At 53.7% G+C, this 922,746-nt stretch carries 724 protein-coding genes, 18 tRNA genes, 8 rRNA genes and 1 pseudogene; 320 read left to right on the forward strand and 431 right to left on the reverse strand.

The genetic code is table 11. The features are described from left to right. Positions 1–104: 104 nt before the first annotated feature. The 4 genes from uvrC (at position 105) to KTT_RS08350 (ending at position 4,503) form a co-directional block, all read left to right on the forward strand. Positions 105–2,123 (forward strand): excinuclease ABC subunit UvrC, encoded by a 2,019-nt coding sequence (gene uvrC / locus KTT_RS08335; protein WP_126595538.1) that lies wholly within the window; start codon positions 105–107, stop codon positions 2,121–2,123. Between the two features lie 454 nt (positions 2,124–2,577). After that, positions 2,578–2,898 carry an FmdB family zinc ribbon protein gene (locus tag KTT_RS08340; RefSeq protein WP_126595539.1) on the forward strand — a complete coding sequence of 107 codons (321 nt, stop codon included), beginning with the start codon at positions 2,578–2,580 and terminating at the stop codon, positions 2,896–2,898. A 75-nt stretch (positions 2,899–2,973) separates the two neighbouring features. Beyond that, positions 2,974–3,186 carry a hypothetical protein gene (locus KTT_RS08345; RefSeq protein WP_126595540.1) on the forward strand — a complete coding sequence of 71 codons (213 nt, stop codon included), beginning with the start codon at positions 2,974–2,976 and terminating at the stop codon, positions 3,184–3,186. A gap of 480 nt (positions 3,187–3,666) precedes the next feature. Then, positions 3,667–4,503 (forward strand): sensor histidine kinase, encoded by an 837-nt coding sequence (locus KTT_RS08350; RefSeq protein WP_126595541.1) that lies wholly within the window; start codon positions 3,667–3,669, stop codon positions 4,501–4,503. A 153-nt stretch (positions 4,504–4,656) separates the two neighbouring features. Here KTT_RS08350 and KTT_RS08355 read toward each other — a convergent pair whose 3' ends face one another. The 6 genes from KTT_RS08355 to KTT_RS08380 all read right to left on the reverse strand — a co-directional run bounded on the left by KTT_RS08355 (position 4,657) and on the right by KTT_RS08380 (position 10,535). Beyond that, the gene (locus tag KTT_RS08355) at positions 4,657–5,631 is read right to left on the reverse strand and encodes an HAD family hydrolase (RefSeq protein ID WP_126595542.1); all 975 of its coding nucleotides are present in this window, start codon (positions 5,629–5,631) and stop codon (positions 4,657–4,659) included. Between the two features lie 114 nt (positions 5,632–5,745). Beyond that, positions 5,746–6,498 carry an amino acid ABC transporter ATP-binding protein gene (locus tag KTT_RS08360; RefSeq protein ID WP_126599496.1) on the reverse strand — a complete coding sequence of 251 codons (753 nt, stop codon included), beginning with the start codon at positions 6,496–6,498 and terminating at the stop codon, positions 5,746–5,748. A 68-nt stretch (positions 6,499–6,566) separates the two neighbouring features. After that, positions 6,567–7,319, reverse strand: coding sequence for an amino acid ABC transporter permease (locus KTT_RS08365; protein ID WP_126595543.1), 753 nt, complete (start codon positions 7,317–7,319; stop codon positions 6,567–6,569). Between the two features lie 107 nt (positions 7,320–7,426). Further along, complete coding sequence (locus tag KTT_RS08370) at positions 7,427–8,353, reverse strand: ABC transporter substrate-binding protein (protein WP_126595544.1); 927 nt, start codon at positions 8,351–8,353, stop codon at positions 7,427–7,429. A gap of 339 nt (positions 8,354–8,692) precedes the next feature. After that, on the reverse strand, positions 8,693–9,583 hold the full coding sequence (locus KTT_RS08375; RefSeq protein ID WP_126595545.1) for an ABC transporter substrate-binding protein: 891 nt from the start codon (positions 9,581–9,583) through the stop codon (positions 8,693–8,695). 376 nt (positions 9,584–9,959) lie between these two features. Next, complete coding sequence (locus KTT_RS08380) at positions 9,960–10,535, reverse strand: AAA family ATPase (RefSeq protein ID WP_126595546.1); 576 nt, start codon at positions 10,533–10,535, stop codon at positions 9,960–9,962. Between the two features lie 269 nt (positions 10,536–10,804). Between KTT_RS08380 and KTT_RS08385 the strand changes: the two genes are divergently transcribed. The 7 genes from KTT_RS08385 to KTT_RS08415 all read left to right on the forward strand — a co-directional run bounded on the left by KTT_RS08385 (position 10,805) and on the right by KTT_RS08415 (position 22,736). Then, a complete protein-coding gene (locus KTT_RS08385) occupies positions 10,805–12,184 on the forward strand; it encodes a C39 family peptidase (RefSeq protein ID WP_126595547.1) in 1,380 nt (459 codons plus the stop codon). A gap of 360 nt (positions 12,185–12,544) precedes the next feature. After that, entirely contained in the window at positions 12,545–15,193 is a 2,649-nt protein-coding gene (gene alaS / locus KTT_RS08390) for an alanine--tRNA ligase (protein ID WP_126595548.1), read from the forward strand. Between the two features lie 450 nt (positions 15,194–15,643). Beyond that, entirely contained in the window at positions 15,644–16,996 is a 1,353-nt protein-coding gene (locus KTT_RS08395) for a cell division FtsA domain-containing protein (RefSeq protein WP_126595549.1), read from the forward strand. 158 nt (positions 16,997–17,154) lie between these two features. After that, positions 17,155–19,791, forward strand: a complete 2,637-nt coding sequence (locus tag KTT_RS08400) for a baseplate J/gp47 family protein (RefSeq protein ID WP_126595550.1) — start codon at positions 17,155–17,157, stop codon at positions 19,789–19,791. 404 nt (positions 19,792–20,195) lie between these two features. Next, the gene (gene ruvX, locus KTT_RS08405; protein ID WP_126595551.1) at positions 20,196–20,669 is read left to right on the forward strand and encodes a Holliday junction resolvase RuvX; all 474 of its coding nucleotides are present in this window, start codon (positions 20,196–20,198) and stop codon (positions 20,667–20,669) included. A gap of 20 nt (positions 20,670–20,689) precedes the next feature. Next, positions 20,690–21,796 carry an endolytic transglycosylase MltG gene (gene mltG / locus KTT_RS08410; protein WP_126595552.1) on the forward strand — a complete coding sequence of 369 codons (1,107 nt, stop codon included), beginning with the start codon at positions 20,690–20,692 and terminating at the stop codon, positions 21,794–21,796. 34 nt (positions 21,797–21,830) lie between these two features. Further along, positions 21,831–22,736 carry an undecaprenyl-diphosphate phosphatase gene (locus tag KTT_RS08415; RefSeq protein ID WP_126595553.1) on the forward strand — a complete coding sequence of 302 codons (906 nt, stop codon included), beginning with the start codon at positions 21,831–21,833 and terminating at the stop codon, positions 22,734–22,736. A 67-nt stretch (positions 22,737–22,803) separates the two neighbouring features. On the opposite strand, the gene KTT_RS08420 is transcribed toward KTT_RS08415, so the two are convergent. Beyond that, positions 22,804–24,078, reverse strand: coding sequence for an MFS transporter (locus KTT_RS08420; RefSeq protein ID WP_126595554.1), 1,275 nt, complete (start codon positions 24,076–24,078; stop codon positions 22,804–22,806). A 428-nt stretch (positions 24,079–24,506) separates the two neighbouring features. Beyond that, positions 24,507–25,484, reverse strand: coding sequence for a methionyl-tRNA formyltransferase (gene fmt, locus KTT_RS08425; RefSeq protein WP_126595555.1), 978 nt, complete (start codon positions 25,482–25,484; stop codon positions 24,507–24,509). Between the two features lie 371 nt (positions 25,485–25,855). On the opposite strand from fmt, the gene KTT_RS08430 reads away from it, so the two are divergent. From KTT_RS08430 to KTT_RS08455, 6 genes are all read left to right on the forward strand, one after another. Continuing rightward, positions 25,856–26,404: a hypothetical protein gene (locus tag KTT_RS08430; RefSeq protein ID WP_126595556.1), complete on the forward strand. Its 549-nt coding sequence runs from the start codon at positions 25,856–25,858 to the stop codon at positions 26,402–26,404. Positions 26,405–26,752: 348 nt separating this feature from the next. Continuing rightward, positions 26,753–28,825 (forward strand): tetratricopeptide repeat protein, encoded by a 2,073-nt coding sequence (locus KTT_RS08435; RefSeq protein WP_160145739.1) that lies wholly within the window; start codon positions 26,753–26,755, stop codon positions 28,823–28,825. Between the two features lie 50 nt (positions 28,826–28,875). Beyond that, positions 28,876–29,574 (forward strand): fused MFS/spermidine synthase, encoded by a 699-nt coding sequence (locus tag KTT_RS08440; protein WP_126595558.1) that lies wholly within the window; start codon positions 28,876–28,878, stop codon positions 29,572–29,574. A 374-nt stretch (positions 29,575–29,948) separates the two neighbouring features. Further along, positions 29,949–31,229 carry a M16 family metallopeptidase gene (locus tag KTT_RS08445; protein ID WP_126595559.1) on the forward strand — a complete coding sequence of 427 codons (1,281 nt, stop codon included), beginning with the start codon at positions 29,949–29,951 and terminating at the stop codon, positions 31,227–31,229. A gap of 429 nt (positions 31,230–31,658) precedes the next feature. Next, entirely contained in the window at positions 31,659–32,561 is a 903-nt protein-coding gene (locus KTT_RS08450; RefSeq protein WP_126595560.1) for an aldo/keto reductase, read from the forward strand. A gap of 789 nt (positions 32,562–33,350) precedes the next feature. Beyond that, on the forward strand, positions 33,351–34,751 hold the full coding sequence (locus KTT_RS08455; RefSeq protein ID WP_126595561.1) for a glutamine synthetase family protein: 1,401 nt from the start codon (positions 33,351–33,353) through the stop codon (positions 34,749–34,751). 172 nt (positions 34,752–34,923) lie between these two features. Here KTT_RS08455 and KTT_RS08460 read toward each other — a convergent pair whose 3' ends face one another. The 3 genes from KTT_RS08460 to KTT_RS08470 form a co-directional block, all read right to left on the reverse strand. Then, positions 34,924–36,006, reverse strand: a complete 1,083-nt coding sequence (locus KTT_RS08460; protein ID WP_160145740.1) for a glycosyltransferase — start codon at positions 36,004–36,006, stop codon at positions 34,924–34,926. Between the two features lie 11 nt (positions 36,007–36,017). Further along, positions 36,018–36,455: a 6-carboxytetrahydropterin synthase gene (locus KTT_RS08465; protein WP_126595563.1), complete on the reverse strand. Its 438-nt coding sequence runs from the start codon at positions 36,453–36,455 to the stop codon at positions 36,018–36,020. Positions 36,456–37,095: 640 nt separating this feature from the next. Further along, positions 37,096–37,803 (reverse strand): SDR family NAD(P)-dependent oxidoreductase, encoded by a 708-nt coding sequence (locus KTT_RS08470; protein WP_160145741.1) that lies wholly within the window; start codon positions 37,801–37,803, stop codon positions 37,096–37,098. 256 nt (positions 37,804–38,059) lie between these two features. Between KTT_RS08470 and KTT_RS08475 the strand changes: the two genes are divergently transcribed. After that, positions 38,060–39,322, forward strand: a complete 1,263-nt coding sequence (locus KTT_RS08475) for a DUF4388 domain-containing protein (RefSeq protein WP_160145742.1) — start codon at positions 38,060–38,062, stop codon at positions 39,320–39,322. Positions 39,323–39,328: 6 nt separating this feature from the next. On the opposite strand, the gene KTT_RS08480 is transcribed toward KTT_RS08475, so the two are convergent. After that, a complete protein-coding gene (locus KTT_RS08480; protein ID WP_126595566.1) occupies positions 39,329–41,119 on the reverse strand; it encodes an erythromycin esterase family protein in 1,791 nt (596 codons plus the stop codon). A gap of 189 nt (positions 41,120–41,308) precedes the next feature. Next, the gene (locus tag KTT_RS08485) at positions 41,309–42,796 is read right to left on the reverse strand and encodes an aldehyde dehydrogenase family protein (RefSeq protein ID WP_126595567.1); all 1,488 of its coding nucleotides are present in this window, start codon (positions 42,794–42,796) and stop codon (positions 41,309–41,311) included. Between the two features lie 323 nt (positions 42,797–43,119). Between KTT_RS08485 and KTT_RS08490 the strand changes: the two genes are divergently transcribed. Next, entirely contained in the window at positions 43,120–44,781 is a 1,662-nt protein-coding gene (locus tag KTT_RS08490; protein ID WP_126595568.1) for a peptide ABC transporter substrate-binding protein, read from the forward strand. Positions 44,782–44,927: 146 nt separating this feature from the next. Here the strand turns inward: KTT_RS08490 and KTT_RS08495 are convergent, their stop codons facing one another. Continuing rightward, positions 44,928–45,236, reverse strand: a complete 309-nt coding sequence (locus KTT_RS08495) for a hypothetical protein (protein ID WP_126595569.1) — start codon at positions 45,234–45,236, stop codon at positions 44,928–44,930. 563 nt (positions 45,237–45,799) lie between these two features. On the opposite strand from KTT_RS08495, the gene KTT_RS08500 reads away from it, so the two are divergent. Further along, the gene (locus KTT_RS08500) at positions 45,800–46,117 is read left to right on the forward strand and encodes a type II toxin-antitoxin system Phd/YefM family antitoxin (protein WP_160145743.1); all 318 of its coding nucleotides are present in this window, start codon (positions 45,800–45,802) and stop codon (positions 46,115–46,117) included. Positions 46,118–46,138: 21 nt separating this feature from the next. Here KTT_RS08500 and KTT_RS08505 read toward each other — a convergent pair whose 3' ends face one another. Then, on the reverse strand, positions 46,139–46,624 hold the full coding sequence (locus tag KTT_RS08505; RefSeq protein WP_126595571.1) for a helix-turn-helix domain-containing protein: 486 nt from the start codon (positions 46,622–46,624) through the stop codon (positions 46,139–46,141). A 237-nt stretch (positions 46,625–46,861) separates the two neighbouring features. On the opposite strand from KTT_RS08505, the gene KTT_RS08510 reads away from it, so the two are divergent. Continuing rightward, a complete protein-coding gene (locus KTT_RS08510; protein WP_160145744.1) occupies positions 46,862–48,061 on the forward strand; it encodes a sensor histidine kinase in 1,200 nt (399 codons plus the stop codon). Here the strand turns inward: KTT_RS08510 and rsmD are convergent. Beyond that, positions 48,049–48,678, reverse strand: coding sequence for a 16S rRNA (guanine(966)-N(2))-methyltransferase RsmD (gene rsmD, locus KTT_RS08515; RefSeq protein ID WP_126595573.1), 630 nt, complete (start codon positions 48,676–48,678; stop codon positions 48,049–48,051). The two genes, KTT_RS08510 and rsmD, sit on opposite strands and share 13 nt — an antisense overlap. Continuing rightward, complete coding sequence (locus tag KTT_RS08520) at positions 48,659–49,852, reverse strand: hypothetical protein (RefSeq protein ID WP_126595574.1); 1,194 nt, start codon at positions 49,850–49,852, stop codon at positions 48,659–48,661. Before KTT_RS08520 ends, rsmD begins: the two co-directional genes overlap by 20 nt. Before the next feature lie 375 nt (positions 49,853–50,227). Between KTT_RS08520 and KTT_RS08525 the strand changes: the two genes are divergently transcribed. From KTT_RS08525 to KTT_RS08535, 3 genes are all read left to right on the forward strand, one after another. Then, entirely contained in the window at positions 50,228–50,917 is a 690-nt protein-coding gene (locus tag KTT_RS08525; protein WP_126595575.1) for a hypothetical protein, read from the forward strand. A gap of 124 nt (positions 50,918–51,041) precedes the next feature. Continuing rightward, a complete protein-coding gene (locus KTT_RS08530; protein WP_160145745.1) occupies positions 51,042–52,985 on the forward strand; it encodes an AAA family ATPase in 1,944 nt (647 codons plus the stop codon). 296 nt (positions 52,986–53,281) lie between these two features. Beyond that, a complete protein-coding gene (locus KTT_RS08535; protein WP_160145746.1) occupies positions 53,282–54,817 on the forward strand; it encodes an ArnT family glycosyltransferase in 1,536 nt (511 codons plus the stop codon). Positions 54,818–55,014: 197 nt separating this feature from the next. On the opposite strand, the gene KTT_RS37515 is transcribed toward KTT_RS08535, so the two are convergent. After that, positions 55,015–55,368 (reverse strand): DnaJ domain-containing protein, encoded by a 354-nt coding sequence (locus KTT_RS37515; protein ID WP_126595578.1) that lies wholly within the window; start codon positions 55,366–55,368, stop codon positions 55,015–55,017. A 4-nt stretch (positions 55,369–55,372) separates the two neighbouring features. Further along, positions 55,373–55,822, reverse strand: coding sequence for a dUTP diphosphatase (gene dut / locus KTT_RS08545; protein WP_126595579.1), 450 nt, complete (start codon positions 55,820–55,822; stop codon positions 55,373–55,375). A gap of 166 nt (positions 55,823–55,988) precedes the next feature. Here dut and KTT_RS08550 point away from each other — a divergent pair, with 166 nt between their 5' ends. The 4 genes from KTT_RS08550 (at position 55,989) to KTT_RS08565 (ending at position 59,481) form a co-directional block, all read left to right on the forward strand. Further along, the gene (locus tag KTT_RS08550; RefSeq protein WP_126595580.1) at positions 55,989–56,423 is read left to right on the forward strand and encodes a hypothetical protein; all 435 of its coding nucleotides are present in this window, start codon (positions 55,989–55,991) and stop codon (positions 56,421–56,423) included. Further along, entirely contained in the window at positions 56,423–57,265 is an 843-nt protein-coding gene (locus KTT_RS08555) for a DedA family protein (protein WP_126595581.1), read from the forward strand. The genes KTT_RS08550 and KTT_RS08555 overlap by 1 nt, the downstream gene beginning before the upstream one ends. 348 nt (positions 57,266–57,613) lie before the next feature. After that, positions 57,614–58,849, forward strand: a complete 1,236-nt coding sequence (locus KTT_RS08560; protein ID WP_126595582.1) for a sigma-70 family RNA polymerase sigma factor — start codon at positions 57,614–57,616, stop codon at positions 58,847–58,849. 290 nt (positions 58,850–59,139) lie between these two features. After that, on the forward strand, positions 59,140–59,481 hold the full coding sequence (locus KTT_RS08565) for a hypothetical protein (RefSeq protein WP_126595583.1): 342 nt from the start codon (positions 59,140–59,142) through the stop codon (positions 59,479–59,481). A 180-nt stretch (positions 59,482–59,661) separates the two neighbouring features. Here the strand turns inward: KTT_RS08565 and KTT_RS08570 are convergent, their stop codons facing one another. The 3 genes from KTT_RS08570 to KTT_RS08580 form a co-directional block, all read right to left on the reverse strand. Next, positions 59,662–62,133: a RelA/SpoT family protein gene (locus KTT_RS08570; RefSeq protein WP_160145747.1), complete on the reverse strand. Its 2,472-nt coding sequence runs from the start codon at positions 62,131–62,133 to the stop codon at positions 59,662–59,664. A gap of 338 nt (positions 62,134–62,471) precedes the next feature. Beyond that, the gene (locus KTT_RS08575; RefSeq protein ID WP_126595585.1) at positions 62,472–64,913 is read right to left on the reverse strand and encodes a RelA/SpoT family protein; all 2,442 of its coding nucleotides are present in this window, start codon (positions 64,911–64,913) and stop codon (positions 62,472–62,474) included. A 550-nt stretch (positions 64,914–65,463) separates the two neighbouring features. Further along, positions 65,464–65,769, reverse strand: a complete 306-nt coding sequence (locus tag KTT_RS08580) for a zinc-ribbon domain containing protein (protein WP_126595586.1) — start codon at positions 65,767–65,769, stop codon at positions 65,464–65,466. A 660-nt stretch (positions 65,770–66,429) separates the two neighbouring features. Between KTT_RS08580 and tgt the strand changes: the two genes are divergently transcribed. The 4 genes from tgt (at position 66,430) to KTT_RS08600 (ending at position 70,398) form a co-directional block, all read left to right on the forward strand. Beyond that, positions 66,430–67,611 (forward strand): tRNA guanosine(34) transglycosylase Tgt, encoded by a 1,182-nt coding sequence (gene tgt, locus KTT_RS08585; protein WP_126595587.1) that lies wholly within the window; start codon positions 66,430–66,432, stop codon positions 67,609–67,611. Positions 67,612–67,670: 59 nt separating this feature from the next. Further along, positions 67,671–68,492: a lipoate--protein ligase family protein gene (locus KTT_RS08590; RefSeq protein WP_160145748.1), complete on the forward strand. Its 822-nt coding sequence runs from the start codon at positions 67,671–67,673 to the stop codon at positions 68,490–68,492. 395 nt (positions 68,493–68,887) lie between these two features. Further along, positions 68,888–69,622 (forward strand): GlcG/HbpS family heme-binding protein, encoded by a 735-nt coding sequence (locus KTT_RS08595; RefSeq protein WP_126595589.1) that lies wholly within the window; start codon positions 68,888–68,890, stop codon positions 69,620–69,622. Beyond that, the gene (locus KTT_RS08600; protein WP_126595590.1) at positions 69,619–70,398 is read left to right on the forward strand and encodes a hypothetical protein; all 780 of its coding nucleotides are present in this window, start codon (positions 69,619–69,621) and stop codon (positions 70,396–70,398) included. The genes KTT_RS08595 and KTT_RS08600 overlap by 4 nt, the downstream gene beginning before the upstream one ends. A 62-nt stretch (positions 70,399–70,460) precedes the next feature. Here the strand turns inward: KTT_RS08600 and KTT_RS08605 are convergent, their stop codons facing one another. Next, a complete protein-coding gene (locus KTT_RS08605; RefSeq protein ID WP_126595591.1) occupies positions 70,461–72,929 on the reverse strand; it encodes a beta-mannosidase in 2,469 nt (822 codons plus the stop codon). Between the two features lie 434 nt (positions 72,930–73,363). Between KTT_RS08605 and aroF the strand changes: the two genes are divergently transcribed. From aroF to KTT_RS08625, 4 genes are all read left to right on the forward strand, one after another. Beyond that, positions 73,364–74,428: a 3-deoxy-7-phosphoheptulonate synthase gene (gene aroF / locus KTT_RS08610; protein WP_126595592.1), complete on the forward strand. Its 1,065-nt coding sequence runs from the start codon at positions 73,364–73,366 to the stop codon at positions 74,426–74,428. A 138-nt stretch (positions 74,429–74,566) separates the two neighbouring features. Beyond that, positions 74,567–75,139 carry an ANTAR domain-containing response regulator gene (locus tag KTT_RS08615; protein ID WP_126595593.1) on the forward strand — a complete coding sequence of 191 codons (573 nt, stop codon included), beginning with the start codon at positions 74,567–74,569 and terminating at the stop codon, positions 75,137–75,139. A 124-nt stretch (positions 75,140–75,263) separates the two neighbouring features. Further along, a complete protein-coding gene (locus KTT_RS08620) occupies positions 75,264–76,247 on the forward strand; it encodes a PSP1 domain-containing protein (protein ID WP_126595594.1) in 984 nt (327 codons plus the stop codon). Positions 76,248–76,293: 46 nt separating this feature from the next. Next, entirely contained in the window at positions 76,294–77,871 is a 1,578-nt protein-coding gene (locus tag KTT_RS08625) for an SPFH domain-containing protein (RefSeq protein ID WP_126595595.1), read from the forward strand. A gap of 79 nt (positions 77,872–77,950) precedes the next feature. Here the strand turns inward: KTT_RS08625 and KTT_RS08630 are convergent, their stop codons facing one another. Next, the gene (locus KTT_RS08630) at positions 77,951–78,919 is read right to left on the reverse strand and encodes an alpha/beta fold hydrolase (protein ID WP_126595596.1); all 969 of its coding nucleotides are present in this window, start codon (positions 78,917–78,919) and stop codon (positions 77,951–77,953) included. Positions 78,920–79,455: 536 nt separating this feature from the next. Between KTT_RS08630 and KTT_RS08635 the strand changes: the two genes are divergently transcribed. Together KTT_RS08635 and KTT_RS08640 are read left to right on the forward strand one after the other, a co-directional pair. Beyond that, positions 79,456–80,328, forward strand: coding sequence for a pseudouridine-5'-phosphate glycosidase (locus KTT_RS08635; protein WP_235845643.1), 873 nt, complete (start codon positions 79,456–79,458; stop codon positions 80,326–80,328). A 359-nt stretch (positions 80,329–80,687) separates the two neighbouring features. Continuing rightward, on the forward strand, positions 80,688–81,077 hold the full coding sequence (locus tag KTT_RS08640; RefSeq protein ID WP_126595598.1) for a hypothetical protein: 390 nt from the start codon (positions 80,688–80,690) through the stop codon (positions 81,075–81,077). Positions 81,078–81,173: 96 nt separating this feature from the next. On the opposite strand, the gene purH is transcribed toward KTT_RS08640, so the two are convergent. Next, the gene (gene purH / locus KTT_RS08645; RefSeq protein WP_126595599.1) at positions 81,174–82,745 is read right to left on the reverse strand and encodes a bifunctional phosphoribosylaminoimidazolecarboxamide formyltransferase/IMP cyclohydrolase; all 1,572 of its coding nucleotides are present in this window, start codon (positions 82,743–82,745) and stop codon (positions 81,174–81,176) included. 490 nt (positions 82,746–83,235) lie between these two features. Between purH and KTT_RS08650 the strand changes: the two genes are divergently transcribed. The 4 genes from KTT_RS08650 (at position 83,236) to KTT_RS08665 (ending at position 87,686) form a co-directional block, all read left to right on the forward strand. Next, on the forward strand, positions 83,236–84,153 hold the full coding sequence (locus KTT_RS08650) for a glycosyltransferase family 9 protein (RefSeq protein ID WP_160145749.1): 918 nt from the start codon (positions 83,236–83,238) through the stop codon (positions 84,151–84,153). 192 nt (positions 84,154–84,345) lie between these two features. Next, positions 84,346–85,215, forward strand: coding sequence for a hypothetical protein (locus tag KTT_RS08655; RefSeq protein ID WP_126595601.1), 870 nt, complete (start codon positions 84,346–84,348; stop codon positions 85,213–85,215). Between the two features lie 102 nt (positions 85,216–85,317). Beyond that, positions 85,318–86,277: an AAA family ATPase gene (locus KTT_RS08660; protein WP_126595602.1), complete on the forward strand. Its 960-nt coding sequence runs from the start codon at positions 85,318–85,320 to the stop codon at positions 86,275–86,277. Between the two features lie 11 nt (positions 86,278–86,288). Beyond that, positions 86,289–87,686 carry a DUF58 domain-containing protein gene (locus KTT_RS08665; RefSeq protein ID WP_160145750.1) on the forward strand — a complete coding sequence of 466 codons (1,398 nt, stop codon included), beginning with the start codon at positions 86,289–86,291 and terminating at the stop codon, positions 87,684–87,686. 95 nt (positions 87,687–87,781) lie between these two features. On the opposite strand, the gene KTT_RS08670 is transcribed toward KTT_RS08665, so the two are convergent. Further along, a complete protein-coding gene (locus KTT_RS08670) occupies positions 87,782–88,036 on the reverse strand; it encodes a helix-turn-helix domain-containing protein (RefSeq protein ID WP_126595604.1) in 255 nt (84 codons plus the stop codon). A 272-nt stretch (positions 88,037–88,308) separates the two neighbouring features. Here KTT_RS08670 and KTT_RS08675 point away from each other — a divergent pair, with 272 nt between their 5' ends. Continuing rightward, positions 88,309–89,481 (forward strand): citrate synthase, encoded by a 1,173-nt coding sequence (locus KTT_RS08675; protein ID WP_126599498.1) that lies wholly within the window; start codon positions 88,309–88,311, stop codon positions 89,479–89,481. Between the two features lie 118 nt (positions 89,482–89,599). After that, positions 89,600–91,006 (forward strand): hypothetical protein, encoded by a 1,407-nt coding sequence (locus KTT_RS08680; RefSeq protein WP_126594945.1) that lies wholly within the window; start codon positions 89,600–89,602, stop codon positions 91,004–91,006. Between the two features lie 359 nt (positions 91,007–91,365). Here KTT_RS08680 and yabN read toward each other — a convergent pair whose 3' ends face one another. Beyond that, positions 91,366–92,886: a bifunctional methyltransferase/pyrophosphohydrolase YabN gene (gene yabN, locus KTT_RS08685; RefSeq protein WP_126595605.1), complete on the reverse strand. Its 1,521-nt coding sequence runs from the start codon at positions 92,884–92,886 to the stop codon at positions 91,366–91,368. A gap of 186 nt (positions 92,887–93,072) precedes the next feature. Here yabN and KTT_RS08690 point away from each other — a divergent pair, with 186 nt between their 5' ends. Beyond that, positions 93,073–93,594 (forward strand): hypothetical protein, encoded by a 522-nt coding sequence (locus KTT_RS08690; protein ID WP_126595606.1) that lies wholly within the window; start codon positions 93,073–93,075, stop codon positions 93,592–93,594. Between the two features lie 75 nt (positions 93,595–93,669). Here the strand turns inward: KTT_RS08690 and KTT_RS08695 are convergent, their stop codons facing one another. Further along, positions 93,670–94,635, reverse strand: a complete 966-nt coding sequence (locus KTT_RS08695) for an alpha/beta fold hydrolase (RefSeq protein WP_126595607.1) — start codon at positions 94,633–94,635, stop codon at positions 93,670–93,672. A gap of 418 nt (positions 94,636–95,053) precedes the next feature. Here KTT_RS08695 and KTT_RS08700 point away from each other — a divergent pair, with 418 nt between their 5' ends. Further along, positions 95,054–96,160, forward strand: a complete 1,107-nt coding sequence (locus KTT_RS08700) for an MGDG synthase family glycosyltransferase (RefSeq protein WP_126595608.1) — start codon at positions 95,054–95,056, stop codon at positions 96,158–96,160. 42 nt (positions 96,161–96,202) lie between these two features. Here KTT_RS08700 and KTT_RS08705 read toward each other — a convergent pair whose 3' ends face one another. The 8 genes from KTT_RS08705 to KTT_RS08740 all read right to left on the reverse strand — a co-directional run bounded on the left by KTT_RS08705 (position 96,203) and on the right by KTT_RS08740 (position 106,744). Beyond that, a complete protein-coding gene (locus KTT_RS08705) occupies positions 96,203–97,351 on the reverse strand; it encodes an acyl-CoA dehydrogenase family protein (RefSeq protein WP_126595609.1) in 1,149 nt (382 codons plus the stop codon). 132 nt (positions 97,352–97,483) lie between these two features. After that, positions 97,484–99,562, reverse strand: coding sequence for a serine/threonine-protein kinase (locus tag KTT_RS08710; RefSeq protein WP_126595610.1), 2,079 nt, complete (start codon positions 99,560–99,562; stop codon positions 97,484–97,486). 121 nt (positions 99,563–99,683) lie between these two features. After that, entirely contained in the window at positions 99,684–100,538 is an 855-nt protein-coding gene (locus KTT_RS08715; protein ID WP_126595611.1) for a hypothetical protein, read from the reverse strand. Positions 100,539–100,569: 31 nt separating this feature from the next. Further along, positions 100,570–101,700 (reverse strand): MerR family transcriptional regulator, encoded by a 1,131-nt coding sequence (locus tag KTT_RS08720; RefSeq protein WP_126595612.1) that lies wholly within the window; start codon positions 101,698–101,700, stop codon positions 100,570–100,572. Between the two features lie 276 nt (positions 101,701–101,976). Beyond that, a complete protein-coding gene (locus KTT_RS08725; protein ID WP_160145751.1) occupies positions 101,977–103,014 on the reverse strand; it encodes an aldose 1-epimerase in 1,038 nt (345 codons plus the stop codon). A 324-nt stretch (positions 103,015–103,338) separates the two neighbouring features. Next, the gene (locus KTT_RS08730) at positions 103,339–104,250 is read right to left on the reverse strand and encodes a carbohydrate ABC transporter permease (RefSeq protein ID WP_126595614.1); all 912 of its coding nucleotides are present in this window, start codon (positions 104,248–104,250) and stop codon (positions 103,339–103,341) included. A 28-nt stretch (positions 104,251–104,278) separates the two neighbouring features. Beyond that, on the reverse strand, positions 104,279–105,217 hold the full coding sequence (locus KTT_RS08735) for a carbohydrate ABC transporter permease (RefSeq protein WP_126595615.1): 939 nt from the start codon (positions 105,215–105,217) through the stop codon (positions 104,279–104,281). A 147-nt stretch (positions 105,218–105,364) separates the two neighbouring features. Then, positions 105,365–106,744, reverse strand: a complete 1,380-nt coding sequence (locus tag KTT_RS08740) for an ABC transporter substrate-binding protein (protein WP_126595616.1) — start codon at positions 106,742–106,744, stop codon at positions 105,365–105,367. 1,052 nt (positions 106,745–107,796) lie between these two features. On the opposite strand from KTT_RS08740, the gene rplU reads away from it, so the two are divergent. The 4 genes from rplU to KTT_RS08760 all read left to right on the forward strand — a co-directional run bounded on the left by rplU (position 107,797) and on the right by KTT_RS08760 (position 110,670). After that, entirely contained in the window at positions 107,797–108,138 is a 342-nt protein-coding gene (gene rplU / locus KTT_RS08745; RefSeq protein ID WP_126595617.1) for a 50S ribosomal protein L21, read from the forward strand. Between the two features lie 35 nt (positions 108,139–108,173). Further along, positions 108,174–108,494 carry a 50S ribosomal protein L27 gene (gene rpmA / locus KTT_RS08750; RefSeq protein WP_126595618.1) on the forward strand — a complete coding sequence of 107 codons (321 nt, stop codon included), beginning with the start codon at positions 108,174–108,176 and terminating at the stop codon, positions 108,492–108,494. A gap of 278 nt (positions 108,495–108,772) precedes the next feature. Further along, positions 108,773–109,756, forward strand: coding sequence for an ABC transporter ATP-binding protein (locus KTT_RS08755; protein WP_160145752.1), 984 nt, complete (start codon positions 108,773–108,775; stop codon positions 109,754–109,756). Further along, on the forward strand, positions 109,753–110,670 hold the full coding sequence (locus tag KTT_RS08760) for an ABC transporter permease (RefSeq protein ID WP_126595620.1): 918 nt from the start codon (positions 109,753–109,755) through the stop codon (positions 110,668–110,670). The genes KTT_RS08755 and KTT_RS08760 overlap by 4 nt, the downstream gene beginning before the upstream one ends. A gap of 55 nt (positions 110,671–110,725) precedes the next feature. Here KTT_RS08760 and KTT_RS08765 read toward each other — a convergent pair whose 3' ends face one another. The 4 genes from KTT_RS08765 to KTT_RS08780 all read right to left on the reverse strand — a co-directional run bounded on the left by KTT_RS08765 (position 110,726) and on the right by KTT_RS08780 (position 115,564). Beyond that, complete coding sequence (locus KTT_RS08765; RefSeq protein ID WP_126595621.1) at positions 110,726–112,378, reverse strand: hypothetical protein; 1,653 nt, start codon at positions 112,376–112,378, stop codon at positions 110,726–110,728. 346 nt (positions 112,379–112,724) lie between these two features. Next, positions 112,725–113,096, reverse strand: coding sequence for a hypothetical protein (locus KTT_RS08770; protein ID WP_126595622.1), 372 nt, complete (start codon positions 113,094–113,096; stop codon positions 112,725–112,727). A 4-nt stretch (positions 113,097–113,100) separates the two neighbouring features. After that, on the reverse strand, positions 113,101–114,843 hold the full coding sequence (locus KTT_RS08775) for an ATP-binding protein (protein ID WP_126595623.1): 1,743 nt from the start codon (positions 114,841–114,843) through the stop codon (positions 113,101–113,103). Positions 114,844–114,862: 19 nt separating this feature from the next. Next, positions 114,863–115,564: a DUF8166 family protein gene (locus tag KTT_RS08780; RefSeq protein WP_126595624.1), complete on the reverse strand. Its 702-nt coding sequence runs from the start codon at positions 115,562–115,564 to the stop codon at positions 114,863–114,865. Positions 115,565–115,940: 376 nt separating this feature from the next. Here KTT_RS08780 and KTT_RS08785 point away from each other — a divergent pair, with 376 nt between their 5' ends. Continuing rightward, positions 115,941–116,324: an ArsR/SmtB family transcription factor gene (locus KTT_RS08785; RefSeq protein ID WP_126595625.1), complete on the forward strand. Its 384-nt coding sequence runs from the start codon at positions 115,941–115,943 to the stop codon at positions 116,322–116,324. A 49-nt stretch (positions 116,325–116,373) separates the two neighbouring features. On the opposite strand, the gene KTT_RS08790 is transcribed toward KTT_RS08785, so the two are convergent. Then, positions 116,374–116,787 carry a response regulator gene (locus KTT_RS08790; protein ID WP_126595626.1) on the reverse strand — a complete coding sequence of 138 codons (414 nt, stop codon included), beginning with the start codon at positions 116,785–116,787 and terminating at the stop codon, positions 116,374–116,376. A gap of 456 nt (positions 116,788–117,243) precedes the next feature. On the opposite strand from KTT_RS08790, the gene KTT_RS08795 reads away from it, so the two are divergent. Continuing rightward, positions 117,244–117,858 carry a superoxide dismutase gene (locus KTT_RS08795; RefSeq protein WP_126595627.1) on the forward strand — a complete coding sequence of 205 codons (615 nt, stop codon included), beginning with the start codon at positions 117,244–117,246 and terminating at the stop codon, positions 117,856–117,858. A gap of 74 nt (positions 117,859–117,932) precedes the next feature. Here KTT_RS08795 and KTT_RS08800 read toward each other — a convergent pair whose 3' ends face one another. Then, a complete protein-coding gene (locus KTT_RS08800; protein ID WP_126595628.1) occupies positions 117,933–119,183 on the reverse strand; it encodes an MFS transporter in 1,251 nt (416 codons plus the stop codon). 130 nt (positions 119,184–119,313) lie between these two features. Here KTT_RS08800 and KTT_RS08805 point away from each other — a divergent pair, with 130 nt between their 5' ends. Both KTT_RS08805 and KTT_RS08810 read left to right on the forward strand, forming a co-directional pair. Next, positions 119,314–120,216 (forward strand): LysR family transcriptional regulator, encoded by a 903-nt coding sequence (locus tag KTT_RS08805; protein WP_126595629.1) that lies wholly within the window; start codon positions 119,314–119,316, stop codon positions 120,214–120,216. Between the two features lie 82 nt (positions 120,217–120,298). Next, positions 120,299–121,549 (forward strand): glycosyltransferase family 9 protein, encoded by a 1,251-nt coding sequence (locus KTT_RS08810; protein ID WP_126595630.1) that lies wholly within the window; start codon positions 120,299–120,301, stop codon positions 121,547–121,549. 83 nt (positions 121,550–121,632) lie between these two features. On the opposite strand, the gene KTT_RS08815 is transcribed toward KTT_RS08810, so the two are convergent. After that, positions 121,633–122,916 (reverse strand): hypothetical protein, encoded by a 1,284-nt coding sequence (locus KTT_RS08815; protein WP_126594039.1) that lies wholly within the window; start codon positions 122,914–122,916, stop codon positions 121,633–121,635. A 423-nt stretch (positions 122,917–123,339) separates the two neighbouring features. Between KTT_RS08815 and KTT_RS08820 the strand changes: the two genes are divergently transcribed. Both KTT_RS08820 and KTT_RS08825 read left to right on the forward strand, forming a co-directional pair. Next, the gene (locus KTT_RS08820; RefSeq protein ID WP_126595631.1) at positions 123,340–123,723 is read left to right on the forward strand and encodes a hypothetical protein; all 384 of its coding nucleotides are present in this window, start codon (positions 123,340–123,342) and stop codon (positions 123,721–123,723) included. A 301-nt stretch (positions 123,724–124,024) separates the two neighbouring features. Next, the gene (locus tag KTT_RS08825; protein WP_126595632.1) at positions 124,025–125,581 is read left to right on the forward strand and encodes a DUF4129 domain-containing protein; all 1,557 of its coding nucleotides are present in this window, start codon (positions 124,025–124,027) and stop codon (positions 125,579–125,581) included. A gap of 43 nt (positions 125,582–125,624) precedes the next feature. On the opposite strand, the gene recF is transcribed toward KTT_RS08825, so the two are convergent. Both recF and dnaN read right to left on the reverse strand, forming a co-directional pair. Continuing rightward, positions 125,625–126,818, reverse strand: coding sequence for a DNA replication/repair protein RecF (recF, locus tag KTT_RS08830; RefSeq protein WP_126595633.1), 1,194 nt, complete (start codon positions 126,816–126,818; stop codon positions 125,625–125,627). A gap of 103 nt (positions 126,819–126,921) precedes the next feature. Further along, entirely contained in the window at positions 126,922–128,061 is a 1,140-nt protein-coding gene (dnaN, locus tag KTT_RS08835; RefSeq protein WP_126595634.1) for a DNA polymerase III subunit beta, read from the reverse strand. Between the two features lie 608 nt (positions 128,062–128,669). Between dnaN and KTT_RS08840 the strand changes: the two genes are divergently transcribed. Together KTT_RS08840 and plsX are read left to right on the forward strand one after the other, a co-directional pair. Beyond that, positions 128,670–129,056, forward strand: coding sequence for a response regulator (locus KTT_RS08840; RefSeq protein ID WP_126549880.1), 387 nt, complete (start codon positions 128,670–128,672; stop codon positions 129,054–129,056). Continuing rightward, positions 129,053–130,123, forward strand: a complete 1,071-nt coding sequence (gene plsX, locus KTT_RS08845) for a phosphate acyltransferase PlsX (RefSeq protein WP_126595635.1) — start codon at positions 129,053–129,055, stop codon at positions 130,121–130,123. Before KTT_RS08840 ends, plsX begins: the two co-directional genes overlap by 4 nt. Before the next feature lie 40 nt (positions 130,124–130,163). Here plsX and KTT_RS36490 read toward each other — a convergent pair whose 3' ends face one another. The 8 genes from KTT_RS36490 to KTT_RS08885 form a co-directional block, all read right to left on the reverse strand. Then, on the reverse strand, positions 130,164–130,907 hold the full coding sequence (locus tag KTT_RS36490; protein WP_126595636.1) for a winged helix-turn-helix domain-containing protein: 744 nt from the start codon (positions 130,905–130,907) through the stop codon (positions 130,164–130,166). Between the two features lie 36 nt (positions 130,908–130,943). After that, positions 130,944–131,690: a response regulator gene (locus KTT_RS08855; RefSeq protein ID WP_126595637.1), complete on the reverse strand. Its 747-nt coding sequence runs from the start codon at positions 131,688–131,690 to the stop codon at positions 130,944–130,946. A 21-nt stretch (positions 131,691–131,711) separates the two neighbouring features. Next, positions 131,712–132,503, reverse strand: coding sequence for a phosphate ABC transporter ATP-binding protein PstB (pstB, locus tag KTT_RS08860; protein WP_126599500.1), 792 nt, complete (start codon positions 132,501–132,503; stop codon positions 131,712–131,714). 162 nt (positions 132,504–132,665) lie between these two features. Continuing rightward, positions 132,666–132,890: a hypothetical protein gene (locus tag KTT_RS08865; protein ID WP_126595638.1), complete on the reverse strand. Its 225-nt coding sequence runs from the start codon at positions 132,888–132,890 to the stop codon at positions 132,666–132,668. A 76-nt stretch (positions 132,891–132,966) separates the two neighbouring features. After that, entirely contained in the window at positions 132,967–133,905 is a 939-nt protein-coding gene (gene pstA / locus KTT_RS08870; protein ID WP_126595639.1) for a phosphate ABC transporter permease PstA, read from the reverse strand. Next, a complete protein-coding gene (gene pstC / locus KTT_RS08875; protein WP_160145753.1) occupies positions 133,902–134,861 on the reverse strand; it encodes a phosphate ABC transporter permease subunit PstC in 960 nt (319 codons plus the stop codon). Before pstC ends, pstA begins: the two co-directional genes overlap by 4 nt. A 149-nt stretch (positions 134,862–135,010) precedes the next feature. Next, positions 135,011–135,976 (reverse strand): phosphate ABC transporter substrate-binding protein, encoded by a 966-nt coding sequence (locus KTT_RS08880; protein WP_126595641.1) that lies wholly within the window; start codon positions 135,974–135,976, stop codon positions 135,011–135,013. 265 nt (positions 135,977–136,241) lie between these two features. Next, positions 136,242–136,607, reverse strand: a complete 366-nt coding sequence (locus tag KTT_RS08885) for a general stress protein (RefSeq protein ID WP_126595642.1) — start codon at positions 136,605–136,607, stop codon at positions 136,242–136,244. A 364-nt stretch (positions 136,608–136,971) separates the two neighbouring features. Between KTT_RS08885 and KTT_RS08890 the strand changes: the two genes are divergently transcribed. Continuing rightward, the gene (locus tag KTT_RS08890; protein WP_126595643.1) at positions 136,972–137,280 is read left to right on the forward strand and encodes a hypothetical protein; all 309 of its coding nucleotides are present in this window, start codon (positions 136,972–136,974) and stop codon (positions 137,278–137,280) included. A 33-nt stretch (positions 137,281–137,313) separates the two neighbouring features. Here KTT_RS08890 and KTT_RS08895 read toward each other — a convergent pair whose 3' ends face one another. From KTT_RS08895 to KTT_RS08910, 4 genes are all read right to left on the reverse strand, one after another. Beyond that, on the reverse strand, positions 137,314–138,633 hold the full coding sequence (locus KTT_RS08895; RefSeq protein ID WP_126595644.1) for a glycosyltransferase: 1,320 nt from the start codon (positions 138,631–138,633) through the stop codon (positions 137,314–137,316). Between the two features lie 309 nt (positions 138,634–138,942). Continuing rightward, entirely contained in the window at positions 138,943–139,596 is a 654-nt protein-coding gene (locus KTT_RS08900; protein WP_126595645.1) for a 50S ribosomal protein L25, read from the reverse strand. Between the two features lie 148 nt (positions 139,597–139,744). Beyond that, the gene (gene polX / locus KTT_RS08905) at positions 139,745–141,508 is read right to left on the reverse strand and encodes a DNA polymerase/3'-5' exonuclease PolX (RefSeq protein ID WP_235845646.1); all 1,764 of its coding nucleotides are present in this window, start codon (positions 141,506–141,508) and stop codon (positions 139,745–139,747) included. A 6-nt stretch (positions 141,509–141,514) separates the two neighbouring features. Further along, positions 141,515–141,982: a hypothetical protein gene (locus KTT_RS08910; protein WP_126595646.1), complete on the reverse strand. Its 468-nt coding sequence runs from the start codon at positions 141,980–141,982 to the stop codon at positions 141,515–141,517. Between the two features lie 135 nt (positions 141,983–142,117). Between KTT_RS08910 and KTT_RS08915 the strand changes: the two genes are divergently transcribed. Both KTT_RS08915 and KTT_RS08920 read left to right on the forward strand, forming a co-directional pair. Continuing rightward, positions 142,118–142,723, forward strand: a complete 606-nt coding sequence (locus KTT_RS08915) for a chromate transporter (protein WP_126595647.1) — start codon at positions 142,118–142,120, stop codon at positions 142,721–142,723. A gap of 1 nt (position 142,724) precedes the next feature. Continuing rightward, positions 142,725–143,237, forward strand: coding sequence for a chromate transporter (locus KTT_RS08920; protein WP_126595648.1), 513 nt, complete (start codon positions 142,725–142,727; stop codon positions 143,235–143,237). Between the two features lie 124 nt (positions 143,238–143,361). Here the strand turns inward: KTT_RS08920 and KTT_RS08925 are convergent, their stop codons facing one another. Continuing rightward, complete coding sequence (locus KTT_RS08925) at positions 143,362–144,735, reverse strand: replication-associated recombination protein A (RefSeq protein ID WP_126599504.1); 1,374 nt, start codon at positions 144,733–144,735, stop codon at positions 143,362–143,364. A gap of 513 nt (positions 144,736–145,248) precedes the next feature. Between KTT_RS08925 and KTT_RS08930 the strand changes: the two genes are divergently transcribed. After that, positions 145,249–145,995, forward strand: a complete 747-nt coding sequence (locus KTT_RS08930) for a sensor domain-containing protein (RefSeq protein WP_126595649.1) — start codon at positions 145,249–145,251, stop codon at positions 145,993–145,995. Between the two features lie 55 nt (positions 145,996–146,050). Here the strand turns inward: KTT_RS08930 and KTT_RS08935 are convergent, their stop codons facing one another. Then, positions 146,051–146,938, reverse strand: coding sequence for a DMT family transporter (locus KTT_RS08935; RefSeq protein ID WP_160145754.1), 888 nt, complete (start codon positions 146,936–146,938; stop codon positions 146,051–146,053). Between the two features lie 501 nt (positions 146,939–147,439). On the opposite strand from KTT_RS08935, the gene KTT_RS08940 reads away from it, so the two are divergent. The 4 genes from KTT_RS08940 to KTT_RS08955 all read left to right on the forward strand — a co-directional run bounded on the left by KTT_RS08940 (position 147,440) and on the right by KTT_RS08955 (position 150,823). After that, positions 147,440–147,862: a TIGR03667 family PPOX class F420-dependent oxidoreductase gene (locus tag KTT_RS08940; protein ID WP_126595651.1), complete on the forward strand. Its 423-nt coding sequence runs from the start codon at positions 147,440–147,442 to the stop codon at positions 147,860–147,862. A gap of 112 nt (positions 147,863–147,974) precedes the next feature. After that, positions 147,975–148,568, forward strand: a complete 594-nt coding sequence (locus tag KTT_RS08945) for a PadR family transcriptional regulator (RefSeq protein WP_126595652.1) — start codon at positions 147,975–147,977, stop codon at positions 148,566–148,568. Between the two features lie 51 nt (positions 148,569–148,619). Continuing rightward, entirely contained in the window at positions 148,620–149,759 is a 1,140-nt protein-coding gene (locus KTT_RS08950) for a WD40 repeat domain-containing protein (protein WP_126595653.1), read from the forward strand. A 131-nt stretch (positions 149,760–149,890) separates the two neighbouring features. Further along, a complete protein-coding gene (locus KTT_RS08955) occupies positions 149,891–150,823 on the forward strand; it encodes an alpha/beta fold hydrolase (protein ID WP_126595654.1) in 933 nt (310 codons plus the stop codon). 26 nt (positions 150,824–150,849) lie between these two features. Here KTT_RS08955 and priA read toward each other — a convergent pair whose 3' ends face one another. Together priA and mutL are read right to left on the reverse strand one after the other, a co-directional pair. After that, positions 150,850–153,474 (reverse strand): primosomal protein N', encoded by a 2,625-nt coding sequence (priA, locus tag KTT_RS08960; protein ID WP_126595655.1) that lies wholly within the window; start codon positions 153,472–153,474, stop codon positions 150,850–150,852. A gap of 5 nt (positions 153,475–153,479) precedes the next feature. Continuing rightward, entirely contained in the window at positions 153,480–155,675 is a 2,196-nt protein-coding gene (mutL, locus tag KTT_RS08965; protein WP_126595656.1) for a DNA mismatch repair endonuclease MutL, read from the reverse strand. A gap of 420 nt (positions 155,676–156,095) precedes the next feature. Here mutL and KTT_RS08970 point away from each other — a divergent pair, with 420 nt between their 5' ends. From KTT_RS08970 to KTT_RS08980, 3 genes are all read left to right on the forward strand, one after another. Continuing rightward, positions 156,096–156,842 (forward strand): hypothetical protein, encoded by a 747-nt coding sequence (locus KTT_RS08970; protein WP_126595657.1) that lies wholly within the window; start codon positions 156,096–156,098, stop codon positions 156,840–156,842. Positions 156,843–156,943: 101 nt separating this feature from the next. Then, a complete protein-coding gene (locus KTT_RS08975; RefSeq protein WP_126595658.1) occupies positions 156,944–158,308 on the forward strand; it encodes a dipeptidase in 1,365 nt (454 codons plus the stop codon). Between the two features lie 116 nt (positions 158,309–158,424). Further along, complete coding sequence (locus KTT_RS08980) at positions 158,425–159,795, forward strand: M20/M25/M40 family metallo-hydrolase (RefSeq protein ID WP_126595659.1); 1,371 nt, start codon at positions 158,425–158,427, stop codon at positions 159,793–159,795. Between the two features lie 91 nt (positions 159,796–159,886). On the opposite strand, the gene KTT_RS08985 is transcribed toward KTT_RS08980, so the two are convergent. Then, on the reverse strand, positions 159,887–160,819 hold the full coding sequence (locus KTT_RS08985; protein WP_126595660.1) for an ATP-grasp domain-containing protein: 933 nt from the start codon (positions 160,817–160,819) through the stop codon (positions 159,887–159,889). A 162-nt stretch (positions 160,820–160,981) separates the two neighbouring features. On the opposite strand from KTT_RS08985, the gene KTT_RS08990 reads away from it, so the two are divergent. Beyond that, a complete protein-coding gene (locus KTT_RS08990) occupies positions 160,982–161,758 on the forward strand; it encodes an enoyl-CoA hydratase-related protein (RefSeq protein WP_126595661.1) in 777 nt (258 codons plus the stop codon). 66 nt (positions 161,759–161,824) lie between these two features. Here KTT_RS08990 and KTT_RS08995 read toward each other — a convergent pair whose 3' ends face one another. Next, positions 161,825–162,286 carry an NUDIX domain-containing protein gene (locus KTT_RS08995; protein ID WP_160145755.1) on the reverse strand — a complete coding sequence of 154 codons (462 nt, stop codon included), beginning with the start codon at positions 162,284–162,286 and terminating at the stop codon, positions 161,825–161,827. A gap of 111 nt (positions 162,287–162,397) precedes the next feature. Here KTT_RS08995 and KTT_RS09000 point away from each other — a divergent pair, with 111 nt between their 5' ends. The 4 genes from KTT_RS09000 to lepB all read left to right on the forward strand — a co-directional run bounded on the left by KTT_RS09000 (position 162,398) and on the right by lepB (position 167,229). Then, positions 162,398–163,660, forward strand: coding sequence for a mannosyltransferase family protein (locus KTT_RS09000; protein ID WP_126595663.1), 1,263 nt, complete (start codon positions 162,398–162,400; stop codon positions 163,658–163,660). Positions 163,661–164,056: 396 nt separating this feature from the next. Further along, positions 164,057–165,616, forward strand: coding sequence for a ribonuclease Y (rny, locus tag KTT_RS09005; RefSeq protein WP_162511802.1), 1,560 nt, complete (start codon positions 164,057–164,059; stop codon positions 165,614–165,616). Positions 165,617–165,633: 17 nt separating this feature from the next. Then, complete coding sequence (locus KTT_RS09010; protein ID WP_126595664.1) at positions 165,634–166,518, forward strand: PHP domain-containing protein; 885 nt, start codon at positions 165,634–165,636, stop codon at positions 166,516–166,518. 132 nt (positions 166,519–166,650) lie between these two features. Beyond that, the gene (gene lepB / locus KTT_RS09015) at positions 166,651–167,229 is read left to right on the forward strand and encodes a signal peptidase I (RefSeq protein ID WP_126595665.1); all 579 of its coding nucleotides are present in this window, start codon (positions 166,651–166,653) and stop codon (positions 167,227–167,229) included. Between the two features lie 315 nt (positions 167,230–167,544). On the opposite strand, the gene KTT_RS09020 is transcribed toward lepB, so the two are convergent. Further along, positions 167,545–169,155 carry an acetyl-CoA carboxylase biotin carboxylase subunit gene (locus tag KTT_RS09020; RefSeq protein ID WP_218030861.1) on the reverse strand — a complete coding sequence of 537 codons (1,611 nt, stop codon included), beginning with the start codon at positions 169,153–169,155 and terminating at the stop codon, positions 167,545–167,547. Positions 169,156–169,857: 702 nt separating this feature from the next. Here KTT_RS09020 and KTT_RS09025 point away from each other — a divergent pair. Next, positions 169,858–172,074, forward strand: coding sequence for a methyl-accepting chemotaxis protein (locus tag KTT_RS09025; RefSeq protein ID WP_126595666.1), 2,217 nt, complete (start codon positions 169,858–169,860; stop codon positions 172,072–172,074). An 82-nt stretch (positions 172,075–172,156) separates the two neighbouring features. On the opposite strand, the gene KTT_RS09030 is transcribed toward KTT_RS09025, so the two are convergent. The 4 genes from KTT_RS09030 to KTT_RS09045 all read right to left on the reverse strand — a co-directional run bounded on the left by KTT_RS09030 (position 172,157) and on the right by KTT_RS09045 (position 175,797). After that, positions 172,157–173,002, reverse strand: coding sequence for a TrmH family RNA methyltransferase (locus tag KTT_RS09030; protein WP_160145756.1), 846 nt, complete (start codon positions 173,000–173,002; stop codon positions 172,157–172,159). Positions 173,003–173,074: 72 nt separating this feature from the next. After that, positions 173,075–173,434, reverse strand: a complete 360-nt coding sequence (rplT, locus tag KTT_RS09035) for a 50S ribosomal protein L20 (RefSeq protein ID WP_126595668.1) — start codon at positions 173,432–173,434, stop codon at positions 173,075–173,077. A gap of 39 nt (positions 173,435–173,473) precedes the next feature. Next, the gene (gene rpmI / locus KTT_RS09040) at positions 173,474–173,680 is read right to left on the reverse strand and encodes a 50S ribosomal protein L35 (protein WP_126595669.1); all 207 of its coding nucleotides are present in this window, start codon (positions 173,678–173,680) and stop codon (positions 173,474–173,476) included. A 398-nt stretch (positions 173,681–174,078) separates the two neighbouring features. Continuing rightward, on the reverse strand, positions 174,079–175,797 hold the full coding sequence (locus KTT_RS09045) for an MptA/MptB family glycosyltransferase (protein ID WP_126595670.1): 1,719 nt from the start codon (positions 175,795–175,797) through the stop codon (positions 174,079–174,081). Between the two features lie 570 nt (positions 175,798–176,367). Between KTT_RS09045 and rpsF the strand changes: the two genes are divergently transcribed. The 6 genes from rpsF (at position 176,368) to recJ (ending at position 182,826) form a co-directional block, all read left to right on the forward strand. Further along, a complete protein-coding gene (rpsF, locus tag KTT_RS09050; protein ID WP_126595671.1) occupies positions 176,368–176,907 on the forward strand; it encodes a 30S ribosomal protein S6 in 540 nt (179 codons plus the stop codon). Between the two features lie 113 nt (positions 176,908–177,020). Next, positions 177,021–177,413, forward strand: coding sequence for a single-stranded DNA-binding protein (locus KTT_RS09055; protein ID WP_126595672.1), 393 nt, complete (start codon positions 177,021–177,023; stop codon positions 177,411–177,413). A gap of 17 nt (positions 177,414–177,430) precedes the next feature. Further along, the gene (gene rpsR / locus KTT_RS09060; RefSeq protein ID WP_126549923.1) at positions 177,431–177,709 is read left to right on the forward strand and encodes a 30S ribosomal protein S18; all 279 of its coding nucleotides are present in this window, start codon (positions 177,431–177,433) and stop codon (positions 177,707–177,709) included. Between the two features lie 155 nt (positions 177,710–177,864). Then, entirely contained in the window at positions 177,865–179,355 is a 1,491-nt protein-coding gene (locus KTT_RS09065; RefSeq protein ID WP_126595673.1) for a peptidylprolyl isomerase, read from the forward strand. A gap of 373 nt (positions 179,356–179,728) precedes the next feature. Then, positions 179,729–180,967, forward strand: coding sequence for a radical SAM family heme chaperone HemW (gene hemW / locus KTT_RS09070; RefSeq protein WP_126595674.1), 1,239 nt, complete (start codon positions 179,729–179,731; stop codon positions 180,965–180,967). A 17-nt stretch (positions 180,968–180,984) separates the two neighbouring features. Then, positions 180,985–182,826: a single-stranded-DNA-specific exonuclease RecJ gene (gene recJ / locus KTT_RS09075; RefSeq protein ID WP_160145757.1), complete on the forward strand. Its 1,842-nt coding sequence runs from the start codon at positions 180,985–180,987 to the stop codon at positions 182,824–182,826. Between the two features lie 171 nt (positions 182,827–182,997). On the opposite strand, the gene KTT_RS09080 is transcribed toward recJ, so the two are convergent. Next, a complete protein-coding gene (locus KTT_RS09080; protein ID WP_126595676.1) occupies positions 182,998–184,251 on the reverse strand; it encodes a Glu/Leu/Phe/Val family dehydrogenase in 1,254 nt (417 codons plus the stop codon). A 578-nt stretch (positions 184,252–184,829) separates the two neighbouring features. On the opposite strand from KTT_RS09080, the gene rocF reads away from it, so the two are divergent. Then, a complete protein-coding gene (gene rocF / locus KTT_RS09085; protein ID WP_174844783.1) occupies positions 184,830–185,723 on the forward strand; it encodes an arginase in 894 nt (297 codons plus the stop codon). 62 nt (positions 185,724–185,785) lie between these two features. Next, positions 185,786–186,721: a branched-chain amino acid transaminase gene (locus KTT_RS09090; RefSeq protein ID WP_126595678.1), complete on the forward strand. Its 936-nt coding sequence runs from the start codon at positions 185,786–185,788 to the stop codon at positions 186,719–186,721. Positions 186,722–186,795: 74 nt separating this feature from the next. On the opposite strand, the gene rpsI is transcribed toward KTT_RS09090, so the two are convergent. From rpsI to KTT_RS09305, 43 genes and pseudogenes are all read right to left on the reverse strand, one after another. Further along, positions 186,796–187,173, reverse strand: coding sequence for a 30S ribosomal protein S9 (rpsI, locus tag KTT_RS09095; protein ID WP_126599511.1), 378 nt, complete (start codon positions 187,171–187,173; stop codon positions 186,796–186,798). Between the two features lie 54 nt (positions 187,174–187,227). After that, on the reverse strand, positions 187,228–187,695 hold the full coding sequence (gene rplM, locus KTT_RS09100) for a 50S ribosomal protein L13 (RefSeq protein WP_174844801.1): 468 nt from the start codon (positions 187,693–187,695) through the stop codon (positions 187,228–187,230). After that, complete coding sequence (truA, locus tag KTT_RS09105) at positions 187,695–188,489, reverse strand: tRNA pseudouridine(38-40) synthase TruA (protein WP_126595680.1); 795 nt, start codon at positions 188,487–188,489, stop codon at positions 187,695–187,697. Before truA ends, rplM begins: the two co-directional genes overlap by 1 nt. Before the next feature lie 66 nt (positions 188,490–188,555). Further along, complete coding sequence (locus KTT_RS09110; protein WP_174844784.1) at positions 188,556–189,182, reverse strand: bL17 family ribosomal protein; 627 nt, start codon at positions 189,180–189,182, stop codon at positions 188,556–188,558. Position 189,183: 1 nt separating this feature from the next. Then, positions 189,184–190,203 (reverse strand): DNA-directed RNA polymerase subunit alpha, encoded by a 1,020-nt coding sequence (locus KTT_RS09115; RefSeq protein ID WP_307720640.1) that lies wholly within the window; start codon positions 190,201–190,203, stop codon positions 189,184–189,186. A gap of 211 nt (positions 190,204–190,414) precedes the next feature. Continuing rightward, on the reverse strand, positions 190,415–191,041 hold the full coding sequence (rpsD, locus tag KTT_RS09120) for a 30S ribosomal protein S4 (protein WP_126595682.1): 627 nt from the start codon (positions 191,039–191,041) through the stop codon (positions 190,415–190,417). 35 nt (positions 191,042–191,076) lie between these two features. Then, a complete protein-coding gene (rpsK, locus tag KTT_RS09125; protein ID WP_126595683.1) occupies positions 191,077–191,475 on the reverse strand; it encodes a 30S ribosomal protein S11 in 399 nt (132 codons plus the stop codon). Between the two features lie 21 nt (positions 191,476–191,496). Further along, a complete protein-coding gene (gene rpsM, locus KTT_RS09130; protein WP_126595684.1) occupies positions 191,497–191,880 on the reverse strand; it encodes a 30S ribosomal protein S13 in 384 nt (127 codons plus the stop codon). A gap of 98 nt (positions 191,881–191,978) precedes the next feature. After that, complete coding sequence (gene rpmJ / locus KTT_RS09135; RefSeq protein ID WP_126549935.1) at positions 191,979–192,095, reverse strand: 50S ribosomal protein L36; 117 nt, start codon at positions 192,093–192,095, stop codon at positions 191,979–191,981. A gap of 279 nt (positions 192,096–192,374) precedes the next feature. Then, positions 192,375–192,593, reverse strand: a complete 219-nt coding sequence (gene infA / locus KTT_RS09140; RefSeq protein WP_126595685.1) for a translation initiation factor IF-1 — start codon at positions 192,591–192,593, stop codon at positions 192,375–192,377. A gap of 249 nt (positions 192,594–192,842) precedes the next feature. Continuing rightward, entirely contained in the window at positions 192,843–193,499 is a 657-nt protein-coding gene (locus KTT_RS09145) for an adenylate kinase (RefSeq protein ID WP_126595686.1), read from the reverse strand. 134 nt (positions 193,500–193,633) lie between these two features. Then, positions 193,634–194,962: a preprotein translocase subunit SecY gene (gene secY, locus KTT_RS09150; RefSeq protein WP_126595687.1), complete on the reverse strand. Its 1,329-nt coding sequence runs from the start codon at positions 194,960–194,962 to the stop codon at positions 193,634–193,636. 107 nt (positions 194,963–195,069) lie between these two features. Beyond that, complete coding sequence (gene rplO, locus KTT_RS09155) at positions 195,070–195,597, reverse strand: 50S ribosomal protein L15 (RefSeq protein ID WP_126595688.1); 528 nt, start codon at positions 195,595–195,597, stop codon at positions 195,070–195,072. Then, positions 195,584–195,778 (reverse strand): 50S ribosomal protein L30, encoded by a 195-nt coding sequence (gene rpmD, locus KTT_RS09160; RefSeq protein ID WP_126595689.1) that lies wholly within the window; start codon positions 195,776–195,778, stop codon positions 195,584–195,586. Before rpmD ends, rplO begins: the two co-directional genes overlap by 14 nt. A gap of 201 nt (positions 195,779–195,979) precedes the next feature. Next, positions 195,980–196,477: pseudogene (gene rpsE, locus KTT_RS09165) on the reverse strand (30S ribosomal protein S5); the annotation flags it as partial. Positions 196,478–196,549: 72 nt separating this feature from the next. After that, positions 196,550–197,104, reverse strand: a complete 555-nt coding sequence (locus tag KTT_RS37920) for a 50S ribosomal protein L18 (RefSeq protein ID WP_443090101.1) — start codon at positions 197,102–197,104, stop codon at positions 196,550–196,552. 427 nt (positions 197,105–197,531) lie between these two features. Further along, the gene (rplF, locus tag KTT_RS09175) at positions 197,532–198,107 is read right to left on the reverse strand and encodes a 50S ribosomal protein L6 (protein WP_126595691.1); all 576 of its coding nucleotides are present in this window, start codon (positions 198,105–198,107) and stop codon (positions 197,532–197,534) included. Positions 198,108–198,120: 13 nt separating this feature from the next. Then, positions 198,121–198,516, reverse strand: coding sequence for a 30S ribosomal protein S8 (gene rpsH, locus KTT_RS09180; RefSeq protein ID WP_126595692.1), 396 nt, complete (start codon positions 198,514–198,516; stop codon positions 198,121–198,123). A 77-nt stretch (positions 198,517–198,593) separates the two neighbouring features. Further along, positions 198,594–198,779 carry a type Z 30S ribosomal protein S14 gene (locus KTT_RS09185; protein WP_126595693.1) on the reverse strand — a complete coding sequence of 62 codons (186 nt, stop codon included), beginning with the start codon at positions 198,777–198,779 and terminating at the stop codon, positions 198,594–198,596. Between the two features lie 14 nt (positions 198,780–198,793). Continuing rightward, a complete protein-coding gene (gene rplE / locus KTT_RS09190; protein ID WP_126595694.1) occupies positions 198,794–199,336 on the reverse strand; it encodes a 50S ribosomal protein L5 in 543 nt (180 codons plus the stop codon). 5 nt (positions 199,337–199,341) lie between these two features. Next, complete coding sequence (rplX, locus tag KTT_RS09195; protein ID WP_126599517.1) at positions 199,342–199,683, reverse strand: 50S ribosomal protein L24; 342 nt, start codon at positions 199,681–199,683, stop codon at positions 199,342–199,344. 56 nt (positions 199,684–199,739) lie between these two features. Beyond that, positions 199,740–200,108: a 50S ribosomal protein L14 gene (gene rplN, locus KTT_RS09200; protein ID WP_126595695.1), complete on the reverse strand. Its 369-nt coding sequence runs from the start codon at positions 200,106–200,108 to the stop codon at positions 199,740–199,742. Between the two features lie 13 nt (positions 200,109–200,121). Next, positions 200,122–200,502 (reverse strand): 30S ribosomal protein S17, encoded by a 381-nt coding sequence (gene rpsQ / locus KTT_RS09205; protein WP_126595696.1) that lies wholly within the window; start codon positions 200,500–200,502, stop codon positions 200,122–200,124. Beyond that, on the reverse strand, positions 200,502–200,711 hold the full coding sequence (rpmC, locus tag KTT_RS09210; RefSeq protein ID WP_126595697.1) for a 50S ribosomal protein L29: 210 nt from the start codon (positions 200,709–200,711) through the stop codon (positions 200,502–200,504). Before rpmC ends, rpsQ begins: the two co-directional genes overlap by 1 nt. Further along, entirely contained in the window at positions 200,698–201,129 is a 432-nt protein-coding gene (rplP, locus tag KTT_RS09215) for a 50S ribosomal protein L16 (protein ID WP_126595698.1), read from the reverse strand. The genes rpmC and rplP overlap by 14 nt, the downstream gene beginning before the upstream one ends. Before the next feature lie 14 nt (positions 201,130–201,143). Then, positions 201,144–202,199 (reverse strand): 30S ribosomal protein S3, encoded by a 1,056-nt coding sequence (gene rpsC / locus KTT_RS37645; RefSeq protein WP_126595699.1) that lies wholly within the window; start codon positions 202,197–202,199, stop codon positions 201,144–201,146. A 23-nt stretch (positions 202,200–202,222) separates the two neighbouring features. Next, complete coding sequence (rplV, locus tag KTT_RS09225; RefSeq protein WP_126549951.1) at positions 202,223–202,573, reverse strand: 50S ribosomal protein L22; 351 nt, start codon at positions 202,571–202,573, stop codon at positions 202,223–202,225. Between the two features lie 121 nt (positions 202,574–202,694). Continuing rightward, positions 202,695–202,982 (reverse strand): 30S ribosomal protein S19, encoded by a 288-nt coding sequence (rpsS, locus tag KTT_RS09230; protein ID WP_126549952.1) that lies wholly within the window; start codon positions 202,980–202,982, stop codon positions 202,695–202,697. Between the two features lie 3 nt (positions 202,983–202,985). Then, positions 202,986–203,825: a 50S ribosomal protein L2 gene (gene rplB, locus KTT_RS09235; protein ID WP_126595700.1), complete on the reverse strand. Its 840-nt coding sequence runs from the start codon at positions 203,823–203,825 to the stop codon at positions 202,986–202,988. Between the two features lie 11 nt (positions 203,826–203,836). Next, entirely contained in the window at positions 203,837–204,133 is a 297-nt protein-coding gene (gene rplW, locus KTT_RS09240; RefSeq protein ID WP_126595701.1) for a 50S ribosomal protein L23, read from the reverse strand. Positions 204,134–204,150: 17 nt separating this feature from the next. Beyond that, positions 204,151–204,852 carry a 50S ribosomal protein L4 gene (rplD, locus tag KTT_RS09245; RefSeq protein WP_126595702.1) on the reverse strand — a complete coding sequence of 234 codons (702 nt, stop codon included), beginning with the start codon at positions 204,850–204,852 and terminating at the stop codon, positions 204,151–204,153. A gap of 5 nt (positions 204,853–204,857) precedes the next feature. Further along, on the reverse strand, positions 204,858–205,658 hold the full coding sequence (gene rplC, locus KTT_RS09250) for a 50S ribosomal protein L3 (protein ID WP_126595703.1): 801 nt from the start codon (positions 205,656–205,658) through the stop codon (positions 204,858–204,860). 52 nt (positions 205,659–205,710) lie between these two features. After that, positions 205,711–206,028 carry a 30S ribosomal protein S10 gene (gene rpsJ, locus KTT_RS09255; protein WP_126549957.1) on the reverse strand — a complete coding sequence of 106 codons (318 nt, stop codon included), beginning with the start codon at positions 206,026–206,028 and terminating at the stop codon, positions 205,711–205,713. Positions 206,029–206,118: 90 nt separating this feature from the next. Beyond that, positions 206,119–207,324 carry an elongation factor Tu gene (gene tuf / locus KTT_RS09260; protein WP_126595704.1) on the reverse strand — a complete coding sequence of 402 codons (1,206 nt, stop codon included), beginning with the start codon at positions 207,322–207,324 and terminating at the stop codon, positions 206,119–206,121. A gap of 322 nt (positions 207,325–207,646) precedes the next feature. Continuing rightward, positions 207,647–209,725 carry an elongation factor G gene (fusA, locus tag KTT_RS09265; protein ID WP_126595705.1) on the reverse strand — a complete coding sequence of 693 codons (2,079 nt, stop codon included), beginning with the start codon at positions 209,723–209,725 and terminating at the stop codon, positions 207,647–207,649. A 9-nt stretch (positions 209,726–209,734) separates the two neighbouring features. Further along, positions 209,735–210,205 carry a 30S ribosomal protein S7 gene (gene rpsG, locus KTT_RS09270; protein ID WP_126595706.1) on the reverse strand — a complete coding sequence of 157 codons (471 nt, stop codon included), beginning with the start codon at positions 210,203–210,205 and terminating at the stop codon, positions 209,735–209,737. Positions 210,206–210,786: 581 nt separating this feature from the next. Next, positions 210,787–211,236, reverse strand: coding sequence for a 30S ribosomal protein S12 (gene rpsL, locus KTT_RS09275; protein ID WP_126595707.1), 450 nt, complete (start codon positions 211,234–211,236; stop codon positions 210,787–210,789). A gap of 94 nt (positions 211,237–211,330) precedes the next feature. Next, a complete protein-coding gene (gene rpoC, locus KTT_RS09280) occupies positions 211,331–215,665 on the reverse strand; it encodes a DNA-directed RNA polymerase subunit beta' (protein ID WP_126595708.1) in 4,335 nt (1,444 codons plus the stop codon). Positions 215,666–215,776: 111 nt separating this feature from the next. Beyond that, a complete protein-coding gene (gene rpoB, locus KTT_RS09285; RefSeq protein ID WP_126595709.1) occupies positions 215,777–219,274 on the reverse strand; it encodes a DNA-directed RNA polymerase subunit beta in 3,498 nt (1,165 codons plus the stop codon). A gap of 747 nt (positions 219,275–220,021) precedes the next feature. Then, positions 220,022–220,855 (reverse strand): hypothetical protein, encoded by an 834-nt coding sequence (locus KTT_RS09290; protein ID WP_126595710.1) that lies wholly within the window; start codon positions 220,853–220,855, stop codon positions 220,022–220,024. 461 nt (positions 220,856–221,316) lie between these two features. Next, complete coding sequence (cysK, locus tag KTT_RS09295) at positions 221,317–222,288, reverse strand: cysteine synthase A (protein ID WP_126595711.1); 972 nt, start codon at positions 222,286–222,288, stop codon at positions 221,317–221,319. 29 nt (positions 222,289–222,317) lie between these two features. Further along, entirely contained in the window at positions 222,318–222,704 is a 387-nt protein-coding gene (locus KTT_RS09300) for a response regulator transcription factor (protein WP_126595712.1), read from the reverse strand. 219 nt (positions 222,705–222,923) lie between these two features. Further along, positions 222,924–223,364 (reverse strand): RrF2 family transcriptional regulator, encoded by a 441-nt coding sequence (locus tag KTT_RS09305; protein WP_126595713.1) that lies wholly within the window; start codon positions 223,362–223,364, stop codon positions 222,924–222,926. A 400-nt stretch (positions 223,365–223,764) separates the two neighbouring features. Between KTT_RS09305 and KTT_RS09310 the strand changes: the two genes are divergently transcribed. From KTT_RS09310 to KTT_RS09325, 4 genes are all read left to right on the forward strand, one after another. Then, positions 223,765–224,523 (forward strand): response regulator transcription factor, encoded by a 759-nt coding sequence (locus tag KTT_RS09310; protein ID WP_126595714.1) that lies wholly within the window; start codon positions 223,765–223,767, stop codon positions 224,521–224,523. Positions 224,524–224,583: 60 nt separating this feature from the next. Continuing rightward, positions 224,584–225,852 carry a sensor histidine kinase gene (locus KTT_RS09315; protein ID WP_126595715.1) on the forward strand — a complete coding sequence of 423 codons (1,269 nt, stop codon included), beginning with the start codon at positions 224,584–224,586 and terminating at the stop codon, positions 225,850–225,852. A 160-nt stretch (positions 225,853–226,012) separates the two neighbouring features. Then, on the forward strand, positions 226,013–228,514 hold the full coding sequence (locus KTT_RS09320; protein WP_126595716.1) for a zinc-dependent alcohol dehydrogenase: 2,502 nt from the start codon (positions 226,013–226,015) through the stop codon (positions 228,512–228,514). 24 nt (positions 228,515–228,538) lie between these two features. Continuing rightward, complete coding sequence (locus KTT_RS09325) at positions 228,539–230,197, forward strand: glycoside hydrolase family 3 N-terminal domain-containing protein (protein ID WP_126595717.1); 1,659 nt, start codon at positions 228,539–228,541, stop codon at positions 230,195–230,197. A gap of 26 nt (positions 230,198–230,223) precedes the next feature. Here KTT_RS09325 and KTT_RS09330 read toward each other — a convergent pair whose 3' ends face one another. The 7 genes from KTT_RS09330 to KTT_RS09360 form a co-directional block, all read right to left on the reverse strand. Beyond that, entirely contained in the window at positions 230,224–230,595 is a 372-nt protein-coding gene (locus tag KTT_RS09330) for a MerR family transcriptional regulator (protein WP_126595718.1), read from the reverse strand. Positions 230,596–230,619: 24 nt separating this feature from the next. Next, positions 230,620–231,657 (reverse strand): DnaJ C-terminal domain-containing protein, encoded by a 1,038-nt coding sequence (locus KTT_RS09335; RefSeq protein WP_126595719.1) that lies wholly within the window; start codon positions 231,655–231,657, stop codon positions 230,620–230,622. Positions 231,658–231,729: 72 nt separating this feature from the next. Further along, positions 231,730–232,290: a nucleotide exchange factor GrpE gene (locus KTT_RS09340; protein WP_126595720.1), complete on the reverse strand. Its 561-nt coding sequence runs from the start codon at positions 232,288–232,290 to the stop codon at positions 231,730–231,732. Positions 232,291–232,481: 191 nt separating this feature from the next. Beyond that, on the reverse strand, positions 232,482–233,327 hold the full coding sequence (locus KTT_RS09345; protein WP_126595721.1) for a segregation and condensation protein A: 846 nt from the start codon (positions 233,325–233,327) through the stop codon (positions 232,482–232,484). Beyond that, positions 233,327–233,866, reverse strand: a complete 540-nt coding sequence (locus tag KTT_RS09350) for an HD domain-containing protein (RefSeq protein WP_126595722.1) — start codon at positions 233,864–233,866, stop codon at positions 233,327–233,329. Before KTT_RS09350 ends, KTT_RS09345 begins: the two co-directional genes overlap by 1 nt. Before the next feature lie 28 nt (positions 233,867–233,894). Then, positions 233,895–234,539, reverse strand: coding sequence for a site-2 protease family protein (locus KTT_RS09355; protein ID WP_126595723.1), 645 nt, complete (start codon positions 234,537–234,539; stop codon positions 233,895–233,897). A 73-nt stretch (positions 234,540–234,612) separates the two neighbouring features. Further along, on the reverse strand, positions 234,613–235,533 hold the full coding sequence (locus KTT_RS09360) for an MBL fold metallo-hydrolase (protein ID WP_126595724.1): 921 nt from the start codon (positions 235,531–235,533) through the stop codon (positions 234,613–234,615). A gap of 373 nt (positions 235,534–235,906) precedes the next feature. Between KTT_RS09360 and KTT_RS09365 the strand changes: the two genes are divergently transcribed. From KTT_RS09365 to KTT_RS09385, 5 genes are all read left to right on the forward strand, one after another. After that, positions 235,907–236,872, forward strand: a complete 966-nt coding sequence (locus KTT_RS09365; RefSeq protein WP_126595725.1) for a YihY/virulence factor BrkB family protein — start codon at positions 235,907–235,909, stop codon at positions 236,870–236,872. Between the two features lie 208 nt (positions 236,873–237,080). Then, positions 237,081–237,809, forward strand: coding sequence for an LppX_LprAFG lipoprotein (locus KTT_RS09370; RefSeq protein ID WP_160145759.1), 729 nt, complete (start codon positions 237,081–237,083; stop codon positions 237,807–237,809). Positions 237,810–237,873: 64 nt separating this feature from the next. Then, positions 237,874–239,571, forward strand: a complete 1,698-nt coding sequence (locus tag KTT_RS09375) for an MFS transporter (protein WP_160145760.1) — start codon at positions 237,874–237,876, stop codon at positions 239,569–239,571. Continuing rightward, positions 239,552–240,817 carry a DUF4097 family beta strand repeat-containing protein gene (locus tag KTT_RS09380; RefSeq protein WP_126595728.1) on the forward strand — a complete coding sequence of 422 codons (1,266 nt, stop codon included), beginning with the start codon at positions 239,552–239,554 and terminating at the stop codon, positions 240,815–240,817. Before KTT_RS09375 ends, KTT_RS09380 begins: the two co-directional genes overlap by 20 nt. 71 nt (positions 240,818–240,888) lie before the next feature. Continuing rightward, entirely contained in the window at positions 240,889–244,050 is a 3,162-nt protein-coding gene (locus tag KTT_RS09385) for an FHA domain-containing protein (protein ID WP_126595729.1), read from the forward strand. 92 nt (positions 244,051–244,142) lie between these two features. On the opposite strand, the gene KTT_RS09390 is transcribed toward KTT_RS09385, so the two are convergent. Continuing rightward, positions 244,143–245,534 (reverse strand): MFS transporter, encoded by a 1,392-nt coding sequence (locus KTT_RS09390; protein WP_126595730.1) that lies wholly within the window; start codon positions 245,532–245,534, stop codon positions 244,143–244,145. Positions 245,535–245,718: 184 nt separating this feature from the next. On the opposite strand from KTT_RS09390, the gene KTT_RS09395 reads away from it, so the two are divergent. From KTT_RS09395 to KTT_RS09410, 4 genes are all read left to right on the forward strand, one after another. Beyond that, complete coding sequence (locus KTT_RS09395) at positions 245,719–246,405, forward strand: ArsR/SmtB family transcription factor (protein WP_126595731.1); 687 nt, start codon at positions 245,719–245,721, stop codon at positions 246,403–246,405. Positions 246,406–246,543: 138 nt separating this feature from the next. Next, positions 246,544–247,821 (forward strand): bifunctional phosphopantothenoylcysteine decarboxylase/phosphopantothenate--cysteine ligase CoaBC, encoded by a 1,278-nt coding sequence (coaBC, locus tag KTT_RS09400; RefSeq protein ID WP_126595732.1) that lies wholly within the window; start codon positions 246,544–246,546, stop codon positions 247,819–247,821. Positions 247,822–247,912: 91 nt separating this feature from the next. After that, positions 247,913–248,317: a hypothetical protein gene (locus KTT_RS09405; RefSeq protein ID WP_126595733.1), complete on the forward strand. Its 405-nt coding sequence runs from the start codon at positions 247,913–247,915 to the stop codon at positions 248,315–248,317. A gap of 315 nt (positions 248,318–248,632) precedes the next feature. Next, positions 248,633–249,661, forward strand: coding sequence for an AIM24 family protein (locus KTT_RS09410; RefSeq protein WP_126595734.1), 1,029 nt, complete (start codon positions 248,633–248,635; stop codon positions 249,659–249,661). A 129-nt stretch (positions 249,662–249,790) separates the two neighbouring features. On the opposite strand, the gene KTT_RS09415 is transcribed toward KTT_RS09410, so the two are convergent. The 6 genes from KTT_RS09415 to KTT_RS09440 all read right to left on the reverse strand — a co-directional run bounded on the left by KTT_RS09415 (position 249,791) and on the right by KTT_RS09440 (position 255,059). Further along, positions 249,791–250,450: an MEDS domain-containing protein gene (locus KTT_RS09415; RefSeq protein WP_126595735.1), complete on the reverse strand. Its 660-nt coding sequence runs from the start codon at positions 250,448–250,450 to the stop codon at positions 249,791–249,793. Beyond that, positions 250,440–250,802, reverse strand: coding sequence for a hypothetical protein (locus KTT_RS09420; RefSeq protein ID WP_126595736.1), 363 nt, complete (start codon positions 250,800–250,802; stop codon positions 250,440–250,442). Before KTT_RS09420 ends, KTT_RS09415 begins: the two co-directional genes overlap by 11 nt. A gap of 4 nt (positions 250,803–250,806) precedes the next feature. Continuing rightward, on the reverse strand, positions 250,807–251,208 hold the full coding sequence (locus tag KTT_RS09425; RefSeq protein WP_160145761.1) for an NUDIX hydrolase: 402 nt from the start codon (positions 251,206–251,208) through the stop codon (positions 250,807–250,809). Positions 251,209–251,740: 532 nt separating this feature from the next. After that, complete coding sequence (locus KTT_RS09430; RefSeq protein ID WP_126595738.1) at positions 251,741–252,730, reverse strand: uroporphyrinogen decarboxylase family protein; 990 nt, start codon at positions 252,728–252,730, stop codon at positions 251,741–251,743. Between the two features lie 17 nt (positions 252,731–252,747). Then, complete coding sequence (locus KTT_RS09435; RefSeq protein ID WP_126599519.1) at positions 252,748–253,467, reverse strand: response regulator transcription factor; 720 nt, start codon at positions 253,465–253,467, stop codon at positions 252,748–252,750. A gap of 2 nt (positions 253,468–253,469) precedes the next feature. Then, positions 253,470–255,059, reverse strand: coding sequence for a sensor histidine kinase (locus KTT_RS09440; RefSeq protein WP_126595739.1), 1,590 nt, complete (start codon positions 255,057–255,059; stop codon positions 253,470–253,472). Positions 255,060–255,204: 145 nt separating this feature from the next. Here KTT_RS09440 and trmD point away from each other — a divergent pair, with 145 nt between their 5' ends. Then, positions 255,205–255,939, forward strand: coding sequence for a tRNA (guanosine(37)-N1)-methyltransferase TrmD (gene trmD / locus KTT_RS09445; RefSeq protein WP_126595740.1), 735 nt, complete (start codon positions 255,205–255,207; stop codon positions 255,937–255,939). A 71-nt stretch (positions 255,940–256,010) separates the two neighbouring features. Here trmD and KTT_RS09450 read toward each other — a convergent pair whose 3' ends face one another. From KTT_RS09450 to KTT_RS09480, 7 genes are all read right to left on the reverse strand, one after another. Beyond that, on the reverse strand, positions 256,011–258,992 hold the full coding sequence (locus KTT_RS09450; protein ID WP_160145762.1) for a DNA translocase FtsK: 2,982 nt from the start codon (positions 258,990–258,992) through the stop codon (positions 256,011–256,013). A 1,386-nt stretch (positions 258,993–260,378) separates the two neighbouring features. Further along, the gene (locus KTT_RS09455) at positions 260,379–262,049 is read right to left on the reverse strand and encodes a ribonuclease J (protein ID WP_126595742.1); all 1,671 of its coding nucleotides are present in this window, start codon (positions 262,047–262,049) and stop codon (positions 260,379–260,381) included. 338 nt (positions 262,050–262,387) lie between these two features. Next, positions 262,388–262,900 carry a hypothetical protein gene (locus KTT_RS09460; RefSeq protein WP_126595743.1) on the reverse strand — a complete coding sequence of 171 codons (513 nt, stop codon included), beginning with the start codon at positions 262,898–262,900 and terminating at the stop codon, positions 262,388–262,390. Positions 262,901–262,953: 53 nt separating this feature from the next. Further along, positions 262,954–264,732: a phospholipase D-like domain-containing protein gene (locus KTT_RS09465; RefSeq protein ID WP_126595744.1), complete on the reverse strand. Its 1,779-nt coding sequence runs from the start codon at positions 264,730–264,732 to the stop codon at positions 262,954–262,956. 20 nt (positions 264,733–264,752) lie between these two features. Continuing rightward, complete coding sequence (locus tag KTT_RS09470; protein ID WP_126595745.1) at positions 264,753–266,120, reverse strand: CCA tRNA nucleotidyltransferase; 1,368 nt, start codon at positions 266,118–266,120, stop codon at positions 264,753–264,755. A 579-nt stretch (positions 266,121–266,699) separates the two neighbouring features. Then, entirely contained in the window at positions 266,700–268,853 is a 2,154-nt protein-coding gene (gene ppk1 / locus KTT_RS09475; protein ID WP_126595746.1) for a polyphosphate kinase 1, read from the reverse strand. A gap of 201 nt (positions 268,854–269,054) precedes the next feature. Continuing rightward, a complete protein-coding gene (locus KTT_RS09480) occupies positions 269,055–270,308 on the reverse strand; it encodes a lactate racemase domain-containing protein (RefSeq protein WP_126595747.1) in 1,254 nt (417 codons plus the stop codon). A gap of 278 nt (positions 270,309–270,586) precedes the next feature. Here KTT_RS09480 and KTT_RS09485 point away from each other — a divergent pair, with 278 nt between their 5' ends. Further along, positions 270,587–270,982, forward strand: coding sequence for a hypothetical protein (locus KTT_RS09485; protein ID WP_126595748.1), 396 nt, complete (start codon positions 270,587–270,589; stop codon positions 270,980–270,982). A gap of 274 nt (positions 270,983–271,256) precedes the next feature. Here KTT_RS09485 and KTT_RS09490 read toward each other — a convergent pair whose 3' ends face one another. The 3 genes from KTT_RS09490 to KTT_RS09500 all read right to left on the reverse strand — a co-directional run bounded on the left by KTT_RS09490 (position 271,257) and on the right by KTT_RS09500 (position 275,119). Beyond that, positions 271,257–272,450: an FIST signal transduction protein gene (locus tag KTT_RS09490; protein WP_126595749.1), complete on the reverse strand. Its 1,194-nt coding sequence runs from the start codon at positions 272,448–272,450 to the stop codon at positions 271,257–271,259. A gap of 195 nt (positions 272,451–272,645) precedes the next feature. Beyond that, entirely contained in the window at positions 272,646–274,454 is a 1,809-nt protein-coding gene (locus tag KTT_RS09495; RefSeq protein WP_126595750.1) for a M3 family oligoendopeptidase, read from the reverse strand. 203 nt (positions 274,455–274,657) lie between these two features. Continuing rightward, a complete protein-coding gene (locus tag KTT_RS09500) occupies positions 274,658–275,119 on the reverse strand; it encodes a hypothetical protein (protein ID WP_126595751.1) in 462 nt (153 codons plus the stop codon). A 332-nt stretch (positions 275,120–275,451) separates the two neighbouring features. On the opposite strand from KTT_RS09500, the gene KTT_RS09505 reads away from it, so the two are divergent. Beyond that, positions 275,452–275,979, forward strand: a complete 528-nt coding sequence (locus KTT_RS09505) for an NUDIX hydrolase (RefSeq protein ID WP_160145763.1) — start codon at positions 275,452–275,454, stop codon at positions 275,977–275,979. Here KTT_RS09505 and KTT_RS09510 read toward each other — a convergent pair. Both KTT_RS09510 and KTT_RS09515 read right to left on the reverse strand, forming a co-directional pair. After that, complete coding sequence (locus KTT_RS09510; RefSeq protein WP_126595753.1) at positions 275,966–278,944, reverse strand: ABC transporter permease; 2,979 nt, start codon at positions 278,942–278,944, stop codon at positions 275,966–275,968. The genes KTT_RS09505 and KTT_RS09510 overlap by 14 nt on opposite strands. Before the next feature lie 17 nt (positions 278,945–278,961). Next, a complete protein-coding gene (locus KTT_RS09515) occupies positions 278,962–282,042 on the reverse strand; it encodes an ABC transporter permease (protein ID WP_126595754.1) in 3,081 nt (1,026 codons plus the stop codon). A gap of 517 nt (positions 282,043–282,559) precedes the next feature. Between KTT_RS09515 and KTT_RS09520 the strand changes: the two genes are divergently transcribed. The 6 genes from KTT_RS09520 (at position 282,560) to KTT_RS09545 (ending at position 292,399) form a co-directional block, all read left to right on the forward strand. Beyond that, a complete protein-coding gene (locus KTT_RS09520) occupies positions 282,560–283,201 on the forward strand; it encodes a MerR family transcriptional regulator (RefSeq protein ID WP_160145764.1) in 642 nt (213 codons plus the stop codon). Between the two features lie 279 nt (positions 283,202–283,480). Next, complete coding sequence (locus tag KTT_RS09525; protein WP_126595756.1) at positions 283,481–286,201, forward strand: transglycosylase domain-containing protein; 2,721 nt, start codon at positions 283,481–283,483, stop codon at positions 286,199–286,201. A gap of 504 nt (positions 286,202–286,705) precedes the next feature. Further along, positions 286,706–288,997, forward strand: a complete 2,292-nt coding sequence (locus KTT_RS09530; RefSeq protein ID WP_126595757.1) for a transglycosylase domain-containing protein — start codon at positions 286,706–286,708, stop codon at positions 288,995–288,997. Between the two features lie 175 nt (positions 288,998–289,172). Further along, entirely contained in the window at positions 289,173–290,195 is a 1,023-nt protein-coding gene (locus tag KTT_RS09535; RefSeq protein WP_126595758.1) for a Gfo/Idh/MocA family protein, read from the forward strand. 46 nt (positions 290,196–290,241) lie between these two features. Further along, complete coding sequence (locus KTT_RS09540) at positions 290,242–291,285, forward strand: AraC family transcriptional regulator (protein WP_126595759.1); 1,044 nt, start codon at positions 290,242–290,244, stop codon at positions 291,283–291,285. A 112-nt stretch (positions 291,286–291,397) separates the two neighbouring features. Beyond that, positions 291,398–292,399 carry a Gfo/Idh/MocA family protein gene (locus KTT_RS09545; protein WP_126595760.1) on the forward strand — a complete coding sequence of 334 codons (1,002 nt, stop codon included), beginning with the start codon at positions 291,398–291,400 and terminating at the stop codon, positions 292,397–292,399. 63 nt (positions 292,400–292,462) lie between these two features. Here the strand turns inward: KTT_RS09545 and KTT_RS09550 are convergent, their stop codons facing one another. From KTT_RS09550 to KTT_RS09575, 6 genes are all read right to left on the reverse strand, one after another. After that, positions 292,463–293,143, reverse strand: a complete 681-nt coding sequence (locus KTT_RS09550) for a response regulator (RefSeq protein WP_126595761.1) — start codon at positions 293,141–293,143, stop codon at positions 292,463–292,465. Positions 293,144–293,195: 52 nt separating this feature from the next. Continuing rightward, positions 293,196–294,626, reverse strand: coding sequence for a HAMP domain-containing sensor histidine kinase (locus KTT_RS09555; RefSeq protein ID WP_126595762.1), 1,431 nt, complete (start codon positions 294,624–294,626; stop codon positions 293,196–293,198). A 739-nt stretch (positions 294,627–295,365) separates the two neighbouring features. Next, the gene (locus KTT_RS09560) at positions 295,366–296,928 is read right to left on the reverse strand and encodes a hybrid sensor histidine kinase/response regulator (RefSeq protein ID WP_126595763.1); all 1,563 of its coding nucleotides are present in this window, start codon (positions 296,926–296,928) and stop codon (positions 295,366–295,368) included. Beyond that, positions 296,928–297,986: a sensor histidine kinase gene (locus KTT_RS09565; protein WP_126595764.1), complete on the reverse strand. Its 1,059-nt coding sequence runs from the start codon at positions 297,984–297,986 to the stop codon at positions 296,928–296,930. Before KTT_RS09565 ends, KTT_RS09560 begins: the two co-directional genes overlap by 1 nt. Positions 297,987–297,991: 5 nt before the next feature. Beyond that, positions 297,992–298,357 (reverse strand): response regulator, encoded by a 366-nt coding sequence (locus KTT_RS09570; protein WP_126595765.1) that lies wholly within the window; start codon positions 298,355–298,357, stop codon positions 297,992–297,994. Between the two features lie 2 nt (positions 298,358–298,359). Then, on the reverse strand, positions 298,360–299,901 hold the full coding sequence (locus KTT_RS09575; RefSeq protein ID WP_126595766.1) for an ATPase domain-containing protein: 1,542 nt from the start codon (positions 299,899–299,901) through the stop codon (positions 298,360–298,362). A gap of 335 nt (positions 299,902–300,236) precedes the next feature. Here KTT_RS09575 and KTT_RS09580 point away from each other — a divergent pair, with 335 nt between their 5' ends. The 4 genes from KTT_RS09580 to KTT_RS09595 all read left to right on the forward strand — a co-directional run bounded on the left by KTT_RS09580 (position 300,237) and on the right by KTT_RS09595 (position 303,948). Continuing rightward, positions 300,237–300,950 carry a hypothetical protein gene (locus KTT_RS09580; protein WP_126595767.1) on the forward strand — a complete coding sequence of 238 codons (714 nt, stop codon included), beginning with the start codon at positions 300,237–300,239 and terminating at the stop codon, positions 300,948–300,950. 36 nt (positions 300,951–300,986) lie between these two features. Beyond that, entirely contained in the window at positions 300,987–301,769 is a 783-nt protein-coding gene (locus KTT_RS09585) for an ABC transporter permease (RefSeq protein WP_126595768.1), read from the forward strand. Positions 301,770–301,909: 140 nt separating this feature from the next. Next, on the forward strand, positions 301,910–302,785 hold the full coding sequence (locus KTT_RS09590; RefSeq protein WP_126595769.1) for an ABC transporter ATP-binding protein: 876 nt from the start codon (positions 301,910–301,912) through the stop codon (positions 302,783–302,785). A 140-nt stretch (positions 302,786–302,925) separates the two neighbouring features. Further along, the gene (locus tag KTT_RS09595; RefSeq protein WP_126595770.1) at positions 302,926–303,948 is read left to right on the forward strand and encodes a helix-turn-helix domain-containing protein; all 1,023 of its coding nucleotides are present in this window, start codon (positions 302,926–302,928) and stop codon (positions 303,946–303,948) included. A 20-nt stretch (positions 303,949–303,968) separates the two neighbouring features. Here the strand turns inward: KTT_RS09595 and KTT_RS09600 are convergent, their stop codons facing one another. From KTT_RS09600 to KTT_RS09615, 4 genes are all read right to left on the reverse strand, one after another. After that, positions 303,969–304,520: a GNAT family N-acetyltransferase gene (locus KTT_RS09600; protein WP_126595771.1), complete on the reverse strand. Its 552-nt coding sequence runs from the start codon at positions 304,518–304,520 to the stop codon at positions 303,969–303,971. A gap of 19 nt (positions 304,521–304,539) precedes the next feature. Beyond that, complete coding sequence (locus KTT_RS09605) at positions 304,540–304,818, reverse strand: Lrp/AsnC family transcriptional regulator (RefSeq protein ID WP_126595772.1); 279 nt, start codon at positions 304,816–304,818, stop codon at positions 304,540–304,542. Positions 304,819–305,102: 284 nt separating this feature from the next. After that, positions 305,103–306,038, reverse strand: a complete 936-nt coding sequence (gene miaA, locus KTT_RS09610; protein ID WP_160145765.1) for a tRNA (adenosine(37)-N6)-dimethylallyltransferase MiaA — start codon at positions 306,036–306,038, stop codon at positions 305,103–305,105. Positions 306,039–306,052: 14 nt separating this feature from the next. Beyond that, complete coding sequence (locus tag KTT_RS09615) at positions 306,053–308,371, reverse strand: serine/threonine protein kinase (RefSeq protein ID WP_268904497.1); 2,319 nt, start codon at positions 308,369–308,371, stop codon at positions 306,053–306,055. A 709-nt stretch (positions 308,372–309,080) separates the two neighbouring features. Here KTT_RS09615 and KTT_RS09620 point away from each other — a divergent pair. The 4 genes from KTT_RS09620 (at position 309,081) to KTT_RS09635 (ending at position 312,115) form a co-directional block, all read left to right on the forward strand. Next, positions 309,081–310,355, forward strand: a complete 1,275-nt coding sequence (locus KTT_RS09620) for a glucosaminidase domain-containing protein (RefSeq protein ID WP_160145766.1) — start codon at positions 309,081–309,083, stop codon at positions 310,353–310,355. Between the two features lie 61 nt (positions 310,356–310,416). Next, a tRNA-Leu gene (locus KTT_RS09625) sits at positions 310,417–310,496 on the forward strand. Between the two features lie 70 nt (positions 310,497–310,566). Next, positions 310,567–310,640, forward strand: a tRNA-Val gene (locus KTT_RS09630). 815 nt (positions 310,641–311,455) lie between these two features. Then, a complete protein-coding gene (locus tag KTT_RS09635; RefSeq protein ID WP_126595776.1) occupies positions 311,456–312,115 on the forward strand; it encodes a hypothetical protein in 660 nt (219 codons plus the stop codon). A gap of 228 nt (positions 312,116–312,343) precedes the next feature. Here KTT_RS09635 and KTT_RS09640 read toward each other — a convergent pair whose 3' ends face one another. The 3 genes from KTT_RS09640 to KTT_RS09650 form a co-directional block, all read right to left on the reverse strand. Further along, entirely contained in the window at positions 312,344–313,429 is a 1,086-nt protein-coding gene (locus KTT_RS09640) for a methyl-accepting chemotaxis protein (RefSeq protein WP_126595777.1), read from the reverse strand. 502 nt (positions 313,430–313,931) lie between these two features. Further along, positions 313,932–315,044: a sensor histidine kinase gene (locus tag KTT_RS09645; protein ID WP_126595778.1), complete on the reverse strand. Its 1,113-nt coding sequence runs from the start codon at positions 315,042–315,044 to the stop codon at positions 313,932–313,934. A 319-nt stretch (positions 315,045–315,363) separates the two neighbouring features. Continuing rightward, the gene (locus KTT_RS09650; RefSeq protein ID WP_126595779.1) at positions 315,364–316,257 is read right to left on the reverse strand and encodes a LysR family transcriptional regulator; all 894 of its coding nucleotides are present in this window, start codon (positions 316,255–316,257) and stop codon (positions 315,364–315,366) included. Positions 316,258–316,398: 141 nt separating this feature from the next. Between KTT_RS09650 and KTT_RS09655 the strand changes: the two genes are divergently transcribed. From KTT_RS09655 to KTT_RS09665, 3 genes are all read left to right on the forward strand, one after another. Beyond that, positions 316,399–317,691, forward strand: a complete 1,293-nt coding sequence (locus KTT_RS09655; protein WP_126595780.1) for a multidrug effflux MFS transporter — start codon at positions 316,399–316,401, stop codon at positions 317,689–317,691. Positions 317,692–317,842: 151 nt separating this feature from the next. Then, a complete protein-coding gene (locus KTT_RS09660; protein ID WP_126595781.1) occupies positions 317,843–318,262 on the forward strand; it encodes a cytidine deaminase in 420 nt (139 codons plus the stop codon). Positions 318,263–318,342: 80 nt separating this feature from the next. Next, positions 318,343–318,753: a RidA family protein gene (locus KTT_RS09665; protein ID WP_126595782.1), complete on the forward strand. Its 411-nt coding sequence runs from the start codon at positions 318,343–318,345 to the stop codon at positions 318,751–318,753. 222 nt (positions 318,754–318,975) lie between these two features. On the opposite strand, the gene KTT_RS36140 is transcribed toward KTT_RS09665, so the two are convergent. The 8 genes from KTT_RS36140 to KTT_RS09700 all read right to left on the reverse strand — a co-directional run bounded on the left by KTT_RS36140 (position 318,976) and on the right by KTT_RS09700 (position 326,944). Further along, positions 318,976–319,149 (reverse strand): hypothetical protein, encoded by a 174-nt coding sequence (locus KTT_RS36140; RefSeq protein ID WP_160145767.1) that lies wholly within the window; start codon positions 319,147–319,149, stop codon positions 318,976–318,978. A gap of 163 nt (positions 319,150–319,312) precedes the next feature. Beyond that, complete coding sequence (locus KTT_RS09670) at positions 319,313–319,519, reverse strand: hypothetical protein (protein WP_126595783.1); 207 nt, start codon at positions 319,517–319,519, stop codon at positions 319,313–319,315. 118 nt (positions 319,520–319,637) lie between these two features. Beyond that, positions 319,638–320,456: an RNA polymerase sigma factor gene (locus KTT_RS09675; protein ID WP_235845656.1), complete on the reverse strand. Its 819-nt coding sequence runs from the start codon at positions 320,454–320,456 to the stop codon at positions 319,638–319,640. A gap of 569 nt (positions 320,457–321,025) precedes the next feature. Beyond that, on the reverse strand, positions 321,026–321,277 hold the full coding sequence (locus KTT_RS09680) for a hypothetical protein (protein WP_126595784.1): 252 nt from the start codon (positions 321,275–321,277) through the stop codon (positions 321,026–321,028). Between the two features lie 122 nt (positions 321,278–321,399). After that, complete coding sequence (locus tag KTT_RS09685; protein WP_126595785.1) at positions 321,400–324,012, reverse strand: FAD-binding oxidoreductase; 2,613 nt, start codon at positions 324,010–324,012, stop codon at positions 321,400–321,402. Positions 324,013–324,528: 516 nt separating this feature from the next. Beyond that, positions 324,529–325,725, reverse strand: a complete 1,197-nt coding sequence (locus KTT_RS09690) for a sensor histidine kinase (RefSeq protein ID WP_126595786.1) — start codon at positions 325,723–325,725, stop codon at positions 324,529–324,531. Between the two features lie 243 nt (positions 325,726–325,968). After that, positions 325,969–326,421: a MaoC/PaaZ C-terminal domain-containing protein gene (locus tag KTT_RS09695; protein WP_126595787.1), complete on the reverse strand. Its 453-nt coding sequence runs from the start codon at positions 326,419–326,421 to the stop codon at positions 325,969–325,971. A 73-nt stretch (positions 326,422–326,494) separates the two neighbouring features. Beyond that, positions 326,495–326,944 (reverse strand): FAS1-like dehydratase domain-containing protein, encoded by a 450-nt coding sequence (locus tag KTT_RS09700; protein ID WP_126595788.1) that lies wholly within the window; start codon positions 326,942–326,944, stop codon positions 326,495–326,497. Positions 326,945–327,152: 208 nt separating this feature from the next. Between KTT_RS09700 and accC the strand changes: the two genes are divergently transcribed. The 4 genes from accC (at position 327,153) to KTT_RS09720 (ending at position 331,913) form a co-directional block, all read left to right on the forward strand. Beyond that, a complete protein-coding gene (gene accC, locus KTT_RS09705; RefSeq protein ID WP_126595789.1) occupies positions 327,153–328,505 on the forward strand; it encodes an acetyl-CoA carboxylase biotin carboxylase subunit in 1,353 nt (450 codons plus the stop codon). 108 nt (positions 328,506–328,613) lie between these two features. Then, positions 328,614–329,852, forward strand: a complete 1,239-nt coding sequence (gene fabF / locus KTT_RS09710) for a beta-ketoacyl-ACP synthase II (RefSeq protein ID WP_126595790.1) — start codon at positions 328,614–328,616, stop codon at positions 329,850–329,852. A 5-nt stretch (positions 329,853–329,857) separates the two neighbouring features. Further along, positions 329,858–330,331 (forward strand): acetyl-CoA carboxylase biotin carboxyl carrier protein, encoded by a 474-nt coding sequence (locus KTT_RS09715; RefSeq protein WP_126595791.1) that lies wholly within the window; start codon positions 329,858–329,860, stop codon positions 330,329–330,331. 175 nt (positions 330,332–330,506) lie between these two features. Further along, positions 330,507–331,913, forward strand: coding sequence for a transposase (locus tag KTT_RS09720; protein ID WP_126594639.1), 1,407 nt, complete (start codon positions 330,507–330,509; stop codon positions 331,911–331,913). Between the two features lie 373 nt (positions 331,914–332,286). Here the strand turns inward: KTT_RS09720 and ilvA are convergent, their stop codons facing one another. The 10 genes from ilvA to KTT_RS09770 all read right to left on the reverse strand — a co-directional run bounded on the left by ilvA (position 332,287) and on the right by KTT_RS09770 (position 344,136). Further along, positions 332,287–333,561, reverse strand: coding sequence for a threonine ammonia-lyase (gene ilvA / locus KTT_RS09725; RefSeq protein ID WP_126595792.1), 1,275 nt, complete (start codon positions 333,559–333,561; stop codon positions 332,287–332,289). A gap of 594 nt (positions 333,562–334,155) precedes the next feature. Continuing rightward, a complete protein-coding gene (locus tag KTT_RS09730) occupies positions 334,156–336,069 on the reverse strand; it encodes an AAA ATPase domain-containing protein (protein WP_126595793.1) in 1,914 nt (637 codons plus the stop codon). A gap of 10 nt (positions 336,070–336,079) precedes the next feature. Further along, on the reverse strand, positions 336,080–337,153 hold the full coding sequence (locus tag KTT_RS09735; protein WP_126595794.1) for a GNAT family protein: 1,074 nt from the start codon (positions 337,151–337,153) through the stop codon (positions 336,080–336,082). Between the two features lie 43 nt (positions 337,154–337,196). After that, positions 337,197–337,805: a pyridoxal 5'-phosphate synthase glutaminase subunit PdxT gene (gene pdxT / locus KTT_RS09740; RefSeq protein ID WP_126595795.1), complete on the reverse strand. Its 609-nt coding sequence runs from the start codon at positions 337,803–337,805 to the stop codon at positions 337,197–337,199. A gap of 33 nt (positions 337,806–337,838) precedes the next feature. Beyond that, positions 337,839–338,726 (reverse strand): pyridoxal 5'-phosphate synthase lyase subunit PdxS, encoded by an 888-nt coding sequence (pdxS, locus tag KTT_RS09745; protein WP_126595796.1) that lies wholly within the window; start codon positions 338,724–338,726, stop codon positions 337,839–337,841. 524 nt (positions 338,727–339,250) lie between these two features. Beyond that, complete coding sequence (locus tag KTT_RS09750; RefSeq protein ID WP_126595797.1) at positions 339,251–339,670, reverse strand: type II toxin-antitoxin system PemK/MazF family toxin; 420 nt, start codon at positions 339,668–339,670, stop codon at positions 339,251–339,253. After that, entirely contained in the window at positions 339,667–339,993 is a 327-nt protein-coding gene (locus tag KTT_RS09755) for a hypothetical protein (protein WP_126595798.1), read from the reverse strand. The genes KTT_RS09750 and KTT_RS09755 overlap by 4 nt, the downstream gene beginning before the upstream one ends. A gap of 123 nt (positions 339,994–340,116) precedes the next feature. Continuing rightward, on the reverse strand, positions 340,117–340,983 hold the full coding sequence (locus KTT_RS09760) for an ABC transporter permease (RefSeq protein ID WP_235845660.1): 867 nt from the start codon (positions 340,981–340,983) through the stop codon (positions 340,117–340,119). Positions 340,984–340,997: 14 nt separating this feature from the next. Continuing rightward, positions 340,998–342,755 (reverse strand): tetratricopeptide repeat protein, encoded by a 1,758-nt coding sequence (locus KTT_RS09765; protein ID WP_126595800.1) that lies wholly within the window; start codon positions 342,753–342,755, stop codon positions 340,998–341,000. 178 nt (positions 342,756–342,933) lie between these two features. Continuing rightward, positions 342,934–344,136: a helix-turn-helix domain-containing protein gene (locus tag KTT_RS09770; RefSeq protein WP_126595801.1), complete on the reverse strand. Its 1,203-nt coding sequence runs from the start codon at positions 344,134–344,136 to the stop codon at positions 342,934–342,936. A gap of 572 nt (positions 344,137–344,708) precedes the next feature. On the opposite strand from KTT_RS09770, the gene KTT_RS09775 reads away from it, so the two are divergent. The 9 genes from KTT_RS09775 (at position 344,709) to KTT_RS36685 (ending at position 355,038) form a co-directional block, all read left to right on the forward strand. Further along, a complete protein-coding gene (locus KTT_RS09775; RefSeq protein ID WP_126595802.1) occupies positions 344,709–345,551 on the forward strand; it encodes a DUF4397 domain-containing protein in 843 nt (280 codons plus the stop codon). A gap of 27 nt (positions 345,552–345,578) precedes the next feature. Further along, positions 345,579–345,806: a hypothetical protein gene (locus KTT_RS09780; protein WP_126595803.1), complete on the forward strand. Its 228-nt coding sequence runs from the start codon at positions 345,579–345,581 to the stop codon at positions 345,804–345,806. Positions 345,807–345,908: 102 nt separating this feature from the next. Then, complete coding sequence (locus KTT_RS09785) at positions 345,909–347,504, forward strand: serine/threonine protein kinase (protein WP_160145768.1); 1,596 nt, start codon at positions 345,909–345,911, stop codon at positions 347,502–347,504. Between the two features lie 587 nt (positions 347,505–348,091). Next, positions 348,092–348,174: transfer RNA gene (locus tag KTT_RS09790), tRNA-Leu, on the forward strand. Positions 348,175–348,208: 34 nt separating this feature from the next. Then, positions 348,209–348,283 (forward strand) — tRNA-Gly (locus tag KTT_RS09795). Between the two features lie 327 nt (positions 348,284–348,610). Next, positions 348,611–350,047, forward strand: a complete 1,437-nt coding sequence (gene tig / locus KTT_RS09800) for a trigger factor (RefSeq protein ID WP_160145769.1) — start codon at positions 348,611–348,613, stop codon at positions 350,045–350,047. Between the two features lie 49 nt (positions 350,048–350,096). After that, entirely contained in the window at positions 350,097–351,389 is a 1,293-nt protein-coding gene (gene clpX / locus KTT_RS09805) for an ATP-dependent Clp protease ATP-binding subunit ClpX (protein WP_307720641.1), read from the forward strand. Positions 351,390–351,464: 75 nt separating this feature from the next. Continuing rightward, entirely contained in the window at positions 351,465–354,065 is a 2,601-nt protein-coding gene (lon, locus tag KTT_RS09810; protein ID WP_126595806.1) for an endopeptidase La, read from the forward strand. A 319-nt stretch (positions 354,066–354,384) separates the two neighbouring features. Continuing rightward, on the forward strand, positions 354,385–355,038 hold the full coding sequence (locus KTT_RS36685; protein ID WP_218030862.1) for a DUF4870 domain-containing protein: 654 nt from the start codon (positions 354,385–354,387) through the stop codon (positions 355,036–355,038). A gap of 177 nt (positions 355,039–355,215) precedes the next feature. Here the strand turns inward: KTT_RS36685 and rrf (KTT_RS09825) are convergent. Together rrf (KTT_RS09825) and larC are read right to left on the reverse strand one after the other, a co-directional pair. After that, positions 355,216–355,332, reverse strand: a 5S ribosomal RNA gene (gene rrf, locus KTT_RS09825). 103 nt (positions 355,333–355,435) lie between these two features. Continuing rightward, on the reverse strand, positions 355,436–356,224 hold the full coding sequence (gene larC / locus KTT_RS09830; RefSeq protein WP_160145770.1) for a nickel pincer cofactor biosynthesis protein LarC: 789 nt from the start codon (positions 356,222–356,224) through the stop codon (positions 355,436–355,438). Between the two features lie 452 nt (positions 356,225–356,676). Here larC and KTT_RS09835 point away from each other — a divergent pair, with 452 nt between their 5' ends. Continuing rightward, positions 356,677–359,400, forward strand: coding sequence for a family 78 glycoside hydrolase catalytic domain (locus tag KTT_RS09835; protein WP_126595808.1), 2,724 nt, complete (start codon positions 356,677–356,679; stop codon positions 359,398–359,400). A 77-nt stretch (positions 359,401–359,477) separates the two neighbouring features. On the opposite strand, the gene KTT_RS09840 is transcribed toward KTT_RS09835, so the two are convergent. The 6 genes from KTT_RS09840 to KTT_RS09865 form a co-directional block, all read right to left on the reverse strand. Further along, on the reverse strand, positions 359,478–359,765 hold the full coding sequence (locus KTT_RS09840; protein WP_126595809.1) for a GlsB/YeaQ/YmgE family stress response membrane protein: 288 nt from the start codon (positions 359,763–359,765) through the stop codon (positions 359,478–359,480). A gap of 201 nt (positions 359,766–359,966) precedes the next feature. Then, on the reverse strand, positions 359,967–360,854 hold the full coding sequence (locus tag KTT_RS09845; protein ID WP_160145771.1) for a sugar phosphate isomerase/epimerase family protein: 888 nt from the start codon (positions 360,852–360,854) through the stop codon (positions 359,967–359,969). A gap of 361 nt (positions 360,855–361,215) precedes the next feature. After that, on the reverse strand, positions 361,216–362,172 hold the full coding sequence (locus KTT_RS09850) for a metallophosphoesterase family protein (protein ID WP_126595811.1): 957 nt from the start codon (positions 362,170–362,172) through the stop codon (positions 361,216–361,218). A gap of 191 nt (positions 362,173–362,363) precedes the next feature. Further along, positions 362,364–362,615 (reverse strand): YtxH domain-containing protein, encoded by a 252-nt coding sequence (locus KTT_RS09855; RefSeq protein WP_126595812.1) that lies wholly within the window; start codon positions 362,613–362,615, stop codon positions 362,364–362,366. A gap of 102 nt (positions 362,616–362,717) precedes the next feature. After that, complete coding sequence (locus KTT_RS09860; RefSeq protein WP_126595813.1) at positions 362,718–363,098, reverse strand: response regulator; 381 nt, start codon at positions 363,096–363,098, stop codon at positions 362,718–362,720. Positions 363,099–363,459: 361 nt separating this feature from the next. Then, positions 363,460–363,531 (reverse strand) — tRNA-Lys (locus KTT_RS09865). A 721-nt stretch (positions 363,532–364,252) separates the two neighbouring features. Here KTT_RS09865 and KTT_RS09870 point away from each other — a divergent pair. Beyond that, on the forward strand, positions 364,253–364,654 hold the full coding sequence (locus tag KTT_RS09870; protein WP_126595814.1) for a PPOX class F420-dependent oxidoreductase: 402 nt from the start codon (positions 364,253–364,255) through the stop codon (positions 364,652–364,654). A 111-nt stretch (positions 364,655–364,765) separates the two neighbouring features. Here the strand turns inward: KTT_RS09870 and KTT_RS09875 are convergent. Both KTT_RS09875 and rrf (KTT_RS09880) read right to left on the reverse strand, forming a co-directional pair. Beyond that, positions 364,766–364,840 (reverse strand) — tRNA-Gly (locus tag KTT_RS09875). A gap of 26 nt (positions 364,841–364,866) precedes the next feature. After that, positions 364,867–364,983: ribosomal RNA gene (gene rrf, locus KTT_RS09880) — 5S ribosomal RNA — on the reverse strand. A 521-nt stretch (positions 364,984–365,504) separates the two neighbouring features. Between rrf (KTT_RS09880) and KTT_RS09885 the strand changes: the two genes are divergently transcribed. Next, positions 365,505–370,070, forward strand: coding sequence for a GAP1-N2 domain-containing protein (locus KTT_RS09885; protein WP_126595815.1), 4,566 nt, complete (start codon positions 365,505–365,507; stop codon positions 370,068–370,070). Positions 370,071–370,101: 31 nt separating this feature from the next. Here KTT_RS09885 and KTT_RS09890 read toward each other — a convergent pair whose 3' ends face one another. Beyond that, complete coding sequence (locus KTT_RS09890; protein WP_126595816.1) at positions 370,102–370,971, reverse strand: MBL fold metallo-hydrolase; 870 nt, start codon at positions 370,969–370,971, stop codon at positions 370,102–370,104. Between the two features lie 263 nt (positions 370,972–371,234). On the opposite strand from KTT_RS09890, the gene KTT_RS09895 reads away from it, so the two are divergent. Further along, positions 371,235–372,995 (forward strand): sensor histidine kinase, encoded by a 1,761-nt coding sequence (locus KTT_RS09895; protein ID WP_126595817.1) that lies wholly within the window; start codon positions 371,235–371,237, stop codon positions 372,993–372,995. A gap of 18 nt (positions 372,996–373,013) precedes the next feature. Here KTT_RS09895 and KTT_RS09900 read toward each other — a convergent pair whose 3' ends face one another. After that, the gene (locus tag KTT_RS09900; protein WP_126595818.1) at positions 373,014–374,228 is read right to left on the reverse strand and encodes a M20/M25/M40 family metallo-hydrolase; all 1,215 of its coding nucleotides are present in this window, start codon (positions 374,226–374,228) and stop codon (positions 373,014–373,016) included. Positions 374,229–374,597: 369 nt separating this feature from the next. Between KTT_RS09900 and KTT_RS09905 the strand changes: the two genes are divergently transcribed. The 3 genes from KTT_RS09905 to KTT_RS09915 all read left to right on the forward strand — a co-directional run bounded on the left by KTT_RS09905 (position 374,598) and on the right by KTT_RS09915 (position 377,938). After that, positions 374,598–375,125, forward strand: a complete 528-nt coding sequence (locus tag KTT_RS09905) for a YceI family protein (protein WP_126595819.1) — start codon at positions 374,598–374,600, stop codon at positions 375,123–375,125. Positions 375,126–375,629: 504 nt separating this feature from the next. Continuing rightward, positions 375,630–376,160 carry a hypothetical protein gene (locus KTT_RS09910; RefSeq protein WP_126595820.1) on the forward strand — a complete coding sequence of 177 codons (531 nt, stop codon included), beginning with the start codon at positions 375,630–375,632 and terminating at the stop codon, positions 376,158–376,160. Between the two features lie 272 nt (positions 376,161–376,432). After that, the gene (locus tag KTT_RS09915) at positions 376,433–377,938 is read left to right on the forward strand and encodes a glycoside hydrolase family 30 protein (RefSeq protein WP_126595821.1); all 1,506 of its coding nucleotides are present in this window, start codon (positions 376,433–376,435) and stop codon (positions 377,936–377,938) included. A 117-nt stretch (positions 377,939–378,055) separates the two neighbouring features. On the opposite strand, the gene KTT_RS09920 is transcribed toward KTT_RS09915, so the two are convergent. Both KTT_RS09920 and KTT_RS09925 read right to left on the reverse strand, forming a co-directional pair. After that, entirely contained in the window at positions 378,056–379,348 is a 1,293-nt protein-coding gene (locus KTT_RS09920; protein WP_218030863.1) for an acyltransferase family protein, read from the reverse strand. A 14-nt stretch (positions 379,349–379,362) separates the two neighbouring features. Continuing rightward, on the reverse strand, positions 379,363–381,045 hold the full coding sequence (locus tag KTT_RS09925) for a glycosyltransferase family 2 protein (protein ID WP_126595823.1): 1,683 nt from the start codon (positions 381,043–381,045) through the stop codon (positions 379,363–379,365). 595 nt (positions 381,046–381,640) lie between these two features. Between KTT_RS09925 and KTT_RS09930 the strand changes: the two genes are divergently transcribed. Then, positions 381,641–382,705: a hypothetical protein gene (locus tag KTT_RS09930; protein ID WP_126595824.1), complete on the forward strand. Its 1,065-nt coding sequence runs from the start codon at positions 381,641–381,643 to the stop codon at positions 382,703–382,705. Here KTT_RS09930 and KTT_RS09935 read toward each other — a convergent pair. Next, entirely contained in the window at positions 382,702–383,496 is a 795-nt protein-coding gene (locus KTT_RS09935; protein WP_126595825.1) for a class I SAM-dependent methyltransferase, read from the reverse strand. The two genes, KTT_RS09930 and KTT_RS09935, sit on opposite strands and share 4 nt — an antisense overlap. A gap of 98 nt (positions 383,497–383,594) precedes the next feature. Beyond that, entirely contained in the window at positions 383,595–384,164 is a 570-nt protein-coding gene (locus KTT_RS09940; protein ID WP_126595826.1) for a hypothetical protein, read from the reverse strand. A gap of 342 nt (positions 384,165–384,506) precedes the next feature. Between KTT_RS09940 and KTT_RS09945 the strand changes: the two genes are divergently transcribed. Next, a complete protein-coding gene (locus KTT_RS09945; protein ID WP_126595827.1) occupies positions 384,507–384,950 on the forward strand; it encodes a hypothetical protein in 444 nt (147 codons plus the stop codon). Between the two features lie 112 nt (positions 384,951–385,062). Here the strand turns inward: KTT_RS09945 and KTT_RS09950 are convergent. Both KTT_RS09950 and KTT_RS09955 read right to left on the reverse strand, forming a co-directional pair. Further along, positions 385,063–385,135 (reverse strand) — tRNA-Arg (locus tag KTT_RS09950). Positions 385,136–385,489: 354 nt separating this feature from the next. Then, entirely contained in the window at positions 385,490–385,963 is a 474-nt protein-coding gene (locus KTT_RS09955) for a hypothetical protein (RefSeq protein WP_126595828.1), read from the reverse strand. 188 nt (positions 385,964–386,151) lie between these two features. Here KTT_RS09955 and KTT_RS09960 point away from each other — a divergent pair, with 188 nt between their 5' ends. Together KTT_RS09960 and KTT_RS09965 are read left to right on the forward strand one after the other, a co-directional pair. Beyond that, positions 386,152–386,421 (forward strand): hypothetical protein, encoded by a 270-nt coding sequence (locus KTT_RS09960; protein WP_126595829.1) that lies wholly within the window; start codon positions 386,152–386,154, stop codon positions 386,419–386,421. 409 nt (positions 386,422–386,830) lie between these two features. Further along, the gene (locus KTT_RS09965; RefSeq protein WP_126595830.1) at positions 386,831–387,268 is read left to right on the forward strand and encodes a hypothetical protein; all 438 of its coding nucleotides are present in this window, start codon (positions 386,831–386,833) and stop codon (positions 387,266–387,268) included. A 102-nt stretch (positions 387,269–387,370) separates the two neighbouring features. Here KTT_RS09965 and KTT_RS09970 read toward each other — a convergent pair whose 3' ends face one another. The 4 genes from KTT_RS09970 to KTT_RS09985 all read right to left on the reverse strand — a co-directional run bounded on the left by KTT_RS09970 (position 387,371) and on the right by KTT_RS09985 (position 392,436). Further along, positions 387,371–388,189 carry a DUF4231 domain-containing protein gene (locus tag KTT_RS09970; RefSeq protein WP_218030864.1) on the reverse strand — a complete coding sequence of 273 codons (819 nt, stop codon included), beginning with the start codon at positions 388,187–388,189 and terminating at the stop codon, positions 387,371–387,373. Between the two features lie 386 nt (positions 388,190–388,575). Beyond that, positions 388,576–389,229, reverse strand: a complete 654-nt coding sequence (locus KTT_RS09975; RefSeq protein ID WP_126595831.1) for a hypothetical protein — start codon at positions 389,227–389,229, stop codon at positions 388,576–388,578. A 197-nt stretch (positions 389,230–389,426) separates the two neighbouring features. Beyond that, positions 389,427–389,795 (reverse strand): endonuclease domain-containing protein, encoded by a 369-nt coding sequence (locus tag KTT_RS09980; RefSeq protein ID WP_126595832.1) that lies wholly within the window; start codon positions 389,793–389,795, stop codon positions 389,427–389,429. A 229-nt stretch (positions 389,796–390,024) separates the two neighbouring features. Then, complete coding sequence (locus KTT_RS09985) at positions 390,025–392,436, reverse strand: AICE element replication initiation protein (RefSeq protein WP_126595833.1); 2,412 nt, start codon at positions 392,434–392,436, stop codon at positions 390,025–390,027. 1,149 nt (positions 392,437–393,585) lie between these two features. Between KTT_RS09985 and KTT_RS09990 the strand changes: the two genes are divergently transcribed. Then, the gene (locus tag KTT_RS09990; RefSeq protein ID WP_126595834.1) at positions 393,586–394,350 is read left to right on the forward strand and encodes a hypothetical protein; all 765 of its coding nucleotides are present in this window, start codon (positions 393,586–393,588) and stop codon (positions 394,348–394,350) included. Continuing rightward, complete coding sequence (locus KTT_RS09995) at positions 394,344–395,246, forward strand: protein phosphatase 2C domain-containing protein (RefSeq protein WP_126595835.1); 903 nt, start codon at positions 394,344–394,346, stop codon at positions 395,244–395,246. Before KTT_RS09990 ends, KTT_RS09995 begins: the two co-directional genes overlap by 7 nt. 78 nt (positions 395,247–395,324) lie before the next feature. Here the strand turns inward: KTT_RS09995 and KTT_RS10000 are convergent, their stop codons facing one another. Together KTT_RS10000 and KTT_RS10005 are read right to left on the reverse strand one after the other, a co-directional pair. Then, a complete protein-coding gene (locus KTT_RS10000; RefSeq protein WP_235845662.1) occupies positions 395,325–395,795 on the reverse strand; it encodes a hypothetical protein in 471 nt (156 codons plus the stop codon). A gap of 1 nt (position 395,796) precedes the next feature. Beyond that, positions 395,797–396,009 carry a hypothetical protein gene (locus KTT_RS10005; protein ID WP_126595836.1) on the reverse strand — a complete coding sequence of 71 codons (213 nt, stop codon included), beginning with the start codon at positions 396,007–396,009 and terminating at the stop codon, positions 395,797–395,799. A gap of 142 nt (positions 396,010–396,151) precedes the next feature. On the opposite strand from KTT_RS10005, the gene KTT_RS10010 reads away from it, so the two are divergent. Next, positions 396,152–396,376 (forward strand): helix-turn-helix domain-containing protein, encoded by a 225-nt coding sequence (locus KTT_RS10010; RefSeq protein WP_268904529.1) that lies wholly within the window; start codon positions 396,152–396,154, stop codon positions 396,374–396,376. Between the two features lie 100 nt (positions 396,377–396,476). After that, the gene (locus KTT_RS10015) at positions 396,477–400,136 is read left to right on the forward strand and encodes a type ISP restriction/modification enzyme (protein WP_126595838.1); all 3,660 of its coding nucleotides are present in this window, start codon (positions 396,477–396,479) and stop codon (positions 400,134–400,136) included. Between the two features lie 330 nt (positions 400,137–400,466). Here KTT_RS10015 and KTT_RS10020 read toward each other — a convergent pair whose 3' ends face one another. Beyond that, entirely contained in the window at positions 400,467–401,459 is a 993-nt protein-coding gene (locus KTT_RS10020; RefSeq protein ID WP_126595839.1) for a tyrosine-type recombinase/integrase, read from the reverse strand. A 465-nt stretch (positions 401,460–401,924) separates the two neighbouring features. On the opposite strand from KTT_RS10020, the gene KTT_RS10025 reads away from it, so the two are divergent. Next, positions 401,925–402,566 carry a hypothetical protein gene (locus tag KTT_RS10025; RefSeq protein ID WP_126595840.1) on the forward strand — a complete coding sequence of 214 codons (642 nt, stop codon included), beginning with the start codon at positions 401,925–401,927 and terminating at the stop codon, positions 402,564–402,566. Between the two features lie 230 nt (positions 402,567–402,796). Here the strand turns inward: KTT_RS10025 and KTT_RS10030 are convergent, their stop codons facing one another. The 8 genes from KTT_RS10030 to KTT_RS10065 all read right to left on the reverse strand — a co-directional run bounded on the left by KTT_RS10030 (position 402,797) and on the right by KTT_RS10065 (position 411,513). Beyond that, positions 402,797–403,309, reverse strand: a complete 513-nt coding sequence (locus KTT_RS10030; protein WP_126595841.1) for a hypothetical protein — start codon at positions 403,307–403,309, stop codon at positions 402,797–402,799. Between the two features lie 83 nt (positions 403,310–403,392). Continuing rightward, complete coding sequence (locus tag KTT_RS10035) at positions 403,393–404,076, reverse strand: HlyD family secretion protein (protein ID WP_126595842.1); 684 nt, start codon at positions 404,074–404,076, stop codon at positions 403,393–403,395. A gap of 97 nt (positions 404,077–404,173) precedes the next feature. After that, entirely contained in the window at positions 404,174–405,805 is a 1,632-nt protein-coding gene (locus tag KTT_RS10040) for a DHA2 family efflux MFS transporter permease subunit (RefSeq protein WP_126595843.1), read from the reverse strand. Between the two features lie 389 nt (positions 405,806–406,194). Beyond that, positions 406,195–406,743: a hypothetical protein gene (locus tag KTT_RS10045; RefSeq protein WP_126595844.1), complete on the reverse strand. Its 549-nt coding sequence runs from the start codon at positions 406,741–406,743 to the stop codon at positions 406,195–406,197. 29 nt (positions 406,744–406,772) lie between these two features. Continuing rightward, positions 406,773–407,456, reverse strand: a complete 684-nt coding sequence (locus KTT_RS10050; RefSeq protein ID WP_126595845.1) for an HlyD family secretion protein — start codon at positions 407,454–407,456, stop codon at positions 406,773–406,775. 208 nt (positions 407,457–407,664) lie between these two features. After that, on the reverse strand, positions 407,665–409,296 hold the full coding sequence (locus KTT_RS10055; protein ID WP_126595846.1) for a DHA2 family efflux MFS transporter permease subunit: 1,632 nt from the start codon (positions 409,294–409,296) through the stop codon (positions 407,665–407,667). A 158-nt stretch (positions 409,297–409,454) separates the two neighbouring features. Next, complete coding sequence (locus KTT_RS10060) at positions 409,455–410,075, reverse strand: TetR/AcrR family transcriptional regulator (protein ID WP_126595847.1); 621 nt, start codon at positions 410,073–410,075, stop codon at positions 409,455–409,457. Between the two features lie 193 nt (positions 410,076–410,268). Continuing rightward, positions 410,269–411,513 carry a hypothetical protein gene (locus tag KTT_RS10065; RefSeq protein WP_126595848.1) on the reverse strand — a complete coding sequence of 415 codons (1,245 nt, stop codon included), beginning with the start codon at positions 411,511–411,513 and terminating at the stop codon, positions 410,269–410,271. A 476-nt stretch (positions 411,514–411,989) separates the two neighbouring features. On the opposite strand from KTT_RS10065, the gene KTT_RS10070 reads away from it, so the two are divergent. After that, entirely contained in the window at positions 411,990–413,204 is a 1,215-nt protein-coding gene (locus tag KTT_RS10070; RefSeq protein WP_126594464.1) for an IS110 family RNA-guided transposase, read from the forward strand. A 282-nt stretch (positions 413,205–413,486) separates the two neighbouring features. Here KTT_RS10070 and KTT_RS10075 read toward each other — a convergent pair whose 3' ends face one another. The 12 genes from KTT_RS10075 to KTT_RS10130 all read right to left on the reverse strand — a co-directional run bounded on the left by KTT_RS10075 (position 413,487) and on the right by KTT_RS10130 (position 430,298). After that, positions 413,487–415,718 (reverse strand): protein kinase family protein, encoded by a 2,232-nt coding sequence (locus KTT_RS10075; RefSeq protein WP_126595849.1) that lies wholly within the window; start codon positions 415,716–415,718, stop codon positions 413,487–413,489. 4 nt (positions 415,719–415,722) lie between these two features. Further along, positions 415,723–417,897, reverse strand: coding sequence for a protein phosphatase 2C domain-containing protein (locus KTT_RS10080; RefSeq protein WP_126595850.1), 2,175 nt, complete (start codon positions 417,895–417,897; stop codon positions 415,723–415,725). Positions 417,898–417,934: 37 nt separating this feature from the next. Continuing rightward, positions 417,935–418,822: a vWA domain-containing protein gene (locus tag KTT_RS10085; protein WP_126595851.1), complete on the reverse strand. Its 888-nt coding sequence runs from the start codon at positions 418,820–418,822 to the stop codon at positions 417,935–417,937. A gap of 343 nt (positions 418,823–419,165) precedes the next feature. After that, positions 419,166–419,675, reverse strand: coding sequence for a CHAP domain-containing protein (locus tag KTT_RS37055; protein ID WP_235845664.1), 510 nt, complete (start codon positions 419,673–419,675; stop codon positions 419,166–419,168). Between the two features lie 671 nt (positions 419,676–420,346). Continuing rightward, complete coding sequence (locus tag KTT_RS10095) at positions 420,347–420,781, reverse strand: hypothetical protein (protein WP_126595853.1); 435 nt, start codon at positions 420,779–420,781, stop codon at positions 420,347–420,349. A gap of 329 nt (positions 420,782–421,110) precedes the next feature. Next, entirely contained in the window at positions 421,111–422,652 is a 1,542-nt protein-coding gene (locus KTT_RS10100; protein WP_126595854.1) for a tetratricopeptide repeat protein, read from the reverse strand. A gap of 399 nt (positions 422,653–423,051) precedes the next feature. Then, the gene (locus tag KTT_RS10105) at positions 423,052–424,584 is read right to left on the reverse strand and encodes an MDR family MFS transporter (protein ID WP_235845666.1); all 1,533 of its coding nucleotides are present in this window, start codon (positions 424,582–424,584) and stop codon (positions 423,052–423,054) included. 105 nt (positions 424,585–424,689) lie between these two features. Next, the gene (locus KTT_RS10110; RefSeq protein WP_126595855.1) at positions 424,690–425,463 is read right to left on the reverse strand and encodes a sulfite exporter TauE/SafE family protein; all 774 of its coding nucleotides are present in this window, start codon (positions 425,461–425,463) and stop codon (positions 424,690–424,692) included. A 208-nt stretch (positions 425,464–425,671) separates the two neighbouring features. Then, complete coding sequence (locus KTT_RS10115) at positions 425,672–427,285, reverse strand: amidohydrolase (RefSeq protein WP_126595856.1); 1,614 nt, start codon at positions 427,283–427,285, stop codon at positions 425,672–425,674. A gap of 51 nt (positions 427,286–427,336) precedes the next feature. Further along, positions 427,337–428,275, reverse strand: coding sequence for an alpha/beta fold hydrolase (locus KTT_RS10120; protein ID WP_126595857.1), 939 nt, complete (start codon positions 428,273–428,275; stop codon positions 427,337–427,339). Positions 428,276–428,304: 29 nt separating this feature from the next. Next, complete coding sequence (locus KTT_RS10125) at positions 428,305–429,228, reverse strand: DMT family transporter (RefSeq protein WP_160145773.1); 924 nt, start codon at positions 429,226–429,228, stop codon at positions 428,305–428,307. A gap of 116 nt (positions 429,229–429,344) precedes the next feature. Then, entirely contained in the window at positions 429,345–430,298 is a 954-nt protein-coding gene (locus KTT_RS10130) for a methyltransferase (RefSeq protein WP_160145774.1), read from the reverse strand. 64 nt (positions 430,299–430,362) lie between these two features. Between KTT_RS10130 and KTT_RS10135 the strand changes: the two genes are divergently transcribed. The 4 genes from KTT_RS10135 (at position 430,363) to KTT_RS10150 (ending at position 436,798) form a co-directional block, all read left to right on the forward strand. Continuing rightward, positions 430,363–431,031: a transaldolase family protein gene (locus KTT_RS10135; RefSeq protein ID WP_126595860.1), complete on the forward strand. Its 669-nt coding sequence runs from the start codon at positions 430,363–430,365 to the stop codon at positions 431,029–431,031. A 1,069-nt stretch (positions 431,032–432,100) separates the two neighbouring features. Continuing rightward, positions 432,101–433,507, forward strand: coding sequence for a transposase (locus KTT_RS10140; RefSeq protein WP_126594639.1), 1,407 nt, complete (start codon positions 432,101–432,103; stop codon positions 433,505–433,507). An 823-nt stretch (positions 433,508–434,330) separates the two neighbouring features. Beyond that, positions 434,331–435,758: an ATP-binding protein gene (locus KTT_RS10145; protein ID WP_126595861.1), complete on the forward strand. Its 1,428-nt coding sequence runs from the start codon at positions 434,331–434,333 to the stop codon at positions 435,756–435,758. Between the two features lie 143 nt (positions 435,759–435,901). Continuing rightward, positions 435,902–436,798, forward strand: coding sequence for a DUF4118 domain-containing protein (locus KTT_RS10150; RefSeq protein WP_126595862.1), 897 nt, complete (start codon positions 435,902–435,904; stop codon positions 436,796–436,798). Between the two features lie 219 nt (positions 436,799–437,017). Here KTT_RS10150 and KTT_RS10155 read toward each other — a convergent pair whose 3' ends face one another. Further along, on the reverse strand, positions 437,018–437,755 hold the full coding sequence (locus KTT_RS10155; RefSeq protein WP_126595863.1) for a response regulator transcription factor: 738 nt from the start codon (positions 437,753–437,755) through the stop codon (positions 437,018–437,020). Between the two features lie 237 nt (positions 437,756–437,992). Here KTT_RS10155 and KTT_RS10160 point away from each other — a divergent pair, with 237 nt between their 5' ends. Further along, positions 437,993–438,703: a bacteriorhodopsin gene (locus KTT_RS10160; RefSeq protein ID WP_126595864.1), complete on the forward strand. Its 711-nt coding sequence runs from the start codon at positions 437,993–437,995 to the stop codon at positions 438,701–438,703. 233 nt (positions 438,704–438,936) lie between these two features. Continuing rightward, positions 438,937–439,770: a class I SAM-dependent methyltransferase gene (locus tag KTT_RS10165; RefSeq protein ID WP_160145775.1), complete on the forward strand. Its 834-nt coding sequence runs from the start codon at positions 438,937–438,939 to the stop codon at positions 439,768–439,770. Positions 439,771–439,830: 60 nt separating this feature from the next. On the opposite strand, the gene KTT_RS10170 is transcribed toward KTT_RS10165, so the two are convergent. The 3 genes from KTT_RS10170 to KTT_RS10180 form a co-directional block, all read right to left on the reverse strand. Beyond that, entirely contained in the window at positions 439,831–440,655 is an 825-nt protein-coding gene (locus KTT_RS10170) for a class F sortase (protein WP_160145776.1), read from the reverse strand. A gap of 156 nt (positions 440,656–440,811) precedes the next feature. Next, on the reverse strand, positions 440,812–441,447 hold the full coding sequence (locus KTT_RS10175; RefSeq protein WP_126595867.1) for a class F sortase: 636 nt from the start codon (positions 441,445–441,447) through the stop codon (positions 440,812–440,814). A gap of 206 nt (positions 441,448–441,653) precedes the next feature. Next, positions 441,654–443,861 (reverse strand): DUF11 domain-containing protein, encoded by a 2,208-nt coding sequence (locus tag KTT_RS10180; RefSeq protein ID WP_160145777.1) that lies wholly within the window; start codon positions 443,859–443,861, stop codon positions 441,654–441,656. A gap of 497 nt (positions 443,862–444,358) precedes the next feature. Here KTT_RS10180 and KTT_RS10185 point away from each other — a divergent pair, with 497 nt between their 5' ends. The 5 genes from KTT_RS10185 (at position 444,359) to galU (ending at position 448,222) form a co-directional block, all read left to right on the forward strand. Next, positions 444,359–444,808 (forward strand): hypothetical protein, encoded by a 450-nt coding sequence (locus KTT_RS10185; protein ID WP_126595869.1) that lies wholly within the window; start codon positions 444,359–444,361, stop codon positions 444,806–444,808. Between the two features lie 181 nt (positions 444,809–444,989). Continuing rightward, a complete protein-coding gene (locus tag KTT_RS10190; RefSeq protein WP_126595870.1) occupies positions 444,990–445,394 on the forward strand; it encodes a Fur family transcriptional regulator in 405 nt (134 codons plus the stop codon). A gap of 99 nt (positions 445,395–445,493) precedes the next feature. Continuing rightward, complete coding sequence (locus tag KTT_RS10195) at positions 445,494–446,081, forward strand: VIT1/CCC1 transporter family protein (RefSeq protein WP_126595871.1); 588 nt, start codon at positions 445,494–445,496, stop codon at positions 446,079–446,081. Positions 446,082–446,260: 179 nt separating this feature from the next. Further along, positions 446,261–446,764 carry a DUF1440 domain-containing protein gene (locus KTT_RS10200; protein ID WP_126595872.1) on the forward strand — a complete coding sequence of 168 codons (504 nt, stop codon included), beginning with the start codon at positions 446,261–446,263 and terminating at the stop codon, positions 446,762–446,764. Between the two features lie 588 nt (positions 446,765–447,352). Continuing rightward, positions 447,353–448,222: a UTP--glucose-1-phosphate uridylyltransferase GalU gene (galU, locus tag KTT_RS10205; protein ID WP_126595873.1), complete on the forward strand. Its 870-nt coding sequence runs from the start codon at positions 447,353–447,355 to the stop codon at positions 448,220–448,222. Between the two features lie 126 nt (positions 448,223–448,348). On the opposite strand, the gene KTT_RS10210 is transcribed toward galU, so the two are convergent. Beyond that, positions 448,349–449,827 carry an amylo-alpha-1,6-glucosidase gene (locus KTT_RS10210; RefSeq protein ID WP_126595874.1) on the reverse strand — a complete coding sequence of 493 codons (1,479 nt, stop codon included), beginning with the start codon at positions 449,825–449,827 and terminating at the stop codon, positions 448,349–448,351. 45 nt (positions 449,828–449,872) lie between these two features. Then, positions 449,873–451,069, reverse strand: a complete 1,197-nt coding sequence (locus tag KTT_RS10215; RefSeq protein ID WP_126595875.1) for a M20 metallopeptidase family protein — start codon at positions 451,067–451,069, stop codon at positions 449,873–449,875. A 410-nt stretch (positions 451,070–451,479) separates the two neighbouring features. Between KTT_RS10215 and ada the strand changes: the two genes are divergently transcribed. Next, a complete protein-coding gene (ada, locus tag KTT_RS10220; RefSeq protein WP_126595876.1) occupies positions 451,480–452,556 on the forward strand; it encodes a bifunctional DNA-binding transcriptional regulator/O6-methylguanine-DNA methyltransferase Ada in 1,077 nt (358 codons plus the stop codon). Positions 452,557–452,599: 43 nt separating this feature from the next. On the opposite strand, the gene KTT_RS10225 is transcribed toward ada, so the two are convergent. The 3 genes from KTT_RS10225 to KTT_RS10235 all read right to left on the reverse strand — a co-directional run bounded on the left by KTT_RS10225 (position 452,600) and on the right by KTT_RS10235 (position 456,107). Next, positions 452,600–453,343 carry a hypothetical protein gene (locus KTT_RS10225; RefSeq protein WP_126595877.1) on the reverse strand — a complete coding sequence of 248 codons (744 nt, stop codon included), beginning with the start codon at positions 453,341–453,343 and terminating at the stop codon, positions 452,600–452,602. 884 nt (positions 453,344–454,227) lie between these two features. Then, on the reverse strand, positions 454,228–454,953 hold the full coding sequence (locus KTT_RS10230; RefSeq protein WP_126595878.1) for a COG3942 and LysM peptidoglycan-binding domain-containing protein: 726 nt from the start codon (positions 454,951–454,953) through the stop codon (positions 454,228–454,230). 413 nt (positions 454,954–455,366) lie between these two features. After that, positions 455,367–456,107 carry a CHAP domain-containing protein gene (locus KTT_RS10235; protein ID WP_126595879.1) on the reverse strand — a complete coding sequence of 247 codons (741 nt, stop codon included), beginning with the start codon at positions 456,105–456,107 and terminating at the stop codon, positions 455,367–455,369. 390 nt (positions 456,108–456,497) lie between these two features. Between KTT_RS10235 and KTT_RS10240 the strand changes: the two genes are divergently transcribed. Beyond that, positions 456,498–456,570 (forward strand) — tRNA-Phe (locus KTT_RS10240). Between the two features lie 206 nt (positions 456,571–456,776). On the opposite strand, the gene KTT_RS36690 is transcribed toward KTT_RS10240, so the two are convergent. Then, the gene (locus KTT_RS36690) at positions 456,777–457,763 is read right to left on the reverse strand and encodes a YVTN family beta-propeller repeat protein (RefSeq protein WP_307720642.1); all 987 of its coding nucleotides are present in this window, start codon (positions 457,761–457,763) and stop codon (positions 456,777–456,779) included. Here KTT_RS36690 and KTT_RS37520 point away from each other — a divergent pair. Further along, entirely contained in the window at positions 457,758–458,033 is a 276-nt protein-coding gene (locus KTT_RS37520; RefSeq protein ID WP_218030866.1) for a hypothetical protein, read from the forward strand. The genes KTT_RS36690 and KTT_RS37520 overlap by 6 nt on opposite strands. A 1,393-nt stretch (positions 458,034–459,426) precedes the next feature. Here KTT_RS37520 and KTT_RS10250 read toward each other — a convergent pair. The 19 genes from KTT_RS10250 to KTT_RS10340 all read right to left on the reverse strand — a co-directional run bounded on the left by KTT_RS10250 (position 459,427) and on the right by KTT_RS10340 (position 472,057). Further along, a complete protein-coding gene (locus KTT_RS10250; RefSeq protein ID WP_126595881.1) occupies positions 459,427–460,578 on the reverse strand; it encodes a site-specific integrase in 1,152 nt (383 codons plus the stop codon). A 66-nt stretch (positions 460,579–460,644) separates the two neighbouring features. Then, complete coding sequence (locus KTT_RS10255; RefSeq protein WP_126595882.1) at positions 460,645–460,845, reverse strand: helix-turn-helix domain-containing protein; 201 nt, start codon at positions 460,843–460,845, stop codon at positions 460,645–460,647. Positions 460,846–461,037: 192 nt separating this feature from the next. Next, entirely contained in the window at positions 461,038–461,391 is a 354-nt protein-coding gene (locus KTT_RS10260; protein WP_126595883.1) for an HNH endonuclease, read from the reverse strand. A 9-nt stretch (positions 461,392–461,400) separates the two neighbouring features. Beyond that, the gene (locus KTT_RS10265; RefSeq protein WP_174844785.1) at positions 461,401–463,455 is read right to left on the reverse strand and encodes a hypothetical protein; all 2,055 of its coding nucleotides are present in this window, start codon (positions 463,453–463,455) and stop codon (positions 461,401–461,403) included. Further along, entirely contained in the window at positions 463,452–463,715 is a 264-nt protein-coding gene (locus KTT_RS10270) for a hypothetical protein (protein WP_126595884.1), read from the reverse strand. Before KTT_RS10270 ends, KTT_RS10265 begins: the two co-directional genes overlap by 4 nt. Positions 463,716–464,289: 574 nt before the next feature. Next, positions 464,290–465,105, reverse strand: a complete 816-nt coding sequence (locus KTT_RS10275; RefSeq protein ID WP_126595885.1) for a hypothetical protein — start codon at positions 465,103–465,105, stop codon at positions 464,290–464,292. 53 nt (positions 465,106–465,158) lie between these two features. After that, positions 465,159–465,362 carry a hypothetical protein gene (locus tag KTT_RS10280; protein ID WP_126595886.1) on the reverse strand — a complete coding sequence of 68 codons (204 nt, stop codon included), beginning with the start codon at positions 465,360–465,362 and terminating at the stop codon, positions 465,159–465,161. Between the two features lie 80 nt (positions 465,363–465,442). Beyond that, the gene (locus KTT_RS10285; RefSeq protein ID WP_126595887.1) at positions 465,443–465,673 is read right to left on the reverse strand and encodes a hypothetical protein; all 231 of its coding nucleotides are present in this window, start codon (positions 465,671–465,673) and stop codon (positions 465,443–465,445) included. A gap of 48 nt (positions 465,674–465,721) precedes the next feature. Next, positions 465,722–466,531: a hypothetical protein gene (locus tag KTT_RS10290; protein WP_126595888.1), complete on the reverse strand. Its 810-nt coding sequence runs from the start codon at positions 466,529–466,531 to the stop codon at positions 465,722–465,724. A gap of 136 nt (positions 466,532–466,667) precedes the next feature. Continuing rightward, complete coding sequence (locus KTT_RS10295) at positions 466,668–466,862, reverse strand: hypothetical protein (protein ID WP_126595889.1); 195 nt, start codon at positions 466,860–466,862, stop codon at positions 466,668–466,670. 15 nt (positions 466,863–466,877) lie between these two features. After that, complete coding sequence (locus tag KTT_RS10300) at positions 466,878–467,411, reverse strand: hypothetical protein (RefSeq protein WP_126595890.1); 534 nt, start codon at positions 467,409–467,411, stop codon at positions 466,878–466,880. 144 nt (positions 467,412–467,555) lie between these two features. After that, the gene (locus KTT_RS10305; RefSeq protein WP_126595891.1) at positions 467,556–467,918 is read right to left on the reverse strand and encodes a hypothetical protein; all 363 of its coding nucleotides are present in this window, start codon (positions 467,916–467,918) and stop codon (positions 467,556–467,558) included. A gap of 72 nt (positions 467,919–467,990) precedes the next feature. Beyond that, on the reverse strand, positions 467,991–468,545 hold the full coding sequence (locus tag KTT_RS10310; RefSeq protein ID WP_126595892.1) for a DUF488 family protein: 555 nt from the start codon (positions 468,543–468,545) through the stop codon (positions 467,991–467,993). A gap of 11 nt (positions 468,546–468,556) precedes the next feature. After that, positions 468,557–468,799 (reverse strand): hypothetical protein, encoded by a 243-nt coding sequence (locus KTT_RS10315; RefSeq protein WP_126595893.1) that lies wholly within the window; start codon positions 468,797–468,799, stop codon positions 468,557–468,559. A 169-nt stretch (positions 468,800–468,968) separates the two neighbouring features. Beyond that, positions 468,969–469,553, reverse strand: coding sequence for a glucosaminidase domain-containing protein (locus KTT_RS10320; RefSeq protein WP_160145778.1), 585 nt, complete (start codon positions 469,551–469,553; stop codon positions 468,969–468,971). A 142-nt stretch (positions 469,554–469,695) separates the two neighbouring features. Next, positions 469,696–469,914, reverse strand: coding sequence for a hypothetical protein (locus KTT_RS10325; RefSeq protein ID WP_126595895.1), 219 nt, complete (start codon positions 469,912–469,914; stop codon positions 469,696–469,698). Between the two features lie 60 nt (positions 469,915–469,974). Continuing rightward, a complete protein-coding gene (locus KTT_RS10330; protein ID WP_126595896.1) occupies positions 469,975–470,475 on the reverse strand; it encodes a hypothetical protein in 501 nt (166 codons plus the stop codon). 24 nt (positions 470,476–470,499) lie between these two features. Then, the gene (locus KTT_RS10335) at positions 470,500–471,540 is read right to left on the reverse strand and encodes a hypothetical protein (RefSeq protein WP_126595897.1); all 1,041 of its coding nucleotides are present in this window, start codon (positions 471,538–471,540) and stop codon (positions 470,500–470,502) included. Between the two features lie 226 nt (positions 471,541–471,766). After that, positions 471,767–472,057: a hypothetical protein gene (locus tag KTT_RS10340; protein ID WP_126595898.1), complete on the reverse strand. Its 291-nt coding sequence runs from the start codon at positions 472,055–472,057 to the stop codon at positions 471,767–471,769. A 647-nt stretch (positions 472,058–472,704) separates the two neighbouring features. Here KTT_RS10340 and KTT_RS10345 point away from each other — a divergent pair. From KTT_RS10345 to KTT_RS10355, 3 genes are read left to right on the forward strand one after another with little or no spacing between them, the layout of a single operon-like run. Further along, entirely contained in the window at positions 472,705–473,490 is a 786-nt protein-coding gene (locus KTT_RS10345) for a GntR family transcriptional regulator (RefSeq protein WP_126595899.1), read from the forward strand. Next, positions 473,487–474,038, forward strand: a complete 552-nt coding sequence (locus KTT_RS10350) for a 2-C-methyl-D-erythritol 2,4-cyclodiphosphate synthase (protein WP_126595900.1) — start codon at positions 473,487–473,489, stop codon at positions 474,036–474,038. Before KTT_RS10345 ends, KTT_RS10350 begins: the two co-directional genes overlap by 4 nt. A 1-nt stretch (position 474,039) precedes the next feature. Then, positions 474,040–474,600, forward strand: a complete 561-nt coding sequence (locus KTT_RS10355; protein ID WP_126595901.1) for an HD domain-containing protein — start codon at positions 474,040–474,042, stop codon at positions 474,598–474,600. A 43-nt stretch (positions 474,601–474,643) separates the two neighbouring features. Here the strand turns inward: KTT_RS10355 and KTT_RS10360 are convergent, their stop codons facing one another. The 5 genes from KTT_RS10360 to KTT_RS10380 all read right to left on the reverse strand — a co-directional run bounded on the left by KTT_RS10360 (position 474,644) and on the right by KTT_RS10380 (position 481,542). Continuing rightward, positions 474,644–474,976, reverse strand: a complete 333-nt coding sequence (locus tag KTT_RS10360) for a hypothetical protein (protein ID WP_126595902.1) — start codon at positions 474,974–474,976, stop codon at positions 474,644–474,646. A 41-nt stretch (positions 474,977–475,017) separates the two neighbouring features. Then, positions 475,018–475,296: a hypothetical protein gene (locus KTT_RS10365; protein ID WP_126595903.1), complete on the reverse strand. Its 279-nt coding sequence runs from the start codon at positions 475,294–475,296 to the stop codon at positions 475,018–475,020. Positions 475,297–475,492: 196 nt separating this feature from the next. After that, complete coding sequence (locus tag KTT_RS10370) at positions 475,493–478,666, reverse strand: type I restriction endonuclease subunit R (protein ID WP_126595904.1); 3,174 nt, start codon at positions 478,664–478,666, stop codon at positions 475,493–475,495. A gap of 49 nt (positions 478,667–478,715) precedes the next feature. Then, positions 478,716–479,984, reverse strand: coding sequence for a restriction endonuclease subunit S (locus tag KTT_RS10375; RefSeq protein ID WP_126595905.1), 1,269 nt, complete (start codon positions 479,982–479,984; stop codon positions 478,716–478,718). Next, on the reverse strand, positions 479,974–481,542 hold the full coding sequence (locus tag KTT_RS10380; protein ID WP_126595906.1) for a type I restriction-modification system subunit M: 1,569 nt from the start codon (positions 481,540–481,542) through the stop codon (positions 479,974–479,976). The genes KTT_RS10375 and KTT_RS10380 overlap by 11 nt, the downstream gene beginning before the upstream one ends. 231 nt (positions 481,543–481,773) lie before the next feature. Between KTT_RS10380 and KTT_RS10385 the strand changes: the two genes are divergently transcribed. Further along, positions 481,774–483,429, forward strand: a complete 1,656-nt coding sequence (locus KTT_RS10385; protein ID WP_126595907.1) for a pentapeptide repeat-containing protein — start codon at positions 481,774–481,776, stop codon at positions 483,427–483,429. A 411-nt stretch (positions 483,430–483,840) separates the two neighbouring features. Here the strand turns inward: KTT_RS10385 and KTT_RS10390 are convergent, their stop codons facing one another. Further along, on the reverse strand, positions 483,841–486,402 hold the full coding sequence (locus tag KTT_RS10390; protein ID WP_126595908.1) for a beta-sandwich domain-containing protein: 2,562 nt from the start codon (positions 486,400–486,402) through the stop codon (positions 483,841–483,843). Between the two features lie 821 nt (positions 486,403–487,223). Here KTT_RS10390 and KTT_RS10395 point away from each other — a divergent pair. Next, positions 487,224–489,758, forward strand: coding sequence for a beta-sandwich domain-containing protein (locus KTT_RS10395; protein ID WP_126595909.1), 2,535 nt, complete (start codon positions 487,224–487,226; stop codon positions 489,756–489,758). Between the two features lie 79 nt (positions 489,759–489,837). Here KTT_RS10395 and KTT_RS10400 read toward each other — a convergent pair whose 3' ends face one another. Next, complete coding sequence (locus tag KTT_RS10400; protein ID WP_126595910.1) at positions 489,838–490,584, reverse strand: 3'-5' exonuclease family protein; 747 nt, start codon at positions 490,582–490,584, stop codon at positions 489,838–489,840. Between the two features lie 177 nt (positions 490,585–490,761). Further along, on the reverse strand, positions 490,762–490,998 hold the full coding sequence (locus tag KTT_RS10405; protein ID WP_126595911.1) for a metallothionein: 237 nt from the start codon (positions 490,996–490,998) through the stop codon (positions 490,762–490,764). 167 nt (positions 490,999–491,165) lie between these two features. On the opposite strand from KTT_RS10405, the gene KTT_RS10410 reads away from it, so the two are divergent. From KTT_RS10410 to KTT_RS10435, 6 genes are all read left to right on the forward strand, one after another. Continuing rightward, on the forward strand, positions 491,166–492,380 hold the full coding sequence (locus KTT_RS10410; RefSeq protein WP_126595912.1) for an RNA polymerase sigma factor: 1,215 nt from the start codon (positions 491,166–491,168) through the stop codon (positions 492,378–492,380). A 105-nt stretch (positions 492,381–492,485) separates the two neighbouring features. After that, complete coding sequence (locus tag KTT_RS10415; RefSeq protein ID WP_126595913.1) at positions 492,486–493,700, forward strand: MFS transporter; 1,215 nt, start codon at positions 492,486–492,488, stop codon at positions 493,698–493,700. A gap of 202 nt (positions 493,701–493,902) precedes the next feature. Beyond that, positions 493,903–495,138, forward strand: a complete 1,236-nt coding sequence (locus tag KTT_RS10420; RefSeq protein ID WP_160145779.1) for a mannosyltransferase family protein — start codon at positions 493,903–493,905, stop codon at positions 495,136–495,138. A 181-nt stretch (positions 495,139–495,319) separates the two neighbouring features. Then, complete coding sequence (locus KTT_RS10425; RefSeq protein ID WP_126595915.1) at positions 495,320–496,735, forward strand: glycosyltransferase family protein; 1,416 nt, start codon at positions 495,320–495,322, stop codon at positions 496,733–496,735. Positions 496,736–496,770: 35 nt separating this feature from the next. Continuing rightward, positions 496,771–498,726, forward strand: coding sequence for an ArnT family glycosyltransferase (locus tag KTT_RS10430; RefSeq protein WP_126595916.1), 1,956 nt, complete (start codon positions 496,771–496,773; stop codon positions 498,724–498,726). 125 nt (positions 498,727–498,851) lie between these two features. Continuing rightward, a complete protein-coding gene (locus tag KTT_RS10435) occupies positions 498,852–500,243 on the forward strand; it encodes a hypothetical protein (RefSeq protein ID WP_126595917.1) in 1,392 nt (463 codons plus the stop codon). A gap of 228 nt (positions 500,244–500,471) precedes the next feature. On the opposite strand, the gene KTT_RS10440 is transcribed toward KTT_RS10435, so the two are convergent. Continuing rightward, positions 500,472–501,095 (reverse strand): BclA C-terminal domain-containing protein, encoded by a 624-nt coding sequence (locus KTT_RS10440; protein ID WP_126595918.1) that lies wholly within the window; start codon positions 501,093–501,095, stop codon positions 500,472–500,474. Positions 501,096–501,931: 836 nt separating this feature from the next. Further along, a complete protein-coding gene (locus tag KTT_RS36700; RefSeq protein ID WP_218030867.1) occupies positions 501,932–502,627 on the reverse strand; it encodes a hypothetical protein in 696 nt (231 codons plus the stop codon). 723 nt (positions 502,628–503,350) lie between these two features. Here KTT_RS36700 and KTT_RS10450 point away from each other — a divergent pair. Both KTT_RS10450 and KTT_RS10455 read left to right on the forward strand, forming a co-directional pair. Further along, entirely contained in the window at positions 503,351–504,499 is a 1,149-nt protein-coding gene (locus KTT_RS10450; RefSeq protein ID WP_126595919.1) for a DUF2264 domain-containing protein, read from the forward strand. Positions 504,500–504,636: 137 nt separating this feature from the next. Beyond that, positions 504,637–504,849 (forward strand): DUF2795 domain-containing protein, encoded by a 213-nt coding sequence (locus KTT_RS10455; RefSeq protein ID WP_160145780.1) that lies wholly within the window; start codon positions 504,637–504,639, stop codon positions 504,847–504,849. Positions 504,850–505,238: 389 nt separating this feature from the next. On the opposite strand, the gene KTT_RS10460 is transcribed toward KTT_RS10455, so the two are convergent. From KTT_RS10460 to KTT_RS10485, 6 genes are all read right to left on the reverse strand, one after another. Beyond that, positions 505,239–505,946 carry a bifunctional DNA primase/polymerase gene (locus tag KTT_RS10460; protein WP_126595921.1) on the reverse strand — a complete coding sequence of 236 codons (708 nt, stop codon included), beginning with the start codon at positions 505,944–505,946 and terminating at the stop codon, positions 505,239–505,241. A gap of 151 nt (positions 505,947–506,097) precedes the next feature. After that, complete coding sequence (locus KTT_RS10465) at positions 506,098–506,607, reverse strand: thioredoxin family protein (protein ID WP_160145781.1); 510 nt, start codon at positions 506,605–506,607, stop codon at positions 506,098–506,100. Positions 506,608–506,849: 242 nt separating this feature from the next. Continuing rightward, complete coding sequence (locus tag KTT_RS10470; RefSeq protein ID WP_160145782.1) at positions 506,850–508,178, reverse strand: metallophosphoesterase family protein; 1,329 nt, start codon at positions 508,176–508,178, stop codon at positions 506,850–506,852. Between the two features lie 104 nt (positions 508,179–508,282). After that, positions 508,283–508,678, reverse strand: a complete 396-nt coding sequence (locus KTT_RS10475; protein WP_126595924.1) for a hypothetical protein — start codon at positions 508,676–508,678, stop codon at positions 508,283–508,285. Positions 508,679–509,167: 489 nt separating this feature from the next. Beyond that, a complete protein-coding gene (locus KTT_RS10480) occupies positions 509,168–509,563 on the reverse strand; it encodes a response regulator (protein WP_126595925.1) in 396 nt (131 codons plus the stop codon). A 13-nt stretch (positions 509,564–509,576) separates the two neighbouring features. Further along, positions 509,577–512,312 (reverse strand): sensor histidine kinase, encoded by a 2,736-nt coding sequence (locus KTT_RS10485; RefSeq protein ID WP_126595926.1) that lies wholly within the window; start codon positions 512,310–512,312, stop codon positions 509,577–509,579. 501 nt (positions 512,313–512,813) lie between these two features. On the opposite strand from KTT_RS10485, the gene KTT_RS10490 reads away from it, so the two are divergent. Together KTT_RS10490 and KTT_RS10495 are read left to right on the forward strand one after the other, a co-directional pair. Next, complete coding sequence (locus KTT_RS10490; RefSeq protein ID WP_126595927.1) at positions 512,814–514,085, forward strand: M16 family metallopeptidase; 1,272 nt, start codon at positions 512,814–512,816, stop codon at positions 514,083–514,085. Between the two features lie 168 nt (positions 514,086–514,253). After that, the gene (locus KTT_RS10495) at positions 514,254–515,114 is read left to right on the forward strand and encodes a class I SAM-dependent methyltransferase (protein WP_126595928.1); all 861 of its coding nucleotides are present in this window, start codon (positions 514,254–514,256) and stop codon (positions 515,112–515,114) included. 51 nt (positions 515,115–515,165) lie between these two features. Here the strand turns inward: KTT_RS10495 and KTT_RS10500 are convergent, their stop codons facing one another. From KTT_RS10500 to KTT_RS10510, 3 genes are all read right to left on the reverse strand, one after another. Further along, complete coding sequence (locus tag KTT_RS10500; RefSeq protein WP_126595929.1) at positions 515,166–515,822, reverse strand: hypothetical protein; 657 nt, start codon at positions 515,820–515,822, stop codon at positions 515,166–515,168. A gap of 123 nt (positions 515,823–515,945) precedes the next feature. Beyond that, entirely contained in the window at positions 515,946–517,184 is a 1,239-nt protein-coding gene (locus tag KTT_RS10505; protein ID WP_160145783.1) for a pyridoxal phosphate-dependent aminotransferase, read from the reverse strand. Between the two features lie 28 nt (positions 517,185–517,212). Further along, positions 517,213–518,379, reverse strand: a complete 1,167-nt coding sequence (locus KTT_RS10510; RefSeq protein WP_160145784.1) for a M20 family metallopeptidase — start codon at positions 518,377–518,379, stop codon at positions 517,213–517,215. Between the two features lie 247 nt (positions 518,380–518,626). On the opposite strand from KTT_RS10510, the gene KTT_RS10515 reads away from it, so the two are divergent. Beyond that, the gene (locus KTT_RS10515) at positions 518,627–519,538 is read left to right on the forward strand and encodes an isoaspartyl peptidase/L-asparaginase family protein (protein WP_126595932.1); all 912 of its coding nucleotides are present in this window, start codon (positions 518,627–518,629) and stop codon (positions 519,536–519,538) included. Between the two features lie 399 nt (positions 519,539–519,937). Beyond that, on the forward strand, positions 519,938–520,969 hold the full coding sequence (locus KTT_RS10520; protein ID WP_126595933.1) for a cellulase family glycosylhydrolase: 1,032 nt from the start codon (positions 519,938–519,940) through the stop codon (positions 520,967–520,969). A gap of 112 nt (positions 520,970–521,081) precedes the next feature. Here KTT_RS10520 and KTT_RS10525 read toward each other — a convergent pair whose 3' ends face one another. Together KTT_RS10525 and KTT_RS10530 are read right to left on the reverse strand one after the other, a co-directional pair. Continuing rightward, positions 521,082–522,290 carry a protein kinase domain-containing protein gene (locus KTT_RS10525; protein ID WP_126595934.1) on the reverse strand — a complete coding sequence of 403 codons (1,209 nt, stop codon included), beginning with the start codon at positions 522,288–522,290 and terminating at the stop codon, positions 521,082–521,084. 74 nt (positions 522,291–522,364) lie between these two features. Further along, the gene (locus KTT_RS10530) at positions 522,365–523,435 is read right to left on the reverse strand and encodes an ROK family protein (RefSeq protein ID WP_160145785.1); all 1,071 of its coding nucleotides are present in this window, start codon (positions 523,433–523,435) and stop codon (positions 522,365–522,367) included. 354 nt (positions 523,436–523,789) lie between these two features. On the opposite strand from KTT_RS10530, the gene KTT_RS10535 reads away from it, so the two are divergent. Further along, positions 523,790–524,890, forward strand: coding sequence for an aminopeptidase (locus tag KTT_RS10535; RefSeq protein WP_126595936.1), 1,101 nt, complete (start codon positions 523,790–523,792; stop codon positions 524,888–524,890). 134 nt (positions 524,891–525,024) lie between these two features. Here the strand turns inward: KTT_RS10535 and KTT_RS10540 are convergent, their stop codons facing one another. Both KTT_RS10540 and KTT_RS10545 read right to left on the reverse strand, forming a co-directional pair. Next, on the reverse strand, positions 525,025–526,206 hold the full coding sequence (locus KTT_RS10540) for a pentapeptide repeat-containing protein (RefSeq protein ID WP_126595937.1): 1,182 nt from the start codon (positions 526,204–526,206) through the stop codon (positions 525,025–525,027). 14 nt (positions 526,207–526,220) lie between these two features. After that, positions 526,221–527,084, reverse strand: coding sequence for a putative RNA methyltransferase (locus KTT_RS10545; RefSeq protein ID WP_126595938.1), 864 nt, complete (start codon positions 527,082–527,084; stop codon positions 526,221–526,223). 193 nt (positions 527,085–527,277) lie between these two features. On the opposite strand from KTT_RS10545, the gene KTT_RS10550 reads away from it, so the two are divergent. The 4 genes from KTT_RS10550 to KTT_RS10565 all read left to right on the forward strand — a co-directional run bounded on the left by KTT_RS10550 (position 527,278) and on the right by KTT_RS10565 (position 529,825). Continuing rightward, positions 527,278–528,537 carry an NAD(P)/FAD-dependent oxidoreductase gene (locus KTT_RS10550; RefSeq protein ID WP_126595939.1) on the forward strand — a complete coding sequence of 420 codons (1,260 nt, stop codon included), beginning with the start codon at positions 527,278–527,280 and terminating at the stop codon, positions 528,535–528,537. 238 nt (positions 528,538–528,775) lie between these two features. Next, positions 528,776–528,852, forward strand: a tRNA-Pro gene (locus KTT_RS10555). A gap of 122 nt (positions 528,853–528,974) precedes the next feature. Continuing rightward, positions 528,975–529,160 carry a hypothetical protein gene (locus tag KTT_RS10560; protein WP_126595940.1) on the forward strand — a complete coding sequence of 62 codons (186 nt, stop codon included), beginning with the start codon at positions 528,975–528,977 and terminating at the stop codon, positions 529,158–529,160. A gap of 101 nt (positions 529,161–529,261) precedes the next feature. Continuing rightward, positions 529,262–529,825 carry an HNH endonuclease gene (locus KTT_RS10565; RefSeq protein ID WP_126595941.1) on the forward strand — a complete coding sequence of 188 codons (564 nt, stop codon included), beginning with the start codon at positions 529,262–529,264 and terminating at the stop codon, positions 529,823–529,825. Between the two features lie 182 nt (positions 529,826–530,007). On the opposite strand, the gene KTT_RS10570 is transcribed toward KTT_RS10565, so the two are convergent. Genes KTT_RS10570 through KTT_RS36145 form a run of 3 tightly spaced genes read right to left on the reverse strand, consistent with a single transcriptional unit; the run spans position 530,008 to position 532,554 of the window. Beyond that, entirely contained in the window at positions 530,008–531,105 is a 1,098-nt protein-coding gene (locus tag KTT_RS10570; protein WP_126595942.1) for a ferric reductase-like transmembrane domain-containing protein, read from the reverse strand. Then, entirely contained in the window at positions 531,099–532,100 is a 1,002-nt protein-coding gene (locus tag KTT_RS10575; RefSeq protein WP_160145786.1) for an FAD:protein FMN transferase, read from the reverse strand. Before KTT_RS10575 ends, KTT_RS10570 begins: the two co-directional genes overlap by 7 nt. After that, positions 532,045–532,554 (reverse strand): hypothetical protein, encoded by a 510-nt coding sequence (locus KTT_RS36145; protein ID WP_160145787.1) that lies wholly within the window; start codon positions 532,552–532,554, stop codon positions 532,045–532,047. Before KTT_RS36145 ends, KTT_RS10575 begins: the two co-directional genes overlap by 56 nt. A 285-nt stretch (positions 532,555–532,839) precedes the next feature. On the opposite strand from KTT_RS36145, the gene rrf (KTT_RS10580) reads away from it, so the two are divergent. Further along, a 5S ribosomal RNA gene (gene rrf, locus KTT_RS10580) occupies positions 532,840–532,956 on the forward strand. 274 nt (positions 532,957–533,230) lie between these two features. Here rrf (KTT_RS10580) and KTT_RS10585 read toward each other — a convergent pair. Both KTT_RS10585 and KTT_RS10590 read right to left on the reverse strand, forming a co-directional pair. Next, positions 533,231–536,193 (reverse strand): 23S ribosomal RNA (locus KTT_RS10585). Positions 536,194–536,500: 307 nt separating this feature from the next. Further along, positions 536,501–537,979: ribosomal RNA gene (locus KTT_RS10590) — 16S ribosomal RNA — on the reverse strand. 796 nt (positions 537,980–538,775) lie between these two features. Between KTT_RS10590 and KTT_RS10595 the strand changes: the two genes are divergently transcribed. The 4 genes from KTT_RS10595 (at position 538,776) to rrf (KTT_RS10610) (ending at position 544,154) form a co-directional block, all read left to right on the forward strand. Continuing rightward, the gene (locus KTT_RS10595) at positions 538,776–541,556 is read left to right on the forward strand and encodes a winged helix-turn-helix domain-containing protein (protein ID WP_160145788.1); all 2,781 of its coding nucleotides are present in this window, start codon (positions 538,776–538,778) and stop codon (positions 541,554–541,556) included. 167 nt (positions 541,557–541,723) lie between these two features. Next, a complete protein-coding gene (locus KTT_RS10600; protein WP_126595945.1) occupies positions 541,724–543,364 on the forward strand; it encodes an FAD-dependent monooxygenase in 1,641 nt (546 codons plus the stop codon). 40 nt (positions 543,365–543,404) lie between these two features. After that, positions 543,405–543,854 (forward strand): SRPBCC family protein, encoded by a 450-nt coding sequence (locus KTT_RS10605; RefSeq protein WP_126595946.1) that lies wholly within the window; start codon positions 543,405–543,407, stop codon positions 543,852–543,854. 183 nt (positions 543,855–544,037) lie between these two features. Then, positions 544,038–544,154 (forward strand): 5S ribosomal RNA (gene rrf, locus KTT_RS10610). A gap of 83 nt (positions 544,155–544,237) precedes the next feature. On the opposite strand, the gene KTT_RS10615 is transcribed toward rrf (KTT_RS10610), so the two are convergent. Both KTT_RS10615 and KTT_RS10620 read right to left on the reverse strand, forming a co-directional pair. Next, positions 544,238–545,116, reverse strand: coding sequence for a phosphotransferase (locus tag KTT_RS10615; protein WP_126595947.1), 879 nt, complete (start codon positions 545,114–545,116; stop codon positions 544,238–544,240). 268 nt (positions 545,117–545,384) lie between these two features. After that, positions 545,385–548,346: ribosomal RNA gene (locus KTT_RS10620) — 23S ribosomal RNA — on the reverse strand. A gap of 112 nt (positions 548,347–548,458) precedes the next feature. On the opposite strand from KTT_RS10620, the gene KTT_RS10625 reads away from it, so the two are divergent. Further along, the gene (locus KTT_RS10625; RefSeq protein ID WP_126595948.1) at positions 548,459–548,824 is read left to right on the forward strand and encodes a hypothetical protein; all 366 of its coding nucleotides are present in this window, start codon (positions 548,459–548,461) and stop codon (positions 548,822–548,824) included. 20 nt (positions 548,825–548,844) lie between these two features. Here KTT_RS10625 and KTT_RS10630 read toward each other — a convergent pair. The 4 genes from KTT_RS10630 to KTT_RS10645 all read right to left on the reverse strand — a co-directional run bounded on the left by KTT_RS10630 (position 548,845) and on the right by KTT_RS10645 (position 553,856). After that, positions 548,845–550,323: ribosomal RNA gene (locus KTT_RS10630) — 16S ribosomal RNA — on the reverse strand. Positions 550,324–551,024: 701 nt separating this feature from the next. After that, entirely contained in the window at positions 551,025–551,813 is a 789-nt protein-coding gene (locus tag KTT_RS10635; protein WP_126595949.1) for a DUF6585 family protein, read from the reverse strand. Between the two features lie 19 nt (positions 551,814–551,832). After that, the gene (locus tag KTT_RS10640; RefSeq protein WP_126595950.1) at positions 551,833–552,666 is read right to left on the reverse strand and encodes a DUF6585 family protein; all 834 of its coding nucleotides are present in this window, start codon (positions 552,664–552,666) and stop codon (positions 551,833–551,835) included. Positions 552,667–552,935: 269 nt separating this feature from the next. Next, positions 552,936–553,856 (reverse strand): DUF6612 family protein, encoded by a 921-nt coding sequence (locus KTT_RS10645; RefSeq protein ID WP_126595951.1) that lies wholly within the window; start codon positions 553,854–553,856, stop codon positions 552,936–552,938. 248 nt (positions 553,857–554,104) lie between these two features. On the opposite strand from KTT_RS10645, the gene KTT_RS10650 reads away from it, so the two are divergent. Continuing rightward, entirely contained in the window at positions 554,105–554,665 is a 561-nt protein-coding gene (locus KTT_RS10650) for a GNAT family N-acetyltransferase (protein ID WP_126595952.1), read from the forward strand. A gap of 221 nt (positions 554,666–554,886) precedes the next feature. Beyond that, on the forward strand, positions 554,887–556,530 hold the full coding sequence (locus tag KTT_RS10655) for a trypsin-like peptidase domain-containing protein (protein WP_126595953.1): 1,644 nt from the start codon (positions 554,887–554,889) through the stop codon (positions 556,528–556,530). An 81-nt stretch (positions 556,531–556,611) separates the two neighbouring features. On the opposite strand, the gene curA is transcribed toward KTT_RS10655, so the two are convergent. The 5 genes from curA to KTT_RS10680 all read right to left on the reverse strand — a co-directional run bounded on the left by curA (position 556,612) and on the right by KTT_RS10680 (position 560,362). Then, complete coding sequence (gene curA / locus KTT_RS10660) at positions 556,612–557,616, reverse strand: NADPH-dependent curcumin/dihydrocurcumin reductase (RefSeq protein WP_126595954.1); 1,005 nt, start codon at positions 557,614–557,616, stop codon at positions 556,612–556,614. Between the two features lie 579 nt (positions 557,617–558,195). Beyond that, complete coding sequence (locus tag KTT_RS10665) at positions 558,196–558,822, reverse strand: class I SAM-dependent methyltransferase (protein ID WP_126595955.1); 627 nt, start codon at positions 558,820–558,822, stop codon at positions 558,196–558,198. Positions 558,823–558,954: 132 nt separating this feature from the next. Continuing rightward, positions 558,955–559,725, reverse strand: coding sequence for an enoyl-ACP reductase FabI (locus tag KTT_RS10670; protein ID WP_126595956.1), 771 nt, complete (start codon positions 559,723–559,725; stop codon positions 558,955–558,957). A 36-nt stretch (positions 559,726–559,761) separates the two neighbouring features. Further along, positions 559,762–560,115 (reverse strand): rhodanese-like domain-containing protein, encoded by a 354-nt coding sequence (locus tag KTT_RS10675; protein ID WP_160145789.1) that lies wholly within the window; start codon positions 560,113–560,115, stop codon positions 559,762–559,764. Next, on the reverse strand, positions 560,105–560,362 hold the full coding sequence (locus KTT_RS10680) for a hypothetical protein (RefSeq protein WP_126595958.1): 258 nt from the start codon (positions 560,360–560,362) through the stop codon (positions 560,105–560,107). The genes KTT_RS10675 and KTT_RS10680 overlap by 11 nt, the downstream gene beginning before the upstream one ends. A 360-nt stretch (positions 560,363–560,722) precedes the next feature. Between KTT_RS10680 and KTT_RS10685 the strand changes: the two genes are divergently transcribed. Beyond that, entirely contained in the window at positions 560,723–562,102 is a 1,380-nt protein-coding gene (locus KTT_RS10685) for an IS4 family transposase (RefSeq protein WP_126595959.1), read from the forward strand. A 107-nt stretch (positions 562,103–562,209) separates the two neighbouring features. Here the strand turns inward: KTT_RS10685 and KTT_RS10690 are convergent, their stop codons facing one another. After that, positions 562,210–562,848: a class I SAM-dependent methyltransferase gene (locus KTT_RS10690; RefSeq protein WP_126595960.1), complete on the reverse strand. Its 639-nt coding sequence runs from the start codon at positions 562,846–562,848 to the stop codon at positions 562,210–562,212. Between the two features lie 182 nt (positions 562,849–563,030). Between KTT_RS10690 and KTT_RS10695 the strand changes: the two genes are divergently transcribed. Next, positions 563,031–563,762 carry a hypothetical protein gene (locus KTT_RS10695; RefSeq protein ID WP_126595961.1) on the forward strand — a complete coding sequence of 244 codons (732 nt, stop codon included), beginning with the start codon at positions 563,031–563,033 and terminating at the stop codon, positions 563,760–563,762. Positions 563,763–563,776: 14 nt separating this feature from the next. Beyond that, a complete protein-coding gene (locus tag KTT_RS10700; protein ID WP_126595962.1) occupies positions 563,777–564,898 on the forward strand; it encodes an aminotransferase class I/II-fold pyridoxal phosphate-dependent enzyme in 1,122 nt (373 codons plus the stop codon). Between the two features lie 658 nt (positions 564,899–565,556). Here the strand turns inward: KTT_RS10700 and KTT_RS10705 are convergent. Beyond that, the gene (locus tag KTT_RS10705) at positions 565,557–566,306 is read right to left on the reverse strand and encodes an SDR family NAD(P)-dependent oxidoreductase (protein ID WP_126595963.1); all 750 of its coding nucleotides are present in this window, start codon (positions 566,304–566,306) and stop codon (positions 565,557–565,559) included. A gap of 218 nt (positions 566,307–566,524) precedes the next feature. Here KTT_RS10705 and KTT_RS10710 point away from each other — a divergent pair, with 218 nt between their 5' ends. The 4 genes from KTT_RS10710 to tpiA all read left to right on the forward strand — a co-directional run bounded on the left by KTT_RS10710 (position 566,525) and on the right by tpiA (position 572,375). Next, positions 566,525–567,991: a pyridoxal phosphate-dependent aminotransferase gene (locus tag KTT_RS10710; RefSeq protein ID WP_160145790.1), complete on the forward strand. Its 1,467-nt coding sequence runs from the start codon at positions 566,525–566,527 to the stop codon at positions 567,989–567,991. Between the two features lie 1,009 nt (positions 567,992–569,000). Beyond that, positions 569,001–570,014, forward strand: a complete 1,014-nt coding sequence (gap, locus tag KTT_RS10715; protein WP_126595965.1) for a type I glyceraldehyde-3-phosphate dehydrogenase — start codon at positions 569,001–569,003, stop codon at positions 570,012–570,014. Positions 570,015–570,116: 102 nt separating this feature from the next. Beyond that, positions 570,117–571,310 (forward strand): phosphoglycerate kinase, encoded by a 1,194-nt coding sequence (locus tag KTT_RS10720; protein WP_126595966.1) that lies wholly within the window; start codon positions 570,117–570,119, stop codon positions 571,308–571,310. Between the two features lie 270 nt (positions 571,311–571,580). Next, complete coding sequence (gene tpiA / locus KTT_RS10725) at positions 571,581–572,375, forward strand: triose-phosphate isomerase (protein WP_126595967.1); 795 nt, start codon at positions 571,581–571,583, stop codon at positions 572,373–572,375. A gap of 896 nt (positions 572,376–573,271) precedes the next feature. Here tpiA and rpoD read toward each other — a convergent pair. The 3 genes from rpoD to KTT_RS10740 form a co-directional block, all read right to left on the reverse strand. Further along, positions 573,272–574,570, reverse strand: a complete 1,299-nt coding sequence (gene rpoD, locus KTT_RS10730; protein WP_126595968.1) for an RNA polymerase sigma factor RpoD — start codon at positions 574,568–574,570, stop codon at positions 573,272–573,274. A gap of 168 nt (positions 574,571–574,738) precedes the next feature. Then, positions 574,739–576,814 carry a DNA primase gene (gene dnaG / locus KTT_RS10735; RefSeq protein WP_126595969.1) on the reverse strand — a complete coding sequence of 692 codons (2,076 nt, stop codon included), beginning with the start codon at positions 576,812–576,814 and terminating at the stop codon, positions 574,739–574,741. Between the two features lie 2,263 nt (positions 576,815–579,077). After that, positions 579,078–581,468 (reverse strand): amylo-alpha-1,6-glucosidase, encoded by a 2,391-nt coding sequence (locus tag KTT_RS10740; protein WP_126595970.1) that lies wholly within the window; start codon positions 581,466–581,468, stop codon positions 579,078–579,080. 838 nt (positions 581,469–582,306) lie between these two features. Between KTT_RS10740 and KTT_RS10745 the strand changes: the two genes are divergently transcribed. Next, a complete protein-coding gene (locus KTT_RS10745) occupies positions 582,307–583,242 on the forward strand; it encodes an ABC transporter substrate-binding protein (RefSeq protein WP_126595971.1) in 936 nt (311 codons plus the stop codon). 160 nt (positions 583,243–583,402) lie between these two features. Here the strand turns inward: KTT_RS10745 and KTT_RS10750 are convergent, their stop codons facing one another. Further along, entirely contained in the window at positions 583,403–584,041 is a 639-nt protein-coding gene (locus KTT_RS10750; protein ID WP_160145791.1) for an HD-GYP domain-containing protein, read from the reverse strand. Positions 584,042–584,631: 590 nt separating this feature from the next. Here KTT_RS10750 and KTT_RS10755 point away from each other — a divergent pair. Further along, a complete protein-coding gene (locus tag KTT_RS10755; protein ID WP_126595973.1) occupies positions 584,632–585,933 on the forward strand; it encodes a metallophosphoesterase family protein in 1,302 nt (433 codons plus the stop codon). Positions 585,934–585,996: 63 nt separating this feature from the next. Then, positions 585,997–589,893, forward strand: a complete 3,897-nt coding sequence (locus KTT_RS10760; RefSeq protein WP_126595974.1) for an AAA family ATPase — start codon at positions 585,997–585,999, stop codon at positions 589,891–589,893. Positions 589,894–589,968: 75 nt separating this feature from the next. On the opposite strand, the gene murJ is transcribed toward KTT_RS10760, so the two are convergent. Then, positions 589,969–592,236: a murein biosynthesis integral membrane protein MurJ gene (murJ, locus tag KTT_RS10765; protein WP_126595975.1), complete on the reverse strand. Its 2,268-nt coding sequence runs from the start codon at positions 592,234–592,236 to the stop codon at positions 589,969–589,971. 191 nt (positions 592,237–592,427) lie between these two features. Continuing rightward, positions 592,428–592,916, reverse strand: a complete 489-nt coding sequence (locus KTT_RS10770) for a hypothetical protein (RefSeq protein ID WP_126595976.1) — start codon at positions 592,914–592,916, stop codon at positions 592,428–592,430. 295 nt (positions 592,917–593,211) lie between these two features. Here KTT_RS10770 and KTT_RS10775 point away from each other — a divergent pair, with 295 nt between their 5' ends. Then, positions 593,212–593,811: a hypothetical protein gene (locus tag KTT_RS10775; protein WP_160145792.1), complete on the forward strand. Its 600-nt coding sequence runs from the start codon at positions 593,212–593,214 to the stop codon at positions 593,809–593,811. Here KTT_RS10775 and KTT_RS10780 read toward each other — a convergent pair. After that, positions 593,768–594,322: a PadR family transcriptional regulator gene (locus KTT_RS10780; RefSeq protein WP_160145793.1), complete on the reverse strand. Its 555-nt coding sequence runs from the start codon at positions 594,320–594,322 to the stop codon at positions 593,768–593,770. The two genes, KTT_RS10775 and KTT_RS10780, sit on opposite strands and share 44 nt — an antisense overlap. Positions 594,323–594,578: 256 nt before the next feature. On the opposite strand from KTT_RS10780, the gene KTT_RS36705 reads away from it, so the two are divergent. Further along, entirely contained in the window at positions 594,579–596,009 is a 1,431-nt protein-coding gene (locus KTT_RS36705; RefSeq protein ID WP_218030868.1) for a helix-turn-helix transcriptional regulator, read from the forward strand. Positions 596,010–596,079: 70 nt separating this feature from the next. Here KTT_RS36705 and KTT_RS10790 read toward each other — a convergent pair whose 3' ends face one another. Continuing rightward, positions 596,080–597,357: a glucosaminidase domain-containing protein gene (locus KTT_RS10790; protein WP_126595979.1), complete on the reverse strand. Its 1,278-nt coding sequence runs from the start codon at positions 597,355–597,357 to the stop codon at positions 596,080–596,082. An 877-nt stretch (positions 597,358–598,234) separates the two neighbouring features. Between KTT_RS10790 and KTT_RS10795 the strand changes: the two genes are divergently transcribed. Both KTT_RS10795 and gyrB read left to right on the forward strand, forming a co-directional pair. After that, on the forward strand, positions 598,235–598,825 hold the full coding sequence (locus KTT_RS10795; RefSeq protein WP_126595980.1) for a zinc ribbon domain-containing protein: 591 nt from the start codon (positions 598,235–598,237) through the stop codon (positions 598,823–598,825). A 752-nt stretch (positions 598,826–599,577) separates the two neighbouring features. Next, the gene (gene gyrB / locus KTT_RS10800; protein ID WP_126595981.1) at positions 599,578–601,572 is read left to right on the forward strand and encodes a DNA topoisomerase (ATP-hydrolyzing) subunit B; all 1,995 of its coding nucleotides are present in this window, start codon (positions 599,578–599,580) and stop codon (positions 601,570–601,572) included. 66 nt (positions 601,573–601,638) lie between these two features. Here the strand turns inward: gyrB and KTT_RS10805 are convergent, their stop codons facing one another. From KTT_RS10805 to KTT_RS10815, 3 genes are all read right to left on the reverse strand, one after another. Further along, positions 601,639–603,858, reverse strand: a complete 2,220-nt coding sequence (locus KTT_RS10805) for a hypothetical protein (protein WP_126595982.1) — start codon at positions 603,856–603,858, stop codon at positions 601,639–601,641. A 66-nt stretch (positions 603,859–603,924) separates the two neighbouring features. After that, the gene (locus tag KTT_RS10810) at positions 603,925–604,839 is read right to left on the reverse strand and encodes an AfsR/SARP family transcriptional regulator (RefSeq protein ID WP_126595983.1); all 915 of its coding nucleotides are present in this window, start codon (positions 604,837–604,839) and stop codon (positions 603,925–603,927) included. Positions 604,840–605,041: 202 nt separating this feature from the next. Further along, on the reverse strand, positions 605,042–607,618 hold the full coding sequence (locus KTT_RS10815) for a metallophosphoesterase family protein (RefSeq protein WP_126595984.1): 2,577 nt from the start codon (positions 607,616–607,618) through the stop codon (positions 605,042–605,044). 313 nt (positions 607,619–607,931) lie between these two features. Here KTT_RS10815 and KTT_RS10820 point away from each other — a divergent pair, with 313 nt between their 5' ends. Then, positions 607,932–609,653 (forward strand): hypothetical protein, encoded by a 1,722-nt coding sequence (locus KTT_RS10820; RefSeq protein ID WP_126595985.1) that lies wholly within the window; start codon positions 607,932–607,934, stop codon positions 609,651–609,653. A 112-nt stretch (positions 609,654–609,765) separates the two neighbouring features. On the opposite strand, the gene clpB is transcribed toward KTT_RS10820, so the two are convergent. Beyond that, the gene (clpB, locus tag KTT_RS10825; protein ID WP_126595986.1) at positions 609,766–612,360 is read right to left on the reverse strand and encodes an ATP-dependent chaperone ClpB; all 2,595 of its coding nucleotides are present in this window, start codon (positions 612,358–612,360) and stop codon (positions 609,766–609,768) included. A 273-nt stretch (positions 612,361–612,633) separates the two neighbouring features. Between clpB and ffh the strand changes: the two genes are divergently transcribed. The 18 genes from ffh to KTT_RS10915 all read left to right on the forward strand — a co-directional run bounded on the left by ffh (position 612,634) and on the right by KTT_RS10915 (position 636,213). Continuing rightward, positions 612,634–614,115, forward strand: coding sequence for a signal recognition particle protein (gene ffh, locus KTT_RS10830; protein WP_162854198.1), 1,482 nt, complete (start codon positions 612,634–612,636; stop codon positions 614,113–614,115). A 23-nt stretch (positions 614,116–614,138) separates the two neighbouring features. Next, positions 614,139–615,830: a L,D-transpeptidase gene (locus KTT_RS10835; RefSeq protein ID WP_126595988.1), complete on the forward strand. Its 1,692-nt coding sequence runs from the start codon at positions 614,139–614,141 to the stop codon at positions 615,828–615,830. A 705-nt stretch (positions 615,831–616,535) separates the two neighbouring features. Beyond that, positions 616,536–617,633, forward strand: a complete 1,098-nt coding sequence (locus tag KTT_RS10840) for a DUF6585 family protein (RefSeq protein WP_126595989.1) — start codon at positions 616,536–616,538, stop codon at positions 617,631–617,633. A 414-nt stretch (positions 617,634–618,047) separates the two neighbouring features. Next, the gene (locus KTT_RS10845; protein WP_126595990.1) at positions 618,048–618,401 is read left to right on the forward strand and encodes an NADH-quinone oxidoreductase subunit A; all 354 of its coding nucleotides are present in this window, start codon (positions 618,048–618,050) and stop codon (positions 618,399–618,401) included. Positions 618,402–618,469: 68 nt separating this feature from the next. Further along, complete coding sequence (locus KTT_RS10850; protein ID WP_371864896.1) at positions 618,470–618,997, forward strand: NADH-quinone oxidoreductase subunit B; 528 nt, start codon at positions 618,470–618,472, stop codon at positions 618,995–618,997. A 278-nt stretch (positions 618,998–619,275) separates the two neighbouring features. Beyond that, positions 619,276–619,977 (forward strand): NADH-quinone oxidoreductase subunit C, encoded by a 702-nt coding sequence (locus KTT_RS10855; RefSeq protein ID WP_126595992.1) that lies wholly within the window; start codon positions 619,276–619,278, stop codon positions 619,975–619,977. An 81-nt stretch (positions 619,978–620,058) separates the two neighbouring features. Then, the gene (gene nuoD / locus KTT_RS10860) at positions 620,059–621,219 is read left to right on the forward strand and encodes an NADH dehydrogenase (quinone) subunit D (RefSeq protein ID WP_371864897.1); all 1,161 of its coding nucleotides are present in this window, start codon (positions 620,059–620,061) and stop codon (positions 621,217–621,219) included. Further along, complete coding sequence (nuoE, locus tag KTT_RS10865; RefSeq protein ID WP_126595994.1) at positions 621,216–621,707, forward strand: NADH-quinone oxidoreductase subunit NuoE; 492 nt, start codon at positions 621,216–621,218, stop codon at positions 621,705–621,707. Before nuoD ends, nuoE begins: the two co-directional genes overlap by 4 nt. A gap of 421 nt (positions 621,708–622,128) precedes the next feature. Next, positions 622,129–623,451 carry an NADH-quinone oxidoreductase subunit NuoF gene (nuoF, locus tag KTT_RS10870; RefSeq protein ID WP_126595995.1) on the forward strand — a complete coding sequence of 441 codons (1,323 nt, stop codon included), beginning with the start codon at positions 622,129–622,131 and terminating at the stop codon, positions 623,449–623,451. 18 nt (positions 623,452–623,469) lie between these two features. Then, positions 623,470–625,638 (forward strand): NADH-quinone oxidoreductase subunit NuoG, encoded by a 2,169-nt coding sequence (gene nuoG, locus KTT_RS10875; protein ID WP_126595996.1) that lies wholly within the window; start codon positions 623,470–623,472, stop codon positions 625,636–625,638. Then, positions 625,631–626,899 (forward strand): NADH-quinone oxidoreductase subunit NuoH, encoded by a 1,269-nt coding sequence (gene nuoH, locus KTT_RS10880; protein ID WP_126595997.1) that lies wholly within the window; start codon positions 625,631–625,633, stop codon positions 626,897–626,899. Before nuoG ends, nuoH begins: the two co-directional genes overlap by 8 nt. Positions 626,900–626,911: 12 nt before the next feature. Continuing rightward, the gene (gene nuoI / locus KTT_RS10885) at positions 626,912–627,526 is read left to right on the forward strand and encodes an NADH-quinone oxidoreductase subunit NuoI (protein ID WP_126595998.1); all 615 of its coding nucleotides are present in this window, start codon (positions 626,912–626,914) and stop codon (positions 627,524–627,526) included. Between the two features lie 7 nt (positions 627,527–627,533). Then, the gene (locus KTT_RS10890) at positions 627,534–628,067 is read left to right on the forward strand and encodes an NADH-quinone oxidoreductase subunit J family protein (protein WP_160145794.1); all 534 of its coding nucleotides are present in this window, start codon (positions 627,534–627,536) and stop codon (positions 628,065–628,067) included. A 262-nt stretch (positions 628,068–628,329) separates the two neighbouring features. Further along, positions 628,330–628,629, forward strand: coding sequence for an NADH-quinone oxidoreductase subunit NuoK (nuoK, locus tag KTT_RS10895; protein ID WP_126596000.1), 300 nt, complete (start codon positions 628,330–628,332; stop codon positions 628,627–628,629). A 2-nt stretch (positions 628,630–628,631) separates the two neighbouring features. Then, a complete protein-coding gene (gene nuoL, locus KTT_RS10900; RefSeq protein WP_126596001.1) occupies positions 628,632–630,608 on the forward strand; it encodes an NADH-quinone oxidoreductase subunit L in 1,977 nt (658 codons plus the stop codon). Positions 630,609–630,613: 5 nt separating this feature from the next. After that, positions 630,614–632,158, forward strand: a complete 1,545-nt coding sequence (locus KTT_RS10905) for a complex I subunit 4 family protein (RefSeq protein WP_126596002.1) — start codon at positions 630,614–630,616, stop codon at positions 632,156–632,158. A 12-nt stretch (positions 632,159–632,170) separates the two neighbouring features. Further along, complete coding sequence (locus tag KTT_RS10910; RefSeq protein WP_126596003.1) at positions 632,171–633,883, forward strand: NADH-quinone oxidoreductase subunit N; 1,713 nt, start codon at positions 632,171–632,173, stop codon at positions 633,881–633,883. Positions 633,884–634,263: 380 nt separating this feature from the next. Continuing rightward, positions 634,264–636,213 (forward strand): S9 family peptidase, encoded by a 1,950-nt coding sequence (locus KTT_RS10915; protein WP_126596004.1) that lies wholly within the window; start codon positions 634,264–634,266, stop codon positions 636,211–636,213. A 92-nt stretch (positions 636,214–636,305) separates the two neighbouring features. Here KTT_RS10915 and KTT_RS10920 read toward each other — a convergent pair whose 3' ends face one another. From KTT_RS10920 to groES, 3 genes are all read right to left on the reverse strand, one after another. Beyond that, a complete protein-coding gene (locus KTT_RS10920; RefSeq protein WP_126596005.1) occupies positions 636,306–637,106 on the reverse strand; it encodes a class I SAM-dependent methyltransferase in 801 nt (266 codons plus the stop codon). 276 nt (positions 637,107–637,382) lie between these two features. After that, complete coding sequence (gene groL, locus KTT_RS10925) at positions 637,383–639,035, reverse strand: chaperonin GroEL (RefSeq protein ID WP_126596006.1); 1,653 nt, start codon at positions 639,033–639,035, stop codon at positions 637,383–637,385. A 40-nt stretch (positions 639,036–639,075) separates the two neighbouring features. Next, positions 639,076–639,369 carry a co-chaperone GroES gene (gene groES / locus KTT_RS10930; protein ID WP_126596007.1) on the reverse strand — a complete coding sequence of 98 codons (294 nt, stop codon included), beginning with the start codon at positions 639,367–639,369 and terminating at the stop codon, positions 639,076–639,078. A 309-nt stretch (positions 639,370–639,678) separates the two neighbouring features. On the opposite strand from groES, the gene KTT_RS10935 reads away from it, so the two are divergent. Further along, positions 639,679–642,141: a serine/threonine protein kinase gene (locus KTT_RS10935; protein WP_126596008.1), complete on the forward strand. Its 2,463-nt coding sequence runs from the start codon at positions 639,679–639,681 to the stop codon at positions 642,139–642,141. Positions 642,142–642,230: 89 nt separating this feature from the next. On the opposite strand, the gene KTT_RS10940 is transcribed toward KTT_RS10935, so the two are convergent. From KTT_RS10940 to KTT_RS36625, 4 genes are all read right to left on the reverse strand, one after another. Next, positions 642,231–642,896, reverse strand: a complete 666-nt coding sequence (locus KTT_RS10940) for a regulatory protein RecX (RefSeq protein ID WP_126596009.1) — start codon at positions 642,894–642,896, stop codon at positions 642,231–642,233. 369 nt (positions 642,897–643,265) lie between these two features. Next, positions 643,266–643,694 carry an aspartate 1-decarboxylase gene (gene panD, locus KTT_RS10945; RefSeq protein ID WP_126596010.1) on the reverse strand — a complete coding sequence of 143 codons (429 nt, stop codon included), beginning with the start codon at positions 643,692–643,694 and terminating at the stop codon, positions 643,266–643,268. 168 nt (positions 643,695–643,862) lie between these two features. Further along, positions 643,863–644,165: a hypothetical protein gene (locus KTT_RS10950; RefSeq protein ID WP_126596011.1), complete on the reverse strand. Its 303-nt coding sequence runs from the start codon at positions 644,163–644,165 to the stop codon at positions 643,863–643,865. A gap of 222 nt (positions 644,166–644,387) precedes the next feature. Beyond that, the gene (locus KTT_RS36625) at positions 644,388–647,933 is read right to left on the reverse strand and encodes a beta-sandwich domain-containing protein (RefSeq protein WP_126596012.1); all 3,546 of its coding nucleotides are present in this window, start codon (positions 647,931–647,933) and stop codon (positions 644,388–644,390) included. A 394-nt stretch (positions 647,934–648,327) separates the two neighbouring features. Here KTT_RS36625 and KTT_RS10960 point away from each other — a divergent pair, with 394 nt between their 5' ends. Further along, a complete protein-coding gene (locus tag KTT_RS10960; protein ID WP_126596013.1) occupies positions 648,328–648,807 on the forward strand; it encodes a hypothetical protein in 480 nt (159 codons plus the stop codon). An 84-nt stretch (positions 648,808–648,891) separates the two neighbouring features. Here KTT_RS10960 and KTT_RS10965 read toward each other — a convergent pair whose 3' ends face one another. Further along, complete coding sequence (locus tag KTT_RS10965) at positions 648,892–649,452, reverse strand: DUF402 domain-containing protein (RefSeq protein ID WP_126596014.1); 561 nt, start codon at positions 649,450–649,452, stop codon at positions 648,892–648,894. 268 nt (positions 649,453–649,720) lie between these two features. Here KTT_RS10965 and KTT_RS10970 point away from each other — a divergent pair, with 268 nt between their 5' ends. From KTT_RS10970 to KTT_RS10980, 3 genes are all read left to right on the forward strand, one after another. Next, positions 649,721–650,722 carry a TIGR03557 family F420-dependent LLM class oxidoreductase gene (locus KTT_RS10970; RefSeq protein WP_126596015.1) on the forward strand — a complete coding sequence of 334 codons (1,002 nt, stop codon included), beginning with the start codon at positions 649,721–649,723 and terminating at the stop codon, positions 650,720–650,722. 189 nt (positions 650,723–650,911) lie between these two features. Continuing rightward, positions 650,912–652,333 carry a class II fumarate hydratase gene (locus KTT_RS10975; protein ID WP_126596016.1) on the forward strand — a complete coding sequence of 474 codons (1,422 nt, stop codon included), beginning with the start codon at positions 650,912–650,914 and terminating at the stop codon, positions 652,331–652,333. A 142-nt stretch (positions 652,334–652,475) separates the two neighbouring features. After that, positions 652,476–652,551: transfer RNA gene (locus KTT_RS10980), tRNA-Ala, on the forward strand. Between the two features lie 102 nt (positions 652,552–652,653). Here the strand turns inward: KTT_RS10980 and aspS are convergent. The 4 genes from aspS to KTT_RS11000 form a co-directional block, all read right to left on the reverse strand. Next, positions 652,654–653,961 (reverse strand): aspartate--tRNA(Asn) ligase, encoded by a 1,308-nt coding sequence (gene aspS, locus KTT_RS10985; RefSeq protein ID WP_126596017.1) that lies wholly within the window; start codon positions 653,959–653,961, stop codon positions 652,654–652,656. A gap of 580 nt (positions 653,962–654,541) precedes the next feature. Continuing rightward, positions 654,542–655,825: an MFS transporter gene (locus KTT_RS10990; protein WP_126596018.1), complete on the reverse strand. Its 1,284-nt coding sequence runs from the start codon at positions 655,823–655,825 to the stop codon at positions 654,542–654,544. 642 nt (positions 655,826–656,467) lie between these two features. Beyond that, positions 656,468–658,093, reverse strand: a complete 1,626-nt coding sequence (locus KTT_RS10995) for a PrsW family glutamic-type intramembrane protease (RefSeq protein ID WP_126596019.1) — start codon at positions 658,091–658,093, stop codon at positions 656,468–656,470. A 586-nt stretch (positions 658,094–658,679) separates the two neighbouring features. Beyond that, positions 658,680–662,177 carry a DNA polymerase III subunit alpha gene (locus tag KTT_RS11000; RefSeq protein ID WP_126596020.1) on the reverse strand — a complete coding sequence of 1,166 codons (3,498 nt, stop codon included), beginning with the start codon at positions 662,175–662,177 and terminating at the stop codon, positions 658,680–658,682. A 710-nt stretch (positions 662,178–662,887) separates the two neighbouring features. Here KTT_RS11000 and KTT_RS11005 point away from each other — a divergent pair. The 7 genes from KTT_RS11005 to KTT_RS11035 all read left to right on the forward strand — a co-directional run bounded on the left by KTT_RS11005 (position 662,888) and on the right by KTT_RS11035 (position 674,234). Then, positions 662,888–665,326 carry an FAD-dependent oxidoreductase gene (locus KTT_RS11005; protein WP_160145795.1) on the forward strand — a complete coding sequence of 813 codons (2,439 nt, stop codon included), beginning with the start codon at positions 662,888–662,890 and terminating at the stop codon, positions 665,324–665,326. Between the two features lie 260 nt (positions 665,327–665,586). Next, complete coding sequence (locus KTT_RS11010) at positions 665,587–667,536, forward strand: cyclic nucleotide-binding domain-containing protein (protein WP_235845670.1); 1,950 nt, start codon at positions 665,587–665,589, stop codon at positions 667,534–667,536. 41 nt (positions 667,537–667,577) lie between these two features. Beyond that, entirely contained in the window at positions 667,578–668,471 is an 894-nt protein-coding gene (locus KTT_RS11015; RefSeq protein ID WP_126596022.1) for a hypothetical protein, read from the forward strand. Positions 668,472–668,596: 125 nt separating this feature from the next. After that, a complete protein-coding gene (locus KTT_RS11020) occupies positions 668,597–669,991 on the forward strand; it encodes a zinc ribbon domain-containing protein (RefSeq protein WP_126596023.1) in 1,395 nt (464 codons plus the stop codon). 406 nt (positions 669,992–670,397) lie between these two features. After that, positions 670,398–671,246: a TRM11 family SAM-dependent methyltransferase gene (locus tag KTT_RS11025; RefSeq protein WP_126596024.1), complete on the forward strand. Its 849-nt coding sequence runs from the start codon at positions 670,398–670,400 to the stop codon at positions 671,244–671,246. Between the two features lie 100 nt (positions 671,247–671,346). Then, positions 671,347–673,323 (forward strand): DUF6909 family protein, encoded by a 1,977-nt coding sequence (locus tag KTT_RS11030; RefSeq protein WP_174844786.1) that lies wholly within the window; start codon positions 671,347–671,349, stop codon positions 673,321–673,323. A 317-nt stretch (positions 673,324–673,640) separates the two neighbouring features. Next, positions 673,641–674,234: an HAD-IA family hydrolase gene (locus KTT_RS11035; protein ID WP_126596025.1), complete on the forward strand. Its 594-nt coding sequence runs from the start codon at positions 673,641–673,643 to the stop codon at positions 674,232–674,234. A gap of 128 nt (positions 674,235–674,362) precedes the next feature. Here KTT_RS11035 and KTT_RS11040 read toward each other — a convergent pair whose 3' ends face one another. Next, positions 674,363–675,658: a hydroxymethylglutaryl-CoA lyase-like TIM-barrel protein gene (locus KTT_RS11040; RefSeq protein WP_126596026.1), complete on the reverse strand. Its 1,296-nt coding sequence runs from the start codon at positions 675,656–675,658 to the stop codon at positions 674,363–674,365. A 253-nt stretch (positions 675,659–675,911) separates the two neighbouring features. Continuing rightward, on the reverse strand, positions 675,912–677,186 hold the full coding sequence (locus tag KTT_RS11045) for a hypothetical protein (protein ID WP_126596027.1): 1,275 nt from the start codon (positions 677,184–677,186) through the stop codon (positions 675,912–675,914). 206 nt (positions 677,187–677,392) lie between these two features. Here KTT_RS11045 and KTT_RS11050 point away from each other — a divergent pair, with 206 nt between their 5' ends. Beyond that, complete coding sequence (locus KTT_RS11050; RefSeq protein ID WP_126596028.1) at positions 677,393–678,352, forward strand: ring-cleaving dioxygenase; 960 nt, start codon at positions 677,393–677,395, stop codon at positions 678,350–678,352. A 2-nt stretch (positions 678,353–678,354) separates the two neighbouring features. Beyond that, a complete protein-coding gene (locus KTT_RS11055; protein ID WP_126596029.1) occupies positions 678,355–679,020 on the forward strand; it encodes an alpha/beta hydrolase in 666 nt (221 codons plus the stop codon). A 69-nt stretch (positions 679,021–679,089) separates the two neighbouring features. Here KTT_RS11055 and KTT_RS11060 read toward each other — a convergent pair whose 3' ends face one another. Then, positions 679,090–681,510 (reverse strand): serine/threonine protein kinase, encoded by a 2,421-nt coding sequence (locus KTT_RS11060; RefSeq protein ID WP_160145796.1) that lies wholly within the window; start codon positions 681,508–681,510, stop codon positions 679,090–679,092. 391 nt (positions 681,511–681,901) lie between these two features. Between KTT_RS11060 and KTT_RS11065 the strand changes: the two genes are divergently transcribed. Then, the gene (locus KTT_RS11065; protein WP_126596031.1) at positions 681,902–685,678 is read left to right on the forward strand and encodes a BACON domain-containing protein; all 3,777 of its coding nucleotides are present in this window, start codon (positions 681,902–681,904) and stop codon (positions 685,676–685,678) included. 19 nt (positions 685,679–685,697) lie between these two features. On the opposite strand, the gene KTT_RS11070 is transcribed toward KTT_RS11065, so the two are convergent. Further along, positions 685,698–686,627 (reverse strand): deoxyribonuclease IV, encoded by a 930-nt coding sequence (locus KTT_RS11070; RefSeq protein ID WP_126596032.1) that lies wholly within the window; start codon positions 686,625–686,627, stop codon positions 685,698–685,700. A 25-nt stretch (positions 686,628–686,652) separates the two neighbouring features. Beyond that, positions 686,653–687,258: an SMC-Scp complex subunit ScpB gene (gene scpB, locus KTT_RS11075; protein WP_218030869.1), complete on the reverse strand. Its 606-nt coding sequence runs from the start codon at positions 687,256–687,258 to the stop codon at positions 686,653–686,655. Between the two features lie 389 nt (positions 687,259–687,647). On the opposite strand from scpB, the gene ubiG reads away from it, so the two are divergent. Further along, on the forward strand, positions 687,648–688,367 hold the full coding sequence (gene ubiG, locus KTT_RS11080; protein WP_126596033.1) for a bifunctional 2-polyprenyl-6-hydroxyphenol methylase/3-demethylubiquinol 3-O-methyltransferase UbiG: 720 nt from the start codon (positions 687,648–687,650) through the stop codon (positions 688,365–688,367). Between the two features lie 29 nt (positions 688,368–688,396). On the opposite strand, the gene KTT_RS11085 is transcribed toward ubiG, so the two are convergent. The 7 genes from KTT_RS11085 to purK form a co-directional block, all read right to left on the reverse strand. Next, positions 688,397–688,987 carry a helix-turn-helix domain-containing protein gene (locus KTT_RS11085; protein ID WP_126596034.1) on the reverse strand — a complete coding sequence of 197 codons (591 nt, stop codon included), beginning with the start codon at positions 688,985–688,987 and terminating at the stop codon, positions 688,397–688,399. 35 nt (positions 688,988–689,022) lie between these two features. After that, positions 689,023–689,775, reverse strand: a complete 753-nt coding sequence (locus tag KTT_RS11090) for an RNA polymerase sigma factor (protein ID WP_126596035.1) — start codon at positions 689,773–689,775, stop codon at positions 689,023–689,025. Positions 689,776–690,038: 263 nt separating this feature from the next. Continuing rightward, positions 690,039–690,983, reverse strand: a complete 945-nt coding sequence (locus KTT_RS11095) for a ribose-phosphate diphosphokinase (protein ID WP_126596036.1) — start codon at positions 690,981–690,983, stop codon at positions 690,039–690,041. Between the two features lie 305 nt (positions 690,984–691,288). After that, the gene (gene queA, locus KTT_RS11100; protein ID WP_126599544.1) at positions 691,289–692,374 is read right to left on the reverse strand and encodes a tRNA preQ1(34) S-adenosylmethionine ribosyltransferase-isomerase QueA; all 1,086 of its coding nucleotides are present in this window, start codon (positions 692,372–692,374) and stop codon (positions 691,289–691,291) included. After that, positions 692,371–693,402 carry a Holliday junction branch migration DNA helicase RuvB gene (gene ruvB, locus KTT_RS11105; protein WP_126596037.1) on the reverse strand — a complete coding sequence of 344 codons (1,032 nt, stop codon included), beginning with the start codon at positions 693,400–693,402 and terminating at the stop codon, positions 692,371–692,373. The genes queA and ruvB overlap by 4 nt, the downstream gene beginning before the upstream one ends. 271 nt (positions 693,403–693,673) lie before the next feature. Then, positions 693,674–694,279, reverse strand: coding sequence for a 5-(carboxyamino)imidazole ribonucleotide mutase (locus KTT_RS11110; protein ID WP_126596038.1), 606 nt, complete (start codon positions 694,277–694,279; stop codon positions 693,674–693,676). A gap of 8 nt (positions 694,280–694,287) precedes the next feature. Beyond that, a complete protein-coding gene (gene purK / locus KTT_RS11115; RefSeq protein WP_218030870.1) occupies positions 694,288–695,448 on the reverse strand; it encodes a 5-(carboxyamino)imidazole ribonucleotide synthase in 1,161 nt (386 codons plus the stop codon). A gap of 519 nt (positions 695,449–695,967) precedes the next feature. On the opposite strand from purK, the gene KTT_RS11120 reads away from it, so the two are divergent. The 3 genes from KTT_RS11120 to KTT_RS11130 all read left to right on the forward strand — a co-directional run bounded on the left by KTT_RS11120 (position 695,968) and on the right by KTT_RS11130 (position 696,778). Continuing rightward, complete coding sequence (locus KTT_RS11120; protein ID WP_160145797.1) at positions 695,968–696,189, forward strand: carboxymuconolactone decarboxylase family protein; 222 nt, start codon at positions 695,968–695,970, stop codon at positions 696,187–696,189. Positions 696,190–696,219: 30 nt separating this feature from the next. Continuing rightward, entirely contained in the window at positions 696,220–696,474 is a 255-nt protein-coding gene (locus KTT_RS11125; protein ID WP_126596041.1) for a carboxymuconolactone decarboxylase family protein, read from the forward strand. Between the two features lie 64 nt (positions 696,475–696,538). Beyond that, entirely contained in the window at positions 696,539–696,778 is a 240-nt protein-coding gene (locus KTT_RS11130) for a hypothetical protein (protein ID WP_126596042.1), read from the forward strand. A gap of 61 nt (positions 696,779–696,839) precedes the next feature. Here the strand turns inward: KTT_RS11130 and ychF are convergent, their stop codons facing one another. Further along, positions 696,840–698,015, reverse strand: a complete 1,176-nt coding sequence (ychF, locus tag KTT_RS11135) for a redox-regulated ATPase YchF (protein WP_126596043.1) — start codon at positions 698,013–698,015, stop codon at positions 696,840–696,842. A gap of 516 nt (positions 698,016–698,531) precedes the next feature. Here ychF and KTT_RS37655 point away from each other — a divergent pair. The 6 genes from KTT_RS37655 to KTT_RS11165 all read left to right on the forward strand — a co-directional run bounded on the left by KTT_RS37655 (position 698,532) and on the right by KTT_RS11165 (position 702,918). Next, entirely contained in the window at positions 698,532–698,759 is a 228-nt protein-coding gene (locus KTT_RS37655) for an FmdB family zinc ribbon protein (protein WP_160145798.1), read from the forward strand. An 81-nt stretch (positions 698,760–698,840) separates the two neighbouring features. Continuing rightward, the gene (locus KTT_RS11145; RefSeq protein ID WP_126596045.1) at positions 698,841–699,350 is read left to right on the forward strand and encodes a hypothetical protein; all 510 of its coding nucleotides are present in this window, start codon (positions 698,841–698,843) and stop codon (positions 699,348–699,350) included. A 313-nt stretch (positions 699,351–699,663) separates the two neighbouring features. Then, a complete protein-coding gene (locus KTT_RS11150) occupies positions 699,664–700,434 on the forward strand; it encodes a ParA family protein (RefSeq protein WP_126596046.1) in 771 nt (256 codons plus the stop codon). Continuing rightward, positions 700,427–701,431 carry a ParB/RepB/Spo0J family partition protein gene (locus tag KTT_RS11155; RefSeq protein WP_126596047.1) on the forward strand — a complete coding sequence of 335 codons (1,005 nt, stop codon included), beginning with the start codon at positions 700,427–700,429 and terminating at the stop codon, positions 701,429–701,431. Before KTT_RS11150 ends, KTT_RS11155 begins: the two co-directional genes overlap by 8 nt. A 20-nt stretch (positions 701,432–701,451) precedes the next feature. Continuing rightward, positions 701,452–701,934 carry a DinB family protein gene (locus KTT_RS11160; RefSeq protein WP_126596048.1) on the forward strand — a complete coding sequence of 161 codons (483 nt, stop codon included), beginning with the start codon at positions 701,452–701,454 and terminating at the stop codon, positions 701,932–701,934. A 165-nt stretch (positions 701,935–702,099) separates the two neighbouring features. Beyond that, a complete protein-coding gene (locus KTT_RS11165; protein ID WP_126596049.1) occupies positions 702,100–702,918 on the forward strand; it encodes a response regulator in 819 nt (272 codons plus the stop codon). Here KTT_RS11165 and KTT_RS11170 read toward each other — a convergent pair. Then, positions 702,915–703,601, reverse strand: coding sequence for a sensor histidine kinase (locus KTT_RS11170; RefSeq protein ID WP_126596050.1), 687 nt, complete (start codon positions 703,599–703,601; stop codon positions 702,915–702,917). The two genes, KTT_RS11165 and KTT_RS11170, sit on opposite strands and share 4 nt — an antisense overlap. Positions 703,602–704,258: 657 nt before the next feature. Here KTT_RS11170 and KTT_RS11175 point away from each other — a divergent pair. Continuing rightward, entirely contained in the window at positions 704,259–705,140 is an 882-nt protein-coding gene (locus tag KTT_RS11175) for a hypothetical protein (RefSeq protein WP_126596051.1), read from the forward strand. Between the two features lie 323 nt (positions 705,141–705,463). Here KTT_RS11175 and KTT_RS11180 read toward each other — a convergent pair whose 3' ends face one another. From KTT_RS11180 to KTT_RS11215, 8 genes are all read right to left on the reverse strand, one after another. Then, positions 705,464–705,850, reverse strand: coding sequence for a hypothetical protein (locus KTT_RS11180; protein WP_126596052.1), 387 nt, complete (start codon positions 705,848–705,850; stop codon positions 705,464–705,466). 68 nt (positions 705,851–705,918) lie between these two features. Then, entirely contained in the window at positions 705,919–706,878 is a 960-nt protein-coding gene (locus tag KTT_RS11185) for a hypothetical protein (protein ID WP_126596053.1), read from the reverse strand. Positions 706,879–706,923: 45 nt separating this feature from the next. Further along, entirely contained in the window at positions 706,924–707,232 is a 309-nt protein-coding gene (locus KTT_RS11190; RefSeq protein WP_126596054.1) for a 4Fe-4S dicluster domain-containing protein, read from the reverse strand. Between the two features lie 37 nt (positions 707,233–707,269). Further along, complete coding sequence (locus tag KTT_RS11195) at positions 707,270–709,090, reverse strand: NAD(P)/FAD-dependent oxidoreductase (RefSeq protein ID WP_126596055.1); 1,821 nt, start codon at positions 709,088–709,090, stop codon at positions 707,270–707,272. A 169-nt stretch (positions 709,091–709,259) separates the two neighbouring features. Next, positions 709,260–709,586, reverse strand: a complete 327-nt coding sequence (locus KTT_RS11200) for a hypothetical protein (RefSeq protein ID WP_126596056.1) — start codon at positions 709,584–709,586, stop codon at positions 709,260–709,262. Positions 709,587–709,880: 294 nt separating this feature from the next. After that, positions 709,881–710,543 (reverse strand): response regulator, encoded by a 663-nt coding sequence (locus tag KTT_RS11205; RefSeq protein WP_126596057.1) that lies wholly within the window; start codon positions 710,541–710,543, stop codon positions 709,881–709,883. A 53-nt stretch (positions 710,544–710,596) separates the two neighbouring features. Next, a complete protein-coding gene (locus KTT_RS11210; protein ID WP_126596058.1) occupies positions 710,597–711,787 on the reverse strand; it encodes a GAF domain-containing sensor histidine kinase in 1,191 nt (396 codons plus the stop codon). 31 nt (positions 711,788–711,818) lie between these two features. Next, complete coding sequence (locus tag KTT_RS11215; protein WP_126596059.1) at positions 711,819–714,254, reverse strand: ATP-dependent helicase; 2,436 nt, start codon at positions 714,252–714,254, stop codon at positions 711,819–711,821. A gap of 376 nt (positions 714,255–714,630) precedes the next feature. Between KTT_RS11215 and KTT_RS11220 the strand changes: the two genes are divergently transcribed. The 3 genes from KTT_RS11220 (at position 714,631) to KTT_RS11230 (ending at position 717,686) form a co-directional block, all read left to right on the forward strand. Beyond that, positions 714,631–715,791: a M48 family metalloprotease gene (locus tag KTT_RS11220; protein WP_126596060.1), complete on the forward strand. Its 1,161-nt coding sequence runs from the start codon at positions 714,631–714,633 to the stop codon at positions 715,789–715,791. A gap of 33 nt (positions 715,792–715,824) precedes the next feature. Continuing rightward, the gene (locus tag KTT_RS11225) at positions 715,825–716,583 is read left to right on the forward strand and encodes a DUF554 domain-containing protein (protein WP_126596061.1); all 759 of its coding nucleotides are present in this window, start codon (positions 715,825–715,827) and stop codon (positions 716,581–716,583) included. A gap of 224 nt (positions 716,584–716,807) precedes the next feature. Beyond that, positions 716,808–717,686, forward strand: coding sequence for a PHP domain-containing protein (locus tag KTT_RS11230; RefSeq protein WP_235845673.1), 879 nt, complete (start codon positions 716,808–716,810; stop codon positions 717,684–717,686). A 48-nt stretch (positions 717,687–717,734) separates the two neighbouring features. On the opposite strand, the gene KTT_RS11235 is transcribed toward KTT_RS11230, so the two are convergent. Both KTT_RS11235 and KTT_RS11240 read right to left on the reverse strand, forming a co-directional pair. Continuing rightward, on the reverse strand, positions 717,735–718,919 hold the full coding sequence (locus KTT_RS11235; RefSeq protein WP_126596062.1) for an RNA-guided endonuclease InsQ/TnpB family protein: 1,185 nt from the start codon (positions 718,917–718,919) through the stop codon (positions 717,735–717,737). A 232-nt stretch (positions 718,920–719,151) separates the two neighbouring features. Beyond that, positions 719,152–720,168: a hypothetical protein gene (locus KTT_RS11240; protein WP_126596063.1), complete on the reverse strand. Its 1,017-nt coding sequence runs from the start codon at positions 720,166–720,168 to the stop codon at positions 719,152–719,154. 411 nt (positions 720,169–720,579) lie between these two features. Here KTT_RS11240 and KTT_RS11245 point away from each other — a divergent pair, with 411 nt between their 5' ends. Beyond that, positions 720,580–721,995 carry a TolB family protein gene (locus KTT_RS11245; protein WP_126596064.1) on the forward strand — a complete coding sequence of 472 codons (1,416 nt, stop codon included), beginning with the start codon at positions 720,580–720,582 and terminating at the stop codon, positions 721,993–721,995. Here KTT_RS11245 and purN read toward each other — a convergent pair. The 9 genes from purN to KTT_RS11290 all read right to left on the reverse strand — a co-directional run bounded on the left by purN (position 721,956) and on the right by KTT_RS11290 (position 734,731). Next, on the reverse strand, positions 721,956–722,639 hold the full coding sequence (purN, locus tag KTT_RS11250; protein WP_126596065.1) for a phosphoribosylglycinamide formyltransferase: 684 nt from the start codon (positions 722,637–722,639) through the stop codon (positions 721,956–721,958). The genes KTT_RS11245 and purN overlap by 40 nt on opposite strands. A 13-nt stretch (positions 722,640–722,652) precedes the next feature. After that, a complete protein-coding gene (gene purD, locus KTT_RS11255) occupies positions 722,653–723,930 on the reverse strand; it encodes a phosphoribosylamine--glycine ligase (protein ID WP_126596066.1) in 1,278 nt (425 codons plus the stop codon). Positions 723,931–724,002: 72 nt separating this feature from the next. Next, complete coding sequence (gene purF / locus KTT_RS11260) at positions 724,003–725,499, reverse strand: amidophosphoribosyltransferase (RefSeq protein WP_126596067.1); 1,497 nt, start codon at positions 725,497–725,499, stop codon at positions 724,003–724,005. A gap of 73 nt (positions 725,500–725,572) precedes the next feature. Then, positions 725,573–726,337 (reverse strand): phosphoribosylaminoimidazolesuccinocarboxamide synthase, encoded by a 765-nt coding sequence (locus KTT_RS11265; RefSeq protein ID WP_126596068.1) that lies wholly within the window; start codon positions 726,335–726,337, stop codon positions 725,573–725,575. 113 nt (positions 726,338–726,450) lie between these two features. Next, entirely contained in the window at positions 726,451–728,298 is a 1,848-nt protein-coding gene (gene purM, locus KTT_RS36710; RefSeq protein WP_126596069.1) for a phosphoribosylformylglycinamidine cyclo-ligase, read from the reverse strand. Continuing rightward, positions 728,298–731,381, reverse strand: a complete 3,084-nt coding sequence (purL, locus tag KTT_RS11275; protein ID WP_126596070.1) for a phosphoribosylformylglycinamidine synthase subunit PurL — start codon at positions 731,379–731,381, stop codon at positions 728,298–728,300. Before purL ends, purM begins: the two co-directional genes overlap by 1 nt. Positions 731,382–731,495: 114 nt before the next feature. Next, a complete protein-coding gene (locus KTT_RS11280) occupies positions 731,496–732,572 on the reverse strand; it encodes an NUDIX hydrolase (RefSeq protein ID WP_126596071.1) in 1,077 nt (358 codons plus the stop codon). An 11-nt stretch (positions 732,573–732,583) separates the two neighbouring features. Beyond that, positions 732,584–734,230 carry a glutamine-hydrolyzing GMP synthase gene (guaA, locus tag KTT_RS11285; protein WP_126596072.1) on the reverse strand — a complete coding sequence of 549 codons (1,647 nt, stop codon included), beginning with the start codon at positions 734,228–734,230 and terminating at the stop codon, positions 732,584–732,586. Positions 734,231–734,371: 141 nt separating this feature from the next. Then, positions 734,372–734,731, reverse strand: coding sequence for a cupin domain-containing protein (locus tag KTT_RS11290; protein WP_126596073.1), 360 nt, complete (start codon positions 734,729–734,731; stop codon positions 734,372–734,374). A 784-nt stretch (positions 734,732–735,515) separates the two neighbouring features. Between KTT_RS11290 and KTT_RS11295 the strand changes: the two genes are divergently transcribed. Together KTT_RS11295 and ftsH are read left to right on the forward strand one after the other, a co-directional pair. Beyond that, positions 735,516–736,229 (forward strand): zinc ribbon domain-containing protein, encoded by a 714-nt coding sequence (locus tag KTT_RS11295; protein ID WP_126596074.1) that lies wholly within the window; start codon positions 735,516–735,518, stop codon positions 736,227–736,229. A 688-nt stretch (positions 736,230–736,917) separates the two neighbouring features. Then, a complete protein-coding gene (gene ftsH / locus KTT_RS11300) occupies positions 736,918–738,885 on the forward strand; it encodes an ATP-dependent zinc metalloprotease FtsH (RefSeq protein WP_126596075.1) in 1,968 nt (655 codons plus the stop codon). Positions 738,886–738,957: 72 nt separating this feature from the next. On the opposite strand, the gene KTT_RS11305 is transcribed toward ftsH, so the two are convergent. From KTT_RS11305 to KTT_RS11340, 8 genes are all read right to left on the reverse strand, one after another. Continuing rightward, positions 738,958–741,438, reverse strand: a complete 2,481-nt coding sequence (locus KTT_RS11305; RefSeq protein WP_126596076.1) for an ATP-binding response regulator — start codon at positions 741,436–741,438, stop codon at positions 738,958–738,960. Continuing rightward, a complete protein-coding gene (locus KTT_RS11310; protein WP_126596077.1) occupies positions 741,431–742,012 on the reverse strand; it encodes a chemotaxis protein CheW in 582 nt (193 codons plus the stop codon). Before KTT_RS11310 ends, KTT_RS11305 begins: the two co-directional genes overlap by 8 nt. Before the next feature lie 20 nt (positions 742,013–742,032). After that, positions 742,033–742,422: a response regulator gene (locus KTT_RS11315; protein ID WP_126596078.1), complete on the reverse strand. Its 390-nt coding sequence runs from the start codon at positions 742,420–742,422 to the stop codon at positions 742,033–742,035. A gap of 637 nt (positions 742,423–743,059) precedes the next feature. After that, a complete protein-coding gene (locus KTT_RS11320; RefSeq protein ID WP_126596079.1) occupies positions 743,060–744,166 on the reverse strand; it encodes a sensor histidine kinase in 1,107 nt (368 codons plus the stop codon). A gap of 136 nt (positions 744,167–744,302) precedes the next feature. Then, positions 744,303–744,377, reverse strand: a tRNA-Asn gene (locus tag KTT_RS11325). A gap of 77 nt (positions 744,378–744,454) precedes the next feature. Further along, entirely contained in the window at positions 744,455–746,398 is a 1,944-nt protein-coding gene (gene mgtE / locus KTT_RS11330) for a magnesium transporter (protein ID WP_126596080.1), read from the reverse strand. Positions 746,399–747,323: 925 nt separating this feature from the next. Next, the gene (locus tag KTT_RS11335) at positions 747,324–748,019 is read right to left on the reverse strand and encodes a dTMP kinase (RefSeq protein ID WP_235845674.1); all 696 of its coding nucleotides are present in this window, start codon (positions 748,017–748,019) and stop codon (positions 747,324–747,326) included. A 23-nt stretch (positions 748,020–748,042) separates the two neighbouring features. Then, positions 748,043–748,798 (reverse strand): dTMP kinase, encoded by a 756-nt coding sequence (locus KTT_RS11340; protein WP_126596082.1) that lies wholly within the window; start codon positions 748,796–748,798, stop codon positions 748,043–748,045. A 284-nt stretch (positions 748,799–749,082) separates the two neighbouring features. Here KTT_RS11340 and KTT_RS11345 point away from each other — a divergent pair, with 284 nt between their 5' ends. The 4 genes from KTT_RS11345 to KTT_RS11360 all read left to right on the forward strand — a co-directional run bounded on the left by KTT_RS11345 (position 749,083) and on the right by KTT_RS11360 (position 753,154). Then, complete coding sequence (locus KTT_RS11345; RefSeq protein WP_126596083.1) at positions 749,083–749,451, forward strand: hypothetical protein; 369 nt, start codon at positions 749,083–749,085, stop codon at positions 749,449–749,451. Between the two features lie 106 nt (positions 749,452–749,557). Then, positions 749,558–750,226, forward strand: a complete 669-nt coding sequence (locus tag KTT_RS11350; RefSeq protein ID WP_126596084.1) for an alpha/beta hydrolase — start codon at positions 749,558–749,560, stop codon at positions 750,224–750,226. A gap of 45 nt (positions 750,227–750,271) precedes the next feature. Then, complete coding sequence (locus tag KTT_RS11355) at positions 750,272–752,314, forward strand: prolyl oligopeptidase family serine peptidase (RefSeq protein WP_126596085.1); 2,043 nt, start codon at positions 750,272–750,274, stop codon at positions 752,312–752,314. A 189-nt stretch (positions 752,315–752,503) separates the two neighbouring features. After that, entirely contained in the window at positions 752,504–753,154 is a 651-nt protein-coding gene (locus tag KTT_RS11360) for a tryptophan-rich sensory protein (protein ID WP_160145799.1), read from the forward strand. An 18-nt stretch (positions 753,155–753,172) separates the two neighbouring features. On the opposite strand, the gene KTT_RS11365 is transcribed toward KTT_RS11360, so the two are convergent. Next, the gene (locus KTT_RS11365; protein WP_126596087.1) at positions 753,173–754,540 is read right to left on the reverse strand and encodes a cytochrome P450; all 1,368 of its coding nucleotides are present in this window, start codon (positions 754,538–754,540) and stop codon (positions 753,173–753,175) included. A 394-nt stretch (positions 754,541–754,934) separates the two neighbouring features. Here KTT_RS11365 and KTT_RS11370 point away from each other — a divergent pair, with 394 nt between their 5' ends. Continuing rightward, positions 754,935–755,423: a PRC-barrel domain-containing protein gene (locus KTT_RS11370; protein ID WP_126596088.1), complete on the forward strand. Its 489-nt coding sequence runs from the start codon at positions 754,935–754,937 to the stop codon at positions 755,421–755,423. Between the two features lie 125 nt (positions 755,424–755,548). Here KTT_RS11370 and KTT_RS11375 read toward each other — a convergent pair whose 3' ends face one another. The 3 genes from KTT_RS11375 to KTT_RS11385 form a co-directional block, all read right to left on the reverse strand. After that, positions 755,549–757,756 carry a tetratricopeptide repeat protein gene (locus tag KTT_RS11375; protein ID WP_126596089.1) on the reverse strand — a complete coding sequence of 736 codons (2,208 nt, stop codon included), beginning with the start codon at positions 757,754–757,756 and terminating at the stop codon, positions 755,549–755,551. 109 nt (positions 757,757–757,865) lie between these two features. Next, entirely contained in the window at positions 757,866–758,786 is a 921-nt protein-coding gene (rsmA, locus tag KTT_RS11380) for a 16S rRNA (adenine(1518)-N(6)/adenine(1519)-N(6))-dimethyltransferase RsmA (protein ID WP_126596090.1), read from the reverse strand. Positions 758,787–758,871: 85 nt separating this feature from the next. Further along, complete coding sequence (locus KTT_RS11385; RefSeq protein WP_126596091.1) at positions 758,872–759,456, reverse strand: hypothetical protein; 585 nt, start codon at positions 759,454–759,456, stop codon at positions 758,872–758,874. Between the two features lie 702 nt (positions 759,457–760,158). Between KTT_RS11385 and KTT_RS11390 the strand changes: the two genes are divergently transcribed. Next, complete coding sequence (locus KTT_RS11390; protein ID WP_160145800.1) at positions 760,159–762,861, forward strand: transglycosylase domain-containing protein; 2,703 nt, start codon at positions 760,159–760,161, stop codon at positions 762,859–762,861. A 221-nt stretch (positions 762,862–763,082) separates the two neighbouring features. Then, complete coding sequence (locus KTT_RS11395) at positions 763,083–763,586, forward strand: GvpU-like protein (RefSeq protein WP_126596093.1); 504 nt, start codon at positions 763,083–763,085, stop codon at positions 763,584–763,586. 93 nt (positions 763,587–763,679) lie between these two features. Here KTT_RS11395 and KTT_RS11400 read toward each other — a convergent pair whose 3' ends face one another. Next, entirely contained in the window at positions 763,680–764,459 is a 780-nt protein-coding gene (locus KTT_RS11400) for a L,D-transpeptidase (protein WP_126596094.1), read from the reverse strand. A 629-nt stretch (positions 764,460–765,088) separates the two neighbouring features. Between KTT_RS11400 and KTT_RS11405 the strand changes: the two genes are divergently transcribed. Together KTT_RS11405 and KTT_RS11410 are read left to right on the forward strand one after the other, a co-directional pair. Next, positions 765,089–765,700, forward strand: coding sequence for a GtrA family protein (locus KTT_RS11405; RefSeq protein WP_126596095.1), 612 nt, complete (start codon positions 765,089–765,091; stop codon positions 765,698–765,700). Between the two features lie 105 nt (positions 765,701–765,805). Then, on the forward strand, positions 765,806–767,212 hold the full coding sequence (locus KTT_RS11410) for a transposase (RefSeq protein ID WP_126594639.1): 1,407 nt from the start codon (positions 765,806–765,808) through the stop codon (positions 767,210–767,212). 474 nt (positions 767,213–767,686) lie between these two features. Here the strand turns inward: KTT_RS11410 and KTT_RS11415 are convergent, their stop codons facing one another. From KTT_RS11415 to KTT_RS11475, 13 genes are all read right to left on the reverse strand, one after another. Continuing rightward, the gene (locus KTT_RS11415; RefSeq protein ID WP_126596096.1) at positions 767,687–768,331 is read right to left on the reverse strand and encodes a uracil-DNA glycosylase; all 645 of its coding nucleotides are present in this window, start codon (positions 768,329–768,331) and stop codon (positions 767,687–767,689) included. A 108-nt stretch (positions 768,332–768,439) separates the two neighbouring features. After that, positions 768,440–770,878 carry a polyribonucleotide nucleotidyltransferase gene (locus tag KTT_RS11420; protein WP_126596097.1) on the reverse strand — a complete coding sequence of 813 codons (2,439 nt, stop codon included), beginning with the start codon at positions 770,876–770,878 and terminating at the stop codon, positions 768,440–768,442. 352 nt (positions 770,879–771,230) lie between these two features. Next, the gene (gene rpsO / locus KTT_RS11425) at positions 771,231–771,518 is read right to left on the reverse strand and encodes a 30S ribosomal protein S15 (RefSeq protein WP_126596098.1); all 288 of its coding nucleotides are present in this window, start codon (positions 771,516–771,518) and stop codon (positions 771,231–771,233) included. A 260-nt stretch (positions 771,519–771,778) separates the two neighbouring features. Then, the gene (gene rplL / locus KTT_RS11430; protein WP_126596099.1) at positions 771,779–772,162 is read right to left on the reverse strand and encodes a 50S ribosomal protein L7/L12; all 384 of its coding nucleotides are present in this window, start codon (positions 772,160–772,162) and stop codon (positions 771,779–771,781) included. Between the two features lie 16 nt (positions 772,163–772,178). Continuing rightward, entirely contained in the window at positions 772,179–772,718 is a 540-nt protein-coding gene (rplJ, locus tag KTT_RS11435; RefSeq protein ID WP_126596100.1) for a 50S ribosomal protein L10, read from the reverse strand. 833 nt (positions 772,719–773,551) lie between these two features. Continuing rightward, the gene (gene rplA, locus KTT_RS11440; RefSeq protein ID WP_126596101.1) at positions 773,552–774,268 is read right to left on the reverse strand and encodes a 50S ribosomal protein L1; all 717 of its coding nucleotides are present in this window, start codon (positions 774,266–774,268) and stop codon (positions 773,552–773,554) included. A gap of 52 nt (positions 774,269–774,320) precedes the next feature. Then, positions 774,321–774,743 (reverse strand): 50S ribosomal protein L11, encoded by a 423-nt coding sequence (gene rplK, locus KTT_RS11445; RefSeq protein WP_126596102.1) that lies wholly within the window; start codon positions 774,741–774,743, stop codon positions 774,321–774,323. Positions 774,744–774,796: 53 nt separating this feature from the next. Next, positions 774,797–775,366 carry a transcription termination/antitermination protein NusG gene (gene nusG, locus KTT_RS11450; RefSeq protein ID WP_218030871.1) on the reverse strand — a complete coding sequence of 190 codons (570 nt, stop codon included), beginning with the start codon at positions 775,364–775,366 and terminating at the stop codon, positions 774,797–774,799. A 33-nt stretch (positions 775,367–775,399) separates the two neighbouring features. Further along, positions 775,400–775,801, reverse strand: coding sequence for a preprotein translocase subunit SecE (gene secE / locus KTT_RS11455; RefSeq protein WP_126596104.1), 402 nt, complete (start codon positions 775,799–775,801; stop codon positions 775,400–775,402). A 70-nt stretch (positions 775,802–775,871) separates the two neighbouring features. Continuing rightward, positions 775,872–776,039: a 50S ribosomal protein L33 gene (gene rpmG, locus KTT_RS11460; RefSeq protein ID WP_126596105.1), complete on the reverse strand. Its 168-nt coding sequence runs from the start codon at positions 776,037–776,039 to the stop codon at positions 775,872–775,874. A 345-nt stretch (positions 776,040–776,384) separates the two neighbouring features. Continuing rightward, complete coding sequence (gene tuf, locus KTT_RS11465; protein ID WP_126595704.1) at positions 776,385–777,590, reverse strand: elongation factor Tu; 1,206 nt, start codon at positions 777,588–777,590, stop codon at positions 776,385–776,387. 257 nt (positions 777,591–777,847) lie between these two features. Further along, positions 777,848–777,919: transfer RNA gene (locus KTT_RS11470), tRNA-Thr, on the reverse strand. A gap of 32 nt (positions 777,920–777,951) precedes the next feature. Beyond that, positions 777,952–778,035 (reverse strand) — tRNA-Tyr (locus tag KTT_RS11475). Between the two features lie 636 nt (positions 778,036–778,671). Here KTT_RS11475 and KTT_RS11480 point away from each other — a divergent pair. Continuing rightward, entirely contained in the window at positions 778,672–779,103 is a 432-nt protein-coding gene (locus KTT_RS11480; RefSeq protein ID WP_126596106.1) for a type II toxin-antitoxin system PemK/MazF family toxin, read from the forward strand. A 34-nt stretch (positions 779,104–779,137) separates the two neighbouring features. Next, on the forward strand, positions 779,138–780,523 hold the full coding sequence (gene selA, locus KTT_RS11485; protein ID WP_126596107.1) for an L-seryl-tRNA(Sec) selenium transferase: 1,386 nt from the start codon (positions 779,138–779,140) through the stop codon (positions 780,521–780,523). 8 nt (positions 780,524–780,531) lie between these two features. Here the strand turns inward: selA and KTT_RS11490 are convergent, their stop codons facing one another. Next, positions 780,532–781,242, reverse strand: coding sequence for a DinB family protein (locus KTT_RS11490; protein WP_160145801.1), 711 nt, complete (start codon positions 781,240–781,242; stop codon positions 780,532–780,534). A 245-nt stretch (positions 781,243–781,487) separates the two neighbouring features. Here KTT_RS11490 and KTT_RS11495 point away from each other — a divergent pair, with 245 nt between their 5' ends. Then, the gene (locus KTT_RS11495; protein WP_218030872.1) at positions 781,488–782,150 is read left to right on the forward strand and encodes an ArsR/SmtB family transcription factor; all 663 of its coding nucleotides are present in this window, start codon (positions 781,488–781,490) and stop codon (positions 782,148–782,150) included. Positions 782,151–782,228: 78 nt separating this feature from the next. Here the strand turns inward: KTT_RS11495 and rsgA are convergent, their stop codons facing one another. After that, entirely contained in the window at positions 782,229–783,296 is a 1,068-nt protein-coding gene (gene rsgA, locus KTT_RS11500) for a ribosome small subunit-dependent GTPase A (protein ID WP_160145802.1), read from the reverse strand. 500 nt (positions 783,297–783,796) lie between these two features. On the opposite strand from rsgA, the gene KTT_RS11505 reads away from it, so the two are divergent. From KTT_RS11505 to KTT_RS11515, 3 genes are all read left to right on the forward strand, one after another. Continuing rightward, positions 783,797–783,872, forward strand: a tRNA-Met gene (locus tag KTT_RS11505). A gap of 32 nt (positions 783,873–783,904) precedes the next feature. After that, positions 783,905–783,980 (forward strand) — tRNA-Met (locus KTT_RS11510). A 32-nt stretch (positions 783,981–784,012) separates the two neighbouring features. Next, positions 784,013–784,088 (forward strand) — tRNA-Met (locus tag KTT_RS11515). A gap of 168 nt (positions 784,089–784,256) precedes the next feature. Here KTT_RS11515 and KTT_RS11520 read toward each other — a convergent pair. After that, positions 784,257–785,381 carry a helix-turn-helix domain-containing protein gene (locus KTT_RS11520; RefSeq protein WP_126596111.1) on the reverse strand — a complete coding sequence of 375 codons (1,125 nt, stop codon included), beginning with the start codon at positions 785,379–785,381 and terminating at the stop codon, positions 784,257–784,259. A gap of 161 nt (positions 785,382–785,542) precedes the next feature. Here KTT_RS11520 and KTT_RS11525 point away from each other — a divergent pair, with 161 nt between their 5' ends. The 8 genes from KTT_RS11525 to KTT_RS11555 all read left to right on the forward strand — a co-directional run bounded on the left by KTT_RS11525 (position 785,543) and on the right by KTT_RS11555 (position 793,228). Continuing rightward, positions 785,543–785,767 (forward strand): hypothetical protein, encoded by a 225-nt coding sequence (locus KTT_RS11525; RefSeq protein ID WP_126596112.1) that lies wholly within the window; start codon positions 785,543–785,545, stop codon positions 785,765–785,767. A 208-nt stretch (positions 785,768–785,975) separates the two neighbouring features. After that, positions 785,976–786,048 (forward strand) — tRNA-Met (locus tag KTT_RS11530). Next, positions 786,019–786,180 (forward strand): hypothetical protein, encoded by a 162-nt coding sequence (locus KTT_RS36155; RefSeq protein WP_160145803.1) that lies wholly within the window; start codon positions 786,019–786,021, stop codon positions 786,178–786,180. The genes KTT_RS11530 and KTT_RS36155 overlap by 30 nt, the downstream gene beginning before the upstream one ends. Positions 786,181–786,368: 188 nt before the next feature. Then, entirely contained in the window at positions 786,369–787,049 is a 681-nt protein-coding gene (locus KTT_RS11535) for a hypothetical protein (RefSeq protein ID WP_126596113.1), read from the forward strand. A 234-nt stretch (positions 787,050–787,283) separates the two neighbouring features. After that, positions 787,284–790,052: an MGH1-like glycoside hydrolase domain-containing protein gene (locus KTT_RS11540; RefSeq protein ID WP_174844787.1), complete on the forward strand. Its 2,769-nt coding sequence runs from the start codon at positions 787,284–787,286 to the stop codon at positions 790,050–790,052. 250 nt (positions 790,053–790,302) lie between these two features. After that, a complete protein-coding gene (locus tag KTT_RS11545; protein WP_126596114.1) occupies positions 790,303–791,709 on the forward strand; it encodes an IS4 family transposase in 1,407 nt (468 codons plus the stop codon). A gap of 608 nt (positions 791,710–792,317) precedes the next feature. After that, positions 792,318–792,656 carry a hypothetical protein gene (locus KTT_RS11550; RefSeq protein ID WP_126596115.1) on the forward strand — a complete coding sequence of 113 codons (339 nt, stop codon included), beginning with the start codon at positions 792,318–792,320 and terminating at the stop codon, positions 792,654–792,656. A gap of 227 nt (positions 792,657–792,883) precedes the next feature. Beyond that, entirely contained in the window at positions 792,884–793,228 is a 345-nt protein-coding gene (locus tag KTT_RS11555) for a hypothetical protein (RefSeq protein ID WP_126596116.1), read from the forward strand. 95 nt (positions 793,229–793,323) lie between these two features. Here the strand turns inward: KTT_RS11555 and KTT_RS11560 are convergent, their stop codons facing one another. Continuing rightward, entirely contained in the window at positions 793,324–794,025 is a 702-nt protein-coding gene (locus KTT_RS11560) for a TetR/AcrR family transcriptional regulator (RefSeq protein WP_126596117.1), read from the reverse strand. Positions 794,026–794,883: 858 nt separating this feature from the next. Here KTT_RS11560 and KTT_RS11565 point away from each other — a divergent pair. Next, entirely contained in the window at positions 794,884–795,330 is a 447-nt protein-coding gene (locus KTT_RS11565; RefSeq protein WP_126596118.1) for a hypothetical protein, read from the forward strand. Between the two features lie 361 nt (positions 795,331–795,691). After that, positions 795,692–796,699 carry a hypothetical protein gene (locus KTT_RS11570; RefSeq protein WP_126596119.1) on the forward strand — a complete coding sequence of 336 codons (1,008 nt, stop codon included), beginning with the start codon at positions 795,692–795,694 and terminating at the stop codon, positions 796,697–796,699. Positions 796,700–796,755: 56 nt separating this feature from the next. Here KTT_RS11570 and KTT_RS11575 read toward each other — a convergent pair whose 3' ends face one another. Beyond that, positions 796,756–797,202: a hypothetical protein gene (locus KTT_RS11575; RefSeq protein WP_126596120.1), complete on the reverse strand. Its 447-nt coding sequence runs from the start codon at positions 797,200–797,202 to the stop codon at positions 796,756–796,758. 741 nt (positions 797,203–797,943) lie between these two features. Here KTT_RS11575 and KTT_RS11580 point away from each other — a divergent pair. The 5 genes from KTT_RS11580 to KTT_RS11600 all read left to right on the forward strand — a co-directional run bounded on the left by KTT_RS11580 (position 797,944) and on the right by KTT_RS11600 (position 804,986). Then, the gene (locus KTT_RS11580; protein ID WP_126596121.1) at positions 797,944–798,420 is read left to right on the forward strand and encodes an Hsp20/alpha crystallin family protein; all 477 of its coding nucleotides are present in this window, start codon (positions 797,944–797,946) and stop codon (positions 798,418–798,420) included. Between the two features lie 30 nt (positions 798,421–798,450). Beyond that, a complete protein-coding gene (gene lon, locus KTT_RS11585) occupies positions 798,451–801,312 on the forward strand; it encodes an endopeptidase La (protein WP_235845677.1) in 2,862 nt (953 codons plus the stop codon). A gap of 168 nt (positions 801,313–801,480) precedes the next feature. Beyond that, positions 801,481–802,035 carry an RNA polymerase sigma factor gene (locus tag KTT_RS11590; protein WP_126596122.1) on the forward strand — a complete coding sequence of 185 codons (555 nt, stop codon included), beginning with the start codon at positions 801,481–801,483 and terminating at the stop codon, positions 802,033–802,035. A 5-nt stretch (positions 802,036–802,040) separates the two neighbouring features. Beyond that, a complete protein-coding gene (locus KTT_RS11595) occupies positions 802,041–803,642 on the forward strand; it encodes a WD40 repeat domain-containing protein (RefSeq protein ID WP_126596123.1) in 1,602 nt (533 codons plus the stop codon). A gap of 165 nt (positions 803,643–803,807) precedes the next feature. Next, positions 803,808–804,986: a mannosyltransferase family protein gene (locus KTT_RS11600; RefSeq protein WP_160145804.1), complete on the forward strand. Its 1,179-nt coding sequence runs from the start codon at positions 803,808–803,810 to the stop codon at positions 804,984–804,986. A 91-nt stretch (positions 804,987–805,077) separates the two neighbouring features. Here KTT_RS11600 and radC read toward each other — a convergent pair whose 3' ends face one another. Continuing rightward, the gene (radC, locus tag KTT_RS11605) at positions 805,078–805,785 is read right to left on the reverse strand and encodes a RadC family protein (protein WP_126599552.1); all 708 of its coding nucleotides are present in this window, start codon (positions 805,783–805,785) and stop codon (positions 805,078–805,080) included. A gap of 315 nt (positions 805,786–806,100) precedes the next feature. Between radC and KTT_RS11610 the strand changes: the two genes are divergently transcribed. Continuing rightward, positions 806,101–807,066 carry an acetamidase/formamidase family protein gene (locus KTT_RS11610; protein WP_126596125.1) on the forward strand — a complete coding sequence of 322 codons (966 nt, stop codon included), beginning with the start codon at positions 806,101–806,103 and terminating at the stop codon, positions 807,064–807,066. Between the two features lie 400 nt (positions 807,067–807,466). Continuing rightward, positions 807,467–808,900, forward strand: a complete 1,434-nt coding sequence (locus KTT_RS11615; RefSeq protein WP_126596126.1) for an APC family permease — start codon at positions 807,467–807,469, stop codon at positions 808,898–808,900. A gap of 284 nt (positions 808,901–809,184) precedes the next feature. On the opposite strand, the gene KTT_RS11620 is transcribed toward KTT_RS11615, so the two are convergent. From KTT_RS11620 to KTT_RS11660, 9 genes are all read right to left on the reverse strand, one after another. After that, positions 809,185–810,351, reverse strand: a complete 1,167-nt coding sequence (locus tag KTT_RS11620; protein ID WP_126596127.1) for a hypothetical protein — start codon at positions 810,349–810,351, stop codon at positions 809,185–809,187. Positions 810,352–810,423: 72 nt separating this feature from the next. After that, on the reverse strand, positions 810,424–812,817 hold the full coding sequence (locus KTT_RS11625) for an MFS transporter (protein ID WP_218030873.1): 2,394 nt from the start codon (positions 812,815–812,817) through the stop codon (positions 810,424–810,426). Positions 812,818–813,212: 395 nt separating this feature from the next. Continuing rightward, complete coding sequence (gene cysS, locus KTT_RS11630) at positions 813,213–814,397, reverse strand: cysteine--tRNA ligase (protein WP_126596129.1); 1,185 nt, start codon at positions 814,395–814,397, stop codon at positions 813,213–813,215. Next, positions 814,394–815,173 carry a TatD family hydrolase gene (locus tag KTT_RS11635; RefSeq protein ID WP_126596130.1) on the reverse strand — a complete coding sequence of 260 codons (780 nt, stop codon included), beginning with the start codon at positions 815,171–815,173 and terminating at the stop codon, positions 814,394–814,396. The genes cysS and KTT_RS11635 overlap by 4 nt, the downstream gene beginning before the upstream one ends. Before the next feature lie 203 nt (positions 815,174–815,376). After that, on the reverse strand, positions 815,377–815,910 hold the full coding sequence (locus tag KTT_RS11640; RefSeq protein ID WP_126596131.1) for an MOSC domain-containing protein: 534 nt from the start codon (positions 815,908–815,910) through the stop codon (positions 815,377–815,379). Positions 815,911–816,181: 271 nt separating this feature from the next. Next, complete coding sequence (gene menA, locus KTT_RS11645; RefSeq protein WP_126596132.1) at positions 816,182–817,633, reverse strand: 1,4-dihydroxy-2-naphthoate octaprenyltransferase; 1,452 nt, start codon at positions 817,631–817,633, stop codon at positions 816,182–816,184. 264 nt (positions 817,634–817,897) lie between these two features. Continuing rightward, positions 817,898–818,551, reverse strand: coding sequence for a translin family protein (locus KTT_RS11650; RefSeq protein ID WP_218030874.1), 654 nt, complete (start codon positions 818,549–818,551; stop codon positions 817,898–817,900). 331 nt (positions 818,552–818,882) lie between these two features. After that, positions 818,883–819,356 carry a hypothetical protein gene (locus tag KTT_RS11655; protein ID WP_126596134.1) on the reverse strand — a complete coding sequence of 158 codons (474 nt, stop codon included), beginning with the start codon at positions 819,354–819,356 and terminating at the stop codon, positions 818,883–818,885. Between the two features lie 396 nt (positions 819,357–819,752). Further along, positions 819,753–820,109: a translation initiation factor Sui1 gene (locus KTT_RS11660; RefSeq protein ID WP_126596135.1), complete on the reverse strand. Its 357-nt coding sequence runs from the start codon at positions 820,107–820,109 to the stop codon at positions 819,753–819,755. Between the two features lie 535 nt (positions 820,110–820,644). On the opposite strand from KTT_RS11660, the gene KTT_RS11665 reads away from it, so the two are divergent. From KTT_RS11665 to hemH, 4 genes are all read left to right on the forward strand, one after another. Further along, positions 820,645–821,925 carry a serine/threonine-protein kinase gene (locus KTT_RS11665; protein WP_160145805.1) on the forward strand — a complete coding sequence of 427 codons (1,281 nt, stop codon included), beginning with the start codon at positions 820,645–820,647 and terminating at the stop codon, positions 821,923–821,925. Positions 821,926–822,088: 163 nt separating this feature from the next. Next, entirely contained in the window at positions 822,089–824,083 is a 1,995-nt protein-coding gene (locus KTT_RS11670; protein WP_160145806.1) for a serine/threonine-protein kinase, read from the forward strand. 373 nt (positions 824,084–824,456) lie between these two features. Beyond that, entirely contained in the window at positions 824,457–825,539 is a 1,083-nt protein-coding gene (hemE, locus tag KTT_RS11675) for a uroporphyrinogen decarboxylase (RefSeq protein WP_126596138.1), read from the forward strand. A 12-nt stretch (positions 825,540–825,551) separates the two neighbouring features. Continuing rightward, a complete protein-coding gene (gene hemH, locus KTT_RS11680) occupies positions 825,552–826,490 on the forward strand; it encodes a ferrochelatase (protein WP_126596139.1) in 939 nt (312 codons plus the stop codon). A gap of 276 nt (positions 826,491–826,766) precedes the next feature. On the opposite strand, the gene KTT_RS11685 is transcribed toward hemH, so the two are convergent. Beyond that, positions 826,767–827,957, reverse strand: a complete 1,191-nt coding sequence (locus KTT_RS11685) for a LolA family protein (protein WP_126596140.1) — start codon at positions 827,955–827,957, stop codon at positions 826,767–826,769. Between the two features lie 866 nt (positions 827,958–828,823). On the opposite strand from KTT_RS11685, the gene KTT_RS11690 reads away from it, so the two are divergent. Further along, complete coding sequence (locus KTT_RS11690; RefSeq protein ID WP_126596141.1) at positions 828,824–829,135, forward strand: hypothetical protein; 312 nt, start codon at positions 828,824–828,826, stop codon at positions 829,133–829,135. Positions 829,136–829,239: 104 nt separating this feature from the next. Here the strand turns inward: KTT_RS11690 and KTT_RS11695 are convergent, their stop codons facing one another. The 6 genes from KTT_RS11695 to sdhC form a co-directional block, all read right to left on the reverse strand. Continuing rightward, entirely contained in the window at positions 829,240–830,826 is a 1,587-nt protein-coding gene (locus tag KTT_RS11695; RefSeq protein WP_126596142.1) for a tetratricopeptide repeat protein, read from the reverse strand. 352 nt (positions 830,827–831,178) lie between these two features. Further along, positions 831,179–832,063 carry an alpha/beta fold hydrolase gene (locus tag KTT_RS11700; RefSeq protein ID WP_126596143.1) on the reverse strand — a complete coding sequence of 295 codons (885 nt, stop codon included), beginning with the start codon at positions 832,061–832,063 and terminating at the stop codon, positions 831,179–831,181. Between the two features lie 280 nt (positions 832,064–832,343). Then, a complete protein-coding gene (locus KTT_RS11705; RefSeq protein WP_126596144.1) occupies positions 832,344–833,051 on the reverse strand; it encodes a succinate dehydrogenase iron-sulfur subunit in 708 nt (235 codons plus the stop codon). An 11-nt stretch (positions 833,052–833,062) separates the two neighbouring features. Further along, positions 833,063–834,799 carry a succinate dehydrogenase flavoprotein subunit gene (gene sdhA, locus KTT_RS11710; RefSeq protein WP_126596145.1) on the reverse strand — a complete coding sequence of 579 codons (1,737 nt, stop codon included), beginning with the start codon at positions 834,797–834,799 and terminating at the stop codon, positions 833,063–833,065. 12 nt (positions 834,800–834,811) lie between these two features. Continuing rightward, positions 834,812–835,228, reverse strand: a complete 417-nt coding sequence (locus KTT_RS11715; RefSeq protein ID WP_174844788.1) for a succinate dehydrogenase/fumarate reductase transmembrane subunit — start codon at positions 835,226–835,228, stop codon at positions 834,812–834,814. A 74-nt stretch (positions 835,229–835,302) separates the two neighbouring features. Further along, positions 835,303–835,689 (reverse strand): succinate dehydrogenase, cytochrome b556 subunit, encoded by a 387-nt coding sequence (sdhC, locus tag KTT_RS11720; RefSeq protein WP_126596146.1) that lies wholly within the window; start codon positions 835,687–835,689, stop codon positions 835,303–835,305. 647 nt (positions 835,690–836,336) lie between these two features. On the opposite strand from sdhC, the gene KTT_RS11725 reads away from it, so the two are divergent. Both KTT_RS11725 and KTT_RS11730 read left to right on the forward strand, forming a co-directional pair. Further along, complete coding sequence (locus KTT_RS11725; protein ID WP_126596147.1) at positions 836,337–836,777, forward strand: FixH family protein; 441 nt, start codon at positions 836,337–836,339, stop codon at positions 836,775–836,777. A 179-nt stretch (positions 836,778–836,956) separates the two neighbouring features. Continuing rightward, entirely contained in the window at positions 836,957–838,651 is a 1,695-nt protein-coding gene (locus KTT_RS11730) for a molybdopterin-dependent oxidoreductase (RefSeq protein WP_160145807.1), read from the forward strand. 138 nt (positions 838,652–838,789) lie between these two features. Here the strand turns inward: KTT_RS11730 and KTT_RS11735 are convergent, their stop codons facing one another. From KTT_RS11735 to KTT_RS11770, 8 genes are all read right to left on the reverse strand, one after another. Next, on the reverse strand, positions 838,790–840,610 hold the full coding sequence (locus KTT_RS11735) for an ABC transporter ATP-binding protein (RefSeq protein WP_126596149.1): 1,821 nt from the start codon (positions 840,608–840,610) through the stop codon (positions 838,790–838,792). A gap of 20 nt (positions 840,611–840,630) precedes the next feature. Beyond that, positions 840,631–842,424, reverse strand: coding sequence for an ABC transporter ATP-binding protein (locus KTT_RS11740; protein ID WP_235845680.1), 1,794 nt, complete (start codon positions 842,422–842,424; stop codon positions 840,631–840,633). Positions 842,425–842,824: 400 nt separating this feature from the next. Beyond that, the gene (locus tag KTT_RS11745; protein WP_126596151.1) at positions 842,825–844,978 is read right to left on the reverse strand and encodes a serine/threonine-protein kinase; all 2,154 of its coding nucleotides are present in this window, start codon (positions 844,976–844,978) and stop codon (positions 842,825–842,827) included. A gap of 828 nt (positions 844,979–845,806) precedes the next feature. Further along, positions 845,807–846,691 carry a carbohydrate ABC transporter permease gene (locus KTT_RS11750; protein ID WP_126596152.1) on the reverse strand — a complete coding sequence of 295 codons (885 nt, stop codon included), beginning with the start codon at positions 846,689–846,691 and terminating at the stop codon, positions 845,807–845,809. Positions 846,692–846,710: 19 nt separating this feature from the next. Further along, positions 846,711–847,679 (reverse strand): carbohydrate ABC transporter permease, encoded by a 969-nt coding sequence (locus tag KTT_RS11755; RefSeq protein ID WP_126596153.1) that lies wholly within the window; start codon positions 847,677–847,679, stop codon positions 846,711–846,713. Positions 847,680–847,720: 41 nt separating this feature from the next. After that, positions 847,721–849,013 carry an ABC transporter substrate-binding protein gene (locus KTT_RS11760; protein ID WP_235845682.1) on the reverse strand — a complete coding sequence of 431 codons (1,293 nt, stop codon included), beginning with the start codon at positions 849,011–849,013 and terminating at the stop codon, positions 847,721–847,723. Positions 849,014–849,700: 687 nt separating this feature from the next. Beyond that, a complete protein-coding gene (locus KTT_RS11765) occupies positions 849,701–850,429 on the reverse strand; it encodes an SDR family oxidoreductase (protein ID WP_126596154.1) in 729 nt (242 codons plus the stop codon). A 19-nt stretch (positions 850,430–850,448) separates the two neighbouring features. Then, complete coding sequence (locus KTT_RS11770) at positions 850,449–850,826, reverse strand: MarR family winged helix-turn-helix transcriptional regulator (RefSeq protein ID WP_160145808.1); 378 nt, start codon at positions 850,824–850,826, stop codon at positions 850,449–850,451. Positions 850,827–851,179: 353 nt separating this feature from the next. Here KTT_RS11770 and KTT_RS11775 point away from each other — a divergent pair, with 353 nt between their 5' ends. Continuing rightward, positions 851,180–852,598 (forward strand): DUF512 domain-containing protein, encoded by a 1,419-nt coding sequence (locus KTT_RS11775; RefSeq protein ID WP_126596156.1) that lies wholly within the window; start codon positions 851,180–851,182, stop codon positions 852,596–852,598. Between the two features lie 207 nt (positions 852,599–852,805). On the opposite strand, the gene KTT_RS11780 is transcribed toward KTT_RS11775, so the two are convergent. Beyond that, positions 852,806–853,426, reverse strand: a complete 621-nt coding sequence (locus tag KTT_RS11780; protein WP_126596157.1) for a biotin transporter BioY — start codon at positions 853,424–853,426, stop codon at positions 852,806–852,808. Between the two features lie 283 nt (positions 853,427–853,709). Here KTT_RS11780 and KTT_RS11785 point away from each other — a divergent pair, with 283 nt between their 5' ends. Then, the gene (locus KTT_RS11785) at positions 853,710–854,294 is read left to right on the forward strand and encodes a Uma2 family endonuclease (RefSeq protein WP_160145809.1); all 585 of its coding nucleotides are present in this window, start codon (positions 853,710–853,712) and stop codon (positions 854,292–854,294) included. A gap of 187 nt (positions 854,295–854,481) precedes the next feature. Here the strand turns inward: KTT_RS11785 and KTT_RS11790 are convergent, their stop codons facing one another. The 7 genes from KTT_RS11790 to KTT_RS11820 all read right to left on the reverse strand — a co-directional run bounded on the left by KTT_RS11790 (position 854,482) and on the right by KTT_RS11820 (position 862,116). Next, positions 854,482–855,150: an SOS response-associated peptidase gene (locus KTT_RS11790; protein ID WP_126596159.1), complete on the reverse strand. Its 669-nt coding sequence runs from the start codon at positions 855,148–855,150 to the stop codon at positions 854,482–854,484. A 150-nt stretch (positions 855,151–855,300) separates the two neighbouring features. Further along, on the reverse strand, positions 855,301–856,524 hold the full coding sequence (locus KTT_RS11795) for an ABC transporter permease (protein WP_126596160.1): 1,224 nt from the start codon (positions 856,522–856,524) through the stop codon (positions 855,301–855,303). Between the two features lie 36 nt (positions 856,525–856,560). Beyond that, positions 856,561–857,517, reverse strand: coding sequence for an ABC transporter permease (locus KTT_RS11800; protein ID WP_126596161.1), 957 nt, complete (start codon positions 857,515–857,517; stop codon positions 856,561–856,563). Between the two features lie 115 nt (positions 857,518–857,632). Continuing rightward, the gene (locus tag KTT_RS11805; protein ID WP_126596162.1) at positions 857,633–859,339 is read right to left on the reverse strand and encodes a peptide ABC transporter substrate-binding protein; all 1,707 of its coding nucleotides are present in this window, start codon (positions 859,337–859,339) and stop codon (positions 857,633–857,635) included. A 539-nt stretch (positions 859,340–859,878) separates the two neighbouring features. Next, on the reverse strand, positions 859,879–860,490 hold the full coding sequence (locus KTT_RS11810) for a hypothetical protein (protein WP_126596163.1): 612 nt from the start codon (positions 860,488–860,490) through the stop codon (positions 859,879–859,881). A gap of 16 nt (positions 860,491–860,506) precedes the next feature. Next, on the reverse strand, positions 860,507–861,121 hold the full coding sequence (locus KTT_RS11815; RefSeq protein WP_126596164.1) for a DUF6114 domain-containing protein: 615 nt from the start codon (positions 861,119–861,121) through the stop codon (positions 860,507–860,509). Between the two features lie 41 nt (positions 861,122–861,162). After that, entirely contained in the window at positions 861,163–862,116 is a 954-nt protein-coding gene (locus tag KTT_RS11820) for a hypothetical protein (RefSeq protein ID WP_126596165.1), read from the reverse strand. A 491-nt stretch (positions 862,117–862,607) separates the two neighbouring features. On the opposite strand from KTT_RS11820, the gene KTT_RS11825 reads away from it, so the two are divergent. Beyond that, positions 862,608–864,038: a hypothetical protein gene (locus tag KTT_RS11825; RefSeq protein ID WP_126596166.1), complete on the forward strand. Its 1,431-nt coding sequence runs from the start codon at positions 862,608–862,610 to the stop codon at positions 864,036–864,038. Between the two features lie 149 nt (positions 864,039–864,187). Further along, entirely contained in the window at positions 864,188–865,393 is a 1,206-nt protein-coding gene (locus KTT_RS11830) for a sialate O-acetylesterase (RefSeq protein WP_126596167.1), read from the forward strand. 37 nt (positions 865,394–865,430) lie between these two features. Here KTT_RS11830 and KTT_RS11835 read toward each other — a convergent pair whose 3' ends face one another. Then, a complete protein-coding gene (locus KTT_RS11835; RefSeq protein WP_126596168.1) occupies positions 865,431–865,883 on the reverse strand; it encodes a GNAT family N-acetyltransferase in 453 nt (150 codons plus the stop codon). A gap of 802 nt (positions 865,884–866,685) precedes the next feature. On the opposite strand from KTT_RS11835, the gene KTT_RS37660 reads away from it, so the two are divergent. Both KTT_RS37660 and KTT_RS11845 read left to right on the forward strand, forming a co-directional pair. Then, a protein-coding gene (locus tag KTT_RS37660) for an IS5 family transposase (RefSeq protein WP_371864851.1) occupies positions 866,686–867,544 on the forward strand; the annotation gives its coding sequence in 2 pieces (ribosomal slippage) (positions 866,686–867,072 and positions 867,074–867,544; 858 coding nt in all). Between the two features lie 162 nt (positions 867,545–867,706). After that, positions 867,707–868,498 carry a class I SAM-dependent methyltransferase gene (locus tag KTT_RS11845; protein WP_126596169.1) on the forward strand — a complete coding sequence of 264 codons (792 nt, stop codon included), beginning with the start codon at positions 867,707–867,709 and terminating at the stop codon, positions 868,496–868,498. Between the two features lie 32 nt (positions 868,499–868,530). Here the strand turns inward: KTT_RS11845 and KTT_RS11850 are convergent, their stop codons facing one another. Together KTT_RS11850 and KTT_RS11855 are read right to left on the reverse strand one after the other, a co-directional pair. After that, positions 868,531–869,325, reverse strand: coding sequence for a DUF1838 family protein (locus KTT_RS11850; RefSeq protein ID WP_160145810.1), 795 nt, complete (start codon positions 869,323–869,325; stop codon positions 868,531–868,533). After that, complete coding sequence (locus KTT_RS11855; protein ID WP_126596171.1) at positions 869,313–870,068, reverse strand: hypothetical protein; 756 nt, start codon at positions 870,066–870,068, stop codon at positions 869,313–869,315. The genes KTT_RS11850 and KTT_RS11855 overlap by 13 nt, the downstream gene beginning before the upstream one ends. Positions 870,069–870,988: 920 nt before the next feature. On the opposite strand from KTT_RS11855, the gene KTT_RS11860 reads away from it, so the two are divergent. Further along, positions 870,989–871,807 (forward strand): SGNH/GDSL hydrolase family protein, encoded by an 819-nt coding sequence (locus tag KTT_RS11860; protein WP_160145811.1) that lies wholly within the window; start codon positions 870,989–870,991, stop codon positions 871,805–871,807. A gap of 131 nt (positions 871,808–871,938) precedes the next feature. On the opposite strand, the gene KTT_RS11865 is transcribed toward KTT_RS11860, so the two are convergent. From KTT_RS11865 to KTT_RS11880, 4 genes are all read right to left on the reverse strand, one after another. After that, positions 871,939–872,853 (reverse strand): DMT family transporter, encoded by a 915-nt coding sequence (locus tag KTT_RS11865; protein WP_126596173.1) that lies wholly within the window; start codon positions 872,851–872,853, stop codon positions 871,939–871,941. Between the two features lie 285 nt (positions 872,854–873,138). Next, positions 873,139–873,210: transfer RNA gene (locus KTT_RS11870), tRNA-Thr, on the reverse strand. A gap of 131 nt (positions 873,211–873,341) precedes the next feature. Beyond that, positions 873,342–874,346 (reverse strand): tyrosine-type recombinase/integrase, encoded by a 1,005-nt coding sequence (locus KTT_RS11875; RefSeq protein ID WP_160145812.1) that lies wholly within the window; start codon positions 874,344–874,346, stop codon positions 873,342–873,344. 36 nt (positions 874,347–874,382) lie between these two features. Beyond that, a complete protein-coding gene (locus KTT_RS11880) occupies positions 874,383–874,988 on the reverse strand; it encodes a hypothetical protein (RefSeq protein WP_126596175.1) in 606 nt (201 codons plus the stop codon). A 167-nt stretch (positions 874,989–875,155) separates the two neighbouring features. On the opposite strand from KTT_RS11880, the gene KTT_RS11885 reads away from it, so the two are divergent. The 3 genes from KTT_RS11885 to KTT_RS11895 all read left to right on the forward strand — a co-directional run bounded on the left by KTT_RS11885 (position 875,156) and on the right by KTT_RS11895 (position 878,295). Then, positions 875,156–875,389, forward strand: coding sequence for a hypothetical protein (locus tag KTT_RS11885; RefSeq protein WP_126596176.1), 234 nt, complete (start codon positions 875,156–875,158; stop codon positions 875,387–875,389). Positions 875,390–876,477: 1,088 nt separating this feature from the next. Beyond that, the gene (locus tag KTT_RS11890; RefSeq protein ID WP_126596177.1) at positions 876,478–877,308 is read left to right on the forward strand and encodes a helix-turn-helix domain-containing protein; all 831 of its coding nucleotides are present in this window, start codon (positions 876,478–876,480) and stop codon (positions 877,306–877,308) included. A gap of 588 nt (positions 877,309–877,896) precedes the next feature. Beyond that, positions 877,897–878,295: a response regulator gene (locus tag KTT_RS11895; RefSeq protein ID WP_126596178.1), complete on the forward strand. Its 399-nt coding sequence runs from the start codon at positions 877,897–877,899 to the stop codon at positions 878,293–878,295. A 59-nt stretch (positions 878,296–878,354) separates the two neighbouring features. Here the strand turns inward: KTT_RS11895 and KTT_RS11900 are convergent, their stop codons facing one another. The 5 genes from KTT_RS11900 to KTT_RS11920 form a co-directional block, all read right to left on the reverse strand. Then, positions 878,355–879,218: a DUF2785 domain-containing protein gene (locus KTT_RS11900; RefSeq protein WP_126596179.1), complete on the reverse strand. Its 864-nt coding sequence runs from the start codon at positions 879,216–879,218 to the stop codon at positions 878,355–878,357. Positions 879,219–879,402: 184 nt separating this feature from the next. Beyond that, complete coding sequence (locus KTT_RS11905) at positions 879,403–880,833, reverse strand: amidase (protein WP_126596180.1); 1,431 nt, start codon at positions 880,831–880,833, stop codon at positions 879,403–879,405. A gap of 236 nt (positions 880,834–881,069) precedes the next feature. Beyond that, the gene (locus KTT_RS11910) at positions 881,070–882,581 is read right to left on the reverse strand and encodes a sensor histidine kinase (RefSeq protein ID WP_126596181.1); all 1,512 of its coding nucleotides are present in this window, start codon (positions 882,579–882,581) and stop codon (positions 881,070–881,072) included. Then, on the reverse strand, positions 882,578–883,255 hold the full coding sequence (locus tag KTT_RS11915; RefSeq protein WP_126596182.1) for a response regulator transcription factor: 678 nt from the start codon (positions 883,253–883,255) through the stop codon (positions 882,578–882,580). The genes KTT_RS11910 and KTT_RS11915 overlap by 4 nt, the downstream gene beginning before the upstream one ends. A gap of 150 nt (positions 883,256–883,405) precedes the next feature. Continuing rightward, positions 883,406–884,167 carry a pentapeptide repeat-containing protein gene (locus tag KTT_RS11920; protein ID WP_126596183.1) on the reverse strand — a complete coding sequence of 254 codons (762 nt, stop codon included), beginning with the start codon at positions 884,165–884,167 and terminating at the stop codon, positions 883,406–883,408. A gap of 465 nt (positions 884,168–884,632) precedes the next feature. Here KTT_RS11920 and KTT_RS11925 point away from each other — a divergent pair, with 465 nt between their 5' ends. Both KTT_RS11925 and KTT_RS11930 read left to right on the forward strand, forming a co-directional pair. Next, complete coding sequence (locus KTT_RS11925) at positions 884,633–887,038, forward strand: serine/threonine protein kinase (RefSeq protein WP_126596184.1); 2,406 nt, start codon at positions 884,633–884,635, stop codon at positions 887,036–887,038. A 366-nt stretch (positions 887,039–887,404) separates the two neighbouring features. Then, positions 887,405–887,677, forward strand: coding sequence for a hypothetical protein (locus KTT_RS11930; protein WP_126596185.1), 273 nt, complete (start codon positions 887,405–887,407; stop codon positions 887,675–887,677). A 43-nt stretch (positions 887,678–887,720) separates the two neighbouring features. On the opposite strand, the gene cydC is transcribed toward KTT_RS11930, so the two are convergent. The 5 genes from cydC to KTT_RS11955 all read right to left on the reverse strand — a co-directional run bounded on the left by cydC (position 887,721) and on the right by KTT_RS11955 (position 894,780). Next, complete coding sequence (gene cydC / locus KTT_RS11935; protein WP_126596186.1) at positions 887,721–889,493, reverse strand: thiol reductant ABC exporter subunit CydC; 1,773 nt, start codon at positions 889,491–889,493, stop codon at positions 887,721–887,723. After that, positions 889,490–891,238: a thiol reductant ABC exporter subunit CydD gene (gene cydD, locus KTT_RS11940; RefSeq protein WP_126596187.1), complete on the reverse strand. Its 1,749-nt coding sequence runs from the start codon at positions 891,236–891,238 to the stop codon at positions 889,490–889,492. Before cydD ends, cydC begins: the two co-directional genes overlap by 4 nt. A 312-nt stretch (positions 891,239–891,550) precedes the next feature. Beyond that, positions 891,551–892,570, reverse strand: a complete 1,020-nt coding sequence (cydB, locus tag KTT_RS11945) for a cytochrome d ubiquinol oxidase subunit II (RefSeq protein WP_126596188.1) — start codon at positions 892,568–892,570, stop codon at positions 891,551–891,553. A gap of 21 nt (positions 892,571–892,591) precedes the next feature. Further along, positions 892,592–893,977 carry a cytochrome ubiquinol oxidase subunit I gene (locus tag KTT_RS11950; protein WP_126596189.1) on the reverse strand — a complete coding sequence of 462 codons (1,386 nt, stop codon included), beginning with the start codon at positions 893,975–893,977 and terminating at the stop codon, positions 892,592–892,594. Positions 893,978–894,294: 317 nt separating this feature from the next. Beyond that, the gene (locus tag KTT_RS11955) at positions 894,295–894,780 is read right to left on the reverse strand and encodes a YbaK/EbsC family protein (protein ID WP_126596190.1); all 486 of its coding nucleotides are present in this window, start codon (positions 894,778–894,780) and stop codon (positions 894,295–894,297) included. A 342-nt stretch (positions 894,781–895,122) separates the two neighbouring features. On the opposite strand from KTT_RS11955, the gene KTT_RS11960 reads away from it, so the two are divergent. Next, the gene (locus tag KTT_RS11960; RefSeq protein ID WP_126596191.1) at positions 895,123–896,121 is read left to right on the forward strand and encodes a glycosyltransferase family 2 protein; all 999 of its coding nucleotides are present in this window, start codon (positions 895,123–895,125) and stop codon (positions 896,119–896,121) included. Positions 896,122–896,130: 9 nt separating this feature from the next. Here the strand turns inward: KTT_RS11960 and KTT_RS11965 are convergent, their stop codons facing one another. Next, the gene (locus tag KTT_RS11965) at positions 896,131–897,582 is read right to left on the reverse strand and encodes a vanadium-dependent haloperoxidase (protein WP_126596192.1); all 1,452 of its coding nucleotides are present in this window, start codon (positions 897,580–897,582) and stop codon (positions 896,131–896,133) included. 418 nt (positions 897,583–898,000) lie between these two features. On the opposite strand from KTT_RS11965, the gene KTT_RS11970 reads away from it, so the two are divergent. Both KTT_RS11970 and KTT_RS11975 read left to right on the forward strand, forming a co-directional pair. After that, positions 898,001–898,936, forward strand: coding sequence for a DMT family transporter (locus KTT_RS11970; protein ID WP_126596193.1), 936 nt, complete (start codon positions 898,001–898,003; stop codon positions 898,934–898,936). Positions 898,937–899,007: 71 nt separating this feature from the next. After that, positions 899,008–900,852 carry a copper resistance protein CopC gene (locus tag KTT_RS11975; RefSeq protein WP_126596194.1) on the forward strand — a complete coding sequence of 615 codons (1,845 nt, stop codon included), beginning with the start codon at positions 899,008–899,010 and terminating at the stop codon, positions 900,850–900,852. Positions 900,853–900,861: 9 nt separating this feature from the next. Here KTT_RS11975 and KTT_RS11980 read toward each other — a convergent pair whose 3' ends face one another. Further along, positions 900,862–901,569: a DUF4388 domain-containing protein gene (locus KTT_RS11980; RefSeq protein WP_126596195.1), complete on the reverse strand. Its 708-nt coding sequence runs from the start codon at positions 901,567–901,569 to the stop codon at positions 900,862–900,864. A 380-nt stretch (positions 901,570–901,949) separates the two neighbouring features. On the opposite strand from KTT_RS11980, the gene KTT_RS11985 reads away from it, so the two are divergent. Further along, positions 901,950–902,741, forward strand: coding sequence for a polysaccharide deacetylase family protein (locus tag KTT_RS11985; protein ID WP_160145813.1), 792 nt, complete (start codon positions 901,950–901,952; stop codon positions 902,739–902,741). 69 nt (positions 902,742–902,810) lie between these two features. Here KTT_RS11985 and KTT_RS11990 read toward each other — a convergent pair whose 3' ends face one another. Then, on the reverse strand, positions 902,811–903,671 hold the full coding sequence (locus KTT_RS11990) for a pentapeptide repeat-containing protein (RefSeq protein ID WP_235845684.1): 861 nt from the start codon (positions 903,669–903,671) through the stop codon (positions 902,811–902,813). A gap of 226 nt (positions 903,672–903,897) precedes the next feature. Here KTT_RS11990 and KTT_RS11995 point away from each other — a divergent pair, with 226 nt between their 5' ends. Beyond that, a complete protein-coding gene (locus KTT_RS11995) occupies positions 903,898–904,641 on the forward strand; it encodes a cytidylate kinase-like family protein (protein WP_126596197.1) in 744 nt (247 codons plus the stop codon). Between the two features lie 127 nt (positions 904,642–904,768). Here the strand turns inward: KTT_RS11995 and KTT_RS12000 are convergent, their stop codons facing one another. After that, entirely contained in the window at positions 904,769–907,054 is a 2,286-nt protein-coding gene (locus KTT_RS12000; protein ID WP_126596198.1) for a GH92 family glycosyl hydrolase, read from the reverse strand. 300 nt (positions 907,055–907,354) lie between these two features. On the opposite strand from KTT_RS12000, the gene KTT_RS12005 reads away from it, so the two are divergent. From KTT_RS12005 to KTT_RS12040, 8 genes are all read left to right on the forward strand, one after another. Then, positions 907,355–908,182, forward strand: coding sequence for a MerR family transcriptional regulator (locus KTT_RS12005; protein WP_126596199.1), 828 nt, complete (start codon positions 907,355–907,357; stop codon positions 908,180–908,182). Between the two features lie 23 nt (positions 908,183–908,205). Beyond that, positions 908,206–908,808, forward strand: a complete 603-nt coding sequence (locus tag KTT_RS12010) for a hypothetical protein (protein ID WP_126596200.1) — start codon at positions 908,206–908,208, stop codon at positions 908,806–908,808. Positions 908,809–908,924: 116 nt separating this feature from the next. Then, positions 908,925–909,479: a GNAT family N-acetyltransferase gene (locus tag KTT_RS12015; protein ID WP_160145814.1), complete on the forward strand. Its 555-nt coding sequence runs from the start codon at positions 908,925–908,927 to the stop codon at positions 909,477–909,479. A gap of 31 nt (positions 909,480–909,510) precedes the next feature. Beyond that, positions 909,511–910,152, forward strand: a complete 642-nt coding sequence (locus KTT_RS12020; protein ID WP_126599561.1) for a DUF4291 domain-containing protein — start codon at positions 909,511–909,513, stop codon at positions 910,150–910,152. A gap of 14 nt (positions 910,153–910,166) precedes the next feature. Further along, positions 910,167–910,289: a DUF3761 domain-containing protein gene (locus tag KTT_RS37970; protein WP_503826467.1), complete on the forward strand. Its 123-nt coding sequence runs from the start codon at positions 910,167–910,169 to the stop codon at positions 910,287–910,289. A 252-nt stretch (positions 910,290–910,541) separates the two neighbouring features. Then, positions 910,542–911,105 carry a GNAT family N-acetyltransferase gene (locus KTT_RS12030; protein ID WP_126596202.1) on the forward strand — a complete coding sequence of 188 codons (564 nt, stop codon included), beginning with the start codon at positions 910,542–910,544 and terminating at the stop codon, positions 911,103–911,105. 6 nt (positions 911,106–911,111) lie between these two features. Next, positions 911,112–912,227, forward strand: a complete 1,116-nt coding sequence (locus KTT_RS12035; protein ID WP_126596203.1) for a lipid II:glycine glycyltransferase FemX — start codon at positions 911,112–911,114, stop codon at positions 912,225–912,227. Between the two features lie 62 nt (positions 912,228–912,289). Beyond that, positions 912,290–913,447 (forward strand): lipid II:glycine glycyltransferase FemX, encoded by a 1,158-nt coding sequence (locus KTT_RS12040; RefSeq protein WP_126596204.1) that lies wholly within the window; start codon positions 912,290–912,292, stop codon positions 913,445–913,447. Between the two features lie 137 nt (positions 913,448–913,584). Here KTT_RS12040 and KTT_RS37400 read toward each other — a convergent pair whose 3' ends face one another. The 5 genes from KTT_RS37400 to KTT_RS12065 form a co-directional block, all read right to left on the reverse strand. Further along, the gene (locus KTT_RS37400) at positions 913,585–917,583 is read right to left on the reverse strand and encodes a tetratricopeptide repeat protein (protein ID WP_160145815.1); all 3,999 of its coding nucleotides are present in this window, start codon (positions 917,581–917,583) and stop codon (positions 913,585–913,587) included. 221 nt (positions 917,584–917,804) lie between these two features. After that, the gene (locus KTT_RS12050) at positions 917,805–918,299 is read right to left on the reverse strand and encodes a YajQ family cyclic di-GMP-binding protein (protein WP_126596206.1); all 495 of its coding nucleotides are present in this window, start codon (positions 918,297–918,299) and stop codon (positions 917,805–917,807) included. 206 nt (positions 918,300–918,505) lie between these two features. Continuing rightward, positions 918,506–919,891 (reverse strand): helicase-associated domain-containing protein, encoded by a 1,386-nt coding sequence (locus tag KTT_RS12055; RefSeq protein WP_126596207.1) that lies wholly within the window; start codon positions 919,889–919,891, stop codon positions 918,506–918,508. Between the two features lie 5 nt (positions 919,892–919,896). After that, complete coding sequence (locus KTT_RS12060) at positions 919,897–920,781, reverse strand: 4-hydroxy-3-methylbut-2-enyl diphosphate reductase (protein ID WP_126596208.1); 885 nt, start codon at positions 920,779–920,781, stop codon at positions 919,897–919,899. A 186-nt stretch (positions 920,782–920,967) separates the two neighbouring features. Then, complete coding sequence (locus KTT_RS12065) at positions 920,968–921,399, reverse strand: hypothetical protein (protein WP_126596209.1); 432 nt, start codon at positions 921,397–921,399, stop codon at positions 920,968–920,970. A gap of 519 nt (positions 921,400–921,918) precedes the next feature. Between KTT_RS12065 and KTT_RS12070 the strand changes: the two genes are divergently transcribed. Continuing rightward, on the forward strand, positions 921,919–922,731 hold the full coding sequence (locus tag KTT_RS12070; RefSeq protein ID WP_160145816.1) for a class I SAM-dependent methyltransferase: 813 nt from the start codon (positions 921,919–921,921) through the stop codon (positions 922,729–922,731). Positions 922,732–922,746: the final 15 nt, after the last annotated feature.

The following is a 922,746-nucleotide window of genomic DNA, read 5'->3' on the forward strand; positions in this document are numbered from 1 at the left end:
GGAATATCCCATGACACTCGTCCTGCAACGAGGTATAATAAAGGGACACACAAATGTAGCACCGTCAGACCAGTTGCAGCTTACCTTCCAGGGAATTTTTATTGATGAACGAAAAAATTCAGTCTGTACTCAAATCTCTTCCTCATAAACCTGGTATCTACCTGATGAAGGATGCCGAGGGCACCATTATTTATGTGGGAAAAGCTATCTCTCTCTATAATCGGGTGCGTTCTTATTTTCTGGAATCGACCGATCATAGTCCCAAGAACAGAAGCATGGTAGCTAAAATCGATGATATCGAGTTTCTCGTCGTGCAAAACGAGGTCGAAGCCCTGGTCCTGGAAAGTAACTATATTAAGCAGTATCGGCCCAAATACAATGTTTTATTACGCGATGATAAGAGCTATCCCTATATCAAAGTCGCCCTGACGGAGGATTTTCCACGTGTCTACCGGGTGCGGAGCTTCCACCACGATGGCAATCGCTACTTCGGACCCTATACGAACTCGGGGGCCGTCGATGCCACGCTGGATCTTTTAAATAAGCTGTTTGCCTTCCGCACCTGCCGTTATGATGCCAGCGTCTGGGCACCACCGGCCAAAGGCGAGCCTCCGACGGGCTGGAAACAGAAGCTGTTACCACGCCCCTGCACACAGTACTACATCCATCGCTGTACCGCCCCCTGCGTGGCCTATACAACGCGCGAGGAATATGACGCCATCATCAAGCAGGTTATCCTCTTCCTTGAAGGGAAACACGACGAGGTTCTCAAAGATCTACAGACGAAGATGGATAAGGCCGCTGAAGAGTTGAATTTTGAGGAGGCGGCTCGGCTGCGCGATCGTATTCAGGCGGTTGAACGCGTACTGGAGAAGCAGCGCATCATCAATACCGACGCCCAGGATGACCAGGATGTGATCGCGCTGGCCAGCGGCGATGACGAGACCTGCGCGCTGGTCTTCTTTTTCCGCGCCGGCAAACTGGTAGGGCGAGAATACTTCATCCTGCAGGGCACACGCGACAGCAGTCCCGGTGAGGTGATGGGCTCGTTCATGCAACAGTTCTATCAGAGCTCTCCCCATGTACCATCCGAGATCATCGTCGAGGTTGAACCCGACGATCGCCAGGTGGTCCAGAACTGGCTCAGGGAGAGGCGCAAGGGGTCCGCCACCGGCGGGAGTTCCGCCGTGACAATTACGGCGCCTAAACGCGGCGATAAGGTACAGCTGGTTAATATGGTGAAAAACAACGCCAAAGAAGTACTGGAACAGCAACGTATCAAGTGGTTGACGGACAGCCAGAAGACGCAATTTGCCCTGGAAGAGATCCAGCAGGCGATCAATCTGGAGACGCCTCCACGGCGCATCGAGTGCTACGATATCTCCAATACCCAGGGGACCAATTCGGTTGGCGCCATGGTCGTCTTTGAAGCGGGACGGCCCAAAAAGGAAGAGTACCGCCGCTTCAAAATCAAGCAGGTCGAAGGACCCAATGATTACGCCAGCCATCAGGAGGTGCTGCGCCGCCGCTTCCGCAGGGCCGCCGGGACCGCCACAACTTCGATCCCCAGCAGCCCTACAGATGATATCAGTGCGCCAATCGGCGAGACCGTTGATGAGATCATCCAGGATGGCGGCAATGAGGAGCTCCACCACGACTGGGCTATGCCGGACCTGGTGATCATCGATGGGGGCCGTGGTCAATTGAATGCGGCCCTGCAGGTCATGCGCGAGCTCAAACTGGATATCCCGGTCATTGGCGTGGCTAAAGAAGAGGGCTCTCACACCAAGCTCAACACGGCCGAAGAGATCTATACCCCCGTGTCACCAGAGCCGATTATCCTGCCACGCAATTCGCAGGGACTCTACCTGCTGCAGCGCATCCGCGATGAAGCCCATCGCTTCGGCCTCACCTATCACCAGAAACTGCGCTCCAATCGCACCTTCAAGTCGGTGCTCGACGAAATTCCAGGTATCGGCCCCAAACGTAAACAGGCGCTGCTCAAACACTTTGGCTCCGTTCGCGCCATCAGCGCCGCCAGCCTCGAAGATCTAACCGCCCTCGACGGTATGACACGCGACGCCGCCGAAAAGGTGAAAGAGTATATCGGGCGGATGGAATAGATTATGCGCGCCTCTTGTTCTATAAAACAGAGGCGCGCATAATCTATTCCATCCGCCCGGCGCAGCACGAATGTACGTTTCGGCCTTCGGCCATGACACTACGCGCCTACGGCGCTCACACGTATATTTTTATTGTTGTGTGCACATCGCGCAAAGCGCGATGTGCACACAACAATAAAAATATACACGCTTAGCTGAGTGCTAGCACTCGATGGGATCGATTGACAACTCGACTGATTCACTGTACTATTATTGAATAGGACGGCTATAGCGGTCGCCCTCTTTCTATACAAATTTATCTCATCAAGACACGCGAACCATGTGTGTTGGACACAGATGATCGCTGGAAAAGAGATCACCTCCTCCGTCCATCGACATACGGGTGCGATAAGGCGTGTAATATGCGTATTGTATATAATGCGTATAACGCAATTTTTTAAGAGGTGATTGGTATATGCCAACGTACGAGTATCTTTGTCAAACATGTAGCCACCGCTTCGAAACGTGGCAGAAAATGACCGATGAGCCTTTGACCGTTTGCCCGGAGTGCGGTAACCATATTCGCCGCGTCCTCTTCCCCGCCGGCGTCGTCTTTAAAGGTTCAGGATTCTACAAAACTGACTATAGCCAGACAAAAACGCTGGCCTCTTCCAATGGAGATGCCAAAAAGGCCGACAGCAACAGCGAGGGCAAAAGCAGCAGTACCGAGAGCGGTTCTTCTTCTGAGAAAAGCTCCAGCACCTCCGCTTCCAGCACGCCAGCCGCCAGCAAATAAGCTCATATTAAGAAAATGTTCAATGGCCATCATATACTGATGGCCATTCGTAATTTCAATAGAGGAAAAAGGATTATGGTAGAATCAGCCCTTGCCGCCATTCAGCGCCAGCAGATCGAGATCGCTGTCGGCGAACTTCTCCTGACATCGGACTTCTATATGCGCCAATCCATCGCCGAACGCATCCGTCACCTCATCTCGCACGCCGACCCCAGCCTGGACATCCATAGCTTCAGCGAAGCGGCCCAGGACGAGCTACGCGACCTCAACCTCCTGCCCGAAAATTAGGGATCCACCCTACCAATTCTTCAAATTCCTTTTCCACCACCATGGGCTCGATGGTGTAGGCCAGGGATATCTCCTCCTGCTTATCCTTATAGTGAACCCGGTAGCCGTTAATGATAAGAAAGGTGCCGCCCGGGCCATATTATTGAGGGGATGAGGGGACGCCACGGGTGGGTGCGAATGCACCCACCCGTGGCGTCCCCTCATCCCCTCAATAATAAAGTTCTGAGCGCCGCAGGCGCGTAGTGTCAGGGGCCGCAGGCGCGAATCTTCCGGCATTCAGACATATGCATAAAGAGGACGATATATTCTACAAAAGGAGGAGATAGAACGCATCTTCTCTCCCAAAAGTCATAACATGCATACCCAATTTTCCTATCAGGTAGGTATTCAAGGACAGATGCACGTCATACGAGTGTATACTGGTATTACACAATCCCTAAGAATGGCTACAATTATGCCGCTTGCAAGGAGACAGAGGTCATGCAGCTTCAAGGCGAAAAAACACAGGAACAGATTATTGAGGAACTACAACAGCAGGTAGATGATTTACGGGCGGAAAACCTCCTCTTGCAAGATCAGCTGGCACATAAAGAACAGTCAACGGCGATGATCGCACATGATCTGCGCGGCCCGCTTTCGCCGATTATGAACTATGCACAGATGATTGCACGTCATGCGGCCCCTTCTAAAGATGGCGCGAAGTTTTCTGCGCAACAACTTGGGAAGAAATATGCGGCTATCCAGCGCAACACCGGTATCATCATTGGTCAGGCACAACGTATGAGCCGCATGGTCAACGATCTACTCGACTCTTCTCATCTTGCCTCGGGCAAGTTTTCGTTAATCCGCGAGGACTGCGATATTGTACAACTGGTCAAAGATATGGTAGAACAGTTACGCCCAATCGCTCCTTATCATACATTTGTCGTTTCGGCGCCTGATACTCCGGTCATCGGATATTGGGACGGCGACCGCTTACAGCAGGCTCTAGGCAATCTGCTGGATAATGCCATCAAATATTCAGATGAGCAAACTACCATTACCGTAACGGTGAGCACAACCCGGGCGGGGGTGCGAGTTAGCGTCCACAATCAGGGGGCCAGTATCCCCTCAGCTGACATCAGCCAGCTCTTCCGTCCCTATGGGCGCCTGGCAGCCACCCGCTCTCGCCATGGTTCAGGCCTGGGCCTGTTTATCACGAAATCGATCATTGAGGCCCATAAGGGGAACCTGCAGCTGGAGCCCCACGATGAGGAGGGCAACAGTAGCGAGAAGGGGCGTGGAACAACATTTAGCTTCGAGCTGCCGCTCAAGTAGTATCCCCGCCTGCGGCGGGGAAGGAAAGAGAAAGAGAATTTGGGGACTTGAGCATGCTCCCAGCATGCTCGCCCAAACCCCGGCAGGAGGGGCTCACCGCCCCACCTGCACCTCCCCGATCTATGTTTGCGGCATTAATTCACATAATATGTTTTAGCGCAGGGTGTCGGGGACAGGCAGGAAGTCGAGCAGGGCTTCGACGGAGTGAACGAGCAGGTCGGCTCCGCGGCTCTGATAGAGCTCGATCTCCTGTGGCTTGACAACCATGGCGGCCAGGACCGGCGCTTCGGACTCTGCTCTATCGATTTTGTAGCGTCTGACCAGGTCGAAGTCGTCGGCGGTATCACCGATATAGAGGCCACCGCGACCATCTACCTGCTTCAGTGCGTAGCGCAGCGCCTGAGGATCGGGCTTGGCATACAGATCAGCCGGCACAATTACGTCCCACCAGCGCTGGCCGCTATACGCCTCCATGCGTTCGATAGCGCTATCAACCTCAGCGCCAATGCGTCCGGTAATCATGCCCAGATTGGCAACACCGGCCTGACGCAGCCGCGCAAAGAAATCAGGCGCGTAAAGCATCCTTTCATTCTGCGCATATCCTTCGGCCTGCGGCAGGTAGCGGGCGTCACGCCCAAAGCGACGCCGCAGTTCGCTGGCTCCCCAGTAGCACTCATTGAATACATCTACCACCACTTCGTAATCGGTCAGTGCCGTAGAGGGAAACACAGTTTCCACCCAGGCGCGACCGCTCTGACCATGCAGGGCGGCTTCATGGGCCAATACACCCCACTCCTGCGTACTACGCGCGGCCAGCTCGCTATCGCGCCACTCGCGCAGCCGCGCCGTGGCCAGTGCCGACAGCAGATAACACATATCCCAATCACTGTTAAAGCCGCCAGCCTGCTTGAAGATACCAATATCCTCCTGCGTCACCGGGGTCTCGTGCTCAGTGGAGTCCCATTGCAAACCATTTAAGGTACCAACAATATATGTAGTGACCGCGATGTTCGCGGCACGAAACGAGTTCACGGTCTCAATCAACACACCATCCACATCAAACAACAATGTATCAAATGGCTGGGGTACCAGCAGGTCCGGTCTTTTCCAGATCACCGGGGTCGTCATGATTATTCAGGCCCTTTCAACAAAGATGGCACCGCTCAAGCAGTGCCATGTATATGACAATCTCTACTGTTTCTTTATTGTATAACAGATAGGTTAAGAGAATATGTATTGTAGTTAGAGTACGCGGCTCAAGAAGTTGCGTGTACGCTCGTTCTTGCACTCGCCAAAGATCTGCTCTGGCGGACCCTGCTCAACGATCTGGGCCTGGTCCATGAAAACAACGTGATCGGCGACATCGCGGGCAAAGCCCATCTCATGGGTGACCACCACCATGGTCATGCCCTCTTCAGCCAGCTGGCGCATCACTTTGAGCACCTCACCCACCAGTTCGGGATCCAGCGCGGAGGTCGCTTCGTCGAAGAGCATCAGTTTGGGATTCATAGCCAGGGCGCGCGCGATGGCGACGCGCTGCTGCTGTCCACCCGAGAGCCGATGAGGGTAAGAATCTTCTTTGTTGGCGAGCCCTACTTTGTCCAGCAGCATGCGCGCGCGCTCAATTACCTCGGCTTTGGGCTGGCGCAATACATAGATGGGAGCCTCGATAATGTTTTCCAGCGCCGTCTTATGCGCGAAGAGATTGAAGCGCTGGAACACGAAGCCGATCTGCGAACGCATGCGCGCGATGTTAGCCTCGCTATCCTCAACCAGGCGTCCCTTCTCCTCACGGTAACCAACCAACTGTCCATCGATATAGATGCGCCCATCATCAATGCGCTCCAGGTGATTGAGGCAGCGCAGCAGCGTCGTTTTTCCGGAACCGCTCGGACCAATCACCACCACCGCCTGGCCGCGCCCTACAGAGAAATCCACACCGTTCAATACCACATTGGGACCGAAACGCTTCACAAGCTTCTCTGTGCGCACCATCTCGCTGGCCTGATTCGTCTGAGAGTTGTTAATCGTTGTCTCTATTGTCATTCCACTCCTCCTCAAACTTACCTGGCGGTCTGTGTACCAAAGCCAGTCAGACGTTTCAATGTACTCTTCTCCTGCGCGACCGCGACCGCGACGTTGCCTCGATCGGGATCGAAACGATTCTCGATCCAGCGCTGGATAAACTCCCAGATGGTCGTCAGAATGAGATAATAGATTGTAGCTACAATCAGCAGCTCAAAGGTAATAAAGGTCTGGGAACCATAGATCTGCGCGGTACCCGTTAATTCCATTACACCAATAACCGAGGCGATGGAGGTGGTTTTGAGCATATTGTTGAATTCATTTCCCAGAGGAGGAATAATGACACGCATGGCCTGTGGAACAATAATACGGCGCATCGCCAGGCCATAACGCATGCCCAGCGCCTTGGCCGCCTCCATCTGACCCGTATCCACCGAACCCAGGGCGGCACGAATGATCTCAGACATATAGGCGCCTTCATTCAGCGAGAAGGACACCAGTACACAGGCATAGGCAGGAAGGAGCGCCTGTGGAAAAACCTTTGGCAGACCAGCCCACAGTAGCAATACCTGAACCAACAAAGGACTGCCGCGAAAGAACCAGATATAGGCACGCGCCGGCCACACCAGAAATGGATATTTCGATGTACGCATAAGTGCTAAAAAGAAACCCAGTACAATTCCTATCGCCTGCGCGACAACCGAGATCCACAATGTAATCCAGGCGGCCTGCAAGAAATAGAGGTTGGGATCCTGAAACAGATAGTACCAGACCTGGTCCCAACGAAACATGGCAATCCTCCTAAAAAACTATGTGCTCCTCGCCTCCAAAGATAAAGGAACTCATTGAGGCGAGGAGCGAGGGAGATAAAAGGCTTAACTTAACAGCACGGCTGCTCTCAAGCTACAGCGTTCTGTGATTTGATATAGGAAACCTTTTGCTGATCTGAGAAGCCCCAGGTTTTGAAAAGGTTATTGTATGTGCCATCGGACTTGACAGCATCAAACGACTTCTGCATGGCGGTCAACATCGAGCTATCGTCCTTACGAACGGTGATCCCATATGGGGCTGCGTTCACCACTGAGCCGCCAACCTCAAACTGTCCCGGGTTAATTTTGTTATAGTAGTCAGTAACGGGAGAGTCCTGATATGTGGCATCGACTCGTCCGTTTGACAGCAATTGTACCACATCTGTCTGTGACTGCAATACGGTCTGCTTGATAGCGGGTTTGCCAGCCTTCTGGCAATCCTTGGTACCGGCGTCCAGATCATCTTTTTCAACGGTTCCGGTCTGTACACCAACGTTGAGGCCACACAGATCGGCCACAGTTGTCAAATGTTTGGGATTGCCTTTGGGAACCAGCAGAGACTCGCCAGCATTGAAGTAAGGGACAAAGTCGAAACTCTGCTTGCGCTTATCGTTGATGGTAACGGAGGAGATCACCACATCGAAGCGCTTGTTTCTCAGATCATCAAAAATCGTATCGAAGCTGGTCTTCTGGATAACCACCTTTAACCCCATGCGCTGTCCCATGGCTTTGATCAGGTCGATATCGAAACCAACATAGGTATTGGTTTTGGTGTCAACAAACTCCATCGGCGTATAGGTGGTATCGCTACCAACCAGCAAGGTGCCGGGCGTCTTGAGATCGGTAGGGGCAGTGACATTGGGCTTGGCGGCAGGAGTAGGATTGCTAGCGGGTCCAGGAGTGTTGCCGGTTCCAGCAGAGTTGCCGCAGGCGGCCAGCAAAAACGACAAAAGAGATGCCAGTAAAAGCCCTGACAACGATAGGCGCCGGGCATAAGTACGGGTGGGAGATAGCATAGAATGGGAACCTCCATTTACGAAAATAGGGTGAATAAAAATAATTCACGTTCACCTCAATGACGATGTCAATGACGATGAAGATAAGGTAGTTTCAACCACTCAACTGTAGCTCTCGCAGCAACGATGCAGTTCTGGAAAACGAGAGAACACTCTCCGTTCAATCCGAGACACGTAGCTCTGGGATGACTGGTCCATATTATGTAATTTACGTTCAACTATAACCAGTATCTCACAAGAAGTCACGCCCTTATCCAAATCGCTATCGACAACGACCCTGCCTGTTTTTAATAAACAGACAGGGCCTGACGACAGAGGAGCGTACAAGCATCTACATAGCTAGATCTTATCAGCATCGGAAAAGCCATACTTCCGAAAGAGCGCGTCATACGTGCCGTCAGATTTTATGGCCTGGAATGCCTTCTGGACCGCGTTGAGCATCTCGCTGTCGCCTTTGCGAATCACCAGGCCACTGGGACCCGCGTTGATAGTCGGGCCGACCAGTTGGAATTGTCCAGGATTGATCTTGTTATAGTAAGCGGCTGATAGCGAACCCAGATAGATCACATCGGCACGATGATTGGACAGTAGTTGGATGACATCAGTCGCTGACTTTAATACCACATTCTTGATTTCTGGCTTACCAGCAGCTTTACACGCATCATTGCGTTTACCCACATCTTCCAACTGTATAGTTCCAGACTCCGTACCCACGGTTAAGCCACAGAGGCCATCGACTCCCTTGACACCTTTAGGATTGCCATTGGCGACCAGCAAGGAAGAACCCGCCTGCAGATAGGGCACAAAATCGTATTTAACTTTGCGCTTAGCACTGACATAAACGCTGGCATTAACGATATCAAAGCGTTTATTGTCCAGATCATTAAAGATCGTATCAAAGCTGGTCTTCTGGATATTGAGCTTCAGGCCCATATGGCTGGCTAGCGCACTGCTGAGATCAATATCGAAGCCCGCGTAACTATTCGTCTTCTGATCAATGTATTCCATCGGAAAATAAGTGGGATCGGTACCAACCGTAAACGTCCCGGGACTAAGCAGATCCTTGGGCGCGGCGACATTGGCTTTCCCGGAAGAAGAGGGAGCCGAAGGTGTGGTAGTATTTCCTCCCCCGCCTCCACCACAGGCAGTCAGCAAAAGCGAAAGTACGCTTAGAGCAAGTAATAATACAAAAGAGAAGCGCTGTTTAAATAAAGGTTTGGCTTGTACCATACAAAAAAGGGCCTTTCCAGATACAAAGAAATTCTCTGGCAACAGAGAAAAACCTTACTACCAATCACTGTAATAGTGTATGCGGGCTGCCTGCCATTTTACACAGATATACCAGTCAACGCGCGTCAGAAAACAGGCGCACAGAGATCAGTGATCGAAATAATAAGACTCCAGGACATAAACATCACCATTGTGTGCCTGCTTATTTCACGTACAACGTGCCCCAATAGTCACATATCGGGGTTTCTCACAAGCGAAAAAAGACCCACCACCATACCTGGCTTATCGAGAACCGAAGCGCGAACATTCCAGAGTAAGAATGCTGGTGTGGCGAAACACCATCAATGCTTCAGTAAAAAGAAATGGAAAATACGAATCAGGAAGACGGTTGTGTTTCGCTCACCAGAATTTCTGGAAATGCATGCTGCTCATCCAGAATATGGATCATGTTCCAGCCCTCCTGCGGTACAGCGCGCAAGGCCTGCTGCAATAACGAGAGGTGATATTTGATCACCTGTTCCCCCACGATACGACCACGCGCCTGATGCTGATCATACCTCAGACAGGTTTCGAGCGAGATATTAAAGAGGAACAGACAGGTGGTGTAGCGGTGACGGACCGCGAGATCAAGTAAGCGCTGGCGCGCCTCCACCTGCAGGGCGGTGCTATCCACTATCGTCAATCTTCCCTGAATCATTCTTTTATGGATGATGTAATGAAAAAGATCAAATGTATCTCTATTTACCTGCTGATTGGTCTCATCGTCACAAATAAGGGCCCGGCAATAATCGGAGGAAACTATTGAGGTCATGCGGCATCCCTGCTGCTGGTGCTGGGCCACAAATGTGCGCGCGAACGTGCTCTTGCCCGCTCCCGCTGGACCACACAGCACGATCAAGGTTCGCTCAGGCAGGTGAATTCGCTGCACCTGTTGCTCAGAATTATTTTCCATGAGAGATATACTCCTTCAGCTATCTGCTTTACATGCTCATAGATGCTATTAACCTTAACGCTCGGTACATAAAAGTTACGAGCACAGTCTATCATCATACCCAAATAATATAACCTGAACAATTCACAAGAATCTCCCCTTCTGGTTCAGAATACACCAAAAATGGCTCAGATTGTATCTTTATATCTCTGTGTTTTTCTACATATATCAAGCTCAGGTTTATAATAAAGATAGTGGATGGGTCTTGATGGATAGATGGAGGTGAAGCAATGCGTTTCTGGTTGGATATGTTTTATCGGCATTATCGATTTATGTTATACGTGCTTCTGGGCGGCGCCTGCGGAATTTTGATGATCCATATGATCCTGCTGCCGACAACAGGGTATTCATGGACGGACGATGAGCGACAGCAGTATGATCAATTCTGGCTCCAGCAGAGCGGACAGGATTTCCAGCAGTGGCAGATGAATGGTGTGATGGTGCAAAGCGGACTGATTCATGCCAGTGTGCAGATGCAGATGACACAGGCAGCTGTCTGCACCAGCGACGATATCGATGGTGGCTTCGCCAGCTTCAATGATCAGGCAGGATTGTGCCAGGGGCGAGATCCCTATCGGGCGGGTTCCTACGAACAGCGACTGAACTACTATAACGCGTCCTCTTTCTACTTTGGAACCCTGACATCGCCCATTCAGATATCTAGCCGACCAGTCACCACGCTGATTGCTTCATGGAACGCGACGACCCTGAAAGGGACCTGGATCGAAACACACGTGCGCGTTCTGGAGGGTCGGTACTGGACACATTGGTACCGTTTTCCAATCTGGGCCAGCCATACCGAGACGGTTACGCGTCACAGCATCAATGGTCAGAGCGATGTCTGGGGCAGGATCGATACCGACACATTCATCACCAGGAGACAGCCCGCCAACGCGTACCAGGTAAAGGTGATCCTATTCAGCACCAGCGCGAGGGTGAGTCCACAACTGCAGCGCTTCGGCGTGATCGCCTCTTATGATGCCAGCACAGCCCCCCTCATTCAGTCCGATCCAACCAGTCGAGGCATCAACCTGGCGGTGCCACAACGCTCTCAGATGCTGGCGGCCTATACCACACAGAGCTTCGGGGGGGGTGGTGAAGCCTGGTGCAGTCCTACCTCGACCAGCATGGTCATGGCCTACTGGGCTAACCAGTTGAAAAGGCCTGATCTGGCGCATACAGTGCCGGAGGTAGCCAGAGATACCTATGATTATACATATAGCGGGACCGGCAACTGGCCCTTCAACGTTGCCTATGCCGGAAATGCTGGCCTGACTGCCTTCGTGACCCGCATGTACTCGTTGAGCCAGGTCGAACAATGGGTCAAAGCGGGTGTTCCCATCATCATCAGTATCGCTTACCAGTCCGGCGAACTGGTCCATTCCCCCATTCCCAGCTCCAGTGGCCACATCATCGTGATACGCGGCTTCACCCACCAGGGTGACGTCATCACCAACGATCCGGCCGCGGCCTCAAACGAGGCCGTCCAGATCGTCTACCAGCGAGCCAACCTTCAGACCATCTGGCTCAAAGCATCGCATGGGACCGCCTATGTCATCTATCCCCAGTCCTGGCCCGTCCCAACCACGCAGCGTTTCACCTCCTGGTAAACCAGAGCATCATACGATCGTCTTCCCTTGAAGGAACGACAACGTTATGGGTCATCCCGAACTTTTTACTCATATCAAAAGTTCGGGATGACTCATAACCTCAACAACTGCAAAACACGTGGAAGCTATTCATTACAGTAGACATTTCGGTGCAGAAATTGATATACTACCGTGTGTGTGAAGCTCAGAGGTTTGCCCTCAAATAGCACCCTTTTCCCGCATTTACGCATATCCGGTCAGGGGTGCTCACACAACACGAGAAGCCAGTTGAGACCATTACGATAGATACTATTCATGGAATGCTGCAGGTAAACACATTCCACCCTTCAATAGAACACCGATTTTACCGAGGAGGATGTTGTGTCCGTTGAAACGACCTTAACAGGAACCGAAATACGTGCGCGTTTCCTGGATTTCTATGCCAGTAAAGGCCACGTAAAAATGCCTAGTTCATCTCTCGTGCCGCATAATGATCCCACAGTATTGTTGACCACCGCTGGTATGCAGCAGATGATCCCTTACTTCCTGGGCCGTGAGACTCCTCCTGCGGTACGCATGACCTCAGCGCAAAAATGCTTTCGCACTACCGATATCGATAAAGTTGGCAACCAGCGTACGTTGACGTTTTTTGAGATGCTGGGCAACTTTTCGGTCGGTGATTATTTTAAGCGTGAGGCGATCGCTTACGCCTGGGAATTTCTAACCAAAGTGGTCAATCTGCCAGCCGATCGCCTGCACCCCACGGTCCACCCTGATGATGACGAAGCGCCACGCTACTGGCATGAGATCGCTGGTTATGCCGATGAGGCTATCGTACGCCTGGATGAAAACTGGTGGGGACCTCCCGGAGCCTCGGGTCCCTGTGGTCCCGACTCTGAGATCTATTATGATCGGGGCGTCGAATATGGCTGTGGGGAAGCGGACTGTAAGCCCGGCTGCGAATGCGAACGCTTCCTGGAGATCTGGAATCTGGTGTTCATGCAGTTCTACCAGGACCTGGATGGCACGCGTACGCCGCTGCCACGCCGCAATATTGATACCGGCATGGGCCTGGAACGCCTGACCATGGTACTGCAGGGCAAGGAATCGGTCTTCGATACCGATCTCCTGCGCACTATTATTGATCGCTTTGCCCTGATTACCAATACTCCTTATGGACAGAGCGCGAAGAGCGATACATCCCTGCGAGTGATCGCCGATCATGGTCGCGCCCTTGTCTTCCTGGCCGCCGACGGCGTGCTGCCCAGCAACGAGGGGCGTGGTTATATCTTCCGCCGTATCCTGCGCCGCGCCGTGCGCCATGGTAAACTGCTCGGCCTGGACAAACCCTTCCTGGCAGAGGCGGCCAACACCGTCATCGATCTGCTGGGCGACCATTATACCGAGCTCAAAACCCAGCGCGAGCGCATCATCGAGGTGCTCAGCCTGGAAGAGAAAAAATTCAGCCAGACACTCAATACAGGTCTCAACCTGCTCAATGAACTGCTGGCGGATCTGCGGCAGCAGGACAAAAAAGTTATCCCGGGCGAAGAGGTGTTCCGCCTCTATGATACCCATGGCTTCCCCGTCGAACTGACACAGGAGATCGCGGCCGAACAGGGCTTCAGCGTCGACGTCTCCGGCTTTGAGCAGTCGATGCAGCGTCAGCAGGAACGCAGCCGCGCCGGCGCGGGCAGCACCTTCACCCAGGCCCAGGATGACCGGGCGCTGACCGAGATCCTGAAGCGTCTGGGGACCACAGAGTTCCTTGGCTATACCGGCCTGGTCAGCAGCAGCAAGGTTGCGGCCCTGGTCGTGGATGGCGAAGAGGTGACCGATATCAGCGCACCCCAGCAGGCCCTGGTCATTCTGGATCAGACCCCGTTCTATGCTGAGAGCGGCGGCCAGATCGGCGACCATGGAGACCTCACGGGCCCGATGGGCAACTTCCAGGTACAGGACACACGCCGTCCCCTCAAGGGATTGATTGTCCACTATGGCCAGTTGACCGAGGGGCATCTGCGCGTTGGCGACAGTGTTCAGGCCGATGTCATCGAGCGGAGGCGCGAGGACACCATGCGCAACCACAGCGCCACCCACCTGCTCCACAAGGCCCTGCGCGATCTGCTAGGCACACAGGTGCAGCAGCGCGGCTCGCTGGTCGAGCCCGAACGTCTGCGTTTCGACTTCACCAGCCCACGTCCACTTACCAGCGCGGACCTGCTGCATATCGACAGTCAGATCAACGCATGGATCCGCGCCGACTATCCGGTGCAGACCAGGATCATGCCGATCCAGGACGCCATGCAGACCGGCGCGATGGCCCTGTTCGGTGAGAAATACGACGACATGGTACGCGTGGTCTCGATGGGTAGTAGTATCGAGCTCTGCGGTGGCACCCACTGCGCCACCACCGGTCAGATCGGCATCTATGTCACGGTGCAGGAGACGAGCATCGCCGCCGGCATTCGCCGCATTGAGGCCCTGACGGGGCGCGCGGCCGAAAACTATCTGCGCCAGAAGCGCGAGACGGTCGACAGGATCGCCGCTCTCCTGCAGGTGCAATCTGAACAGGTTGAGGCCCGTATTGAACAGTTGCAACAGGACCTGGCCAGCGCGCGCCGCCAGATCACCCAGTACCAGCGTAACGAGGCTCAGGCTCAGGCTCAGAACCTGGTTCAGCAGGCCCAGGATATCGCGGGCATCCCCGTTGTCGCCGCCAGCGTCAGCGCTCCCGATGCAAAGGTGTTGCGCGATATGGGCGAAACCATACTTAGCAAACTGGGGCAGCCGGGCGTCGTCGTTCTGGCTAGCGACCTGGGTGAGCGTATCGCCCTGCAGGTCAATATCCACCAGACATTGACCAAACGCGGGCTGCACGCGGGTAAGCTAGCCGGCACAGTCGGAGAGCGCCTGGGTGGCAAAGGAGGCGGCCGACCGGACTCAGCCCAGGGTGGTGGTAAGGACAAAACGGCTATTCAGCCTGCTCTGGAACTTGCCAAAGCCTTCGTGCGTGATAATCTCAAGTAGGCTTACTGCTACCTGGGAGGCGATGCTCGCCATTGCCTCCCCTCTCGCTGTTGGCACATACAGGCTTTTCAGGCAAAGACATAGAGATATTTCTACTTAAGGGGTGCAGGGCATCCTCATTAGTGTCAAGTTAAGCAGAGGGTCAGCCCTCTGCGCTCCCCATGCGGGAGGTGCAGGAGGGCGGTCAGTCCTCCTGCCGGGGTGTGGGGACTTGAGCATGCTCCCAGCATGCTCGCCCACACCCCGGCAGGGAGAACCCTGCCCCCTTAACTTGACGAATGGAAGAATTACGTTATAAAAAGGAACAGCCTGGCTGGTGTAATTATCAATTTTGCCAATAAAGCAATTTTTGTGCTATAAAGTAAACGAATGCCTTAGATAGCCCAACACACGGGAAAGCTGCTCAAGCAGAGTTGGCAGTGAGTGGAGCAATAATTTTGGGATGGACAAATGAAAAATCTCTTGCAACGTCTGCGTGATTTATTTACGGGATCACAGTCAGATGACTATGCTGACCTGGAGCAGGACTATGCATATGAAGACGAATACGATGATGAAGATCCAGGTGACATAGGTAGCCAGCGTCAGCTCTTCACAGCCCTCGATATCGGGACAGCCTTTGCGAAAGCGATGATCGTTGAGGTACGCGGCGATCATGCGGAAGTATTGGGCGTTGGGCGCCACCCGCAAAGCTATGCGCATATGTCGGATGGTATCGTGACTGACATTCCAGGAGTGATCGCCAACTGTAACGAAGCTCTGCTCAAGGCAGAGCAGGCGGCAGGCGGTGTCATCGCCCCTTCGGCGGTCATTGGCATCGCCGGTGAGCTGGTCAAAGGCAGTTCCACAACGGTCAGCAAACAACGCGCACAACCCACCAAACAAATTACCGCCGAAGAATTGGAATCTTTAATTACGGCGGCCCAGGAGCGCCTGTTGAAGATGGCCAAGGAACGCATCGCCGCCGAGACCGGCTATGGCAACATCGATGTCCGCCTGACCAATGCCGCCGTCATCTCGGTGCGCATCGACGGGCAACTGGTCACCAATCCAATTGGCTTCCGTGGCCGCCACTTTGCCTTAACGCTTTTTAGCGCATTCGCGCCCTTAACGCAGTTAGGGGCTATTGAAACGGTCGCCCAGGGACTCGACCTGACACTGGTGACCATCGTGGCGGAACCTTACGCACTGGCCCGCTGCCTGAGTAGCAACGCCAGCGCGGACAGTGGGGCCATCTTTATCGATGTTGGCGGTGGTACCACCGACATCGCGCTGGTGCGCCAGGGAGGAATCGAAGAGACGCGCGTCTTCGCTCTGGGTGGCCGTGCCTTCACACGCCGCATCGCGACCAGCAAGGGTATCCCGATCAAAGAGGCCGAACGACTCAAGATCAGCTATAGCAATGGCGAACTTCAGGGCAGTAGCCACGATGAAATACAGGCCATCCTGGCGCCAGAATGCCAGACCTGGATGGACAGCGTCGAACTACTGATTGAAGAGCTTTCAAAGGGTGAGCTACTTCCGCCAGCCATCTACATCGTCGGTGGCGGATCAGCCCTGGTGGACCTGTATCAACGCCTGGAAGCGTTTCCCTGGACCGAGCGGTTGCCCTTCTCGCGCCAACCCATTATCCGCGCGGTACAACCCGAAATGGTAGGCAGCATTCTGGATAGTAATGAAATGCTGGAAAGCGGGCAGGATATTACACCAATGGCCCTGGCGTATCAGGCCGTTGAACTGAATAACGATAACAATGTGTTGGAAAGAGCACTGGATCGCGTCATTAACAACATGCATATCTAGACAATTCGCTGGCAGCGGATTCTCTACATGATGCAGCGAGCCCGATGCGTATCCCTCTCTCCCTTCACATCGATAGAACAAAACACATCAGCCCAGGGCACATGCGCTCTGATTGTAATTTCGAGGAAGTAGGCCATTAGGGGGTGAAAGGGCTTATTATGAGTGATGAGCAAACAATCTATATTAGCCCGGAAGACGATCTGACAACTGTACGCGAACGCCTGGAAAAACTACAAACCCGAAAAGTCACACTGGTGGTGCCGGCCCAGACACAACTGCGCAGTCATGTGGCCTGGAAACTGCTCTATGCCCGCGCGCGTGAATTGGGAAAAGATGTCCTGATTGTCAGTTCAGATCCCCAGGTACGTTCGGTCGCTCACGCGGTGAAATTCACAGTCGCCCATTCACTTGAATCATCGCAGCAGGGGCGTTCGCGGCCTGCTGGTCGACCTGTGCGCAGTGGTACAACCAACCGCGCGCGCCCAGCCAACGCCAGCCAGCGTCCCACCGGAGGACGCCCGACACGTAGCACCAACACGTTGCGACAACGCCCGGCCGGCGCACGCAACTCATCCAACCTGGCCAATCGCGAGAACGCGCGTGACCAGCAGCAATCTCTACCACCTCCAACCGACAATCCAGCCACCTTTCAATTGCCACACGAGAGCAATGATGATGGCTACAACTATGGTAGCCAGCATACAACACCCCCGATCAGACCACTGGCTCCCGATCAGATTGAGGAGCCAGATCTGCTACTGGAAGACTACAATCTGTCCCAGAATATTCGCGAGGCGGCCGGTGATTCTCGCAGTGAGCCCGGCTTCTCGGCCTCATCTGCGCACCCTTCAACCCCGGTTGAGCCCCAAACGCCTAAAACACACGCATCCTATGGCGCATTGGATGAGGAGGATGACGATCCATTTGTGCTGATGGAGGATAGGCAGCAGCCGCCATCGTTCGAACAACGTGGCGAGGCGGTCATCGAGAGTCCTGATCAACGTCGCTATGATCACGTGATTCAAGATGTAGCCGATGTGCCCACCAGCATTATTGGAAATCATTTCAATATCGATAACAATGAAGGCGAGGTTCTTGAGCCTCGACCGCGTGGCGCCCAGAATCGGGCACGCAAGGCGTCCAGAAAAGAGGCCGAACCCCGTGAGCAGCCGCGACAGGATGTTGAGCCTGCGCGTCCACGCCGCCCCTCCGGTAAGATGGTCTCTCCACCGCCGCCTGCCGCCTTTAAGGTGTCGCAGGCACCCTCACAACGTCTGCGCGCCGAGGATCTGGACGATGATGATCTGCCACCGATCCAGGATCGGCCAACACAGATCAAGGAGCGCGACACGTTTACCTACGAGCCACCGTCGCGTAGCAGCCATAAAAGTCCAAGCATGATTCCGCTGCCTGAAGAGCGACCGAGAAATTACGGGGCGCGCAGCAGCCAGATGCAGCGGCCAGCGGTTGCTGAACGGCAGGCCACCAGCCTGCGCCCCTCGGGCGTCCTGACATCATCACGACGACCGCCAGCGACCCGTCCTTCGCAGGAACTACGTCCGCGCCAATCGAAAACGCTGGCCAAACCGCGCCCAAAAAAGCGTAGCAACGCGCTGGTCTGGACCATTCTGGCCGCCATTATCTGTCTGCTGCTCGCCCTGGCACTGGGAGCTTATCTCGTGCCCACGGCTACCGTTACAATTACCATCGCGGCCCGCAATTATACCCATCCCGTTAATACCCTGGCCACGCTTACGCCGACCGGTGAAAACATCCCGGCTCACCAGTTATCCCATGAGTTCACTAAAACGGGTCCCGAGCCGGTTACTGGCAGCAAATTAGTTGGCACCGCCAAAGCCAAAGGCAATGTCTGCTTCAGCAACACCGGGAACTCTGACGTCATTGTTCCTACGGGCAGCGAGGTATCGACTCCTGGCGCCAACGGTGTGCTATTCAAAACGACCGCGGAGGTTTCAATTCCTAAAAATACCCTCTGCTCCAATGTGCCTTTGCCCGTTCCAGTCGAGGCGGTCAAATCGGGCGAGAGCGGCAATGTCCCTGCCGGCAGCGTCACGCTGATCCCGGACAGCAGCCTGAATAGCATTGCCAATGCCAACTCCACCAGCGTTGCCCAGCTCAAGCTTAGCGTCATCAGTCTTGATGATATCAAAGGCGGCGGCATGGAACCTGTCCCATCTATAGCCGACAAAGATCTGACCAATGCACGCACTGATCTACACAAACAATTGCAGAGCCAGATCGATGCCTGGGTCAAAAGCCTGCCGCAGAACGGCGCAATCGGGCCACTGACCACGACGGATACCCTGGTCAATCCTCCAGCCAGAGATAGTGTCGTCGAGGGCGGCAAAACCTTCCAGGCGCAAATCAGCGTGAAAGCCAGCGTGCTATTCGTCAACAATAGCGATCTGCAGAACGCGGCCAAAGCGCAGCTCAGCAGCGCAATGAAGACGGATAACACATTCAAACAGTATGTAATCCTGAATGATGCCAGGCAGCCGATCAGCATCAGCAAGCTAAAGCAGCAGCCCGCGGGCAAAGATGGTTTGAAGCTGAGCTATGTCGCGACCGCCCCTGTAGGCGGTGCCTTTGATGCTAATGCCCTGCGCCAGCAGATCGCGGGCCAGGGGCCCGACGCGGTCAACCGCTTACTGAAGGCGAATAACAAAGGGATTGAGGATACGCATATCGATATTCAGCCAGGTTTCTTTCCATATCTTCCTTTCTATGCAAACCATATCGATATTAAAGTTGTGCCGGGTATAACTAAATCCTGACGGTCTCGCGCCTGCGGCGCAAGACTGAGAATGGTATGGTGGTGCAACATGGAGTGCGTTCGCACTCCATGTTGCACCACCATACCATTCATAATTGTCTTTGAGTATATGGGCGCTGTAGCGCCCATATACTCAAAGACACAGGTAAAAAGCACTTTGGGGGTAGTTAAACAAAATCAGTCACAAGGGCTTAGCATACCACCTGAATCTGCTACAAAATGGACGCTAACTGGACAGGATAAACCATGCTTGGCTACAATGCAGTATGGTGGATGGATTGTGTCCAACGATATCACCGAAATAACATTCGGGAATCATCATAGCGGCCGATACATCTTGATAAAAGGATTATTTGCACAGCTCTAAATAACATAACAATCCAGGAGTGTCAGGAACATACTTATATGACTCGATTGATAGCTTTGGATGTCGGAGAGGCTCGCATAGGAGTTGCAACCGGCGATACCAACGGTTTTTTAGCATCTCCTTACAAGACCATTCATGTGACCCGCAACGAACAAAAGACCTGGGAAGCCATCCAAGAGCTCATCAATGAACTTGAGGCCGAGGGCCTTGTGGTAGGACTACCCATCAGCCTGGATGGAGAGATTCATGGGCAGGGACAAAGGATACAGGCCTTTGTTGAGCGCATGAAGCAGCATATCACGCTCCCAGTGACGTTCTGGGATGAACGGCTTTCAACGGTTGAGGCTCAGCGCCTCCTTACGCAACGTGGTCAGGATGGGAGGGAAAGGCATCAAAGACGTGATGGTGGGCGGCAACGTCCCCAGAGCAAGAAACGTCGGCGCGGTCATGAAATCGATGCATTAGCCGCGACAGTCATTCTTCAGGATTACCTGGATCACCTGGGTAAATAATCCATAAGGGGAACAAACGCATGAGACGACCTAGATCACGAGCAGCCCTTCTTTCAGTCCTCGTTGTAGGAGTGTTGATCTTTTTAGGGGTACTCTTTGTCTGGAATAATGTCACCGATATTTTTATGAAGCCCGTGAGCAGCAATCCGAACAATGTGACAGTTGATATCCAGCCGGGCGAGACGACGCCAGAAATCGCCAATGATTTACAGCGCAAAGGCCTCATCCGCAATGCCTTTGCCTTTACTATCTGGGCTCGCATCAAAGGTTTAGATACCAAGCTGGAAGCCGGTGTATATAAACAGCTCAGCCCGAATATGACCATCAGCAGCATCATTGACACGTTACAGAATGGCCGCCCGGACGCGATCCTGGTACTAGTCAAAGAGGGCAAGCGACTCGAAGAGATCGCCAACACCGTGTCGAATTCTAATCTGCCTAATTTCAGCAAGACGCAATTTTTGACCTACACCAAACATATCAATAAATTTCCTGATGCCGGCAAGTACCGCATTCTCAAGAGCGTTCCTGAAAATGGCAGTATGGAGGGGCTGCTCTTTCCTGATACTTATGAGCTCTCGCCAAAAGCTACGGCCCGGGATGTCATTAATGCTATGTTAACAGAGATGTCGGATAATATCGCTAAATATCATCTGGACCAGGCGGCTCAAAAGCATAATATGAAGCTATACGATTTTCTCACCCTTGCCTCAATCGTAGAACGTGAGGCCGGACCCCACGATGATAAGAGCAAGATTGCCAGCGTATACTGGAACCGCATCTATACCGCAAATGGTAAAGAGCAGACCGGCGGCGGCAGAATGCAGGCCGATCCCACCGTCCAATACGCGCGCGATACCGAGAATCCGCCAACCAAATATTGGCAGCCATTGGCTGATAGTGGCAGCAAAATCGCCCCTAACAGTCAATGGAACACCTACAATGTTACAGGCCTGCCACCTACGCCAATCTGTAGTCCGGGCCTGGACAGTCTGAAGGCTGCCGCCAATCCAGCCAATACGAACTATATTTTCTTCTTTGCGGCTAAAGATGATGGGAAAACCTATTTCCAGGCGACCCTGGATGAATTTAATGCAGAGATGGCTAAACATGGCGGCACTCGCTAAAGAGCGTTTCTATTAAAAGAGAGTTACTATAACTATGGATCTAATGCAGATTATTAAAACGGTTGTCCTGGCTCTGTTACAGGGTGTAACAGAGCTATTCCCCATCAGTAGCCTGGGACATACTGTTATCATTCCTAGTCTGGTGGGCTGGGGGGACCTTGCTGGAGGCACCGCCTGCGGTGGCAAGAGCTGTTTCTTGCCAGTGGTGGTAGCCCTGCACCTGGGCACCAGCCTGGCCTTGCTCATTTATTTCTGGCGCGACTGGCTCCAGGTTCTTAAAACCATAGGCAATGTCGCTGTCACCCGCAAGATTACGCGCGGCACCGAAGAATGGGTCAGTTGGCTCATTATCCTGGGAACCATCCCGGCCGGACTGCTGGGACTCCTGCTCAAAAATAAACTGGAAAACTTATTTTCAGAGCCACAGATCGTGGCCGCAGTCCTCTTCTTGAATGGCTCGGTTCTCTTCATCGGCGAGGCCATGCGGCGCCGCGCCGAGGCCAATCTCGCCTCACTGCCACCACGGGAACGCGAGGCGCATTTCCGCTCGCTCAAGACCCTCTCGATTAAAGAGGCCCTGCTGGTCGGATTGGCGCAGTCGCTGGCATTGATCCCAGGCTTCTCGCGCTCCGGCACCACCATTGTCGCCGGGCTGGGTGTACGCCTGACGCACGAAGACGCGGCCCGCTACTCATTCCTGCTCGGCACGCCGGTCATCCTGGCCGCCTCAGCGCTTGAGGTTCCTGTGCTCTTCCATCAGAGCCAGTTCCCGTTCTGGCTGATCATCCTCGGCATGGTAATCTCCGGGGTCGCTGCCTACTTGAGTACAGCCTTCCTGACCAGATACTTTGAAAAGGGACGCCTCGATCCCTTCGCCTACTATTGCTGGGCAGCCGGACTGATCACCCTGGTTCTATTTGCCTTTGTCCTGCACGTCTAAGCATAGCAGCAGCAAAAACGGCCATCCGACGTTTTTGACGCGGTGGCCGTTTTTGTTTGTGCTCTCACTAAGGGTATTGGCGCCTCCAGGGAGATAGCAACAGACAGAATGAAGCCAGAGTCATGCCGATGGCGCCGCATACCAGCGTCAGGCGGATGTCATGGATAAGCTGGCTAAACAACGCCGCCACGATCGCCCCCAGTGGACCGATCCCTTCCTGCAACAGGTGCATACATGAGTTGATCCTCCCCTGCAACACCTCCGGGACCGTGCTCTGCCGCCAGCTGATCTCGTTGACGATATAGATGGTCAGCGCGCAATCGCCCGTGAGTTGGGTCAGCATCAATATCGCGACAACGATCCAGGTGGGACCTGCGGCCAGGGCTGTAACCACAGCCATCACCCCAAACAGCAGCGTCGCACCAATCATAGATCGACCAGGACCAAAGCGGCGCGCGACCCTGATCGCCAGCCACGCCCCCAGCAGGTTGCCAACGCCTCCCATCATCACGACCAGTCCATAGCCGAGCAGCGATAGCCGCAGGGTACGCAACAGGTACAGCATATACAGGGTGGCAAAAGTGCCTCCACAGAAGTTAAAGAGGGCGGTATAGGCGGCGATGGCCCTCAACTTCGGCTGACCCAGCAAGAAGCGCAATCCGTCTCGCAGATCGTGCCAGATCGATGAACGCTCGGTGAGGGGCGCCACAGGATGTTCAGGAAACCTCAGGCGCCAGATACAGCACGCCGAGATAACAAAGGTACTGGCATCGATCAGCAGGGCCAGCGGAGCCCTGAGCAACTGCAAGAGCCATGAAGCAAACGGTGGGCCAGCGATCTCTGCCAGGGCGTCGCTAACACCCAGGCGACCATTGCCAACGATAAGATCATCTCCCTGTAACAGCGCGGGAAGCAGTGAGCGGAACGCCACCTCAAAGAAAATCGTGCAGACGCTAACGACCAGCGTCACCACGTACAGCGCCTCTATGCGCAGGACGCCAGACAGGTAGAGCAGCGGGATAGTACAGAGCAAAGCGGCCCGTCCCAGGTCCGCCAGCATCATTACCGGTCGACGCGGCAAACGATCGATCCAGACACCAGCAAACAGGCTGATCAACAAAACAGGTAGCGAATTGCAGGCCACCAGCAATCCTAACTGCAATGGGCTGGCCTGTAAAAACTGGATAGCAATCAGCGGCAGACCTGAAAGTGAAATGTATGAGCCGAACTTCGACAGCGTCTGACCACTCCATAGCAGACTAAACTGCGGCTGCCGCAGGAAAAATGAACGCCGACCTGAAGTGCTCCCCTCCGGCCGCGAGGCCAATGTCTCCTGATCCATATTCCTCTCCCAGAGAAATGCTTTTGGGCACAACAAAAAATTTTCCGCAGCGCGCGGAATACAGCAAAAGGGATAGTGTGCCGCAGGCACGCTTCTCAGCGGGTGAGGACATGCACTACTGCAGGGTCAGAAGCAAACGGACCCTGAGTATAATTGAGGTCTGCGTTATTAATCAAGAAGAGATTAATGTCTCACATGAGCGCGGCGGCACTTATGCGAGAACGATGAAGCTGGTACCCATCGGGGCACCTCCGATCTTTCGATATATGTATCTCTTCTATATTACCGGAAAATGCATATTTTTACAATCCTTAATCGGAGGCGAGCTCCAAACCTATGGGTATATGTGTGTGATGGAACAGGTGCGCGAATGCGCACCTGTTCCATCACACACATATCTCTCGCGGACGCGCGTGTGGGGGCGGTGGTTATGCTAATGTTTCGCCGGCGATGTTGGCGTAACCACGCAAAAATTCATCGGCCCCAAGGGCTTTTTTGCCTTCGAGCTGGAGCTGCTTGATCAGCAGGAGGCCCGATCCGGTGGTGACGACGAGTACTTTATGGCCAGCCTCTTCTCGGATGCTGACAGCGCCCGGTGTGGTCGCCACGGTTAATTCTACGTTGCTGAGTGGCTGGGCACTGATGATCTTTAGCAGTTTGCCACGCCAGTGCGTATAAGCACCGGGCCACGGCTGGTAGGCGCGTATTTTGCGGGCCAGCACCGCGGCGGGCCGTGTCCAATCGATCAGGCCATCTTCTTTGGTGAGCATGTGTGTATGGGTGGCACGCTCCTCATCCTGCGGCTCAGGGGTAATTTTGCGCTCAACCCACTGGGGAAGAACTTCGAGCAGAGCCCGAGCACCCAGTTCGGCCAGTTTGCCGGTCAGGCTGCCGGTGGTCTCCTCGGCATCGATGGAGACAGCGTACCTGGTCAGCACCGGACCGGTATCAATGCCCGCGTCCAGTAGCATGATAGATACCCCGCTCTCGTGATCACCCTGAATAATTGCTTCGGCGATCGGATCGGGGCCGCGATATCTGGGCAACAGCGAAGCATGAATGTTCAGGGTGCCATAACGAGGCTGATCCAGCACCTTCTGCGGCAGAATCTGTCCAAAGGCCGCCACAATATACAGATCCGCCTTGTATTCCGCCAACGCATCGCTATTAGCCTGCTTCTTAAAAGAACCCGGCTGCCAGACAGGAATCTCATGCGCCATTGCCGTCTGCTTCACCGGTGAATAGACTACGCCACGCCCGCGACCGGCGGGCTTATCTGGACGCGTTATCACCGTCACTATCTCATAACCCTCCGGCAGAACCTCGCCCGCTGCCCTCCCTTTAATCAAAGCCTCCAGGGCCGGAACCGCGAAATGCGGCGTCCCCATATAGATAATTCGTAACATACAAGTGTCCCCCTCTACATCAGTAAACATCTTCGCGCAGCATACATGCAATCGCTTTTTCGAGTATACATTTTTTGATACGAAAGAGCATCCCTCAAAATTCATATTCTAACGCATGCAAACAATAGGCGAATGATCTTTTATCGGCCTGAGTGGTGGGTTTAACCACTTTCCAACTATCTTTATAACTCACACATTACCGTATTCTTGCTCTTATGGCGCAAGGGCTCAACATGGACATAAGTCACATAATATACCTGTACAACTTTTCTTTTTGGTATATACTCTCTAATATGCATCGCATTCTTCAAACTCAATAATCTAGTGGAGCGTCGTTTTTCGCCCGGTACATCATAGATAAGGAGATCGCTATGTCCTGGTCATCACCCCAAGAAGCCATCATTCAGCATATTCCACGTTCTCAAGCCTTACATGAAGCCATCTTTGGGCCTGCCAGCACGAGCATCCTACCTGAAACGATCCAGTTCCTCAAGGCCCATTCTGTTGCTCACTATCAGATGCATGTTATTCAATATGAAAACCAGGCGCACGAGCAATGGTTAGAGACACTGCTTGTACAGGAAGACGCCGGTCACCAATGGGAAGTCCTGGGAAGCACCGTCATGGTTGACGAGTGGAATCCACTACGAGAAGTCCCCTCAAATATTACTTCTCAACCACAATTGCAGTTGGTCTGGGAACAACTGCCCTCCGGTCCATTCTGGGCACGAGGAAAAGTCATCCAGAACGGTTCAGAGATTTCACACGTGCACCTGCAGGATGCCGCCGGGCATCACTTCGAGGATACAGTTACTAATGGCATTGTACTTTTCGCGCATGATAACAAGATCCAGTTCCCCTTGCTGGTGCAGTTCTATAACCAGCTTGACCAGCTCGTAGGCCAGGAAACGCTCCAATAGAAACATATTTTTCACGGAGTCGGCGGTATGGTGGTGGACGCGCAGGTGCGCGTCCACCACCATACCGCCGACTCCGTGGATGAGAGAATGGTGTGATAACACTGATCCTCTGCTTCATTCACGACAGTGAAAGAAGGACTTTCAGGCTATTTTGATACCAGGGGGCACAATTCGGTTATGCTATAGGTGCATTGTAGTGTTTATCAGAAGGAGTTGTTCATGCACCAGGGGGATCAACAAGGCAGAGGTACCTCTAACCAATCTTTGGCCCCACTGCCTTCAACCAATTATAATACGGTGCTTTCACCGACACCGATACCAGTTGAAACAGTTCAGAAGGAGCCGAAGATGCTCACCTTTGATCTGAACGCGACCACTCCGCCACTGATCGATCCCCAGATGACGATGCAGCGTACTGACGAGATCAATACAGTTCAACAAATGTTCAGTGATGCGCAAACCAGCGCGGTTATGTTAATTGGTACACCTGGTACCGGCAAATCAACGCTGGCGGCCTTGCTCTTTCGCCGCCTGCAGATGGCCAGGAATAATGGTATGCCGGCACCTAAATACCTCGTCTGGCTGACCATCGGGACATATACGACGCTGCCAAACATCATCGCGGCTATTCTGGCGGGCATAGGAATGCCGGATGAGGGGCTCTTTTTGCTCAAACCAGAGCAGCAAGTCTCAGCACTGCTACGCGCCCTGCGCCGCCCCTCGGAAACCGCATTGATCGTGCTGGATCAGTTTGAACTACTTCTCCATCCTGAGACCAATCAGGGAGTAGCAGGACGCGGCGCGCTTCCACTCTTTCTGGATATGCTGCAAACCGACCTGGGCTTCAGCCGCATCCTGCTGACCAGCTATCATTCTCCCTACGATGAAAATAAGATCAGCAACCCACGTGTGCGCTCTTACCTGGTCACGCGCATCAGTCTGCCTGAAGGGGTTGCATTACTCCAGCAGCGAGGTGTCCATGGCACCCCTGAAGAGATCTCATTTGTCTGGCAGCGCTGCGCCGGACATGCCTATACACTGGTGCTCTGCAGCGCGTTAATCCATCTTAGTGGCATCTCCCTCAACCAGCTGCTAAACGCGCCCGAGTACCGACCATTGTGGGCGGGCGATGTCATCACCAACTTGATTATCGCCATCCACTACTTTCTCAATCCAACCCAGAATGCCGTCATCCATGCCCTCAGCCTCTTTCATGAGCCGGTTCCGCAGGAAGGCATCTTTATGACTATCACCGGCGATACCATCGAGTCTCAACAACGGCAGGGACAAGAACATATCATTACAGCCTTTGAGCGGGAGCTCCAGACTTTGACTTGCGTGGGAGTCATCCAGCTGGTCGCGAATAAAAATAACACGCCAACCTTTGCGCTGCATCCACTGCTGCGCCAGTATATACTGGAGCATTTCATGCAAGATATCAGCCGCGAGGGTCAAAATAGCAAGGTGCCGCCGTGGCCCGGCAAACATGCGAAGGAACCCAGCCCCGAACAGAGCGAACAACAACAAAACGCCTTGATCGCCGGGCATGTCCAGGTAGCGGCGTATTATGAGCACATGATCCACCGGTTGTGCCCTCCGCGCAAACAACGCACCAGCCTGCAAGATATCAAAGCCATTATTACTACGCTCCGCCATCTCTGCCTGGGACACCGCTGGCAGCATGCCTGCGATCTACTGTTCCAGGAAGGTCTGCACGAGAGTATGGTGCAGTGGGGCGCATGGAATACATTGATCGGTCTGTATACCGCGATGCTACCTCCCTTTGGTACATTGAAACCACAGGACGAAGGAATAGTCGCCAGTCATGTAGGCACACTCTATGGACGCATTGGTGAGTATCAACAGAGCAAGGTCTATTTTGACCAGGCACTGGCCTTGCAACGGCACCACAACGATCAACACGGGGAGGCCGTTACGCTGACCAATCAGGGAGAACTGTTGCGCATCCGTGGCGAGCACCAGCAGGCACGCCGGAACTTTGAACACGCGCTCCAGCTCATGCAGGTGCAGCCCGATCTACAGCTCAAAAGCGTTGCCATGCATAATCTGGGCCTGCTCTCGCAGCAAGAGCGGGACTACACCCAGGCTTATAACAACTACGTTGATGCGCTCAAACTGGCCGCACAGTTGCGCAATCAACAGTATACCGGAATGATTCTCACCAATCTCGGCATGCTGCTCTATGAACAGCGCCAGCCAAAGGAGGCGCTGGCGGTAATCTTCGCGGCGCTGCAGATGCGCCTGTCGCTACACGATCCCACAGCCTCCCTGCTGGAGCGCTTCCTGGTCGCCATTGAGCAAAAGATGGGGTCGGAGAAATACACCCGGCTCTGCTCAGAAGCATTGGATATACAACCGGAGGTACTCTCTCGCTTTGTAGCACCAGATATGCGACAATAAAACCAGACAATACCTGATTATCCATTGGAGACGAAAGAGGATTTCATCGCATGGCCACTACTACAGGCCCACAAGAAAAGCAAGCCGCCTCGGAACATATTGAGGCTACTCTACCTGCCTCCTTCCAGGGCTGGCTGCTTCTCCTATTGGTCTTTCTCGCTGGAGCGGCATCGCTTTCCGTAGAGATGGCCGCCTCGCGGCTGCTATCACCCTACTTTGGCGATTCGTTATTTGTATGGGCCAGTATCATTGGTCTTATCCTGCTCTATCTGACAGTCGGTTATTACGTCGGGGGACTACTAGCGGACCGCTACCCACGCCCGGTCTACCTCTACTATATTACGGGAGTAGCCTCGCTACTGATCCTGCTAATTCCACTGATCTCAGGACCCGTATTAAGCTGGGCGCAATTGACCTTTGCCCCATATGATGTGGGAGTACTCTACGGCTCACTGCTTACCGTCATCATCCTGTTTGCGCTGCCAACTATCCTGCTGGGATGCGTCTCACCATACTCTATTCGCATTCGCATTCAGCAGGTGGGCAGCGCCGGTCGCGTCTCCGGCCAACTCTACGCGATTTCGACAGCGGGCAGTATCCTGGGCACATTTCTGCCTGTACTGGTCTTGCTACCCTACCTGGGGGTCAGGCTCACCTTCCTGAGCACCGGACTCGTGCTCTTGATCATCTCGGTGATAGGCATACTCAGCACCAGCAGCCAGGCAGCCCGGGCGCCGCAGCAAACCTAATCCCCTTCGACCAGATAGAGGGTACACAGATATCTATTAATATTAGTACAGCAGGAGCGCAGATGCGCTCCTGCTGTACTAATATTAATAAACGAGTGCGGACGCCAGTGCGGGGACGCGAATGCGCCCCCGATGCACCATCTCACAAACAACCTCTGCGCGCCTGAGGTGCCTGAATATCTATTTATATTGGTGCAGCGAATGCGCACTCGCTGCACCAATACAAAAAAACGAGTGCGGCCGCGTATGCGGACGCCAGTGTGGGGCAAGACATGCAACAGAGTATTTAAAACATTTTGCCATCCCCTTGTGATATACTAACCATGTTTCCATGTGCGGCCTCCGCTCCTGTCTAAGAAAGGATGTCCCGATAGATGAGTGACCAACAGGGGTTACCACCCAACTATTTCTACCACACATTGCCCAATGGCATTGAACTTATAGGTCAATATATGCCCAGTCTGAGCTCGATCAGCTTTGGCTTCCAACTGGATGCAGCCGTCGTCCACGAGCCTGAAGAGAAGCAGGGGCTTGCTCATCTCTTTGAGTATATGCTCTTTCAGGGCACAAAAACGAAAGATGCACGCGCGCTCAATGAGGCCTTCGAATCGTTAGGGGCACGCAAAGGGGCCAGCACCAGCCTGGAGACAGCCATGGTGTGGGGGCAGATCGTCAATACCAAATTTGACGCTACCCTGGATCTTTTCCATGATGTCCTGCTCAACTCGACCTTTCCTAACAGCGAATTAGAGCAGATGCGCAATCTGGTTCTGCAGGAGATTCGCCGCCGCGACGACGAGCCGATGAGCCGCATCTTTGAACTGGTGCGCGCCAATTTCTATAAGGGGACCGCGCTTAGTCGCCTGGTGCTGGGAACAGACGAACAGGTGCGCCAGTTGAAGCGGCAGGATCTACGCGACTTCTGGCAGGCCCGCTATCAACCCAACAATGTGCTCTTCTCCATCGCGGGCAAATTTGATTGGGACCACGTCGTAGAACGCATGCAGGGTCTCTTTGGCAACTGGCAGGGGGAGGCGGCACCTTCGCCCGAGCAGGAGCCGCATCCCACTCAAAGCGTTTCATTGGAGTTTCGCGAGGGCAAACAGGAACATATCGGCATGATGGTGCCCTTCCCCAACTATACCGACCAGGACTACTACGCAGCCATGGTGGCGGCCGAGGTGCTCGGAGGCTCAATGGCATCCCGCCTCTTCGTAGAGGTCCGTGAGAAGCGCGGCCTGGTCTATAGTGTATCCGCTGGCCTGTCGGGCAATAAGCATATCGGCGCCCTGCGTGTCTATGCAGGGACCACGCCCGAACAGGGACGCGAATGCCTGGAAGTTATCGTCAACGAACTGCGCAAGCTTGAGAAGGATGGCATTACCGCCGACGAACTGGAGCGCGCCAAGGTACAATTGAAGAGCGAAAACGTAATGCGGGGTGAGGGCTCGGGATCGCGCATGAGCGCCATCCTCCGCTCCTGGTGGTACGAACGCCAGCTCAAAACCATTCAAGAGATCAAAGATGCCATCGACGCGGTCACCCAGGAACAGGTCTTGAGCATGTTGCAGCGCTACTCGCCAGTCCATCCGCTGACAGTCGCGGCCATTGGGCCCCTCTCCCAGGAAGAGCTTGTCGGCAACACCCTGTCCTGAGAAGCGAAATGACGCTGCGCCATCACTTGAAACTATTCACAACCTCGGCCCGTTAACATAACAGAAGCATGAAATCATGTAAGAGCACCCCCTCTGGGGCGGGTGCTCTTACTTTTATGGCGTGGAATGCTTACAGACCATCTTCCCCTTTAACAAGTGCTTGAAGGCGATAGGTTTCGCGCCTGCGGCCCCTGACTTTACGCGCCTACGGCGCTCATCGTGTTTTTAGTAGTTGGTGCAACGCAGGTGGGTGCATTCGCACCCACCTGCGTTGCACCAACTACTAAAAACGTGCTTTAAAAAGTGAGGTGTGTTATGGTGTTGTGTTGTACATGCGCCAGGCGCATGTACAACACAACACCATAACACACCTCATAAAAACCAGGTGGCAATGTTGTTTTATTAGCAGAAGGCAAAGGAGAGTTTCACGTGGAACGGCGACAGTTTGGTAAAACAGATATGCAGGTCAGTGTGCTGGGATTTGGTGGTTCAGAAATCGGATCGGGTAAGACAGTGGCGGAAGTGGACGAGATTTTACGTAGCGCCCTCGACGCGGGCTTAAATGTGATCGATACGGCCGCGTGCTATGGTGATAGCGAGGAGCTCATTGGCCGCGCGGTCTCCACTCGTCGGGACGACTACTATCTGTTCACCAAGTGCGGCCATGCTTCGGGCGAGGGCCTGGAGGATTTCGAGGACTGGGATCCCCGCACCATCGAGGCCAGCATCGATCGCAGCCTGCAACGGCTGCGAACCGACCATGTGGATCTGCTGCAGATCCATACCTGTCCTCTGGAAGTGCTGCGTCAGGGCGAGATTATTAACGTCCTGCAAAAAGCCAAACGCATGGGCAAGACGCGCTACATCGGCTATAGTGGCACCAATGAAAACGCCCGCTACGCCATTCGCACCGACGCCTTCGATACGCTGCAGACCTCGCTCAACATCGCCGACCAGCAGACAATCGATTTCACGATCCCGATGGCCGTCGAGCGCAACATGGGCATAATCGCCAAGCGACCGATCGCTAACGCGGCCTGGACCGATCCAAATATCGACAAAAACGCATATGGATATTCCTACTGGGAGCGCCTGCAGCAGCTTAAATATGACTTCCTGCAGAGCGGACCCGCCACGGCACTGGCGATGGCTCTGCGTTTTACCCTGAGTACGCCGGGCGTGCATACCGCCATCGTGGGCACCACCAATCCGACGCGCTATGCTCAAAACGCCGCTTTGATCTCCGCCGGAGACCTCTCAGACGAAGAATACCAGGAGATTCGCGCCATCTGGGAGCAGCGAGCCGACCAGCACTGGCTGGGACTCGAATAACCCCCATCACATTCACCCTTGCGGGCGGCATCTATGTCGCCCGCGAGAATAGCAGAAGCATTGCGGCCAGGTACAGAGCCGCTGCGCGGCAGTAGCCCGCAAGGGGCAATACTTTCAACATAACGCGCTGGCGCCCCTTTGAGGGGGAGATAATATCGTTGGTGGAACGTGCGCGCCCGGGCACGGGGCCGCTTCGCGGCAAGCGCCCGCAAGGGGCGCACCTACGGTGGTCTTTCCTCTGGACCTTTATTTCCCCCTTTGTTCACTTACATTGCGAATGTGTCTTATCCTCATGCTCATCGCCTGCGGTCTGCATGAAATTTCGCATCATGGGTTCAATCACCCATAGTATAGTAGTGCAAAAGGGGCGCCGCGGCGCCCCTTTTGCACTACTATACTAAATCAACGCGGCCGCGTAGCGGACGCGCGTGCGGAGGCTATCAAGAGTCACCAGAGAGATGGGAGTAAGACCCTTTCTGAAAACAACCAGCAAAAAAAGGCCTCAAAAAAACCTCTCTTCTCGGCGTTGATGCTATACAATGTAGGTAGATCGTTATAAGTAGTGCTTACTCTCTTGCAAAGGTCACTGGCAGGCAAGCGGCGACTGGTATACCTACTTCCAACCAGCAGCTGGCTTGCGTATAATGAAGATACGAAAAAAGTAGATGTGACAACCACCAGGGGTCATCTTCTCCTTTTGAGATAAAGGGAAAAAGCATCTGGTCATCAGCGAGATGTCAAAGTAGACGCTAATACTAGAACAGCAATGGCGCGAAGGAGCAAAAGAGCATGGCAGACAAACGTGGAGACCATAACAGCTTTGAGCAGGTCATGGCCACCATTAAAAACGAACGCATCCGTTTTGTGAATCTGGAATTTACCGATGTGGTAGGGGTCGCCAAATGCGTGACAATTCCAGTGGAGCAGTTTGCCGATTGTGTGCGGCACGGCAAGTGGTTTGACGGTTCCGCGCTTGAAAATATAGCCCGCGTGGCCGAAAGCGACATGTATCTGTATCCGGACCTCTCAACCTTTACTGCATTGCCGGGTACGGTACGTCCCGCTCCAACCATTGATACGCGCCTGCAGGACTCTCAGGACGATGGAGAGGTGGTGGCACGCGTCATCTGTGATATACGCGAACCCGATGGGGAACGCTTCGAAGGGGATCCGCGGGCAGCACTGCTGGGGGCCATTGAAGAGGCGCGCTCTATGGGCTTCAAGTACCAAGTGGCCCCCGAATTAGAGTTTTTCCTGCTTCAGGTCAAAGATAAAAAGCCGGTTCCCCTACAAGACGATCCCGGTAGCTACTTTGACCTCTCAACCAAATTTACGGTAACCATTCGCAGCGAGATGGTGCATGCCCTGCAGAGCATGGGCATTAAAATTGAGAGCAGCCATCACGAGGTGGCACCGGGCCAGCATGAGATCGACTTTGAGAGCGGCGATGCCCTGCGTATGGCCGATAGCTTGATGACCGCCAAGTACGTCATCAAGGCCATCGCTTCGCAGCATAACCTGTACGCTACCTTCCTGCCAAAACCCTTTTACCGCACCAACGGCTCCGGCCTGCATATTCACCAGCAATTAATCAGTACCGATACGGGTAAGAATGTCTTTGTCGATGAGCACGCGGAATATGGGCTCTCCGAAATCGGGCGTGGATTTATCGCGGGCCAGCTGGCGCATGCCCGTTCAATGTGCGCCATCCTGGCTCCCCTGGTCAATTCATATAAACGCCTGGTGCGCGGTTATGAAGCGCCCGTGCTCGTCAACTGGGGACGCGTCAATCGCCAGGCTTTGATCCGCGTACCGCGCCCCGGCACAGATCCGCAGACATCGATGCGCATCGAGTTGCGCTGCAGCGATCCCAGCTGCAATCCTCACCTGGCGCTGGCCGTCATGCTACGCGCTGGCCTGGATGGAATCCAACGGAAGATGACCCTGCCCCCGGCCATGGATGAGAATATTTTTCTGCAGGACGAGGGCGAGCGTCTGCGTCCCCGGGCCCGCCTGCTGCCCGCGACGCTGGGCGAGGCACTGGATGGGATGCGCGAAGATACTTTGATCCGTGATGTGCTGGGCGATACCATCTATGAAGGGTTTATCGATGCCAAAAGCATCGAGTGGACTGAATATCGCCAGCAGGTTCATAACTGGGAGATTGAGCGCTATCTTCCTGTTTTTTAAGGGTGGGGGGCGCCAGTGCAGCGGTTCGCGCCTTCGGCCATGACAATACGCGCCTGCGGCGCTCACATAAAAATAATAAGCAAAACAGGCGTCAAGGTAGTGCTGGAGCAATGCTCCAGCACTACCTTGACGCCTGTTTTGCTTATTATTATAACAATATGCTGATGATGAATCAGCGGATCAAGCGTTGATAGACGGCTTCATGTGCATCGAGCATGTGCTGCAGGGAAAATTTCGCTTTGACATGGGCGCGACAGCCTTCACGCGATAACGCCCAGAGTCGTTGGACTGCCCGGGCGGCTCGGACACAATCGCCGGAGGGAATTAAGAAGCCGGTCTGCCCGTCCCGAATGATTTCTGGCATGGCACCGCGCTGGAAGGCGATAACCGGCGTACCGGCCGCCATAGCCTCGACAGGTGTCAGGCCAAAGGGTTCATCCCAGGCGATGGGAAACAACAGTCCCTGGACCTCGCTCATCAGCTTCCAGAGCGTGATGTGGTCCAATTGACCCACATAGGTAAATTGCTCTGGCTTGCGCGCGATGCGTGGCAGGATACGCTCTTCATGATAGCGGCGATCGTAGATGCCGCCAGCCACAATCAGGCGTCGTTCGGCGATCTCGGCGATCTCGATCGCCTGCTCCACGCCTTTCTCCGGGGTAATGCGCCCGGCAAATAAGAGTGGCGCGTCAGGAGCAACTCGATCAGAGAAAGGGACCGCCTCGATATCCAGTCCGTTGTAGATAACATGATCGAAGGTGCAGTAGTCCGCGTAGTCGCGGGCGCATGCCTGCGAAACAGTCAACAGATTTACTGGATGCTGCTGGCGCTCCAATACGCTCAATACGCTGTTGATTTCGGGCGAGATGGCGGGCAGGTGGACGGTATGCAGGACTGGGATGGTTGTGATCAATGTACTACAGGCAAAGCTGGGCCAGTCGAAGGCATGGGCGTGAATGAGATCAAATTCCCCAGCCCGCTGGCGCAGTTGCAGGTAGAGCTCCAGAAAAACGTTGGCCTGGGCCATAAACCCTGGATCGAGTGATTGCTCTTTGCCCGGATCTGCGAAGCTTGATGGCGTGACATGCTCGGGTACCGTCACCGGCTCAATATGAATCCCCGGCACAGACGAACCCTCACGCGCGAACAGCGTCACCTGGTGTCCACGCTGCGCCATACCTATAGCTAGATCGGCCACCATGGCCTGCGACCCGCCCAGAAATGGTTGAGAGATCGGCGTAACCAGGGGTGCCACCAGTGCTATCCTCATGGCAGTCTCGCTTCCAGTACATCCGCGCGCTCCCCACGATAGCTGGCGCTATTATTCTCGGTCTCATGCAAGGTAACTTCATAAAGTAAGCCAGGGGGAAACTCCTGCTCCAACCGTTCCCAAAACTTGATCACCAGTAATTCGGCGGTTGGGATCACCCCTTCCAACCAGGGCACATCATGATTGAGGTGCTTATGATCCACCCAATCCACCACCTGCTCATTGGTGATACGCTTCATATCGGTCAGATTCATGACCATCCCTGTCTTCGGATCTGGCTGTCCATAGACCGTCACTTCCAGGATATAGTTATGCCCATGACCATTGGGATTGGCACATTTATCGTAAATTTGATAATTCTCTTCGTCTGATAGTTGATTGCTCCATAAGCGATGCGCCGCGCTGAAAGTAACACGCCGGGTCAGATAGGCCATGTCAGTATCCTCTTTCTCTCTATTTTCCAATCTCTATGATAGCGAGTTGTTCACGTGTTTTTAAAGTCAGGACAGGCTGACCATACCGTAATTTACAAGATTGCAAAGCATCTATTTATTCCCTGTACACTGACTAGGCACTGCCTCTCAGGAGTCATTTTGTGAGTTGGTGCGTCCCTGGTGCACCAGGGTATCATTCATTTTTTGCAAAAAGAAACCGCGAGCAGAAAAAAGAGATGAACACGTAGGTGTCGGGTTTGCCCCGACTTTGTCGCGAAGCGACCGGCTCCCGGGCGTGCATGTCCACCAAAGGTGATATCGTTCCCTGCGAGCGTCGATCAACACAAGCGCATACCATCCATTGATTCATCCTTTTCTGGGAACGCGTCTATGAAGCTGGAGCAAGCCCAGCACCTACGTGGGCATTTCTGTTTTTTCGGTGCTCTCCTTTTGCAAAGGATGACGGTCACCCGTTGTGCCAACACACAAAATGGCTCCTGATTTAGTGTTCTCCACTATTTGACGTCTGATAAGTTCAGACGGAATACTCAACAATTTGTATCCGTGGCCAGCATTCCCGCGCCAGTTGGCCTGGCAGGCGCCAGCTATCCTCCCTATAAGCTGGCGCACGTCAACAGGCTTAAGCGTTGGTGAACAGCTCGATGTTGCTGCCGCTGAACATACGGCCGCTGTCAGCGGCCAGGTAGACGAGGATCTCAGCCAGTTCGTCGGCGGTCATGCCCGCCTTGAGATGTGGCGCGGCCTGGCGCAGCATCTCGGTATCCACCGCGCCAGGACTGACCGCGCAGACACGGATGTTATGCGGCTTCCCCTCAACGGCCAGGATCTCAGTCAGCCCTGCCACACCAGACTTTGAGACATTATAGGCGCTCATGCCGGGGAATTTCTCAACTCCTTTGACCCCCGAGAGGGATGAAAGGTTGATGATTACGCCCTGGTGTTGCGCCATCATCAGACGAAAGGCCTCCCGACAACAAAGAAAGGTGCCACGCAGGTTGATGTTGATCACCTGGTCCCAGGTGGCCGTATCCATATCTGGAAATGGCTTCACAGCTACAATGGCGGCGCAGTTGATTAACACATCCAGGCGTCCATATGTCGATTGGATATGCTGAAAGACGGTCTGCACATCCTCTTCACTTGAGACATCCCCACTAAAGGCCAGCGCGTGACCACCACTACCTGTGATCTCCGCCACAGCCTCGTCCAGTTGCGTCCCGGTGCGGCTGAACAGGATCACCCGGGCTCCAGCCCGGGCCAGTAAACGGGCGGTCGCGCGCCCAACTCCACGGCCAGCACCAGTAATTAAAGCGACTTTATCTTTCATATTCATCATACTAAATTATAGCAGCCAGCCATGGTAAAAAGTATATATAAATATATGTTTATATATCAAGGTGAGCCATATGTCAGCAACTTGTTGAATAAGGTAAGGCTCTGATATAATGCAGAGCATGGGCGCGTCGATGGAGAACATGTAATGCGCAAATTACAGATGTTCAAAGGTGCCTCGACAGACGCTTTCTATATATTTCACGGCAAGCAATACGATCAAGCGCACCATCTGGCGTATGGGGGAGAGAATGAATACAGACACCGTCCTGTCTGGTAATCTGAATGACTTTGGCCTGGTAGAAATTCTACAGATTGTAGAGCTTGGCAGCATGACGGGCGCGATTCATCTCAAACAGAGTACCGGGCGCATAGGTATCCTTTATTTTAACGAAGGAAAGCTGGCCAATGCAGCAGAATTGGACCCCGGAGCGCTGGCATTGGGCGATGTTTTGCAGCAGTTGGGAATGACAACCTACCATCATATTGAAGAGGCCTACGCCCAGCAACTTCAGGATCCCCTGGGCAAGCGTATCGGTGAACGCCTGGTGATGATGAAAGTCATCACAGAGCAGCAGTTACACGAGGCCCTGCGTACCAAAACATTATGGACGGCCCGCGAGCTCTCGCTGTGGAGTGATGGCCAGTATGAGTTTATCGCCAGCCCCAATGTGCAGAAGCTACTCCCCTACGGCGAGGCCTCGCTGGATATTGAAGTGGTGCGAGCGACCATGGAGATGGTGCGCTATAGCGATGAATGGCAGGAACTCATCAAAGTACTTCCACAGGGTATGCGCACCCAGCTTCAGCTATCACCATCCATCGCTTATGCCATGCGCTTTGATATTCGCAGTCTGGAGCTCTTCACGCATGTGAACCTCTATCGACGCGTGCGGCGCATCGCCAGTGCGTTACGCCGACCCGAACTGGATGTGGCGCGCGACCTGGGACAACTCGCGCAGCAGCGCTTTATCTATCCTGTACACCAGGAAACGCAGCACCTTAACGGACTCAAAGTTCGCCTGCCTGATCCAGCTGAAAAGCTGCGCCTGGAGAACTTCGAGTTACTCAACCTGATTAGCCGTATGGAGCAGGAGTGGGAGACAAAAAACACGCCAACCGAACAGCTGTCAACGCTGGTGATCTTCATTAACTGGACCATGGATGCGCTGGCCGAGACCTGTCGGGCCAACGGGGTTGAACTCGATCCACGCACCCTGCATACGCTGATGATCAATGAGAATCTCTGGCATATGGGTAGCTATGAGTTCCGCGTCGACCATAATCATATCGACGTCGAGAATTTCACGGCTCTCTGTCATGAAATCCTCAACGGCGACATTAAGAAGGCAGCCGGTTTCTATGATGAAGCGTCCATGGTGCTTCAACGTTTGCTCAGCTGCATCTTTGAGATGATCAATGGACGCGTCGCCAATCCCCTTGAGCGCATTGAGAACCAGGCGGTCTGGGAGGCGATGTTTGATCAGTTTGCCCTCCAACGTGGAGATGCTTGATCCGCATCAATACGATATATCGGTGGTTGGCACGTTGGTAGAGACGCTTTCTAGCTCCACATCGTCAAACCAGAGCTGACCACGTCCAGAGAGGTAGAGACCAAAGACGATCTGCGTACTGTCTTCGGGCACATCCAGTACGACCTCATAACGCTTCCAATCGTTGCTACCTGTGATGGGCCGATCGTACATCCCATCAAAACGCAGGGAGCCACCAGGACCCTCGATACGCATCCAGAGGCCGGCCGCACTCTTCACCTGCTTCGCCATGATGTATGCGGATAGACGAATGCGCTGATTATGATAGGCAGTCGCCCCGATCAGCTGGTGAAGCGTGCTAAAGACCAGCGGGTCCTCTTCCAGTGACTTCAGGTAGGCGCAGGCATCGCCGCTATGGGCCTGCGTGGTCTCGACTCCACATTCATGGCCCCGGGGTGTGTTATAGAGCCAGTAGGCCAGTCCCGCCGCAAAGTTGCCGTTTCTTGGCCGTGTCGAAATCAAGGTGTGGATCTTTGGCGTCTCTCCGGTCTGTAAGTGGCTGTTATGGATGAGCCGGGAGGGGGTGGAATCATTCAGGTAGAATATAAAATCAAACTCGTAGGCCAGCTCAATCAGCGACCAGTACGAGGAATCTTGCTCAGGCGCGTACATGGCGCCAATCGCGCGGTAGAGATGAGACTGCAACAACCAGGCACTACGCGTCTCGCTATCGGGGAATCCTTGCAGGTCAATCATCATGCGCGGCAAGCCAACGGCATGAAAGGCGTATTCATAGCTATCCCTCGGCGGCAATCCCACTGGCAAGGACAGTGGAACGCGGGGATGCAGGCGATGCAGCGCGTTACAGCTTCCCTGGTAAAAGAGCATGGCGATCGTTAAGAAGTCCTCCTGATAATGTTCGCTCAGATAGGTCCCCATAAATCTACGCTGCTCGTTGCCTAGCGGGGCGGCCGCGTGCCCATTGTGGGTCCAGATAAACATTTTAGCGTCCGGACCCGCCTGGTCGGCGTGCCAGATGGCGTTCTCCGCCATAAAGCAGTCACGCAATTCATAGTTGAAGGAAGCAAACATCTCTTCGGCCTGAATGACGATGCGGGCACCATGTAGCGCGTATTCGAACTCGCGGGCGGAGGAGAGCCGTTCGTAGATGGGGCGGCGCTGGTTGAGCAGATCGTAGACACGCTGCAGTTGCAGTTGGCAGGTCTGTTTAACCTGTGCCGTCTCTTCGCTGTAGCGTCCTGGCTGGTCCGCGTACTCCCAGAAGGTGCCGTAGAGCTCGTGCATCTCCTCAACCGAGTCAGGATCAACCTGCTGTACGAAGTTCAATACGTTCTGCATTGCCAGGTCATAGGACTGCATGTCGATACCGCAAAACTGTATGGCAGGAGCGCTGCCACGTCGCTCATTGTACGCACGCATCCATAGGATAATATCTAGCATCTCCTGCGTCTTCCAGGTCCAAAAGCGCAAACCGTCCAGCAGACGGAGTGGGTCGCCATGCCCATAGCAGACAAACTCATTGATGCGCTGAGCCTCAACCCAGCCTTCCTCAATGGCAAACAGGGTAAAACCCTTCTCTTGAACCAGGAGCTCCAGGAGCCGATGTTTTAATGTAAAAAACTCATGTGTGCCATGAGTTGCCTCACCACATGCCAAAATACGAGCACTACCTACAAAATCCATAAATGGTTTAAGGTCACGCGTATCCCCTCCAGGCTGTGTGCTGCTGAAAGGTTTCGCGTATCCCTTTAACCAGTTAATCACCTCTTCCAACTCCGTAACGTGCTGTTCTTGCATATTCCCCTCCCTAATCCTTCACATCTACAGTCCCTATATTATATACGAGCAACGGGTGCTATTTGTTGTATTTATACTTTTGGGTATATTTTTACATCAAATTATACAAGAATTAAAGAATATAAGACATAAGCAGAGAAGGATGGCAGCTGAGCTGCCATCCTTCTCTGCTTATGCAACAACTTATGTTTAGTGTTTGCGTGGCGGGTAGGAGATGAAGACGCTTTTGAGCTCGCAGAATTCGTTGACGGAGTCGGGTCCCAGTTCGCGGTGACCGTTGCCGCTGCCTTTCATGCCACCGAAGGGAAGGTGAATTTCCGAACCGGTGGTACCGGCATTGATATAGACCAGGCCTGATTCGATATCTCTCATGGCTCTGAATGCCAGGCGCGCGTCTTCGGTGAAGATGCCTGTGGAGAGGCCGTATTCGGTTGAGTTGGCGACGCTGATGGCTTGTTCGTAGGAGTCAACTGGGATAAGGGAGAGGAAGGGGCCAAAAACCTCTTCTTGCGCGATGCGCATGTCGGGGGATACGTCGCCGAAGATGGTGGGCTGATAAAAAGCTCCCTCCTGATAGGAGTCCTGGGTGAGCGTGGCGCCTCCGGTCAGCAGACGCGCGCCTTCTTGCTTGCCGATCTGTGTGTAGGCATCGACGGCTTTGACGCGTCCCCGGTTGACCAGCGGTCCTACTTCGGTCTGGGCGTCCAGGCCATCACCAACGCGCAGGCGCTCGGCCGCTGCCACAAGCCGGTCCACCAGCTGGTTATAAGCAGCGCGATGAACGATGACACGACTGGTCGCGGTACAGCGCTGTCCGGTGGTACCAAAGGCGCCCAGCGTGATGTTGTTGGCAGCCAGGTCCAGATCGGCATCGTCCATGATGATCACGGCATTTTTGCCGCCCAGTTCCAGGGCGCAGCGCCGCAAATCTCGGCCACAGAGTTCAGCTACGCGCCGCCCGACCTCATTTGATCCGGTAAGCGAGATCATATTGATCTTCTTGTGGCTGACCAGGGCATCGCCAAGGGTGCCACCAGAACCCGTGATGACATTAAAAACACCGTCGGGCAGTCCAGCTTCCTGTAAGATCTCAGCCAGTTTCAGGGTCAGCAAAGGGGTATCGCTGGCAGGCTTGAGGATCACAGCATTGCCAGCCAGGAGAGCGGGAAAGGTCTTCCAGGCAGGAATAGCCAGAGGAAAGTTCCAGGGGGTGATGATGCCGACGATGCCCATCGGCTGGCGAATCGTCAGGCAGAACTTGTCAGGCAAGGCGGAGGGGACCGTCTCGCCTTCGGCGCGGCGTCCTTCGCCCGCGACAAATTTGGCTACGTCGATGGCGGTCTGAACGTCGCCGCGTGTCTCACGCAGAATCTTGCCCATCTCACGCGTCATCAGGTTGGAGAGTTCATCGTGACGCTGCTCTAACAGTAGAGCGGTGCGCAAGAGGATGTCGCCGCGCACGGGCGCTGGTGTAGCGGCCCAGCCGCGCTGTGCCTTTACCGCCGCCTCAACCGCGGCCTCCAGATCAGTGGCATCTGACAGCTGATAGTGTCCGATCACCTCCTGTGTATGGGCCGGATTTGTACTGGCAAATGTTTCACCGCTATGTGAAGGTCGCCATTGTCCCCCAATGAAATTCTGGTAGACGGGGGATGCGGTCGAGGATGTCTGTACCATAAATAGATATCTCCTGTCGGCTATGATGTATCGATGCTCTTCGTTGAACGAGGTGTCGATGATGAAAATATGTTTACACATATTATATCAGAGCCAGGGCTCTCACTAGAGGAGGAAGTGCATTGGAAAAGTAGGGGATGGGCTGACCACCCATCCCCTACTTTTCCAATGCACCCTCTTCCTTTATTAACCATCAAGAGCAACTGGCCTGATTAAGGAATATTTGTTGAGTAGCAATTGTTTCTTCTAGCGAGGATTTTATCCCTGTTCTTTTCTTTTTTTGGGAGATAGCATCCCACTCAGTCAGAAAGAGAGTTCTCAATATGGTCAATTGCCCTCCGCATGCCCGGCTTAAGGATGCGCCGCGAGCAACGCTGCCATTCATATTTTTGAGTCTGCTCCTGGTAGTGCTGGCCGCCTGCGGTGGCGGCAATACCTCCACAACTCCTTCAAGTTCACAAAAGTCAAATATGGCTCAGCAGCAGGTGCTGAATTTTCCGAATGTCGGCATTAACGACCTGGCAGTGTTAGATCCAGCCCAGGGGCCGGATGGTAATTCGGCCCAGGCTGTCAATATGATTTATAGTGGGCTGGTCAAAAACGATCAAAATCTGAAAACAGTGCCGGACCAGGCCACGTGGCAGATCTCCGGCGATCAGAAGGTCTATACCTTTAAGATCAAACCGAATGTCGCGTTCTCTGATGGAACGCCGGTGACGGCACAAACCTATGTGTATACCTGGACCCGGTCTCTGCTGCAGGAGACCGCTTCCCCGATCGCTTCGTTCTTCATGGCTCCAATTCAGGGTGCTGATGCCGTAGCGAACAATAAGACGAAAATCCTGACCGGCGTCAAAGCCGTCGATGATCATACCTTGCAGGTAACTCTGACTCACCCCACACCTTACTTCTTAAGTGAGCTAAGCAATTCACTCTTCTTTCCCCTCAATCAGAAGGTGATTGAACAGTACGGCAAACAGTGGACTCAGCATGCAGCCGGAAGTGGATTGGGCACGGGACCTTTCATGGTAAAGGATTGGCAGCATAGCAAAAAAATGGTGCTGGTTCCCAATCCCCACTACTATGGCAACAAGCCGAAATTGACCCAGGTCAACATGCTCTTTGTCGTCAATCCCGCCACTGCCTTGCAGACCTACCTGGCTGGTCAGTATGACTTTATGTGGAACATTCCGGCGGAACAGCAGGTAACTGTCAAAGATAAGCCAGGCTTTGTACGTAAGCCGCTGCTGCAGAGCAATCTGCTCTTCTTTGATAACACAAAAGAGCCGTTTAACAAGGCAGCTGTGCGCCAGGCCTTTGCCTACGCCACCGACAAACAGACCCTGGTGAAGGATGTCTTTAAAGACGCGGTCACGGTCGCCCAGACCATCATTCCTCCAGGTATGCCCGGCTACCAGCCCGATTACAAGGGCCTGCCATACGATGCCACTAAAGCAAAGTCGCTGCTCCAATCGGCCTATCCCGATCTCAAAAAGGTGCCGAAGATCACCTTTTCGTATCCCAGCTCACAGGTATCAGCCAACGAGGCCGCCGTGCTGCAGAGCATGTGGCAGAACGCGCTCGGCATCCAGGTCAAGCTTGATCCGGTGGAGTTGAGCGCCTATAATGATCGCACCTCTAAACACGAGGTGCAGTTTGGCTTCACGCAATGGGGCGCCGACTTTCCAGATCCTTATGACTGGCTGACCCTGAATCTAACCAGCAACGCCTCCAACAACAATGGTCAGTGGAGCAATGCACAGTTTGATCAAACCGTAAAAAAGGCGGAGCAGACCAACGATCAAAACGAACGCATCAAGCTCTATAATCAGGCGGAACAGATCGCCATCAGCGATGTAGGCTGGCTGCCAATTGATCACCAGACCCTGGCTGCCATTATCCCTAGTTGGATTCATGGACTGTCCATGAGCGGCAACGGCCTCTACTTTGGTGATTGGTCGGATGTCTATATACTGCAGCATTAAATGCCGCGCCGGGGCAAGCCCAATGCTGGGGCAAGCCCAGCATCTACGGAAAGATCATAAGACAAATAAAAACGCAGCTCGCATGGTTGCCGTCAGGCGGTAGCCATGCGAGCTGCGTTTTTGGGCGCATCTCCCCGAAAAGCGTGCTAGACGCTTTCGATGGTAGGCCCCTCGGTGGAGGTCGTGGGTGGAGGTGTTGTCGGGGTCTCCTGTGTAGCGGCAGGCTGATCGGCATAATCGCCATCCTGGGCTGGACGCTTAAACACATAATACGCGGAGTTAGCAGTCAGAGGTTGATTGCTGGACAGTTCCCAGCCCTCACGACCGATGCTATCGAAGTAACGCCGTACAAAAGCGCTACGGCGCTCATTATTCCCAATCAACGTCTCCACGCCCTCGCAAGAGATACGCCCTCGATAATCGACGTATACGACTTTATATGCCCATTGTCCCATTGTTGCGCACTCCTCCTTTCCAAGAATTGTTTTTCTTGCACTCTAGTTCTGGTGTGGCTGAGTCATCCATCGGTCTGGCTCCATCGATACTATATCCGATAGCATCCCCAGCCACTACATTTCTGCGCGATGCTAACCTGTCACGCCTCGCCCGCAGACAGATAGCATGTCACCAGTAGCTGAGCTGAATGATCATAACGTAACCGGGTTCCACAATCAGCACGCTATTTCTCACTGGGGACCATCCCGATGGTTCCTCTGCACAGTCGTAGTATACCCACACGGCGCGATGGTGACACCGCTATTTCCGCCAGTCTTTCAAACCGGAGAAACTACCTGCTCGCTACCTGTCTATTTCTACAGGTAGGCAGGGTGAAAAAAAAACGCCATCCTAAACGTTACATTCTATACAAGAATGCGTTTTACCATAGATAAGGCGGAATATCTCACTATTTTTATAATGGTGGATCATTCTATTGTCAAACAGCCGACCATCCAATACAGTAAAACAGATCAGAGCATATATGTACCGATGCAGGGCAACTTACACGAAGGGGAGTATCATGTCCGAACGCCATTTGTCGTTATCCGAGGCCCAAAAGCAACTGGCAGATTTGCCGCGGCTCTTTCAGGAGATTGAAGAACCAATTATTATCACGCAAGACGACGAAGAGGTAATGGCTATTTGTTCTATGAAGAGCTATATGCAGCTACGCGAAACGATTGCCTCCCTCAATCAGACGCTGCAGATTCTTCATGATGAAAAATTTATGGCATCGTTTCGCCTATCCCAGCGTGGCATGAAAGGGGATCCCCTGGTCTCTCTGGAGCAACTCAGGCGTGAGCTTGGCTGGGAAGATGAGAACCTGGAATCGAAATGATGGGCATCTTCTCCATGCCCATCATGCCTGATCAGCCTCGCGCCGCTGCGCATCTTCGATCAAACCGATCAGAAATTGTAGCTTCTTGATGGAATGTTCAGCGTTGCGCTTGTTGCGTTCATAGCCATCGGGCGCCAGCTGCTGAAACCAGAAACGAATATCGTCCTCTGAAATGTCATACCACTTGGCATCGGCCTGCAGGCGCAGATAGACACGCATCTGCGGATCTTGCTTTTTGCGCGCGGGCCGGGCCGGGCTCGCCTCCTCGGCGGTCTCCTGCTCGTCCTCTGCTACCGCTTGAGCCATCTCGGCCGTTGGATGCAACTCGTTGTACAGCGCCTCCACATCGCCCGCGCGGAAAAAGACATCGCGCCCAACACCCCGATGGGTTTTTATGCGCCCCTCTTTTACCCATAGATCCAGCGTCACCCGATCAACACCCAGGCGACGCGCGGCATCGCCCGCGTCAACAAATGCAAAGCGTCCACTCCCTGGCTTACCAACCATTGTACCAATCCTCCTTCAGGCTTTTTACAATCTTTTCCCTGTATTATAGCCCACAACGGCACCACTTTGCGGTGGCCTACATCACGCACCGCAAGAATTTAATACTTTTTATACAGAGATGTGCCTGTACAATGACATAAAGATATGCTATGCTTACAAATGACCAGGACTTGATATAACAAAGTTTAAACAATGAATATAAATGTAATTGCATTGGGTAGCAAAGGGGGAAAAGACATGTATGGGAACCAACACTGGCCATGGTTGATGTCGATATCAAAGATGCCACTCTATGCGCGGCTATGCTCCTGCCTGGTCAGTGTCCCCATCTGTGTACTTATTTACGCGCTAACATTTACAAGTTTCTATGATAGCCGTATCCTGGTGGTTCCAATGCTTGTCTGGGCCTGGTCCTTCGGTAAGCGAGGCGCCTGCATTTATGGCATGAGTTTCATAGTAGGAGTCGGTAGCTATTATCTCCTCTCGCAGAGAAGCACTCTTCACCTGCCCGTGGCCCCTGCATCTCTTCTTATCAATATACCGGTGATGGCAGTGGCAGCAGTGGTGGTCATTATGTTCAAAGATCGGCAGGCGGACAAAATTACTGAACCAGTGAGGGTACTGGCCGAAGAGAATAAACAACAACAGCAGATGGTCGCCGAGCAGGTGCGTCAGTTTGAACAGATTAAGACACAGTTCCTGATCAATGTCAATCATGAACTGCGCACACCATTGACCGCGACCTATAGCTACTTTGAATTGCTGGAAACGCTGTTTGAGCAGCAGGGGCATTTAGACTACAAAGACCACGGTATGTACCTGCGTGATGCTTTACGGTATTGTGAGCAGCTACGTTCGATCGTCAATAACATCCTAGATACATTAGATATAGATAACACACAGCCGGTTTATCAAGGCGAGCCATGCAATGTAGCCCGGGTTATCCTTGATACATGCACCAATCTCGATATTGTGCAACGTGAACAATATCGCATCCATATCCAAGCGTCATCTAACCTATACGTACAGGCCAACAGGCCGTATCTGCGTCACATCCTGCACCAATTGCTCTCCAATGCCTTTAAGTATACACCGCCCGGCTCACCCATCATTATCCGCGCCGAGGTAGATCCAGCAGAGGAGGATACCGTTTGTATCAGCATCAAAGATCGGGGGCCGGGCATTCCCTTTCGCGAGCAGGCGCATATCTTTGATCAGTTCGCGCGCCTGCCCCGCGATATAGCGGGAACCGTGCGTGGCACGGGGCTGGGACTCTACATCTGCAAGCAACTGGTCGAACGCATGCACGGCTATATCTGGGTGGAAAGTTCGGGCCTCCAGGGGAGAGGCTGCTGCTTCCGCTTTACCCTGCCACAGGCAACTGTCACACCGACCGGTGATACTCAGTTGCCAACAGACCAGGCTCAGGCGTTTTGATGGCGGTAAAACATCAAGAGCGTGCTGCCGTAGCGGCGTTCATCGGTGAGCACAAAATTGTGGCACTCAATCCCTGCCACGCCGGGACGCTCTTTTGGATGGATCTGCACGATAACAACGGTATTGTCCTCCCACAACTTCGAGCTATCAACCAGTCCCAGCGCGCGGGCCGCCATCTCTTCATATTGAGGAGGAGCAATATAGATGATATCGTAGACACGCGGCTGCCCCTGGGCGGGTGCTGGAAAGTAAGCGCGCCTCTCGTTTCCATGGGTTGGTGGCAATGGTTGCGTCTGGTGAGCCTGCAAAAATTTAAATGAGTCCCCCTGCAATGTCTCTGCGTGCGCGGTCAGACCGGTGATCTGCAAATTTTCGCGCACCAGCCGGACGATCTTTGGATTCATTTCGATAAAGGTAGCCCGGGCCGCCCCGCGGCTCAATGCCTCGATGCCAACGCCACCAGTACCCGCGAAAAGATCCAGAAAGCGAGCGTCTGTAACCTCATCGGCAAGGATATCAAACAGGGCCGTCTTTACCCGGTCCATAATCGGCCGGGTGCCAATTGTTTTGGGAGACTTCAGTTTTTTACCCTTTGCCTCACCGGTTACCACGCGCATAGCGTTCCTCCTCTAGCACTACCAGAACAGCTTCCACCTGCTCAATAAAATCATCTTCCAACTTCGCCCAGGAGATCAACGCTTCTACCTGGTCAACCTTGAGCTTCTTGTTCGCCGCGATATTCCAGACGCCCTCGATCAATTCGCGTAATTGCTCATCAGAGATCTGCGAAAGGACTACATTGTTCAGCACTTGCAGACGCTGAGGGCTGGCAGTGGTTGCGCCCTGTGATTCGCGCAAAGAGCTGACTTTGGAACGAGCACGCTCGAGTTCCTGCGCGCTAAACTCATCAGGAGAGACCGGAAAATCGTCCAGTTCCTCCAGGTCGTCACCGGGTCCGTTTCCATCGTCCAGATCTTCGGGTCCAATCTCTTCCACAAAGCCGGTCCCCGAGCGGGGCACGCGCATCTCGATAATCGAAGAATCGTGATCCCCACGCCCGAGGCGCGGGAGCTGACCCGAAGGCTGGGGACGAATGGAATTGGCATCCTCCTGCCCGTAATCAGGGAGGCTGCCGCCATCACTGTCACGTCGCTTCGACAGGGAGGTGGGAGCCGGGCCGCCCTGACCAACCATCTCCTTTAACTGCTCCAGCGCGTCGCGTAGATTGATGCCGGTGGTCAGCGAGCGCACATTGAGCATCTCCATTGCCTGCTTGGGCGTCAGGTCCATATTCTCTTTGATATATTGAATAAACTGGGGTAAAGGCATATTGCTTCCCGGTTCGCCGCCCGATACAGTCAAATTACCTGTGCGTGTGCGTTCACCATTACGTCCAGCTGACGGTGATTCCGCCGGGTTCATCTGGGTAGTCGTCTGAGGCGCGGATATAGCGGCAGACCGGTTGCCTGGAGTATTTGTGCGTAGATTGGCAGTGGGTTGAGCAGGCACAGGTTTGGTCTTGGCCTGTGGTTGAGGGGTAGAACGCGTCACCTGGGCACGCGCCCCCTGTGGCGACCGTTGATCCATATAGGTCACCAGCTGCTGCATACCTTCCTCGGCCTCATTAAAGAGCTGTTCCCGCTCCTCTGTACTGGCGCCAAGGGGCACAGGTACATTCATTTCAACGGTATGGGTACGGCCATCCTTCGTATATTGGGATGCATAGCGTAGCCAGATATATGGCCCCGACTCTTCCTGTTTTTTACTATTGCCGTCCATGGACGCGCTCACCTACTTTCTCCTACAATGCTGCTCTACCTGCAATTCCAGGGACTGATGGTCGATTATAAACAGTGTACATATATTATATCAAAAACGTTCAGCCGACACACCCTATATCATCACATTTCTTTGCTTTGTTTATCAGTGTAAACCAGGCAAAGATGGATGTCATACATGTCATACATAGCGCATATAAACGCAGTGAAATGTCTTGATTAATGCTAAGATATAATGTATGGTACTACAATGAACCCATATTGTGGGGGTTGGTTATCAACAGCCATCGAGCGCAACCAGCATACATTGTTCCCTGATGATAATACACGTTGTATAGTTCGTACCCGATAGCCTGCTCCTGTGCCAGAAAGTTGAGATACGCTATCTATGATACCAGCACCACCTCAACCGCCACCTACCCGGGTTATGCCCCCGCCTACGACGAATGAACAGACCACACCAACGGAATCACCCAACGTCGCGCTCACCCCGGCGCGTAAAAGAATGGGGCAGGCACCGCTGGCCCTGGCGATCAAAGCGATCCTGCGTCCCATCTTCAAACTGCTCTACTATACGATTCGCTGGATACGCTCGCATAAGCTTGCGGCACTGCTGGCCATCTTGCTTGTTCTTGCCAGCATTTTCGCTACCAATTATCTCTTGACCGGACAAATACCATTCAGCTCCAATACATCGATCAGTGGACAACCACAATCGGGACAGGCCAGTTCACCGGTAAGCTCCGATGTCCAGGATTGGCTGCTGGCCCTGCGTTCAGGTGATCTGAATACGATGCTCAATATCCAGAAGTCGATGAGCAAGCAACCCGACAGTTCGATGTATCTGCTCCAGTTCAGTGAGAAATACGCCCAGGTGAAGTGGACAGCGATTAAAGTTAACGGCGCAAGCCAGGGCTCGGATGGCATGCTGGATCTCTTCATTGAGGTCGATATGACCTCAACCAGTACCAGTTCAAGCAACACCGCCGCCAGCAGCACGATTACACTCTGGCATTTTACAACCTCATCAACAGGCCACATTTACACGATCGACTATGTATCAGGGCGAACAGCCTGATATTTTCCTCATTGTAAGTGAACGGCATCTCGATACCGTATTCTCGTAGCGCGAACAACCAGTACCTCACCAATACGACATCCTGCTCATGCCTGGCAGGCAGTATGCTGAAGGGATAGAAAAAGTGTCAACAAATACAACCAGAACCAAGCGGCCACGTAGTGACCTCGATAAGTCCATTGATCTGGGTCTGGATCAGTTTGGACGCTTTATTCGCCGAGCCTGGTGGTGGATCGCCCTGACCATTTTCGCCATCTGGTTCTTTACCTCTGGCGTCACCATCGCCGGATTGGACGGTGGCACAGCCTTAAGCGGCATCATCCAGATTACGTTCGCCATCTGTTATATCCTGATTCAGTTTGTGGCCCTCTTCTGGTTCCTGGCACGTCCGCGCCTCTACTGGGTGATGCCCGGAGAGACCGGCGTTACCTTTGACGATTACAAGGGTAATCCAGAGGTGCTGGAGGCGGCCCGTCGCATCGTCGCCCTGCTGCGCGGCGTCAAAGAGTTCCAGGAGATGGGCGGCAATCCCGTTCGCGGTCTTCTTCTTTCGGGACCTCCCGGAACCGGTAAAAGCTACCTGGCGCAGTGTATGAGTACCGAGGCGGGGGTCCCCTTCGCCTATGCCAGCGCCGCCAGCTTCCGCGCCATGTTCATGGGTATCGATGTCCTGATGATCAGCAATCTCTATCGCAAAGCACGTCGCCTGGCCCGCGAGTACGGCGGCTGCGTCATTTTCATGGATGAAGTCGATGCCATCGGCGGCTCACGCGGCAATAACGGCGGTGGCATGGGGATGATGGGAATGATGGGTGGAATGATGGGCGGCGGCACAGGAGGTCTGAACCAGCTACTGATGGAGATGGATCCGCCCAATATAGAGACCGGCTGGTTCAAAAAGATTCTGCGCACGCTGGGCCTCTACCACGGTCGCGCACAGCACCAGCCCGTCCTGACCATCGGCGCCACCAACATCCCGGATTCTCTGGACCGCGCCCTGCTGCGCCCTGGTCGCTTTGATCGCCAGATCAACGTCGCGCCGCCAACCGATAAATATCGTCCTGAGGTGATTGAATACTACCTCAACAAAGTTGATCATGAGGACAACATTTCTCTCACAGCTCTCTCAGCCCGTCTGGTTGAATATACACCTGTCGCCATCAAGCACGTTATCAACGAAGCGGTAATCATCGCCCACTTCGCCGGACGCACAAAGGTAACCTACAAGGATCTCACTGAGGCTCAGGATGTGCATGAATACGGTCTGCGCCAGATCAGCGAGCTCACAGAGATTGAGCGTCGCCGCCTGGCCTATCACGAGGCCGGCCATACCGTGGCCAGCTACTACCTGATGGACCGCTTCTTCCCTGCCTATGTGACCATCCATATGCGCGGTGACGTGGAGGGCGCGGCAGCCTTCGCCCATCCACGACCGAAAGAGACCGTCATTACCCAGAATCGCGAAGATATTCTGGCTCGTATTCAGGTTTCGCTGGCTTCACGCGCAGCGGAAGAATTATTCCTGAATACAAAGCTCAATGGTGTTGCCGGCGATTTTGCGAGTGCCACAGGCCTGGCAGCACGTTACATTGGTGTCTTTGGTATGGACAATACCATCGCGTCATACCTGGCCTTTGGAGAGGGAGGAGCCGGGGGAGCAACGGCTATACCCCACTTCGCGGATCGGGTAGAAGCGTTGCTGCAATCCCAACTGAACGCGGTCAAGCAACTGTTTATCGAGCACAGCGAGGCGGTCATCGCAGTCTCGGAGGCGCTGATCGAAAAAGATGAGCTGGTGGCGGAAGAGATCAAAGAGCTGATCGACAACGCCGATGCGCGCCAGGCGTCCAAAGGCATCTTCAAGGAACTGACTCCTTTGCTGGAGGCCGGTTCCGGCTGGAACGGCAACGGTCACGGCAATGGCAATGGCAATGGTAGCCATAACAACGGCCATGGGCGTGCCGGCGAATCGATCGCCAGCCCCCCCTTCAACAATATGAGCCTGAACATCAACGTAGATGGGGTACACCTGCCCCCGCAGACCTACACAGATAATCTCGATCTGTAACATCAGTCACAGCTCCCGCGAGGCACCCTGGACAGGGTGCCTCGTATTTTTTAGTGGTGCAACCACCCATCGACAGATGTCATTTTTAGTGGTGCATGGGTGCGCGAATGCGCACCCATGCACCACTAAAAATGAGCGCGGCCGCTACGCGGGGGCGCTCACGCCCTGAAAAAAGGGGGTCTGGCACCCCCAAATAACTTAAAGTCGTGGTTACTTGAAATAATGTGGGTTATTTGCTACTGTTGTCAGAGATTTATTACTATATTCCCCATCATAGAGGAGATATGTACACCGTCATGAATACAGTTCTCTCGAATGCGACCAGTACAGATGAACATCCTTCCACGTCCATTACCAGGAAAGGGATTCTTTTGATCGTTGGCGCCCTGCTGGCGCTCTTGATCATTGGACTGTTGATGCGCCTGTATACCCTGGGCGTGCCCTTTGACCGAGACTCATATGATGAGGGAGTATACTGGCAGACCCTGCGCTCGCTGGCCGCTGGCTCGGCGCTCTACCATCCGACGTTCTATTCGCAGCCGCCGATGTTTATCCTTTCCATCTTCCCGACCTATCTACTGTTTGGTCAGACGCTATGGGCGGCGCGGCTAGGGATCGCGCTGGTATCGTTGTTGGGCCTGGTTGGGATATCTTTGCTAGGCTATGCGCTGCGCGGCTGGCTCGGTGCTATTGTTGCCCTGTTACTCCTGTTGCTGGCACCGCTCTACCTTTCGGCCTCACAAACCATTCAGGCAGAAGGTCCCCAGGTGGCCTTCTCGATCCTGGCAGTGGCCTTTGCTTATCTCTGGTGGCATAATCCCTCCGGACGACGTGGAAACGTCTACGCGGGCCTCTGTACGCTTACACTAATGTTAAGCATATTTAGCAAGCTCTTCGCTCTGGCCACGCTGGTCCCAGTCTGTCTACTGGCGCTGGCCCATCTCTGGCGCATCCGACAACAGACAGCTGGCAGTCGCTGGCAGGCCAGCTGCTCACTACTGATCGGCGTCGCTGTCATGATCCTCGCAACCCTGCTGATCATGCTGCCTTTTCTGGGTCACCTGGGAGATTTCTGGTCGAGCGTGATCAGTTTCCATACCGCGGCCAGCAAGGTCACCGGACATATTAGCAACACCGGTCGGGTGGTACGCTTCTTTATCGCGCCACTGGGTATTGCCGCCCTCTACGGCAGTATCGTCGCCCTCGTGAGAAGAGACTGGCGCGTCGTACCGCTGCTGGGCTGGGCGCTGGCCTGCGCCATCTTGCTCTGGCAGCAAGAGCCACTGTTTGATCATCATTTTGTGATCGTGATACCCGCGCTGGTCGCTTTAACCTGCATGGGGCTGGGTCCCCTGCCCCTGAGCAGCCAGCAGTGGCATCAACTCCCAGCACTCCTTACCGCGGGGAGTCTGCTGCTCGTACTGATCACCCTTGGTGTCGGGGCGCGCGGCATCCAGGTAAATTATCGCAACTGGCAGGCACAGGCCGCCTCCGGGGGCACGCAGGGATCGCTACGCGCCGCCCACGACCTGCAGCAGGCCATCGCCCCTGATCAACTGGTCATTACTGATGGACAGTTCGTCGCCGCGCTGGCCGAACGCAACACTCCACCAGAACTGGTCGATACCTCCAGCGTACGCATCAACACCGACTATCTAACCAGCTCTCAGCTCATCCAGCTGGCCTCCCAACCCAGAGTGCATGCCATCCTGTTTTATACGGGGCGCCTGACCAACAGCAAGCTAAAGCCCTTCCGCGAATGGATACCCACCCACTTCCGCGAAATCCACAGCTATGGCAAGGATAGCTCCCTATGGGTTAAAATACAATAAAGTCATTTTTTTAAGTGAGAAGGAAGAGGAGAAAATGGAGAAGAAGAAAAAGACATTTAGCACGATGGAGATCGTACTGGTCGGAGTACTGGTCGGCTCCCTCGTACTCTCATTTCTGCAAGCCCGTCAGGAAGAAAACAAAAAATAGGACCAGCATAGATTAAGAAGGATTTGCGACCCGGGGTCGCAAATCCTTCTTAATCGTTTTTCATCCCTTTTTTCAGTTCGCGCACAAAGCCGATGGCTCCTTCTTTCCAGGTCATACGTGGCTGCTGCTGCCTGTACCGAGCCTGTTCGCGCTGCTGCAGAATAAAGTTGAGCAACACCTCTCGCTTCATAGCTTCCAGGCGTTGGATATCATAAGCGACGCGCCGGGTGGGATCGCTCAGAACAGCGTACGCTTCATTAATCTGTTTGATGTGCCGATCTTCAGCGGTACGATTGATATCAGGATGATACAGGCGCGCCAGGCGCCGATATGACTGTTTGATATCTTCAAGCCGCGCCGTCGAAGATACTTCAAGGATGGCATAATAGTCTGGTAGAGCCATACATTTAGTCCCCTGTACTTCCGAAGCCTCCCCGAGCACTCCCAACCTGCTCCACTTCGTTCCATGCAAAGCGCCCAATTGGAATAAAGATCCCCTGCGCGATCCGCTCGCCACGCAGTACGGTAACCGGCTCATCTCGAAAGTTGTAGACCGATACCAGCAATTCGTCGCCGTCGCCACAATAATCCTGATCGATCACCCCGACGCCGTTGGGCATCAATAAACCTTTGCGGCGCGCCGTGCTGCTGCGCATGGTGAGCAGCAACATATATCCGGGCGGCGTCTGCACAATCAAGTTACTGGGAATCAACGCCAGCGAACGTGGCGCGACCTCAGTTGTTTCCCGGCTGAGCAGATCAAAGCCGACCGATCCCGCCGTCGCGTACGTAGGCAACGGCAAAGCTGTATCAACGCGTTTAATATTAACCTCTAGAGGTTGTGCACAGTCATCCATATACGTTATTCTAGAGAATAGAAGATATCTCGTCAATAGTAATTGGGGAACATCCCCAATTGGCGTCCGTTAAGGGGTGCAGGGTCCTCCCTGCACCTCCCGCATTGACGCGGAAAAACGTTCTCGAGGATTTAACCTTTGGGGTCGATTTATTCGTAATATGAGTATGCAAACACATACAGCGCCAAAGCCGTCAATGCAACGGCGCTTTCTTATTATTAGCTTCTTTCTGATTTTATCGATTGGGGCAACTATCATAGCGACACATGCGACTATTGACGCGGTGCAGAATGTACATCAGCACCAGGTAATGGCGCATCAGGGGGATGTGCGTCTCATTCGGCAGTGGATGACAATTCCCTATATAGCCCATGTCTATCGCGTACCGGATAGCCTGCTGTACTCAACATTAAAACTGAAAGACGATACGGTCACGCGCCATAGCACGTTACAGACCATTGCTCTCCAGCGCAAGCAGTCCGCTGATGCCATCATCCATAAGCTCCAGGTGACGATTCTAGATTACCGCAAAACACATCCCTTTAAACCAGATCCAACGCCAACGCCAGCGGCACCAAGAGGGGGGAGCATAACCATTTGATGAATACGCTACTGCCACTTATGATTACCTGGCTGCAGCTGTATGGCTATCCAGTGCTATGGATTTGCGTATGTATAGCCGCTATTGGAGCTCCCCTACCAATCGGGCTTTTGCTGCTGGCGACCGGTGCCTTTGCTGCATTGGGAGATTTTAATATTTTCGCGCTATTTATTACTGCGTTAAGCGCCTCGGTCTGTGGTGATAGCATCGGCTATTATATTGGCCGTAAAGTGGGTACGCGCGTCATTGCCTGGTTACTGCGCAAAAAACGTTATCGCTTTATCTCACCAAAGGTAATTAGCCGCTCACAGGATTATTTTCAGCATCGTGGCGGCTGGGCAGTCTTCTTGAGCCGCTGCCTGGTACCGGCACTGGGAGGGACCATCAATATTCTGGCTGGCGCGGAGCGCTATCCCTATCGCAAGTTTCTCCTGGCCGACTCCACGGGCGAGGCACTCGGCATCTTCCCGCCCCTGGTACTCGGCTTTGCCTTTGGCGCCAGTTGGGAGGCGGTCGGTAATTTACTCACTATTATTTCAATCCTGACACTATTGTTACTCATTGCTATCTACTTGATCGTCTTACTCGTACGCACCCTGAGAAAAATGAAACCGGGGCAAGCACAAACGACGGAAGAAGAAACAGGAGAGTCAACGACTTCCCAGAAGAAGGTGCAGGACTCAAAATTTCATCATAAACAGTCAGGCAAAGAAAAAAGTCCGAAAACAACTCCATTTCTTGCCACTTTAAGGCGGGTTCAAACGTATAAAAGTACAGATGGATTACACACGGGTTACAGTTTTCCCAAGGAAACTACGTCAAATCCACGCCGTAGGGACTAGAATGAAAGGATGACTTGCGTTATAATTGAGGTAAGGACGTAGTTCCTTGAACTGATTGACAACAAAACTGTCATTTTTGTTTGACAACCCGATTGACAAAGCCAGCAACATTGCAGCGCTTTCAAGCCAACATCGGGCAAACATCATTTTGTCAATGAGTCCGGGAATATTTTCCAAACCGGCGATGTTTCTACTAGTAGAGACTGATTGCATGTCATTGATTTTCCTCCCACTCGGCTCGGACAGAATGGTCCGATGAAGGGCGCAATTCCCTGAGTGTAGGACCAGACTGACGACGAACAGATATCTTGCTGCTTAGGATATACTACTTTTCATGGAGGGCGCACAATGATAGACACCAAGCGTGCCATGACGGGAACAACGCTTACCTTAAATAAATCACATACCACAGATCTTGACAAGCCGTTCAATATTGTGGAACAGCTTCTCTCGAAAGATCTTGATTATACATCAGATGATGAAACAGAGACTGGGGTAGAGAAAGACGACCACGAGTTGGAAGATAATATGGGTGGCATTGATACCGGTGCGCTCGACATCGAGACTGGTCCACTGGATTTAGAAGAGGATATGTCCGATTCCGACATCCATGAGGAGCCACATACCGCCGAGCTTGAACATGATGCCTTGCTCCATATTCCTTCCATTCACGCCAATGACGAGCCCGCCGCTCGTCGAACCGCTCAACGTCGCCGCCGCTCTGAAGATCAAGAAGACAACCAGGTAAATAACGCTGACGCGGGCGAATCTGACGCAGTAATGACCTACTTGCGTGAGATCGGCCGCGTTCCTATGATTACACACGAACGCGAAATTGAATTAGCCAAGAGAATCGAGTCCGGTGATCGTGACGCGATGAAACAGTTTATCCTGGCCAATCTACGCCTGGTTGTAAGTATCGCCAAGCGTTACGTTGGCCGTGGTTTAACCCTACTGGACCTGATTCAGGAAGGCAACATCGGACTTATTCGCGCTGTGCAGCGTTACGATTGGCGGCGAGGACATCGTTTCTCGACCCATGCAACCTGGTGGATTCGCCAGGCTATCAGCCGTGCCGTGGCCGATAAGGGGCGCACCATTCGCCTCCCGGTATATGTCAATACGGCGCTCAATAGAATTCGTCGTGAGCGTCAGAGGTTACTCCAGGAACTTGGTCGTGAACCAACGGAAATGGAGCTGGCCGAAGCTACGGGCCTGGATCCCATTCGCATGGTTGAATTGCAGTCGGCCCCCGGCGCACCAGTCTCTCTCGAGCTGCCCGTTGGTGAAGATGAAGAGCAGGAACTGGGAGATGTGCTGGCGGATACCGAGTCGGCCTCACCCGAAGAGCTAGCCACCACGCAGACGTTGAAGGATGAAGTGCAACGCGTCCTTGAGTCGGTCCTCACGCCACGCGAACAACTGGTCTTGCAGTTGCGCTTTGGCCTGGGCAATGGCCAGGCGCATCCACTAGAACAGGTGGGTCGTGAGCTGGGCATTACACGCGAGCGTGTACGCCAGATCGAGGCGGGAGCATTGGCCAAGCTGCGTCAGCCACCAGTGCTTGAACGTTTACGCGGCTAATCGGCGCGGCAACATAACAGAGCCAACATACAAATGAAGTCCTCCGGGAGGGCGCGTTTCAGTGAGACGCCTCCTCCCGGAGGACTTCATTTTGCCAGTAAAAATTCTTTCCTCCTCGCGTCTATATACATAGACATGTATCACGGCAACCCTCTACCAGACATAAAAGTCCTAAATACAGTCCTTTAGTCTATTTTCATTTTGGGGATTGGCGGTTATGCTAGATATGGTGGCGACCATAAAGCTATACTTCGATGTTCCGATCTGTGAAGAGGGGAAAAAACACTGGTATGGATGGTAAAACATGTCCCGAGGGGTGTAAGAAAAAAACCTCACGCATCCATTGGACAGCCTATCTAGGGATTACTCTGTGCTTGATCGCGGGCATCTGCCTTTCACTGGATACCTATCTATCATCCGTTCTAGGATTGCTACCACTTGGCTTTGCTCACCTCTCGGTGTACCTGTTTCTGGCCTGTCCATTGCCAGCCTTGATTTTAGGCATTGTGGGACGCTATCGAGCCCGTAAACCACTGTGGCAAAGTGGGAGGATGCTGGCAACCCTGAGCCTGATCATCGGCAGCGTCCTCCTTATCATGGAGATCGCCATCGTCGTCACAGAACTTCCATAATTTTTTTGAGGAGTGGATGCCATACCATGGCATCCACTCCTTCATCATTTTTAAGGGATAGCGCAACGCCATTGGTGAGCGCCTGTAGGCGCTCACCAATGGCGTTGCGCTATCCCTTAAAAACTAATTGAGCGCCGCAGGCGCGTACAGTCAGGGTTCGTAGACACAAACCCTGCCATATCATTTGCGCTGACCCAGGTCGCGCGCGACATGAATCACCCCTTTAACCTTCTCCAGCTTGACGAAGAGGCGATGCATCTGATCAAGATCGGCGATCTCCAGCGTGGCCATGATCACAACGGTCTGGTGGTTGGCGCTAACACTGGAGTTGATCGACATCAGATTCGCGCCCGAGTCGGAGACCACAGTCGCGACGTCACGAATCATACCGGTCCGATCGTGGGCCGTAATCACAATCGGCGCATGATACGGCTGCTGGCTCATGCCAGCCCAGTTAACATGGATCAGGCGCTCTCGATCCTGCTCACCCAGGCGTGCGATATTGCGGCAATCGGAGCGATGCACAATGACTCCTTTGCCACGACTAATAAAGCCAACGATATTGTCGTCGGGCAAGGGATAGCAACAGTTCGCCAGCCGGGTCAACAAGCCGCTGACACCAGCCACTTCAAGCTGGGCGGCCGGGGCCTGTTTGGCTGAAACCACAGGTAACGCCAGGGCATCCCCACTCTCCTTTGCTTCTTTGCTATCCTTGCTCTCGCGCTGCCAGTATTCAAGCAACTTGACCACGACCGCGCGGGGCCGCATATCATCGGAGCCAATAGCCGCCAGCAGATCTTCAAAGGAGTCAGCATGCATACTGCTGCAGACCCAGTTTTCCGCGTCCTCGGTAATCGCGTCCGGTCCACGGGCACCAGCCGCCTTCAACTCACGCTCCAGGCGCTCTTCACCGATCTGAATATTGATCGGGCGCTCATTGAGTTTGAGATAGCGACGAATCTTGTTACGGGCCGCCGTTGTGCGCGCAAAGTTCAACCAATCGCGGGTCGGATGGGCGCTACGGCTGGTCACGATATCCACAATCTCGCCATTTTTAAGCTCATAGTCTAGAGAAACCATGCGCGAGATGAGTCGATCGCCATTGCCATCACCATCGGAAGCGATAATGCGCGCGCCCGCGCAGTGATCTCCCACCTTTGAATGGATACGGTAGGCAAAGTCTAACGGCGTCGAACCAACGGGAAGATCTTTCACTTCCCCTTTAGGAGTCAGAACAAAGATCTGCTCCTGGAAAATATCATCCTTGACCGCTTCCACGAATTCGGTATCGCTGGTATTGGCGATACGCAGGTCTTGCTGCCATTCAGTCAGCTGTCGCAGCCAGGTCAGGAGCTCTTTGGCCGATGCGGAAGCATTATCACCGACATCTTTATAATGCCAGTGCATAGCCACGCCATACTCGGCCGTTTCATGCATCTCGTGAGTACGGATCTGGATCTCGACCAGCTGGTCATCCAGGCAGAAAACGGTGGTATGCAGAGCGCTATAACCATTGGGCTTGGGATTGGCGATAAAATCTTTGATGCGCCCCTCCTTTGGCCGCCACAGGCTATGCACATGGCCCAGCGCCACATAGCAGTCCGTGGTGGTATCCACCAGAATACGGAACGCCAGCAGATCGTGAATCTGACTGAGGTCGGCCGCCGCCTTGAGATGCTCCAGATCCTCGGTATCTCCCGCGGTACGCGCGATCTTCTTATAAAAGCTATAGGCATGCTTGACACGCCCGGAAATATCGGCTTTAACGCCGATCGAGGCCATCTCGGTTCGTAAACGCTCACAGACCCGATCCACATAAGAGCGCCACTGCCTGGTCTCTATATCCAGCAGATTGCGCACCCATAGATAGCGATCGGGTTCCAGAACCTGGAAAGCCAGGTCTTGTAATTCGCTCTCCACGCGTGACATACCCAGACGACCAGCCAGGGGAGCATAGATCTCGCGTGACTCCTCGGCCAGCGTCATTAGCTCTTGCGCATCTCCCTGGTAGGAGGGGTCGCACATCAGGCGCATCGCATGCAGTCGATATGCCAATTTGAGCAACACCACACGTGGATCGTCGGCCATGGCCACAAACATCTTACGCACCGTCTCGGCCTGTTGCCGCCTCATCGCTTCTCGTACGCGCGGCTTCTTGTTTTCAAATGACGGAGAAGTAATATCGTCGTCGCGCTCACCATAGGACTTTTTTGAAGACGAGAGCTGGGGATTTTGCACGGCCAGCATAGCGCCGGTGGCGGCGTTCTGCTTTTTCCGCTCCAGAATATTGAGGCGTAACATGCTCTCAACCACGCGGGCCGTAGGTACGCCCAGCGTATACTCGACCTGCTCGGGGAGTAGTAACTCAGCGTCGACAGCCTCGTATACCAGGCCAGCGGCGATCCCAATGGCATCCACGTGCATCATCCGCGCCATGATCGTCGTCACGGCCAGGGCATGCTCCAATGGCGGAATCGGGCGCGCGCTCGTACCGGTAACGCCCCCACAGGCCTCGGAAGACAATTGAAAGGCTTTTACCACAAGGTCAACTTCCGCCAGCGTCATATACTGGTTGACCAGCGCCAGCAGTTGCTTCATAGCGGGTGGATAAGGAGGCTCAACAAATTGTTGTTCTACAGAGCTATCTATCATAATCATCTATGGCCATCTGACATATCCAGTGCAGGATTTGTCGAATATTATTCACTCCAAGCATTCTAGTTGGTTCACGCTACATTCTGGACTTAACACGAATTGGACCTACAATAGTATACGTGCCAACAGGGTAAGTGTTGGATCAGCGCGTACACTTCTTTTCATAGCCAAACAGCGGCTCTATATCTGCGCAGCACGTGAACGCTTAATGTATGCTATCTATATTGTCGCACATTTATAGCAGATGTCACTTACAGTGAGGGTGAGGATGACACACCCTGAAACAAGGGCTGGAGCACCTGCCCTCACGTCAAGTGCTCACATTGACAGGGGCCTTATTTTCCTATCGCTCTCTCAACACTGACCACAGTCTTAACCTGCCGTAAGCGCCGCAGGATGCGTTCCATCTGGTCGATTAATTCCCCCTCGCCTGGATAGATCTCCAGGGTCGCGGTAATTACAGCTCTCTGGGACGCGGGCGTGGTAGTCGAGGTGACCGATGCCATATTAATACCAGCATCCGCCACGACTGCGGCCACGTCGCGCAATAAGCCCGAGCGATCATGGGCGACCAGCGAGATAGCCACCAGGTAGCTGGCGGGATGAATCTGCCGCCAGTTGACTTCAACCAGATTGGTGGGCAACTCCGGATTGCGCCGCAGCAGATCGCAGTCGGTGCGGTGCACAACCACACCCTGGTCCGGGGTCAGTTGACCGATAATAGAGTCGCCTGGAATAGGACAACAGAAACGATCTAGCTGGATCAGCAGCGTCCCTTCGCCGTCCTTCTGCGCATACAGGCTACTCTCACCGTCGGAGGCGTCAGAGGCCGCGCATTGCGGTAGCCGGGGCTGCAACAGGCTCAACACCTGCTCGACCAGAAGATCCTCACGTCCTAGCGCTACGTAGACATCTTCAATGGTAGCGTATTTCTTGAAGGTTGTACTGGCCGTTGGCTCTTCTGTGCACAGACCGCGCAACTGCTCTTCAACCTGTTCATCCACACCGGCCTGGTAGCCACTGGTTTTCAAGGCAAAATCCAGACGCTCACGACCCAGTTGCAGATTAATCTCGCGCTCATAGGTCTTGAGATAGCGGCGAATCTTGTTGCGGGCCGCCGCCGTACGCGCGAACGATAACCAGTCGCGCGTCGGGTGGACGGTACGGTTGACCATAATCTCGACGATCTCGCCGCCCTTTAGCTCGTAGTCCAGCGGCACCAGTCGCGTCACCAGGCGACCGCTATCATCGGTATTGGTGATGATGCGCGCGCCCGCGCAATGATCGCCGATATCCGTATGGATGCGATAGGCCATATCCAGGGGCGTCGAACCACGCGGCAGATCTTTAACCTCGCCCTGCGGCGTAAACACAAAGATCTGCTCCTGAAAGATATCGCCTTTGACCGCCTCGACAAATTCATCGGCACTCTGCGGCAGGGCCCGCTGCCACTCCCGCAACTGCTCGATCCATGTTACCATCTCTCGATACGAGAGGCGCCAGCTGCCGGGCGCGCTTTCATTGGCATGCTCACCGCGCTCTTTATCCCTGTCCGCGTTACCCATGCGCTCGCGCAAAAACCAGTAGCTGGCGATCCCATAATCAGCGGTACGCTGCATGTCATAGGTACGAATCTGAATTTCAGCCAGGCGATTGTCCAGGCAGAACACGGTCGTGTGCAGCGACTGATAGCCATTCAGCTTGGGTGTAGCGATAAAGTCCTTAATGCGGCCATCCTTTGGTCGCCAGAGGGCGTGGATATGGCCCAGCGCCAGGTAGCATTCATAATCAGTGTCAACCAGGATGCGGAACGAGATCAGATCGTGGATCTGACTGAGCTCATTACCATTCAATTGAGAGGGCACATCCTCCAGCTTGCGATTAATACTGGCCAGGTGCTTCTGCCAGGCCAGAACATCGGCCCGGATACCAGCCCGCTTCATCTCGGCGCGCAGGATGCGGCAGACCTCATCAACGAATGGCTGACGGCGCTTAACCTCTTCCTCAACCTGCCGGGCCAGCTGGACATACTTCTCCGGTTCCAGGTAGCCGAAGGCGAGGTCCTCCAGGTCGGCCTGCACAATGGACATCCCCAGGCGCCGAGCCAGGGGAGCATAAATTTCGCTCGTCTCACGCGAGGTGTTTTGCTGCTGCGCCGGCGACATCGCGCCAAGCGTGCGCATATTATGCAAACGGTCGGCCAGCTTCACCACGACCACACGGGGATCCTCCGCCATCGCCAGCAACATTTTGCGCACCGTCTCTGTACGGATGCGGCGCTTATCAACTAAAGAGGGTGGGGCGGCATCTTTTGTCTCAGCCGAAGGTTTGGCGGGCTTATTGCCGGCCAGGGTATCAAACTTGGTGACACCATCCACGATATTGGCCACGGCCGGCCCAAACTGCTCACGCAGATCCTCAAGAGAATATTCGGTATCTTCAACAACGTCATGGAGGAGCGCAGATACGATACCATCTGCATCAATACGCATTCCAGCAAGCAGTAGGGCTACCTCCAGCGGATGTTGAATGTAGGGCTCACCCGAGCGGCGCACAGCCCCCTTGTGCGCGCGATTGGCTAAATCGTAGGCGCGCTGAATTTTCTCCATATCCTCTGGAGTGAGATAATGTTTTGTTTCGTCTAATAAGTCTTGAAGCGTCATCCGAGAGGGCGTTACTTTCGCTCCCCAGGTTGTTGTCGTACGCACCATGGGTAGGATCGCCTGAGGATCCGATTTACCAGACTCATCAGCAACTTTATCGAAATTGGTAGCCATTCTCTAATACCTGCTACTACATGCTGTACCATTTGCCCATATCTGCCTGGATAGTTGGTATCTTTTTACTAATAAAGTGTTCCCTCAATAGAGCTGATCTCTATGCGGAAACACTTACACCCGGGCAAAACTGATGTTACTTCTCTATTATAAGGAGCAATGAGCGACTGTCAAGCAGATACAATGTCACTTATGCTGGAGAAGGAGTAAAAAGAAGACACTCAGGCAGGAAAATAAGGCTATAGATGCGTCTTTTACGGGCCTTTGCGGCATATAATTCTTCAATCACCACAAACGGTACACATACTTTACTAATTTATAGTTAATTATACCACATAGGACCAGTCCACTGCCGGGCACTAAAAGTCAGGGGAAAACAAAAGAGAAAGGCCAAGTCAAGAACACACCTTGACCAAGCCTCTTTGATTTTAGGAAAGTTCGGAAAAGCACAGTAAACTGGCGCCTGTTGCTCAGCAGCGGAACATCTCAGAAATAGAGCTTCGCACTGATAGAAGAGGTGAGCGCGGCACACAACCAACCAGTATAGAAGTTAGTCGCGGGCAACACGAACCTTATCGTAGCAGGGGCTGCAATAGACCGGGCGGTCATTCTTTGGTAAGAATGGCACCTGTGTCTCAGTACCACACTCAGCGCAAATTACTGTGTGCATTTCACGGGGAGCACGCTCGCGGCTACCGGAACCTCCGGCTGCCTGGCGACGAGCCGCGCGGCATGAAGGGCAGCGACCAGGCTGATTCATCAGACCCTTTTGCTGGTAGAACTCTTGTTCTCCTGCGGTGAACACGAAATCTGTTCCGCACTCACGGCACTTTAAGGTTTTGTCAACGAAGTTCAACTAGGGACCTCCTGTTGTGATATGTTGGTTATCCTCCGGGTCCATATCCTAGCAGTTGTCACCAGTCATGTGTTCCCCCTACCAGCGTGGGATTCTATAACCCTGGACGAGCACTGTATGCGAGACCGAGATTGGATACCGATTGAAAGCATACACTATTGTTTCGAGATTTGCAAGTGTTTTTGCGATAAATTATCGTTATGGTACATATTTTTATATACCTTTTATACGCAAATGAATTGAGTGATTTATATATGATGATTATAGTTAATTCTCATCTATGGATATGACTATATTCATCCTTTTCTACATACCCGGCAGCAACCGAGAGGGCGCGGCCCCATACGCGTTAACTTAAGGGGTGCAGGGTCCTCCCTGCCGGGGTGTGGGGTGTCCCCACAAATACTTCTTTCTCTTTTGACGCGCCGCCTGCGGCGGCGCAAGAGGAGAAAGGAGAGGGTGGGGACACCCCACACCCCGGCAGGAGGGCTCGCCGCCCTCCTGCACCTCCCACCTGGGGACCGCAGAGGGCTAACCCTCTGCTTAAATTAACCCACGAGGGGCACCCTTGACGCTCATGAGAAAATACAAGCAAGAAAGAGCAGATATCCTCTCAAGGCAAATTGTGCTCGCTGTTACCAACCCACTTTAGAGAAATGCATGTCATCATTCAACTTTACAATTGAGGCTGAGTGTCCGGAAACATGGGCGCGCGCCGGCACTATTCAGACCCCACATGGGACGATTCAAACTCCTATTTTTATGCCTGTTGGGACGCAGGCAACCGTCAAAAGCGTGGCCCCGGAAGAGCTGCACGCGGCTGGCGCCCAGATTATCCTCTCCAATACCTACCATTTGATGCTGCGACCCGGCTCGGCCCTGATCGATTCCTTTGGTGGCCTGCATTCGTTTATGCAGTGGCATGGCCCCATACTGACCGATAGCGGTGGCTTCCAGGTCTGGAGCCTGGGTCATCTGCGCAAATTAAATGAGGATGGGGTGGTATTCAAGTCGCATATCGATGGATCGCTGCACACCCTGACCCCTGAGCGTGTGATGCAGATCGAGGCCGAAATCGGCGCGGACATCATCCTGCCGCTCGATATCTGCGCTCCTTATCCGTGCAGTCCCAAAGAGGCACGCAAAGCGATGGAGTGGACTCATCGCTGGGAGGAGCGCGCCCTGGTAGAGAAGGAGAAGCAGCGGCCTGAGCAGACGCTATTCGGCATCGTGCAGGGTGCCTTTGAGCCTGATCTGCGCGCGGAAAGCGCCCGGGTGATCGGCAATATGCCGTTTAAGGGTCTCTCGATCGGCGGCCTCTCGGTCGGCGAGCCAAAGGAGGAGATGTGGGGGATGCTGAAGCACGTAACCCCGAATTTGCCGCGCGACAAGCCACGCCACCTGCTGGGAGTCGGCTCTCCAGAGGACCTGGTGGTCGGCGTGGGCCTGGGCATGGATATGTTTGATTGCGTGCTGCCAACACGCGTGGCGCGCCACGGCGGTCTCTTTACCCGTGATGGTCGCGTCAGCATCAAGGGGGCACGCTTTCGCACCGCCAGAGGTCCCATTGAAGAGGGATGCGACTGCTACACCTGCCAGCACTATAGCGCGGCCTACGTCAATCACCTGGCACGGGCCGAAGAGCAGCTATATTTCCGCCTGGGCAGTATCCACAATATTCGCTTTATGCTCCGCCTGGCCGGTCAGCTGCGACAGTCGATCATTGATGGAACCTATCCCGCCTTTCGCGATGAATTTCTGGCCCGCTATGTACCGGCGTCAGAAAAGGTGCGCGAGGCGCAGCGTGAAAAATGGAAAGAGGCTCGCGATAAGCGCGCGTAAATGTGCTGGCGCGAATGGGCGTGCCGACGAGCGAGCTTTTTAACAGGAAGCAAATGTTTATGCAGACAACCCCATATCGTTTTGTGAATACAGGCGTTCAGGATGCCGCTTTAAATATGGCGATCGATGAAGCGATCCTGCTTCACTATCTACGTGGAGACGCGCCCCCTACCCTGCGCGCCTTTCGCTGGAATCGTCCGGCGATTTCACTGGGACGTTTCCAGAACGTTGAGCGTGAGATCGAGCAGGAATACTGTGAAGAGCACGGGATCGCCCTGGTGCGCCGCCCCACCGGAGGGCGCGCGGTCTACCACCGTGGCGAGTTTACGTATAGCATTGTGATCGGGAAGCGCGAAGGGGTACCGTCCGGGGTAGTCGCGGCCTATGCCTATCTCTTACAGGGATTGCAGGCCGCCCTCCGTCTGCTGGGCGTACAGGCCGAAATCAGCGATGAGCACGTCAGTAAGAATCCTTCAGCGGCCTGCTTCGCCTCATCTACTCAGGCTGATCTCACCAGCAATGGATTTAAGCTGGTGGGCAGCGCCCAGGTCTGGAAAGAGGATGCGCTGCTCCAGCAGGGTTCGCTACCGCTTGAGGATCGCGCGGCCGAGTTCTTTAACACGCTGCGCTATCCCGATGCGCGAGCACGCGAAGAGGCACTGCACATCTATAACCAGAAGACCACCCCGTTGCACACATTCGCGCCCCAGGCCAGTTGGGATGATGCCGCGCAGGCATTCCGCCAGGGCTTCAGTACGTTTTTGCAGCATGACCTGCCCGAAAGCGAACTCAGCGCCTCTGAATGGGAACTGGCGCGTCAGCTGGTGGAGGAGAAATACAGCAAGCTCGACTGGCGTCAGGAACGCATCTCGCTCTCGTAACCCGCAGGCTAAAGCGGGAGGTGCAGGAGGGCGGCCGGCCCTCCTGCCGGGGTGTGGGGACACCCCGGCAGGGAAGACCCTGCACCCCTGGTTTTGGGAGCTTTTTCAAAAGTTCGGGATGACTCATAAAGAGGACAATGAAAAAGCCCTGCCATAGAAACTGACACATTGCGCGTAGATGGTATGTGATGTACAATGAGCAAACATACACGTAGTTATGTTTTTTAACTTTTTGAGTGGGTGCATATAACCATCTTCATCTATCTCTAGAAAAGCACGGCATAACAGCAGGGAGACACTACCTCACCAGTACTGGAACACCGGAGGTGGACCCGCAAAGGCTGATTGTCCATCTATCGAGCGAGAACAGTCATTTAAGTAAGGAGTATCTGGGCGTGAATATATCTATCGAGATGGCCCGCAAAGCTCTGGAGGCTTGCAAACAGCGAGCCAGAGAACTGCGTAGTCCGGTAAGCATCGCCATTGTCGATGCCGGAGGGCACCTCGTCTTATTTGAACGCATGATGGCACCATATGGTTTTGCGACCAGCGATATCTCTATCGCCAAAGCCCACACAGCGGTGATGTTTAATCAATCGACCGACGATGTGGCCCAGTGGGGAGCTGCGATCCCAGGTTTCGCGTCTAGCCTGACCGGTATGACCAATGGCAAGTTTATCATGGCGGCGGGTGGCTGGCCTCTGCGCGTCAACGGCATAACCATTGGTGGCGTTGGCGTTAGCGGCGGAAATGCCCCTGGAAGAGATGATGAGATTGCCCGTGCCGCCCTTGCCATCATAGAATCCAGCGCGCCTCCCGTGAAAGCGGCCCCGGCGAATATGCCACAGCCGCAACCACTCTATGTCAATCCATCAGCAGCCACCGCCCCCTACTCACAGCCACTCTACGCGCAGGGACCACTCTATCCTCCGGACAACGGAAAAATTGGAGCCCCCGGCGCGGACGTGGCATCAGCCAGAGATAGAGAGAAAAGCTCCAGCTACAATGAGTATCGAGAGAAACCAGCGGAGCCTTCCTCGGCCACCACAAACGAGTACAACTCTTATCAGTCATCCAGTTATAATTCAGCTAACCCACCAGAGGTGGACCATCCAGGAGACCAAGCATGAGTCAGAATTACAATACCGTTGCTAAAAGACCCCGCCGCACCCGCGTGCCGCGCAACCGACCAGTTCTGGTCACCGGTAGCGAGACACAGGAAGAGACATCCGCTCCTACGACCGAAGACCTGACGCTGGATACGACACCAGCTGTGGAAACAGAGGTAGCCAGCGAGCCAGCGGCACCTTCCCGGCGGTTGCCACGCCTCCCCAAATTTTTCTCAAAAGTTGAGCAGAGCGAACAGGATGGTCCTGCCAACAAAGACGGCGTGGTTGAGGCACGCATGGCTCGGGCGAAGAAGAATATGAATCCCAAGGCCGCCATTACCAAGGCAGAAGAGGCCACGGCAGCGAAGGAAAAGCCAGCCGCCACCAAAGCGCCAACCCGTCCATCCCTGTTTAAGCCACGCCACTTCATCGGCATGGTTATCTACCTGATCGGTGCCAACTTTTTGCTGCCGCTGGAGCATACGTTCGCGGTCAATGCACACATCGAACGAGTCGTTTTCACGCTGCCCTTTGGCAATCTGCCATTGACAACGTCCTTCTTGATCAACATTTTGACCCTGATCATCTTGCTGTATGCACTGGTGGCCTTCGACCTGTTGCCGAATGGTAAGCAGTTCGCCAGCAGCCAGGCGCAAGCCGGAAAATCCAAAAGCGGCACCAGCTCGCAGGGTCCCCGCACCCCGAAGGTCGCGCCCCCCACGGTACGCCAGGGCGTTAAAGGTGCCAATGATGACCTCTACCAGGCCTACCGCACCAGCCAGCGCAAAAAACGTTAAAAAACACAAAAAAGGAATATGCCCCTCGTGAGGGGCATATTCCTTTTTTGTGTTTTCTTGTGTTATTTGTCGAGCCAGCGCACCTGAATGGGTTGATTACCAAGGCCGGAGGCGGTGATGGTTTGTGGATCACCAGGGACGATATCCAGCATATTATCGCTCCATTTAACCTCTGCACCGGCATCCAGCCAGACGCCTTTAGCTGGGCGCGTGGCACTGACGCGGATGTGCTGGTCATCGAGCCGCACAATATTCACTTGAGGATCGGGCAGGGTCAGGTATTTGTAGGGCTCAGACCATAAGCTGGCGCGAGCAACCACTACGCCATCCCGCCACAGACGTGCCTGCACAATCTCCTGGTCCTTTTGCGCCTGCTGGATTATATCTAGCTCGCTGGAACGATTGCCAGTCAGGGTAACGCTGCGGCGCTGCTCGGAGAGCACCTCTCCCGCCAGAGTGACTGTGCGCAGCTCCAGTTCCAACTGGATATCAGCGGCATCCCCATTGACAGCCCAGATCGCGATGCTATCGGAAGACTGGCGATGCAGACCAACGACCAGAGGTGCCAGTTCACGCGCCACGCTATAGTACGCAGGCTTGATGCGCAGCTGGTAATCGACCAGCGCCCAGCTCATCACCGGATAACAATCGTTCAACTGCCAGACCAGGGCGCCGGACGTATATTCGCGGCCCGGACCCTGCCAGAGGCGGCGCCAGCCACGAATCGCGGCGCTCAGAGCCTCGGATTGCACGAACTGGGTCGCGTACACCTGGCCCTCCAGGTCGGCGGGCACGCGTACGTTGTTCACCAGGTACGGCGCCATCAGACCAGGACCGCCATCTGCCTTGTTGTGATAGTCCAGCGTGCGACTCTGCGGATAGAGCTCTTCAGCTGGTGCAAACTCCCGAATGGTCTCCAGAACGGGAAACGCCTGCATGCCAAACTCACTAATGAAGCGGCCAGCCAGCTTTGGATAATCCTGATAGGGCAATCCACCATGCCAGACACTCCAAACGTGGATGTCTCCGACGGTTGGATCGGATGAGCGCTCCCCACCATAGGGGCTACCAGGCCAGTAAGGACGGGTCGAATCCAGATCAGCGCAGACCGCTGGCAGTAACTGCTCATAGATTGCCCGTGCCGGGAACTGCGTCTGCTCAAAATGGTCGGTGATCTGTGGATCTGACACGCCCCGGCTCTCGGCAATTGCATAGTCCTCGTTATTGCCAGACCAGAGCACGATGCTGGGATGGTGGCGCAGCTGACGCACGGCAGATTCAGCCTCGGCGCGCACGCTCTGCTGGAACTCCTCGTGGGCGGGATAGAGGCCACAGGCAAACATGAAATCCTGCCAGACCAGCAGGCCAAGCTCATCGCAGAGCTCATAGAAGGCCGGATCTTCATAAATGCCGCCACCCCAGACGCGCAGCATGTTCTGATTGCCATCGACCGCCAGTTGCAACCAGCGCCGATAGCGCTCGCGACTGATACGCGGCATAAACGAATCGGCGGGAATCCAGTTGGAGCCACCACAGAAAATAGGGGTATTATTGATCTCAAAATAAAAGCTGGTGCCGGGCGCGTCCTGCAAGGTATGCTGCACCAGGCGCAGACGGCGCAGGCCCAGGCGCAACTCATGGCGATCCGCCTCTCCTCTGGGACCGCGCAGCGTTGTCACCAGGCGATACAGCGGCTGCTGACCATGGGTATGAGGCCACCACAGCTCGGGTCTCTGCACCTCCAGCTGCGTCTCCACGCTCTTTTCACCACGTAAGGTCTGCGTTTTTTCCGCCACCAGCTCGCCAGAAGGCGCGTACAGGGCCACATGCACCTCTTGTACGCTGTCCGCCGCCCTCTCCTCAACCTCTATCTTCACCGGCAGCAGCGCGCTGGCCAGGTCATCAGCCACCTCATAGGGACAGTGCACATCGGCCACGCGGGCGCTATACGCCTCCAGGCGCACCGCGCGCCATAGACCGGCCGTCATAAAGACCGGACCCCAATCCCAGCCGTAGTGGTACTGGGCTTTGCGCACGTAGAGACGGCTGGAATCACCGTTCCATAGTGGCAGTTTGCCATATTGTTCTTCCAGATGCTGCCCCCACAGCAATGCCGATTCAAAGACTATATGCAAATCATTTGAACCGATGCGCACCTGTGACTTGATGGAGACGCGCTGCGGCACAAACATATTATTACTCTTCAATATTTGCACGCCGTTGAGCCAGACGGTCGCATAGGTGTCCAGCCCATCAAAGCAAAGGTCCAGTTCGGCCTGCGATAGCTCAGCGGCCGTGATCTCAAAGGTTGTGCGATACAGCCAATCGCGCTCGCCTATCCACTGGAGTTGCTGCTCGTTTAAACCGTAGAAGGGCTCGGGTATCTGTCCCGCCGCCAGGAGGTCCAGGTGTACGGCGCCGGGCACGCTGGCCGGTAACCAGTCCTTCTCGGTTGCGAAATCTGTGTTTAACTCAACATCAGGAACTCGTTGTTTAAATTGCCAGTTGTTCGTAAGATCTCTATATTCCACTGTTCTACTTTCCTTTTAGCAACATTGCCAGCATATCCATATTGCACAGCATAACAGGAATAAAGCGCCTCTGCAACGTCTATTAATGTTCACTTAGTATTCATTTTTACCATCAAATAGCCAAACTGTACGCATCCCCCTTGACACGAGGATAGAAAGCTCCGTATAATCAGTACAAGGACTACAGCAGGCAGACGTAGTGTAGCCAGTCCCGTTAAAGTAAACAGAAGCGGAAATAATCATATGCTCAGCCAACACATAAAATTCGCACAATCCAGCTTTTATTATTGGTTTAGCCCTCCAGCATGATGGTGGGCCCTTTGGGCTGAGCAAAAATAACCCACCAGCGTGCTGGAGAAGCAGAGGAAAAGTCCTCTGCTTTTTTGTTTTCCAAAATTGTCCTGTTTGTTTCGGTTGAAGAAAGGGTTCCAGAAATGATCATTACCATCCGCCAGGAGACCAGTGGTGAATCTAGAGCACAGCTCATGGCGCTGTTATGTAGAATTACCGGCAGCCAACGTCCGATTACGACGACGCAGATGCGCGATCGAGAGGTCATTGCCATTGATTCGGCATTAGTTGACGCACAGGCACAGGTAGCACTACAAGCTCAGAGCGCCGTTGAGCAGATCTATTCCCCCAAAACCCCGTACCAGTTAGCCAGCCGATCCTTCCAGACAGAAAATACCAGCATTACTATCGGTTCCAACAGCGATTGCACCCCCATAACAATAGGTGGGAACTCCGCGCGCCCTGTCATCATGGCTGGCCCTTGCGCCGTTGAGAACAGGGAGCAACTCATTACGACCGCACAAGCGGTCAAGCGTGCAGGAGCGCAGGTTTTGCGAGGAGGGGCCTTCAAACCGCGTACATCACCATACCAGTTCCAGGGCCTGGGGATAGAAGGACTGCACCTGCTGGCCGAAGCCCGCACTCTGACCGGGCTGCCAGTTATCACCGAGGTAATGGAGCCAGGTATGGTGGAAACGGTTGCGCAATACGCGGATGTCTTACAGATTGGAGCGCGTAACGTTCAGAATTTTCCTCTTTTGTCGGCTGCCGGTCACCACAGCAAAAAGTTGCCGGTACTCTTGAAGCGTGGCCTCTCCTCTACTATTGATGAGTGGCTGCTCGCCGCCGAATACATCATTGCCGCGGGCAATCCAAACGTGATCTTGTGCGAACGTGGTATTCGTAGCTATGATCCCCAGACCCGCAACGTCCTCGATTTATCCTGCGTCCCCTTGCTTCACCAGTTGACACACCTGCCGATTATTGTAGATCCCAGCCATTCCACCGGTCGGCGCGAACTCGTGCCCATTATGTCTCGTGCCAGCATCGCAGCCGAAGCGCAAGGCCTTATTATCGAAGTTCATCCTGATCCTGATACCGCGCTCTGCGATGGCAAACAATCGATTACGCCGGAACAACTGGAAAAAATCGTGCGCGAAACGGCCCTGCTCGCCACCATGATGCGAGGGGAGGTCTCCGTCGCCTGAGCTCATATGAGCGTCAACAGCTAGTAATGCCCACTCGACTATCGACGCTTGATCCAGTGTTATGATATACTCTTTGTACGTAGAAGGAGTATTTTACGAGATGGGTGGGGACTAGACCAAAGGCTTTGAGGAGACACTATGCCAACACGAATTATTATTGCTGATGACGAAGCCATTCAGCGCATGGATCTAAAGGATGTGCTGACAAAACAGGGCTATCTTGTCATCGGGGAAGCTGGCGATGGCCAGAGCGCGGTAAACCTGGCTCGTGAGCTGCGACCGGACCTGGTCATCATGGACATACGTATGCCCGATATGGACGGCATTGCCGCCGCCGAAACTCTCACACAGGAAAAGATTGCACCAGTGTTGTTGCTCACTGCCTTCGGAGACCAGCAGTTGGTGGAACGTGCGAAGGAGGCAGGGGTGGTAAACTATATTGTGAAACCACTGCGTGAGAGTGAGGTTGCTCCGGCAATTGAGGTCACGCTGGCCCGCTATAGCGAGTATCGCGCGATTGAGGATGAGAACCGCACGCTCTCCGAGAAACTGGAGACCCGTAAGGTTGTCGAGCGAGCGAAAGGCTTACTGATGGAGAAGCAGGGCCTCTCGGAACAGGAAGCGTTCCGTAAGATCCAGAAGGCCAGCATGAACAACCGCAAGTCGATGCGCGAGGTAGCGGAAGCTATTTTGCTCACAAACGAGATGTAAAGCAGGATAAGAGGATGTGGCAATGCGGCTACATCCTTCTTTGTTATATCGTACGCTCGAATGAGCCGCTGCCCGCCGGGCAGCCTATCTGACTGCAGAAAAAGCTAGCAAGAAACAAAAGTCGATGTCACTGGCAGCGAGTAGTACAAGTACAGATAAAAGCGTTATTGTCGTTGGCATTCGTTTTCGTCCCGCTGGTCGAATCTATTATTTTGACCCGGCGGAGCAGACGTTTTCAAACGGTCAGTACGTCATTGTAGAGACGGTGCGGGGTATCGAGGCAGGCCGTGTTGTGATTGCCTCAAAGAAGATGGCTGAAGTCGATCTCAGCGATACATTGAAACCCGTGCTACACCTGGCAACCGAAGACGAACTGCGAATGATGCTTTCATACAAGAGTAAAGAGAAGGACGCCCTGGCTCGTTGTCATGAGCGGGTAGTTTACCATAAGCTTCCGATGAAACTGGTGGAGGCCGAATACACCTTTGATGGCAGTCGCCTGACGTTCTATTTTACCGCGGATGAGCGGGTAGATTTTCGTGCCCTGGTACGAGACCTGGCCGCGACGTTTCGCACACGTATCGAATTACGCCAGATTGGCGCGCGTGACCAGGCCAAATTGCAGGGTGGCGTCGGGCCATGCGGCAAAACCCTCTGTTGTAGCTCCTGGATCACTGACTTTGGCATTGTCTCGATCAAGATGGCCAAAGAACAGGGACTTCCCCTCAATCCCTCAAAAATCTCTGGCGTCTGCGGGCGCTTGATGTGCTGCCTCTCGTATGAGAATGACAACTATATTCAAGCCAAGCAGCAGATGCCACAAATCGGAACCTTCCTCGATACTCCTGGAGGCCGAGGCAAGGTCGTGTCAATCAACGTCCCACAGAACTCGGTTGAAGTTATGTTAGAGAGTGGTGTCACCATCCGTGTCCCCGTCGATGAACAGAAAGAGAAAAAGTCGGCAGGTGGCTGCGGGAGCGGTGGCGCATGTTGTAGCTCGAAAGGCGGCGGTAGTTGTGGTAGCGGCGGCTGTGGTAGCTGTGGCTGTGGTTCCAGCAAGGGGGGCGCTGGTGGCTGTGGATCATGTAGCCTCAAAAAGATGCCGTAATTCAACGACTATCTGGTTGCAGAGCTGAGAGGAAGGTTGTGTTTACATGTCGTCGGATAGGAAGGATCCCGGGGATTCCTGGCAAGATTCCCCAGGCTTTGCTTCGAACTGGCCTCAGCAGCAGCATGAAGAACAGTTTCCGGCCGTTGATGGGGAACTGATCAATGCCCGGGGCGAACCGATGGAGGATGATCAAGCAGCGATCGGACCAGGCGGAGCGCATCATCGCTATGCGGGCCGGGGCGCGAACGCCGCGCCAGGGCGGCTGGCATCCTCGTTTTTTGACTCATTTAAACATGCGAACCAGTACATTACGCTAATCTTATTCCCATTGCTATTTTGTGGTCTGGCCTGCCTCCTCGCCCTTCCCCCTGTAGCCTCAGGCCATGCCGTGCTAGCTCCGATAGGCTTCTGGCCGCTCCTGATCGTCCTGCTGGTGATCGCTGTTGTGCAGGCAGTACTGGTCCATTACATCGGTTCAGAGAACGGTATGTGGACCCTGGGTACGGTAGGCGGGTTCTGCCTCTTTGTGCTGGCCGTTTGCTTCGCGCTCTATGGTTTCCTGCCTGGCCTGCTGGTATTAATAGCGATCATAGCTCTGGGGGTGGCCATGGCCCGGCGCTGTGTGTGTCCGGTGCCCGAGGGTTTTGTCGATATCGTCTATAGCTTCAAGAAGTATGCCCGTACCCTCCACCCTGGCTTCAATATCCTGCTACCCTGGGAAGAGGTAGCCATACAGCTCAATGTCGAGGAGATCCAGTGGATGTGTCCGGCCCAGATCATCCAGATCTCACATGATGAGGATATCATGTTGCGGGGCGTCATCTCGTATCAACTACTGCCGGAGGATGCCTACCTGGCGATAACGCAGGTTCGCGACTGGGAGGAGAGTCTGCGCACCCGCTTCCAGACGCTGCTCCAGCATATCACTACCGTTTTTCACCCGGACGACTTGCTGGCATGGCCCGATGGCAGAGATACCCAGATAGATGGTGATGATGATTTTGTGGGTGGCTTTGAGCGGCGTGAGCAGATCAATGATTTCCTGCTGCAGCAGATGCGCGAGAAGGTAGCGCTGTGGGGAGTACAGGTCAACTGGGTCAGTATCCGCGATATTGAGATCGCTCCGCATGGCGCCATTAAAATTGAGCCGGTGCAGCCTGTCTACACGTCTCGGTCCGCACCGGTGTCGGCCACGGAAAAAACAACACCCGAGATGCCGGTGCCACCACGGCCCAGCGGACAGCATGGTCAGCCTGTCGAGGAGGCACAGGCCCGCCCCCATCATTTAGAAGAGAGGACGCCAGCCGCCCCGGCCTACAACCTGACTGAAGAGGTACTGGTCCACGCTTACCAAAATGTGCAGGATGGGCGCATTACAGATCCCGAGACCATACGCAGTATCGCCGCCAGGTTTTATAAAGTCGCGCAAGATCCTGAGTTGAGCCAGAGCGTACACTTCGATGCCGTCCAGGCCGCGCGCAACCTCTATGAGGAAGCAAAGAAACACGAGTCGCGTTATCCAGGCGAGGCGCATAGCGACGATACCCAGCCCAACTGGCTTATGAAGTCACCCAACGACAAGAACATGACGGCCGGTAGAGAAGGCCGCGATGCATACTAGAAAGGCTCAGGTCGTCGGATTGACGGCCTGAGCCTTTCCTTTTTGGGCGAGCGGTACAGAAAAGTGAGAGATAGAGTATTTATTTTACAGCGGCACCGGCGAACTCGCGCACCAGGTTATTGAATTGACCGGCCTGCTCATCCTGAACCTGCAGGGTTGCTTTATCGATAATGCGTACATCGACACGTGAATTGACACGCTTAAAGGCCGCGCTGGCCTCGGCTGGCGTCAGGAAGCCCTCGCGTCCCCAGACCGCGACGACCGGAACCTGCAAACGGGCCAGTGGCTCGTGCACATCCAATTGCAGATTATTGCTGAGGAAGGCCGCGCTGGCATGGCGGCTATTGGGCTGATGCGCGGAGGTATAGATGTACTCAACAAACTCATCGGTAATCAGGCCAGGGTTGTGATAGCCCTTAACATCGTAGTAAGCGCGCAGCGCCTGACGCGACGTCATCAGATTGTAGATGAATTGACCGATGATAGGCGTGCGCAACACAGCTTTCTGCAAGGCATTTAAAGGACCAGGATACGACTCCGTCAGGATGGTCGGAGGGGCCCCAACCAGGATCAAACGCTCAAACAACTGTGGACGACGATAAGCAGCAGCGATCACATAAGCGCTGGTCAGGCCACGAGCCACCACAATCGCGGGCTTCCCTACCACTTCACGGATAAAATCGTTGAGCAGGTCTGTATATGTTTCCGCATCATAGTCAATCGTGGGATGATCTGACAGACCGAAACCAAGCAAGTCCAAAGCAAATACGCGGAACTGTTCCGACAACGTGTCGATATTTTTACGCCATTCATACGATGAGGCTCCAGGGCCAAAGCCATGAATCAGAACCAGTGGCTTCGCATCACGGCTCCCCTTCACCTCATAAAACATATCGCCGTACTTCCATGGATAGCGGCGCTCTTCTCCTGTAAGCACAGTATCAAGCTCGCCTGCCATCGTCTCGGTCACTTTATTATATAGAGCGAGTGCGCCCAGGGCACCACCAAGCACCAGGCCCGTGTTAAACAATTTCTTTGCAATTGCCATTTTTATACACACTCCTACTTGCTGTTCTACCTGATTCAAATTACGAGGCGTTTCATAGGTTTTGCCTCTACAATATACTTACTATAACTTACTTTGACTGTAGAAATATCAATATCCCTATGCGATTGTCTGATGTATAGAGCATAGCAGGCTCAAGAAGTAATATAGCATGCGCTCACAAAAATGCGCAAACACTTTTGCTAAATTAGTACTCTCTACTTTTTTTCGCACGCGGGCGCTGGCGCGCCCGCGTGTTTATGATATAAGTGGAGAAACAGGGTGGCAGGGCGGTGCGGCCGCACCGCCCTGCCACCCTGTTTCTCCACTTATATCATAAAATGAAATGATGGGATGCGCTCCATCACACCCCTTTTGTTTTTTATGAGTGTGTTGTGGAACAGGCGTGATACGCCTGTTCCACAACACACTCATAAACTCCTGCGTGCCGCAGGCACGCAAATCATCGCCAAATGTGATACTATTATTTTACTATGCAAGAGATTTCATCGTATTTAGATATTGTGCCAGAGGTGCGGATGGCATTAGAGGCGGGGCGGGCCGTTGTGGCTCTTGAGTCAACCGTTATCGCCCATGGGCTGCCGTATCCGGCAAATATTGAAATCGCGCATGCCATGGAGGCAACCATCCGGGCGGAGGGTGCAGTTCCAGCCACAATCGGGATTCACGATGGCAAGATCATCATCGGGATGAACGAGGACGAAATAGAGTTACTGGCCATCATGGAACATGTGCGTAAGGTCAGCCGACGCGACCTGGCTTTTACACTGGCGACTGGCGACTGGGGAGCCACGACCGTCGCGGGAACGATGCTCTGTGCCCACATGGCCGGTATTCGCTTCTTCGCTACCGGCGGCATTGGAGGGGTTCACAGAGGAGCCGAAACCAGTATGGATATCTCAGCGGACCTGCAGGAGCTCAGCCAGACACCAGTCCTGGTCACCTGCGCGGGCGCCAAGTCGATCCTGGATCTCAACCTGACGTTAGAATATCTGGAAACGCATGGCGTCCCCGTCATCGGATGGCAGTGTGACGAGTTTCCCGCCTTCTATGTCGCGCAAAGCGGGCTGCCCCTCTCCCAGCGACTCGATGATGTAGCGACCCTGGCCCGACTGGCTCGTATCCAATGGCAGTGTGGCTTGCACGGCATTATCGTCGCCTGCCCCATCCCATCCGAACACGCCATGGAGGCCGCCCCGCTGGAGCAAGCGATCGAAGCTGCTCTGCGCAACGCCCAGCAGCAAGGTATCCGGGGAGCCGCCCTCACTCCCTACGTCCTATCCCAGGTAGCACAAACCACCACAGGAGAAAGCATCGAAGCCAACAAAGCCCTCCTCATCAACAATGCCCGCTGGGCCGCCCGCTTCGCCCAGGCCTACGCCACCCAATAAAAGCGGGAGGTGTAGGAGGGCGGCTAGCCCTCCTGCCGGGGTTTGGGGTGTCCCCAAATATTTCTCTTCCCACCCGGCCACAGCGGAAGGTGCAGGAGGACGGCTAGCCCTCCTGCCGGGGTGCGGGGTGTCCCCGCCAAACCCCTTTTCTCTTTTTTTGCGCCGCCGCAGGCGGCGCGAAAGGCAAAAGAACAACGTCTCCATAAAGTGGCCGCAAAAAAGTTCTTTTTGCGGCCACTTTATGGAGACGTTGATTTATTCCCTCATAACGACTACAATACGAATACATAAACGATGTGTGCTTCACACTGACTCGTCCTTTTCTTGTAACAAGTCCTCCTCGAAAGGAGCCGTATACTGTGAACAATCCACTGGAGATTCGTAAGGTGGTCGTGGGCATAGTCCTTGCCATCCTCTGGATGTGCATCTTCATATTTCTGAAGGACTCTCTCGTCATCGACTGGGCCGGTGATGGCTCGAACCTTACACCTCTTAAACTGGTGCTAGGAGTCATCGGCCTGATCGTCGTTGCCTGCTATCATCTGTTTCTTAACGCACGTCCCGAAACCAAGAAGCTAAGCGCGACCGTAACACTGACTATTGTCTGGCTCTCCCTCATCCTTTTTTATCCCTTTAAAGATCCAAACAATACCAATGGTGGTGCAGTCGGTTTCTTCGCTCTGATCGGCGGCCTGGCTGTGGTAGTACTTTGGGTACGTTTCTTCTCAGATGATTTGATCGTTGCCTGATAAGGTACTGCATTAAGAATAAAACAACATGCGGAAAGTGCGTATTACGCACTTTCCGCATGTTGTTTTCTGTTTTTCTGATTACCAGCACAGTGCTTAATGTCTGAAGTGGCGCTTGCCGGTAAAGATCATAGCGATGACATGCTTGTTCGCCATGCGAATCGATTCTTCATCGCGCAGCGAGCCACCTGGCTGAATGATGGCAGTGATGCCAGCTTTCGCGGCGCATTCGACGCCATCGGCGAAAGGAAAAAAGGCGTCCGAAGCCAGTACAGACCCGCGCGCACGTTCACCGGCCTTGGCAACCGCCAGTTGTACACTGGTCATGCGATTCATCTGTCCCGCTCCGACACCGACAACCATTAGCTTATGCGCCAGCACGATAGCATTAGATTTGACACCTCGCACCGCCTTCCAGGCAAACATTAGATCGGTGATCTCCTCCAGCGTTGGATCGCGATCGGTCACGACGCGATAGTCGACCTCGCCATCTCCCACGAAATCGGGCGTCTGCAACAGCAGACCGCCTCCAACCGTTCTGGCCTCCAGGTGGCCGCCCAACAATAGCTGGGTATTAATCGCCCTGGGTTCAATGGCATGATGGGTTGCCAGCAATCGCAGATTCTTGCGCGTATCCAGAATCTGGCGCGCCTCAGGAGTAAAATCGGGAGCAACGATAGCCTCATAAAATAGCTGGCTGATCTCCAACGCAGTCGCTTTATCGATGGGGCGATTGCTTCCGATGATCCCTCCAAAGGCTGAGACCGGGTCGCCGGAATGGGCCTTTTTATAAGCTTCGACCAGCGTATCGTCGCAGGCCAATCCACAGGGATTGGTGTGCTTGACAATCGCAATGGTGGGAGCGGTAAAGCTCTGCACAATATTTAAGGCCGCGTCCAGATCCAGCAGGTTATTGTACGAAAGCTCTTTTCCCTGTAGAATCTCGCAGCTTGCCAGGCTGGGAAGGGTTGAGCACGCCGGTGAGGGATCGGCCCAGCGATAAAAGGCCGCATGCTGATGCGGATTTTCGCCATAGCGTAATACGTGCAAACGCTCTAAGGGGATGGTTAACTCTTCCGGGAAACGCTCGCCGGTAGGACCACGTAAATACTCGGCGATCGCCGCATCATAGCTGGCCGTGTGCTGAAAGGCGATCGCGGCCAGCCGGCGTCGCGTCTCAAGGCTTATCTCTCCCTGCTCACGCCACTCTTGCAATACCGGAATGTAGTCCTGGGGACGTACCAGTATCACCACATCCTGAAAATTTTTGGCGGCCGCACGCATCAGGGCCACACCATCGATATCTATCTGCTCCAGAGCATCATCCAGAGATACCGAGGGATCACGCGCCGTCTCCACAAAGGGATACAGGTTGACTACAACGATATCGATGGGTACAATGTGATGCGACTTGAGTTCCTTCTCATGCTCAGTCAGTCCACGATGAGCCAGAATACCGCCAAAAATAGCCGGGTGCAACGTCTTGACGCTTCCATCCAGAATCTGAGGGAAATGGGTCAACTCATCGGTAGATAGAGCCTTGATACCCTCTGCTGCCAGAGCCTTCTGTGTTCCATGGGTAGAGAACAGGGTTACATGGTGGCTCTGCAACTCCTGCGCCAGCATAGAAAGGCCCTCACGGTTAGCCACACTGATTATCGCTCTCATTGGTCATCCTTTCGGGATGTATAGGGTAAGAACAAACCACAAAGATGCCGGGTACAAATGCCGCCACACCATGGCGCGCAAGCGAGCTAAGCTAAAAAGAACAGCGCACAATAAGGCTGACTTTTCTTCTGGAAAGAAAGTCGGGAATATCCTGTTTGTATCAGTATATGCCACAAGGCATAGAACGGCGAACGCAACCATTGAGCAAGCCGCTCCGGGGCTGGTCAGAAGATTTATTTTCGCACCTATTGCTTTGTCAAACTTCGTTTGATGGATTGTTCGCCCGCTACGCGGGCGAGAGGGAGAGGATTTGCCGGGGCACAGCCCCCGAACCCCCGTAGGTGCCGGGCTTGCCCCGGCTTGGGCTAGCCGCTTGATCATGCCCCCGGCATGCTCGCTTGCATCCCCGCTCCCCCATCAAATGAACTTTGACAGAGCACTACGGTGCTCCAATACAAAAAATGAGTGTAGATATAAGAAGGGAGAGGCTATGCGCATACTCATTGTACGGCCAGGCGCAATCGGCGATACCCTGGTGACATTTCCATTGCTACACTATCTACGCACCCGCGTACAGGGCACGCATCTCACCTTTGTGGGCAATGCCGCCGCGCTTCCCCTGATCCAGGCATTTGAGCTGGCGGACGAAGTCGCCAGCTATGAGGAGCGACGCTGGAGCCAGCTGTTTATACCTCCAACCACTTCAGATCAGTACGGTCTGCAAGCCTTTCTGCGTATCTTTGGCAGAGCGATCTGCTGGCTGAAAGATGCTGATGGCGTGATCACGTCCAACCTGGAGGCCGCCGGGATTCCACATTACAGCGTTGTCCCGGGACGTCCATCGGATATATACGATCTGTCCATTGGCACCTACCTCGCCCACAGTATCGGTGAGGAAGCCGCCCTCGAACATCAATGGTTGGTTCCCACCACCTATGCGTGGCAGAGCAGAAACGATCATACAGAGGGGGCCATAGCCGTTCACCCGGGCAGTGGTGGTCAGGCTAAATGCTGGCCGGTCGCCTACTTTGCCCGCATCATCAAAAAACTCTGGCAACAACACATTCCAGTCCTCGTGCTGGCTGGACCCGCCGAGCAGTCCCGGCTGCGGGAACTGCTCCATCTGTTACCGGACCCGCCCACACCATCGTTGTACCAGCAACTGAACGATGCTCCCTTACTCACAGTAGCCCACAGGCTCCAGCAGTGCCGCGCCTACCTCGGCAATGACTCCGGAATTACCCATCTCGCCGCTATGCTCGGGCTCCCAACAGTAGCCCTCTTCGGACCCAGCAACCCCCGCGTCTGGCGTCCCCAGGGACCCCGCGTCACCGTCCTCCACAGTCCCCCCCTCGACCATCTCCCTCCCGACGCAGTATTAACCGTCCTCACACGCATAACATTATAAACGTCAAACTTCAGGGGTCCTATAAATTTTACATAAGCAAGCAGATCGCATATACTCGTTAACATTGACCTTTTTAGTTTAAAGCGCTGGATGCTGCAAGAGAAATAATTTCTTTACGATCCATAGCAGTTATATATTTTGTTCTTTCGTATTTTTACCTGCTGCAGCTCCTAATAGAGAGGAGGATTTTGTATGAATCTCGGTCCATCGAACCCAAACTATCCGCCTGGCATGTCAGGGCAGCATGATGCTCCAACAGAAATGTTCCAGACCAATCCCCCCCCCCCTGGTGCTCCCTATCGGCCAGGGGCAGGCGCGCCATTCAATCCTGGTCAACGCCCAGGCCCAACAGTACGACCGGAACAGCTCATCAATAAGAAAAAGGCGCAGACGCTCCCACCTGGACCCTGGCATACGAAACTCGCGTATCTATGGAGATCGGATCCTGCATATAAAGTACTCTTTATCGCTATCGGGGTAGTTATCGTGTGCAGCATCGTGGGTGTTATTTTAGTTGGGACGGCCTTCTCGTCGTTTACCAGCAGATCAGCGACAAATCCCAATCAGAACGGCTCCCAGACTGTTGCTAACACTCCGCAGGCTACGCCGACCACGACTCCAACAGCACAGCCGACTATGACTCCAACGCCGCAGCCGACCGCGACTCCAACAGCGCAGCCGACGGTCGCGCCAACGCCAACAGCGCAACCGACGATCGCGTCAACGCCAACACCTGTGCCTAATAACGGACCATTGACCGTACAGTTCACCAACCTGCCCGCGCAGGCTCAGAATCACAGCACAGTCCCCGTGACAGTCGCAACCAAACCTGGCGCAACCGTGGCACTGCTGATTACCTATAATGCTTCGCCCTCCTTCCAGCAGACAACGACAGTGACCGCCGATGCCAATGGCACAGCCACCATTCCCTGGACGATCAATGAGCGCGCCTTCAGCCGTTTCACACAGGTGATTGCCGCACGCGTGGTAGCCATTGCCCGCGACCAGAATAATCAGCAAACAACATCGCAGCCGGCAACGGTACAGATCCTGGGGAATTAAATCGCAATCAGGCAGATACTGGTGAATTTTGCGTTCGTTTGTGCGTATAACTCTATACGAGTTGCATAAAAAGATATATACCACACATGCATAGGAATATATATGGAACAGAACGACGAAATTCAATCGATACAACGTATGGCCTATACAATTGGGAGCAACGTCAGCCGCGTCATCATTGGTAAGGATGAGGTGATTCAATTGCTGGTGGTGGCGCTGCTCTGCGAGGGTCATGTGCTGTTCGAGGATGTGCCTGGTATTGGTAAGACAACGATGGCCAAGGCCCTCGCGCGCTCACTCGGCTGCAGTTTTCAGCGTATCCAGTTTACGCCAGACCTGTTGCCATCAGATATCACCGGCATCACCTTCTACAATCAGAAAAAGGGCGAATTTGAATTCCGGCCCGGCCCCTTGCTGTCCCAGATCGTATTGGCAGATGAGATCAATCGTGCCACCCCACGTACGCAGTCGGCTCTGCTAGAAGCTATGGAAGAGAGGCAGATCAGTATCGAGCGCAACAGCATGCCGCTTCCGCGTCCCTTCATGGTGGTAGCCACGCAAAATCCCGTTGAACTGGAGGGCACATTTCCCTTGCCAGAGGCACAACTGGACCGCTTCCTGATGCGCCTGCGCCTTGACTATCCCGATAAAGACGAGGAGCGCCAGATCCTGCGTCGCTTCAAAGAGGAGCAGCCGCTCCAGGAACTGAAGCCCGTAATAGACGCGGAGCAACTGACACGCCTGCAACAGGCGATTCGCAAGATCCATGTCAGCTCGGGCATCGAAAACTATATTGTTGAGCTGGTGCATGCCACCCGTGATCACAGCGAGGTTGAGCTCGGCGTCAGTCCTCGCGGCACGCTGGCCCTCTATCGAGCCAGCCAGGCAATGGCCGCCATTGAGGGTCGCGGCTACGTCATCCCAGATGATGTGAAGCGCCTGGCTCCCAACGTGCTTGCTCATCGCCTTATCGCCACCAGTCAGTCACGGTTGCATGGGCGCGATATGGATCAAGTGATCGTAGATATTCTGCATAGCACGGCCGTCCCGGTAGAGCAATGAGGCAGACCCGGATGGCACAACGACAGCGCGAAACCAGCCAACAGCAGCGCATGGATGAGAACCGGGTAAACCGAAAACTGTATCTGCTCGGTGGCTTCATCCTGTTAATCAGTATCCCAACGCATATCCCGCTACTACTGGTCTGTAGCTGCATCTTCCTGTGCGTGCTCGTGATCACCGATATCTGGGCCACCTACTGCCTGCGCGAGATACGCTATCAGCGCCACCTTAGCGAAACCAGGGTCATCTTCGGTGAGGAGGTCACGCTATCGATCTCGATCGAGAACGCCAAACTCCTGCCGCTACCGGTCCTACAGGTCAACGACAACATCCCACGCGCCCTACCACTGAAGGGACAACCCTTTCGTAAAACGCTGGTCAGCAACATCGTCACGCTGGAGAGCCTCTTCAGTCTACGCTGGTATGAGCGTGTCACGCGTACCTACACCGTGCAGTGTATCAATCGTGGAGTTTATAGCTTTGGCCCGGCCACGCTCCAGAGCAGCGATCTCTTCGGCTTTATCGGTCGCGAACTGCAGGATGAGGCGGTCGAGCATATGGTAGTCTATCCCCTGGTGGTACCCATCAGCAGCTTTAACCTCCCCTCACAACGTCCATTTGGCGACTATCGCACCAGGAGACGCTTCATAGAAGACCCTTCACGCGTCATAGGGGTACGCGATTACGCCTATGGTGATAGCCTGCGCCGGGTGGATTGGAAGGCGACCGCGCGCGTCCAGGAGTTACAAAGCAAGATCTATGAATCCACGACTACGTATTCGCTCTCCATTTTTCTGAACTCATCCTTAAAGCTGGATAACTACTATAGCATGCATCCGGCCCTGCAAGAGTTGGCTATATGCGCGGCCGCCTCTATCAGCAACTGGGCGCTTGATGAGGGATATACGGTAGGCCTCTATGCCAATACTCCCATGAGTTTGCGGGATGACGACGAAGAAGTAAAGGACGAAGAAGAGGGGGAATACAATCTGAAAAAGACTATTGCTCGCCAATTGAAGCGCCGTACGGTCAGCATACCACCGGCCAGAAGTGAGGAGCAACGTCGACGCCTGATGGAAGCGCTGGCGCGCATTCAACCACATATGGGCACACCCCTGGAAGAGGTCATGCAGCGGGAACGAGCTCATCTCCCAAACGGCACAACCGTCATTGTAATTACCAGCATCATCAGTGAACGCCTGATGGAGGTGATGCTGCGCATGAAACGGAGCGGGCATGCCGTCTCTCTTCTGCTCGTTGGGGACAATCCACCTCCAAGCAGGATCTCTGGCTTCCCGGTGTACTACCTGGGCGGCGAAGAGACCTGGGATAATCTACAGGTAATATATGGCAACGTTCAACCAGACAATGAGGAGACGCCAACGGAAGCCGCGGGCTTTACCCTTTAACCATATCCGTAGACACGCCCCTCGCGGGCGCTTTTTCGCTTTTCTTGACCTCAAAAGCGCCCGCGAGGGGCGTGTCTACGGATATATGAAACGCGTTAAATATCCGAAACCCAATCGCTGGCATACGGTATCTCAGGGATCGCGTTCTGCGATGAGGAGTCGTCGCTCTCCCGTAAGCGTAGGAGGGCTTCTAACTCCACCTGCTTATAAAGCCTCTGACGTTTGATCCCCTGGCGATAGCTCTTAAGAATTCCTCGGCTGACATATGTGTACAGGGTTGAGATTTTTACGCCCAGCAGTGTTGAAGCCTCTTGCCCATCCAGATAATGTTCACCATTTAACTCAATCAAGACCCAGCCCTCCTTTCGTAGCTCATATGCTTTTGTTATATTTTTGCATCTCGAGCCGATAAAGTATCATCAGGTATGTATTAAACATCTTATGTTACCTTTTATGATCGCATGTTTGGGCTAAAAAATCAAGCCTTATGCGATACGATCAATATAAATCAAATAACATCAAGTTTTATTGACATTCATGGGTATAGATGATACAACTAACAGGAGACGAATGTATTTGATTAGTATTATCGTAATAGCAAAGGAGCAGATGTACAATGTCAATGACGATACCAGATACAGGAAACACCCCCCAGAAAGATAACGCACCCAATTCCCCGGCCAAGCCAAATAAAGGCGGATTAGAGGGAATTGTGGCTGCCACAACCGCTATCAGTAAGGTCGATGGCACCGCCGGACGCCTGGTTTATCGCGGTTATGATATTCATGATCTGGCCCAGACCTGCAGCTTTGAAGAGGTAGCTCACCTGCTCTGGTTTGGACACCTTCCCAACCAGAAGGAGCTTTCGGATCTGCATCAGAAATTTGTGGCGCAACGCTCATTGCCCGAGGTGATTCTGCAGACGATTCGTGAGCTTCCCAGCACCACCGAACCCATGGACGTACTGCGCACCGCCGTGTCCGCCCTGGGCGCGGTCAGCATCTCTGGAAAGCCAACCATCGATCAGGCCATCGCCGTAACGGCCCGCTTCCCGCTGATCCTGGCAGCGTTCAACCGTCTACGCAACGGCGAGAAGATCCTGGAGTCACGCGCGGAGTTGGGACATGCGGCCAATTATCTTTATCTGCTCACAGGCGAGGTGCCTAAAGAGGAGCATGTCAAGGGGTTAAATTCCTACCTGGTACTGCTTGCCGATCATGGCATGAATGCCTCGACATTCACGGCCCGTATCGTTGCCAGCACTGAGTCGGATATTGTTTCTTCCTTGGTCGCCGCCCTGGGAGCTTTAAAAGGTCCTCTGCATGGTGGGGCTCCCTCTAAGGTGCAGGATATGTTACGCAGCATCGGCACCGTCGAGAACGCCGACCCATGGATTCGCGATGCGATTACCCATGGTGGCCGTTTGATGGGCTTTGGTCATCGCGTCTATAAGACCGCTGATCCTCGTGCGGAAGAACTACGAGAGATGGCCCAGGTAGCCGATCCAGAGGATTTCAAGCTCGCCCATCATGTAGAAAAGACCGCGATCGCCCTGCTCGATGAACTAAAACCTGGTCGTCGTCTGTATACCAACGTAGAATTCTATTCGGCCGCCCTGATGAAGTCTATCGGCCTGAGCGGAGACCTCTTTACTCCGACCTTCGCCGTCAGTCGCTGCGCCGGTTGGACCGCCCACATTCTGGAGCAGGTCAACAACAACCGCCTGATCCGACCTGAAGCCGAGTATACCGGTCCCCTGAACGAAACATTCGTTCCCCTCGCCGACCGCGCATAAATTATTATAAAACATGAGACATCCCGAATTTTAAGGTCGGGCTTGTAAAAAGACACCTCCTGAGCGAGACTGAAGAAAGCAACCAACCATCATTCAGTCAATCCAGGAGGTGTTGTTCATGTCATCCCAGTATCTCACACGGCTTGAGGAGCCACAAGTTCCACCATATCCCCCTGCCGAGATGGCTCAGGGATTGTACACCGCTCTCGCTCGGTTTCTAGCTCCGTTGCTCATGGAAGCTGATACCCGCATGGACAAACGACTGGTGCGCACGATGTTGCACACGGTCGCAGTGATCTTGACCTTTCGTGATCGCGTCAATGGCTTGCTCCTCTCGGAAATGGGCGGCTATCTCGAAACGCCTGACAAAGCCCCGGCAGGCACCAAGCGCCTGTCTCGGCTGCTGCATTGTCGCAAATGGTCCGCTGAGCTGATCCGCTCGTATCTGTGGCATCGAGCCAGCCAGCGCCTCACAAGGTGGAAACAGATGGGAAGGGATGTGCTGGCGCTGTGGGATGAGAGCGCCTGGGAGAAACCAGAAAGTATCGCCTCCGATGATCTTGCCCCGGTGCGCTCAAGTAAAGCGGCGCGACTCACCCATATCAAAAAGGGCTACTACACCCCACCGCGTGGCCCCATTTTTGTGCCGGGCCTCCATTGGCTGGCCGTGGTCCTGGTCGGTAGCGAGCAGCAAGACGACCCGCCTGAACTAGCCAGCATGCGGTGGTGGACCAGCCGTGGGGCGCGCGCCTCCTTCAAACGCGATGAGCAAGCCAAACTGTTGCTGCAAGGCGTTCTGCTCTGGGGACGCGAGGTGATGCATGTCTTTGATCAAGGCTTCGCCAGCAGTTTCTGGCTGGGTCTGTTGCTGGCGTTCTCGTTGCGCTTTGTGCTGCGCTGGAACAAAGACTATCAGCTCGTGGATGCCCAGGGTCAGCGACGTGCAGCCTGGAAAATCACCCGCGGCAAACGAGGATGGCAAGAACGCTGGGTGTGGGATTGCCGTCGTCACCAGTGGGTCATGGGCAGCATTCTTGCCTTTCCGGTGACGCACCCCGACCATCCTGAGCAGCCCTTGTGGTTGGTCGTAGCTCGGCGCAAAGGTGGCTTGCCCTGGTATCTGCTCACCGCCGAGTCCATCACCACCGCGGAAGATGCCTGGCGGATCATGTTTGCCTATGCGCGTCGCTGGCAGATCGAACTGACCTGGAAAGAAAACAAGAGCGAATTGGGCTTCCAAAGCCCGCGGCTCTGGGAGTGGGAGCCGCGAGAAAAACTGCTGCTGTTGGCGGCGCTGGCCTACGCCTTTCTGCTGAGCCTGCTGGCGCCGTTTTACGAACTCTTACGCCGCTGGCTGTTGCGGCACTACTGTCATCGCACAGGCCGTCATGCCCGGCAAGCACACCAGCCGTTTGCACGGCTGCGCCTGGCCTTGAGTCGGTTGTGGCAACGGATCCCTGCGCGCTGGGAGGAGGTAGCTGGCCGGCCCCGGCCCCAGCCTCGCGTCCAGATCATCATGCTCTGAGGTGGTGTGGAGGTTCCCCACGTGACGAGAGACGCTCTGGTCGGCATCGGCTGACCATGTGGGCGTGTGTCCGGTGTTCATCGGGTACAACGCGTCTTGCCAACAGAGGATGCGAATGCGTGCGAAAAGAGCATACCCCTAGGCCCTGTGGAAACCGCTGGGATGCTTTGGGAGTGGAAAGTCGATTGACCAGCTCCTTTCTCTTTTTCCGTTTTTTGGCACAGTGGTGCTTTTCAGCGAGCCAAACGGGGAAAGCACGTTGTTCTGCAAGAGAAGAGAAGCGAGCAGTTCTCCTTCAAAAATGGAGAACTGCTCGCTTCTTTCACAAGTTCATCCCTAAAATTTGGGATGTCTCATGTTTACACCCGCTCTTTGGCGCGCGCCCAGAGCGCCTCCCATTCGGGGGTGCTATAAGAGGTGAGAGGACGTCCCTCTATCCTCGCCATCTCTTCCATCGCCTGGAAGCGGCGGCGGAACTTGCGATTAGCCAGACGCAGCGCCTCCTCGGCATCAATCTTGAGGAAGCGCGCCAGTTTGGCCACCATAAACAGCACGTCTCCGATCTCCTCTAACTGATCATCGGGCGAGGTGGCTTTTTTGATCTCTTCCAACTCTTCTTCCAGCTTGGCATAGATATCTTGCAGCGACGTAAACTCAAAGCCGGTCTTCACCACGCGCTTCTGATACTCCTGCGCCACCATCAGGGCCGGTGTAGCCTGCGGTACACGGTCCAACACACTCTCATTCGCGGTATCCACGCCGGCCGATGCGCGTTCCTGCTTCTTAATCTCTTCCCAGTTCTGCACCACCTGGCCAGCGTTCTGCACCTCAATGTCACCAAAGACATGGGGATGGCGGCGGATCAGCTTGGCATTGATATGCTCATAGACGTCGCCAATCGAAAACTCGTCCGCCTGGCGTGCGACCTCCGAGTGCAGATAGACCTGGAGCAGCAGGTCCCCAAGCTCTTCCGCCAGCTTGTCCATATCCTTCTCTTCAAGCGCCTCTACCACCTCATAGGTCTCCTCAATCACGTAGCGCTTCAAGCTATCGTGCGTCTGCTGGCGGTCCCAGGGACAACCATCGGGCTCGCGACGCAGGCGCATGGTGATATAGCGCAGGGTCTCAGGCAGGCGCAGGGCGGAAAGTTCACCAACAGGCGGTACATACAATGTGCTCAGATGATTGGCGAAGTTATTGCGGTCCAGTTCGTACAGCGGCATCTCGATCACCGCCTCATCTTCTCCCACGCCAGCGGCACGTACCAGCTTGACCGGCCATTCATCTGGATAACATTCGCCCAGCGCCAGCTTGACCTCGCTGGCCAGGCGACGATTATACACCTGAACCACCATCAAGGGGATGGTCGGGATAATCTTGCCGGCCACCTCGTCGCGGTGCGAGAAGGCCAGGTTGGTGGCGTCAATGATCTGCGCGCCCACCTCAAAGGGGTCAAGGGCCAGCAGGTTACAGACCGGCTCGATAAAAGAAAGTCCGGAGACGATACGGGTCGATAAGCCGCGCTGCCGCGCCAGTTCAAGCACCAGCTGCACCGAAGTCTCTCCGACCAGGGGATGGCCCGGAACAACATAGATCACCGGCTGCGCGACCGCCTGGTCACAAACCTCCGTGGCAATCTGCTGGTAGAGCGTGCTCCAATCATCTGATTCATCATAGAGTCTATCAAAGGACTCAATACGTAATTTAGGTAGGTCTAGCTTTAATGGCTCAACAGTAGGGTGAATAATAGTACGAAAGTATACGGTTTGATCATGCTCGGCCGCCTGCGCAAGCACGCGGTGGGCCTCCACCGTCAGATCGTTTATGCTACCAGGCCCCAGGCCCACAATAGTAATCGCTGATGCAGTCGTTTCAGTCATAAAAAAAGATCCTCTCCTTACTCCACCGTGCTGGTGGTAAGTGTACCGGTTGTACCAAACCGTGTCAAATAATAAGCACGGAGAGATCTCAGCATTGTCGAATGTGCAACAACATGCTATGCTATTTTTATAACAATACAGCGAAGGTTGCTTATTCAATGAATAAGCGCTACAAGGAGGTTCTCGATGGCGTCCGCTGACAGCACAAAACCATCTTGTCCGGTCTGCAATCAATCAGACCAGGTCAAGACCATGCAAGCAGCATACAACTCTGGTGTGGCCCGTTGTGCCCCGCCGGATATGCCTACACGTAACGTATCTATGATGAAACCCATAACCATTTGTGGGGTCTTCGTTGGCATCTGTCTCTTCCTCATCATCACACTGATTGGTGGTCTGGAGAATGGCTTCCCACAGTGGGCTCAATTAATTCTGCTGGTCATCACCCTTGTACTGATCGTAACTGCCCTGGCGGTTTCCTACTGGGCCTTCCAGCGCGTTGTGCGTGGTGACAATGAGACGATTGAACTCTTTCCAGCCTGGGATAAAGCGACAGCTCGCTGGAATAGCCTGTACTATTGCCAGCGCGATGACGTGGTCTTTGATCCAAAGACAAACGAACAGATATCCAATAGTCAGCTTGTCTCACTGCGCGTCAGCGCAACAAAAGCTATCAAAAGCGAGATGCAGGCCGCGACCCAGCATTAATTTATTTGCTATTATAAACAACAGGGGACCCCATTTAGAGGTCCCCTGTTTTCATTATTCCATCATATAACGACATCAGTCAGTCGGTCGGCGCCAGGAGGCATGCGTACCGCGTCTCTGACGCTGGCTTCCCGAAGTCTGTAAACTGGCCTGCCGCCTCAAGGTGAAACGCCCCGGGGCCGTCTTTTTTCCCTGCCGGTTCAGCCAGCGTCTATGCTCAAAAGGTCGCAACTTCCCCTGGCCAGCCTCCAGACGCAAAGGCCGCCTGGGACGCCTGCTCCGTGGCGTCGAGACATTAACGATGCGCCCTTCGGTCAAGAAAGGGAGCACCACTTCCGCGACATAGGGCGCGGCCAGCATGGGGGCACTATGATTAGCGGGAATCACCACATCATGGGGTCCCAGGTGTCGTGGGCGTGCAATCAGGGCGTCGCGTCCACCCCAGATGAAGAGTGTAGGAATAGATGGCACATAAAAAGGGGTGCGGCCCTGGCCGGGCATCTCACAGAGAGAACGGATCAGAATATCGATTGGCTGGAGTTCAATCTCCTTTTTCCAGACACGGGTATACTGGTGCTGCTGCCAGTTAAAACCGAGGGCGCGTACCAGGCTGTGGAGCCGCCAATCTGAGAAGACCCATTGCATCAATGTCGGAGGATGGGGTCCATCCAGTAAACGAAGGAATAAAGCCCAGATTTCCAGAATATACGTCGGGCACAAGAAAATTGCGTGAGTAACCGATTGCGGATAGCGCTTGACATAAGCTTCAGCAGCCCGCGTACCGGATGAATATGCGAGCATTGCCCAGTGCTCAATGCCTAAAAATTGACGGACCTCTTCAATCGCTTCGGCACATATTTGATAATAAGGCTCATCCGCCGCGACATGCGGCGACCCCCCCAGACCCGGCAATTCAATCATAATCAATTGAAAACGCGATTTTAATAGTGGGGCCAAATTTTGCCATATCGCAAAGGTCACGCCCCAACCATGAATGAGGAGGAGGGGTGGTCCACTTCCTTCAAGTCGGTAACGTAGCATAGTTCTTTCGCTTCCATCAAAGTGCCGTTCTGGCACAGGCCAATGATTTAACTACCCACCGGATACACCTTCTCATGAAAATTGCCTTCAAGCTGTACTATCTCCGGCAATAAATCAAAAAAGACATACCACTCTTACACTAGAATTACGAATATCCCCTCAGATGAGTAGCGAAAGGTGATAAAGGGGCCCATTAGTAATGGGCATGAACCATTTTACCATAGGGCATTGTACGCGCCAAGAAATGTCCCGTTCTCATGGTCAATGGCAAATGAAATATGGTATAGTCGGAAAGAACAATTCAGGAATTGGTGCAATACCACGGGTGGGTGCGAAAGCACCCACCCGTGGTATTGCACCAATTCCTGAATAAAAATTACTTGAGCATCGCAAAGGGAGTGAGAGGATATACAGCAGAATGCGTACCATTTTGATTCTTACATCGAAAACTGGCGGTGGTCACGTCAGCCTCGCTGAGTCGCTGCGCGATCAATTACAAGCGAGTGAAGAAAATGTACAGATTGAGATTTTGGACCCGCAGTCCAGCATCATCAATTGGCATTATCGATTGGTCAGTCGCTATGCGCTCTGGCTCTGGTCGGCCGAGTTCCGCTTGATGGACACTCCCTTACGGGCTCATATAGCCCATAGCATCTTTACGCCGATGGTGGCGCGCGCTCTGCGAACCGCTATTCAGCGCCTGCAGCCATCGCTGATCATTACAACCTATCCTTTTTTGACGCAAGAGGTGGTGCAGGTTCTGAAAAGTCTAAAGGCGCCCATTCCATTCGTGATGCTCTTCACCGATCCCAAAGCGCTGCACGCATCCTGGCTGACGGAAAAGAGGGCCAGCGCGGTAATGGCACCCACGCAGGAAACCTATCAGCGGGCGCTGGAGGCCGGATTTGCACCGGATCGTCTACACCAGGTCGGATGGCCAGTACGCGCGCAGTTTATCCGGATGGCGCAGGCCGCAGAAGAGAGCCGGATCAGGGTGTTGCAGCAGATGGAGCTTAATCCAGATCAATTCACGATCTTCTTGCAGGGCGGCGGTGAGGGGTCCGCCCGCTTTGGGCAAGCGGTCGAACAGCTGCTGGATACCGATGAAAGGTTGCAGATTATTCTGGCCACCGGCACCAACCAGGCGCTACGGGCACGCTTCCAGCAGGTAAAAAATGTCTATCCGCTCCCCTTCACCAAAGATATCGCAACCTACATGGCAGCGGCAGATGCGATCATGGGAAAAGCCGGTCCCAACATGCTCTTTGAGGCAGTAACGCTGGGCAAGCCATTTATCGCCACCACCTATATTCCAGGACAGGAAGAGGCCAACCTCGAATTTATTCAACAACATCAACTGGGCTGGGTGGCCCTGACCCTGGAAGAACAATGCATGCTGCTCAAAAAGCTCATCGAGCAGCGTGACGTATTGCAAAAAATGGAGCAGACAGTGGCCGCATATCAACAATGGAACAACGCCCAAACGGCCCGCATCGTCCCCCTCCTCCATCAAACTCGCCCATAGGTTCGGACCTCGCGTCCGCTTAAGCGGACGCGAGGTCCGAACCTATGGGCGGAGGTTGCCCAGCAGGTGACGCGCGATGACGATGCGCTGGATCTGGTTGGTGCCCTCGAAGATCTGGGAGATCTTGATGTCGCGCATGTAGCGCTCGACGGGATAGTCACGGACATAGCCAGCCCCACCCAATACCTGCACGGCATTGGTCGTCACCTCCATCGCCATATCGGTAGCAAAGCATTTCGCCATCGAGGCATACATACTGGCTGACTCACCCTTATCCATCTTGTAGGCAGCTTCATAGACCAGCAGACGGGCCGCCTCGATCTTCATAGCCATGTCGGCCAGCATAAACTGGATGCCCTGAAAGGCGCCAATGGCGTGACCGAACTGCTGGCGCTCCTGGGCATAGGCGCAGGCTACGTCAAAGGCCGCCTGCGCCACACCGACCGCGATCGCACCAACATTGACGCGGCCACCATCCAGAGCCGAGAGGGCCAGCTTGAAGCCCTGACCCTCTTCACCGATACGCTGCTCCTCGGGTATCAGGCAGTTCTCGAAGAGCAATTCACGCGTAGGAGAAGAGTGCAACCCCATCTTACGTTCGCGCTTTCCAAAGGAGAAGCCGGGACAACCCTTCTCTACCACAAAACTGGTAATGCCAGCGGACCCGCTACCCACGCTATTGCGCGCCATCAATAAATAGATATCGGCCTCGCCGCCATTGGTCACCCACATCTTGGAGCCATTGATCATATAACCATCGGCCTGCTTTTTCGCCTGGCACTGCAGGCTGGCCGCGTCCGAACCGGAACCAGACTCGCTGAGCGAGAAGGCTCCAAATAGCTCACCTTTGACCATACGCGGCAGCCAGCGTTGCCGTTGCTCCTCGCTGGCGAAATGTGAGAGCGCACCAGCCACCATATTATGTACCCCCAGACCGACGGCGGTCGCCATATCGCCACGAGCCAGTTCTTCATAGACCAGGGCGCAGGACTGGCGATCCAGCATAATGCCACCATAGTCTTCAGGGACGGTCATACCCAGCAACCCTAACTCGGCCATTTTGACAAATACTTCACGGGGGAAATAATCTTGCTCATCCCACTGCTCGGCATGCGGGGCAATTTCCTGGGCGGTAAAGCGACGCACCATGTCGCGAATATCCGTTTGCTCTTCATTGAGATCGAATTGCATTGAATGTGCTCTCCTTGTTTCTTCTTTCATCCAGCATCAAGCACGCGATTTTCAGCAGCCATCACACGAGACCACTCATCATACATAGACGTAGCATATGTTATCAGAATATACAAAGAAAAAGAAGCGGTTTTACCTGGCTTGCCAGACCTGGATGGTGCGGTCAACGCCAGCGGAGGCAATGCGACTACCATCGGGAGACCAGACGACGCTCTGGATGTAGCCACTGTGCCCATGATAGCTGTACGTTTCTTTTTTGGCGGCGATGTTCCAGAGATGAACCAGTTTGTCGTTGCCGCCAATAGCCAGGTGCTCTCCCGAAGGAGACCAGGCCAGCGTATTTTTGAGGGTCGAACTATCAATCTTCACGTGGGTGAGGGAATAGCCACTGTGAGCGCCATCGATGCGTACATGATAATCGCTGCTAGCCGTAGCCAGGTAACGGTTGTTTGGTGACCAGGCCAGGGCAAGCACGTTTCCGCTGTAGCCGCGCAAGACTCTCTGACTGGGTGCAGGGAAAAAGAGGGAGCTCAAAAACGAACGCTTCTGCTGCACACGACCAGGCTCCCAGATGCGTACACAATTGTCGTCACCCGCCGAGGCGATCAGGTGGCCATCGGGTGACCAGCCCAGCGTATTAACGGAAGCGGTATGCTCCTGATAGGTTACGCTGACATCATGGGCCGCCTCCCGCGCCTGCCAGATCAGTACCTGCGTATCCTGGCCCGCCGATGCCAGCGATTGACCATCAGGGGACCAGGCAACAGTCTTCACGGCTCCACTATGTTTGTCAAATACATGCTCTGTCTGGCCCGTCAGTGGCTGCCATAGGCGCACCGTATGGTCGTCAGAGGCTGAAGCAACCATCTGACTATCCGGCGACCAGCACACGCTATTGATGCGCTCAGTGTGTTTTTTATAGGTGAGCAGATGTTTACCGTTGGCGGCATCCCAGATCTGTACCGTCTTATCATAGCTAGCCGAAGCCAGGTACTTGCCATCGGGCGACCAGGCCAGGGATGTAATACGGGTGAAGTGTCCCATACAGACATAGAGCATGTTAGCCTGCGGAAATACCTGGGGCGGACCCGTACGCCGGGGGGCACGTTTGCCGGTCGGCGTTTTAGGGACCATAGGCGGCGTCTGATATACCGCCATAGGGGATGGCGTGGTGGCATCCACCTTTGGGGGCAACGGAGCCAGAGGTATGGGGGCAGGCATCTGTGACGTGCCATTTAAAGTCATACGCGGCAGGGTCTGTCCCAGTGTATACTGCATGGTCACAGCCTGCAACTGCTGACGCACCTGGGCGATATCGGCGGGCCGCTTGCTAACATCCACACTGACCATACTCATCACCAGGGTTGTCAGGGGCGCGAGCCGCTCATCCTGCAGGTGCAGCTGCGAAAACTGAAACGGCGTCTCCGAGGGATCCTCACCCGTCAGCAACTGGTGTAGCGTCGCTCCCAGACTATAGATGTCTGCGCGTGTCGTGGTCTGGGACTTGCCATACTGCTCAGGTGGCGCATAGCCATACGAGCCCAACGCGGTCGTATCCTTCTCCTTGCCGGGCGTAAAATTACGAGCGATACCGAAATCGATCAGGTAGAGGTGACCGGTAGAGGTCAACATAATATTGGCGGGCTTCAGATCGCGGAAGATGATCGCTGGCTGGCGCGTATGCAGGTATTCGAGCACCCCGCACAGTTGCAATGCGATATCCAGCACCTTCTCAATGGGTAGCTTCGCCCCGTTCAGACGCTGCAATCGGTCCTCCAGCGTCTCCCCATCGATAAAATCCATCACCAGGTAGGAGCGGCCACCTTCCATGAATTGATCATAGATGCGGGGAAGATTGGGATGGGTCAGGCCGGCCAGCAGCATCGCCTCGTGCTTGAAGGAGGCCAACGCCTCCTCCAGTTCTTTCGAATTCAGGCTGCTCTGGCTCATCTCCTTAATAGCCACCAGGCGGTTGCCAAACTCCAGATCCGACGCCTTGTAGACCGCGCCGAAGCCACCGCGCCCCGCCTGCCCCAGGATCAGATAACGCTGCTTCAGCATCGCCTGTGCCGTCAACAATCCAGTCGGGGTTGAACTATGCGTAGGGGTGTCTGGAAGATGCAGCGGCCGTCCACACGCCCGGCAGAACTGGGCCTGCTCGCGATTGGCGGCGCCACAATTATCGCAAAACACATGAGGTGAAAGTGCCATCAAACTCCCAATAAAAACATTTGTACCAGATTCAGTGATCCTCAAGTAAGGTAGTACAAATGCATCAGCATTGTCAAGAGGAATGCCGCCACAATACCTTTTATCGCTATAAACCTCAGCGCTAGATCAAAAGGAAATCCTCTTTCTGACGCGTAAGACAGAGAATAAACTGATAGAGCGCGAACAGCTCAATCGCGAACGGCAGGTAGCCCAGATAGCCAAGCAGAGGCATCTCAAAAACCTTCCAGAAGCCAACGTAGGGGACCGTATAATACCACTTGGGCAAGGAAAAGTAGTTCCACATCTCCCAGAAAAAGCCGCAAAAGAGGGCCCCAAATGGCAAAATCATAAAGTGCCAGCGTCCGGCCGCGATATGAGCAAAGATCGATTTACGCCCCAGGTAGTTATTGAGCGGATCAAGCAGAAAGGTCACACTGAACCAGATAAGGGCGAAGCAGTAGTGAGGATAGAGCCAGGGAAGGATAAAGCAGGCGATCCCGATCAGTTCCAATAGCACAAAGGCCAGCAGCGGCAGGCGCCCATAATGCTCATCCATGGACAGCTTCAGTTGCAGCGGTCTAAATGTCGAAAGGAACTCGGTGGTTTCCAGCACGGCTGGCAGCACTGTGCTGAAATTGATGCTGGCCAGCACCGTAAACATCAAGGGAGTATATGGATGATCTACAATATAGTGCCAGTTTTGAACCGCGCTATTGAACCATTCAAAGATCCACCAGAAGACACAGGACGTAATAAACAGAAAAAGGTAGCGCCAGCGCATTCGCTGCAGCAGAGAGGTGCCATGGCGCATGACAACCAGAGCATCCATAAAGAGGATATAACCCAGCCAGAGTAGAAAGAACAGATAGACACTGAACGGCTCAAGATGGAGCCACGAACCGATCCAGGCCAGTATACAGAGCACAAAAGCCACAAAACCATACCAGGGAAAAGACTGGTGATACCGTGATTTCACAAAATTCTCCCCTACGACAAGACTAAAACTTTTATTTTTTTACAGAAGCCTCCAACACAACCGATTGTATGTGGGTTGTAATCTCATTCAAATCCCCATGCATATACATACCTTCGGGGATCAAATTTTTTGGATGTGGAAATTGCGCGAACGCCTGTCCACCGTAAATCAAGAGCGGTCGTGGATCAGGCATAAGTTGTAGCTGTCGCCCCAGACTCATCAACGCGGGCAGATAGGCCGGCAACGTCAGAGAAAGGCAGATAGCCGCGGGAGAGACTTTTTTAGCGGTATGCAACAATCCAGTCGTCTCAATGCTCTGTCCTAGGTAGATTACCCGTACGCCACGGCGGCGCAGCAAGAGCGACAACATCAAGACAGATAATTCATGTGGTTCACCTGGAGCACAGCAGGTAATCACAAGCGGTCCTGTGCTCGGGCCACGCGTCACGTGAAACATATTTGTCAGCACGGCGCGAAAGAAATTGCTGGCGAAGTGCTCAACCGACACCGTCAGATAGCCTTCCGCCCACAGATGGCCGATATCCCACAACGTAGGCATAATCAGCTCGCTACACACCTGCTCAACGGCGTAGAAAGAGAGCATAGAGCCCATCAAGACCTGAGCAGCCTGTTCATCCATATCCTGAAAGATCTCAATGAGTTGCGCGCGCGCGACCTGCATACTGTAAGCTTCTGGATATCCCCTGCCCACCTTCAGAGTTTCGGACTGAAAGGCAGAGAGAGAGTCGCCGGGCGCTTCGCGGCCGACACGAGCGAGTTGATCGACATTAGGCTCAGGTGGATTCAATGCTACCTGGAAAGAAGGGGTAGCAACCTCAAAATATGTATCGACATCCTCTTCTTCTGTAGGATGGCGCTGTTGCTCCTCTAGATGGCGAAAAAGGGCCACAGCATGGCTGATCGACATGCCGCCATCGACACACTCTTTCAACCAGTGAATCAACGCGATATCGCGTTCTGAATAGAGGCGATAGGCATTGTTAGCGCGCTCGGGCTGCAACAGTGAATAGCGTCTCTCCCAGGCCCGTAACGTCGGCGCAGGAACGCCCGTTTGCTGCACAACCGCTTTTGTATTAAAAACTGGCTGATCCGAATATTGTTCTAAACGGGGCCACTCCATCGACCCATCATAGGTGGTCATACTATTCTCCGCTGATACAGACACACATCATTCAAGCCAGGATTCCCATCCACAGGCATCTAAACGGACAAAAATACGATATTGCGTCACACCATAACATATGATACCCCTGCGGTCCAGGCTTTGCACAGGTTTTGTTAAATCTCTTTTGATCTTATCATAGACGTATTTAGCAGGTAGAGCGGGTAGAAAGGTTAGCGGGACCAATAAATTTGTAGGGACCGTGACGTTGCCCCGATTCCTACAAATTTATTGGTCCCGCCTATACGGCCATCCTTAGCTAAATTTTACGTGATACTTCAGGGTACCCTGGAAGGATGCGCCCGGCTGCACTTCCAGAAGGTGGGCCATACGACGGCGCTCCTCCCCCTGATTATGCAGGTTGATTGCATCGGTCGAGCAGGTCTGGTGCTCCAGGCAGAAAAAGTTATCTTTTTCCGTGGCCGTATAGATGACCGAGTGGGTGAAGTCGTCGGTGGCAGAGATGTGCAGCTGCAGGCCATGCTGGCGATAATCGATGATGGCAGGGGTACCGCGCTGCAGGTCCATGTACACATGGTCAAGCTTCAGGTTACCCACAGGGACCGGTTCCCGCAGATCAAACATGGAATACATGGTCCCGCTCACATCCAGGAGCCGGCCCGTTGGCAACAATTCCTCGTCAGCCTCCATCACGGTGGCGGCGGGCAGGCTCACATACGTATCCTGTCTGCCCGAGAGAAGCGAAAAGTAAGGATGCAGGGCAAAACCGAAGGGCAGCACCTGCTGTCCATTATTCTGGACCTGGTACGTAATGTGTACACCATCCCTGCTTAACGTATAAGTCAAAGAGAGGCGGCTATCAAATGGATAAGCTTCATACCAGTGATCGCTCTCTTTATTGATATCTACATACGTAGTCACACTCGCGGCATCCTGCTCCACGACCGGCTGTTCATAGCGCCACTGGCGATCATAGACCAGGCCGTGAATCAACACGTAATTTCCCAGCGGTCGGTCCACATCCACTAGCGAATAATCATGTCCCTGGTATGAATAGCGCCGATCGCGTATGCGGTTCGGCAGGGGCCAGAGCACAAAATCGCCAGTAAAAGCCATCTGCTTCAGCAGATCGCGCTCGCAGTAGATAATCTCGTGCTTCCCCACGCGGAAGCGATACAGATTGCTTCCCAGGTCCGGCGCGATGCTAATGCTCATGCTGCGTGCGGGATCGCGCGGGTCCTCATATGTCAGCGACAGAATAGTTGATGCCAGTTCCTCGTCATGGCTGATCTCCGCTGAGAAGGGGTTCTGATTATTATGTTGTGTTGTCATAAAATATCCTCTATACATTTTTCACTACGGTATCGTAAGGATTCTTCACTATCTTACCACCAGCCAATAATCAAACGTCTACACAACCATACGTGATGTTGCGGCAGGTGCGCGATCGCGCACCTGCCGCAACATCACTACAAAGAACGTGTCTTACACTCATGATCATCACCTGCGGCACTCCTGAGCTTTCGCACCTGCGGCGCTCACGCGCCCCTATGGTGACGGGAGTCAGACACATTCAAAATAAAATCAGGATAGCCAGGCACGTGCCTGGCTATCCTGATGGTAAAAGGGGGAGTGGGCGCTAGCCCCCTTCCACAGCTATGACTTCAAGCCAGTCATAGCAATACCCTGAATGATGTAGCGCTGAGCGAGAATGTAGACGATCAGCACCGGCACGACCGCGATCACCGAACCGGCCATAACCATGGTCCACTCGGTAGCGTACTGGCCACGGAACTGATTGAGCATCAGCGGCACTGTAAATTTGTCTGAGCTGTTGAGCATAATCAACGGCATAAAGAAGCTGTTCCACTGGGCCAGGAAGGAGAAGATGCCCAGGGCGGAAAGCGGCGCGCGGAGCAACGGCAAAATGACCCGTATATAGATCGTCCAACGATTCGCGCCATCAACGATGGCAGCCTCTTCCAGCTCATGTGGAATGCCCATGATAAACTGGCGCATCAGGAACACGCCAAAGGCGCTAAACAGCGCGGGCGGCACAATCAACGACAGATGGGTATCCAGCCAGCCGAGATATTTCATAGTCATAAAGATCGGGATAATGGTCAGCTGGAAAGGGATCATCATTGTGGCCAGGAAGAGCACAAAGATAAGGTTGCGGCCGGGGAAATTGATGCGTCCAAACGCATAGCCGGCCATAGAGCAGGTAACCAGTTGACAGGCCACCACAATCACCGCGATATAGATACTGTTAAAGTAAGCCAGGTTAAAGGGCAGAGCATTTAACGAATCGGGGTAGTTGCTCCACACAAAGGGATTGGGGATCCAGACCGGGGGATCACTAAACGCCTGGCTCGTGTCCTTCAACGACGTCAATACCATCCAGATAAATGGCGACGCCATAATGATGGCCCCGATAATCAGCAGAATATGGAGAACAATGGTAAAAAGTTGACTATTGCCCTCTCTCCTTTTACGCGCTGGTAGCTGGCTGGTGCGACCAGAAGTAGTGCCGCCAGCCACGTCGCTATTAACAGTTTCTTGCAACATATGCGTACTCCTCTTTTCCGTACATGCTCTATACGTCGTAGGTGACCCAGCGGCGCTGGAACCCGAGCTGAAGCAGTGTCAGCACTAACAGGATCGCGAACAGGATTACGGCCGCCGAACTGGCTTCGCCAAACTGGTTTTGCTCAAAAGCCAGGTGGTACATGTGATACACGATCGTATAACTATCTTTACCCGGGCCACCACCAGTCAACACGAATGCCTGGTCAAAAACCTGGAAAGAGCTAATAACCGACAGGACAGTGGTAAAGAAGAGGGTAGGAGTGAGCATTGGCAGCGTCACGCCAAAGAAGAGCTGCAAGCGATTAGCACCGTCAATGCGAGCAGCTTCGGCGTATGTTGCCGGAATACCTTGCAGGCCAGCCAGGAAGATAATCATATTAAAGCCCAGGCTGCTCCAGATGCTTAGCAGGGCGATCGAAGGAAGAACAAAACGGGAATCAGTTATCCAGCCAGGTCCGTGAATATGAAACCAGTCCTTGAGCAGAACATTGATCAAGCCGAAATCACTGTTGAGCAGCCAGCCCCAGATCACCGCCACGGCCACGCTACTGGTAACCACCGGCATAAAGTAGATCACACGATAGACCGTTTTGCCACGCACATTGTTGAGTCCCAACGCAGCCAGCAGCGCCAGAATCAACCCACCCGGTACAGTCAGGATAGTGTAATACAGAGTATTCCACAGCGCAATATGCAGGTCAGGGCTGTTAAACTGATCAATATAATTCTGAAAGCCAACAAATGTGAAGGCACCCAGCCCATCCCAGTTGTTGGCGCTATATACGAACACCATAATGAGAGGAATTAATGCAAACGCCACAAGTCCAATCATTTGAGGAAGAATGAAGAAGTAACCCCAGAAGGCTTCACTCATCTGACGTCGGCGCAAGTTATTCCTTGATGACCCTTGTTTAGCCACCCCAAGCGAACTGACTTGATACTCCATGTCTCGTACCTTAACCCCTATGTTTTCAAGAGACTGCGAGGGAAAGCAGCCTGTGGTGAAGATGGTGAGGGAAATAGCCTTGTCAAAAAGGCTATTTCCCCACATACACAAAGTAGATGTGTACCGCTCGTGAACAGTATTACCAGCTTACTGGAGTTTGTCCTGGGCGGCTTTAATACGGGGATTGGCCATGGCAGCGATACCGGCGAGCGCGGTGGTAACGTCTTTACCTTGCAGCCAGACTGGATCGAGGGCGGTTTGGATGTCACCCGGCAGGCCAGGGGCGCTACCCTCAGCCGGAGGAAGACCATAGCCGATGTTACGCGCATCGAGCAGGAACTTGGCGTGTTCAGGAACACCGCCTTCCGTGACCACTTTTTCTGTATCAGTAGATTTGATTGAAGGGACGGCGTTACCACCACCATGCAGGCGGAACGTCTGGCCGTCAGCCGAGACAAAGTTGGTGAGGAAATCAAAGGCCTGGTCCTTCAGTTTGGTCTTCTTGTTGATGACCATATAGGCCAGGGCCACCGGCGCGGGAGCGATGGTGCCGGAAGGAGATGGGAAGGGTACGCAGTCGTACTGCAGGCCACCGGCAGATTTGAACTCTGGCAGATCCCAGCGGCCAACCGAGATAAAGCCGACCTGGTTACCGATGAAGTTCAGATCCGAGCCCTGGCCCTTTGGCAGGGTACCAGCATAGACGATGGTCTTCTGCTTTGTCTGCTCGGCCAGCCACTTCATGGCATCCAATGACTTGGGGTCTTCGTGGACGATAAAGTTGCCATAATTATTGTTGTCATAGAGTTTACCACCATTGGAGGTACACCAGGCCCAATATTGCATATCCCAGGCATCAAGGATGAAGCCCTGCTTGCCGCTGGCATGGATCTTCTGGATCATCTCCTGGAAGGCATCACGCGTCCACTTGTTCTGCGCATAGAGATCGGTGGGCATATCTTTGATGCCAGCATCGGTCAACACTTTCTTGTTGAACCAGAGCAGCAGAGGATTGCAGTCTACAGGCACACCAAAGATCTTTCCGCTCTTGGTTTTGGCAGCGCCCCACAGGCCAGGCAAGTAGTCGTCAGCAGACTCTTTACTCTTTGAGCTGGAGAGCAGGTCGTTCAGCTGCATAACCGTCTGGTTCGCGACCAGCTTGGCGATGTCGCCATCACCAACATAGAATACGTCCGGCGCATTACCACCATTGAGCTCGGTCGTGATTTTGGTAAAATAGTTGTTGTTGGCCGAGGGGACGTAATTATAGTTCACATTGGTGTTGTGCTTTTTGTTGTAGTCTTCGGTGAAAGCTTTAAAGCGTACCAGCTCACCGGTATTGGCCCAGTTGGACCACGTAATCGAGGAACTGGAGCCACCGCTACCACTGCCGCCGCCGCAGGCCGCGACAAAGGCCTCAACGCTGGCGAGAGAAACACCAAGCCCGACGGCCCGGTTAATAAACGCACGCCTACCAATCTTACCGCTCAGGAAACTTTGAACGAGGCTTTGCTGAGGATTGCCCATGATGATACCTTCCTTTTATTCCTTCTTTGGAACCAAGAACATTGATGCATTAACGCATCATAAACGATACCAGACCGACATAAATAAATGCAATCACGCTACAGCTGCAATTGAGTATAAAAATACATCTGAGATACAACTCAGATGTCACTCTATTTCGGACAAGAGTTGCTTATAGCTAGAATTGGACTATAGCTCCACAAACTAGAGTCACAATTATAACCCGGTTGCAGATGCCGCAAGAACTTGTCCATATGTAGCGCAATCGATCATCAATTTTAACAAAAACCGCTTTTGTACTGCTATACGCCAGCATTGGCGTATACTAAATTCAACATTCCTAGAATACATAGAAAAAGGTTAATCAAATACTATGTATCTATGGAAATCGTGTATGCAAAATTTATAACTGAAAAATTATCATTTGTCAATACGAAGGGTGCAGTATTTCAAAAGAAAGGTTTGATGTTTCTCTTTGATAAACCCTGCTGCCAGCACGATTGACAGATAATTCGGCCCTTACGGATGGGGCAGATTGCCGCTATTTATTTCATCCTCAGGATCAAATCTAGTTATATTTGCACGTGACTGCGTCCGCAGATATTATTACCTCCTTATAATCATAGACTTATCAATAGTTTGTTTTCGGACAATATTGACACCAGTTTTTTCGCAATGCGAAAAAACTGGTGTCAATATTGTCGGGAAGAAAAGAATGGTAATTGTCCCGCGATATCGCTTGACAGCACGGATAATCACTGCTATCATGTGGAAGCACAAATGACAGTGGTATTCCTATGTCTAAAAGTGCATAATCACCCTCAAGAGCCTCACACACAATGTGTGTGTCAGCCCCCTACGCTGAATGGCCAGTGGTGTGTATCTATATACTGAGCCAGGATGTCGGCTAAATTCAGCCTGACGCATCTTTCAGTCAAAATCTGAGACAAACGTCCAGGAAACAGGAACTGTTCAGAATGGCGAGCCACCCATGCCTTCTACGTATCCTCCTGGATTTAAGCGTAGGGACCTTATTAAGGAGAAATAAAAGCATGTTTGCAGTCATTAAAAGTGGTGGACGGCAATACAAGGTTTCCGTAGGCGATAAGCTTGAAGTGAACCGACTTGCAGTCGAAGAGGGCGCGCAGCTCCGCATCGGCGAGGTCCTGTTGATCTCTAACGGCGATAACACATTCGTCGGCGCCCCATTTGTAGAAAAAGCTGAAGTGCTGGCAACCGTTGAAAGCCACACTCGCGGCGAAAAATTGATCGTTTTCAAATACAAATCCAAAAAGCGCTATCGCCATCGCCGCGGCCATCGCCAGGAACTGACCGTTCTGCGCATTGACGATGTTTTCGCTGAAGGCAAGAGCCTCGTTTCCAAAGAGAAGTAATCAGGTCCAGAGGCGTGTTAACGGAGGATTAATTCATGGCACATAAAAAAGGTATGGGTAGCTCTCGCAATGGTCGAGATAGCAAACCTAAAATGCTTGGCGTCAAGCGCTTCGATGGTCAGCTCGTCACCGCTGGTAGCATCATTGTGCGCCAGCGCGGCACCAAAATTCGCCCGGGCGTCAACATCGGCGTCGGTCGTGATCATACCCTGTATGCACTCACCGACGGCTATGTGAAATTCGGCCACGCGAACCGCGAGCGCCGCGAGGTAAGCATCGTGAGCGAGTTTCCCGACCGCCCCTCGATTGCCGAGCTGTTAGCTGGCGCGGAAGCAGCGGTTGTAGCCGCCGAGTAGGTCTTCCCAGGCAGAACAAAAAAAGAAAGCCCTCCAGTCGTAAATGACTGGAGGGCTTTCTTTTTGTCTATATTTACAGCCTATATCTCACATTCCGATATAATTGAGACAAATTTGCGACAATTATATAACATCTTCGCGACAATAACGGCTTATACTCTTCCTTATAAGTGTGCAACGCACTGGTATCCTTCTTTTTATATGCACGCTATGGCCTATTAAATACACGCATTTCTATTAATAAAGATTGAAATTACATGAAAGGGACGATCAAGCACATGGCATATGGACCTCCCGCGATACCCGTGACACAGCGTTCTCACGGCAGCCTGTCTCGTTCAGATGAAGTAGTATTGCGCACGAACAACCTGAGTAAACAATATAAGCAGCGCATAGCCGTCAATAACCTTAGCCTGGAAGTTCATAAGGGTGATATCTTTGGCTTCCTGGGTCCCAATGGCGCCGGTAAAACGACGACCATCCGTATGGTACTGGGATTGATTACACCGACTTCGGGCAGCATTGAGATCCTGGGCAAGGAGCTAGCCCACCATCGTTCACAGGTTCTTCCCCGCGTGGGCGCGCTAATTGAGACGCCCGCCCTCTACCTCTATATGTCTGGACGTGACAATCTGCGAGCCGTTGGCTCCGTCCTGGGTGGTGTCTCCAATAAACGTATCGATGAAGTACTCGAACTGGTAGGGCTCTCGGCCCGTCAGAAGGATCGTGTCCGCACCTATTCACTGGGTATGAAACAGCGCCTGGGCATCGCCATCGCCTTGCTCCAGGACCCGGGCCTGGTCATTTTGGATGAGCCCGCCAATGGACTCGATCCCGCCGGCATCGTAGAGATGCGCGACCTGATGCATCGCCTCTCGTCCGAGGGCAAGAGCGTGCTGATCTCCAGTCACCTGCTCACCGAGGTGCAGCAGATCTGTACACGCGTGGCGATTATCTCTCAGGGCTCCCTGGTTCGGGAAACCACCATTGAAAATCTGATCCGGGGAGATGGCGAATTTAGTGTCCAGATGGAAAATGCGGCTGCTGCCCTGCAACTGCTTCAAAAAGAAGCCTGGGGAAAGGGGGCATACATTGATCCAGAGGGAACTCTGGTAACGCCGGCGCCCGAAGGGAAAGGACGCAACCTGAATCTTTTCCTGGTACAGGCGGGATTCGTGCCGGATACACTGACACCTGCAACCAGGGACCTGGAAAAGATCTTCCTTGAATTGACGAATAGTGGCTCAGGAGAGATAAAGTGAGTACAGCAATTATGACAAGCGAGGCGGAACGGACACAGCTCCGGGCCTCTACCCCCAGCTTTTTCGGCATTGTCCGTGGCGAATTATTGAAGATGTCGCGCCGCTGGTCAACCTGGATTCCACTGGTCCTGGTCGCTATGTTTCTGTGCGCTGGCACACTGGTAAGGCTCTTGAGTAGCAACTTAAAAGAATATATCACCGCACATCCCCTAGACTTCATGTACAGGGAGATGGAGAACGGGCTGGCATTTATTCAGATCTTTACGGGGCTCTACTTTCTGGTGCTGGTGGCATACGTCATTGGCCTGGAATATCAAATGGGCACCATTCGCGTGCTGATAGCACGTGGCGTAGGCAAGTTGACATTACTGGCGGCCAAAGTGACCAGTGTTTTGATCATGGCTGCGCTTGTTATCATTGCCTCATTACTGTTGACGTCGGTAATGATCTGTATCGTGCTGCAGGCGAAAGCCGGAAACCTGGATGCCTTAAAAGCGTTGAACGCTCAGTTCTGGTCAGATAGCGGTCTCTATCTGCTCACGGTCTTGATCAGTACCGTGGTAACAATCCTGCTCGGTACCATGTTCAGCGTGCTGGGACGCTCACTGACGATCGGTTTAAGCGCCGGCCTGGCCTGGTTCCCGGTCGATAATATTGGCGCCCAATTTCTTCGCCTGGGCTATCTGATCACCCAGAATGACATCTGGAAAAATGTGACTGCCTATTTCCTGGGACCCAACTTGAACGTCATGGCCAGCCAGGTCATGCCTGCCAGGCTACAGGTCGAGGCGGTTGGCATCCCTCCACTGGTCAAGGTTGATGGTCCCCATACCCTGTGGGTAGCATTGGTCTATGGCCTGATCTTTCTCGTGGTCTCCATCGCACTCACAGTCACACGCGATATCAAAGAATAAATCTGCCGCAAAAAAGCTGAGAATGCACGCTGCGCATTCTCAGCTTTTTTGTTTGCTATTTTGTGACGGGCTGCGTGGCAGTTGACGTCGGCGTGCCCTGCTGCTGTGGCGTACCAGTCGCCGTTGGCGTAGCTACCGGCGACGGTATGCTCTGCTGCTGTGGCGTACCAGTCGCCGTTGGCGTAGCTACCGGCGACGGTATGCTCTGCTGCTGTGGCGTACCAGTCGCCGTTGGCGTGGCTACCGGGGTTGGTGTGCTCTGCTGCTGCTTACCTGTAGCTGGCTGCGTAGCTACTGGCGTTGGTGTGCTCTGCTGCTTATCTGTATCTGGCTTCTTCGCCGGCTGATTCTGGTCCTGCTTGCCTTTCACGGGTCGTGTGCCGACCAGAGTGGCGTCGACGGTGATATTGCCCTGCATGGTCAATTTGATGGGACTCTGCAGACCCAGCAGACCCTGGCAATTCAGACCACCAGGTCCCCAGCTGCCGTTGAAGCGCTGCGCCAGGAAGGTGAAGAGGTTATTGGCCAGCAGGGGATCGGCCGAAGGCTTCTGGATGGTCATGGCCTTATCGGCGAAGATACGCGAGGGGGCATTGTCCAGGAAGCTCAGACAGTACTGCGCGGTATTGGCATTCGCCAGGCTCTGGGCCAGGGGCTGATCAACGCCGGCACGATACAGGTTTACCTTGGCCAGGCTAGAGTTGTCTCCAACTTTAACCATAGGATCACCGCTGGGAACCAATGCCACTGGCGCCGCCTGGTGGGCCGCCGCCTGCAACTCGTTAAGAGGCAGGGCCGGTACAGTATGACCAGGATTGGCAAGGTCAGGAGCAACCCAGGAACGACAGTTGAGCGCGCTATCAAGGCCGAGCGAGAGCAAGCCGTTATCACTACCATTGGACAGCAGGGTACCCTGCGGCAGCTGGCTCGCAACCGCATCGGTATGCTGCGCCATGTGCCCGGTAGCAGGATCAATAATGTACTGAGTCGTGACGTTGTCGCTCTGGTCCATGTCAATCAAGCTAAAATCCCGCACAGTAGGACAGGTCATACCATCACTGGCCGTACCCAGATCCGGTACAGTCAATTTACCGCTCGTGATAGCCTGATTGGCAGCATTGAAAAATGCCGATGCATTACAATAGGCGAACTGACCAAAGATGGAATCGGCCAGACCATTGACACAATTGCTGGTCTGCAGATTCTGCTTGTCTCCGCGCAGGGTCAGATTGTCGCCATTAAAGCCAAACCAGAGGCCAACAACGGCGCCCGATGGCAGTTTAGGCACAACAGGCGCGACGGCTGGCTTATCCCCACGATCGACGACCAGGGGATTATAAATAGAGATCTGGTTGGTCTGAGGATCAAAAATAGCGCCCTGGACAAACGCGGCCTGCTTGAGATTATTCTCGTGGCATGCTCCTTTGTCGCGGTCGGTTGCCACCAACTGATAGGGGGTGGCCAGTCCCTGTGCCGTTAAGGGTTGGGACGGCACAATCAATGAGCAATCTCCGTTGACCGCGGCAACGCTCTGTGCATGGGATGAAAGCGCCGGACGCAGCAGGAGCAGAGCGCCTGCTCCCACAATAAGAAGTAGGGAGAGCAATGAACCCACTACAGCAAAAGGTGAGACGCGGCCCATCCGATCTGTTGGCACCCCTTTACAATAAAGGCGGCTTTCAGGTGATTTGTTGTTCATCTGCATCACATATCACTCTCTTCTATCCAGGATTTCCTGGGTACTTCGGGCACGCATCCCTGCGATAGAAGATAGAGGCGCGTAAATCTGTCTTCCAGTTGTACAGATGAATACGCGTAGCCCTCGTTGACAGTGCGCCATCCTCATAATGCGTATTGAAACCGCTACATCTATTTTTAATAGCCCTGAATCAGCATGATTAAAAATGACACACTGCTGGATGTGATGATAACATAGTAGAGAGACTAACAAGCGTTCAGTAATAAAGGTTAGTACTTTCCTACCAATAGTCTAACCGGAACAGAGTCGCCGTCATCGGTGGAGGAGGGGCACGAAGATGATCAGTGGGCGGTAGCTATATTTTGCGGGCAAGAGAGAGGACTTCGACGATTACGGCGGCGATGATAATGATAAAAGCCGTCAGGATATTCCAGCTATGAAGGGCAAGTAGAACGAGATTGGCAACGACAATAATGGTAAGCAGGGCGGCCTGTCGCAGAGCCTGGCGCGTGGTGGCCCGGTAGCGACGCGTGAAAAGCAGGCGCTCCCCTACAACCGAGGTCAGTGGGAAAAAACTGCACATGAGCGCGATCGATAAGAGAACGAAGAACAGCAGCATGGTGAATATTGAGGATGGCTGCACCATATAGGTAAACCATAACAGACCGCCCCAGGCTAGTGGGGCGATCAAGGCGACTATCAGGCGATGGGAATTTTTTTTTATCATGCATCTATCTCATCATATTGAAGCCCCGGTTGCCGTTCAGGGGTGCATCTGAGCGGCGACGGCTCTCCGGCGTATCCTTGTTAAAGTATTGCTGCCATAGATCTGGCGCATCCTTACTCTCGCCACCGTGCTGGGTATAACGCGTACGCACACGGCAAATAACGGGCGTATTTACCGCGGCGCCAGCAACGATCACCTGCCCCTTTGAGAGCGCCGGCAGATTGCCCAGCAGATCACGTCCAACGCCCTCAATGGCGGCGGCCACGCTCTTCTGGTCGATCTCATTGACGATACGCATGATACACTGCGTCTGACACTGACTGAGTACATCGGCATCCAACTTACCGGGACGCTGGCTGATCAGGCCAACGCCAATACCAAACTTACGACCCTCGGCCAGCACCTGCTTGAGGATGCCGGTAGAAACGACCTCGGTCCCGCCTGGCGCGAAATGGTGCGCCTCCTCCAGCAGTACAAACACGGGATACGGCAGATATGATTCGCCAGAGTGTACCTTGCCGCGTTCCGTATCCATACGCGCCTGATTGAGGCGGCGCAGCAGCGTGGCCACAATCACCTGCTGATCACGCTCATCAATCTCATTGAGCTGCAGCACTGTACACTGGCCGGGGCGAAAAATTTCCGGCAGGTCCAGGTGCTGGGTATCGTCAAAGGTAAAACTGTGCTCAAAGCGCTGCTCGACACGCCAGGTCAGCGCGTGCACGGTACTGGAATCGTCGGCCCCCTCGCTATCCTCATCATTTTTCTGCCGTGAGACCGCCTTTATGGCCTGTTTGAGGTCCGCCACACCCCAGGGATGGCTGCGTTTGGTTTCATGTACCTTGCGCAGGGCGCGGCTGAGCAGATACTGCTGCTTCTCGGTCATCTCTGGCAGCAGCTGGCGCATATCGCCGATATTCAAGGTCGAGATACGCACCTTAACCTGCTCGGGCTTATAGACCTGCACCTGGGCGCGATAGCCACGACCAGCCCCATCACCCTCGGCCGAGAATTGCGCATAATTGGCGATCTGGTCCAGGGTACCATACTCACCATGGGGATCAACAATCAGCACGCAGGCCTTATTTTGCGGCTTCATCAGTTCTTCAATAACCACACTGGCCAGGTAGCTCTTACCAGCACCTGTACTGGCGATTATCGCCAGGTGCGTACTCACCAGGTCCTTCACCGACAACACGATCGGAACCGCGTTGGGGGCACGTGTCAACAGCGAACCGACGGTCGCCGAACCGGGATCCATATCCTTCTTACGGCTCAGAATCTCAGCCAGCATGGCATCATCGGCCAGGTAGATCCGCTTGCCCGATTGCGGAGGAATCCAGGGATTGATAAATGAGCCAGTAACCGGATCATAATAACCCATGATCGCGACATGCAACTCAAACAGTTCGTTGGTACGAGAGTTATAGCCCACCATGGCCGCCACCTCGGCGGGAGAGATCTCTGGCTCACCCAGAAAAGTATCTGGATACAACTGTAACGGTACGCGCTTAATGACGCGCCCGAGCACGCGGCGCACCGGCACCTCTCCGATGCCTCCATTTAAGACAACGACCTCAGGATCTGGCAACTCATAATAGACATACTCACCGTTTTTCAGGACCTGGTCATCGTCACGCGAGACAAAGGTATATTCATGTGTCTCCTCACCCGGTCCCTTGGTAATACCAACTGGTCGACGGTACGAAGGGCGGGTAGGAGAATCCGTTTGTGATGGTTCAAGCATAGTTCGTTGGCTACCTCCGCTACCCGGTCGTTTCTACTTTTAAGCGCCAGGCGAAATTCCGTTTCACAATGGAGAGGAGCGCGAGATTCTGTGGAAATAAACGCTCCAACTGATCAATGATGCGCAACGTCACCATTGGAAGCAAGCTACTGCGCTGAGCAATGATATGGGGCACATAACCCATATGCAGATAGGGAGATTGGCTATCGGGCCCGCCAGCCGGATCAGCGAAGTAGTGAAACGAGCGCACCTCGGCGTCGGTCATGGTCTCGATCTCGCTATCCAACTCAAGTGAGAGCAGAGGCACCCCATGCATGACCGAGAGCACCTCTGGTTCCTCACCAAACACAGAACGCTCTTCCATCATACCCAGGATCATGATATACGTAAGCACCGCCTTCTCAGAAATATAATCAGGCGAGAAGAGCTCTACCTGCGTCTCGTTCGAGAGGCGCGGCCCCAGGGCACCGAAGGCAGGATTTTGTAAGATCGTATCGTAAATGACACCTACCGCGTATGTAATCGGCTCCCGGCTATTGCCCAGCACTTCATCAAGCAACGCATCTGGATCATCGGACCGCTCAGAGCGTACAGCGACACGCACAAAACGGCCGAAGGCATAGTCCGCCGGGCCTGGTTGAATATCAGCCTCGCGAGGACCAAAAACTTGACAGACATAGTTAATATGAGAATCTGACTTGACTATTTTCCCGATTTTCATTATGCAACCTCTCGGGGACGATATAAAAAGCAAATCGCGTCCATTGCACATATCCCTCCACAACATCGTGTTGTATATAACCAGGCAACTCTATACTGTGAGGCAGGCCAACAGGAAAGGACAAAGGGATCCATCATGGTCCCTAAGAAACAACGATTAGAACAAATGGTTTGGCGGCATTATAACACAGACTCTGATCTTTGTGCGTTTCTTACCGCTATCAATGGTACCTCTGCGGCACATCAACAAGAGTCACCTGCATGCCCACTCGTACGTTGCAAAACTGCGTTAACTTGTTAGAGGTTTTCAAAAGATGAGTTTATGTTCTACAATAACTAATACCATTACATCATGAGAGTTAAGGAAAGGAGAGATTATGGTAGAATCATCTTCCACCAATCATCAAGAGCAAAACAGGGCTCCACGCCGACCAGCAGAAGTAGATAAATATGTCGATACCTTCCTGGGAGTGGTCTGCGATCCCAGCCGACGTTACATTCTGGAGTTGTTATCCTTCACGGACTCCAGGGAAGACAAGCAGATGCCAGAGATGCGTTCAGGGGAGATTGCCAGGGCCATCGGACTGTCGGCTGCGACTACATCCGAGCACCTGCGCCAGCTAACAACCATCGGATTAATCTCATGGCGCCGTGAGGGCAATGTGGTCTACTATCAATTGCGTAATCGTGAACTGGTGGCAGCGTTCCATAAACTGATGGAAGCACTGGATAATGACTATGCATTGAAGAAAGAAATGTAGCCCCCATCACCTCTCACCACAACAAAATCAGCATCGAAATGGCTAAAATTTAGACAGCGAGATTTTCGATCATCTGCAGAAAATCATCTAAATCGATAGGCTTGCTCATGCCCTGGATATGGCGCTTATTCAGCTCATGCCGTGGCAGGTGAGCGCTCAACATCAGAGCCGGGACATGAGCCAGTTCCTCTATAGCATGCAATCTATCATACAACTCAATGCCATTCATACGAGGCAATTGATAATCCAGGATAAATAGATTTGGTCGAATCCCTTTAACCATCTGGAGCGCCTGAAATCCATCCGGAACAAGTATAACAACAAAAGAGGTTTCTTGCGTTATAGCTTGCTGCAACACTTCGCCGATATTGATGTCATCCTCCACCAACAAAATAGTTTTTACGTTCGAAGGAGGTAAGGCGCTCGTCCGATGCCGATCATTCTGCACGGAATCATGAGCCATAACACTGCTCCATACAATCGCACATACATTTATCCAACAAACCAAAGCAATTTCGTCCAATGACGAAATTGCTATTAGACTATACCACGTTTTACTTGAGAAAGATAGTTTCATTCTCCCCACTATACCCCACTATATATGAACGTCAGAACATTTCTATCTTTTCTGTTGCTTATGACAAGCTTGCATGTCACTGTTTGTTTAGGTTGGCGCGTATAATTATATAGACGGGTCGCTCATATAGACCCGATATAGTATTGGAAGCGCGCAAAGTGAGCACAAAAACGCGCTCCTCGGCTTGACAATAGCATACTCTATCGCATACAACTAAACATGTAGACTATATCCTCTCCAGGCTGCTTGAAATACTATTGTCAAGAAGAGCAGACTGAGACCCACAATGTCAAAATAGGAGGGAATTTCCCTCCTATTTATTTGAGTAAGGAGAGAAGTTTTATGGCTTTTGAACTTCCTAAACTGCCGTATGACTACGCTGCGTTAGAGCCGTATATCGATGCGCAGACCATGCAGCTGCATCATGATAAGCACCATGCTACCTATGTGAACAATTTGAATGCGGCTCTTGAGGGTCATGAGTTCGCGAACCTGCCCATTGAGGAAGTGCTTCGCCGCCTCAATGAGGTTCCCGAGGCCAAACAGACTGCGGTCCGTAACAACGGTGGCGGCCATCTTAACCACACTATGTTCTGGGAGATCATGACCCCCGGTGGCAGCAAAGAGCCCACGGGCGACCTGGCTACCGCCATCAATTCGAAGTTTGGCTCTTTCGACGCCTTCAAAACAGCGTTTAACGATGCGGGCGCCAAACGCTTCGGTTCCGGTTGGGCCTGGCTCATCCTGGATAAGAGCGGCAACCTGGCAATCACCTCAACGGCCAATCAGGATAGCCCTGTGCTTGATGGCAACTATCCTATCCTCGGTAATGATGTATGGGAGCATGCCTACTACTTGAAATACCAGAACCGCCGTCCTGAGTACCTGAACGCCTGGTGGAACGTCGTCAACTGGGATGTCGTTGCCAAGCGTTATGCGCAGGCTCGCGGCGTCTAATACTATAAAAAACGCAAAAGAAGCGGCGCGGGGCTCTTTGAACCCCACACCGCTTCTTTTGTTTACATTGGTTTTCATGCTTCAGGCGCGAGGTCCGAATCCACAGGATGCCGATAAAACAGGCCGAAGCGAAAGAGACCGATCACGCCAAGAACGATCATCAGCGCGGCGCAGATGCTGATGCCGGCCATTACCGAGAGGTGAGCAAACATGGGTACGGCAATAAGCAATCCCAGGGATGCACCGACATTGGCCAGCACCATGCGCAGGCTATAAACTTTCCCCAGTTGCGCTACGGGAAGCTCGGTCTGCATGATCGTCAACATGGTAATGTCACCCATCGGACCCCCAAAGGCGGCGCCGGCCGAGGCCAGGACGGCCAACGGCAGGGAATGAGTCCAGGCCAGCACCATAAAACCCAGGCCAACGACAATCTTGCCCACAAAAATAATGGGAATCGGCCGCCGGACATGGACGCTCCCCATCACCAGGTTGCTGATGACATTGCCAACCCCATAGGCACCGATGATCAGGCCGAGCGCCCCTACGTTGCTCTTTAAAACCTGGTTAACCAGCAGAGGTACGCCAATTACAAAGCTCGCGCTCCAGGCCAGATTCATCACGCCGTTTAACGAGATGGCCCAGCTGAGCGGCTTATGCCGGCTAACCAGGGTAATAGCACCCCGAATATCGCTCCAGATCCCTTTTATGCCAGCGGTCGCTGGTATGCGCTCAGTATCTTTCCAGATCACATGCCGTCCTAACGATAGGATAGCCAGTGAGGAAATGATATAGCTGACCGCGTCCAGGGTAAAGAATTGGGCCAGGGGCATAAAGAGGACCAGCAGCCCCGCCATGCTGGGTCCAAGCGCCCTGGCCAGGCGCGTGGTCACATCCATCAAACCATTAGTGGCCTGTAAGGTTGGCACATCGCCAGCCAGGGTCGGCAGGCTGGCCTGTAAGGCAGGCTCAAACAAGGATCCCAGACTACCAATAATGATGGCAGCAGCCACCAGCTCCCAGAATTGAATGGCCCCAGAAAGCGCCAGGATCGCGATCAGGCCCACTGTTCCGGCCCGTATGATATCCACTACTACCATTACCGCACGGCGGTCCCAGCGATCAGCATAGACGCCTCCCAGCAACCCAAATACCAGTTGCGAGGCTGCCTCAGCCGCCGCCACGATGCCCGCGCCGCTCCCGGCCGTGCGCACAGCGATCCAGATCACCGCCAGATTATAAAGATAGTCTCCCATCGAAGAGAGAACCTGACTCACCCACAGCCAGGCGATCGATGGACGACGTAACGCCATCAAAAATCCCATATGCTCCGTTTCCCTCCCTCTCAGAAAAAGCTCATAAGAAAAGTATAGAGGAGAGCATGGTATAATCCAATCCAATATAGCCTATACTTGTTATTAAATTTTTTAATAGCTAATAGAGAGAAGGTAAGATATGGATACGGAACAGCTGTTGACGCTTGAGCGTATCGTTCGTGAGGGCAGCTTTAGTCAGGCAGCGCGCGCCCTGAATCTATCCCAACCGACCATGAGCACACGCATTCAGGCTTTGGAGGAGGAGGTAGGCGGCACGCTCTTCGCGCGAGGTGGACGTAAGGTGGCGCTGACCGAGCGCGGTGAGAGCTTTTTGCCCTATGCGCGCCGGGCGCTGGAGATTCTGGCCGAGGGTAAAGAGGTGGCGCAGTTGACCCAGGAGGGGAAGCGGGGACGTGTCACTATCGGCACATTGGAGTCATTTAGCGGCGGCTTTTTGCCCACCACGATCGCCGAATTCCACCATAGCCATCCCGAGGTTGAAATCTTTGTACGCACCGGCCATAGTCGACAGGTTGAGGAGATGCTCTACGATGGCATTACACGCCTGGGTTTGATCGGCTGGCCATTTCTCAATCCGGATCTCACGACCCTGCTGCGCTTCAGGGAGCCGTTGATCTTTGTCGCCCCACCTCACCATCCACTGGCGCAACAATCCCACGTACTGGCGGAAGATGTGCATATACACGCCTCCCCACTGCTATTAGTCCAGAAAGGCTTCGCCCTCAGCGAGATTCTCACCCACATCCATCCCCATTCCGAGCGTACGATGGAGCTTCCGGTACATACGGCACGAGAATTGCTGCGGCAAGGGATCGGCGCGGCCTTTATCACGCGCACAGCCATCGCGGAGGAGTTGGACAATGGGCAGGTGGTCGAGATCTCTGTACAGGATATCCCATCCAGTTATCGCGAAAGCGCCCTGGTACGTCTCGGCCGCAGCCAGGCGCTTCCGGCAGCCAGCCGTGACTTCATCGCGATCTTGCGCCAGCAGGCGGGCACCAATTATCAGATCAATGCTTGACATCGTCTGACCCCATTTTGTACACTGAACCGCGATTTAAGGTCGATCAATCAAAAGTCTATGCGCAGGAGAGCCGATACAGATGGAAAGCTATGATCTGGCGTTCATGGGCGAGCTGGCCCGCGATCCCGAGTATGAACTGTCCAGCCAGGAACGACGAAGCCTGCAAGAGAATCGGCAGGCGCTACGGCGGGCCAGCAAAATAATGATCTTGCTGGGCGGCAAAGCGGGTCGGCTGGGGGAATGCGTGGTAGGGACGGCCCTGCTCGAAGGCACGCTGCAGATCCTGCGCTCCCTGCGCAAAGACCACATTCCCGTTCAGCTCCTGATAGATCAAAGCTCTGGCACGCTCTTTAATCTTAATAGCTATCAAGAAGCCTACTGGCCGGAAATCGACATACGCCTGATGCCAGAGCCATTGACCATTGGCGACCTGCTCTCGACACACACCACCAACGCTCCCGACCAGGAAACGCTGGTACTGGATTTTCATGGCGCCCACGATGGCCTGCCTACCAGTACCCGGCACACCACCACGGATGGCGTGTTCCATGTGCTGAACAATCTCTTTCGCATGGGCGTCCGCTACTACGCCCAGCGCGGGCCTGAGCGGCGCTACGCTGATTTTCTCTGTGAGCTCTTCGCACTCCCGGACTCAACACTGGCCGGATCGACAACGCAGCCTCGCATCCGGCTCACGGCGGCGGACGAGCAGCGCTACCGGCAAACGCAGCAAAGCATCGGGTTCGCGCCCGACTCCATCCTTATTGTCTGCTTTTTTCAATCGGTGGTGCTGGCCAAGTGCTACGAGCTATGGGATGAGGTTATGCAGCTGCTCTGCGAGTATGCCGCGCGCGACATACCCGGCCAGAAGATCAGCTTTGTACTGGCTTGCGGACCCGATGAGAAGCTGCCAGAAGGCTTCAAAAAAGCCGACATGATCGAATGGCTCCAGCACTTCAACGGCGTACAGGACAACGCACATGTCTATTTCTATAGCACCGAAACCCCGCGCGAGGTAGCCGTTTTATGCTACGGGGCCACGCTGGCCCTCTCAGACGACACGGGACCCGGCCACATCGCCGGCGCCCTGCATATCCCCACCATCGTCCCCTTTCTGCCGGGCACCATTTACGCCCGCTTCATCTGGTCCTCAACCCTCTGGCACCATGGTGTCACCCTTGACCCCAATCCCTACAGCGACCAGCAGGTCCAGTCCGCCATCATCTGGAGCAAAACTGACATCATCGACAGCATTCCAGCGGATCGCCTCTATCAAGAGGCCGTGCGATTTCTTAAAAATCCTCCCTCACGCTCAATACATCCAACATAACATGCTGGCATACCTTTGAGAAGAAAGATGATATCGTTGGGGGAGCGTGGGAGCCCTTACAGGTATAGGTTTTTTGGGGAACGTTAAGCGCTGGCCCGTTCACGAGCTCGGGCTCGGCGCTTACGCTCCTGTTTCTTCTCCCGCTTGTGTCGCTCTGAGGCGCTTGGTAGCTTTCTGGGTGGTTGCATGTCTTGCGGCCATGGCTCATCGAGCATCTGCCCCTGCAACAACGGCTCGTCATTGAGCACGGTTGCTAGCACCTGTAACCGCCCGCGTACCACACAACTCAATCGACGCACTCGCGGCTGATGGTTGGGCCTGCAGCGTTTCTTGCGCGCAATATGGCTTGCAGGCAACTCCTGCTCACTGTTTGCCGCTCGCTGCTGTTCTTCAGCGACACACCCCATGCTCACACTCATCAGTTGGGCAACTGCCATCGCCAACCACAAACGCTCCACACGCCCTGCTTGCGTCATTTTACTGTGATGCCATCCCCAGAGTCCCCGCTTGAAATCTTTGTACCCCGTTTCGACCCAGGTGCGCATGCGATACCAACACACCTCAGCCTCCTGCGGAAGCAGATCCGTCAGCACGACCCAGGGACCCTCGTAGCCTTCTTCCCAATGCACCAACACCGTCGCGTTGACCCGCGCCTGCTTGCTCGCGAAGCACTCCACACGCCCTTTCCACGATAGACCAGGTGTGGGCACCCACTGCGCGATCATCTCAAAGTCGTCTGAGCCAACTCGTCGAGCTTTACAGTTGCCGTTGATCCGTAAGAAGGGATGCCAGCCGCAGGTGCGAATCCCTTCATAGAGCCACTGGGCATAGAGTCCGCGATCAGCCATCACGATCACGAACCACTCTCCAGGCACACACCCGTGCAGATGCGCGAGTAAGCCTTCCCAATGCGGTCGCCAGGACCCTTTCTCATGCGCCCCCAACACTTTCCAGGCCACTGGAATACTACAGGAGCGAAGAACCACACAGATCGAGAGCACTGTCCAGCGTTCTCCCAGGGTGGTGGCATCAAGGGCCAGTGCCATACGGCGCGTGTGAGGTCCACAGCAGCGCACCACCCATCGCAACAGGGAAGCAAAACAGGTGGAGACCTCGATCTCCCGTCGCTTGTCACCGCATTTGTCATGTGCATCCAGATACCACTCCCGTAAACGTTGAGCTACTGCGTCCTCGGATTGACCCAGGACACACGCGAGCAGAGCACTGATCTGCGACCATCCACAAGCGCCCAGCAGCGTCATGCCAACGCTCCAGAGGACGAGCCCGTTGAGTTGCGATGAGCGAAGATGAGGAAAGGCCGTTGACACCTGGTCCGACCATTGCGATAATAAATGATGGCGATTCATGTTTTCTCCTACAAATGATGTGGAAATCGTTTTGTATTATAGCAGAAAACCATGACTCGCCAGGTTTTTTCCTCCTTCTCCAAAAACCTATACTTGAAAGGCGTGGGAGCCCGGGCACGGGGCCGCTTTGCGGCAAGCGCCCGCGAGGGGCGCACCTACGCCCCTCATTTCCAATTACCTACACCCCTCATTTCCAATTACCTTTTTATGTTGGTGCATGGGGGCGCGGATGCGCCTCCATGCACCAACATAAAAAACCAGGGCGGCCGCGTACGCGGCCGCCCGTGAGTTGGCGCTTTGCTCCCCAAGATATTCTTTATGCATTATTAACGCTTTATTATTGACATACTCGCATTTTTCAATTTAAACTACAGATACGTGTATGTGTCGTATGGATGTTGATGAAGTGAGAAAGGTTGGGTTATGTTTTCGACACTAAGGCAACGCATCAAATATCGCCTCGCCCATATCCTCTATGATATGTTCAAGACCACTATCGACGCTCAAAACTGGTCGCAGACGGTTAGCTGTACCTCATGCCAGCGGATTATTCCCGTTGACGCCTGTTTCTGCGCCTACTGTGGTATACAGCAAGGGACCTTCTTTGCGTCACCTGCGGCTGTCCAACTTCAGGATACGGATCCGCTTCTTTTCGAGCAGGTGACGATCAAGTTACCGCCTGGCAATCAGCAGCGCAGCTTTCTACGCTATGTGCGGGACATGAAAAACGTTGATCCGGGTCCGGCTACAATCGCCCATCGCCAGTTACAGGACTACCCTTCACGCCCACCCATCCATGATAGATAGTACTTATAGCAAAATCTATTGACTTATCCACATTTGCGGTGGATAAGTGTGGATAACTATGCAAGAATGTGGATAAGTTGAGCGAGATAAGAGATAAATCCTATATAGAAAATAGCAAGATGACATCTACGATGGGAAGAACATCAGTATCTGGCATAACAGGTAACCCGGTTTTTCACAGTTGGAAGCGGCATAGAACACATTGACAATGGTTTATAGGAGGGCTACAATCTAGCAAGCAGGATGACCAATAGCCTGACTCTGTTGAACAGGGTTAGATAGAAGCAGAAAGGCTCTGAAAATGGACAGTACGCCACAGACGCCACGAGATGATCAGGAGCATAGAGGACCATGGAGTCCACCTCCCCGGAGCCTGGCTGATGTGATGAGCTGGGGGGAACAACTGCTTCCACTGTCTTACGCGGTCCTGGAGTCATGCTGGATGGGAGCGCTGCTCATCGGGCTGGCACGCGTCCATTTTCTGGGTCTGAATCAACCATTCGCGCCACTGTGGGCGCCATTTTTATTGATGATAATCTCATCCTGGTGCACTCTGATCTTACCGGATCAACTATTAAAGAACAATGGTAAAACGACGGCCCGAGGCAATAGCGGCAATCTGGTCCTGGTTTTTCAGAGCATTGGCATCCTATGCGTCGTGTGGGGCACGTTCTATGCGGGAACAAATGCGCTATGGAATCCGGCCTGGCTGATGGCCCTGCTCTCTGATCTCTTGCTTTTCAATCCAACCGCCTTCGCGGTCATTGGCCTCATCATCGCCTCCTATGCTCTGTGCTATCACGGCATTCGGATCGCGCGCTACGCACTGGAGCCGAGCGAGACGCTGCGTGGGATCATCATCGGCAGCGTCATCTTTGTGGCCATCTGCCTGCTGCCAGCGATCGGCAATGGCGACCAGGCTGATCTCCTACTGCTGGTGTTGCTTTTCTTCTCACTGGCGCTGCTGACCAGAGCGTTATCCTATGCGATTTTTACCCGGCAGGATCACATAACAGGCCTGCAAGGCAGCAAGCTGATGCAGGATCGGCTGATCCTCTCCACGGTAGGCATCATCTGCCTGATGCTGGCGGTGGTCGGGCTGACCCTGGGCATCATTATCAACCCCACCTTGCTGGCCGCGATCCAGCAATTTCTATCGCCGCTGGGCAGGATCTACGATGGCGCAACCTATGCCATTGCCTGGCTGATGGCATTTATGATCTCCTGGATTCCCCTGGAGAAATTTAAATTTACGCCACCTAAATTAAACAAGCATGCTCCCCCACCAGCAATACACCCCAAAACGGGAGCGGCGCCCCCACAGGCCGTCCAAACAATCGCGAGCTTCATTTTCATTGCCCTGCTGATCGCCCTTCTCGTCGCCGTGATCATCCTCGTTGTGGTCCTGCTGCGCAGGCGCCGGGCTGGTAGGCGCTCGCTCGACCTGCATGAAAGCCTGTGGTCCTGGGAGCTGTTCTGGCAGCAGATCAAGGGACTGCTCAGCCATCTATGGCAAGGCCTGATGCGGCGTAAAGATGAGCAATCAGCGCCTATCGTAGAGCGCAAGACAGAGGAGGATGAGATGCCTGTGCTACGGGATGTACGCGCGATCTATCGCGCCTTCCTCCAGTGGGCGGCCAGCCAGGGTTATCGGCGGCAGCAGGCGGAGACACCGGGGGAATTTAAACAACGGCTGGTGCAACCTTTGCCAGTGTTTGAGCCAGAGGTACAGGCAGTAACAGAGATATATACAGCCGCGCGCTACAGCCACGTACCACCCGGCGAGGCGGAAGTAGCCAGGATGCAGCAGAACTGGAGCGCGCTGCAGCAAAAGAGCGCGGGCAGCGAGCAACAGTAAGCAAGACTGCTTGCTCAGGATGCCCTATAGCGGCGGCAGCCACTCAATCTTCGCCGCGCAACTCGCCGCCAACCACCTGGTAGCGATGCGAACGCTGCAGCATATCGGCGGGGAAGCTCTCCAGGTCGGTGGAGGTCAACATCACCTGCTCATAGCGGGCCACCTGGCCCAGCAGATATTCGCGACGCGAAGCATCCAGCTCGCTAAACACATCGTCCAGCAGCAGGATGGGCTGATCGCCGGTACTGGTATGCATGAACGATAGCTCCGCCAGCTTGGCGGCTAGAGCGGCGGTCCGCTGCTGTCCCCTTGAGCCGTAAGATAGCATGTTCACGCCATTCACCAGAAACTCCAGGTCATCGCGGTGAGGGCCGCGCAGGCAGACGCCCTGCATAATCTCTTTCTTGCGAATCTCACGCAACTGTTCCTGATACTGTTGTGAAGCCTCACTCAGGCTCCAGCTGGACTCTACCTTAAAAGAAGGCCGATAGACGATCTGCAACTGCTCACGTCCGCCGCTGATGGTTTGTTGAAAGTGATTAGCCTGCTCATTTAACGCGTCTACCATCCTCCGACGCTCATAGATAATCTGATTGGCAAGCTGAATCTGCTGCTCGTCCAGATAGTTGAGCATCTTCGGATCTTCCTGATTCTCGCGAATACGCTTCAGCAGGGCCGAGCGCTGCGCCACAACTTTACGATATTTAACCAGTGCCATGCTATAGCGAGGCTGGACCTGGCACAGCGCCCGATCCAGAAAACGCCGCCGCTCTTCGGGTCCCCCATCCACCAGGTGCAGATCCGAAGGCGCGAACATCACTACCTTCATCTGCCCGATCAGATCAATGGTCCGTTTCGGCGCTCCATTCACTTTATAGCGTTTGCGAGGCGCATGGGCAGGCAATTCAATGCTGCGCGGACTCACCGTAACGCCCGAGGAAGGTGCGAACGTAGGGGGAGTGGGATCCAGAATCAATATCTCCAGCTCGATACTATCCTCACGCCGACGCACCACGCCATCCAGTCGAGCCACATGATCTGGAGCCGACCAGTTGACAACTTCACGATCACTGGAGGCATGAAAAGAGGTAGCCGTCGCCAGCATGCTCACTGCTTCAAGCAGGTTGGTCTTGCCCTGCGCATTGTCTCCATGAAAGAGAAAAACACCCGGGCCTAATGGCAATTCCAGCTGTTTATAATTCCGAAAATCCGATAATGTGAGGCGAGAAAGATACATGCACCCATCCGTGAAGATCTACACTAGCGATATAAAAAACAGGGCGAGGACAACCTCGCCCTACTATTTCCATTCTTATCAGACTGGTAAATGTGGAAAGATGTTAGCGATTTGTGCTCATTGGCATGATAACATAGGTGTATTCAGCCGCGCTAACCGGCTTGACAACGCCAGGGCGAGCCGGTGATGTCACTTCCAGGGCCACCTCGGGCGTATCCAGGATCGCCAGCACATCGCCAAGGTATTTCACATTGAAGATGATCTCCTGATCGGGACCATCGACCGCCGCATTGATAGTGGTCACATTGTTACCAACATCCTCCGCAGTCGCCTCGAGGGTCAGCGTGCCTGCGCCAGCCTCCTGCTCGCCACCGCTGGCAATCTTAATGCGGGTAATATTGGAGCTATCACGAGCGAACGGCGCCACCGTCTTGACGGCGGCCGCGAACTCTTTGGTCTCCACCACGGCGCGCGTCGTATGCTCCTTTGGAATAGCCGCTTTAATGTTGGGGAATGTGCCCTCGATCAGGCGCGAGACCAGGTCGATATGCTCGGTATGGAAGAGGACCTGGCTGCGGTTCGGTGTCACCACCATCTGGACCGCTCCATCGGAGGGCAGGATACGCGCCAGCTCACTCAGGGTACGCGCCGGGATCAGGATGCTGTTGTGGCTGGCGGTATGGCCGGCCAGGGGTGCCAGGCGCAGCGCGAGACGGAAGGCATCGGCCGCCGCGAACGAGATCTGCTCATTGGCCACCTCTACCAGCACACCTGTAAGCACAGGACGAGAGTCATCGTCAGCCGCCGCGAAGACCACCTGGGCGATCATATCTTTCAGCATGCCCGCGTCCAGGATAATCGGCTCCTCATCACCCTCCGCACTGGGGATCAAAGGGAACTCCGATGGGTCCATACCCTTAATATTGGCATTACTCCCCGTGCTCTTCACATTAACATCGTTCGACTCATCGGCCACATTCAGCTCGACCTGCCCCGGGCGCAGGCTATTGATCAGATCAGTAAAGGTCTTCGCCGGAACCGTCGTCGTGCCATCCTCCATAATTTCGGCATCGATCAGGCAGTTAATACCAATCTCCAGATTGGTCGCAGAGAGCTTCAAGCGTCCCTGGTCCGTTGACACTAAAATATTTGCCAGGATTGGGAGCGTGCTCCGGCTCGAGACAGCGTGGCTCACAATAGAGAGGCCACGGCTCAAATCCTGTTGCTTACATGTGATTTTCACGAAAGATTTCCTCCAGACACAACCAAAACGCGGATATTTTTACGCTAGTATAGCGCATGTTGAATGCACTTGTAAACGCGAAAAACCTGCACATTCAGTGCACATATAGATCGGATCGTGGTTGTCGCGCCACACGGCAGCCGCACTATACCGGGCGACACACATGAGCCCACCATCTCTATCGTACATAAGCTGCCTAAAACAATATTCCTAAACCGCAGGAGAAAAGAGGCTAATTTGATAGCCCATAGTCCTATCGATTAGAAAAAAAGGAGAAGGGAACATACACACACCATCAGGGGATGTTATAATACATTTATCTACGCAGGGAGGCCCATCCCTTTGTGTCCTTCTACTTATGGGCAGGGGCCGCCGCTGCATATCATAACGATAAAAAGCAAGCGTACATGCCGCGTGATCGCAGCTAGCTACGTCACCATATCTCAACAGTCGAGGCGGCACGAGTGGCATGCTCAAAGCACACTCGAGATAGCTGCACTCATAGGATGGCATAACACTAAAAGCAAATAACGTTCGCAGTTGTCTGTTAACGGCATCACAATGCTTTTTACAGCAAGTGTTACTGAGAGATGAGGGGATGATGAATCATGGCCAAAAAAATCCTTATAATGGACGATGACCCAACGATTGCCGATCTGCTCACCGAAGCTCTGGCCGACGAAGGTTATGAGACCTTCATGACCACGCAGAGCCTGCGCTTCTATGACGCCGTGCGTGAACACCAGCCGGACCTTGTCATGCTCGACCTGATGATGCCATACCTGGATGGTCGTGATGAACTCAAACTAATGACCATGGCGGTCGACCGCCAGATCCCGGTCATCGTCGTCACAGCGTTTCTGGGCGCCGGAAACGAAGAGAAAGAGTTCCGTGAAGCGGGTGTAGCGCATATCGTCTATAAACCGTTCGATCTGGATAAACTTGTTGAACTTGTCAAACAAACTATTGGAGAACCTGGGGGAAGAAAAGCATGAGTGCTTCCGTAAGTGCTCCTGTTCGCGTTGCACTGGATGCTATGGGTGGCGATAACGCGCCCGGCGAAATCGTTCTGGGCGCGGTACAGGCCGCTCGTGAATATGGTATTGGTGTCTACCTGGTTGGGCGCGAAGAAGTCATTCGAACCGAACTGGCGAAACACGACACAACAGGACTGGACCTGCCCATCGTCCATACCGATGAAGTGATCGAGATGGATGATCATCCTGCGACCGCTGTACGGCGCAAGAAGAACGCATCGCTCATCATGGCTCTACAGCTGGTACGCGACGGAAAAGCACTGGGAGCGGTCTCCGCAGGTAATAGCGGCGCCATGATGGCCGCATCTCTCTTTACACTCAAACGCCTCCCGGGCGTCGATCGGCCAGCGCTGGGAGGTATCTTCCCCACCCGCGATAAAGCGTGCCTGGTCATCGATATGGGAGCCAACACCGACTGCAAGCCCGAATATTTACAGCAATTCGCGCTCATGGGCTCAATCTATATGGAGCGCATCTTTAAGATCTCTTCCCCGCGCGTCGGCCTGCTGGCCAACGGTGAAGAAGAGAGCAAAGGCAACCAGCAGGTGGTTGAGACCCACAAGCTCTTAAAGCAAAATGCCTCGGCCCTGGGCATCAACTTTATCGGCAATGTAGAGGGACGTGACATTCCCGCCGGCGTGGTCGATATTGTGGTCTGTGATGGCTTTGTGGGCAATGTGGTGCTGAAATTGAGCGAGGGGCTGGCCGAAACCCTGCTAGGACTGATGCGGGCCGAAATGACCAGCTCTCTGGTCAACAAGCTGGCCGCCGCCGTGCTGAAGCCGGGACTGCGCAAAGTCTTTAAACGCCTCGACTACGCCGAATATGGTGGTGTTCCACTGCTAGGCATCAACGGATCGGCGATCATCTCGCATGGCCGCTCCAATGCCAAGGCGATCAAGAACGCGCTCCGCGTTGCGCGCCAGACCGCCGAGACCGGCGTTGCCCAGGCTATCGCCGAAGGGCTGGCAAAGATAGAGCAGGACCAGCAGCCGCAGGCTGAAGTCCAGCAGATAGACAAATAAAATAATAAAAAAACAGGGGTGTGGTCATGCCCCTGTTTTTTTATACCTTAAAGCAATATCCTACGCCGCGTACGGTCTGCAAGAGACGCGGATGGGATGGATCTTCTTCCAGCTTCTGACGCAGCCAGCGGATATGCACATCGACGGTACGCGATCCCTCCGCCTGCTCATATCCCCACACCTGCTGAAGCAGCCGTTCACGCGAGAGCACCACCCCCTGATGACGCACCAGGTAGAGCAGCAGATCAAAAAGAATCGGCTGCTGAAGCTCAATACAGCGCTCATTATATATGACCTGGTGGCGAGCGATATCAATCACCAGGCCATTGATCGACAACTGTTGCTCACCAGCAGCGGTAACCATTTTGCGGCGCGTGGCAGGCCGGACAGCGTTTTTACGTTGATTCCAACGCTTGCCGCTGCGCGCCAGGGTATGGACACAGGCCAGCAACTCCTGCCACCAGATCGGCTGCACAACATAGTCGTCAATCTGGACCTCAGAGCGTTCTATGCGCGTGATTTCAATCGCGCTATGCACCAGTAACAGTTGGGGAACCGAGGCCGTAACATGCTCGGTTCGCAGATCACGACAGGTCGCGAACTGATCTGCATAGCATATCTCTACATCGAAGATGACCAGCGAAGGTTCAAGCCTGGAAACCAGCTCAACAACCTTACAACATTGTTCCAGTGCCTGGACGACATAGGCCTCTTCTTGCAACTTTGTCGTAATATACTGACGCAGATCTTTATCTTTTACTACAACCAGAATAGTTCGTGGCATCGCTAGCTTCCTTGCGATAAAGTGTTCTGGGGAATGCTATGAGCGGAAAACATAACCAACGCCGCGTACGGTCTGGATAAGTTTTGGGCTGGCAGGATCTTCTTCGAGCTTTTCGCGCAGCCAGCGCACGTGCACATCAACGGTACGCGTATCACCAGCATAATCGTATCCCCAGACGTTATGTAGCAATTGATCGCGGGTCAACACCGTACCACGGTTGCGCACCAGGTAGGTCAGCAGATCAAATTGCTTGGGCTGAAGCTCTAAATCCTGACCACGGCAATTAACACGCCGTCCGGCCTGGTCAATACGCAAGGGACCTGCTACCAGCTCACTGCGCGGTGGAACGATATCACCGCCGTCCGTGGCGGCATCCTGCTGCCCCGAGCGATCCTCCTGCAAGACAGGATAATCTACGCGCCGCAGCAGAGCCCGCACCCGAGCGAGCAACTCGCGACGTCCAAAGGGCTTCGTAACATAATCGTCCGCTCCCACCTCCAGGCCTACCACTTTATCGATCTCTTCACCTTTAGCAGTCAACATGATGATGGGAACAGCCGCTGTACGGTCCTCACGTCTCAATTGACGGCACACTTCAAGGCCATCCATGCCTGGAAGCATAATATCAAGCACAATCAGATCTGGCTGCTCCTTACGGGCCATTTCCAGGCCACTCAGGCCGTCCATAGCTGTGACGACCTGATAGCCAGATTGTTCAAGATTATACGCAATGGCTTCGATTAAGACCGCCTCATCATCCACTACCAGTATTTTTCGTACCACAGCCGCCTCCTACCTGATCTCTTAACCGAAACGTCCACTGATATAATCTTCCGTTTCTTTCTGTCGGGGACGTTCAAATAAGTTAACGGTCGGGGCCACCTCGATCAATTTACCGCTCAAAAAGAAACCGGTAAAATGGGAGACGCGCGAGGCCTGCTGCATATTGTGCGTCACGATCACAATCGTATAGTTTTTAACAAGGTCGGTGATCAGCTCCTCAATCTTCAGGGTAGCAATAGGATCCAGAGCCGAGCAGGGCTCATCCATCAACAGAACCTCTGGTTCCACGGCCAATGCGCGCGCGATACACAGACGCTGCTGCTGACCACCGGAAAGACCCAGCGCTGACGTATTCAGGCGATCCTTTACTTCATCCCAGAGCGCGGCGCCACGCAGGCTGGCCTCTACCCGCTCCTTAATCACCTTCGGCGATTTGCCCTGCACCTTCAAACCATAAGCCACATTCTCAAAGATGGACTTGGGAAAAGGATTGGGGCGCTGGAATACCATGCCGATACGCTGGCGCAGCAGGACGACATCGGTCTTCTTGTCGTAGATGTTGAAGTTATCGAAAATGGCCTCACCCTCGGTACGTGTGTTGGGAATCAGGTCATTCATACGATTGAGCGTGCGCAAAAAGGTAGATTTACCACAGCCAGACGGGCCGATCAGGGCCGTCACCTGGCGCTCACGCAACGGCAGAGAGACATCGTATAATGCCTGTTTGGGACCATAAAAGAAATTGGCGTTGCGCACATCGACCTTTGTACCGGCTGATGCGTTCAGGGTTTTGGTCGGATCAAACTCGCCCATATGGCGAGCCACGTCAGAGGCCGTGGCAGTATTCTCTCTGGACCCCATTTGATCTAGAGGCCGAACCTGATAGTTCCCTTCAACTACCCGAGTCCGTTCCTGGTGTTGATTCTCCATCACTACTCCTCACAATTGCTGAGTACAATACATCCATCCTGTCAACTAAGCCAGCAGGTACTCTTTATGCAACGGGATGGCGGCATCCACGATCAGGCGATCATCTACCACAATCAAACGAATATAGCGTCCCGCTAAAGCCTTGCTAATGAAGTACGGCCGTCCCTCGTAAGAGATATGGCCACTACGCGCAACCTTGCGTGAATAGATGTTCGCACCTTCGGGAAGGGTCATGTTTTCAGCCAGGCTATTTGCCGAAAGATTGATCATGAACTGATCCTCGCTTCTCGTATGTTTGCATCGCATTCTAGATGAATGCTCGTCATATTCTTAAGGGTTACGATACTTACACAGCCATGACGCGTCGCTGGATAAAACGACCCAGGTAACGCGAGCCAAGATTAATAACTAACAGGATGATAATGAGCAGAGCCGACGAACCAGCCGAAACCGCATTGGCCACGTTCTCGGGGATGGTTCCCGCGCCTACCGTTTTGAGGAACCAGATATGGATCGTCAAATTGTCGGTACTGATCATAGGATTCAGTGTATAGACATTTGAAGGATTCGAGGAACCCATGGTAAAGATGAGCGCCGCCGCCTCGGCAATGACTTTACCAGCCGTCAGCACGACGCCGGTGATAATACCCGGCAGAGCCGAGGGCAGGACCACCGTGCGGATCATATGCCACCTGGTTGAGCCCAGAGCCAGGCCACCCTCGCGCTGCTCGCGCGAAACAGATACCAGCGCATCCTCAAACAGACGTAGCGCCACCGGAAAGTTCAGGCAGAGCAAGGTCAGCGTACCTGACAGGCGGCTCAGGCCAAATCCCAGCACACTGGAAAAGACCAGGTAACCGAACAGCCCCAACACCAGCGAAGGAACGCCAGCCAGCGTCTCAGCCGCGAAATGGATGACCGTTACCAGTCTACCCTGGCGTGCATATTCCACCAGATAGATAGCCGCCGAAAGAGCAATGGGTACCAGAATAATCTCTGAAAAAACCAGCAGGTAAACGGTATTAAAGACCTGCTGCCCAACCGCGCCGATGCTATCTGTACCGTAGAAATCTGGATTGATCAGGTAAGGAACACCATCGAAGAGCAACTTCACAATAATGGCAATAAACAGCAGGGCCGACAGCGCCGTAACCAGCGCCAGTATAGTGCTGGCGATAGTATTGTTCGTATGCAGCCGGCGCGCCAGGCGCTGTAGTGAAGCCACCCGTTGCTGCTGCTGTTGCTGATCAGCAGCAACCGGAGCAATCTGTTGCTGAGCACTCATTTATACACACTCCTACTGGCAATGTAGCGGCTCAAGCAGATGAACAGGAACGAAATGATCAGCAGGACAAAGCCCAGCATCAGGTAACCATTGCGCTCCGTGCCAGAGGCCTCGGAAAAGTAGTTCAAGATGGCGTTAGTGATATTGATATTAGGCTGAAAGAATACGCCTGGCGTGAATAAGTTTTGTGGCAAGTTTACATCACCCTGCAACACCATACCAACGGCTAGCGCCTCACCAATGGCGCGCGTCATGCCGAGCACAACCGCGGTACCCAGACCAGCGGAAGCGGCCGGGAGGATGGCATCTTTCATCGTTTGCCAGCGGGTCGAACCGAGGGCCAGGCTGGCCTCACGCACACTTCCTGGCACCGCGGTCAACGCGTCCATCGAGACGCTCACCACGGTCGGCAGAACCATAACCACCAGGACCAGGGTAGCCGCGCCCCAACCCACGCCGGCATTGGCTGCGCTTGGTGCGATCGGTGCCGCAACCTTTGCCAGCCACGGGACCAGCACGATCAGAGCCAGAAAACCAATGATGACAGACGGGATGCCGGTAAAGATCTCAATCAGGGGGCGCAGTAACGCATTCACCCACTTCGGCGCCATCTCGGTCAGGTAGAGAGCCGTAGCGAAAGAGATAGGCGTCACAATGATGGTCGCGATCAGGGTCGTAACCACAGAACCCAGGATAAAACCCAACGCCCCAAAGCTCGGGGAATCTGCAGTGGGATCCCACTTAGTGCTGGTGAAGAAATTTTTGGCCGCCGGATCCTGGAACATCTTCAAGCCATTAAAGCCCAGGAAGATAAAAACACCAAAGATAATGGCTACCACAAGAATGGCGCAAAAGAGGAAAACATTCCGCGCGATCGTATCGCTCAAACGACTGCGCCGGGTCCGTATACTGCGGGGATCTCGCGAAACCTGAGTATTCACACTATTAGCCGCCACAATGCACTACTCCTTACCTGATGGAACACTCTTAACTTTACTGAAGATTAACTCTGTTTATCGTGTATATTTCCTGGAACAGCCCATCACAGACGGGCCATTCCAGGAACATGTGTCATCTTAATAACTTACGCTACTCGAAAGTGAGCTTACTGCTTAGGAGTCTTGGCAGCGATAGCGTCCGACGAGACCGCGCTGATGTCCATGAAGCCAAGCTGCTGGCGCAGGGAGGCGGTATCGGGACCTTTGACATAGTCGATGAAGGACTTTGCCAGGCCGCTGGCGGCGCCTTTGGTGTACATGTGCTCAATGTTCCAGAACTTGTAAGCGTCGGTCTTAACGTTGTCCTGAGAAGGATCCTGGCCATCGATTTTGACGGTGGTCAGATTGTTCGTCTGAGCGAAGTGAATGGTGTCGTAAGAGATCGCGCCGCTCTTGCTCTGTACGCTGGAAGCAACGTCGCCAGAGGTTTTGGCGGTGGTGTGGTTAGCACCAGAGACGCTCTCATCGGTACCACCAAGGATATACGTTTTGAAGGTATTGCGCGTACCGGAACCGGAAGGGCGGCTGACAACAGCGATCGGCAGGTCAGGGCCACCGACCTGTTTCCAGTTAGTGGTTTTACCGGTGAAGATGTCTTTAAGCTGAGCAGAGGTCAGGTTAGTCACACCGGTCACATCTTTATTGATGATAACAGCGAAGATAACAACAGCAACCTGGTTGTCGGTCAGGTCAGAGTACTCTGGATTCTTCTTCAGGTCGACAAAGTTGTCAGAGTTACCAACCTGCAAGCCGCCCTCGTGGACGCCTTTCAGACCAGCGCCACTACCCGTCAGCTGGGTGGTGATATTCGCGCCAGAGCACTGGCCCTGATAGTTTTTCGCCGCGGCCTGGACCAGGGGTCCCAGAGCGGTTGAACCACCGGTACCCAGTGTACCTGACTCACAATTGATCTTGCTGCTCGAACCACCAGATGTCGTCGCGGTTGGCGTGCTGCCACTTTTGCTGCCACTGTCACCACTGTTGCCTGTGGTTGAAGCACCACACGCGGTCACCAGAACACTCAGCATTGCTAAAACGGTAAGAATAAATGCAATGCGCCATTTGTTTAACATAGATACTCCTAACTCTCCTAAAAACGAGCTATAAAAGGCATTTGCGCAGAAATAAATTCAGAATTCTAAGTACTAGAATTTCTTTATCGTGTTGTCGCATTTATAAATTAGCATCGGCGAATTAACTATGCTTTATGGATATGTTAATTTACTGTTAAAATTCAACCATTTAACATTAATAATCCCTTTTACCCCCTCGCGAAATAGCGCGAAAGAGGTAAAAGGGATTATTAATGTGCCAGTAATGGCGAAAAAGGAACTTAAACTAGTGAGACATTTTTTGTGGGGGCTGGGTATCTATATTCTTCTTCTGGCGCCGGGCGGCGCTGCCTAATTTGCCAATGCGACGGTAGAAGTCGGGGTCCTGGCGGGCCTTCGTCATATTCCCCCCCTTCTTCCCCATGGCCGCGAAGTGTTCGACCCCATACTTACTGACGTTGGCCTGACCGCCCTTCTGGGCGATTTCACGATAATACTCGCTGCCACGCTTCTCCTTCAGCCTGGTACCTCCTTTTTTTCCGATACGGCGATAGTAGTCCTCGCCATATTTATCGCGTACCGTACTCCCTCCCTTACGACCGGCTTCAGATGTTGACATTGATACGGGCTTCACATCATCTTCAGACAACATAACACTAACCCCTTTCCCCGGACTTCCACCCAGGCAACCTGAGACCCTCGCACCAGCTAGCTGATGCAGCACTCACCACACAATCTTCCATACATCTGCATATGCTGAAATAACGTGCACGAATACAATCCACGTACTACCTATAAGCACATGGATAGTATAATGCATCTTTTATTATTTTGTCAATAAAACACTGGTTGATTACAGGTCATAATTCTTTATAGAGCATGGCACACATAGGTAACTGGACAAACTTGGGGAAAGGCAGTATACTACCAGACAAATGAAACGCTGAATGTACGCCGTGGGCAAGCACGCCCGGCTAGCGAGCTACCTATTTCTGTCCGGGAGCCAGAGAAGCAGCATGTACAAATCGCCCAAACAGGAAATAACCGCTACAACTTCATCCTTTATCCATCAGCTTTGCGCGAAATTAGCAGCGCTATCTAACCGGGGTATCTTTCAACAATCGAGGCTGACGGCCATACCCGTGCGCACAACGTATCCTGGAGCGAACAGCAAAACCACGCTCCCCTACCAGGAACCCGATTCCTGGTATACCCTTTGTAAGGCCTGGGTACGTTATCAATATATTCAAACGCGCTGGGATATTGAGCGCCGCCTCGCCCGCTTATTTCACCGCCGCTGGGGCGCCACGCCTAAGCATCGATAACCCTGTCGATGCTGCCAGGGTAAGGGCATCGGGTTATTTCGGCCTGCGCTTACGCCCTGGGGACGTAGTCTGGTCCAGTCCCAGATCGCCGGTACGGCGGATATGTGGACGCTTCACATTCTTGACCTCTTCCGCCTTATAACCTGGATATTTGCGCGCTGTACGTAGCTGCTGGCGCAACATCTTCTGCTCTTTAAATTCAATTGAGAGGCGGCGATAGAGATCTTCCCAGGTATCAAGCACCTTGACGCGATCATGGGCAGCGATAATCTGTAAGCTCTGCTGGCCCATTTTTGTGCGTAGGTCAGCATTGCTCAGCAGCGTATCGATCTGAGCAGCCAGTTCATCACTATTGCCGGGCGTAAACAGGAAGCCATTCACCTCGTGGTGTACCAGTTCCGGGAGCGCGTACGAGTTGGCCGCGATTACCGGCAGGCCACAGGCCATTGCCTCCATCGTCGCCAGACTCTGCAGATCGGCCTCGGACGGAATTACAAATAACGACGATGTCCGCCGCAGCGCCAGCAGGTCCGCGTCACGCACGAATCCCAGGAAACTGACCCGGTCACCGATCTGTAGCTCCTCCACCTGAGCGCGCAATTCAGCCTCCGCTGGACCCGAGCTGACCAGCGCGACATGGGCGTCCGTTTTCAACTTTGGCACCGCGTTCAGCAAGACGTCCACACGCTTCTCTTCACTCAGCCGATTGACATGTAGAATCAACGGCTTATCCACGGGCAGGCCAAACTGGCGCAGAATATCAGGTTCAGGTGCACCAGGCAGATACTTCTGCAAATCTATTCCATTCGAGATCGCGGCCGCCGGAGCCCGCAGTCCATGCTCATAAAGCAGATTCAGGGCCGTCATCGTCGGGGCCGTCACATATTCGCACCGATTACAAAAGTTGATCAGATAAGAATAGGTGATATTGCTAAAATGCTTACCCAGAAAAGGATCCGAGCTGAGTGAGCGGCTCATATTAATGGGTAGGTAGTGATTGGTGGTAATCACCGGTTTGCGCAGGCCACCCGCCAGTAGTTGAGCGATATTGCCCAGCACAATCGGGGAGTGAATATGGATAATATCTGGATCGGAGCGTTTGATCAGGTTGCGCACAGGAACAAAAGGGAGGAATGGGATACGCAGATCCTTATATGTTGGCCATTCAAACGAAGAGAAGCGATAGACGCGTACCTTCTGTTCCATTCTGCGCACATCGCGTGCCCCATAGCTGGGGGCCACCACCCATACCTGGTGGCCGCGATTGGCGAAATCGGTTGCCAGGCCGTGAGTCACGGTTGGCACGCCTCCCACCATTGGAGGATACTGGTCGGTCACAATCATGATACGCATATCTACCACTCACTTCCCACAAGAAATGCTGCCATATAAAATATCCTCCATAGAATACCACAATCTCTAGTAGAAATAAAAAAAGCCGCCAAATGAACCAATATCCAGAAGCCTGGATACATATTTTATCTGGTGCAGCAGGGGCGCGGATGCGCCCCTGCTGCACCAGATAAAATATGTGTGCGACCGCGCATGCGGACGCCCGTGCGGGGGCGCTCATGCATACCACCAGGAAAAAGTCCAATACTCTTCAATGCAAAACAGGCGACCAAAGCTGGTCGCCTGTTTTTGCGTTCAATCGCGCTAGTATTATTCCGCGCTCTCCTCGGAAGGTGCGGGAGTCTCCTCGGCGGCGGGGGCCTCTTCAGCAGCCTCGGCCTCAGGAGCGGCTGTCTCAGGCAGCTCGACACGTGGCGCCGAAACCTTCACAATAGGTTCCTCTGGATCGGTCACCAGCTTATAGCCGTTCGGCAGCTTGACGTCTTTAGCGTGCAAGGTCGAATCGATGTCTTCCAGGGACGTGATATCCACATCCAGGCTCTCGACGATAGATGCAGCAGTACACTCGACCGTCAGGGCATCGAGCAGGTGAAGCAGAATGCCACCCTGAATCTTGACGCCAGGAGCCTCGCCAACAAAGTGCAGAGGCACCTTCACCTCAAGGCGCTCGCGCAGACTGACGCGGGTGAAATCCACATGCAGCACCTCACCGGTAGGCGCGTGCTGAACGTGACGGATCAGGGCCGTCTGCTCAGGAGCATCTGGCAAGCGCAGATTAATGATGTTACGCGCAGCATGTTGACGGCGTAGACGGTCGAAGATCACTGCATCGAGTTGAATAGGCATCGGATCTTGCTTATGCCCATAGACATTGGCGGGAATCAAACCCTCACGGCGCAGACGCCGGGTGGCCTTTCCCATTACTGTTCGTGGTTGCACTTCTAATACAGTTCGTTCTGCCATAGCTAACTTCTTCCTCTTTCCGTTTGATAATATCTATTCTAGCCCGATCCCACATGGGGCCGGGCAGAATATGAGCAGTTTTTCCCGACTCATCCTTCTCCTAAAAATAGGGATGACAGTATCATGTATCGGCATAAACTCAGGAGAACTACTTCTTACTTCTTCTTACGTGAAAGAAGGTCATCAACGCTTCAAAATCCAGTGTATTGAGTACATCTTCAGGACGTAACCAGCCCTTGCGAGCTATCCCTATACCATATCGCATCACGTCAATCCCTGCAACCGAATGGGCGTCTGGATTGACAGGAATCTTGATCCCTTTGTCGCGCGCCTTGCGCACATAGCGCCAATCCAGGTCCAGGCGCGAAGGATGAGCATTGATCTCGATACAGGTACCGTGCTTCGCAGCGGCATCGATCACCTGATCCAGGTCGATGGGATAGCCGGGACGGCCGAGCAGGATACGACCAGTCGCGTGACCGATGATATCGACATAGGGATTGGCGATGGCGCGCAGCATACGCTGGGTCTGCTCCTCCTGGGAAAGGTTAAAATTGCTATGGATGGATGCGACCACAAAATCCAGGCTGGCCAGCACATCATCCGGAAAATCCAGCGCGCCATCGCGCAGGATATCGCATTCGGTCCCTTTCAGAATGCGGAAGCGGCCAGCATACTCTTCGTTGAGCTTGTCGATCTCCTCACCCTGGCGCTTCAGGTCATCGGGACGCAAGCCACCGGCATAGGCCGCGGCCTGGCTATGGTCACACATTCCCAGGTAGCTGTAGCCACGAGCGATACAGCCCTCAGCCATGTCGCGAATGCTATTCTGACCATCGCTCCAGGTCGAGTGGGCGTGCAGCACACCACGCAGATCGCTTTCCCGCACCAACGCTGGCAGAGCATGGCGCGCCGCCGCGTCAATCTCACCCATGTCCTCGCGCAGCTCAGGCTCCACATAATCCATCTTCAGCGCGTGGTAGATATCGGTCTCATCTTTACAGGGTACCAGGGTCTCATTGCCGTTCTCAACCTTGAACAGACCATAGTCGTTGATGGTCATGCCCATACTGAGAGCACGACGGCGCAGGGGGATATGGTGCTCGCGTGAACCGGTGAAATGGTGCAGGGTATAGGGGAACTGGCTATCGTTCACCAGGCGCAGATCCATGGCGATGCCGCTGCTGAGGACGACGCTGGATTTGGTTTCGCCCTTGCCGGTAATCGCCTTCACCGAGGGCTGACTGGTAAAGAAATCCATAATCGCGCGCCGCACGTCGCTGGCCGCCTGGTCATCGACGCTCAGGACCATATCGATATCCTTGACCGTCTCACGGCGGCGGCGCAGGCTGCCCGCGATCTGCAGACGTACCACACCGGGCTGCTCCGCCAGGGCCGCGCGAATGCGTTCCGCCTCCGCTTCTGCCACATCATATAAATAGCGATCGGAATGCTGGCTCAAGAACTCGAGACCCTGAAGAATCTTCTCCTGCGTCTTCTTGCCAAAGCCGGGGATATGCGCAATGCGATCGTCCTTGCAGGCCTGCTCCAGTTCCGCCAGACTATTGATGTTCAACTGCTGATAGATCGTATTGATACGCTTGGGACCCATGCCCGGGATGCGCCGCATATCCAGCTTGACCTGGGGCGTATTGGCCACCAGTTCATCATAGAACGCGATATGGTCGGTCTCCACCGCCTCCTCGATACGCTTGATCATTGTTGAGCCCAGGCCAGGCGTGCCTTTAAGCTTACCTTCCTTGACCAGCTGCTCAAGATTGCCCTCCAGCGATCCCACCGCTCGCGCGGCATTCTCATAGGCGCGAATCTCAAACACACTGCTCCCCTCTTTTAAGGCCAGCAGGACCGCGATATCTTCCAGCAAACCGGCGACTTGATTTTTATCCATCATAACCTCTCACATGAGACGCAAATCAAAAAACTCTGGTGGGTGAGCCGATACTTCGAATGGATGGCGCCCCTTCAAATCGCGATTCAAATAGCGCTTACAATCGAAGTGGACCAGCAGCCAGCAATACATATCATGGGTGACAAAGACCGCGTCCCACGGTTTCTCTTCGCCCATATCGAGCGGTTGATTGCAGACAAAGCACCGTGCCATGCCCGCCGCAACGGCCCGCTCGAACCAGCTCAACACAAACTCATTCATATCATCCAGGGTCATCATCTCCAGAGACGACTCTGGATAGCCAAATAGCACCGGATCGGGGCATTCCCGAAAGTCATCGTTAGCGCGACTGAGAGCGAGCAGCGGCGCACGTACCGCTACCTTTATTTCATCGTGTTCAGGGTCTTGCGCGGACGAAACCACGTCTGTCAGCAGCAATCCTTCACGAGCAAACCAGGCTAATAATTCGTTTCGCATACCTTATATTCTATAACATCATGCCGTTCAGGCCGCGTGGCACCACAGCCTGATAGCGAAAGGGAGAAATGAAATGTTTTACAATAAAAGAACAGCTACATCGGTGTTCTCCTCATTTAGCAAAGGTTTTCAAACATGCAATTAACACAACAGGATCCACGGCCTGGTCTGGGACGCTTATTCCTTACCTGGACCAGCATTGGACTGCAATCATTCGGTGGTGGTGCGACCACAAATATCTTGATTCAACGCGAGTTTGTCCAGAAGCGTCCCTGGATGACCATGGATGAATATACACACTACTGGAACTTATGCTTATTTGCGCCAGGAATTAACCTCGTTGCCTTAACTATTCTAATTGGGAAGAAGCTAGGTGGAAATGCTGGTATTTTTGTCTCTCTATTGGGACTGCTCCTGCCCAGCGCGAGCATTACCTGTCTGCTCGCCGCTGGATTCAAGCAGGTGGAGCATCTTCACCTGGTTCAGGCTATCCTGCAGGGAGTGGTTCCGGCGACGGCGGGTATTATGCTGCTGGTCGGTATCAACTTTGCCCAGCCTCAACTAATGCGCGCCTACAAGGAGGGTCTGCTCAACCTGATTATCAGCGTGGCGCTCATCGCGCTCTGCACGATAGCCATTATCATCAAAGTGCCCGTCTTCATCGTCCTCACCGGTACCGCGCTGCTGGGCGTGCTCTGCTTCACACGTCCCCTGCTCGAAAAGAAAGGCGAGGAGCACTAAATTGATAAATCCAATCGCATATTTCTTACTCTTTTTCAAAGCCACCGTCTTCTCATCCGGCGGCTTCAGCAATCTACCCAGCCTGCAGCAGGATCTGACTGCCAATCACTGGGCGGTCGAGGCCGACTTTGGGAAATCTGTCTCCATCGGGCAGATCAGTCCGGGACCCAACGGGCTATGGGTCATCTGCCTGGGCTACCTCACTTATGGTTTTATGGGGGCTCTGCTGGCTCTGATAGCAATCACCATCCCGCCATTCTTCGTGCTGGTCGTCGCCAGCGTATATGGGCGCATCGAACACCAGCGCTGGGTGCCTGGCCTGATGCGCGGCATCTCGCTGGCCGTAGTCGGAACCTTCCTCACCGTCTTCTGGACCATCAGTAGCGGCTCTGGGGCCGACTGGCGTAGCTGGGCCATCTGTGCCATCGCCTTCGCGCTGGCCTACAGCCGGCGCGTCAATATCTTTCTGATCCTCGTGCTCGCAGCCGGCGCCGGCTACCTTATCTATCGCTAACAAAATTTCCTTTATATATGGCGGTGTGATGTGTGCGCAATGCGCACACATCACACCGCCATATATACACTTCTGAGCGCCGTAGGCGCGTGGTGTCATGGCCGAAGGCACAAACTCATGGCTTTCAGCCATCATCCTTTTCGGCCTGCTGACCTGCATTCCTCTTTTCCAGCCATTGGCGGATACTATTCTCTTTGCCTTGATTGCCGGGCTCATAGAAATGGCGTCCCACCAGGCTTTCTGGCAGGTACTCCTGCAAGCGATCGGAAGGAGGTCGTTCGGGATCATCGATCTGCATATCTTTATAGTAGTCGTGGGCATACTTGTATTCTTTACCGTAACCGAGCTGCTTCATCAAGCCAGTAGGAGCATTGCGGATCCAGAGCGGAACGGGATCGTTGTGACCGTTGAGGATTTCGGCCCGAATCTGGTTGTAGGCGTTATAGACGGCATTGCTCTTGGGGGCTACGGCCAGGTAGACTACCGCCTCAGCCAGGATAACACCCGCCTCCGGCATGCCCACAAAGTGTACCCCCTGCTGGGCCGCGACACAGATAGAGAGGGCCTGCGGATCGGCCAGGCCAATATCCTCTGCGGCCATGCGCACCACGCGACGCGCGATATATAAGGGATCTTCACCGGCTTCCAGCATGCGGATCAGCCAGTACAGGCTGCCATCGGGATCCGAGCCTCGTACGGCCTTGTGCAGGGCTGAGATCATATCATAGTGCTGATCGCCACCTTTATCGTACTGCAAGGCCCGATGCTGCATGGCATCCTCAATCATTTCGGTGGTAACCTCAACCGGCTCACCCTCCACCACCGGCTCGCCCGTGCCCACGACCGCCAGTTCAAGCACATTGAGGGCGGTGCGAGCATCGCCACTGGCAAAGATCGCCACCTGGTGCAGTACCGCATCATCCACCGTCACCTGCCAGTTGCCCAGTCCACGCTCCTTATCAGCCAGCGCGCCGCGCAGGATAGAGACGATCTGGTCTTCGGTCAGAGCACGCAGTACAAAGACGCGTGAGCGCGACAGCAGGGCGGAGTTTACCTCAAAGCTAGGATTCTCGGTTGTGGCCCCAATCAACGTCACCACCCCACGCTCCACGTGTGGCAGGATAGCATCCTGCTGCGACTTATTGAAGCGATGGATCTCATCAACAAACAGGATCGTGCGCTGGCCCATGAAGCGCTGCTTCTTCGCCTCCTCGGCGATCTTGCGCAGGTCGGCCACACCCGCCGAAACAGCGTTCAGACGCACGAAGAGCGCGTGGGTCTGATGGGCGATTACCTCGGCCAGCGTCGTTTTTCCACTTCCGGGAGGGCCCCAGAGGATCATCGACGAGACCTTATCGTGCTCGATAATGCGGCGCAACAGCTTACCCGGACCCAGCAGGTGTTCCTGTCCCACTACCTCATCCAATGTACGTGGACGCATGCGAGCCGCCAGCGGCTCACCCGGTCCTGAGCTACCGCTATCGGGGGCGGCCGTCATATTTTTCTTGTTAGGAGCCGCTTTATCGCCTGAATCAAAGAGAGATCCTTGAAATACCATATATATCTTTTCGCTTTTCATGCAGTTTCAAACATAGATGCTTTGCTCATCACAGTATCACATGTTTGCTGCGTTCTGGCAACTGTGTGTCAGACACACTTTTCTCGGGGCGCTCACGCGCCCCCACACGCGCGGCCGCGATGGTTTTAGTAAGTTAGTGCAACAGGCGCAGCTGCGCCTGTTGCACTAACTTACTATGGGAAAAACATTAGTGGTTATGTGGGTGCATGGAGGCGCTCGGCACCCCCATGCACCCACATAACCACTAATCTGTGAGCACCGCAGGTGCGAAAGCGCAGGCGTGCCATAGGCGCGGATAGACACAAAAATGTAACAATTCTGGCATATTCCCGCAAATATCTGCGCGTATGATCTAAGTGTTAAAGCGAATATAGAATTGTCGCCTGAAAGATAGATGTACTAATCGATGGATGAAAAATAAGGAGAAAAGAAATGGCTGCCCTACATATGCAAGAAGAATACTCACAAACACAGAGACAAAGAAATTCGGATGTCAGGTATACACTCGGCAATATGCTTTACCTGCTCCTGTCATTTCCTTTGGGCATCATCTACTTTGTAATTCTGGTGGTCGGCCTCTCCGTGGGGCTGGGGACCGTAATCGTCTGGATCGGGCTGCCAATCTTGCTGCTGACGCTGCTGGCGATCCGTGGCATCGCTATTATGGAGCGCGACCTGGCGGCCAATCTGCTGCAGATGCCGATGCCCTATATCCCACCACGGCAACCAGTGGAGGGGAAAGGCAAGCTCTTGCGCTGGCTGCGCGGTAGTCTAAGCGACGCGGTCACCTGGAAGAGCATGATCTACATGCTGCTCAAGTTTCCTCTGGGCATCATCTCCTTTGTGCTGGTTGTCACGCTGCCGCTAATAGCTTTAGGAATGACGCTGGAGCCGCTGATCTATCTACTCAACCTCTTTATCGACGGACTGGTTGCTGCGGCCGGGCACCATACTCATAGCTACATGTTTTTCATAGAGATACACGACGGCATCTTCGATCCGATCATGTTCGCCCGCACATTTATCGCCGTCCCCATCGGTCTACTGGTCGGCTGGGGGAGCCGCATTATCCTGAATGGCCTGGCACAGATGTGCGGCCTGCTGGCACGCGCCATGCTATGTCCCAGCCAGATCGACGTGGCCTACCCCAAAGACGACCGCTACGCTAGCATGCATTAATAAAAAAGTGTGGGTGTCTCGACATCCACACTTTTTGCTGTATTACAAGAACAAATTACAGATTAACCAGGACGATCCCAACAAAGATGACCAGAATGCCCAGCCATTGCGTGAGCCGCAGGCGTTCACGCAGGAAGAGCCAGGCCAGCAGGACCGTGACAGCGCTATAGAGCGATGAGAGCATAGTGACCAGTGAGACCTGGCCGGGCTGCATACCACTGGTGTAGGCGATATACGCCAGCGTGTCAAAGAAGCCAGTGCCCAACAGGAGCAGCCAGACTCTGCCCCGCGGAAACGTGAGCGGCTGCTTCACCAGGGGTGAGCACAACAGAAGCACAAACGGCGTCACGATACGGATAAACCAGACAGGCGTGATATTGCCCAGGCCGGGTGTTACCAGGAAACCCAGCACCCAGAATGTCAGGCCATATCCCAGCGAAGCCAGCAGCGCCAGCAGAATCCCTCGACTGGATGCGCCCCGCCGGGGCAACGTCCACAACCGCCTCTCTCTCCCACCAGCCGACGTCGGAGCTGTCGAACACGCGATAACGCCCAGCAATACCAGTACGATAGCCAGGTTTTGCAGGCCCGTCAACACCTCGCCACTCAAAAGGGCCAGCACTACCGTCACCACGGCGTAGCTGGCGGCAATCGGCGAGACCAGAGATAGCGTTCCCACCTGGAACGCACGATAGAGGGCCAGCGAACTAATAATATTGAGCAGCGCAGCCAGCAAGGCCCATAGCCAGGGCAGCCAGCTCGCCTGCGCGAACATATGCTGGAGCTCCCCAGTCACAAGCAAATAAATGGTTAAACCAAAGATGCCAACAAACTGTAGATAGCAAAGCGTGCGATAGGTACCAATACGGTGCGTCGCATAGCGTGCGCAGAAATCACCGAGTCCCCAGAAGATAGCCGCCATAAGTCCATAAAAAATACCCATAGATGACATTCTATCATCTATGGTTGCGCCCTGGGCAGTGCCTAACTCTTGTCATGGTGGGGCACATGAGCCCCCCGCACGCGCGTCCGCTGCGCGGCCGCTCGTTTTTTTGTTTTGGTGCAGCAGGAGCGCCAGAGCGCTCCTGCTGCACCAAAACACATTATGGGCTGCTAAGCACCTGCTACGCTCACTGGTCCACTGTATACTGGTGCGGGGGGCGCGGTGTGCTTCTGCTGCACCAACACATTATGGGCTGTTGAGCACCTGCTACGCTCACAAACCCATTGTATACTGGTGCGGCCGCGCAGCGGATGCGCGTGTGGACGCTCTCACGTGCCACCATGGTGACGGGAGTAAGACCCATTCTTAGAGAAACATAGGAAAAAGATGGAACATAGTGCCACAAAAGATTGTTCTTATGCTTACATAATATATACAAGCTGCGAGAAGCACGCAGCCGCTAGCGATCGAGAGTGAAATCAGCGAAGAAAGGAAGATACGATGGCACTTGATCTCACGCAGGCTAAAGATGCACATGTTGATCAGCGACTCAAGCAGGAGTTGATGATGTGGTTGAATAGCGTTAGAGCCAACGGGCGTCCACATACTGTCCCGGTCTGGTTCTTATGGCACAACAATCAGGTCTTTATTTTCAGCCAGCCCGGCAAGCAAAAGATCCGCAACGTCGAGCGCAATCCCTACGTTACCCTGTCGTTGGATACGCGGGATGGAGGCGGCGACATCGTCATCATAGAGGGTGAAGCCAGGTTGGAACAGCAGCAAGACGCGGCCATGTTGCAGGCATACGCCAGCAAGTATGCCGAACAAATAAAATCCATGGGATGGACCTTCGAGAACATGAGCAAAGAGTATTCGCAGCTCATCAGCGTCACTCCCACGAAGTTCATCAGCTGGAATGATTAGCCTTTTGCCGTATTGAAATAACGGGATCCCACAGCGCGACCGCGCTGTGGGATCCCGTTATTTCAATACGGCAAAATATGTGATACTATTCCAATATTGGAATAGTATAATATTGGAGGATAATCATATCATAACGACTCTTGGATATGCGTTATTGGCGTTGGTGGCGCGCCAGGCCTCCTCGGGCTATGACCTGGCCCAGCGCTTGAAGCGGCCGATCGGCTTCTTCTGGTCTGCCAATCCGAGCCACATCTATAGCGAGTTGGCGCGCCTGGAGAAAGCCGGATTGATCACCCATCAGTCGATTGAGCAGGCGACACGCCCCACCAAGAAGCTCTTCAGCCTGACCGAGAGTGGACAGGCCGCGTTACGAGATTGGGTGACCACGTCTGTTGAGCCGGCTCCGCCGCATGATGAGCTGGTGCTGAGGGCATACGCGATCTGGCTGGCCGACCCGGACAAGGCCATCCAGCTATTTCAGCGGCAGAAAGAATATCACAAGGCGCGGCTGGCCGAATATCGGCAGATCCTGGCTCGTATCGAGCGTACGCATGAGGCAGGAATCACCGTGACCATGCCCGAGTTTGGTAACTACGCCACACTTCATGCCGGCATCTACTCTGAACAGGCTGCGCTTGGCTGGTGCCACTGGATGGTGGATCAATTTGAGCGCCATGCTCGCCAGGATCCAGAACAGGAAAAATAACACCACCAGGAATCCTTTTCATTCAGGTACAGACAGGGAGGTTTTTCCGCCATGAAACACGATGTTTCCAGCCATACTCGATCCGAACTGGGATTGCGCGTGGCATCCACCTTGTTTTCCAGGCGCAGCTTTTGCGCCCTGGTCGCGACTGGTATGCTGACAACTGCGTGCCAGCCTTTCTCAACTACCATCACACCGACAGCGACCCCTACCGCTACCCGTCCCGTGCTTAAAACCATCACGGCCGCCAACGCCAATCATCTCAAGCAGATAAGGATGCTGGACGGTCTGCCGGGCAGGGTGCGCGGCCTGTGCTGGTCGCCCGATGGTCAACTGCTGGCCATGGCGCCGACTGACCAGATTCAGATTTGGCGTGGCGCCGCCGTAAAGCGGGTCGCGCTGTTCCAGGGAGAAGCGGGCAGCGTCAACGGCATGGCCTGGTCGCCCGATGGCGCATCGCTGGCGGTGGTCGGTGATAAAGGGGTGGCCCAGCTTCTGGACACCTCAAACTGGCGCACGCGCATGGTGTTGAAGTGGCAAACGACCAGTGCACATCCCCGCGCGGAACTGATAAGCGTGGCCTGGTCGCCCACTTCTCACCAGCTAGTGGCGGGCAACGCCGATGGAGCCATCTTGCTCTGGGATACCAGCAGCGGCAAAAATATTGGAATGTGGGAAGGTCCCACCCGGCGCGCTGACTCTCTCGGCCGCTATCCTTACGCGATCTGGGGCATCACCTGGTCGCCAGATGGGCGCTACATCGTCTCGAACCGCTATGATACCTATACCTTCGTATGGGATGCGCGCAATGGCAAGATCCTCAGGCAGCTTCCACCCCAGGATCAGCCTAATGGAGTGAGCTACTCGCCCAATGGGCAGCTGGTGGCCACATCCAACGACGTCGGGACAGTTCAGATCTGGAACCAGCAAGGTAAAAACATTCGGATCCTTGATGATCATACACAATCTGGCTGGGCCTATCCGGTTATGTGGTCGCCAGATAGCACCCTGCTCGCCACTGCACGTGGAGAAGGCATGGTCCAACTCTGGGAGGTAAAAAGTGGTCACGAGCTAGCCTCCCTCCAGGGACATAACTCTGGTGTGTATACTGGTGGCTGGTCATCTACAGGCACCCTCATCGCAACCGGCGGCGATGATGCCACGGTTCGCCTGTGGGGCGTCACCAGTTAGCCACAGCATCGCGACACAACAGGGCGCATTCTGTATGGATTTTTTAACAAATCCATACAGAATCTTGACGTTTCTCGAGTATTGTTGAACTATAACATAATGTCCACAGAGGAGACCGAAGGGATGAACATATGCAAGGGAAGCGCTGGCTACTGGCGGGTGCCGCGGTAGCAACCAGCACGATATGTTATACGGCGACATATCGTAGCTGGCGTCAGAAAGAGATCAGTCGCCTGGCCGCGGGCAGTTCGTTGATCGAGACCCGCTTGGGGCTAATTGAGTATAGCTGGAGCGGGAAGGGTCCGGTCGTATTGATCGTGCATGGTTCGCCGGGTGGCTATGATATGGGGCAGGCCTTTGCCAGATTGTTTGGTCGGACGCAGTTCTCGTACCTGGCCATCTCGCGTCCAGGCTATTTACGCACACCCATAGAAACAGCCCCCACGCCCGAAGAGCAGGCCGATCTGTACGCGGCCCTGCTGGACGAACTGCATATCGACCGGGTCAGCGTGCTGGGTATCTCAGGTGGCGGACCCTCTGCGATCCAGTTCGCGCTACGCCATGCCGAGCGTTGCAGCGGCCTGGTGATGATCAGTGGGGTTACCCAACACTATTCAGAGCGTGAGATCTGGAGGACCTATTCACCATTCAAGCGTATATTCAGACAGATCTACAATAAGGTTATTGCGCTCGATTCGGTGATCTACCTCGCCCTGCCATTCGCCAGCCTGCAGCCAGCGGGCGCGGCTGCGACCGACCTGGTGCGTACCGCCCTGCTCTACAGTCAGAGAAAGCGCGGCTACGATAACGACATGGAGCAGTTCGAGAAAATTACCAACTATCCCCTATGGAACATTGATGTACCAACCTTCATTGTGCATGGCACCGGGGACGATGAGGTGATGTTCGCCGACGCGGAATTGCTGGCCAGCCAGGCTCCCCAGGCCCAGTTGATGGTAATCCCCAACGGCAGCCACATGGCCTTCTATACGCATGCCAGCATCGTTATGCCCGCCCTGGAGGAATTTCTCCTGCGCGCAGCTGGCACGCAGAATAGCCACTAGATCCATCTTCACAGATGAGGGACCGATTACAGGGTGCTCACGGGATCAATGTCGATCTCCCACTGTGGCGCCTCGATGACGCGCAGGAGCCGATGCAGGTCTGGTCCACGCACAATCATCTGCCAATGATACTTGCCACGCACACGCTCCATCAAGGCCGGTGCTGGTCCCACGATATCCGTATCAGCCAGACCCAGGCGCTCGATCCACTGCTGCAAGCGGTCATAGAGCAGGATCGCCTCATTCTGACAACGATGGCGATTTTCGTGACTATAAGTAAACTTCACGAAGCGGCGGAAGGGTGGATACTGATAGCGATAACGCGACTCGATCTCGACGCGATAAAATTCATGGTAATCGTGATGCGAGGCCGTCTCAATACAGAAGTGCTGCGGATTGAAGGTCTGGATAATCACCTGGCCCGCTTCAGCGCCCCGGCCCGCGCGGCCCGCCACCTGGGTCAGCAGCGTAAAAGCCCGCTCGGTCGTTGAATAGTCGGGCAGGCCCAGCGCGATATCCGCCGACACCACCCCTACCAGCGTCACACCCGGCAGATCCAATCCCTTGGCGATCATCTGTGTTCCAATCAAAATATCGGCTTCGCGATTGGCGAAGCGGTCCAGCAGCTGCTCGTGTGCACGCCGGTTGCGCGCCGTATCACGATCCCAGCGCAGCAGCCGCGCCTGTGGAAAGAGGCGCTGAATCGTCTCCTGGATCTTCTCGGTGCCCAGGCCGAAATAGCGAATCCCCGAACTCTTACATTGAGGACAGAACTGCAGCACCTTGCTCTGCAGACCACAATAGTGACACAGCAGGATACGCTCGGTCGAGTGATAGGTCATGGGAATATCACAGTGCTCGCACATGACGGTATAGCCGCAGTCGCGGCAGAGCACGCAGCTGGCGGCGCCGCGTCGATTCAAAAACAGGATAGCCTGCTGCCTGTTCTCCAGCACACGGGTCAACTCCTCCTGCAGACGACGACTGATAATGCTGGTGTTGCCCGCATGCAGCTCATTGCGCAGATCCACCACCTCAACTGGAGGCAACGTCGCATTGATGCGGTCAGGCAGCTCCACCAGTCTATAATGCTCCTGCTCAGCCAGGTAAAAGGATTCAACGGCCGGCGTGGCGCTCCCCATGACCACGGGGATATCCAGGATGTTTCCCAGCATCAAGGCTACGTTGCGGGCATGATAGGTTGGCCGGCGCTCGGCCTGCTTATAGGCTGGCTCATGCTCCTCATCCAGGATGATGATGCCCAGGTTGGGTAAGGGGGCAAAGAGGGCCGAACGCGAACCGATCACCACATCGACTTCACCAGAGCGAATACGCCGCCACTCGTCGTAACGCTCCCCGGTGCTCAGCTCGCTATGGATAATCGCCACGCGATCAGGGAAACGCGCCGCCACACGCAGCACGGCCTGCGTCGTCAGGGCGATCTCAGGCACCAGGATAATGCCCTGCTTCCCCTGCGCGATCAGGGTCGCCAGGGCCTGCAGATAAACCTCGGTCTTGCCACTACCCGTAACGCCATGCAGGAGAATAGGACGCAGATCGTACTCATCACCGACGATACAGTTCAGCGCGTGTTGCTGATCAGGGGTAAGCGGCAACGGCTGACTGGTCGGAGTATTTCTGCCATGAAGTGGATTGCGGCGCAGCTCGGCCTCCTCGATGACCAGGATGTGCTCATCCAGCAGTTGATTGAACTGAGCCTTCGTCATACCACTGGCCTTGCACAGGGCATTGACAGACCAGTGCGCATCGGGATCGGTATTGTGCAAAAGCAAGTCCACTGCAGCCAGCTGATGCTGGGCCCAGAGGCTCTCCTTGTCGCTACGGCCCAGGGTCAGGGTGGCGGTCGAGCTGACCGCCTCGGGAATTGCCCAGGGATTGACAACCGCTTTGCGCCCCTTGCGTCCCGATGACTTGGGCTGCATGACGTGATCGGGAATGACAGGTACCGGCACCGGGAGAGAGTTACGCTGAGCCCGCTCTTCGGTCCGGGTACGCCACTCCTGCAGCGCATCACCACGCGACACCAGGCGCACTATCCGCTTCACACGAGCTTTGGCGCGTGGCGCATCCAATTGAGAATCCTGAGAGAAGAGGTCGCTCTGACGCACCTCTTTTAACACCTCTTTCGCCCGTGTGGGTCCCAGCAATGACTTCAGCCGCTCGACATCAATGGTACCTTCAGTCATTAGCAGACCGATCAAGGCGCGCAGTTGCAGGGAACCACCCTGCAGTGCCGCATTAAGAGCCTGCTCGTCGTGATCAGCCAGGCGCAACACCGCCCGCGAACGCTGCATCAGGCCGGGTGGCAACATCATCTGTGCCACATATGCCAGCGGCGTCACATAGTAATTGGCGATCCACTGGGCCAGGGCCATCTGATGTCCCTGCAAGGCGGGCTCAACATCCAGAATGGTATGAATCGGGCGTAGCTCTTCACCCGGTTCAAGCTGCACCCATTCATCCTGGCTGGTAGTCCAGACGATACCCTCTACCAGACGCTCCCCATATGGAACGGCCACCAGCTGGCCCGCACGTAACTCGGGCTCAAGATCTTCAGGGACCACATAGGTCAGTAAAGCACGCTCCTCACCCAACCAGCTGGCGGCCGACGTTAATACATCAGCAAGCATACGTTCTAACGCCTCTCAAATGCACGAGCCAGGGCATTTAGTCCAAAATGCACCATCGTGGGACGACCATGGCAGCAGCTGAAGGGCGCTCTGGTCTGTTCCAACTGCTCAAGCATCTCACGCATCTCGCTGACGGTCAAAAAGTAGTTCGCCTTGATGGCGGCCTTACAGGCTACATTAGCCAGGGCTCGCTCTTCCCAGGTCTCGGTATCACCCAGGCTCTCCGCCGAGCTCAGCTCGATCAACAGCTCGTGCAGGGAACGCGCGTTCATCTGCTTCACCAGCACGCCAGGGACGGCGCGCACCTCCAGGGTGCCATCATGGCTATCGCTGGCCAGCTTAAAACCGATCTGCTCTAGTTGCGCCTGGTGATCCTCAATCGCCTCTAACTCGTTGGGAGACAGTTCCAGCTGGATAGGTGTCAACAACAACTGAGAGATTGGTGTGCGCGCCTTCAAAGAAGCCACCATACGTTCCAGCAGGATGCGCTCGTGGGCAGCATGCTGATCGATCAGATACATACCTCCCTCGCCCTCGGTCACGATATAGCTCTGCGCCACCTGTCCCACCACACGCACTTTGGGGAAATGGCCGGTCCGATGAGGGTCTACCACATCGATGGTCGACTCAGTAGCAGGAGATGCGCTGGCGGCCAGCATCGACACCTGTTGAGGAGGCTGGACCGGTTCGCGAACCGGAGTTGGAACCGCAGACGTAACGGTCTCCTCCTGCCTCCCGGTGCGCTGCAACCACATCTGCTCAATCGGGGATAACGCGGGTCCGGACTCCTCCATGGTCTCAAGCGCCACGTTCTGTGCCGCAGGATCGCTGGCAGTGGCTTCAGAGCGTTCCTCGATAGCCGGTTCAGGCGCTACAGACAAATGGCCAGACTCGCTCTTTGCGCGCTCGGGAGAATGAATATGGCTCTGCCAGAGACGCCCCAGCAGCGGAGGCCGCGTCCCACTCTCTTCTTCGGTGACCGTCATCCAGGGATTATCGGCTGGAATCTGGCGCCTGGAGGATGCGTTTGGCAACGGTGCTGGCTGCTGACCACCACCGGATTCATAGACCTCGCCGGTCTCTTCATCGATATCCAGGGCCAGTTTCTCAACGGCCTCGCGCTCCTGCTGGATCGTGCGTGCCTCAAAAGAGCGTTGTGGCGCCACCTCTTCCTGTTTGGGATCCCAGTGCGGCATCTCCGGCTCTTCCAGCAGAGCGGCCCGCACCGCGCGCAAGATAGACGCGTAGACGCGGCGCTCCTTCAAAAAGCGAATCTCTGTTTTGGCCGGATGCACGTTGACGTCCAGCACAGAAGGATCGATCTGAATGTTAATGACCGCGATCGGATGACGTCCGGTCAACAATAGAGAATGGTAGGCCCCCTCTACCGCCGAAGTCAACATACGGCTGAGCACCCAGCGGCGATTCACAAAGAAGGAGATATGTTGACGATTGCTCTTGTAGGCGGTGGGACGGCTGGTATAGCCAGTAATAATGGGATAGGCAGGGTCCTCGGGCTGCTCATCGCCCTGCACCTGCACCATCTGCTCGGCGATCTGCAGCCCGTACACCTCTACCAGCACGCTCGCCAGTTGCCCATCGCCCGGCGTCGCGAAGATCTGTCGCCCCTCACTAAATACGCTGAAGCGTATCTCTGGATAAGCCAACGCGTACTGCTCCAATAGATGATGGCAGTGGCTAACCTCGGTATTGCGGCTCTTAATAAACTTCAACCGAGCCGGGACCGCGCTAAACAGGTTGCGTACTGTAATCATCGTCCCCTCAGGTGATGCCGCCACCGTCACATCCGAGATCTGTCCGCTCTGGGCGCTAATCTGCGCGCCCTGCTCGGATCCACGCGGGCGGCTCACCAGGCTCACCTCGGCCACAGCGGCGATACTGGCCAGGGCCTCGCCGCGAAAACCAAGCGAACGAATATTCTCCAGATCATCAATATTGGCTACTTTACTGGTGGCATGGCGTGTCAAAGCCAGAGGCAGCTCATCAGCCGGGATGCCGCTCCCATTATCAGTAATGCGGATCAGTTGCAGGCCACCATGCGTCAGATCGACACGGATCTGTGTCGCACCGGCGTCAATGCTATTTTCAATCAGTTCCTTTACAACCGAAGCTGGCCGCTCTACCACTTCTCCCGCAGCAATTTTGGCCGCCACATCAGGTGCCAGTTGTCGTATGGGCATATATATACTCCACAAATCAGGCGGATCGTGTTTCTCTACAAAATAGATAAGAACGAGTGTTCATATGGCATTATAGCACAGAGATAGCCCTGCGGAGCTATTCCCTCCAGATCACCGGGACCTTTGAACTTCTCACAATATCCTTACAGCAGTCTCACAAAGTGCAGCTTATCAATAAGAAATAATCACGTCAGTTCAAAAGCGGATATAATGAACTTATCTAATTTTTTGCGACGCACAGGCAATATACCCAATGTGTAATTACATATATCACCATGCATATAAGTGCTGCTAAATAAAACTAATATCTTCTTAATTGACCACATTAAGATGGCTCATTATGCTTGATAGTATATCTAGATTGAACCGAGGCAGAAAAAGGAGTCGCAGCAAGTGGCAACCAGAAAGGATGGATGGGGTATGAGATCTGACGATATAGACATTCCATCAGCGTTCTATGCCAATGTGCTCAATGGCAGCAGTACCGTGCCCGCAGGTATTCGATTTTGGACGCTTTCAAGCCTGATCATTCAGCAAGCGCTGACGCACCTGGATCCACAGCGTCGGGGCATGGCGCTACGTATCGTGCGCTGTATGCCGCCGCAGGCCGATGGCAAGATATATAGTCTATTGGAATGTTACGGACAGGGATCTCCCCCCTGGAAAAATAACCTGGAATCGCAGGCGGTCTTGCAGGGAGTGGAATCGCTATCCGGCCAGGCGGTTACTATGCGCAAAGTGGTGGCGCTCCATCCATACGACTCCGAGCAGGCTACGTATACGGTAAACGGTACGGCAGGGCTGCACAATGTCAGCACCGCCTCCTATCCAATTCAGCGTTCCAGCCAGGTCGCTGGCTGCCTGACAGTTTCAAGCCTGCAAGCAAACTATTTCACGCCAGAGCGCCATGCCGTGGCGCAGTGCTACGCGGACCTGCTGGCCATTGTCTTTGACAGCCACGAATTCTATGAAGCTCATCGCATTTATCTCCATCTGATGCCCGCCCCAGATGAGCAGAGAAAGTACCTGACCACCTTCAAACAGCGGGTAGCGGCTCTTTTATCGGAAGGATCGGAGCAAAAACAACAAATCGATACCCACCAGGCGGAAATGCGCACCTGGCAACAATTCGAAACAGAGTTCCTGACCATGGACGAAAATGCTTGAAGAGAAATATCGAGAACATTCCAGGGCGGCACCCACACTGGACAATCCTCACCGGCCCTGCTACCATAGCCCAAAAGACGCATATATGAAAGGCAGTGCTTATGAACCAGATTGAAACGTATATCCAGGAACATGAGAACCAGTTTCTGGAGGATCTAAAGGCCTGGCTGCGCATTCCCAGCATCAGCACGCTACCGGAACATGCGGGCGATGTGCGGCGGGCCGCTGAATACGCGGTCGAGCAGTTAAAGCGCCTGGGCATCGAACACGCCGAACTTATCCAAACCAAGGGTCATCCCCTGGTTTATGGAGAATGGCTGCAGGCCAGCAACAAACCAACCCTGCTTATCTATGGCCATTATGATGTGCAGCCGGTCGATCCCATCGAGCTATGGGATAGCGCTCCTTTTGAGCCCAGCATTCGTAACGGCAATATCTATAGTCGTGGAGCCGCCGACGACAAGGGACAGGTCATGGTTGTCTTGAAGGCGCTGGAGACGCTATTCCAGGTTAACGGAACCCTTCCCGTCAACGTCAAGGTCCTGATCGAAGGTGAAGAAGAAGCTGGTGGTGAATCCATAGAGCACTACATCAAGACCTATCCCGAGCGCCTGGGCTGTGATGCCGCCTTCATCTGCGATACCCATATGCCCTCACCCGAGGTGCCCGCTCTGATCACAGGTCTGCGCGGCATCATCTATACCGAGGTGATCGTGCAGGGCGCCAAACAGGATCTACATTCAGGCACCTATGGCGGTGTAGCGCCCAATCCCTTGCACGCCCTATCTATTATCATCAGTCGCCTCAAAGACGCCGATGGACACATCCATATTCCGGGCCTTTACGATCATCTGCGCAAGCCATCTCATGAAGAAAAATCCTTCTGGGAACAGGATCCGCTGCATATGGATGAGGCCTTTCTGCGCGAGATGGGTGTTTCACAGCTCTCGGGCGAGCTCGAATATCCCCCATTGGAGCGCGTCAGCGCGCGTCCCACCCTCGAGGTCCATGGTATCATCGGCGGCTTCACGGGTGATGGCGCCAAGACCGTTATCCCCGCCGTCGCCAAGGCCAAAATCAGCCTGCGCCTGCCACCGGATCTCAAGTCAAAAGAGGTCTTCAAGCTCTTCGAGCAGACCGTCAAAGATGTTGCGCCAGCTGGTGTCAGTGTCGAGGTCGTCAACCTGCACGGTGGAGAAGGGGTGCTGGTCTCCACCGATTCTCCAGTCATGAAGGCCGCTTCCTCCGCCCTGGAAGAGGTCTATCGCACCCCGCCAGTCTACTTACGAGAAGGCGGCTCCGTACCGATCGCGGCCCTCTTTGACGAGGTGCTCAACGTCCCGGTCGTGCTGATGGGCTTTGGGCTCCCCGACGATAATCTGCACGCCCCCAACGAGAAATACTCGCTGCAGCAATTCTTTAATGGTATTCGCACGGTTGCGAGCTTCCTCCAGAAGATGGCATAATACCCGTAACACGTCCTGCGCGGGCGTATCCACCTCCTGTCAACGTATGGAAGAAGTTGTAATGATGGGCTACGGCATCAGCCATAGCCCATCATTATCCAAAGAAAGAAAGGCGCATGATGCCCTCTACTCCTGAACTTCCAACCACGTACCTGGCAGATCATGCGGATGAAGCCGTTGATCTGCTCACCCAGCTCTGTAAACAACCCAGTATCGCGGCACAGAACTATGGCATTGAGGCCATGACCGAACTGACTGAACGCCTGCTCGCTGAAAGCGGCTTTCAGACGCGGCGCCTCCACTACACATCTCAAGCCCCGGCCGCCGTCTATGGTGAGTTGCGCGGCAGTGGTCCCTATACGATACTTCTCTACAACCACTATGATGTCCAGCCCGCGGAGCCGCTGGAGCTCTGGCAGAGTCCTCCCTTTGAGCCAACGATACGCGAAGGCAAATTTTTCGCGCGTGGCGCCGTCGATAACAAAGGAGAGATCGCGGCCCGCCTGGCGGCGATTCGGGCATTGCGCGCTACCTATGGAGAGTTGCCCATTACATTACGCTGGATCATCGAAGGCGAAGAAGAGATCGGCAGTCCCCACTTTGAAGAGATCGCAGAGAAATATAGCGAGCTTTTGCAAGCGGATGGCTGTCTCTGGGAGGGTGCTGGCTTCACGGACGATGGCAATCCTTCATTGAACCTGGGAACCAAGGGCCTGCTCTACGTACAGATGGATGTGCAGGGGGTGGGAATCGATGCCCACTCGGGTCAGGCGCCGATCCTGCCCAGCGCCACCTGGCGCCTGGTCCAGGCTCTGGCCAGCCTGCGTACGCCTTCCGGACAGGTGCGCATCCCCGGCTTTTACGCGGCGGTCAGGCCTCCCACCGATGCACAGCTGGGGGCCATCATGCAGCAGAAAAATAAAGACGAGCAGTTAAAGCAGGCTCACCAGGTAGACCATTTTGTCGATGGACTGAGCGGCGTCGCCCTGCGTGAGCGAGTGGCCTTCGCCCCCACCTGCAATATCGCCGGCCTTAACAGCGGCTACACCGGAGATGGGGTCAAAACAGTTCTACCAGCTAAAGCCATGGCCAAGATCGATTTCAGACTGGTGCCCGACCAGGATCCGCACGAGATCCTGCGGCAGTTGCGCAGCTATCTGCACGAGCAAGGCTACGACGACATCAACTTGACCGTGCTGGGTGCGGCTAATCCTGTGGTAACGCCAATCGATGATCCGTTTGTGCAAAAGATCCGCAGCATCGCCGAAACCTTCGCCGACAAGCCGGCCAGTATCTCGCCGATCGTCGGCGGCTCGCTGCCGCTGCTGGACGCACTGAAGCGGCACGTTGGCCTGCCCGGCCTGAGCGCCCCCGGCAATGTTGGCTACTGGGGCAGTGGAGCCCATGCCCCCAATGAGCACATTCGGCTGACGGACCTTGAGCGCGCCGTCCGTTACAATTGCTACATGTTCATGGCCCTGGGTTAAACGCCCATGCGCCGAGGCGAGAAGCGCCCGCGAGGGGCGCACCTACGGGAGCATGACGCGTGAGACAGAGCGAGAAGCGCCCGCGAGGGGATCATGGCAATTGTAAGGTTGCGGTGTGGATTAAGGCCTGGTAGAAGTCGGCGATATCGGTGCGCTCGGGAAGGCCGACGACCTGTCCGTCGCCCAGTTCAATGATGCTCCAGGTGCCGTTTAGCTGCCTGGCTACGTCCATGGTAAAGAAGCGGCTCTGGATGCGGCGCGCCACAGGAGACAGCAGTTCCAGGGGAGGGAGTTCTCCATCATAGCTCCCTTCCTCCCAATAGGGAATGGTCAGCAAGTGCTGGCCATCGCAGAAAAACAGGCGGTATTCCCTGGTCAGAGGCATGCCGCTTTTAGAATGAGGGCCAAGCGGCTCAAGCTGCACAAATTCTCGAAAGACCAATCCTTCCGCCAGATCGTCCCCCTGCAATTGTATAAAGCGTGAAACCACACGCTCTACGGCGGCACGATCGGAAGCGGCAGGAATATAACAGGCCTCAAACCACTCGTGCTTGCGCGACTTCGCGAAGTCTTTAACAATCAGCGGTCGATCGTCAAAGGGTTGCAGTATCTGCATGATTGCATCAAAATCGATCTGTCCATCATCATTATCAATCTCAGCCATACGCAACCAGACGGTGGCAGGTGATAGATCACGGGTCAGGTCATAAGATTCCGGCAGATAATGGCAGTGGGTATAGGCTAGAGGCATATTGATCAAGAAGAGGTTCCTCTCGGCCAGGGCGGCATATAGCAGCATGTAATCCTCTGGCTTGAGCATCCAGCCGCGATAAATCGCCAGTTCAGGGGTATCTGCCGCATCGACCCTGCGCAACGCGCGTGTATCATTGTGCTGATCCACCAGTGCCTCAAAGTTGAGGAGAGAGAACGGCACATTCAGTTGCTCCGCGACGGCAATCTCGTCCGCGTACATTGGTTCAGACTGACGCACATTCCAGGGATCGGCACAAAAAATCATCCGCATATCGTATCTCTCAATCTTTGCAAAAGCATGATTCTCCATTCAAGCATATCTATTATCGATGAGCTGCAAATCAATGTAAAGTTTTTATGCATAGCATACAGGATGATATACTACAAAAGCTAATCCATAATGTGACCTTACATCTAAGGAGAATTACAAGATATGGCAGAATACACCTCGATCCTCGTTGAGCGCGAAGAGAAAGTGGGCATTGTTACATTGAATCGGCCCAGGGAGTTGAATGCTCTGAACTTCCAACTGGTCAATGAACTGGCCGATGCGCTGGAGGAATTCGATCGCGATGAAGCGATTGGTTGTATCATCCTGACCGGCTCTGGCGAGAAGGCATTCGCCGCGGGCGCCGACATCAAGGAGATGGCCGATAAATCCCCGATCGATATGATGCTGGGAGGCTTCGAGTCCTGGGGGCGCATCCGTAAAATTCATACGCCGATGATCGCGGCAGTAAATGGCTATGCATTGGGCGGCGGCTGTGAACTGGCTATGCATTGCGATATCATCCTCGCCTCCGAGAACGCCCGCTTCGGACAGCCTGAGATCCTGATTGGCGTCATTCCAGGCGCGGGTGGCACACAGCGCCTGGCCCGTACTCTGGGCAAGTATCGTACGATGGAGATCGTGCTGACAGGCTCGCCCATCAACGCGAAAGAGCTTGAAAGCCTTGGCCTGGTCAACCATGTCGTTCCCCAGGGTGAGCTGATGAACGAGGCGCGTAAGCTGGCCAACAAGATCGCCGGCCAGGCCCCGATCGCGGTACGCATGGCGAAAGAGGCGGTGCTTAGCGCGTTTGAAACCTCTCTGGAAGAAGGATTAGATTTAGAGCGTAAAAACTTTTTCTTGCTCTTCGCGACCGAAGATATGCGCGAAGGAATGCGCGCTTTTATAGAAAAGCGCCAGGCGCACTTCCAGGGAAAATAATAAGTTAAGAGGGTCAATGGTGCAAACAGCTGGTGCCCCGCTGTTTGCACTATTGACCCTCTTAACTTAAGCTATTTCTTCGCCGAGCAGGGCGGAAACGTAGGCTTCTTTGAGTTTGGGGACCGTTTCGTAGCCGGATAATTCATCGGGCTCGATCCAGCGCATATCGACAGCCTCCCAGTCGGTTTTGATCTCGTCGGGCGCCAGTACCTGAAAGAGGAAGGGGTGGACATAGAAGTGGCGATTCAGTTCTTCATCCACGTGCTCAACCACTGCTCCTCTCCGCAACATACGCACCTGGTCGCGCCGCAATCCAGTCTCTTCCCCGATCTCAACATATGCCTGTTCATCAGGAGACACATTGGCCTCGACAAAACCACTGATACCTGCCCAGTGTGCATGATAGCTGCCGACGCGCTGGCTACGCTGGACCAGCAGGATACGTGTATGCGGACCGTCAGTCCTTTGCAAGAAGCATGTAACAACATGTGTAGTTCGCAATGGAGCGGAAGAATGTGTTGAGCTCATTTGCAACTCCTTCATTTATGAGATGACAACCGTTGCTATTTCTTGTATACTCGTATAATTAATTGCGGAACACAACCGATAATAATCGATCCAATAGGAGTTTAATCTTGTATGCAAGCACAAGAAACAACAGATACAACAACCTCTGTAGACCCTGAGGATCTGCAACATACATGGCGGGCCACCTTGACTCCCTGGCGCAAAGCGGCTTTGGCAGCTCTGCCGGTCTTTCTGGTGACGCGCCTGCTACTACTCGTGCTCACTTACTTTGGTGGCATTCTTTTCAATGCTCAGGGTCCATCGTCCTTTGCTTTCAACGTCCAAAGTATCCTCTATAACTGGTATCACTGGGATGCGACGCGCAACCTGAGCATCGCCACGCAGGGATATGTCGATCCCAGTTACACGGCATTTTTCCCGCTCTATCCCACTATTGTACACATCGTCAGCGCCCCTCTTCACATGGATATTTTGCTGACCGGCATGATTATCTCAAATCTGGCCTTTTTCGGCGCGCTCACCATACTTTACCTGCTAATCGAACCAGAGTTTGATGCCAGCATGGCCAGGCGCTGTATGCTCTACCTGGCAACCTTTCCGACCGCCTTATTTTTCTTTACCGCCTACAGTAGCGCCCTCTTCCTCTTTTTAACGCTGCTCTGCCTCTATCTGTTGCGCCGACGTTCCTGGTGGTTAGCCGGCTGTATCGGAGGACTGGCCGCGTTGACCGATCTACTGGGTATCTGCCTGTTTATCGTTTTTCTATGCGAGTTTTTTCGACAGCAGCTGCCACAACTACGCCAGGCAGAGCAGGACCGAAACGCGAATTTACGCGCATTGCTGCCATTAATCGCCGCGCTTTTGATCCCGGTCGGATTGATCATATACAGCTATGCACTCAAAAAGCCTTTCCATGATGGGCTCATTTTCTTACACCCGCGCCCTGGCGCTCCCGGGGTTGGATTTTTAGCGGGCCCGGCCACTGCTATTCGTACGCTTTTTAGCGGCTCACCGTATACATATGCCGCCGCCCACGCACTCTTCGAGTTGCTGCTCCTGCTTGGAATGATTGCGCTATTGATTATGGGTTTTGTCGGGCGTGAAAAGCTGGCCCGAAGCTTCTGGCCGCTACAGGTCTTTGGCATACTAGTCATCGTGTATGCGTTGCTGGTCCCCAATCAACCAGGCCAGCCCTTTAATCAGTACGATCCATTGCCGGCGATACAATACACAGCTCTGCTCTGTATACCCGGCTTCCTTGTGTTAGCTCGCCTGGGACGATACCCCTGGGTTCACCAGGCCTATCTACTCTTCGCCACGCCACTGATGGCGTTTCTGACCTTTCAAATGTTCAAGGTGCTCTGGGCCATGTGATCCGGAGCACCCACGGTGGCCAGCAGGGATAGTAGGTTTGCCGGTAATTAGTACGAAAAAGCAAAGGGATACAAGCATTGAAATATGGAATTAATTTTACCCATGGCAATAAAACGCATTTCATGACAAAATAGAAGGTAGATATATTGCAAAAATTCTGGAAAGGCTATCCGTACCGACGCTCAGCAGCTCGAATAACCAGATACTTCTACCACGCATTTTTGCAGTTCATCAAAGCCTTCTTATTGACGTATAGTTAACACTCTTATATAGTATGCTTGGCACATAGTGCATCTTGCCTATGGAACACAGCTAAAAAACATCTAAGTTGCATCAAATAGTCATTTTTCGAGCCTTTATAGGCCTGATCGTCTTTATCATTGGAGGTAGGCCGACGTGTTAAATATTTTCGTCTGGGCCGGTCTTGCTCTCGTTGTGGTTTTAGTAGGGGCCATCATCGCACTCTGGGTGGGTTTCTCGCTGGGGTCTTCGCGCAACAAAGCCTCCTACGAGGAGAAATTGCGCGCCCTCAGGGAAGCGAGCGAACAGCGCCTCCTCGCGGCGCAAGAACAACAAAGTATCGCCCTCAGGGAAGCACGCGATGAGACGGCGAGCATCCGCACCGCGATCGAACGCGAGAACGCGGAGAGGCGCGCTGAGATACAACGCCAGGAGCGGCGCATCCAACAAAAAGAAGAGAATCTGGAGCGTAAACTTGATGCTCTAGAGACGAGGGAGCGCAAACTGGCGAACAGGGAACGCGCCATCGACCAAACTCGTGAAGAGCTTGAGCAAGAGAAGCGCAAACAAACCATAGAGCTAGAACGCATTGCCAAATTAACTGAGGAACAGGCAAAGGAACTATTGCTCAGCCGCATAGAACAGCAGGTTCGTACAGAAGCCTACCATCGCGTTCGCCACATCGAAGAGCAGGCACGAGAAGAGGCCGACGCGAAGGCGCGTGAGATTATCACGCTCGCAATTCAGCGCTGCGCCTCCGATCAGGTGGCGGAAGCGGTGGTCTCGGTGGTGCCGCTGCCGAACGATGAGATGAAGGGGCGCATCATAGGTCGCGAGGGTCGCAATATCCGCGCCCTGGAGGCGGCCACCGGTGTCGACCTGATCATCGACGATACGCCAGAGGCGGTTATCCTATCTGGATTTGATCCGGTACGGAGAGAAATTGCCCGGGTTGCATTGACGAAGTTAATCATGGATGGGCGTATCCATCCTGCCCGCATTGAAGATGTGGTGGCGAAGGCGCGACAGGAAGTAGATCTGATCGTGCGCGAAGCGGGCGAGAATGCGGCCCTGGAGGCGAACGTCCACGGACTGCAGCCAGAACTGCTCAAAATTCTTGGTCGCCTGCACTTCCGCACTAGCTATGGTCAAAATGTGCTTGCGCACTCAGTGGAGGTGTCGATCCTTGCCGCGACGATCGCCCACGAGTTGGGAGCGGACGTCAATGTCTGTAAGACAGCCGCCCTGCTCCATGATATGGGCAAAGCTATCGACCAGGAGGTCGAGGGTCCGCACGCGATCATCGGTGGAGAAATCGCCCGCCGCTTTGGCAAGTCGCCGAAAATCGTCCATGCCATGGTCGCTCATCACGCCACCGAGACTGAGCCCCAGACGTTAGAGGCAGCGATCGTGCAGGCGGCCGACGCGATCTCGGCGGCCCGACCAGGAGCGAGGCGCGAAACGATCGATCTCTATATCAAGCGTCTGGAAGCACTCGAGCATATCGCCAACTCTTTTACCGGCGTGGAGAAATCGTTTGCCATCCAGGCTGGCCGCGAGGTGCGCATCATCGTCAAACCGGAAGAGGTCGATGAATACGCCGCCATCCGCCTGGCCGGGGATATCGCGCACAAGATCGAGGAGGACCTGGATTATCCGGGCCAGATCAAAGTGTGCGTGGTGCGCGAGACGCGCTCCGTAGATTATGCGAGATAGACAGGGAACAGGTATACATGGCGAATACAATTGATCTGCATACCCATTCAACCGCATCCGATGGCCTCTACAGTCCAACAGACCTCTTACAGCAGGCTCAGCAGGCGGGCTTGAAAGTGCTGGCGCTGACCGACCATGATAGTACAGAGGGGATTGTCGAGGCCAGCGAGGCCGCCCAGAGACTGGGTGTCGAATTTATTCCAGGCATCGAGCTCAACGCCGACGTAGATCGTAGCGAAATCCATGTGCTGGGCTACTATCTGGAATATCAGCGACCTGAGTTTCAGTCCATCCTGAAAACCCTGCGCGATGCCCGTGTCAGTCGTGGTCAGCGTATGGTTGAACTCCTGAATGAAGAGGGGATCAACATTTCCTGGGATCGTGTACGCGAACTGGCCCAGGGCGCCGTCGGTCGTCCCCACGTGGCCAAGGCGCTGATGGAAGCCGGCTATGTGCAGTCCATCCCGGAGGCCTTTGACAAATATATCGGCAATGGCTGCCACGCCTACGTGCCGCGCTACAAGCTGACGCCCGAAGAGGCGGTTCGCCTGATCAACAGCGCCAATGGGCTGGCTGTCATGGCCCATCCCATCACTGTGCCAGGATTGGACGAACTGCAGCGATGGCTGCCCGGCCTGCAAAAAGCCGGGCTGGTGGGACTGGAGACCTACTACGGTCCCTACACGCACAAGGATGAGGAGGCCCTGCTCTCACTGGCCAGTCGCTACAATCTGATCCCAACCGGTGGAACCGACTTTCACGGTCCAGGCATCCATCCCACACCACTGGGCGGCCGCTTCGTGCCGCCTGAAGCGGTTGAACGTTTGAAGGCACTGGCAGCCAGTCGCCGTGGTAAAACGCCCCCCGCTTTCGAGCTACCCGCACCCGTAGAAGAGAAGTAAACAATAAAAGGGGCGAATACAATTGTTTATTAAGAATATGATACAATTGTACTCGCTCTCTCTTTTTGCTCATATCATTCGCTAAAGAGAGCCCCCAGGCGATAAGTATCACTCATTGAGGAGATTATACCTATGGGTCGAAAAGAGCGCTCCACGCTGGTACGTTTGTGGCTGCGGCAAATTCTGGAAACTGTCACCCTGGTGCTTTTAATGCTTCTGCTCATCCGCGTCACCCTGCAAAATTTTCATATCGACGGCCACAGCATGGAGCCTACCCTGCACGACCAGGAATATATCCTCGTCAATAAGGCAGCCTATCTGCTACAAGGACCCGCGCGCGGCGACATCATCGTCTTTCAATATCCACGCGATCCGCAGGAAAATTACATCAAGCGCATCATCGCCACCCCCGGCGACCGCATCAGCATCATCAAAAATACGGTAAGCGTAGACGGTACCGTCCTGCACGAAAGTTACGTCAACAAAGATGATCCTTACAATCCTTATCCGGCCATCAAGCAGCGTGTGGTAGGGCCCGACCAGTACTTTGTCATGGGTGATAACCGGGGCAATAGCTCGGACTCGCGAGCCTGGGGCATGGTGCCGCGCCGGAATATTATCGGCAAAGCGGTTGTGGTCTACTGGCCCTTCGACGTTGACAACCTTGGGCTACTTCCCAACGAGAGCGGCGTCTTCGCCCACGTTCGTTAAAATATGGTGTCCCCGGCGATGCATCGCCGAGGACACTTGTGTTTGACTCTCGTCATGATGAGGAAACGTGAACTCCCCCGCACGCGCGTCCGCGCCCCTGTTGCACCACAATACTATGAGCGGACGCGCGTGCGGGGGAGTTCACCAACCCGTTTTATATTGGTGTATGGGGCGCTCAGAACCCGTTTTATATTGGTGTATGGGGGGCGCGCGGATGCGCGCCCCCCATACACCAATATAAAAATTAGCGCGGCTGCGCAGCGGACGCGCGTGCGGGGGCGCTCACGCACCCCCAGGGTGACGGGAGTAAGAAAGCTACATGCGGCGCAAACCATCGCGCCGGGCGATATCTCTCCAACGACTGGTGGACGCGGCGCTCTGAGCGGCGGGCTGACGGCGCGCCTGCTCTCTCTCCTGGTGCTCTTGAGCCATCAAGCTGGCCACTACAGCCGCCAGCTGTTCCAGCGACAATTCCTCGCTCTGGGATGGCGTGGACCCGTTCTGTCCATCGCTGGCGGCTGATGCAGGCTGCACGCGCAGGTCGGCCACCTTCTGCCGCCCTTCCCATTCTTCGGCGATAAAATCGGTGGAGAAGTCGGCGCTGGCAAAACGCGGATGATCCACCAGCCAGCGCACGAACGGTAGCGTTGTACGCACACCCAGGATGGTATATTCATCCAGGGCCCGGCGCAGACGCGTGATCGCCTGCTCACGATCACGTCCCCACACAATCAACTTCGCCAGCAAAGGATCATAAAAGAGGGGTACCTGCAGCCCCGCATACAGGCTGCTATCCACGCGCACGCCAGGGCCCGAAGGCTCCTGCAATCCCAGTACTGTACCGGTTGCCGGCAGAAAGCGGTTCGAAGGATCTTCAGCCGAAATGCGGCATTCAATCGCAGCCCCGCGCAGCACGATATCCTCCTGCTTGAACGAGAGCGGCAGACCAGCCGCCACACGCATCTGCTCCTGCACCAGGTCGACACTGGTGCACCATTCGGTGACGGGATGCTCCACCTGAATGCGCGCATTGACCTCCAGGAAATAAAAGTTGCGGTCAGGTCCCACCAGGAACTCGGCGGTACCGGCGTTAACATACTGGATGGAGCGCACCAGATTCAGGGTAACCTCGGTCATGCGCGCTCGCAGCGCTTCATCCATGATCGGTGATGGCGATTCTTCAATCAACTTCTGATGCCGTCGCTGGATGCTACACTCGCGCTCTCCCAGATGCACCACGTTCCCATGGGTATCCGCGATGAACTGGACCTCGATGTGACGCGCGGGCGTAATCGCTTTCTCAATATAGACCCGGCTATCACCAAAGGCACTCTGGGCCTCGCTACGCGCCGTACGGAATGAGGGTAAAAGGTCACGCGACTCGCGTACCAGGCGGATACCTTTACCACCGCCACCCGCGGCCGCCTTGAGCAATACAGGATAGCCTAATTCCTCGGCCTTGCTGATGATCTCCTGATCGTCAGCCACGTCGGTCATGGCACCCGGCACGATTGGGACCCCGGCCGCCCTGGCCGCGCGCCTCGCGGCCGTCTTCTCACCCATCGCGCGTTGGGCGGCCGCCGAAGGACCGATAAAGATCAGTCCTGCCTCCTGACAGGCATCGACAAAATTAGCGTTCTCGGCCAGAAAACCATAGCCAGGATGGACCGCCTGGGCACCGGACCGCCGCGCGACTTCAATTAATTTGGGAATATTTAAATAACTCTGCGCCGCCACCGCCGGACCAATATGGTAGGCCTCATCAGCCATACGCACATGCAGGGCATTGCGGTCCGCGTCACTATAGACAGCCACGCTCTGCAGGCCCAGATCGCGGCACGCCCGTATCACGCGCAGAGCGATCTCGCCGCGATTGGCGATCAAAACTTTCTGAAATGGCCATCGAGAAATATCAACGTTCTCCAAAAGAAGGCTCCTTCGACTTCATAATGTGTCAGACACACTTTTTACTGGTGCGCTTGAGCGCCCCCGCACGGGCGTCCGCCTACGCGGCCGCACTGGTTTTTTTGAGGTGGTGCAACAGGGGCGCGAATGCGCCCCTGTTGCACCACCTCAAAATAGACTGCTGCTCATCCCAGGTGCGAAAGCTCGTGGGCGCCCCCACTGGTCTTTTGTACTGGTATCACAGGGGCGCATTCGTGCCCCTGTTGCACCACCTCAAAATAGACTGCTATATACCCCAGGTGCAAAAGCTTGTGGGCGCCCCCACTGGTCTTTTGTACTGGTATCACAGGGGCGCATTCGTGCCCCTGCAGCACCACCTCAAAATAGACTGCTGCTCATCTCAGGTACGAAAGCTCGTGGGCGGCCGCACTGGTCTTTTGTATTGGTATCACAGGGGCGCGCAAATGCGCCCCTGTGATACCAATACATACACGGCTTTCTGTCAAAAGTATAGCACGTCTCCAGCCACATGGTTGGATTGGGAAGAAAAGGCTAGGGGGTAACGAAAATTTTGTAAAAATGAAATCGCGAGTACACTGAATTTTGACTGCAATTCATTCATGACTCTTATTTTTATATCATCATGGATGGCATTAGCAGGCGTTGCTTCGTGCGGATATGTTGAGGGGTTTGTTTGGTGTCTGAGGAGGAGCCGAAGTACCAATGCTAAAATTGATAACAAAAATGCCGATCGCCCGCCGTCTCTTGCTGGCGTTCTTGCTTACCACGGTCATACCCGGCATTATTATCTCCGTGCTGGGCCTGACCTTTTATAAGGGCCAGACCGAACGAGGTGAGATCATTCGCCTAAATATAAGCGCATTCAAGTCCGCCACCACGGCAGGCACGTATCTCCCCGATCTCAATGCCTTGTTAATCACTACATACCTGGAGCAATATCAAAGCCATCAGCAGGCAGATAAAGCTCAGGTGGAGACCAATATCCAGTTGATTCAGCAAACGAGCAAGCTTTTTGATACCGAGGCGCATAACTATCAAAAAAATTATGAAGTATTGACGGCGCCAAAGATGTGGTCGACCCAGAGAATACTGAAATATAGCCACCTCGACCCTATGCTCCCCGTAAAACAGCAACAAGATCTAAACCGGGTCCTGCATATCCTCTGGCCCACCTACCAGGCAGATGAGGCGAGCATTTTGGAAGCGATCCATCAGAAGATGCCGGCTACCACGGTGCGCGATCTGATTACAAAAGCCAATCTTGACTATATGCCGCTAGAAAATCAATGGGACGAAGTTATTGGTATCGCGGAAAAGATCAGCATGCGCATCGTGACAACGCGTATGACGCAGGCACACCAGATCATTTTTCTGACCCTGATTGCCTTCTTTGGCACCATCATCTTGACCACGGCCATCGGCTACCTCGCCTATCGCTCGATCACGATTCCCCTGCATCAACTGGCGCTTATGACGCGTAGGATCGCTAAAGGCGATACCCGAGCGCGCGCTACCATCGCGGCCCGCGATGAAATCTACCTGGTAGCGGCATCGATGAACACAATGCTCGACAACATCGTGCGACTCATCCAGGAAGCGGAAGAGCAACGTGATAAGCTACAGGCCCGGGTTGAGAAGCTGATCAATGAGGTCAGCAGTGTGGGTGACGGCAATCTATGTGTCCAGGCCGAGGTCGATGATAGTGAACTGGGCATACTGGCGGACTCGTTTAACTATATGATCGAGGCTCTTGGCAGCCTGGTGGTACGCGTAAAATCGGTGGCTGGCGAGGTCGCCAGCTCAACCTCAAAAATCCTGAACTGCATGACCCAACTGGTTGAGACAGACAATAACCAGCTGCAACAGATCGCACGGGCCAGCGCCGAAATCGAGCAGGTGGCGGCCTCCAGCCGCAATGTCGCCGAACGCACACGTGTCCTGTTTGACGTCGCCAACATCGCCCGCCAGGATACTCAGCTGGGGCGCGAGGCAATCGAACAGGTCATGGATGGCATGGGGCGTATCAACAACAATGTGCAAATTACCGCCAGCAAGGTTCACACCCTGGGCGACCATTCGCGCGAGATAGACGAGGTCATCGAGGTTATCTCCAGCATCGCCCACCAGACCAACCGGCTGGCCCTGGACGCCGCTATCCAGTCCGCGATGGCGGGTGAAAACGGCAAGGGCTTCGGGGCCGTCGCCGCCGATATCCGCCGCCTGGCCGAACGTACCAAGGACCAGGCCCACCTGATCACCCGCATCGTGCGCAGCATCCGCGAAGAGATCGGCACGCTGGCGATCTCAATGCAGGATACCGAAAAGGAGACCACCAGCGGCAGTCAGCTCACCCAGGAAACAGGGGTCGCGCTGCAGTCCATCTTCACCGCCATCGAACACCAGGCGAAAGAGATAGAGATGATCAACCAGATGGTGGCGCAACAGCTCCAATCCTCAACCACGGTGGTCCACATTATGGAAAACGTAGCTGAAACCACTCAGCAGAGCAGCGCCAATACCAGGGATGCGTCGCAACATGTTGAGCGGCTGGCGCGCCAGGTACGTCAGCTCCGTACCTCTGTTGAGGCCTTTAAGCTGCGCGAGGGACACAACTACCAGATCCCAACCACCAGCGCCACCATCAATTGGGAGGAGGACGAGGAGCCAGAAAGCCCACTCACCATCAGCGGCGTCTTCCGCACCGTCAGCGCCACCTTGCGTCCCGTTGCTCGCAATGCTCGGCGCGGCGCGGCTATCTCGGGCATCTATTTCGCGCCACCTGACTCGTCCGATGATTATCGTTGCGCTCTACCGGGTCCACATGAAACATCCAATTCGGGTCAGAACTGGGACCGCCTGCCACAGTCGGAAGAGTGGCAGAGCAACAAACCCATAGATAAAAGCGGCACCGAATGGTAGGCTTTGCACAACTTATAGATAGCAGCAAGATATGAGCCATCCCCAACTTCTGCAGAAGTTGGGGATGGCTCATATCTTGCTGTCACTGAGATGATCCAGACTGTATGGCCTGCTGGCGCACCGCTTCGTATAAGATGATGCCAGTCGCCATGGCGACATTCAACGATTCAACCTCGTTGGCCAGGGGGATACTAATCGACAGGGTAGATAGCTCATGGGCTTGCTGGCCGGGTCCATGTGCCTCATTTCCCACTATTAAGGCGAACGGATGGACCAGGTCCTGCATATAATACAGCTGGTCGCAACCAGCCTCGGCCAGCAACACACGGGGCGGCTCTCCACAATGTCTGGCCACGCGGTCCGCGATAGCTTCCCAGCTCAAATTGACCTCAACCGGCAGCGATACGTGGGCGCCGGCAGCCGAACGCACAACCTTGGGGCTGTAGTAATCGACGCAATGAGGGGTCAGCAAGACACGCTCAACATTCGCTGCCAGCGCGGTCCGCAAGATCGTGCCCATATTGCCAGGGTCCGCGATATCATCCAGGATCAGGAGGCAGGGGCGAACAGAAGAACGGCGGCGCCGCTGAATGCTGACTGGATCGAGCGCGTCCAGAGGCAAAACGCTGACCACGCCCTGAGAGGTCTGGGCGTCACCGAGCGCCTCAATGACACGCTCACTAACCTCGATCAAATGTGAGGAGGAAGCGCGGAGCAGGCGCTCAAGCAGGGCCGCACCCTCCGGCGTCCGCTGTAACAGCGCAGGCTGATAATAAACCTCGTATGGCCACAACTGCGCGTCCAACAGGGTCTCAAGCAAGTGGGGGCCCTCAAGCAGAAAGGAACCGCTTTTTTTGCGTCCCCGCGCCGTATGCAGAGTCTGCAGTTTACTGATACGTGGATTAGAGGGGCTGGTAATCAGAGTCATGGCAGGCATCCTCAAACAACAAAGGACCCGCCATATCACTACTGACAGGCGGGTCCTTCGTATGAATTGCTATTACGCTTTAGCGGCGTCCAGTGCTGTCTTCACCAGTGTACCGAAGGCACCCAGATCATTAACAGCCATCTCAGCCAGGATCTTGCGATCGACATCAATCTGAGCGACGTGCAGGGCATGCATCAACTGGCTATAGCTAATACCATGCATGCGAGCAGCAGCATTGATACGCACGATCCACAGGCGGCGCATGTCGCGCTTGCGGTTGCGGCGGTCGCGATACATGTACGCCATTGAGCGCATAACCGACTCATGAGCGGGGCGGAATACATTGCGGCGTGTTCCACGATGTCCTTCCGCAAGCTGGAATATTTTTTTATGTTTCTTGTGGGAAGTTACTCCACGTTTTACCCTTGGCATATTCTGTCCTTATCCTTTTCGAATTTCGTTCTTGTACAATTAGAAAGCGTAGGGAAGCAGGCGCTTCATGCGACGCAGATCGGCTGGCTTCAGCTCGAACATTTTGTCCATTGAACGAATAGCCTGAGGGGATTTGTTGCGGCGCAAGTGGTTGAGAGCGATCTTGCGGCGCATAACTTTGCCACCAGCGGTCACTTTGACGCGCTTGGCCATGGCTTTGTTGGTCTTTAACTTCTGCTTTGGCATGGTTGGCTCTTTCTTTCTTTATAACGCGGGGCAAAATTTATTTTTCTGTTTTCTTCCATGAGCTTTCCTGCTGATGTACAGATATGGAGTACACATTTTCACCAGGAGCAAGTGATGGAGATGGAGATTGAACCCTTCAATCTTATCAGCAATTCTATCAAAGGCGAAGAGTGGCCTTTTTCAAGAAAGTTTCCCCGCATGCGGGATGCATTATAGCATACCCATCCTCTTGAGGCAAGAGGATGTTTTTTGGCGGGGCATAGCCCCTTTAACTCGCGCCGCCTGCGGCGGCGCGAGAGGAAAAAAGGGAAGGAGGCCGGGGGCACAGCCCCCGTACCCCCAGTCAGGGGCTGCCGCCCCTGCACCCCGCTTTTGGCGCCCCCCTGCGAGCCCGCTTCTTAGCGGTGGGCGCGGAGGGGGCGCGAGGTCCAGTTGGGACGCGAGAACCAGGGTGGACGCTGCAGCTTCTGGGGCCGGCTATCCTCGTCTATGGGCGGATCGCCGTGGGTCATCTGCCAGGTGGCGTAGAAGAAGATAGCCCAGCCCCAGATAAGGCATGGAGCACCAATGGTAATCAGGGCCTGACCTTCCCATACCCAGGACCATTGCCAGAAGTAGTAGCATACAAGGGCTCCCATCAGCAACAGGACCATAACAAGAATCTCCCGGCGGCTGCTGGTTATGCTGATGATGATAAGCGGCAGCATGAGGTACCAGGGCCAGTAGATGGGCTGTAGAAAGATCCATAAGAGGAGTAACCCTCCACTCCATTGCAGCAGGGCCTCAAATGTATCGGTAAACCAGATGGCGACAAACACATAGAGACACATAATCAGCAGGGCCGCCAGCGACCAGTTGGGCGCCTGAAACCAGCCGCGCATAGCAGGGGGCAGATGAACGGGCATACCCAGCACGGCCGCGTCGATTGAATTGATAGCATACCTCTGCCAGAAGATATCTCGGATGCCACTCACAATCCCTGTCACCCCCCAGTCCTGCCAGTATGGGATATAGGCCAGAAAAAGGACCAGCGCGGTAATGCCAATCATACCCAGGAAGGCGAGAAACAATACGGCACAACCGGACAACCATGCGCGACGTATGACGTACAAGAACAGGATCGGCAACAATACCAGGCTGCTCAGGCTGATCATGGAGGCCAGCAGCGCAAAGACCCAGCCGAGCAGGACGGCTCGACGCTGCAAGCTCAAGAGGGCGAGCAACATAAATGTAATCGTCAGGATCTCAGGATGCACATAGGCGATACCAAGTAAGAGCACCAATGGATTCCAGGCATAGAACAGGGTGGCAGAAATACGCTGCAGCGGTTTCTGCTCCGAGGTAAGAGACCAGAGTAGACTTACATTTAATAGATGCGCGACCAGCGCCAGCAGACGCCAGCCAAGAATGATACGTACGGGATCGGCATTTCCCAGCAGCGCGATAAGAATACTGATATCCATCCAGACCGGACCAGTAGTAGCCGGCGTCACAGCTAGATTGCTCTCCGTTGATAATTGTTGAATAAGCAGCTGTAGTGCGTCATGCGATAATACAGTAGTATGAGCTATATATGGATTGAGATGATAAGTTTCAACCATTTTTCCATAAAGGCCAGCCTGTAACATGCTCCGTGTCAGTTCATATAAATGTATCGGTGCAATGACCATGGTAATACCCAGCACAACACTGAGAAAAAACACGGTCGTAAAGATGGGCCGCAGATAAAGAGAGGCATTTTGCAGAATTATTCTACCCGCGCGATTGCCGACAGCAACCGCCAGCCAGAGTCCAAACAGCAGTAAACCCAGTAGCAATAGCAGTGGAAAAAGGTAACCATAGAAGAACGCGGGCCAGGAAAAAGCAGACACATACGAGAACCAATCCAGACGCCGATAGAGCATCGCCAACAGCGGAAGGGTCCCCTCCCACGCCTGGCGCAGCGGATCCACCTGTGCATCGCGACCAGCCAGCCAGGGATAGAGCGCCAGGTAACCGATCTCCAGGCTCACACCTAATATGATGAGCATGAACAAAGTCGAGCGCCTCACCCTTCTCTGCTTCCGTAGAGCTCCACCGCGCACAGGATAGATAGCATAAGTATCGATAGCAGACATAAAAGCTGCTCCTTTGAATAAAAAGGATCGGCTGCACTCCTCATTAATTATGGAACGAGCCATCAAACACTTGGGGATTGCGCGCCGCCGCTTCGTTGCTGGCGGCAATGCTTCTGCGCGGAGTATATACTAACATTAGTATGAGCCATTATGCACAACCTGTCAATAAAGAACCATATGGCTGGAGAAACAAAACAGACTTTCCGCTTTTCCAATTTTCAGAAGTATAGAAAGAATAGGAAGATAGACAAGTAAACATTGTGTGTTACCACACCTCTATTGTCAGCCATGGAGTTCAGTGCTATAATGCGTGGTATTGATGGCTTCCGCAGGTCTCTGAGTCTGTTTCACATCCATATGTTAAGCATGCTCATTCAGCCTGCCATCGAAACGGAAGGCATCACTACTGCCCATTGTTATCAAGGGGCGATTTTATAACGAGGCCGCATTACTATAGACACCCTATACACCAGCGGCATCTGAGTTTAGCATCAACACAGGGTTGATGCTCCACCTGCTCTGGCAGAGTTGATCTGACCAGCAGCATACCCACAGGAAGGAGGTGGCTTCGTGAGTCGAGATTACGAACTTGGCGTAATTTTCAGTCCAGAAGCCAGCGAAGAGGAGACACGTTCCGTACTGGATCGTATCGAGCAGATCGTCGCTAATCATGGCGGTCAAATTGTAAAGGTTAATCAATGGGGGCGTCGCCGTCTGGCATACCCTATTGAGCGCCACCGCGATGGATTCTATGTTTTCATTGACATGGTTCTGACTCCTGAGACCGTGAGCGATATCGAGCGCACTCTAAAAGTTTCGGAGATTGTTCTCCGCGAGATGGTCCGCAAACGCGATCCAAAAGCTGTTCAGAGAGAGCGTGAAGAGCGGGAGGCCCGTGCCGCCGCCGCCGCAGCTGCTCCTGAGGCAACCGAAGAGGTTCCAGCCGAGGGAACAACTGAAGAGGCTCCAGCCGCAACTTCAGCCGAGCCAACAACCGAAGAGGCTCCAACCACAGCTTCAACTGAGGCAACAACTGAAGAGGCTCCAGCAGAGGAAACCGCCGCTGCCGAACCTGCCGCAGAGAGCAACGAAGAGCATATCGAAGCCTAGTTACGCCAGCCTGCTGGCAAACAAAGCATGAGAAAAAGAGACGTTTGGGTGCTTTCATTTGTCTCCATACTGTCAAACAGGGGTGGTATCACACGTCGAAAGGATTTTGAGTCATGAACAAGATTATGCTTATTGGGAATCTGGGACGCGACCCTGAAATGAACTACACACAGAACGGTACCGCCGTGACGAAGTTCTCGCTGGCGGTGACGCGCCGCAGCAAATCTCCCAGCGGTGAGCGTGAGACCGACTGGTTTAACATCGTCGCCTGGAACCAACTGGCAGAGACGTGTAGCAATTACCTGAAAAAGGGGCAAAAAGTCTATGTCGAAGGTCGCCTCGAGCAGCGCAAGTATACCGATAAAGAGGGTGTACAGCGCACAGTCATCGACGTGATCATCAATGACATGGAAATGCTTACACCAAAGAATCAGCAGCCTGGTAACGCAGGTCCTGATTATGGTGGCTCCGATGACCTTGGAGAACTGGATGATCACCCCTTCTAATTGAAGGAGAAAGACTGATGCAGAGACCATCAGGTCCACGTCGTGAGCGACGCGAGCGTGGCGAGCGCTCATCTCGCCGCAAAATCTGTCAATTTTGCCACGACCACGTACGAGAGATCGACTACAAAGATGCAAGCCGCTTCATGAAGCGATACATTTCCGATCGCGGAAAGATCGAGCCCCGCCGCAAAACGGGCACCTGCGCCAAGCATCAGCGTGGTTTGAGCACTGCAATCAAGCAGGCCCGCTTTATGGCCTTGCTCCCCTACACTGCAGAACATATGCGTGGGATGTAATAACTACTGTTACTTCCCGGCTTGTCGCTGATATATGGAGGGGCGGACACGAGAAGCATCGCTTCTGCGCCCGCTCCTCCAGGGGTCCGACCGGCTCGACATGGGAGAGCATTCCCCGATGGCACAAGCCTGGGATTTCCACGTTGGAGGTTTTGATGAAAAATCAAACGGCGCGTCGGCCTGTTAACAAGCGACCAACGCGTTCTGCCCAAACCAGAACATATACCAGACAAACGGCGGCGCACGTCGAGGCTCGTCGTGACGGTCAACCTCTTATTTTTGGCTGGGGAGGCCATCTCACAAAAACAGAGAAAACCCAGTTACAGCGATTGGCTATCTGGTCATTTATTGGTCTTATCGTTGCACTTGTCATCGTCGTATTTGTAGGCTACTGGATCAACCTGAACGTGATCATCCCCAATCAACCGGTTGCTTCGGTCGAAGGTCCCTCTATCCCCAAAGAATCCATCCCCCAATCCGATTATCATAAACTCGTCGCCCTCAATGGGCAATTGAGCGAGAACCAGATGAAAGGGAAAAATGGTTTGCGTGCCCAGGCCGACAACGCCCACACTAAATCAGTCAATGAGCAGAAAACGGTGGATGCAGACACAAAGACCGTCAATGACCTGACCACCAAACTCAAAGCACTGCCGGCCAATTCAAATCAGCGCGCCGACCTCCAGAAGCAGTTGGATGCGGGCAAGGCAAAACTGACCACTGACACCAAGATCAAGCAGGGGTATGACACCCAGTACAATAGTTTCTCGCAGCAGGAAACGCTGCAGGAACAGCTCTTTACGCAGTCACAGGTTGGCACAACCAGCGCACAATGGTTGCAGGAAGATATCGTGATCCGCAACTGGCTGAACAAGCAAAGCACCGATATCCAGAACAAAATCAATCCAAGCAGCGGCGCGGTGACCAAAGCGATGAACGATTTCAAGGCCAATCTGCCCAGCGACACCCCTTATAGCAAGTTCTTGAGCAGCTCTAACGTCAGCGATGGCGATATCCAGCAGATGATGGCCCTCAAGCTACGCCGCGATAACATGCAGAGCTACCTGGCCTCACAAATCACCTCACCGACGCGCCAGGTCAATGCGCGCGCCATTACTGTGGCCACCGCGAAGGATGCCAACACCATCCTCAACCAGCTCAAGGGAGGCGCAGACTTCCATAAACTGGCCTCGCAGAAATCACTGGACAACAACACCAAGTCCAAAGGTGGCGAGCTCGGCTGGTTGGCTCCCGGTCAGTACATGCTCGATGACGGCTCCAATATCGCCGCAACCGTCGATAACTGGCTGATGGATCCCGCGCGTACAAATAACGAATTCAGTCCCGTACTGAGCGAAAATGGCACCTTCCACGTTTTGCAGTTTGAAAGCGCCGATCCTTCACGAGCGGTCGATCCTGCCAAGCTGAAAGCATTACAAGGTAACGCCTTAAAGTATTGGATTGAGTCCCAAAAGGTTAAGGGAGTAAAGCTCTCAGATCCGGATACCAATAAGCTGTTCGATGCCTCGAACATGCCATCCTGGATCCCGGCTTCACCTCCTAGTCAGAGCACTCCTGGTGGTGCCCCAGGTGGCGCTCCTGGTGGAGTTCCAGGTGGCGCTCCCGGCACCAGCCCACAGGGCTAAGCCGGGGCAAGCCCCCCGAAGCCTTAACTTAGGGGTGCAGGGTCCTCCCTGCCGGGGTGCGGGGTGTCCCCGCCCATCCATTTCCCTCTCGCGCCGCCTGCGGCGGCGCGTAAAAAAAGAAAAAGAAGTTTTGCGGGGACACCCCACACCCCGGCAGGAGGGCTAGCCGCCCTCCTGCACCTCCTGCTTAAGTTAACGCCTATGGGGTACGCCCACGGTGGGGCAGACAAATTTTCTTCCCCTGGTGTTGCTTGAAGGCGGCACCAGGGGTATAATTTATATACCTCTGTATATTCTTTTTACTTCTTATTCTTATGAGAACCGCCATCGGCGGCGCACAACCGCACAATTGATAAGGAAATAAACAGCACCCATGACACTAATGGAAACCGATACCCGGTCGAAAATTCAATTACCATCATCGCTGTTGCAGGCAACGGAACCGATTCAGGCCTTGCTGGAGACGGCCTCTCTCTATCTCCATATACCGTTTTGTCATACGCGGTGCCATTATTGTGACTTCAATACGTTTGCTGGCCGGCTTCCCCTCCGGGAACCGTATGTGCGCGCACTGCTACAAGAGATCGAGATGGCGGGCAGCATGGCCCGGCATGAGAATGGTCACCGGCGTCGCTCGCGCACCATCTTCCTGGGTGGCGGTACCCCCAGTCTGCTCACCGTAGACCAGATCACGCGTCTGCTCCAGGCCTGTTTTCAATCCTTCGCCGTTGATGACAACGCCGAAATTACCATGGAGGCCAATCCGGGTACGCTCAATCAAGAGCAGTTGATCGGCATACGCAAAGCCGGTATCAACCGCCTGAGCATGGGCGCCCAGAGCTTTGATGCACAACTACTCAAGACCCTGGGACGCATCCACACCCCCGAAGAGATCGTCCAGGCGGTCCAGCACGCGCGCACAGCCGGCTTCACATCCATCAATATAGATTTTATGTTTGGCCTACCAGACCAGACCATGCAGCACTGGCAAGAAACACTGAAACGCGCGCTGGAGCTGCGCCCCGAGCATCTTTCACTGTACTCTTTAATTGTTGAAGAGGGAACGCCTTTTCATGATTGGGTGAATGAAGGTAGTATTATCCCGGGCGACGAAGATCTATGCGCGGATATGTATGAGTACGCGGACGAGCTGTTGAGGCAGGCAGGCTATGTGAACTATGAAATCTCCAACTGGTCGCTGCCTGGATACCATAGCCGCCACAACCTGACCTACTGGCAGAATCTGCCATACATCGGCATGGGGACCGGAGCCGCCTCTAGCTTCGCGGGGCGCCGCTTCTCCAATGAACGCGAGCCAACCGAGTATATCAAAATGATCAAGGCTCATCGCCTACCAACCGTTGAAAGTGAAAAAGTGGGACCGGAGCAGGCCATGTCTGAAACGGCATTCCTGGGCCTGCGTACCGCCATGGGTCTACATCTACCGACCTTTGAAGAGCGTTTCGGCATCCCATTCTCACGCTTCGTCGGTGATCGGCTGCAACCTGTAGAAGAGGCTGGCTTATTAGAACACGAGGACGGCTGGCTGCGCCTGAGCGCGCGCGGACGCCTCCTGGGCAACGAGGTCTTTGTACGCCTGCTGCCAGATTAAGCAAGAGGAATAGATACTTGGAATCATCATCTCAGCTATCAAGCGCCTGGGAGGTCTATCCCCGGCTGGACCAACTAGATGCCAGCATTTTTGGCGCCGCAGAGGCCGCTGGCATCACCTCCGTCCAGGCACAACTGCTATATAATCGTGGGCTCAAAACCGTGAGCGAGATGAGCGCCTTCATCCGCGCCTCATACCAGCAGACCCGTGATCCCTTGACGTTGATCGACATGCCGCGCGCCCTGGCCCGCATCCGCCAGGCCCTCGACCAGCAAGAGCATATCACGGTCTATGGCGATTACGATGCCGATGGGGTCACCTCATCCGCGCTCCTCTACCGCGCCCTGCGCCAGTTAAAACGGCCTGGTGCCATCCTGGACTATCATATTCCTAACCGCCTGCGCGATGGCTGCGGTCTGAACCTGGCCGCTCTGGATATGCTGAAGGAACGCGGCACACAGCTGATCATCACCACCGATTGCGCCAGCTCGGATGTCGAGCAGGTAAAATATGCCAATCAGTTGGAGATCGATGTCATTATCACGGACCATCACCATCCACCGGCCGAACTTCCAACGGCCTATGCCATGGTCAATCCATGGCGTCCAGACAGCCAATACGGCGAGCGTTACCTTTGTGGGGTAGGGATAGCCTTCAAGCTGACACAGGCCCTCTATCGGGCTTATAATCGCCCTGAGAACGATGAACAGGCATTGCTGGATCTCGTTGCCATAGGAACCGTCGCGGACATCGCTCCCTTGCTGGGTGAGAACCATACCTATGTACGTATGGGCTTAGAGCGTCTGAACACGACCGACAAGCCAGGGCTGAGAGCCCTGATTCGCAATGCCAATCTGCAGCCAGGCAAGATACGCGAGCGCGATATCGCCTTCGGGATTGCTCCCTGCATCAACGCCGCCGGTCGTATGAAGGAGGCCAGCATCGCTTTTGAACTGATGGTAACGGATGATCCCGCCGAGGCCGATCAGATCGCAGATGATCTGCGGCAACTCAATCTGCAGCGCCAGCAAGAGACCGAGACGCTGATGCGCCATGTGCGCGAGCAGGCCGCCAATAATCCTGATCACGCAGTCGTCATGGTTGACGGCAACGATTGGCACGAAGGGATCATCGGCCTCGTCGCGGGCAAGCTGGCCGAAGAGCTCAGCAAGCCGGTCCTGGTGCTGAGCAATGATCTGAAAACCGGTTTCAGCCGGGGCTCGGCCCGCAGCCAGAAAGGCTTTAACATCATCGAGGCCCTGCGCGGCTTCGCATCTCAATTAGAACGTTACGGAGGACACGCCCAGGCCGCTGGCTTCACTATTGCCAGTAAACGTATCGACTTGCTGCGTGGCCACCTGCTGGAATGGAAGAAAAACGGCGGCCCAGCGGAGAAACCCGCCATGATCGAGGGCACCGACCTGCCAGATCCTACCGGCATCGTGACCGAGCAAGAAAGCAGCGAAACAGCGCCCGCGCTAATGCCACGCATGATAGATCTGACCCTCACCCAATCCAGATTCCTGAACTATGCAGCCTATGAAAAGCTGCGCGAACTGGCACCATTTGGCGCCGGCAATCCCGAGCCAATCTTCAAAATGGAAAAGGTCAATCTGCTAGGGATACGCACCAGTGGTCCCAACCGTCAGAACTTACTATTTCGCCTCGCTTTCTCCCAACCGGAGAATCAGCAACGCCATGACTGGATACTGAACGGCATCTATACACGGGGAGCGGCTGAACTTCCACGCTTCAAAAATGTCCACGCCGTCAACATCATCTTCCACCTGAATGCCTCAGAAAACGACAACAAAACGGAAACATGGCTCAAAATCCTCGACGTACAACCATCCCTATAGGTGCCGAGCTCGCCTCGACTTAAACGAAATCGGAGGACCATAGCTGGTCCCCCGATTTCGTTTAGTATCACGTATGCAAAGCAGACATACAAAAAAATCATTCAAGTGAATATTCCGTGTTTCAAACGCGACACAATTTTTCAAGCAGAGAAAAAATGCGCTGCTCATATGCTAGGGATAAATGCCACGCAACTCGGTTGCCTCCGCGACACGGCTGACTGCCAGCAGGTAGGCACCCATGCGCAGATTTGTTTCCTGGTTGATTGATTTCTCAAGCACAGCATTAAAAGAACGCGTCATAATCGTTTCAAGGCGTTGATTAATTTCTTTTTCAGACCAGAAGAAATGTTGCAGATCCTGTACCCATTCAAAGTAGCTAACAGTAACGCCGCCCGCATTGGCCAGAATATCCGGTACAATCAGCACACCGTTATCGTTCAAGATGCGATCGGCCTCATTGGTGGTAGGACCATTGGCAGCTTCAACGACCAGGCGCGCCTGCACGCGGTCAGCATTCTCTTTGGTCAGCTGATTCTCCAGGGCCGCCGGGATCAAGATATCGCAGGGAAGCTCTAATAATTCACGATTGGTGACCGGTTCAGTCCCAGGCATGCCACGCAAACTGCCATGCTCACGAGAGAAACGCATCGCCATGGGAACATCGATACCTTGAGGATTATAAATGCCACCACTGATATCGCTTAAACCAACGATCTTGCAGCCCGTCTCATGTAAGAGACGTGCCGTAATGCCGCCGACATTGCCAAACCCCTGGATGACGACAGAACAACTTTCGGGAGACATATCCAGATGACGCATCGCAGCCAATGCCACCACCTGCACACCACGCGCAGTCGCGTCCAGGCGACCCTCACTACCACCAATAGCCAGAGGCTTACCAGTAATCGCCGCCGGTACCGAATAGCCCTGGTGCATTGAATAGGTATCCATCATCCAGGCCATAACTTGTGGATTGGTATTCATATCGGGAGCAGGGATATCGCTATTGGGACCCATCAGAATCGAGATCTCGGTGGCATAACGGCGGCTCATACGTTCGAGTTCACCGCGAGACATTTGATGGGGATCACAGATAACGCCGCCCTTGGCGCCACCGAAAGGGATATCCACAACCGCACATTTCCAGGTCATCCACATCGCCAGAGCGCGCACTTCATCGAGGGAGACCTCGGGGCTAAAGCGAATACCACCCTTAGCCGGTCCGCGATTGATGTTATGCTGAACGCGATAACCTGTAAACATCTGCACATCCCCGTTATCCAGGCGCACGGGAAAATTGACGATAAGTTCGCGTTTGGGGGCGCGCAACACATTGCGCATTGATTGGGATAGGCCGAGTCGCTCGGCAGCCTCATCGAACTGAGCCACGGCCACGGTATAAGGACTAATAACATCGACAACCATGATAAAAGGAACCTCCTCGGACCCGGCCTCTCGAGCCAGGCTGCTACACTGCACGAAAAAGCTTCATTGCTTCCCACTTCCACATGTTCAGTTCCAGGACAGTTACATGTGTTAGCAAACAGCCACCAACGTTGCGCACACGCGGCCTCCATGGCCGCCACAGCTTATACGATGCTGCATAGAATACTTCTAGAAGGTCTGCAGACCTCCCAGACGGCAACGCCTGGCTGACTGACTGCTTTTATAGTATCAATGGGAAAACCCGCCCATTTTGGGCGGGCTCGCTATATGATCTATATGACATTCAGTATATCACCAATCCTCAAATATGATCAAGTCAATAGACATCTATGTCATATGCTTTTTTGAGGGATAGATGCAGATTTTATGTTTATTGAGAGAACGCGAAAGCTCAACTGTTCGAACGGGTGGTCCGTAGACAAACGCCGTGGCAGTGCATATAATGAAAAGAAAAGGACACCTTCCATACCATCAGTCACAGGAAGGGGTTATGTACGTTATTTCATTGACGAGCTGTATCGTCAACGTTCAATGGCGAACAGAGGTGAATTTTTCCTATGCGTATCCGTGTAATTGGCGCCCCTATCGATCTGGGCGCAGATAGACGTGGGGTCGATATCGGTCCCCGAGCAATCCGTTACGCTGGTCTGATCGACCAGCTCCAACGACTTGGCCACAGCGTCAATGACGTCGGAAATATCAACATACCTTTACCCGAGAATCAGCCAACCGGCAACCCTCGTTTAAAATATCTGGAGCCCATTACCAAACTGGCAGAAGAGCTATCCGGCACGGTGAGCGATGCGCTCGAGGCTGAGGAGTTCCCATTGATTCTAGGTGGGGACCACAGTATGGCCCTGGGATCGATCAGTGGCGTCGCCCGTGTGCATAAAAACGTTGGCGTGATCTGGGTCGATGCCCATGCTGACTTCAATGTGGAAGAGACCACGCCATCAGGCAATATCCACGGTATGATCCTGGCCGCGCTGGCCGGACTCGGCGACCAGAACCTGGTCAACGTCGGTGGCTGGTCACCCAAAATTGATAAAAACAAGATCGTCATCATCGGCGCACGAGACCTGGACACAGGCGAGCAGAAGCTGCTCCGCGAGCACAACATCCACGTCTTTACCATGTCGGACATCGACCGCCGCGGCATCTCTTATGTCATGCAGCAGGCCATTGAGATCGCGGGCGCGGACAATGGTCCCATCCATCTGAGTCTGGACCTGGACTCGCTTGACCCACGCGAAGCGCCCGGCGTCGGCACGCCCGTGCGTGGTGGGCTCAGCTACCGCGAGGCCCATTTCGCCATGGAGATGATCGCCGAATGTCAACGCATGGTCTCTATGGATGTGGTAGAAGTGAACTCCATCCTGGACCGTGAAAACACCACGGCCCAGCTGGCCGTAGAGCTCACGCTTTCAGCGCTGGGCAAGAAAATTCTATAACTCACACTTTGGAACAAGGAGGAGACGATAAGTAGCAGCAGTGCGGCTTATCCACAATGATTATGGATGCAAAAATACTCTTTATGAATGGTGAGTACATCCCGGCTGAGCGTGGCTTCATTTCTGTACGCAGTCACGGCTTTGCCTATGGCACAGGGGTGTTTGAAGGCATTCGTGGCTATTGGAATGAAGAGCAGCAGCAGGTCTACCTGTTTCGCCTGCGCGAACATTATGAGCGCCTGCACCGTTCCTGCAAGATCATGCGCATCAACCTGCCCTACACGGTTGAGCAGTTGATCGAGCACAGCGTTGAACTGGTCAAACGCAACGAGCAACGCCAGGACGTCTATCAGCGTCCCGTAGCCTATAAGAGCGACGAGATCATCGGTGTACGCCTGCACGGACTCAGTGACGATTACATTCTCACCTCTGAGCCAATGGGCAACTACGTTGAGATCGGCGGCCTGCGCTGTGGAGTCTCATCGTGGCGTCGCATCGACGACAACGCCATTCCGGCCCGTGCCAAGATCTGCGGCAGCTACGTCAACGCCGCCTTCGCTAAAACGGAGGCCATCCAGAACGGCTTCGACGAAGCCATCATGCTCAACCATGAAGGCCACGTCTCCGAAGGAAGCGCCGAAAACATCTTCCTGTTCCAGAACGGTGAGCTGATCACGCCTGCTCCATCAGAGAATATTCTACTCGGCATCACCCGTGACACTATCATGCACCTGGCGAAAGAAGAGCTCGGCATCAACGTCCGCGAGCGCCAGATCGACCGCACAGAGCTCTACACCGCAGACGAGATCTTCCTCTGTGGAACAGGCGCCCAGATCGCCCCGGTCATCGAGGTAGATCACAATCCCGTCGGCAACGGCACCACCGGTCCCCTGGGCCAGAAGCTCCAGGACCTCTACTTCGACATCGTCCGTGGCCGCAACAACAAATACCACGACTGGTGCACCCCCGTCTACAGTGGAGTCGCCGCAAAAAACTAGTTGGAACAGAGCAAAAAGAAGTCCGGTCGATGGTTGTCGACCGGACTTCTTTTTGCTCTGTTCCAACTGGAATATTAACGCTTCGTATACTGTGGGGCCTTACGAGCGCGTTTCAAACCAGGTTTCTTTCTTTCCTTCATGCGTGGGTCACGCGTCAGGTAGCCAGCGCGGCGCAGGGCCAGCTTGAAATCAGGATTCAAGCGTACCAGGGCGCGAGCCAGGCCATGACGGATAGCACCAGCCTGGCCGCTGGCGCCACCACCAACCACACGAACGGTCAGGGTATAAGCATTGTTGTTCAGATCCAACGCACGCAGGGGAGCAGCCACTGCCGCCAGATGTGTATCACGCTGCCCGAAGTAATTAGGGGCAGTTTTGCCATTGATGGTGATGCTACCATCGCCGCCTGGGAAGAGGCGCACGCGAGCAACAGCCGTCTTGCGCCGTCCCATACCGTAGAAGTATTCACCTTTAGGGGTATCAGCCAAGGTAGGTTCTCCTCTTCTTTACTTTGCCTCAGTAAGCTGCTTCAACAACGTCTCTGGACCCTCCCAGATCGCAGGCTTCTGAGCCTCGTGTGGATGGGTGGGGCCAGCATAGATCTTCAGGCGAGACATCACCCGAGTGCCCAGGCGATTGTGCATCACCATGCCGCGTACGGCATGCTCAAGCGCGCGCTCTGGATGCTTGCCTTCCAGGGTCTGACGCAAGGTAGTCTTTTTCAAGCCGCCAGGATACTGCGTATGGCGGTAGTAGACCTTTTGATCCAGGCGATTGCCGCTTACCGCAATCTTCTCAGCATTGATCACAATCACAAAATCCCCGCTATTGAGGTGTGGTGTGAAAGTAGGTTTATGCTTACCGCGCAAGATGTGCGCGATCTGCGTTGCCAGGCGACCAAGCACCTGCCCCTCGGCATCGATGACATACCATTTAGGTTGCAGATCAGCGGCCTTGGCGCTATATGTCTTCATCATCGTTCGTTTACTCCAAACTTCTCAGGATAATCAACCCGTACCAGGCACAGCCCATGAGAGGGGGCCGCTGAACCAGGGTGCGTCTTCTCCGCACGTTGCACAATTTCAAAAAATTCTTCCAGACAGAGACGTTTCTGTCCCACCAGCAGTAACGTGCCAACCATTCTACGAACCTGCCCCGTGAGAAAGGCGTTAGCGGTAAAATCGCAATAAATGAGTTCGTTCGCCTCTGGGCGTGTGCAACGAGCCTCTAACATCATACGAACACAGGAATGTGGTCCCGGCTTGAGCGGATTCGAGACATTGGGACTATGCCCGAAGGCTCCGAAATCCTTCTCGCCCAGCAACGCCTGGCAGGCCTGATTCATCAGGTCAACATCCACCGCTTTAGAGCAATGGTAGCTATACCTGGCATGCAGAGCTGACGGCGCAAGGTCGTTCCAGATCGTATAGCGATACGAACGGCTCACCGCGCTAAAGCGAGCATGGAAGCGTTCCGGCATCACACGGACCCAGCGTACCGCCACCGTATTGGGTAAAACGGCATTCAACGCGCGTAGCCATACCGCGGGCTCACGTTGCAGCCGGGTCGAGAAAGTTATCACCTGACCACTTGCATGCACGCCAGCATCGGTACGGCCAGCCCCATTTACCACGGAGAAAGCCCCATCCGAGACGCGAGAGATCGCGCTCTCCAGGGCCCCCTGCACCGTAGGTCCATGGTTCACCGCCTGGCGCTGGAAACCGCGGAAATCGGTACCATCATACTCAATACCACAAGCAATGTTCATACGTTAATGTTCAATGTTCCAGGGATAGACGCGCCAAACCCGGTTCCGCGCTACCTGTATCCCTCTTTATACCAGGGCGATCTGCGCGATTTCGGCGGCGTCACCTTTGCGGCGGCCCAACTTCGTAATACGGGTATAGCCACCAGGACGACCGAGATAACGAGGAGCCAGCTCTTCAAACATCTTTTTGACGACCAGCTCATCGGGCAGGGAGCTCAAGATCTGACGGCGGGCGTGCAGTTCAATCACCATCGCCTCGTAAGCAGCCTTCAAAGCTTTCTCAGCCTCATTCTCATTCGGGAAAATGGCCAGCAGTTCTTCGCGGCGTGCTTTCAGCTTGTCTTCCTGAAATTTGCGACCCTTATCGGTTAAAGGAGCCTTCTGCTGCCGCGCACGCTCCTCATTTGAAGCCACGCTGTGCTGCAATGAGAAACGGCCCTTGCGAGCGAACTCCAGGACTCTGGTCGCCTGATCTTCATTAGATACCACTGCGGCCAGGTGCTTACGGGCTTCTTCACGCCCCTTCACCGCCACAGAAATCAACTTTTCAGCTTCACCACGGATCGCGCGAGCGCGTGCCTCGGTGGTCTGGATACGGTCATAACGGATGAGACCTGCCATCAAGTTACGACGTGCAGACCGCCGACGCGGCTCTGGCATATTCATCCGGTTGCCGGCAATTCGGTGCCTCACCTTATTCCTCCATTTCGTGATCGCCGTCCAAATCGGCTCCGACGGTGCTCGTGCGCGGATTAGGCAGGAAGTTTCGTGCAAGTAGGCGCTCACGCAGCTCCTGCAAACTCTTCTCACCGAAATTGCGTACACCCAGTAGATCTTCCTCGTTCATCGAAAGGACCTGACCAACCTTCGTGATATTGCTACGCTTCAAACAGTTGTAAGCGCGCACCGAGAGATCAAGTTCCTCGATGGGAGTATCATAGATCTTCTGTGGGATGGGCAAGCTGCTCAAAGATACCGGTTCAGTCTCAGGTACCTGAGCGCGATAATTGGCGAGCAGAGTAAAATGCCGCACCAGAATATCCGCACTTTGACGCAACGCCTCATCGGGCGTAATCGTACCATCCGTCGTAATTTCAAGAACAATTTTATCGAAGTTTGTCATCTGCCCCACACGAGTGTGCTCGACGGTATAGTTTACCTTCTGCACAGGCGTGTAGATTGCATCGACTGGAATTACCCCAATAGGCTGATCCTCTTTTGAGTCGGCAGGAACATAGCCTCTACCGGTCTCAACGACCAGCTCCATATCGAGGCGAGCATTGTCATTGTCGAGGGTTGCAATATGCAATTCCGGATTAACAATCTCTACCGTGCTAGGAGCGATGATATCGGCTGCCGTCACCTCACGCTCGCCGCTCACTTCCAGACGCATCGAAACGGGATGGTCTGAGAAGGAGCGCAGGCGAAGACGTTTGACATTCAACACAATATCGGTCACATCTTCCATCACGTTAGGGACGTCCTGGAACTCGTGTTGCACACCCTCGATCCGAATAGAGGTGACAGCCGCGCCGGGCAATGAAGACAGCAATACACGCCGCAACGAATTACCCAGGGTCATACCATACCCAGCCTCTAACGGCTCTATATCATAACTCGCATAATTACCCTGTGTTTTTGTGCTTTTTATGCGAGGTAGTGCAATATCTAGCAAGGTTCTAACCTGCCTTTCTTTTTCTACCAGGTTCTTCAAAAATGCTCACATGACCTATATAGCCTGGGAGACAGAGGCCAGAACGCTGGTAGTCCAAGAGTTCTTCGCCCTGATGCGACCCCTTGCAGGATCACCCAGGCGCGGACCTAACCCTTCTAACACACATGCCGGCGACGCCTGGCCGCTTGCCCGATACCGTGCAGGTAAAGCGCGCGGGCGTGTGCCATGAAGTCTCCGCCGACTCAACCTATTATCGTTGATAATACTCAACCACCATCTGCTCATCGAAGGGCAGTTCAAGTTCCGCTCGAGAGGGTATGGTAATCACACGGCCCGACAGCTCATCAATGTTCAAGCTCAACCAGCTCGGAACACCCTTCTGAGCGAGCATCAACGCGCGAGCTTTGAAGTACTCAAGGCCCTTGCTGCGCTCACGGACAGTGATAACGTCGTTTGGCTTGGCAATGAAAGATGGAATGTCTGTCTTGCGGCCATTGACGGCGAAGTGACCATGGTTCACCAGCTGACGAGCCTGGGCGCGCGAATCGGCCAGACCAAGGCGATAAACCAGGTTATCCAGGCGCATCTCCAAAATCTGCAGCAGATTCTCGCTTGTTTTACCAGGGCGACCTGCGGCTGCACCGAAGTGTTTCACAAACTGGCGCTCCAGCACCCCATATGTGCGACGTACGCGCTGCTTCTCGCGCAGCTGCTTGGCATATCCGGACTCTTTACGAGCGCGGCTGGCACCATGCTGGCCAGGACGTGTATTGCGGCGCTCCAATGTGCACTTGGTCATGCACTTGTCGCCCTTTAAGAAAAGTTTTACCCCTTCACGCCTGCACAATTTGCAGACGGGACCGGTATAACGTGCCATCTAGTTCTATCCTCCTCACCGATCACTACGGCTGCTTATACACGACGACGCTTGGGCGGTCGGCAACCGTTGTGCGGAATAGGTGTAACATCTGTAATTGAAGTGACTGAGAGGCCAGCCGACTGCAAAGAGCGGATCGCAGCCTCACGGCCAGAGCCCGGGCCTTTTACAAAGACATCAATCTGTCGCAGGCCATGCTCCATCGCTTTACGAGCTGCGGTCTCCGCAGTTACCTGAGCAGCATAAGGAGTGCTCTTACGGGAGCCTTTGAAGCCCTGACCACCAGCGCTACCCCAGGAAAGAACGTTCCCATTAGGGTCGGTGAGGGTCACAATCGTATTGTTGAATGTTGCCTGAATATGAGCCTGCCCACGGGGAACTGATTTCCGTTCACGCCGCCTGATTTTGCCGGTTGGTTTCTTTTTGTCTGCCATTTTTACAATCTCTCTCCTGCGTTACTTCTTCGCTGCAGCTTTTTTCTTGCCAGCAACCGTACGTTTTGGACCACGGCGTGTGCGCGCGTTTGTACGTGTGCGCTGCCCACGCACCGGCAGGTTACGACGGTGGCGCATACCACGATAGCAGTTGATCTCGATCAGCCGTTTGATATTCATATCAACTTCACGGCGCAGGTCGCCTTCAACTTTGTGTTCGCGGTCAATAACTTCACGGAGACGATTGACTTCTTCTTCGGTCAGGTTCTTTACCCGTGTATCTGGATTAATGCGTGTACGCTCCAGGATCTTGCGACTGGTCGTCAGCCCAATACCATAGATATAGCACAGCGAAATTTCCACACGCTTCTCTCGCGGAATGTCTACGCCGGCGATTCTTGCCATCTTTTCCTCCAGCTTTGCGTTTCAATTTTTATGGGCCCATTCGCTCACTACCCACCTGACTGTGGGCGCGGGCAGGGCCGAAAATTAAAACCCCTGATTTAGCCCTGTTTCTGTTTATGTTTTGGATCTTTGCTACAGATAACCATCACCACACGTTTGCGGCGAATGATTTTGCAGCTATCACAGCGCGGTTTAACTGAGGCGCTTACTTTCATGTCTGCCTCTCCTCATATTTGACATAAAAATTCACATTGATTACCCATTGCCAGCCATCACCAGAGCCGCAAGACCTACAGCACATCAAGGCTCGCTTACTCGTTCCATGAACCAGGCAATGACGGACGGAAGTAGAGAATCACTTGAACGGATACAACATGCTTCCTACTTATCCGGCCAGTGTACCGAAAAGATACCGATAGGAGAAAAGGAACAATGATGAGCACGTGCTCAGAGCCAAACGGACGGCTCCGCACGCCAGCCAGCCAGAGGCTTCATCATCGCGCACGCCATGTTATGCGCCCTCGTGTCAGGTCATAGGGGGACAGCACAATCCTAACCTTATCACCTGGTACGATACGTATGAAGTTCATACGCATACGACCCGATAGGACAGCCAGAACCTGGTGGTTTTCATCAATCTCTACTTTAAACATGGCATTGGGGAGGGACTCCAACACTTTACCCTCAACCTCAATTTCATCCTTTTTTGGCATAACATCCTTTCCCTAGCGGCGGGACCACATTCTCTATTCCTGCATATATGCGTAGCAGTGATGCCTCGTACAGCAGCCATTGCACGAGCATTTGCGGATTATACTGCAGTTTTCAATGCACTTGAAAGTACAAAAGGGCAGCAGTATTTACTGCTGCAGCCAACTACGAATTATAGCATACTTTCTCTGAGGTGTCGAGTGGGAATTCCCTTTTTGGTCATTCCCGGCCCCGTCATACCAGAATTCTTTTTACTTATGACAACCTTGAACGGCATCAATAAGGCTTTGTGATACCTGCTCGATGCTTTGATTACCATTCACAGTCTGCAATTTGTGCTGCTGCTTATAATAATCTAGCAATCGAATGGTTTCATTAAAGAACGTGTCTAACCGTTTTTGTATCGCCTCGCCTTTATCATCGGCTCGTTGATACAGTTCACTTCCATCCAGATCACAGACACCCGGATTTTTGGGAGGATTCGTTTCAATATTATACACATGTTGATGGGCCCGGCAAATGTAGCGACCCGAAAGACGGTGAAGCAGCTCTTCACGCGGCACTTCCAGGTAAAGGCTACAATCTATAGACCGACCAACACGTGACAATCCTTGGTCAAGTGCTTTCGCCTGTGCAATAGTTCGAGGAAAACCATCCAGGAGGACTCCGTCGCGTGCATATTTCTCAGCTGAAATATGCTTCAACACCATAGCCACTGTTAAATCATCAGGAACTAATTCACCACGATCGAAGTAGGCTTGAGCCTGTTTACCAAACTCTGTGCCAGCTTCGGACTCTTTACGAAACAGGTCACCACTTGAAACATGGTGCATGCCCAGAGAGTGAGCCAGGCGCTCCGCCTGCGTCCCTTTTCCAGACCCTTGTGCACCGATCAGGATAATATTCACGATTTTCCTCCGCAGGAAATTCGAAGAAGTGCAGCACTGCACTTCCCCCTAGGAGAAAATGCTCCATCGCATTCCCCCGCAAACAATAGACATTCAAGGGAAACCAGTGAAACAGCCACCTTTAAACCCCTTGTCTAGGAAAGAAAACCTGAATAGTTACGCATCACCATCTGGGATTCCAGCTGCCGGACCGTGTCGAGCACGACGCCGACAGCGATCAGAAGCGCGGCCGCGCCCAGCATCTGATTACCACCCACACGAGCGACAAACGGCAAAACCGTAATCACTCCGAGGAATAAGGCTCCCGCCAGGGTGATACGATTCAGGATATTCATAAGATAACGACTGGTCGGTTCGCCCGGACGATAGCCCGGGATAAATGCACCCTGCTTCTGCAAGTTCTCTGGAATATTCTGCTGCTGCCACATCACATACGCATAGAAGTAGGTGAAAGCCACAACCAGCAAGAAGTTAAAGATCCAATACCACCACTCGGTGGGATTGATCAGGTTGATCGAGACCCAGAGAGCCACATTCTTGATCCAGGGCGTACTACTTGTGCTCAGATAGCGAGCAATGACCGTTGGGAAAAGCAGCATCGACGACGCGAAGATGAGCGGAATCATACCCGCGCTATTGACCTGCATCGGAATATATGTGGTCTGCGCAGACCCAACCATCATGTTACGGCCAACGTTGCGCTTGGTTGGATACTGAACAGGAACACGCCGCTGTCCCAGGTAAATATAAATGATACCCAGAATAGTGATGACACCGATGATCGCGAATACACCCAGGCTGACTACAGCGCCACTGCCACCAGACTGAGCAGCGGTAATGCCCTGCTGCACGTACTTGGGCAGGTTACTGAGGATATTAGCCAGGATGATGATCGAGATACCATTGCCGATACCTTTTTCCGTAATCAGCTCACCGAGCCAGACCAGAATCATCGTGCCGGTAATCAAGGATGCCACAATCGCGAACGACTGCAACGCATATTGAGGGTCAATCAGATTGAAGTGCTGCAACACCTGCTCTTGCTGGAAGAGCGCGCATTGGCCCAGAGCCTGCAGAAACGCCAGTGGCACCGTAATAATACGAGTGATCTGGCTGAAGCGCAGACGGCCCGCCTCACCCTGAGCAGACAAATTCTGCAACGCTGGAATGATCGGCTGCAAAAGTTGCATCACAATGGTGGCAGTAATATAGGGGTAAACAGAGAAAGCAACGATAGAGAAGTTCTGCAAAGATCCGCCTGAAAATACATCGAGCAAGCCGAGCAGCTGCCCAACCGGATTATCACCTTTATTGAAAAGACTGTTCAGACTTTTCTGCTCATCAGGTGACAACGGGACATTGATGTGGGCCAGGATGCGGAATACAAGCAGCATACCTAGCGTGAAGAGGATCTTTTTGCGCAGATCAGGGACTGTCCAGATGCTACGCAGCTTTTCCCACATGGGAGCCTCCTTTTGCGAAGAACGCAAACACAGGTCATTGCACAGCGTGTAGAAAGAGAAACAGGATGCCAGGGAGAAGTTTAACCATTCTCCCTGGCGCTGATTGGCTACTGTGCAGCTTCAGCTGTCTCCTTGTTTTCGTCCTTACGGCGTTTTGTCTTTTCGTAGACCCGCATTGGGATGATCTCCACGCTACCACCGGCAGCCTCGATCTTGGCCTTCGCGCTCGCAGAAAACTTATGCGCATGCACGGTCAGCGCGCGATCGATCTCGCCATCGCCAAGAACCTTGATCAGGCCCTTGCCCTGGGCGCGGGTCGTCAATCCCTGGGCGGCCAGATCCTCAGGACGAACCTGAGAGCCAGCCTCAAACAACTCAAGGTCTACAATATTAATAATAGTATATTCGTCGCGGAAAGCGGAAGTACCATTGCCAAGACCACGAACGAACGGTAAACGCTTGTTCAGGCGTGTCTGGCCGCCATTAAATGAGCGGTTAACATGCCCACCGGTACGGGCCTTCTGTCCCTTTGTACCACGGCCGGCGGTCTTACCGCGACCGGAGCCGTGACCACGTCCAACACGGCGCTCTGCCTTGTGAGAACCGGGAGCGGGTCGCAAATCAGAGAGTTTCACTGATAATCTCCTCTACTTGAACCAGGTGGCTCACCTTGCGGATCATGCCACGCACAGCGGGCTGATCATCATGCTCGACAGTATGCTGCAGCTTACGCAAGCCTAGAGCCTGAATCGTTGCTTTCTGATCTTTTGGGTAGCCGATAGAGCTTTTGACCCATTTTACACGCAGTTTTGCCATTTTCTCCAACTCCTATCGGCGACGATCGCCACGCTCACCGCCACCACGGCGATCACCACCGCCACGGCGGTCACCACCACGGTCACGGCGGCCGGATATCGCGCGGCTCTCACGGATCTCTTCCTCGCGAGCGGCACGGGCGGCTGCGGCCTGTTCAGCAGCGGCTGCAGTAGCTGCGGCCAGCTGCTCGGCTCGTTTGCGGCCCAAAAGCTCGACAACAGTTTTGCCACGGCGGGCGGCCTCGGCATCGGCCGAGCGCAGTTCGCGCAAACCAACGATACAGGCCTGCACGGTGTTCGCTTTATTGGTGCTGCCCAGGGTCTTGGTCAGGATGTCACGGACACCAGCTGCCTCCATAACCGCGCGCACAGCGCCACCGGCGATAACGCCAGTACCAGGGGCGGCCGGCTTCAGCAGAACCTCGGATGCGCCGAAGTTTGATTTGACAGCAAAGGGGATGGTCGTTCCGGTCAGAGGAACCTCAACCAGGTGTTTCTTGGCATCCTCAACACCCTTACGGATCGCCTCGGTATATTCGCCAGCCTTACCAAAGCCATAGCCCACGTGCCCGTTGCGATCACCAACAACCACCAGAGCACGAATGCTAAAGCGTCGGCCGCCTTTCACAACCTTGGAGACGCGGCTTACTTCCACCACGGTCTCTTCAAGGTTCAGTTTTGAAGCATCTATTCTTGCCATTTTTTCTGTCTTACTCCTCTAAATTCATGCGCGCTTTCCTTGTGCGCACGCATGAAAGGTTGCCTCGTGAGCCTAGAAATCCAGGCCACCCTCACGAGCGCCTTCAGCAAGTGCAGCGACTCGTCCATGATAGGCATAGCCACCACGGTCAAAGACAACCTGGGCAATACCCTTCTCTTTGGCACGCTGGGCAACAATCTTACCTACTTCGCGTGCCACCGCAACCTTACGGTTACCGGCAATGCCAGCGAGCTGATCAACAGGAGACTTCTTTACTTTCTTCTCCACGACTGGCGCCGCTGCGCGAGGCTGCCGCGCGCCCTTCCCTTTTTTAGCGGGCGCTTCGGCGGCAGCCTCAACGACCTCGGGCTCAGGAGCTGGCTCACTAACCTGGCTCACCTGGGGAGCAGAGGAAGACGGCTCTGGCTTAAAGTTCTTCAAGCTCTCATCCATAGATGAGGCGGCAACTATGGTCTGGCCGAGGGAATCGTCTATAATTTGCGCATAGATATGATGTCCACTGCGGAAAACATTCAAACGTGGACGTGACGAGGTTCCCGCGAAGTGGCGTCGTATACGCTGGTGCCGCCGCAGCCGCGCCTTATTGGCTTCAAATCTTTTAATCATAGTTTCATCACAAAAGATATAAGCTCATCTTTGCTTTTGATACAAAGAGGCAATCTCTTGCAATTCCCCTTTCTTTGGATACGCGCTGGCAGAAGGAGCATGGAGCGACGTGGTCGGCACTACGTCCCTCATAGTACAATCCTTCGTTATCGCGTTTTGACACAATGCTGGATCACATGAGCTGGCAAACTGGTTCCCCGCACCCGCGATCGGCACGTTGCGATATGTATCGCAGGCCGCCTGCGCAGTGCACAAGCCAGCGCACAGTCAAAAATGAGTGGGTAAATTATTGCCCACATTATAGTATCACACTCTGGCTATTGTCGCGAGTTTTCTCAGCAACGGATAGACAGAAAGTCGCATCCGCGTACGATCTAGCCAGGTTCCCCTGGATAGATCGTAACACGGATACGAAGGGGGTGCATCCTTACTTCTTCTTACCGCCGACTTTACCAGCTTTACCAGCTTTACGCCGAATCTTCTCATTCGCATAGCGGATACCTTTGCCTTTATAGGGCTCAGGCTTACGCAAGCGGCGGATTTCAGCGGCGACTGCGCCAACCAGTTGCTTGTCGATACCGCTGACACTGATCTTGGTGGCTTTGGTCGCTGCGTCGACACCATCTACCGAGAAGGTAACGCCTGCAGGTGGTTGCACCTCAATGGGGTGGGAGTAGCCAACGAGGATAACCAGGTTGTTGCCAACTTTGTTGGCACGGTAACCAACACCGTGGATCTCCAGTGACTTTGTATACCCTGTAGTCACACCGACGACCATATTGTTAACCAGGGTGCGGTACAGGCCATGCTTCGAGCGATGCTCGCGGGAATCCGAAGGGCGCGAAACCGTCAACTGCCCATTCTCAAGCTGTAGAGCCAGCTCGGGATCGATCTGCTGCGATAGCTCACCTTTGGGACCCTTGACCGTCACAAAGTTCTTATCTGTCCACTTCACGTCTACCTTTGGTGGGACAGCAATTGGAGAACGTCCAATACGAGACATTTGATACCTCCCTCTACCAGACGTAGCAGATGACTTCGCCGCCAAGACCCTGCTTGTAAGCGTTCGAACCGGTCATCAAGCCCTTTGGTGTCGAAAGAATCGCAATACCCAGTCCGCCGCGTACGCGGGGAATGTTGGCTTGCTTGGTGTATACACGCAGGCCTGGCTTGCTGACGCGCTTCAACTGCGTTACGACGGGTTTCTTGTCCACGTAACGCAAGGTCAGGCGCAGGGTGCCCTGCGGATTATCTTTCAGGATCTCGATGTCCTTAACATAGCCTTCTTCTTTAAGCACACGCGCAAGATTCAGCTTCATTTTTGAGGCTGGAATTAAAACGCGAGTATGCCGTGCTGTTGCCGCATTACGAATGCGCGTAAGCATATCCGCAATGGGATCAGTCATATTCATGGATGTTCCTCCATATCACGTAGCAGTCAAAGCCCCCGGCTTTCTTGCTACATGTCCTTTCCTCTTCGCTCGCGATTCTACCAGCTCGATTTCGTCACACCGGGCAGCTCACCGCGATGCGCACGCTCGCGGAAGCAGATACGGCAGAGACCGAATTTGCGCATGTATGCACGAGGTCGGCCGCAGACCTGGCAGCGGTTATGCTGCTGCACCTTGAAACGAGGCTTGCGCTGCGACTTTACAATCATTGAAATTTTTGCCATTCCGCCCTCCAGCGTTACTTCTTAAAGGGCATGCCCATCAATGCGAGCAGCCGTCGGCCTTCCTGATCGGTCTTCGCGGTGGTCACGATGGTGATCTCCATGCCGCGCAGCTTGTCGATTTTATCATAATCGATCTCAGGAAAGACCAGTTGTTCACGCAAGCCCAGGGTATAGTTGCCGCGTCCGTCGAATGCGTCAGGGGAGATCCCCTGGAAATCGCGGATACGGGGCAGGGCCACGTTCAATAATTTATCCAGGAAGTATTCCATACGGGCACCGCGCAGGGTTACCATGCAGCCAATCTGCATGCCTTCACGCAATTTGAAGGCCGCGACGGACTTCTTGGCGCGCGTGATCACCGGACGCTGTCCGGTGATGGCGGCCAGGTCGGCGACGGCGGCATCCATCGCTTTCGCGTTCTGGATGACCTCGCCCATGCCGATATTCACAACTACTTTGTGAATGCCCGGGACCTGCATCGGATTCTCATAGTTAAACTCTTTCTGCAGGGCCGGCACAACTTCCTGGCGATAACGCTCTTTAAATGCTGTTGCCATAATTCTTAACTCCTCGTGTTATCTGCAATAGCTTTATGGCAGTGCTTGCATATACGCACAGGACGTTCCTTCTGGTCGGCTCCCAGGGGGCGACGCTCGATGCCGACACGGGTTCGCTCACCGCACTCGGTGCAGATCAACATGACGTTGGAGACATGCAAAGGCATGGCCTTCTCAATCACGCCACCCTGCCGTGTCTGGCCCTGTGGGCGGATGTGCTTCTTCACAACATTCAGGCCCTCAACGATGACCTTGCTGTTCTGAGGAAGCGCCCGCGAAACGGTTCCTCGTTTCCCTTTATCCTTGCCAGCAAGAATTTCGACCGTGTCGCCCTTCTTGATGTTCATCTTGGCAAGGTGCAGGGGCTTTTTATCTTTTACTTGTGTTGCCATCTTCTTCCCCGTTAGAGCACTTCAGGTGCGAGCGAAACGAGTCGTGTGAAGTTCTTCTCACGCAATTCGCGGGCCACCGGGCCAAAGATACGCGTGCCACGTGGATTGTTACCGGCGGCAATAATCACGGCAGCGTTCTCATCAAAACGAATGTGCGAGCCGTCGGGGCGTGAATACTCTTTTGAGACACGCACCACAACAGCGTTTACGACTTCGCCCTTCTTTACCTGTCCATTTGGTGTGGCCTGCTTGACTGAGGCCTTAATTACGTCACCGACAGTGGCATAGCGTTTGGAAGAACCACTCATAACGCGAATGCACATAATCTCTTTAGCGCCGGTGTTGTCGGCGACTTTCAGGCGTGTTTGTGGCTGAATCATCTGTCAAAACTCCCTATTCCGCCGACTCAGCGGACTCGTCCCGCAGGTTAGGATCGACCTCAGCCACTACTTCCTCGACTGGAACAATGCCGGAACCGTATTTCACGATTTCGACCAGGCGCCAGCGCTTCAATTTACTCAGCGGGCGGCTCTCTTCGATACGTACCAGGTCGCCTACACTACAACTGTTGTTCTCATCATGCGCATAAAAGCGCGTCGTCTGTTTGAACGTACGCTTATAAATGCGGTGCTTCTTCAAGGACTCAACGACGACAACAATCGTCTTGTCCGCTTTATTGCTGACCACGCGGCCGACCTTCTGCTGGCGGCGGCTAGTTTTCTTAGCCGCTGCCAGGGCCTGCTCTGCAGTGATCGCCTTGGATTGCTGTGTCATTATTGTTCATTCTCCAATACGGTTAGGCGATGCAGGAGGCGCGCGATGTCTTTGCGCGTCTGCGCGAACACTCGGCTATTCTTCACTTCGCCACGCTGCTGTTGCAAACGGAGTTGGAACAGTTTCAGGCGCAGCTCTTTTACCTGGTTCTGCGCCTCGCCAGCCGACAATTCGGAAATTTCTTTACGGCGGTCATTAAGCTTCGACACTCTCCGCCTCCCCTCGTGTAATAAAGCGTGTCTTCACAGGCAATTTGTGACCGGCCAGGCGCACAGCTTCTTTGGCGATCTCCTGACTAACGCCGCCGATCTCAAAAATGATGCGGCCCGGTTTGACGACCGCTACCCAGTGATCTACAGCACCTTTACCGCTACCCATACGGGTTTCAGCAGGTTTGGCGGTGATTGGCTTGTCAGGGAACACGCGGATCCACACTTTACCACCGCGCTTCATGAAGCGGGTGAGCGCGATACGCGCGGACTCAATCTGACGAGCCTCCATCCAACAGGCTTCCAGAGCCTGCAGCCCATATTCGCCGAAAGAGAGTGTGTTGCCGCGCTGGGCCTCGCCTTTCATACGACCACGGTGCTGTCGACGATATTTTGTACGTGATGGTGCCAGTAACATGGCTTAGCTCTCCTCTACTCGCTCTGAGTGGTCCCGCTATCCGGCGTCGACGGTGTGGTCTCGGCAGGGGTTACTGCTGGCGCAGTATTCTCACTGACGGGTGCCTGCTGTTCAGGTCGTGGCTGGCGGGGTGGACGCTGTGGTCGATCACCTTGTGGGCGAGGACCGCGGTCTCCACCTTGCGGACGTGGACTGCGCTCACCTTGTGGACGGTCGCCAGCTGGTCTGGGTGGACGCTGTGGTCGGTCCCCTTGAGGACGTGGACCGCGGTCTCCACCACGCGGACGATCTCCTGGTGTACGTGGACCGCGCTCACCGCCCTGAGGGCGTTCGCCACGTCCACGACGCTCACCACCGCGACGCTCACCACGATCACGTGGGGCGTATGTCTGTTGCGCGGCGGCTTCCACCTGAGCCTCAGCTAACTCACGACGCTTGCTGGGCAGGATGTCACCTTTGTAGATCCACACTTTGATGCCGATAACACCAAAGGTTGTGTGGGCCTCTGTCTGACCATAATCGATGTCGGCGCGCAGGGTCTGCAACGGAACGCTTCCCTCGAACTCTTTCTCGGTACGCGCGATTTCCGCACCACCCAGGCGACCGCCACAAATTATTCGAACTCCCTTAGCATTGGCGCGCATTGTCTTCTGCACGGCCTGCTTCATCGCGCGACGGAATGAGACGCGCTTCTCTAGCTGCTCGGCAATACTACGACCAACCAGGAGAGCATCCAGTTCCGGCTGACGGATCTCGATGATATCCATGCGCACGCGGCGCTTCTTGGTCCGGCTTTCGAGAAGGTTGCGCAATCTGTCAACTTTCTCTCCGCTCTTACCGATAACAATACCAGGTTTCGCTGTATGAACTCTGACCAGGACCTGGTCCGCAGCGGTGCGCTCGATCTCGATTTTTGAAACCGAGGCATTGGCAAGTTCTTTATTGATGATCTGGCGAATCTTGAAGTCTTCGGCCAGAATATCTTTGTAATCACGCTCGGCATACCAGCGAGACTGCCATCCTCTGACGACGCCGAGTCTGAACCCATTGGGATGCACTTTATGTCCCAAAAGTGTCCTCCTTTTTGTAGTCTCTAACGACCAGCGTCTGCCGGATCATCCGAGACGATCACAGTTACATGACAAAAGCGACGTAAAATACGAGCCGCCCGACCATGTGACCGTGGTTTCACACGTTTAATCCGGAACGAATCATCCGCCACAATATTAAGAATATACAGGTCATCTGGATTGAGATTGTAGTTATTCTCCGCATTTGCCGCGGCCGAGGCCACAACCTTGCTTACAGGTGTCGCACCGGCGTTTGGCAGGAACTGGAGAATAGCCAGAGCCTCATTTACCCGAAGCCCTTTCACCGCGTTCGTAACCAGACGCATCTTGCGCGGCGGAATGCCGATATCTTTTGCAATAGCCCTGACTTGCATCTCTACCTCACAATATACCCCGAGGAAGGGGCACCTTTCTCTGGTCGGCCCCTGGGACAAACTTGTTGGTCCCTACAGATCCTCGGAGGGCTCACCGCTTGAGCCTCTTCTTAACTTACCACTAACGAACGTTGGTGGTTTTCTCATTCTTGCCGCCAGCATGACCACGATAGTGGCGGGTGGGGGCAAATTCACCTAATTTATGACCAACCATGTTTTCGCTAACGAAAACCGGTACATGAGTCTTGCCGTTGTGTACGCCGATGGTCATTCCTACCATTTCAGGAAAGATCATTGAGGCACGAGACCAGGTTTTGATCACGCGGCGGTCGCCAGTTTTGCGCATAACCAGGATTTTCTTCCTGAGCGACTCATGAATATATGGCCCTTTTTTTCTTGAGCGCGACATAGATTACTTCCTCCTCCTGCCTGCGTTGCGGCGTCGGACAATGAAGCGGTCCGTTCTCTTGTTTCTGCGAGTCTTGAAGCCCATCGCCGGCTTGCCCCAGGGTGTCTGTGGCTTACCACCAATAGGTGCGCGACCCTCACCACCACCATGCGGATGGTCTCGTGGGTTCATAACAGATCCGCGAACGGTTGGACGGCGACCCATGTGACGTGAACGTCCGGCCTTACCGATGCTCCGGTTCTCGTGGTCGACGTTGCCGACCTGGCCAATGGTGGCCATACACAGAATATGAACCTGGCGCTGCTCGCCCGAAGGCAGGCGCAGAAGGGCGTAATCGCCTTCTTTAGCCATCAACTGGGCACCAACACCAGCACCGCGACAGAGCTGACCACCACGGCCGCGCTCCAGCTCGATGTTGTGGATGGTGGTACCGGTTGGGATATTCTTCAGGGGCAGCGCGTTACCGACACGAATGTCAGCGTCCGGGCCAGCCTCGATGCGGTCACCAACCTGCAGGCCAAGAGGAGCGATGATGTAGCGCTTCTCTCCATCTACATAGTGCAGCAGGGCAATGCGCGACGTGCGGTTTGGATCATATTCGATCGCGGCCACGCGAGCGGGTACACCCAGCTTGTTGCGCTTAAAGTCAATGATACGATAGGCGCGCTTGGCACCACCGCCATGATGGCGGGTCGTGATCTTACCCTGGTTATTACGTCCGGCATGCTTTTTCAGCTTAACAGTCAGAGATTTCTCTGGTTTTGTCTTGGTGATCTCCTCAAAGGTCGATACCGACATACCGCGACGTCCAGGAGATGTTGGTCGATACTGTCTAATTGGCATCTCTCAATCCCCTATGCCTTTAATGCATCGATTGACTCACCCTCAGCAAGGGTGACAATCGCTTTCTTCCATTCGCGGGCCGCAACAGGTCGAGGAGCAGCACCACGTCGACGGATCAGCCGGGGCTTACCAGGCATGCGCAACACGTTGACCGCAACAACCTTTACGTTAAACAGTTGCTCAACCGCCCGACGGACATCAATCTTGTTGGCATTGACTGCCACCTCAAAGGTATACTGGTTACGCTCTTGCAACCGAACCGATTTCTCGGTCACGATACCCCGGCGCAGTATTTCTGTGATCTCCACAGTCTCTCCTCCTCGCCTTACGCTTTGCTCTCGGCACTTGACGCGGCTTCGTCAACGATCCTTGCGGTCGCCTCTTCCGCGCTCAGGCCTTCGCCGAAAACCATTTCGATCCAGCGCACGGTTTTCACGGGCATCACTACATAATCATGCTTCAGCAACTCCACAACGTTAATGGAGGAGACGTGCTGCACTTTAGCGGTCGGAATGTTTCGCGTCGATAATACAACGTTTTCATCGCGCTGTGGCAACATCATGAGCACTTTTTTGCCGGCGCTGTTCGGCAATTTGCTCAGAATCGTCAACATATCTTTGGTGCGAGGAGTATCCAGGACCAGATCATTCAGGACGATCAAGCTTTCGTTGGCAACTTTGTCCGATAGGACAGAGCGGATAGCCAGGCGGCGCATCTTCTTGGGCACATCATGATGGTACGGATGTGGCCTGGGACCAAAGACGGTACCACCGTGACGGAACTGTGGCGCTCGGGTGCTACCCTGACGCGCGCGACCCGTTCCTTTTTGCCGATAGGGCTTTTTATTTCCACCAGCTACTTCACTGCGAGTCTTGGTTGAGGCGTTACCCTGTCGGCGATTAACCAGTTGCGCTGTCACAACCTGGTGAAGAACCGCCATATTTGGGGCGACTCCGAACACCTGCTCGCTCAGTTCGAGCTGTTCTACGGCCTCTCCGGCCAGATTATACACTGTAGTCGAGGGCATTTCGGTTACCTCATCACATGCTTTTTAATCATGAGCAAGCCGCCATTGGCACCAGGCACCGAACCTTTGACCACCAGCAGGTTGCGCTCAGGATCAGCTTGTATTACTTGCAATTTCTTCGCTGTCACACGCACGTTACCCATTTGTCCAGCCATCCGGGTACCTTTGAGAACACGACCCGGAGTGGTGCCTGAACCAATAGAACCTGGAGCACGGTGTCGGTCCGACTGACCATGGGTCTTGGGGCCGCCGCTAAATCCATGCCGCTTGACGCCGCCCTGGAACCCTTTACCTTTGGTGGTTCCTACGATGTCAACGGACTCACCGTCGTTGAACAGGCTGACGTTTACTTCCGCGCCAAGCTCAACACCTTCGCTGTTACCATCCAGTCCCACTTCACGCAGCACACGGAATGGGCCAAGGCTTGGACCCGGACGACGCTGACGGTTCGCCTGAACCTTTAACAGCTTCTGAATCTGCTTGCTATTCTTCTTGTTGGTGTCGGTCGCTTTCTCGGCGTCCGCACCTTCGGTGCGCTGCTCTTGCTGATGGGTCTGCAACGCTTTGCGCTGTGCCTTCAATAATGGCAGGCTGTGTCCAAGATGTCCCAGTTCCGGGCGAGTTACATTTTTGGTTGTCGTCTGCTCAAAACCGAGCTGCACCGCTTCGTAACCATCGCGGGCCGCGGTCTTTACCTGCGTTACAACACAAGGTCCAGCCTCGATGATTGTAACCGGAATGACCGTTCCGTTGGGCCCAAATACCTGGGTCATGCCGACCTTCCTGCCCAACAATGCATTCAGCATACTCTTTACCTCTCTTCAACTATAGGGATAGCGTTTGCTTCCGTGGCAATCCTTACAGTTTGACTTCGATATCCACGCCTGCGGGCAGGTTCAAACGTGTCAGGGCTTCAACAGTTTTGTTGGTCGGATCGATGATGTCGATCAGACGCTTGTGTGTGCGAATCTCGAACTGTTCACGAGCATCTTTGTCGATAAATGGTGATCGCATTACCGTGTATTTATCGATCTCGGTTGGCAGTGGCACCGGCCCTGAGACTCGTGCCCCCGTCTGCTGCGCTGTATCCACGATCTGGATCGCCGACTGATCTAAAATGCGATGATCGAATGCCTTGAGGCGAATGCGGATGCGCTGTTTCACTCCCGTAGCCATTTTTCTCTCCTGATACGGATGGGGGTCAGAGGGCGATTTTGCTCATTGGTTTGTTCTGCTTGAGCAGTGTCCATGACCCCCGCTGTTTTCTTAGTTGATCACTTTGGTGCAGATACCAGCACCAACGGTGCGACCACCTTCACGAATGGCGAATTTCACGCCTTCTTCCATGGCGACCGGCTGAATCAGCTCAACTGTCATTTCGATGTTGTCACCAGGCATCACCATCTCGACACCCTCGGGCAGCTTGATCGCTCCGGTTACGTCCGTGGTACGAACGTAGAACTGTGGGCGATAGCCGTTGAAGAAGGGGGTATGGCGGCCACCCTCTTCTTTGGAGAGGACGTACACCTGCGCCAGGAAGTTCTTGTGCGGCTTGATCGAACCGGGCTTGGCCAGAACCTGGCCGCGCTCGATGTCGGTACGCTCAACACCACGCAGCAGACACCCAACGTTGTCACCAGCCATACCGGAGTCCAGCGTCTTCTGGAACATCTCAACACCGGTTACGACGACGGAGCGGGTGTTTTCCTGCATGCCGACGATCTCGATGGTGTCGCCGGTCTTGACGATGCCGCGCTCGATACGTCCAGTGGCCACGGTACCGCGACCTTTAATACCGAAGACGTCTTCCACAGGCATCAAGAATGGCTGATCGGTTGGACGTGGTGGGGTGGGGATGTAGTTGTCGACCTGGTCCATCAGCTCCCAGATACACTTGGCAGCTGGATCATTGCGGGACAGGTCGCCCTTGCTTTCGAGAGCACCCAGGGCCGAACCACGAACGACGGGAATGTCGTCGCCAGGGAACTGGTTCTTGGAGAGCAGTTCGCGTACTTCCAACTCAACCAGCTCGAGCAACTCTTCGTCATCCATCATGTCAACCTTGTTCAGGAAGACAACCATGGACGGCACTTCTACCTGACGAGCAAGCAGTACGTGCTCACGGGTCTGTGGCATCGGGCCGTCAGGAGCACTCACGACGAGGATAGCACCGTCCATCTGGGCGGCACCAGTGATCATGTTTTTAATGTAGTCAGCGTGACCAGGGCAGTCGACGTGCGCATAGTGGCGCTTCTCGGTCTCGTACTCCAGGTGAGCGATCGAGATGGTAATACCACGCTCGCGCTCCTCAGGAGCCTTGTCGATCTGGTCGAATGCTGTATATTTGGCAAGCTGAGCAGCAGATAGCACTTTGGTGATAGCTGCAGTCAGGGTCGTCTTACCATGATCAATGTGTCCGATGGTGCCAATGTTCACATGCGGCTTTGTCCGCTCGAACTTTTTCTTAGCCATGTCAATCCCTCTTAATTATTTCTTATCCTGCGAACACGCAGGACACATCGTTAAGATACTTTTACCCGGTCGGCCTGTTCCCTGAGTTCGGCACCGAGCATTTAAAGTACATTAATGATTGTTTGTGTTAATGCTTTACACACTTCTTCACATCCAGATGGCACATAGCGCTGGCCACGAAGTGGCGGTTTCTGAATGCATTCAGAAGTTTCTTTGATGACAGGAGGTGATGGGAGGGAAAATTATCTTCCCAGTTTTACCTATCTCAGTTCTCAGTGCGAAGGGCACTTTTGTGGGTGCCCTTCTAGATCATTGTTATCATTTAGCGAGAAGAACGCTTGGCGATGATTTCCTCGGCCAGATTCCTCGGCACTGGCTCGTAGTGCGAGAATTCCATCGTGTATGCCGCGCGCCCGCTGGTCATAGAACGGAGGTCGTTCACGTAGCCGAACATTTCGGAAAGAGGAACATGACCCCGCACCACACTCGTCGCCCCACGTGATTCCATGCCCTGGATAATGCCTCGGCGGCGGTTGAGGTCGCCAATTACATCACCGTAGAACTCTTCGGAAGTCGTGACTTCGACTTTCATCATCGGCTCAAGGATAATTGGATCAGCCTTGGCTACCGCGTTTTTGATACCAATCGAACCGGCGGTTTTAAAGGCCATTTCACTTGAGTCTACATCGTGGTATGAACCATCGTACAGTGTAACCTTGACGTCGATCATTGGGAAGCCAGCAATAATGCCGTTCTCCAATGTCTCGCGGACACCGTTTTCAACTGGCTTGATGTATTCCTTGGGAACCACACCACCGACAATGCCGTTGACGAACTCAAAGCCTTTGCCGGTTTCGTTTGGCTCAACCCGCAGCCATACATCACCATATTGACCATGACCACCAGTCTGGCGAACGTGCTTACCCTGTGCCTGCGCCTGCTTCGAGATGGTCTCACGATACGCTACCTGTGGACGCCCCACATTCGCCTCAACTTTGAATTCGCGGAAGAGACGATCGGTGATAACGTCCAGGTGCAACTCACCCATACCGGCGATGATGGTCTGACCGCTCTCTTCGTCCGTGTGGACGCGGAAGGTCGGATCTTCTTCAGCCAGCTTACCAAGGGCGATGCCCATCTTTTCCTGGTCCGCGCGGGTCTTTGGCTCTACAGCCAGCTCGATCACCGGCTCTGGGAACTGAATCGACTCCAGGATGATCGGCTTCTGCGGATCGCTGAGCGTGTCACCAGTAAAGGTGTTACGCAGACCAACGGCCGCACAGATGTCACCGGCGCGAATCTCATCGATATCTTCGCGGTGGTTAGCGTGCATACGCAGCAAACGACCAATGCGCTCGGTTTTTCCCTTGGTGGTGTTTTCCATCGAGCCGCCCTTAGTCATTGTACCAGAATAGACACGCAGATAGGAAAGTCTACCGACAAATGGGTCAGAGACGATCTTAAAGACCAGCGCGCTAAATGGTGCCTCGTCCGAAACCTCGCGGGTAATCTCCTCTTCGGTGTTAGGATCAACACCGGTAGGGAGTTCGATATCCAATGGAGAAGGCAAGAAAGCAACTACCGCGTCAAGCATAGCTTGAACGCCCTTGTTTTTCAAGGAGCTACCACACAAAACGGGCACAAGTTTGTTCGCGATGGTGGCTTTGCGCAGGGCTGCAATCAGCTCTTCTTTGGAAATCTCTTCTCCCTCAAGGTATTTCAGGGTCAACTCTTCGTCGGTCTCTGCGATCGTCTCGATCAGCTTCTCGCGATGCTGCTCAAAATCGGCCTGCAGGTTCTCGGGGATATCAACGTGCTTCGACGTTGTACCCAGGTCATCGGTGTAGACGATGGCCTTTTGCTCCAGAAGGTCGATGTACCCTTTGAAGTCGGACTCGATACCAATCGGGATCTGAATCGGAAGTGCGTGTTTCGTCAAGCGATCACCGATCATGTCCACACAGCGCCAGAAATCGGCACCAGTGCGGTCCAGCTTGTTCACAAAGCACATCCGCGGAACATTATACTTGTCGGCCTGGCGCCATACAGTCTCGGACTGTGGCTCTACGCCCGCGACGCCGTCGAAGACTACTACGCCACCGTCGAGGACACGCAGTGAGCGCTCAACTTCAGCGGTAAAGTCTACGTGGCCCGGGGTATCAATGATATTGATGCGGTGGTCCTGCCAGAAACAGGTGGTAGCAGCCGAGGTGATCGTGATGCCACGCTCTTGCTCCTGCGCCATCCAGTCCATCGTCGCAGCCCCTTCGTGCACCTCACCAATACGGTGGATCTTCTTGGTGTAGAACAGGATACGCTCGGTGGTGGTCGTTTTACCAGCGTCAATATGAGCGATGATACCAATATTTCGTGTTTTCGCGAGTGGATATTCTCTTGCCATGATGTGTTTTTACCAGCGATAATGAGCGAAGGCTTTGTTGGACTCCGCCATCTTGTGGGTCTCCTCACGTTTTTTAATGGTTGCACCCTGACCCGCAGCTGCATCCATTAACTCGTTTGCCAGCTTCTCTGACATCGAGCGACCATTGCGTGAACGGGAAGATTTGATCAACCAGCGCATGGCCAGGGCGTTTCCGCGATCTTTCCGTACATCAATCGGCACCTGATATGTCGAGCCACCTACACGACGAGGTTTGACCTCGATGCTTGGTGTGGCATTTCTCAAAGCTTGCTCAAACACCTCGATTGGAGGACGTTTTTGCTTGGCTTCAATGGCGTCAAACGCATCATAAATGATGCGCTCGGCAAGGCTACGCTTGCCATCAATCATCATCTTATTTACGAAGCGGGCTACATTTCGGCTCTTGTACTTGGCATCTGGTACATCCGGTCTTCGCACCACTCTCTTACGTCTTGGCATGTTCTGCCTCCTCAGTGTGTCATTCGGATCTGCTTGCTTTTCGTCAATCTTACCCCCACCACTGGGGACCATCCTGATCTCTGGTTTTCGCGTTTTCCCTTAGGTTCTGGCGGAAGACTGCTTCCATCAAACATACTTGACCAGCACAGCAACTATACGACTGATGTGCTTCAACTCCCCATCCCTGTGTGAGGTACCTAACGGACACCAGAAAAGGCGTCGATCCGATCTCGGGCATGCGCACCTTGATCTTCTTCGAACGCCTACACGCGGGTGCCTTTCCACATTGTCAGATAGCTACTATCCTTCGAGTCCGTTGTCGTTATTCTCGCCTTCGGATCGAAGTGACTGAACCAGGAGAACACCCGACTATCATCGCAATATGACGGGTACCATCACCTTGCTCCGGCTGCGTACCCGTCTACAATGACGTGTGATTTACCGACCTTTGCAGTATCCTCTTCCCGTTGAAAATAGGGCCGCGCCTTCTTTGTACACGCGACTGACCTTTACATCGGGCCTTAACGGGCGGGCGATATGCGGTATTCCTCACCATCCCCCGCAATTAACTACTGCGTGTCTTACCTTCTGCCCTTTGTTGGGGCGGCTGCCTGTCCGGGTTTCGGACGCTTGGCCCCATACTTGGAGCGACCACGACGGCGCTTTGAAACGCCTTCGCTGTCCAGTGTGCCGCGTACAATATGATAGCGGACACTCGGCAGGTCTTTTACACGACCGCCACGAATGAGCACTACCGAGTGCTCCTGTAAGTTATGCCCTTCACCAGGAATGTATGCAGTAACTTCCATCTGGTTTGAAAGACGAACACGGGCAATCTTACGCATTGCCGAATTCGGCTTCTTGGGCGTCATCGTACGTACCTGTGTGCAGACGCCACGCTTCTGGGGCGACCCACGCAGGCGGGAGGTCCTGTTCTTCAACGCGTTGTACGAATACAGCAACGCAGGGGCCTTCACCTTTTTCTGTTTGTTCGAACGGCCCTTTCGGACCAATTGATTAATTGTCGGCAAGGAACAATCCTCCCTGTCCTCGTTGTTCTAAGTGCACGCGGATAGAAACTCTATCCGCGTTATTTCTATCACACATATGCGATTGCATATATTATCACTCATCGTCCTCGCTGTCAAGTGTCAGGCCAAGTGGGGCACTCGCTCCAACTGGAGCACTGGCAATGGCACCTGCAACGACAGGGGCGGCCGCCACGCGCGCTGCTGCTGCGGCTTGCTGGCGAGCAATCTGATCACGACGGCGCTGGGCAATGCCAGATCCAGCCGGGATCAATTTACCAATGATGACATTTTCTTTCAAACCAATCAGGTGGTCGGTCTGCGCTTCGATCGCGGCTTCGGTCAGCACACGAGTCGTCTCCTGGAAGGAGGCGGCCGCCAGGAAGCTGTCAGTGTTCAGCGATGCCTTGGTGACGCCAAGCAGAACGGTCGAGGCTTTGGCGGGCTCGCCACCTTCGGCCAGGACACGGGCATTGGTATCGGCATACACGAAACGGTCCACCAGATCGTTCGGAAGCATGTCTGTGTCACCGGGCTCATCGACTTTGACGCGACGTAACATCTGTCGCACGATGACCTCGATGTGTTTGTCATGGATGTATACACCAGTATTACGGTAGACGCGCTGCACCTCTTTGGTGAGGTACAACTGGACCGCCTCGCGTCCCTGGATGCGCAGGACATCCTGTGGGTCGCGCTGGCCAGAAGTGATCGGCGTGCCCGCCTGGATCTTCTGTCCATCGGTGACGGCGATGTTGCGCGAAGCTGGCACCGGGTAGCTGCGCTCGTCACGCTCTTCGAAGCGGATCGAGATGCCATCTTCGTTCAAGATGACTTCGCCATCGGTTCGGGCCATGACCGGCACTGGCTCACCGCCATGCTCATCGGCGATAAGAGCAATGATCTGGTCCTTCTGCACATGATCGTGTTCGTTAACAACGATCTTTACATCAGAGTCTTTCGGCACCAGGTATTCATCAAAGAAGATGTTGGTCGAGACCACCCGTACTGTACGCACGCCTGTAGACTCGTCTTTGACGATCTCCACCACGCCGTCGATCTCGCTGATCTCAGCCTTATCTTTCGGGACACGGGCTTCGAAGAGCTCTTCAACACGCGGCAGACCCTGCGTAATGTCACCTTGCGCGCCCGCGATACCACCAGTGTGGAAGGTACGCATGGTCAGCTGTGTTCCAGGCTCACCAATCGATTGCGCGGCAATAATACCAACCGCGGCTCCAACACGTGCCAGAGCGTTGGCGGCCAGGTCACGGCCGTAACACTTGCGGCAGATGCCACGTCGTGCCAGACAGTTGAGGGCCGAACGTACGCGTACGGCTTTGATACCGGCGTTAACAATCTCGGTTACGTCGTCGTCGGTGAGCTCTTCTCCAGGCTCCAGATGTGGCAACTCCGGTATCTCTTCGGCCAGGACACGTCCGAGCAGACGACCGCGCGAATTCTCCAGACCCATATCCTTTGAGTCGAACTCGGTGATCAAGATACCCTCTGTTGTTCCACAATCCTCTTCAGTGACGATGACGTCCTGAGCGACGTCGATCAGACGACGGGTCAGGTAACCAGATTCCGCCGTTCTCAAGGCGGTGTCAGCCAGACCTTTACGGGCTCCGTGGGTGCTGATGAAGTACTCCAATACGCTCAGTCCTTCACGGAAGTTACCACGCACCGGAATGTCCATAATACGTCCTGATGGACTGGCCATCAGTCCGCGCATACCGGACAACTGACGAATCTGCTGGAACTTCGCTTTGGTCGCTCCAGATTCAGCGATGGTGTAGATGGAACCAAATGGATCGAGGACCGAACGTACCATTTTCTGGACGTTGTCGGTGGCTTCGTTCCACGTCTCGATCGTTTGCTGGTATTTTTCGTTCTCGGTGATGAGACCATCATGGAACTGCTCTTCCAACTCAGCGATCTTGACGTCAGCTTTGGCCAGCTCTTCAGCTTTGCCCGTTGGTACCTGCACATCGCTGATGGCGAAGGTGGCACCGGCTTTGGTTGCATAGTAGAAACCAAGGCGCTTAATTTCGTCCGCCAGGTCGGTGGTTTTGGAGCGACCATATTCTTTGAAGCATTCGCCAATGACCTGTTTCAAGTTCTCCTTCTTCATGACGTAGTTCTTGAAACGCAGGCGCTCGGGCAGAGCTTCGTTGAAAATGATACGTCCAACCGTGGTCGTGATCGGCTTGTTCATCGAGTGCATGGTCACCGCTGCTGGAGGTGGCTGGTCATAGACGTCGATCTCGCCCATGCGGACCTTGATCGGGGCCTGCAGATCAACCACGCCATGCTGGAAGGCCAGCAGTGCTTCGCCAGCATCAGTAAAGACGCGGCCCTCACCCTTTTTGTTGGGGCGCTCCTGTGTCAGGTAGAAACAACCCAACACCATATCCTGGCTGGCGCCGATCGATGGCTCACCGTGGGCCGGTGATAGCAGGTTGCGGGTCGACATCATAAATTGACGGGCTTCGTCCTGCGCTTTCTCAGACAAAGGCACGTGCACAGCCATCTGGTCACCGTCGAAGTCGGCGTTAAAGGCCGAACAGACGAGCGGGTGCAGCTGGATAGCACTACCTTCGACCAGCACAGCTTCAAAGGCCTGAATACCAAGCCTGTGCAGCGTTGGCGCGCGGTTCAATAGCACCGGATGGTTTTTGATCACCTCTTCCAGTACATCCCAGACTTCTGGTTTGACGCGCTCTACAAAGCGTTTGGCACTCTTGATGTTGTGGGCGAAGTTCTGCTCCACCAGTTTGCGCATGACAAATGGCTTGAAGAGCTCCAATGCCATACGTTTTGGCAGACCACACTGGTTCAACTTCAGGTCTGGTCCAACCACGATAACCGAACGGCCAGAATAGTCGACACGTTTACCGAGCAGGTTCTGGCGGAAACGTCCCTGCTTACCTTTGAGCATGTCGGAGAGGCTCTTCAACTTGTGGTTACCAGAACCGGCCACGGCACGACCACGGCGACCATTATCAATCAGAGCATCGCAGGCCTCTTGCAGCATGCGCTTCTCGTTGCGAATAATGATCTCAGGCGCGCCCAGCTCAAGCAGGCGTTTGAGACGGTTGTTACGGTTAATCACACGGCGGTAGAGATCATTGAGGTCCGAGGTGGCGAAACGACCACCATCCAACTGCACCATCGGACGCAGGTCCGGTGGAAGCACTGGCAGAACAGTCATGATCATCCATTCAGGCGAGGTATTCGATTTGCGGAATGCCTCAACCACTTTCAGGCGCTTGGTGGCCTTCTTGCGGCGCTGCCCGACGGTATTGCCGATCTCGTGACGCAGATCGTTGGCGAGTTTCTCCAGATCGATACCCGCGATTAACTCACGTACGGCCTCCGCACCCATGCCGGCACGGAAGACATCGCTGAAGTTATCTTTAAGCTCACGATAGCGATTCTCCTGCAGCAGGTCCATCTTTTTCAGACCCTCGAGGTCGCGACGCAACTGCTCAATGCGCTGGCGTGTCTCATTGCGCTCGCGCTCAAGCTGCGACTGCGCGGAGTCGATCTGGCCCTGGAACTCCATGGTCAGACGGTCGGCCTCGCGTTTGCCCTCGGATTGGGCGCCCTCGAGTTCGCGGCGTGCCTGCTCGGCGATGGCGTTGCGGGCGGACTCGGCTACGCGCTCCAGCACATCCAGGTGCTTGGAGGTGACGGTATCACCCTGCTTGACGATGATCTGGTCGGTCGGCTCGAAGAAGATGTCATCTTCGGCCTGCTGGCCCATCGTTTCGCGCAGCAGACTCAGTGTCTCGCTCTCGGCGTGGCGAGCCTCTTCGAGGTCTTGCTCACGACGCTGCTCTACTTCCTGGCGATCGGTCTTGGAGAAACGCTGCTCGTTGTCCTCCAGGGCGCTATCGCGCTGAGTACGTAGATCATTGATGCGCTCAACAATCTTCTCATCCAGGTTCTGTTCGAGACCGGCCATCTCTTCGTCCAGGCGCATCAGTTCACGCTGGCGAGCCTCTTCGTCTACGTTCGTAACCACATAAAGAGCGAAGTACAGGACACGCTCCAGGTTACGTGGCGAGAGATCCAACAGCAGACCGATACGGCTAGGAGTACCCTTGAAGTACCAGATATGGCTCACAGGTGACGCCAGCTCAATATGTCCCATGCGCTCGCGACGCACTTTTGAACGAGCAACTTCGACACCGCATTTATCACAGACGATGCCTTTGAAGCGTACTCTTTTATATTTACCGCAGTAACATTCCCAGTCTTTGGTGGGTCCAAAAATGCGTTCGCAGAACAACCCATCTTTTTCTGGCTTCAGTGTACGGTAGTTAATTGTCTCCGGTTTCGTGACCTCACCATAGCTCCAGCTGCGAATCTGCTCCGGGCTGGCAAGGCTGATACGGATAGCGTTAAAATCATTTACTTCGAGCATGCTACCTCTCCTGGGATAGGGGCTAGCGACAGGCCAATCGACCTGTCGCTCCGCATTCCTTTTTACACAAAACCTTTTGCTTTCAACACAGGCGTGTTGATTGCCCCTATATTATTGGTCTCCCTCGAAACCGGATAGATTAATACCCAGTTCCGGCATGACATCGTTCGAGGTGTCTTCGACGAATTGGATCTTTTGCTCGTCTTCGTTGAGGACCTCTACATTAATGCCCAGGCTCTGCAATTCTTTGACGAGTACTTTGAAGGATTCTGGAACGCCCGGCTCCATGATGTTTTCACCCTTCACAATGGCCTCGTAGGTTTTGACACGGCCGACTACGTCGTCGGATTTGACGGTCAGGATCTCCTGCAAGATGTGCGCCGCGCCATAGGCTTCCAGCGCCCACACTTCCATTTCACCGAACCGCTGTCCACCGAACTGCGCCTTTCCACCCAGCGGCTGCTGCGTGATCAAGCTGTAGGGGCCGGTCGAACGGGCGTGCACTTTATCTTCTACCAGGTGGGCCAGCTTCAACATGTAGTTGTAGCCCACGGTGATGGGATGGTCAAAGGGCTCACCGGTGCGTCCATCATAGAGCTGGACCTTGCCGGTTTCGGGCAACCCGGCCCGACGCAAGAATTCTTCGATGTCATCTTCGGTGGCGCCGTCGAAGACAGGCGTGGCGATCTTAAAGCCCAGCGCTTCCGCCGCCCAGCCCAGGTGGGTCTCCATAATCTGACCGATATTCATACGGTGCGGGACACCCAGCGGGTTCAGGATGATGTCCACCGGGGTGCCATCCGGCAGGAACGGCATGTCCTCGATCGGCAGCACGCGCGAGATGACGCCCTTGTTGCCGTGGCGTCCAGCCATCTTGTCGCCCGCGCCGATCTTACGCTTCTGCGCGATGCTGACACGCACCAGCTGGTTGACGCCCGGAGGTAGCTCATCACCGGCCTCGCGTGAGAAGACCTTGACTTCGACGATCTTGCCGCGCTCACCATGGGGCACGCGCAGCGAGGTATCTTTGACTTCACGGGCCTTCTCACCAAAGATGGCGCGCAGCAGTTTCTCCTCTGCCGTCAGCTCGGTCTCGCCCTTGGGCGTAATCTTGCCGACCAGGATATCCTGCGGTCCCACTTCGGCCCCGACATAGATGATGCCGCGCTCATCCAGGTTCCGCAGGCCTTCTTCACCCACATTCGGAATGTCACGCGTAATCTCTTCGGGTCCCAGTTTGGTGTCGCGAGCGTCGATCTCATACTTCTCGATGTGAATCGAGGTAAAGAGATCCTCGTGCACGATGCGCTCACTGATCAGGATGGCGTCCTCGAAGTTGCCGCCCTCCCAACTCATAAAGGCCACCAGGATGTTCTGGCCTAACGCCAGTTCCCCGTCCTGCGTCGAGGTATTGTCGGCGATCACCTGTCCCGCCGTAACATAGTCGCCTTTTTTCACAATCGGTCGCTGGTTAATACAGGTACCCGCATTAGAACGGACAAACTTGCGCAGACGATAGCTGGAGATCTCTCCCTGCTCGTCCATGACCTCGATGCGACGCGCGGTAGAAGTGATCACCTCACCACTGGTGCGGCTGACGATAACCTGGCCGGAGTCGATGGCGATCTGCCGCTCAATGCCGGTCCCACAGATGGGAGACTGCGGCCGCAGCAACGGCACCGCCTGGCGCTGCATGTTAGCGCCCATCAGCGCACGGTTGACGTCGTCATGCTCCAGGAAAGGGATCAGGGCGGTGGCCACCGAGACCGTCTGGCGCGGTGAGACGTCCATATAGTCGATGTTGTCGGAGTTCTCCATGAAGAACTCACCCTGATAGCGTGCCAGGACGCGGTCCTCTTCAAACTCATCGTTGTCGGAGAGCTTAGCGTTGGCCTGCGCGATCCAGAAGTTCTCTTCGTCATCGGCGGTATGGTAGTCCACCACGTCGGTCACGAAGGGCTTCACGCGGACCTGCGCCTCACCCAGCAGGGACGACAGCTTCTGGAATAAGGCGTCGTCGATACGCACCCGCTCACGCGCCGGGATCAGGACGGTGCCATCCGTGTCGGTGACGGCGTCGCGCTCGCGTCCAAAGATGCCTCGGAACTCACGTCCGATCAGGTTGGGATCGTTGGCCTTCAGCCGTTTGTAGACCTTGCGGTAGGGCGTCTCGATGAACCCATACGGGTTGATCTGCGCATAGGTCGCCAGGTTACCGATTAGACCGATGTTGGGACCTTCCGGCGTCTCAATCGGACAGATACGGCCATAGTGAGATTCGTGGACGTCACGGACATCAAAGCCGGCGCGCTCACGCGAGAGACCACCAGGACCCAGCGCCGAGAGACGGCGTTTGTGTCCGATCTCCGCCAGGGCGTTGGTCTGGTCCATGAACTGTGAGAGCTGGCTGCCACCAAAGAACTCCTTCATCGCCGCCACCACCGGGCGGATGTTGATGAGGGCGTTCGGGGTGGCCTGTCCCGGCTCCTGAATGCTCATGCGCTCTTTGACGACACGCTCCATGCGTAGCAGACCCACGCGGAACTGCGTCTGGATCAGTTCACCCACGCAGCGCACGCGGCGGTTGCCCAGGTGGTCGATATCATCCTTGCGGCCACGACCATTATTCAGGGAGACCAGGCGCCGAATGATATTGACCAGGTCGTCCTGCGTCAGGATACGCTGGCTCTGCGGAATGGCCAGGTCCAGCTTACGATTGAGCTTGTAGCGACCAACGCTGCCCAGATCATAACGGCGCGGATTAAAGAACAGGTTCTTGACCAGCGAACGCGCGTTATCTAAGGTGGCGGGATCACCAGGACGCAACTTCTTGTAGAGTTCAAGCAGCGCTTCGTCCTCTTTCTTCACCGGATCACGATCCAGCGTGGCCTGAATGTAGCGCACCACGGGATCGTTATCGACGCCGGCGAAGGCATCCAGAATGCCCTGGTCGGTCGATAAATCTAAATCTTCGGCATGCCACTGATCTTTGGCCAGGCTGGAAATGGCCCGCAACAGGGTGGTCACCGGAATCTTACGTTTGCGGTCAATCTTGACGGTTAAGAGATTTTTATTGCTGGTCTCGAACTCCAACCAGGCACCACGGCCTGGAATCAGTTTGGCGGCGTACAGCTTTTTGCCAGTGGTCGCATCCTCGTCTACGGTAAAGTAGACACCGGGAGAACGCACTAGCTGGCTGACCACCACACGTTCGGCGCCATTAATAATGAATGTACCATCTGTGGTCATCAACGGGAAATCACCCATGAAGACATCTTTCTCGATGATTTCGCCCGTCTCTTTATTAATCAGGCGCGCCTTGACATTCAAAGGTGCCGCAAAAGTGGCGTCACGATCGCGACATTCATCCTCAGAATACTTTGGCTTGCCAAATGGTTCAGGTGGTACAATAAATTCTAAGCTCAGGTTTTTGCCGGTAAAGTCTTCAATCGGAGAAATTTCTTCGAAAAGCTCGCGCAAACCCTCTTTCTTAAACCACTCAAAGGAGTCAAGTTGAATTTGAATCAGGCCAGGCATAGGCCGTATGTCTGGAATACGTGCAAAGGAAACACGCTCTGGGAGCGCAACGGCCCTTGTGCTTACTGCCATACTTGGTATTCTCCTCTCACCTAATCGCCCATAGAGGAAATTGAGAGACACGACAATACGCACCTCTCAGTGCAACGGAAAACGGAAAAAAAAACAGATAATTGCTTTATGATAATGCCTGTGTTGTGAAACGGTCTATGACAATAAAAGTAACCGCTTGCGCACGCAATGAGCGGTTACTCCTACACATATGCTTTTAATGGTTGTTTGCCGATCGCCCACACAACTATCCCCTCCAGTGGAGATAAACAAGCTAGCTAACAAGATCACAGGCACGGGTTAAGATAAGATATCCGAAACAGCAAAAAACACCACATTGTACCCTCGACCCGAAATCCTGCTACATTTCAGAGCGAGGCTCATGAAAGTGGGCTGAAGGTTCGACTGCATGTGGTTTATGATAATATCCTCACGTTTTTTGGGGAGCGATGAGTTGTTTCGTAATGTGTCTCGTCTCTCGGTTACATCGTTACCTGTGTCATGAAACAGCTATAACACTACTGTTACTAGTATACATACACTGGCAAGTGGTAATTATACGTCTTCGGATAATATATGTCAATACTTTTTGGAGCTCTTCTGGAAGAGCTCTAAAAAATCTGAATTTTTCTCTCATCATTTATAAACGCACAGATCCGACGTTTTATTCCATCAGTTTCTTTCTTTATTTAGGATGGGTCTTAATTTTTTGAGTTGGTGCATGGGGGCGCGGATGCGCCCCCATGCACCAACTCAAAAAATTTTGTTTTATGCCACGTCGACGAGACGTTGGGAGGCGACGAGAGCCTGCTCAATCTCTTCACCAAGAGTGGGATTCCAAACCTGCTTGGCATCTACCCAGCGCGTATGGAGCAGCGACAATAACTGGCGCTGGTCCTCGGTCGATAGTAGGTTCAGATCGACCAGCGACTCGGGATGGCCCGGATAAGTAATGGTGAGCACAAAGTTGTCAATGCGAATAGTGGCCTGACCGTTGAGCCGATAGGTGTGCGAGGAGCCCAGCTTACGGCAGAATGAGATGCCTCCCAGGCAACCTATGAGGATAAACGAGACAGCAACAATACTGACAACGATACCGGCTAGACTCAGGATGAGCGCCAGCCCGGTGGTGATAACCATCAGGACAGGTGAGGGGATGTGCATCGTCCAACCAACCAGGATAGCGGGAACCAGGCCGACGAGCGCGGTAACAAAGCACCAGAAGGCGCTATTCATAATCCAGAAGATGCTCTTCATGTTTTCCGCGGAAAGATCACGCACGGTGACGGTATCATTGCCCTCAAAGGTCACCATGCCCGCTGTACGCCCAGCGCGCAACGCGTACAGGAAACGCACGACCAGAACACTCCCTAAGATTGAGATAAAAGAGATAAACCAGGAGAGAGCTACCAGCGCGTCTTGCCATTTTAGGTAGAGCGTGAATTTGTGTACATAGGTCGTCCATAAAGCCGCGCCACAGCAAACACCCACGATGGCTGTCACAATGAGTGCGAGGAAAAATAACCAGCCCAACCTGCGGATGCGTAGGTATTGTCCTTGCGCTAAATCAAAACGATATGTATCTTTTACTGGTTGTAGCATAACTCTCCCCCGATGTACATTGATGATATCTAAATACGGTCCTCTTCAAATGCTCAGATCCCGTTTATCTAGTTGTTCTCTATGCTTTAACGATTCAGACCATGTCAATAGTGACAAAAAATAACCAGATTTCACTGTTTTGAATCATGTCTGTCCAAATGATGTTCTGGTAACACACTATTCCCATCATATTAGTACGAACGAACAGGCCTTTAGTTTCTAAAGAACATGTATCATCGTTTGTCATATTATGTCCAAAAAGCTAAGCCAGGGATGATTTTGTCTTAATAAGCCAGGAATGATTTTGTCTTAATAAGAGTGGAAGCAACACCGTGAGCAGGTGCGAATGCACCTGCTCACGGTGTTGCTTCCACTCTTATTCATGTATTGAGCGCCGTAGGCGCGTATCGTCAGGGGCCGAAGGCACGAAACCACCACATGCTATATACCAATACACACCACTAACGCGTATTAGTTCGCAGATCATCAAAAAGAATCGTCTGCAGATAGCGCTCAGCAGCGCTAGGAAAAACAGTCACAATAACCTTGCCGCGATTTTCTTCTTTACGGGCTTCCTGAAGGGCGGCCCAGGCGACGGCCCCGCTGCTAATACCGACTGAGAGGCCCTCTCCTTTAATAATCTGAATGGCCGTCTCGACCGCATCATGATCGCTTACCGGGATGACGCGATCGATGAGATCCACGCGCAGGGTATCGGGGATAAAACCAGAACCCAGTCCTTCGATGCGATGCGGACCCGGCCGTCCGCCCGAAAGCACGGCGCAGGTCGCTGGTTCAACGGCCACAACCTCCAGCTCAGGCTTACGGGCACGTAGCCCCTCCGCCACGCCGGTCAGGGTACCACCGGTACCCACGCCGATCACCACCATATCGACGGTTCCGGCCGTCTGCTCCCAGATTTCGACCGCGGTTCCCTCACGATGAGCACGGGGATTGGCCTGATTGTAGAATTGCTGAGGATACCATGTGTTGGGGAGTGTTGTACGCAGTTCGATGATCTTGTTGATGGCTCCGCGCATACCCTGGGCGGCCGGGGTCAGCATGATTTCGGCCCCAAATCGCTGCAACAGGTGACGCCGCTCAGGGCTAATCGTATCTGGCATGGTAAGAATGCACCGATAACCACGGGCGGCTGCGATGACCGCTAGCGAGATACCCATATTCCCACTGGTCGGCTCGATGATCGTACTGCCAGGGCGCAACAGACCCTGCTGTTCAGCTTCGCAGATCATTTGCAGAGCTACACGATCCTTTGAACTGCCGCCGGGGCTAAACATCTCCAGCTTAGCCAGAATCTTTGCCACCACGCCGGTTGGCTCACCCGAGGCCGTTTCTTCAGCGGCAAAACGTCTTAATTCTACGAGAGGAGTACGGCCAACTAATTCAGTAGCATTTTTCGCCCAATGGACCATAAATATGTGCCAGCCTTCTTTCTACAGAATTACTCCTCCGGTAGTAAAGCGCGAATAATACTGACCAGTTCTTGCATGTTAAAGGGTTTACGGAGGAGAATGCCAGCCTGTAATCCCATACGATGTAGTTCCCAGTCGTAGCTCCCGGAAATAACAATGATTGGCGTGTTTTTGGTGTTGCTATGACCACGCAAATATTTGTAGAGCGATCCACCATCAAGCCCTGGTAAGCCTACATCTAATAGGACCAGGTCAGCCCCCGCGTAGGGCAACTGGTCCTTCGCTGTTTGCCCATCTGAATAAATATGCACCCGCCACTGACCGAAAAGCTTTAAGGCATTACAGAACATATCGGTCAAGCGTGGATCATCCTCAACGATAGCAATCAGTTTCTGCTCTTCCAACGCATCAGCCACGTGCTATCATCCCCCTTCACATATACATCACATACACCACATCTTTACACCTCACCTCACCGCTCTCCTACCAGTCTTCAGACATACAAGGCCACGATTAATCTTGTCTGCTTCCAATCGTGTTCCTTGCCTTATCGGTATCTCTTCTGCACGTATACAGCCAGGGTATGCGCGCATACGCCTCCTCCTCACAGAGAAGTTCAATGGTCGAAATTTGAATTAAATATAGTACATGGTCTCTTCAGGACTACCTGTACGGTGCTTCTGAGCCAATTCCTCAATTGTGGTCGCGGTCAAGATCTGCTGTGTCAGGGTGTCGATCTGCTGCCAGACGTCTCGCAAGGCGCAGCCGGGAGAAAGCTTGCAAAAATCTGGCGTGGGCAAACATTCCATAGGCGGAACGTATCCTTCAAGGGCTTGCATCACCTGTGCCATCGTAATCTGGCTCGGCGCTTTGGCGAGCATATGACCACCCTTTGGACCACGCACGCTCTTCACCAATCCTTCTTTACGTAACACCATGAGGATCTGATCGAGATATTGCTCTGGAATATGCTGCCGATTCGCAATATCCGCGCTTTCAATCGGCCCTTGCCCGTAGTACGCAGCCATGTCGAGCATCGCTCGTAGACCATAGTCTCCCTTCATTGTTAACTTCATCGTTGGGACCTTTCTTCTGGGCAAAGTGACTGAATCTAGTTATCTTTCTATCTAGTGTTTAGGATATATCAGTAGAGAATGCATGTCAATGATTTTCAGCGCTATCCAGCGCTAAACTTGACTAAATTGGTAAACTTTCTAGTGTGGCCTTCTTATTATTCTATTTGCCGGGCTTCCGGGTCGAACCTTGATTACCATATAACTTCACATAATGTACAGCTTAATATGAGATAAGCACAGGCGAAATTGATTAAATTCTGCTGAGAATGGGGGTAAAGAGAAACGTCAGGCTTGCAGGTCCACACATACATATCTATAATGAACCATAGAAACACAGGCACAATTCTTCCATTATTGATGCCTGCCTGTGTTATTCGATGGATTACCAGGAGACAAAACTATGCAGCAAGGCAGTACCTGGCAGGCAAACCAGGAACATCAGCCACAGTTAAAAGTTCTTGTTGTTGACGATGAGGATAACATTATTGAACTCATTCGCCTCGGACTACGCTATGAGGGCTTCCAGGTGGAGGTAGCCTCTGACGGCGAACAGGGCATCGCGCTGGCGCAACGCATCGATCCGGACCTGGTGATCCTGGATGTGATGATGCCCGGTATCGATGGACTGGAGGTTTGCCGCCGTCTCCGTGGCAATCCAACAACACGCGATGTACCTATTTTGATGCTGACAGCTAAAGATGAGGTAGGAGATCGTATTTTAGGTTTGCAGACCGGCGCCGATGATTATCTGACCAAACCCTTTGACTTTTACGAGTTATTAGAACGCATTAAAGCGATATTGCGTCGTCAGAGCCGTGCCAAATCGGCGCCAGGAGATATGAAGGGCGCGGATGCCGATCAGCTTCTGCAGTGCGGCGACCTGATCATGAATACGGCGACGCGCGAGGTGACCCGCAATGGTCAGATGATCGAGTTGACGGCCACAGAGTATAACCTCTTGCAGTTGTTTATGACCCATCCACGCCAGGTTCTGGATCGGCAAACCATCTTGAACCGGGTGTGGGGCTACGATTTCCTGGGCGAAACAAATATTATCGAGGTCTATGTACGCTACTTGCGCGAAAAAATTGAAGATACACCCAGCTCACCACGTTTGATTGTGACTGTACGCGGTGTGGGTTACGTTCTTAAGTGCTGACGCGTTTTTAGCAGCGTTGAAATACCTGTCTGTCTATTCGTCAAGCGGAGTATCACTACCATGTCAGAGCAAAAAGCCACGGGGTGGCAAGAAGGGTTGACAAACCGATTGTATCAATTAAAGACACGGTTTGCTCCCCCACAATCACGAGGGGATCTCTACCTGCTGGGTCCGTCAACCAATAAAGAGGAGATCACACAACCTCTCGCGGGAACTCCTGCGAATCTGGGTGATGGCAATAATCGTAAGGATGCCCCTTCATGGTTGCGCATGTTCTTTAGTCTGCAGGTCCAACTGACGTTTGTATTTGCTCTGCTCTTGATCCTCCTGGTGGCCTTTGCCGGCCTCCTGCTTGGCAAACAGGTTTCGACGGCCTATGAGATGATCGTGATGCTGGTCCTGGTGGTTGCAGGGACCGTGATGGCGTACGCACTTACGTCTCTGTTGCTGCGCCCACTGGGACAGGTAACCGATGCGGCTCAGGCCATTGCTATGGGCGACCTGGCCCAGAGCCAACGCTTACCTTTACGCCTCCCACCACAGGATGAGGTGGATCGCCTGGCTGGCAGTTTGAGCATTATGGTGACTCGCCTGGAGACAGCCGAAAATATGCAACGCGCCTCTCAGGAGCGCTTTCGCCAGTTCTTTTCAGATGCCTCCCATCAACTGCGCACCCCTCTAACTTCCATTCGCGGCTTTACGGAGCTCTTGATGCGCGGCGCCAAGGATGATCCCGAGACTTCACAACGTATCCTTAAACGTATGAAGAACGAATCGGAACGCATGACGCTGCTCATTAATGATCTGCTGACACTGGCCCGCCTGGATGATACCCATCCGCTGAAACTTCAGTACGTCGATATGATCGATATAGCGATCCAGAGTATCGAACAAACAAAGTCTCGCGCCAACGATGAACGTAAGATTCGCCTGCAACTGGTTTCAGATGATAAACTGGGGGTCCAGGCCGATAAGGAGCGTATCAAACAGCTGCTGTTTATCCTGCTGGATAACGCATTAAAATATGGCCTCCCTGCTCCCCAGGGCGAGATTACGCTGAAGCTGGATAAGCAGCAGGGACAGGTCATGATTAGCGTAATCGATAACGGCGATGGTATCGCCAGTGAGGATCTGGAACATATCTTTGAGGAGTTCTATCGTGGCCGCCATCGTTCGTCGACCAATTCCAGTTCTACCACTCCCGTCATTGGTACCGGCCTCGGCCTGACAATCGCTTCCGCCATTGTGCGCGCGCATAACGGCGCCATCACCGCCTGTAGCGAGCCCGGCAATACTGAATTCAAAGTACTTTTACCATGTGCAGACTAGTCTAGCGCAGAATTCAATTCCAAGCTCAACTACGCATTTTTCCCATACAGATTGACCATCGCTGGTTTACCATGATACACTGCCTGAAGTAAAAAAAAGGGTATTATGGTTGTAGGAACAATGACACTTATAGCCACCCGGATAAAGGTAAGATATCGCTATGTGGACCTCTACAATGGACCTCGACCAGAAAAAGGTTCTGCTGACGCAGATTCTGGGTCGTTTTTATCCTAATATTTATTTTTCATCGTATTCACCATTACAAGTCCAAAATTCACCACGCCAATCTCTGCCCGAGAGTAGCTGGGTGCGAGTACGCAATCGCCTTTCCGGCATCTGTGGCAGCGATCTCCATCTGCTTTATCGAGGAGGCAGCAATCAGCGGGTCGCGGCCGCTGCCAGGCCAGCTCAGAAGCAGTTCTACCCCGGCCATGAAGTGGTGGGCGAGGTGATTGAGATCGGTACTGATGTGCAGCAGGTGAACGTGGGCGACCGGGTCGCGCTGCAGTGGCGGCCCAATTGTGTGACCGCAGGTGTTCAGCCGCTGTGCGATGCCTGCTCTGGCGGCAATTATAACCTTTGCGATCATGGTTCGTTCCTGGCTCCCCAACCCCTGGGCGGAGGATGGAGCGAGGAGATGCTGCTGCATGAGCAACAGTTGTTTCGCGTGCCCGGCGGTCTGACCGATGAGCAGGCCGTGATGCTGGAACCTGTAGCGGTGGCCCTGCACGCGGTCCTGCGCCACCTCCCTCGTCCCGGCGACCGTGTGTTGATTATTGGCGCGGGAACGGTCGGCCTGCTGGTGCAGCAGATCGTACGCGCCCTGGTGCCACAATGCGAGGTCAGCGTGCTGGCTCGCTATACGTTCCAGGTTGAGCAGGCTACACGCCTGGGCGCGGCCCATATCATCTACCCACGCGATGCTTATGAGGGCGTACAACATGCCACCAATGCGAAGCTCTATAACGGCATGTTCGGCAATAAGACGCTACAGGGCGGCTACGATGTGATCTATGATACTGTGGGCCAGAAGCGCGGTCTGTTCCAGCGCAATACGCTGCACCATGCCCTGCGCTGGATTCGTCCGCGCGGTACCATCGTCCTGGTTGGCTTGAGCCTGGAGCCGATGAGTATCGATCTGACACCGCTCTGGCAGCATGAGATCTCTCTGCTGGGGAGCCTGCATCACGGCACCGAATACTGGCCCGTGGGCAGTCACGACCAGACCTCAACTTTCCGCGTAGCCTGCGAACTGATGCAGCAGCGTCGTATTACTCCTGAGCAATTGATTACCCATCATTTCGCCCTGGATAACTATCAAAATGCACTGTCAACCGCGTACAGGAAGGCGGATAGCCGGGCCATTAAGGTCGTGTTCGATTATTCGCTGCTACCTGCCTCGGTGGTCCCTAATGTACGAGCTTCGGCTCCGCGCATTCGTCGTCAATCCACCATTAACTTTATGGAAGAGTACGATGATGCCGACGAGCAGCCAGCACGCACTTCAGGTAAACTGGGCGATCAAAAGCAGGATATCCCCTCGGCACGGCCATATACCAAAGAGCTGGCGAAATCACCCCGCCAGGATAAAGCCGATGATGAGTTTGATGATGACGATACCGCGACCGCCATCCCGGCTATTGGCAAGCATTACACTGGTCACCTGCGTCCCTATGTGCCACAGTCTCAGATGCAGGGAACGGGGAAGCAGGCCGAACAGCAACACAATGAGTCCATCCCCATACCAGCCAATTCACAGCATCCAGGCAACCAGGAAGAGATGGAGGCGGAAACACAACGCATTCCTCAGGTGTCGCTGATACCCCATACCGAGGCTAACCTTAACCTGGACTCTGACGCGACAACGTTGATCTCCCGCGCCTCTTTGTCTTCCTCAGAGATCGAAGATGACACACCCGATCATCCTGCTGAAGCCGATACTGATGGTACTTCCGGACATGATGATACAACACCAGAAGTACTGCACACACCGGGAGAACCTCAAGAGCTTTCAGCAGCAGACAACACGGACCTAACCGAGCCTGAAGTAAGCGATATAGAGCATCCAGCTGCCTCGGTGCTCAATGAGGGTGAGGCCGCTCAAGACAATCAAGACAATATAGCCATCCCGGTAGATACGGTCGCCGATGAAGAGATACCCGCGGAGGTCTCCCGCTATGAAGATCAGCTTGCAATTCCTGTTGAGAAACACTATTCTGATACGGATGTCGATCCAGAGCAGGCGATCATTGAAACCGAGCAGGTGCCGAACGCTGCCGTGCTAACGGCGGATGAGCCGGATACAGAAGTAGCCACTGAGCACGCTACAGACCCGTCGACCACTGTTGATCCTGACAACACCCGGTCCACCACTGAGAAGGATGCACATGAACTGCCTGAAACCGAGCATGTACCTACGGTGAATGGGGAAGAGGCACCGGCTATAGCTGAAGAGCCCGGTACCATCGCACCAGATCAATCAGCCGAAATACCTGCGCCGCCTCCAGGCATCCATACCGGTGAGGCATCCGTTGAAGAACATTCCGCTGAAAACACAGCGACTATCCTTGATGCTGATGCGTTACAACAAGTAGAAGGACGACAAACAAAACGTGTACAACAAAGGTCACGCAATCGGAAAAAGAAAGCAGGCAGTCGCTAAGGGCGATTAAAAGGATTATAAAGAATGTCTGATCATACATCGCCATTCGACTCATCGAATGGCGATACGCCACAACATAAAGGATTCAATCCTCAACCAGGGGGTGAACGTAACGCGCCAGCCTGGAATATACCTTCCCACGCGGGTATACCACCGACTCCACCGCGTTCTCCCATGCAACCACTGCACCTGCCGGCTCGCCCTGCGCCTTCCTCCGAAGGCTTATCGGCCCCGCGGCGGCCGTCACTATCCGGGGCCCCGTCATCTGCTGGCTTCTTTTCATATCAGCAGGCTCCAATGCAAGCACCTGAAAGACACGACTTGTCTGCTAATGCTGTCAACCCATTACCCCTACAGAACGCGCCCACAGGCAAACGGCGCAACGGTCGTAGGCGGATCAATCCATTGCTGGCAGTGGGACTGGTTCTGGTTGCGCTGCTGGTGATCGCCGGTGGTATTCTGGGACAACGCTTCCTGCCAGCTCATATAGCGGGCATCATAAATAGCAGCGGGGGTAATGGACAGGCTAATAGTGGAAGCTTTGTAGCACCCCCATTGAGTAGCCAGCAAATCGATAACCTGCGCCACCTGACCGATCATATGAAGGAGCAGCAGCTGGCCTATCTCTATGTCTCACGCATGTCCCTCGATGAGGAGATCGGCCAGATCATGATGGTTGAGTATTCTGAGGATTCCTACTCGCCATCATTAGATACTATGATCCATGATCTCCATGCTGGTGGCGTCATCATGTATCAACGCCAGATCAATACGCTGGAGCAGACCAAAGCAGATACCACGCATATGCAACAGCGAGCCCTGACGCCTCTGCTAATATCCACCGATGAGGAAGGCTGGAACGTCCATCGCCTGACCAATATTTATCCTCCACGCCTCTCAGCCAAGGATATTCACGATAGCAAGAGCACAACGGTGGCCGCCAACGAGGGAACAAAGGTTGCCCACGATCTACTCTCACTTGGCATCAATACTAATTTTGCGCCCGATGTGGATGTCTCGACGGATGATGGCTACATCGGTTGGGATGCACGCTCCTTTGGCAGCACACCAGATGATGTGATCAAATATGTCAGCCCCTACACCAAAGCCATGCAAACGGGCGGCGTAATCGCTACCATGAAGCATTTTCCCGGCCTGGGCGGGGCCCCAAAAACAACCGATCCACACGCCGTCTTTGTAACCGTCAATCATACGAAAGATCAGGTATATAAAATCGATCTGGCTCCCTTCCAGTACTTTATCCATGCCGATGACAAAATGGAACAACCTGGTATCATTATGTCTACCGATGTACTGGTCCCCTCGATCGATCCGACATATATCGCCGAGCTCTCACCGACATTCATGACCCAGATCTTACGTAAAGAGATGGGTTATCAAGGGGTCGCGGTCACGGATGCGCTAACCATGCTAGGCGTGCAGGTCAATGGCCAGCACCTCGACCTGGGTACGGCTGGCGTGATGGCCCTCAAAGCTGGTAACGATCTCTTGCTTGGCGCGGGCGATCCCGCCAGCATGAGAAGTATGGTTGACGCCATCAAGACCGCACTTAACAACGGCACGCTCTCGAAGTCGCGCCTGGATGAAGCCGCGACCAGGGTCATAGCCCTCAAAATGCAGCGCCACCTGCTTCCCGACACCCCACCATCCTCCAATCCCTAAAGTTTGCGCGCTACAAAGGGGCTCATTTACGGCAATGAACCCCTTTGTAGCCGCTCAATAATATCTTTCAGGCGGCGCGTCTCTGAGGCGTGCTGCTCACGCATCTGGACCATCGCTTGCGTCATCTCTTCCTGCATGCGCTCCATACGATCCTTCATATGCAGGATCGCTTCCACACCGGCCAGGTTAACCCCCAGGTCACGCATCAGGCTGCGGATATGGATGACGCGCTCAATATCACGATCCGAATAGAGCCGTGGACTATGCGGGCTAGTGCCTTTACGGGCGGGTGCAATCAACCCCAGACGCTCATAGTGACGTAAGGTTTGCTCGTGCACTTCGGCCCGTTGGGCAGCAACGCTGATAATATACCAGGCACCATTACCGTCCTCAGGCATTTCTTCTCACTCTCCTTTGTTGCTTTAGGAATGTGCTTCAACGCCTCGACTACGCGCCAGTTTTTCAAACAGTTCTCGCTCCTCCGATGAGAGGTGCATGGGCAACACAACCTTGACCTGAGCATAGAGGTTGCCATTCCCCTCTCCACGCAAGCGTGGCATGCCTTTACCGGTCAGGCGGAACTGCCGATCATTCTGCGTTTCCGATGGGATGGTGAGTAAGAGCTTACGACCATCTGGCGTGGGAACCGCGACCTCGCCGCCGAGCATGGCTTTGACCAGGTCGACATTAACCGGCACGTACAGATCGTCTCCCTTACGCTCAAAAACGCTATCGGGCTTCACGCTGATGACCAAAAAGAGGTCGCCACGCGGTCCACCACCGATGCCGGGCTGGCCCTCACCCGCCACACGGATTTTAGAGCCATTATCAACCCCGGCCGGAATCTTTACCTGGATACGTTTGTTCCTGGGAACCTGCCCCTGTCCCGAGCAGGTTGAGCAGACCCGGTTGTTGACCTCGCCGGTTCCATGACAGGTGGGACAGATCTCGGTGGACTGGATGCTGAAGGTACGCGAACCACCCATGTAGGCTTCTTGCAGGGTCACTTCAACCGGCTGTTCGATATTGTCGCCCGCGCGCCGACGCAGATCCTCGCGCATACCGTTGGCGCCAGAGGCACGTGCTCCGCCCATTCCGCTACGGCCGAAAAGAGCTTCAAAGAAATCCGAGAAGCCGCTGGCGCCACCACCATCGAAATCGAAGGGATTGCGCCCACCGCCACCACCATAGGTATACGTGCGGCGCGTTCCACCCGGGAAGCCAGAACCGAACTGTTCCTGCCAGTTCGGGCCCAGTGTGTCGTAGCGCTTACGCTTATCGGCATCCGAGAGTACCTCGTAAGCCTCATTGATCTCTTTAAATCTCTCTTCAGCCTTTTTATCACCGGGGTTTACGTCAGGATGATACTTACGAGCCAGTTTACGGAAGGCTTTTTTGATGTCATCCGAGCTCGCACCTCGCGCCACACCCAATATTTTGTAATAATCTTTATAATCCATATCCCAGCCCTCTTACAGAATATTGTAAACGAGGCACGATCGTACCTCCATCAACACGACCATGGGAGCTTCTTACTTGTTACTACCAACGCTTACTTTGACACGGGCGGGGCGCAGAGTTTCTTCACCGATGGTGTAGCCTTTACGCAACTCTTCTATGATGGTCCCATCGGGCTGATCGCTATCCTCAACCGCTTCTACGGCCTCGTGCAGGTAAGGATTGAACGACTCACCCACGGTAGGGACGGCGTTGAGCCCTTCACCTCGTAGTACTTCATTCATCTGCCACTGGAGCATGTGCAGCGTATGTTGCAACTGCGTCTTGTCCATGGTCTCTTCATACACCAGGGCTCGCTCAACGTTGTCCAACACCTCTAATAGCTTATTGAAGACCGCCTTTTTCTGATAGAGAACACGATCAGCTACCAGGCGCTCCTGGCGCTTGCGGAAGTTTTCCCAGTCGGCACGCTCGCGCACATACTTGTTCCAGTTCTCCGCCGCCTCTTTCTTCGCCTGGGCGAGCTGGGCCTCCAGGTCAGCAATGCGCTGCTCCGCATTCTGATCTCCTCCATGATTGTTCTGTTGATCTATCTTATTCGCCTGTTCAGCGGCTCTATCCTGCTGCTCTTCCATTGCGTTTGAATCGCTCCTTACTTACTATGTTTATCTCATTTTGACATAGGGATATAACAAGCTTTACTGCCCTTACAGTATAAAACTTGAGCCACACACTGTCAAGTTTTATAACAATGTGTCTGACTCTCATGATCATCGCCTGCGGTTGGTATGTGTTTTCGCACTTCCGGTGCTCAATGTACCCTGTATTAATCATCTACCATTTCAAGCCATTCTTCGGACCAGAGGGCGCCACGGGTGAGGAGGATAGGGCCCATCAGCGTGTCCTGCTGGATATTGATGCGCTCCCATTTCCACAGTTCGAGTACGGCAATAAAGGTGACAATGATCACCAGGCGCGAGGTTTCGTGCTCGAGGATTTCAGAGAGTTGAATGCTCGCCCGCTCTGTGAGGCGGTCGCGGATCTCGTTGATGCGTTCGCTTACACGCACACGGGCCGTTGGCATCAGTTCTGTTCCCCCAACGGGCTCTTTGCCTTTGAGCTCTAGCAGGCGTTGAAATGAGCGCGTGAGCATCTGTGCCTCCAGTCCCGTCAGGGTAGGCGGTGTCCAGGCCAGTTGTGCTTCGATTCCCGCCAGCAGGCTTGAGCGGCTATACGTCTGCAGACCCTGCTCTTCACGCTCCCGCAGAATACGGGCGATGTCTTTGGCCAGCTTATATTCGGCCAGGTGCTGCTGCAGTTCATTGACCAGGGCTACACCATCGCTCTCGGCGGCCTGCTGCTCACGCGGCGCCTGTGGTAATAGACTCTGCGATTTGATGAAGAGCAAGCGCGCGGCAATCGAGATGAAAGCCGCCATATTAGCCAGCGGAAGCGCGTTCTGCTCCTCCCAGCTATGGATCTGCTCCAGATATTGATCGGTGACGGCGACCAGCGAGATGGTAGTGATCTCCATCTGCCGCTTCTCGATCAGGTGGAGCAACAGATCAAGGGGGCCCTCAAACACTGGCAGGTGGACGACGTAGCGGTCCTGGCGCTCTGGCTGTTCCCCCATCAGGACAACTGTTCCACTGGTGGCTCGCTCTGCTGACATCAGGATACCTCGTCGACCATGTGGAGCTCCGCCGCTGGTCCATGGGGATGGTGATGGGTGCGAATATAGAGGACAGCCCGCTCTGATAGACCGGCAGCCGCGGCCAGCAGCGCGCCTACCTCAGCATGATGCCAGGCATAGCTGAGCGAGCGGCGCCAGCGCGGACCCCGATCGTGCTCAATCTCTCCAGGCGGCAAGACGCTACGCCGCAGGAGTTCCGGCAGCAGGCGTTTCCCCAGCACAATCGTTGGGCGTGTCCAGAAAGGGACGCGTCCCTCGGCCTTGCCAACATCATGCAGCAAAGCGGCCGCCAGCATATCCCGCTCCTGGCACCCTCGCTCTTGCAGACCCCGGCAGACGCGCAGGCTATGCTGCTGATCCGCTACTGTCATGGTACGAAACAGGGCCTGGGCTGACTTCGGTAGCCAGAGCTCGACCTCAGCATAGTCAGAGGCGCGCAGGGGCCGCTCAAAACCGAGCTGCTGGCGTACCTGCCGCAAACGATAGTGTATGGTTGTCATCAATGATGTGTCGTGCATATCTTCAGTTTACCACTGGAGGCTCCCCCTAGTGGGGATAGACAAAGTACTGAACCAGTGACGCTCCCGCCGCCTGTGAAGTCAGGAACAGGGAAATATTTCGAATATCAGAGGCCAGGTTCAAAATATCAGCCATGCCCACAAACTGGCCTATAAACGGCAGGAAAAAAAACACAATTAAAAGAATAAAGGGCCCATAAGCGGCCGAACGCGAAAACTGGACCGCCTGCTTGCTTGGTAACAGTGTATAGACGATCTGATATCCATCCAGTGGATAGAGAGGAATGATATTTAAGATGGCCAGGCCCACATTCACGGTGGCGAACGCCGTCAACAACTTCATCACAAAGTTGAGCGCGATATTGCCACCAACAACCGGGATGAGCAAACGTGTCAGGGCGGCGACAGCCAGTCCAACGATCAGGCTAAAGATAGGGCCTGCGCAGGCGACCAGCAATACGCCTGTATTGGCGCCCACCTTCATCTTCCAGGGATCGGGCTTGACCGGACGTCCCCAGCCCAGCCCGGCGTACGATAGAAAGGCGAGGATTATACACAGCAATGTACCAACCGGATCAATGTGCGAGCCGAGTCTCCAGCTCTTGCGCTCCAGCGTGCCCGACGAATGATCCCCCAGCCATGATGCCATCTGGGCATGAGCCCACTCATGCAAAATAATCGCTCCTAGAAAAGAGAGAATTATCATTAACGATAAAATTACGTCTATCATTCACTCACTCGTTCTTTCAAGCTAGCAGGTCGATTTCCATACCTTCGCAAGCGGAACGCGTCCGTGCAAAATGGACTCTGGCTTCCGCTTCCATCATATCCAATTGGTTATCATCGTATGTCGGTTCGTGGTGAAACAGGATCAGCTCTTTGACGTGCGCCAGGCGCGCAACCTCGGTCGCCATCAGGACGGTACTATGACCAAAGCCTTGCTTCTCTTTCTGATAATCAGTGGTCGTGTACTGCGCGTCGTGAATCAGCACATCAGCCCCTTCAATGAAATCGAGCAGGTTTTGTTCGATCCCATCACTCCACTCAACATCGGTCGCATACACGACAGCACGCCCTTTATACTCTATACGATAAATAATAGCACCATTTAAAGGATGACTGGTAGTAAAACGAGCCAGCACCCGGGGCCCATCCGCCGACTGTCCTGACGCGGTGCGCGCCCCAAGGGTCACCCCTGGCTCTAACTCGCTCCCCGACCAGCTGATGCATTGATCGTCTACAATGGTGTGAAATGTACGCCTGGATGGCAACTGGCGTACATCTACCGGGAAATAAGGCGGGGACATAAGCGGCACGATCAGATCTTCAATTTTATGCCCGGCAAGCTGAGGGCCAAAGAGATGGAGGTTGGTGCGGGCATCAAAGAGAGGCGAGAAAAAGGGGAAGCCGATCAGGTGATCACCATGCCCATGGGTAATAAACAGGGCTACATCACATGTTGCTTGCGGTTTGGTACGCTGCAACAGAGCAGACCCCAGGCCGATGATACCACTGCCAGCATCAAAAATAAGTGTATGCCCCCCCACCTGAATCTCAACACAGGATGTATTTCCTCCATGGCGCAGCGTGTGGGGACCAGGAGTTGGATAGCTTCCACGTACTCCCCAGAAGCGGATCAGAAAGTGTGATTCCTCGACATTGGCCATATTATCTACTGCTCCTACGCAATCTGGTGTTTGTGATCGATGGCATGCATGCTATTCATTGAAATGAGCGCAGGCGCCCGGGAGGCCAGCATGTCCCCTGAACTACCATGGTGCAACTGCTGCGTGATGTACGCTCAAGCGGCGTTTACGATTTCGCAATTCACCATATTATAACGTGTGGCGAAAATATTGAAAAGGTTGCTTCTGATGAGTTTGAAACGATTGGACAAGTTCATCCGTGGAATTATTATTAAGCCAGAGTTAAATAACACATCGATATACGTGAAATATCTATGGCAATCCAATTCATCAACTATACGTAATATCATAATCTAAGTGTATTATTACGTATAGATATACTGGAGGATTAGTAATGGCCTCTACCCAACCGGCATCCGGGCAATCATCCGGCCAGAACGCCAAAGATAAGGCTCGTGAAATGGCTTCTGATGCCAATCAGACCATTCACTCGGGCACGAAAGATGGCAAAAATTTTGTCAAAAAGTTTTACCATGATTGGTCTCTCCACCTTACGCAGGCCCTGACCTTTGGCCTGGTTACCTCAGTCATCCCACTGGGTATGCTGCTGGTGGCGATCGTTGGTCGCATTATCGGTACCATGAATACACAGGCACGGGATCAGTTTATCAAGCATTTACAGGGTATGCTACCACCACAGGTCCTACCCTCACAGATCACAGCGTCGGCGCTGCAAAAATTCTCGCAAAGCTCTGGCATCTGGATCTTCCTGAGCGTGGTGGCGGCGGTCTTCTTTGGCTCACGTCTGTTTACACTGCTGGAGGCGTGCTTCGATATCATCTATCGCGTCCCGCAACGCCCGGCCAAACAGAAAAATATCATGGCCATCATCATGGTGCTGGTGTTTATGGTCCTGACACCATTGCTGGTGCTGACATCTGTAATACCAGAGCAGCTGGTTGGTCTGCTGCAAAACTCTCCGATAAGCGCCGGTACAGCTATGATCAACAAGATAATAGGTGTTATCAGTAGCCTGATCGTCTCATTTTTACTGTTCGAGATCATCTATACCTTCATACCCAACCGCAAAGGCAGCGTTAAAAATCGTTTGCGTGCCAGCGTAGCAGGCTCAGTTACCGCCGCCATTGTGCTGCAAATCGGACTTGTTCTGTTCCCCATTTATACGCGCTCATATACCAGCGGCATCGTCAGCCAGATCGCCTTCGCGCTGATCTTCATGATCTTCTTCTACATCATCTCGCTGGTAACCTTGATCGGCGCCACCGTCAACGCCTACTTTGTAGAAAATGTCCAACCAACGCCCAACGATTTCGTCACCCGCGCCAGCCGCAGCAGTTAATCCAACCATACCAAAACGCACACGCGAAGAGGGGGAATGCGCCGGAGCGCATTCCCCCTCCCATAGGTTCGGATCTCGCGTCCGATTATCCCCCAACCCCGCGCCCGATTTCCCCTCTACGCATGAAAACCTCTCCCTATATGGTACAATGGATATTCGGAGTGCTCTCAATAAGCAACACCCTATGCCACGAGGAGTTTTTCTATCCATGCGAAAACAGGGACGGCCATCTCTCCCATCTTGTCTGCTTAGCGGAACCTTGCTTGTCTTTCTGCTGCTTGTTGAGACCGCCTGCGGCATCACAGGGAGCACATCACCCCCACCAGCTACCAATACGTTGATCAATCGATCACAGCATGCGATCCAGCAGGTAAAGTCCTATCATTTTCAGTTGACGACCGAGCATCCTGGCTCGAGCACGGACGACTCTATGCTGGTAACAAAGGCTGAGGGAGATATTGTGCTGCCGGATAAGCTTCAGGCCAAAGCCGATGGAACGGTGAATAATACCGCCATCCAGGTGCAGATCCTGGCTGTGGGAGATCGAGAGTATTATACCGACCCAGTAACCGGCGCCTGGAAGCGCACCAACGATCTGCTGGACCCACGCACCCTTTCTGATCCGCAAACAGGCGTTCCGGCGATGCTCGGCAACCTGCAACATCCAGGTCATGCCAGCGCCAGTAGCGTCGATGATCGCACCTGCTGGTACCTGGGCGGCAAACTATCTACCCTCTATCTGGCCGCAATCATCGGTGGAGATACGCCGCCCACAGGCGATGTCACCACCAATGTCTGCATCGGCCAGAGCGATTACCTGCCATATCAGATTCAGGTACAGGGGGTCGTCCTTCAGGGTGATACACCCCAGACGCTGCGCCTGTTTACGCTGTCGCAGTTCGATGAATCGGTCACCATTCAGGAGCCGAAACTATAACACCGCGTCATCGTAAGTAATGACAGCGGCCCGCATAGATAAGAGGAAAGCGAGGAAACAATCCGTGACTAGCAGGCGGTATGTCGCGCCATTGGCCCTGTTCGCGGTCTGTAGCGCGGTCTTTCTGACGGCCCTGGACCAGACGGTCGTGGTAACGGCATTGCCACAGGTCATTACCGATCTCCGCTTGCCTCCGATGCTGCTGGATCGAGCCGCCTGGGTGGTCAGCGGATACCTGCTCGGCTATGTCATCGTCATGCCGTTGATGGGACGTGTGTCGGATCTCTATGGGCGCCGCCTGATCCTCACCCTCTGCCTGGGTATCTTCGCACTGGGATCGCTGCTGTGTGGCCTGGCGCCGCAACTGGGTGAACGTGTGCCGCTGTCGTTCCTGCAGCCATTGGGGATCGATACGGGCTATCCCGGCCTCGTCTGGCTGGTGATGGCGCGCTTCCTCCAGGCCATTGGTGGTGGCGCGGTCGTCCCGGTGGCGATGGCGGTGGCGGCCGATTTCTACGGCTTCGCGCGGCGTGGCATCGTCCTGGGACTGGTCGGCATGGTTACCGAGGCTGGCGGCATGCTGGGTCCGCTCTATGGCTCATTTGTGGTCCAGCGGTGGAACTGGCCCGCCATCTTTTATATCAATCTCCCACTTGTAGCCCTGCTCCTCGCGCTGATCCTGCTATTTGTACCACCGTCCCATAGGCAACAAGATCTCCCCGCCGTTGGAACCAGGCGCATCGATTGGCCAGGGTCCCTTGTTCTGGGCGCCGCCTTGCTCTGTTTGAGTCTGGGACTGGCACAGGAAGCGACGCTCTTTACCGCCGCGCCTGGACCGGCAAGTGCCACGGGAAACGTCCATAATAATTACGCGCTGCTGGCGGCTGCCGTAGTACTGCTGGCCGCGTTTATCGCCCTGGAGCACTTTCTAGCCCGACGCAGACACTGGCCGGTTCTGGATCTGGTCCTCTTCCGCAAGACCACCTTTAGCGCCGCCGCGCTGACCAATTTCTTGATCGGGGCTGCCCTGATCATCGCCATGGTCGATATCCCCATTTTCTTTCTTACCGTCTATAATCAGGATTCGATGCAGAGCGGTTGGGCCCTGCTGCATCTGACGGCGCTGATTCCTGTGGGCGCGTTGTTGGGCGGCTGCCTCTGTCAGCGCTTAACCTGCCGTTGGACAGCGATCATAGGGTTGCTATGTGCCGCGCTGGGCTTCTGGTTGATGCATCTGTGGCCGCTGACAGTCGATTGGACCCTGATTACGGTCGGCGCGCTCAGTAGCGGCTTCGGCCTGGGACTGGTGATCGCACCGCTCAGCACGACGGCGGTCAACGCGGTAGATTCGCGCCAGCTGGGCATGGCTTCATCCGTGGTGACGATCACGCGTATGATCGGGATGATCCTGGGGCTGGCGGCCCTGACATCCTGGGGACTGGGCCGCTTCCGAGAACTGGTCGCTCTTTTCAAGGCTCCAGCTTCGGCGCCCCCATTGAGTCCGGCCTATAACGCCCTCTATTTTCGCTACATCACAGATGCCGCGCACACCGTCTATACCAGTATCTTTCTGGCCGCCGGCATCCTCTGTGTGCTGGCCTGCCTCCCGGCCCTCTGGTTGGAGGGAAAGCGGCCACGAACACCATCGGACCTGCAACATGCAGACAATACCGCTTCTGCGAACATCTCTATTCATCATACCGATCAGCCATATGTACAGGAAAGCGAGGCAAGCCGCAGCTATGGGCAGAGGAAGAAATAATCATTCCCACAACGGCTGGCATCCTCAAGACGAGGATAATTTTGTGGAGAATCGCTATATCTATGAGGATGATTATGAGGGCTACGACGATTATGAGGATTATGAGGAACCACTGCCACGCCCACGTCGCGTCCCTGGCCGAACCCATCCAGATGTTCCTCGTCGTTCGCGGGCATATCGAGATGCGCCATCCCAGCGTCCTCACCGCCAGCCACCGCAACGGATGCGCCGGGTAACACCTGTTCGCAAGCAACGTGTCTGGCCAACCCTGCTAGTGGGCTGCCTCATCGGTGTCTTACTGGTCGTTGGCGTCATGGCCCTGCTGGTCTTTCTCGGCATCAATTCGATCCAGAACAACGGCCACCTCAGCGGTCTGCCGGGACTCCCCTCAACCAAACCGTTTAAGCAGACCATCACTCAAGATGCCGGGGCGGGACCATTTACCAGCATCCAGGTTTGTGACAAGATCGGTAATGTTAGCCTGCAGGTTGATCCGGCGGCAACAACAACAAAAGTAACGGCCCTGAAAACGGTCCAGGCTAGCGACGAGACGGCCGCCACCACCCTCCTCAAGCAGGTAACGGTCGATATTCAACCACCGGCAACGACCAGCAAAGCATCCAGCTGCGCCAGCACGCAAACGACGCCGGGCACCAGCGGTACTCCCACGGCTACGGCCAACTCGAATAACGCGCTGCTGGTCAATGTGACCTTACCCAAACCGACGGATAACCAGGTCGACCTCACCATTACCCTGCCTGCGGCGTCCATTCAAACCGCCGATCATCCATCGCTGACCGTCAATGTCGAGGCCACCAGGGGCGATGTCTCGGTGGCGGGGATCAGCGGCATTCTCAAGCTCCACGATGAAACCGGCAATGTCAATGTCACCCATGCTATCATAGCCGATGGCTCTCAGATCGAGACGGGTGAGGGCAACATAAACTTCGATGGCTTCCTGTTTATGCCCACCGATACACAGGCCAACGCTCGCTATACACTGCGCAACGAGACTGGCACCATTACGGCCACACTGCCCGCCAATACCAATCTCACCCTGGACGCCAATACTAACATTGGCGCCATCCACAGTGATTTCCCCATTCCCATTACCAACAACGGCGGGCCAGTCAGTTACCATGGTCCTCTTAATCCTTCTGCCTCATCTACACCACTCGCAACTCTTGTCCTAGATGTGAGTACTGGCAGCGTTAATATTAAGAAAGCCAAACAGGTAGCAACCTGAAACGCTCACTTGTCATCATAAAGGGATCTAAGTATAATGGCACGTAAATAGAAATGAATGGAGTTTCATTCATGGATGTGGTAAACAACCCTGCAGTGCTTGGTACTCTGCAGTTTCTGACCGGTTCGCTGGCCGGCAGATCCTTTAACATTACCAGGCCCATCACGAATTTAGGGCGTGAACCTGGCAATGATATCGTTATTTCAGATCCATCTGTATCTCGTCACCATGCCCAGATCATGTGGAATGGCAGTGTCTGGTCGATCAAAAAGACTGCCGCACAGAACTCGATCACGCTAAATCAACGCGAGGTTAATCAGTCTCCCTTAAATGATCGCGACACGATTGGATTGGGGCAGGGAACAACCTTTCTGTTTCTGGTCGCCGAGAGTGCGCGCCCGACTCCACCTGTGACTGAACGCGGCTCCGCGTCCAATCAGGCGCCACCCATGGTACCGCCCGCGTACGCTAATTCAGTCAATAATCCTCCATTTCAGGCGCCTGATCCACAGCGTCCTCCGGCGCCATCCAATCAACCACCAGTGCGGCAACCGCAGGCGAATTTCGGCCCGGCCGCTTTTAATCAGGCCAATGCCTACGCACCACCACCGGCATATGGGGCGGATGACCCTATTGCTACCGCAACCCAGCGTAGCTCCCTGGATGGCACCTCCATTTCGAGAGCGCCGAGCCAGGGTATTCCCACCCTTGAGGTCAGCACCAATACCGACCAGGAAAGACATTCCTATCCCCTGACTCCGGATCGCCAGGTGTTCGATATCGGTCGCGACCCATCAAATACGATCGTCATCAATCGTCCGACGGTCTCAAGCTTCCATGCTCAGATCGTACGTGAGGGAAATCAACTGGTTCTCATCCATCCTAATCCTAAACGCGGACACACCCTGAATGGTTTAACCTTCCAGGGCCAAACCATCGGCGGACAGCAGCCATTCCGCCGCGTCCTGACGCGCGGCGATGTCTTCCGTATCAGCGACGCCAACGGTACGTTCGTTTCTTTAACCTTCAATGATGGTAGTGGACAGGTACAGGACGTAGTGCCTGAGCTACAACCCATCCAGTTGGGCGCACCCGTTATTACCTTTGGTCGCGCGCCAGATAACATGGTGGTGCTGAAACATCCACAGGTCTCCAGCCACCACGCTCGTCTGGAACAGGTGCCCGGCGGCGGCTATCGCATTATTGACCAGGGCAGCACAAACCATGTCTATGTCAATACACAGCGTATCAGCAACCAGGTTCTCAATCAGGGCGACATCATTCGCATCGGTCCATTCAAGCTCACCTATACAGGTACCATCCTCACCCAGCAGGATGAGAGCTATGGCATTCGTATCGATGCCCTGAATCTGAAAAAAGAGGGCAATAAGCATGTCGTTCTGCTCAACGACATCTCCTTTGCCATACCGCCGCGTAAATTTGTGGCCCTGGTCGGTGGCTCCGGGGCCGGCAAATCTACGCTGATGGATGCTTTGAATGGCCTGCGCCCCGCTCAGCAAGGCGTCGTGCTCTATAATGGACAGGACTACTACCGCAACCTGGCGTCCTTTAGCACCCAGTTGGGCTACGTACCCCAGGATGATATTATCCACCGTGATCTGACCGTGGAGCGCGCCCTCTACTATGCCGCACGGCTCCGCCTGCCGCAGGACTTTACGGAGCAGCAGATCCAGGAGCGCATCAATGATGTGCTGGAAGATGTGGAGATGAAGCATCGTCGCGGTTTGCTGGTCAGTAAGCTTTCGGGTGGGCAGCGCAAGCGTGTCTCGATCGCGCTCGAACTGCTGGCCAATCCCAGCGTCTTCTTCCTTGATGAGCCAACCTCGGGACTTGATCCGGGTCTGGATCGTAAGATGATGCTCCTGCTGCGTAAACTGGCCGATAAAGGGCATACCATTGTGCTGGTGACGCACGCGACGAATAATATCAACGCCTGCGACTATATCTGCTTCCTCTGTCAGGGTGGTAAGCTGGCGTACTTTGGGCCGCCCAATGATGCCAAAGCTTACTTCGGCAAGACCGATTTCGCGGAGATCTATAGCGCCCTTGAGCCTACAGACGAGAATCCCAATATTCCAGCGGAAGCGGAAGCTCGTTTCAAGCAGTCACCGGACTACGGACGCTATGTGCTGGGAACGATCCAGCAGGGACCCGCCGGCAACGCCCATCGCAGCGCCCCGGCGGCACCGATCAACCCGCCGAAACGCGGCAATCCCTTCAAACAGTTTGTACTGCTCTGTATGCGCTATATAGAGCTGATCATAAATGACCGCGTCAACCTGGCTATCCTGGTCCTGCAGGCGCCGATTATTGGCTTGCTCTTACTCGGCCTCACCGGGCACGGGGCATTTAACAGTAATAAGGTCGCGACCTGTGTGGCCCGCGTCAATATGCTGGACCCAACCTCGCATCCGACCGATAACTGCCAGGTTGTCGTCGACTTCCTGAAAACCGACCAGGGTAAGATGATGCTCCAGCAGAAGAACATGAGCGCGAATGACTATCTGAATAACGATATCCTGCCGGGATCGGGTACGGATGCGCAGAAGGTCCTCTTCATCATGTCTTTTGCCGCCATCATGTTTGGCTGTATCAATGGCTCACGCGAAATTGTGAAAGAGGCCGCCATCTACCGGCGCGAACGTTCGGTCAACCTGGGCATCGTCCCTTACCTCTTCTCCAAGATCGCGGTCCTGGGCACCTTTAGCCTGGTCCAGAGCCTGATCCTGGTCTTTATGGTCTCGATTGTTGCTCCGTACCGCAACAGCGTCTTGCTGCCGCCGTTCCTGGAGATATACGTCACCATGGCCCTGACATCGCTGGCGGGATTGATGACCGGCCTGCTCATCTCGGCCATCGTGCCCAACAATGACCGCGCCATGAGTATCGTTCCGCTGCCACTCATTCCGCAGGTCGTTTTTGCCGGCGTCATCTTCTCGCTGGACAAGCCGCCATTTCTCCAGATCCTGGGTGCGTTCTTCAGTACGCGCTGGTCAATGGCCGCCATGGGCACCACCGTCGGTCTCCATGGGGACAAACTCGACGCCGATAAATTCTCATATGTCTCAAATCTGTTCACGACCATCGATGGAAGCAACCATGGCCCGGCCGTCGCCCACCTCCTACTGTGCTGGGTAGCCCTCGCGGTCATGATTCTCATCCAGGGCGCGATCATCGCCTGGTGCCTCAAACGCAAAGACATACGGGCCTAGTCCAAAACAATAGAAGGAATCTTCACAAGAAAGAGAGCGGGCATACCAAACGCGGTGTGCCCGCTCTCTTCCATATTCCAGTATCACCCGGGTCAAACATGCTTTCGGTCTACAAAGAATAGCGTGAGAAGACAACCGCCAAAGAATGCCGCTCCAGCCAGGAGCATAGAGATATGTACACCGGGGATTGAGATGGTCCTCGCTCCTACGAGCGATCCTAAAATGGCGACGCCCAGCACGCTCCCCATCTGCCGGCCAGCATTAAGTACTGCGGAAGCGATACCCGCCCGCTTATTCGGCGCGGATTCTATGACGGCCGTCGTCATAGCCGGCATCGTAAAAGCCATGCCGAAACCGATGGCCAGTAGCATGATACTCAAAATGAGGTAGCTCGTTGATGGCTGTACCATTACCAGCATGAGCAGGCCGATACACCCCGTTGCCTGTCCAATAACCATCGGCCAGTATGGTCCCACACGCCCGCTCACCCTGCCTGAAAGCAGCGACGCGATCAGGACAACACCGGTCTCCGGCAGCAGCGCGAATCCGGTTAACAGCGGCGAATAACCACGCGCCTGCTGAAAGTAGAAGCTGATCACAAACATCTGCCCATAAAAACCGAGGTTAATAAGAAATCCGACCATATTGGCGGCGGAAAATGTTGGTACAGAGAATAACTCAAGCGGCAGCATTGGACTTGCCGCGCGCCGTTCAATAATCAGGAAGCAGACCAGGAAAAACACAAAGGCGGCGCCGGACAATAGAATAGGCCACGAGAACCAGCCCCATGCGTTGCCCTGAATGAATACGAGTGTTAGCGCGGCCAGCGCGATTATTCCTGTGAACTGGGCCCCCAGATCAAGCTCCCGCCGCGCCTGGCGCGGCGCGGATACGACATAACGCAGCGTGAGCAGCAAGGCAACTGCGGCTACAGGCACATTGACCCAGAAGATATAGCGCCAGTTCAAAACATGGATAAGTAATCCACCAAGTACAGGGCCGCAGATGGCGCCGATACCTCCAATACTTCCCCAGAAGCCAATGGCCCGGGCACGCTCTCGCTGCGTCGAAAATGTATGGTTGAGCAGAGCCAGCGAGTTAGGGACCAGCAGGGCCGCGCCAGCCCCCTGTAGCACACGCGCTCCCTGCAAGATCCACAGGCTCGGCGCCGCGCCACAGGCACATGATGCCAGAGCAAACAACACCAATCCCCACAAAAACACCTTCTTACTACCCACACGATCTCCCAGCGCGCCAGCGGTAAGCAGCAGACTGGCAAAGACAAGATTATAGCCCGCCACGGCCCATTGCAATCCTGTAACGGTTGCATTCAACTCATGCTGAATACTCGGCAAAGCGACATTCACAATGGTCGTGTCCAGGATCACCATAAAGTAGCCCAGGCAGATAGTGATCAGTGCGATCGCTTTTTCTATACCTTCCTTCTCCCCTTCACCCGCAAGCGAGCGTACTAAGGTATTCATCAAGCGTTATCTCCATTTCCATTGTTTATCAGTGAGATGAATTTAGACCTGAAGTCTTTTCAACACTGCATCCTCTAAAATATAAGGCAGAAATAGTTCATGTTTGACCGAAGTATTGGCACGTATAATAAAGATAAATAGAAAAGAAGTAGGTCTAGGGTGTTCTCAACATGGAGACTTTGCTATGACTGGTGATACCAACATCGCCTCTGTCGCGGCGTTGCTCGCGGATCCAACCCGTGTGAATATTTTGATGGCCCTTAGCGATGGTCGTGCGTTTACAGCCAATGAGCTCTCACGCCTGGCCCGTGTAGCGCCGTCTACCGCCAGCGGACATCTCGCACGCTTAGTAGATGCGGACCTCATCAACGTTGAAAAGCAGGGGCGACATCGCTTCTTTCGCATGAAGAATCCCGCTCTAACGGAAGTGCTTGAGGAACTGGCAACCTTTGCCCCGGCCCACTCCATTCATTCGCTACGCGAGGCGGAAACTGGTGAGGCAGTACGCAGAGCACGCACATGCTATAATCATGTCGCGGGCAAGCTAGGAGTGGAGATTACCCGGGCATTAATCAGGCAATCGCTGCTCATCGAACTGGAAGATGGCTATATGCTTTCCAGGGAAGGTGAACGCTGCTTCTGTGATCTCGGCATCACAGAGATACACGCCAGAAAAGGTCAACCCATTTTCGCTCCCCGCCATATCGACTGGAGCGAACGCTACTACCACTTCGCAGGAGCACCCGGAGCCGCCTTCACCAGGCGCATGTTTGAGCTCGGCTGGATCAAACGCATTGCGACCAGTCGCGCCCTCTGCGTCACCGAAACGGGACAGCAGGCCCTGCGGCAACATTTCGAACTCCAATGGTAAATAGCATTGTTTGAAGCGTATATTAGATAATATATAGTGGTACTTCTTGGCATCACCCTTGCCGCCAAACATTTCGATATGCTATTGTAGCAGTGACCCAGCATAGCTGGTGAACCAACACAAACAAGTAGGCTAGCCATGTTACTCAATAGGCGCATTATCGTAGGAATCTGTGGGGGAATTGCATCTTACAAAGCGGTTGACCTGGTCAGCAAGCTGCAACAGGCCGGCGCGATTGTAGATGTAATTATGACAGAGCACGCGGAAGAATTCGTCCGCCCACTCACATTCGCAACCATGAGCCATCGGCGCGTGTATAGCGACCTCTGGGAAGCCTCGGGGGAAGCCGCCGAGACACATATAAAACTGGCCGAAGAGGCTGAGCTGCTGGTAATTGTGCCAACAACCGCCAACACAATTGCTAAACTGGCTTACGGGCTTACAGATAGCATGCTGACAGCCGTGGCGCTGGCTACCAAAGCACCACTACTCCTGGCACCAGCGATGCACACAAACATGTATACGCATCCGGCGACACAGGCCAACCTGGCTACACTACGTGAGCGAGGCGCCTTTATCGTCGAGCCAGAAGTCGGTCGACTCGCCTCCGGCGAGATCGGCATCGGTCGCTTCCCTGAGACCACCACCCTGCTAGGTGCCATTCAACAGGTGCTGGGGCGAAAGGGCGACCTCGCGGGTCGCCGTGTGATCGTCACAGCAGGTGGAACACAGGAGCCAATCGACCCGGTACGCTATATTGGGAACCGTTCATCAGGAAAAATGGGCTATAACCTGGCGATTGAAGCACGAGATCGCGGCGCACACGTTATATTAATATCGGGACCCGTTGCATTGCCCGCTCCTTATGGCGTGGAACTGCATCAGGTTGAGACAGCGCTGCAAATGCGTGACATTGTGTACGCCCTTATTACTGATGCGGATGCTCTTATAATGAGTGCTGCCGTGGCGGATTTTCGCCCAGCTCAGGCTGCAACACAAAAAATTAAGAAAACTGACAATAAGGTTGCGGGGCAACACGAAAAAGGTGAGCTCTCGATTCATCTGGTACCCAATCCAGATATTTTAGCCGAACTCGCCGGGTTACTCGCTGATGGTGGCCATGCCGGCGCCCAACACGACGGCATATCCAGCCCACAGTTAAAGCGGCGCCTGATACGCGTTGGCTTTGCAGCCGAAACAGAACACCTTATTGAACATGGTCGGGCCAAACTACAAAAAAAGCAACTGGATATGCTGGTCGCGAACGATGTTTCGCGTTCAGATAGTGGCTTTGGCACAGACACCAATAAGGTGCTCATCTTCCATGCAAATGGTGACATGGAAGATTTGCCTGTAATGCCCAAGACCGGCGTTGCGGCGGCAATTTGGGATCGAGTTGTGCCACTGTTAGGCTAGGCCAGGCACAATAAAGTTGGGAGGACGTGGCGCTGTGATGGGAGATTTTGTTCTAGATTTAGTGGGTACGGAAAGTACGCAGGAGGAATCCATGATGGATCGTGCTGCTAGCGCTGGTTTTGAAGGCATCGCTCAGATGCTGCTTGAGCAGAAAAAGTTAATGGACGCATTAGAGGCTGAGAATCGCGAGTTGCGCAGGCAACTCGCCGATCTTCGCCGTGGTATTGGTATTGCTGTGGTAATTGAGGGTAAGACGATCCAGCTCGCAACCGAGTCTGGTTCCTCCAGCCAGTCAGGCCAGTCTCAGGCAGCCCTGCAAAGCCTGCAGGGTATGCAGAATACGCCGCCCGCATTGCCCCCCTCGGGTAGCGGCAGTGGCACCTACAATAACAATGGGCGCCAGACCAATGGTCAGCCTCAGGTAAACCTGAATGGCGACAAGCGCGACAGCAATAACAATACGCGCAGCCCGCTGGCTGACAGTTTCGTTCTTTAGGTCCGCGGCCAGGCCTACATAACCAACCAGGGGGCGCAACGCCCCCAATCTCTTTTTATAATACAGGGGAAGTTCTGGTGGTGTACAAGCCATGCGCAGTAGCGCATGGCTTGTACACCACCAGAACTTCCCCTGTATTAAGTAGTGTATGGGCGCGCGTGCGCGCGCACCCTCACACCATATCACAACCCTCTTGTATCTTCATACAAACACTGCTATTATCAAAATGAGAGTATATCCAGAACACAATTAGGATATCTCCGCCCGACAATTTCTCTCCATTACCTTGAACTGGTCTATCATAAGGAGGATTCAATGACCTGTCCTCGCTGCCACAATCCAATTGCCGATGGCGTAAAATTTTGTGGATCGTGTGGTGCACCTATTAATGGAGGCCCGGGGCCTCAAGGACCCTCGCAGCCTGGCCCCTACAACAATCCACCATCCCAGCCTGGCCCCTACAACAATCCACCATCCCAGCCGGGTGCTTATGGGAATGCTCCGCAAGGCGCGTACACACCACCCAATCAGTTTGAAGAATATACTAACAGTATGTTCGGCAACTCGGTTCCTAAAGCTGAATTGCACAATCCAAAGGGTCCATTGCGCATAGCGGACATGACCATCACGATTGACGGCGAACTGGTCCCGGTCGTTGATATCATGCTTGGCAATCAGCTATCCGTCTACTTTGAGCATCATATTCTGCTCTGGAAACATCCAGGGGTCCAGATCGGCTTTAAATCGCTCAGAGGTGCGGCACGGCGTTTCTTCGCGGGCCTGCAGGTCTTTATCAGTGAAGCCCAGGGACCTGGCAATATTTCTTTCTCACGCGATTCTGTGGGGCAGATTGTAGCACTACGCCTCCAGCATGGGCAAACGGTTGAGGTACGTGAACATCAATTCCTGGTCGCTACCAGCAACGTCGATTACAACTTCACCTTTGTTCAGGGAGCAGCTAACATTCTCTTCAGCCGTACCGGCCTCTTTATTGATCAGTTCACGGCTGTCAACGGTGAAGGCATGGTTCTCCTCCATGGCTACGGCAACGTCTTCGAGAAAATGCTTGCCCCCGGCGAAGCGATCGACGTAGAGCCCGGCGCCTGGCTCTGGAAGGACCCATCGGTCCAGATGCAGATGACCACCGTAGCAGGCTCACAGCGCGGAGGAGGTATTCTGGGGGCCATCGGTGGACTCATGGCTGGCGCATCATTCACCCTCAACCGCTTTATCGGACCCGGCCGCGTCGGCATCCAGTCCATGACCTACCATCCTCCCACCAATGAAGGATCTCCCCAGGCTGGCGGCCAGAGCAACTTCATGGGCAACATCTTTGATAACTAATGCGGCATGTGCCGCATTAGTTATCAAAAGGTTCAAGCTGTAAACGGCTGAGCTGGGATGGGGCGACTGCCCCATCCCAGCTCAGCCGTTTACAGCTTGAACCTTTTATTTCTGCCGCCGTAGGCGGCACTACATAGCAGGAGTGCTGCTCTGCCCGCCCTTATCTTTATTGATGCGCAAAATTTTGAGCATATATTGTTCTGAATTGAGATAATAAGGGTTGCGCTTGATATATTTACCCACTACCGAGATAGGATGCAGCTTCAGCATCTCCACTACCAGGCTGGGCAGCAATTTACTATGATCATAATGCATGAGAGCGATAATAGGGGCATTCTGGAAAGTAAACACAGCATCAGAGGCTGCTTCATATTTGAGGATCTGTTCTGGAGTCGCGATATCTTTAGCTAGCCAGGTCATATCTATTGATATACGTACCGCTTGCCAGCCCTCACGCAATGCCTGCGCGATAAAGGTCTGGTGCGAAGAAAGCAAGAAATAGGGATCAAACCGCTTCCCATTGGCTAGAAATGTTTCCCGCTCTTCACATAAGACAAGTTGACCGGACGTGACTAGCTCATCCACATCAACTTGCAGTTTCTCTAACTCTTCGCGTAACTCTTGTACCTGCGCCGGGGCGGCCGCGAAGAGGCATTTTTCATTGAGCGACAGACCCACACGCAGCAGGCGCGCGGTCACGCTGGGTATCTCTACCACTTTACTATAGAGCTGGCAGATATGCGAGCCAGGGGGTATACGCTCAGATTTGCCTTCAACACTAAGATCCATACCTACCTCCGCTGAAATCGCTGGTCCCTGCAGATTTTTGTGCCCTCTGTCGCTGGAGTTGGAATAAGCGAGCCGATCGATTGATCATAAAGACCACAAACCAGGCCATGAGACCAAAAATGACGACACCTCCAACAAATACCAGCAGGAGAATCAACGCTATTTTCTGCAAAGACGCATTGCTACTGAATAACGCCACGATCGGCAATGTGCCAACCAGGAGGGCAACCGGAAAAATGGTAGCCCATGAGACAATGACCCTCACTTCCTGTGCACGAGTCAAAGGCTCTTCACCGGTATAGGGGAAGAGTACACGTCGCGCGAATCTAAAGCGGGGCTGGTATTCTTGCATATTGCTACTTCTGCCCTTCCTGTTGCCGATATTGCAACCAGCGCTGTAGCATTTCCTGGGCCTGGGATAAAATATGCACTTCGTTCTGATACGTCAGGCGGCGACTGGCTTCCGGTAAGGAGAACCACTGTACAAGATCGTACTCTTGATCATGTAACGCGGTATCACCGCCCACTGCTTCCAGTAAGAAATGCCGCACCTGTTTGTGATAGCGTACCTGCTCGCGTACAAATGAATACGAGATACTCCCAACATAAGCAATCAATTGTACTTGCAAGCCTGTTTCTTCCTGTGCCTCGCGTACTGCCACCTGCTCGATGGTCTCACCTGGCTGAGGCGTCCCCTTAGGTAAGGCCCAGATACCGGCGTGGCTGCGCCCCACCAGCACTACTTCCATAGATACCATCTTATCGAATCCTTCACCGTTATATCCGGACTCGCTATGATTCTGTGTGAAGTCTCTGTCAGGAGAGAGCAGAGGAACAAGGCGAAACACAACACCACCTGCCGAATAGGCCCGCATTGTTCTATATCGCTCCATTGCTCGCGGTATACCCTCTCTAGTACCACCAAAGTGCGGCGCGAGTGCACTTATTGTGCTGTTCACAGAAAGGTGGGGATACAGGCACCTTGAGTGCTCCACCCCCTTACCCTCCACTCCCGCTTTACAGCGCGATGTACGGCCTTATCTGCTATTTGTTAGATACTACTATACAACATTTTTCGCCCCCACTGTGGCATAATTCGATATTGATTAGCCAGGATGGGGGGAAAATTCTATCTGTTCTCAGCTATCTCTAACCGGATCACGCCACCGGTGAGATGACTTCTCACTTGAGCAGATAGTAAGACGGGTTTCGAATTGTAAACCACTTACGCCACACGTCCAATTCACCGTTGAGAATTATGAGGAAGTATAACGAATGCATCAGCAAGTGTCAAGATAACGCACGGCGGATGGCTTCCAGGTTCCTAACGGGCGTTTCGGGCGCGATGGCACAGCCGGGCGCCAGCAGTAATCCTTGCCCCCCTGTCTGCTCTAACACCGCTCCAATCTCATCCTGTATCTGACCCGGCGTTCCCTGCTTGAGGGTGGTACGTTCATTGATTCCACCCATGACCGCTTTGCCACTGCGCAGACGGCCATCTCGCAGATCTGGATTCCCCTCCAGTTCGGGCGCCCAGCTGAGCGCCTGCACAGGATAGGAGGCCAGCAGGTCAAAGTAGATGTGCGAACCGCAGTTGTGCAGAATGTTGAACTTGCTGCGGCTCTTGATGGCATCCAGAAACTCAAGATCGTACTGTTCGCCGAATTCACGATACTGGTCTTGCGTGAGCAGTCCCTCACTGGCCCAGCCATTGGTGGCATAGAAGATGCCGCTCGCACCCTGCTCCAGACAGGCGATGGCATAGTTAACCAGGGTTTCGGTAATGATGCGTAAGGCGGTATGTAGCGCGCGCCGATCTTCACGAATGGTTAAGAGCACGGGTTGATTGTTGTCACCGGCCAGGTAACGAGCGACGCCAAGGGGACAGAAAATGGTCTGGACAAAATAGGCATCGTAGCCGACTTCATGGTTCACCAGTTGCAGGACACGCAGTTGCTCGCCCAGTGCCCCCTGGTCCGGCTCCTGCGGACGAATGCGCTTCCAGTCCGACGCACTCGTAATAGGTGTATATTCACAGATGGGGGGTTGAAACTTGCGGCCCGAGGATCGATACCTGGCCTTCCAGCCTTCAACCAGGTAGGAAGCCCGTGGATTTACCTTGACATAGTCCCAGTCATAGCGATTGAAGTTTTCGGCGACCGCTTCAGATAAGGATTGCACTCCCCATTCGCGCTCATAGTCGTGTCCCCATACACTGACGGGAACCCGGTCGACCTTTTCGCCACGCAGGGCTGCATCTACGCGTTCCTTTTTGTTCATTAAGCAATGCTCTCCTGTTAATCATCTAAGGCTTTAAAGCGATATCCAACTCCACGCTCGGTCAGAATATACTGTGGATGCGCGGGATCCTTCTCAAGCTTTTGACGTAAATAAGTAATATAGAGACGCAGGTAGTGCGACTCATCGCGATACTCGCGTCCCCAGACCTTTGATAGTAACGTTTCGTGTGTGAGCAGGCGGCCAGCGTTGCTGACCAGGTGATAAAGGAGCCGGTATTCGGTTGGCCGCAGGACAACTTTCTTTCCACGCACAATGACTTCACGGCGGGCAAAATCGATCGTCAGATCATCGTCAACCACGATCTCGGTCTTGCGCGATGGTGGAGCCATCAGGGAACGGCGCAGAAGCGCTCGGATACGCGATAAAAGCTCACGGGGACTGAAGGGCTTGGCGATATAGTCGTCGGCCCCCAGATCGAGGCCGCGAATGCGGTCCTGCTCGCTCTGACGCACCGTCAGCATGATCACCGGAACGGTCGAGACTTCACGAATGGCTTTGAGGGTTTCAAAACCGTCCATCTCCGGCATCATGACATCCAGCACTACCAGGTCGGGCAGATTATCGCGTAGCTCATCCAGAGCTTCTATACCGTTGCTGGCCTCGAGCACACGATAGTGCTCCAATTCTAGATTCATACGCACAAGATCGCGGATGCGCGGTTCATCGTCCACGATCAAAATAGTCATGTCACGCTGATCAAATACTTCCTGTTCCATCATCAAAAAACCACCATCGGTAACGGCGCTTTCTCCTCACGCGGCAAACTAAACGAAAAAGTTGAACCCTGACGCAGTGTACTTTCGACCCAGATGCGCCCTCCATGAGCCTCAATAATCGCTTTACAGATGTACAGACCCAGACCCGCGCCGGGCGTCGATTGGGAAAGTGGCTCTCCCACACGATGAAAACGGTCAAAAATCTGCTCCTGCTCACGCAGCGAGATCCCCATGCCAGCATCGATGATACTGACGATCACTTCTTCTCCAGTTACATAGCAGGCAACGGTAATCTCTGGCTTACCCGGCGAGTATTTCACGGCGTTATCCAGCAGATTCTGTAGCACCTCTTCGATGCGTTCGCGGTCGGCCATGACAGCTGGTAGATGCGGTGGGACCGCGAGCTCGATCTTGACCTCGGGATGTTTGGCGCGCAGACGCCGGGCCATGCTGCGAATCAGATTATCCAGGTCGAGCGTGGTGATGTCCATCTGCAATCCATGCGCCTGAATGCGCGAGGCATACAGCAGGTTTCCCACCAACTTGTTCAGGCGATCCGCCTCTTCTTCAATCGCCACCAGGCGCGAACGAAGGGTCTGGCTATCAAAGCGCGCATCGGCACGTGCCAGCGTGGATGCGTAACCTTTGATGATGGCGATCGGAGTTTGCAACTCATGCGAAATAACAGAGATAAAGGTTGAGCGTTGCTCCTCCTGCTGTAGTTCACGCGTCAGGTCATGCACGTTTAAAATGCCGTTCATAGGCTCCCCACGCGCCGAACGGACGCAAGAGACGGTGACCGCGACCGTGAAGCGTTGCCCGTCGCGAGCGCTGATGACCATCTCGCGATTGACCACTTCCTGGCCCGCGAAGGCCTGCAGGACCGCCGAGTCATGCAGGCCCAGGTCGTTGCCCTGCCGATCCTTTGGTCGCAGCACTTTAATATAGAACTGCCCCAGTACCTCTTCTTCGCGCCAGCCAGTCAGACGCTCCATGGCGGGATTGAAATCAATGATACGTAGCGCGTTATCAACCGTCAGGATACCTTCGGTGCTATATTCAAAGATAGCCGCCAGGCGTCCCTGCTCTTTTACCAGGGACTGAGAATGCAGGGCGAAGCGCAGGCTACCCGCGAGTTGAGCCGTGAACAGGTGGAGCGCCGATTGATCGGCATCTTCGTCATCACTGTAACGCTCAAAACACGAACGCCGCGTGGCCAGGCGTAAGAAATACAGAATTCCAAGTGGACCCGCTTCATCATACAGGGCCAGCGAGCAACATTCAATCCCCTGCCCCTCTACCACTTCTTCCGCCAATCCCAATTGCCTGGCAATCTCCGGTGGTATCGTCTCTACAAGGAGAGGATGCAATGTGCTCGGCTGCATGCTCTCCTGCACATAGGCCAGCAGAAACGGCACGGCATCCTTGTCTAAGTGATAAAGTGTATATTCAGCACTACTCTGTGGGTCAAACGCCTCGTTTGAAACCACAAACACACCCGATTCGCCACGCAGCAATTGTATCGCCCGACCCACCAGAACCGTCATTTGATCGAGAGGATCTTCTACGTGCTGCGGTTGGGACCAAGACATAACAGACTCCGCGGTGGAAAAACATCAACTGGTCTTTCCAGGAACGAACTATACGTTCGAAAAGCTTTTTGCATCCAGGCCATAGACTTGCCAGTACGAGGCAATGGTGTTATTGTAACACATATACGTAGAGGTGAGTAGACACATGCATTTCGACATTTTCACGCTTTTCCCCGCTATGTTTCAGGGTCCATTTACGGAGAGTATTCTGAAACGGGCACAGGAGCGAGATCTCTTGAGTATCGCTCTGCACAATATTCGCGATGTGACAACCGACCGCCACCATGTGGTCGATGATTATCCTTACGGTGGCGGGGCCGGCATGGTTATGAAGCCCGATCCCATCTTCAATGCCATTGAGGCGGTCCACCAGGGCGGACCCATTATCTATTTGACGCCCCAGGGACAGCTGTTTAATCAGCAGATCGCTCGCGAACTGGCCCAGGAACCGCGCATCACCCTTCTCTGCGGCCACTATGAGGGCATCGATGAACGTGTCTGTGAACACCTGGTAACCGATCAGATCTCTATCGGCGACTACGTATTGACCGGCGGTGAACTGGCGGCCATGATCGTTGTGGACGCCGTCAGTCGTCTGCAGCCCGGCGTGCTGACCGAGGGCTCGGCCGCCGATGAATCCCATAGCAACAACCTGCTGGAATACCCCCAGTATACGCGCCCACCCGTCTTTCGCGGCTGGGGCATCCCCGAAGTTCTACTCTCGGGCCACCACGCCAACATCGAGCGCTGGCGCCGCAAAGAAGCCATTCGCCGTACCCGCGAGCGCCGCCCGGACCTCTTCGCCAGGCTCGACCTGAGCAGCAAACAGGACAAAAAAATCCTCAAAGAATTAGACGAAGAAGCCCGTCCTGATCTTTAAGTCCAGAAGCAAAGAAGAAGCTCCCAGGACGCCATGGCACCCTGGGAGCTTCTTCTTTGCTTCTGGACTTTCTACATATCCATTTCGTCATCGTCGATGGGCGGTGGATTATGAGAGAAGCGCGAGGCCTGGTTACGCAGGAACTCATTGCGCGCCTTCTCCTCCTCCATAATGTCGTCGGCCTCATCGGCCAGGCTATGCCCATCACCTCCGCCGCGCGGACCATTATCATAGACTTCGCGCGCGCGGCCTCCATCGACCGATTGGCCGATGATACCATGCTGCTCTAGCAGGTCGATCAGGCGGGCGGCACGCGAGTAGCCAATCTTGAGCCGCCGTTGGAGCAGTGAGATCGAGGCCCGGCCCTGCTCACGCACAACATCTTCAGCCCGGTCCAGCAATTCATCCTCAAGTTCAAACTCGTCGGGATGCTCGACTTTGAGCTCCCAGCCAGGCTCAACCTGCGATTGCTCGTTGGCTGCCTGAGGGTCAACGCCCAGGGCCAACGCGTGCTGCACGATCTGCTGGCGCCAGAAATCAGCCAGGCGTTGGGCCTCATCATCGCTCAGGAACGCGCCCTGAATGCGCTCAGGGCGTCCCGCGTCGGCGGGCAGGTATAACATATCTCCACGGCCCAGTAACCGCTCAGCGCCCCCCATATCGATAATGGTGCGGGAGTCAACAGCGGAGCTGACCATGAACGAAATACGGGTCGGAATATTGGCTTTGATCAGACCCGTGATGACATCGACCGATGGACGTTGGGTGGCAACCACCAGATGAATGCCGGTGGCGCGGGCCAGTTGAGCCAGGCGACAGATCATGCCCTCAACCTCTTCCGGAGCCGCCATCATCAGGTCGGCCAACTCGTCTATGATGATAACAATGGCAGGTAGATTGTTTAGACTGGTGTCACCCTGCGTTAACTTCTGGGCGCGCAGCTTGCGGTACCCTTCCAGATTGCGCACACCTAGCTGTGAGAAAAGCCGATAGCGGCGCTCCATTTCAGCAATGGCATTTTTGAGTAAGGACACCACTTTCTCGACATCTACTACGACCGGCGAGAGCAGGTGAGGAATGCCATTGTACATGTTTAATTCCACCATCTTAGGGTCGACCATCAGTAGCCGCACGTCATCGGGTGTGGATTGCATCAGGATGCTGGCGATGATGGCGTTGATCATCACGCTCTTACCGGCTCCGGTGGCGCCCGCGATCAACAGGTGAGGCATCTTGGCCAGGTCACCCACCCTGACCTGGCCCGCGACGTCTTTGCCCAGGCCAATCGAGAGCTTGGATTTGGCTTTGGCGGCCTGGAACTCTTTGCTCTCCAGTACCTCACGCAACATGACTAGCCGGCTATTCTTGTTGGGAATCTCAACGCCAACATAAGGACGGCCAGGCACAGGCGCCTCCATACGAATGGTTTTGGCCTCCAATACCAGAGCCAGGTCGTTCTGCAAGGCCATGATACGGCTGACCCGCGTACGTGTCTCGTATACGATCTGTCCCGAGGCGTCACGCACCGGCATCAGCTTGCCGCTCATCTCATCCAGGACCATCTGCGGTCGGCCTGTGGGACGAATGCCAAAGCGAATAATGGTCGGACCGATGCTGATATCTTCCTCGCGTACCTCGGCCTCCACGCGGAAGCTGCGTAGCGTATCCTGAATCAATTTGGCCAGCGCCGCCGTATCTTCGGAGTAGATCTGCTGCTTGGCGTTATCAGGCGCCTGTAACACATCGAGCTTCGGCGGCTGCCAGCTGGACTTGATGTTTGGCGTATTCATGCTGGCCACAGCATTGGCCATCTTTTTCGAGCCGGACCCCGATTTGGGGGCGGGCGGAATCACGGGCATGGCCACGCTGGCCTGCCGCTGTACCGGGGCAGGGGCCACAACCGGAGGATTGGGCGTCACCTGGCGAACCTTCCGGCCAGATCTGGCGGCTTCACCGCGTGGATTTGGCTCCAGCAATAAGGGCTCATTTCCCGGCGCTGGCTGAAGCACGATATCATCGTCTATCACGGTTTGATCATCATGATCATCAAATCTCAATCCCTGATGGTCATCAAATGACAACGCCTGCTGGTGCGCTCCCCGAGTCGCCCCGGTATGATCTGTGATATCTAATGGCTGCGGCTCATGAACTCCCCGCGGCACTATACTCACATGATGCTTATGCAAATTAATATCGTTTAGCGGATCCTCATCATCAAAGTAATAATTTTCGTCTTCGTACTCGTATTGCTCGGGCTCCATAGCGATCGTCTTATCGCTATAGTCATCGTAGCTGTTGAAACCATCGTCGTAATAGATCTCTTCATCCACCAGTGGGGCCGCTGGCTGTGGCTGCTTCGAGGCACGAGCCGCCTGGGCCACCTTTCCGGCACGTGAGGCTAGCTGACGCCGTGAAGGTGCCGATGGCAACTCTAGCTCAGCCTCAGGTTCATCAACATCCTCAAAGTCGTCCAGAGCCGCCCTACTGGCCGCGCTATAGCGGCTAAACTGTGGCCGCTGGCCCAGAAAACGCGATGGGGCTGCCTCGGATTCTTCCTCATACTCATCTTCGCCGCGTGGGCTATCGCCGATAATGCGCTCGATAAAGCGATACACCATCATCACATGGGCAAAAGTAATGCGGAACGTAAAAATCGTCACTACCAGGATAAGTCCAATAACCAGTACATGCCCGACGGCTGGTGGCCAGCCCTGGAACGGCATAGCCAGCACATCAGCCAGCGCTCCGGCGGTGAGCGGACCCATAATTAAGCGGCTCTCCAGCAAAACCAGCAGGCATAGTACTACCAGGCCAAATACCATTGAATTGCGGATCAATTTCTCATTGCGCAAACTCTCGTACAGCCGCGTCACCGCGAATAGCACAAAGCCAAATGCCAGCACATATGCCGACCAGCCAAGAAAGACCAGGAAAAACTTGCCGATATTGCTCCAAATCGGTGCCGAACTAAGAACAGTCAAAGACGAGAATAAAAGTAAAGATAATACAAGTAATAATGAACTAGAAATGCGCTGCTGTTGATTTGGAGACAAACTATTCCACTTATCCAGTATAAACTGGATGAATGATCCACTTCTGGCATCACTAGGTGCTGAAGGAGTTCGTGAAGACCTGGATGAACGGGAAGATGACGACTTACCAGTGTTCTTTCCCCCTCTGGCCCCAGCATCCTGGCGGCCGCGTACAGCTTGTCTTGACGCACCACCACTCCCACTGCTGCGCGACCCCTGCTTTGACGACGCAGAGTTCGAGCGCTGTTCAACCCGTTGCGAGCTTATTGAACCTTGTCCCCCAACAGCTCGGCTAGCGCGCGAGTAGCCACGATCGAGGCTTGGCACTACCCTATCGCCTTTACGCCTCGCTTCTGCTTTGCGATCGCTGCCTGCCATGTTGCTGGTTCCCTCCTTTTCTAAGAGTCAGACAAGTGTATAATAGCCCAAATGTTCCACAGAAGCAATAGAAGATAGCTCGGACGTTCGCTGACAGAACGATGTAGAATCTATTTATGACGCATAATCCCTTTGATATTTCCACTACTATAAACCTGTTTTTCCTATCAATAACCCACTTGCCGGACGTAATACGAACTATAAATATAAACAGTCTTCAGCCTGATGAATCACTGATTACCTCTGGCTCTCTATTACTATACGGAAAGGCGGCCCGTTTCGATGGATATATTATATTCAAGCCGCAATTTCCCATTATAAATGCACTTTACCCCCATTATATAGTAAGGGATTACCTTTGTCTCTCCGGGTATGGGCGCTACGCGCCCAAGTATTTGATGTGGGTGGTGAAAAATGTGCTGTCGCACATTTTTCACCACCCACATCAAATAATTTTCCGCCTCACCTGCGGCGCTCAAGTATCCCCACACCTGTGGCGCTCAAGTATCCCCACACCTGTGGCGCTCAAGTATCCCCGCACCTGTAGCCTCAAGTATCTCCTCACCTGTAGCCTCAAGTATCTCCGCACCTGCGGCGCTCAAGTATCCCCACACCTGTGGCGCTCAAGTATCCCCACACCTGTGGCGCTCAAGTATCCCCACACCTGTGGCGCTCAAGTATCTCCGCACCTGTGGCGCTCAAGTATCTCCGCACCTGTGGCGCTCAAGTATCTCCTCACCTGCGGCGCTCAAGTATCTCCTCACCTGCGGCGCTCAAGTATCTCCTCACCTGCGGCGCTCAAGTATCCCCACACCTGCGGCGCTCAAGTATCTCCTCACCTGTGGCCTCAAGTATCTCCTCCCCTGCGGCGCTCAAATAGATATATGTGGCGGTTGCCAGCGGCGCGCCAAGCGCCGCTGGCAACCGCCACATATATCTATAAAATGCGGGCGCGAAGCGCCCGCCCGTAAAGGGGCACCAAAAGCAAAAAGGTGAGGGCCGCACACGGCCCCCACCTTTTTGCTTTTCTTATACTTCCATCACCATGGGCAAGATCATTGGACGACGGCGAGTTTGTTCGTAGAGGAACTCACTGAGCGTATGTTTAATCTTGTCCTTGACGAAGGACCAGTCGGAGCCACTGTGAGGACGCTTATCAGCGGCGTTAAGCGCCTCGAGGACGCGCAAGCGCGCGTTCTCAAGCAGTTCCTCAGAGTCGCGCATGTACACAAAGCCACGCGAGACGATGTCGGGCCCAGCCAGTGGCTGCCCGCTCTCTTTATCGATGGTAAGCACAACCATCAAGATGCCGTCCTGCGACAGCACCTTACGGTCACGCAGGACAATCTGTCCGACGCCACCAACGCTGAGACCATCAACGAACACATTGCCGGATGACACATGCTCTTTGAGCTTAATGGAGTCTTCCGTGACATCTATAATGTCACCATCTTCAGCCACGATAATATTTTCTTCAGGAATACCAAGTGAGTAGGCCAGTTTGGCATGTAGGATCAGTTGGCGGTATTCACCATGCACCGGCACAAAGAAGCGCGGGCGCAGCAGACTGAGCATGAGCTTCAGCTCTTCTTGCGCGCCATGCCCGGATACGTGCACGTTTGAGATCCCCTGGTAGAAGACCTCGGCCCCCTGTCGGAACAGGCTATTGATGGTGCGATGCACCATCTTCTCGTTGCCTGGAACGGGGGTCGCGGACAGAATGACGGTATCTCCTGGCTGGATGCGGATCTGTCGGTGGTCCTGGTTAGCGATGCGTGTCAACGCCGAGGTTGGCTCGCCCTGGCTACCGGTACAGACAACTACTACCTGCTCTGGATTAAACTTGTTGATGTCCTCGGGTCGGATCAACATGCCCTTGGGCATATTGAGGTATCCCAATTCGATGGCCATCTGCACGTTATTCTGCATGCTGCGACCCATAAAGGCCACAAAGCGCTCATAACGCTGCGCGGTATCTAATACCTGTTGCACACGTGAAATCAGGGATGCAAAGGTAGCAATCAGAATGCGACCCGGCGCATTGGCGAAGATCTTATCAAACGAATCATTGATGACTCGCTCAGATGGTGTATAGCCCGGCGACTCAACGCGAGTACTATCGCCCATCATTACCAGTACACCATCGTTGCCGATCTTTCCCAGCAGGCCTAGATCGGCCGGTTTACCATCCACAGGAGTATAATCAAACTTATAGTCGCCTGTATGGACGACGGCGCCTACCGGCGTGTGGATCACAATACCAATGGCATCAGGTATGCTATGGTTAACCCGAAAAAACTCTGCGAAACAAGAACCAAGCTCTACCTGGTCGCCAGGAGCAATAGCAGTCACGGACACTTTATCCAGTAAACGGTGCTCTTTCAGTTTCACATTGATCAACCCCTGGGTCAGGCGGGTTGCAAAGATGGGGGGGAAATCGAGCATCGGCAAAACATATGGGAGGGCACCTACATGGTCTTCATGACCATGGGTGATCAGAATAGCACGAATACGGTCTTTCTTATCCGTTAGATAGCTTGTATCAGGGATTACCAGGTCGACCCCAAACATCTCCTCTTCCGGGAACATCACCCCTACATCCACAATGATGATGTCTTCACCATACTCTACGACCATCATATTTTTGCCAACTTCTCCCAGCCCACCGAGCGGGACAAGTCGAACTTTTTCTGTTGTCAAGGTATAAACAACCTCCTATCCACAACATTAAACAATAAAAAGTGCTTTTTTTATATCTATCTCCACTCCTGCCTCTACCACAGGAGTAAAAGCCATATTCAGGCAATAGGTTGCCATTTGAAGTGTATCATAACAAGGATGTATGCACAAGTTTACGCCATTTTTTAATTATTATAACACGTCAGGGGCGTGCTTTATGCCCGAGAGCAATGTGTGAATAGGACATATGCTCTCGCAAAGGATGATATATGGAATGATGTGATTGATATGGGGTCCTTCGCGGGCACTTTAAGCGCCCGCGAAGGACCCCATATCAATCACATCATTTGGATCAGAGCTTAATGGCCGGTGGCGCGCCAGATGGCGAAGGCGATGATGAGGACGATGATCAGAACGGCTACGCCGGCGATCATCCAGTAGGCCCGTCGAGGACTGGTGTCAATCTTGCCGCCGGGCAGGTTCCGTTTGACGTGGGCGAGCTGCTGCTGCCGGCGCTGCTTGATACGCTCGACACGTTTCTGGCGCTGGCTCTGCGCGGTCTGGGCCCGGTCCTCTTCATTATCATATCCCATGCGCTCCATACGGCGGCGCATGTCCCGGTTATAGCTTTCGTACTGTTGCTGCTGAGGATTGCTGGTCTCGGATATCTGCCGGGGCTGGGTAGACCTGGCACCTGGCACAGCAGTACCACCGACCGCTCTATGCTGATGACCTTTGCGAGGCTTCCCCGCCGGTCGAGCAGCCGAAGGCGTCAGGTTATTATTCACAGATGACGCCGGCGTATTCTGTATCCCGGTCGTATTCTGCTTACCCGGTCCCTTTTTACCCCCCGATGTGTTATTATCTGCCATATAAAAACCTCTTTCTTGCACTGTGGCTAACGTTGTCGGCTTCCTTTTTCTCTTCAGGGCGCCGGAACCTCTGCGGCCCGCTCTTCAGGCGTGTCATCAGGGTTGTTCTTCTCAAAAGGGATATCCCCATCATTTAGATGCGTGAGCCATCCGTTGGCGGCATCTACCTCTATCCCGTATACCTCTGCTAAATCATGCCGAATATAAGGAACGATATGGCCTGAGAGTCGCTGGCGCGCACGTACAGCCTCCAGATTTTTTTGGGCCTGCCGGGCCAGTAAAGCCATCGCATCCTCGGGCTCTCCCACCAGTTGTTTCAGACGGTGCCACTCTTCCTGCAAACTGGCGTCCATCTCTCGCAGTTGCTTGCTCGGATCGATCTGGCCCATGGTTTCAACCACGCGGAAAAGCGTGTCTTCGTGTGTTAGACCCAGGTGTTCAGCCATCAGGAGAATGCGCAACCCGCACGCCATGGTCGGATGCAACAGGGCAACGTTGAGTTCGGCGTCGTCCCTCATTCCTCGATTGTTGAGGTTGGCCGATCCTATTGTAACCCATTGATCATCTACAATGGCAACCTTGGCATGAATATAGATTGGACGATAATAAATCACTTCTTCTTTCTGTACCGATGAAGCCAGTGTGTATACCTGCAGTTTACCAGATGTCACCGCCTCCGGTGCAAGGTCCCACAAAAATTTCAGACCGTCATCGGTAAAGTCGCGACCCACATTGGGATTGTCCGGCAGGAGCATGGTTACGCTGACACCACGGTTGAGGGCCTCGGCCAGCGAAGTAAATAACTGCTCCATCACCTCGGTGGGCAGGCTAACCAGGGGAGTTTCCAGGCCCAGGTAGGTGCGGCGCCATAAATACTGGTTCTCCAGATAGATAGAGCGTTGCGCGCGGGCAAACGCATTCTGATAAATATCCAGAATGGTAGCGATCCCATCTGGCGCGAACGAGTAGGTGTCCCGAGGAATCGTGCGCACGACCTGCATCTGGATCTTTTCAACCTGCGCCGGGGGGAGCATATCTTCGGGCGCGGCCGCTGGTAGCAGATCCATGAAGCCAGGATCGCGACGCTTCAGCACATCGTTCCAGCGCTGGCAGAAATTGGACTCGACGTCCGCGACGGCCGGACCTTCAAAGGTCAGGTGCATATCGTGCCAGCCATGGGAGAGCTTGCCGTTTTTGCGTATTCGCAGCAGGTTATCATAGATATGGCCCTTGGTGTCCCAGCGATCGTACTCACCGTCCTGTTCGCTCATCAGATCGATGCCGCCCGCAAAGGCAATGCGGCTATCGATCGTGACGGCCTTCTGATGCAGTGAAGCAATTGGATGCTTGATCGTCATATGGCTATCATCGAGCAGACAATGAACGCCAACCGCCTCCAGAGCCTCTCTCACCTGCCTGGGTCCAGCAAGAAAAGGGATAGAGAGCGCGTCCCACAACATTACCCTCACATCGACGCCTTTGGATACGGCATAACCCAGAACGTTGACCACGCTTAGCGTGTCGCATTTCTGCCAGAATTGGATATCGGCCTCGGACAGACCTTTGTCACGTAACCAGCGCAGGAGATCCTCTTGCTCAAGCGAGCCGTCTTCCCCCGCCCGGTGGTGTTTGCCCCTGACCATCGGCAAGTCGGGTGATAACCCCCAACTGGCGATATAGATCGTCTTTTGCGCGCTGAGGAAGCGATGGCACATCTCAAGCATTGTCATGCGACCATCAATTAAAAAGGCCAGGCGCTGCATTTCTCGTACCGGGTAATCAGTGGAAGACCACCATCCGGGGTGGGTTACGAAATCCGTTTCTACACGCATGCTATTGTATAACCTTCGCTTTACTGTTGTTCACTCATGATTTTTCTGGCGATCCTGGTGGCTTCCTCTTTATCGTCGGCAGCCAGGGCACCGTCAATGACCAGGCTTAAGAGATGGTCCTTCAGGGGACGTAGCCAGGGGCCAGGCCCCCGGCCGAAGAGCTCCATCAGTTCATTGCCATCCAGGGGACTGCGCAGAGGGACGCGCTCGGCCTCTTCTTTTAGATGCTGGCAGCGCTCGGCGAGCTCCTGTACACGGGCGGCGGCCCGATTGACCTTATCGATACGGTAGCTAGTAATGTCTGCCCGCGAGAGGTCCAATAGATCGGGTAAGACATCGCCGCTATCCAGCATTAAGCGACGCACAGCGCCATCCGTCCAATCAGATGCGTAGGCGTTAGCCCGCATGTGCAGCTTGACCACCTGGCTAACGTTGTGGATGAATTCGCGGTCAAAGTGCAGACGCTTCAAAATGTCACGCGCCATGTGCGCTCCCACATCTTCATGGCCGAAGAAATGGACCTTATTATCTTCAACGACCTTGGTGCGTGGCTTGGCGATATCGTGGAGCAGTGCTCCCCAACGTGCTACCGGTCGAGCAGAGGAACGCTCAACCACACGTAACACATGAATATACACGTCTTTGCTGGCCCGGCCAGTCGTGGGACGCTGGCTGACGCCGCGCAACTCCATTACCTCCGGAATGATCCATTCCATCAAACCCAATCCCACCAGCAGGTCGAGACCTTTGGCAGGATGTGATGAAAGCAGCAACTTGTTCATCTCGTCGCGAATACGTTCCCGGCTAATCTTCTGCAGAGTGCTGGCCTGTCGTACAATCGCTGCTCGCGTCCCGCTGTCAATCTCAAAGTCAAGCTGCGCCGCGAAACGGACAGCGCGCAATAACCGCAGCGGATCTTCGTTGAAGCGCTTATCTGGCTCATCGCCGACAGCCCGTAGGACATGATTTTCCAGGTCTTGCTGACCATCGAATAGATCGATGATGCGACCAGTGAGCGGATCACACGCCAGGGCGTTGATAGTAAAATCCCGGCGCGCCAGGTCTTCTTCCAGGCTGTCTCCAAAACAAACTTCGGGCTTGCGCGACTCTGGATCATAGCGTTCGGAACGAAATGTGGTGATTTCAATGATGCTGTTTTCATAGTGGAGACGCACGGTTCCAAACCGCTCTCCTACCAGGACAACGGCGGTTGGATGTGTTGAAGCCACCAGGCGCTTGATCTCATCGGGCCGGGCGTCCGTTGCCAGGTCACCGTCGTTTGATTGCCCCCTGCGCAGCAACCCATCACGTACGGTGCCTCCAACAATATAGAGTTGTTTATGCTGGGCGCGAAAAATTTCGGCCAGCATTTTAATAGTTTCAAGCATACTAAAATCTATGTATCCGCTTCGTTTCGTTCGCAACTGCTGTGCTGATTTTAGTGCACAGTTAGCTACGGTCTTAAATCGAGTATGGTAGTAATCCCATCGCAAATCTTACAATGGGACTATTGTATCATGTTCAGATAGCTTCTTTAAAGTGGGTCTTGATAGAAATTCGGCTTTCCTACCGGGCGTCCGCATACGCGGACGCCTTGAGTATAGATGCAGCAGGCAACAATGTTCAAAAGGTGCGCGTGAGCGCACCTTTTGAACATTGTTGCCTGCTGCATCTACCATTGTTGCCTGCTTTATCTATCATTGTTGCCTGCTTTATCTATATTTTTTTTGAGCGCTGCAGGTGCTGGTTTTGCCCCAGCTTAGGCTCGCCACTTGATCATGCCCCCACCATCCCCGCTTGCATCCTCGCTTTCTGGTGCCGCCCTTCGTCCGCCCTTGTTATATATGGGATGGTGCAAAAAACGCGCGTTTGACGCGCGTTTTTTGCACCATCCCATATATAACTTTTTGAGCACGTAGGTGCGTAGTGTCAGGGGCCGAAGGCGCGAAACACAGGCAGGCACCTGATTAAGAACTGGAAGGAATCGCACTGATGGTGGGATTGGTCTGCTCACCTTCTTCATTCAATTCAAATAAGGGATGATCTAAAAACCATTTCTGACTGTCAAAAAGCGGCTCGCCATCCTTGGGGCGAATGGCCTGGTAGTTGCCGTCGGACAGCAGTTCATGGGCGTTGGCGTTGTCAGCGAGGATGGGAATAATCATGCGCTCCATCAGGGCTCGCTTCATACTCTGCGATTGAATGGGAAAGAGCACTTCAACGCGATTGTTCAGGTTGCGCTGCATCATGTCGGCGCTCCCCAGGAATATTTCGGGCTTGCCGTCATTGCCAAAGTAGTAGATGCGACTATGCTCCAGAAAGCGTCCGATGATGCTGCGTACGCGGATGGTTTCGCTAACACCGGGTACGCCAGGACGCAGGCTGCAGACGCCGCGAATAATCAGTTCGATCTCCACGCCCGCCTGCGATGCCCGATAGAGATAGTCGATCACTTCCGGATCCACCAGGGCGTTCATTTTAAAGATTAGCCGTCCGTTGCCGTTCGTTTTGTGAAAATCAATCTCGCGCTCGATGCGCTCGATGATTCCTCGGCGCAGACTAACCGGCGCCACCAGCAATTTGCGATACTCCCCCTGCCGCGAATAGCCAGTCAGCGAGTTAAACAGGGATGTCACATCCATACCAATATCGTATCGACTGGTAAGCACACATAGATCTTCATAAATTTTGGCGGTCGAGGCGTTATAATTGCCGGTGCCCAGGTGGATGTAGCGCCTCAGACCATCGTCCTCTTTACGCACAACCATGGCGACCTTGCCGTGGGTTTTGAGTCCCACCAGACCATATACGACGTGTACGCCCGCGCGCTCCAGTTCGCGCGCCCAACCGATATTGTTCTCTTCGTCGAAACGCGCCTTCAGCTCTACCAGTACCGCGACCTGCTTACCATTCTCAACGGCGTGCAGCAGGGCATTGACAATAGGAGCATTCGAGCCGACGCGATAGAGCGTCTGCTTGATTGCCATCACCTGGGGATCTTCAGCCGCGGCGCGAATAAAATCGACTACCGGATTGAAGCTGTCATAGGGATGGTGAAGCATGATATCGTGCTTCTGAATGGCGTCAAAGATATTTTCGCTGTTGCGAATAATGGGCGGGACACGCGGTGTAAAGGGTGCGTCCTTCAGGTCTGGACGTGTGATGCTATGAAGCTCCATGACGTCGCCCATGCCCAGAGGACCATCGATGATTGTCAGGTCGCCCTCGCTAATCTCTAGATTCTCCAGCAGCAGGCTACGAATACGCGTAGGCATCGAGGGATTAACCGCCAGGTCGACGACCACCCCGAAGCGGCGCTCTCGCACCTCTTGCTCGATGTATTCCAGCAGATCAGCCGCCTCATCTTCCTGTAGTTCAATGTCAGCATCGCGCAGGACACGGAAGGGATAAGCTTCCCAGATCTCAAAACCCGGGAACAGCATTTGCAGGTTGGCGGCAATCACTTGCTCTAGCCAGACAAACGCGACCGCCCGGGGCTCCTCTGATGAGACTGGTACCGGCAGGAGGCGTGGCAGAGCAGGGGGCACCTTGATGCGCGCGAACAGGTCCTCCTGATCCTCCTTTGTGGAAGCGATGACGACCGCCAGATTCAAGCTGCGGTTGGAGATGTGCGGAAAAGGATGCCCTTTATCCACGGCCAGAGGCGTCAGGATAGGGAAGATCTCATTCTCAAAGTAACGACGCATCGCATCACGCTGTCTGGTGTCCAGTTGCTCGTAATCAAGAATATGAATATGCTCCTGACCCAGTAACGGCAACAGGACCTGGCGCCAGTAACGGCGTACCTCCTGGACCAGTGGAGCCAGGCGCTGACGCACAGCGGCCAGTTGCTGCTCAGCTGTTCTTCCATCAGGACTGCGCGGCGCGATACGTGAGTCAATCTGGTCCTTTAAACCGGCCAGGCGGATCATAATAAATTCATCAAGGTTGGTTTCAAAGATGGAGATAAATTTGACTCGCTCCAGAAGTGGATGGCGGGCGTCCTTGGCTTCGGCAAAGACACGGCGATTGAATTCAATCCAGCTGAGTTCTCGGTTGATATAAAGATCAGGCCTCTCCAAAGGAGAAGTGGCCGAGCTGTTCACTATTTGTTGGTCCATAAGATATTCCCCGCTCTGTTGGCGCCTGTACCTGAAATATTTTATCATGTATTCCGAAAATGTGGCAAACAGGCCTCTTGCTGTCAGGCGTTCCTTTTGTAACCGCATCGCATAGAAGCTCCTAAGTATATGTATTTTTTATCATCATTGAAAAAGATAGGGTCTTTTCGCGGTCCTACTCAAGAATACGTGCCAGCCTGTCTATTTAGTAAGTCGATACAGTACTTCTCCCGCATTTGGTACCAGTAAGACACCCTCGTCCTCTCTACCTTCCCAGTCACGGGGATTCAGCGTGCGGTAATCAAGGTAGCCCAGATTGATGCGCCGACAGCGCTCTTCAGGAATACCGGTAGCCAGCGTCACTTGAATACGCGGCCGCTCAATACCATTCTCCGCGTCATAGGTGCCCGAACCTTTCACATGGGTGCTGTGGGCCAGAATGCCCCCCGGGATATCTTTGAAGCGATCCCATTGCTTCAAAAAGTAGTCGCGCACATGATAGCCGATCTGGTCGATCAACTTCCCATGGGTATAGGAAACCTCTGTGATGTGGGGGGCATAGATGATGACCTCGCCACCATCGGCGATGGCGGGCTCGGTCTTATACATAGCCTTGGCTGCCGTCCAAAGATCATCGTAGTGCTCGGAGGCCATCGAGAGTACACGCTTAAATGGCCGCTCGGTGTAGACGATATTCAGCTTTCCAGATAGGTCGGCCGCCTGCTCAAAAGCTTCGCGGTACGTTCCGCAATAGAGACCATGGAGATCGGACCCCTTGAGCACCATCGCCAGGCAGAACAGGGGGACGTTGACGAACTCGGCCGCCCGGTGTATGACGCGTCGTACATGGGTGTCTTTCACACCAATGGTAGCCATGCTGGTCTTGCGTGCACCTAACCAGTGGGAGAAGTTGATGATGTCGGCTCCAGCGATGCCGGGGAACAGATATTTGGCGCCACCTGAAAAACCGGCCACCTCGTGCGGAAAAACCGGACCACAGATGAGCAGTTGATCGTAATCGAAAATCATGCGGTTGAGCGTTACTGGTACTTCATCATTGAGGGTCCCATCGGTAAGCTGCCGCGCCTCTTCGGGCGTAATCACGCCGATCGTCTTCAGCGTCTCTGGATCTGACCATTGATGGTTATATATCTTTGTTTTAGGAAAACTGCTGGCCCGCTCTTCAGCAGAGGCCCCCACCAGCCGGGCTATCGCTTCTTCAGACATGGGCTGGTGCGTACCGAGCGCGATCAGATAATCCAGTTGCGATACACGCGGTCCTAACTGCTCATAAAGCACGCGAAATATCAGAGGAATAGGGGCGGTACGCGTTCCATCCGGGATCAATACCAGCACCCGCTTGCTATCCAGGGCCATCTCCGCGAATGTGCGTGCTAAAATCTGCCGCACATCTTCCGCGGTCAAAATCTCTGTCACTGAACCGTGTCCATCCATAGCTACTAACCTTTTTATCTTCTTCCGGTCATCAGGCAGCATAGCACCCGATACACAGAAATCTTTCTCTTAACTGCAAGTGTAACATAAAAAGATCACAGGTTCCCTCTCCTGCCACGTGAATGATGACACCGGAAGGATGAGAAGGAACTTTTGGCAACGCTATAGCGTTACATCTAAGATATCAATCAGATACCAATATAGCCTTTCTGCCAGAAGCGTCTGGAGAGACCACTCACTCGCTATAGACAGAACTTGAACAAACAGGAAGATTATCAATGACGAAGTTATGGGGAAGTGTGGCTCTGATTGCGGCTCTCCTATTAGGTGTGAGTATTATCCATCTCTGCGTTCAGACAACACAGGCGGATTCGCCCTGTGTACAGCACACGCAGTATACAGGGACCATCGATAGCATCGATCGTGTCCATAATACGGTCAGCCTGTATGATCCACAGCAAAAGACGGTGGACCCGGTCATGGGCCGGGTCAACATGGTTGTACATACCAATGCGACAACGCATATCTATATAGCACACGGGAATGCCTGTCAGAGCGCCAGCTTCAAAGATTTGAGGCCAGGTCAAAAGCTGGCGGTATGGCCCCAAGGGCAGGCGATCGTTCAGATGTTTCCTCTGCCGCTGCGCGCGGCCACCATCGTAGTTACCTCTTAACAGAGGGCCCTGGGTGCGGGCGCAAGCGCCCGCACCCTTTATTTTGTGGTGTGTGTGCATGTGTGTGGTGGTCGCGCACTGCGCGACCACCACACACATGCACACACACCATATCTTTTTGGGGGTGAAATCCTTTTTCTATAGTGGTTGTGTTTCCAGCATACAGTACGCGAACACCACATAACTGCACACACACCACATCTTTTTGGGGGTGAAATCCTTTTTCTATAGTGGTTGTGTTTCCGATGCGCAGTGCGCATCGGAAACACAACCACTATTTTGCTTTATTTTGGATGATGAGGCCAAGACTGGCGGTGAGGCCGTGGAGGAAGACACGTCGGCCAATGGGTCCTATTTCGCCGTTGCAGAAGAGTCCGCTGAGGGGCATCTGCCCAAGTTCACGGGCGATGACGCCGGCGTCATGGTCCGGTACGCCAAACATACCAACACCACGACCATTGCAGGTGCAGAGAATGCCAGCGATCGGCTGGTTGTCGCCAAGCTTTATCCTGGCCTGCGCCAGCAATTCGTGCAGGTCGAGATCAGCAGAGGCGGCGTCGCGTAGCTGGAATTGAATAGTCTGGCCCACGCGCGACTGCGTTCCAATGGCCAGCGCGCCAGTACGACGGTCAACCCCGAATAACTGGCGTACCAGGAAGCTTCCTCGTCCATAGTTGTCCTGATATTCGTCGGCGGCCAGCCCGACCAGTAGATTGCGCTGGGCGCGCCGCTGCATATCGGGACTCAGGGTCTGCAGCGTATCCACCAGCATGTGATAGGCTGAACGGTTGGAGATGCCATCGATCAGGCCGCCATCCAGTACGCTGGTGATCGTCCAGGCCTCGCCGATAGGGTCGCAACCCTGGGAGATCAGGGGGAGGATCGTGTAATCGCCGCCGATCGCCAGGGCGATGGCGCCGTCTTCATGCACCTCATCATTGTAGAAGATATAGCTCTCACGCTCCTCGATATCGCCGGATGCCAGTCCACCAATCGTGGGCAGGCCGGGGTAAGCCTGGGAGAATTTCTCCACCAACACGTCACCATCCATGTGAAACGGATCGGCGAACAAAAACCAGGCATTGACCTCGTCGAGGGATACACCAAGTTGCTGACGTAGATCCTGTGGACTCTGGCTGGCCTCAAGCATCTCCTGGGTCAGGCGCACAAGGCGCATATGCGCGCCGGGTAAGGAGAGCGCCAGCAGCGAAATCGCCGGCAGATCTTCCAGTTCCTGGTCGGAACCGATAATACCTTGTCCCGAACAGCCGATCAGGATAGGAGTCCCGGTCGCGCGCCGGACAATGCGTAGCATGGTAGGGAAGTACGGGGCGAACTCAATATTCGCAAACAGGAAAATGGCGTCAGCGGTAACATCCGTAATCTGCGCCAGGGCTTGCTCCAGCGCCTGCTCCCAATCTTCATCTATAACAAGCGCGCTCAATGCGGCTGGTTTGCGTTCATCCATGGTTACTCCTCTATCAACCAGTACAGCAGGTGGAGGAAAAGACAAAATGATAGACGAAAGGCACCGCCGTCAACGGTGCCTTTCGTCTGTCTTGCAGAGCGTCTCACGCGCCGACATGCGTCCTTTATTGAATCTTATGCCTGATCAGAACATTTGTTACATGTAAGTATCGCATACGACATCGCCAGGCCGCAATTAACTTTTCGTCCGGGTGAGCTCGCAGAAGGTATCAATATCGCGACGTACAATATCCAGGCTGGCTGTCCAGAACGCCTCGGAATGCAGGTCAATGCCGAAGTGCCCGGCCAGCGTGGCGGCATCGGCCAGGCCGGTTGACGAGAGCAGTTCATCATACCCTTTTTTGAAGGTCTCGGGATCCTGCTGATAGCGCGCGTAGAGCCCCAATCCGAAGAGCAAACCAAACATGTACGGATAGTTGTAGTACGAGAGCTCGCTACTATAATAATGACCTTTGACGGCCCACATGTAGGGATGCAGCGTCTGCTGATCCAGCCCATCGCCATAGGTATCGCGCTGGGCCTGCAGCATGATCTCGTTTAGCTCATCAACCGAGAGCTCACGCTGCTTGCGGCGCTCAAAGACGTTTTGCTCAAACTGGAAGCGGCTGGTAATATCTACCACGACCTGGCAGGCGCCCTGGATCGAGGCCTCGAGGATAGCAATGCGCTCCTGGCGAGTGGCATTCTTGAGCGCGGCCTGGTTGATGATGGTTTCGCAGAAGATGCTGGCCGTCTCCGCCAGGGTCATGGGCAGCGTACGCTGCAGCTCGGTGCGATCTCCCAGATTGAAGTTGTGGTAGGCATGGCCCAGTTCATGCGCCAGGGTGGTCACGCCGTCGAAGTTGGGCTTGTAGTTGGTGAAGACGCGCGACTCATCGGCGCGCAGTGGAGTACAGTAGGCTCCATCGCGCTTGCCTGGTCGTGGCTCGGCATCGATCCAGCCTTCGCGGAACGCGCGGGCGGCGAAGCTGGATAGGCGCTCAGAAAACGTACCAAACTGATCAACGATAAACTGCTCCGCCTCATTAAAGGTCCATACGCGATCAGTGGTGCCCAGTGGAGCGAAGATGTCATACCAGGCCAATTGGGGAATCCCCAAAGCGTGGGCCTTGGCATGCATGTAGCGGCGGAAGTCGGGGAAGGAGGCGCGGGCCGCACGCATCATAGCGTCCAGTGTCTGGCGATCGATGCTATTGGTGAACAAGGAAGCATCCAGCGCGCTCTCCCAGTGGCGACGTCGGGCCAGGGTGTTGACCTCACCTTTGATGCTGTTCAGTGCGGCAGCCAGGGGAACCGCCGTCTCCTTCCACGCCGCCAGCTCCGCTTCATAGGCGCGGCGGCGCGTCTCGCGCTGCGCGCTGGAGGCCTGGTTGCGCACCACGCTCATTGGCACCTGCTGTCGCTGACCATCCAGTTCAAGGGTGACGCTGAGTTGCGAGGTGACATTGCTATGTAGTTTTTCCCAGGCGCGGCCAGCGCTGGTGTTTAATTCAGCGGCCAGCGCCTCTTCGGCCGGCGCCATCATGTGCACCGACTGCTCTTTGGCGCGGCGCAAGATATAAGCATGGTCGCTGGCAACCGTTGAATGGGCGATCAGGCGTTCAACATCCAGCGAACCCAGCCAGGCCGTCAGGCGCGTATCTAACTGCGACAGCGTAACCAGCGCGTTCTCAAGCTCGCTGGCCCGCGCCTGCGCCACCTCATCACGCGAATTGGTGCTCACAAAACAGCTGATATAGACATACACAGTCGTGATATGGGCCAGCACTGCGTTATAGCGATCGATAACCTGCTCAAAGGTATGCGTAAGCTGGTCGTCAACGTTCAGATCATCGCGCTTCTCAATTCCGGAAGCATCGAACAATTGAGCCAGGGAGTTGACCTCTGCAATAGCCGCGGCAAAATCCTGCGCAAACTCGGGCGAGTCCAGGCCCGGATAAACCACATCCATATTCCAATGTGGCAGTGATTGCGTTGTCGTCACGGAGCATTCTCCTTTTCTCTCTCAATAAAGCTAATGTGTGTGCATTGTAACATGCAGGCCATATCAATGAGAAATGTTCGTCCTCCTCTATAGGTGCCGAACTCGCCCCATAGGTGCCGAGCTCGCCTCGGCTTACTCGCCATCACGAAACATCCAACAAAAAAGGAACACGCTTATGCGTGCTCCCCCAGATCCTTCCAATCTTAGCTCTGGTTCTCCTGGCCTTGCTGCTGATTTTTATGATCCGGCTGTTGATCTGACTGATCTTGCTTTTGATTGACTTTATCGGGCGCGCGCGAGGTCATGGGATCGACGGGGGTATTTTCAATACTGCTATGCTCACGCGGGCGATCCATGTCGCCAATGCTATGATTCGCCTGCCCGGGTGCGCGCCCACCCAGTGCACCCTGCTGCGGCTGGTCATTGGCACCGGTGGCACCTGGAGATGCGTGCGTTCCCGGATCGGAATGCTCTTCTGGAGAGGTAGTAGTATCGTTATCCACTCCACGCCCCTTGCTTTCCTCATCGGATACATCTGATGGTTGATTAGAAGGGTACGAGGAGGCTTTGCTAGTAATATTCCCACCCCCCGCGCTGCCCAGATCCCTATCATTATCAGCCCGATTTGTGTCTACTGTAGAACCTTGCTGTCTATCCTGTTCCATCACAGTCAGTCCTTTCTCTTAATATTAAGCAATATTGAGCATATCTCGATTTTCTATGTTTTATTAATCACGTCTCACAGGCGTGCGTCGTTATCAAGGTTTAACAATGTTTCTATCATAGCATCCAGTTCATGTGCGAAGTCAACAAATAAAGCACAACTATAACAAAGACTCATGGAAAATTAATCTATGTGCTGAGACATTTGTCATTAGAGACCAAAAATGTTCCTTTTTAACGTTTTAAATCGTAACAAGTGATGCACATTTTTTATGGCTAGCCGCCGTGCATCCAGAGAATTTATCTATCTGATTAGATGGAAAGGGACGTACTTATGACCATTACCGACAATCCACGTACAATGATCAAGTTTAAAACCCCGAGTCATAAGTTTACCTATCGAGTGGGCGGGATCGCTATTCACGAGGGGCGCGTACTCTGCCAGAAGGCCACACTGGATCCCCGGGGTGTGTTCTGGTTTCTGCCCGGTGGACGTGCCGAATTGGGAGAAAGCTCACAGGAGACGTTGCGGCGCGAGATACAGGAGGAACTGGGAGAACAGGCCCACATCGGCGGCCTGCTCTATGTAGTAGAGAACTTTTTTTCCGATGGCATCGATCATCATGAGATAAGTCTCTATTTTGAACTGGCATTTCCGCCTGATTCGTATCTCTACCAGCAGGCAGGACCGTTTGAGCAGCCAGAGGAGATGGAGAACCAGCCACTGATCTTCGACTGGCTCCCCCTGGCGGACCTTCCCCATCAATTGTGGATTCGTCCGCATTTCTTCTGTACCGCCCTGCAGTCTCTCCCGGCCCATACCCAGCATATCATATTGCCCGATGGGGTCAGTCCTCGTTAAGGCGCAGGGTCATGGCCATCGAGGGACTGGAGACGATGCGTACCATCATTCCCAGCGCCAGGATACAGATGGCCACCAGCAGGGCCAGGCCGATCCCCAGCAACGTTGGAACAATGATCTGGATCGGCGGGATGTTCTGCGCGAAGAAGAATTCATCGCTGGTGAGCTGCTGCCCTGGCGCGCTGGTAAAGAGCAGCGCCGGTACCACCATCCACGAGAGCAGGGCACCAAACAGCACGCCCAGGATAATGGCGGTGGCATAGACGATGCTCTGCTCCCAGGTCAGGGTACTGGCGATGTTGCGCGGCGAGGCTCCCAGGGCGCGCAGGAGCGCGAAGTTCGTCAGCCGATCACGGGCGCTGAGCCACGACGCCACCAGGTTACCAATCAAGATCAGCAGCAGGGCGACCGCTGGCCCCAGGGCCAGAATCCCCATCACCTCCAGGTAGAGCGGCTCTTTATGCAGTGTATCGACCATCTGCCTGCGATCGCTCATGTTCGCGGTCTGAGCCTGTAGCGTGGCGCGAATCTCCTGCAGGTCAGCGGCATTATCGCTGCTGCGCAGCCAGATGGTCGATAGCTGAAATGAGGGACCACCATTCTTATTGAGCTGCGCGTTATAGATCGCTCCATAGCTCTTCGCATCTACCAGCACGCCAACAGGCGTGGTCTGTGTCGGTATCTGCTGCACCATGGCCATTACCTTGAAATAGAAGGGCGTATCGCTGTTAGCTGGATCGGTCAGGGTAAACTTATCCCCTATCTTCAGCGGATACTTCTGCTCAAACGACTGATCTACAATGGCCGGGATCTCTTTTCTACTGATAGCGTCCGCCCGTTTGGCGCTCAATTGCTGCATCAACGCAGTCAGAGGCTGATTGCTATTATCAGCAGGCCACTCGGCCGCCTGCGCATAGCTGTCAGCGTCAACGGCCAGCAGGTTGATCCCTCCCTGCTGCTCACCCAGTTGCATCGAGCTATGAGCACCGATAGTCACTCCACGGACACCCGCGAGATGCTGGTATGGGGCCAGTGTCCGGGAAAGCGTGTCCAGGGTCGCGTTCGAGGCCAGCGTCACCTTGAAGTCGGCGCCCACCGTATGCAGGGCGACGTCATTGGCCCGCTGCACCTGTGAGGCGTAAAAAATCAGGGCAAACATCGAAAAGGCGGTAGCCAGTGAGAGCAACATGGTCATGCGTACCGATTGACGCGGTGAGCGCGATAGCTGCGCCAGCGCCACCATCGAAGACGCGCCGCGACTACGCCTGGTAGCCAGCCAGGAGCCGAGCCGCAAGAGCGAGGGGAAGAAGCGCAAAAAGACCAGGATGGCCGCCAGGATGGTACAGACGGTACGTGCCAGCACCAGTGGCGAGAGCAGGACCAGGCGCAATTTGGCATCTAGCGCGTTGGTATTGGTCAGATAGGTTGAGATAAGATAGCCAACCAGCATTAAAACGATGGTCATGATATCCAGGTTCATGCGCAGCCAGAATGGGCTCCGGGTCGCGCGACTGGATTCGCGCCGGATCGCCAGCACATCCAGCGAGGTCATATGGTTGATGGCAAACACCAGCACAACTACGACCACCAGCACCGTCACCAGCGCATAGCCGCTCACTGAGAGGAGCAAGGGCCACGGCTCGCGCAAGACCTGGTCAATGACAGGATAATCCTGCGCCGGCAACAGCCAGCGTCCCAGCAGGCGACTCATCGGCAAGGCCAGCAGCGGACCCACGATTAAGGCGAGTAGCGCCAGACCACCTCCCTGCAGCAGGAGCGAGCCAAAGACCTGGCTGCGGCTGGCTCCCCGGCTGCGCAGGATAGCCAGCGCCGCCGCCTGTCGTTCAACCAGCAGATCTGTCATCAGCGAGACAAAGTAGAGCAGCAGCAGAAAGATCACCAGTATCAGACCCGTTGAGGGCAGTTGCGCGATCGCGATCTGATCCCGGTACTGACTTAAATTGTTCGTGGGTACGCTAGTCTGGATATTGTCGATGCCATACTGCTGGCTGAGCGTGTTATTGGTGCCGCCGGTACCCTGAAAGACATTCAATGTTGTGAGCAGTGCATCCACCTGATTGCTTTGGATGGCATCAGGATTGAGGGCATAAAACCACGAGATGTGCACCGGGCTGGCAATAGTCGTAAGCAGGCTGCTATCGACGCTCTGGCTCGCCCCCGGTTTATCGTCTGGTGGAATAAGCTGTGATAGGGTAGAGATCAAGGTTTGATTGGCGGCCAGGGCATAATAATTAATGCGCCTGTCGGAACTGTTTTTATCCGGACGAGAGGGGTTAAATGATATGCCACGCCAGTAAGGCGTATTTTCGGGCGACTGGACCACACCCACCACCTTGAGCGGTAAAGAAAACTCTTTTAATAGCGCATAGTTGCGCGTGATATCAACCTCGACATGCAGGACCGATCCCAGTTGCACATGCAAACTCTGCATGGTTGCTGGCGTGAACACAACTTCAACGGTCTGATCCCTGTCACCGGGGGCCCTGGCCACCGCCTGTGGCAGCCGTCCGCTTAACAGCTGTATATGCTGGCGCCCTGCTGCCAGATCGACCCCATTAAGGGTCAGATTATTACCAGTGATCTTAAACTGATCCTTTCCTGATGAGCCAACCAGCAGCGGCAACGGGTCAGAAGACACCGAAAAGCGAGCCTGCCGCCGATCCTGATAGCGGCTCAGCAACGAACCGGCATTGCCCTCAATGATGTTGCCCGCCGCCTGGATGCGATCCAGAAAAGGACGAGTTGTCTGTCCCGCCACGGTAATATTCAGATTATTCTGGCTAGTTTTAAGCTCGCTGCGCAGACCCGCAGTCGCGGCGATCTGCGCGTAGATCGGTGCCACACAGACAAAGACGACCGCCGCCAGCACGCCCAGTCCCACAATACAGAGCAGCCACTTTGTTCTGCGCAATTGCCAGGCGGCCAATGTAAATACCGAAGACATGCATGACCTCTTCCTAGTTAATCTTCGTTGATACGCAGGGTCCCGGCCAGGGACGGCCTGGAGATGACGCGCAGCATCATACTCAATGCCAGCACGCACACAACAATCAGGATAGCCAGTCCCACGCCCAGCAGGGTGGGCACGATGATCTGAACCGGTGGGATGCTCTGGGCCTGGTAGAATTGATCCAGGCTACTCTGCGCATTGGGCGCGCTGGTAAAGACCAGCGAGGGCACGGTCATCCAGGAGAGCACGGCGCCGAAGATCGCTCCCAACACGATGGCGACGGCATAAACGATCGCCTGCTCCCAGGCCAGGATGCCGGCGATATTGCGTGGGGTCGCACCCAGAGCACGCATAATAGCAAAATTGACCAGTCGATCGCGTGCCTGTAACCAGGAAGCGATCAGGCTTCCCAGCAGCACCAGCAGTAGCGCGACCAGCGGTCCCAGTGCCAGGATGCCAATCAACTGGATATAGAGTGGCTCGCGACGCAGGTTCTCGGTCAACTGACGTCGATCGTTGAAGGAGGCCAGCTGGAGCTGATCGCCTTTGAGCAATTCATGGCGAATCCGCGCCAGGTTGGTCGGATCATCCGTGGTGCGCAGCCAGATCTGATTGATGGGCAACGGCTGGCTGCCCACAGTATTCACGAGTTTATTGTAGAGCTTCTGATAGGAGCGCAGATCGACCAGCACGCTCCCAGGTGTTGAGACAGCGGGCAGATAGTTGATGATAGCGGCAACTTTAAACGGGACCAGGTTGGTGCCATCGGCGCTGGCCGAGAGGGAGAAATTGCTGCCTACACTGAGATGCTCATCGCTGGCCATAGCCTGATCGATCAGGGCGGGCACAAACTGGTCGTGATCCTCCGAGGTCCGTCCTCGCGCCAGCAGCCCCATCAATTCCGGCAAGGGCTGCGCCGCGTTATGCGCTGGCCAGTAGACCACGTTCTTATACGTATCGGTATCGACCGCCTGAAAATTGACATACGTCTGCTGCTGACCCAGATTGAGCTTATCGGCATAGCCGACCGTCACCCCCTGCACGCCCTGCAGGCGACTATAGGCATGAATCTGATCAGTCATGGCCGTGGCATCCGGTTGATAAAAGAAGGTGCCAGAGAAATCAGCCCCGACGGTATTGGCGGCCTGGTCGCTGGCACGCTGGAACTGTGAGGCGGAAAAGACCAGCGCGAACAGCGCGAAGGCGGTGGCCAGAGCGAAAAGCAACGCCATACGCAACGATTGACGTGGTGCCCGCGCCAGCTGCGCCAGCGCCAGCACCGAGGAAACGCCCCGATTGCGCCGCGTCACCCAGCGCGAACCCCAATCCAGCAGATAGGGAAAGAAGCGTAGGAAGAGCAGCAGCGCCGCGATAATCGTACAGACCGCCCGCGCCATGACCAGCGGCGACAGCAAGGTCAGGCGCAGTTGCGGGTCCAGTGTGCCCGAGTCGGTGAGATAGAAGGAGACACCATAGCCGACGATCATGATGATGACCACGATCAGATCGAGCCGGAAGCGCAACCAGAGGGGCCTGCGCGTCGAGCGCCCCACCTCGCGTCTCAAGGACAGCACATCCAGCGCCGTCGCCTGATAGATGGCGATCATCAAGGCCAGCACCACCACGATCACGGTAAGCAGTCCCAGATCACCCACCAGCAGGATCGCGTGTTCCCAGTCGGACAACACCGTGCTGATAGCCGCGTAATCACTGGCAGGCAATTGCAGGTAGCCCAGCAAGGCGGTCACGGGAACGGTCAGGAGCAGTCCCACTAGCAACGCCAGCAAGCTTACCGCGATCCCCTGCACCAGCAGGGCACCAAAGACCTGACCGCGTGTCCCTCCACGGCTGCGCACAATGGCCAGCGCCGGCGCCTGCCGCTCCACCAGTAAGCTGGTGATCAACGTCACAAAATACAGCAAGAGGCTGAAGATCATGATCACCAGACTCAGCGCCGGAACTTGAGATACCGCCAACTGACCCTGATAGTTCGTCAGCGAGTCGATGGGAACGAATGTATGGATCTTCGTCAGACCATAGGCCAGCAACATACTATCCGTGGGATAGCGCCGATACTGAAATTCATGCAGCTGCAACAGCAACTCACCAAGCTGATCATTAGAAATAGCGTGCACATCCAGCGCATAATACCAGGTGATATTCAAGGGATCGAGCAGCGGATGTGAGGGTTGCTGGACGGGCGAAATATCATTGGATTGAAATTCTATTGCATTATGGCTCGGTATATCCTCCTGTGGGATGAAGCGCGCCAGGGTACTGATCAGCTCCTCATTGGAGACCACCGCCTTGTACGCAAAGGGACCAGCCGGACCCGAATTTGCAGAAAGGTTGGATTTCCCCAGGCTATCACCGTGCCAGAACGGATCCTTCCCATCCATATCACGAAAGATGCCGACAATCTTCAGTGGAACAACATGCCAGATAGCTTGCTGGCTATTCGCCGACCGCGCGGTCCCCACACGCGTATAGAGCTGCGAGGCCAGGGTCAGGTTCATAGAGCTGGCTGTATCAGCGCTGACGGCGATCTCAATTGTGCTATCAGAATCGGTATACGCCTTGACACGCGTGTCTGGCAGCCTTCCCTGGAGCATCGTGACGTGCTTTCCCGCCTTCACCGCCTCAATATCGGTACCCTCCAGCGCTAGCTGATCCTGTAAAGCCTTGCTATCTTTAGCCAGGGGAGATTTTAAATATATCGGTAGGGTCGTAGCCTCGGTGACCATCTGCAGCTTGCCGTTATCTAGATGGGTGCGCACAAAAGATGGCATATACATGCTAAAGCTATCGGTCACAGGCGGCAGGCTATCCCAGGACGGGATATTGTCCTGACTAACAATAGAGATGCTGGCGTTGCCGGGTGTCGAGTCAAGAGCCTCCTGCAGGCCCGCCGTCATAGCTACCTGCGTATACAGAGGCGCCACACAGACGCAAATAACCGCCGCCAGCACCCCCAGTCCCACCACCAGAAGTAATCCTTTCGTGCGTCTCAATTGCCACCATGCCAGCGGAACCGCCGCTGGCAACCAGGCACGCTTCCCTGCAAACTGCACCTTCTGGCCAGAGCGTGACATAATAAAACCTTTCTATCCCAATCAGACTTTTCTCTTGTAAGCACGTGAGCCCTCAGGCTCCGGAGCATTTTCAAACAATAAATATCAGAAACAATAAGCATCCGTATAATAATAGTGCATATAATATATAAGGCGTATCACGCCAGAATCTCACATGAATTTAACACATAAAACGCATTTATATAAATATAAGAAGTGATACTCCTATCGGAGTTGGTACGGCAAGGGCGCTTTTGCCCCTGCAAAGTTCCACAGTCATATATGAGGTGGTGTGACAGGGGCGCGGATGCGCCCCTGTCACACCACCTCATAAAACCAGCGCGGCCGCGTAGCGGACGCGCGTGCGGGGGCTATCATGTGCCACACTATGACGATAGTCAGACCTAATCCTTAATAAGGACGCGGAAGAGTTTAAGCGTAGACTTGACGATATGGTATGAATTCCATACAATTCAAGCTACATATTAAGCATTTATTAATTGTCTGGACAGGCTCCATATTCGCAGGAGGTAACGTGGTGACATCGCACACAGGAGAGGAGTGGCTAAGTTTACGCGAGGCGGCAGAATTGTTGGGCATGCATCCAGCCACGGTGCGCCTCTGGGCTGATCGCAATGAGATACCCTCACGGCGAACCAGCGGCGGCCATCGCCGCTTCCGCCGCGCCGATATCGAGGCGCGTCTGCGCCAGGAGACTGAACCCAAGCCCGATCCAGCATCAGTACTGCTCGTCCAGAGCGTGCTGGGACGCGTACGTTTTGCCTTTACCGATGGCACTCTGGACACCTTCCCCTGGTATCAACACTTCGATACCGCCGCCCGCGATGCCTATCGCCAGCTTGGCCGCCGCCTGCTCGATCTCATGCTGCGTTCACTTAATGATGAGACACATTTCGACGATTTAAAAAAAGAGGCGGTCGAGTTAGGAACTGAATACGGCTCTATTACTGGCAACTCTAACGTACCACTCGCCGACGCCGTACGGGCCTTTCTCTACTTCCAGACGCTGATCAATGAAGGCATTCTACAAATGGCGGAGATACGCAGTGGCCGCGATCATGATATCTTCTGGATCAAAAGCTTCCACCAGATACAGGCCATTACCGGCGAGATCCTGCCCGCCCTGATCGAAGCAACACAACACCGGGGCGGCAAATAAGCATCAGCCAATAACATTGGACATCAACTTTTCCGCGTATCCTGTTATTCTGATATCCAGAAAAGGGTACACCAAAACTGTGCCGCAAATAAGAAGACTTCACAAAAACGATACATTTTTCGTTCTACAACGTCTAATAAATAGAACGAAGAAACATCCTGGTATAATTTGATCATATAAAAAGCCCATCATTGTGCAAAACATATCACACACCAGAATATGATAGACCGCACACGCGGGTATTCCTCTTGTTGAATAAGTAAGGGAGGGTGACCTCTTATGGCAGGCGAACAGCGAGACCCTGAGTCTAATAAATCGTCGCGACATCAACATGAAGCTCTGAGGCGCGTGCGCCGGAAAGCAAAGAATGCCCAGCCACCCCCATCTACGCCCACCCCACCAGTCCCTGATACGCCATCGCTCCCACCTCTGCCGGTGACGCCCCCGCTGGACAGGCAAGATGCCGACGCGAGCTCCACACGCCCGGCATCGGATCAGCTCCCATTCTATTACGCGGCACGCCAGGAGCGCATCAAGCGCGCCCGGCATTATCTTGAGCAGAAAAGCAGATGGGAGCAGCGTAACTCGCGTTCTCAAGAAGCTCAGGATACGCAACAGCCGCCAGTCGAAACGAGCCAGATTCCACCGGCCTATGTACCCACCACATATACAGAATACACGCGGGCGCCCGGTCGCCGCGGACGACCACGAAGACCGCTACGACGGCGCAGACTGTTACGTCATATCTCGCGCAGACACCTACGCGGTAACCGTAAGCAGACACGTCGGTCATTTAATCGCTTCTGGCTGGGTGTCCTCGGTACCATCGGGGCCATCATCTTGCTTATCTTTACCCTCGCGGGAGCGGGCACCTATGCCACCTACCGCTTCTATAGCAGTACAAACAGCTCTTACAACAATCAGCTCTTATCACTACACGATCTGACACCACGTGATAATCTGAAGATCTACGATAGTAAGGGGGTCCTGCTCTCCCAGCTCACCGACCAGGGCGTGCACACCGCCGTCACCCTCAACCAGGTTTCGCCACAGCTGATCAATGCGACCGTCGCCACGGAAGACAAAAACTTCTGGAAGAACTCTGGCATCGACGTCTTCCGTATCCTGCAGGCCGCCATCCAGAATCTTGAACATGGCCGGGTCATCGAGGGTGGCAGCACCATCACGCAACAATTGATTAAAAACCTGATAGTTGGCAACGAGGCCAGCCTGATGCGCAAGATGCAGGAGGTGGTCCTCACCCCCGAAATCAATAGCCTCTACAGCAAAAATGATATTTTAGGCATGTACCTGAACACCATCTACTATGGTCACCAGGCATATGGCATCGACGCCGCCGCCAGCATGTACTTTGGGCTGCAGGATCAGCCGGGCAAGCCTGCTTCATCCCAGCTCGATCTGGCGCAGTCCGCCATGCTGGCCGGCATCCCCAGCTCACCATGGCTCTACGATCCACGCCTGCATCCTCAAACCACGTTCGACCGCTTCAGCACCATACTGGATCTGATGATTCGTGAAGGCTATATCACCCCCGAGCAGGCGCAAGCGGCGATCAAAGAGGCCCACAAACCAGGATTCTTTAAGACTCCAGCCAATTTAACTGATCGGGCGCCACACTTCAGCCAGTATGTGCTCCATCAGCTACGGCAGCAGCTAAAGCTCTCGCGCAGCCAGCTCTCGCGCTCAGGACTGAAGGTATATACCACGCTCGATATCGCGCTACAGGACAAGATTCAGAAGGTATTGCAGAAGCATATCGCGGAACTGGCGGGACATAATGTGACGAACGCGGCCGAGGTGCTGATCGATTATCACAACGGGGCCATTCGCTCCTTACTGGGCAGCCTCGATTATAATAGCAAAACCATCGATGGCAAGTTCGATGTGGCGACGATGGGCTATCGTCAGCCGGGCTCCTCGTTTAAGCCCTATGTATATGCGACCGCGCTCGAACAGGGTTACACACCCGCACAGGCTATTGATGATGCGCCACTGACGATCGTACTGCCACCAGGATCAAATCCGCCAACCTATGCACCCAAGAACTATGACCTGCTCTACCATGGTCACGTCACCATGCGCTGCGCGCTACAGAACTCATTGAATATCCCGGCCGTCAAAACACTGCAGCATGTAGGGATCGCCAACGCATTGAAGACAGCCAGGGACATGGGCATCGAGCATCCCAAAGGAGACGCCGGCTACTCGATGGTACTGGGTGGACTGGACGTCAATCTCCTGGAACACACGACGGCCTTCGGCGCCTTCGCCAACGATGGCAAGACCTTCCAGCCATACGCGATCGATAAAATCGTCTATACCCACAATAATAAGGTTATCTCCCACCGAACCACAGAGGGCAGGCAGGCTATCAGCCCCCAGGTCGCCTACATGATGACCAGCATGCTGAGCGACAATGAATCGCGCCTGCCAGAGTTCCTGGACTGCAATCCCTTGCAGCTGTACTCAAACGCAGAATCCCAGTGCTGGTCCGGCAATCGCGGCACCGTGCGACCAGCGGCCGCCAAGACCGGTACCACCAATGACTTCCGTGATAACTGGACCATGGGCTATACCTCAGACTTTGTTATGGGCGTCTGGGCTGGCAACAACGACTACACACCCATGATTGACGTCACCGGCGTACAGGGCGCGGCCCCTATCTGGCACGACTCCATGCTGCTGGCTGAGGAAGGACATCCAATCCAGGACTTTGTCAATCCTGGCGGCTTAGACAGGGGTGAGATGACCTATCCAGATGGCGTCCATACCATCGACTGGTATCTGCCTGGGCACTATCCCACCTTCACCCAGACAGCACAAAGCATCGACCCAACCATACCCACCGTTACAACAAAACACCATAAACACCACCATCAGGAGGACCCATCCGTCGCCTCGGGGCATCCCTATTGCAGCAATTTCAATTTTGTTGCCCCTCCACCCGGCACATACGCCCCCCACATCGGCTGGTGGTAACCTTCGGGGCGTTGGGGGCTATGCTCCCAACGCCTCCCTCCTCTCCCCCCACGCGCAAGGCGGCATGGTGAGGCCCAGGGGCTCTGCCCCTGAAAAACCTGCGAGTTACCATTGATTCACTTACAGCGTTACTATGGCAGGTAACCGTTTTTGCGCTATCGTTTAGTTATGTCTGGAAACATCCTTCATCGGGGTATCTACAAACAAAAATAAGATATCCACGAGATTCTACCTGTTCATTGGTAGAATCTTATACAGCAATTATAAGCGGCGCGTATAATTAAAAGTGAAGACATGCGCTTTCTTTGACGAGAAAGTCGGCACCATTGCTATTATCCTATGTATATGCGTTGCTCCATCTATGTTTTTTCTACTCCACAGACATAGCCAGGGATGCTCCACACAAACGACAGGTGGCTGCATCGAACGAGCGCACGGTTGTTGTATGTATGGGCAAAGGATTGTAGTAGTGAGTGAAGATAGGTTGTAGAAAGAGGTTTGGCCATGCAGACCGATCAGCATGTCGGAGCGAATCCTCCCGAAGGGGACTCAGGATCACAGGGAGCGGATGGTTCGCAACCCCGCCGCCGCATACCCGCCAGTTTACCACCACATAGCCAGGCTGCTGTCGCCCAGCGCATGAACGATGTCCCGCCGCGATCAACGCCGGGTGTGTTCTATACCGGCTCGCATCAAAGTATCCATCCATCCGGCTGGCGCCTGCGGAGGCATATTAAACGCAAGAATCTGCGTCAGACGTTACACACAATCTCTCTTAGTGAGCGTATCGGAACGGGGACGCTGCTGCCAATGGCGGCCAGCGTGTTTTCGGCATTTCTGATTATGGTGCTTATCTTTGTAACGGTGGTCAGCTTTATCAACGCGACCCATGAACGGTTTGGGGACAAAATTACGACATTTGAGGATATCCTACCCAAAGATAGTACGCGCATCTACGATGCTCATGGAAAGCTGATCTTTCAAATGATGGATCAGGGGAAGCAGACCAGTGAGCCACTCAGCAAGATCTCTCCCCACCTGGCCCATGCCGAGATCGCCATTGAGGATCAAAACTTTTATAAAAATCCTGGCTATGATATTACGGGTATCCTGCGTGCCGCCATCTCTGATATGACCAGCAACAAAGTGGTCTCCGGTGGCAGCACGATTACACAGCAGTTAATCAAGAACAGCATTGTGGGCAATCAGGCCACCATGCTGCGCAAGCTCCAGGAGGTGATTCTCGCTCCCGACATCTCACGCTACTATACCAAAGAGCAGATCCTGCAGATGTACCTGAATACAACCTACTATGGCGAACGTTCTTACGGGGCCGAGGAGGCGGCTCATACCTACTTCGGGCTGATGGACACGCCGACGCAAACGGCGGCCCAGCAGTTGGATATCGCCCAGTCAGCGATGCTGGCCGGCATCCCCAGTTCACCGATCGCGCGCGACCCCTTCTTACATCCCAAAGCAGCCTCAACGCGCATGCAAGAGGTGCTGCAGCAGATGTATAACCAGGGATACATCACGGCTCAAGAACGCTCCGACGCCGTAACCGAGTCCTTCAAACCTGATTTTATCAAGCATGGTACACCCCTGAACAACAGGGTCGCGCCCCATTTCGTCAACTACACACTGCGTGAACTGGCCAGCGATCTGCACGTGAAGATTAGCGATCTCTCGCGCGCGGGACTGGTGGTCATGACCACACTGGACCTGGATCTGCAAAACAAGGTGCTCAAGGTGGCCCAGAAGCACATCGCCGAGATGGCGCGGCAGCATAATATGTCCAATGCCGCCGTGGTGGTACTGGACCAGCATACGGGCGCCATTCGCACCCTGGTGGGCAACATTGATCCCAACAATCCTAAGTATGGCGACTTTGATGTGGCCTCGCAGGGCTATCGCCAGCCGGGTTCCTCGTTCAAACCCTACATCTACGCGACCGCCTTTGACGAGGGGATCAGTCCAGGCGAAACCGTGCTGGACGGTCCACTCACGATCCAGATGTGCTGTGGCCTGCCCTCCTATTCGCCGCACAACTATGATCAACAGTATCATGGCTGGGTCTCCTATCGCTATGCGCTACAGAACTCGTTTAACATTCCCGCCGTCAAACTGCTGCTGCGTACCGGCGTCGATAAGGCATTAAATGTGGCGCAGAACATGGGTCTGAGCACATACGAGGGTGTACCCAACTACACCATGGTGCTGGGCTCGCTGGCTGTTCACCTGATCGATAACACATCCGGCTACGCAACCTTCGCCAATGGAGGCATACGCGTCCCACCGCACGCGATCACTACCATCAAAGATCAAAATGGCAAGCTGATCCTGCAGATCAAGCCCCAGCCGGTGCGAGCGCTGCGTAAAGAGACCGCCTTTATGATTACAGACGTACTGAGCGACAACGACTCGCGTATCTACGAGTTCGGCAAATGTAGCTCACTGGTACTGTATGAGACAACCATGAACCAGTGTTACGCCGGCCATCCAGGCCCCATTCGGCCATCGGCGGCCAAAACGGGCACCTCCAATGACTTCCGCGACAACTGGACCATGGGCTACACCACGGACGTCACAGTAGGGGTCTGGGCTGGCAACAATGACAACTCGCCGATGATCAACGTCACCGGTGTCGACGGCGCCGGTCCCATCTGGCACGACACCATGCTGCTGGCGGAAAAGGGGCGCCCCATTCAACCCTTCCCCGGCCCACCTGATACGCTGATCAAAAAAACACAAACCTATCCAGGCAAAACAACCACCGACTGGCACTTTATCAAATAAAAATCAATTTAAGGGCCACCACGGTCGCTGCGCGACCGTGGTGGCCCTTAAATTGATGAGCTTGTCGCAATCTCATACATGTGTGTCGTCACATAAGATTGCAAAAAACTCTATTGGAAATGTAAAATTAAACTAAACCTTTCGTTACTAGTCGCAATTTCAAAGGAGAAGGGTGATGATACGTGTTGCAATGCTGAGCTTCTGGCATGTCCATGCACGTGACTATACACGACAGGCGCTTGAGCATCCCGAGACCCAGATCGTAGCCGCCTGGGATGAAGAACCGGCGCGGGGCCGCGCCAAAGCTGAAGAACTGGGAATCCGTTTTTACGACGACCTGAATGAGCTGCTAAACCAGACCGATATCGATGCGGTCATCGTTGATACCCCGACCAATATCCACCATGATGTCATGATCGCCGCCGCGAAAGCGGGCAAACATATTTTCACGGAAAAAGTTATCGCTACCACGCTGCGCGAGTGCAATGAGATCATCGCAGCGATCGAGCAGGCCGGGGTAAAGCTGACCGTTTCGCTGCCTCGCCTCAATGCCGGCTATACACAGGCCATTCGCGAGATTATGCGCCAGAAACAGCTGGGCGAAGCTACCCTCGTGCGCGTACGCCTCTCGCATAATGGCGCCATCGCGACCGCCGACAATCCCAACGGCTGGCTACCGCCCCACTTCTTTAACGCCGAGCAGTGCGGCGGCGGCGCCATGATCGATCTCGGCTGCCACCCGATGTATCTGACACGCCTGTTCCTGGGACTGCCGGAAAGCGTCAGCGCCACCTATGGGCATATCACCGGCCGCGAGGTCGAGGATAACGCGCTGGTCACGCTGCGCTATCCCAACGGAGCTATCGGTGTGGTTGAAGCCGGTTTTGTGAATCGCTTCTCGCCCTTTACGATCGAGGCGCATGGCACCGAGGGGAGCCTCTTCTATGGCACACCGGAGGCCCAGCTGATTATACGCAGCACCCAGCCGGGTACCCCTGGAAGCGACCGCTGGCATACCATCTCACAGCTGCCAGCCGAGCTACCGAGCGCCTTCCAGCAATGGGTTGGTCATATTCAGCAGGGCACAACCGCCACTGAAAACATCCAGACCGCCATTGAGCTCACCATGTTAATGGAGGCTGCCAACATCTCTGCCCATAGTAATCAACCTGTACGACTGGATTCGTTGCAACGCTAACATAGACTAGCTGAGAGACAGACAGACAGACAGAGGAGACACGGTGATGACTGTCGCAAAGGATCTGAGTCGATCGCGCTACCACCATACTTCGCGGAGAAACATGGGACCTTCCCAATTTCAACTTATGCAGGCGGATCCTCAGGCGCTTGATCGCCTGGATATCCGCTTCCGCTGGGGACACTATGGCATTCAGGTGCTCCGCTGCCACCTGACATCGTTAAAGGCCGGCCACGTTATCCAGGCTCATAAACATCGGGATTTCGAGTTTCACTTTATCCCCAGCGGCACCGGCGCGGTTGTGCTGGATGATGGAGCCTATCCCGTTCACGCGGGCATGTTCTTTTTGACGGGCCCCCACGTGATCCATCAGCAGGAGGCCAGCCAATGGGAGCAGTTGGATGAGCTGTGCCTGCATGTCGACATCGTCAAGCTGGATGATGCTCCGACCACCTCACCATCAACGACGCCCTGGGGTGAAGAATGGGAAGTCGCGGAGGCGGAAGAGTGCATGCGCCAACTGCATACGATGCAGGCCCATCCAACCGTCGATCAGTATGACGCCATGAGCTGGTTCCTGACCGCTTACCGCGCCTGGCACGATCGCGAACTGGGAGCGTTCTCGACCATCAGGCAGGCGGTTATCCAGATCATGCTACGCACAGCCCGGGCCCACCATGTCACCCAGATCAACACGGCGTTACCGTCCAGGGATATGAATGCATATCGGTACAGCCTGGCCACGCAATACATTCGCGATAACTACGCGCACCCATTGACGCTGGAAGAGGTAGCCGAGGAATTGCACATCTGTGGTCGTCAATTGCAAAGGATTCTGGATGAGCAGGCTGAAGAGACCTTCAGTGGTTACCTGGAACGCTACCGTCTGACGCAGGTCTGCATGGCGCTCACGCATTCAGACCAGACCGTTGAGCAGTTAGCGGGCCAACACGGCTTTTCCAGCGGCAGCTACCTGCATTATGTCTTTAAGAAACGCATGGGGATGACCCCCCAGCAGTATCGTGAACAACAACGACTCAATCAACCTATGGATGGTGCTAGCTCTTCTCGATCTACCCCATCTCACTGACTCTCTATACCTGGGGTATTCCATTTGAATACCCTGCGCCCTGCTATATAAGAATTTTTCCTATATGGCACCTATAGCTTGAACCAACGCATACTCAAGGAGGAAAAGCAGCATGACGATCAAAGTTGGACTTATCGGTTGCGGAGGCATTACGGCAACACATATCAGAGGCTATCTGCGCATCCCCGAGCAAGTTAAAGTCACCGCGGTCAGCGATGTCGTGACGGCAAATGCGGAGACACGTGCGCAGGAAGTCGGCGGGGCAGAGATCTTTAGCGACTATAACGAGATGCTGGCGAAGGCGGACATCGACGCGGTCGATATCTGCTTACCCCACCACCTCCATAAAGACGCTATTGTCGCGGCCGCCAACGCGAAGAAACATATTCTGTGTGAGAAGCCCCTCTGCCTGACGGTGCAGGAGGCCGAGGCGGTACAACAGGCCGTCTCACAAAACGGGGTCACCCTGATGTGCGCCCACAATCAGCTGACCATGCCTCCTGTAGCCCGCGTCAAGCAGATGATCCAGGAAGGGACCTTCGGCAAGGTCTACGAGCTTCGCACCACCGATAGCTTCTTTAATAAGTTCGATCCTAAAAACATGGGCTGGCGCGCCCATCGTTCGATGATCGGCGGTGGCGAGCTGATCGACACCGGCTATCATCCCACGTATTTGTTACTCTACCTGGCCAGCAGCGAACCCGTAGAAGTCACAGCCATGCTCAGCAAGCATCGCCTGGAGTTTATGGATGGTGAGGATTCCGCCCAGGTGCTGGTGCGCTTCGCCGATGGATCGGTGGGAAACATCGTGACCAGCTGGGCCTACGTTCCTGCCTCCATCACCGAGAAGTTCTCGCTGGTGGCGGAAAAAGGTAGTGCCTATAGCTATGGCAGCGATCTGTTCTACAAACTGCACGGTGAAGAAGAGCAGAAGATCGAGATGAGCGGCGTAGACACCTTCGCGGAAGAGATCAAAGACTTTGTTACCTGCTTGCAGGAGGGCCGCCGTCCGGTCAACACCGAGGCCGAAGGCATCAACGTACTAAAAGTTATCCTTGGTGCCTATAAGTCGGCGGAAGAGAAACGCACCGTTTCCCTGGCCGACCTGGCTTAACCCCCACCTTCGATTATGGTTCGGAGACGGGTTCCGAACCATAATCGGAGGCGAGCTCCGAACCTATGGGTGGGAGGATTGTTTGGGGTGGACGATGCCGTGTTCCCAGGCGTAGACGGCCGCCTGCGTACGGTCAACTGTGTGCAGCTTGCCCAGGATATTGCTCACATGCCCCTTGACGGTTTTTTCGCTGATCACCAACTTTTCGGCGATCTCAGCGTTGCTATGGCCGGCGGCGATCAGACGCAGGACATCCAGTTCGCGCTCACTCAGGTCGGATGCCAGGTTGCGCGCCTCTTTCTTGACACCCTGGATCTCCTGCACAACCCTGGCCGCCACGCGAGGATGCAGGACGGATTCCTCACGCGCCGCCTTGCGAATGGTATCAGCCAGTTCATCTGGTCCCACATCCTTCAGCACATAGGAGAGGGCGCCGGCCCGCAAAGCCGGAAAGATATATTCATCTTCATGGAATGAAGTCAGTATAATCACTTTTGTGCGTGGACATTGCTGCCTGATACGCCGTGTGGCCTCGATACCACTGATGCCGGGCAACATCATATCCATCAAAACAACCGCCGGTTGGAGCGTACGCACCTTCTCTACCGCGGCCTCCCCATTATCGGCCTCGTCCAGCACCTGAATATCGGGCTGCAACTCTAGAAAGACGCGCACCCCCTGGCGCACCAGCCTGTGATCATCCACCAATAGGACAGTGATCGCGTTCTCTACCGTCTCCTGCATGCCTGGCTCCCTTCGCCTCCCTGCGCAATAGCAGATACACCTATAAAAATACTCATACCGGCGTGCCCGCGCATTCAATATAGATCTGCGTGCCCTTGCCGCTAGCGCTCTCAATCCTGATCTGTCCACCCAGTTCGCGGATGCGTTCCTGCATGGACAGCAGGCCCACACCATGCTTCTCGCGCCTTTCCATGTGAAAACCCCTGCCGTTATCGCTGATACGCAGCACGACCACCTCTTCTGAACAGCGCAGCTGCACCTGTACCTGCGTGGCGTTGCTATGACGGGCAACGTTCGACAGCGCCTCCTGACAGACGCGGAAGAGCGCCTCCTCCAGCGCGGGCGAGATGACGCAGGTCCCCTCAACCTCAACGCTGGCGGCGATCCAGGTCTGCTCCTGCCACTGCTTGATATATGTCTGCAGCGCCTGCGCCAGCGATCTACCTTCCAGGGCGACGGGACGCAGTTCGCGAATCAGCGCGCTGAGCTCTTTCTGCACCTCGCGCACCAGCTGCTCCATATCATCCAGGCGCTGGCGCGCGGCGGCCACGTCCTTTCCCATCAAGAGACGAATCGCGCCTACCTGCATGGCAACCACAAAGACCTGCTGCTTGACGCTATCGTGCAGATCGCGCGCCAGGCGGTTGCGCTCCTCCAGCATCGCCAGTTGCTGACGCGTACGCAGAAACTGTTGCAGCTGCTCGGCCATAGTGTTAAGCTGACGCGTTAGCTGCCCCAGCTCATCCTCAGAAGGATCAACAGCGCGTACCAGAAAATCCCCCTGGCTCCACTGATTGGCCGCCAGCGAGAGACGCTTGAAGCGACGGGTAAAGCTGCGCGCAGTCAGGAAGCCCGCCACGGCACCGGTCAGTGCGGCCAGTACCGTGATCACGATCACATTGAGGACAATTAAAGGTAACAGATTGTTGAGGTTAGCAGAAAATACCGCGTTCGTCAATTGATCTGAGCGCAAGATAATCGCGCCCTCAACCCGTTGCCCATCCACAATTGGGGCCATCAGCACCGAGATATGCGAACCATCCTGAAAGGCTAGCCCTTGTCCGGCGTTTTTCCCCTGCAAGAGACGCTGCAATTGCCGCTGCTCATCCTGGGAGAGCACGCTGTGCAACTGTGGCTGCTCATCTCCTCCGCGAGCAATCAAGACGTTACCCTGCTGATCTACCACAGCCAGGAAACTGGCGCGAGAATGTGATGAAAGTTCGGTTGCACCATTGCTGGTGATCTGCAGCCATTTTGCCAGTTCCGCATGATCTGGATGTCCATTAACAAAGAATGGCACCGCCTGGGTAGCTAAACTCTGCACATTATTCAGCCAGATACGATTAGGAAAGGCGAAAAAATAGATCAAGATCACAATCACGGTGATCACTTCAATCAAACAGACGGTTACCACCGTAGTCAACAGAGACGAGAGCGTCAGCTTCCACTGCAACCGCTGTCCCGGCCGTCTCAACAACTCCATGCCTCCTGCTCCAATAAAAAAGCACGACTCATCTATTAACGCTTTGTATTATATAATACATCTCGTTTAGAATGTATCTGACTTCCGTCATGTTGGTGGCACGTGCGTGCCCCCGCACGCGCGTCCGCGTAGCGGACGCGCTAGTTTGGTGTATTGGTGCAGCAGGGACGCGAAAGCGCCCCTGCTGCACCAATACACCATGAACTTGTGCGCACTAGAGGTGCGAAAGCTCTGATGTCAGTTTTGAGGTGGTGCATCGGGGACGCGAAAGCGCCCCTGCTGCACCAATACACCATGAACTTGCGCGCACTAGAGGTGCGAAAGCTCTGATGTCAGTTTTGAGGTGGTGCATCGGGGACGCGAAAGCGCCCCTGCTGCACCAATACACCATGGACTTGCGCGCACTAGAGGTGCGAAAGCTCTGATGTCAGTTTTGAGGTGGTGCATCGGGGGCGCGAAAGCGCCCCTGCTGCACCAATACACCATGGACTTGCGCGCACTAGAGGTGCGAAAGCTCTGATGTCAGTTTTGAGGTGGTGCATCGGGGACGCGAAAGCGCCCCTGCTGCACCAATACACCATGGACTTGCGCGCACTAGAGGTGCGAAAGCTCTGATGTCAGTTTTGAGGTGGTGCATCGGGGGCGCGGATGCGCCCCCGATGCACCACCTCAAAACCAGTGGCGGCCGCGTAGCGGACGCGCGTGCGGGGGCGCGCACGTGCCACCAGAGTAATAAAAGCTATTGGTGGCCGTCGAGCAGGGAGTGTACCTTATCCAGCAGCACATCCAAATCGAAGGGTTTTTGCAGGAAATCGCTGTGGGGATCAAGCAGGTCTTTTTGCTGCAGCTGGATTTGTTGATAGCCGCTCATGACCAGCATCTTTGCTTCGGGTTGCCTGCGGCGTATCTGTTGTTGAAACTCTTTGCCTTGCATTTTTGGCATCATAATATCGGCTATGATCAGACATATGGTAGCGCTATGCTCCTGAAATAGCTGCAGCCCTTCTTCTCCATCACTGGCCACCAGAAGGGTATACCCATCTTCGCGCAGAACGTCACAGATGACCTGCTGAACGTCTGGATCATCTTCCACCACCAGGATCGTCGCTTTTCCAGATGACTTCGCGACCGGCATCGCCTTCTCTGGTACTTCAATCTCGCCGAGCATCATATCTTCCCGCGCAATCTGCTCTGCTACCGGCAAACAGAGGGCAAAGCAGGTCCCTTCGCCTGGCTGGCTGGTTACCTCGATAAAGCCGTGATGCTGCTGAATGATGCCATAGACCACCGCGAGGCCGAGCCCGGTCCCCTGACCGACACCTTTGGTCGTAAAGAACGGCTCGAAGAGACGAGACAATGTCTCTGGTGACATACCTTCACCGGTGTCAGTGATGGTGATCTGCACATAAGGTCCTGGTTGAGTAGTGAAACGAGCATCCTGTTTACCCTGTTGAAGCTGGAACGAATGGGTCTGGATCATTAATGTTCCCCCGTGCGGCATAGCATCACGCGCGTTAATGCACAGATTCATAAGCATCTGTTCCAGCTGGGTAGGGTCGGCATAGACATCGGCGATGTCGGGGTCCGGGACAAACTCTATCTTGATCGTTGGCCCCAGCAAGGTGCTTAAAAATCCCAATGTCTGGGCGATCAAATCATTGAGCTGGATGCGTATGGGCTCTAAACGGCTGCCACGTGCGAAAGTCAGTAACTGTCGTGTCATGCGTGCCCCTTGTTCGGCACGCGTAAAAATATGCCGGAAAGAGTCTGCCAGCTCTGGCTGATCTGAAGCATGCTTCATACCTTGCTGCGCATAGCCCATCATACCCGCCAACAAATTATTAAAGTCATGGGCCAGACCACTAACCAGCAGACCTAGACTCTCCATTTTCTGGGCCTGTTGAACCTGTTTCTGCAACAGTTCATGTTCGGTCTGTAACTGTTGCCGCTTGAAAAACTCTTTGATAGCCAGTGGAAGTCTGGAGAGATGGGTCTTGAGCACATAATCGCTCAGGCCAAGTTTCATAGCTTCAACCGCCACCTCTTCACTGCCAGTATCTGTAATCATGAACACTGGTAGTTCGGGGCGGCACTTCGCTACAAATTTGAGCACCTCAATCCCATTGGTCCACTTGATCTGGTAATCGGTCAGCACAAAATCAAAATCTGGCTGTTTCATAATGTCCAGAAAAGCCTGCTGGTTCGTTACTTCCCGCCATTGAATATCCGGCCAGACCTGCTCCATCTTATGCTTAATTAACTGACGATCAAAAGGATTGTCATCAATGAGAAGGACTTTCATCACTCTCCTTTCGTGACCGAGCGCAACTCCAGCCAGAATGTACTCCCCCGATCTATTACTGAGCTCACTCCAACGTGCCCTCCCATCAGGTCAACCGCTTTGCGTACGGTGGCCAATCCCAGACCGATGCCTTCATATTCTTCGACTCCATGAAGCTGGGTGAATGGCTTGAATAGATTGGCTATATTTTGAGGAGAGATACCAATGCCGTGGTCCTCTATCTCCAACCGATAGCTGCCATGCAGCTTTATCGCGCGGATCTGTATGTCAGGGTGATCGCCTGGTTTGATAAATTTGAGCGCATTGGATAATAGATTGGTGATAGCCATGCGCAACAGGAGTGGTTGCCCCTCTACAGCTGGCAAAGGGGACTCAATCATAATGTGGGCCTCTTGCTGTTCTATTGTTGAGGAAAGGCATTGGATACATTGCTCGACTAACAACTGAAGATCCACTTCCTGCGGTTCTACTTGCGTATGACCCACTCTTGCGAAGGCAACCAGGCCATCAATAAATTCCCTCATCTGTACTGTCGATGTATGGATATTTGTGAGGTACTCTTTGCCTTTATCCGTCAGTCGTTCGCCTTCTTCGCTGGCGAGAATTTCCGCAAAGCCTTTGATGGCGCGCAATGGAGCGCGCAGATCATGCGTCATCGCGTGAAAAAATGATTCCAGGTCGCTATTGCGCAATTTCAGGGAGAGAGAAAGCTCTCGGGTGCGTACCAGCATCTCTACCCGTGCCTGCAGCTCTGTTTTTTCCACCGGCAAACGAATCAGCTCATCGATGGTCTTCCAGAGGTGCCGTGTAATCAATTCCACCTCGCGATAGGAGGTCAGGAGTATCACCGGCAAGAAGAGCGGATCCTCTCTGGATCTGTGGGCTTGAATCTCAGCCCAGCGCCGATCTAAGGCTGGCCCATCAATCAGGCAGACATCAAATGCCTCTGCCAGCGGCACGCCGGATTCCTGTTGCATAACCTGGTAGCGCTGAGAGAGCCAGTTGGCCAGCAAGGCGCGATTTTGTCTGTTTTCAAGCAGGAGCAGAAGGCGTGTCATTTTTACTACTCTTCAAGAAGGCTTTGAATAATGCCCATAAATTCCTTGATGATCAATGGTTTGACCATGACGCCCCTGGCTCCATGGGTCAAACTCGCCTGCTGAACAGCGGCGCTCAGGCGTGGAGAGATAACCAGAAAAGGAATTTTGGCCGCGCGCAATTGTTCACAGCGCGGCCAGATCTCACTGTCGAAACCCGCGATATCTACCAGGGCACCCTTTGGTGCTGGCTGCTGAATAATAGCCTGGTCAAAGGTAGGGTAGTCATGAGCAGCAATGGCGTCATATCCCTCTTTATCAAGAACATCCATCAGCAACTGCAAATTGCGCTGGTTACTATTCACCAGTAAGATCGGTACTTTTGCAGCCATGGCTAGCTCTCCCTGTCAGATTGTCCCATGAAACGCAGATCGCCAGTTAGAATGCCTTGAATATCTGTTAAAGGCTTGCCTACCTTGATGCCATAGCGGCTGATTTCGATCTCACGAATAGTGCGCTCAAAGTTTGAAAGGCGCTTTTTCAGAACGCCGATGGCGCGCCGCATTTCACCTTTTAGTTCCAGGTAGCGCAAGAAGATGATATTATCCGCCAGATAGGAGAGGCCGAATTCTGTGACTTTGAACTCACCGGCAACCGAGGTTACCTCATTGATCAGGAGCACCGCGATTCCCATATTCTGGAGATATTTACACAACGCATGTAAATGCTCGACCAGGTCATGTCCTTTGAGGGAGAGGCTATAGCCGGAGATGCTATCGATCATGACGATGCGTGAGCCCTGTTGCTCAACTTCCTGACGTACAACACGCGCGAACTCATCTGGTGTAAATCGTAGTGGCTCGACCTGGATTACCGACAGGATGCCACGCTCCTGCATGGTACGCACCGGAATATTGACGGCCTCACAGCGGTTGAGCAGCGTCTCTTTGATCTCCTCAAATGTATAGACGACCGAGCGTTCTCCCCGACCGGCGGCCTCTTTCATGAATTGCAAGCCCAGGGTGGTTTTGCCGACACCCGTTGGCCCGGTGATCATGCTGATAGTGCCACGCTCGATACCACCATGTAGCAACTCGTCGATCTCAGGTACACCCGATGAAATTTTTTCCTGGACAAAGCTCTGGGTATGCATCTGCGGCAATAGCCTTGGAAAGACGCGCATACCGGTGTCCGTCAGACGCATCACATGACTGCCTGCTTGAAAATCGGAGCCGCGAAACTTACTGACACTGATCGCACGGCTCTCAGGGCTAAAGTGCAAATGAATCACTCCATCACTCATAAACTGCAGGTCATCGTCAGGTGAAGACACACTTCCTTCTGATGTAAAGAGCACGGTTGCCCCCTGTTCCACCAGGAAGCGTAAGAAGGACAGTACCTGCTTGCGGAACTGAAAATCATCTGGATTGAGGAAGCGGAACTGGGTCATGGCATCGAGAAAGACGCGTTGTGGGCGTAGTTCTTCAACACTGGACATAATCCGTTGCGTAATTGGTTCGCGCTCAACCTCTGCGGGTGAGAATATATCATAGCTTTGCATCTCAGTAAAAAACGAGGCGCTGGGCGAGAGATCCAGAAAGTGCATTTTATCCAGAATACTGGTGAAGGCCTGGGCGTTCTGGCGAATTTCTGCCTCCGGTTCACCCATTGTGATAAACAGGCAGGTCTCTCCCCGTTCTACTCCCGCAGCCAGAAAATGCATTCCCAGTGTTGTTTTGCCACTACCCGGCCCGCCACGCAAAAGGTAGGCACGGTGCGCAACCAGGCCACCATCGAGAATCTCATCAAAGCCCGTTACGCCCGTTGAAAGGCGAGAGGTGGTGGAGGGCAAACCCTGTCGCGAGGCGGATTCTATGCCCGCTGAAGTAGCAAATGACAATGTCTCATCTGGGAAACGGTTCTTACTCCTGTTCATATCGTAACCTTCTTTTGAGAATCGATCAGCAGTCAAATAAAAAATCAGGCGCACAAATAATGGATGCGTTACGATTGAATAAAAATACCACTTCCTTTATTATTTGTGTGCCATTGTATCGCATCATAATAAAATTCTCAATGTCATCATTTATGCTGCTGAGCAGTGCTATACCACAATATGAGCCCGTCGATGGGCGGTATAGAGCAGGTCTGGAGACGCATAAAAAAGACGCGACTTCAGCCGCATCACAACATCCACTGTTTCTTTTATTCTTTAGGCATGGCAAGAAACACAAAGTTGTTCACATGCTAAAAATATTAAGGGAAACAGCTATGAATAGACAATTATTGCGTTATGAACTGCGCCTGCTGGGGCTGAAAGTGATTCTGCCGCCGCTGCTGGTTATCATGCTATTCGGCGTGCTGGCCATAGTGCTCCATATACTGGGTGTTAACACCTCCCATGCTTTGATGTCGGGTCAGGAGATGTTTTTACCACTAGCCATGGGCGCGATCGTAGCCGCCACTGGACTGCAAGATCCGGCGCTGGAGTTGCAGCTGACGATGCCCACCAGCTATCGACGCACCGCGATGTACCGTTTTCTGCTGGTACTGATCTGGGCGGCCATCGTTAGTTTCCTGACCAATACGATCCTGTTTAGCTTCAAGCTAGGCTACCAGCCACAACAGATACAATCCTGGGCCTTCGTCTGGCAGTTTCTGGTGGGACAACTGATCTGGCTGGCCCCGCTGCTCTGGTTTATGAGCGTAGGCTTTTGCATCACAATCCTGACCCACAGTATCTCGGCCAGCGGAGCCATCCTGGGAGGCATCTGGATCTTGCAGGCACTGTTCATCAAAAGTTTGCTGGCGACCAACGCATGGGTCCAATCCTTTGTACTCTTTCCGACCACATTGATGCCTGATGCGCCGTTCTGGCTCACCAATCGCCTGGAGTTGCTGGCCTTCGCTATTGTCCTGATCCCGGTCAACTGGCTCCTCTTACGCAACAATGAAAGCCTGCTTAAAAGCGCGACCGCTGAATAATACAGAAATCGCTATCGTCTGAAAGGAATATCAACCATGTCTCTGTTCGCAACGCTCCTGGCAGCTTTAAAATACGAATTCCGCATGCAGGTGCGCCGTCCCTGGCTGTGGATCACGATGGGTCTCATCCAGTTAATCATCCTGGGCTTTATGCTCAGAACACCAGGTGTCCTGCCCATGATCCAACACCTCAAGGGTGCGCCGATTGTGTCCACCACGGCCTACTGGACCAATATCGTCAACTACCTGCTGCCAGTGGCGGTCGCCATCTTGATCGCTGACCGGCTGCCCCGTGATAAGCGGACGCACGTGCAGGAAATTCTGACGACGCTACCGGGCTCAGCGGCGGGCCGGCTATGGGGCAAGTACCTGGGCAGTACGCTGGCGACGCTGCTGCCAATCCTGATCTTCTACAGTCTGGGTATCCTGGTCATCTTTGTACAGACGCTCAACGCCTATGTGTTCCTGGTGGCCATCGCCACCTTCGCTACTATCATCTTACCGGGCATGCTGCTGGTGGGGGCCGCCGCCATCGCCATACCCGCGCTGATCTGGGTGCCGCTGTTCCAATTTCTATTCGTTGGCTACTGGTTCTGGGGAAACCTCTACAAGCCACATGGCATCCCCACACTGAGTGATACCGTCCTCACGCCGGCTGGCGGCTATATGAGCCGTGGCTTCTTCGGGGTCACCGTCTTCCCGGTCGAACGGGCCAGCGCCGCGCAAGGACTGCTCAGTATGCTGGTGCTGCTCGGACTGGCCGCGCTGATCATGCTGGCCCTGAACGGTTATCAGCAGTGGCAGCTGCGACACCAATAAATCACGCAGACCCGACTATGGACCTGTCCAATAAACGCGACCGCAGACGCATCACAAATGAAAGGTTAACGACTATGCTATACACATCAACACCGATCGAAAAACACAATATGAATGACGAGAAGAAGGATACACAATCAATGAACATTCAAATTCAGCAGCTCAATAAAATATATCGCGGCAATGTGCAGGCATTAAACAACCTATCGCTGGAGATCCCTCACGGCATGTTCGGTCTGCTGGGGCCCAACGGAGCTGGCAAAACGACGTTTATGCGTATCCTGGCCGGCATTCTGCAGCCGACCAGCGGAGCGATCCAGGTCGGTCCCTATGACGCGACCACCCCGCATGGTCGGCAGCAGGTACAACAGATACTGGGCTACCTGCCCCAGGAGCTGGGAATGTATCCTGATCTCAGCGCGCGCGAGTTTCTGGATTATATAGCTATCCTGAAGGGTCTGAATGAGCACAAGCTACGGCAACAGCGCGTCGAGGAGTTATTGGAGATGGTGGCCCTCAAACACGTGGCACAGCGCAAGATCAAAACCTACTCGGGTGGCATGAAACGCCGCGTTGGTATCGCGCAGGCCCTGCTCAATAATCCGCGCTTCCTGATCGTCGACGAGCCGACTGCCGGACTCGATCCCGAGGAACGCATCCGCTTCCGCAACCTGCTCTCGGACCTGGCCGGGGAGCGCACAGTCCTGCTCTCAACCCATATCGTTGAGGATATCGCGCAGACTTGCCGCAATATCGCCATGATGAAGTCCGGCCAGGTCATCTTCCAGGGTACTATAGCGCAGATGCTTGAACAGACCCGTGGTCATGTCTGGCATATCACCACCGATGGCATGCGGCCCGAGGGCAACTTCAGCATCGTCTCAACTAACCAGATGAGTAGCTCAACACAGTATCGCGTGGTTGGTACACCAGCCAATGGACAACAGGCCATCCCCGCTGAACCCGGACTGGAAGATGGCTACGTCTGGTTTATGCATAAGCAGTCGGCACGCTAACATACTAATAAATAGCCGGTGGCATATGTTACGGCGCCACCGGCTATTTATTGGTACGATAAAAGTATGAGTGGGAAGCGTTTTTTCTGTTATAAATGGTATACTAAAGGTAGATCAATGCAGGAACGCAGGTGTATGGGATGGAGACCTCGAAACAAAAGAGCTTTGCTGAGATCGTGAAACATCAGCGTGAGATGCGCGGCTGGTCTCAGGCCCGCATGGCGGAAGAACTGGGCACGACACCCAATCGTATCAGCTCATGGGAACGCAACGTTTCCGTCCCTTCCGCGTACTTCCGCGAAAAGCTGTGCTCGCTGCTGGATATGAATGCCCATGAGCTGGGGTTGCTATCTGAATCACCACCAGCCGTTCCGTCCATCAGCATCTCCGAAGATCAAGCTATGGCACTCGATCCATCCATGGAAGTAAGTGAAACAGTCGCAGAGAGGTCGCTCATCGGTCCCCGACCAGCAACACGCAAACGCCTATTCATCCTTGCTCCACTCATCACACTAATAGTAGTTGCCAGCGCCGCATTCATCGCTTTTAGCAGTGGTTTCATCAGCATTAGCCCATCCGATCCTTATCCTCCCCGTACCGGTCACCTCGTTCTTGACAGTACACTACAGCAACAGGATCCAGCCATCAACTGGCAGGAAGGGACCAACGCGAGCGATGCCCGCTGTACATTCAAAAATAATACCTATGTCGCCTATCAGCCTCTGACCGGTTACTTCCATGCGTGCATTGCTCAGAAGACCGACTATACCAATTTCGCGTATGAAGTAGAGATGACTATCGAGCAAGGGGATTTCGGAGGTATCGTCTTTCGATCAGAGGATGGCATCGATGGACGCTTCTATCTTTTCCGCGTCCACACCGATGGTTCATACTGGCTCTATCGCTTCGCCGACAACAGCATTGCCCATGCCACGCTGCTTGACCAGGGTACCTGCAAAACCTTCAACCAGGGACTGAACCAGCCCAACCTGATCGCGGTCGTGGCGCAGAATGATGTCCTGACGCTCTACGTCAATCAGCGTGAGATTTCATCGGTCCATGATGGAGGCTATACCCACGGGCAGATCGGACTGCTGGCGGGCTCAATGACCATGGGACCAGCGGAAGCTGCCTTCAAAAACGTGCGCGTCTGGACTCTATAGGAGTCCATGCTATTATCACATCAAGAATGGGGACGCAGGCTTTGCCACTCGCGGTCCAGCATCGCATACTGCAAGGTGTCCCACCAGCGACCCTTCAACCACTCACTCTCAAGCTGTGAGCCCTCATAGCGCATGCCGACCTTCTCCAGCACATGTGCTGAAGCGATATTCTCCGCCAGACAATAGGCCCAGATGCGATGCAGTTGCAATTGCTCAAAACCAAACGCCAGCAGCGCCTGCGAAGCCTCCGTGGCGTATCCATGGCGCCAGTAGCGGCGATCCAGCTCATAACCAAGATCAGCCACCTCAGCATGCGCGTGATTCATACGCAGGCCACAATTGCCGATCAGCTGATTGCTCTCACGCAAGACAATCGCCAGCTGATACTTTTTCCGTGGATGCTCACGACTCCAGTTGATAAACATCTTGATCAGAGAACGAACATCCATCTCAGTGCGATGCGTCCACGGATTAAAGAGCAAAAATTCGGGATCGGATTGATATTCTAGTGTTGGCTTCCAATCGCGCTCATCGAAATCACGCAATATAAGTCGTTCAGTATGCAATATCATAAAAATCAGGTGGCTCTATTTATTCAACGCCTAAATCCCACGCCTGCTGCAGATCGGCGCGTGAAAACACCTTAAAGCCCATCAATGTATGTGTTTTGGTAATTGTCGTCAATTTTAACATATGGTCAGTTACCACACTGGCCAGATCCTCATAATTCTGGAAGCGTAATAAAGCAACCAGATCATATTCGCCAGTCACTGAATAGACCTCCGCCACACCTTTCACCTCTAATAAGCGCTGTGCAGTCTCATTCACAGTGCCACGCTGCACATTGATCAAGACGAGTGCGGTAACCATTGCTGTATTCCCTTTCTTTACGCCACATACAAAAAGTATTAAACAGAATAATTTCTCATTATTATATCCTATGCATGCGGTGTGTGTCTGCGACCCCTGATGGGCGCGCCTGCGGCGCGCCCAGATTCTTGAATGATGGTGCAAAATGGGGCGCGGCCGCGCCCCATTTTGCACCATCATTCAAAAGAAATGTCAGTAATGTAGAGTGTAGCTGGAAACGGGGCGCAACTGCGCCCCGTTTCCAGCTACACTCTACATTACCGGCGCGCCGCAGGCGCGCGCTCTTAGGGATGAGCAAGGAAAGCCCGCACGGCAGTGCTTGCGCGCGCGACCAGCCCCCCCTCCTCCCCATCGAGCCAGAGGATACGCTGATCGCGTCTGAACCAGCTTAGCTGACGACGCGCGAAATCATGGGAGGCATATTTGAGGCGCTGCACCATCTCGGCTTCGCTGGCAAGCTCTCCTCGGAGCCAGCGACTCACAAAGCGATATTCGAGGCCAAAAGAATCCAGGCGTTCGTGGCTCAGACCCTTCTCCAGTTGCTCCTGCACTTCCGCCACCAGTCCCTGCTGTAGTCGTTCGTCGATGCGGCTATCGATCCGCTGGTAGAGGATCTCTCGTGGCCACTGGATGCCTAGCAAGAGGCAGCGATACAGGGGCCGGGCGCTTCTACGCTGCTGAGAGAAGGGTTTACCGGTAACCAGGCAGACCTCTAATGCCCGAATGACGCGGCGTGGATTCTTGCGATCGACACTGACCGCGCTCTGTGGGTCAAGCTGTTCCAGTTCACGCAAGAGATCTTCCAGGGGGCGGGACTCCAGCCGCGCGCGCAACTCGGGCTGCGGCTCAACGGTGGGGATATCAAAGTTATCCACTACGGTCTGGATATAATGTGGTGAGCCTCCTACCAGCAGCGGGAGATGTTCGCGGCGCAGGATCGCATCGATCACGGCGATCGCCTCTCGCTGAAACTGCGCCACGCTATAGACCTCCCCTGGATCAACTACATCCAGAAGATGATGAGGAACCAGGCTCCTCTCATGCGGTGTCACCTTGGCGGTCCCGATATCCAGACCTCGGTAGACCTGTCGCGAATCTGCGGAGACGATCTCTCCATTAAACTGCTGCGCCAGCGCGATACCCAGCGCGCTCTTCCCCGAAGCGGTCGGACCCAGTACCACCACCAGGTCTGGTCGCACTACATCTGTTTCGTTCTCCACGGCAATCCTTCTAGCTACAGGCGTTTATACCTCACCAGGTAATCAATCCGCTCCACCAATCCCACCATAATGCCTATCGCTAACAGGATACCAAATACTGTAAAGAGACTAAACTCGAAGCCGAACGTCAGAAAGATGCCCAGGATAGCGCCGACCAGCAGGGCCAGAATGATCATCATCCAACGTGACTGCTGCGTGGAGGTCTGTACGCTCTTAATCAGGGCGAAGATCCATTTGTGTGGGGGTGTATAGACACCCGTGGTAGCTCCGATGGCGGCGATCGCCAGCATCACAATCAATTGCACCCAGACCGGCGAGGCGCGTACCCCGACCTGCCAGATCAGTTCACCCATACCAAGCAGCACCAGGGAACTGACCATTCCCGTCAGCGCACGGTTATAGATGCCCTCCGCGCGCCAGTTGCGTTCATAGCGCAATACCAGCGCGCCAAAGGTAGAGGCCGGAATAGAGATAAACAGGATCAATAAGAACAAGGGATTGCTGTTATGAGCAGTTGCGCTCAATGAGAGCGGACGCAGCGGCGCCAGCCACGTATACGCCAGGCTGGACAGCATAAAAGAACACATCAGCGTCAACACCAGCTGCCGCCAACGGCGTAAGCGGCTCCCCATCGGCCAGGGATCCCAGTCATTCATATGCGGGGTGCCGTATTTGGTAAGATCCGAGGCGGCACGCGTGTACAGTGTCGGCGGCGTCATTACCGGCGATCTATTATCACCTGTGACGATCGGAACATCATCCTGGCTATCCAGTTCATCATCATCGTAGTAATCCAGATCAGCTCCATTGGTGCGACCCGGATGGCGCTGGTTGCGCACGATAAAGCCCTGCACCTCCGCCTCAACCTTCACTATCACTTCGCGCTGCACATCATCGTCCACCATGATCACAATCGTGCCGCTATAGTGATTCTGACGCGGAAGCTGCAGGCTATTGACGCGCACACTGATCTCACTCAGAGGCGCATCAAACATCGTCTGGCTCAATTGAATCCAGGAATCTTCGGTATGGATGGTTCCGCTCACATCTTCGCCCGACTCATCTCCGATGGTAATCTTCAACGGCGCCGAGAGGCCGGGATATACGGTACCGAAGTCCAGCACGCGCGGACTGACCGGAACAGGCATATGCCCCTTCTGCGTCTGCCGCTGCCGACCGCTGGTCGCCTGGGTTACGGGAGGAGGAGTATAGGCCCGCGATGTTGGATTGCGTACCTGTACATTGACGTTGCTCACCGTATTGTTTAAATTGAAGTCCGGTGGCAACAGATAGCGACCCGGTCCCGCCTTGCTATAGAGCACCGCCTCGACAAATTTCTCGATCGCATCGACCGGATCAGCAACTGTCTGCGCCAGGTGATGGGCGAGCTCCGACAACTCGTCTTCGCCCAGGTCTAACAACCACGACTCGATCTCTTGATCTACCAGATACTCGGCCGCCTCCTCGGGATAAGTCGCGCACAGGCGGGCCAGTTCTTCAGGAGTCGAGGCGACATCGCCGGTGGCAAAACCAAAGGTCCCCACACCCAGTAACGCATGGCGGAACATCTCCACGCTCTCATAGCGATCACTCGGCTTGATGCTGGTCGCCTTCTCCAGAGCGCGGGCCACCATAGGAGAGATACGCGGATTAATCGCGCGCACATCCTCCAGGCCAAAGCCCTCATCCGACAGGGTGTTGGTCAACAGATGGAAAATCGTCATCCCCAGCGCATAGATATCCGAGCGCTCGTCGGTCTGCGCCTTCCCATATTGTTCAGGGGGGGCGTAGCCAGGCGTCCCTAAAATCTGTGTATCGGGCGCATTGGAGGGGCGGAAGAAACGCGCAATGCCGAAATCGATCAGCTTGATCTGCCCGCTGCGCGACAACATAATGTTTCCCGGCTTCATATCACGGAAAATAATAGGGGGACTGTGGCTGTGCAGATAGGCCAGCACATCGCACAACTGGCGCGCCCAATCCAGCACGCGCCTCTCAGGGAATGGGGCCTGATTACGCTCCAGCAGTTCCTCTAGCGTAAATCCATCAATATAGTCCATGACCAGGAAGTAACGGTCACCCTGGGTGAATACACCATGCACAGTGGGCAGGTTGGGATGGTGCAAGGACCACAACATTTTAGCCTCAACCTTAAAGTTGTGGATGGTTTGCTGCTGCTCATTTGGTGGGATCAAAGACAGGCTCATCTCCTTGATGGCGTAGAGTTGTCCCTGTTCTTTGATATCCTTCGCCAGATATACCGCACCCATGCCACCCTTTCCAATCACCCGTTGGATCTGGTAGCGCTTATGAAGAAAGGTGCCGCGGTCCAAAAGACCGGATTGGTTTTTCGATCGGCCGCTGATTGTGAGCCCCCCATCTTTTCACTGCATTTGTACGGGATACGATATGTGCCCTTCAGTATAGCATACCCCCGTTAGGACCTACTACCTACTAGGAAGGTAGATTACGCCCTAAATTCTTGAGGCCTGTTCCAATTCAATTGCCCACATCCCCACTACTTATATGACTGTTCCTGTGCAGAATCATACACATAATTTGACGTAAAATATTGTCACAAAGTAAAACCTGCACCAGCATAAGTACTATCAGAGTGTGTTTGACTTCCATCATGTTTGTGGCGCGTGCGCGCCCCCGCACGCGCGTCCGCTACGCGGCCGCATTGTTTTGGTGTGTTGGTGCAGCAGGGGCGCGAAAGAGCCCCTGCTGCACCAACACACCATGGACTTGTGAGCACCAGAGGTGCGCAAGCTCAGGCAGCCTGCAGGCGATGATCGTGAGAATCAGACACATTCTCAGCCCTCCATAAACGGGAGGTGGGGAAGGCGGTCAGACCTCCTGCACCCCGCTTCCTTCGGAAGAAGGGAGCAGGCATATTATACACATACTCATATCTACTATCAACGAACTATATTACATTTATCGTTCATGAAAATGCACTCCTGGCAGACTATTATTTTATGCATCTGTTTATAATATCTCTAGCAAATGTTTGTAGTAAAGTTAAGGTTGGTATTTTGTATGACAAGCTTAATTAGACAACGTAGTCGGCAGAAAACTCATCTATTATTTGCGTTCAGTTCGTTCCTTATCGTGACCGGAGGGATAACGGGATTCCTCTGGCAGACGCAACAGTGTAGTAAAGCGGCAGACATAGCAGTGACTGGAGATCCCTCGCTTTCTGCCACCGCCGTCGATCATATTTTTGCGCAAGCGGGAAGCCCAATGGTCGGGACCGGAGTCCTTGTAGAGCGAGCCTCACGCGCCACCCATATTGATGACGCCTTCGCCCTGGCGGTCTGGTGGGCTGAAACAAACGATGGCATGGCCGGTGTAGGATTAGGAGATCGCAATCCGGGTAGCGTACGCGGCAACGGCACATATCCTGTGGCCTATGACGGCTACACCGTTTACCCATCCTATGCCGCAGCGATAATCGAGTGGTTCAATCTACTCCACAATCGGTATATCGGGCAGGGGGCCACCACCGTCTACAGCATCGGTGGGCCCTATGTTGGCACCCCTGGCTCTGGCAGTTGGGCTTACAAAGTAGTCACCCTGATGGCCCGCTATCGGGATGAAGCTCCGCCGCTAGCGGCTGCACCGATACATCCCCAGGCCGCGCTGGCCCCACAGCCTACACCCCGGGCTCGCGCCTACCTGCCAATTGGCAACGAGCAGAACTGGGAGCAACGTGCCAACGAAAAGCGCCGCCAGTCCTGGCTCAATCAAAAGGATCAGACCGCCAGTCCACGGAAACTTCCGCTCCACAGCGTTCGCAACGAGATAAACCCGATTGGTCAGCCAGATCAGCCATCCGATCTGCAGCAACCACTGCTCATAAGCGGCATCATGCTGCTCGCCATTTTGCTGGCCTATTCCAGCCTCCGGCTGCGCCGCCACCGCATCATAGTCGTCTCAGGGATCAACACAAGTGCCGCTCCAATCAAATTCCCGCGTCACACCACAACCGACAAACTGGCGCCCGTTCCGCCCACACCCATGCTGATCAAATTGGAAGGAGTCCCACCCACACCCATGCTGACGCCCTTTGGATCGGTTCCCCTCACACCATACCTACCGAACCACGATGGCGCAGCTAGTTATCTATCGCGCGGAGAAAGCTCCACCGAGAAGTTGCCATCTATAACTATAGGAAGCTCCACCGGCAGTACCACCGAAGCGCTCAAGACCATCCGAACCAACATAACTCTGCCAGGCGGAGCCCCGATAAAAGCCGAAAATACAGAGGAAGGGTACCTGAAACGATTTGGCGACAACCCCGAAAATGCCTAAAAAAACTGTTGACAAAATAGCATCATCAGTGTTAATATAGTCCACGTAGTCGCGCAGTAATGCCCTCGTGGCGGAATGGTATACGCAGCAGCTTGAGGGGCTGTGCCGAGAGGCGTGGTGGTTCGAGTCCACTCGAGGGCACCTGATCAAACAGCATCCGAAAAGAGCGATCGGATCGGATGCTCAACCTTTATCTGCGAGACTCACACACGGGCGATTAGCTCAGTTGGTTAGAGCGACTGTTTTACACACAGTAGGTCTGGGGTTCGAATCCCTAATCGCCCACTAAAAAACCTTCTAGAATGGCTTGAGAAGCGGTCTCAGGCCATTTTTGTTTTTGGTCACTCAGCGGCCTAAATCTCCAAAATATCGGTTTTAGAACAACTGAGTTCCTCTTTATTTTACTCCGCTAGCCTGCTTAACAAAGCGTTGGTATTGCTTTAATAGCTGTGATTCTGGCGCTAACAGGTCGTATTTGAAGTGCAATGGAATACCAGTACTTTTAGTACACTACTATTTTCTATTCTCGCCGATATTAATTACACGCAAATGTATCAAATCATGTCTTCATGTTTTATCTTAAAAGATGTGAATTTATTTATTGCACAGATATTGACATAATGCATGCCTACTGATATATTTCCTCATGCTTCTATAATTTATAATTTGTAGAACATCTCCCAATAAAAAATGTCCGGTGATTCAACTAGCTCTCAGAATAGCTGCTAATTGAAGCATGTTTCCTTCGTGTCTAGTTCATCAATGATGCTTGTACATCTCATAAGGGATTTACACATATTACTCATATAAATTAGTAATCATTTAAACAGTATGAACTTTCTATATAGACACCGATTCACAGAATCAGGAGAACAACGTATTATGAATCCGGATCATGGGCAAGAAGAGGCTGCTACTCCGTCGCAGCCAACCTTCTTCCGAATGGCTCTCCGTCCGGTCAGGGTACCATCTATTATAGCGATGGTAGTACGCAGGTCTTCACGCTGGGTCTCACCGACTGGTGCGCCACAGCTCCGCTCCACGGTAACTATATCGCAGTTACCATGCCGTATCGAAATACGCCAACTGGAAAGCAGACAGTGAAGAATTCACTCTACGTTGCGGAGGTGCTAATAGACCCCAACAAAACGGTGGCCTCGATACAACTGCCACCTGCCAGTGGTGGAACGATGCATATCTTCGCGGTCGGCGAGCGTGCTGGAAATCTCAACAATATTGGTATCACCAATAGTGGTGCAACTTCGATTGGTGCTTTTGATCACTATCATGGTAGCAGCTATTCGGCTCAGGCATTACAAAGCCAGGGTCTTGTCAGTGGTCAGAACTTTAGCTCTAATGGCTATAGCTTTCCCTGGCCCGCGGCTGGCACGCTTGATAACTATGCTGCTGCTGGTCAGACACTTCCAGTGACTGCTCCTGCCAATGCTTCAGGGGTGGCGTTCCTGGGCTCGGCGACCAATGGTGGGGCTGTCGGCGATGTCACGATTACTTATACCGATGGCTCAACGCAGACGGATTCTCTGGCTTTCCTGGACTGGTGTAATGCCACGCGATCTATAATTAATTGGTATCCCATTATCGCAGCTACTATGCCGTATCGAAATACACAGGGGGGTCAGCAGACGATCAATAATTACATCTACTTCTCTGAGTTTAAACTGGACTCAACAAAGACTGTGCAGAGCATTACCTTACCACAGTCTGGTACACTCCACGTTTTCTCGTACGCGTTCAAGTAGTGTTCAACGTATGTATCCCGCCAGATAATTATAGGTCGGACCACCTCTACAAGAGGTGGTCCGACTTTTTGTTGCTCCATTTTTCCAACTATCAAGTTATCCAGATAGAACCAACATCCGGCCCTTAGCAGACAGAAACCTCATCAGCAACATTCAACTTTGAGGCCAAAGAAAAAAGATAATAATGGTTCCTTTCTATCCCAGTTTTTCTGTAAGAAAAGCCGATCTTTACTTATTTAGCTCTATCAGTATAGCGTCGACGACGGTGCCGGTACGCCCTACACGAGGGACGCGCCCGGTCATTTTAGCTTCGCGAATGGCCTGGATAATCAGGGGCATATTCTCACGAATGCGTTCGAGTTCATTGGCCTCGCGCTGATAACGTTGGAAGCGGGTAAGAAGATTGTTGAATGAGATGGCGACGGGCCAGAGGACATTGTCCTGCGTGATGGGGACGCGGGCGGTAAAGTCTCCATTGGCGACCTGGCGCTGTGTATCGACCAGGTATTTAATGCTCTGCTCTAACTGGCGCTTCTGCATGGCATTGTTGCGCTCGTATTCAGCGATCTCATGCTCCATCGCGGCCAGCCTCTCCGCCTTAGTCGCGCGTTTGAGCGCCTTGTTGGCGCTCTGTACCCATTGATATGTGCCAAGGGCCACTGCGATCTGCAACAGGACGGGACGAGAAATGACTACACCCCAACCGGACATGGCGAGGTAATGATTCAGGTCCGCCGCCCGCGCTCCAAATACGATATCCAGAATCATAAAACTGCAATTAAACAGACAGACCAGAAATACAGAGGCTGGATTGAGCAATGAGACGGCGATCAGTTCGGAGGCGATCATCATGTCGAACAGGGGCAGGTTGATCAGGCCAAGACCGCCCTTGACGGATAAAGCTGTGACGGCGTTACCACCATCGATAATAAGGAGCATAAGTAAGGTCGCCATTGTTACGTCACCGCGACGCAGAAGCCAGATCGTCGCTCCCACTAAAACAACAATTGCAATGGTTGAAATTACAAATACGGGCACATTGAGATTTGCGGTCATACCCATCGCGGTCATAAACAGGACCACAACGATAATGAGGCATAATAAGGCCAGGCTGGCGAGACGACCGCGGCGAAAGACTTCCTGCTGATAAAAATCTGCTTGAGGCCCGGGAGCTGGTGGAGTAGTATAGCGATACCACCAATATAACGCCCGCTTCCACCGAGAAGATTTTACAGCCTTCATCTGCTCTGTATGGGTCAAACGCTGTGAATCAATTCTGGAATTCCTGGAAGATGGTTGAGTATGCTGCTTCATATATGGATGCCTCGACTTCCTGAAATAAAGAACACCTCAGCGCCCCCACAGTGGAGCCTGGGTGTTCGATAAAAAGGTCACCCTCGCCAAAATGGGTCGAAAAGCCAGATCAAAAAAGGACAGAAATGAACTTCTCTCTATGATTCCAACATAATGCGAAAAATCATTTCCGGGCATCTATCGATTCACAATAAAGAAGAGCCTTATCTTAATAAAATCTTATAAATCTCTTCTTTTAATTTATGGAGCTTAATTCAATTCTAACTTATTCCTTATAAAGTTTCTAGTGCACATTCTCCATAAATAGGACTTTTTGCTTAGATAAAATGCTGCTATCCCGTTTAGACTGTCAATATCAGTCTATCCTTTATCGAAAAACCAGAAAATGTAGAAGCGATAGCTAATTATGTTCACTTTACAAGGAGTGGAAGATAAGGGGCGTAGAGCGGCAGGGGAGCTTCTTGAGGCAATTTATGGATTGGTCGATGCTATGACTTCTCATCTATTGCAGTGGTAATGGAAAGAAAACCGAGAAGGCCGATCCTCTCCCTTCTTCGCTTTGCACATTGATATATCCTCCATGGCGCTTCACGATGGAGTCGCAGATATAGAGACCAATACCCAGGCCTGGAAAATTCTGATACTGTTCAGTGCTCACACGATAAAAACGCTGAAAAATGTCGTTGTGATAGGCTCTGGCAATGCCCAGGCCAAAGTCCTGTACCCTGATGACTGCATGTCTCTGATCGACATCGGTCTCAACGTATACGATCACCTGATCAGACTGAGGAGAATACTTGATAGCATTCGTAAGCAGATTCATTAAGACCTGTCCGATGCGATCTTTATCCCCAAACATCTGTACCTGTGCTCTCTGCGTGACCACGATGTGATGGGTATGCGCCGTCTCCTGCACAACCTCTACTATGTCCTGCACCAACGTATTCAAGAGGAAGATTTCTTTGTGATATTCAAGTTGGCCGTTCTCCATGATGGAGATGTCCAGCATCTCATTGATGCGCTTGGTCAGTTTATTGAGCTGCATATCCATACGCGTCAGCATGCGGATACTATCCGCATCGTTACGCTGCTTGAAGCGGCGCAGTAAGACCTGGGTAAAACCTTTGAGGCTGGTAATAGGTGTCTTCAATTCATGGCTGGCCATGCTGATAAACATGTCCTTCTGCCTCTCTTCGGCTTTGCGTTTGCTGATATCGCGGGCGATCTTAGCGCCCCCGATAATCTTTCCCTGGCTATCCTTCACCGGCGATATACTCAGGGAAACATCGATACGTGTCTTGTCTTTGCGTACGCGTACAGTTTCATAGTGCTGGATAGGGATACCGGCCTTGAGCTTCTGGATAATTTCAACCTCTTCATGCTGCAATTCCGGAGGCACAATGATAAGGATAGACTGCCCGATGGCCTCCTCGGCAGTATAGCCAAACATTTCTTCTGCCGCGTGATTCCAACTCATAATGATGCTATCAAGCGTTTTGCTAACGATAGCATCATCTGAGGAATTAACAATGGCCGCGAGGAGCGCTTTCTCTTCTAACGCTTTGGCTGTGAAGCTCTTCGCATCATTCGTAAGTTTTTTGGCCGACGATGCCATACAGTTTTGTCCTTCTCAGGAATATCAATCTCTATGAACGAGCAGCTCATCAGAGGCAGAACATTCGCAGCCCATAGATAGGATCATCCAATACTAATCCTGCACGTATTGTCCCTCTATAATTACCATTAATGCTAATATTATACCTCTTTCGGGAGCGGATAGCAGGTGTTGCAGCGGGATTTAGCATTTCTTGATCGACTATGCGGCATTCTACTACTTGCAATCTGTTTGCGCTTAATTCGTCTGTGGGTAGCCTGCAGATCCATGCCACAATAAAGCATTGCAAACCGAATTATCTAGATCATACCATATTTCCTCAAAAGAACTCATCATACTCATGCGCCCAGGTTCGAGCGTTCTGCAGAAATAGAGTTGTGCCAGGAGATACAGCCCTGGCGGATTTGACGGCGAGTCCAATCTGTAGTGGCAGGGGCGGATCGAGTGGCAGGGGGATAATTCCTTCCAACTTTTTAGGCAGCATCTGTCGCGGGAGCAGTGTAATTCCCAGTCCTTCACGTACCATGGCCAGGATGGTCGCGCTATCACTGGCACGATAGCGAATACGTGGTCGGTTTTTACTGGTGCCAAAGCCAACGCGCTGGAGTAGATGCACAGCACACTGGCTCTTCTCAAGAATAAAGCCCTCTTCGCGTAGCTCTTTAAAGGTTACAGCGGTCCGCCCGCATAGACGATGATCCGTTGGCACCAGTATGCATAGTTCGTCCGTGGTAATCAGGCTACACTCGACGTTAGGAGCTGGCAGCACCACAAAACCGATATCGACAACGCTATCCTCGATCCATGCTCCAACTTCCTGCATGGCCCCCTCGAACAATACTACTTCCATGTCAGGATAGCTTCGTTGAAAACTGGTCAACAGACTGGCAAGCAGATCGGGGGAGATGATGGAGTTGATACTTCCCAGCCGTACCTTGCCCGAAGCTTTGCCCTGGGCCACCCTGGCTTCCTGCTCGATGGACTCCGCCTCTGCCAGCAAAGCCCGCACGTGTGGGATGATTTTTTGTCCCACCACAGTCAATGAGACCACGCCTTTGCGATTGCGCTCAAGCAGCGTCACCCCAAGCTCGCTCTCCAGTGAGGCCAGGGCATGACTGACGGCGGATTGCGTCAGATTGATGTCGTAGGCAGCCTCGGTAAAGCTTCCAGTATCCGCCAGCGCTACAAGGCTTTGCAGTTGCGAGAAGTTCATATGAATTTCTTTCATCAGTATATGACATATATGATTTGCACTCATTATAACAGCTCGACTATACTGCTGACAAGGGAGCATGCGAGGACAGAGAACTCTCACAACGTCTCAATAAAAGATAGTGAAGGATCAATCAATATCATGGCGACACACAATGTATCTACAGATCAATCTATCAGTCGGAGAAATACGGCAGACACATTTAATAAATTCGAGGAACAGGTTAAAGCAGATAACCAGCAGTCGGGGAACAGGATTCGGCCGCTCGATGTGCTGATCCTGGGTGGTCTGGGCGCGCTGGGTCCGCTGGCGAACGATATGTATGTGCCATCGCTGCCAGCCTTGAGCCATGACCTGCTGGCCACAACCTCACAGGCTCAGATGACGCTGAGCGCCTTCATCCTGGGTCTGGCCCTGGGTCAGATTGTGGCGGGGCCGATCAGCGATGCCAGGGGTAGACGCTGGCCTCTGATGATAGGGCTGGCCATCTATGTTATTGCCTCGCTGCTCTGCATGGTCACGCCCTTAATTACCATCCTCATCCTGCTGCGCTTCTTGCAGGGATTGGCGGGAGCAGCCGGCATCGCCATCGCGCTCGCTATTGTCAGCGATAGCTATACTGGCGTCACCCAGGCACGCTTCTTCTCGCTGTTGATGCAGATCAACGGCATCGCGCCCATGGTCGCTCCCATTATCGGCGGACAGATCCTCGGGTTTACCTCGTGGCATGGCGTCTTTGGAATCCTGGCGCTGTTTGGCATGTTTATGCTGCTGGCGGTATTCTTTGGTCTGAGGGAGACGCTGCCCATCAGCCAGCGTCAGAGCGGCGGAATCACCTCCACGCTAACTGCATTTCGTGGTCTATTGGCCGATCGCCGCTTCCTCGGCTACGCGCTCTCCTGTGGCTTCGCCTTCACCGCCTGCATCATCTACATCTCGGTCTCACCCTTTATCCTCCAGAACCTGTATGGCGTCTCACCACAACTGCTGGGCATCATCTTTGGCATCAACGCGCTCGGCATCGTCATTGTGGCACAGATTAACTCCAGGTTGATTGGTCGCTTCTCATCACAGATCCTGCTGACCTGGGGCTACGCCATCATCGCCACCGGTGGCATCGCCACCTTCGTGGTCACCGCCAGTGGTCTGGGGCTCATCGGTCTAATCCCGGCATTCCTTCTGCTAGCCTCTAGCCTGGGACTGATCATGCCGAACGCTACCACGCTGGCGCTCGCCAACACACGAGCCGCCGGAAGCGCCTCGGCCCTGCTGGGTGTGCTGCAGTTCGCCATCGGCGCACTGGTCGCCCCCATTGTGGGACTCGGCGGCGCCGCCAGCGCGCTTCCGATGGGAGCGTCCATTGCCGCCTTCGCCATTGCTACCCTCGTCACCTTTCTCATTCTCTGCCGACCAATACAGTCAACAACACACTAAATCGGATTTAAGAAACGCCCTCGCTATTGGTGAATAGTGAGGACATTTCTTCCTGATTAAGGATTCTGGTTGCATTGTCCCTCGTGATCATGGATGTTACAATGATTCTGGTTCAAATATAAAAAATAGAATGATTGGGGTAAGATAGGACATGCAACTTGATCAACGCCTGGTGGACGCGGCCATAGAATTAATGAATAGCCGCTTTCCGCGCGATGAATGGGCAGGCGCGGCAGCTATGTATACCGAGAACGGCGAGATCCTGACCAGCGTCTCTCCCGATGTTCCCAACGGGGCGGCGGCACTCTGCCAGGAGACGGGCGCTATCTGCGAGGCATACAAACGGAACCAGAAGGTGACAGCCTCAGTCTGCGTCAGCAGGGAAGCTAATTCAGACGTTGTTCTGATTCTGGCGCCGTGTGGCATCTGCCAGGAGCGGCTCTTTATGTGGGGCCCTGACGTTGAGGTGGCCGTTGCCCATCCACAGGATGCAACCCGGTGGGTAGCTAAAAAGCTAAGCGAGGTCCAGCCCTACTACTGGTATAAAGTCTTTGCGGGCGAACATAAATAGATGGTATGCAGCCCGCTACACTACCTTTACAGATTTGAAGATTGACCCATGCGAGATCAAGAACATGAAAGGGAAAACCGGTGAGCGATCAATCAGCACAGACGCGCTTTATTAATCCTTCGACACTGCCAGGGACCGCTGGATATAGCCACGTGGTTGAGGTCACTGGAGGACGCACAATTCATATTTCCGGGCAGGTGGCAATCAACGCAGCGGGAGAAATCGTGGGCCGCGATGATTTCCGCGCCCAGACGCAACAGGTCTTCGAGAATATCAAGGCCGCTCTGGCCTCCGTTGGAGCCGACTTCACCCATGTCATCAAACTCAATATGTACGTTGTTGATATGACACAGGTACCCATTCTGCGCGAGGTACGCGACCGCTATGTGAACACGCAGAATCCCCCGGCCAGCACGCTGGTCGAGATACGCAGACTGGTCCGGGAAGAATTTCTGGTTGAAATCGAAGCGACCGCACATCTTCCAGCGTAAGAACACGGGAGGAACTGGATTGCAGCGCCTGGCGCGTTTAGCCCGACCGATATCTGCTTCAGGAGCGAGCCTTGCGCAGGCGGATCAGGCTGAATACAGCGATAGCTACCAGGGCTACAATCCAGGCCGGCAAGTTAAAGATGGTCTCGCCAGTTTTGTCGTCTTTAAAAGGATTATTTTCTCATGTACGCTACTTCAAATGCTGGAAGCAGTCAGGATAGCTTACTCTTGTTTGCGCGGACGGGTCATAAAATAGGCAAGTACTACACCGGCGCCAATACCACCCACGGTCATATAGCTGGAGGTGGAACCACCCGTCAGGGCAATGACGATCGCCGCTAGTATTAAGACAGCGCCGGCCAGCAGGACATAGGTTTGTAGGGCAATGTTTCGCATCAATCAATATTCTCCCGAAAAAAATCTCACCCTAGTCTACACCGTCCCATTCCTCTAAGCAAGCGAACGAGGCAGGAAGGCATGGAGATAACTATTCGAGCACAAAAAAAGACGGGCCCGGTGGGCCCGCTCTTCTTTATATTGTCAGGGTAGAGAAAGTGATTTATTGGGCAATCGCCAGTATCTCTAAATCAGACCATGGCGACACAGGTTTTTTGGCATAGGTAAGAGGAAGCTGGGAAACTGCCTGCATAACACGATCCACCATATCGACTGGCGGCTCGAACTGCTCGAGTTGCTCAAACAGCTCATCAATATCCGCGTCGTTATCAAAATCGTTTTCCAACAGATTCAGTAATATGTTATTCATAAGAACTCCCTCTACGTTATTCGTATGCGTCATCTGTTTTTAACACGAATAACATTAGAAAGAAGTTTCAGTTTTTCCAAGGTTTCTTATCAAAAATCCAGCTTTCACTTAAGAAAGATTAGAATACAGCCCCTTCAGCCTGCTCTGATTTCCAATGTTTTGCCATGGAAGCCCGCAGTAATGGGCGTGCGCGCTGGAAATATGTTTTCGCGGTCGCCTCGGGCATGCTCAGGGTTTTGCCAATTTCTGAGAAGCTTAACTGGCTGGCGTAACGCAGTAATACGACAGAACGAAATTTAGGAGGCAGGGCATCGATCGCATTACGCAGAGCCTGCTGCAGATCACTCCGCTCAGCCATCTCATCTGGCAGCGGCTGATTATCTGGCATGATATCCAAAGGAGAAAGATCATCGTCGTCATGACTGGCCTCAAGCTCTGAGAAATGGATCGAGCGTTTGCGGCGCAGTTCATCAAGACAACGGTTACGCGCCACCTGGAAGAGCCAGGCTTTTAGTGGCTCACCCGTTCGTAGGGTCGGCATAGAGATGTAAAGCTGTAAAAAGACCTGTTGCGAAACGTCACATGCGAGATCATAATCACCTAGCAGATGACAAATAAAATTGAAGAGTGGCGTATTATAGCGCTGCACTAATACTTCAAATGATTGCTGATCACCTGCAATTGTGCGTGTAACCAACATTCCATCTGTAATTTCATTGGCGCTCTGAGTTTTTTGAGTTCTGGTACGTTCTTTAACTTGCATTATTAACAACCTCACTTTCTTTTGACGTCTATAGCATAGATTTTTCAGGTTGAAATTGCAAGTGTTTTTCGGGCTGATAAGCTCTTCTTTAATGCACTCTAAGCGTAATTTTAAGAAATTAAAACAAGCTTGGTAAAGGCTTAAGGGGGTCTGAGATTCTATTTTTAATCTCACTCTAATCTACTTCTTATCTTATTCTAAGCTTGAGGTCTGGTCGAGGTCAAAAGGTGAGGTTTGCTTAGAGGAATTGTGGGTCTTTCTTAGATTACGGATCACTGCTGTCAGTGTGATACAAATAGACACATCTTTAAGATGAAAGAAAGCTGGCTTTTGTGCCTTCGGCAATGACGCTACGCGCCTTACGGCGCTCAGAATGGTAATAATACGTCTGGTGGCACCTGCGCGCACGCGCAGGTGCCACCAGACGTATTATTACCATTGGATGGACAAGAAGTTGGGTGGACAACCATGCGCGTGCGCACAGGTGCAACGAAACCTTTTGTTACTATGGGATGCGCAAGCAAAAACATGGATAACCATGCGCGTGCGCGCAGGTGCGACGAAACCTTTTATTACCTATTATTAAGAATGTGGATAACTATGTGGACAAGTGTTCTAGAATGTGGATAACTATGTGGACAAGTGTTCTAGAATGTGGATAAGCTGGGAGATAGGAAGCGCTGAGGGCGGGGACGCCAGCTGGCGTCCCCGCCCTCAGCGCTTCCTATCTCCCAGCTTATGGTTTAATCCTGGGGGACTTCATAGTTGGTGAATTGCTCCTGGGCGCCGGTTTTAGCGCCGGATGTCTTGGGAAGGTTGTCTTTACGGGCCCGGTCATCAGGCTTGATCTGCTGGCCCTGCGGTCCATGAGGATCAGGCTTGCCTTCGCTGTCGTATTGGCCCTGACCATACTGCCCTTCATTCCCCTGAGCTCCATATATCTCTGCTTCGTCTGGCTGTTTGTCCTTATCTTTCTGCCCATGCTGCTCAGACATAGCTGATGACCTCCTTTTTTACTGCGAGTAAATACATATACATTGGAAGAATCACAACCCCTACTACTGTAGGGCACGCAGAAACAGCATAAAAAGATACAAAACGGTGATGGCAATTGGTGTTAATCCAGTACAAAAGCGGCCGGATTGAGAATATGCCGGGGATCCCAGCGGGTCTTTAAACGGCGCATGACCTCCAGGCTGGATGGCTGATAGCCCCAGCGCTCTAGCTGTCCCTCAAGCACGGCTGGCTGTGCTAACACGATCGCGTATCCATGCAGGATTAAGGCCTGGTGACGGACAGCGGTCAGCCATGCGCGCGCCGCCTCGGCGCTTTCCATGTTATATATAGCATAGACAAAGCCACTGGCAAAATCGACCACATAGGAGGTATCCTTCAATTGCCTGGAGATCCCTTCCAGGTAGATAGCCAGGTTCTTCACTGGCACGCCGATGCGTACAACCAGGGACTGCTGGTTCGCTTTTTGAATGCTGGATGTCCAGAGCTCGGTACCGCTCAGCGTCTCGGTGACAAACGGCGCCGGAGCATTGAGCCGTTGCAATACCTCGGTGACCTGGGCCAGTTCAGCCTCAACATCTTCAGGCATGCCCTCAGCTGTATATGCCAGCAGATAGGCACCTGACGGCTCTCTCTCCCGGGTATTATCCTCAGTCAACACAATGGAGGAAGCGGTCAGCGCCAGCCGCAGCATCTCCTGTCCCCACCGCAGACCGCTACTAAGATCTTCTACGGGGAAGAGCAGCGTCTTGCGTGCGCGCGGCAGGGCGAAAACTTTTAGTGAGATATCAACGAGCAGGCCAAGGGTACCATACGAACCAATAAAGATCCTGGTCAGGTCAAAGCCAGCCACATTCTTTACGATCGGGCGGCCGGTGCGGATCACGCGCCCATCCGCCAGCGCGACGGTCGCGCATAGCACCACGTCGCGTAGCGCCCCATAGCGCATGCGCAACGGCGCATTCAGGTTAATCGCGACCAGCGCTCCAATGCTCATGTCCGGCCAGGGAGCGACCAGTGGTACATGCTGCCCACGCTCACGCAGAAAAGCCTGGATCTCGGACAAGGGGGTGCCCGCGCCCACCGTGATATAGAGATCGTCGGGCGCGTAGGTCCGCACACCACGTAGCGCGGAGGTGCTGATGCGCGCATCCTGATCATCCAGAGGGGCACTGGTAATGGTCACGCTTCGTCCGGCCTGAGAAAGCGCCTGCAGCTGGCGGGCCGCCTCTTCAGCCGTCGTTGGTGTATAGCCCTGTATAGAAAGCTCTGCGTTTGCTGGGACCAGTTTTTCCAGCGGTGTATAGCCCGCATAAGGCCCACTCTCGCCTGGAGCTGGCACCGGGAACACCTTGCCCGGATTCAGCAGGAACTGTGGATCAAAGACCTGTTTGACATCCCACATCGCCAGCAGTTCTTCAGGCTTATGCATCAAAGGCATAAAGTCGCGCTTCTCGATGCCAACGCCATGCTCACCGGTGATACTGCCGCCCATAGCCACGCAGCAGAGGGCCATCTCGCGCCCACTTGCATGGATGCGGTCAATCAGGTCGTGATCGTCTGGATCGGGCACCAGGATCAGGGGATGAAGGTTGCCATCACCGGCATGGAAAACGTGGCCCATGCGAATATTGAATTTATCACCAATACGGTTGGCCTCGGCCAGCATCTCCGCCAGGCGACTACGTGGCACCGTGATATCTACGGTGTATTGGGCCGGAGCTTCGCGCGCGATAGCACCGGCCGCGCTCTTCCGGGCCAGCCAGATCTTGTAGCGCTCCTCTTCATCGCGCGCGATACGCATATCCGTCCCTCCATGGGAACGCAGTATCTGCATGACCTCCTCTAGCTGGCGATCCAATCCCTCGGGATAACCATCGAACTCGATGATCAGGACCGCGCCCGCGTCCACGGGGAGATTAGCATGCGCGAACGGCTCAATAATACGTACAATACGCTGATCCATCATCTCCATCGTCGCTGGCACCAGTCCCGAGGAGATTACAGCGGATACCGCCGTACCGGCTTGCTCTACCGAATCAAAGATCGCCAGCAACGTCTTCACCGCTGGTGGACGGCGCAGCAGACGCAACGATAGCGAGGTCATCAATCCCAGCATACCCTCACTACCCGTGATCAGACCACAAAAGTCATACTCAGGATAATCCATAGCCAGTCCGCCCACGCGGATGCGCTCGCCGGTCCCGAGCACCACTTCCATGCCAGTCACATAATTGGTAGTCACCCCGTATTTAAAGCAGTGGGGTCCCCCGGAGTTCTCGGCCACATTGCCACCCATGGTCGACGCACGCTGACTGGAAGGATCAGGCGGAAAATAAAGTCCCATCGTTTGCGCCCGCTCGTCCAGGCGCAGATTGATCAGTGCCGGCTCAACAAGCGCGCTACGTCCCAGTGGATCAAGCTCTTTCAAACGGTTCATGTGCGCGAACTCAACAATGATCCCGCCGCGATCGGCTACCGCACCGCCTGAAAGACCTGTGCCTGCTCCCCGCGCGATCAACGGCACCCCGTGGGCTGAGGCCCAGCGCACCACATTCACCACATCATCGGTCGTACGCGGAAAGACCACTCCCTCTGGCAACCCCTTATCCAGTCCAGCATCCACCTCGTACGCCACCAGGCTGGCTCTATCAGTAAAGATCTGGCCTGGCGGCAAGGTCTTCTTCAGGGTATACAGGACGCTCTCTTTTAACATCTCCCCCGACCTTTCTGTCATTGAAAAATAGTGGTAGCAAATATAGCCTTTTTATATGCTAGCAATGCACGTTGCATTTTCTTTAAAAGTGGGCAGAAGTGGTTATCATACATGTGATGACCCATTATAACAGAGTATAGCATGCTTTTCTGCTTTCTTCCTTGCCGCCCTGCGGGCGGCGGAAGGGAGAGAAGAGAGGGCCAGGGGACACCCCTGGAACCCCGGCAGGAGGGCTCTCCGCCCTCCTGCACCTCCCGCCTGCGGCGCCGCGGAATAGAAAGAGAAGAGAGGGCCAGGGGACACCCCTGGAACCCCGGCAGGAGGGCTCTCCGCCCTCCTGCACCTCCGCTTCCTTCCTCTTCGCCCTCCTGCACCTCCGCTTCCTTTTTTTCATCAGGGTGAGAAATGCCGCGAGGGGTCAGCCGGCAGCTGCCGGCTGACCCCTCGCGGCATTTCTCACCCTGATTTTTTATTTTTTCGCCGCCAGCAGGCGGCGCGTGTGGGAGAGAATAAAAATCAATTATTGATAGGCAAGGGGGAGCGGAACTGCTCAAAATCAGCCAGCGAGGTCTGCGCATCCACCTTGGGATGCACAACACACGGCAACGTAAAACAAAAAGTACTCCCCTTCCCCTCTATACCTTCGCTTTCGACCCAGATGCGTCCGTTCATGGCTTCGACAAATTGCTTGCTCAAGAAGAGGCCCAGGCCGGAACCGCGCACACTACCGGAGGAGTCGCGGCGTAAGCGGACGAATTGTCCGAACAACAATGACATCTCGTTCGGAGGGATACCAGGGCCCGCGTCTTTGACGCGGATACAAATCTCCGGAGAGGCGTGCAAAGGATGGACAATCATGCCATCCAGGGCCGCGCTAATGGTGATAGGGGTACCTGCCGGGGCGTATTTAAAGGCATTTGAGAGCAGGTTGCGCAGAACCTGGCGCAGGTATTGCGCGTTGGCCAGAACCACGATGTAGTCAGGGATCTCAACAGAGATGTGGTGGCGTCGCACGCTCTGGGGATCAAAACGCTCCAGCACTTCAAACAGGATATCGCGCACCACGATCTGCTCTATATAGAGCGACTGCCGCTGCTTCTCGACTCCCATCGTGTCCAGCACATTATTCACGAGCAGTTGTAGTTCATCGCAACTCTGCATGGCATGCTGCAGAAAAGCGGTGCGCATACCCTGGTCTAACTGATCATCATGTTCCAACAACAGCTCCAGATATCCATAGATGGCGGTCAATGGAGTGCGCAGCTCATGATTAACGTTCTGCAAAAACTGATCCTTGATTTCGTTAAGCTTGCGCTGTTCCGTGCCAGCCAGCTCCAGTTGCTCCTGCGTCTCATCGGCTTGATCCGAGGCCTCGCGCTGCGCGCTCACCAGTAATCCCAGCGTGAACAGTATTAGCACGCTGACAATGGTAGAGATAATATCGGTACTTGAGGGTAGCAGGCTGCCGATCACCATGGAGTGAAAAAGCCAGAAAATCAATAGGAGGGAGAAGGTACAAAGATAGAGACCAGATCGCCTGAACAACCAGGCAGAAAGCACAATGGGCACAACATAAATAATGGGGTTATGGCTTATCCATGGGGTAAAGATCAGGAGGAATGATGAAACAAGCGCTGACACTACGACCAGGCTTAGCTGAAAGGATATTGAAATATCAAGCAGGAAACGAGCAAAAGCATTTGGATAACGCACGCTCTCCTCCCCTTCATCGCGGCAGAGCTCGTCCAAAGCCCCTTCTACGTATTATGAACCTCCCCCCAATCAGACAGCAGACTCAGCCGTTGCGTCTGTTCCCTCATCTGCATAATATTTTACCATGGGCGCACATTACATTGACATAAATCAATCTTTTAGGCTATCCATAGTTATAAACTCAAGAGATTCTGCCGGGGAATCTCTTGAGAAGTGGATCATTTCTTGTTTTTCTGACTGGAGCTATGCGTTCCGGTGGGGAAGGTGGGCGGTGAAGGTACCCGAGACTTTCAGGTCGCCATTCTGATCTTTGGCCTGTACTTTGCCGGCGATATACCCCTTACCATCCTCCTCGTATTTGTCGGTCACGGTACCGGTACAGGTAATCACATCGTCCAGGTGGGTCATACCTTTGAAGCGCACGCCAAACTTGCGCAGGGGCTGGGGTCCCACATAATCGCTGAGCATCTGGCCTACAAAGCCCATAATCAGCATGCCGTGAGCGATAATACCACCGGTACCAATCTCCTCGCCAACTTTGGGATCTGTGTGCAGAGGATTAAAGTCGCCGGAGGCGCCCGCGTAGCGGACCAGTTGCAGGTGTTTAACCGGCGCTTTCACCAGCTGGGGAATTTCTTCGCCGATCTCTACATCCTCAAAATAGCGCCTGGTTGGAGTTGCGGCAGGTGTCGTCATAACTGTTTCTCCTTATATACCATCAAAATATTGACCATCCATGACTGGCAGGGTTATGTATCAGCAAAATGGACTACTCGCGCACGATAAACATGGTTTTCGCGCTCAACACATGCTGCTGATGCTGATTGGTATAGCGCGTCTCGGTTGTCAGGATATCCATCGACCCCTCGCGGGTGCGCCGTGTTTTGCCATCCACAATCGTGGTCACGCCGGTCAGGGTATCGTTGGCGGCGATGGGAGCGACATACTCATATTCTTCCTCGCCGTGGAGAACACGCGCCACGTTGATCCCCACGCTGCTCAGCTGCTCCCACAACTGCGTATTGCCCCAGAAAGTAAATATAGTCGGAGCCGTCGGGGGTAGAGGGAGGTCATCATAGCCCGCCGCTTTAGCCGCCTCCAGATCATGATAAATAGGATTCTCGTCCCCGATGGCCAGCGCCAGTTCATGAATCTTGCCGCGCTCGATCGTTATCGTAAAAGCGGGAAAACTGTATCCCACCTTCTCCTTATCAAACATAAGAAGCTACTCCTTCAAGTCACAATATGATCCCCGCAAGGGTTTTGCATTTGTAGTATCAAACCTGACATAGGTGATGTCAAGAGAAATCATCCTCCTCAATCTTTAGCCCTTGTGATATAATTGTCGACATCATACCCCTCACAAGGGCTTTCAGTGAGAGGAGCAAGGTGAAGCACCCGAAGTTGGTCGCTTTGTCTACATGCATATGTTTCGTAAGATTTTAATTGCAAATCGTGGTGAAATTGCTCTGCGTGTCATTCGCGCGTGTCGCGAGATGGGGATACGTAGTGTCATTGCCCACTCCGAGGCTGATCGCGACTCACTCCCAGTACAAATGGCAGATGAGCGGATCTGTATTGGTCCAGGGGCAAGCGGCAAAAGCTATTTAAATATTCCAAATATTATTAGCGCTGCCTTTATCTCCAATGCCGAGGCAATTCACCCTGGTTATGGTTTCCTGTCAGAAAATACGAGCTTCGCTCAGATCTGCCAGGATGTGAATATCACTTTTATCGGCCCCTCGGCCGAAGTGATGGCGATCATGGGCGATAAGGTTTCCGCCCGTAAAGCCATGGTTGAAGCAGGTTTGCCAACGCTCCCAGGCACCCGTGTCTTGCGCACATTAGCAGAGGCAACAGAGGCTGCTCGTGAGATCGGTTTTCCACTGATGCTCAAAGCGGTCGCTGGCGGCGGTGGGCGTGGTATTCGCCTGATCAACCATGCGGACGAGTTTGAGCGTACGTTTACGGTAGCTCAGAATGAGGTCCGGGAAGCATTCCGCGACGATGGCATTTATCTGGAACGGTATCTGCCAAAGGCTCGCCACGTTGAAATTCAGGTTCTGGTCGACAATTATGGCAACGGCGTCCACCTGGGTGAGCGCAACTGTTCCTGCCAGCGCCGCAACCAGAAGGTGATCGAGGAATCTCCAACCCCGATTCTGCCCCGTTCCTTATGCGATGAGATGGGTCAGCGCGCCATTAGCGCGGTGAAGGCGGTTGGCTATCGCAACGCCGGCACGCTGGAGTTCCTGGTGGATGAGCAGAATCGCTACTATTTCATGGAAATGAATACGCGTTTACAGGTTGAGCATCCCGTTACCGAACTGGTAACAAGCCTGGACCTGGTCAAAGAGCAGCTCCATATCGCCTCGGGCGAACCTTTGCGTTTGCGCCAGGAGGATATCAAGTTGCGCGGACACGCGATCGAGTGCCGCATTACCGCTGAAGATGCGGACAAGGATTTCCGTCCCCAGACCGGTGTTGTCGAGAATTATTTGCCGCCAGGGGGGCCTGGTGTGCGCGTCGATAGTCACCTGTACACGGGCTATGAGATCCCTCCTCACTACGATTCGCTGCTCGCCAAACTGATCGTTTGGGCCGAGGATCGCGACCAGGCCATCGCACGCATGCAGCGTGCTTTGGAAGAGTTTGTTATCGAGGGCGTCACAACGACGATACCGTTCCATCAGCGCTTACTGAAGCATGAGGGCTTTATTAGCGGTGATACCTATACGCGCTTCATCCAGGAGGAAGCGGGCGCGCTGGGCATCAAATAATCCGCATTCCTCATCGCAGCGGGCAGCACTGCAAGTGACGTGGAACGTGAGAAATGAGCATCTCTACCAGGATGCTTTTAGATAAACGGACAAACGGGAGGTGACTTTATGTCTCGCGTAGTTGTAACCGGCCTGGGACTGGTTACCTCGTTGGGCAATGATCTGGCTTCAACATGGGAAGCGCTGATCCAGGGTAAGTCTGGTATTGGTGAGATTACGGCCTATGATACCAGCAATTTTCGTGTTCACTTTGGTGGCGAGATCAAGAATTTTGATGCCAGCAAATACATGGATCGCAAAGAACTGCGGCGCAACGATCCCTATGAACACCTGGCGATCGCGACCACCAAGCAGGCGCTGGAGCAGGCTAAATTAGAGATTACTGATGAGATCGCCCCTGATGTCGGTGTCTATATTGGTAGCGGCATCGGTGGCCTGGTAACGCTGCACGACCAGTTCAAGGTCCTGCATGAGAAGGGTCCGGACCGCATCAGCCCCTTCTTCATCAACATGATGATTATCGATGGCGCGCCCGGCATCGTCTCGATCATGACCGGCGCCAAGGGTCCCAACTGGGCCGCGGTTTCGGCCTGCGCCACCAGCGGCAACACCGTTGGTGAGGCCTGGGAGACCATTCGCCGTGGTGATGCGGTGGCGATGATAGCTGGTGGCTCCGAAAAAGCCGTCACGCCGATCGCGATGGCCGCCTTTGATAACATGCACGCGCTGTCACGCCATAATGAGAATTATCAGGAGGCGAGCCGCCCCTTTGACGCACTGCGCGATGGCTTTGTGATGGGCGAAGGTTCAGCCGTGCTCATCCTTGAGGAACTCGAGTTCGCCAAAGCGCGTGGGGCAACGATTCTGGCTGAGCTGGTCGGCTACGGCAGCACCGGTGATGCCAGCCATGTGACCGCGCCTGCCCCAGGTGGGGAGGGTCTGGTCCGTGCCATGCGCCGCGCCTTGCAGAAAGCCGGTCTCAAACCTGAGCAGGTTGACTACATCAACGCCCACGGCACCAGCACAGAGTTCAACGATAGCACCGAGACCCAGGCCATCAAAACGGTCTTTGGGGAGCATGCCTATCGACTCGCCGTTAGCTCGACGAAGTCCATGACAGGTCATACGCTGGGTGCGGCAGGAGCGATCGAAGCGGTCATTTCTATTCAGACGATTCTGAATGGTATTATTCCTCCAACGATCAATCTCCACCATCCAGATCCCGAATGTGATCTGGATTATGTGCCAAATGAAGCTCGTCATGCCAACGTCAATGTGGTGATGTCGAATTCGATGGGCTTTGGTGGCCATAATACAAGCTTGATCTTCAAGCGCTACGAAGAGTAAAAAACATGGATACAGAAAATAATTCATCGTGGCTCGAGCGGGTTGAAGAGATTGTGGATGTGCTCGAAGGCAGTACAGTTGGCGAGCTGACCTTAACCGAAGATGGGACAGAGATTACCATTCGTCGTAGTCCAGGGATGGTATTGACCGAAGCACCTACAATGGTTATGGTCGCGGGCCAGGCGGTAACCGCCCCGAGCTCAGGTCCGGCCGCCGCGCCTAAGAAGGTTGATAAGTCGCTACCGGTAACAGCATCGCTAACCGGTGTTTATTATTCGTCCGCCTCGCCGACCTCGCCACCATTTGTCAACGTTGGTGATGTCATCCACGTGGGGCAGGTCGTAGCTTTGATCGAGGCCATGAAGGTCTTCAATGAGATCAACGCCGAGGTATCCGGTCGCGTGGTATCAATCAACGCCGTCAGCGGATCAGTCATCCAAAAAGGCGAAGCCATCATGCGCGTCGAACCCCTCTCGTAGGTTCGGGGCTTGCCCCCGATTTTTTGGAGCTTGCCCCCGATTTCCGGACATCGCGTCCGATTAAAACAAACATGAGACATCCCGAATTTTAAGGTCGGGTTTGTAAAAAGACACCTCCTGAGCGAGACTGAAGGAAAAACAGACCACCATTCAGTCAATCCAGGAGGTGTTGTTTATGTCATCTCAGTATCTCACACCGCTTGAGGAGCCACAAGTTCCAGCATATCCCCCTGCCGAGATGGCGCAGGGATTGTACACTGCTCTGGCTCACTTTCTGGCTCCCTTGCTCATGCAAGCCGATAGCCGCATGGACAAACGACTGGTGCGCACGATGGTGCAGACCGTGGCGGTGATCTTGACCTTCCGTGATCGCGTCAATGGCTTGCTCCTTTCGGAAATGGGCGGCTATCTCGAGACGCCCGACAAAGCTCCGGCAGGAACCAAACGCCTGTCTCGGCTGCTGCATTGTCGCAAATGGTCGGCTGAACTGATCCGCTCGTATCTGTGGCATCGAGCCAGCCAACGTCTCACAAGGTGGAAACAGATGGGAAGGGATGTGCTGGCGCTGTGGGATGAGAGTGCGTGGGAGAAGCCAGAAACTATCGCCTCGGACGACCTTGCCCCGGTGCGCTCGAGTAAGGGCGCTCGACTCACCCATATCAAGAAAGGTTACTACACCCCGCCCCGTGGCCCCATCTTTGTGCCGGGCCTCCATTGGTTGGCCGTGGTCCTGGTCGGCAGCGAGCAGCAAGACGACCCGCCTGAACTAGCCAGCATGCGGTGGTGGACCAGCCGTGGGGCGCGCGCTTCCTTCAAACGCGATGAACAAGCCAAACTGTTACTGCAAGGCGTTCTGCTCTGGGGACGCGAGGTGATGCATGTCTTTGATCAAGGCTTCGCCAGCAGTTTCTGGCTGGGTCTGTTGCTGGCGTTCTCGTTGCGCTTTGTGCTGCGCTGGAAAAAAGATTACCAGCTCGTGGATGCCCAGGGTCAGCGACGTGCAGCCTGGAAAATCACCCGCGGCAAACGAGGATGGCAAGAACGCTGGGTGTGGGATTGCCGTCGTCACCAGTGGGTCATGGGCAGTGTTCTCGCTTGTGCGGTGAGGCATCCCGACCATCCTGAGCAGCCGTTGTGGTTGGTCGTGGCCCGGCGCAAAGGTGGCTTGCCCTGGTATCTGCTCACCGCCGAGTCCATCACCACCGCGGAAGATGCCTGGCGGATTATGTTTGCCTATGCGCGTCGCTGGCAGATCGAACTGACCTGGAAAGAAAACAAGAGCGAATTGGGCTTCCAAAGCCCGCGGCTCTGGGAGTGGGAGACGCGAGAAAAACTGCTGCTGTTGGCGGCGCTGGCCTACGCCTTTCTGCTGAGCCTGCTGGCGCCGTTTTACGAACTCTTACGCCGCTGGCTGTTGCGGCACTACTGTCATCGCACAGGCCGTCATGCCCGGCAAGCACACCAGCCGTTTGCACGGCTGCGCCTGGCCTTGAGTCGGTTGTGGCAACGGATCCCTGCGCGCTGGGAGGAGGTAGCTGGCCGGCCCCGGCCCCAGCCTCGCGTCCAGATCATTATGCTCTGAGGCGGTGTGGAGGTTCCCCACGTGACGAGAGACGCTCTGGTCGGCATCGGCTGACCATGTGGGCGTGTGTCCGGTGTTCATCGGGTACAACACGTCTTGCCAACAGAGGATGCGAATGCGTGCGAAAAGAGCATACCCCTAGGCCCTGTGGAAGCCGCTGGGATGCTGTGGGAGTGGAAAGTCGGTTGACCAGCTCCTTTCTCTTTTTCCGTTTTTTGGCACAGTGGTGCTTTTCAGCGAGCCAAACGGGGAAAGCACGTTGTTCTGCAAGAGAAGAGAAGCGAGCAGTTCTCCTTCAAAAATGGAGAACTGCTCGCTTCTTTCACAAGTTCATCCCTAAAATTTGGGATGTCTCATGTTTTTCATGCCCGGATTAATAATCAAATGATTGCGCCTCTTCAACCATGTAGCCTTCATCGCGCAGGCGGCGCAGGAGCTTCTCGCACTGGCGGCGATCGCTGGTCTCCATAGTGATAGTCTCTTCACGCTGCATGATCGGCAAGCGGTTGGAGATGCGCTGGTGGCGAACGTCGATGACGTTGATGCGCATATCGGTGATAATCGAGAGCATGCGCATAAGCTCGCCCGGTCGATCGGTCAGACGGGTATGGATGACAAAGTAGCGGCCAGCACTGGCCAGTCCATGCTCGATGAAACGTCCCACCAGATTGATGTCGATGTTGCCACCGGTCAACGGGACCAGCACTTTCTTACCTTTGAGCTGGACCTTTCCACTTAAGAGGGACGCCAGCCCGATGGCGCCCGCGCCCTCCACCATCATTTTACACCGCTCCATCAGCAGGAGGACCGCGTTGATCGTGGCTTCGTCATCAACCAGTACCACGTCATCGACCAGTTGCTCGATGATTGAGAAGGTGAGATCACCGGGTTTCTTGACGGCGATGCCGTCCGCGATGGTGGTGATCGCTGGCAGCGTCGACAGCTTACCAGCATCCAGAGAAACACGGGTGCTGGGCGCTCCAGATGCCTGCACGCCGATGATGGTAATATCGGGCTTCAAGGCCCGAGCGGCGATGGCGATGCCCGAAATCAGGCCGCCGCCCCCAATGGGGACGACGATGGCATCGGCATCGGGCAGATCATTGAGCATCTCAAGTCCCAGTGTGCCCTGCCCCGCGATAACTTTGGGATCATCAAAGGCATGAATAAAGGTGGCGCCGCTCTCTTGCTGCAATTCCAGGCAGTGCTGGTATGCGTCGTCGTAGGTCGCTCCATATAACACAACGCGCGCACCGTACCCTTCAGTGGCGGTAACTTTGGCCAGGGGAGCACTTTCAGGCATGACGATCGTACAGGGGATATTATGCTGGGCGGCGGAAATCGCTACGCCTTGCGCGTGATTGCCAGCCGAGGCCGCGATCACACCTGCCTGATACTGCTTCTCCGTTAGCGTCGAGATTTTATATCCGGCTCCACGTACCTTGAATGAGCCTGAGCGCTGCATATGCTCATACTTCAGATAGATATCGGCCCCCGTCAACTGGCTCATTGTCCGTGAAGACGATAGCGGCGTATGATGAATCAACGGCTTAAGAAACTTGTACGCTTGCCAGATATCAGCTATTTTGACAGAACCGACTACCGCGGGGGTAGTGCCAGTGGTTAGATCGTTCTCTACAAGACGCATAAGTACGACTCCTTCCAGTCCCACGTAGGACGCCCAGCCGTCATGGCTACATTTATAGGCTCCGCTGCCTAAATGTTATGGGAAGGATTATAGCGCATGTGCGATCTGTCTGACAACCGTCCTATTTCCTTTTTTTTGAAATGTTATGCCTGCGGCGCCTTCTTTTCGCCGCCCTGCGGGCGACGAGAGGAGGAGGGCATTGGGGGCACAGCCCCCAAGCCCCCAGTCAAGGGGCTCGCCGCCCCTTGCATCCCCGCTCGCCAGCCACCTTCTTTTTGCCGCCCTTCGGGTAGCGAGAGGAGAGGAGGCGTTGGGGGCACAGCCCCCAAGCCCCCGTAGGTGCCGGGCTTGCCCCGGCTTGGGCTCGCCGCTGGATCATGCCCCCGGCATGCTCGCTTGCCCTTAATTCAATTGATGGCCCCTTCGGCGCGCACAAAAAAGAAGAACGGTGTGTGATATTGCGGCACGGCGCGGATGCGCCGTGCCGCAATATCACACACCGTTCTTAAAAAAGGGGTATGCCAGAAAGGCGCGCATGCGCCTTTCTGGCATACCCCTTTTTTGTGATTGGGGGCAAAGCCCCCAATCACGCTATTAATCGCGAGAGCGAAAGATTTTTACCCGGCGATGAGGCTCCTTACCTCGGCTGCGCGAGATGAGGTTGTAGCGAGTGGCCATTTGATGTTGCAGACGCCGTACATAGGCGTTGGCCGGAGCCAGTTCCGCCGTTGTGAGGCCCTTGTTCAAGACCTGGTGGATAGCGTCTTCTGTCTCAAGCAACGCTTGCTTGGTCGGATCATCAAATTCGCGCTCGTTTATACTCACCTGGGTATCTGATGCATCGGCACCATCACCATCGGGTGCGCTTTCAGGGATATCAAAGATGCGCGCCAGCGCGTGCTGCATCTGGGTAATAGTATTGTTTTTCAGTATAATAATCAGTTTGCGTTCTTGCTCCGCTTGTTGTAAGCGTTCGGGCTGTCGGCGATAATAATTCTTAAGCGTAATAACCGCGTCGGCTTCGCGCTCGTTGTTGGTGATCACAACCGGCACGCGCAACTGGCGCGCGGACTCCGAGAGTCGGTCGCGATTTACACCAAATGGATAGACCTTGAGCGTCTTGGGCGGACGAACCTCTGTCGCGGGCTCACTGGCCTGATAGATCCCTTCCGTGATCTCGGTCATGGGGCGGGGCTTGACCAGAACAGCCGCATGGCTCTCTCCGTCATTGGGCGCGGTCCCTGTAGGTGCCAGCGCCTGGACCTGTGGCGCGATATGTGCCGTGGTCTGGTTGCGACCACGTATGCGCTCACTGCCACCGCGCGGATCTATTGTAGGCGCGCCCGCGCCACGCAACGAACTCAGATGGGTATGATTGCGATCAAGATGACCACAATCATTGCGATCTGAGCGCTCGAACATACTTGTCGTGAAACCCTGTCCCGGGCGAGCACCGGGACCACCGAGTCCGTTGCCCCAGCCAGGAACATCCATGCCACCCGTCGTCACTCGGCGGATCGAAACATGTCCGGTCTCCTCATCACGTGTACGCTCCTCGGCCACGATAGGCTGGCCGCGCAGCATATTATCAACCGTATCTGCCACATCACGATGCACTACAGCTTCATCCCAACTCTGTTGTTCCACCACCACTTCGAAGGTCGGAAGCGATTTACGCTCCTGAATACTCTTCTGAGTATGGCGTCGACGCGCCTCCTCATCACCCAGGGTGACGGTCTGAATACCACCCACCAGGTCTGAAAGAGTCGGGTTTACAAGCAAGTTTCCCAGCGAATTACCATGAGCCGTCGCGACCAACTGCACACCACGTTCAGCAATCGTGCGTGCCGCGGCCGCCTCCAACTCGGTACCAATCTCGTCAATAACGATCACCTGTGGCATATGGTTTTCCACAGCCTCGATCATCACAGCGTGCTGTTCCGCCGTACGCGCAACCTGCATACGTCGAGCACGCCCAATGCCAGGGTGGGGGATATCCCCATCGCCAGCGATTTCATTAGACGTATCCACCACTACCACACGCTTATTCGCCTCATCCGCCAGGACTCGAGCGATTTCACGCAGGAGCGTTGTTTTACCCACGCCCGGACGACCAAGAATCAGGATGGATTGGCCCTGTTCGACAATATCACGGATCAGGGCAATACTGCCAAGCACCGCTCGACCAATACGGCAAGTTAAACCGACAATTCTCCCTTTCCGATTGCGCATCGCGCTAATACGGTGGAGTGTCCGCTCAATACCCGCTCGGTTGTCATCGCCAAATTCCCCAATACGTTCAACGACGTACTCGAGATCGGCATATGTCACCGGTGTCGTACTAAGGATCACTTCCCCCTCGGGGAACCGGCCCTCGGCCTGACGCCCAAGGTCCATTACGATCTCCAGCAGTTCGCTTCGGTTATCCAGCCGATTGACCGCGTCGTGGATGTCTGGCGGAAGAGTAGCCAGCAGAGCCTCCAGATCGTCAGTGATCACATGTTGCATAGGCAGTTTATCACCTCATAATTTTTTGGCGCGAATTGACCGTCCCCAGGCCTTTCAAGCCATAGACCGCGCGTTGCTCCAGCAGGGGGACCGTGCTCTGCCTCGTGGCCAGTAAGGCCACGTGTCGCACAAGCAGTACCTTGGCCAGGACCTGCTCAAATCCACTATTGCAAAGAGCGGTGTTAACAAAAGAATCGTACTCGCGCACCAGGCAATAGATGCGCCGTACGTCGGCATCCAGCAGGCGCTTGATGCCGAACTGTATCAACGGCTCGGCAAGCTCGGCGTGTTCTGGATGTACCATCAGCGAGATGCGGTGCGGCGTCGAGCCGTGACCTCGACAGAGCCGCATCCAGGCTCCCACACGAACACCTACGTCACATACATAATTCTCACTACCACGGCCAAAAAAGGAAGGTAGTGGTTGTAGTGACCCGACTTGAAGTTTGGCGTACTCTTCACTATTCTCGTAGAGCTCGGCCGTCAACACGCGTTGCGGCGTCACCGAACGATAGAGCTGGTATAATCCCCACACATGGTGGCGATTCCAGCGGCGTAGCGAAGGGAGCGCCGTCTCCGTCGCGACGTGTGTCGACCTGGATTTTTGCTGATATGGGTCATAGACATACGTCAGTTCACGTGCGTAGCGCTGGAAACCCGAACGCTGGAACATCTCCATCTCAGGCATTTCATCTTCAACCTTCGCAAAGATGCGGAGAATGCCATGGGTTGAGGCCATCTCCAATGCATATTCAAGCAAGGCCGTTAGTATATCATCGCCGGCCAGTTGCGCGCCATCTCGCTGCGTCATTGAGGCCAGGTAGGCGAGGTCCCATGCGGCATGGGACGGTCGTTCGCGTACCTGGGCGAAGCCTAACAGGCGCCAGTGGTCCTCACAGATCCACGTGCGGACAGCTGGAGAAATGGGAAGAAGCTGCCTCAAAATAGGGGGCGAAGGAAGCGCACTCTCCACCGACTCGAGCCAGCAAACAAAATTTGCATAGTCGCGCTGGTTACCTCGAGCACGGTGGTCAATAGCGTAGATGATTCCCGGTAAATCTACATACAACACCGGTCTTATCATCCACTACTCCTGCGTTAGATAGAAGCTGTGTGTCAAGCTACTTCTACCTCTTCACGCTCTGTACTATGCGGAGAAAGTATTGATGAAAACGTGTATCTCCTGAAACCTCAGGATGAAATGCAGTGCCTAACAAGGGCCCTTCACGGACTGCGACGATAGTTCCATCATCGAGCGTTGCCAGCACCTCCACCTCGGGGCCAACCTGATCAACCTGTGGTCCCCGGATAAAGAAGGCGTGGAATGGCGCTTCGCCTAGTGCGGGCACTGACAGATCAGTTTCAAAGCTTTCCCGCTGACTGCCAAACGCATTACGGCGGACCCGAATGTCCATGCTGGCCAATAGTGGTTGGCCGGCAAGAGCATTATCCGTCTCCTTCGCTAATAAAATGAGACCTGCACATGTCCCCCATATGGGAACGCCTTCACGAATCTTTCGTTGCAATACCTGGTGGAGATCGTAGGCAATCATCAGTTTACCGATTGTCGTACTTTCACCACCTGGTAGTATTATACCATCTATTTCGTCGAGATGTTTGGGGAGGCGAACAGCTTGCGCGTCCGCCCCTAATCCCTGCAACATCTTGATGTGTGCTTCAAAATCACCCTGTAATGCTAATACGCCGATACGGGGGGTTGGGTTGTATTTTTCCATGTGTTCTTCTTAATCAGTATCAATCGAGTAGAATTACCAGCCGCGTCGTGCCATCTGCTCCTGGGCGGGCAGATTATCCAGATTGATGCCAACCATGGGATCTCCCAGGTTGCGCGAAACCTCGGCCAGGATTTCGGGATCCTGATAGTGGGTGGTCGCTTTGACGATAGCCTGGGCGCGTTTCATGGGATCGCCCGATTTGAAGATACCGGAACCAACAAAGACGCCCTCGGCGCCCAACCGCATCATCAGCGCCGCGTCAGCGGGCGTGGCGATACCACCGGCGGAAAAGTTAACAACCGGCAGTTTACCCGTGCGAGCAACTTCCACCACCAGATCATAGGGAGCGCCCAGCTCTTTGGCCTCAGCCATCAGCTCCTCTTCCGGCAGCGATTGCAGGCGGCGCACACCACCCATGATGGTACGCATATGACGTACGGCCTCAACCACGTTTCCAGTACCGGCCTCACCTTTGGTACGCAGCATCGCGGCACCCTCACCGACACGACGCAGGGCCTCGCCCAGATCGCGGGCTCCGCACACGAAGGGGATCGAAAACTCATGCTTATTGATGTGGAAGCGCTCATCGGCTGGCGTCAGCACCTCAGACTCATCGATACAATCGATGCCCAGCGACTGCAGAATCTCGGCCTCCACGAAGTGTCCGATACGAACCTTCGCCATCACCGGAATCGTCACGGCCTCTTTAATCTTCAGAATCAACTCTGGATCACTCATACGCGCGACGCCACCCTGGGCACGAATATCGGCAGGCACGCGCTCTAGAGCCATGACGGCAGAGGCACCAGCCTCTTCCGCGATCTTCGCCTGCTCCGCATTCACCACATCGCAGATCACTCCACCCTTTAACATCTCCGGAAAACTTCGTTTAACCTGTACAGTTCCAAGCTGCTTTTGCATATATTTACCTCTCCTGGCGTGCTTGCTTAACGGTATGAAGTATGTAGTAAAGAAAATAAGTAACCTTATTTGGCAGAAATTCTAACACAAGAACATGGCTGGTATCTACAGCCAATCCCCTAACTGGAAACCATCCAACCACCCATCCGTTCACTCCCCAACGCGGGAGGTGCAGGAGGGCGGCTAGCCCTCCTGCCGGGGTGTGGGGTGTCCCCACTCTCTCATCTCTCCTCTCGCGCCGCCGCAGGCGGCGCGTAAAAAGAGAAAAAGGATTTTGTGGGGACTATCATGCCCCCGGCATGCTTGCCCCACACCCCGGCAGGGAGGACCCTGCACCCCTTAAGTGGACGCCAATAAAGAACCAATGGCGGTGGTGCATACATGTGGATGGAGGGGCCAAATTGGCGGGCCCTCAAATATCTCTCTATTTATTGTAACAAAAGGCAGGGGCAGATCTATGCCCGGATAAACCCGGCAAGAGGGGAATAGGTGTATAAAAATGTGAGGATGAAATAACGCCGGCCTTAATCTCGAATGAGATGAAGACTTAGGCGTAAAGCCTGATCAACGCGATACAACTCCTCAGGGCTAATCGAGCCACGACGCCTGATAAGACGTGTCTTCTCAATCGTCATGATCTGCTCGCATTTTACGTCGGTGTAATCACTTAAGCCATTATTTTGAGTAGGTGTAATGCGTACATGCAACGGAAGCTCTCGTTCCGTGCGGCTCATCGAGGCAACGATAGTTAAAGGATAAGAAGAAGAGGAATTGCCTCGATCATTTTGTATCACTAACGCCGGCCGCGTGCCTTGCTGTTCTGCACCACGTCCGGGTGACCAATTAACATCCCAAATCTCACCACGCCGCGGACTTGGAATACTAGCATTCGCATCCTGCTGCTGCTTCAGGCTCGGCAATGACTGCCTGGCCTCATTACTCATGCAAACATACCTTCACAACCAGCACTAAAACACAATTGGGCTTCATCAAGGGTTTCGGGAACGGTAGAGAGATAAGCGTAGGCTTCATCGAGAGAGTGGTTAAGTAAGGAGAGCTCACGCTCACGTTTTTCCATAATCACTAACCTCAACTGCTGATAATCATCCTGGCGCATCAGATCCATAATAGCCTCCAGTACGTCTCCCAGTGAGGAGTCAAGCTCCACAGCCAACGCCTTTAGCTCTTTATGCTGCGTCGAAGGGATCTGAATCGATTTTCGAACGAGGTTCTCATGACGATATAGGTCTGTATGTGCAACAGCCATGAAGTTGCCTCCTAGTCATAACACGACTTCATCTTTACTTATTGTACCGAGGTGGTTAGTAATTGTCAATGAAGATTGGGCTGTTTTATTAGAATTATTAGAAAACTTAGCCAGGATAAATGCCTATTTTTCGCCGTCGATGCGCATTATATCGGGATTAAAGCCTACCTCTGGCGGTTTTTTTTCCTTTTTGTCCCGGGTGCGCTGGCTTAGCCTTAAAGTCAGGAGAAGGGCGAAGGAAACGGCCAGTAAAACGACGGCGAGGGCGATGGATTTGTCCAGGTCGCTCTCAGAAGCGATATACACAGCGATCGGCATGGTCTGGGTGACGCCGGGAAAGTTGCCAGCAAAGGTGATGGTGGCCCCAAACTCGCCGAGCGCACGCGCCCAGCACAGGCCGATGCCAGATAGCAAGGCGGGACGCACCAGGGGCAGGGTGACGCGGAAAAACGTGTAGAGAGGGGAGGCGCGCAGGGTATAGGCAGCTCGCTCGTAGCGCCGATCCAGTTGTTCAAAGCCCGCCCTGGCACTATTGACAAAAAAAGGCGCCGCGATAAAGGTCTGGGCCATCACGACGGCGGCCGTCGTAAAAGGGATGGTAACGTTGAAAAGGGCCAGATAGCGACCAAGCAGTCCCAGGCGTCCAAAGGTTAACAGCAGGGCGACGCCTGCCACCACCGGGGGCAGTACAGTAGGTAAGGTAATCAGGGTTTCGAGCAGACCCCGCCCCAAGAAGCGGCGGCGAGCCAGCAGATAAGCGACGGGCAGGCCAAACACAACCGCCAGCAGGGTACTCAGGGTAGTAGTGACCAGGCTGAGCTGCAAAGCCTGAAAGATGTCCGGCTGCAGAATCTCATTCCAGATCGTCGCCGGTGCTTCTCTGAAGAGCAAACCCGCCAGAGGAATGCCCAGGAACAGAAAGAAGAGGCTGCTCAACAGCAGGGTCAGACCTCTGGCCAGCCATGTTCCCGAACCACGGGCGGATAACATATTTCTCTGTATCATCAGGCAAGACCGCGCGAAAGAGAGTGGCGCGCCTGCTCGATGTCATGCTGAACAAGCGAGACCTGCGCGGGCATGTGCAGACTTTGATAGGCGGCCAGGGCGGCCTCGTAGCAGGCCAGTGCCCGCTGGATATTATGCTGTTGATCCCCTCGTGCGAGATCGGCATAGGCCAATCCCAATGTATGTTTGTTCTGTGCCCATTCCAGTGGCGTCGTCTCGCGCGTCTGAATCTGTAGCGCCTCCTCAAAACAGGCGATGGCGCGTTCCAGATAATCCTGCCGCTCCGTCCTGGCCAGCGTCCAATAGGCCTGCCCGAGATTTCCCTGCGTGGTCGCCCATTCATCCTGCATGTTTTCACGGGCATAGACGAGCAGGGCAGCCCTGTAACACTCGACCGCCTGCTGCAGGTAAGGATGGCAATTATCAAGCAAGCAATCCTTATACGCATTGCCAAGGTTGCTCTGGGTTTTAGCCCACTCATAGGGCGTGTCTTTACGGTTATATACCTGCAGCGCTGACTCAAATGAGGTAATGGCCTTTTGAATATGGCTCTGCCACTCTTCTTCATCTACCGGCTCGATGAGCATATACACGTGGCCCAGGTTATAGTGCACATTAGCCCAGGCCAATGGATGCTGCACAAACGTATAGACCTCCAGGACGGCCTCGAAGCTGAGAATCGCCTGGCGCAGTTGCTCCTGCCGGTTCCCTTCTGGCATATCCAGATAGGTCAGGCCCAGCATATTATTGGTTTTGGCCCACTCGGCGGGATAGGTATCACGTGTATATACCCTCAGCGCCATGCGAAAGCAGGTTACGGCCTGCTCCAGGCGGATCTGCTCGTTACCACTCGACATCAAATTATAGGTGATGCCCAGGTTGTTATAGACAGACGCCCAATCCAGGGGAGTATCCTCTTTTGAATAGACGCTGAGGGCGGCCTGATAGCAATCTACCGCGTGGTGCAGACTGGCTTCGCTCTCATCACCGGGCATGTTGCGATACGCGTTGCCCATACTCTGCATGGTGTTGGCCCACAGCTCTGGATGCCGGTCGAAGGTATTGACCTGCAGGGCCGCCTGGTAGTGAATGATCGAGCGTTCCAGATTCGTCTGGCGTTCGCCACCTGGCAGAAAGGCATAGACATTGGCCAGGCTAAACTGCGCCATTGCCCATTCCTGGGGTGTAGACTCACAGGTATAGACGCGTAACGAGGCCTCATAACAAAGGATGGCTTTACGTAACGTCGAGTAACGATCATCGGAGGGAAGCAGACAATAGACATTGCCCAGGTTGTATTGGATGCTGGCCCATTGCTCGGGGAACGCTTCGAATGTATATACCTCAAGGCATGCCTGCAAGCAACTCAGGGCTTTAAAGAGCGCCGGACGGCGATTACCACTGGGGAGATATAAATAGGTCAGAGCCAGCTCATACTGGACCTGCGCCCAATCGAGGGGATGTTCTTCACTGGTAAACACTTCCAATGAAGATTGCAGGGCGGCCAGCGCTTTATTTAAATGCTGCTGGCGTTCAGGACCAGCGGTTGAATTGCGATATGCGATGCCTAACTGTTGCTGAGTCCTGGCCCATTCGATGGGCGAGCTTTGTAAAGAATAGAGACTCAACGCTTTCTGGAAGCAAGTAATGGCCAGCTTCAGGTTGGCCTGTTGATCTCCCGTGGAAATGTTACGATATTTTATACCCAATGCATATTGGGCATCAGCGGCTGTACGCCACTCGTTGTCGTCTTTCATTCCAAAATAACATCCTGCATGTGACGAAAAGGAGGGGCCCCTCCAGGCGCGTTATATGCGTAAAACTAAAAACTTCTCATATGGATTGTATGTTGTGCCTTGCTGCTTGTCAACTATGTTCTCTTTGCTCAGGATGAGTTTTTTGCGTGGCACCCGTGCTGAGATAAAGAATTCCAGTTCAGCTCTGAAAAAGGATCGCCAGCGCCTTCACGCGTGATTCCTGCCCCCAGATGGCCAGCATGTGTTGATAGAGCGCGTAGATTTCGCCGAACACCAGCTCACTATTGATGGCGCGCGCCGTCCTGGCTGCGGCCTCAAGGTAGATGCAGGACTGGATCATATTGCCGAGCACCAGCGAGGTATAGGCGCGATACTTTAAAAACTCGGCACGCATGCGTTCACAGGGTACCGGTTTGAGCTCATCCACCTGGGCAAACGCCTCCCAGGCCATTTTGGGCTGCCCCAGTCTGAGGAAAACCAATCCCTGATACAGGTATAGCATGGAGCGGTCACAGCGCGCATAGGTGGCGCAGGCATCTTCTTCTGGCTTCTCGGGGAAGACCGCCAGCGCCAGCTTTAAAAACTGCAGGGCCTCCGTCTCGCGTCCCATAGTGGCCTGTATCTCGGCCAGCCCGGCAAAGATCCAGCTATGGAGCATGGGAGAGATGCTATCGTTGTTGGTGTTGATGCGATGCAAGGCGTTATTATAAGCGTTAAGCGCCGAGCCAACGCGCTTGCGCGCGGCAAAGATGGTCGCCAGGCGAATCTGAGCCGCGACGTAGAGATTCCAGTCCCTGCCCAGCTGGCTATACACCAGGGACTGGGTGCCGTTCGCCTCGGCGGACGCGAAATCTCCACGCTGTAGATCCAGTAGCGCGATCAATTGATAGGCCTGCGCGGTCAGGCCGGCGGCCTTTTTTTGCGCGGGACCGGGGGTCAGGGTCGGCTTCAATAAACGCGTCAGGTAGCTTGGGAGCAACCGCTCCAGTTCTCGCTGGCCTCCCCCCATATACCGCTCCCAGCAGGAGGTCAGCCCGAGGGACCACTCCTCTAAAGAGGCCGGGAGATCCTCTTCAGCGATCTCGACCGTATCATCTTCATCTACCTCCTCTATACCGTCCACGTTCAGCGTAGAGGAAAGGCCGGTGAGCTTGTCCAGCGTATGCGCCTGCTTGATACGATTCGCCACAAATCCCAGTTCCGCGGGCGACATGGCAAAAACTTTGCACAGGGCATCTAACGAGGCATGGCGTGGCCTCTGAGCGCCAGATTCCCACCGAATATATGTACTCCGACTCACGCCCACCAACCCACTGACAAACTCTGGTGTCCACGCTCTCTGCATGCGAGCAGATTTGAGCATGCGGTTCTGTTTTTCCATAGTATCCTCGCCCAACACATTTTATCTGGTTTTGTTATAAGCCCATGACTCATGGTACGTCAAATATAAAACTTAAAATATAGCCAGCAGACAGTCAAGGTTAGCGTATTCGCTGGCCGGGCCAGCATAGGAATATATTGTATATGACTCATTTTGAGTCATATAACAAAATTCTATTGTATCTATTTAGCGCTTAAAGAGCGCTAATAATTTTACCTGTGGCGTTGCGGACCATGGTCCGCAACGCCACAAAAATTCAGGTTGATGCCGTAGGCATCAATCAGACCTGAATAGGTATATTCCATTTATAAATATCGTCCAATCAAAGTAACAAATTGAGAAGAGGGTGGTTGAGGAATGAAAGGTAAAATAAGGAAAGTAATACTTTTTCATAACCGAATTACTACCAGGATAGCTACTATTTTAAACATTCCTACGACATAATTAGAATAGCGTCACACCGTTCCACATGTCCTTATTGCTTTTCAAATGAATATACACCTCATCTATACCATTGTTTTCATAGCTGTCTTAATCAAGCGGATTTATACATTGAGAAGAGAGAATATAGAATGAAGGGTTTACTGTACCCTACCCGGCTGCTCCGCCGCGGCGGTCTCCTGGTGGGTATCATGTTTTTGCTGGGATTTTTTGGCCTGGGTACCGTTTCCACACACTCGGCATTGGCGGATGCAAATACATCGTATGTTCGTGTCATTCATGCCTCACCTTTTGTGGGCACAGCCGATGTTTTTGTGGATGGGAAAGCGTTCCTCAATAGCTTTCAATTTGCGTCGGTCACAGATTACGCGGCTCTACCGTCTGGCAACCACAAGGTACAGATCGCGCTGGTGGGTAAAGGGATTGGCGCGTCGGCCCTGACCAAAACGCTACCAGTTGAGACGGGCAAGGCATATACTGTGGCGGCCATCGGTGCGACGCCTCAAACGCTGGATCTGCAGGTATTTGTCGATAACAATAAAGTGTCGGCCAACCAGGCCAGGGTACGTGTATACCACCTGATTCCTGACGCGGGACAGATCGATGCAACCATCGGGGAAGACAATACCGTCAAAAATATGGCTTATCGGGATGGTAGCTCTTATATTGATATGGATACCGGCCCCTGCGAGTTCAAGGTGACGGTACCGCTCGTCAATCAAACACTTGCGGTTCCCAAAACACTGGCACCCAATACCATTACCAGCGTCTTCGCCGTTGGTATGGTCAAAGGCAACCCAAAGGCTCAGCTGGTCACTGCAACCACGCCTGGCATTCCAGGTCTACCGCAGACGGGCGCCGTGCCGGTCTTGCCCGATGCCGCGACACCGGATGCCCCCCTGCTGCAACTCACTATGGTACTGCTGCTGGCCATCGGCTTCGGGGTAATACGCCACGGCTGGCGACACGCCTAGTCGATTACTATGTGAAAGGGAGTACGCATGCGAAAAAAGATGATCTGCTTTATCTGGCTGGGCTGCGGCATGCTGCTCCTGTTAAGCGGCTGTGGTCAGGCTACATTGCCGGCTCCAGCTCCACTGGCGAAGCAGACGCGAAAACGGCCACCGCACACCGCCGCTACGCCGCTACCCACTCCAACTCCTAAACCGATTATCGCTACCCCAGCGAACAACAAACCTCTGCCAGGATGGTGGTTTTTACCCGTTTAGGGTAAAATATGTATCTGATGCGTATATCTGCTTAGCTTAGTGTATACATATAAAGGACGCAAGAGATATCGTACCCATTGTTCTGAATCTGCGAGGTATTGTGTGCTCCAGGACCAGTTAACGCTTCCGCTCGGAGCGATCATACAGGATAGCGAGGGTGGACGCTACCTTATTGAAGATTTGCTTGGACAGGGAGGCTTTAGCGCCGTCTACCTGGTGCGCGAACGGCGTGCAAGACAAACACGCTATGCGCTGAAAGAGGTAATCGATCCTGATCATCATGAACGCAGCCAGCTGAGCTTTGAAGCCGGCTTGCTGCGGCGTCTCTCGCATCGCGCTCTACCACGGGTGTACCAGGTTTTTGAGGATACTCAGCTTAACCGCATCTATATGCTCATGGATTATATACAGGGGAAAGATCTGGAACAGTTGCGCCGCGAACAACCAGAGAAGCGCTTCTCCCTCGCTCTGACCCTGACCCTGCTGAACCCTATCGTTGATGCATTGACATATTTGCATACAAGAGAGGCGCCGATCATCCATCGCGATATCAAACCCTCGAATATCATTATCCCCATCAACACCGGTGAGGCCATGCTGGTAGACTTCGGGCTGGCGAAAGAATATGTCGAGGATAAAACGACCAGCGTCTTTCGCTACGGAACGCCCGGTTACGCGGCCCCAGAGCAGTATGGGCAGGGAACCAATATTCGCACCGACATCTACGCCCTGGGCGCGACTATTTACACCTTACTGACGGGCAAGGTACCGACCGATGCTCTGACGCGCACCATGGAGCAGACACAGGTCGATCCCTTAAAGTCCGCACACACAATCTGTCCCTCGATCAGCCCAAATATTTCTAACGTGATCGCGAAAGCCATGAGCCTGCGCATAGAGGATCGCTATGCCTCGATCGAGGCATTCTGGCAGGCGCTGAGTATCGCGGTCGTAGCGCCTGATGGCGCTGTAACGGGTCCGATCACAAAGATGTTGGACTCCACCCGGCTTGAGCTCTCGCAGCAGGACATCGCTGTTTTGTCTACGGCCAAACAACTGGTTGGTCCGCAGAAACCCACAGCCAATGCGCGTCCATTGCCAGGACTCAGGATAAACAGAACCTATGGTCATGTAAATAAGGAGGCGGCCAGCCGCAAGAAGGTCTTGCTCGGCCTGCTGGCCCTGATCCTGATTGCCGGGTTCACAGATCTCTTCCTGGCTACCAATATCTGGAAGCACCAGCGTCATTCTGTCGTCAGTACGCCAATCATCCAGCGTTCCCAATCGACCGCAACGCCATCGCCGATATTTGCCTGCAAAAGTCAGTATGCCATTTCGCCCGCTGCCAACGATGGTACCATCCTGGCTTCCTGCTATACCGGAACCATGAACCATGTCGGTCTGAGCCTGGGCAACAGATCCTTCCAATTCTTGTACATTAAAGAAACATCCTCCGGTCAGCTCTCGGGCCAGTTCGTTACAGACGGACAGCGTGGTCCATTCACCGGCGCGGTGAGTAAAGCTGGCGAGATCAGCATTACCGTCACCCTGACCTCTGGTCAGATCATCAAATTCACCGGAACTACCAACACTGGGGATCAGATAGCGGGCAAAAGCTTTACTATCTATAATAGTGCCACCCAGTCCAATCCCCAGGACTATGGGGATTGGACGGCCATGCCGTACCAGGGGAAGTAGCGCTAGCGCTGGGCAGGCGCTCAAAGAGCGTGTGTTGGTGCCTCCGGCTCCTGACTCTACGCGCCTACGGCGCTCATAAAGTTTTTATATGTGTGATGGTGCAATTCTTGCGCGATGCGCAAGAATTGCACCATCACACATATAAAAACACTGCGGCCGCGCATGCGGCCACCCATGTGGGGGCGTCCACCTCTAGCCGCCATTGTGGTCTGCCTGCCAGGGAGGAATGTTGGCTGCGGCTGGCGCTGAATACCTGTGCGCCCTCGTTCCTCACAGGTTCATTGTTGGCTGCGGCTGGCGCGTCTAGCGCCAGCCGCAGCCAACAATGAACCTGTGAGGAACGAGGGCGCACATGCGGCCGCCCGTGCGGGGGCACCAACGTACCTGGCACACCTATCCCATCCTCCTTCATTTATAATGAAAGAACATATAGAGCCATAAAAATCTTAGGGCCACGGGTTACAGCGGCAATGCACTGGAATAAGTGTAAACCGAACGGAATACAGCCAAAATTATCTTGACATAGGGTAAGCTACTGATGTATTATCCACAAGTGGAGACCATTGTCTCTTATCCGTTAAGTACATGGGCGGTTGCTGAAACTGGTAGACAGGGCAGACTTAGGATCTGTTGGTGATGAACCGTGAGAGTTCGAGTCTCTCACCGCCCACTTACAAATGTATTATAATGGTAAACGCAGTTAAGCGGGAGTGGCTCAGTGGTAGAGCACTTCCTTGCCAAGGAAGATGTCGCGGGTTCGAATCCCGTCTCCCGCTCCAACTTATCTATGACAGAGGGCATCCGCAAGGCTGCCCTCTATGGTAAGCGCACATGCAACCTGCATCAGACGTAGAGTACAACACGTTTGTAACGTATACAGATAGTTGGTGAATGCGGTTTTATGCAAGCTTCTGCTGTGGGGTGGTCTATGGTAGTGATTCCCCCCTGCGCTTCCCGTAGTCTAATTTCAATTCTCTCAAATACGTGACACAGGCATAATGCTTGTATAGCCGGTGTCGCGGAGCAGAAGTAAAAAGTAGCTTTGCAGCAAAGTTAAACACTGTCAAGTGACATGAATACAACAAAAAAAACCTGTTGGAGGAAATGTGAAGGTCTCTGTAGAAAAGTTGCCAACAAGTGAGGCCGTCCTGAATGTAGATGTGACATGGGACGAGATGCAAAAGGCTTCCGATAAAGCGTATCGCAAACTGGTCAAACAAGTCGATATACAGGGCTTCCGTCGTGGCAAAGCACCCCGCGCCATCCTGGAACGCCGTGTAGGTAAAGAGTATATTTATCAAGAGGGTCTTGATGACCTGATCTCAGAGGCCTATCGTAACGCTCTGAAAGAAAATGATCTTACTCCGATCACCCAGCCGAAACTGGATGCCCCTGTCTTCGAGATGGGCCAGGATTACCACTTCAGCCTGACGGTTCCCATCATTACCCCGGTCAAGTTGCCCGATTATAAATCTATGCATTTTGACCGCGAAGAGGCCACGGTAACCTCAGAAGAGGTTGAGAAGGAGATCGAGTCATTCCAGAATCGCCTGGCCGAGTGGGAGAGCGTTGATCGCCCTGTAGAATACAACGATCGCATTAAGGCTGACCTGAAACTGACCTCAGGTGATCAGCAGATCTCGGATCTCAAAGATAACACCTTTGAGATTACCAATGAGCGCCACGGCCTGTTTTCCGGCATGGACGAGTATCTCATCGGCATGAAGGCCGGAGAGAGCAAATCTTTTACCACCACCATCCCTGAAGATTACAGCAACGAGAAGCTGGCCGGAAAAGAAGCAAACTACGAAGTAACCGTTAATACGGTCGAGGCCAAACAGGTCCCTGAACTGGATGACGAGTTCGCGAAAAAAGTAAGCGACGACCAGTTCGATAACATGGAAGACCTGCGTAAAGCGGTCAGCGACAACATCCTGGAACGCAAGAAACGCACAATTAACGAGGAACTGCGCGAGACCGCCATGAAGGCCATTATCGATCAGACCGAATTCTCGATCCACCCGGTACTGATTGATGAGGAAGTAGCCGAGATGGAGCACCAGTTTGGTCACATGCTTGAGCAGCAACACCTCAACATGGCCCAGTACCTGAAGATGGTCAACAAAACTCCTGAGGAATACCGTCAGGAGCTCCGCCCAGAAGCTGAAGATCGCATCAAACGTCAGCTGGTCCAGGAGCAGATCGCTAACGAAGAAAATATCACGGTTGAGCCTTCTGAGATTGAGGCGCTCTTCAACGCCTACGAGCAGATCGGCCAGCCGCTACCACAGACAGAAGATCAGATTCGTTCCCTGATGCTGAGCTTCCGCCGCGAAAAGACGCTTTCCCGCCTGATCGAGCTAACCACCGATCCCGATCCCGACGCGGAAAACGAGGAGGAAGAGGCGGCAGAGGATGCGGCAGTAGCTAACGCTGAGGCGGCGGCACTGGCAAGCGAGACCGAGGCCACTGATAGCAGTGCCGAGGAGACCGCTGCAGCAACACCTCTACCCGGCGACCAAACAACGGAGACAGTAGAGTAGAAATGCAACCATTTGGTGCTGTGTTGTACATGCAGGAAAGGTAACAGACGTGGCAAACTCAAAGAATATGCGTACGACATACCGGTGCTCTTTTTGCGGCAAAAGCCAGGACCAGGTTCAGCGTTTAATCGCTGGTCCTGGCGGTGTCTATATCTGTGATGAGTGTATCGACCTCTGTCGAGAAATCATCGAGGAAGAGCAAGCCACTGTTGCCAAGCCTCGCCTCCAGACGGGCAAACTACCCACGCCGAAGAAGATCTACGAGCAGCTCAGCCAGTATGTGATCGGGCAGGAACGCGCCAAGAAGGCGTTGTCGGTAGCGGTCTATAACCACTACAAACGCGTTGGCGTTGGGATGCAGGTTGATGACGTCGAGCTAGGCAAGAGTAACATCTTGATGATTGGCCCTACCGGTAGCGGTAAGACCCTCCTGGCACAGACACTCGCCAAGGTCCTGGATGTGCCGTTCTGTATCGCCGATGCTACTGCCTTGACCGAGGCGGGTTATGTTGGTGAGGACGTAGAGAACATTCTCTTGCGTTTAATCCAGATGGCTGACTTCGATGTAGCCCGAGCGGAACGTGGGATAGTCTATATCGACGAAATCGACAAGATTGCTCGTAAGTCCGACAATCCTTCGATTACGCGTGATGTCTCTGGCGAAGGCGTGCAGCAGGCTTTGTTGAAGATCATTGAGGGCACGGTCGCCAACGTTCCACCCCAGGGTGGCCGTAAGCATCCACATCAAGACTTCATCCAGATCAATACAGCCAATATCCTGTTTATCTGTGGTGGCGCCTTTGAAGGCCTGGACAAGATTGTCGAGCAACGCCTGGGCAGCAACAAGGCTATGGGCTTCCGTAACGCAGATAAAAAAGAAAAAACCACGCAGGTCAAGGAAAGCAACGAGACCGTGTTGGCGCAGCTCATCCCCGATGACCTGCTCAAATATGGCTTGATCCCTGAGTTTGTGGGACGCCTTCCAGTCGAGGTTGCCCTCGACAGCCTGGATAAAGAAGCACTGATCCGTATTTTGACTGAGCCGAAGAACGCTATTGTCAAACAATATCAGAAATTCTTACAACTCGACCGCGTTGAACTTGTTTTCACGAACGATGCCCTGGAGGCCGCAGCCGAATGTGCCTTGCGTCAAAAGACGGGCGCACGCGGATTGCGTACGATTATCGAGGACGTACTGTTAGATATTATGTACGAGATACCCTCTCGTGCCGATGTGAAAAAAGTGATTATTAATGGAGATGTGATAAACATCCATAATAAACCGCTACTGGTAACGCGTGGTGAAAGAAATACAACCTATTCTGAAGATGAGTCTGCGTAAAGCAGACTCATCTGCTTTTTGCAGTATAGTTGTGTTATCTCTGTGGTTGATCAGTTAGAAGATAGGTGGAAACCAATGAGTGAGCAAGAACGCCTGGATGTGGTACAAAATAGAGATAACGCGTATCCTCTGGTTGCGTTAAAAAGCATCGTTGCGTTTCCTCACAATCGTCAGGCACTCCCCATCGCTCGTGAGAAGACCATACGTGCTATTGAAGAAGCAATGTTACGCCCTGAGCATATCCTTGTGGCCGCGACCCAACGTAGCGTCGACATCGATGATCCTCAGGCCAAAGATATCTACCCCACCGGCACGCTGATCGAGATCGTGACCATGCATCGGCAGCAGGATGGTAGCCTGCAGGTGCTGATTCGTGGCATTAACCGGGTCGTGATCGATGAATTTTTGGACCATGAACCTTTTATCCGTGTACGCGTGACCGAGCAGACTGAGCCCGAACAAAAGGGGCCCACCGCCGATGCCCTGGTCCGCCATACGACCAGCCTCTTTGAACGCTATGCGCAGCTCAATCGGCGTTTTTCCGTCGAGGATATTAACTCGATTGTGGCGCTCAAGACGCCCGCGCTCCTCTCCGATACACTCGCGGCCCACCTGGTAACAGATATGCAGCAGCAACAGGATCTGCTGGAGACGCTGGATCCGATGGAGCGGCTGGAGAAGATCTGTGTGATCATGGGCAACGAGATCGAGATCCTGGAGCTGGAAACGACCATTCGCAGCCGCGTCCGGTCGCAGGTGGATCGTTCACAAAAAGAGTTCTATCTGCGTGAGCAGCTGCGCGCCATTCAGGAAGAGCTGGGCATGGAGACCTCTTCGGAGGCCGATGAGCTGCGCAACAAGCTGGCCGAGAAACAATTGCCGACGGAGGTCGCCAGTAAGGTACGCAAGGAGATCGATCGCCTGGAGCGCACCCCTTCGCAGTCGGCAGAGCTCACGGTGATCCGCTCGTACATCGATTGGGTATTGGCCCTGCCATGGAATGAACGTAGCGAGGAAGTGTTCGATATCGAGAATGCGCGCAAGATTCTTGATGAGGATCACTATGGCCTGGAGGGCATTAAAGAGCGCATCCTTGAGTTCCTGGCAGTGCGGCAGTTGCGCATTCAGGCCGCTCAGCGTAGTGGCCAGCCGAGAAATATGAGCCAGGGCCAGATCCTGTGTCTGATCGGCCCTCCCGGTGTGGGTAAAACAACGCTGGGACAGTCGATCGCCAGAGCGCTGAACCGCAAATTCGCGCGCATCTCGTTGGGTGGAGTGCACGATGAGGCGGAGATCCGTGGACATCGCCGCACCTACGTTGGCGCCTTGCCCGGTCGCATCATCCAGAGTATGAAAACTGTCGGGGTACGCAATCCCGTCTTCTTGCTCGATGAGATCGATAAACTCTCTTCCGAGTATCGCGGTGATCCGGCCGCCGCCCTGCTTGAGGTACTTGATACCGAGCAGAATCAGGCCTTTACCGACCATTACCTGGAGATGCCGTTCGATCTGTCTGAGGTATTCTTCATCTGTACCGGCAATATCAAGTATCAGATCCCTCGTCCACTGGCCGATAGGATGGATATCATTGATCTGCCCGGCTATATGCTTGAAGAAAAAGTCAATATCGGGATGAAGCATCTGCTGCCAAAGGTTCTGCAGGAACACGGCCTCACGCCCGAACAGTTGAAGATTCCACAGACCGTGATGCAGCGTATCGTGACGGATTATACACGCGAGGCCGGGGTGCGTAACCTGGATCGCATGCTGGCCAACATCTGCCGCAAGGTAGCCAGGCGTGTGCTGGAGAAGCCAGATACCCATGTACGTCTGATGGTAAATAAGTTGGAACAGTACCTGGGACCACCACGCTATACCAACGCCCCCCCACTGATGCGTACACAGATCGGGGCCGCGATGGGTCTGGCCTGGACCGAGATGGGCGGCATCCTCTTGCCGGTGGAGGTCGTTACCATGAATGGTAAGGGCGAGCTACTGGTCACGGGACAGCTGGGCGATGTCATGCGCGAGTCGGTAATGGCGGCGCTCTCGTACATTCGTACCAGGGCTGATGAGCTGAATATCGACTCCAACTTCCAGGACACGACCGATCTGCATATCCACCTGCCCGAGAACGCCATTCCAAAGGATGGTCCCTCGGCCGGTATCACCATTGCTACCGCTCTTGTCTCCGCGCTCACCCATCGACCGATTCGCACGGATCTGGCGATGACGGGCGAGGTTACGCTGCTGGGTAGCGTACTGGCTATCGGCGGCCTCAAAGAAAAGGTGCTGGCCGCGCAGCAGGCCAATATCCATAATCTGATCATTCCGGCCGTTAACCAGAAAGATCTACAGGAGATTCCTACCAAGATTCGCCAGCAGATCAACTTCATCCTGGTCGATAATATGGACCAGGTCATCGATACAGCCTTGATGGAGGCTCCAGCCGAAGAGTTATCGCCCAGCAATGAGCCAATAACGATACTGCGAGATGAGCAGGCGGCGATCTCCTCCGGCAAAAAGCTGCGCCGCTCTGGCTTACCACAACAGGAAGAACCCGATGATGAAGAACAGTCCGATTCGTCGAACTTCATTGTTCCCCCTACGGATCAGACATCACAAAATCATTATTCTTCCGCGCACACAAAAAGAAATGACAAAACGATTGGATAAATCTAATCCTCGTTCGTTATACTAGTAGTGAAGGCTTAAATATGAAGAGGCAACCTGTATATTGCCTCTTCATACGATGCTATGCTTAACACTAACGCATCCCTTTTATCATCTACGTTCTTATCCATGCAACAGGTTTGTTCTTATGGAATTATCGACAAAGGCAAATCTAATGCCAGACAACCGTGTATCCGCCGCTGCAAAACTGGCATCCAAAAGTTTCGGCGAACAAGCGTTTAAGTGTTAAGAATGCTGGGTTATTTTTACCCATCTATGCATAGCGCAAGCGAGTTACGCATATAAAGAGAGGGTTGGCATTATGAGTTACCAAGATCCTAATCAGTCAGGTCAGTATCCCGGCTCCGGCCAGTATGGCGGCTACAATCCAAATCAGCCGCAGCAGCCACAACCAACCGATCCTTACAGCGGCCAGCAATACAATCAGTCTGGTGGCTACCCTCCCTATGAGGGGCAGGGGCAGCAGCCAGGCTACGGTCAGCAACCTGGTTATGGTCAACAGCCCGGTTATGGCCAGCAGCAGACCCCATACGGTCAGCAAGCGCCATATGGCCAGCAGAATCCCTACGGCGCCAACGCTCCTGGCCGCGAAGGCTCGAGCATGAATATGGATCCGAATATCGCCAGTGGCCTGAGCTATCTGATCTTTGGCTGGATCGGTGGGTTGATCTTCTTCCTTATGGAAAAGAAGAATCGCCTGGTCCGCTTCCACGCCATGCAATCCATCATCCTCACAGGTGGTTGGACCGTCCTCAGCATTGTTCTTGGTATCCTAACGAGAAGCCTGGGTGCCGCAGGTCTGGCTGTGAGTTGCTTGAGCAGCATTATCGGTCTGGCCGTCTTTGTGGTCTGGATTATCTGTATGGTCAATGCCTTCCAGGGCAAATACTTCAAGCTGCCTGTTATTGGCGACTATGCGGAGAAATACGCCAACCAGGGCACCAGCACCTTCTAATCACTACATCACACCACGATGGAGCCCCGTGCCGGTACGCTGGTCGGGGCTCATCCTTTCCCCCACGTTCAAACCTCGCGTCCGATTAGTCTTACTTCTTCCCCATATGTTCGGACCTCGCGTCCGATTAGCCTTGTACCCTGACGAACATGAAAAAAACACCCGTGTGGGCGGGTGAAACGGCGATTTCCTATTTTCCCACGCAGTTGCCCACGCAGTATCATCGGGGAGGAAGAGCTTAACTTCCGTGTTCGGGATGGGAACGGGTGTACCCTCTTCGCGATTATCACCGGTTCACCTGCACATACAGGTGTTCGTTTCAACAACATAAACAATATTACCCTAAGCCGGGCCAAAAGTCAAGCTTTTTTGGCCCGAATTTATCATTTGTCTGTTTTCAGGAGTGGGTATGCTCGTGGGAGAGTTCGTGATGGTGGTGATAGTGGTGGTCGTGAGGGAGACCATAGGCTTCTCCCAGGCAGGCACGCAGGCAGTTGGGCCAGATAACGCGCTTTTTGCCGAAACCATAGCCGACGCGTTCGATGGCGATGGCCGGCATCTCAAAGCGCGCCAGGGTGGCCAGGATGGCGGCTCCCGTGGGGGTGACGAATTCACCCTCCAGTTGCGTTGGGACCCAGGGGGCTTTGACGGCGCTGAGGATCTCCAGCGTCGCGGGGGCCGGCACGGGCATCAATCCATGCGCCATGCGCAGGTGGCCACGCGTCAGGGGCAGCGGCGAGGCATAGAGCTGCGTAATGCCCAGCATCTCTATCGCCAGCGTATTGCCGACGATATCGACGATGGAGTCGACCGCGCCCACTTCGTGGAAGTGGATCTCTTCCAGGGAAACACCATGCACGGTCGCCTCAGCTTCTCCCAGGCGACGGAAGATGGCCGTGGCGGTATCGCGCACCCACGGCGAGAGCTGAGACGATGCCAGCAGGGCAGCGATATCGGTAAAGCTGCGCGTGGGCTGGTCTTGCTCTGTCAATATAACTTCAAAGCGCGAGCCCGTGATCCCTTGATCCGCATAAGGCGAAAGCCTGAGCTCATAACCCTCAACGGGCAGAGCCTGCAGCTCGCCGCGCAACCTGTCCAGCGATAGACCCGCGTCCAGAAACGCGCCCAACAACATATCTCCACTCACACCAGAATGACAATCCAGATAAGCGATCTTTTGCGACATAGCTTCCTTTTTCTTTCTACCAACCAATGAATGCTCCATTCCCCAGATACTCTCATGCTCCTCGCCTGCAGCCTGCATGAGATTTCGTACCTCCGGTGCCCGCAAATCCATTTTATATTGATGCATGAGGGGCGCGGATGCGCCCCTCATGCATCAATATAAAACTAGCGCGGCCGCGCAGCGGACGCGCGTGTGGGGGCGCTCACGTGTTCCCAGGGTGACGGGAGTCAGCCACACTCTGAAAACATTGCTCTTTTCTCCCTTTAGCTTATGCCGGAATGACTGGAGATGCAAGCGAATGACTTATAATTGACCACTTCTCAAAAAAATTCAGGAAAAGCTTGACAATGACGCGGCCCATATGTTAACCAATTGAAAGACTCCGAAACAGAATGAAGGATGACGTTACTATAGAACATGACTATTTCTCGCACGGAAGGAAGAACAGCGTCATGACGACAACAATAACACCGGTACGGCTGCGTTGCGAATATCTGGACAATCCATCTGGTATCGATACCACGCAACCCCGATTGAGCTGGCAGCTGGAGGCTACCACTCCGGGGCAGCGTTCGTTGAAGCAAACAGCCTACCAGATTCTGGTTAGCAGTAGTGAGTCCGGACTGGCACAGGGCCAGGGGGATCTCTGGGACAGCGGCAAGGTCTCGTCTCGGCAGAGTAGCCATATCGTGTATGCTGGCAGCGTGCTTACTTCGGGCCAGCAGTACTGGTGGCAGGTACGCGTCTGGGATGCGCGAGATGAGGCATCGGACTTCAGCGCCAGCGCCAGCTGGGAGATGGGCCTGTTGAACGATGGTGACTGGCAGAGCAAGTGGATCGGGCTACAGTCATCTATGCCGGCCTACGACGCCATCGATGTGGAACCAATGCAAAAGCTGCCCGGCCTGCAGTCAAGTCCCTACCTGCGCACCATCGCCACGTTACCCCGAGCTGTACGCAAGGCGCGCCTCTATGTGACAGCGAAAGGGGTCTATGAGGTTCACATCAACGGCCAGCGCGTTGGGGATGCCTATTTCGCACCTGGCTGGACCGACTACCAGCGGCGCATCCAGTATCAGACCTACGATGTCACGGCTCAACTCCAACAGGGAGAGAATAGCGTCGCGGCCATCCTGGGCACTGGCTGGTATGCCGGACACGTCGGCTTCTGGATCGATGGCAATGGCAACAACTATCAGCACTACGGCTCAGCTCCCCGCCTCCTGCTGCAGATGCAGATAGAATATACCGATGGCAGCAGTCAAACGATCATCTCGGATGAGAACTGGCAGGGTGCCCTGGGCCCCATCGTCTATTCGGACTTCCTGGCCGGCGAGACCTATGATGCACGCCATGAGCTGGCTGGCTGGGACCAGCCGACCTTTCAGGCCGACGATCGCTGGCAGCCAGTCCTGGTTGAGGAGCGTGACGCCGCCGTACGGCTGGTGGCCGAGCCCGCTCAGCCGATCCGGGTCACCCAGACCCTGACCCCCCAGGCCGTGACAGAGGTCTCGCCAGGGGTCTTTATTTATGATATGGGGCAAAACATGGTCGGCTGGGTACGTCTACAGGTCGCGGGAGAGGCCGGTACACGCGTGCAGCTGCGCTTCGTCGAGATGCTCAATCCGGATGGAACTATCTATACCACCAATCTGCGCAGCGCGCGCCAGACCGATACCTACATTCTCAAAGGACAGGGACAGGAGATCTTTGAGCCGCACTTTACCTTCCATGGCTTTCGCTATGTCGAGATCAGTGGCTATCCAGGCCAGCCAACGCTGGAGACCCTGACCGGCATGGTGGCCCACTCGGATACCCCGCCCACCGGCAGCTTCGAATGCTCTAATCCTATGGTGAACCAGCTGCAGAAAAACATCGTCTGGGGGCAGCGGGGCAATTTTATCAGCGTGCCCACCGATTGTCCCCAGCGCGACGAGCGCCTGGGCTGGATGGGCGATGCTCAGATTTTCGTGCGTACCGCCTGCTACAACATGGACGTGGCCGCCTTCTTCACCAAGTGGATGCGCGACGTGGTCGATGCGCAGGCGCCCGATGGTGGCTTCCCCGGCGTGGCCCCACGCATAGTTGTGAAGGTCAATGGTGCCCCCGCCTGGGGTGACGCGGGCATCATCGTACCCTGGACCATCTATCAGATGTATGGGGATACACGCATCCTGGAGGAGCACTACGAGGCCATGGCCCGCTGGCTGGCCTATCTACACGAAGCCAATCCTGATCTGCTGTGGAAAAACAAACGCAACAACGACTATGGCGACTGGCTCTCGATCGATGCTGATACCCCCAAAGAACTACTGGGCACCGCCTACTTCGGCTATGATGCCCTGCTGATGTCTCGCATCGCCCACGCCCTGGGACGCGACGAGGACGAGGAAAAGTATCAGCGCCTCTTCAAAGGTATCAGTGAAGCGTTCACGCGCGCCTATGTCGATGAAGAGGGCTATATCAGCGGGGGCACCCAGACCTGCTACGTGGTCGCGCTCCAGATGCAACTGCTACCGGAACATTTGCGCCCCCTGGCCGCCCGGCACCTGGTCAAAGAGATCGAGAAAAAGAATGGTCATCTCTCAACCGGCTTTGTAGGCGTCGGTTATCTCTGTCCGGTCCTCACCAACTCCGGCTACAGCGAGGTTGCTTACCAGCTACTCAACAACGACACCTTCCCATCGTGGGGTTACTCGATTAAACACGGCGCCACCACGATCTGGGAGCGCTGGGATGGCTGGACCACCGACAAAGGTTTCCAGGATCCAGGCATGAACTCTTTCAATCATTATTCGCTGGGTTCGGTGGGACAGTGGCTCTTCCAATACGTGGCGGGCATCAGTACCGACCAGCAGCGGCCCGGCTATCAGCATATCCAGTTGCGCCCCTATCCTGGGGACGATCTCACCTATGTCAAGGCCGAGTTTATGTCGATCCACGGCCGCATCGCCAGCGCCTGGCAAAAAGAGGGAGGCGCGCAGACCTTCACGGTCACGATTCCAGCGAATACCACGGCCACCATCGCCCTGCCAGCAACCAGCGACACACAGATATTAGAAGGAGGCGTCCCGGCTGAAGAGGCCGACGGCGTAACCTTTGTGCAGGAAGAAGAGGAACGCATGCTGTTTGAGCTTGGCTCAGGCACCTATTCCTTCCGTCTGCGCGCCAGCTAGCGGGTATACACCAAACAAAAAGGATGCTCCAAGGGTTTCTCCCTTGGAGCATCCTTTTTGTTTGGCGCGAGAGCCGCTTATACCGCTCTGCGTCCCGTCACAGAGTGCAGGATCGCAACCAGGATACAGGCACCAATCAGTGCCACCACCAGGCTACCCCAGAAACCAAACGAGGCATCAGGAGCAACCAGATTAACAATCAAGCCACCAACAAAAGCGCCAATCAGACCCAGAATCAGGTCACCGATAATACCATAGCCTTTGCCCGGCATGATCATACCAGCCAGCCAGCCGGCAACCAGACCAATAACAATCCAGGCAATAAGACCACCAGGGTTAAGTGCTGCACCAAGAACAAGACTCATAATGCTTTCACCCCTTAAATTATGCTTGCTAAAGAAACTCTATCATGATAACTATGTGCGTCAATATGACGACAATTATAATACGAACCATGCACAAAAAAAGATGAGATTGCCAATGAGTTTATTGAAAAGGAGGTGGTGCAACGACGTTGCACCACCTCCTTTTCAATAAAACAGCACAAAACTTTTTGTGTAGAGCATTTACCTGGTAATGGTAACGTTCTGCCAGGAGCGCTCCTGGGGATGGATCAGTGGATTGAGCACATGCCAGCCGCGATCCAGACCTTCATCAAATTTATCGTTCCAGTAGACGGGATCTTCATGCTCGATGGCGATATCGCCGGTATAGCCGATCTCATCGAGGGCCGAGATAAACTGCGGCCAGTTGATTTCACCGTAGCCAGGAATGCGGAAGCGGAAATAATCGCCGTTGACGCCACCCCTATAGCGGCGCTCTGGCAGCATCTCGGTATCCTTGGCATGCACGTGATAGATGCGGTCCTTAAACTCACGGAGCGCGCGAATATGATCGATTCCCTGCCAGTAGAGGTGGGAAGGGTCGAACTCCAGGCCTAGCGCGCGCGAAGGAACCGCCTTAAACATCGCATCCCAGGTATCGGGCGAGCCACCAATATTCACAGGCTTAAACGGTAGACGTCCATGGACCGACATCCAGTTCTCGAAGGCGATCTTAACGCCGCGCTTCTCCGCGATCTCAGCCACAGGACCGAAACGATCCGCGAACAGTTGGATATTGCCATCCCAATCTTTGCTGGCATCAAATCCACCCATGCTCGCCACCACATCCAGTTCCAGCGCCTCCAATGCATCAAAGACACGCTCGTAAGCCGGAACTACCAGGTCAGGATTCTCGTTGTACTGCCGCCCCGAAACATCGTAGAACGCCAGTGAATGAATGCCCACATGATATTTGTTGGCTAGCTGGCGTGCATGCGCGATCGCGTCTTTATCGAGGGCACCATTGGCTGGATTGCCGAAGGCTCGTATATTCAGCTCGATGCCATCAAAACCAAGCTTCGCCGCTTTTTCTAAGTCGTTCACATTCGCAGTGAGAAAACTAAGCTTCATAGGGCTCCTTCTTCCATCTCTCCTCCGGAGAGGTCCATCTGGTCTAAGTGTAGGCCTTACTTTCGTCATCTGGGGGCACGTGAGCGCTCCCCACACGCGCGTGGAGAGGAAATCGGCCACAAGGGCCGAACCTACGTGTTTTTGTGTGTTGGTGTATGCGGGGCGCGGATGCGCCCCGCATACACCAACACACAATGAGCATGTGAGCACAGCAGACACGAACACGTGTGCACAGCCCCACTGGTTTTTATGCAGGTGCGAAAGCATGATCGATCATGTGATCGATCATGGTAAAACAGTACCCGACTATCCTTAGCTTTGTCAAGGTGCATACGCACCGAGAAAACGCCTGTATTGTCCTTTAACGAACCGTTAAAGGAACCTCCCATGACTTGAGCCAGGTGCGGGATCTGTGCTCACGCACACGAATCAGGGCGTGTTCCCTGAACAGATGGAAGGAGAAGCTGGGCACGATATCGGGATCGTCCGGGATGTAGCGCATCGACTGCCGATCGTCGCTCAGACGCGAGCCGGTGTGCGCTCCGGTGTACCAAGGAGACATCAGATTCACAAAGGTAACAGGATGGTCGCCAGCCTGCTCGGTCACTACCAGGTTGGGAGCCTCCCAGCCAGAATGGGTGTGGCCGCTGATAAACAGGCAGCTGTTCTGATGTCGGGCCAGGATCGCGCGCACCTCAGCGGAATTCTCTGGCGCGAAGAAATGCTGCAGCGAGTTAAAATCGCGATGCGTCTCCACATTGCGATCCAGAACGGTATTATGCAGAGGGCAATGCAGGAAAATAACGGTCGGCTGGCCCGAGTGCTCCTGCAGCGTCTGCTCCAGGAATGCCAGAGTCTGCGGCGAAATATAGACGCGCTGTGGATCTTCCAGCGTCATCGGATCGGGATAGTCAAGCATAATAAAGATCACACCCTGTTCCTGCCAGCTATAGCGTAACGGCCTGCCCCAGACAGAGGTAAAGGTCTCGCCCATGCGCGCGGGGTCCTCTCCATCGGGTCCATGATACTCGTGGTTGCCAACGCCCGGATAAAAAGGGAGCGCGCCAAATTGGGCCTGCAACGAATCGCGCGCGACCTGGTAATTTTCCAGCGCGCACGTATCTACGACATCCCCCGGCGAAACACAGAAGGCGGGCCGCCCCTCTTGCTGCCACAGCTCTCGTACATCTTCAAACAGCGCGGCCAGTCGCTGCGTATGAATCTGCTGCCAGGCCGGAAGGGCGCGATAATGCAGATCGCCGATCGCCCAGAAAGTACAGATGGGTTCCTGAATCTGTTCATCTTGCAAAGGAGGCATAGCTTATAATCACTTTCTTATGCTAAATTAGTATTAACTCCACAATTATTACTATATAGTTTTTATGGTATGGATGTGTAGTGGCAGCCTCACGCGATTCACGTGAGGCTGCCACTACACATCCATACCATAAAAAAAGGTCTGCTACTCTTTGAGAGTGCAGACCTTTTTTGAGTGCGAAATAACAGCTATTAGAAGTTGCTGTTTTTGGCGCGGCTATAGCGATCATTTAATTCTGTTTTGGTGCGCGAATAGAGCTCACGGCCCTGAACCAGAGCCTCCTGAGCGCGAGCACGGATCTCATCATTAAACGCGCCACCGCGCAACTGGATGCCCTGCTCATTTAATTGGGCACGCGTCGCCTCACCTGATTGGGGAGCCAGCAACAGGCCAGTCGCCACACCCAGGCCAAATCCAAAGACCAATCCTAACACAAATTTCATTTGCGATTCCTTTCTGTATGTTTTATAAGTTCAGTATACAGATACCCTGCTATGTTCAACCACTCATACGTTCATAAATGGTACTTATACGTGTCCGGGATTCTACAGCAATTCTTCGACCTTATCCAGTAGGGCGGTAAGTTCGAAGGGTTTGCGCAACAGGTGGACGTCATTATAAAACTTTGGTTGACTCTCGATCGACCTGGATACTTCCTCAGCCTCAAGGACTGCGGCGGTATAGACAATTACAGGAATATCGGCAGTGGTTGTATCACTTTTTATCTGCTTTAATACCTCTTGCCCGGACATATCACCCAGTTTCAGGTCGAGAATCAGTAGGTCAGGGATCATGCTCTTGGCGGTCGCGAAGGCATCTTTCCCCTCTTGCAAAATCGAAACCTGATACTGCTCATCTTCCAGCACACGACGCATCAGGTGAAGTAATTCATTTCTGTCATCGACAACAAGTATGCGTTTTGTCACATCCAATCAGCACCACAAATCCGCGCAACTGCCCGGTGGCACTGCCTCCTGTTAAGTGCTGCTGCTCCATACTTCATGTTGGTCAAAACGTATGTCATGCAACAGCATTTCATTCTTGAGTACTGCGAGTAAGTTTATCACGATACAGGTCATCAAAACAAGGGTAGTAGTAGACTATACCCATAGCAAATATCTGGCACACCCGAGCTCTGTATGTATTACGTTTTACAAAATCGACACGTTGACAATACATAGGCAAACAAAAAAAACTACACCTGGACTTTGTTGTGCTTGAAGGCACAAGCACCAACCTGTCTGTATCGGTGAGCCAGGTTGGAAAGCCAGTGTAGCATAAAAAAAGTGAGCGTGGTGGGGATCGAACCCACGGCAACCCGATTAAAAGTCGGATACTCTACCACTGAGTTACACGCTCATCAACGTTTGACGTTGCCTATTATAGTGCATCTGCCCGAGCAATGCAAGGGGGTTTGGGACTAAATTTGCTTTTTTTTATGGATTTGCCAGAAATCTATTACGCTGGCGCTGCTTCAGCGGCCTATTCAGGCTGTTTATTTAAAATGGGTGTGGGTCCGTCGCCCTGGAGGGAAGGTGAGCGCCTCCGCACTCGCGGCCGCAGCGCGGCCGCGCTGTTTTTTTTATATGCTGATGCAGCGGGTGCGCATCAGCATATAAAAAAGTGGGGAGGCCGTGGAAGTTGCTGCACGCGGCAAAGTGGGGAAGTCGCGAAAGTTGCTGCATGCGGCAGCGCGGGGAGGTCGCAGGAGTTGGTGCTTCTAGCTACCCTGTCTCTACCCGATCAAGCGTCCTATATGCAGATAGGGTGCAGTTCATAAAATTGCCAAAAGAAACCGTAACAAGAAAAAAGAAACGTACACGTAGGTGCCGGGCTTGCCCCGGCTTTGCAGCGAAGCGGCCGGCTTCCGGGCGTGCACGTTCCACCAAAGAGGACATGTTCCCTATGAGCGCCGATCAACGCAATCGCGTGCTTATTCACTGGTTCATCCTTTCCTGGGAACGTTCATGTGTTAAAAGAAACGTATACGCCCGGGTACGGGGCTGCTGCGCAGCCAGGCCGGGGCGAGCTCGGCACCTACGTGTACGTTTCTATCTTATTGAGAGGACAGATAACCGTTATGAATATTCGTGATACTTCATCCGTCGGGCCGGCCACCTTTGATTATCTGACCAAAGAGAGCTTTATCCAGTTGACGACGTTCCGCAAATCGGGGCAGGCTGTCCCTACACCGGTCTGGTTCGCGCTGGAGCAGGGCAGGCTGTACGTTACGACCGTCAAAGGGGCGGCCAAGGTTAAACGCATTCGCAACAATGGACAGGTGCGCCTGGCGCCATGTAATCGTAGGGGTGTTGTGCAGGGGCCAGAGATAAGTGGACAGGCCCGTGAGCTGCCAGTTGAAGAACAACATATCGGCAAGGAGGCGTTGGCTCGCAAATATGGATTGATGTATCGCATCTTCATGGGGGTCGGCAAGCTGCGCAAGACCCAGCAGACCATCATTGAAATCCAGCCTTCTTGATTGCCCTCTCCAAATGGAATGGATATGCACCTACACGTTCGGACCTTGCGTCTGATTTCTTTCTCGGGAAACAGAAAGAAAAAAGGCACCATCTCAAAGAGGTGGTGCCTGTGGAGCGGGAGACGGGATTCGAACCCGCGACATCTTCCTTGGCAAGGAAGTGCTCTACCACTGAGCCACTCCCGCGATCGATTCGCCCGTGTGGGCAGGTGAAACGGCGATGTCTTATTTTCCCACGCAGTTGCCCACGCAGTATCATCAGGGCTGAAGAGCTTAACTTCCGTGTTCGGGATGGGAACGGGTGTGCCCTCTTCGCTACAATCACCGGTTCGCCTGCACATACAAGCGGTTCGTTTCGACGTGGTTTATAATAGCATGAGCTGTGTGATCTGTCAACACTTTTTCAAACAAAGTTTGAAAAAGTGTTGACAGATCACACAGCTCATGCGTTCAAGTGGCTGGATGGGACTTGTGGGTAGGGGGAGTTGGGTGTTTCAGGGTGTTTCATGATTTGGCAGTACTTATCCTTCTGAGCCATTGAGGTGGTTGAAATATGGGGAAAGGCGTTATTGCGCTAAGGGTCGTCTTGTAATATATTTCTATCTATATTATACTGGATCCATATTTCAAGCTTCTCTAGGGGTCTAGTTCTTATCTAATTCACTAGAATCCAGGGCTATTGAAAATCGTTATATATTTATCAAAATGACGATAAACCGCATCGCTGTCAAGATTCTCTTCTATAGATCCTGCAAATTAAGCATTAACAGAATAATTATTCCTATTATATTATGAGCTGATAGAGAGACGAGAAGCTATTACAAGATAAGTGAGGCAAAGGCGGTAGTACATGAAGACGGAGAGTGAACAGCTCTGGTATACCTGGTCGACCAGGGGCTTTGGAGGCCCGGGATTCCAGATCCGTGCGGCATCACCAGGTTTCCTGGAGGGTAGCAACTCGGTCGTGCCAGAGAACGGGCGTATACAGGCTTTGCTGGCACATGCTCGCTATGTGCCTCCCGCGAACACCAAAGATTCGGGCGATATCCCCCCTCAACACCTCCCTGTTTCTCTGGCTTTTATCAAGGTAAAGCAAGAATTTGTGTTGCTGCATAAGTGCTATTGTCCCCCCGACGATATGAATGCCAGCAGCAATTTTTTTAGCCATATGATCACCGATCTGCCAGAGGTTTCGTCGCCCGCCGGGCCGATTGCGTTCACGGCTCGTGAGGCGATCGCGACCTGGGGCTCAAGCTTCTGGAAGACGAAGGATGAGCTGCCGGAGACGCAGATAGAATTGCTCCCGGTGACGTTCCCTTCGCTGCAAGAACCGGGCACGAGGGTTACCATTGAGCATGAGAAGATGCGCGGTGGGACGCTGGACCGCGACGATCTGAAGAAGCTGAAGCGTGAGTACCTGGAGTTTATTCTGCGCGCCTTCCTTATGCGCCAGCCGGGACAGCGCATCTATGTCGCCGCGTCACCAGAACAGGTTGCGTACCTGCTCTGGGGCCTGACCCACTGCCTGCCGCGTACCCTGGAGGGCATGCGCGATCTCACCTTCACTACCTACGAGCGCCTGGAGATGGAGCGTGTCTCCCCCTTCTATGGGCTCAAAGACGAGGTGGACTATCCCGTTATCACCGGCACGTGCTGGGCGGGCTCCACCACCAGCGATCTGCCCGCGATGTATTATCAGGATCAAGGGGTCAATGGCTTTGCCCTCAATTGCTATAGCGGTCGTAGCACTCCATTAATGCCAGACGGAGTACTGGCACGCTTTGTTCTCTTCGCCGTAGATTGCTTGCTCGACGAGAATAACCATACCTATCGCGAACTCACCGAGATCCTGAAGCAGGCCGAGCGGGAACAATGTCAGGATCTGACGCATTTTATGCGTGTCTATATTTCTTACCAGGAGACGCTGTCGCAAAACGATGTGCAGGAACTGATCAATATTATCAAGCACAGGCTGGATAATATTGTTGATGAAGAGAAGATGTTGCTGGCCGATCTGGAGCGGCTGCGGCGCCCCAATGTACAGAGCTCGATCCTGCAATGGATCGCGCGCAACCGGAGCTGGTGGGAGAATACGTGCCGCCAGGACCTGGTCAGCTTTTTTGCTTGCCTGGATAAGTACGCCCACTATCCCTTGCCATCCAACATTCAACATGTGATCGATACCCTGTATGCGACGATGAGCGAGCTGGGAATGCGGGTCGCCGAACAGGTCAACCAGGCTCTAAGCTCCGACCATACCGACTACATGTATTTTTGGATGGACATGCTTGAGCTTACCGCTCCGCTACATCAATCCCCGCATATCTGGCTCGCCCTGGTACAGAATATGACGGCCGAGGACCTCGGTGTGCCGGTCTTTCAACGCTGGTGGCAGATCAAAGGTGAGAGCATCTTCCAGGCGATCCACCAGGGACTCAAGCTGCCCGTCGATGAAAACCTGGTCACACCCCTGACCCCCTTCGGCAAAAACGTGGTCGATAAGATCCTGGTGGCCATCCAGGGCGAGGATCGCTGGTCCATCGATAACTGGCAGGAGAAACTGATCAAAATTACCAGTCCTCGCCAGGACCCGGCCGTCTGGATCTATCTGTTCGAGCATATTGTGACGCGGCCCTTCGATCCCATCTATTGGGAGTGGTGGAACGCCTATGGCAAACATGGGGCCGAAGAGCTGAACCGGCTGGGTCGGCAGAATTCCAATGTGGCGGACAGGCTCTATCAACTGGGCGAGCTGATTATCAGTAATATCGTGCAGATCATCACGCAGGAGGATCCCCTGAAAGGGATGCAGTCCTCGCCCAACTGGCCTACCTGGTCGTTGTGGAATGAGATGTTTTCGACCCTGATCGCCCTGGCCGATACAGAGATAGGCGCCTGCAGAACCTGGCTAGACCTGTGGGGTAATCTCTGGCCCTATGTGTTCACTCCTATCTATGAGCAATGGTGGCAGCACCAGGGGGCGGAGACGGCGCTCACTATTCGCCGCTGCGCCGAAAAACATCCTCAGAGCGAGGTGGCACAGAATGTCGCGGACTTCATCTTTGAGTCGATTCTGCCGTTGACCTATGACCTGGTCGATCTGCTGCTGGAACAGACCGAGGAGGCAGCACAACGTAGCGCACGCAATAATCTATTCATCGTGCTACGCGTGCTGCTCAACGCGCTGCCCGCACACCATCAGGAGGTGGTCTGGCTCAACGCGGATAACAATGGTGGTCTGCTTGAATATCTGACGCAGACGATCCAGACCAGCGTGGATGAGATCTATCCGTGGGAGATCCATCGTACGCTGCTGGAGACTTGGGCACAGGTGGCGGCGCTGGGCACGCATCCGGCGCTCTATGCCTGGCTGAACGTTTCATGGGGCACGATTGGACGCCTGCTGGCCGATAAACAGCTGCCAGACAGCTGGCACCACATGGCCATCGATAGCGTGTTGCTTAAACCGGTGACGCTGGAGGCGCCTCAGCTAAAGAATCTCCTGCAATCCGATCAGTCCTGGCAGGCCTTCCAGCACGTCCTCCAACACGATATCGCCAGCGCCGAGACGGCCCCGCTGGCCCTGACGTTCTTTCACCACCTGGTGGAAATCGACGATCCCCATAAAGGCCGGGTGCTGGGCAGCCTCTTGCTGGCCGCGCGTGCATTGCCGGACGTCGTACAGGAGCTGCTACAGCTGGCGCGGCTGACCAGCGAGGAGACGGCGACCTTTCTGGAGCAGGATGGCCATGAGATGCTGCAGCTGCAAGAGTGGCCGGCAGCATTTACCACGGTGCTGCATAACTACGTCACCGGCCTGGATGCCAGCCGGCTGAGCGAGCCCACCGTTACGGGCCTGCTGTGCCAGCTCCAGCAGCGCGGCGCATCCGAGGAGTCCGGCATCAGCGCCGAGATCGCGCTCTATGTCAACGGCTGGCTCTACATCGAGAAGCTATTGAGCGAGCCAGAAGATAGCAAGCGCTGGGTGCGCCTGGCCAGGTCACGGCTGGGTCAGATGCTGGGATTGCAGCCGGAGGCGCGTGGCGCCCTGGCCGATGTGCTCTGGCCTATCCTGGTTCGCCATCTTAACAGCGAGATGGACCTGACACGCGTGCTCGATAATCTCGGCCCGGTTCTGACCGGCACCACGCTGGAAGCAGAGGCGGAGACCGAGACCGGCACGGCCCTGCTCTTGAATATGGCTACCCACATGGCCGCCTACCATCAGCAGCAGCCGGACATAAGGCGGCTGGTCCCCTATCTCAAGGTCGCGCTGGAACAGGCACAGGAAACGCTCTATCCCAAAAACGAGGCCTTCCTGTTGACGTTCTTTCAGACGCTGTGCGGAGATCTGAGCGCCGAAGAATATGAGCAGCTCAACAGGCAGAGCGAGCTGTGGCCGCTCGATTATAAAGAGGTCTGGCAGACCTACATACAGCAGCAGCGTAATAAAAATACCGCCAGGGTACTGGCTGCGTTCAAGAAAGCGGTGCAGAACGAGGATGTTGAAGTGATCACGCAGGCTTACCAGCAGGTGCTTAAAGAGGTGGCCTATCCGGGTACCCACGTCAATCAGCAAGAGCGGGACATCGCCTTGCTGGCGGGCGATATCGTCAGCGCCTATAAGCTGGTGGATCAGGGGGCGCTGTTCCAGGCGCACCAGGGGGTGCTGCAGTCACCCTATAAAGATCGTATCAGGTATACGCCAGAGATCGAGCATGCCATCGCCAATCTACCCGAGGTGCCGCAGCCAAAGGCGAAGACAACGCGCCCATTACTGAAGCACCGCAATTCACAGATGCTCACCAAGATAGCTACGCAGCCCAACGCCGAGATCCTCAAGGCCCTGGAGCAGTCCGTACAGGAGACCAATGCCCGCACCACCATCGGCACCGTGCAATCCAAATCTATCATGCTGGATCAGCTGAACAAAATTCATGCCTTTAAGCGCCTCTACATTGGCTACCGGCTGAGTATCCTGGATACCCAGATCAAGAACTCACCCTGGAACAGCAAGGAGAGATCGTACTATAAGAAGGAAAAGAAAGAGCTGCAGGAGGTCCAGCGGCAGAACGATCAGTTTCTCAGGCGCAAAGCTCTCGATGATCTGATCGATAACGTCTTTATTAATTCAGGCATCGAGTCCAGAATCAAGCAGGGCCAGTGTGGCATCGAGGAGTTCCTGCTTGAGCAGCGTGTGCTGGAGCAGTTCCGGTCCTTCCAACCGGACGATTACGTGGCGCTGGTCAAGATGCATAACTTCACTGAGACGGATGTGAAGCAGGTGCTGCGCATCTTCCGGCGGCGCGAGCGCTTCGCCGAGCGTCTGCTCAAAGAGCGCTACGACCTGGATAGTTGGCTGGAGGAGCGTAAGAAGCTCTATCAGGATCAGATCCAGATCGAGGTCCGCTGGTAGTCAGGAAGGAAAAAGGGATCGCATGGCGATCCTATCTTCCCGCATCCGTGACTGCCGGTGCCTCAAAGGTATAGGTATCGCCGCGCTTGAGGTAATGGACCCGGTTGGCCAGGCCGGCCTTCTCCACCTCAGCCTGGAAATCCGAGAGCGATGAGGTAAAGACCGAATAGTCATTGTAGTGAACGGGGATCGCGGTCCGTGGTTTGACCAGTTCAATCATCTTCACCCCCTGCCCGGCATCCATCGTCAACATAACCTTGAGCAACCTGGTTCCTCCCAGGTGCAGGAGAGCGATGTCGATATCGTGGTAGCGCTTAGGGATCTCGCGCAATCTTTTATGCATCAAGGTGTCGCCGGTAATATACATGCGCAGGGCTTTATGGCCGGGGACCTCGAACTCAAGCATACTCCCCATGACCGGCGGCAGGAGCGGATTGAGCGGTCCCGGTCCATGCTTGCCGGGCATGGCGGTAATGTTCAGGCGCTGCTCCCCTTTCTCCAGCGTCAGGGTCTGCCAGGTGTCCAGTGGATAGAGGCGGTAGAAGTGCATCTTCTTCCTCAATGCGTCCGCCGCCTTCGGCGTGGTGGTAATCGGGGTCCCCTTATCAAGGTCGCGCGCCACCCCGCGATCAAAGTGATCTTCGTGCAGATGCGAGAGCAGCACCATATCCAGCGGAGGCAGTTCAGCCAGATCGATGGCAGGATTGTGCAGGCGCGTCGCCTTCATGCCATAGCCCAGGTGTACATGGTCGCCGCGATGCAAGAAATTAGGATCGGTCAGAATGGTAAAGCCGGCGTAGCGCAATAGGATGGTCGCATTGCCAATAAAGAAGATTGTGCCCTGGCCGGTCTGCGTCTTTTCTGCCGTCCCCGGTAGCACTACGGTATGCCTGAAATCCATAAGAGGCCTCTTTCTTTGCTATTCATGTCGTCCTGGTGAGAAACCGTACCTACCATCGACACGTGTCATAATACCTGCTGGTAACAGCAACAAGAAATATCCAGCGTGGGTTCGGGCCTGGTGCCCATGGGGCAAAGAATATGACGCGCGCATTGATGCATATGCAAGAGATTAGAAAATATGAAAATATTGTATACTACACAGTATGATGGTCAATATATATAGTTGTGCTAAAATGACAGATAATTCAAGTGTAAGAGGTTATGATGCCACATATTGATGCCACGATGATTCAGATCTCGGCGCTGTTTGAGGGCATTCCAGATGGCGTCATTATTGAGGATGTTGAAGGAAAGATTCAACGTCTCAATCCGGCTGCCCTTGCGCTCTTCGAGCTGGCTACTGAAGAGGAATGTCGGGACATGCCCTTTCAGCAGTTTATGGATCGCTATCAGCCGCGTGACGCGGAATTGTACCCGGCCTACGGCGCCGGATCCTATACGACCATGGGTCAGAAACAGGCATCATCAGCATCCAGGCACAGCGCCATCCTCATGTTGCCATCCAATAGCCATGTCTGTGTCGATATCACCTCGACGCCGCTGAACGATAATCAGCAGCGGCCACTTGGCGTGCTGCACCTGTTTCATGATATGAGCGCGTTATACCAATCCAAACTTGAGAGCCAGCGCGCCAATAAAGCCATCTTCACCTTAATCAAGGCTATCTCGCATATTCATGATTCTATATATACCGCCTCCCCTGATGAGGATGTATTGCAGACACCTTCCATGGACGCGATTTGTCAGCAGCTAACCGATCTAATCAGCCAGCTCTTAAAGACCCAGGCGGTCCTGCTGGTTTCATTTAAGAAGACCCCCGAACGGAGGCTGCATTATATAGCCATCAGTGGGCTGCCGGAGCAGCAGGTGCAGATACGCAAACAGGCAAATGGACATTATCCGCTCTCGAAATTTCTGCCACCGGAAGAGATTACAGAGCTGGAACGGCAGCAGATCGTCTGTGTCGAGCGAACCAATCAGCGGAGCCCGTTTCCTATTACCAGCACCGCATCGACGCAGTTTATGTGGATACCACTGGTCATTCAGAACCAGGTTGCCGGGGTACTCATTATCGGTCGAGTCGATCCCTGTACAGAAGAAGAAATGGCGCTGGTCAAAGCAGTGGCGACGCTGACGACGCTGCTCACCGAATGCGTCAAGCTATTTGCCCGCTTTAAAGATCCCCGCATGGAAGGCATGGTATTGAAAGAGACCAACGCGATCATCAACGAGTTTTTGAACCTGGCCAGCCATGAGTTCCGTACGCCCCTGACGGTGACCATGGGCAACATTCAGCTGGCGCTGCGACGGCTGGAGAAGCTGCGCCGTGAGATGGCGGGCCAATCAGAGGAGCTAAGTCGCGGCATCGAGCGGGTGCTCAATCCGCTGGAATATGCCTCACAGAGTACGCGGGTCCACGAACGCATGATCGGCAATATCATCGATGACTCGCGGCTGCAGACGCATAAACTGGAACTGCACTTCTCACGTACTGATCTGCGCGAGCTGGTGGCCGAGGTGGTCCGCACGTATCAACGCCGCCATCCCGATCAACAGATTGAGCTAGAGCTAGATCCGTCAAGCGAGCCGATAGAGGTGGTGGTGGACGCGAATCGCGTTAAGCAGGTGACGCATATCTATCTCACCAACGCCATTCAATTTTCGCCCGAGGGGCAGCCAATCACCGTCAAAGTGGAGGAGGGCGTGCAGGATGCATATGTCTATGTGCATGACAATGGACCAGGCATCGCGCCCGAGGACCAGAAGCTGATATGGGAGCGCTTCTACCGGGCCAGGGGGACCGCGCTACAGAATGAGCTGGACCTGAGCCTGGGACTGAGCCTCTATCTGTGCAAGGCGTTAATCCAGCTGCATCATGGTGAGGTCGGCGTGAAGAGCAGTCCGGGCCAGGGAGAAACGTTCTGGTTTACGCTCCCCCTGTCCTCGACCAGCTCATCCTAACCATGGCCTGCTAACAGGCTAACGCTGCAGAGCTCCACCGGACGCAATCAGGCCCGCCAGCAGGGCCGTACGCTGTGGAATGGGATCCAGCAGCACATATTCTTCCGTGGTATGCGCGCCGCCGCCGATCGCGCCCAGCCCATCAACTGAGGGGCATCCCGCGATGGCCGTGTTGCAGCAGTCGGAGGCACCACCCCGCGTCTCAGGATCAAACGGCACATTGAGGATCTGTTCAGAGATGAGCTGGACCTGTTGCGCCAGGGCCAGGCTCTGCTCGGTCGCCACCATCGGCGGCATTGAACTGGGGGCGGGCGTCAGGGTTAGCGCCACACCCTCGATCAGCTGCTGCCGCAACAGCTCGTGCCAGCGCGCCTCGGCCGCGCGTCGATCCTCAGGATGCAGGAAGCGCAGATCAAAAACGATCTCGGCGTGATCTGAGACGATGTTGGCGCGTGATCCTCCCTTGATGGGACCCGCGTTGATGGTCATGCCGTCACGCATCCCCATCAGGCCCTGCGCCTGCACGATCTGGTGCGCCAGCTCAACCACGGCATTGCGGCCGCGCTCCGGACTGCTGCCTGCGTGGGCGGCCAGACCCGTGGCGCGCAGACGATAGTGCGCGCATCCCTTGCGCCGCGTGACTACGTTGCCGATGGAGCGCGCCCCCTCCAGTCCCAGCACAAAGGGACGCTCCAGGGCCAGCTCACGGATCAACCCGACGTGGTAGCGCGTCGAGATCTCTTCATCGGACACCGAGAGAAAGGTAATCTTGGAAAAGTCCTGGTAGCCGCGCCGGCGTAGATGTTCCAGCGCATAGATGCCCTGCAGCAGGCCGGCCTTCATATCAACGGTACCGGGCGCATAGAATCGCTCGCGCTCCAGCCGCGTATGCGCGCCAGCCGAGCCAACCGGATGCACGGTATCGTGATGCCCGATCAACATCCACTTTGGGCCAGCGGGATTCGCGCCCTGCAGCGTGCCCACCACAGCGTTGCCGCATGGATGCTCCACAATTGAGGCACGCATCCCTACCTGCCGCAGCAGGCCCGCCAGTTGCTCCGCCATGGCGTTCAAGCCGTCCACATCCTCCGAAGGAGAATCGATCGCGCACAGCCGCTGCAGATCCTGCACAAAGCGCGGCATCGCCTCCTCCAGATAGACCACCCCATCCCTCACCAACGCCTGTACCGCATCATCCATAACAATGTTCTGCTCTTCTTCCGGATTCGACATATATGCAACCCTCTATTCCCCTCACAAAGACAAAGGTAACAAGAAAAACGAAAATGCTTCCGCGCATTTACACGCCCGGGTCACGCCGATCATTGTTGATATTTACATTTTATACGCAAAAAAATGCCAGGATAGATGCGTGATGGGAGCAGAAATCAGAGCAAGCGGAATAATCATTTAAGCGCAAAATGTTTTTATATTTAGAAATAACATCATGTTTCAACAAACAAAATCATCATACAGCTCATCTGTAAATCGCTTTGAGCAGCAGGCAATCCATCATTAGTGCGTTACTCGCAGGTTTGCTATCATCAGCGATTCGCAATTTGCGAACAGGCACATTTGTAATCATGAGAAGGTGACTTTATTATGTCATGGGAAATAGATCGTTTTCATAGTGTGGCTGAATTTGCTGTTCAACATCTGGGCATCGCCACAGTACGAGGAAAATTTACCGACGTAACCGGCACAATCGAGACGGACCCACACTCTCCAGAGCATTCCTCAGTAAAAGCGCAGATCATGGTCAACAGTATAGATACCAGTGCCCCACAACGGGACGTTCATCTACGTACCGCCGATTTCTTTGATGCCATCAAATATCCAACCATTACATTTAACAGTACCCAGATAAGGCATGTAGATAGCAATCGCTTTATTATTACGGGCAACCTATCCATGCATGGGGTGACACACCAGGTGCAGCTGCGCACGATCTATAATGGCGCCACGCAGGATCATTTAACCAATGCCTGGCGTATCGGCCTGCGGGCCATTACTAAGATCGATCGGCGCGATTATGACATGACCTACAAAGTAACGAATAATGCAGGGATAGCCCTGGCGGGCAACGAGATACAGATAGAACTGGGCGTAGAGGCCATCTGGGCAGGTTAAAAGTTTGAGATGGTACAGCGGGTATGCGGATGCGTACCCGCTGTACCATCTTAAAAACAGAGAACACAATCGGGTAGAACTGGCTGCAAGAGCCTGTCAAACGGGATGAGTATATAACCAATTGCAGTGTTTATCTAATTCGGTACTCTGCGTAATAGTTCACTCGACATTAAAATAATATAAAGATCAGCACAATTCGAAACGCTTTATATAGCCTGGTATTCTTTTTGCCCGAAAAGCTGTACGATAAAAATGATCGAAAAACACCGCAAAAGCCTCTACAGTTCATGACCATTTTGTGCTGGGCATGTGCTTATCAACATCGCTATATAATTATTATTTTATTAGGAGTAAAGATTGAAATTAGACATACAAATTTAAATGAAGTGTATGTATTCGATTCTCGTAGATGAACCGTTTCATATAAAGTGGTCAATAAGCGATCACAAACAAATTTTATTAATGTATAACTATATAGTCCAAGGATGGAGGACGTAAACCTCAATGAAAAGATTGAGTTTAGTTGGCGGAGCCCTTTTAACAGCATTGCTTGCCTGTCTTTTTCTTGCGCCATTCAGCGCTTCTGCCCATGCCCAGGCTAATGCTACCCAAAGCGGTTCGGTAACCCAGGCGGTTACAGGAACGGCCGCCAATGGGGCCACATTCAATGGTGCTTATACAATTACACACTTTGTCTCTCAGAATGGACAGCTCCTCGGCGTTGGTACCCTCAGTGGAACCCTCACCAATGCGGCTGGCCAGGTACTGGGAACGGTAACCAACGCCCCGGTTCAGGTACCAGTCACCTCAGCTACGGGTACATGTCCGGTTCTGCATCTTGACCTTGGCCCCTTAAACCTGAATCTGCTTGGTCTTAACGTAAACCTTAATCAGGTTGTACTGAATATCACAGCGCAGTCCGGCGCGGGCAACCTGCTTGGCAACCTGCTGTGTGCGGTTACCCACCTGCTTGACGGTGGTGCTCCGTTAACAAGTATTACCAATCTCTTGAATCAGATCCTGGGTCTTCTATAGCCAGCAAGACGCAGTGATCCATCACAGGACACAAACCAATCATGGCAGAGCGCATAATAGCTATCGCTATTATGCGCTCTGCCATGATTGGTTTGTGGCATAACAAATATTGCTGGCTCCTATGTTGCATCCTGATTGTAATAGGTTATCTACATGATTTATTGACTTATCTGCCAGTATCAAATAAACTAAGCAACAGATATTGCGTGGGCCTTTTTGTTCTCCACCGCAACACAATATGCTAGCTCGTGAAGAAAGTGCTATCCACCCCGATGAAATTAAAATATTTCTTTATTATACCCGGCATTATTTTGAGCGTTATTATTATAATTGCGGCCCTGCTATTAGTAAAAAGGCCATCGGAATATGCAGTAGTTGTGGCGCAAAAAAAAGCCGCGCTGGACGCGCACATACCGGCGCAGGTGGTACTAACAACAACAGACAAAACAAATAGATTGGCACCTCAAAGCGCGATAGACTTCGCCAAAGGAGACTCAACACAGGGTACGGTAGTAGACGTTAATGATCATCAAACCTACCAGCCAATAACGGGGTTTGGTGCATCGCTCAATGCGTCGTCCGTCTGGGAGCTCGAAAATAAACTGTCCCAGGCGCAGCGTGATCATGTAATGCAGCAGCTATTTGATCCTGCCAGTGGTATCGGCATCAACATGCTGCGCCAGCCAATCGGAGCATCCGATCAAAACGCGCCCGACCAGATCGTTCCCTATGGTTATTGTTCTTATGATGACAATAACGGCACTCCCGACGATGCCAATCTCTCCCACTTCTCAATTGATGCTGATATCTCATCGCATACCATTGCATTGATACAGCAGGCCAGAAAATTAAATCCGCAGATGAAGATTCTGGCTGTTCCCTGGTGTATTCCCCAGTGGATGCTGACCGGAACCGGCTACGCGCGTACGCTCAATCCCACCTACTACGATCTGTATGCAAAATATCTCATCAAGTACATCCAGGCATATCAATCGCAGAATCCTCCGATACCCATCTGGGGCATCATTCCGCAAAATGAGCCCGCCCATAGCTATGCCAATTTTGGCGATAACCTGAGCGCGGACCAGGAAAGCACATTTATCGAGCAATCTCTGGGGCCCGCCCTGGCCAACGCGGGTCTCTCCACCAAAATTCTGATCTACGACCACAACTGGGACATTCCCGAATATCCCATGCAGGTCCTGGCCAGTCCGGCCAGCAAATACGTGGAGGGGACCTCCTGGCATAAGTACGGTGGTACCTACGATGCTCAGAATATAGTACATGACAAGTATCCAAATAAGGGGACGTTCTTTACCGAGGACTCACCGGCCTCATTCAGCGATACGCACTGGGAATGGTATATCCCCGAGGGAGCCAACCGCATCATTTCGGTCCTGCGCAGCTGGTCACAGACCTATATGCAGTGGACGATCGCCTCTAATACGGAGCATGGACCCGGCTCCTGTACCACCTGTGGCGCGGATGTCTATGTGAACGATCAGACTGGCGAAGTCACCTATACCTCCGCTTACTACCTGCTCGGGCAATTTAGCAAATACATCAAGCCTGATGCCCGGCGTATCGAATCAACCGACATGGGTAGTGGCAAGATCAGGAGTGTAGGCTTTAAGAATCCAGATGGCTCGATTGTGCTGCTGGTGTATAACGACAATGGAAGCCAGCAAACGTTTGGGATCAACTGGGATGGGAAGAACCTCACCTACACGCTACCCGCGAAAGCCATCACCACCATCACATGGCCCGCGCACCCCTGATATCTTGATCCAGCGATTCAGACACGGGCATCAGAAAGGCGCGTAAAAATAAAGCTGGCCAGCACTCGCCCAGAAGCATGGGAAGAGCGCTGGCCAGCTTTATTATGACCAAACCACTTACTCGGGGTAGCGCGCGCGTAGTTTCCCTTCCTTGGTAAACAGATGGCCTAAAAAGCTGATCGGATACTCCAGCAACCAGTAGCTCAAGGTGGCGACCCCTATCGCCAGCGCAATAAGTGTGATCACGCTCACCGGAAACAGGGCCTCAGAAGTAAAGACGAGGTAGCGGTCCAGTCCAATGAGCAGCGGCTCATGCCAGAGAAAGATACTATACGATATCAGGCTTAGATGCACCCATATCCGCTGAGAGAACCCCTTTTTATTCTTCTTGAAGTTGCTCGATGCGAGTACGGCCGCCGCGAGCACGAGCAACATGGCAAGGCTCCACATACTATGGTAGAAGATGTATTCAGAGATTGGATCAATGCTGAGCTCACGATTGATCCAGGATAGAATGATAAGCAGGAGCGCGATGCCACGCAGCAACCAGGGTACATATCGACGCACCTTGATGTAGTTGTTATTGGTCGCCATCAATACCGCCAGTCCCATGCCCATAGAGAAATTATCGAGTCGCCCAAATAGAGAAAAATAGACCGCATAGTTATTAATGGGGATATGCAGAAATATAAGGCAGCATACTTTGTAGCCAATACCCACCACGAGAAGAAACGCTGGAATAGCATACAGCATAGCTATCCTGCCCCTGTGCGTCTTGCAGCGTCGACATAGATGGTATGAGAGGGGCGCCAGCAAGGTAAGCAAGGAATAAAACCAGAACTCCACCGCCAGCGACCACGTGGGACCAATGGTCCAGAAGATGTGCCGGGAATCAAATATCTGCGTAAAGGTCAGATGCTCCAGCAGATCTAACCACTGCTGTGGGCTCCCATAGTACCGGGTAGCCCACGTCACGAGAAAGGCGATGTAGTAGACCGGAATAATGCGGATCGCCCGGCGGATTACAAAGCCGCCGAGGGGATACGCACCCTGCTGCTTCAAGCCTGCGCGCGCAAAGGGCAGGAAATTCAAGAAGCCCGAGAGCACAAAGAACAGCGAGACCACATCATCGCTATTGGTAAGCACCATCTGCAGCATGGTACCGGCATAGAGCTGCACGCCCACCTGCTCGGCATGCTGGTAGCAGTGGTAACAGATAATGATGAGGGCCGTCAGCCCACGATATGCCTCCAGGCCCTCAAAGCGGGGCGATGAAGCCTTCGCTTGCGGAACAGCGGTCGCCGCCCCATCAGCCGGCGCGACCGGAACTCTCGTTGTCTCTAGATCGGCAATATGAGGGACTGGAGCCTCAACAGTCTCCAGCCCGGTAATATCTGTTTCAAAGTTCATGTTTAACTGTGTTCTCACGCCTTCCCTTGCGCTGGAGCCGTCTGGGCCACGGAGCGCGGTGTTACTTTCCATTCGCGCTCTCCCAGCGCCTCTTTAAGATGGGCAATCCTCGCGATATGGTTCTTAAAACCGGTGAAAAAGAACATCGACATTAGCGCATAGAAGATAAACCAGCGTCGATGCTGTCTCACATCGGGAGCCGCCACAGCGTAGGCCAGCAGAACCTGCAATGGCCCGATACTCAGGGTGAACAGGCTACTCAAAACGAAGAGGGGCGCGAACCACTTGATGTCCTCTCGCAGAAGCTGGAAGGCCAGAATGGGAACAATCTGTACAGAGAGCCACATATAGATCTCACGCCATCCCAGCAGATGGAAGATACCCAGTTTCTGGCGCAGTGAGAGATGGGGCGAGCGCAGCGTTAGCGTAAGATGCTTCAACGTGACCTGAAACCAGCCCTGAGCCCAGCGCATGCGCTGATTCCACAAAGCCTTCAACGTCTCTGGAGCCAGTTCTCTTGAAATGAGCAGAGGATCATAAGCGATTTTAGAGCCCTGCTGGAGCGCCCGAATCGAGGAATCGATATCCTCGGTGAGCATACTATGATCCATGCCGGTCTTGCGCAGCAGCTCGGTTCGCCAGTAGCCATTGGCGCCACCAAAGATACCAAAGCCATGCATTCTCGTGCGGCCAGGGTGGCCTAGCGCATAGATCAGTTCAAAATCCACAGCGACCAGGCGCGAGACCCAGGAACTATCGCCATTGCGCACAACACAATGTCCCTGAACGACATCATATCCCTGCGCCAGCCAGTGCCAGGCACGAGTGAATGAGGAGAGCGCCGGATGATGATCGGCGTCAAAGATACCGACAAAGGTTCCCGTAACCTCGCTGAGCGCGCGATTCACATTCTGCGCCTTCGAGGTACTATTCTGGACCTTGAGCAACAAGAAGCGCGGATCGCGGCGGGCAATCTCCCTCAACGTCTCTTCCACGGGAATGTAGCGTGGCGTATTGTATGCCAGGATCAGCTGAAACTGGCCGGGATAATCCACACGCAGCAGATGCTCAACCGTCTCGACGATCGTCTCCGCCTCATTCGGCAGATAGGCCGCCACAATAGCGCTCGCCGGTGGATACGTATCAGTCTCGACCGGTTTGGGATGCTCGATACGCAACGCTGAAAGCGCCTCTATCGTGATAAAGTAGGCCGTAACGAGCAGCGAGATCACAACGACGTTATACATGAAATGCGAAATATCGAAGAGATATTGAGCACAAAGGTCATAGATCATAAAGGGTATGACCAGCGAAAGCAGAGGCGGGAAAACGATCTTGACCGCAGAAAACCACAGGCGATTGATGAACGACTGCTGCTTACCCGCTGATTTTGTTATCTCAGATGGAGCCGCCACAACATCCATTGGATACTGCATGGCAATATCCAATGGATCAACCAATCGACGCAAAAGACCGGGCTGGGTGGATGCACGCAGAGGAAGTTGTATCGGCCTGGCTACCGCGTAAGCATTATTACCACCAAAGGATAATGAATTCATACGAGCAGGCAGCCGGGGGGTAGCGACCTTGAGCGTAGGTACCTCGTCAGCATGGATAACGCCCCTGGACGCCCCCGTATCCGGGACTGATACATTGGTATCACCTTGCATCGAAGAATATCGTTTTATAAGCGACATAATATTCAAATTCCTCACGTATAAAATATCAGGTTCCTTAGCTCCAGCCAGGGAACTCTTGTATTTATGGCTCCTCGCTCTCCACCACTATCCGCCATTGATGCCTCAATAGCCACAGAATATATTTAAAGCATCGTCAGGCAGCTTTCACTACTCCACCAGGAAGCAGAAACTGCATTGATTAACATAGCAAGTGGATTGAATCCTCTAGCAGCAATGCAGTAGAAATGTATTTCTTCTTCCTTTTTCATAAGACCATTCATTACTGTTTAGCATAGAAGGGCAATAATGTCAAATGCCAGTAATATCTATCATACTTTTATTACTGTTTTTACAGCGAGATTTTTAATGCAGATGTAGCATTAATAGCGCTCAAATCGTCATAATCGAGCTACAGTTTGCTCTTCTATGGGTCATAGATTCAAGTCGGAATTGTCACAACCTTATGTAAACACGTCGATACCTGATAGGAGAAATGGCTATACAATAAATCAATAATAAGGGTACCTCAACCAGATAGCATAAATTTGCACCACTCCGGGTAGGTAGCCCGTTTTTGGTATAGACACAAAACCAGAAAGGGAAGAGAGAGATCATGTCTACAACAACCAAAAAGGACACGGCCGTTTCCACCGGGATCTGCAGTTTCTGCCAGACTGAAGTAAGCAAGGCGAGGATGACGCAGCATCTCAAGCATTGCCAGCAGCGGCTCGCCAGCTTCGAGCCTCAAAAAAAGTCGGGTGCGCGCCGGCAAACGGGGAAGCTGCTGCATCTGCTGGTCGAGGGCCAGTACAATCCGCAATACTGGATGCACATTGAGATACCCGCCAGCGAGTCGCTGCTCACCCTGGATGACTTCCTGCGCGCTACCTGGCTCGAATGCTGCGATCACATGAGCGATTTCACCATCAACGGCATCCACTATACAATGGAGCCAGACGAGGCATTCGTATTCCTGGGATCGGAAGAAGAGTACATAGCATCCGGGTTAGCGGACGAAGAGGAGGAAGAGGAAGAGTATAGCGATGAGCAGATCATCGCCGACGCGCTACAAGATGTGTACTCATATTTACAGGCGATCGTACCCGAGTATCGGGCCAAAGCCCCGTACGACCTGCTGGAAGAATGCGCCCGCTTCACATCGGTCGATGAGCTGATCCTGTTTCTGCAGGAGAAAGAGAAAAGCACGAAAAAAAGGAGAACGTCGGCTGAATCAGGGAAAGAATCACGCGAAGACGCCGTCATACGCTATCTCCACAAGCACGTATTCAGGATGCTGCTTGGTGCTCTCCAGGAGGATCGGGATATGGATGTAGAACTGGCAAAGGCGTTAAGGATCCTCAAGCCAGGGGCGAAATTCTTTCATCGGTACGACTTTGGTTCGACCACCTACCTGGCGCTGCGCGTCATTGATGAGCGCGAGGGGCTGCTCCCCAAAAAAAATGACGACGCGGTACAGGTCATGGCGCGCAATTGTCCCCCTGAATATCCCTGCGTAGTCTGCGGCAAGCCGGCGCAGCTGATCAACACCTGGGACGAAGAGTATGACTTCGGACTCTATTGCAAGCAGTGCGCGAAAAAGAAGTTCAAGTACACAGATGAGATGCTCCCGGTGGTCAACTCGCCCCGCGTCGGCGTCTGCGCCTATACCGGCGACTAGCCAGCCGTGCTCTTTTGTGGCAGGCCCCAGGTGATCTGGGCACGCACCTGGAAGGGGACCAGCCCATCAGGATACGCCGCGAGCAGGGCCTGCTGCGCCTCGCGATCAAAGGCCGCCGCCTTGACTGGTCCCATGCGCTCTCGCGAGAAGCCAGCACGCGAATGATAAGACTCAACGACGTCAGCCAGCGATTGGACGAGCGTATAGGCCTCGGTGGTGCTTTGACCCACCTGCTGAAAGAGACCCTGCTCCTGCCCCTCCTGTGACCACGGAAAGTAGAAATCGGCCCGGTAGCGCGGCACCACATCGCCGAGCAGGGACCAGATATCCGGCGTTATGCGCCTCTCCACCATGGCCAGGTACGCCCCCTCCACCAGCACCTCACGGAGCAGCGGCATCACGACCCGCCAATCCAGCCAATGCATGCTCTCCCCGGCCATCACCAGGGCATAGGGAGGCTGAAGCCGCACCTCCTCGATGCGTCCCTGCAGCCAGCGCAGGCCAGGATGATCCCCATTGGGGAGCCGCCTCCCCCGCGCAAGCATCTGCGATGAGACGTCCACCGCGTCCACCCGCTCAACCCGTGGCACCAGCTGACGCGCCAGATCGCCGCTGCCACAGCCCACATCCAGCACCGCCCCGGGCCGTGTACCCATCAGCTGCAGCAACAGATCGAAGGTCTCAGCTGGGTAGATGGGACGATAGCGATACGCCTCCACCACACTCTGATCCTGAAACGCCGCCGCGTGTGCTCGATACGCCGAAGCACCGCCGTGAGATTTCTCAGTCATATGTCTATCACACTCCTTCCAAAGTAAATACCAGCTTCAACCCCTGACTATGGCACTTTGACTTAGCAGGAATTGAAGCACTGCCCTTCATAGGTGATTCAAACTTCCTCGTCCAATTTAATGAGATCTTTGCCAAGAGAAGCATAGATAAGGCAACCAGCTGGAAATTCAAGGTAGCAGGCCCAATCTATCAAATGTTCAGTTTGAGAGAACGTATCCTTATAAGCCTGCCATTGATGATATTCAACTTGTAGCTGCTGATCGTTTTTCCCTGCATCGGAAGTATAAGGATCTGGCATAATAACTGGTAAACACAACCCTACGAGTGGTAAAGACAGTACGACAAAGGCAATGCTTATGAATAAAATAAGCTGCAGCTTCATTTCCCGTCTATAGGGTCTGGTTATTTCGCTTTTCATTCTGAGCAACTGCCATGGAGATATATTCGCAATACCATGCCTACGCAGCTGTCTGTACTGTGCCATCATTTGTCGGATCACATAAATACATAGAGGAACAAGTGTCAGAAAAAGCAAGAGCAGACCAGCCAGAAGGAGGGTCCTGGTTGGTTCGTGCTGCTGGTCTGAATGTGTCAGGCCAGCGAGGATGACACCAGAGCCCAGAACAACACAGTTTACAAAAGCCACCACGATCAATGTACGCCGCATGGTTCCTTCCATTTCCCCATCATTATCTATAAGTCTAGTATAGAAATATATTTACGGTATAGCAACAATCATAATACGCTTCACCATACCTTTGCTCGCACATGCCTGGCTCGTGGTGGCAACCTGGGCAAACTCTCCCGCCTTATGGGACACAGCAAGGCCAGTGCAATAGAGCGCTACCTAAAAGATTTTAGTAGCCGTGATACCAGAACTGATCAGTTAGAATATTCTTTGATAGCTATGTTCAGGTCTAAAAAATCTCGTCGAGGATTTCAACAAGTACAATGTCCTGACTCAGATACTTTATAAGTATCCAGGCCAAGACCGGTAAGGATGTAAAAGATGTGGCAAAATATCTGGTTTGATAGGATTTTAACCAGGCAAGAACTACTTATGGCGTTTGGTACCATATTTGGAGTAAAGTCTAATGAGGTTCTTTTTGAAACAGAAGCTAATCTCACCTCGCTTGCGACCGAAGATGATCGGCGTCTGTGGGATGAAAAATCTAGAGGCATTCGTATTTTATGTCTATCATCTTTATGGCCTATAAAATCGTTTCCTCTGTATTTAAAAATTATTCTGTACGATGAAACACTTCATCCTTCAAATGACCAGATTATATTTGGGACAATGTGCGAACTCTTACAATGTCAAATTGTGATGGGTGATGCCTCTTTATCAAGAACTTCATGGCTCTTAGTTAAGAGCCATGCTCAAATTGAACAGGTTACAATTGATTTCGATAGGTATGAGAATGACGAGATCATTGACTACATGATTGAATAACTATATTAGTAGTACTAAGTTCTGATAAGATTATAACGATACAATAATCCTATTCCGACGCACGGTTAGTTTGGCTTCTGCAGCGGGTTTACATTGTTGATTTTATGGAGAATGGGGCTGAGAGGACTCGAACCTCCGACGCACGGTTTAGGAAACCGACGCTCTATCCACTGAGCTACAGCCCCGCAAATTGGCTTCTAATGGGCGTCGACAACGGTTCGAGTCCTCTGAGAAACTCTTTAACCACCGCTCTATCACCCTTAAACCACCGCTGTAAGTCGTGTTTTCCCCACAACCTAAGCTCTTGACTGGTACAAACATAGCAGACTTCTATAGCGATGTCAAGATGGGGATTGGTTATGTATTCGGCTATAACCGGGCGTAACAGGCAGGGGTGAGATTATCTATAGAGGAACGTTCTGGCCGAAGACACGGGTTGATTGGTCGTGATATCCTGTCTTCGGGGTGAATGTTGTGGTTAGACTCCGTACATTCTTCGGGGAGGGCTAGCGTGGTTGCCAACCCTCTCACCTTCTTTTCTATCTCCACATCTTGAATGGCCGTGAAGCGTAGAGGCGTACGTCCCGTTGTATCTCTGCCTCTGTCCATTGAGGTGGTTTTGCGCTAATCACACGGGTATAGGTCTCTTCATCCGCCTCTTGTCCGTCTGTAATGAGCAGATGGGAGCGTGCGGGCGAGGCGTCTTTCTTAGCTTGCGCCTGGGCCTTTAGTTCTGCCTTGTGAACCTGGGAAGCTGCCAGCGCCCAACGTATATGTTTGCAATAGGGGCCGCTGCAATGGATGAAACCATCTAAACCGGCAGGACAGGTACAAGTGAAGTGGCCTTTACCTGGGCACTTGGGATCTTTGTGGTACTGCACTTTGTACTCAATCAAGTCATCGGCTTCACTCTGCACTAAATAGAACGGCTCCATTGTCTGCATATCAATGATACGGGTACAACGGTTGATCTGCTGTTCAGTAATGGGAGAGGTTTTTGTGGTGGTTGCCATTGTGGTTTAACTCCTCTGGTTGTATTGATAGTGGGATTTATTCCCTTCGATATATTAATAATACCATGTAGAGTTATTTATGTCAACAGCCCCAAAGGCCAATTCAGCACAATTGCAAATAACCCGTTATAGTGTTATAATCAACATAGATCGCAATAGTTAGGGCATATTTAAGAGGAGTACGCAGGGTGACAGATAAGATTGACCTGGAACAATATTATACAGCGAAGGACGCAGCGGAAGTGCTAAGTAGAAATAGTGGCAAAGAGATTGACCCCGCGTATATCCGCACATTAGCAAAGTACGGCAAGTTCACGCCAAGAAAGATCAGCAGTCGGTTAAGCCTCTATCCAAAAGCCCAGGTTGATGCGTACGTCGTTGAAGAGAGAGGAGAGAAGTCAGGACGAGCCAAACAGGAAAAGGCACGAACAAGAGAAGACGGAGAACCGAAAACATAAGCAGCCGTATGAAGTGGCCTGGTGGTTGTGGTGTACGTGGGTGCTATCAAACTGCCGTAGTAACTTGTTTTTTGTAGACACCCTTTGCTTCCGTGCTCGACTTTGGGCGATCCCATGTTGGGCAGTTGCCTCACAAAATAATCCCCAGTTGAAAAATGTTCCCCTCTTGCACGCCTTTTCCTCTGCCATATTGCTTGTCATAATCACCTCTCTTAGAGGGGCAGCACCCGGGACGCTCTAAACTAACTTATCTGTAGCAAATGCTATTTTATGAGGTGGAATTCAGTGGATGATAAGGAAGGAAGGGAGTAAGTAATAAGTACATGAAAACTTTGTAATTCTGCGGGTTATGCGTTAATTTTAATAGAAAAGAATTTTGGGATTTTTATGTTAGGAAGCAAGCAGTTTTATGAAGCAAACGAAACTACAATTTCTAGGTGACGTAAGGTGGCAAGGTGCAGGTGTAATAGTAGCCATTGTAACCCTTGTATTGACAACCATTTATTGGGCGGTTCCCAGCCCACAAATTTTTCATTCTTCCCAAAATACTCTCACACCAACTCCCGTGTCTACAACCACTCCAATTTCGACTCCCTCTTCCACGGTTGTTCAAAGCAAACCAGCTACTCCAACTGCCACCAATGACGGCAAATCAAAAAGCGGCGTATGCATAAACATCAACTTTAGCAAAAAGCCTGTGGTTGATAAATATGCATGTACCGCAGATGAAGAAAATACACAATTCCGAGGCGTTTTTCTCTATAGTGTATTCGTCGGTTTGGCGCTGTTTCTTTTATTTTTACTTTTGCTTTTGCTTAAGCTCATCATTGATTTTGTTTTTGATTGATGGTATCGTTTCAAATTTCTCTGAGAAAAAACAAAGAGCCATACAACGCGACGGGCTTCACATCTGCGAGGATTCGTCACTTAGCATGGCCCTGTTCTCAAGTTAGGCTACTTCTTTAGTGTCGGTGGATTGTTCCAACTGCTGCTGCCTTTTTGTTTGCTCTTCTCGTGATTGTTCGACTCTCTCCGCGAATTCTGAGAATGCTTCGTCAGGCTTATTTCTATATTCTTTATAATGCCTGATTCCCAGTTCGAGAGCTGTTTTTTCTTGCTCTATATAGTCGGCAGTTTGCTGCATGTGGTAACTTCGTTCACGAAATTTAAAGAAACCCATGATCGCTGTAATCAGGCTGACTATGAAACTAAGAAGTGGTGCAGCCCAGGGGATTTGCCAGCCCAACTTTGTATCAAGGCCACTCGTCAGCCCCGTGACTAATAGAGACGTGATAATCACAGTGAGTTGGCTTATGAAATGGAGAACGCGATTAACTTTTGATTGTTGGCGATAATCCTCAATCACACCAGGAACTACAATTTGCCGGTAGTATTGATGGTATTGTTGGGTTTCCAGGCCCTGAAGCCAGACTTCTTCTAATATTTGCTGCTCGTTTTTAATATCAGCAATCTCCGTTTGGTGTTTCCAACTACTCATAAGCGTCACGCGCCCGAGGGAAATAAAACCAACGAGGAAAGCTAGAATACCCGCGCCTGCCAGAAAACTGAGATAGCTCCAATTTGAATTAAGATAGTTTGCACCTGCAATGCCTCCTGCAAATACTAAAACGAGTACCAGGGCTGTCAACCACCACCTACCTAGCGTACGTTTCTCCTGATTTAGTATAAGCTGCTTTTCACGCCAATCCCTTTCCAAGGACAAACGCGTTTGATGATAATCATACCCCGCTTCATTCTGTAGTTGCATTATTACTTACCCCAGGCAATACTAATGGAAAAGATGTAAGAGGATTTATAGATGCATTTGACTTAATAATATTTTATTGCATTTGGAGGTTAAAAGAGGTTGAATAGTTCTTCGGATTTTAAGATGTCTTAACGTGATTTTCGGCGATCGCAGTACATTGGGTGAATATACTAGGTGACTTTAGATAGAACCCAGGCCCGCCACCTGACTATATTGGATGACGAGCCACTTGTTACGTGATCCGATGAGAGATTATCAGCGAATCCTGAGTTGCTTCGATGCGACAATTTGCTTACAGGGAAGGTGGGTAGTTGCCCTTCAAGTTAGCGCCGTCTTTTCAAAATCATACCTGTATTACATTTTTTGCGCCTGAAGCCGACAGCAATCTAACCATCTTCCTTAAAGAAATCGGGGTCCGTTTCGAGTAATTCAGGGAATCTTTCATCAAGAGATTTTTTCCAAGCTTGGGGATCGTAGGGGTAGTTATCTTTCCATAAAGGTAAATACATGATAACATGTTCATCCCACTTCCAGAGCAGAAGGTGTATCCGAGTTGATGTCCTTGAACGTTCGTCAGACTTGTATATACGTACCCTCCAATACCTTCCTTTCTCGCAAGGACATTCTTCGCAATACAACATCTTATATCCGTAATTCCAGCTTTTCTTGTCCATCTTCTCTTCAACATGCGTCTTTACCCACCACTCATCTGCGGTATACATACTTCTTTCTCTCTCCTCAAGTATCTTTTTCCACTTCTCCGCTTCCTCTAGATCCGCCTTTAGAATCTCTTGCTCTTTAAGTTTCTGTTGGTAATCTTGAAAAATTTTTGTACTACAATCATGACAAGCCTGCGGATTTAAAACCTTATGATCGGCGTCTGTAACGTAAAATGTTTGATGGCAGGTTGAGCAAACCAGACGTTTCACGATGCCATCGTACCCATCTTCAATTTCAGGAGTAACAACAGGAGCTTTTTCTTGTTCCAGGGTTTTCTCATCGGTCGTTGTAGGGGGCTTTCGTTTTCTCGCCATATCCACAGCCTCACTTCCATAGCCTAACAATTTGCTTGAAGTATACTTTGCCACATATGATAACCAATAAAGAAGATAATTAGAATAAAATATTTGTTAAAGATCTACTAACACATACGAGGTTACCACGGGAAATGGGCAGTTTCTTCTCAAGAAAAAGACCCGCCATCTAGCTCTTTCCTAGATGACGAGTCCAAAGTTTTTTAGGAAGCTCCTAGTGCATAAGCATTTCTTTCTATCGCTCTTGCAGCTCTTAAAACTGTGCGTACTGGATCAGAGTACACTTGTTTTGCGGTAAAGCGAATAACTGTCCAGCCAAGTGACTCAAGGTATTCTTGACGCCGCTGATCGCGTTCTATTTGTTCTGGTGAGGTATGGTAGGCAGCTCCGTCGATTTCGATAATGGTGCGGCTTTCTATGTGGGCAAAATCGGCGTAGTAGGAGAATCTACCGGAGTGATGGGGGATTTCGTACTGGTGGTGGAGCTGGTAGGGGATACCCTGTTTGGACCAGAATTCCAAGAAACGGTATTCCACGTACGAGGTTTTGGGGGCAAAGGGGGAGTTTGACATAGCGATGCTAATGCCTTTCTTGTTATTAAGGAGTGGAGATATGAGGAGGAGTGACAGGATGACAACATGGTGACAGGTGAATTTAGCGTGTCGTCACCAATGTAAATCAGCCAGGGGAGCTATTCGAAGGGTATGGGTGACAAGTGTGACAACCTTATACCTCTTCAATCTTCGAAAAGAGAAGAGAGAGAGGTGGAGCTAGAGGATAGCCCCACCATAACTGTACAGATTAGAAGGAGTGCGAGTCGTCACACTCGTCATTCTTGTCATTCGATCCTTCTAAATCCGCTGCAAACGGGGGTTTAAAGGGGTTCCTTTGAGGTGTGGATCTTGTCACAAAGCCGTCACCATCTAGATGCAGGTTGTCATACATTTTCGGTGGCGTATACTCTGTGTTAGTAATAGTGATCCTTCTCGCTCTTCCGCTACGGGGTGGGCGTTGGATCTCAATTCCCTGCTCTTTCAGGTTGGTTTCTATCTGCTTAATCTTATTACCCAATTTGATTTCATTCTGGGGCCATTCTTTTGAATACTCTGAAACATCCTTGTGGCTGCTGATCTCAACCAGAAGTTCTTTCATGGTTCCTGTCCAGGTTTTTTTGTTATCCATGAAATCTACAATGGCTCTGGCAACGGGGCTGCTTTCAACAACGATTGAGTTTGTCCCTTCACGGTTTTGCGCATAAGCAGTCTCAAATGTGCCCCCAGCGTGTCCCAAAGCTTGCTCTGCTGCCGTAGCCCACTTTGCGAAGTCAGCCATACGATATGAGCTGTTGAGCTTTGTTTCTTTCATCCTGGCGAGTGATGAAGCTACTGCGTCATAGAGCGCCCCCATAATGCGTGGACGTGCCTCATTGAAATCTTCCAGGAATTCACTCTCTGGTTTGTATTGGGGCACCCGCTGTGAACTGAGGATAATCGATCTATCTAGCAGGTCTCCACGCGTTGCAAGGTCATCAATGCCAGTGATAATGCTTGGGCGTTTTGAATCAAAGATCGACTCATCATCATCCGAGTATAGCTTTCTTGTGCTGAAACCGCCGCCAGTAGCCAGCACGCAGAGCGCATCACTAAACCATGTCTGGACAAAGGACAGGTTGTCGAAAATGAGAATCCAGTTGTTGTTTGCTCTCACCGCCAAGTCTCCTCTGTCCTTTGGCGTGTCTCTTAATGGCGAAATGTTCGGGTCAACGAGTGCACGTAACACTTTGGCAGTTGTGCTTTTAGCACTTCCGGCAGGCCCGCTGATGATAAGGATCGGATACGGTCCTGTTGGATGGACTGAGCCGATAAGCCACGATTGTAGAAGTACCCAATCTTGCTCACTGCTGATATTGATGAATTGCTTTAGCTCATTCAACGTTCCGCCACGTACTGGATCTGGTAGTGCCGCAATACCCTTTGGCCTTCTGAATGCAACTGGAGACGTTTCGAGTATCCTCCATCCGGTGCTACTAATCTCTACAACACGCCATGTGCTATCACCAAGATCAATGTAAATGTTTCCATTATGGTAAGCATGTCTGATATAGACATTTTCCTGTTTCTTACTGGCTCTGGCTAGTGATGACAACGTATTTACTGTGTCCTGTACTGCTTGTGAGTTGGCGGCACGTCCGGTACTGCGATAGTACATGTCCGCAAGCCAATCGCGGCAGATCATTTTGTTCACCGGATAAATTTCTTTGTGGTTTTCCACTGGTACCCGCGCATAGGCAGTACCTTCATTGTCCACAAAGAACTCTGCTCCCGATTCAGTGGCAAGGCGTAGCATGATATCTGTCGCTGCAATTCTTCCTTGCTGGTTTTGATCCCCCGTGGCAGATGCCTGGAGCGGATTAGTCGTGAGTTCTAACCATTCACGGAGCTTTTGAACAACCACCTCTCCTAAGATTGCAGAGAGCGATGGACCGCCGGTTGCTGTCATACCGCTGGCTAGCTTTTGCACTGTATCCATTGCAGCTTTGCGTCTGTCCAGTCCTTCTTCATCACCCGCTAATTCTGCTGCTCTGTTGATGAGAGAAACGACCGCTCCATCATCCATTCCGCCGCGTTTAAGGTATCCAGCTAAAGCCAGTGCACAATCATGTCTGCCCCCTTCATTAGGCCAGTGCCGAGCAACCAGAGCGATGGCAGCAATGAGGCGAACTGCCCTATCTAAACTCTTGTATGTAACCGCACCAGGATCGCCATTATCTGACCATACAAGCGGCTCCCTTGATGGATGAATGGATGGCGGTACAACGGTCTGACCTCCGGTACTCCGTAACTCGATTAAGGTATCCCCATTTACATCCTTATAACGGGTTACTTTTTCTGGAATTGTATCAATAACCCGGTACCAGTAATGGCTGTCTGGTTTACTGGCCCGCCCGTGGATCATCGCTGTTGGTGGAAGGTATTCAGGTGCAATCTCTATTGTTTCTGCGCAGTCTAAATCTACATCTACCAGGCCGCCAGAGATTGCTCCCAGGAGAATTCCTATATTGTCTCCTGGATTGAAATCATTTTCAGTAAATCCGCCGCGTTGCCATTCTGGTTGTAGTGGCCTCTTTTGACCATGTGGTATGGGAACTACTGACCAACCGCGATTCGTATATTCCTTTGCCAAAGCTGCTGTTGTGTTGTATACTGTCGTCACTAATAAAGATCCTTTTCTAAGTCTAGTTGAGTGCCACCTCTGCTAGACCGATATCCAAAAACGGAGAGGCCTCACTAAAAGATGAGGTCTCTTTTTCTATTCTTTTTGCTGAGTTAAAAACCGGCCACCCTACCTACATGCGTATGCGGCGATTGGTGTCGTTTTGCATATGATTCACATCCGCCATGATTTTGATTGACAGATCTACTGCACAGTTACTATGAAGGGTAATAGAGCCTGTCGTACCAACCCTGTGGATAGCTGGGTAACTGATAAATCCCCCACAATAGAAGCAGCGATCTTGAACCGTACTGTGATGGGGGTGGTCAATGCTGCGAAGGTATGCCATGAAAAGCCTCCAACGTCGAAAAAGCCAGAGCTGATAAACTCGGCTTTAACAGATTTGTGGTAGTAAGTGTTTACGCTGATGATTATTTTTGTTTTGGATGGTAACCGTATGCAAGAAGCACAGTTTGAAGCACTGTGGGATCTATCAATCGGTACCGTCCAACTTGCTGCGTAGGAATTCGCCCAAGCTTATAGTGATGCCAGACAGAGTTATAGGGCACACCGATAGCTTTGGCTGCATCCTTCAAAGGTAACAGGGACACAAACATTCCCCTTTCGTAGCTGAGGAACTGAAATGTGAGTAGAGATTTGGGGATTTGAATAATTATCTCTACTTTAAGTAGACCTGAAAGAATATACTAGACAGACACATTTAGGACCAATTTTTACAAACCTGTAAAACCCATAATTCTTGCTGTGCTTATTCTATTTCAGCCCAATTAAAAGCTATTTCTTGACCATTTCAGGTGAATTTTTGAGTATTTCGAGGCTATTTTGTGGAGTCTTTTGCGCATAATAGAGATGCAGTTTGAGGCAGAAAAAAGGAGTTTCGGCGCCAAAAGACCATGTAAACGGGCAGGCAAGAACGTCCCTGTGTGTGGGCCACTGATGATTTACCCACCTACATATACATCTCTCTTCTTAAGAACTTCTCTTAAGATTGGTATGTTTATCGCATTAGGACATACATCTTTTTAGTGATGAATGTATCTTTAGCATGTATAATCTCTCATTGGAATAAGAAACACTTGCCCCACATAAAAAAATTGTTGTAAAGGATTGCAAAATTCTGGGGGAAACATGGAAGATATACATTCTATCCTCATCAATGTGATCTCTAATATCGCATGGTTGCCTATTGGGATTGTTCTTACGGCTGTTAGCATATGGATCAAGGTACGCGTTCCAAATCGGCGGCTCTGGCGTGTAGATGATCCAGCTCGTTTGACGGTATGTGTAGCGACCTCAACCACGACAAATACGGGTCTCTACAATCGCCCCTCTACTGGTATCGGGCAGGTACGTGCTTTGGCGCTTGCTACACGATCACTCAACAAAGCCTATAGCAATAAACTCGATGTGAGCAATATCATCCTCTCGGTTGAGCCTCTTCAAGATCGCTTTGATAATGATCTGCTGATCCTCGGAGGTCCGAAGAACAACAAAATAGCAGCAAAGTTCTTGAGCCTTATCAGTGAAGAGCAGCCTGCCGCGCAGATTGATAGCATGATTGTCTGGCGTGTGCATAAATCAGGAGGGCATTGGATCGACCAGGGAGCACTAGAGTACGAAGGCCAGGCTGTCAATCGCCGTGTTGAAGTGGATTATGGGTTGATTGTCCGCGCACAAAGCCCTTTCACATCCCATCCACGTACAGCTATTCTTTTTGCGGGTTCCCATACATATGGTACAGTAGCAGCATCGAAGTTTTTTACAGAGGATCTGCATCAACATTTGCGAAAACTGACACGCGATGGAAGAAAGAACTTCTCTGTACTTATCAGCACTCAAGTTGTAGACGGACATCCAACAAAAATGAAAGTGGAGCGAAGTTACGCATGGTAGAAGATACAAGTAGTGATAGCCTGATACTGGCTTCTGAGACTCCTCACTATACGCTGATAGAACAATCTCTGCTATCGAAAACGGGTCAAGACGAGACGTGCGAAGATGCTCTCTATATTGGCCCCGATTTTATTGCTGTGATCGATGGTGCAACTTCCAAAACTGACCGAAGATGGGATGGAAAGACAGGGGGGAGAGTCGCAGCTGAAATCATCTTACACGCGTTTGATCTTATTCCAGCAGATGCGACAGCTCGCCAAACGGTTGATATTCTTACCGCTGCTATCCAGGCACTCTATAAACAACACGAAGTTACTGAAATTGTGCAGTCTGAGGGAGTTCAAAGAGCTATTGCCGCCTTTATCGCGGTGAGTTTTGCACGCAAAGAAATCTGGCTCGTTGGTGATTGTCAGTGTATGATAGACCAGCAACTTATCCAAAATACAAAAGAAATCGATAATGTAACCGCTAATGCACGCTCTTTATTTCTTGCGGCTGAGATAGCTCAGGGCAAAACCGTGGATGAGCTGAGAGCATATGATCCTGGAAGAGAATTTATCTTGCCTCTCTTGAAGCGACAGATGACCTTTCAAAATAACCCTGTGTCTGGACCTTATTGGTTTCCTATCATCGATGGCTTTGCTGTACCTGATGAGGGGATTCGCGTTGTCTCTCTGCCTGCTGAGGCTACTACCGTTGTGTTGGCTTCTGACGGCTACCCCTACTTAAAAGACAGCCTGGAAGCATCTGAACAAGCCTTGCAAGAAGTTCTTCAAGACGATCCTCTGCTCTTCCGCAAATACAAGTCAACAAAGGGCGTACAGAGCGGGAATGTGTCTTTTGATGATAGAGCGTATGTGAAGATTACTTTAAAAGGGAACGCTGAAGAGGAGTAGAGAACGAGAAATGCCGAAGAAACTGTACTCCATTGAGCTGCTTGTCTCTTCAGCTCCCTCGCTTTAAATCTGGTATTTTTATTCTACGGATACACAATACGCTTGGCTTTGTATGTATCCGGGGATCGAGATACAACCGATATGCAAACCTTCTGGGCAGGGCGTGTAGTAGTGATGCGGCAAATGTGCAAGCTGTTCTAACCACTTCCTTGCCAGATCTCTTGCGTGTTCCTGGTTACGCGCATAGACAAAGTTGTAGGCATCGGTTAGCTCTTCATGGGTGTTGGCACTGGCACGTATGATCCAGAGCACCTGATACTCTTCCCATACCACGATATCGACATGCTCTAGTGTAAGCTCTAATCCTACGTGCTGGGCCAGGGCTGCAACAATCTTCTCCGCATCGCGCTGGTAGATAGGTTTACGAAGGAGTGCATGATACACGGTCCTGGTTCCCAACTCTGCAAGCGTGGCGATGGTGGGAATATCAAAGTAATGGATGGTCCTGAGCTGCTCTAACGTCGGCTTCTTCCGTCTCTCTTCCATCATTCTATCCTATCGCTTGAATATAGACCTCAACGGCAATCTTCGCTGCTTCCTGCTCGCCTACAATAGCCGCTAGTTGCTCCTGTAAGCCCCCTATCGAGTTGTACTGGTTATTGATAATGTCATGGGAAGCTGTGATCTTGAAGCCCTTCATTGCCTGCCTCATAGCCTCACATTCAATCTCTATCTGCCTCCTCAACAATGCAATTTCGCTCACCTAAAGATCTCCTTTCTCACTCCGATATTGGTTTTAAAGACCACCCTTTAAGTAATACCATTACAGACCAGCTTACGTCAACAATCAAGCTGTAGTAGTATGAAGTGCATCTATTGATTTATGGGGTAAGAATTTGTTGCGATTGCGCGTAAAAGAGGTTGCCCAAGAGAAGGGGATGGGATTAGCGAAACTTTCCAGGCTGTCTGATATTTCGTACAAGACTATACAGAAGATCTGGCGCAATCCCTACCATGATGCCTCGTTATCTACCCTCAATCGTATTGCCCGTGTGCTAGCGGTACCTGCGACAGAACTCCTAGAAGATGTATCTGACGACCAGGTGCCAGAAGAATATCGTCTCTACTAATTTGTTATTTCCATTTGGCTTGTGTTGATTTGTACTGATTACCCCTCTTTTAAGATCATCATTTGTACGTAGGCTCTGAATTCTAGCAAGGAATGCTGTAATGACGACCAGTGCATTGGAATTGTTCTATGCGTATGCCAATGAGGATGAACGTCTACTTAGGAAGCTCAACAAACATCTTGCGCTACTCGTTCGCCAAGGTTTAATTTCCCCCTGGTCTTCTCAAAACATCACCGCTGGAACTTTGTGGGAACAGGATCTTCGCTCTCACTTAAAAACCGCCGATATTATCCTTCTCCTCATTAGTGCTAACTTTATTGCCTCTGACTACTGTTATAGCGTTGAAACCAGGGAAGCACTGAGACGCCATCGAGCAGGTGAGGCACACGTTATTCCTGTCCTTCTTCATCCCTGTGATTGGGAATATGCTCCGTTCGCCCAATTAGAACCTTTGCCTAGCAATAGAAAGCCTGTTACAATGTGGACAAATGAAGATGCTGCACTCACCAATGTCGCTAAAGGTATCCGTAAAGTCGTCAATAAAGTAAATGGAATAGAAGAACCGGAAGCCGATCAAGAGACTGAGAGCAAGACGAAAAGTGCCAGAGGTGGGGATGCTGGGAGAAGGAACATGGCGCGTACACCACAGAACATTGATAGGAATTACCTCAAAAAGGTCGTCAGGCAGTATAAGGAAGAGCTAAAGGGCTACCAGGAAGTTGCTAACTACGAGCTGGGTCTACGTGCCGCATTTCAAAATATGTTATCCACTGTGGCAAAATACTGTGGTTGGTCGCTTGCTCCTGAGATGACGATTGGTAAGATTCGCCCTGATGGTGTTGTCTTGGATGAGTTTCGTATCCGCCGTGGATATTGGGAAGCCAAAGGACCAAAGGTTAATTTAGACGAAGAGATTCGCAAAAAGATTGCTACCGGTTATCCCCTGACTAACACACTCTTCGAAGATAGTAAACGGGCTGTGCTCTACCAGGGCAAACGCAACCTACCAAATGAATACGACCTCTCGGACCAGAACCGCATCATTGATCTCCTCCGCGATTTCTTCACCTATGTTGAGCCGGATATCGAGAACTTTGAGGAAGCGGTTGAAGAGTTCAAAGAACGAATACCAGAACATGCCCAGGCACTACTTAACATCATCAAAGAAGAACACAAACTGAACAGGAAGTTTCAAGCGGCATTTGCTACCTTCGCTGAGGTCTGCCGCACTTCGCTTAACCCTAAGATGAACAACGAAGCTATTGATGAGATGTTAGCCCAGCATCTTCTAACAGAACGCCTCTTCAGCACTGTATTTAATAACCCTGACTTTGTGCGCCGAAATGTTATTGCCGCTGAAGTCGAGAAGGTTATTGATGCATTGGCTAGCCGCTCTTTCAATCGTACTGAATTTCTTAAGGTTCTCGACCGCTTTTATGTCGCAATAGAAAAAGCCGCAAAAGGAATTGAGAGTTGGAGTGAGCGCCAAGAGTTCCTCAACACTGTCTACGAGCGCTTCTTCCAGGGTTTTGCCGCAAAGCAAGCCGATACTCATGGTATTGTCTACACTTCACAAGAGATTGTTGATTTCATGGTTGAGAGCGTAAACGAGGTACTCAAGCGCGAATTCGGTAAGTCTATCGAAACTCCGGGTGTAAAGATTCTTGATCCCGCCACTGGTACAGGTAATTTCGTCGTCAATCTCATTCGCCGCATCGACGATTTTAATCTGGAGAAGAAATATAAAGAAGACCTCTTCTGCAATGAGATTATGTTGCTCCCCTATTATATCTCTTCCTTAAACATTGAACATGAATACTACGCTAAGATAGGCCAATATGAACCGTTTGAAGGGATTTGTTTTGCTGATACTTTAGAGCTTGCCGAAGGGGATCAACAATTGGCGCTAGATATGTTTGCAGAAAAGAATACAAGACGTGTCAAGCGTGAAAGAGAAGCTAATATTACCGTGGTCATAGGCAACCCACCTTACAACGTTGGACAAAAACGAGAGAACGATAATAACAAAAATCGCAAATATGAAATAGTAGATAAGCGTATACGAGATACTTATGTGAAGGGTTCAAGAGCTACCCTTAATACCCAACTTTACGATGCTTATGTTAGGTTTTTCCGCTGGGCCAGTGACAGAATTGGTAAGGACAACGGAATAGTTTGCTTTGTTTCTAATAATTCATTTATAGATCAAATTACTTTTGATGGTATGCGTCAACATTTGCTACGTGATTTCAATTGTATCTATCATCTGGATTTTCATGGCAATGTACGCAAAAATCCGAAATTATCGGGAACTACTCACAATGTTTTTGGTATTCAAGTAGGAGTTGGTATCACTGTCGCTATACGCCGATCAAACAGCCACCAGCATTCGTTGTATTATCACAGAGTGCCCGAGTATTGGCGCAAGAAGGAAAAATTATCATTTCTAGCAGAGAAAGACAACATCTACAACCTTGAATGGCAACTATTAACTCCTGATGATAGACATAACTGGTTGACTGAGGGTCTTCACCCAGAATTCCATTCGTTTTTACCGGCGGGATCAAAGGACGCTAAGCTTGCTAAGAACGCCGAAGTAAAAACAATTTTTAAAACGTATTCAACAGGAATTAATTCAGGCAGAGATTCTACCGTTTATGCCTTCAATGCTGCCGTGTTAACCGATAAAGTCAAACAGTTTATAGATGAATATAATTCGGAAATGACAAAATGGGTTAGGAATGAACGCCCTAAAGATGTTGATAATTTCGTTAGCTACGAGAAAATTAAATGGAGCCGCAACCTTAAACGAGATTTGCAACATGAGCGGGAGATGCAATTTAGTGAAGGCAGCATAAGAAACGCCCTATACCGCCCCTACACGAAAGTTCTATTGTACTACTCCGATATAGCTATTGACGAGCAAGGGACCACTAAAAACCAGTTCCCTACACCAGCGCAAGAAAATGAAAACATAACGATTTGTGTCCCTGGGCTTGGAGACAGAAAGGGATTTGGGTGCCTTGCGACTAATGCGATACCTAGCATGGATTTAGCATTTGAGAAGGTTCAGTGTTTCCCTTTTTATACCTATTCTACGGATGGAAGTAGTAGGCAGGAAAATATTACAACTTGGGTGGTTGAGCAATTCAGTTCTCGATACGGTTTTACAGTTAGTAAATGGGACATCTTCTACTACGTATACGCATTAATGCATCACCCGCAATATCGTGAACTTTATAAAGAGAATCTAAAACGCGATCTTCCTCACATTCCCTTATTAATGGATCGGGAAGATTTCGAGGTATGCGTAAGTGTAGGCAAGCAACTAATGAACCTACATGTAAATTATGAGCAGGCGGACGAGTATCCATTGAAGGCGGTATCTAACAAAGATATTCCTTTGGATCAGCGCCTCTACGTTAAGAAGCTGAAGCTTTCAACAGATAAGACAGCGCTGGTAATGAGCGAAGGGCTAACGTTGGAAGGTATACCCCCAGAATGCTTCGAGTACCGTTTAGGAGGTCGCTCTGCACTGGAGTGGGTTATCGACCAATATCAAGTCTCTATTGATAAGCGCAGTGGTATCGAGAGTGATCCTAATCGCCTGGATGATCCTCAGTACATTATGCGCCTGGTCAAGCGGGTTGTGGCGGTAAGCGTTAAGACGGTAGAATTGGTAAAAGAGCTTGCGGAGGCAGTGACGGCCGAGGATTGGTTAGGTGAGCAGGTGGAAATTGGCGATATAGCATCAATTTAAAGGTGAGGAAGAAGAGATCTAAAGGCTGCTGCTCTCTAGGTCTCTTCATAACTATTGCTCAGAATTAGTTTCAATAATGTCAGAAGGCAAGACGACGAATGGGAACCCACCCCGCTGATCTGCCTCGACCATGTAATGCGTTGGGATCTGTCTCCCCGCTACTACTCCAGGCCCACATACCCATATAATTACACCTGTGTATGTCTCTCCGGCTTCGGTAAAGGTGATTCGCTCGCCCTTCTTGTGATCGCTATAGGTGGCCGCTGGTCCAAACAGATCTTCTAGCGCCTGGTCATCCATTCAATCGCCTCCTTCATCTCTTCGGCTTTATCACTTCAAGCTATCGAGCACGCTGGCAACGTTCCTCGCGTCCCTGGCCTGGAATGCTCTCAAGTAGTTCTCCGTGACCATAACTGAAGTGTGCCCCATCAATCTACTAAGCTTATAGAGATCGCCGCCATTTGTCAGGAAGGTTACAGCAAATGTGTGTCTGGCAGTGTGTGGGCTGCATCTTACTCCCCTCACGTGTCCCCAATTCCCAAGCCGCTCAAAAAGCTGCAAGAGTCCTGATGCTGTCATCGGCTTTCCTGCTCGGGAGAGAAACACGTGATCCTCCTGGTTGATTGCGTCTCGGTAACGGTGCATATATTTGTGGATCGCGGCTTTAGAGTTGTTCCCAAGCGGTACCTCTCTCCACTTGTTTCCTTTGCCGAAGACCTTAAGATAGGATTCTGATTTAGAGAGATAAACATGGTCAAGAGTAAGGCCGCAGAGTTCAGAGGCCCTGATTCCGGTATCAAAGAGGACCGCAAGTATAGCTTTATCCCTCTGTATCATTTCCTCATTATACTCGTTCTTACAGGCTTCAAAGAGGGCACGTATATGAGCGGGGGTAAAGATCTCAATAACCTTCTTATCCACCTTTGTCATCGGCATACGTTTGGCTAGCTTCTCACTGACCACATCCTCTAAATCCTCTTCCTTGCTACACCAGTTGAGAAAGCTCTTTACCACCTGTGTATAGCCGTGTTGAGTGTATGTGCTGAGTGGCTTTCCTGTCTGTGGATTGGTCCGTGTCTTCAAGTGTTCTGTAAATTGCCGAAGATGGAGAACTTTCATTGTGTCCAGAGTGAGATCCTTTTCTGTGCACCAATCGCTGAAGACCTGAAGTTTTTGAAGATACCATTTCTGCGTTTCGGGGGAGAGGGAAAGGACTGCATAGGAATAAGCTTCAATTGCCCAGGCCACTGTCATCGGCTCCTGGATCTCGGCGGCTTGTTTTGGTCGGGTAACCACTGATAACCTCCTCTGCGAAATAACCATCGCTCTATCTGCTTGGAAATCTCGTCAAGGCAGGTGTGGAGCGGGTTCATCGCAGGGGGTGGTTAGGAAACCGACGCTCTATCCACTGAGCTACAGCCCCGCTGTCTTTTATAATAGCATATCCTCGACATTCCTTCAATCCTCTTGCAGAGCCAGGAAAAGAGATGTAGCGTCTTTTACGTCCAGGACGCACACAGAGAAGAAAAAGAGGCTGGCAAAAAAACACCTTCTTTACTTTCCTCCTGCCATCAAGTGACTTTGTCCGGACAAGAGAGCTAGCAGTCGCTATCGGAGCTGATAAAAATCCTTCCAATAATTTTTTTATTCAGGGTTCCGCGCAAAAGGGCATATATGGACAATACATTCGCCATATTAATTTAGCTTTAAATTTATAATTAATATATAAAGTACACAATAGCGCGTGTTAATGAATTTCGAGTCTGAGCCATTAAAGGAGAAACACTTATGAGAGAATTATTTATGGTAAAGCGAACATCGCTCATAGCCGGGTTGATCATGGCGCTAGCCGTATGGGCTACAACGGTAGGATTAGGACTCAACATCGGTATCGTAGGAGCAGCATCGGTAGTATCGAGATCAAACACTGGAACTGCAGCAGTTGCTTTCCACAACCACTGCTATACCCAGATTACTCCAATGTGGGGTCCCCACAAACACAAGTGTCCCCAGGGTATGCCACCACCCTGGGGACCTCAGGGTGCTCTGGTGACACCGCTCACCACAAATAATAGAGGTTGTGACTTCGAGCCTGCGGAGCCATCGGGAACGGGAAGTGGAACTGGCTTCGCGATCATCAACACAACCGGATCGGGGCGATTAATTCTGAATGTGGTGCTTATGAACGCCACCCCCAACACGACCTACAATGTCAGGCTGATCCAGACCCCTACCAGTAGTACGAACGACTGCGGATCCTTCCTGACAGGAGAAACCACGCTCACGACAAACAATCAGGGGAACGGGCATGTGAACTACCAGGAGCCTATACTACCTGGTGCCCACGATGCGTTTGGGGTCCTTAATAATGCCAATCCGGCACTGGCCGGTACGGATTTCTACACTACCCAGCAGGAGTTGTTCTTTTAGCTAGGCGTTGGCTCACCGGTGTTTTAAGCCGTTTTGCATCACCTGCACAGGTATTCATTCACCAGCTACGCAACTGAGTCCGGTAATGTATCATTGCCGGACTCCTTTAATATGAGCAAAAAGAATTTTATATTTTTAACATCAGAAACGCCTGGCCAGCTTCTACCATCTTCTAACGCTGTTGGATTAAGCCTTGGCATGCCATCCGTAGCTTTAGCAGGGCTGTGCGACTAGTCTTTGTGGACCTCGTCGGGGCCATAGGGGACGGAGCTGCGATAGTATGGCTGGTCGTGGCGGCCACGCGCATCCATGCCTTCGAGGATGCCGCTGAGCTCTATCAGGTGGCGCTCGATCTCTTGCGATTGGCGCTGGAGGATGCGGAGCTGGCCCGCCAGCTCATACACCCGGCGGTTGAGAGATTGGGCGCTGATATCCTCGTCATAGTAGCCGGGCGCCAGGCTGCCACTCGGACGCGACAGGGCGGTCTCGTCGTTGCGGCCGTCCTGGCTCTGATGGGTATTGAAGGCTGCGGGCGGTTGCTCAATGGGCCGAGGCGTCGCGTCCGTGGGGGCGACCGCGCTGGGTGAGCCCGCGGCCTGCGCCGCCATCAGTTCGGTCTGGGCCTGACTATTGTTGGGCAATCTGGACCCGCTGCCGCGCTCGCCGCTGTCCCCACGGGCCAGAAAAAAGGCGAGCAGCAGTGCCGCAATGGCGACAGCGATGAGTCCACCGGTAATCAACATGCTTCTTCCTTTCGCTTCGAATCGAGGGACACCTTCATATCCAAGGTGCCCCTCTCTGACAGGTTTCTTTCCTTCTTGCCCGCCTAGTGCACGTGAATGGTGACTTCCGCGCTCATCCCAGGCACGACATTGTCGTTCCCGGTGCTATTCAGGCTGATGACGACGGGGATGCGCTGCGATACCTTGGTGAAGTTGCCGCTGGCATTGTCCGAAGAGGGCAGCAGCGAGAACGAACTGGCGGTCGCCGAGACGATGTTCTGGACGTGGCCCTTATAGGTGGTGCCGCTAAAGGCATCGATGGTCACGTCAACGTCCTGGTTCACCTTCACGTTGTTGATGGCACCCTCATCGACATAGGCGGTGATCGTCAGGTTGGTGAGATCCGCCACCTGGGCCAGCGCCACGCCGGGGGTCACCGTCTGCCCCTGGACCGCCGGGAGTTGGACGATCGTGCCGTCAATGGGGCTGGTGATATCGATATTGCTGCTCTTCGCGCCGCCGGCGGCCGGGGTACCGCTGCCAGTGGTGGGAGCCACGGCGGTGATGGTGCCGATCGTCTGGCCGGCGGTCACCTTGTCACCCAGCTTGACCGACAACGTGGTCAGCTGGCCCGGCTGGGGGCTGCTGACGCTCAAGATATGCCCGGTCACCTGGGCATCGTCGGTCTGGTAATTAATGTAGCCATTGTAGAACCAGTAGAAAGCGCCACCGGCGATGGCCAGGATGGCGATCATGATTAAAATTGGAACAAAGACCATCCGTCGCATGGTACGTTCACTCCTTCGATCATTCGTATCGATGTATTTTTCAATCGGACGTGAGGTCCGAACCTATGGGTTGGACGCGGGGCCGGGCCGATGGGTTTTATACGGCCATCATGGCTTCTTCGCGGGCTTTGGCCTCTTCGTCGCTTAAGGGTTCTTGTTGGATCGGTTGATTTTTTGGATTGCGGCGACCGGAGCCGACAAAGAAGGCCGCGACCACGGCGACCAGTGTCAGCGCCAGGCTGAGCCAGAAGGCGTCCTGGATGGCCAGGATATAGGACTGCCGCATCAGCAGGCCGCTGATGGTGCTCAGGGCCGTGCCATAGGCCTGGGTCGCCGAAGCCCCATGCGAGATAAACAGCGCCTGCAGGCGCGGCACCAGTTGTCCCAGCGGGGAGTCCGGCGTGACGCGCTCGGCCAGGTGGGCATAGTGCAGTCTGGTCTGGCTCTGGACCAGCGTGGCGATGATAGCGACCGCCAGCGAGCTGCCCACAAAGCGCAGGGTGGTGCTGACCGCCGTGGCCTGCGCCAGCTGGCGCGGCCGAATCTGGGCCAGCGCCGATACCATCAGCGGCTGCAGACACAGGCCGATGCCGAAGCCGCGCAGGATCAAGAGCAGCTGGAACGAGCCAAAGGGAATATAGAGATCTAAAAAGGCGAAGCGCCACATGGCGATGGCGGTGATGACCAGGCCCGGTATCACCACAGCCCGCACTCCGAAGCGATCCACCAGCCGGCCACCGACCAGCACGGCGATCATAGACGCGAACGCCTGCGGCAGCAGCAGCAGTCCGGCCTGGAAGGCGCTCAGCTGGCGCAGATTCTGCAGGTAGACCGGGACCAGGAAGAGTCCGCCAAACAGGGCGAAGGTGACCAGGATGCTGGCAAAGCTACTGGTCGAGAACGAGCGATCCCTGAACACGCGTATATCCAGCAGCGGCTGCAGCTCTCGCCGCACGCGGCCCAGCTCGACAAAGATGAATATGACCAGCAGCAGGCCACCCCCGAGCAAGCAGCCCAGCACGGTAGCCGAGGTCCAGCCATCGGTACTTGCGTCCGAGAGCCCATAGAGCAGCAGGCCCAGCCCGATCGCCGACAGCACGAAACCGGGGATGTCAAAGCTGGTGCGGGCATCGCCGCGTGCCTCGTGGAGATAGATCGCCGCCAGAATCAGGCCGATAATTCCCAGCGGGACATTGATATAGAAAATCAGCTGCCAGCCGGCGAAGGTGACGATGTAGCCCCCAAGGGTGGGACCGAAGGCCGGGGCCAGCAGGATCGGGATACCCAGCACGCCCATGGCCGTACCACGCTCCGCCGGTGGGAACTCCATGTAGAGCAGCGTGATGGCCAACGGCGACAGGAAGGCGCCCGTAAAGCCTTGCAGCAGGCGAAACGTAATCAGCACCGGCAGGCTCCAGGCCAGGCCGCACAGGGCCGAACCCAGCGTAAAACCCAGCAGCGACAACATATAGAAGCGCTTGATCCCGATGCGGTCCGACAGATAGGCGGTGAGCGGCGTAGCCACACCCTGGGCCAGCGTATAGCCGGTCAACACCCACTGCACACTATTGAGATCCGAACCAAAGGCACTCTGTAGACGTGGAATGGCGATATTCACGATAGTACTATCGAGAATACTCATAAAGATGCCAAAGATCACCACGCATGCCACAATCCACTTATATGGCAATCCCCCGCTCCGTGGCGCGGCAGGTGCAGACATCTGCATAGACAGAAACTCCTTATAATACGCTGTACAGACGCGATATTGCTATATGCATATCGAGCAATGCAAAGTACAAAATACAGTCATGTTCCAGAGTTCAATGTCGCTTAGTAAGCAATCAAGTAAGTGACTGGTTAGTTGTCATTTGACTTACAAACAGATTTCTTGACTACTCAGTCATCAATTTACCAGAAGGTCATTTCAAAGTCAAGGGATTAGGAGGGGGATTTTTGCCTTCGGCACATGACTCGACGCGCCTGCGGCGCTCAAAAATATTTTTGGATGTGTGGTGTGGTGGTGTCAGGAGGCGCTGGGCGCCTGCCTGACACCACCACACCACACATAAATATAAAAGGGCGGCCGCGCATGCGCGACCGCCCGGAGCGGAGCGATTAATCGCCGTAGGGCATGGATGGTACGGAGGAGCTCCTGCTGAGCAGGGGTTCTGATCCGTTGCCGTTGTGGTTGGTGCGGTTCATGTGTTCGATGACGCCGCTGAGGTGCATAAGGTTCTGCTCGATGTCACGGGTCTGGCGCTGCATGATGTGCAGCTGACCGGCCAGTTCGTACAAGCGACGGTTGAGGGCGGCAACATCGGGCTCGGGCTGGCTCACAGAATGCTCCTGCGGCCAGTAGGCGGGCGTAGCGTTATAGCGCTGCGTCGCATCCTCAAAGTTGTTGACGCGAGGCATGGACGTCGTCGTATCCTGGCTGAGATCGGGCATGCTGGCATTCTTTGGGAACTCCAGCTGCTGGCTCTCACTTTTGAGCTCGGGAGCCGGGATGGTGGCCTTTTTCTCTACCTCAGGCTGTACCGGCGTCGCTGGCTGCGCGCTCTCCACCCTGGCAGGCTTCGCGTTTTTATCGCCACCGCCACGTGCCAGGAAAAATGCACCCAGCAAGGCGAGAACGGCGATCGCGATAAGTCCTCCAATGATCATTTTTCTCTCCTTATGTTACTCTGGCACAATTAGTGCACGTGAATGGTAACTTCCGCGCTCATGCCCGGTACGATGTTGTTGCCACCGTTGTCACCCAATGAGATGATAACAGGGATGCGCTGCGAGACCTTGGTGAAGTTGCCACTGGCGTTGTCCGAAGAAGGCAGCAGCGAGAACGAACCAGCGGTTGCCGCGACGATGTTCTGGACGTGGCCCTTGTAGGTAGTGCCGCTATAGGCATCGATCGTCACATCGACATCCTGGTTCACCTTGACGTTGTTGATGGCGCCCTCATCGACATAGGCCGTGATGGTCAGATTGCTGAGGTCAGCTACCTGGGCCAGTGTGGCACCGGGAGTTACCCCCTGTCCCTGGACCGCCGGAACCTGGACGATCGTGCCATCAATCGGGCTGGTGACATCGACGGTAGCGGGCTTAGCAGCGGCCGCTGCAGCCGCCGCACCGGTACCAGTGGTGGGAACCGTAGTGATGGTGCCAATGGTCTGGCCAGCGGTCACCTTATCACCCAGCTTGACCGACATGGTGGTCAGCTGGCCCGCCTGGGGACTGCTCACGCTCAAGATATGCCCGGTCACCTGGGCATCATCGGTCTGGTAATTATTGTAGTTGTTGTAGAACCAGTAAAAAACACCACCCGCGATGGCCAGCATGGCCACCATAACCAGGATCGGTACAAAAATCATGCGACGCATGGTGCGTGATCTCCTTCAAATCAAAAATCAAAAAAATGATAAAAATTTGTATTTATCTATGCATCTTGTATCCCCGCCTTCGGCGGGGAGAGAGGAGAATTGGTGGGGACTTGAGCATGCTCCCAGCATGCTCGCCCACACCCCGGCAGGAGGCGCTAGCCGCCCCTCCTGCACCTCCCCGCTCGATGGTTCATGGTCGAAACGGCTATTAGACAGCCATCAGGGCCTCTTCTTTGGCTTTCTGCTCTTCGTCGGTCAGCGGACGCTCCTCGATCGGGTCATTCTTTTTGTTCTTCTTCTTGCCGCTGACAAAGAAGGAGGCGATAACGGCCACTCCCACCAGAATCAGCGTGACCCAGAAGGCATCCTGCATGGCCATCACATACCCCTGCAGCTGCAGGCGGCCAGAGATATACGCCAGCGCCGTCCCATAAGCGGCCTGGGCCGATGAACCACGGCTCATCAGGATGGCCTGCATCTGGGTGATAAAGTGACCGATGGGCGAGTCAGCGGTAACCTGCTCGGCCAGGCGGGCATAGTGCAGCTTGTCGCGCGAGGTCACGTAGGTCGAGATCACCGACACGGCCAGCGAACTCATCACAAAGCGGAAGGTGGTGTTGACCGACGACGCCTGCGAGAGCATCTGAGGCCTGATCTGCGAGAGCATCGAGACCGTGAGCGGCTGCAGACACAGTCCCATGCCGAAGCCACGAATGATCAGGGCCATCTGGAAATGGCTCACCGGCTCGGTCAGACTGAGCGAGGTCAGCATCCACATGGCGACACCCATGATCAGCAGGCCAGGGATAACCACCGCGCGTACGCCGATCTTGTCAACGAGACGACCGCCGATGACGACCGCCAGCATGGAGGCGAAGGCCTGCGGCAACAGGACCAGGCCGGACTGGAAGGCCGATTCGCCGCGCAGCGACTGCAGGTAGACCGGGATCAAGAACAGGCCGCCATAGAGGGCGAAGATCACCAGCGTACTGGCGATGATACTGGTTGTAAAGACGCCATTGCCGAAGACGCGCAGGTCCAGCAGCACGGATTTACCCTGCTTCGCCCGCGACAGCTCCAGGACCACAAAGAACACCAGGCAGAACAGCCCGCCAATGATACAGCCGAGCACAGTCGCCGAACTCCAGCCGCTGGTACCGGCATCCGACAGACCATAGAGGACCGCTGCCAGGCCGATAGAGGCAAAGATAAAGCCCAGGAAGTCGAAGTCGACACGCTGCCCCACGCTCTCACGCAGGAAGAAGAATCCCATCAGCAGACCGACGATACCGATCGGCAGGTTGATATAGAAGATCAGCTGCCAGTCGGAATAGGTGACCAGGTAGCCACCCAGCGTCGGACCAAAGGCCGGCGCCAGCAGAATCGGGATACCCAGGAAACCCATGGCCGTACCGCGCTCGGCGGGCGGAAACTCCATGTAGAGCAAGGTAATCGCCAGCGGAGACAGGAAAGATCCAAATATCGCCTGAATAATACGGAAAATAATCAACGACTCCAGACTCCAGGAGAGTCCGCACATCGCCGATCCCAATGTAAAGCCAGCCAGTGCGACAAGGTATAAACGCTTATTGCCGATCCGGCTCGCCAGGTAGGCGGTCAGTGGGGTGGCCACACCCTGGGCCAGCGTGTACGCTGTCAACACCCATTGAACACTGGTCAGATCAGCACCGAAGGCGTTCTGTAAGCGTGGAATGGCGGTATTCACGATCGTTCCATCCAGGATGGTCATGAACAGGCCAAAGACGACCACTATCGCAACAACCCACTTATAGGCAAGTCCCCCCGCTTTTTCCTGCGGAGTTACTGTAGAAACTTGCATAATGAGTTACTCCTTACGACGCAATTTCAATATATTTAAACTCATAGGTATAAAAAAGACAGAGACATTGTTTATGCATTTTTTTATCAGAGAGCGGCATTGCTAGATCTGGCAACAAATGTTCCGTCGGTATATTCCATTTATCGGCACGACCGGCTTTAGCCCGCAGGCGCGGGCGTGGGGGCTGTGATGCCGTGAAAATAGATGCACTTCAGGTGACCAACGAGATCTTCGTAGGTGACCTGCTGCCTCTGGTGAAAGTTCTTGAACAGGCGCGAGACGATGATGCCAAACAGGGCCTCAACCATCACCTCGGTCGGCAGGCTGGCATTAAAAATGCCCTCCGCCTTCCCTCCATCCAGAATCACACTGATCCGCGCGCGCATCCCATTAAAATATTCTTTGATCTCCTCGTGAATCTCCGCCTCCAAGTCAGAGGCGTTACGAATGATAAAGAACACCGGGTGCTTCTCAGCCAGGTGGTAGCACAGCGTATCGATCATCAAGGTTATCTTTTCCTGCGCCCCAACCTGCATGCTGGCAATATTCTCGATAGCGACGTGCAGATCATGGAACTCACGCTTAAAGAGGGCGATCATCAAGGCTTCTTTGCTCTCAAAATGCTGGTAGAGCGTACCTTTGGCGACCCCGACCCGCTGGGCGATCTCGCCCATTGAAGTCTCATAGTAGCCACGCTCCAGCAACAACTCCTGTGTAGCCTGCAGGATCAGTTCTTCCCGCTCCTGCCGCTGTTTTTCTTTAAGCGATTGATGTATCATTTTTCTACAACCAATTCTCTAGAGAGATAATTCCTGTTCATCCCGGTTGATTTCTGACCAGTAATACTAAACTTTGACTAGCCAAATTTCTTTATGACTTTCTAGTCATTAAGTTACCAGAAAGTCAACCTTGTGTCAAGGGTTCAGATTTTCTTCTTATTTACGCGCATGGAAACCTCCCCTCCGCGCACGATCATTTATTTGATGGGGGTTCTTCTTTGTGGGTATATTGGAGGGCGAGTTCGGCGGCTCGTTCGATGGTGAGGTCGAGGGTGTCGAGAATGTTGCGCAGGTCGGTGCCCCAGCGGTCCTGCTGCTGGCTAAGGTCGGTCATGGTGTGGGAGACCTCCTGGAGCAGCTGTGTCGATTGCGAGGCGGCGCTAATCAGGGATGCCTGCTGGCGGGCCAGCTCGGCGGTTGGGACCGTCAGGCTCCGGGCCTGCCGCGTCAGCTCGCCGTTGGTCTCCTGCAGAATGGTGGCGGCGGCACGCACGTGGTCGGCCGTCTGCACCACACCCCCGCTGAGCCGCCCCATCTCTTTCAGGTATTTGCTGCCCTCTAGCAGCTGTTCCAACATGCGATCGGTCATCTGGCCGAAGCGATGCATGACCTGCTGCGACATCCCATCGTAACGGGTGGTAATATCCGTTGTGACGCCATCGAATTCCTGCGTCAGCTCTTGCGCGATGCTCGTAAAGCGCTCGGAGACCTGCCGCGTCATGCTATCGAAGCTACTGGTAACCTGCTCCAAGTTCGTTTCCAGACGGCGCCCCATGGAATCGATGCGCCGGGCGAGCAGGGTCAGGTTGTCCGCCGTGCTGAGCTGGCTCTTATAGTGCGCCAGGTAGAGCGTGACCATGGCCAGCGTATGGTTCAGGGCGGCCCGCAGATCCTGCTCCTGCCGCGCCTGTTCCTGTGATTGCCGTTGCTGGCGCGATGGTACGCCGGCCAGCCACAGTGAAGAGATCAGCCAGGCCAGCAGCAGGAGCAGATCGAGCAGCAGAACATTGCTGGCCCGCAGCCAGCCCGGCAACTGACCATTAAAGCCCTGCTGCCACCAGAAGAGAAACGATTGGCCGCCGCGTCCAGCAGAGGATGCTGTCAGGACGGCAGGATAGAGCGTCAAAGCCTGAATCAGGCTCACGCCGGTCAGCAGCACGGGCATACAGGGCAGCAGGATGCGCAGCAATGTTCGCCCATTGAGATCTACAAGCGATCGCCCTGGACGCACCAGATAGCCACGATAGCGCTCGCATACCAACGCCGGATCGATCAGCTGGTAGAGGTCGCTATCGGCCCAGGCGTTGATCTCGCCGCTCGCCTCATCTTGAATAGCGGCCTTCAGCAGCTTGAAAAGCCCGGCACTCTCCCCATCAAATAACTCGACACGCCGCGTCATCTCCGTCAAAATTTCTGTCATATGCGTAATATCTATCATAAATCTTCCTCAACAAATGGATGATGTAGGTACCATGTGCCCTTTAACGAAATAAGAGGGGGTAAAAATCGTTTGCCATAACACGAAAACGTTCCCGTAGGCGGCATAGGATTGCGGCCTGTTCATCGCTGTTCCTTTTTCGAACACGCAGCAATCCGGCCTTGTGCATGCCGCCTACGAGGATACATTTCCGTGTTATTGGCACACAATTTTCTCTCTTTTTCTTATACAGTAATATGTTTACAAGCCCTCTCGAGAGAGGGACGGAGCAAGCGGTACACTTGCTCCAGAAACGAGTCGAACGCAGGAGGCGAAAGTCTACCTCTTTCACCTGGCTCGACCAATTAGAAAAGATCGCGCTTCGCCTCCTGCTGTTCCTGGATGGAGCGTCCATTAGAGGATCGTGCCTTCATTGAGCACCGCAGTATAAGAACACGCTGACCCAGGAACAGTTCTCTTCGAGAAGGGAGTTTGCTATGTGGTATGCTGGTATTGATTGGGCGAACGCTCACCACGATGTGTTGGTCATTGACGATGCTGGCCGCCAAGTTGGATCGTTGCGCGTCAACCATACGCCTGAAGGCTTGCATCACCTGAATGCCTTCTTGGAAGATATTACTGGCCCAGATGATCGAGACCAGATGGCTTGCATCATCGAAACATCTCGTGGGCTGCTGATCACTGCGCTGCTGGAAGCAGGTTGGCACGTGTATCCAGTTCATCCCAAAACGGTTGATCGTCGGCGGCCAGCTTCTGGGGTAAAGACGGACGCGCTTGATGCCTACCTGTTGGCGAAACATGGACGGGCTGAACTGGTGGACTTGCGGCGCTTGAAACCTGATAGCGACATCATTGCTGAATTGAAAGCATTGACCCGCGATCAAGATAGCTTGATTCAGAGCCAGACCCGACTGGTAAACCAGTTGACAGCTTGCCTCAAAGCATACTATCCAGTGGCTTTGCAGTTGTTTGCCAAGCTTCAGCAGCATTCGACGCTGATGTTTTTGCAAACCTATCCGACTCCGCAAGCGGCTATGGGGGCCTCGGTACAAGAGATTGAGGTCACATTGCGCCAGGGAAGGCATACCAATCCGACAAAGGCAGCGCCCTTGATCTTCCAGAGGCTGCATCAATCCCATTTGACCGCTGATGCGATTACAACGCGGACCAAGTCCCGCCTGATGTTGGTCCAAGTCAAGCAACTGCTGCCGCTGGTGGAAGAGATCGCCGAATATGATAAGGTGATTGAAGACCTTTTTTTGACCCACGCTGACAGTCCGATTTTCAGCAGTTTGCCCCGTGCTGGAAAACGGCTCGCCCCTCGACTGTTGGCGGAGATTGGGGATGAGAGAAGCCGCTACCTGCGAGCGAGCAATTTGCAGGCGTTGGCTGGAACCTCGCCCGTCATCTTTCAGAGTGGAACCTACGCGAAAGCCCACCGCCGTTATGCCTGTAGTAAACCTCTGCGCAATGCCTTGCACCAGTTTGCGTGGCAAAGTACCCAACAAGAACCCTGGGCGAGGGATTACTATCTGCGTAAACGAAGTGAAGGGAAAAGCCATACGGAAGCCGTTCGTGCCCTTTCTAATCTGTGGGTGAGAATCCTCTTTGCGCTCTGGAGCAAGCACGAGTGCTATGACGCTGCCATCTTTCAGTCCGCGAAGCTGGCTCATGCTCCCAGAGCCGCATAGAAAGGGCCATCTTTGAAAGGCAAAACCGCCTGTTTTTTTGCCTTCAGCTGAGCATGTCTTCTTCTGATCATGCAAGCAGCGCGGTGTCAAGGAAAGTGAAGCGGCTTGACACCGCGCTGCGGCATGATATGCTCCTTCATGCTCAGTTGAAGGCAGTCCTTGTTTCCCCAGTTTCATTTCCCCCTTTCAGCTTTTCTTGATGCGCTTTTTAGACTTGACATAGAGGATCTTTTCTTCAATATCATTCCGCATCCCCGGCATCCACCACGTTCCCCAAAGCGATCATGTGGATTTACAGTGCGAGGTGGGGGTGCAACCGTCGGCGAAGAACCAGCGTCGCTGCTCATCCCAGGGATCGCGCAGGGCGCTATAGCCCTGGATATAGAGCGCGGCTTCGGCCGCCATATTCAGCCTGATCTCGCATGAGCCTCGCAGCTGTCCTTCTGGACGCTGTGCCCAGGTGAAATGCTTAGCGCCCGGCTGCCTGACATGGTTGGCCAGGCGGGGCGGCCAGCATTCATAGCTCCAGACCATGACGGCGTGCCGCACCAGAGCGTCATCCGGCCAGCGCCACGTAAGGGTGAGATATGTTGCATCGGCGCGCCGGCTGATGGTCGCCTTGAGCTCGCTAATGTCCTGCTGGCGAACCAGGCGCAGGGCTGCTCTCTGTAGCTTCAAGCGGACCAGCTGTCCCGGCTGATTGGGAAGCAGGGACCAGCCGAGACGCACGGCCTCCGCGTAGTCGCGCCGCGCCAGCGCCTGCTCGATCTTAGCGGCGGCCAGGGCCCCCTTGATGCGGTGCTGCTGGTCCGCCGAAAAGGCACTAAAGCGCTGCTCAAGCTCTGGCCGGTATGCCCGGCGGATGCGTGCATCGTCGTCCGTGGCGATTCCCCGTAGCACCTCGTCCCGCATGGTCTGATAGCCACGGGCCGCCTCAACCAGCTCCAGTTCCTGGGCTGAAAATCGGAAGGCACGCTGATAGGGCGAATCCTGAATCGCCTGGTAGGCCGTCAGCAGGGCCTGGCTATCATGTTCGTTGCTCGCCTGCTGGAATGCGTGGGCCAGCACCAGTAGCGACCGCTCCCTCTGCGTCACGCTATGGGAGGCGTTCAGCAGGGAGGCGTCGTAGGCCATGGCCATCTGCTGCGGCCGCTTCGTGGACAGGGCCATGCGGAAGCGCGCCAGGGCGCTGCGCCGCTGTTGCGCCAGCCGCGCCCGCTGCAGCAGCGCTGGCGGGAAGAGCTGCTCATCGAAGTGCCCAAAATTACTGATCTCTTCAAAGGCCGCCGCGATCTCCTCGTCATCCTCACGCTGGCAGACCTGCCGGAAGGCGGCTACGCGCTCAGCGAACTGGCGCTCCCACTCGCGCATAGTATAACCCTGAGCGGGCCGCATAGCCACAGAACTGCTGGAGAAGCTGCTAGCGGTCGCGCCTGGAGCCACCACAGGGCCCCGCTCCTCCATATGGAGCGTCGCGGCGGCCGCCCTGTCTATCTTAACAGCCAGCGCTGACGTGGTCGCCACAGAGCCAGGCGCCGCAGCCTGGTCCAGCAGGTGCCAGGGGAAACGTACCTGCTCAACGGGCTGCTGGCAGGCCTGACGGAGTGCGGCCAGGGCGCGGCTCACCTGATCCTCATTCAAGGCAGCCAGGGATCGCCACAGGCGGGAGTGATCGGGATCCAGGTAGTCCTGGCGCGTAAAGAGCAGATTGGTGTCCAGCAGCCTGCCCTGCGCGTCGCGTTTGGCGTATGTCTCCCACAGCTCCGGTTGCCGCGCCAGGGCCAGCAGAGCGGTATAGATCACCAGTGCCGAGAAATCGTCCATAGTGGCGTTAAAGGGGCGCGCCGTCATGTGCGGATGTTGATAGTCGGCCTGGCCCAGCAGGACGCGCTGCAGATTGGCCGCGCCGGGTCCAAACTCGGGCAGATAGACGCCATCGTAGTCCACCAGCAGCATCTGGCCATCCGTGCGGCACATCACATTGACGCCAGCCAGGTCCCCATGGGCCACCCCGCATTGCCGCAGCCGCACGATCAGCTGCTCCCATTGCTGGACCAGGCGCCGCAGCCTTTGTATGTTGCGGTGGCGACAGCACTCATCCACCATCTCCAGCAGCGTCAGACCATCGACCCACTCCATCGCGATGACCGGATAGGCGCGCGACGGCGACACCCCCTGCTCCTTGACCACCAGGCAGTCGGGGTAATAAGAGCAATCCACCGTAATATCTGGCAGGTGGGAGCGGAAGAAGGCGCCGATACGCTCATAGCGAAAGCGCATATCGGCGTCGATGGGCACGCGGAAGCAGCGCAGGGCACGGGCCTCCCCACTACGCGTCATAAACTTATAGACGACCGCGAAGCCCCCTTCAATGCCCCAGGGACGCTCAACGGGTCCCAGCGCGGTCCGCGTGATTAGCGTCGCCACCTTCCCCTGCTTGAGCTCGGGGTCCGCTACCTTGAGCCGGACCGCCGCGAACAGCATCGCCTCATCATAGGCCAGACGATCGGGCATGGCATCATCCCTTCCACCAGCTTAAGTGCGTCACCCAGGGGCAGACCCGCTCCAGGCGCTGCCTGAACTCGTCCGCGTCGTAGCCATGGGCCTCGCGCAGCCAATCATCCAGTTGCGTCGAACGCTCCCAGAGCAGATAATCCTCAAACAGCTGCCGGTTAAGAAAGATAAGCAAAATATCCTTGAGCTGCCCCTCGCTCAGCTCTAACTCCTGTAGCAGATGGTCATAATTAACCATGGGATCGCCTTTGAAGGCCTGCCAGATATCCGGCAGCAGGATCTCTGGCAACAGCGGCATGCCCACGCCGCTGCTATTAACGGCCCGAATCCCCTCCTGAATCAGAGGAGCATTTAACAGGTCGTCCAGGGTCGATTGCTCCAGCTCAACATCGCCAATCTTCTGGTAGATCCAGTGCATTAAATAGATGCGCTTCACGGCGCATACTTTCCTGAACCAGTCCTCGCTGATACCGGGCTCATGATGCTGAGCAGCCGTGCGAGTGGTGGCTGTCGCCACCTGCTGCTGCCTCTGCTGCCACAACAGCGCCAGGTAGGGTTTATCCTGTTCAGGAAAGAGCAGCGTATCCCTGTAAGGAGAGGCAAGGATGGCTTCGACTGCCTCCAGGACAGCCTGGTCATTCAGGGCGCGGCGCGCATCCATCCAGCGCAAAGCCAGCGCTGTGATCTCGCGCTCATCCTGTGACAGGCTGGCGAGGTTGCGTCCTATCACGTCCGCCGCCATGGCGATCTGCTCGATCTGCTGGCTGGCGATCGCCTCCTGCATATTCAGGCGGCCCTGCTCACGCAGCGCGGCCTGCTGAATCCGTTCCTGGTCGCGCCGTGAGATCGGGACCATATCCACGTAAGGAGAGGTTTGCAGGGCGGCCGAGGCTTCGACGATGGCCATATCATCGTTTGAGCGCAGAGCCTCGTCCAGATCGTGTTCCAGCTGCAGCTGCGCCGGATCTTTAATTATCACCTGCATAGGAACGGCTGTGGCTGGCGGTAGGGCCCAGCCGACCGCATTGGGATCTTCCGGAGCCTCCAGGGGGATGCCCAGCCGCGTCAATGTCTTGCGCACAGCGGCGGCGCATGGCTCCTCCAGCAGCAGATGCTCATGCTGACGCCATGCCGGAGCGATCATCTGAGCGGCCTGGGGACCATTAATCTCGCGTCGCAGCACCGCCAGCATCTCACGGAGCGCATCAGCCACCTGGCGCGCGCGCTGCTTCTGATCATCCGAGAAAAAGACCCCCTCCTGCGCCATGTCCAGTCCATCCCCAAAGATGATCGCGGCCAATTCTTTATTCTGATCCTGTACGGCCTGCAGAAAGTCGCCTTTGCGGCGGGCGCGCACCTCAGGACGATGGGCCATGGTCGCCCCAAGCAGGGTGGCGCTATCGTCGTGCGCGCGCGCACTCAGCGCGAGCAGGATGGCCGTGCTATCATCATCGATCATCGAGCCGGACTTACGGCAGGTCGCCACGAAGTCGGGCCAGCTCTCCGCCGTCTGCCCGGCGATGGCGTGGAAGGCGCTCAAAGCGCTCTCACCCACCCGATTTTCGGCATCGATAATCCAGCGCGCCACCGCATCGGTCACCAGCAACACACGATCACCCGCCTGCAGATCGATACAATACGTCTGCGCGCGGTGAAAATAGCGATGAAACGCGCTCAACTTCGACGGCAGGCTGATCGGCGGCTGATCAAAATCGCTCACCTGCGCCAGTGGAAAGGAGAGCACAGTCGAGGCGGCCGCTTTATGGATAAAGATACAGCTATCCCCAAAGACCATCATCTGCGCCTGAAGCGAAGCGTGCTCGCCCTCCCCGGACGCCGTCAGCATGCGTAGCGTCGCCAGGGTCGAAAAGCTCCCTTCATTCTGCACTTTTTGCTTCACATTCCAGGGCATCCCTTCCAGAGGCGGCAACGACTGCTGAAATTGCTCCTGTGCCACACGCAACCACCACTCGACCTCAAAAGGATCTTCACTGAGGAGAGGCACAGCCAGAAAATGATCGACGAGGTGCCTGGCCCACACATTTGAAAAGAGCGTCGTACCAACGCCGTCCGCCACCGCCAGCAACCCTTCGCCAAGGCTTATACCATAGGCATCTTCACAGGTCTGGTCATTATGCTCGGACTTCCAACATTGCAACCTGGTTACATGTGCATACATACAAATTCAGTTTCTTACGCGCGGGTAGCGCATTCACCTATTCATTAACGTTCAAAGGCTGGGTAGCCGGTACGCTGGCAAAGACAAACATCTGGCGCACCGAAGCGGCATCCCCATTAAAGATTATGCCACGCGCCCCCGGTTGAATGTCTTTGTTCAGCAGCGAGCGCAGCAACTGGCGACTGCTCTCGGGAATCTCACTGGAAATATCAAACAACAAACGAGCATACTCGTCGGCGGGCAACTCTTCGCTGCTGACCGGATAGGCCACGGGCGCCAGGTTAAAATCGGTAATGTGGACATTGAAGATCAGTGCATGCCCATCATTGGTACGTATCTCACTGATCTGCCGCGCCAGCTCCGATGGATCACCATCGCTGGCCACACCATCAGTCACATTAATAATAACAGGTGGATAGCTATCGGGATGGTTGATCGCCCATTCCTGCGCCAGGTCGCGCGCCTGTTCCAGCGCCATACACATAGGGGTACCACCACCCGCCTTTGCCTTCACCCAGACCGGAAAAGGGACCGTAATCTCGATCTCCTGGCCGGTATCGTCGATCTCAGTACGCCGGCGCCGCTCGATATCAAAGGGATTCATCTGCAGCTCCGGCAGGCCGATAAAGGTCTGACCCGGCAGACGACTCTGTAGAACGGGTCCCACCGATATCCCCTCATATCCCAGCACCGCCACCTCGGCGCGTGGCCGCACCTCGGTCGTGCCATCTCGCTGGGCCACTGTATTAGCAACAATCAATTCATTTAAAAACCCATTTAAAACCGTCGCCACCATATCGCATTTACGACGGCCCGCACCCGCCTGGGCCATGCCAAACGGATCGGCCATCGAGCCGGATTGATCAAGTAAAAAGATCAGGCATCCAGGGCGCGAACCCGCCCAGACCTGTGTATATGTATTCATAAAATTGAACTCACAAATTATGACTAACTAAAACAAACAATGACTTCACAGTCATCAATTTACCTAATAGTCAATGCAATGTATAGTCAATGCAATGTCAAGTAGGAATTGTAATAGGAAATGTTGTGTTATGTTCAAAGGGAAGGGGCGCGAGCGCCCCTTCCCTTTGAACATAACACAACATTTCCTAAAATAAAATGCGGGAGCCAGGCATCACATTGATGCCTGGCCGATATGCATGGGGTCTTTAAACGTTATTACTAGCCCGCCTATGCGTCCTCTATGCATCTTCGACAGATGAGGTAAGGAACAAAAATACTACAGGCAGGCATCCAGCAACGAACTACTGACTTATGAAAGCGACGCCAGTCCCAGTATGGAAATTGGTTTCTGTGACCTGACCAGGATTACTCCCCCAGTTCATCGAACTGACGGTTATCTGATCGCCCTTAACCTGTTCAACTACACCAACATGTCCTACCGGCGATGATCCTTGCACGCCTGACTGTAGGACGATAATCGAGCCAACCGTGGGACTGCTGGAGACATGCCACCCAAATTGTTGGGCACGATCGACCCATCCTCCAGCATTAGCATTTGCCCATGGCACCAATACATCGTGCAATTGATAGTAGCGCTGCGCGGCCCACCAGGTACATTGTTTGTACGGATACGCGTTACGCAGGCTGTTCCGCATAGAGAATGGGGACAGAGCCGCGAATCCCGCCGTTACCCGAGGCCATGCCGCCCCGATGGGTAGATCTATCTCCGATGATGGCACCGCTTGAAATTTTGGAGCCGCTGGCTGATCGCGCTCCTCTAGCAGATAGGCTTTATGTCTTGCCAGTGCCATAGGCGCCCTGAATGTACGCAGTACTCTGTGCGTATACATCGCGCTACTCATGTTTTCCGGTTGTAGGCTCGGAATACAAATACGCTGATTGATGTAGATTGAATGAGGGCCAATCAAGTGATTGTAGGCCACAACACTCCGTTCGCCAAGACTATAATATGCCGCGATACTCGCCAGTGTCTCATTCCTGATTACAGTGTGAATGCGATCAGTCTGTGAACACGCAGCATCCGTTCGCGCGTGCGCATCCTCCATATTCGCTCGCGACGTTACTCCAACTAAGCCAATTCCAAAGACGATGATAAAACAAGCACTCACTACAAAACTCACTACGTTGTACCGCTGGAGAGTTTTCCAGCTTCGCTGTTGTGTTTGCAATGTATCCTCTTTCGAATATACAATTTGCAGACCCCCGCAATCGTCCTTGATACATCCTGTAGAATATTTTACTATCAGGCATACACTTAAATACACTCGCAAGTGATGCCACGCCTACATTGATGATCACAGACGTATAGTTGCAATATACACCCTATACAACAATGAAACATGTTAATATATCGGGTCATTAACTAACTTAAAGGGTAGACACAAAATAAACAGGCGTACAATCAGAAAAAAGCGCAATACATGCAAGCATGTATTGCGCTTTTTTCTGATTGTACGCCTGTTTATAAGCGCTTCTTGCGTTTACCCAGCATCTCCTGGCCGGTGGTGGGCTTCTGATCAAAGCTGGCCAGGTCAGCCATCGAGGGATCGGGCAGCGAACGCGACTGCTGATCGCTGCTGACCGGCTCACCGGTCTCCTGGTTATAGCCAACTTCGCTTACCTGTTCGGGGCGAAATGGATTAAATGAACGCATTCCCGGAGGAGGCGGGGTCGCGCGCGGACCGGGTCTGGATGTGGGCCAGGTGGGCCAGTTAGTCTGTAAGGGAGCCACGGCCTCATTCTTCTGTTCCGCAATCTGTACCGGGGCCTCTGGTGCGGCTGTCCCCGCCTCCGACTGCGTGCTGGTGGTGGGATCACCGGCCGCCGGGGCGAAATCCACAGGCGTGCTGGCGGGTGTTCGGGCTGCTTTATTTTTTACTTTTTGGTCACGAGCCATTGATTACTCCTTTATAGTAATAGTTTTCTATAGAACAAACGAGAGAGGAAATAGCACCCCGCCAATAAGAGCGTTATTACTTGTACGACTTTCTTATGATGCATAAAATCAATATATGCGGGTACTGATTCCTGGTTGTGACACTACTCGTTCCATAATTCAGGCAAGTTAATCTTATAGCATATTGTACACCGTCCTGGCTATATATGCGATGGAGGTCAGGGGAATATAACCACATCCTCACCATAATTCCCTCTACCACGGCGTAGATGTTACAGCTCATGCAACCAAACTCGTCTAATTATCTGCATGCTTACCATGAAAAATGATCAGGCCCGATTAAGGAACGGCATGGCATGCTTGGCATAAAAGTCCGCGTGCTCCTGCTGCAACCAGTGCAGTGGAGTCAGTAAAATAGAAGGAATATTCAGGGCTACCGCGCGCTCAAGCGAGCTCAAAGCCTCCTCATCCTTGCCCAGACTGGCGCTGATCATCCCTTTCCAGAAGTGGGCATCCCAGCGATCCAGGTCGAGGGCCAGCGCGTAGTCCAGTTCCTGCAGGGCCAGCGCATGGCGCTGCTCCAGAAAGTGGGCCACACCACGACAGATGTAGGCGGCGTAGGCGGCCGGCTCAGCGGTCGCGATCCGTTCCAGCCGTTCAGGTACAGCGGCATCGGGCCGCAGCGAACACATATCGACCCATTGAGCCATCCACCCATGGTCGGCGTGCGAACCATCCAGATTCCAGCTATGGCGGCAGTCGCGGGCCGCCTGCTTCAGATCGCGCAAATAGAGATACGCTTCGCCACGATTAGTATAGGCGCAGGCAAAATCCGGGCGCAGTTCAATGGAACGGTTGAGGTCTTCAATCGCATGCCCGGGCTGTGATAGATAAATATACATGGTACCACGACTAAACCTGGCCATGACATTGCCGGGATCGTAGCTCAGGATACGACTATAGTCATCCGCCGCTTCCTGATAATGCTTGAGGCGTATATAGATAGCGGCCCGGTCATGGTAGACCGCCGTAAAGGTAGGATTCAGCGCCAGAGCCAGCGTATAATCGGCCAGCGCCTGCTGCGTCTCTAACAGACCATCGTAGGACAGGCCGCGATTATAGTACACCGTCGCCAGGCTGTCATCCAGCGTCAATGCCTGGTCGAAATCCTCGATCGCCTCCTGATAGCGTTCAAGCAGTCGATAGGCCTCGCCACGATTATTATAGGTAAAGGCCGTGCGCGGCTGGAGCTCAAGGGCTTTTTGATAGTATTCCAGGGCATGTTCCGGATGGCCGCTGTCCGTGTAGGCCGCGCCCAGGCGATTGAGCAGGACCACATCCTGTGGCTTAAAGATCAGGGCGCTCTGAAAATCAGCGATCGCCTCCTGCAGACGCTCCAGGGCCGCGTAGGCCTGTCCACGGCTGGCATAGGCCCCCAGCCGACCGGCATTATGTTCATCTAGCGTCAGCGCGCGGTTCAGATTCAGGATCGCCTGCTCATACTCTTCCATCACGTTATAGACCAGGCCACGACCAACCAGCGCCTGCACATCCTGCACATTCAAGGCCACGGCCATACTAAAATCATAGAGCGCGCGTCGATTATTATGCTGCAAATAATAAATGATACCGCGCTGATAGTACGCCTGTCCGTAGGTTGGCTGAAGCTCAATTACACGCTGGATATCCTTGAGCGCCTGCTCATATTCATTCAAACTACGATACACCAGAGCTCGATTATAGTAAGAGGAGGCTTCCTGAGGATGATTTTGGATCGCCAGGCTAAATTCCGCCAGCGCCTGCTCATAGTTGCCCGCCAGCGCATAGTCGGCACCACGCTTGTTATACTCCGAAACTTCATCAGTGGTCATCGACTCTGTCTCCTTTATCGCTTTTAATGTTGTATATCAATGCATGAATGATTTAGGCATATACTAGTAAAGACGAATAAAGCAGGTATTTCTATCAATGGACCACAAAGGGCTAGTGTAAAAGCGATAAAAAGCAGCATGGCCGCTGGCCGTGCTGCTTTTTATCGCTTTGCCGCCTTCGGCGGTGTGGGGAGGTGAGATTCGGGGGGCACCCCCAGACCCCCGGCAGGAGGGCTCGCCGCCCTCCTGCACCTCCCGCCTGGGGAGGAGAGGTATCGTCTCCTACCCGGTCGAGAGCCCATTATATTTCACATACATTTCCTATCTCAGAGTCACATACGTCCACGCAAAAAGATGAAGGGTGATCCATTTCAGGGTAAAGCCACATCACCTGATAGCCTAACGGGACTTCGCGCGGGGCGTCTCTTTACCGCGTACCAGGGAAGCCAGTACACCTACAACAGCGATACAGGCGCACACAATAAAGGTCTGATGAAAGCTATATACAAAAGTATGCTGCAACTGCGCCATCTGGCCGCCCGCGTGACCAGAGGCCAGGATGCCACCCGCCGCTGCTCCTCCCAGGGCGGAGAAGATCGCTCCGGCCAGCGCGATACTCAAGCTCTGCCCCATGGTACGAGCGGTGGCCAGGAAGCCCGAGGCGCTGCCCTGGTGCTGGGGAGGCGCCGCCCCTAACAGGGCACTATTATTCGGCGACTGGAAGATCGACTGCCCGATGCCAGTCACTAACAGCGGCCAGACGATGCCCCAGATAGAGGTATGCGCATTCAAGAAGCTAACGAACACCAGTCCAAGTCCAGCGATCGCCAACCCACCGGCGGCCAGCCAGCGCGTACCGATGCGATCAGCCAGCGAGCCGCTGAACGGCGCGATAAAGGCGATCGTCAGCGGCAAGGGCGTCAACAGAAGACCTGACAGTTCGGTCGAAAATCCGCGCAACTCCTCCAGGTAGAATGGCAGCATAAAACTGACCGCGAACAGCGCCAGAAAGCTGATGATCAGGCTCAGCAGAGCAGAGGTAAAGACACGGTTTTTGAGCAGAGAAAGCACAATCGCCGGATTGGGTACCCGCAACTCTACAAAAGGTAAGATGATCAGAGCCAGCACTCCCACAATCAGCAGGGCCAGGATCGGCGGCGAACCCCAGCCCAGTTCCTGGGCGAAAGAGAGCCCGGCTGTTAAAGAGGCCAGGCCAACCGCCAGCAAGATAGCCCCCAACGGATCAAAGCGGCCGGGGCGGCGCTGCACTTTCTCTTTGATAAACGTCAATGTGGCAATCAGTCCAAGAATGCCAATGGGCAGGTTCACATAGAAGATCCAGCGCCAGCTAAAATAGCCGGTAATAAAGCCGCCCAGAATAGGTCCAATGCTGACGCCCAGCGCCACGATAATCGCGTTGAGGCCCAGCGCACGCCCACGTTCATGCGAGGGGAACGCGGCGGTCAGCATGGCGGGACTCACCGCCATCAAAAGCGCGCCACCAAACCCCTGCAGGGCGCGGGCCGCGATCAAGAAAGTCAGGCTGGGAGCCAATCCACACAACGCCGAACTTCCGGTAAAAACGACCAGCCCGGTTAGCCAGACTGACTTACGACCGACCATATCCGCCAGCCGCCCGGCCGTCAATAAGACCGCCGCCGTCACCACCAGGTAGGCGATGATCACCCATTCGACCGCGCCACTTAAAGGAACCCCAAAGTTACGCGCAATCGCCGGTAAGCTAATATTGACAATCGACGAATCCAGCGTCGCCATAAAAACACCAATTGCCACCACCAGTAGCGTCTGCCACTTTCCCGATTGGAGCTGCGGCGCCGCCTCTTTACCAGTAGGAGCAGGAGCACCAGAGCTCCCCACACGCTGATCATCCGTTTTCATATCAGATTGAGAAGTCTTTTCCTCTTGCTTCATGTCAAAATCCAGGTTTTCCAGGTATGTTTTAAAGATCTACATGTATGAATGAAATCATCGGTTAGTCATCCTAACACAGACATCATACATAACACGTTTCAGGGCTTAATGGGTTTTGATAAAGAAATACAACGTCATAACAAATCCTACTACAATTACAAAGTAGCGAATCAATCGCTGATCAATCTTACGCGCGAAGTAGGCGCCACCATAACCACCAATAATCGCTCCCACTACCATTACGATCGCCGCGGGCCAGTAGATAGCGCCCGCCACAATAAAAGTGATCACGGCCACACCATTGATACAGGATGCCAGCACGGTCTTGAGGCCATTCATCACATGGATGTTTTCCAGACCCATCAAGGCCAGCGTTGCCAGCATCAAAATGCCGATGCCACCACCAAAGTAGCCGCCATAAACGGCGATCACCAGCTGCGCAAAAGACATACCAACCAGTTGGCTGACCGAAAGAGTTGTCTTTTCAACACGCCGCAACCGTAAGCGTTTGGTAACCGGGCCGCTGAAGGTGAACAGCAGCGTGGCGATCAACAATAAATAAGGGATCAACGTCGTAAAAATAGAAGGCGGCGTCATCAGGAGCAGGAAAGCCCCTAATACTCCACCAATCAAACTGGTAACTACCAGCACGATCAACAGTCTGCGATCAATCATTTTTAGCTCATTGCGATAAGCGCCCGCGCTGGCTACTGAACCAGGCCAGAGCGCCACCGTACTGGTCGCATTCGCCACCACCGACTGCACGTTCGCAAAGATCAAAGCCGGAAAAGTAAAGAAGCTACCGCCACCCGCTACAGAATTGAGCGTTCCACCCACAATCGCTACCAGAAACAACAACAAGATGGTTGGTAAAGACATACAGACACCTTTATACCCCGTGGCTAACAACAAAGTTCATAATATTGACAAGTATATCATTATACAATGATATAAAGGACGGTAAACTTTTCTTTTTCGCTTGCAAAGGAAAGGTAGCAGTCCCGCTCGGTGTATTATGAGGTGGTGCGTTGCACCACCTCATAATACACCGAGCGGGACTGCTAGGATTGTTTTGTTTGCGGTACGGCTACAGCGAACCGTACACCAGCTGGCCGCCAAGGATAGTAGCCTGCACGCCATTTTCTGAAATATGGGTCTGCTCTACACGCAGAATATCGTCGCGCAGCACAACGGCATCTCCCAGCTTCCCCACGCTCAGCGAGCCTTTTTGCCGCTCCTCGGCGCCCGCGTAGGCCGCGCCCAGTGTATAGCCCCCCAGCGCGCTCACCACTGACAACGCCTGATCTGGCAGCCAGGGCGGACGTTTGGTGGCGGGATCGCGGCGAATGGTGGCCGCGTAGATAATATTGAGAGGATCAAACGTTTCAACCGGTGCATCCGACCCCATCGCCAGCGGTATCCCCATATTATGCATGGTACGATAGGCATAGGCGCGGCGGTAGCGCTTTCCCCAGTAGCGTTCCGCGATATCCCGGTCCGCCACCGCGTGAAACGGCTGGATTGAGGCAATAACGCCCAGGCGCCGCATCCGCTCCAGGTCTTCCGGAGCGATCAACTGAACATGCTCCAGGCGATAGCGCAACCGCTTGACGGGAGTACTTGCATCGCCCTTCATTAGTAGCGATTTCTGCGCCTGCTCAATAGAGTTGAGGGCCACGCGCGCCGCTCGGTCGCCGATGGCGTGGATGGCCACCATCAGATCCATCTCAGTCGCCACACGCACGGTATCCATCATCTCTTGTTCAGGGATGGCCAGGATGCCACGGTTGCCGGGACTCCCCTCAAAGCTATGCAGCATGGCGGCGGTCTGCGAGCCCAGGGTTCCATCGGCGAAGATCTTGATGCCTGCGACGCGCAGCAGGTCGTTCTCGCCATTGGAGATCGCCAGTTCGGGCATTTTGTGCAGCAGCTGGCGCGGCATAATCATCTGCACGCGTACACCCAGCTTGCCTTCATCGCGCAGCTGGCTGAAGATGTTCAGAGAGAGCTCATCCTCGATATCGTGGATAGTCGTGATGCCGCTACGCTGCAGTTGGGCCAGAGACTGCTCCATCAGCTGGCGGCTCAACGTGGGATCGGGCGGAGTAATCACATCAAACACCAGGCGCGTAGCATCCGCCTCCTGCAGCACGCCGGTGGGCTCGCCGCTGCCATCGCGCAAGATAGCGCCAGTCTCGGGATCGGGCGTCTCGGCGCTAATGTGCGCCAGTTCCAGTGCGCGCGAATTCACCCACAGTAGATGTCCGTCTTTACTGGAAAGGGCCACCGGATGATCCGGGGCGGCGGCATCCAGCGAGGCGCGTGTCGGAAAATTAGCATTCGGCCACGCATTGCGATCCCAGTGGCTCCCCTGAATCCACTGTCCGACCGGAGTTGTGGCGGCTCGTGACCGCACCAGTTCAGCCACCTCCTCCTCGCTGGTGCAGGCCGAGGCATCTATACGCTGCGACCGATAAGCGGTCGCCAGCAGGTGAATGTGCGCATCAATAAAACCCGGCACCACTGTCCGTCCGCGCAGATCCACCAGTTCCGCATTCTGGCCGCCCTCGCGCCTCACCTCATCATTCGTCCCCACCGCCAGAATACGCCCGCTCCCCGCGTCTATCGCCATCGCCTGCGCATATGGTACCTGCACATCCATTGTATAGATGTTGCCATTCAAATAGAGTACCTTGCTCATCGAGCATCTCGCTTTCTCATAAATGCTGAACTTCTCCCAGCTTATATCCACTTATTCCTTCAGAAAGTTGAGGATCGCTTCGCCAAGGACCCGCGGGCGCTGCAGCTGAATATCGTGCGCGGTTTCAGGCATCCACAGGACGGAGCAATGCTGGATAGCACGCGCCACCTGGGCTGCCATCTGTCCCTTGGCGGCCGCGAACTCATCGGCATGCTCAAGTCGTTCAGGTGGCTCCTCTCCGGGAACAGGTTGGCTGGCGGCCGGCACCAGCAGGACCGGACAGCTTAATTTACTATAGTACAACAGAGCACGATCCTCCCACAGCGACTCGCGAATGGCGCACTGCTGGCTGGCACGCAGACGCTCCTGCACTGTGCCATCGGGCAACTCAAGAATATAGGTCTGGACGATGCGCTCAATCTCTGGCGTCCAAGTAAATGGCATCTCTGTCCGCAATGCCTGCAGGTAGACCGCACGCGACGCGTACAGTTCGGACGTAGCCTTCTCACGAATAAAGCGCTCACGCGTCATGCCCGGCCAGTGGCGGGGCTCCACGTGTGGACAATCAACCAGCACCAGGTGGCTGACCAGGGCGGGATGACGAGCAGCCAGCACCAGGGCCGCGCGCGCGCCCCAACCATGTCCCACCACAGCCACCTGTCCCAGACCCAGCACGGCCATTCCGCTAATGATATCCTCGGCGATCGTAACAAGATCGTAGCCCGTCTCCGGCTGGGCACTCTGGCCATGCCCACGCAGATCAAATGCCAGCAATGGATGGCGCTGATAGAGATATTCAGCGGTCAGACGCCAGGTATCCGCCGTCGCAGCCAGACCGTGCAGCAGCACAACAGGAATATCATCGCTGGCATCTTCATACGCCGCTGACGAAGCCTCGCCAGCTGATGCATTGTGCAATACCGGGTCCCATTCCAGATAGTGAAGACGCACATCGCCCGCATCAACAAACGAGCTGCGAGGTTCCAACATAAAACGTACCTCTTTCTCAATATATCTTTTTATTCCTGCTTAGAAATAAAGTAGACGCTGACGATAATGAGCATACCGCCAAAGATGGTGTAAGGGGTAAGTTCTTCATGCAACAGTAGCACTCCCAGCAAGGGCCCTAATAGTGGTTGGATAAAGAGCGTCGAAGCCGCCGCGGAGGCTTTGACTTTCGTCAGACCTTGAAACCAGGCCAGGTATGCGATACAGGTGCATGGAATAGCCAGCCAGAGCACGCTGAACCAGCCAGCTATATCAGGCATACGCCAACCAGTTGAAAAGAATTCCCAACCCGCCACCGGTAGCCAGAAAATCATACTGCCCACAATTGAAGCCGTCGTAATCAGCAGGGGCGAATGCCTGGTAAGCAATGCCTTACCACGAACAGTATACAGAGCCTCAACCAATAGTGCCGACACGACCAGTAAATCTCCCACGATGCGCCAGATACCCCCATTGGCGGGCAGATTGGGCAGCAGGCTACGCTCAACAATCAGATACACGCCAAAGAAGCCCAGCCCCAATGCGCCCAGCGCCCGCAGACTGACATGTTCCCGCAACACGATCCAGGAGAGGGCCGAGGTAAAAATCGACTCACCTGTAATCAGCAGAGCCACGTCTGAGGCGGTGGTTAATGAAAGGCCGCCAAACTCCAGCATCTTATTCACCACAAAACCGATCAATGACAGCAATGCCAGTTGCGGAAGGTCGCGCCAGGTTAAATGGAGTGAGTCCCACCTGGCAATCAGAAAGGGCAGCAGCACGATTCCAGATAGACACATCCTCAGGGCGAGCATCAGAGGCAATGGCATCGCCGCCAGGGCATACTTGGCGGCCACATAACTGGTAGCCCATAAGATATTTGCCCCAATCAAGATCAACCAGGACAGGGTATGACGAGACGACGCAGAGGATGGGAGGCGCGAGGAGATAGGCAAAACGATGCTCCTTAAGGTATAGATCATCAGTACGCTACGGTCGGAACAGGCCCGTCCGTCACATTGTACCGCATTACACTATTTTTAACATTTTATTTAACCCTTTTCCAGGGTCATCACTGGGGACGTGGGCCGGTCGCGTAGAGTACCTTGTAACGATTGTTGCCGGCAACCTCGCGCACCTGCTGGAAACAGGCCTGCAGCGTAGGTTCGTATTTCAGAAAGCGGTTGGCGACCAGGTAGAAGCGACCGTTGGGCACCAGAATCCGGGCACTCTGGCGTATAAAGCGTTCGGCGATCTCCAGCGTCTGTACCCCTCCCTGGTGAAAAGGAGGATTGGTGGCGACCAGGTCAAAACGCTGGTCCAGCACCGCCTGGGCGCCATCGCTGGGAAGCACTCGGACGTTGGTCAGGCCCGCCTGGCTCACAGCCTGCTCGCTTGCCGCCACCGCCGCCAGGCTGGCATCCACCATCGTCACCTGTCCTTGAGGAGTTAAGTGTGCTATATGCAAGCCGATAAAGCCGGCGCCGCAACCGATATCCAACGCGTGGTCCTCTGGCCGCACCTCCAGGGCCGAGAGCAGTAGTTGTGTACCCTCGTCCAGCTTGCTATCCGCGAAGATGCGCAACGTCGTCACCGGCAGTTGCTCAACACTGAAGCTCTGCCGCTTGATCGCGCAGAGCACGCGCTGCCCCTTGGAGATCGTCAACGTCTCCACATTCCCGAACAGTTCACGCATACGTTTCGCCATCGTCAGGATACCCCGATCTTTTGCGCCCGCGACATAGAGCTTGCCGCCAACCTTGAGCGCAAAGGCGGCGACACTCAGCCCATAAAACATCCAGACATTGCCCGGCTGATACAGCAGATTCATCGCCGCCACATCCATCGTCTCTGGTGAATGATGTAAGATATAATCATGAAACGGCACAGCGCGTACAGAAGAACCGGATGCGTGTACCTTGAGCGCTCCCAGGGTCGCGATATTATCTTCCGCCAGGCACAGACATCCCGTCGTCAGACGTGGCCGCGCCTGGATCACGAAAGGATCGGCAGCCGAATTCAGCATCAACACTTGATCTGTTGTGTTAAATTGTACAAAATCAGATAATAATCGAGATTGGAGCATCACCATGGCCCTCTATATTGATAGTGCTTACCTGGATGATATCACAGCGGTAGCACAGACATTACCCGTTGCCGGAGTAACCACGAATCCGACATTGCTTTTGAACGCCTATCAGCAGCACGGTCAGCGTGTCAGCGCCAATGAACTGGTAGACCACCTCTTGCAGCGCACCACTGGTACTATTTTCATGCAGTCCTCCATGGTCAACGAAGAGGAAGCCTATCGAGAAGCCCACTCATATATCGATGTCGACCCCAAGAGGGTCATTCCCAAGATTCCTATGAACAGGGCGGGAGTGCGCGTAGGACAGCGCCTGTACGCCGAGGGACATTATATCGCCTTCACAGCCGTCACCACGGTCTCCCAGGCCTATGTCGCCTCACAGGTAGGCGCGCAATATATCATCCCCTACTATAACCGTTTACGGCGCAGCGGGGTAGATCCCTGCGAGCGGATCGCGCACATGGCGCGAGTCATCTCCGGCCAAACGCCTGGCACCCGCATCCTGGCCGCCAGCATCAAATCCACGGCCGAAGCTTCCGAGGCCCTCGTCAGTGGCGCGCACGACCTGACAATCCCCCCGGCCATCCTGCTAGAAATGGCCAACGACCCCGAAAGTGAAGAGGCAATCGCGCGCTTTGAACAGGATGCCAGGAAGATGAAGAATCTGTAATATAATTCCTGTCCAACTTTTCTTGTAATATGAACTTTTATTCAGCATAAATGAACGTCAATTCATGTCATAGTCATGCACGCATGGTATATTATTTTCTGTAAGCGGATAGAGAAACGCGGCCCCTGGTGGATGAGAAGATGGAAGGGATGGGATGGGGAGCGTGGTTCGCCATTCTTGCGCGGATGGGGTGATGTGAGGATGCAGGCAAGAATGGAACGTGGCAATGGATGGCGCTCAACGTTCTTGCAGGTGGTGTCGATGGCAGTGGATGTGGGCAAGGACGGAACAGGGATGTGGAAGGGGAAAATACCTGCAGCCTTGCTGGTGTGGCGGTGGTAGTGTTGATCGGGAACAGGGCTGGCACGGTATCAGGGTGAAGATCAAGAGCAACGTTCTTGTGGGTGGCTATGTGGTAGTGAATGTGGACAAGAACGTGTCGGATAGAGGGGATGAACCAATTTTTTATCTGGTTGCCATGAACACATATCGGGAGGACGCACAGTGGGACATGTGGTACGAGAGGTCAGGAGGAAGTGCGCTCCATGGGTGGTTGTTGTGGTTGATGGGTGGCCCGCATATGTCTTTCGTGAGGGGGGAGAACAGTGACGCGGGGAGGGGAGGATCGAGAAAGCCTGACAGCTGTATTTATACAGCTTCAGGCTTCTATATATCTCTCCCTTCCACGATTGCATAGGCAAGGGAGGTTGTAGGCTTTTGGGGTGGAGGCGCGTGCGCCCTCCGCCTGTTTTGTATGTTTGAAAAGTGGGAGGTTCGTGCCTTCGGCCCCTGACTCTACGCGCCTTCGGCGCTCAGAGAGTTTATAATACTGAATGCGACACAAGGGGTGGCTGCGGATGCAGCCACCCCTTGTGTCGCATTCAGTATTATAAAGGGTGAGGTACACTCTATACCTAAAATGGTTGAGGAGACCCGTGCCTTCGGCGCTCAGAGAGTTTATAAACATGAGACATCCCGAATTTTAAGGTCGGGTTTGTAAAAAGACACCTCCTGAGCGAGACTGAAGGAAAAACAGACCACCATTCAGTCAATCCAGGAGGTGTTGTTTATGTCATCTCAGTATCTCACACCGCTTGAGGAGCCACAAGTTCCAGCATATCCCCCTGCCGAGATGGCGCAGGGATTGTACACTGCTCTGGCTCACTTTCTGGCTCCCTTGCTCATGCAAGCCGATAGCCGCATGGACAAACGACTGGTGCGCACGATGGTGCAGACCGTGGCGGTGATCTTGACCTTCCGTGATCGCGTCAATGGCTTGCTCCTTTCGGAAATGGGCGGCTATCTCGAGACGCCCGACAAAGCTCCGGCAGGAACCAAACGCCTGTCTCGGCTGCTGCATTGTCGCAAATGGTCGGCTGAACTGATCCGCTCGTATCTGTGGCATCGAGCCAGCCAACGTCTCACAAGGTGGAAACAGATGGGAAGGGATGTGCTGGCGCTGTGGGATGAGAGTGCGTGGGAGAAGCCAGAAACTATCGCCTCGGACGACCTTGCCCCGGTGCGCTCGAGTAAGGGCGCTCGACTCACCCATATCAAGAAAGGTTACTACACCCCGCCCCGTGGCCCCATCTTTGTGCCGGGCCTCCATTGGTTGGCCGTGGTCCTGGTCGGCAGCGAGCAGCAAGACGACCCGCCTGAACTAGCCAGCATGCGGTGGTGGACCAGCCGTGGGGCGCGCGCTTCCTTCAAACGCGATGAACAAGCCAAACTGTTACTGCAAGGCGTTCTGCTCTGGGGACGCGAGGTGATGCATGTCTTTGATCAAGGCTTCGCCAGCAGTTTCTGGCTGGGTCTGTTGCTGGCGTTCTCGTTGCGCTTTGTGCTGCGCTGGAAAAAAGATTACCAGCTCGTGGATGCCCAGGGTCAGCGACGTGCAGCCTGGAAAATCACCCGCGGCAAACGAGGATGGCAAGAACGCTGGGTGTGGGATTGCCGTCGTCACCAGTGGGTCATGGGCAGTGTTCTCGCTTGTGCGGTGAGGCATCCCGACCATCCTGAGCAGCCGTTGTGGTTGGTCGTGGCCCGGCGCAAAGGTGGCTTGCCCTGGTATCTGCTCACCGCCGAGTCCATCACCACCGCGGAAGATGCCTGGCGGATTATGTTTGCCTATGCGCGTCGCTGGCAGATCGAACTGACCTGGAAAGAAAACAAGAGCGAATTGGGCTTCCAAAGCCCGCGGCTCTGGGAGTGGGAGACGCGAGAAAAACTGCTGCTGTTGGCGGCGCTGGCCTACGCCTTTCTGCTGAGCCTGCTGGCGCCGTTTTACGAACTCTTACGCCGCTGGCTGTTGCGGCACTACTGTCATCGCACAGGCCGTCATGCCCGGCAAGCACACCAGCCGTTTGCACGGCTGCGCCTGGCCTTGAGTCGGTTGTGGCAACGGATCCCTGCGCGCTGGGAGGAGGTAGCTGGCCGGCCCCGGCCCCAGCCTCGCGTCCAGATCATTATGCTCTGAGGCGGTGTGGAGGTTCCCCACGTGACGAGAGACGCTCTGGTCGGCATCGGCTGACCATGTGGGCGTGTGTCCGGTGTTCATCGGGTACAACACGTCTTGCCAACAGAGGATGCGAATGCGTGCGAAAAGAGCATACCCCTAGGCCCTGTGGAAGCCGCTGGGATGCTGTGGGAGTGGAAAGTCGGTTGACCAGCTCCTTTCTCTTTTTCCGTTTTTTGGCACAGTGGTGCTTTTCAGCGAGCCAAACGGGGAAAGCACGTTGTTCTGCAAGAGAAGAGAAGCGAGCAGTTCTCCTTCAAAAATGGAGAACTGCTCGCTTCTTTCACAAGTTCATCCCTAAAATTTGGGATGTCTCATGTTTATAAGAGGTTGAGAGAGGTCGAGAAGGCGGCAATGGCCTGGGTTTTATATATTGGGGTGTTTCTGACATACAATTGTAACAATTTGGCTTTATGCTAGTTGGTAATGGATGTCGGTATCATAGGGCGAAGGAAGAGGTGGGGTATTCTGGTACAAGGGTGCCATTCATTTTTTTGCAAAAAGAACCGCGACAAAAAAAAGAAACGTACACGTAGGTTCGGCCCTTGCGGCCGATTGCCGCGCAGCGGCCCGTGCCCGAGCGCGCATGTTCCACCAAAGAGGATATCATTCCTTGCGCGCGCCAATCAAGGCAAACGCGTGCCATCCATTGGTTCATCCTTTCCTGGGAACGCTCATGTGTTGAAAAAAACGTCTGCGCCCGACTACGGGGCCGCTTTGCGGCAAAGCCCGAGCAAGCCCGGCACCTACGACGTGCTTCTCGTTACAAGGGCAGAATTATATTATGTATCATATGCCGCAACAATTACAGCCGTCTCAAAAGAGGCGCCGATCACAGACGGGGATCAATGTCGGCTATCTGCTGTTATCGTTTCCATTGGGCATCGCCTATTTTATCCTGCTCGTCGTCGGCATTGGCTTCACCGTGCTCGATCTGCTCCTGATTGGTATTCCGCTGCTAATCTTTATTATGGCTCTACTCTGGAAGATCGCCGCCTTTGAGCGGCAGCTGGCCATGAACTGGCTGGGCGTGGAGATCGCGCCGATGGCCGCTCCCTTTCCGGCCGATGCTGGCAGGATACAACGCGCCCTGATCCATCTCAAACGGACCGTAACCTGGAAAAGCTTATTCTATCTCTTTCTCAAATTTCCCTTTGGCATTACCGCCTTCTGTCTGACCATCGTCTGTCTCTGCTTCTGCCTGGTACTCAGCATAGTCGCGAGCGTGCTGGGACTACTGGCCGCGCCCTTTGTGTATCTCTATATGGTTGTGGCTTCCAGCAGTCCACTAGACGGAAGGTCCGTCGGTCGCTATATCAAGGCCACGCTGACGCTTGGGGGAGGCATCGTCTTTCCTTTGATTATTATGGACTTTCTGGCCGCGCTCTGGGGCCAGTTTGCCCAGGCGATGCTGGGCATGAATCAGAATGCTCTGCGCCTGGCGGAAGCCACGGCCATAGCCGAACGCGAACGGCAAAAAGCGGAGCAGGCAGAGCAGAGCAGGCGCGAACTGATCATGAATGTCTCTCATGATCTACGTACACCAGTGGCCAGCATTCGTGGGCACCTGGAATCCCTGCTCCTGAGTAGCGAGGAACAGACGCTACAGCCCGCCATGCTGCGCGATTATCTGCGGATCGCGCACCGGGAGACCCTACGCCTGGGCACCCTGGTGGAGGATCTATTATCGCTGGCGCGTAATGATAGCCAGGAGCTACGTCTTCAGATCGGCATCGTCGATGCCAGACAGGTGGTCGAGGAGGTATACCAGGTGATGATGCCCCTGGCCCGGCGCGAACGCCAGATCAGCCTGGTACGCGCAGTGCCGCCCCAATTACCGGCCATCTACGCGGATCGTCAGCGTCTGATCCAGGTTATGCTCAACCTGGTGCGTAACGCCGTCACCTATACACCAGACGGTGGTATCGTCGCAATCTCCCTACAGCAGACCGAGGCGCAATACCTTACCCTGAGCGTCTCTGATACCGGTATCGGCATCGCGGCACAAGATCTCCCGCATATTTTTGAGCGCTTCTACCGTACCGACAGTTCCCGAACACGCAGTTCCGGTGGCTTTGGCCTCGGCCTGGCTATTGTTCAGGATTTCGTCCAGGCCATGGGCGGCACCATCTCGGTTGAAAGTACCCCCAATGTCGGCAGCACCTTTCATCTTCATCTCAAGGTTGCTCACGAAACCACAAACAGGTCTTAGAATTTATCAGGTTCTCTGACTTTTTGAGATATTTTTGAGGCCCGGGCGGCAAATTTTGAGACAGCCTTGACACCTTTAGTTGTATCTTAGAGGAGGATATACAAAGGCAACAGAGGATCAGCTATACCAGAAGGGGTGAGCGCATGCAGAAAATCGAGCGCATTCCGCAGATGGAAACGGGCCACGAAAATAAGTGGCAATACTATATATATGATGCATTGATCGCTGTGGCTGGTTCGCTCATCGTCACCGGCCTGATCTACTTTTCTCATCTCTACCCGCATATCTCTGACATCGTCATCATCCATTTGATCTTGATTATGACGCTGGCCATCTGGCGCAGCCGCTATGCAGCCATCGTTGCTGCCATTACAGCCTTTCTCTCATTTGACTACTTCCTGGTTCCCCCGCTCTACACACTGACAATCGCGGACCCGGTCCAGTGGGTAGCCCTGTTTATATTCCTGTTTACAGCCATCGTCACCAGCTGGCTGGCTGGCGCGGTCAGGCAAAGTGCCGAAGAGGCCAGAAAGAACGCGCACGAGCTACGCATCCTGTACGAGCTGATGCGCGTCTGCAATAACACCAATAACCTTGATGAGCAGCTCGATATTATCGTGTTATCAACGTTGCGTGTCTTCTCCTCTCTGGGAATAACCGAGTGTGTCCTGCTGATGCCAGACCAGGCGGGAAAGCTCAGGGTACGCGCTGATGCCCCTATCCGCGTCGATGAGTTTCAACCAACATCTGAGGAGATGGGACACGCGGCACAGGTCTATCGCAGTGGGAAACATACCACCATTAAAGATGTAAACGTGCCACATTCGCAGGTTCATTACATCCCCTTGAAGTCTGACTCTCACGTCTTCTGTGTCCTCTATCTGCGCGTCCTCAATGGGGTCTCCTGGCTAGAAAATGAGGAAGGATTAAACAGCGCTCTGCGCAACGCCTACCCACCGGCCGAGTTTTTCCGCACCTATCTCGACCAGATCTCCTCGCTGATCGAACGCTCATTCTTACGCGAAAAGCTCGCATCATAAATATTGCAGGCGGCCGCCTGTAGTCTGCCTGGGCTTTCGCACCTGCGGTGCTCAGGAGTTTATTTTGAGTTGGTGCATGGGTGCGCGAATGCACACCCATGCACCAACTCAAAATAAATTAGCGCGGCCGCGCGCGTGGGGGCGCTCATGTCCCCTGTGCAACGAGGGAGGAGACGCATTCTAATATGCTGAGCTCCGCAGGTGCGAAGCGGCAGGTGCTTACACGACGAAGCGATAGCCAACGCCCCAGACCGTCATGATCTTTTCGCCGAGGGGTCCCAGTTTTTTGCGCAGGCGGGTGATGTGGGTATCAACGGTACGGTCGAAACCATCATAATCATAGCCCCATAATTCCTGTAGCAGGAACTCACGGCTAAAGGCGCGCCCAGGATTCTTGCTCAGCAGTACCAGGAGATCATATTCTTTGGGGGTAAGATCTAGTGGCCGATTCTCCAGCGTGACGGTGTGCTCCGCCAGGGAGATATAGAGGGGGCCACGCACAATAGGAGGCGGAGTAATGGACGAGGACCGGGCGAATGGGTCCGGCCGCGAAGACGCGGAGGAGCTTTGCGTGTCCACAGGAGTTTGCGCGTCCAGATCGATGCGCCGCAGCATGGCACGTACCCGAGCCGTTAGCTCACGTACGCTGAATGGCTTGCTGATATAGTCGTCAGCACCCACCTCCAGGCCGAGAATACGATCGACCTCATCGGTACGAGCGGTAAGCATAATAATCGGAAGCAGATGCTTCTGCCGAATCGTCCGGCAGACGGTCAGGCCATCGAGCTTTGGGAGCATCCAATCCAGAATAACCAGGTTTAACGACAGCTGTTCGACCAGGCGCAGGGCGGCCTCACCATCAAAAGCCTGGTAGACCTGGTACCCCTGAGATTCCAGCTCTTTGCGAATCAGATTACAGATATCAATCTCGTCTTCCACAACGAGTATGCTGGCCATAGTTTGATCCTCTAATATGGTAAACCCATCCCTAAGTACTCCTGTCAAAGTGTACACCAAACAAAAAGACAAATCCAGCCCGGATTCCTGGGCTGGAAGTACACTTATAGACAACAATATACATTTTTTATCTATATACTTTGTATACCAAAAATATATAAATAGCGTCCTATACGTGAGGGGATACCTGTGACTCAGAATACCAGCGCCAATGAGAAAGTCAAAGGAGAAACATCTATGAGCACAACGACTATCATCTTATGGATCGGCACAGCGATCATGACACTGGGATTGCTTGCATTTCTTGGTCTCACGCTCAAAGCGCCAACGGAGAATCGGTCATTCTTCACCATTACTTCCCTGATCGCCTTAATCGCGGCAACGGCCTACTTCGCGATGGTCACCGGATACGGAAGCATCGTGGTGGGGGGGCGTACCTTCTACTTCGCGCGCTACATAGACTGGGTCTTCACCACACCCCTGCTGCTACTGGATCTCTCATTGCTGGCGCTGCCGACGCTCAGCGGCAACTGGAATCGGATCGGAACCATGATCGCGGCGGACGTATACATGATTATCACGGGCCTGGTCGCGGGACTCATTAACAGCAATTTCAAATATGTCTGGTTCATCGCCAGCGCCATCGCCTTTATCGTCGTCCTGTACAACCTCCTTGGCTATCTGTTCCCGTTGGCGGCCGCGCGAGGAGGAGAGGTTAAGCAGCTATTCAACACGCTGTCCATTCTAACCGCCGTGCTATGGATCTGTTATCCGATCGTGTGGTTACTGGGGACCGAAGGCATCCGTTTGTTCTCATTGCCCCTTGAAGTTGGTTTGTTCGCCATCCTCGATATACTGGCAAAAGTTGGCTTTGGTTTTGTGCTCCTCACGAGCGGGGTCGTCCTTGGTCGCGAGGCCGCACGCAGACGTGCCATACCAGCTATGTAATAGTTATGTAGCGTGTCTGAGACTCTTGATCATCACCTGCGGCATGTCTGAGCTTTCGCGCCTGCGGTGCTCACGGGTCAGTTTTGTGTTGGTGGGGTGCGCGAATGCGCACCCCACCAACACAAAATAGTAAGGCGGCCGCGCGTGTGGATGCGCTCACGTGCCTCCACGATGACAGAAGTCAGACACATTCAGAAAGCACAGGTAGAAAGAACGAGGGTGAGCAATGCCTTATGCCAGAGCACGGTACAGCCGAGCGTGCCATTTCTCCACAGCGCACAGGAATAAAGAGGTGGGTTGAAGAGCGCCTCTTCCCCGAAGCGCGGGAACGTTATAAGGAGCTTGATTGGGAGCGCGCCGCACAGTTATTACGCGATCGCAGCGTCACCTATCCCGACTATTTTCTGGTACCGCACCATGGACTGGTGGATGGCTATATGTCGGCCTGCCAGGCCTTTAGCTGGGAGCTGATCGAGCATATTTTCGGCATTCGACGTGTACGTCCTCGCGTGCTCACGCTGGCCCGTCAGCTGCGGCCACAGCGCATCATTGATCTCGGCAGTGGAACCGGGCTCACGAGTATTGAGCTGCTGCGCTCTCTGCCAGGAAGCCAACTGATTCTGCTCGATCTATCACCGTATCAGCTGGTAGCCGCCGAACAGCAGGTGCGCTACGCGGGTGTAGGGACGCGTACACGGCTGATGCATGCCAGAGCGGAAGAGACAGGATTAGCGGACGGCACGGCAGACCTGGTCATGGCATCACTCCTTTTTCACGAATTGCCCTGCCTTGAAGCGCGGCTGGTGATGCGCGAAGCCCATAGGCTGCTTGCACCAAACGGTCATCTCCTGCTCTTTGACGCTATTCAGGAGGTCACCCCCTGGCGCGCGGTCAACAACATCCTGACCACACTGCTGGCGACCCTGATGCACGAGATATACTGGCACGAATATATGAGTCAACCGTTATGGGAATTGTGCCAAGAAGAACAATTCATCCGGGTCAGGCGCACCTTGCTCTTCGCGTTCCCATGGATCTACCAGGTAGTGCTGGCCACCCGAGCATAAAATCATAGCACTTTATCCAGCACATAACCAGAGCGTTCGCGAAAAGGGGATAGAGCAGGATCATTGCAGGACCGCATGCACCACAATCTGTGGAGACTGCGGAAACGCGGGTATCCAGTTGTTATCGCAGGTCACCAGATTGAGATAGGTGCCGCTGCCATCGCCGAAAATAGCTGTCGCGGGCGTCTGGTTGGCCGCATAGCTACGCACCGTCATCACGATAAAATGCTGCACAACACCGGTTTGATTGACAACCAGGATGGTATCCCCCTTACGCAGGCTGGTCAGCTTATTAAACGCGCCCGGCGTACCATCCGGCTGGCTGGCATAGCCATCAATGACCGCGCTCCCCATATCCCCCGGCCGAGGACCATTCATGAACCAGCCCACACCACCGGCTCCATGGAGCGCGGGCACATCGACATGGTTGTTCATGTTTAGACCAACAGCCTCAATCGGCGCATCGACTTTAATGGCGGGAATCTGTAGATGCGCGCCGGTATCTGGATGTGGTGACGATAAAATCGGATCAAGGGTCGGGCTGGGAGTGGGTTGCACCATATTGGAGCTACTATCGAGGGAAGATTTATTGTTATTGCTCGTCTGAATTAATAGCCGGGCGGTCTCATGATCAAAGTTGGTAGAGATCTGATCACCACCATTATCGACCTTGCGGTGTTGTGTAGAATGAGCACTATCCGGCGTAAACACAATATCTGGATGGGTGATGCGATACTCCAGCATCGAAAGAGAACAGACCTGGCACAGCCCCCAGCCTGAAATGACTCCGCCTACCAGCAATAGTAAAACCAGGGCAAATAATATATTCGTCTTCGCATATGGCGTAGTATTGGATGATCGGAACGCCCTGAAAAGCCGTTGCATGGAATATTCTCTCCTCTCGAATGGCATCCTGACCATCTAGCAGGTCATACCCTTCACCGCAAGGCGAAACAGGGGATAGACCAGGCACAGCCAGAGATGCCAGCCATATAGAGATTAATATGAAAAATCAGCACCAGCGAGTTCGTACAGCGCTACCTACGCGATGCGCTGTGTATACACAACCAGGCGCTCTGAGGTCTGGTTCTCCGCGGGTACCCATACACCAGCGCAGGTAATCAGATTCAAAAACGTCCCATCCTGGCGGCCAAATATCAGCTTTATCGGAGCCTGCGTGGGCTTATAATTGGAGACCTGAATAACCTTAAAGCGCGCCTTATCACCATTTTTTGCCTGGACGGTAACGATATCGCCACGATGCAGCTTCTTCAGATCCCAGAACACAGCCGGTGCCCCGCCAGTACGATCCAGATGCCCATCAATGACCGCGGTCCCCTTCTGACCGGGCAGTGGACCCTCTTTATACCAGCCCACGCCGGTCCACTGGTTGCGCGTTGGCACATCCATATACCCTTCAGACGTCTTACCAACGGTCTCAATGGGAGCGTTCACCTTGATAGCCGGGATAATCAAACGCCCCCCCGACGAAACATCGACGCCAGTCATCAAATCAGGCGTCGCAGGCTTCATAGCGGGCATCTTTATCGTCTGCTGCTGATTTGCCGTTTTCTGCGAGGAAAGGATACTACTCCAGACCCACCCCCCCAAAGCAATACTCAGCAGAACAAAGAGGATAGCTACAAAAAACCAGACACGCTGCCTTGTATGCATCATTTACAACTCCTTTCCAAGAGCATGCACCAGAATAACCTTATAGCACGACACATCATCACCCCCGGCAAGCCAGGAGTGATGATGATAAACAGATCCTATTGACAGCTGGGATGATCGGGGAGGCCAGTAGAGCCAATACGCTCGCGCCCATCGTTTCCCTGACCTCCCCATATCTATCCCTGAACAACTCGAGTATCACTTTGATCCTAGCGTCTCAAGCGAGGATCTGGATCAGATCCTGTCAGAGGCAGGCGAGGATATCCAGCCGCACCGGCAGCACCAAAGGCGGCCTGGTGAACGAAGTGGTGATTCTCCTGCTGATGATGATGATGCTGTTTCTTCACACAGATCGTATACATTACTGTATTATTGTCGGTGTTAACATCGCTATCACCGTCTAAGTCTACAGTCGCGGTATCGGTCAGTGTTGGAACGGCATCATTGGTCAGCCGGCCCGTGATCGTAATCACCGGCAAGGTCTGGCCAGGCATGAGCGGAGCGCTACCCGTAAAGCTAGCATCGATCACTGAAGGACTGTTGTGGTCACTCACATTAAAGTGCCAATTCTTGCCCTCTACGTGAATGTTATTGAGACCGATCGGAATAACATCGTTAACCATAATGATGGATGGATCGTCTACACTGGCGGAGTCAGACACATTCGAGACGGCGATAAAGAAGGTTACATCATCACCTACGCGGAAGTGATCTCCACCCAGGCTGCTCTTCACGATTTGCAGATCTGGACACTTCTGCTCAGTTGGTCCACATGAGACACCGGGGCCACCTGGGCCACCGGGGCCACCTGGATAGCTCGGGCCACCTGGGCCACTGGCAACAGGTGTCACGTTAACAGTGACATAGCTGGCACTGTGAGCAGGATTCTGATAATCAGATGAGCTGGCAACCACCGTGTTGGTAAATGTCGGGCCAACAGCACCAGTTAGATTACCGCTGATCGTCAGTGGCGGCAATACGGTACCAGGAGCCACGGGATATGTACCAACATAGGTAGCCAGAATCGCAGTCGGGCTGGTAGCGTTCGAGACACTTACCTGCCACTGGGGGCCACCATTAGCCGTGATATGATCAAACCCTACAGGAATCAGATCGAACAGCGTAATCGGCTGGGTCTCTGGACCCGCGGCAGCATTATTACTGACGTTGATCACAAAGCTAAGTGGATCGCCAACAGAAAAGGTATCTGAAGTGCCCAGGTGAGACTGGGTGATATCCAGCGCGGGCGGAACTGGCGTTGGCGATGCAGTCACCGTGCCCGTTATAGCCGTCGGAGAACCCGCTACCGGAGTCTCTGTGCTCGTCACAGTTGGCGAACCCGCTACCGGAGTCTCTGTGCTCGTCACAGTTGGCGAACCCGCTACTGGAGTCTCTGTGCTCGTCACAGTTGGCGAACCCGCTACCGGAGTCTCTGTGCTCGTAGGAGTTGGAGATCCAACAGCTGGCGCAATCGTAACGCTGGAGGTAGCAGTATTGTTGCTGGTATCGGTATCACCAGGAACGATAAGACTCGCGGTATTGGCGTATGGGCTGGCAGCGGTCGCTGCTACTGTACCCGTAATCGTAATGGGCGGCAGCACTGTACCGGCTACAACCGGATAGGTACCACTATACATGGCAGTGATCGAGCATGGGCACATCGTTGAGCTCGACGAAACGGTCCAGTCGGAACCACCACTCGCGGTTACACCAGTCAGGCCCAGAGGAACCGTATCATCGACCTCGATGGGAGTCCCGGTTGCCACATCACTTGTACCAATCGAAGATACCGCCAGGGTGTAAGTTATCGTATCACCAACCGAAAAGCTACTGCCGGAGGCCACTTTGCTGATCGCAAAGTCGATACCTGTAGCCGCGGGAGCAACAGTTGGTGTTGAAGAGGTCTGGGCCACCTGTACAGGGGTACCACCGGTCACCGGGGAACCAGCGGCAGCCGCTGAAGTAGGCGCTGCCCCAGGTGTCGACACCGCAGTTGGAGTGTCGTCCCGCATGTTCGCAACCGTGGTCTGAACGCTGGCCGCGTTATTCGTCAGATTGGTATCTCCAAACTCAGATACCACAATACTGGCCGCCTGTGCTCTGACGAGATTGCCAGTATGAATGGCACCAGGGGTGGCGGTAACCGAGATACTCGGCAACACATGTCCGGGGAGGATCGGTAATGCTCCAGTATAGGTTGCCGAAATGACCGGACCACTGGACACAAACGACCAACCACCAGCGGATGCCGCGGAAGCGTTGACAAAGCCAGCCGGCAACGTAATCAATGCCGTCGGAGCAGCCATGGCGCTACTCGCGTTTGCCAGGTTGACAATGCTGGCCGTAAAAGTTACGGGCTGACCAATCTTCGATACCGCCGAGCTCTGTGAGATACTCACGCCCAGGTCGGGACCCATAGCTGCCGAGCCTTGCTTCTTTATAATTTGAGGCCGTGCGGTCCTCAGATGAGGCATGATTAAGGAATGGACGATGCCTCTACCATGAGAATAACCAGCGGCTTTGACGCCAGCCAGCAAGCCGGCGCCTATAGAAAGCTGACTACCTAAAAGTAGTAAGCAAAGAAGGACAGCTCGAATTAACGAGATTGGTGTTAGAGTCTTTCTAACACGATGAGGTTGATGCATCACTAAGAAACCCTTCTTCCACTATACTAATTTACCAAAGAAAGTGATGACTAGCACGAATTCACATATACCCTATTACACTGCCATCTATACCTATAAAGCAGCTACCCATCATGCTAGGTTCAAATCAAGTATACAGACAGCCTCCAAAAAATAATTGGAGCCTGAAATAACAAAAAATATGAGATAAAGGGAAAGGATTACTTGGTAGAGAAGGTATCCATACGTTCATATAGATGAAGTAATAATTGTTATCTGGAGGTGCTTCTATGTCGGAGACAACGGATATCTTGATCAGCGTAGCAGAGCAGGAGTTCGCGCAAGCCAAACAATCAGAGGATCAGCGGGCGAGCATCACGGGATTGGTAGTAGTTGTAGCCTCGGCCATCCAGGGGGGACTAACCCAGACGGGTCTGACGAAGAGCGCCCTTCCACTCACCCTGATGCTGATCGCGATTGGAGCCTTTGGCATGCTGGCCAGCATCAAGCTCTATGAACGCTTCCGACGCCACGTCCGGCTCAAATTCAAGATCCGCCAGCGCCTGGAAGAGCTCTATCCCGACACCAAACTACAATCACTGCTAGACCTCACGCGCCAGGAACAACAAAAAGACTTCCCCTTCTTAAGAAGCGTGCGCCTCTACCTGATCTGGGTCTGGCTGCACTCCTTCATCGTCATCCTGGGCATCATCTACACCATCATCGCCCTTCTCCATTAACCACTACATGGAGCAAATGTCTATATACGCATATTCATACTCAATTTTTTAACAAAGCCTCGCTATGCCTTGACACCCAACAATCCAGGTGGTATATTTCCCCTGCCACGAAAAGTGAGAATGATTATCATTATTAGGGTAACCTAATTTAGGGGAGCCTGATAGAGATGGGGGTCTGTATATGAGAGAGAAGCTGAACGCCAATGCCCAGGCGGTGTTAGAGATGGTGCGTGCGGCCCACAATCATCCTACGGCCTCGGAGGTGTATGATGCCGTCAAGCAGGTTCGTCCACAGATCGGGCTGGCGAGTGTGTATCGCATCCTCCATCATCTGGTTGAACAGGACTATATTAAAGAGCTCAGGCATAGCGATGACACCTGCCGCTATGATGGCCACGTGTCGCGGCACGATCACGCGATCTGCACCGAATGCGGTGCCTTGCTGGATGTGCCGATAGATATTCCTCTGACACAGGAAATGCTGGAGCAAGCGGCCAGGGCAACCGGCATCGTGTTGAGCTCCCACGAGTTGCGTCTCTATGGCCTCTGTCCGGCGTGTAGTAAAAAACCGGAGGCGGTCCAATAGGTCCGCATTCTTTCATCCTTGTTCGTGTATAAGAAGGTACATCCGTTCAGATAGATGACAAAGTAAGTAGCGCAGTCAGCAATATAAGGAGACTGTTTAATGGTGCAAGAGAAACAGAACGCAGAGCGACCGGAAGTGCAGATAGAGCAACAGACCGAGAAGGTCACAGTTCGTCAGGAGATTGCTGCTATTGTTAGCGCCCTGCGCAATAATGACGATACCTCACACGATTTCTTGCTGCGTGTAGTGCAGCCTGGCCTGGCGGGATTGATGGACGGCTCAGTATCGACGCTCGCACCTATCTTCGCTACTGCTTTCGCGACGCATAATCCTTTTACCGCGTTCCTGGTCGGTATGGCCTCGGCGACCGGCGCGGGCATCAGCATGGCCTTTTCAGAGGGCCTGTCGGACGATGGTACGTTGACCGGCCGTGGGAGTCCGGTGGTGCGTGGTAGTATTACCGGTATCATGACCTTCTTCGGTGGCGCGCTCCACACCCTGCCTTTCCTGGTGAGCAATATCCAACTGGCTCTGACACTGGCCTATGTGGTGGTGGCCGTTGAACTGGTGCTGATCGCCGCCATTCGCCATCGCTACTTCAGGACACAATGGCTCAAATCGATCATTCAGGTCGTGGGTAGCGGCGTTCTGGTCTTTATCGCGGCTATGATCTTTGGTAATGCCTGAGCGCCAGAAGATGCCAAAAAGGCCAATATATGATAGCATAGGAACGGGGATGAGCATACATCCCCATTTTTTATTGTTCTATCGTATGCAGTCAAAAGTATTCAATCGAAACTGCTTGTAGTATGGGCTGCGTGTTACACATAATAATACCTTATACTGATAGAGGAGGTACCAATTAGATGGCACGCGAACTCACAGTACCAGCACCAAAGTTTACCATTCCGTCATTGATCGGGGCGGTGGCTGGCGGGGCAGCAACCATTCCTATGACTCTTTTCATGCTAACCATGCATAAAGTCCTTCCACGCTGGCAAAAGGATGCTTTACCACCCGAGAAAATTACGGCAGAGGCGACTGAACGGGCCAATGTCTCGGTAGACAAACCGCAACTGCTGGGAGGCACCCTGGTGGCTCACCTGGGCTACGGTGCTAGCATGGGATCCCTCTATATGACCTTTGCCCGCAGGTGGGCTCTCCCTCCCGCGCTCAAAGGAGGCCTCTTTGGCCTGGGTGTCTGGGCGGGGAGCTATATGGGCTGGCTACCGGCGGCAGATTTCGCGGCTGCTGGCACTAACGAGCCAAAACAACGTAATATTCTTATGATTATAGCTCATCTTATCTGGGGCGGAGTTACTGGCGTGCTGGCCGATCAGCTTCTACGCCAGTTGGGGGATGAAAACTAGCTTTTCCAGCTTTTCAAGCCTACAATTATTTTACATAATGTAAAACTCCTTAACCGTGAAAGACGTACTATAATAGAGGAAGAGTAATTGATAGGCCAATACTACAAATTTTAAAGGAAAGAGTGCATTTGCTATGAACCTGAACGTGGCGAACAATACCCTTTACCTCAGTATTGAGTTGCCTTACCTCATCATCATCGTGGTTATTATCATTATTATTTCTTTACTGCGCCGCCGATGATGAACGCGATAAAGAGAAGATGGAACGTGTGACACACCTCCGTCTTCTTTTTATATAGCGAGGGACCGGCGAGATCCCTTCTTGATGGCGAAGAAGAAAGAGATAATATAACCACCTCGACAACCATCTGTCTACTAACAGGCAGATGGTTGGTGGCGTGCTGTTTTTTTCCTGGGCACTGGTGATGGCTCCCAGGCGGCTTCTCCTATCAAATGAGAGGCGGGGCACTTGTTCAGATTGACCTCAGCAGTGCAATAAAATACAATACATTACGGTATAGATCATGAATGCTATAGACAACAGGTGTTCAGTTTGATTGCCTGTGCTTATGATAATAAGGAGGACAGATGCGCATTCGTAAAGCGGTATTGCCAGTGGCCGGACTCGGCACACGGGTACTCCCCGCTACCAAAGTTGTTCCCAAAGAGCTTTTACCGATCGTCGATAAGCCAACAGTGCAATATATCGTAGAGGAAGCGGTGCAGGCGGGTATCGAGGAAATTATTTTTGTGACGAGCCGCAGTAAGCGCGCCATAGAAGATCACTTCGATACCTTTCCAGAGCTAGAGCTAGCGCTGGAGCGCAAGGGGAAAGAGAAAGAACTGGCTGCGGTACGCCACATTCAGGAGATGGCTAAATACGTGTCGGTACGCCAGGCGGAGCCGCTGGGTCTGGGACACGCGGTACTGTGCGCGAAAGAGGCGGTTGGCGATGAGCCATTCGTAGTAATGCTGGGCGATGAGATCTTCGCGCCCGAGACCCCTTGTCTGCCACGCCTGATCGAGATCTACGAAAAGTATCAGACAACGGTGCTGTCCCTCTTCTCGACGCCACGCGAGCTGATCCCTTCTTATGGCATCGCCTCGGTCGAGGAAAAAGAGCAGTACATCTACCAGGTCAATGACCTGGTGGAGAAGCCTTCAGTTGAAGATGCACCGTCCGACCTGGCGGTGGCGGGTCGTTACGTACTAACCCCGGATATCTTCGCCATCCTTGAGCAGACCAGACCCGGTCGCGGCGGCGAGATTCAGCTGACGGATGCGCTGCTTGAGCAGGCGCGCGCCGGTCGCTGCTATGGGCTGCACTACACAGGCAACCGCTACGATATGGGCACGCCACTGGGCCTCCTGACGACCTCAATCGCCTGGGCCCTGCGCAATCCAGACATCGCCCCCGCCCTGCGCGACTACATGCAGCAAGCATTGAAAGAACAATAATTAAGGAGTTGGTGCAACACAGGAGGTGCGAATGCACCTCCTGTGTTGCACCAACTCCTTAAAAACTGGGCGGCCGCGCAGCGGACGCGAGTGCGGGGCCGCTCAAGCCTCCGAACGATAGAAACATCAGGACAGGTGGATAATGACCTGCTGACGGCCGGTAACAGTAGCAGGTACGCTGGGAGAATCCATGGGCTCACCGTTGAGCAGGAATTGCTGGATGGTGGTGCCCGTTCCCTGGATCTGAATATCCAGCATCATTGAGCGGTATGGCAAATAGTGAAGCTCAACACGATCAAGACCGCTGGGGAGTAAGGGCTGAAAGCTAACCCCCTCGACGCTGAAGCGCATACCCAGCAGGACCATAAAGATCATGCGCAGGTAGCCGCTGGCGCTCCAGGTCTGGCGCGAACACGATCTCCATTCGCTGATCTGCTCACCCATCACCTCATTATGCTGCCCCTCCTGCACCCCACCATAGATGGAGCCGGTGATCGGGTGATAGATTTCGGCGAACTGGCTATCGCGATAGGCCTTGCCAGCCAGGTTGCGCAATTCATGCTCGAATAGATCAAAGCGACCTTGCTCAGCCGCCGCCTGAGCCCAGAAAGCCTGAATATGCGGCCAGACCACCCCACAGTGGCGACCAAAACGCATACCTTCCGCGTCCCTGTAACGCTCAAACTGCGGCCAGACACAGGGGATGCCATGCTCCGTCAGATATTGCTGATTCAGAACTGAGGCCGCCTGTTCAGGATCAGCGATGCCGAACAGGAGCACAAAGGCATGTCCCATCCCCTCCTGGTGCTCACACTTCCCAAACTCATCTACGTAGTAGAGATAGCTACCACTTTCCGCGTTCCAGAAATGGATCTGGATAGCCTCCTTCAAGGACGCCGCCTTCTGCTCCCAGGACGGATCAACGGGACGCTGCAGTTCATCGGCCATCGGACTTAAGAGACGATAGGCCGCGTAGTAGAGGCAGTTGGTTGAGAGCGCGTGCATCGGGATGCCGAAGCCTGGCGTCGATGCCAGTTGGGGATTGTTCTTAACCCAGGCAAGGATCCCGCTCGATCCCCGGGTACGCGCATAGAAGTCGTCATAGGCCGCTATGCCATCCCCATAGCAGGCCGGACCGCGAAAAAGATTGTAGCGGGAATCAAACTCGCTGGCCTCAAAGTAAGCCAGCGAATTGCGTACCACCTCAAAGGCCAGAGCCAGAAACTCTTTATCACCGGTCCATAAATACTGATACCAGGCCCCTAGCGTCCAGGAGATGGCGTCCCAGTACTGGCCGCCGATCCGCACCGCATCCCCTTCACGTTTGAGGACCGACAGCAACGTATTATAGGTCACCTGGGGAAAGAGCAGACCAGCTCCATTCCAGGTATTGATCGCGGTATCGCGTGTCCAGGGGGTATTGTAATCAAGACCGGCCAGCAGAGATAGCTCTGGCTGCTCCAATAAACCATCTTTGAAAGGAACGATATTACCGGCGATATCGCCGATAGCGATGCGGAACGCGCTATCCAGAACGCGATTCCCCGAACGGAAACTGGTCGCGGGCCACTGGATGGCTCGCGTATCACGAACTACATCTGTCATACGAGAATCGTATCAACTTTCCAGTCATATATAGACAGGCGAACATTAGAAAAAATCGAGGGCGGAACGCACCAGCACCTCAACGGCGATCGGCAGCGCATCCTCATCAACGTTGAAGCGGGGATGATGATGAGGGTAGCGCGCGCCTTTCTCGTCATTATTGGCGCCCACGATAAAGTAGCAGCCCGGGGCGGCATTCAGGAAGTAGGCCATATCGTCGGCGCCGGTCGTCAGGATCTCTTCACCAACATCGACGAACTCCTGGCCCACGGTGGCGACCGCTGCCCCCTGTACCATCTGTGTCATGGCGGCATTGTTAACGCATGGTGGACAACCATCAAAGACATTCACCGTGCAGGAGCCACCCATGGCAGTAGCGACGCCGTTGGCGACCTCCTCAATGCGCCGCGTCAGATAGGCGCGATGCTCTTCCGCAAAAGCGCGCAAGGTACCACCCAGCTCAGCCTTTTCGGGAATGATATTAAAGGCGGTCCCGGCATTGAAGGTGCCGATGGTGATCACAGCCGGACTAAACGGCGAGGTCTCGCGGCTGATCAGGGTCTGCAACGCCGTAATCACCTGAGCCGCGATCATGATCGGGTCCACCGTGCCATGGGGCATACCGCCATGGCCGCCCCTGCCATGCACGGTCAGGGTCAGCTTATCCGCGCTAGCAAAGACCGTACCGGCCCGCACGCCCACGCGCCCGACCTTATAGGTACTGATCAGGTGCAGACCGATCACGCCGTCGACATCATCCATCACGCCCGCCTCAACCATGGGTTTGGCTCCACCAACAACCTCTTCAGCGGGCTGGAAAATAAACTTGATGTTGCCTTTCAGCTCGGATCGGCGGCGGCTCAAGATATCAGCAACCGTGAGCCCGATGGAGGTATGACCATCGTGGCCGCAAGCATGCATCTTGCCATCGACCTGCGAGCGATAATCAACGTCAGTCTGCTCATAGATAGGCAGGGCATCCATATCGGCGCGAATGGCCAGCGTCCGGGCCTCGGGACCCGCGGCACCGCCGCGCAAGAGGCCCACCACGCCAGTCTTCGCGATTCCTGTCTGCACCTCAAATCCCAGGGCGCGCAGGCGCTGCTCCACGATACCGGAGGTACGCACCTCCTCAAACGCCGTTTCTGGATGCTCATGGAGATCGCGCCGCATCGCCACCAGATCCGGCACGCGCTCATCGATCTCCAATTTCAAGCTATCGGGTTGGGATACCTGCTGCATATAAACCTTCTTCCTTCCTGATCCATGCTCGCATCCAGTTTCTTTCCCCTTAAGAGGAGGATATGACGACGCCAGCGATATTAAAAACAAGATTCAGATAGATTCTACGGGAATTTTATATTATCATCGTAACATACGAAACGGGGAAATTCCTAGAACAAGCTGATTTTACGAGAATGCGTCTTACTCTCATGCTGACCGCCTGCGGCCTGCCTGAGGTTCCGCACCTACGGTACTCACGAGTCCGTTTTGAGTTGGTGCATCGGGTGCGCGGATGCGCACCCGATGCACCAACTCAAAAAACCAGTGCGGCCGCGCAGCGGATGCGCGTGTGGGGGCGCTCACATGCCCCAGAGAGACGGGAGTAAGACCCATTCTGAGCCTTTACTACAGCTCACACGGGAGTACACATGGATACAAAGACGATACTACAGAAAGAGGAAGAACGCTGGCAGGCGGTAATAGAGCGCGACAATCACGCGGACGGCACCTTCGTCTATGGGGTACGCTCCACGGGCATCTATTGCAAGCCGTCCTGCCCATCACGCAAACCATTGCGCGCAAACGTGCTGTTCTTTAGCGGCACACAGGCGGCCGAGGCGGCCGGCTATCGTCCCTGCCTGCGTTGTCGGCCGCAGGGTCAGGCAGCCCAGGACACAACCAATGAGGAGATTATTCAACGCATGTGTACTTATATCGAAGGACATCTGGAGGAGCGCCTGACGCTGGCACAGCTCAGCCAGCAGGTCCACCTCAGTCCGTTTTACCTGCAGCGCATCTTCAAGCAGGCCACAGGCATCACACCGCGCCAATATGTAGAGTCGCTGCGGCTCACACAGCTCAAGAGCCGCTTACGCGATGGAGAGGAGATCACCTCGGCCCTCTATGACGTCGGCTATGGTTCGGTCAGTCGGCTATACGAGCGCGTTCCGACCCACCTGGGCATGACACCCAGCACCTATCGTCGCGGCGGCCTGGGCATGCAGATCGCCTACACCATCGTTGATAGTCCATTGGGACGTCTGCTGGTCGGCGCCACCGAAAAAGGCGTCTGCGCCGTCAGCCTGGGAGATCAAGACGAGGAACTGGAACAGCAGCTGCGCAAAGAGTATCCCGCCGCCGAGATTCAGCAGGACAACAACCAGCTCACTGGATGGGTCAATGAGCTCCTGCAGTATTTGCAGGGGGAACACAACTGGTCCCAGTTGAATCTACCCATTGATATCCAGGCCACCGCCTTTCAGTGGCGCGTCTGGAACGTTCTGCGCACCATACCACAGGGAGAGACACGTTCATACGCCGAGGTTGCCAGTAGTCTAGGAGATAAGAAGAAGGCGCGCGCGGTCGCCAACGCCTGTGCTACCAATCCAGTAGCATTAATCATACCCTGCCACCGTGTAGTAAGAGAAGACGGCGCCGCAGGGGGATACCGCTGGGGCATCGAGCGCAAACGCCGTCTGCTCGCGCAAGAGAAAGCTGAATCATAGATAAATTTCTATATAAAGCATAAAAATTTTTATTCAGACATAATCAGCGCGGATGGAACATCTTTCCATCATTGACGAAGGTGAAATCCTGGCTACCGACATGGACAATCAGATTGATTTTTCCCTGCTGGTTGACCACGTTCCCGGTGACGGGAATGAGATCCTGGCCAGAACCATCAAGAACAGGGCCGTTGAAGATACGAGTTTTCGAAGTATCGCCACCCGGGATCTCTATAACTTGAATATGTCCGTGGAGATTAATAAACATAAAGTGGGTGGGGTGATCCTTGCTATCGTTATGACCGACGACCGCATCGATTTGTGAGGTGCGCGGATAACCATAGGTCATATCTTGTTGAAAGCCCTGCCACCATGAAACCAGTGATGTGAGACCAAACAGAAGTACCACGGCAACGATCATGCCAACAATCAAAGTTGGTACAAAGCGACGTGGCTGTTTGCCCGGTTTTCCGTTGTTGCGACCACGATTGCGACCGCGATCAGGATCATCCGGGTAAACATCTACCGTCCTGGATGGACGAACAGCACTGGAAGCAGCACTGCCTTGCTGCCGTGTGGTATATACGCCTTTGGTTTTAGTAGTATTGCCACTCGAACGACGACGTTGGATAGAAGAGGTGTTCTGGTTTTGCAGGACCAGAGGATCATCTATTGTCTCGTATGGCTTGTAGCGACGGGCGCTACTGGGCATACGCGTCACGTAGAGATCGTCACGATCATCCACATCGTAATAGGCAGGCTGCTGGCGGGTATAAGTCGTTCCCATTACGATTTCCTCCTTCTAGCTAGATTTTTTAGAACATTTGTTCTCATGCATAAGTATAACAGAATAGATTTTCTCGTCAAGCGGTGGGATAAAACAACTCACGCTTTGGGGAACCTGGTAGGACAAGATGATATGCGGTAGATACCATATATGGCCCAGGTGAGGACTATCCTGTCTGCCTATAGCAGGTCTTAATAATAGCGCAAAAGCATAAAAGAAGCAAATATATCCCCCATAAGTCAGATGGTACTAGTACACGAGCGTAGCTCTCAAGCTCCCCTACCGTGGTTGAGGTTAAAATAGAGGTAGGTTTTGTGTCCCTGGCACTTGATTCGAGCGCCGCGGGCGCTCGAATCAAGTGCCAGGGACACAAAACACAATTACAAAAAAGCAATTACAGTGGAACTGTGGAATTAGCAGCCACGCGCCGGGCGCGTGGCTGCTAATTCCACAGTTCCACTGTAAAAAACGCGTGTTGAGCGCTGCAGGCGCGTAGTGTCAGGGGCCGAAGGCACAAACGTACACCATTACAAATAAAGCAAAGGGAAGAAAAAATAGGAGAGATAAAGGAGAGATGCCCCAAGATGGATCCACTATCTTTATTATCCTCGCAAAGCCGTTTTTCCCTACTAGAAGAGAAATCAGGGACATCTCTGTCTTTAGTGTAGCACGACCTAGAAGTGAGCAAAATAAATGCGACATTCCTCAATCTAAGCGCTACGCCTGCGAAAAACCTGCCAGCATCCACCCCCCAACAGGTTTCACGTGAAACCTCTGCAACAATGGAAAGATTGCAGGGCACATAAAAGGTCAGTGCGCATGGGCGCTCATAAAGCACCGACCTTTTATAGTTTCTGGTGCTTACATACCAGTATCGACCAGCATTAGGCAGAGATAAAGGAAACGCCAGGACCGGGCCTGAACTCGAAGTTGGTCACCTGCGAATAGTTTGGACCCCAGTTCATACTACTGACCAGCACATGCCCATTGCTCATCACCATCTCTACAACCCCCACGTGGCCCAATGCCTGGGCGCCCTGTACACCGGGCTGTAAATCCATAATAGCTCCCACTGTTGGTTGGGATGACACATGCCAGTGAAACTCCAGCGCCCGATTCTGCCACTGCCAGGCATTAGAGTTCGTAGTCCAGGGCACATAAAAGCCATGCAGTTGAAAGTAGCGCTGACTGGCCCACCACGTACACTGACCATAGGCAAATGGATTAACATTCCCTTTCACAGCCATCAGCCCCACAGAGACAACGGGTGGATTTCCACCGACAACTCCATGTCCCTGAATGCAAATATGCTGATTTATAAAAATCAGATTGGGATTGGGCAGATGGTTATAAGCAGCCAACCGCTGCCACGTTGTAGCATGTGTAGCAGCTATCCCACCCAGGGTATCACCACCGCGCACCACATATGTCTGATCGCCTTTTGCGCAGGGCGCCTGAGCCAGCGCGCTAAATAAAGCCGGCGCAAAAGCAGTGCTCAACCAGACCAGTCCCATAACAGTCACTACCGCTACATGGGCAGCAATAATACTCGTCGCACGATGCTGATTCAAATACGTCCAGATACGCTGATGTTTCTTAAGAGCTAACAAGTGGACTTCTCCTCTTCTTCACAAAACGACACAGGCCCAGTTACCTGCTACCCTAAATAAATGTATGTTGATCTATATATTAGTGTAATTTCAGCGGATCGTCATGAAATAGGTTGAAACATAGGAAAAAAGGGAGATATAGATTGCAGAATGTTGAGAACTTTCTTAATAAAAATTTAAGGTAAAATAGACATAAAAAGAGACCGGATAAAATATCCGGCCTCTTTCTTTAGAATGTATCTGACTTCCGTCATGGCTACGCGGCCGCGCCAGTTTTTTATGTAGGTGCAGGGATGCGCATCCGTGCACCCCTGCACCTACATAAAAAGGATGTGTGAACACCGCAGGTACGAAATCTCAAGCACGCTGCAGGCGAGGGCCATAGGTGCGATGCACATTCTCAGTCAAAAACATTATCTGGCGCTAATGAAATGTACGCCAGCTCCAACAGAAAACTGAGATTTCGTCATCACGCCCACACCGTTCCAGTTCATCTGGCTAGCGGTGAAGCGTCCCTTACCATCAATGCTCTCAACCACGCCAACGTGCCCATACGAACCGGCACCCTGTATTCCAGGATCAAGCTGCATGATATCACCAACGTGAGGAGTCGAAGAAACATTCCAATGATACTGGCGAGCCCGCTGGGTCCACAGATAGGCATCCGAATTGGTCATCCAGGGAACGTAGATGCCAGTCAACTGATGATAGCGATTATCCGCCCACCACGTGCACTGCCCATACGGAAATATATTAGCCGTACCATGGGCAGCCTGGGAAACAGCCTTCACCGCCGGGGCAGCAGGTTTGGTAATGGTCGCGGAGGCTGGTTTAACGCCAGCTTTCACTGGAATACAGATCGTCTGGTTGACCAAAATAACATTTGCATTCGCCAATTTATTGTGAGCACTTAAAGCCTGCCAGGTCGTCTGATGACCTTTAGCAATAGAATCCAGGGTATCGCCCGCATGCACAATATACGTTTTGTCTCCATTGGCACAGGTAGTTGCCGCAAAGGCACTGTGAGCATCGGCAAAGAGTGCACCGCCAGACAACGTAAAAGCAAAAGCTCCTAACATGGCAACCTGTCTTATGGCAGTCCTGACAAGCTGATGATTGCGCTGAGGCCGCGGAATGCAAGATGTTCTCGACATAAAATATGGATCTCCTTTAGCTACGATTTCCAGACACCAATATAGTGATCCAGAAATATTGACTGGTTATATTGATATTAGCGCATCCATAAATGGAATGCTATGAAATGCTATGAAACATAGGAGAAAAGTAATAAACATAATGGAATATCAAGAAGCACCATTCACCAAAAAGTCGCATAAATTGAATACATGATCTATACGCAAAAAGTATTTAGGGTAGAGTAAAGCACAAAGCTCATCATAGGAAGTGGACAAACTCATCAGGATTTTAAAGGATGGGCTTTTTGGGGACAGGAGAAGCGTCAAAAAAAATTATTGCAGGCTTCAGAAAAAGCCGTCAAAAAAGGGTTGACGGAACCCGAAGAACATGCTATATTATTGCCACGCGCCAAGATAGCTCAGTCGGTAGAGCATAGCACTGAAAATGCTAGTGTCGACGGTTCGATTCCGTCTCTTGGCACCCTTTCATTTTTGGCACCCGCGCCCATCAGCCTGTGAGGCTGATGGGCGCGGTTTTACTTTTGGCTAATTGTGGCTTTTAGCGCCAAAACTGACGCCAAAACATAAATTCTTCCCCTTATATTTAGGACTCTTCATCGCTCATCCTTCTGATGAAGGATGAGCGATGAAGAGTCAGGTTAATTTTAACCTCAGCGTGCTCCGTTGTTACGGATTGACCCCTAACCCCTGTGGGCCAGCTCCAACGGGAACGGTAGCGATCACCGTATTGGTTGTGCCATCAATGACTGAGACTGTATTATTAGTGTTACTTGCTCCGTAAATACTATTTGTTAAAGGATTAGCTCCTATGCCAATTGGTCGAGCCCCGATGGGAACGGTGGCGATCACCGTATTAGTTGTGCCATCAATGACTGAGATGGTGACATCGAATAGATTTGGCACGTAAATGCGGTTTGTGCGAACATTTACCCCTACCCCAACTGGCCAAGACCCAACAGGAACGGTGGCGATCACTGTATTGGTCGTGCCATCAATGACTGAGACATTGTTATTGACCTGGTTCCCCACATAAATGCGGTTTGTACTAGCATTTACATCTACTCCGTGTGGCTGAACTCCGACAGGAATAGTGGTGATCACCGTATTGGTCGTGCCATCAATGACTGAAACATTGTTACTGAATCGGTTTGTCACATAGATGCGGTTCGTGTTAGTATTTACCGCCACCTCATCTGGGTTAGACCCAACAGGAATAGTGGCGATCACTGTATTGGTCAAACCATCAATAACTGAGGTAGTGTTACTGGCTTGATTTGCGACGTAAATACAGTTTGTGCTAGCATTCACCCCTACTCCCCATGGATTAGACCCGACAGGAACGGTAGCGACCACCGTATTAGTTATGCCATCAATAACTGAAACTGTGTTGCTAGTGTCGTTTGCCACGTAAATGCGGTTAATACCAACATTCACTCCTACCATACCTGGAAAAGTCCCAACAGGAATGGTGGTTACTACTGTGTTAGTCGTGCCATCAATAACCGAAACAGTGTTATCATCTCCGTTGGCCACGTAAATGCGAGAGCCATGAGATCCCGGTGGGCCACTTGGACCTGATGGACCACTTGGACCTTGCGGGCCTGTAGCACCACTTGGGCCGCTGGGGCCTTGTGGACCAGCGGGACCTTGCAAACCAGTGGGACCTTGCGGGCCTGTAGCACCACTTGGGCCGCCGGGGCCTTGTGGACCAGTGGGACCGACTGGGCCGACATCACCCTGGGGTCCTTGTGGACCTGTCGGGCCGGTATTACCCTGTGGACCAGTGGGACCGACTGGGCCGATATCACCCTGTGGGCCGGTGGCGCCTGGCAGGCCAGTAGGTCCTTGTGGGCCTTGGGGTCCCTGCGGGCCAGTGGGACCTTGCGGGCCTGTAGCACCACTTGGACCGCCGGGGCCTTGTAGACCAGGGGGACCGACTGGGCCGACATCACCCTGGGGTCCTTGTGGACCTGTCGGGCCGGTATTACCCTGTGGACCAGTGGGACCGACTGGGCCGATATCACCCTGTGGGCCGGTGGCGCCTGGCAGGCCAGTAGGTCCTTGTGGGCCTTGGGGTCCCTGCGGGCCAGTGGGACCTTGCGGGCCTGTAGCACCACTTGGACCGCCGGGGCCTTGTGGACCAGGGGGACCGACTGGGCCGACATCACCCTGGGGTCCTTGTGGACCTGTCGGGCCGGTATTACCCTGTGGGCCAGTGGCGCCTTGCGGGCCAGTAGGTCCTTGTGGGCCTTCGAGTCCCTCAACACCCTGAGGGCCTTGGGGTCCCTGCGGGCCAGTGTCACCCTGAGGTCCCTGTGGACCCGTGGGGCCTTGTGGGCCTGTAGGACCTTGCGGACCTGTAGCACCACTTGGGCCGCTGGGTCCTTGCAAACCGGTAGGGCCTTGTGGACCAGGGGCACCACTTGGACCACTGGGTCCTGTTGGCCCAACAGGCCCTTTTATTATGATAATTTTTTTGCAGGGATGCTTGCAATCATCACATCTGTCACAATGACTTTGTTCGTGATAGAAAACTTTGCTCATAGTGTGCTTGTCAGCAAACCTCTGATAGTCCCAAGCAAAGGGTCCACTTTTCTGTGAGAGCTGTCCTATTTGATCACCGTCTGGGTAAGCCGAAATCCAATCAGCATCTGGACCAGAGTGATCCGAATTAACATGAGTTTGATGAGAGCGAATCGAACTTTTATTAGCTTGATTAGAAAGATTCGGCTCAGCCCGTGTTGAATAAGAGTGATCCAAATCAACATGAGCGAACACCCCTACAAGCATACTGGCAGAAAACACCAGCACACAGAACAAGAGTGCCACGCCCAGCGTGTGAAATTTTCTCATGGGCGGTATTTCTTTCTCTTCTTTTTACGAATGGTTAAACAAGAGAGCGTGCACCTGTTTTCTTCGTAGGAGGAAATCAAGAGATCAAGCTATTAACTTAAGAAATGTCGGTAATTCTCGAGATAATACAGGCCGTCCCTTGTTCCCGCTACATCTCTTCCCTTATTATGAGAGGGCGCTCTAATTTAAGCATAGAAGTACGCATAATCTGTACATTCCTAATCAGGCATATATCTACGCTTCATGTAAATTTGCTCACTTAATGAGAGGCATATGCACATTTTATGAACCAGTGCGGCAATAAATCACTTCGTCAAAGGAACCGGAACTCCTGGGGAATAAGTGAAACTCCTCCAATCAAATGAGCAGATTTACAGCTGAGAATCATATTTTTGTGGTTCTTCGTCCTTTAGAGGGAAACTATGGCTTGATAGAACCAATAAGCAATCTCAAAACACTCTTTTTATTCCTCTACCTCATTTAAAAGATCTCCCAGCTTACTCATAGCATCCATCTGCATGGTCGGAAGCACATGAGAATAGGTATCCATCGTCATGCTAATTTGACTGTGGCCCAGGATCTCCTGGACAATCTTGGGATTGGTGCCTTGCTCTAAGAGGAGAGTGGCGGTGCTATGGCGAAGATCGTGGAAACGGATGTCTGGTAGCCCAGCCTTCTTTAAAAGCATCTTCAGTTGCACCAGGACATCATAGCCAGGATCTAGATGCTCGCCCATGGCTTTGCAGAAAACGAAGTCATTGTCATGCCAGAAGGGACCAGCTGCTTCTTTCCATTGCTGCTGTATAGCTTTGTGCTTCTTGAGCGCTTCAACAGCTGGAGCCGTTAGCACCAGGCTGCGGCGACTCTTCGCTGTTTTCGTCTCTGCCAGCTGATAACCCTGGCCAGTGGGCATGCGCACGAGCGCCTGGCGTATCCTTAATACTCCTGAAACCAGATCCACATCTTTCCACTTTAACCCCAGTAGCTCGCCTCGCCTCATTCCTGTTGAGAGAGCCAGGATAAAGAGCACTTCCTGGGGATGCCCTTTGGCCGCCTCCAACAACTTGCGCGCCTGCTCAGCTGATAGCGGCGTGATTTCCTTGCGCGTCACCCGTGGAGGAGACACCATCTTGCAGACGTTCCTTGAGACCAGGCCTAACCGTACTGCTTTGTCCAACGCTGTATGCAGCATTCCATGGATAGCAGCAACTGATTTGGGCTTCAAGCCGCTTTCTAACTTTTGCCTGTAGAGCCGGTCCAGGTGCTGAGGCGTAAGCTTCTGTAAAGTCAGCTTACCCAATGTGGGGACAAGATGCAGGCGCACAATAGCCTCATAACGTTCCCAGCTCCGAGGGCGAATAGTTTGCTTATGGGTCTCCAGCCATTCCTTTAAGTACTGCTCCAAAGTCTGTTGAGGGCCATTGATAATGGTTCCTTGATGCAGCTCCTGCTGCAGCTGTCTTAGTTTTTCATTCGCCTCCTTCTTGTTCTTGGCATAAACCCTTTTCCTCGTGCCATCTTCAAGCGTGACTCGGATCTCATATCTGCCATCTTTACGCAGAGATATAGATCCTTCGCCATGCCCCCGATGTCCACCACTTTTCTTCTCAGCCATTGTATTTGTCCTTTCTATATAAAAAAACCGCGCTGGAGATCAGCGCGGCCGGTGATAGGTCAAAATTTATAATTGCTGTTCACGATCTTGAAGCCAGGCTTTTAGAGCATCAGGCCTGACCATTCTCTTCCGGCCAAAGAGAACAACAGGAAGATTGGCCGTAAGGATCATTTGGTAGACCGTCCCGCGGCTAACGCCCAACGCCTGGGCAACCTGGGTAACGTTCATGAGCATAGGCTGTACAGAGGGTTTTTGAACTTGCTGCATAGACTCTTTACTCCTGTAGATTTTTTTGTCGCTCCGGTGGAAAACAAACCTGCGAAACCTGCGAGCCGCTCCACAGGCGGCTTCACATTGCAGGTTTGCCTTTTTTCAAACCTGCGGGAAACCTGCAAACCTGCGAGCCGCTCCACAGGCGGCTTCATATGAAATGAGGTCTTTTGAATGGATAAAATTGGGCTAGAAAAGGGTTAATTGCCCAGATGTCAGCGCCTTTTCGTGCTTTCTCTGAGCGCGGGTTGCTCTGGCATGGGCAATGTGATCAGCCAGGTCATAGCGCAGGTGGCACGCCTGGCACAGAGTTCGGAGATTTTCTCGCCGCACATCGTGCTTATCGTGTTTGTCCCCTGGTCGCCCATCAGCATATGGGGTTCCTAGATGCGCCACCGTCAAGATCACCTTCCCAGGGCGGCCGCTGGGTAGAGGCGCACCGTTTGGGATACCACACCATTCACAGCGCCAATCAGCGATCCGGCGAATGGTGCGCGAGACTTTCTTCCAATTCGCTGGATAGCGTTTGAGATCCATGGGCATAGTGGCACCTCATTGGAGAGAGTCAAGCGGTGGAGACGGTGGCGGATAACCCAGCGCGGCACGCGATGGGTAGCCCAGCTGAAGAATGTGTTCATCAGTGAGCGAGGCAATATTATACGGCCATTCATCGGGACCAGCTGCCTGGTGCAACGGCTGGATCTGCGCGATCTCGGCTTCAGTGCGAAAAGACACCTCCTCTTGAGAGAGATAGAGCGCTACGTTGACGCAGCGCGGCAGATTTACCGTGATGAACCCTTCGCCCCGTGGCGTCATCACGATCTGGAAATGCTGCAGCGGCTGGCCTGCCTCATCGACTGCTAGCCCCTGGAACACTTGCAGGTTTGCAGGTTTCGCAGGTTTGTTTTCCTCACGGTCAAGGTCATTTTTGAGAGGAATATCTCCACTCAAGCCGCCTCCCAGGCCTTCTAAAGGGGTATTGATATAAGAAATTTCCTCTTTTTGGGGAATAGCATCCTGCGAAACCTGCAAACCTGCAACGGACCAGTACACGGCTCCGCTCCGTGTATCCGCTCCAGCCTTAATCAAATGCAAGCCACTCTCGTCAAACTGCGTCCCAATACGGGCAGAGAGCGCTTTTCCTAGCTTGCGTTTAAAATCTCCTTTCTTGGTATCAGAGACCTCATCAGGTAGTGCGTTATAGAGGCTTGCCACACCAAGCCCTGTATCACCATCATCAAAAGACCCTGACTTGATATCCTTGGTCAGCGTGGACACCAGGACGGGTTGATCTCCATAGAAGTCGCGCCAGGTATGCAGGAAGACAGCCCATTGCTTCGCATCGTCATCGCCCTGCTCATACAGCTCATTGAGATTGCTCAAAAAGCCGTCAATCCAGCAATGCGCCAGAATGCCACCAATGGTATCCGCCCAGGGCTGAAAGCTGCCCATTTGCGGCACCGTTGCCTTTGGGCATCCAGCTGCATACCAGGCGCGCGCCAGTGTCAGCAGGGCCGCAATCAGCTCCCCACGATGCAGAGGAACCCATTCGTACAGATTGTGTTTGAAGTTGCCGCGCGTCCACGGCTTATCGGTGTGCGCGTCCATACGTATCCAGTAAGAGCGCCGCGGCAGATCACCGCCAATCTGGATGTTATTGCCCGTGGCCATCCAGGTGGCATGCTGGGCATAGACGCCATTTTTACTCTGTCCCAGGATACGCTCTTTCACCGTTGAGGAGGTCAAGGCCGCATCCAAGCTTGCCGCCTGGATTTTCGCTTTCACGTTATCGATGATGATAATCGTGGCGCCTTCTGACAGCGTAGATGCAATGCGCTTGCGCCATTCATCATCATCGTAGGGTGCAGTCATCATCTCCGCTTTACGGCCGGTAGCGATGAGTGCGACCGTCTCAGCCAGCAGGCTTTTCCCGGTGCCTGGTCGCGTAGCATCGATCAAGGCCAGGGGTACATGGCCATTGATCGACTGCCGAATAAGCGGCGTGAGCATCAGGCCGATCGCGTTGGCATGGCTGGCCTGATTTTCATACGGGAACTCACCAATGGCCTCGTCAATGAGCGCCTGAGCATTGATAATATCTTCTTCAGTGGGCTGCTCAGGAACAGGCGGGATCTTCAGCGATGCCAGCGGTACATACACCGACCTGGTTACCGCGTCGTACCCAGGGGTGTCGATCAACGTGCCATCCGGGCGAAAAATGGGGAACTCAATGATGCTGTCCAGGGGGGGAAACGGCCACTCACCCATCGTTAAGATGTCCTTGACCACATTGTCAGGTGGGGCAACATGGACCGGCCCCCTGGCCATCATCTTCACAAAGTTCATGCACCGGCCCAGGATGCCTTTGAGTGTGGCATCGGTAAGCGCATCAATGAATGGGGAGCCATCCTCTTTGCGCTGGATGCGCACCAGCTGGCCATGGCGTACATAAATCTGAGCTCGTGTCGTTTGCAGATGAGTTACCGCTTCCAGCGCTAATTCTCGCCAGGGGCGATTGGAAATGAGCACACCCGGCAACCCATCTACTTGCAACATCTGGGAGGCCTTCACCATGAAGGCCTCATCTGCAGCTTGCGCACTACTCATGTCACACTACTCCATAATGTTGGTTGCTGGCATTCCTCATGGATCTCTGTTGAGACCTTCCCCAGCTGATGCTCCTGGGTATAGGCTGCAATCCATTGCTGTGCCAGTTCTCTCGTATTCTCAATACTCTTATCTCTACCTGCTCCATGGTTGCGGCCGCCACAGATACAGGTACAGATAGGGGTGACGGCTTCATAACAGCGAGCATCACACCTGCCGACACATCCCTGAGAGTTGTAGACCGCAATCAAGGTGGTCATATTCCTCCTTTCCCACACAGATACCTACAGCATTTACAGCCTGGCATGCTGGTGATCTGGTGATAATGTGCTTTCGCGCGAAGAACACCCAGACACCGGCGGCAATAGCTCCAAGAATCTGGGCAGATGAGATGAAGTTTGTAGCGTTGACACTTTTTTCTAAGGGGGAAACGTACATAAAAAGTACGTATGTATATGAGATAAACCAGAAAAATGAAGGGATGCATTACTCATGCAAGAACGCGAATTGAAACCCTGCCCAGAATGCGGTAGTCAACGGATACTTGCCTCTTTCTTAAGTGCATCTACTGTAGGCGTGATGCCAAAGAACCCTCCCACGGCAAGAGAGGTTTTAAACAGTATGCCAACCACTTCACCGAAATGGTTCAGGAAATTGGCACTCAATAGGGTAAAAACATTAGACCGACCAGTGATTCCAGATACTCATCGTTCTAAACTTCAAGCCGTCGTCTGTGTCCAATGTGGCTACACAACACTCTATGCAATAAATCCGAATAACCTTACCAGGGAATAACATTCCTGTGCGTCTGCTGAAAACACGAAGAACGGCACTTTAGAAAAGTTGATCGCGATGATCAAAGTAGTTTGTACGGATATCAACCAAGGTTAGAGGAAATTTCTGCTTGTCCCGTTGGACTGCGCAGAAACTTCGGCACGCACGAGCACCGCCCTGGGCACGCTGCTCTTGTTCCCATTCCTCACATGCATGATACCGTTCTGGGAAATGCGTGCCCAGCCTCACCCATTCGCGAATGCCTTGACGTACACAGCGGCCGCCACAATTGTTATGAGAGAAACCAAGGGCATATAAGCGCGGTGGCTCTATCCCCCAATCCTGGCGGCACACATCAACAAATGGACGCACTTCAGCAGGCTCCCAGAGGAGTGGATAGTCAACTACGGCCGATGGGATGGCCTGAGCATAGGACTGTTTGACGCTGGCCAGGCGGCGCTTTTCCCAGCGATCGAGGCCGATGTAAACCACCGGTAACGAGGGCATGGCCTGGATAAACTGACGGAAGGGCTTCACCTTGAGTTCATAGCTACATGGGGCAGCCAGGTTACACGGTATCAGCTTTTTTTGAGCTGCCACCTCCAGTGGTGTGCGACCGTCGGTATACCAGTACAGCATGCCCTGCCAGCGCTGCATACAGTCATGGAGAAACCGATACAAATCTTCATCCTCATAAAGCGTATCGGCAAACCAGAGGAGTACCTGATCTCGTCCATAACGCTGGATCACACGCTCAGCTGCTACGGCGCTGGCCAGGCCACCAGAGAGCGACACGGAATAGGAAGCGCGAAGATGTGACGCAACCCCTTCATTGTTGCTCTTGTCTAAATGACACACGGTATACGTTTTATTCATTTCACTCACTCTCTGATTACAAGGGCATCGAACATCAGAGCGACTCTAGCACGCTATGAAATGCGCGACTTCGTCCGATGCATGGTTCGTCCGGTTTGCTCATCAACAACGTGATACTGATACATCCAGGGATTCCCGTTCATATCAGATCGCTCTTGCAGAGCGTTCGCAGCCTGGATCGCTTCTTTGTCTTTCTCCCAGGTTCCTTTCATAGATCCTGCCCCATCGACATTGCTATACAGAATTTTGTAAGGCATCGTTTGCTCCTTTCACTCACTTCTGCCAACTCACAAGGAAAGAAAAAGCCCTCATAGCAACTGCTATGAGGACCTTCTGACTAAAACCAGCGGCGGCGTGGCGGCGGCTCACTGCCTCTAGGAACATTCATGATTGCATCTTGCGCCTGGGCACAGACGACGCGCACATAGCGGCAGCCTGGCGTGTGGCACGATCCACAGCCATCACAGTAGGGTTCATCACATCCACAACACACGTTGGGATCGCGCTCCAGTGGTGATAACTCACCGGTTGACGGCGAACGATACAGATCAAGGATACTTTTAAACACGGGTCAGCTCCTTTCAAAGAGGAGGTAAAACTGTTCTGCTCAGTACGACTAAAAGGGGTGCTCATCGCGCTCGTCATCTTCATCGGTATCGGTGCTCTGTGCAATTGGGGTACCTGGTGCGGTGAGCATGGCATTCGCCATAGCATTCAGGACGGCGATCTGACCACGAGCGCGGTCAAGTGCCGTCTGCTGTGACTGTGGTGGCAGTGGCTGGCCAATCTGCTTACAGAGATGTTCCAGCTTGGGATAGGAGGAGAGCTGCAGGTAGCTCATGGCTCGCGCCATCAAATCTTCTCCGATGATGGTGATGTCATCCAGCTGATGGCGCTGGACGGCCTCCCTGAGTTTGCCTTCATCGAACTCCAGATTGTAGGAGAGGATGTACGTCCCTCGAATGGCCTGCCGTAGCTGGTTGAGTGCATCGGTGATCGGAATACCAGCTGTCTGAAGTTCTATCTGCTCGATGCCGGTGATTGTGGCTATTTGGCGGGATAGTGGTCGTGATGGCGTGACCAGTCGATCAAGAAGCGTTTCCCCATGAATACTCATCACCACCAGGCGAATAATTTCAGCATCCTCATACAAGCCGGTCGTATCCACTTCCAGAAAGGCCAGGTTCGGCAGAGCCTGAATCGCTTGTGCCCACTGGATACACTTCAGCGGCGGCAGGTGCGGGAGCGTACGCAGCTGTCGTTGAACATCGCGAACGGCCTCTTCGATCTGGTGAAGCTGCTGCATAATAGTACCGCGCCGCTGGAGCCTCGCTTGCAGATCATCTATCTGACGAACCGGCCCCAACCCTCGCTCCTGATTGAGTAACGCGATCAAAGACTGCGGAATACAAGCGTCTGTTGTCATGAAACATCCTCTTTTCTCTTGCTGTGTCAGCAGGATAAAATGTCAGGCCTTTTCGGCTGGTCGTAACGAAAAGGCCTGCTCTACAAAAAAAGCCCTTCCCGCAACTGCGGTGAAGGCAATAGTTGTCATGAGGCATCTAATCCAGAATCGCCTCAATCATGAAATTGGCAAACAGGTAGATGCCGATCCCGATCAATACCAGAAAGGCGCAAAAACTCAGGATGGCCCAGGCGCCAGGAGTTGGTGTCTGTTGCATAAATGCGGAAAACATCCACACGCACACCATCACATCACAGACAAACACCATGAATTGGCGGAGGTTCATACGCATAGCAGTCACTCCATTTCAAAACAATGCTTCAAGGAGCATCACCTGGTGCTCGCCAGTGTGTTCGGAAGAAAGGCCATGAGCAACGCTCTCATACAACCGGATCATAGCCTCATCGATCGTGAGCGCATCAACACCGTAGACGATTCCATCCTTGCAGGTCACAATCGCCTGGACCTCAAAGGAGAAACGACGGATACGAGGAGCTTCCCCTGTCAGAGCTTGGATTTCATCCGCATACCAGGCATTGCGCTCAGGATAAACCTCACAGCGGGTCGCTTCAGCTTCCCATTGAACACAAAGTTTCGATGCTTCCCGCTTCCGGTGACAGAAATTGATGGCATCGGCATAAGTGGGAAATGAGATGAGGCCCGTTGTATGGCGGGGGCCTAGCGCAGTGGGTATACCATGGCTATTTTCTGTCGACCAGAAGAGTTCAGTGAAAGAGGTCAACTCCTGACCATCTTTGCTCGTCAGAACAGGATAAAAACGCTGGTGAATTTCAACAATTGCCATGTGATAGTTATCAGGAAGTAGTTCACGTTTACGCATGGATCGTTCCTTTCTGGGAGACACAGGCACGACAGAAGTAGACAAAAATGACGGCCCCTTTGAGGAACCGTCGGTAGCGTTGACAAGGTTTGAGCTGAAGACAGCTCTGGCAGATATCCATCGCGTGATATCCTTTCAGGCAAACTAAGCAACAGAGTGTGTATCCATCTCCTGATCATCCTGCCAGGGAATACCCCAACGGGATGCCAGTTCTTGCGCGACCAGGTTGAAAGCAAAAGGACTGGAACCGCAGATCACCCACCAGCGAGACTGGTGCGCAGGGAAGCGAGTTCCAACTTCAGGATGATCTGTACCAGCCAGGAACATAACTTCCGTGCCATGGACATCGCGATAATGATATTGCGCAGGCAGATCGGGCAGGTTATAGGAGTGTTGAGCATCCAACTGGAAATGAAGAGACAACCCTAGCGGCTCCAGGGCGTTTGTCACCTCCTGGGGATCAGGGCAGGTCTGACAGAAACCATCAAAGGCAGGCGTTTGTTTCATAAGCATTCACCTCTAGACAATGGCCCTCAAAGCGTATTTGAGAGCCATTGTGAATATTCATGTGAACATACTTCAGCATATAGGGGACAACTCATCAGGGAAGAAATGGCGCTGCGGGTGGTAGCGCGGGAAATGTACCGCATAGCGGTTGCGAGCGCGGTGGACATCAAGGGGAATGGTCGGATCAATGATGCCCGGCCCTTGGGGCGTCAGCACTGGTTGTCCTAACTGGAAATCATGCAATCGCGCACCCAACTGGACCTTCACCAGATCGTAAATCACTTTGCGATGGCAGCGCTCATACTGCTGACAGCCGCACAATAAGATCAACGTCAAACCTCGCTCCAACTGACGCACAAGCCAGGCAATACCTTGCTGCTTATGCGCCAACTGGATCGACTTCTTCGGATCAGCATGATTGACATTGCCTAACCAGCCACCTCGCCAGATGTAGCGCTGGCCCCAGTCCACTTCTAAAGACTGGCGTTGCCAAGTCGAAGACCAGGAACAATACGGCACCAGGCGCGTATCGATGATCACGGCGTACGGATTGACGCGCATCGCCCACTGCAGCTCGTGCAAGGTCCGTGTATCGGTATAGCCAAAAGTCGCTAGCGATCCTGTCATCTGACCTCCTCTCAGGAATGCGCCAGGCGCTGCACACGCCTGAGCGCCAGCTGCGCCCGAATGCGTTGCGCGTGATGTGGACACATGGACGAAGACCAGCGAGCGGGGTAGTGCTTCATGATGTGGCAGGATTGCCAGCACCAGGGGCAATGCACCATACGCCGGATCACTGGCCAGGAATACCAGATCAGTAAGGCGCTTTGCCCGAACATCACCAGGAAGAAGAGGATTGCCCAAAGGTAGATTATCATCATCGTGCCCACCTCCTCAGCTGCCGCGTTCGCACCAGGAAACAGAAGAGGCGCGCTGAAAAGAGCAGCGCATGGAACGAACAGAGGACGACCTGGTCATGATCATGAACGGGATGGCACATAAAACAGACCTGGTCAGATTGATAAGTGAGCGGAAGGGTGTTTTTCATAGCTACACCTGCCCTGCTCGCCAGCGAGCGACATCATCACACACCGCTTGGATATAGGCATGCTCGTCGTTGTGGTCTGCCGTCGGCGCGTACTTGGGAATGATCTTCGTGACCGTATCTAATCCCTGGTCGATATACACATGCTGCATTAGATTGAACCAATCTTCCGCGCCTAAGATCCAGGTCTCATAGGAGCGATAACCACCGCTTGGATCGCACGTCCACCCGGCGGTGCAACGGATATTGCCCAGGCTATGCGTCGTTGCCGCGACACCGCGCAAGCCAAATGAGCTTTCATGGTGGAAAAAAGCCAGGGCATACACGGGGTCAATGCCCGTTTCCTTGCCCAACTCATACAAACTAGACCCGAGGCCTTTCGCCGGGGAGCCAGCCTGCTCAAGGATCGTGTTCATAAACGCCGCGGTGACACTGGGTGGACCCACGAGACGATCCGACGTGAGCACCGTTGTTTGGGAAGGCAGTGGTGTAGATGTGACGGCTTTGGATGGCTGCAGCGAGCCTAAGGCGATATAGCCACCCACGGCCACAACCAGGAGAATTAGGAGAGTAGAACCAAAGGAACGCATGTGGACCTCCATTTCCACACAATAAATCCCATATGCCCGCCAAGTATGGTATACTCTCCGTGAGCATATGGGATTGTGAATGAACAAACGACCATCGCGGTTTCTCTGACGTTTGGCAAAATGGAACAGAGAACCGCGCTTTTTACTTTTGGGCGATCGACACATCCCAGAAGGGAAACTTTGATCGCCAGATTACCGCCAGGTGATTGAGATCGTTAAAGTGCAGCAGGATCAGCACAATCGCAACAACACCCAGAAGTACGATGAGCCAGCTAATCGTGTCCTTTTTATTGCCGATGGCCAGGAACACAAACAGGATAATAAAGATGCTGAGAGCACCAAGCAACAACGGTGACATCATGGATCCTTTCCGCAGGCAGGGCCTGCTTTGCATCGATAGGGAAAAGACACTATAGAGAGGTTATGAGGTTGCCTGAACTGGAAGATTCCCAACAGGCTTTCCTCGCGTGCGTTTGCCCAGCGCCTTGGCTCTCGTGAGGTAGCGCTGGCGCGTGGTGGGCGGAAGATGGGTATTGATGAGGGTCTGCGCTGATTTGACGCCACACATATACATCCCTAAGAGCACCTGGCTCCCCGTTTTGCTGAAGCGCTGGGCTTCCACATCGGAGATCTCCGCCGGAAGCTCGTACGGCTGGGCATAGTTCCCAGCGCGTAACGAGAGCACCGCCACCGGCAGGACCGTATTGTGCTCATAGCAGATCACCAGTGATGGTACATCCCTGGCGACGTGATAGCGCTTTTCATAGAACTGGAACGAGTTCTGGAGCATCACTGCTTTGTAGTGCTCACCGTTCATCACCAGCGTGTACACACGACCTTTCAGATGCGCCAGCGAGGTGACGGCATAGTTCTCACGCCTGGCCAGGAATAAACGGAGGATGTCCTTTTCTGTCATCTTCATGGTCGTGTGCCCTCCTTCCTCTTCTTAGCGGCGACCATATCCGCGTTCGTTTTTCTCGTCATCCTTGAGCGCCTTTTCCATCTTCTCAAGAATCGAGGTCATCACCATGCTCACGGCCTCTCCAATTTTCGTGGACAGGTCTTCCTGGATCTGGAGCGTGGACTTCATCATCTGCTCACGCAGCTCAGCGTTTTTATCTGCTTCCTCAATCGAGCGCTGCGCGTCTGCCAGTTCCCCGATCGCCGTCGCTCGTTTGCGAATGGATTCGATGTGCTTTTGCAGTGATCGGCCTTTGAACATCAGCACGGCGCTACAACCCAGGTCGGCCAGGGCAACCGCAATCACACGAATGACCATACTCAATTGCTCAATAGAACCCTGCGCGATCTGGTTGTTATGGGTGATCACCAGATAGAGACCAAAGGCAGATGAGGAATTCAAGATCAGCCAGATCAGCACCACCATCGCCGTTCGTCCGAAGTTTGGCTTCCCTGAAGATAACTCCGCAAAGGCACGCCCCATCGCCACAGTACAGGAAGCGATGACACCTTCAATCGTAAAGGCCAGGCCGTATGCGGGCACCATATCCATGGTGGGAGTAAAGAACTTGCCTAAATCAGAGCCAATCCAGGCCATCAAGAGGAACGGTCCAGCATAGCCAACCAGCTGTGTAAAGCCACCCAGGATACGCTCGCCGATATCCTTGTAGTCCTCATCGAATTCCGCCACCTTGTCGCGCATCTTCTCGATGGCGCTGCGCTGGTCTGGTGGCGGTGCTTCCCTCTCCCGCTGCGGTGGTGCTGCTGCCTGTGCAGTCCCGTTTGAACTGCCAGATGATCCATGCTCACTGCGCTGCCACCAGGTTTTGAGGCCATCAAAGATGCCTGGCTTTGGCGGTGCCGCAGGAGAGGATGGCGGTTGTGGTGGCGGCGTATTCGGCACCGCCTGGTGCCCATTCGCTTGACCGTGGGCGCGGCCATTTTGTTTCTGTAGGGGTTCGGTATCTGATGAAGGCGGCACTGGCGGCGGCGGTATCAGCGATCCTTCATACTCATTTAATGGCATGCATATTTCTCACTTTCATTTCGTGGATAGGCCACGTGATTTCGTGGAGGCGCGGCAGGATTAATGCTTTTTTGATCATTAATCCGCAGCTACAGACAAAGAAGAGGCGTAAATCGTGCTCGAACGCCCCATGACAAGCCCATGTGATCGCCACGGCTCCCCACGACATCACCACGCAGGTGTGGTGATTGGCAACGATTTACGCCTCCTACAGGTCGAATAAGGGTTAGATCTCCTCCTCTCTTTTGCCCTTGGCCTCCTTCTTCAAGCGCTTCTCTTCCTTGCGTAAAAAAGCCAGGTTCTCGCGCTGGAAGCGGCGCTTAATGCGGTCGATCTCAGGGTTAATGATGGCGGTGAGTCGGATGTACTGCTGGAGCAGATAGATACGGCCATCCTCCCGGGCTTTATGCGCCATATCTTCCAGGTCTTTGCTCAGTTTCTCCAGGTCTTCCAGGTCCTCTTCGCGCACGAACGTCGCCAGCTGAGCGGCATTTTTCACGGACAATTCATCAGCCATAGTAGAAAGGGTCTCCTTCATTGAAAATGACAAACCAAAGCGCAAATGCTAAGGCTCATGGCTGCTCACCCCACCGGAAAGCACGATGAGCAGAATATCAACCTTCGCATACAATTTCACAAGCGGCACAGCTACCCTCTATCTGCCCTCCTTTCCAGGTATCTGCCTGAGCTTGTATGAGACGGCCCCGCCGTCTGCTACCGTGAGCGCTACCACTGCTTTTCAACATATGGCGCTCTTCAACTCTCATTCACACACTGGACATAGGGCCTAAACGTCTCGATCCGTTCTATCCTGTCCCTTACCACTGTTAGAAGGTTAGACTTGCGTTTGGGCCTTCAGAGCCATTGATAAGGTTAGCTGGCGCAAGATTAGTTGTGTCGCCTCTTCACATGTCCCTAATGTGTTCAGTAGCGGCTTCTATAGGGAGCGGAACATACCCGCTTAGTCCACTTGTATAGGTACTGTCCAGTAATATTTCACTGGTACGATCCAATAATACACTGGTCCGTACCAAAAAGTCAATGCTGGTCCGTACCAAAATTCAAAGTTAGTTAAAATTAATGGTGATTTAATGGGGTGAGTATGTTACACTGTGATTAACCTGTGGTACATACCACAACAAATAAAGGAGCGTATGTATAGAAATGGCGAAAGAGAAGGACACAAAAATCGATGAGGTGGTAGCAGAACTACTGCATCGAATCGAACGAGGGATATACACTGCTGGCCAGCAACTTCCATCCGAGAGAGAACTAACCGAAGAATTAAATGTAAGTAGAGCAACAATTAGAGGTGCTTTGCAGAGGCTCCAGGCGGAAAATGCGATTGACATTGTACCGAGAGGTGGCGTTTTTATACGCACTCCCAGCGCAAAAGTTACTATCGGCCCGGCTTCACCACTCGCCTCGAAAGCGCCTGCACTGGAGTTAAAAAGGGCCGGTTCATTTATACGAGCAATGGAAGCTCAAGGCCGCCAAACACTTGTGCGCTTCATTGAGCCATCTTCTATCGTACCAGCTGATGATGACCTGGCGGAGAAAATGCAAATAACGCCAGATACAAAATTGCTTCGGCGCTACAGGGTCCACATCGTAGACAAGGTGCCATATCGTATTCTAGACAGCTACTACTTAGCATCCCTAGCGGGTGATCTGCTGGGTAAAGATGAAGGTTACACACCATTATTCAAATGGCTTCGAGAGCACACTGGGACTATTGCGGCCAAAGCGTTCGAAAAATTAGATATGCGCCCTCCAACTGCCGAAGAAGCTCATTTGCTGAACATTCCCAGGTCTCAGACAGTAACAGATATGGATCGCTGGGTATGGGCCAAGGACGGAACGCTGTTTGAATACTCTCATATTATCGCCAACGCGGCACTACACGAATATACCTATTCATATGATATTGATGAAGGAGCTAGTCGATGAATACGATAGATGAAGCTACAAAAAATCAGCTAGCCCACGAGGTGGCCATGCTCCTGGCAAAAAAACAGCGTCTCTCATTCGCATCAGATTTCCATGCATTCGCTGAGGGCCGCCAGCTGGTACTGGCCGGTGTGGCATTTGAGAACTTTTCAAAAGGTCCGAATACGAAAAGGAGCGACGGCGACGTCGTTGCCCATGCCCTGGTCATGGCTCTGGCAGGAGCCACGAATACTGGTGACATTGATGACTGGTTTCCAGATAAAGGAGAAACAGGAGTCAGATCCATTGAATATCTGCCGGACATCAGGCATCGGTTGATAGAGGCAAAAAACTTACTTATCAGCAATGTCGATGTCACCATCTTATGTGGTGAACAGCCGCGGATGAAAAAACGCATACCAGAAATGCAGCACAATATTGCCGACGGATTAGGAATAAGCCTTGACCAGGTGCATGTAAAAGTGAGCAGTATGGATGGCAGTGACGAAGTGGCACAGTTAAAAGGGATCGAGGCGCGCGTGATTGTGAGCCTCTGGGAAGGGCTTTAGGATGGAGATTCAGAAATGGGCAGAAGAGCAAGCGACATCACTGCTATCATCCTTAGGCAATCGCTGGCTCCATGTCCAGGGGGTTGTCGAGCAGGCCAAATGGGTAAGCGCAATTTTCAACGAAGAAGAGGATAAAAATCTCTTGATCGCTGCAGCTTACTTGCATGACATTGGTTATGCACCATCCCTACAAAAAACAGGCTTCCACCCAATAGATGGTGCCTGTTATTTACGCTCTTGCAATCAGTACAGGTTAGCATCATTAGTCGCCTACCATTCTGAGTCAACGTTCGAAGCAGAACTCAGAGGCATCTTACCAGAACTGAAAAAAATCCCTCGTGAGCATTCCCTTATTGCAGATGCCCTCACTTATTGCGATATGACCACCAACGGAGATGGTAAACAGGTTTCTTTCCAAGAAAGGTTAGATGACATATTTAGCCGATATGATCCTAACCACATTGTCTATAAAGCAATCAAAGCTGCAGCACCAGCATTGACGTTGGGAGTCAGGCATACGGAGCAAGCGCTTTATCAAAAAGGTTTAATTTCAAAAACTTGAGCTTAAAGAGAAGCTCATAGAAGTAACCTCTATGAGCTTCTCTTTAAGCTCCTATATTCTTTGGGTTAGTATTTACAGACGAAAAACCTGTCTTAATAAGCGAGGGTACAGATGCTCCAAGCCAAATAGCGGTAAAAGGTGTCACGCTCATATTACTTAATAAAGCTAGCGGAGGCACAATAATACTTATGCAAACATATACAACAAATTTACATAGAAAGAATCCGTCTCTTGTGAGGTCGAGGAATCTTTTTGCATTGACTGGTCGTTGTTCAACAGGGATTTTTTCTAGTTCTTTTACATCTGCATAAACCACCAGGCAACCACCAACAAGCCCGCCGAAAGCAACAGCAACTACTTGCCACGTATCAATCATCACTCTCAAACCTTTCATACTATACATTTATTTCGGATTTGTTATACTACTCGATTGGTAAATGCAGACAATAGACGGTTAAGAGTACTTTCTTTCTCTCCATAGTGCTTTCTGGTTGTGTAAACAGCACTGTTTAGATTTGAGTCATACGTTCTAACAACTTGATCTCTCAATTGGCCATTTATAATCTTACGGACGTCTTCCGATGAAATGCCAAGTTGATTTGCAACGCCATCGACAGTCCGCCAGTTATACTGGTCATCTTCGAGAGCATCTTTCACTTTTTCAATGTGATTAATATCCATGAATTCGTCTGACATTTAAGAACTCCTCAACTTTAAGGTCTTTAACCTACAAAGTGATCAATGGATTGCCACTATTTCTTAGTTCTTAAATATCGACGGTCGGCCTTGAAAATTACAGAGTATTTATAAAAATATCCATATTTTCAAATAAGCCTAGCACAACAGATTTAATTGTAAAACATAAGTTTCCGTATTCACTCAATAAGGTGCTTCATCCCACCTTAGTATATATGCTTTGTCCTGGTCCATAATATGAATCATAAATGTGCTGGTAAATGTTGTCACATTGCTTTTGATAGGCTTCATTGTTATAAGCTGCAGGCAACAAGTTATCTAGCAAGGTCTCAACAGTCAACTTGACAGCTGCCCGAGTTTGCTGTTTTTTACGCCAGTCAAGTACCAATTTCTCTTTCTTGAGGGTTTCCAGCAGGGTACGTGTGAGCTTTTTGACTTGAGCTTTTTCATCATCACTTAGCTTGACATCATCCTGGGTGAGCAAGTCAAAGACGGCCAGTTCTTCTTCGCTGAGCTGTTCGGCGATGTGGCGTTGATCTTCAACATTGAGATCCTCGGCGACGAAATTGAGGAGCTGCTGGTATAGGATATCAACGTTCATGCTGCCAGTGTTATATTCATCAATGAGGTGCTGGAATTTTTCCTGGTAGTTGATGCGGCTCTTATTAAGTTTGACCATGGTCTTCAGTTTGTTGTTGATAGAGCTGCGCAACTTCTCAACTTCAATATGCTTGTGGGCAGTCTCAAACTTCTGGCGCAGGGCGTCAAAATCGATACCGCTGAGATTGAGATAACGATCATCTTCGCTTTTAGCTTCCTGGATGATGTACTCGCGTGTCGCGATGGAACTCCCCACCAGGTCCTCCACTTCTTTCATCACAGCGCTAATATCGGCAGGGTTAGAGTCTAGTTTGATACGAGCTAACAAAACATTCAAGATATCAACCAGGGCAGCATAATCGTTGGCCATGGTATGCGGTAGTGTCGCTTTATAGAGCTTGATAACGTTTCTGGTGAGGGCAATAAAGCGTTGTTTGCTCTCGTCACTGGAGACCAATACATCTTCAGCATCTTTAAGTAGTTTGATGCGTTGAAATCCGTGGGAAGCGACAATAGCAAGAGGATCACAGCCCTGGTCATGACAAAACGCAATGAGCTCTGCAAGTGCTTGCTTGAGCTGCTCGACAAGTTCATCTTTATCCTGTACAGGCGTATCACCCTCTTGAACGCCACCACCGCTACCAGAGCCATAGATGGCCAGCGCCTTCTGGAGATTGCGAAAGACTCCAACATAATCAACTATCAAGCCATTAACTTTATCTTTGAAGACGCGGTTAGCGCGGGCAATGGTCTGCATCAGCGTATGGTTGCGCATGGGCTTGTCGAGATAAACGGTTGAGAGACTGGGAACGTCAAAGCCCGTCATCCACATAGCGCAAACAAAAACAATACGGAGGGAATTATCAGGATCCTTAAACTTCTGCTCCAGATTATCTCTGACCATGCGTTGACGATGAGGCAGGATATCCAGGCCTTTCTTCTTAAAATCCTCGATCTCGTTCTGTCCCTGGGAGACCACAACCGCCATATCCGTCTCATTCATATACGCGATCTGGTTGCTCAAAACTTTACGCTGGATATCGTCACTACAGTCGGTGAGCTGCTTCTGCAAGTTATCACGATAACGCCACCAGTGAGTCTGAACCTTGTCATACATACGAACCGCGGTCATTTTATCTATAGAGACGACCATAGCTTTGCCTTGCTGGCCACGCTCCATAAAGTGCCTGACGATATCTTGCGCGATCTTTTCCAGACGATCATTATTGGTGAAGAGATGATATTCACGACTGAATTCACGTTCCAAGCGTTTCTCCTGCTGCTCATCCAGACCAGCTGCTTCAATCACCTGCTCCATGTCATCATTAAAGGTAGCATTGACCAATTGCAATTCGGGGATACGGTTCTCGTAGTAGAGAGGTACGGTCACTCCATCCTCAATTGACTGGCGGAAGTTATAGACACTCACATAATCGCCAAAGACTTCACGTGTCTCCTCTTCTCCCTCGGCCATCAGTGGCGTACCAGTAAAACCAAGGAAGGCGGCTTTAGGCAAAGCGGTACGCATATTGCGGGCCAGGGTATCATACTGGCTGCGATGCGCTTCATCGGTGATGACGATAATATCGGAGCGCTGGGAGAGCTCAGGATAAGTCTCGCCCTGTTTCGTATTGAATTTCTGGATTAACGTGAAGACGGTACGATGGTCAGCACGCAGGAGTTGCTTCAGGTGCTCACCACTTTCAGCATGTACCTGGTCTTCTGGCTCTGTGAGAACTCCAGCACTGGCGAATGTCTTGTAGATCTGATTGTCCAGGTCTTCACGATCGGTCACAATCACAAAGGTCCAGTTACCGTCAATCTTACGTCTTACCTTCTCAGAGAAGAAGACCATAGAGAGGCTTTTACCGCTCCCCTGGGTATGCCAGAAGACACCGAGACGGCCCTGATTATGGCGGATGTCGCGCACAGCTCCAAGTGCGTTATTGACGCCCAGATATTGATGGTTCTTAGCGATAATTTTCCGGAGATCACCACTAGCATCAGAGAAGAGCGTGAAGTTCTCAACGAGATCCAGCAAGCGTATTGGATCGCAAGTACCACGGATTATCGTCTCCAGCGAAATCGCTCCCTCTTCATCCTCACTACTGACCTTTTTCCACTCAAAGAAATGCTCCCAGCTCGCAGTGATGCTACCAATACGGCTATAGGTGCCATTGGAGAGAATCAGGAGGGCGTTATACCAGAAGAGCTGTGGAATGGCGCTTTTATAGTCCCGTAAATTGTTATTATAGGCATCCTCAATGCGCTTATGTGAAGCCTTGAACTCGCAGAAGACCAATGGTAGACCATTAACAAAGCCAACCAGATCTGTGCGCCGCTTATAGATCTGGCCCGTAATCCACATCTGCGAGACCAGTAAGAAATCATTGTTTGATGGAGTTCCCCAATCGATGACACGTATTGTTTCCTCAACCTCTTCGTCATCATCATTGGTGACCGTGACCTTCACACCCTGCTTCAGCAACCGATAGATCTCATGATTAGCTTGAATAAGGCTCAGATCCGATCGCGAACACGTCAGCTCCTCAATTGCAAGCTCCAGTCCTGATGAAGAGGCACCCGGATTCAGCTTCTGTAAAGCCAGGCGCAATCGCGGAACCAGCACCACTTCAGCCATCGTCTCGCGCCCCAACGTTCCCTTCTCGCCCCACTTCTCCCTATACGCATTGACCGTCTCATATCCAAGCTCGTCAAACAATGCAATCGCTGGCTGCTCTACCAGCTGATCCTCTGAGTTCTCTCTCATCCTGCATGAATCCTTTCACACATTCTTACAGTTTTAACGTATTTGCAGTTTAGCGCTTAATCACTGGTATCAATTCATCAATGTTTTCTTTAAACTTATCGAAATTAAAGAGATGCTCTACATCCATATCTCCAGAAATAAGCTTGGGTAATAAAAGGTCACGTGTATGACGCAAATTTTCATTTTTCTTTAGAAGGTTTAACATTTGTTCGAATACTGGTGACAAAATAGAAACGAAGGTATTAATGGTTTCATCAAAAGGACTGACTACTCTTAATCGTTTAAATGTATCGACAATGATGGTATCAAAAACAGCACCATGTGCATTTTGTCTCAGCTGATCAATACAATTTCTGATATGCATAAACAAGAAATACTGAGGAAAACCTCCTTTACCTTGAAGAGCATAACATGATTGATTCATAGCCATATCAACAGCATTCAAAAATACTTTCCCTACTGTACCTCTCGCAGTAATAAATATAGTATTTTTGGGATACAGTTTACTTGAACAAGCATTTAAACCTAACGAAGTAATATTTTTTTCAGTTGTAAGGACAAACAAAGATGGGCTAGCATCTTTTGGGGTAAAAAATGGTATATCCCCATTCCAGTACTCTGGAATGGTTGTTTTAGGCGTACCTCCACTCAAAATATCTGCCATATCAGTGAAGTTTACTACTTTCCATCCTTCAGGAATCAGCCCAAGCTCTGATTCAATCATTTTAATTTTTTCATGCCCTGGAAAACGGTAATGTACAAACCATTCCTGGTACAATGATTGGGCAATTTCCTCTAATATAGCAATACGGCGCGTGTTGTTCTCAATCAAATCATCATAGGCTGAGAGGATGGAAGCTATTTTGCGTTGAACAATTAGATTAGGGGCAAATATTTCGACTTCTTTAATAGAATTAATATCTGCTCTTTGTCTACCTGAAGAACCAGACATACTTTTTTCTGCTGGCTTTCTAACAATATCAGACGTAGCTAAATAAAAAATATAGTCTGGATCCGAGATACCTTCTCTATGTCTCAATATTATAAATTCAGTCGAACCAAATCCTACACCTTTATCTTTGCTCTTAAAAAAAGCTATTTTCCCATTTTCAAGACAAGGAGTTATTCTTGCAAAAAGAGTATCGCCAGAACAAAACCTCGCACCACCTCCATTAAATATACGGGAATTCAATGAATTAACATAGCGATTACCTGGTATTATATTGCCCATTTCCACAAATGGATATTCATTCCCTTTAATCAACTTTACTGATGGATTCACAAGCACAAATTCACCAAGAGTAGTTTTACTCTTCATCCTGTACCTCCAACAAACTTATAATATTTTCACTGATAAGTAACTCGAGATTATAAGACTCAGCATTGAGAAGATTTAGCTCTTCATTTAGGGTTTCCAGATTCTCTTTGAAATCAAAGTCTTCAATAGCACGTTCAGCAACACCAACATAGCGACCGGGATTGAGACTCCAACCTTGAGCTTCGATTTCAGTAAGTGTGGCAACTCTGCAGAGTCCAGCAATATCTTTGTAAGTATTTTCGGGAAAGAGCTCTTGCATCTGAGGCAGACTGCCTTGCCGATTTTCGATCTCTTCGCCACGATAGAGACGAACGATATTAGCAATGCGTTCGATATGCTCAGGAGTAAAATCTCGGTGGGCTCGATCGACCTGATAGTAGATAGATCGAGCATCAATGAAAAGAACTTTGTCGCGGCGTTCTGTCGTACGCTTGCCTTTATCAAAAAACCAGAGGGTACAAGGGAGGGTAACGGTATAGAAGAAGTTTGATCCGATCGAGATCATGACATCAACGGCATTAGCTTGAATTAGTCTAGTCCGGATCTCTTGCTCAGAGCCACGGGCATCACCAGCAGAATTGGCCATCACAAAACCGGCACGTCCGCGTTCATTCAAGGCAGTGTAGAACTCTTGAATCCATAGGTAGTTTGCGTTGTCAACACGTGGTAGGCCAAAAATGTAGCGTTTGTCGCCCTTAACCTTCTCTTTATCCACACCATTGACATTGAAAGGAGGATTTGCCATCACAAAGTCAAAACGGCCCGTGCAATTGTGCGCATTCTCATAATAAGTGTTGGTCTGCCTGATATCACCTGAGAGACCGTGTACTGCCAGGTTCATACGACAGAGGCGAGCTGTCTCGGATGTTTTTTCCTGGCCATAAATAGAAATATCAGTGCCTGGATTTAATCTGTGTTCGGCCACGAAACGTGCGCTTTGCACAAACATCCCACCAGAACCGCAAGCTGGATCAAGGATCAATCCCTGGAAAGGTTCAATAATTTCTACGATAAGCTTTACCAGAGATGTTGGGGTGAAAAACTCACCACCACGTTGTCCTTCAGACATAGCAAACTTGCTCAAGAAATATTCGTAGACCTTACCAAAGAAATCACCTTCAGTATCCATTGGGATACCTGAGAAGGTTTTGAGCAAAGCAATAAGTAAGTCCTTCTCCAGGCGTGTGTATGTCTTTGGTAAGACTCCACTTAACTCATCATTCTCAGCCTCAATAGCCTTCATCGCATCATTGATAGCTTTACCAATATCCTCGCTCTCGGGCAGTGATAATAAATAAGAAAAGCGAGCATTTTCTGGTAAATAGAGCACGCCTTGGGCCTGATAATCAAGTTTGCTAATGGTACGGCGGCGACTCGTCTCAGGTCTGTGCTGTTCCAGTTCCTCTTGAGCCTTCGTAAACTTCTGATCGGCGAAACGAAGGAATATCAAACCTAACACAGGAACAGAATATTCAGAGGATCTTAGCTTAGAATTCGCTCGTAAGCTGTCGGCTGAGGCCCATAGCCTCTTTTCCAACTCGGTGGTATTTGCTGACATAAATAATGATCTCGATTCTATAGAGGATAGAAGATAACTTCTAATATAGATGGTTCTAATATCATAACAGAAAAATAGATGCTTTTGAAGTTATTATTATAGCAATGGTTATTGAAATCTAAAAAGCAAATGGTGGAACCACGGATTGACATGTTCAATACGATATTCTAAATTAGACGAGCTTAGCTTTCTTGCTGGGATACTTGATCATTTAGTGTGGGAGTTTTATGTATGCGTTGGATTAAAAGAGATATACGGAAAACTTATATTATCATGGCAGGTATTTCACTTTTAGCGCTGCTCATAATGTGTATTCCTGTGTCTATTGCTAGTGCACAGGAAAGAGATTTTGGAATTGTAGGGCCAAGTACACCCGCGGTACAAGCAACCCCAACAGAAGATCCAACGGTAACGACATTAAATAAAGAGAAACTGGCACAGGAAGTCAAGCAACTTGAGAACCAGAATGAACCAGATCCACTAGGTTGGATCCGAACAAACGCCTCCATATTCCTTTCCACTCTTGTTGTGGTCATCGGTGGCCTTATTGGACTCTGGCGATGGCGTGTAGACCGCAAAGAAGCTCAAGATAAAGAGTCTAAAGATCGCAAAGAGGCTCAAGATAGAGATTTAGCAGATCGTAAAGCTGAGCGTGAGAGAAGGGACGAAGAACAGCAACGTTGGCTAAAAAATCAAGAAGAAGAGCGTGAAAAGAGAGCAGAAGAAAGATTTCAATCAGCTGTAATTGGATTGGCTGATGAAAAGGAAGGTGCCAAAATTGGTGCAGCCATTCTCCTGCGTACCTTTCTGCGTAAAGGTTATAAACCGTTTTATATACAGACCTTTGATCTCGCCACCGCTAATTTACAACTTCCGAGAACATCTACGCCAACAAAAAACCAAAACGGCCCTATACCTTTGACTACACTGAGCCAGGCACTCATTGTTGTCTTCAAAGAAGCTTTTCCTCTTGCTCGTGATCTCAAAGAGAAAAAACCTCAAACTTTAGATGCGACCGGCATACAACTAGACAATGCGTATCTCACAAAGGCAGATCTCAAACAGATATGGATGCCCCAAGCATTCTTAAGAAAAGCCATTCTCAGCGAAGCTGATCTCAGTGAAGCTAATCTCAGTGAAGCTAATCTTAGTGAAGCTAATCTCAGTGAAGCTAATCTTAGTGAAGCCAATCTCAGCAAGGCAGACCTCAGAGATGCTAACCTCATCAGAATTAATCTCAGTGGGTCTCATCTCAATGGAGCCCTTTTCAATAAGGCTAACCTCAGTGGAGCTAACCTCAGTGGAGCACACATTGGAACAGCTAGTTTTGAAAATGCACGTCTATTTGAAGCTGACCTTAGCGGAACCAACCTATCTCAAGCACGGATTAGAGATGCCTTTTTCGGGGGCGCTAATCTCAGTGGAACTAAACTCATAAGAACCTGGCTCTGGGAAATTGACCTTGCCTGGACCAACCTTAGAGGGGCAAACATCAACCATTCTCTTTTTAGAGGGGCACGCCTCAGCCATGCTGATCTTAGCCATACTAATCTTAGCCATACCCATCTCAGTAATGCCGATCTCAGCGAGGCAGACCTCAGCCATGCCGATCTCAGCCATGCTAACCTCAGTGGAGCTAACCTCAGTGGAGCTAACCTCAGTGGAGCTAACCTCAGTAATGTTAATCTTAAAGGGGCTGATCTTAGCGATGTAAAAAACATTGAGCATTGCAATTCTTTACAAAATGCCGAATTACTAGAGATAAAAGGATTAACGGAAGAACAGTTGAAAACCTATGAAGCAATGGGAGCCATTATTGATGAAAGTAAATCCAACATTCTTTCTCAATCTCTTTCATCACAAGATGAGTTTGACACATTTTTCTAGGAATAAAAACAAATTTCTTCTTCACACCAAACGTTAAAGAACTAAAAGAGGGGCTTTTCATTTTGGCGCAAGCGCCAAAACTGACGCCAAAATCAGGCATTCTTTATGCTTTTTAAAGTTAACGTATTAACACGAGAATTGATATGGAAGCATGAAGCAGGACGAAAAGAGATGCCATGAACAGACCTCATCTAATCCGTCTCTTGGCACCCTTTCATTTTTGGCACCCGCGTCCATCAGCTCTAGAGGCTGATGGGCGCGGGTTTGCTTTTGGCGAAAAATCGTGTTTGATACCAAAACTGACATCAAAACACTATAAGACGTACTGGTCGTCTGATGGAAGCGCATCATTCCAATAAAAATGGACCACCTTTGTTACAAGGTGGTCCCTGATGCTCGTAAGAGCGGGCTTTATTTGTAAGCGATCGAGAAAACGTGCAGCTGACTGCCGTTCGGCAACACGATTTTCGCTACAGCTACATTTGGATTCGCCAACGTGAAAGCGGCGAAGTAGAGATAGTTGGTTTGTGTCTGCTGACCAGTAAAAGTATTGCGATAACTCATGCTAGCAGCCACACTAACCTGATACTGAGCGGTCGCGGCACTGTTACACCAGTCCGGTGCCCCTAAGGTGATATTCTGGGTTGTACCATCCACATAGACGAGTGTGGCAGTTCCCGAAGCACCACCACCAGTGGAAGAAAGGATAAAGCCGACACTGGTGGGAGAACCTGCGCCAGTCAGGTTTTCCTCGATCGTCTGGCCGACGACGACATAATTATTCGGCGAGCCAGAGAAAGTGGTACCACCATCATTGGTGCCAAACTTGAAGCCGAAGCCATCATGGGTATAGGTTCCACCTGCACTGATGCCAGCAGTCTGCAAAGCCTGCGCAGAGTAACTATGACCACTGCCATCGAAGTTGGCCAGTTTGGTAGCAGTATCATTACTGATGCCGATGTTGTTATAATTGCCAACGCGCTCACCCACAGCGAAGATATGCATCAGGCCACCGCTCGTGGTCGGCAATTGCACACTGGCAATCGTCTTGTTCACCTCGATTGGGACTTCAGCATAGTACAGGTTGTTCTTAATCGACTGCGGCCCATACGCGCCGTTACGATACGGCATGCTGGCAACCACCGTATTGTTGTACTGTGGAGCTGTAGCGCACCAGTCACTAAAGCCCAGTGTATATGCCTGAGTTGTGCCATCGGTATAAGTAATCAAGCCGTTACCAGTTGAGGCACCATTCACCGAGGATCCAATAAAGCCCAGCGTGCTCGCTCCAGCCACCGTAGCCACGCCGATTGGCTGTCCATTGGCCAACCAGTTATCCGGGAAGCCGCTCATGGATGACTGAATGTAGAAATTAATGCCGTTCACGCGATATGGGTGCAGATTACCGGCGGAACTGAAAACTACGCCAGCGTTTTGCATGGCCTGGGTGGAATAGCTATGGTTTCCACCATCAAAATTGCCGTAAACCTCATTATTATCACTTGTAACACCCACGCTATCATAGAAGCCTGCGACGCCAGTCGCGATCGAGTAGACGTGGATCTTACCCTGATTGGTAGAGGATGGCAGCGTGACACTGGTGATGGTCTTGCCCGGCTGCAGGTTCACATCGGCATAAAAGTAAAAGGTGTAGACATTCTGCTGACCGCTGCGGCTATTGCGATAGGTCATGTCCTCAAAGTAGCGATTGTTAAAGGAAGGTGCCCGCGTATACCCGTCGAGGGTCCAGTCACTAAAACCCAGCGTGAATGGCTGCTGCGATCCATCGCTATAATTGATGGTCGCGGTGCCATAGGAAGGACCATTGGTAGCAGCACCCACAAAACCTAATTTAGTCGCTCCGGCCACCGGCGTGACCGCGATCGTCTGACCGTTGGCCTGATAGTTATCAGGGCTGCCAGGCAGGACATCTGGCCACTGGAAGCGCATGGCGTAATTGCCGGCGAGATCCTGATTATACAGAATGGTATAACCTGCACCCCAGTTGTTTGCTCGACTGGAGTAGCTGTAACCAGCGCCATCCAGATTACCTGCAGTCGTGTAGGCATCGCTGCTCATACCAACATTGTTATAAGCATTGGCAGGAGCAACGCTATTGCTATAACTAAAAATGTGCATCTGTGCGCTGCCAGTCAAGGTTGGCAGTTTCACACTAACAGGAGTTTTACTGGTGTCCAGCGTGATTGAGGCATAGAACACATAGGTTTTGACGTTCTGCTCGCCGCTTCTGGTATCGCGCTTCATCTGGGCATCAGCAATTCTATTGCCGTAAGCGGGCGATTGTGTACCACCGCCAAGGGTCCAGTCGCTAAAGCCCAGCGGTATGCTCTGGGTGGAACCATCGCTATAGGTTACCAGCACATTACCAGATGCTGAACCATGTGTAGCCGACCCGATAAAACCAACTTTGTGCGCCCCGGTCGCATTCAGCGGCAGCACCTGTCCACTGGCCTGCCAGTTATCTGCCGCGGTGGGTGAGGTTACCGGATTCACATTGGTCCAGTTGAATTGTAAGCCATCATAGGCAAAGGGCAGGTTCGTCTCCAGATTTGATTCAAACAATCCGGCATAAGAGTAGCTATAGCCGGCGCCATCAAAATTCGCAGCCGTCAGATTTTTAGTCGTGCTGATACCGACATTATTGTAGGCTGGCAGAGTAACACTGGCGGCCATCGCACTCGACTTAAAACGGCCCGAGGTGCTCGGTGGCAGAAACTGCATATACTGCTGATTTTCTTTTTGCATGGCGGCAATATCACCATGCAATCCCGAAGTCGAAGCGGCCTTAGAAGAAGTGTGCTGTGCAATCAGCAGGCTGGTTGAAAACGCGGCACCAGCCAGCACCACAAGGGTCAGGAAGGAAGAGAGCAAGATCTTACCACGACGACGAGGAGTTTTGGTGTGTGGTTCGGTTGGGATAGTGGCTTGCTCAGGTTGCGCATTCATATTCATTTTTTCACCTGGTTCAATGAACCATTGATCTCCACCGGGAGGCCTAGAAAAAAACAAAAATTATATATCTGGAATTTTGTAGCAATGTATTCATCATGAAGCGATTCCTACAAAAGAGAGCATGCATACGCTGCGCCTGGTGCAAGATGGATTTCATTGATTTAAAGTTTATAGATAGGAGATAACGATATTTCCGACGCGTGTATGCTTTATTAACTATAAAGTCATCAATAATACATGTCAATAAATAGATTCAAAACGATGACTTTTTGGTTGGCTCTCTGTCCATGGAAGGGAGGATGAACTTAACCAGGCTCTCTGATTTCCGCTTCATGTTACGTTATCCACATACCTGGCAATTTCGTAAAGGCTTTCATCTCTTTTTTTAGTCTGTGTCAAGCTTCTACCATGTTTTGTTGGCGGTAGTACTTTTAGCATGTCCTCTTATTTGGAGCTTGCCAGTTTACCTGATTTTATTTGTGTCAAATTGTATCTCAGTGATTCACCTTAAATAATAAAAAATCAGGAATAGATGAGATATTGACATAATATTTATATATTAGTTATATTTGCTAATGCACTTAAGATCCATAAACCATAGAATATTTCTCGAGTAAAGGGCTGCTGATCCAACTTGTATCAACATCATTGCGGGAAGTATTCTATCTCCCGAAAAATATACCTTTGCTTTTTTGTCTTTCTCATGGTGCTTGTACTTTTCAACCGGGGTTTATATAACATTTATTTGTGCATTGAAGATCTTAAAACACTATAAACTTTTATATAGACACCGATTCACCGAATCAGGAGAACAATATATTATGAATCCGGATCATGGGCAAGAGGTTACTGAAGGATCGCAGCCAACCTTCTTCCGCCGGCGCAGCAAACTACTGCTTTCTTCCGTCCTCTCACTTATTGTCATTGCTGGTGCGGTCTTCTCGATTGTCAGCGTAACATCGCAGTCTCATATCTCAAAGGCTGCGGCTCCTACTCTTGTTGGCGATGTTGCCACCTATCAAAGCAAGATACAACTTGCTCAGGGTATTCGTGCAGTGTCTCCACAACAAATACAGCTGCATTCACGTGCGGCAACCACGAATACCACTCCACCACCAGCTTTTAATAACGTTGGGATTAGCGCGAAAGCTAATCCCGCGGCCGGTAATTTTGATGGAGCAGGATATAGCTATTCTTTCGATCAGTTGCTGGCAACAAGTATTGAGCCTGGTATCCCCTTCACGTACAAAGGCGTTTCATTTCAATGGCCAAACATCAATAATCAGACCTATCCTACCCAGGCTGATAACTGGCAGGCCAGTGGACAGGTATTGCCGATTTCAGGTCGAAGTACAGCAACGATCGGCTTTATCGGCGCGGCTTCCAATGGCACAGCAACCGGAACCGGCACGATAACGTATAGTGATGGCACAACCGGGACGTACACGCTAACTCTGAGCGACTGGACACTGGGCGGCGGCAATTTAAGTCAGGTTGCTGCCAGTAACAAAATTGTCTCGGCCCAGATGGCACGCAATAGTAAGGGTGGCTCTCAGAATGTCAAAACATATCTGTTTTATACAGCGATAAACACGGATGCGACAAAAACGGTCCTCAGCGTGACCTTGCCAAAGGTTACAACAAAGGCACAACTCCATATCTTCACGTATGGTGCGGGTCCCGCCAGCTATACCAGCCCTTACAATAGCAACGGCTTAAGCGATGATGCCTATACGAGTGCTGGTAATTTTGATGGTTCACATAATAGTTACTCCAGTTCATTACTTCCCTGGGGTATCGGCTACTCGCTTCTCTATAATCATGATCTTGCCGGCAACTACGGTATGACCTTTAAATGGCCGGACGTCCTTCCAGGCGATCAGGATAACTATATCGCACAGGGACAGCAGATCTCCGTCGGCCAGATTGCAAATGCGGCGAAGCTTGGCTTTATCGGAGCGGCAACCGGCGGTCCTTCCTATGGTACAGCCTATATTAATTATTCCGATGGCACTCAGCAGCAATTCCAACTCGGCTTTAGCGACTGGACACTCAATGGCTTTACACAGCCGCCTTCGTTCAATAATCGCCTGTTTGCTGGTATGGCTGGTCGTAATACACTGGGTGGTCGGCAGAATGTCAACACGTACCTGTTCTATACAGAAGCAGATATAGATCCTACGAAAACTGTTGACAGCGTTACCCTCCCTTCTTCCGTGAGTAAGGGTCAGTTGCATGTTTATACGATTGCTGAGGGTCAGCAGGGGTTCTTCGATAATGTTGGGGTTTCCGATGATAATGGGCCGCTCTTCGGCAACCTGGATGGTGGTGGGCACAGTTATTCCAGCCAGGCATTACAGAACGCTGGCATTCCCCTTAGTTCGCCCAATAATCTGCATCCGTTCACTATCAACGGTACCAGTTTTACGATCAAGTATGGCGGTGGTTCGAACCCCGATAACTGGGTGGCGAACGGGCAGTTTATCCCTGTGAACAATGTAGCAAATGCGACCGCTCTGGCCTTCCTTGGCTCAGCGACTGGTGGATTTTCAAGTGGTTATGGTCATATTTACTACACTGATGGCACTTCACAGCAATACACGTTGACGTTTAGTGATTGGTGCTCTTTTAATCCATCTACATATAATTACATAGTAGCACGCATGCCATATCGCAATACTGCGTACGGTAGACAGAATACCATGAATTACCTCTACGAAGCAGAGATACCTCTACAACCTGGCAAGACGGTTTCTAGTGTCCAATTGCCATTGCCTACAACGAGTGGGAAAATGCATGTCTTCGCGGCTGCCGAGCATGCAGGTAACTTAAACAATGTGGGTATTACCAATGACAATGCCACCTCGGTCGGTGCCTTTGACGGGAACAATGGGAACAGCTATTCAGCTCAAGCTCTGCAAAGTGCAGGTCTGGTAGCGGGCCAAAACTTTAGTTATAATGGCTACAGTTTCCCCTGGCCGGCAGCTGGAACGCTTGACAACTATCTGGCTGATGGCCAGACGCTAGCAGTCACTCCTCCTGCCGGGGCTAAGTCACTTGCTTTCCTGGGTTCATCAAGCAATGGCATTGCCGGAGAAAATGTAACTATTATATACACAGATGGTACGTGGCAGCTGGGTCAGCTGATCTTTTTCGATTGGTGTAATTCATATGCTCCTGGTTACGTGCCTACTATTGCAGCAACGATGAGTTACCGAAACACCCATACTGGTCGACAGACGTTGAAAAACTACATTTACTATCAAGAAGTTACTCTAGACCCCACGAAAACAGTGCAGAGCATTAGACTACCTGAGGTTGGCTCTCTCCATGTCTTCTCGTATGCTTTCAAGTAGTTGTCTGTAATCTGGTAAGAATAAATTGGAGTCACTTTGTATGAAGTGGCTCCTTTTTACATTCGTCTCTTGTTTGTTTTTAAGGCGATGCGAACGTGACATCAGCCATCGCGTTCAAAACATCGATCTGTCCACGGGCGCGGTCAAGAGCGGTCTGATGCGGCTGTGGTGGGAGCGGATGGCCCATCTGCTGACACAGGCTCTCCAGTTTGGGATAGGAGGTCAGGTGCAGATAGCTCATGGCCCGTTCCATCAGATCATCTCCAATGATGGTAACCTCATCCAGATGATGCCGATAAGCGGCCTCCTTGAGCTTGCCGGTGTCAAACTCCAGGTTGTAGGAGAGCACATAGGCGCCATGCACCACCTGCCGCAGGCGATCGAGCGCCTGGTCAAAGAGGATGCCGCTTGATTGGATCTCGCTATTGCTGATCCCGGTAATCGTAACCATCTGACGCGATAGCGGCTGCGATGGCGTTACCAGGCAATCCAGCAGCGTCTCCTCATGGATATTCAGCACAGACACCCGCACGATCTCAGCATCTTCCTGGAGTCCAGTTGTATCCACCTCCAGAAAGACCAGGTTCGGCATCGCCCGCACAGCCCGAGCCCAGTGGATAACCTTGAGCGGCGGCAGTGGGGGAAGCGTGCGCGCCTGTCGCTGCACCTGCCGGAGCGCCTCCTCCCACTGCTGGAGTTGTCGAGCAATCATGCTTCGCCGCTGCAGTCGTGCCTGCAGGTCATCCAGATGGCGAACGGGTCCCAGGTCGCGCTCTTGCGCGATCAGATCACCCAGTTTTGGGGGAATCAAAGTATTCGTCATCATATATAACCTCACTTGTCTCTCCATCTGATGTAGACACGTTTGAGGTCAGCACATGATGACGCTTTTTCTCAGGTCATGATGATTGTCGGATTGAGCCATCCCGCATATATTACAAGCGCCCACCGCGCTACATGAATTAGCGCGATGGGCACCGCTGGCAGTGTTATATTCACTGGTCTAGTTGCTACGGTCGCGTACTCCCTGTACCCCTTCTTTGACCGCGCAATTGGCGCAGCAGTAGAAGACACCATTCACTTCTACTCCATGCCCGATAATGCGACAGTCGCAGTGATGGCACCGGGGAGCCAGGGAGGCAATCGCGCATTCAAAGCTATCGAAAATATGCGACTTCTGACCCATGACAACCTGGAAAGCCTTATCATATTCATTGCCGCACACTTCACACTGAGCCATAGACGTTCTCCTTTACTAAATGTATCTCCACGTATCTTATGTCCAGGCAATTCTGTTCCTTTTTCACTATAGTGTTGCGCTTAAATGATCGCCTTCAATTGGTCAGAAAATCTGGTGTAGGATTTTGCCGGTAAACTCTGACTTATAATTAAGGAGGGGTAAGATATATGCAATCAACAGATTATATTGAGGACGCTAGAAAAACAGGAGAAATTGAGCGACAATTGGAGGAACTGCTGGAGACCGCGCGACCGGGGCTGATCGGCTTCGCGCTGGCACGCGGCGTGTCGACCGATGGGGCCGAGGATGTAGTTCAGGAGACTCTGTTGGAGGCGTGGCGCAATCTCGACCATCTGCGCTCACCCGAACGCGTCGAGGCCTGGTTGCGCGGCATCTGTCGCAACCTCTGCCTGCGCTGGCATAGTTCCCAGACGGCGCTCAACCGCCAGCAACCCTTCTCTACCTATCAAGCAGCAGAGGAAGACCAGAAGGGCGCGGGCGCGTTTGAACAGTTCACAGTGCTGGATCCGGTTGAAGAGCTAAGCCAGCAGGACCTGGCAGTGCTGCTGACGCGCGCGCTTGGCTACCTGCCAGAGACAGCGCGCACACCTCTGGAACTTTACTACCTGGCGGATCTTTCGCAGCGCGAGGCGGCCCAACGGCTCGGGCTGAGCGTCAAGGCATTGGAGATGCGCCTGCACCGCGCGCGGCGCCAGTTGCGTCAAGTGCTCAACACCTCCCTGCGCGCCGAAGCCGAAGACTTTGGTCTGACGCTGGACGCTGAGGCGAGAGAAAGCTGGCAAGAGACGCGCATCTGGTGTATGTTCTGCGCCCGCGCATACCTGCAGGGACGGCTGGAAACCCTGCCGGATGAACGGGTGAACCTGCGCATGCGCTGTCCCCACTGCGCGAGTCAGAGGGGCGGCGAGTGGTTCTATACCGGAGCCGTAGACTTCCTGCGCAGCATACACACCTTTCGTCCGGCCCTTAAACGTCTCCTAGGCATTCCCGCCTGGCTCACCAGCGATTACCGCCAGTACTGCTCCTGGTGCCAACGCGCGGTTACCACCTATCTGACAGGCGACGAGCAGCCACTGGGCGCTCATACACTGCCACGCTGGTCAGGACTGAGATGGGTGCGCCACTGTCCCGCCTGCGATGGTCTATCAACTACGCCAGTAGGCCTGTCGATCATCCATCATCCCAGCGCGCAGCAATTTATCAAACAGCATCCCCGCTGGCTCAACGAGCCCGAGACCCTGATCGATTATCACGGTCAGCCCGCGATCCGCGTGCGCCTGGTTGACATCACCAGTGCCAGCCAGCTCGTCTTTCTGCTCGATCAACAGGATGGGCAGATCCTGGCGATCCTGAACGCATAGAACCTTTTTTCACCGGCACCATCACAATCACCAGTTCGCGTATGTGGATACGCGAACCGGACACCTGTGACTTTTTTGGGATGCCATCCTGAAAGGACTACAACAATGCTTGCAATCCTCCGACAACGGAATTTCGCCCTGCTCTGGAGTGGCGCCTTCATCTCGATGCTTGGCGACTGGGTACTGCTAATCGCCCTGCCACTGTTCGTCTATCAGCGTACGGGATCGGCCATGGCTACGGGCGCGATCGTCATCGTGGAAAGTGTACCGGGCTTACTATTAAGCTCCATCGGCGGCGTCTTCGCTGATCGCTGGGATCGTCGCAGAATCATGATCCTGACCGATTTTCTGCGGGCGCTGAACCTGCTGCAGCTCTTGCTCCTTCCCCTCACCAACTGGTTCTGGCTCGTCTACACGGCGGCGGCCATTGAGTCTGTGCTATCACAGTTTTTTAATCCGGCCTCGGGTGCTTTGATTCCCCATGTCGTCTCCGAGGATCAGCTGGCGGCCGCCAATGGCATGAACGCGTTCAGCGGACAGATCACCCGCCTGCTAGGGCCGACGCTGGCGGGTACCCTGTTCACCCTGAAGGGCATCCAGAGCGTCATCATCGCCGATTGCCTGTCCTATGTGTTATCCGGCATCATGAGCCTGCTGGTAACGCTGCCACCAGAGAAGACGCGCGCGGCACTCCAGGCGACCATGCCCTCATCTAAAGCACTCTGGCAAGAATGGAAGCAGGGGCTCGCACTGATACCCAGAGACCACATGCTTTATATCGCCTTCATCATGGTTGCCGCCGCTGTGCTGGGCGATGGCATCATCCGGGCCATCAGCACCCCCTTCTTGAGCCAGGTCGCGGCTGGTAACGCGCTGGTATTCAGCTGGATCGTGACCGCTCAAGGGGGGGGTGCGGTCGCGGGATCGCTGGTCATAGGCCGCCTTAACAAACTACTGCATCCTTTCCTGCTATGCGGCCTGAGCGCTGTGATCATCAGCATCCTTGGCAGCATAGAAGCACTCTTCTTCTCTCTTCCGGTCGTCTTTGCCTGTACTTTTCTGCTGGGCGCTCCCATCATGTTCTTCTTCGTAGGCTCCTATACCGTTATTCAACAGCGCGCCAGCGATGAGGCGCGCGGCCGCATCCTGGGAGCCTATAGCGCCGTATCGGCCTGCTGCTCACTCGCCGGTCTGATCATCTCGACCCTGCTCACAGCCCTGCTGGGAGTGCGGATCTTATTCGCACTTGGCCAGGTCGGCTACCTCGTAGGTGGCCTGCTCGCCCTCTTCTTTTTGAGGAAGGGAAACATAAAAAGATAAGCCGGACGGCGCTATCAAGCCCCGGAAAAATTTGGTGCCGCTGGTTATCATGACACCAGAAGCACTAATAGTGAAGGCACAATCCAACAGTGGAACAGAGGTTGTAACGTGGATGTGGTGGTTGGAACGCTCTCTCCTCCCTCGAAGCCTGTTCACAGGACCTCTCAAAAACATAAATAGTTCTTTTGAGGATACCGGGAACATGAAGCAAAAACTAAAAAAGCAAATGATATTGTTACCCCTTGAAGAGCCATCTCCAACGATCATTCACAAGATCATTTCCGCACCAGCCTGGAAAAAATGGTTAAAGGCAGCGCGAATTGTCTTTCCATTTTATCTGGCCATTCATATGGGAATGCTCGTTCTGGACTGCTTATCAACTATTATCACTCGTGGAGATGCCTATCAGAAGTACCCCGTTAACACACTCTGGACTGCATGGCTGAGATGGGATGCGCAACATTATCTCTACATTGCACTCAATGGGTATCCACTTAAGCAGGAAACCGCGTTTTTCCCTTTATATCCTCTTCTCATCAGCATCGTTAACAATCTACATCTATCGCCAGACCCGATTATAGCTCAGCTGATTGTTTCTAACCTCGCATGGCTGGCTATGATGGTAGTCTTTTACCAGCTTGTCAGGGAAAGCATGGGTACCCAGATAGCCTGGCGAGCTATCATATATCATTCCATCTTCCCAACTGCTTTTTTCTTGGCGGCGGGATACAATGAGTCGCTTTTACTCTGTCTGGTATTGCTGAGTTTTTATCAGCTACACCATGGAAACTGGTGGCTGGCTGGCACCTTTGGCTTCTTTGCCTGCCTGGCGCGCTCAACGGGCATCTTGCTGATCATCTCTTTCGCCTATGAATACCTCAGGCAGCATAACTTCAACATAAGACAAAGTGTGCGACCATCAATGTTGAGCATACTCTTGCTACCAGCAGGGCTAAGCGTATTTATGGCATACACTACACTGCTCTACGGCGATTACCTGAGCTTTATGCATGTACAGGCGCTATGGAGTCGTCAGCTTTCAATGCCATGGGTGGGAATCGTTATGGCATTACGAATGGTTTACGAGGCACCTTTTTTAAGCTTTCAATCGCTGCGCAATCTCACGGATCTGATACCGGATCTGTTTATCATGGCGCTGCTGATAATGGGCTGGGTGGGACCATGGAAGCTGCCCCGCAAAGATTGGTCATACCTCATCTTTGGCACCACCCTCTGGCTCTTCTTCCAACTTACACCACTAATGCAGGGCTATCCGCTAGGATCGATGGGAAGATTCATGTTAGAGGTATTTCCAGCCTTTATTATTGCGGCACGAATTGGTACAAACAAAAGCTTCCATTTCAATTATATTTGTGTTGCCCTGGCGATGTATGCATATCTGATCATAGCATTCCTGGTTGGATACTGGGTTCTTTAGTAAGGAGACGAGTTAGGCCTATTCTATCATCATTCCTCACCTCACGCTCAATTCTATCGACGATCACAATTTTGGGCCGGGCGCATACTGATGGTAAATGCAGATACCGATCAAATCAGTGATCAAAGGCATCTCTGCGGAGTTATGAAGCATGATATAAATGTGAGGAGCAGCCACAACTATGCAAAAAGTACGTGTGCGACCCGCTATTTCTAAACACCAGACTACGGGTCCGGCAAAATCAAGCAACCTTCTCTATCGCTATGGGCCGGATCTACTGGTTGTAGTGGCAATGGGATTTCTACTGTACAAAGGTCTGTTTGGACAGTCATTCAGCGATGTACCTGGCTATCAATGCTATGCAACGGCCTTTTGGAGAGGTCTATCCGCGCTTGGACCGCTCTCATCATCGCAATGTTATTATGTAACCCATCCTCAAGGCTCGTTTATTTCTACCGCAACCATTATACATTGGATGCAGACATATCATATGCCTTCAGTCATCATCCAATTTGTAGCCAGCCAGAACGTGAATCTTCCTTTTCATTCATTGCCCCGGGAATATCCGCTACCAGCAATTATTCCATTCTCCCTTCCTCTGTTAGCCCCTGCTGACCTGTACCAGATGGCCTTCGCAGTCTCAATGGCTGTGGTAGCCGCCATTATTTATGGGTTACTGAGATACTTCAGATCCAGGTGGGCAGCTCTTACCTGCGCGATCTACCTGGTGATCGGTGGCTGGGCAACGGCCGTCGGCCGCTTCGATCTGATCCCTTCGCTGCTTACATTGGCCGCGGTTATTCTGGGAGTGCGCAAACGCTGGAGCCAGGCTTTTGCTTTGCTGGCCATCGCGGTCACCTTCAAATTCTATGCGATCTCTCTCCTTTTTCCCTTCCTGCTGGCTCAACAATTAACATGTGAGGAAAAGTGGAAGAGCTGGCGCAGATTTGCTCCTCTGGCCATATTTGGCACGATATGCATAGTAGTAGCAGCTATCTCGATCAGCTTGAGTGTTGAGGGTACCCTTGCTCCGTTAAGCTACTATGGCAATCGTCCGTTTCAAATCGAGTCGCCCGCGGCCTCGCTCCTCTGGCTCTTCCACATCCTGGGAGCGCCACTCTATATAGTGTATGGGTATGCATCGTTAAACATAGGTAGTCCCCTCGATCCCCTGGCATCGTTGATAAATGCGCTTCTGCTAGGCGCGGGCCTGGTATATGTCTGGTGGTTACAGTGGAGCAATAAAATTGACCTGGCAGCCTCGTGCCTGCTGACACTCCTGATCATCATCTTCACAGGAAAAGTGTTTAGTGCACAATATATCCTCTGGATCATGCCCCTCGTCGCCTATGTTGAGGATCGCAATCCCAGATGGATCGCGGCGTGGTGCCTGATCGGGGGCTTGACGACATATATCTTCCCCTATCTCTATATGAGCTTTTGGAACCAATTTAACATCATCGCCGATATCCCGTTCTTCAATGCCGTCATTGCGCTTCGTAACCTCTGCTTGATCTGCGTCCTTGCGTCACTCCTCTATCTGTATTCCTATCCATACAGTGTAAAGATGCTGCTTTACAAAAAAGGGAAAAAGTAACCGCCAGGACTTCTCTAAAAGGAGATATAAAAGATATGCCAAAGACGGTGATTACGTCGCCTGTACAGGTACAGAAACATGCTGGGCAGGTTGAAGAACCACGTCAATCGATGTTGCTATGGCACAAAATCGCGCTGGGTGTCATCCTTGCCATTGCCGCCTTCTTCAATTTTTTCGCCCTCGACAAACAGGATTTTTACGAGTATTACTACGCTGCGGCTGTTAAGAGCATGCAGCTAAACTGGCATAATATGTTGTTCGCGGCGTTCGATCCCGGCGGCTTTCTGGCGATAGATAAACCGCCGCTCGGCTTCTGGACGCAGGCGTTGAGCACCAGAATCTTCGGCTATTCGGTATTCTCCATCGCGCTGCCCGGAGCCCTGGCCGGCGTGCTCACGGTCGCCGTGATGTTCCATCTCGTGCGCCGCACGTTCGGTCCCCTGGCGGGCTTACTCGCGGCCCTGGTGCTGGCCCTTTCGCCCATCAACGTGGTCACCGATCGCAACAATATTGTCGATGGCGTACTGATCCTGGTCGTGCTGCTGGCGACCTGGATGATGAGTAAAGCCACTGAGACCGGTCGCTTACGCTGGCTGTGTCTCTGCGCGGTCCTGCTTGGCCTGGGCTTCAATATTAAATATCTGCAGGCGTATATGGTGATACCCGCGCTTGTCCTGGTTTACTGGCTCGGGGCGCCACTCACTAAGCGAAAGAAGATTTTCCACCTGGCGCTGGCGATGGGAGTCCTGTTACTGATCTCCCTCTGCTGGGTAACGATCGTTGATCTGACGCCTCCCAATCAGCGTCCCATCATTGATTCAATTACCAGCGACTCGGAGCTCGATCTTGCCTTTGGCTATAATGGCGCGTTCCGCTTAAATGCCGACAACAATGTTATTAACTACTGGGCCTGGGAGATAGGCCGGCCGGGAATCGCGCGCTTCTTCATACAGCCGATGGCCGGCCAGTGTGGCTGGCTCCTGCCACTGGCGCTGGTCAGCTTTTTTGCCTGGAGCAGGACCCGGAGAAAGCGTCAGGCATACAACAGGCAGGACCAGGCGTTCGTGCTCTGGGGCAGCTGGCTGTCGATCATGCTCATCTTTTTTAGCGCGGCCCATTTCTTCCATCTGTACTACCTCTCGATGTTGACCCCGGCCATCGCGGCACTGGTCGGAGCAGGTATTGCTCTGCTATGGCAGGCGTATTGTCGCTATGGGTGGCACGGCTGGCTCCTTCCCTATACACTGCTGGCAACCGGGATTATCCAGGCCCTCTTTCTCATCGCGTATCCAATGTGGAGCACAATGCTCGCGATAGCCATCGCCGCTCTTAGCACCGCGTTAGTGCTGGTACGCGGGCAACGCTTCTCGTCAACAAAAACCAGACAACAGCTTCATCGACAGGATGCCAGGGCCAAAAAAGCACACGTGGCAACCCGGCAGCACGCTGCCAATAGCGATATCAGCCATCCCATAGTTGAGCAGCACTGGCAACACATTACCATGTTCATTACAGCGATAGGACTGTTGAGTCTCTTACTGGCTCCCACGGCCTGGATCACCCTCGCCCTCAATCCGGGTGGGCGCGTACTCCCCATCGCGGGACCACTATTGCCAAAAACGCGCGTCTCCCCACTTATCGCCGATCCAGTATTAGAAAAATATCTGCTGGCACATAAAGGTCAGGCAAAATTTCTGCTTGGCACCATGAATACGGAGGTCGCATCTCCTTTCATCATAGATACAGAGCAGCCAGTCATGGCACTGGGCGGCTACGGCGGCAACAAAAGTTTTCTGACGCGTGACCAGCTCATCCAACGCGTTGACCACGGCCAGATACGCTTCTTTTTAATGCCCGGCAGCAAAGACCCGACAGCGAACTGGATACTATCCAATTGCCACAGGGTGCCAGACAAACAATGGCAATCACCCAACACGACAAAATACTCCGTAGATGGACTCTGGTTGTACGACTGCAAAGGCCATGCGTGACGCGCGAATCTCTGGGCACGTGAGCGCCTCCACACAGGCGTCCTCTGGCGCGGGCGCACTCGGTTTGTGAGTGATGCAGGCGTGAAATCGCATTCTTTGAGATGAAGATGATAGAAGGAGATGCTATGCTCAAGGAGTATATAAAAGTCGAGGCACATCGTAAACAATTCGCCGAACAAGAAAGGCTACGCAATAAGGTGCTGATGGCCCGGTTTGAGGTTGCCTTGATAGTACTGGGCCTGCTCGGAAACTTTTTCCTTTTGAGACATGTTATGTGGCGGCCTGATGCCTGGTCCAGATTCTATGCTCTCTCGGAACTGCTAACCCAGGACAAGATGCCTGATACCAAGTATTCGCTGGTCGGACCGCTCTTCTCGATCCCCTTCTGGGCTCTGGACCAAACCAATCAGACGTATTGGTGGACCACTCGTTACAATGTCTTTGTTCTGGGCGCGGGTCTACTGGCTATCTACTGGCTGTTGAAGGATCGCGTCGATCACGGCCTGCTACGCAAGTTCTTCTTACTGCTCATCGTCGGTTCAATGTTCTCCCATCACCTCCTGTTCTATTATGGAGAGGTATTTACGGCCATCTTTGTGACTGTCGGATGTGTAGCAATTGTGGTTGGCCCCGTGACCATCGGCTGGTGCGCAATTATCCTGGGCGTGGTCAATACCCCTGCCACCGTCATCGGCCTGATCCTGCTAAACGCGAAATATATACTCACCGGCAAACGTGTACGCTATGCTCTGGTCATCATTATCGGAGCGGCGCTGATCATGCTTGAATCCTGGATCCGTCGCGGCGGCCCGTTGATCAATGGCTACGTCAATGACCAGGGGAGGCGCACCATTCTGCCCTACTCTGGTAGACCGGGTTTTAGCTATCCCATCTTTTTTGGCCTGAACTCGTTGTTCTTTTCCTTCGGGAAAGGTCTCTTGTTTTTCGCTCCCGGCCTGGTACTCCCTGTACGCCAGGCACTGCGCAAACTTCAGGAAGAGACAAAGGTGGATCTGTTCGCGATCTATACCCTGTGGATAGGATTTCTCGCTGGCTTACTACTGATCTACGCGTGCTATTGGAACTGGCACGGTGGCTGGTTCTGGGGACCCCGTTATCTGCTCTTCGCATCCATCCCGGCCTCCTTCGCGCTCGCTGTACGCCTGCAAAAACGCGACGGCTCGCTATTGATGAATCTGGTAATCATGCTGGTGCTGTGCCTATCGATCTGGGTTGGTATCGATGGCGCAGTCTATGGAGACGAGCCGCTACGGCACATCTGCACGCCCCCACGCTGGTATGGAAATGAGATGCTATGCTACTATGCACCTGAGTTCAGCGCCCTGTGGTTTCCATTTGTGTTTTATCAGCCGCTTAGCTCAGGACAGCTCATCTATCTACTCTATAACGTCTTTGTCGGCCTTTATCTCCTCGCGCCCCTGCTGATCACAACCGCACAGCAACTCATCACAACGGTGCGGCAACACAATTGGACTCGGCTCGATCTGCGTTTCTAATTTTACGTCCAGGCCCATTTTTAAGTACAGCCCCTGTCCGTGAACACCCGTGCGGGGGCGCTCATGTACTCTCAGGGTAACGGGGGGTCAGGCACATTCTGAGAAGCGCTTGCAGGTTACGATACCAACCGCTAACTTCATCACACCGGAGCACGCACAAAAGGAGCGCAACACGTTATAAGTGCTGCGCTCTTTTCGATTAAACCTATGGCTTCTGGGTATCGCCTGCTAGATTTGCTGGAGGAGAATATAAGCGCTAATGGTTGGTTGCGTTCCTCCTACCCCTCTCTGCGTTCCACCTATACCTGTATACAATTCAATTGTTCCTGCTAAGGAAGAATGGTTTCGAAGCGTAATAGTAGCTCCGGCAGGTACAGTTATTAACGCTGATTGAGTATTTTGCGAAAGCGAGTTGCCTATTTCATGAATGGTCTCTGGAGCTACACTACCATTTACAAAAATAGCAAACTGGCTGGGTTGCAAACTCGTCACGGAATATGTAACCAGATAGGTACCTGCTGTAGCGACAGTAATTGCCGAGTCACCTGGATCTCCCGCGGTATGGGTAATACCAGCGGACATCAGACCGTTGCTGTCAAAAGTGACGCTACTCTCTAAGGGCACCATTTGGTTCTTTGTATTGTAAATATACGCAAACTCACATACCGTCGGCTCAGCCGCGGTGCCACATAGCGTTGCAGGCATTGCCGTTTTAAGCGTCCCATGAGATGCCAGAGTTCTCTCTATTGAATGAGAATGGTTTGAAGCCGCTAGTGTCCCATAGGGCAAAAGTAACAGTGCCATACAGGCTACCATCGTCGCTAAAAAGGATAAGCGTAACTTGTGTGACATGGAATTAAATCTCCTTCCACATATGACCATCTGCCGTAATGTTATGGCGTTCATCAGCACTATATAGTTATGCACGTCTTATGTTAAACATAGTGCCTTATATATAAAAATTATACAGAGATAAACAATTCAGATGATAAAATATAATAAACATGTTTATTATAAATTGAAACTTATGACTTATATGTACTTTCTATACTGAGATCAGAGTATCTGCTCCTGGTATAGGAAGAGATGTAGCGAAAACAAGGGCGATTTATGTTATCTGGGGTTACTAACGTCGGTCTCAACCTGATTGGCTCATCTTTTGACTTTCTGCTGTAAAGCAACAGGCATATGCTCTCTTGTTTGGCCATTCTTAATAAGGAAGAGAAAGAAATACAGCCTATGAGAAAATTTCACATGCTGGGCGTGGCACTCTTGTTCTGCGTGCTGATAATTTCTGCCGGTATGCTAGCAGGAGTGTTTGCTCATGCGGGTTCGACTCATTCTCATTCAGCTCATGTTGGTTCGACTCATTCCCATTTAGCTCGTGTTGGTTCGACTCATTCTCATCGAGCTTCTGCTGAGTCGACTCATTCTCATCGAGCTTCTAATGCTTCGGCTCATTCTCATCGAGCTTCTAATGCTTCGAATCACTCTAGTGCAGATCCTGATTGGGCTCAGGCCTACTCAGACGATGACCAAATCGGACTTTCCTCGCAACAAAACAGTCTTTATTCCCATCAAAGCGGGCCTTTGGCTACGGGCTATCAGTGGTTCTCTAATAAGAACACTGTGAGTAAAGTCCTCCATCACAAACAGGATCATTGTGATAAATGTGATGATTGTAATCATCACTGCAAAAAAATCATCATAATCAGAGGACCTAGCGGTCCTTCCGGTCCTTCTGGTCCTAGTGGCCCCACTGGCCCCACTGGCCCCACTGGCCCTTCTGGTCCTTCTGGTTCTTCTGGTCCTAGTGGCCCTTCTGGTCCTTCTGGTCCCAGCGGCCCCAGTGGCCCTTCTGGTCCTTCTGGTCCCAGTGGTCCTTCTGGTCCTTCCGGTCCTTCTGGTCCCAGTGGTCCTTCTGGTCCTTCCGGTCCTTCTGGTCCTAGTGGCCCCAGTGGCCCTTCCGGTCCTAGTGGCCCCAGTGGCCCTTCTGGTCCCAGTGGCCCCAGTGGCCCTTCTGGTCCCAGCGGCCCCAGTGGCCCTTCTGGTCCTTCTGGTCCTTCCGGTCCTTCTGGTCCTAGTGGCCCCAGTGGCCCTTCTGGTCCCAGCGGCCCCAGTGGCCCTTCTGGTCCCAGCGGCCCCAGTGGTCCTTCCGGTCCTAGTGGCCCCAGTGGTCCTTCCGGTCCTAGTGGCCCCAGTGGTCCTTCCGGTCCTAGTGGCCCCAGCGGCCTTCCTGGAGAAAGTGCAGGATTCGATACAGTCAGCACCTTAAGTCCGACTATCACCTGTAATGCTATAGCATCAGGTGGCTGCTCTAATCCTGTTAACTCGGCAATAGCGGGCAGCTTAACAAATTTGCCAGTGGGCAAATATGTTGTCAATTCAAGCATCCCAGTGCTGTTTAACACCAGCAATGCTCAGGTTACATGTACATACACAATTACCGGAGGTATAGGGTCAACTGACAATGCAACAACGGTTGCTACGAACTCGACAGCCTCGGGTAGGGGTGATTTTGGACAAGAAACCCTGCCACTTACGGATTCAATCAGAATCTCGTCAGTCACTGCCCCTGGTGGTGCAACGATCAATGTTTCATGCTCTATCCTTGGAACCATCGGTGGTTCTACACAGACAGCTGTAGTTGGCCCGGGTGTCTCCATAGCAGCTGACAAGAAAAGTACCATAAACGGCGTGGATCCGTAAGAATAACGGGCAGTTTGGTAGCCCCCTGCTCGCTCATTCTCTGACTTGTAGGTACCGATGGAGGCGGATGTTATTATCCGCCTCCATCGGTACCTCTATTCTGTAGAGAAACGAGAGGCTGCACTCAGATTTGCTGCCGCCATCTCGGCTTTGTGGAGCGCTCAGGCAATACTACGCGGTTGATTAGTGAGCGCACAGTAGCCAGAAGGCATAGCTTCCCCACACACTCCCCAATTTCCAGAAGCGGTACTAGCAGAAATCGAGTTCCGGCAAAGCGTGCAGGCGATGCGTTCCTTCTCGAAGGCTGTGCGCTAACATTGAATAGAGAACATGCTATGCTTAGATAGAGCTATATCTTTGAGTTATAAGAATCGCAGGCAGCGAAAGGAGACGAGCAAATGAACGCGGAACAGACTGATCGCCAGTACTGGATACATGCCCTCAGCCGAATTGCTGAGCCGGTCCTTGCCAATATGGCCGCCCGTACATTGAAGGAACGCATGCCCGTCGAGGCCATCGACAGCAAACGCGCCAGATTCAGTCACCTGGAGGCGATTGGACGATTGCTGGCCGGACTGGCCCCCTGGTTGGAACGAGAGCAGGTTCACGCGCAGGAAGAGCGACTGCGCCAGCGCTACGCCGACCTGGCCCGACAAGCGCTGGACGCCGCCACTGCTCCCTCCTCACCCGATTATTGCAATTTCGGCTACTCGATGCAGCCCATCGTTGATGCCGCATTTCTGGCTCAGGCTTTACTGCGTGCCCCCAACGAGTTATGGGAGAAGCTTGACCCCTCGGTCAAACGGCATGTCGTACAGGCCCTCAAACAGACGCGCAGCCGCAAGCCATATGCCAACAACTGGCTGTTATTTAGCGCCATGATCGAAACGGCCCTTTATCGTATGGGTGAGAGCGATTATGATCCGATGCGCATCGATTATGCCTTGAAGCAGCACGAACAGTGGTACCTCGGCGACGGCGTCTATGGTGATGGCCCCCGGTTGCACAACGATTACTACAATAGCTTCGTCATCCAACCTATGCTGATAGACATCATTGAGCAGGTTCGATCGCTATACGCGGATTGGAAGGTGCTGCGCGCGCCGATTCTAGAGCGTGCCCGGCGCTACGCCGTCATCCAGGAGCGCATGATCTCGCCCGAGGGCACCTATCCGGTCATTGGCCGCTCCATCACCTATCGCTTCGGCGCGTTCCACCTGCTGGCGCAGATCGCATTGAGGCAGGAGCTTGATCCCACCATACAGCCGGCGCAGGTGCGTTGCGCGCTGACAGCGGTTATCAAGCGTGTGCTGGCGATGCCTGGCACCTTCGATGAACAGGGCTGGCTCACCATCGGCCTCAGCGGTCATCAGCCAGAACTGGGCGAATCCTATATTTCAACGGGCAGCCTGTACCTGTGCGCGGCGGTCTTTCTGCCGCTAGGCCTGACCGCCGATAACGCCTTCTGGCAAGGACAGGCTCCCTGGACGGCTCAGAAAGCCTGGGGCGGCGCCAGCACACCGATTGACCACGCCTTACGTGCATAAACTGCTAGATTTCAACATCTAAACCGTTTCCTACTGGTAATCCGTATAATCATGGTGATAGGAATTTTGTTGCCATGGATGGCGCCCTAAACGTGAAGCATACACCAATGTGTATACCGAACAGAAAGGCAATTCACATGAATATTAATCCTCAGCAGATCGACCAGGTCTTGAATTCACTGCCATATCCCATCGGTAAGGACAACCTGGTTCAGCAGGCTCGCCAGCATGGCGCCAACGACCAGATCATCGGTATGCTGGATAAATTGCCCAACAAAACCTTCAATTCAGCTGATGATTTGAAGAGCAGCCTTAGCGGCCTCGGCAATCTAGGCGGCATTAAGTTCTAACATAAATAACTGCAGGGGGCGCCACTAACGACTCCTGCAGTTATTTTTATACCAATAAAATGGATCAAGGTCCATTTTATTGGTATAAAAATTAAAGTTTTGTTTGTGGGGTCCGATAGAGATATTTGTAGCCCATCAGCACTCAACATCTTCCGCATTAAGGCTACCAACCTTCCTTGTGGGAGGTGCGAAAAACCTCTTCCGCACCTCCCACTTTTTTGGGTGCGTGGGCGCCATTTCAAGTATAATTTTTCAGGGGCCTTGCCCTTTGAACCCGTTTGTACCGCCTGACGGCGGCACAAGGAGAGAGGAAATCAGGGGACACCCCTGAAACCCCGCCATGGGCTGCCGCCCCTGGACCCCACGCCCAAAAACCTATATCTGGGCGGTTAATTTGCTTCTTGTTCAGGGATAATGGATCGTTGTAAGAGGAGGCGGGCCAGTTCGCGGGCGGCGGGCGAGGGGCGTTGCTGCCGGGTAGACCAGGCCGGGCCATACAGGTGAGAACTCAATAAAAAGGGTAAGAGGACCGCGGGGAGACGCGCCGGCGTCGCTGTATTGATCCAGTTGACGCGACCATGGATATACAGACTGGGAGGTGCCACTACATAATTACCCTCGCCATAGGTGTCTATGCCCGGTCCAAGCTTATTCTTCGTAGTGCAGAGGGTCAGGGTTCGATTATAGATAAAGTAAAGCTGCCAGCTCCCGCGCTCGGTCTGGCTGATGGCTGTTTCAGGTATGGCATACAGCTGTCTGAAGTGCTCCAGAAATCCACCCCGCAATGGGTCAATCTCGATGACCACCAGGCCATCTCCGGTAGCGATACCAATGTTCGCCTGCTCATCTTGCTTCCACCAGTGTTGAAGCATCAAGGCATCATTGGTTGCTTGCTGCACATCATCTACCAGGTAAGGATGTTGCCCTGGCTGTGGACACTGTAGCTGGCCGCAGGCACATGTGCCATCAGAGTTCAGGCTATAGAGGGGGAGGATACGCCAACCGTTATGTGCATAATTCCATGCAGCATCCTGTAAGCGGCATACTGGAGGGCAAAAGGTATGTAGAGGGGGTGTTATACGCATTGTCTGTCGCATATATGCTCTCCTTCTCAAGACGTTGAGAGAAGACACTACGAAGTCCACCCATACGAGTGAGCAGTACAGGAAAGAGCCTGTACTTGCATCCAGTATAACTGTACCCTCCAAATTTCGCGCCCTTAAATATCAAAAGAGCAAGAGCCCCGAGTTATGAAAGCGCTTCCTGAGCGTTGCCCATAGCAAGGATTTCATCTACCTGCTTGATCAAGCTCTGCGCATTGGTGAAGCCATAGTTCACCGCGTACGTTTTGCCGTTAGCATCGAGCAGTACGGTGGTAGGCACCGTCAGGACGTGATAGCGCTGCGCCAGTTCAGGCGAGCTAGCGATATCCACGTTCATGACCGAGACCACATTTCCCTTGGCCTCAACCACTCGACGCAGCACCGGAGCCTGCAAGATACGACATTGCCGATCTTCTTCGCTGCCAAAGGCAAGAATGCGCACCCGCACCGCGACAGGCGAGATCCCCGTGCACTCGATCACATCTTCACTTGCAGATACGTCAATACTGGAGGGAAGAGCGACAGCCTCAACAGGTGCATCGACGTGCGTACGCCGCCGGTGCTCAAGTATAAAGCGGCGAGCAGCAAGCGCAAAAACGAGCCCAAAGACAGCGATCAGCACGAAGGCGGCCAGCCATAAAATCAGATCAGACATAACAATCATACTCCCCGCCGAACGAATACACCCTCATAGCCTGGAAGAAACATCCCTCCTTAGAGCTATGGGTAATTACAGAGACGCAGCCTATTTGTTTTTCTATACGACTCCAAAAGCATAAGCAAAGAAACAGGGATCCAGCAATACGAGTGTCATAAAATTATTTAATCACGAAAAACACGAGTTTGCACAGGTTTATTCTGTCTACTAACATAACGAACATAGCCACAGGTAGCAACTTATACCGGTGGTAGCAGGGATGCCCGCTTTCCCCGTAAGAAGGCTGCGATCTGTTCTGGCTCTTCTTTGTGAAGGGCGGAAGACTTTAGTTCGCTCAAAACAGAGCTCCACTGCTCTTTAGCGGGTAGATAACGGCTATCCAGACCAACCAGTTCTTCAAAGATGCGGCGCTCCAGTTCATGCCACATTGAGCGATCGCGTCCATCGATATCACCATCATCGGGCACATAATCCTGATCATTCGTCGCATTATCGATGCGTGTATGGATGGGCTCGAAGTAGCGGCGCACCAATTCTTCCATACGTTGCTGATCCAGAGAGCCTGCATCAAAGGCCAGCGTCCCGATCAAATGGATCTGCACCACAGGCTCAACGCCCTGGTAAGGCGGACCCTCGCGGCGGCAATAATCCTCCAGGCGCTGATATAATGCTTCTGGTTCCGCCAGACCATCTACCCGTAAATCATAACGTACAAAGGGTCTCCGACGACTCACTAAACGGACCGCGTGATGCACACGCTCTTTTTTCTCTGGATCAATGATGCGCCCGGGCTCGTCGGTGTCGATCTCAACATAGTAGTAGCCGCGATCCTCCCACTGCGCCTCTTCCGCGCCACAGGTTTCGGTGGAACCGGGATTATACATCCAGCCATCGAACTCATATGGCTTATGAACGTGGCCGAGTGCCAGGTAGTCGACATGTCCGGAAAGAGCCTGAAACTGTCCCATGGTTGGCAGACCCTGGACGCGTGGCACGATACCATCTACGCCTGTATGCATCATCAACAGGCGATAGACAACCCCTTGCTCATTCTCCTCAGTCTCGGCCTCTTTCAGGGCCTGGGCCATCCCTTCCAGGGAGCGCGAGGTGGCCGCACCCTGCCATGGCAGGCCATAGACACGCAACTGGCCATCCAGCAGATCGACATAGCTGCCCAGCATAGTATCGGGCTGCCAGGGTGTGAGTTGTGGCGCCCCATTCTGCATTACCGGGGCCAAGAGCTTGATGTAGCCCTGATAACACAAAAACTGCAGCCAGGACACGCCATCGCGGTAATAGCTTCGATCATGGTTTCCCTCGATGGCAATCACCGGAATCTGCTGATCGTACAGCTTCTTCAGGCCCTCGATAGCATGGATCAGCGTCAAAGCGTCGATGGCGCGCTTATTGAACAGATCGCCAGCGATGACCACGAAATCCACGCGGCGCTCAATGGCCGTATTGACCACATCCCAGAACGCGCGGCTAAAATCGTTGAAACGCTCACGGACACCGTATTGCTCGTATCCCAGATGGGTATCAGCCACATGAATAAAAGAAGCTCGCATCTTTGTTCCAATTTCCCCCGTAGGTGCCGGGCTTGCCCCAGCTTTTCGGGCTTGCCCCGGCTTTTTTCCCATTGTAGGTGCCGGGCTTACCCCGGCTTGGCTTGCTAGGCGGGACCAGTCATCCATGCGCGTACCGCCACGATCGCGATCACCAGCGCGCCCAGGCTATAGATCAGGACATCTTTGCGTCTGTCTTTGCCGTTGGTTGTAAAGCTCAGCCAGACCAGCGGGATGCCCAGTGCTACAATACCACCATATACATAGTGTAGATAATAGAGTCCAGTGCCGCCACCTGGCTTCAGTCCCAGGGCGACCATAGACAGGCCCAGCAGGCCCTGTAACACCCCGAAAGCAAAGGCGACCAGCAATGAAATACGCCAGGGCTTGATGTTCTCTCGTTTCTGGAAGTAAACGATGAGTCCCCAGATGCCAGCCACCAGCGCTGATAAAAAGACGAAATAGACATTATAGGTGTGTAAGGTAAGGATAAAATCAGCCACTGTATTACCCCTTCAGGCCCTTTGATAAGGGATTGTTTATCAAAGTTATTCTTTTTATCTGGGGGAAGTTGGAATTTCCCCCTGGCCTTACTATAGCGTGTCTGAGATTGGCTGACAAGATTATAAACACGGTGAAACCGTGTTTTATGCCGAAGGTGCGTGCCTTCGGCATATGACGCGAGCGCCTGCGGCGCTCGCGATATTAAGAATAGGGGGATGTCGGCAGGGCGCTTGGCGCCCTGCCGACATCCCCCTATTCTTAATAAAGATGACAGGTGGGCACGCACATTATAAAGACGATAGGTGAGCACGCACGTTATAAAGACGATAGGTGAGCACGCACGTTATAAAGACGACAGGTGGGCGCGCGCTTGCCCTGAAAAACGCGAATTGCCGTAGGCGCCAGGCTTGCCCTGGCTTGCCGCGCAGCGGCCCCGCGCCCGGGCGCGCGTTCCCAAACAACACCTTCCCAGCATCCCAGCGGAGGCTTTAAATATGTTCGGGCATATAGGTCTGGATGATGTGCATGATGTCATCGACGGTAAAGGGCTTGGGCATGGTCTGATCGACCGAGAGCGCGGTAGCTTTGGCGAGTTGATCCAGGGCGGACATAAGGATGATGACGTGCTGGCGGCGCGCAGGGTCCTGGCTCAGTGTCTGGCAGAAATCGTAACCGCTCACGACCGGCATCATCAGATCCAGGAATATCAGGTAGCTCATCCGCGGGTCGGCGGCGAGTATATCGAGGGCATCACGTCCGTTGCGAGCAACCTCGATGGGATACCCCTCCATATCCAGAATGTCGGTCATCATATCTCGAATGATGGCTTCGTCATCGACTACCAGAATTTTTTGCGGGGTATTCGATATCTCTTTTGCGTACATGCTTCAATTCTACCTATTCAACAGTATCAACGGGAGGGTTTACCTGGGGCAAATAAAAGCTAAAGGTTGATCCCTCATTGGCGACACTCTGCTCTAACCAGAGCTTACCGCGCATCGCCTCAACGAAACGACGACAGATGTATAATCCCAATCCCGAACCACGGACCGGAGTGGTCAATGAACGGGGGGCGCGTACAAATTTTTCAAAGATCTTCTGCTGATCGGCGGGCAGAATACCCTCGCCCTGATCTTTTACGCGTACCAGTATAACAGCAATATCTTCATTGTCCAGCAATAGCGTCGGATCGGCCTGGTCCTCACTCAAAAGTGGCTCAACTTCTGAAAGCTGCAAAGAGGTGGCCGTGACCTGGATGATGGTGCCGGGCGGCGAGTATTTGGTGGCATTCTCCAGGAGATTGGTTAAGACCTGACGTACCCGTGGCGCGTCGCCATTAATCCAGAGCCTGGGATCGATGCTCAGGGAGATGTCGTGTTCAGAGTTGTGTGTCAGCATATTGACGGCGACTTCGGCCGCGGCCAGCACCTGTACTGCCTCTATATGCAGGTCCATCTTGCGATCACCAGGACCAATCTGAGCCGCTTCAGTAATGCTGGCGACCATATCGCTCAATTGCTGAGCCGCGACCGAGATCCTGGTAGCGAAGCGCAACACCGTTTGCGGCGTGGCCCGCGCGCTCTGGCGCTTCAGCTGGCTGGAATAGCCACTGATGGCGGTGAGGGGGGTACGCAACTCATGGGAGGCGGTAACCAGGAACTCGTCTTTCAGCTTGTCCATGCGCTCCAGACGAGCATAGGCCTCCTCGCGCTGCTCAAAGAGAAGGGCATTGCGAATCGCGCTGGCGGCCTGCGCGCAGACGGCCAGCACGGTCCCAACATCTTTGGGACGGAAGAAACGATTGCCGTGCGGCGTCGGAACCGCCAGAAAACCAATGAATTCCGTTTGATACGACATAGGCACCATCAATATATGCTCGATACCCATCTCGCGCAGGAAGATCATCCCGCCCTCATTGCTCGTTTTAGCCAGTTCATCTAATTTCGGCGGGTCCAGATAGAAAAAGCCCTCATCGGCCATATGCTCAAGAAAGGTTCCTTTAAAGGGGAGCTGAATCATGTTAATCAGCGCGTCCGGCTCACCTTTATTGGGAGGGGTAACCACCGGAAGGCCACTGCCATCATCCACCATGCGCACGCTCGAAGGCGCGTAGAGGGCATGGGCCACCAGTTCCTCGGAGGTAGGTGATGGCTCAAAGAAGGCGCACAGGTCCACTTTGGTGATAGCGGCCACCGACTCGACCAGATTGTTGAGCAGCTCGGTCACGTTCAATACGGAATTGATCGACTGCAGCGCGCTGTTGATGGCCGCCAGTTGCGCCTCGCGCTGGCGCGCATCATTGAGGATAGCGCGATCGCGTTCATATAACTTGGTGTTCTCAATGCTAACCGTAACGATCTGTGCCATCGCCTCCAACACCTGAATCTCTTCATGCTGATAGGCGTCAGGCCGCATACTCGTCAGACAGATGGTGCCGATCACGCGATTAAACATCTTCATTGGCAGCAATAGAAACGACTGGGTATGGCGCTGATCACCCCAGACACCGCTAAGCAGTTCCTGATAGGTCTGTGCCTGCTCGCTATCGCGGGTCGGTGAAAACAGCAACGTCCGCTGCTCCTGCTGCGTCTCTCGCCACCAGACTGGTCGCTCGGCCTTCAGGCGCACAGCCGGCTTTTCCGCCAGGCCCTCGATGCGCTGACCATTGTTCATGGCGAAGATATCGTATAAACGATCCAGGTCGCGATCGTAAAGGGTCAGCAGCATACCCGAGACATCCACCACACGCTTCACGAATTGATAGATATTCTCCACCAGGTCTGAGAGCTTCACCGAGGTAGGAAAGACCGAGCTGATGCTCTGCAATAATTGCAGATACTCGCTGGTGCGGAGTTGCTTGCGGCGCAGCCCCTCATCCTGCTGGCGCAACGTACAATTCTGCAGGGCGAGCGCGATCCGTTCGCAATAGCTCAAAGCCTCGCTGCGCTGACGCTGAAAATAGGCGGCGGTAGCCCCGACCGGCTCGCTATAAAAGTACAGGACCACCACGCCCAGCACGCTGGCCAGTCGGGGCTCTCCATACGCCTCATCCACCAATGTCGATTCCCGAATGGGTACGACCAGGTAATAAGCTGGCGCCACATCATAGCGGGGAGGGATCGGCTGATTGGCCAGGAAATGCTTCATATAATGATCATGGCGCATCACAAAGGCTTCATTATTATGCCAGCAATTCCCTATCAAATCCTGTCCCTGGGAGTAGGTCGCGCCAGGCATAAAAAGCTCGCACTGTTGAGGAAAGACATCGACGATGTCATCCACAACAGCCGCCGCCCGCGCGCGAGGAAGAGATGCTGGGGAGATAGACGCGACGTGCCGCGTCTCCTCCTCATCCTGGCCGAGGTGGACCGTGGCACGTCTCCTGGCCGTATCGGACAGGCGGGGAGAGAATTCATTAATTGCCGGGGAGGAGCCTTGAGCGCTCACCTGCGCACGCTTCCAGCGAGTATGCACCCGTACACGCATCTGGCCGATCTTCTCATCATAGAGGGCCATACAACTACCGTCGGCACCAAAGCGCGTCATCATCTGTTTTAAAAGCAATTTCAACAATGATAAGGGATAGTTTTCTTCGGCCAATAAATCCGTTTCTCCCCATGTAGAGGTAGACATCCACAACTCCTCTTCTAGCCAAAGCGCTCAAAGGTGCGCTGAAAAATCGTCTAGCTGGCAACGAGCACGTGCTACACCAAATTTCTACAGCGTAGCATATCACACACATTAGCCATATTCAACATGACAGGCAGAACAGCTGTATAAATACAAACTTGATGCATAATATCAGTACGCATCAATGCATGTCTTGAGTGTAAATCTAGCATTTATTAGCTATTATCTCTGCCAAAACGCAGATTCTGGCGCTTGTTTTGAAGGGCATATTGATCACGTTAGTACTATATCACTTGTTGACATATTAAACAACGCGATGCTACAACCTGATATATATGAGCCGGAAGGAGCATTTGACAAGCCAGCTATAGTGGGGCTATGATGCTACTTACGATGATACGTATTACCAGGGAAACACATACTACGCCTGTAGCGACGGATAACGTGCCTGCTAGCAAGCGGTAGGCCGAACAGACAACGCCTTGCACACTGGAGGAGCAAGTTATGTCAGAAACCATAGCCAATGGAACGATATTTCACACCCACACGCTCAGCAACGGTCTACAGATTGTTGGTCAGCCGATGCCAGACTTTGAATCGGTGGCGGTATCCTACTATGTATGTACAGGCTCACGTGACGAATATGATCCAAACATTGCAGGCGTCTCTCACTTTCTAGAGCACATGGTCTTCAAGGGCACACAGACCCTCGACTGGCAAGAAATCACGCTGGCCTTTAATAAGATCGGGGCCGAGCTCAATGCCTTCACCTCCCACGAGTCGACCGTCTACTACGCGCGTGTGCTGGGCGAATACCTGGACCGGGCCCTTGAGCTACTCAGCGACATGATGTATCCGCGCCTCGATGAGACCGACTTCACGATGGAGAAGGAGGTCATCATCAATGAGATCGCGCGCTCCGAGGATCAGCCTTACAACCTCACCTATCGGCGCATGATGCAGGACTACTTCGCGGACCATCCCCTGGGACACGATGTGCTGGGCACGCGCGAGAGCATTCGCAATCTGCGCGTCGAGCAGATGCGCGACTACTGGAAGCGCCGCTATGCCGCCAACAACCTGATTCTCTCGGTGGCCGGAAACTTTGACTGGGACCATATCGTCGAGCTGGCTGAGAAGCACTGCAGCAACTGGCGCACTGGAGATAGTGGTCGCGACGTCTCCCACTATGAGCCCGCGTCCTCGCAGCGCCACGTGATGGTCGATAAAAATCTCAAGCAGCAGATCATGATCATCGCCATGCCGGCCGTAGACATCAAACATCCCGACTACTACGCGGCGGTCCTTGGTGGCAGCATCCTCGGCGACAGCGACGGCTCCCGCCTCTACTGGAACATCTATCAACGCGGACTGGCCGAGTCCGCCAGCGCCGGTATCTGGGCCATGGAAGGCACGGGCATCATGCTGATGGAGGCCAACTCCACTCCCCAGGACGCACCACGCGTCCTCAAGATGCTCAATCAAGAGCTCGATAGCCTGCTCAACGACGGCGTCTTTGAGGATGAACTGCGCCGTGCCAAAGACAAATGGATCAGCGGCATCGTCCTCAGTAGCGAATCCACCTTCTCGCGGATGCGCTCCCTGGCCAGCGACTGGGTCACCGAGGGACGCCTGGTCAGTGTAGAGGAGGAGATCGAGCGCATTGAGAAGATCACGCCCGATGATGTAATGCGCGCCCTCAAACATTTCCCAATGCGCGACAAACAGATCGTCACTACCCTCGGTCCTTTAAGCGAGGCAGAGCTCTTCGCCTAAACGAATACACCCGGAAAAAGCCCGGTCGCCGATGCGACCGGGCTTTTTCCGGGTTTCTAACCCTCCAGACATCAGACATTGACCCGCTGGCAAAGCTATGCTACAGTGGCGACATACATATCCGGATAGATCCGCTCACAGAAGTTATAAGTGAAATGAGTTCTTTTTATGCCGTATCCCATCGATCCAATCGTGCTCTCCTATGTACAGGCGGAGCAGTTACAGCAGGCGCAAAAGCAAGGGGAAAGCTCATTGGAGCTGTCGCCCGACCTGGGTATCAGCACCATTACAGTGCAGATCTCAGAGGATGGCGTCACATTTCCGGAGGGAGAGCGGCTCAGCTGGCAGCAAGTACAGAAGATCAAGCGCGCCGATGTCAACTGCTTTGTGCTCAATAGGGAAGGTGAGATAGAACCCATTCGCTTCTTTTCGGAGCATACCAATCGCATGTGCAGCCTGATGCCGACCAGGCACACGCCGACCATGTTAATCGCGGGCTTTACCATGCATCGCATCGTCAACATCGATCCGATGGAGGATACGCTCAAAAAGGTGGCCGCCATCGCCCCCCTGACCGGTCGCGTACTGGACACCGCCACCGGCCTGGGCTATACCGCCATCGAGGCCGCCAGGGCCGCCACCGAAGTCGTCACCATCGAAATAGATCCAGGCGCCCACTACATCGCGCGCCAGAATCCCTGGTCGCGTGACCTGTTCGCCAATCCCAGGATCACCCAACTCATGGGCAGTTCCTACGACCTTGTCCCTACCTTTGAAGAGAACAGCTTCGACCGCATCATCCACGATCCTCCCGTCTTCAGCCTCGCCGGTGACCTCTACTCGGGCGTCTTCTATCGGCAGCTCTACCGCGTCCTCAAACGCGGCGGGCGACTCTTCCACTACATCGGCGACCTCAACAGCAAATCGGCGGGAACCGTCACCCGTGGCGCCCTCAAACGCCTGCAAGAGTCGGGCTTCAAACGCGTCGTACGCCACCCCGAAGCATTCGGCGTCGTCGCCTACAAATAACCCCATTTCACCCCCTCACCATAGGTTCGGACCTCGCGTCCGATTTCGACATCACAAAGCGGCTTGCGGACCACGGGCGGCGTAAAGGGCATGGTTCTCAATGATAGTCTGTACGATCTGCTCCACAGGACCATAACGCGAGTCGATAGGCCAGCGATCGTTGCGGCCATCGTTGCGCTGCACATCCAGCCACACCTGGGCCTGGCTAGAATCATCATTCGAACGCATATGCAGAGCAAGCTTCTGCACCTCGGCGAAATCCAGGATCTTAAAGCGCCGTCCATTGGCAGAGGTATAGTTCATGCATTGCACTACACCCTCGGGCGTCAAAATCAATACCGATGTGCGTACCCGCTGGCCGCGCCGATACTCCAGAAGAGCGGTCAGCAAGGCTGCCAGCACCGGGAGCAGCCAGAAGAACAGGCTCAGGTGTAGCAACGAGGGCACAAAGTTCTGCCAGTTCGTGGCATGTAGCGCGGGTTGGATGCCAGCCGGGATATGGGCAGGAGCGGCCACCAGCCAGCTTAAAACGCTAAAGGGTCCCAGAAAGAAGAGAAGGGCAAGCTGCAACAGTCCCACAAAGATAAAGGCGAATAAGGCCGAAAAAATGGCCAGGCCCAGCGGCTTGCCGCGGCCATCGAACATGCGCCAGTCCTCTGGCAGCGGCCCCTGCAGCGCCTGGTCCAGGATAGCTTCTGGTTGTAGCATAAAGAGCATCCTTTCGTCTCCATATCGTAACCTTCATTACTTATACTCATCAAAGGGACGGCGTGGATGCATACGCTTTGGAGGAACATGGACGCTCGGGGAAATCGGACGCGAGGTCCGAACCTATGGTGATGGCGACGGTGGCGAGATCGGCGAGGATGGGCGGTCGGCGAGCTGGCAGATGGCTTTGACACCCATGATCAGCTCTTCTTCTGTGGCGGCCAGCGAGATGCGTACGTATTCATCGGAGACGCTGCCGAAACCCTGGCCTGGCGTGACCGTGACGTTGCTGGCGGTGATCAGATCGAGCGCGAACTGGCGTCCACCCCGGGACTCACCATGGCGTCCGCTGACGTTGATCAGGGTGTAGAATGCCCCGTGCGGCGTGTAGCTGTAGCGACCGAACTCTTTGAGCTGCTCTACCACCAGGTCACGGCGGCGGCGATAGCTCTCACGCATCTCGACCACACAATCCTGGGGACCCGTAAGGGCGGCGGCGGCGGCCCGCTGCACGGGCGTGCTGATATTGGTCAGGTTCGCGTTGAGCACATCCACGATCGTTTTGGTCAGACGGGTACCGGCCACCACGTAGCCGATGCGCCATCCGGTCATGGCATAGGTCTTTGAGAAGGTATAGATGCCGATGAAGCGTCCATCCTCAAACTCCTGGCGCGAGAGCAGGCTGGCCGGGCTGACATGCTCGCCCTCAAAAATGATCTGATCGTAGCACTCATCCGAGAGCAGATAGAGATCGTGGCGCTGCGCGAACGCGAGCAGTTCGGCCATTACCCGGCGCGGAAAGACAGCTCCGGTAGGATTGCCGGGCGAATTGATCATCAGCATGCGCGTGCGGGGCGTCACCCGCTGCTCCAGTTGCTCAATGACCGGCAGCCACTCGTTGGCGGGATCCAATGGATAGGTCACGGGAACGGCGCCAGCGATCTGCAACTGGGGCAGATAGATGGGCCAGCAAGGATCAGAGATCAGCACCTCATCCCCTGGATTGATGGTCGCCAGCAGAGAGGCCAGGATACCGCCGGTACCGCCCATGGAGATGGCGATATTCTCGGGACCCACCGTGTAGCCGTTGACGCGCGCGATCTTCTCGGCCAACAATTCACGCAGCCAGGGCCAGCCGCTGGCCGGTCCATAGGTCTGTACCTCGCTGGCGATACTATCGATAGCCGCCTGACGAATATGTTCGGGGGTACGGAAGTTCGGCTCGCCGATCTGCAGACGAATGGGCGGTGGCAACCGCTCACCACGCGCCTCGGCTTCGCGCTGCAGTTGATCGGCATAGGCTCCTAACGATACAATATCAGGAACAGGGAGTTGATGGAGTTCAGGTTTACCAAATTTCATATAGATTTGCTCACGATCCACACTTAAACTACTGGCACAAACGTTGTAACAGGCCACTGACCAGGGCGATGCGTACCGGCAGCGGCTCCAGCTCGATATATTCATCGGGATTATGGGCCAGGCCGCCGGTTGCTCCCAGACCATCGAGGGTAGGCACGCCCAGGGGGGCCGTTGTATTGGCGTCCGAAGCCCCACCGCTGGACACATCCTCGATCTCCAGTCCCAGGTCAGCTCCCGCGGCCTGCGCCAGCTGCACCAGTTTCAGGCTGCCCTCGGTACGCTCAAAGGGCATATTGCTGACGCCTCCCGACAGCACCACACGCGTCCCCTTCAGCACCGTATGGGAGGTCACCTCGCGCATAGCCGCCTCAATGGCCTCCAGGCCGGCGCGATCACTCACGCGCACATCGATCTCGCAATAGGCATAATCGGGCACAATATTGGTGCGCCCACCACCCTTGATAATCCCCACATTCAGGGTCGCGCCTGGGATCGTACCATTAATAGCCTGCAACGCAATCACCTGGTGTGACAGTTCCAGAATAGCGTTGCGCCCCTTCTCGGGTTCCACGCCAGCATGGGAGGAGATTCCATGCGCCTCCACGTGATAGTTAGCGATTCCTCTGCGAGAAGAGACCACGCGATTGATGATGCGCCCTGGCTCCAACACCAGCACGGCGTCCGACTCGCTGGCCAGCTTGCGGATCAGGGGACGGCTGGAGTGCGAACCAATCTCCTCATCGCTGTTGCAGACAAAGGTGACCGACTGATAGTTGTCCATCTGCGACTCGATCAATAGCTGCACAGCATAGATGCCGATCAGTACGCCCGATTTCATGTCCAGCACGCCCGGTCCTTTGGCGATCTCCATGCCATCTACCCGCGTACGCGAAAAGGGACGCCGCCGAGCCTCACCCTTGGGGAAGACTGTATCCATGTGTCCGATCAACAATAGCCTGGGACCCTGTGGATTCGTGCCGCTATGGATTGCCACCAGGTGATTCCCATACTGCTGCTGCTCATCAAAATAGGTCTGGCACCCAAGACGCTGCAAGCGCTGCTGTAGCCAGAGTCCCAGCCGATCAACCCCCTCTTTGACATAGGTGCCAGAATCGATATCGACCATGGCCTGTAGATCGGCCAGAAACGGCTCCATCATCGACTCGGCCTTCTCCAACAAAATATTTTTCGGCATGCCATGCTCCCCCTTCATTGTGCAATGCAGTAGATACTACGACCAACACCTTCCATTTTACTCTGTCGCAGCACTTAAGATCACATGTATATCAATCGTAGGGTAGCAGCCAGAAGCAAAGCTTGTCAATGGACGTTAACAGGTGTGAAGGTTTCATACTCCATCAAAAAAGGCCACGCCTCATTTCCCGAGATGATACAATTGGCTCAGCATGCAAATATATCAGTCTTGAGAGGGGTTGCGACTTATGCCAATTGCACTTATCGTTCATGGGGGCGCCGGAGACATCAAAGAGGAGCGGTTCGAGGGCGCCAGGACAGGTTGTAAAGAAGCCGCGCAGGTCGGCTGGCGCGTTCTGCAGGCCGGTGGCAGCGCGCTCGACGCGGTCGAGGCCGCCGTCCGGGCGCTGGAAGATAATCCAGATTTTAACGCGGGCCGGGGCTCCTGCTTGAATAAAGAAGGCAAGATCGAGATGGATGCTGGTATCATGGATGGTCATAGCCTGAACGTAGGGGCCATCGCCGGCGTCGAGCTGATTCAGAATCCGATTACGCTGGCACGCCGCGTCATGGAAAGCGAGCATACATTCCTGATCGGAGCGGGCGCCCAGTTCTTTGCCCGCGAGCAGGGCATCAATCCATGCCACTATGAAGACCTGCTCACGGAACGCCAGTATCAGGCCTGGAAGCACCATACCCACAGTTCCCTGACCTACGAGGCGAAGACCGATACACAGCAGGAGAAAAAGCAAAAGCATGGAACCGTCGGGGCCGTAGCTATCGATAGCGCGGGCCGACTGGCGGCCGCCACCTCGACCGGGGGCATCGCCAACAAATATCCCGGCCGCGTCGGCGACTCTCCGCTGGTAGGCTGCGGCTTCTACGCCGACGAACACGCCGCCATCTCATGCACCGGCTATGGAGAAGACTTTACGCGCCTGATGATCGCCCAGCGGGCCGCCTCCTATGCGGCACAGGGAATGGATGCTCGCCAGGCCGGAGAGGCCGCGATCAACTTCCTGAGCAAGCACGCCGAAGGTGATGGTGGCCTGATTATCGTCGATCACCACGGCAATGTCAGCAAGGCAAAAAACAGCAAATGCATCGCCCACGCCTACATCAACGAGCAGATGACAGAGCCCATCGCTGATATTTTTTAACCACCTTCCTCCAATCTCAGAGCGTGACTTACTCTCCTTGTGTTGGCGCACGTGAGCGCCCCCGCACAGGCGTCCGCATGCGCGGCCGCACACATTTTTTTGTGTGGGTGCAACCGGGGCGCGGATGCGCCCCGGTTGCACCCACACAAAATGTATTGCTAAATACCGAAGGTGCGAAAGCTCAAGCCTGCTCCCGACGATGATCATGAAAATAAGACACATCCACAAACACCTTCGGGCAAAAAGCACATCAAGACAAACTTGACATAATGGTAAACACTGGGTACTATTATGCAATAGCGACAAGTAATCGATTACTGTTTATTTTTGTTTATTGAAAGGCAGAATAGTCGTCTTAAAAACACAGTGCTAGTGTTGAATATGCAAGGAGGATTGAGCATGTTTCAGCAACGCAGGATGCAGCTTATCTCGATAGCAGGAGCCTTACTCACGTTAATGATGCTTGTCGCGACGCAGATGGTCAATGTACCAGCGGCCCATGCTGCCACAACGGTAACCCCGGACCAGTTCAAGGGAGTGAACTGGGCGGATCCACGAGACAACTTCGCCAATGACGCCGTGGTGCCATCGGGTCTATCGACAGCGGATAACTATCCCACCACCTACGCCAAGGCACACGCGATCATCCAGGGCTTCGCGGTTAATCTGCACGCGAACACGGTAAGGTTGCCGATCAACCCCTATACCGTAAACGGTCCTTTCTGGCATTCATATACTGGCGCGATCAAGGCCGCCACAGACCAGGGCTTCAAAGTTATCCTGAGCTACTGGGAGGGAACTGGAGTGTACCAGGATGGCAAGATCGACAGTCTGCCCGCCTTCTGGAAAATGTGGCAGACCGTTACCGACCGCTATCATAGCAACAAGCTGGTCTACTTCGAGCCGATGAATGAGCCACACGGTTACAGCGAGAGCGATTGGACCAACATCGTCGCGCAATGGATCGACACATACCACTCGGTCTCCATAGATCACCTCTTTGTCAGTGGGGCCGGCTATAACGACCATGTTAACACCATCTGCACGGACAGCCGCTTCACTGGCGCCTTCTTCTCCCTGCATAACTATGGCTTCTGGAATCCAACCCAGACCAGTTATGATGCCTGGATCAATGATTTCAAAAGCCGCATCGGGTCCTGTGCCTCGCGTACCGTTGTCGACGAGTGGGGAGCCCCGATGACCACTGGCTGGGATTACAATGGTCCAATCAATAATAACGCCTACATCGCTTACGTGCAGGCTGGCACAGACCTTATGCGCTCATGGCACATGGGTTCAGTCTACTGGCCTGGACTGCGCAACGGTGATAGCTATAGCATGGAGACGCTCAACGGCAGCGGAACGCATCTCACCCTGATCAACAATAACGCTTCAGGCGTGAGCCGGCTCGAACACTCTTACGGCCTCTAACGTTCCCATCCATAGCCATACAAAAGCAACAAAGAGATACGCCGGTTGAACATCGATAAGATCGTTCAACCGGCGTTTTTATCAGACCGGGCGCCGCGATAAATAGCACTGATTAATGAATGATAACGGTTGAGAGATAGTAGCCGATGCCAAAGAAGAGGGCAAAGAGCAACAAGCCCAACAGAAGGAGCAGTGGCATATTGACACGTTTGGGCTGGGCATCCGTCTCATAGGCTGCCTGGCGGGCAGCCGCCAGCTTGGCGCTCATGGTCGTATCAAACGAGGTTGGAGCATCATTTTGCTCCACCATCACCATCTGCCTATTGGGCTCGGAAATAGAAGCATAATCGGCACCAGAGCGAACAACTTCGCGGGCACCACCCGGTGGTTGACTCAACAGACCAGTGGAACGTCCTCGCGCGAATTGTGGCTGCGGCACCCGTAGCGCTGCGTCATCTTTTACCTGGTAAGCGGGTGCCAGCTGGCCGGATGAGATGGGAGGTGCGGGTGGCTCTAAAGTCTCGGCCAGCGCCCTCAGTTCGGCGTGCAAAGCTTCTGGAGTAGAAATATATTGAGGATGCTGGCGCACAACCGTACGTGCGATAAGTTCACACAGTTCAGGAGGAGCGTTACGCATAAAGCGCAAACGGCCATCGACCGGTGGCTCTATGGCGCGCGCGTCGGGATTGCGGCCCGCTAGCAGTTGATAGAGCAATAATCCCACGGCGCGGGTATCGTCGGCCCGGCGCCCATCACTGATCACACCTGGAGCCAGTTCTGGATCGGCCACAACGGGGCTACCACCGCCCCCGATATTATTCCACGCCGTAAAATACAGCATATCGGTCGGCAAAGCGAAGTTATTTACCCGCACCGCTCCACGACGATCGCGAATAATCGCCGATGGTGTCAGGTCGCCATGACAGACCTTACGCACAGGGGTGCCCGCGTACATCAGGGCCTGACAGACCTGCACGCCCAGGTCAACCACATAATAAGGAGAGAGTTGTGATTGCAGCAACGTGCCAAAATCATCACCATCCACGTATTCCTGCACAATATACAACGCTTCAGGTTCAACGATCAGGTCGTAGATGTCAATGATATTGGGATGTGCAAATTGCGCGGTCGCACGAATCGCAGCACGATACGCTGGAATATGCTCGGTTGCCGCTGACTTTATCGCGACAACTCGTTGCAATACCTGGTCGAACCCCTGGTAGACAGTACAGGTTTGCCCCTGTTGTACCAAACGCTGTAGCAGGTAGCGTCTTTGAATGACCCGGCCTGTTTCCACTGTAAGCCTCTCAAGATTACGCACTTATACTTCCTTGCATCCAGATAAGTGAGTGTTCAAGCTCCAAACACAACATGACAATCTGAATGTCATAAGCATTATAGGTCTTGTAACGCTAATGTAACTGCACCCACGAGCGGGGCCTCCGATCCGAGGCTGCTCTGGGCGATACTCAATGATTGACTTGCCTCAGGAAGACACAACTCCTGAATACGTTCCCTTAACGGCGCGATCAAAAGCTCGCCCGCACTGGCCCCTGGACCACCTAGAATGATCATGCTAGGATTTACCAGTTGCACGATGTTAGCCAGAGCCAGACCCAGATAGGTACGAACATCATGTACAACCCGCTGAGCTATCTGGTCTCCTTCAGCTGCTAGCTTAAATATTTGTTCAACAGTAATGCGTTCGGCGCGGCCGTCGGTCACCCGGCGGATAGCCGCTTCGGTCTCAGGATATTCTATAGAGAGGCCGATCATCGTGCGCACAATCGCATAGGCCGACGCGATCGCTTCCAGGTGTCCCCGGCCGCCGCAGGAGCAGAGGGGACCATCCTCCTTCACGACGATATGGCCGACCTCGCCAGCCGTGCCGGTCGCGCCATGATAGATACGACCATTCACCGCCAGCCCACCACCAATCCCACGCCCAAGTCCGATATACAAAACCGCTCGCTCGCCACGACCAATGCCATGTACCACTTCTGCCAGCGCAGCCGCATTCGCATTATTATCAATAATACACGGCACGCCTAACTTTTCGGAAAAATAGTCCTGCAACGGGAAATCATTCCAACCGTGTGCATGATGGAGACGCCTCACAACACCCGATTTGGCATCGACCAACCCTCCCACCGCCACACCGACGCGTAGGATGCGCCCGGCGCGCAAATGATCCGGCTTCGTCACCTCAGCAATCATTTCATCGAGCAACTGCAACACAGATTGGCTATCGGGAACATATTCCTGGGGACGGCGAACACGATGCAAAATATTACCATTAAGATCTGCCAGGGCCACAGATTGACGCGCTCCACTACCACTTAATTCGATGCCGACCACATACCCCTGCGTGGCCAGCAGATTACCACTGTTGCGCTGCTTCACAGACTGGCCTGAAAAAGCTTCAGTCCCAGCGGCGGTTCTATCTGAAGTGGGCTGTGTAGTCACGGTTCGCTCTCCCTTCAATTCCTCACCAGAAACACATGGTTGGAATCTAAGCTTGCTGCCATCCAGACAAAGAAATAAAATTACCGTGTGGTGTATGCCATTTTGTCAGGTGACAGAGTGGTTGCACCTGAGCTCAGTCTGGATGCTCGGAATTTAGATGATCCCATTATAAGGATTGAGCATTACTGGGACAACGGGTTTAGTATATCATACAGAATTAGTAACGCAAAGTTCGCTAGGATGCCTGTCCCAGTTTTTATCAATACTAGCCCATTATGGTACAGCTAACTATTTACATTCTCTCATCTATAGCATATAGTTTGCGATAAATGTGGATAATAGAAAGGAAAAAGCATGGCAGATCCACGCTTACAGAAGCTGGCAAAAGTACTGGTTAACTACTCGCTAGCCCTTCAGCCGGGCGAGACCTTTTCCTTAAAAGGACCTGCGATTGCTGCTCCATTGATCAAGGAGATTTATCGCGAAGCCATTCGTGCCGGTGCCCACGTTACACCATCTATCACACTGGATGGAATGGAAGAGATTTTCTTTAAGGAAAGCGGTGAGGAGCAGATCCAGTACATTTCGCCGGTCGCGGAATTTCAGATCAACCACTTCGATGCGCAATTCACCATCATCGCCGACGAAAACACCAGGGCGCTGAGCCATATCGATCCACAGAAGATGGCGGCGCATAGCGCGGCCCAGGCGGGGATCGCCAAACGCTTCATGGAGCGTTCCGCCACCAATGATCTACGCTGGTCTCTCACCCTCTATCCTACGCAAGCCCATGCCATGGATGCCGGTATGTCGCTGAGCGAATATGAAGACTTTGTCTTTAACGCCGGTCTGCTCGACCAGGATGATCCGGTAGCCGCCTGGAAAAAAGTGCAGGCAGATCAGCAGCATATCGTCGATTACCTGGATCAACACGATGAGATCCATATCGTTGCCCCTGGCACCGATCTCACCTACCGCGTCGCCGGTCGCAAATGGATCAACTGCGCAGGGGACAAGAATTTTCCGGACGGCGAGGTGTTCACCGGGCCGATCGAGAACTCGGTCAACGGCTATGTCAGCTTCACCTATCCCGCGGTCTACAACGGTAACGAGGTCGAAAATGTACGTCTGGTCTTTAAAGATGGCAAGGTAGTCGAGAGCAGCGCCGGACGGGGAAAAGACTTCCTCGATGCCATGCTCAATATGGACGCCGGTTCCCGCTATCTGGGCGAGGTGGCCTTCGGCCTCAACTATAACGTGCAGCGCTTCACCAAAGAGATCCTCTTTGATGAAAAGATCGGTGGCACTATGCACATGGCGCTGGGTGCTGGCTATCCCGAAACTGGTTCGACTAACGAGTCCGGCCTGCACTGGGACATGGTCTGTGACCTGCACGAGGGGAAGGTGTTCGCCGATGGCGAGCTCTGCTATGAAAATGGGAAGTTTATCATTTAGCGCTGTAAGCGCGTAGTGTTTCCCGTTGCCTGGGGGCGCTGACGCCCCCAATCTTTTTTTAATATAAGTGAAGTTGTTCGGCATGCGCTGTGCGCATGCCGAACAACTTCACTTATATTACCAGGTAACTTCGCTTATATTAATATGGTATGTTCAAGGATGGTTGGGGGTTGGTTGGCGGTGAATTGGGATAGCCAGACCTGGAGGCGCGCGAGTTCATCTTCGTCTACCTCAAGAGGACCGCAGTGGGTGTGGTGAAGGCGCGCGCCTTCCAGGTGGGCGCCGTAGAGGTTGGCGCCAGACAGACAGGCGTGGCTGAGATCGGCCGTTTCCAGGTGGGCGCCGCGCAGGTCCGCGCCAAGCAGATACCCCTGCCGCAGGTTGGCGCCCTCAAGATGGACGCCACGCAGATCTGCGCCTTCCAGGTGGGCGGGGTAGCGACCGGTGAGGGAGACGATCTCCAGGTGGGCGCGAATCAGGTTGGCTCCCTCCAGGTGGACGCCGCCCATGTCGCTGCCGGTCAGAACCGCTCCGGAGAGGTCGGCGCATTGGAGATAGGCGCCGCCGAAATTGGTTTCGGCCGCATAGAGCGCGCTCAGGTCCGCATACTCAAAATGGACATAGCTGAAGTCGGCATGGGAGACGGTGGCGCGGCTGAGGTCCGCCCCGCGCAGATGCGCGCCAACCAGATAGGCTCCGCTCAGATCGGCACCGCTCAGGCAGGCACCATTGATATGGGCGCCGATCAGGTTGGCCTCGCACAGAAAGGCGCGCTTCAGCATTGTGCCCTCCAGGTTGGCGCCACCCAGTTCGGCCAGTCCCAGAGAGGCCTCGCACAGACTGGCGCCATTTAAGTAAGTCCCGTTGAGGGCCGCACCCTGCAACTGCGCGCCATCCAGCAGAGCTCCCTCCAGATGGGCACGGGCCCACTCGCGCTCTTCATCGTTGGCGGGCAGCCAGTCGGCCCAGGCCAGGCCAGCCAGCAGGCGTGAAAGGGGGAGATGGCTCAGATCCACATCGCGCAGGTCGGCGCCGCGCAGATCCAGTCCCCAGCGGGTTCGCTGTTCCAGCACGCGCCAGTCCACAGGACCCCGCTCCTGCTCATGGATAGATAGCAACCACTCCACATCGGCCCGTGTCAGCGGCTGGTCGCGAAAAGGATAGCGTCCCAGAGAGATATCGGGCACCACAGTGAGGCGCTCGCGCAAGAATCGCTGGCGCTCCGGTTCGATGACAGGTTCTAGGCGCCAGGACCGTCCCTCTTCACACCGGGGGCGTGACCAATCAGATTCAAAGGATAATTCTGGTATTGTCATAATAAAAAACACTTCTATTCAGATACTGAAAGTTTCCGCTGAAAGACCAGGCAGACAAAATCAACCGTGGTGGTGAATTCGACCAGTTCAGCCAGGCGCACCTGGCTCTCGGTCGACTGATGCCAGTAATTAGGTGTCATCATCACAAGCTGTTCAATCTCGCCTTGTTGTAGCTCCAGCTTATAGGTCAGGGTGTGTAGCGCCAGCAGATCGAAAGTGCTGGCGAACTGCTCAATGACGTGTTGCTGCTTATTTTCTTCGATATTCAACAGGTGTAACGAATGACGCAGCTCTTCCAGATGGTGTGAGCCAGGAATGATAATCAGCAGGGGTGCGCCGGGCTGCAGTACACGGGCATATTCAGCAACGTTGCGGGGCGCGAACACATTGACCATGCTGCTCAGCGCCGCGTCGGCCAGTGGTAGCTCCTCCTTAAGGTTGGCCACCAGGAAAAAAGATTCTGCATAACGCCTGGCCGCAAGGCGAATCGCATCTTTAGAAATATCGATGCCTACGCCGTGCACCTGTCCATATTTATCCTTCAGTGCTTGCTGCAGGCGAGCCAAATAATAGCCCTCACCACAGCCCGCGTCCATAATACGCAGTGGTCCTTCAATAGTAGCCGGGAGGTGCATCCCTAACAGTCTATTCAACAGGTCTGAGACAGGTTCATAGTAACCCTGGTCAAAGAAGGCACGCCGCGCCACCACCATATCTTTTGTGTCCCCAGGAAGCTTCTTACGCAGCAGATTTACATATCCCTCTTTCGCCACATCAAACGCATGGCCACGCTCGCAACGCAGCGCCGCCTGCTCGAAGTTCAGCGGCATTCTACACACGGGACAGACCAGGATCGGTGCAACATCGGTCAATACCATCGACTTTTTTACTCAACTTTTCTGTTCGTTTACTTTTCCCACATCATATGACGAACGAGCAAGGCTACTCAAATAGTCATATCCATATTCGCGCAATTAAAGGTGTATGATAGAATGATAACAGGATATCATTGTACTCATGATGTAAGTTTTTGTGAATTTAAAAAGAAGAAGCGTAGCGAGGATTAATAGCATGGAATACGCGGTGCTCGGTGGCGGTGCGTTAGGATTAATGGCTGCATACCGGCTCACCCAGGCCGGTCATTCAGTGATGGTCTTTGAACGTGAAGGAATGGCTGGTGGCCTGGCTTCGAGCTTCAAGGTTGGGGATACCTGGCTCGAAAAATTTTATCACCATATTTTCCGGTCTGATAAGATGGCGATTCAAGTCATTGAAGAATTAGGATTGGGGGATCGCCTGGAGTGGCAGCATCCACGTACCGTGAGCATGGTCGGTGGCGAGAATCACCAGCTGGATGATCCTATTTCGCTACTCAAGTTCAAACCCCTGACGATGTATGAGCGTCTGCGTGTGGGAGCGACGCTGGCCTTTCTCAAGGCCGCCAACCCCTCCTGGCTGGAGGGGAAGACCGCCGATCCCTGGCTGCGCCGCTGGATGGGCGCGCGTCCCTACCAGATGATCTTTGAGACACTCTTCGTCGGTAAGTTTGGCAAACTCTACGATCAGATCGCCCTCCCCTGGTTCTGGGCGCGTATCCACGATCGCACGTCCCAGCTCGGCTATGTGCGCGGCGGCTTCCAGCTGGTCTATGAACGACTGGTGGAGTATATCACGCAGCACGATGGCAAGGTACTGCTCAACACCACCGTTGAAGAGGTAATCCAGAAAGAACAAGGTTGGACCATCAAGACCAACCAGGGGAGCTGGGACTTTGATCGCGTCATCTCGACTCTGCCAACGCGGCTCAGCTGCAAATTGATTCCTGCTTTGCCCGAAGAGTACCGTCAGAAGTACGACTGGGGACAGGCCTACGGCGCCCACTGCTTGATCCTGGCCCTGGATCACAAGCTGACCGATAGCTACTGGATCAACATCTGCGACCGCGGTTATCCCTTCACCGGCATCTTTGAGCACACCAACTTCCGCGATCCCGCCGAATATGGTGGTCGCCACCTGGTCTATCTCGGCAACTATCGACCCATGGATGATCCCATCTTCAAAAAAGATAAGGAAGAGCTGATCAAAGAGTTCACACCCGCCATTCAAAAGCTGGCTCCCGCTTTTCAAACGGACTGGATACAGGAGAGCTGGCTCTTCTCGGCTCCGTATGCCCAGCCGATCGTCACCACCGATTACCGCCAGCACATTCCCAATCTACAGCCTCCGCTGCCCAACCTGTGGATCGCCAACATGTTCCAGATCTATCCACACGACCGTGGACAGAATTATTCGCTAGAACTGGCGGATAAACTCGTCAAGCAGATACTCTGATAAACACAACTTTTCCCGTTCTTCTGTACCTCTCAGGAACGGGAAAAGGGAAAAACGATTTTTTTTGAAAAACCCCGTAAAAAGCAATCTGAGAACTTGTAAAAAGATTGTGGGATGTGCTATACTATGTGTGAGCAGATCAGGAACGCGGCTCACGCGTAATTATCTGCATCGTTGTCAGTCAAGCGTAGACTCAGCTCGTGGATAATGTTCAGTGGGTTTATAGCATGAATGTCACCGGGGTGTAGCGCAGTCGGCTAGCGCGCAGCGTTCGGGACGCTGAGGTCGGAGGTTCAAGTCCTCTCACCCCGACCAGGATGGCACATACTTCCCCTCATCGGGGGTCAGGAGCATCAAAATCCAATCAGGATCGTTAGTGCGAACAGACAGAAGTATGTGCCATAGTTTTTATTCTCAGGCACAAAGGAGATCATCGAATGCAGGGATATCAGATCTATAGCACCGCCAGCATCAATGGCTGCTATCTGATGAGTCTGCACGCCATCGCGAGTACCGAAAGTGCTCAAACGCTGGTGGGCAGAAGGAGCCCTGCTGTGCCTGTTTCTCCTGGACATGCAATGCACTCCCAACCTTATCCACCTAGTCGTCGCAGGCGGCGTTAGGGGCTGCAGGATCGGCTTTCAGCACGAATCCGTCCTTTTTCTCCCTCCGCTGTCTGTATGTGTCATTCATCGGCTCTGACAGAGAGGAAGGAAAGCCATTCATGCCTGTTCTTGTGTTGAATTCCTCATTACAACCTCTCTCGGTCATTCCGGAGCGCCGTCTCATCGTATTGCTGTCAAAACATAAAGTGACATTCGTAGATGAGAATGTTCGAGAATTGATCGAGGAGAGCATTCAGTTACGTCGTCTTGAGCTAGAGCGTCCCGTTATTGTGCAACTCCTGGCAAACGTGCGCGTGCCACGGGTAGTTCTGCAGCCCACGCGTACCAATATCCTGCTGCGCGATGATGAAACCTGCCAGTACTGTGGCAAGCGGAGCCGCGACCTGACGCTCGACCACATTATTCCACGTTCGCGTGGTGGGCAGAGCACATGGGAAAATCTGGTTGCCTGCTGCAAACACTGCAACGGCAAAAAAGGGAATCGACTCTTAAAGGAAGTCAATATGCATCTACTGCGTCAGCCACGCGCGCTGACACAGGAGTACGCTGGTTTCTTCCTGCTGCGCTATCCAAAGCTGCGTGAAGCATACGAGCAGTTTCTGCTCAGTGCCATGGGCGTCCCTGCCACCAAAGTACATGGAAGTCACGGTTTAAGTGCTTAGCACTGAACTGATATATAAAGTCACTGTTATTATTCTTCTTGCTTCAGCCAACATAATTTTTCGCGCTGGCAGCGCTTGCAATACTGATGGCGAGGTCGGACACATATGTAATCGCACATTGTGTCCGACCTCGCCATCAGTATTTTTTGACGCATCAATGCTGCTCTAAAGAAGAGCCCACATTAAATGTTGCCATTGGGGGAGGAGGAAGCTCCATTGCCACCCGTGATGGTGCCGCTTACCTGGCCACTATCATCTACCTGTAGCTTCATCTGTACCTGAAGCTGGCTGTTGTTGGCCGTACTATTTAAGTTCGCGATCATATTCCACTGGTTAGAAGCATCAAACTGCGTTAGAGAGCCCGTATAGAGGGGCTGGCCCGAATCGCTCAAAAGTGCGACCGATGAAGAGGTGATCGATAGCGTGTTGTCATTGGCTACCTGTCCTCGCAGGAATACCTGCACATTTCCAGCTGGTCCGCTGGAGATCGCCATATTCATGCGTATCGAAACCTCGCCGCTGAAACGCGAGCTATTCTGCCTCACCTGTCCCTCAAGATTGCCGCTGAAAGACTGTGGGAAGGCGGTCTGCGTTGTAGCACTATTCGTCGTGCTGCTCTGGGTAGCCGCGGTGGCCGCCCAGCCCGGCTGCAGGGGTCCCAGCCCGGCCCAGAAGGTACCTAGCGCGACCAGTATCACCGTCGCCAGGGCCAGCACGGGATGTGGTCGACCCTGCCGAGCGCCGATCGGGCGTACCAGCCGAGCCAGCAGCAATCCACCAACCAGCAATACACTAAAGGCATAGATGGCGCTACCCCACCATGTGCGGGTATCGGTGCCAGTAGCGATCCCGTGTACGATGACGAGGGCATACAGCAGTAACGTCAGGACATGCAGGCGTCTCCACCAGGTATAGCCGATAATAGGACGCAGCAAGGTGCTGAGACCAATGGCCAGGCCGATATAGAATCCAACGATGCCCAGCGCCATCCAGACGGGACGGTAGTGGCTGGCCAGGGGTATCAACATCTCGTTCCAGCCAAATTTCGTAAAGGGATCTAGCCAGACGGCCAGCACGTGTACGCCGGTAAAGATGAGTGCCAGTAGCGTGACAAAATTGTGTAATTCGTTATTAATCAGGCGCGGCCAGCGGTTGGACTGCAGGTGAGAAGACAGAGCCAGGCCCAGCGCTACCGCCAGTGTCAAGAGGAAAAACGCGGTGAAGCCACCGGCACGCGCCACATTCCAGGTCACCGCTTCCCATACACTTGTATTCAACATTGCTGTACCTCTTTCTTGCCAGCTTCCTGCGGCCAGGGGCCAACGGTACGCGCGGAGCAGTCTTGCAGGATCAACAGGGCCGCCAGGCCATGCTGGCGGAGAAACTCGCTCCCCTGCTCGATTCCCAGCAGGAACGCCACTTTGGCGGCCACCTCCGCCTGCTTACACTGGGCAGCAGCAACTGTCACGGACCAGAGTTGGGTCCTGGCGGGTAAGCCGGTCCCGGGATCAAGCAAATGGTGCCGCAGCTCGCCTCCCTGACGCCAATGACGGCGACCGATACCAGAGGTTGCCAGAGCGCCATGATGGAACGGGACCACCCAGGTACGTGTCTTGCCTTGAATCTCAATCGGCCACTGCCGCAGGCCAGCAGGAGTACCCATGACCGCCAGGTCACCACCAGCATTCACAAGGGCAGTCTCGATTTTCTCGCGCCGCAAAGCTGCTAACGCAGCATCCACCGCCATCCCCTTGGCGATCCCGCCAAACTCTATGCCGGTACCCACGGGCATATGAACCAGGCGTAAAGATGGCTGCAGTTGGATGGAGCGCCAGCGCCCGCCCGGCTCAATCCGGACCGTTGGGGCGGCTGACTGCGCCGAGACCTCTTCAAAGGTACGATCATAGCCCAGTTGCACCAGCTGGTTGAGCAAGGTAGGATCATAGAGTCCGTTGGTGGAACGGGCCGCCTCCAGCGCGCTGCTCAACACCGTAAAAAGCAATTTGCTGACCACAACTGGTCTGCCTGCCAGCCTGTTTAACTGCGATAGCTCACTGTCCGGCAAGAAGCGACTCAGCGTCTGCTCCCAATACTCGAACAGGTTGCGAATGATCTCCGCGCCCAGCGAAAACTGCGCCTCGGGTAACAGGAAAGAGACCAGCGTACCCATGGCCCGGAACTGTGAGCGTTTCATTCCTCCTGGCAACACATAATCAGGCTCAGGAAGCATGGGTGCCGGAAATGGCGGGTTGCTGTGTGGAATTATTGTTTCCAAAACCATAACCTCCCTGGTCTTGACCTTGACCCTGGTTATTATTGTTGTTGCCGTTGAAGAAACCGCCATTGTCAGATGGCGTAGTAACGTTGGTATTATTGTTATTGTTGTTGGCAGGCGTCTGCTGATTGCTATTCGCGCTCACGGCATTGGTGAACACCAGGCCGCTCAGCACACCAAAGGCCACCAGAGAGCCGGCCACCAACGCTCGTTTCCATCTTCGTGCCAGGGCCAGTGCCTCAGACTTCGGCATACGAGGTGATCGCCCGGGAATCTTCTCAGAAGGAGCGGTCCTGGCAGGTGGCGGGAGCGCCTGTTGCAGATTCTGCTGATAATACGGGTTTGGGCTATATTTGGTGGAAGGCACCGCATCTACGTATGGTCCGTACTGCTCATATGACCGGTAGGGCAGAGCAGATTGTCCATCGAGCGTGTTTTCATCATAGAATGACATAATTTTATCTCCAGACATCAAAACCATTACAACCACTCACTTCTTTGTCGATAGTAATACTATAGGGTGATATTCTGAAATAGCCATGAAATATTTTTAAGGAGGTTGTAAAGTTTTTCTGAAGATTGTGAAGAAGATAGACGATGTTCATTCCTGGCTGCACGAGAGAAATACCAATCAGCAAACAGGCAGGTAAATTTCAAAAGTGCCGTTCAAAAGGGGTTGACAAAAGCGCAAAGACATTGTAATATATCAACTATCAAGAACGCCTGTATGTGCAGGTGAGCTGGTGACAATAGCGAAGAGGGCACACCCGTTCCCATCCCGAACACGGAAGTTAAGTTCTTCCTCCCCGATGATACTGCGTGGGCAACTGCGTGGGAAAATAGGAAGTCGCCGTCTCACCCGCCCACGCGGGTGTTTTTTGTTGCCCACATCCTCGCACCTTCCCCTAGATTCGGACCTCGCGTCCGATTATCTTTCTGCCTCTTCCCTCTTCACCAGCAGATAAAGCAGACAAAAAAAGACCTTACTCGACGTGAGTAAAGTCTATCTGTGTGCGCGGATCGCACATTACAACTGGAAATAGTATTCCCTCAATTTTGCCGAGCGCGCTGCCAACCAGCGTGAAGCAGAAGACACGCACGCATGTGTCCACGATGAAGATACACAATGGTGAAACAAGCCGTACGATCATTAGGGCGACTTCGCTCCGCCTGTTACCAGGTGTCCACGTGTCGTCTATCGACCAGGTCGTCTTCCTGGGATCTTGACTCTTCAAGAGAGTGGGAGAACTCGTCTTGGGTGCGGCTTCGCGCTTAGATGCTTTCAGCGCTTATCCCTTCTCGACATAGCTATCCAGCTCTGGCCCGGGCAGGCCAACTGGCACACCAGCGGTCGAGCCATCTCGGTCCTCTCGTACTGGAGATGACGCCCCTCAATTCTCCTACGCCCACGACGGATAGAGACCGAACTGTCTCGCGACGTTCTGAACCCAGCTCGCGTGCCGCTTTCATGGGCGAACAGCCCAACCCTTGGGACCTACTCCAGCCCCAGGATGCGACGAGCCGACATCGAGGTGCCAAACCTTGCCGTCGATGTGAACTCTTGGGCAAGATAAGCCTGTTATCCCCGGGGTAGCTTTTATCCGTTGAGCCACACTCCTTCCACTCGGGAATGTGGGATCACTAAGCCCGACTTTCGTCCCTGCTCGACCTGTCCGTCTTGCAGTCAAGCTCCCTTGTGCCTTTACACTCTGTATGGGTGATGTCCATCCACCCTGAGGGAACCTTTGGGCGCCTCCGTTACGCTTTGGGAGGCGACCGCCCCAGTCAAACTACCCGCCTGATCCTGTCCACGTCCCGGCTCACGGTGACGTGTGAGAAACAAAACACAACGAGAGTGGTATTTCATTGCCGTCTCCCCCACCCCCACAAGGGTAGGTTCTCCGACTCCCACCTATGCTACGCACGCTCTGCCTCGTTTCGAGGTCAAGGTGTAGTAAAGCTCCACGGGGTCTTTTTGTCCTGTCGTGGGTAACCCGTATCTTCACGGGTACTTCAATTTCGCCGAGTCCTCTGTCGAGACAGTGCTCAACTCGTTACTCCTTTCGTGCGGGTCGGAACTTACCCGACAAGGAATTTCGCTACCTTAGGACCGTTATAGTTACGGCCGCCGTTCACCGGGGCTTAGATTCGCAGCTACGATCACCGCTCCTCGTAACCTTCCGGCACTGGGCAGGAGTCAGCCCCTATACTTCCGCTTTCGCGTTCGCAGAGACCTGTGTTTTTGGTAAACAGTCGGTTGAGCCAATTTCTTGCAACCCCCTCACGCTCCTGGCAAGCCAGTCTCGCTACTAGGGCACCCCTTCTTCCGAAGGTACGGGGTCAATTTGCCGAGTTCCTTAACAGAGGGTCGCTCGATCACCTGGGGAGTGTTCCCCCTGCCTACCAGTGTCGGTTTGCGGTACGGGCGGAGATAGCTCTGGCGAGAGGCTTTTCTTGGCGGCCTAGGGGCCGATGACTTCCGCGAACTGACGTCCGCTCGCTGCACGTGTCATGCACAGGAAGCCGGGATTTGCCTCGGCTTCGCACTTCACCGCACAGACCCATCCTGTCCAATCGATGGGCTCACCTTCCTTACCGCGTCCCCCCATTGCTCAATAACGAGCATCTCCGGTGCAGGAATCTCTGACCTGCTTTCCATCGCCTACGGCTATGACGCCCTCGGCTTAGGACCCGACTCACCCTGGGACGTTTGACGGTGCCCAGGAACCCTCAGGCATTCGGTGTGTCTGGTTATCACAGACATGACGCTACTCATTCCGGCATTCTCACTTCTCTTCGCTCCACCAGTCCTTACGGTCTGGCTTCTCTGCTGGAGAACGCTCCCCTACCAATCCATCTAGGATGGATTCCATGGCTTCGGTAATCCGCTTCAGCCTCGGTACGTTGTCGGTGCCACGACACTCGACCAGTGAGCTATTACGCACTCTTTAAATGGTGGCTGCTTCTAAGCCAACATCCTGGCTGTTTGGGCGTTGTGACCCCCTTTTACACTCAGCGGATACTTGGAGACCTTAGCCGATGGTCTGGGCTGTTTCCCTTTTGACGACGAAGCTTAGCCCCCGCCGTCTCACTTGCATGCATGCTGTCCTGGCATTCGCAGTTTGCTTGGGTTTGGTAACCTGCACGAGGCCCCTAGCCCATTCAGAGCTCTACCTCCAGGATAGTTCATCATACAGCTGTACCTCAATACATTTCGGGGAGAACCAGCTATCTCCGTGTTCGATTGGAATTTCTCCCCTATCCACAAGTCATCCCCCAGTTTTGCAACACTGGTGGGTGCGAGCCTCGACGGACTGTCACATCCGCTTCACTCTGCTCATGGATAGCTCACACGGTTTCGGGTCGCATCGCCGCAACGTTCGCCCTGTTCAGACTCGGTTGCCCTGAGGCTCCCCAGCTTTAACGCTGGTTAACCAGGCTACGACGATGCACTCGCCGGATCATTCTACAAAAGGCACGCCATCAGCCCTTGGTTCCTCGTGGAACAGTGGCCTCTGACTGCTGGTGAGTACGTGGTTTCAGGGTCTCTTTCATCCCCCTCTCGGGGTGCTTTTCACCTTTCCCTCACGGTACTTGTTCGCTATCGGTCGCTAAAGATGTGTAGCCTTGGAGGGTGGTCCCCCCAGCTTCCCACAAGATTGCACGTGTCTCGTGGTACTCAGGATCCTAGCCGATTCGAGTTCTCCGTCCTTTACGGGACTGTCACCCGCTCTGGTCGCGCTTTCCAACGCGTTCAAGTGGAAATCTCTCCTGTGTTGCTAGTCCTACAACCCCGATGGACCCGAAGGTTCATCGGTTTGGGCTCCTCCCGGTTCGCTCGCCACTACTACGGGAATCTCGGTTGATTTCTCTTCGTCGGGTTACTGAGATGTTTCAGTTCACCCACTGCCCCCCGTCACTGCCTATGTGTTCAGCAGGCGGTCTCCAGACATCACTCTGGAGGAGTTGCCTCATTCGGATTCTCGGGGTTCATCGCTTGTATGCAGCTCCCCCCGAACGTTTCGCCGGTCTCCGCGTCCTTCTTCGGTCTTTAGCGCCAAGGCATCCACCTCGTACTCTGTGTAGCTTGTTCTCTTCTTATCTCATCATGTACTATGAATGCTTTGACTTATTCTTTGCGAGAATAAATCGATCCTCTGCTTCAACTCTGGCTGGCAATACATTCGCTCAGCAAAATTGAAGGAATACTATCTTCAGTTGTTCAGGTGCACTGTTGGCCATCCGTTTTCCGTAGAAAGGGATGCTGTACCCCAACAGCTCAAGAGTGGAAACCAGCGTCGCTTCTGGCAACACGCATCGTACCAATGTCCTGGTCGACCTGGAAGTGGAACACGCTTAGATGTCTGAAGTGTCTTCAGACGCGTGCTCAAGCTCCCTAGAAAGGAGGTGATCCAGCCGCACCTTCCGGTACGGCTACCTTGTTACGACTTCACCCCAATCACTGACCCCACCCTCGACGCTTGCCTCCCAGATGGGTTAGCCCAGCGGCTTCAAGTGTTGCCAACTTTCGTGGTGTGACGGGCGGTGTGTACAAGACCCGGGAACGTATTCACCGTAGTGTGCTGACCTACGGTTACTAGCAACTCCAACTTCATGGAGGCGGGTTGCAGCCTCCAATCTGAACTGAGGCCAGGTTTGACGAGATTAGCTCCCCCTCGCGGGTTCGCAACTCTTTGTCCTGACCATTGTAGCGTGTGTGTCGCCCAAAGCGTAAGGGCCGTGCTGACTTGACGTCATCCCCGCCTTCCTCCGTCTTATAACGGCAGTTTCGCTAGAAAAATCCAACTAACGACAGGGGTTGCGCTCGTTGCGGGACTTAACCCAACATCTCACGACACGAGCTGACGACAGCCATGCAGCACCTGTGAACCCGCCCCGAAGGGACAGCCCGTTACGGCTGGTGCAGGTTCATGTCAAGCCTTGGTAAGGTTCTTCGCGTTGCATCGAATTAAACCACACGCTCCGCTGCTTGTGCGGGTCCCCGTCAATTCCTTTGAGTTTTAATCTTGCGACCGTACTCCCCAGGCGGACCACTTATTGTGTTAACTGCGACACTGAAGGGGTCGATACCCCCAACGTCTAGTGGTCATCGTTTACGGCTAGGACTACCAGGGTATCTAATCCTGTTCGCTCCCCTAGCTTTCGCACCTGAGCGTCAGGTACTTCCCAGGACACTGCCTTCGCCTTTGGTGTTCCTCCGGATATCTACGCATTTCACCACTCCACCCGGAATTCCGTGTCCCTCTGAAGCCCTCAAGTCAGACAGTTTCCGTAGTACTTCGTCAGTTGAGCCGACGACTGTCACCACAGACTTACCTGACCGCCTGCGTGCGCTTTACGCCCAGTAACTCCGGACAACGCTCGCCTCCTACGTATTACCGCGGCTGCTGGCACGTAGTTAGCCGAGGCTGATTCCTCTGGTACCGTCCGTTCTCGTCCCAGAGAAAAGCAGTTTACGATCCGAAAACCTTCTTCCTGCACGCGGCGTTGCTCGTTCAGGGTTGCCCCCATTGACGAAAATTCCTCACTGCTGCCCCCCGTAGGAGTCTGGGCCGTTCTCAATCCCAGTGTGGCTGATCGTCCTCTCAGACCAGCTATCGATCGCAGTCTTGGTAGGCCATTACCCCACCAACCAACTAATCGAGCGCAGGCTCATCCTCGGGCGCTCTTGCGAGCTTTCTTCTTGCGAAGCTATGCGGTATTGTCGGCGATTTCTCGCCGGTATTCCTCACCCCAGGGCAGATAACCCACGTGTTGCTCACCCGTCCGCCACTCCCTGTTTGCACAGGGCGTTCGACTTGCATGTGTTAGGCACGCCGCCAGCGTTTATCCTGAGCCAGGATCAAACTCGCCATCCAATTTTTATGTGTACATCACAGAGCAGTGATGTGCAATTGCATGTGAATTGCGATCATGGCCAAGTTACATAACATTGGCTTGTTTCGCAGATTATTATGGATACTTGATGGTGATCATCAAGCCTCCGAATTGACAGGAACTGGTTCGTTGTGTGTTGTTGTTCCAGTTGCTGTTCTGCTTTCCACTCTTCAGTTGTCAAGGTACTTCATCGGCAGAACCTTCATTCTGCCAGGAGACAGGCGCTTGATGTTTTTTCGCTTGCTTGTCTCACGTGCTGTAGTATCGCATATCCGTTGTGCTTTGTCAAGCGGTTCTGGGACCACTTTTGCGAGCCGTCCGAAATCTCGTTTTTCTCGGCTGCGCACCTGGCAAGCCAGGGTGAACATCTTGAAAAAGCGCTGGCATTCCTAATAAATAAACACAACATCTTGTTGAGAATACATATGAGATAATAGCCATCTCGGAGGAGCCACCTTATCGTGACACAATCGGAGCGAAAGGGACAGGAGCATCCACTCTCTAAAAGCGGGTGATTGTCTTGTTTCGACAGCTCGATGATTATGCCACACCTGCGTAACTCTGTCAAGCACTTTTAATACTTATTTTAACTCGACCGTAAAATTTATGTCTTACTTGCCCTCCGTGCGCGCATCTCTACATGTTGGCGTGATCCTAAGCCAGGGTAAATATTAACAATCGAATATATCTCAGGTATACTTGCTGATGAAAAAATAGGGTCGATGCATGCTTCATTGCACATACAACCAGGAACTTATCAGAAAGAGGCAGCTTTACATGCCTGAATCAGATCTACTGGTGACCAAGCTCACCATTCCCCCGCTGCGCCCGCTATTGCTGCAGCGTGCGCAGCTGCTCTCGGTCCTCGATCAGAGCCACCTGGTACCATTGACGTTGCTCTCGACGCCCGCGGGCTTTGGTAAGACGACGTTGCTCTCGGTCTGGGCGCGTCAGTATAACGGTCGCATCGCCTGGCTGACTCTTGGTGAGCAGGATAATGATCCGACGCGCTTCTGGACTTATGTGATTGCCGCGTTTCGGCATGGTGGTGCTCAGGTTGGGGAGACCACACTGGCGATGCTCCATTCACCACAACCTTCACTGCAAACCGGTGCGCTAAACGCGTTGATCAATGAACTGGCAGCACTGCCACAAGAGACTACCCTGATCCTTGATGACTATCACCTGATTCGAGAGCAAACGATTCATGAGTCGCTGCAGTTCTTGCTGGAGAATCTCCCTCCCCATCTGCATTTGCTGCTGGCCAGCCGTAATGAACCACAGCTACCCCTGCCACGTCTGCGAGCACGCGGGCAGATCACTGAGATAGGTGAAGTGAACTTACGCTTGAGCAAGGAAGAGGCCGGTCAGTTTCTGACTCGTGGCATGGGTTTAGAACTGACCGCAGAACAGATTGGTCAATTGCAATCGCGCACGGAAGGGTGGATCGCGGGACTGCAATTGGCGGCGCTTTCTCTACAACGACATAAGGATGTCTCAGCCTTCCTTGAGACGTTCACCGGCAGCCACCGCTTTATCCTGGACTATGTGCAGGAAGAGGTCCTTGCCGCGTTATCCGAGTCACAACAACGCTTCCTGCTGTATACGTCGGTGCTTGATCAGCTGAGCGCGGAGATCTGTCAGGTTCTGACCGGTGATGCGGACAGCCAGCGGATGCTGGAATCATTGGAGCGAGCCAATCTCTTTCTGATTCCTCTTGATGAGGAGCGGCGCTGGTATCGTTACCAGACGCTCTTTCGTGAAGTATTGCAGGCACGTCTGCAGATGACCGAACCGGAACAGATAAGGCGCCTGCATCGCGCAGCGGCGCTCTGGTATCAACGTCAGCAATGGCCTCATGAAGCGATACCCCATGCGCTGGCCACGCAGGATTTCTCGTTTGTGGCGGATCTTCTAGAGGATTGCATCGAACGTCTGTATCTCCAGGGTGAATTAAAAACGTTGTTGACCTGGATCAAGCTGCTGCCTCGCGGGATCCTGCGTGTGCATCCTCGCCTTACGACCACCTATATGCTGGCCTTTAATATGCTGTTCCCATTCTCTCATCAGCAACAAGCAGAAAAAGTATATCTTCAGCGGCTTCAGACGGATGTTGAACAGTTGCTGCAGAATGAAGATCAAACAGCCCTCCCTTCCAGTGAGCGCGATCTTCTGCACAATCGTCTATTGATCCTTAAGGCATGGAACCTGGTTGCGGGCGCACTTTCTGATGGCAACGCCGAGCAATTGAATAATGTGGCGGAACAGTTACAGCGTCTGCCCCTGGATGATAATATCGTGTGGCAGCAATATAAGCTGGCGCCATTCGCCATCGCCTGGCGCATGGCGGGCGATTTTCCTCGCATGGTGGATACGATTCAAGGAATCATAAGGACACCTCAACTGGCGCAGAATCGTTATCTAAAGATCCAGTATCTCTGGGGATTGATCGCTGCCCTGGTCGCCCTCGGACGCTTACAATTAGCGAATGAGTATAATCAGGAACTACAACAGTTGGTGACTGGTCTGAGAGTTCCAGCTCCTCTGGCCGCCTATCCCGATTTTTTCCAGGCTCAGTTGGCCTACACCTGGAACCAGCTTGAGATCGCTCAAAGTGCCGCCCGGAGCGCTATTGATAAAACAATCCCTTTGCAATATATGGATATTCTGATAGGTTCTTACCTGGTGCTTGTGCATTGCCATATTGCGCAGGGGGATCTGGCCAAAACCGAACAGGTTATACGCGAGATGGAGCGTCACAACCGGTCCGCTGGCATTCCGCTTATGCGCCCCTGGATTGAGAGCGCCTGGATTCACTTGTGGCTGGCACAGGGCAATCTGCCGCAGGCCACAAGCTGGGCGGAGAACACCTCTTATCATCTGGAGACGCTCTCTTACAGTCGCGAAAGCGCCTACCTGGCGCTGGCCCACGTCTATCTAGCACAGAAACGCTACTCAGACGCCTTGCAATGGCTCAACAAATTGCTAGCCAGCGCTGAGCATTTTGAGCGGACAGGGAGTATCATCTCAATTCTGGCGCTTCAGGTGGCCGCATTACAATTACAATCTCCAAGTGATGCGTGCGCGGCCTGCAGCGTTCTCCGGCGACTGCTCACTTTAACCGAGCCCGAGGGATATATACGCGTCTTTCTCGACGCGGGAACCCCAATGCGGCAGGCGCTTCAGACCTTGCTTGCAACGTCGGATAAGCCAGCAGAGTCTTCTCCCCTATCACCGACCCTTACAGCTTATGCACGGCATGTGCTTACAGCTTTCCCGAATGAAGAGCAGCGACCACAAGAGGCGGCGGCAAGTGAACTATCCATATCCAGGTCCGCTGCCCAGACCGTGGCTCAGCAGCTTCCCGAGCCGCTCACCCCACGCGAGCTAGAGGTCCTCCAGCTGCTGGCTGAAGGCGCATCCAATCAAGAGATTGCCCGGCAGCTGGTAATCTCGCTTGCTACGGCTAAGAAACACGTCGCCAGCATCCGCAGCAAGCTGGGCGCGGAAAATAGAACGCAGGCCATCGCCTATGCGCGGCACTACTCTTTACTCTGATACGCCTGGCTCCCCTACTCGATAAGATGGTATCCTTTTGGCTACCATCACACTCCCATTTGCTCTCCATGTGAAAGTATCCCTTTGGAGACTGTGTTCAGGTCGCATGAAGTGTACCATTCCTCATAGCAGATACAGACAACAAATAACCGTTATGAGGAGCACGAATGAATACATCATCTCAGCATTCTGACAGGATAGAAACGACACCAGTACTGATCGTAGGCGGCGGCCTGGTCGGTCTATCGGCCTCCCTCTTCCTCTCAAGGCACGGCATTTCGTCGCTGCTGGTCGAGCGTCATCCGGGTACCGCCATCCATCCACGCGCGACAGGCTTCATGCCGCCCACGATGGAGATGTTCCGCTTCGCCGGCATCGAGGAGGAGATTCGCAAGATCGAGCCGGAGATCCCGCAGGGCACCAATGTCCCCTTCCTGGAGAGCCTGGTGGGACAGGAACTTGACTGCCTGCAGGAAGATATCGATTCCCTGTTTACCGATCCCAGCAGTCCCGTACGCGGCAGCGCCATCGCGCAGGATGTGTTAGAGCCGGTACTGCGGTCACAGGCCGAACGGCTCGGCGGCGATCTGCGCTTTAATACTGAACTGGTAACCTTCGAGCAAGGTACGGATGGCGTAATCGCCACCATCCGTAGGCGCAACAGCCAGGAAACAAGTACGGTGCACGCACGGTACGCGATCATAGCCGATGGCAGTCAGAGCCCGATCCGCAAGCAACTCGGCATCGGCCAGCATGGTCTGGGCAGCATGGGAACATTCATCAGTATGATCTTTGAGGCAGACCTGATGGAACTCTTTCATAAGCGGCACGCCATCATGTGCTTTCTCAGCAACGAGACCATCACTATCGGATCATTCGTTCCGTATGCCGGTTCTTCAGTGCGGCCAGATCTGTTCCGGCTGGACGTCGGCTACGATGCGGATGAAGAGACGCTAGCCGATTATCCCGAGGAGCGCTGCATCCAATTGATACGGGCGGCAGTGGGCATTTCTGATCTGCCGGTAAAGCTCAAGACTACACTTACCTGGGAGATGAACGCGCTGGTGGCTGATCGCTTCCAGCTGGAACGCGCCTTCCTGGTTGGTGATGCCGCGCGCACCCAGCCTCCCAGCGGTGGCCTCGGCGGCAACACCGGCATAGCTGAGGCGTACAATCTGTCCTGGAAACTCGCCGCCGTCCTGCGTGGAGAAGCCGGAGAGCAGTTGCTCACCACCTATGATCAGGAGCGGCGCCCCATAGCCGACTATACCGCTGAGCAAGTAGCCTTACTCTCCCAGCAGCGCCAGAACGAGGGTTCCTCCGGGATCACAGTTGATGCCAGGACCATCAATGGCGGCTATCGCTATCGCGATGGGGCATTTGTACATGAGGCAGGCGATGAGCAGCTTCCCCTGGCTCAGCAGGCGCAGCGCTGGCAGGGACAACCAGGCACCCGCGCCCCTCATCTCATGCTCAAGCAAGAGGAAAAGTCAGTATCCACGCGGGACCTGTTCGGCTTCCACCCTGTTCTCTTCGTTGGAGCGGATGGACAGCACTGGAAGAAGGCAGCCCGCAACGTACAGGACCAATTACACATTGCATTAGATTGCTATCAGATTGCCCCCCATGCAGGCGATCTCATAGATGCAGAGAACAGGTTCTGTGATATGTATGGCATTCCAACCACCGGCGCCGTACTCGTGCGCCCTGATGGCTTCATTGGGTGGAGAAGCAAAGATGCCATTGAACACGAATTAGAAGCTCAACAAACACTGACTCAGGCCCTCAGCAGCCTCCTTTTTCACTAAACAAAATACATCAAGCTAAAAGAATTGAAGGAAAATCAAAATGGCTTTATTCGAATACAGCGACACACTTAACTTTTCGCCGGCTTCCGTTTTTGCGCTTCTCTGCGACCTGGAGGCGCGGCCAGAATGGATCAAAGGCATCATTGAGGTGCGCGTCACCCCTGCTGGTCCAGCGCAGCTGGGGACCAGCTACTTTGAAGTGGGCAAGTTCTCGGGCTTCAAAAGCGAGAAGACGATGAGCGTCACCGCATATGAACCTGGCCAGCTATTAACGCTGGACACCGGCAGCGCGGCGGCCAGCCCTTTCCGTGAGAGCTACCGAATTGAGCCCCTCTCCACAGAAAGCTGCCGCGTGCATTTCACGGTAGAGGTAGGCAATGTTCCCAAAGTAGCTGAGTTCTTCATGCGACAGGAGATGAAGAAATCACAGCCGCAAAACGCTGAACGCCTCAAAGCTCTGCTGGCAGGTTGCACGCAACATGTAAGCTAAGCTCACTGCTGTGACATATCCCGCCCGCCAAACAGACATAGAAAGTCATGTAGAAAACGATGTGAAAGGGCGTACGCGCCTTTTCACATCCAATTTAAATAAAGCCTGAAAATAGGGGTTGACAAAGCTACACGGCTGTAGTATTATTCCCTCTGTCAGAAAAACACCTGTATGTGCAGGTGAGCTGGTGACAATAGCGAAGAGGGCACACCCGTTCCCATCCCGAACACGGAAGTTAAGCTCTTCCTCCCCGATGATACTGCGTGGGCAACTGCGTGGGAAAATAGGAAGTCGCCGTCTCACCCGCCCACACGGGTGTTTTTTGTTGCCCACATCCTCGCACCTTCCCATAGGTTCGGACCTCGCGTCCGATTAAAGCCACCTCAAAAGAGTATCGGATGTGCCAGCCAGCTGGCGATATCCGGCCTGCCCTGAATCTCCAATAGACGATAGAAATAACGGTAAACAGGTCGCACAGCCGTCAGATCTGGCAGGGGTAGAACGCTGCGGTATCCACGCGCCAGCGCATTGGCTTCTCGGTGAGAGAGGATATATTCAAGGGCGATAAAGTCCAGTGCGCGTGGTCCCAGCGCATATGCCTCGGTATCAACCAGCGCCTCTATATAGCCATCTTTGACCAGAAGCTGCGTGGGGTCCATATCCACCATAATCAGCGAGGCATCAACAGGATCTGCTAGCTGGTGGGCGCTGGCTGAAATCGATTGTAGCGCCTCTTTCATCGAGAGGTCATCGGCGTGATATTGCTCAACCAGCGCCTCCATAGTCTGTACCAGGTGCTGATGAAACAAATAGAATGATCCGCGCTGGCGGCCGGTAGGGTGGCCATAGTAGGGAAAGCGCAGGGCATGGATATGCGCCAGCTGCTGGCCAAATCTCTCCAGTGCTGCATCCGACAGAACTCCAAAGTGCGTTAATGGCGAGCCAGCCATGCACTCAACCATCACATACGCCCTGCCATCCAGCGTGCCTTTCGAAAGAATTTGAGGAATTGAGAGGGTGCTAAGGGAGTTAAGCGTGGCATTGATATGCTCCAGGTCAAATATATTGGTCGGATCAATGCCAAACAGTGCCAAACAGCCAGTCCAGAAGGGTCCGCTAAGCTTTTCCGGCCGCAACACGCGGATCACGCAGGTTGTGTCGCGAGTAGTAATGCGCCAGACATCGTTCATGTGTCCCGCATAGCCAGGATCCAACCGCTTTTGTTCTAAAATGGGAGACTCAAAGAGAGGTTGAAAATCCATATAGCTCTCCTTTTCGCATTTTTAATGCTCAACAATCATTTTTATGAAGATACCTCGTTTTTCGCGCCTGGCTATGTTAGCAATAGAAAAGCTAGAAGCCTTGCTTATAATAAAATACAACAAAAAAGACCTTACTTCTCGCAAGTAAGGTCTTTTTTTCTTACGCAACTGTATACCATGTATCCTCAATTTTGCCGAGCCATCGGTCAGCCAGAGACTGAAGCAGAGGACACGCACTGCATGCGTCCACGATGAAGATACACAATGGTGAAACAAGCCGTACGATCATTAGGGCGACTTCGCTCCGCCTGTTACCAGGTGTCCACGTGTCGTCTATCGACCAGGTCGTCTTCCTGGGATCTTGACTCTTCAAGAGAGTGGGAGAACTCGTCTTGGGTGCGGCTTCGCGCTTAGATGCTTTCAGCGCTTATCCCTTCTCGACATAGCTATCCAGCTCTGGCCCGGGCAGGCCAACTGGCACACCAGCGGTCGAGCCATCTCGGTCCTCTCGTACTGGAGATGACGCCCCTCAATTCTCCTACGCCCACGACGGATAGAGACCGAACTGTCTCGCGACGTTCTGAACCCAGCTCGCGTGCCGCTTTCATGGGCGAACAGCCCAACCCTTGGGACCTACTCCAGCCCCAGGATGCGACGAGCCGACATCGAGGTGCCAAACCTTGCCGTCGATGTGAACTCTTGGGCAAGATAAGCCTGTTATCCCCGGGGTAGCTTTTATCCGTTGAGCCACACTCCTTCCACTCGGGAATGTGGGATCACTAAGCCCGACTTTCGTCCCTGCTCGACCTGTCCGTCTTGCAGTCAAGCTCCCTTGTGCCTTTACACTCTTGTGGGTGATGTCCATCCACCCTGAGGGAACCTTTGGGCGCCTCCGTTACGCTTTGGGAGGCGACCGCCCCAGTCAAACTACCCGCCTGATCCTGTCCACGTCCCGGCTCACGGTGACGTGTGAGAAACAAAACACAACGAGAGTGGTATTTCATTGCCGTCTCCCCCACCCCCACAAGGATAGGTTCTCCGACTCCCACCTATGCTACGCACGCTCTGCCTCGTTTCGAGGTCAAGGTGTAGTAAAGCTCCACGGGGTCTTTTTGTCCTGTCGTGGGTAACCCGTATCTTCACGGGTACTTCAATTTCGCCGAGTCCTCTGTCGAGACAGTGCTCAACTCGTTACTCCTTTCGTGCGGGTCGGAACTTACCCGACAAGGAATTTCGCTACCTTAGGACCGTTATAGTTACGGCCGCCGTTCACCGGGGCTTAGATTCGCAGCTACGATCACCGCTCCTCGTAACCTTCCGGCACTGGGCAGGAGTCAGCCCCTATACTTCCGCTTTCGCGTTCGCAGAGACCTGTGTTTTTGGTAAACAGTCGGTTGAGCCAATTTCTTGCAACCCCCTCACGCTCCTGGCAAGCCAGTCTCGCTACTAGGGCACCCCTTCTTCCGAAGGTACGGGGTCAATTTGCCGAGTTCCTTAACAGAGGGTCGCTCGATCACCTGGGGAGTGTTCCCCCTGCCTACCAGTGTCGGTTTGCGGTACGGGCGGAGATGACTCTGGCGAGAGGCTTTTCTTGGCGGCCTAGGGGCCGATGACTTCCGCGGACCAACGTCCGCTCGCTGCACGTGTCATGCACAGGAAACCGGGATTTGCCTCGGCTTCGCACTTCAACGCACAGACCCATCCTGTCCAATCGATGGGCTCACCTTCCTTACCGCGTCCCCCCATTGCTCATCACGAGCATCTCCGGTGCAGGAATCTCTGACCTGCTTTCCATCGCCTACGGCTATGACGCCCTCGGCTTAGGACCCGACTCACCCTGGGACGTTTGACGGTGCCCAGGAACCCTCAGGCATTCGGTGTGTCTGGTTATCACAGACATGACGCTACTCATTCCGGCATTCTCACTTCTCTTCGCTCCACCAGTCCTTGCGGTCTGGCTTCTCTGCTTGAGAACGCTCCCCTACCAATCCATCTCGCGATGGATTCCATGGCTTCGGTAATCCGCTTCAGCCTCGATACGTTGTCGGTGCCACGACACTCGACCAGTGAGCTATTACGCACTCTTTAAATGGTGGCTGCTTCTAAGCCAACATCCTGGCTGTTTGGGCGTTGTGACCCCCTTTTACACTCAGCGGATACTTGGAGACCTTAGCCGATGGTCTGGGCTGTTTCCCTTTTGACGACGAAGCTTAGCCCCCGCCGTCTCACTTGCATGCATGCTGTCCTGGCATTCGCAGTTTGCTTGGGTTTGGTAACCTGCACGAGGCCCCTAGCCCATTCAGAGCTCTACCTCCAGGATAGTGTGTCATACAGCTGTACCTCAATACATTTCGGGGAGAACCAGCTATCTCCGTGTTCGATTGGAATTTCTCCCCTATCCACAAGTCATCCCCCAGTTTTGCAACACTGGTGGGTGCGAGCCTCGACGGACTGTCACATCCGCTTCACTCTGCTCATGGATAGCTCACACGGTTTCGGGTCGCATCGCCGCAACGTTCGCCCTGTTCAGACTCGGTTGCCCTGGGGCTCCCCAGCTTTAGCGCTGGTTAACCAGGCTACGACGATGCACTCGCCGGATCATTCTACAAAAGGCACGCCATTAGCCCTTGGTTCCTCCTGGAACAGTGGCCTCTGACTGCTGGTGAGTACGTGGTTTCAGGGTCTCTTTCATCCCCCTCTCGGGGTGCTTTTCACCTTTCCCTCACGGTACTTGTTCGCTATCGGTCGCTAAAGATGTGTAGCCTTGGAGGGTGGTCCCCCCAGCTTCCCACAAGATTGCACGTGTCTCGTGGTACTCAGGATCCCGACCCACGTTAACAAACCGTCCTTTACGGGACTGTCACCCGCTCTGGTCGCGCTTTCCAACGCGTTCAAGTAGTTCGTCATTGTTTGATGTCGGTCCTACAACCCCGACCATCCCGAAGGATGATTGGTTTGGGCTCCTCCCGGTTCGCTCGCCACTACTACGGGAATCTCGGTTGATTTCTCTTCGTCGGGTTACTGAGATGTTTCAGTTCACCCACTGCCCCCCGTCACTGCCTATGTGTTCAGCAGGCGGTCTCCAGACATCACTCTGGAGGAGTTGCCTCATTCGGAATCTCGGGGTTCATCGCTTGTATGCAGCTCCCCCCGAACGTTTCGCCGGTCTCCGCGTCCTTCTTCGGTCTTTAGCGCCAAGGCATCCACCTCGTACTCTGTGTAGCTTGTTCTCTACGTCTCTTTATCATGGTCTATGAATGCTTTGACTTATTCTTTGCGAGAATAAATCGATCCTCTGCTTCAACTCTGGCTGACCTTATCGCTCAGCAAAATTGAAGATACATGGTATTCAGTTGTGAAGGTGCACTGTTGTGGCTCTCGCCACACGCTTGCCGCCTGCGGCGGCGCGCGGAAGAGGGAGAAGATCCTGGGGGACACCCCCAGACCCCTGGCATGGGGACTGCCGTCCCCCTGCACCCCCTGGTGCGCTGTGCGCAAGAGGAAAAAATGCCGGGAAAACATCCCCATACCTCTGGTATGGAAACGGTCATTCCCTGCACCCCCTGGTGCGCATGGTTGCGTGTTGCGGTGGTTGTACCCCAACAGCTCAAGAGTGGAAACCAGCGTCGCTTCTGGCAACACGCCATATCACCAATGTCCTGGTCGACCTGGAAGTGGGATGAGTCTGTTACGTCATGGTATCCATGACCCTCATCCAAGCTCCCTAGAAAGGAGGTGATCCAGCCGCACCTTCCGGTACGGCTACCTTGTTACGACTTCACCCCAATCACTGACCCCACCCTCGACGCTTGCCTCCCAGATGGGTTAGCCCAGCGGCTTCAAGTGTTGCCAACTTTCGTGGTGTGACGGGCGGTGTGTACAAGACCCGGGAACGTATTCACCGTAGTGTGCTGACCTACGGTTACTAGCAACTCCAACTTCATGGAGGCGGGTTGCAGCCTCCAATCTGAACTGAGGCCAGGTTTGACGAGATTAGCTCCCCCTCGCGGGTTCGCAACTCTTTGTCCTGACCATTGTAGCGTGTGTGTCGCCCAAAGCGTAAGGGCCGTGCTGACTTGACGTCATCCCCGCCTTCCTCCGTCTTATAACGGCAGTTTCGCTAGAAAAATCCAACTAACGACAGGGGTTGCGCTCGTTGCGGGACTTAACCCAACATCTCACGACACGAGCTGACGACAGCCATGCAGCACCTGTGAACCCGCCCCGAAGGGACAGCCCGTTACGGCTGGTGCAAGTTCATGTCAAGCCTTGGTAAGGTTCTTCGCGTTGCATCGAATTAAACCACACGCTCCGCTGCTTGTGCGGGTCCCCGTCAATTCCTTTGAGTTTTAATCTTGCGACCGTACTCCCCAGGCGGACCACTTATTGTGTTAACTACGACACTGAAGGGGTCGATACCCCCAACGTCTAGTGGTCATCGTTTACGGCTAGGACTACCAGGGTATCTAATCCTGTTCGCTCCCCTAGCTTTCGCACCTGAGCGTCAGGTACTTCCCAGGACACTGCCTTCGCCTTTGGTGTTCCTCCGGATATCTACGCATTTCACCACTCCACCCGGAATTCCGTGTCCCTCTGAAGCCCTCAAGTCAGACAGTTTCCATAGTACTTCGTCAGTTGAGCCGACGACTGTCACCACAGACTAATCTGACCGCCTGCGTGCGCTTTACGCCCAGTAACTCCGGACAACGCTCGCCTCCTACGTATTACCGCGGCTGCTGGCACGTAGTTAGCCGAGGCTGATTCCTCTGGTACCGTCCGTTCTCGTCCCAGAGAAAAGCAGTTTACGATCCGAAAACCTTCTTCCTGCACGCGGCGTTGCTCGTTCAGGGTTGCCCCCATTGACGAAAATTCCTCACTGCTGCCCCCCGTAGGAGTCTGGGCCGTTCTCAATCCCAGTGTGGCTGATCGTCCTCTCAGACCAGCTATCGATCGCGGTCTTGGTAGGCCATTACCCCACCAACCAACTAATCGAGCGCAGGCTCATCCTCGGGCGCTCTTGCGAGCTTTCTTCTTGCGAAGCTATGCGGTATTGTCGGCGATTTCTCGCCGGTATTCCTCACCCCAGGGCAGATAACCCACGTGTTGCTCACCCGTCCGCCACTCCCTGTTTGCACAGGGCGTTCGACTTGCATGTGTTAGGCACGCCGCCAGCGTTTATCCTGAGCCAGGATCAAACTCGCCATCCAATTGTATATCTGAACATCGCGCTCAGCGAGCGGATGTGCAATTGCATGTGAATTGCGATCATGGCCAAGTTACATAACATTGGCTTGTTTCGCAGATTATTATGGATACTTGATGGTGATCATCAAGCCTCCGAATTGACAGGAACTGGTTCGTTGTGTGTTGTTGTTCCAGTTGCTGTTCTGCTTTCCACTCTTCAGTTGTCAAGGTACTTCATCGGCAGAACCTTCATTCTGCCAGGAGACAGGCGCTTGATGTTTTTTCGCTTGCTTGTCTCACGTGCTGTAGTATCGCATATCCGTTGTACTTTGTCAAGCGGTTTTAGAACCACTTTTTCAGCGGCTCCGAAATCTCGTCATTCGCCCCGGTCCCGGTCGGAACCGCCGCTGAAAACGGCTGGCATACCCACGGACGCAGCAAACCTGCGGCGGATAGAATTCATGAGGAGAATAATGATCTCAGAGGAGCTACATTAGCGTAGCACGGCTGATGCGAACGAACAGGAGCACCCAGCCTCATCGAGCCAGGTGATTGTTTCATTTGTTGACAGCTCGATGATTATGCCATAGCTATCCCGCTCTGTCAAGCCTTTTTGGCCTTAAATAATCATATCTTAAAAAATTGGCGGATATAATCAAAACGACGCGCCAGACCGTGTTGGCCAGCGCGCCGTTTTATCTATCGATATCGTAGGTATCGGCGATCAGTACTGCGGATATGCCTGGGGCTGACGTCGGCTAACTACGTACTGCACCAGCGACATCAGCAGGTTAAAATTAGGTACCTCGGAGGCCTTGATCGAGGACAGCGTCAGCAGGCGTCCATTCTGGCGTACCGCGACTTTGCCTTGATTCATTTCGATAGTGCCAATCTGGTCCCAGGGGATTATCTTTTTGCCATCATTGATGCCTTGCCCATTTACGTTGAGACGCCCAAAGGGGATCTGGGCTCCACTATTGAAGGCTTCGATAACCCTTGGTAACTGGACCCTGGTAACTGCTTCCTGCACCTGGGCGCCCAGCTCACTGTGGCCTTTAATGGCACTCCCATATTTCCATAACGCGCCATCACCTCGCCGTACCTGAAAATTCATATTGACTCTAGAACGGCTGCGAGTCACATTCACATACACTGCCTGAATCTGATCCCAGCGAAAGAGTTCGAGTTGAGAACCACGCGCGTGAATATAGCCCTCGTTGAAAAGATAGATGCGCCAGTTGTAGTGCTTAAGCGCGTTGATGGCCCAGATCAGAACCAGTACAGGCACAATGAGTAGATAATAAAAAAGATAGCCGGTAAATGTGATCAGGGCAACCAGGACAGCTATATCGAGCACGATAGAACCAATAAGAATACCTATAATAGCGAGAGGATTGGTGAAAGATGGTTGATATTCTTTTTTGAAGTTGCCTAACTGACTGTAAGCGGCCATCTGCTGTACTTCCGCTGGGATGGATGCCACCGCAGATGGTGCATAGGGAGATTGTGCCATCGTTTGAGAGTCCTTTCTACTAGTAGCCCGGATAGATAGGTGGAGCGGACCGTTGCATCTGGCGGCCCCGCTCGACCAGGGCCAGGAAGATGTGCATATTAGGCATGCGTGAGACCGAGATCGTAGACCAGTTCAGCATCTGTCCCTTTTTCCTGATACTGATAGTGCCACGATTCACGTTGACATCATTTAGCTCTTGCCAGGGTAGCCATTGCTGTGGGGATTTAGCCAGGCCCTGCTGGCTAACCTGCAATTTGCCAAAGGGCAGCGACTGGCCAGCATCGAAGGCTGCGATCGCCATCGGCAGTTGCACGCGCGTCAGCTCGTAATCAATCGCATTGCCGATCTCTTCAGCGTCAGCGAACCGGTCATTGAAGACGGCTTTACGACCATCGCTATCCCGTACGGTATATCTGTGCCTGGTTCCCGTGCGAATGCCATTATAGTATGTAGTGACGACCTGGATAAAAAACGCGCTGATCTGATCCCATCGAAAAGCGTCGATCTTACTACCACGCACGTACAACAAACCATATGCGCAGATAGCTACGCGCCAGGATCGATAGATAACTGGCATCAGGGCAAAGTAACCGGTAAAGATGAAGAACACCAGTGCAACCAGTAAAAAAATAATTGCACCGACTGCACTATCTCCACCACCTGACAACATGCCAAAACCGATAAAGAAAAAGATAAGCGTAACAATTACCAGTACGATAATGCTTCTTATCTGCGTTTTGCCCAGGCGAACCTTGTATTCAACCTGAACGTTTCCAAGCTGATGAGCATTGGCGTGTTGCATGGTTTCGGGGGAAATCTCTTCATGACGCAATACTTGCATCGGCTGTGCCATAGGGGCTGCACCTCCATAATTGCTTCTCAATACTATCATTCCAGAAAGAATAAGATAAAGCGGTAATGATATCTTGAAAAGCTGGCAAAGACAATAACATCAAAATGTCTCCATCAATGGTATAGAATCTATAACTTAAATTGATGTTCATGTATTATAGCAATCCACTTATCAAAAAAAAAGGTAAAATTACCATTACACGACAAGGGCGCGCTACTTTCTTTCAAGTAGCGCGCCCTTGTCGTGTAGAAGCTGTTGAGGGTTATAAATTATTGGGATAGCCCAAAGACGGTCGCGGGATTGTTGGTCGGTGTTGCGTTGGTGGGAACTTTGATGGTGACCGGCTGGTCGAACTTGCTCAGATCAACCACGGTGGTCGCGGAGCTCTTGGCCGCCGATGGACTATTGTTTGATATCGCTGTGGTGTCGGCGACGATATCCAGTTTTAACTGTGTGCGATGTACATAGAACTTGCTCTCGTCGATCCAGACATCAACTACGGCGTTAAACTGCTTGGCCGATTTCAGGATGGTGTCGATGTTTTGCTGACCCAGTGAACCTTTCAACTGAGGATTCTGGGTGAGCACCTGCTGCAGCGCCGCTTTATCCAATGAAGCGGTCAGGTGGCGCAGGCTGGGACCCGCCTGGGTGTCATCTCCATGATCGGTCAGTTTGACGTTCTGTACCAGGCCCAGCAGGCTGTTCTGATCAACGGTTACGCCAGAGAACATATTGCCGTTGACGCCCGCGATCTGCTGCTTGTCCAGCACATACCATTTACCAAGGTTATTCTGAATGTATACTTTGTTGCCGCTCACAACCTCGGCCAGCTTAGTAGTCTGCTGAGCCGAATTCACGTTCAACGACATCTGCTGCTGATCAGGACCCTCCTGATCACCGGAGCCTGTCATTGCTATGTTTACATTGGTCGCCGCAGGAGTTTTACCATTGTTGGTGGATTTGGCTTCGACAGCCTGGACGCTGGTGTTAGATTTTACGTCGATATGCGATGATTTCAATTTCTTCATGGCGTCCGCGCTCTTCTGCAGTACCTGCTGAGCGGTGAGGTCGCTGGGCTTATTGTTATTGCCCGTGTTTGTTCCTGTGGTCGTCTGGCTACACGCGCTGATGAATAAGGCAAGGGTCACCATGCACAGAAACATGAAAGAAAAGGTCTTTCCCGCTTTCATGATTAAGCTCCCTTTTGTATGTTATTAGATAATTTTCTAAATGGGATTCGATTCCTACTAAGGAATACGCAACTCGACTATAGTAAAGTTTCTAAAAAGTATAACTCTGGCAAAAACTCAGGAAAAACTAATATTAACTGTCCACTGACACCGTTATCGTGATAACATAATGACAAATATTCACTGCTATTTTCTGTACGTACACACCTCAAATCGCATAAAAAATGGGTCAAAGGATACCAACTGTGATGGTAAAAAAACCTTTTTATAAGAAGCTAGACCGGACAACGGAGCTAAAATCAATTGTGGAGAGCGATGCCCAGGAGATTTTTCATCTGATCGATACCAACCGCCCATATTTACGACAATGGCTCCCCTGGATCGATTATACACAGTCTGTGGCCGACGAGCTGGCCTATATTCGTACCGTTAAGGACCAGTATCAGGAGAATCAGAGTGTGGCGTGCGTTATCTGTCATAAGGGGGCTATCGCGGGTACCATTAGCTACCATCCTATCGATTGGATGAATCGTAAAGTGGAGATTGGTTACTGGCTGGGCGCGCAATTCCAGGGCAATGGTCTGATGACAAAGGCCTGTAGCGCTTTTATTGATTATGCCTTTGATGATCTGAGGCTCAACAAGGTAGAGATCCGTTGCGCGACCGGCAATACCCGCAGTTGCGCGGTCCCGCAGCGCCTCGGCTTTACCCATGAGGGTATCATTCGGCAGGCTGAATGGCTCTATGATCACTATGTGGATCTGCATTTCTACGGATTACTTGCCACCGAATGGAAAAAGGACAAGTAGCGGGTGGTGCAGGAGGGCGGCGAGCCCTCCTGCCGGGGTTTGGGGTGTCCCCACACTCTCCTTCCTCATCTCGCCCGCGTAGCGGGCGAATAACCCATCAAACGAAGTTTGATAAAATACCATGCAACCCTGTTACACGCAAAACGTATTTTTGCTGTAGAGAGATAATGCGCCATAAAACCACAGCGACCTCTACATATATGTAGAGATGGAATAAATATATGCATCAAAAGAATGTTTCGTTGACCAATCGTCATCCCCTGAGCTATCTGCTGCTGATAGTGGGGATACTCTGTGCTCTTTGCGCCTCCAGTCCGCGCGCATACGCGGACAGCATGCCGGGCGGAACGGTCTCCGATCCAACTGTGCGGGCGGTAGATATCGCGCAGCCAGCCGTTGTGCGCATCATTACAGCCATCCCTGCGCAATTATCGGTTCATGTTTCGTCTTCAAAGGATGTGACTTTTCCCCAGCAGAGCAATGGTACGTATGAGATAGATCTATCGGGCACAGGTACATTTATAAGCTCGCATGGTGATATTCTGACCGCCGATCATGTTGTGAGCCCACCCAAAAATCAGGAACTGTCTTCGGCTCTGTATACGCGAGCCGCCCAGGATATCGCTAATTATCTCAATACCAATCAGAAGGGCGCGACCTCGCTTACCAGCGACCAGGTAGTTCAGCAGTTGAACAGTGGACAGTTAAAGTCTACCCCTACATACCAGTCACCCAGTAGTTCGGTATTTTTGAGTACAGCCTATACGGGTCAGACAAACGCACCCGATTTTAAGAGCCTGCCGACCGGAGTCGGCGTCAATGCCGATAGAATTGAGAAGGAGAGTCCTTTCGATCAGCAAGATACGGCTATCATCCATGTACCGCTGACCGATACACTGAGCGTTCCACTAAGCGATTCAACCAATGTACATCCTCAGGATAAGCTGACGATCATTGGTTTCCCTGGTAACGCTGATGTCAGTAAGGCTCCCGATAGCCTGTTGACATCTTCCCTCAACCAGATCTATGTGAGTTCGCTCAAGACTAATGATAAAGGTGCTCCATTGATCCAGGTTGGGGGCAATGTAGAGCAGGGTGATAGTGGTGGACCTGCTCTGGACAACAATGGCAATATAGTTGGCATCGTTAGTTTTGGTCGCATCAATACCACTGGTGCGCAGAACGGGACGAGTTTTCTGCAGGCCAGCAGCAGTGCCCAGAATATGATTAAAGCCCTTAATCTGGACACTAAACCAGGCAAGCAACAGACGCAATGGAGCCAGGCATTCAATACCTACGCGGCTACCAGCTCTGGACATTGGAGTCAGTCCCAACAGGACTTCGCGAACCTGCAAAAGACTTATCCAACCTTCAAGGCTATCCAACCTTTCCAGACTTATGCGCAGCAGCAGGCAAAGAATGAACATGTGGTCCCGACGAAGACGCCAACCAGCACACCAGTCCACACCACATCGAAAACATCCGTTACCTGGCAGGCCATCGCCCTGACAGTTATCTCGGTTCTGGTACTACTCTTACTGATGGGCGTCCTCTTTATGACCGCGCTCCGTATGCGTCCAAAGGGCAGACAGAAAAAGGGAGCTGCCGCGGCTCCCAAACAGTCGGCCATGGCATCAACGACTGCGGCCGCCGACAAGAGCCAGCCCGATCCGGTCAGCAATCCCGGTACAACGCCCGCGTCCACTCCCGCCAGTAATGGATCATCGCCATCCCGGCCAGCGGCGGGTGCGCAACCCGTTGGGCAAAATACCTTATCGCTCAAAGCGTGGCCCTGCGGCCATATGAATCGTCCCAATGCCCGCTTCTGCAGCATCTGTGGCGAACCCGCCCCCGAAGAAGTATAAATAAACAAAAAACGGTGTGGCACAAATCGAGCTCAGGCTCGATTTGTGCCACACCGTTTTTTGTTTGAAGAGTTGGAGATGCTACGCCAGTTTTACTAGCTGTTTACCCTGATTCTCACCTTTGAGCATGCCAATGAATGCTCTGGGAGCATCGTCAATGCCTTCGGCGATGGTCTCGCGATATTTCAGTTGGCCGCTGGCGACCAGCTGCCCCAACTCCTGAAGGGCCTGTGGGAACAGGTCGGCATGCTCACCAACGATAAAACCCTGCAGCTTGACACGATTGATCAGGAGGGCACCAAAGTTGCGCACGGCGTGTGGCTGGGTCGCGTTGTACTGAGAAACAAATCCGCACAGTGGGATGCGCGCATGAGCATTCAAACGATCGAGTACCGCTTCCAGAATCTCGCCGCCAACATTCTCGAAGTAGACGTCAATACCATCGGGAGTCGCGGCGGTCAGATCCTCAACCAGGTGTCCGGCCTTATAATCAACACAGGAGTCAAAACCCAGTTCTTTGACCACATACTCGCATTTTGTCTTGCCGCCCGCGATACCAACTACGCGGCAACCACGTGCCTTGGCCAGCTGACCAACCACACTGCCGACCGCGCCTGAAGCCGCCGACACTACCACAGTCTCACCGGCCTTCGGCTGACCGATACTGATCAAACCAACCCAGGCGGTCAGACCAGGCATACCCAGCACACCCAGATAGGCAGAGACGGGAATCTGATCTGTGACGTTGATCTTCTGCAGACCCTTGCCATCAGAAATACCATACAGCTGCCAGCCAAAGTAACCAAGCACATTATCATCCACCTGGAAGGCAGGATTTTTCGACTCGACGACTACGCCTACGGTTCCACCAACCATCACATCATTAATCTGCATGCTGGCTGCATACGACTTGCCCTCGTTCATGCGTCCACGCATATAAGGATCGAGAGACAGGTAGAGATTTTTTACCAGCACTTCCCCATCTTTTATGGCGGGCACATCCGTCTCCACAATATTGAAATCGCTCTCCTGCACCCAACCATGGGGACGGTTAGCGAGCAAAACCTGCTTATTCTTGATTGTCATCTTCAGTAACTTCCTTTCAAAATTCACTATTGCTAGTGCCATATGTCTATAACACAGCCAGTCTGCTAATTATTTCATCCATATATCCAGACGGCCCCAAACCACAACCATTTCATCTCACTTGCCAGACTGAAGACACTCAAAAGATCCCACACGGATATTTATCAACACACCATGCCCACTGTAATGTTTCACGTGAAACATTGCGATAAAGAATAAGCCAATATGATCGCTTTTACGGGGAACATCCCGTACGTGAACAGGGGCGGCATGCACAATGCCGGATTGCTGCGTATTTGAAGAAGCAACAGCGATGAATCGGCCGCAATCCTATGCCGCCTGCAAGGGAACATTTTCGTGTTCAGAGGAACATTTTCGTATGGGGGACACCCCACCTATTCATTCCATCTGGTTGTGGGCAACAGGGGCGCGGATGCGCCCCTGTTGCCCACAACCAAAAACCAACGCGGCCGCGTAGCGGCCGCGCGTGTGGTGGCACACAAGTACCTCGATCAATGAAAACAAAATACAGTCTCTTGCAATGTTTCACGTGAAACATTGCAAGAGACATCAGCCTCCTTATGCCCTGCCTCGTAAGATCATGGATTGGAAGTGCCAGTATTGACCATTCATTGGAATGGCTTTAAAGGAGACCACGTCAAAATATGGCGCGACCGCCTGACGCATAAAATCATCGCTATGATGAGAGAAGAAGCGTGGCGGCTGGTGATGATCATCCTCGTGTATCCCTTCCTCCTCGAAGCCCCCATAGACTCCCAGGAAGAAAAGCCCACCAGGACGCAGCAGATCACGCAACTTTTGCAGGACCGCTGGTAGCTCTGCACCCGGCACATGCAGCAGACAATTCAGAGCATAGATCGCATCAAAAGAACTCTCCGGAAAATGCAGCCCCAGGAAATCCATCACATGGGCATCCAGACCCTTCTCGCGGCAGAGGTCTACCATGTCGGGTGACAGGTCCGTACACACAACCTGTAAACCATGCTCCTGAAAAAAAAGGCTATCAACCCCGGTACCAGCCCCCACTTCCAATAAAGTCTTCTTGCCCTCTTGCAGCAAGAGATCCAGGAAACTCTGTCTCTCTGCGACCTTCCATGGTTCTTTGGCCGTTTGATTACGCTGCTCCGCCATCTCGCGATTATACGACTGGCGCAGCGTTTGAATGACTTGCTGGTAGGTATCCATAACTGTGGCTCTCACCTTTCCTTAGTGCCGGACAATGGTAGTTTAGGGGATATCTCTAATGATTAGCTGATCCTTTGGTAGGGGCAAAAAAAGTGGGCACCCATCATGGATGCCCACCAGAGATTTTTACACTTACGCGCCCATAATGTTGTAGCCGGCATCGACAAACATGATCTCACCGGTGATGGCACGGGCCAGGTCGCTGCTCAAGAAGAGAGCGGTATCACCGACTTCACTCTGCTCGATGTTGCGACGCAGCGGCGCGACATGGGCCACCTGCTCACGGAAACCGGTGAGTCCGGAGACACCACGAGCGGCCAGCGTGTTCAATGGACCAGCCGAGATGGCGTTGACGCGAATGTTGTGCTCGCCCATCTCATATGCCAGGTAGCGAACACTGCATTCCAGAGCAGCCTTGGCGACGGCCATCACGTTGTACTTGGGCATCACGCGCTCACTGGCCATATAGGTCAGGGCCAGCACGCTACCGCCATGCTCTTTCATCAAGGGCTCGGCACGTTTGGCCATCGCCACCAGCGAATAGGCGCTGATATCTAACGCGGTATGAAAACCCTCGCGCGTCGTCTGCAGGAAGGGATTCTCCAGTTCGCTGGCCGGCGCGAAGGCCACACAATGGATCAGGATATCTATGCGACCACCGAGCAGTTCACCGGCTTTGGCGAACGCGCTATCCAGTTCGGCATCATTCTGCACATCGCAGGGGATAACCTCGGTGCCGGGAATCTTGGAGGCCAGGTCGCGCACATACTTCTCCATGCGCTCCTGGTACGCCAGGACCAGTTGCGCCCCTTCACGTGCCAGAGCCTGCGCGATCGCCCAGGCGATCGAGCGATGGTTCGCCACACCAAAAATAAAAGCCTTTTTACCTTCTAATAAGGGCATTTCGTTTCTCCTCTCAAATACGCTGGTTGTTAGCGCCTAGCGCTCCATTGGATAACCGCGATTGGCCCAGCCATTCATGCCACGCGCCAGGTTATAGACCTTTTTAAAACCTAACAACGAGGCGATCTCGGAAGCCATCGCGCTGCGCTGGCCTGCGGCACAGACAAAGATCACCTCTTCATCCTTCGGCAGGTTTTTTTCTTCAAGCGCCTTCCCAAAAGAATAAATGCCCTGAATGGGAACCAGCGTCGCCTGCGCGATATGTCCATAGTTCCATTCATCGGGCATGCGCACATCGACGATACGTACCCCTGAATCAACCAGGTTTTTCGCCTCGTCAGTGCCAATCGTTGTATATGGTGCTACTTCGTCATCATGGTCATATGCCATTGCTCGATTCTCCCGCTTCATATTGCTCTAGCCAGAGACGGCCTAGCAAGGTAGGAACAATCATATATTCATCACCACTATAAGCCATGGTGATATAGCCTTGATCTTCCATCTCGCGAAAATCGTCAGTTGTGAGGAAATAATCATGTAGCATACGTGAAACGTCGCTCTCTGGCAATTGCTTCCAGCTCATCAATACGCGCATAATGGCAGCATACTTGGGCCTGCTATCATCAACGGCTCGCATATACATACCTCTTTCCATCCTACATATGCTATTCATTCTAATACCTCCCACAGTGTAACAAATTCGCTAGCATACAGCAAGTGGAGAACGCCCCCGGAGAACCAACGCCCTCATAAGTTCGGACCTCGCGCCCGATCACCCACGCCATCCCCAAATCCAATGTTTCACGTGAAACATCGACCCCAAACACGGGACGCCCCACCAAGGCGGAACGCCCATGTAGGGTCGACCCTCGCGGCATCTGTTGATACTAAATAGCCAAAAGGTCTCTGGATGGGGAGGGAGACTTGCCAGAGTGGCAAATATCGAGGAACATCCAAAGAAATTGTCATCACACGTTTTCGAAAGGATCTTCCTCGTATGCCTCATCATACCGCATCTGGGCCCGAAGAGGCGAATGCCGATTCGCTCTCACAACAGATCGTTGGCTGCTTGCAGCGCCTCATCGAACCCTCTGATCCCCCTGCCGCTGCGGTGAGCCGCCCTCGTGGACGACCCGCAGTGCTCTCCTCTGAGCATCTGTGTCTGGCGGTCTTGCTGGCGCTGCTGCGCGGCTTGAAGAGCTATGCCTGCGTCTGGCGCCTGATCACCTGGTCGGGGGTCGGCCACTTTCCTCTCTTGCCCCATACTCGTGACGCCATCCGCAAACGCCTCTTGCACACCTCCCTCGACGTCTGGCAGCGCCTCCTGCTGCGCGTGAGCACCGGCTTGCATGCCCAAACCCAGGCGGTCGCCCAGTGTGATCTGCTTCCCTGGGTTTCCCATATCTTCGCTCTGGATCAAACCACGCTCGATGCCGTCCAGCGGCGCATGCAGGATGTGCGCGATGAAGCCGTGGACAGTCCACGCCTGCTGGTCGGCAGACTGGCCGCCCTCTTTGATGTCCGCCGCCAGCAATGGGTTCGTATCCTCTTCCGTGAGGACGTCTTTGCCAATGAAAAACTGCTCGTCCAGGACGTGGTGCGTGGATTGCCCGCTGGCAGCCTGCTGCTGGCCGATCTGGGCTACTTCAGCTTTCCCTGGTTTGACTGGCTCACGGACCAGGGCTTTTTCTGGCTCTCACGGATGCGGGAGAAGACCTCCTACCAGATCCTGCACGTCTTTGTGCAGCAAGGCACCACGCTCGACGCCCTGGTCTGGCTGGGAGCCTACCGCGCCGATCGCTGTGCCCACCGGGTGCGCCTGATCCAGTTTGAGCATCACGGCAAGCTGTACCAGTATCTGACCAACATCTGCGAACCCGATCGCTTGAGCATGAGCGAGGCCGCTCGCCTCTACGCGCGTCGCTGGGAGATCGAGCTGGCGTTCAAAGCGCTCAAATGCACGCTGGGCATTCGCGTGTGGTGGTCCTGCGATCCTCTCCTGGTGCTTCAGCAGCTCTTCGCCGCCTTCATCCTGGCTCAGGTGCTCCATGCGCTCCACGCTCAGGTGGCCTTCGCCGCCCAGGTCCCTCTCTTCGACGTGTCCTTGCCCGTGCTTGCCACCTTGCTTGCTCAGGCGCCCACGCGATCGGGTGGGCAGCCCCTGATCCAGCGACTGCTCGAGGTGGGTCGGCGCCAGGGTTTGATCCGGCCCTCGCGGCGCATCGAGCCAGCCGTCCCTGCTCTGCTGAGGTCCTACACCCCGGCCCCACCTGATCTGCCGACCATCCGACCGCCACGCTACGCCCATCGTGTCCGTCAGGGACGTTCGGATCGACCCGACTTTGTGCCTCGTTTTTTCACCTTCATCGTGATTTAGTATCAACAGATGCCGCGAGGGTCGACCCTACATAAGCGTTTTTCGTTGGTGGGAACGTTCCTTTTTTCGGGGCGTTTTTCGTTGGTGGGGACATTACGGGTTTCTTGTTACGCTGTTTTTCTGATTACGGCAACATGCGTCTGGCACGTTGGCTCCGGCTCAAAATAACTTGATCTGACCATCTCTACTGGCAAGCCCCATTGTTTAATCCTCCCATCGATTCTTTTCTCGGGCATATCCGTATGCCTACCGCTATATTCCGCGACCAATAAACACCCTGTAGGCTGCACATATCGCTCCAACAATCGCTGAACAAAAGCCTCCTGTAATTCTTCAGGAACATATTCAAGTAAGGCGTGAACAACATCGAATTGCCTGGGCGGCAACCAGTTCCAGGCATTACCCAGAAAGAGCTGTTCGGTATATTGAGGCAAACGTGCCCGTGCCAGATCAATTAACTTCTCAGAAAAATCAAGACCAAAGGGGTTGATCAGTAGACCGCGTTCACTCGTCCAGCGCAAAACACATTCTAGCAAATAGCCATTGGCACACCCGATATCTAAAAAGGAGCCATCTTTAGTAATACAATCAGCAACTGGCCTGCGCAACGTCTCCCAATAATCATTATCGCGAGGAGTGCGCAATCCAACACCAGATTGCTGCCATGGCTGCTTTCCCGCAATATATGCCGTTTCCAGCAACGCTTTATTGGCTGCGAACCAGCCCTCCAGTTCTTTGTCGTCCATGTTTTTCTCCAACCAGCTACTTACAATGTTTCACGTGAAACATTCAGGCTAGACACCTTATGATAATCATCCACAATAGAATGAGACGTTTCACGTGAAACATTGTAAGTAACCATAGCTGTTGAAATAAATGTTAAGATAGATGTCAGCGATAACCTGTCAACGATAGAGGCAAGAATACAATGGATACAAATTATTTGCAGCTAGCCGTAAACAACAACGCCATCTGGTGTGATACCGTCTGCCGCTCACATAATATTAGGGGAGAGTTCCACGGAACATTCTGGATGATCAAACAGCAGGCTCCTACTTACTATCCCAATCTGATAACCCTGTCTCCGGCTAGAAAACTTGATCTTCATCAAGACCCACTGGCGACATTTCTCTCGCAGCAAAAAGATTACACGATCTCCGTCAAAGATAGCTTTGCTGACCTGGATCTCGACCCGTTCGGCTTTCACCTTCTGTTTGAAGCACAATGGATCTTTCTTCGCTCTGACTCAATAGCAGTTCTTGACCAGCCATCTACAGAACTCGCATGGAAAAGGGTCGTAGAGGAAAAAGAACTTCTCGGCTGGGAGGCAGCATGGTCTCAGACAGAGCTCACGCAGAACCATATTTTCCTGGCCTCGCTCTTACATAATGCGGATATCTGTATCATGGCAGCCTATCAAGATAACCATATTGTCGCGGGCGCCATCGCCAATAAGACACCTGGCGTCGTTGGCATCTCTAATGTTTTTACGCCTGAACAGAATGCGGAACAGTACTGGCAGGGTTTGCTCGCAATGATCTCTAAACAGTATCCCGGACTTCCAATCGTTGGCTATGAGCATGATGAAAGTCTTGCCCTGGCGATACGCGTTGGCTTTACCATACTCGGACCATTGCGCATCTGGCTCAAAGATGAATAAGGAGATCAAAAACAATGCACATTCCTGATTTTAAATTGGAGCGCTACTTTGCTCGCTGGGAGTTTGTCGCCCCCTATATGCTGTCCAGCTCTGATGTTGATGGTTACCAGATGAGTGATCTGCTGGCACTGGCGGACCCCGAGTGTCGCGAACTGTGGCAGAATCTGCCGTTGGGATATACCGAGAGCGCGGGACATCCGCTGCTGCGACAGCAGATTGCTCGCCTCTATCAACACATATCCACCGAGAATGTGTTGACGTTTTCTGGCGGCGAGGAAGCAATCTTTGCCCTTACCAATGTACTGCTCCAGCAAGGCGACCATGCGATTGTGACCTGGCCCGGCTATCAATCTCTCTATAGCATCGCCCAGGCCACCGGCGCCGAAGTCACCCTCTTAGAATTGCAAGAAGAGCAGGGATGGCAGCTCGATGTGGCTGCTCTGCGTAAAGCGCTACGCCCTGACACTCGCCTCATCGTCATCAACTTCCCACACAATCCCACCGGAGCCCACCTGGATCGCCAGACACTCGATGAGGTGGTAGCGATCGCCCAGGAAGCGAACGCCTATCTCTTCTCTGATGAATCATATCGCTTCCTCGAATACCAGCCCGAGCAAACCTTGCCCGGCGCAGCCGATCTCTCGCGCAAAGCCATCTCCCTGGGCGTGATGTCAAAGTCTTTCGCCCTGGCTGGACTACGCATCGGCTGGCTGGCAACGCAGGATACAACCCTCTTGCAACGTGTAGCGGCCTTCAAAGATTATCTCTCTATCTGCAACAGCGCCCCCAGTGAGATCCTGGCCCTGATCGCCCTGCGTGCCCACAGTCAGATTATCAGCCGCAGCCTCGACATCATCCAATCAAATCGTTTGCTCCTTAACCACTTCTTCCGCCAGTGGTCGGACACCTTTTCCTGGCATCCACCCCAGGCAGGAAGCATCGCTTTTCCACGTCTGCGCACCAACCAGCCCATCGCCAAGTTCGCCCAACAACTGGTGCAAAAAGAAGGCGTCATGCTCCTACCCGGCACAGTCTACGATCATCCCGGCAACAACTTTCGCATCGGCCTCGGACGCAAAAACATGCCCGAAGCCCTGAGCAGAGTAGAACACTTCCTCCAGCAACACCGAACATAGCTCTCACCCCCTCACCATAAGTTCGGACCTCGCGTCCGATTACCCCACAACCCAAAATCCAACGTTTCACGTGAAACATCATACTCGCATAATGTTTCACGTGAAACATCACTCTCCGATTTCTCTCTCCACAATCTATTCGCATCCCCCTCAAAGGCAACTTAAGAAAGCTTAAGAAAGGCAAAACACAAACGAAAAACACCTCTACTCGCTCTAGAAGCCGATTCATCACCCCAACTAAAGAACTAAAGACCTTAAGAAGGTTAAAGTACTTTTGACACAGCTTTACTCCCCTTTGCCAGGTCATGGTCGTATAGGTATATCAAAGGTCTCTTATCCCTCTTAAGCACTTAAGTTCTCAAATCTCGATATAATTCATCACCCTTCCCATCACCCAAAGCAAGAAGCAACACGGAACCTCCCCAAACCCCGAAACCTCCCCACCAACGAGAAACGTAATTGTAGGGTCGACCCTCGCGGTCGACCGGGCTGCCGTCGCTGGCGCTGGCAGCCCACGTACCCCCACGACCCCGCTTCCCCTGTCTTACACGCCCCTCACGTCGTCCCCACCCGCAACCTCCCGCACACGTACTCAAAAGCCAACGCCCATTTCTTCGCAATGTTTCACGTGAAACATTACATCCAAAACACCACGCGCCTAACGCATAATCTCGCCACCATTCACCAGCAGGGTCTGACCGGTCATAAAGGAAGATGCCGCTGAAGCCAGAAAGATGGCCGTCTGCAAGATGTCGTCGGGCGTTCCCCAGCGTTTCATAGGAATATCCTGGACTGCCTGCTGGCGCGTCTCTTCAGATAGCGTCTGGGACCATTCATTTTCGATACGGCCAGGGGCGATGCAGTTGACGCGCACATGGGGAGCAAACTCTGTGGCCAGGCAGCGCGTCAGTGACATGATAGCCCCCTTGCTAATGGCATACATCTGATTAGGCAGACCCGGCGCACCATCCAATGCACGATCCCAGCCGGTTGTAATAATAGACCCCCCCTCGCGCATATATGGCTGCACCTCACGGCAGCAGCGCCATGTTCCCATGATATCGACACCAACCATGCGCTCAAATATCTCTATCTCGCTCATGCCCCTGGTCTCCGCGCTATTGGCGCTGGCACCGGCATTGTTGATCCAGACATCGATCAGCCCCAGCACCTGGCGGGCGTATCGCACCAGTTGAGCAGCTTCCTCCGGCTTGCACAGATCCGCCTGGTAGAGAAATACTTTTCCTCCCTTCTCTTCGATCTGCCGCTGTACCTCTTCGGCTCCCTGCCTCGATTGGGAATAATGCGCCAGAATGGTCGCCCCTTGTTCCGCGAATCCCAGCGCCAGCCGCTTTCCAATGCTGCGACCGGCTCCCGTGATCACCACGTTTTTATTCTCAAATAACATCTGCGCTCCTTACATCAACATGTATTAACCAACTCTTGAGTTTATTCTCTCATATCTATCGCTTACATTTATACCACCTGCACTACACCTTTTCGCCACCCCTGGATTGGTGTTACACTAATAACGTCAAGCCGATCAGTGCTGATCGACAATCCTCACGTGAGATGTTTGCACTATGTGGAGTGCGAGGCCGCACATATGAAAGGAGTACCCCGTCCGTGAGCCAGTATACCTCTGCTATAAATTCTTCGGATTCTTCAGTACCATCCAGGTTGTCGGACTCTGAGCAGCGCACACTTCTGCGCCAGCTCCGTAGCGAGATTATAGAGCGCTACCGTCCACATATTAGAGAAGGGGCCGGACCCATTCGTGTTATGGCCCGTATCGTTGCTGAACTGGAACAGACCTGCCGCCAGCATAATATAGATGATCAGATTATTCGCGCTGAGGTGGTCAATCGCACAATAGGTGATATCGATCTACGCCAGGCGGTAGAGTGCGAGGGCGAGGAAGGCGGCCCGGAAGATTATCGCATCCTCGCCGATGAATTAGGCATCGCCTTGCCCGGCGAAGAACTCTATCACTATACCGCCACCGGAGAGACCTACTACTGGCTGCGCGATCAAATGCTGGAGTGTGAGCGTCTCTTGCTCAGCCAGGGATTCGATCCACGCGTTTATGATATCTATGGCATCGGTAATCCTGTTCTACGCGGCTGGCTGGCCCAGGAGATGGGACGCTGGGGCATCGAGGTGACCCACCACAATGTCCATCTCAGCCTGGGAGCTATGGATGGCATCGATAACGTCCTGCGCGGCGTGGCCCATATCTATCGTACGCGGCAGGTTGAGCAGGTGGGCATTCTGTTCCCCGAACCCGGCTTTGGTGTCCCCGAGTGGCAGGCCCTTAGCTATGGCTATCAGATCCACCGCTACAAGACCTCCGCTGAACATCGCTTTAAACTGACCGGGGCCCAGCTGGAACAGATTCTCGCCGAGAACCCTGATATCCACGTACTCTATCTGACCATCACCAATAATCCAACCGCGTTCGCCTATTCACCTGCCGAACTGGAAGAGCTACACGCCGTACTCGCTAGCTTCCACGCTAAGGGCCGAGAGATCCTGACGCTGGCTGACCTGGCATATATCGGCACGGGAAAACCTGAAGAGGATCAGGCACGCATGGCGACCTTTATCAAGCCAGAAGTGCTGCAGCATACCATCTTTGTCAGTAGCTTCTCCAAGACGCATACCCTGACCGGCGAGCGCTTCGGCTGGGTTACCTGCGGCGATCCCAATATCGCGGCCGGTATCGCGGTCAGCTGGAGCAATGGACTGGCGGCCCTGCCCGGTGAGTGGCAGCTGCGCTTCATGGCCTACTATCGCCTCCTGCAAACTCGTCCTTGGCTGGGCGAGAAGCTGCGCCGCTTCTATCGCCTGCGCCGCACACAGCTAGTCAAACAGCTACAAGAGATCAACGAAGAGTTTCATCTCTTCCAACAGATTTATATAGATGATGACGCCACAGTCTACAACTGGAGCAGGCTCAATGAAGGGATAGATGCCTTCGCGCTCTTTGAGAAGACCGGCATTGCCGGAGTTCCCGGCTCGGGCTTCGGCTACGATGACGAGTATATACGCTTCTCCATCGGCGTCATCCCCATCATCCCTGGCGACCTTTAGAGAGTTGTCTGACTCTCGTCGTATTGGGGTATGTAAGCGCCCCCCGCACACGCGTCCGCATGCGCGGCCGCACAGAGTGTTGAGTTGGTGTATGGTGGGTGCGCGGATGCGCACCCACCATACACCAACTCAACACTGACTCCTGAGCACCACAGGTGCACAAACAGCCCTTTATATATTTGTGTCCTGGCGGCGCACCCACATCCCATACGCCAACTCAACACTGACTCCTGAGCACCACAGGTGCACAAACAGCCCTTTATATATTTGTGTCCTGGCGGCGCACCCACATCCCATACGCCAACTCAACACTGACTCCTGAGCACCACAGGTGCACAAACAGCCCTTTATATATTTGTGTCCTGGCGGCGCACCCACATCCCATACGCCAACTCAACACTGATTCCTGAGCACCACAGGTGCACAAACAGCCCTTTATATATTTGTGTCCTGGCGGCGCGGATGCGCCGCCAGGACACAAATATATAAAATAAATGCGGCCGCGCAACGGACGCGAGTGCGGGGGCGCTCACGCTCGCCAACACGATATGAGAACTCCTGTTCTCCTATATAGTTACTTTACACACAACGCCAGAAACACTTCTATTCTTCTTGCCCATTAAACTTCCGCTCAGATATATTGCCAGTTTCGTTTGCAAGTGATAACCTTACACATAAGGAAATGAAGGTAACGGCACCCTATTTGGGTGGATCCCCCAGGTAAAATGGAACTGTGTCGATCAACCATCATTACTGTATTTCAACGCCGAAATGCAATAACCTTTATCTCTACATAGTTTGGCAGGTAGATAGTTTCTACACATAAACAAAGCGTGACCTTTTCGTGACACGTGAACGTATTGCAGTGATGCAACCGTAACACGTTGACGACAAACTATGGGTAAGACGACAGATGAGATGAAGAAGATCACTCAGGGGCAAACGATAAAATCTGCTCAGGAGCAAATTGCACAACAAGGGTACAACCCCTCATTAAGGAGAAAAAGCTATGCCAACCCGTATAGGTATCAATGGCTTCGGACGCATCGGGCGTCAGTCCCTCAAAGCAATCCTTGATAACCACTCTAGCGAAATAGAGGTTGTCGCAGTTAACGATCTCACCGATACACATACCAACGCCCATCTTTTAAAATATGATTCCACCTACGGCCGTTTCCCCGGCGAAGTTGAAGCCACTGAAGATACCCTGATCGTAAACGGGCATTCCATCAAAGTTATTGCTCAAAGAGATCCCGCGCAGATCCCCTGGGGCGATCTGGGTGTCGAACTGGTAATCGAGTCGACCGGTCTCTTTACCGATGCATCCAAGGCTTCCGCTCATCTGCAGGGTGGTGCGAAAAAGGTCATTATCTCTGCCCCCGCTAAAGGTGAAGATCTCACCGTTGTTCTTGGTGTGAACGAGAATGTGTATGACCCCGCCAAACACAACATTATTTCCAACGCGTCCTGTACCACGAACTGCCTGGCTCCCGCGGCCAAGGTTCTTAATGATACGTTTGGTATCGAGCGCGGTATGATGAATACCATCCACTCCTACACCAACGACCAGCGTATCCTTGACCAGGTGCATAAAGATCTGCGCCGCGCGCGTGCCGCCGGCAGCAATATCATCCCGACGACGACCGGCGCCGCCCGCGCTCTGGCTCTGGTCATCCCCGAGCTGAAAGGCCGCTTCGATGGTATGTCTCTGCGCGTGCCGACCGTGACGGTCTCGGTCGTCGATTTTGTGGCCACCCTCAATAAAGAGACCTCAGTGGAGGCGATCAACAATGCCTTCAAAGAGGCGGCCTCCGGCTCGCTGAAGGGTATCCTGGGCTATACCGAGGAGCCACTGGTCTCGACCGATTTCCGTGGCGATGCTCGTTCTTCTATCATCGATGGTCTTTCCACCATGGTCATGGGTGGCAATATGGTGAAGGTCCTGGCCTGGTACGACAATGAGTGGGGTTATTCTAACCGCGTTGCCGATCTGGCTGCCTTTATCGCCTCCAAAGGATTCTAGTCTCGCAGGTTCTGATGGCGTATGTTACATCTCTATGGTGTAACTGCGCCATTTTATATGCCAGATTCCCCTGTGGACTCTGGCTAGCCATAGGAGAAAGCGATGAACAAAAAGACTGTTCGGGATATCGATGTGGCGGGCAAACGCGTCCTGGTCCGCGTCGATTTTAATGTCCCACTGGATAATTCTCAACACATTACCGACGATATCCGTATCGTTTCCGCCCTGCCCACTATCAACTATCTGCTCGATAATGGCGCCGCCGTCATCTTGATGTCCCACCTCGGTCGCCCCAAAGGCCAGGTGGTCGATACGATGCGTATGGCGCCCGTGGCGGCTCGTCTCTCAGACCTGCTGCACCGACCGGTCATTACCAGTAGTGACTCCATCGGCCCGGAGGCCGAGGAAAAGGCTCAGGCGCTACGTCCGGGACAGGTACTGCTGCTGGAAAATCTGCGCTTCCATAAGGAAGAGGAAAAGAATGATCCAGAGTTCTCTCGCCAGCTGGCTTCGCTCGGCGATTTCTATGTCAATGATGCCTTCGGTACCGCCCACCGCGCCCATGCCTCAACGGAGGGCGTGACCCACTACCTGCCGGGCGTCTCCGGCTTCCTGGTAGAGAAAGAGCTGAATTTCCTGGGCAGCGCGCTGGAGAATCCACGCCGTCCTTTTGCGGCCATCGTCGGCGGCGCCAAGGTCTCTGATAAGATCGCCGTACTTGAACGTCTGATCACACTGGCGGACAGCATCCTGATCGGCGGTGGCATGGCCAATACCTTCCTCAAAGCCCAGGGATTGGAGATCGGAGATTCGCTGTTCGAAGAGGCGAAGGTAGATGAGGCGAAGGCGTTGATCGCCCAGGCGGAGAAGCTGGGAAAGAAGTTTATTCTGCCTCCGGATGTGGTGATCGCCGATCGCTTCGCCGCCGATGCGGAACATAAGGTGGTCGCCGCGCAGGCCGTTCCTCAGGGATGGCGTATCCTGGATATCGGACCCGCTACAGTTGAGACGTTCCGTCAGGCCCTGGCTACATCCCAGACTATTGTGTGGAACGGTACGCTGGGCGTAGCTGAGATGCCAGCCTTCGCCAAGGGCACCAACGCGGTGATCGAAATCCTGATTGAGCGCGCGCAGCAGGGCGCTACCACCATTATCGGCGGCGGCGATTCGGCGGCGGCCGTGGAACAGGCGGGAGCCGCCAGCAAGATGACGCACGTCTCTACCGGCGGCGGCGCTTCGCTGGAGTTTCTGGAGGGTCGCGTCCTCCCCGGTGTAGCAGCCCTGCAAGATGCCTGAGCACAAAAATGGTACAATGAACGTGCGCCCCTCATGGGCGCCTAACGTAGGTGCCGGGCTTGCCCCGGCTTGGCTGCGAAACGGCCCCGTACCAGGGCGCGCACGTTCCCCGACAAACGGTATCTCTCCAGCAAACGTTGCACCAACGGAAGAGTCCGTTGGGAACGAAAACATGTTTGGTGAAAGGTGCGCGTCCGGCGAGGGGCCGCTTCGCAGCCAAGCCGGGGCAAGCCCGGCACCTACGATCTTCGTTTGGAAAAGGAGCACTATATGGCAACTTCTCGTACTGCAATCATCGCAGGTAACTGGAAAATGAATCTGGGACCCCAGCAGGCCTCAAGCTTTGCCCGGGAGATTCTCCCCTCACTGGGAGATATTATCCGCCACAATTCATCCCTGATGAGCATCCTCTGTCCTCCCTCGATCTCTCTGGCTGCTGTCCATAAAGTAATGGAAGCAATGCCAATCCCTGGCGTCGAGCTGGGTGCCCAGAATATGTACTACGAGGATAAAGGAGCCTTCACCGGCGAGATCGCGCCGGGCATGCTTAAAGAGCTGTGTACCACGGTGATCCTGGGCCATTCTGAACGCCGTACCTATTTCGGTGAGAGCGATGAACTGGTGAATAAGAAAACGCTGGCCGCCCTTGCCTATGGCCTGCGCCCCATCGTCTGTGTGGGAGAGAACACAGATCAATACGAGTCCGGTGAAACGCAGTCCGTGATCAAATCCCAGATCCAGCAGAGCCTGGCGGGACTCAGCGAGGAACAGGCGCCCCAGATCGTTATCGCCTATGAGCCAATCTGGGCCATCGGCACCGGCAAGGCCGCCACAGCCAGAGGCGCCGGCGAGGTCATCCACTTTATTCGCTATACCTATGCCAGCATCTATGGAGAGAGCGCGGCCCAGGCCATCCGCATCCTCTACGGCGGCAGCGTTACTTCCGCCAACATCGCCGAATTCATGGCCCACCCCGACATCGATGGGGGGCTGATCGGCGGCGCCAGCATCAAAAACGACTTCGTCGAAATCGTACGCACCACCGCCGAAACCATCCACCCATAACTGTAGGTTCGGCCCTCGCGGCCAATTTCTCCTCGCCGCATGAACATGTACCTTACATGCGTTCCCATGGTCCTCGCGTTCGGTGGACATGGGTGGACGTGGAGAGGGAATCGGCCGCGAGGGCCGAACCTACGGACCGTTTTCGCGTCGAGGAACATTTGTATTCTACGATCATCTAAGGCGCAAACACATCTACAATCATCTATACAATTAACTTTACAATAACTTATTTATATTACTTTTAAGGAAAAATACCATATCACCGCATATGGCATATCTATTTGATCATTAAAGAATCTCGTTGAGAGCCACGAGAAAACCACTGCAGGGATTTTTACCACTACTGATACCACCCCCACAAAGAAAGCCCTCTGTTGAGGCTATAAACGCGTTTAAGAACCATTTAACATTTAGATTACATGAAGAATTCGCGAAATATATTTTTTCAGAAGTTATCCACCAATGTGGATAACATGGTGATATGTGGAAAACTTATCCACATATCGCGCCAGAAAATTATCCCTCGCATGTTACCGATGCTACACACAGCTGCATTTTTAACGTATTTTCAACATTATTATTTCTGTGCCCCCATTTGCACTAGCGCTTCAGGATTGGAGGAATATCTCTCCTCATTATGTGCTAGCAACAAATGTGGATAAGTTTTCCACATTCGCCGAGGTTATCCACATTATTTTCCAGGTTATCCACACCCTGTTATCGCGCGTATCTCTCCCATAAATTCTGGATCGATGCCTTTCATGCTTTTAAAGTCGCGCAACTAGCATGTTAAGGTCTTTAAGCACACAAAAAAGTGAGCCATTTGTTAACGGCTCACTTCTTATGTTGATAAGTTTTCCACATTCGTGCAAAGTTATGCACATTGACGGTGGATATTAATCCAGGTAGTCCTTCAGCTTACGACTGCGGCTGGGATGGCGCAGTTTGCGCAGCGCCTTGGCTTCGATCTGGCGAATGCGTTCGCGCGTGACGTGGAACTCTTTGCCGACCTCTTCCAGTGTGCGGCTGCGTCCGTCATCCAGACCAAAGCGTAGCTGCAAGACCTTGCGCTCGCGCTCCGTCAGGCTGTCCAACACATCTTCTACCTGCTCTTTGAGCAGTTGATGGCTGGCGGCTTCCGCCGGAGCCAGGGCGGTCTGGTCTTCCAGGAAGTCACCCAGGTGGCTGTCGTCTTCTTCACCGATCGGCGTCTCCAGGCTGACAGGCTCCTGGCTGACCTTAATGATCTCACGTACCTTCTCCGCGCTGATCTCCATCTGCTCGGCAATCTCTTCCGAGGTTGGTTCGCGTCCCAGGTCTTGCAGCAGCCTGCGGCTGATGCGAATCAGGCGGTTAATAGTCTCAACCATGTGTACTGGAATACGAATGGTACGAGCCTGGTCGGCAATAGCACGCGTGATCGCCTGTCTGATCCACCAGGTGGCATAGGTACTGAACTTGTAGCCCTTGGTGTAATCGAATTTTTCAACCGCTCGAATCAGGCCGATATTGCCCTCCTGGATCAGGTCCAACAGGTTCATGCCACGGCCGATGTATTTCTTGGCAACGCTTACCACCAGGCGCAGGTTGGCCTCGGTCAGGCGGCGCTGGGCCTCTTCTCCGTCTTCGATATACTTACGATTCGGCTTTACCTTGAGGCGCTCGGCACGAAGCCGCTCCTGCTTGCCTCTCTCCATCAGTTGCGCCAGGCGCACTTCCTCTTCAGCATTCAGCAGGGGAACACGTCCGATCTCACGCAGATACATGCGCACCGGATCATCCAGGCTGCTCTCGAGGTCGGCTACTACGATCCCCAGCCCATCTCCAAGCTCATCCCATTTCGGGTCCGCCAGGATCTCAGCGTCTACTTCCGCTACTTCTTCGGGGCCGGGCTCCCAGTCTGCCGGTGGCTCTTTTGTTGGATCCAGGGCTTCCATAGGCTCTTCGTCCTGTAATTTAAACAGGTCAAATTCCTCGCTTTTCTCAGCGGGTACCGTTACGCTTGCCGCTGGAACGTGAGCATGATGACCGACGGAGTCAACATTAAAGACTTCTGCCGTATCATTTAACATGGATTCATCCATATCAAAATGTTCAAGATCAAAAACATTATTCAATGGCCCTGTACTGATGGTGCTGACATTTCCATGGTCATTGTGTACTCGATCCATTACTTCTTGGTCCCGATTCACCATTCTGGCATCCCCCTTCAGAAAACAGGCCTAATATAATAAACAATAAATGATGACAATTCCTGTTTTCTGGTCCGATTTGGTAAAAAATGATTTTTTCATTGCCGACCCCTTAAAAATAGATGGCGGCTATGCAAGCTTCCTGATTGCGTTTCACAGCAGTTGCTCTACTTACCCCTGTAGCCGTGTGGCGGTATCGAGTGTTCGTAGCTGCCGTTGTATTGTGACAAATTGCTGCTGAATCTGGCCAACAGCGGCTTTATCGCCCGCTGCGGCGGCCTCTTGCAAAAGAAATTTTAATTCTGTATTTAATTGTAACAATCGCTTTTTTTTGAGACGAGTCGCGCACTGGACGGCTTCTTTTACCAGCGCGCCTGCGTCCTGTGGAGACATCGCTTTAACGCTCTCAAGAACCCTGGCGACCGCAGACATCAGTGCCGAGGGCACAAATTGTTCTAAGGATTGATATGAAGGGGAAGATTCACGTTGATACACAGAGTTGAGTAAGTGGTACAACTCCCGCGTGTCTGTCCCAGCGAAGTCACCTTCGTTAATTATAACACACACATGCGGAAATAAGCCTGGATTTTGCACGAGTAGCCCAATAAGGTAGTCCTCCCATTTTAACGTACTCCGCTCAGTTCTGTCAAGCCCAATCCGTTCCTTGCTGACGTTGCTTTTTGTGTTATCTTTTTCAGGTTCTGTGCGCCTGGACGAAGATTCTCGATCTTCTTCGGCGCGCTCTTTTTGCTGTACTCTTTCAACCTCGGGTGTTTTTCCACTGAAGCTGGCGGTGACACCCGTGGATTTTTGACTCCGTATAGTGCGCTGCAGCTCGTCGTAGAGGCTGCGTTCGTCAATACTGATCATACCTGCCAGCTTGCGTATATATGCGTCCCTTTTGATGCGGTCACTGATCATGGCGATCACCGGTAGTAGCCTTTTGGCCGCTTCGGTCTTTCCCGCTGGCTCCCGTAAATTTAGATCCTCTGTCTTGACAACGAAATAGTAGTCGATAAGAGACAGTGGATGGTTGACGGCGTAAAACCAGGTGGAGAAATCTCGCCTGATTACTTCGTCTGGATCCTCTCCTGGCGGGAGTTGCAGGACGTTAATCTCGGCGTCGACCTGCTCTTCTAGCCGGATGATGCCGCGCGCCTGCTGCTTCGACCCTTTCTGGCCTTTTTGCTGGTATTGACGTGACCCACTTCCCCCGGCCAGGGGCACCGGTACAATGGTGCGGTCAAATCCTTTGAGCGCTTCTTTGATGCCTTGCTCGGTGGCCGCGCTACCAGCTGCGTCAGGATCAAGGGCCAGTGTAACTTGTTTGGTTAGCTTCTTGAGCTTTTGAATGTGCTTCTCGGTAATTGCGCTACCAATACACGCGACGGTCTGTCTGGTTCCATACTGGTGGGCAATAACCGCATCTACGTACCCTTCTACTATAACCACCTGCCCAATTTGCTTTATTGCATCTTTCGCCATATCAATGGCGTATAAAACTGTATTTTTCTCAAATAACATTGTTTGCGGCGAGTTGAGATACTTGGGCTTGCTATCCCCAAGGGCACGACCACCAAATCCGATGACCCGTCCGCGCTCATCCCGAATGGGAAAGATCAAACGGTTGCGAAAGTAGTCGTAGATGCCGTTGCGCTCTCCGCCAAAATTGTCGTTCTCGCGCCAGCGGGCCAACCCACCCATTACTAGCTCTTGTTCAGTGTACCCCCGGCTCAAAAGATAGCGCGATAAAGCGTCCCATTGTTCGCTAGCATAACCCAGACTGAAAGAGAGTACGGTGTCCGCTGAGATACCGCGACTTTCCACATAGGCGCGGGCTCCAGCGGCTTCTTTGGACCTCAACAGCATCTGATGAAACCAGAGCAGCGCCTCCTCATTCAGCTTCCGCAATCGATCCCTGGCCGCGCTGGCCTCTCGTGCCTCTTCTGGATCTCCTCCCTGGTGGTCCTCGATCTCTACCCCGGTCTTCTCACCCAGATAGACCAGCGCCTCGTGGAAATCCAGCCCTTGCTGCTTCTGCACAAAGGAGAAGATGTCACCACCTTCGTTACAGCCAAAACAATGCCACGTCTGGCTCTCCTGGAACACATAGAACGAGGGGGTGCGCTCGTTATGAAATGGACATAATCCCTTATAGGATTTTCCTGATTTCTGTAAGGTAACGACTGTGCTTATCTCATCAACGATATCTGCCTTCGCCTTAATCGTCTCAATTACTGATGTCATGCTTTAATCCCTTAGACAAAGTGGTCTTCTATGCTGCTTATTATCGCGATGAGTGGGAGTTATCCACCAATATAACGGGCTATCTCTCTAAAAGTCGCGTGTATAGTTATTCCGATCCACAACATCATCATGAACAAATCAACTCATTTGGTGGTCGGAATACAAGTATATGCACAAATATACGGAACTTTTGAAGGTGATATACCTATTGTACTACTTGTAACGATAGATTCAGGGTCACCATCGCCTCCATAGGACATCTGGGCTTACTTCATCTCTCACCCCATCGGCCAGCCGATCTCACTCCATTCTCCCTTTTTTGTTATTCGGTGAAGCGGTACTGCCGCCTTCCAGGTATAGGCTTTTGGAGCGGGGTCCAGGGATGGCAACCCCTGGCGGGGTTTCAGGGGTGTCCCCTGATTCCCTCTCTCCTCTCTTTTGCTCTTCGGTGAAACGGTACTGCCGCCTTCCAGGTATAGGCTTTTGGAGCAGGGTCCAGGGGTGGCAAACCCCTGGCGGGGTTTCAGGGGTGTCCCCTGATTCCCTCTCTCCTCTCTTTTGCTCTTCGGTGGGGCGGCAGCGCCGCCCCACCGAAGAGCAAAAAATAAACAATGCGGCCACGCACGCGGACGCCCGAGCGAAGGCGCTCAACTCCCCTCCTGTAAAAGGCCGCCTGGTGGCTCCCCCCTTTTTTCCGTTCCACGCCAAAGTTATCCACAGCCCTATACTACTAATATATATATATATTTTTAAAAAGATATATAAAACAGTAGTAGTAGGGGATGTGGAAAAGTGGATAACTTTTTTTTTTGGCGAATTTTTCGGAATTTTATTAATAGCCTGTACCGGCCTCTAGAGCGGATCCGGGCCCTCTAAAAAAAGTTATCCACACAAGCGTCCAGGCAGGCGAATTTATGTGGATAGACTGTGGATAACCTGTGGAAAACTTATCCACATAGGGGTAAAAGATGAATAAAGGTTCATAACTTATCCACAGGTTTTTGAGACTTATCCACAGGTTATCCACAGGTTATCCACAGCCTTTTTTTGGGGTGGATAAGTTTTCCACACCCGATGTGGAAAACTCAAAAAAATGTGGATAACCCCTTTTTTATGACAAATTATACATTTTTTGCCCCATAGTATTGAAGCGTGTCTATCGCTAGTTGACAGAATATCTGGCTTTTATTCCGTTCGCTAGCTTATCTATGATCTTCATCACCGCCCTCTTGCTTTATCCGCGGTCGTCGGTCCTAAAAAGTTATCCACACAAAATGTGGATAACTCTGGTCGGCACCGATAATCTTGTCCGTATGTGTACCCCGATGTGGATAGAATGTGGATAAGTTTTCCACATCAAATGTGGAAAACCCTGCCAGTTATATCGTATATCTATCTTTATGATTGTAATGTGGAAAACTTATCCACATTTGATGTGGAAAACTCTATTCGCTGTGAGGAAACTGTGAGGATCTTGTGAAAAATATAACTAGTTTTATAGCCAGTTATGGGAAATGTGGATAATGTGGAAAACTTATCCACATCGAGTGTGGAAAACTCTTTGTCACTGTTAGAAAGCTGTGAGGTTTCTGTGAAGTGTTATATAGCCTGCTATATAACTAATAGCTAGCTATATAGCAGGCTATGGAAAATGTGGATAGTGTGGAAAACTTATCCACATTTGATGTGGATAACTCGAATCGTTGTTAGAAAGTTGTGAGGATCTTGTAATAGCTATATAACTGGTTATATAGATTGATAACAAGACTATCAACTAGACATAAAAAATGTGGATAATGTGGATAAGTTTTCCACATTTTTTGTGGAAAACTTTTTGGCGTGTGAAATGTGTGTGAAAAATATAACCGGTTATATAGCTAGCTATGGAAATTTGTGAGGAAACTGTGAGGAAACTGTGAGGTTTGTGGAAAAATCATGTTTATAGGAAGAAAGCTTAGAAAATGCGGCTAAATTGAACATTATTTCATGTTTCAGAGCGCTATATGAGCCATCCTTCATATCATTATGTCCACCAAAAAAAGGACACGGAGGCAGGTTTTCCACAAAAGTTATCCACAATCGATGTGGATAACCAACGAAAAATGTGCACAACCTCAAAAAATGTGTGCACCCCTCCGGCTCACCCCGGCTTCCCGTACCCAAGCGCACACGCCCCTTCAACGTTGCCCGGGTGGCGAGCTGCTTATGAGCTCACCACCTGGAATAAATGAGGATTTAAAGCGGGGATGAAGCGATATGTTCTTTATATAGCATCAATTGATTCGCGTGCCTGGCGCCCTATGGGACGATGTGAACTCCACTTGGCGAGTCGGTTAAAAGCTCGTAGTAATTCAGCTGTACTGAGCAGGGACGCGCTCTGCGGTCCCGCGTGTTGTGGATAATCGCCGTCGAAGACACCTTCATACATGCCAAGCAGTCCCTGGCTGTACCTGTCCTGTAGTGGCTTTAGCAGTTGCATGCCTCTCCACCACATATGCTCCTTGAGCGATTGTTTATTTTCCTCGCCCGCTGTGCCTTTACTTAGATTTATCATGGCATCCACATAGGGACCCAGGAGCCATGTCCAGCAGCTACCCTGATGAAGGGACTGCTGATGACGGGCGCCGCGTTCAATGTGAGGATGATAGCCTGGCTCACAGGCTGCCATTGTGCGGTATGGTGTGAGTAAATGCCGGGTGATGATATCAAAGATCTGTTGCCGCTGAGCTGGATTCAGGATGGAATGTGGGAGGGAGAGCGCGAACAGCTGATTGACGCGTAGCGTGGCATCGTTCCCCTCGGGTCCATCAATAACATCATATAAATAGCCCTGCTCTGACTGCCAGAAGCGTTTCTGAATGCCGCGTTTGCAGCTCTCGGCATACTGCTGATAATAGGCGCCGCTGTTCTCTATATGCCCTATATATTCCAGCCGTTCCGACCAGCCCTGCATGAGCATTAATGCGTGGTACCAGAGCGCATTGAGTTCAATTGGTTTGCCGGACCGGGGAGTGACCGGCTGACCTTCATGATATGCATTCATCCATGTTAGAGCTTTACCCTCTTTTTCCGCTATCAGCAATCCATCTTTGGGATCAACATGGATGCCGTTGTGGGTCCCTTGCCTGTAGCGATTGATGCATTCCACCAGGCGAGGAAAGACCTCCTCAAGGAACTCATAATGCCCGGTTGCCCGTAGATAGTGGTCAAGCGCGTAAAAATACCACAGGGCGATGTCGGCGTTGCTGTAGTTGTGGTCCGTCAGGGCCTGCCGTGCCGTGGGCAACCGATCTGGTAAGATGCCTCCTATAAAGTGATCCGCCAGGTCCCCCAGGAATTGATGGGCCTCTACGTAGCGTTCGGTTACCAGTAAAATGCCAGGCAGAGCGATCAGCGCGTCCCGCGTTCTGTAGTCCTGGGCAAAGTATTCCGCTACCAGGGCTATTCGCGACCGGTTTCCTCGCGTGATGAGTCCCGCCTGACTGTCTAAACTCGCTTCTTGGCTGGTGGCTGTGGGATAGTAGTGGCTAATGAAGTGTTCGCTGGCGTAGAGCAATTGTCGCGCGTCGCATTGTTTATCCGCCCGCGATCCTGGTGTCGCACCGCTGTATGGCCGCTCGGTCTGTTGCTCTGGCCGTAACGTATGTAGCACCCGCTCCATGGTATGCTGACGCTGCTCTCTGCTTTTCTCGTAGAGAGAGGCGATGGCATCGTACTGATAGAGCTGCGGCTCCAGCTTTTCTGTACTGGCTATGATGGTGAGCGTATCCTGGCGGCCAGGCCAGAGCAGGACGCGAAACACCCCTGGTAGATAGAGATCGTCTGTATCGGGCTGATCCTCCCTGGCGTTACAGCGCCGCAGGAAGTTCCAATACCATACCCCCGTTGGAATAAATGCGGGCTGATTCTCATCCTGCCCGATAGCCAGTAGATGATATGCTGGTACTGTATCGTTGGTTATGATGGTGCAGCCGGCGACTCCCGCTGGCAACTGGTGATTCCACTGACTCTCTTCGCTTTCCAGTGCCATATCTTCCGTTCTGTGGGTATGTACATGCAGATGTGGCGCCTGCTGACTGCGCTGGGGCCGGTCATAAGGACGGTTCGCTGTAAATGGTAACAGGGTCAGAATCAGTGGCTCCTGCCTCTCTTGTTCGGCCTGACGCCTGGCATCGGTGTCCAGAGGTTCGGTTCTGCCATTGCGCGTATAGACCGGTTTATCCGGAGACTCTGGCCTCAGTACGGTATACTGAATGTAGGTCGTGTTGAAGCCACGTACCATCCAGATGCGCTTCTCCAGTAGCAGCCCGTCAATACCTCCGAGCCGATAGGTGAAGATTGGACAACCCTCCTGCAGGCGAAATGCTTCCAGATGCACAAAACCCGCCGGATTGAATATACCATCCCTGTATTCATTGGTGCCCAGGTAGTAGGTGCGCTGATCAAAGCTAATCTCTTCATCGACTTTCGCGAGCAAAAGTTGTGGTTGTCGTGTACCGGGTAGTGATGCTACCAGCAAGCCATGTTGCATACGTGTAAGCACGCCGGCAACTGTTCCTGCCGCGTATCCTCCCAGACCATTTGTCACAAGCCATTCGCGAGAGATGGTCTCATTGAGATCGCAGCAAATGTTGCGGTCAAAGTTGATGGCCATGTTAGACCCTCCAAGCCCCTCAAGCTGATTTTCGCGACTACAAGTGCACAATGGTATACCGTTTCATCTGGAGCAGCCTGTGGTGGCTGCGCTCAAGCGTTATCTCCAGATGTTTTTGGTTATGCTATTCGGTTGTGATTTGTATCTGACTACTCGATAGTGTAACACAATATCTTCTGATAAACAGCTATTCATATATGATTTTTCGGGCATTTTCTTTTATGAGCGAAAAATTCTTGTTGCCTACTATACATAAAATTCCCGACTCTGTGATCCCAGGGCCCCAATTAACGTAAGTTCTTAAGAATGTGTTTGACTCTTGTTACTCACTGTGGGGACACGTGGGCGCCCCCACACGCGCGTCCGCTGCGCGGCCGCACTGGTTTTTATGTTAGTGCATGGGGCGCGCATCCGCGCCCCATGCACTAACATAAAAACCAGTGCGGCGAAGCCGTTTGTGTACGGTGCAGCCAGTGCGGCGAAGCCGTTTGTGTACGGTGCAGCCAGTGCGGCGAAGCCGTTTGTGTACGGTGCAGCCAGTGCGGCGAAGCCGTTTGTGTACGGTGCAGCCAGTGCGGCGAAGCCGTTTGTGTACGGTGCAGCCAGCGCGGCGAAGCCGTTTGTGTGCGGTGCAGCCAGCGCGGCGAAGCCGTGTTTATGCTGGTGTAACCGGGGCGCATCCGCGCCCCGGTTACACCAGCATAAAAAAACCAGTGCGGCCGCGCAGCGGACGCGCGTGTGGGGGCGCCCACGTTCGCTAACACAAAGAGAATAAAACACATTCAGGGAGACACGCCGTCCGCAGGACGGCATCAAAGGAGAGGAGCTTTCATTTTCCATGGCTTATCCTTGTCTGGGGGGCGGGCGGCGCTATCGGTGTCTGAATGTCTTCCTGTCTGTATGCATGTGCCTGTTGTTTCTGGCGGCCTGTGAGGGAGGATCGGCTTCTCCGACTCTTCTTGCGACGCCATCACCTACCATTAATCCTGCTCTACATTTGATCTCAGCGCGAGAACTGACTGTTGGAAGCTATCTTAACTATCCTCCACAGGAGTTTGTCGATCCTACCTCTAAGCAGCCCGCTGGCTTCGATATTGATTTAATCAGCGCTATTGCGACGAAGATGCATCTGAAGACCCACGTGGCGGCAAATGATTTTTCGTCTCTGATCGATGGCCTCGTGGCGGGCCGCTTTGACGTGGTTATCTCGGCGGTAAGTATTACCCCTGAAGTGCAGAAGCGGGTCAATTTTATCCCCTATTTTCGCGGCGGCAAGTCTTTGCTGGTCCTCAAGGGTGATCCTCTGGCGATTCACTCTATGACAGATCTGTGTGGGAAATCTGTGGCCGTGCAAGAGCAAACCTCCGAGGGTCGGGAGTTGTCGAGCATGGACGGTGTATGCCATCAAAATGGCCAGGCCGCCATACACATAGTACAGGTGAAGCAATACAACGCGGCGTTCCAGTTGCTGCAGGACCAACGCGTGGCCGCCGCCTATGAAGATGCTTCTGTGGTCGATTATTCTATCCTGCAGCATCCGGATATCTTACAGCGCGTCGGCGATATGGTCGGCGTAACGACCGAAGGGATTTTAGTACGTAACGATGATGTGGCCCTGTCCTCTACCATCAGGTTGGCCTTGCAGTCTCTACAGCAAAAAGGTTCCTATGCGACCCTGATTCGGAAATGGGGGCTCTACAGCGGCGATATTACGGTTCCGGCTAATTATAACATTCAACCGCAGACCACCGACGGCAGCCATTGGATAAAATAAATTGCTTTTACTCTCCACGCATGATCATGCCCCCGTAGGTTCGGCCCTTGCGGCCGATTTCTCCTCGCCGTACGGGTATGTATCTCACATGCGTTTCCGTGGTCCTCGCGTTCGGTGGACATTACGCACGTGGAGAGGTAATCGGCCGCAAGGGCCGAACCTACGACGAGGATCCGGCGATAAACATATTGTAGAAGCCGGGCTGACGCAGATTCTTTAACGAAATATCACAGACATGCTGTGTTAGAGTAAAGTCTGGCGTAATATCTAATAAGTGCACAAATGCCTGCAGGATGGCGGGATCAAAGTTGGTACCTGAACCTGCCAGGAGCCGTTCGCGCGCTTCATCCATAGAGAGTGGGGCTTTATATGGACGCTGCGAGGTGAGAACGTCATAGACATCGGCTACGGTCAGTATCCTGGCACTGAATGGTATCTCTTCATTTTTCAACCTGGCCGGATACCCCTGCCCGTTCCAGGATTCATGATGATAGAGCACCGCTTCTACATAGAAAGGGTGTACTTCATATCCAATTAATATTCTCGCTCCTGTAATCGGGTGTCGCTCCATCTTGAGCCGCTCTTCCCTTGAGAGGGCCGCCGATTTATTTAAAATGTCGTTGCCGATCCAGGTCTTGCCCAGATCATGAACCAGCGCCGCTAGAGCCAGATCCCTCGCTTCCCTTCGACTCCAGCCAAGGTAGCGTGCCAGCCGCTGGGCATAAACCGCTACCCGGCGCGAGTGCTCATAGGTGACGATGTCACGCTCCTGAATACTCTGGGCCAATGAGAGGAGCACTTTTCTTGTTTCTTTGTCTCTCTCTAAGTGTGATAAATACTTTACAGCCACCACTCTGCTCTCCCACATATCTAATGGAACTTGATAGCTTCCTGGCTACCAATAACGAATACGAATAAATTGCTCTAAGATAAAGCGAATAATACCAATTGGCTATCGCCGACCGACTTTTGGCTTTGTTAGTACGACTCGATCGATGCCTGCCTTTTATGTTATGTTTTTTCTCTCTGTATTTTGGTGGGTCGTTATCATATTAATATTTCATTTTTCATACTGTCCACGACAGAGGAGGAATAAGTACTTTTGTATTACTTTGCACAACTCCTTTTATTCCCCAAATAGTCCCTCTTACTATCATGATTCGTTTTTAATCTTCTGCTTTTGTGATAGACTCACCTTGAGAAAAGAGTACTATCAAAAAGCAGCGTTCATATATAATAACAGCATGCATAGTGTATGCTGACTGATTATTTCCTGCCAACCGGGCTATCTTCGACCTGCTCGGGTCAGAGGCCTGAATAAAGCCTGGCAGCGTTTGTCAGCATTGGAGTAGCTTGCTTCTCTAGTCAGCCAACAAGGAAGTGGTCCCGATGGGAGACGATATTTTGAAACAAGATTCGAAACCAGATGTGGTCCCTGAGCATCAGCAGCGCGAGGGTGTGGTTACGGTGGTGCTGACGGCGGATAACCATCTGGGTTACACGGGGTTTGGGCAACATCCTCGTAAGCGTGAGGAGCGTCAACAGCGCTTGCGCCATGCTTTTCAGCAGGCGACAGATTTCGCGATCGTTCAGGGCGTCGACTTATTTATTCAGGCGGGCGATCTGTTTGATTCGACGACTCCTGATGAGCGGGACCGCAGTTTTGTGGCGGAGCGCCTGGCCCAGTTGAAGCAGGCCGGTGTGCAGACCTTCGCGCTGGGTGGCGTGCATGATACCCCGGCTACCTCTCAGTCTCTGCTGGGTGGCGATACAACTCCCGCTCCTCAGATGAGCTATGCACGCCTGGGCGCTCTCCACTATTTACCTCCGGTCCAGAAGGGTGACTCTGCGCAGCTTGAACCTGTTGTGGCCGATGTTCGAGGCACAACGGTCGGTATCTGCGGACTGGGCGTGCTGGCCGGCCAGGTTGGTGATCCAATGGCCGATATGCAGGTGAATCTGGAGATTGAGCGCGCCGATATTCCTTTGCTGATTCTGCATGCCCCTGTTGAGGGCCTGACGGTTGGCTCTTCTCTCCTTGATACACGCGCGGCTGTGGCACAGCAGAGCATTCGTGAACAGAGCGCTTTTTCTTATATTCTTGCGGGCTATCATCATAGCCATCATCGTTTGCAGATTGGCCAGACCGAAGTGATTGTGGCCGGAGCGACCCAGTATATCGATTTTAGTACGCCCGACCAGGCTCCTGGCTTTGTCTTCCTCGGATTGGCGGCCGATGGCGTGCGCTGGTGCAATCATATTAGCGTCGATACCCTGTCTATGCATAGCCTGGATATTTCAACCGCGGAGCTCTGGCCGGATGAGGCGACGGCCTCTCCTACCGAGATTATACTGGAGCGTCTGCGCCCTCTCTGTCAGGATGACGCCATGATCCTGTTGCGTCTCCAGGGAGAATTGACGCGCGGCGCGTATCATGAGCTTGACCTGAATCAAATCCGTCGCTATGGAGAAGAGCATTGCTTTGCTCTGGCTATCGATGATAGCGCCCTTTCTGTTTCAAATGAGGATGGCCCGGTCTCCGTCGAGGCTGGTGAACGCCTCTCCTTGCGCGAGGAGCTATCTTCGCTGGCCGATGAGTGGATCTCTTCCGCTACTGCCGATGAACAGCAGGCTTTGCGCTTCACGAAAGAGGAATTATTGTTGGCGATAGATGAGATGAAAAGTAGGTAGTAGCTGGGATGGTTGCTATCCATTTGCGCCCATCAGTCTGGCACTGGCGAACGGAGTAGACCCATGATAATTCTAAAGCATGTAACGATTGAGCGGTTCAGGCTTTTGCGCTCTATGAACCTGCATTTCCCTCAACGTGGTAGCATTTTGATCCAGGGCCCCAATGAGGCTGGCAAGTCTGCTCTCATTGAAAGTTTGTATTTCGCATTGTATGGTGAACCCCTGGCTTCCCGACGTGATCATCATTCCCTTGATGACCTGATCTCATACGGCGCCACCAGTGCGGTTGTGACCCTTGCCCTTTCGGCGGGCGCGACCGAATTGACGATTGCTCGTACTATCGAGCGTGGCAAGGGGCAGTCGGCCTCTTTGTTGATCCAACAATTGGGGATGCCCGATGAGCCACCGATCACTGATCTGGCGGCGGTGAATGCACGCATCATTTCTGAACTTGGTAATCTCGACGGCACAACGCTGCGCGAGTCCGGTCTGGTTGAGCAAAAGGGCTTGACCCTGTTGGAATCTATCTCTGGCTCAGCTCGTGAGAAGACGATCCGTAATTTGTTGGGATTGGATGCGGTGAACACCCTGTCTGAACAGTTCCAGGTGGAGCCGGAGGATGAAGAGCGGCTGCATACATGCTCCGAACGGCTTGCGCTGGCTGAGATCCAGGCGCGCATCCCACAGCTTCAGGAGGAGCTTGGCCAGTTCGAGGTGGCCCTCGATGCAGTTCAGGTTAATGAGTATCTGGCTGATATCGATCAGCAGGAGGCCGATATCAGTGAACTGGAGCAGAGTCTGGAGCAGATCCAGGCCCGGCGCCTCGATCTGAGAAGCCAACAGGGACGCGTTCAGCAACTGAAGAGGGCCGATCTCACCCTGGCTGAGATTATCGCTTCCTATGATGATATTGCTGAGGCGCGCCGCGAGTTGCCATCTCTTGAGCAGCGCATCGCCGAGCTGGAGCGCCGTGAGCGCGAAGAGCTACCACAGGCTGAGAAACGTGTGAGCGACCTGGCCGAGTTGACGCGCTCTTTCGGTACTCTACAACGTATGTCCAACGATCTGCTGACGGCCGTGGATTCTATTAAAGATCTGGAACAGGATGTCCGCGAATATCAGGAGACCAATCTGCACCTGCACACCCTCGATGAGCAGATCAATCAGGCCCGGGCGCGCCTGGCGAATACGCAGAAGAATCTGCAGACGGTGGAGGAGCAGCGACGTGCTCGGCGTCCTCAACTGGAGGAACGCTTGCAGCGCTTGCAGTTCCTGTCCGAACGCCTGCATCATCTGCGCCAGCTCGAAGAGGACTATACACGCCGCGTTTCTGGCCGAGACGCGGCGGAAGAGCATGAGGCCCGGCTGCAAAAGGTTATTCAGGATCTCAACGATGCTCAGCAGGAGCTGGAGCTGGCGCAATATGAGGCTCAGCAAGTTCAGCAGCAGAGCGATACCATGGAGAAGTCCTGGCGCCAATTGCGTATCCGCCAGCAGGTGGAGGAATGGCATCGCTTAAAGGGTCTGGCACAGGGACTGACACAGGCTGAGCAGCATGTTCATCAGGCCCGCCAGCAGCAGGAGAGTGTGACCAGGCAGCGCCTGGCTACACGCGATACCGCCCACAAATATATGCTCATCATGGGGGGCTGCGGCCTGGGTATTATCATCTGTTTATTATTAGCCCTCTTGATGTTGACCAGCAATTTCGTGGTGTCGATCATCGCTGTGGTTGTGATGCTGCTGTTGATTGCCCCAGCCTACCTGAGCTATCAGCGCTATCAGAAGAGCCGCCAGGAAGAGAATACCTTTAAGGTGCAGGAGCAGGAGGCTATCAGCCGCGTACAGAAGATGGTGGCTGCCCGCGAGGCGGCTGTGCGCAAGGTTGGTAATGAGGATGCTCTGCGCCAGGTTGAGCAGGAGATCACCGCTCTCGGCGGCTCGGTCCCACCAAATCTGGAGGAGGCCCAGCTGTTCCTGGATAGTACGCGCGACCAGGGCGACATAGCCGAGGCCCAGCGGAAGAAGAACTCGAAGCTCGAAGAGTTGAACTCCGCCCGTGATCGCGTCAAGAAGAAACAGGCGGTTATAGATAACTTACGCCAGGAGCGCTCAAGCCTGGAAAATACGCGCAAGCGTGAGCAGTGGGATAATATGGAGGAGAACCTGCAGAAAGATCAGGTCGCCGTTGAGTTGATGCATCAGGAGATTACCTTGCTGGCCGGCCAGGAGAATCTGCCTATGCCGAGCATCAATGCCCGCATTCAGGCCAGCCCGATTCCTCCTTCTCAACCCTCCTTTGTCTCCGGCTCCCTTGCCCCGGTGATCCCTGAGGAAGACATCTCTGGCGTTCCCGATCTTGAGGGTATGGTCGAGAGTACCATTAAAGCGACCGAACATGAGATCGCTTCTCTGGATGGCAAGCTTGATGTGGTGAGCGAGTTGGCCCGGCAGACAAAGGCCAATCAGGATAGCCTGGATGCTTTGATTGAGAGCAGGCGTACCCTTGAGGATCGCAATGCTCGCTTTAAAGATAATCCACCCGATGTGCAGATTGAGCGGGCCCGCGAGCAGCAGGTAGCCCTGAGTAGCGCCTTGCAATCCCTGAAGGATTCTTTGCGCCAGCGGGTCAAACCTTTAGGCGTGCGCTTCGGACAGGCTGAGGTTGGCAGCGCTGAGACCGCCGCCCGCCGCCAGCTTGAAGAGTTGAATATTACGCTGGGCAATAAGATTATGCTTCAGGAGAGCCATGCTCGCTATACCGCGCTGCTGCGTGAGCGCCAGGAATCCTTGTCGGAGCATTATAAGCAGCTGGCCAAATTTAGTAATACCCTGGGAAGCTGGATCGTTCCCCTGAATCCATTTGCTGAGGCCCTGGTGGCTCTGCGCAACCGTTGCCATAAGGAGCTACATGAGGCCAATGAGGAGCAGATCTTGCGCGATCTGACATCCCTGCAGGAGCAGGAACAGGCATCCAATGCCAGAATAGAGCTGTGCCGGCAGGAAATTCGCGGCGACCAGGCTTCGATCTCTAACTTGCTGGCCGCCCATGATCTTGAACAGCCCTCTGGCTATGCGCGCCGCGACCTGCTGGCGGCCTGGCCTTTGCTGGAGCAGCATCCTGCCGAAGATCGACAACGTCTTGAGGATGATACCGCGGCCCATCAGCAGGAGTTGCAGGATCTGCAGGAGCAGGCCGCGACTCTGGCTGAGAAGCTCCATACCGGCGAGGAGACGCTGGATCTTGAGCAGGCACGCGCGCAGATGGAGCAGGAGGAGCGCTCCTACCAGATCAAGAAATATGGCTATCGCCTGTTGCAGGAGGCGGAGCAGCGGCTCCTGCGTAAGGTCCAGCCGCGCACAGAGTATTATATGCAGCAGATTCTTCCCCTGCTGACCGGTGGTCGTTATCATGACGTGCATCTGACGACCCAGCCAGAAGAGGGAGCCGTCAGCGGCGGACCATTCCAGATCGAGGTCTGGGATAGTGGCGCTGGGAAGTATTTACCTACCTCCGCCCTCTCGGGTGGTGCGGCCGATCTGTTTTCCCTGTCTTTGCGCCTGGCCTTTGCCATCGCAACGCTGCCTGGCGATCTGAATCTCGCTCCGGGCTTTGTTCTGTTGGATGAGCCATTGAGCTCCTTCGATCGTGGCCGTGCCCAGGCACTGGTCGATGTTGTTAGCGGCGACATCATGAGCCAGCACTTTGAGCAGATCATCCTGCTCTCACATAGCAGCGCCTTCGATCCGGCCATGTTCCCTTATCACATCTACATGGATAATGGTTTTGTGCTCGATAGTAACCTGCCGATCGTCGCCATGGATACCGTCCCGCAAACCATGATCAGCGCTGATAGCCTGCCCTTTACACCTGTCCCCGAGGACTTTGATGACGAAGATGATGACGATAAAACCGCCATCGTAGCCGCCATCAAATTACCCTCCCCCAACAAAAAATAATCATATACACAATACACAAATTGATGGACCGGCGGCCGCGGCCGCCGGTCCATCAATTTGTGTATTGTGTATATTTCAAAGAATCCACGATAATTTAAAGCGATCCAACAAACGCCGGATCGGTCCCATCTCCTCGATGCCGAAGAAGCGCGCCAGGCGCAGGTATACGATGGTGCCAATAAAAAGCTCGATTCCCAGTTTGATGATCGCTATCCCTATTTCTGTGACACCGGTGAACATAAAGCGATTGACATCGGTCGTGTTTAAGGCTGCGTCCAGCAGGGCCCGGCTGACAAAGACTGCTATACTCATGCCAGCGGTGGCGGCCAGTACACGCAGCGCAAAGATGCCCAGCGAGCGTTCGGTCAGTCCCTGCACCCGGTAGTGCAGCAGTAGGAAGAGGGCGATAGCCTCCAGCACGCTGGCTATGGTGGTGGAGAGGGCCAGTGAGCTCATCCCCCAGAAGACCCCGCCGATGACTGTGAAGGGCGTGATCAGGATCAGGCTTAAGGCGATCTTGAGGATGAACTGTCCTATGCTGATGATCACCGGCGTCTTGCTGTCCCTCATGGCGTAGAATGAGCGGGTCAGGATCTCGATGGTGGCGAATGCCGGTAGACCCAGCGCGAACATGTTCAGGGCCAGCACAGTGGCATTGGCCTTCTCCAGTGTGAAGTGGCCGTCCTTATCTATAATGTAGCTACCGTGGGCGAGCAGCGCCTGCACGATCGGTAGCCCTAGCAGTATTAATCCAAGGCAGGAGGGAATGGAGAGGAAGAGGATGCCGCGCAGCGTCTCCAGGATCAGGCTGCGTACCTTGTCCATCTTACCATGCGTGACGTACTCCGCCAGCGTCGGAAAGGTGGCGGTGGCCAGGGCCATCCCGAAGACCCCCAGCGGCAATTGCATCAACTGCATCGCCTGGATAGATTCTGTTTTGAGGCCATTGATGATATCGCTATCCACGTGAACTAGCCCCAGCCGTCCGATCAGAAAACTATCTACAAAGACCGATGAAGAGAGCATGGCCGCGTTAAAGATACGCGGCAGCATCTGGCGCCCGATCTGAATGACGGCCGGATTGCGCCAGTCCAGCGATGGCTTGAAGTGCATGCCGACCCTGGGCAGGCCCGGTAACTGTATGCCCACCTGGATCATGGCACCCAGAATAATGCCTACGCTGGCAGAATAAACGGCGAACTGGGGATTGCCATGGCCGGTGATCTTGAGAATGAGGCCGGGTGTGAGCCCGATGATCGATCCCGCGTTATAGAGTACGGTCCCGATCGCCGGTAGGAAGAAGTTCTGGCGCGCGTTCAGGACGGCGTTGGTAATCGAGCCTGCCCCCAGGATAATCGATTGCAGGAGCATAATGCGTACCAGGGTGACGATGATCGGGATGGTCGCGGCTCGGTCTGGGGTGGTTGGTGGATTATATAGTGGGACGATTTTGTCGGCGAAGATGGCGGCCAGGATGGCCAGGACGACCATGACCAGAGTGGCCAGTGTCAGCGAGGCGTTGGCGATATGCCAGGCCGACTTTTCGTCTTTGTCTTTGCTCATGTAGCGGGTGAATACCGGAATAAATGCCGAGCTTAGCGCGCCACCCGCTACGATGTTGAAGATGGTGTCTGGTATCGTGAAGGCCTGGTAGAAGGCGTCCGAAAAGATTGTCGCACCCAGCACGTAGGCCGTGATACTGGTTTTGACCAGTCCCAGGACACGGCTGGCGATGAATGATCCACTTAAGATGAAGGTCGCCTGACCAACCTTTATCTTCTTTAATACCGCGCTGTCTTGCTTGATCTCCTCTTCGTCCGCCGCGATCTCGGCTACCGCTTCCAATTCCTGAATGTCGTGTGCCAGTGCGTCGACGGTCGCTACGCTTTGCGGACCTCGCAAGGAGTAGAGCGGCTTCGATTCGCTCGAGCGTGGCTTTCTAAATGTGCTGGTGATGTCCTGTTTGCTGTGCAGCTGTTGGCGTGTGCGCTGATACAATCGTTGCTGTAGACTGGCCATGCGTAACTGTGATACCGGTTGCGATGGTTGCGGTGCATCAAAGTATTGGTATTCCATGCCCTGACCATATCCGAGTGAGGTGCCCATATCTTCAATGGCTTCCTGATAATTGGGGGGCATGGTCGTCTGGGTCCAGGGGGGTTGCGTATGGCTAATCGGTGATGTTTCTGGTGGCGTCGGCAATGCAGGCGTGTCTTCGTAAAGTGAACGGGTAGTCTTTTGAACTGCTGGTAACTGCTGAGAATCTTGCAATTTACCGGTAGGCTTGCCCTGACCGGTTGATTGGTGGGGAGGTAACGAAGGCGGTTGTCGTTCGTTTTCCATTTATTCTTCTGCTTCTACGTCTTTAGCAACACATGGAAAGCCCTGACCGAACTGACATGAAGCTCTCGTAGCATCACTATTCTATCTTGGAGAATGCTTTATGGCGAAGCATAACACATCATTGTGCTTTCTGCTATCATACTCTACCGTAATAGCCCTATTTGGCCCGAGCCAGGACGGCCTTTACTCATTTATTGGAAGATGGAGCGTATGGAGCGCCATGCGCTGGGCGTACCATTTTTGACCGCGGGACACCAGCCGGGCTCGCCGAAGAGCAGATTCGGATTCCACGCTGGATTCTTGCTATAGAAGCAGTAGCGAATCTGCCAATGTTGACCTACCTTCTTTTTCTCGTAACAGGCTGTCTCGACCCCAAGGTGGAACGCCAGTAACTGGGCATAATAGGCCTGGAGATTATACTCAATCGTATCTGTGTCAAGCTCATGTTCTGTAAACGACATTTGGAGGTCAAAACTATAGGGATAATCTTTAACCTCGGAATCTCGATCCTCTTCTGCGGTTTTATGAATAAGTACCAGCATGCCCAGCATGTCAAATTGGCAGTAGGGCTCTTCGGCAGAATAATCCAGCGTGAATGGGGGTAGCGATAAGAGGTCGCGTATCTCCGTAGCAAGTTGTTGTAATGATTTGTCAGTCTTGATACAGATTTGAGATGACATAGGACCCCTCCTTGTGGGTACGGGAGGTTTGTGTAAATATCTGATCTTCATCTTACCCCTGATGAGTAGAGGTGTCAAGCCATATGATTGCTATAAAGAGGCATGTTTAAAAGTTTTACTATATTTCCTCTCTACTTGCATTCACGTTTTTTGCTTGATATACTGTTCGTATTATATCTGATTAGGAGTGAATACGTCCTCCATGGCTACTACGCGCCGAGTTTCTCGGTCCCGCTCTCTTTCACCGACTCCGCCTCCGCTTCAGTCGGAACCTGTCATTCATGGCGATCTGCCTGTGCTGAAACATTGGTTGATGCACTACTGGAATAAATTGGGCCTCGCCCAGGCTGAATTGCCGGCGCTGGCCCTGACACAGGATCGACGAGAATATATGCGTTGGACCGGCAAGCGGCTTAATACGATGGCACTGGGCTGCTATTGCTATCTCCCCGCAGCCTCATCGCGCGCGCTGGCGGCCGCACGGCAGCATCGCCACCTGATCTTCATCGAGCCTGCGATGCATCCACAATCGATAGAGGTGACGGTTGCCCATGAGCTGATCCACCTGTCTGACCGTGTTCAGGGGACGCCGCGCCGCCATCGTCACCATGGCTACGATTCGATCGCAGCCGATGAGGCCGCGATTACTGGTTATGCCGTTGAAGACCTGCGTGCCCTGCTGCACGAGGAAAGCGTTACGCGGGAGCGTGCTCGCCGCGAACTCCGTCCCATTCGCTATATCTACCAGTGTCCCGGCTGTGGTAAACAGTATCCCCGCACCCGCCGCTATTCACAGGCTGTTTCATGTAGTAGCTGTGACAAGGTCTACAATCCTCGCTATTGTCTGTATCTCACGTCAATACCCGGTGTTGTATCCCCTTCTGAAGCTCACTGAGCCACTCCAGCAGGGCCTGCGTCTGATAGATGCGGCTGCTTAGCACAACCTGGTCAAGGAACGCGGCATCATCGGGCTGTAGCGTAGTGGTTTGCTGCCTGGTTTTCAGGTGCTGCAAGAAGCTCTGACAGGCCTTGATCTGCTGCTCTACTAGCGTCCCCAGTTGCGCGGGCTGCACCCGTTGCACAAAGTAGAGCTTGATCAAGAACAGGATGCGTATATCACGTGGCTTTTCAACCGGCTGCCTGATCCACTGTCGAAATACTTCGTGTCCCTCTGCCGTTAGCTGGAAAATCTTGCGCGGCGGACGCGTACCCTGCGACTCAACTTCAGCTTCAATATAATGCAGCCGTTCTAGCTTCTTCAAAAAAGCATACATCTGGCTCATTTCGAGGTGGATAATCTGCCCCAGCGTCCCCCCTTCAATAAGCTGAAACATCTCATAGCCATGCATCGAACGCGTAGTAAGCAGCCCCAATATCACATATTCAGCCGGTTCACTGATTTGCATCTTCACATCCCTCTGATTAAGCGCCTGAATTCCCATCATTATAATGCACTCTCTCCTCCGAAACAATCTCCCCGACCGACGATGACGCCCCCATACGTTCGGACCTCGCGTCCGATTACTCTTCGACGCACGGCAATGTCCCTCGAATCCGAACGCCGCGCCCGATTGGAAATATATTTCTCTCTGGTACAGTTTATACCTATGTATGGGATGGTTTGTTATACAATGGATGGGTGGCTATAAAGAGAGGTTTCACATGAGTACATATCCTCATGATCAATTAATACATACATTGAGCGCGCTTCTGATCGAGCTGCATACCCTGCAGCTACTGGTGAGATCCAACGAGGCCGGAGATGATCCTGCTCCTGACCTGCAAGCTATACGCGCGGGCATAGATGAATTGGAGGCGCTGACGCATGAAGCTCTGACCATCGTGCGCTCTTCGTTTGAGGATGAGCCAGCGCCTGAACTGGATGGCGTGGAGTTGACCGAGGCCCTCTCGCGTGCCGTTGAAGAGACGGCGGAGCGGCTGCACCTGGCGAGCCGCATCTCATTTTCTGGCGTTGATGAGCAGAATCGTCCTCTGGGACAGACTCTTCCCCCTGAGGCTGCTCGCCTGCTTTACCGGGTTGTGCGTGAGGCACTCTACCAGGTACCCCGGCATAGTGATGCCCGGCGTCTGCGCTTTACCTTTAGCTACCGTCAGGACGATGTGCAGGTGAGTGTGGAGGACGATGGTATCCCTGGCAATCACGATATTGCTGGCGATGCGCAGCTGGATCGCGCGTCCCCTCTGCTTGATATGTCCCGATCCGCGTCACAAATCCTCTGGGCTCCCGTCTGGCAGGAACTGCGTTCTCGTGTAGAACAGTGGGGTGGCACCCTTCAACTGGAGCAGATGGAGGAGCGGGGGGTACGCGTGCGCGTTAGCCTTTCCTATCTCTCTACGTCTCCAATGCTCCCAGAAGCCTCTCAGGGGTCCAATGAACCTTCTGCAAAGATTTTTGAGCAACTCCTGGTTAGCGAGAACACCGCGACGGCTGAGCGCGTTACAGTGTTGATTGTAGATGGTCTGGCGGTGACGAGGGCGGGACTTCATCGTTTGCTGGAGTCCTACCCAGGTCTATCGGTGGTAGGTGAGGCGGTAGATGGCGTTCAAGCTGTGAGCGAGACCCTGGAACTGGGCCCCCAGGTCGTTTTGATGGATACGCAACTGCCCAATGGACAGAGTCTGGAGGCTCTGCGCCAGATCAAGCAACTCAATCTCGATACCCGCGTCCTGCTGCTGGCAACGCAGGATCGTGAGGAGTACCTGTATGAAACTCTGCGTGCCGGGGCGGATGGCTTTGTGCTAAAAGATATCGCACCCGATGAGCTGGTTCAGGCGGTACGAACCGTGGCCCGTGGTGAGATGCTGGTGCAGTCGCAGCTGGCCGGTCGCTTGCTCTCTCGTTTTGGACGCCAGGGACGTGGTGGCGCGCCCTACGAGACCTTGACCGCCCGCGAACTGGAGGTCCTGCGCCTGCTGGCCCGTGGGCTGCGTAACAAAGAGATCGCCGCCCGCCTCTTCGTCAGTGAGCGTACCGTCAATTTCCACCTCGCCAACATCTACCAGAAACTGGGTGTATCCGGCCGCACCGAAGCCCTCAGCAAAGCCCTTGAGCAGGGATTGGTGACTACATAAAAAGAGTACGAAAAAGCTCTGGTTGGCAGGTTTTATAAAACCTGCCAACCAGAGCTTTTTCGTACTCTTTTTATGAAACAAAGATTACACCTGAACGCCAGGTATCAATGGCACGCTTCAGAGAATTAATATAAGCTTGCTCATCGTTATTATCGGCGGTTGGCGCGTACATCGGAATGATCTTATCTACCGTGTCGCGTCCACTTTGGACGACATAGAGATTGTGAATCAGTGAGTACCAGGTTTTGAAGCCGTCTTCCCAACTGGCCATCTGGGCGTAGCCACCCCGGTCCTGATCAACACAGGCATGATCAGGAATGCAGCGTAGATTGCCCAGCGATAAGGTCGCACGTGCCTCTCCCATTGTGCCAAAAGAGCTTTCATGCATGAAAAAGGCGAGCGCAAAAGCTGGATCGATATCATATTGTACACCGAGATCATAAAGGGCCTGTCCTTTACCGGCGGCCGGAGAATGATACGCCGCCAACACCTTATTAATAAATGCAGCCGTAATAGTGGGTTTACCGATCACGGCATAGGGGCCGGTAGAATGTTTGATGATCGTCGGCTTAATCGGGGCCGGCGTCGCCTTTTGCCAGTCCTGGGCCTGAGAGCCACCTACCTGGATGTTATACGTTTGTCCCCCTCCAAACAGGTTTACTGTATTGACGCGCTGAAACATACCCGCTGAAACTAACACGAACAGGGAGACGATGGCAAAGATAAAGCAGATCAGCCAGGGATGCAGCCAGGACTTATGCTTTTCCAGGTGTTTGACCGGAGGCCTGGGATCTCGGGTGAGAGCACCATCAATGTCTACCGTACGATTAATTTTGGTCGCCGGGAGTATTCTGGTGTTATGAGTTGTGGTTAGACCTTCCAGCACACGCGTGGTATTCGGACTCTGCGGCTCGGCCGGCAGTATCTGTGTAATATTAGGAGTCCTGACAGCCGGAAGGCTCTTCGTACTGGTTATACTGGCCGTATTGCGCGCCATAGTGCTAGTGGTTCTGGTGGTATTGTCGGTAGTTCTAGTATTAGCGCCACCAGTAATTCTGGTGGTATTGCCGCCTGTAGTTCTGGTATTGGCGCCACCGGTAATTCTGGTGGTATTGCCGCCTGTTGTTCTAACGCTATCAATCCTGGCTGTTTTCCGCGTCGGACGCTCGGTCTGTATTGGAGGTCGTGCAGGTATGCTTTCGCGACTGAAGGTTAATGCCTCGGTCTGTGACATACCATCATCAGCGTTTTCCGCCGATAAATCCCTGGTTGCGCGTGCCGGGATGGTTGAACGAACTTCGGTAGTCGTCTGAACCCTGGGCTTTTTGGCGTAGCTCCCACTCGCCATGAACATGACCTCCTTCAATAGGTACGAAATTTTGTTCTAGGACCTTTGTTCTAATTATAACACACCCGCACAATTCCCCCGCCTGGCAGCTTTTGTGCACCTTGACACATAGAAATACAGCTAGTTACAAACTATAATATCACCCTAAAAGCAGCTAAAGAATAAGAAATTAGTCCTGTTTACAAGAACTAGATTAGAATTTGCCTTACCATATAAAACGAAAACCCTGTAAACGCTATAGAAAAAAGACATTACTTTTTTAATAACGGACAAAACTTCATAATAGTTGTAGTTACGTCCGAATAGGTTTATTTGTGGATGCGGGTCGTCGAGCAACCCGCATCCACAAATAAACCTATTCGGACGTAACGTCAGCACCCTGTGTTTATTTTTATGAATGACCGATAAGAAAGGATAATGATAGCCTTTCTACGATGTATCTAAGTAGATAACCTGTCTCTTTTTCCCTGATTCGTGTGTATTATGTATAGTAGAGTAGAGGCAGGTGTCACAACTTCGGTGGGTCTAGGCGTTATTAGTTATTGTGATACCTGTCATCGCTGTAGTGTTTGTGTGCATACATGCTAGCGGCGTTGCAACATTTGTCGCCAAACGGGGATACACCGTTGGGATATAGGTCCTGTCGTATGTGCAGAAAACATGACGAATCTCCCTGTAGGGTTGCGGACAGAGGCAAATCATGGCACACTTGCTGATAAATATTTCAGCAATTCGTATCGCATAGTCCTAGGTTGTCATCATGGGACATTGTAGAACGTTGTAAATTGCAGTGTATGGAATCTAAAAACGAAGCGAGCACATCAGCCTGTGCTTAAAAAGTTTATGAATTTTCTATTCTGAAAGGGGCGTTTGTCCTGTGAACTTTTCATTGGTGCTACTGGCGACTAGCCCTAAGGCATCGTCGTCGCCGGATATAATGGGAACCATCCAGGGTCTGCTCGGGCCTATGATTGGCTGTCTGGTCATGTTTCTGGTGATCTTTTCCCTCAGTTTGATTATCTGGACTTTCCGCGATATTCGTGCGCGTACGCAAGATTTCGTGTCCCAGATTCTGGCTACTGTGCTTGTTGCCCTCTTTAACGTGGGTGGCTTATTTATCTACCTGATCTTGCGTCCTCGTCAGACCCTGGCGGAAATCTATGAGCGCCAGTTAGAAGAAGAGTCTCTGCTCGCGGAGATGACAGAGCGTCAGACGTGTACGAACTGTCATGCGCGCGTTGAATCCGATTTTCAGGTCTGCCCTTCTTGTGGTCAGAAGTTGAAACGTTCTTGCCCCAAATGCGAGCGTTTGCTTGAGTTGCGCTGGACGTATTGTCCTTATTGCGCCAACAATGTTGGTAGCGCGCCAATGCCCGGAAGTATGTCCGGCATTGCGATGCAGGGTGTTCCTCCCAGCTCCTCTTTACAGGGCAATCCCGGTATGCCGGTTAGTGGTAACCGCTATTGATGCGAAGCTGAAAATGCCGCTTCAACGTGGCCGGGGCTCTCTTCCTCTTTCCCTTGCGATGATGAATAGAGAAGAGAGCCTGCCAGTTGAAGATCTTTTCTTCCTCTCTCTTTCCGCTTTTCTCCCCTGTATTTAGAACTTCTATATAGTCCGCCTTTTCATATGCTTTTTGATAGTCTGAAATGGCTTGCGCCGCCTTCTTATCTGAGCTTGTACGTTCATCCTATCTGCTTTGTTTGTGAGGTGAAATGTGATATAATGAGGGGACGAAATGTGGCATTATTCGTTACCGCATTTTGACCAATCTGTCAAAATGATTTTCATATTCATATTAAGTAGGCAAGTCTCCGCAAAGAAAAAGCTTCTTAGCACGTCTGTATATGCTATTAGTGTGTGCAGTATTTACCGTGTAACCCCATTTGGAGCCAGTTTTGCGTGAGACAAATTGTATCCCTGTGAGAGGAAACTTGTCCAGAGCGATGCGATCTTTTGCCCATGCATTCAGTGTTACCGGTGCTTTTTTCCGCATGCTGAATCGCTGCAAGATCGATTGGGCTCTAGCCATAATGGTCCCCGTGATGAGACGGTTATATCTAGCGCAATTGCTTGTCCTTGATGTATGCCATTCAATCGTATGAGCTCTGCCGCGCGTGCGCGGCGTTCGCGATTGTTTTTGATAGTGTGTGCCCCACGCCTCTTTGGCAGGGTTTCTTATTGGAGTGTTTTTGATGGCGAAGACGAGAGAATCGATAATGTCAGAGCAGCTCCCTGATGATTATAATGGTGCTCTACTCACTGAACAACAAAATACGAGTGGGAATGGTGAGGGGAAAGTGAACGACAATGGTAATAGTTATAGCGGACAGAATATTCAGATTCTCGAAGGCTTAGAGGCCGTCCGGGTACGTCCTGGTATGTACATCGGCGCTACGGATCAGCGTGGACTGCATCATCTTATTACCGAGGTTGTCGACAATAGCGTTGACGAGGTGATGGCCGGCTATGCCGATACGGTGAAGGTGACGATACACGCCGATGAATCTGTCACCATCGAAGACAATGGACGTGGTATCCCTGTTGATGAGCACCACCAGCGTCCCGGTATGTCAACCCTTGAGGTTGTGATGACTGTGCTGCATGCCGGTGGTAAGTTTGGCGGTGGCGGCTACCAGATCAGTAGTGGTCTGCACGGTGTGGGCGTTTCGGTGGTAAACGCGCTCTCCGAGTGGTGCCAGGTTGATGTCAAACATGATGGACATGTCTATCGCCAGCGCTATGAGAAGGGGGTTCCGATTACCCCTCTGGAGGTAGTGGGGACGACCGAGGGGACAGGTACGATTACGACGTTCCTGCCTGATCTTTCGGTGATGGAGACTCGTGATTATAGCTTTGATATCCTGGCTCAGCGTTTCCGCGAGATGGCGTACCTGAACCGTGGATTGACTATCGCCTTGATTGATGAGCGAACCGATCGGGAGGCGACGTTCTACTTTGAAGGTGGCTTGACCTCTTTTGTGCGCTACCTGAATAAGAATCGTAATACCCTGCAGTCTCGACCTGTGAGCATCCGCCGTGAGATCGACAATATTAAGGTTGAGGTTGCTCTCCAGTATAATGATAGCTGGTCCCCGACGGAATATTCGTTCGCCAATGGTATCAATACTGTTGATGGCGGTATGCATATCACCGGTTTCCGTAGCGCTCTGACGCGTACCCTCAATGATTACGCCCGCAAGGCTAATCTGCTTAAAGAGAAAGATGGCAATCTGACCGGCGATGATGTGCGCCAGGGTCTGACGGCTGTCGTCAGCGTGAAGATTCCTAATCCCCAGTTTGAGGCCCAGACGAAGTCGAAGCTGAACAATGCTGAGGTTCGTCCTGTGGTTGAGATGGTGACCGCTGAGGTTCTGAATCAGTACCTGGAGACGACGCCCGGCGAGGCCAAGACCATTATTGATAAGTGTTTGATGTCCGCCAGGGCCCGCGAGGCGGCTCGTGCGGCCCGTGACCTGATCCAGCGTAAGAATGCGCTGGATAATACGTTGCCGGGCAAACTGGCTGACTGTAGTGAGAGGCGCGCCGATCGCTGTGAGCTGTACCTGGTTGAGGGTGATTCCGCGGGTGGCTCGGCCAAGCAGGGTCGCGATCGCCACTTCCAGGCGATTCTGCCTCTGCGCGGTAAGATCCTGAACGTGGAGCGCGTTGGTCTGGATACGGTGCTCAAGAGTGATGAGATCAAGAACATCATTACCGCCATCGGCGTGGGTATTGATGAGCATTTCAATATGGCTCGTCTGCGTTATGGTCGCATCGTCATTATGTGTGACGCTGACGTTGACGGCGCCCACATTCGTACCCTGTTGCTGACTTTCTTCTATCGCCATATGCAGCAGTTGATTACCGATGGCCACCTCTTCATCGCGCAGCCTCCCCTCTTCCACGTGAAGATGGGTAAAAACGTGCGCTACGTCTATACCCCTGAGGAGCGCGATCAGTTGATCCAGGAGTATAGCGCCGCCCACAACGGTAGAGAGCCCGAGGTCGGACGCTTTAAAGGTCTTGGTGAGATGAACCCGGAGACGCTCTGGGATACCACGATGGACCCCGATAAGCGTACCATCCTGAGGGTGAACATCGATGAAGCCGTTGAGGCCGATAAGGTCTTTAGCATGCTGATGGGTAGCGAAGTTATGCCCCGCAAGCGCTTCATCGAGAGCCACGCCAAGAGCGCCAACCTCGACGTCTAGCTATTCCAGACCCCCAATAAAGCGAGAGGTGTCCAGGTTTCACGTGAAACCTGGACACCTCTCGCTTTATTGGGGCCGTTTCTTTTTCCTGGCTTTGTGTTTTTTGCGTGGCATTTCATAGAGGTATTGCTGGTATCCGTCCTCATTGTTATCTGGCTCATGCCATTGTCGAGATGGTTGGATCGTTCGTTCCTGTTTGCGCTCTAGCTTGTGGGGACAGATCTTGCTGATGTTGACGCCCAGGGTCTGCAATAGCTCTTCAATGGGATGGCTGTTGCTTTCTTCTGCGGTGATGGTGCGACCGTAGGCGGAGCCGTATTCTTTACGTTCGCTGCTGACATGACCACGTAAGCGGGTGATTTCGTCTTCAGGCAGAAATTCCTGGGCGGTGCGGAAGGGGAGATGGAAGATGTACCTGGCGCTGGCGCTTTCATATCCAAAGCTGATCAGGCTAAGCCCTTCGGGATCTAGCTTGCGCAGTTCATTTTTGTCGAGGTCGTCCCAGGTGCTGATGTAGCGATAGCGGGTGACGGCTATATCCAGTATCTCTCCAGGGAAGACAAGAAGCTCCTCTAATCGTTGATGCGCGATGGGCTGGTGTGTCTGTCGGGCCTGCTCGATCAGGTCGTGCAGGTAGCTATGGATGACCGCCTCTGCCTGCTCCTGTTTCAAAGCGATAGTCTGCTCTTTATCCTGTACGAGAAAGGGCTGGCCGGTGATGCGCTGAAAGAGCCGCATGGCCGCGTTGCTATATTCGTTGCCCCTCTGTCCACGTTTCTTATCCTCCAGGGTTTCCAGCAGGAAGTCCGCCGCGACCGCGGCTGCGCTTTCAACGGCAAAGTTTTTTGGGAAGGCGGCACCGCCATCGACGTAGCCCACTGGTTGTACCGTGCCGTTGTAATATGCCTGCTTGAGGAATCTGGCTTTGACGCTGTAAAGCCCTTGCCGGTCGTCATAGTAGAGACGGTCCGCGGCCTTCGCCCAGTGGTTGAGGTGGCTGATCTGTAGCAGGGTGCCCTCGATCTGCTCTGGCAGGCAGAGCCACTCCAGCCGGCCGGGCAAGATGTCGGCGCAGTCGGATGTCTGAGGCGGATACGCGGGATTGTTCGCTGTCTCCCAACCTGTGATGAGCCGTTCAGGTTCATCGCTACCACGCGCCTCGCATCCCGCGGTTAGAATACTATGGATCTGGCGGGCCAGCTGGTAGATCTCTTCTCGGAAACGTATGTTGTCTCCGGTTGAGCGTAGAAAGAGGCCCGTGTTGAAATTACATGGGATGCGTTCGGTGGTGATGGTGGGAAATTCATGCAGCCGGTCGATGATGGCGTCGTGCAGCAAGTAGCCCATGGTGTTGAAGGCGATGTACGCATATTCTTCATGGGGGGTAATGGTGAGCAGGGAATAATCTCCCATGTCGATTTTGGCGCTGACCCCCTGACAGGAGTGACGAATGGCGGTTCCTGGCAGGTTCTTGAAGAGCTCGACGGCGGGCCGGATGCTGGCGTCACTGTCGTGAATAGGGGGCATATTTTTGGCGGGCTGGTCAAGAGCATTGATGCGCTGGTATTCAGGATTGGCCAGCACCTCTTCGAAGTGCAGGTCAAGCCAGCGGAAGAGCTCGAGCGCGCTGCGCATATAGCTGCCATCGTTGCTGAGCAGGGCTTTTTCTCCTACCACCGATAAGAGGTTGCGGGTGAAGAGGGCGTTGCGCTTCGCCCAGCGTGCCTCGCGCGCGATCGCCTCCTGGCGTACCGCTTCATCCAGGGCGAAATCGTGGCAGAAGCGGCGTATGTTGTCGTACGTTGCCTCTTCGAAGAAGAAATCTCGCAAAAAATGCCATTCTCCATAGATATGGCAGTCTTGCTCTATGGCGTTGAGATCAAAACTGTCCCGATCTAGTGTCAGTATCTCTTCCTGCACAAACCTGGCTTCCAATGTCTGGAGCATGCTGTGGATCTTTTCACGTAACTGGCGGATGCGTTGTTTGACGTTGCCTGGTATCTTTTGGGTGCTGTATGGCTGCAACAGCCGGGCGATCTCTTGCTCGATGCTCTGCTGCTCTGCATGCTTGATTTCGTCCAGGTAAGGGAGTAGTAGGGATTTATGTGGCTCTTTGAGGGCTTTTAAGAGCAATCTGGCGTCTAGCTGGGCCAGTGAGAGCGTCTCCAATGCGAGCTTTTCGCTGTACCAGAGGGTTAGCTGGTTGTCTCCTACTTCGGCTCCGGTGTCGATCTCGGCACAGAATTTATAGTTTCCATAAGCAAGTTTATACATTTCTACACGCATAATAATACCCTTCCACCTTTCACTGCTTCGTTCATATTGTTGGAATAGAATTTATGTTGTTTTGTTTCAGGCTACCAGGACAATGGCGTATATATAGTGAGACTGAAGTGCACCATATGTGGCGCTGCGTTCGTGTACCTGTATGCCCCGCTGTAGCCGCTCGATGATCTGGCGGGTGTAGATGCCTGGCTCTTTCCCCGTTTCTTGCATCTGCTCAGCCGAGTAGCGATAGACATTGAGGGCTTCCTGACGCCGTCCTTGTTGCGCCAGGAGCTGTAGCAAGCGGCACAGGGCGTCTTCATCTTCAGGATAGGTCTGTAGAAACGTGTAGAGCAGCTCTTCAGCCTTTGTTGTTTGCTTGTTCTTGCAGTAGATCTCTACAAGATGGTAGAGCACACGCCTCTTGGCTCCTTCGATGGTCTGTCGGCGCCCCTGTGTCCAGCGGTAGCCTGCGTCTTCTTCCAGAAATTCGCCTTTGTCCAGGGCGTGGGCCGCCTCTAAATAATGGAGTGGGTCTTTCCCCTGCTGCTCCTGGCGAAGCGCCATCTGTGCCAGTTTGATCAATGCATCCGCATCAACCCATATCCAGGCCTGCGTCGCTAAGATCAGGTGTGTCTCTCCGTTCAGGCGTCGTGTATTTAAGAGGCTATCTATCCCCGGTAGATGGAGAATCTGCCGCCGTAATGCCGAGGCAGCCGTGTCAAAGATGTGGTTGGCGTGCTCGGGGTCCCGACCAGCCCATAAGGCTTTGGTGATCTCCGCCTTGGTCGCGCGCCGCCTGGGACTGCACAGCAGAAATTTGAGTATCGCCAGGGCCGCCCGGCGATTGCCCAGTTCTCCCCCTTCCATAGCCCGGTAGCGCGGTCGACCCTCCTTCTGCGCCACAACGCATGATAACACGAAATCACCCATCGTCGTCACACGCAGAAAAGGGTAATCAGGCCTCCCGACCGGCTCAGCCATCTCAACCATTGCAACCATATGCCCTCCACCTCAACATTGTATTTCCTGGTAATCCTATTTGTACCTGCTATGCATGCATCCATAAGCATTTGCATCTAAAGCATACCATAAATCATCAATTATGCTGTAAGAAAGTTGTGAGGATATTGTGAGGATATTATCCGGCAATAACGGTCAAGCGTAGGTGCCAGGCTTGCCCTGGCTTATCGCAAAGCGACCGTTACGGCAGCGGCGGTTCATCCTCCAGACGCGGTAGCGCTAATGTATCCACATATTCCGCCGCCTGCAGCTGTTCCTGATTATCCGGATTAAACCACCAGAGCTTTTGCGTTACCTCTTGCTTTTCGGCGTTCCAGTGGAAACTGATCTCACCGATGTTGTTGTAGCCTACGATCAGGTTCCCCGCCTTCCAGCGGCTGAGCCATTGATCATAGTTGAGGACGGCGTCGACCAGACCGCTGCGTGGCTTCTCTAACTCTTGCTCGATCTTTTCGCTTTGTTCTATCACCTCTTCTAATAGGTTTTCCCCGGTACTCCTGATCGCGAGTGCATCTTGCTCGATCTGAGGTGCAGTGCGCGCGCGTAGCTTGCTGCGGAAGCGGCGGTTGAGGATCTGCAGGATGTTGAGTCCTCCTAGCGCGGCGCGCAATGGTTGCAGGGTGAAACGCCTTAGCGTGTTATGCGGACGGTGCTCTCGTTCTTCTTCACGCCGCAGGTTGTTGGTCAGGTAGCGGATGCGATAGCTGCGGCTGGGGGGAATGTTGTCAAATGCTCCTTTGACCCATCCCCAGGCGGGCATGACGATTTCGGTGGGAGAGCGCTGGGCTGCGATTAGTCGCGGTATGGACCACCAGAAGCGGAATATCTGCTTTCTAATCATGCTGAGCAGGTAGTTGAGGGTTTGGTGGTCTTGACCGACAATATCCCAGGCGAAGAAGGTCAGCCGGGGATCTCTCCCTCGGCGCAGGAGTGAGCGTAGCCGGGGATAGCCCACGGCCAGCACTGAGATCTGCGCGCCCGAGCCTTCGTTGCAGTAGGGACTGGAGGTGAAGTTGATAAATTTGGCGCTCTGTCTGGTCTGGGTGTCCCAGTATTCCAGGCTGGACCCGAAGGCGTAGTGTACGTCTCCCGATAGGAAGACGACGCGCTTGAGATTGCTCAGGGTGCGTAAAAAGACCTGGAAGGTTCCCCATTCGAGGGCCCAGGCTTCTCGGTCGAATGCGTAATTGTTGGTGACGCGCCAGCGGCTCCAGAATTGGACGGTCTCTACGAAGTCGACGCCGATGACGGGCGTGGCTGAGATGATCAGTGTGACTTCCGCATCCGCGTATTCGATCTGATCGATCTGTGCCCTCATGGCCTCTTCTGAAAGGAGCCCTGGAAAGTCTTTGGGGGTGCGATAATAGCGCCGGGTGCGCGTATCCATTACTATGATCTGATAGTTGGGACCCTCATAGCTATAGTTCCAGTGTAGGGCTTGCTGTGAGCGTCGTAGCGAGCCGGTTCCGCTGAAGTGGCTGTCTGGCATGCCAATAAGTTTGGCGATGCTCTCAGCCTGCTCTGTGTTTTCTTTACCTCGCCAGCTGTCGATAACCTCTAGCAATGTCGCTCCATTTGATGCGGCGAATTGTTCTGGCGTGTTCCCCCAGGCCTGGCAGAGAGCGTAAGCCAGTAGTGCGTTGCGAATGATACGCCGCCCTAGCGGTTTTCTGAGTACCTGGTGGCACCAGCTTCCATCCAGAAACCAGTCGTCGGTGACGTCGTGGTCGTCGCAGATCATATAGGTGGCGATGTTGGCCAGGGCCCTTCTGACTTTGGGGAGGGTACTCTGGAAGCCCTCTAACTGGTGGAGCTCTTCTCGATAGCGCGCTTGCCCTTTTTCCTGGCTGACGCTTTCGCTATGCACCCCCGGATAGAGCCAGGCCCAGAAGTCTTTGACGCTGAGCAACTCTTCGGGCCAGAGTACATCGGACCAGCTAAATAGATACATGGCGATATACTCGGCGAAAGAGATCAGGTGGTTATCTCCATGGCTGGTCGTGAACTGAGCCTGGTTGAGAATGATATGTTTGCGCATTCCGGGCAGAAACTTATTCGCTGGCAGGTGGAAGGCCGCCAGAATCTCTTCTTGATTGCCGGCTAACAATACTTTCCCGGCGTCCATCAGTGAGTGTAGCAGAGGCGTGGCGACGTCATCGGCATAGATCTGGTCACCGGTCATATAGAGTTGCTGTGGTCGTGCCTTGCCATCCGGCTGACAGGCGTTGGCGATCAGACTATCGACCGCCGATAAGGTTTCTTTGCCCGTTCCATGTGGCTTCCGGCATGAGCCATGAACGATACGTAGATCATGTACATCTCCGGCGGGCATCAGGAAACTCGGCAACGGCTCCCCTGGATAAACAATACTTTGTAGCGGCTCCGCCACATTAACCGCTGCCAATATGCCCGCAGTACCCAGGTGCGCCATCTCATCTATCGATTGTTCTTGGTCGCCGAAATAAAGATTGTAGTAGTACAGTTGACCCCAGTCCAGTTTTTTGGCGTTGTCTGCTACCCTGGCGGTCACCGCCACCATATGCAGGTTATCCCCTATACGGACGGTATGATATCTCCCTCTTATCTGTTCACGCAATTGGCCCTGCTCATCTTTAGCATAGATACATAAGCTTACAGTGCGTGCCTCCTTTAAAGCTAACCAGACTGTTACCTGTGTGGGCTCTACCCTTCTAACAATCGGCCCCGCCAGAATCAGCGGCAGCCCATCTATGCGCTCTGCTAACGACGTCCAGGACATAAAAAATAACTCTCCCTATCTCCTTTGTGAGTACCTGCATACCCACCTGTATCTCTTTACCTCCAAGGTAAGCTGAAAATGTTTTTATGCTGTGGTATGGAACGTATGCGAAGCACACGTTCCATACCACAGCATAAAAACATTAAACCGTAAGCTCAAATATTCACTAATAGCACGGATAAGCTCCATATTCGGTCGCAGTTCACCGACATTCTTCCCACTTTTAGAGTTTGCCAGGAAGTGGTAACATGGCTCTCGTCAGATTCGTTAATTGGGAATCTGTGCCGCTATTTTTTGTGAGGGGAGCCTTTGTATGACACAGGTTGAAGACACAGAATTGGTGCCAGAGCAGGAGTGTATTTCGGGGTCCTATCGCTGGTTTACCTATGCTCCAGATGTGACGGGGCTGCGTTTGATCTGTCTGGAAGATCAGGAGACTGGAACGGTGGTGACGACGACGGTGGCCAGTGCTGATATGAGGACGGCCGCCCACCGTGCCTGGGCGGGCGCCAGACAGTCGCGGGCCGCTGGTCTGCCCTGGGAGATTCTGCGCGAGATGGGCCAGAAGGGGGTCGATCCCGATCAGAAGATCGAAGAGATGTTCCGTGGCTACGGCCATGCTTCGGTTGGCGATATGGCGCGTTTGGCGGTGGATATGGGGAAGATTCCGATGCATCTGTGCCTGGCTCTTTTTAACGAGGGGTCGCTTAATTCGGGCCAGGAGAAGTCGACGCGTTATCAACCTCGCTTTGGTAAAGCTGTTCTGCATCAGTTACGTAACTATCTGCCCGCCGATCTGGCCGCCGCTGAGACCGCCACTCTTGAGGAAGAGTATCAGGCATTTGGCTCCCTGTCTCTGTCCCTCTTTTCCCGCCATCGCGAGCGCCTGCAGTCAGCCTTTACACAGTTTTACCAGGCCGATACGAGCCGCTCCGATCAGAAGAGCGCCCTGACTTCACGGGTGCTGGATTGTGTGCGCTATTTTCTGTTATTCGGCCAGTGGAGCGGCATGTCCTTTGAGACTTCGGCCCGCGATTGGTCGCGCATTATCGCTGAGCTGAAGGCGTCCCCCATCGCTTATTATCATCGCGTGGCGGACCAGCTTGAGCGGCTGCTGGCGCCGAGCGCCGAGGAGGAGTCCGCCCTGCATTATAAGGCGGAAGCTCCCAGCCTGATTCGCCATACCAATCCCCTCTCTACGGTCAATACGAATTTGCAGGCTCTGCGGCGCTTTCTTGAGCAGCAAACGGACCTGCTACAGGTAGTACGGATCGAGCGTGGCCTTCCTCGCTGCGTTGAGCAGCGCGTCCGCTTGCTCGGTTCTGAATGGACCCCTGGTGAGCGTTTGCTGGCACAGTATATCTTATTGCTCTGGCCCGGCCTGGATCGAACGGCCCTGCTGACCTGGGTGCGCGATCAGACGCCGGAAGTCAAGCGGAAGTTGAGCGGCCTGGTATTTGCCGATCATAATAACTATCGTGAGCTGCCCAACTTTGCTCGTACGACCACCATGACTCTGGCGGTCGAGAGCTTCCTGGGTGAGATGCGCGATTTCAATCGGCACCGCGCCTGGGGCCGTTTCTTCCCCCTGCCGCTGATCTTTGGTGAGCGCGTGAGCCGCGATACCATCTCGCAGATCATCTCGCGTGGCTTTGGCCTGCCGCTTTATCTCTCCGAGGTTCCCGATTTTGCCGAGCATAAACTGGCCTTTGAACAGGATCTAGCGGCGTATTATCAGCGGTTGCAGAGCTTCCTGGAGAAGATATCGTCTACCTATGGCGATGGCATTGATTATGCCTTTATGTTGAACCTGTTACCGCTGGCTCACCAGGTCGATCTCTGGATGCATGGCGATCCCAAACAGGCCCTTTACCTGACATCCCAACGTGTGCGCCCCGGCGGCCACATCAACTACCGTGCCCTGGCCTATGAGGCCAACCAGTTGCTGGCCGCCTCGGACCCCTATCTCTCCGCCATCCAACAGGAGCACGCTCCCGATCCCGCCAGCCGCGACGAATTCTTCGACCGCTCCTGATCGGCTCGGCCCTCGCGTCCGATTTCCCCTCGCTCATCGCTCGGCCCTCATACATGAGAAGCGGGTCCCCAGGGAACATTCCCTGGGGACCCGCTTCTCATGTATGAATCTATTAAGAGGCTACCTGCTGCTTGACGTTTAGCACCAGCTTGCCGTCAACGCTATCGATATCTATCTCACTGCCATCGTGGACGCTGCCGTCGAGGATGGCCCGGGCGATACGGTTTTCGATCTCTCTCTGGATGACGCGTTTGAGCGGACGCGCCCCGAAGTTGGCGTCGTAGCCTGCTTCCGCCAGGTAGTCTTTGGCGGCATCGCTGAGGTGCAGTGTAATGTGCCGGTCCTCCAGCCGTGGCCGGATGCGGTTGAGCTGGATCTCGACGATCTCTTTGACCATCTCTTTGCCAACCGGATGGAAGACAATGATGTCGTCGATGCGGTTGATAAATTCCGGTCTCAGGCCCTCATCTCGCAGCCGCTGGCGGATGCCCTGCTGGATGCTATCTTCGTCCTGGTCGAGGTATTGATGCAGCCAGCGATCGCCGATGTTGCTGGTCATGATAATGACGGTATTCTTGAAGTCAACCACCCTTCCCTGTCCGTCTGTGAGCCGGCCATCGTCCAGCAGCTGTAGCAGGACGTTGAAGACCTCAGGGGCGGCCTTCTCGATCTCGTCGAGCAGGATGACGCAGTAGGGATGCCGGCGCACAGCTTCGGTGAGCTGACCCCCTTCGTCATAGCCGACATATCCGGGAGGCGCTCCGATCAGGCGTGAGACGTTGTGCTTCTCCATGTACTCTGACATGTCGATGCGCACCATGGCCTGCTCGCTGTCGAAGAGGAACTCTGCCAGGGCGCGGGCCAGTTCCGTCTTGCCGACACCGGTAGGACCCAGGAAGAGGAAGCTGGCCAGGGGCCGATTTGGATCCTGTAGACCGGCTCGGGAGCGGCGAATGGCATCCGCGACGGCGGTCAGGGCGTTTTCTTGTCCCACGACACGTTCGCGCAGGCGCTTTTCTATCTGCAGCAGCTTCTGCATCTCGCCTTCCATCATTCTGGATACCGGGATGTGGGTCCATTTGGAAACGATTTCGGCGATGTCTTCGGCGTCTACCTCTTCCTTAAGCATGCGGTTATTCTGCAGGTTGGCCAGCCGGGCTTCCTGGTCCGCGATCTGCTGTTCCAGTTCCGGAATGCGGCTGTAGCGCAGACGGGCCATCTCTTCATACTGGTAGGCGCGCTCGGCCTTCTCGTACTCAATCTGCGCCTCTTCCAACTGCTGTTTGAGCTTGCGTAGCTCCTCGACTGGTGCGCGCTCATTATCCAGGGCCAGGCGCATAATATTGAGTTGCTCCTGCAGATTATCGATCTCGCGTCCAACCTTTTCTAGCCGTTCTTTGCTGGCGACGTCGCTCTCTTTTTTGAGCGCTTCTTGCTCAACTTGCAACTGTCGCAGACGGCGGTCAAGGGCATCTACCTCGCTGGGCGTACTGTCCAGTTCGACCCGCCGCAGACTGGCGGCCTCGTCTACCAGGTCGATGGCTTTGTCGGGCAGAAAGCGGTCGCTGATATAGCGATTCGAGAGGACCGCCGCCGCGACCAGGGCGCTGTCTTGAATGCGCACACCATGATGCACCTCGTAGCGTGGTTTGATGCCGCGCAGTATGCTGATGGTATCCTCGACATTGGGCTGGTCGACGATCACCGGTTGGAAGCGCCGTTCCAGAGCGGCATCCTTCTCGATGTATTTGCGATATTCGTTCAATGTGGTGGCGCCAATGCAGTGCAGCTCGCCACGGGCCAGCATAGGTTTGAGCATGTTGGAGGCATCCATCGCGCCTTCCGCCGCGCCCGCTCCGACCAGCGTGTGTAGCTCGTCGATGAAGAGGATAATTCCACCGGCGGCGCTGGTCACCTCTTTAAGGACCGCTGTGAGGCGTTCTTCAAATTCGCCGCGATATTTGGCTCCGGCGACGAGGGCGCCCAGGTCCAGCGTGACGACCTGCTTTTCGGCCAGCGATTTGGGGATGTCCCCGCGCACGATGCGCTGGGCCAGACCCTCGACGATGGCGGTCTTACCTACACCGGGTTCACCAATGAGAACTGGATTATTTTTTGTGCGCCGGCTGAGTACCTGGATGACGCGGCGGATCTCTTCGTCCCGACCGATGACGGGATCGAGCTTGCCCTGTTGCGCCAGTTCGGTCAGGTTGCGGCCATACTTTTCGAGGGCCTGGTATTTGCCCTCTGGATTCTGATCGGTGACGCGCTGCGCGCCTCGGATCGCGGTCAGGGCGCTGAGTACGATGTCTCGCGTCAGCCCGGCGGCCTTCAGCGATCTCTGAACCGCGTCGGTACTGTTGAAGAGGGCCAGTAAGAGATGTTCGACGCTTAGATATTCGTCTTTAAATGCACCCATCTCTTGCCAGGCATCCTCTAGTACTTTTCGCAGTTGAGGTGCTATGCCCGGTTCGCTACCACCATATACCCTGGGCTGGCGGGCGATCTCGTTTTCGATGTTCTCTCTGGCTGTCGCCAAATTCCCTCCAGCTTTCTGGATGATCTGCTGCACCACTCCACCGTCTTGCTGTAGTAGCGCGGCCAGTAGATGCTCCGGTTCAACCTGGCTATTGTTATGTTCCTGCGCCTTTCTTGCCGCCTCCTGGACGGCCTGACGCGCTTTATCTGTAAAACGTTCTATCTTCATTGCATACCTCCAGGCTTCTTTTCTGGCCCTATGTACCTTTTTCTGCCCTTACTATAGCACATCTGAGTTCGACTTAGCAAGAAGTTTGAGTGCCTTTGTATCAAGTTTGCTGATACGATTTATGTTAAAATGTAAAGGGGCGAGTTATCTATGCGGGAACTAAGCGTAATATGAGTAAGCATCTGATTTCATCTAACAACACAAAGTGATATAATAGGTGCCAAATTGGCACGTTCGCTTGGCGGGAAAGAGGAAAAGAGCACCAATATGGCAATGTTTGAGAACTTATCTAAACGTCTTGAAGGTATATTCAATAATCTCGGTGGGCAGGGTAAGTTGACCGAGGATGATGTAAACGCGGCACTGCGTGAGGTCAGACTGGCGCTCATCGAAGCTGACGTTAACCTGAAAGTGGCACGTCAGTTCGTCGATCGTGTCAAAGAGAAGGCTATTGGCGCGGATGTGATGGGGAGCCTGTCACCTGCTCAGCAGGTGCTTTCGATTGTAAATGACGAGTTAGTTGAATTCCTGGGTGGTGAAGGCGTCAATAATAAGCTGGACCTGAATGGAGCGCCACCGCATATTATTATGCTGGTCGGTCTGCAGGGTTCTGGTAAGACGACCTCGGCCGCCAAACTGGCGAACTATCTGCGCAAACAGGGCCAGCGTCCTTTGATGGTCGCGGCCGACATGTATCGTCCGGCGGCTGTCAATCAGCTGAAGTCTCTGGGACGTCAGTTGTCGATCCCGGTCTATTCGGAGCCGATGGGGGCCGATCCGGTCAATATCTGCGTGAACTCGCTGGACTTCGCGCGCGAGCAGGCTTGCTCGGTGGTGATTCTAGATACCGCTGGCCGTTTGAACATCGACGAGCGCATGATGTCCGAGGTAGTCACTATTCGTGAGCGTGTGCGTCCTCAAGAGATCTTGCTGGTCGCCGATGCTATGACGGGTCAAGAAGCGGTACGTGTGGCCGATGACTTTAATAAGGCCGTTTCTCTGACAGGTATGATCCTGACAAAAATGGATGGCGATGCCCGTGGCGGTGCCGCCCTGTCGATCCGTACCGTGACCGGTGTGCCGGTGAAGTTTATGGGCGTTGGCGAGAAGACCGACGCATTGGAGCCTTTCTATCCAGATCGTTTGGCCTCGCGTATACTAGGAATGGGTGACGTTATTTCCTTGATCGAGCGTGCTCAAGAGAACATCGATCAGGAAGAGGCATTGAAGGCCCAGCAGAAGTTGCAGCAGGGTAAGTTCGACCTTGAGGATTTCCTGAATTCAATGCGCCAGTTGAAGCGCATGGGACCATTGCGCAACGTGATGGAGATGCTCCCTGGCTTCAATAAGCTGGCCGCGATGCCTGAGATGGAAGAAGCTCTGGAAGGGGATCAGCTGAAATATGTTGAGGCGATGATCCTTTCGATGACTAAAGAGGAGCGGCGCAATCCCGATATTATGAATGGAAGTCGCCGTAAGCGTGTGGCTCGTGGTAGCGGTACAACGGTTCAAGAAGTCAATCAGTTGCTGGAGCAGTTCGGCGAGATGCGCACGATGATCCGCCAGATGAGCAGTGGTAAGGGCCCATGGGCGCAACTGGCCCGCCAGTATAGCGGCGGCGGCGGCATCCCCGGTATGCCATCGATGCCCTCTTTGCCCGGTGGCGGCAAAGGTATGGGTGGTAAGAAGACTGGCAAAGCTGTGCGTAAAGAGAAGCGCAAACAGAAATCGAAGTCGCGCGGCGGAAGAAGGTAGCGCTGAGAGGAGAGTCGTAACCTGTGTTTAGACACTCGCGGTTGGGTCGGTTGGTAGTTGTGCTTGTGTTATCGGTGTCACTGCTGGCGACCGGCGCTTGCGCGGGTGATGCACAGGTACGGCGGCAGGCTATGGAGAATGAGCAGCGTTTGAGCCAGCTTCTCCATAGCGCCCGTCAGCTCGGCGTTTCGACCGTCACACTGCGGCCAATCCAGACACAATATCTGTCGTTGCGCTCCTCTCAACCTCCTTTTAGCCTCTTCAGCAATCAGCCGCTGAATGACTATTATCACTCCCTGGCTCGGCGCTACCTGCTTTTGCATACGCAGCTACAGGATTTGATCGTGACCGCTTCTCCTCGCATCCATGCCCGGCTGCAGCAGGAACTGCAGTCCACACGGACTATGCTGGTCGACGATAAAAAGGCTGGCCTGCCAGCGTGGACCTTTCCCAACCGTTTGCGTCAACTGCAGGATGCGTTGCTGCACGCCCACAACTTCAACGATTATGAGCAGGTGCATACGAGATTGCTGCAGTTGGGTCAGGATATTCGTGCTCTGGAGATGACCTCCAATCATTTGTCCACCCTGCATGATCTGCTGACTTTGACTCAGCAGGCTGGACTGAAAACATATGTCCTCACCCTCCAGTCGGCTTATCAAACTGATCAGCAACGTTTGCAGCAGGCTACCGGTATGTCCAGCCTGCCTGCGCTGAATGGATTGCTGGACGCCCACATCCAGCAGGCGACTGTCGTCTTGACACAGGCTATGCCCGCCGTGACCTCTCTGCGCCTGAGCGAGTTGAAAGGAGGCATTCAACAACTGCCCGCCTCCCATGTCGATCCCACTCCCTATCAAGAGCGGCTGGCACTCTATCAAAGACAGGCGGGATCCACGATGGATATGCCTGGCTTTCAACACTTCTTGCAACAGGTTAATGGCGATATCTTTGCGGTCAAGGCCGAGGCCCTGCGCGAAGATGTCGACCAGGCTATTCACCAGTTTCACCAGGATGTGGATGACTGGACCTCCGGTCATCTCTTCTACGACAGCTACGATGGCAATAGCTATGCCGTTGATGTCAGTTACCTGAACGACAACTTTGGCCTGGATGCCGATAACCTGCTTAGCCAGGCGACTACCCTGGATGACTTGCAGTCGGCGCGCGATACCGCCCGCACCCTGCTCTTCAACCACCAGTTGATGGAGATGGACTATGATGATCCTACCCCCTATGACCAGGTCCATGCCGCCGATATGCAGGCCCTGCACCACTACCAGCTGATGCAGGGACAGGTGATCGTCATCTCGCTGTGCAAGCAGAGCCTGCGCCTCTACCAGGATGGTCAGCTGGTACGCTCATTCCTGGTCACCACCGGTCGTTCCGAACGTCCCTCGCCTCCCGGCGTCTGGACGGTATTGAACCGGCTCTCGCCCACCATCTTTAAATCCAGCGATCCACCCACCTCGCCCTTGTGGTATCCCAATACTGTCATTCAGCATGCCATCCTCTTCCATGATGGCGGCTACTTTATCCATGACAGCTGGTGGCGCGCCAACTACGGACCCAACACCGAGTTCCCCCACTACGACGATAGCGGCGACGAACACTCATCCGGCAACGGTAGCCATGGCTGCGTCAACCTGCCGCCCGACGCAGCCGCCTGGCTCTACTACAACACCAGCTGGAACACCAGCATCATCATCTACTAACCACCTATCCATTACCCCAACCTATCGAGTTCCCCCCAACCGAACGATATAAACAAATGAACCCATTTGTTCGATCTCTCACCCCTTGCCGGGGAATCCCCATCGGGGTCAATGTAAGCGAGATCTAGCTCTCTGAGCTCACAAAGCGGGAGGTGCAGGGGGCGGCGAGCCCTCCTGCCGGGGTTTGGGGTGTCCCCAAAATCTCTTCCCCCTCCCCATCCCCGCCGCAGGCGGGAGGTGCAGGAGGGAGACGAGCCCTCTCCTGCCGGGGGTTTGGGGGTATCCCCAAATCTCTTCTCCCTCCCCATTCCCGCCGCAGGAGGGAGGTGCAGGAGGGAGACGAGCCCTCTCCTGCCGGGGTTTGGGGTGTCCCCAAATCTCTTCTCCCTCCCCATTCCCGCCGCAGGAGGGCGGTGCAGAAGGGAGGTGCAGGAGGGCGGTGAGCCCTCCTGCCGGGGGTTTGGGGGTGTCCCCCAAATCTCTTCTCCCTCTTGTATTCCCGCCGCAGGCGGGAATACAAGAGGGATGTTCCGCCTGATTGACAGTTAAAGATCATCAAAATACGGGACCATTTCCCGTATTTTGATATATAATAACTGTTAATTACATTAGAGAGCCGCCATGATCAATTGCTTGTCCAATTCAATACGATTGTTGGCACGTATGGAAGCGCCGCTGGTACGATGAAGATAACGGAGCCTACTTATGCGCCTGACATCTGAAAAGCAAATACCTCGCAAGATCCAAGCATGCGCACATGCATACCAGCTTGGCATTCCTCGCATCGTTTATGATCCTCGCGGCTCGTCGCGCCTATCACTCTTCTTGAGTCCCCTGGCCTTTATCGTCAGCGCGCTGATTGTAGGCGCTTATGTGACGTTCTATGATCAGATCTTTAGCTGGTGGCCCCTCTGGCAGTCCTGGATGGTGCTGGGCATTGGCCTGGCCTGGTTCCTGATCGGCCTCTGGATGCTGGTGCCTGCCCTGCTGATCCCTTCTCTGCGCGTCTTCTTGTGTCCCAAAGGCCTGATCTATCAGCGCTATAGCTGTGATGTAATTCGCTGGCAAGACATCGTGCAGCTGGAAAAGACGCTGAAGGTAGATCATGGCTCTCTGTCGCTGGCCTACTATCGTCTATTGCGCTCGGATGGGACCGCGTTTATGCTCGATAGCGACCTGCCGCACCTGGATCGCCTGGGCGGTTTCATGGAACGCGAGGTGAGCCGATACCTGTTGCCCCAGGCTTTAGCAAAATACGAAGCTGAATCCTCCCTCGCCTTTGGCCAGCTCGAAGTATCACCTATGGGCCTCTCTCTGCAGCAGGGCCGCTACCGCCTGCCCTGGTCCGAATACGAACGCCTGAGCCTGGATGATACCACCCTCAGCATCTACGGTTACGGTGATAGCCAGCCCTGGGTCGCCCTCAGCCTTTCTGGCCTGCCCAACGTCTGGGTCCTCAAAGGAATTATCGAACACGCCACCAAGCAGGCACGTGTCCCCCTGGCCGAATCCTCACCAATTCTCAGCCAATATCCCCAGTCGCCCCAGCTTGCCCTTTATGCTGCCGGCGAAACCCTCTCGTTTGGAGCCCTCGCTCTCAATCGTACCGGCGTCTTTCTTAACGATGCAGCCCGCTTCCTCCCCTGGGATCAGATTGCCAGCTTCGGCATCGGCGAACACGACATCATCATCAAATGCGGCGACACCCACCAGGAACTCTACACCCTCCCCCTCTGGACCATCACCAACCCACCCCTCCTCGCCCTGATCACCGACTACGCCCTCTTCCAACAATATCTATAACCAAAAGCGGGAGGTGCAGAGAAAATCGGCCGCAAGGGCCGAACCTATGGAGCGGGAGGTGCAGGAGGGCCGGCGAGGCCCTCCTGCCGGGGTTCGGGGTGTCCCCGAAATCTCTCTCTTCTTCAGGTGCCGCCGTCAGGCGGCACCTGGCATCCAAGCATTCCATGCGCAAAAATATAACCATACTTATATGGTGGAGTTCCACACATATTCTGTATAGAGCACCTTTGAATGCCCTTAGAGTTTGACTTTATCACCTCCTCTATGCTACGATACCAAATGAGGAAGTGTACTTTGGACACCTCGTAATGTGTGTCTATACGTGTATATTTTAAGAAAATGTACCCTGGACGCGCATAACGTGTGTCTATACGTGTATATTTTTTTAGATTAGAAATGAAGGGTCCCGCGTCTATGGGAACAGCACTCCCCGTTTTCATTTATGTAACGATAGCTGTCCTCTTCGGCCTCCTGGTGATGGCGGTCACCGGTATCCTTGGGCCTAAAAAGCCTTCGCCGGAGAAGTTGGCCCCCTACGAATGCGGTATTCAAGAGATCGCGGCACCGAAACGACGGTTTCCGGTGAAGTATCTTCTGACGGGCATGCTTTTTATCGCATTCGATATTGAGATTGTTTCTTTTTATCCTCTCGCCATCCTGCTTAATCAGTTGCAATTATTCGGATTGATCGAATTACTTGTCTTTTTGGTGGTCTTGATGGTGGGATATGTCTATGTTTGGCGGAAGGGAGCCTTTACATGGGAGTAAAAAATCCCTGGGAGCCGGTACAGACTTACTCGAATACCCAGACACCCCGGCTGCGCCACGACCTGCCCATGCATGAAAAGGATGGGGGCTTCGGTATTTTAACCACACAGGTGAGCAAGGTGCTCGGTTGGGGGCGTAGTTCCTCCCTCTGGCCGGTGACCTTCGGCCTGGCATGTTGCGCTATCGAGATGATGTCTGCTCAAGGCAGTCGCTTCGATATGTCGCGTTTCGGGGCTGAAGTCTTTCGTGCCTCTCCCCGGCAGGCCGATCTGATGATCGTGGCCGGCCGTTGTTCAATTAAGATGGCACCTGTTTTGCGCCAGATCTATGATCAGATGCCTGAGCCGAAATGGGTTATCTCGATGGGCGCCTGCGCCTCCTGCGGTGGCGTGTTCAATAATTACGCGATCGTGCAGGGCGTGGATAAAATTGTGCCGGTGGATGTGTTCGTTCCTGGCTGTCCCCCGACACCTGATATGCTGCTCTTTGGCTTTAATGAACTGCAGCGTAAGATTCGCGAGGGCATTCCAAATCCTCCCGATCCACTGAAGGATAGCGGGTTGAAGTTGGCCGGCCCCGTACAGGACGAAGCATAATAGTTTCTTGTTGATGTCGTTTCTAGTGGGGTCGTCTTCCTGTTCAACGCATTGAATTGAATTGATGCCCCTGGTTGCCTTTTCATAACGGATACTTCTGAGCGAACGATGATGTTTTGGGTTAGGGTTGTGAGGGATGTGGTGCTGGTGCTTGGTCAAATCCCTTGAAGGCTAATCTGTCATTTTGCTGTTCGCTCTTTTTTGAGGACTGATTACAATTTACGACAGTGGTGTCGGCATACTGGTGTTTTGCACACGTTGAAGGAATGCTTAATCGTATGGTCATAACAGCAGCATCGACGGTCGAGACGGTGCAGCGTAAGTTCCCGCAGGCAATCGTGGAAGTCGTCGAGTTTCAAGATGAGCAGACAATTGTACTGAAACCAGAAGCTCTGGTGGAGGTGTGCGCTTATCTGAAAAAGGAGCTCGAGTATAATTTCCTGGAAACCGTGACGGCGGTCGATTGGCCGGAACGCGTCCCTCGTTTCGATGTCGTCTATCATCTTCTCTCTTTACCCCATCAGTGCTTTTTGCGTCTGAAGGTGCGGGTCGGCCTGCGCCGTGAAGATCATCCCGCGGTCCCATCAGTGACCGGCATCTGGCCGGGTGCTAACTGGTATGAACGCGAAGTCTTCGATCTATTTGGTATCATTTTTACCGATCATCCCGATTTGCGTCGCTTGCTAATGCCGCCTGATTGGACAACTCATCCGCTGCGCAAAGATTATCCTCTTTCCGGCTTTGATTTGCCCGAACCTCACTGGGGCGGCCAGGTTCCCTATGATATCGATCCTGGGGTGGGCGAGTATTATCAGCAAACCTTGCGTACCCCTGAGGGCCGCGAACTCAATGAGAACCGCGATCAGTTGAATCCTTCTCAGGAGCCTGGTACCTTGTCCCCCGATGCCAGTCGCAACGGTTCTGATACCTCTCTTTCTCCCAATGGGCAGGCGCGCCAGAATGGAAAGCGTAGAGGATGACCTATGAAGCAGCAAGAGATTGAAAATACCTATACCATTGAGGATAGTCATCAGCTGGAGAATGGTCAACGTTCCGATACGATGACCATCAATATGGGTCCTCAGCATCCCAGTACCCATGGGGTGTTGCGCTTGCTCCTGACGATCGAGGGCGAGACGGTCATCAAGGCAGTCCCCGATATTGGTTTCTTACATACCGGCATCGAGAAGACGGCCGAGTCGAAGAGCTATCACCAGGCCCTGGTCCTGACCGATCGCATGGACTATCTGACTCCCTTGAACAATAATCTGGCCTATTCGCTGTCAGTTGAAAACTTGCTGGGGATTGAGGATCAGATTAACGATAAGATCAAGTATACACGAGTAATTCTGGCTGAACTGCAGCGTATTTCAAGCCACCTGGTCTGGCTGGGAACCCATGCGCTCGATCTGGGCGCGATGAGTATGTTCCTCTATTGTTTCCGCGAACGCGAGATGATCCTGGATGTGTTCGAGCTGATCTCGGGCGTGCGTATGATGACCAGTTTCATCTGCCCCGGTGGACTCCAGGCCGATCTGCCGCCGCAGTTTGAGAAGACGGTGCGTGCCTTTACGTCGTCCTTCCCGGACCGTTTGCAGGAATATCACGATCTGCTATCCAACAACCAGCTCTGGCTTGAGCGCACGAAGAATATCTGCGTTCTCAGCCAGGAAGATGCTCTGGCCTATGGAGCTAGCGGCCCCGTCCTGCGTGGTAGCGGCATCCTCTGGGATATCCGTAAGGTCTTTCCGTATTCAGGCTATGAACAGTTTGATTTTGATATCCCGGTCGGATCTAATGGTGATGTGTACGATCGCTATATGGTACGCATGCTTGAGATGGAGCAGAGCCTCAAGATTATTAATCAGGCTCTCGATGGTCTGCCCACCGGTCCTCACCGTGTCAATAATCCCAAGATTACGCCGCCGCCCAAGTGGCAGATTACCGGTAGTATGGAGGCGCTGATCCACCACTTCAAGCTCTTTACCGAGGGCTATCGTCCCCCGAAGGGTGAGGCGTTCGTGCGGACCGAGTCTCCCAAGGGAGAGATCGCGTTCTATATTGTCAGTGATGGCGGCCCTAAACCCTATCGCATGCATTTGCGCGGCGCGTCCTTCGCGAATCTGCAGGTCCTACCACGCATGCTCGAAGGAAGCTTCCTGGCGGACGTGGTGGCTGGCATCGGCAGTATCGATATCGTGCTAGGAGAAGTGGATCGATGATTTCTGAGCAGGCCAAACAACGCATGCGGGAACTGGCTTCCCGCTATCCCGTAGCCCGTTCGGCGGTGATGCCTTCCTTACATATCGCTCAGCAGGAAGAAGGCTATATTACCGACGAAGGATTGCGGGCGGTCGCCGAGGCGATTAATATGACCGTGGATGATGTAGAGAGTATCGCCACTTTCTACACCATGTACTATCAGAGGCCGCAGGGTAAAAAGGTGATCAATGTCTGCACCAGCATCTCTTGCTACCTGCGCAACTGTGATGCGCTGGTCGAGCACCTGGAGCAGCGTCTGGGTATCAAGCGTGGCGAGACCACGTCCGATGGCAACTATACCCTGAATACGGTCGAATGTATTGCATCCTGTAGCTCTGCACCTGCTTTACAGGTCAATGGCGAATTCTACGAAAATGTTACCCGAGAAAGTGCCGACGCACTCATCGATGCATTAGATCAAGAACTTGGTATTGCAAAAACTGTATAAGAAGCGCTCAAAGAGAGTCTTTGCTTGAATTTAACGTGCCCCCTGGCGGGCGGGCGCATCCGCGTCCTGGCCCTTTTTTATTCTTGTTGCAAAAGTGTGCATCGCACACTTTTGCAACAAGAAGCAATACTAAAAGAGAGTGGAGATGCAAAGCCGGGGCAAGCCCGGCACCTACGGGGTGTGGGAATTGACTCATCAAACATCTTCTCCCTCGACTAAAGGAGAGTGGGGATGCAAGGGGTGACTAGCCCCAAAGCCGGGGCAAGCCCGGCACCTACAGGGGTGCAGGGTCCTCCCTGCCGGGGTGCGGGGTGTCCCCGCTCTCTTTTTCTCTCCTCTCTCGCCGCCGCAGGCGGCGAGAGAGGAAAAGGTAACCGCCGGATGGCACATCCATACTTCCATACAAAGGATGTAATACTGTATGCCAGAACTAATCATTACTAAGAATCTTGATGTCCCGGGTATAGATAAGCTTGATGTCTATCGGCAGCATGGCGGCTACGAGGCTTTGGCGAAGGCGCTGCGCAACTATCAGCCAGACGAACTGGTCGATGCCATCAAAACCTCGGGTCTGCGTGGTCGCGGGGGCGCCGGTTTCCCAACTGGCATGAAGTGGAGCTTTCTGGCCAAAAATGATCGGCCCCGCTACCTGTGTTGTAACTGCGACGAGAGCGAGCCGGGGACCTGTAAGGACCGGGTGATCATGGAGCAGATTCCTCATCGCCTGGTTGAAGGGGTTATCATTACTAGCTATGCCTGTAAGGTTCATACCGCCTTTATCTATGTGCGTGGCGAACTGGTTAAGGCGGGCCGCCAGGTTGAGAAGGCGGTCGAGGAGGCCTACGCGGCTGGACTGCTGGGTAAGAATATTCTGGGCAGCGACTTTAGCCTGGATGTGATTGTGCATCGTGGCGCGGGCGCCTATATTTGTGGTGAAGAGAGCGCTTTGATGGAGTCCCTGGAGGGTCGCCGTGGCTATCCTCGCTTGAAGCCTCCTTTCCCGGCTGTGGTGGGTCTGTATGGTGGCCCGACGGTTATCAATAACTGCGAGACGCTGGCGACGGTTCCAGCCATCATCGAGAATGGCGCCGATTACTACGCCTCCTTCGGTACTGAGAAGAGTAAGGGGACGCGTATCTTCTGCCTGAGCGGACAGGTGAAGAAGCCGGGCAATTATGAGTTGCCGCTGGGTATTCCGCTGAGCACCTTGATCTACGATGAGAAGTATGGCGGCGGCATCCTGGATGATCGCGAGTTGAAGGCGATCATTCCAGGTGGCTCTTCGACCTTTATCCTGTCTCCAGATAAAGTAGATACGCCTCTGGACTATGAGTCGATCGCGGCGGCTGGCTCGATGCTGGGTTCGGGCGGCGTGATCGTTATTTCGGATGCTACCTGCATCGTGGGCGCTATCCTGCGCATGACCGAGTTCTATCGCGATGAGTCCTGCGGCAAGTGTACCCCCTGTCGTGAGGGTACCTTCTGGCTGACTGAGATCCTTGAGCGTCTGGAACATGGTCATGGCGAGATGAGGGACGTGGATCTGCTGCTGGATATCTGCGATAACCTGGCCGGCAAGTCGTTTTGCCCGCTGGGCGACGCGGCTACCAGTTCGATTACCAGTGGTATTCGCCAGTTCCGTGCGGAGTTTGAATATCACGTCACCCACGGTTGCTGCATGACCGGACCCGGCAGTAAGAAGAGTCATACCACCGAGGCGGCCCAGCCTGCTGGAACACGCTAGAATAGAGGAAATTCTGACATGCCAGAAGAAGAGAAAAAAGAAGAGCTTGTACATCTCACCATTGATGGCATCCCTGTAGAAGTTCCTCCGGGAACTCTGGTGTGGGCGGCCGCTCAAAAGGCGGGAATTGAGATTCCTATTTATTGCTACCATCAGAAGATGCCGCCGCTGGGCGCCTGTCGTATGTGCTTTGTGGAGATCGAGAAGATGCCGAAGCCTCCACAAACCTCATGTACGACCCCGGTGGCCGAGGGCATGGTGGTGCATACAAAGACCGAGAAGGTGCTGAAGGCGCGCCGGGGCACCCTGGAGTTCCTGTTGCTGAACCATCCGCTGGATTGCCCGATCTGCGATAAGGCCGGCGAGTGCGATCTGCAGGATTTTACGCTGCGTCATGGTCCCGGCAATACGCGCTTCGATCTGCATAAGCGCCACTACGAGAAGCCGATCCCGGTCAGCGACGATGTGCTGCTTGATCGCGAGCGCTGCATCCTCTGCCAGCGCTGTACGCGCTTTAGCTCAGAGATCTCGATGGACAATGGTCTGGTGATGATCTCCCGTGGCTATCGCATGGAAGTGGGTACGGCCCCCGGTCACGCCTTCGATTCGGTCTTTTCGGGTAACACCACCGAGATCTGTCCCGTTGGCGCGTTGACGGCCTCGACCTACCGCTTTAAGGCGCGACCATGGGAGCTCAAGCGTACGCCCAGCGTCTGCAATAACTGTAGCGTTGGCTGTAATGCTCGCATCGATAGCCGCGTGGATCGCGTGATGCGCTTGATGTCACGCAACAATGATGCCATCGATGATGGCTGGCTGTGTAACCGTGGTCGCTGGGAGTTTGAGTATGTCAATAGCCCGCAGCGCCTGCGTACACCTCTCATTCGTCGCAATGGTCAGCTGACGAAGGCCAGCTGGGATGAGGCATGGTTATTTATCGCTCGGCGCTTGAAAGAGATCGTGTCACAGCATGGTAAGCAGGCGGTGGCTGGCATCGGCTCGACACGTACCACCAATGAGGAGGCGTACCTCTTCCAGAAACTGCTGCGCGATGTGATCGGTACCAGAAATGTGGATCACTATCATGGATCTTTCCCTGGCGCGCGCGATCAACTGACAGGTCGTCCGTGGGCGATGACCAACAGCATCGTCGATATAGAGAAGGCCTCCCACGTGGTGCTGATCGCTTCCGATCCCTATCAGCGCCAGCCGATCCTTAATCTGCGCATCAAGAAGGCTCTGCGTAATGGCGCGAAGATTATCGTCATCAACTCGGCGGATACCGAGCTGGATCGCCTGGCGGCCTTGAAGCTGACTGTGCCGCAGGGCTCTGAGGCTATGGCTGTGAAGGTGATGCTGAAGCAGCTGCTGAACAATGCTGAGCTGGATCTGAGCGGCCATGAAGATGTGCGCGATAGCATTAAGCGCGAGGACCAGGCGATTCGGGCGGTTGAGGATTCTTTTGGAGCAAAGGTGACGACTGGACTCCAGGAACTGGCCGATGAGTTGTTGAACGCGAAGGGCGCCGTCATTCTATATGATGAGATGGCTACCCATGTGCCTGGCAACGAGAGTCTGGCGGCTAATGCGCAACTGCTGGCGGTCCTGACTAAACAACTGGATCGGCCCGGGGCCGGTGTTGGCCCCCTGTTTGAGGACGCCAATTCCCTTGGCGCCCGCGACATGGGTTTGCTCCCTGATGCCCTACCAGGCTATCGGACGGTTGACGAGCCGGGTCTGACCTATGATGAGATCCTGAGCGGTTCGCAGGTGAAGGCACTGCTGGTGATGGGTGCCAATCCGGCCCGCCATCTGCCAGATGGCAAGCTGCCATCTTCGCTGGAACTGCTGGTGGTCCAGGAACTGTTGCTGACCGAAACTGCTCAGCAGGCTGACGTGGTCCTTCCCGCCGTTTCCTTCGCTGAAAAAGATGGCAGTATGACCAACGTGGACCACCATGTGCAGGCCATCCGGCGCGCACTGCGTCCTCTGCCGGGCGCTAAGGCTGACTGGGAGATCCTGGTAGGACTGGCCGCCGCGCTGGGCGAGACCTGGACCTACGCCAGCCCGCGTGATGTGCTGCTGGAAATTGCTGATAATAATCCTTTCTATGCCGGTCTGAGCTGGGAGGATCTGGGAGCTCAGGGCGTCCGCATTGTGCAGGAGCAGGAGGTTGCTCATGTTTGATTTCATGAATGATCCCACTGTGGCCCTGGTTGTGGCGACGATCGTGAAGGGCGCGATCTTGATTTTCGTCCTTCTGACCGCCTTTGCCTACATGACGCTGATTGAGCGGCGCGTGGTGGCTAAAATTCAGGGTCGCCTGGGTCCAAATCGTGCCGGTCCGCTGGGTCTGTTTCAGCCAGTGGCCGATGCGCTGAAGATGGCCTTTAAAGAACAGATCGTGCCATCACAGGCCAGGAAAGCTATCTACCTGGTCGCTCCGGTGATCTCGGTGGTGGTGGCGCTGTGCGCCTTCGCGGTCGTGCCGATCGGTAATAACTGGAGCGGCAAAGCCAATGTGCATAGCGTCTGGGACCCCTTTATCGGCGATATCAATGTTGGTATCCTGTGGATTCTGGCTATCTCTTCGCTGGCGGTCTACGGCATCGTGCTCGGTGGTTGGGCCTCGGGTAACCGCTATTCACTGCTAGGCGCTCTGCGTAGCGCCGCCCAGATGGTTTCTTATGAAACGAGTCTGGGTCTGGCATTGAGTGGTGTGCTGATGTGGGCCGGCTCTCTGAGCATGGTCGATATCGTCCATCGTCAGCTCGATATGGGTATCTGGTTCCTGTTCGCGCAGCCGCTCGGCTTTGTGATCTACCTCATCGCCGGTGTGGCTGAGGTGAACCGTGCCCCCTTCGATCTGCCAGAGGCCGAGCAGGAATTGACGGCCGGCTACCTGACCGAATATAGCGGCCTGCGCTGGAGCCTCTACCAGATGGCCGAGTACATCAATATGATCACCGTCAGTTCGATCGCCTCCACCCTCTTCCTGGGCGGCTGGAGCTTCTTCGGTCTGACCGATGGTATTCCGGTGCTCTCGATCGTCATCTTTGTCATCAAGGTCGCCTTTTTCCTGTTCCTGTTCATCTGGCTCCGTGCCACCCTGCCGCGCATCCGCTATGATCGCCTGATGCGCTTTGGCTGGCAGGCGCTCTTGCCTTTGTCTGTTCTCAACATTATTATCACTGCCTTCGCGGTCGCCCTTCACTGGAGCTGGGTCGTCAGTGGTGTCGGTGGACTGATCGTGATCGCTATTATGCTGTTTGTCATTCGCCGCCAGAGCATTAAAGAAGGCACACGTTTTGAAGAGGAGCCGAGCAAGGGGGTTCGGGTTCTACCAACCTCGGTTCGATTGGCACGTTTTGAGAAGCCTGCCTCTCCTGTTGCTGAGACCGCCGAGTCCGCCCCGGAGGCATCCGATTCAACCCCTATGCGGGTATAAGGAGTGAATGTAATGTCTTTTGATATCGTCAAAGGCATGGCCACAACCCTGAAGAATATTGGTCGCAAGCCTACTACCGTCTCTTATCCTGAGGAGGAGCGCCAACTGCCCGCTCGTTTCCGTGGTCGCCACGTGCTGCATCGCTACGACAATGGCATGGAGCGCTGCGTCGGCTGCTATCTCTGCGCCGGCGCTTGTCCCGCCGATGCCATCTATATCGAGGCGGACGAGAACACGGATGAGCAGCGCGTCTCCCCCGGCGAACGCTACGCCCGCGTCTTTGACGTCAACATGCTGCGCTGCATCTTCTGTGGTTATTGCCAGGCCGCCTGTCCCACGGGAGCCATTACGCTGGAGCAGAAATATGAGCTGGCCTCGTATTATCCCGAAGACCTGGTCTATCACAAAGAGCAGCTGCTAGAGCCAAAGGGGGAATCCACCATCGGCTCCAACAATGTCTGGGCTGAGCCCGCGCCCGAACACGCCGCGCAGCCTATCCCGCAAGAATCGCACGTCTTCGACGGCTCGCGCGCCAGTTCCGCCGCCGTCGGACTCGGCAACATCGAAGTCGAACGCCCCAACCTTCTCGTCAACGAAGAGCAGGATGAGGATAGAAGAAAGCTGTGAAAATGATATGACATTTGAAATCGTATCGTTTATTGTGCTGGCGGTCGCCACGGTTGCCACGGCAATCGGCGTCATCGCCTTCAAAAATGCCGTCCACAGCGCTTTGAGCTTGATCCTCACGCTGCTGTTCCTGGCACTATTTTACTTGCAACTGCAGGCTATGTTCATCGCGGTCGTCCAGATACTCATTTATGCCGGCGCTATCATGGTTCTCTTCCTATTCGTCGTCACCATGCTGGCACCCGATCAGAACGAATCCGATCTGCAGGATCGCCTACCCTGGCAGCGCATCGTTGGCGGCTTACTCGGACTTGTGCTCGTCGCCTCCCTGAGCTATCTGCTCTTCACTGGAGCCCAGACGGCCGGAGCCAAAGCCAGTTCCGACAACAGCCTCTCGCAGGCCGTAATAAAATTCCATGGGGATACCCAGGCTTTCGGCATGGCCCTCTTCCATGGCTTCTTATTCCCCTTCGAGATCACTAGCCTGCTCATCATCGTCGCAATTCTCGGCGCCCTCGTCTTCGGTCGCCGCACCAATTAAAAACTATATAAATCGGGGCACCAAAGCGGGGATGCAATGGGCGGCGAGGCCAAAGCCGGGTCAAGCCCGGCACCTACGGGGTGTGGGGGCTGTGTCCCCACCCACCTTTCTTCCCTTCTTACCACCGCTGTGGGTGATACCAAAAGCGGGGATGCAAGGGGCGGCGAGCCCCTTGACTGGGGGTGTGGGGGCTGTGCCCCCACCCACCTCCTTTCCCTTCTTGCCGCCGTAGGCGGCACCGAAAAGAAAAAAGGAGAGAACAATGCCATTATCTGCTTATTTGATAATGAGCGCCGTATTGTTCACGATCGGAGTGATCGGCGTCCTCATCCGACGCAACCCACTCATTATCTTTATGTCGATTGAACTGATGCTGAATGCCGTCAATCTATCGTTTGTGGCCCTATCACATTTTCTCGATTCTGCCGATGGGCAGATGTTTGTCTTCTTAGTGCTGACGGTCGCCGCCGCTGAAGTCGTGGTTGGTCTGGCCCTGATCGTCTCCATCTACCGCAAGCGCCGCAACATCGATGTTGACGAGATGAACATAATGCGAGGCTAACTATGACAAATCTAAGTCTATGGGTGCTCGTGCTCCCCTTGCTCGGATTTATCGTCCTGGGCCTGGCGGGCAGGTTTATGCCACGGACGGCAATCCTGACGGTCGGCTGGGGGGCCTGTGGTCTGGCTTTCCTCATCTCCGCCGTCAACTTCTTTATCATGCTGGGCACTCCCGCTGCCCGGCGTGTCAGCGACCAGGTTGTTTATCACTGGATCGGTGCCGGCTCCTTCTCCCTGGACTTTGGGACGCGGCTCGACCCTCTGTCGATGACGATGCTGCTGGTGGTGACAGGTGTTGGCCTGCTGATCCATATCTATTCAGCTGGCTATATGGCCGATGATCAGAGTTTCTGGCGTTTCTTCGCCTATCTGAACTTCTTCATCTTTGCCATGGTCACGTTGGTGATCGCCAACAATTTCCTGTTCCTGCTGGTTGGCTGGGGACTGGTAGGCCTGGCTTCTTATTTGCTGATCGGTTTCTGGTATCAGCGTCGCTCGGCGGTCGCGGCCGCTCAGAAGGCGTTTGTGATCAATGTGATCGGCGACTTCGGCCTGATGCTGGCCATCTTCCTGATCTTTCTGGGCGCTGGTCGCCTGGACTACGCGGGCGCACTCGGCCATAACTTCGGTGGTAGCGCGACGGCGATCGCGCTGCTGCTCTTCGTGGCCTGCGCGGCCAAATCAGCTCAGCTTCCACTCTATATGTGGTTGCCGGATGCTATGGAGGGCCCGACCCCGGTCAGCGCGCTGATCCATGCCGCGACCATGGTCACGGCCGGCGTCTACCTGGTGGCCCGCGCTTATCCCATCTTCAATCAGTCACCGGCGGCCCTGGGTGTGGTGGCTGGCATCGGCGGCGCTACCGCGCTCTACGCGGCGACCATCGCCCTGTTCCAGCTGGACATCAAGCGCGTGCTGGCCTATTCGACCATCAGCCAGCTGGGCTATATGTTCATGGCCGAGGGCGTGCAGAACTATAGCGGTGGCATCTTCCACCTCGTGACCCATGCCTTCTTTAAAGCTTTGCTCTTCCTGGGTGCTGGCGCGGTCATCCATGCGCTGGCCGGTGAGCAGGATATGCGCAAGATGGGAGGACTCTGGGGACGTCTGCGCGTTACTGGCATTACCTTCCTGATCGCGGCCCTGGCCATCAGTGGTATCTTCCCACTGGCGGGCTTCTGGAGTAAAGATGATATCCTGGCCTCCGTGCTGGCCGTTGCTACGTCGTCCGGTAATGTCTGGTACTACCTGTTGTGGATCGTTGGCGTCGTTACCGCTGGCCTGACGGCTTTCTATATGTTCCGTCTCTTCTTCGGTATCTTCTTTGGTGACTATCGCGGCGTGGTGGCTGCTACGCCCGTCGAGTCCGAAGATGTTGAGGAAGAAGAGGCTGCGGCTTCTGGACATCACCATGCTGGTCCGGTGCGCTATAACGCTATCCACGATGTGCAGCCTGTGATGTCGATCCCGTTGATCATCCTGGCCATCCTCTCGGTCATCGGTGGCTTTATCGGCTCGATGGCCCTCTTCGGCGCCCCCGGCTGGGCTCCGCTGACCAGTTTCTTGCAACCTGCGGTTACTAACCGTGCTGCTGATCCCTCGGTAGGGTTGGCATGGACCTCGACCATTATTAGCCTGGTGGTGGCTCTGCTGGGTATCGCGGGCGCGTGGCGTCTCTATGGGAAGGGCTTCGCCTTCAAAGAGAATGCCAGCCCTCTCTATCGGCTGGTCTTTCACAAGTATTATGTGGATGAGGCTTTGAATGCCGTGCTGGTCAGACCCGTACAGGCTGTGGGCCGTGGCCTTTCGCGCTATCTGGAAGGCGATGTCCTCGATGGCGGTAGCCGTGGCATCTCGAATGTGTTCCGTGGCACCAGTTCTGTGCTGCGCCGCGTGCAGACCGGCTATATGCGTAACTATGCGCTGGGCATTCTGCTGGGTGTTGTCGTCATTATTGTTTATTATGCGGTGAGGGGGTAGCGGCCATGTTCTTTCTTTCGGCGGTCATCTTCTTTCCCCTCCTGGGAGGACTGGCTTTGCTCTTCTTCCCTCGTGAGCGGGTACAGGCGGTTCGCATCACGGCGCTGGGACTGGCGCTGGTTGAGGCGCTGCTGGTGCTGGCACTGGTGCTGACCTACTTACAGAATCAGATCAGCCTGTTTAGCTCTTCGTTCTTGCGTGAGAGCTGGTCGTGGTTTCCGACTCTGGGCATTAACTATAGCCTGGGCATGGATGGTATCAGCCTGGTGCTGGTCTGTCTGACGGCCCTGTTGACGGTGGTGTGTATCGGCGCTTCCTTTCGCATTGAGCAGAAGGTCAAGACCTATATGGCCTTTATGCTGCTGTTCGAGAGCGGTATGCTGGGCGTCTTTCTGGCTTCGAATCTGTTTCTCTTCTACATTTTCTGGGAAGTGATGCTGATCCCCGCCTATTTCCTGGTTGGTAGCTGGGGCGGAGATCGCCGCGTCTATGCGGCCTTCAAGTTTGTGATCTTTACCTCGGTTGGCAGCTTTTTGATGCTGGTCGGCATTATCGCGGTCGGCTATTATCATCAGCTGGCGGCTGGTGGCGGCTGTGGCTACACTCTTGAGATGTCTCAACTGTTGAATACTACCACCTCCTGTCGTGGTGTGTTGGATGGTAATATCCAGCTCTGGCTGTTGCTGGCTATCGCGGCCGCCTTCGCGGTGAAGGTGCCGCTGGTCCCCTTCCATAGCTGGCTACCGGACGCGTATAGCGAGGCTCCGGCCCCGGTCTCAGCTATGCTGGCCGGAGCCATGTCCAAGACCGGTGTCTATGGCTTCTTGCGCCTGTGCATCCCGCTCTTCCCGCAGGCCATTCAGACGCTGGCACCATTGATCAATACGCTGGCTGTGATTGGCATCATCTACTGCGCGGTCCTGGCGCTGGTGCAGACCGATGCCAAGCGTCTGCTGGGCTATTCGAGTATCAGTCACCTTGGCGTGATTATGCTGGGCCTTTTCTCTTTCAACTCTCAGGGTATGACCGGCTCGGTCCTGCAGATGGTCAATCATGGTATCACGACGGCCAGCCTCTTCCTGATCGTTGGTTTCCTGGAGGCGCGTACGGGTACGCGTCGCCTGCGCGAATACGGTGGTTTGGCGGGACGTATTCCCTGGCTGGCGGTGGTCATGTTTATCGCCGCGCTCTCCTCGCTTGGTCTGCCTGGTCTGAACAGCTTTACCGGCGAGTTTTTATCCCTGCTGGGCGCGTTCCGTTCGAATATGACTCTGGGCATCCTGGGCACCCTGGTGGTGGTGCCGGCCGCCTGGTATATGCTGCGCTTCTTCATCAGTATGATGTGGGGAACTCCGGTGGTGGAGGGACACGTTGGGACCGCCTTGCGCAAGGGTACGCTACGCGACCTTAGCCTGGGTGAGTTCTGGGTCCTGATCCCACTTCTCGTCTTAATCTTTTATATTGGCGTGCAGCCTGCTTTCCTGACCGGGATCATCGATCCTTCGGTCGCCAATGCCATGCAGGCGTTGAGCAGCGCTTTTGCCAGATAGAGGGACCTTGCTATGACGACTTTTACATACTTTGCGAGTGCCGACCAATGGTTGGGAATCGCGCCGGTTGTGGTCCTGGTGGTGATGGCCCTGGTGCTGATGCTGGTGGATCTGGTGTTGCCACATGAGGGAGAGCGATCGAAGCATAGCGGTCCCGCTAACTTTACGGTGCTGCCCGCCGTGGCCTTGCTGGGTGTGCTGGGATCGATGGCCGCCGCGATCACACTGTTCTTTGTAGGCCATCCTACCTCGGTCTTCAATAATATGCTGGGGGCCGATTCTGGAACCCTGTTCGCGGATCTGATTATCCTGGTTGCTGGTGGGCTGGGTATCCTGCTTTCACCGGCCTACCTGAAGCGTCTGCGCCTGGTGCACCAGGGCGAGTATTACGCCCTGCTCTTGCTGTCGATGACTGGCATGCTGCTGATGGCCGGTGCGCTGAGCTTCTTGATCGTCTTCGTGGGCCTGGAGATGTTCTCGCTGGCCCTCTATATCCTGTGCGGCTTTATCGATCAGCGCCAGACCTCGCAGGAGTCGGGCATGAAATACTTCCTGCTCAGCTCGTTTGCCTCGGCCTTTCTGCTCTATGGTATCGCCCTGATCTATGCCGCCACCGGCCATACTAGCTTTGTGGATGTGCAGAGATATGTTATGACGCAGACCCATGGTCAGGCTCCAATCCTGCTGATGGTGGGCCTGGGACTGCTGACGGTCGGCTTTGCCTTTAAGGTGTCGGCGGTGCCGTTCCAGACCTGGACCCCCGATGTCTATCAGGGTGCGCCTGCCCCGGTAACGGCTTTCATGTCGGTTGGCACCAAGGTCGCCGCCCTGCTGGCATTTATCCGCGTCTTCGGGTTCGCGCTTTCATCGGTGCAGAGCAGCTGGCTGCCGGTTGTCTGGGCTATCGCCGTCCTGACGGTGGTGCTGGGCAACGTGATGGCCGTGGGACAGGGCAATATCAAGCGCCTGCTGGCCTACTCCAGCATCGCGCATGGTGGCTATCTCCTGATCGGTGTCGTGGTCAGCGGAGCTGGAGCCGGTCAGCAGAATCATATCGGCGCTTCGGCCGTTCTGTTCTACCTGAGCTGCTACCTGTTTATGAACATCGGAGCCTTTGGTGTCGTTTCCCTGCTGGAGCGTCTCGATAACACCGGCTACGATGCGGCCGATCTGCGTGGCCTGTGGTATCGTCGGCCCTGGTTGGCTGGCCTGCTGGCCTTCTTCCTGCTGGCCCTGGCCGGTTTCCCGCCGATGGCCGGTTTCGCTGCCAAATACTACCTGTTCTACGCCGCCCTGGTTGGAGGACATCCAGAGTTGCTCGTCATCGGTGTCGTTGCCAGCGTGCTGGGTATCTACTACTACCTGCGCTTCATCGGGACCATGTTTATGGAGGGCCGTGAGGAGAGCCCTGCTCTGGCTATTCCCGCCACGCCGGGACATATCCCGGCCACGCCTCGGACCGCCACAAAGGCTCCGACAGGAGGTCTGCGACGCTCCGCCTCCTCGACCCGTGGCGCCACCGCTGTAGCCGAGAGACCTGCCAGCATCAGAGTCGCGGCCCCGCCGCGCCCGGCTGTTGTGTCTGCTGAAGAGCCAACCCACGAGTTAGAAGGCTGGTCCTGGGTCGCCATCGGCATCGCCGCCCTTGGCACCCTCGTCACCGGAGTCATCCTTCCCTTCTGGCTCCCCCAGATCCAGCAAGCCGCCCAATCCCTCCTGAAATAATCGAAGGGGGCCGTGCCTACCGGGCACGGCCCCCTTTTTTCCTCCATAAGTTCGGACCTTGCGTCCGATTTTTCCTCGCCTCACGATAATGCCCCCTCATGAATGATATAATGGAAAACAAACCGATGCTCAGGTGCCAGCATCACAACGCGCTTACGCGCCTGAAATAGGGGCCATATATATGTTGGTGCATGGAGTGCGCATCCGCGCACTCCATGCACCAACATAAAAAAACTGATGCGGCCGCGCCTGCGGACGCCCGTGTGGGGGCGCTCACGTGCCCCAATATGACATGAGTCAGACACTTTCATATATACTATGCTGCTTGACCGGGTGCGCTTGTAGGCCCGGTTTTTGATAATATCGGGGAAAGGAATATTATGGCTAATAAAAAGGTAGCCCCCTACGGGTCCTGGAAATCGCCGGTGACAACGGATCTGATCGTTAGCGAGACGATTCGCTTTGGTCTTACCGCCCTGGATGGCGATGATATCTATTGGATAGAGGGTCGCCCATCTGAGGGTGGTCGCAATGTGGTGGTGCGCCGCTCGCCCGATGGGACGTTGAGGGACCTGGTTCCGCAGCCGTTTAATGCGCGTACCCGTGTGCATGAATACGGGGGCGGTGATTATGTGGTGCATGATGGAACGCTCTATTTTTCTAATTTCTCGGATCAGCGCCTCTATCGCGTGACTCCTGGATCGGAGCCGGTGGCGCTCACGCCTGCTATTGAGCGTCGCTATGCTGATATGGTAGTGGACCAGCGGCGCCAACGTCTGGTCTGCGTCTGTGAGGATCATACCAATACGGGGCGAGAAGCGGTCAATATGCTGGTCAGCATTCCTCTGAATGGGGATACCAATGATGGTTCGCGAGATGATTTGCAGATCTTACAGGCAGGCAATGATTTCTATGCCGCTCCCCGTTTGAGTCCCGATGGTTCTCAGCTGTGCTGGCTGACCTGGAATCATCCCAATATGCCCTGGGATGGTTGTGAGCTGTGGGTGGCCAATCTGGGTGAGAATGGTTTCGTGGAGAACGCCCGGCGTGTGGCCGGCGGCGCTGAGGAGTCTATCTTCCAGCCCTCATGGTCCCCCGATGGCGTGCTGTACTTCGTGTCGGATCGCACCAACTGGTGGAATCTTTACCGGGTGACGGATAGCGGCGTGGAGGCGGTCTGCCCCATGGAGGCCGAGTTCGGTACACCTCATTGGGTCTTCGGGCTCTCTACCTATGATTTTGTGTCCGCCGATCGCATCATCTGCTGGCATGCTGGTCCCTCGGGCTCCGCCCTGGCCTACCTGGATACCCGCTCGGGCGCGTTAACCCCCATTTCGCTGCCGTTCTCTTCGGCCTCAAGCATTCGTGCCAATGCCAGTCACGCCATTTTCCTGGGTTCTTCCGCCACCTCCACGGGTGCGATCGTACGCCTGGATATCACCACCGGTAAGCTCAATGTATTGCGCCGTGCCCAGTCAGCCGTCGTTGATACCGGCTATATCTCGGATGCCCAATTGATCGAGTTCCCCACCGAAAATGGCCTGACGGCGTATGCTAACTATTACGCCCCTAAGAACGCTGATTATGAGGCGCCCGAAGGGGAACTGCCTCCGCTGCTGGTCATCAGCCATGGTGGACCCACCAGTTCGGCCTCTTCCGCCTTGAAGTTGAGTACGCAGTTCTGGACCAGCCGTGGCTTCGCGGTGGTAGATGTCAACTATGGTGGCAGTAGCGGCTATGGACGCGCCTATCGCGATCGTCTGAAGGGACAGTGGGGCGTGGTGGATGTCGAGGATTGCGTGAACGCCGCGAAGTACCTGGTGGAGCGTGGGCTGGTCGATGGCAATCGCCTGACTATTCAGGGCGGTAGCGCCGGTGGCTATACTACCCTGTGCGCCCTGACGTTCAGCGATGCCTTTAAGGCGGGCGCCAGCCATTTTGGCGTCAGCGACCTGAACGTCTTTGTTCATGATACCCATAAGTTCGAGTCGCGCTACCTCTATGGTCTGATCGGACCCTATCCTGAGCGTAAGGATCTCTATTATGAGCGCTCGGCCATCAATTATATCGATCGGCTCTCTTGTCCAGTGATCTTCTTCCAGGGCCTTGAGGATAAGATTGTGCCGCCCAGCCAGGCGGAACTAATGGTGGAGGAGTTACGCGCCAAAAAGGTGCCAGTCGCCTATGTACCCTTTGAGGGTGAGCAGCATGGCTTCCGCCGCGCGGAAAATATCAAGCGTTCCCTCGAGGCGGAGCTCTACTTCTACTCGAAGGTCTTCCATTTTGATCTCGCGGAACCGATTGAGCCGGTGGAGATTGAAAATCTTTAGCTGGCGGTGAGGGGTATTGGGGAAGGTAATCTCGCGTAGCGAGACGAGCGCGGTCTCGTTCGTCAGAAAAAGATTCTGACGAGCGAGGCCGCTTAGCGCATTGCACTCCAGATCGTCCAGCGATCCTGCTCTACAATGGCCTGGCTATCTCCATCAATCTGCCTGCGGATGTACTGGCAGAGGTCATCTAGTTCGGCATCGTTCAATTCATGCAGGATTGAGCGGCCGGTGCGTGTCTTGAGATCATGTTCGAGCGAGGCGAAGTTGTTGTGAACCTGGCGCGTCTCCCAGAGCTGCCGTTTCTCAACCACGCGGAAACCGGTCTGGTGTAGTAGGCTCATGACGGTCGCGTTATCGTGACGGCGAGCAACCTCTTGCTGCGCCAGTTTAGGATAGCGGGTGAAGAAGTAGCCGCGAATGTTGGTCTGGCTCCCCGCGAGCAGACAGTCCTCTGGTGTTCGGTCCTGTACGATCAGGATGCCGCCGGGCCTGAGAATACGTAACGCTTCCGCGAAATTCACATTGAGCTCTTCGCGTTTCAAATGGTGAATCAGGGCGCGCTCCAGTACAATGTCGAACTGCTGTGCCTCGACCGGAATCTGCCCGGCATCGCTTTTGACATAACTGATGTTGTTGTGCGCCTTCAGGGCACTCTGGGCGTCGCTGATCATAACATCAGATGAGTCGATGCAGGTGATGTGCGCCGCCCCCATATCGGCCAGTGCTTTGGCGTAGATACCACCACCACAGCCGATGTCAGCTACCGTGCGACCCTGTACCTCCACGATATGATTGATCAGTGTTTTCCAGGTACCAGTCGCCTGGCGTGTAGCATATGTATTGCGGATTTCTTCCGCATGAAAATTAATAGGCGTGGTCGGATCTCCTCTCATGTTCATCGTCTTTTACTGTTAACTGATGAATCACTAGTTGCTATTCTACCATAACCTGCGGGAGCCTTTAGCCTGCCTTCCGGCCCTTTTCTGGACCTATAACCGTGCTTATATCCTTTATAAAGGATGCCACAACTGTCTGTAATATTAGACGTTGCAACCTCGAATTTTGGGGAAAAATTGGCTATTGCCAGCAAAAGAAAGCCCCTCCGAACAACTTGTTCGAAGGGGCTTTCTTTATTAGTTCACTGTAACAGGGTGATGTTCGCCTGGCGATTACATCATTCCCATGCCGCCCATGCCGGGCATGCCACCCATGCCTGGGGCGCCACCAGCAGCGGCTGCGGGATTCTCCTCAGGGATGTCGCTGATCAGGGTGTCGGTCGAGAGCACCATGCTGGCGATGCTGACGGCGTTCTGCAGGGCGGAACGGGTCACCTTCACCGGATCGATGATGCCGGCTTTGACCATGTCGACATATTCGTTGGTGAGGGCGTTGAAGCCATAGCCACGGGGATTGTTGAGCACACCGGCTACGACGACGGCGCCGTCTTTACCAGCGTTGTGCGCGATCTGGCGCAGTGGCTCCTCAAGGGCGCGGCGCAGGATGTTGACGCCGGTCGCCTCGTCACCAGGCTGGGCCTGCACATTGTCCAGGGCCGAGATGGCCGATACCAGAACGGAACCACCACCAGGGACGATACCCTCTTCAATGGCGGCACGTGTGGCGGAGAGGGCGTCCTCAACGCGGTGCTTCTTCTCTTTCATCTCTACTTCCGTGGCGGCACCAACGCGGATCACGCCAACACCACCGGCCAGTTTAGCCAGGCGCTCCTGGAGCTTCTCGCGGTCGTAGTCGCTGGTGGTCTCGTTGATGAGCGTGCGGATCTGGCCGATGCGGGCCTGGATGGCAGCGTGGTCACCGGAACCCTCAACAATGGTGGTGTTCTCTTTGTTGGCCGTGACGGTGCGGGCGGTACCAAGGTCCTGCAGCGTGGCGTTCTCCAGCTTCAGACCGGTCTTCTCGGTGATAACCGTGGCACCGGTCAGGATGGCGATATCTTCCAGCATGGCCTCGCGGCGATCACCGAAGCCCGGAGCCTTGACGCCCAGGACGTTGAAGGCACCGCGCATCTTGTTGACAACCAGGGTGGCCAGAGCCTCACCGTCGATGTCCTCGCCGATGATTACCAGGTCCTTGCGGCCGGTCTGCAGAACGGCTTCCAGGATGGGCAGGATGTCAGCGATGGCGCTGATCTTTTTGTCGGTGATGAGGATATAGGGATCGGCCAATTCAGCCACTGTGTGCTCGGCATTGGTCGCCATGTAGGGCGAGATGAAGCCACGGTCGAACTGCATGCCTTCGGTGTATTCTTTCTCAGTGGTGATACCACGGCCCTCTTCGACTGTGATGACGCCGTCTTTACCGACTTTCTCCATCACTTCGGCGATCAGGTTGCCGATCTCGGCATCGCCAGCGGAGATTGCCGCTACCTGGGCGATCTCTTCGCGGGTCTCGACGGGCTTGGCCTGGGATTTGATCTCGGCGATAACGGCCTCGACGCCCTTCTCTAAACCACGGCGCAGAATCATCGGGTTCGCACCAGCCGCCAGGTTCTTCAAACCTTCGTTGACGACCGCATGAGCCAGCACGGTTGCTGTGGTGGTGCCATCACCGGCGACGTCGTTGGTCTTGGTCGCGGCCTCTTTTAAGAGCTGGGCACCCATGTTCTCAAATGCATCAGGTAGCTCAATTTCGCGAGCGATGCTGACACCATCGTTCGTGATTGTGGGAGCGCCAAACTTTTTGTCTAGCACCACATTGCGCCCCTTGGGTCCAATTGTTACGCGGACCGCGTTAGCTACCGTATCCATTCCCTTTTTAAGGGAGTAGCGCGCCTTCTCATCAAACTGTACTCGTTTTGCCACGAAATTTACTCCTCTGATACAACCTAACTAAAACAATAACCTATTCCACAATTCCCATGATGTCGCTCTCGCGGAGGATCAAATACTCCTGGCCGTCGATCTTGATTTCGGTTCCGGCATATTTCGCGAATAATACGCGCTGCCCAACCTGTACCTCGGGCGCTGTGCGCTTGCCATTATCCAGGATCTTGCCGGGGCCGACTGCCAGGATCTCACCCTCTTGAGGCTTCTCTTTCGCTGTATCTGGCAGTACAATACCACTGCGCGTGACTGTCTCACGGGCCAGGCCCTTGACTACCACGCGATCACCAAGTGGCTGAAGCTTTGTTGACATACTCCATGTCCTCCCTGTTCAGTGTGTATATGTGCAAGAATGTCGTGTCTTCACGACCTTCTACAATTTAGCACTCTAATTGAGAGAGTGCGAACCGGCTATATAATACAACATAGGTGCCCAATTCGCAAGAGGATGAGCATGCAATTATGGCCTTTGCTCTTCACTTCTGACTATACAAGTGCTATACTGCACATAGCATGTAGTTATGTACAGCCTTTCCAGTATGCTGAAAATCATTCTTGCCACACCCAGTCACAAGCATTTGATATGTAGTTTGTTTCACTACAAACTGCCACCACAATTCTCATGAACGAACAACATGGTTTCCTTGCGGAAAGCAAGCGTCCTAAAAAGGAAGAGGCACCCAACCTGCAGAAATTCGGAAATTACGACCTGGTTCGCCGCATCGATGTCGGCGGGATGGGCGAGGTCTACCTGGCCCATCAGCGCACAGCCTTTGGCCGAGAGGTCGCGGTAAAAATTATTCGTTCAGATCTGGTGAACGATGCCAGAGCCCGCCAGCGCTTTTTGCGCGAGGCTGAGGTCGCCTCTTACCTGAAACACGATCATATCCTGCCCCTGCTAGAGTTTGGTGAGGAGCAGGGGCGCCTGTTTATTGTCACTCCTTATATTAAGGATGGCACACTTGCCCAGCGCCTTGCGCTCGGTGCGCTGCCGGTCTCCGAGGTGTACGAGCTGTTTAGCGCGCTCTGCCGGGCGGTCTCTTATCTGCATAAACGTGGCATTGTGCATCGTGACCTGAAGCCATCCAATATCCTGCTGGATAAAGAAGAAGATAGCGGTCGCGTCTATGTGCGCCTGATCGATTTCGGCATCGCTTCTTCACAGGGTTCGCCGACCAGTGGAGCTCTGCCATCTGGCGAGCGCGAGTTTGGGACCGCCGATTACGTGGCGCCCGAACGCCTGCGGGGCGTCTCGGCACCGAGTAACGATATCTATTCGCTGGGTGTGATTCTGCATGTGATGCTGACGGGCACGCTTCCACGCGCGGATGTGCCCTCCAACCTGCCTTTTCCCCTGACCAGCGTTATCGATCGCTGCCTGGATGTTGATCCAGATGATCGTTTCACCAGTGTGGACGATCTTTTGTTGGCCTTTGAGCATGCCTATAAGTCTTTGACGACCGCCCAGCAGATGCAGCCCGCCTCTCCTCTGCCGGTTGAAAGCGCCGCGCCCGCTCTGGATGAGGTGATCGTCCCAATGGATGAAGATGATGAGTCGAGCGCCGTCCCTCTCGATGAGCAGGTGGCGGAGCCGCCCTCGCGCCCATCTTTGCGGACCGGAAGAGCGTCTCCAACGTCGCGACCTCCTCTGCGCGCTAGCGCGGTAGAAGGAACGGCCCATATCCCTTCTCGCGCCAGTATGGGCTCAGAAGCAGCTTCTCGCTCCCCTGTGCGCAGGGATATGAGAGATATCGAGGATCAGCCGACGTCGCGACCCCCTGTGCGCAGGGATATGAGAGATATCGAGGATCAGCCGACGGCACGCCCGGTTCGGCGCCTGGCTTCGGGTGAGCATGCTCCGCTGAGACGTCAGGTGCGGCGCTCCGATAGCGGCGAGCAGAAAGTCGTGCTGGCCTCCTCGGCGGCCGACTCTCGTCCCCCGCTACGCCCGCGTGGGGCTTCCGATCCCTCTCTGACGCGCGGTACGGTGTTGCCACATGTGCCGCAGCGCGGAGACGACTTTAGCAACGTTGATTACGATGCCCCGACTACCGAGCTCGATCCGAAGCATCTCTCAGCGCGTAATAAATCAGCTTCGGTGGATAAATATGCCCAGTTGCAGACCCGTAAGCCGGCATCTGCGCCGAAGAAGGCGAAGCGCCGTCGTGCCTCGCCGCTTATCATCATCTCCATATTTATTATCGCTATTTTAGTGGTGCTCGGAGGCATTGTGAGCCTCATTGTCCAGGCGTCGATTACGGCTGACGTGACCATCTCTCCCAAAGTTCAGACGGTCAGTAGCGTCTTTACCTTTATTGCCCGGCCCGGCGTCAAAACTGCTGATACCGCCCATGGCGTGATCCCGGCCAGCGTGCTGACCAGCTCTAAGCAGAGCTCTATCGATGGACGCCCCACTGGCGTGAGCGGGTGCGTGCTGGGGATCTTCGAATGTAAAGAGACGGTGTCGCTGGTCGATATCAGTGTTCTGTCGGCCCGATTGCGCCCGACCTTGAAGCAACAGATCGCGCAGGATCTGCATAAGCAGGCCCAGCAATCCGGAGTGACTACCGTGGGAGATATCTTCTACGCCGATGGATCAATCACGTCTAACCCGACTGTTGGCACCACCAGTAAGACCATGACAGTGACGATGACGGAACAGGGGAGCATTGAATACTTGAAGCAGGCGGATGTGCAGAATCTGGCTCTGCAGATGTTGAAGCGCAAGGTGAGTGGCAACTATGCGTTGATCGATACAAAGACCCGTGTTGGTCAGCCGGTGGTCCAGAGCGTTAGCTCCAATGGCGATATCAAGGTCTCCATCGCCGCCTCCGGCATCTCACGCTATCAGATTTCTGATTCTGAGATGAACTCGATCAAGAATCATATCAAGGGTATGAACTTGAAGCAGGCCCGGACCACTATCCTGAAAGATGCGAATCTGGACCCCACCACGCTCTCGGTTCGTATGTCCTACGGCGATACGGTCCCGACCAATGTCCAGCAAATTAAGATTACCCTCTTGAATCCAACCAACCTGCCCGACAGCCCGCTGCCTGCGGTCCCTAAACCCTCCGGCACATAATCTTTTATCTTAACATGCAAGCCCGCCCCCCGTAGGTGCCGGGCTTGCCCCGGCTTTTCGGGCTTGCCCCGGCTTGGGCTTGCCCCGGCTTATGATGAAAAATCCTCATCGTCTTCAACCGGCTCCTGGGACGACTCTTCCCAGAGCTGTTGTACCACGCGTTTGGTCACCTCATAGCTAAAGCCGCGCCGCTGCAAAAACGGTCCTAGTTTGGTGCGAAAGGCGTTATAATCCATGTTCGGTTGGCGCAGCAGCGACAGCGCCTTCTTGCGACCGGCGCGTAGCGCCAGTTCCTCATCCTGTTCGCCCGTCACCACCTCATCGATGACCTCGCGCTTCACACCCTTCATTTTCAACTCATTCTTAATCGCCTGCGCACCCTTCGGCCGAAAACGTTCGCGTGACTCAATCCAGAACGAAGCAAACGACTCATCATTGATCAGATCAAGCTGATTGAGTCGCTCGATCACCGCGTCAACCAATTCTGGGGGAGTCTGCTTCTGTTTAAGATAGCGCCGCACCTCCTCGCGGCTGCGCGGCCGAAAAGAAAGATAGTTCATAGCCCGGTCAACCGCCTTCTGTAGTGCCTCCTCCTCTTCCAACTGCTGCACCTGGGCTGGTGTCAGTTCCTGGCCGAGTCGCAGCCCCATCTTCAGCACAATCAGCGTATTCACCCCCATCAAAAAATGCTCATCTACAAAAATGCTGGTCCGATCCGGATTATTAGCCTGCGGCTGCAACCCCGTAATACGCATCTGTATACTCCTCTCTCTTCCTACTCTATTCTAACTTACTCCCTTCTAAAAGGAAATCGCTCCAAAGCGGGAGGTGCAGGAAGGCGGCCAGCCCTCCTGCACCCCTTAAAAGGCAAAATAGATGTGAAACAGAAGACCCGCTGGCCAGCGGGTCTTCTGTTTCACATCTATTCAATATAACTTTTTAAGTTTACTTCATTTCCTCTATGTATCACAGAAAGGGCATAAATATACACTCTTAGATGTGGTTTTTGGGGAATGCAGATACCAGGGTGAGGAAAAAGTATACTAACTAACGTTTGTTAGGCGAGAGGTAAGTAGCAATTCATTCAACCCGGCAGGCCGAATGAACTAGACTACTCGAAGCTCCTATGAGAGGGCAACTTCAACTTCTGGTGCCAATTGATCATCAAATTCTGGCAGCATTTCGATCAGGGGTACATCTTTTTTCTCGGTCAGGCGATTCTCATCGTCCACAAAGGCGATCTGTGGTACCAGGCTACGAATCTCTTCATCGGTATATTGAGCATAACTGATGATAATGACTTTATCGCCCTCGGCGGTCAGGCGTGCAGCTGCACCGTTCAAACAAATGACTCCGGAACCACGAGCACCCGCGATAGTGTAAGTTTCCAGGCGTGAACCATTGTTGATATTTACCACTTGCACTTTTTCATAGGGGTAAATGTTCGCTGCATCCAGCAGGTCCTGATCAATCGTGATACTGCCGATGTAGTTCAGATTGGCCTGGGTAACAGTGGCGCGATGGATCTTCCCTTTGCACATGGTACGTTGCATAAGTGTAACGGTTCCTTTCCCGTAATAGAATAACTAAAAACTAGTGGAGATATACCTAAAATTGTTATCCGTTTTTACTCCACCTAATAATATTAAACGACATTGGGGCCAATTTGGAAACAGTATAGGAACAAGGTAACGGTATATGGGAAATAGTACTGCCTTGTTTTATTCTGTCTGCTCTGTTTCGCTATGCGTGTTGTGCGCTTCCTGATTTTCTACCGCTGCCCCTAGAAGCACCAGGAGGCCCATAGCATAGGCTTCAGATACCGTCTGGGCATCATACATGCTTTCCCTCATCATCAGGCGGTAGTGGCATTTCCAGCGCCTGGCGGGCCATTCCGCCAGCTTGATCAGGGTATAGGTCGTGGTATGCTGTTCCAGGGCCTGGCGTAGCGCTACCTCATCAAACTGCGTGATACGATACCCCGCGAGTCGCTGCTGCAACTCCTCTGGCAGTTCTGTAGTCATGCAGTCCCTTTTATCCTCTCTCTATGTGCCGCGCCCGCTATTCAGGCCTCTGGCCGACATGCTGGCTAGATTCATTGCCTGCTTCTGGAGCTATATATAAATTATACGTTCCATGTTGCCGGTGTACAAGGCTAGCGCTAGAATGCGAGAAAAAGCAGGACCCTTGGGGAAATCCCCGGGGGTCCTGCTTTTTCAAGTGCTCCGTGAGGAGCGCGGCCGTGATTAACGGGTTCCTACTGCGAAGATGTGAATGTGATTGTTGTTCGGCAAGGTTACGCTGACCACCGGGAGATTCTGGCGCAGCCCCACCTCTATATAGTAGACATAGTTTTTGACGTATGCCCGGCCACCCGAGAAGTTACGGTAGGCCTGGGTGGTCGCGATCGTGTTGCCCGACGAAAGCTGCTGCGTGCCGCCGACCAGCGTCCAGTCACTGAAGTTCACGGTATCCTGTTCGGTGGTGCCGTTCGCATACGTGATGGTGATGGTGCCGCTGGTTGGTCCTCCGTGAGCGCTTGCCAGGAAGGCCAGTGACGTGGCTCCATTGACCGCGTTAACCGGAACTACCTGGCCAGTGGCCGCGTAGTTGTTGTTCTGGGCGATACCGCCGGGCCAGATGAAGCTGGTGGAATTGTACGTAAAGACGCTACCAGGGGCCAGACCTGATTGTTTCAGAGCCTGGGCTGAGTAGCTGTACTTACCGTCCAGCGAAGTGATGCCAGGATGGTTATCGTCGGTGGTACCCGCGTTATTGGCGCTGACCGGGGTAAAGGGTGCACTGCTCTTGGTCGTAATCGAGAAGATGTGCATCTGTCCACCGGTGGTGTCGCTGGGCAGTGTCACGCTCTTGATCGTCTTGCCAGCCGCCAGGCCAATTTCGGTGTAGAAGACGAAGTTGTTGAGCGTCTGATGACCACCCGAGAAGTTGCGATACGGCATGGAGACCGCGATTTGGACGCCCGGGAATAAAGATTCATTGCCCGCGCTGAGCGTCCAGTCATTGAAGCGGAGCGGCGCCTGTGCCGTTGTGCCATCATCATAGGTGATGGTGGCGGTACCCCTTGAGTCACCATTGGTGGCCGCTCCCAGGAAGGCCAGGGTTTGAGCATTGCTGACTGGCGTGACTGGAATGATCTGTCCATTGGCGATATAGTTGTTGTTCTGGCCCGCGTCAGCTACTGGCCAGGTGAAGGTGCCACCATAAGCGTTGACGGAAACACCAGGGATTAGACCCTGCATCTGCGATGCCTGGAATGAGTAGCTGTATTTGCCGTCCAGGTTGCCGACTGTGAGATTGTTGTCATCGGTCGCACCGGCGTTGTTGTAAGGTACAGCTGGCACCGGTGTGGTTGGCGTGGGACCCTCTTTGGTGGCGACGGCGAAGACGTGCATGGCACCACCGGTAACCTTTGATGGTAACGTGACGCTCTTAACCGCTTTACCAGGCTGGATGGCGACGTCAGTGTAGAAGACGTAGTTGGTGACCAGCTGGAAGCCATTTGGTGTGTTGCGATATGGCAACGAGGTCAGTGTGCCGTTGCCGAATGAGATCGGCGATTTGCCTCCGCCCAGCGTCCAGTCGCTGAAACCCAGGGTAAACGACTGCGTTGTGCCATCAACATAGTTGATGGTCGCTTTACCGTAGCTTGGCCCTCCAGATGCCGATCCCAGGAAGCCCAGGATGTTAGCATTTGGTACAGAGTCAACACTCAGAGTTTGACCGGCCGCTACATAGTTGTCAGGCGAGCCAGGTACGGCATTAGGCCATGTAAAGACCATGCCAGTCGGATTATAGAAGGTATTGTCACCGGCGTTGATACCCGCGCTACGCAGCAGGTCGTCGGAATAGCTGTTGTGCGCATTGTCGAAGTTGGCGCTACCAGGATTGGTGTCTGTCGAGATGCCAACGTTATTGAATGCTGGACCGCCTGGAGCTGGCGTTGGCGTAGGTGTAGGCGTGCCACCCGGTGTCGGGGTGGCTATGGGCGTGCCACCCGGCGTTGGCGTAGGTGTTGGTGTGCCGGAGAACAGACCATAGATGTCCAGCGAGCTCTTCGTGCCAACAAAAACCTCGCCATTCGCCACAATTGGTGTTGAGAATTTCACATAGGTGCCGCTCGGGCGATCCTGCGATGCATGGGTCTCACTGTTGTAGATTTCATTGCCTATGTTGGTGGCGTCGTATGCGCGCAACACGGTGGTGAAATCGGTGCCATTGCTGGCTCCTGGTGAGATGCTCCAGAGGATGCCTGTACCCGCCTGGGTGCCATTGCTGGAGATAACCGGGTTACCACCGGTAAATGGCGAGGTCTCGGGACTGCGTGATGAGTACGGAGCTGTCAGCAAGCCAGTGGTGGTGCTGAATTTGAAGGCTTTGATGTACTCGCGCGCACCGGCGATGTAGACGTTGCCGTTCCAGTAAGCTGGATTGCTATAGATACCGCCCGTTGTGTTGGGGGGCAACTCCTGCACAACTTTATCGATGTCGGTGCGGTTACGCTCGGTTGAGGTTGAGGTACAGTTCAGGTTAGGATCATTGGTGAATTTTCCCATTGAGTTGGGATTGAGTACGTAGATGCGGCCTTCTTTACCACCCTGGATTATTTCTGGTCCCTTAGCCGTTTGCACAAATAGCAAGCCGCCCGAGCCCAGGTCGGCGTCTGCTTCCTGCAGACACTGCTGGTTGAATGGAGAGAAGTAGTCCAGTACCTTCGACAGGTCCGGCGACAGTTTGACGATGGAATCACCACCGCTGGTGCCACCTGTATTCAGGGTGAAATCACCGTTGCCGCTGACATAGTAGATGTTGCCACTGGCGTCCGTGGACAGTGGTCCACCGGAAGCCCAGATGCCACCATCATTACCGTTGGCGGTGTCGTTATAGATGTGCGTCTGCGTCAGATTGGAGCCATTGTAACTGTAGGAGATGATCCAGCCATGGTATGGACGGAAGTCACAGAATGATCCAAATGAGATGTATACTTGCCCATTGGCCAGCATCAGAGCGGAACGCTGACGCTCATATTTAGGCTGGAAGGGTACGCGACCATTGGTTGTAGCTGAGCCGGTTCCAGGAACCGAGCCTGAGATTACCTGGGGGCTGCCGGGTTTCTCATGACCCGTTGTTACGTCGAGAGCGTGTATACGGTAGACCAGGTTGCCACCTTCGTTGGTCATAGCCACCACATACATGGTGCCGGTTGACTGGTCAATGACCGGCGTGCCAGAAAGACCAACCTCTGGCTTCATGTCGTTACAGCCACCGATATCCATGTAGCTCGGTGAGGTAGCACCGTTGACCAGAAATGACGTTTTCCACAGGGGAGGCGTGTTGGGATCTGTCTGGTCGGCATCAAACGCATAAACGGTGTCGTGCTCGGTTTCTACCAGTACAACATTGTGTGTAGTACCATTGACAGTGAGATTAGGCAAAAACAGTGGCTGTGCATATACCTGCCCATCAACCTGGTATGACATGCGTTTGCCAAATTTTGAAGGGTTTACATTGCCTAAATTTAGCGTCTTTTCAGTCGAATAATTTCCAGTATGGCTATTATCACCTTTGAATGTTACGACTGCCGTGCTTGGATCGGCGGCGAAAGCAGATTTCAACGTTGTGAAGTTGAGTGAGACGAATGTTCCCCCAGCGATACCTATCAGTACTACCAGGCTAATAAGCGCGAACAGATGTGATTGTTTGTTTCGTTTCGCAGCCGAGGAAGGAGGATTGGCATTCGCGTCAGGATAAGATGAATTCTGGGAAATCATCCATAAACTCCTTAAAAGGTTATCTCCGTACAGTTTATAAAGAAAGAACAGGTGCCAGACTCCAAGGTTGCGCCAGTGAGAGCCATAGCGCTACGCATTGAAATAGATTAAATGCATACAATAGAATTGGGCATATTGACCTATTTTTAGATTTGCATAGTATAATATATAAATCATTCTGCCATAAATAACAATATTATGGCCAAAAAATAGGTATGAAGTACCTAAACGTGAATTTCTTTGAATGTTCAGGCGATAAAAGTGTACAATTTCCTTTATGAACTGCGGGTTACAGTTACGGATAGTTGTCTTCTCTGACCTTAAATGGACGTAGCATATATCTATATTTATTCTTGTGGATTAAGCGGTATAACCGACAAGGGAGAATCTAAAAATGGTAAGAAGCATTAATGTGAAACGGATACTTATTTCCGGCTTTTTAATCTGTCTGCTGTCTTTAATTTTGTTTGCGTGTAGCAGCGGTGAAAATCCCGCACCGGTTAGTAAGGCGACGCCATATCCAACTCCAACGCCGCTCACTCTCTCCAAGGGGGCAGTGCGTAGCATCCCGACGGCGGCTCTGTACTATGCGGCGGCCAAGGCGAGAAATTATGAGAAGGCCTATACCTACCTTTCTGCCAATGCTGTCGATGATAGCGGCAAGAAAGTGACTAAGGACGTTTTTATGCGCATGGCCCAGGAAGGCGATAATATGAATGGGGCGATCGTCAATGTCGAGCTGGCTCCCTATGGCAACGATGCGACCCAGATTATCGCGACCATCGATCGTAACTCGGGCATTCGCTATCATGCGCATCTGACCATGAAGCTTGAGGGGAATACCTGGAAAATCGTTTCTTTGGATCGTGTATAGCTAATCCCTGGTAGGTGGCAGACAGCAGTGGAAGGCTATTTATATGCATTATAAATGCGTAAAATATATATCGCTCTAAAGCGTCTATACCTGATTTTTGAGAATTTTTGCTGCTTCTTCCGGGGTGTACGTTTCAAAATTTGTGCCGGGCAATTGGCGTGGGATGACCTTAAATGGTCCTGTCCATTGCCTGGCCTGCTCTTCAAGCTGATCCAGCGCTGCGTAGGATTTTTCACGGACCTGCTCGACAATCGGATACGTCCTGGCGGCTCGCTCGAATACTTCCTGGTCTTTAGTATAGACACTGTAATCTTCTCTTACTACCGCATCTATATATAGGTCCGTATAAATGAGCTCTCGCGCGGTATTTGTATAACCTGATTGTGGCAATACTACATCACAATAGACGCTGATACACTTCCCCTGCTCGTTATATCCCGCGTGTATCGTATGCCAGGCATCCGGCCAGAAATAGCTCAGTTGATGCTTGTGGGCAATCCATGTGCCCGGCTTCCAGTGCATGGGCGTTCCAATCGGGGTCCAGATAACAAAATATTCTTCGCTTACCGGGATATGATAGCCCTGCCAACTGGCCCATTGATCACCGTCTACGAGCATTTTGCGAATCCTGGCTTCTAATAACATATCTTGCCTCCTCCGTTTAAACTGCCAGCCGAGTTTATACGTACGATTATAAACGAATACATGGCCTGGAAACAAGTTAACCGGGGTGCGACCGGATTTCTCGTCTTCAATGATGCTTACAGATGGTTAAGCACCGAAACTTTCTCGCTAGCTGATGCATGTAACAAGAGATGTTTCTATGACTTTGCCACGAAAATGCAAGCCTGGCTTCTAGTTTCGCATCATAATAGTTCAGTGTTGTTTATGAAGATTGAGGAAAGTGGAAAGTATGCTACAACTTGGCTGGAAAGCGGGAACCGAGCAGTATGCCCCTGTGGAGTTGATGGAGTACGCGGTAGCGGCGGATAAGGCGGGCTATGATTGGGTCGATGTGAGCGACCACTTTAATCCCTGGAGCGAGGAGGGCCAGTCGGCCTTTACGTGGACCTGGCTGGGCGCGGTCGCTCCTCAGACGCAGCAGATCAGGTTGAGCACGGGCGTTACCTGCCCGATTCTGCGCTATCACCCTGCTATGATCGCCCAGGCGGCCGCTACGCTGTCCCATTTCGCCCCGCATCGCACAGGCCTGGGACTGGGCACCGGTGAGGCTCTGAATGAGTTCGCCGCGACTGGCGAGTGGCCGAGCTACGCCGAGCGCCGCGATCGCCTGGCGGAGGCAATTGAGATTATTCGTGCGTTGTGGAGCGGTGAAGAGGTCAATTACGAGGGAAAATACTATCAGACGCGTAAGGCAAAGCTCTTTACCCCTCCGACCTCCCCTATCCCGATGGTGATCTCTGCGCTGGTACCGCATAGCGCCGAGTTCGCGGGCCGCTATGGTGATGGTCTGTGGACCGTGGGCGGCAAGAAGCCGGACCTTTATCAAGGGATCATTAAGAATTTTGAGGCGGCGGCTCGTGATGCTGGCAAGGATCCTTCAAAGATGGTGCGTATCATCGAGCTGAATGTAGGATATGGCGCCGATATAGAGGCAACCATTCAGGCGCAGTTGAAGTACTGGGCTGGTACCTATATTCCTGCCCTCTTCGACCAGCAGATCTATACACCAGCTATGTCGCAGGAAAATGGTGAGGTAGTGGGACCCGATACGGTCAAGAGCACCGGCTGCTTCTCCAACAACATCGAGGATCATGTGAAGTTTGCCCAGGATTATATCGATATGGGCTTTGATTGCCTGATCTTCCACAATCCTGGCCCGGATCAGAAAGGCTTTATCGAGGCGTACGCGCGCGATGTGATGCCCCGCATCCGCGCCAATAACTCCCGCTAACCCGGCGAACTGGTAGTCATCCGCAAGTTTTCTGAACGGGAGCTGGATAGTGCACGACCTCCGTGCACTATCCAGCTCCCGTTCTTTTTGTTGAGCGCCGCAGGCGCTCAACAAAGGACTCCTCTGATTTCTGAAGAGAAACAGTGATATAATACTTGAGTGATAGATAATGCTCAAAGAGGAGGCTTTATGTCGCAAGACGCTCAAGATACCCGGATAGAACGCGATTCTATGGGCGAGATGCAGGTGCCCGTTCATGCATACTATGGCGCGAGCACTCAGCGTGCCGTACTCAATTTCCCAATCAGTGATCTGCGTTTTTCACGCGAGTTTATTCGTGCCCTTGGTCAGATCAAGCAGTCGGCCGCGTGGGTCAATCGCGAACTTGGCCATGTTGATGCCCAGATTGCTGATGCCATCATCCAGGCCAGCCAGGAAGTGATTGATGGCAAGTTGGATGATCATTTTGTGCTGGATATATTTCAAACTGGCTCCGGTACGTCGACGAATATGAACGCCAATGAGGTGATCGCGAATCGGGCCAGCGAGATCCTTGGTGGCTCCCGTGGCTCCCGCAAGGTTCATCCCAATGACCATGTGAACTTTGGCCAGTCCTCTAATGATGTCATTCCCAGCGCCATCCATCTCTCTGCTCTCCTGAGCATCGAACACTATTTAATCCCGGCTCTGCTTGAATTGCAGCAAACCCTGAGCGATAAGACTGATGAATTTTATTCGGTTATCAAAACCGGGCGTACCCATTTGCAGGATGCGACCCCTATCCGCCTGGGCCAGGAGTTCAGTGGCTACACCGGTCAGATTGAGCGCGCGATTATTCGTTTGAACCATGCGCAGAGCGAGCTCTCTGAACTGGCGCTCGGCGGTACCGCTGTCGGTACCGGCGTGAATACCGATCCTGTCTTTGCCTCACGTGTCTGTGAGCGTCTCTCCAATATTACCGGCGTCGAGGTCAGGGAGACCAGCAACCATTTCCAGTCTCAAAGCACACTGGACAATGTGGTTGAGGCCAGTGGCGTACTCAATACTATCGCCGTCAGTTTGATGAAGATTGCCAATGACATCCGCTGGCTTGGTTCTGGTCCTCGTGCGGGCATCGGTGAGATTGAATTGCCTGCCGTACAGCCTGGCAGCTCAATTATGCCCGGTAAGGTCAATCCGGTGATCGCTGAGTCGGTCTGTATGGTCTGTGCGCAGGCGATCGGTAATCATACCACCGTTACCGTGGCGGGACAGTCTGGCAACTTTGAAATCAACGTGATGATGCCAGTTGTCGCTTACAATGTTTTGCAATCCATCAACCTGCTGGCCGCAGCCAGCCGCAACTTCAGCCGCCAGTGCATCAGCGGTCTTAAGGCTACCACTCGCGGACCCGAGATGGTCGAGCGCGGACTCGCTATCTGTACCTCTCTGGCTCCTGTAATCGGTTATGATGCCGCCGCCGACATCTCCAAGGAGGCGCATAAAACCGGTCGCACCGTCCGTGAAGTAGCCCGCGAAAAAACCAGCCTCACCGAGGAAGATCTCGATCGCATCCTCAATCCCGAAAGCATGACCAGGCCCGGCCTCGAAGGAGGGCCAGCAGGCGGCTGATCCCTGTTGTTCTTGAGAGGTGGTGAACATGCGCGGCCCGGCCGCGCATGTTCACCACCTCTCAAGAAAAAAACCTTAAAACCTATTGCAAAAACAGAAGAGATAGTATATAATTTTAATTCGTAAGCAACAAATAAGGCATGGGCTTGTAGCGCAGCTGGTAGAGCGCCTCCATGGCATGGAGGAGGTCAGGGGTTCGAGTCCCCTCTGGTCCACCAACAACCCCGATCATTCACATGATCGGGGCTTTTTTTATTGTGTAGATGCAGTAGAGCCCACGCATTGCGGGGCTCTACTGCATCTACACCTGAACTCCTTGATTAAGGGACCAGACGGTGTATGTCTCGTGGGAAGGTTGTGGTGAGCTTGACGTTCTGGGTTCCCAGCAACTGCATCAGCAGGCGTTCTGAGCCAATGGCGAATCCTCCATGGGGAGGCATACCATATTTAAAGGCTTCCAGATAGTATTCAAACGGCTCGATAGGCAGCCGCGCCTGTTCGAGGGCCGCTATGTAGTCCTGGTAGCGATGCAGGCGTTGTCCCCCAGTTACCAGTTCTGTTCCTCGGAAGAGCAGGTCGAATGAGTTCGAATATGCGGGTTGCTGTGGATCAGGATAGGTGTAAAAGGGCCGCTTGCGCATCGGGTAGCCGGTGACATATAAGAAGTCACTGTTAAACTCCTTTTTTGCCCATTCACCCAGCCAGCGTTCGTCCTGTGGCGACAGGTCTGGCTCACCGCGTACGTCGACTTTATGTAGCCTGTAAATCAGCTCTTGCGCTTCCGCGAAATGGATATGCGGTACCTGCTCCGGTACGGTTGGCATCTCAACCTTCAAGAGCTCCAGTTCGGCGCGATATGACTCCTGAAGCGTCTGGAGGATGTGGGCCATGACGTCGCGCAGCATGGTCATGACCGTGAAATGGTCTTCGATAAAGCCAAATTCGGCGTCCAGGCTGACATATTCGTTAATGTGCCGGGTGGTGTCGTGGGGCTCGGCCCGGAATACGGGTCCTACTTCGAAGACGCGTTCAAAGACGCCAACCATGATCTGCTTATAAAACTGTGGACTCTGCGCCAGGTAAGCTGGGCGTCCAAAGTAGTTGAGCTCGAAGACGTTGGCGCCACTCTCGGTAGCCGCGGCGACAATCTTTGGCGTCTGAATCTCAGTAAAAGCTCTGGATGTCAAGATGTCCCGAAAAGCGGCCATCACCCCTGCTGAAAGACGCAGAGTGGCGCGTCGCAATGGATGGCGGTTGGTGACCGGCGCATGGTCCAGCAATGTACTGGGCTGAGCATTGAGCTTGCGCTTGTTAAGTGAGATCGGTGGCAGCTCGCTGACGGGATTGAGCACCTCTATCTTGAGCTCGTGTAGCTCGACGCCTCCAGGTGCCTGGGCTTCACTGACGACCAGGCCTTCGACGGTGATAATACTTTCGACCCCGACGCTTTCTGGCAGCAGCGCTGTGATCTCCTCTTCTGTCTCCGCCACAGCCTGTAAGAGTCCCCAGCCGTCACGAATGATCAGAAAATTGATACCGCCCATGCGGCGCAATGAATGAAGCCAGCCCGCGACGCACACGCGTTTTCCTACCCGTCCGGCTACTTCAACAGTACGAATACGTTCCATCTGAAAAACTCCTTATGATCTGCTATAAACACAACGGGCCTGCCAGTAGGTGCCGGGCTTGCCCCGGCTTGGAAGGACACCTGGCAGGCCCGTCAGTATGCTACAACAGACCATGGGCGCCTTCCTCTCGATCGTTATCGTCTCCGTCGTTATCCATCATGCGTTCCTTTCATATGTTGGCCGGGCCGATAGGAAAAAAAGAACAACAAAAAACCCTCATCCTATCAGGAGGACGAGGGCGTATCTTTTCGCCTATCGTGGTACCACCACCGTTTATCCCACAATGTGGGACCTTAATCGATTCTATCGCTCCCATCTCTATCGTTGTTTTGAGAGCCGATGTAAAATCGTCGCGCTATAACGGGCGCGGACCCGAAATCCAGCTACTACTGCGATATTATACCGGTTCACTGGTTGGCTCATGGGAGTCATTGGATCAGAGCTAATGGCAATGCTTTCAGCCGAGACATTGCTCTCTGTCTACTAGCTTGTCTGCCCAACCTGCCCCATTCACAGCCTCTATCTTTTTTGTTTCTAAGTCTACTGTACCATATAGGCATAAACTCAGTCAAGCATGGAATCAGACTTTTACCGCTTCTCCTGCTTCACCTTCGGTTCCGTCGCTGTAGACGGGTGTTTTCTTGCTGAGCCGCAGGGCGCGCCAGAAGAAGATGATGGTTGGGGTGAGGATGGCGCTGGTACTGATCAGGGCGGCCCGCAGGGATACCAGGGTACCAATATAGCCCACCGCCGGTCCGCCCGCGATCTGTCCGATGGCGTCTACCTGCCCAAACATCGAGATGATGGTGGCGCGCATCCTTGGCGGGCTGTTGCGGGTGATCCAGGTCATATAGAACGGGCTGGCCGCGCTACGGCCAATGCTGGCACACCAGAAGGCGCCTAACGCCAGGTAGAAGTTGCCTGAGAGGGCGAAAACCACCACGCTGACGATTAAGAGCAGCTGAAAGCTAAACATTACCTTGATCATTTGCCGCTGCTGACTGGCATGGACGCGCCGCCGCACCAGTTCTGTAATGATCAGGCAGAGGATGGAACCTCCGGCGCTGATAATGCCGAACCAGACTAGCGTGTTCAGGTGCCCGATGGCCGGAAAGGCAAAGTTTTTGATGAAGTGATCGGTCTGTAAGCGATCAAAACCCTCACTGGCCATGGCCGAAAAGGCGGTGATACAGAGGATGGTCAGTAGCATCCTGCTTCGCCTGACTGCCTTGCCACCATCCGCCATCATTTTTCCCATGGCCTGCCAGGAGTTATGTTCGCTGTTCCGGATTGGCTGGAAGTTGCGCTCCGGCATCCAGATGTAGAGTAGGACAGCCAGGAGCAGATGGAGCGTGGAGCCCACGATAATCGGCAGATTGAGCCGGTAGGTCGCCAGCCAGATGCCCAGCGGAATACTCACCAGCGAGGCCACCTGTCCGATCTGATTGCCACGGATAAAGGCGTTGCCCACGCGCTCATCTCCCAGCTCATCGGCGCACCAGGCCTCCTCGGCCCCTGTGACAAAGGTAGCTCCCCAACCCCAGAGTACATTGGCTACAATGACTGCCAGGAAGGTCGGTACGAGCCCCTCTAATAGAAAGCCGACTCCCATTAGCAGGTAGCCGAGCATGACGGCCAGGCGCCGGCTGTACGCGTCCGCCAGTATGCCGGTCGGTACCTGCCAGATAAAGCAGGCGGCCTCCATGGCGGTCCCCACCAGGACCAGTTGCAACGGATTTAGCCTGACGGCCTCGATCTGGTAGACCATGTTGATGGAGAAGATGGTGCTATTGGCAAATGAACCCAGACCCGCGATCATGAGATAGATCGTAAAGGCATCAAATTTGTGCAGCTTGAAATGCATGCAGTGTCACTCCTTGCGTCACGATGACGTTTGTTTGCTTGTAGTTGAAATGGGTGGATAGGAGTGCCCACGTGGCGTCAATAGCTACATCATAAGAAGCTATGCGCATAGCATTCCCGCCATAAATCCTGCTCATTGTGATGTATAGCGAGGTTATGGTTCTTTAATGCTTATGAGGAAATGTATGAAGCGTGCCTTTTATGGCCTTACGCTAGCGCGAGCACTCAACCCTGGAAAAGCTGCCTGTAGAAACTGCAGCCATTGTGGAGAGGATGGTTGGTGCTATTAACATTTATGCTATCCCTTTCTGCCTGCGCTAACGTTATTTTTATCTGCAGAGATTAACCTTTTAAACAATACCATAAAATGTTAAGAAATACAAGTCGCTCGGAGAGTTTACAGGGCCATTTAAAAGTCTTTTCTTGCCGCCTTCGGCGGCGGTGAGAGAGGGAGGAGTGAGCGGGGACTGATCATGCCCCCGGCATGCTCGCCCGCACCCCGCAAGGGGCTAGCCGCCCCTTGACCCCGCTGTTCGCTACTTTTAAATGGCCATGGAGAGTTTATGGCTGGAGCGCAATGGGGCTCGAATGAGCCCCATTGCGCTCCAGCCATAAACTCTCCAGGGCGACCACAAGAGGAGCGCTAGCGCGCTGGATATGGCTGCGGCTGAGCATAAGAGGGGTTATGCACCACCTCTTGCGCTACCCGCTCCTTATCTTTATCAACCAGCCGGGGGGCGTTGCCCGGCTGCCGATCTCTGGTGCTATCTTTTCTTAGTTTGCCTGTAACAAAGAGGAAGAAGAGCACCATCAGTATCGTTTCGATGGTATAGATGATCAGGATCGATGGTACAGGGTAATTTCCAATGTTGATCGTCCCTGTGTCAAAGTATGGACCCACAGGAGCTGGCAGTAGTTGGAAGGCGAACGAGCCGTTCCAGATGGCGTGCTGCAGTACAGCGTATGCTCCACAGCCCAGGCCGATCCAGATACGATGGCGTTGCAGGGATTTCGAGTGGGTCAGGTAATACCAGCCCAGGGCTGTCATGCCCGCTCCAAAGCTGTGCAGCAGACCAGCCGAACTGCGCTGGATGGCGATATCTACCCAGTTGCTGTATCCCATGCCAATGTAACCCGAGGTCTCGACGAGGTCGAAGCCGATGCCACAGGCCATGCCGAGCAAAAAAGCTTCCGCGGCACTGCCGATGCGCCTGATCATGACTACCACGGCGAGCGGTTTGACGCCTTCCTCTACCAGTGGCGCGACAACCGACACGACCAGGAACAGGTAGATAAGGGTGCGCGTATTGTTAGGAATTGGCATATTTGGATCATCCAGCTGAAAGCCGTTGAGATGCAGGCCGGCCTGAATGACCACACCTAGAATCAGCTCAAAGATCATGGCGAAAAGGATAGCCGATGTCGCTCCGCTGGTGAGGGCGACCGCGACACGCCTCCACGTGGTCGTCCAGTGCTCATCATCTCTGCGGTTGATGCGCCACGCTCCCAGCGTGAATATCGTCAGCGCCGGCAGCAAGCCCGCTAGCCCGATGAGCAGGACCGTCAGCCAGGTGGTTTGCGCGACCTGTATGTTGCCGCGAATTAGCAGACCAATGGCGACCATCACAATATAGAGAACCAGAAAGACCACGAACCATGGCAGCCTGATGTTGCTCAGCTTGATGGAGGGAACCTTAAATTTCCACGATTTCTTGCGTAGCAGGGCTCGTATGCTGTGATAGAGACTAAACGTTCCTCCACCCAGGCCCGCGATACTCAGGGCCGTAAACATGGTGATGCTACCAAACAACTGCTCTGGCTTGCTCTGGATCGAGCTGTAAGGCATCATAATCACTGTTATTAACAGGATAAAAGCACATATAATGCCTGTAAGGAATACGATACTGGAACATATAGTAGCGATAATAGCAACGACAAATTGATAGGTGTCCCTTGCTGGTTTGGGAGGCTGCCAGGTATAGGGATATCCATAGGGAGGCGGATATCCATACGCATGATAATAGCCGTTATATGGCTGATAGTAGCCCTGAGGGGCATAGTTATTATACATCGGTTGATGCTGATAAGGGGACGCCCAGCCGTTACCTCCCGCGTGCTGTCCATTGCCTGAATAAGGCTGTCCGTAGCCGTTGTTCGGCTGCCCATAGCCGGGCTGTGGATATGGTTGTGCGGGATACAAGGGGGCCCCATAACCGGGTTGTGGTTGCGCAGGATAAGGCGCTCTATAGCCAGGCTGTTGATTATTCATCGGGGGATACGCCGTCTGCGCTGGCACCTGCGGTCCCTGTGGCGGCTGTTGAGGACGCGCAGGAGCATTGAAGAATGGTGCCTGTGGTGCGCCTGAAAACTGTAATGGCCCCGAAACATGCTCCCTGTATTGCGGTTCCCTATAATTCTCAAGCTCATTTGCAGACTGGTTTGACGTCAACCTCGATTGCTGTTCGCTATCCTGTTGCGTGGATGCGTTGGCTTCTGGAGAGGGCTTTTTTTGCGTAATGTGTCTATCTTCGTTCGATTCAGAACCCTTATAATCGAAACCCACAATCTTATAACCTTTTCTGCTTTTTTTAGGATGTATCAATCAATGTATCTATTAGTGAGTATACGAGTCTAGAAATGTTTAGGTTTCCTCTCAGTATAACGATTCAGATACTCAACTGTCAAAACCAGGGTCATCCATATAGGAATTGCTCAGAAGCGTGGGGAACGCAGGCGTCCCCGTCCTTTCATTCAATGGTGGTGCGGCAGGGGCGCATTCGCGCCCCTGCCGCACCACCATTGAATGAAAATTGAGCACCGTAGGTGCGAAAACTCGTGTCAGCCTCAGGCGATGCTTACGCCAGCACTTTGGCCTCGATCATGCCGGGGCCGAGCTCTTCTTCCAGTCTGTTCCGCAGTTCTTCGGTATAGAACATGGTGTTGTCCTGCGGCGTCAGGCGCATCTCCCATTCGCCGTTGGCGACCAGAATCTCGTAGTGGTCGCGGCCTGGTTTCTCGCTGAGATAGCGCTTGATGTTCTGGACCTTCATGATGTCGTTGGAGACCGAAATCTCGTCGTTTCCGGTGAGCTGGAGTTTGAGCCAGACCATGTATTGTTTACGATTCATCTCTTCTTCGACGGCCTTGAAGGGATTGACGCTGTTGCAGAGAATACATGGTTCGTCACGCCTGAATTGAACCTCACCGCGTACGATGACAACTGTGTCTTCCACCCATTTGTCGGCGGTCTCCTCATAGGTGCGTGGGAAGATGGTGACGCTGATGGTGCCATACATGTCTTCTAGCTGCGCGATGCACATAGTATCGCCCTTTTTGGTGGTGATCCTCCGTGCCTCTTTAATGGTGCCGCAGACGGTGACTTTCTGCTTGTCGATCTCCTCCGTGATGTCGGCCGTGCTATGGGTAGCCTTATCTTTGATCAGGTCGCTGATATAGGCCAGCGGGTGTTTGGAGATATAGATGCCGACCAGTTCCTTCTCCCATGCCAGCAGCTGCTTGCGCGAGATTTCGGCCACGTTCTGATTCAGCGAGAAGCTGAGCGAGCTGCTGATCTCCTCCATGTCTCCGAACAGGCTCATCATGCCGCGCTCTTTGGCCGAGCGTTCACTCTTGCCAAACTGCATGGCGCGCTCAACGGAGGCCAGCATCTGATGGCGCTTGTTCTCGCCTTCCAGCGAATCCAGGGCGCCGGCTTTGATCAGGGTCTCGATCGCGCCTTTGCCGACCGCTTTGGGATCGACCCGCGTGCAGAAGTCGGCCATGGATTTGAAGGGACCCCCTTCGTTGCGCGCGCGCACGATCTCGTTGATCGGTCCATCACCGATACCTTTGATAGCCAGCAGACCGAAGCGGACACCGTCGTTCTCGATGGTAAAGCCGCGCTCCGAGCGGTTGACGTCGGGTCCGTAGACCTCGACGTTCATGCGTTTACATTCGGCGACGGCATTGGAGATTTTGTTGGCGTCGGCAGCCTCAGCGGTCATGGTGGCGGCCATAAATTCAGCCGTATAGTTGGCTTTGAGATAGGCGGTATAGAAGGCTACTACAGCGTAACTGGCGGCGTGCGCCTTGTTGAATCCATAGCCACCGAACGGCAGGATCAGGGTGAAGAGCTGGTCAGCCACCTCGGGCGCCACCCCGTTTTTGATGCAGCCCTGGATGAAGTCGCTTTTATAGCCTTCCACCTCGTGCATGATCTTTTTACTGAGTGCCTTACGGAACTTATTCACCTTACCCCAGGAGAAGCCGGCCAGGTTAACGGCGATCAGCAGCACCTGGTCCTGGTAGACGATGACACCGTAGGATTCGGCCAGCCACTGCTCCAGGCGGGGATCCAGATAGGTAATCTTCTTGCGTCCGTGTTTGGCGTCAACAAAGTCTGGAATACTATCCATCGGACCGGGACGGTAGAGGGCGACCATGGCGGTGATGTCTTCGATACAGGTGGGATGCAGCATTTTGATGTATTCGCGCATCTTCGCACCTTCTAACTGGAACACTCCGGTCGTTTCGCCCGCCGCCAGCAGCTCAAAGGCCTTTTTGCGCTTGGCGTTTTGCTGCTCGTTTCCTTCTATCTCATCCAGAGGGAGTTTCTCCAGGTTGATATCCTCTCCACGCGCCTCCTTGATAAATTTGAGGGCGTTATCGATGATCGTCAGGTTGGAGAGGCCCAGGATATCATATTTGATCAGCCCCAGTTCTTCCAGATGGGCGTGCTCATATTGTGTGGAGTAGCGACCCTCACGGATCTGCAGGGGCACGAACTTATCAAGGGCTTCATTGGCGACCAGCACGCCGGCGGCGTGGACGCCGGTGCCACGCACGGATCCCTCAAGCTCCAATGCCAGGTTTAGCAGCTCCTTGGCGTCCGGATCGCTGTCGCGCAGATCGCTGAGCTCTTTGACGGAGTCCAATGTACCTTGCAGGGTAACTTTTGGACCACTGGGAATTAGCCGGGCGATGCGGTCACCGAGGGTCTGCTTCTCCAGCACACGAGCGACGTCGCGCACCGCTCCTTTGGCGGCCATGGTCATGAATGTGGCCATCTGCGCCACGCACTCGTGCCCATATTTGTTGGCCAGGTAGCTGATGACTTCTTCACGGCGGTCATCCGGGAAGTCCATGTCGATATCAGGCATGTCGTCGCGCTCTGGATTGAGGAAGCGTTCAAAGAGCAATTGATAGCGCAATGGATCGACGTTGGTGATACCCAGTGAGTAGGCGACGACGCTTCCGGCGGCCGATCCCCTGGCCAGACAGCGGATGCCATGATCGCGTGCCCAGCCGACGTAGTCCGCCACTACCAGGAAGTAGGGTACGAAGCCTTTCTGTATGATGATGCTCAGCTCGTAGTCCAGCTGCTGCTTGATGCGCTCGGTCATCTCACCATAGCGATAGCGAATACCCTCTTCACAGAGCGCGTATAAATATTCATCGGGCGTGCGGTACTGGGGTGGAATGTCAACCGCCGGAAGCTGCGCCTTGTAGGCGAAGGGGTCGACCTCGCAGCGCTCGGCCAGACGCACCGTGTTGAGCAGCGCGTCCCCCAGCTCTGGAAAGAGTTGCAACATCTGGTCTGGACTGCGCAAGAAGAACTCGTCGCTCTCAAACTTGAAGCGCTTGGGATTGGTGAGACTACTCTGTGTCTGTACGCAGAGTAGAACCTCGTGGGCGTGGGCATCATCGTGCATGACGTAGTGCAGGTCATTGGTGGCCAGTAGCGGCATCTGCAGCTCTTTAGCCATCTGATAGAGATGCTGATTGACGCTCGACTGTTCGGGATAGCCGTTGTGATCCTGAATCTCTAAATAAAAGTTATTAGGTCCTAACGTGTTGCGGAACCAGCGAGCGGTATTATAGGCTTCGTCAACTTTGCCCTCAATCAACAGTTGCGGAATCTCACCGCCCAGACACGAGGAGGTAGCGATGATACCTTCACCGTATTGTTCGAGCAGCTTTTTGTCGATACGCGCCCGGTTGGCGTGCATCCCCTCGGTGTTGGCGAGGGTCATCAGCTTCATGAGATTGCGATAGCCGGTATTGCTCTCAGCCAGCAGCAGCAGGTGATAATAGCGTTTGTCACCCTGCTTGAATTTCGGCTTATCCTTATGGTCGGCCACCAGATAGCTCTCAACACCCAGAATAGGATGGACCCCACCTTTACGGCACTCCTTATAGAATTCCAGTGCCCCATACATCGCCCCGTGGTCGGTAATCGCCAGGTGGTTCATCCCCAGCTCTTTCGATTGTTTTACCAGCTTCTTAATGCGGCTGAAGCCATCCAGCAGCGAATACTCTGTATGTACATGCAGATGCGCGAAGTCCGCCCCCATTAAATATCCTCCGTCTTAAAAAACTCAAAAAAAAGCATAGTGAGCAAGTGATTTATGAATAAGTTAGTCCTATAAGTATGCCCTATATTTAAGATGCTTGGCAATATTCACTTCGAACACCTGTTTTTGTACTAGCCTTTTTGGGACCATTTGGCAGCTACTAAATCTCCCCCCAATGCCATTGTATCCGCGTCCCGTAAATCTTTTCTTGCTTATGGATTGGTGCAACACAACGGGTAGGTGCATCCGCACCTACCCGTTGTGTTGCACCAATCCATAAAAAACAGATGAGAGCTGTAGATACTATGTAAAAGAATCTGGTGTGTTTGCGACAATGCGCGGAGCGCATTGTCGCAAACACACCAGATTCCTTTAAAACGAGGAGGGCGCGTCAGCGCCCTCCTCGTAACAAACACTAGGAAATGGGTAATGCTCTTAGAGGCAAGATAGATACATTTCTAGCTTTCTCTGGTAAGATGAAGGGTGAATATAGGTACAGGGCGCTTCAGATACAATAATGTGATATGTACCTATAATGATGTCAGAGTGTGCAATCCTGTATATTCTGAAGTACAGGGGAGGTTGTATGTGGGTATGTGGATTGTGCGGGCTGCACAGACTGGTCTCTCTTCGCGTTTCTGATAGAGTGCTCTGTCTGCCCTGTCTCGATTTTTCACATTGTAGCGGATTCAAGAATGTCGAGGATATGCATGGCTGATCAGATTTCATTTTTAGTGATCGGGAATGGTATCGCAGGTATTACCGCGGCCGAAACGTTGCGTCAGGAGGCTCCGCAGGCGACGATTGGAGTGATCTCTGAAGATGGGCATCCCGTCTACTTTCGCCCCGCCCTCAAGGACTACCTGGCCGGCCGCGTGGTTGAGGAGAAACTGTGGGCCCGCCCGATTAATTATTATCAGTCACAGCATATTCATTTTCTGGCTGAGAGGGTAACGCGTATTCAGCCGGAGCAGCATATCGTTCTGCTGCAAAGTGGCGGACAGGTGAAATACGAAAAGTTGTTGCTGGCTAGTGGAGCCCGTCCGGCTCACCTGACCTGTCTCGGTAGTGACCTGGAAGGCGTATTCACCCTGCGTAGTGTAGAGGATTACCAGGCCATTGTTGAGCGCCTGCCTTCCGCGCGCAGGATCGTCGTGGTTGGTAGCGGCACGCTTGCTCTGGAGACAGTGGAGACGCTGCGCCATCGCGGGCACCAGGTTTCGCACTTGCTGCGTAAAAGCCTGCTGTGGTCCGAGGTGCTCGACGCTACAGCATCGGACCTGGTACTGCAGGAGGAGACACGTGATGGGGTCGATGTACGGCTAGAGACGGAGGTTACAGAGATCGTTGGCTCACGTGGCCGGGTCTCCGCCGTCCAGACCAGTATGGGCGAGCGTATTACCTGCGACCTGGTGCTGGTCGCGATAGGTATTGAGCCCAATATTGACTACGCGCAGGCCAGTGGCTTGCACTGCCGTCGTGGTCTGCTGGTTGATGACCAGATGCGCACCAGCGCCATCGATGTGTACGCCGCCGGCGATGTGGTGGAAACAACGATGCCAGGTACGCAGCGCGCCCGCATCATCGGCCAGTGGTATCCGTCTATTCAGCAGGCACGGGCGGCCGCCTATAGCATGCTTAATATATTGGACTCCAGCCGGCCGTTTCATGCCGCGACCTTTTATAACGCGACGTTTCTGTATGGATTGCCCTTTGCATCTGTTGGCCTGACCAATGCCAGAGGCTATCGTGAACTGGTTGCTGAACCACAACCACGTTCCTATCGTAAGGTTCTGCTCTGCGATGGCGTCCCGGTTGGCATGCTGGCTCTGGGCGATCGCAAGCATACTTTGGCCTTTAAGCGCGCGATCGATTACCAGGTCAACCTGGCGTCTGTCGCCTCGGCCTTGATGAAGGAAGATTTTGACCTGGCGGCCTATCTGGATCGCTTGCAAGTGCCCCCTCTACAACTGGGGGTGCAGCGTGCGGGCGGTACAGATACTCGACACGTGATTGCTATACCTGGCAATGGCCAGGAACCCCGGGCGGGAGAGGATCCTATGTTACATGAACTATTACCGTCTCAACATACTGAGGCACTGCTGGTGCACGTGGCTGATCCGCATGTTCCATTGCACATCGCCGAAACTGCTTTGAGTCGTGAAAAGTTTGTGACGATTGGACGCCAGCCGGGAGTTAACCTGGTTGTCAATGAAGGTTCAATCTCACGCCGTCACGCTCAGCTTGGTTTTCAGAATGGGCACTATGTTGTTATTGATTTAAAGAGCCTTAATGGCACCTTCTTGAATGAGCAGCGGCTCGACCCTGAGCGCCCGTATCCCTTGAAGGTCAATGATGTATTGCGCTTTGGCAATACCGTCACATTTTGTTTTCTCTTGCGCCCCCTCAATTTTGATAACCTTGCACCAGCGCGCCAGAAATTTTCCGCTGAGCCACAGCCAGTCAGGCCGCCGCAGCAGCAGGAATTAGATGAAAATCTCTTGCCCGTTGGTGCCGCTCAGCCACTGCCTCCGACAATCATGAAAGCCTTAAAAGCAACGCCCGCGCTGATCATTCTGCCGTCCAGCGTCAAAGGGGAGCGCAAGCAATCACCATATGTACATCTCTTGAAGCCAAAGTCATCTATCACCATTGGTCGTGAAGTCGGCAACGATCTTGAGATCCACGACATGATGATCTCGCGTCGTCACGCGGAAGTCTTTTCCACCATGGAAGGCTTTTACATGCGCGACCTGGGCAGCAGCAATGGCGTTACCATCAACCAGGGCAGGATCGATCAGCCGTATCGGCTCTCACACGGCGACCATATCGTCTTAGGATCAACCACTATATTCTTTATTGATCTGCAATCTGGTCAGGAGAAAACCTCCAAATTGCAGTCCATGGCCATCAACCCACCGGTCCAGCGAAGCCCGATTCCAAATGGCAAAAAAGGATCGCCAGCCGTCAGACAACCTGCAACGGGTACGGAGACCCAGGTCCGCATGCCAGCGGCCGCGCCGGTCCACGCAACAAAGCCAGCCACCAGACCGCCGTTTCCCGTTGTCATCTGTCCAAAGTGCGGAGTCGTCAACATGCCAGTTGCCCGCTTCTGCGCTGGCTGCAGTTCCTCCCTGCACGCATCATAGCTGCCTGCAAGCGGGAGTGCAGAGGGCGGCGAGCCCTCTGCCTGGGGGTATGGGGGCTGTGCCCCCCATCACTTTCATTGTCTATGGTACCGCAGGCACCGTCAGATAAATCACTCCCTTTTAAGCGGGAGTGCAGAGGGCGGCTAGCCCTCTGCCTGGGGGTATGGGGGCTGTGCCCCCATCACTTTCAATTGTCTGTGGTGCCGCAGGCACCACAGACAATTCTCCCCTTTTTTTGAGGAAAAGGAAAGAAACAAAACATGCAAATGCAAACAACCCAAAAGAACTTCAAAGTCGGGATGACCCATCGCACGGATATGCGAATACTGGACACGGAAGAGATCAACTTTGAAATAGACATGTGCATTGGGTGCGATCGTTGTATGCGTGCATGCCCCGTCCCCTTATCCAACCAGGTCACCATCGCCGATCTGAATCGCGCCAACGTCTCGGACGAGATCACGCCGATCGTTGCTCGCTTTACCGACGAATGTGTCATGTGCGGCTCGTGTGTACCCGTCTGCCCGGTCGATAACCACCGCGACCTGTTGATGCTCTCGCTCAAGCAGCGCCTGGGTATCTCCTGGAATGGCCAGGTTGATCTTTCAAAAGCCATGGGACACCTGCCTCCGGGATGGGATGTCTCGCTGGTACTGCTTTGTCTGCGTGAACAGGCTATATTCAGCGACGCCCGAGTGGTACCGGATAATTATTTGCTGCATTTTGTGGCGACCTCGGACATTTTGACCCTGTCCTCTGGCGTCGAGTTGATGCGTGAAGGCGAATTCGGACGCGATATATTTTTTATCCTGGATGGTCAGTGCGAGGTCTTCTCCCAGGGTACCGATCAGCGGTCCCTGCCACTGGCTGTGTTGCGGCGCGGCGAATATATCGGTGAGCAGGGGATGCTCACTGGTCAGCCGCGTAGCGTGACGGTTCGGTCCGCCCAGGACCGTACCGTTGTGCTCAAGGTGCCCGAGCAGGTTATGCAGCGCCTGATGGAGGTAGTTCCGGCGGTTCAGGAATTCTTTGTGCAGTTGAGTAGCGCGCGGGCGGTTGAGGATATGCTTTCGCGCCTGGAGCTATTTAAGGATATTTCCACTGAAGATATACATGCGCTGGCTACTCAGGCGACTATCCAACGCTTTGAGCGCGAGGAACAACTATTTAGCGAAGAGCGCAAAGGACAACCTGTACGTGAGACTTTCCATCTGATGCTGGATGGCTTTGTGAGGGTAGCCCGCAAGACTGGCCGTTCCGAGCATCCAGAGCGCATTATCGCCTATCGCCAGCGCGGAGATTACTTCGTTGGTGGGTTGGATATGCTGGGTGATCGGCGCGCGGTAACGGTGACGGCTATCACCCGTGTCACGGTCGCCGAAATTACGCGCGTGCAATTAAAGACTCTCCTGATTCGTTATCCAGCCTTTAAGGAGCGGATCCAGGAACGCGTCCAGTTGTACCAGGAGGCTAATACCGCCGCCCATAGCGCGGTCTTCGAGCCGTTTGATCCGGAGCAATTGCAGCAGGCATTGGTGAATACCTCCTCGGCAGCCGAGGCTCGCTCGGGCCTGCACGCGCTGGTGAGCGATGGCGTCGTCGAAGGGACTGAGGTGCTGGTCATCGACCTGGATAAGTGTATTCATTGCAATGAATGTGAGGAGGCCTGCGAGCGCCGCCATGGCCAGTCCCGCATGAATCGCGAGGGTATGGTCGTAGGCAATATGAGTATCGTCACGGCCTGTCGCCAGTGCCAGGACCCCGTGTGTATGCTGTGTAGCCGGGCCGGGATCGCGCGTAAGCCGAGCGGCGAGGTCTATATCACCGAAAGCTGCATCGGCTGCGGTATCTGCGCCGAGCGCTGCCCTTACGATAATATTTCGATTGTTTCTCTGACCGAGGACGAGAATGAGGCTCAGCCTGCCAGCTGGCAGCGCTTCAGTCGCTTTTTCAGTAAAGGTTTTGGTAAAGAACGGGGGCGCAAAGTGCTGCCCATGGCCCAGACACCCGCCGAGCCCGGACCTTTACAGCCCTTTGTTAACGATGGCCTTGAGAATCTGCGCAAGAAGATCGCCATTAAATGCGACCTCTGCGCGGGTTACAACAACCAGGCCTGCGTCCAGGCCTGCCCGACAGGCGCGGCTATCCGTGTGAACCCTGTTACCTTCTTCGGTTCAACAGAGGATATCCTGAGTCGCAAAGCTCGCTGATTTCCTCCGCCTCCGGCGGCAACAGGAAAGGAGAACATGCTATGTCCGTGACGACAAAACAACCACAGGTATCTCAAAATCGCGGCTTGCGACGTTTGTGGAAGTCCCCTACGTCTCGGGCCCGCTGGTTCTGGTTGACCATGAGCGTGTTATTCTATCTCGTCATCCTGGTCTGGTACTATTATGCCGTTCGTACGCAGGGTGATCCAGAGCCGTTCACGGACCCCTGGCGGCTGTTTGGGATTTTTTCCTACGTGCTGGTGCTGGTGACCGCTAGCTATTCGCTGCGCCGTCGCTTCGTGCGTGGCCTGCCTGGCAAAGTACAGAACTGGCTGTGGATGCATACCTGGCTGGGCGTAATCACTATTTTGATCGCGCTGCTGCACGAGAACTATGTGTATGTGACACATGAGTATTGCCGTAATTTGAGCTGCCTGACACAGACATACTGGGCCCCGGGCGCTCTGTTCGCCCTGATCTTTCTGGTGGTTAGCGGCGTCACCGGACGCTTGCTTGATGTGTGGCAGACACGCGTTATCGCTCGTGAGGCCAGTTCTAACGGCATCGGGATTGAGCGTTCGATCGAGGAGCATCTGCGCACGTTGAAATATACGGTTGGACGCTATAGCGCTGGTAAATCGGATGAGTTTAAGCGCGCTTGCGCTGAGGCCCTGGAGTCTCAGGGGCGTACCATCTATCCAGACTCAGAGGTAGCGTCCCATGAGCGAGCCGACTGGAAGCGCGTCCAGCCTACGCTGCTGGAACACGCCAGGCTGGAGCGTTCGCTGGTCCGACAAAAACGCGCCCGGCGCATTATTCAGGCATGGCGGACCTTGCATATTTTGCTGGCCTCTATCGCGCTAGCCGTAATCTCCTACCATAGTATCATGGAACTGTTGACAAACGTACTGCATATAATAAAAATTACTGAATAACAACGTTGTATTGGTTAATATAGAGGGTAAGTAATTGTAGTAGATGTGGGTTATTGCGCGTGAGACGTTATCGCGTATGTAGGTCGTGTAGTTGTAGAGTAGTGTCTGGTTAAAGGAAAAGTATCATGTTGTGCCCCGGTTGTCAGGCGCCGATTGAATCGGATGCTGTTTTTTGTGGACATTGTGGTTCGCCTCTTCCTCCTGTTCATTTGCGATCAGGGGTTGAAGCGCCTGCTCAGGTTCAAGCAGGGAAGCAGTGGGTAGATGAGGAGGCGAGCGAGAGCGCTGCTCAGGGGCAGACTCACCAACCCTTTGTTGCCCCGGTGTATCCTTTGACGCCTATACCGGCCAGTAAAGCTTCTGGTTCAACGCCTTCACCAGTACCTCTGCCGTTCGCGGGAGCGCCATCCCTGCATCGTTCCGATCGCAAAACGGGCGCGCCCTCAACAGGTCGCAATCTTGTCTTTATCGCGGTCATCCTCGCTATCCTGGGTGTTGGGATCGCGGCCGGTATCTTTGCGTTGTGGCAGAACAAGCATATCTCTTCTGCGCAGCCGCCTCTCACCAGTGTGGCCTCGATGGCGCTTCCCCCTGTCAATGGAGTCGCCAGTTTCCATGATACTTCCAATGCCCTATCAGGCATCAATAGCGTCTCTGTGAACGTACGGGGGCTGCAGCCTTTATCAAACGGCTCCCGTTATGAGGCCTGGCTTGTCAATGAACACGAACTACATATTCAGGCATTGGGAACGCTCACAAAGACAGGTGATGAATACACTGTCAACTTTAGTCAGCCAGATGGCAACCTTCTGTCTCTAGGCAATACCCTGCAGATCACGGTAGAGACAACGCAGGCGACGCTGCCCACTGGACGTGTGCTGCTCAGCGCTCACTTCCCACCCATGGCTGGCATGCATATCAACCATCTCCTGGTTTCATATCCAGAGACGCCCAACAAGGTAGCCCTGCTGCCTGGCTTGCTGGCCCAGACGCGCCAGCTTTACTCCTTGTCCCAGCAGTTGCGCACGACCAATGATAAGACCACCGTACAATGCCTGGCCCAGAACATGCTTGTTTTGCTGGATGGCCAGGATGCAGAGAAACCGGTCATCAAATCCCAGGCCTGCTCCTCGGCCCATGTGCCGCCACTCTCAAGTAGCTATGGCCTGCTGGGACAGCATAACGATGGCTATGTCAGCACCGTTGGCGCCCATGCATCGCTGGCTGCTACCCAGGCCGATTCGACCGATAATATCAGAAAATATGCGCAACAGGTCATTTTCGCCAGCGAAAATCTCTCAAACTGGTTTTCAACCCTCCATCAGGATGCCCGCTACCTGCTTGCCCACCCCGACGATCACAACAAGGCTGTAGAGGCCATGAGCCTCGCCGACCACGCCCTCAACGGCGTCGACAGCAATGACAACGGCAATGTCGAGCCCATCCGTGGAGAAGCAGGTGCCATGCAAGCCTACCTCTCCGGCCAATCCATGGCGACCCTTACCCTCACTAACAAATAGCCTGCATCAACACAAGTTTTATAACGTGCTGCAAATCATGCGCGATGCGCACGATTTGCAGCACGTTATAAAACTTCAGGGGCCGCCCGCAGGGCGGCCCCTGAGACCCCGGAGCGTCTCCCCAATCACCTCAAAAATAAAGCAGCATTTTTGCTGCTATTTACACCCGAGCAACGTATAAGCAGTATAATTACTATTCCACAGTAGACACCAAAAAAAGGTGGAGGTATTACTAGGGGGAAATGTCAGGCATGGGGACACCCAACATTTTAGTAATATCTCCTCTCAATAGTGTACGCTAAAATAGCCTGTTTTGGCGCGATAATTTATGATTATCAATACCTTTGTGGGATTATCGCGGGATAATGCCGGTCGGCGTTAACCGCTTTTTACTGGGAGTGGTACCGTGGAAAATGATGATATTTCGACGCGGAATGCTTTGAATGAATTGACTGGTGCAGAGTGGCTCTATTTCACGAAAAGCGTTATCACAACTGCGTATCCTTCCGAATACGGACACCATCTGCGTAAAGCCCATGGCGCCAATAAGCCTCCTCAATTGATGTGCCAGTTGATCGAGTTTTTTACCAAGCCCGGCGGGAAAGTGCTTGATCCCTTCGCCGGCGTCGGGGGTACCTTGATCGGCGCCTCCATCTGTCGCAAGGCGCGCCAGGCTCTGGGCATTGAAATCAATCAGAAATGGATAGATATATATAAACTTATTCTGTCCGAGAGTCAGGGAGCGATCCAGCCGCAGACGCTGGTCCGTGGTGATAGCCTCCACATCTTGCCGACACTGGATCCGACCTCCTTTGATTTTATCGTGACCGATCCTCCTTATAATATTCACCTGGAAAAGACGATGGTCAACGGCCGTTATGCTGAGACCTACTCTAATCGGCGCACCGACTATGATATGCGTTCAACCGACCCTGCCGACCTCGCTAATCTTGCCAGCTATGAAGCGTATCTGGATGCGATGGAGCAGGTTTTCTGCCATTGCTATACATTGCTCAAACCACAAAAATATATGGCGATCATCGTGCGCAACGCCTATCAGCATGGCGAGTATATATTTACGCATGTGGATCTGGCGCGCCGCGCCCGGCTGCATGGCTTTGTGCCGAAAGGCGAGATTATCTGGTACCAGGCGGGTACGCGCCTGCGACCGTATGGGTATCCCTTCGCTTATATTCCCAATATCGCCCATCAATATATTGTCGTTTTACAAAAACCTAAGCAATTGGTCGTATAACCTTCTGATTTTCTCCCCATTGTGTTGGTGTACGCGCTATAATAGATGAAACATATTGACCATACGTTACCCTCCTGCCTCAGAGAAGAGGAGCACATTTATGCCATATAAACGCAAGTCCGAAGACCAACATAATAATGAAAATCATTCCCTGAAGCATGTCCCTCGCGATGAAACGGCCGGTGATCAGCACATGGAGGATGAGGTGCTGATTGAGCAGAATCGGCATGCCGCTACCATGACCCCGGGCCTGGAACATGGTGAGAAGTATCATGCGGCCGGCAAACGCGATGTTGAGCTCTACATCCGCACCTACAATACGCTGCTGCGCAGCTCTGGCGAGATTAATTTGAAGGCCTTGATACAGGCGCACTATAATATCGATTCAAGCCTCCATCCCGATGCACGTAAACCCTACCCGGATATGTCGGCGTTTATCTATAGCGTATTGCGCTTACCTGATGTCATTAATCAGTGCGAACTGGTGCTGTTGGGTCAGTCTGAGGAGGTTTTTCTTCAGCAAGGTTTTCATGTCAACAAGTGGCAGGCTGTAACGGCCTCCGCGCGCCGTCGTAAGTGGTTTTATAATGGCAAGAAGACGCTTGCCGCCTATGTTGCCAGCGTCAGCGATACAGATGACATTGTTCCCGTACTGGTGGCTTTCCAGATCGAATGGAACAAAATGTATTATCTGCTGAAGGAAGATCCCACTACGATGCAGCTTTTGGAGACCCAGGTGGATCCGGGGTCGCCGGTGTTTGCTGAGATCAGCAAGGTTTTGCGTCAGCGGCTGCATATCGCGGAGGATGACTGGCAACGCCTGCAGGTCATCTGGGGCGACCATCTGTGGGAGAAATTACACGAGATCGGCTCTCAGAAGAAGAGCTTTAATCTGCGCATGCTGGGCGGCTCACACGTTGGATATGTGAAGGCCACGCGCAAGTGGTGGGCGCCGGTGCGCAGTTTGCTGGATACCCTGGGGCAGCCGGATCGCCCGGTCTACTTCGTTTCCAGCAACACCCATAGCCTGATCAATCTGCTCTCGGGCTTCTCGTTGCGCAACGAGAAGGCGTTGATCGAGTTCGCACGCAGCGGCGCGGACCCGTACCTGGCTGAGGAGTGCGCGAAGATTCAAGAGGGGACCGTGCCGGGCAACTGGCAGAATTTCCTGTATTTTGCGACTCGTGAGTGGTTGAAAACTTCGGCTGGTCGCGAGGCTGCTCGTGCACGCCTGCAGGAGGCGCAGGATCGTGGTATCTGGCATGTGGGTGCTCGCCATGGGTTGGAGATCGATGCTCAGGTCTTTGAATTGTCCAAACTTATTCCCTCCGAGATTGATCCTCGTAGCCGCATGTCTGGCATGGATGTCCTGAAGAAGAGCGACGCGATCATTCTCAATATCGATTATCCTCTAGGTATGGCCGCTTATCGGATGATGCGTGAGATTATGGAGAATCTCTCCCAGATCTGCGGTATCTATGTGCTGGGCAAGGCGGCAACCCTTAACGGCAGCATCGGTGATGTGATGATCTCTAACGTCATTATGGATGAGCACAGCCAGAATACCTACTGGTTCGATAATACGTTCCGCGCCAACGAGGTTCAGCCTTACCTGATTTATGGTTCCGTGCTGGACAATCAGAAGGCCGTGTCCGCCAAAGGGACCTATCTGCAGAATCGCCAGTACCTGGACTTCTACTACCAGTCCAACTATACCGTCGTTGAGATGGAGGGTGGACCTTACCTGAACGCGATCTACGAAGATCAGTATCTGACCCGCTATCCCACCGATGATAATATCAATCTGCTCAGCCTGCCCTATGAACTGGGCATCCTGCACTATGCCTCAGATACTCCGTACACACGCGGCAAGAACCTTGGAGCTGGTAGCCTGTCCTATTTTGGTATGGACTCTACCTATGCCGGTACGGTCGCCATTGTGCGGCGCATCTTTGCCAATGAGATCGCGGCCATTCAACGCCGCCTGACTCATCCCCTGGATGAAGCTCTGGCCCCCCTCCCGGATGAGGGTGTGCCGGCCGCAGAACAGGCAGATAAAAAGACCAGGGCCGTGTAACCCCATCAATGTTCATGTGAGTTGGTGCAGCAGGGACGTGTAACCCATCAATGTTCATATGAGTTGGTGCAGCAGGGACGTGTAACCCATCAATGTTCATATGAGTTGGTGCAGCAGGGACGTGTAACCCATCAATGTTCATATGAGTTGGTGCAGCAGGGACGTGTAACCCATCAATGTTCATATGAGTTGGTGCAGCAGGGGCGCATTCGCGCCCCTGCTGCACCAACTCACAAAATCAGTGCGGCCGCGTAGCGGCCGCCTGTGCGGGGGCGCGCACATATCCCCATGAAGAAAATAAGACAGGAGGTCTTTGCATGCTTCAAATCTTGTTGTTTGACATAGATGGCGTTCTGGCCAACGGCGAAGCATTTTCCAGGCACCTCGAACGAGATTATGGCATCTCCCCCGCGATGACTGCCCCCTTTTTCCAGGAAAAATTTCTGGCCTGCCTGACTGGTTCGGCCGATCTGAAAACAGAGATCGCACCCTACCTTCAGCAATGGGGCTGGACTCAATCGGTGGATGCCCTGCTCGATTACTGGTTTACCTGTGAGCACGTCATCGATGCTCCGCTGGTGGCCTTTATCCAGCAATTGCGCCAGCGAGGCATCCGCTGCTACCTGGCCACCCAGCAGGAAAAATACCGCACGGCGTACATCCTGGAAAAGATGGGATTTGCGCGCGACTTCGATGGCATGTTCTCTTCCGCTGACCTCGGCGTCTTGAAAAGGGATGTCGCCTTCTTCCAGCGTATTCTGGATGTTCTCCCCACCATCGATCCATCGAATGTTCTTTTCTGGGATGATACCCCTCTCAACGTAGAAGTAGCCCGCCAGGCTGGCATCCAGGCCGAAATCTATACGGATTTCCCCCATTTCCAGCAGACTATCCAGGCTTACGGCCTGTAAATATACCTCTGATTTCGTGCCTGTGAAACATATGGATATATCATGTGGGGTTGATGTGCTGGTTGCGCCATGGCGCAACCAGCACATCAACCCCACATGATAGCAGGGCGGTCGCCCGTGCGCGGGCACTACGCCCGATTAATAATCGGTTCGATCTCCTCCCATTCGACACTGGTCTGACGCCCCGCATCAAACTCTTGCATGAGCCAGGCGTAAGCTTTCTGTATCTGGGCATCGTCTTTAGAAAGTTCGCGCCCCGTATGCTGTCGCACCAGGAAGATCAGACCCGCCAGGCCGCTTTCTTTGGTGAGGGAGACCTCCAGCGGCCTATCCAATAGCTCGGGTACGTTGAAAGGGGCGTACATCCACCAGAATTTGTTGAGTCCATCAGCATGTACGCCCGCTCTGGTGCGATGGGCGTCGCGCCCATAGAGCGGATACTTCGGTGGAACCGGCTCGTTCATCTCATCATACAGCCGCACCAGCTCATTTAGAGCCGGGAAGCATGGTTGCTGCTTCTGATAGTATCCCATGCCGATCAGATGCAGCAGGATGGCCTCCAGGGGCGCGTTGCCGGTTCTTTCACCTTTGCCCAGTGAGGTGCCATTGATGACGCTGCAGCCAGTTCGCACAGCCGCCAGGCAGTTGGCGACGACGAGCCATGTGTCGTTGTGGGGATGAAATTCGAGGTCGCTGGACTGTAGGCCCAGCCTGTGCATCTCCTGAAAGATCCGAGGTATGCTGCGTGGCAACGCCACATCTTCGAACGGCAGACCCAGTCCCATGGTGTCGCAGACGCGAAACTTCGGACGTAGTTCGGGTCCGTAGGATGCGCTGATCTCCTGCACGTTCTGAATAAAAGGGCGCATGAAATCCATTGAGGCACGCGTGGCATCCTCCAGATGAAGCCTGGGACGAATGCCAGCGTCCAGCGTCATCTTTACCGCGTCCAGGTAGGTCTGCGCGGCCTGGTTGCGGCCGCCAGGCTTGAATTTGTGGAATGTATGGTAATCCGAGGCTGAGGCCAGCATCCCCGTCTCGCGGATACCCAGGCTTTGAATCAGCACAACATCTTTAGCGGTTGCTCGTATCCATGTTGTTGGCTCTATAGGAGCGCCACCCCGATAGCGTTCAAGCGCGCCCTCCAGCGCTGTCCGGTCCGAGGTACGATAAACAAAGAACTCCGCCTGCCTGATCGCTCCCGAATTTGCTGTGAAGCGGCAGAGGATATCATAGATCTTCAAACTCTGCTCAGTTGAAAGGGGAAGGCCTCCCTGCTGACCATCACGATGGGTTGTCTCGGTGGTCCAGGCATCATCGGGCAGCGTAGCAGGCCGCTCGGCCCAATCGTATGTAGGAAACGCATCGCGTGGAAAGCTCTTCAGAAAATACTCCGGCTCGTCCGGCTCAGGAATAGTGTGCATCTTCTCTCTCCTTTGATAAGCAAGCTGCATATTCAACTTTCTTTCTTCCTTCCTAATAGTTGTACGAGATTACTCGATAAAAGTCAATTGATTTTGACTCTAATCGATATTACTAGATTTATATCGATTTCCGCAGCGCGCTGATCACTATACATGAGTTTCACATGGGCAGAAGGCTAAAGCCAATGGACCTGGATTGCCTATGGTGGATTGAGGTGAACAATTAGGGCTGGGAGGTTGTGTATGTCGGGCTTTAACGCCAGATCAGGGTATCTTCATTGCCGGGGATGCGCTCGCTCCCCTCTTCGGGAGCCTGCCTCCAGGCACAGCGCACTTCCTGTTGTGCTATCAACTCCTGCAGGCAGCGATCATATTCCTGGACGGTGAACTGCCCGAAGTTGTCGAGGATAAGCTGTTGGCGTAGATCGGGCCAGCGGCGGATGCGCGTAGCGACCCCCTGTCGCTGAATCTGTTCGCGCAGCTGCCGCAGCGCCTCGTCCAGGCGCTTTTGATCTTGCTGTGCGAACCAGTCCTCGCTCAGGACGCCCTGGTAGCTCTGTCGATAGGTGCGACGGCGGTACTGGCAGAGTGCGTCGTTCATGATCAGCAGGCCGTCAGAACGCCGGGTAGCGTAGATCAGGGTGTAGGGAAGGGAGGTGACGCTGGCGGGACCGTTCTGGACGGGCAGATCAATACTCTGGGGTGACCACTGGAAGTGCCTGCGCATCGATGTAATAAACATGCGTGCGAAGCCCTGTATATCCACTTTCTCTTTGGCGTTCAGCGTTTTCCAGCGGTCGCTGCGCAGCAGAGCGGTCAGTGCATTGGCCTGCGCTGTATGTGTGGTCGCCGAACGCAGATGATGCTCGATCTGTTTATGCGCCAGTAAGAAGCACAATTCGGTTGGTCCGGTCCGCTTATATAGGGGAGCCAGGTCATCATAGCTGAACGTGGTTGGACCCAGTGGATCGAGCAGAAAGATGGTCGGCGATTGTTCGATCTCCCTGAGCAGGCAACTGGCGGCGTCCAGCCAGCTGGTCGCAATGATGCCGCTCTCCTTGCTCAAGGTGGGGCTGTCGTCATTGCTCTGCTTACTTTCGCGCAAGCGGCGTGTGCTGCTGCCAGCACTGAGGAGCAGGGTGTGCAAGGCGATGGGACAGTCCTCCTGGGCCAGTGCCTGCGTCAGCATGGCTCCGGGTTGTAGCGCTGCTGGCAAAGCCATGTCCGCGTTTTTTTTTCGGCCCTTTCCATTCCTGGAGGGTGAATGAACCTGCTCATCCGGTACGCGCAGACTTTTCGCTGTATATCCCCCCAGCGCATCAATCCAGTAGCAGTGGCGGAAGATGCGACTGGCCCCCAGCGAGCGGCAGTAGGCGGCCCCGAAGTCCTCCAGCAGCCAGCTTCGCAGCAACGACAAAGCGGCGCGATCCGAAAGGCGGCGCGCGCCACGTATGGCCGCTATATGACCGTTTTCAGTTGCGCCTGTTAGTGTTTGATCGTGTTCGTCTGTGTTCGTCCATAGGTTCATCTTGTGCGTATTCTACCACAAAGATACCCATCATTTCGCTACCATCGCGCTTATAATTTTTGTAACTTGACAAATTCAAAAACCTATGATAAGTTACTATCAAAATAAAAGTAACTATGCTGCAATGGTTTAGGAATAAACAGAACACAATTATTGTAATTACTATTGTAACTAATAGTGGAGTGGAGCTCCACAGGAGAAATGAAATGGAAAATCATGTTTTAGGCATTCATCATGTGACGGCGATCACTGATGATCCACAGCGCAACGTCGATTTTTACGCGGGCATTTTAGGTTTGCGTTTTGTTAAGAAGACGGTTAATTTTGACGCTCCTGATACCTATCACTTTTATTATGGTGATGATATCGGGCGTCCAGGTACCATCCTGACGTTCTTTTCCTGGCCTGGCTACCCTAAAGGCCGCCCTGGGACCGGCGAGGTGTCGGCGATCGCGTTCTCTATTCCTGAGTCCGCGCTGACGTACTGGCAGGATCGCCTGTCGCGCAACGGTGTGACGGTCAATGGCCCTATTCCACGCTTTGATGACCAGGTGTTGCTGTTCAGCGATCCCGATGGTTTGCCACTGGAACTGGTGGCGCATCGCGGAGCCGATCAGGGTTCCGTCTGGACCGAAGGACCGGTTCCCGCTGAATATGCTACTCGTGGCTTCCATAGTGTTACCCTGTCGGTAGCTTACACGGAAGCGACTACAAAGGTGCTGACCGATGTGCTGGGCTTCCATCCGGTGGCGCAGCTGGGCAACCGCTTCCGCTACACGGTGGGTGACTCGGGCATGGCTACCCTGGTGGATGTGCTGGCGCTACCGAATGGCCGCCGCGGCATGGGGGCGGTCGGCTCCGTCCATCACGTGGCCTGGCGCACAGCGACCGATGAGTACCAGGCGGCGTGGCGGCAGAAGATCGGCGAGGCGGGATTGAATGTGACGCCGATTCTGGATCGCAATTACTTCCATTCGATCTACTTCCGCGAGCCAAGTGGTGTATTGTTTGAGATCGCTACCGATCAACCTGGATTCCCGGTCGATGAGGATCCATCTGAATTAGGGACCCACTTGAAATTGCCTGAATGGCTGGAGCCGCGCCGGGCTGAATTGGAGCATGCATTGCCAGCTATCACACTTCCAACCAGTGAACAGGGTAAATAGTTATGTCTACCAATGAGAAAAATATTACCGGCCAGGAGCTGGTTGGCTATGTCCATCGTTTTATCGCTGCTTCGGGATCGGTTGCTGATCAGCAGCCGACGCCTACCCTGTTATTGCTACACGGCACTGGCGGTACCGAGGAGGATCTGCTGAGTCTGGGGAATATGCTGTTCCCGGGCGCGGCCATGCTGAGTCCGCGTGGCAACGTGTTGGAGGATGGCATGTCACGCTTTTTCCGCCGCCTGGCGGAAGGTGTCTTTGACCTGGATGACTTACACCGGCGGACGGGAGAGCTTACGGCCTTCGTGCGTGCCGCCGCCGAAACCTACCACTTTGATCCTTCTAATGTCATCGCGGTTGGTTATTCGAATGGCGCTAATATCGCCGCCAGTATGCTGTTAAGCTCACCTGGCGTGCTGCGTGGAGCTATCCTGCTGCGCCCAATGGTGCCTTTCATTCCGGATCAGTTACCTGATCTTTCCGGCACCTCCGTTTTCGTGAGCGCCGGACGCATGGATCCCATTGTGCCGCAGGCCCAGACGGAGCAATTGATCCAACTGCTGCAACAGGCTGGCGCCAGCGTGCACGCGAACTGGCTCAACGGCGGCCATGGCATCGGCCTCGAAGACGTTCGCGCGGCCCGCTCCTGGCTTGTCACCAATCTCTGACACCCTTCTAAGAAAGCAGATAAAAAAGAAGCGCTGGATGAGCTTTTAAGCTCATCCAGCGCTTCTTTTTTATCTCCAGACTTTGGCCTGGCTGAAGATGACGTTGGTGGCGGTATTGGTGGGTGAGTCGACCCCGGTGTCGTTTCCCCCCGTGGCCAGAACGCCGATATGACCGCTGGTAAATGGCGCGCTGATCTGGTCAGTGATGGTACTGACCTTCTGCTGATTGACGAACAGTGTAAAGGTATCACCATTGGCGACGACGGCCAGAGTGTTTTTGATGTTGAGGCCCGACTTAAATGAAGTCAGCGCTGGTTTTCCCAGCTTATAGCCATCTATAGGATTGGCGCAGCCAGCGGCGGCGGTACATTTTTGCAGCGTGTAGTTGCCGCTGGCATAGATTTCGAAAAAGTAGTATTCCTTTGTGCTGACGTTGCCACGGAAAACGATCCCCGCACCGCTAAAGCGCTGGCCGATCGCAACGAATTTCATATCCACCTGGTACGTGAAGTTGCTATACGTGTCCTTGTTTTCGAAACACATCGTTGGCTCTAGCGCGGGCGCTATTATCCTGTAACCTTGATTCGTGAATGCGCACGTGCCAGCGGTGATGGCGGTTGAGTCTGCCCCCTCCTGCCAGGTATGGTGGTTGCTGGTAAGGGGATCATTAAGTACCAGCGATCCGGTGCCATTTGTATCATAAGGATTGGTGGTTGCCTGCTTGATGCGTGCGGTCTGTGTGGCTTTGGCGGCCGCCGCGCTCTGGCCACCATTAGTGGTTGACGGGGCCTCTGTGGCATTTTGCTGCTGCGTATCCTGTTGCACTACACTATTGCTCGCGAATAGCGAGATACCCACACCTCCAAGGATGATGAGGAGCGCGACGAGAATGATTACCAGCCTGTTCTGCGGCGATTCCCACACCGGTTTCCTGTTCGCTACTGGCTCATCGTCATCGTTCGTTTTAAAGGCAAACTTCGCCGCTATCTGCTCGTCTCGGGCCCGAGCTATCTGGTGGGCATCTCTGGTGCTCCAGGCGACGTCTGGAGGTTGTTGTTGCGCCGTAGGCCCTGCTAGCGGCGCTGAACGAGGACCTGATATTGAACCCGGAGTCTCTGGTATTTTTTCTGCCGCGTGTGAGCCGCTACTGTTCATCGATTGCTGCAGGGCAGCCATCAAGGCTGGATTGGCCTGGGAAATTGGACGCGCTCCCAGCGGAGGGACCTGCCCACGCGGCGAGCGCTCGCTTGGGAAAAGGGGAGGATCGGCCGGAAATACTGGCAGATTCTGCTGCGAAACTGGACCCGGTCCTGGAAACGTGGGGAGATTTCCCTGCGATAGCGACCGCTCTGGAACTGACCGCATGTTTGAGAATGAATTCCTGGTTCCCGAGTTGAACTGATGCGGTGTAATGGGAGGCGTGTTGGCGAAATCCGTTGGCGGCAGAGGGGGACGCAGGCGCTCAGACTGCGATATTGCCGCCGGCGCCTGTCCCAGCCCTCCGGTATATCTGGTATCGGATGCCACCGTTTCATTTGTCGAATTTCTTATAGTTTCTCCTGGCGATGCATAATTGTTTTCATTCGATGGATGGGATTGCGAATTTGCATATATGTATTTATCGGAGCTGCGACCGCTATTTCCGGTCTGAAATGGCATTTTAAACGTGTATTGCTTGCTTGATAGGCACGCCTCTTCAAGGGACAACGCGAAATCGCGTACCGTAGGAAAGCGCTTCTGTGGATCCTTTTCTAATGCGCGCATAATGACTTTTTCGATTTCGAGAGGTGTCTGGGGCGCCTTGTCCCGCATCGGTGGTGGGGGAGCCAATACCTGCTGGCTGGCGATCTCGAAGAATGAGCCATGGAATGGACAGTCGCCGGTTACCCATTCATAGGCGATGATACCGAGCGCATACTGATCGCTGGCGGGTTTGGGCTTGCCCTGTAGTTGTTCTGGCGCCATGTAGGCGGCTGTACCAGCGGTTTCGGTTGGTGAGCGCGAGTTCGAGTTGTAAGCGATCAATGCCAGCCCAAAATCACTCAGCAGCACCTCGTCATTGTGGCTGAGGAGCATATTTTCCGGCTTCACATCACGATGGATAAGTTTTTTGTCGTGCCCATATTGCAGCGCCGCCGCGGTCTGCTTTATATATGGAACCAGTGGGGCCGCGGGCAGTGGTCGACCCTGCAAGAAACGCTGGCGAAATGTTCCGTTTGGTGCATAATCCATGACCAGGAATGGGGTGTTGTCTTGAATGCCAAAGTCCAGGACGCGAATTATATAAGGATGGACCAGGTGTGCGATGGTGCGTGCCTCGTTGAGGAAGTTTTGCTTGTTATTCTCGCCCAGGCGCACCTGGAGGATTTTTATCGCTGCCTGTGTTCGCAGATGGATATGTTCAGCCAGGTAGACATCGGCAAACCCCCCCTGCCCTACCTGGCGTAATATTTTATAATTTCCCAGTTGTTGACCGGTACGGTCTTCCATTTCTATATCCTCCGGCACGTGTGCACGTAGAATTATCGTCTCATCGTAGTGTAAAAACGAATATCTGGCAATATGATGGTGTTTTCTGGCTCTATTCAGTACGTAAAGGCTATTCCCCGGCCCTCCGTTCATTCTCCCAGAATGACGTAGAGGGAGAGTTGCTGCCCCTGCACTCCGCTCCCTCCTCAAGGACGCAGAGGCTATTATTTTCAATATGATCAGCTTGCTTTCCGGCCCGGAAGTTAACATGTAAATTTAATACACATGTGTCGTTGTACTGATATAGATGGTATTTCTATGCAAAAGTAGAGTTGACAGTACTCATGATCTTCCGTACACTTCATGTATAGGGGTATGTGCCTTTTAACGTGAGGTAAGGGGGCTGCCATCTTTGAATAGAATTCATTGCCCACATTGTGATACACCATTACCGAAAAAGACGTCTGCCTATTGCGCCCTGTGTGGCGAATCATTTTTATCGCATACGGCGATCGCAGATGCTGATGAGGCGACTGAGGTGGTGATGCGCCCCAGTACGGCCCCGGTATTACGTGCTGCTCGCGTCAATATTCCAGCTGAGCAAGAAAGCACCTTGCCCGACAATGCTGTATCCGCTCAGACTCGTGAGCAGAGGACGCGTTCAAAAGTGCTGGTAGCCTCTTCCACCTATGACTCCATTACGGAGCCCACGCGCCTGCTGACCTGGCAAAAAGTTGTGGAGACTCCTGATCGTCCTGTCGCGGTATATCCTCCACGCCCCCCGTTACCTTTGCAATCATTGCCGGTGCTGCGTCACCTGCCTTATAGCTGGTTCGCGCTACCGCGTGTATTATTTGGGCCCAGATCCATCTTCTGGATCTGCCTGGTGCTGGTCTGCGTGCTGGTTGGCGGCGGCACTCTGGGAATGGTCGAGGCCTTCAAGCATAACCCTTCGGGGAATGGTCTGCTTTCGGGACCATCACTACAGGTTACTCCTACCAGTGCCGATGTGGGGGCTATTCTCTCTCTCTCCGGCAGTGGTCTGTCGCCCCGTACGCTGATCGGGCTTTTCCGGGATAATGCTATTCCGATCAGTGATACGAATAATGCGCCGGAAATCTATACCGATGCAAGTGGGACGATCAATGATACCGTCATTATTGGTTCAGATTGGGGTGGTGGGCCGCATACGATTGTCTTAGAAGATGCTCATACCCATCGCTATATCTCGACTCCTATTCAGGTGACTGGCAACATCGGGCCATTGCGCCCGGCCCACCTGCATCTGTCCGCGAATGATCTGGATTTCGCGGCCGGAGATCAGGCTACGAATACACTGAAGAAGATCTCCCTGTGGAATAGCGGGGCTGGCCAGGTGACGTGGCAGGCGACTACTACTCAGCCCTGGCTGATGTTGAGCCCACAGGGGGGAACCCTTTCCGCCAATGTGCCGCCCACGGATGTGATGGTGGCTGTGAATCGCGCGGACCTGCAGCCGGGCGAGTATACGGCCCAGGTGCTCTTTTCTTCGAGCGCGGGTGATAGTAAGCTACCGGTAAAAATGCAGGTGGTGCCGCTGCAGACAGGTCATGATCCTGTGCTACAGTTGTCGCCCGCGCTCTTATCCTTTACGGGGACGGATGGCGGCGCTAATCCAGATCCGGAGGTCATTACGGTGAGCAATCCTGGTGCCCTGCCTTTGAATTGGAAGGCCAGCTCCAATGTTCCCTGGCTGAACATTTCTGCTTCCAATACACAGGTGGCGCCTTCGGGTAGTTCGACCGCCACTGTTAAGGTTGATACGAGCTCTCTCTTGCCTGGAACGCATAGCGCCCGCATTACCTTTACCGGTACCGGATCTACGTCTGTGCTGCATAGTATTCAGAGTGTCTATGTGAGTGTGACCATCACGCCCAATTGTAGTCTGCAGGTCTCTCCTGGCATACTCGCCCTAACCAGCATCTATCAGCAGAGCGGCCGTGCCTCGCAGACAATTGCGTTGGGTCAGACCCAGAGTTGCGCGGGCCCGGTCTCGTGGAGCGCGAAGAGTAATACATCCTGGCTGTCGGTCGATCAGACGCATGGGACGACGCCGGCATCACCGACGGTGATCGCCAATCCGGCGGGCCTTGATGCGGGCAGTCATAGCGGTTCGATTACCTTTAGCTCCAGCTATGGAACCCAGGTGGTGCTGGTTAGCCTGATGGTTAATCGCCCGAATGCGCCATCGTTAAGCCTGGGATCGGCGATCCTCTCTTTTAACGCTAATGCCAGCGGTGCCAGTCCACCGGCTCAGATTCTCAGTCTGAAGAATAACGGTGGGGCTCCCCTTTCCTGGTCGGCGTCAGCGACTACGCTGGCGGGTGGTAACTGGCTGCAATTGAGCCAGACTTCTGGTCAGCTGAATGCTCATCAGTCGGGCTCTATCAGTGTGCAGGCCGCGGTGCTCAATACGATGACGCCTAATACCTATTCAGGTATCATTCGCGTCTATGTGCGCGATGCGACGGGTAAATTGTTATCACAGAATCCGCAGGTAATTCCCGTCAATTTCATGCTGGGAACCGCCTGTACATTGCAGGTTCCTATCCCGCCATTAACGTTTTATGGTGTCGCGAACCAGGTTCAGCTGAGTGGCGCTGGCAATACCAGTTCCGCGCACGCGGTGAGTATGAGCGCGGGTAGTTCCTGTACGAGTAACCTGAACTGGCGTGCCGTTCCAGCTACATCCGATGGGATGAAATGGTTACACGTAACCCCGGATAGCGGTTCGATAGCTCCTACAAAGTCAGCTACAATGCAGGTTAGCGTGACGCTGGCTGGCCTGAAGGCTGGTTCCTATTCAGGCCAGGTGACGTTGAGCGCGACCGATGATAGCCGACGAGTTGTTAGTACGCAGCATATCAATGTCTATCTGACGGTGCAACCTCCCTGTACGTTGCAGTCTCCTTCGGTCGGGGCCCTGGATTTTTCTGCTTCCGGCAGCGGTGCGCCCGCCGCGCAGAGCTTCCAGGTTGGTGTGGTTGGTATGTGCAGTGGCCCGGTAAACCTGGATGTCAGAGGAGATACCTCGACTTCGCCGAACTGGTTGATCATCTCACCTCTGCATGTCGTTCTGCATAGCGGTGAGACCGCGACGTTTACCGTGAAGCCGAGTGCGGCCAGTCTGGCGCGGGGAAAGACGTATTCGGGCTCTGTTTCCCTGTACGCCACCGAGGCCAATGGTATGCCAACTGTGGCCAGTCCGCAGTCTATGAAGGCTAGCCTGAGCCTGGCCGGTACCCCTAAACTGACGGCGGGCTTTGACTCGTCTCATGTGAATACCGTTCCCGGTAAGTCCTCTGAGATGATCGCTATCAATAATACCGGTGATGCACCCCTGGACTGGACTGCTTCTCTGCAGAGTGGTACGCCTGCGTACTTCTCGTTGTCAGCCAATGCGGGTAAGAATCTCGCGGGTGGCGCGAGCGCGAATATAGCATTGCTTGTCGATACTACCAATGCCCCCGCAGGTTCCTATACACCGAGTGTGGATATTAGCGCTACCAATAGTCTGACCGGGACAAGCGTCGGCCAGGTAACCATTACTATGACCATTGTGGTGGTTATGCCGCCCGCGATGAGCGTCGATCAGACCAATCTGTACTTTAACACCGTCGCGGGTAGCGATCCCGCTGATCAATCTGTGGCGATCAGCAATAGTGGTGGGGGAACCCTGAGCTGGACGGCGTCCACTCCTGGTCAGCCGTGGCTGAGCCTGGGATCGACTTCTGGCCTGGTCAATGCCAGTGGCGGCTCGACCCTGGTTTTCAAGGTGAGCGCTAGCGGACTGGCGCCTCAGCCTCAGCCTTATAGTGATTCTGTCACCCTGACTCCATCCGATGGACCTTCCGTGATGGTTCATGTGTATCTGACTGTCACGGCTGCGACGCCACCCCCCACGCCTACTTCGGCAGCCACGCAGGCGCCTACCCCGACACCACAGGTTATGATAACCCCTACGGCGCAGGTGGTTGTAACGCCTGCGTCAGATCCTGGTTCTGCAATGCCTTCTGGAACCGTGGTGTCGGCTCAAACCCCTATCGTTACAACGTCGACACCCGATGTGACTCCGATACAGAATAGGGGTGTTGATTCAGCCGCTGGATCGGTGCAGCAGACCGCTAAAACAGCTACGCCTCAGCATTGATACATGTATCGGTGTGTATCTAGATAAGGTGTATATCGGTGATCATACTTATGTTCTCGCCGTGGGACTGCCATGCCGGTTCAGAGAGTCCGGCCAGTTCTCGGGCGAGGGCGATCTGCTGACTGTCATGTTCCCAGTCTTCTTTGCCGTTTTCGTCCAGCTTGATAGGAGTCTCCATGAGTAGCGCGCTGTGCTGCACCCGTGGATCGCGCAGGAGCGCCTTGAGTCCTTCCTGGCCTATGATGCCTTCTCCCAGTCGGGCGTGTACATCGCGGTGGCTCCCCAGTGCCTTCTCTGTATCATTGAGGTGAATGACCTGCAGCCGTTTCAGACCAAAGGTCTCATCACACTGGTCCAAAACCTTGCGGGCCGACTCAGCGGTCGAGATGTCGTGTCCGGCACCCCATAGATGGGCGGTGTCCAGGCATACTCCCAGCCGTTGCTGGTACTGCGGTAGCTGGTTCAGTACGATGGCGAGGTGGTCAAAACTATGTCCCAGGGAGTTGCCCGCCCCCACATCGTTCTCCAGCAGCAGCATAACTTCCTCGGGCGTCTGAGATAAGATGCGGCCAATGCCCTGTACAATGCGGCCAAGGCCAGCTTCGATACCCGCGCCTCGGTGGCTGCCGGTATGAAAGATAACGTAGCGAGCCCCTAAGAGTGCTCCTCGCTGTAGGGTCCAGCTCAAGAGTGTGACGGATTTTTCCCAGACGACATCGTCGGTAGTACCAAGGTTGATGAGATAAGGCGCGTGCAGCACGATTGGATCGAGCTGACAGGCGCGGGCCGCCTCCGCAAATGTGGCGCAGAGCTGTGGATCGTCGGCGGGCGGACGCCACGCGGTCGGGTTGCTGGCGAAAATCTGGATGGCTTCGCAACCAATCTGCCGAGCCGTCTGGGCAGCTTTAACCATTTTTGAGTTGGTGGGCATGTGGCGGCCGATACGCATAGTTTTTTGTTCCTTATCCTCTGCTTTATTGGGGTGTATGGGTTGCCGTGTCCGGGTTATCCGGGTGATCTTCAACTGGCCTGGATAGCGTGACGCCGGGCAATTCGGCCAGTGATGTCAGGCCGAATTGTTGCAAGAAATCGGCCGTTGTGGCAAAGAGGGCGGGACGGCCTACTATTGGTGCCCGTCCCACTTCTTCTACCAGGCCATGCTGCAGCAGACTCATCAAGGCCCGGTCGCTGTTGACGCCGCGAATGGCTTCAATCTGGTTGCGCGTTAAGGGTTGTCGATAGGCGACCACTGAGAGCGTCTCTAACGCCGCTGAAGTCAGCCTGGCGGTCATCGGAAGACCCAGTAGCGCGGCCACGTAGCGCGCGTTCTCTGGAGCCGTTACAAGCTGAATCTGTTCACCCAGCAATTGCAGGCGTATGCCCCGCTCTTGCTGGCGCAGATCCTGTTCCAGCACCTCTAGCGCGGCTCCTAGTTGCTCCTCGTTTACCATCAGCAGCTTGCGTAGCTCGCCTCGTTCTAAAGGACGTCCCGCCACGAAAAGCAGGCTTTCAATGGCTGCGGCCCGCTCTTTATTCATCTGCTCCCGTCCACCCTGATCATCTAATATCTTCTGCTCCATTGTAGAGAAGAGTATACCATAACCATGGACCCCTGTGTGAAAAAATCACTGTTGGCACGTTACTTATCTATACTTTTATAATATGTCTGAAAGCCATAGTTTCGCGCCTATGGCGCTCAATTTGTTTTAGGCGTTAGTGGGTGCAACACCCTTATGACGCATATCAATTTTAGGAGTTGGTGCAACACCCTTATGACGCATATCAATTTTAGGAGTTGGTGCAACACCATGGGTGGGTGCATTCGCACCCACCCATGGTGTTGCACCAACTCCTAAAAAACAGGGCGGCTGCGCAAGCAGCCAGCCGCCCGAGCGGGGGCTATCACGTACCCCAATAAGACGAAAGTCCAACACTTTGTTGATGAAATAGCGAAAGTAGGTCACTATTTATGACATCACACCCATCCTCACAGAACGACATCTTTGCTAATTATGGATGGCATGAAAAACAAAATTTGCTTTATCGTATTACCGCAGATCGTTGTGATTATATTGAGTCGCGCATCGATCGCGTCTTTGGTCGCCACGCGCTGGCTCAGCAAGAGATTCTTGAGGTGGGATGTGGGGGCGGCTTGATCTGCCGTGAGCTGGCGCGTCGGGGCGCTGTCGCGACTGGCATCGATCCATCTGAGGGAGCACTATCCGATGCACGGCGCTATGTGCTGCAAGGACACCTGGGGCAGAACGTTTCATTCGATCAGGGCTATGCCGAGTCGTTGCCCTATGCCGATGGCAGTTTTTCGGTGATTGTGTGCCTGGATGTACTGGAGCATGTGCGCGATCTGCAGGCAACGATCCATGAAATCGCGCGCGTGCTGGCCCCGGGCGGTATCTTTATCTTTGATACCATTAATCGAACGCTGCTGGCACGGCTGGCCTTGATCCAGATTGGTGAGCGTTTCTTTAGGAAGCAAGGTCTGGTGCCAGGATTACATCGGTATGAGGCGTTTATCAAGCCAGCGGAGCTCCGGTCCCTGCTGGGCCGCGAAGCGCTGCAGATTCAGGAGCTGACCGGCTTTATGCCAAAGTTGATTGAGGGACGCATGACCCTTGCCCCGGGCTGGTTTAAGGGCGTTTCTTATATCGGTTATGCCACAAAAGGGAGATAGGAACGGACATACCTGGCTGGTCGCTGCGCTTATTCCTGCCAGAACTGCTGATCTTCTTTTGACATTGTGCTGCGCGATATCGCTTCGGCAAAGCTCTGCTTTTTGGGACCCTGCTGTGCCTGGCTCGCCGCTTCGCGAGTCTGGCGGCGGTTCAGGGTTACTGCTGGCTGACTGCCATTGAGGGCGTTGCTGAATTGATCGATGCTGACCTGAAAAAACTGGGCCAGCTTCTCCAACTGGCGCTGGCTCAGGCTGACTAACTCGATGGCGCCGTTCTCGAATTTGTTCCAGACGTCAACGCTCAGGCGTAGTCCTCTGGCGGTTGCTACTTTGTTCAGGTTGCGGCTCTTACGCAGCTCGGTCAGGCTGGCGAAGGCGTTCTGCGACTCGAAGACGCGCTCAAACGCGCTGGTCAGGGCACGCCTGGTTAATGGCAGCAGGCTGGCGTTTTGATCGACCGCTTCGTTGCCGCCAGTTGCCTGGTAGCCAGCAATAAAGTCGATCAGCTCATCTTGATAAGCTGGATACTCCTGGAGGATCCGTACCTGTGCCTGGGTATCGCCCGCTTCTTTAGCCGCGATCCAGGCCATTTTAAGTTGTCTCAATTCGGGAGTGTTCATCTGAAGTACTCCTTTCCGTTCCCTTTTGCTTGGTATTACGATTGTTGCTGCAGCGCTGATTTATATGCTGGCTGGTGTTGTTCTCTTATCACACATTCGCGTAGATAGCTACGCGCCCGCTCGTAACGCAGGCGAACCGTGCGCTCCGTCTTTTTACACACTTCCGCGATATCGTCCCACTTGAGCCCCTCGATGGCCCGCAGCGTCATGATCTTGCGATCAAGTGGATCCCGCAGGTAGGTCAGGATGCGCTGGCTTTCGTCCTCGGCGTGCATTTCTTCATACTGATCGCGTGGGTCTGCTACATCCGAGGTCGACTGATTTTCATCGTCGGCCGGAGCCGGTTGTAGCGTCTCCACCAGTGCGCGCGGCACATGCTGCGGCCGACCGGTGGGTCGGCCCTCGGCGTCGCGTCGATAGCCAAGTCCCTCTTGACGAAGAACGCGGTTAAATTCATCGACGCATAGGCAGCGCAGATAGTGAATAAAATTCTGTGTGATAAATATTTCTCCTGGATCTTGCGCTTCGCGTAACAGGTGCTCACCCATGTTCGCGATCGCTTCTTCCCGTAATTCTGGACGGTGTCGCAAGCCCTGCGTGTGGCGCTGAAAGGCCGGCGCGGCGCGTTGCAGCAGCACCTCGCAGAGGAAACGTACTCCAGCATCGTTGCCCGCAGTCTTTTGTGCTCGAATGTTTAGAACAAGCTCACTTTCACCGATCTCATAGCGTCCCTCTGCCGTGCGACGGTGTAAGCGCTCGTTAAGTGTATGATCACTCAGGTCGATCATTCAGTCCCCCAAAAGTAGTACTACGGTGGTTCGCTTTTGTGGCTTCTACCAACTCTATTCTTCTACACTCGCTAAAAGCGGAAATTTTTATGGGCACTCTCGAAAATGTGTGTATAATGTGCATGTGATGCCGCACCGCAGCATCACATGCACATTATACACACATTATTTATTCAAGGGGAGAGGAAGGGATTTGGGGACACCCCAATCCCCGGCAGGAGGGGCTCGTGGCCCCTCCTGCACCTCCCTGCTTTATGATGGGGTTAGATGGTGTCGAACAGGCTGCTGACGGATTCTCCGTTGTGGTTGCGGCGGATCGTTTCGGCGATCAGGGGGGCCAGCGAGAGAACGGTCATGTTGGGGAGGCGCTTTTCGACAGGTATGGGTACCGTGTTGGTGGTGACGATCTCTTCGATGTCGGGCTGGCTCTTGAGGCGCTCGATGGCTTTACCAGTGAAGAGACCATGGGTGCAGGCGACGAAGATACGGCCGACGCCGCGCTCGCGTACGTGCTGCAGGATCTCGACGATGGTTCCACCATTGGCGATCTCGTCGTCAATGATGATGACGTCTTTCCCGCTTACGTCACCGACGATGCTATCGATAACGACCTTGTCGTCACTGATCCTTTTCTTGCTGCCTGCTGCGACCGGCATGTTGAGGAGACGCGAGAAGTACGTCGCCGACTTGGCGTTGCCGAGGTCGGGCGAGACGACGATGCCGTTGGTCAGGTTGTAGGAACGGAAGTGCTGGGCTAGCACATTGAGCGCGTTTAAGTGGTCGGTGGGAACGCTGAAAAAGCCGTGCACCTGCGGCGCGTGCAGGGCTACCGTAATGATGCGATTGGCTCCGGCGGTCTGCAGCAGATCCGCTACCAGGCGGCCCGCGATCGAGATACGGGGCGCGTCCTTTTTGTCCGAGCGCGCGTAAGCATAGTATGGGATGACCGCTGTCAGGCGGGCTGCGGAGGCACCACGGGCCGCGTCCAGCATGAATAACAACTCCATCAGGTTTTCTTGAACCGGAGTTACCAGGGGTTGGACCAGGTAGACATCACTCTCGCGGCAGTTTTCATTCATTTGAACATAAAGACAGTCATTGCTGAAATGTTGAATGTGGGTTGGCGAGAGCTGCAGGCCCAGATATTCACTGATCTCCCGGGCCAGTTCTTGATGAGCGCTGCCACTGAAAATAGTAATGTCACGCATAAATTTTTTATCCTTATATTCCTACCTGAAGGTATATCATTCAAACATATGCGCTGCCTGGCGGAATGAGGTCAGCAGGGCATAAAGTAGGGGAAGAAAAGGCAATCCTTCTCTTCTCAAATTATTGCTGTGATTTCACATGTACTATTTTGACACCTCTATGATTGTAGCGTCAAGGTGGGGTGCCGCAAAGTCCCCTATTCTTTTTGCTCTAAGGAGGAGGTGCCGCAAAGTCTTTCTTAAGGGGTGCAGGAGGGCTGGCCGCCCTCCTGCACCTCCCGCCTGGGGTGCGCCAGAGCAGAGCGCTATAGTAGCAGCATTGCATCTCCAAAGCTGAAGAAGCGATAGCGCTCTTTAATGGCTTCCTGATAGGCCTGTTCCATCAGTTCTTTCCCCATGAAGGCGCTGACCAGCAGCAGTAAGGTTGAGCGGGGTAGATGAAAGTTGGTGATCATGGCGTCCACGGCCCTGAAGGGGGTGCCGGGTGTAATAAAGAGGCTGGTGCTGCCTTTGTAAGGTGCGATCTCGCCGTCGTATATGCTGGCGACGCTCTCAAGTACGCGTACCGAGGTGGTACCCACGGCGACAACTCGACCACCGGCCTGTCTGGTTTCGTTGATCAGGACCGCTGTCTCGGCGTCGAGCTCGATCTCTTCGCTGTGCATTTTGTGTTCGCTGACGTTTTCGTGCTCTACCGGTCGGAACGTGTCTAATCCTACGTGCAGCGTGACAAAACCGGTGCGTACACCCTGCTGGCGCAGGTGATCCAATAGCTCCGGCGTGAAGTGCAGGCCAGCTGTCGGAGCGGCCGCCGAGCCCTGGATACGCGCGTAGACCGTCTGATAGCGCTCTTGATCCTCCAGCGTTTCATGAATATAGGGAGGTAGAGGCATGCGACCGATCTCATCGATGCGCTGGCGTACGCTGAGAAGTTGATAGGGATCATCGCTATTGGCCTGCTGGTCGGGGACCGTGAAGTGCACGATGCGCCCACCAGCTTCGGTGCGCTGCTGAATCTCACCAATCAGGCGGGGAGGCTGGTCCTGAGGTCCAAAATGGATGATCGCCCCTTCACGCAGCCGCCGTCCTGGCCTCACCAGGGCTTCCCAGTGATCAGGACCCAGTTCATTACGCTCGGTCAGCAGCAGGACCTCGGCGGAACCGTTTGTCTGTGGCCGGTAGCCCAGCAGGCGCGCTGGGATGACGCGGCTCTGGTTGGCGATCAGTAGATCGCCAGGCCGCAAAAACTCGCCCAGATCTCGAAAATGTCGATGCGTAAATGTTTTATCTTCGCGCCGTACAACGAGGAGCCGCGAAGCGTCTCGCGGCTCAATCGGGGTCTGCGCGATTAATTCTATTGGTAGATCGTAATCAAAATCACTTATCTTCAGGTTGTTGTCCACAGCGTCTGTCCACTTTCTCCGCCCGGTGCTGCCAGGCCTAGATGCTGATACGCGGCCCGCATGGCGATACGGCCGCGTGGTGTGCGTGCGATGAATCCTAACTGTAGCAGATAGGGCTCATAGACATCCTCGATCGTCTCTGAATCCTCGCTGGTGCTTGCCGCCAGCGTATCCAATCCCACAGGCCCACCATTGAACTTGTTGATGATGGTCAATAGCATGTTGCGGTCGGTCTGGTCCAGGCCGATCTCATCTACTTCCATCGCGTCCAGTGCCGCTTTGGCGACCTCGCGCGTAATCACGCCATCGGCTTTGACCTGCGCATAGTCGCGCACGCGCTTGAGCAGGCGGTTAACGATACGTGGGGTACCTCGTGCGCGGCTGGCGATCTCTTCAATGCCGTCCATTTCGGCGGCCACCTTCAGGATGCGTGCCGAACGTGCCACGATCAGCTTGAGCGACTCCTGATCATAATATTCCATACGATAAATGGCACCAAAGCGATCACGCAACGGAGCGGTCAGCGACCCGACGCGTGTCGTCGCGCCCACTACCGTAAAGGGAGGCAGGTTGAGGCGCAGCGATCGCGCACTGGGACCCTTACCAATCATAACATCCAGCGCAAAATCTTCCATCGCGGAATAGAGGCGCTCTTCTACCGCGCGTGCCAGGCGATGGATCTCATCGATAAACAGGATCTCACCCGGCTGCAGTGAGGTCAGGATTGAGGCCAGGTCCCCTGCATGCTCAATCGCCGGACCCGAAGTGGTACGTAGATTCACGCCCATCTCGGCGGCGATAATATTACACAGCGTCGTCTTACCCAATCCAGGTGGACCATACAGCAACACGTGATCCACCGATTCATTGCGGCGACGCGCAGCTTCCAACAAGATGCTCAGGTTTTCTTTAATCTTCTCTTGACCGACGTATTCAGACAGGTGACGAGGGCGCAGGCTGCCTTCAATCAGCTGTTCCTCTTCACTGATATTGGGTGAAACGAGGCGGTCCCCCATATATATCTCCGATATGAAACTAGTGTTCTACAACGTGTTGCTCACATTATATCATAGGTTCGGACCCTGCGCTCACCCATATGTCTGGATCTATATAAAGCGGGAGGTGCAGGAGGGCCGGCGAGGCCCTCCTGCCGGGGCGTGGGGGTGTCCCCCACAAAATTCCTTTTTCTTTAGTGGTGCCGCCGCAGGCGGCACCACTAAAGAAAGGATGCCAGGGGAGACCCCTGGACCCCCACAGGGGCTAGTCGCCCCTGTGAACCCCACCGCGCTACGCGCCAAAATTCTTTAATTTGTTTTCTAGAGTCTGGTTTTGCGTGGCCACGCGCCGCTTGCGCTTCTCGGCATAGGCCAGCAGCCGCTCTTTGATGGTGGGATCTGCGATCGCCAGCTCTTTAGCGGCGTGGATGGCCGCGTTCACCGCGCCAGCATCCCCGATGGCCATCACGGCGACTGGAGCACCTTCGGGCATCTGCACCATCGAGAGCAGGGCATCGATGCCTTTGAGCGCGCCAAGATCGCGAGGGACGCCGATCACCGGCAGATCCGCCCGCAGGTCGGCGATGTTGCCGGGTAGATGGGCCGCGCCGCCTGCGCAGGCAATGATCACCTGCACGGATGAGGGTAGATTATCGATATGTTCGACTACGGTGCGCAGATCGCGATGGACCGAGTTGATCTGCACCAGGCAGGGGATGCCGAATTCGTTGCGTAAGGTATCCACCGCCTTCATCATCAAAGGAAGATCCGAATCGCTGCCCATCGTGATCAACACCTTTGGCTCGCCTTGCGCCGCCGGGCCGACCCCTTCGGGCGAGACCAGGACGCCATGCTCCTGGCTGAGCGCGGCGCGTATCTGTTGCTGATTGTCTGACATGATGTTCGCTATATCGAGAGCGTTGCCCTCGCCTCCTTCGCTTGCTTGTAGACCCTGTCCAGGTCCTCTCCGACCACGGTGATATGCCCCATTTTGCGATCGATTTTGGTTTCGCGCTTGCCATAAATATGTGGGAAGACATGCTCGTGATCATAGTCACGGGACCACTGTACGTCGGCGGGTCCGTTGCGCTCTCCCAGGATGTTTTCCATCACTGCCGCTGGATAGAGCATCGTCGTGGGGGTCAGTGAGAGGTTGGTGATGGCGCGCAGGTGCTGCTCAAACTGGGATGTCTGGCACGCTTCAATGGTGTAGTGGCCCGAATTATGCGGGCGTGGGGCGATCTCATTCAGCCATAGTTTGCCCTGCTTATCTAGAAACATCTCGACTCCGAAGATGCCGATCCCTTCCAGTCGATCAATGCTCTCGCTGGCCATCTTCCGCGCCTCGGCCTGCACTTCGTCCGGTATCTGAGCAGGCGCCAGCACCGTCAGACAGATGTCGCGCTCGTGGATCATCTCGACAACCGGGAAGGAGGCGCTCTCCCCACGTTCGTTGCGGGCAATCATAATGCCGAGTTCTTTATCCAGGTCGATGCACTTCTCCACGTAGAGCTCGCGATCGCCCAGCTTCGTGCGTGCGCTCTCGATGTCCTCAGGACCATTGACGCGGGCGTTGCCACGTCCATCGTAGGCATCTTTCTTCGCCTTCAGGACCAGTGGATAGCCCCATTCACGGGCCGCTTGCTCGATATCGTTCCGTGAAGAGACCGAGCGGTAGGGCGCCACCGCGATGCCGTGTCGCGCTAGAAATTCCTTCTGCTCAAATTTATTCTGGATAATCGCCAGCAATTCCGGCGAAGGATAGATCTTTACGCCCTCAGCTTGCAGATCTTGCAACGCCTGCGTATTGATATGCTCGATTTCATAAGTCAGAATATCCGCACGATCCGCCAGCTGCTTTAGTGCCACCGGATCCTTTAAACTGCCCACGATCTGTTTCGCTACCACCGATGCCGGACATGCAGGCGTCGGGTCCAGAACTACCACTGAAGCAAAACCCAGCTTACGGGCCGCTTCACTGATCATCAAACCTAATTGGCCACCCCCGATAATACCAATCCGGGTGCGAGCAATAATTGCTGCTTCCTGAGAATGTTCTGTATTCACTGATCGGCTCTCCTTTGTATCACGCTGATTTATTGTAAACATGAGCCCGTGTCACTGTCAAACGGAAATTATAAACAAATCTTAAAGAAAATTGATATTAGATCTTCGCCCATCGCACCCAAAAACACAGCGAATTCTCAAATTCGCCAAACTGATCGCTTTCAGCCTTGATTTTTGGGCGAAAATATGTTAATATTGTATATGTGTTCGAGAGAAGCCAGCAAATTGGCTTCTTTTTTTGTGCCTATTTCCTCCTCTTTCTATTTCTTTCCAACAAAGTGTCTTATCCCCCTCTAATTGAGGTACGTGAGATTCCCTGCACGGGCGTCCGCGTGCGTGACCGCATTGATGTTGTGAGTTGGAGTGACAGGCGCGCCAGCGCCTGTCACTCCAACTCACAAAAAACTTCTGAGCACCGTAGGTGCGAAAGTTTGTGCAGGTCTGGCTTGCATGCAGATTGTCTGTCCAATAAAATAAGGATGATATTATTCCATTGTTTATTTGGGGAGGAGGATGTGTATGCCACGCATTCAACCTGATGACTCGGTACAGCTGCCCGAGTATGCTACTGGTGGTAGCTCGACGATGACTACACTGTTTAAGACTATGGCGCATCGACCTGATATTATGCAGAGCTCCATGCAACTGGTGGAGGCTGCCATGCGCGGAGGTACTGTGGAGCCGCAGCTCAAGGAGCTGTTAGCCATCCGCGTCTCTCAGGTGAACTCCTGCTTCTATTGAGAGAACGCGCACACTGCCTTGGCAAGGCAGATGGGATTAGATGAGGCACTGCTTGATGCCCTCTATCATATCGATCAGCATCGACACCTGTTTACGGATCGCGAGCTGGTCGCGCTGCGTTACGCGGAAATTGTCACTACCAGTGCTCGTGATGTGGATGAAAATCTGTGGGATGAATTGCAATCCCACTTTGACGATGGCGAGATCGTCGAATTGACCACCGTCATCGGCATCTTCAACTTTTTCAACCGCTTCGCGGACGCCTTAAGACTTGACGAAGCCTGAAGCCGGGTGTTGAATATTGATAGCAATTATTGATGACCGGGCTACATTCAGGAGTAAATATAGTATGCCTACCAGTGAAGAAAAATATCAGGCACTTTTAAATGATCTACGCGAGCTGGGCGTTTACCTGCACGGACGCGGCGATAAGACGCACGCCCTTTCCCAGCAGTTCGCCGAAAACGCGAAAAAAGATGCCTCTAACCGCGAGTTTGATCTTAACCAGTCACGTATGCTGGACTATCAACACCACCTGTGGCATGAGATAGGGAATTTGGTAGATAAGCTGATCAAACAGCACGAATAAGCATGATAAAAAGTGGGGAGCCGTCGCGCGACGGCTCCCCACTTTTTATCATATCCAGAACTTATTTGCCGACGTTGAAGCGGAAGTGGGCGATATCGCCGTCTTTAATGACGTATTCTTTACCCTCAAGGCGTAGCACACCTTTCTTGGTAGCGGCGGCGAACGATCCGCATTCGATGAAGTCGTTGAAGTGTACCACCTCGGCGCGAATAAAGCCACGCTCGATGTCCGAGTGGATCTTGCCGGCCGCCTCTGGCGCTTTGGCTCCCTGTGTGACGGTCCAGGCGCGCACTTCATCTTCGCCAGCGGTCAGGAAGGTGATCAGGTTCAGCAGGCGATAGCCAACCTGAATGACGCGATCGGCGCCCAGTTTGGGCAGTCCCAGTGATTCCAGATATTCCCGCGCATCCTCTTCCGGCAACTCTGACAGCTCCGCCTCAAGACTAGCCGAGACGGCAGCGACCTCTGATCCCTCGCTCTTTGCCTGCCGGGCCACGCGCGCGATCCCCTTTAGCTCTGGGCTCAGGCTCTCATCATCGACGCTCTCTCCAGCGTTGATCTTGTCCAGCAGTTCATTGGCTTCGCCCAGCACTCCTTCGCTGACGTTGAGCACATACATGCGTGGCTTCATCGTCAACAGGAACAGCTCTTTGAGCAGAGCATGCTCCTGCTGTCCCAGTTCCAGATCCTTGACCAGCTTGAACTCCTCCAGCGCTGACTGGAAGCGGCGCAGAATCTCCAGTTCCTGCTGATACTTTTTATCGCCAGACTTGGCGGCGCGTGATGTACGCTCGATACGTCGCTCCACTGAGGCCAGATCGGTGATCATCAGCTCGGCGTTCAGGGTCTCCAGGTCGCGATACGGATCGATCGTCTCATTGATATGGGGCACATTATCGTTGGCAAAGCTGCGCAGCACGATCGCTAGCGCATCCGCATTACGAATGTGGCCCAGAAATTCGGCGCTCAACCCTTCCTTTTTATCCTTGCCCGCCTGTGATGCCTGTCCCATACCGGCCACGTCCACGAACTCAACCGTCGTCGGCGTCACCTTCTTCGGCTGAAAGATCTCGGCCAGCGGCTGCAAGCGTGCATCTGGAACTTGAACCACGCCCACATTCGCCTGCACCGTGCTGGTCGCGTACCCGCTGATCGGCGCCCCCGCCTGTGTCAGAGCGTTAAACAAACTCGTCTTACCACTCTGTGGCAAGCCAATAATTCCTATTGTCAGGGCCATAATGTTCTCTTCCCTCTCCTCAATAATCTATCAAATAGCGATAATCTATCATCTATAACTGGCACATATTGTATCCCAACCCGCAACTCGTCTCCCCGCTTCTCAGCCGGAGATGCAGGAGGGCGGCGAACCCTCCTGCCGGAGTGCAGGGAGAGCATGTCGGGAGCATACTCAAAGTCCCCCATTGGCGTCAACTTAAGGAGTGCAGGGCGAGCATGCCGTGGGCATACTAAACTCCCTGCCGGGGTATGGGCGAGCATGCTTCCAACCCGCTCAAGTCCTCGCCTACCCTCTGTGCTCGCAAAGCGGAGGTGCAGGAGGGCGGCTAGCCCTCCTGCCGGGGTTGCAGGGGTGTCCCCTGCCTATCTCCTCATAATTTGGTGCCACCGCAGGCGGCACCAAATCATGGAAAAAGTCCTGGACCACATTATAGCTGACTTGACGCAGTCAAAGCCAGACACTACAATATCTGTTGACATACAACACTTTCCATATATATTTAGGAGGAGTCCCTTAATGCCATTGTTCGAGTATTACTGCGCAGATTGCAAATCCAGATTTGAGCTCCTCGTCAGCCACAAGCATGCTGATGACGTTGTTTGTACGAAATGCCATAGCGAAAAAGTTCGTCGGCTGCTCTCAGTTTTCGCGGCCCCCCGTGGGGCGGGCGAAGATTATTCATTTGACGATGCACCCGCGACAGGCGGCTGTGGCTGTGGTGGCGGCTCCTGTGGTTGTCACTGATCTCCTCTTTATCGGATATCGACAATGACAGGTCCCTTGTTTTTCTATCAACTTTCCTAAGACGAAATCAGGTTTGTCTTTATGTTATTCAACAAAGTGAGCTACCGACGCGGCATCATTGAAGGGGTTATTATCTATGCCATCGGTAGGCTCGGAGCGCTAATTACCCCCGCTGTCTTTCCCGATTGGATGTTTGTCGCGGTCCCCTTACTGTTTTTAGTGTTCCAGTATATTCTACCACCAGTGTGGGCGGCGCGCCGCATGACCTCAACGAAGCGAGAGCGACTCAGCAAGCGTTTCTGGCTCCTGGGACCACGTATCGCCGCTATCTGCCTGGGACTGGATATCATCATTAGCCTGTGTTGTGGCTTGCCCTTAACAATGTTTGAGGTACAGCAGGGCCCCGCCTTGCTGCGACTGTTCGCGCGCGGCGCCAGCCATCTGACCCTGACCGGCTACCTGTTCTATGAACTGCGTACCGCCGTCTTTTTGTTTGTCTTTTACACAATCGCGGTCGTCTGTACGCGCCTGGCCGGTGGTGGCTTCCTGCGTTTTACTATGCCCGCGGGCGGTAATCGCGTAACATTGTAATTTTTATAGATACTCTGAGCATCCATAAGGGTTCATACTAGTATAGCTGAACCCTATCTGTTGCTGTGTAAATTCTTTTTATCTCTCCATTATAGTGTTTATTGTAGCCGGTATTATTCTACTTATCACTTTATCTGCATGTCTGATAATACCGATACGCCTTTCGCCCACATAGGCAGTTGCGCGCTCAAATAGAGACAATCACACTATTGTGATAAGTCATGTTGCTTCTCTCTGATACATTTGTTACAATGTGCCTGAAGCGGAGCTTTATGGTCTTCGGCATGGAAGAGGAAAGGTATGGTCGCATCCGGTGTCAAAAGTGTACGCAATTACGAACCAAAAAGGCGGGGTCGGCAAGACAACTTCGGCTATCAACCTGGCTACGTACCTGGCTGCCGCCGGGCGCAGGGTATTGCTGGTTGATATGGACCCGCAGGCCAACGCCTCGAGTGGGATTGGCGTGTTGAAAAATAAGCGAACACATACAATCTATGATTTGCTTGTACAAGAGAATGATGAAATTTCTATATTTGATGTGATTGTTCCAACTTCGCGTCGGGAGCTGGTGGTGGCCCCCTGTACCGTTGATCTGGCCGCGGCCGAGGTTGAACTGGTTGGCGCGATCGCTCGTGAACATCGCCTGCGCCAGATTCTGGAGCCTATTCGCGAGCGCTGCGATTACGTTATTATCGATTGTCCTCCCTCCCTTGGTCTGTTGACGGTGAACGCTCTGGTGGCCGCTGATGGTATCATTATTCCTATTCAGTGTGAATACCTGGCGCTGGAGGGGTTAAGCCAGCTCTTGAATACCGTAAATATCGTGAAGTCAAAGCTGAATTCAAAACTGTATATTGTTGGTGTGATCCTGACGATGTTTGACTCACGTACACGGCTGGCGGCCGATATTGTGCGCGAGGTACGCAGTCATTTCCCACAGGAAGTGTTTCAAACAATTATTAATCGAAATGTTCGCCTAAGTGAGGCTCCTAGCTTCGGCCAGGCGATCCTGGATTACGATCCTACTTCCCCTGGGGGCCTGGCGTATCGCGCACTTGCCGAGGAGGTAATGGCTCGTGGCTAAACCAAAATCCGGGCTGGGACGTGGTCTGGATGCGTTAATCTCTGGCGCTTCCGATGTGATGTCCGCCCAACAACCGGCTAGAGTTCCTGCCGATACTCTGCCTCTGGTTCCTATTGATAGCATTATCCCCAATCCGCGTCAGCCACGGCGCACGTTCCGTGATGACGATCCCCTGTTATTTGAGTTGCGAGACTCCATTAAAGAGCATGGTTTGATTCAGCCGATCGTGGTGACGCGGCTGGACGGAGCCAATAAGGCGCAGTCAGCCCAGGCCGAAAATGATTGGTTTGGCTCTTCCTCTTCCTCTGCAGTTACTGCTGCCCCCGTGGTGCAGTATCAGATCATCGCTGGTGAGCGTCGCTGGCGCGCGTCCAAACTGGCTGGATTGACCAGCGTTCCGGTGGTCATCAAGGATGTTTCCCCCCTGGAGATGCTTGAACTGGCCCTGATTGAAAATATTCAGCGCTCAGATCTCAATCCCATTGAAGAGGCTCTGGCCTACCAGGCGCTGGTACAGGAGTTCGGTCTGACTCAGGAGTCGGTAGCGCGCCAGGTGGGTAAGGACCGGGTGACGGTTACCAACGCGTTGCGCTTGTTGCAGCTTGCTCCACGCGTTCGTGAGATGCTGGTGAATCAGGTTGAGAACTTCACGGCCGGCCATGCGCGCGCCCTGATCAACATTGAGAGCGAAGAGGCCCAGATCCAGGCTATGGAGCAGATTATTGCTCTACGTCTGAATGTACGCCAGGCGGAAGAACTGGCGACGCGTATTAAGAACGCTGAAGATCTTGAGGGAGCTATCGAGCAGGCTAATTCCGGCCCCCTGCGCTCTCCCGAACTGACCAGTCTGGAGGAGCATTTCCGTGAGGCCTTGATGGTGAAGGTCGATCTGAAATGCAATGCCAGAGGGAAAGGCAGGCTGGTCCTCCATTTTAATAATCAGGATGAATTGGATAGTCTCTACGATCGACTGGTGAAGCCACAGGAAGATATATAACACCATAGCGGGGAGGCAATATGGCGGGGATTGAGAGTCCATTTGTGAAAGTTCGACGTCGGCTGGTTATGGCTCGTATCGAGTTTATGAGCCAGTTGGCCGCGTTTCAGCCAGAGGATTTGTCCCGCTCCCTGACTGCCGAGGGTGAGTCTCCCCTGTTGATTGCCCATCACCTGGCTACGATAGAAGTCGTGGCCTTGCAGCAGTTGCAGCGCATTCAGTCCGAAGATAATCCCCACTTTGATACTTTGCTTCAACTCCTTCCCGTTGAGACAGAGCTGGGAGATGCCGTCCTTTCTTTAGAGTCGGTGCTGGCCGAGATGTCTGACCGTCGCTCCGAGCTCCTTTCCTATCTATCGCAGGCCCCCCTCTCCAATTGGGAGCGTCCCTTTGTTTTTGCCTCGTGGGGCTCTCGAAAGTTCTATCAACTTGTGAATATGCTACCGTTACATGATCGCCAGCATGCTCGCCAACTGGCGACTATGCGCGCCCATTTATCATAGTTTGACGCTTGTAGGCTGATTCGTGAGATAAAATCCCCATTTGTTTAATGGCTATACTGGGAATATGAAAGTATATGAAGCAACCTGGCATGTTTGTAATCTGTGAGGATGCGACTTTCACAATCACTTTGCCGTTTGGCTGCTCTGGTTGGAAGGAGTCTTTTTATGCACTATCCCGATACCGATGATCATCATTTGCATACGACTGTGGCTACGGAGTCGCTGACTCTTTCTCCTACACTTTTAACTGATAATGAAAAACAACGGCTGGCAACCGGCGTTGCTGATAGTCGCAATATAACGGCGGGTCAGCCTACAACCCAGGTGCGCGTGCTGATTGTGGATGATCATGCGTTGATCCGTGAGGGGTTGAGTCAGCTCTTCTCCCTGGAAGATGATATTGAGGTGGTGGGTGACGCGGTGGATGGTTTTTCGGCCCTGGAGAAGATTCGTCAGGTCCATCCAGATGTGGTGTTGATGGATATTAATTTGCCCGTGGTGGATGGTATCGCTATTACGCGTCAGGTGACCCAGCAGTTTCCGGATGTGGCGGTGATTATGCTGACTATGCATCGTCAGAATCAGCAGATTGTGGAGGCGATGCGCAATGGGGCGCGTGGCTATATTTTGAAGAGCGCGACGGCCCGCGAGGTGGCTCAGGCGATTCGTACCGTCCATGCGGGCGGTGTGGCTATCTCTCCTTCCTTGACCGGTGTGTTGGTGAATGAATTGCGCCGCCAGCCAGAGGCGATAACCACTCCCACGGGTCAGCATGTGGCTCAGCTATCGGAGAAGGAGGTCGAGATTATTCGTTACCTGGCCGCCGGCATGAGCAATAAGGAGATCGCTGAACGCCTGGCTTATTCAGAAAAGACGGTCAAGAATTATCTTTCGATCATCTTCCAGAAGCTGCATCTGCGTGATCGCACCCAGGTGGCTATCTTCGCGCTGCGCCAGGGTCTGTTACCGGATGAAGAGGGCTAAGCGGTCGTGTCTCCATCGGGGAGTGGAAAGCTGGCTGTGATGATAGTTCCGGATCCTGGTTGACTGTGTAGCTGCCAGCTGCCCCCCACCTCCTGCACGCGTTCGCGCATGGTGTGCAGGCCCAGGTGACGCTGAGAATGTGCCTCCGGTCCCTGGCCGCCCGTCTCTTGCTCTGGCATCAGAAATCCGATCCCATTGTCTCTGATTGTTGTAAGCAGCACATGATTTTGAATGTCTATGGTGATCCATATTTCGCTGGCTTGCGCGTGCTGGTGAATATTAGATAGAGCTTCCTGCAGCAGACGAAAGATGGGTGCTTGCAGATGTTCTGGTATGCGTTCAATGGCTGGTAGATGCTGGTGAATGACGAGGCCAGTATGATCAGCACTGTACTGACTGAGCTGGCTAGCAATCGCGGCCTGTATGCTAGATTGCTCGATCTGCGGGGGACGCAGGGCATTGATGCTGGCTCGAAGCTCTTGTAAACTTTGCTCCAATATCGTTGCGACCTGCTGGATGTCCTGACTGATGGCCTGAAATTGCTGCTGCTCAATCAGTCGCTGGATAAATTCCAGCTTGTAGAGCGCGAAGGCGATCTGCTGGACCACACTATCGTGCAATTCACGGCTGATGCGCTGGCGCTCTTGCTCGATCGCAGCAGCATGCTCATCAGCCATCTCCATGTTGCATCTCCTCCCCCTCCGCCATACACATCCCTATTTTCATCATACTCTACTCGCAAAGCCCCACATTTGTCACCCATCGGGCCATTTATACGTAAGACATGTAGTAGTTTAAAATGAAGTGCAAGTATACCAACAGGGCGGGGATGCAAAGGGTTCCCCTCTCCAGGAGCAGAAGATGCAGGAGGATGGCCAGTCCACCTGCCGGGGTACGAGGGGTGTCCCCCGCTTCCCCGGCAGGAAGAACTCGGCACCCTGGCAGGCGGCGAGCTAAGCCGGGGCAAACCCAAAGCCGGGGCAAGCCCGGCACCTATGGGGCGGGGATGCAAGGGGCGGCGAGCCCCTTGACTGGGGGCCCGGGGGCTGTGCCCCCGGCACCCTTCTTCCTCCCCTCGTGCCGCCGCAGGCGGCGCGAGAGGTAAATAAATCGATCTTTATCGATCAAAGGCTGGCACACCGCGAGTTTTTTTGTTATATGTTGGAACAACAATATTTGACACTGAGAGCACTCTGATAGTATGATAGCTTTCGATACAGTTTTAACGCTAAACTGTAATATCTTCCTGTATTGTTGGCAAGTAAGCCATACAGAGAGAGAAAGGATTACTAATGGCCGCCGATGGTGAACAATCCGCGTCGCGAAGACGTGCAAGAGGAATGACTGGCAGTCAGAATCCACATCCCTCATCGATGTACCAACGGCCCATGAGCGGCGCCAATACGTCGCCTCATACCGATGGATATCGTTTTGATGAAGGAATGATCGACCCACCTCGTTCTAGCTCTAGCGTTGTGCGTTTTACGAATACGCAGCCTCCCCGTTATCCAAATACGCAAGTAGGGATGGGAACCTCTGCGATTCCGCCCAGGCGTCAGGGAATGACGAAGGACCTGCCGCCTCAAATGCGTTCAACTGGGCATACCGGTCGGCAGCCACGCCTGCCCATGCAGCCCCCTTCTTCCCAGGTGTATACGACGGCGGGCGCGAGAGGCACCAGCACGAGGAGTACTAACACCACGAAGAATACCAGAACTGCGTCGAAGCCGCCTGTAAAGGAGAAACCGGCTCGCCGTGTACACTGGCTCTTGCCCGCCGGCGTTGGTATGGTCGCGATGCTGGTCCTCTGGGTCCTGGGTAGCACGGCTCTTTCGTGGGGGATCGCGCGCTACAATGATTTTAAATATGGTTATCCTCGTACCTATCAGACCGATGCTGTCGTTGGACACGATGATAGTCCCCAGCATAAAAGTCACTTTATCGCGATCAATTATAATCATCAAGCGGTCGTGATGGAGATGATGGGAGGTGATACCGGGCCGGGCAAGTCGGTCAGCTATGTTGTGAATTTGATGAGTAGTGATAATGTTGATCTGGCGCCTGTAACGGTCGATTTCAAGGATCTCAATGGCGATAGCAAACCTGATATGATTGTTCACGTCCATCTGTCGAATCAGGATCAAGTCTCGGTGTTCATCAATGATGGCAAGAAATTCCGGCCAACCAACGCCAACGATAAGTTTACCGCGCCAATCAATTAGCGTTCTCTATCTGCCATCAAGATGTGCCAATGACTTTTTAATTGTAGCCTGGAGCAAATCTCTCGTTCCCACTTTAATTGCCGTGGTGATGGAGCGAACAATATATAGATGTATATCTATATTTCTGTTAGAGATGATTTGCTGCAGCGGGGCTTTGTTCTCTCTTATCTCTTGATGAACGCATGGATGCGGTTCAGAACTGGAAAACTACAATCCCCCAGCATCGCTGACCGTAGCCGCCGGGTGGTGGCTTTATGTGTGGTCTCGTGACGTGGGGGATGGGTGGTTATTTTTTTGCTTGTTTTGTCTGAACGCGCCTGTCTCTATTTATTAAAGATGCGACTGTAATGTTCAGCAACGATATCGGATGGGAAGTAGCGTAACAGATTGACTGCTACCAGTGTAAAGGCGATCCAGTCGAAGCCCGCATCCAGCGGCACTCCCAGAACCGTTCCCACCAGTGGTAGTACCGTGCTCAAGATGGTTTCATTAATCGCGTCCGGGAAGAGCAATATGACCACAATGGCTGCGATAGATCCCACAAAAAGTACTTTTTTGAATACGGAAACCCTGCTGTCTACCATTAACGCCTTGATCAACCTGGCTGTTTTGAATCCATGTAAGAAAATGTCTAACCGCCTGGGATGAGCCAGCTTCCGGGCTAACTGATCACCGGGATATTGCTGCTGTTCTGCCGATTGTTGTAGCATATCTTTTTCCTCCTGCTAAACGCTCTATTGGTAATACGTGCAAGAGTAGGGCGCGGTTTTACTAATCTTTAATGCTTGAACAGCAGTGGGATGAGCAGCTGTCCCGCGTAAACCAGGTGCCAGATGGTAAGTGCGAGGGTGAGCAGGACCAGTAGCACGTGGAAAATACGCCAATAGCGGATCAGGGCGCGATAGAATTGCTCGCGCTGCAGCGCATGCTGAACGGTCTGTAGCTCTTCCATCTGCTCGTTATAGCCAGGGATCAAGGCGCCGGGCGTTGCCAATGCACTCCTTTTATCCGGCACAAAACGATATTGCTGGCTGTTGCGGCTGACCTCCTGCGGAGTCTCTTCCAGGGAGATGTATGCGATGTCCCAGGAACTGGGTAGCGCGGTTCCCCCCAGGCTGACCGGATCGGGGGTGACGACCTGGGCCGCCTGCCCATTCAGGGCTCGGGTCGTTTTTCCCTGCGGCTTGAACGTGCGCAGATCTTGCGTGTTGTGGGTGACGATCTCCTGGACGTTGCGCGAGATATCTTCAATACGATCATCCCCGTATTCGGTCAGGGCCTTTTTGACCTCTTTGGTAATCTGTCTCGGCGCAAAGCGGTCAATCATTCGTCCGATGAAGCCACTGATGACCAGGGCGATCATGCCTTCGAGGGCGTAGGTGCCGGTGCGAGGATTGAAGTTGCCGAATGAATGGAGCAGCAGGATCACGATGGCCAGGACGCCAAAGCTGATATGCCAGTTCAGGGACGCGTTGAGATGCCCGATGCGGCGCTGGCGCTGGCGGCGGGCACGGGTATAGAGAAACGTTGCCAGCAACATGAAGCCGCTACCCACGATAGCGTAGGTGTAACCGGCCAGGCTATCGGGCGATAGATCCTGGCTAAAGTGAGCATAGATAAAGAGGCTCAAAATAAAGACAAGGATCAGGATCAGGGTGACAAACCACGTTTTTACCCATGGCCGTCCGGTGTCAAAAAAGAACCAGGGATAGCCTTTCTCATCACTTAGTCTGTTCATATGTGATTTCCTCTTCTACGTTGATACATACTCACTTTAGCCTTTTTACATCTCTTCCATGCTGCTGAGAAGCCGTACTTTCAGCCAGAGCATCATTGCATCCCTGTGAAGACCCACCGGGCAGGGTGCGACGCAGGCGCCACACTGGTAGCAGGCACGCGTAAAGCGCGCGACAGGCTCTGAAATGGGACCCGTGAGGGTCTCGCGGTTGAGCATGTCGATGGTGATTGGTTCGGCGACCGCCGGACATGCCAGCAGGCATTCGTTGCAGCCAATGCACGCCTGGATCTCCTGCCCTACCTGGGGCCTGGTTTTATGAAGAGTGATGGCGTTGGGTTTTAGCATTCTTAGCATACGTAGATTGCTCCTTCAAGCCTATCCGGCCCTGTTTTTAATCGATATCTTGCGATTGATCAATATAGGCCCATAGTTTATAGTGGAGTTGTTTCTTTTCGTTTTCTCGTATCGGTATGGCTGGCTCGCGCGCGTCTAGCGGGAACCGATGCCCCCTGGGCGGTGTGACAGGACCATCTACTAGCGGCCGTTCCGGGCTCATATATGGTTGCCGGGTAATATCATTGTCGGCCATCACGATCATGCTTTCATTTCCGCTGAGCGAGACGTCTGGCAGGTTGCCGGTAAAGGGATTGATCTCGTCCTCATTGTGGATGACTGGCATGGCTGCTCTGCTGGCGGCCTGCTCTATGACCCGCTGGGTTAATGGACCGGTCTGCGGCAGGCGTGGCGTCGGTAGCTGCGCGGGCACGCGTTGACTTACTTGCCGGGGCTCGGGCGATGTGAGGTAATCACCCGCTCCGGGCACGTTTATAGGTGCGCGTTTCTCTTCACCTCTTAGCAAGATGGGCAGTTTTTGCTCGATCAGATTTCTGGTGGCCCGTGAGCGTTGATGTGAGAGATAGGCGCGCGAGTCGAATTGGCCCTTGAGCAGGGGCTTGACGATATTGCGGACCGAGATCCCCTCGTCCATCAGCCGCTTGATGGCCAGGCTGTCGGGTTGGGCGTTACCCAGCGAGAGATAGCCCACCAGTCGATCATCTAACATCGTCATGCGTCGATATCCACCCTGGCTGGTGTCGGTCAGGGTTGTCAGACGCGGATCTTTGCTGATCGGTTCACCGACCGTGAGCATTGAGAGCTCTCCCAGGTGGGTGGCATGCCAGTGGACCCCGAATGGCTGCTGAGCCAGCTCTTTGTGTCCCACCATCATGGAGCCGGCGATGCGGCCCTGGGCGACGGCAGCATACCATTGGGCGCGTGGCTCGTAGTTGCCGGTCTGTGGATTTTTGAGCGCGGCCACATCTCCTGCGGCATAGATATCGCGTACGCTGGTGCGCAGTTTGTCGTCTACCATGATACCGTTTTTGTGCATCATAGGGACCGAACAGCTTACGGCCAGCTGGGTTGCGGCCTGCGTACCTGTACAGGAGAGGACTATCTGACAGGGGAGCATCTCTTGATGGTTCGTAATTACCCCCGCTACGGCTCCTACACGCCCCACAATGCCCGTGACTTCGGTTTCCAGGTGGACAGTCGCACCGGACCGGCGAACGTTGTTCAGCACGATCTCAGAGGCATAATCGTCCAGTACCTTGCCCATGAAGGTCTTGCCGCGAATGAGCCAGTGGACATGGATACCCCAATAGAGTAGACCCATTACGGTCTCGATGGCGTGTACGCCGCCACCAATGACGACCGCCTCACTGACCTCACCCAGTCGCCGTCGTAAGTCGAGGTAATCCTGCAGGCGATGCAAGGTGAGCACCCCATCGAAGTTGCGGCCCGGGGTGTTCCTGGGTAGTCCCAGGGGAGAACTACCGGTGGCGATCAAGAGGCTATCATAACCGAATCCACGGTTACCGCTCAGGGTGACGTATTTGCTCTGGGCATGAATCTCTGTTACCCGCGAGTTCACTATATGGATACGCTCCGTGCGTTCGGTGCCCGCAGGATAAGCCAGCAATTGCTCGCGTGTAAGTTTACCAACCGCAAATTGTTTGAGTGCAGGTGTATTGATTGTGGGATGGATCTGATCGGTTATGATTACGATGCGCTTCTCGGGCGCGAGACGGCGAGCTTCGATCGCGGCCGTCAGGCCTGCGATGCCGTTGCCAATGATCACAACCTCTCCATGATCGAGTGTTGGATTATGCCTCTGCTGGGCTGGTAAATATCTTCTATCTGAATCGTTCATCACAATCTCACATCCTGACCACACACGAATAAATATACGAGCGTCTACATTTGTGCTGCGGGGTTCACAGGGGCGGCTAGCCCCTGTGGGGGGTCCAGGGGTCTCCCCTGGCCTCTCCCCCTCCAGTGGTGCCGCCGCAGGCGGCACCACTGGAGCTTGCTCTTATCTTTTAGTCCACATCGATCGCCAGCAACATGTTGTTGACGCGCATGAAATAGACATCAGTATGCGCATGCTCATTTAAATGACGACGCATATGCGATTCTCCCGCAATACAGCGTTCATTACATTGGAAGCGCTCAATGGTGCCGTTGGCCGTTTTCAGCATAAAACTGTGGTCTGGATTCATACTGACGATGGTCCCAGCGTCGTGTTCCAGGCCGGAAGTATGTGTGATGGTTGGTCCTATTGCGAACACAATTCCAATGGTTACTAATGAGACAACGCCAATAAGCAGAATGACCGCGATAAAAGCTGTGAAGCGTGAATTGAGCATCTTCAGCTGTCCTGACATTTCTTAGCTAACAATGGAATTCCTGATTGGTAAATGCAAATTTTCCATTGATAAGGGACAGAAAACTATCGATCTAGTCGCTTATGACTATGTGGTATTGTATATCATGTTGTTTCGGAGTTCAGGCCTTCTCGCGAAAATTAGCCTAAATTTCTTATTGTCCGGTTAACGCGCAGCGCGGTGCGCGCTAGTAATTACGAGATTAGGAATGGCTTGAAAGAGGATCTGCGTATTTTAGGATGCGCTTTTATGATTCAGGTGCAGTCTGGCCGCCTTTTATTCGTTCAGGTTAATGAGACCTCGCTGGGCGGCCAGGGCGACTGCCTCTGTCCGGTTGGTTGCTCCTAATTTGCTCATGATTGAGCTGACATGAAATTTGGCGGTGCGTTCGCTGATGATCAGGTGAGAGGCGATCTCTTTATTTGGCATACCCTGTGCCAGCAGGCGCAATACCTCTAATTCACGTTCTGTTAACTCTTCGACCTGTGGTATGGCGTTTGCCAGGCGCGGGGTGGCCTTTTGTTGTCCCACATGGCGCAGTAGCTTGGAGGCGACCAGTGGTTGCAGCATGGAGCCTCCCTCCATGGTAATGCGAATTGATTTGAAGATCTCGTCGCGTGGTGCCTCTTTGAGCAGGTAGCCGTCGGCCCCGGCCTGGAGCGCGTGAATGATTCTGTCATCGTCGTCAAAGGCTGTGAAGACGATGACGCGTGGTCGTTGGGGCATCTGTGAAAGCTGGCGCATGGTTTCTACCCCGTCTTTGCCGGGCATTTCAAGATCCAAAAGCAGCATGTCTGGCTTGAGGCGGGCGGCGGTTTGCAGGGCTTCGTCTCCATTTGCGCATTCGGCGATTACTTCAAAGTCGGGCTGTGTCTCCAACAGGGTATGCAGACCTTCGCGGACGATGGGGTGGTCATCTGCCAGTATGATACGGATCATTATTTTGCCTTTCAGCTCTATTGTTGGACCACGAGGCGGTGAGTGCCGAACAATTAGTAGGGCACGGATACTTCAACGCATGTGCCCTTGTCTGGCTCACTGAAAATACAAAGGCTGCCGCCTAAGATGCGCACACGTTCTCCCATTCCTGTCAGCCCGAAGTGACCCGTATTGCCGGGTACGTTATCTGTTTCGAAGCCTTCTCCATCGTCCTGAATGCTCAGATTGATCCATTGCTCTTCTGCGCTGAGCCGCATTATAATGTTGCTGGCATTGGCATGCTTGCGAACGTTGGTCAGCGCTTCCTGGGCAATGCGATAAAGGCCCGCTTCGATACGTGCTGGCAGGGCGGGAAACTGTAGCATTGGCGTGCAGCTGTATTGTACAACAGGAAATGGCTCAGCGGTAGCCAGGGCGGCCAGGGCTTCGGGTAGCGTATGTTCCTGCAGCGGAGCGGCTCGCAGGTCCATGACCGAACGGCGGGCCTCCTCCAGATTATGGCGTGCCAGGCTGAGGGCACGTTGAATGGCCTCGTGCGTACGCTCGGGCTTCGTTTTGATCAGCGCGTCGGCGGTCTCCAGTTGTAAGGCGATAGCGGCCAATCCCTGGGCCATGGTGTCGTGGATCTCGCGGGCCAGGCGGTTGCGTTCCTCGGTGGTGGCCAGGCGTGCGGCCGCCCGCGTATGCTCGGCCGACAGACGCGCCCGCTGCAGCGCCAACCCGATCTGGTCGCTGATAATATGTAGGAGTTGCAGTTCGTCGGGCCGTAGCTCGCGCCAGTCCTCGCTGGCGACGTTCAATACTCCCAATAGGGCCGAGCCAGCATAGACGGGGACGCTGGAGTGGAAGCGCAGTCCCAGGGCGCTGGGATCACTGTCGCGCTCGGCGTTTTTGAGGCGGCTGCAGCGGAGCACGTTGATGTTTGAGGCTCCCTCCATGCTGCCCCCCATGAAGGTGTCGAGGCACAGGCAGGAGCCGCACATGCGTTCGGGATGATCGGCCAGGTAGGGTGGAAGATGCTGTGAGGCGGCGACGGTGGGCTCACCGGCGTCGTCGAAGATCCAGACCCAGCCTGTGCGCAGCCCCAGCAGCCGTGTGACATGGGCCAGCACCTCTTGCAAGGCGTCATGGACATCTACCTGGCGATTGAGATAGCCCGCGATGGCATATAGGACCGCCAGTTCACGATTCCCGTTGAGCAGCGGTGAGGATTCAGTTGTTTCGGTTGGTTGCTGTTGTTCCATGGTTATTACCTGAATGGTGCTGTTGAGCGCGTCAGGAAAGCTTGTCCAGGCGCGCGAAGTCCAGGCTGAGACGTTTCTTGCCGTGCTTGCCGGGAAATTGTACCTCTACGAATTCTGTGCCCTCTTCCATCTCGCTTTTCAAGATGATGCCGTCTCCGAAGATGTTGTGGCGCACGCGATCACCGGGCTTGAAGCGCTGTACCCTGGACTTCTGATTAGCGGATTCGCCGCCTCTGAAGCCGCTTCCTGTGGGCATGTTGCCCCTGCTTCTGGGAGCCGAGGGGAGCGAGGAATAGCTGCGCGTGGCCGCATTGCCACTATTACTGCCCCGACCGAAGACATGGCCCCCGCTCTCTCCATATGGATCCTGGTTAATGTCGTCTTCCCAACTGTGTTCCCGATATCCCTGCTGGCGGCTGCGCGATGCTGTACCCTGTCCACTACTTGCTTGCTGAGCCGCGGCCCCACCACGTTTGATGATCAGTTTGCCTGGAATATCGGCCAGGAAGCGTGAGGGCTCGGTATACTGCGTTTCTCCAAATAGTGAGCGGCGGCGCGCCCGTACCAGGTAGAGCTTTTTCATGGCGCGGGTAAAGCCGACATAGGCCAGGCGGCGCTCCTCTTCTACCTGTTCAGGTTTATCGATCGAGCGCGAGTGGGGCAGTGAACCCTCGTCCATGCCAACGATAAAGACGACGGGATATTCCAACCCCTTGGCTGCGTGCAGGGTGATCAGGGTTACGGCATCGGTATTTTCTTCCTGGATCAGCGATCCGTCTTCACCAGACTGCACGGTATCGGCGCCCCCGACCAGGGCGACGTTCTCCAGGAAGAGCTCCAGAGCGGCGTTGGTCTCGATCTCGGAGTAGTCCTCGGCCACGCGGCGTAGCTCCAGGACGTTGCCCCAGCGGTCCAGTTCCTCGCCTTCGGAGGCGATACGTAGCTCGGGACCATAGCCGCTGCGCTCGGCGATGCGGTCCAGCAGCTCGGGCAGGTGCAGCTCATCGATGGCTCCTCGCAGGTCGTTGATTAGCTTGTAAAAGGTTTCCAGCGCGCTTTTGGCCGCTTTGCCCAGCGTGGGATGATGCTCGATGCTTTCCAGGGCCCGGTAGAGCGAGCTGCTCTGCTGGTTGGCCCACTGCTGCAGCTCTCCCACTGTTTTGGGCCCAATCTTGCGGTTGGGAACGTTGATGACGCGTAGCAGGCTCAGGTCATCATTGGGATTGGCCAGCAGGCGCATGTAGGCCAGCATGTCCTTGATCTCTTTGCGATCATAGAACTTGCGGCTGCCGATCACTTTGTAGGGGATGTTCATGCGCAGGAATTGCTCTTCCAGTGCGCGTGACTGGGCGTTGGTGCGATACATCACCGCGACATCGGTGCGCTTATCAATCTCGCCACGGGCCAGCAGGCGTATGATCTCCTGCGCCGTGTAGAGGCCCTCCTGCTCCTCATTGTAGGCTTCGTGCACAACGATCTTTTCGCCGTTGCCCTGCGCGGTCCACAGCTTCTTATCCTTGCGCAGGCTGTTGCGCTTGACGATGCCCTGCGCCGCGTCCAGGATGGTCTGGGTGGAGCGATAGTTCTGTTCCAATAGCAGGATTCTGGTCTGGGGAAAGTCACGTTCGAAGCGTAGTACGTTCTCGGCACTGGCGCCGCGCCAGGTATAGATCATCTGGTCATCGTCGCCCACCACGCAGACATTGCCCAGGCCGCTATGCTCGCTATCGGTCCCATAACCCAGCAGACGGATGAGCTTATACTGTGGCAGATTGCAGTCCTGAAACTCATCAACGTGAATGTAGTGCCAGCGGCGCTGATAGCGCTTAAGGACTTCAGGTTCGCGCCTCCAGAGCTGCTCAGTCAGCATGATCAGATCATCAAAATCGACGCTATTATTCTTGCGCATCATCTTTTGATATTCTTTGTAGACGCGTGCGGCAACCTCTTCGACATATTTGGTGGCCATCTCGGCCATCTGGTCGGGCCCCTGCATGTCGTTTTTGGCGCGTGAGATCAGAGCCTGAATGGTGGTGGGACGATATTGCTTTTCATCCAGATTAAGCTCTTTGATGGCCCTTTTGAGTAAGGTATGCTGGTCGTCGGTATCTAGAATGACGAATGAGCGCGAGAGCCCCAGGGGGGCCAGATGCTCGGCTTCGGTGCGCAGCACGCGGGCGCAGATGGCGTGGAAGGTGCCGATCATCATCTCTTTAGATTCGTTGGCCCCGACCAGCTTCTCCATGCGCTCGCGCATTTCGCGGGCTGCCTTATTCGTAAAGGTAACGGCCAGGATGCGCCAGGGCGAAACCTGCTGCTCTCGAACAAGATAGGCAATGCGATGGGTGATTACGCGTGTCTTGCCGCTACCGGGCCCCGCCAGAATTAATACCGGCCCCTCCGTCGTCGTAACGGCATCCTGCTGAGGTTGATTGAGGCCCCCTAATAGATCTTGCTGTTCCAACATCGGTCATCACCCTCCATATCGCGAAATAATCAGAAACGTTGTATCTGGAAAAAATTAAAATTGCATAATATCGGATCTGCGTCTGGTCGTAGATAGCTGTAGATTGAATCGACGCTATTGTACCACAGATGCACACCTCATCGGCATAACCAATGTGACCTAACTGTAAGAAACCTGTGAGTTTTCAAAAAGGGATAGCTCAGGCGCTGGCAGGAGGCGGTTAACCGCCTCCTGCCAGCGCCTGAGCTATCCCTTTTAACTAAGCTATATGCTATAGTTGTCTTAGCAAGCATCTCTTAGGGTTGAGCAGCTTAAAGCAAGCGGCCCCTTATAACTGTGATAGTTTCACCAATCTCTCTTATGGAAAGGTCTTGCTGTGCAACAGATTAATGCTGAACGGCAACAACGCCTGCGCGCCTATCGTGCGGCACGCGGCATGCTGGTACGCCTGTTAGGGCTTCCCTTTGCCTTTCTCCTGGGTTCTCTCATCTGTATCGATCCTGTTCACTCTAGCAGCCTGGTGGGACTGTTGATCTCTTTATGGCACCGCTGTATAGGGCTGCTGCTCTGGCAGCCAGTGATAAACTGGTATCCCGTGCCAATCTTTTTGAGCTACCTGCTGTGCATGCTGTGTCTGGAGGCTATCTATCTGCCACTTTACAGCTATATTGATTGCGGTCTTAAACGTTATCATCGCCTGCCGAGTTTTTCGTGGCGCGTCTGTTTTCTGCGCCATTGCCGCGCCCAGGGACAACTGGTCGTCAAGTGGGCGGTGCTGGTGCAGGTCATCTACCTGCTGTACGCGACGCTGCAGGACTGGTGGTGGTGCGGCTTCGTCTGCTTGCAATTACTACTGGATATCGGCTGGGAGCAATGTAAACCGTTTATCCTGGCGCGCACCTATACCCTGACACCGCTGGCTGATGGAGAACTGAAACAGCGTTTGCAGCAACTGATGCAGCGTCTATCAACTTCAGTGCGTGGCATCTATGTGTTGACCAAACCAGGATCTAAAGTAGCGCCCAACGCTTTCGTAGTTGGCTGGGGCTGGACGCGCCAGATCAGCATTGTGCATACGATGCTGGAGCGCTTCTCACCGGATGAGATCGAGGTTATCCTGGCCCATGAACTGGCGCACCACGTCTCCTTCGATATCTGGAAACGTATCTTTGCCCGCTCGGGTGTGCGCCTGGTCACTTATTATCTGATTGCTATGCTGATGCTGGGATTGGTGGATATTCCGATCTATCTGTTTGATGGCTTCTCCGATAGCGCAACGGTCCCCTTTCTTTTGTGCCTGTGTGTGCTATCCTGGGTAATAACGACTTCTGTTATGAATAGCTATAGCCGTTCGATGGAATATCGCGCGGATGAGTTCGCCCTGCGTACAACCGGCCTGCACCAGGCATTTAAGAGCGCCATGGTGCGATTAGCGAATATCAACGAAATTCTCGCCCATGAGGATAGCCATTCCAGCCATCCATCCATTGTGAGTCGTATTCGCCACGCTGAAGAGTGCGCGGCTCGCAATGCATGAAGATTATGATATCCTGGAGGACTATTTTTTTTTATGACGGGAACATTAATTAATTTCGCTACCGTGATGGTCGGTGGGGTGCTGGGACTGCTGATCGGCGAGCGCCTGCCTGACCGTATCAAAACCATCGTCATCGCTGCCATCGGCCTGATCACCATCGTGATGGGCATTTCATCAGGCATCACGACTCGCAACGCCTTAATTCCTTTGCTCGCCCTGGTGATTGGTTCTGTCATTGGAGAATTGATCGATATTGATCGCAGAATTAACTGGCTGGGCGATTGGCTGAAAAAGCGCTTTAGTCGCGCCGACGAGAGTCGACATAACATAAACTTTACTACAGCCTTTGTGATTGCCAGTCTACAATTCTGCGTTGGCCCCCTGACGATTCTTGGTTCTATCAATGACGGTTTGACCGGCGACTATCGCCTGCTCGCCATCAAAGCAGTGCTGGATGGTTTCTCTGCCATTATTTTTGCCAGCAGCTTTGGCATCGGCACCCTCTTCGCTGGTGCCACCATCTTAGTTGTGCAGGGTGGTATCTCCCTGCTCGCCGGCCTGGTCAAGCCGCTACTGGTGTCGGACCCTCACCTCAGCATGGCACAGCAGCCACGCGTCATCGAGTTAGCGGCCGTAGGCGGCGTCATCCTGGTTGGCCTGGCCCTCAACATCCTCGACATCAAACGCATAAAAGTCGCCAATATGCTTCCCGCCCTGCTCGTCGCCCCTCTACTGGTCGCCCTCCTCAGCCTCCTTGGCATCCCCATCGACTTCGGCCTCAGCGGCCACTAAAACAGAAAAAGAAAGGGGGGCCGGGTCCTCCCTGCCGGGGTGCGGGCAAGCCTGCTGGGAGCATGCTCAAGTCCCCGCAAATCATATGTATTCTCACTCACCGCCGCAGGCGGTGAGTGAGAATACATATTTCAACCCTTAAACCGATCTGTGGTACGATTATAAATAAGAAGAGTATCGGATTTAATCTACTGTCTATCATCTCTTTTTAAAAGGAGTTAATCTTGCCTCGTCTGACTACAACTGTAACGTTACGTCCCGATGATTCCATTGATCTGCATATGCATACGACTTATAGTGATGGACGTTGGCCGGCCCAACAGGTGATCGATTTTCTAGCTAAGGAAAAATTCAACCTGGTTGCTGTGACTGACCACGACCGTGTTGATAAAGTGGCTGAAATACAGGCGCTTGGCGCGGCCCAACAGTTACCGGTGTTATCTGGCGTTGAGATGAGCACCGAATGGAACGGTCCCGTTGGCAATGGTCGCATGGGTGACATGCTCTGCTATGGCTTTGATCCTGAGCACAACGAGCTGGTTACCCTGACAGATTCGATCGCGAAGCGCAAGCTAGAGAACACCTACGAAATAAACGAAAATCTGCGTCGCATGGGCTATGATTTTCCACGCCAGGAAGAACTGCTAGCGGCCAACGGCGGCAAGCTCCTTTATCAGATGGACAATGCCATGCTGCTGCGCGAGCATGGACACGTGCCGAGCTGGTATGCTGGTGTGCAAAAGGTGAAGGAGGCCGGCTTTTATTCCGTGCGCTGCGATATGGCCGAGACCGTTGAGGCGGTCCATCGTAGTGGTGGTGTCTGCCTGATTGCTCATCCCGGCCGCCGCGAGGGCGGTTTTACCTTTTATGATCCGGCCCTGCTCGATCAACTACGCGCCGAGATCCCTATTGACGGCATCGAAATGTATCATCCTTATCATAGTCAGGATATGGTCAAAACCTATGTTGCCTATGTCGAGGAGCACGATCTGTTGGGAACTACCGGTTCAGATTCGCATTTTATCCCGGGTCGCATGCCCATCAAACATCGCGCCGAGATCAGCCGTCGCTTCCTGGAACGTATGGGCGTTCATGTGGAATAGCGTATCATTGACATCCTCCCCCGCTTAAAAGGCGGGGGATTCCAAGAATCACTTCTTGGGTTTCCTGCTTCGCTGAGTCTTGCCAGAGGTGGTTTTCACCGCCCCCGGTCTTACGGCCTCTCCACAGGCATTGAGGACCGTGAGCCCCACGGACCTGATATTCTTTGCCGCATTGAGATCTCGGTCATGATGGACACCGCATTCTGGACACGTCCAGTGGCGTACATCGAGCGTGAGGGATTCGAAAATGTGCCCACAATCAAAACAGCGTTTACTGGATGGGTACCATTTGTCAATGTTGACCAGATTTCGACCGTACCAGTCTGCTTTGTATTCCAACAGGGTCACAAATTGACTCCATCCCACATCCGAGATCGCTTTGCTCAGAGAACGATTCTTGACCATGTTCTTGACGGCAAGGCTTTCTACGCAGATCGTTTGGTTTTCACGGATCAGACGGGTAGAAAGTTTGTGGAGGAAGTCTGAACGACGATCAGCAATCCGAGCGTGGATTCTGGCCACCGTGTGCCGCGCCTTCTCTCGGTTTTTGGACCCTTTGTGCTTCTTCGCATGGCGACGCTGGGCCTTCGCCAGTTTCTTCTCATCTTTCTGGAAGAAGCGAGGGTTTCCCACGATTTCTCCATCCGAGAGCGCCACGAACGATTTCAACCCGAGATCGGCACCAATGGTGGTTTCACAGGGCGGTCCATGAGCGATGTCCTCCTCTACCAGGAGACTAACGAAATAGCGATCTGCGGCATCTTTGCTGACGATGACACTGGAAGGAACTGCCCCCTCTGGCAAGGGGCGCGACCACACAAGAGCGAGTGGCTCTTGCATCTTTGCCAGGGTGAGAACTCCATGGCGAAACGTAAAGGCGTTTGACGTGTAGGTCGCCGATTGCTTACTCCGTTTCTTTTTAAACCTGGGGTACTTCCCCCGACCTTCAAAGAACGTGATGAAGGCCTTATCGAGATGGCGCAAGGCCTGTTGGACGGGGACACTGGACACGTCGTTTAACCAGGCGTACTCATCCTGTTTTTTGAGATCGGTCAACCGTGAAGAAAGGTCTTTATAGTACAGGCGCGTCTGCTCTTTATAGAAGGCATCTGTTTTGAGGCGCAACGCCCAGTTGTACGTAAAGCGCACACAGCCAAACGTCCGAGCAAGCATCTGTTTTTGCTCGTCGGTCGGGTAGCATCTGTATTTATAGGCGCGTTTCTGTGTACTCATGCGTTACAATGTAGCACATTCCATGTAAAAATGGAACAGTATACCTAGCCCTGGCCCATCGCGCCCCCAAAAGGAACGGGCTTTTATCCCCTGGTTAAAACACAGGGGTTTTACGCCCCGTTTATATAAAAAGCAGGGGCGCCACTATGATCTGACAGTGGCGCCCCTGCTTTTTATATGGTGCTTTTGACGCATCAGCAGCTTATCATATCAGCCTGCTGATACCAGCTTGCTAGAAATTGTCCCGCTCTTCGCGACGCTCTTCGCGGCGCTCACGCCTTGCATTGGGATCATCATACTGCCCCTGATTGAAGCTCTGGTTCGGATCATTATACTGACCCTGGTTGTTAGCATAGCCAGCATTATTGTACTGCTGCTGATTGCCATAATTCTGGCTGTTGGGATCGTTATACTGGCTGTTGGGGTCGTTATACTGCTGCTGGTTGTTATACTGCTGATTGTTGGGATCGTTATACTGCTGCTGGTTGTTATACTGCTGATTGTTGGGATCGTTATACTGCTGGTTGTTGTAGTTCTGGTTGTTAGGGTCGTTATACTGCTGGTTGTTAGGGTCGTTATACTGCTGGTTGTTATAGTTTTGATTATTAGGATCGTTATACTGCTGCTGGTTGTTATAGTTTTGATTATTAGGATCGTTGTACTGGCGTCGATCTTTCCGATCGTAGTTATCATCGGTGTTATTATAATTGGGATCGTTATATTGTTGCTGATTGTCCATGTTCATACCTCCATTGTTATAGTTAGGACTGTTATACTGCTGCTGGTTAGCCATGTCGATGTCGGTCGCGTTGTAGTTGGGATTGTTATACTGTTGATTGTACTGCTGCTGATTAGCTGTGTTCTGCGATGGGTCCGCATAGGTGTTGTATGAGGCCATCTGAGAAGCGCTATTGGGCATAGCAGTACCGGCATTGGGATCACTATTGAGACCCGTAGCGCCGTAATTGCCGAGGATACGAGCCGCATCTTGTTCGCGACCATCGGCACGTACAGAGACTACATGCTGACCAGACTGGAAGGCATTATGATAATAACCTGCATGCTCCTGGGGCACACCGAATTTCATCAACTCTGATCCTAGATTGGTACCAGCTGTCTCTCCGCTGGTATTCGCAAGTCCGAGTTGATCCTTGGCGAATCCGGCTGCATTTAGCTCCGATAGAGCCTGCTTGGCCTTAGCCTCTTCTTGAAAAATGCCTATCACCAATGGATTTTGTGATGTTGTCATTGTGCCGTTCCTTTCTGCTTGCCGTGCTGTTATCACTTACAAGGCCATGGAACCCTGCTTTGTTTCGCTAAAATGACTTACTATCACTTTTATGTTTCATAATACCATTTGTAGTATGGTGATCTATACAGAGGTTTTACGATTCAAACACAAAAATAGTGTCAGTTTAAACGCAGCTATACCCATTTTTGAGCCCTCTCACCACACGCGGCATGCCCCCCACCGTAGGTGCCGGGCTCGCCCCGGCTTGTCGCGAAGCGACTCCGTGCCAGGGCGTGTATGTTCCACCAACGAGGCCATCTTTACGACCAAAGGTGCATTATTATCAATGTTTATAATGTAAAAGGAGATTAAATGCCTTTAAGCGGATAATGTTTGTTCGATCTTTTATTTTACAGGGAGCAGCGGTCTATGTTTCGTTCCCCGTTCATTCTGGCGTATGTGGCATGTGCATTGATTGTTACTTGCTTCTGTCAATCTAGTGCCGATGCACAGCCAATGCAGACTAAAGCCAGTGGCAGCAATTGTCCGCCACCGGGCAGCGCGCGGACCGCATTTATGCCTGCCCTGGCTGCCAGGGAGCACCATCAGTATGTTGTTTACATCTTGATGCGTGCCGGTCAGCAATTCCTGGTGCGTTACGATCCGGTAAACGGACAAAAGACTACGCTGGTGCGGCTCGATAGCGACGATTATACGGTCGATGCGCGTGTGTCGCCGGATGGTGAGTGGATTCTGTTGAAGCGTAGCGCCTATCAGGGGCGGCAGGCGTTACAACTGGTGCGCATTGATGGCAGCTATCTGCAGACTCTCTATTGCGCTCCCTTTATCTCGAATTTTCTGCTGTCGCCCGATCAGCGCTATGTGGTGTTCGACCGGTCGTATGAGAATCAGCGCTACAACGGCATCAGTACCTACAGCATAGATCTACGCACGGGAACGTTACGCCTGGTGCTGCGCCAGACTGCTGACCAGTCCGGCTATGAGCCTCTCAAGTGGGCCGGTAACCACAGCCTTTATATGACCGAGTCGCTGACAGGAATTGGTGGTGGGGGTCCCTTTCCGCTACGGGATCGTTTCAATCTCTATCTTTTGCGAGACGTCAGTTTGGATCAGAGTCGGCAGGCCACCAATCTAAAGTTGCTGTTGACGACACCCGATCCTTGCAGCTGTCTGGATATGGATGTGACGCCTGATAATGCTTCTGCGATCACCAGTACATGTACCACGACCAGCGATAGTCAGGGCACCGCCCAGACGGGTCCCGCGCGTATTCAGATCCAATCTCTGCACGGTGGTAGTGCGCGCGTCATCTATAGCTTGTCCAACAGCGCGATTACCTATGTGCGCGCTATCTCCCCGACAACTCTTCTCTTCGTGGTTGGCAATCTGCGCTACACGTTCGATGCTAGCAGTTTCACACTTGATCCCCGTGATGAGGAACTAAATGGACTCTGGACCATTCGCACCGATGGCACAGCGCTGACGCGCATCAGTATCGCCGCTTCTGGCCGCAGCAGCGATTTCCCCCAGTTTGCCTATACTGCCGGTGATATCCTCTCGCACGATAACCAGCACTATGTGGTCCAGAATCGCACCCCGGGCAGCCGGGGTATTGCCAGCAGCATCGTCATCGGGTCCCTGACCCCTCACGGCAAACAAACCACCGTCGAAACTACCCAACCCTCAGACCAACTCCACCTCATTGGTTGGGCCGAAACCCCTCCTTCACGCCCGATCCGCTCCTCATATGTTCGGACCTCCCGTCCGATTTCTCGAAAACGTTGTTATTGGGCGGGGGCGACAAGGTGGACCTGCTCGGCGTAGGCGCGCACTGCCTCCACGATCAGGCGATGCTCCTGGCTCTTGAGCTTCTCTTGCAGGGTATCAGGAGTATCGCCAGGCTCGATCGCTACCTCGGCGCGGCCGATGACTGGACCAGCATCGACCGCCGGGATCACATAATGAACGGTGCTCCCGGTTACTTTCAAACCCGCTTCGATGGCCCGCTCGATGACGTGCAGACCGCGCAGGGCCGGGATCACGCTGCCATCGCTGGTGGTATATGTATCACCGCTATCGTCGGGGAGCAAGGCGGGATGCAGGTTGATCATGCGCTGTGGAAATTGAGAGGTGAATTCAGCACTCAGGATGCGCATCCAGCCCGCCAGCACGATCAGGTCAGCCCGGAAGAGCTGGAGAAGTGACAGAATCTGCTGCTCCGCCTCCTCGCGTTTCTTCCAGGGAATATAGGCCGCCGGCAGTTTATGTTTGAGCGCGCGTTGCAATCCCTGGGCGCTGGCCTTATTGCTGATCACCAGCACAATTTCAACGCCAGGCAGTTGCCGGCCTTCGACCGCATCGATCAATGCCTGCAGATTGCTCCCGCTGCCCGAAATAAGTACGGCCACGCGCAGGGGCTCGACCGGCTTGCTGTGCGACGGTTGGCTACTATGTTCAATACCACTCATCCCTTGTTATCCTCTAGTGCTTTATAGCTTCAAGCCCACGGTGGGCGATGTCTTTGCGATAGTGCATCCCTTCGAAGGAGATGTATCTGGCGGCGTCATAGACGCGATCGACGGCTTCTTGCAGGTTGTTGCCACGCGCCACCACGCTCAAGACGCGGCCTCCAGCGGTAACCAGTTGATCATCTTTCAGGGCAGTTCCCGCGTGGAAGACCTGCACCCCCTCAAGTTTGTTGGCCTCCTCGATACCCTTGATAGGAAGACCGGAGCGATAGCCGCCGGGATAGCCACCCGAGGCCAGCGTCAGGCTGACGGCCGAACCCGGATACCAGAGCGCGTTTGGATCAACCTGGCGACCAGAGGCAAACTCGAGTACATTCAGGATATCTTCTTTCAATAAGAGCATGAAGGCCTGCGTCTCGGGATCGCCGAAGCGGGTGTTGTGCTCTATAACCTTCGGACCGCTGGCCGTGAGCATGATATTTGAGTAGAGGACGCCGGTGAAGTTGACGCCAGTCTGTTGCATGGCGTTGAGGGTGGCGGCGATCACTTCATTATAGATGCGCTCACTGGTGGCCGCGTCCACAAACGGTAGCGGGGTAAAGACGCCCATGCCACCGGTGTTCAGACCCTGGTCGTTGTCCAGCGCCCGTTTGTGATCCTGGGACAGAGCCAGGGGCAGAAAGCTGGTCCCGTTACAGATGGCCGTGGCGCCGATCTCATCGCCCTCCAGGTAGTCTTCAAGCACCACGATATCGCCCGCGGACCCAAAGACGCGATCGACCATCATCTGTTTCAGTGCCTCTTGCGCCGTCTCCATGTCAAGGGCGACGATCGCTCCCTTGCCAGCTGCATTGCCATCCGCCTTCACGACGATGGGAGCACCATGCTGATCCAGGTAAGCTCTGGCTTTTGTATAATCGTTAAAGGTCTGGTGCTGAGCCGTTGGGATTCCCGCCTGCGTCAGCAGTTCCTTGGTAAAGGCCTTGCTACCCTCCAGAGCGGCCCCGGCCTTATCGGGACCAAAGACGTTGAGGCCGCGACGGCGGAATAGATCGACGATCCCTTCAATCAAAGGCGCTTCGGGACCCACCACCGTGAAATCGATCGCGTTATTCTCGGCGAATGAGGCCAGGTCGTGCAACTGGTTGACCCCCAGAGCGACGCGTTCCGCGTAGGGCCCCATCCCAGGATTGCCCGGGGCCGCATAGATCTTCGTGACGCGCGGGCTCTGCGCCAGTTTCCAGACCAGCGCATGCTCGCGCGCCCCCGACCCAATCACTAATACACGCATAAAATATATACCTCCAACATCAAGGTGGTCGTTGCCATGCCGGAACGGCATGGCAACGACCACCTTGATTGATTATTGTCCTTTTATCGCTGTATCCCTTGGGAAAAAAGTGGCTGGCTGAGCTCCATGCTTTGCCGCCGCAATGGGATCAAAGGGCCAGCCCTGCTTCTCCATGCAGCCATAGCAGAACTCTTTGTTCAAAAAGGCCATGGCCTCTTTATCATCGGGATGCAGATTGGGGGTTTCAGCCGTTTGAATGGCTCGCCCCAACCCCGACATGCTGACGTAGCCCAGGCTATCGACCCCGATATAATCCGCCACTTCTTGCACGGTGCGCCCGGCGGCGATCAGTTCCTCTTCCTGGGGAATGTCGATGCCGAAGTAGCAAGGATGGCGCAGCGGCGGCGCACTCGAGCGCAGATGGATCTCTTTGACGCCGCGATTGCGCAGTGCCGAGACCAGGCGCTTCATCGTATTGCCGCGCACGATTGAGTCATCGACGATCACCAGGCGCTTCCCTTCAACTTTGGGTTGCACAAAGTTGAATTTCAGATCCACTTCCAGCTGGCGCAGGCGCTGATCCGGTTTAATAAAGGTGCGGTCACTATAGCGATTCTTGATGATGGCCTGGCTGTAGGCGATCCCGGAGGCGTTGGCGTAGCCGAGGGCGGCCGGTATCGACGAGTCGGGTACGGGCACGACCAGGTCAGCTTCAACGGGATGCTCACGGGCCAGTTCACGTCCCAGGGCCTCGCGTACATTATAGATATAAGCGTCGTTGAGGCGGCTGGTGGCATCAGAAAAATAGATATGTTCAAAGACACAGAGAGAGGTTTTCTGGGCTTTGACCAGTAGTTCTGAGTGCATGCCATCTTCGTCGAAGGTGATAAATTCGCCCGGCTCGACCTCACGTATGTAGGTTGCACCCATGCGGTCGAGAGCGCAGGATTCGGAGGTGGCGATCCAGCTATTGCCGATGCGGCCAATGCATAGCGGACGCATGCCCCATGGGTCGCGCATCGCGTAGAGCTTACCTTCGGCCAGTATCACCAGGCTGTAGGAGCCGCGCAAGGCGGGAAAGGTCTCGATCATGCGCTCACGCAGGGTCTTGCCCTGGGCATAGAGCAGCATAAGCGCTAAGATTTCGCTCTCCGTGGTTGATCTCAACATCTCTTTGGGGAAGAGTTCCCGCAGTGTATCGCCATTGACGATATTGCCGTTGTGAGCCAGCGCGATCGTGTCGTATTGACCGCTGCGCTCACCAACCACGAATGGGCCGGCATTCTCCACACAGCTTGAGCCCGTGGTTGAATAGCGCACGTGTCCGATGCCACAGTAGGTCTCTGGCAGGCTCGTGCCTGAATCTTGAAAGACTTCGCGTACTTTTCCCATTCCAACGCGGTGGACAACCTGGCCGTTGTCGTCGTAGACGGCCATGCCGGCGCTCTCCTGCCCCCGGTGTTGTAAGGCGGTTAATGCCAGGGTAATGTAACGCCGCACGTCGAGACTATCGTCGCCCTTCGGCATATAGATCCCTACTATTCCGCAAGCGTCGTGTAGTCGCTCCATACTCGGCTCCTCGTATTCTGCTTATGCAAGATATGTAACCCAATAATTATATGAGTCTGAGGTCTTTTTTTATTTAGTTGACCTTTAACTTCCCTGTCAGATCTGCCACCAGCGCATAGCGGTCCGCGATATCTTGTAGTGCCGCGGGCGTGACATCCTGGAGATTACGATAGACCTGTTTGTCGAGCATACGTGATTTGTCGCCACCGGGCCAGAGGCGCCAGCTGTCGTTGTCGATGACGTCGGCAACCATCATATTCCCCTGTGGGTCGCGGCCAAATTCGATCTTGAGGTCGACGAGTGTGACGTCGGCGCTGCGCCAGGCCCGCTCCAGCACGTCGAAGACGCGTCGCCCCTCACGAGCCATCCAATCGATCTCATTGGCACTGGCTATGCCAGACGCGATGATATCGCTGGCTTCGATCTGTGGATCGTGGCGGGCATCATCCTTTAAGAAGGTTTCAATCAGGACAGGATCGAAGCGTGTCCCCTCACTGATCTCGGGATGGCGTTTGAGATATGATCCTGTGGCGATGCGGCGCTGCACATGCTCTATTGGTAGCATATCACAACGTTTGACCAGCAGGGTGGTATCATCGACCTTCTTGACGAAGTGGGTGGAGATACCATTTTCATTGAGCAGACGAAAAACGTTAGCGGTTGTGATGGTGCTCAAACGCGATTTACCTGCGATAACATTGCGGCGCGCGCCATCGCCCGCTGTAATCTGATCTTTGCCAACCATATAGACCAGGGTGTCGTCCTCAGGATAGGCATAGATCTTCTTGGTCTTGCCTTCGGTCAGCAGAGAACCAAAGAGAGCGTTACTATTGGTCATATTGGGATATCCTTTCTCGAAAACCCTGACCTACTACGATGAATAGGAGCTACGTAACATGAAATTTTAAGTGTTTTTTCTCGCGCCGCCGCAGGCGGCGCGAGAAAAAACACTTAAAATTTCATGCAGACTCCTTCGCCACGGGTGATGGTGCCGATGGTCTGCAGCTCTGGCAGGAGGCTGCGCGCTTCCAGCGCCGCTTTGGGGGCCAGAACGATGACCATACCGATACCCATATTAAAGGTGCGATAGAGCTCTTCCGCTTTGATGTTGCCCAGGCGACCGATCAGTTGGAAGAGTGCTGGCACGGTCCAGGTATGCGTGTCTATGTTGGCCTGCATGCCAACCGGGAGGATGCGAGAAATATTTCCTTTGAATCCACCACCGGTGATATGCGCCACCCCTTTGATGTAGCGACCACGATCCGCCAGGTATTCTCGCAGCAGTGTGATCTCGCGCAGGTAGCTGCGATGGGGGCGCAGCAGCGCGTCCGCCAGTGTTTCACCCAGCTCGGGCACGAATGTATCCAATGAATGCTTCGCGAAGACACGGCGAGCCAGAGAGTAGCCGTTAGTGTGCAATCCATTGGATGGGAGTCCCAGGATCACATCTCCTACTTCGATGGTGCTACCATTCTGGGCCTCGTCCTCTTCGACGACGCCGACAATGGTGCCGGCCAGGTCAAAGGCGCCTGGAGCGTAGACGTCGGGCATCTCGGCGGTCTCGCCTCCTAGCAGCGCGCAGCCCGCTTCCTGGCAGGCATTGGCGACGCCGCGCACAATGGTTGCGACCCTCTCGGGATCTAGTTTATTGACGGCCAGGTAGTCCATGAAGAAGAGCGGCTTCGCCCCCTGGGCCAGCAGGTCGTTGATCGAGTGATTGACAATGTCGAAGCCGATCGTATTGTAGCGACCAGCCTGCGCTGCGAGCAGCGTCTTGGTTCCAACGCCGTCCGTTGAGGCGACCAGCGCCGGATGTTCCATTTTGCGCAGGTCGCGGGCGCTGAAGACGCCGGCGAAGGCGCCGACCCCGGCCAGCACGTTGGGACCCTGAGCGGCGCGCACCGCCTCTTTCATCAGGCGTACCGCTTTTTCACCGGCCTCGATATCTACTCCGCTGGAGGCATACGAGATGGCCTCCGGTTTTTCGCTGGCTTGAGCGGTGGACGTTTCTCCCCGCTGTAGCAGCGTTTGCGCGTAGCTGTAGGCATTCTGGAAGATCAACAGGCCGTCACCCTGATCGTTGCTCTGTCCCCGGCGTTGTGGATGCTGCAGGGCGTTGACGTAGCGCTCGGGATGTGGCATCAGGCCAAAAACGTTGCCCTGCGCGTTACAGACGCCAGCGACGTTGCCGAGCGAGCCATTAGGATTGTCGGGATAGCTGACTTCCTGGTCGCCATCACCGCTGCTGGCGTAGACCAGCGGTACCTGGCCGTGATCCTGCAGGCTGGCGAGGTCCCCGGCCAGTACAAATTGTCCCTCACCATGGGCGACCGGCAGCTCGATGGCTCGTTCGATACCGCGCGTGAAGATACAGGGACTTTTCTGCGCCACCAGGGTGACCCAGCGACACTCGAAGCGGGCCAGTTCGTTTTCGGTCAGCGTGGCCCGTGGAGCGTCATCAAACTGATTGCCGGGCAACAGCCCCAGCCGTACCAGCACCTGGAAGCCGTTACAGATGCCCAGAACCGGGCGGCCCTCGGCGACAAATTGCTTGAGCTGCTCCCCCAGGTGCAGCTGCAGCTTTTTGGCCAGCAATGTTCCGGCCCCCAGGTCGTCTCCATATGAGAAACCGCCCGGGATGGCCAGGAAGTGGTACTCAAGCAGCTGCTCAGGTGACTTGATGAGCTGGTTGATATGCATGAGCTCGGTTTCAAAACCGACTAACCGACAGGCCTGGGCCGTTTCACGATCACAGTTGATGCCCGGGGCACGTAAGACCAATGCACGTAATGCGCCCATTATGCCCGCCCTCCCTTCCAGGATGTCTGCAGCTCGTCGATGCCAACGTTGAGCAACTCTTCTTCTCCATTCTGAACAATGAAGCGCGAGGTGTTAGTGACACTACCAATACGGTAGAGCTCCTCGACTCCGTTAGCATGCATGTAGTTCTCAAATGCCCCTAGCTGTTCGGGTGTCACTTCTACCAGGAAGCGCGTTGCGGATTCGCTGAAGAGTTTGGCGATGGCGACGGCGCTGCTTGAGAGCCCATCCGCGCTCTGCAGGCCGAAGCGATTGATGTGCAGGGTGGCTCCCCGCATTCCAGCCAGCGACATTTCCGCGGCCGCCACGGCCAGCCCACCTTCAGATAGATCATGGCAGCTGCGCACCAGCCCGCGCCGAATCGCCTCTCCAAGTGTAGCCATAGTCTGCCGCGCATGCGCGATCCGAACGTGGGGCACCCTGGTGACGGGGAAGAGCCGGGCGAAAGAATCAGTATCGATCAACTCTCCATAATGTGAGCCCGCCATCTCGTTGCGTGTTCCACCTACCTGGTAGAGCAGGTTGCCTGGCGTCTTCAATGCCATATCCACGGTTGGCGTGACATCCTTTATGACGCTGACCGCTGAGATGACCAGCGTAGGAATGACGGGGAAGCGTTGCCCATCGGCCCTGTACTCATTGTTCAGGCTATCTTTGCCTGAAATAAATGGGGTGCCGAAGCCGACCGCCGCGTCGTGGCAGCCTTTGACCGCTCGTACCAGTAGACCCAGTTGCTCTGGATCAGTGGGATTGCCCCAGCAGAAGTTGTCGAGGATTGCGGCGTGGGTGACATCGCCGCCTACGGCGGTCAGGTTGCGCAGCGCCTCGTCTACCGCATTGACGGCCATATGATAGGGGTCAATCTTGCCATAGAGCGGATTAACGCCGTTTGAAAGGACAACGCCAGCTTTTGAGTCTGGATCTTCCTCAATCAATGGCTGAAGGACCGCCGCGTCTCCTGGACCATTGCCCGCGCGTCCGACCAGCGGCTTGCGCACCGTGCCGCCCTGTACTTCGTGATCGTAGCGCCGCACGACCTCTTCTTTGGAAGCAATCGAGGGGTGGCGCAGCAGGGCCAGTAGTGTGGGGGCGAGCGAGCCAGTTACACCCTGGGGTACATGACTTTCGCTATCTATACCGGTTTTGTCGGCAGCTCTCTTTTCGGGCTGTTTCCATACCGCGTCCAGCGTTTTTCTTGGCAGACCATCATGGAGAAATTCCATATCCATATCGGCCACAACCTGTCCATTATAGGTCAGGGTCAGGCGGTGGTCGCTGGTGAAGGTGCCCAGGATGCTGGCTTCAACCTCTTCAATGGCGCAGATCTCTAGCAGCTGATCAAGATGGGCCGGTGGGACAGCCAGCACCATACGTTCCTGTGCCTCGGAGAGCCAGATTTCCCAGGGGGCCAGCCCCTGATACTTCAGTGGCGCCTTGCTGAGCTCGACGCGGGCCCCCGTTTTGGAGCCCATCTCACCGATGGCCGATGAGAAGCCACCGGCTCCGCAGTCCGTAATGGCGTGATACAGGCGGCGATCGCGCGCCTGGATGATGACGTCGGTAACTTTCTTCTCGGTGATGGGAGCACCGATCTGCACGGCGGTCCCGGCCTGCGTATTGATCTCCAGGCTCATCTCGCCGGATGAGAAGGTCGCACCATGCACGCCGTCGCGGCCGGTACGTCCTCCCAGCGAAACGATCAGGTCGCCGGGCTCAACCGTGGTGGGATGGCTCCCGTGAGGGAGGATGCCCAGGCAACCGCAGAAGACCAGTGGATTATACGTATAGCCGGGATGGTAAAGGATGGCTCCATTGACGGTCGGGATGCCCATCTTGTTACCGTAGTCGCGGACGCCGTTGACGACTCCGCTGGCGATGCGCCGGGGCGTTAGAACACCGGCCGGAAGCTCGTCGGCTGGTGTGTCCAGCGGACCAAAGCATAAAATATCGGTGCAGGCGATGGGCTGTGCCGAGACGCCTACGACGTCGCGAATGACGCCGCCGACGCCCGTGTTGGCGCCACCAAACGGCTCGATGGCTGATGGATGGTTATGCGTCTCAACCTTAAAGGCCACATCCTGCGTATCGGTCAGCCGGATAATTCCGGCGTTATCGCTGAATGCCGACACCAGCCAGTCCTGCTTGACCTCGTCGGTCGCGCTGACGATGTAACGCTTGAGCAGCCCCTCAATGGTTTCACTCTCGATCGTATGGCCCTGCGCATCTACCTCGCGATACTGGATGGTGGCTTTAAATGTCTTATGGGAACAGTGCTCCGACCATGTCTGGGCCAGTGTCTCTAGCTCGACATCGGTTGGCTCGCGTCCTTGATCCCGGTAATGTCGTTGGATCGTGCGCATCTCTTCTAGATTGAGAGAGAGCAGACCTGCCCGACTGACCTCCATGAGTTGCTCATCGTTCATACCGGAGAGAAAAATAGTACGTACCGCGTGCTGCGCGTGATCCGTGCTGCTAATATCGGTTGTCTGGCCGTCCGCTTGTGCTGCAGTGACCGGCGGCAGGTCATGGGTCGGTTGCGCTGTCGCGGAACCTTGGAAGGGATCAAGCGTATAGTGTTGAATGACGGCGTTAAATAATAAGGACTGTGCGATGCTGTGGGCGTCCGCCTCGCTGAGGCGACCATCCAGCACATAGCGGCGGCCGGTTTCGACAGCTTCAATCTCTGTGATCCCCACCATCTGCGCGCCCGCCATCACGCTTTCCGCCAGCGTATCGGTGACACCGGCATGAAAAAACACATCGACAATATGACCTGTCTCTGTGTTTCTAGTAGTCTGGCCCTCTGCTGTATAGGTCGCCTCCTGTACTACCGGATCAACCAGCAATTGTTGTATCAGCTGATCAATCTGCGCGGTACTCAGGTCTCCTTGAATGCGATATAGCTGGGCTGTACGAAGGGTAGGTTGTGGGGTATCCGCGGACAGTTCCGCGAGGGACGGAAGATGCTTGGTTGGTAGCTGTAATATTTCATGAACGAGCTGGTGCGCGTGAACGTCATGACGATCCGCGACTGCTCGTACTTCTATTTGATATAGTGTCACGTTCCTCTGATCCTGGCTGGTGCCTTAATGTCTGATGAAGGACATCAGGTGACTGCTAGTAAATAGAATGACAGTGCTGTTCTCATCCAATGGGACAGGCTTATTGTAACATCTTTATTTGCGAGATGGCAAATTACTAATAGATGAGGTAATGGCGTCGAACCAATCGTCTCCATAGCACAGTTGTCCATAGAGTAGCAGGTTTGGCTCACCGGTGGCCGAGATATTGCCGTGGTGTTGCAGTATGAATTGAGCCAGGCTGGTGGGCTCGCCGGGGCAGGTGTGGAGGGTCTTTATCTCGCCGTCCTCGGGCTTGCGTCGCCTGACTTCTTCCAGGGAGATGCGTAGGCGGGTGAGAAAGCAGAGTTCGGGATGGGGCGTAAACACATCGTAGACGAGCCCCAGGCAGAACTGTTCGCTGATATCGTCCGTCCCGATGCCTGTCTCCTCGCGGATCTCACGCCGCATGGCGGCGAATGGATCGGGTTGTTGTGTTGTCGCGTTGATATCGACGTCGCGCTCGAAGAAGCCACCGATGACATGATAGCGGCCAACGTAGAGGTCTACCCCCTGGCGTTTATCTAGCAGAATGTGACCGTCGGCGGTCTCGACGACCGAGCAGACGGATAAGGGATTGCCCAGCTCGGCTCGCGTGCGCCCGCTGGCGAATTCCTGGCTGCGTGTGACCACGTATTCTTTATAGCTGGTCTGGCCCAGCGTCAGATGCAGAGCCTGCCCCATTGGCGGCAAGTTAAGCAAAGGGCTGTCTCCCTGCTTCCTCCAGGCGGGAGGTGCAGGAGGACGGCCAGCCCTCCTACCGGGGTGCGGGGCAAGCATGCTGGGGGCATGATAGTCCCCGCCCTCTCCCCTCTCCCCTCGCGCCGCCGCAGAAAAAGAGAGAAAAAAGTTTTGTGGGGACACCTCACGCCCCGGCAGGGAGAACCCTGCACCCCTTGACTTGACGCTGGTGAGCGTCTGTTCGCTATCTTGTTGAACCGAGATAAGGCGATAGAGGGGAGAATCGAAGAGCAGACTGTTTTGTTGGCGCGCCCCGCGCAGCTTTTCCTGCCAGAAGCGCTCCATCCATTCCTGCAGCTCGGGTGTGAACCGCAGGAATTGGTCAGGTTGGTACGAGATATGTAGATCCTGGGGCCGATAGCGGCCCCGAGCCAGAATCTCAAATTCGAGCATGTGATCCTCAGCTATTCCCACTCAATGGTTGCCGGAGGCTTGGACGTGATGTCGTAGACCACGCGATTGATCTCGGCCACCTCGTTGACCAGACGATTGGAGATGCGACCGAGCAGTTCCGGCGAGAGCCTGGCCCAGTCGGCAGTCATAAAGTCACCGGTAGTCACGGCGCGTACGGCGACCAGGTTGGCGTAGGTGCGATAATCGCCCATCACGCCCACGCTTTGAATGGGAGTAAGCACGGCGAAGGCCTGCCCCAGTTGACGATAGATGCCAGCCTTCTGAATTTCCTCAATCACGATCTTATCGGCGGCGCGCAGCACATTGAGGCGCTGCTCATCCACGGCCCCGATGATGCGAATGGCCAGGCCGGGTCCCGGGAATGGATGGCGCCAGACCCAATCTTCGGGCAGGCCGAGCGCGGCCCCGATCTCGCGTACCTCATCCTTAAACAGCATGCGCAGCGGCTCGACCAGCTTCAGCTTCATCTCTTTTGGCAGCCCGCCCACGTTATGGTGCGACTTGATACTCTTGGCGGTACTGGCCGTATCGTGGCTTGTGCTCTCGATCACATCGGGATAGAGTGTTCCCTGCGCCAGGAAGGCGATATTGCCCTGTTTTTCTGCCAGGCGTACCGCCTCATCTTCAAAGACGCGGATGAACTCGCTGCCGATAATCTTACGCTTCTGCTCTGGATCAACGACGTTGGCCAGGCGATCCAGGAAACGCTGGCGCGCATCCACCACTACTAGTGGAATGTGCATATGGTTGCCAAAGGTATCCACCACCTGCTCGCGTTCACCGGCGCGCAGCAGCCCGGTATCCACGAAGATACAGGTCAATTGATCGCCGATGGCTTTATGAATGAGCAGCGCGGCCACCGCCGAATCGACGCCGCCTGAGAGGCCACAGATGACACGCTCATCACCTACCTGCTGGCGAATCAGTTCAACGGCCTCATCGATCACATGGCCGGGGGTCCAGTTTGCTTCGCAGCCACAGACGCGGAAAAGGAAATTGCGGATGATATCTTTTCCCTGCGGCGTATGGGTGACCTCGGGATGAAACTGCAGGCCGATGTAGCCCTGCGGACTGCCGATGGCGGCCACCGGATTGCTCTCGGTGCAGGCCAGGACGCGAAAGCCTTCGGGCAACTTATCCACGCTATCACCATGACTCATCCAGACCGGCAGGCGCAGCGATTGGCTCTCGGGCGTGTCTAAATCATCGGTCTGCTGCGGTGAGGCTTTAATGCCCTCAAAAATACGGAAGCTCTCGCGATCAGCGGCGGCCTCGGTCAATACCTCGATGGTCGCGGGCCCGTATTCTCGCAGTCCATTTGAGGGCGCCACATGTCCGCCCAGGCTCTGGGCCAATAACTGCATACCATAGCAAATGCCCAGCACCGGTAGCCCGCTTTTGAGAATGGCGGGATCGCATGAAGGGGCATCCACATCATACACGCTGGACGGCCCACCAGAGAAGATAAAGCCTTTAATATCGAGGTGCTCATTCTTCTGTAGCTGTTCCAGGGTGGTATCTGCAGGAACAAGTTCACTATAGACATGGCATTCGCGAATACGACGCGTAATCAAGCGGCTATACTGGGAGCCGTAATCGAGAACAATGATGGCCTCACGGCGCTCTGGTGCGTGCATGGGTTTCTTTCCTACCTCTGGTTTGTTTGAGTGTGGTGTGTTGATTTTAGAGTATATCACAGAAGTCCCCAGATGGTGGGTTTTATCCTTTGGCCTATCGATGAGGGGACGCAAACCCATACATGCCAGGCTCGCCCTGGCTTATACCGCATACTTTGTGCTTTTGCCCAGAGGTAGAACATGGCGTGCCGCCTCCATACATGTCACCCCTTTATCGCTCACCAGGGCGCTATGCCGCACTCCAGCTGGCAGCACCATACAGTCGCCCGGCTCCAGATCAACATATACCGCGTTGCCAGCCGCATCCAGTTGATCAGGCAAAATGAAGCGGATCGAGCCTCGTATGCAATACAGTACCTTCTCATAGCTATGGGTATGCGGAGAATAAACATCACCCGGTCCATTGGACCAGGAATATGGTCTTAAACCCTGCTGCTGCATCTTTGCACGTATCTCCTGCCCTTGTGGAGAGCTTTGACCATGCCAGCGAATAATCTGCATTCCTGTCTCCTCATTACGCAATATTACAGGTTACCTTATTCATATCTTAATGAAATTTACAAATGAAATTTACAAGCCAACACCCTCTTTATATCTTCCAGACCATGAGTGTTCCCCCATCTCATCTCCTCCACCCTATCGCAAAGGGGGCAAGCCCTTGAAAGGAGGTGACGACCCCTTATTTATCCTATCGTCGTGCGACGGCCACAAGAATCCGTCCGCGAGAGCCAATGCATTCAACATAACATACTGGCGCCCCTTTGAGAGGGGAGATGGTATCTCGTTGGTGGAGCGTGCGCGCCCGGGCGCGGGGCCGCTTCGCGGCAAGCTGGGGCAAACCCAGCACCTACGACGCTTTTCATTTGCTATATTGCTACATTGAATGTATTGCCCGCGAGGGCCGAACCTACGGGACGCTCCATCCGAAAAGCGGCCGCGAGAACCTACGGAGCGGGGATACAAGGGGTGTCAACCCCTTGACTGGGGGCCCGGGGGCTGTGCCCCTGCCTCTTCCTTCCCCCTGGTGCCGCCGCAGGCGGCACCGTACCCACCAAAAATCTCCTCTAAAAAGGTAAAAGCAACGAACCAGCTCTACAAAAAAGATAGAAATTTGACTTTAGTATACCGACCTTCTATGAAGAACATGTGAAAGGATCGCAAAAAACATGTTAACAAATTGCACTTGTGTACACCTTAACTATTGCTGTGAATGCCGGAAAACTGTACAATGATAGGACTATTCTTTTGCACATCGTTGGCTTTGATAAGGAGGAGCCCTTTACCCATGAGCACATCACAGGTGACAGCGGTACTGTATCAGCTACAAACGATTGATCTGGAACTGGATCGCGTCATAGCTGAGAAACAATCTATCTCCACCTCCTTGCAAGGTAGTGGCACACTACGAAAGTTACGCGCGGAGTATGACACTGCACAGCAACAATTGCTCGCTGGTCAGCAGGCCCAGAAGGATGCTGAATGGTCACTGGAAGATACCGGCCAGCGTCTCGAAAATCAGGAGCGCCGTCTCTATAGTGGCTCGATCCAGAATGGAAAAGAGCTACAGATGCTTCAACAAGAAGTACAGCATCTGCGCGCCCAGCAGAGCCGTCAGGAAGAACGTTTGTTGGAGGTCATGGATACGGCCGAGTCACTCAAGGAGGCCGCTCAGCGCAAAGCGTTAGCATTACAGGAGGCGGAAGAGCATTGGAAGCAGGAAAACTCCACGCTCCAGGCTCGTCGTGAACAGGCCGAGGCGCGTTTACAGAAGCTTCAGGAGCAGCGCCAATCCCTTGCTTCCAGGATCCACGAAGCCATGTTCAAGCGTTATGAAACCATGCGGCGCACAAAGCAGGGACGAGCCGTCTCTAAAATTGATGAAAACTCCTGCCAGTGGTGTCGTGTCATTCTCACGCCCAGCGAAATGCAACAGGTGCGCATCAGCCCTGAACTGCAGACATGCACCAACTGTGGCCGTATTCTCTACTACGAGCGCTAAGACGCTTATCCGGTATGCCCTTATCGTATTAACAGGTACAGCTTTCTATTCTGACGCGTTTCTTCTCGCATCAAGAACACGGGGCGCACAGGCGCGCATCGTGTTCTACCTGAGGAGGGAACACTGTCCTCTATCCCCCTATGGTCCCCCCTCTCCTCTTCTTCTCTCCTGGCAACCTTTCCAATTCCCTGTTCTCCGGGTTGGGGCTGTGTGCAGAACATTTTTGCGCTGACTGGTGTTTGGGGGCGTACTATACATGGGGATGGGTAATTGTATAATATCTAGTAAGGATAGGTAGTGTGGAGAAATGGTTATAAAGGTTTGCTGTTACCATCGTATACGAAATGCGATTGTGCGGCGTCACATTACAAAGGCTACGGTCCTTTTTTTTGATCGCTTGATTGATAAAGTAGAATATGTTGGCCATGCCCAGCAGTGTAACCCGCCACTATTTTGAAACGTATCTATTGCGTATCTTTCAAAATTTCGTTCTCCTATTGCATGTGACGGACATGCTATGCAGCCTCGTTTACAGGCGCTAGTAACCGACAAACCAGGGCCAATAGTAGTAGACGAAAGATCGTTATGCGTGTAATATGGAGAAAATTATAACGTGTTCAATACCCGAAATCTATTAAGGGCATCCTCTCAGGATGCTTTGACAGATGCAGAAAGCAGGTCTGAACCGATGGATGCTCAGGCTACATATATGTACCAGAATCCCAACGACCAGGGCCCCCGCACTCCCAGGCGGCCCGATACTGGCGGTAATGGGAGTAGTAACAATAATTCAGGTGGAAACGGCTCTTCAATTCTCTTCCGCGTTATCGTGATTGCGGTCGTGGTGATCATTGGTTTCTACCTGTTCAGGATGTTTACCTCTGATAACGGTATGGTATCGTCCGATACGATTGAGGTTCCGTACAGCACATTTTATCAGCAGATTAAGAGTGGCAATGTCGAATCGGTCACATTCCAGGGCCAGGATGCGACGGGCCAGTTCAAGAATGCTATTACGGTCAATCAAAAAACAAGCAATAAATTCCATTTTATGACGTTGCCCGATGGCGATCCGACGTTGATCAAGTTGTTGCAGCAATACCATGTGACGTATCAGGCCAAACCTGTACCCGACAATAATCTGCTGTATATCTTGCTTAATCTCGCGCCATGGATACTGGTCATTGGCGTCTTCTTTTTGATCATGCGCCGCGCCACCCAGAGCCAGCAGAATATCTTCAGCTTTGGGAAGAGCCGGGCGAAGTTGATCCTGGAAGATCGTCCTTCCACCACCTTTGGGGACGTGGCGGGCGTTGATGAGGCGAAGAACGATCTGGTGGAAGTGGTTGAATACCTGAAGACGCCCCAGAAGTTCCAGCGCCTGGGTGGTTTGATCCCACGCGGCGTGTTGCTGGTGGGCCCTCCCGGAACCGGTAAAACCTTGCTGGCACGTGCCGTGGCCGGCGAGGCTGGCGTCCCCTTCTTCTCGATGAGCGGCTCAGAGTTCGTTGAGGTGCTGGTCGGCGTTGGTGCCAGTCGTGTGCGTGACCTGTTTGAACAGGCCAAGAAGGCTTCCCCCAGCATCATCTTTATCGATGAGATCGATGCCGTCGGTCGCCAGCGTGGCTCCAGCATCAATAGCAATGACGAGCGCGAGCAGACCCTGAACCAGCTGCTGGTGGAGATGGATGGCTTTGATGCGCGCCAGGCCGTAGTTGTGCTGGCCGCCACCAACCGTCCGGATGGACTGGATAAAGCGCTGTTGCGCCCGGGTCGTTTTGACCGCCGCGTAACGGTAGATCGCCCCGACTGGAATGGTCGCCTATCGATCTTGAAGATTCATACGCGTACGGTTCCGCTGGCCAAGGATGTTGATCTGCTGGCGATTGCGCGTTCTACCCCTGGTATGGTGGGTGCTGACCTGGCCAATCTGGTCAACGAAGCCGCCCTGCTGGCGGCCCGCCGCAATCTGGATTATGTGACCCAGAACTGTTTCCTGGAGTCGCTGGATAAGATCCAGATCGGTGCCGAGCGTCCGTTGATTCTGAGCGATGAAGACCTGAATGTAATCGCCTATCACGAAGGTGGTCACGCCCTTACCGGTTTGTTGACCGAATATGTCGATCCTGTGACCAAAGTGACGATCGTGCCGCGTGGCCAGGCGCTGGGTGTGACCCAGTATACGCCACTGGATGATCGCTACAATTACGCTCAAGATTACCTGGAGGCCCAGCTGGTGACAGCCCTGGGTGGGCGCGCGGCTGAACAGGTGGCGATTGGACATATCACGACGGGAGCCGAAAATGACCTGCAGCGCGTTACCGCGATCGCTCGTCAGATGGTTACCAAGTGGGGCATGAGCGATCGTCTGGGCACCATCTCCTTCAGCGAGCGTGAAGATCCCTTCGCGGGGACCGCTCTGGCTAGCAATTCTCGCGAATATAGCGAGAAGACGGCGACCTTGATCGATGAAGAGGTCAATCGTATCGTTAAACGAGCCTATGAGCGCGCCGTTAACCTTTTGACGGAGCATCGCGTTACGCTGGATCGTATCGCGCAAGCGTTGCGCACCAACGAGGTCATTGATGCCAAACAGTTGCGTGAGATTATGATTGAGACCGGAGCTATCGAGGCCGCGCCAGCATCTTATCGCTAGTAAACCTGTGCATCAAGTCTAACAAACAGATGAGCCCATTCTTTCTCAGAGATGGGCTCATCTGTTTGCTGTTTATGACTTTGGTGACCGGGGCCTGGTATGCTTGCCCGTGTTTTCTCCCAGCAAGCTCTTGATCGTATTGAGCAAAGTGGTCTGTGGACATGGTTTGACCAGGTAGGCCAGCGCGCCCAACTCCTGCGCCCGCTGGACGTGTTTATCTGACGTGCGTGAGGTTAACATAATGGTTTTTACATGGGCCAATTCAGGGTATTCGCGAATGATGTTCAGCACATCATAACCATTGAGGTTGGGCATCTCGATATCGAGCAAGACGATATCGGGTGTGTTTTCCAGTAACTGCTCGATTGTTTCCATCCCATCCCTGGCCTCAAACACCTCATATTTGCCCTGCTTCAGGGTGTGGAGCACCGCCTGCCGCAGATAGGCCGAGTCGTCGGCTACCAGGACCTTCGGCGTTTGATTGTTCTTTTTCTGTTGATTACCTCTGCCATTGGTGGGCCCCAATTTTTGTCCGTTGTGCGGGGCTGCGCGCTGCAGATAGTTCCGGATCAACTCCCCAAGATCAAGCATCAGCAATGTATTGCCCTGACCGGTGATGGCCGCTTCGGCGATGCCGAGACGCCGCAAATAGGATGGAAGTGGCTTGATCGTCAGATCTTGCTCGCTTAGAATCTCGTCTACCACGATGCCCACCACTTTGTTGCTTGCCGATTGAATGATCAGGATCGGTCGGGCATTGTTATCGGGCGGGGCGGATATCCCGTCCCCACTTAATGCCAGCAAATCTTTTAGCTGGTAGCTCTGGTCCAGTTGTTCTTGTGTATGTAGGCTGACACGCTGCACCTGCATCATCGGCACGATGAATTGTTGCTCTCCGCAGCGTATGAGCAGGCACCGGATGGTACTGCGCGAACTAGGTAGCGCGAGATGGAAGCTGACGCCCCCGGAACTATTGCGTTGCAGGTTGATAGTACCGTTTAGTCTTTGTAATGGCGCCCGCAGAATCTCCAGTGTCCCTCCCAGGACTGGCATGGAGAATCCGATCTCCAGCGTGATATCGTTCCCTCTGGAGTGCGCATGCAGCCAGATATGATACGTTTCCGTCTGCCTTCCCTGAATAATAGAGGTATCGGAGATACATGTCTGCAGCATGTGTACCAATGGTGGGGAGAGCATTTCCAGGATTTCCTGGTCGATCTCTAATGCGTCGCCACTGACTTCAAACTCCACTTTATATTGTTGCGCCAGGGCACTGGCGGCAATAACAGTGCGTAGCCGTGGAACCAGGGTAGAAAGCGGGGTCAGGCGCATCATCTGGGTGTCGTCACGCACAACGCTGGCGCGCGCCATATATTCTTGCTGCACGATTTGCAAGGCTGTGCTGGCGGTATTGACGCGCGCGCTGCAGACGGTCACCTGGTTGATGGCCTCACGTACCTCTTGCAGCAGCAGGTCCTGTTCTGAATAGTGTTCCAGATCCAGCTCATCCCAGCTTTCTTCTGCTGATAGCGGTTGAGCGGATGGACGGCTACGATAGCGGCGGTAGTGCGGCTTCTCCTGGTAGGTATCGCTGAGGATGCGTGCGATCAACGAGGAGGAAGGCGTCTCGTCCTGTCCCTGGGTGCTGGGTTTCTGCCGGATCACGTTGGTGAGGGATTGTTCCAGTTGTATAAGCCGATTTTGGGCTATTTGCTGAGCCTGTAGCGCGGCCCTCACATCGCGCTGCGCGTTCTCCAACTCGGCATGCATCTCTATGAGTTGACCCGTATGGCGCAGCAGCTTTTCAAAGCGCCGGTTCTCAATGTGTACGAAAAGAGGATAGCTCGCAGCTAACTGATCGTTGGCTTCAAATTGCCCATCTGGCTGATCGGTCGGCGCCTGACCTATGATAGTTTGAAAGGCCCCTGCCATCTCCAGGGGGATTGTCACCCTGTTACTGATCTCCTCGGGCTGAGCCGGAAGCGCCGCCGTATTATTGGTGGGAACCTCTGTAAGGATGATACCCAGGCGCTGATAGGTTGCCTCGAGCGCGGTAATGAGCTCGGGTTTATCTGGTTCCTGCCCTTCTTCCACCAGATAGCTCTGGCAGCCCTCCAATACAGAAATGGCCTGGGTGATCGCTTCCAGGCCAGTGTCAGGTTTGACCTTTTCGTTCAATACCTGTTCCGCAATGATCTCGATATGTTCAGCGGCCGTAGACATAATGAGATAGCCAACGGCAGCGGCGGTGCCGCGCAGCTTGTGGCCTGCGCGCTGAAAGACCCTGAAGCGGGTGGCTGCGAACTGTGCCTCTTGCGCCAGCTGGCGGGCCGCCTGGCTCATCCTGGCAATGTCTTCTGTCGCCTCTTCCAGAAAAATGATGAGCATCTCCGCGTCATCCTCAGCCTCACTCTTTTTCTGGCGCTCATCATCGGTCACCTTGCTATCCTCACCACCCTCGGTGGGCCAGCTTTCTATGGCGTCGAAGGCTTTCAAGATGGCCAGATCTTCAGTTGTCAGCTCATTTTCTTCAAATGAAAATTCTTCACTCATGCGATATACGAAGTTGTTGAACTATATCACTAATAATCGCGGGTAACTGTAGTATGGGCATACCGGCATATGTCCCTTGTACGCTATGTTCGGGCAGAGACCAATCCTCTTTCGCCGTATTATTGCTGGCCTGATCCTGTTCGCTGGCGAAAAATGCGGGTGCGTCGCTGATGGTGGTAGCCAGGCCCAGGGTAATATCCGCCAGCTGGACGATCAAGAGTACAGGGTGCCCAGGAAGCCCGGTTGATTGTTGCGCCAGGTACGCAGCCAGATCGATAACGGCGATGGGTTCCCCGCGCCAGGCCGCAATTCCCAGCATCCAGTGGGGGGAAGCGGGCAACTGAGCAAGATAACGCGTCGTGGGCAATATCTCCCTTAGAACAGCCAGTGGAATCAACGCATGCCCCGCCTCAAACGCGCACTTTACGTACTCTTCAGTCTGTGGCGTGGATAGTTGAGGTGCCTGTGCCAGTTGCTGCGCATACTTCCAGAAGTCCTGATCACTCAATTGCTCAAGATGCCGTGCATGGTTACCTCTGAGTAGAGCGGTTGACAGAGCTGGACGTTGACTCATAATGACTGCTATTTCTTGTTCTAGTTCGGGGCAGGAGTGCCTAGGTGAGACTCGATAACGGCGATGAGATCCTGGGTTTTGAATGGCTTGGTCAGATAATCCTTTGCCCCGGCAAGGCGACCTTTGAGCTTATCGATCATTCCATCACGGCGCGAGAGCATGACGATGACTGTACTGCTAAATTGGGGTTTTGTTTTGAGACGTCGGGCAACTTCATACCCATCCATTTTAGGGAGACCGATATCCAAAATAACCAGGTCTGGAATGCGCGCATCCGGCTCTGTGAGCCAGCGCATAGCCTCAACGCCATCGGGGAAACTTTTGACATCAAAGCCCTCTCGCCTGAGGCAGGTCTCCACTATCTTTCGAACCGTTGCGGAATCATCGATAACCATAACGAGTTTGCTCATATACGTGTCCTCTCTCTCTCGTCCCACTACCATCCCATTGTACCTGACATTATGTCAATACACAAGAGCAAGTACTATTGCAACCTACTGTGCTTCACGATGCTCATCTTACGCTGAATCTACCCATATCATATCTACTTACGAAGTAAACGTATTCTGGATCAACTTTCTGCCGTTAATGAAGTTGATGCTAGGCAATGTACCATATAGTTACGGCATTTGGCAACGGAAATCTCGTAAAGATTGTCTTAAATTTTTTCGTACCCTACATTCTTCTATCCGCATTTGCGAAATTAAAAATGGCTTAAATGTTGTATAGCTCGTATAGCCTTTTTGGGTTGTCTGAATGTGTCTTACCTTTCTCTTATTGGGGCACATAAGTGCCCCCGCACGGGCGGTCGCGTGCGCGGCCGCACTGGTTTTATGATGGTGCCACAGGGGCGCATTTGCGCCCCTGTGGGGCTATTAATGGATGAGATGGTGGGCTGCGATGAGCAGGAGTCAATTTTATGTTGATGTTACAGAGGTGTGTTTGCGCCCCTGTGGAGCCATTAATGGATGAGATGGTGGGCCTGCGATGAGCAGGAGTCAGTGGTGCGGGGAGCGCATTCGTGCTCCCCGCACCAGTATAAAAATTTTATTCGTTTTCGCCGGGTATGGCGACGGGGAGCGTGAAGGTGAAGACACTGCCTTCACCGACGGTGCTCTGTGCAGAGATGCGGCCACCATGTGTCTCTACAACATGGCGCGCGATGGCCAGCCCCAGCCCCGTGCCGCCGCCTCCGGGACCAATATAGCCGGGCTTGGCCCGGGCGCGATCAGTTTTGTAGAAGCGTTCAAAGATGCGCGAGAGCTCTTCGGCTCGAATGCCGACTCCGGTGTCTTTAACAAAGAAGCGCTGGGCGTGGCGGTCGCTTTGTAGCGCGGTGCCGATAATGATCTGTCCACCTGAGGGGGTGAACTTGATGGCGTTGTGTATCAGGTTTACCAGTACGCGCGTAATCTGCTTGCTGTCGGCGGCGACCAGTGTCTCGCCTTGCTGGATATCCGTCATCAGTTGTACACGATGGCGTTGCGCTAGTGGGAGCATACGTGCCATGACCTCGCGCACCAGTTGCTCAGCTCCCACTGGCTCGATGGTCATCAAGGTCTGCCCCGACTCGATGCGTGACAGCTCTAGCAGTTCGGCCACGAGTTCGCTCAGATAGTTGGCCTCGTTTTCGATCTTTTCAACAAACTCCTGGGCTTTTTCGGGATCGGTATCGATGGCGTCCTCCAGCGTTTCGGCCAGCAGGCGCACGGAGGTCAGGGGAGTGCGTAATTCATGCGAGATATTGGCGATAAAGTCGCGTTGCACACGTTCGATATGCCGCGCCTCAGTCATGTCCTCGATGACGATGGCGAAGTAGCGATACTCATCGCCCGCGAAGTGCTGCTGGTGAGCTATAGGCGAGACCGTGACCTTCCAGGCGATATCCGAGTTGCCCTGCTCAAACTGCCCCTTCTGCTGCGTGTTGCTGGCGATACTGTTCTGGACCAGTTGGATGATGGCCTGGTTGCGAATGACCTGGTTCAGATAGAGACCGGGTTGCCATTGCGTAGGGGCGTAGAGGTTGAGTCCCCTTTGATTGCAATAAATGATTTCGCTGTTGCGATTAATGACAAAGGTTGGCAACGGGGTGGCCTCCAGCATGCTCCTGGAAAGCACTCTGAAATCGATATCGTTGCGGTCTGCATTCAACATGGTATATCCTTGTGCCTTGCTTGATGATATTTTTTTGATGGCGCTCCACTTGATCAGCGCGAGGGAGATGGCCTTCTACTAACAAAAATAACATAAGTAACGCGAAAAAAGGCCACCAGATGGTGGCCTCCGTTAGTGGCTCCTCGAATAGGATTCGAACCTATAACCCATCGGTTAACAGCCGATTGCTCTACCATTGAGCTATCGAGGAAGATTGTTCGCCTGGAACACTGCTAATATATACTATTTGCCGCGCTTCGTCAATACTTTTTGCCGTCAATTTGGCGCTTATCCGACAAATTTATTAATGAGGGCCAGGCTTGTAGCGAGAAAGACGCTTAAACTGGCAATGGCGATGACCGGATTGAGCAGCGGTGCCGCGATCAGGCTGCCGCGCAGGCGTACACGCTGTAAAATGTTGGGCAGCGCCAGTCCACAGAGTACAGCGATCAGCAGGGTGAAACCAAAGCTTAGACTGACGGCAATGCTCAGTAATAGTGAGCGATAGAGCAGCCAGGAGAGGGCAAAGACCAGGATGGTGGTCAGGATGCCTCCAGTGGTGCCATGCAGCGTTTCACGCCAGAGGGTGCGGAAGAAGTCGCGTCCGCGTTTGGTGCGCATCTCCCAGCCAGCGATGCCCAGGGCCTGAGATCCAGCCGCCACCGTGGTTAGCAGCAGCATGGGAATCAGGCAGAGCACGCCACTCAGGGCCAGGTGCAGGTTTAGATTTGGCATCGGGGCTCCGTCGAGCAAAGTTAGCGCGCTGGCGTTCCCCAGCACCGGCTGAAAGGCGCTGGAGATAATCATGGCGATAAAAAAACCGATCACTACATTTAAGGCCAGCCACGAGGAGCGGCTGATGGTGCTGCGGCGGCGCGAGCTCTCATCTGACTCGTGCTCCTCTACATCGGTACCGGTGATTTCCGAGACATCCTCGGCCTGCTCCTCGTGGATGACGTCGATGACATCGTCCACCGTCACCATGCCTTTGAGATGGTTATCGGCATCCACTACAGGCACGCCGAGCAGGTCGTATTTGGCGATGACACGCGCCACCTCTTCCTGGTCGGTATCGATTTGTACCTTGATGATATCCCGGTCCATCAAAGCACCCATGCGTGTATTGGGTTCGGCGGTCACGATCTGACGTAAAGAGACCACACCGATCAGGTGTTGCTCTTCATCGACAATATAGAGGTAGTAAACCATATCCAGGTGTGCCGAATGCTGGCGTAGGTAGATCAGTACCTCCTCAACGGTCGCATCCACTGGCTGGGCCAGGACCTCCGTGGTCATGATACCACCGGCGGTCTCGCCTCCATAGCGTAGCAGATCGCGAATGGGCTGTGATTCATCGACCGGCATCAGGTTGAGCAGGCGTTCGGCCTCGGCCGCTGGCATGTCAGCCAGAATATCGGCGGCATCGTCCGGTGCCAGACGCTCCAAAAGATCGGAGGCGCGATCGGGTCCCAGTTCTGTGAGCAGTTCGGATTGTAATGGATACTCAACCTCGTTCAGCGTGTCGGCCGCGGTCTCATCATCCAGACGCTCCAGCATAGCCCCCGCCTCTTCCAGGTCCAGTTGTTCGAGGATATCGGCGATATCAGCTGGATGAAGCTCGGATAGCTTGTTGTGGCTCACATTCAGTTGTACCTGGGGCACGACGCCCACGGCTCCCACGCTGGCGGCCCCCGCTCCTACCGCCGCCATCTGGCTGGTGTTCGAGCTGACGAACTGGATCGGCTCAACATAATTCCAGGTGACGGTGCGCTCGGACATCTGGAGTGGCGTCACACGACCAAGCATATCGATGGCTGGCTGCCAGCCCAGGCGGCGCAGTAGCCCACTCAATCCAATATCGACACCCACCAGGCGGGCCGTCTTTTTGATCTGTGCCAGCTTTAAATCGTTCACCTTTACCACACGAAAACCCTGGGTATCGACGATCTGCTTGTCCAGAATATCGCGCTTCAATAGGATCTCGGCGGAAGCTGGCTCATAGGACTGTATTTGCGACTGGGGTACCGTCAGCTGGACAGGAGTGGTTTCAATGCTCTGCACCTGCGACCAGGGGATAATCAGGCGTTCGCTGCCGCTGGCAGGATGAACCACCAGTGCGGTCACCATCGGGAAGGTCTCGTTTAAGGTTACACAGATGTCCCGCAGGGAGCCAATGCGGCGACGATCGGTATCATAAATGCTCTTATGGAGTAAAGCGCTTAAAAAGATCATAGGTATCACCACCTTTTTTGCAAGTAAACATGGTTAAGTAGTGTACCTTGTGCGCGCAGGCACGCGCGGGGTACACAGGCGTAGTCCATCAGACCATATCATCATTGATGATATGGCGCACAGCGGTTTTCGAAATGCATGGTGATACAATCAACTGAGCTTGCGTGATGCATTTCGACGAATACGCTGTAATTGCTGGGGATGCTGCGAAGCAGCGTAAGGACTTACTGGCAAAAATGGAGTGTTCTTCTTACTCGACATCAGTCACATCTATGGGGGCGATGTCTGTCTCATCGAGTAAGAGGGGCTTACTTTAACCCCGCAGGATCAATTATGAAGGAATCCAATCGCTTTACTCGATGAGGAGAAGAACAGTCCTGAAAGCAGGTATGCACTGGTCGTCTTGTAATAGGCATACCTACTATGACTAGGGCCAGCGTCCATGTCCCTCACCTCCTTTGCCCGGACAACGCCTGCTTCACACCAGGGGGTAGTCACAGCCAGGTGGGACTATCGCTCAACTGTTATGTGTGATAGATCAGGCAATTGTGGGTTATAACAAAATTTTTCCTGTGTCAGTATAACATCTTATAGCACCTTTAAGCAAGGGTTGGTGCGATTTTTAGTAAAAATGCTTTAAAAAGCCTGGCAATGCGCCGACTCTTCCCGCCGCAGGCGGGAAGGGGGAAAGAGAGAAATGTGGGGACTTGAGCATGCTCCCAGCATGCTCGCCCACACCCCGGCAGGAGGGCTAGCCGCCCTCCTGCACCTCCCGCTTTGTACCATCTTTATTTGTAAAAAACCATGCGGCGCTCGCGAATTAAATAATGTTTTATGCGCAGGATGCGCCCGGGCGCATCCTGCGCATAAAACATTATTTAATTTTGATTGGGAGCGTCAGTGCTCCCAGGCTGGCGATAGCTCCCTAGCCATTAGGGAGGAGGGGAAGTATTTTTTGTTTGATCTGGGCGGCGATCTTTTCGGGGGTGCCGGTGGCATCGATTACTTCGAAGTGGTATTCACTGGCCATCTTGTCGTATTCGGTGAGCATCAACTTCTGGTAGCGCACAAAACTTTCGAATAGATCATTGCCCAGGCGCATATCCATGCCGGATTCCCAATAGTCGAAGCCTCGTCCCTGGAGGATGCGGGGGATGAGATCTTCGAGTTCGACGCGCAGGTAGAAGATAGCATCGGGCTTGAGGGCGAGCCCATAGATGGAGCGCAGCCAGTGGGTGTCGGCTCCCCGCACCAGGGCGCGGGCCATCAGAGAGTAGATGTAGCGGTCGGTCAGGACAATGAAGCCGGCCCGCAGGGCGGGGATAATCTGGTTTTCGAAGCGATCGATGAAGTCTGTGGCATAAAACAGGTTTAAGGTAATCGGGCCGAGGGTGTTGCCTTCCTTGGCATCTTTGAGCCCGCTCCCCGCCAGTTCGGAGCGCGTCGTCTCGCTATCGGTGACGGCGTAGCCGCTGCTCTCCAGCCATGGCCTCAGAAGCTGAATCAGGGTGCTGCGTCCCACGCCATCCGTCCCCTCAATGACAATCAGCCGACCCGGTAGAACCTCTTTTTGTGCGCGCAGGCCGATGGCATCTATACCATAAAAATCTAATGCTGTCATGGTCTGTTTATCCTCTAGCGTGATCATAACGTTTCTCTGTCGTTTCTACCATGCAATATTTCGGACCGGCGGGCGATATTTTCCAATTCTTGCTCTGGTAAGGGAGGGCGCAGCCGACGTACTCCTTCCAGGTGTGGAAGGACCAGCCTGCGCATCTGACGCTGCTGCTCTGGAATGGGCAGGGTCGCATCCATAACAGTAAGGCCGAACTCATCGACCATGGCCTCATATTCGTGGACGATGCGTTGCTGAAAGAGGGTAAAGCTTTGGCGGATATCACTGCTCAAGCCCAGATCCATGCCCGCTTCATAATATTTGAGCTCACTGCGACCGGTCAGGATGCGGCTGAGAGAGACTTCCAGGGGGACGCGGAAATAGAAGGCGCAGGTTGGTTTGACCGCGAACTGGTAGAGCTCGCGCACCCATGTGCGATCGACGTTGCGCGCTACATCGCGCGCGAAGGCTGTGTATATATAGCGGTCAGCCAGCACGATTGCTCCGGCTTTGAGGGGAGGAATGATGTCGTGTTCTGTCCGATCGGCGAAATCGGTGGAGTGAATCAGGCTGAAGGTGGTGGGGGTCAACAACTGCTTTTTCTTGCCCCGGCTGGTCGTTTTTTTGACCAGTGGCGAAGAGTTCCATTCGCTAAAGAAGACCGTGTAGCCCTCACTGATCAACCACTGACGCAGCAGGGCGATCTGCGTGCTCTTCCCCGAGCCATCAACCCCTTCAACAATGAAGAGCCTGCCCGGATATTGATGTAATCCATATGTCTCCATATAATAACCTCTTAGCGGCAGGGCGTGAATACGCCTCTGCCACAGCAACAGAAAACAAATATCTGCGCCCCACGGTACTCACAGGCCATTGAGGTGTGGCTGCATTGGGTGCGCGGATGCGCACCCAATGCAGCCACACCTCAATGGAACGTGGTATTACTTATACTATCGGATAAGCATAATATTTATTGACGCTGACGATCTCCTGCATCTTTTGCAGACGTGCTATAGTATGTGAACAAGGTGCGATAGCACATCCATAATTGGAATTTTTGGAGGCTTTTATGATAGAGCTCGGGGTGGCGGCTCTGGCTGGCATTGTTTTCGCGGCGATCTGCGTGGCGGTGCTGATCGTGGTGGGTATTATGAATATTCGCGCGGGCCGCAAAGCCCTGGCACGCGCACGTGCTGAAGGAAAATCTATCGCCTGGCACCGGCAGGTATTGATCTTATTTGGCTTGAATAACATTGTTTTCGCCGCTTTACTGGCCCTGGTTGTCCTGCTGGCTGTGCTGCTGGATCGCTCGGCCAAACTGGTGATTATCGGCCTGCTGGCGGTGCTATTTGTGGTGAGTATCGTGCTGGTGGTGCGCTGTGTCATGTCGGTCATGCAGGCATCGCGTGAATTGACGCGTCCACGGCAAGACATCTGACAAGCCTGGATAGAGCGTATATATGATAGCAGGCAGAGTCAACTGATATGCAGGTACGATAAAATAGGATGAGAATTATATATACGAGCAAAGAATAGGAATTATTATGGCTGGGAATCAAGTGTTGCATGTGAATATACCTACTCCTACTGGTCACCTGGAGGGAATTTTAAAGCCTGAGGAAGAGGGGGTTGCCCCCAATTTCATTAGCGTCATCTGTCATCCTCACCCCCTTGGTGGCGGGACGATGCACAATAAGGTCGTGTTTAAGGTAGCGCAAGCGCTGCAATTGATAAATGTGCCCGCTTTGCGTTTTAATTTTCGCGGGGTAGGCCATAGTACCGGAACATATGACGAGGGGCGAGGCGAGATGGATGATGTGCGGTACGCGCTGGAATTTATGAGCCGCCGCTATCCGGGCGTGCCGGCGATTATCGCGGGCTTTTCGTTTGGTTCATACGTTGGTCTGCGCGTTGCCTGTGCCGACGATCGGGTAACGGGGATGATTGGTCTTGGGGTTCCGGCGCGGATGTTCGCCAGTGGTGAGACCCTGGCACAGTGCCATAAACCCAAACTATTTATTCACGGTACCGCCGATGAACTGGCACCCTATAACCTGGCGGTAGAATGGTTTGAACACGTTTCAGCTCCCAAGCGCCTGGTAACGTTAGAGGGCGCGGACCATTTCTTTAAGCAGCATCTACCAGAGGTGCAGACGCTGGTAGCGAACTTTGCTCATTCGCTGCTGCAGCCGCCATCGATTGAGCAAGCATAAACAACGTCGTTTATTATCTTCTATAGTATTCAAAGGAGCCTGCAGTTGAATTTTCCTATCACACGTCGCGATGAGACGATTGAAGACTACCACGGTACTCGGGTTGCCGATCCCTATCGCTGGCTAGAGGATGAGAAGTCGGCGCAGACACAGTCCTGGGTTGAGCAGCAGCATGCACTGGCGCGTGCTTATCTGGATAAGTTGCCCGATCTCGAACAGATCAGGGCGCGTTACATTGAGCTGTTCAATTATCCCAAATTTTCCGCGCCCCGCAAAAGAGGGGGACGCTACTATTTCTCCAGGAACACCGGCTTGCAGAATCAGAGCGTGCTGTATATGCAGTCGTCGCTTGAGTCTGACGAGCGGGTTGTGCTTGACCCCAATAGCCTGAGTGCGGACGGTACGGTCTCGCTGACCAATCAGGTTTTTAGCCATGATGGGTCCCTGCTGGCCTATGGAACCTCCAGCAGTGGTAGCGATTGGCAGGAGATCCATATTCGCCAGGTGGATAGCGGGGTGGACTTTAATGAGGTGATCCACTGGTGTAAGTTCAGTGGCATCGCCTGGAGACATGACAATTCCGGCTTCTTTTATAATCGTTTGCCCGAGCCAGGTACCGTGGCCGAAGAGGACCAGAGTAAGTTCAGTAAGGTCTACTGGCATGCGATCAATACACCGCAGTCTGAGGACCAGCTGATCTTTGAGCGTCCTGAGGCTAAGGAGCTCAGCTTCACACCTTCTATTACCGATGATGGCAAATATCTCTTTCTAACGGTGTGGAATGGCACCGAGCCACGTAACCGCCTCTATTATCGCGAGGTTGGGAGCTCCGCTCCCTTTGTTCGCTTATTGGATGAGGCAGATGCCAGCTATGATCTAATCGGTAACGATGGCCCTATCTTCTATATTCAGACTAACCTGAACGCGCCCAAAGGCCGTATCATCGCGATCGATAGCGCCAATCCGGACCGCGAGAACTGGCGCGAGCTGATCGCCGAGCAGGATGATGTGATGGCGTTCGCACAGATCGTTAACCAGCAATTTGTCATCGCCTACATGCATGACGCCCATCACGAGATCAAGCTTTATAGTAAGGATGGGAGTCTGCAGCAGCAACTGGCCCTGCCAACTCTGGGCTCGATCATTGATCTTTCGGGTGAGCCCGATGGTGACGAACTGTTTATCACCTTTACGTCTTTCCTCTTTCCCTCGACGGTCTTCCGCTATGACTTCGTCTGCAACACGCTCTATCCCCTGCGTCAATCGCAGGCCAGCTTTGATCCCGCTGGCTATGAAACGACGCAGGTCTTCTATCCATCCAAAGATGGGACGCGCGTGCCCATGTTCCTGACCCATAAAAAAGGATTGGTGCTGGACGGTAATAATCCTGTCCTGATGTATGGCTATGGCGGTTTTGATATCAGTCTGACGCCAACCTTTGGTGTGACACCACTGGTCTGGATAGAACGCGGGGGAATTTACGCTGTCGCCAATCTGCGCGGTGGCAGCGAATATGGGGAGCAGTGGCACGAGGCGGGCATGCTGGAGAAAAAGCAGAATGTCTTCGATGACTTTATCTCCGCCGCCGCATGGCTGGTGGCGAACAACTATACGCGGCCGTCGCGCATCGCCATCATGGGCGGTAGCAATGGTGGTCTGCTGGTAGCCGCGTGCCTGGTGCAGCGTCCCGATCTGTATGGAGCTGTTATCTGCCGTGTGCCGGTTATCGATATGTTGCGCTACCACCGCTTCACCGTCGGACGCTACTGGATCGGTGAATATGGCGATGCCGAGAACAATCCCGAGCAATTTGCTTTCCTGTATGCCTATTCGCCACTCCATAACGTTCGACCGGGAACCGCTTATCCGCCAACCCTGATCATGACCGCTGATACTGATGACCGTGTTGTACCAGCCCATGCGCGCAAGTTCGCCGCCACGCTCCAGGCCGCCCAGGCGGGTGAGTCACCCATCCTCCTCCGCGTCGAAATGAAGGCGGGCCATGGCATGGGCAAGCCCACCGCCAAAATCATCGAAGAGGAAGCGGATATCCTCGCTTTCCTCTTCCACACCTTCCACATGTTCTGACTTGCTTCAATGAAATAGAGTTTTGTGTGCGGGATGCGCCCAGGCGCATCCCGCACACAAAACTCTATTTCATTCTTGATATATATCCATTTCTTACAGGAATAACGTCTCTTGTTGTAGATGTTTCATTCTGTCAAAACGTATACCAGAAAAGTATATATATATCGGTTTGTGCAAGGAGATTCCATTATGTCTGTAAGGATCAGACCTATTAAAGATATTGAAGATAAGCTGGCGGCGGCGACTACTCCCCGTTGGCGCTGGTACCATGGACTGGCCTTCTATCTGATTATCCAGGTGCTCACATTCGCCACTTCGGCCATGGTGAGCGTGGTCAGCGGCAATAAGGGCAACAATGCACGTGAAACGATCTTTGGTGATACTTCCTACTTCAAAAATCTGAAGCAGGTGAAAATCACGCCGCCTTCCTGGTTTTTCGCGCCCGCCTGGACCGTCAATAATATCAGCGTTATTTACGGTACACTGCGCGTGCTCAACATGCCAGAGAAAACTCCTGGACGCAAGGCTTTCCTGACCTTGCAGGCCGTGACCTGGCTGGAGTATGTGGCCTTTAATGCCGCCTACTTTAGCCTGCGCTCCCCCATCAATGCCTTTGTGCTGACCGCTCTCTTCCTCCTGTTTACCATTGCCAGCGGCTTCGTGGCTATCTTCCGCCTGAAAGATACACGCGTTGCCCTGTCGCTGGGCACCCTGTTCATCTGGCTGATCGTAGCGACCACGGCCGCCACCACCCAGATGCTCTGGAACAAAGACGATCTATATAAAGTGGGTCCCTTCGCCCAACCAGATCCCAGGTTGCTCAAGCAGAATGTGCGTTAATCGTTGTCAGGCCAGTTCTTACCTGGCCTGCAAATACATGCGGATGCCCTGGCGCGGACTCAATGTCATCAGTGGATTGGGTGTGACGGGATGGTCTGGAACCAGCTTCATGCTGTAGCGTTGCGCGATGGTGGCCAGCACCAACTGGGCTTCGGTGAGCGCGAAAGTATTGCCGATGCAGATGCGCGGTCCATGGCTGAAGGGAATATAGGCATGGCGTGGTCGTCTGGCTACCTGCTCGGTCGTGAAGTGCTCCGGATAAAACTCTTCTGGCCGCTCCCAGAACTCTGGATGGCGGTGCATGGCGTACGTACTCCAGGCGATATAGGTCTGGGCCGGAATGGGATAGCCACCCAGCGTATCTTCCGCCAGAGACTTGCGCATGATAATCCAGACCGGGGGATAGAGCCGCATGGATTCCTCAAAGACCATACGCGTATAGGATAGCCTGGGCAAATCTTCTATGGTCGGTGGGCGGCCTGCCAATACCTGTGCCAGTTCGGCCTGTAGCTTTTGCTCAACCTCCGGGTGCTGCGCGAGCAGATACCAGGCCCAGGCTAGCGCATTGGCCACCGTCTCATGGCCAGCAATCAGCAGCGTCATTACCTCATCCCGCAACTGCTGGTCGTTCATGCCCTCACCGGTCTCCTCATCGCGGGCCTCGATCAACATCGAGAGCAGATCCTCGTGCGCCTCCTGGCTGGCGCGCCGCTGCTGCACAATCTCATAGACCACCTTATCCAGGGAGCGCACATCGCGATGGAAGCGGCGGTGACGTGGAGTTGGTACGCTCAAGGGCGGGAATGGACGATTAAAATATTCCAATAGAAAGGCATTCGCATCTGAAAAAGCCTTGCCAAACGTATGGGTTTTACCAGTGATATCGATGCCGAAAAGGGAGCGGCCGACGATATTCAGGGTCAGGTGCATCATGGTGTCGGCCACATCCACCGCCTCTCCCCTGGAGGCTGGACCTTCCCATTGTGTCAATAGCTGCCTGGTCGACTCCGTAATGATGGTTCCCAGCGCGGCCGTACGCTGGCGGTGAAAGGCCGGCTGCATCAAGCGCCGCTGGCGTAGCCAACTCTCACCGCCATAATTTGTTACCAGGCCATTGCCCAGGATCGGCCGAAATAGATTGAAGATGGGCACGTTTTTATCGTAGTTGCGATAGTTTTCCTGCAGCACACGCTTGATGTAATCCGGATGATTAATAATGATGACCGGCCAGAAAAATAACTTGATCTGCACGATATCCCCAAATTCCGCCGTCAACCCCGATAGGAACTCCAGGGGATTATGTTGGAGCTCCTTTAAGCGGCTCATCGAGCGTAATACGGGAATAGTTTTTGTGTCGATGCTTACCTGCTTTGTCTCATTGGACAATGTTGCATGCCTCCCTGTTTATTCACCCCAGTATAAAAGCAATCAAGAGCTACGTGCAAGACGTAGCAGCGTGTGTGCGGCGGGTATACCTGCCGCACACACATTGCTACGTCTTTCCCTCGCCTCCTGTTCAGGCGCGCCTGCGGCGCGCTCTATTATTGAATATATGTGTGTTTGCGTTTTGTGCCCTCAAGGGCGCAAAACGCAAACACACATATATTCAATAATGTTGGTGAAATACCCGGTGGCGAAAGAAGAACAGGTGGGTGTACCCTACCCACCTGTTCTTCTTTCGCCACCGGGTAATGTCTCTCTTTTGGGGGTCTGGGAAAAGTGATAAGATTGGACTAGACTATTCTTACTTCATGATAGATCTGATTTTGAGGAGCTTGGTATGGAAAATAATCAGGCCATACGTAAATGGTCAGAGTTGTATAATCTGAATGTGGTTGTCCCTGGCGAGGGTAAGTCGCTGGGAAAAGTGGAGGATTTCTTTTTTAAGGAAGGCTCAAACGCTATCTACGCGCTGTGCGTGCGTACGCGTCTGCATGGCGACCTCTCTCTGCCTGTGACCGGAATTGTGGCGATCGAGAAAGATCGGGTGACGATTCGCAACGCGCAGATGCTGGCACGGGCTCTCCCTCCCTTGGGGCGCGGACAGCAGTTGCTCTCTCGTAAGGTTGTAGGTGTCAAGGATCGCGAACTGGGCACAGTAAAGGATGTGGTGCTGGCTGTCGATCCACCTGCTACCATGCGTGTTGCTGGTTTCGAGATGCAGCGCGGTTCCTCGTCTGTGAACTTTGGCTCTGATATTGTGTCGCGCTATTACGATGATGATAACAGCATCCGCATCTATGATCAGTCCGCGAAAAGTTTGCGCTAACCAAAGCTGCGTTGCCGTTCCTTTCCCCGACACGTTCTCATCCTTTTATGGCGGGCGCATCCGCACCCGCCATTGGAGCCTTTAGTGTACATGTCGTATCGTGGGGGCCGACCCTTTCTCAACTGTTAGGCATCACCACGCAGCCGCGCGACCTCTGCTTCAGCCGCGCGAGCCTCTCGGCGACGGTGTAATTTCTTGAGCGCCTCCGTTTTGCGCAGCCAGTTGTCGGGATCAGATGGCATCAGGCGAATTGCTTCTTCCGCCGCCGCCAGGGCCTCTTCATAGCGTTGTAATTGCTTGAGTACCAGCGATTTATTATGCTGGGCCGTCGCCATGCGGGGATTGAGCCGTAGCGCCCGCTCATAGGCATCAAGAGCCATGGTATAGTTGCCCAGGTGATAATAGGCGTTGCCTTTACCATTCCAGGCCTGTGGCACATTGGCGTTGATCAACAGGGCCTTGCTATAGGCGTCCAGCGCCTGGTCGTAGCGTCCAAGCTGACAGAGCGCGCTGGCCTTGCCATTCCAGGCGGGCGCGTAACGCTGGTCCAGCTTCAAAGCCTCTTCATACGATTCCAGGGCTTTATTGAAATTGCCCATGTCTGCCAGTACGATAGCGCGCCGCTCCCAGGCTTTTACGAAATGCCGATCGCTCTTGAGTGCCTGCTCATATTGGTCTAATGCGCCGCGCAACTTATGCTGGGCATAGAGGATATCGCCGATGCCGCACTTGGTAGGAGCGTAATTAGGATCGCGGCTCAACACCTCATGGTAGGCCTGCATCGCCTCGGGATAGCGTCCCATTTCGCTGAGCACCAGTCCTTTGCCGTTCCAATACACGACCGAATTGCGATCCAGTGACAGGGCCTTCTCAAAGGCTCGTAGCGCGTCTGGATAGTTGCGCAGCTGGCGCAAGACCAGCCCCTTGTTGCCCCAGGCCTGGGCCATCTGAGGATCGTAGTGCAGGGCGACGTCAAAGGCTGTCAGCGCCTGCTCTGGTTGTCCTAGCGCGCTGAGGACCGCGCCTTTGCCGTTCCAGGCAATCACATTGTCTTTCTCCATCAGGATGGCGCGATCGAAAACGGTCAGCGCTTCCTGGTTGCGGTGCAGCATGTTAAGGGCGGTCCCTTTACCATTGAGAGCGATGATCAGGTTGGGATCGAGCTTTAACGCCTGCTCGAAGGAAGCCAGGGCTTCGCGGTGTTGCCCATTGAGAGCCTGGGTGAGGCCGCGTCCCTGCCAGGCGATCGCATTGCGATCATCCAGTTTCAAGGCGCGATCATACTGCGCCAGCGCATCATTGAGTCTGCGTTGCGTATAGAGCCGATAGGCCTCTTTGAGATAGGGATTGCTGCTGGTTGGTGTGGATGCTACGGTGCTCTGAGGCGTCGCCTGGTTGAGGGTACCGCTGATACGCTGCTGCTCAATGTGGCGCAGCACATTCTTAACCTCCTGCGCGCTGGCCGGCCGTTGATCCGCCGTCATCTGCAGCATTTGTTGGAGCAACTCTTCCAGTTCGACCGGTATGCTGGGATTCATCTGCCTGGCTGGCCGAAAGAAAAATGGTTGTTCGCTGGGATCTATGCCCGTCAGCAGACAGTGCAGGAGGGCGCCCAGGCTATAGATATCCGAACGCGGTGTACTCTGTGCCTTCCCATATTGTTCAGGCGCGGCATAGCCTGGTGAGCCCAGCGCGACCGTATCGTGTGATTGTCCCGGCTTAAATACGCGCGCGATTCCGAAGTCGATCAGATAGAGGTGTCCGTTCTCGTCCAGCATCACATTCGAGGGCTTGAGATCACGGAAAATGATCGGCGGCTGGTGGTTATGGAGATAGCTTAGCACGTCACATATCTGATCACCCCAGTTTAAGACTTGTTCCAGGGGCTGAGGACCATTGCCATGTTGCTCCAGGTACTCCTCAAGGGTCTGACCCTCAATAAAATCCATCACCAGGTAGGAGCGTTCATCTTCAGTGAAGTGATCATAGATACGAGGCAGATTGGGATGAAGTAGATCTGCCAGTAAGTGTGATTCACGCTCGAAGGCGGCCTCCGCCTCCGCTATGCTGGCAGGGGAGAGCCCCGCCCGACTCATCTCCTTGACGGCGATGGCGCGATTATTAAAACGGGTATCGGCTGCCCTGTAAACGGCTCCCATACCGCCCTGACCAATGCGTGTTTCAAGCTGATAGCGACCATTGAGCAGCGTTTGTTCTGGCAATGCTCCGGTCGTATGCTTAAAAGGAAGCGGGGCGGCGCAGTATTGACAGAAGCGCGCCGATATATCATTGGCTGCCCCACATGTTTCACAGAACTGTTCCTGCGTTCCCATAAAGCTTACATTTTCCTATGCGAAATTGATGCCGAAAAGAAGTTGAGACAAAAATATCTATATGCTGGTTGTTGCTTGTATCATAGCATATCACCTGTCCCTTCGCCGCCTATTGCGGTGCCTGGGTGTCGGTGCGTGTCGCCTGGTCGATGGTGCGCCAGAGGCGGATCCATTCCTCAATGCTGAGGGTTTCAGCCCTGCGGCTGCTGTCAATGCTGGCCTCGCTCATCCAGTTGCGGATAAGCTCATTCTTGTAATGCAGTCCATGCGTCAGCGAGTTGTGTAGCTGCTTGCGTTTTTCTGAGAAGCCCGCCTGCACAACCTTAAAGAAGCGGTCCCGCTCTTCATGTGAGAGCGGAGCCTGCTCATGTACGTCGATGCGCAGGATCGCTGAATCTACTTTGGGTGCCGGATAAAACGACTGCGCCGGGACGCGCGCGATAATATGTGGCCGACCATAGAATTGTACGCTGATCGCCAGCAGGCTCAGATCGCCGGGTTCGGCTATGATGCGTTGCGCAACCTCCCACTGTACCATTACGACCAGGGTACGCGGTGGGTTGGGATTTTCGAGAAAATGCCTGAAAGTCGGGGCGGTAATATAGTATGGTAGATTGGCTACGAGCTTATATGGCGTCTGACCAAAGACTTCGCTGGGATTGAGAAAGAGCAGGTTGCGGGCGATGAGCTCGACATTGGGATGGCGGCGTGTAGTCTGGGCCAGCAGGGTGAGCATGTCGCGCTCTATCTCGACCGCCACGACACGTCGTGCCCGCTGGGCCAGTTCGCGCGTCAATACACCCGTGCCCGCCCCAACCTCCAATACCTCATCCTCCGGCATGATCTCAGCGGCCTGCACGATCTTTTTCAAGATGTTTCGATCAATCAAAAAATTCTGGCCAAAGGATTTATTGGGCCGCATGCCGTGAGTCGCTAGCAGGTTCTTTAGCTCACGTACATTGGTTAAATCTATCATGTCGATTACGGCCGGTTGAATGGGCTGTGCGTTTTGTATGTTATTATCCGTCAATGTCTGGCTCTCTTGTTCTTCTTTTTCTCAACTGCCTCTAACTCTAACAAACCCCCCGCCAACTGTCAAACTCGTGAGAGCAATGCTACCACCAGCGCCAGCGACTATTGAGGGCGCGCCAACACTTTTTGATGTACAGGTGATATATGATCAGGCCTCCCAGTATGAGCAGCAATGATATGAATCCCATCACGATCATGGCCGCGAACAGTAACAGTAGAAGCTTGATCAGGATCGGTAGCGCGCAGAGAAAGACCAGGCCCAATAGCAGTAGCACACCCCAGCGGGGCGCGGGCGCGGCTTGTGACATCGGTCGTCCTCCCTCGGGAGCATCAAAGCGCTGACGCCGCTGCTTATAGAAGCGATAGCCCTGTTGAAATGTAGTGCCGATCCGGCTCATGCGCGGAAATGCCTGGTGTGGGCGCTGGTCCTCCCGGTGTGGGTGCTGGTAAGTTGTATGCCCCGTCGCTTCACCCTCTCGCCGTTCCGCGTGGTCTCGGGCCTGGTAACTGTATGGTGGGATCGTCGCCTCAAAATCGGCCGGGTGATCGCGCTTGGGCATATCGCTACTGGCACGATACTGGCTGTATGATTGCGTATATATCTCTTCATTACCTTGGTTAGTGACGCGCTCCCGTTGTGGCTCGGGCATAAATTCCTGTTGGCTCATAGTTATATCTCTTAACCTCATGGGTATAGAAAACCCCTTCATAGATGTTACGTTTACCTACAACAAGGGTTGCACAGCGGTTCAGTCTGTTTGTTATCCCATAGACCTAAAAAATAAGTAGGTATTATCATCCTGATAGTCATAGGCGCGCGACGAATCTGGTCTATAATGCGTTATAATCAACGGTATACCCTACCCAAATGCTGCCAATTGTCTGTTTACTGCCCATACCTATGTTACCAGTTACAGGTATGACGCCATTTCTGCCCCTACTGCTCCTGATAGATAGGGGTAAGAAAGATCGCAGGATTAGAGCCTTGTGGTATTATTGAAAAAAAAGTATTTTAAGTAGCTCCTAAGTTTAACTAAAATCAATGAATGGGAGGGAATAGTGCGGAGTGATACAGCCATAAATAGATTTCTTGGGAAGGATGTAACATGCCTATAAATGATTCGCATGATGACGGTAAAAAAGAATCTCATACGGAAGAAACAACTGGTACAGGCAGTAGTGACTCTATAGAAAATAACGATCAATCCGGACCAGCGGGCCAGCCACAACACGTGGCGCCGAAGCCAGTTAAGCGCCCGCAGCGAGTCATTCCCAGGCGCCCAACTGTCAAAAATTCCCCGTTATCACCTTTGCAAAAAACTGATGTAACAGTATCACCCTCATCTATTTCAAAGGCATCGCCCTCATCTTTGCGGAGTAATGAAGATGAGCGAGACGACGTGCCACCTTCACCATCTGATTATCGCGATACTATTGCTTCAGCATTGGAGCCTCCGAAAGTAGATCCTCGCGAGGAGTCTGTCGCGGAAGAGCCAGAGCCGCCTGGTGAGCTTGAAGAGAAGATCATGCCCGTGGCTGAGGATAAAGCACGAGTCCTTGTTAATGCTAAGAAGCAGCGGAAGCCGTCTATGTCCGATAACGGGCATCGTGAGATGGCTGCTATGGTGCTGGCAGATGAATTTGATGCTGGTTCGTCACGGCGTGTATCCTCTGCCGAGCATAGGCTAAATGGCAATCATATTATGTCCGTTACCAGGAGCAGGCCGAACCGCGAGTTGGCACGCCGTTCAGCGATCGCGGTGGCCGATCCCTATTCATCCCGGCGCTCACGCGAACGTATGTTACAGCGGCGCAAGCGAGTGAACCGGGTGCTGATGCATAAGCGCCATCATAGCCGCTTCTATGATACCCTGCTGCTCCGTTTGATGAGCGTGGCCCTGGTCTTGTTCGCCCTCCTGCTCATCCTGACTTCTGGCGCGAGTGGTGCCGCGTATGCTTACTATCAGGCTCAGTTGCCCCTGCTGGATGGCATCGCTCAGCACTCGTTAGCCCAGACGACCAATATTTACGATCGCAATGGCAAGTTGCTCTATCAGCTCTATGACCATAGCAGTTCGGGAGGTCGGCGCACCTACGTTAATTTTGAGGATATTCCTAATGAACTGGTGAACGCGACCATCGCGGCTGAGGACCACTCTTTCTGGAATAACAGTGGCGTGGACTACAACGGTATTGTACGCGCTGTGATTACCAACTTTCAGCACGGTAGTGTGCAGGAAGGTGGCAGTACCGTTACGCAGCAGTTGATTAAGAATCAGTTTTTCCTGGACCAGGATCGCACCCTGCAGGTTAAAGGTGAAGAGGCTATCCTGGCCACCGGACTCACCCAGCGCTATAGCAAAGCCCAGATTATGGAGATGTACCTGAATACCGTTTTCTATGGCGATTCCAATTTTGGCGTTGAGGCGGCGGCACAGGATTACTTCGGTCTGAAGCCACAGTGTAAGCAGGGAGTATGTAAACCGGCGGTCGCCCAGTTGACACTGGGTCAGGCCTCATTGCTGGCCGGTCTGCCGCAGAGCCCCACCGGCTACATGCCATTTACCAATAAAAAAGCGGCCATGCAGCGCCAGACACATGTGCTGCAAAACATGCTATCCCTGAAGATGATCACAAGCGATCAGATGCAGGTCGCCCAGAAAGAGATCGCGAACTACAAGTTCAAGCGGCCGGCGTATGTGAAGAACGCTCCTCATTTTGTAGATTATATCGTCGATAATGTCTTGATCCCTTTATTCGGGGCGTACAATCTGCGCAACGGTGGCTACTCGATCTACACCACTCTGGACCTGGACCTGGAGCGGCAGGTGGAAAAGATCGTCTATAACCGTATTGATGGCAACGAGTTCGACATCTATGGCTATGGCAATCTGCGCACAGCCCACAATCTGCACAATGCCTCGGTCGTCGTGACCGATCCCAAAACCGGCGAGATTCTGGCCATGGATGGTAGCGTCAATTATAATGACACATCGAATGATCCTGCGATGTCTGGCCAGTATAACGCTGCCAATACCCTGCGGCCTCCCGGTTCATCATTCAAACCCGTCGTTTATGCCACGGCTTTCGAGATGGGCTGGTATCCAGCTATGAACGTTCCGGACCATAACACCTATTATCCGGATGGTACCAAGCCGTACAATCCACCTAACTATGATCATAAGTTCCATGGCGATAATATGACGATCCGGCGCGGCATTTCCAACTCATATAACATTCCGGCCGTCGATGCTATCGAGTATGCCGGCGTCAAAAATGTGATGACCATGGCCGGTCGCCTGGGTCTCTCACACGTCGCTCAGACGGTACCGGGACGCCAGGGAGCCGCGATGGCGCTGGGTGTCAGCGAGGAAACCCTGCTCAATATGACGACCGCCTATGCCACCTTTGCTAACGGCGGCGTGCGCATGCCGCAGACCACGGTGCTGCAGATCAACGACAATCAGGGGCGCCCGATCTATAAGTTTGATGCCCGGCATGCCAGGGGCAAGCGCGTGCTTGGCGCGGATGTCTCTTTCCTGATCAGCAGCATGCTCTCCGACACCGTGGCCCGTCACGAAGAGTTCCCCTCGCCCAATCCTTTGGAACTGGATGGACGACCGGTGGCCGCCAAAACCGGTACCACCGATAACTTCGCCGACAACTGGACCATGGGTTATACACCCCACCTGGCCGTGGGCGTTTGGGCTGGTAATAGCGATAACTCGCCAATGGAAAACGTGATCGGTATCACTGGCGCCGGCCCCATCTGGCAGGATGTCTTCCAGTACGCCAACGCCAAGTACCATTTCCCAAAGGACGGCTTCACGCCACCGCCCAATGTACACCAGGCTACCGTCTCAGCCTATACGGGTCTTCTGCCTCACCTGGGCGAGGCCACCGTAACCGACTGGTTCATTGACGGGACCGTCCCCACTATTCAGGGCGTCTACACGCCGCCACCGCCTGTGAAGGCCCCTAAAACCGGCAAGCCCACGCAAAATCCCGGCGACAACGGTAATGTCAACGGCAACACCGACAATAACAATAGCAACACCGACAATAACAACTAAGTGGAATTCCGCCTATCACCCTTCTGGACTTACACTGTCCAGAAGGGTGATAGAATATTGAGAGTAAAGACCCGGTAGCGATCCCCTGAATTGGGTATCCTTGATAGAAATAAGCGTGACAAGGATGACTATTCAGGGGAACTCATATTATTTGCATACATAAAAATCATGGTCTGCGGCCAGACATAGTGTGCATCAAACATATTCGGAGGATAATTTTTATGGCGGATCTCTCAGAGAACGAGAAAGATAATTTACAGCAGACGCTGGCACAGTCGGGCTTTCGGCCCCTCAACCGGACCGAGCGCCGCAACATCTGGCTGCATGATTATGAACAGCAAGATATCGCTCTGCAGTCCTGGGCGCGCCTGGTTGAGCAGCAAGGTCTGGAGATTGAGATTATGCTGCAGATGCAGGGGCTACTGGTGTTTGGGACGATGGTGAGTACAAAAGCGTATGCCCAGTTTTACATTGATATGCATGAGAGGATGTATCGCCAGAGCTCGCCGGAGACCGCCGACTTCTTGCAGGAGTACTATGTTGCTCTGGTACCACCCGATGATCAACCAGAGATTGGTCCGGAAGGCCTGCCCACCATTTTTCGCTATGCTCACCTGCGCGACGTCACCATTATGAGCGCGGGCCATAAGATCAAGGTTCCCTACTGGCGCGGCATGATTAACCAGGTGGACGCCTTTGTGATCGGCGCTTCCGCCAACGGCTAGGCGCTGCTCAAAGATCATCGATATGAAAGTGCCACAGGGGCGCATTCGCGCCCCTGTGGCACTTTCATATCGATGATCTTTGGTAGGAAATTGCTATGCGACGATCTTAACGGTTGTGCCTATGGGAGCCCAGCTGTACAACCATTGCGCGACGCTGTACGACATATTCACACAGCCGTGCGAACCGGTTATCCAGCCATATACAGGATCATAGTGGTAGACGTTGGTGCCAGGACCGTAGGTGCTGCGCCACCAGGAGTCGTGCATGAAGTAACCACCCTCTTTAAACTCCAGTGCATAGTTGATATGGGTTGGAGCATACCAGTAAGGAGATCCAACTGGCCATGGAGAGTAGAACGTGGTAGGACTCAGTTTAATGAAGACATGATAGGTGCCAAGCGGCGTCTCCAGACCAGGCTGCCCTGTAGTTACGGGTGCGTTGCGTACCTGGCGCCCGTTCTCATAGAAGTAGGCCCATTGCGTGGTCCGGTTGATAATGACCACTTTGCCCACGCTATTCCCACCGCCAACGCTGCCTCCACCCGTGTTATCAACGGCCACCAGACCACTATACACGTAGAGAGGAGCCGCGTTACTGGCAGAGATGCGATACCAGACCGGATTGCCACTCCAGACAATCTGTCCGTTGACACGAGCATAAATAGTCACATGTGTGTAAGGTGCATAGGTTGACACTACCCGAAATCCAGTACTTGCGCCAGTTCGTACATTAGTATAAGCGGTCGTCGTACCAGATTGAGTAGCTGTAGCCGCATACGAAGTCTTACTATTCAAAGGGTTGAGGGTAAAAAAAACGGCTAGCAGTAGTGAAAGGAATCCAATGGCATACAGTTTTTTCAAATTTTTTTGCATAACGACTCCTTTTAGAAGCTATAGAGCCTTAATATTATTAAGTATATATAAGTACATCAATATACTCAAGTGAAATAGCTCACATTTCGATCCCACCAAATCACATTGGTGATTCTCCCCTGCCACAGCGGAACTGAATGCTCATATCTTTCCATCTCATAGTAGCTGAATGCTCATATTTTTCCCCCTCATAGTGCTTTGTCAAACTTCGTTTGGTGGATTGTTCGCCCGCTACGCGGGCGAGAGGGGGAGGAGTTGCCGGGGGCACAGCCCCCGAACCCCAGTCAAGGGGCTCGCCGCCCCTTGCATCCCCGCTCCCCCATCAAAGGAACTTTGACAGTGCAATAGTAGCTGAATGCTCCTATCTTTCCACCGCATGTAGCTGAATACTCCTATCTTTCCATCTCATGGTAGTTGTGGGTGGTGCTGCACATCCAGCGCGAATGCGCCGGATGTGCAGCACCACCCACAACTACCAAATATACTCCCAGGCTGCCGCAGGCAGCCTGGGAGTACTAAATACTACCTTTGGGGGAAGTAGTTACGATCTAAGAACCGGGATCGTCTGCACACATGTAGGTCGATTTGACTGCAATATTTATTGAAGAAAATGGAGCATTTTATATCGTATGGATCGTTTTGTACAAAATAATGTAGAAGAAATTGTAGATCCTTCGCACGAGGTGATGGAAGAGCTGGTCGAAATTGTGGATCAAGTGGCTCCGATGCAGGCTGTTCCAAGTTATCGCCCTACGCGCTGGGAGTTTGTGAATAGTTTGCTTGATCACCTTGATAGTGTTACGGGTGGTCGCGCCGGCTCACTGGTGCAGTTTTTTACTTTTCTGTTTATTGGCGGCACCACTACTATTGTCAACCTGGCCATTCTCTATGTAGTCCTCAACTATATTTCATTGCCCAATGCCTTCTTCCATAATTTACTGGGTTCGACGCTGGGTAGTGAGCTCTCGCTGCTAGCCAATTTCGCGCTCAATGATCGCTTTACCTTCCGTTACGCGCCCGGACAACAGCGCCCCTGGTTCGTACGCCTCAGCCGCTTCCACGCGACCGCTATCGGTGGTATCCTGCTGACGATCCTGATCCAGGCCTTACTTGTTAATCTGCTGCACATTAATGCTTTGATCAGCCAGGCCATTGCTGTTGTGATCGTACTGTTCTATAACTTTTTCTTCCATCAATTCTTTACCTATCGCCGCCTGAAGGCCGTCGAAGAAGCCATCTAACATGAGACATCCCGAATTTTAAGGTCGGGTTTGTAAAAAGACACCTCCTGAGCGAGACTGAAGGAAAAACAGACCACCATTCAGTCAATCCAGGAGGTGTTGTTTATGTCATCTCAGTATCTCACACCGCTTGAGGAGCCACAAGTTCCAGCATATCCCCCTGCCGAGATGGCGCAGGGATTGTACACTGCTCTGGCTCACTTTCTGGCTCCCTTGCTCATGCAAGCCGATAGCCGCATGGACAAACGACTGGTGCGCACGATGGTGCAGACCGTGGCGGTGATCTTGACCTTCCGTGATCGCGTCAATGGCTTGCTCCTTTCGGAAATGGGCGGCTATCTCGAGACGCCCGACAAAGCTCCGGCAGGAACCAAACGCCTGTCTCGGCTGCTGCATTGTCGCAAATGGTCGGCTGAACTGATCCGCTCGTATCTGTGGCATCGAGCCAGCCAACGTCTCACAAGGTGGAAACAGATGGGAAGGGATGTGCTGGCGCTGTGGGATGAGAGTGCGTGGGAGAAGCCAGAAACTATCGCCTCGGACGACCTTGCCCCGGTGCGCTCGAGTAAGGGCGCTCGACTCACCCATATCAAGAAAGGTTACTACACCCCGCCCCGTGGCCCCATCTTTGTGCCGGGCCTCCATTGGTTGGCCGTGGTCCTGGTCGGCAGCGAGCAGCAAGACGACCCGCCTGAACTAGCCAGCATGCGGTGGTGGACCAGCCGTGGGGCGCGCGCTTCCTTCAAACGCGATGAACAAGCCAAACTGTTACTGCAAGGCGTTCTGCTCTGGGGACGCGAGGTGATGCATGTCTTTGATCAAGGCTTCGCCAGCAGTTTCTGGCTGGGTCTGTTGCTGGCGTTCTCGTTGCGCTTTGTGCTGCGCTGGAAAAAAGATTACCAGCTCGTGGATGCCCAGGGTCAGCGACGTGCAGCCTGGAAAATCACCCGCGGCAAACGAGGATGGCAAGAACGCTGGGTGTGGGATTGCCGTCGTCACCAGTGGGTCATGGGCAGTGTTCTCGCTTGTGCGGTGAGGCATCCCGACCATCCTGAGCAGCCGTTGTGGTTGGTCGTGGCCCGGCGCAAAGGTGGCTTGCCCTGGTATCTGCTCACCGCCGAGTCCATCACCACCGCGGAAGATGCCTGGCGGATTATGTTTGCCTATGCGCGTCGCTGGCAGATCGAACTGACCTGGAAAGAAAACAAGAGCGAATTGGGCTTCCAAAGCCCGCGGCTCTGGGAGTGGGAGACGCGAGAAAAACTGCTGCTGTTGGCGGCGCTGGCCTACGCCTTTCTGCTGAGCCTGCTGGCGCCGTTTTACGAACTCTTACGCCGCTGGCTGTTGCGGCACTACTGTCATCGCACAGGCCGTCATGCCCGGCAAGCACACCAGCCGTTTGCACGGCTGCGCCTGGCCTTGAGTCGGTTGTGGCAACGGATCCCTGCGCGCTGGGAGGAGGTAGCTGGCCGGCCCCGGCCCCAGCCTCGCGTCCAGATCATTATGCTCTGAGGCGGTGTGGAGGTTCCCCACGTGACGAGAGACGCTCTGGTCGGCATCGGCTGACCATGTGGGCGTGTGTCCGGTGTTCATCGGGTACAACACGTCTTGCCAACAGAGGATGCGAATGCGTGCGAAAAGAGCATACCCCTAGGCCCTGTGGAAGCCGCTGGGATGCTGTGGGAGTGGAAAGTCGGTTGACCAGCTCCTTTCTCTTTTTCCGTTTTTTGGCACAGTGGTGCTTTTCAGCGAGCCAAACGGGGAAAGCACGTTGTTCTGCAAGAGAAGAGAAGCGAGCAGTTCTCCTTCAAAAATGGAGAACTGCTCGCTTCTTTCACAAGTTCATCCCTAAAATTTGGGATGTCTCATGTTTTCATAAAAGTGGGGTATAAAAAAACGCGCACGTGCGCGTTTTTTTATACCCCACTTTTATCTTACAAGATGAGGGGGCGCTAGCGCCCCCCCTCATCTTGTAAGAGGTACTGGTTAAAACAGGGATAATTGCTGGGGGGGTGGCTCCTCTTCACGCTTCTTCTGCACAACCGCTTTGGCCGGCTGTTCAGCCGCCATACGCTCGGCTTCGGCCATGATTAATGGTATCTTCTTGAAGTCCTCGCGGATAGCATCTTTCGTACTGGGATTGCGTAGGCCGGCGGCCGGGTGGAACATAGGGATGCAAATGCGCCCATCTTTTTTACGGGCTCGACCATGGATAGCGCTGATTCGCTCTGAGCCGAAAAATTTGGCCATTGAAAAGCGGCCCAGGGTAACTATGACCTGTGGATTGATCGCGGCTATCTGACGGTCCAGATAATCGCTGCAGGCGGCCATTTCATCTGGTTCGGGGTCGCGGTTATTAGGGGGACGGCATTTTACCACATTGGTAATAAAAACGTCTGAACGTTTCAGGTTAATACTTGCGAGTAAGGAATCTAAAAATTGTCCTGCCTGTCCAACGAATGGGCGTGCTTGCATATCTTCGTGATAGCCGGGGCCCTCACCGATAAACATCACCTTTGCGGTAGGACTCCCCTCGCCTGGTACCGCCTTGTTACGGCCCTGGCAGAGTCTACACCGGGCACAAGTAGACACCTCTACCGCAATCTCTTGCAGGATTTCCTCTGACGACATGGCAGTTTTACCCCTTTTGAAAGTGTTGATAAAAATACCGAGGCCTGAACAAGATAAGGCGACCAGCAGGGGTCGCCTTATCTTTTGTGTTTTTAAAATGTGATTATCTTACCAGCGGCGATCTGGACGCTGACCGTAGTTATCGCGGCGTGGGCCACTGGGATTGCGCTGGCCACCTCCAGGTCCGCCCATTGGGCGGCGCTGGCCAAAGCCACCACCGGAGCCACGATCACCACCATAGCTGCCGCCGCGTGAGCCGCCGTTATCACGGTCATAGCCACCACGATCGCGGCCACCACCACCCATACCATAGCCGCCACGGTCACCACCGTAGTTGCTACGGCCACCGCCATCGCGATCACGCGAGCCATAGCCGCCACGACCGCCACCGCCAGGACCGCCACGACCACCACCGCGGCTACCGCGATCCTGATCCATTTCGGCCTGGGTAGGCATCTCACCGCTCAATGCGGCGCGTCGAGAAAGATTGACGCGCCCCTGTCCATCGACTTCAATCACCATGACGGTGATCTCGTCGCCGATAGAGACCACGTCTTCCGGTCTCATCACCTGGTAATCGGCCAGCTGCGAGGTACGTACCAGACCCTCTTTACCGGGCAGGATCTCTACGAAGCAGCCGAAATCGACGATGCGGCGTACAGTACCGGTATAGATGTGGCCAACCTCGACCTCTTCGGTCAGGGCACGTACCGCATCCATCGCGTGCTGCATCGACTCTCCGGAGACGGCCGAGATATTCACCGAGCCATCATCCTCGATATCGAGCTTAGCGCCACTGTCTTCCTGAATCTTGCGGATGGTTTTTCCGCCTGGTCCGATGACAGCGCCGATCTTATCGGGATTGATCTTGATGGTCTGGATGCGGGGGGCGAATTCAGACAGCTCCTCACGGGGTGCATCGATGGCGTCGAGCATCTTCTCCATGATGAACATACGACCTTCGCGTGCCTGCTCCAGCGCCTTGGACATAATCTCGTAGGTGATACCTTTAACCTTGATGTCCATCTGCAGGGCAGTGACACCATCGGCGGTACCGGCTACCTTGAAGTCCATATCGCCCAGGGCATCTTCGATTCCCTGAATGTCGCTCATGACAGCCCATTTGCCTTCACGCTCACCTTCACCTGTGATCAGGCCCATCGCCACACCGGCGACCGGGGCGTGAATGGGAACACCGGCATCCATCAGCGCCAGTGTGGTGCCGCAGACCGAGCCCATCGAGGTCGAGCCATTGGACGACAGTACGTCCGAAACGGCGCGAATCGTATATGGGAACTCGCTCTGTGAAGGAATGATCGCGGAGATGGCGCGTTCCGCCAGGGCACCATGACCAATCTCACGACGGCCAGGGCCACGCAGGGGCTTGCTCTCACCGGTTGAATACGGGGGGAAGTTGTAGTGGTGCATGAAGCGCTTATTCTCATTGGCGGCCAGTCCATCAAGCACCTGCTCGTCTCCTGGTGAACCAAGGGTAATGACGCTCAAGACCTGTGTCTGTCCACGGGTGAAAATAGCCGAACCATGTGTGCGTGGCAGCAGGCCAACCTCACAGCTAATCGGGCGAATGGTTTTCAGATCGCGGCCATCGGGACGCTGCCCGTTGTCCAGAATATTGCTGCGTACATACGCTTTGAGCTCTTTTTCGTAGAAGGTGATAACTTCCTTCAAACGCTCGGGATACTCCTCGCTGAACGCGGCGACCAGCTCTTCCTGAACCAGGCTTAACGCGGCAGAACGAGCCGTCTTATCTGGATTGTTGACAGCTGCATCGAAGCGTGGGCGTACAAACTCCGCTACCTTCGCCTGCAATTCTGTATCGACGGGGGGCGCTGTAAATGGACGCTTGGCCCGATTCACGGCCTGCACCAGCTTCTCCTGCATTTTGATGATGTCTTGCAGACTCTCTTGTCCGAAGCGAACTGCTTCCAGCATCATCTCTTCCGGCAACTCTTTCGCGCCAGCCTCAACCATCATGACCGCGTCGGCGGTACCAGCGATGGCGAGATCCAATTTACTCTGCTCCATCTGGGATTCGAGTGGATTGATCACAAACTGATCATCGATATATCCAACGCGCACGGCACCAACGGGGCCTGCGAAGGGAATATCAGATACGCTCAGCGCGGCGGATGCGCCAACAATACCGAGAATATCATAATCGTTTTCCTGATCGGCAGAGAGAACGGTGATCACAATCTGGACGTCGTTGCGGTAACCTTTGGGGAAGAGAGGGCGGAGAGGGCGATCGGCGAGGCGACAGGAGAGAATGGCATGTTCAGTTGCACGGCCTTCACGTTTAATAAAACCACCAGGGATCTTACCTGCAGCGTACATACGCTCTTCTACATCAACAGTTAGTGGGAAAAAGTCAATACCTTCACGAGGCTCGTCACTGCCTACCACAGTTGCCAGTATTACGGTATCTCCGTAGCGCAACAACACTGCGCCACTACTCTGTTCTGCTACCCTGCCGGTCTCTATGCTCATTACCCGACCGCCGATAACAGCTTCTTGACGGTGAATCATATTTCCTCCGATAAATGGCACCCTATTCTATGCTCTGTCCTGGAATCTTTGCTGAGAGCCTATCACATCCCATACTACGTAAAACTGGGTGCAGTTCTTCTTTACTTATAAGGGTACAATTTTGCGTGCAATCGCACTTATACATGCATCTGTTCGTTGTGGTTTGATCCCTGATACTCTGTCACTAACTCTCTGTGGGGGAATGAAAACCCTTGTCTTCTAACTCTCTCGTTCGTCTCGTTTCTCTCTAACAACTCTCGGATTGGATGCAGCGGAGAAAAATGGAGCAGCGGTCGGGCATACGTACGGCGCTCGCCATGCTGCGCCGACCGCATCCACAGCAACCTCAAATTTACTTTTGTGCGCCCAGTTTGACGCGGATACCCAGTTTAGCAACCAACGCGCGATAGCGCTCCGGGCTTTTCTTACTGAGATAGGTAAGCAGGCGTCGGCGCTGGCCAACTAGCATGCGCAGGCCCCGGTGTGAATGGAGGTCGTGCTTATGAACCTTTAAATGCTCTGAAAGCTGATTAATGCGGTGTGTCAAAATTGAGATCTGAACTTCAGGAGAACCGGTGTCGGTCTCATGGACACGGGAATCAGCAATGATCTCTGTTTTTTCTTCAACAGTCAATGCCACGTTTCTAAATCACCTCCAATGTAATGTGGGTGGAAAAAAGATGCTTCCTGTGCTCAGATTGCTTTGTGCATGGCAATGCTTATACATTCTGAGTGATGCGGAAGTAGTTGTATACGTTCGCATTATAGCATGGATGCCTCAAGGGCGCAATCAATGACTTCCCTGCGGGCGTTTTCATGCGTTACGCTGCTCTACGTAAGGAAAGGCACCTCCCCGACATGCTATTAGGCAGGTGGTGAGGTGCCCTGGCGGGAAAAGTCTTACTTAACGGTAACTTTAGCGCCAGCTTCTGCCAGTTTGGCAGCGATTTTGTCGGCCTCTTCGCGAGAGACGCCCTCTTTGATGGCCTTTGGAGCCTCGTCAACAACGGCTTTCGCCTCTTTCAGGCCCAGGCCTGTCAGCTCGCGAACAACTTTGATGACATTGATCTTGTTGGCGCCGACCTCGGTCAGGATGGCGTCGAACTCGGTCTTCTCTTCAGCAGCGGCGGCTGGAGCAGCCTCACCGGCGGCGGCGACAGGAGCAGCGGCGGCGGCGACGGGAGCGGCGCTTACACCCCATTTGTCCTGCAGGGTTTTGGTCAGCTCAACGAGCTCGAGTACGTTTAACTTCTCAATTTCAGCGATGATATCTTGTACAGCCATGGTTGGTTCCTCCTAATTATTCAGCGGTTGCTCCGCTATTGAGTTGTTCTGAATGTGCTTGTAGCACATAACAAAGATCGCGTAATGGTGCTGTGAACAGGCCGTACGCGCTGGCCAGTGGTCCCTGTATGGTACCAACGACTTCCGCTTTCGACTGGTCTTTGCCACCTTTGATTTTGCTAATGCCTTCAACTTCCTGGGCCGTCAATGAACGACCACCAAGAATGGCAGACTTGAGAACTGCAACCCTCGAGGTACTGAGGTAGTCGGTGACAGCTTTCGTGGCAGCAACTTCGTCGTCATACCCGAAGGCGACGGCGGTCTGACCGTTGAAGATCTTATTATCGACGCCGGTCATCTGGTTGCGCTCAGCGGCGATACGCAGAAGGGTGTTTTTCGCGATCTGGAACTCCACCTTCGCGGCGCGCATCTTTTTACGCAGCTCGTTCATATCCTTTACGCTCAGACCTTGCGTCTGAACCAGGATAGCGATCGATGAGCGACCCAGTTTGTCTGTCAGCTCCTCAATTTTACCTGCTTTTGCCTCTGTTGGCATAAGGTGCTCTCCTCCTTTCCTGGAATGGTTGTTGCTTTGATCAATCTTCGGCCAGTTTAAACAGCTGGCTAGCCGTTTGTGGCCGGAGAGTCAATCTGTACTCTGTATAAAGGGCAATAAAAATGCCTTCGATAAACACCGAAGGCCGGGAGAGAACCTCTATTCTGTTGCGGACTCACTCGTACTCTGAGATAGAAATACGCTCGTTGCCGTATGACGCGGCTTCGCATGAGCTGGCGAATAGTTATCTCCTCGGCAAGTCGATCTTAAAGAAAGATCGCTTAAGTGCTTTGCAGCACGCTTGCTGTCTTCGGTGATGAATACATTCATCTGGAAATTATGTGTTTTTACACAGCCTCACTATAATATCACAGCGTTTACACTTTGTAAACTCCCCAATTTCACCGCCTTCGGCGGTGAAATTGGGGAGTTTAATTTTTTATGACAACGTAGGGAATGAAACACACGGCGCACGGCGCCGTGTGTTTCATTCCCTACGTTGTCATAAAAAAGGGATAGATGGCCAGGCGCATGTGATAGGGGATGTGGCAAAACATGGCGCCAGCGCTGTGTGTTTCATTCCCCACGTTGTCATGAAAAAGGGCAAATATACAACCTCATTTAAATATAGGGGATGTGGCAAAACATGGCGCCAGCGCTGTGTGTTTCATTCCCTACGTTGTCATGAAAAAGGGCAAATATACAACCTCATTTAAATATAGGGGATGTGGCAAAACATGGCGCTCAGCGCCATGTTTTGCCACATCCCCTATATTTAAAAGGGGGCGGGCGCGAAGCGCCCGCCCCCCCACCGCCTGCGGCGGAAAAAAGAGTTATGCCTGTGGCTTCAGAGCCGTCGCAGACGCTACTTCCAGACGAATGCTAGGCGACATCGTCGACGTCAAAACCACACTCTTCACATAAGTACCTTTGGCACCGGATGGGCGTGAGCGCACAACCGCATCCATGATGGATGAAATGTTCTGCATCAACGCCTCTTCGCTGAACGAAAGCTTGCCAGCGGGAATGTGCAGCAAGGCGGTGCGGTCGACTTTAAATTCGACACGACCAGCTTTAACGTCGCGAATGGTTTTGGCCAGGTCAAAGGTAATGGTGCCAGCTTTTGGACTTGGCATCAGGCCCCGGGGTCCCAGCTTTCTACCGAGACGACCAACTTTACCCATCACGTCGGGGGTAGCGATGGCTACATCAAAGCCCAGCCAGTCGCCCTCGATCTGCTTGATGAGGTCATCAAGGCCAACAATATCAGCTCCAGCGGCCTCTGCTTCGGCCACCTTCTCGCCCTGCGTGAAGACCAGCACTTTTACCTCTTTACCGGTGCCAGCGGGCAGCATGGCTACTCCGCGCACCATCTGATCAGCGTGGCGTGGATCGACACCAAGCTTCATGTGGACTTCGACGGTCGGGTCGAACTTTGTATAGTTAAGCTTTTTGAGGAGTGAAACAGCTTCTTGTGGCTGGTACAGCTTCTCGGAATCGACCAGCTTGGCCGCTTCCAGGTATTTTTTTCCGTGTGTTTTTGTTGCCATTATTACGTTGCCCTCCTTGAGGCAATGAACCGCAGTGACTTTCGGGCCGGGTCTACTCGATGGTGACACCCATGCTACGTGCAGTGCCTTCGATTGTCTTTTCAGCTGCCTCAATCGTGTTAACGTTGAGGTCTTTTATCTTCAGCTCAGCGATCTCGCGCAGTTTGGCGCGGTTGATGGAGCCAACTTTGGTTTTATTTGGTGTGGGAGAACCGCCCGAGATGCCCGCGGCCGCCTTCAGCAGATCGGGTACCGGCGGGGTCTTGGTAATGAATGTGAACGAGCGATCCTCGAAAATGGTGATCTCAGCAGGGATGACCATGCCAGTCTGGTCCGCGGTACGTGCGTTGTATTCCTTACAGAACATCATCAGGTTGATGCCATGAGGACCAAGCGCGGTACCGATTGGAGGCGCTGGGGTTGCTTTCCCGGCCGGGATCTGCAGCTTTACTACAGCTTTAATACGCTTTGCCATGTTTGTTCTAACTCCTCAAAAATGGGTCTGTCTTTGACTGGTGGATGCTCTGGTTAGATTTTTTCTACCTGGAGGAAATCCAGCACCACCGGAGTCTCACGACCAAAAAACGATACCAGCACAGTCACTTTATTACGATCCATATTAATATCGTTGACGGTGCCAATAAACTCTTCAAATGGGCCATCTATCACGCGCACGCTCTGGCCTTTGGTGAAGCTGACCTTCGCCTTGGGCTTCTCGGTCTCTTCTGTGACCTGTTTTAAGATCGACCGGACCTCGTGCTCTTGCAATGGAACGGGGCGTGTCCCAGAACCAACAAAGCTTGTGACTCCAGGCGTGTTACGGACGACATACCAGGCTTCGTCGCTCATAATCATCTCGACGAGTACGTAGCCGGGAAAAACCTTGCGCTGTACTGTGCGTCGCTGACCCTGTCTAATCTCAACCTCTTCTTCCATCGGAACGATGACACGGAAAATTTTGTTTCGCATGTCCATCGACGCGATGCGTGCCTCGAGGTGACTCTTTACTTTATTCTCATAGCCCGAATATGTATGAATTGCATACCAGGCACGTTTCTCCTCGGGCTGCCTTTTATCACCGGTACGTTCAGTAACCACGGCATTTCCCCTTATGATTTCCAGGTGACGAAGCTACTTACCACCACCGATAATGAGTAGGAAGAGATGATAAAGCCCAAAATCGACTAAGGATAGGAGCGCTCCGAGAATGGCAGAGATAATCACAACCATAATGGTCATGTTTCTGGCTTCCTCGAAGGTAGGCCAGGTCACCTTGTAGCGCAGCTCGTAGTATGCGTCATACACAAAGCGACCAATCTGATTATTGCGCGCGCGCGCAAAAAGAGAAGATCCCTTGGAAGTACGCCGGGCTGCTGTTTTGTTCGCTGACTTCGTAGTGGCAGACTCACGTCGTTCTTCGCGGGCCGAAGTTCTTGTGGTTTTACCTGTCGCTTGCGCGCGTTCCTGCGGCTTCACTTCAGTTACCTGACTTCGGCTGACATTCTTTCTTCTGTCAGTCATGTTCTTTGCCACGTTCAACCTTTCTGATCAGTAGCGATCGCACCTAGTTCAACGCACGAGTTGAAGTATACAATCTGCTCTCTTACTTGGTCTCACGATGAAGCGCAGGCTCTCGACATGTGTTGCAATACTTCCGAAGCTCCATGCGCTCGGGGTTATTTTTCTTGTTTTTCGAGGTGGTATAGTTGCGGCTTTTGCAAACGGTGCAAGCCAATGTTACCACGATACGATTCTCTTTGCTTTTAGCCATTTCTCTCTCCGTTTAACGTTTGGGTCTGGCTTGCCGCAGGGGTGCAGGGTCCTCCCTGCCGGGGCGTGGGCGAGCATGCCGGGGCATACTCAAGTTCCCATAAATCCCTTTCCCCACTCCCAAGAGGGGTGCAGGGTCCTCCCTGCCGGGGTATGAGGTGTCCCCATAATCCTCTTTTCCCCACTCCCAAGAGGGGTGCAGGGTTCTCCCTGCCGGGGTATGGGGTGTCCCCATACATCCTTTTCCCCGCTCCCAAAGGGAGCGCAAAAGTAAATCTCCAGAATAGTTATCTAAGACAACTGTGGGCGCAATAACCTTGCGCCCACAGTGCGTCACTTTATAACCTTAGTTGATCACCTTTGTGCAGATACCAGCACCAACGGTGCGGCCACCTTCACGGATGGCGAATTTCACGCCTTCTTCCATGGCGACCGGCTGAATCAGTTCAACTGTCATTTCGATGTTGTCACCAGGCATCACCATCTCGACACCCTCGGGCAGCTTGATCGCTCCGGTTACGTCCGTGGTACGAACGTAGAACTGCGGGCGATAGCCGTTGAAGAATGGGGTATGGCGGCCACCCTCTTCTTTGGAGAGGACGTATACCTGCGCCAGGAAGTTCTTGTGCGGCTTGATCGAACCGGGCTTGGCCAGAACCTGGCCGCGCTCGATGTCGGTACGCTCAACACCACGCAGCAGACACCCAACGTTGTCACCAGCCATACCGGAGTCCAGCGTCTTCTGGAACATCTCAACACCGGTTACGACGACGGAGCGGGTGTTTTCCTGCATGCCGACGATCTCGATGGTGTCGCCGGTCTTGACGATGCCGCGCTCGATACGTCCGGTGGCCACGGTACCGCGACCTTTAATACCGAAGACGTCTTCCACAGGCATCAAGAATGGCTGATCGGTTGGACGTGGTGGGGTGGGGATGTAGTTGTCGACCTGGTCCATCAGCTCCCAGATGCACTTGGCAGCTGGATCATTGCGGGACAGGTCGCCCTTGCTTTCGAGAGCACCCAGGGCCGAACCACGAACGACGGGAATGTCGTCGCCAGGGAACTGGTTCTTGGAGAGCAGTTCGCGTACTTCCAACTCAACCAGCTCGAGCAACTCTTCGTCATCCATCATGTCAACCTTGTTCAGGAAGACAACCATGGACGGCACTTCTACCTGACGAGCAAGCAGTACGTGCTCACGGGTCTGTGGCATCGGGCCGTCGGGGGCACTCACCACCAGAATAGCACCGTCCATCTGGGCGGCACCGGTGATCATGTTTTTAATGTAGTCAGCGTGACCAGGGCAGTCGACGTGCGCATAGTGGCGCTTCTCGGTCTCGTACTCCAGGTGAGCGATCGAGATGGTGATACCACGCTCGCGCTCCTCAGGTGCTTTGTCGATCTGGTCAAAAGCCGTGTATTTGGCGAGCTGAGCAGCTGACAGCACTTTGGTGATAGCTGCGGTCAGGGTCGTCTTACCATGGTCGATGTGGCCAATAGTACCAATGTTCACATGCGGCTTTGTTCGCTCGAACTTTTTCTTCGCCATTTCCTACTGTGGCTCCTTCTGCAATCCTGCTTACGATTCAGATCAGATAGCAATGGGTATAGACATGCAGCAGCCGCCCCCTGTATCTGATCGTCAAACAAAGTTAAAACTTCCCTACGGTTAAACGAACGGGAGTTGACGATCATTCAGAAGACGGCAGCAAGATCTTAATTACTTATAACCTACACGCGGAATTTATGAGTGTGGGCTATAGACGTGAAGAACGCCGAGCCCACTCATCATATAGAAACCACGGAAGCCCGTGATGGGACTTGAACCCATGACCTCATTCTTACCAAGAATGTGCGCTACCTCTGCGCCACACGGGCTTGATACTACCAATACCTGGAGTCATTGATAGTGGTGGGCAGTGGAGGATTCGAACCTCCGAAGCTTGCGCAACTGATTTACAGTCAGTCCCATTTGGCCACTTTGGTAACTGCCCCTATATTGTCAAACACTCCGGTTCCTCTGAGTGATCGCTCTGAGTGATCAACGCCCACATTATAGCCGACCTACTCAGTTGTGTCAACACCTTTTCTCGCCTTTTTTTTAAGTGGTCGTTAAATTGATAAATTTGGCTCCGCCTGATCCGCCACGGGAAAGTCATTGCCAAAAGCATTGCGTCTTGCATAAATTGCTGGTATAATCTCCAACGTTGGAGAAATTCATCACACCTCAAGCCTTTTAATCGTCTGAGCCTAGCTAGCCAGGATTGATTGGTGTTCACAGTTGCTCTATACTGTAATTGAGCAGCATGCGGTTTTTCCGCTACCCAATGTATGAGTAATCTGTTTGGATTCTAGGAATAAGAGGTAGCTTCTATGGCGACGAATTGTGACTTCAGCCGTTCTTCCTTACTTAGTGAGCAGTATCAGCGTGAAATGGAACTCATCGCTGTTGCATTACAAGAAGAGACTCAGGATGAACGTGATGAGCGTCTGTGCCTCGTCGCTCAGTCTTGGGCTTTGACTTCGGCTTGCTTCCGTTCACAGCTCGAGACCAGTGACGTTCCGTCCTATTCTCCGGTTGCTCTTGCTCGTCCGTAGTTTTCTAGTGAAGATGTGTTAGTTTAATTGCCATGCCTCATCCTCCTGAAATTGCACCGGAAGCTCTGACCTATCTTACACCTGTGCAGTTTGGCATGGTGTACTGGGTGAATTTCGGTTATTCATCTCTCCCTCCTGGGATTGAAGAGAAGCGTATCCTGGATTGGCACCCCGCTCTGGTTGTGTCGGGCGATCCTTTCTGCCGTCACGCGGGTGCTGTGAATGTTGTCGCTTTGACTTCATATCGTGGAAAATTGCGCCCATATCATCACCTCCTCCTGAAACGCGATTACCCTTTACTCGATACTGATAGCCTGGTGAAGACAGAGTTGATGTATCCCATTCTGCGTACCCTGCTGGCTGATCAGTATGCTATTTGCCGTCTCAACGATGCGGATTTACGGGCTGTGATGGGAAAAGTGGCCAATAGTCTGGCGATTACGATGTTCTATTCATTACATTAGCGCATCGCCCTTATGTGTTAAGTTGGGTTTGCTTATGACGCTTAATCAGAATCAGTTCCGCTTACTTCCTTCAGTCGATGAATTGCTACATACATCGCAAGGGATGGCCCTGGCCGAGACTTTTTCCCACGAGCTGGCTGTCAGCGCGCTGCGTTTGAGCATATCTCAGGCGCGCGATGCTATCCGCGCGGGCTCCCCCTGTCCCTCCGCCGAATCGTTGTTGCTCACTGCCGAACTTCATCTCCAACAACAATTCCAGCCCCGCTTGCGTCCATTGATTAACGCTACAGGCGTGATCATTAACACCAATCTGGGCCGCGCACCTTTGAGCCAGGCTTCGTTACAGGCCGTTCAGCGAGTCGCTGGCGGCTATTCTAATCTTGAGTATGATATCGATCTGGGTGCACGTGGCTCTCGTCATACGCATGTGAGTGCTCTGCTGCGTGAATTGACTGGAGCTGAGGCGGCGCTGGTGACCAATAACAATGCCGCGGCTGTCTTGCTGGGATTGAGCGCGCTGGCTGCGGGACACGAGGTGGTGATTTCGCGAGGACAGCTGGTTGAGATCGGTGGGGGCTTTCGCGTTCCCGATGTGATGCGCCAGAGTGGCTGTCAACTGGTTGAAGTAGGAACGACCAATCGGACCCGCATCGCCGATTACGCGGCCGCCCTGACGGATCGTACGGCGGTGCTCCTGTCGGTCCATCCCAGCAATTTTTTGATCACCGGTTTTACTGAATCCACCTCCATCGCGTCCCTGGTTGAGTTGGCCCACGAGCGAGGCCTGCTGGTTATGGATGATCTGGGAAGTGGCTGCCTGCTGAATTGTGAGCAATATGGCCTGTCCCACGAACCGACTCCCCAGGAGAGCCTGGCCGCGGGCGCCGACCTGGTCTGTTTTTCGGGTGATAAACTGCTGGGTGGACCCCAGGCGGGAATTATCCTGGGCAAGGCCGAGGTGGTGGCGCGGGTGGCTCGCCATCCCTTGATGCGTGCTATGCGTATCGATAAGATGACGCTGGCGGCGCTGGAGGCCACGCTGCGCCATTACCAGCTCGGAGAGGCCGAGATCCGCATTCCAATCTGGCGCATGATTTCTACCCCGGCCGAAAAGGTTGCGCGCCGTGCCGCCGACTGGGCGCATCAGTTGACCGCGCAGGGACTGGCTGTCCATACGCAACCGGGACAATCTACCATCGGCGGTGGCTCGCTGCCTGGCGAGACGCTGCCTACAATGCTGCTGGCCCTCGATGCTGTTTCCTGTTCATTGCCCCTGGAAACGATTTCGCAGCGTCTGCGTACTCGCCATACTCCCATTATCACCAGAATCTCGCGCGATACCCTCTACCTCGATCCCCGCACAGTCCTCGAAGAACAGGATGCCGAGGTGATCGCCGCCCTGCAAGCCGCCCTGGCTTAAAATGGCTGCTAGCCGCGCAGAAGCTGACTCTCTGCTAAGAGTACCTTCTGTATAATCGCCTCTGGCGTGGTAAATCTCATCTCATTTGCATCGTATAAAGCTTTCTTCTCATTATCAGGTAGGGATATTAATGTTTGGAGCTGCTGATCAAACATCTGGCTGACTGCCAGGTAACGGCTCGGAAGATGCTCTGGTAAATCTGCATCTAGCCAGAATGCATAGAACATTTCAGCTGCGGCCAGGTGATGGAGCGTTTGTTTTATGCTCCAGCCTTCATCCTGAGGAATCCAATCAAGCTGCTGCAAACTGAGATTTTCCGTGCGCTGGATCAGCATCTCGACTACAAGGTCGATGCGCCATAACCATGCATCCAGATCTTTTGCTGTTAATGGCAGTAAATCTTCATCCAGGGTGACAGCAGAGCTAGCCCAGCCATTGGTAGGCCGGGGCTCTATCCCTTTCTGTTGCCAGTTCAGCCATTGTTCTAGTTGATTGAGGTGATCCAGCGCGTGATCTAGTATTCGCCTCAATACCTTCCGAGGCGTGTAGCTGTGCTCATCATCAGCAAACACCTCCCGAACCGGATCATATTGAGGAAGGCGTTGTAGCCGGACTTGTGTGTAGGCATGGGCCGCTCGTATGTGCCCGGCTACGTTTTCTGGCATTGGATAGAGTGAGAGCAGCAACCGCGATTTAAGCTCTATCACATTGGCCAGCATGTGCCTATCCACTGTTTCAGCGTTAGCCCTCTGTAATAGGGTATCCCGAGATGTCGCTAGCTGCTTTAATAATTCTATGTACTCTGTAGATGGTGATGATAGGGGAAAAGACATATTGCCTCCATCTTATCTGTTCGGATGTTGTTCTTTGCCCTGGTGGCGGGTATGCGCTTACCATTGTAACACTGCTATATTTCGACTATAATCGAAATATGTATGAGGCAAAAACAAAAGTAGATATCGCGATGGCGGCTGAGCTAATTGCCGATCCATCCAGGGCCGCTATACTCGATGCTTTGATGGAGAAGCGGGCTTTGACCGCGGGAGAACTGGCTCGCCAGGCCAGGGTCACACCCCAGACAGCCAGCTCTCATCTGGCAAAATTGGTGGCTGGCGGTTTGCTGACAATGACAACTCAAGGACGGCATCGCTACTATGCGTTAGCGAGCGCGGAGGTTGCTTATTGCCTGGAGGCTCTGGCCTGTATCGCTCCTTCCGTCCCGATTCGTTCTCTACGCGAGTCTCTTGTTGAAGAACGTCTCCATGTGGCACGTACCTGCTACGATCACCTTGCTGGCAAACTGGGTGTTGAATTGACTCAGATATTTATTGAGACCAGGCTATTAACAGCTGAGGGACAAAATTACGCCGTAACCAATGAAGGCGCTCGCTTTTTTCTTGATTTTGGACTTGACCTTGAGCTGTTACGGCGGCAACGGCGTATGTTTGCACGCCAGTGTCTGGATTGGAGTGAACGTCGCTACCATCTGGCTGGTAGTCTGGGAACGGCCATCGCCCGGCAGCTATTTGAGCGCGGTTGGCTGGAAAAAATTCCGTCGTGCCGTGCGCTTCGCGTAACGGATAAAGGACGGGTTGGCTTACTGGAGATGTTCGGCTTGAGGATGTAATATTTTGTAGAGCTAAAGAAGGAAGCCTTTTCCAGTCAGGCTTCCTTCTTTATTGCCGTTTCTCTTGTTTAGCGTTCTTTAGCGTTCCTCACCTGTATAGATGCGAACGTAGCTGCGGTAGCGGCGCTCCTGAATGTGTCCATCGTTGACCGCCTGGCGGATAGCACAGCCATCTTCGTCCAGGTGGGCGCAATCTCCGTACAGGCATTCGCCCAGGTATGGACGAAACTCGACGAAGCATTCAGCCAACTCCTCGGGCGCGATATTCCAGGCAGCCAGGGCACGAATACCGGCCGAGTCGGCCAGCCAGCCGCCGCCCGAGAGAGGATAGAGCTGCGAACCCGTCGTCGTATGTTTGCCTTTGCCGGTGGCGTCGCTCACCAGCCCCGTGCGAATGGCCATGCCAGGCTCGATCGCGTTGACCAGTGAGGATTTACCAACACCCGAGGGGCCTGTAAACAGGGTGGTGTGATCTTTTAATAGTTCGCGCAACTGATCAATGCCTTGCTCGGTCTGGGTACTGGTAAAGATTACTTGATAGCCGAGCTGGCCATACAGCTTTGCCTCTTCTTCAACGTAGCCGCTATGGGGGAGGTCGGCCTTATTGATGCAGATAACCGAGGAGAGCTGTGCGGACTCACAGATAGTCAGGTAACGGTCTAACAGACCAAAGTGGGGCTCGGGCTGCGCCGTTGCAAAGACGATAACTACTTGATTGAGATTTGCTAGCAGAGTTTGCTGAACCACCCTTTTGGCGGTTGATCCCGCATCCATGCGTGAGAGCTCACTTTTACGCGGCAGGATCTCTTCAATTAAACCGTTCGTCTCGTCGAGACGGCGTATTTTGACATAATCTCCAACTGAAAGTCGAGTGGGGGGTGCGTTTTCGCTGCTGTCACGTTTCTCAATGCGTTCGAGACGCTCGGCGTGATTCTGAGCGTTGTGACCTTGTGAACTGTACTTGTTACTGCGTTGTTGGTTTTGACGGGTTTTCCCTAAGGATTTGGCCGAGTTGGCCTGTGCGAATGCTTTTTTGAGCTTACCTCGGAGTGTACAGCGCAAGATGCCATCTTCAGTATGTACATCGTAAATGCCATGCGCGCCGTTGAGGACCATGCCGGTCAGTTGTGCCGGGTTGTTAATCAATGCTATATCCCCTCCACAGAGAATAAAAAAACACGGTGTGAACAGTAACAATTTTTGCTGTCTATCCGTGCGGGAGGGAGCGGAGCGAACCATGCCTTTGTGTTGCGTTCGTTAGTCAGGCACTCCGCATCGCTGTGGGATACCGGGGACCTGGCTATGTGGGTTTCGCCCTTTACCCTCGTGCAGGGTAGACAAGGTGCATGTAGGCACTATCGGTGAGTAGGTGATCCTGGCCATAAAACTGCACCTCCTTCAACTGGACGAGCCAGAATTTGAAAAAACAGTGTTCTTTTAAGAGCATACTAGAATACTTATACGTTTGTCAATGAGCAAAGGTGACATGATTTTCGCCGTATTTCCTGGGCTCCAGGCATAATGTTCCTGTCTGCTTTTGCATAATTATAATTATTTATCAGTCCTGGCAATATTGCCGTTCCTTAATCTTATTAGCTGGCACTACTTGACATTCTGCCAGGATTGTAGTATTCTATGGAAGTTGTCGCGGGATAGAGCAGTGGTTAGCTCGTCGGGCTCATAACCCGGAGGTCACAGGTTCGAATCCTGTTCCCGCTACCAGTGTTTTTACACTTGATATTATTCCCTATTATCGCGGGATAGAGCAGTGGTTAGCTCGTCGGGCTCATAACCCGGAGGTCACAGGTTCGAATCCTGTTCCCGCTACCAGTGTTTTTACACTTGATATTATTCCCTATTGACGCGGGATAGAGCAGTGGTTAGCTCGTCGGGCTCATAACCCGGAGGTCACAGGTTCGAATCCTGTTCCCGCTACCAGAACTCCTTCCATACATGTATGGAAGGAGTTCTTTCTTTAATGTTTGCCTTTTTATCGTGGCATACTCTTTGTAGTGACCTTTCTTGCACCAGCGTAATCGGTAATAAAAAAAGAGCTATTATTATTTATTATGTACATTTTCGTTTTCTGTTCGAGATAGCATGCCATCAATACTCGATTGGACCATCCAGGGCTTCGCGCAGGGTCGTTCCCGCCCTGCCAATTTCTCTCGTTAGATTATCGATATGTTTCTGGATACCGTAGATGCGCTCCATCAGGCGGATCGTGCCATGTTCCTGGCATTGCTCAATGCATTCGACGGCCAGCTCTACTCCGCTCTGAATCTCACCTCCCCGCACCAGAGCCATGGCCCGTGCCGTTTTGAGCAGGATTTCCCAGTGCTTGGTAGGCTCCAGGCTCTGTTCAGCTTTGTCCAGGTACTCTAAAGCCTTCTGCGTCTGGCCCAGCTGGCTATAGCTGCGACCATATTCCTCATACACGGTCCCCAGGCTGTATTGTCCACAGGTACTGCTCTGTTGTGGATCGATTTGATGGGATAATTCTTCAGCCTCCGCCATCATATGTTCAAACTCGTCCAGGCGACCGGCGCGTAGATAGGCGCGCCCCAACAGTTGCACGCCGTTACCCCTGGCAGCTATGTCCGCTCTGGGCGTTGTATCGCGCGCCGCCTCCAGATAGAGAATCCCTCTGGGGACATCACCTCCCCGACAATACATGTCCCCTTCATACGTCAAGGCGATATTTAAGAGCGTATCATTACGAATGAGGCGCGCTACCCGCTCCATCTCTCGATAGTGATTGAGCGAATAGGTCGCTTCATTCGCGCGCGTGACAACTGATTTGACGTAGCCCGCCAGGTGCAGCGTCTGCGCCAGCTTATGGAGCAGTATGGGATTTTCCGTGGTGATCTGCGCATTGAGATCCTGCAGGAGCTTCTCGATCAGGCTATTCGCTTCATAGCTGCGGGCTAAATTGATCAATTCCCAGACATGTTTCAAGACCGAGTCAATATGCTCCACGGTTAATACCGTATACGTAGATCCAGCCAGTCCCAGGCGCTCCGGCTCAACCCCTAACCATGTCGCGATGCGCCGTAATTCACGCACATCATGGAGCAGGGTATCACCGCTCTCCCATCGTCGCAGGGTGCGTACATCAACAGATAGATCATTCGCTAGCTGCTCTTGCGTCAATGTATACTTATCACGATATTCGCGTACAACTTGAGCTAATGGGGAATTACTGCGGCCTTTTTTTGTATGTGTGGACATCGCGTGTCCTCCTCCTACCTACTACCTATCCACATTTATAAGTGATGGATGTCCTGTAAAAATGGATTTTTTAGCTTAATACTGTATATTGGAAGCTTTTTCTAGTATAGCAAGTTTGTTAGGTTTTTGACAACACCACTAGGAAGAAAGGAGCCGGGGCTATGGCGGAATGTCGAAGTGAGGTGGCAAGGCTGAGAGAACAGATAGAGACGGTGTGTGACGCCATGAATCAGATGTTGACTGGCTACGCGATCACTTCCAGGCATGACATCATTAACCATAAATATAGTACATTGGGTTCGTATCAAGAAGAACTCGAAGCTTTCGTGGGGGAGCAGCAAGCATTAGAAATCGTAATCGAGACCTACAACCGCGTTGTACGCTAGCTGTTGCAATCTAAACCAATCATATCTCTATTTTTATCACTTCTCAACTCTCAGTAAAAAAAACACAGTGCAGGAAGAATAAACGAATTTTGTCAATTCGGCAAAATTCAGCCACTACCCCCTTGCATCCTATCGATAGTCGTGATATTATAAGGGCCGTAAAGAATTGACAGCCAGAACCCTGTTAAAACAAGGAACTGTCTTTCCTGGCGGCGTAGCTCAGTCGGTAGAGCAAGGGACTCATAAGCCCTGTGTCACAGGTTCGATTCCTGTCGCCGCTACTATTGCCCCCGACCTGTAAACAGGTCGGGGGCTTTTTGTTGCCATTGTGTGCATATCTCCAAAGCCTTGATCTCTCGCTTGCCCTGGCCGATGTATATGCTCGTGTACCGGTAGAAGATGACCGGGTGTAGTTTTCTTTTCCTATCTTTAACCGCCTGTTTTGACCAGACCTGCAATCAAAAAGCAGTACCTGTGACCTTTTCCTTCATTAATGTTATCCCTTACATTGCTGTGCGTTCTAATGGCAGAGTTTGTAAATCTAATTGTGTCTATCTAACTGCAATGTATTCATTTATGCTGTTTTAGAGGGAATAATTCTATGCCATATTTATTAGCTCGCATGAGCATTCTATTGCTTCGCAGCCATGTCGGTCGCCTGGCTGTGGGAGGTCTATTGATCCTGGGTGGCATTATCTATGGATTAACCTCCCACCACGTCAACTATGTTCCGGTTCCCCAGGGAAAATATCATGTTACCGCCATGACCGATGGCACCTATGGGTTTGTGCTGGATGGTACTGATACGTACTATATAGTTCATCCAACCGATTTTAATCCCGTGCCCGACGATAATGCATTTAAGAATACCGATGGTATCGGTGAGGTTCTCTATAAAGATGAGGACCCCCAGTCATTTGTTATGCATAATGACGATGGCAGCCAGGTTAATTCGCAAGAGCTTACGGTGGTGAGCTTTACCCTGACCAGTTCTAAAGATCAAAAGGAGTATCGTTTTACGACCGGCGATTACCTGTCACATCCCGATGGCTTTGATGATAATCGCTGGCCGGTAGGCGTCTTAGTAGCTGCTCTGGGACTGGGTTTATTGGGCTTCTTTTTAATGTGGCCAGCCATGCAGGCCCGGCGCCAGCAGAGGCAGAATCGTGCGTTTATGCCCGTGGGTCCGCAACCTGTCGCTGGTACCCCCTCGTTTGCGCCTCCCTCTGTGCCATATGTCCCGCCTGTGATTCCAGAGCCCGGGCAAGAATGGCGCAACTAAGTTGCTTTTTCAGCGAGACTTCTGGCATGTTTCCAGAGGTCTCGTTTTTATTGCATATGGTTCAGCCTTCCATGATCGAGGAACATTGTACGCATGACGGTTACTACAGCAGGGGTAAAATCGATCTTATAAAAAGAAATATGTTGCGCATTGATGATGACGCCCTCTCTCTGTTTAAGTGGATGAATTATATTGAGTGGCGCCTATAGTATTTGACCTGACGGGGAGAGCATTATGACCGATATCCAGGGGACGCAAGAGGGGCAGCGCTTAGCCGTTAATCAGCAGGGGACGGCTCATTGGAAGCATTGGGGGCCATATCTAAGCGATCGGCAGTGGGGGACGGTGCGTGAGGATTATAGCGCGAACGGCCAGCCCTGGACTTATTTTTCGTATGAAGATGCGCGTTTTCGCGCCTATCGTTGGGGTGAGGATGGGATCGCCGGATTGTGCGATTCCGATCAGCGTCTCTGCTTCGCCCTGACGCTCTGGAATGGGCAGGACGACTTTCTGAAGGAGCGCCTGTTTGGCCTGACCAACGGCGAGGGCAACCATGGGGAGGACGTCAAGGAGTATTATTTCTATTTAGACAATGTCCCCACCCATTCTTATATGAAGTGCCTGTATAAATATCCGCAGGCCAGATTTCCCTATGCCGATCTGAGGATGGAGAACGCCCGGCGCAAGGCGAATCCCGCCAGCTTTGAGTATGAATTGCTCGATACCGGCGTCTTCGCCGACAACCGCTATTTTGATGTCCTGGTCGAGTACGCCAAACAGACGCCGGAAGATATCTGTATCCAGTTCAGCATCACCAATCGCGGCCCTGACGCTGCTCCGCTGCATGTCCTGCCTACGCTCTGGTTCCGCAACACATGGTCCTGGGACCACACCGTCAGCAAGCCGCTGCTGCGGCGCGTACCGGTGGATCATCCCGGTCGACACGTCATCGAAGCTCAGGGCAGCGCTCAGGATATCGGTACGATGTACCTGTATGCCGAGGGGGCCGATGAACTTCTGTTCACTGAGAACGAGACCAATAACGCCCACTTCAACTGGGGCGCCAATGCTTCGCCCTATGTGAAGGATGCCTTTGAGCAATATGTCATCCACGGACAGCAGTCGGCGGTCAATCCCGCGGCAGTGGGTACGAAGGCCGCTGCCGCGTATTCCCTGCAGGTCGCGGCCGGTGAGACGCGGGTGATTCGTCTGCGCCTGAGCAATATAGCCGCTATGAATGAGCCGTGCGACGCTACCACCTTTGCTTCTCTGTTGCAAACGCGCCGTCAGGAGGCCGATGACTTTTATCAGGCGGTCAACCCCTATCCTCTCTCCTCAGACCTGCGCAATATCCAGCGCCAGGCCTTCGTGGGCATGCTGTGGAACAAGCAGTTCTACTTCTATATGGTCAAAGAATGGCTCAATGGGGATCCCGCTTTTCCGCCGCCACCGCCCGAGCGCAAAAGCGGGCGCAACTCGACCTGGAAACATCTCTTCCTGAAAGATATCATCTCCATGCCCGACACCTGGGAATATCCCTGGTTCGCTGCCTGGGATCTCGCCTTCCATACGATCCCCCTGGCCATGATTGATCCCGTGCTGGCCAAGCAGCAGATCCTGCTGCTGATGCAGCCCTGGAGCATGCATCCAAATGGGCAGATTCCCGCTTACGAATGGTCCTTCAACGATTTGAATCCCCCCGTCCAGGCCTGGGCCGCATGGCGCGTCTATAAAATTGAGGCCAGGATGTATGGCACCGGCGACCGTGTATTTCTGGAGCAGGCTTTTCAGAAGCTGACGCTCTATTTTACCTGGTGGCTGAACCGTAAGGATGTGGACGGCAACGATATCTTTCAGGGTGGCTTCCTGGGACTCGACAATATCGGTCCGTTTGATCGCAGCAATATCCCCGCCGGCATCAGTGGCTACCTGGACCAGTCGGATGCCACGGGTTGGATGGGCATGTTTAGCCTCAACATGTTGCGCATCGCCATCGAACTGGCCAGCCACGACGTGACCTACGAGCAGATGGCGGTCCAGTACCTGTTGCAATTCCTCTTTATCGCGCGTGCCATCAACGAGATCGGCGACGATGGTGAAAATCTCTGGGATGATGTGGATGGCTTTTACTACGATATTCTGCATCTGGCTGACGACGTAGATATTAATGGTCAAAAGTTTCTGAGCATGAAGCTGCGTTCGGTCGTCGGACTTGTCCCCTTGCTCGCCATCGAAGGGATCGACCTCAAATTCCTCGCATCCCCCAACCTGGCCGATTTCCGCCAGCGTTTTGATCACCTTCTCAGATCGGGGACCGACCTGACCAGTCACGAAAACGTCGATATCCGCAGCACCAGTGGCCTGATGCAGGGTATCATGCTGGCGCTGGTCAAACCGGAACGCCTCAAACGCATTCTGGCCCGGCTGCTGGATGAGAACGAATTTCTTAGCCCATATGGTATTCGCTCACTCTCAAAATATTATGAGCAGCACCCTTACATCTTACCCGGTATTACCGCTGCCAATGGTCAACCCTACCAGGTGCGATATACCCCGGCCGAATCGCGCACCAACGACTTCGGAGGTAACTCAAACTGGCGCGGACCCATCTGGTTTCCCATTAATTACCTGCTCATCGAAGCCCTCCAAAAGTTCCACCAGTATCTCGGGCCCGACTTCACCGTCGAATGCCCAACTGGCTCGGGCAACCGCATGAACCTCTGGGAAGTCGCCAACGAGCTCTCCACCCGCCTCATACGCATCTTCCAGCGTGATCCCGGTAGCGGCCAGCGAGCAGTTTACGGTGGCATCGCCACCCTGCAAAGTGACCCCAACTGGAAAGAATTCATCCTCTTCTACGAATACTTCCATGGCGACAACGGAGCTGGCCTCGGAGCCAGCCACCAGACCGGTTGGACCGGCGTCATAGCCAAGCTCATCCAACAATGGGCCGAATACTCCAGCCCTGACCATCCCGCCCAATCTCCAACCCCCGACTTCTAACCTTATAATGCATCCCAGGAGGCGTGGCGCCGTTGATGGAATGCGGATGGCCGGCCACGGGGCCGCCGCCCGCAAGGGGCGCACCTACGGGCATCCTCCCCCGGGTGCGCGGGGCCGCTGCGCGGCAAGCGCCCGCAAGGGCACCTACTCCAACAAATTCACAGAAGGGGTTGTAATAGCGCCAAAAAAAGAGGAAAATCTTTCTTGATACATCTTTTCTGTCACTTGATAGCAAGAAAGGTTTTCCTGGATGCATCATAGCGAATCGCACCCCCATCTGTCTATCCCCACTCCTGACCCTCAGCAGGTTTGTCAGCTCGTACAAGCCGATGGGAGAGAGCTGCTGACTCTGTCCGTGCGCCGACGTGGCCGACCGACACATCTGAGTTGGATGCACCTCTGCCTGGGCGTGCTTGCCTGTGTCTTGATGCAATGGCGCAGCCAGCTCGATTTGCGGCGGCTGCTCTGTTTTGAGGGATTTTGGCATGTGCCCCCTGTCCTGCCCATCTGCGATCAAGCCATCTACAACCGTCTTGAGCGCGCTGGTCCTTGGATGCGGCAGCTCTTTGACCAGTTGAGCCAACGCATGCGGGCGCGTCTGGAGCCCTGGCAGGATCACAGCTTGGCTCCGTTTGCGACGCAGGTGATTGCCTTGGATGAGTGTGTCTTGGACCGGGTCGGGCGCTGGCTCCCCGAGTTACGCGCGTTGCTGCGAGGTGATGCCCGTTTACGCGCCGGACGCCTGAGTGCGCTTTTTGACCTGCGCCTGCAACAATGGCTACGGGTTGATCTGCTGGAAGATGCCGCCACCAATTGCAAAGTGCATGCCTTGGAGATGATCGAGCAGCTGCAGGAAAACACCCTGCTGCTTTTTGATCGGGGGTATTTCAGTTTTGAATGGCTTGATGTCCTCACCGAGCGTCGGCTGTGGTGGATCACCCGCTACAGCAACCGCGCCAGCTACACCGTGGTGCATGGCATCTATGAGGCTGATGGGGTTCGTGATCTCATCGTGTTGTTCGGAGTCCATCGCAGTGACCGTGCCCGCTATCCCGTGCGCCTGATCCAGTTCTGGTATCACAAGAAGTTCTATCAGTATGTGACCAATGTGTGTGATCCGACAGTGTTGCCTCTGGCTGAGGTCGCCCGACTCTATGCCCGCCGCTGGGATATTGAACTGGGGTTCCGCTTGCTCAAAGATCATCTGCAGCTGCGTCTGCTGTGGTGTGCGAAATGGCCTGTGATCCAGGTCCAGCTGTGGGCGGGGCTGCTCCTGGCGCAGTACTTTCATGGCCTGCAACATGAGATTGCGATGCAAGCGGGCGTGAGGCCACAAGATGTGTCGCTGGATCTGCTCACCCGCATGACGGGACGCATGTTCCAGGCAGGGCGCGATCCTCTGGAAGTCGTGCGGTGGTGGGGGCGGGAAGCCGGGCTGATTCGGCCCAGCACCCGAACCGTCTATGCGGTCCCATTTGTGGACCAGGCATGGGTGAGGCCGCCCCCGGAAGAAGTGCTTGAGCCACGTGAGCACGTTCGCTATGCCCACCGTTCCGATCGGCAAAGGCAGGAACGTGCTCAGGCCCGCGCCGCCAAGCAAGCGGCTAAGACCCATCAAGGGGCTTGCCACGCGCCTCCTACGAATTTGTTGGAGTAGGTGCCGCAAGGGGCGCACCTACGGGGTCTCGCCCGCCGTCATTCAATAAGCGGGGTGCAGGGGCGGCAGCCCCTGACTGGGGGCTCCGGGGGCTGTGCCCCCGGCCCTCCTTCTCTCTCCGGTGCCGCCGTCAGGCGGCACCACAAAACCCCAAAAAGAACCTATGTACTTTTATATCCACCTATGGTATAGTCTAACCTAGAACAACTTAAAAACAAAAACCCTTAAAACAACCATATCAACCACACCAAAAACAAACAACAAAGAAAACACACAAAAGCCTTTCTTATCTTAAACAGACACACAAGTATTTTCAAATCCATACCCTTATAATAAAAGGACAAACAATCTATTTCTACGTTCTTTATTAGAGAGTGTCTGCTCTAATGAGCATCGCCTGCGGCTTGAGTGAGATTTCGCACCTACGGTGCTCACGAATCCGTTGTGTGTTGGTGCATCGGGGTCACAGGTGCGACCCCGATGCACCAACACACAAAACCTTGAGGCTGCGTGAGCTGAGACGCTCACGTGCCGCCAGGGTGAGGGGAGTAAGACCTATTCTTAGCCAGTCGCAACGTAGTCTCTTTAATATAGAGAGTGAGATAATAATGAAAGATACCTCCTACTTCGTACCCAGAACAGCGTTAAATAAGCTGTACACAGGTGACATGAACCTCTCATCTAAAGAATTTATGTTAGAGATCTGGCTTGACGATCCCACCACACCCTGGAGGCGCATGTTTACACTCCGCGAATGCCTGGCCAGCATCGAACAGCTTGCCGCTGGAAGCACGTTTCGTATTCGTTGTCACTTCAATCGATTGGACATCGGAGAAGGCATCTACTGCAAGCAAGGTACCGGTATGACGGTCCTCAAAGAAGAAGGAGTGTTAACAAACCTGTTTACACCATTTTTACAGGTGTCGCCGTCAAATATTCGTCACTAAATCGTTGTTTAGACGCCCGGTTGCTCCAATAACAGTACTTGCTTTACTGTATTTTCTGGTTTTGGAGCTAGATAATGTTCCATTCCGTATATAACATCAGAGGACTTTTTTATCTCGCTATTTTTACTTTTTATCCTGTGTCCTCACATATATACCCATCCCGAATGGGTGTAGAATAAACCATTGTGAGTGCTCAAATAGCATTACAATGAGAAAGAGGTGCCGCAATGGCAGAACGTCCGTCTGATATTCTCACTGAAACCGAGCTTCTGGATCGTGCTGTGTGGCGAAAATGGAATAAATATACCTGGAGTGGGCTGCTCATTGTTGGAATTGGTTGTCTTCTGATTGTGGTTGGGCTTATGCTGAAGACAGGTGCTTACTCAGCCGAGGGATTGTTGGTTGGCATTGGCGCGATTGTGGTGCTGATTGGCCTGATACGCGTAGCGATTGGATTGATCAATCCACTATCACCGAGCGATATACGCGTCCAAAAAAGGCGCCGCAAAGAAGTAGATGCCGACCCTATATTGAGTACGCTTCAGAGCGATGAAACCGGGCCTTTATCGTAGTAATGTAGTAAATACATATAAATACATGTGTAGAGTGTGCGGGCTACTATAAATTTCATGGTGGCTCATGCACTCTATTATTTGTTCAGGGGACATTATAGCGTATGATCGCTATCCACCGTTTCTACCTGATGTCTTTCCCCAACTCCTTGCTCTGCCAATCCATAGAGCAGTACCTGCACGAGCATCTCCGCCTGTTCTATCTTCAAACCATGACGGCTCGCATGGGAGGGACCATGTTCAGGAACTGTGAGTGGTGGGCGAGAGAGGAATCGGGGAAGCATACTCATAAAGAGGTAGGCCGCGTTAGTGGCGTCCAATCCACCCATGCTGGGATGGCGCAGGAAGCCTGTTTGAATCCCTTCCTCGAAGATGGAGGCCAGAGGCGCGATCAAACCCGTTATAAATAGCTGGTTGAGCAGTTCGCGCATCTGAGGATCAAGCTCGTGCTGGATATCATGCAGCATCTGGCTGATGTCATGCTGTGTTGTGTTATAAAGGTAGCGCACGATCAGTCGTAACCGCTCGGCGATCCCTTCGTTACGGCGCACAATGCGTTCCATGGCGCTTTGCGTCTTCCCCGTATTCTCTTTAATTACCTCAACGTAGAGGGTCTGCTTATCAGCAAAATAGTGGTAGAGGGCCGGTTGGGTTAGACCACAGGCGTCAGCGATCTGCCGCGTGGATACCGCGCGATAGCCGTACTCCATAAATAGCTGCTCGGCTGTACGCAAAATGGTCTGACGTGTCTCCTCCGATTCCTCGCGCGTAGCTGCTCTCTTGGCTCCACGTGACATGAACACCTCGCTCTTGTGCTCCGATTGAGCTGCTTTTTTTGCATCCCGATATTTATCAATTGATAAGTATAGGATGCTTGGATACCCTTGTCAAGCTTGCTGGCGTTGATGATTATTTGTAATGAGAGATAATACGAAGCGAGCGAAGGGAGGTATTCCTTTCTCCAGGGGCGAGAAGTTCGAGGAGACTTCTCGCCCTGTCAACGAGCGTCTCCTTGCGAGAAACGTCGTTACAAGAGGCATAGCACCTATCGCGTGTCCATAGATACGCAACAGGTCTATGTCGATGGAAGGTGCCAGGGAGATGCTTTGGGGGTAAATAGTGATAGTCTGGCTGTTTACCCGCTCATCAGCTGCTCAATCCAGGCAATGATCACATCAATCATTTATGCTTTTTTGCTGACATCAGTAGTGTATCAGCTTAATATTAAGCGATCATTATTCGAGCGTTAAACTTACAGCCATGTCAACAAAAACATGCAATATCAATGAATTGCTAAGGATATGAACACCTCTCGTATAGGATAGAAAACAGCATGAAACTACTACAAACGCAATCTATGGGTATTAGATCGACTTTCTATAAGCCGTACGGATTTACAGGACCGGCAGCCATCGTATTTGCAATCATGCCAGGGGCGCAAAAGTCCTATATCCGGCAGGATCTCTTACAACCATTTGGGTCATTTACAATGCTGAAGCACTGTGTTACACTTCGGGTAAGGTTTCAGGCTTAGAGGATTGACGCTATTTATATGAAAACCATTAAATACCACGCTTTTTTGGGTGTGCGAAACCTTGCAGCCTCGAGAATCCTGTTTCGATCACTGTGTGCGGTGTTTCACAAGGAGGTGCTCTATGGCTGGCTGGGAAGATGAATTGTCTGTGTTGCTGAGCGAGCTAGGTGTACAGCAAGAAGAGCCCCAGGCTCATTTGCGACAATCACGTAAAACCATGCGCAGCGACGTCAAGCGACGTGAGCAATTCGCGGATGCACTGTTGTGGAACAATGGTGATGATGCGGCTGAAGACGATGGCGACCCCTGGATAGATGACCTGGATATGATGCGCCACGAGGTCGATTCTATTGTGAGCCAGGTGGTGTTGTTGATGCAGCGTGGAGATATGGATGCAGCCCTTAAAGAAGATGTGATGGTGGTGTTGCGCGCGTTGAGACGCCGCATACCGATGGCCCAGCAGTCCGCGAATAGCGATGAAGCCTATCTGGAGTCAGCGTCCGCGCTGCTACACTTTTGTCGGCTGGTCCTGCAGTTGAGTGAGTTTTCGGCCGAAGATTTCTCATAACCCTCTTTGACAGCTATATTTCTATCTATGATTTTTTGCCGCTCGTCCACCTGACTGATGATATCCGTACTGACAAGTACATGCTCGCCTGCTTTTTTCCCTCTTTACCTATCCTTCGGGGTAGTTTTTTGCTCCTGATTGAACAACTATCCGTTTTCTTGACACACTTCAATATAAGCTGACATACTGATGCAGACGTCCTGCCGCCTTTATCGTGTAGAGCGCTGCAGGAGCCAGACAGGTGGATATGTGGGCTTCTTGCGGTATACCTGCGTTCATGTTTTGCCCGACCTATACATCGATAATGGTTTGTGACGCGTGTTCCCTAATAGGTAGCGTTGCTTTGAATGAGGAGGTTGTTATGAAATCTAATCAGAAGAAGAATATATCCCAGGATGCGGGCCGCTGGGCCCGGGTTGGTGCTTTATCGGCCAGTACACTGGCCCCCGTTGTTGATGCCGCGATTGAACGTATCCGTGCCCAGCAAGAGGCGGAGCAGGCCGCCGCTGACATTCGTGATGCTAAGCGCAAAGAGATGATCGCCGCCCTTGCCAATGACGCGCAGCCCGACCTGCAAGAGCGTTTGCAGTCAATCGGGACCGCACTGTCAGATGTTTTGGCGGATCTGCGTGAGCGCTCCACCAATCAGGCTATGTTGAAGCGTGCTAATGAATTGACAGAAGATTTCATTGCGCGCAGTAATAAGTTTTCGCAAACCCTGGCCGAGCGTGGTAGCGATTTCTCGCATGAGCTAGGAAAGCGCAGCAGTGAGATCTCGCATGAGCTGGGAAAGCGTGGTAGCGATTTCTCTCAAGAACTGGGGAAGCGCAGCAGTGAGTTCTCTCAAGAACTGGGGAAGCGTAGCCGTAAGGCGCAGCGCAGCATCGCGCAACAGGATCGTAAACTCTGGATCTTTCTGGGGTTTGGCTGTGGTTTAACGGTGGCGGGCATTGTGACGTTTATGCTGGTGCGCCGACGCCTGCGTGATACCGACGTTTCCAATGATTCCTCTATTCAAATGAATTATGATGCCAATCTCTCAACGATCCATGTTTCACAGCCCAGGGGCGAAATTCATGCGATCAGCAATACGGCCAGCCAGCCAGAATCTTATCCCTTTGGCGAGCTGAAGACGGTCACTGCTTACGATGGCCCTGTCTCTGATAAGAGCGCGGAGGAGTTGGCCGCGACCGCGCAAGCGGCTCCGAGCGACGCCATTTTTGTGGGTCTGGCCAGTACTAGAAAATATTATCCGGTTGAAACACCTCTGGATCAGCTGGGCACAGCTGATGGCACGCCTGTGGATGTGATCTACTTCTCTTCCGAGCAGGAGGCGCAGACACAGGGTTTTACCGCCGCTAACTTCTAGCCTGTACATAGATACGTTCGGGTTGGGGAGCATATATATGGTTATATGCCTCCCCTTTATTTGTTTCTGTACTGTTTTGGGACCTGACCTTCTTTGAATCCTTCATTGAGAATGCCATGTTGAATCAGGTAGCGGAGAAATAGCAGGTGGTTCTCTGCGTCAGTGCTATCCTGGGCTGGCTGTTCGCTGGCTACCACCGACTGTTGGGCGGATAAAATAGAAGGTTGCCCAAAGAAATTACTCTCGTCGGGAGATGGGATACCGGCGTCCGCTGCCATGGGATGCTCAATCGATGGTGCATTCAGGTCGTGTTCAATGGCGATGGTTGTGTTGTTGGATTGGGAATTGACCGCCTCGGCTCCGTTGATGCTTGTGTACCAGGCCGCTTCTGGAACGGCGCTCCAGGCCCTACTGTCGCTTGCTTGAACGCGATTGACGGTGGCTGTGCTTCTCCACGGCCACCAGCTAAATAATCTGTTCAACCAACGCTTGAACGTTTGCATGATCATCGTATTTCTTGCCCTCGCTAGTGTAGGGATGCCAAATACAGTGACAAAAGCTCTGAGGACGCGCTACAGAAAATACCAGATGGCATTAAAGAGGATATAGAAACATAGTAGCATATCAATGGTAACTCGTCAAACATACTTGCAATTTTATATACGGCGTGCCATAATCAAGGGGGTCAGGCCTTTGGGAAAGGTCTTTTGATGTTTACTCTGGCAAAAGTTCCATATACGTGGATATGGAGCATTTGATGATCTGCGACTTTTCTGAAATAGCATAGAAAGACAGGTGTCGGACATGCAGGAAGACGTTCTTGGAACCCGACGAACTGCCGTCACGGAAACGTATGTCACTTGTGCGAGGTGCGGGAAGGCAACTCGTCTCCGGTACGCCCGCGTGGTTCAAAGCGATGTTCTTTCAGAGAGCAATTCCGAGTATGAATATCTTTGTTCGGAATGCCAGAAAGCTCTTGCCTCGGGAGAGAAGGATCTCCCTCTCGGGTAGAGCACAACATCTTTTATTGTAGCGTCGATTAGGCAAAAGGTAGCAGGCATTCAGTATGCGGTGCATGGAATAAATGCCTGTCCTTTTGCCTTTTTCTATAGAGATACACGTCCCCTTCTTCCAGCGTTTGTGCTTGTGGTGATATGGTATACAAGCAAGTTTCTTCGTTCATTATATAGGTAAGTAGAGGCCGTGTGCCATCCCTTTTGATTTGTGTGATAGGGGGAAATGCTATGCGCATGCGCTATCGGTATGTGACCTATCGGTCCCGTGAAGGGTCACAAAAGCAACTGGAGCAGCATTATCGTCAACTTCTCAATGACGCGCTTCGCCAGGGCCAGCAGTCGATCCTGCAGCAGTCTACGACATGGTGCCCTTCGGCCGATATTCTTGAGTCAGCCGATCTGATCCGGGTGAAGATCGAGCTCGCTGGCATGCAAGAAGAAAATATTGAAGTGACCCTGTACGAAAATGCGCTGGTTGTCAGTGGTGAGCGTCGCGACATTCACGAGGCTCGTGAAGGCTTGAGCTATCAAGAAGCACAGATTCGCTATGGCCCCTTCCGGCTAGAAGTATTTATTCCCCGACCCATCAATCAAGATGCGGTTACGGCCCGTTATGAGAATGGCATGCTCTTTGTTGATTTACCAAAGGTGTCTGCTAAAAAGGTGGAGCAGGTGCGCATTCAGGGTGCCGTGAAACAAGAGTAGCATTATTCGAAATATGTAGAGAAGAATTTTATGGAAAAGATTACAAATCAGCATGCGGCAGATCCGCAAGAGGATGTGATGCAACAGGCAAACTCACATAATGTGGATGAGCTTCTTGAGAATCAGCCTATCGCTGCGGATGCATTTGAAGATGTGCCTGCCAGCGATGCCGACGCTGATCAGGAGCAAATTCCCTCTTCCTCAGAGGAGGATGAGGTGTCGGAGCCTTCATCGCCTTCTGATGACGATCCTTCTGATGAGAAGGCGCCTGATGAGACGACTACTACTTCGACTGATACAAACGAACCCGCTTCCGAAGGTGAGTTCGGTGAGCTACCAGCGCACGGAGAAGATGAGGAGCGCTTACATATTCCTGAGGTGTTGCCCATCCTGCCTTTAAAGGATACGGTGATCTATCCCTTCTCCGTCCAGCCTTTCTCGGTTGGGCAGGAACGCTATATTCGTTTGATTGATGATGTGATGCGTGGCAATCGTATGGTGGTGCTGGTGGCCCAGAAGTCGCCGGATATCGATCATGCGGGTCCGGATGACATCTATCGCGTCGGTACGGTCTCACGCGTCGGTCGTATGTTCAGGATGCCCGATGGGACGGTGCAGATCGCCGTTCAGGGCCTGGAGCGCGTGACTATCGATGAGTTCACGCAGGAGAAGCCGTACCTGCAGGCTCGTGTGACGGCCAAACCCGATATCCAGGAGGATGATACCGAGACCGAGGCGATCAAACGCAATGTGATTAGCTACTTCCAGCGTCTGGTCGCCCTGGTACAGAATGTGCCGGAGGGGGTGGCCGCGGCAACCTTGAATCTGGAGGAGCCGCGCCAGGTTGTCTACGTGATCGCGACCTTTGTGCAGATGGATATGGAGTTGCGCCAGAAGCTGCTTGAGATCGATTCTGTACATGAGAAACTGAGCCAGCTGAGTACTTTCCTGGCCCATGAGCTGGAAATCCTGGAGCTGGGAAAGAAGATTCAGAATAGCGCCCAGGAAGAGATGGGAAAGGTTCAGCGAGAATACCTGCTGCGCGAACAGCTGAAGGCCATTCAGCGGGAACTGGGCGAGGAGAGCGAGGAGCAGGCGACCGTTAATGAGCTGCGGCGCAAAATTGAAGAGGCGAAGATGCCCGAGGAGGCCTATAAAGAGGCCAACCGCGAGCTGTCGCGCCTTGAGAAGCTGCCAACGGTCTCGCCCGAATACAGCATTATCCGTACCTACGTTGAGCTGCTGGCGTCGCTGCCCTGGAATAAAGGTACCGCTACCGAGATCGATGTTCCTCATGCCCGCGAAGTGCTGGATGAGGATCATTATGATCTGCAGAAGATTAAAGAGCGCATCCTGGAGTACCTGGCGGTACGCCGCCTGAAAGAGGATCGCCTGTCGGAGGAGATGGCGCACGAGCGTGAGCTTGATGGTGAGAGGGAAGGGGTCGAGGTCGAAAAGCTTGTGCCCACGCAGCCGCTGAAGGACCAGGAGGCGGCCCGTCCTCTGCATCGTGAGCCTATCCTGTGCTTCGTTGGCCCGCCGGGAGTTGGTAAAACTTCGCTGGGACAGTCGATCGCCCGGGCGCTGGGCCGTAAGTTCGCGCGTATGTCGCTGGGCGGCATCCGCGATGAGGCTGAGATTCGCGGCCATCGCCGTACCTATATCGGTGCCATGCCAGGACGTATCATCCAGACCCTACGTCGCGTCGAGGCCAATGATCCGGTGATTATGCTGGATGAGGTGGATAAAGTCGGTGCCGATTGGCGCGGTGATCCGTCGTCCGCGCTGCTTGAGGTGCTGGACCCCGAGCAGAATTTCAATTTCCGCGATAACTACCTGGACCTGCCCTTTGACCTGTCACGGGTGATGTTTATCGCTACCGCCAACGCGCTGGAACCGATTCCCGCCCCGTTGCGCGACCGTATGGAGATTCTGGAGCTGTCCGGCTATACCGAGGAGCAGAAGCTGCATATCGCTCGCAACTACCTGCTTTCCAAGCAGCGCGAGTCTAACGGCTTGAAGCCGGATGAATTGACGATTGACGATGATGCGATTCGCCGCCTGATTCGCGATTATACACGCGAGGCCGGTGTGCGTAATCTGGAGCGCCAGGTGGGCTCGCTGTGCCGTAAGGTGGCGCGCCAGGTCTCCGAAGGCCTGCCAACCCCGGTACACGTTACCGCGGATAAGGTGACCGAGTACCTGGGCCGCCAGCGTTTCTTCGATGAGGCGGCCGAGCGCATCGACCGTCCCGGTATTGCCACGGGCATGGCCTGGACCTCGGTGGGTGGCGAGATCATGTTTATCGAAGCGGCGACTATGCCGGGCAAAGAGGAGCGCCTGATCCTGACAGGCCAGTTGGGTGACGTGATGAAAGAGTCTGCCATCGCTGCTCTGAGCTATGTGCGCTCCAATGCGGCCGCCCTGGGACTGCCCAGGAACGTGTTCGAGGGCCAGAACGTGCATATCCACGTCCCGGCTGGAGCTATTCCTAAGGATGGACCCTCGGCCGGTGTGACGATGGTGACGGTGCTGGTCTCACTGGCCAGTGGCCGTAAAGTGCGTTCGGATGTAGCCATGACCGGCGAGATTACCCTGCGCGGTAAGGTCATGCCGATTGGCGGCGTCAAAGAAAAGGTGCTGGCGGCTTACCGCTCCGGCATCCGCTCGGTGATCCTACCTGCCAAAAACGAGGCCGAGTTCATGGAGGATATCCCCAACGAACTGCGCGAGCAGATGCACTTCACCTTTGCCAGCGACATTCGTCAGGTCCTCGATACCGCCCTGGTCCCTGAGGATGAGGAGAAGGCCTCCGCCAACGGCGACGGCCGCCATCGCAAACGCAAGTCCGAAAAAGGCGAGAAAGGCGAGAAAGCTATCGCCAAGGCATAATAGTGAATAACGAGAAGGGGGCCGGGCGCGTCTGCGTTCGGCCCCCTTCTTGTTGTTCACCGGCTCTTCCAACCAGATGGGTATATTGGTCGGCAAAATTGTCACACGTAGACGCTTCGGGCTGATTACTAAGGTGAGATCTCAAAAATGTGCTGAAAGGAACGTCTGATGTATCAACCCGACAGCCCTCCTCTACCGGAAGGAATCGATTTTGATCTATTGTACCGCACGCATGCGCGGACCGTCTTGCGCTATCTTATGTCGCGTGTGGCGCTCAAAGAAGATGCGGAGGATCTTTTAATTGAGGTCTTCCTTGCCTCTTTTCGGAATCTGAAGAGACCGCAGATGAGCCATGCTGAGCAGCAGGCATGGTTATTGCGTGTCGCTCGTAATAAATTGGCTGACCACTATCATCGCGGTCATCCTGAGGAGAAACCTCTTCTCATCGAGGATGTGTTCGAGACGTTGACGGAGGAAGATATTTCTCAGCTACCGGAGCCATCGACCTTACGTCAGGAAGACCATCTGCATCTGATGAAGCATGTCAGAAAGCTTAATGACCTCCAACAAGAAATATTACGCCTGCGGTTTGGCTATGGTATGTCTTCTGCTGACATTGGCCAGAGACTCAACAAAAACGCCACGACTATTCGCGCAACTCTATCCCGTACCTTGAATAAACTGCGTGTAATTTATGAAAAACTCGAAAAACAGGAGCTGTAGAAGGAATGAACACACCAAAGAACACCTTTCGTCCTGAAGACATTGACGCTGATATTGATCAGCTATTAAAAACACGCCATCAGAGGGATCATGTTTCGCACCCAAAGGCTCGCCTGGTCTCTGAAATGAAGGATCTTTATGCGCGGGAGCGCTATGAGGATGAATCCCAGATATTAGATCGAGCCTGGGAACAACTCTCTCAACAGATACAGCGCCCGTTAGCTAAGATGGCTGAATCACCGGAGCAGTATCAGAGACGGAGGGAATTTAATCAGCCAATTGTTCTCAAGAGCACACAAAAGAGCGCTACAAAACGCCGTCTGATGCAGGTAGGATTAGGGTTGGTTGCCGCGTTTGTTCTGGTGAGTACCATGGTTATGTTCACTGTGGCGCAGCAACATAGGATGGGTGTCGCGAGCAACCATTCGACCCCCGCGGCGAATCATACAACCAGCCCATCTGGAAATAATGCATCGCAGGGACATGTGATCTTTCGTTCCCAAAGTGCAGATGGCGAGGCCTGGGTGAATTGGCCGGCCGCTGGACCGCGTCTGATAGAGGTGGTAACGAGGCAGAATACCATATTTGGCGGGACCATGAAAATAGTGGATGCGAAGACAAATCAAACGTACGCGAGTATTCCCCTGGACTCAGATGAACAGGTGAATATGCCTGGCTCCTGGTCGCCGGTGGACGATATGGTCGCTATTGCAACTAATAAGAGGGTTATTATCGTCAACGGCCAGACAGGGCAGATCATGACGAGTCATTGGTCATCAACACTCGCGTTCACGACTCCAGAAAAGCCCACAGTAGCTCTCAGCTCGATGGCGATCCCTTTAAGCTATAGCAGCACACAATCTCATCTCCGGGCTCTCGCATCAGCATCTTCGTTTCGCGGTATCGCCTGGTCACCTGACGGCAAATCAATTGCCTCTTCCTATAGTTCAGGTGCTGCGCAGGGAAATAGCCCGTCGGCAATAGACGTTTGGAATCCTACGACAGGCATTGTTTCTAATTCTTTTCATACGGATCCAGGTTGGAGTGTGGCTGAAATTTCCTGGTCTTCTGATGGAAAGTATATCGCTGCCAACATGTCAAAGGGTCTGACACAAAATCAGGTGGTCGTGTGGAATGCCAAAACGCGGCAGATTGTGTTTCAACATGCGGTTAGCCAGGAGCTTTCAGGTTCTAGCTGGCAGCCCGGCACGCACAATCTGGCTTTTTCCCTACTGGTGCGAGGAAATTTCGAAGGCGATGTGATGAATGTATGGAATATCGATGCCAAAGCATTGCTGAAAACATTTCCTGGTGTAACGGCCAGCGAAATGGCCTGGTCACCCAATGGGAATGAGATTGCGTACAATACTATGATCGGCGGTGGTAAAACAGACGTAGTGGCAATTTTGAATATCAAGGACGGCCAAAAAAGCTCCACCTATCAGGCGTCAGCTCCATCCCAGCATATCATTAATATTGCTTCGATTACCTGGTCACCCGATGGCAAATATATTCTGACCTGTGAGACGACGACGTCAGTCCCTAGCGGGAACGGTCCTCAACCACCACGGATACCATCACATAGTGTCGTGGTCTGGGAGCCCTAAACCTGTCTATCTCTTTTCCTTCGTAACCCCTATGTTATTCCACTCATGTGAGAATTGAATGGAACAGCATAGGGGTTACACCTCCAAAAACTTTTCGTTTCCTCAATGTACATATCTGCATCTGTCTCGAAAATGCCTGTTTCTCTAGAAGAAAGGAACATGACAATGGCAAGCGTAAAGGCTGCGCTGAAAGAAGCTGGTTGGACTTTTGTTATTAGCCGTATTGTCATCATGATGTTATCATTTCTCGTTGTCAGTATAATACCATCGAGAGGAAGCCTCTCTGCTGCTAATTGCTTTACATCGCCACGCAGTTGCGTCTTCGGATGGTTGCACTTCGATGTTCTCTCTTACATCTATATCGCGGTCTCTGGATATGGTACCGAAACGTCAACCGCTTTTTTTCCGCTCTGGCCTTTGCTCTTGCATGTCGTCGGGGCACCACTAGGGCCATCAGTGCATCTCTACTATCTTATAGGTATAGTTCTGGCCAATATATTGTTTTATCTCTCGCTCGTGCTCCTTTACCTTCTTACGGTTGAATTGTTTGATCACACAATTGCCAGGAAAGCCCTCATCTATCTTGCCTTTGCTCCATATGCCCTATTTTTCTTTATTGGTTATACGGAATCCCTCTTTTTAGTTCTGTGTCTGGCAACATTTTTCTGTTTACAGCGAGCAGCAAAATATGGAAACCTCGTCTACTGGTGGTCTGCTGGGCTTTGCGGTTTGCTTGCAGCCTTAACACGCTCACAAGGTTTTCTCCTGAGCGTACCTTTCATTGTCGTTTTCGCACAACGGTATCTGGTAGCAAGCAAAATCCAGCTCACCGCCTGGCGTGAAAAGATGATGGCTTTGCTTCCTATTCTCTTGATACCGCTCGGAGTTCTTATCTACATGGGCTATCTCTGGTATGCCAAAGGAGATCCTCTCCTTTTTAGCAAGGCTGAAGCCGTCGATTGGAACCGCGCTTTTAGATATCCCTGGGTGGGAATCCACGATGCACTGCATGCGCTCTTTGTACCTGGCCCCCTGCAAATTTCAAACGCGATAAATATCTCCAGTTTCTTCGTTTCCGCTATTATTCTTGGGAGCAACTGGAAACGCTTACCTTTACACTATGCTCTTTTTGCAATGGTGCTCATAATTTTTCCACTTTGTTATCCTATTGGAACAATCGATGCACTATCTGCTATTCCGCGCTATATGCTCATTGTGTTTCCCGTTGTGATTATCAGTGCTAGCTGGAAACAGCAGCGGTTAGCCACATTGTGTCTGGCAGTATCACTGGCGCTCTTTACCTTCAATGTCATGTTGTTCATCTGTCACTATTGGGTCGCTTAAGGACAACGTTGTCGTGTACCATATCAGGCAAAGAGGAGAACTGGTAAGATGGAAAACGACCCACCGCAAACGTGGTGGGCCGTTTTCCATCTTACCAGTTCAGTTTCTCCTTCAGACTGATGTAGAGCGGATTACCGATGATGATGTGATCGAGGAGTTCGATATCCAGCAACTTTCCGGCTTCAGCTAGCTGATAGGTTACCTCGATATCCTCTTCTGACGGCGTGGGATCGCCGCTGGGATGGTTGTGGCTGACGATGATGCGGGGGCTGTTACGGGTGATGGCTGGACGCATGATCTCCGCGATGCGCAGTACCGAGCTGTTGACGGTCCCCTTGTAGCGCTTGACACATTCGATGACCTGATTTTTGGTGTCTAGCAAGAGAATATGCATCTCCTCGTGATCCAGATACATCAGCTCCATGCGCACCAGGCGGGCGGCGTCATCGGCCGAGCGGATCTGATAGCGTTTCTCGGTTTGCAGGACGCTCAGGCGCTTGCCGATCTCCAGCGCGGCCTTCAACTGACTGGCTTTCGCGGGTCCAAGACCATGCTGAGAACCGAGTTCATGCAGGTCGGCGCTGACCAGGCCGGCCAGCCCTCCATACCGGGTGATCAGTTTGTTGGCGACCTCAATCACATTTTCGCGCTGGGTGCCGGTGCGCAGGATAATAGCCAGCAGTTCGGCTGTGGTGAGCATCTCAGCCCCGTGCTTCTGTAGGCGCTCGCGCGGACGCTCGTCGAGCGGCATGTCGTGTACGGTGGCATGATAGGCTGGTTTGATGATGGACAATGGCATAGGAATCTCAGGATCGCTGGTGGGCGCGGGTATATCTGTAAGCATAGCTTCCATATCATTATTTAAGACAGTACTATCAATCATAAGTCTTTATGTTGCTCCTTATCAAATGCTGGCAGGTTGCTATACATAATTGCTGTTGCTGACCTGACAATACAATACCTGTGCCTCCACTGTAAATAGGCAAAATAAGAAGCAAGCGGTATTCATACACATTGCTTTTTGGCTGAGAATCGGGTACGCTTCAGGCAAGCAACGGGTGTATGCTTGCAAAGAACGACGGGGACCGAGCAGAAAGGATCGCTCTAAAAAGTTATGACACATACGCATAATTCTGGAAGAACCATTCATGTGCACCGCGACCAGTGGCACCTGGCCTGGGATAACAGTATTGAGCCTATCGGTAGAATTCAATCTGGTGAAATCGTGGAATTTGATCTGCTGGATTCGGCGGGCGGACAGATTGGTCCCGCGAGTACCGTTGAGGCGATCAAAACTCTGGATTTTTCGCGCGTTGACCAGGTGAATGGGCCGATCTATGTTGAGGGGGCTGAACCCGGCGATACGCTGGAAGTTGAGATCGTCGACCTTCAACCGGCGAACTGGGGCTGGACCGCGATCATCCCTGGCTTTGGCCTGCTGGCCGATGAGTTTTCGGAGCCGGCTTTGAAGATCTGGAAGATCGAGGGGGGCGCCGATGGCTGGGCCGAGTTTTTGCCCGGTATCCGCATCCCCATGGCTCCTTTCTGCGGAGAGATTGGCCTGGCTCCTGGCGCGCCCGGCGCCCTGTCGACGATTCCACCGTATCGCCACGGCGGCAATATGGATACCAAACATCTGACGAAAGGTGCGCGCCTGTATTTGCCGATTGAGACTTCCGGCGCCCTCTATTCAATGGGTGATGGACATGCCGCGCAGGGCGACGGCGAGGTGTGCGGTACAGCCATTGAGGCTCCCATGCACGCTACGGTGCGCCTGACGGTGCGTAAGGATCTGCAGGTGCCACAGCCCCAGTTCTTGACCGCTGGCCCCCTGGCCACGCGCACCAATACCGCCCCCTACTATGCCACCGATGGCATCGGGCCAGATCTGGTTGAGGCTACGCGCAGCGCCGTGCGGCACATGATCGAACACCTGCAGCGCACCTATCATCTCTCACGTGAAGATGCCTATATGCTCTGTAGCGTCGCGGTCGACCTGAAGCTCTGTGAAGTCGTAGACATGCCTAACTGGCTCGTCGGTGCCTTCCTGCCTTTGAGCATCTTCTCTAAAAATTCCTGATCTTAAATAGTGGATGGTTCACATGTTTTCAGCAAGGGCAGACGCTGAAAACATGTGAACCATCCACTATTTTATTGCCAGCTTGATTGCAGAGCTAAATTATTGTATGCTTGTGTTATTCCCCTTCGTAGAGCTACAGATCATCAGCAACCAACGGTGGTACGTTGTATGCATTTACTATAGTAATGATGCGATGTGCTTGCATTGTTGTATCTAATTCAAGCAATGCAGCATAACATTATTGCGATATAAAGGGGCCACTTAAAAGATAGCTACTTTATACACGTATCGAAAAGCCAAATGATCATCGGGCTAGTGCTTACCATTTTTTCTCGAAACGTGGGAACGTGCTATCTTTTGTCGGAATTGTTATTCTTGTGTTCTGTGAGAAGGAGCTATTATGTCTACCGAAACTTCTTCCCCGCCTGAACAAGGCCAGTTACGTGCGAACACGATTGGGTTGCCTGGAGTGCTGTTCCAGTCCATTACTACGATGGCTCCGGCATCCGCTGTTGCCTTTAGCCTCGGAGCGGCCATTCCCTTTACGGGAAGTGCTCTTCCGCTGGCCGTTATTATCGCTCTTATCGTTTGTTGTTTTATTGCGTTGAGCATTGGTTCGCTGGCTAAATATCTACCGTCAGCAGGTGGCTATTTTACGTATGTGAGCGAATCTCTTGGCATGCCACTCGGTTGGCTGACTGGCTGGATGTTTGATCTGGCATATCTACTGATCGTGCCGTTCCAACTGCTGGTTCTGGGGCCGGTGGCGGATTCATTTGTGGGTAGCGTCTTTAACCTTCACCTGGGCTGGCCTGTCTGGGCCTTGATCTTCGCGGCGATCGTCTTCGGTCTGACCTTCTTTGGTATTAAGATCTCGGCTGATACGGGCATCGTCCTTGGCGTAATAGAGATCGTTGTGTTTACGCTGCTCTCAATCTGGCTGATTGCTACCTCTAACAATAATACCCTGGCGGTGTTCAATCCCGCCTCTAGCTTGCAATCAGGACTGGGAGGCTGGCAGGGCGTGTTCTTTGGCATGATCTTTGTGCTGCTGGCCTTCGCCGGCTTTGAATCTTCGGCCCCGCTGGCGGAAGAGGCTCGGAATCCACGCCGTACGGTGCCGCGTGCCATTGTGCTGGCCGCTATCTGTATCGGTATCTTTTATGTGTTCTGCTCGTACGCGGGTGTTGTCGGCTGGGGACCTGCTAAGATCGGGGCATATAGCGGCGATCCAGACCCCTGGGGGACGATGGCGACGCGTGTGTGGGGACCATTCCACATTATTGTCATCCTGGCGATCTTGAATAGCGCGCTGGGCAATGCTAATGCCGGTGTGAATGCGGCCTCTCGCATGCTCTATGCTATGGGCCGTACCAGGTCTTTGCCACCAATTCTGGCCCACCTGAACAAGGCCAGCGTTCCTGATGTAGCCATCATCTTTACCACCATTGTCGCGGTTATCTTCTCGCTTCTGCCCGGCTTCGCCTATGGCACCACCACCGGCTTTGCCTTCCTGGGGGCTGTGCTGACCCTGCCGATTATCCTGGTCTACCTGGCCACCTGCATATCGGTCCCCTTCTTCTACCTGCGCCGGCACCGTGAAGAGTTTAACGTCCTGCGTCACGTTATCGTTCCTGGTATCCCATTTCTTATTCTCTTAGTCGTGCTCTACTTCCAGTTCTCGCCGCTACCGGCGGCCCCTTTAAATCTGGCTGGCCCCATCGTCGGCATCTGGCTTCTGATCGGCATCGCCATCATCTTCCTGCAGACCCGTCGCTCACCCGACGCGCTCCAGGCCAGCAGCAAAGCCTATGTCGAAGATGCCGAAATCTAGCTAGAAAATTCGCCTATAGTTGATCCAGCACCATACCGAATCAGTTGTGTGCTTTTAAGTAAGGGTTGCCATTTTTTTGCAAAGATGGTAACCCCTATTTTTCTGCCTCTGGTTATTTCTTCAGATCTCAAAAGATGCAATCCTTGCTTTCAGTCATCACAGAGAAAACGGGCCAGCCTCTGTACGATTTACGGTAACACCTCGTAGGTGTCGGGCTTGCCCCGACTTTGTCGCGAAGCGACCCTGTACCCGGGCGTGTACGTTCCGCCGCAGATATTCCTTCCTCAATTGAGGGTGGTGGTGCCGGTCAGGAGCAGGCTGTCGGGTGCTACGCAGCTGATCCGGGCTGTGGACCCCATGCTTGCCGAGGTCAGGGTGAGATTGTTGCCTGCTATGTTTCCGATCTTGTCATTGAGCGCCTGTTCTATCTGCTGATTGTAGTTGTCGGCCGGGAAGGTGAAAATCAGCACGTTGAGCGTGGTCTTGTCGACGTGGAACTGCAGCTTGCCATCCGCGACCTGTGGCTCCATGATTGTGGTGGCGGTCCCTAGCTTGAGCATGGGGGTGCCAAACACCAGGCTGATAATGTCGGCGGTGACGACCAGCTTACCATTTTGCGTGCTGAGCTGGATGTTTTTTGCCTCCATGCTGCTGTTGAGGGAGAGCGTCCCTACACCGCCGGCGACCGTGTTGAGGGAGCTAAATGGTACCTCAACATAGACTGGAACAGCCTGCTGATCGATGGGACTGGCAGCTGCGCCTGGCATGGTCATGCTCAGGGGTACTGTGTCCATGGCTGGCGTGTTACCGCTGTGCGCCTGCTGGTATGAACCATGGAGACTGCCCTGGGCTTGAGTGCCTGTTTGCGGAATCTGCAGCCCCAGATCTAGATTGGCGTCGCCACAGGTAGTGGTGGTCTGCACGCTGGTGAGCTTCCCTATCGGCACGTGCAGGGTGGTCAGGGGACCCGTGATGAGCGCCGGGCTACCGGGCAGGGCCTGTCCGTTAACCTGGATGGTTGAGTCATTGAGGATGCTGAAGGTGACGAGCATGTGGCTATTGATTGGTTTAGGATCGCCGGGATAGAGACTGAGCCTGATGCCTGTGTTGAATCCACCAGCCTGGGGTGTTAGATCGGTCAGGGTCGCCGCTGGCTGGATCAGCGCGTTGGCGATCTGCCCGATCCAGCCCTGATCGCCCGCCGGTGCGCTGTGCACGATGCCGTTGATGGTGCTGGCGCTGAGGTGCGGTACCTGCTGGTTAATCGTATTCTGGAAGCGCTGGCGCAGCACATCCCCGGTCAAAAAGACGCGCGCGTCGAGCATCCCGGCTTCTTTTGTCTGCTGCGTCTCTCGTGTGGAGGCATCTACAGGCGCCGCCATACCAATCAGGATCAAGCTGATGAGCAGTATCCAGCTGATCTGTATGGCGCGTCTAAACCTTCTTGTCATCTCTCGATCCTCGATCCTTACTTCTACTTTTTTCCCTGCCATTATATATCTCGCACAATATCTACGTACCAGCTATTTGTGTAGTAGTGTTTTGAAATCAAGCGTGTCGTTAAAACAGATTGGCGATGGGAGCGATTGCGCCGGGATACCTTGAATGGTTGTGGCCTCTATCTGTAAGACGAACGTGATGGCCCCCTTACTACACACCATACTCTTACTAGTATGGACTGAGACGATTTTGATGCCCTTGAGCTGCTGATGAATGGTGGGCATGACCGTCGCGATCAGGAGCTGGTTCAGGGCCTTTTGCATGGTTGTGGCCGTGACCGGTCCAGAGTCGATCCCATCGCGCCTGACATGCCGCACCGATAGCTGCATATTTTGTTGCTTATCCAGATACATCTTGCTCTGGATTTCAATCGGTAGCGTGCGATGGATGCCCTGCAGGTCTATCTGCAGGTTGAAGTTGATGTTCAGCCCATCGTTCTCCATTGGCGTGACCTTCAGGTCCTTGAGAAATTTCTGCTGCTGGCCAAGCTGCGTGGCGAAGACAGAGGTGAGCGCCGTCTGATTCAACGCCAGGTCGATCTTGCGCGTTGCCGTGACCGTTTGTGTGCCTGTTCCGCCCGGATTGCTGACTAGCAGGTAGGTGGCCAGCAGGCTACTGGCGATGAGCATAGCGACCAGCGCGATGGTGACCACGTTGCGCGTGGGTGCCGCCGTTCGCTGTCCCACGGATACCGCTGTTGGTATCTGATCGATGTCCACCGGATTGAACGTGGAGGCAGCTGGTGCGGCCCGACCCCAGAGAAACAGGGCCGGAATGATGGCGATCAGGCAGAGGATGGCCGAGATAAAGAAGACGGTACAATAGACGGTGTGCGCGGCCTCGATCAGGTAGTGCGCATAGCCAGTGAGCGGATCGCCGCTGCTGGCCTGCGGTGAGGTGGGATAGGCCAGCGAGAGCTGACGGAAGTAGGCCAGCGCCCATGAGGTGAGGGCGGCCAGTCCCAGGATCATGCCGACCATCCTGAGAGCGGTTACGACTGAGGAGCTCATACCGACCTGTGTGCTGCGTACCGCGTTGATGGCGGTGGTCCCGATTGGCGCGATAACCAGTCCGAAGCCAAAGCCCGCTGTAACGGTCGCCATCGTCATCTGCGTCCAATCGACATGGGTGGGCCAGTGACTCATCAGATAGAAGCCGGCCGCCGTAAAGAAGAGCCCCACAATGGCGGTGACGCGGCTGGTAATGTGATGGCTGAGCCAGCCGCCGAGCAGCGCACCAATGGGAATCATCACGGTCAGGCGCAGCAGGGCCAGTCCACTATCCAGTACCGAGCTCTGCAGAACCGTATCGACGAAGATAGGAATATTCGTCATGGCGATGATCAGTGCGGCCCCCACCAGCAGACTGACCAGGGACGAGGCGCTAAAGGGCCAGCGCTTGAAGAGCTGTAGATCAACCACGGGCCAGCGCACCCTGCGCTCAACCAGGATAAAGGCCAACAAGAAGACCAGCGCCAGCACCAGTGCCAGCGGATTATTCTGTGGCGCGCTCCCACTGGCCGCCGTGGGTCCCAGCGAGGTCCCCTGCTGGGCCAGCCCCATGCTCAGACAGGTCAGGGCCAGTCCCAGGAAGATCGCACCCAGCCAGTCGATGTTCTCGGGTAGCTTTGTGCCGCGTGGGATAAAAAACCAGGCCGCCATAAACAGGGCGATAACCAGTGGTACATTCAGGTAAAAGATATACTGCCAGCCCAGGTGCTCGACGATCAGCGCGCCATAGAGCGGCCCAATCGCGCCCCCCGCCTCGGTGACCGCTCCGATGACACCCAGGGCCAGGGCGCGCTTCTTATGGGTGTAGACATCGCTGGCGATCGCCATCGCTACCGGTACGATGGCCCCTCCTCCGATTGCCTGTATTACACGCGCTGCAATCAACCAGATCAATCCGGGAGACGAGATATCAACCTGTAGCGGGGCCAGGAATTGCAGCGAAATATCTTTGCCCAGTATAGGTGCCACGCCACAGCCTACCGAGCCGATACCAAAGATAACCAGGCACATCAGGAAGATACGTCGACGTCCATAAATATCCGAGACGCGTCCCATCAGTGGCATCGCCACCACAAAGCCTAGTAGATACGCACTGATAATCCAGGCCGCGTGATCCAGCTGGGTAAGGGGAATATTGAGGTCAACGATCACCTGTGGCAGCGCGGTCACTACCACCGTTTGGTCCAGAGCCGTCAGGAAGACCCCGATGCAGGCAACGATGATCGCCGCCAGCGCTGCCCTGCTCGATCGTGGATCTATCCTGCTAGTCAGCTGAGGAGGCTGCGTCGACAGATCCTCCACCGTCACATCTGACGGCAAAATAACTGTGCGCCTGCCACCGGCCGATGTAGCCTCACCAACCCGGTCAGGCTCAGTCACCTCATCCTGATCCGTAGCATCAAACATAGACCGCTTATACCGTGAAGAAGTCTCATGATCATCCTCAAATGTATACATTTATCCCCCTGCGGAAAATATCCCCTCCCGTAGGTTCGGGCCTTGAGCCCGATTTTCCCTCGCCGCCCGAAAACGTGACATCATAGATTCGAGCCTTGCGCCCTGTTGCCTTCTAGTATAGTGCATTACGCTCAATTAGCAACCTTTTGAGGCTATTATCTAAACAATGAACGCCCTTAAAAGCATCTTTCGGGGAAAACAGGAGTTTTGTCCCCATGGGCGCGGAGAAAAAATGAAGGTGAGGTGCCCAAAGTCGCATACGCGACTTTGGGCACCTCACCTTCATAAAAAAAATATGGGGGCGTCAGCGCCCCCACGCTGGCCTCCCGCCAGGGATAATACCGCTACGCAGTCAACCCTAGCACGCCGGCCAGGCGCAACACCTCAGAGCCAAGCTGGCGATCCCTGCCCTGCAGTGCATCCTGGGCGGCATGCCGCAGCAACAAGATCGCCTCAGGCGTATTCAAATCATTCTCCATCGCCGCGATAAAGCGATTATGCAACATGTTATCTTCGCCCTCCAACCTTTGCCCGACCATCTCGCGCACCTGGGTAAAGAAATAGGCGGTCTCGGCCGCGATCTTGAGGTCCTGCGGGAAACATTCCCAGGGATAGCGATAGTGATGGCTCTGCAGCACAATGCGAATGGCGTCGGCGCTATACTCTTTGAGCAAGTTTCTGACCAGGGTCAGGTTCCCCAGCGACTTGCTCATCTTCTCACCGTCCTGGTAAACCATGCCAACATGCATCCAGGTATTGACGAATGGAGCTTTACCGCTGTAATGTTCCGACTGAGCGATCTCGCAGGTGTGGTGAGGGAAGGTCAGGTCCGCGCCACCACCGTGAATATCGATCTGCTCTCCCAGGTAGTGCATGGACATGCTGCTACATTCGATATGCCAGCCGGGGCGTCCAGGACCCCATGGGCTCTCCCAGGAGGGCTCGCCCGGAGCCTTTGCCTGCCAGAGCACGAAGTCCAGCGGATCGCGCTTGCGTTTGTCGTCGGGGAAATTGCCGCGTTCATTGGCGATGGCGAGCATCGATTGATAATCGTTGAGACCAACGGCCTGTGCCATCTTGCCGAAATCTTTATCCTCGCGCACACTGTAGAAGACACAGCCCTCGCTCTCATAAGCCAGTCCACGCTCTATCAGGGCCTGCGTCAGTTTAATGATGCGTTCGATCTCATCGGTTGCGCGTGCGTACACATCCGGCCGACGCCAGTTAAGCGAATCCATCTCACCCAGGAAGCGCTCGATCTCGCGATTGCCCAGTTCGTCCCAGGCGATGCCAAGCTCGCCCGCTTTACGAATTACATCATCATCGACGTCAGTAACGTTCTGCACATATTTGACCGTATGGCCCTTGTATTCTAAATAACGGATCAGCGTATCAAAGGTGATATATGTGAAGGCGTGACCCAGATGCGTGGTGTCATAAGGAGTTACACCGCACACATAAATAGTTACCGTGTCACCGATGGGCTTGAATTCCTGCAATGATTGGGTCAGCGTATTAAATAGTTTCATGCTTGCTTTTCTCCTAGACCGAACAAACGAACCGCGTTTGCTGTTGTGACCTGAGCAACCTCTTCCAGGGTCATGCCACGTATCTCTGCCAGCTTCGCTGCCGTATGCTTTACAAAAAGTGGCTCGTTGCGCCTGACTTTCAACGGTTTGGGGACCAGATAGGGACTATCCGTTTCAACCAGGATGCGGTCGAGCGGCGCTATACGGGCAACATCTGGAAGAGCATTCCCTTGCTTTGTCAGTGGACCAGCAAATGAGAGCATGAAACCTTCGAATGCCAGGCATTCCTCCGCCTGGGCAACATCGCCTGAGAAGCAGTGGAATACACCACGCAATCCCTGGCCATGGGCACGCAACAGTTCCATTACATCTTCGTGGGCATCGCGTACATGAATAATGCAGGGAAGATTGCACTCCCGGGCAAGTTGTAAATGGGCGCAAAAGACACTACGTTGTGTATCACGCGGTGAGAGCATGCGAAAGTAGTCGAGTCCGAATTCACCTATGGCCACTACTTCAGGCTCACGTGCCATCTCGCGCAACTGGTTCTCTACCTCGGGTGTATAGGTTGTGGCCTCGTGTGGATGCACGCCCACGCCCGCGAAAACGACACCAGGATGAGCTTTAGCTAAGGCGAGAGCCGCCTGACTGGAAGGCAGGTCGCATCCGGGGTCCACCATACGGGTTATGCCGCCCGCTATCGCCGCCTGAATGACGGCTTCTCGATCACCTTCAAAGCGGTCCGTATCTATATGCGTGTGGCTGTCGATGAGCACTCCACAAATCCTTTCCAACAGCAAGTGAACACAAGAAAAGGAGAGTCAAAGCGAAACTGGCTTTAGCTCTCTCCCAGGTTACTTTATTAATGTAAGTATAGCACTTTTAAGCATGCACCTGCTATGCTGTTGTCCAATAGGAACGCCCGGTACCACCAATGGTGCCGGGCGTTCCTATTGGACAACAATACTGTAAAAAAATGTTAGATGGCCGGCTCAAGCGCCTCTTTGGCTGCCTGTTCTGCTTTATAAGCCAGGGCGATTGACTGATCCTCTGCTACCTGAATGGGATCTCCTGGTCGGATGATGCCCTCGGTGAGAATCTGGGCGCGGAGCCCACCACGGTGGAGAAGACCACTGAGGGCGTCGGGTTTGGTGAGTTGGACCAGGTGAAAGCATGGTTCACACAGTCGACGACCGAGCAATGTGACTTCGCCAACCTTGAACGCTTTCCAGACCAGGTGATTGAGCGGTACGCCTACGGTGACAATATTGCGGCGGGCGGTCAATGGCGTGAGTTCACAGCCATAGTCTCTTTTGAGTGCTTCCAGCGCTTCGCTTTCGATGAGGGTTATTTCGTAGCTGGCTTTCCCCATTTTTGAAAAATGGCCAGTACCCAGGTAATAGCGATCACCCTCGATTCCACGACCGGGAACTGCATGTGCCTGGTCAGTGTGTGTCAGGGGCTGCCCTTCACCTGAAGCGATCTGGAGCGAAATAACGGAGCCTTTCCACATCGTATAGATCTCCTCATTTTTAGAAAAAAATTTTATAGGGAAACATAGCACATAGAGAAAAATATATTTATATAGATTTGCTAATATTGGCGCCGCAATTATGGTGAATATAGATTTCTGCATGCGCTACATCCCGCAATACTCTTTATAACGGTTTATCTTCCAATTTCTAACGATGAATATTAGTGAGTGAAAATCTTTTATTTAAAGAGCAATAAAGCGGGCCCTCCCGCTCAGAAGGGCCCGCTTTATTGCTCTTTGTAAGTAGAACTTATGGAAGTGAAATGAGATGTGCCGGTAACTTTGGTATTACCGGTATAAAGGCCGCGATGACCAGGCCGACAATGAGCAGGATGGTAAACATAATGAATATCTTCATGCTCTGGCGCATAACATCGTGGAAGCCAGCCGAAATCTCTGTGCGTAGCACACCGCTGATAGCCACAGCCAGCGTGGGTAGCGTCCAGAGAGCCAGCAGCACAAAGTGGTTATGACCGTGTGGAACACCCAGCAAGATGACCACCAGGTAGGCCAGCACCATCAGGACGATATAGGCGATGCGGCTCCCGCGCAGGCCAATCATGGTGACGAGGGTCTTGCGGCCAACATGGCTATCACCTTCAATGTCGCGCATATTGTTGGCATAGACGATGGCGGCCGCCAGGAATCCGAGAGCCAGGCTATAGTAGAAGATGGTCGTGACAAGATGCCCGCCCGTCTGGATCATATAGGCTCCCATGACGGGTAATAAGCCAAACGCGATAAAACCTACCAGTTCTCCCAGGCCCAGGCTAGAAAGCGATTTTTTTGTGGCGCTAAAGAAATAGGCGCACAATACGATGATCAGGCCGAAGAGACAGGTCAGCGGACCACCGGCCAGCGCGGCGATCAGCCCGAGCACGGCGCCAATTCCCAGGACAATTAAACCAATGGTTAAAATGCGGATTGGTTTGATGAGCCCTTGTTGAATTAACCCACCGGGACCGAGCGCGTTACTGGCATCGATGCCGTGCTGGTGATCATAATAGTCATTGATGAGGTTAGCGCCGATCTGCAGGATAGCAGCGGCCACCAGAGCCATCACGAAATGAACGATGTCGAGTTGCCCAAGTGGTTTATCCGGTGTCACGCTCTGTGTCCAGGCCAGCGCGGTCCCCAGAAGGATCGGCATCAAGGATAAGGGAAGATAGTTAAGCCGGATACCGTCGCGCCAGATATCCAGCCATTCGCTGATGCCGCGCCTGTACTCGGATGGTTGCACGACCAGGGGGGCCGGCATGCCAACCGCGCGCATCGAAGCAACAGAATGTACTGACACTTCTGGCTCAAGGGTGCTGATGGTTTGTAGAGAACCAATGGGGATCGTTGGAACCTCTTCGGCCTGAACTCTATCAGCGGTTACAACCTGGGCTGATTGTTGCTTTTTGGTGGGCTTCACTTCAGGAACGACTTCTGGCTTGATGTCGTCCTCAACCGCCTCAGGCTTGTCTTCGGCTATCTCAGACTCGTCTGTAACTGCCTCAGGCTCGTCTTCGGCTACTGTGGATTCGTCTTCTATTGTTTCGGCTTGATCCTCGTGAGTTTCAATCTGAGCAGTTTCTTCCCGCCTGGGATCAGCATCCACCACCTGGATGGCATGGGGTGTCTGGGTTGATGCCTCTTCCTGTGGCTCGACTTCCGGCGCGAGATCCTGATGAGTGGTGTTTTGTTCTGTGTTTTCCATGCGCTCCCCTCTTGGCGTAGAGATTAACTAATATGGTTATGAGTGCATTTTATGCGTTTACAGTATGAGTGCTTGTATACATCGATATGATGCGCGGTTTTGGTTAGTGTGTATCTATGCCGGCTGGCGTATCTGATTAATAATATATGCCGTAAATGCCAGGTCTATGACGAGATACAAGTATGATAAGCACCTGTCAGCTTACTGTGATCAGGTATATAAAGTCAAGGAAGTGGACTTTTTTCTTTGTACAACTCCTATTCTTTATTGATCGGCTGGCAAGTGCTGTTGTAAACTCTCCTGGAGTTCACGCATAGACCGTTGTAGCTGTAATTGGATGGCCGCCGCGGTGAGGTCTCCCCGTGTCTTTTCCAGAATACCACGCGCCGAATCGGTGGTGCGTCGCAGACCACTGGTAATTGCATCTGGAAAATCGACCGTAATTAAGACGGCGTAGATGTCATCCATGTAGTTAAGAAATATTTCGCAATCCTCAATATTGCTGCGGCGGAGCTGATCCAGTACGTAGCGCCGAAGCTCTCCAATTGCCTCGGCGATCCCATTGAGATAGGCTGCGTAGCCGATGGATAGCTCTTTGGGCGTGGGTAAAGGCTGGTGTTGGGTGAGGGCCGCGAACGTACGTGCTTCAGCGTACTCTTTTTGCGCATCCTGGACGAATCCTGCGAAATAAATATCACGATGGTCTTGCAGGTTCTGCTCCATTTCTTGCAGCAAGGTCGCGGCTTGCTTTAGCAGCGCCTCGGCGGCGGCAATCTCATGGCGATGCGTGGCTCGGATACTGTTCGCACATAAGCGAATCGCCGCACGCGATTTTGGCAATGCGCTTTCGCGTGCGGCGTGCTTGAGAGAAAAATATTCAATCGCCTCTCGCCCTATTGCATCTATGTGTTCGGGCATCAATGCTATTCCTTTCTATAGTGCCTTAGCGTATCATGCAGTTGAATTTTCTGACTTCCTGCTGATTCTATGTAGCATGTTTGCCCTGACCAGCTTCATCAATGCTGGTACAATTGTACTTTGATTCTGCACAAGGATTCAATAGGGGGCGGTCAAAAAATCACCTTCTCCTATTTCTAATAACGTTGCAAGGTAGCTGGACGTTTCTTTTCTGGCCTGAAATGGCAGTAGTGATGAAGGTTTTATTGGGGTTAATACAACACGAGGAGTGGGCACGCATATACGTGCCCACTCCTCGTGTTGTATTAACCCTGGATCATGCTATAAATTCTTAGTGGGCCCACTTTTTCCCATTGTGGCGTTGGGCCTGGACCAGGATTGGATAGACCTCGATTTCTGGCGGAAAAGCCATGCTTTGCACATCCCCGGACCAGAAGAGTTGCTTCATCATCTCAGCCGCAGCGTAGAGGAGATGTTGTAAGGCGGCATCACGTCCTTGCTCATAAGCTCCACTGCCTTCGTACATAGACATCCTGACGAAACTTTCATTAAGTGGCGTGCGCTCGCTTAAACGGACCAGGTAGATGTCCATTTTGGCATCTCCCTTATCAACTGGAAGCATGATGCGTAATTCTGGCCTCTGGTCGATGATATCCAGACGATAGAAGACGCCATAATGATCACGTGAGGCCTGAAAAATGGAGATCTCTGGAATGGAGTCACCACTGTATTGTCGATCTTCTGGTTGTTCCATTTCTACTCCTAATCCTGCCAGAAAATGTTCAAATTGTTCATCTATATTCATTGTTTATCCTCTCCATTCTTGATCCCTGATGCTATGATGTATTTCCCCTCACTCTAAATATTCTACGCGCCTCCTACTAAAGCGGAAATCTCTCCCAGCAACGAATAGAGGGATGCCCGTGGAGCCGCAACAGCGGCTCCACGGGCATCCCTCTATTCGTTGCTGGGAGGTGTCCAAAAACTAATAAAGGAGTGAGTGCCGAAGATGCGGCATTATGTGTACCCTTATAAAAGACTTTAGAGCACCGTGGGTGCTCAAAAACTAATCAAGGTGTGAGTGCGGAAGGTGCGCAACCGCGCACCTTCCGCACTCACACCTTGATTAAAGAATGGGGGCGCCTGCGCTCCCCAGGCCCGGCTAAGTGCAACAGGTGGGCACAGCGACCACCTGTTGCACTTAGCCCCCCGCTCTCTTTACTTTGTAGCCGAGGCTGGTCAGCTTTTCCTGAATTTTGTCACAGTGGTCGCCCTGGATCTCAACATTGCCATCTTTAATAGTGCCGCCGGTACCGCATAGCTTCTTCAGCTGTTGCGCCAGCGTCGTCAGTTCGTTACCCTGGTCGGGTAGCCCGGTGATCACCGTGACGGTCTTTCCACCACGTCCTTTGCGATCACGCATAATGCGCACGATTCCATCACTCTTCTTCTTAGGGGCCGCTGCTTGATCGCATCGGCAATTCTTATATGGCTGTCCGCATTGGGGACAGGTTGAGACGCGGCCACTGTCGGTTGAATATACTATGCGATCTGGCATCTACTGTTTCTTCTCCTCTCATCATCTGCTCTGTATTGTACCATAGTACCATAACAACTACACATATTTTTTTCAATTTTACTGCTGTGTTTATATTCATCGTTTTTATCCTATTCAATATATGATGCACCTCATAACAGCTTTCGAATGAGCAAAATGCGCAGGTGAGTATTGAAAACGTGTATTGCATATTTTCGTTACCTCGACTACAATGGCTATAGAAGATATGCCCGCGTCCGCTTTAGTGTTTAGTGCAGAAGCAATTATTTTCGTAGTTAGAGCAAACATAGAAAAATAGGTATTTAATCTCAACCTGACACTAATTCAAAAAAACAGCCGTGTATGTATATGTAAGATTACGCTACACCATCAGATGAGCAATGTCGCTCTCGTTGTAAGAGTGAGGTTCCCTTCTTCTCTACACACATGCTTCAACGTGCTTGTCGTGCCCGGGTCAGTCGCACGAATCGCGTTGCTGATGGCTTCTTGACCGCGTGTGATGGAACAGCTTGTATATTTTAGCATGGGGATGGTAATGCAACAGCTAGAACAGGTCACTCTTGGACACTATCAAATCCTGAAGCGTCTGGCACGTGGGGGAATGTCTGAGATTTATCTCGCACGTGACACTGCTAACGATCAGGTCGTTGCTGTGAAGTTAGTGAATACAGGGGCAGGTGACTATTACGAGCGTTTCCGCGCTGAAGTAAAGGCGCAAGCTGCCTTTAACCACGAACATATCTTACCCGTCCTGGATTACGGCGAATTTGATTCGTGGTGTTATATGATTACCCCCTATATTGAGGATGGAACGCTGAGCGAGCGTTTGCAGCAGGGCTGCCTTTCGCTGGCTGAAGCCGAGCAGGTGCTGGCGCAATTATCACAGGCGCTGCACTATGCTCATGAAAAAGGAATCGTCCATCGAGATATCAAGCCCTCTAATGTGTTGATGCGGGATGGCACCCATGTTTATCTGTCCGATTTTGGACTGGTGAAACGGGTGGGTGAAGATAACGGCCTGACATTGACCGGCTACCTGATTGGTACTCCCGAATATATGGCACCAGAACTGGCCGAGTGTGAAGCGTCACCGTGTAGCGATGTCTATGCGTTAGGCATCTTGATGTACGAGATGCTTTCTGGCCGTGTCCCTTTTAAAGCTAACACCCCGATAGCTGTTTACATGCGGCATATTCGCGATCTGCCTGACCCACCATCCATCTATAATCCGTCTATCCCTCCCGAGGTAGAGGCGGTAATTTTCCAGGCCCTGGAAAAGGATCCAGATCATCGTTTTCAGTCGGCCCAGGAGTTTTACCTGGCGTACGCACAGGCGGTGAGACTGGCTGAAGAGCACCGCTTGCATGCCGCAGCCATGCCTACCCAGGTCAATCGCTTTGACCTGGAGAAGCCGCGCGTAACCATTGTGCGCCAGAAGCATCGTATATTGCGTGGACGTTTTCTGTTTACCCTCTTGCTGTTGCCTTTATTGTTGGTGACATTACCTGCCATATTGCATTTCAGCCTGGGTTCACAGGGATTCAAGATGTCAATCTGGGGAGCCGATGCGGCTCCCCCTTCCCATCAGCATGTAATATCAACTAATGCTGTAAATACAAATCAGAAGCCAGCTATGCCGCCGACTCCTGCGCCACAATCCACCAATCCATCTGTTACTCAGGCACCAGCTCAAACCATTTCAAATAGTGGCAATAATCAGAATGTTGCGGGTAATAAGGATGGCCCGAAAGCAAAGGCGAAAGCGTCTCGTCCTCCTGCGGCGCCCAGGCAGCCCGGGAAGGGGCCTAAAAAGTAAGTTCTGGCACAAGGTGCGCGCTCTTCCCTGCTGTTTCATCTTTTCTGAAATTGACACTTTTCGCATAAATGCGTGTATATTTGTGCATCTACGCATCTGGTCGCTGCGTATTATAGGTATTGTTTTCCATCATATTGCCAGCGACAGAAGGATGCTGATTGCTATGCCCGGTCTAGTAGGAACAGTTGTTAAACAATATCATATTCAACGTCTGCTCGGTAGCGGCGGCATGTCAGAGGTCTATCTGGCATATGACGAGGTTACTGAGCAGTATGTTGCCGTCAAAGTTATGACCGGCTATGCGGCAGACTATCTCGAACGTTTCCGTCGCGAGGCGGAGGCCATTGATAAACTGCAACATCCCCATATCCTTCCCGCGCTCGACTATGAAGAATGTGAGCCCTGGCATATGCTGGTGATGCTGTATGCTCCAGGTGGCACTCTACGCGATGTGCTGACCAAGGGTCCGCTTGATCCAGATGAGGCTGGTGTGCTGTTCGAACAGATCGCCAGTGCTGTTCAGTTCGCCCATGATAATGGTGTGTTGCATCGGGATATCAAGCCTTCTAACATTCTGTTGCGCGATCGTAGCCATGCCTACCTGGCCGATTTCGGACTGGCAAAGCTAGTTGATGCGACGGGAGAACTGACGCGTACGGGTGTGTTGATGGGGACTCCAGAGTATATGGCGCCCGATCTGGCTACTGCTCCCGCAACTGTTAGTACAGATGTCTATTCGCTGGGTATCCTGCTCTATCAGATGTTGACGGCCCGTTTGCCTTTCGAGGCTGAGACGCCGGTTGCTGTATTCTGGAAGCAATTGCACGATGAACCATTGCCTCCTTCTTTACACAATCCGACGTTGACACGCGCGATTGATCGCGTGGTGTTGCGGGCACTGACTAAAGATCCAACCCGGCGTTACACATCTGCTATTGAATTGGCGCAGGCGTATAAGCTGGCGTTGCTGGCTTCTATTGAAGAGGAAATTCACTCGTCCTCCCTCAATCTAGATGTTAAGTCGGAGTATGAGCCGGTGGTGCTGGCTGATAGCGTCAGTTTGCCTGATTCTGTGCTGGTCCATGCGGAGGCGCCCGCCGTTTCTGAACCGCCTCGGCGACGACGGCGCGATACCCTTTTTTCTCCCGCCAGGCGCATGATGACCTCCCGACCTGTACTGCCTGTTGTCGCGAGACGCCGGGCAACGCGGCGCGCCCGTCGGCTGGCGTACGCGACCCCTGCTGTTCTGGATCCTGATTCTTCGATGCCGCAATCGCCAGAGGCCGCATCAATTCATACAGAGACGCTCGCGCCACGCCGCCGTCGCCGTATTCGTGGACGCTCCCCCACAGTGACGGAACGGCCACATAAGAGTTCCAGGGCGACGCGCCGTACTCATATTGTCCCAGGCATTATCGGGGCCGGTATTCTGCTCTTTATCATTTTGCCGTTGAGCGTTATGTACTACCTGTATGCTACACGGCCCATCGCCACTGTTATTGGGAATGCCCATTCGGTACCGGTTGCCAGTTCTCCCCAGTCGGTGGGACGTATAAATTCAAAAACAGCCCCTCCAGCAGCAAAATCTGATAATCCTGCTGCGTCGGGACCGCTGCTCCTGCAGGACGATCTGACCAGTAATACGAATGGTCGCTGGTCCGAGGCGCCCGGTAGTTGTTCCTTCGCTTATGGATCGTACCGCGTCATGCATAGTCCGGGCTCGGCTGAGCTTCCCTGCGCTTTGATCTCTCCGCTGATCGGGGATGCCAGCGTTCAGGTGAACGCCTCTTTGCTGTCCGGTGACACGGTGGATATGCTGCTGAGGTTGCGTGGTGAACAATATTATATGCTTCAGTTGAATAGCGCGGGGCAAATCTCGTTCCTGCGCCATGATGCCGGGGCCGCCCAGGATCAGTATGTGACCCTGCTCAAGCCTACGGCCAGTAGCGCCATCGTGCCTGGCTCGGGTATCAATACGTTACTGGTGCAGGCACAGGGGAGCGACTTCAAGTTCTATGTCAACGGCATCTTCCTGGGCGAGGTCCGGGATGCAAACTACAAGAGCGGTCAACTGGCTTTTCAGGTGAATAGCGCTTCAACTACAGAGCAGGCTATAGCCAGCTTTACGCACTTCAAACTCTCCGCTCCCACCCCTTAATCGCTGTAGTGGAATCTCTAAATCTCTACAGCGCTTCAGCTTTTGACAGATTTTTGTAGATTTGCGGTTGATAAATTCCCACATACCGCGCTATGATATGAGAGGCATCCTACAGAAGTCAACTTGAGGGGTGCAGGGTCCTCCCTGCCGGGGTGTGGGGTGTCCCCACCAAACTTCTTTTTCTCTTTTTTCGCGCCGCCGCAGGCGGCGCGAGAGGAGAAAGGAGAGCATGGGGACACCCCACACCCCGGCAGGAGGACTGACCGCCCTCCTGCACTACCCGCACTGGGAGTGCAGAGGGCTAGCCCTCTGCTTAATAACGCTTATGCGAGACCCCCCTGGTGGATGTGCAAAAATCTGACAAGGAACATTTATGCAACAAGATAGAATACCTGCCTCTACCGCCCGATCGTCGCATGTTCCTTCAACTGGCGTTGCGCGTTTTCTGGCCGCCTGCCGGCATGAGCAGCCCGATGCAACCCCAATCTGGTTCATGCGCCAGGCCGGTCGTAGCTCGAAAGGGTATCATGAGCTACGCGAAAAATACGATGTCTTAACCCTCATCAAAACTCCTGAGCTGTGTACCCGCATGACTATGATGCCGGTCGAGAGCTTTGGGGTTGATGGGGCAGTTCTCTACGCCGATATCATGCTGCCTCTAGAAGGTATGGGCATTGATTTTGAATTGCGTACCGAGGGACCCGTGATCCATAACCCGATCCGTTCCGCTCAAGATGTGGAGGCGCTGCGCTTGATGAACATTGAGGAGTCTGTGCCCTATATCCTTGAGTCTCTGCGCCTGGTGCGGCGTGAATTGGAGGGGAAGCAGGCCGTGATCGGCGTCTCGGGCGGACCCTTTACGCTGGCCTGTTATATGATCGAGGGCAAGCCTTCGCGCGATTACGCGACCGCCAAGTCTCTTATGTATAGCCAGCCTGACCTCTGGCATACCTTGATGGAGAAGGTGACCGGTGTTGTCACCGAGTATGTCCTGGCGCAGATCTCTGCGGGGGCCGACGTGATCCAGATCTTTGAGAGCTGGATTGGGACGCTGGGTCCCAGCGCCTATCGCCGCTTTGTGCTGCCCTATACACAGCGGATCTTCGCGGCCATCAAACAGACGGGCGCGCCGGCGATCCATTTTGGGACCGGCGCGGCATCCTTGCTGGAAAATATGGCTGAAGCTGGCGGCGACGTTATTAGCGTTGATTGGCGTGTCGAGCTGGATACGGCCTGGGAGCGCATCGGCCTGGAGCGAGGCATCCAGGGCAACCTGGACCCGACCCTGCTGTTGACCTCCTGGCCTGTGGTAGAGGCTGGTATGCAGGATGTGTTGCGTCGGGCGGCCAATCGGCCTGGCCATATCTTCAATCTGGGACATGGCATCCCGATGGCGGCCGATCCCGACTTGCTGCGCCGCCTGGTTGAAGCTGTCCATGAAACGACAAAGAGATAAGGGAAGAAACAGATGACAAAGAAACACGTTGGCGTCATGTTGATGACGTATGGTTCGCCGGCTACCCTGGATGATATTCCTGCCTATATTAAGAATGTGTATGGTGGCCGAGAGCCTTCTGAAGAGGTATTGACCGAGTTCCGGCGTCGCTATGCCTTGATCGGCGGCTCGCCATTGATCCGCATTACGCGCGATCAGGCTGAGGCGCTGGAGCAGGAGTTGAACGCGAACAGTACCAATGGTACCACCTACCATGTGACCGCCGGTATGCGTTTCTCGCCACCGTTCGTGGCAGATATGGTACCCGAGACGGCCGCCGGCGCGCAATACCTGGTGGGCATCATTATGTCGCCCCAGTATTCGCCGATTATCATGAGCGGTTACATCAAAACGCTGCGGCAGGCCTATGAAAATCTGCACCGCGATGACCTGCAGCTGAAGATCTCGACCGACTGGCACCTGCAGCCTTTCTTCATCCAGGCGGTGGCCGAGCGCGTTCAGCAGGCGCTGGCACGCTTTCCCAAAGACGTGCGCGACCAGGTTCCTGTGCTGCTAACCGCCCACAGCATGCCCAAACGCGTCATCGAGAACGAACCAGACTATATCAATCACCTCAAAGAGACCGCCGCCGAGATCGCCAAACGCGCGGGGCTGGCCGATGATCGCTGGATGTTCTGTTATCAGAGCGCCGGTCACACCCCCGAAGAATGGCTTAAGCCAGACTTCGCCGATGTCATGCCCGAATTAAAAGAGGCTGGCAAACAACACGTCTTGATCGCCCCCGTCCAGTTCCTGGCCGATCACCTGGAGATCCTCTACGACATCGAAGTTGGCGCCCGCGAACAGGCAGAAGAGCACGGCATCCGGTTCGCTCGCATCGAATCCCTCAACACCAGCCCCCTCTTCATCAAAGCCCTCGCCGCCGTCGTCCACGACACATTGGCCCAGTAGGTAATTCGATAAGTGATAAAAAATGCGCTGCAGCACATTTTTTATCACTTATCGTCATGTATATGCACATGCGTCTACACATTTTGCCAGCTTTATATGTATGTGCGCATATGGAGACAGGCCGCGCTCAGCTCGGCGCGGGCGCACATGCGTCTACACATTTTGCCAGCTTTATATGTATGTGCGCATCGGTGGACAGGTTGCGCTCAGCGCAACCTGTCCACCGATGCGCACATACATATAAAAATGTGGGGCCGCGTCAGCGGCCCCACATTTTTAAGAAAGCAGCATTGCAATCTGCTTCGCATCAGTGGCGCTGATCGCGCCACTGATGCGATACCCCACCCCTTTTTCGGTCCATGAGAGGGTGGTATTTCCGTTGGAGTTATAGAGGTTGCCATTGCCGCCACGTATCGTGGTCGCCGTACCGCGACCGGGCAGATTGGCCAGCGGCTTCCCTTCGGCCAGCGTAAAAGCCTGGCTGCCCTTCATATAGCTTAAAGTATAGGTTTGCAGACCAGGAGTTCCCAGCGCGGTGACGCCAGTCAGCGTGTATTCGCCCTGATCGGCCGGGATACTCAGGAGATGATAACCCGCCTGCTTCTGGGCCTGGGCAAGCGTTAGCTTGCCCGTGTCCTGATTCCCACTGAGATCTGATAATGGACGCGTCTTTGTGCCTGTGGGAGCTGTAAAGGTAAACAATTTATTGTCCACCTGCTTATTCAGCTCCAGTTGTGGGATGTCGACCGTGATCTTTCCCAGGTTATTGATATTCAGATCAACTTTCAGTGGTAGCCGGGTCGCATTGTCGACGTAGATCTCGCCGCTATAGTTAAAGCTCGTGGTATCAGCGCCACTATCGCTGGTACGCGGCACGACATGGATGTCCGAGGCCGTGCGCCCATTAACCCGGGTCGAAGAAGAGCGCAGGGTACCATTGCTATGATCAAAGATACTCTGAATGACGTTGAGCAGACTCTGGCTCTGGCCGCCGGTAGAGCCGGCGATTCCCCTGCTCTGCGTATCGGGTGTATTGGCGTCGTGGCTCACTTTTCCTGTATACACTACTTTTTTTGCCGGATCATACTGCCATATCTGCTGTCCATCGCTTACCGATAGGGCACCCGCACTCACCTGCGCCAGGGTCGATTTCAGGACAGTGGTACGGCTCTTATCGGGGGCCGCCTTCCACAGCTCGGTTTCAACTGTGCCATTGAAGGCCTGGCTCGCGCTGTCCAGATTGAAGATGCCATGCAGCGTTTTCGCGTTATCCAGTGTATGCGTCATCGTATCCAGCATATTCTGTCCGGGTCCGCTAGCGACGGTAGGAGTGGGTTTCGCGGGCGTTTCTGTCGGAGTCGGCGCTGTCTTTGACGTGCTACCGCTGCCACAGCCCGCCAGCATCAGCAAAACGAGCAGCAAAGCTATCACCGATAGCGCACCAGCCCTCCGATGCGAGAGGTTCATAGAGAGAGCTCCTTTTATAGAGAGAAGGAACATCGCGCATGTCCCAATTTGTATTTATTTGTTACTAGACAGTATATCATGCAGCAAAAGATAACAATATGTAACCTTTTGTGGCTGAAAGGAGCATTCGCGCTCTCGCACAGGCGGCCGCATGCGCGGCCGCCCTCGTTTTTTTAGTGTTGGTGCATGGGGCGCTTGACGCGCCCCATGCACCAACACTGGTGAAAATGTTGCGGGCATTCAACCATTCTTCGGAAGAGTGCGGGGCGCTTGACGAGTCCATGCACCAACACTGGTGAAAATGTTGCGGGCATTCAACCATTCTTCGGGAGAGTGCGGGCGCTCAGCACTCCCACGTGCGCGGCCACCCTCGTTTTTGTGTGTTGTGGCAGGGGCGCATCCGCGCCCCCCTGCCACAACACACCCATTTAGAGTCGTGTGTATGACGCGGGGTGCTCAGCACCCTGCGTCATACACACTTTCATGTGTTTTTATTCATTTTCCAAAAACAGGTCGAAATTTACTCATTATTTGGCTAAAGATTGATTATAATAGATAGGGAACAAGAATATGTGTAGCTATTGGACCGTTGCGTTGATTGCTGTCCACAGTATAATCATCTTGTATCCGCGTCCCGAGGAAGTTGGCCTGGTGGAAGGTGGCAGTGAATTATATCCAGGTTTCTCATCTATCGCGAAATCTCAAGCGGTTACCGTTTATTGTGTATGTGTAAGAATTCATACATAAAAATGTGTTTTTCCTGGGATCAATGTATCAAAAATCTATGGGCATAGATTTTTAAAATGCCAAAAAACGACTCCTTATCTGTTTGTGAGGAGACGCCTGCTGAGAAAGGATGTGGATGTATGGTGCGTCAATGCGCTTGGTGCCTGCGCTTAATCAACAGCGCGGGGGAGCGTCTGTCTCCCTTACCGCTACCCAAGCTCTATGAGGCAAGCCATGGGATATGTGGAATCTGCGGCATGCAATGGATGGAGCAGGTCATTGAAGCAGATAGCCCACTGGGAGTACTCCAGCGGCAAGAAGTCGACGTTACTGGTGGATATCCGGATGTGGCAAGGCATGAACCTATTGTACAGCTGGTATTGCAGCTACAGGAGCCAGCGGCTGAGCTTGATGGGGGGCCGCGCCCCGGGCGGAGATCTGTAGAAGCATAAATGAGAACGGGTTTGCGAACGAGAAACACAGTAAGAAGCGGGGGAGCGACCAGACCAGTCGCTCCCCCGCTTCTTACTGTGTGTTGCCTCGCCATTGCAGCGGTCTAATTGGTGGCCATGAAGGAGTCCTGAATATCCCCAAAATCAAAGGGGCAGAGCTGACCCACCTGCGCGACATAAACGGGTTGGTTGGTCGTCTTTGAATGATAGAACATGTAAAGCTGTGAGCCATCGCTGCGCATAAAACCCCACACAAGATCGTAGTTGCCGGGCGCCAGAGGTTGGAACTTGAAGTGTCCATCATCGCTGATGGTGGCCGCCGGAGCGTTGGCTAACTGCTGGTAGAAGGCGTCACTGCCAATGTTGGGGTCCAGATTCTGCAGCAAGGCGGCATTGATCTTTACATAACCGTCACTGAGTTTGGGCACATCCTTGACGAAGTGTCCCAACACAGGCTGCGGAACGCTCAGGGCTGTCTTTGCCTCCCGACCCTCGGGCGTGTCGGCAAATTTGTTGGCCAGCTCCTGATAAACGGGTACGGCTGTTTCACACAGGGTGCTTTTGTCTTGCTTGCCCTTGCCTAGCAAAGCCTTACTCATGTCTTTATGCTGTTTGCTTACCTCGGGCGCCTGCGGGAAGCGATTCGTTACCACCTCAAAGCTGGTGACGGCCTCCTGATAGTTTTTCTTGCTCAACATCATTTCCGCCTGATTGTAGTAGGCGGTGGCGTCTAACGGGCTGACCTGAGATTTACAATTGGAGTCGCAATAGGACAGGCTAAGGACGTAGTCGAAGTGACTGGTGGCGTCGCTATAGTGTCCCTGGCTCGCCTCCTGTTGGCCCCAGTCTATGTAGGACTGCATCTCGTCTTTCTGCGCGCGGTGGACCTCGTCTGTTAGCTGGCCGAAATTGTTTTGCACCATCTCAAACTTGCCGTTGGCGGCCTGGTACTGTTTTTTCTGGCTCAGGCTTTCACCCCATTCAACATAAGTACGCGCCAGGTTGATGCTGCTGGGAGACTTTTCGCCAGCCATCTGATATTCGCTGATGGCCTGCTCCCACTGTTGCTGGCCCTCCAGGAAATGGGCCTGGGGGGCATGCAGCGAGCTATGCACCAGCAGTCCCGCACCTCCACTGGTAAATAAGATGATAATGACCAGGACGGAGGAGACATATTGCCTCACACGATGTGGATTATTGCTGGACGCCATGCCGACCACAGAACGAATGCCGAGCACGATCAAGAGGAAAACCGCGATTCCCGCCGCAGCAAATGACATGCGCAGATCCCCATCGGTCCAGTCGTTGCCGGTGAAAAAGATCGCGATTAGCGATCCGACGATCACGAGCAGACCCAGGACAAATGCCCAGACGGGGAGCGGTCTGGCAATGCCTTTGGGGCGACGCGCCGGGGCTGGCACGGGAGCGCCTGGAAATCCGCTATTGGGATATCCGGGATACGAGGGCGGCGCTGGCGGATATACGGGGTACGTTGGCGCGGACGATGAATATGCCGGATATGAGGGTGCAGACCCCGGCCAGGCATGTTCCGGAGCCGCGGCAGCGGGTACTTTTGCGGTGGGAAGCCCACTGGCGTCGTACCGGTCCGGCGATGACAATGGTTGTCCGCTGACGGGCACATTTTCGGATGGCATCTCTGCCTGATTAGCAGCAGGATCAGTACGCGACATGGAGTCCTCAGGTTGCGATGATGTTGTACTCATTTTTTGTGCAGAGATAGCGGGCCTCTCTGGCAGCCTTTAACTAAAATACATGTAAATACAGAGGTTATACACCGTTTTCCAGATAGAGTGTGTTTTATCCACTATTCGCGTATTTCACAGGGATGATATCAGCACAAATAAATCCCTATCAAATATAAGTAATAGCAGGAGTCGCGTGTTGTCGCAGACGTATATATGCATATATATCTATTTTACACAAAAAAACACTGCTTTTACAATCTTAAAGAAAAAATTACTGCATTTAGTGATGTTGTGTGGTGGGTGCCATGCATGGCACCACCATACAACATCACTAAGCTTATACACTTTTGGGTTGGGACTGTAGAAATTCGCGCAGGAAGCGGTTGACGAGCTCTGGTTGCTCCTGTTGTACCCAGTGTCCACTATCGCGGATGCGTTTGACCTGCAGGTTGGTGATCCACTGGTCCAGCGCCTCGGTGAGCGCGATGTCCAGCGCTACATCCTGCTCGCCCCAGATGAGGAGGGTGGGCATGTTGATGACGCCGACAAGGCGGCGATCCAACAGATTCTGTGGTCTTCTAGCGAGCGCGCGATAATAGTTGATGCTGGAGGTTAGCGTCTTCGGCTTGTTCATGGCTTCTCGATAATGGGCGATGACTTCTGGTGGGAAGGCTTCCTTTTTCACGGCCGCCTCCTTGAGTATGCGCCCGATGAGCTCGGCATGGTTGCGTCCCAGTAGGTATTCTGGCAGCCAGGGAAGCTGGAAGGCGAAGATATACCAGCTCTTGCGCAGCTGCTTGAGGGTGCGCAGTTCGCGCTGCATGGCGCCTGGATGGGGAGCGTTTAATACCACCAGCTTCTCGGTCATCTCTGGATAGGCGATGGCAAAGCTCCAGGCCAGGGCGCCGCCCCAGTCGTGTCCGATGATAATCGCCTTTTCGTACCCCAGGCCCTTGATCAGGCCGACGATATCGAGGAGCAGGGTGGGAATATCATAGCCGCTGGTTGGTTTGTCGCTATCGTTGTAGCCGCGCAGGTCGGGTGCGACCACGGTATAGCCAAGGTTGGCCAGAAAGGGGATCTGCAGTCGCCATGAGTACCAGAATTCGGGAAAACCGTGTAGCAGAACGATCAGCGGACCCTCACCCTGGGTGACGTAATGCATGCGAATGGTATTGGTCATCATATCATGATGCTGCCAGCTCTCGGTTGCTACTGTCATATAAATGCTCCCTATCAGAATGTGTCTCACACTCATGATTATCGCCTGCGGCCCATCTGAGCTTTTGCGCCTCTCAGGTGCTCCCAAATCTGTATTGAGTTGGTGGATCGGGTGCGCGGATGCGCACCCGATCCACCAACTCAATAAAACAGTGCGGCCGCGCAGCGGACGCGCGTGCGGGGGCACTTACGCACCCCATATAAAAAGAGTCAGCCGCGCGCGAAAGAAAAGGGGCTGGATCCTGATCCGACCCCTTTTCTTTCGCGCGCCAGCTAACCTATCAGGCGTCTTCAGGACCGCCGTAGACGACGGCACGCTTGACCTCTTCAATCAGGTCGGTGACAGGGATACCACGTGGACAGGCATCGGAGCAGTTGAAGATGGTGCGGCAGCGCCAGACGCCATCTTTGCGGCTCAACAGTTGCAGTCGCTCGGCGGCGCCCTGGTCTCGACTATCGAAGATGAAGCGGTGTGCGTTCACAATCGAGGCCGGACCCACCCAGTCAGGATTGCCCCAGATGGAGGGGCAGGAGCCGGTGCAGGCGCCACACAGGATACACTTGGTGCCCTCGTCGTAGCGCGCACGCTCCGCCGGAGATTGCAAGCGCTCGGTGCCGGGCTCGTTATCATGCGTAATCAGGAAGGGTTTGATCGAGCGATATTTATCGAAGAAGCGATCCATATCGACCACCAGGTCCTTAATGACAGTATAACCCAGCATCGGTTCGATGGTGACTTTGTTGCCGACATCACGCATCAGCACCTTACACGCCAGGCGATTGCGGCCATTGATGCGCATCGCGTCCGAGCCACAAACTCCGTGGGCGCAGGAACGACGATAGGTGAGGGTGCCGTCCATCGTCCATTTGATCGTGTTGAGCGCGTCCAGCAGGCGATCGATCGGATCGGCCTCGACCCGGAATTCGTCCCAATAGGGCTTCGCATCTCGTTCTGGATCGTAGCGCTTAATACGTATCAGTACGTTCATTGCCAACTCCTCTAGTATTTGCGTTCCTTGGGCTTGAAGATCGGATCGTCAATGAGGATCACATCTTTATAGTCCAGGCGTACATCATGTGCTTTAGTGCCGCGATAGGCCAGGGTGTGCTTGAGCCAGTTCGCGTCATCGCGTTTCTGATAATCAAGACGGAAGTGGGCGCCCCGGCTCTCGGTGCGGGCGAGGGCTCCATGGATGGTAGCTTCGGCGCAGTCTAACAGGAAGCCTAGCTCGACCGCCTCCACCAGTTCGGTGTTGAAGCGTTTGCCTTTGTCCTGTAGCTGGACGTTTTTGTAGGCTTCTTGCAGGCCCGCGATCTCGTCGAGGGCGTGGCGCATGCCTTTGTCTTCACGTTCAACGAAGACGTTATCGATCATTTCGTTCTGCAGGTCGCTGCGGATACGGGCTGCCGATTCACCGCCGGTCGAGCTGTAGAGATGATCGATATATGCACGCGAGTACTCCTCGTGGTTCTCTGGCAGGGGAGCGAAGTCGTTCTCCTGAATAAACTTCGCTATGTGCTTGCCCGCTCGTCGTCCGAAGACGATCAGGTCCACCAGCGAGTTGGTGCCCAGGCGGTTGGCGCCATGGACCGAGACGCAGGCGACCTCTCCAGCGGCATAGAAGCCCGGCATGGGGGTCCACTGCGGATCGATGACGACGCGAGCGTCGGTATCGGTTGGGATGCCACCCATGGCGTAGTGGGCGGTTGGCTGGATCGGCACCGGCTCTGTAATCGGCTCGACGCCCAGGTAGTTGCGGGCGAAGTCGGTGATGTCGGGCAGCTTCTCGGCGATCTTCTGAGCGCCCAGGTGGCGCACATCCAGGTAGACATAGTCCTTGCCGTCGACGCCGTTGCCATCATTGATCTCCTGCACGATACAGCGCGAGACGATATCGCGGGGCGCCAGGTCCTTTAGGACTGGCATGTAGCGCTCCATGAAGTATTCGCCTTTGCCGTTGAGCAACTTGGCGCCCTCACCACGGGCCGCCTCACTGAGCAGGACGCCGACCTTGTAGATGCCGGTGGGATGGAACTGGTACATCTCCATGTCCTGCAGCGGAATGCCCCGGCGATAGGCGATCGACATGCCATCACCCATACAGGCAAAGGCGTTGCTGGTCACGCGCCAGGCGCGGCCATAGCCACCAGTGGCGAATAATACCGCTTTGGCGTGGAAGGTATGGATCTCGCCCGATTTGATCTCCATGGCGACGACACCGCAGGCCTGCCCGTCATTGATCAGTAGATCCAGCACCAGGAACTCGTTGAAGAAGCGCACCTCGTTTTTGATAGCGTTCTGATACATGGTCTGCAGGATCATGTGACCCGTGCGGTCGGCGGCATAGCAGGAGCGGCGCACCGGCCCCTCGCCGAAGTTGCGGGTGTGACCGCCGAAGCGACGCTGGTCGATGCGCCCATCGTCTGTGCGGTTAAAGGGGAGTCCCCTGTGCTCAAGTTCGTAGACCGCGTCGATCGCCTCGCGCGCCAGAATCTCGGCGGCCGGCTGATCAACCAGGTAATCACCGCCCTTGACGGTGTCGTACATATGCCATTTCCAATGATCTTCTTCCTGGTTACCGAGGGCCGCAGCAACGCCACCTTGCGCTGCTCCGGTATGTGAACGGGTGGGGTAAACCTTGGTCAGAACCGCAACACTGGCATTGGGAAGTTGCATCGCTGCCATCAGACCGGCGCCGCCAGAGCCAACAATAACCACATCAAACTTCTGATACATAATTCATCCTCACTATTTGGGAATACAGAGTGGTCCCGTCGCACCAGGAACCGTTGGGAAGGTAATCAGGGTGAGCGTCCCCAGCATAAAGAAGACCACCAGCAGGAGGGCGGAGATGGATAAGAGCCACATGCGTGCCCCCGGTGCGTGCACGTAATCGTCGATGACCACGCGCAATCCATTCATGCCATGGGTCAGTCCCACTGTGAGCAACAGCCAGTCAAAGACACGCCAGAAGACGTTGCTATAGCGCATGGCAACGAATGCATAGGTGGTGCAGGATACATCGTTGGCGATGTGCATAATAAGTAGGTGCACGATTACCAGTACGAGTAGTAGTGCCCCTGAAATACGGAAATAATACCAGGAAAATGTTTCGAACCCGCCAGCAACAGGTCGAGGTCCACGTCCGCTAGAAATACGCAGCATAAAGATGCTTCTCCTTACATTGAGTATGCTTCATCATTGTACTCGAGATGGTCTTTCCATCGTAGAAGGGCCGTCTAGCGACCTGCTGTTGTGTGTGGCGCTTGTGTTAACCAGTGGAAGGCGGGCACCATAATCACGTAGGCCATGGGAATGAAGACAATGATGGTTACAGCCAGGACAATCCAAAACATCACACGCTGATAGCGAGATCCTTTACGCCAGAAGTCGATGGCCATAATTCTGACGCCATTGAAGGCGTGGTAGAGTACTGCTCCTATCAGGGCCAGCGATAACAGGCGCACAATCCAATAATCAAATAGGGTGACGCTCTGGTTATACACTCCGGCGCCAAAGCTGAGCATTGAGACGTCGACGATATGGATAAACAGAAAGAGCAAAATACCGAGCCCTGTGACGCGGTGAAGCAGCCAGGACCACATTCCAGATTGACCTTTGTACATTTTTTCCTCGATTCTGGAGGCGGGAGGTCGGGCTTGAGGCGATAAATGAGAGTGGTGCCCAGGCACACACTCTCGATTGAAGTGGCACGTTCATGCGCCGCTTCGGCATTGTTTTCTGGCCTCCTGGCTCTTGCTCTCGCCCATTTGGACATCCACCAGAGGTGCCATTGCCCAGGGCTGCTACATATACTGATCAGCCCTGTTTCAGCTTGCCTGTCGCCAAATGGCTTGTCGCAAGAAAAACAAACAGTACATTTCTATCGAACTGGTATGCCTTGAACCCGGACTGCACTGTCTTTGTCTCTAGCACCTCGTTGTACCTTCTGGGAGTTGACGGTGTTATTGATATTATACGTCAGTTAGCCGGGCTGCGCCAACAGTAAACTGACTCTTTTTCTATTCTCTGCCATTCCCGTTTTGCGATCTGGTCGTTTGTGACTGGTAATAGCCTGCGCAATCAGATATAATACAGGAAAGATAGAAAATAATACGCGAGCTTACATTCGTTAGCAGACTGTTTCTGGTGGGTTATGCTTCGCCCCTGCTCGTCATGATAGAACCTTCTCTCTAATAGGCAGGGGTGTGCAGGCATAACCCACCTTTTTCATGTCCATCCGTCGGATTGAAAATCCTCTATAACAGATTATATGAAGAGACGACAACTTTTAATTGTGGTGTTGGGACTGGGCTTCCTGATCGTGATTACCACCATCGGTACCTCGCTGGAATCATTGCTCCCTCACCATCCCACTGCGCCCGTACAGGTAGCGCAGGCCGGACCCTACGAGGTTACGTTACGCGTTGATCCCAACCCGCCACCGACCAGCCAGCCAGCTCATCTTTCTTTGCAGATCGTCAAAAAAGCGGCCGGCCAGCTGGTGAGCAACGCCCATGTTACCCTGTCCAGCTCAATGACCACCATGGATATGGGAACCGAGGCGATCACCGCCCAACAACAATCCCCCGGCATCTACCAGGCCCAGGCCCACCTCGGTATGAGCGGCACCTGGGAGGTTCGCGTCCACATCTCCTCTCCTGGCGCCCCGGACGCCTCCACCACCTTCGACATCACCGCCTCATCGCCGTAGGTGCGTTCCCCACACGATCATGTCCCCCGTAGGCGGCATGATCGTGTGAGGGGACCATTCGTGCATTCGATTATCCATTGGAATGGTAAAAATGTCGCCGGGTGTGCGTGGAAATGAATATAATGGTGTTGAATAGATGGATTATTTATTCTGAAATTATATTCGCGATTATGAGGACCATGATGGGTGCATTACCTGCTGCTACTACTAAGAGGGAGCGCTGGCGACGCGGAGCGCTGGCGGGACTGCTGGCCGGCATTCTGGCCACCGTGCTGATGTTGTTGCTGAGTCTGACGATGGGGAGCGTTTCTCTGCCCGAGGCGTTGGGATCGGCGATCGCGCAGTCGTTACCACTACCTGTGTTTGATTATCTGCATGCCACGCTGGGCGGCGATGCCAAGCATTACCTACTGTATATTATTCTGATTGGACAATGCCTGGTCTTCGCCCTTTTCGGCGGACTCTGCAACCTGTTGGTCGATCGGCTGAACTTCGGGCAGTGGCGCGATGAGCAGGGGGACCTGAACTATGGCGTCGGTCTGCTCCTGGCTTTCGTGCTCTGGCTCTTCAGCGGTCTGATCTTTCTGCCGCTGACTGGCTCTGGTGTTTTCGGCGCGCAGCTGGCGACCGGTGCGTTCAATACCATGGTCAGCCTGGCCGTGACCGGTGTGGTCTATGGAATGCTGTTTATCTTCCTGCATAACTGGCTGACCTGGCGTCTGCTGCGCCGGACAGCGTCATCCGATCAGGAGACGGCCGATGTGCTGGAGAGCAAACGCATCGAGCGCCGTTCGTTGATTCGCAACGGACTGGTGGTGCTGGGCCTGGGGACGCTGGGGGTGGCCGCGTGGCGCTTCATTAGCGGCGTGGGTGGCGGCGGCACGGGCGGTACGGCCGACGCCCAGACCCAATCGAATCTGTTGGATAAGTATCAGCAGAAGATCTCGCCTCCGCCGCAGCCGGTGTATGGCGAATGGCAGCCGGTCCCCGGACTCTCTCCCGAGATCACCAGCAACGAGCAATTCTATGGCGTCTCCAAGAACCTGGTGTCAGATCCCAGCGTGAAGGGGGATGACTGGGAGCTGATGGTGGATGGCCTGGTCTCGCAGCCCTATACCATGAGCTACAAAGAGTTGCTGGCTCTGCCCACGCACAGGCAGTATGAATCCATGATGTGCATCAGCAACGAGGTGGGCGGTAGCTATATGAGCAACGCCCTGTGGGAAGGTATCGCGCTGAAAGATCTGCTGGCGCGTGCCGGGACTATCAAGCCGGGTGCCACCAAGGTCGTACTCTATGCCGCTGATAGCTACAGCGATAGTATCCACCTCGCCAAGGCTCTAGAGCCGACGACGATGGTCGCTATCAAGATGAACGGCGAGACGCTGCCCACATCCCATGGCTATCCCGCTCGTCTGCTCGTCCCCGGTATCTATGGCATGAAGCACGTCAAGTGGATCACGCGCATCCAGGTCGTCAACACCGATTATCAGGGCTACTGGCAGCAGAACGGCTGGAGCGATCCCGCCCCCATCAAGATGACCTCGCGCATCGATACTCCCACGTATGGCAGCAAGATCAGCGCCGGCAAGCAGACCTATATCGCCGGTGTGGCCTTCTCCGGCAACAAAGGCATCAGCCAGGTCGAGGTCAGCCTGGATGGCGGCAAGAGCTGGCAAAAGGCCAACCTGCGTCGTCCCCTTTCCGCGCTCACCTGGGTCCTATGGGAGCTCCCCTGGCAGCCCGCCGCTGGCAGCTACAGCATTGTCGTCCGCGCCACCGACTTGCAAGGGAACGTACAGGATCCCCATATCGCCTCCCCCCTCCCCAACGGTTCCTCCGGCTACCACACCGTCCCCATCACCGTTGCATGATATATAAAGCGGGAGGTGCAGGAGGGCCGGCGAGGCCCTCCTGCCGGGGTGTGGGGTGTCCCCACAAAATTTTATTTCTCTCTTCTGCCGCCGTAGGCGGCGAGTGGGCAGGGGCCGCGCCCCGACGCGCATCTATTATTAGATGCGCGTCGGCACAAACCCTTCGCCCGGTTTGTAGTCTGGGGATTGGTGGCGGAAGTAGGTGTTGTAGAGCTCGGAGTAGTGGCCCCCGCGCTCCATCAGCTCTTCGTGTGTTCCCTCTTCAGCGATGCGACCACCGTCGAGGACGATGATGCGATCAGCGTGCTTGATGGTTGAGAGGCGGTGCGCGATCACGATCGCGGTCCTGTGCTCCAAAATCACATCCAGCCCTTCCTGGATCTGGGCCTCGGTCAACGGATCGACGCTGGCCGTGGCTTCGTCCATAATGATGATGCCCGGCTCCTGCAGCAGGACGCGAGCCAGGGCCACCAGCTGGCGTTGCCCCATTGACAGGGAACGTCCGGTCTCGCCGACCATGGTTCCCAGACCTTCGGGCAGAGCCTCGATCCAGTCGCCGTTGCCGATGCGCTCTGCTACCTCCCGGACCTCCTCATCGGTGGCGTCTGGTCTGGCATAGCGGATATTGTCGGCCACTGTCCCCGAGAACAGGAATGGAGACTGTGGCACGATCCCCAGCCGTTGGTGATAGTCGTGCAGATCGAAGCTGCGGATATCGCGGTTATCGATCAGGATCTGCCCCCCCTGGAACTCGTAGAAGCGGGAGATCAGCTTGCCAATACTCGATTTACCGGCTCCGGTATGGCCGACGAAGGCCACCGTCTCACCGGCCTTGATGGTCAGGCTGAAGTCTTTCAGCACCGTCTGCCGGTCATCGTAGCTGAAGAAGACGTTCTGGAAGGTGATCTTGCCCTTGATTTGTTGGACCGGTTGCTGATCGACCTGGTAGACGCGTGGCTCGGCATCCAGCAGCGCGAAGACGCGTTCGCTGGCGGCCAGACCCAGCTGGAACTGGCTCCAGAACGAGGCGATGCTCGTCAGCGGTTGCCAGAGCAGTCCCAGGCTCTGAATGAACAGGAACCAGTCGCCGGCCGAGATGGTGCCGCTGACCACGCTACGTCCACCGAAGTAGACGATCAGCGTGGTGCCGATGTTGGCGATAAAGACCAGCACCGGGAAGATGCCGTTGTATAGAAAGCCGGAGCGCAGATGGACATAGTACGACTGCGCATTGATCTGCTTGAACTCGTCGTACATGTTCTGTTCCTGGCGGAAGTTCTTGGCGATGGTGATGCCGCTGACGATCTCCTGCACGTTGGCGTTGACGCGCGCCAGGGAGCGCTGGGCGTTGCGTGTGAACTTGCGCGCCAGCGTGCGGAATCCCAGGGCGACCCCGATGATCAGGGGCATGATGCTCAGGGTCAGCAGAGCTAGCTGGGGACTGCGGAAGAAGAGCACGATGACGATCAAGATGTACAGCAGCACCTGGCTGAGCAGGTTCAGGGTTAGCGTGACCACGGTGGCGAAGTTTTCGGTATCCGAGGTGACGCGGCTGACGATCTTGCCGGATGAGAACTCGTCGAAGAACGACATGTCACGCGACATGACAGCGCTAAAGGCGTCGGTCCTCAACTGCAGCACGACATCCCCTACCGAGCGCGCGGTAAAGCGCTGGCGGAACATATTACAGGTCCAGGAGAGCGCGCCTGAGAACAGGATGAAGATGACCAGTCCGAGGGCCGCCTCCATGGCACGCGTGCTGACCAGCGTGTCGATGCTGTTGGAGATCAGCAGCGGGAACGCCGTATCAAGACACGAGTTGAGTACCACCAGCACGATGATGGCGATCATCAGAGGTAGCTTTGGTTTGAAGTAGCGGATGATGCGTTTGATCAACTGTCCATCGGTATAACTGCGATCGTATGCCTCGGCATCCAGACCCGCCATGATAAAGCCCATGTGAAAATTCCTTTCTCCTCTTAATCCCCACTACTTGCTGAGGCTGGGACGGCCGAGTCATAGTGCGAGAAGATGCGCCGATAGGTCTCGCAGCGTGCCAGCAGTTCTTCGTGTGTCCCCTGATCGATCAATTCGCCCTTGCGCAGGACCAGGATGCTGTCGGCCCAGCGGATCTGCGAGAGGCGATGGGTGATCAGCAGCGTGGTACGCCCCTCCAGTAGGCGACGAATGGCCTTCTGGATCTCGTCTTCGGTGGCGCTATCGATGGCGCTGGTCGAGTCATCCAGGATCAGGATGCGTGGATCGGTGAGCAGGGCGCGTGCGATGGCCAGGCGCTGGCGCTGTCCGCCTGAGAGGGTGACGCCGCGCTCGCCAATCTCGGTCTCGTAGCCATGTGGAAAGCTCTCAATGAACTCGTGCGCCTGGGCATCGTGCGCGGCCGCCTCGATGGCGGCTCGATCGGCCTTCGATCCCAGACCATAGCCGATGTTCTCCGCGATGGTGCGCGAGAACAGGAACACATCCTGCTCGATGGTCGAGATCTGCGAGCGCAGGCTGTCCATATCCCAATCGCGCACATCGATCCCGTCGATCTTGACGCTGCCCGCGTTGACATCATAGATGCGATTGACCAGTTTGGTCAGCGTGCTCTTGCCCGCGCCGGTCTGGCCGACGATGGCGACGGTCTGGCCTGGTCTGGCCCGGAACGAGATGTCCTTCAGAATGGGGGTCTCGCCATAGCTAAAGGTGACGTGGTCGAAGGCGATCTCACCGCGCATCTGCTCGTGATAACCGCCGGCATTCTCGTCCATCTCGGTCTCTTCCTTCATCAGGGCGAGGATGCGCCGGGCTCCGGAGATGCCGAGCTGCACCAGGCCGAAGCTCCAGATGGACATGAAGGTAACGAAGCGCAGGTTAGTGCACAGGCCCATAAAGGTAATCAGCGCGCCCAGCGAGATCTGGTGCTGCGAGAGCAGGTACAGGGCGTGCAGGAAGGCCAGTGCCAGTGCTACACCCAGGATCAGGGTGGGCAGGTAGCGGCCCTGAATCTTGCCGTTCTCGACGTAGAAGTCGCGGTAGCGGCTGGCGCGCGTGATAAACTTGCGCACCTCTTGCTTCTCCTGCGCCGTGGCTTTGACGACCTCGATCCCCGCCACCGCCTCGTTCAATACGGCGTTGGTTTTTCCAAACTCTTCGCGCATCTGATCCGATACCGGGCTGAGCTGGCGTGAATAGCGGCGCAATGCAAAGAAGAAGGCGATAATATAGAGACCTGGGACCAGCAGCAGTTGTGGATTGACCAGGCTAATGAAGAGGACATTGATGGTCAGGCTGGTGAACGAGTCAAAGATGACGTCGAACGCCGGCGAGACCATATCGCTCAGCTGTGCCATATCGTTGGAGGCGCGCGCCATCACATCTCCCACCTGCTGACGATTGTGGAAGGTCTGGCTCTTCCCCAGCAGACTGGTGTAGAGCTCCTCACGAGCGTTGCGGGCGAAGCGCTTACTCAAAATCTCAGCGAACAGGCGCGCCCCCAGGTCACAGATCCCCTGGCAGACGATAACTCCTAACAGTGAAAGCGCGATTACACCGAGCTGGCTGATGGCCGTTCCTTTGTTTAAGACCGTGTTGAATGCCGAGCCAGTCAGAAATGAAATTGAAGCGTAGAGCGCATTGGTGGCAATGCATAAGAGCATAAATCCGAATAGATAGAATTTATAGCGTAAAAGATGGGACGCAATCCAGCGTACCGGGCTGGACCAGTTGTAGCGATACTCATCGGCAACTGTAAACTCGCGTTTGGCTAGCAAGGGGTACCTCCACATGGAGTCTCGAAATGCACTACAAAGAAACAAGGGGTAAACGTTTACCCATAAATCATGGCATAACTGTACTGTTATAGATGATCACAGTAACAACTTCTGAGGGGTCTTGAATGCGTGTTCTAACGGAACCTATTTAGTATAGCGTACAATAGTTGACATCTGTTGTCGTATTTATCATTTCTACCTGCAGTCTGGAGTGAGGGGCAAGCAAAAAGGTCACATGATGATCTTCATCGAATCATGAGGTGCCTGACCTGAAACTTTTATTCTAATGTGATGATGGGTACAGCATACCATAAAGTCAGCATTTTAGGAAAGGTAAAAAAAGAGCAAGAAAAAAGGATGACAGGATTGGAGCAGTTGTCCGATCCTGTCATCCTTTTTTCTATTTGTCGCTGGCCTGCCAGACGTGTACCTGGCTGTGGGCGCTGGAGGCTATGTAGCGGCCGTCGGGCGACCAGGCAATGGCGTAGACGGTGGGATTGTGGCTGGGATGGGTGAAGCGCAGGGTGCCATCATTGGCATCCCATATCTGGATGGTGCCGTCGGCACTGGCGGATACGAGGTTCTGGCCATCGGGCGACCAGTCCAGTGTATAGACGGCGGCTGTGTGGCCGTGATAGCTCAGTCTGCGCTGGCCGCTGGTGGTGTCCCACACCTGTACAGTCTTGTCGGCGCTGGCCGAGGCGACCTGTGTGCCATCGGGCGATATGGCGACTTTATTGACCGCGGCCTGGTGTCCCCGGTAGATGGCTTCCCGCTTCCAGCTCCGCTGCTGCGTCAGGTTCATCACTTCCACAATGCGCTCTTCATATCCCAGCACCAGGTTGTTCGTAGCGGGTGACCAGGCAACAGAATTGATGGTACCATAACCAGCTTCACGGCTGGCGATGGTCTCGCCGTTCAGCGCTTTCCAGATGTGCAGGCTGGCATTGCTGGCGGAGGCGAGCCACTCACCATCGGGTGACCAGGCCAGGGCATGCATATGCTGTCTGGGCTGCCGATAGGTGAATCTGGTTTGCAGGGAGTCGCTGGTCCAGACCTGCACTATGCCGTCGTCGCTAGCGGAGGCCAGCAGCTTGCCTGCAGGCGACCAGGCGACAGCTTCAATGCTACTGCTACGCGAGTTCTCCAGGTTGCCCGCATAGATCTGCATCTGCCCACCGCCCCTGACATGCCACATTTGGACCGTTCTGTCTTTTCCTGCCGAGGCGATCTGCTGGCTCGATGGTGACCAGCAGAGCGAGGTGACGATGCCCATATGGCCTGGATAGGTGCGAACGCTTTTGCCTATATATGAATCTGGCATTACAGGTTCCGACAGTGGTGTATTTGTATTCTGATCTGGATCTGGGCTGTAGGTGCCCGGAACATAGACGAACGATTGATATCCCGGCTTGCTCCCATTGAAGTCGGGCGCGGCGTTGCTCTTGGATTGACTGGCCGCCACGCCGGTGGCACTGGCTGTCCCGGCGCTGGTCGACTGGTTGATCCTGGATGCTACATACGACAGCTTCGGCGTGGCCGGCTGACTGGTGGTGGGTGGTGTATAGACGGGCGTGGCTGGCCTGTTCTGGCTGGCCGGCGCCGTCGCGACGCGGTTGGCAGAGGAGAGGAGCGTCGAGTTTTTGCTGTTGATGCGCTGCAGTGCCTCTCGCACCATCTCCACGTAGGCGATGCGCTTGCCAGGATTGAGGTCCAGCATCTGATCGAGCAGGGCCTGCAGCGAGATCGGTATGTTGGGTACCTTGCTGAAGGCGAAGGGCGTGGTGGAGGGATCGATGCCGGTTAGCATCTGGTGCAGCATGGCGCCCAGGCTATAGATGTCGGCGCTCGGTCGCGTCTGAGACTTGCCGTATTGCTCGGGCGCGGCATAGCCGGGCGAGCCAAAGGCGATGGTGTCGTGGGCCTGTCCCGGTTTGAACAGGCGCGCGATGCCGAAGTCGATCAGGTAGACCTGGTGGTTGGGGGTCAGCATCACGTTCAGCGGTTTCAGATCGCGGAAGATGATCGGCGTGGGACGTGTATGCAGATACTGCAGCACCGAGCAGAGCTGGATGCCGATCTCATAGATCTCGGACCACGGCAGCTTGCCGCCCCGCTTGACCAGGTACTCTTCCAGCGTCTCACCCTCGATAAAGTCCATCACCAGGTACCAGCGACCAGACTCCGAAAAGTTCTCATAGATACGTGGCAGGTTCGGATGCATCAGTCCGGCCAGCAGCAGAGCCTCATGCTTAAAAGATTCTTCTGCCTCCCGTGACTCCTGCTGATTGAGTCCACGCTGACTAAGCTCCTTGATCGCTACCGGACGGTCGCCCAGCTCGGTGTCCTCGGCCTTATAGACCGAGCCCATGCCGCCCTGGCCCAGCCGCTCCAGCACCCGGTAGCGCTGCCGCAGCAACTGCTTTGCCGGCGCCGTGCTAACCGCGACCGGCGCGCTCGCATGTTGCAACGGTTCATGGCAGGCGAAACAATAATCATCCTCTGGCTTATTGGCCGCGCCGCAGTTGGCGCAAAAAATTTCAGCTGAAAGCACTCCCTGCTCCTATTTGTAGACATCATTGGTTAAATACTACCTTAAGTACAGTAATGTATAAAATAGAGCGTGTCAAGCTTATGCTTGTTTTCTTAACAGGCAGTGAATAAATTCTTCATGACCAGCTTTTTGTATGTAGGGTACTGCTGTCAAGATAAACGTCGGGAGGGCGATACCATCAAACCCGCATGGTACCGGATTTCTCAAAGAGAGACGCAACAAGAAAAACGGAAATGCCCCCGTTGGCGAGGATGCTGGGGGCATTCTCAACCGGGCTTGCCCTGGCTTGACGCAACGCGGCCACGTCCCCGGGTGCGTACGTTCCACCAAACGACACCATCTCCCCTGTTTTGGGCACAAAAAAACCGGGGCAGCGACAAATTAGTTTTTCTGTCGCTGCCCCGATATTACTGCACAGGCAGGTAGAATTCACTACCGGCCAATACGTCGGTTTACAATCCGCACCAGGCTCCAAGCCAGGTGTGATAAGACGCGTTAGCGTCTCACCCCTCTCGTCTGGAAGGTGTGGAAATCTCCGCTGCCTGTGCAGCGTTGTTGTTCATACATGCACACCACCTCCTTTCGTATGGTCTAATAATACTCCTGATTGACTGAATAGTCAAGGGCAAATATAGCTTTTAAGGATTTTCTAATCTTTTTTCTTTTTTCGCGCCCCTGCCGTTGAGCGAAAAAGAAAAAAGAAGTTTTGTGGGGGGTGGGGAGACCCCTGCACCCCTTACGTTCGCACCTGTGGTGCTCAACAGTTAATTGTGAGTTGTTGCAGCAGGGCGCTTTCGCGCCCTGCTGCAACAACTCACAATTGTTATATTACCCTTTGACTCCGGAGGCTACGGCTCCTTCGATGAAGTAGCGTTGGAAGATGAAGAAGAGTATCAGGATGGGGATGGTATTGAACATTGAGCCGGCCAGCAGCAGGTTGTACTCTGTGTAGTAGGTGCTCTTGAAGAAGAAGAGCCCCAGTGGCAGGGTATACATGTTCTGCGTGCCCAGGGCTACCAGGGGCCATTGGAAGTCGTTCCAGGAATTTTGGAAGGTGAGGATGATGACGGCGGTCAGGGCCGGTTTCACCTGCGGCAGGATGATCTGATAAAAGGTGCGCCAGCGTGAGGCGCCATCGATGCTGGCCGATTCCTCCAGCTCTTTGGGGAGCGCGCGCATAAACTGTATCATGATGAAGACCGAGAAGGGCTGCGCCATCGCAGGCAGGATCAAGGCCCAGTAGGTGTTGACCAGGTGTAAGCTATTGACAACCATAAACTTAGGGATCAGGGTGATCGCCGTTGGGATCATCATTACGGCCAGCGTGATGGTGAAGATGAGGCTCTTGCCTGGAAAGTTCATGCGGCCAAGCGCGTATCCCGCCATGGCTGAGAAGAGCATATTCAGCAGTGTCGCTCCGGCCGCATATACCAGGGAATTGAGCAGCCAGCGTAGGAAGAGCGGATTGCCCAGGATGAGCTGATAGTTGCTCCAGACAAAAGGATGTGGAATTAGCGTCGGGGGGAAGGCCAGCACATCCTCCATGGTCTTGAACGATGAGACGAAGGTAAAGATCAAGGGACCGATAGAGGTGATGGTGAAGATGGCCAGGAAGGCATAAACGACGACCTTGACCCAGAGTGCCGGTTGCCTCTCAGGCTTCGCCTGTTCTCCTGTTATTGGCCGCGCCGGACGCGAGGTTAGCTGTGCCATCTGTCCCTCCTGCGCATAGCTAGCGCCGCGTTCCTGGATCGATCAGGCGGCGCTGAAGAATCGTCACCACAAAAATAAGGCTGAAGAGGATCATCGACATGGCCGCTGCCTGGCCGAAGCCGCCGTTGAGGAAGGCCTCGTTATAAATCTCCAGCATTGGTGTCAGGGTCGAGTTGAGCGGCTGGCCATTGGTCATAAACTTGGCCTGGTCGAACATCTGGAAGGCGCCAATGGTCCCCAGGGCTACCACCAGGAATACCGTCGGACGCAGCAGTGGCAGGGTGATATACCAGAACGATTGCAGCCTGCCCGCGCCATCGACCTCGGCGGCCTCCAGCACATCTTTAGGCAGATCCTGCAGCGCGGCCAGGAAGTAGATCATAAACATGGCGGCTGTGCTCCAGATATTGAGGAGCATCAGCGCGGGTAAGGCCCAGAATACGTTGTTCAGCCAGTCGGGACCGTGAATCCCGATCAGCGAGAGCAGGAAGTTGATCACCCCTTCCGAGTTGTAGAGCCAGAGGAAGATCAGCGAGGTGGCGACCGACGAGGTCACAGCCGGGACGTAGAACATAGTACGGAACGCGCCTCGTCCGCGCCTGATGGTATGCAACAGTAACGCCAGGACCAGCGCCAGCGCCGTCTGCGCGCTGACGACTACGATCGTGAACCTGATAATGTTTCCCATCGAGGTCCAGAAATCGCTCAGCCGTGGATTGGCGAGCTGACTGAAGATCTGCGCGTAGTTCCTGAAGCTAACGAAGGTGGCGCCGCTAAAGCCCAGATCGATGCGGAAGAAGCTGAGTCCGATGCCGTAGATTGAGACGATGAGGGAGAACACAACCAGGACGAACAGGTAGGGAGCCAGGAAGAGGTAGGCCGCGATCGTCTCCGCATGCCTTTTCAAGATCGTGCCGCGCCCGGGCTTCAATTGGCTGCCCCAACGCCTCATTGGCGCCCTCGAAGTTTGTGCTGACCTGGTGGCCATTAACCTGCTCTTTCTGCTAGATGTGTCCGGCTTGATTAGCGTTATCCGTTTTGCAACTTGTCGTCGATCCTGCTGGCGGCGTCATTGAGGGCCGCCTGCGCATCCTGTCTGTTCAGCACGACAGCATCGATCGCGTTGGAGAGATCGGTGCGGATCGTGGTGTCCTGCGGACCGTAGTAGTCGGCGGTGCTATAGGAGGCGGCGTCGAAGAGCACCTTGAAGTCCGGATGCGATGCGAAGTAGGGCGCGTTGGCCAGGCTCTTCAGAGTGGGCAACGCGAAACCGGCGTTCAACTGGCTCTCCTGAACGCTAGGGCCGGTCATGTACCTGATCAGCTCCCAGGCGGCCGCCGGATACTTTGTACTGGCGGAGGCCGACCAGGCGTTGGTAAAGGCCAGATTCCCGCGTCTGTTGATGGGAGAGACCGGCAGGGGCGCGATGGCGTACTGCATGTTCGCATATGTCGAACGCAGGTAGGGGATCAGCCAGCCGCCCTCAATGACCATGGCGGCCCTGCCCTTGCCGAAGGCATCGCCGCTATAAGAGGCGCCAACCGTAGTCGGTAGCACGCCCGTATTCTGCTTAAAGAAGCTATCATAATACTCAAGGGCCTTGACTCCCGCATCGTCGTTGAAGGCGGCGCGGGTACCGTCCTTATTCAGGACGCTCCCGCCATTTGCCAGCAGAAAGGCATTCCAGCGCGCGGCATCGGCGGTCAGCGTAATGCCGTAGGTGCTATCAGACTGACTGGGATTCCTGGTCAGCTTCTGCGCGTAGCGCTGCAGATCGCTCCAGGTCCAGCTGGCGGTTGGCGTGGGCAGCCCCGCGCCCTTTAACATCTGCTTATTATAGAAGATGCCCAGGCTATTCCAGTCCTTCGGCAGACCATACACCTGCCCGCTGGTGCAGGTAAAGGGATTGATGAGCGCGGGATAGTAGTCGCTGGTCTTGACGCCGCTCCTGGCCATATATGGTGAGAGGTCAAGCAGCTTGCCGCTACTTATGTATGGGCCAGACATCAACGGCTGCACATAAAAGACATCCGGCATGATGTTGCTCGCCACGTTCGCTCGCATCTTGGTCAGGTAATCGCCGGTAATGGGAGACCATCTGACCTTGATATTGGGATGCGACGCCTCAAAACTCTGCAGATTTTTCTGCACCAGCGCATCCTCGGCCGGCGTCGAGCTCCAGCCCGCGGCGGTCAGCGTAACTGTCCCGCTGACGGGCGCCTGCGCCGTCGGGCTACCGCCGGGACAACTGATATAGGGATTGCCGCTGGCGCGTCCCTTCCAGCTAACACCATGATGGACACCCCCCGTATCCACACCCATCCCTCCGCACCCAGCCAGCACCAACACGCAGACGCATACGATCCACATCCCCGCATATCGCCTCCCCATATATTCGGACCTCGCGTCCGATTTTCCCCATGCCCATAGGTTCGGACCTCGCGTCCGATTGTTTCTCGCCAGTTGCAAATGTCTCATAGCAATTACACGCTCCTCCCACCCTCGATGGCGCACCACATATGTTCGGGACCTCGGGTCCGTTTTTTGGTGGAATATGCATCGTAAAAACTGCATATTTTAATGTTATGCATGCCTTCACGTCTTTTGGATGTGGAGATTGTTGCCGTCAATCAGAACACCACCAGCAGAGCAGTAGCGGTGTGGAGCGAAAGGAAGCACCAGTATGCGCCCAGAGTGGATCGAGCCTGATCAGTATGCGCGGCTGAATCGCGCGCGACCCGGTAAGAACCGTTATATCGTTATCTATCACGATGGCCACAGGAGGTCCCTATGAGTGTGCTTACCCTGTTAGAACTTTTTGTTGTTAGCTCGGCTTTAGGCTTCTGGTGGAGCGTTATGCATCGTATGGCGCATCCATATGAATGCACATGTGGAGCGACTTATATGGTCTACGAGAATTATAGAAAGCATATACAGAAGAAACATGGGGTCGCTTGAAGCGGCCAGTAGCGGCCCTTCACATGTGAAGGGCCGCTGCACACATATAATCTACCAGGGAATGTTTCCGTTTTCATCCTGAAACGTTCCCGTCGGACCATCCGTTCCTAGCGTCGCCAGGTGCACGATGACCGTCGCTGCCTGCTCGACGGTACGATAGCCTCGATGGTTATTGAAATCCGTGTCGGTAAAGCCGGGATCGGCGGCATTGACCTTGATCGGCGTCTGCGCCAGCTCTTTGGCAAAGGCCACGGTAATCGCGTTGAGCGCGGCTTTCGAGGATTGGTACGGCACGTTTTTGTACTGAAAGAACTCGTTGTTTTTATCGCAGGCTAGAGTAAGCGAACCCAGTCCACTCGAAACGTTGACGATCCTGCCGGCCGGCGCTTTGCGCAGCAATGGCATTATCGCTTTAGTGACCGCTACCACGCCGAACACATTGGTCTCGTAGACGGTTCTCATGGTTGCCACGTCTGTCTCGCTTGGTGTGTTTACGTTCCCCCCTGATATGCCTGCGTTATTAATCAGGATGTCAAGATGCCCAAATCTTTTCTCGAGTGTTTGTGCTGCTCGTGTGATGCTCTCCTCATCAGTGACATCGAGCTGTACAAAGGTGGCCTCAATCTCAAGTGCGGCCAGTTTGTGGACCGCCTCTTTACCTCTTGTTATATCGCGGGCTCCGATGATGACGTGGATTCCCTGCTGCCCCAGACGCCTGGCTGTTTCAAAGCCAATACTCTTATTCGCACCGGTAATCAAAGCAAGTGTTTTGTCTGACATATCGTATCTCTCCTGATCTCTATTGTTGCTGACGTTGCTGTCTGTAGGCGTAATCTTCGGCCAGAACCGCTCTGACTTTCTCAAGCGCCCGGGTGAGGTCGGTGAGTTCCTGTACAGTCAGGGTTTGCGTGATACGAGCAACCCACTCGTTCTCATTATCAGCCAGCCGCTCCAGAAGTTCTTTCCCCTGCGCAGTAATACACACGTTCTTCGTTCTCTGATCGCCAGCCGGTTCATAGGTCGCCAACCCCTCCTCGACCAGCGCATCAGCGAGCCGCTGAATACTCTGTCTCGTGTAACCTGTCGATCTGGCAATCTGGCTCACGGTGAGCGGACCCGACTCAATGTTCCCGAGAATACGCCAGCGAGCACTTGTCTGCTGATATTCACCTGTCATAAGGTCTCCATGCTTGAGCACCATATTATTGGCCGCAAACAATGCCCTGGTAAATTGTGTGAAAATTTCTGAAGTATCGTTACGCATGTACAAAATATAGCATATTTGACAGCATGCTGTCAAATATGCTATATTCTGTACATGCTTTCAAGTGTGGAGTGTGTGGTGAGCGGTGGTGGGCGGCCACGGCCGCCCACCACCGCTCACCACACACTCCACACTTTCAACCCGGAGCTGCATTTGACGAGTAGAGGTGAAAGGGATATAATCACTTGATAGCTATCAGTTTGTTATAGGGATGCAGATTACCAGCCATCCCTATCTTTCCCCTCTTTTTTTAAGGATATGAACCAATGCCAAAGATGTATGGATGGGTGCGTGAGGTAGTGCCCGAGAGTCCGGCTGATCGCGCGGGACTACAACCAGGGGATCTCGTTCGCTCTATCAATGGGAACGTGATTCGCGACCTGGTCGATTATCGCTTCCATGTTGCCGATGAGGAGCTGGTAATCGGCTACGATCGTCAGCAAGAGCAGCATGAGGTGCTTGTCAAAAAAGGCATTGATGAGAATCTGGGCGTGTTGTTTGGTGAAGAGCCCACCCCTTTTATTCGCCAGTGTGCCAATAAATGCGTTTTCTGCTTTATTAAGGGGCTCCCCGAGCGATTTGCTCCTCAATCCGGTATGCCCCATGGAATGCGTTCTTCCCTCTATATTAAGGACGACGATTATCGCTATTCGTTTCTGTTCGGCAACTTTGTGACGCTGACCAATCTGAAAGAACTGGACTGGCAGCGCCTGGACGAGCAGAAGCTGTCCCCCCTCTACGTATCGGTCCACGTGACCGATCCGGATATGCGGCGCAAGATGGTCGATGGGCCACGCGCCGGCGAGATTCTGGAGCATATCCAGCGCCTGGGTGAGATCGGCATTACCTGCCATACGCAGATGGTGCTGTGCCCCGGCTTTAACGATGGGGAACTGCTGGATCGCAGCATTCGTGATCTGATCGCCCTGCGCCCGATTGTAGAATCAATTTCGGCGGTCCCGGTCGGCCTGACCAAGTACAATAATATGCTGAAGATGGGCGATATGCCCACGCTGCGCCGCTATACGCGCGAGGAGGCCGAGGTCATCATCGCGCAGGTTGAGAAGTATCAGCGTGAATTCGAGGCCAGCGAGCCTGATGGCAATCCCTTTGTCTATCTATCGGATGAGTGGTACTACATCACGGAACGCGAGTTCCCGCCGGCACGCCATTATGGTCTCTATTCTCAGATCGAGAATGGCGTGGGCATGACGCGCTTCCTGATCGATCAGTGGGCCCGCAGCAAGCGTCGCCTGCCCTCGCGTATGCCGGAGCCACGCCGCGCCACCATCGTCACCAGCACCATGGCCAGTCCGGTGATTGAGGACCTGGCTAAAGACATCAAGAAGATTGAGAATCTGGACACCCAGGTATTGCCGGTGGTCAATAAGTTCTTCGGCGCCGGCATCACGGTGGCTGGCCTGCTCTGCGGCCAGGATGTGCTGGATGCCCTGCTCGAAAACGGCACTCCGGCGGACCTGATCCTGCTGCCACGCGTCATGCTGGATAACGACGGCGTGCGTTTCCTTGATGATATGACCGTTGAGGAATTCAAAGAGAAGTTGCAGCCCGCGCGGGTTGAGTTTGTGCGCAACGCGCCCGAGACCATTGATGCCCTGCGTTCATTGGCCGGCATCGTCAAAGGGGGGGAGCGGCAGCTGGTACGCGTCCAGTCGCGCCTGTAAGTTCGGCCCTTGCGGCCGATTTTTCTCTCCACGTACTCGCGCCTTCGGCCATGACGATACGCGCCTACGGCGCTCAAAAGAAAAATATATGAGGGGTGTGGGAAAGGCGCCGCGGCGCCTTTCCCACACCCCTCATATATTTTCGGACCCGGCGGGTTATCCTTCCCGCAATCTCACACATAGGTTCGGACCTCGCGTCCGATTTCTCTATCGGTCGAAGTCGGATTCGGATTTGACGCGACGGATGACCATCCAGGCGACGGGCATGAGGATGGCGGCGATGACAATCTTGGTGAGGTCAAATGGGATGTAGGGTAGCATGCCGGCTACAATCGCCTGCGGCAGCGTCAGATGGGCGATCATGGCTAGCCAGGAGACGCCGAGGGCGTAGATGATGAGGGTGCCGGGCAGCATGGCCAGGACCGAGGTGCTCAGCTTGCGGTCGAGGCCGCGCTCGCATAAATATCCAACGACGAAGGCCGCGATCGGATAGGACCAGAGATAGCCGGCGCTGGGCGATAAAAATAAATACATAAATCCACCGCCACTGGCAAAGATGGGCAGTCCGGTTGCTCCCTCGGCCAGATACAGGATCATGGCCAGCGCGCCGCGACGGCTGCCCAGCGTGGCGGCCACCAGCATGACGACCAGCGTCTGCAGCGTGAATGGAATAGGTGAAAACGGCACATGGATGCTGGCCTTGGCGGACAGTGCCATCAGCAGGCTGGCGCCAATGACTAGAGCCCCATCCTTCAATAGCGCCTTGCTACGTGATGGAGCCGCCGGACTGATATAATCGATCAGTGTTGTTCCTGGGGCAATTGCCATAAAATACTCCTTTTAACTACTTTTCACTTTCCTCTGTAACAGCAAAGCTGACATACATTTCTATCCATCAACAATGCCTACGGACTATTGTATCATAGTTCAGTAGCTTCGGCCCTTGCGGCCGATTCCCCCTTTACGCATGATTATGCAGCTCACATTCGTTTCCACAACGTGGATGACACCCTTCCACCGTCTGTTTGTTGCTTATCTTATGCCGTTTAAGGTATCCTTGAAAGTGTCAGATCTTTTGTTGATGATGTTATGTTGGGAAGGGATATCTACGATGTTTGATCCACAGCAAAGCTATACATTGGATGAGTATTGGAAGCTGGCCGAGACGTTTCCCGATCGAAAATATGAGTATATCGACGGTGTCATCAGGATGATGACCGGGGGATCGCCCGTGCACGGCCAGATCGCGGTCAATATCTCATATCTGCTCGTCGCGGTCCTGCGTGATAGCGAGTGCAACGTCTACAATTCTGACGTCGCCCTGCAATTGTTGGACACCAAATGCTATTATCCCGATGTCTCTGTCTCCTGCGATCCCAGGGATTGGACGCGCAAGAAGGCGCTGGAGGCTCCAACCGTGGTGTTAGAGGTATTGTCGCCGACAACTGAGCGCATCGATAAGGTTGAAAAGCTACAGGTATATCAGTATTATCCCCCGATCCAGGAAATCTTATTCGTTGACTCTCGTAAATGCTACGTCGAACACTACCACCGTATAAGCTCTTCTCGCTGGACCGTTTCACTCTACACAGACCAACATGACGTGATCGACCTGGAAAGCATCGAAGCCCGCTTTACCCTCCACGACATATACAGCAAGGTCTACCTCGAATTAGAAGAGGAACCACCCTCGTAGTGCCGGGCTTGCCCCGGCCTGGAGCCGAAGGCGACTCTGTACCCGGGCGCACACGTTTCATTACACATGCGACCGTAGCCAGAGAGCGATAAAACAATTTTTGCCAGAGGAGGTGTCCGGGGTGCGCACATGCGCACCCCGGACACCTCCTCTGGCAAAAATTGGTAAGCGCCGCAGGAGCGTGATATCAGGCGATCAGGTCGGCGCTGTCGTAGCGGGTGTCGTTGACGCGGCGCGAAACCGGGCGCGCCTCCATATCCTGGGCGGGATAAGCCTTCAGCTGCTGCAGGAGGGCCTGGTCGTCTTTTAAGCTTTCATCGAGCCATAACTCGCGTCCCTCTTCGGTCAGGATGGCGGGCATGCGATTGTGGATGGGCGCGACTACCTCGTTAGGGGTGGTAGTAATGATAGTGCAGGTACGGATCTGCTCTCCATCCGGATTTTTCCAGCTATCCCACAGTCCGGCGAAGGCGAACAGTTGTTGCCCCTTGAGGGTGATGAACATGGGCGTCTTCAGCTTTGAGCCGGGCTCCTGCATCCACTCGTAGAAGCCGTCAGCCACGATCAGGCAGCGTCTGTTGTGCAGCAGGCGCTTGAAGCTCGGCTTTTCCGCCAGCGTCTCGGCGCGCGCGTTGATCATGCGGCTGCCGATGCTCTCCTCTTTGGCCCAGGAAGGGATCAGGCCCCAGCGCAATAGTTCCAGCTGGGGTGAGGCATCCTTGTTCAGGATGGTGACAATATCCTGGGTGGGAGCCACGTTGTAGTGTGGCTTTAACTGCATCGAGGCCGGCACCTCCACCCGAAATGCTCGTCCTATATCCTGCATGTTATGAAACAGTGTAAACCGACCACACATAATTTTTCCCTGTTTGACCTTTCTGTTGACTCTCGTCTTAATGCTAAGCTTATTGTTCTGGCTTTTATCTATTCTTCTTTAATACGCGGAAAACGGTTACGCAGACGTCCCTAAAAGAGGGAGGGCTCAAGTGAGAGCTGGTGATGGCTATCAGCTGTGCGCGCGTGGATCGAAGGCGTCGCGCAGCCCATCGCCGATAAATGAGATCGCCAGCACGATGCCTGTCAGGACGATGGTGGGGAACAGCGTGTCCCAGGGATAGACCTCCAGCAGGGAGATGCCGTCCGCGATCATCAGGCCCAGGCTTGAACCGGGATGGGTGACGCCCAGTCCCAGCAGGCTCAAGCCGGCCTCGCCGATGATGGTCCCCGATACGTTCATGGTGGAGGTGACGATCACGACGTTTATGAGATTGGGGATGATGTGCCTGAGCATGATGCGGGCATCGGGTGTTCCCGAGGTCTGGGCGGCCTCCACAAATTGCTGCTGGCGGATCTGCAGGGTCAGGCCACGCACGTAGCGCGCCATCAGGGGCCAGGAGACCAGCGAGAGGGCAAGCGAAACGATGACCAGCGAGGCATTGCCGTTGCTGAGGAAGCCTCCGACCAGCGGGAGCTTTGAGAAGTAGTCGTTGGCGGTGGGACCAAAGACGCCGGTCAGCAGGATGGCGAAGAGCAGACCTGGAAAGGCAAATACCAGGTCGGTCAGACGCGCCAGCAGCATATCGATCCAGCCGCCATAGTAGCCCGCCAGCACGCCGACGGTTACGCCCAGGACGACATCGACCACTTCGACCAGAAAGGCCACGGTGAGCGAGATGAGCAGGCCCTGCATCAGACGGGCCAGTAGATCCTGTCCCAGGGCATCGGTCCCTAACCAGTATTGCGCCGATGGCCCCTGGTTGACCTTGCTCAGTTCCTGGTGGTCATAGCTATGATAGACCGCGGGCCCGATCTTGCCCTGCAGATCACTGGTATAGACACCACCGATGTGATGATAAATAGAGGGCCCAAAGAGTGCCAGCAGGATTAAAAATATGATGAAGCCCAGGCTGATCATGGCGCGTATATCACGACGAAAATGCAGCAGCGCCGCCCGCGTGGGTCCTGGATGCTTCTTGCGCTCCTGTTTTTGTTGTGCTGGCTCCAGTTCCTCGGCGGTCGGCGTCTCAATCACCGTATCGTCCGACAGGGCCGGAGCATCGAGTATATCCTGTCCAGGCACCTCTGGCGCGGGAGCGATCCCATTGATCGAACTGAGTGTTTCCTCGGCCTGCAGCTCGGCGACCATCTCCACAGTCTCGGGTGTGCCAGATGGGGAAAGCAGTGCTTCCGATTGAGTCTCGGGTGACTCTAATTCATGATTCTCCTTCATCCGTCTTCCTCTATCCTTTTTTAGTTGCTGCTATGTCTATTCGGTTTTGATGCGTGGATCAACAATGCCATACAGAATATCTGAAATGAGATTGCCAAACACGACGCCGATCGCGACCAGGATGGTCGTCGCCTGAATAACGGGATAGTTACGCTGAGAGACGGCCGAAACTGTGATATTCGCGATGCCTGGAATGTTAAAGATATTCTCGATAAAGAAGGAGCCAGTAACCAGCAATCCCAGCAGGAGGCCGACGGCCGTAATCAGGGGGATGATCGCGTTACGCAGTGTGTGGCGATAGATGACTGCCTTCTCACGCAGACCCTTGGCGCGCGCGGTACGTACATAATCCTGGCGCAGCACCTCCAGCATGGTGGTACGCGTCAGGCGCGCGTAGTAGGCATAGCCTGCCGCCCCGTAGGTCAGGATCGGCACCAGCTTGTACTGGATGTCGCTCCAGGTATACTGCCATGGATCTCCCCAGCCGCTGATGGGCCAGCCAAGGCCGGTCTTGTCGATCCATAGCAACAGAAGCTGCACAAAAACGGACAGAATAAACGAGGGGAGGGCGTACAGGATGAGGGCGATACTCATATTGGTGGTATCGATCCAGGTGTTAGCTTTGATGGCGCTGATAATGCCGACGGGAATGCCCATCAGCAGCGTAACGAGGGCCCCCCACAGTGAGAGCTCGACCGAGATTGGCACACCATCTTTGAGGATATCCCAGACGGCCCGCTGTTGAGGATGGAAGGAGGTGCCCAGGTCGAAGTGGGCCAGCCTGATCAGGAAGTTGAGGTATTGTTGATACCAGGGGAGGTCGAATCCGTAGGCGTGGCGTAGCTGTAGCCAGAGTGTCGGATTGAAGTGGTCCCCCATCGATTCTTTAATTGGATCTCCCGGTGCCAGATAGCCCAGGATAAAGGTAATAAAGGTGACGCCGATCAAGATAAAGAATAATCCGATCAGGCGTTTGACCAGAAATCGAGTCATGCCATGATCCTCGCTATGCATGAGGTGCTCGTGTGGCGATGGGTAGCGAGACGAGCAAGCCCGCTACCCTTTCCCGCGTGAGCACCGCAGGATGTCGCTTTAACGCCGAACGTCCTTATTTAGTGAAGTAGACGTTGGCCCAGTCATCGGTGGCCATGCTTCCCAATGGGAAGAGCTTCCAGCCTTTCAACTTGGGATTGAGCAGGTAGCTGTAAGAAGACTGGTAGGTGGTGATGTAGGGGACATCATTGACCAGCTTCTGCTCGGCATCCTGATACATCTTCATGCGCGCCGCCTGATCGGTGGTAACGTCGGCCTTCTCCAACTCGCTCTGTACCGCCTGCTGATTCGCCGCATTGGTGGAGTTGTTCTGCCCATAGTTGAACGCGTTATTGGATGATCCCTTATCGAAGAAGAGGGTCGTCCAGTCCTGTGGATCCAGGTAGTCGGTGCTCCAGGAGCCGTACCACATCTGTAACGGACCCGCTTTGCCGGCGGTGGCGAACTCTTGCGAGATCAGGTCGTTGCCCTGTACACCCTGCAGCTTGACGTTCAGGCCCAGAACCTGTTTCCACTCGTTGGCGACCGCCGCCATCGTGTCGGCACCGGCTTTGTAGCTCAGGGCATAGGAGAGCGTGAGGGACGGTACGGCGCTGACGCTGCTATATCCCTCTTCCTGCAGGCCCTGCTGGAACAGCTGCTTGGCCTTCGCCTGGTCACCGGACGGTGTGGTGATGCCGGCAGGACCAATAAGGTCTTTGTTGTAGCCAGGGATGCCATCGGGGATGATGTGATAGCTGGGGGTGACGGTCTTGCCGATGATGTTATTGACGATCAGGTTGCGATTGAGGGCCAGTTCCAGCGCCTGGCGAATCTTGATGTTGTCCAGCGGCTTGACCAGGTAGTTCATGCCAATGAAACGGGTAGCCAGCGCCGGCGATGTTTGATAACCGGGTAGCTGTTTGTTAGCATCATCCAGGGCCGGTGGCACCGGCGCGAGATCGAACTGGCCAGCCTTCATCGATTTGAAGGTGCTATCGCGATCACCGGTGATGATCTCGTCGAGCTCCTGCAGTTTTGGTTTCTCTTTATAGTAGTTTGGATTGGGGACCAGCACCAGGCCGGTGTTGTGGCTGTAGCTTTTGACCATGAAGGGCCCATCGCCGGCACCCTCTTCCATGTGGTCAACCCATTTTGCACCATATTTGGTGGTCAGGTTTTTGTTGACGACATAGGAGGTGGAGTAGTTCAGAGCTTGCAAGAAGTAGCTGGCCGGTTTGCTGATCACCAGGTCAATGGTGTTGGGATCTTTAACGATGATGCTATCGCCGATCAGGGTTTTGATCTTGCCACTGGAAAACTGGCTGTAGTCTTTTAGCAGGCTTAAATAATTGCTCACCTCTGATTTGGTGGCCGGATCGATGGCGCGATTGATGCTGTAGGCCACATCATTGGCGTCCAGCTTCGTCCCATCGCTAAATTTTAGTCCGGAGCGTAGTTTAAAGGTGTAGGTCAGCCCATCGCTGGAGACCTGGTGTGACGCGGCCAGTTGATCATGGATGTTGCCCTGATCATCGGCGGCGACCAGGCCGGTAAAAATAAGATTGATCGGATCGCCCAGCCCTCCGGCTGTCAGTGCGGGATCGAGCGAATCAAAGTCGCCACCAATCACCGGCTCGCGTAACACTTGTTTGGATGCCAGGTTCGATGGCGCATTGGTGTTGCCTGTAGAGCTACCCCCACATGCGGACAGCAGGACGACCAGAGCTAAAAATAAGCCTGCTATCCCGAGCGTCACAGATTTCTTGCGGAAGTGATGCATAACGCCTCCTTAGTCTGAAAATACAGTCAACTAAATACTTGTATAATATTATACGTGTTATTCAATTAGTAACTCTCAAAAAAACATATGAAAATTCTACAAAATTATCCTGTGAGATATGTTTTATAGTACTTTACCCAGATAGCATGTTTAAAATAGAGTTACATTTCGATATTGTTGATCAATAAAATCAACAATCAGCTTAAATAGTATGCAGTAAGCAATCTACGTTGCCAACTCTTGAAACATGATGAGTCACAAATATATTATAGCATTCATATCGAAATGCTATAATTCTTACACAGTAAAAACATAAATGTTATAACAGTATATGGTAGAGAGTGCAATAACCTCATATCATCGTCTGTAGCACGCCTGAGCTTTCGCTTCTATGTGGCTCACCACTCTATGGTATGTTGGTGCGGCAGGGGCGCGAAAGCGCCCCTGCCGCACCAACATACAAAATCAGGCGGCCGCGTAGCGGACGCGCGTGCGGGAGTGCGCAAGTACCTCTAACATGACGGAAGTCAAACACATTCTCAATCTTGTCTGAAGACCGAAAGGTGCAGATTTGGGAAGGTTGCGCTGTCAACGCTTAAGTAGGGTGTCTTAATGGTCAGGTTGAAGAACTGCTCATCAGCGCTGGTAATCCTTACGCCGAAGCGGTCATTGGTCGAGGTAGCCTGGTTCTGGATGTGGAGAACGGAGGAGGACAGGGCCTGTACGTCGGTTCTGGTCCCATACAGTCGAGCCGGAGCGTTGCCATCGCCCGCCGTTAGCAAGAAGGTGACGGTTCCTACAACAGGCAGGCAAACCTGTTTAGAGATGCGCAGATTTCTGGCCGTCGCGTTATCGATGATAATGGCGACGGGCACATTATTGCCGGAGTTAGAGAGTCCCAGCACCAGCGTGCTATTTCTGAGATCGAATGCGTCGGCCTGAACGGTAAAGGGCACGGGAAAATTGGCGGCGATGGCGATATTGCCGTTGGCCGCCTGCCAGAGCAGTCCCCCTAGCAGCAAAAAGGCGACCAGCAATACCGGCCAGAAAACCTTGCGTTTGACGTTGCCAACCGTGATGACGTCTGCCGGCGCGCTTTCGACCGGCAGGCCTGATTCCTGGGGCGCGAAGCCGGGATGTGCATGTTGCATGTGATGACTCCTTGATTTATGTATGTGATGCCGCCGGGCGCAGAGGCCATCTCCACCGCTTTTTGTGATGGGGGCGGCGCGCGTGTTCTTCTCTGTGGTGGCGGTACTCTTCCATCGTGAGTGTGGTGTTGCGCCAGGCGACCCCCTGGGCACCGCCAATGATGCCTAGCAGCATGCCGAGGCCAAAGCCGCCCGCCGCCGCCATTAATGAAACGAGCGCACAGATGATGGCCAGCGATCCGGTCACCAGCGCATAGGCGGGGAAGAAGAGTTGTAGCAGTCCCAGAACGCAGAGTGCGCCGCCCACCAGCAAGCCCGCCCAGATGGTATTGCCCGGCAGGAAGGCGAACTGCATCAGCGCCAATGGCCCCCACAGCACCAGTATGCCGGCGCCAATAACCATCAGCGACCCCACTACGGGACGCCGCATCAACCATAACTGGAGGCGCGACCCGGTATTACTCTCTATAACCACCTGTTCGCTCTGCTCTGTCTGTTCTGGTTCCACGAGATCGGGTCGATCATCAATCTCAACCGCCGTCGTGCTGGTCGGTTTAATCCGATCTATCACGGGTTCTACCGTTGCTTTCTTTTTCACCTGCAGCTTATTGGGGCGCCGCTTTGTTGCCATGAATAGGTGTCTCCTTTTGATCTGCTAATCTCACCAGGGTGTTAACGTACAGAGATAACAGCGCCCGGAAGTGTCGCTGCCTGCACAACGAGGAACGTCGCCTGGATCCGCATGTAGGTTAATGTAAGACTGAGAGTGCTAAGATTGCCGGGCAGGCCGGACGTTCCGACTGGACCTGTGTCGCCCGGCACATTGCCTACAGAAGAGGCTGTCTGCGGTTGACTCACTACGGGTGTTGCTCCTGGCTGTGCTGCCCCATCCTCAATCGACATTGGCGTCAGCGTTGGGGTTGGCTGAATACTCACTGTGCCTGCCGGGGTGGCGACCGCCGTAGTAGCTATCGCCGTCCCTGGATTGGTAAGGCCGGTCGGTGTGCTATGGTCGATATTACTGATCGGTTCATTTGGCCCCTGCTGCCTGTTTGCCGACCGTCCCGCAACGTCGCCTATCTCCTGGAAATTCGACCCCTCATCGCTGGATGCCGCCGGGGTCGCGGAACCATCGCTATTGCTAGCCGGAGACACACTTGCTGGTGCGGTTGTGGCACCGCTCTGTCCGGCGGAGGCGCCGGGCATCTGCTGCTTGCCGGAGAAAATATCGGCCAGACTGGAGAAATTGCCCTGGGCCGAAGCTATGGACACGATGTGCGCACGCAGACCGTAGAGCCGCGCGGGCTCGCTTCCGGTCGCGGCCGTGCTGAATGTGATAGGCCCGGCGCCAGGGAGAAAGACTTGCTTGCTAATCACCAGGTTGGTGGCGACCACATCCATAACAAGAGCGTCCGCCAGCGATCCCCCTTGCTGGATGACACGTTGATCTATGCGCAGGTTGGTGATTGTGAACGTACTGGCTGTAATGGTAAAGGGACCACTATTGTCAATCGTACCGGCCATCGCTATATGTGAAAATACGAGGAGCGGAGAGCCCCATAACAGACAAGAAACACACATCGCCACCACATAGCGCGCAGGCTTAACCCGCCTCACCGCTATCATCGTATACACCCCTCCCTTTCCAATTCTGCTACCAAAATATAAAGCGTGCATAATCCCTAATCGTGATATTTGAGCTTTTGTTGAATAAATAGCTATAAATACGCCATGTCATGTATTTAAGCTTTGCACCCGGATATGTTGGCGACAAAAAAGGTGATCGGCATCATTTGAAGATGCCGATCACCCTATTGATGGTGGTAAGGACAGGATTATGCTGGAGTTAAGGCTTCATCCGCATCGGTTGAAGTTGCGTCCTCATTTTCTGTTCTGTCTTCGGGATTGGCCTGTGACTCTTTGAGAAAGAAGGTCGCCCTTGTTTTGTTTGCAGCCGCACGGACCAATAGAACAGAGCTCGTGTCCAACAGTGAGACTTTCGGGAACCCGGCTCTACCCAGGGAAGAGGAAAGAAAGCGACTTTTGTCACTGCGTGTATGGCCTGCGGAACGGTACACTCTCAAAAAGAACAGGTGTGGAAAATGAGGAGGCTATCTTTGGAAAAGCACATCTCTGAGAGATCTCTTACGACACAAGGGAAGCATTCAACACGCGGGAGCGGTCATCAGCAGGTATCATTCGCGCAGATTGCGCTGGTTTTTCGAGCCGCGCTCCTATTGGGAGCTGGGGGCGGTTTTATGCTGGCCTGTGTGCTCACCGTGACCAGTATGGTTGGAGTGCAACTGGGGCCCTGGTGGCCTGCGCTGGCACAGGCACATGGCAACCTCCAGATATTTGGGTGGGCCGGGCTGTTTGTCGTCGGAGTCTCGCTGTACTTTTTACCACGCCTGCGTGGTGCCCCTCTGGTCGCCATCTGGCCAGTGCGCTGGATCGTCGGAGCACTGGTCGTGGCGCTCTGTGTGCGCGCCCTTGCTCAGCCGTGGCTGGCGGTAGCCGATCAGCCCGTCGTGAGGATCGCCCTGGTGGGCAGTGCTATTCTGGAATGCGTGGCCCTCTGTGGCGTCGTCCTCCTGCTCGGGCTGACGTTCCGCCGGGGACCAGCGTTGGAAAAACGTCCGGCGTTTGGTCACACGTTGCCCTTGATTGCTTGCTCGTTTGTCTGTCTGGGCCTCTGTGGAGTGATTAATCTGGTGAATCTGTGGCAGATGATGGGAGGGATGGTCTCTGCGACGGGTGATCGCTTGTTTGTGACGTTGGGGCTGTTCGGCTTTTTACTGCCGATGACTCTGGGGATGTCAGCACGCTCGTTACCGATGTACGCAGGGCTCGACGCCTTTCCTCCACGGCGGCTTGTGTCTCTATCGTTCGCCTATATCAGTGGCCTGCTCGTGTTCTGTGCAGGTATCCTGATGAACTGGCAAGAAGTGGAGGGCGCAGGCATGGTACTCATTGGGGGCATCCTGATCTCATTTGTCTTTTTATTCCTGCGTACTATGCGTGCGCGAGGCAAATTGCCACACAAGGTGGCACGACTGGCCCCTGAACCCGCAACGCTCGCGCAGGCGTATCGGACACGCGTGTCGCAAGAGCGCAACACCTATGGGCCTTTTGTTGTACTGGTAGCCAGCGCGTATCTCTGGGCGCTCGTTAGCGGCATCTTTCTACTGATCAATGGCGTTTCTGATCTGCTTGGCTTCGCTGCACCACTAGCTGAAGACGCGATTCGCCATAGTCTGACCATTGGGTTTGTGAGCTTGTTGCTATGCGGTCTTGCCCCCAGAATGCTCCCAGGTTTTTCTGGCGGGACTATTCGTTCGGCCAGACTGGTCAGCGCGACGCTCTGGTTAGGCAATCTTGCTGCGCTATTACGCGTTGGCTCACTGCTTCTCTCTCCATGGCTGACAATAGGGCAGCTGAACCTGAGCCAGCTGGCTTTTGGCTGTTCAGGTATACTTGGCCTGGCGCTGGCGCTTTGCCTGGCCATCAATCTTTGGCCTGCCCTCCGTCCTGCCAGCGCCCTGGGCTAAGTTCGTCTGGCAAGCAAGGTTTTCATGCAGGGGTGTAAAAATGTGTGCCCAATACACATTTTTACACCCCTGCATGAAATTGATAAAATACAGATGTCTTTCTACGAGAGATATTATTTTCGTTGCTGACAGATGATATTGAGGGAAAAATGTATACGAACGTGCAGAGCTATCAGGTGTTACAGCGCGATGCTGACGATAAGGCGCGTGTGCAGACGAGCAATGGTAAAGTGATTGAGCTGGCTGTAGGTGGTCCCTATACGGTAGGGGAGGCCGATCATGTATTGGTTGGCGATCTGTGGGTGCTGGCCGGGCAGAGCAATATGGAGGGGATCGGCGATCTGATCGATGAGGAGAAGCCCTCGCCATTTGTGCATTCGTTTCAGTCGCGTGAGCAGTGGGCGCAGGCGGAAGAGCCTCTTCACTGGCTGGTCGAGTCGCCACGCCTGGTCCATCATGTTTTGTGGGGATTCGATCGCGTGCCGGAGTCAATACCCGAGCGTGATCCGCAGCGCGTCAAAGGGACCGGCCTGGGACTGACCTTCGCCAAAGAGCGCTACGCCCGCACCGGCGTCCCCGTTGGGCTGATACCCTCGGCGCACGGCGGTACCTCGATGCAGCAGTGGGATCCCCAGTTGCGCGATCAGGGTGGCGCTTCACTGTATGGAGCCCTGTACGAACGCGTGAAGGCTGTTGGAGGCAGGGTGGCCGGTGTTCTCTGGTATCAGGGTGAGAGCGACTGCAATCCAGAAGGTGTGGAGCACTATCACCAGCGCATGCACACCCTGGTTCAATCCTTGAGAAGTGATCTGAATAACCCGGACCTGCCGTTCTACTATGTGCAGATCGGTGGTTTTATCTCTGAAGAGGGTCCCGATGGCTGGAACGGCATCCGCGAGCTGCAGCGTACCTTCCAGCATGCCGAGCCAGGGATCGCTATGGTCTCAGCCATCGACCTGGAACTGGATGATCTGATCCATGTTGGCACCCAGGGTCTCAAGCGCCTTGGCCGCCGCCTGGCCGACCAGGTGGATGGTCAGCGCACGCCCGACGTTGTATCGGTGACGCCGGAACTGGAGCAGATGCGCATCCACGTCACCTACCGTCCCGTACGTGGTGGCCTGCGCTCAATCGGACGCCCGGCAGGTTTTTCGCTGCGCACCGGTGATGGCCGCGAGCTTCCCCTCATCCACAAAACGACGCTGGAGGGCGATACCGCGACCCTGCGCCTGATCGCCGACGCCTTACCATCCGATACCTATCTCTGGTATGGCTGGGGCCTCAACCCCTACTGCAACATCACCGATGGCGCCGATGCCGCCATCCCCGCCTTCGGCCCCTGGAAAGTATCGTAAGCATACCCCCCGGCTGCCACTGTTTTGATGGCATGCGTTAAACATAGCTTTTACGCATGCCATCGTGCAGCAATCGATATCCGCACGCCTCATAAAACGCTCGCGAGCCGTCAGCGGCCAGCAGGTCCAGGCGCGTAGTGGGATAAAGCTGATGGCATGTTTCTAATAGCGAACGTCCAATGCCGGCGCCACGCATGTGCTGATCTACCAGCAGATCGGCGATATACATGGTAATGGCGCCATCGGTAAGTGCGCGCACAAAGCCTACCACCACATCATCTTTTTGCGCCACCAGCGCCGGCCACGAGTTCCGCCACGCTCCCAGCGAGTCGGCAGGACGCCTGCTAGGCGAGGTCCACCCCTCCGCGTCACTCAGCCGCTGAATAGCTGGAAAATCCTCCACACTCCATGCCCTGATCATGATCCCGGCAGGTATTTGTACCCGCGCCAGAGCTATCTTCACCTGTTGCTGCTGCCCGATCCTATCCATATCATTTATATCCTTTCGTTGTCAGAAAAGCGTATCATTCAAAATGTTGCAAACAGAGAACGCACCTCCGCAGGAGAGAACGTCGGAAACATCATCACCCTTCCCAAACACGAAGCGCCCGCGTAGGGTCGACTGGGCTGCCAGCGCCAGCGACGGCACCCCCGTTCCCCCACGACACCGCTTCTCATGGCTCCCATCTCGGCCCACGCCGTACCCATACTTCAACGTTGCGCACACGAACCTTCAAGCAAACGTTGCTCACGGGGTACCACGTGGGGCGAGCTGTCATCCATGGGAAGCCGAACCGGCCGGGTACGTGGGCCGCAAGCGGCCCGGTCGATCGTTGAAGGTCGACCCTACATGAGCGTTTCGTATTTGAGCGAGTGTTTCATGCCCATTCGGGTTTTTCGTGTTTCTTTTATCGCTGTCTTTCTGGCACATATTTGGATGATACTTGCCAGGAGATGCCAAGGCAAAGAAAAATAAGAACTTAAGAGCTTAAGCGGTATAAGAACCCTATGCAATAAGATATCCAGGCAAAGAAAAATAAGAACCTGAGAGCTTAAGCAGTATAAGAGACCTATACAATAGAATATCCAGGCAAAGGAAAGTCTACTTTTATCTCAATATATCTTATGGTAATTTAACATAACATATTAAAATACTATATAATATATTGATATATAAATATAATAATATTATATAATAATATTATTATATTGAGAGTGTGTCTTAAACTGATTGGTTCGTCGATAGAATAAAAGAAAGGAGCTCAACACGCAGCAAGAAAGGATCGAAGCCGATGTCTCGCTCATTGCACCGTAAACGCTATGCAACCGATCTGACAGATGATCAATGGGAATTGTTAGCCCCCTTGATCCCAGCAGTGTCGCCAAAGGCGACGTTCGAGGTCATTCCCCGGCGCGAAATCGTCAATGGGATTCTCTACGTCGTGCGCACCGGATGTTCCTGGCGATTGGTGCCCCACGATTTGCCCAACGGAAAAACCCTGTACCATTATTTCCGTCAATGGAAGCTCAATGGGGTCTGGGAACAAGCCATGACGACTTTACGCCGGCAGGTACGAACGTCCATTGACCGTGACCCGGAACCCAGTGCCGTCATCATTGACAGCCAATCCATCAAAACCAGTGCAGTCCGAGGCATCGAGCGTGGCTACGATGGCGGAAAAAAAAATATGGGGTCGCAAACGTCATCTGCTCGTTGATACCCAAGGTTTTCTGATCGCCGTCATCGTTCATTCTGCTGGCCTGGTTGATCGCACAGCTGCACCGTTGTTGCTGCAACGGGTGACTGGCCGGCTTCCACGAGTCCGTCACCTGTTTGCCGACCATGGCTACACGGGACCATTGAAGGACTGGGTCAAAGAACACCTGGGGTGGAGCACCGAAATTGTGCCTCATGAGCACAACACCTCGCATATCACCTGGGTGCTTGAAAAAGACGTTCCCGTCAAAGTCGTCAAACCAAAAGGAGGCTTTCAGGTGCAACGCAAACGCTGGGTCGTTGAACGTACCTTCGCGTGGTTGACGCGATACCGTCGCTTGGCTCGCGACTATGAAGGGTTGCCTTCTAGCAGTGAGGCCTTCATCCAGATTGCTTCGATCCGTCTCTTTTTGACGCGTTTGGCTCCTTTCTAGCTCTCATGGCTCACTTTACGACACACTCTGAGTAATATATACCTGTAAGTAGTACTAGTGATTCCTTGCAAGGATAAGTGTTTGCATAAGGTGTATTAAGCTTCTCAAGGTCTTAAAGTTCTCAAGGTCTTAAAGTTCTCAAGTTCTTAAAGGGAGGGATTCATGCAGCCTAAACCTGCCCATCTTGGTCTGAAGTACGCGGAACAGTTCAAGGATAGCAGCATTGTTGACGTCTATCATCATCGACCACAGCACTCGGACGAGGCTATTACTGTGTTGCTGTCATTGATCAGCGATGAGCCACGCACGATCCTCGATGTAGGATGCGGTACTGGCGTACTTGCACGGAGACTGGTCAATGCTGTAGAGCGGGTCGATGCGGTCGATTTTTCACAGGCTATGCTCGACAAAGGGAGGACTCTGTCAGGTGGAGATCATCCTCAACTCAACTGGATATATGGTCGGATGGAAGATATCACCCTGAGCCCTCCTTACACGCTGATCACGGCCGGAGAGAGCCTGCACTGGATGGAATGGGAGATCGTCATGCCGCTTTTTCAGCGTGTGCTGACACTTCATGGCTACCTGGCCATCGTCGGGTGTGAAACGGCGCCCAATCCCTGGGATAAAGATCTGCTGGCTCTTATTTCACGCTTCTCGACCAATCGTGAATTCCAACCATACGACCTGTTGGAAGAGCTAGAGCGTCGTCAACTCTTCCAACAGGCTGGCAGCAGGAGGACACGGCCGGTTCTGTTTATGCAATCAGGCGAAGATTACATCCAATCCATCCATTCGCGCAACGGCTTTTCTCGGGAGCGCATGGGCGAAGAGGCTGCCAGCGCCTTTGATGCCGCCGCTCGCGCCCTGCTCACACCTTTTATGCACGATGGATTGCTACCCCTCTCATCTGTCAGCGAGGTCACATGGGGAAAGCCGATCGGTGCTTATTAGCACACGTTAGAGAAGTGTTTGCAAAAGGTGTATCAAGCTCCTTTTTGCTCCAGGTATTTCTTGAAGTAGGTCCAGGAGGTTTCGTTGGGGCGCGTAAACTGGTCGGGGGCGTGCAGATATTTGGGTTGGCGCTGCTCAACATAGCCACGTACGTCCGCTGGTAGCGCCTCATATCCGTCGGTCACCTTATAGCCGCTGCACTGGTAGAGCAGATTGCCGGGGCGATCGGCCATCTCCATCCATGGCAGCCACGGACCCAGGCGTGTCCACGAGATTTCGCAAGGGATCGAGTCCAGGTCAGGATTCTCCAGTTCGCTGCGACTGAAGAAGAACTGGAACATCTCTGCTCCCTGGTAGAGATCGCTCTGGGAGTACTGCGGATACTGCGTGCGTGGCAGGGGAGAGGGATAGGCCAGCATAATATCTATACTCGCGCACAGACGATCTTCACCGACCTGTGTGATGGGGAGCGTGAATTTCCCATATGGGCCATCCACCATATATTGCTGGTTGACCGGATCATTCCAGACATGAATGACCTTGACCTTTTGTTCGGTAAAGGGATTCTGCCACTGCTCCAGAATCTCGCCGCTGGCGGGATTTTTATAGAGCGTAACCTCGCGCATCAGGTGCTGGTAGCCGCCCTTGATCTCTATGCAGCGGCCAACGTTATAGCCCTCAATGGCAAATAGCAGGCGGTTCCTCTGTCCCGGAATGACGCTATAGACATTGCCGCTCCAGGCAAAAAATATCTCATCGGGCTTGAGCGATGATCGTACTTTAACATATGCCCGTAGGAGATCCTCTGGTTGTGTTAGATCCAACATATATTCTTTTTGCATCTTCCTATTCTCAGCAATTCTTTCCATGCGTGGGCCGCCACCAGTTCTTCCGCGTGATCGGCGCGCAGAATCGCCTGTTCTACGCTGCGCGTCCCCATCCAGTTGACGATGGCGATAACGATCAGCACCGCCGCCGGACGTACCAGCCAGATAACCACTTTACTGGTCCCTTTAGCGCTCTCGATATCCGCTGCATGATGCTGAACCAGCAGGTTACAGAAAATAAACGCGATGGCGGCAAGTGTAAAGGGGAAAATAAACTTCCTGGGGATGAACAGGCTACCCAGAGCGATCGGGTAGACAAAAAAGTCATATGTCGGGAAAAGATCGACCGCTGAAGTGGTATCTGGTGTAAAAGCGATGACAAATATGATTGAGAGGATCATCGCCGAGACCAGCAGCACTGCCGATGTCTGCGTACGGCCGGTACGATTTAAAAACGCCAGTAGCCCCAGAAAGGCGGCAAATACCAGCACAAAGATCACACTCATAAAATGGAGTGAGGCCACAGCCATAATTAAATCGAAGACAACAAAAAATGCGATGACAAAGATAAAATAGCCGGTGAGCTCCGCTTTACGCATCTTTTCGCGTAGCTGTGGGCTCGCCATTGTCTGCTCATTGCGTGGAGGAGACGCCAGGTTTAGCCACCACCCCCAGAATCCTATGCGCTCCTCAAAAAGTTGAGCCACCGTGTTCTGCCCGGGTAGCATGGATTGTGCATTCATATTGCACGCCTTCTTTCCATTGCGTTCCAGATCCTTCTAAAGATAACAGCCAGAATCATATAGTTATCACGGTTTTTTTCTTACTTATATAATTACACGTCTACCACTTATGCACTTTTACAGGCGTTATTGTTATACTATCTGCTATAGAATAGATGCGTTTCAATGAAATGTCAAGCAAAAATGTATTCTTTTATGCAAAAAATACTTTTATTGTTTAAAGAGTTACTAATGTTGTAACTCCCATAAGGGTTTTGATTTATTAATCTCAGGTAGAAAATGATGGTGCGACCGGGCGCATTCGCGCCCGGTCGCACCATCATTTTCTACCTGAGATTAATCTGGATTTTTCAAAAATGCGGAAAAACTGATTACACGGGGTTCACAGGGGCGGCGAGCTCCCCTGCTCCTTCCGCAATAGGAGCGAGGTTCACAGGGGCGGCGAGCTCCCCTGCTCCTTCCGCAATGGGAGCGAGGTTCACAGGGGCGGCGAGCTCCCCTGCTCCTTCCGCAATAGGAGCGGGGTTCACAGGGGCGGCCAGCCCCTGTGGGGGGTCCAGGGGTCTCCCCTGGCTTCTTCCCTCTGTGGTGCCGCCGCAGGCGGCACCACAGAGGGAAGCACTGACACCCTTTGAAAGAGAAAATAATATGTACAACAGTTTTCAACATATGAATACAAAAATGTAAATCTTAGTAAATTCTGTTGTAAATATTGCTTATTATTGAAATAGAACGCCTTACTTTACAATGTTATAGTGCATTTTGATACCCTAAAAGCTTGAAATTTTGTGCTTTTATATTTATACTATAAAATAGATGTGCACGATCTCCCTTCTCCTCGCAACTGTTACCACTTTAACAGCCTTTTTTTTATTGCCAGACTAGTATATTTTTTCAAGGAGGAAAATATGCTCAAAGGCATGGCGAGGTTTCTTCTTCGCATCGCTGCACCGATCGTTCTCGTAGGTAGTCTCTTTTTTTTCTCCGTCCCATCAGTGTTCGCAGCTACTCAGGCGTCGCTTGTAGGTCCTAAATCTCATTATCTGGCGCTTGGCGATTCGCTGGCCTATGGTTTTCAGCCCAACTTCAATTTTAGCCATGGGTATGCGGATGATTTTTATGCAGATCTCAAGGGCCACGGAACTACAAGCTACGCCAATATGGGGTGTCCGGGCGAGACCACCACGTCGATGATCAATGGTGGTTGTTCGTTCTCGGTTTTGCGCAAGTTCCCGTATATTGGCTCTCAACTTAATGCGGCAGTGTTATACCTCGAACTCAATCCTGGGAGGGTTAGTCCGGTAACGTTAGACATCGGCGCTAACGATATGCTTAAAGACATCAATACATCAACATGTACAGTCAGCTCGACGTGGGAGAGCGATCTGGCAACGGTGGATGCGAATCTGAGGCAGGTGATCTTACCAAAGCTAGCCAGCGCCATGACGGTGAATGGCCAGCGTAGCGGTGATCTCTTGTTGATGAATTATTATGACCCCTATCAGAACAAGTGCCCGGGCGAACTGCCATACGCCCTGGAGCTCAACCAGCATCTGGCGGCGGACGCCAGTGGCTACGCGAGCCTGGTTGACGTGTTTTCGCCTTTTGGGGGTGCAGCGACCCCTAATCCCAATATCTGTGGCTACACATGGATGTGTAGTTGGTTCCACGATATTCACGCTACCTCGACTGGTTATAGTGTTATCGCCAATGCGTTTGAGCGGACCGCTGGCTACTAGCCATAATTGCGCGGTCGTCTTTTCTGGTAATGCAGCCATGTAGTCAGTATCAACGTAGCTATGTGCGACCCGGTCAGACCAGCGAGGAAGTGGCGTGCACATCTGGCCGGGTCGCGTCCTCCCTCCCAACGTTATTCCGTTCCGCAGGCTTCGGGTTGTGGGGCGTTGCGTATGGTGAAGAATGGGATGGAGCCGGTTGTAGAGATCCACGATCCCAGGATGATTAAGAGGAATCCGGCGATGGTGGCGATGGTCAGGGGTTCTCCCAGGATCGTCACGCCGAGGAGTACCGAGACAGCTGGATTGACATAGGTAATGACCGTGCCGCGACTGGCCCCGACTTCGGCGATGAGGGCGAAGAAGGTTGGTAAGGCCAGGGCGGTGCAGATAACGCCTAGAATGAGCAGACTGAGTAGTACGCCCAGGCTGGGTACGCTGCCAGGGAGCCGCGTCAGAACTAATGGCAGTAACACAATGGTGGTGACGCTGCACTCTCCCGCCGCCACAGCGATTCTGGGCAACTCAACCAGGGGACGGCTCTTGAGCATCAGGGCCCCGATCGCGTATCCAGTGGCCGCCAGCAGGATCAGTATGGCGCCAAACCACAGCTGCCGGTCTCCCCCCACGTCAAAGCCCAGTAAAACCACCAGCCCTGCCATGCCGATCAGTAGTCCAACCAGGCGCAGCCCATTGACACGCTCGCTCTTATCGAAGCCCAGCGCCAGTACAGCAACGATCAGTGGGTTGGCTGCGATCAGCAGGCTGGCAAGGGAGGATGAGACATGCTGTTCGCCATAGCTGATCAATAGAAAGGCGCCAACCATATGGATAATGGCGAACAGCAGGACCACTGGCCAGCGCTTTAGCATGGGCCGTAGCGTCTTCTGCTGAGCCGTCATAGGCAGTAAGATCATGGCCGCGATCGCGGCCCGCGCAAATACTACCACAGCCGGATCCAGTTCGCGTACAGCGATCTTAATAAAGAAGTAAGGAATGCCCCAGAATACCGAGATGGCGATAAAGAGTAGCCAGCCTTTGCGTGTCATGGTTTCTCCTGAATATTGTCAAATCATATAGTGCAAATATTTATATTGATGTGTCTACCAATATAGAATATGGCTGAACTTAAGACAAGAGCCAATTTGAGTGGTCACCATCATGCCATTATTGAGAAGGGGTAATTTGAGGACCAACTTTCATAAACTGCCCGGAAAAGATATACGGTTCTTAGAAATTTGACGCTTGGTGGCAACGTGGTAAGGGGTCATTTTGAGGTTTACTGCTCTGCTTTTGAGCTTGTTAGAGGGCGGCTGTCGCCAAAAATAAAAAAGAGCCGAAGGTCAGGATTGAACTGACGACCGACGGTTTACAAAACCGTTGCTCTACCACTGAGCTACTTCGGCTGAATCTGTAATCTCTCGATCACAGAAAGCAGTATACACCGACATTTATGAGTTGTCAACACTTTTTTCTGATCAATTTTTATCCTCCTTTTTAAACTAACCGTATATCTCTAGAGCCTCTTTTACAAAGATCAGTCACCCCATTTTTGAACTTTCTTTTTGAATCCATTGTTCTGTTTACCCAGGTTCAAAGAGGAAACAGGTGAATGTTTAGATTGACCCTGCCTAGCCTCTCTACTCACAAAATCCTTGAGATAATTTTCAGTGACCAGGACACTACTATGACCCAGGATAAGCGACAGTTTATAGACCTCGCCACCATTCTCTAAAAACATACGAGCAAAGGTATGGCGGAATGTATGAGGAGACACACGCACACCAGTTATCCCGGCCCTCTTTTCAACCTCCTCTAACATCTGCTCAACACCATAAATCGTGAGATTTTCACCAAACAGATTTATAAAAAGAGTCTGGTTTTTATCGTCTTTAGCGTGCCTATGCTGATGTATATATTTCCAGAGATATTGAGCAACATCAGAACTAACACCGACCTCGCGCTCTTTACGGCCCTTGCCCAGGACTTTAATAAACGCATCGTTCATCACTTCCAGGTATACACGATCCAATGTAAGCCCGCATAGTTCTGATACTCTAATGCCAGTATCCAGCAGCAACAAGATGATAGTGTAGTCCCTAAATCCTATCATTGTATGAGTATTGCAAGCCTCCAACATCATCCTGACCTGGTCGGAGCTAAAAGTCTTGATTACATACTTACCAACTTTCGGGTTCTCCAATTTGAGCACAGGATTTTTTGTTATAAGCTCCTCTTTTACGCACCAGTTAAAGAAGCCCTTAATGACTTGCACATAGCCCTTTACTGTCAGATCGCTAACAGTTGTATCGTCCTTAGTCGGCTTGTTAGGATTATTAGCGTTAGCCTTAGTTCCTTTCATAAGCTCAACAAACAAACGCAGATGAGTTACAGTTACTTCATCCAGCATAGTCACCTCATACTCTTGTTGGAGCACCATACAGAAGTGTGCTAACTTCTGACGATACCATTCAACTGTCTTGTCAGAGCAATTCATTTTACGACTGAGTAGATAACCCTTGACTGCATCGGTAAGCTTCATACTTATCCTCATTCCCTTCTAAAGAAGACTACGATCTTACTTTCGACCGGCCCGACGGCGGCCAGCTGGCAGGGTTGCTTGAGACTGATGAACAGCAGGAGTGACAAGGAGCGGAGCCACCAGAGCGGAGAGCATCACCATTCCGGCCTGGGCGTCATCGCGTTGTGATGTCGCCAGCGCAGAGAGCCAGCCTACCAACTCACCAACCCGATACGAGAGCGGTACCTCCAGGTGAAGCTCGACATCGGGAATACGCACCACGCTATCCAGGTAGTGAAAAATGGCATGCCGTGAGAAATGGCGAGGAGTACGCACCACCTCTAAGCCCTCGTCATCCAGGGTATACATATCAAAGCGATACCAGAACCGGCCCACTGGACGCGCAGCCAGGAACACCGGATCACGTTCAAACTGTGAGAGTTGCGGAGGCAACGGCAGATAGCGCGGCTGACTCTCTATAACTTTCCTCACTTCCAAACGCAGGAGCACAGGAGCCAACTTTTCACAGACCCGGTAAAATCGCTGATCATCCTGATCCAGAATATCTCTAGCAATATTTTCTATTGCCTGTATCGCTTCCTTATTTCCCTCGTTGGCTCGACGAACAAGCTCTAGAAGCGGAGCGGGAAGACTTTCTACCATAGAAACCACCTTTCCACAAAAGAGAAGAATATAACTGAGAACAGAGAGAATGTATTTCGCACCCCACGTGTTACTGGTTTCGTGGGGTGCTCTTGGTTGATGTAATTGCACAGTAAGGCGAACACATGTATACTAGAGGGAGAGTTAATGCAAGTAGGAATAGAATAATGCAATGGATGCGAAAACTGACACGCAACATGATCGTTATGATCCTCAAATGGTTTATCGTAGGGCTGATAGCTCTTCACATTTTGGAAGAATTGATCTATCCGAAAACGCCAAAGGGAATAGGAAGCGTAGACTTTTGGATATTGATGGCTATCATGTTGCTTGGATTTGCCATAGCTCTGTTGGAGCTTGTTGCCTATCAACAGGCACGAAAACAGAAACGCTCTCATTGAGAAACACCGCGAAGTGGTCTTGCGGCTAGCGTCTCCACCCACTCCGCGATGTGCTACGCATTCCATGCCGAGGCGAGAGGATATACTGAGGAGCGTACGAGATACCCCCTCGCCTCGCCATTCCAAGCCTAGCACATGCTTCGGGGTAGAACGCTTGCTTCGCACCGCCGCAGTGCGGGCGTGATCGTCGTCGAGCGTTGGGGTACGTGCCTCGGCTCCTGGATGCCTGAGGGCTGTTTCGGCGTACGTTTCTTTTCGCATGGTTCGCGTTGGGCGGGTCGAAGAGTTGGGCGCGTGGCGCGTGGCGCTAAAAGATTGATGAGAAAAGAGCCAGGAGAGAAAGAGAGAGGCAACAGGAACGCTGCAGCTGATAGCTAGCGTTTCTCTATGCAGCGTGAGGCGTGCAGGCGTGCAGGCGTGCAAGAAGCAGCCAGGGCGAAGAGGTCGGGCGACCAGGCGAAAGCTATCCCGGCCAGGCGCACCATTCCAGAGAAAAGCGAGATACCCGACGTTGAAAGTCGGGCGTTGAGAATGAGGAGCCAGGCGCATAGATTTTACAGAGAGAGCAGCTGGAAGGCGAACCATTAGGCGTCTACCTCTCGCTGACCGTTCAACACTTCACACAGGCGCAGAGCGTCAGAATGACGAGCAAAGGTTACGGGCCGACCTGTACGGCGTCCATAATGAAGGCTAATCCCTCTCTTATCATTTTCGGTGTAGCAATACATCACAAAAAAGAGGTGACGAACACGGACAGGATAATATCTCTCGACTACATATGATTGAGATATCGGAGCAGAAACAGCCAGTACAGCCTCTAATGCTTGAATGCGGTTAGGAGCTAAATCTAACATGTGCATGACCCTTCTGTGTAAGATTGTGTTACCATCGAAAATGTGAATGTGAACTTCTATAGGAGAAATATATCACACCTATTTTTGATTGTCAACATTTTTGATGTTCACATTGAAAACCGTATATCGCTAAATCACATTTGTGAAAGTTGGTGGTTGTGTAATTTCACATTTGTGGTAGAATTAGATCAGAGCACATATATCACATTTACATTATTGAGGAGGCCTAGAATAATGCCAAAGCTCAGCGATCGTTACTATACTGGACGAGAGGTGCAAAGACTGTTAGGTATCACGGAGCCAGCGCTTAGGAATCTCGTGAACCAGCGCAAAATTAAAAAAGTCATCCCGCCAGGAAAGCAGTATGGTGTATACCTAAAAGCAGAGGTAGATGACTATGCAGAAAGGTGGATGGCATTCTTAACAGCCAAGGAGCCACCTAAAACCACATTTGAAATAGCGCAACTATCCGACATGGACATGGTTTATGACGTTGCACTACGAGCTATCGGTCCGACAATGAACGCAGAGTTACGGCGGTCCTGGCTGGAGAAGAACCCGGAAAGCTGCTATGTTGTAAAGCACAACGAGAAGGTAGTAGCATTCTTTCACCTTTTACCTTTGCAGGAAGAATGCTTAATGGACTTTATGGCAGGTAAAATCAGAGGTTGGAATATCACAGCCGACAAAGTGGAAACGTACGAGGAAGGTAAAGCCGTCAGCTGCTTACTGATCATCGCAAGTGAGCCAGATCTAAATGATACAACGAGAATGCACTATGTGTCTGTCCTCTTGAGAGGTATCAGACGCGAACTGGGGAAGCTTGGCCAGAGAGGTATTATATTCTCCAAGTTCTACGCCACCAGCGAGACACCTACAGGTATTGCAATGTCTATTCACGCAGGTATGCAGGAGTATGGCAAGCGACTCAACAAGAGATTAACGTTTGTTCTGGACCCTGAAACGTCAACTTCTTTTCTGCTGATTGACTACAAAAAAGGCTTAAAAGAGTGGCAAAAAACTCATAACCAGAACCGTAAAAACCGTATATCACCAGCTAAATAACAAACAAAAACACCTGCCTTAAAAGCAGGTGTGAAGCTCGTTCGTTATATATTTTAGCTGATGCTACAGCTTACAAAACCGTTGCTCTACCACTGAGCTACTTCGGCTGGTGTTGTGGTCTCTCGACAACAGAAAGCAGTATACACCGACATTTATGAGTTGTCAATACTTTTTTGTCAATTTTTATTTTCTTTCCCGGCCAGATCTTTATTTATAACGTGTCTTACACTCATGATCATCGCCTGCGGCACTCCTGAGCATTCGCACCTACGGTGCTCACGAGTCCGTTGTGTGTTGGTGCATGGAGTGCGCATCCGCACAATGCATGCACCAACACACAAAACCAGCGCGGCTACGTAGTGGACGCGCGTGCGGGGGCGCTCACGTGCCCATATAGTGACGAGAGTCAGACACATCCTTAGATATCTTGCCGGTATGTTTTACCGGTCGGTAGCTGGTCGCGTGATTTCCTCAGTAAAAACTAATGTAAATTGAGCAATTTGGCGAAACCCCATGCTTTCACCAGCCGTATCAACCTTGTTAGAATAATATTCGTGATGTTTATAGCGCTGGGGGGGATTTCTAACTATGCAGAATTTACAAGACTTCACAATCATGAAGGAATATAATATACAGGATACAATATTAGTGGTAGAGGATGATCATAGCATTGGTTCTTTGCTTATTGATGCACTTGAGATGGAAACTCCATACAATGCTGAGCTGGTAACCGATGGTTTTCAGGCCTTAAAGGCTGTACGAGAACAGAAGCCCTGTCTGATAATTACCGATTATCGCTTATCGCATATGGATGGTCTGGAATTGTGTGATCGCATGCATGCCATGCCTGAGATAAATGACATACCAGTAATATTGATGAGCGCGTACCTTCCTGCCAATGAGGCGTGGAAGCGTAACGTACTATACCTGCAGAAGCCATTTGAATTGGATGACCTTCTAGATACCGTTGAGAAATTACTAGGATAGCGATCAAGATGACAACTTTATATCACAGAAGAATAAAGGGTGTCTTTGTCAGACATCCTTTATTCTTCTGTTGATCTTTTGGCTTCCAGATACACCTCATCCTGGTTATATAGTGTTGCTGAGATGCGCTCGGTAACCACTGGTGCCATGTTATCCCAGTGCAGTAAGAAGTACAGGCTACGCAAGACATTTTTGGCGTTGGTAATGCGCGTCCATGATATGACATCCAGGTCGCGTGAGATGGTGCACATATTGATCCATTCAGCGATAGCGTTATCACTGACCTGGTGTCCCAGAATAATATGATAAGGGATCTTGGCCAGGCGCAGATCTTCCTCATGGTAGAGCGGCTCGTCCAGAGTCGCTAGCTTGCTGACAATTCCTAAAATCTCCCGTCGATCTATGCCCGTGGCGTGTGGATGTTGGGCGCATTCATCCAGGGCATCCGCCAGGTGAGCCATGGCATGTGCCCAGCCTTTGCCCTCAACATAGCCACGCCAATCCTTTTCCTGCAGTGCATAATGGAACAGCTTTTCTTTGACCATGGTAATTGTGGCGCTCGATAAATGCGCATTGGGCGAATCGTTAAAGAGGATCGAGGCTATGATCAGACTGGAGAAGCTGCGCATGAAGACCGAGTCTGTACCGATTTCTCCGATCTGGTAAAAGAGATGATCCCGGTCAAGCGCCATATTGAGGAGCTCTTCTAGCTGTCGCGGTGTTAATTTCTGTTGGCTGATAATACCTGCTGCCAGAATAATAGAGCTAAGGTCGTCTCTCAACTCGGGATCGGGAGAGGCGAGATTAGCCAACAGGGCCCGGGCAAAGCTAAAGTGATCAATGCCGTCGGGGATCTCATAGTTGTTGGTGGCGATAGCCTGTAAGTAAGCTTTATTGGTAGCTTGTACCGTTACATCTTGCATGAGGGCTCCTTATGAATACCATGTTCATATTACATACGGGCTACATGTCCTCTACGGTGACAGAGTTAAGTCTATTGACGCAATTGAGGGGATGGGGCCTTGCCTGGTGGAAAAACGTATGCTTGCTACAAGTTTTTCTCCACCAGGCAGCTATTATGAGCTCTGTGGACGTAATTTCTGGTAATCAGGCGTTTTGATCGGTTCGGGTGGACAGGGGACGCTGGTGCCAGTCGGTCATCTGCTGGTAGGCATGTACGATGCGCAGCACGGTGGCCTCTTCGAATGGCCTGCCCGCTACCTGGAGGCCGATGGGGAGTCCCATGGCGTTAAAGCCAGCTGGAAAGGCGACGGTAGGAAGACCCGTCAGGTTGAATGGCATAGTGATGCGCAGGTAAGCGGCGGCGGCATCCTCTGTCTGGCCTTCGATCTCGACGGTTTTGCCGGCCTGGTCAAGCGGGATGGCGGGTGTAGGAACGGTGGGGAGCACCAGGGCATCGACACGCTGCATAAGGCTGCGCAGGCTACTGGCAAAGATCCGCCGTTCGTGCTGGGCGCTCAGATAATCCACCGCCGTGATGCGGCCGCCCTCCTGTAAGCGGGTGCGTACCAGGTCGGTGTAAAGCTCGCCATGGGCAGGATACCAGCCCTTCTGGATGTGGGCCAGCGTAGCCTCGGGCTTCTGGATGGTGCGATAGAGATCCATGGTCGGGCGCGGTAGCTCGACGTTGATCAGCTCTACCCCTTCTTCCTCCAGAACGCGGCAGGCAGCCTTCCAGGCGAGTCGGACCTCGGGATCGAGAGGATCGACAAAGGCATCCTGTGGCACGCCCAGACGCAGTCCCTGCAGTGAGAGCGGTCCCCGGCCCTCGGCCCCCTCGATCAGGGTGCTCGCCGGACGGCTGGGTGGACCCGAGACGCTATTGGGATCGCGGGGATCGTATTTGGCGATGGCATCAAAGATGATGGCGCAGTCTTCCGCGCTACGTGCCAGGGGCCCCACATGGTCGAGCGACCAGCTCAGCGGGATGACACCGTGGCAGCTGACGCGCCCATACGTCGGCTTGAGTCCGGTAATGCCGCAGCAGGCGGCGGGAATGCGAATCGAGCCCCCGGTATCGGTGCCGATAGCGCCCAGCGTCATGCCTGAGGCCACCGCGGCGGCTGAGCCACCGCTTGAGCCACCGGTGGTACGCGTATGATCCCAGGGATTGCGCGTTGGCGGCGCGTAGGGTCCATAGGCAAACTCAAAGGTGTTGGTGGTGCCGATGATGATGGCGCCTGCCTTGCGCAGTTGCTCAACCACCATCGCGTCTTCGCTGGCGATATTCTCGGCCAGCACCTTCGAACTGGCCGTAGTGGGAATACCCTTGATGGCGATCAAATCCTTGATAGCGATCGGGATACCATGCAGGGGACTGCGGTAGAGCCCGGTGCGTAGCTCGCGCTCAGCTTGATCCGCGTCCTGGAGCGCCTGCTCATGTATTACCGTTACGAACGCCTGGATCTCTCCATCGGTCGCGTCAATCTGTTCTAGCGTCTCTAAGACCAGTTCCGTAGGGGTGATGATCCCCGAATGAATTTCGTCGGCGGCTTCGCGTATGGATGTGTAAGGCATCGTTATCTACTCACTCACTTTTGCATTGTCTTATGTATGATGGTCAGGGTGAAAAGCCCGTAAGCTTTATTGTATCTCAAAGGAAACGATCCCCGTAGGTTCGGCCCTCGCGGCCGATTTTTCCTCCACGTACGGTTATGCCCGCCGAACGTGAAACAACAAACATGGCGTGTTTAAGCAACATGATTGGATAGGAATGAAAAATCGGCCGCGAGGGCCGAACCTACGGGGGTCATTTATCTCCTGGCTTTTTCACGGCTTCCAATCAGCACGCTCTCTTTAGGAGCGGCTTCGATAGCGCGTGGCAGGCTGACTGTAAAGGTGCTCCCCAGGCCGGGCTGGCTCTCTACCGTGATCGTCCCGTGATGGGCCTGCACCGTCCAATCCACAATGGCCAGCCCCAGGCCGCTGCTCCCACCGGCGTTGCGTACACGCGCCTGGTCGACGCGGTAGAAGCGTTCAAAGATATGCGCCAGGTGTTCCTGGTCGATTCCGATGCCGGTATCTTTGATGGTCACGACGGCGTTGGTAGGAGTCGCGCGGACGCTCAGGGTGACCGAGCCGCCGGGATTGGTGTAGATGATGGCGTTATCCAACAGGTTCATGATCATTTGAATCAGCCGGGTTTCATCTCCCAGGACCGTCACGGGCTCGAGCTGTGGGCGGTGGATGGTTACACCGTTTTCTTCAGCGATGGTGTCGGCGTTGGCGGCCACGACATCGGCCACCTGGTCCAGGCGCACTGGCTCATGCTCTAGCTTGATCTTTCCCTCGTCGCCACGAGCCAGGGCCAGCAGATCATTGATCAGGCGACCGAGGCGTTCAGCCTCGATATTGACGTTGCGCAGGACCGAGATATATTCTTCACGCGTGGAGGCGTGGAGTAGTGCCACATCGGTTGTGCTGCGGATAACGGCGACCGGTGTGCGCAGCTCATGCGAGGCATCGGCGACAAAGCGGCGCTGCCGCGAAAGGACCGTATCCAGACTCTCGATCATTTCATTCAGGGTGACGGCCAGGAAGTACACCTCGTCGCGGGCCGCCGGGACCGGAACGCGCTGCTGCAGATCCCCCTCCTTAATAGAGCGGGCCGTACGGATCAGGTTATGAATGGGGGCGAACGCCCGCGAGGCCAGCCAGTAGCTGCCCAGGGCGCTGAAGAGAAGCACGATTATACCCATGATCAGGAGCTCTTCGGCTACGTGATGCAGCATATCCTGTAGCTCGCCCGTGAACTGCCCCACCTGGACAATAGCGATCAGCTGCCCATCTGTATTGACGGTGCGGCTATAGATGCGTGCATTCTCATGCCCATCCAGCGTTTTCACGGTAGCCTGCCAGGGTTTCCCATCCAGGGTCTGGGTTACGCTGCTGGAGGGTACACGTAGCAGGTGAAAAGCCGGCGTACTACGAAACGGCTTGCCATGGGCATCCAGAACACGTACCAGGATATCATCATTGACATCGCTTGCCGTCAGGGGACGGTTCGTGGCGTCATGATCAAAGCCTGGTAGCTGACTGACCGATTCATGCATCTGGATGGTGCCATTTTCCATGTAGATCTCACCAGCGATCTGTTCGGCGCGGCTCTGCAGCGCGCCATCCAGACTGCCGGCCAGCGAGGTCTGCAGATGTCTATAGAGGAAGGCGCTGGCGATCAATAAGAGAATAGCGAAGACGCAGGTGAACCAGAGGGTCAGTTGTAAACGGATGCCCAGCGGCCAGAGAGGTTTTTTGATCAGTTTCATAGGGTCGGCTCCTTTAATTGATAGCCAGAGCCACGTACAGTATGAATGACATCTGGTTCACCAGCAGCGCACAGCTTGGTGCGCAGATAACGAATATAGACATCGATAACATTAGAAAGATGTTCAGCATCATAGTCCCAGACATGTTCCGCGATCATATCGCGGCTCAGCACGTGGTGTGGATGGCGCATCAAAAAATCTAATAATGCATATTCTTTGCTGGAGAGTGTCAGGGGACGATCTCCACGCTGGACCTCGTGGGTGCGCGTATCGAGGGAGATATCCATAAAACGTAGCACCGGCGCCTGCGGTGTCTGATCGCGGCGCAGCAGGGCACGTACGCGCGCTTCAAGTTCCTGGAAGGCGAACGGCTTGGTCAGATAGTCGTCCGCGCCCATATCCAGTCCTTTGATGCGCTGGTCTACTTTGTTCAGGGCTGTAAGAAAGAGGATCGGAGCCGTTTGCTGGTGCTCGCGTAGTTGCTGGCAGACTTCCCAGCCATTAAGGCCGGGCAATAATACATCCAGAATAATCAGGTTGTAGGGAAACTTGTATGCCCGCGCCAGAGCTTCTGGTCCCGTAGCCACTAGATCAACATAGTAATTATTATTTTCTAAACCTCGTTTGATATCTGGTCCCAGGGTGGGATGATCTTCGACCACTAAGATATGCACGCCAACGCTCCTTCGTAGAGTAACGATGTGATTCCTCTATTGTAGATATAGCCACAGTACCTCTACATTACCAGAGAAAAATGAGTTAAAGATGAAGTTTTATAGATCTTTCGAGTATAGAATTTATCGCACCACAGAACAAGAAAAACATTACCGGTGTACCGTCCCATCGGGCATGGTGGCACCGCGTAACGAGCGTATCTTCGCGATTTGGTCGGCGGTCAGTCCAGTGGCATCGCGCAGATTGGCGCCGGACAGGTTGGCTCCAGTTAGATTGGTATTGTGCAGATCGCAGGCATGCAGATCGGCTTTGGATAGATTGGCGCCCGCGAGATTGGTGAACGTAAGGATGGCATCGCTGAGGACGGCCCCATGCAGATCTGATCCGCTCATATTGGCGCCGACCAGGTAAGTGTCGCGGATATCGATCTGTCCCATATGGGCATTGCTGATATCGACATCTTGCAGATTGAGCACGACACTATCATTGCTGACCAGTCGGGTCTGATAGATGAAGCGCATCAATTCCGCTTTGCGGTCCGCATCCATGCGGCTAAATGCCTGTCGCGTCAGAGCGTCTGCGGCTACTTTGGCCGGGTCGGAAACCTTGCGCTTCGTCAGCAGTTGATCGTGCACCAGCAGGTCGGTAATCTTATTCATATAGTTTTGTAGAATCGTCTCGCGCTGTTGTTCATGGACCAGCTGTACCTGAGAGTTCTGTGTTTGCTGACTGAGCATACGAGCGTTCTGGGCCTGGAACAGATTGGTGAACACAAAGCCGAGACAGACTACAAGGATGAGCAGCAATATAAGCCAGCGATTCCAGTCTTGATTGCCTCGCTGACGTTCTCCCTCGGGCATACTTGAAGGTTGTAGGGGGGGCTGTGTGTCTTCTGTTGTTGGATGCTCCATTCTGACCACCTATCTTTCTGGAGTAGCGTGCAGAAAAATGTCCCATTGCTGATGTTTCTTTTATCATACGCCACACATGCTATTCTGTGAAGCAAGAACAGAAATAAGTATTAAGGTCCCTTTATCTGATGCCGGGGCGCGCCCTCGGTACTCCCCAAGCGGGAGGTGCAGGAGGGCGGCTAGCCCTCCTGCCGGGGTGTGGGGTGTCCCCGCACCCCGGCAGGGAGGCCCCTGCACCCCTTAAGTTAACGCCAATGGGGCGTGCCCCGGCACCAGATAAAGGGACCTTAATACTCATTGTGGAATCAAAAGGTTGCTAGCGCTTGAAACTCATGCTACTATTGAAAGTGAAATACATCATGAGTGTGTTGTATGCTCCGGGTCTGTCTCGGTTGAATGTGTCAGGTGCGAACGGCATGGGTTGTGGAGACGGGTGATTTTCGATCATAGAATGGGGTGGATTGCATGGGGCCAGGTGAGATGGTCGGTCTGCGTTTAGGACATTATCAGATTACGCGCTTAATCGGGCTGGGAGGGATGGCCACGGTATACCTGGCCCGCGATACCTATCTGAATCGCGAGGTCGCCCTCAAAGTATTTAAGTCGCGCGAAGATGGGCAGGATTCGTTTTTGCGTCGTTTCGAGCGGGAAGCTCAGATCGTGGCGCAGTTGGAACATCCCAATATTTTAACGGTCTATGAGTATGGTCGCTATAATGGTATGGCCTATTTTGTGATGCCATATCTCTCTTCTGGTTCACTACGCAACTATTTGCAGCGGCAGCAGCGACTCTCACCGCGCGCGGCCCTTGATCTGCTGACCCCGATATTGCGCGCCCTACAATATGCCCACGACCGTGGCTTAATCCATCGCGATATCAAGCCGGATAATATGCTGTTCAAGGCGGATCACTCGTTGGTGCTATCGGATTTCGGCCTGGTAAAGGTGTTGTCGGATGAGGAAGACGCCGGGATGCTGGCGAGCTTCGCGACCCATACCAATAGCATTATGGGAACCCCCCAATATATGTCCCCGGAACAGATTCAGGGGAAGGCGGTTCCCGCCAGCGATATCTATAGCCTGGGGGTCGTGTTATATGAATTGCTGACGGGCCGTGTCCCCTTTATCGCTGATACAGCCATTCGGGTATTGACAATGCATCTCTATGAGCCGCCACCATCGCTATGCGCGTTCAATCCCGGACTGTCCGAGGCTCTGGATGAGGTGGTGTCGCGATCACTGGCTAAAGATGCCGCGCGGCGCTACCAGCGTCCGCTTGACTTCCTGTATGCGTTGACGCGGGTCGTTATGAGCGAAGATGCCGGTCCGGCCTTTTTACCGCCTTCCAGCCAGAATGTGGTTATATCCTCACCCAGCCTTGAGGGGGTCTGGTTCTCCGATGCTGCCCTGGTACCGGGCCCCGGTGCCGTCGCGGAGTATCGCTCACCTGCTCGTGAGCCGCTGCAGCCGGGTCCCTGCTCACCGTCGAAGCAATCACAACTCAGCACTGCCGTGCTGCCCGCGACGATCGCGCGCTACGCGGCCAGGCAGCAACAAAGAACGCCCCATGCCTCGGCTAGCATTGTACCTGTCGTTATCTTTTTAATCCTGCTGGCCTTGATTCCCCTGGGCATCCTCTGGATCTGGCCCACATTGACGAGCGGCCATGGGGGAGCCCACCCACGGTCGGGTATGAGCTTAGCCGCGACCGCCTCAACCGTTTCAATGCACACAACGAGTTGTCCCGCCGAGGGACGTGCTCGCCCGGCCGTGCTAACCCCTCTGACGCATGCATCCTCAGCCCCCCATCAAAGCCTGATCTATCTGCAACAGACCTCCGCTGGTGGAGATGGCGGCAGCGCTTTTATGCGCTACGACAGCGTGACCACCCGCAATATAGTGATTAACCAGTTGCCGGGAAAACATCTCGGGCAAGCCCAGCTCTCGCCCGATGGGCAATGGATCTTGTTTGTCGCTATCACCGCTCAGCAGAGCCTGCTCCAACTGGTACGTATTGATGGCAAATTTCTGCAGACGCTCTACTGTGTTCCTCTGACGGGTGAGACCGGGTCATCAATCAAAGATATATATTGGTCTCCATATACTTACGCGGATGGCGCGCATATACTGTTTTCGATTGAAAATGGATCGCGCTTTTATCAATTATGGCTTGCCAGTGGGACCATTGCGCTAAAAATGGTGACGCCGGAGGGCTATCGGTTGATCGGCTGGCATGATGCCTGGCATCTCTACCTCCGTGATCCCAACAGCAATCTTTACCAGGCTACCCTCCTGAATGGCCGGGAGGAGGCTGACAGAGGCGACCTGCGCCGCATTGCCCTGGCTACCGGCACCGCTTGCGATGATTACGCGATTGGGAGTGATGCTATGGTGTATGTCAGCCATTGCGCGGGCAAGCCGGTGGATTGCCTGCAGTGTGGATCTTTTGTAAGCGGGTCTAGCAGCATTGGTCGTTTGGGAGAAGATTCCCCTTTTTTTGTCGACCAGTTTCTGGCTGTATCGCAGATCCACAGTGCGCAGCAGCGCATTCTGGCCGTATCCCAGGCCGAATATCCCCAGCCCGCCAGGCCGAATGGCCTCTGGCTGATCGATGTCTCCGGCGCGCAGGCTCCAAAGCTTTTGTGCGCGGTTGATACGAGGGCGAAAAGTGCCACACTCAACGAATCCTCGCAGGATAGCTGGTCCAATGTTTCGCGTGACGGTCTGCTGTATGTCCTTAAAACCTCTACCCTGCATGCTCCTCTCGTTGACACCCTCTCTATTGGCAGCCTGAATAACGATCACCCGACGGTGGTTGCCATGTCATCTTCCAACACCACTCTGACCGTAATCGGCTGGACCGATCGCTGATAATAATCGGAGGCGAGCTCCGAACCTATTGGGTGCAAAAAGGGGGAATTATCGAATTTCTGGGGTTTATATGGTAATATGCCAATATATGATGTTATTTCTGTAGTAGCGCAACAGGAGCGCATTCGCGCTCCTGTTGCGCTACTACAGAAATAACAGTGCGGCCGCGCACGCCTTTGCGCATCCATGGTGCTCAGCAACTATTTTTAAGTTGGTGCATGGAGTGCGCGAAAGCGCACTCCATGCACCAACTTAAAAACCAGTGCGGCCGCGTATGCGGACGCCCGTGCGGGGGCGCTTATGTCCCCCAATGAGAAGTAAAAAAACACATCCTTAATGGATAGTTACTGCTGCTGGAGAAACTTGATGGAAGAAAAAAGCGTCAGGGAGACCCTGCTGGAGATTCATCAAAGTCTGAAGCCGCTGGCGGAATTGTCGGCCGCGATTATTACGCAGGCGGAACTACAGGCGTACACCGAAAATCTGTATAATCAATTGGTGCAGGTTGCCTATGATGGGATCAGTTATCTAAAGAAATTAGAGGTGGGCCAGATCGTGACACAGGAAATGGTAAACGAAAGGGATGCGCTACTGGCACGTGCCCACCGCTTGATTCTGGATGCCCCAAACGCCCATTAATCTGATTCCGTGCCGGTGCAGGGACGTGTTTCGTGGGAGTGTTTTATGCTTGGATGGGAGTGTTGGCGCTCCCATGTTGCTGCTGCCACATCCTCCGGTAGAGCCCCTTTTCTTTGAGCAGGGAGGTGTGGCTGCCGCGTTCAACGATCTGGCCGCGCTGCAACACCAGAATCTCATTGGCCATCTCCATTTCGACGAGGCGGTGGGTGACCATGATGGTTGTACGCCGCTGGCGCAAGGCCTTGATGGCATCCAGTATCGCTCGTTCGGTGATGGCATCCAGGTTGATGGTGGGCTCATCCAGTACCAGGATGGGCGCATCCTTGAGAAAGGCGCGGGCGATGGCGACCCGCTGGCGTTCACCGCCGCTCAGGCGCAATCCCTGCTCCCCCACCCGGGTATCATAGCCGTCGGGCAGGCTCATCACGAAATCATGCAGCTGCGCCTGGCGGGCGGCTGTGATCAGCTCCTCTTCGCTGGCACCCTTACGTGCGATCAGGATATTCTCGCGAATGCTGGTATTGAACAGGTGCGTATCCTGTTCCACCACGCTTACCTGCTGATAGAGATCATCCTGCTGATAATTCTGCAGTGGGAAGCCACCCACGCTGATCTTGCCTTGCTGGTAGTCCCAGAAGCGCAGCAGCAGATGGGCCAGCGTAGATTTGCCGGAGCCGCTGGGACCAACCACCATCAGGCATCTGCCCTGTGGAACCGTGAAGCTAACGTCCCGCAGAACCTCGGGCTCACCGGGAGCATAGCGGAAACTCAGGTGCTCAACCCTGACCTCTTGATTGATCGGTGTGGGCGATGGGGCCGCTGGATTGCTGACGGCCGGTTTGGCGTCCACGACCTCAAACAGGCGCCGCGCCGCTTCCAGGCTGCCGCCAAGTTGCTGGAAGGCCGCCGGCAGCGTCATGACGCCCTCGAAGCTGGCCAGCGCGCCCAGTACCAGCACGGCCAGGAAGATACCGTTCAGGCTTCCCTGGTGGACATAGGGAATGGCCACCAGCAGCATGGTCCAGGCCGTCAGGTTCATCAGCAGATTGCTTAGGCCGCCCTGCATCCCGCTGACATAGGCCGAGGTCATCTGCAGCCTGCGTAGCTTCCCGTTCAGGGTCTGGATATACTGTGCCTGGCGCTCTTCCTGACCGAAGGCTATCAGGTCGGCGATGCCCTGGACGCTATCGACTAGCTGCGATTCCAGTTCCGCCTGCGTGCTGACTATCTCGCGGCTGACGCGCCGTCCCAGTAGCTGCGCCAGCCAGGGTACGCCGATGGCGGCGATTACATAGAAGACGATAAAGATCAGGCCAAAGACGATACCGAAGCAGCCGAAGAAGATCCACATCAACACGCCGATGACCAGGGCAACCAGCGGCGGCGCCAGCACGCGGGTATAGAAGTTTTGCAGGGTGTCGATGTCTGAGACCGCGCGCCGCAGCAGGTCCCCACTGCGCAGCTCGCTCTGCTGACCGCCTTGCTGCTCGAGCAGGTGCGCCGGTATCAACGGCTCCAAAGCGCTGTAGAACCAGACGCGCAGCCGGGCCAGCAGGCGGAAGGTCGCGCGGTGCGACACCAGGCGTTCCAGATAGCGGAAGCCGCCACGCGCGATACCAAAGAAGCGTACCCCGACGATGGCGACGTTGAGGGCCGCCACCGATGGATGCAGGGCCGCCATCGAAATGAGATAGGCCGAGGTTGTCAGTAAGCCGATTCCACTGATGATGGTGCATGAACCGAGCAGGGCCGCCAGCAGCATCCAGTTTCTAATCGGCCAGGCCAGTCGAATCAGGCGACGCAGAGTGACGTTCATACAACTGCCTCCTCATCTTCATAAGCCCTGATCAACGCCTGGTAGGCGGGCGATTGCGTCAGCAGCTCCTGGTGGGTTCCACGCGCGATTACCTGTCCATCCTCCAGCACGATGATAAGGTCCGCACTGCTAATGGTATGCAGGCGATGGGCGATGATCAGGACAAAGTGATCGGGGGCGACGTGGTCAATGGTGCGCAAGACCCGGGTCTCGCTCTCGGCGTCCAGCGTCGATGTGGCCTCATCCAGCAGCAGAATGGGACTTCCCTTGAGCAGGGCGCGTGCCAGGCTCAGGCGCTGCAGTTGTCCTCCACTCAGACGCGTGCCGCGCTCGCCGATCGGCGTTTCGTATCCCTGTGGCAGCGACTGGATGAAGTCGTGCAGATTGGCCATGCGTGCCACCTCGATCACTTCATCCATGCTGGCCTTCGGCCGTCCCAGGCGAATGTTTGCCGCCACCGTCGTATTGAATAGATAGGGGCGCTGCGGCTGCCAGGCGACCAGCTTACGCCACGCGGTCGCGCTAAACTCGCGAATGTCGCGCTGATCGGCCTTAATGCTTCCTCCACCGGGCTCAATGAAGCGCAGCAGCAGATTGGCCAGCGTGCTCTTTCCGGCTCCACTGCGTCCAATGATGGCCACCTTCTGGCCGCGCTGGATGGCGAAGGAGACGCCGCGCAGGGCCTCGTGGCGCTGGCCGTCCGCATCCCGATAGGCGTAGTGCACATCGTTGATCAGTAGCGTCTGCCCGATCTTTGCCTCCTCCTGCACGCCGGTCGTTGTTTCCGGCGTCGTCGGCGTCTCCAGAATATCAAAGATGCGCTCGGCCCCGGCCGCGCTGTTCATACTGGCATGGAACTGCGTGCCCAGGTTGCGCAGGGGCTGATAGAACTCGGGTGTCAGCAGCAGCACGAAGAAAGCCTGCTCAAAAGGAATATTGCCGTAGAGCAGGCGCAGTCCAATCTCAACAGCGATGATGGCATTGCTGATGGTCGCGCCCAGCTCCATCACAAACGAGGAGAGGAAGGCCACGCGCAGCACCGCCATTGTGGTATCCCCATAGCGATCGCTGATGCGGCGAATCGTCTCCTGCTGAATCTTGTTGCGTCCGAACAGCTTGAGCGTGGTCATCCCTTGCAGCACATCCAGAAAGTGCGCGCTCAACAGACTCATCTGGCGCCAGCGGCTCTCGGTCATGGCGTTTGCCTGCAGACCGATCAGAATCATAAAGACCGGCAGGATCGGCCACGTCACTAGCAGAACGATACCGGATAGAAGATCCGTTGAGAAGACCACAATCAGGATCGCTAGCGGAATAATCATGGTCGCGCAGACCTGTGGAAAGAACTGGTTAAAGTAGGCGTCCAATGCTTCCACCGCCTCGGTGGTCGTATTGGCGATCTCACCGCTGCGCTCGCCGCGCACATACATGGGCCCCAGCCTGAAGATATGTCTGAAGAGGCGCAGGCGTAGATCGCTCTTCACCGTACCGGAGACGCTATTGGTGGCGATATCGTTGCCCCAGATAACCGCCGCCCGCGCCAGTAGGACCGCCAGCAAGATCAGCAGGGCGCCCATCACCTGGACCAGGCTCTGCTTCCGCAGGAAGACCGCGTTGATAATCGCAGCGATCGAGTGTGATTGCAGGATAATGAAAATGGCGCTCAGCAGGCTGAGCGCACCCACAATCAGCACATAGATGCGCATAGTCTTCACATATTGCAACAAGCGTTTATTGATCTTCATAACAACCGCACCCGCTCACGGGCGCCCCCCTCGCGAACCATAAAAACGAAACATGAATCCGCCCCCGTCGTGGATACGCCCACCCATAACCGCGCCGTAGGTTCGGCCCTTGCGGCCGATTTCCGCTCCCCATCCACCCATGACCACCAAACACGAGGACCACGGAAACGAATGTGCGATGCATGTTCATGCGGCGAGGAGAAATCGGCCGCAAGGGCCGAACCTACCATTCACGACAAAAAAATCCTGACGCCCATCCTTGATATGATCAACGCCATTCATCATATCAAGGATACAGAGCCAACGAATGAATTAGTAATGGCCGATCTTATGTGGCTGTATACGCTGCTTGAAGACCCAGTAGTTCCATCCCTGGTAGAGCAGGACGATGGGGACAATGGTCAGGGCCAGCCAGCTCATCACCGTCAGCGTGTAGGGACTGGATGAGGCGTTGCGTACCGTCAGCGTCCAGGCAGGATTGAGGCTGGATATCATAATATTTGGGAAGGCACTGACACCCAGGCTGAGGGAGGCCAGCACGATCGTAATGGTGGTCATGATGAAGGCCCAGCCGCTATGGTGCCGCCTCAAGAGCAGCGGGATCGCGATCAGGGCGGCCAGCATGGCGTAGCCTAGCGGCATTACCTTCGCATCCAGCAGCATGTGATGGATGACCGCTGTGTTGAAAAATCCCATTGTCACGAAGAGCAGGAACACGACCAGGGCGGGCAACCAGATGCGCCGCGCAGCCCGCTCGGAGCGCGCCATCAGCGGTCCCTCGATGCGCAGACTGAGGAAGATGGCGCCATGCAGGGCGAACAGCATCACCACAGCCAGGCCACACAGCAGGGCGAAGGGATTGAACGGTGTCAGCAGCGTGCCGACGTAGTTCATATGGGCGTCGATGGGCACGCCATGGATCATGTTGGCCACGATCACGCCCCACAGGAAGCCGGGGAGCGCGCTCCCGACAAAGAACAGACCATCCCACAGCGCGCGCCAGTGTGTCTGTTCGCGCATACTGCGAAACTCGATCGCCGCACCACGCAGGATCAGGGCCAGCAGGATCAGGAACATCTCCAGATAGAAGCCACTGAACATCGTTGCGTACCAGTCGGGGAAGGCGGCGAAGATGGCACCGCCGGCGGCGATCAGCCACACCTCGTTGCCGTCCCAGAAGGGTCCAATCGAATTGATGATCATGCGCCGCTCGCTATCGCTCTTGCCCAGGAAGGGCAGGAGGATACCGACCCCGTAGTCAAATCCCTCCAGTACAAAGAAGCCTGTGAAGAGGATGACGATCAGCGTAATCCAGAGTATTTGTAGGTCCATAATTTTTCCTCTTCCTCTTCTTTAGTAGGCCGCGACCAGCTCTTCCGCCTTTACTTCCTCGTGCGTCTCGATGGCGGCGACACCCTGGCGGGCGACGCGCAACATCAGCAGACCATCGATGACGGCCAGCACACCGTAGACGAGGATAAACGAGATCAGCGAGAAGAGGATCACACCAGGGTTGACCGAAGGTGAGACTCCATCAGCGGTCTTCAGCAGACCATTGACCAGCCATGGTTGACGTCCAATCTCCGCCAGTACCCAGCCAGCGGTGTTCCCCACATAGGGAAGCGCGATGGCGGCCACCAGCATAGCCAGAAACCACTTCATCTGCTCCAGCCGCTTCTTCCACATCAGGAAAAGGCCAGCCGAGGAGAGCAGGGCCATCATGGCTCCTACGCCGAGCATCAGGCGGAAGCTCCAGTAGGTAACCACCACCGGTGGCACATAGTTGCCAGGGCCGTATTCCTTGACGTATTGAGCCTGCAGCTCTTTAATACCTTTGACCTCACCGGTAAAGTTGTTGTACGACAGGAAGCTCAGAACATAGGGAACCTTGATCGCGACCACGTCCTTCATATCCTTTGGATCGCCGATGGTGAACAGCGAGAACGAGGCGGGACTCTCGCTATCCCACAGCGCCTCGGCGGCGGCCATCTTCATCGGCTGCTGCTGAACCACGTGCTGACCACTCAGGTGACCGGTGATCGAGACGGCGATTCCACCGATCAGGGCGACGATCAGACCGATGCGCATCGAGCGCTGGAAGAAATCGTGGTCCGCCGACTTCTTGATAAAGTGGTAAGCGCTGATGCCGACTACAAAGAAGGCTCCGGTGGCGATGGCCCCAAAGAACACGTGCGGGAACTGCTCCCACAGCGTTGGATTGGTCAGCAGCGCGAAGAAGTTGGTCATCTCGGCGCGACCATTGTGAATAGCGTAGCCGACCGGCTGCTGCATAAAGGCATTGGCGATAATAATCCAGAAGGCCGACAGGTTCGAGGCCAGCACCACCAGCCAGATCGCCAGCAGGTGTACCTTTTTCGATAGCCGATCCCAGCCAAAGATCCAGACGCCCAGGAAGGTCGACTCCAGGAAGAAGGCCAGCAGCGCCTCAACCGCCAGCGGGGCCCCAAAGACATCGCCGATAAAGCGAGAATAGGTAGACCAGTTCATGCCGAACTGGAACTCCTGCACAATACCAGTCACAACTCCCAGTGCGAAGTTGATCAGGAAAAGCTTGCCCCAGAACTGGGCCATGCGTTTGTATGTTTCATTTCCGGTGCGCACATAAGCCGTTTCCATAATGGCGATGATCAAGGCCAGACCCATCGTCAAAGGCACAAACAGGAAATGGTAGATAATCGTGCTACCGAACTGTAAGCGTGAGAGTGTTAATGCATCCACGGATGCGCTCCTTATGGTTTAGCGGAACTATAGTCGTTTCGCGGATCTCTCTACGGGAGTCCAAATATGCATCGTTGCTTTTTTTCTCTTCGTTTTGTTCAACCATAGTATGGCATTGACTGGCCTTTGTGGACATCAGAAGTTTACCCGATTGCAGACCTGATTATTGCTGCGGGTTTTTTGAAATATTTTGTGCAGAAAGGGCCGGAGTCGTCCTCAACACCTTAGTGTATTCATTACAATAACCTTACATCCCCCACGCCCTCGTAGGTGCCGGGCTTGCGCCGGCTGTGCCGCGAAGCGGCCTCGTGCCAGGGTTATGCGGTGGTGGAGATGGGGGTGGCGGAGGTGAGGTTGATGATGTCGTTGACCTTGAGTTGGAGGTTGACGCCGCGCTGGCCGGCGCTGATGGCGATCTCATCGAAGTGGGTGGCGCTCTCGTCGATGTAGACGTCGAAGGGGCGATTGAGCAGGGCCAGGGCCGAGATGCCGCCAACTTTGAGGCCGGTCAATTTTTCGGCCTGGTCGTGCCCCGCCATGCGCACAGCCTTGACGCCGATCTCATGGGCGAAATGGCGCAGATCGAGCTCGTGGTTGGCCGGTACCATCACCAGCAATGGATGGGCATTGGGCTCATTTTCGCGCAGCACCACCAGCGTCTTAAACACCTGAGAGGGCGGCAATCCGATCCTGGAGGCCACCTCCTCGGCATTGTGAATGGTATCGGGAAACTGGTGGACGATATAGGTGATCTTATGGGCATCCAGAACCCGCATTGACTGTGTGCGTACTTTTTTAGCCATCCTTACGATCCTTTACTGATGGAGCTATGTGCGGTTCATCATCAAGGCTTATAGTATATCATCCTACCCAATCATTACCCTGAAAATCTCTGGGTTTTCGCACCTACGGTGCTCAGGAATCTGTCAGATGTTGATGCAACAGGTGCGCACTAACGCACCTGTTGCATCAACATCAAAAATCAGTGCGGCCGCGCATGCGGACGCCTGTGCGGGGGCGCTCAAGTGCCCCAATACCCAGCTTTGCTGGCCTCAGCACTAGGCAGAGGTATGGCTTCTCTGGTAAACTTCTTTACAATGAATACTCTGGTTTTTCGACAGACAGCCTGAAGAGGAGAACGCGTGATGATTGCACCACAGGAAGATAGGATAGCGAAGGCTCTTACCCAGCCTGTTTATTCTATTGTGGCTCCAGTCTTCAATGAGGAGGAGACGCTTCCTCACTTTTATGCACGCATCGTCCAGGTGATGGAGACCCTGGATGAGCCGTTTGAACTGATCTTGATCAATGATGGCAGCAGGGATAGATCTTACAGGGTTATGCAGGAATTGCATGATCAGGATCCGCGTGTGCGCATCATTGATTTCTCGCGCAACTTTGGTCATCAGATCGCTATTTCAGCGGGCCTGGACTACGCGCAAGGAAAAGCTGTGGTCGTCATTGATTCAGACTTGCAGGATCCGCCAGAGGTGATTCTGGACCTGATCGCGCGCTGGAAAGATGGTGCCGAGGTGGTCTATGCCCAGCGAGCGTCCCGCGTGGGTGAGACCAGGTTTAAGCTGGTTACGGCCTCGCTTTTCTATCAATTGATCGATCGCATCACTTCAGTGCATATTCCTCGTAACGTGGGTGATTTTCGTCTGATGGATCGCGCCGTAGTGCTGTCCCTGATCCAGATGCGTGAGCATCATCGCTTTATGCGCGGCCTCTCCGCCTGGGTCGGCTTTCGCCAGGAGGCGGTCCTCTATCATCGCCATGAGCGTTACGCGGGCAGCACCAAGTATCCGCTCAAGAAAATGATCAGCTTTTCCCTGGATGCGATCACCAGCTTCAGCCATCTCCCTCTTCAACTCGCTACCACTTTCGGATTTGTCCTGGCGGGGATCAGCTTGCTGGGCATCCTGGTGGCCATCTTCTTACGCCTGATTACCGGGGCCATCGTTGGCCAGGCCTCGACCTTGATCCTGGTACTGTTCCTGGGCGGCGTACAGTTGATCTTCCTGGGAATCATTGGCGAATATCTGGGTCGCATCTATGATGAGGTACGCGCTCGCCCCCTGTACATCGTGCATCACACGCTTGGATTCACGGAAAAAGAGCTGACCGAAGAGCGCAAGCCGTAACAATTCATGTTATATGCTGCCATTGATATAGCGTTGGGCACGTTGCCAGGCCAGCTTACCGACGGTATGGCCCAGGGCGCGACCAGCGATATCTCCTTGCTCAAAATGCGTACCGGCATAGAGGCGTGACCTGCCCGCTTCGCAGGCCGCCTCGCTGAAGGTTTTCCATCTGAGAGTGATCTCCGTTTGCGGGGTGGTTCCCGGTTCGATCGAGGAACCGCCCACTCTTCGTGTGTAGATGCCTCCAAAGTAGTCGCTGTGGGTAAAAAAGTTGAGGATGCAGGCGGCGGCAGCGCTGAAGGCGCTATGTTCTGAGCAGTATTCGGGTGAGGCTGGCGTAGGGCAGGTTGCCGGTTGGTAGGGATGCCAATCGCTCCCCTTGATCAGCCCCTTCCCCTGGTGGGGACCGCCCCAGGCCTGCACCGGGCGGTCAGCGTACAGATAGTGGATCGCCGTGATCGGACGCTCGGCATTATAGGCCCGCTTGGTATCCCAGCAAACGATGCTGGCGTCCAGCAAGGCGTTGCCCAGTACAAAAAACAGCTTGATGGCATTATCCAGGCCATAGAGATCGCGCCGTACCACATAGCGTGCGATCAGAAACCAGTGGCCGGCTATCTGCTCGTGGGCTGGACCATCCTGCCAGTATTCAACGATCGTTTTCTGGGTATCGTTGAGGTTGGCGCTGATCTCCAGGATCTGGTTGGCTTGCGTAGCGTAGCGCGAGGTGTAGATGGTGGCCGGTGGCACAGAGGGGCGCAGCAGCGAACCGTGGGGAAAGGCGAACGGCCTGACACGTCCCCAATGCGGCGTGACATATCTTTGTATGCTCGCCTCCTGTCCCACTCCCGGTATACGCAGCGGTTGCCAGGAGTTGGGATCGCGGATCTGGTCTGGTGTATTTGTGGGCTGGTAGCTGCTGTGGTCAGCATAAGCCCCAGCCTGGATGTCGTTCGGCTGCTGCGCTCCGTCGTGATGCCGCATGTCCAGTATCAGACGCGCCACCAGGTTGCCGATGCCAGCAGGCGTGCTGGCATTGCTGGACTGATCCAGCGTCGAGTATCCCAGTTGACCCATGAGCGTACGAAATTGCCGCTCTTGCTCGGGGAAGAGACTTTGCAGGGCCTGGTAGGCCGCGTAGCTGATGGCCTCTTCTTTATTGGTCGGGGTGTGTTCGTGTTCGGGACGGCGCAACCGGCTGGCGCAGCAGGTACTGCTGGCCCGCGCATGGTAGGCGGACCAGGCGTCATACATACAGGTATGCACGATAGCCAGTGCTCGGGCTGTGATCGTGGCGGCCGGCCTGCTGACGCGAATGGCCTGCAGGAGCGCCTCATTCCAGAGTAGCGCTACCTGTGCGCCGGCCATGGTATGCGTGGTGGGCAGTGCATTCACGCTATTGAGCAAAGCCATACCGCCGCGCAGGATGCTGTGGCGATCCACTATTCTTTTTCCCATCATCTACAGCCTTCGTTTACCGGCAACGATCCCTATCCCTGTCATCGAGCCTTTGCTATCGGTACTCGCAGGGAACGATATCACTTGTGGTGGACGTGCTCGCCCGGGAGCCGGTCGCGTCGCGACAAAGTCGGGGCAAGCCCGACACCTACATGGTTTCTTTTTTCTTGTCGCGGTTTTCTTTTGCAAAAAATGAATGACACCCCTCACCTGGATAGAGCTGGCCTCTCTTCTTACTATATACAGAGGAATAAAATCGCTGCGTATGCTAGACTAGTAAACACCAGTTTGTATGAGGTGGTGCAACGCCATGGGTAGGTGCATTCGCACCTACCCATGGCGTTGCGCCACCTCATACAAACCAATTGAGCGCCGAAGGCGCGAAACCATGGTTTGCAAGCACATCCTGAGGTAAAAATACATGAAGAATAGAGAAGGAATCTGGCAGTTCGAGTTATTAAAGCCCCTGAGGGGACTACTGCTGGCCAATATAGCGGTCCTCTTCTTTGGGCTGGCCGGCGTGCTCGGCAAGCTCAGCAACCTTCCGGCTCCTCTGATCGTTTTTGGGCGAGCGTCCTTGGCGGGCATAGTGCTTTTGCTGGCCTGCTGGTTCCAGCATAGTTCGTTGCGTCCGAAGCGAGCCCGCGACGGTCTGCTCTTGCTGGGGCAGGGCGTGCTGCTGGCGCTGCACTGGACCGCTTTCTTTCAATCCATCAATGTTTCCAATGTCGCCATTGGCCTGCTCTCTTATTCTAGCTTTCCCCTCTTTACCGCTGCCCTGGAACCTCTGCTGCTGCATCGACGTCCCAGCCGCGTACAGATCGTCGCGGCCATCTGCATCCTGGGTGGCATCTATCTGCTGGTGCCTTCGTTTACCCTGCAGAATACGACGACCGCCGGGGTGGCCTGGGGCGTGTTGTCTGGCGCTACCTTCGCCTTGCTTTCCGTCACCAACCTCTGGCTCGGGCGTACCTATTCCAGTCTGATGATCAGTTTCTACCAGAACGGCACCGCCGCCGTTGTGCTTCTGCCCATTTTCTTTTGGGTCGGACCAGGTGTATTATGGACTCCTCAAAAGCTCTTGCTGTTGCTGCTGATCGGCGTGGTTTGTACCGCCCTGGCGCATACCCTCTTTATCTCCAGCATGCGTACCCTGACCGCCCAGACCGCCAGCCTGATCGCCAGTCTCGAACCGGTGTGGGGGATTATATTTGGGATATTGCTGGTGGGATCTATTCCAACGGGGAGAACTATCCTTGGTGGAGTGGTTATTTTAGCCGCGACGCTCTTTCCTGGCATCATTGTCATTGTTTCATCACCAGCTCGCAACAGAAGAAATCGCCAATCAGAAGAATAATTGATTCCCATTTCTCATCGGCCCCTGGCGTGTTATAGTAATGATACAGGTATAAATAATAAGAAGGTCATATGGGTACACAGAGTCAACCTCCCTCCATGCTGGTGAAGCGAGCAGGCTTTATCTTTTGTATCATCGGTTGCCTATTCTTTTTTTGCATGTCACCGCAGGCGCATGCTATGGTTGCGGGTGCCCAATATAGCCATAGCGATCCGGCCGCCAATGCGCACCTGGCCAGCGGTGAGCCTCCCGTGGCGGTGCAGGTCTGGTTTACCGAGCGCATCGAGCCCAGGTTTAGCCAGGTAGAGGTATATAATCAACAGAATAAGCGCGTCGATCGCCATGATAGTCAGGTGGGGTCGGATGGGGCATCAGTGCGTGTCTCGATGCTGGCAGGTTTGCCCGATGGCGGTTATCGGGTGGTGTACCACAATGTTTCGCAGGCCGATGGCCACGCGGTCACGGGAAGCTTTAGTTTTAAGGTCGGCGGTAGTAAGGCGCCAACCCCCTCTACCGGCTCGTCCAATCAGAATCCGATTGATGATAATGATTTTGATGTCTGGGAAATTGGCGTTCGCTGGTTAAACTACCTTGGCCTGGCGGGATTGGTGGGAGGTCTGCTGTTCTGGCTCCTGATCTGGCGTCCTGTGATAGATGCCTCGATTGAATATGTGGGACCCGAGTCAAGGCAGGTGCGGCAGGTGATGATGCTGCGTTCATCCAGCTTTTTGTTCTGGTCCTGGCTCATTGTGAGTTTCGGTTCGATCGCCTACCTTTTTTACCAGGCCAGCGTCGCCAGCGGGACCATGCCCTGGGCAATTTTTGCCAACCAGACGCTGGCAAATGTAGCCTTCAAAAGCCGTTTCGGGGTGGTCTGGTTTTTCCGCCTGATTTTATTGCTGGTCGCCTTTATCATCTGGCTGGCCGGGCGGCGCGCCATTCATGCGCGCAGCTATAGGCTGAATGAGCTATGGGGACTTCTCTTGCTCGTCAGCGTCTCCATCATGTGCACAACCTCTCTCATTTCCCATGCCGCTGGTCGGCAGGACCTCTGGTTTATGATTCCCTCGGATATCGTGCATATGCTGGCGGCCAGCTTCTGGGTAGGTGGCTTGTTGATGGCCGGGTTTATACTACCTCTGGCCCTGCGCCAGTTTAAACCCGGTACGGCCGATCGCAGTCGTGTCTTGCTCGCTCTTATTCCGCGCTTCTCACTGTTTATTATTGTCAGTATCGTGGTGCTCATGGTTACCGGTACATTGGAGGCCGCTGTCCTGCTCAAGTCGTTTTCGCAGCTATGGACCAGTAGCTATGGCCAGGCTCTGCTGATCAAGCTGGGTCTCTTCGTTTTCTTGTTCGCCCTGGTTATCTATCACCAGTTGCGTATAGGATCGCGCTTAAGCATAGCTGGTCCTGGCCGGGGTGGACGCATAGGAGCGGCATCACTGGCCGGGGAGAAGCTTCAACGACGTTTGCAGACCCTGCTCAGGTCAGAAGCTATCCTGGGGATTTGTCTGCTGGTGAGCGTAGGTCTCCTGACCAGTTTAAGTCCCGCGCCCGTGGTCAGCCCACCTGCTCCCAGAGCAGCCGTATACAAGGGCACGGTCAGCGGTCTGCAATATACGTTGGCACTCTCGCCAGCCAAGCCGGGCCGCAATACCATTGAAGTTGGCTTGAAGGATCACTATGGCCAGCCTGTGCGCACGATCTATACCGTGAGCGTGCATGCCACCATGCTGGACATCGATACGGGGGTTCAGGATATGGCCCTTCAGCCTGTGAAGGGCTCACCGGGTCTCTATCGCACTACCAGCGCGAACTTTGTCACAGCCGGCAACTGGCAACTGACCATCACAATACATCGAACTGGTTCAACCGATCTGAAAAATACCCTTATTATCGCGCTTGGCTATTGAGAACATGTGTCAAAGGGTAATCAGCCCGGCGCGTTCTAGATCGCTAAGCAGCACATAGATCTCATCCAGCCTACGGGATGTCAGGCGGCCAAGCTCCTGTGGTGTGCGCCGGTTATCAACTAAGAGAAATACCTGTCGATGTACGCGCGATAGCCGATGTTGTTCGAGCTGTCTCAGGTTCTGCTCATTATTGTTTGAGCGCCGCTGGGGAACGCGCTGCATCGAGGTAGACGAGACGGGAATCTGATAGGGGTCTGTTTGCTGCTGAGACACGCCTCCCCATAAAGGGAAGCCGGGATTGGTTATGGGATGGTTGATACGCCGCATCGGATCGGTGTTCCTGATAGGGATTCCGGGAGGTGGAGTCACCGGGGATGGGATGGAGGTGGCCGGTTTCTCAGCGTGTGTCGCAGATCGGGGCGCGGCTTTAGCGGTAGGCGCGGGTTTGCTCTCCTGCTCTTTTGGCTGTTCCAGGCTATGGTCAAAGCGAAAGCGGCACGATCCCCAACCCTCTAGCCATGCCTGTACATCCTTGCCTTGATAGGGAGGGGTAGCTTGCGTCTCGATCATCTTGCCCCTTAAAAAGCGTACCACAGCTTTTTCGGGACCCTGAGGCCCATTGTGTTCGGCGAATAATGTCCCCGTCTGGCGTGAAAAGGTAATCACCCGGATCACGTCGGCCAGACGATCCGTAATTGTACCAAATTGGTCTGACATACGTAGACCCCCTCTCATGAAGTTCATCTTCGAGACATCAATGTGGGTACTGAATCAATCCAGGGTGAGAAGCTGTACATAGCTTTATAGCACTGTACAGCAGAGAAGAAACTATTTTGGCGCCAATGGCTTTCTCGTACAATAAAGAATAGGATACGTCAATGTTTTTGTCAAGCTGAAAATCTTAATCATTGCTAACAGCAATCGGTATAATATTGTGAACAAGTTCATCTTTGAATAGTGGCCTGCTTCATTTGAGCTCAGCCGTTTTCGTTTTATGCTATCTACATCAAAGAAAAATATACATATGTATATGATTACTATGACTGCCTGTAAAAAAGTTTATAAAATAAATAGCCTGAATGGATTTGGGGACGCTTATGAAAAAGATATTCTTGCTACTCGGTATTCTGGTTGCCTGCCTGGCAACCTGGGGATCAGTGATTGTTGCCTATGCCAGCAATACGCCTGCAGTTGTATTGACGCCAACGCCGACCGTTCAGTCAACGGCGACCGTGAAAATTATTGATGATAAGCTGGCCACGCCAGCGCCCGAAGTAGCACAAAGCGTTATATTTCAAGGAAGCTCTACAAAGCCTGAGATCGCCCTGACCTTTGATGATGGTCCCAATCCAGTCTTCACGGGTCCGATCCTGGATATCCTGGGCAGCAACCATGTCCACGCGACCTTTTTCTGCGTCGGCGAAAACGCGCGCGATTATCCAGAGATGGTGGCACGGGAAAATCGCGAGGGCAATATTGTGGGCAACCATACCTGGGATCATGCCGATCTCACTCAAGCCTCTGATACTATGATTCAGAATGAATTGGTTGATACTAATAAGGTTATTCAGAGCGATAGTGGGGTCGCGCCCGTCCTCTTCCGCCCGCCCTATGGGGCGATCAATACGGCGGTCAAGGCTCAGGCGCAGCAGCTGCACCTGACGCCTGTGCTGTGGAACATCGATACGCAGGATTGGAGCCGTCCAGGGACGGACGCGATCGTACACGCGGTGCTGGACAACGCCGGCAATGGTGACATCGTATTGATGCACGATGGTGGTGGCGATCGTTCGCAGACTGTGGCGGCCCTGCCACAGATTATCGCTGGCCTGCAGCAGCGAGGCTTCACCCTGGTAACTGTGCCACAGCTTATCAATGATATGCAGTAGCCGGGATATCTGTTCCATCTCCCTGACTGGCCGGATCACACATAATTGGAGTACGTGATCCGGCCAGTTTTATTGCGTCTCATTGCTCCAATGCCACGGATAGCGTAGTGACGATGGCAGCTTCGTTTTGCTATCGCCTTTCGCCGCCTCCAGTTGAGATTGAATGAGGAAGATGCTCTCGCTGAGGTCGGCTCCCCGCAGATCGGCATCTCTGAGATCGGCACCCGTGAGATCGGCCAGCTTCAGATTGGCATTCCGCAGGTCAGCCCCGATGAGCAATGCTCCCCTGAGATTGGCACCTCTGAGGTCAGATCCTTTGAGTCGTGCGCCGATGAGGTCAGCCCCTCTATGATCTTTCTTCTTGCCGCGCACACCCGCGCGCACAAGTTCGCTGGCACGTACGAGCAGGGTATTGATAGTCTGTCGATACGCAGTCATGTCCAGGGCCAGGAGCTCTTCTGGACTATGCCGGGTGAGGTGTTTGATCTCTGATTGGGCATGGCGAAGGTCTGCATAAAGTGGTTCGGCTGCAGGCAATATCAATGCCGTGGTCACATACCAGAGCAGTTCATGCAGGTCGCGCATGACCGGGAAGACCGCGAACATCTGTTGTGCTGTCTGTGGGGATGCGCGCCAGTCGTGTCCCTCAAATGTAAGCCGGGAGACCTTCTGTCCGGCTCCAAAGCAGTCATAGACGGTGCAGCCCCGGAATCCTCGCTGTCTGAGGGTTGTATGGATGCCGCAGCGAAAGTCCGATTGCAGATGGGGACAAGCATGCCCTGCCCTTTTATTGATGGCGAAATCGGCTGAGGCGGCAAAGGCCGGCACAACGCAGCACAGCGCAAAGCACTGCTGGCAGTCGGCTCGCAGCGTCAAAAGCTCTTTTTCAGCATCATGGGTAGTCTCGATGCGTTCTCCTGGTTGAGACAATATAGGTAGTTCCCTTCCAATAGACGGCAATCCCTACCGGTACAGCCAGCAATAGATAATTATATTCCAATATTAAGGATGCAGTAGAAGTATAGCAGATGTGCTAATATTCGCCCAGAGCTGGATCTACTCGCATTGTCCTTCTGAGTACGTGCTTATCCGTGATAAAGATAGAAGGATTTCGAATGATATGTACAATGTCCCGTGAATGATGGGAGGAATTCATATGAACCGTCAATCAACTTCGGGTACAGAGATGCGCGCCATTACCATCTCGCGTGAATATGGGAGCGGCGGTGGTGAAATTGCCCGCCGCCTGGCCGAAAAATTACAATGGCAATTGATTGATCATGAATTTGTGGTACGCATTGCTCATATGTTAGGTGTCAGTGAATATGAAGTCGAACAGCAGGACGAGTATTCGCAGGGGACCATATCACGTATCCTATCCAGCATGCGCTCAATCGATCCGGCTTTGCTGGTAGATACGAGTAACATGGAGACATCAGAAGAAGGGTACCACCAGGCGCTGGTCAGTGTGGTGCAGGCGGCAGCACGCGAAGGCCATGCGGTTATCGTGGGGAGGGGATCGCAGAAGATTCTCGAGAATATCCGTGCTGTGTTACATGTACGCATTATCGCGCCACTTGAGAAGCGCATTACCTATGTGGTACAGCGAGAAGGTCTGAACCACGACCTGGCGCGTGATCGTGTCTTACAGAAGGATCGCCATCGCGAACGCTATCTGCAGGCCCATTACCGCGCCAATAGTAGCGATGCCCATCTCTACGATCTGGTCCTGAACACCAGCGTTATCGACCTGGATAGCGCGGTTGACCTCATTTGTCTGGCCCTGGAGCGCAAAGCCAATCGCCTTTCTCTTCCCGAAGAGGAACTGGGACCAGGAGCCGGCTTCGGCAAATATCCTGGCCGACCAATGGACTTCCGCACCCCTAATAATCCCACCTGACCCGCGATGTGATCACTGTAGTGTATTCGCCTGAGCTTTCGCGCCTGTGGTGCTCAGGAGTCATGTAGGTGTTGATGATGAGGTGCGCATCTTCCCACCTCATGCACCAACATCTACAAACGGGGAATTATGGAGCGTCGCTAGCGCCGGTACCCCAACTGGTTGGTTGCGACCCCAGCGTAAATGTGAGCGTGGCCCCATTTTTAACGCTGTCCCATGGTAGCCAGAGATGGCTTGTCATGTTGCCATTCAGCGCCAGGCTCTGCACATACGGGTTGCGATCGTTGGCGCCGCCGCCGTTAATCGTGAGGATGTGTCCTCCGGCGAGTCGGACTGTGGCGGACGGAAACAGGGGACTACCGATCACGAAACCACCCACACCTGGTATTTCGGGATACAAGCCCAGAGCTGAGAAGACATACCAGGAGGAGGTCGCGCCACCATCGTCATTGCCCGGCAGGCCACCGGGTGTATTATTGAAGAGCTGTAGCTGTATGCGACGCACAACCTGCTGCGTGTGGGAGGGTGCCTGCGCGAAATCATACTCCCATGGCACTTCTAGACTGGGCTCATTACCCATGAATGCTTCCGGATAATTTGGGCCTATATTCACATGGGTGAAGAAGGTATCCAGACGTTGTACCACGGTCTTGTTTCCTCCCATACTCTTGAATAGCCAGGGCAGGTCAAATGGCTCCATCCAGGTATACTGAGCCGAATTTCCTTCCACAAAACCATTCATGAGGGCGGGATCAAAATTGGGCGCCCAGCTACCGTCACGTGCGCGCGGCTGAACATAGCCGGTGGCGGGATTGAAGAGGTGGCGCCAGCCGAGAGAGCTCTGGAGCATACTCTGGTATATATCCTGCTGGCCCAGGCTATGGGCAAACTGAGCAATCGCAAAGTCGGCGTTGCTATATTCTTGCGTGATGGCGGCCGACTCGCTGCAATCAGCGGGCACATAGCCGAGCGTGGCGTAATCCTGAAAGTATTCTCGTACCTTTGCCTGCCCATTAACCATGGCTGTCAGGGCGCTTGCGGTATCAAAAGCGGTATCCCCGAAGGCGGCAGCCTCAGAGATAATGATCGATCCTCCGTCTCCCCTCATTCCATGTGAATCGACATTCGTCTGTTCCCAGCGCGGAATATGTCCATCGCCCTGTAGTGCGTCATCGACCAGCGATTGCGCGATATCGCTGGTCGCGTCCGGCGCGATAATCGCTAGCAGGCGGATCTGAGAGCGATACTCGTCCCAGGCCGCGATGTTCTCAAAATGGATATGGCCACCGGACACCGTATGGACCTGGCCATCAAAGCCCAGATATTGCCCGTTAGCGTCGTTAAAGCGATTGGGGTGAATCAGAACATGGTAGAGCGCGGTATAAAATGTTGTCATTTCGTCGCTACTGCCACCATGAATAGCGATCGCGCCTAGCTGCTGCCGCCAGGCCTGACTGGCGGCCGCCCGCATAGCATTGAAATCAAAACCAGGATGCTGAGCGACCAGGTTGGCCCGTGCGTTGGCGATACTCACATAGGAGATACCCACACGCACATGTAGAACCGGGACATAGTTGGTGCCGAAGGTCACATAAGCTCCCGAACGTGCATCCTGGCTATCCTTACTTCCCGCCTGAACAGTCTTATCGTTCCAGGTTCCCCAACGCGTGAAGGTATGGTCAAATTGCGCCACGAAATACAGGGTATAATGCCGTGATCCACAGCCGACGGTGCTGGTGCTGCTCCCGCTGACCTCGTTGGCGGCCGGGTTAATAGTCACACTGGCCGCTGTATTACGAATCGCGCTTCCACCGGCGTTGATCAACATCGTCGAAGAGGAAGAGGCGGGATAGGTAAACCGCCCCATGCCGGTCAGCGCGGCCACCGTCAATTCCGCCTTGATGTTGTTCTTATCTAGCTGTACCTTATAATAGCCTGCCTGAGCCACTTCGGAGCTATGGGAGAAGGTAGAGTTATAGAGCGTACCGTTCAGGGCTGGCGAGTCTGTTACTGTTCCCACATAAGGCATCAAGGGAACATCCTGGTATGCCATGCAGCCGCGACCACTAAAATGTGTCAGGCTGAAGCCTTTGATGGTGTGGTCCCCATAGCTATAGCCACCCGGAAGCCTTGAGATTGTGTCAGGACTCCACTGCAGCATACCCATTGGATAGGTGGCCCCAGGAAACGTGTTGCCGCCATTGCCAACCGTACCAAAGTGGCTGCCGCCGGGTGCCGTGCCGATAAATGGATTGACGTATGCTACCGGATTCAATGTGGTTGCTGCACTGACAGAAGCAGGCGTGCTGGATGGTTTTACGGCCCACTGGACCACCCAGATCGACGCTGCCAGCAGGACTGCCACCAGTCCGATCAGCATTGTTCTCTTGAAGTCAAAAGGATGCATCTTCATTGACAAGTTTCTCTTTCAGCCTTCTGGATTGGTGAGCAGGCTCTGCCAATCAGCATAAAATAAGAATGGGTCTTTCTCTCGTCTTATTGGGATACGCGCGCGTCCCAGCACAAGAGGACACCTGAGCGGGGGTGCTTATCTTGTTCATCAGATACATTCTAACATATATCTACATATTGTAATCATGAAAGAATTATTTTTCGCAAAACGGGCCATTGGTTGACTACGACTAGAACAATACTTGACCTTACCCCTGGGGCAAGGTTGTATAGTATTTTTGTACAGGCAGGGAGGTAGCCAATGAGGAAGCTGTTACGCATAGGGGAAGTGGCGCAGCTGCTGGGTGTAAGCACAAAAACGATTCGCCATTATCATAAGATTAATCTGTTGCAGGAGCCGGAGCGTACCGAGGCGGGCTATCGGCTCTATAGCTCGCAGGACCTTATGCGTCTGCGGCAGATTCGCCAGCTACAGTCGTATGGCTTACCGCTGAAGACGATCAAGACGATCCTGGGTGATCCGACGCGGGAACATCCTCTCCACGAGCTGTTGAGGGCTCTAGACCAGGAGCTGGTGGCACAGATCAGCGCGCTGGAGCAGCGCCGCCAGCGCATTCGGGCCTTGCTGGTGGAGGAGGATACGCACCTGGATGTGACCCAGCCCGCTACGGCGGCCTCTGTAGCCTGGGTCAAGGAGGTCCTGGGTGAACGCGTGACGCAGATCAGTCCACGGGCTGTGCAGTTGGAGGCGAAGATCTGGTCTGCCATCCAGAACTTTCAATGGCCAGAAGCTTTTAGTGAGCGCGTGCAGGAAGCGGTTAGCCAGCTGGCCACCCACGATGACCTGCTCGAGTATTTGCTGCCGTTTTATGATCGTGTTGTGGCGCTGGAAGCCCTGGCCGAGGACGCGCCTGAGGTACAGCAGCTGGCCGAGGAGTGTCTACGCAATACCGCGTTCAGGGAACTGATTCAGCATCTCACCCTGCTCTCGCAGCAATCTCCGATGCTGGAGGCCCCCTTCGCGGATGTGTTCGGCGACATGGTGAACGCAACGCTGGCCCCGGCACAGCGACATTTTTTTGCCCTGCTGGCACCATCGATCAACCAGGAAACTATAGGCGCAATGTAATCGCATGAAGGGATATATTACGCATGGATGACGTATCTCACTCTTTTTCATACACCACGCGCCGCACGGCTTACCTGACCATCGTATGTTCGCTGGGCTTTGTGTTGCTGGCGGAAAGCGCGGGCCTGGCCTTGCTGGTGGCCCTCCTGATCCACAATCTCTGGCTCAGCCTGGCCATTAACCTGGCGCACCTGGCCCTCTGCGTCTTCATCATGCAGATGATGCTTGCGGTCTTATTCACCAGGCATCGATTAACGGAAACGGACATCCAACTCAACTATGGTCGTGGCTTGCATGTGCGAATACCGTATAGCGCGATCCAGGATATTCAGCCCGCGCGCGACGTACAGGCCGCTGCCATGCCGGTCAGTGCCCGCTATGAGGCCAGTAAAAAACGCATCAGCGCCTGTTTCTCGGACCAGGGACAGCTCTTAGCGCGCTTTACCCATCCCCTTCCCCTGAAGCTGGGCCGCAAGACCTACGAGATTAGCAGCCTGCTGTTTAACGTCGATCAGCGCGACATTTTTCTGCAGAAGGTCGCCCAGTTGCGCACTGCTACTACCCCGGATGACGTCATCGCAAGCAATGCCCTTAACCAGCTTCAAAAACTGCTGCACGGTAGTTAGACGGCAGATAATTGTCGGTTAGGAGACAGCAACGGCCCCGCGCCTTGTGGTATAGTGATCAGGTACAGATTGTTCAGTCATCAAACAGACTGATGAGAACCCTCTTCAGGAGAACGATGCGAGACTCGATACAGATCCGACTAGCCCGGCCAGACGACGCCGAGATAGCAGCGTTCCTGCTCTCCTCGGCGTATACGCATACACAACTCGATTATCCCCTGCCAGAAGAACACGCGGACGGATGGGTTGAGCGTTTACAGAACTATTTCCGCCAGGATGGCAATCGTTTTAGTTATCAAAACATCCATGTCGCCGAACTGGACGCAAAAGTGGTCGGACTGGTTTTGAGTTTTGGTGGCCGCGATGAGGCGCGGCTCAACGCCGCCGTCGGACCCTGGCTCGAACATGAGTCTGAAGAGGATGAATGGTATGTTGATGGGCTCGCGGTATTTAAGAACTGGAGCCGCAGAGGAATCGGCACGCGCCTGCTGCACGTTGCGGAGCAACTAGCGCGTCAGCACCATTATTCCAAAGTCGCCCTGAATGTTGAGCAAGGAAACGAGCCGGCGTTAAACCTGTACACCCAGCAGCACTATATTGGTACCCGGAAAACCGTCCTCTATCAACGTCACTATATACGTATGGTAAAAACATTGGAAAATGGGGGATAGAACATCCTTGACCCAATGAAAGGGGCGCATGATGCGTCTGCTCGTTGAACCCTACCTCAGACAGAGCACGCAATGGCCAGCCAGTGGCCGGCACATTCTGGCCCAATATGATGAGGAGTCTGTCGTTGTTTACCAGGCATACAGGCCCGGGATAGGGTATTTCGCCGCCCGCAACGGCTACTTTGGCGGTGACTTCTCGCTCTCGCGCATGAGCTGGATCAAGCCCGGTTTTTTATGGATGATGTACCGTAGCCAGTGGTCCAATTCACCCGGTCAGGAAGTGGTACTCGCTATCCACATACGCCGCTCAGCTTTTGACGAGGTCCTTTCGCAAGCGGTTCATTCAAGCTATATTGAAGAAATCTATAAAAGTAGCGCCGCATGGAAACAGGCCCTGAAAGCTTCAGCGGTACGCTTACAGTGGGATCCCGATCATGATCCCAAAGGCAACAAGCTTGAGCGCCGAGCCCTCCAGTTAGGACTACGCGGAGATGTGCTTGTTAAATACAGTAGAGAATGGATTATAGATATCGAAGATATCTCAGAGTTTGCTCACCAACAGTACCTGCATGTCCGGGCCAATGACTACTCCTCTTTAATTACCCCACTTGAAAAAGTCTACCCCGTTTATGACTCGCAGGTTGCTGCGCACCTGGGCATCAGCACTGTCTAATCTGATAGATACCTTTGGAAGGGACAACGGCAGGCTATGTTGAGCAGTGTAGAGATTACACCTTTTCGCATTCCGGCGGCGTCAGAGGTTCATGTTCATACCATGGTGGCAATCTTAGACCACTATATTCGCATTAATACCTTCAATTTTGCAGAAGCAACGTGAATGGCAGGTGCCCGCGCTCAGCGCGGGCACCTGCCATTCACGTTGCTTCTGCAAAATTGAAGGTATTTTTCGTGTGTTTGTGGGAGGTTGATGGGGATGGATTAGATATACAAATGACCTACGAATCAGGCGGCAAATTGCCTCGCCCTACCCCCTATGCTATACTTCCCATGGAATCCTACGGGGAAAATTAAGACGAACTTGGAAGAAGGGAAGCGTAGAATATGACCCAGGATACTTCGAATTTGCAGAATCCCTTTATTGTCGGGGAGCGCTTGTATTTACGGCCACTGGAGCCGGCTCAGGATAATCATCTTTATTCAACATGGATGAATGATGAAGAGATCCGCCGCTATTTTTCTGTCTATCCTACCAGCGATACGCGCGGTAGAGAAAGATTAGACAATCTATACAAAGATACGCGACATATTTTGTTTGGCGTGGCATTGAAAGAGGATAATCGCCTGGTAGGTCTGGTGGGGCTCAAGGATATCAATGTCCTGAATCAGACCGCCGAATTTTACGTCATTATCGGGGACCGCAACCTGCACGGTAAGGGTTTCGGGACCGAGGCGACCAGGTTGATGCTGCGTTATGGATTTTTAGAATTGAACCTCAATCGTATTCAGACTCAGGATATGGAAGAGAATATCGGTGGTTGGCGCGCCGACGAAAAGGCTGGCTTCAAATACGAGGGAACCCTGCGTGAGATGATCCTGCGCTTCGGCAAATATCACAGTGTTCGCGTCTATAGCCTCTTGAGGAGTGAGTACTTAGAAACGTTGTAGTCTCACATGAGTATCACAATCCAGGAAATCCACGATCGCAAGCAATGGAATACCTTTGTGCTGAGTCAGCCCCACGGGCATTTTTTGCAGTCCTATGAGTGGGGCGAGCTTGGCCGCGAACTGGGTGAAAAGATCTACCGCCTGGGCGTCCTGGAAGATGGACGCCTGATTGGAACCATGCTCCTGACGGTATCCACGGTTCCATTGCCATTACCCAAACTACGCTCAACCTGGCTATATTGTGCACGCGGGCCGGTACTGGAGCGTATGGATGTCTCTACTCTGGCACTGCTTATGAAGCATGTAGCAATGATCGCGCAGCACGAACGTGCGGTTGTCTTACGCGTTGAGCCCAATATCGCTGATGACGATCCCAATCTTGATACCTGGCTGGCGGTGTACCATAAAGTGGGATTCTTAAGCAATCCTAATTCGGTGCACGGGCGGCGATCGTGGGTACTGGATATTCGACCTTCCGCCGAGCAACTCTATGCCAGATTTCTACCGGACTGGCAGAGCCGTATTCGTGAGGCGGAGCAGCAAGGGGTGGTGGTGCGTACCGCCTGCCTGCCACAAGACTTCGATGCTTACTATGAACTGATCAAGGCCTCCAGTGAGCGCAGCGATGTCTTCGTGCACGCTAAAGAGTATCACAGGCAAACGATGCAGGCCTTCGCCACCTCCCACTCCCACGATGCCGCTATTTTACTGGCTGAGCAGGATGGACAACTGCTGGCCGCGAAGATGATCTTACGCTTCGGTCAGTGGTGCTGGGATATGTTTACAGGGGAACAGGAGACGGAGAGCGCTCAACTGGCGAGATATTTGCTCCAATACCACGCCCTGCAATGGGCGCAACTGCGCGGATGCCACTTCTTTGATTTCCGCTCTATTCCCGACGTACTGGTGCCGGGTGAGGATTTATGGGAGGAGTACGAATATAAACGTGGCTTTGGCGGCTACTCCCGCCTGACCATGCCGACCCAGGATTATGTCTACCAACCACTGATCTATAAGCCATGGCGCAGACTGGTTGAGCTGGGTCGCGAGCAGCGCCACAAAGAGCGGCAGCATGCCCGACTGGAGTCTGGTATACCAGAAGTCTTATTGGATGTCGATTAAGCAGCGTAGAGGCAACAAAAAACGATCTAAAAACAACCTTATTGGTTATTGGAAGAGGACGTATGGAAGCTCGGATTATTCATGATCGCCAACAATGGAATGACTTTGTCATGTCATCCGTTTGTTGCAATGTGACGCAGACATATGAATGGGCGGAGTTTGGCTCATACCTGGGAGCGGAAGAGATGTTGCGGATCGGGGTGCTGGATGACGCCGGCCAATTATGCGCTGCGACCTTACTGGTCGTATCGCGGGTCCCGGTCCTCAAGCAGACCTATTTTTACGCGCCTCGTGGACCGGTGATCGATGATCCCGCCTCTCCCGCCATGACGGTTCTTCTCAACTACATCAAGGTAGAGGCGCGCAAGCGCCATGCCTTTATGCTCAAGATCGAGCCATCCGTCGAGGCGGACAACTTCAACTGGCTGACGGCCCTCAAGCGCCGTGGTTTCCGCGTCAATCCCGCCCACATGCATATCCGCAATGAGTGGGTGCTGGATATCCGACCCGATGAAAAGACTCTGCTGGCTGGCATGAAAGAGAAGTGGCGTTATAATATTCGCCTGGCCGGTCGCAAGGGCATTACTATTCGTCGTGGCGAGAGCCAGGCGGATATCGACGCGTTTTATCGTATTTATGAGACCACCAGCGAGCGTGATAAATTCTTCATCAACGACAAGGCGCTCTATAGCGACATCCTGCGTGTGCTGGGGGAGCAGGACCGGGCGGCGCTGTTCCTGGCCGAATACGAGGGGCAGCCCATCTCAGGCATTATCCTTTTGCTGGCGGGTCCCTGGGCTTATTATATGTATGGCGCCTCATCCAATGAGCACCGCGAAAAGATGCCCAACCATCTGCTGCAGTGGACCGGCATCCAGTGGGCGAAGCAGCACGGTTGTCTGTATTACAACTTCCGTGGTATCCCTGAAATTCTAGAGGAGGGGCAGGAGATGTGGGGAGTCTACCTCTTCAAGCGCGGCTTTGGTGGTCGACCCATGCTCTCCCTGGCCACGCACGACCTGGTGTATCAACCCTTTGTGTACCAGGCGTACCGCGCTATGCTCAATGTCAAGCATCGGTTGGATGCGCGGCGTGAGATGCGCCAGGCCAGCCACGCCACCCATGCCGCCCCACAGAAGCAGGAGCCAACCTCTGCACCAACACAAAACGGACGTGTGAGCGCTGCGGGTGAAAAACCTTTTGAAGACCGCAGGCGATGATCATGTGAGTCAGACACTCTATTCATGTGAAGTGACAGAACCCGCGTTGCGCGCCACTGGCGCGCAACGCGGGTTCTGTCACTTCACATGAATAGAGTGGGGGCGTCAGCGCCCCCAGGCCGGCGTAAGCCCTCCCTTTAGCGGGTGCGCAACTCCTGCAGGGTAGCCAGGCGCTCGCGAGCTATCGAGCTGCCAGGATTCACTTTGGCCAGATTGCGATAGACTCGGCTGGCCTGCTCGTATTCTCCGACTGACTGATAGGTCTGGCCGAGCATGTCGTAAGCCTCATAGTTTGAGCGATCAATGGTGATCAACTGCTGCAGGGCGGCGACCGCCTCCTTGACCTGCTGGGTCTCGAAGTAGTGGCGGGCGATCATCCCCTGATACCTGGCGGCATCCTGATTGCGACCCAACTGGAGGCAGAAGCCAACCACCTCGCGTAGCAGGTCCATCGACTCTGGATTGAGCTCGGCCGCCCGGAACAGGCTGCTCAGAGCCTCCTCGGTATCGCCCATCTTCTCATAGATGTTACCGATATTCTGTACGGCTTCGCCGGCCTTGTCCAGCTTACCCTGGCGCAGATAGATATCCGCCAGCAGGCGCAGTTCCGCCATACCTTCCTCAAGCAGGCCACGATTGACATAGATGTCGGCGAGCTCAGCATGGGCCCGTGTGTCCTGAGGAGCCAGGCGGACCATCTCCTTCAAAACATTGATCGCGTTATCGGTCTGACGATTGTTGCGATAGTGCTGAACGAGGTCCGCGTACTCCTGCAGCGCGCTATTGAGGTCTCCCTGGTGTGAGGCGATCTCAGACATGCTTGAGGCCACCTCATCCTGGACCGGTTTGACGCGCTGCAACTGACGCAAGATGGCCTGCATCTGCTCCTGTTGACCCGTACGGCCATAAGCTTTGGCCAGCTGGGTAGAGATCTCTACCTCGGGCGCGCGATGCTCCTCGCCATCCTCGCGGGGACGAGCCGCCCAGGTGGCCGGATCAAGCGACTGTGGCGACATGCGTACGCTTTGCAGTGCCTGTTCCAGCTGATTGATGGCGGCCTCGGGCTTACCCTGTGACAGCAGGGCCTGCGCCGAGCTGGCGCGGGCAAAGATCTCGACATGGCTATCGCGGGTCGCCTGGTTGTATTCCTCTACCGCGCGATCGAAGTAGCCGCACTGCTGATAAATCTGGCCCAGCGCGAAGTGAACATCGGCGTTGTTGGGATGGACCTCGGCGCTCTGGGTATACTCACGCACCACGGCCTGGGCGTGCTTCTGGCCCTCGCCGCGCAGCTGCCAGCGAATGCGCGACAGCAACTCCATGGTGTTTGCCCGTGGGGTGCCCAGGGTAGTGATCATCGCGATATGCCAGCGTACTAGAGCGGTAATATTGCGTGGATCGATCTGTAATACGCGCTGATACTCGGCCACCGCCTGCTGGGTGCGTCCCAGTTTCTGCAGGGCCAGCGCATAGTTCAGACGTGTTGGCACGTTGGTTGGACTTTCCTGCAACGCCTGTTCCAGCTCGGTCATCGCCCGGTCCATGTAGCCCAGGCGCAGATATGACTCGGCCGCCAGTGTACGCTCACGCAACAGATCCTCTTTATTGCCCTGATTGGACAGCATGCTGATCAGGCGCATGCGATAGGTAATATTATTTGGCTCCAACTGCAGGATGCGGCGATAGGTAGCGATCGCATCATCGATGCGCCCATTGACCACGTATGTATCAACCAGGATAGCGTACTTGGTGATCGCCTGCTCAATTTTGCCCTGGCGCACATAGATCTCGCACAATACCTGGTGCACATCCAGGTATTGCGGCGCGATATCGATGACGCGCAGACACTCTTCCATCGCCGGTGTCAGCAGGCCATGGTTGATATATTTCTGGATATCCTGCATCGAGCGCATAACCTGCATGCGAATGTTCTCGGGTAGCGCTGCGGTACTGGTGACCACGGCGTCCGCGACCTGGCCCATGCCTCGTGCGCCGGCCATCTGGTTGAGCAGATCCTCAAAACCGGGTTTAGGTTCCTGTGCCGGACGGGCCGGAGCGCTGGGCACCATCAGCTGTGGATCTTCGAAGACCGACGCCGCCAGAGGTGACTGCGCGTTCGGTACGGCTGGATATGCTTGAGGCGCCGGTGTGGGGGGAACCTGTGGCGGCATAACCGGTGGCGGGGTCGCCAGTGGTTGTGAGACTACAGGTGGCAACATAGGATCAGGTGGCGTAGCCAGTGGCTGCGACGGGGGCGCCATCTGTGCCGCCGGCTGCTGAGGCGCTGGCATCGGCGTAGACAGAGGCTGCGGCTGTTGTACCTGTGGCGTAGGCTGCGCTGGCGCCTGAGGTGCCAGTGGATCAAGCTCCTGTGACAGCACACGGGTTGAGTTTGGCTTCGCCTCATCCGTTAGCCAGGATGGGGCCGACTCCGCTTTTGGTGCGGCTGGCTGAGGGGCGCTCGGCTCCGCCGGAGCATGCGTCGGCGATGAAGCCTGCTGCTGCGCCGCCGGCTTAGGCGCATTCTGTGTCTTTTCTGAATCGTTGAGAATGCCAGTCAGCCAATCGGGTAGATCGCCGCCCGTGCTAGTCTGGTTGCCCGCCGATGTCGTATTGTTTGGGTTCGCGATACTATTGGCATTCATCTCCATCGTTGGTGCTTCTGGCACATCAGATGGGGGAAATCCTGCCTGGTCAGGAGGGGGTGCCTGCGTGACTCCGGCTGGTGGAGGTGTCGATGTACGCGTAGGAGTTGGTGCATTCTGCGCCTGCTGGAGCATGTATTCTACCTGGGCCACCTTATCATTCCAGCCGCGACTGCGCAAGAAACCGAGCAACGCATTATACACGGTGAGCGTCTGCTCCTGCTCACCCAAAAGCCGATGTGCTTCTGCCGCTTCCTGGCAGAGCTGGACCAGTTGATCCGACTCCTCAGCCGTCAATGCATCTAAGTTTACCCGATCGACCGCCTCATCAAAATGGATCGTGGCGGTACGCAGATCACCACGAGCCCTGTAACACTGCCCCAGCGCATAATAGCAAGACAGTGCGTAATCGGGATCATTCAGCAGGAGCTGAAACTGCTGGATTGCTTCATCCCAGCGTTGCTGTTCTTGATAAAGCCAACCTAAAAAATAGCGAGCATCTGGCCGGTCAAAGCCGCTCTCCAGGATCTGTTCACAGAGGTCTATAGCATCATTGAAACGGCCCTGGTTTTGAAATGTTTGCGCCTGCTGCAATGCCCCTGTGACCTGGTTGGCAGTAATTCGATTGCGAGGTGCTGAGTTCATCCCGTTTCCAGCCATTGCCGCTGATCCAGGATTGTTTACCCCACCAAAGTTACCCGCGCTACCCATGTTACCCATGATGCCAGTATTCCCTCCGCTTGTATTTTCCGATGTTACTGAACCGGTGAATGATTGATTGTTGACCAATGATGGATGCTGTACAGCTGGATGGTTATTCACAGGCTGACCAGCACCGGTCTCTATTTGCTTTGACGAAAATGCTCCACCCACCTCTCCAGGTGGAAACTGCGGGCCTGTCCCTCTTGCCAATATCTGGGAAAGCAATAATTGTGCCTGGGGATTGGCCCCATCTGCACGTAACACCTCTTCACAATGGACACGAGCCGGACCCGGTTCATTTTTGAGAAGATAGCCCTGAGCCGCCGCCAGGCGTTCCTGGAGCATCTGGGAGATATCTTTCTTCTCAAAATAATAGCTTGCCAGCCGCTCGTGAGGCTCGGGATTGCCGGGGGACAACTGAACTGCCTTTTGCCAGGCGGCCTCTGCACGCGCCCCCTGCCCGGCCTGCGAATAGAGATCAGCCAGATGCAGATATGCCTGGTAGGCATCATCGCGCCTATTCAAAATGACGTACAGTTCGGCGGTCTTGCTTAAAGCAATCACGTTGCTGGGGTCGCGCTGTAAAATATATTCATATTCGTGGAGCGCTAGCTGCCATTGCTTCATTTGCATATGGCAAAACCCTAGACCACTACGAGCTGTAGCATCTTCTGGGAACTCGGCGAGTGCTTTCTGGTATTCATGCATGGCTTCCGCCCAGTGACTATCCCAACGTTGGCGGTCGGCCGTGTTAATCGCTGCACTAAAGGCTTGTCTGTTCCCAGGCATGAAAGGTTCACTTTCTCGAATGAGCACACGAGGTAGCGACGCTCCTGCGTTTCTGCTCATATCGCGCCACTACGGATCGTGCTAACTGGTCTAGTCAAAACTAGGGTACAACAATTCAAAGGCATGGACACTTGTTTTGGTACTAAAGTACCTGTACATTTTTGTGTCGTATTGTACAGGAATGTCTTTTGGTCATTCCCCATGTGCCCATGCCTGAAGTGCTACCCTCGATAGTTGATAAAATCCAGAGGAATAGGGTAATCCTTCTGTTTAAGCAGAGCAATGACCGCCTGTAAATCGTCGCGGCTCTTGGCCAGGACCCGGACGGCGTCTCCCTGAATCTGCGTGCGCACCTTAGGGTAGGCCTCGCGAATGATTTTACTCAGCTCTTTTGCCTGTTCCTGCGTAATTCCTTGCTGTAGCTCAATAACCTGGCGCACCCGGCCGCCGGCTGCGCTCTCTTCTTTACCAGGTTTGAAGATCTTTAAAGACAACTTGCGGCGTACAGCTTTGGATTCCAGGATATCGCGTACACTCTTCAGCGACAGCTCGCTATCGGTTGTAATAGTAATAGAATCTTTCGCCTGCGCAATATCCGTTTTTGTATCTTTCAGATCGTATCGCGTCTGTACTTCGCGTCGAGCCTGGTCGATGGTATTTACCAGCTCTTGTTCGTCAAATTGCGATACTATATCGAATGAACAGTCACCTGCCATGAGAATCCTCTCTTTGTCGTATAGATTGGTACAATATGGCTAGTAGAGGAATACGCTACATCTTTAGCTATCTTCACGAGTCTAGACCTTCTCTGGCATTGTAGCGCATTTTGCCTCCTGTTTCCACTTTATCCCCCAAGTGGCACACAGCCTGTGGACAATCAAAAGGGATATACGTAAGTATAGTACATAGTACATCAATTGGCCTAATAGTAGTTGTGGCCCCTGTAGCGGCCCGGTTTGGAGAGACCGAGAAAGTTCGAGGAGATATTCTCTTTATCCAGCAGCAGCTGGATGCTCTGGTAGTTGATGTTGCCATTCTCATCGAACGGGATGGCCAGCACGGTTGGCGTTAGCTGGCGCACATTCATCTTGATCAGGGTGGGATGCTGAGAGAGGCGTGTCGCCGTCTCTTCATCTGATAGCTCCAGCAGCATCGCCTGTGAGATCGTCGCCTGTTTATGCTGCCGCACCCAGTCCTGCAGACTATAGACCACGTTCTGTGGCAATTCTTTCTGACTCAGCTCTCCCAATGTTGTCAACATCTTTTCGGCGTTGAAGCCGTGCTGGAGGGCGCGCAGGACGGAGCTCTGGGTCAGCAGCAGGGTACTGACCATCTGGATCTGCTTCACCTGTGTAAAGGACAGGAGGCTATAGAGGGTAGGAAGGTCCGGCTGCAGCAATAGGAGCTCATAATTAGGCTGAACGATCAGCGATTTCTGGAGCTCTGATATTTTTGCCGAGCCCTGCTTATCTGATTTATCCGATTTTGGCTTTATTATCCGCTCGATGGCCTGCTCGCCCAATTCAGTAATGCGGAAGGCGCAAGACGAGAGCAGCAACTTATTACCGTCGACCAGGGGATCATTCCCTACATCGACGACCCCCATCTCGATCAAAGAAGAGTACAGCATATTGATGAATGAGGGTGCGGCCTGGATGGCCCACTCCATGAAAAGATTTCTTTTATCGTTTTTTTTGGAGGCTCCTCTCTGGTATCCGGCGTAGTAAGATCCTCTCCACTGTTGCTGTTTGGCCAGTTCGGGATGATCCTCCCATATCTCGTGGACCAGGGATTCCACTGAATACCAGGCACCTGCGGGATATGCATAGAGCTGTTCGAGTAGCAGGGGACGTAGAGAATGACTGGAAGTATATGAATTATAGAAGTGGTTCCCCTGCTCCGGCACAGCTCTGGGTACGTCGATCCAACTGTAGCCTTCTTGCCAGCTCTCCAGTAGCTGGCAGGTTTGTTCCAGCACGTTCTTTTTCATCCACGGAGCGAGTCCAGGTCCTGGTGCTAAACGAAATTTAGTATTGTCGAGGGGTGGCTGTACCTGCATGATGATTTTGGCCTTAAGAAGGAAGCTCATCACCATATCGGTATAGATATCATTGTCGTTCCAGTCGAGGCGCTCCTGCCCCTTGAGCAGGGGGCGTATCTTCTTGGTGATACGCTTGGGGACATTGCCCTCCCTGGTCAGCTCAATGGTAGTCTGGTAGACCGCGTTGACGAGTGTTGCCACATCGTAGAGGAACGCGGTCTCTCCTGTTGTAATCTGTTGAGGTTTGGCTGCAAGTTTCTCTTGCATATATTTTATGCTTCTACTGGATATTGCTCCAGATAACGAATCACCTCGCGTGTGAGCTGGCTGGGGGTTGAGGCACCGGCGGTCACCGCGACGCGTTTCTTGCCTTTAAGCCAGGCCGGGTCTAATTGCGACAGGTCCTCGATGCGTACCGCTGGTACCCCGGCTAACTCCTCGGAAACCTGAACCAGGCGATTGGTATTATTGCTGCGTGGATCACCGACCACGATGGTCAGGTCCGCGCCACGCGCCTGAGCGGCCACCGCCTCCTGTCGCGTCTGCGTGGCGGCACAGATATCGATGTGCACCTCGGCCTGTGGATAGCGCTCCTTAATATACTCGATCACGCGGCGCGTATCCCATTGTGACAGGGTAGTCTGGGTGGAAACGGCGATCTTCTGTTGCTGCTCGGGCGTTAGTTGTAGCGCATCAACGTCAGCCTCAACCTCAACGAGGCTGACATGACCGGGAATCTCACCCATCACACCTTCGGGCTCGGGATGGCCTTTCTTGCCCACGTAGAGGATGTAATAGCCACGGTTCACCAGGTCTTTGACCAGGTCATGTGTTTTTGTGACATCAGGACAGGTCGCGTCGATGCAGTGCAGGCCGCGTGCCTGTGCGCGCCGTTTGACTTCGGGCGAGACCCCGTGGGCGGTGAAGATGATTGTGCCCGACTCCACCTGCTCTAGAATGGCCGCGCGATTGGGACCATCCAGCGTGACGACACCCATCCCCGTCAGCTCATCGATGGCATGGCGGTTATGAATAATTTGACCAATAATGTAGATGGGACGTGGCAATGCTTCATCTTTGGCCGCCTTGCGCGCGATGGTCAGCGCGTCAACGACACCATAGCAATAGCCACGGGGTGAGATTTTTATAACTTCCATTCGTTTTCTTCCAAATAGCTGGCTGATTATGCGGCCCTCACACGATACGAGGGTGATTCCAGATTTCTCAAGTTCCTATTATACACTGATATCGTGCACCAATGAAATTGGGTAGCAAAAATTTTCCATGGTACCTCTCTCCCCGCCAACGGCGGGGAGAGAGGTACCATGGAAAATTTTTGCACTTTAAGATGCTTTGATGGCAGTTTTGCAGAGGATGCGACGCAGGTCTTCGGGCGTGTACAGGCAGACGGCGGGTAGGAGTCCGGCCAGCTCTTCGACGGACGTGGTTGGCGCGAGATCAAAGATCAGCAGCGGGGTACGCCTACCCTCGCAGCCCTTTGCGATTGTGGCTGCGGTCAGATATGGGATCGCTAGGCGCTGGCCCTCAAACCTGGTGATCGCGGGTGTGTAGATCAATAGCTGGACATAAGGAAGAATATAGGGGGCGCGTTCCGGCGTCTCCTCCTGATAGATATACTTCATTCTCTCTTGTCGCAGTAATGTTAGATACGGGTAGCGTTGCTCTTCAGGACCTATTAACAATGCGGAACGACCCTGCAATCCACCAAGGCAAGCGTCTGCGATGGACAGCACCTCCGGTGCTATGTCTTGCATTGATATTCTCCTCTGTCATCGGTAGCTATTCATTCTGGTTTGCAATTAAACGCGATCGTAAACGCCGCCGGGTCGCGAACCACTGTAGGCCGCGCCACAACTGTTGTCATATGGCTGATTTCAGAAGCTCACACCTCATCCAGGGAGTGGCGCTTATCCATATGTTTTTACAATTTACAACCTGCTGTAGTATCCCTATACATACTATCGCAAGATCCGCTAGCTTGCCATCAGGTACTTGCTGTATTTTCTTCTACGGTGTCATACTCCTGCTGTGGTGAGGTTCTGGCTGGTTGTTCACAGATCGACGTGAGGCCTGTGAGGCGTACTGGCATACCTTGCGCTGTCGTAGGTGCATATGCTAATCTCTACACTGGTGCCCTCAGGTGTCCCCAATCTTTTACTGTATTATATGGTACGCGTACCAAACCGTGGCCTCGCATGGATAATACTATGAATATGGATGCTATCCTGGAGGTTATTTGTTGCGCAAGTCATTATGACAAGGACTTAACAATCATGCCCTACGCGATGGGTGAATATTACGAGCAGGTCAACGATTATGACCTGGAATACCAGAGTCAGTCAGAGCAGGATCTGCCTTTCTGGCGTGAATTAGTGATGCGCTATACGCCGAGCCGGGTACTTGAGCTGGCGTGTGGCAGTGGACGTATCGGCCTGGAGCTTCTGCATGCCCCCGGCAATTTTGTACTCGAAGGTCTGGATATTGAGCAGGGGATGCTGGATGCCTACCAGCGCAAACTGGCGCGTGAGCCCGAAGAGATCCAGCAGCGCGCCATCCTTCACCATGGTGATATGTGCGATTACGATCTAGAGCATAAAGGTCAGTTCGACCTTATTTTTCTGCCCTTTAACTCGATCTGCCACCTGTATGAAATCGAGCAGCAGCTGTGCGCGTTTCGGACTACGTATGAGCATCTCGCTCCCGGCGGCCACTTTGTCGTGGATACCTTTCTACCCGATATCGATTATCTCAGCGATGCCCTCAACCGTCCCTCAACCGTCTATCTGGAAGATGAGATTGAGTCGCCTGATGGCGAGTTCACCATGCTCTTGTATACCACGCGCAAATATGATCCTCATGAGCAGCTTCAGCATATCACCTGGACGCACGAGAAGTTTTTCGAGAGCGGCGAGAATGAGCGCTACCTCTCCAAACTGGATATGCACCTCTTTTTCCCACGTGAACTGCAGATGCTCTTTATCTCGACCGGCTTTAGTGTTGAAGCCATCTATGGCGACTACCTCTGGAAACCCTTCGGCAAAGGATCCAGACAAATTGTCGTTGGCCGCAAACCAAAGCACAATTAATACATTCATTTGTGA

It is taken from the genome of Dictyobacter aurantiacus (assembly GCF_003967515.1).
GTDB classification, from domain to species: Bacteria; Chloroflexota; Ktedonobacteria; order Ktedonobacterales; family Ktedonobacteraceae; genus Dictyobacter; species Dictyobacter aurantiacus.

Bases quoted from the DNA above. Each gene is read 5' to 3' on its own strand.
- uvrC (WP_126595538.1), top strand. From the start codon at position 105: ATGAACGAAAAAATTCAGTCTGTACTCAAATCTCTTCCTCATAAACCT.
- KTT_RS08340 (WP_126595539.1), top strand. From the start codon at position 2,578: ATGCCAACGTACGAGTATCTTTGTCAAACATGTAGCCACCGCTTCGAA.
- KTT_RS08345 (WP_126595540.1), top strand. From the start codon at position 2,974: ATGGTAGAATCAGCCCTTGCCGCCATTCAGCGCCAGCAGATCGAGATC.
- KTT_RS08350 (WP_126595541.1), top strand. From the start codon at position 3,667: ATGCAGCTTCAAGGCGAAAAAACACAGGAACAGATTATTGAGGAACTA.
- KTT_RS08355 (WP_126595542.1), bottom strand. From the start codon at position 5,631: ATGACGACCCCGGTGATCTGGAAAAGACCGGACCTGCTGGTACCCCAG.
- KTT_RS08360 (WP_126599496.1), bottom strand. From the start codon at position 6,498: ATGGTGCGCACAGAGAAGCTTGTGAAGCGTTTCGGTCCCAATGTGGTA.
- KTT_RS08365 (WP_126595543.1), bottom strand. From the start codon at position 7,319: ATGTTTCGTTGGGACCAGGTCTGGTACTATCTGTTTCAGGATCCCAAC.
- KTT_RS08370 (WP_126595544.1), bottom strand. From the start codon at position 8,353: ATGCTATCTCCCACCCGTACTTATGCCCGGCGCCTATCGTTGTCAGGG.
- KTT_RS08375 (WP_126595545.1), bottom strand. From the start codon at position 9,583: ATGGTACAAGCCAAACCTTTATTTAAACAGCGCTTCTCTTTTGTATTA.
- KTT_RS08380 (WP_126595546.1), bottom strand. From the start codon at position 10,535: ATGGAAAATAATTCTGAGCAACAGGTGCAGCGAATTCACCTGCCTGAG.
- KTT_RS08385 (WP_126595547.1), top strand. From the start codon at position 10,805: ATGCGTTTCTGGTTGGATATGTTTTATCGGCATTATCGATTTATGTTA.
- KTT_RS08395 (WP_126595549.1), top strand. From the start codon at position 15,644: ATGAAAAATCTCTTGCAACGTCTGCGTGATTTATTTACGGGATCACAG.
- KTT_RS08400 (WP_126595550.1), top strand. From the start codon at position 17,155: ATGAGTGATGAGCAAACAATCTATATTAGCCCGGAAGACGATCTGACA.
- ruvX (WP_126595551.1), top strand. From the start codon at position 20,196: ATGACTCGATTGATAGCTTTGGATGTCGGAGAGGCTCGCATAGGAGTT.
- mltG (WP_126595552.1), top strand. From the start codon at position 20,690: ATGAGACGACCTAGATCACGAGCAGCCCTTCTTTCAGTCCTCGTTGTA.
- KTT_RS08415 (WP_126595553.1), top strand. From the start codon at position 21,831: ATGGATCTAATGCAGATTATTAAAACGGTTGTCCTGGCTCTGTTACAG.
- KTT_RS08420 (WP_126595554.1), bottom strand. From the start codon at position 24,078: ATGGATCAGGAGACATTGGCCTCGCGGCCGGAGGGGAGCACTTCAGGT.
- fmt (WP_126595555.1), bottom strand. From the start codon at position 25,484: ATGTTACGAATTATCTATATGGGGACGCCGCATTTCGCGGTTCCGGCC.
- KTT_RS08430 (WP_126595556.1), top strand. From the start codon at position 25,856: ATGTCCTGGTCATCACCCCAAGAAGCCATCATTCAGCATATTCCACGT.
- KTT_RS08435 (WP_160145739.1), top strand. From the start codon at position 26,753: ATGCTCACCTTTGATCTGAACGCGACCACTCCGCCACTGATCGATCCC.
- KTT_RS08440 (WP_126595558.1), top strand. From the start codon at position 28,876: ATGGCCACTACTACAGGCCCACAAGAAAAGCAAGCCGCCTCGGAACAT.
- KTT_RS08445 (WP_126595559.1), top strand. From the start codon at position 29,949: ATGAGTGACCAACAGGGGTTACCACCCAACTATTTCTACCACACATTG.
- KTT_RS08455 (WP_126595561.1), top strand. From the start codon at position 33,351: ATGGCAGACAAACGTGGAGACCATAACAGCTTTGAGCAGGTCATGGCC.
- KTT_RS08465 (WP_126595563.1), bottom strand. From the start codon at position 36,455: ATGGCCTATCTGACCCGGCGTGTTACTTTCAGCGCGGCGCATCGCTTA.
- KTT_RS08470 (WP_160145741.1), bottom strand. From the start codon at position 37,803: ATGAAAGATAAAGTCGCTTTAATTACTGGTGCTGGCCGTGGAGTTGGG.
- KTT_RS08475 (WP_160145742.1), top strand. From the start codon at position 38,060: ATGAATACAGACACCGTCCTGTCTGGTAATCTGAATGACTTTGGCCTG.
- KTT_RS08480 (WP_126595566.1), bottom strand. From the start codon at position 41,119: ATGCAAGAACAGCACGTTACGGAGTTGGAAGAGGTGATTAACTGGTTA.
- KTT_RS08485 (WP_126595567.1), bottom strand. From the start codon at position 42,796: ATGGTACAGACATCCTCGACCGCATCCCCCGTCTACCAGAATTTCATT.
- KTT_RS08490 (WP_126595568.1), top strand. From the start codon at position 43,120: ATGGTCAATTGCCCTCCGCATGCCCGGCTTAAGGATGCGCCGCGAGCA.
- KTT_RS08495 (WP_126595569.1), bottom strand. From the start codon at position 45,236: ATGGGACAATGGGCATATAAAGTCGTATACGTCGATTATCGAGGGCGT.
- KTT_RS08500 (WP_160145743.1), top strand. From the start codon at position 45,800: ATGTCCGAACGCCATTTGTCGTTATCCGAGGCCCAAAAGCAACTGGCA.
- KTT_RS08505 (WP_126595571.1), bottom strand. From the start codon at position 46,624: ATGGTTGGTAAGCCAGGGAGTGGACGCTTTGCATTTGTTGACGCGGGC.
- KTT_RS08510 (WP_160145744.1), top strand. From the start codon at position 46,862: ATGTATGGGAACCAACACTGGCCATGGTTGATGTCGATATCAAAGATG.
- rsmD (WP_126595573.1), bottom strand. From the start codon at position 48,678: ATGCGCGTGGTAACCGGTGAGGCAAAGGGTAAAAAACTGAAGTCTCCC.
- KTT_RS08525 (WP_126595575.1), top strand. From the start codon at position 50,228: ATGATACCAGCACCACCTCAACCGCCACCTACCCGGGTTATGCCCCCG.
- KTT_RS08535 (WP_160145746.1), top strand. From the start codon at position 53,282: ATGAATACAGTTCTCTCGAATGCGACCAGTACAGATGAACATCCTTCC.
- KTT_RS37515 (WP_126595578.1), bottom strand. From the start codon at position 55,368: ATGGCTCTACCAGACTATTATGCCATCCTTGAAGTATCTTCGACGGCG.
- dut (WP_126595579.1), bottom strand. From the start codon at position 55,822: ATGGATGACTGTGCACAACCTCTAGAGGTTAATATTAAACGCGTTGAT.
- KTT_RS08550 (WP_126595580.1), top strand. From the start codon at position 55,989: ATGCAAACACATACAGCGCCAAAGCCGTCAATGCAACGGCGCTTTCTT.
- KTT_RS08555 (WP_126595581.1), top strand. From the start codon at position 56,423: ATGAATACGCTACTGCCACTTATGATTACCTGGCTGCAGCTGTATGGC.
- KTT_RS08560 (WP_126595582.1), top strand. From the start codon at position 57,614: ATGATAGACACCAAGCGTGCCATGACGGGAACAACGCTTACCTTAAAT.
- KTT_RS08565 (WP_126595583.1), top strand. From the start codon at position 59,140: ATGGATGGTAAAACATGTCCCGAGGGGTGTAAGAAAAAAACCTCACGC.
- KTT_RS08570 (WP_160145747.1), bottom strand. From the start codon at position 62,133: ATGATAGATAGCTCTGTAGAACAACAATTTGTTGAGCCTCCTTATCCA.
- KTT_RS08575 (WP_126595585.1), bottom strand. From the start codon at position 64,913: ATGGCTACCAATTTCGATAAAGTTGCTGATGAGTCTGGTAAATCGGAT.
- tgt (WP_126595587.1), top strand. From the start codon at position 66,430: ATGTCATCATTCAACTTTACAATTGAGGCTGAGTGTCCGGAAACATGG.
- KTT_RS08590 (WP_160145748.1), top strand. From the start codon at position 67,671: ATGCAGACAACCCCATATCGTTTTGTGAATACAGGCGTTCAGGATGCC.
- KTT_RS08600 (WP_126595590.1), top strand. From the start codon at position 69,619: ATGAGTCAGAATTACAATACCGTTGCTAAAAGACCCCGCCGCACCCGC.
- aroF (WP_126595592.1), top strand. From the start codon at position 73,364: ATGATCATTACCATCCGCCAGGAGACCAGTGGTGAATCTAGAGCACAG.
- KTT_RS08615 (WP_126595593.1), top strand. From the start codon at position 74,567: ATGCCAACACGAATTATTATTGCTGATGACGAAGCCATTCAGCGCATG.
- KTT_RS08620 (WP_126595594.1), top strand. From the start codon at position 75,264: ATGTCACTGGCAGCGAGTAGTACAAGTACAGATAAAAGCGTTATTGTC.
- KTT_RS08625 (WP_126595595.1), top strand. From the start codon at position 76,294: ATGTCGTCGGATAGGAAGGATCCCGGGGATTCCTGGCAAGATTCCCCA.
- KTT_RS08630 (WP_126595596.1), bottom strand. From the start codon at position 78,919: ATGGCAATTGCAAAGAAATTGTTTAACACGGGCCTGGTGCTTGGTGGT.
- KTT_RS08635 (WP_235845643.1), top strand. From the start codon at position 79,456: ATGGCATTAGAGGCGGGGCGGGCCGTTGTGGCTCTTGAGTCAACCGTT.
- purH (WP_126595599.1), bottom strand. From the start codon at position 82,745: ATGAGAGCGATAATCAGTGTGGCTAACCGTGAGGGCCTTTCTATGCTG.
- KTT_RS08650 (WP_160145749.1), top strand. From the start codon at position 83,236: ATGCGCATACTCATTGTACGGCCAGGCGCAATCGGCGATACCCTGGTG.
- KTT_RS08655 (WP_126595601.1), top strand. From the start codon at position 84,346: ATGAATCTCGGTCCATCGAACCCAAACTATCCGCCTGGCATGTCAGGG.
- KTT_RS08660 (WP_126595602.1), top strand. From the start codon at position 85,318: ATGGAACAGAACGACGAAATTCAATCGATACAACGTATGGCCTATACA.
- KTT_RS08665 (WP_160145750.1), top strand. From the start codon at position 86,289: ATGGCACAACGACAGCGCGAAACCAGCCAACAGCAGCGCATGGATGAG.
- KTT_RS08675 (WP_126599498.1), top strand. From the start codon at position 88,309: ATGACGATACCAGATACAGGAAACACCCCCCAGAAAGATAACGCACCC.
- KTT_RS08680 (WP_126594945.1), top strand. From the start codon at position 89,600: ATGTCATCCCAGTATCTCACACGGCTTGAGGAGCCACAAGTTCCACCA.
- yabN (WP_126595605.1), bottom strand. From the start codon at position 92,886: ATGACTGAAACGACTGCATCAGCGATTACTATTGTGGGCCTGGGGCCT.
- KTT_RS08690 (WP_126595606.1), top strand. From the start codon at position 93,073: ATGGCGTCCGCTGACAGCACAAAACCATCTTGTCCGGTCTGCAATCAA.
- KTT_RS08695 (WP_126595607.1), bottom strand. From the start codon at position 94,635: ATGCTACGTTACCGACTTGAAGGAAGTGGACCACCCCTCCTCCTCATT.
- KTT_RS08700 (WP_126595608.1), top strand. From the start codon at position 95,054: ATGCGTACCATTTTGATTCTTACATCGAAAACTGGCGGTGGTCACGTC.
- KTT_RS08705 (WP_126595609.1), bottom strand. From the start codon at position 97,351: ATGCAATTCGATCTCAATGAAGAGCAAACGGATATTCGCGACATGGTG.
- KTT_RS08710 (WP_126595610.1), bottom strand. From the start codon at position 99,562: ATGGCACTTTCACCTCATGTGTTTTGCGATAATTGTGGCGCCGCCAAT.
- KTT_RS08720 (WP_126595612.1), bottom strand. From the start codon at position 101,700: ATGACCACCTATGATGGGTCGATGGAGTGGCCCCGTTTAGAACAATAT.
- KTT_RS08725 (WP_160145751.1), bottom strand. From the start codon at position 103,014: ATGACAACACAACATAATAATCAGAACCCCTTCTCAGCGGAGATCAGC.
- KTT_RS08730 (WP_126595614.1), bottom strand. From the start codon at position 104,250: ATGTTGCAAGAAACTGTTAATAGCGACGTGGCTGGCGGCACTACTTCT.
- KTT_RS08735 (WP_126595615.1), bottom strand. From the start codon at position 105,217: ATGGAGTATCAAGTCAGTTCGCTTGGGGTGGCTAAACAAGGGTCATCA.
- KTT_RS08740 (WP_126595616.1), bottom strand. From the start codon at position 106,744: ATGGGCAATCCTCAGCAAAGCCTCGTTCAAAGTTTCCTGAGCGGTAAG.
- rplU (WP_126595617.1), top strand. From the start codon at position 107,797: ATGTTTGCAGTCATTAAAAGTGGTGGACGGCAATACAAGGTTTCCGTA.
- rpmA (WP_126595618.1), top strand. From the start codon at position 108,174: ATGGCACATAAAAAAGGTATGGGTAGCTCTCGCAATGGTCGAGATAGC.
- KTT_RS08755 (WP_160145752.1), top strand. From the start codon at position 108,773: ATGGCATATGGACCTCCCGCGATACCCGTGACACAGCGTTCTCACGGC.
- KTT_RS08770 (WP_126595622.1), bottom strand. From the start codon at position 113,096: ATGATAAAAAAAAATTCCCATCGCCTGATAGTCGCCTTGATCGCCCCA.
- KTT_RS08775 (WP_126595623.1), bottom strand. From the start codon at position 114,843: ATGCTTGAACCATCACAAACGGATTCTCCTACCCGCCCTTCGTACCGT.
- KTT_RS08780 (WP_126595624.1), bottom strand. From the start codon at position 115,564: ATGAAAATCGGGAAAATAGTCAAGTCAGATTCTCATATTAACTATGTC.
- KTT_RS08785 (WP_126595625.1), top strand. From the start codon at position 115,941: ATGGTAGAATCATCTTCCACCAATCATCAAGAGCAAAACAGGGCTCCA.
- KTT_RS08790 (WP_126595626.1), bottom strand. From the start codon at position 116,787: ATGGCTCATGATTCCGTGCAGAATGATCGGCATCGGACGAGCGCCTTA.
- KTT_RS08795 (WP_126595627.1), top strand. From the start codon at position 117,244: ATGGCTTTTGAACTTCCTAAACTGCCGTATGACTACGCTGCGTTAGAG.
- KTT_RS08800 (WP_126595628.1), bottom strand. From the start codon at position 119,183: ATGGGATTTTTGATGGCGTTACGTCGTCCATCGATCGCCTGGCTGTGG.
- KTT_RS08805 (WP_126595629.1), top strand. From the start codon at position 119,314: ATGGATACGGAACAGCTGTTGACGCTTGAGCGTATCGTTCGTGAGGGC.
- KTT_RS08810 (WP_126595630.1), top strand. From the start codon at position 120,299: ATGGAAAGCTATGATCTGGCGTTCATGGGCGAGCTGGCCCGCGATCCC.
- KTT_RS08815 (WP_126594039.1), bottom strand. From the start codon at position 122,916: ATGAATCGCCATCATTTATTATCGCAATGGTCGGACCAGGTGTCAACG.
- KTT_RS08820 (WP_126595631.1), top strand. From the start codon at position 123,340: ATGTTTTCGACACTAAGGCAACGCATCAAATATCGCCTCGCCCATATC.
- KTT_RS08825 (WP_126595632.1), top strand. From the start codon at position 124,025: ATGGACAGTACGCCACAGACGCCACGAGATGATCAGGAGCATAGAGGA.
- recF (WP_126595633.1), bottom strand. From the start codon at position 126,818: ATGTATCTTTCTCGCCTCACATTATCGGATTTTCGGAATTATAAACAG.
- KTT_RS08840 (WP_126549880.1), top strand. From the start codon at position 128,670: ATGGCCAAAAAAATCCTTATAATGGACGATGACCCAACGATTGCCGAT.
- plsX (WP_126595635.1), top strand. From the start codon at position 129,053: ATGAGTGCTTCCGTAAGTGCTCCTGTTCGCGTTGCACTGGATGCTATG.
- KTT_RS36490 (WP_126595636.1), bottom strand. From the start codon at position 130,907: ATGCCACGAACTATTCTGGTTGTAGTAAAAGATAAAGATCTGCGTCAG.
- pstB (WP_126599500.1), bottom strand. From the start codon at position 132,503: ATGGGCGAGTTTGATCCGACCAAAACCCTGAACGCATCAGCCGGTACA.
- KTT_RS08865 (WP_126595638.1), bottom strand. From the start codon at position 132,890: ATGATCAATCTTTCGGCAAATAGCCTGGCTGAAAACATGACCCTTCCC.
- pstA (WP_126595639.1), bottom strand. From the start codon at position 133,905: ATGAGTGCTCAGCAACAGATTGCTCCGGTTGCTGCTGATCAGCAACAG.
- KTT_RS08880 (WP_126595641.1), bottom strand. From the start codon at position 135,976: ATGTTAAACAAATGGCGCATTGCATTTATTCTTACCGTTTTAGCAATG.
- KTT_RS08885 (WP_126595642.1), bottom strand. From the start codon at position 136,607: ATGTTGTCTGAAGATGATGTGAAGCCCGTATCAATGTCAACATCTGAA.
- KTT_RS08890 (WP_126595643.1), top strand. From the start codon at position 136,972: ATGTACAAATCGCCCAAACAGGAAATAACCGCTACAACTTCATCCTTT.
- KTT_RS08895 (WP_126595644.1), bottom strand. From the start codon at position 138,633: ATGCGTATCATGATTGTGACCGACCAGTATCCTCCAATGGTGGGAGGC.
- KTT_RS08900 (WP_126595645.1), bottom strand. From the start codon at position 139,596: ATGGCAGAACGAACTGTATTAGAAGTGCAACCACGAACAGTAATGGGA.
- polX (WP_235845646.1), bottom strand. From the start codon at position 141,508: ATGATGGATAAAAATCAAGTCGCCGGTTTGCTGGAAGATATCGCGGTC.
- KTT_RS08910 (WP_126595646.1), bottom strand. From the start codon at position 141,982: ATGCGAAACGAATTATTAGCCTGGTTTGCTCGTGAAGGATTGCTGCTG.
- KTT_RS08915 (WP_126595647.1), top strand. From the start codon at position 142,118: ATGCAATTAACACAACAGGATCCACGGCCTGGTCTGGGACGCTTATTC.
- KTT_RS08925 (WP_126599504.1), bottom strand. From the start codon at position 144,735: ATGACGGCCGCCCCCGATAGCGGTAGCTCAGGACCGGGTGAGCCGCTG.
- KTT_RS08930 (WP_126595649.1), top strand. From the start codon at position 145,249: ATGGCTGCCCTACATATGCAAGAAGAATACTCACAAACACAGAGACAA.
- KTT_RS08935 (WP_160145754.1), bottom strand. From the start codon at position 146,938: ATGGGTATTTTTTATGGACTTATGGCGGCTATCTTCTGGGGACTCGGT.
- KTT_RS08940 (WP_126595651.1), top strand. From the start codon at position 147,440: ATGGCACTTGATCTCACGCAGGCTAAAGATGCACATGTTGATCAGCGA.
- KTT_RS08950 (WP_126595653.1), top strand. From the start codon at position 148,620: ATGAAACACGATGTTTCCAGCCATACTCGATCCGAACTGGGATTGCGC.
- KTT_RS08955 (WP_126595654.1), top strand. From the start codon at position 149,891: ATGCAAGGGAAGCGCTGGCTACTGGCGGGTGCCGCGGTAGCAACCAGC.
- priA (WP_126595655.1), bottom strand. From the start codon at position 153,474: ATGCTTGCTGATGTATTAACGTCGGCCGCCAGCTGGTTGGGTGAGGAG.
- mutL (WP_126595656.1), bottom strand. From the start codon at position 155,675: ATGCCCATACGACAACTGGCACCTGATGTGGCGGCCAAAATTGCTGCG.
- KTT_RS08970 (WP_126595657.1), top strand. From the start codon at position 156,096: ATGAGATCTGACGATATAGACATTCCATCAGCGTTCTATGCCAATGTG.
- KTT_RS08975 (WP_126595658.1), top strand. From the start codon at position 156,944: ATGAACCAGATTGAAACGTATATCCAGGAACATGAGAACCAGTTTCTG.
- KTT_RS08980 (WP_126595659.1), top strand. From the start codon at position 158,425: ATGATGCCCTCTACTCCTGAACTTCCAACCACGTACCTGGCAGATCAT.
- KTT_RS08985 (WP_126595660.1), bottom strand. From the start codon at position 160,819: ATGCGGATGATTTTTTGTGCCGATCCCTGGAATGTGCGTCAGTCTGAA.
- KTT_RS08990 (WP_126595661.1), top strand. From the start codon at position 160,982: ATGGCAGAATACACCTCGATCCTCGTTGAGCGCGAAGAGAAAGTGGGC.
- KTT_RS08995 (WP_160145755.1), bottom strand. From the start codon at position 162,286: ATGAGCTCAACACATTCTTCCGCTCCATTGCGAACTACACATGTTGTT.
- KTT_RS09000 (WP_126595663.1), top strand. From the start codon at position 162,398: ATGCAAGCACAAGAAACAACAGATACAACAACCTCTGTAGACCCTGAG.
- KTT_RS09010 (WP_126595664.1), top strand. From the start codon at position 165,634: ATGGCGAATACAATTGATCTGCATACCCATTCAACCGCATCCGATGGC.
- lepB (WP_126595665.1), top strand. From the start codon at position 166,651: ATGGGTCGAAAAGAGCGCTCCACGCTGGTACGTTTGTGGCTGCGGCAA.
- KTT_RS09025 (WP_126595666.1), top strand. From the start codon at position 169,858: ATGCTAAAATTGATAACAAAAATGCCGATCGCCCGCCGTCTCTTGCTG.
- KTT_RS09030 (WP_160145756.1), bottom strand. From the start codon at position 173,002: ATGACTCTGATTACCAGCCCCTCTAATCCACGTATCAGTAAACTGCAG.
- rplT (WP_126595668.1), bottom strand. From the start codon at position 173,434: ATGCCAAGGGTAAAACGTGGAGTAACTTCCCACAAGAAACATAAAAAA.
- rpmI (WP_126595669.1), bottom strand. From the start codon at position 173,680: ATGCCAAAGCAGAAGTTAAAGACCAACAAAGCCATGGCCAAGCGCGTC.
- KTT_RS09045 (WP_126595670.1), bottom strand. From the start codon at position 175,797: ATGTCTGCTATCGATACTTATGCTATCTATCCTGTGCGCGGTGGAGCT.
- KTT_RS09055 (WP_126595672.1), top strand. From the start codon at position 177,021: ATGAACAAGATTATGCTTATTGGGAATCTGGGACGCGACCCTGAAATG.
- rpsR (WP_126549923.1), top strand. From the start codon at position 177,431: ATGCAGAGACCATCAGGTCCACGTCGTGAGCGACGCGAGCGTGGCGAG.
- KTT_RS09065 (WP_126595673.1), top strand. From the start codon at position 177,865: ATGAAAAATCAAACGGCGCGTCGGCCTGTTAACAAGCGACCAACGCGT.
- hemW (WP_126595674.1), top strand. From the start codon at position 179,729: ATGACACTAATGGAAACCGATACCCGGTCGAAAATTCAATTACCATCA.
- KTT_RS09080 (WP_126595676.1), bottom strand. From the start codon at position 184,251: ATGGTTGTCGATGTTATTAGTCCTTATACCGTGGCCGTGGCTCAGTTC.
- rocF (WP_174844783.1), top strand. From the start codon at position 184,830: ATGCGTATCCGTGTAATTGGCGCCCCTATCGATCTGGGCGCAGATAGA.
- KTT_RS09090 (WP_126595678.1), top strand. From the start codon at position 185,786: ATGGATGCAAAAATACTCTTTATGAATGGTGAGTACATCCCGGCTGAG.
- rpsI (WP_126599511.1), bottom strand. From the start codon at position 187,173: ATGGGACGGCGCAAGACGGCTGTTGCTCGCGTGCGCCTCTTCCCAGGC.
- rplM (WP_174844801.1), bottom strand. From the start codon at position 187,695: ATGAAGACATATAGCGCCAAGGCCGCTGATCTGCAACCTAAATGGTAT.
- truA (WP_126595680.1), bottom strand. From the start codon at position 188,489: ATGAACATTGCTTGTGGTATTGAGTATGATGGTACCGATTTCCGCGGT.
- rpsD (WP_126595682.1), bottom strand. From the start codon at position 191,041: ATGGCACGTTATACCGGTCCCGTCTGCAAATTGTGCAGGCGTGAAGGG.
- rpsK (WP_126595683.1), bottom strand. From the start codon at position 191,475: ATGGCAGACAAAAAGAAACCAACCGGCAAAATCAGGCGGCGTGAACGG.
- rpsM (WP_126595684.1), bottom strand. From the start codon at position 191,880: ATGGCAAGAATCGCCGGCGTAGACATTCCGCGAGAGAAGCGTGTGGAA.
- rpmJ (WP_126549935.1), bottom strand. From the start codon at position 192,095: ATGAAAGTAAGCGCCTCAGTTAAACCGCGCTGTGATAGCTGCAAAATC.
- infA (WP_126595685.1), bottom strand. From the start codon at position 192,593: ATGCCAAAAAAGGATGAAATTGAGGTTGAGGGTAAAGTGTTGGAGTCC.
- secY (WP_126595687.1), bottom strand. From the start codon at position 194,962: ATGTGGGAAAAGCTGCGTAGCATCTGGACAGTCCCTGATCTGCGCAAA.
- rpmD (WP_126595689.1), bottom strand. From the start codon at position 195,778: ATGGCAAAACTGCGTGTAAAATGGGTCAAAAGCTCTATCGGCTACCCA.
- KTT_RS37920 (WP_443090101.1), bottom strand. From the start codon at position 197,104: ATGATTAAAAGATTTGAAGCCAATAAGGCGCGGCTGCGGCGGCACCAG.
- rplF (WP_126595691.1), bottom strand. From the start codon at position 198,107: ATGTCTCGTATTGGACGTTCTCCAATTGCTGTCCCACCAAAGGTAGAC.
- rpsH (WP_126595692.1), bottom strand. From the start codon at position 198,516: ATGAATATGACTGATCCCATTGCGGATATGCTTACGCGCATTCGTAAT.
- KTT_RS09185 (WP_126595693.1), bottom strand. From the start codon at position 198,779: ATGGCAAAAATTTCAATGATTGTAAAGTCGCAGCGCAAGCCTCGTTTC.
- rplE (WP_126595694.1), bottom strand. From the start codon at position 199,336: ATGGCAACAGCATTTAAAGAGCGTTATCGCCAGGAAGTTGTGCCGGCC.
- rplX (WP_126599517.1), bottom strand. From the start codon at position 199,683: ATGAACATCAAGAAGGGCGACACGGTCGAAATTCTTGCTGGCAAGGAT.
- rplN (WP_126595695.1), bottom strand. From the start codon at position 200,108: ATGATTCAGCCACAAACACGCCTGAAAGTCGCCGACAACACCGGCGCT.
- rpsQ (WP_126595696.1), bottom strand. From the start codon at position 200,502: ATGACACAGCAATCCAAGGCGATCACTGCAGAGCAGGCCCTGGCAGCG.
- rplP (WP_126595698.1), bottom strand. From the start codon at position 201,129: ATGTTACTGGCACCATCACGTACAAAATATCGTCGACAGCACCGTGGT.
- rplV (WP_126549951.1), bottom strand. From the start codon at position 202,573: ATGCAAGTCAGGGCTATTGCAAAAGATATCGGCATTCCGCCGCGCAAG.
- rpsS (WP_126549952.1), bottom strand. From the start codon at position 202,982: ATGTCGCGCTCAAGAAAAAAAGGGCCATATATTCATGAGTCGCTCAGG.
- rplB (WP_126595700.1), bottom strand. From the start codon at position 203,825: ATGCCAATTAGACAGTATCGACCAACATCTCCTGGACGTCGCGGTATG.
- rplD (WP_126595702.1), bottom strand. From the start codon at position 204,852: ATGCCCTCGACTACAGTGTATAATCTGGCCGGAGAGGCCGTAGAACAG.
- rplC (WP_126595703.1), bottom strand. From the start codon at position 205,658: ATGCTGAATGCATTGTTGGGCAGGAAGGTCGGCATGACCCAGGTATTT.
- rpsJ (WP_126549957.1), bottom strand. From the start codon at position 206,028: ATGGCTACGGGAGTGAAACAGCGCATCCGCATTCGCCTCAAGGCATTC.
- tuf (WP_126595704.1), bottom strand. From the start codon at position 207,324: ATGGCTAAGAAAAAGTTCGAGCGGACAAAGCCGCATGTGAACATTGGC.
- fusA (WP_126595705.1), bottom strand. From the start codon at position 209,725: ATGGCAAGAGAATATCCACTCGCGAAAACACGAAATATTGGTATCATC.
- rpsG (WP_126595706.1), bottom strand. From the start codon at position 210,205: ATGCCAAGACGTAAGAGAGTGGTGCGAAGACCGGATGTACCAGATGCC.
- rpoC (WP_126595708.1), bottom strand. From the start codon at position 215,665: ATGCTCGAAGTAAATGATTTTAACGCTATCCGTATCAGCCTTGCCAGC.
- rpoB (WP_126595709.1), bottom strand. From the start codon at position 219,274: ATGGCAGTAAGCACAAGGGCCGTTGCGCTCCCAGAGCGTGTTTCCTTT.
- KTT_RS09290 (WP_126595710.1), bottom strand. From the start codon at position 220,855: ATGCTACAACCAGTAAAAGATACATATCGTTTTGATTTAGCGCAAGGA.
- cysK (WP_126595711.1), bottom strand. From the start codon at position 222,288: ATGGTCCATTGGGCGAAAAATGCTACTGAATTAGTTGGCCGTACTCCT.
- KTT_RS09305 (WP_126595713.1), bottom strand. From the start codon at position 223,364: ATGAAGTTAACAATGAAGGGAGACTATGGTCTACGAGCGATGCTCGAC.
- KTT_RS09310 (WP_126595714.1), top strand. From the start codon at position 223,765: ATGCAGCAAGGCAGTACCTGGCAGGCAAACCAGGAACATCAGCCACAG.
- KTT_RS09315 (WP_126595715.1), top strand. From the start codon at position 224,584: ATGTCAGAGCAAAAAGCCACGGGGTGGCAAGAAGGGTTGACAAACCGA.
- KTT_RS09320 (WP_126595716.1), top strand. From the start codon at position 226,013: ATGTGGACCTCTACAATGGACCTCGACCAGAAAAAGGTTCTGCTGACG.
- KTT_RS09325 (WP_126595717.1), top strand. From the start codon at position 228,539: ATGTCTGATCATACATCGCCATTCGACTCATCGAATGGCGATACGCCA.
- KTT_RS09330 (WP_126595718.1), bottom strand. From the start codon at position 230,595: ATGCCTGAGGACGGTAATGGTGCCTGGTATATTATCAGCGTTGCTGCC.
- KTT_RS09335 (WP_126595719.1), bottom strand. From the start codon at position 231,657: ATGGATTATAAAGATTATTACAAAATATTGGGTGTGGCGCGAGGTGCG.
- KTT_RS09340 (WP_126595720.1), bottom strand. From the start codon at position 232,290: ATGGAAGAGCAGCAGGATAGAGCCGCTGAACAGGCGAATAAGATAGAT.
- KTT_RS09345 (WP_126595721.1), bottom strand. From the start codon at position 233,327: ATGTCAGCAGAGCGAGCCACCAGTGGAACAGTTGTCCTGATGGGGGAA.
- KTT_RS09350 (WP_126595722.1), bottom strand. From the start codon at position 233,866: ATGCACGACACATCATTGATGACAACCATACACTATCGTTTGCGGCAG.
- KTT_RS09360 (WP_126595724.1), bottom strand. From the start codon at position 235,533: ATGGCCAATGTCGAGGAATCACACTTTCTGATCCGCTTCTGGGGAGTA.
- KTT_RS09365 (WP_126595725.1), top strand. From the start codon at position 235,907: ATGGCCTCTACCCAACCGGCATCCGGGCAATCATCCGGCCAGAACGCC.
- KTT_RS09370 (WP_160145759.1), top strand. From the start codon at position 237,081: ATGCGAAAACAGGGACGGCCATCTCTCCCATCTTGTCTGCTTAGCGGA.
- KTT_RS09380 (WP_126595728.1), top strand. From the start codon at position 239,552: ATGGGCAGAGGAAGAAATAATCATTCCCACAACGGCTGGCATCCTCAA.
- KTT_RS09385 (WP_126595729.1), top strand. From the start codon at position 240,889: ATGGATGTGGTAAACAACCCTGCAGTGCTTGGTACTCTGCAGTTTCTG.
- KTT_RS09390 (WP_126595730.1), bottom strand. From the start codon at position 245,534: ATGAATACCTTAGTACGCTCGCTTGCGGGTGAAGGGGAGAAGGAAGGT.
- KTT_RS09395 (WP_126595731.1), top strand. From the start codon at position 245,719: ATGACTGGTGATACCAACATCGCCTCTGTCGCGGCGTTGCTCGCGGAT.
- coaBC (WP_126595732.1), top strand. From the start codon at position 246,544: ATGTTACTCAATAGGCGCATTATCGTAGGAATCTGTGGGGGAATTGCA.
- KTT_RS09405 (WP_126595733.1), top strand. From the start codon at position 247,913: ATGATGGATCGTGCTGCTAGCGCTGGTTTTGAAGGCATCGCTCAGATG.
- KTT_RS09410 (WP_126595734.1), top strand. From the start codon at position 248,633: ATGACCTGTCCTCGCTGCCACAATCCAATTGCCGATGGCGTAAAATTT.
- KTT_RS09415 (WP_126595735.1), bottom strand. From the start codon at position 250,450: ATGGATCTTAGTGTTGAAGGCAAATCTGAGCGTATACCCCCTGGCTCG.
- KTT_RS09420 (WP_126595736.1), bottom strand. From the start codon at position 250,802: ATGCAAGAATACCAGCCCCGCTTTAGATTCGCGCGACGTGTACTCTTC.
- KTT_RS09425 (WP_160145761.1), bottom strand. From the start codon at position 251,208: ATGGTATCTATGGAAGTAGTGCTGGTGGGGCGCAGCCACGCCGGTATC.
- KTT_RS09430 (WP_126595738.1), bottom strand. From the start codon at position 252,730: ATGAACAAAAAGGAACGCGTAGATGCAGCCCTGCGTGGCGAAAAGGTC.
- KTT_RS09435 (WP_126599519.1), bottom strand. From the start codon at position 253,467: ATGGAACAGGAAGTATTTGATCAGCGTGACATGACTATTTTGATCGTG.
- KTT_RS09440 (WP_126595739.1), bottom strand. From the start codon at position 255,059: ATGTCTTGGTCCCAACCGCAGCACGTAGAAGATCCTCTCGATCAAATG.
- trmD (WP_126595740.1), top strand. From the start codon at position 255,205: ATGCATTTCGACATTTTCACGCTTTTCCCCGCTATGTTTCAGGGTCCA.
- KTT_RS09460 (WP_126595743.1), bottom strand. From the start codon at position 262,900: ATGGCAGATAATAACACATCGGGGGGTAAAAAGGGACCGGGTAAGCAG.
- KTT_RS09465 (WP_126595744.1), bottom strand. From the start codon at position 264,732: ATGCGTGTAGAAACGGATTTCGTAACCCACCCCGGATGGTGGTCTTCC.
- KTT_RS09470 (WP_126595745.1), bottom strand. From the start codon at position 266,120: ATGCTTGAAACTATTAAAATGCTGGCCGAAATTTTTCGCGCCCAGCAT.
- ppk1 (WP_126595746.1), bottom strand. From the start codon at position 268,853: ATGGACCAACAAATAGTGAACAGCTCGGCCACTTCTCCTTTGGAGAGG.
- KTT_RS09480 (WP_126595747.1), bottom strand. From the start codon at position 270,308: ATGGATGGACACGGTTCAGTGACAGAGATTTTGACCGCGGAAGATGTG.
- KTT_RS09485 (WP_126595748.1), top strand. From the start codon at position 270,587: ATGACGAAGTTATGGGGAAGTGTGGCTCTGATTGCGGCTCTCCTATTA.
- KTT_RS09490 (WP_126595749.1), bottom strand. From the start codon at position 272,450: ATGGATGAACGCAAACCAGCCGCATTGAGCGCGCTTGTTATAGATGAA.
- KTT_RS09500 (WP_126595751.1), bottom strand. From the start codon at position 275,119: ATGGAACAGGATAGACAGCAAGGTTCTACAGTAGACACAAATCGGGCT.
- KTT_RS09505 (WP_160145763.1), top strand. From the start codon at position 275,452: ATGACCATTACCGACAATCCACGTACAATGATCAAGTTTAAAACCCCG.
- KTT_RS09510 (WP_126595753.1), bottom strand. From the start codon at position 278,944: ATGTCTTCGGTATTTACATTGGCCGCCTGGCAATTGCGCAGAACAAAG.
- KTT_RS09515 (WP_126595754.1), bottom strand. From the start codon at position 282,042: ATGTCACGCTCTGGCCAGAAGGTGCAGTTTGCAGGGAAGCGTGCCTGG.
- KTT_RS09525 (WP_126595756.1), top strand. From the start codon at position 283,481: ATGGCAGGCGAACAGCGAGACCCTGAGTCTAATAAATCGTCGCGACAT.
- KTT_RS09530 (WP_126595757.1), top strand. From the start codon at position 286,706: ATGCAGACCGATCAGCATGTCGGAGCGAATCCTCCCGAAGGGGACTCA.
- KTT_RS09535 (WP_126595758.1), top strand. From the start codon at position 289,173: ATGATACGTGTTGCAATGCTGAGCTTCTGGCATGTCCATGCACGTGAC.
- KTT_RS09540 (WP_126595759.1), top strand. From the start codon at position 290,242: ATGACTGTCGCAAAGGATCTGAGTCGATCGCGCTACCACCATACTTCG.
- KTT_RS09545 (WP_126595760.1), top strand. From the start codon at position 291,398: ATGACGATCAAAGTTGGACTTATCGGTTGCGGAGGCATTACGGCAACA.
- KTT_RS09550 (WP_126595761.1), bottom strand. From the start codon at position 293,143: ATGCAGGAGACGGTAGAGAACGCGATCACTGTCCTATTGGTGGATGAT.
- KTT_RS09555 (WP_126595762.1), bottom strand. From the start codon at position 294,626: ATGGAGTTGTTGAGACGGCCGGGACAGCGGTTGCAGTGGAAGCTGACG.
- KTT_RS09560 (WP_126595763.1), bottom strand. From the start codon at position 296,928: ATGAAAGTCCTTCTCATTGATGACAATCCTTTTGATCGTCAGTTAATT.
- KTT_RS09565 (WP_126595764.1), bottom strand. From the start codon at position 297,986: ATGACACGCCTTCTGCTCCTGCTTGAAAACAGACAAAATCGCGCCTTG.
- KTT_RS09570 (WP_126595765.1), bottom strand. From the start codon at position 298,357: ATGGCTGCAAAAGTACCGATCTTACTGGTGAATAGTAACCAGCGCAAT.
- KTT_RS09575 (WP_126595766.1), bottom strand. From the start codon at position 299,901: ATGAACAGGAGTAAGAACCGTTTCCCAGATGAGACATTGTCATTTGCT.
- KTT_RS09580 (WP_126595767.1), top strand. From the start codon at position 300,237: ATGAATAGACAATTATTGCGTTATGAACTGCGCCTGCTGGGGCTGAAA.
- KTT_RS09585 (WP_126595768.1), top strand. From the start codon at position 300,987: ATGTCTCTGTTCGCAACGCTCCTGGCAGCTTTAAAATACGAATTCCGC.
- KTT_RS09590 (WP_126595769.1), top strand. From the start codon at position 301,910: ATGAACATTCAAATTCAGCAGCTCAATAAAATATATCGCGGCAATGTG.
- KTT_RS09595 (WP_126595770.1), top strand. From the start codon at position 302,926: ATGGAGACCTCGAAACAAAAGAGCTTTGCTGAGATCGTGAAACATCAG.
- KTT_RS09600 (WP_126595771.1), bottom strand. From the start codon at position 304,520: ATGATATTGCATACTGAACGACTTATATTGCGTGATTTCGATGAGCGC.
- KTT_RS09605 (WP_126595772.1), bottom strand. From the start codon at position 304,818: ATGGTTACCGCACTCGTCTTGATCAATGTGCAGCGTGGCACTGTGAAT.
- KTT_RS09620 (WP_160145766.1), top strand. From the start codon at position 309,081: ATGACAAGCTTAATTAGACAACGTAGTCGGCAGAAAACTCATCTATTA.
- KTT_RS09640 (WP_126595777.1), bottom strand. From the start codon at position 313,429: ATGAAGCAGCATACTCAACCATCTTCCAGGAATTCCAGAATTGATTCA.
- KTT_RS09645 (WP_126595778.1), bottom strand. From the start codon at position 315,044: ATGGCATCGTCGGCCAAAAAACTTACGAATGATGCGAAGAGCTTCACA.
- KTT_RS09650 (WP_126595779.1), bottom strand. From the start codon at position 316,257: ATGAACTTCTCGCAACTGCAAAGCCTTGTAGCGCTGGCGGATACTGGA.
- KTT_RS09655 (WP_126595780.1), top strand. From the start codon at position 316,399: ATGGCGACACACAATGTATCTACAGATCAATCTATCAGTCGGAGAAAT.
- KTT_RS09660 (WP_126595781.1), top strand. From the start codon at position 317,843: ATGCAACTTGATCAACGCCTGGTGGACGCGGCCATAGAATTAATGAAT.
- KTT_RS36140 (WP_160145767.1), bottom strand. From the start codon at position 319,149: ATGCGAAACATTGCCCTACAAACCTATGTCCTGCTGGCCGGCGCTGTC.
- KTT_RS09670 (WP_126595783.1), bottom strand. From the start codon at position 319,519: ATGAATAACATATTACTGAATCTGTTGGAAAACGATTTTGATAACGAC.
- KTT_RS09680 (WP_126595784.1), bottom strand. From the start codon at position 321,277: ATGTCTGAGCAGCATGGGCAGAAAGATAAGGACAAACAGCCAGACGAA.
- KTT_RS09685 (WP_126595785.1), bottom strand. From the start codon at position 324,012: ATGTTAAAAGAGAGCGTCCTGTATACCCTGAAGAAGACCTTGCCGCCA.
- KTT_RS09695 (WP_126595787.1), bottom strand. From the start codon at position 326,421: ATGACGACACCTGCCGCAACTCCAACCAGGCGCTATTTTGAGGATGTA.
- KTT_RS09700 (WP_126595788.1), bottom strand. From the start codon at position 326,944: ATGTTTGATAAGGAGAAGGTGGGATACAGTTTTCCCGCTTTTACGATA.
- accC (WP_126595789.1), top strand. From the start codon at position 327,153: ATGTTTCGTAAGATTTTAATTGCAAATCGTGGTGAAATTGCTCTGCGT.
- fabF (WP_126595790.1), top strand. From the start codon at position 328,614: ATGTCTCGCGTAGTTGTAACCGGCCTGGGACTGGTTACCTCGTTGGGC.
- KTT_RS09715 (WP_126595791.1), top strand. From the start codon at position 329,858: ATGGATACAGAAAATAATTCATCGTGGCTCGAGCGGGTTGAAGAGATT.
- KTT_RS09720 (WP_126594639.1), top strand. From the start codon at position 330,507: ATGTCATCTCAGTATCTCACACCGCTTGAGGAGCCACAAGTTCCAGCA.
- ilvA (WP_126595792.1), bottom strand. From the start codon at position 333,561: ATGCGTCTTGTAGAGAACGATCTAACCACTGGCACTACCCCCGCGGTA.
- KTT_RS09730 (WP_126595793.1), bottom strand. From the start codon at position 336,069: ATGCAACATGTGATCACTGACGATCTGGAGGCTCTGCTGGCTACTCTT.
- KTT_RS09735 (WP_126595794.1), bottom strand. From the start codon at position 337,153: ATGATAAGACCGGTGTTGTATGTAGATTTACCGGGAATCATCTACGCT.
- pdxT (WP_126595795.1), bottom strand. From the start codon at position 337,805: ATGGAAAAATACAACCCAACCCCCCGTATCGGCGTATTAGCATTACAG.
- pdxS (WP_126595796.1), bottom strand. From the start codon at position 338,726: ATGCAAAAGCAGCTTGGAACTGTACAGGTTAAACGAAGTTTTCCGGAG.
- KTT_RS09750 (WP_126595797.1), bottom strand. From the start codon at position 339,670: ATGAGTAATGAGGCCAGGCAGTCATTGCCGAGCCTGAAGCAGCAGCAG.
- KTT_RS09755 (WP_126595798.1), bottom strand. From the start codon at position 339,993: ATGGCTGTTGCACATACAGACCTATATCGTCATGAGAACCTCGTTCGA.
- KTT_RS09760 (WP_235845660.1), bottom strand. From the start codon at position 340,983: ATGTTATCCGCCCGTGGTTCGGGAACATGGCTGGCCAGAGGTCTGACC.
- KTT_RS09765 (WP_126595800.1), bottom strand. From the start codon at position 342,755: ATGAAAGACGACAACGAGTGGCGTACAGCCGCTGATGCCCAATATGCA.
- KTT_RS09770 (WP_126595801.1), bottom strand. From the start codon at position 344,136: ATGGAAAAACAGAACCGCATGCTCAAATCTGCTCGCATGCAGAGAGCG.
- KTT_RS09775 (WP_126595802.1), top strand. From the start codon at position 344,709: ATGAAGGGTTTACTGTACCCTACCCGGCTGCTCCGCCGCGGCGGTCTC.
- KTT_RS09780 (WP_126595803.1), top strand. From the start codon at position 345,579: ATGCGAAAAAAGATGATCTGCTTTATCTGGCTGGGCTGCGGCATGCTG.
- lon (WP_126595806.1), top strand. From the start codon at position 351,465: ATGAGTGAGCAAGAACGCCTGGATGTGGTACAAAATAGAGATAACGCG.
- KTT_RS36685 (WP_218030862.1), top strand. From the start codon at position 354,385: ATGAGTTACCAAGATCCTAATCAGTCAGGTCAGTATCCCGGCTCCGGC.
- larC (WP_160145770.1), bottom strand. From the start codon at position 356,224: ATGTCGCAAAAGATCGCTTATCTGGATTGTCATTCTGGTGTGAGTGGA.
- KTT_RS09835 (WP_126595808.1), top strand. From the start codon at position 356,677: ATGACGACAACAATAACACCGGTACGGCTGCGTTGCGAATATCTGGAC.
- KTT_RS09840 (WP_126595809.1), bottom strand. From the start codon at position 359,765: ATGAGTCTTGTTCTTGGTGCAGCACTTAACCCTGGTGGTCTTATTGCC.
- KTT_RS09845 (WP_160145771.1), bottom strand. From the start codon at position 360,854: ATGAAGCTTAGTTTTCTCACTGCGAATGTGAACGACTTAGAAAAAGCG.
- KTT_RS09850 (WP_126595811.1), bottom strand. From the start codon at position 362,172: ATGCCTCCTTTGCAAGATGAACAGATTCAGGAACCCATCTGTACTTTC.
- KTT_RS09855 (WP_126595812.1), bottom strand. From the start codon at position 362,615: ATGAAATTTGTGTTAGGATTGGTCTTTGGATTTGGCCTGGGTGTGGCG.
- KTT_RS09870 (WP_126595814.1), top strand. From the start codon at position 364,253: ATGAATATTCGTGATACTTCATCCGTCGGGCCGGCCACCTTTGATTAT.
- KTT_RS09885 (WP_126595815.1), top strand. From the start codon at position 365,505: ATGAAGACGGAGAGTGAACAGCTCTGGTATACCTGGTCGACCAGGGGC.
- KTT_RS09890 (WP_126595816.1), bottom strand. From the start codon at position 370,971: ATGGATTTCAGGCATACCGTAGTGCTACCGGGGACGGCAGAAAAGACG.
- KTT_RS09895 (WP_126595817.1), top strand. From the start codon at position 371,235: ATGATGCCACATATTGATGCCACGATGATTCAGATCTCGGCGCTGTTT.
- KTT_RS09900 (WP_126595818.1), bottom strand. From the start codon at position 374,228: ATGTCGAATCCGGAAGAAGAGCAGAACATTGTTATGGATGATGCGGTA.
- KTT_RS09905 (WP_126595819.1), top strand. From the start codon at position 374,598: ATGTCATGGGAAATAGATCGTTTTCATAGTGTGGCTGAATTTGCTGTT.
- KTT_RS09910 (WP_126595820.1), top strand. From the start codon at position 375,630: ATGAAAAGATTGAGTTTAGTTGGCGGAGCCCTTTTAACAGCATTGCTT.
- KTT_RS09915 (WP_126595821.1), top strand. From the start codon at position 376,433: ATGAAATTAAAATATTTCTTTATTATACCCGGCATTATTTTGAGCGTT.
- KTT_RS09920 (WP_218030863.1), bottom strand. From the start codon at position 379,348: ATGAACTTTGAAACAGATATTACCGGGCTGGAGACTGTTGAGGCTCCA.
- KTT_RS09925 (WP_126595823.1), bottom strand. From the start codon at position 381,045: ATGTCGCTTATAAAACGATATTCTTCGATGCAAGGTGATACCAATGTA.
- KTT_RS09930 (WP_126595824.1), top strand. From the start codon at position 381,641: ATGTCTACAACAACCAAAAAGGACACGGCCGTTTCCACCGGGATCTGC.
- KTT_RS09935 (WP_126595825.1), bottom strand. From the start codon at position 383,496: ATGACTGAGAAATCTCACGGCGGTGCTTCGGCGTATCGAGCACACGCG.
- KTT_RS09940 (WP_126595826.1), bottom strand. From the start codon at position 384,164: ATGCGGCGTACATTGATCGTGGTGGCTTTTGTAAACTGTGTTGTTCTG.
- KTT_RS09945 (WP_126595827.1), top strand. From the start codon at position 384,507: ATGTGGCAAAATATCTGGTTTGATAGGATTTTAACCAGGCAAGAACTA.
- KTT_RS09955 (WP_126595828.1), bottom strand. From the start codon at position 385,963: ATGGCAACCACCACAAAAACCTCTCCCATTACTGAACAGCAGATCAAC.
- KTT_RS09965 (WP_126595830.1), top strand. From the start codon at position 386,831: ATGAAGCAAACGAAACTACAATTTCTAGGTGACGTAAGGTGGCAAGGT.
- KTT_RS09970 (WP_218030864.1), bottom strand. From the start codon at position 388,189: ATGCAACTACAGAATGAAGCGGGGTATGATTATCATCAAACGCGTTTG.
- KTT_RS09980 (WP_126595832.1), bottom strand. From the start codon at position 389,795: ATGTCAAACTCCCCCTTTGCCCCCAAAACCTCGTACGTGGAATACCGT.
- KTT_RS09990 (WP_126595834.1), top strand. From the start codon at position 393,586: ATGGAAGATATACATTCTATCCTCATCAATGTGATCTCTAATATCGCA.
- KTT_RS09995 (WP_126595835.1), top strand. From the start codon at position 394,344: ATGGTAGAAGATACAAGTAGTGATAGCCTGATACTGGCTTCTGAGACT.
- KTT_RS10000 (WP_235845662.1), bottom strand. From the start codon at position 395,795: ATGATGGAAGAGAGACGGAAGAAGCCGACGTTAGAGCAGCTCAGGACC.
- KTT_RS10015 (WP_126595838.1), top strand. From the start codon at position 396,477: ATGACGACCAGTGCATTGGAATTGTTCTATGCGTATGCCAATGAGGAT.
- KTT_RS10020 (WP_126595839.1), bottom strand. From the start codon at position 401,459: ATGGTTATTTCGCAGAGGAGGTTATCAGTGGTTACCCGACCAAAACAA.
- KTT_RS10025 (WP_126595840.1), top strand. From the start codon at position 401,925: ATGAGAGAATTATTTATGGTAAAGCGAACATCGCTCATAGCCGGGTTG.
- KTT_RS10030 (WP_126595841.1), bottom strand. From the start codon at position 403,309: ATGTTGATTACCGGTGGACTCATCGCTGTCGCCATTGCGGCACTGCTG.
- KTT_RS10035 (WP_126595842.1), bottom strand. From the start codon at position 404,076: ATGCGACGGATGGTCTTTGTTCCAATTTTAATCATGATCGCCATCCTG.
- KTT_RS10040 (WP_126595843.1), bottom strand. From the start codon at position 405,805: ATGCAGATGTCTGCACCTGCCGCGCCACGGAGCGGGGGATTGCCATAT.
- KTT_RS10045 (WP_126595844.1), bottom strand. From the start codon at position 406,743: ATGATCATTGGAGGACTTATCGCGATCGCCGTTCTCGCCTTGCTGGGT.
- KTT_RS10050 (WP_126595845.1), bottom strand. From the start codon at position 407,456: ATGCGTCGCATGATTTTTGTACCGATCCTGGTTATGGTGGCCATGCTG.
- KTT_RS10055 (WP_126595846.1), bottom strand. From the start codon at position 409,296: ATGCAAGTTTCTACAGTAACTCCGCAGGAAAAAGCGGGGGGACTTGCC.
- KTT_RS10060 (WP_126595847.1), bottom strand. From the start codon at position 410,075: ATGATACATCAATCGCTTAAAGAAAAACAGCGGCAGGAGCGGGAAGAA.
- KTT_RS10065 (WP_126595848.1), bottom strand. From the start codon at position 411,513: ATGATAGATATTACGCATATGACAGAAATTTTGACGGAGATGACGCGG.
- KTT_RS10070 (WP_126594464.1), top strand. From the start codon at position 411,990: ATGTGGTATGCTGGTATTGATTGGGCGAACGCTCACCACGATGTGTTG.
- KTT_RS10075 (WP_126595849.1), bottom strand. From the start codon at position 415,718: ATGCCCGATCGTCTGGCCTATGATGAGGCGATGCTGTTCGCGGCGGTC.
- KTT_RS10080 (WP_126595850.1), bottom strand. From the start codon at position 417,897: ATGTATGCACATGTAACCAGGTTGCAATGTTGGAAGTCCGAGCATAAT.
- KTT_RS10085 (WP_126595851.1), bottom strand. From the start codon at position 418,822: ATGAATACATATACACAGGTCTGGGCGGGTTCGCGCCCTGGATGCCTG.
- KTT_RS37055 (WP_235845664.1), bottom strand. From the start codon at position 419,675: ATGGCACTGGCAAGACATAAAGCCTATCTGCTAGAGGAGCGCGATCAG.
- KTT_RS10095 (WP_126595853.1), bottom strand. From the start codon at position 420,781: ATGGCTCGTGACCAAAAAGTAAAAAATAAAGCAGCCCGAACACCCGCC.
- KTT_RS10100 (WP_126595854.1), bottom strand. From the start codon at position 422,652: ATGACCACTGATGAAGTTTCGGAGTATAACAAGCGTGGTGCCGACTAT.
- KTT_RS10105 (WP_235845666.1), bottom strand. From the start codon at position 424,584: ATGAAGCAAGAGGAAAAGACTTCTCAATCTGATATGAAAACGGATGAT.
- KTT_RS10110 (WP_126595855.1), bottom strand. From the start codon at position 425,463: ATGTCTTTACCAACCATCTTGTTGTTGTTTCTGGTAGCGATTGTGGGT.
- KTT_RS10115 (WP_126595856.1), bottom strand. From the start codon at position 427,285: ATGAGCAAGGTACTCTATTTGAATGGCAACATCTATACAATGGATGTG.
- KTT_RS10120 (WP_126595857.1), bottom strand. From the start codon at position 428,275: ATGTTGGAACCTCGCAGCTCGTTTGTTGATGCGGGCGATGTGCGTCTT.
- KTT_RS10130 (WP_160145774.1), bottom strand. From the start codon at position 430,298: ATGCTGAATTCGGCTGCCGATCCTTTCGTGATCCAGGCGCGGCCACGT.
- KTT_RS10135 (WP_126595860.1), top strand. From the start codon at position 430,363: ATGGCCCTCTATATTGATAGTGCTTACCTGGATGATATCACAGCGGTA.
- KTT_RS10140 (WP_126594639.1), top strand. From the start codon at position 432,101: ATGTCATCTCAGTATCTCACACCGCTTGAGGAGCCACAAGTTCCAGCA.
- KTT_RS10145 (WP_126595861.1), top strand. From the start codon at position 434,331: ATGTATCATATGCCGCAACAATTACAGCCGTCTCAAAAGAGGCGCCGA.
- KTT_RS10150 (WP_126595862.1), top strand. From the start codon at position 435,902: ATGCAGAAAATCGAGCGCATTCCGCAGATGGAAACGGGCCACGAAAAT.
- KTT_RS10155 (WP_126595863.1), bottom strand. From the start codon at position 437,755: ATGGCCAGCATACTCGTTGTGGAAGACGAGATTGATATCTGTAATCTG.
- KTT_RS10160 (WP_126595864.1), top strand. From the start codon at position 437,993: ATGAGCACAACGACTATCATCTTATGGATCGGCACAGCGATCATGACA.
- KTT_RS10165 (WP_160145775.1), top strand. From the start codon at position 438,937: ATGCCAGAGCACGGTACAGCCGAGCGTGCCATTTCTCCACAGCGCACA.
- KTT_RS10170 (WP_160145776.1), bottom strand. From the start codon at position 440,655: ATGCAACGGCTTTTCAGGGCGTTCCGATCATCCAATACTACGCCATAT.
- KTT_RS10175 (WP_126595867.1), bottom strand. From the start codon at position 441,447: ATGATGCATACAAGGCAGCGTGTCTGGTTTTTTGTAGCTATCCTCTTT.
- KTT_RS10180 (WP_160145777.1), bottom strand. From the start codon at position 443,861: ATGGGTCCCGACCTGGGCGTGAGTATCTCACAGAGCTCGGCGGTATCG.
- KTT_RS10185 (WP_126595869.1), top strand. From the start codon at position 444,359: ATGTCGGAGACAACGGATATCTTGATCAGCGTAGCAGAGCAGGAGTTC.
- KTT_RS10190 (WP_126595870.1), top strand. From the start codon at position 444,990: ATGAGAGAGAAGCTGAACGCCAATGCCCAGGCGGTGTTAGAGATGGTG.
- KTT_RS10195 (WP_126595871.1), top strand. From the start codon at position 445,494: ATGGTGCAAGAGAAACAGAACGCAGAGCGACCGGAAGTGCAGATAGAG.
- KTT_RS10200 (WP_126595872.1), top strand. From the start codon at position 446,261: ATGGCACGCGAACTCACAGTACCAGCACCAAAGTTTACCATTCCGTCA.
- galU (WP_126595873.1), top strand. From the start codon at position 447,353: ATGCGCATTCGTAAAGCGGTATTGCCAGTGGCCGGACTCGGCACACGG.
- KTT_RS10210 (WP_126595874.1), bottom strand. From the start codon at position 449,827: ATGACAGATGTAGTTCGTGATACGCGAGCCATCCAGTGGCCCGCGACC.
- KTT_RS10215 (WP_126595875.1), bottom strand. From the start codon at position 451,069: ATGCAGCAGGTATCCCAACCCGATAGCTTGAAATTGGAGATCGATGAG.
- ada (WP_126595876.1), top strand. From the start codon at position 451,480: ATGGATACAAAGACGATACTACAGAAAGAGGAAGAACGCTGGCAGGCG.
- KTT_RS10225 (WP_126595877.1), bottom strand. From the start codon at position 453,343: ATGGGAACGACTTATACCCGCCAGCAGCCTGCCTATTACGATGTGGAT.
- KTT_RS10235 (WP_126595879.1), bottom strand. From the start codon at position 456,107: ATGTCGAGAACATCTTGCATTCCGCGGCCTCAGCGCAATCATCAGCTT.
- KTT_RS10250 (WP_126595881.1), bottom strand. From the start codon at position 460,578: ATGGCTGAGAAGAAAAGTGGTGGACATCGGGGGCATGGCGAAGGATCT.
- KTT_RS10255 (WP_126595882.1), bottom strand. From the start codon at position 460,845: ATGCAGCAAGTTCAAAAACCCTCTGTACAGCCTATGCTCATGAACGTT.
- KTT_RS10260 (WP_126595883.1), bottom strand. From the start codon at position 461,391: ATGCCCATGGATCTCAAACGCTATCCAGCGAATTGGAAGAAAGTCTCG.
- KTT_RS10265 (WP_174844785.1), bottom strand. From the start codon at position 463,455: ATGAGTAGTGCGCAAGCTGCAGATGAGGCCTTCATGGTGAAGGCCTCC.
- KTT_RS10270 (WP_126595884.1), bottom strand. From the start codon at position 463,715: ATGACCACCTTGATTGCGGTCTACAACTCTCAGGGATGTGTCGGCAGG.
- KTT_RS10275 (WP_126595885.1), bottom strand. From the start codon at position 465,105: ATGAATAAAACGTATACCGTGTGTCATTTAGACAAGAGCAACAATGAA.
- KTT_RS10280 (WP_126595886.1), bottom strand. From the start codon at position 465,362: ATGCCTTACAAAATTCTGTATAGCAATGTCGATGGGGCAGGATCTATG.
- KTT_RS10290 (WP_126595888.1), bottom strand. From the start codon at position 466,531: ATGACAACAGACGCTTGTATTCCGCAGTCTTTGATCGCGTTACTCAAT.
- KTT_RS10295 (WP_126595889.1), bottom strand. From the start codon at position 466,862: ATGCGTATGAACCTCCGCCAATTCATGGTGTTTGTCTGTGATGTGATG.
- KTT_RS10300 (WP_126595890.1), bottom strand. From the start codon at position 467,411: ATGCGTAAACGTGAACTACTTCCTGATAACTATCACATGGCAATTGTT.
- KTT_RS10305 (WP_126595891.1), bottom strand. From the start codon at position 467,918: ATGAAACAAACGCCTGCCTTTGATGGTTTCTGTCAGACCTGCCCTGAT.
- KTT_RS10310 (WP_126595892.1), bottom strand. From the start codon at position 468,545: ATGACAGGATCGCTAGCGACTTTTGGCTATACCGATACACGGACCTTG.
- KTT_RS10315 (WP_126595893.1), bottom strand. From the start codon at position 468,799: ATGATGATAATCTACCTTTGGGCAATCCTCTTCTTCCTGGTGATGTTC.
- KTT_RS10320 (WP_160145778.1), bottom strand. From the start codon at position 469,553: ATGCGTTCCTTTGGTTCTACTCTCCTAATTCTCCTGGTTGTGGCCGTG.
- KTT_RS10325 (WP_126595895.1), bottom strand. From the start codon at position 469,914: ATGATGTCACCGTTGTTGCTTGGTGCTCTCAGCATCTTTATTATCCTG.
- KTT_RS10330 (WP_126595896.1), bottom strand. From the start codon at position 470,475: ATGAAGATGACAGAAAAGGACATCCTCCGTTTATTCCTGGCCAGGCGT.
- KTT_RS10335 (WP_126595897.1), bottom strand. From the start codon at position 471,540: ATGCCATTAAATGAGTATGAAGGATCGCTGATACCGCCGCCGCCAGTG.
- KTT_RS10340 (WP_126595898.1), bottom strand. From the start codon at position 472,057: ATGGCTGATGAATTGTCCGTGAAAAATGCCGCTCAGCTGGCGACGTTC.
- KTT_RS10345 (WP_126595899.1), top strand. From the start codon at position 472,705: ATGGCGAAAGAGAAGGACACAAAAATCGATGAGGTGGTAGCAGAACTA.
- KTT_RS10350 (WP_126595900.1), top strand. From the start codon at position 473,487: ATGAATACGATAGATGAAGCTACAAAAAATCAGCTAGCCCACGAGGTG.
- KTT_RS10355 (WP_126595901.1), top strand. From the start codon at position 474,040: ATGGAGATTCAGAAATGGGCAGAAGAGCAAGCGACATCACTGCTATCA.
- KTT_RS10360 (WP_126595902.1), bottom strand. From the start codon at position 474,976: ATGATTGATACGTGGCAAGTAGTTGCTGTTGCTTTCGGCGGGCTTGTT.
- KTT_RS10365 (WP_126595903.1), bottom strand. From the start codon at position 475,296: ATGTCAGACGAATTCATGGATATTAATCACATTGAAAAAGTGAAAGAT.
- KTT_RS10370 (WP_126595904.1), bottom strand. From the start codon at position 478,666: ATGAGAGAGAACTCAGAGGATCAGCTGGTAGAGCAGCCAGCGATTGCA.
- KTT_RS10375 (WP_126595905.1), bottom strand. From the start codon at position 479,984: ATGAAGAGTAAAACTACTCTTGGTGAATTTGTGCTTGTGAATCCATCA.
- KTT_RS10380 (WP_126595906.1), bottom strand. From the start codon at position 481,542: ATGTCAGCAAATACCACCGAGTTGGAAAAGAGGCTATGGGCCTCAGCC.
- KTT_RS10385 (WP_126595907.1), top strand. From the start codon at position 481,774: ATGCGTTGGATTAAAAGAGATATACGGAAAACTTATATTATCATGGCA.
- KTT_RS10390 (WP_126595908.1), bottom strand. From the start codon at position 486,402: ATGAATATGAATGCGCAACCTGAGCAAGCCACTATCCCAACCGAACCA.
- KTT_RS10395 (WP_126595909.1), top strand. From the start codon at position 487,224: ATGAATCCGGATCATGGGCAAGAGGTTACTGAAGGATCGCAGCCAACC.
- KTT_RS10400 (WP_126595910.1), bottom strand. From the start codon at position 490,584: ATGATGACGAATACTTTGATTCCCCCAAAACTGGGTGATCTGATCGCG.
- KTT_RS10405 (WP_126595911.1), bottom strand. From the start codon at position 490,998: ATGGCTCAGTGTGAAGTGTGCGGCAATGAATATGATAAGGCTTTCCAG.
- KTT_RS10410 (WP_126595912.1), top strand. From the start codon at position 491,166: ATGCAATCAACAGATTATATTGAGGACGCTAGAAAAACAGGAGAAATT.
- KTT_RS10415 (WP_126595913.1), top strand. From the start codon at position 492,486: ATGCTTGCAATCCTCCGACAACGGAATTTCGCCCTGCTCTGGAGTGGC.
- KTT_RS10420 (WP_160145779.1), top strand. From the start codon at position 493,903: ATGAAGCAAAAACTAAAAAAGCAAATGATATTGTTACCCCTTGAAGAG.
- KTT_RS10425 (WP_126595915.1), top strand. From the start codon at position 495,320: ATGCAAAAAGTACGTGTGCGACCCGCTATTTCTAAACACCAGACTACG.
- KTT_RS10430 (WP_126595916.1), top strand. From the start codon at position 496,771: ATGCCAAAGACGGTGATTACGTCGCCTGTACAGGTACAGAAACATGCT.
- KTT_RS10435 (WP_126595917.1), top strand. From the start codon at position 498,852: ATGCTCAAGGAGTATATAAAAGTCGAGGCACATCGTAAACAATTCGCC.
- KTT_RS10440 (WP_126595918.1), bottom strand. From the start codon at position 501,095: ATGTCACACAAGTTACGCTTATCCTTTTTAGCGACGATGGTAGCCTGT.
- KTT_RS10450 (WP_126595919.1), top strand. From the start codon at position 503,351: ATGAACGCGGAACAGACTGATCGCCAGTACTGGATACATGCCCTCAGC.
- KTT_RS10455 (WP_160145780.1), top strand. From the start codon at position 504,637: ATGAATATTAATCCTCAGCAGATCGACCAGGTCTTGAATTCACTGCCA.
- KTT_RS10460 (WP_126595921.1), bottom strand. From the start codon at position 505,946: ATGCGACAGACAATGCGTATAACACCCCCTCTACATACCTTTTGCCCT.
- KTT_RS10465 (WP_160145781.1), bottom strand. From the start codon at position 506,607: ATGTCTGATCTGATTTTATGGCTGGCCGCCTTCGTGCTGATCGCTGTC.
- KTT_RS10470 (WP_160145782.1), bottom strand. From the start codon at position 508,178: ATGCGAGCTTCTTTTATTCATGTGGCTGATACCCATCTGGGATACGAG.
- KTT_RS10480 (WP_126595925.1), bottom strand. From the start codon at position 509,563: ATGTACGCAAAAGAGATATCGAATACCCCGCAAAAAATTCTGGTAGTC.
- KTT_RS10485 (WP_126595926.1), bottom strand. From the start codon at position 512,312: ATGTCTACCTCTACATGGGGAGAAACGGATTTATTGGCCGAAGAAAAC.
- KTT_RS10490 (WP_126595927.1), top strand. From the start codon at position 512,814: ATGTCAGAAACCATAGCCAATGGAACGATATTTCACACCCACACGCTC.
- KTT_RS10495 (WP_126595928.1), top strand. From the start codon at position 514,254: ATGCCGTATCCCATCGATCCAATCGTGCTCTCCTATGTACAGGCGGAG.
- KTT_RS10500 (WP_126595929.1), bottom strand. From the start codon at position 515,822: ATGCTACAACCAGAAGCTATCCTGGACCAGGCGCTGCAGGGGCCGCTG.
- KTT_RS10505 (WP_160145783.1), bottom strand. From the start codon at position 517,184: ATGAAATTTGGTAAACCTGAACTCCATCAACTCCCTGTTCCTGATATT.
- KTT_RS10510 (WP_160145784.1), bottom strand. From the start codon at position 518,379: ATGCCGAAAAATATTTTGTTGGAGAAGGCCGAGTCGATGATGGAGCCG.
- KTT_RS10515 (WP_126595932.1), top strand. From the start codon at position 518,627: ATGCCAATTGCACTTATCGTTCATGGGGGCGCCGGAGACATCAAAGAG.
- KTT_RS10520 (WP_126595933.1), top strand. From the start codon at position 519,938: ATGTTTCAGCAACGCAGGATGCAGCTTATCTCGATAGCAGGAGCCTTA.
- KTT_RS10535 (WP_126595936.1), top strand. From the start codon at position 523,790: ATGGCAGATCCACGCTTACAGAAGCTGGCAAAAGTACTGGTTAACTAC.
- KTT_RS10540 (WP_126595937.1), bottom strand. From the start codon at position 526,206: ATGACAATACCAGAATTATCCTTTGAATCTGATTGGTCACGCCCCCGG.
- KTT_RS10545 (WP_126595938.1), bottom strand. From the start codon at position 527,084: ATGGTATTGACCGATGTTGCACCGATCCTGGTCTGTCCCGTGTGTAGA.
- KTT_RS10550 (WP_126595939.1), top strand. From the start codon at position 527,278: ATGGAATACGCGGTGCTCGGTGGCGGTGCGTTAGGATTAATGGCTGCA.
- KTT_RS10560 (WP_126595940.1), top strand. From the start codon at position 528,975: ATGCAGGGATATCAGATCTATAGCACCGCCAGCATCAATGGCTGCTAT.
- KTT_RS10565 (WP_126595941.1), top strand. From the start codon at position 529,262: ATGCCTGTTCTTGTGTTGAATTCCTCATTACAACCTCTCTCGGTCATT.
- KTT_RS10570 (WP_126595942.1), bottom strand. From the start codon at position 531,105: ATGTTGAATACAAGTGTATGGGAAGCGGTGACCTGGAATGTGGCGCGT.
- KTT_RS36145 (WP_160145787.1), bottom strand. From the start codon at position 532,554: ATGTCATTCTATGATGAAAACACGCTCGATGGACAATCTGCTCTGCCC.
- KTT_RS10595 (WP_160145788.1), top strand. From the start codon at position 538,776: ATGCCTGAATCAGATCTACTGGTGACCAAGCTCACCATTCCCCCGCTG.
- KTT_RS10600 (WP_126595945.1), top strand. From the start codon at position 541,724: ATGAATACATCATCTCAGCATTCTGACAGGATAGAAACGACACCAGTA.
- KTT_RS10605 (WP_126595946.1), top strand. From the start codon at position 543,405: ATGGCTTTATTCGAATACAGCGACACACTTAACTTTTCGCCGGCTTCC.
- KTT_RS10615 (WP_126595947.1), bottom strand. From the start codon at position 545,116: ATGGATTTTCAACCTCTCTTTGAGTCTCCCATTTTAGAACAAAAGCGG.
- KTT_RS10625 (WP_126595948.1), top strand. From the start codon at position 548,459: ATGGTATTCAGTTGTGAAGGTGCACTGTTGTGGCTCTCGCCACACGCT.
- KTT_RS10635 (WP_126595949.1), bottom strand. From the start codon at position 551,813: ATGGCACAATCTCCCTATGCACCATCTGCGGTGGCATCCATCCCAGCG.
- KTT_RS10640 (WP_126595950.1), bottom strand. From the start codon at position 552,666: ATGGCACAGCCGATGCAAGTATTGCGTCATGAAGAGATTTCCCCCGAA.
- KTT_RS10645 (WP_126595951.1), bottom strand. From the start codon at position 553,856: ATGAAAGCGGGAAAGACCTTTTCTTTCATGTTTCTGTGCATGGTGACC.
- KTT_RS10650 (WP_126595952.1), top strand. From the start codon at position 554,105: ATGGTAAAAAAACCTTTTTATAAGAAGCTAGACCGGACAACGGAGCTA.
- KTT_RS10655 (WP_126595953.1), top strand. From the start codon at position 554,887: ATGCATCAAAAGAATGTTTCGTTGACCAATCGTCATCCCCTGAGCTAT.
- curA (WP_126595954.1), bottom strand. From the start codon at position 557,616: ATGACAATCAAGAATAAGCAGGTTTTGCTCGCTAACCGTCCCCATGGT.
- KTT_RS10665 (WP_126595955.1), bottom strand. From the start codon at position 558,822: ATGGATACCTACCAGCAAGTCATTCAAACGCTGCGCCAGTCGTATAAT.
- KTT_RS10670 (WP_126595956.1), bottom strand. From the start codon at position 559,725: ATGCCCTTATTAGAAGGTAAAAAGGCTTTTATTTTTGGTGTGGCGAAC.
- KTT_RS10675 (WP_160145789.1), bottom strand. From the start codon at position 560,115: ATGGCATATGACCATGATGACGAAGTAGCACCATATACAACGATTGGC.
- KTT_RS10680 (WP_126595958.1), bottom strand. From the start codon at position 560,362: ATGCGAGCCGTTGATGATAGCAGGCCCAAGTATGCTGCCATTATGCGC.
- KTT_RS10685 (WP_126595959.1), top strand. From the start codon at position 560,723: ATGCCTCATCATACCGCATCTGGGCCCGAAGAGGCGAATGCCGATTCG.
- KTT_RS10690 (WP_126595960.1), bottom strand. From the start codon at position 562,848: ATGGACGACAAAGAACTGGAGGGCTGGTTCGCAGCCAATAAAGCGTTG.
- KTT_RS10695 (WP_126595961.1), top strand. From the start codon at position 563,031: ATGGATACAAATTATTTGCAGCTAGCCGTAAACAACAACGCCATCTGG.
- KTT_RS10700 (WP_126595962.1), top strand. From the start codon at position 563,777: ATGCACATTCCTGATTTTAAATTGGAGCGCTACTTTGCTCGCTGGGAG.
- KTT_RS10705 (WP_126595963.1), bottom strand. From the start codon at position 566,306: ATGTTATTTGAGAATAAAAACGTGGTGATCACGGGAGCCGGTCGCAGC.
- gap (WP_126595965.1), top strand. From the start codon at position 569,001: ATGCCAACCCGTATAGGTATCAATGGCTTCGGACGCATCGGGCGTCAG.
- KTT_RS10720 (WP_126595966.1), top strand. From the start codon at position 570,117: ATGAACAAAAAGACTGTTCGGGATATCGATGTGGCGGGCAAACGCGTC.
- tpiA (WP_126595967.1), top strand. From the start codon at position 571,581: ATGGCAACTTCTCGTACTGCAATCATCGCAGGTAACTGGAAAATGAAT.
- rpoD (WP_126595968.1), bottom strand. From the start codon at position 574,570: ATGGTGAATCGGGACCAAGAAGTAATGGATCGAGTACACAATGACCAT.
- dnaG (WP_126595969.1), bottom strand. From the start codon at position 576,814: ATGACATCAGTAATTGAGACGATTAAGGCGAAGGCAGATATCGTTGAT.
- KTT_RS10740 (WP_126595970.1), bottom strand. From the start codon at position 581,468: ATGGCCATCAACTTTGACCGCAACATTTGCTGCGATCTCAATGAGACC.
- KTT_RS10745 (WP_126595971.1), top strand. From the start codon at position 582,307: ATGGCTTATCCTTGTCTGGGGGGCGGGCGGCGCTATCGGTGTCTGAAT.
- KTT_RS10755 (WP_126595973.1), top strand. From the start codon at position 584,632: ATGGGAGACGATATTTTGAAACAAGATTCGAAACCAGATGTGGTCCCT.
- KTT_RS10760 (WP_126595974.1), top strand. From the start codon at position 585,997: ATGATAATTCTAAAGCATGTAACGATTGAGCGGTTCAGGCTTTTGCGC.
- murJ (WP_126595975.1), bottom strand. From the start codon at position 592,236: ATGGAAAACGAACGACAACCGCCTTCGTTACCTCCCCACCAATCAACC.
- KTT_RS10770 (WP_126595976.1), bottom strand. From the start codon at position 592,916: ATGTCATCTCAAATCTGTATCAAGACTGACAAATCATTACAACAACTT.
- KTT_RS10780 (WP_160145793.1), bottom strand. From the start codon at position 594,322: ATGCAAATCAGTGAACCGGCTGAATATGTGATATTGGGGCTGCTTACT.
- KTT_RS36705 (WP_218030868.1), top strand. From the start codon at position 594,579: ATGAGTACATATCCTCATGATCAATTAATACATACATTGAGCGCGCTT.
- KTT_RS10790 (WP_126595979.1), bottom strand. From the start codon at position 597,357: ATGGCGAGTGGGAGCTACGCCAAAAAGCCCAGGGTTCAGACGACTACC.
- gyrB (WP_126595981.1), top strand. From the start codon at position 599,578: ATGTCAGAGCAGCTCCCTGATGATTATAATGGTGCTCTACTCACTGAA.
- KTT_RS10805 (WP_126595982.1), bottom strand. From the start codon at position 603,858: ATGCGTGTAGAAATGTATAAACTTGCTTATGGAAACTATAAATTCTGT.
- KTT_RS10810 (WP_126595983.1), bottom strand. From the start codon at position 604,839: ATGGTTGCAATGGTTGAGATGGCTGAGCCGGTCGGGAGGCCTGATTAC.
- KTT_RS10815 (WP_126595984.1), bottom strand. From the start codon at position 607,618: ATGTCCTGGACGTCGTTAGCAGAGCGCATAGATGGGCTGCCGCTGATT.
- KTT_RS10820 (WP_126595985.1), top strand. From the start codon at position 607,932: ATGACACAGGTTGAAGACACAGAATTGGTGCCAGAGCAGGAGTGTATT.
- clpB (WP_126595986.1), bottom strand. From the start codon at position 612,360: ATGAAGATAGAACGTTTTACAGATAAAGCGCGTCAGGCCGTCCAGGAG.
- ffh (WP_162854198.1), top strand. From the start codon at position 612,634: ATGTTTGAGAACTTATCTAAACGTCTTGAAGGTATATTCAATAATCTC.
- KTT_RS10840 (WP_126595989.1), top strand. From the start codon at position 616,536: ATGCGCCTGACATCTGAAAAGCAAATACCTCGCAAGATCCAAGCATGC.
- KTT_RS10845 (WP_126595990.1), top strand. From the start codon at position 618,048: ATGGGAACAGCACTCCCCGTTTTCATTTATGTAACGATAGCTGTCCTC.
- KTT_RS10850 (WP_371864896.1), top strand. From the start codon at position 618,470: ATGCATGAAAAGGATGGGGGCTTCGGTATTTTAACCACACAGGTGAGC.
- KTT_RS10855 (WP_126595992.1), top strand. From the start codon at position 619,276: ATGGTCATAACAGCAGCATCGACGGTCGAGACGGTGCAGCGTAAGTTC.
- nuoD (WP_371864897.1), top strand. From the start codon at position 620,059: ATGACCATCAATATGGGTCCTCAGCATCCCAGTACCCATGGGGTGTTG.
- nuoE (WP_126595994.1), top strand. From the start codon at position 621,216: ATGATTTCTGAGCAGGCCAAACAACGCATGCGGGAACTGGCTTCCCGC.
- nuoF (WP_126595995.1), top strand. From the start codon at position 622,129: ATGCCAGAACTAATCATTACTAAGAATCTTGATGTCCCGGGTATAGAT.
- nuoG (WP_126595996.1), top strand. From the start codon at position 623,470: ATGCCAGAAGAAGAGAAAAAAGAAGAGCTTGTACATCTCACCATTGAT.
- nuoH (WP_126595997.1), top strand. From the start codon at position 625,631: ATGTTTGATTTCATGAATGATCCCACTGTGGCCCTGGTTGTGGCGACG.
- nuoI (WP_126595998.1), top strand. From the start codon at position 626,912: ATGTCTTTTGATATCGTCAAAGGCATGGCCACAACCCTGAAGAATATT.
- KTT_RS10890 (WP_160145794.1), top strand. From the start codon at position 627,534: ATGACATTTGAAATCGTATCGTTTATTGTGCTGGCGGTCGCCACGGTT.
- nuoK (WP_126596000.1), top strand. From the start codon at position 628,330: ATGCCATTATCTGCTTATTTGATAATGAGCGCCGTATTGTTCACGATC.
- nuoL (WP_126596001.1), top strand. From the start codon at position 628,632: ATGACAAATCTAAGTCTATGGGTGCTCGTGCTCCCCTTGCTCGGATTT.
- KTT_RS10905 (WP_126596002.1), top strand. From the start codon at position 630,614: ATGTTCTTTCTTTCGGCGGTCATCTTCTTTCCCCTCCTGGGAGGACTG.
- KTT_RS10910 (WP_126596003.1), top strand. From the start codon at position 632,171: ATGACGACTTTTACATACTTTGCGAGTGCCGACCAATGGTTGGGAATC.
- KTT_RS10915 (WP_126596004.1), top strand. From the start codon at position 634,264: ATGGCTAATAAAAAGGTAGCCCCCTACGGGTCCTGGAAATCGCCGGTG.
- KTT_RS10920 (WP_126596005.1), bottom strand. From the start codon at position 637,106: ATGAGAGGAGATCCGACCACGCCTATTAATTTTCATGCGGAAGAAATC.
- groES (WP_126596007.1), bottom strand. From the start codon at position 639,369: ATGTCAACAAAGCTTCAGCCACTTGGTGATCGCGTGGTAGTCAAGGGC.
- KTT_RS10935 (WP_126596008.1), top strand. From the start codon at position 639,679: ATGAACGAACAACATGGTTTCCTTGCGGAAAGCAAGCGTCCTAAAAAG.
- KTT_RS10940 (WP_126596009.1), bottom strand. From the start codon at position 642,896: ATGCGTATTACGGGGTTGCAGCCGCAGGCTAATAATCCGGATCGGACC.
- panD (WP_126596010.1), bottom strand. From the start codon at position 643,694: ATGCAACGTACCATGTGCAAAGGGAAGATCCATCGCGCCACTGTTACC.
- KTT_RS10950 (WP_126596011.1), bottom strand. From the start codon at position 644,165: ATGACTACAGAACTGCCAGAGGAGTTGCAGCAGCGACTCGCGGGGTAT.
- KTT_RS36625 (WP_126596012.1), bottom strand. From the start codon at position 647,933: ATGATTTCCCAGAATTCATCTTATCCTGACGCGAATGCCAATCCTCCT.
- KTT_RS10960 (WP_126596013.1), top strand. From the start codon at position 648,328: ATGGTAAGAAGCATTAATGTGAAACGGATACTTATTTCCGGCTTTTTA.
- KTT_RS10965 (WP_126596014.1), bottom strand. From the start codon at position 649,452: ATGTTATTAGAAGCCAGGATTCGCAAAATGCTCGTAGACGGTGATCAA.
- KTT_RS10970 (WP_126596015.1), top strand. From the start codon at position 649,721: ATGCTACAACTTGGCTGGAAAGCGGGAACCGAGCAGTATGCCCCTGTG.
- KTT_RS10975 (WP_126596016.1), top strand. From the start codon at position 650,912: ATGTCGCAAGACGCTCAAGATACCCGGATAGAACGCGATTCTATGGGC.
- aspS (WP_126596017.1), bottom strand. From the start codon at position 653,961: ATGGAACGTATTCGTACTGTTGAAGTAGCCGGACGGGTAGGAAAACGC.
- KTT_RS10990 (WP_126596018.1), bottom strand. From the start codon at position 655,825: ATGCATTTCAAGCTGCACAAATTTGATGCCTTTACGATCTATCTCATG.
- KTT_RS10995 (WP_126596019.1), bottom strand. From the start codon at position 658,093: ATGAATAATCAACAGCCTGGCTATAGAGCGCCTTATCCTGCGCAACCA.
- KTT_RS11000 (WP_126596020.1), bottom strand. From the start codon at position 662,177: ATGGGGGCGGACTTCGCGCATCTGCATGTACATACAGAGTATTCGCTG.
- KTT_RS11005 (WP_160145795.1), top strand. From the start codon at position 662,888: ATGGCTGATCAGATTTCATTTTTAGTGATCGGGAATGGTATCGCAGGT.
- KTT_RS11010 (WP_235845670.1), top strand. From the start codon at position 665,587: ATGCAAATGCAAACAACCCAAAAGAACTTCAAAGTCGGGATGACCCAT.
- KTT_RS11015 (WP_126596022.1), top strand. From the start codon at position 667,578: ATGTCCGTGACGACAAAACAACCACAGGTATCTCAAAATCGCGGCTTG.
- KTT_RS11020 (WP_126596023.1), top strand. From the start codon at position 668,597: ATGTTGTGCCCCGGTTGTCAGGCGCCGATTGAATCGGATGCTGTTTTT.
- KTT_RS11030 (WP_174844786.1), top strand. From the start codon at position 671,347: ATGCCATATAAACGCAAGTCCGAAGACCAACATAATAATGAAAATCAT.
- KTT_RS11035 (WP_126596025.1), top strand. From the start codon at position 673,641: ATGCTTCAAATCTTGTTGTTTGACATAGATGGCGTTCTGGCCAACGGC.
- KTT_RS11040 (WP_126596026.1), bottom strand. From the start codon at position 675,658: ATGCACACTATTCCTGAGCCGGACGAGCCGGAGTATTTTCTGAAGAGC.
- KTT_RS11045 (WP_126596027.1), bottom strand. From the start codon at position 677,186: ATGAACCTATGGACGAACACAGACGAACACGATCAAACACTAACAGGC.
- KTT_RS11050 (WP_126596028.1), top strand. From the start codon at position 677,393: ATGGAAAATCATGTTTTAGGCATTCATCATGTGACGGCGATCACTGAT.
- KTT_RS11055 (WP_126596029.1), top strand. From the start codon at position 678,355: ATGTCTACCAATGAGAAAAATATTACCGGCCAGGAGCTGGTTGGCTAT.
- KTT_RS11060 (WP_160145796.1), bottom strand. From the start codon at position 681,510: ATGGAAGACCGTACCGGTCAACAACTGGGAAATTATAAAATATTACGC.
- KTT_RS11070 (WP_126596032.1), bottom strand. From the start codon at position 686,627: ATGCGTATCGGCCGCCACATGCCCACCAACTCAAAAATGGTTAAAGCT.
- scpB (WP_218030869.1), bottom strand. From the start codon at position 687,258: ATGGAGCAGAAGATATTAGATGATCAGGGTGGACGGGAGCAGATGAAT.
- ubiG (WP_126596033.1), top strand. From the start codon at position 687,648: ATGACATCACACCCATCCTCACAGAACGACATCTTTGCTAATTATGGA.
- KTT_RS11085 (WP_126596034.1), bottom strand. From the start codon at position 688,987: ATGAACACTCCCGAATTGAGACAACTTAAAATGGCCTGGATCGCGGCT.
- KTT_RS11090 (WP_126596035.1), bottom strand. From the start codon at position 689,775: ATGATCGACCTGAGTGATCATACACTTAACGAGCGCTTACACCGTCGC.
- KTT_RS11095 (WP_126596036.1), bottom strand. From the start codon at position 690,983: ATGCGTGACATTACTATTTTCAGTGGCAGCGCTCATCAAGAACTGGCC.
- ruvB (WP_126596037.1), bottom strand. From the start codon at position 693,402: ATGGGGGACCGCCTCGTTTCACCCAATATCAGTGAAGAGGAACAGCTG.
- KTT_RS11110 (WP_126596038.1), bottom strand. From the start codon at position 694,279: ATGTCAGACAATCAGCAACAGATACGCGCCGCGCTCAGCCAGGAGCAT.
- KTT_RS11120 (WP_160145797.1), top strand. From the start codon at position 695,968: ATGCCACGCATTCAACCTGATGACTCGGTACAGCTGCCCGAGTATGCT.
- KTT_RS11125 (WP_126596041.1), top strand. From the start codon at position 696,220: ATGGGATTAGATGAGGCACTGCTTGATGCCCTCTATCATATCGATCAG.
- KTT_RS11130 (WP_126596042.1), top strand. From the start codon at position 696,539: ATGCCTACCAGTGAAGAAAAATATCAGGCACTTTTAAATGATCTACGC.
- ychF (WP_126596043.1), bottom strand. From the start codon at position 698,015: ATGGCCCTGACAATAGGAATTATTGGCTTGCCACAGAGTGGTAAGACG.
- KTT_RS37655 (WP_160145798.1), top strand. From the start codon at position 698,532: ATGCCATTGTTCGAGTATTACTGCGCAGATTGCAAATCCAGATTTGAG.
- KTT_RS11145 (WP_126596045.1), top strand. From the start codon at position 698,841: ATGTTATTCAACAAAGTGAGCTACCGACGCGGCATCATTGAAGGGGTT.
- KTT_RS11160 (WP_126596048.1), top strand. From the start codon at position 701,452: ATGGCGGGGATTGAGAGTCCATTTGTGAAAGTTCGACGTCGGCTGGTT.
- KTT_RS11165 (WP_126596049.1), top strand. From the start codon at position 702,100: ATGCACTATCCCGATACCGATGATCATCATTTGCATACGACTGTGGCT.
- KTT_RS11170 (WP_126596050.1), bottom strand. From the start codon at position 703,601: ATGGAGATGGCTGATGAGCATGCTGCTGCGATCGAGCAAGAGCGCCAG.
- KTT_RS11175 (WP_126596051.1), top strand. From the start codon at position 704,259: ATGACTGGCAGTCAGAATCCACATCCCTCATCGATGTACCAACGGCCC.
- KTT_RS11180 (WP_126596052.1), bottom strand. From the start codon at position 705,850: ATGCTACAACAATCGGCAGAACAGCAGCAATATCCCGGTGATCAGTTA.
- KTT_RS11185 (WP_126596053.1), bottom strand. From the start codon at position 706,878: ATGAACAGACTAAGTGATGAGAAAGGCTATCCCTGGTTCTTTTTTGAC.
- KTT_RS11190 (WP_126596054.1), bottom strand. From the start codon at position 707,232: ATGCTAAGAATGCTAAAACCCAACGCCATCACTCTTCATAAAACCAGG.
- KTT_RS11195 (WP_126596055.1), bottom strand. From the start codon at position 709,090: ATGAACGATTCAGATAGAAGATATTTACCAGCCCAGCAGAGGCATAAT.
- KTT_RS11200 (WP_126596056.1), bottom strand. From the start codon at position 709,586: ATGCTCAATTCACGCTTCACAGCTTTTATCGCGGTCATTCTGCTTATT.
- KTT_RS11205 (WP_126596057.1), bottom strand. From the start codon at position 710,543: ATGATCCGTATCATACTGGCAGATGACCACCCCATCGTCCGCGAAGGT.
- KTT_RS11210 (WP_126596058.1), bottom strand. From the start codon at position 711,787: ATGGAACAACAGCAACCAACCGAAACAACTGAATCCTCACCGCTGCTC.
- KTT_RS11215 (WP_126596059.1), bottom strand. From the start codon at position 714,254: ATGTTGGAACAGCAAGATCTATTAGGGGGCCTCAATCAACCTCAGCAG.
- KTT_RS11225 (WP_126596061.1), top strand. From the start codon at position 715,825: ATGACGGGAACATTAATTAATTTCGCTACCGTGATGGTCGGTGGGGTG.
- KTT_RS11235 (WP_126596062.1), bottom strand. From the start codon at position 718,919: ATGAGTACACAGAAACGCGCCTATAAATACAGATGCTACCCGACCGAC.
- KTT_RS11240 (WP_126596063.1), bottom strand. From the start codon at position 720,168: ATGACAACATCACAAAATCCATTGGTGATAGGCATTTTTCAAGAAGAG.
- KTT_RS11245 (WP_126596064.1), top strand. From the start codon at position 720,580: ATGTTTCGTTCCCCGTTCATTCTGGCGTATGTGGCATGTGCATTGATT.
- purN (WP_126596065.1), bottom strand. From the start codon at position 722,639: ATGAGTGGTATTGAACATAGTAGCCAACCGTCGCACAGCAAGCCGGTC.
- purD (WP_126596066.1), bottom strand. From the start codon at position 723,930: ATGCGTGTATTAGTGATTGGGTCGGGGGCGCGCGAGCATGCGCTGGTC.
- purF (WP_126596067.1), bottom strand. From the start codon at position 725,499: ATGGAGCGACTACACGACGCTTGCGGAATAGTAGGGATCTATATGCCG.
- KTT_RS11265 (WP_126596068.1), bottom strand. From the start codon at position 726,337: ATGACCAATAGTAACGCTCTCTTTGGTTCTCTGCTGACCGAAGGCAAG.
- purM (WP_126596069.1), bottom strand. From the start codon at position 728,298: ATGGGCGCATTACGTGCATTGGTCTTACGTGCCCCGGGCATCAACTGT.
- KTT_RS11280 (WP_126596071.1), bottom strand. From the start codon at position 732,572: ATGCTCGAATTTGAGATTCTGGCTCGGGGCCGCTATCGGCCCCAGGAT.
- guaA (WP_126596072.1), bottom strand. From the start codon at position 734,230: ATGCACGCACCAGAGCGCCGTGAGGCCATCATTGTTCTCGATTACGGC.
- KTT_RS11290 (WP_126596073.1), bottom strand. From the start codon at position 734,731: ATGCAGATTATTCGCTGGCATGGTCAAAGCTCTCCACAAGGGCAGGAG.
- KTT_RS11295 (WP_126596074.1), top strand. From the start codon at position 735,516: ATGAGCACATCACAGGTGACAGCGGTACTGTATCAGCTACAAACGATT.
- ftsH (WP_126596075.1), top strand. From the start codon at position 736,918: ATGGATGCTCAGGCTACATATATGTACCAGAATCCCAACGACCAGGGC.
- KTT_RS11305 (WP_126596076.1), bottom strand. From the start codon at position 741,438: ATGAGTGAAGAATTTTCATTTGAAGAAAATGAGCTGACAACTGAAGAT.
- KTT_RS11310 (WP_126596077.1), bottom strand. From the start codon at position 742,012: ATGAGTCAACGTCCAGCTCTGTCAACCGCTCTACTCAGAGGTAACCAT.
- KTT_RS11315 (WP_126596078.1), bottom strand. From the start codon at position 742,422: ATGAGCAAACTCGTTATGGTTATCGATGATTCCGCAACGGTTCGAAAG.
- KTT_RS11320 (WP_126596079.1), bottom strand. From the start codon at position 744,166: ATGTTGAATGCAGACCGCAACGATATCGATTTCAGAGTGCTTTCCAGG.
- mgtE (WP_126596080.1), bottom strand. From the start codon at position 746,398: ATGATCTTTTTAAGCGCTTTACTCCATAAGAGCATTTATGATACCGAT.
- KTT_RS11335 (WP_235845674.1), bottom strand. From the start codon at position 748,019: ATGACAGCATTAGATTTTTATGGTATAGATGCCATCGGCCTGCGCGCA.
- KTT_RS11340 (WP_126596082.1), bottom strand. From the start codon at position 748,798: ATGGAGACATATGGATTACATCAATATCCGGGCAGGCTCTTCATTGTT.
- KTT_RS11345 (WP_126596083.1), top strand. From the start codon at position 749,083: ATGATAGAGCTCGGGGTGGCGGCTCTGGCTGGCATTGTTTTCGCGGCG.
- KTT_RS11350 (WP_126596084.1), top strand. From the start codon at position 749,558: ATGGCTGGGAATCAAGTGTTGCATGTGAATATACCTACTCCTACTGGT.
- KTT_RS11360 (WP_160145799.1), top strand. From the start codon at position 752,504: ATGTCTGTAAGGATCAGACCTATTAAAGATATTGAAGATAAGCTGGCG.
- KTT_RS11370 (WP_126596088.1), top strand. From the start codon at position 754,935: ATGGAAAATAATCAGGCCATACGTAAATGGTCAGAGTTGTATAATCTG.
- KTT_RS11375 (WP_126596089.1), bottom strand. From the start codon at position 757,756: ATGGGAACGCAGGAACAGTTCTGTGAAACATGTGGGGCAGCCAATGAT.
- KTT_RS11385 (WP_126596091.1), bottom strand. From the start codon at position 759,456: ATGAGCCAACAGGAATTTATGCCCGAGCCACAACGGGAGCGCGTCACT.
- KTT_RS11395 (WP_126596093.1), top strand. From the start codon at position 763,083: ATGGCGGATCTCTCAGAGAACGAGAAAGATAATTTACAGCAGACGCTG.
- KTT_RS11400 (WP_126596094.1), bottom strand. From the start codon at position 764,459: ATGCAAAAAAATTTGAAAAAACTGTATGCCATTGGATTCCTTTCACTA.
- KTT_RS11405 (WP_126596095.1), top strand. From the start codon at position 765,089: ATGGATCGTTTTGTACAAAATAATGTAGAAGAAATTGTAGATCCTTCG.
- KTT_RS11410 (WP_126594639.1), top strand. From the start codon at position 765,806: ATGTCATCTCAGTATCTCACACCGCTTGAGGAGCCACAAGTTCCAGCA.
- KTT_RS11415 (WP_126596096.1), bottom strand. From the start codon at position 768,331: ATGTCGTCAGAGGAAATCCTGCAAGAGATTGCGGTAGAGGTGTCTACT.
- KTT_RS11420 (WP_126596097.1), bottom strand. From the start codon at position 770,878: ATGATTCACCGTCAAGAAGCTGTTATCGGCGGTCGGGTAATGAGCATA.
- rplL (WP_126596099.1), bottom strand. From the start codon at position 772,162: ATGGCTGTACAAGATATCATCGCTGAAATTGAGAAGTTAAACGTACTC.
- rplJ (WP_126596100.1), bottom strand. From the start codon at position 772,718: ATGCCAACAGAGGCAAAAGCAGGTAAAATTGAGGAGCTGACAGACAAA.
- rplA (WP_126596101.1), bottom strand. From the start codon at position 774,268: ATGGCAACAAAAACACACGGAAAAAAATACCTGGAAGCGGCCAAGCTG.
- rplK (WP_126596102.1), bottom strand. From the start codon at position 774,743: ATGGCAAAGCGTATTAAAGCTGTAGTAAAGCTGCAGATCCCGGCCGGG.
- rpmG (WP_126596105.1), bottom strand. From the start codon at position 776,039: ATGGCTAAAAGCAAAGAGAATCGTATCGTGGTAACATTGGCTTGCACC.
- tuf (WP_126595704.1), bottom strand. From the start codon at position 777,590: ATGGCGAAGAAAAAGTTCGAGCGAACAAAGCCGCATGTGAACATTGGT.
- KTT_RS11480 (WP_126596106.1), top strand. From the start codon at position 778,672: ATGCCTCATCCTCCTGAAATTGCACCGGAAGCTCTGACCTATCTTACA.
- selA (WP_126596107.1), top strand. From the start codon at position 779,138: ATGACGCTTAATCAGAATCAGTTCCGCTTACTTCCTTCAGTCGATGAA.
- KTT_RS11490 (WP_160145801.1), bottom strand. From the start codon at position 781,242: ATGCTGGCCAATGTGATAGAGCTTAAATCGCGGTTGCTGCTCTCACTC.
- KTT_RS11495 (WP_218030872.1), top strand. From the start codon at position 781,488: ATGGCGGCTGAGCTAATTGCCGATCCATCCAGGGCCGCTATACTCGAT.
- KTT_RS11520 (WP_126596111.1), bottom strand. From the start codon at position 785,381: ATGTCCACACATACAAAAAAAGGCCGCAGTAATTCCCCATTAGCTCAA.
- KTT_RS11525 (WP_126596112.1), top strand. From the start codon at position 785,543: ATGGCGGAATGTCGAAGTGAGGTGGCAAGGCTGAGAGAACAGATAGAG.
- KTT_RS11535 (WP_126596113.1), top strand. From the start codon at position 786,369: ATGCCATATTTATTAGCTCGCATGAGCATTCTATTGCTTCGCAGCCAT.
- KTT_RS11540 (WP_174844787.1), top strand. From the start codon at position 787,284: ATGACCGATATCCAGGGGACGCAAGAGGGGCAGCGCTTAGCCGTTAAT.
- KTT_RS11545 (WP_126596114.1), top strand. From the start codon at position 790,303: ATGCATCATAGCGAATCGCACCCCCATCTGTCTATCCCCACTCCTGAC.
- KTT_RS11550 (WP_126596115.1), top strand. From the start codon at position 792,318: ATGAAAGATACCTCCTACTTCGTACCCAGAACAGCGTTAAATAAGCTG.
- KTT_RS11555 (WP_126596116.1), top strand. From the start codon at position 792,884: ATGGCAGAACGTCCGTCTGATATTCTCACTGAAACCGAGCTTCTGGAT.
- KTT_RS11560 (WP_126596117.1), bottom strand. From the start codon at position 794,025: ATGTCACGTGGAGCCAAGAGAGCAGCTACGCGCGAGGAATCGGAGGAG.
- KTT_RS11565 (WP_126596118.1), top strand. From the start codon at position 794,884: ATGGCTGGCTGGGAAGATGAATTGTCTGTGTTGCTGAGCGAGCTAGGT.
- KTT_RS11570 (WP_126596119.1), top strand. From the start codon at position 795,692: ATGAAATCTAATCAGAAGAAGAATATATCCCAGGATGCGGGCCGCTGG.
- KTT_RS11575 (WP_126596120.1), bottom strand. From the start codon at position 797,202: ATGCAAACGTTCAAGCGTTGGTTGAACAGATTATTTAGCTGGTGGCCG.
- KTT_RS11580 (WP_126596121.1), top strand. From the start codon at position 797,944: ATGCGCATGCGCTATCGGTATGTGACCTATCGGTCCCGTGAAGGGTCA.
- lon (WP_235845677.1), top strand. From the start codon at position 798,451: ATGGAAAAGATTACAAATCAGCATGCGGCAGATCCGCAAGAGGATGTG.
- KTT_RS11590 (WP_126596122.1), top strand. From the start codon at position 801,481: ATGTATCAACCCGACAGCCCTCCTCTACCGGAAGGAATCGATTTTGAT.
- KTT_RS11595 (WP_126596123.1), top strand. From the start codon at position 802,041: ATGAACACACCAAAGAACACCTTTCGTCCTGAAGACATTGACGCTGAT.
- KTT_RS11600 (WP_160145804.1), top strand. From the start codon at position 803,808: ATGGCAAGCGTAAAGGCTGCGCTGAAAGAAGCTGGTTGGACTTTTGTT.
- radC (WP_126599552.1), bottom strand. From the start codon at position 805,785: ATGCCATTGTCCATCATCAAACCAGCCTATCATGCCACCGTACACGAC.
- KTT_RS11610 (WP_126596125.1), top strand. From the start codon at position 806,101: ATGACACATACGCATAATTCTGGAAGAACCATTCATGTGCACCGCGAC.
- KTT_RS11615 (WP_126596126.1), top strand. From the start codon at position 807,467: ATGTCTACCGAAACTTCTTCCCCGCCTGAACAAGGCCAGTTACGTGCG.
- KTT_RS11620 (WP_126596127.1), bottom strand. From the start codon at position 810,351: ATGACAAGAAGGTTTAGACGCGCCATACAGATCAGCTGGATACTGCTC.
- KTT_RS11625 (WP_218030873.1), bottom strand. From the start codon at position 812,817: ATGTTTGATGCTACGGATCAGGATGAGGTGACTGAGCCTGACCGGGTT.
- cysS (WP_126596129.1), bottom strand. From the start codon at position 814,397: ATGAAACTATTTAATACGCTGACCCAATCATTGCAGGAATTCAAGCCC.
- KTT_RS11640 (WP_126596131.1), bottom strand. From the start codon at position 815,910: ATGTGGAAAGGCTCCGTTATTTCGCTCCAGATCGCTTCAGGTGAAGGG.
- menA (WP_126596132.1), bottom strand. From the start codon at position 817,633: ATGGAAAACACAGAACAAAACACCACTCATCAGGATCTCGCGCCGGAA.
- KTT_RS11650 (WP_218030874.1), bottom strand. From the start codon at position 818,551: ATGCCCGAACACATAGATGCAATAGGGCGAGAGGCGATTGAATATTTT.
- KTT_RS11655 (WP_126596134.1), bottom strand. From the start codon at position 819,356: ATGAATATAGATGAACAATTTGAACATTTTCTGGCAGGATTAGGAGTA.
- KTT_RS11660 (WP_126596135.1), bottom strand. From the start codon at position 820,109: ATGCCAGATCGCATAGTATATTCAACCGACAGTGGCCGCGTCTCAACC.
- KTT_RS11665 (WP_160145805.1), top strand. From the start codon at position 820,645: ATGCAACAGCTAGAACAGGTCACTCTTGGACACTATCAAATCCTGAAG.
- KTT_RS11670 (WP_160145806.1), top strand. From the start codon at position 822,089: ATGCCCGGTCTAGTAGGAACAGTTGTTAAACAATATCATATTCAACGT.
- hemE (WP_126596138.1), top strand. From the start codon at position 824,457: ATGCAACAAGATAGAATACCTGCCTCTACCGCCCGATCGTCGCATGTT.
- hemH (WP_126596139.1), top strand. From the start codon at position 825,552: ATGACAAAGAAACACGTTGGCGTCATGTTGATGACGTATGGTTCGCCG.
- KTT_RS11685 (WP_126596140.1), bottom strand. From the start codon at position 827,957: ATGAACCTCTCGCATCGGAGGGCTGGTGCGCTATCGGTGATAGCTTTG.
- KTT_RS11690 (WP_126596141.1), top strand. From the start codon at position 828,824: ATGGTGCGTCAATGCGCTTGGTGCCTGCGCTTAATCAACAGCGCGGGG.
- KTT_RS11695 (WP_126596142.1), bottom strand. From the start codon at position 830,826: ATGTCGCGTACTGATCCTGCTGCTAATCAGGCAGAGATGCCATCCGAA.
- KTT_RS11700 (WP_126596143.1), bottom strand. From the start codon at position 832,063: ATGACAGTAGCAACCGAGAGCTGGCAGCATCATGATATGATGACCAAT.
- KTT_RS11705 (WP_126596144.1), bottom strand. From the start codon at position 833,051: ATGAACGTACTGATACGTATTAAGCGCTACGATCCAGAACGAGATGCG.
- sdhA (WP_126596145.1), bottom strand. From the start codon at position 834,799: ATGTATCAGAAGTTTGATGTGGTTATTGTTGGCTCTGGCGGCGCCGGT.
- KTT_RS11715 (WP_174844788.1), bottom strand. From the start codon at position 835,228: ATGCTGCGTATTTCTAGCGGACGTGGACCTCGACCTGTTGCTGGCGGG.
- sdhC (WP_126596146.1), bottom strand. From the start codon at position 835,689: ATGTACAAAGGTCAATCTGGAATGTGGTCCTGGCTGCTTCACCGCGTC.
- KTT_RS11725 (WP_126596147.1), top strand. From the start codon at position 836,337: ATGAAGAGACGACAACTTTTAATTGTGGTGTTGGGACTGGGCTTCCTG.
- KTT_RS11730 (WP_160145807.1), top strand. From the start codon at position 836,957: ATGATGGGTGCATTACCTGCTGCTACTACTAAGAGGGAGCGCTGGCGA.
- KTT_RS11735 (WP_126596149.1), bottom strand. From the start codon at position 840,610: ATGGGCTTTATCATGGCGGGTCTGGATGCCGAGGCATACGATCGCAGT.
- KTT_RS11750 (WP_126596152.1), bottom strand. From the start codon at position 846,691: ATGGCACAGCTAACCTCGCGTCCGGCGCGGCCAATAACAGGAGAACAG.
- KTT_RS11755 (WP_126596153.1), bottom strand. From the start codon at position 847,679: ATGGCCACCAGGTCAGCACAAACTTCGAGGGCGCCAATGAGGCGTTGG.
- KTT_RS11760 (WP_235845682.1), bottom strand. From the start codon at position 849,013: ATGGGTGTGGATACGGGGGGTGTCCATCATGGTGTTAGCTGGAAGGGA.
- KTT_RS11765 (WP_126596154.1), bottom strand. From the start codon at position 850,429: ATGTCAGACAAAACACTTGCTTTGATTACCGGTGCGAATAAGAGTATT.
- KTT_RS11770 (WP_160145808.1), bottom strand. From the start codon at position 850,826: ATGACAGGTGAATATCAGCAGACAAGTGCTCGCTGGCGTATTCTCGGG.
- KTT_RS11775 (WP_126596156.1), top strand. From the start codon at position 851,180: ATGCCAAAGATGTATGGATGGGTGCGTGAGGTAGTGCCCGAGAGTCCG.
- KTT_RS11780 (WP_126596157.1), bottom strand. From the start codon at position 853,426: ATGGCAATTGCCCCAGGAACAACACTGATCGATTATATCAGTCCGGCG.
- KTT_RS11785 (WP_160145809.1), top strand. From the start codon at position 853,710: ATGTTTGATCCACAGCAAAGCTATACATTGGATGAGTATTGGAAGCTG.
- KTT_RS11790 (WP_126596159.1), bottom strand. From the start codon at position 855,150: ATGTGTGGTCGGTTTACACTGTTTCATAACATGCAGGATATAGGACGA.
- KTT_RS11795 (WP_126596160.1), bottom strand. From the start codon at position 856,524: ATGAAGGAGAATCATGAATTAGAGTCACCCGAGACTCAATCGGAAGCA.
- KTT_RS11800 (WP_126596161.1), bottom strand. From the start codon at position 857,517: ATGACTCGATTTCTGGTCAAACGCCTGATCGGATTATTCTTTATCTTG.
- KTT_RS11805 (WP_126596162.1), bottom strand. From the start codon at position 859,339: ATGCATCACTTCCGCAAGAAATCTGTGACGCTCGGGATAGCAGGCTTA.
- KTT_RS11810 (WP_126596163.1), bottom strand. From the start codon at position 860,490: ATGCAACATGCACATCCCGGCTTCGCGCCCCAGGAATCAGGCCTGCCG.
- KTT_RS11815 (WP_126596164.1), bottom strand. From the start codon at position 861,121: ATGGCAACAAAGCGGCGCCCCAATAAGCTGCAGGTGAAAAAGAAAGCA.
- KTT_RS11820 (WP_126596165.1), bottom strand. From the start codon at position 862,116: ATGATAGCGGTGAGGCGGGTTAAGCCTGCGCGCTATGTGGTGGCGATG.
- KTT_RS11830 (WP_126596167.1), top strand. From the start codon at position 864,188: ATGTATACGAACGTGCAGAGCTATCAGGTGTTACAGCGCGATGCTGAC.
- KTT_RS11835 (WP_126596168.1), bottom strand. From the start codon at position 865,883: ATGGATAGGATCGGGCAGCAGCAACAGGTGAAGATAGCTCTGGCGCGG.
- KTT_RS11845 (WP_126596169.1), top strand. From the start codon at position 867,707: ATGCAGCCTAAACCTGCCCATCTTGGTCTGAAGTACGCGGAACAGTTC.
- KTT_RS11850 (WP_160145810.1), bottom strand. From the start codon at position 869,325: ATGTTGGATCTAACACAACCAGAGGATCTCCTACGGGCATATGTTAAA.
- KTT_RS11855 (WP_126596171.1), bottom strand. From the start codon at position 870,068: ATGAATGCACAATCCATGCTACCCGGGCAGAACACGGTGGCTCAACTT.
- KTT_RS11860 (WP_160145811.1), top strand. From the start codon at position 870,989: ATGGCGAGGTTTCTTCTTCGCATCGCTGCACCGATCGTTCTCGTAGGT.
- KTT_RS11865 (WP_126596173.1), bottom strand. From the start codon at position 872,853: ATGACACGCAAAGGCTGGCTACTCTTTATCGCCATCTCGGTATTCTGG.
- KTT_RS11875 (WP_160145812.1), bottom strand. From the start codon at position 874,346: ATGAAGCTTACCGATGCAGTCAAGGGTTATCTACTCAGTCGTAAAATG.
- KTT_RS11880 (WP_126596175.1), bottom strand. From the start codon at position 874,988: ATGGTAGAAAGTCTTCCCGCTCCGCTTCTAGAGCTTGTTCGTCGAGCC.
- KTT_RS11885 (WP_126596176.1), top strand. From the start codon at position 875,156: ATGCAATGGATGCGAAAACTGACACGCAACATGATCGTTATGATCCTC.
- KTT_RS11890 (WP_126596177.1), top strand. From the start codon at position 876,478: ATGCCAAAGCTCAGCGATCGTTACTATACTGGACGAGAGGTGCAAAGA.
- KTT_RS11895 (WP_126596178.1), top strand. From the start codon at position 877,897: ATGCAGAATTTACAAGACTTCACAATCATGAAGGAATATAATATACAG.
- KTT_RS11900 (WP_126596179.1), bottom strand. From the start codon at position 879,218: ATGCAAGATGTAACGGTACAAGCTACCAATAAAGCTTACTTACAGGCT.
- KTT_RS11905 (WP_126596180.1), bottom strand. From the start codon at position 880,833: ATGCCTTACACATCCATACGCGAAGCCGCCGACGAAATTCATTCGGGG.
- KTT_RS11910 (WP_126596181.1), bottom strand. From the start codon at position 882,581: ATGAAACTGATCAAAAAACCTCTCTGGCCGCTGGGCATCCGTTTACAA.
- KTT_RS11920 (WP_126596183.1), bottom strand. From the start codon at position 884,167: ATGGAGCATCCAACAACAGAAGACACACAGCCCCCCCTACAACCTTCA.
- KTT_RS11925 (WP_126596184.1), top strand. From the start codon at position 884,633: ATGGGGCCAGGTGAGATGGTCGGTCTGCGTTTAGGACATTATCAGATT.
- KTT_RS11930 (WP_126596185.1), top strand. From the start codon at position 887,405: ATGGAAGAAAAAAGCGTCAGGGAGACCCTGCTGGAGATTCATCAAAGT.
- cydC (WP_126596186.1), bottom strand. From the start codon at position 889,493: ATGAACGTCACTCTGCGTCGCCTGATTCGACTGGCCTGGCCGATTAGA.
- cydD (WP_126596187.1), bottom strand. From the start codon at position 891,238: ATGAAGATCAATAAACGCTTGTTGCAATATGTGAAGACTATGCGCATC.
- cydB (WP_126596188.1), bottom strand. From the start codon at position 892,570: ATGGACCTACAAATACTCTGGATTACGCTGATCGTCATCCTCTTCACA.
- KTT_RS11955 (WP_126596190.1), bottom strand. From the start codon at position 894,780: ATGGCTAAAAAAGTACGCACACAGTCAATGCGGGTTCTGGATGCCCAT.
- KTT_RS11960 (WP_126596191.1), top strand. From the start codon at position 895,123: ATGATTGCACCACAGGAAGATAGGATAGCGAAGGCTCTTACCCAGCCT.
- KTT_RS11965 (WP_126596192.1), bottom strand. From the start codon at position 897,582: ATGATGGGAAAAAGAATAGTGGATCGCCACAGCATCCTGCGCGGCGGT.
- KTT_RS11970 (WP_126596193.1), top strand. From the start codon at position 898,001: ATGAAGAATAGAGAAGGAATCTGGCAGTTCGAGTTATTAAAGCCCCTG.
- KTT_RS11975 (WP_126596194.1), top strand. From the start codon at position 899,008: ATGGGTACACAGAGTCAACCTCCCTCCATGCTGGTGAAGCGAGCAGGC.
- KTT_RS11980 (WP_126596195.1), bottom strand. From the start codon at position 901,569: ATGTCAGACCAATTTGGTACAATTACGGATCGTCTGGCCGACGTGATC.
- KTT_RS11985 (WP_160145813.1), top strand. From the start codon at position 901,950: ATGAAAAAGATATTCTTGCTACTCGGTATTCTGGTTGCCTGCCTGGCA.
- KTT_RS11995 (WP_126596197.1), top strand. From the start codon at position 903,898: ATGAACCGTCAATCAACTTCGGGTACAGAGATGCGCGCCATTACCATC.
- KTT_RS12000 (WP_126596198.1), bottom strand. From the start codon at position 907,054: ATGAAGATGCATCCTTTTGACTTCAAGAGAACAATGCTGATCGGACTG.
- KTT_RS12005 (WP_126596199.1), top strand. From the start codon at position 907,355: ATGAGGAAGCTGTTACGCATAGGGGAAGTGGCGCAGCTGCTGGGTGTA.
- KTT_RS12010 (WP_126596200.1), top strand. From the start codon at position 908,206: ATGGATGACGTATCTCACTCTTTTTCATACACCACGCGCCGCACGGCT.
- KTT_RS12015 (WP_160145814.1), top strand. From the start codon at position 908,925: ATGCGAGACTCGATACAGATCCGACTAGCCCGGCCAGACGACGCCGAG.
- KTT_RS12020 (WP_126599561.1), top strand. From the start codon at position 909,511: ATGCGTCTGCTCGTTGAACCCTACCTCAGACAGAGCACGCAATGGCCA.
- KTT_RS12030 (WP_126596202.1), top strand. From the start codon at position 910,542: ATGACCCAGGATACTTCGAATTTGCAGAATCCCTTTATTGTCGGGGAG.
- KTT_RS12035 (WP_126596203.1), top strand. From the start codon at position 911,112: ATGAGTATCACAATCCAGGAAATCCACGATCGCAAGCAATGGAATACC.
- KTT_RS12040 (WP_126596204.1), top strand. From the start codon at position 912,290: ATGGAAGCTCGGATTATTCATGATCGCCAACAATGGAATGACTTTGTC.
- KTT_RS37400 (WP_160145815.1), bottom strand. From the start codon at position 917,583: ATGCCTGGGAACAGACAAGCCTTTAGTGCAGCGATTAACACGGCCGAC.
- KTT_RS12050 (WP_126596206.1), bottom strand. From the start codon at position 918,299: ATGGCAGGTGACTGTTCATTCGATATAGTATCGCAATTTGACGAACAA.
- KTT_RS12055 (WP_126596207.1), bottom strand. From the start codon at position 919,891: ATGCAAGAGAAACTTGCAGCCAAACCTCAACAGATTACAACAGGAGAG.
- KTT_RS12060 (WP_126596208.1), bottom strand. From the start codon at position 920,781: ATGGAAGTTATAAAAATCTCACCCCGTGGCTATTGCTATGGTGTCGTT.
- KTT_RS12065 (WP_126596209.1), bottom strand. From the start codon at position 921,399: ATGCAAGACATAGCACCGGAGGTGCTGTCCATCGCAGACGCTTGCCTT.
- KTT_RS12070 (WP_160145816.1), top strand. From the start codon at position 921,919: ATGCCCTACGCGATGGGTGAATATTACGAGCAGGTCAACGATTATGAC.